901 protein-coding genes and 4 pseudogenes (2 of these 905 running past the window's edge) are annotated in these 922,746 nt (G+C 47.9%); 418 read left to right on the forward strand and 487 right to left on the reverse strand.

Features of this window, described 5'->3' with window-relative positions; all coding sequences use genetic code 11:
* The 3 genes in view from NIES2104_RS14910 to NIES2104_RS14920 are tightly spaced (at most 55 nt apart) and all read right to left on the reverse strand, a layout consistent with a single transcriptional unit that may run on beyond the window.
* On the reverse strand, positions 1-1,834 hold the 5' portion of the coding sequence (locus NIES2104_RS14910; protein ID WP_058998997.1) for a nitrate ABC transporter ATP-binding protein. The gene continues 140 nt to the left of window position 1, outside the view; only the first 1,834 of its 1,974 coding nucleotides appear in the window; it begins with the start codon at positions 1,832-1,834; the stop codon falls past the left edge of the window.
* 22 nt (positions 1,835-1,856) lie between these two features.
* Positions 1,857-2,681, reverse strand: a complete 825-nt coding sequence (ntrB, locus tag NIES2104_RS14915) for a nitrate ABC transporter permease (RefSeq protein WP_082690000.1) — start codon at positions 2,679-2,681, stop codon at positions 1,857-1,859.
* A 55-nt stretch (positions 2,682-2,736) separates the two neighbouring features.
* Positions 2,737-4,095 (reverse strand): CmpA/NrtA family ABC transporter substrate-binding protein, encoded by a 1,359-nt coding sequence (locus tag NIES2104_RS14920; RefSeq protein ID WP_058998999.1) that lies wholly within the window; start codon positions 4,093-4,095, stop codon positions 2,737-2,739.
* Positions 4,096-4,883: 788 nt separating this feature from the next.
* Between NIES2104_RS14920 and petJ the strand changes: the two genes are divergently transcribed.
* Both petJ and NIES2104_RS14930 read left to right on the forward strand, forming a co-directional pair.
* Positions 4,884-5,231 (forward strand): cytochrome c6 PetJ, encoded by a 348-nt coding sequence (gene petJ, locus NIES2104_RS14925; RefSeq protein WP_225895246.1) that lies wholly within the window; start codon positions 4,884-4,886, stop codon positions 5,229-5,231.
* A gap of 294 nt (positions 5,232-5,525) precedes the next feature.
* Positions 5,526-6,578: a SpoIID/LytB domain-containing protein gene (locus tag NIES2104_RS14930; protein ID WP_058999003.1), complete on the forward strand. Its 1,053-nt coding sequence runs from the start codon at positions 5,526-5,528 to the stop codon at positions 6,576-6,578.
* Here NIES2104_RS14930 and NIES2104_RS14935 read toward each other — a convergent pair.
* From NIES2104_RS14935 to NIES2104_RS14960, 6 genes are all read right to left on the reverse strand, one after another.
* The gene (locus NIES2104_RS14935) at positions 6,572-7,000 is read right to left on the reverse strand and encodes a hypothetical protein (RefSeq protein ID WP_058999005.1); all 429 of its coding nucleotides are present in this window, start codon (positions 6,998-7,000) and stop codon (positions 6,572-6,574) included. The two genes, NIES2104_RS14930 and NIES2104_RS14935, sit on opposite strands and share 7 nt — an antisense overlap.
* 206 nt (positions 7,001-7,206) lie before the next feature.
* On the reverse strand, positions 7,207-7,656 hold the full coding sequence (locus NIES2104_RS14940) for an Hsp20/alpha crystallin family protein (RefSeq protein ID WP_059001761.1): 450 nt from the start codon (positions 7,654-7,656) through the stop codon (positions 7,207-7,209).
* A gap of 113 nt (positions 7,657-7,769) precedes the next feature.
* Positions 7,770-8,033: a hypothetical protein gene (locus NIES2104_RS14945; protein ID WP_058999007.1), complete on the reverse strand. Its 264-nt coding sequence runs from the start codon at positions 8,031-8,033 to the stop codon at positions 7,770-7,772.
* A 166-nt stretch (positions 8,034-8,199) separates the two neighbouring features.
* Positions 8,200-8,469: a GlsB/YeaQ/YmgE family stress response membrane protein gene (locus NIES2104_RS14950; protein WP_058999010.1), complete on the reverse strand. Its 270-nt coding sequence runs from the start codon at positions 8,467-8,469 to the stop codon at positions 8,200-8,202.
* 306 nt (positions 8,470-8,775) lie between these two features.
* Positions 8,776-11,472, reverse strand: coding sequence for a cyanophycin synthetase (gene cphA, locus NIES2104_RS14955; RefSeq protein WP_058999012.1), 2,697 nt, complete (start codon positions 11,470-11,472; stop codon positions 8,776-8,778).
* A gap of 250 nt (positions 11,473-11,722) precedes the next feature.
* Positions 11,723-12,565 (reverse strand): cyanophycinase, encoded by an 843-nt coding sequence (locus NIES2104_RS14960; protein WP_192843591.1) that lies wholly within the window; start codon positions 12,563-12,565, stop codon positions 11,723-11,725.
* A gap of 207 nt (positions 12,566-12,772) precedes the next feature.
* Here NIES2104_RS14960 and trmD point away from each other — a divergent pair, with 207 nt between their 5' ends.
* The 3 genes from trmD to NIES2104_RS14975 are packed head-to-tail and all read left to right on the forward strand — an operon-like array spanning position 12,773 to position 14,669.
* Positions 12,773-13,495 carry a tRNA (guanosine(37)-N1)-methyltransferase TrmD gene (gene trmD / locus NIES2104_RS14965; RefSeq protein WP_058999016.1) on the forward strand — a complete coding sequence of 241 codons (723 nt, stop codon included), beginning with the start codon at positions 12,773-12,775 and terminating at the stop codon, positions 13,493-13,495.
* Positions 13,495-14,451 carry a DUF1517 domain-containing protein gene (locus tag NIES2104_RS14970; protein ID WP_058999018.1) on the forward strand — a complete coding sequence of 319 codons (957 nt, stop codon included), beginning with the start codon at positions 13,495-13,497 and terminating at the stop codon, positions 14,449-14,451. The genes trmD and NIES2104_RS14970 overlap by 1 nt, the downstream gene beginning before the upstream one ends.
* Positions 14,448-14,669, forward strand: a complete 222-nt coding sequence (locus tag NIES2104_RS14975) for a DUF6737 family protein (RefSeq protein ID WP_058999020.1) — start codon at positions 14,448-14,450, stop codon at positions 14,667-14,669. Before NIES2104_RS14970 ends, NIES2104_RS14975 begins: the two co-directional genes overlap by 4 nt.
* Here NIES2104_RS14975 and NIES2104_RS14980 read toward each other — a convergent pair.
* A complete protein-coding gene (locus tag NIES2104_RS14980) occupies positions 14,656-15,294 on the reverse strand; it encodes a Uma2 family endonuclease (RefSeq protein ID WP_058999022.1) in 639 nt (212 codons plus the stop codon). The genes NIES2104_RS14975 and NIES2104_RS14980 overlap by 14 nt on opposite strands.
* A gap of 66 nt (positions 15,295-15,360) precedes the next feature.
* Between NIES2104_RS14980 and NIES2104_RS14985 the strand changes: the two genes are divergently transcribed.
* Both NIES2104_RS14985 and NIES2104_RS14990 read left to right on the forward strand, forming a co-directional pair.
* Positions 15,361-16,320 carry a M48 family metallopeptidase gene (locus NIES2104_RS14985; RefSeq protein ID WP_058999024.1) on the forward strand — a complete coding sequence of 320 codons (960 nt, stop codon included), beginning with the start codon at positions 15,361-15,363 and terminating at the stop codon, positions 16,318-16,320.
* 112 nt (positions 16,321-16,432) lie between these two features.
* A complete protein-coding gene (locus tag NIES2104_RS14990) occupies positions 16,433-18,265 on the forward strand; it encodes an iron uptake porin (RefSeq protein ID WP_058999026.1) in 1,833 nt (610 codons plus the stop codon).
* A 100-nt stretch (positions 18,266-18,365) separates the two neighbouring features.
* Here NIES2104_RS14990 and NIES2104_RS14995 read toward each other — a convergent pair whose 3' ends face one another.
* The 3 genes from NIES2104_RS14995 to NIES2104_RS15005 form a co-directional block, all read right to left on the reverse strand.
* A complete protein-coding gene (locus tag NIES2104_RS14995) occupies positions 18,366-19,844 on the reverse strand; it encodes an alpha-amylase (RefSeq protein ID WP_058999028.1) in 1,479 nt (492 codons plus the stop codon).
* Positions 19,845-20,059: 215 nt separating this feature from the next.
* A complete protein-coding gene (locus NIES2104_RS15000) occupies positions 20,060-22,210 on the reverse strand; it encodes a tyrosine-protein kinase domain-containing protein (protein WP_058999030.1) in 2,151 nt (716 codons plus the stop codon).
* An 84-nt stretch (positions 22,211-22,294) separates the two neighbouring features.
* Positions 22,295-24,421: an SLBB domain-containing protein gene (locus NIES2104_RS15005; protein ID WP_058999032.1), complete on the reverse strand. Its 2,127-nt coding sequence runs from the start codon at positions 24,419-24,421 to the stop codon at positions 22,295-22,297.
* A gap of 517 nt (positions 24,422-24,938) precedes the next feature.
* Here NIES2104_RS15005 and NIES2104_RS15010 point away from each other — a divergent pair.
* The 5 genes from NIES2104_RS15010 (at position 24,939) to NIES2104_RS15030 (ending at position 29,220) form a co-directional block, all read left to right on the forward strand.
* The gene (locus NIES2104_RS15010) at positions 24,939-25,862 is read left to right on the forward strand and encodes a phosphodiester glycosidase family protein (protein WP_225895247.1); all 924 of its coding nucleotides are present in this window, start codon (positions 24,939-24,941) and stop codon (positions 25,860-25,862) included.
* Positions 25,855-26,481 carry a DNA-3-methyladenine glycosylase gene (locus tag NIES2104_RS15015; protein WP_058999034.1) on the forward strand — a complete coding sequence of 209 codons (627 nt, stop codon included), beginning with the start codon at positions 25,855-25,857 and terminating at the stop codon, positions 26,479-26,481. The genes NIES2104_RS15010 and NIES2104_RS15015 overlap by 8 nt, the downstream gene beginning before the upstream one ends.
* An 81-nt stretch (positions 26,482-26,562) precedes the next feature.
* Positions 26,563-28,332, forward strand: coding sequence for a bifunctional serine/threonine-protein kinase/formylglycine-generating enzyme family protein (locus tag NIES2104_RS15020; RefSeq protein ID WP_058999036.1), 1,770 nt, complete (start codon positions 26,563-26,565; stop codon positions 28,330-28,332).
* Between the two features lie 250 nt (positions 28,333-28,582).
* Complete coding sequence (locus NIES2104_RS15025) at positions 28,583-28,819, forward strand: hypothetical protein (RefSeq protein WP_058999037.1); 237 nt, start codon at positions 28,583-28,585, stop codon at positions 28,817-28,819.
* Complete coding sequence (locus NIES2104_RS15030; protein WP_082690001.1) at positions 28,816-29,220, forward strand: PIN domain-containing protein; 405 nt, start codon at positions 28,816-28,818, stop codon at positions 29,218-29,220. The genes NIES2104_RS15025 and NIES2104_RS15030 overlap by 4 nt, the downstream gene beginning before the upstream one ends.
* Positions 29,221-29,292: 72 nt before the next feature.
* Here the strand turns inward: NIES2104_RS15030 and NIES2104_RS15035 are convergent, their stop codons facing one another.
* Positions 29,293-29,517 carry a hypothetical protein gene (locus tag NIES2104_RS15035; RefSeq protein ID WP_058999039.1) on the reverse strand — a complete coding sequence of 75 codons (225 nt, stop codon included), beginning with the start codon at positions 29,515-29,517 and terminating at the stop codon, positions 29,293-29,295.
* Positions 29,518-29,694: 177 nt separating this feature from the next.
* Between NIES2104_RS15035 and NIES2104_RS15040 the strand changes: the two genes are divergently transcribed.
* Positions 29,695-30,075 (forward strand): hypothetical protein, encoded by a 381-nt coding sequence (locus NIES2104_RS15040; protein ID WP_058999041.1) that lies wholly within the window; start codon positions 29,695-29,697, stop codon positions 30,073-30,075.
* A complete protein-coding gene (locus NIES2104_RS15045; protein WP_058999043.1) occupies positions 30,068-30,517 on the forward strand; it encodes an HNH endonuclease in 450 nt (149 codons plus the stop codon). The genes NIES2104_RS15040 and NIES2104_RS15045 overlap by 8 nt, the downstream gene beginning before the upstream one ends.
* A 241-nt stretch (positions 30,518-30,758) precedes the next feature.
* Here NIES2104_RS15045 and NIES2104_RS15050 read toward each other — a convergent pair whose 3' ends face one another.
* From NIES2104_RS15050 to NIES2104_RS15090, 7 genes are all read right to left on the reverse strand, one after another.
* Complete coding sequence (locus NIES2104_RS15050; protein WP_058999045.1) at positions 30,759-32,120, reverse strand: glycosyltransferase family 1 protein; 1,362 nt, start codon at positions 32,118-32,120, stop codon at positions 30,759-30,761.
* A gap of 83 nt (positions 32,121-32,203) precedes the next feature.
* Entirely contained in the window at positions 32,204-33,274 is a 1,071-nt protein-coding gene (locus tag NIES2104_RS15055) for a glycosyltransferase family 4 protein (RefSeq protein ID WP_058999047.1), read from the reverse strand.
* A gap of 615 nt (positions 33,275-33,889) precedes the next feature.
* Positions 33,890-39,235, reverse strand: coding sequence for a hybrid sensor histidine kinase/response regulator (locus tag NIES2104_RS15065; RefSeq protein WP_058999051.1), 5,346 nt, complete (start codon positions 39,233-39,235; stop codon positions 33,890-33,892).
* 195 nt (positions 39,236-39,430) lie between these two features.
* Positions 39,431-42,043: a methyl-accepting chemotaxis protein gene (locus NIES2104_RS15070; RefSeq protein WP_058999053.1), complete on the reverse strand. Its 2,613-nt coding sequence runs from the start codon at positions 42,041-42,043 to the stop codon at positions 39,431-39,433.
* 252 nt (positions 42,044-42,295) lie between these two features.
* The gene (locus NIES2104_RS15080) at positions 42,296-42,826 is read right to left on the reverse strand and encodes a chemotaxis protein CheW (RefSeq protein ID WP_058999056.1); all 531 of its coding nucleotides are present in this window, start codon (positions 42,824-42,826) and stop codon (positions 42,296-42,298) included.
* Between the two features lie 11 nt (positions 42,827-42,837).
* Complete coding sequence (locus NIES2104_RS15085) at positions 42,838-43,203, reverse strand: response regulator transcription factor (RefSeq protein ID WP_058999058.1); 366 nt, start codon at positions 43,201-43,203, stop codon at positions 42,838-42,840.
* 129 nt (positions 43,204-43,332) lie between these two features.
* Positions 43,333-44,535 carry a DUF4388 domain-containing protein gene (locus NIES2104_RS15090; protein ID WP_058999060.1) on the reverse strand — a complete coding sequence of 401 codons (1,203 nt, stop codon included), beginning with the start codon at positions 44,533-44,535 and terminating at the stop codon, positions 43,333-43,335.
* Between the two features lie 184 nt (positions 44,536-44,719).
* Between NIES2104_RS15090 and hmpF the strand changes: the two genes are divergently transcribed.
* Complete coding sequence (gene hmpF, locus NIES2104_RS15095; RefSeq protein WP_058999062.1) at positions 44,720-46,426, forward strand: pilus motility taxis protein HmpF; 1,707 nt, start codon at positions 44,720-44,722, stop codon at positions 46,424-46,426.
* Here the strand turns inward: hmpF and NIES2104_RS15100 are convergent.
* The 9 genes from NIES2104_RS15100 to NIES2104_RS15140 all read right to left on the reverse strand — a co-directional run bounded on the left by NIES2104_RS15100 (position 46,423) and on the right by NIES2104_RS15140 (position 59,073).
* Positions 46,423-50,589 (reverse strand): DEAD/DEAH box helicase, encoded by a 4,167-nt coding sequence (locus tag NIES2104_RS15100; RefSeq protein ID WP_058999064.1) that lies wholly within the window; start codon positions 50,587-50,589, stop codon positions 46,423-46,425. The two genes, hmpF and NIES2104_RS15100, sit on opposite strands and share 4 nt — an antisense overlap.
* A 99-nt stretch (positions 50,590-50,688) precedes the next feature.
* Positions 50,689-50,976: an MSMEG_0570 family nitrogen starvation response protein gene (locus tag NIES2104_RS15105; RefSeq protein WP_058999067.1), complete on the reverse strand. Its 288-nt coding sequence runs from the start codon at positions 50,974-50,976 to the stop codon at positions 50,689-50,691.
* Complete coding sequence (locus NIES2104_RS15110; RefSeq protein WP_058999069.1) at positions 50,969-52,069, reverse strand: MSMEG_0565 family glycosyltransferase; 1,101 nt, start codon at positions 52,067-52,069, stop codon at positions 50,969-50,971. Before NIES2104_RS15110 ends, NIES2104_RS15105 begins: the two co-directional genes overlap by 8 nt.
* Positions 52,066-53,010: a sll0787 family AIR synthase-like protein gene (locus tag NIES2104_RS15115; protein ID WP_058999070.1), complete on the reverse strand. Its 945-nt coding sequence runs from the start codon at positions 53,008-53,010 to the stop codon at positions 52,066-52,068. The genes NIES2104_RS15110 and NIES2104_RS15115 overlap by 4 nt, the downstream gene beginning before the upstream one ends.
* Entirely contained in the window at positions 53,010-53,495 is a 486-nt protein-coding gene (locus NIES2104_RS15120; RefSeq protein ID WP_058999073.1) for an MSMEG_0567/Sll0786 family nitrogen starvation N-acetyltransferase, read from the reverse strand. The genes NIES2104_RS15115 and NIES2104_RS15120 overlap by 1 nt, the downstream gene beginning before the upstream one ends.
* Before the next feature lie 3 nt (positions 53,496-53,498).
* Positions 53,499-54,575 carry an MSMEG_0568 family radical SAM protein gene (locus NIES2104_RS15125; protein WP_058999075.1) on the reverse strand — a complete coding sequence of 359 codons (1,077 nt, stop codon included), beginning with the start codon at positions 54,573-54,575 and terminating at the stop codon, positions 53,499-53,501.
* Position 54,576: 1 nt separating this feature from the next.
* Entirely contained in the window at positions 54,577-55,557 is a 981-nt protein-coding gene (locus NIES2104_RS15130; protein WP_058999077.1) for a Nit6803 family nitrilase, read from the reverse strand.
* Positions 55,558-55,563: 6 nt separating this feature from the next.
* Entirely contained in the window at positions 55,564-56,046 is a 483-nt protein-coding gene (locus NIES2104_RS15135; protein WP_058999079.1) for an MSMEG_0572/Sll0783 family nitrogen starvation response protein, read from the reverse strand.
* Between the two features lie 384 nt (positions 56,047-56,430).
* Complete coding sequence (locus NIES2104_RS15140; protein WP_072218072.1) at positions 56,431-59,073, reverse strand: CHAT domain-containing protein; 2,643 nt, start codon at positions 59,071-59,073, stop codon at positions 56,431-56,433.
* Between the two features lie 157 nt (positions 59,074-59,230).
* On the opposite strand from NIES2104_RS15140, the gene NIES2104_RS15145 reads away from it, so the two are divergent.
* Together NIES2104_RS15145 and NIES2104_RS15150 are read left to right on the forward strand one after the other, a co-directional pair.
* Positions 59,231-60,949 (forward strand): ShlB/FhaC/HecB family hemolysin secretion/activation protein, encoded by a 1,719-nt coding sequence (locus NIES2104_RS15145; RefSeq protein ID WP_058999083.1) that lies wholly within the window; start codon positions 59,231-59,233, stop codon positions 60,947-60,949.
* Between the two features lie 268 nt (positions 60,950-61,217).
* Positions 61,218-63,452, forward strand: a complete 2,235-nt coding sequence (locus NIES2104_RS15150) for a DUF3488 and DUF4129 domain-containing transglutaminase family protein (RefSeq protein ID WP_058999085.1) — start codon at positions 61,218-61,220, stop codon at positions 63,450-63,452.
* Between the two features lie 111 nt (positions 63,453-63,563).
* Here NIES2104_RS15150 and NIES2104_RS15155 read toward each other — a convergent pair whose 3' ends face one another.
* From NIES2104_RS15155 to NIES2104_RS15175, 5 genes are all read right to left on the reverse strand, one after another.
* On the reverse strand, positions 63,564-64,601 hold the full coding sequence (locus tag NIES2104_RS15155) for a hypothetical protein (protein WP_058999087.1): 1,038 nt from the start codon (positions 64,599-64,601) through the stop codon (positions 63,564-63,566).
* Positions 64,602-64,676: 75 nt separating this feature from the next.
* On the reverse strand, positions 64,677-65,945 hold the full coding sequence (hisS, locus tag NIES2104_RS15160) for a histidine--tRNA ligase (RefSeq protein ID WP_058999088.1): 1,269 nt from the start codon (positions 65,943-65,945) through the stop codon (positions 64,677-64,679).
* Positions 65,946-66,010: 65 nt separating this feature from the next.
* On the reverse strand, positions 66,011-66,301 hold the full coding sequence (locus NIES2104_RS15165; RefSeq protein WP_058999091.1) for a type II toxin-antitoxin system RelE/ParE family toxin: 291 nt from the start codon (positions 66,299-66,301) through the stop codon (positions 66,011-66,013).
* Complete coding sequence (locus tag NIES2104_RS15170) at positions 66,280-66,606, reverse strand: hypothetical protein (protein WP_058999093.1); 327 nt, start codon at positions 66,604-66,606, stop codon at positions 66,280-66,282. Before NIES2104_RS15170 ends, NIES2104_RS15165 begins: the two co-directional genes overlap by 22 nt.
* A 51-nt stretch (positions 66,607-66,657) precedes the next feature.
* Positions 66,658-67,968, reverse strand: a complete 1,311-nt coding sequence (locus NIES2104_RS15175) for a cytosine deaminase (protein WP_058999095.1) — start codon at positions 67,966-67,968, stop codon at positions 66,658-66,660.
* A 128-nt stretch (positions 67,969-68,096) separates the two neighbouring features.
* Between NIES2104_RS15175 and NIES2104_RS15180 the strand changes: the two genes are divergently transcribed.
* On the forward strand, positions 68,097-68,720 hold the full coding sequence (locus NIES2104_RS15180; protein WP_058999097.1) for a precorrin-8X methylmutase: 624 nt from the start codon (positions 68,097-68,099) through the stop codon (positions 68,718-68,720).
* A gap of 36 nt (positions 68,721-68,756) precedes the next feature.
* Here NIES2104_RS15180 and NIES2104_RS15185 read toward each other — a convergent pair whose 3' ends face one another.
* The 5 genes from NIES2104_RS15185 to NIES2104_RS15200 form a co-directional block, all read right to left on the reverse strand.
* Positions 68,757-69,530 carry a hypothetical protein gene (locus NIES2104_RS15185; RefSeq protein ID WP_058999099.1) on the reverse strand — a complete coding sequence of 258 codons (774 nt, stop codon included), beginning with the start codon at positions 69,528-69,530 and terminating at the stop codon, positions 68,757-68,759.
* 403 nt (positions 69,531-69,933) lie between these two features.
* Complete coding sequence (locus tag NIES2104_RS15190; RefSeq protein WP_202815074.1) at positions 69,934-70,992, reverse strand: hypothetical protein; 1,059 nt, start codon at positions 70,990-70,992, stop codon at positions 69,934-69,936.
* 223 nt (positions 70,993-71,215) lie between these two features.
* Complete coding sequence (locus NIES2104_RS15195) at positions 71,216-72,112, reverse strand: AraC family transcriptional regulator (protein WP_058999101.1); 897 nt, start codon at positions 72,110-72,112, stop codon at positions 71,216-71,218.
* 198 nt (positions 72,113-72,310) lie between these two features.
* Positions 72,311-72,439, reverse strand: a complete 129-nt coding sequence (locus NIES2104_RS33460; protein WP_263970964.1) for a hypothetical protein — start codon at positions 72,437-72,439, stop codon at positions 72,311-72,313.
* 228 nt (positions 72,440-72,667) lie between these two features.
* Positions 72,668-73,585 (reverse strand): AraC family transcriptional regulator, encoded by a 918-nt coding sequence (locus tag NIES2104_RS15200; RefSeq protein WP_058999102.1) that lies wholly within the window; start codon positions 73,583-73,585, stop codon positions 72,668-72,670.
* A 212-nt stretch (positions 73,586-73,797) separates the two neighbouring features.
* Between NIES2104_RS15200 and NIES2104_RS15205 the strand changes: the two genes are divergently transcribed.
* The 4 genes from NIES2104_RS15205 (at position 73,798) to NIES2104_RS15220 (ending at position 75,943) form a co-directional block, all read left to right on the forward strand.
* Positions 73,798-73,983, forward strand: a complete 186-nt coding sequence (locus NIES2104_RS15205; RefSeq protein ID WP_058999104.1) for an SRPBCC family protein — start codon at positions 73,798-73,800, stop codon at positions 73,981-73,983.
* A 63-nt stretch (positions 73,984-74,046) separates the two neighbouring features.
* Positions 74,047-74,787 (forward strand): SDR family oxidoreductase, encoded by a 741-nt coding sequence (locus NIES2104_RS15210; RefSeq protein ID WP_058999107.1) that lies wholly within the window; start codon positions 74,047-74,049, stop codon positions 74,785-74,787.
* A 108-nt stretch (positions 74,788-74,895) separates the two neighbouring features.
* Positions 74,896-75,351 carry an Atu4866 domain-containing protein gene (locus tag NIES2104_RS31815; protein WP_202815075.1) on the forward strand — a complete coding sequence of 152 codons (456 nt, stop codon included), beginning with the start codon at positions 74,896-74,898 and terminating at the stop codon, positions 75,349-75,351.
* 34 nt (positions 75,352-75,385) lie between these two features.
* The gene (locus tag NIES2104_RS15220; RefSeq protein WP_156426962.1) at positions 75,386-75,943 is read left to right on the forward strand and encodes a carboxymuconolactone decarboxylase family protein; all 558 of its coding nucleotides are present in this window, start codon (positions 75,386-75,388) and stop codon (positions 75,941-75,943) included.
* 30 nt (positions 75,944-75,973) lie between these two features.
* Here the strand turns inward: NIES2104_RS15220 and NIES2104_RS15225 are convergent, their stop codons facing one another.
* Positions 75,974-76,906: an SDR family oxidoreductase gene (locus NIES2104_RS15225; RefSeq protein ID WP_202815076.1), complete on the reverse strand. Its 933-nt coding sequence runs from the start codon at positions 76,904-76,906 to the stop codon at positions 75,974-75,976.
* Positions 76,907-76,998: 92 nt separating this feature from the next.
* Here NIES2104_RS15225 and NIES2104_RS15230 point away from each other — a divergent pair, with 92 nt between their 5' ends.
* Entirely contained in the window at positions 76,999-77,934 is a 936-nt protein-coding gene (locus tag NIES2104_RS15230) for an AraC family transcriptional regulator (protein ID WP_058999109.1), read from the forward strand.
* A gap of 395 nt (positions 77,935-78,329) precedes the next feature.
* Here NIES2104_RS15230 and NIES2104_RS15235 read toward each other — a convergent pair whose 3' ends face one another.
* Positions 78,330-79,022, reverse strand: coding sequence for a TetR/AcrR family transcriptional regulator (locus NIES2104_RS15235; protein WP_082690002.1), 693 nt, complete (start codon positions 79,020-79,022; stop codon positions 78,330-78,332).
* A 114-nt stretch (positions 79,023-79,136) separates the two neighbouring features.
* On the opposite strand from NIES2104_RS15235, the gene NIES2104_RS15240 reads away from it, so the two are divergent.
* Both NIES2104_RS15240 and NIES2104_RS33465 read left to right on the forward strand, forming a co-directional pair.
* Positions 79,137-79,886: an SDR family oxidoreductase gene (locus NIES2104_RS15240; protein WP_058999111.1), complete on the forward strand. Its 750-nt coding sequence runs from the start codon at positions 79,137-79,139 to the stop codon at positions 79,884-79,886.
* Positions 79,887-80,345: 459 nt separating this feature from the next.
* Positions 80,346-80,471 carry a hypothetical protein gene (locus NIES2104_RS33465; RefSeq protein WP_263970966.1) on the forward strand — a complete coding sequence of 42 codons (126 nt, stop codon included), beginning with the start codon at positions 80,346-80,348 and terminating at the stop codon, positions 80,469-80,471.
* Between the two features lie 45 nt (positions 80,472-80,516).
* On the opposite strand, the gene NIES2104_RS15250 is transcribed toward NIES2104_RS33465, so the two are convergent.
* A complete protein-coding gene (locus NIES2104_RS15250; protein ID WP_058999115.1) occupies positions 80,517-81,434 on the reverse strand; it encodes an AraC family transcriptional regulator in 918 nt (305 codons plus the stop codon).
* Between the two features lie 305 nt (positions 81,435-81,739).
* Here NIES2104_RS15250 and NIES2104_RS15255 point away from each other — a divergent pair, with 305 nt between their 5' ends.
* The 3 genes from NIES2104_RS15255 to NIES2104_RS15265 are packed head-to-tail and all read left to right on the forward strand — an operon-like array spanning position 81,740 to position 84,405.
* Positions 81,740-82,552 carry an SDR family oxidoreductase gene (locus NIES2104_RS15255; protein ID WP_058999117.1) on the forward strand — a complete coding sequence of 271 codons (813 nt, stop codon included), beginning with the start codon at positions 81,740-81,742 and terminating at the stop codon, positions 82,550-82,552.
* Positions 82,553-82,612: 60 nt separating this feature from the next.
* Positions 82,613-83,500, forward strand: a complete 888-nt coding sequence (locus NIES2104_RS15260) for an aldo/keto reductase family oxidoreductase (RefSeq protein WP_058999119.1) — start codon at positions 82,613-82,615, stop codon at positions 83,498-83,500.
* A gap of 53 nt (positions 83,501-83,553) precedes the next feature.
* The gene (locus NIES2104_RS15265) at positions 83,554-84,405 is read left to right on the forward strand and encodes an oxidoreductase (RefSeq protein ID WP_058999121.1); all 852 of its coding nucleotides are present in this window, start codon (positions 83,554-83,556) and stop codon (positions 84,403-84,405) included.
* A gap of 56 nt (positions 84,406-84,461) precedes the next feature.
* Here NIES2104_RS15265 and NIES2104_RS31820 read toward each other — a convergent pair whose 3' ends face one another.
* Complete coding sequence (locus tag NIES2104_RS31820) at positions 84,462-84,608, reverse strand: hypothetical protein (RefSeq protein WP_156426963.1); 147 nt, start codon at positions 84,606-84,608, stop codon at positions 84,462-84,464.
* Between the two features lie 28 nt (positions 84,609-84,636).
* On the opposite strand from NIES2104_RS31820, the gene NIES2104_RS15270 reads away from it, so the two are divergent.
* The 7 genes from NIES2104_RS15270 (at position 84,637) to NIES2104_RS15300 (ending at position 91,363) form a co-directional block, all read left to right on the forward strand.
* Complete coding sequence (locus NIES2104_RS15270; RefSeq protein ID WP_058999123.1) at positions 84,637-85,302, forward strand: 2Fe-2S iron-sulfur cluster-binding protein; 666 nt, start codon at positions 84,637-84,639, stop codon at positions 85,300-85,302.
* Positions 85,303-85,305: 3 nt separating this feature from the next.
* Positions 85,306-86,304 carry a xanthine dehydrogenase family protein subunit M gene (locus NIES2104_RS15275; protein ID WP_058999125.1) on the forward strand — a complete coding sequence of 333 codons (999 nt, stop codon included), beginning with the start codon at positions 85,306-85,308 and terminating at the stop codon, positions 86,302-86,304.
* A gap of 186 nt (positions 86,305-86,490) precedes the next feature.
* Positions 86,491-87,156, forward strand: coding sequence for a VOC family protein (locus NIES2104_RS15280; RefSeq protein WP_058999127.1), 666 nt, complete (start codon positions 86,491-86,493; stop codon positions 87,154-87,156).
* A gap of 58 nt (positions 87,157-87,214) precedes the next feature.
* Positions 87,215-89,491: a xanthine dehydrogenase family protein molybdopterin-binding subunit gene (locus NIES2104_RS15285; RefSeq protein WP_058999129.1), complete on the forward strand. Its 2,277-nt coding sequence runs from the start codon at positions 87,215-87,217 to the stop codon at positions 89,489-89,491.
* Between the two features lie 9 nt (positions 89,492-89,500).
* Positions 89,501-90,112 carry an XdhC family protein gene (locus tag NIES2104_RS15290; RefSeq protein WP_058999131.1) on the forward strand — a complete coding sequence of 204 codons (612 nt, stop codon included), beginning with the start codon at positions 89,501-89,503 and terminating at the stop codon, positions 90,110-90,112.
* The gene (locus NIES2104_RS15295) at positions 90,096-90,704 is read left to right on the forward strand and encodes an NTP transferase domain-containing protein (RefSeq protein ID WP_058999133.1); all 609 of its coding nucleotides are present in this window, start codon (positions 90,096-90,098) and stop codon (positions 90,702-90,704) included. Before NIES2104_RS15290 ends, NIES2104_RS15295 begins: the two co-directional genes overlap by 17 nt.
* A 32-nt stretch (positions 90,705-90,736) precedes the next feature.
* The gene (locus tag NIES2104_RS15300; protein WP_202815077.1) at positions 90,737-91,363 is read left to right on the forward strand and encodes an SDR family oxidoreductase; all 627 of its coding nucleotides are present in this window, start codon (positions 90,737-90,739) and stop codon (positions 91,361-91,363) included.
* A gap of 484 nt (positions 91,364-91,847) precedes the next feature.
* On the opposite strand, the gene NIES2104_RS15305 is transcribed toward NIES2104_RS15300, so the two are convergent.
* The 4 genes from NIES2104_RS15305 to NIES2104_RS15320 all read right to left on the reverse strand — a co-directional run bounded on the left by NIES2104_RS15305 (position 91,848) and on the right by NIES2104_RS15320 (position 94,459).
* Positions 91,848-92,795, reverse strand: a complete 948-nt coding sequence (locus NIES2104_RS15305; RefSeq protein WP_063270210.1) for a formylglycine-generating enzyme family protein — start codon at positions 92,793-92,795, stop codon at positions 91,848-91,850.
* A gap of 286 nt (positions 92,796-93,081) precedes the next feature.
* A complete protein-coding gene (locus NIES2104_RS15310; protein WP_156426964.1) occupies positions 93,082-93,528 on the reverse strand; it encodes a hypothetical protein in 447 nt (148 codons plus the stop codon).
* Complete coding sequence (locus NIES2104_RS15315) at positions 93,525-93,728, reverse strand: hypothetical protein (RefSeq protein ID WP_058999137.1); 204 nt, start codon at positions 93,726-93,728, stop codon at positions 93,525-93,527. Before NIES2104_RS15315 ends, NIES2104_RS15310 begins: the two co-directional genes overlap by 4 nt.
* A 179-nt stretch (positions 93,729-93,907) precedes the next feature.
* Positions 93,908-94,459 (reverse strand): hypothetical protein, encoded by a 552-nt coding sequence (locus tag NIES2104_RS15320; protein WP_058999140.1) that lies wholly within the window; start codon positions 94,457-94,459, stop codon positions 93,908-93,910.
* Between the two features lie 161 nt (positions 94,460-94,620).
* On the opposite strand from NIES2104_RS15320, the pseudogene NIES2104_RS15325 reads away from it, so the two are divergent.
* From NIES2104_RS15325 to NIES2104_RS15340, 4 genes and pseudogenes are all read left to right on the forward strand, one after another.
* Positions 94,621-95,427, forward strand: a pseudogene (locus NIES2104_RS15325) (IS5 family transposase).
* Positions 95,428-95,532: 105 nt separating this feature from the next.
* Positions 95,533-95,898 (forward strand): superoxide dismutase, encoded by a 366-nt coding sequence (locus NIES2104_RS15330; RefSeq protein ID WP_339375134.1) that lies wholly within the window; start codon positions 95,533-95,535, stop codon positions 95,896-95,898.
* 61 nt (positions 95,899-95,959) lie between these two features.
* A complete protein-coding gene (locus NIES2104_RS15335) occupies positions 95,960-96,472 on the forward strand; it encodes a quercetin 2,3-dioxygenase (RefSeq protein WP_058999141.1) in 513 nt (170 codons plus the stop codon).
* Positions 96,473-96,485: 13 nt separating this feature from the next.
* The gene (locus NIES2104_RS15340; protein ID WP_058999143.1) at positions 96,486-97,268 is read left to right on the forward strand and encodes an NAD(P)/FAD-dependent oxidoreductase; all 783 of its coding nucleotides are present in this window, start codon (positions 96,486-96,488) and stop codon (positions 97,266-97,268) included.
* On the opposite strand, the gene NIES2104_RS15345 is transcribed toward NIES2104_RS15340, so the two are convergent.
* Complete coding sequence (locus NIES2104_RS15345; protein ID WP_058997871.1) at positions 97,197-97,988, reverse strand: IS5 family transposase; 792 nt, start codon at positions 97,986-97,988, stop codon at positions 97,197-97,199. The genes NIES2104_RS15340 and NIES2104_RS15345 overlap by 72 nt on opposite strands.
* A 66-nt stretch (positions 97,989-98,054) precedes the next feature.
* On the opposite strand from NIES2104_RS15345, the gene NIES2104_RS15350 reads away from it, so the two are divergent.
* From NIES2104_RS15350 to NIES2104_RS15380, 9 genes are all read left to right on the forward strand, one after another.
* Positions 98,055-99,050 (forward strand): FAD-dependent monooxygenase, encoded by a 996-nt coding sequence (locus NIES2104_RS15350; protein ID WP_263970967.1) that lies wholly within the window; start codon positions 98,055-98,057, stop codon positions 99,048-99,050.
* Positions 99,051-99,084: 34 nt separating this feature from the next.
* Positions 99,085-99,744: an isochorismatase family protein gene (locus NIES2104_RS15355; RefSeq protein ID WP_058999147.1), complete on the forward strand. Its 660-nt coding sequence runs from the start codon at positions 99,085-99,087 to the stop codon at positions 99,742-99,744.
* 21 nt (positions 99,745-99,765) lie between these two features.
* Entirely contained in the window at positions 99,766-100,071 is a 306-nt protein-coding gene (locus NIES2104_RS15360) for a putative quinol monooxygenase (RefSeq protein WP_058999149.1), read from the forward strand.
* 70 nt (positions 100,072-100,141) lie between these two features.
* Positions 100,142-100,273: a hypothetical protein gene (locus NIES2104_RS33470; RefSeq protein WP_263970968.1), complete on the forward strand. Its 132-nt coding sequence runs from the start codon at positions 100,142-100,144 to the stop codon at positions 100,271-100,273.
* Positions 100,270-101,985 carry a CocE/NonD family hydrolase gene (locus tag NIES2104_RS15365; RefSeq protein WP_058999151.1) on the forward strand — a complete coding sequence of 572 codons (1,716 nt, stop codon included), beginning with the start codon at positions 100,270-100,272 and terminating at the stop codon, positions 101,983-101,985. The genes NIES2104_RS33470 and NIES2104_RS15365 overlap by 4 nt, the downstream gene beginning before the upstream one ends.
* Positions 101,982-102,467: an SDR family NAD(P)-dependent oxidoreductase gene (locus NIES2104_RS15370; RefSeq protein WP_058999153.1), complete on the forward strand. Its 486-nt coding sequence runs from the start codon at positions 101,982-101,984 to the stop codon at positions 102,465-102,467. Before NIES2104_RS15365 ends, NIES2104_RS15370 begins: the two co-directional genes overlap by 4 nt.
* Entirely contained in the window at positions 102,425-102,529 is a 105-nt protein-coding gene (locus NIES2104_RS33820; RefSeq protein WP_202815078.1) for an SDR family oxidoreductase, read from the forward strand. Before NIES2104_RS15370 ends, NIES2104_RS33820 begins: the two co-directional genes overlap by 43 nt.
* Positions 102,530-102,646: 117 nt before the next feature.
* Complete coding sequence (locus tag NIES2104_RS15375) at positions 102,647-103,432, forward strand: GNAT family N-acetyltransferase (protein ID WP_058999156.1); 786 nt, start codon at positions 102,647-102,649, stop codon at positions 103,430-103,432.
* A 125-nt stretch (positions 103,433-103,557) separates the two neighbouring features.
* A complete protein-coding gene (locus NIES2104_RS15380) occupies positions 103,558-104,214 on the forward strand; it encodes an SDR family NAD(P)-dependent oxidoreductase (RefSeq protein WP_082690007.1) in 657 nt (218 codons plus the stop codon).
* Here the strand turns inward: NIES2104_RS15380 and NIES2104_RS15385 are convergent.
* Both NIES2104_RS15385 and NIES2104_RS15390 read right to left on the reverse strand, forming a co-directional pair.
* Positions 104,211-104,483 carry a hypothetical protein gene (locus tag NIES2104_RS15385; protein ID WP_058999158.1) on the reverse strand — a complete coding sequence of 91 codons (273 nt, stop codon included), beginning with the start codon at positions 104,481-104,483 and terminating at the stop codon, positions 104,211-104,213. The two genes, NIES2104_RS15380 and NIES2104_RS15385, sit on opposite strands and share 4 nt — an antisense overlap.
* Before the next feature lie 20 nt (positions 104,484-104,503).
* Positions 104,504-105,421, reverse strand: a complete 918-nt coding sequence (locus tag NIES2104_RS15390; RefSeq protein ID WP_058999159.1) for a LysR family transcriptional regulator — start codon at positions 105,419-105,421, stop codon at positions 104,504-104,506.
* Positions 105,422-105,553: 132 nt separating this feature from the next.
* Between NIES2104_RS15390 and NIES2104_RS15395 the strand changes: the two genes are divergently transcribed.
* The 4 genes from NIES2104_RS15395 to bla all read left to right on the forward strand — a co-directional run bounded on the left by NIES2104_RS15395 (position 105,554) and on the right by bla (position 109,554).
* Positions 105,554-106,435, forward strand: coding sequence for an NmrA/HSCARG family protein (locus NIES2104_RS15395; protein ID WP_058999162.1), 882 nt, complete (start codon positions 105,554-105,556; stop codon positions 106,433-106,435).
* 88 nt (positions 106,436-106,523) lie between these two features.
* Complete coding sequence (locus NIES2104_RS15400; protein ID WP_058999163.1) at positions 106,524-107,390, forward strand: SDR family oxidoreductase; 867 nt, start codon at positions 106,524-106,526, stop codon at positions 107,388-107,390.
* Positions 107,391-107,412: 22 nt separating this feature from the next.
* The gene (locus NIES2104_RS15405) at positions 107,413-108,552 is read left to right on the forward strand and encodes an FAD-dependent monooxygenase (RefSeq protein WP_058999165.1); all 1,140 of its coding nucleotides are present in this window, start codon (positions 107,413-107,415) and stop codon (positions 108,550-108,552) included.
* Positions 108,553-108,666: 114 nt separating this feature from the next.
* Positions 108,667-109,554, forward strand: coding sequence for a class A beta-lactamase (gene bla, locus NIES2104_RS15410; protein WP_059001782.1), 888 nt, complete (start codon positions 108,667-108,669; stop codon positions 109,552-109,554).
* A gap of 80 nt (positions 109,555-109,634) precedes the next feature.
* Here the strand turns inward: bla and NIES2104_RS15415 are convergent, their stop codons facing one another.
* From NIES2104_RS15415 to NIES2104_RS15515, 20 genes are all read right to left on the reverse strand, one after another.
* Entirely contained in the window at positions 109,635-112,817 is a 3,183-nt protein-coding gene (locus NIES2104_RS15415) for an efflux RND transporter permease subunit (protein ID WP_058999167.1), read from the reverse strand.
* Between the two features lie 6 nt (positions 112,818-112,823).
* A complete protein-coding gene (locus tag NIES2104_RS15420) occupies positions 112,824-114,218 on the reverse strand; it encodes an efflux RND transporter periplasmic adaptor subunit (protein WP_058999169.1) in 1,395 nt (464 codons plus the stop codon).
* Between the two features lie 139 nt (positions 114,219-114,357).
* Positions 114,358-115,023 (reverse strand): response regulator transcription factor, encoded by a 666-nt coding sequence (locus NIES2104_RS15425; protein ID WP_058999171.1) that lies wholly within the window; start codon positions 115,021-115,023, stop codon positions 114,358-114,360.
* The gene (locus NIES2104_RS15430; RefSeq protein ID WP_082690009.1) at positions 114,929-116,527 is read right to left on the reverse strand and encodes a cell wall metabolism sensor histidine kinase WalK; all 1,599 of its coding nucleotides are present in this window, start codon (positions 116,525-116,527) and stop codon (positions 114,929-114,931) included. The genes NIES2104_RS15425 and NIES2104_RS15430 overlap by 95 nt, the downstream gene beginning before the upstream one ends.
* Positions 116,528-116,903: 376 nt before the next feature.
* A complete protein-coding gene (locus tag NIES2104_RS15435; protein WP_058999173.1) occupies positions 116,904-117,593 on the reverse strand; it encodes a DUF2808 domain-containing protein in 690 nt (229 codons plus the stop codon).
* Between the two features lie 129 nt (positions 117,594-117,722).
* Entirely contained in the window at positions 117,723-118,031 is a 309-nt protein-coding gene (locus NIES2104_RS15440) for a hypothetical protein (RefSeq protein WP_156426966.1), read from the reverse strand.
* 383 nt (positions 118,032-118,414) lie between these two features.
* Positions 118,415-119,029: an NTP transferase domain-containing protein gene (locus tag NIES2104_RS15445; protein ID WP_059001784.1), complete on the reverse strand. Its 615-nt coding sequence runs from the start codon at positions 119,027-119,029 to the stop codon at positions 118,415-118,417.
* A 42-nt stretch (positions 119,030-119,071) separates the two neighbouring features.
* Positions 119,072-120,250: an XdhC family protein gene (locus tag NIES2104_RS15450; protein WP_072218075.1), complete on the reverse strand. Its 1,179-nt coding sequence runs from the start codon at positions 120,248-120,250 to the stop codon at positions 119,072-119,074.
* Positions 120,251-120,350: 100 nt separating this feature from the next.
* On the reverse strand, positions 120,351-121,049 hold the full coding sequence (locus tag NIES2104_RS15455; RefSeq protein WP_058999177.1) for a cyclopropane-fatty-acyl-phospholipid synthase family protein: 699 nt from the start codon (positions 121,047-121,049) through the stop codon (positions 120,351-120,353).
* A gap of 49 nt (positions 121,050-121,098) precedes the next feature.
* Positions 121,099-122,448: an APC family permease gene (locus tag NIES2104_RS15460; protein ID WP_058999179.1), complete on the reverse strand. Its 1,350-nt coding sequence runs from the start codon at positions 122,446-122,448 to the stop codon at positions 121,099-121,101.
* Between the two features lie 241 nt (positions 122,449-122,689).
* Positions 122,690-124,843 (reverse strand): xanthine dehydrogenase family protein molybdopterin-binding subunit, encoded by a 2,154-nt coding sequence (locus NIES2104_RS15465; protein WP_058999180.1) that lies wholly within the window; start codon positions 124,841-124,843, stop codon positions 122,690-122,692.
* 72 nt (positions 124,844-124,915) lie between these two features.
* Entirely contained in the window at positions 124,916-125,905 is a 990-nt protein-coding gene (locus NIES2104_RS15470; RefSeq protein WP_058999182.1) for a xanthine dehydrogenase family protein subunit M, read from the reverse strand.
* A gap of 3 nt (positions 125,906-125,908) precedes the next feature.
* On the reverse strand, positions 125,909-126,598 hold the full coding sequence (locus NIES2104_RS15475; RefSeq protein WP_263970969.1) for a 2Fe-2S iron-sulfur cluster-binding protein: 690 nt from the start codon (positions 126,596-126,598) through the stop codon (positions 125,909-125,911).
* Positions 126,599-126,700: 102 nt separating this feature from the next.
* On the reverse strand, positions 126,701-127,267 hold the full coding sequence (locus NIES2104_RS15480) for a Crp/Fnr family transcriptional regulator (RefSeq protein ID WP_058999186.1): 567 nt from the start codon (positions 127,265-127,267) through the stop codon (positions 126,701-126,703).
* Positions 127,268-127,789: 522 nt separating this feature from the next.
* Positions 127,790-128,077 (reverse strand): hypothetical protein, encoded by a 288-nt coding sequence (locus NIES2104_RS15485; RefSeq protein WP_058999188.1) that lies wholly within the window; start codon positions 128,075-128,077, stop codon positions 127,790-127,792.
* A gap of 948 nt (positions 128,078-129,025) precedes the next feature.
* A complete protein-coding gene (locus NIES2104_RS15495) occupies positions 129,026-130,069 on the reverse strand; it encodes a kelch repeat-containing protein (RefSeq protein WP_225895248.1) in 1,044 nt (347 codons plus the stop codon).
* A 62-nt stretch (positions 130,070-130,131) separates the two neighbouring features.
* Positions 130,132-131,082, reverse strand: a complete 951-nt coding sequence (locus NIES2104_RS15500) for an NADP-dependent oxidoreductase (RefSeq protein ID WP_058999193.1) — start codon at positions 131,080-131,082, stop codon at positions 130,132-130,134.
* Between the two features lie 51 nt (positions 131,083-131,133).
* Positions 131,134-132,372 carry a multidrug effflux MFS transporter gene (locus NIES2104_RS15505; protein WP_058999195.1) on the reverse strand — a complete coding sequence of 413 codons (1,239 nt, stop codon included), beginning with the start codon at positions 132,370-132,372 and terminating at the stop codon, positions 131,134-131,136.
* Positions 132,373-132,426: 54 nt separating this feature from the next.
* Complete coding sequence (locus NIES2104_RS15510) at positions 132,427-132,876, reverse strand: ester cyclase (protein WP_058999196.1); 450 nt, start codon at positions 132,874-132,876, stop codon at positions 132,427-132,429.
* A gap of 202 nt (positions 132,877-133,078) precedes the next feature.
* A complete protein-coding gene (locus NIES2104_RS15515) occupies positions 133,079-134,314 on the reverse strand; it encodes a DUF3500 domain-containing protein (RefSeq protein WP_202815079.1) in 1,236 nt (411 codons plus the stop codon).
* 166 nt (positions 134,315-134,480) lie between these two features.
* Between NIES2104_RS15515 and NIES2104_RS15520 the strand changes: the two genes are divergently transcribed.
* The 3 genes from NIES2104_RS15520 to NIES2104_RS15530 all read left to right on the forward strand — a co-directional run bounded on the left by NIES2104_RS15520 (position 134,481) and on the right by NIES2104_RS15530 (position 136,601).
* The gene (locus NIES2104_RS15520) at positions 134,481-135,395 is read left to right on the forward strand and encodes a LysR family transcriptional regulator (RefSeq protein WP_058999199.1); all 915 of its coding nucleotides are present in this window, start codon (positions 134,481-134,483) and stop codon (positions 135,393-135,395) included.
* 181 nt (positions 135,396-135,576) lie between these two features.
* Complete coding sequence (locus NIES2104_RS15525; RefSeq protein ID WP_058999201.1) at positions 135,577-136,089, forward strand: DUF1993 domain-containing protein; 513 nt, start codon at positions 135,577-135,579, stop codon at positions 136,087-136,089.
* Positions 136,090-136,253: 164 nt separating this feature from the next.
* Complete coding sequence (locus NIES2104_RS15530; RefSeq protein WP_058999202.1) at positions 136,254-136,601, forward strand: glycosyltransferase; 348 nt, start codon at positions 136,254-136,256, stop codon at positions 136,599-136,601.
* A gap of 49 nt (positions 136,602-136,650) precedes the next feature.
* On the opposite strand, the gene NIES2104_RS15535 is transcribed toward NIES2104_RS15530, so the two are convergent.
* The 17 genes and pseudogenes from NIES2104_RS15535 to NIES2104_RS15605 form a co-directional block, all read right to left on the reverse strand.
* Entirely contained in the window at positions 136,651-137,061 is a 411-nt protein-coding gene (locus NIES2104_RS15535; protein WP_202815080.1) for an EthD domain-containing protein, read from the reverse strand.
* 22 nt (positions 137,062-137,083) lie between these two features.
* On the reverse strand, positions 137,084-138,004 hold the full coding sequence (locus NIES2104_RS15540) for an NADP-dependent oxidoreductase (RefSeq protein ID WP_058999204.1): 921 nt from the start codon (positions 138,002-138,004) through the stop codon (positions 137,084-137,086).
* Between the two features lie 166 nt (positions 138,005-138,170).
* Entirely contained in the window at positions 138,171-139,163 is a 993-nt protein-coding gene (locus NIES2104_RS15545) for an aldo/keto reductase (RefSeq protein ID WP_058999206.1), read from the reverse strand.
* Between the two features lie 29 nt (positions 139,164-139,192).
* Positions 139,193-140,461 (reverse strand): MFS transporter, encoded by a 1,269-nt coding sequence (locus tag NIES2104_RS15550; protein ID WP_058999208.1) that lies wholly within the window; start codon positions 140,459-140,461, stop codon positions 139,193-139,195.
* 58 nt (positions 140,462-140,519) lie between these two features.
* Entirely contained in the window at positions 140,520-141,269 is a 750-nt protein-coding gene (locus NIES2104_RS15555; RefSeq protein WP_058999210.1) for an SDR family oxidoreductase, read from the reverse strand.
* Between the two features lie 139 nt (positions 141,270-141,408).
* Positions 141,409-142,341 (reverse strand): AraC family transcriptional regulator, encoded by a 933-nt coding sequence (locus tag NIES2104_RS15560; protein WP_072218076.1) that lies wholly within the window; start codon positions 142,339-142,341, stop codon positions 141,409-141,411.
* 312 nt (positions 142,342-142,653) lie between these two features.
* Positions 142,654-143,514: an SDR family oxidoreductase gene (locus tag NIES2104_RS15565; RefSeq protein WP_058999212.1), complete on the reverse strand. Its 861-nt coding sequence runs from the start codon at positions 143,512-143,514 to the stop codon at positions 142,654-142,656.
* Between the two features lie 269 nt (positions 143,515-143,783).
* Positions 143,784-143,912, reverse strand: a pseudogene (locus NIES2104_RS32995) (SDR family oxidoreductase); the annotation flags it as partial.
* Between the two features lie 85 nt (positions 143,913-143,997).
* A complete protein-coding gene (locus NIES2104_RS15570; protein ID WP_192843592.1) occupies positions 143,998-144,579 on the reverse strand; it encodes an ester cyclase in 582 nt (193 codons plus the stop codon).
* Positions 144,580-144,752: 173 nt separating this feature from the next.
* Positions 144,753-145,163, reverse strand: a complete 411-nt coding sequence (locus NIES2104_RS15575) for an SDR family oxidoreductase (protein WP_058999214.1) — start codon at positions 145,161-145,163, stop codon at positions 144,753-144,755.
* A gap of 1 nt (position 145,164) precedes the next feature.
* The gene (locus tag NIES2104_RS33475; protein ID WP_263970970.1) at positions 145,165-145,293 is read right to left on the reverse strand and encodes a hypothetical protein; all 129 of its coding nucleotides are present in this window, start codon (positions 145,291-145,293) and stop codon (positions 145,165-145,167) included.
* A gap of 56 nt (positions 145,294-145,349) precedes the next feature.
* Entirely contained in the window at positions 145,350-146,105 is a 756-nt protein-coding gene (locus NIES2104_RS15580) for an SDR family oxidoreductase (protein ID WP_058999216.1), read from the reverse strand.
* Positions 146,106-146,183: 78 nt separating this feature from the next.
* Complete coding sequence (locus NIES2104_RS15585; protein ID WP_202815081.1) at positions 146,184-147,137, reverse strand: NADP-dependent oxidoreductase; 954 nt, start codon at positions 147,135-147,137, stop codon at positions 146,184-146,186.
* 67 nt (positions 147,138-147,204) lie between these two features.
* Positions 147,205-148,095 carry an NAD(P)H-binding protein gene (locus NIES2104_RS15590; protein ID WP_058999217.1) on the reverse strand — a complete coding sequence of 297 codons (891 nt, stop codon included), beginning with the start codon at positions 148,093-148,095 and terminating at the stop codon, positions 147,205-147,207.
* Between the two features lie 104 nt (positions 148,096-148,199).
* Complete coding sequence (locus NIES2104_RS15595) at positions 148,200-149,261, reverse strand: NAD(P)-dependent alcohol dehydrogenase (RefSeq protein ID WP_058999219.1); 1,062 nt, start codon at positions 149,259-149,261, stop codon at positions 148,200-148,202.
* Positions 149,262-149,334: 73 nt separating this feature from the next.
* Positions 149,335-150,069, reverse strand: coding sequence for an SDR family oxidoreductase (locus NIES2104_RS15600; RefSeq protein ID WP_058999221.1), 735 nt, complete (start codon positions 150,067-150,069; stop codon positions 149,335-149,337).
* 32 nt (positions 150,070-150,101) lie between these two features.
* On the reverse strand, positions 150,102-150,998 hold the full coding sequence (locus NIES2104_RS15605) for an SDR family NAD(P)-dependent oxidoreductase (protein ID WP_263970971.1): 897 nt from the start codon (positions 150,996-150,998) through the stop codon (positions 150,102-150,104).
* A 22-nt stretch (positions 150,999-151,020) separates the two neighbouring features.
* Here NIES2104_RS15605 and NIES2104_RS15610 point away from each other — a divergent pair, with 22 nt between their 5' ends.
* Together NIES2104_RS15610 and NIES2104_RS15615 are read left to right on the forward strand one after the other, a co-directional pair.
* Positions 151,021-151,926 (forward strand): AraC family transcriptional regulator, encoded by a 906-nt coding sequence (locus NIES2104_RS15610; protein WP_058999224.1) that lies wholly within the window; start codon positions 151,021-151,023, stop codon positions 151,924-151,926.
* A gap of 125 nt (positions 151,927-152,051) precedes the next feature.
* Entirely contained in the window at positions 152,052-152,756 is a 705-nt protein-coding gene (locus tag NIES2104_RS15615; RefSeq protein WP_058999225.1) for a class I SAM-dependent methyltransferase, read from the forward strand.
* 60 nt (positions 152,757-152,816) lie between these two features.
* Here NIES2104_RS15615 and NIES2104_RS15620 read toward each other — a convergent pair whose 3' ends face one another.
* From NIES2104_RS15620 to NIES2104_RS15640, 5 genes are all read right to left on the reverse strand, one after another.
* The gene (locus NIES2104_RS15620; RefSeq protein ID WP_263971055.1) at positions 152,817-153,368 is read right to left on the reverse strand and encodes an NAD(P)-dependent oxidoreductase; all 552 of its coding nucleotides are present in this window, start codon (positions 153,366-153,368) and stop codon (positions 152,817-152,819) included.
* A gap of 123 nt (positions 153,369-153,491) precedes the next feature.
* On the reverse strand, positions 153,492-153,914 hold the full coding sequence (locus tag NIES2104_RS15625; RefSeq protein WP_058999226.1) for a DUF6010 family protein: 423 nt from the start codon (positions 153,912-153,914) through the stop codon (positions 153,492-153,494).
* Between the two features lie 67 nt (positions 153,915-153,981).
* Positions 153,982-154,437 (reverse strand): 2TM domain-containing protein, encoded by a 456-nt coding sequence (locus NIES2104_RS15630; RefSeq protein ID WP_058999227.1) that lies wholly within the window; start codon positions 154,435-154,437, stop codon positions 153,982-153,984.
* Positions 154,434-154,880, reverse strand: a complete 447-nt coding sequence (locus NIES2104_RS15635; RefSeq protein WP_058999228.1) for a DUF6220 domain-containing protein — start codon at positions 154,878-154,880, stop codon at positions 154,434-154,436. Before NIES2104_RS15635 ends, NIES2104_RS15630 begins: the two co-directional genes overlap by 4 nt.
* Positions 154,881-154,967: 87 nt before the next feature.
* On the reverse strand, positions 154,968-155,636 hold the full coding sequence (locus NIES2104_RS15640; protein ID WP_058999229.1) for a DJ-1/PfpI family protein: 669 nt from the start codon (positions 155,634-155,636) through the stop codon (positions 154,968-154,970).
* A 99-nt stretch (positions 155,637-155,735) separates the two neighbouring features.
* Here NIES2104_RS15640 and NIES2104_RS15645 point away from each other — a divergent pair, with 99 nt between their 5' ends.
* A complete protein-coding gene (locus NIES2104_RS15645; RefSeq protein WP_058999230.1) occupies positions 155,736-156,464 on the forward strand; it encodes a LuxR C-terminal-related transcriptional regulator in 729 nt (242 codons plus the stop codon).
* A 64-nt stretch (positions 156,465-156,528) separates the two neighbouring features.
* Here NIES2104_RS15645 and NIES2104_RS15650 read toward each other — a convergent pair whose 3' ends face one another.
* The 8 genes from NIES2104_RS15650 to NIES2104_RS15685 all read right to left on the reverse strand — a co-directional run bounded on the left by NIES2104_RS15650 (position 156,529) and on the right by NIES2104_RS15685 (position 164,818).
* Complete coding sequence (locus NIES2104_RS15650; protein WP_058999231.1) at positions 156,529-157,149, reverse strand: TetR/AcrR family transcriptional regulator; 621 nt, start codon at positions 157,147-157,149, stop codon at positions 156,529-156,531.
* A gap of 72 nt (positions 157,150-157,221) precedes the next feature.
* A complete protein-coding gene (locus tag NIES2104_RS15655; protein WP_058999232.1) occupies positions 157,222-159,891 on the reverse strand; it encodes a glucosidase in 2,670 nt (889 codons plus the stop codon).
* 145 nt (positions 159,892-160,036) lie between these two features.
* Positions 160,037-160,828: an IS5 family transposase gene (locus tag NIES2104_RS15660; RefSeq protein WP_058997871.1), complete on the reverse strand. Its 792-nt coding sequence runs from the start codon at positions 160,826-160,828 to the stop codon at positions 160,037-160,039.
* A gap of 157 nt (positions 160,829-160,985) precedes the next feature.
* The gene (locus tag NIES2104_RS15665; protein WP_058999233.1) at positions 160,986-161,867 is read right to left on the reverse strand and encodes an NAD(P)H-binding protein; all 882 of its coding nucleotides are present in this window, start codon (positions 161,865-161,867) and stop codon (positions 160,986-160,988) included.
* A gap of 9 nt (positions 161,868-161,876) precedes the next feature.
* Positions 161,877-162,314: a nuclear transport factor 2 family protein gene (locus NIES2104_RS15670; protein WP_058999234.1), complete on the reverse strand. Its 438-nt coding sequence runs from the start codon at positions 162,312-162,314 to the stop codon at positions 161,877-161,879.
* Positions 162,315-162,373: 59 nt separating this feature from the next.
* Complete coding sequence (locus tag NIES2104_RS15675; RefSeq protein ID WP_058999235.1) at positions 162,374-162,775, reverse strand: RidA family protein; 402 nt, start codon at positions 162,773-162,775, stop codon at positions 162,374-162,376.
* Between the two features lie 90 nt (positions 162,776-162,865).
* A complete protein-coding gene (locus NIES2104_RS15680) occupies positions 162,866-163,630 on the reverse strand; it encodes an AraC family transcriptional regulator (protein ID WP_225895249.1) in 765 nt (254 codons plus the stop codon).
* Positions 163,631-163,960: 330 nt separating this feature from the next.
* On the reverse strand, positions 163,961-164,818 hold the full coding sequence (locus NIES2104_RS15685; RefSeq protein ID WP_058999236.1) for an SDR family oxidoreductase: 858 nt from the start codon (positions 164,816-164,818) through the stop codon (positions 163,961-163,963).
* Positions 164,819-165,002: 184 nt separating this feature from the next.
* Here NIES2104_RS15685 and NIES2104_RS32680 point away from each other — a divergent pair, with 184 nt between their 5' ends.
* Together NIES2104_RS32680 and NIES2104_RS31825 are read left to right on the forward strand one after the other, a co-directional pair.
* Complete coding sequence (locus NIES2104_RS32680) at positions 165,003-165,695, forward strand: TetR/AcrR family transcriptional regulator (protein ID WP_225895314.1); 693 nt, start codon at positions 165,003-165,005, stop codon at positions 165,693-165,695.
* 66 nt (positions 165,696-165,761) lie between these two features.
* Positions 165,762-165,908 carry a hypothetical protein gene (locus NIES2104_RS31825; RefSeq protein ID WP_156426968.1) on the forward strand — a complete coding sequence of 49 codons (147 nt, stop codon included), beginning with the start codon at positions 165,762-165,764 and terminating at the stop codon, positions 165,906-165,908.
* Positions 165,909-166,059: 151 nt separating this feature from the next.
* Here the strand turns inward: NIES2104_RS31825 and NIES2104_RS15695 are convergent, their stop codons facing one another.
* Positions 166,060-166,611 carry a GNAT family N-acetyltransferase gene (locus NIES2104_RS15695; protein ID WP_058999238.1) on the reverse strand — a complete coding sequence of 184 codons (552 nt, stop codon included), beginning with the start codon at positions 166,609-166,611 and terminating at the stop codon, positions 166,060-166,062.
* Positions 166,612-166,741: 130 nt separating this feature from the next.
* Between NIES2104_RS15695 and blaOXA the strand changes: the two genes are divergently transcribed.
* Complete coding sequence (gene blaOXA / locus NIES2104_RS15700; protein ID WP_058999239.1) at positions 166,742-167,665, forward strand: class D beta-lactamase; 924 nt, start codon at positions 166,742-166,744, stop codon at positions 167,663-167,665.
* Here blaOXA and NIES2104_RS15705 read toward each other — a convergent pair.
* Both NIES2104_RS15705 and NIES2104_RS15710 read right to left on the reverse strand, forming a co-directional pair.
* Positions 167,618-168,268, reverse strand: a complete 651-nt coding sequence (locus NIES2104_RS15705; RefSeq protein ID WP_058999240.1) for a TipAS antibiotic-recognition domain-containing protein — start codon at positions 168,266-168,268, stop codon at positions 167,618-167,620. The two genes, blaOXA and NIES2104_RS15705, sit on opposite strands and share 48 nt — an antisense overlap.
* A complete protein-coding gene (locus NIES2104_RS15710; protein ID WP_058999241.1) occupies positions 168,256-169,572 on the reverse strand; it encodes an IS4 family transposase in 1,317 nt (438 codons plus the stop codon). Before NIES2104_RS15710 ends, NIES2104_RS15705 begins: the two co-directional genes overlap by 13 nt.
* Before the next feature lie 362 nt (positions 169,573-169,934).
* Between NIES2104_RS15710 and NIES2104_RS15715 the strand changes: the two genes are divergently transcribed.
* The 8 genes from NIES2104_RS15715 (at position 169,935) to NIES2104_RS15750 (ending at position 175,075) form a co-directional block, all read left to right on the forward strand.
* Positions 169,935-170,120, forward strand: coding sequence for a hypothetical protein (locus NIES2104_RS15715; RefSeq protein WP_192843593.1), 186 nt, complete (start codon positions 169,935-169,937; stop codon positions 170,118-170,120).
* 2 nt (positions 170,121-170,122) lie between these two features.
* The gene (locus NIES2104_RS15720) at positions 170,123-171,307 is read left to right on the forward strand and encodes an RNA-guided endonuclease TnpB family protein (protein ID WP_058999243.1); all 1,185 of its coding nucleotides are present in this window, start codon (positions 170,123-170,125) and stop codon (positions 171,305-171,307) included.
* Positions 171,308-171,364: 57 nt separating this feature from the next.
* Positions 171,365-171,736, forward strand: a complete 372-nt coding sequence (locus NIES2104_RS15725) for a VOC family protein (RefSeq protein WP_058999244.1) — start codon at positions 171,365-171,367, stop codon at positions 171,734-171,736.
* A 113-nt stretch (positions 171,737-171,849) separates the two neighbouring features.
* Entirely contained in the window at positions 171,850-173,115 is a 1,266-nt protein-coding gene (locus NIES2104_RS15730; RefSeq protein WP_058999245.1) for an RNA polymerase sigma factor, read from the forward strand.
* A 98-nt stretch (positions 173,116-173,213) separates the two neighbouring features.
* Complete coding sequence (locus NIES2104_RS15735; protein WP_058999246.1) at positions 173,214-173,693, forward strand: DUF1579 domain-containing protein; 480 nt, start codon at positions 173,214-173,216, stop codon at positions 173,691-173,693.
* 38 nt (positions 173,694-173,731) lie between these two features.
* Complete coding sequence (locus NIES2104_RS15740) at positions 173,732-174,088, forward strand: YciI family protein (protein ID WP_058999247.1); 357 nt, start codon at positions 173,732-173,734, stop codon at positions 174,086-174,088.
* Positions 174,085-174,516 (forward strand): VOC family protein, encoded by a 432-nt coding sequence (locus NIES2104_RS15745; RefSeq protein WP_058999248.1) that lies wholly within the window; start codon positions 174,085-174,087, stop codon positions 174,514-174,516. Before NIES2104_RS15740 ends, NIES2104_RS15745 begins: the two co-directional genes overlap by 4 nt.
* 61 nt (positions 174,517-174,577) lie before the next feature.
* Positions 174,578-175,075 (forward strand): VOC family protein, encoded by a 498-nt coding sequence (locus NIES2104_RS15750; protein ID WP_058999249.1) that lies wholly within the window; start codon positions 174,578-174,580, stop codon positions 175,073-175,075.
* 252 nt (positions 175,076-175,327) lie between these two features.
* Here NIES2104_RS15750 and NIES2104_RS31830 read toward each other — a convergent pair whose 3' ends face one another.
* The 6 genes from NIES2104_RS31830 to NIES2104_RS33485 all read right to left on the reverse strand — a co-directional run bounded on the left by NIES2104_RS31830 (position 175,328) and on the right by NIES2104_RS33485 (position 178,607).
* Positions 175,328-175,552, reverse strand: coding sequence for a hypothetical protein (locus NIES2104_RS31830; RefSeq protein ID WP_156426969.1), 225 nt, complete (start codon positions 175,550-175,552; stop codon positions 175,328-175,330).
* 309 nt (positions 175,553-175,861) lie between these two features.
* The gene (locus tag NIES2104_RS15765; RefSeq protein ID WP_225895250.1) at positions 175,862-176,395 is read right to left on the reverse strand and encodes an AAA family ATPase; all 534 of its coding nucleotides are present in this window, start codon (positions 176,393-176,395) and stop codon (positions 175,862-175,864) included.
* A 55-nt stretch (positions 176,396-176,450) separates the two neighbouring features.
* The gene (locus tag NIES2104_RS31835) at positions 176,451-176,588 is read right to left on the reverse strand and encodes a hypothetical protein (protein WP_156426970.1); all 138 of its coding nucleotides are present in this window, start codon (positions 176,586-176,588) and stop codon (positions 176,451-176,453) included.
* Between the two features lie 2 nt (positions 176,589-176,590).
* Complete coding sequence (locus tag NIES2104_RS15770) at positions 176,591-177,235, reverse strand: GNAT family N-acetyltransferase (protein WP_058999252.1); 645 nt, start codon at positions 177,233-177,235, stop codon at positions 176,591-176,593.
* Positions 177,236-177,352: 117 nt separating this feature from the next.
* Positions 177,353-178,060 (reverse strand): transposase, encoded by a 708-nt coding sequence (locus tag NIES2104_RS33480; protein ID WP_263970972.1) that lies wholly within the window; start codon positions 178,058-178,060, stop codon positions 177,353-177,355.
* 91 nt (positions 178,061-178,151) lie between these two features.
* Positions 178,152-178,607, reverse strand: coding sequence for a helix-turn-helix domain-containing protein (locus tag NIES2104_RS33485; protein WP_263970973.1), 456 nt, complete (start codon positions 178,605-178,607; stop codon positions 178,152-178,154).
* A 317-nt stretch (positions 178,608-178,924) separates the two neighbouring features.
* On the opposite strand from NIES2104_RS33485, the gene NIES2104_RS15780 reads away from it, so the two are divergent.
* Positions 178,925-179,176 carry a hypothetical protein gene (locus NIES2104_RS15780; protein WP_058999253.1) on the forward strand — a complete coding sequence of 84 codons (252 nt, stop codon included), beginning with the start codon at positions 178,925-178,927 and terminating at the stop codon, positions 179,174-179,176.
* 7 nt (positions 179,177-179,183) lie between these two features.
* Here the strand turns inward: NIES2104_RS15780 and NIES2104_RS15785 are convergent, their stop codons facing one another.
* Complete coding sequence (locus NIES2104_RS15785; RefSeq protein WP_058999254.1) at positions 179,184-179,723, reverse strand: pentapeptide repeat-containing protein; 540 nt, start codon at positions 179,721-179,723, stop codon at positions 179,184-179,186.
* 433 nt (positions 179,724-180,156) lie between these two features.
* Between NIES2104_RS15785 and NIES2104_RS15790 the strand changes: the two genes are divergently transcribed.
* From NIES2104_RS15790 to NIES2104_RS15820, 7 genes are all read left to right on the forward strand, one after another.
* Positions 180,157-180,603 carry a hypothetical protein gene (locus NIES2104_RS15790; protein WP_058999255.1) on the forward strand — a complete coding sequence of 149 codons (447 nt, stop codon included), beginning with the start codon at positions 180,157-180,159 and terminating at the stop codon, positions 180,601-180,603.
* Positions 180,604-180,668: 65 nt separating this feature from the next.
* Positions 180,669-181,541, forward strand: coding sequence for a mechanosensitive ion channel family protein (locus NIES2104_RS15795; protein WP_058999256.1), 873 nt, complete (start codon positions 180,669-180,671; stop codon positions 181,539-181,541).
* A gap of 252 nt (positions 181,542-181,793) precedes the next feature.
* Positions 181,794-182,528 (forward strand): ferritin-like domain-containing protein, encoded by a 735-nt coding sequence (locus NIES2104_RS15800; protein ID WP_058999257.1) that lies wholly within the window; start codon positions 181,794-181,796, stop codon positions 182,526-182,528.
* A gap of 19 nt (positions 182,529-182,547) precedes the next feature.
* A complete protein-coding gene (locus NIES2104_RS15805; RefSeq protein WP_058999258.1) occupies positions 182,548-183,402 on the forward strand; it encodes a ferritin-like domain-containing protein in 855 nt (284 codons plus the stop codon).
* Positions 183,403-183,502: 100 nt separating this feature from the next.
* Positions 183,503-184,066 carry a sigma-70 family RNA polymerase sigma factor gene (locus NIES2104_RS15810; RefSeq protein WP_058999259.1) on the forward strand — a complete coding sequence of 188 codons (564 nt, stop codon included), beginning with the start codon at positions 183,503-183,505 and terminating at the stop codon, positions 184,064-184,066.
* A gap of 27 nt (positions 184,067-184,093) precedes the next feature.
* The gene (locus tag NIES2104_RS15815) at positions 184,094-184,882 is read left to right on the forward strand and encodes an anti-sigma factor domain-containing protein (RefSeq protein WP_058999260.1); all 789 of its coding nucleotides are present in this window, start codon (positions 184,094-184,096) and stop codon (positions 184,880-184,882) included.
* 224 nt (positions 184,883-185,106) lie between these two features.
* Complete coding sequence (locus tag NIES2104_RS15820; protein ID WP_192843594.1) at positions 185,107-186,750, forward strand: DUF4394 domain-containing protein; 1,644 nt, start codon at positions 185,107-185,109, stop codon at positions 186,748-186,750.
* Positions 186,751-186,996: 246 nt separating this feature from the next.
* Here NIES2104_RS15820 and NIES2104_RS31840 read toward each other — a convergent pair whose 3' ends face one another.
* On the reverse strand, positions 186,997-187,296 hold the full coding sequence (locus NIES2104_RS31840) for a hypothetical protein (RefSeq protein ID WP_156426971.1): 300 nt from the start codon (positions 187,294-187,296) through the stop codon (positions 186,997-186,999).
* A 484-nt stretch (positions 187,297-187,780) separates the two neighbouring features.
* On the opposite strand from NIES2104_RS31840, the gene NIES2104_RS15830 reads away from it, so the two are divergent.
* Positions 187,781-188,611: a dienelactone hydrolase family protein gene (locus NIES2104_RS15830; protein ID WP_058999263.1), complete on the forward strand. Its 831-nt coding sequence runs from the start codon at positions 187,781-187,783 to the stop codon at positions 188,609-188,611.
* Positions 188,612-188,621: 10 nt separating this feature from the next.
* Here NIES2104_RS15830 and NIES2104_RS15835 read toward each other — a convergent pair whose 3' ends face one another.
* The 7 genes from NIES2104_RS15835 to NIES2104_RS15860 form a co-directional block, all read right to left on the reverse strand.
* On the reverse strand, positions 188,622-188,942 hold the full coding sequence (locus NIES2104_RS15835) for a hypothetical protein (protein ID WP_058999264.1): 321 nt from the start codon (positions 188,940-188,942) through the stop codon (positions 188,622-188,624).
* A 220-nt stretch (positions 188,943-189,162) separates the two neighbouring features.
* Positions 189,163-190,431 (reverse strand): HlyD family efflux transporter periplasmic adaptor subunit, encoded by a 1,269-nt coding sequence (locus tag NIES2104_RS15840; RefSeq protein ID WP_058999265.1) that lies wholly within the window; start codon positions 190,429-190,431, stop codon positions 189,163-189,165.
* 56 nt (positions 190,432-190,487) lie between these two features.
* A complete protein-coding gene (locus tag NIES2104_RS15845; RefSeq protein WP_082690011.1) occupies positions 190,488-192,719 on the reverse strand; it encodes a peptidase domain-containing ABC transporter in 2,232 nt (743 codons plus the stop codon).
* Positions 192,720-192,862: 143 nt separating this feature from the next.
* Complete coding sequence (locus NIES2104_RS15850; RefSeq protein ID WP_156426972.1) at positions 192,863-193,189, reverse strand: hypothetical protein; 327 nt, start codon at positions 193,187-193,189, stop codon at positions 192,863-192,865.
* 263 nt (positions 193,190-193,452) lie between these two features.
* Positions 193,453-193,800, reverse strand: coding sequence for a hypothetical protein (locus tag NIES2104_RS31845; RefSeq protein ID WP_156426973.1), 348 nt, complete (start codon positions 193,798-193,800; stop codon positions 193,453-193,455).
* A 129-nt stretch (positions 193,801-193,929) separates the two neighbouring features.
* Entirely contained in the window at positions 193,930-194,439 is a 510-nt protein-coding gene (locus NIES2104_RS15855) for a hypothetical protein (protein ID WP_156426974.1), read from the reverse strand.
* Positions 194,440-194,603: 164 nt separating this feature from the next.
* Positions 194,604-196,013 carry a serine/threonine-protein kinase gene (locus NIES2104_RS15860; RefSeq protein ID WP_072218213.1) on the reverse strand — a complete coding sequence of 470 codons (1,410 nt, stop codon included), beginning with the start codon at positions 196,011-196,013 and terminating at the stop codon, positions 194,604-194,606.
* 184 nt (positions 196,014-196,197) lie between these two features.
* Between NIES2104_RS15860 and NIES2104_RS15865 the strand changes: the two genes are divergently transcribed.
* Both NIES2104_RS15865 and NIES2104_RS15870 read left to right on the forward strand, forming a co-directional pair.
* On the forward strand, positions 196,198-197,895 hold the full coding sequence (locus NIES2104_RS15865) for an AAA-like domain-containing protein (RefSeq protein WP_058999269.1): 1,698 nt from the start codon (positions 196,198-196,200) through the stop codon (positions 197,893-197,895).
* A 21-nt stretch (positions 197,896-197,916) separates the two neighbouring features.
* A complete protein-coding gene (locus NIES2104_RS15870) occupies positions 197,917-201,366 on the forward strand; it encodes an AAA-like domain-containing protein (RefSeq protein WP_058999270.1) in 3,450 nt (1,149 codons plus the stop codon).
* A gap of 248 nt (positions 201,367-201,614) precedes the next feature.
* On the opposite strand, the gene NIES2104_RS15875 is transcribed toward NIES2104_RS15870, so the two are convergent.
* The 7 genes from NIES2104_RS15875 to NIES2104_RS15905 form a co-directional block, all read right to left on the reverse strand.
* Complete coding sequence (locus NIES2104_RS15875; RefSeq protein ID WP_202815082.1) at positions 201,615-203,531, reverse strand: ATP-binding protein; 1,917 nt, start codon at positions 203,529-203,531, stop codon at positions 201,615-201,617.
* Positions 203,528-204,562 carry a SpoIIE family protein phosphatase gene (locus NIES2104_RS15880; protein WP_058999271.1) on the reverse strand — a complete coding sequence of 345 codons (1,035 nt, stop codon included), beginning with the start codon at positions 204,560-204,562 and terminating at the stop codon, positions 203,528-203,530. The genes NIES2104_RS15875 and NIES2104_RS15880 overlap by 4 nt, the downstream gene beginning before the upstream one ends.
* Positions 204,563-204,889: 327 nt before the next feature.
* The gene (locus tag NIES2104_RS15885) at positions 204,890-205,291 is read right to left on the reverse strand and encodes an anti-sigma regulatory factor (RefSeq protein ID WP_058999272.1); all 402 of its coding nucleotides are present in this window, start codon (positions 205,289-205,291) and stop codon (positions 204,890-204,892) included.
* On the reverse strand, positions 205,278-205,670 hold the full coding sequence (locus NIES2104_RS15890; RefSeq protein WP_058999273.1) for an STAS domain-containing protein: 393 nt from the start codon (positions 205,668-205,670) through the stop codon (positions 205,278-205,280). Before NIES2104_RS15890 ends, NIES2104_RS15885 begins: the two co-directional genes overlap by 14 nt.
* Before the next feature lie 26 nt (positions 205,671-205,696).
* A complete protein-coding gene (locus NIES2104_RS15895) occupies positions 205,697-206,560 on the reverse strand; it encodes an STAS domain-containing protein (protein WP_058999274.1) in 864 nt (287 codons plus the stop codon).
* 106 nt (positions 206,561-206,666) lie between these two features.
* Positions 206,667-208,607: a response regulator gene (locus NIES2104_RS15900; protein WP_058999275.1), complete on the reverse strand. Its 1,941-nt coding sequence runs from the start codon at positions 208,605-208,607 to the stop codon at positions 206,667-206,669.
* 307 nt (positions 208,608-208,914) lie between these two features.
* Positions 208,915-212,736, reverse strand: a complete 3,822-nt coding sequence (locus tag NIES2104_RS15905; protein WP_058999276.1) for an NB-ARC domain-containing protein — start codon at positions 212,734-212,736, stop codon at positions 208,915-208,917.
* Positions 212,737-212,948: 212 nt separating this feature from the next.
* Between NIES2104_RS15905 and NIES2104_RS31310 the strand changes: the two genes are divergently transcribed.
* From NIES2104_RS31310 to NIES2104_RS15935, 5 genes are read left to right on the forward strand one after another with little or no spacing between them, the layout of a single operon-like run.
* On the forward strand, positions 212,949-213,521 hold the full coding sequence (locus NIES2104_RS31310) for a DUF1036 domain-containing protein (protein WP_082690013.1): 573 nt from the start codon (positions 212,949-212,951) through the stop codon (positions 213,519-213,521).
* Between the two features lie 54 nt (positions 213,522-213,575).
* Entirely contained in the window at positions 213,576-216,881 is a 3,306-nt protein-coding gene (locus NIES2104_RS15920) for a S8 family serine peptidase (protein WP_058999279.1), read from the forward strand.
* A 28-nt stretch (positions 216,882-216,909) separates the two neighbouring features.
* Positions 216,910-217,479 carry a COP23 domain-containing protein gene (locus NIES2104_RS15925; RefSeq protein WP_192843595.1) on the forward strand — a complete coding sequence of 190 codons (570 nt, stop codon included), beginning with the start codon at positions 216,910-216,912 and terminating at the stop codon, positions 217,477-217,479.
* A gap of 6 nt (positions 217,480-217,485) precedes the next feature.
* On the forward strand, positions 217,486-218,235 hold the full coding sequence (locus NIES2104_RS15930) for a serine protease (protein ID WP_058999281.1): 750 nt from the start codon (positions 217,486-217,488) through the stop codon (positions 218,233-218,235).
* Between the two features lie 25 nt (positions 218,236-218,260).
* Entirely contained in the window at positions 218,261-219,820 is a 1,560-nt protein-coding gene (locus NIES2104_RS15935; RefSeq protein ID WP_058999282.1) for a tetratricopeptide repeat-containing serine protease family protein, read from the forward strand.
* Positions 219,821-219,970: 150 nt separating this feature from the next.
* Here NIES2104_RS15935 and tadA read toward each other — a convergent pair whose 3' ends face one another.
* Complete coding sequence (tadA, locus tag NIES2104_RS15940; RefSeq protein ID WP_058999283.1) at positions 219,971-220,462, reverse strand: tRNA adenosine(34) deaminase TadA; 492 nt, start codon at positions 220,460-220,462, stop codon at positions 219,971-219,973.
* A gap of 93 nt (positions 220,463-220,555) precedes the next feature.
* Between tadA and NIES2104_RS15945 the strand changes: the two genes are divergently transcribed.
* The 4 genes from NIES2104_RS15945 (at position 220,556) to NIES2104_RS15960 (ending at position 223,528) form a co-directional block, all read left to right on the forward strand.
* Entirely contained in the window at positions 220,556-222,130 is a 1,575-nt protein-coding gene (locus tag NIES2104_RS15945) for a serine/threonine-protein kinase (protein WP_058999284.1), read from the forward strand.
* 38 nt (positions 222,131-222,168) lie between these two features.
* Positions 222,169-222,507 (forward strand): hypothetical protein, encoded by a 339-nt coding sequence (locus NIES2104_RS15950; RefSeq protein WP_058999285.1) that lies wholly within the window; start codon positions 222,169-222,171, stop codon positions 222,505-222,507.
* Between the two features lie 77 nt (positions 222,508-222,584).
* The gene (locus NIES2104_RS15955; RefSeq protein ID WP_202815083.1) at positions 222,585-222,932 is read left to right on the forward strand and encodes a YtxH domain-containing protein; all 348 of its coding nucleotides are present in this window, start codon (positions 222,585-222,587) and stop codon (positions 222,930-222,932) included.
* Between the two features lie 14 nt (positions 222,933-222,946).
* A complete protein-coding gene (locus tag NIES2104_RS15960; protein WP_058999287.1) occupies positions 222,947-223,528 on the forward strand; it encodes a hypothetical protein in 582 nt (193 codons plus the stop codon).
* Positions 223,529-223,532: 4 nt separating this feature from the next.
* Here NIES2104_RS15960 and NIES2104_RS15965 read toward each other — a convergent pair whose 3' ends face one another.
* Both NIES2104_RS15965 and NIES2104_RS15970 read right to left on the reverse strand, forming a co-directional pair.
* Positions 223,533-223,841 carry a type II toxin-antitoxin system RelE/ParE family toxin gene (locus tag NIES2104_RS15965; RefSeq protein ID WP_058999288.1) on the reverse strand — a complete coding sequence of 103 codons (309 nt, stop codon included), beginning with the start codon at positions 223,839-223,841 and terminating at the stop codon, positions 223,533-223,535.
* Positions 223,838-224,098: a hypothetical protein gene (locus tag NIES2104_RS15970; RefSeq protein WP_058999289.1), complete on the reverse strand. Its 261-nt coding sequence runs from the start codon at positions 224,096-224,098 to the stop codon at positions 223,838-223,840. Before NIES2104_RS15970 ends, NIES2104_RS15965 begins: the two co-directional genes overlap by 4 nt.
* A 103-nt stretch (positions 224,099-224,201) precedes the next feature.
* Here NIES2104_RS15970 and NIES2104_RS15975 point away from each other — a divergent pair, with 103 nt between their 5' ends.
* A complete protein-coding gene (locus NIES2104_RS15975; protein WP_339375136.1) occupies positions 224,202-225,068 on the forward strand; it encodes a TPM domain-containing protein in 867 nt (288 codons plus the stop codon).
* 352 nt (positions 225,069-225,420) lie between these two features.
* On the opposite strand, the gene NIES2104_RS15980 is transcribed toward NIES2104_RS15975, so the two are convergent.
* Positions 225,421-226,947, reverse strand: coding sequence for a TAXI family TRAP transporter solute-binding subunit (locus NIES2104_RS15980; RefSeq protein WP_082690014.1), 1,527 nt, complete (start codon positions 226,945-226,947; stop codon positions 225,421-225,423).
* A gap of 680 nt (positions 226,948-227,627) precedes the next feature.
* Between NIES2104_RS15980 and NIES2104_RS15985 the strand changes: the two genes are divergently transcribed.
* The 13 genes from NIES2104_RS15985 (at position 227,628) to NIES2104_RS16045 (ending at position 244,017) form a co-directional block, all read left to right on the forward strand.
* Entirely contained in the window at positions 227,628-228,746 is a 1,119-nt protein-coding gene (locus NIES2104_RS15985; protein ID WP_058999291.1) for a glycosyltransferase, read from the forward strand.
* A gap of 223 nt (positions 228,747-228,969) precedes the next feature.
* Complete coding sequence (locus NIES2104_RS15990) at positions 228,970-230,112, forward strand: glycoside hydrolase family 5 protein (RefSeq protein ID WP_058999292.1); 1,143 nt, start codon at positions 228,970-228,972, stop codon at positions 230,110-230,112.
* A gap of 444 nt (positions 230,113-230,556) precedes the next feature.
* A complete protein-coding gene (locus NIES2104_RS15995) occupies positions 230,557-231,675 on the forward strand; it encodes a glycosyltransferase family 2 protein (protein WP_225895251.1) in 1,119 nt (372 codons plus the stop codon).
* A 121-nt stretch (positions 231,676-231,796) separates the two neighbouring features.
* The gene (locus NIES2104_RS16000; protein ID WP_058999293.1) at positions 231,797-233,014 is read left to right on the forward strand and encodes a DegT/DnrJ/EryC1/StrS aminotransferase family protein; all 1,218 of its coding nucleotides are present in this window, start codon (positions 231,797-231,799) and stop codon (positions 233,012-233,014) included.
* A 281-nt stretch (positions 233,015-233,295) separates the two neighbouring features.
* Positions 233,296-234,351: a Gfo/Idh/MocA family protein gene (locus NIES2104_RS16005; RefSeq protein WP_263970974.1), complete on the forward strand. Its 1,056-nt coding sequence runs from the start codon at positions 233,296-233,298 to the stop codon at positions 234,349-234,351.
* Between the two features lie 3 nt (positions 234,352-234,354).
* Positions 234,355-234,993, forward strand: a complete 639-nt coding sequence (locus tag NIES2104_RS16010) for an acyltransferase (protein ID WP_058999295.1) — start codon at positions 234,355-234,357, stop codon at positions 234,991-234,993.
* A 247-nt stretch (positions 234,994-235,240) separates the two neighbouring features.
* Positions 235,241-236,599, forward strand: coding sequence for an NAD(P)/FAD-dependent oxidoreductase (locus NIES2104_RS16015; protein WP_072218079.1), 1,359 nt, complete (start codon positions 235,241-235,243; stop codon positions 236,597-236,599).
* Positions 236,596-237,654: a hypothetical protein gene (locus NIES2104_RS16020; RefSeq protein WP_058999296.1), complete on the forward strand. Its 1,059-nt coding sequence runs from the start codon at positions 236,596-236,598 to the stop codon at positions 237,652-237,654. Before NIES2104_RS16015 ends, NIES2104_RS16020 begins: the two co-directional genes overlap by 4 nt.
* Positions 237,651-239,534 carry a YfhO family protein gene (locus NIES2104_RS16025; RefSeq protein ID WP_058999297.1) on the forward strand — a complete coding sequence of 628 codons (1,884 nt, stop codon included), beginning with the start codon at positions 237,651-237,653 and terminating at the stop codon, positions 239,532-239,534. The genes NIES2104_RS16020 and NIES2104_RS16025 overlap by 4 nt, the downstream gene beginning before the upstream one ends.
* A 3-nt stretch (positions 239,535-239,537) precedes the next feature.
* On the forward strand, positions 239,538-240,530 hold the full coding sequence (locus NIES2104_RS16030; protein ID WP_058999298.1) for a bifunctional 2-polyprenyl-6-hydroxyphenol methylase/3-demethylubiquinol 3-O-methyltransferase UbiG: 993 nt from the start codon (positions 239,538-239,540) through the stop codon (positions 240,528-240,530).
* 21 nt (positions 240,531-240,551) lie between these two features.
* The gene (locus NIES2104_RS16035; protein ID WP_058999299.1) at positions 240,552-241,865 is read left to right on the forward strand and encodes an NAD(P)/FAD-dependent oxidoreductase; all 1,314 of its coding nucleotides are present in this window, start codon (positions 240,552-240,554) and stop codon (positions 241,863-241,865) included.
* An 8-nt stretch (positions 241,866-241,873) separates the two neighbouring features.
* Positions 241,874-242,854, forward strand: a complete 981-nt coding sequence (locus tag NIES2104_RS16040) for a polysaccharide deacetylase family protein (protein WP_058999300.1) — start codon at positions 241,874-241,876, stop codon at positions 242,852-242,854.
* 377 nt (positions 242,855-243,231) lie between these two features.
* Positions 243,232-244,017 (forward strand): WecB/TagA/CpsF family glycosyltransferase, encoded by a 786-nt coding sequence (locus NIES2104_RS16045; protein WP_058999301.1) that lies wholly within the window; start codon positions 243,232-243,234, stop codon positions 244,015-244,017.
* 267 nt (positions 244,018-244,284) lie between these two features.
* Here the strand turns inward: NIES2104_RS16045 and NIES2104_RS16050 are convergent, their stop codons facing one another.
* The gene (locus NIES2104_RS16050) at positions 244,285-244,467 is read right to left on the reverse strand and encodes a hypothetical protein (protein WP_058999302.1); all 183 of its coding nucleotides are present in this window, start codon (positions 244,465-244,467) and stop codon (positions 244,285-244,287) included.
* A 506-nt stretch (positions 244,468-244,973) separates the two neighbouring features.
* Between NIES2104_RS16050 and NIES2104_RS16060 the strand changes: the two genes are divergently transcribed.
* The 8 genes from NIES2104_RS16060 to cpdA all read left to right on the forward strand — a co-directional run bounded on the left by NIES2104_RS16060 (position 244,974) and on the right by cpdA (position 254,206).
* On the forward strand, positions 244,974-245,192 hold the full coding sequence (locus NIES2104_RS16060) for a hypothetical protein (RefSeq protein ID WP_058999304.1): 219 nt from the start codon (positions 244,974-244,976) through the stop codon (positions 245,190-245,192).
* Between the two features lie 86 nt (positions 245,193-245,278).
* Positions 245,279-245,944: a sugar transferase gene (locus NIES2104_RS16065; RefSeq protein WP_058999305.1), complete on the forward strand. Its 666-nt coding sequence runs from the start codon at positions 245,279-245,281 to the stop codon at positions 245,942-245,944.
* A 2-nt stretch (positions 245,945-245,946) separates the two neighbouring features.
* A complete protein-coding gene (locus tag NIES2104_RS16070; RefSeq protein ID WP_058999306.1) occupies positions 245,947-247,176 on the forward strand; it encodes a glycosyltransferase family 4 protein in 1,230 nt (409 codons plus the stop codon).
* 312 nt (positions 247,177-247,488) lie between these two features.
* Complete coding sequence (locus NIES2104_RS16075) at positions 247,489-249,654, forward strand: polysaccharide biosynthesis tyrosine autokinase (RefSeq protein WP_225895252.1); 2,166 nt, start codon at positions 247,489-247,491, stop codon at positions 249,652-249,654.
* A gap of 70 nt (positions 249,655-249,724) precedes the next feature.
* On the forward strand, positions 249,725-251,110 hold the full coding sequence (locus tag NIES2104_RS16080) for an oligosaccharide flippase family protein (protein ID WP_058999308.1): 1,386 nt from the start codon (positions 249,725-249,727) through the stop codon (positions 251,108-251,110).
* Between the two features lie 5 nt (positions 251,111-251,115).
* A complete protein-coding gene (locus tag NIES2104_RS16085; protein ID WP_058999309.1) occupies positions 251,116-252,030 on the forward strand; it encodes a glycosyltransferase family A protein in 915 nt (304 codons plus the stop codon).
* On the forward strand, positions 252,027-253,313 hold the full coding sequence (locus tag NIES2104_RS16090) for an O-antigen ligase (protein WP_058999310.1): 1,287 nt from the start codon (positions 252,027-252,029) through the stop codon (positions 253,311-253,313). The genes NIES2104_RS16085 and NIES2104_RS16090 overlap by 4 nt, the downstream gene beginning before the upstream one ends.
* Positions 253,314-253,417: 104 nt before the next feature.
* Positions 253,418-254,206 carry a 3',5'-cyclic-AMP phosphodiesterase gene (cpdA, locus tag NIES2104_RS16095; protein ID WP_058999311.1) on the forward strand — a complete coding sequence of 263 codons (789 nt, stop codon included), beginning with the start codon at positions 253,418-253,420 and terminating at the stop codon, positions 254,204-254,206.
* On the opposite strand, the gene NIES2104_RS16100 is transcribed toward cpdA, so the two are convergent.
* A complete protein-coding gene (locus NIES2104_RS16100) occupies positions 254,203-254,706 on the reverse strand; it encodes an META domain-containing protein (RefSeq protein WP_058999312.1) in 504 nt (167 codons plus the stop codon). The genes cpdA and NIES2104_RS16100 overlap by 4 nt on opposite strands.
* Before the next feature lie 89 nt (positions 254,707-254,795).
* The gene (locus NIES2104_RS16105; protein WP_058999313.1) at positions 254,796-256,250 is read right to left on the reverse strand and encodes an N-acetylmuramoyl-L-alanine amidase; all 1,455 of its coding nucleotides are present in this window, start codon (positions 256,248-256,250) and stop codon (positions 254,796-254,798) included.
* Positions 256,251-256,447: 197 nt separating this feature from the next.
* On the opposite strand from NIES2104_RS16105, the gene NIES2104_RS32410 reads away from it, so the two are divergent.
* Complete coding sequence (locus NIES2104_RS32410; RefSeq protein WP_192843596.1) at positions 256,448-256,645, forward strand: hypothetical protein; 198 nt, start codon at positions 256,448-256,450, stop codon at positions 256,643-256,645.
* On the opposite strand, the gene NIES2104_RS16110 is transcribed toward NIES2104_RS32410, so the two are convergent.
* From NIES2104_RS16110 to NIES2104_RS16145, 8 genes are all read right to left on the reverse strand, one after another.
* Positions 256,646-258,670, reverse strand: a complete 2,025-nt coding sequence (locus NIES2104_RS16110; RefSeq protein WP_058999314.1) for a hypothetical protein — start codon at positions 258,668-258,670, stop codon at positions 256,646-256,648. It lies immediately after the preceding gene.
* Positions 258,671-258,954: 284 nt separating this feature from the next.
* A complete protein-coding gene (locus NIES2104_RS16115; RefSeq protein WP_058999315.1) occupies positions 258,955-259,395 on the reverse strand; it encodes a Fur family transcriptional regulator in 441 nt (146 codons plus the stop codon).
* A 412-nt stretch (positions 259,396-259,807) separates the two neighbouring features.
* Positions 259,808-260,845 carry an aromatic ring-hydroxylating dioxygenase subunit alpha gene (locus NIES2104_RS16120; RefSeq protein WP_058999316.1) on the reverse strand — a complete coding sequence of 346 codons (1,038 nt, stop codon included), beginning with the start codon at positions 260,843-260,845 and terminating at the stop codon, positions 259,808-259,810.
* A gap of 2 nt (positions 260,846-260,847) precedes the next feature.
* A complete protein-coding gene (locus tag NIES2104_RS16125; protein ID WP_058999317.1) occupies positions 260,848-262,002 on the reverse strand; it encodes an LptF/LptG family permease in 1,155 nt (384 codons plus the stop codon).
* Between the two features lie 3 nt (positions 262,003-262,005).
* A complete protein-coding gene (gene lptB / locus NIES2104_RS16130) occupies positions 262,006-262,734 on the reverse strand; it encodes an LPS export ABC transporter ATP-binding protein (protein ID WP_058999318.1) in 729 nt (242 codons plus the stop codon).
* Between the two features lie 37 nt (positions 262,735-262,771).
* On the reverse strand, positions 262,772-263,239 hold the full coding sequence (locus NIES2104_RS16135) for an LptA/OstA family protein (protein ID WP_058999319.1): 468 nt from the start codon (positions 263,237-263,239) through the stop codon (positions 262,772-262,774).
* A gap of 180 nt (positions 263,240-263,419) precedes the next feature.
* Positions 263,420-263,833, reverse strand: coding sequence for a DUF309 domain-containing protein (locus NIES2104_RS16140; RefSeq protein ID WP_058999320.1), 414 nt, complete (start codon positions 263,831-263,833; stop codon positions 263,420-263,422).
* A gap of 220 nt (positions 263,834-264,053) precedes the next feature.
* Entirely contained in the window at positions 264,054-265,181 is a 1,128-nt protein-coding gene (locus NIES2104_RS16145) for a DUF58 domain-containing protein (RefSeq protein WP_058999321.1), read from the reverse strand.
* A 288-nt stretch (positions 265,182-265,469) separates the two neighbouring features.
* Between NIES2104_RS16145 and NIES2104_RS16150 the strand changes: the two genes are divergently transcribed.
* Positions 265,470-266,708: a type IV pilus twitching motility protein PilT gene (locus NIES2104_RS16150; RefSeq protein ID WP_058999322.1), complete on the forward strand. Its 1,239-nt coding sequence runs from the start codon at positions 265,470-265,472 to the stop codon at positions 266,706-266,708.
* 39 nt (positions 266,709-266,747) lie between these two features.
* On the opposite strand, the gene NIES2104_RS16155 is transcribed toward NIES2104_RS16150, so the two are convergent.
* Positions 266,748-267,893 (reverse strand): aminotransferase class V-fold PLP-dependent enzyme, encoded by a 1,146-nt coding sequence (locus tag NIES2104_RS16155; RefSeq protein ID WP_058999323.1) that lies wholly within the window; start codon positions 267,891-267,893, stop codon positions 266,748-266,750.
* Positions 267,894-267,977: 84 nt separating this feature from the next.
* Positions 267,978-269,423 (reverse strand): uracil-xanthine permease family protein, encoded by a 1,446-nt coding sequence (locus NIES2104_RS16160; RefSeq protein ID WP_058999324.1) that lies wholly within the window; start codon positions 269,421-269,423, stop codon positions 267,978-267,980.
* A gap of 334 nt (positions 269,424-269,757) precedes the next feature.
* On the opposite strand from NIES2104_RS16160, the gene NIES2104_RS16165 reads away from it, so the two are divergent.
* Together NIES2104_RS16165 and NIES2104_RS16170 are read left to right on the forward strand one after the other, a co-directional pair.
* Positions 269,758-271,248: a TM0106 family RecB-like putative nuclease gene (locus NIES2104_RS16165; RefSeq protein ID WP_058999325.1), complete on the forward strand. Its 1,491-nt coding sequence runs from the start codon at positions 269,758-269,760 to the stop codon at positions 271,246-271,248.
* The gene (locus NIES2104_RS16170) at positions 271,248-272,024 is read left to right on the forward strand and encodes an MOSC domain-containing protein (RefSeq protein ID WP_058999326.1); all 777 of its coding nucleotides are present in this window, start codon (positions 271,248-271,250) and stop codon (positions 272,022-272,024) included. Before NIES2104_RS16165 ends, NIES2104_RS16170 begins: the two co-directional genes overlap by 1 nt.
* Before the next feature lie 192 nt (positions 272,025-272,216).
* On the opposite strand, the gene NIES2104_RS16175 is transcribed toward NIES2104_RS16170, so the two are convergent.
* Positions 272,217-273,035 carry a nuclear transport factor 2 family protein gene (locus NIES2104_RS16175; protein ID WP_058999327.1) on the reverse strand — a complete coding sequence of 273 codons (819 nt, stop codon included), beginning with the start codon at positions 273,033-273,035 and terminating at the stop codon, positions 272,217-272,219.
* Between the two features lie 138 nt (positions 273,036-273,173).
* On the opposite strand from NIES2104_RS16175, the gene NIES2104_RS16180 reads away from it, so the two are divergent.
* The 3 genes from NIES2104_RS16180 (at position 273,174) to psbA (ending at position 275,534) form a co-directional block, all read left to right on the forward strand.
* Positions 273,174-273,464 carry a hypothetical protein gene (locus NIES2104_RS16180; protein ID WP_058999328.1) on the forward strand — a complete coding sequence of 97 codons (291 nt, stop codon included), beginning with the start codon at positions 273,174-273,176 and terminating at the stop codon, positions 273,462-273,464.
* 109 nt (positions 273,465-273,573) lie between these two features.
* Entirely contained in the window at positions 273,574-273,990 is a 417-nt protein-coding gene (locus NIES2104_RS16185) for an ester cyclase (protein WP_059001806.1), read from the forward strand.
* A 461-nt stretch (positions 273,991-274,451) separates the two neighbouring features.
* On the forward strand, positions 274,452-275,534 hold the full coding sequence (psbA, locus tag NIES2104_RS16190) for a photosystem II q(b) protein (protein WP_058999329.1): 1,083 nt from the start codon (positions 274,452-274,454) through the stop codon (positions 275,532-275,534).
* 126 nt (positions 275,535-275,660) lie between these two features.
* On the opposite strand, the gene NIES2104_RS16195 is transcribed toward psbA, so the two are convergent.
* Positions 275,661-276,236: a flavodoxin family protein gene (locus NIES2104_RS16195; RefSeq protein WP_058999330.1), complete on the reverse strand. Its 576-nt coding sequence runs from the start codon at positions 276,234-276,236 to the stop codon at positions 275,661-275,663.
* A gap of 83 nt (positions 276,237-276,319) precedes the next feature.
* Positions 276,320-277,132 carry a hypothetical protein gene (locus tag NIES2104_RS16200; protein WP_058999331.1) on the reverse strand — a complete coding sequence of 271 codons (813 nt, stop codon included), beginning with the start codon at positions 277,130-277,132 and terminating at the stop codon, positions 276,320-276,322.
* A gap of 197 nt (positions 277,133-277,329) precedes the next feature.
* On the opposite strand from NIES2104_RS16200, the gene NIES2104_RS16205 reads away from it, so the two are divergent.
* The 4 genes from NIES2104_RS16205 to NIES2104_RS16220 all read left to right on the forward strand — a co-directional run bounded on the left by NIES2104_RS16205 (position 277,330) and on the right by NIES2104_RS16220 (position 280,208).
* Positions 277,330-277,581, forward strand: coding sequence for a hypothetical protein (locus NIES2104_RS16205; protein ID WP_058999332.1), 252 nt, complete (start codon positions 277,330-277,332; stop codon positions 277,579-277,581).
* Positions 277,574-278,029, forward strand: a complete 456-nt coding sequence (locus NIES2104_RS16210; protein ID WP_058999333.1) for an HNH endonuclease — start codon at positions 277,574-277,576, stop codon at positions 278,027-278,029. The genes NIES2104_RS16205 and NIES2104_RS16210 overlap by 8 nt, the downstream gene beginning before the upstream one ends.
* A 201-nt stretch (positions 278,030-278,230) precedes the next feature.
* Positions 278,231-279,313 carry a class II fructose-bisphosphate aldolase gene (gene fba / locus NIES2104_RS16215; RefSeq protein WP_058999334.1) on the forward strand — a complete coding sequence of 361 codons (1,083 nt, stop codon included), beginning with the start codon at positions 278,231-278,233 and terminating at the stop codon, positions 279,311-279,313.
* A gap of 259 nt (positions 279,314-279,572) precedes the next feature.
* Positions 279,573-280,208: a lytic transglycosylase domain-containing protein gene (locus tag NIES2104_RS16220; RefSeq protein WP_058999335.1), complete on the forward strand. Its 636-nt coding sequence runs from the start codon at positions 279,573-279,575 to the stop codon at positions 280,206-280,208.
* A 116-nt stretch (positions 280,209-280,324) separates the two neighbouring features.
* Here NIES2104_RS16220 and NIES2104_RS16225 read toward each other — a convergent pair whose 3' ends face one another.
* From NIES2104_RS16225 to NIES2104_RS16240, 4 genes are all read right to left on the reverse strand, one after another.
* The gene (locus tag NIES2104_RS16225; protein WP_058999336.1) at positions 280,325-282,544 is read right to left on the reverse strand and encodes a CHASE2 domain-containing protein; all 2,220 of its coding nucleotides are present in this window, start codon (positions 282,542-282,544) and stop codon (positions 280,325-280,327) included.
* A 302-nt stretch (positions 282,545-282,846) separates the two neighbouring features.
* A complete protein-coding gene (gene gshB, locus NIES2104_RS16230) occupies positions 282,847-283,815 on the reverse strand; it encodes a glutathione synthase (RefSeq protein ID WP_058999337.1) in 969 nt (322 codons plus the stop codon).
* 128 nt (positions 283,816-283,943) lie between these two features.
* A complete protein-coding gene (gene grxC, locus NIES2104_RS16235) occupies positions 283,944-284,204 on the reverse strand; it encodes a glutaredoxin 3 (RefSeq protein WP_058999338.1) in 261 nt (86 codons plus the stop codon).
* 37 nt (positions 284,205-284,241) lie between these two features.
* The gene (locus NIES2104_RS16240; protein WP_058999339.1) at positions 284,242-284,844 is read right to left on the reverse strand and encodes a 2OG-Fe(II) oxygenase; all 603 of its coding nucleotides are present in this window, start codon (positions 284,842-284,844) and stop codon (positions 284,242-284,244) included.
* Between the two features lie 127 nt (positions 284,845-284,971).
* Between NIES2104_RS16240 and NIES2104_RS16245 the strand changes: the two genes are divergently transcribed.
* From NIES2104_RS16245 to NIES2104_RS16255, 3 genes are read left to right on the forward strand one after another with little or no spacing between them, the layout of a single operon-like run.
* Positions 284,972-286,057 (forward strand): glycosyl transferase, encoded by a 1,086-nt coding sequence (locus NIES2104_RS16245; RefSeq protein WP_058999340.1) that lies wholly within the window; start codon positions 284,972-284,974, stop codon positions 286,055-286,057.
* A 31-nt stretch (positions 286,058-286,088) separates the two neighbouring features.
* Positions 286,089-286,319, forward strand: a complete 231-nt coding sequence (locus NIES2104_RS16250; protein ID WP_059001808.1) for an addiction module protein — start codon at positions 286,089-286,091, stop codon at positions 286,317-286,319.
* Complete coding sequence (locus tag NIES2104_RS16255; RefSeq protein WP_058999341.1) at positions 286,319-286,612, forward strand: type II toxin-antitoxin system RelE/ParE family toxin; 294 nt, start codon at positions 286,319-286,321, stop codon at positions 286,610-286,612. Before NIES2104_RS16250 ends, NIES2104_RS16255 begins: the two co-directional genes overlap by 1 nt.
* Here NIES2104_RS16255 and NIES2104_RS16260 read toward each other — a convergent pair.
* From NIES2104_RS16260 to nagA, 4 genes are all read right to left on the reverse strand, one after another.
* Complete coding sequence (locus tag NIES2104_RS16260) at positions 286,609-288,426, reverse strand: ABC transporter ATP-binding protein (RefSeq protein ID WP_058999342.1); 1,818 nt, start codon at positions 288,424-288,426, stop codon at positions 286,609-286,611. The genes NIES2104_RS16255 and NIES2104_RS16260 overlap by 4 nt on opposite strands.
* Positions 288,427-288,543: 117 nt before the next feature.
* Positions 288,544-289,953 (reverse strand): GTP-binding protein, encoded by a 1,410-nt coding sequence (locus NIES2104_RS16265; protein ID WP_058999343.1) that lies wholly within the window; start codon positions 289,951-289,953, stop codon positions 288,544-288,546.
* A gap of 64 nt (positions 289,954-290,017) precedes the next feature.
* A complete protein-coding gene (gene bchM, locus NIES2104_RS16270) occupies positions 290,018-290,698 on the reverse strand; it encodes a magnesium protoporphyrin IX methyltransferase (RefSeq protein ID WP_058999344.1) in 681 nt (226 codons plus the stop codon).
* 471 nt (positions 290,699-291,169) lie between these two features.
* Positions 291,170-292,282 (reverse strand): N-acetylglucosamine-6-phosphate deacetylase, encoded by a 1,113-nt coding sequence (gene nagA, locus NIES2104_RS16275; protein WP_058999345.1) that lies wholly within the window; start codon positions 292,280-292,282, stop codon positions 291,170-291,172.
* A 39-nt stretch (positions 292,283-292,321) separates the two neighbouring features.
* Here nagA and purE point away from each other — a divergent pair, with 39 nt between their 5' ends.
* The 9 genes from purE (at position 292,322) to NIES2104_RS16315 (ending at position 301,087) form a co-directional block, all read left to right on the forward strand.
* The gene (purE, locus tag NIES2104_RS16280) at positions 292,322-292,843 is read left to right on the forward strand and encodes a 5-(carboxyamino)imidazole ribonucleotide mutase (protein ID WP_058999346.1); all 522 of its coding nucleotides are present in this window, start codon (positions 292,322-292,324) and stop codon (positions 292,841-292,843) included.
* A gap of 124 nt (positions 292,844-292,967) precedes the next feature.
* Complete coding sequence (purC, locus tag NIES2104_RS16285) at positions 292,968-293,711, forward strand: phosphoribosylaminoimidazolesuccinocarboxamide synthase (RefSeq protein WP_058999347.1); 744 nt, start codon at positions 292,968-292,970, stop codon at positions 293,709-293,711.
* Positions 293,712-293,864: 153 nt separating this feature from the next.
* Positions 293,865-296,279, forward strand: coding sequence for a BamA/TamA family outer membrane protein (locus NIES2104_RS16290; protein WP_058999348.1), 2,415 nt, complete (start codon positions 293,865-293,867; stop codon positions 296,277-296,279).
* Positions 296,280-297,131 (forward strand): UDP-3-O-acyl-N-acetylglucosamine deacetylase, encoded by an 852-nt coding sequence (lpxC, locus tag NIES2104_RS16295; RefSeq protein WP_058999349.1) that lies wholly within the window; start codon positions 296,280-296,282, stop codon positions 297,129-297,131.
* Positions 297,132-297,162: 31 nt separating this feature from the next.
* A complete protein-coding gene (gene fabZ / locus NIES2104_RS16300) occupies positions 297,163-297,654 on the forward strand; it encodes a 3-hydroxyacyl-ACP dehydratase FabZ (protein WP_058999350.1) in 492 nt (163 codons plus the stop codon).
* 86 nt (positions 297,655-297,740) lie between these two features.
* Positions 297,741-298,550, forward strand: a complete 810-nt coding sequence (lpxA, locus tag NIES2104_RS16305) for an acyl-ACP--UDP-N-acetylglucosamine O-acyltransferase (protein WP_058999351.1) — start codon at positions 297,741-297,743, stop codon at positions 298,548-298,550.
* On the forward strand, positions 298,547-299,716 hold the full coding sequence (gene lpxB, locus NIES2104_RS16310) for a lipid-A-disaccharide synthase (protein ID WP_058999352.1): 1,170 nt from the start codon (positions 298,547-298,549) through the stop codon (positions 299,714-299,716). Before lpxA ends, lpxB begins: the two co-directional genes overlap by 4 nt.
* Before the next feature lie 94 nt (positions 299,717-299,810).
* Positions 299,811-299,954 carry a hypothetical protein gene (locus tag NIES2104_RS31850; protein ID WP_156426977.1) on the forward strand — a complete coding sequence of 48 codons (144 nt, stop codon included), beginning with the start codon at positions 299,811-299,813 and terminating at the stop codon, positions 299,952-299,954.
* 80 nt (positions 299,955-300,034) lie between these two features.
* Entirely contained in the window at positions 300,035-301,087 is a 1,053-nt protein-coding gene (locus NIES2104_RS16315; RefSeq protein ID WP_058999353.1) for a RuBisCO accumulation factor 1, read from the forward strand.
* 52 nt (positions 301,088-301,139) lie between these two features.
* On the opposite strand, the gene acsF is transcribed toward NIES2104_RS16315, so the two are convergent.
* Both acsF and gyrA read right to left on the reverse strand, forming a co-directional pair.
* A complete protein-coding gene (gene acsF / locus NIES2104_RS16320) occupies positions 301,140-302,216 on the reverse strand; it encodes a magnesium-protoporphyrin IX monomethyl ester (oxidative) cyclase (RefSeq protein ID WP_059001810.1) in 1,077 nt (358 codons plus the stop codon).
* Between the two features lie 413 nt (positions 302,217-302,629).
* Positions 302,630-305,206 (reverse strand): DNA gyrase subunit A, encoded by a 2,577-nt coding sequence (gene gyrA, locus NIES2104_RS16325; protein WP_058999354.1) that lies wholly within the window; start codon positions 305,204-305,206, stop codon positions 302,630-302,632.
* 149 nt (positions 305,207-305,355) lie between these two features.
* Between gyrA and NIES2104_RS16330 the strand changes: the two genes are divergently transcribed.
* Positions 305,356-305,754, forward strand: a complete 399-nt coding sequence (locus NIES2104_RS16330; protein ID WP_058999355.1) for a response regulator — start codon at positions 305,356-305,358, stop codon at positions 305,752-305,754.
* A gap of 63 nt (positions 305,755-305,817) precedes the next feature.
* On the opposite strand, the gene NIES2104_RS16335 is transcribed toward NIES2104_RS16330, so the two are convergent.
* The gene (locus NIES2104_RS16335; protein ID WP_058999356.1) at positions 305,818-306,366 is read right to left on the reverse strand and encodes a Uma2 family endonuclease; all 549 of its coding nucleotides are present in this window, start codon (positions 306,364-306,366) and stop codon (positions 305,818-305,820) included.
* A gap of 207 nt (positions 306,367-306,573) precedes the next feature.
* Here NIES2104_RS16335 and NIES2104_RS16340 point away from each other — a divergent pair, with 207 nt between their 5' ends.
* Positions 306,574-306,807 carry a hypothetical protein gene (locus NIES2104_RS16340; RefSeq protein ID WP_058999357.1) on the forward strand — a complete coding sequence of 78 codons (234 nt, stop codon included), beginning with the start codon at positions 306,574-306,576 and terminating at the stop codon, positions 306,805-306,807.
* Positions 306,808-306,846: 39 nt separating this feature from the next.
* Here NIES2104_RS16340 and NIES2104_RS16345 read toward each other — a convergent pair whose 3' ends face one another.
* Positions 306,847-308,241, reverse strand: a complete 1,395-nt coding sequence (locus NIES2104_RS16345) for a malic enzyme-like NAD(P)-binding protein (protein WP_058999358.1) — start codon at positions 308,239-308,241, stop codon at positions 306,847-306,849.
* Positions 308,242-308,326: 85 nt separating this feature from the next.
* Between NIES2104_RS16345 and NIES2104_RS16350 the strand changes: the two genes are divergently transcribed.
* A complete protein-coding gene (locus tag NIES2104_RS16350; protein WP_058999359.1) occupies positions 308,327-308,767 on the forward strand; it encodes an SRPBCC domain-containing protein in 441 nt (146 codons plus the stop codon).
* Here the strand turns inward: NIES2104_RS16350 and NIES2104_RS16355 are convergent.
* Together NIES2104_RS16355 and NIES2104_RS16360 are read right to left on the reverse strand one after the other, a co-directional pair.
* Positions 308,757-309,533 (reverse strand): tetratricopeptide repeat protein, encoded by a 777-nt coding sequence (locus tag NIES2104_RS16355; RefSeq protein ID WP_058999360.1) that lies wholly within the window; start codon positions 309,531-309,533, stop codon positions 308,757-308,759. The two genes, NIES2104_RS16350 and NIES2104_RS16355, sit on opposite strands and share 11 nt — an antisense overlap.
* 296 nt (positions 309,534-309,829) lie before the next feature.
* Positions 309,830-311,170, reverse strand: coding sequence for an NAD(P)/FAD-dependent oxidoreductase (locus NIES2104_RS16360; RefSeq protein ID WP_058999361.1), 1,341 nt, complete (start codon positions 311,168-311,170; stop codon positions 309,830-309,832).
* 376 nt (positions 311,171-311,546) lie between these two features.
* Here NIES2104_RS16360 and NIES2104_RS16365 point away from each other — a divergent pair, with 376 nt between their 5' ends.
* The 3 genes from NIES2104_RS16365 to NIES2104_RS16375 all read left to right on the forward strand — a co-directional run bounded on the left by NIES2104_RS16365 (position 311,547) and on the right by NIES2104_RS16375 (position 314,844).
* Complete coding sequence (locus NIES2104_RS16365) at positions 311,547-311,795, forward strand: YiaA/YiaB family inner membrane protein (protein ID WP_263970975.1); 249 nt, start codon at positions 311,547-311,549, stop codon at positions 311,793-311,795.
* 121 nt (positions 311,796-311,916) lie between these two features.
* Positions 311,917-314,187, forward strand: a complete 2,271-nt coding sequence (locus tag NIES2104_RS16370) for a PBP1A family penicillin-binding protein (RefSeq protein ID WP_058999362.1) — start codon at positions 311,917-311,919, stop codon at positions 314,185-314,187.
* A 384-nt stretch (positions 314,188-314,571) separates the two neighbouring features.
* A complete protein-coding gene (locus tag NIES2104_RS16375; RefSeq protein WP_058999363.1) occupies positions 314,572-314,844 on the forward strand; it encodes a BON domain-containing protein in 273 nt (90 codons plus the stop codon).
* Here the strand turns inward: NIES2104_RS16375 and NIES2104_RS16380 are convergent.
* Positions 314,837-315,322 (reverse strand): ureidoglycolate lyase, encoded by a 486-nt coding sequence (locus tag NIES2104_RS16380; RefSeq protein ID WP_058999364.1) that lies wholly within the window; start codon positions 315,320-315,322, stop codon positions 314,837-314,839. The genes NIES2104_RS16375 and NIES2104_RS16380 overlap by 8 nt on opposite strands.
* Before the next feature lie 104 nt (positions 315,323-315,426).
* Here NIES2104_RS16380 and NIES2104_RS16385 point away from each other — a divergent pair, with 104 nt between their 5' ends.
* A complete protein-coding gene (locus NIES2104_RS16385; protein WP_058999365.1) occupies positions 315,427-315,855 on the forward strand; it encodes a hypothetical protein in 429 nt (142 codons plus the stop codon).
* Between the two features lie 193 nt (positions 315,856-316,048).
* Here the strand turns inward: NIES2104_RS16385 and tsaB are convergent, their stop codons facing one another.
* The gene (gene tsaB, locus NIES2104_RS16390) at positions 316,049-316,669 is read right to left on the reverse strand and encodes a tRNA (adenosine(37)-N6)-threonylcarbamoyltransferase complex dimerization subunit type 1 TsaB (RefSeq protein WP_058999366.1); all 621 of its coding nucleotides are present in this window, start codon (positions 316,667-316,669) and stop codon (positions 316,049-316,051) included.
* On the reverse strand, positions 316,639-317,319 hold the full coding sequence (locus NIES2104_RS16395) for a GntR family transcriptional regulator (protein ID WP_263970976.1): 681 nt from the start codon (positions 317,317-317,319) through the stop codon (positions 316,639-316,641). Before NIES2104_RS16395 ends, tsaB begins: the two co-directional genes overlap by 31 nt.
* A 106-nt stretch (positions 317,320-317,425) precedes the next feature.
* Here NIES2104_RS16395 and NIES2104_RS16400 point away from each other — a divergent pair, with 106 nt between their 5' ends.
* The 4 genes from NIES2104_RS16400 to NIES2104_RS16415 all read left to right on the forward strand — a co-directional run bounded on the left by NIES2104_RS16400 (position 317,426) and on the right by NIES2104_RS16415 (position 321,211).
* The gene (locus tag NIES2104_RS16400) at positions 317,426-318,364 is read left to right on the forward strand and encodes a fatty acid desaturase (protein ID WP_058999368.1); all 939 of its coding nucleotides are present in this window, start codon (positions 317,426-317,428) and stop codon (positions 318,362-318,364) included.
* Positions 318,361-319,353, forward strand: a complete 993-nt coding sequence (locus tag NIES2104_RS16405; protein WP_058999369.1) for an alpha/beta fold hydrolase — start codon at positions 318,361-318,363, stop codon at positions 319,351-319,353. The genes NIES2104_RS16400 and NIES2104_RS16405 overlap by 4 nt, the downstream gene beginning before the upstream one ends.
* Positions 319,350-320,654 carry a type III glutamate--ammonia ligase gene (gene glnT, locus NIES2104_RS16410; RefSeq protein WP_058999370.1) on the forward strand — a complete coding sequence of 435 codons (1,305 nt, stop codon included), beginning with the start codon at positions 319,350-319,352 and terminating at the stop codon, positions 320,652-320,654. The genes NIES2104_RS16405 and glnT overlap by 4 nt, the downstream gene beginning before the upstream one ends.
* A 155-nt stretch (positions 320,655-320,809) precedes the next feature.
* Complete coding sequence (locus NIES2104_RS16415; protein ID WP_058999371.1) at positions 320,810-321,211, forward strand: hypothetical protein; 402 nt, start codon at positions 320,810-320,812, stop codon at positions 321,209-321,211.
* 24 nt (positions 321,212-321,235) lie between these two features.
* On the opposite strand, the gene NIES2104_RS16420 is transcribed toward NIES2104_RS16415, so the two are convergent.
* Entirely contained in the window at positions 321,236-322,231 is a 996-nt protein-coding gene (locus tag NIES2104_RS16420; protein WP_058999372.1) for a nucleoside hydrolase, read from the reverse strand.
* A gap of 126 nt (positions 322,232-322,357) precedes the next feature.
* On the opposite strand from NIES2104_RS16420, the gene NIES2104_RS32415 reads away from it, so the two are divergent.
* The 4 genes from NIES2104_RS32415 to NIES2104_RS16435 all read left to right on the forward strand — a co-directional run bounded on the left by NIES2104_RS32415 (position 322,358) and on the right by NIES2104_RS16435 (position 323,559).
* Positions 322,358-322,513, forward strand: a complete 156-nt coding sequence (locus NIES2104_RS32415; RefSeq protein WP_192843597.1) for a hypothetical protein — start codon at positions 322,358-322,360, stop codon at positions 322,511-322,513.
* A 137-nt stretch (positions 322,514-322,650) separates the two neighbouring features.
* Complete coding sequence (locus NIES2104_RS16425; protein WP_058999373.1) at positions 322,651-322,917, forward strand: hypothetical protein; 267 nt, start codon at positions 322,651-322,653, stop codon at positions 322,915-322,917.
* Entirely contained in the window at positions 322,895-323,299 is a 405-nt protein-coding gene (locus tag NIES2104_RS16430) for a clan AA aspartic protease (protein WP_339375138.1), read from the forward strand. Before NIES2104_RS16425 ends, NIES2104_RS16430 begins: the two co-directional genes overlap by 23 nt.
* Positions 323,300-323,430: 131 nt before the next feature.
* The gene (locus tag NIES2104_RS16435; RefSeq protein ID WP_058999375.1) at positions 323,431-323,559 is read left to right on the forward strand and encodes a photosystem I reaction center subunit VIII; all 129 of its coding nucleotides are present in this window, start codon (positions 323,431-323,433) and stop codon (positions 323,557-323,559) included.
* Positions 323,560-323,640: 81 nt separating this feature from the next.
* Here the strand turns inward: NIES2104_RS16435 and NIES2104_RS30885 are convergent, their stop codons facing one another.
* The 6 genes from NIES2104_RS30885 to NIES2104_RS16460 all read right to left on the reverse strand — a co-directional run bounded on the left by NIES2104_RS30885 (position 323,641) and on the right by NIES2104_RS16460 (position 325,883).
* Positions 323,641-323,760, reverse strand: coding sequence for a photosystem II reaction center protein J (locus NIES2104_RS30885; RefSeq protein WP_072218080.1), 120 nt, complete (start codon positions 323,758-323,760; stop codon positions 323,641-323,643).
* A 41-nt stretch (positions 323,761-323,801) separates the two neighbouring features.
* The gene (locus NIES2104_RS16440) at positions 323,802-323,930 is read right to left on the reverse strand and encodes a photosystem II reaction center protein L (RefSeq protein WP_058999376.1); all 129 of its coding nucleotides are present in this window, start codon (positions 323,928-323,930) and stop codon (positions 323,802-323,804) included.
* 11 nt (positions 323,931-323,941) lie between these two features.
* The gene (gene psbF / locus NIES2104_RS16445) at positions 323,942-324,076 is read right to left on the reverse strand and encodes a cytochrome b559 subunit beta (RefSeq protein WP_058999377.1); all 135 of its coding nucleotides are present in this window, start codon (positions 324,074-324,076) and stop codon (positions 323,942-323,944) included.
* 20 nt (positions 324,077-324,096) lie between these two features.
* Complete coding sequence (gene psbE / locus NIES2104_RS16450; protein WP_058999378.1) at positions 324,097-324,357, reverse strand: cytochrome b559 subunit alpha; 261 nt, start codon at positions 324,355-324,357, stop codon at positions 324,097-324,099.
* 106 nt (positions 324,358-324,463) lie between these two features.
* Positions 324,464-325,465 carry a photosynthesis system II assembly factor Ycf48 gene (locus tag NIES2104_RS16455; protein WP_058999379.1) on the reverse strand — a complete coding sequence of 334 codons (1,002 nt, stop codon included), beginning with the start codon at positions 325,463-325,465 and terminating at the stop codon, positions 324,464-324,466.
* Positions 325,466-325,505: 40 nt separating this feature from the next.
* Positions 325,506-325,883 carry a rubredoxin gene (locus NIES2104_RS16460; RefSeq protein WP_058999380.1) on the reverse strand — a complete coding sequence of 126 codons (378 nt, stop codon included), beginning with the start codon at positions 325,881-325,883 and terminating at the stop codon, positions 325,506-325,508.
* Positions 325,884-326,173: 290 nt separating this feature from the next.
* Between NIES2104_RS16460 and ndhC the strand changes: the two genes are divergently transcribed.
* The 3 genes from ndhC to NIES2104_RS16475 are packed head-to-tail and all read left to right on the forward strand — an operon-like array spanning position 326,174 to position 327,763.
* Positions 326,174-326,536, forward strand: coding sequence for a photosynthetic/respiratory NAD(P)H-quinone oxidoreductase subunit C (gene ndhC, locus NIES2104_RS16465; RefSeq protein ID WP_058999381.1), 363 nt, complete (start codon positions 326,174-326,176; stop codon positions 326,534-326,536).
* A complete protein-coding gene (locus tag NIES2104_RS16470) occupies positions 326,527-327,255 on the forward strand; it encodes an NADH dehydrogenase subunit K (RefSeq protein ID WP_058999382.1) in 729 nt (242 codons plus the stop codon). The genes ndhC and NIES2104_RS16470 overlap by 10 nt, the downstream gene beginning before the upstream one ends.
* Entirely contained in the window at positions 327,248-327,763 is a 516-nt protein-coding gene (locus NIES2104_RS16475; protein ID WP_058999383.1) for an NAD(P)H-quinone oxidoreductase subunit J, read from the forward strand. The genes NIES2104_RS16470 and NIES2104_RS16475 overlap by 8 nt, the downstream gene beginning before the upstream one ends.
* A 68-nt stretch (positions 327,764-327,831) precedes the next feature.
* Here NIES2104_RS16475 and NIES2104_RS16480 read toward each other — a convergent pair whose 3' ends face one another.
* Both NIES2104_RS16480 and NIES2104_RS16485 read right to left on the reverse strand, forming a co-directional pair.
* Positions 327,832-328,869, reverse strand: coding sequence for a DUF4268 domain-containing protein (locus NIES2104_RS16480; RefSeq protein ID WP_058999384.1), 1,038 nt, complete (start codon positions 328,867-328,869; stop codon positions 327,832-327,834).
* A 65-nt stretch (positions 328,870-328,934) separates the two neighbouring features.
* Complete coding sequence (locus NIES2104_RS16485; protein ID WP_058999385.1) at positions 328,935-329,147, reverse strand: DUF4926 domain-containing protein; 213 nt, start codon at positions 329,145-329,147, stop codon at positions 328,935-328,937.
* A gap of 67 nt (positions 329,148-329,214) precedes the next feature.
* Here NIES2104_RS16485 and NIES2104_RS16490 point away from each other — a divergent pair, with 67 nt between their 5' ends.
* Positions 329,215-329,550: a DUF433 domain-containing protein gene (locus tag NIES2104_RS16490; RefSeq protein ID WP_058999386.1), complete on the forward strand. Its 336-nt coding sequence runs from the start codon at positions 329,215-329,217 to the stop codon at positions 329,548-329,550.
* A 64-nt stretch (positions 329,551-329,614) separates the two neighbouring features.
* Here the strand turns inward: NIES2104_RS16490 and NIES2104_RS16495 are convergent, their stop codons facing one another.
* The 5 genes from NIES2104_RS16495 to petG form a co-directional block, all read right to left on the reverse strand.
* The gene (locus NIES2104_RS16495; RefSeq protein WP_058999387.1) at positions 329,615-330,109 is read right to left on the reverse strand and encodes a DUF3368 domain-containing protein; all 495 of its coding nucleotides are present in this window, start codon (positions 330,107-330,109) and stop codon (positions 329,615-329,617) included.
* Complete coding sequence (locus tag NIES2104_RS16500; RefSeq protein ID WP_059001812.1) at positions 330,106-330,354, reverse strand: UPF0175 family protein; 249 nt, start codon at positions 330,352-330,354, stop codon at positions 330,106-330,108. Before NIES2104_RS16500 ends, NIES2104_RS16495 begins: the two co-directional genes overlap by 4 nt.
* Positions 330,355-330,401: 47 nt before the next feature.
* Positions 330,402-331,214 (reverse strand): hypothetical protein, encoded by an 813-nt coding sequence (locus NIES2104_RS16505; RefSeq protein ID WP_058999388.1) that lies wholly within the window; start codon positions 331,212-331,214, stop codon positions 330,402-330,404.
* 33 nt (positions 331,215-331,247) lie between these two features.
* Complete coding sequence (locus tag NIES2104_RS16510; protein ID WP_072218081.1) at positions 331,248-331,940, reverse strand: DUF1361 domain-containing protein; 693 nt, start codon at positions 331,938-331,940, stop codon at positions 331,248-331,250.
* Positions 331,941-332,074: 134 nt separating this feature from the next.
* On the reverse strand, positions 332,075-332,188 hold the full coding sequence (petG, locus tag NIES2104_RS16515) for a cytochrome b6-f complex subunit V (RefSeq protein WP_017286270.1): 114 nt from the start codon (positions 332,186-332,188) through the stop codon (positions 332,075-332,077).
* A 234-nt stretch (positions 332,189-332,422) separates the two neighbouring features.
* Between petG and NIES2104_RS16520 the strand changes: the two genes are divergently transcribed.
* Positions 332,423-332,797, forward strand: a complete 375-nt coding sequence (locus tag NIES2104_RS16520) for a cytochrome c (RefSeq protein WP_058999389.1) — start codon at positions 332,423-332,425, stop codon at positions 332,795-332,797.
* Here the strand turns inward: NIES2104_RS16520 and NIES2104_RS16525 are convergent, their stop codons facing one another.
* Entirely contained in the window at positions 332,798-333,682 is an 885-nt protein-coding gene (locus tag NIES2104_RS16525) for a peptidoglycan-binding protein (protein ID WP_192843598.1), read from the reverse strand.
* 103 nt (positions 333,683-333,785) lie between these two features.
* Between NIES2104_RS16525 and radC the strand changes: the two genes are divergently transcribed.
* Positions 333,786-334,511 carry a DNA repair protein RadC gene (gene radC, locus NIES2104_RS16530; RefSeq protein ID WP_058999391.1) on the forward strand — a complete coding sequence of 242 codons (726 nt, stop codon included), beginning with the start codon at positions 333,786-333,788 and terminating at the stop codon, positions 334,509-334,511.
* Between the two features lie 3 nt (positions 334,512-334,514).
* Positions 334,515-335,243, forward strand: coding sequence for a class I SAM-dependent methyltransferase (locus tag NIES2104_RS16535; RefSeq protein WP_058999392.1), 729 nt, complete (start codon positions 334,515-334,517; stop codon positions 335,241-335,243).
* 73 nt (positions 335,244-335,316) lie between these two features.
* Here the strand turns inward: NIES2104_RS16535 and psaK are convergent, their stop codons facing one another.
* From psaK to NIES2104_RS16575, 10 genes are all read right to left on the reverse strand, one after another.
* Positions 335,317-335,583 carry a photosystem I reaction center subunit PsaK gene (gene psaK / locus NIES2104_RS16540; RefSeq protein WP_059001816.1) on the reverse strand — a complete coding sequence of 89 codons (267 nt, stop codon included), beginning with the start codon at positions 335,581-335,583 and terminating at the stop codon, positions 335,317-335,319.
* A 215-nt stretch (positions 335,584-335,798) separates the two neighbouring features.
* Positions 335,799-337,184, reverse strand: coding sequence for an Asp-tRNA(Asn)/Glu-tRNA(Gln) amidotransferase GatCAB subunit A (locus NIES2104_RS16545; protein ID WP_058999393.1), 1,386 nt, complete (start codon positions 337,182-337,184; stop codon positions 335,799-335,801).
* Positions 337,181-337,348, reverse strand: a complete 168-nt coding sequence (locus tag NIES2104_RS30890) for a DUF4089 domain-containing protein (RefSeq protein ID WP_072218082.1) — start codon at positions 337,346-337,348, stop codon at positions 337,181-337,183. The genes NIES2104_RS16545 and NIES2104_RS30890 overlap by 4 nt, the downstream gene beginning before the upstream one ends.
* On the reverse strand, positions 337,341-337,733 hold the full coding sequence (locus NIES2104_RS16550) for a gamma-glutamylcyclotransferase (RefSeq protein WP_058999394.1): 393 nt from the start codon (positions 337,731-337,733) through the stop codon (positions 337,341-337,343). The genes NIES2104_RS30890 and NIES2104_RS16550 overlap by 8 nt, the downstream gene beginning before the upstream one ends.
* Positions 337,734-337,742: 9 nt before the next feature.
* Positions 337,743-338,183, reverse strand: coding sequence for a type II 3-dehydroquinate dehydratase (aroQ, locus tag NIES2104_RS16555; RefSeq protein WP_058999395.1), 441 nt, complete (start codon positions 338,181-338,183; stop codon positions 337,743-337,745).
* A gap of 24 nt (positions 338,184-338,207) precedes the next feature.
* Positions 338,208-338,345, reverse strand: coding sequence for a hypothetical protein (locus NIES2104_RS32420; protein WP_192843599.1), 138 nt, complete (start codon positions 338,343-338,345; stop codon positions 338,208-338,210).
* A 161-nt stretch (positions 338,346-338,506) separates the two neighbouring features.
* Positions 338,507-339,769, reverse strand: coding sequence for a competence/damage-inducible protein A (locus NIES2104_RS16560; protein WP_339375244.1), 1,263 nt, complete (start codon positions 339,767-339,769; stop codon positions 338,507-338,509).
* Positions 339,751-340,782 carry a glycosyltransferase family 4 protein gene (locus NIES2104_RS16565; protein WP_058999397.1) on the reverse strand — a complete coding sequence of 344 codons (1,032 nt, stop codon included), beginning with the start codon at positions 340,780-340,782 and terminating at the stop codon, positions 339,751-339,753. The genes NIES2104_RS16560 and NIES2104_RS16565 overlap by 19 nt, the downstream gene beginning before the upstream one ends.
* Positions 340,783-341,002: 220 nt before the next feature.
* Positions 341,003-342,280, reverse strand: coding sequence for a serine hydroxymethyltransferase (gene glyA / locus NIES2104_RS16570; protein ID WP_225895253.1), 1,278 nt, complete (start codon positions 342,278-342,280; stop codon positions 341,003-341,005).
* Between the two features lie 193 nt (positions 342,281-342,473).
* Positions 342,474-343,352 (reverse strand): Rpn family recombination-promoting nuclease/putative transposase, encoded by an 879-nt coding sequence (locus tag NIES2104_RS16575; protein WP_058999398.1) that lies wholly within the window; start codon positions 343,350-343,352, stop codon positions 342,474-342,476.
* A 139-nt stretch (positions 343,353-343,491) separates the two neighbouring features.
* On the opposite strand from NIES2104_RS16575, the gene glmU reads away from it, so the two are divergent.
* On the forward strand, positions 343,492-344,880 hold the full coding sequence (gene glmU, locus NIES2104_RS16580; protein WP_058999399.1) for a bifunctional UDP-N-acetylglucosamine diphosphorylase/glucosamine-1-phosphate N-acetyltransferase GlmU: 1,389 nt from the start codon (positions 343,492-343,494) through the stop codon (positions 344,878-344,880).
* A gap of 83 nt (positions 344,881-344,963) precedes the next feature.
* On the opposite strand, the gene NIES2104_RS16585 is transcribed toward glmU, so the two are convergent.
* Positions 344,964-345,506 (reverse strand): response regulator, encoded by a 543-nt coding sequence (locus NIES2104_RS16585; protein ID WP_058999400.1) that lies wholly within the window; start codon positions 345,504-345,506, stop codon positions 344,964-344,966.
* 295 nt (positions 345,507-345,801) lie between these two features.
* Here NIES2104_RS16585 and lipA point away from each other — a divergent pair, with 295 nt between their 5' ends.
* From lipA to NIES2104_RS16605, 4 genes are all read left to right on the forward strand, one after another.
* Complete coding sequence (gene lipA, locus NIES2104_RS16590) at positions 345,802-346,728, forward strand: lipoyl synthase (RefSeq protein ID WP_058999401.1); 927 nt, start codon at positions 345,802-345,804, stop codon at positions 346,726-346,728.
* A 566-nt stretch (positions 346,729-347,294) separates the two neighbouring features.
* Positions 347,295-348,290 carry a PEP-CTERM sorting domain-containing protein gene (locus NIES2104_RS32425; RefSeq protein WP_192843600.1) on the forward strand — a complete coding sequence of 332 codons (996 nt, stop codon included), beginning with the start codon at positions 347,295-347,297 and terminating at the stop codon, positions 348,288-348,290.
* Between the two features lie 149 nt (positions 348,291-348,439).
* Positions 348,440-349,570 (forward strand): glycosyltransferase, encoded by a 1,131-nt coding sequence (locus tag NIES2104_RS16600; RefSeq protein ID WP_058999403.1) that lies wholly within the window; start codon positions 348,440-348,442, stop codon positions 349,568-349,570.
* 99 nt (positions 349,571-349,669) lie between these two features.
* Positions 349,670-350,365 carry a hypothetical protein gene (locus tag NIES2104_RS16605; protein ID WP_058999404.1) on the forward strand — a complete coding sequence of 232 codons (696 nt, stop codon included), beginning with the start codon at positions 349,670-349,672 and terminating at the stop codon, positions 350,363-350,365.
* Here the strand turns inward: NIES2104_RS16605 and NIES2104_RS16610 are convergent.
* Positions 350,362-350,940: an Npun_F5749 family FMN-dependent PPOX-type flavoprotein gene (locus NIES2104_RS16610; protein ID WP_058999405.1), complete on the reverse strand. Its 579-nt coding sequence runs from the start codon at positions 350,938-350,940 to the stop codon at positions 350,362-350,364. The genes NIES2104_RS16605 and NIES2104_RS16610 overlap by 4 nt on opposite strands.
* 57 nt (positions 350,941-350,997) lie before the next feature.
* Here NIES2104_RS16610 and NIES2104_RS16615 point away from each other — a divergent pair, with 57 nt between their 5' ends.
* Positions 350,998-351,702 (forward strand): triacylglycerol lipase, encoded by a 705-nt coding sequence (locus tag NIES2104_RS16615; RefSeq protein WP_058999406.1) that lies wholly within the window; start codon positions 350,998-351,000, stop codon positions 351,700-351,702.
* A 50-nt stretch (positions 351,703-351,752) separates the two neighbouring features.
* Here the strand turns inward: NIES2104_RS16615 and NIES2104_RS31860 are convergent, their stop codons facing one another.
* The 4 genes from NIES2104_RS31860 to NIES2104_RS33825 form a co-directional block, all read right to left on the reverse strand.
* Positions 351,753-352,556 carry a hypothetical protein gene (locus tag NIES2104_RS31860; RefSeq protein ID WP_156426978.1) on the reverse strand — a complete coding sequence of 268 codons (804 nt, stop codon included), beginning with the start codon at positions 352,554-352,556 and terminating at the stop codon, positions 351,753-351,755.
* 177 nt (positions 352,557-352,733) lie between these two features.
* Positions 352,734-353,246, reverse strand: a complete 513-nt coding sequence (locus NIES2104_RS16630; RefSeq protein ID WP_058999409.1) for a L,D-transpeptidase — start codon at positions 353,244-353,246, stop codon at positions 352,734-352,736.
* A 165-nt stretch (positions 353,247-353,411) separates the two neighbouring features.
* Entirely contained in the window at positions 353,412-353,678 is a 267-nt protein-coding gene (locus NIES2104_RS30895) for a hypothetical protein (RefSeq protein WP_072218084.1), read from the reverse strand.
* Entirely contained in the window at positions 353,626-353,919 is a 294-nt protein-coding gene (locus NIES2104_RS33825) for a BrnT family toxin (RefSeq protein WP_058999410.1), read from the reverse strand. The genes NIES2104_RS30895 and NIES2104_RS33825 overlap by 53 nt, the downstream gene beginning before the upstream one ends.
* A 131-nt stretch (positions 353,920-354,050) precedes the next feature.
* Here NIES2104_RS33825 and NIES2104_RS16640 point away from each other — a divergent pair, with 131 nt between their 5' ends.
* The 6 genes from NIES2104_RS16640 (at position 354,051) to NIES2104_RS16665 (ending at position 359,147) form a co-directional block, all read left to right on the forward strand.
* Positions 354,051-354,344: a DUF2470 domain-containing protein gene (locus NIES2104_RS16640; RefSeq protein ID WP_058999411.1), complete on the forward strand. Its 294-nt coding sequence runs from the start codon at positions 354,051-354,053 to the stop codon at positions 354,342-354,344.
* A 91-nt stretch (positions 354,345-354,435) separates the two neighbouring features.
* Positions 354,436-355,539, forward strand: coding sequence for a glycosyltransferase family 4 protein (locus NIES2104_RS16645; protein ID WP_058999412.1), 1,104 nt, complete (start codon positions 354,436-354,438; stop codon positions 355,537-355,539).
* Between the two features lie 76 nt (positions 355,540-355,615).
* The gene (locus NIES2104_RS16650) at positions 355,616-356,632 is read left to right on the forward strand and encodes a formamidase (protein WP_058999413.1); all 1,017 of its coding nucleotides are present in this window, start codon (positions 355,616-355,618) and stop codon (positions 356,630-356,632) included.
* Between the two features lie 4 nt (positions 356,633-356,636).
* Entirely contained in the window at positions 356,637-357,320 is a 684-nt protein-coding gene (locus NIES2104_RS16655; RefSeq protein ID WP_058999414.1) for a cysteine hydrolase family protein, read from the forward strand.
* 74 nt (positions 357,321-357,394) lie between these two features.
* A complete protein-coding gene (locus tag NIES2104_RS16660) occupies positions 357,395-358,597 on the forward strand; it encodes a BMP family ABC transporter substrate-binding protein (RefSeq protein ID WP_059001820.1) in 1,203 nt (400 codons plus the stop codon).
* Between the two features lie 49 nt (positions 358,598-358,646).
* On the forward strand, positions 358,647-359,147 hold the full coding sequence (locus NIES2104_RS16665; protein ID WP_082690015.1) for a sensor histidine kinase KdpD: 501 nt from the start codon (positions 358,647-358,649) through the stop codon (positions 359,145-359,147).
* A 15-nt stretch (positions 359,148-359,162) separates the two neighbouring features.
* On the opposite strand, the gene NIES2104_RS31315 is transcribed toward NIES2104_RS16665, so the two are convergent.
* Positions 359,163-360,016 (reverse strand): IS5 family transposase gene (locus tag NIES2104_RS31315; protein ID WP_370561195.1). Its coding sequence is split into 2 segments (ribosomal slippage): positions 359,163-359,639 and positions 359,642-360,016, totalling 852 coding nucleotides; the frame shifts between segments, so codons are not numbered across the junction.
* Between the two features lie 108 nt (positions 360,017-360,124).
* Between NIES2104_RS31315 and NIES2104_RS16680 the strand changes: the two genes are divergently transcribed.
* A complete protein-coding gene (locus NIES2104_RS16680) occupies positions 360,125-360,439 on the forward strand; it encodes a hypothetical protein (RefSeq protein ID WP_156426979.1) in 315 nt (104 codons plus the stop codon).
* A 3-nt stretch (positions 360,440-360,442) separates the two neighbouring features.
* Positions 360,443-362,056, forward strand: coding sequence for a serine/threonine-protein kinase (locus tag NIES2104_RS16685; protein WP_058999419.1), 1,614 nt, complete (start codon positions 360,443-360,445; stop codon positions 362,054-362,056).
* Here the strand turns inward: NIES2104_RS16685 and NIES2104_RS16690 are convergent.
* Positions 362,053-363,735, reverse strand: coding sequence for a serine/threonine-protein kinase (locus tag NIES2104_RS16690; protein ID WP_058999420.1), 1,683 nt, complete (start codon positions 363,733-363,735; stop codon positions 362,053-362,055). The genes NIES2104_RS16685 and NIES2104_RS16690 overlap by 4 nt on opposite strands.
* A 141-nt stretch (positions 363,736-363,876) precedes the next feature.
* The gene (locus tag NIES2104_RS16695) at positions 363,877-364,173 is read right to left on the reverse strand and encodes a WGxxGxxG family protein (RefSeq protein WP_058999421.1); all 297 of its coding nucleotides are present in this window, start codon (positions 364,171-364,173) and stop codon (positions 363,877-363,879) included.
* Positions 364,174-364,433: 260 nt separating this feature from the next.
* On the opposite strand from NIES2104_RS16695, the gene hemE reads away from it, so the two are divergent.
* Together hemE and NIES2104_RS16705 are read left to right on the forward strand one after the other, a co-directional pair.
* Entirely contained in the window at positions 364,434-365,498 is a 1,065-nt protein-coding gene (hemE, locus tag NIES2104_RS16700; protein WP_058999422.1) for a uroporphyrinogen decarboxylase, read from the forward strand.
* Between the two features lie 116 nt (positions 365,499-365,614).
* Positions 365,615-366,556, forward strand: a complete 942-nt coding sequence (locus NIES2104_RS16705; RefSeq protein WP_058999423.1) for an NAD(P)-dependent oxidoreductase — start codon at positions 365,615-365,617, stop codon at positions 366,554-366,556.
* Here the strand turns inward: NIES2104_RS16705 and NIES2104_RS16710 are convergent, their stop codons facing one another.
* Together NIES2104_RS16710 and NIES2104_RS16715 are read right to left on the reverse strand one after the other, a co-directional pair.
* The gene (locus NIES2104_RS16710) at positions 366,557-367,246 is read right to left on the reverse strand and encodes a ParB N-terminal domain-containing protein (protein ID WP_058999424.1); all 690 of its coding nucleotides are present in this window, start codon (positions 367,244-367,246) and stop codon (positions 366,557-366,559) included.
* Positions 367,243-368,616 (reverse strand): AAA family ATPase, encoded by a 1,374-nt coding sequence (locus tag NIES2104_RS16715; RefSeq protein WP_058999425.1) that lies wholly within the window; start codon positions 368,614-368,616, stop codon positions 367,243-367,245. Before NIES2104_RS16715 ends, NIES2104_RS16710 begins: the two co-directional genes overlap by 4 nt.
* A 194-nt stretch (positions 368,617-368,810) precedes the next feature.
* Here NIES2104_RS16715 and NIES2104_RS16720 point away from each other — a divergent pair, with 194 nt between their 5' ends.
* The gene (locus NIES2104_RS16720) at positions 368,811-369,758 is read left to right on the forward strand and encodes a ParA family protein (RefSeq protein ID WP_058999426.1); all 948 of its coding nucleotides are present in this window, start codon (positions 368,811-368,813) and stop codon (positions 369,756-369,758) included.
* Here NIES2104_RS16720 and NIES2104_RS16725 read toward each other — a convergent pair.
* Both NIES2104_RS16725 and NIES2104_RS16730 read right to left on the reverse strand, forming a co-directional pair.
* Positions 369,723-370,244 (reverse strand): AAA family ATPase, encoded by a 522-nt coding sequence (locus tag NIES2104_RS16725; protein ID WP_058999427.1) that lies wholly within the window; start codon positions 370,242-370,244, stop codon positions 369,723-369,725. The genes NIES2104_RS16720 and NIES2104_RS16725 overlap by 36 nt on opposite strands.
* Entirely contained in the window at positions 370,213-371,508 is a 1,296-nt protein-coding gene (locus tag NIES2104_RS16730; RefSeq protein WP_059001821.1) for a glucose-1-phosphate adenylyltransferase, read from the reverse strand. The genes NIES2104_RS16725 and NIES2104_RS16730 overlap by 32 nt, the downstream gene beginning before the upstream one ends.
* A 205-nt stretch (positions 371,509-371,713) precedes the next feature.
* Between NIES2104_RS16730 and gcvT the strand changes: the two genes are divergently transcribed.
* Together gcvT and gcvH are read left to right on the forward strand one after the other, a co-directional pair.
* Positions 371,714-372,796, forward strand: coding sequence for a glycine cleavage system aminomethyltransferase GcvT (gene gcvT / locus NIES2104_RS16735; RefSeq protein WP_058999428.1), 1,083 nt, complete (start codon positions 371,714-371,716; stop codon positions 372,794-372,796).
* Positions 372,797-372,829: 33 nt separating this feature from the next.
* Positions 372,830-373,216, forward strand: coding sequence for a glycine cleavage system protein GcvH (gcvH, locus tag NIES2104_RS16740; protein ID WP_058999429.1), 387 nt, complete (start codon positions 372,830-372,832; stop codon positions 373,214-373,216).
* On the opposite strand, the gene NIES2104_RS16745 is transcribed toward gcvH, so the two are convergent.
* The 6 genes from NIES2104_RS16745 to NIES2104_RS16770 all read right to left on the reverse strand — a co-directional run bounded on the left by NIES2104_RS16745 (position 373,192) and on the right by NIES2104_RS16770 (position 378,399).
* Positions 373,192-374,118, reverse strand: coding sequence for a carbohydrate ABC transporter permease (locus NIES2104_RS16745; RefSeq protein ID WP_058999430.1), 927 nt, complete (start codon positions 374,116-374,118; stop codon positions 373,192-373,194). The genes gcvH and NIES2104_RS16745 overlap by 25 nt on opposite strands.
* 40 nt (positions 374,119-374,158) lie before the next feature.
* Positions 374,159-374,761 (reverse strand): hypothetical protein, encoded by a 603-nt coding sequence (locus NIES2104_RS16750; RefSeq protein ID WP_058999431.1) that lies wholly within the window; start codon positions 374,759-374,761, stop codon positions 374,159-374,161.
* Positions 374,762-375,031: 270 nt separating this feature from the next.
* Positions 375,032-376,030: an L-histidine N(alpha)-methyltransferase gene (gene egtD / locus NIES2104_RS16755; RefSeq protein ID WP_059001824.1), complete on the reverse strand. Its 999-nt coding sequence runs from the start codon at positions 376,028-376,030 to the stop codon at positions 375,032-375,034.
* Positions 376,031-376,043: 13 nt separating this feature from the next.
* Positions 376,044-377,204 carry an ergothioneine biosynthesis protein EgtB gene (locus tag NIES2104_RS16760; protein WP_225895254.1) on the reverse strand — a complete coding sequence of 387 codons (1,161 nt, stop codon included), beginning with the start codon at positions 377,202-377,204 and terminating at the stop codon, positions 376,044-376,046.
* Positions 377,188-377,970: an ergothioneine biosynthesis protein EgtC gene (egtC, locus tag NIES2104_RS16765; protein WP_058999433.1), complete on the reverse strand. Its 783-nt coding sequence runs from the start codon at positions 377,968-377,970 to the stop codon at positions 377,188-377,190. Before egtC ends, NIES2104_RS16760 begins: the two co-directional genes overlap by 17 nt.
* Positions 377,971-378,018: 48 nt before the next feature.
* On the reverse strand, positions 378,019-378,399 hold the full coding sequence (locus tag NIES2104_RS16770) for a DUF423 domain-containing protein (protein ID WP_058999434.1): 381 nt from the start codon (positions 378,397-378,399) through the stop codon (positions 378,019-378,021).
* Between the two features lie 737 nt (positions 378,400-379,136).
* On the opposite strand from NIES2104_RS16770, the gene NIES2104_RS16775 reads away from it, so the two are divergent.
* Positions 379,137-380,498 carry a CmpA/NrtA family ABC transporter substrate-binding protein gene (locus NIES2104_RS16775; protein ID WP_058999435.1) on the forward strand — a complete coding sequence of 454 codons (1,362 nt, stop codon included), beginning with the start codon at positions 379,137-379,139 and terminating at the stop codon, positions 380,496-380,498.
* A 169-nt stretch (positions 380,499-380,667) separates the two neighbouring features.
* Here the strand turns inward: NIES2104_RS16775 and NIES2104_RS16780 are convergent, their stop codons facing one another.
* Entirely contained in the window at positions 380,668-381,921 is a 1,254-nt protein-coding gene (locus tag NIES2104_RS16780) for a pentapeptide repeat-containing protein (RefSeq protein WP_058999436.1), read from the reverse strand.
* Positions 381,922-382,149: 228 nt separating this feature from the next.
* Here NIES2104_RS16780 and NIES2104_RS16785 point away from each other — a divergent pair, with 228 nt between their 5' ends.
* Positions 382,150-384,141, forward strand: a complete 1,992-nt coding sequence (locus tag NIES2104_RS16785; protein ID WP_058999437.1) for a CapA family protein — start codon at positions 382,150-382,152, stop codon at positions 384,139-384,141.
* Between the two features lie 20 nt (positions 384,142-384,161).
* On the forward strand, positions 384,162-385,031 hold the full coding sequence (locus NIES2104_RS16790) for an aldose epimerase (protein ID WP_058999438.1): 870 nt from the start codon (positions 384,162-384,164) through the stop codon (positions 385,029-385,031).
* Between the two features lie 61 nt (positions 385,032-385,092).
* On the opposite strand, the gene NIES2104_RS16795 is transcribed toward NIES2104_RS16790, so the two are convergent.
* The 3 genes from NIES2104_RS16795 to NIES2104_RS16805 form a co-directional block, all read right to left on the reverse strand.
* The gene (locus NIES2104_RS16795) at positions 385,093-385,935 is read right to left on the reverse strand and encodes a PEP-CTERM sorting domain-containing protein (RefSeq protein WP_058999439.1); all 843 of its coding nucleotides are present in this window, start codon (positions 385,933-385,935) and stop codon (positions 385,093-385,095) included.
* Positions 385,936-386,317: 382 nt separating this feature from the next.
* The gene (gene nblB, locus NIES2104_RS16800; RefSeq protein WP_058999440.1) at positions 386,318-386,974 is read right to left on the reverse strand and encodes a phycobilisome degradation protein NblB; all 657 of its coding nucleotides are present in this window, start codon (positions 386,972-386,974) and stop codon (positions 386,318-386,320) included.
* A 19-nt stretch (positions 386,975-386,993) separates the two neighbouring features.
* Positions 386,994-387,458 (reverse strand): CBS domain-containing protein, encoded by a 465-nt coding sequence (locus NIES2104_RS16805; protein WP_058999441.1) that lies wholly within the window; start codon positions 387,456-387,458, stop codon positions 386,994-386,996.
* A 158-nt stretch (positions 387,459-387,616) separates the two neighbouring features.
* Here NIES2104_RS16805 and NIES2104_RS16810 point away from each other — a divergent pair, with 158 nt between their 5' ends.
* Positions 387,617-388,681 carry a TrkA family potassium uptake protein gene (locus NIES2104_RS16810; protein WP_058999442.1) on the forward strand — a complete coding sequence of 355 codons (1,065 nt, stop codon included), beginning with the start codon at positions 387,617-387,619 and terminating at the stop codon, positions 388,679-388,681.
* A 204-nt stretch (positions 388,682-388,885) separates the two neighbouring features.
* Here NIES2104_RS16810 and rlmN read toward each other — a convergent pair whose 3' ends face one another.
* Positions 388,886-389,911, reverse strand: coding sequence for a 23S rRNA (adenine(2503)-C(2))-methyltransferase RlmN (gene rlmN / locus NIES2104_RS16815; protein ID WP_058999443.1), 1,026 nt, complete (start codon positions 389,909-389,911; stop codon positions 388,886-388,888).
* Positions 389,912-390,503: 592 nt separating this feature from the next.
* On the opposite strand from rlmN, the gene NIES2104_RS16820 reads away from it, so the two are divergent.
* A complete protein-coding gene (locus tag NIES2104_RS16820) occupies positions 390,504-392,060 on the forward strand; it encodes a PAS domain S-box protein (RefSeq protein WP_058999444.1) in 1,557 nt (518 codons plus the stop codon).
* Positions 392,061-392,108: 48 nt separating this feature from the next.
* Positions 392,109-392,960 (forward strand): prolipoprotein diacylglyceryl transferase, encoded by an 852-nt coding sequence (lgt, locus tag NIES2104_RS16825; protein WP_058999445.1) that lies wholly within the window; start codon positions 392,109-392,111, stop codon positions 392,958-392,960.
* A 114-nt stretch (positions 392,961-393,074) separates the two neighbouring features.
* On the opposite strand, the gene NIES2104_RS16830 is transcribed toward lgt, so the two are convergent.
* Positions 393,075-394,772, reverse strand: coding sequence for a DUF1565 domain-containing protein (locus NIES2104_RS16830; protein WP_072218087.1), 1,698 nt, complete (start codon positions 394,770-394,772; stop codon positions 393,075-393,077).
* Positions 394,773-395,043: 271 nt separating this feature from the next.
* Here NIES2104_RS16830 and NIES2104_RS16835 point away from each other — a divergent pair, with 271 nt between their 5' ends.
* From NIES2104_RS16835 to NIES2104_RS16850, 4 genes are all read left to right on the forward strand, one after another.
* Positions 395,044-396,099, forward strand: coding sequence for a thiamine phosphate synthase (locus NIES2104_RS16835; RefSeq protein ID WP_058999447.1), 1,056 nt, complete (start codon positions 395,044-395,046; stop codon positions 396,097-396,099).
* On the forward strand, positions 396,096-396,302 hold the full coding sequence (gene thiS / locus NIES2104_RS16840; protein ID WP_058999448.1) for a sulfur carrier protein ThiS: 207 nt from the start codon (positions 396,096-396,098) through the stop codon (positions 396,300-396,302). The genes NIES2104_RS16835 and thiS overlap by 4 nt, the downstream gene beginning before the upstream one ends.
* Positions 396,303-396,667: 365 nt before the next feature.
* A complete protein-coding gene (locus NIES2104_RS16845) occupies positions 396,668-397,615 on the forward strand; it encodes a DUF1517 domain-containing protein (RefSeq protein WP_058999449.1) in 948 nt (315 codons plus the stop codon).
* 238 nt (positions 397,616-397,853) lie between these two features.
* A complete protein-coding gene (locus NIES2104_RS16850; RefSeq protein ID WP_058999450.1) occupies positions 397,854-399,605 on the forward strand; it encodes a GAF domain-containing sensor histidine kinase in 1,752 nt (583 codons plus the stop codon).
* 23 nt (positions 399,606-399,628) lie between these two features.
* On the opposite strand, the gene NIES2104_RS16855 is transcribed toward NIES2104_RS16850, so the two are convergent.
* Positions 399,629-400,705 (reverse strand): hypothetical protein, encoded by a 1,077-nt coding sequence (locus NIES2104_RS16855; RefSeq protein ID WP_058999451.1) that lies wholly within the window; start codon positions 400,703-400,705, stop codon positions 399,629-399,631.
* A 370-nt stretch (positions 400,706-401,075) separates the two neighbouring features.
* On the opposite strand from NIES2104_RS16855, the gene NIES2104_RS16860 reads away from it, so the two are divergent.
* A complete protein-coding gene (locus NIES2104_RS16860; RefSeq protein ID WP_058999452.1) occupies positions 401,076-401,522 on the forward strand; it encodes a bacterioferritin in 447 nt (148 codons plus the stop codon).
* Between the two features lie 37 nt (positions 401,523-401,559).
* Here NIES2104_RS16860 and NIES2104_RS16865 read toward each other — a convergent pair whose 3' ends face one another.
* From NIES2104_RS16865 to NIES2104_RS16880, 4 genes are all read right to left on the reverse strand, one after another.
* On the reverse strand, positions 401,560-402,678 hold the full coding sequence (locus NIES2104_RS16865; protein WP_058999453.1) for a glycoside hydrolase family 68 protein: 1,119 nt from the start codon (positions 402,676-402,678) through the stop codon (positions 401,560-401,562).
* Positions 402,678-403,739: a methyltransferase gene (locus tag NIES2104_RS16870; RefSeq protein WP_058999454.1), complete on the reverse strand. Its 1,062-nt coding sequence runs from the start codon at positions 403,737-403,739 to the stop codon at positions 402,678-402,680. Before NIES2104_RS16870 ends, NIES2104_RS16865 begins: the two co-directional genes overlap by 1 nt.
* 225 nt (positions 403,740-403,964) lie before the next feature.
* Positions 403,965-404,438, reverse strand: coding sequence for a hypothetical protein (locus NIES2104_RS16875; RefSeq protein ID WP_058999455.1), 474 nt, complete (start codon positions 404,436-404,438; stop codon positions 403,965-403,967).
* Between the two features lie 30 nt (positions 404,439-404,468).
* Positions 404,469-405,698, reverse strand: a complete 1,230-nt coding sequence (locus NIES2104_RS16880) for a lipopolysaccharide assembly protein LapB (protein ID WP_058999456.1) — start codon at positions 405,696-405,698, stop codon at positions 404,469-404,471.
* 101 nt (positions 405,699-405,799) lie between these two features.
* Between NIES2104_RS16880 and purD the strand changes: the two genes are divergently transcribed.
* Both purD and nblS read left to right on the forward strand, forming a co-directional pair.
* Positions 405,800-407,212: a phosphoribosylamine--glycine ligase gene (gene purD / locus NIES2104_RS16885; protein WP_339375141.1), complete on the forward strand. Its 1,413-nt coding sequence runs from the start codon at positions 405,800-405,802 to the stop codon at positions 407,210-407,212.
* Between the two features lie 83 nt (positions 407,213-407,295).
* Complete coding sequence (gene nblS, locus NIES2104_RS16890; protein ID WP_058999457.1) at positions 407,296-409,248, forward strand: two-component system sensor histidine kinase NblS; 1,953 nt, start codon at positions 407,296-407,298, stop codon at positions 409,246-409,248.
* A 2-nt stretch (positions 409,249-409,250) separates the two neighbouring features.
* Here nblS and ribBA read toward each other — a convergent pair whose 3' ends face one another.
* Complete coding sequence (gene ribBA, locus NIES2104_RS16895; RefSeq protein ID WP_082690017.1) at positions 409,251-410,954, reverse strand: bifunctional 3,4-dihydroxy-2-butanone-4-phosphate synthase/GTP cyclohydrolase II; 1,704 nt, start codon at positions 410,952-410,954, stop codon at positions 409,251-409,253.
* A 348-nt stretch (positions 410,955-411,302) separates the two neighbouring features.
* On the opposite strand from ribBA, the gene argC reads away from it, so the two are divergent.
* Positions 411,303-412,361, forward strand: coding sequence for an N-acetyl-gamma-glutamyl-phosphate reductase (gene argC, locus NIES2104_RS16900; protein WP_058999458.1), 1,059 nt, complete (start codon positions 411,303-411,305; stop codon positions 412,359-412,361).
* Here the strand turns inward: argC and cobM are convergent.
* From cobM to NIES2104_RS16915, 3 genes are all read right to left on the reverse strand, one after another.
* Entirely contained in the window at positions 412,345-413,160 is an 816-nt protein-coding gene (cobM, locus tag NIES2104_RS16905; RefSeq protein WP_058999459.1) for a precorrin-4 C(11)-methyltransferase, read from the reverse strand. The genes argC and cobM overlap by 17 nt on opposite strands.
* Before the next feature lie 205 nt (positions 413,161-413,365).
* Positions 413,366-414,583, reverse strand: coding sequence for an NAD(P)/FAD-dependent oxidoreductase (locus tag NIES2104_RS16910; RefSeq protein ID WP_058999460.1), 1,218 nt, complete (start codon positions 414,581-414,583; stop codon positions 413,366-413,368).
* Positions 414,584-414,628: 45 nt separating this feature from the next.
* Positions 414,629-414,952, reverse strand: a complete 324-nt coding sequence (locus NIES2104_RS16915; RefSeq protein WP_058999461.1) for a hypothetical protein — start codon at positions 414,950-414,952, stop codon at positions 414,629-414,631.
* A 406-nt stretch (positions 414,953-415,358) separates the two neighbouring features.
* Here NIES2104_RS16915 and NIES2104_RS32430 point away from each other — a divergent pair, with 406 nt between their 5' ends.
* The 3 genes from NIES2104_RS32430 to NIES2104_RS16930 all read left to right on the forward strand — a co-directional run bounded on the left by NIES2104_RS32430 (position 415,359) and on the right by NIES2104_RS16930 (position 420,176).
* Positions 415,359-416,600, forward strand: coding sequence for a response regulator (locus NIES2104_RS32430; protein ID WP_192843601.1), 1,242 nt, complete (start codon positions 415,359-415,361; stop codon positions 416,598-416,600).
* Positions 416,601-416,679: 79 nt separating this feature from the next.
* The gene (locus NIES2104_RS16925) at positions 416,680-419,697 is read left to right on the forward strand and encodes a PAS domain-containing sensor histidine kinase (RefSeq protein ID WP_058999463.1); all 3,018 of its coding nucleotides are present in this window, start codon (positions 416,680-416,682) and stop codon (positions 419,695-419,697) included.
* A complete protein-coding gene (locus NIES2104_RS16930; protein WP_058999464.1) occupies positions 419,697-420,176 on the forward strand; it encodes a hypothetical protein in 480 nt (159 codons plus the stop codon). The genes NIES2104_RS16925 and NIES2104_RS16930 overlap by 1 nt, the downstream gene beginning before the upstream one ends.
* On the opposite strand, the gene NIES2104_RS16935 is transcribed toward NIES2104_RS16930, so the two are convergent.
* Positions 420,162-420,680, reverse strand: a complete 519-nt coding sequence (locus NIES2104_RS16935) for a pentapeptide repeat-containing protein (protein WP_058999465.1) — start codon at positions 420,678-420,680, stop codon at positions 420,162-420,164. The genes NIES2104_RS16930 and NIES2104_RS16935 overlap by 15 nt on opposite strands.
* A gap of 247 nt (positions 420,681-420,927) precedes the next feature.
* Entirely contained in the window at positions 420,928-422,307 is a 1,380-nt protein-coding gene (locus tag NIES2104_RS16940; protein WP_225895255.1) for an LCP family protein, read from the reverse strand.
* A gap of 388 nt (positions 422,308-422,695) precedes the next feature.
* On the opposite strand from NIES2104_RS16940, the gene NIES2104_RS16945 reads away from it, so the two are divergent.
* Complete coding sequence (locus NIES2104_RS16945; RefSeq protein WP_058999467.1) at positions 422,696-423,757, forward strand: mannose-1-phosphate guanylyltransferase; 1,062 nt, start codon at positions 422,696-422,698, stop codon at positions 423,755-423,757.
* A 59-nt stretch (positions 423,758-423,816) separates the two neighbouring features.
* On the opposite strand, the gene NIES2104_RS16950 is transcribed toward NIES2104_RS16945, so the two are convergent.
* Positions 423,817-424,293, reverse strand: a complete 477-nt coding sequence (locus tag NIES2104_RS16950) for a GNAT family N-acetyltransferase (protein WP_263970977.1) — start codon at positions 424,291-424,293, stop codon at positions 423,817-423,819.
* Positions 424,280-424,576, reverse strand: a complete 297-nt coding sequence (locus tag NIES2104_RS16955) for a DUF1778 domain-containing protein (RefSeq protein WP_058999469.1) — start codon at positions 424,574-424,576, stop codon at positions 424,280-424,282. Before NIES2104_RS16955 ends, NIES2104_RS16950 begins: the two co-directional genes overlap by 14 nt.
* 230 nt (positions 424,577-424,806) lie before the next feature.
* Here NIES2104_RS16955 and NIES2104_RS16960 point away from each other — a divergent pair, with 230 nt between their 5' ends.
* The gene (locus NIES2104_RS16960; RefSeq protein WP_058999470.1) at positions 424,807-425,712 is read left to right on the forward strand and encodes a hypothetical protein; all 906 of its coding nucleotides are present in this window, start codon (positions 424,807-424,809) and stop codon (positions 425,710-425,712) included.
* Here the strand turns inward: NIES2104_RS16960 and mtnA are convergent.
* Positions 425,682-426,737, reverse strand: a complete 1,056-nt coding sequence (gene mtnA, locus NIES2104_RS16965) for an S-methyl-5-thioribose-1-phosphate isomerase (RefSeq protein WP_058999471.1) — start codon at positions 426,735-426,737, stop codon at positions 425,682-425,684. The genes NIES2104_RS16960 and mtnA overlap by 31 nt on opposite strands.
* A 49-nt stretch (positions 426,738-426,786) precedes the next feature.
* On the opposite strand from mtnA, the gene glp reads away from it, so the two are divergent.
* A complete protein-coding gene (glp, locus tag NIES2104_RS16970; protein ID WP_058999472.1) occupies positions 426,787-427,995 on the forward strand; it encodes a gephyrin-like molybdotransferase Glp in 1,209 nt (402 codons plus the stop codon).
* Between the two features lie 59 nt (positions 427,996-428,054).
* Here the strand turns inward: glp and ftsZ are convergent, their stop codons facing one another.
* The 3 genes from ftsZ to NIES2104_RS16985 form a co-directional block, all read right to left on the reverse strand.
* Positions 428,055-429,365: a cell division protein FtsZ gene (ftsZ, locus tag NIES2104_RS16975; protein ID WP_263970978.1), complete on the reverse strand. Its 1,311-nt coding sequence runs from the start codon at positions 429,363-429,365 to the stop codon at positions 428,055-428,057.
* A 123-nt stretch (positions 429,366-429,488) separates the two neighbouring features.
* Complete coding sequence (locus tag NIES2104_RS16980; RefSeq protein ID WP_058999473.1) at positions 429,489-430,301, reverse strand: cell division protein FtsQ/DivIB; 813 nt, start codon at positions 430,299-430,301, stop codon at positions 429,489-429,491.
* Between the two features lie 174 nt (positions 430,302-430,475).
* A complete protein-coding gene (locus NIES2104_RS16985) occupies positions 430,476-430,868 on the reverse strand; it encodes a DUF4168 domain-containing protein (protein WP_072218088.1) in 393 nt (130 codons plus the stop codon).
* Here NIES2104_RS16985 and NIES2104_RS16990 point away from each other — a divergent pair.
* Positions 430,867-431,160, forward strand: a complete 294-nt coding sequence (locus tag NIES2104_RS16990) for a DUF2288 domain-containing protein (RefSeq protein ID WP_058999474.1) — start codon at positions 430,867-430,869, stop codon at positions 431,158-431,160. The two genes, NIES2104_RS16985 and NIES2104_RS16990, sit on opposite strands and share 2 nt — an antisense overlap.
* A 198-nt stretch (positions 431,161-431,358) precedes the next feature.
* Here the strand turns inward: NIES2104_RS16990 and NIES2104_RS16995 are convergent, their stop codons facing one another.
* Together NIES2104_RS16995 and NIES2104_RS17000 are read right to left on the reverse strand one after the other, a co-directional pair.
* Positions 431,359-431,955, reverse strand: coding sequence for a YdcF family protein (locus tag NIES2104_RS16995; RefSeq protein ID WP_225895256.1), 597 nt, complete (start codon positions 431,953-431,955; stop codon positions 431,359-431,361).
* A gap of 65 nt (positions 431,956-432,020) precedes the next feature.
* On the reverse strand, positions 432,021-432,905 hold the full coding sequence (locus NIES2104_RS17000; protein WP_059001830.1) for a tetratricopeptide repeat protein: 885 nt from the start codon (positions 432,903-432,905) through the stop codon (positions 432,021-432,023).
* 233 nt (positions 432,906-433,138) lie between these two features.
* Between NIES2104_RS17000 and thyX the strand changes: the two genes are divergently transcribed.
* The 3 genes from thyX to NIES2104_RS17015 all read left to right on the forward strand — a co-directional run bounded on the left by thyX (position 433,139) and on the right by NIES2104_RS17015 (position 435,423).
* The gene (thyX, locus tag NIES2104_RS17005) at positions 433,139-433,918 is read left to right on the forward strand and encodes an FAD-dependent thymidylate synthase (RefSeq protein ID WP_082690019.1); all 780 of its coding nucleotides are present in this window, start codon (positions 433,139-433,141) and stop codon (positions 433,916-433,918) included.
* Between the two features lie 166 nt (positions 433,919-434,084).
* Complete coding sequence (locus NIES2104_RS17010) at positions 434,085-434,741, forward strand: MotA/TolQ/ExbB proton channel family protein (RefSeq protein ID WP_059001834.1); 657 nt, start codon at positions 434,085-434,087, stop codon at positions 434,739-434,741.
* 22 nt (positions 434,742-434,763) lie between these two features.
* Entirely contained in the window at positions 434,764-435,423 is a 660-nt protein-coding gene (locus tag NIES2104_RS17015; protein ID WP_058999476.1) for a biopolymer transporter ExbD, read from the forward strand.
* A 4-nt stretch (positions 435,424-435,427) separates the two neighbouring features.
* Here NIES2104_RS17015 and NIES2104_RS17020 read toward each other — a convergent pair whose 3' ends face one another.
* Positions 435,428-436,180, reverse strand: coding sequence for a class I SAM-dependent methyltransferase (locus tag NIES2104_RS17020; protein WP_263970979.1), 753 nt, complete (start codon positions 436,178-436,180; stop codon positions 435,428-435,430).
* Positions 436,181-436,382: 202 nt separating this feature from the next.
* Here NIES2104_RS17020 and cobO point away from each other — a divergent pair, with 202 nt between their 5' ends.
* Both cobO and NIES2104_RS17030 read left to right on the forward strand, forming a co-directional pair.
* Positions 436,383-436,988 (forward strand): cob(I)yrinic acid a,c-diamide adenosyltransferase, encoded by a 606-nt coding sequence (cobO, locus tag NIES2104_RS17025; protein WP_058999478.1) that lies wholly within the window; start codon positions 436,383-436,385, stop codon positions 436,986-436,988.
* 208 nt (positions 436,989-437,196) lie between these two features.
* Positions 437,197-439,965: an FG-GAP-like repeat-containing protein gene (locus NIES2104_RS17030; protein WP_058999479.1), complete on the forward strand. Its 2,769-nt coding sequence runs from the start codon at positions 437,197-437,199 to the stop codon at positions 439,963-439,965.
* 54 nt (positions 439,966-440,019) lie between these two features.
* Here the strand turns inward: NIES2104_RS17030 and NIES2104_RS17035 are convergent, their stop codons facing one another.
* From NIES2104_RS17035 to NIES2104_RS17045, 3 genes are all read right to left on the reverse strand, one after another.
* A complete protein-coding gene (locus tag NIES2104_RS17035; protein WP_058999480.1) occupies positions 440,020-440,925 on the reverse strand; it encodes an N-acetylmuramoyl-L-alanine amidase in 906 nt (301 codons plus the stop codon).
* 137 nt (positions 440,926-441,062) lie between these two features.
* Positions 441,063-441,395, reverse strand: a complete 333-nt coding sequence (locus NIES2104_RS17040) for a hypothetical protein (RefSeq protein WP_058999481.1) — start codon at positions 441,393-441,395, stop codon at positions 441,063-441,065.
* Between the two features lie 35 nt (positions 441,396-441,430).
* Positions 441,431-442,810 (reverse strand): tetratricopeptide repeat protein, encoded by a 1,380-nt coding sequence (locus NIES2104_RS17045; protein ID WP_058999482.1) that lies wholly within the window; start codon positions 442,808-442,810, stop codon positions 441,431-441,433.
* Between the two features lie 382 nt (positions 442,811-443,192).
* Here NIES2104_RS17045 and NIES2104_RS17050 point away from each other — a divergent pair, with 382 nt between their 5' ends.
* The 15 genes from NIES2104_RS17050 (at position 443,193) to NIES2104_RS17120 (ending at position 452,565) form a co-directional block, all read left to right on the forward strand.
* Complete coding sequence (locus NIES2104_RS17050; RefSeq protein ID WP_058999483.1) at positions 443,193-443,987, forward strand: DUF2993 domain-containing protein; 795 nt, start codon at positions 443,193-443,195, stop codon at positions 443,985-443,987.
* Between the two features lie 32 nt (positions 443,988-444,019).
* The gene (locus tag NIES2104_RS17055) at positions 444,020-444,772 is read left to right on the forward strand and encodes a class I SAM-dependent methyltransferase (RefSeq protein ID WP_058999484.1); all 753 of its coding nucleotides are present in this window, start codon (positions 444,020-444,022) and stop codon (positions 444,770-444,772) included.
* A 159-nt stretch (positions 444,773-444,931) separates the two neighbouring features.
* Positions 444,932-445,927, forward strand: a complete 996-nt coding sequence (locus NIES2104_RS17060; RefSeq protein ID WP_156426981.1) for a hypothetical protein — start codon at positions 444,932-444,934, stop codon at positions 445,925-445,927.
* A 114-nt stretch (positions 445,928-446,041) separates the two neighbouring features.
* Positions 446,042-446,308, forward strand: a complete 267-nt coding sequence (locus tag NIES2104_RS17065) for a hypothetical protein (protein ID WP_058999486.1) — start codon at positions 446,042-446,044, stop codon at positions 446,306-446,308.
* A 93-nt stretch (positions 446,309-446,401) separates the two neighbouring features.
* Positions 446,402-447,019 (forward strand): MotA/TolQ/ExbB proton channel family protein, encoded by a 618-nt coding sequence (locus tag NIES2104_RS17070; RefSeq protein WP_058999487.1) that lies wholly within the window; start codon positions 446,402-446,404, stop codon positions 447,017-447,019.
* 9 nt (positions 447,020-447,028) lie between these two features.
* Positions 447,029-447,430, forward strand: coding sequence for a biopolymer transporter ExbD (locus NIES2104_RS17075; protein WP_058999488.1), 402 nt, complete (start codon positions 447,029-447,031; stop codon positions 447,428-447,430).
* A gap of 392 nt (positions 447,431-447,822) precedes the next feature.
* Complete coding sequence (locus NIES2104_RS17080; protein ID WP_058999489.1) at positions 447,823-449,253, forward strand: form I ribulose bisphosphate carboxylase large subunit; 1,431 nt, start codon at positions 447,823-447,825, stop codon at positions 449,251-449,253.
* Positions 449,254-449,328: 75 nt separating this feature from the next.
* Positions 449,329-449,706, forward strand: coding sequence for a chaperonin family protein RbcX (locus NIES2104_RS17085; RefSeq protein ID WP_058999490.1), 378 nt, complete (start codon positions 449,329-449,331; stop codon positions 449,704-449,706).
* Between the two features lie 16 nt (positions 449,707-449,722).
* The gene (locus NIES2104_RS17090; protein ID WP_058999491.1) at positions 449,723-450,073 is read left to right on the forward strand and encodes a ribulose bisphosphate carboxylase small subunit; all 351 of its coding nucleotides are present in this window, start codon (positions 449,723-449,725) and stop codon (positions 450,071-450,073) included.
* Positions 450,074-450,212: 139 nt separating this feature from the next.
* The gene (locus tag NIES2104_RS17095; RefSeq protein WP_058999492.1) at positions 450,213-451,049 is read left to right on the forward strand and encodes a hypothetical protein; all 837 of its coding nucleotides are present in this window, start codon (positions 450,213-450,215) and stop codon (positions 451,047-451,049) included.
* 91 nt (positions 451,050-451,140) lie between these two features.
* Positions 451,141-451,389, forward strand: a complete 249-nt coding sequence (locus tag NIES2104_RS17100; protein WP_058999493.1) for a hypothetical protein — start codon at positions 451,141-451,143, stop codon at positions 451,387-451,389.
* Complete coding sequence (locus NIES2104_RS17105) at positions 451,386-451,646, forward strand: type II toxin-antitoxin system RelE/ParE family toxin (RefSeq protein WP_058999494.1); 261 nt, start codon at positions 451,386-451,388, stop codon at positions 451,644-451,646. The genes NIES2104_RS17100 and NIES2104_RS17105 overlap by 4 nt, the downstream gene beginning before the upstream one ends.
* Positions 451,643-451,987, forward strand: a complete 345-nt coding sequence (locus NIES2104_RS17110) for a S1 RNA-binding domain-containing protein (RefSeq protein ID WP_263970980.1) — start codon at positions 451,643-451,645, stop codon at positions 451,985-451,987. The genes NIES2104_RS17105 and NIES2104_RS17110 overlap by 4 nt, the downstream gene beginning before the upstream one ends.
* Before the next feature lie 93 nt (positions 451,988-452,080).
* Positions 452,081-452,338: a type II toxin-antitoxin system HicA family toxin gene (locus tag NIES2104_RS17115; RefSeq protein WP_058999495.1), complete on the forward strand. Its 258-nt coding sequence runs from the start codon at positions 452,081-452,083 to the stop codon at positions 452,336-452,338.
* Positions 452,335-452,565 carry a type II toxin-antitoxin system HicB family antitoxin gene (locus tag NIES2104_RS17120; RefSeq protein WP_058999496.1) on the forward strand — a complete coding sequence of 77 codons (231 nt, stop codon included), beginning with the start codon at positions 452,335-452,337 and terminating at the stop codon, positions 452,563-452,565. Before NIES2104_RS17115 ends, NIES2104_RS17120 begins: the two co-directional genes overlap by 4 nt.
* Positions 452,566-452,747: 182 nt before the next feature.
* On the opposite strand, the pseudogene NIES2104_RS33490 reads toward NIES2104_RS17120, so the two are convergent.
* Both NIES2104_RS33490 and NIES2104_RS17130 read right to left on the reverse strand, forming a co-directional pair.
* A pseudogene (locus NIES2104_RS33490) lies at positions 452,748-453,020 on the reverse strand (type II toxin-antitoxin system VapC family toxin); the annotation flags it as partial.
* A gap of 50 nt (positions 453,021-453,070) precedes the next feature.
* Entirely contained in the window at positions 453,071-453,301 is a 231-nt protein-coding gene (locus tag NIES2104_RS17130; protein ID WP_058999497.1) for a type II toxin-antitoxin system Phd/YefM family antitoxin, read from the reverse strand.
* A gap of 120 nt (positions 453,302-453,421) precedes the next feature.
* Here NIES2104_RS17130 and NIES2104_RS17135 point away from each other — a divergent pair, with 120 nt between their 5' ends.
* The 6 genes from NIES2104_RS17135 (at position 453,422) to lpxD (ending at position 460,192) form a co-directional block, all read left to right on the forward strand.
* Positions 453,422-454,564 carry an esterase-like activity of phytase family protein gene (locus NIES2104_RS17135; protein ID WP_058999498.1) on the forward strand — a complete coding sequence of 381 codons (1,143 nt, stop codon included), beginning with the start codon at positions 453,422-453,424 and terminating at the stop codon, positions 454,562-454,564.
* Between the two features lie 54 nt (positions 454,565-454,618).
* Entirely contained in the window at positions 454,619-455,209 is a 591-nt protein-coding gene (locus NIES2104_RS17140) for a chromophore lyase CpcT/CpeT (RefSeq protein WP_058999499.1), read from the forward strand.
* Between the two features lie 171 nt (positions 455,210-455,380).
* On the forward strand, positions 455,381-456,532 hold the full coding sequence (locus tag NIES2104_RS17145; RefSeq protein ID WP_058999500.1) for an NAD-dependent epimerase/dehydratase family protein: 1,152 nt from the start codon (positions 455,381-455,383) through the stop codon (positions 456,530-456,532).
* A 67-nt stretch (positions 456,533-456,599) separates the two neighbouring features.
* Positions 456,600-457,733, forward strand: a complete 1,134-nt coding sequence (locus NIES2104_RS17150; RefSeq protein WP_059001837.1) for a glycosyltransferase family 1 protein — start codon at positions 456,600-456,602, stop codon at positions 457,731-457,733.
* Positions 457,734-457,768: 35 nt separating this feature from the next.
* Entirely contained in the window at positions 457,769-459,157 is a 1,389-nt protein-coding gene (rlmD, locus tag NIES2104_RS17155) for a 23S rRNA (uracil(1939)-C(5))-methyltransferase RlmD (RefSeq protein ID WP_263970981.1), read from the forward strand.
* On the forward strand, positions 459,158-460,192 hold the full coding sequence (lpxD, locus tag NIES2104_RS17160; protein ID WP_058999502.1) for a UDP-3-O-(3-hydroxymyristoyl)glucosamine N-acyltransferase: 1,035 nt from the start codon (positions 459,158-459,160) through the stop codon (positions 460,190-460,192).
* A gap of 31 nt (positions 460,193-460,223) precedes the next feature.
* Here lpxD and NIES2104_RS17165 read toward each other — a convergent pair whose 3' ends face one another.
* From NIES2104_RS17165 to psb29, 3 genes are all read right to left on the reverse strand, one after another.
* Entirely contained in the window at positions 460,224-460,904 is a 681-nt protein-coding gene (locus NIES2104_RS17165; RefSeq protein WP_202815085.1) for a cation diffusion facilitator family transporter, read from the reverse strand.
* A gap of 68 nt (positions 460,905-460,972) precedes the next feature.
* Positions 460,973-461,413, reverse strand: a complete 441-nt coding sequence (cynS, locus tag NIES2104_RS17170; protein ID WP_059001841.1) for a cyanase — start codon at positions 461,411-461,413, stop codon at positions 460,973-460,975.
* A 107-nt stretch (positions 461,414-461,520) separates the two neighbouring features.
* Positions 461,521-462,240, reverse strand: a complete 720-nt coding sequence (gene psb29 / locus NIES2104_RS17175; protein WP_263970982.1) for a photosystem II biogenesis protein Psp29 — start codon at positions 462,238-462,240, stop codon at positions 461,521-461,523.
* Positions 462,241-462,351: 111 nt separating this feature from the next.
* On the opposite strand from psb29, the gene NIES2104_RS17180 reads away from it, so the two are divergent.
* Positions 462,352-462,804: a hypothetical protein gene (locus NIES2104_RS17180; protein WP_058999503.1), complete on the forward strand. Its 453-nt coding sequence runs from the start codon at positions 462,352-462,354 to the stop codon at positions 462,802-462,804.
* Here NIES2104_RS17180 and NIES2104_RS17185 read toward each other — a convergent pair.
* Complete coding sequence (locus NIES2104_RS17185) at positions 462,776-464,029, reverse strand: VWA domain-containing protein (protein WP_058999504.1); 1,254 nt, start codon at positions 464,027-464,029, stop codon at positions 462,776-462,778. The genes NIES2104_RS17180 and NIES2104_RS17185 overlap by 29 nt on opposite strands.
* Before the next feature lie 395 nt (positions 464,030-464,424).
* The gene (locus NIES2104_RS17190; RefSeq protein WP_058999505.1) at positions 464,425-464,979 is read right to left on the reverse strand and encodes a hypothetical protein; all 555 of its coding nucleotides are present in this window, start codon (positions 464,977-464,979) and stop codon (positions 464,425-464,427) included.
* 157 nt (positions 464,980-465,136) lie between these two features.
* On the opposite strand from NIES2104_RS17190, the gene psbN reads away from it, so the two are divergent.
* Positions 465,137-465,268 (forward strand): photosystem II reaction center protein PsbN, encoded by a 132-nt coding sequence (gene psbN / locus NIES2104_RS17195; RefSeq protein ID WP_059001845.1) that lies wholly within the window; start codon positions 465,137-465,139, stop codon positions 465,266-465,268.
* Between the two features lie 31 nt (positions 465,269-465,299).
* Here psbN and NIES2104_RS17200 read toward each other — a convergent pair whose 3' ends face one another.
* The gene (locus tag NIES2104_RS17200) at positions 465,300-468,596 is read right to left on the reverse strand and encodes an alpha-mannosidase (RefSeq protein WP_058999506.1); all 3,297 of its coding nucleotides are present in this window, start codon (positions 468,594-468,596) and stop codon (positions 465,300-465,302) included.
* Positions 468,597-468,637: 41 nt separating this feature from the next.
* Between NIES2104_RS17200 and NIES2104_RS17205 the strand changes: the two genes are divergently transcribed.
* The 5 genes from NIES2104_RS17205 (at position 468,638) to NIES2104_RS17220 (ending at position 474,807) form a co-directional block, all read left to right on the forward strand.
* A complete protein-coding gene (locus NIES2104_RS17205) occupies positions 468,638-470,116 on the forward strand; it encodes a hypothetical protein (protein WP_058999507.1) in 1,479 nt (492 codons plus the stop codon).
* 72 nt (positions 470,117-470,188) lie between these two features.
* On the forward strand, positions 470,189-470,305 hold the full coding sequence (locus tag NIES2104_RS30900) for a photosystem II reaction center protein I (RefSeq protein ID WP_071837045.1): 117 nt from the start codon (positions 470,189-470,191) through the stop codon (positions 470,303-470,305).
* A gap of 148 nt (positions 470,306-470,453) precedes the next feature.
* Positions 470,454-472,604 carry a DUF3769 domain-containing protein gene (locus NIES2104_RS17210; RefSeq protein WP_058999508.1) on the forward strand — a complete coding sequence of 717 codons (2,151 nt, stop codon included), beginning with the start codon at positions 470,454-470,456 and terminating at the stop codon, positions 472,602-472,604.
* 93 nt (positions 472,605-472,697) lie between these two features.
* Entirely contained in the window at positions 472,698-473,522 is an 825-nt protein-coding gene (locus NIES2104_RS17215) for a hypothetical protein (RefSeq protein WP_058999509.1), read from the forward strand.
* 301 nt (positions 473,523-473,823) lie between these two features.
* A complete protein-coding gene (locus tag NIES2104_RS17220; protein WP_058999510.1) occupies positions 473,824-474,807 on the forward strand; it encodes a site-specific DNA-methyltransferase in 984 nt (327 codons plus the stop codon).
* Here NIES2104_RS17220 and NIES2104_RS17225 read toward each other — a convergent pair.
* Both NIES2104_RS17225 and rsmH read right to left on the reverse strand, forming a co-directional pair.
* Complete coding sequence (locus NIES2104_RS17225) at positions 474,804-475,421, reverse strand: hypothetical protein (protein WP_202815086.1); 618 nt, start codon at positions 475,419-475,421, stop codon at positions 474,804-474,806. The genes NIES2104_RS17220 and NIES2104_RS17225 overlap by 4 nt on opposite strands.
* 20 nt (positions 475,422-475,441) lie before the next feature.
* Positions 475,442-476,326 (reverse strand): 16S rRNA (cytosine(1402)-N(4))-methyltransferase RsmH, encoded by an 885-nt coding sequence (gene rsmH / locus NIES2104_RS17230; RefSeq protein WP_058999511.1) that lies wholly within the window; start codon positions 476,324-476,326, stop codon positions 475,442-475,444.
* A 197-nt stretch (positions 476,327-476,523) separates the two neighbouring features.
* On the opposite strand from rsmH, the gene NIES2104_RS17235 reads away from it, so the two are divergent.
* The 3 genes from NIES2104_RS17235 (at position 476,524) to NIES2104_RS17245 (ending at position 480,018) form a co-directional block, all read left to right on the forward strand.
* Positions 476,524-477,708 carry an NAD(P)H-quinone oxidoreductase subunit H gene (locus NIES2104_RS17235; protein ID WP_058999512.1) on the forward strand — a complete coding sequence of 395 codons (1,185 nt, stop codon included), beginning with the start codon at positions 476,524-476,526 and terminating at the stop codon, positions 477,706-477,708.
* A gap of 706 nt (positions 477,709-478,414) precedes the next feature.
* A complete protein-coding gene (locus NIES2104_RS17240; protein ID WP_058999513.1) occupies positions 478,415-478,624 on the forward strand; it encodes a hypothetical protein in 210 nt (69 codons plus the stop codon).
* Positions 478,625-478,830: 206 nt separating this feature from the next.
* On the forward strand, positions 478,831-480,018 hold the full coding sequence (locus NIES2104_RS17245; protein ID WP_058999514.1) for a class I SAM-dependent methyltransferase: 1,188 nt from the start codon (positions 478,831-478,833) through the stop codon (positions 480,016-480,018).
* 313 nt (positions 480,019-480,331) lie between these two features.
* Here NIES2104_RS17245 and NIES2104_RS17250 read toward each other — a convergent pair whose 3' ends face one another.
* Positions 480,332-481,384 (reverse strand): septal ring lytic transglycosylase RlpA family protein, encoded by a 1,053-nt coding sequence (locus tag NIES2104_RS17250; protein ID WP_058999515.1) that lies wholly within the window; start codon positions 481,382-481,384, stop codon positions 480,332-480,334.
* Between the two features lie 342 nt (positions 481,385-481,726).
* Between NIES2104_RS17250 and purM the strand changes: the two genes are divergently transcribed.
* Both purM and rsmA read left to right on the forward strand, forming a co-directional pair.
* Positions 481,727-482,755 carry a phosphoribosylformylglycinamidine cyclo-ligase gene (gene purM / locus NIES2104_RS17255; RefSeq protein ID WP_058999516.1) on the forward strand — a complete coding sequence of 343 codons (1,029 nt, stop codon included), beginning with the start codon at positions 481,727-481,729 and terminating at the stop codon, positions 482,753-482,755.
* Entirely contained in the window at positions 482,756-483,592 is an 837-nt protein-coding gene (gene rsmA, locus NIES2104_RS17260) for a 16S rRNA (adenine(1518)-N(6)/adenine(1519)-N(6))-dimethyltransferase RsmA (protein WP_058999517.1), read from the forward strand.
* On the opposite strand, the gene NIES2104_RS17265 is transcribed toward rsmA, so the two are convergent.
* The gene (locus NIES2104_RS17265) at positions 483,561-484,157 is read right to left on the reverse strand and encodes a hypothetical protein (RefSeq protein ID WP_058999518.1); all 597 of its coding nucleotides are present in this window, start codon (positions 484,155-484,157) and stop codon (positions 483,561-483,563) included. The two genes, rsmA and NIES2104_RS17265, sit on opposite strands and share 32 nt — an antisense overlap.
* 150 nt (positions 484,158-484,307) lie before the next feature.
* Between NIES2104_RS17265 and ispE the strand changes: the two genes are divergently transcribed.
* Positions 484,308-485,249, forward strand: coding sequence for a 4-(cytidine 5'-diphospho)-2-C-methyl-D-erythritol kinase (ispE, locus tag NIES2104_RS17270; RefSeq protein WP_058999519.1), 942 nt, complete (start codon positions 484,308-484,310; stop codon positions 485,247-485,249).
* Between the two features lie 11 nt (positions 485,250-485,260).
* Entirely contained in the window at positions 485,261-485,563 is a 303-nt protein-coding gene (locus NIES2104_RS17275) for a DUF3082 domain-containing protein (protein WP_058999520.1), read from the forward strand.
* Positions 485,564-485,700: 137 nt separating this feature from the next.
* Here NIES2104_RS17275 and ilvD read toward each other — a convergent pair whose 3' ends face one another.
* The 3 genes from ilvD to NIES2104_RS17290 form a co-directional block, all read right to left on the reverse strand.
* Positions 485,701-487,386 (reverse strand): dihydroxy-acid dehydratase, encoded by a 1,686-nt coding sequence (ilvD, locus tag NIES2104_RS17280; protein ID WP_058999521.1) that lies wholly within the window; start codon positions 487,384-487,386, stop codon positions 485,701-485,703.
* Between the two features lie 68 nt (positions 487,387-487,454).
* Positions 487,455-488,039: a rhomboid family intramembrane serine protease gene (locus NIES2104_RS17285; protein WP_058999522.1), complete on the reverse strand. Its 585-nt coding sequence runs from the start codon at positions 488,037-488,039 to the stop codon at positions 487,455-487,457.
* A gap of 51 nt (positions 488,040-488,090) precedes the next feature.
* A complete protein-coding gene (locus tag NIES2104_RS17290) occupies positions 488,091-488,972 on the reverse strand; it encodes a zinc metalloprotease HtpX (RefSeq protein WP_058999523.1) in 882 nt (293 codons plus the stop codon).
* A 107-nt stretch (positions 488,973-489,079) separates the two neighbouring features.
* Here NIES2104_RS17290 and NIES2104_RS17295 point away from each other — a divergent pair, with 107 nt between their 5' ends.
* Positions 489,080-489,922: a DUF72 domain-containing protein gene (locus NIES2104_RS17295; protein ID WP_058999524.1), complete on the forward strand. Its 843-nt coding sequence runs from the start codon at positions 489,080-489,082 to the stop codon at positions 489,920-489,922.
* Here the strand turns inward: NIES2104_RS17295 and trpE are convergent.
* A complete protein-coding gene (gene trpE, locus NIES2104_RS17300; RefSeq protein ID WP_058999525.1) occupies positions 489,919-491,445 on the reverse strand; it encodes an anthranilate synthase component I in 1,527 nt (508 codons plus the stop codon). The genes NIES2104_RS17295 and trpE overlap by 4 nt on opposite strands.
* A gap of 121 nt (positions 491,446-491,566) precedes the next feature.
* Positions 491,567-491,989, reverse strand: a complete 423-nt coding sequence (locus NIES2104_RS17305; RefSeq protein ID WP_058999526.1) for a photosystem I reaction center subunit II PsaD — start codon at positions 491,987-491,989, stop codon at positions 491,567-491,569.
* A 173-nt stretch (positions 491,990-492,162) separates the two neighbouring features.
* Between NIES2104_RS17305 and NIES2104_RS17310 the strand changes: the two genes are divergently transcribed.
* Positions 492,163-492,420: a hypothetical protein gene (locus NIES2104_RS17310; RefSeq protein WP_058999527.1), complete on the forward strand. Its 258-nt coding sequence runs from the start codon at positions 492,163-492,165 to the stop codon at positions 492,418-492,420.
* Here NIES2104_RS17310 and NIES2104_RS17315 read toward each other — a convergent pair.
* Both NIES2104_RS17315 and NIES2104_RS17320 read right to left on the reverse strand, forming a co-directional pair.
* Positions 492,400-492,681, reverse strand: a complete 282-nt coding sequence (locus NIES2104_RS17315) for a DUF433 domain-containing protein (RefSeq protein ID WP_058999528.1) — start codon at positions 492,679-492,681, stop codon at positions 492,400-492,402. The two genes, NIES2104_RS17310 and NIES2104_RS17315, sit on opposite strands and share 21 nt — an antisense overlap.
* Before the next feature lie 2 nt (positions 492,682-492,683).
* Complete coding sequence (locus NIES2104_RS17320) at positions 492,684-494,672, reverse strand: DICT sensory domain-containing protein (RefSeq protein WP_058999529.1); 1,989 nt, start codon at positions 494,670-494,672, stop codon at positions 492,684-492,686.
* Between the two features lie 341 nt (positions 494,673-495,013).
* Between NIES2104_RS17320 and NIES2104_RS17325 the strand changes: the two genes are divergently transcribed.
* A complete protein-coding gene (locus tag NIES2104_RS17325) occupies positions 495,014-496,063 on the forward strand; it encodes a tetraprenyl-beta-curcumene synthase family protein (protein WP_058999530.1) in 1,050 nt (349 codons plus the stop codon).
* 84 nt (positions 496,064-496,147) lie between these two features.
* Positions 496,148-497,251, forward strand: a complete 1,104-nt coding sequence (locus NIES2104_RS17330; RefSeq protein ID WP_058999531.1) for an alpha/beta fold hydrolase — start codon at positions 496,148-496,150, stop codon at positions 497,249-497,251.
* Here the strand turns inward: NIES2104_RS17330 and ispF are convergent.
* A complete protein-coding gene (gene ispF / locus NIES2104_RS17335) occupies positions 497,234-497,713 on the reverse strand; it encodes a 2-C-methyl-D-erythritol 2,4-cyclodiphosphate synthase (protein WP_058999532.1) in 480 nt (159 codons plus the stop codon). The two genes, NIES2104_RS17330 and ispF, sit on opposite strands and share 18 nt — an antisense overlap.
* A gap of 292 nt (positions 497,714-498,005) precedes the next feature.
* On the opposite strand from ispF, the gene NIES2104_RS17340 reads away from it, so the two are divergent.
* Both NIES2104_RS17340 and NIES2104_RS17345 read left to right on the forward strand, forming a co-directional pair.
* Positions 498,006-498,425 carry a BlaI/MecI/CopY family transcriptional regulator gene (locus NIES2104_RS17340; protein WP_058999533.1) on the forward strand — a complete coding sequence of 140 codons (420 nt, stop codon included), beginning with the start codon at positions 498,006-498,008 and terminating at the stop codon, positions 498,423-498,425.
* Complete coding sequence (locus tag NIES2104_RS17345) at positions 498,425-499,267, forward strand: M56 family metallopeptidase (RefSeq protein WP_058999534.1); 843 nt, start codon at positions 498,425-498,427, stop codon at positions 499,265-499,267. The genes NIES2104_RS17340 and NIES2104_RS17345 overlap by 1 nt, the downstream gene beginning before the upstream one ends.
* Before the next feature lie 86 nt (positions 499,268-499,353).
* Here the strand turns inward: NIES2104_RS17345 and NIES2104_RS17350 are convergent, their stop codons facing one another.
* Positions 499,354-501,078 carry an EAL domain-containing response regulator gene (locus NIES2104_RS17350; protein ID WP_058999535.1) on the reverse strand — a complete coding sequence of 575 codons (1,725 nt, stop codon included), beginning with the start codon at positions 501,076-501,078 and terminating at the stop codon, positions 499,354-499,356.
* A 1,051-nt stretch (positions 501,079-502,129) separates the two neighbouring features.
* Here NIES2104_RS17350 and NIES2104_RS17355 point away from each other — a divergent pair.
* The 5 genes from NIES2104_RS17355 (at position 502,130) to dacB (ending at position 511,318) form a co-directional block, all read left to right on the forward strand.
* The gene (locus NIES2104_RS17355) at positions 502,130-503,467 is read left to right on the forward strand and encodes an AAA-like domain-containing protein (RefSeq protein ID WP_058999536.1); all 1,338 of its coding nucleotides are present in this window, start codon (positions 502,130-502,132) and stop codon (positions 503,465-503,467) included.
* A complete protein-coding gene (locus NIES2104_RS17360) occupies positions 503,464-506,988 on the forward strand; it encodes an AAA-like domain-containing protein (protein ID WP_058999537.1) in 3,525 nt (1,174 codons plus the stop codon). The genes NIES2104_RS17355 and NIES2104_RS17360 overlap by 4 nt, the downstream gene beginning before the upstream one ends.
* Before the next feature lie 123 nt (positions 506,989-507,111).
* Complete coding sequence (locus NIES2104_RS17365; RefSeq protein WP_202815087.1) at positions 507,112-508,701, forward strand: hypothetical protein; 1,590 nt, start codon at positions 507,112-507,114, stop codon at positions 508,699-508,701.
* A 227-nt stretch (positions 508,702-508,928) separates the two neighbouring features.
* On the forward strand, positions 508,929-509,888 hold the full coding sequence (gene nadA, locus NIES2104_RS17370; protein ID WP_058999538.1) for a quinolinate synthase NadA: 960 nt from the start codon (positions 508,929-508,931) through the stop codon (positions 509,886-509,888).
* A 110-nt stretch (positions 509,889-509,998) separates the two neighbouring features.
* On the forward strand, positions 509,999-511,318 hold the full coding sequence (gene dacB, locus NIES2104_RS17375) for a D-alanyl-D-alanine carboxypeptidase/D-alanyl-D-alanine-endopeptidase (RefSeq protein ID WP_058999539.1): 1,320 nt from the start codon (positions 509,999-510,001) through the stop codon (positions 511,316-511,318).
* A gap of 5 nt (positions 511,319-511,323) precedes the next feature.
* Here the strand turns inward: dacB and NIES2104_RS17380 are convergent, their stop codons facing one another.
* Positions 511,324-512,052, reverse strand: coding sequence for an SH3 domain-containing protein (locus NIES2104_RS17380; RefSeq protein WP_058999540.1), 729 nt, complete (start codon positions 512,050-512,052; stop codon positions 511,324-511,326).
* Positions 512,053-512,154: 102 nt separating this feature from the next.
* On the opposite strand from NIES2104_RS17380, the gene NIES2104_RS17385 reads away from it, so the two are divergent.
* A complete protein-coding gene (locus tag NIES2104_RS17385; RefSeq protein WP_058999541.1) occupies positions 512,155-512,967 on the forward strand; it encodes a rhodanese-related sulfurtransferase in 813 nt (270 codons plus the stop codon).
* Between the two features lies 1 nt (position 512,968).
* On the opposite strand, the gene NIES2104_RS17390 is transcribed toward NIES2104_RS17385, so the two are convergent.
* Positions 512,969-513,247, reverse strand: a complete 279-nt coding sequence (locus NIES2104_RS17390) for a photosystem I reaction center subunit X (RefSeq protein ID WP_058999542.1) — start codon at positions 513,245-513,247, stop codon at positions 512,969-512,971.
* 197 nt (positions 513,248-513,444) lie between these two features.
* Here NIES2104_RS17390 and folP point away from each other — a divergent pair, with 197 nt between their 5' ends.
* The gene (gene folP, locus NIES2104_RS17395) at positions 513,445-514,290 is read left to right on the forward strand and encodes a dihydropteroate synthase (RefSeq protein ID WP_072218091.1); all 846 of its coding nucleotides are present in this window, start codon (positions 513,445-513,447) and stop codon (positions 514,288-514,290) included.
* Positions 514,291-514,399: 109 nt separating this feature from the next.
* Here the strand turns inward: folP and NIES2104_RS17400 are convergent, their stop codons facing one another.
* The 5 genes from NIES2104_RS17400 to NIES2104_RS17420 all read right to left on the reverse strand — a co-directional run bounded on the left by NIES2104_RS17400 (position 514,400) and on the right by NIES2104_RS17420 (position 522,237).
* Positions 514,400-515,215 carry an SPFH domain-containing protein gene (locus NIES2104_RS17400; protein ID WP_058999544.1) on the reverse strand — a complete coding sequence of 272 codons (816 nt, stop codon included), beginning with the start codon at positions 515,213-515,215 and terminating at the stop codon, positions 514,400-514,402.
* A gap of 167 nt (positions 515,216-515,382) precedes the next feature.
* Positions 515,383-517,038, reverse strand: coding sequence for a DUF3685 domain-containing protein (locus NIES2104_RS17405; RefSeq protein WP_058999545.1), 1,656 nt, complete (start codon positions 517,036-517,038; stop codon positions 515,383-515,385).
* Positions 517,039-517,094: 56 nt separating this feature from the next.
* Positions 517,095-518,987, reverse strand: a complete 1,893-nt coding sequence (locus tag NIES2104_RS17410) for a penicillin-binding protein 2 (protein ID WP_072218092.1) — start codon at positions 518,985-518,987, stop codon at positions 517,095-517,097.
* Positions 518,988-518,989: 2 nt separating this feature from the next.
* A complete protein-coding gene (locus NIES2104_RS17415) occupies positions 518,990-519,412 on the reverse strand; it encodes a hypothetical protein (RefSeq protein WP_058999546.1) in 423 nt (140 codons plus the stop codon).
* A gap of 95 nt (positions 519,413-519,507) precedes the next feature.
* Positions 519,508-522,237: a GAF domain-containing sensor histidine kinase gene (locus NIES2104_RS17420; RefSeq protein WP_058999547.1), complete on the reverse strand. Its 2,730-nt coding sequence runs from the start codon at positions 522,235-522,237 to the stop codon at positions 519,508-519,510.
* Between the two features lie 139 nt (positions 522,238-522,376).
* On the opposite strand from NIES2104_RS17420, the gene NIES2104_RS17425 reads away from it, so the two are divergent.
* The 3 genes from NIES2104_RS17425 to cysC are packed head-to-tail and all read left to right on the forward strand — an operon-like array spanning position 522,377 to position 524,940.
* Positions 522,377-523,537, forward strand: a complete 1,161-nt coding sequence (locus NIES2104_RS17425; protein ID WP_058999548.1) for a quinone-dependent dihydroorotate dehydrogenase — start codon at positions 522,377-522,379, stop codon at positions 523,535-523,537.
* 54 nt (positions 523,538-523,591) lie between these two features.
* Positions 523,592-524,368, forward strand: coding sequence for a sulfotransferase (locus tag NIES2104_RS17430; RefSeq protein ID WP_058999549.1), 777 nt, complete (start codon positions 523,592-523,594; stop codon positions 524,366-524,368).
* Entirely contained in the window at positions 524,368-524,940 is a 573-nt protein-coding gene (gene cysC, locus NIES2104_RS17435) for an adenylyl-sulfate kinase (RefSeq protein WP_225895257.1), read from the forward strand. The genes NIES2104_RS17430 and cysC overlap by 1 nt, the downstream gene beginning before the upstream one ends.
* Here cysC and NIES2104_RS17440 read toward each other — a convergent pair.
* Entirely contained in the window at positions 524,921-525,388 is a 468-nt protein-coding gene (locus tag NIES2104_RS17440; RefSeq protein WP_058999550.1) for a hypothetical protein, read from the reverse strand. The genes cysC and NIES2104_RS17440 overlap by 20 nt on opposite strands.
* A gap of 258 nt (positions 525,389-525,646) precedes the next feature.
* Between NIES2104_RS17440 and NIES2104_RS31870 the strand changes: the two genes are divergently transcribed.
* The 4 genes from NIES2104_RS31870 to NIES2104_RS17455 all read left to right on the forward strand — a co-directional run bounded on the left by NIES2104_RS31870 (position 525,647) and on the right by NIES2104_RS17455 (position 531,720).
* Positions 525,647-525,808, forward strand: coding sequence for a hypothetical protein (locus tag NIES2104_RS31870; protein ID WP_192843602.1), 162 nt, complete (start codon positions 525,647-525,649; stop codon positions 525,806-525,808).
* Between the two features lie 94 nt (positions 525,809-525,902).
* The gene (locus NIES2104_RS17445; RefSeq protein WP_072218093.1) at positions 525,903-529,463 is read left to right on the forward strand and encodes a GAF domain-containing protein; all 3,561 of its coding nucleotides are present in this window, start codon (positions 525,903-525,905) and stop codon (positions 529,461-529,463) included.
* 295 nt (positions 529,464-529,758) lie between these two features.
* Entirely contained in the window at positions 529,759-530,964 is a 1,206-nt protein-coding gene (locus NIES2104_RS17450) for an esterase-like activity of phytase family protein (RefSeq protein WP_058999552.1), read from the forward strand.
* Positions 530,965-530,967: 3 nt separating this feature from the next.
* Positions 530,968-531,720, forward strand: coding sequence for a DUF4333 domain-containing protein (locus NIES2104_RS17455; RefSeq protein WP_058999553.1), 753 nt, complete (start codon positions 530,968-530,970; stop codon positions 531,718-531,720).
* Between the two features lie 2 nt (positions 531,721-531,722).
* Here NIES2104_RS17455 and NIES2104_RS17460 read toward each other — a convergent pair whose 3' ends face one another.
* From NIES2104_RS17460 to NIES2104_RS17470, 3 genes are all read right to left on the reverse strand, one after another.
* Complete coding sequence (locus tag NIES2104_RS17460) at positions 531,723-532,151, reverse strand: DUF2358 domain-containing protein (protein WP_263970983.1); 429 nt, start codon at positions 532,149-532,151, stop codon at positions 531,723-531,725.
* Complete coding sequence (locus NIES2104_RS17465) at positions 532,106-532,672, reverse strand: hypothetical protein (RefSeq protein ID WP_058999555.1); 567 nt, start codon at positions 532,670-532,672, stop codon at positions 532,106-532,108. The genes NIES2104_RS17460 and NIES2104_RS17465 overlap by 46 nt, the downstream gene beginning before the upstream one ends.
* Before the next feature lie 182 nt (positions 532,673-532,854).
* Positions 532,855-534,114, reverse strand: coding sequence for a DUF4912 domain-containing protein (locus NIES2104_RS17470; protein WP_058999556.1), 1,260 nt, complete (start codon positions 534,112-534,114; stop codon positions 532,855-532,857).
* A gap of 355 nt (positions 534,115-534,469) precedes the next feature.
* Here NIES2104_RS17470 and NIES2104_RS17480 point away from each other — a divergent pair, with 355 nt between their 5' ends.
* A complete protein-coding gene (locus tag NIES2104_RS17480; protein WP_058999558.1) occupies positions 534,470-535,231 on the forward strand; it encodes a DUF2993 domain-containing protein in 762 nt (253 codons plus the stop codon).
* 250 nt (positions 535,232-535,481) lie between these two features.
* Here the strand turns inward: NIES2104_RS17480 and NIES2104_RS17485 are convergent, their stop codons facing one another.
* From NIES2104_RS17485 to NIES2104_RS17495, 3 genes are all read right to left on the reverse strand, one after another.
* Positions 535,482-536,357 carry a phosphatidate cytidylyltransferase gene (locus NIES2104_RS17485; protein ID WP_058999559.1) on the reverse strand — a complete coding sequence of 292 codons (876 nt, stop codon included), beginning with the start codon at positions 536,355-536,357 and terminating at the stop codon, positions 535,482-535,484.
* A 144-nt stretch (positions 536,358-536,501) separates the two neighbouring features.
* Entirely contained in the window at positions 536,502-537,104 is a 603-nt protein-coding gene (gene cbiT / locus NIES2104_RS17490; RefSeq protein ID WP_058999560.1) for a precorrin-6Y C5,15-methyltransferase subunit CbiT, read from the reverse strand.
* Positions 537,105-537,143: 39 nt separating this feature from the next.
* Positions 537,144-538,544, reverse strand: coding sequence for an aminotransferase class I/II-fold pyridoxal phosphate-dependent enzyme (locus NIES2104_RS17495; RefSeq protein ID WP_058999561.1), 1,401 nt, complete (start codon positions 538,542-538,544; stop codon positions 537,144-537,146).
* Positions 538,545-538,622: 78 nt separating this feature from the next.
* On the opposite strand from NIES2104_RS17495, the gene NIES2104_RS32435 reads away from it, so the two are divergent.
* The 4 genes from NIES2104_RS32435 to NIES2104_RS17515 all read left to right on the forward strand — a co-directional run bounded on the left by NIES2104_RS32435 (position 538,623) and on the right by NIES2104_RS17515 (position 541,505).
* On the forward strand, positions 538,623-538,784 hold the full coding sequence (locus NIES2104_RS32435; protein ID WP_192843603.1) for a hypothetical protein: 162 nt from the start codon (positions 538,623-538,625) through the stop codon (positions 538,782-538,784).
* Positions 538,785-538,795: 11 nt separating this feature from the next.
* A complete protein-coding gene (gene ychF / locus NIES2104_RS17505; protein WP_370561222.1) occupies positions 538,796-539,890 on the forward strand; it encodes a redox-regulated ATPase YchF in 1,095 nt (364 codons plus the stop codon).
* Positions 539,891-540,078: 188 nt separating this feature from the next.
* Positions 540,079-541,269 (forward strand): TRC40/GET3/ArsA family transport-energizing ATPase, encoded by a 1,191-nt coding sequence (locus NIES2104_RS17510; RefSeq protein ID WP_058999564.1) that lies wholly within the window; start codon positions 540,079-540,081, stop codon positions 541,267-541,269.
* A gap of 17 nt (positions 541,270-541,286) precedes the next feature.
* Positions 541,287-541,505: a type II toxin-antitoxin system HicB family antitoxin gene (locus NIES2104_RS17515; protein ID WP_058999565.1), complete on the forward strand. Its 219-nt coding sequence runs from the start codon at positions 541,287-541,289 to the stop codon at positions 541,503-541,505.
* On the opposite strand, the gene NIES2104_RS17520 is transcribed toward NIES2104_RS17515, so the two are convergent.
* The 3 genes from NIES2104_RS17520 to surE are packed head-to-tail and all read right to left on the reverse strand — an operon-like array spanning position 541,502 to position 544,379.
* The gene (locus NIES2104_RS17520; RefSeq protein ID WP_192843604.1) at positions 541,502-542,950 is read right to left on the reverse strand and encodes a DUF3137 domain-containing protein; all 1,449 of its coding nucleotides are present in this window, start codon (positions 542,948-542,950) and stop codon (positions 541,502-541,504) included. The two genes, NIES2104_RS17515 and NIES2104_RS17520, sit on opposite strands and share 4 nt — an antisense overlap.
* Positions 542,951-542,954: 4 nt before the next feature.
* Positions 542,955-543,536 (reverse strand): LemA family protein, encoded by a 582-nt coding sequence (locus NIES2104_RS17525; RefSeq protein WP_082690020.1) that lies wholly within the window; start codon positions 543,534-543,536, stop codon positions 542,955-542,957.
* Between the two features lie 57 nt (positions 543,537-543,593).
* On the reverse strand, positions 543,594-544,379 hold the full coding sequence (gene surE / locus NIES2104_RS17530; protein ID WP_058999567.1) for a 5'/3'-nucleotidase SurE: 786 nt from the start codon (positions 544,377-544,379) through the stop codon (positions 543,594-543,596).
* Between the two features lie 65 nt (positions 544,380-544,444).
* Here surE and pheS point away from each other — a divergent pair, with 65 nt between their 5' ends.
* Positions 544,445-545,446, forward strand: a complete 1,002-nt coding sequence (pheS, locus tag NIES2104_RS17535; protein WP_058999568.1) for a phenylalanine--tRNA ligase subunit alpha — start codon at positions 544,445-544,447, stop codon at positions 545,444-545,446.
* 206 nt (positions 545,447-545,652) lie between these two features.
* On the opposite strand, the gene NIES2104_RS17540 is transcribed toward pheS, so the two are convergent.
* Entirely contained in the window at positions 545,653-546,201 is a 549-nt protein-coding gene (locus NIES2104_RS17540; RefSeq protein ID WP_058999569.1) for a YIP1 family protein, read from the reverse strand.
* A gap of 74 nt (positions 546,202-546,275) precedes the next feature.
* Between NIES2104_RS17540 and NIES2104_RS17545 the strand changes: the two genes are divergently transcribed.
* Positions 546,276-547,298, forward strand: coding sequence for a hypothetical protein (locus NIES2104_RS17545; protein WP_058999570.1), 1,023 nt, complete (start codon positions 546,276-546,278; stop codon positions 547,296-547,298).
* 42 nt (positions 547,299-547,340) lie between these two features.
* Here the strand turns inward: NIES2104_RS17545 and NIES2104_RS17550 are convergent, their stop codons facing one another.
* Positions 547,341-548,981 carry a Ppx/GppA phosphatase family protein gene (locus NIES2104_RS17550; protein WP_058999571.1) on the reverse strand — a complete coding sequence of 547 codons (1,641 nt, stop codon included), beginning with the start codon at positions 548,979-548,981 and terminating at the stop codon, positions 547,341-547,343.
* Between the two features lie 189 nt (positions 548,982-549,170).
* On the opposite strand from NIES2104_RS17550, the gene NIES2104_RS17555 reads away from it, so the two are divergent.
* Positions 549,171-550,070: a 4-hydroxybenzoate solanesyltransferase gene (locus NIES2104_RS17555; protein ID WP_058999572.1), complete on the forward strand. Its 900-nt coding sequence runs from the start codon at positions 549,171-549,173 to the stop codon at positions 550,068-550,070.
* On the opposite strand, the gene NIES2104_RS17560 is transcribed toward NIES2104_RS17555, so the two are convergent.
* The 4 genes from NIES2104_RS17560 to NIES2104_RS17580 all read right to left on the reverse strand — a co-directional run bounded on the left by NIES2104_RS17560 (position 550,067) and on the right by NIES2104_RS17580 (position 553,888).
* Positions 550,067-550,693, reverse strand: coding sequence for a DUF6391 domain-containing protein (locus NIES2104_RS17560; RefSeq protein ID WP_058999573.1), 627 nt, complete (start codon positions 550,691-550,693; stop codon positions 550,067-550,069). The two genes, NIES2104_RS17555 and NIES2104_RS17560, sit on opposite strands and share 4 nt — an antisense overlap.
* A gap of 138 nt (positions 550,694-550,831) precedes the next feature.
* Positions 550,832-551,581, reverse strand: coding sequence for a hypothetical protein (locus NIES2104_RS17565; protein WP_058999574.1), 750 nt, complete (start codon positions 551,579-551,581; stop codon positions 550,832-550,834).
* A 164-nt stretch (positions 551,582-551,745) separates the two neighbouring features.
* Positions 551,746-552,516: an RNA polymerase sigma factor SigF gene (locus NIES2104_RS17570; RefSeq protein ID WP_082690021.1), complete on the reverse strand. Its 771-nt coding sequence runs from the start codon at positions 552,514-552,516 to the stop codon at positions 551,746-551,748.
* 547 nt (positions 552,517-553,063) lie between these two features.
* Complete coding sequence (locus tag NIES2104_RS17580; protein ID WP_058999577.1) at positions 553,064-553,888, reverse strand: photosystem II manganese-stabilizing polypeptide; 825 nt, start codon at positions 553,886-553,888, stop codon at positions 553,064-553,066.
* A 242-nt stretch (positions 553,889-554,130) separates the two neighbouring features.
* Here NIES2104_RS17580 and NIES2104_RS17585 point away from each other — a divergent pair, with 242 nt between their 5' ends.
* A complete protein-coding gene (locus NIES2104_RS17585; RefSeq protein WP_263970984.1) occupies positions 554,131-554,481 on the forward strand; it encodes a hypothetical protein in 351 nt (116 codons plus the stop codon).
* A gap of 60 nt (positions 554,482-554,541) precedes the next feature.
* Here NIES2104_RS17585 and psbM read toward each other — a convergent pair whose 3' ends face one another.
* Positions 554,542-554,655: a photosystem II reaction center protein PsbM gene (gene psbM, locus NIES2104_RS17590; RefSeq protein WP_058999578.1), complete on the reverse strand. Its 114-nt coding sequence runs from the start codon at positions 554,653-554,655 to the stop codon at positions 554,542-554,544.
* 48 nt (positions 554,656-554,703) lie between these two features.
* A complete protein-coding gene (locus NIES2104_RS17595; protein ID WP_082690022.1) occupies positions 554,704-555,081 on the reverse strand; it encodes a 2Fe-2S iron-sulfur cluster-binding protein in 378 nt (125 codons plus the stop codon).
* A gap of 353 nt (positions 555,082-555,434) precedes the next feature.
* Here NIES2104_RS17595 and psbB point away from each other — a divergent pair, with 353 nt between their 5' ends.
* From psbB to NIES2104_RS17630, 7 genes are all read left to right on the forward strand, one after another.
* Positions 555,435-556,967 carry a photosystem II chlorophyll-binding protein CP47 gene (gene psbB, locus NIES2104_RS17600; RefSeq protein ID WP_058999579.1) on the forward strand — a complete coding sequence of 511 codons (1,533 nt, stop codon included), beginning with the start codon at positions 555,435-555,437 and terminating at the stop codon, positions 556,965-556,967.
* A gap of 63 nt (positions 556,968-557,030) precedes the next feature.
* Positions 557,031-557,126: a photosystem II reaction center protein T gene (locus NIES2104_RS30905; RefSeq protein WP_072218094.1), complete on the forward strand. Its 96-nt coding sequence runs from the start codon at positions 557,031-557,033 to the stop codon at positions 557,124-557,126.
* A 433-nt stretch (positions 557,127-557,559) separates the two neighbouring features.
* Positions 557,560-557,802, forward strand: a complete 243-nt coding sequence (locus NIES2104_RS17610; RefSeq protein WP_058999581.1) for a hypothetical protein — start codon at positions 557,560-557,562, stop codon at positions 557,800-557,802.
* On the forward strand, positions 557,802-558,209 hold the full coding sequence (locus NIES2104_RS17615) for a type II toxin-antitoxin system VapC family toxin (RefSeq protein WP_058999582.1): 408 nt from the start codon (positions 557,802-557,804) through the stop codon (positions 558,207-558,209). The genes NIES2104_RS17610 and NIES2104_RS17615 overlap by 1 nt, the downstream gene beginning before the upstream one ends.
* 89 nt (positions 558,210-558,298) lie before the next feature.
* A complete protein-coding gene (locus NIES2104_RS17620) occupies positions 558,299-559,651 on the forward strand; it encodes a hypothetical protein (protein ID WP_082690023.1) in 1,353 nt (450 codons plus the stop codon).
* Positions 559,652-559,749: 98 nt separating this feature from the next.
* Complete coding sequence (locus tag NIES2104_RS17625) at positions 559,750-560,325, forward strand: N-acetyltransferase (RefSeq protein ID WP_192843605.1); 576 nt, start codon at positions 559,750-559,752, stop codon at positions 560,323-560,325.
* A 170-nt stretch (positions 560,326-560,495) separates the two neighbouring features.
* Positions 560,496-561,461 (forward strand): esterase family protein, encoded by a 966-nt coding sequence (locus tag NIES2104_RS17630; RefSeq protein WP_058999584.1) that lies wholly within the window; start codon positions 560,496-560,498, stop codon positions 561,459-561,461.
* Positions 561,462-561,522: 61 nt separating this feature from the next.
* Here the strand turns inward: NIES2104_RS17630 and NIES2104_RS17635 are convergent, their stop codons facing one another.
* Positions 561,523-561,927 carry a hypothetical protein gene (locus tag NIES2104_RS17635; protein ID WP_082690024.1) on the reverse strand — a complete coding sequence of 135 codons (405 nt, stop codon included), beginning with the start codon at positions 561,925-561,927 and terminating at the stop codon, positions 561,523-561,525.
* 42 nt (positions 561,928-561,969) lie between these two features.
* Positions 561,970-562,239 carry a GlsB/YeaQ/YmgE family stress response membrane protein gene (locus NIES2104_RS17640; protein ID WP_058999586.1) on the reverse strand — a complete coding sequence of 90 codons (270 nt, stop codon included), beginning with the start codon at positions 562,237-562,239 and terminating at the stop codon, positions 561,970-561,972.
* A gap of 281 nt (positions 562,240-562,520) precedes the next feature.
* Here NIES2104_RS17640 and NIES2104_RS17645 point away from each other — a divergent pair, with 281 nt between their 5' ends.
* Positions 562,521-563,435 carry a YihY/virulence factor BrkB family protein gene (locus NIES2104_RS17645; RefSeq protein ID WP_058999587.1) on the forward strand — a complete coding sequence of 305 codons (915 nt, stop codon included), beginning with the start codon at positions 562,521-562,523 and terminating at the stop codon, positions 563,433-563,435.
* Here NIES2104_RS17645 and NIES2104_RS17650 read toward each other — a convergent pair.
* Complete coding sequence (locus NIES2104_RS17650) at positions 563,416-563,775, reverse strand: hypothetical protein (RefSeq protein ID WP_058999588.1); 360 nt, start codon at positions 563,773-563,775, stop codon at positions 563,416-563,418. The two genes, NIES2104_RS17645 and NIES2104_RS17650, sit on opposite strands and share 20 nt — an antisense overlap.
* Positions 563,776-563,825: 50 nt before the next feature.
* Entirely contained in the window at positions 563,826-573,377 is a 9,552-nt protein-coding gene (locus NIES2104_RS17655) for a Calx-beta domain-containing protein (RefSeq protein ID WP_058999589.1), read from the reverse strand.
* A 185-nt stretch (positions 573,378-573,562) separates the two neighbouring features.
* Here NIES2104_RS17655 and NIES2104_RS17660 point away from each other — a divergent pair, with 185 nt between their 5' ends.
* Genes NIES2104_RS17660 through NIES2104_RS17670 form a run of 3 tightly spaced genes read left to right on the forward strand, consistent with a single transcriptional unit; the run spans position 573,563 to position 575,749 of the window.
* Positions 573,563-574,654, forward strand: a complete 1,092-nt coding sequence (locus NIES2104_RS17660; protein ID WP_058999590.1) for a phosphotransferase enzyme family protein — start codon at positions 573,563-573,565, stop codon at positions 574,652-574,654.
* Entirely contained in the window at positions 574,651-575,175 is a 525-nt protein-coding gene (locus tag NIES2104_RS17665) for a DOMON-like domain-containing protein (RefSeq protein WP_058999591.1), read from the forward strand. The genes NIES2104_RS17660 and NIES2104_RS17665 overlap by 4 nt, the downstream gene beginning before the upstream one ends.
* 25 nt (positions 575,176-575,200) lie before the next feature.
* Positions 575,201-575,749, forward strand: coding sequence for a peroxiredoxin (locus NIES2104_RS17670; protein WP_058999592.1), 549 nt, complete (start codon positions 575,201-575,203; stop codon positions 575,747-575,749).
* 20 nt (positions 575,750-575,769) lie between these two features.
* Here NIES2104_RS17670 and ffh read toward each other — a convergent pair whose 3' ends face one another.
* Together ffh and NIES2104_RS17680 are read right to left on the reverse strand one after the other, a co-directional pair.
* Complete coding sequence (gene ffh / locus NIES2104_RS17675) at positions 575,770-577,266, reverse strand: signal recognition particle protein (RefSeq protein ID WP_058999593.1); 1,497 nt, start codon at positions 577,264-577,266, stop codon at positions 575,770-575,772.
* Positions 577,267-577,356: 90 nt separating this feature from the next.
* Positions 577,357-578,139 carry a pantothenate kinase gene (locus tag NIES2104_RS17680; protein ID WP_072218095.1) on the reverse strand — a complete coding sequence of 261 codons (783 nt, stop codon included), beginning with the start codon at positions 578,137-578,139 and terminating at the stop codon, positions 577,357-577,359.
* A 108-nt stretch (positions 578,140-578,247) separates the two neighbouring features.
* On the opposite strand from NIES2104_RS17680, the gene NIES2104_RS17685 reads away from it, so the two are divergent.
* Together NIES2104_RS17685 and NIES2104_RS17690 are read left to right on the forward strand one after the other, a co-directional pair.
* The gene (locus NIES2104_RS17685; protein ID WP_058999594.1) at positions 578,248-579,984 is read left to right on the forward strand and encodes a diflavin flavoprotein; all 1,737 of its coding nucleotides are present in this window, start codon (positions 578,248-578,250) and stop codon (positions 579,982-579,984) included.
* Between the two features lie 126 nt (positions 579,985-580,110).
* Entirely contained in the window at positions 580,111-581,832 is a 1,722-nt protein-coding gene (locus tag NIES2104_RS17690; protein ID WP_058999595.1) for a diflavin flavoprotein, read from the forward strand.
* A gap of 79 nt (positions 581,833-581,911) precedes the next feature.
* On the opposite strand, the gene NIES2104_RS17695 is transcribed toward NIES2104_RS17690, so the two are convergent.
* The 3 genes from NIES2104_RS17695 to NIES2104_RS17705 are packed head-to-tail and all read right to left on the reverse strand — an operon-like array spanning position 581,912 to position 584,870.
* A complete protein-coding gene (locus NIES2104_RS17695) occupies positions 581,912-582,958 on the reverse strand; it encodes a DUF1611 domain-containing protein (protein WP_058999596.1) in 1,047 nt (348 codons plus the stop codon).
* Between the two features lie 2 nt (positions 582,959-582,960).
* Positions 582,961-584,028, reverse strand: a complete 1,068-nt coding sequence (locus NIES2104_RS17700; RefSeq protein ID WP_058999597.1) for a dipeptide epimerase — start codon at positions 584,026-584,028, stop codon at positions 582,961-582,963.
* A 5-nt stretch (positions 584,029-584,033) separates the two neighbouring features.
* The gene (locus NIES2104_RS17705; RefSeq protein ID WP_058999598.1) at positions 584,034-584,870 is read right to left on the reverse strand and encodes a metal-dependent hydrolase; all 837 of its coding nucleotides are present in this window, start codon (positions 584,868-584,870) and stop codon (positions 584,034-584,036) included.
* A gap of 218 nt (positions 584,871-585,088) precedes the next feature.
* Here NIES2104_RS17705 and NIES2104_RS17710 point away from each other — a divergent pair, with 218 nt between their 5' ends.
* The 7 genes from NIES2104_RS17710 to crtC all read left to right on the forward strand — a co-directional run bounded on the left by NIES2104_RS17710 (position 585,089) and on the right by crtC (position 592,464).
* On the forward strand, positions 585,089-585,391 hold the full coding sequence (locus NIES2104_RS17710) for a hypothetical protein (protein ID WP_058999599.1): 303 nt from the start codon (positions 585,089-585,091) through the stop codon (positions 585,389-585,391).
* 277 nt (positions 585,392-585,668) lie between these two features.
* Positions 585,669-586,115, forward strand: coding sequence for an RrF2 family transcriptional regulator (locus NIES2104_RS17715; RefSeq protein ID WP_339375145.1), 447 nt, complete (start codon positions 585,669-585,671; stop codon positions 586,113-586,115).
* Entirely contained in the window at positions 586,105-587,061 is a 957-nt protein-coding gene (gene cbiB / locus NIES2104_RS17720; protein WP_058999600.1) for an adenosylcobinamide-phosphate synthase CbiB, read from the forward strand. Before NIES2104_RS17715 ends, cbiB begins: the two co-directional genes overlap by 11 nt.
* Positions 587,051-587,593, forward strand: coding sequence for a DciA family protein (locus tag NIES2104_RS17725; protein WP_058999601.1), 543 nt, complete (start codon positions 587,051-587,053; stop codon positions 587,591-587,593). Before cbiB ends, NIES2104_RS17725 begins: the two co-directional genes overlap by 11 nt.
* A gap of 340 nt (positions 587,594-587,933) precedes the next feature.
* Positions 587,934-590,792, forward strand: a complete 2,859-nt coding sequence (locus NIES2104_RS17730) for a UPF0182 family protein (RefSeq protein ID WP_082690026.1) — start codon at positions 587,934-587,936, stop codon at positions 590,790-590,792.
* Positions 590,793-590,980: 188 nt separating this feature from the next.
* Positions 590,981-591,589 (forward strand): HpsJ family protein, encoded by a 609-nt coding sequence (locus NIES2104_RS17735; protein WP_058999602.1) that lies wholly within the window; start codon positions 590,981-590,983, stop codon positions 591,587-591,589.
* Entirely contained in the window at positions 591,589-592,464 is an 876-nt protein-coding gene (gene crtC / locus NIES2104_RS17740) for a cyanoexosortase C (RefSeq protein ID WP_058999603.1), read from the forward strand. The genes NIES2104_RS17735 and crtC overlap by 1 nt, the downstream gene beginning before the upstream one ends.
* On the opposite strand, the gene NIES2104_RS17745 is transcribed toward crtC, so the two are convergent.
* Positions 592,465-593,493, reverse strand: coding sequence for a serine/threonine-protein kinase (locus NIES2104_RS17745; RefSeq protein ID WP_058999604.1), 1,029 nt, complete (start codon positions 593,491-593,493; stop codon positions 592,465-592,467). It abuts the gene before it with no gap.
* 361 nt (positions 593,494-593,854) lie between these two features.
* Between NIES2104_RS17745 and NIES2104_RS17750 the strand changes: the two genes are divergently transcribed.
* The 3 genes from NIES2104_RS17750 (at position 593,855) to NIES2104_RS17760 (ending at position 599,455) form a co-directional block, all read left to right on the forward strand.
* A complete protein-coding gene (locus NIES2104_RS17750; RefSeq protein WP_058999605.1) occupies positions 593,855-596,332 on the forward strand; it encodes a phosphoketolase in 2,478 nt (825 codons plus the stop codon).
* 323 nt (positions 596,333-596,655) lie between these two features.
* Positions 596,656-598,194, forward strand: a complete 1,539-nt coding sequence (locus NIES2104_RS17755; protein WP_058999606.1) for a hybrid sensor histidine kinase/response regulator — start codon at positions 596,656-596,658, stop codon at positions 598,192-598,194.
* Between the two features lie 109 nt (positions 598,195-598,303).
* A complete protein-coding gene (locus NIES2104_RS17760; RefSeq protein ID WP_058999607.1) occupies positions 598,304-599,455 on the forward strand; it encodes an FAD-binding oxidoreductase in 1,152 nt (383 codons plus the stop codon).
* On the opposite strand, the gene NIES2104_RS17765 is transcribed toward NIES2104_RS17760, so the two are convergent.
* The gene (locus tag NIES2104_RS17765) at positions 599,452-601,050 is read right to left on the reverse strand and encodes a SpoIID/LytB domain-containing protein (protein ID WP_225895258.1); all 1,599 of its coding nucleotides are present in this window, start codon (positions 601,048-601,050) and stop codon (positions 599,452-599,454) included. The two genes, NIES2104_RS17760 and NIES2104_RS17765, sit on opposite strands and share 4 nt — an antisense overlap.
* Positions 601,051-601,300: 250 nt before the next feature.
* Here NIES2104_RS17765 and NIES2104_RS17770 point away from each other — a divergent pair, with 250 nt between their 5' ends.
* The 4 genes from NIES2104_RS17770 to NIES2104_RS17785 all read left to right on the forward strand — a co-directional run bounded on the left by NIES2104_RS17770 (position 601,301) and on the right by NIES2104_RS17785 (position 602,974).
* Entirely contained in the window at positions 601,301-601,561 is a 261-nt protein-coding gene (locus NIES2104_RS17770; protein ID WP_058999609.1) for a ParB N-terminal domain-containing protein, read from the forward strand.
* 74 nt (positions 601,562-601,635) lie between these two features.
* Positions 601,636-602,112: a Dps family protein gene (locus NIES2104_RS17775; RefSeq protein ID WP_058999610.1), complete on the forward strand. Its 477-nt coding sequence runs from the start codon at positions 601,636-601,638 to the stop codon at positions 602,110-602,112.
* A 26-nt stretch (positions 602,113-602,138) separates the two neighbouring features.
* Positions 602,139-602,651, forward strand: a complete 513-nt coding sequence (locus tag NIES2104_RS17780) for a XisH family protein (RefSeq protein WP_339375147.1) — start codon at positions 602,139-602,141, stop codon at positions 602,649-602,651.
* Entirely contained in the window at positions 602,639-602,974 is a 336-nt protein-coding gene (locus NIES2104_RS17785; RefSeq protein WP_058999611.1) for a XisI protein, read from the forward strand. Before NIES2104_RS17780 ends, NIES2104_RS17785 begins: the two co-directional genes overlap by 13 nt.
* Before the next feature lies 1 nt (position 602,975).
* On the opposite strand, the gene NIES2104_RS17790 is transcribed toward NIES2104_RS17785, so the two are convergent.
* Entirely contained in the window at positions 602,976-603,272 is a 297-nt protein-coding gene (locus NIES2104_RS17790) for a hypothetical protein (RefSeq protein WP_058999612.1), read from the reverse strand.
* A 4-nt stretch (positions 603,273-603,276) separates the two neighbouring features.
* Complete coding sequence (locus tag NIES2104_RS17795; RefSeq protein WP_058999613.1) at positions 603,277-604,248, reverse strand: sodium-dependent bicarbonate transport family permease; 972 nt, start codon at positions 604,246-604,248, stop codon at positions 603,277-603,279.
* A gap of 149 nt (positions 604,249-604,397) precedes the next feature.
* On the opposite strand from NIES2104_RS17795, the gene NIES2104_RS31875 reads away from it, so the two are divergent.
* The gene (locus tag NIES2104_RS31875) at positions 604,398-604,538 is read left to right on the forward strand and encodes a hypothetical protein (RefSeq protein ID WP_156426983.1); all 141 of its coding nucleotides are present in this window, start codon (positions 604,398-604,400) and stop codon (positions 604,536-604,538) included.
* A gap of 50 nt (positions 604,539-604,588) precedes the next feature.
* Here NIES2104_RS31875 and NIES2104_RS17800 read toward each other — a convergent pair whose 3' ends face one another.
* Both NIES2104_RS17800 and NIES2104_RS17805 read right to left on the reverse strand, forming a co-directional pair.
* Positions 604,589-605,848, reverse strand: coding sequence for a DNA repair exonuclease (locus NIES2104_RS17800; protein ID WP_059001867.1), 1,260 nt, complete (start codon positions 605,846-605,848; stop codon positions 604,589-604,591).
* 53 nt (positions 605,849-605,901) lie between these two features.
* Positions 605,902-606,612, reverse strand: coding sequence for a GAF domain-containing protein (locus NIES2104_RS17805; protein WP_058999614.1), 711 nt, complete (start codon positions 606,610-606,612; stop codon positions 605,902-605,904).
* 245 nt (positions 606,613-606,857) lie between these two features.
* Between NIES2104_RS17805 and aspS the strand changes: the two genes are divergently transcribed.
* Positions 606,858-608,654 (forward strand): aspartate--tRNA ligase, encoded by a 1,797-nt coding sequence (aspS, locus tag NIES2104_RS17810; protein ID WP_058999615.1) that lies wholly within the window; start codon positions 606,858-606,860, stop codon positions 608,652-608,654.
* 13 nt (positions 608,655-608,667) lie between these two features.
* On the opposite strand, the gene NIES2104_RS17815 is transcribed toward aspS, so the two are convergent.
* The 3 genes from NIES2104_RS17815 to NIES2104_RS17825 all read right to left on the reverse strand — a co-directional run bounded on the left by NIES2104_RS17815 (position 608,668) and on the right by NIES2104_RS17825 (position 609,722).
* A complete protein-coding gene (locus NIES2104_RS17815; protein ID WP_058999616.1) occupies positions 608,668-608,913 on the reverse strand; it encodes a hypothetical protein in 246 nt (81 codons plus the stop codon).
* A gap of 165 nt (positions 608,914-609,078) precedes the next feature.
* A complete protein-coding gene (locus tag NIES2104_RS17820) occupies positions 609,079-609,327 on the reverse strand; it encodes a hypothetical protein (protein ID WP_058999617.1) in 249 nt (82 codons plus the stop codon).
* A 5-nt stretch (positions 609,328-609,332) separates the two neighbouring features.
* Positions 609,333-609,722 carry a DUF6883 domain-containing protein gene (locus tag NIES2104_RS17825; RefSeq protein ID WP_058999618.1) on the reverse strand — a complete coding sequence of 130 codons (390 nt, stop codon included), beginning with the start codon at positions 609,720-609,722 and terminating at the stop codon, positions 609,333-609,335.
* A 202-nt stretch (positions 609,723-609,924) separates the two neighbouring features.
* Between NIES2104_RS17825 and NIES2104_RS17830 the strand changes: the two genes are divergently transcribed.
* Positions 609,925-610,149 carry a hypothetical protein gene (locus NIES2104_RS17830; RefSeq protein ID WP_058999619.1) on the forward strand — a complete coding sequence of 75 codons (225 nt, stop codon included), beginning with the start codon at positions 609,925-609,927 and terminating at the stop codon, positions 610,147-610,149.
* Positions 610,139-610,516: a type II toxin-antitoxin system VapC family toxin gene (locus NIES2104_RS17835; protein ID WP_058999620.1), complete on the forward strand. Its 378-nt coding sequence runs from the start codon at positions 610,139-610,141 to the stop codon at positions 610,514-610,516. Before NIES2104_RS17830 ends, NIES2104_RS17835 begins: the two co-directional genes overlap by 11 nt.
* 45 nt (positions 610,517-610,561) lie before the next feature.
* Here the strand turns inward: NIES2104_RS17835 and NIES2104_RS17840 are convergent, their stop codons facing one another.
* From NIES2104_RS17840 to NIES2104_RS17890, 11 genes are all read right to left on the reverse strand, one after another.
* Positions 610,562-610,810: a hypothetical protein gene (locus tag NIES2104_RS17840; protein ID WP_058999621.1), complete on the reverse strand. Its 249-nt coding sequence runs from the start codon at positions 610,808-610,810 to the stop codon at positions 610,562-610,564.
* Positions 610,779-611,105, reverse strand: a complete 327-nt coding sequence (locus NIES2104_RS17845; RefSeq protein ID WP_058999622.1) for a hypothetical protein — start codon at positions 611,103-611,105, stop codon at positions 610,779-610,781. Before NIES2104_RS17845 ends, NIES2104_RS17840 begins: the two co-directional genes overlap by 32 nt.
* A gap of 89 nt (positions 611,106-611,194) precedes the next feature.
* Positions 611,195-612,751 carry a tetratricopeptide repeat protein gene (locus tag NIES2104_RS17850; RefSeq protein ID WP_058999623.1) on the reverse strand — a complete coding sequence of 519 codons (1,557 nt, stop codon included), beginning with the start codon at positions 612,749-612,751 and terminating at the stop codon, positions 611,195-611,197.
* Complete coding sequence (locus NIES2104_RS17855; RefSeq protein WP_082690027.1) at positions 612,735-614,114, reverse strand: P-loop NTPase fold protein; 1,380 nt, start codon at positions 614,112-614,114, stop codon at positions 612,735-612,737. Before NIES2104_RS17855 ends, NIES2104_RS17850 begins: the two co-directional genes overlap by 17 nt.
* 422 nt (positions 614,115-614,536) lie before the next feature.
* Positions 614,537-615,523, reverse strand: a complete 987-nt coding sequence (locus NIES2104_RS17860; protein WP_058999625.1) for an S-layer homology domain-containing protein — start codon at positions 615,521-615,523, stop codon at positions 614,537-614,539.
* Between the two features lie 92 nt (positions 615,524-615,615).
* Positions 615,616-616,296, reverse strand: coding sequence for a Coq4 family protein (locus NIES2104_RS17865; protein WP_058999626.1), 681 nt, complete (start codon positions 616,294-616,296; stop codon positions 615,616-615,618).
* A 63-nt stretch (positions 616,297-616,359) separates the two neighbouring features.
* Complete coding sequence (locus NIES2104_RS17870) at positions 616,360-616,701, reverse strand: urease subunit beta (protein WP_058999627.1); 342 nt, start codon at positions 616,699-616,701, stop codon at positions 616,360-616,362.
* Positions 616,702-616,713: 12 nt separating this feature from the next.
* Positions 616,714-617,016 carry an urease subunit gamma gene (gene ureA, locus NIES2104_RS17875; protein ID WP_058999628.1) on the reverse strand — a complete coding sequence of 101 codons (303 nt, stop codon included), beginning with the start codon at positions 617,014-617,016 and terminating at the stop codon, positions 616,714-616,716.
* A 79-nt stretch (positions 617,017-617,095) separates the two neighbouring features.
* Positions 617,096-617,401 carry a HigA family addiction module antitoxin gene (locus tag NIES2104_RS17880; protein ID WP_058999629.1) on the reverse strand — a complete coding sequence of 102 codons (306 nt, stop codon included), beginning with the start codon at positions 617,399-617,401 and terminating at the stop codon, positions 617,096-617,098.
* Positions 617,402-617,410: 9 nt separating this feature from the next.
* Entirely contained in the window at positions 617,411-617,704 is a 294-nt protein-coding gene (locus tag NIES2104_RS17885; protein WP_058999630.1) for a type II toxin-antitoxin system RelE/ParE family toxin, read from the reverse strand.
* Positions 617,705-617,752: 48 nt separating this feature from the next.
* Positions 617,753-618,607 (reverse strand): urease accessory protein UreD, encoded by an 855-nt coding sequence (locus NIES2104_RS17890; RefSeq protein ID WP_058999631.1) that lies wholly within the window; start codon positions 618,605-618,607, stop codon positions 617,753-617,755.
* A 149-nt stretch (positions 618,608-618,756) separates the two neighbouring features.
* On the opposite strand from NIES2104_RS17890, the gene NIES2104_RS17895 reads away from it, so the two are divergent.
* Complete coding sequence (locus NIES2104_RS17895; RefSeq protein WP_225895259.1) at positions 618,757-619,200, forward strand: DUF2141 domain-containing protein; 444 nt, start codon at positions 618,757-618,759, stop codon at positions 619,198-619,200.
* Positions 619,201-619,228: 28 nt separating this feature from the next.
* Here NIES2104_RS17895 and NIES2104_RS17900 read toward each other — a convergent pair whose 3' ends face one another.
* A complete protein-coding gene (locus NIES2104_RS17900; RefSeq protein ID WP_058999633.1) occupies positions 619,229-619,891 on the reverse strand; it encodes an L-threonylcarbamoyladenylate synthase in 663 nt (220 codons plus the stop codon).
* A gap of 50 nt (positions 619,892-619,941) precedes the next feature.
* On the opposite strand from NIES2104_RS17900, the gene larC reads away from it, so the two are divergent.
* The gene (gene larC / locus NIES2104_RS17905) at positions 619,942-621,177 is read left to right on the forward strand and encodes a nickel pincer cofactor biosynthesis protein LarC (RefSeq protein ID WP_058999634.1); all 1,236 of its coding nucleotides are present in this window, start codon (positions 619,942-619,944) and stop codon (positions 621,175-621,177) included.
* Between the two features lie 106 nt (positions 621,178-621,283).
* A complete protein-coding gene (locus NIES2104_RS17910; protein WP_058999635.1) occupies positions 621,284-622,894 on the forward strand; it encodes a pentapeptide repeat-containing protein in 1,611 nt (536 codons plus the stop codon).
* Positions 622,895-622,902: 8 nt separating this feature from the next.
* Here NIES2104_RS17910 and NIES2104_RS17915 read toward each other — a convergent pair whose 3' ends face one another.
* The 4 genes from NIES2104_RS17915 to NIES2104_RS17930 form a co-directional block, all read right to left on the reverse strand.
* On the reverse strand, positions 622,903-624,393 hold the full coding sequence (locus NIES2104_RS17915; protein ID WP_058999636.1) for a S10 family peptidase: 1,491 nt from the start codon (positions 624,391-624,393) through the stop codon (positions 622,903-622,905).
* Positions 624,394-624,462: 69 nt separating this feature from the next.
* The gene (locus NIES2104_RS17920; protein WP_058999637.1) at positions 624,463-625,245 is read right to left on the reverse strand and encodes a GNAT family N-acetyltransferase; all 783 of its coding nucleotides are present in this window, start codon (positions 625,243-625,245) and stop codon (positions 624,463-624,465) included.
* 4 nt (positions 625,246-625,249) lie between these two features.
* Complete coding sequence (locus NIES2104_RS17925; protein WP_058999638.1) at positions 625,250-625,900, reverse strand: bifunctional 2-polyprenyl-6-hydroxyphenol methylase/3-demethylubiquinol 3-O-methyltransferase UbiG; 651 nt, start codon at positions 625,898-625,900, stop codon at positions 625,250-625,252.
* Positions 625,897-626,823, reverse strand: coding sequence for a metallophosphoesterase (locus NIES2104_RS17930; protein ID WP_058999639.1), 927 nt, complete (start codon positions 626,821-626,823; stop codon positions 625,897-625,899). Before NIES2104_RS17930 ends, NIES2104_RS17925 begins: the two co-directional genes overlap by 4 nt.
* Positions 626,824-626,934: 111 nt before the next feature.
* On the opposite strand from NIES2104_RS17930, the gene NIES2104_RS17935 reads away from it, so the two are divergent.
* Positions 626,935-627,909, forward strand: a complete 975-nt coding sequence (locus tag NIES2104_RS17935; RefSeq protein WP_156426985.1) for a hypothetical protein — start codon at positions 626,935-626,937, stop codon at positions 627,907-627,909.
* Here NIES2104_RS17935 and NIES2104_RS33495 read toward each other — a convergent pair.
* Positions 627,906-629,063, reverse strand: coding sequence for a putative N-acetylmannosamine-6-phosphate 2-epimerase (locus NIES2104_RS33495; RefSeq protein WP_072218096.1), 1,158 nt, complete (start codon positions 629,061-629,063; stop codon positions 627,906-627,908). The genes NIES2104_RS17935 and NIES2104_RS33495 overlap by 4 nt on opposite strands.
* A gap of 651 nt (positions 629,064-629,714) precedes the next feature.
* Positions 629,715-630,848: a DNA polymerase III subunit beta gene (gene dnaN, locus NIES2104_RS17945; RefSeq protein ID WP_058999641.1), complete on the reverse strand. Its 1,134-nt coding sequence runs from the start codon at positions 630,846-630,848 to the stop codon at positions 629,715-629,717.
* A gap of 514 nt (positions 630,849-631,362) precedes the next feature.
* Between dnaN and NIES2104_RS17950 the strand changes: the two genes are divergently transcribed.
* Entirely contained in the window at positions 631,363-632,670 is a 1,308-nt protein-coding gene (locus NIES2104_RS17950; protein WP_082690028.1) for an FtsX-like permease family protein, read from the forward strand.
* A 359-nt stretch (positions 632,671-633,029) separates the two neighbouring features.
* On the forward strand, positions 633,030-633,803 hold the full coding sequence (locus NIES2104_RS17955; protein ID WP_063270213.1) for an ABC transporter ATP-binding protein: 774 nt from the start codon (positions 633,030-633,032) through the stop codon (positions 633,801-633,803).
* 258 nt (positions 633,804-634,061) lie between these two features.
* Here the strand turns inward: NIES2104_RS17955 and NIES2104_RS17960 are convergent, their stop codons facing one another.
* Complete coding sequence (locus NIES2104_RS17960) at positions 634,062-634,685, reverse strand: class I SAM-dependent methyltransferase (RefSeq protein WP_058999644.1); 624 nt, start codon at positions 634,683-634,685, stop codon at positions 634,062-634,064.
* Between the two features lies 1 nt (position 634,686).
* Positions 634,687-635,868, reverse strand: coding sequence for a site-specific integrase (locus NIES2104_RS17965; RefSeq protein WP_304608006.1), 1,182 nt, complete (start codon positions 635,866-635,868; stop codon positions 634,687-634,689).
* A 280-nt stretch (positions 635,869-636,148) separates the two neighbouring features.
* Here NIES2104_RS17965 and NIES2104_RS17970 point away from each other — a divergent pair, with 280 nt between their 5' ends.
* The 3 genes from NIES2104_RS17970 to NIES2104_RS17980 are packed head-to-tail and all read left to right on the forward strand — an operon-like array spanning position 636,149 to position 637,637.
* Positions 636,149-636,388 carry a hypothetical protein gene (locus tag NIES2104_RS17970; RefSeq protein ID WP_058999646.1) on the forward strand — a complete coding sequence of 80 codons (240 nt, stop codon included), beginning with the start codon at positions 636,149-636,151 and terminating at the stop codon, positions 636,386-636,388.
* Positions 636,389-636,871 (forward strand): N-acetyltransferase, encoded by a 483-nt coding sequence (locus tag NIES2104_RS17975; RefSeq protein ID WP_058999647.1) that lies wholly within the window; start codon positions 636,389-636,391, stop codon positions 636,869-636,871.
* 10 nt (positions 636,872-636,881) lie between these two features.
* Positions 636,882-637,637, forward strand: coding sequence for a HEAT repeat domain-containing protein (locus NIES2104_RS17980; RefSeq protein ID WP_058999648.1), 756 nt, complete (start codon positions 636,882-636,884; stop codon positions 637,635-637,637).
* 1 nt (position 637,638) lies between these two features.
* On the opposite strand, the gene NIES2104_RS17985 is transcribed toward NIES2104_RS17980, so the two are convergent.
* The 4 genes from NIES2104_RS17985 to NIES2104_RS18000 form a co-directional block, all read right to left on the reverse strand.
* Positions 637,639-638,025 carry a VOC family protein gene (locus tag NIES2104_RS17985; protein ID WP_058999649.1) on the reverse strand — a complete coding sequence of 129 codons (387 nt, stop codon included), beginning with the start codon at positions 638,023-638,025 and terminating at the stop codon, positions 637,639-637,641.
* A 71-nt stretch (positions 638,026-638,096) separates the two neighbouring features.
* Positions 638,097-638,774: a hypothetical protein gene (locus tag NIES2104_RS17990; protein ID WP_058999650.1), complete on the reverse strand. Its 678-nt coding sequence runs from the start codon at positions 638,772-638,774 to the stop codon at positions 638,097-638,099.
* A complete protein-coding gene (locus tag NIES2104_RS17995; RefSeq protein WP_058999651.1) occupies positions 638,771-639,559 on the reverse strand; it encodes a D-alanyl-D-alanine carboxypeptidase family protein in 789 nt (262 codons plus the stop codon). The genes NIES2104_RS17990 and NIES2104_RS17995 overlap by 4 nt, the downstream gene beginning before the upstream one ends.
* 58 nt (positions 639,560-639,617) lie before the next feature.
* Positions 639,618-640,928, reverse strand: a complete 1,311-nt coding sequence (locus tag NIES2104_RS18000; protein WP_058999652.1) for a sorbosone dehydrogenase family protein — start codon at positions 640,926-640,928, stop codon at positions 639,618-639,620.
* A 218-nt stretch (positions 640,929-641,146) separates the two neighbouring features.
* Here NIES2104_RS18000 and NIES2104_RS18005 point away from each other — a divergent pair, with 218 nt between their 5' ends.
* The 3 genes from NIES2104_RS18005 (at position 641,147) to cysW (ending at position 644,102) form a co-directional block, all read left to right on the forward strand.
* Positions 641,147-642,289, forward strand: coding sequence for a sulfate ABC transporter substrate-binding protein (locus tag NIES2104_RS18005; protein ID WP_058999653.1), 1,143 nt, complete (start codon positions 641,147-641,149; stop codon positions 642,287-642,289).
* Positions 642,290-642,351: 62 nt separating this feature from the next.
* A complete protein-coding gene (cysT, locus tag NIES2104_RS18010; RefSeq protein ID WP_058999654.1) occupies positions 642,352-643,242 on the forward strand; it encodes a sulfate ABC transporter permease subunit CysT in 891 nt (296 codons plus the stop codon).
* A 2-nt stretch (positions 643,243-643,244) separates the two neighbouring features.
* Positions 643,245-644,102 (forward strand): sulfate ABC transporter permease subunit CysW, encoded by an 858-nt coding sequence (gene cysW / locus NIES2104_RS18015; RefSeq protein ID WP_058999655.1) that lies wholly within the window; start codon positions 643,245-643,247, stop codon positions 644,100-644,102.
* A 1-nt stretch (position 644,103) separates the two neighbouring features.
* On the opposite strand, the gene NIES2104_RS18020 is transcribed toward cysW, so the two are convergent.
* The 4 genes from NIES2104_RS18020 to NIES2104_RS18035 are packed head-to-tail and all read right to left on the reverse strand — an operon-like array spanning position 644,104 to position 645,757.
* Positions 644,104-644,574, reverse strand: coding sequence for an NUDIX domain-containing protein (locus NIES2104_RS18020; RefSeq protein WP_058999656.1), 471 nt, complete (start codon positions 644,572-644,574; stop codon positions 644,104-644,106).
* Positions 644,571-644,900 (reverse strand): type II toxin-antitoxin system RelE/ParE family toxin, encoded by a 330-nt coding sequence (locus tag NIES2104_RS18025; RefSeq protein ID WP_058999657.1) that lies wholly within the window; start codon positions 644,898-644,900, stop codon positions 644,571-644,573. Before NIES2104_RS18025 ends, NIES2104_RS18020 begins: the two co-directional genes overlap by 4 nt.
* On the reverse strand, positions 644,897-645,157 hold the full coding sequence (locus NIES2104_RS18030; protein ID WP_058999658.1) for a hypothetical protein: 261 nt from the start codon (positions 645,155-645,157) through the stop codon (positions 644,897-644,899). The genes NIES2104_RS18025 and NIES2104_RS18030 overlap by 4 nt, the downstream gene beginning before the upstream one ends.
* A gap of 30 nt (positions 645,158-645,187) precedes the next feature.
* Positions 645,188-645,757 carry a L,D-transpeptidase gene (locus NIES2104_RS18035; protein ID WP_058999659.1) on the reverse strand — a complete coding sequence of 190 codons (570 nt, stop codon included), beginning with the start codon at positions 645,755-645,757 and terminating at the stop codon, positions 645,188-645,190.
* Positions 645,758-645,956: 199 nt separating this feature from the next.
* Between NIES2104_RS18035 and NIES2104_RS18040 the strand changes: the two genes are divergently transcribed.
* From NIES2104_RS18040 to NIES2104_RS18055, 4 genes are all read left to right on the forward strand, one after another.
* Entirely contained in the window at positions 645,957-646,205 is a 249-nt protein-coding gene (locus NIES2104_RS18040; RefSeq protein ID WP_192843606.1) for a hypothetical protein, read from the forward strand.
* A gap of 105 nt (positions 646,206-646,310) precedes the next feature.
* The gene (locus tag NIES2104_RS18045; RefSeq protein ID WP_058999661.1) at positions 646,311-646,970 is read left to right on the forward strand and encodes a sigma-70 family RNA polymerase sigma factor; all 660 of its coding nucleotides are present in this window, start codon (positions 646,311-646,313) and stop codon (positions 646,968-646,970) included.
* Positions 646,971-647,165: 195 nt separating this feature from the next.
* On the forward strand, positions 647,166-647,651 hold the full coding sequence (locus NIES2104_RS18050; protein ID WP_225895260.1) for an anti-sigma factor: 486 nt from the start codon (positions 647,166-647,168) through the stop codon (positions 647,649-647,651).
* Positions 647,652-647,717: 66 nt separating this feature from the next.
* Positions 647,718-648,674: a DUF362 domain-containing protein gene (locus NIES2104_RS18055; RefSeq protein WP_058999663.1), complete on the forward strand. Its 957-nt coding sequence runs from the start codon at positions 647,718-647,720 to the stop codon at positions 648,672-648,674.
* Between the two features lie 9 nt (positions 648,675-648,683).
* On the opposite strand, the gene malQ is transcribed toward NIES2104_RS18055, so the two are convergent.
* Positions 648,684-650,171 carry a 4-alpha-glucanotransferase gene (malQ, locus tag NIES2104_RS18060; protein ID WP_263970985.1) on the reverse strand — a complete coding sequence of 496 codons (1,488 nt, stop codon included), beginning with the start codon at positions 650,169-650,171 and terminating at the stop codon, positions 648,684-648,686.
* Positions 650,172-650,345: 174 nt separating this feature from the next.
* Between malQ and treS the strand changes: the two genes are divergently transcribed.
* Together treS and NIES2104_RS18070 are read left to right on the forward strand one after the other, a co-directional pair.
* On the forward strand, positions 650,346-653,627 hold the full coding sequence (treS, locus tag NIES2104_RS18065; RefSeq protein WP_263970986.1) for a maltose alpha-D-glucosyltransferase: 3,282 nt from the start codon (positions 650,346-650,348) through the stop codon (positions 653,625-653,627).
* 119 nt (positions 653,628-653,746) lie between these two features.
* Positions 653,747-655,975 carry a SulP family inorganic anion transporter gene (locus NIES2104_RS18070; protein ID WP_156426987.1) on the forward strand — a complete coding sequence of 743 codons (2,229 nt, stop codon included), beginning with the start codon at positions 653,747-653,749 and terminating at the stop codon, positions 655,973-655,975.
* A 239-nt stretch (positions 655,976-656,214) separates the two neighbouring features.
* On the opposite strand, the gene uvrC is transcribed toward NIES2104_RS18070, so the two are convergent.
* The gene (uvrC, locus tag NIES2104_RS18075; protein WP_058999666.1) at positions 656,215-658,176 is read right to left on the reverse strand and encodes an excinuclease ABC subunit UvrC; all 1,962 of its coding nucleotides are present in this window, start codon (positions 658,174-658,176) and stop codon (positions 656,215-656,217) included.
* 119 nt (positions 658,177-658,295) lie between these two features.
* On the opposite strand from uvrC, the gene NIES2104_RS18080 reads away from it, so the two are divergent.
* Entirely contained in the window at positions 658,296-658,484 is a 189-nt protein-coding gene (locus NIES2104_RS18080; RefSeq protein WP_058999667.1) for a hypothetical protein, read from the forward strand.
* A gap of 55 nt (positions 658,485-658,539) precedes the next feature.
* On the opposite strand, the gene NIES2104_RS18085 is transcribed toward NIES2104_RS18080, so the two are convergent.
* The 7 genes and pseudogenes from NIES2104_RS18085 to NIES2104_RS18115 all read right to left on the reverse strand — a co-directional run bounded on the left by NIES2104_RS18085 (position 658,540) and on the right by NIES2104_RS18115 (position 665,176).
* Positions 658,540-658,947 carry a PleD family two-component system response regulator gene (locus tag NIES2104_RS18085; RefSeq protein ID WP_058999668.1) on the reverse strand — a complete coding sequence of 136 codons (408 nt, stop codon included), beginning with the start codon at positions 658,945-658,947 and terminating at the stop codon, positions 658,540-658,542.
* A 184-nt stretch (positions 658,948-659,131) separates the two neighbouring features.
* Positions 659,132-661,204: a cation:proton antiporter gene (locus NIES2104_RS18090; protein ID WP_058999669.1), complete on the reverse strand. Its 2,073-nt coding sequence runs from the start codon at positions 661,202-661,204 to the stop codon at positions 659,132-659,134.
* A 53-nt stretch (positions 661,205-661,257) separates the two neighbouring features.
* Complete coding sequence (locus NIES2104_RS18095) at positions 661,258-661,920, reverse strand: HAS-barrel domain-containing protein (RefSeq protein ID WP_058999670.1); 663 nt, start codon at positions 661,918-661,920, stop codon at positions 661,258-661,260.
* A gap of 45 nt (positions 661,921-661,965) precedes the next feature.
* Positions 661,966-662,154 (reverse strand): annotated as a pseudogene (locus tag NIES2104_RS18100) (NAD(P)H dehydrogenase subunit NdhS); the annotation flags it as partial.
* Between the two features lie 101 nt (positions 662,155-662,255).
* Positions 662,256-663,533, reverse strand: coding sequence for a rod shape-determining protein RodA (gene rodA, locus NIES2104_RS18105; protein ID WP_058999672.1), 1,278 nt, complete (start codon positions 663,531-663,533; stop codon positions 662,256-662,258).
* A 10-nt stretch (positions 663,534-663,543) separates the two neighbouring features.
* Positions 663,544-664,614 (reverse strand): Mrp/NBP35 family ATP-binding protein, encoded by a 1,071-nt coding sequence (locus NIES2104_RS18110; protein ID WP_058999673.1) that lies wholly within the window; start codon positions 664,612-664,614, stop codon positions 663,544-663,546.
* A 52-nt stretch (positions 664,615-664,666) separates the two neighbouring features.
* Positions 664,667-665,176, reverse strand: a complete 510-nt coding sequence (locus tag NIES2104_RS18115) for an SRPBCC family protein (protein WP_058999674.1) — start codon at positions 665,174-665,176, stop codon at positions 664,667-664,669.
* Positions 665,177-665,516: 340 nt separating this feature from the next.
* Here NIES2104_RS18115 and hemF point away from each other — a divergent pair, with 340 nt between their 5' ends.
* Both hemF and NIES2104_RS18125 read left to right on the forward strand, forming a co-directional pair.
* Positions 665,517-666,572, forward strand: coding sequence for an oxygen-dependent coproporphyrinogen oxidase (gene hemF, locus NIES2104_RS18120; RefSeq protein WP_058999675.1), 1,056 nt, complete (start codon positions 665,517-665,519; stop codon positions 666,570-666,572).
* Between the two features lie 172 nt (positions 666,573-666,744).
* Positions 666,745-667,143: an STAS domain-containing protein gene (locus NIES2104_RS18125; protein ID WP_058999676.1), complete on the forward strand. Its 399-nt coding sequence runs from the start codon at positions 666,745-666,747 to the stop codon at positions 667,141-667,143.
* Between the two features lie 77 nt (positions 667,144-667,220).
* Here the strand turns inward: NIES2104_RS18125 and NIES2104_RS18130 are convergent, their stop codons facing one another.
* Complete coding sequence (locus NIES2104_RS18130; RefSeq protein ID WP_058999677.1) at positions 667,221-667,973, reverse strand: hypothetical protein; 753 nt, start codon at positions 667,971-667,973, stop codon at positions 667,221-667,223.
* 140 nt (positions 667,974-668,113) lie between these two features.
* On the opposite strand from NIES2104_RS18130, the gene clpP reads away from it, so the two are divergent.
* On the forward strand, positions 668,114-668,719 hold the full coding sequence (gene clpP, locus NIES2104_RS18135; RefSeq protein WP_058999678.1) for an ATP-dependent Clp endopeptidase proteolytic subunit ClpP: 606 nt from the start codon (positions 668,114-668,116) through the stop codon (positions 668,717-668,719).
* A 209-nt stretch (positions 668,720-668,928) separates the two neighbouring features.
* Here the strand turns inward: clpP and NIES2104_RS18140 are convergent, their stop codons facing one another.
* Positions 668,929-669,516, reverse strand: a complete 588-nt coding sequence (locus tag NIES2104_RS18140) for a shikimate kinase (protein WP_058999679.1) — start codon at positions 669,514-669,516, stop codon at positions 668,929-668,931.
* On the reverse strand, positions 669,517-670,047 hold the full coding sequence (locus NIES2104_RS18145; protein WP_058999680.1) for a LapA family protein: 531 nt from the start codon (positions 670,045-670,047) through the stop codon (positions 669,517-669,519). It lies immediately after the preceding gene.
* A gap of 330 nt (positions 670,048-670,377) precedes the next feature.
* Between NIES2104_RS18145 and NIES2104_RS18150 the strand changes: the two genes are divergently transcribed.
* Both NIES2104_RS18150 and NIES2104_RS18155 read left to right on the forward strand, forming a co-directional pair.
* On the forward strand, positions 670,378-672,174 hold the full coding sequence (locus NIES2104_RS18150) for an iron uptake porin (protein WP_058999681.1): 1,797 nt from the start codon (positions 670,378-670,380) through the stop codon (positions 672,172-672,174).
* A gap of 51 nt (positions 672,175-672,225) precedes the next feature.
* Entirely contained in the window at positions 672,226-674,289 is a 2,064-nt protein-coding gene (locus tag NIES2104_RS18155) for a thioredoxin domain-containing protein (RefSeq protein ID WP_058999682.1), read from the forward strand.
* 1 nt (position 674,290) lies between these two features.
* On the opposite strand, the gene NIES2104_RS18160 is transcribed toward NIES2104_RS18155, so the two are convergent.
* The 3 genes from NIES2104_RS18160 to hisH are packed head-to-tail and all read right to left on the reverse strand — an operon-like array spanning position 674,291 to position 675,761.
* On the reverse strand, positions 674,291-674,590 hold the full coding sequence (locus NIES2104_RS18160; protein ID WP_058999683.1) for a hypothetical protein: 300 nt from the start codon (positions 674,588-674,590) through the stop codon (positions 674,291-674,293).
* Positions 674,587-675,123, reverse strand: coding sequence for a 16S rRNA (guanine(966)-N(2))-methyltransferase RsmD (gene rsmD / locus NIES2104_RS18165; protein ID WP_058999684.1), 537 nt, complete (start codon positions 675,121-675,123; stop codon positions 674,587-674,589). Before rsmD ends, NIES2104_RS18160 begins: the two co-directional genes overlap by 4 nt.
* Positions 675,120-675,761 (reverse strand): imidazole glycerol phosphate synthase subunit HisH, encoded by a 642-nt coding sequence (gene hisH / locus NIES2104_RS18170; RefSeq protein WP_058999685.1) that lies wholly within the window; start codon positions 675,759-675,761, stop codon positions 675,120-675,122. The genes rsmD and hisH overlap by 4 nt, the downstream gene beginning before the upstream one ends.
* A 34-nt stretch (positions 675,762-675,795) precedes the next feature.
* Here hisH and NIES2104_RS18175 point away from each other — a divergent pair, with 34 nt between their 5' ends.
* The 3 genes from NIES2104_RS18175 (at position 675,796) to NIES2104_RS18185 (ending at position 678,558) form a co-directional block, all read left to right on the forward strand.
* Positions 675,796-676,293 carry a peptidase C15 gene (locus NIES2104_RS18175; RefSeq protein ID WP_058999686.1) on the forward strand — a complete coding sequence of 166 codons (498 nt, stop codon included), beginning with the start codon at positions 675,796-675,798 and terminating at the stop codon, positions 676,291-676,293.
* A gap of 57 nt (positions 676,294-676,350) precedes the next feature.
* The gene (locus NIES2104_RS18180) at positions 676,351-678,120 is read left to right on the forward strand and encodes a family 10 glycosylhydrolase (RefSeq protein WP_058999687.1); all 1,770 of its coding nucleotides are present in this window, start codon (positions 676,351-676,353) and stop codon (positions 678,118-678,120) included.
* 120 nt (positions 678,121-678,240) lie between these two features.
* The gene (locus NIES2104_RS18185) at positions 678,241-678,558 is read left to right on the forward strand and encodes an SH3 domain-containing protein (protein ID WP_058999688.1); all 318 of its coding nucleotides are present in this window, start codon (positions 678,241-678,243) and stop codon (positions 678,556-678,558) included.
* 39 nt (positions 678,559-678,597) lie between these two features.
* Here NIES2104_RS18185 and NIES2104_RS31885 read toward each other — a convergent pair whose 3' ends face one another.
* Positions 678,598-678,747 carry a hypothetical protein gene (locus tag NIES2104_RS31885; RefSeq protein ID WP_156426988.1) on the reverse strand — a complete coding sequence of 50 codons (150 nt, stop codon included), beginning with the start codon at positions 678,745-678,747 and terminating at the stop codon, positions 678,598-678,600.
* Positions 678,748-678,948: 201 nt separating this feature from the next.
* Between NIES2104_RS31885 and NIES2104_RS18190 the strand changes: the two genes are divergently transcribed.
* On the forward strand, positions 678,949-679,194 hold the full coding sequence (locus NIES2104_RS18190; RefSeq protein WP_058999689.1) for a hypothetical protein: 246 nt from the start codon (positions 678,949-678,951) through the stop codon (positions 679,192-679,194).
* On the opposite strand, the gene NIES2104_RS18195 is transcribed toward NIES2104_RS18190, so the two are convergent.
* Positions 679,178-680,152, reverse strand: a complete 975-nt coding sequence (locus tag NIES2104_RS18195; protein WP_263970987.1) for a stage II sporulation protein M — start codon at positions 680,150-680,152, stop codon at positions 679,178-679,180. The two genes, NIES2104_RS18190 and NIES2104_RS18195, sit on opposite strands and share 17 nt — an antisense overlap.
* Positions 680,153-680,236: 84 nt before the next feature.
* On the opposite strand from NIES2104_RS18195, the gene NIES2104_RS18200 reads away from it, so the two are divergent.
* The 7 genes from NIES2104_RS18200 to NIES2104_RS18230 all read left to right on the forward strand — a co-directional run bounded on the left by NIES2104_RS18200 (position 680,237) and on the right by NIES2104_RS18230 (position 686,658).
* Entirely contained in the window at positions 680,237-681,091 is an 855-nt protein-coding gene (locus NIES2104_RS18200) for a hypothetical protein (RefSeq protein WP_058999690.1), read from the forward strand.
* A 30-nt stretch (positions 681,092-681,121) separates the two neighbouring features.
* Complete coding sequence (locus NIES2104_RS18205; RefSeq protein ID WP_058999691.1) at positions 681,122-681,892, forward strand: RDD family protein; 771 nt, start codon at positions 681,122-681,124, stop codon at positions 681,890-681,892.
* Positions 681,893-681,939: 47 nt separating this feature from the next.
* On the forward strand, positions 681,940-682,521 hold the full coding sequence (locus NIES2104_RS18210; protein WP_058999692.1) for a TIGR00730 family Rossman fold protein: 582 nt from the start codon (positions 681,940-681,942) through the stop codon (positions 682,519-682,521).
* Positions 682,522-682,883: 362 nt separating this feature from the next.
* Positions 682,884-685,409: a glycogen/starch/alpha-glucan phosphorylase gene (locus NIES2104_RS18215; protein WP_058999693.1), complete on the forward strand. Its 2,526-nt coding sequence runs from the start codon at positions 682,884-682,886 to the stop codon at positions 685,407-685,409.
* Positions 685,410-685,412: 3 nt separating this feature from the next.
* The gene (locus tag NIES2104_RS18220; protein WP_058999694.1) at positions 685,413-686,051 is read left to right on the forward strand and encodes a histidine phosphatase family protein; all 639 of its coding nucleotides are present in this window, start codon (positions 685,413-685,415) and stop codon (positions 686,049-686,051) included.
* Positions 686,052-686,098: 47 nt separating this feature from the next.
* The gene (locus NIES2104_RS18225; protein ID WP_058999695.1) at positions 686,099-686,329 is read left to right on the forward strand and encodes a DUF433 domain-containing protein; all 231 of its coding nucleotides are present in this window, start codon (positions 686,099-686,101) and stop codon (positions 686,327-686,329) included.
* Positions 686,326-686,658 carry a DUF5615 family PIN-like protein gene (locus tag NIES2104_RS18230; protein ID WP_058999696.1) on the forward strand — a complete coding sequence of 111 codons (333 nt, stop codon included), beginning with the start codon at positions 686,326-686,328 and terminating at the stop codon, positions 686,656-686,658. Before NIES2104_RS18225 ends, NIES2104_RS18230 begins: the two co-directional genes overlap by 4 nt.
* A gap of 76 nt (positions 686,659-686,734) precedes the next feature.
* On the opposite strand, the gene NIES2104_RS18235 is transcribed toward NIES2104_RS18230, so the two are convergent.
* Positions 686,735-686,962: a hypothetical protein gene (locus NIES2104_RS18235; RefSeq protein ID WP_058999697.1), complete on the reverse strand. Its 228-nt coding sequence runs from the start codon at positions 686,960-686,962 to the stop codon at positions 686,735-686,737.
* 316 nt (positions 686,963-687,278) lie between these two features.
* Positions 687,279-688,442: an HhoA/HhoB/HtrA family serine endopeptidase gene (locus NIES2104_RS18240; RefSeq protein ID WP_058999698.1), complete on the reverse strand. Its 1,164-nt coding sequence runs from the start codon at positions 688,440-688,442 to the stop codon at positions 687,279-687,281.
* 147 nt (positions 688,443-688,589) lie between these two features.
* Here NIES2104_RS18240 and NIES2104_RS18245 point away from each other — a divergent pair, with 147 nt between their 5' ends.
* Positions 688,590-688,925 carry a metal-sensitive transcriptional regulator gene (locus NIES2104_RS18245; protein WP_058999699.1) on the forward strand — a complete coding sequence of 112 codons (336 nt, stop codon included), beginning with the start codon at positions 688,590-688,592 and terminating at the stop codon, positions 688,923-688,925.
* On the opposite strand, the gene NIES2104_RS18250 is transcribed toward NIES2104_RS18245, so the two are convergent.
* On the reverse strand, positions 688,922-689,581 hold the full coding sequence (locus tag NIES2104_RS18250; protein ID WP_058999700.1) for an SDR family oxidoreductase: 660 nt from the start codon (positions 689,579-689,581) through the stop codon (positions 688,922-688,924). The genes NIES2104_RS18245 and NIES2104_RS18250 overlap by 4 nt on opposite strands.
* Before the next feature lie 307 nt (positions 689,582-689,888).
* Here NIES2104_RS18250 and NIES2104_RS18255 point away from each other — a divergent pair, with 307 nt between their 5' ends.
* The gene (locus tag NIES2104_RS18255) at positions 689,889-690,569 is read left to right on the forward strand and encodes a DUF1997 domain-containing protein (RefSeq protein ID WP_058999701.1); all 681 of its coding nucleotides are present in this window, start codon (positions 689,889-689,891) and stop codon (positions 690,567-690,569) included.
* Here NIES2104_RS18255 and NIES2104_RS18260 read toward each other — a convergent pair.
* Together NIES2104_RS18260 and gatB are read right to left on the reverse strand one after the other, a co-directional pair.
* Positions 690,564-691,043, reverse strand: a complete 480-nt coding sequence (locus NIES2104_RS18260; protein ID WP_072218217.1) for a hypothetical protein — start codon at positions 691,041-691,043, stop codon at positions 690,564-690,566. The two genes, NIES2104_RS18255 and NIES2104_RS18260, sit on opposite strands and share 6 nt — an antisense overlap.
* Before the next feature lie 44 nt (positions 691,044-691,087).
* Complete coding sequence (gene gatB, locus NIES2104_RS18265; RefSeq protein WP_058999703.1) at positions 691,088-692,596, reverse strand: Asp-tRNA(Asn)/Glu-tRNA(Gln) amidotransferase subunit GatB; 1,509 nt, start codon at positions 692,594-692,596, stop codon at positions 691,088-691,090.
* 142 nt (positions 692,597-692,738) lie between these two features.
* Here gatB and NIES2104_RS18270 point away from each other — a divergent pair, with 142 nt between their 5' ends.
* A complete protein-coding gene (locus tag NIES2104_RS18270; RefSeq protein WP_058999704.1) occupies positions 692,739-694,565 on the forward strand; it encodes a serine/threonine phosphatase in 1,827 nt (608 codons plus the stop codon).
* A 69-nt stretch (positions 694,566-694,634) separates the two neighbouring features.
* Here NIES2104_RS18270 and NIES2104_RS18275 read toward each other — a convergent pair whose 3' ends face one another.
* From NIES2104_RS18275 to cimA, 3 genes are all read right to left on the reverse strand, one after another.
* The gene (locus NIES2104_RS18275; RefSeq protein WP_059001872.1) at positions 694,635-694,853 is read right to left on the reverse strand and encodes a DUF4327 family protein; all 219 of its coding nucleotides are present in this window, start codon (positions 694,851-694,853) and stop codon (positions 694,635-694,637) included.
* Positions 694,854-695,094: 241 nt separating this feature from the next.
* Positions 695,095-695,322, reverse strand: a complete 228-nt coding sequence (locus tag NIES2104_RS31890) for a hypothetical protein (protein ID WP_156426989.1) — start codon at positions 695,320-695,322, stop codon at positions 695,095-695,097.
* On the reverse strand, positions 695,276-696,895 hold the full coding sequence (cimA, locus tag NIES2104_RS18280) for a citramalate synthase (RefSeq protein ID WP_058999705.1): 1,620 nt from the start codon (positions 696,893-696,895) through the stop codon (positions 695,276-695,278). The genes NIES2104_RS31890 and cimA overlap by 47 nt, the downstream gene beginning before the upstream one ends.
* Positions 696,896-697,006: 111 nt before the next feature.
* Between cimA and NIES2104_RS18285 the strand changes: the two genes are divergently transcribed.
* From NIES2104_RS18285 to NIES2104_RS18330, 11 genes are all read left to right on the forward strand, one after another.
* The gene (locus NIES2104_RS18285) at positions 697,007-697,345 is read left to right on the forward strand and encodes a 2Fe-2S iron-sulfur cluster-binding protein (RefSeq protein WP_058999706.1); all 339 of its coding nucleotides are present in this window, start codon (positions 697,007-697,009) and stop codon (positions 697,343-697,345) included.
* 70 nt (positions 697,346-697,415) lie between these two features.
* Positions 697,416-697,763 (forward strand): hypothetical protein, encoded by a 348-nt coding sequence (locus NIES2104_RS18290; protein WP_058999707.1) that lies wholly within the window; start codon positions 697,416-697,418, stop codon positions 697,761-697,763.
* A 3-nt stretch (positions 697,764-697,766) separates the two neighbouring features.
* A complete protein-coding gene (thiO, locus tag NIES2104_RS18295; protein WP_058999708.1) occupies positions 697,767-698,810 on the forward strand; it encodes a glycine oxidase ThiO in 1,044 nt (347 codons plus the stop codon).
* Between the two features lie 76 nt (positions 698,811-698,886).
* Positions 698,887-699,714: a thiazole synthase gene (locus NIES2104_RS18300; RefSeq protein ID WP_058999709.1), complete on the forward strand. Its 828-nt coding sequence runs from the start codon at positions 698,887-698,889 to the stop codon at positions 699,712-699,714.
* Between the two features lie 96 nt (positions 699,715-699,810).
* Entirely contained in the window at positions 699,811-699,981 is a 171-nt protein-coding gene (gene psb34 / locus NIES2104_RS31895; RefSeq protein ID WP_156426990.1) for a photosystem II assembly protein Psb34, read from the forward strand.
* 202 nt (positions 699,982-700,183) lie between these two features.
* Entirely contained in the window at positions 700,184-702,154 is a 1,971-nt protein-coding gene (locus NIES2104_RS18305; protein ID WP_058999710.1) for a tetratricopeptide repeat protein, read from the forward strand.
* 99 nt (positions 702,155-702,253) lie between these two features.
* Entirely contained in the window at positions 702,254-703,147 is an 894-nt protein-coding gene (gene argB / locus NIES2104_RS18310) for an acetylglutamate kinase (RefSeq protein ID WP_058999711.1), read from the forward strand.
* Between the two features lie 42 nt (positions 703,148-703,189).
* Positions 703,190-704,233 carry a carboxylesterase gene (locus tag NIES2104_RS18315; protein WP_058999712.1) on the forward strand — a complete coding sequence of 348 codons (1,044 nt, stop codon included), beginning with the start codon at positions 703,190-703,192 and terminating at the stop codon, positions 704,231-704,233.
* A 12-nt stretch (positions 704,234-704,245) separates the two neighbouring features.
* Positions 704,246-704,779 (forward strand): Uma2 family endonuclease, encoded by a 534-nt coding sequence (locus NIES2104_RS18320; RefSeq protein WP_058999713.1) that lies wholly within the window; start codon positions 704,246-704,248, stop codon positions 704,777-704,779.
* A gap of 36 nt (positions 704,780-704,815) precedes the next feature.
* Complete coding sequence (locus NIES2104_RS18325; protein WP_058999714.1) at positions 704,816-705,256, forward strand: hypothetical protein; 441 nt, start codon at positions 704,816-704,818, stop codon at positions 705,254-705,256.
* Positions 705,257-705,298: 42 nt separating this feature from the next.
* The gene (locus NIES2104_RS18330; RefSeq protein ID WP_058999715.1) at positions 705,299-705,835 is read left to right on the forward strand and encodes a hypothetical protein; all 537 of its coding nucleotides are present in this window, start codon (positions 705,299-705,301) and stop codon (positions 705,833-705,835) included.
* Here NIES2104_RS18330 and NIES2104_RS18335 read toward each other — a convergent pair.
* Both NIES2104_RS18335 and NIES2104_RS18340 read right to left on the reverse strand, forming a co-directional pair.
* Positions 705,828-707,228, reverse strand: a complete 1,401-nt coding sequence (locus NIES2104_RS18335) for an amidohydrolase (protein ID WP_058999716.1) — start codon at positions 707,226-707,228, stop codon at positions 705,828-705,830. The genes NIES2104_RS18330 and NIES2104_RS18335 overlap by 8 nt on opposite strands.
* A 28-nt stretch (positions 707,229-707,256) precedes the next feature.
* Positions 707,257-707,847 (reverse strand): cytochrome b/b6 domain-containing protein, encoded by a 591-nt coding sequence (locus NIES2104_RS18340; RefSeq protein WP_058999717.1) that lies wholly within the window; start codon positions 707,845-707,847, stop codon positions 707,257-707,259.
* Between the two features lie 226 nt (positions 707,848-708,073).
* Between NIES2104_RS18340 and gap the strand changes: the two genes are divergently transcribed.
* From gap to NIES2104_RS18355, 3 genes are all read left to right on the forward strand, one after another.
* Complete coding sequence (gene gap / locus NIES2104_RS18345; RefSeq protein ID WP_058999718.1) at positions 708,074-709,102, forward strand: type I glyceraldehyde-3-phosphate dehydrogenase; 1,029 nt, start codon at positions 708,074-708,076, stop codon at positions 709,100-709,102.
* Between the two features lie 76 nt (positions 709,103-709,178).
* The gene (locus NIES2104_RS18350; protein ID WP_058999719.1) at positions 709,179-709,397 is read left to right on the forward strand and encodes a type II toxin-antitoxin system HicB family antitoxin; all 219 of its coding nucleotides are present in this window, start codon (positions 709,179-709,181) and stop codon (positions 709,395-709,397) included.
* Entirely contained in the window at positions 709,394-709,615 is a 222-nt protein-coding gene (locus NIES2104_RS18355; RefSeq protein WP_058999720.1) for a type II toxin-antitoxin system HicA family toxin, read from the forward strand. The genes NIES2104_RS18350 and NIES2104_RS18355 overlap by 4 nt, the downstream gene beginning before the upstream one ends.
* Positions 709,616-709,669: 54 nt before the next feature.
* Here NIES2104_RS18355 and NIES2104_RS18360 read toward each other — a convergent pair whose 3' ends face one another.
* Positions 709,670-710,227, reverse strand: a complete 558-nt coding sequence (locus NIES2104_RS18360; protein ID WP_058999721.1) for a Uma2 family endonuclease — start codon at positions 710,225-710,227, stop codon at positions 709,670-709,672.
* A gap of 18 nt (positions 710,228-710,245) precedes the next feature.
* A complete protein-coding gene (locus tag NIES2104_RS18365; RefSeq protein WP_058999722.1) occupies positions 710,246-712,528 on the reverse strand; it encodes an ATP-dependent helicase in 2,283 nt (760 codons plus the stop codon).
* Positions 712,529-712,601: 73 nt separating this feature from the next.
* Here NIES2104_RS18365 and NIES2104_RS18370 point away from each other — a divergent pair, with 73 nt between their 5' ends.
* Positions 712,602-712,988, forward strand: a complete 387-nt coding sequence (locus tag NIES2104_RS18370; RefSeq protein ID WP_058999723.1) for a DUF1824 family protein — start codon at positions 712,602-712,604, stop codon at positions 712,986-712,988.
* A 183-nt stretch (positions 712,989-713,171) separates the two neighbouring features.
* On the opposite strand, the gene NIES2104_RS18375 is transcribed toward NIES2104_RS18370, so the two are convergent.
* The gene (locus tag NIES2104_RS18375; protein ID WP_058999724.1) at positions 713,172-714,446 is read right to left on the reverse strand and encodes an ABC transporter substrate-binding protein; all 1,275 of its coding nucleotides are present in this window, start codon (positions 714,444-714,446) and stop codon (positions 713,172-713,174) included.
* A 37-nt stretch (positions 714,447-714,483) separates the two neighbouring features.
* Between NIES2104_RS18375 and NIES2104_RS18380 the strand changes: the two genes are divergently transcribed.
* The 5 genes from NIES2104_RS18380 to NIES2104_RS18400 all read left to right on the forward strand — a co-directional run bounded on the left by NIES2104_RS18380 (position 714,484) and on the right by NIES2104_RS18400 (position 719,783).
* Positions 714,484-715,725: an ABC transporter substrate-binding protein gene (locus NIES2104_RS18380; protein WP_058999725.1), complete on the forward strand. Its 1,242-nt coding sequence runs from the start codon at positions 714,484-714,486 to the stop codon at positions 715,723-715,725.
* Between the two features lie 44 nt (positions 715,726-715,769).
* On the forward strand, positions 715,770-716,609 hold the full coding sequence (locus NIES2104_RS18385; RefSeq protein WP_082690133.1) for a carbohydrate ABC transporter permease: 840 nt from the start codon (positions 715,770-715,772) through the stop codon (positions 716,607-716,609).
* The gene (locus NIES2104_RS18390) at positions 716,609-717,445 is read left to right on the forward strand and encodes a carbohydrate ABC transporter permease (protein ID WP_058999727.1); all 837 of its coding nucleotides are present in this window, start codon (positions 716,609-716,611) and stop codon (positions 717,443-717,445) included. Before NIES2104_RS18385 ends, NIES2104_RS18390 begins: the two co-directional genes overlap by 1 nt.
* A gap of 44 nt (positions 717,446-717,489) precedes the next feature.
* Positions 717,490-718,290 carry a YebC/PmpR family DNA-binding transcriptional regulator gene (locus tag NIES2104_RS18395; RefSeq protein ID WP_058999728.1) on the forward strand — a complete coding sequence of 267 codons (801 nt, stop codon included), beginning with the start codon at positions 717,490-717,492 and terminating at the stop codon, positions 718,288-718,290.
* A gap of 272 nt (positions 718,291-718,562) precedes the next feature.
* The gene (locus NIES2104_RS18400) at positions 718,563-719,783 is read left to right on the forward strand and encodes an FAD-dependent hydroxylase (protein ID WP_059001874.1); all 1,221 of its coding nucleotides are present in this window, start codon (positions 718,563-718,565) and stop codon (positions 719,781-719,783) included.
* Here NIES2104_RS18400 and NIES2104_RS18405 read toward each other — a convergent pair whose 3' ends face one another.
* Complete coding sequence (locus NIES2104_RS18405; protein WP_058999729.1) at positions 719,784-720,530, reverse strand: hypothetical protein; 747 nt, start codon at positions 720,528-720,530, stop codon at positions 719,784-719,786.
* Between the two features lie 258 nt (positions 720,531-720,788).
* Between NIES2104_RS18405 and NIES2104_RS18410 the strand changes: the two genes are divergently transcribed.
* The 3 genes from NIES2104_RS18410 to NIES2104_RS30915 all read left to right on the forward strand — a co-directional run bounded on the left by NIES2104_RS18410 (position 720,789) and on the right by NIES2104_RS30915 (position 726,284).
* The gene (locus NIES2104_RS18410) at positions 720,789-723,542 is read left to right on the forward strand and encodes an AAA family ATPase (RefSeq protein ID WP_058999730.1); all 2,754 of its coding nucleotides are present in this window, start codon (positions 720,789-720,791) and stop codon (positions 723,540-723,542) included.
* 185 nt (positions 723,543-723,727) lie between these two features.
* Positions 723,728-725,464, forward strand: coding sequence for a serine/threonine protein kinase (locus NIES2104_RS18415; RefSeq protein ID WP_058999731.1), 1,737 nt, complete (start codon positions 723,728-723,730; stop codon positions 725,462-725,464).
* Positions 725,465-725,486: 22 nt separating this feature from the next.
* Positions 725,487-726,284, forward strand: a complete 798-nt coding sequence (locus tag NIES2104_RS30915) for a D-alanyl-D-alanine carboxypeptidase family protein (protein WP_072218098.1) — start codon at positions 725,487-725,489, stop codon at positions 726,282-726,284.
* Between the two features lie 14 nt (positions 726,285-726,298).
* Here the strand turns inward: NIES2104_RS30915 and NIES2104_RS18425 are convergent, their stop codons facing one another.
* Entirely contained in the window at positions 726,299-727,582 is a 1,284-nt protein-coding gene (locus NIES2104_RS18425) for a Glu/Leu/Phe/Val dehydrogenase (protein WP_058999732.1), read from the reverse strand.
* Positions 727,583-727,747: 165 nt separating this feature from the next.
* Between NIES2104_RS18425 and NIES2104_RS18430 the strand changes: the two genes are divergently transcribed.
* Positions 727,748-728,185 (forward strand): hypothetical protein, encoded by a 438-nt coding sequence (locus NIES2104_RS18430; protein ID WP_058999733.1) that lies wholly within the window; start codon positions 727,748-727,750, stop codon positions 728,183-728,185.
* Here the strand turns inward: NIES2104_RS18430 and NIES2104_RS18435 are convergent.
* The 4 genes from NIES2104_RS18435 to minC all read right to left on the reverse strand — a co-directional run bounded on the left by NIES2104_RS18435 (position 728,167) and on the right by minC (position 731,602).
* Positions 728,167-729,018 (reverse strand): shikimate dehydrogenase, encoded by an 852-nt coding sequence (locus tag NIES2104_RS18435; RefSeq protein ID WP_058999734.1) that lies wholly within the window; start codon positions 729,016-729,018, stop codon positions 728,167-728,169. The two genes, NIES2104_RS18430 and NIES2104_RS18435, sit on opposite strands and share 19 nt — an antisense overlap.
* The gene (gene minE / locus NIES2104_RS18440; protein WP_058999735.1) at positions 728,999-729,391 is read right to left on the reverse strand and encodes a cell division topological specificity factor MinE; all 393 of its coding nucleotides are present in this window, start codon (positions 729,389-729,391) and stop codon (positions 728,999-729,001) included. Before minE ends, NIES2104_RS18435 begins: the two co-directional genes overlap by 20 nt.
* Before the next feature lie 29 nt (positions 729,392-729,420).
* Positions 729,421-730,224 carry a septum site-determining protein MinD gene (gene minD, locus NIES2104_RS18445; RefSeq protein WP_058999736.1) on the reverse strand — a complete coding sequence of 268 codons (804 nt, stop codon included), beginning with the start codon at positions 730,222-730,224 and terminating at the stop codon, positions 729,421-729,423.
* A gap of 472 nt (positions 730,225-730,696) precedes the next feature.
* Positions 730,697-731,602 (reverse strand): septum site-determining protein MinC, encoded by a 906-nt coding sequence (gene minC / locus NIES2104_RS18450; protein ID WP_225895261.1) that lies wholly within the window; start codon positions 731,600-731,602, stop codon positions 730,697-730,699.
* A 101-nt stretch (positions 731,603-731,703) separates the two neighbouring features.
* Here minC and NIES2104_RS18455 point away from each other — a divergent pair, with 101 nt between their 5' ends.
* Positions 731,704-734,103 (forward strand): sucrose synthase, encoded by a 2,400-nt coding sequence (locus NIES2104_RS18455; protein WP_058999737.1) that lies wholly within the window; start codon positions 731,704-731,706, stop codon positions 734,101-734,103.
* Positions 734,104-734,122: 19 nt separating this feature from the next.
* Here the strand turns inward: NIES2104_RS18455 and NIES2104_RS18460 are convergent, their stop codons facing one another.
* The 3 genes from NIES2104_RS18460 to NIES2104_RS18470 form a co-directional block, all read right to left on the reverse strand.
* Positions 734,123-734,887, reverse strand: coding sequence for a Uma2 family endonuclease (locus tag NIES2104_RS18460; RefSeq protein ID WP_058999738.1), 765 nt, complete (start codon positions 734,885-734,887; stop codon positions 734,123-734,125).
* Positions 734,888-734,981: 94 nt separating this feature from the next.
* Positions 734,982-736,100: a cistern family PEP-CTERM protein gene (locus tag NIES2104_RS18465; RefSeq protein ID WP_156427103.1), complete on the reverse strand. Its 1,119-nt coding sequence runs from the start codon at positions 736,098-736,100 to the stop codon at positions 734,982-734,984.
* 488 nt (positions 736,101-736,588) lie between these two features.
* Positions 736,589-737,530, reverse strand: a complete 942-nt coding sequence (locus NIES2104_RS18470; protein WP_058999740.1) for a hypothetical protein — start codon at positions 737,528-737,530, stop codon at positions 736,589-736,591.
* A 33-nt stretch (positions 737,531-737,563) separates the two neighbouring features.
* Between NIES2104_RS18470 and NIES2104_RS18475 the strand changes: the two genes are divergently transcribed.
* From NIES2104_RS18475 to NIES2104_RS18490, 4 genes are all read left to right on the forward strand, one after another.
* Entirely contained in the window at positions 737,564-737,830 is a 267-nt protein-coding gene (locus NIES2104_RS18475) for a hypothetical protein (RefSeq protein WP_058999741.1), read from the forward strand.
* A gap of 101 nt (positions 737,831-737,931) precedes the next feature.
* Positions 737,932-738,483 (forward strand): heme NO-binding domain-containing protein, encoded by a 552-nt coding sequence (locus tag NIES2104_RS18480; RefSeq protein WP_058999742.1) that lies wholly within the window; start codon positions 737,932-737,934, stop codon positions 738,481-738,483.
* Positions 738,484-738,581: 98 nt separating this feature from the next.
* Positions 738,582-740,030 (forward strand): sensor histidine kinase, encoded by a 1,449-nt coding sequence (locus tag NIES2104_RS18485; RefSeq protein ID WP_058999743.1) that lies wholly within the window; start codon positions 738,582-738,584, stop codon positions 740,028-740,030.
* A gap of 135 nt (positions 740,031-740,165) precedes the next feature.
* On the forward strand, positions 740,166-741,320 hold the full coding sequence (locus NIES2104_RS18490) for a murein hydrolase activator EnvC (protein ID WP_058999744.1): 1,155 nt from the start codon (positions 740,166-740,168) through the stop codon (positions 741,318-741,320).
* Between the two features lie 379 nt (positions 741,321-741,699).
* Here NIES2104_RS18490 and NIES2104_RS18495 read toward each other — a convergent pair whose 3' ends face one another.
* Together NIES2104_RS18495 and mnmG are read right to left on the reverse strand one after the other, a co-directional pair.
* On the reverse strand, positions 741,700-742,299 hold the full coding sequence (locus NIES2104_RS18495) for a CHRD domain-containing protein (RefSeq protein WP_058999745.1): 600 nt from the start codon (positions 742,297-742,299) through the stop codon (positions 741,700-741,702).
* A 137-nt stretch (positions 742,300-742,436) separates the two neighbouring features.
* Positions 742,437-744,335 carry a tRNA uridine-5-carboxymethylaminomethyl(34) synthesis enzyme MnmG gene (gene mnmG, locus NIES2104_RS18500; RefSeq protein WP_058999746.1) on the reverse strand — a complete coding sequence of 633 codons (1,899 nt, stop codon included), beginning with the start codon at positions 744,333-744,335 and terminating at the stop codon, positions 742,437-742,439.
* 138 nt (positions 744,336-744,473) lie between these two features.
* Between mnmG and lexA the strand changes: the two genes are divergently transcribed.
* Positions 744,474-745,106 carry a transcriptional repressor LexA gene (gene lexA, locus NIES2104_RS18505; protein ID WP_058999747.1) on the forward strand — a complete coding sequence of 211 codons (633 nt, stop codon included), beginning with the start codon at positions 744,474-744,476 and terminating at the stop codon, positions 745,104-745,106.
* 69 nt (positions 745,107-745,175) lie between these two features.
* On the forward strand, positions 745,176-746,072 hold the full coding sequence (locus NIES2104_RS18510; RefSeq protein WP_058999748.1) for a hypothetical protein: 897 nt from the start codon (positions 745,176-745,178) through the stop codon (positions 746,070-746,072).
* A 120-nt stretch (positions 746,073-746,192) separates the two neighbouring features.
* Here NIES2104_RS18510 and NIES2104_RS18515 read toward each other — a convergent pair whose 3' ends face one another.
* On the reverse strand, positions 746,193-747,128 hold the full coding sequence (locus tag NIES2104_RS18515) for a phytoene synthase (RefSeq protein WP_058999749.1): 936 nt from the start codon (positions 747,126-747,128) through the stop codon (positions 746,193-746,195).
* Between the two features lie 32 nt (positions 747,129-747,160).
* On the reverse strand, positions 747,161-748,579 hold the full coding sequence (gene pds, locus NIES2104_RS18520) for a 15-cis-phytoene desaturase (RefSeq protein ID WP_058999750.1): 1,419 nt from the start codon (positions 748,577-748,579) through the stop codon (positions 747,161-747,163).
* Positions 748,580-748,822: 243 nt separating this feature from the next.
* On the opposite strand from pds, the gene NIES2104_RS18525 reads away from it, so the two are divergent.
* Together NIES2104_RS18525 and NIES2104_RS18530 are read left to right on the forward strand one after the other, a co-directional pair.
* Complete coding sequence (locus NIES2104_RS18525; RefSeq protein ID WP_058999751.1) at positions 748,823-749,578, forward strand: glycosyltransferase family 25 protein; 756 nt, start codon at positions 748,823-748,825, stop codon at positions 749,576-749,578.
* 488 nt (positions 749,579-750,066) lie between these two features.
* Entirely contained in the window at positions 750,067-752,151 is a 2,085-nt protein-coding gene (locus tag NIES2104_RS18530) for a PA14 domain-containing protein (RefSeq protein ID WP_058999752.1), read from the forward strand.
* A 145-nt stretch (positions 752,152-752,296) separates the two neighbouring features.
* On the opposite strand, the gene NIES2104_RS18535 is transcribed toward NIES2104_RS18530, so the two are convergent.
* Complete coding sequence (locus tag NIES2104_RS18535) at positions 752,297-753,802, reverse strand: NAD(P)/FAD-dependent oxidoreductase (protein ID WP_058999753.1); 1,506 nt, start codon at positions 753,800-753,802, stop codon at positions 752,297-752,299.
* Positions 753,803-754,298: 496 nt separating this feature from the next.
* Here NIES2104_RS18535 and pilM point away from each other — a divergent pair, with 496 nt between their 5' ends.
* The 4 genes from pilM to NIES2104_RS18555 all read left to right on the forward strand — a co-directional run bounded on the left by pilM (position 754,299) and on the right by NIES2104_RS18555 (position 759,770).
* Positions 754,299-755,387, forward strand: coding sequence for a type IV pilus assembly protein PilM (gene pilM, locus NIES2104_RS18540; protein WP_058999754.1), 1,089 nt, complete (start codon positions 754,299-754,301; stop codon positions 755,385-755,387).
* Positions 755,388-756,248 carry a PilN domain-containing protein gene (locus tag NIES2104_RS18545; RefSeq protein WP_058999755.1) on the forward strand — a complete coding sequence of 287 codons (861 nt, stop codon included), beginning with the start codon at positions 755,388-755,390 and terminating at the stop codon, positions 756,246-756,248.
* The gene (locus tag NIES2104_RS18550; protein WP_058999756.1) at positions 756,245-757,123 is read left to right on the forward strand and encodes a hypothetical protein; all 879 of its coding nucleotides are present in this window, start codon (positions 756,245-756,247) and stop codon (positions 757,121-757,123) included. Before NIES2104_RS18545 ends, NIES2104_RS18550 begins: the two co-directional genes overlap by 4 nt.
* Before the next feature lie 199 nt (positions 757,124-757,322).
* The gene (locus NIES2104_RS18555) at positions 757,323-759,770 is read left to right on the forward strand and encodes a type IV pilus secretin family protein (RefSeq protein ID WP_072218099.1); all 2,448 of its coding nucleotides are present in this window, start codon (positions 757,323-757,325) and stop codon (positions 759,768-759,770) included.
* A 55-nt stretch (positions 759,771-759,825) separates the two neighbouring features.
* On the opposite strand, the gene NIES2104_RS18560 is transcribed toward NIES2104_RS18555, so the two are convergent.
* The 5 genes from NIES2104_RS18560 to NIES2104_RS18580 form a co-directional block, all read right to left on the reverse strand.
* Positions 759,826-760,269 carry a type II toxin-antitoxin system VapC family toxin gene (locus NIES2104_RS18560; protein ID WP_058999758.1) on the reverse strand — a complete coding sequence of 148 codons (444 nt, stop codon included), beginning with the start codon at positions 760,267-760,269 and terminating at the stop codon, positions 759,826-759,828.
* The gene (locus NIES2104_RS18565; protein ID WP_058999759.1) at positions 760,266-760,532 is read right to left on the reverse strand and encodes a hypothetical protein; all 267 of its coding nucleotides are present in this window, start codon (positions 760,530-760,532) and stop codon (positions 760,266-760,268) included. The genes NIES2104_RS18560 and NIES2104_RS18565 overlap by 4 nt, the downstream gene beginning before the upstream one ends.
* Before the next feature lie 24 nt (positions 760,533-760,556).
* Entirely contained in the window at positions 760,557-760,763 is a 207-nt protein-coding gene (locus tag NIES2104_RS18570) for a hypothetical protein (RefSeq protein ID WP_058999760.1), read from the reverse strand.
* A 77-nt stretch (positions 760,764-760,840) separates the two neighbouring features.
* Positions 760,841-761,284: a type II toxin-antitoxin system VapC family toxin gene (locus NIES2104_RS18575; RefSeq protein WP_058999761.1), complete on the reverse strand. Its 444-nt coding sequence runs from the start codon at positions 761,282-761,284 to the stop codon at positions 760,841-760,843.
* A complete protein-coding gene (locus NIES2104_RS18580; protein WP_058999762.1) occupies positions 761,281-761,535 on the reverse strand; it encodes a hypothetical protein in 255 nt (84 codons plus the stop codon). Before NIES2104_RS18580 ends, NIES2104_RS18575 begins: the two co-directional genes overlap by 4 nt.
* 127 nt (positions 761,536-761,662) lie before the next feature.
* On the opposite strand from NIES2104_RS18580, the gene NIES2104_RS18585 reads away from it, so the two are divergent.
* The gene (locus NIES2104_RS18585) at positions 761,663-763,246 is read left to right on the forward strand and encodes a glucose-6-phosphate isomerase (protein WP_058999763.1); all 1,584 of its coding nucleotides are present in this window, start codon (positions 761,663-761,665) and stop codon (positions 763,244-763,246) included.
* Here the strand turns inward: NIES2104_RS18585 and csaB are convergent.
* Positions 763,226-764,275 (reverse strand): polysaccharide pyruvyl transferase CsaB, encoded by a 1,050-nt coding sequence (csaB, locus tag NIES2104_RS18590; protein WP_058999764.1) that lies wholly within the window; start codon positions 764,273-764,275, stop codon positions 763,226-763,228. The genes NIES2104_RS18585 and csaB overlap by 21 nt on opposite strands.
* Before the next feature lie 146 nt (positions 764,276-764,421).
* Here csaB and NIES2104_RS18595 point away from each other — a divergent pair, with 146 nt between their 5' ends.
* The 6 genes from NIES2104_RS18595 (at position 764,422) to NIES2104_RS18620 (ending at position 766,700) form a co-directional block, all read left to right on the forward strand.
* Positions 764,422-764,736, forward strand: coding sequence for a hypothetical protein (locus NIES2104_RS18595; protein WP_058999765.1), 315 nt, complete (start codon positions 764,422-764,424; stop codon positions 764,734-764,736).
* 3 nt (positions 764,737-764,739) lie between these two features.
* The gene (locus NIES2104_RS18600) at positions 764,740-765,207 is read left to right on the forward strand and encodes a type II toxin-antitoxin system VapC family toxin (RefSeq protein WP_058999766.1); all 468 of its coding nucleotides are present in this window, start codon (positions 764,740-764,742) and stop codon (positions 765,205-765,207) included.
* A gap of 179 nt (positions 765,208-765,386) precedes the next feature.
* Positions 765,387-765,590, forward strand: a complete 204-nt coding sequence (locus NIES2104_RS18605) for a hypothetical protein (RefSeq protein WP_225895262.1) — start codon at positions 765,387-765,389, stop codon at positions 765,588-765,590.
* Positions 765,590-766,021: a type II toxin-antitoxin system VapC family toxin gene (locus tag NIES2104_RS18610; protein WP_058999767.1), complete on the forward strand. Its 432-nt coding sequence runs from the start codon at positions 765,590-765,592 to the stop codon at positions 766,019-766,021. Before NIES2104_RS18605 ends, NIES2104_RS18610 begins: the two co-directional genes overlap by 1 nt.
* Positions 766,022-766,089: 68 nt before the next feature.
* Complete coding sequence (locus tag NIES2104_RS18615; RefSeq protein WP_058999768.1) at positions 766,090-766,395, forward strand: DUF2499 domain-containing protein; 306 nt, start codon at positions 766,090-766,092, stop codon at positions 766,393-766,395.
* Positions 766,392-766,700 (forward strand): DUF3593 domain-containing protein, encoded by a 309-nt coding sequence (locus NIES2104_RS18620; RefSeq protein ID WP_192843607.1) that lies wholly within the window; start codon positions 766,392-766,394, stop codon positions 766,698-766,700. The genes NIES2104_RS18615 and NIES2104_RS18620 overlap by 4 nt, the downstream gene beginning before the upstream one ends.
* On the opposite strand, the gene NIES2104_RS18625 is transcribed toward NIES2104_RS18620, so the two are convergent.
* Positions 766,697-768,181 (reverse strand): hypothetical protein, encoded by a 1,485-nt coding sequence (locus tag NIES2104_RS18625; RefSeq protein ID WP_156426992.1) that lies wholly within the window; start codon positions 768,179-768,181, stop codon positions 766,697-766,699. The genes NIES2104_RS18620 and NIES2104_RS18625 overlap by 4 nt on opposite strands.
* Positions 768,182-768,483: 302 nt before the next feature.
* Between NIES2104_RS18625 and NIES2104_RS33500 the strand changes: the two genes are divergently transcribed.
* The gene (locus tag NIES2104_RS33500; RefSeq protein ID WP_058999770.1) at positions 768,484-770,640 is read left to right on the forward strand and encodes a FecR family protein; all 2,157 of its coding nucleotides are present in this window, start codon (positions 768,484-768,486) and stop codon (positions 770,638-770,640) included.
* Positions 770,641-770,753: 113 nt separating this feature from the next.
* Here NIES2104_RS33500 and infB read toward each other — a convergent pair whose 3' ends face one another.
* From infB to NIES2104_RS18655, 5 genes are all read right to left on the reverse strand, one after another.
* Positions 770,754-773,777, reverse strand: coding sequence for a translation initiation factor IF-2 (gene infB, locus NIES2104_RS18635; RefSeq protein WP_058999771.1), 3,024 nt, complete (start codon positions 773,775-773,777; stop codon positions 770,754-770,756).
* A 423-nt stretch (positions 773,778-774,200) separates the two neighbouring features.
* Entirely contained in the window at positions 774,201-774,464 is a 264-nt protein-coding gene (locus NIES2104_RS18640) for a YlxR family protein (protein WP_058999772.1), read from the reverse strand.
* A gap of 231 nt (positions 774,465-774,695) precedes the next feature.
* A complete protein-coding gene (gene nusA / locus NIES2104_RS18645) occupies positions 774,696-775,973 on the reverse strand; it encodes a transcription termination factor NusA (RefSeq protein WP_058999773.1) in 1,278 nt (425 codons plus the stop codon).
* A gap of 37 nt (positions 775,974-776,010) precedes the next feature.
* Positions 776,011-776,469, reverse strand: a complete 459-nt coding sequence (rimP, locus tag NIES2104_RS18650) for a ribosome maturation factor RimP (RefSeq protein WP_058999774.1) — start codon at positions 776,467-776,469, stop codon at positions 776,011-776,013.
* Positions 776,470-776,629: 160 nt separating this feature from the next.
* On the reverse strand, positions 776,630-778,417 hold the full coding sequence (locus NIES2104_RS18655; protein ID WP_058999775.1) for an iron uptake porin: 1,788 nt from the start codon (positions 778,415-778,417) through the stop codon (positions 776,630-776,632).
* A gap of 274 nt (positions 778,418-778,691) precedes the next feature.
* On the opposite strand from NIES2104_RS18655, the gene rpmI reads away from it, so the two are divergent.
* Genes rpmI through NIES2104_RS18675 form a run of 4 tightly spaced genes read left to right on the forward strand, consistent with a single transcriptional unit; the run spans position 778,692 to position 780,638 of the window.
* On the forward strand, positions 778,692-778,889 hold the full coding sequence (gene rpmI, locus NIES2104_RS18660; RefSeq protein WP_058999776.1) for a 50S ribosomal protein L35: 198 nt from the start codon (positions 778,692-778,694) through the stop codon (positions 778,887-778,889).
* A gap of 45 nt (positions 778,890-778,934) precedes the next feature.
* Positions 778,935-779,285: a 50S ribosomal protein L20 gene (gene rplT / locus NIES2104_RS18665; protein ID WP_058999777.1), complete on the forward strand. Its 351-nt coding sequence runs from the start codon at positions 778,935-778,937 to the stop codon at positions 779,283-779,285.
* A gap of 51 nt (positions 779,286-779,336) precedes the next feature.
* On the forward strand, positions 779,337-780,056 hold the full coding sequence (locus NIES2104_RS18670; protein ID WP_263970988.1) for a transporter substrate-binding domain-containing protein: 720 nt from the start codon (positions 779,337-779,339) through the stop codon (positions 780,054-780,056).
* 45 nt (positions 780,057-780,101) lie between these two features.
* The gene (locus tag NIES2104_RS18675) at positions 780,102-780,638 is read left to right on the forward strand and encodes a tetratricopeptide repeat protein (protein WP_058999778.1); all 537 of its coding nucleotides are present in this window, start codon (positions 780,102-780,104) and stop codon (positions 780,636-780,638) included.
* Positions 780,639-780,661: 23 nt separating this feature from the next.
* Here the strand turns inward: NIES2104_RS18675 and NIES2104_RS18680 are convergent, their stop codons facing one another.
* Positions 780,662-781,462 (reverse strand): sulfurtransferase, encoded by an 801-nt coding sequence (locus NIES2104_RS18680; RefSeq protein ID WP_058999779.1) that lies wholly within the window; start codon positions 781,460-781,462, stop codon positions 780,662-780,664.
* A gap of 111 nt (positions 781,463-781,573) precedes the next feature.
* On the opposite strand from NIES2104_RS18680, the gene NIES2104_RS18685 reads away from it, so the two are divergent.
* Positions 781,574-781,753 (forward strand): YqaE/Pmp3 family membrane protein, encoded by a 180-nt coding sequence (locus NIES2104_RS18685; RefSeq protein WP_058999780.1) that lies wholly within the window; start codon positions 781,574-781,576, stop codon positions 781,751-781,753.
* A 76-nt stretch (positions 781,754-781,829) separates the two neighbouring features.
* Here the strand turns inward: NIES2104_RS18685 and NIES2104_RS18690 are convergent, their stop codons facing one another.
* From NIES2104_RS18690 to ppk2, 3 genes are all read right to left on the reverse strand, one after another.
* Positions 781,830-782,363, reverse strand: coding sequence for a hypothetical protein (locus tag NIES2104_RS18690; RefSeq protein WP_058999781.1), 534 nt, complete (start codon positions 782,361-782,363; stop codon positions 781,830-781,832).
* Between the two features lie 607 nt (positions 782,364-782,970).
* Positions 782,971-785,142 (reverse strand): glutamine synthetase III, encoded by a 2,172-nt coding sequence (locus NIES2104_RS18695; protein ID WP_058999782.1) that lies wholly within the window; start codon positions 785,140-785,142, stop codon positions 782,971-782,973.
* 18 nt (positions 785,143-785,160) lie between these two features.
* Positions 785,161-786,093, reverse strand: coding sequence for a polyphosphate kinase 2 (ppk2, locus tag NIES2104_RS18700; protein ID WP_058999783.1), 933 nt, complete (start codon positions 786,091-786,093; stop codon positions 785,161-785,163).
* Between the two features lie 597 nt (positions 786,094-786,690).
* Between ppk2 and NIES2104_RS18705 the strand changes: the two genes are divergently transcribed.
* The 6 genes from NIES2104_RS18705 to NIES2104_RS18730 all read left to right on the forward strand — a co-directional run bounded on the left by NIES2104_RS18705 (position 786,691) and on the right by NIES2104_RS18730 (position 791,544).
* Positions 786,691-788,259, forward strand: a complete 1,569-nt coding sequence (locus NIES2104_RS18705) for an APC family permease (RefSeq protein ID WP_058999784.1) — start codon at positions 786,691-786,693, stop codon at positions 788,257-788,259.
* Positions 788,260-788,283: 24 nt separating this feature from the next.
* Entirely contained in the window at positions 788,284-788,670 is a 387-nt protein-coding gene (locus tag NIES2104_RS18710; RefSeq protein WP_058999785.1) for a P-II family nitrogen regulator, read from the forward strand.
* Complete coding sequence (locus NIES2104_RS18715; protein ID WP_058999786.1) at positions 788,670-788,993, forward strand: YnfA family protein; 324 nt, start codon at positions 788,670-788,672, stop codon at positions 788,991-788,993. The genes NIES2104_RS18710 and NIES2104_RS18715 overlap by 1 nt, the downstream gene beginning before the upstream one ends.
* Positions 788,994-789,330: 337 nt before the next feature.
* The gene (locus NIES2104_RS18720) at positions 789,331-789,849 is read left to right on the forward strand and encodes a hypothetical protein (RefSeq protein WP_156426993.1); all 519 of its coding nucleotides are present in this window, start codon (positions 789,331-789,333) and stop codon (positions 789,847-789,849) included.
* A gap of 108 nt (positions 789,850-789,957) precedes the next feature.
* Positions 789,958-790,308, forward strand: coding sequence for a recombinase family protein (locus NIES2104_RS18725; RefSeq protein ID WP_058999788.1), 351 nt, complete (start codon positions 789,958-789,960; stop codon positions 790,306-790,308).
* Positions 790,309-790,404: 96 nt separating this feature from the next.
* Positions 790,405-791,544: a CBS domain-containing protein gene (locus tag NIES2104_RS18730; protein ID WP_058999789.1), complete on the forward strand. Its 1,140-nt coding sequence runs from the start codon at positions 790,405-790,407 to the stop codon at positions 791,542-791,544.
* 50 nt (positions 791,545-791,594) lie between these two features.
* Here the strand turns inward: NIES2104_RS18730 and NIES2104_RS18735 are convergent, their stop codons facing one another.
* From NIES2104_RS18735 to NIES2104_RS18750, 4 genes are all read right to left on the reverse strand, one after another.
* A complete protein-coding gene (locus tag NIES2104_RS18735; RefSeq protein ID WP_058999790.1) occupies positions 791,595-792,761 on the reverse strand; it encodes an ABC transporter permease in 1,167 nt (388 codons plus the stop codon).
* A gap of 23 nt (positions 792,762-792,784) precedes the next feature.
* On the reverse strand, positions 792,785-793,927 hold the full coding sequence (locus NIES2104_RS18740; RefSeq protein ID WP_058999791.1) for an AI-2E family transporter: 1,143 nt from the start codon (positions 793,925-793,927) through the stop codon (positions 792,785-792,787).
* Positions 793,928-794,014: 87 nt separating this feature from the next.
* On the reverse strand, positions 794,015-794,860 hold the full coding sequence (locus NIES2104_RS18745; RefSeq protein ID WP_058999792.1) for an Npun_R2479 family HD domain-containing metalloprotein: 846 nt from the start codon (positions 794,858-794,860) through the stop codon (positions 794,015-794,017).
* A gap of 83 nt (positions 794,861-794,943) precedes the next feature.
* Entirely contained in the window at positions 794,944-795,276 is a 333-nt protein-coding gene (locus tag NIES2104_RS18750) for a hypothetical protein (RefSeq protein ID WP_058999793.1), read from the reverse strand.
* 179 nt (positions 795,277-795,455) lie between these two features.
* Between NIES2104_RS18750 and NIES2104_RS18755 the strand changes: the two genes are divergently transcribed.
* Together NIES2104_RS18755 and NIES2104_RS18760 are read left to right on the forward strand one after the other, a co-directional pair.
* Positions 795,456-795,860: a hypothetical protein gene (locus NIES2104_RS18755; RefSeq protein WP_058999794.1), complete on the forward strand. Its 405-nt coding sequence runs from the start codon at positions 795,456-795,458 to the stop codon at positions 795,858-795,860.
* 344 nt (positions 795,861-796,204) lie between these two features.
* Positions 796,205-797,590: an ATP-dependent DNA helicase RecQ gene (locus NIES2104_RS18760; protein ID WP_156426994.1), complete on the forward strand. Its 1,386-nt coding sequence runs from the start codon at positions 796,205-796,207 to the stop codon at positions 797,588-797,590.
* Here the strand turns inward: NIES2104_RS18760 and NIES2104_RS18765 are convergent.
* From NIES2104_RS18765 to NIES2104_RS18945, 37 genes are all read right to left on the reverse strand, one after another.
* Positions 797,560-799,449 carry a PAS domain-containing protein gene (locus tag NIES2104_RS18765; protein WP_058999796.1) on the reverse strand — a complete coding sequence of 630 codons (1,890 nt, stop codon included), beginning with the start codon at positions 799,447-799,449 and terminating at the stop codon, positions 797,560-797,562. The genes NIES2104_RS18760 and NIES2104_RS18765 overlap by 31 nt on opposite strands.
* A gap of 141 nt (positions 799,450-799,590) precedes the next feature.
* Positions 799,591-800,634 carry a glycosyltransferase family 4 protein gene (locus NIES2104_RS18770; RefSeq protein WP_058999797.1) on the reverse strand — a complete coding sequence of 348 codons (1,044 nt, stop codon included), beginning with the start codon at positions 800,632-800,634 and terminating at the stop codon, positions 799,591-799,593.
* Positions 800,635-800,709: 75 nt separating this feature from the next.
* Entirely contained in the window at positions 800,710-801,654 is a 945-nt protein-coding gene (locus tag NIES2104_RS18775) for an SDR family oxidoreductase (RefSeq protein ID WP_058999798.1), read from the reverse strand.
* A complete protein-coding gene (locus NIES2104_RS18780; protein ID WP_058999799.1) occupies positions 801,651-802,406 on the reverse strand; it encodes a glycosyltransferase family 2 protein in 756 nt (251 codons plus the stop codon). The genes NIES2104_RS18775 and NIES2104_RS18780 overlap by 4 nt, the downstream gene beginning before the upstream one ends.
* On the reverse strand, positions 802,403-802,984 hold the full coding sequence (locus tag NIES2104_RS18785) for a WcaF family extracellular polysaccharide biosynthesis acetyltransferase (protein WP_263970989.1): 582 nt from the start codon (positions 802,982-802,984) through the stop codon (positions 802,403-802,405). Before NIES2104_RS18785 ends, NIES2104_RS18780 begins: the two co-directional genes overlap by 4 nt.
* Positions 802,985-802,993: 9 nt before the next feature.
* Positions 802,994-803,902, reverse strand: a complete 909-nt coding sequence (locus NIES2104_RS18790) for a hypothetical protein (RefSeq protein ID WP_058999800.1) — start codon at positions 803,900-803,902, stop codon at positions 802,994-802,996.
* 145 nt (positions 803,903-804,047) lie between these two features.
* Positions 804,048-804,605: a YdcF family protein gene (locus NIES2104_RS18795; protein WP_058999801.1), complete on the reverse strand. Its 558-nt coding sequence runs from the start codon at positions 804,603-804,605 to the stop codon at positions 804,048-804,050.
* 87 nt (positions 804,606-804,692) lie between these two features.
* Positions 804,693-805,598, reverse strand: coding sequence for a beta-1,6-N-acetylglucosaminyltransferase (locus NIES2104_RS18800; RefSeq protein WP_058999802.1), 906 nt, complete (start codon positions 805,596-805,598; stop codon positions 804,693-804,695).
* Complete coding sequence (locus NIES2104_RS18805; protein WP_059001887.1) at positions 805,595-806,746, reverse strand: glycosyltransferase; 1,152 nt, start codon at positions 806,744-806,746, stop codon at positions 805,595-805,597. The genes NIES2104_RS18800 and NIES2104_RS18805 overlap by 4 nt, the downstream gene beginning before the upstream one ends.
* Positions 806,747-806,758: 12 nt before the next feature.
* Positions 806,759-807,889 (reverse strand): glycosyltransferase family 4 protein, encoded by a 1,131-nt coding sequence (locus tag NIES2104_RS18810; protein WP_059001889.1) that lies wholly within the window; start codon positions 807,887-807,889, stop codon positions 806,759-806,761.
* Positions 807,890-807,904: 15 nt separating this feature from the next.
* Positions 807,905-808,615: a class I SAM-dependent methyltransferase gene (locus NIES2104_RS18815; RefSeq protein WP_058999803.1), complete on the reverse strand. Its 711-nt coding sequence runs from the start codon at positions 808,613-808,615 to the stop codon at positions 807,905-807,907.
* Between the two features lie 22 nt (positions 808,616-808,637).
* Complete coding sequence (locus NIES2104_RS18820) at positions 808,638-809,942, reverse strand: O-antigen ligase (RefSeq protein WP_058999804.1); 1,305 nt, start codon at positions 809,940-809,942, stop codon at positions 808,638-808,640.
* Positions 809,943-809,955: 13 nt separating this feature from the next.
* On the reverse strand, positions 809,956-811,200 hold the full coding sequence (locus tag NIES2104_RS18825; RefSeq protein WP_058999805.1) for a glycosyltransferase family 4 protein: 1,245 nt from the start codon (positions 811,198-811,200) through the stop codon (positions 809,956-809,958).
* A gap of 12 nt (positions 811,201-811,212) precedes the next feature.
* Positions 811,213-812,040 (reverse strand): bifunctional 2-polyprenyl-6-hydroxyphenol methylase/3-demethylubiquinol 3-O-methyltransferase UbiG, encoded by an 828-nt coding sequence (locus tag NIES2104_RS18830; RefSeq protein WP_058999806.1) that lies wholly within the window; start codon positions 812,038-812,040, stop codon positions 811,213-811,215.
* Positions 812,041-812,116: 76 nt separating this feature from the next.
* Complete coding sequence (locus NIES2104_RS18835) at positions 812,117-813,391, reverse strand: glycosyltransferase (RefSeq protein WP_058999807.1); 1,275 nt, start codon at positions 813,389-813,391, stop codon at positions 812,117-812,119.
* 17 nt (positions 813,392-813,408) lie between these two features.
* Positions 813,409-814,500: a hypothetical protein gene (locus NIES2104_RS18840; protein ID WP_058999808.1), complete on the reverse strand. Its 1,092-nt coding sequence runs from the start codon at positions 814,498-814,500 to the stop codon at positions 813,409-813,411.
* Positions 814,501-814,707: 207 nt separating this feature from the next.
* Positions 814,708-816,024 (reverse strand): glycosyltransferase family 4 protein, encoded by a 1,317-nt coding sequence (locus NIES2104_RS18845; protein WP_058999809.1) that lies wholly within the window; start codon positions 816,022-816,024, stop codon positions 814,708-814,710.
* Between the two features lies 1 nt (position 816,025).
* Positions 816,026-817,114, reverse strand: coding sequence for a glycosyltransferase family 1 protein (locus NIES2104_RS18850; RefSeq protein ID WP_058999810.1), 1,089 nt, complete (start codon positions 817,112-817,114; stop codon positions 816,026-816,028).
* Between the two features lie 100 nt (positions 817,115-817,214).
* On the reverse strand, positions 817,215-817,985 hold the full coding sequence (locus NIES2104_RS18855; RefSeq protein WP_058999811.1) for an FkbM family methyltransferase: 771 nt from the start codon (positions 817,983-817,985) through the stop codon (positions 817,215-817,217).
* 7 nt (positions 817,986-817,992) lie between these two features.
* Entirely contained in the window at positions 817,993-818,763 is a 771-nt protein-coding gene (locus NIES2104_RS18860) for a glycosyltransferase family 2 protein (protein WP_058999812.1), read from the reverse strand.
* A 2-nt stretch (positions 818,764-818,765) separates the two neighbouring features.
* On the reverse strand, positions 818,766-819,986 hold the full coding sequence (locus NIES2104_RS18865) for a glycosyltransferase family 4 protein (protein ID WP_058999813.1): 1,221 nt from the start codon (positions 819,984-819,986) through the stop codon (positions 818,766-818,768).
* Positions 819,983-821,491 (reverse strand): hypothetical protein, encoded by a 1,509-nt coding sequence (locus NIES2104_RS18870; protein WP_058999814.1) that lies wholly within the window; start codon positions 821,489-821,491, stop codon positions 819,983-819,985. Before NIES2104_RS18870 ends, NIES2104_RS18865 begins: the two co-directional genes overlap by 4 nt.
* Before the next feature lie 50 nt (positions 821,492-821,541).
* Positions 821,542-822,525: a glycosyltransferase gene (locus NIES2104_RS18875; RefSeq protein ID WP_082690032.1), complete on the reverse strand. Its 984-nt coding sequence runs from the start codon at positions 822,523-822,525 to the stop codon at positions 821,542-821,544.
* A gap of 17 nt (positions 822,526-822,542) precedes the next feature.
* Entirely contained in the window at positions 822,543-823,043 is a 501-nt protein-coding gene (locus tag NIES2104_RS18880) for an HAD family hydrolase (protein ID WP_058999816.1), read from the reverse strand.
* 3 nt (positions 823,044-823,046) lie between these two features.
* A complete protein-coding gene (gene kdsA / locus NIES2104_RS18885) occupies positions 823,047-823,877 on the reverse strand; it encodes a 3-deoxy-8-phosphooctulonate synthase (RefSeq protein ID WP_058999817.1) in 831 nt (276 codons plus the stop codon).
* Positions 823,874-824,611: a 3-deoxy-manno-octulosonate cytidylyltransferase gene (kdsB, locus tag NIES2104_RS18890; RefSeq protein WP_058999818.1), complete on the reverse strand. Its 738-nt coding sequence runs from the start codon at positions 824,609-824,611 to the stop codon at positions 823,874-823,876. Before kdsB ends, kdsA begins: the two co-directional genes overlap by 4 nt.
* Positions 824,611-825,603: an SIS domain-containing protein gene (locus NIES2104_RS18895; RefSeq protein WP_058999819.1), complete on the reverse strand. Its 993-nt coding sequence runs from the start codon at positions 825,601-825,603 to the stop codon at positions 824,611-824,613. The genes kdsB and NIES2104_RS18895 overlap by 1 nt, the downstream gene beginning before the upstream one ends.
* A 44-nt stretch (positions 825,604-825,647) precedes the next feature.
* Positions 825,648-826,472 carry a 2OG-Fe(II) oxygenase gene (locus tag NIES2104_RS18900; RefSeq protein WP_072218100.1) on the reverse strand — a complete coding sequence of 275 codons (825 nt, stop codon included), beginning with the start codon at positions 826,470-826,472 and terminating at the stop codon, positions 825,648-825,650.
* 134 nt (positions 826,473-826,606) lie between these two features.
* The gene (locus NIES2104_RS18905) at positions 826,607-827,614 is read right to left on the reverse strand and encodes a glycosyltransferase family 4 protein (RefSeq protein ID WP_058999820.1); all 1,008 of its coding nucleotides are present in this window, start codon (positions 827,612-827,614) and stop codon (positions 826,607-826,609) included.
* Positions 827,615-827,670: 56 nt separating this feature from the next.
* The gene (locus tag NIES2104_RS18910; RefSeq protein ID WP_058999821.1) at positions 827,671-828,945 is read right to left on the reverse strand and encodes an ABC transporter ATP-binding protein; all 1,275 of its coding nucleotides are present in this window, start codon (positions 828,943-828,945) and stop codon (positions 827,671-827,673) included.
* Between the two features lie 8 nt (positions 828,946-828,953).
* Positions 828,954-829,763, reverse strand: a complete 810-nt coding sequence (locus NIES2104_RS18915; protein ID WP_263970990.1) for an ABC transporter permease — start codon at positions 829,761-829,763, stop codon at positions 828,954-828,956.
* Between the two features lie 102 nt (positions 829,764-829,865).
* Positions 829,866-830,309: a hypothetical protein gene (locus NIES2104_RS18920; protein ID WP_058999822.1), complete on the reverse strand. Its 444-nt coding sequence runs from the start codon at positions 830,307-830,309 to the stop codon at positions 829,866-829,868.
* A complete protein-coding gene (locus tag NIES2104_RS18925) occupies positions 830,306-831,835 on the reverse strand; it encodes a hypothetical protein (RefSeq protein ID WP_058999823.1) in 1,530 nt (509 codons plus the stop codon). Before NIES2104_RS18925 ends, NIES2104_RS18920 begins: the two co-directional genes overlap by 4 nt.
* 27 nt (positions 831,836-831,862) lie before the next feature.
* Entirely contained in the window at positions 831,863-832,192 is a 330-nt protein-coding gene (locus NIES2104_RS18930) for an SMR family transporter (RefSeq protein WP_058999824.1), read from the reverse strand.
* Positions 832,189-832,710, reverse strand: a complete 522-nt coding sequence (locus NIES2104_RS18935) for a YqeG family HAD IIIA-type phosphatase (RefSeq protein ID WP_263970991.1) — start codon at positions 832,708-832,710, stop codon at positions 832,189-832,191. Before NIES2104_RS18935 ends, NIES2104_RS18930 begins: the two co-directional genes overlap by 4 nt.
* A gap of 45 nt (positions 832,711-832,755) precedes the next feature.
* Positions 832,756-833,715, reverse strand: a complete 960-nt coding sequence (locus NIES2104_RS18940; protein ID WP_058999826.1) for a decaprenyl-phosphate phosphoribosyltransferase — start codon at positions 833,713-833,715, stop codon at positions 832,756-832,758.
* Between the two features lie 39 nt (positions 833,716-833,754).
* Positions 833,755-834,105, reverse strand: coding sequence for a hypothetical protein (locus tag NIES2104_RS18945; protein ID WP_263970992.1), 351 nt, complete (start codon positions 834,103-834,105; stop codon positions 833,755-833,757).
* A 730-nt stretch (positions 834,106-834,835) separates the two neighbouring features.
* Here NIES2104_RS18945 and NIES2104_RS18950 point away from each other — a divergent pair.
* Positions 834,836-835,471, forward strand: a complete 636-nt coding sequence (locus tag NIES2104_RS18950; RefSeq protein ID WP_058999828.1) for a response regulator transcription factor — start codon at positions 834,836-834,838, stop codon at positions 835,469-835,471.
* Here NIES2104_RS18950 and NIES2104_RS18955 read toward each other — a convergent pair.
* From NIES2104_RS18955 to NIES2104_RS18995, 9 genes are read right to left on the reverse strand one after another with little or no spacing between them, the layout of a single operon-like run.
* A complete protein-coding gene (locus NIES2104_RS18955) occupies positions 835,449-836,261 on the reverse strand; it encodes a glycosyltransferase family 2 protein (RefSeq protein ID WP_058999829.1) in 813 nt (270 codons plus the stop codon). The two genes, NIES2104_RS18950 and NIES2104_RS18955, sit on opposite strands and share 23 nt — an antisense overlap.
* Before the next feature lie 51 nt (positions 836,262-836,312).
* The gene (locus NIES2104_RS18960; protein ID WP_058999830.1) at positions 836,313-837,479 is read right to left on the reverse strand and encodes a polysialyltransferase family glycosyltransferase; all 1,167 of its coding nucleotides are present in this window, start codon (positions 837,477-837,479) and stop codon (positions 836,313-836,315) included.
* Positions 837,476-838,978 carry a glycosyltransferase family 39 protein gene (locus NIES2104_RS18965; protein WP_058999831.1) on the reverse strand — a complete coding sequence of 501 codons (1,503 nt, stop codon included), beginning with the start codon at positions 838,976-838,978 and terminating at the stop codon, positions 837,476-837,478. The genes NIES2104_RS18960 and NIES2104_RS18965 overlap by 4 nt, the downstream gene beginning before the upstream one ends.
* A complete protein-coding gene (locus NIES2104_RS18970; RefSeq protein ID WP_058999832.1) occupies positions 838,975-840,486 on the reverse strand; it encodes a glycosyltransferase in 1,512 nt (503 codons plus the stop codon). Before NIES2104_RS18970 ends, NIES2104_RS18965 begins: the two co-directional genes overlap by 4 nt.
* Positions 840,483-841,385, reverse strand: a complete 903-nt coding sequence (locus NIES2104_RS18975; RefSeq protein ID WP_058999833.1) for a glycosyltransferase family 2 protein — start codon at positions 841,383-841,385, stop codon at positions 840,483-840,485. The genes NIES2104_RS18970 and NIES2104_RS18975 overlap by 4 nt, the downstream gene beginning before the upstream one ends.
* The gene (locus NIES2104_RS18980) at positions 841,382-842,170 is read right to left on the reverse strand and encodes a glycosyltransferase (RefSeq protein ID WP_058999834.1); all 789 of its coding nucleotides are present in this window, start codon (positions 842,168-842,170) and stop codon (positions 841,382-841,384) included. Before NIES2104_RS18980 ends, NIES2104_RS18975 begins: the two co-directional genes overlap by 4 nt.
* Entirely contained in the window at positions 842,167-842,919 is a 753-nt protein-coding gene (locus tag NIES2104_RS18985) for an FkbM family methyltransferase (RefSeq protein ID WP_058999835.1), read from the reverse strand. The genes NIES2104_RS18980 and NIES2104_RS18985 overlap by 4 nt, the downstream gene beginning before the upstream one ends.
* A gap of 3 nt (positions 842,920-842,922) precedes the next feature.
* Positions 842,923-844,164: an ABC transporter ATP-binding protein gene (locus NIES2104_RS18990; RefSeq protein WP_225895263.1), complete on the reverse strand. Its 1,242-nt coding sequence runs from the start codon at positions 844,162-844,164 to the stop codon at positions 842,923-842,925.
* Between the two features lie 15 nt (positions 844,165-844,179).
* Positions 844,180-845,016, reverse strand: coding sequence for an ABC transporter permease (locus NIES2104_RS18995; protein WP_058999837.1), 837 nt, complete (start codon positions 845,014-845,016; stop codon positions 844,180-844,182).
* A gap of 5 nt (positions 845,017-845,021) precedes the next feature.
* Between NIES2104_RS18995 and NIES2104_RS19000 the strand changes: the two genes are divergently transcribed.
* A complete protein-coding gene (locus tag NIES2104_RS19000; RefSeq protein ID WP_263970993.1) occupies positions 845,022-846,890 on the forward strand; it encodes an ABC transporter ATP-binding protein in 1,869 nt (622 codons plus the stop codon).
* On the opposite strand, the gene NIES2104_RS19005 is transcribed toward NIES2104_RS19000, so the two are convergent.
* Both NIES2104_RS19005 and msrB read right to left on the reverse strand, forming a co-directional pair.
* A complete protein-coding gene (locus NIES2104_RS19005) occupies positions 846,891-850,532 on the reverse strand; it encodes a response regulator (RefSeq protein WP_058999838.1) in 3,642 nt (1,213 codons plus the stop codon).
* 43 nt (positions 850,533-850,575) lie between these two features.
* Complete coding sequence (msrB, locus tag NIES2104_RS19010) at positions 850,576-850,983, reverse strand: peptide-methionine (R)-S-oxide reductase MsrB (RefSeq protein ID WP_192843608.1); 408 nt, start codon at positions 850,981-850,983, stop codon at positions 850,576-850,578.
* Between the two features lie 117 nt (positions 850,984-851,100).
* Between msrB and NIES2104_RS19015 the strand changes: the two genes are divergently transcribed.
* Positions 851,101-852,186, forward strand: a complete 1,086-nt coding sequence (locus tag NIES2104_RS19015; RefSeq protein ID WP_058999840.1) for a trypsin-like peptidase domain-containing protein — start codon at positions 851,101-851,103, stop codon at positions 852,184-852,186.
* A gap of 129 nt (positions 852,187-852,315) precedes the next feature.
* Here NIES2104_RS19015 and NIES2104_RS19020 read toward each other — a convergent pair whose 3' ends face one another.
* Together NIES2104_RS19020 and NIES2104_RS19025 are read right to left on the reverse strand one after the other, a co-directional pair.
* Positions 852,316-853,548: a site-2 protease family protein gene (locus NIES2104_RS19020; RefSeq protein ID WP_058999841.1), complete on the reverse strand. Its 1,233-nt coding sequence runs from the start codon at positions 853,546-853,548 to the stop codon at positions 852,316-852,318.
* A gap of 96 nt (positions 853,549-853,644) precedes the next feature.
* A complete protein-coding gene (locus tag NIES2104_RS19025) occupies positions 853,645-854,784 on the reverse strand; it encodes an AI-2E family transporter (protein ID WP_058999842.1) in 1,140 nt (379 codons plus the stop codon).
* A gap of 110 nt (positions 854,785-854,894) precedes the next feature.
* On the opposite strand from NIES2104_RS19025, the gene NIES2104_RS19030 reads away from it, so the two are divergent.
* Positions 854,895-855,251, forward strand: a complete 357-nt coding sequence (locus tag NIES2104_RS19030; protein ID WP_058999843.1) for a hypothetical protein — start codon at positions 854,895-854,897, stop codon at positions 855,249-855,251.
* Here NIES2104_RS19030 and NIES2104_RS19035 read toward each other — a convergent pair.
* From NIES2104_RS19035 to NIES2104_RS19050, 4 genes are read right to left on the reverse strand one after another with little or no spacing between them, the layout of a single operon-like run.
* On the reverse strand, positions 855,223-856,563 hold the full coding sequence (locus NIES2104_RS19035; RefSeq protein WP_058999844.1) for a hypothetical protein: 1,341 nt from the start codon (positions 856,561-856,563) through the stop codon (positions 855,223-855,225). The genes NIES2104_RS19030 and NIES2104_RS19035 overlap by 29 nt on opposite strands.
* 37 nt (positions 856,564-856,600) lie before the next feature.
* Positions 856,601-857,227: a BrnA antitoxin family protein gene (locus NIES2104_RS19040; RefSeq protein ID WP_082690033.1), complete on the reverse strand. Its 627-nt coding sequence runs from the start codon at positions 857,225-857,227 to the stop codon at positions 856,601-856,603.
* 23 nt (positions 857,228-857,250) lie between these two features.
* A complete protein-coding gene (locus NIES2104_RS19045; protein ID WP_058999845.1) occupies positions 857,251-857,517 on the reverse strand; it encodes a Ycf66 family protein in 267 nt (88 codons plus the stop codon).
* Between the two features lie 2 nt (positions 857,518-857,519).
* The gene (locus NIES2104_RS19050; protein ID WP_058999846.1) at positions 857,520-858,029 is read right to left on the reverse strand and encodes a TIGR02652 family protein; all 510 of its coding nucleotides are present in this window, start codon (positions 858,027-858,029) and stop codon (positions 857,520-857,522) included.
* Positions 858,030-858,123: 94 nt separating this feature from the next.
* Between NIES2104_RS19050 and NIES2104_RS19055 the strand changes: the two genes are divergently transcribed.
* The 5 genes from NIES2104_RS19055 to NIES2104_RS19075 all read left to right on the forward strand — a co-directional run bounded on the left by NIES2104_RS19055 (position 858,124) and on the right by NIES2104_RS19075 (position 860,435).
* Complete coding sequence (locus tag NIES2104_RS19055; protein WP_156426997.1) at positions 858,124-858,675, forward strand: gamma carbonic anhydrase family protein; 552 nt, start codon at positions 858,124-858,126, stop codon at positions 858,673-858,675.
* An 87-nt stretch (positions 858,676-858,762) separates the two neighbouring features.
* Positions 858,763-858,882, forward strand: coding sequence for a photosystem II protein Y (locus NIES2104_RS19060; RefSeq protein WP_058999848.1), 120 nt, complete (start codon positions 858,763-858,765; stop codon positions 858,880-858,882).
* 97 nt (positions 858,883-858,979) lie between these two features.
* Positions 858,980-859,192, forward strand: coding sequence for a hypothetical protein (locus NIES2104_RS19065; protein WP_058999849.1), 213 nt, complete (start codon positions 858,980-858,982; stop codon positions 859,190-859,192).
* 45 nt (positions 859,193-859,237) lie between these two features.
* Entirely contained in the window at positions 859,238-859,717 is a 480-nt protein-coding gene (locus NIES2104_RS19070) for a flavin reductase family protein (protein WP_058999850.1), read from the forward strand.
* A 58-nt stretch (positions 859,718-859,775) separates the two neighbouring features.
* On the forward strand, positions 859,776-860,435 hold the full coding sequence (locus tag NIES2104_RS19075; protein WP_058999851.1) for a hypothetical protein: 660 nt from the start codon (positions 859,776-859,778) through the stop codon (positions 860,433-860,435).
* Between the two features lie 198 nt (positions 860,436-860,633).
* On the opposite strand, the gene NIES2104_RS19080 is transcribed toward NIES2104_RS19075, so the two are convergent.
* Together NIES2104_RS19080 and NIES2104_RS19085 are read right to left on the reverse strand one after the other, a co-directional pair.
* Positions 860,634-862,784, reverse strand: coding sequence for a VWD domain-containing protein (locus NIES2104_RS19080; protein WP_058999852.1), 2,151 nt, complete (start codon positions 862,782-862,784; stop codon positions 860,634-860,636).
* A 106-nt stretch (positions 862,785-862,890) separates the two neighbouring features.
* Positions 862,891-863,706, reverse strand: a complete 816-nt coding sequence (locus NIES2104_RS19085) for a PRC-barrel domain-containing protein (RefSeq protein ID WP_058999853.1) — start codon at positions 863,704-863,706, stop codon at positions 862,891-862,893.
* 100 nt (positions 863,707-863,806) lie between these two features.
* Here NIES2104_RS19085 and rplU point away from each other — a divergent pair, with 100 nt between their 5' ends.
* The 4 genes from rplU (at position 863,807) to NIES2104_RS19105 (ending at position 865,360) form a co-directional block, all read left to right on the forward strand.
* A complete protein-coding gene (gene rplU / locus NIES2104_RS19090) occupies positions 863,807-864,226 on the forward strand; it encodes a 50S ribosomal protein L21 (RefSeq protein ID WP_339375157.1) in 420 nt (139 codons plus the stop codon).
* Between the two features lie 50 nt (positions 864,227-864,276).
* Positions 864,277-864,546, forward strand: a complete 270-nt coding sequence (rpmA, locus tag NIES2104_RS19095) for a 50S ribosomal protein L27 (RefSeq protein WP_058999854.1) — start codon at positions 864,277-864,279, stop codon at positions 864,544-864,546.
* Between the two features lie 234 nt (positions 864,547-864,780).
* Entirely contained in the window at positions 864,781-865,035 is a 255-nt protein-coding gene (locus NIES2104_RS19100) for a type II toxin-antitoxin system RelE/ParE family toxin (RefSeq protein ID WP_058999855.1), read from the forward strand.
* A gap of 22 nt (positions 865,036-865,057) precedes the next feature.
* A complete protein-coding gene (locus NIES2104_RS19105) occupies positions 865,058-865,360 on the forward strand; it encodes a HigA family addiction module antitoxin (RefSeq protein WP_059001897.1) in 303 nt (100 codons plus the stop codon).
* A 39-nt stretch (positions 865,361-865,399) separates the two neighbouring features.
* Here the strand turns inward: NIES2104_RS19105 and NIES2104_RS19110 are convergent, their stop codons facing one another.
* The gene (locus tag NIES2104_RS19110; protein ID WP_058999856.1) at positions 865,400-865,975 is read right to left on the reverse strand and encodes a DUF2854 domain-containing protein; all 576 of its coding nucleotides are present in this window, start codon (positions 865,973-865,975) and stop codon (positions 865,400-865,402) included.
* 136 nt (positions 865,976-866,111) lie between these two features.
* Between NIES2104_RS19110 and NIES2104_RS19115 the strand changes: the two genes are divergently transcribed.
* On the forward strand, positions 866,112-866,426 hold the full coding sequence (locus NIES2104_RS19115) for a hypothetical protein (protein WP_059001899.1): 315 nt from the start codon (positions 866,112-866,114) through the stop codon (positions 866,424-866,426).
* Positions 866,427-866,463: 37 nt separating this feature from the next.
* Here NIES2104_RS19115 and NIES2104_RS19120 read toward each other — a convergent pair whose 3' ends face one another.
* A complete protein-coding gene (locus tag NIES2104_RS19120) occupies positions 866,464-866,928 on the reverse strand; it encodes a thioesterase family protein (RefSeq protein ID WP_058999857.1) in 465 nt (154 codons plus the stop codon).
* A gap of 127 nt (positions 866,929-867,055) precedes the next feature.
* On the opposite strand from NIES2104_RS19120, the gene NIES2104_RS19125 reads away from it, so the two are divergent.
* Positions 867,056-867,901 (forward strand): universal stress protein, encoded by an 846-nt coding sequence (locus NIES2104_RS19125; protein WP_058999858.1) that lies wholly within the window; start codon positions 867,056-867,058, stop codon positions 867,899-867,901.
* Between the two features lie 178 nt (positions 867,902-868,079).
* Here NIES2104_RS19125 and NIES2104_RS19130 read toward each other — a convergent pair whose 3' ends face one another.
* The 3 genes from NIES2104_RS19130 to NIES2104_RS19145 all read right to left on the reverse strand — a co-directional run bounded on the left by NIES2104_RS19130 (position 868,080) and on the right by NIES2104_RS19145 (position 871,973).
* Positions 868,080-869,483, reverse strand: coding sequence for a TldD/PmbA family protein (locus NIES2104_RS19130; RefSeq protein WP_058999859.1), 1,404 nt, complete (start codon positions 869,481-869,483; stop codon positions 868,080-868,082).
* 105 nt (positions 869,484-869,588) lie between these two features.
* The gene (locus tag NIES2104_RS19135; protein ID WP_058999860.1) at positions 869,589-869,861 is read right to left on the reverse strand and encodes an Npun_R1517 family heterocyst differentiation transcriptional regulator; all 273 of its coding nucleotides are present in this window, start codon (positions 869,859-869,861) and stop codon (positions 869,589-869,591) included.
* 954 nt (positions 869,862-870,815) lie between these two features.
* Positions 870,816-871,973 carry a histidine kinase gene (locus tag NIES2104_RS19145; RefSeq protein WP_156426998.1) on the reverse strand — a complete coding sequence of 386 codons (1,158 nt, stop codon included), beginning with the start codon at positions 871,971-871,973 and terminating at the stop codon, positions 870,816-870,818.
* Between the two features lie 244 nt (positions 871,974-872,217).
* Here NIES2104_RS19145 and NIES2104_RS19150 point away from each other — a divergent pair, with 244 nt between their 5' ends.
* Complete coding sequence (locus tag NIES2104_RS19150; RefSeq protein WP_058999862.1) at positions 872,218-874,524, forward strand: cation:proton antiporter; 2,307 nt, start codon at positions 872,218-872,220, stop codon at positions 874,522-874,524.
* A gap of 81 nt (positions 874,525-874,605) precedes the next feature.
* Here NIES2104_RS19150 and NIES2104_RS19155 read toward each other — a convergent pair whose 3' ends face one another.
* The 12 genes from NIES2104_RS19155 to NIES2104_RS19210 all read right to left on the reverse strand — a co-directional run bounded on the left by NIES2104_RS19155 (position 874,606) and on the right by NIES2104_RS19210 (position 887,406).
* Positions 874,606-875,532, reverse strand: coding sequence for a zinc-binding dehydrogenase (locus tag NIES2104_RS19155; protein WP_058999863.1), 927 nt, complete (start codon positions 875,530-875,532; stop codon positions 874,606-874,608).
* Positions 875,533-875,733: 201 nt separating this feature from the next.
* Positions 875,734-877,515: an autotransporter domain-containing protein gene (locus NIES2104_RS19160; RefSeq protein WP_058999864.1), complete on the reverse strand. Its 1,782-nt coding sequence runs from the start codon at positions 877,513-877,515 to the stop codon at positions 875,734-875,736.
* Between the two features lie 95 nt (positions 877,516-877,610).
* The gene (gene ispD / locus NIES2104_RS19165) at positions 877,611-878,318 is read right to left on the reverse strand and encodes a 2-C-methyl-D-erythritol 4-phosphate cytidylyltransferase (protein ID WP_058999865.1); all 708 of its coding nucleotides are present in this window, start codon (positions 878,316-878,318) and stop codon (positions 877,611-877,613) included.
* 35 nt (positions 878,319-878,353) lie between these two features.
* Positions 878,354-879,106, reverse strand: coding sequence for a pentapeptide repeat-containing protein (locus NIES2104_RS19170; RefSeq protein WP_058999866.1), 753 nt, complete (start codon positions 879,104-879,106; stop codon positions 878,354-878,356).
* Positions 879,107-879,242: 136 nt separating this feature from the next.
* Positions 879,243-879,968: an SDR family oxidoreductase gene (locus NIES2104_RS19175; protein ID WP_058999867.1), complete on the reverse strand. Its 726-nt coding sequence runs from the start codon at positions 879,966-879,968 to the stop codon at positions 879,243-879,245.
* 10 nt (positions 879,969-879,978) lie between these two features.
* Positions 879,979-881,868 (reverse strand): glycosyltransferase, encoded by a 1,890-nt coding sequence (locus NIES2104_RS19180; RefSeq protein WP_058999868.1) that lies wholly within the window; start codon positions 881,866-881,868, stop codon positions 879,979-879,981.
* Positions 881,865-882,833: a glycosyltransferase gene (locus NIES2104_RS19185; RefSeq protein WP_058999869.1), complete on the reverse strand. Its 969-nt coding sequence runs from the start codon at positions 882,831-882,833 to the stop codon at positions 881,865-881,867. Before NIES2104_RS19185 ends, NIES2104_RS19180 begins: the two co-directional genes overlap by 4 nt.
* 83 nt (positions 882,834-882,916) lie before the next feature.
* Positions 882,917-884,179, reverse strand: a complete 1,263-nt coding sequence (locus NIES2104_RS31320) for a CdaR family transcriptional regulator (protein ID WP_225895264.1) — start codon at positions 884,177-884,179, stop codon at positions 882,917-882,919.
* The gene (locus NIES2104_RS19195; protein ID WP_058999870.1) at positions 884,176-884,610 is read right to left on the reverse strand and encodes a hypothetical protein; all 435 of its coding nucleotides are present in this window, start codon (positions 884,608-884,610) and stop codon (positions 884,176-884,178) included. Before NIES2104_RS19195 ends, NIES2104_RS31320 begins: the two co-directional genes overlap by 4 nt.
* The gene (locus tag NIES2104_RS19200) at positions 884,600-885,664 is read right to left on the reverse strand and encodes a glycosyltransferase family 9 protein (RefSeq protein WP_225895265.1); all 1,065 of its coding nucleotides are present in this window, start codon (positions 885,662-885,664) and stop codon (positions 884,600-884,602) included. Before NIES2104_RS19200 ends, NIES2104_RS19195 begins: the two co-directional genes overlap by 11 nt.
* Positions 885,665-885,809: 145 nt before the next feature.
* A complete protein-coding gene (locus NIES2104_RS19205; RefSeq protein WP_263970994.1) occupies positions 885,810-887,048 on the reverse strand; it encodes a dicarboxylate/amino acid:cation symporter in 1,239 nt (412 codons plus the stop codon).
* Positions 887,049-887,121: 73 nt separating this feature from the next.
* Positions 887,122-887,406, reverse strand: coding sequence for an NIL domain-containing protein (locus NIES2104_RS19210; RefSeq protein ID WP_058999871.1), 285 nt, complete (start codon positions 887,404-887,406; stop codon positions 887,122-887,124).
* 270 nt (positions 887,407-887,676) lie between these two features.
* On the opposite strand from NIES2104_RS19210, the gene NIES2104_RS19215 reads away from it, so the two are divergent.
* Positions 887,677-888,708 (forward strand): hypothetical protein, encoded by a 1,032-nt coding sequence (locus NIES2104_RS19215; RefSeq protein WP_058999872.1) that lies wholly within the window; start codon positions 887,677-887,679, stop codon positions 888,706-888,708.
* A gap of 50 nt (positions 888,709-888,758) precedes the next feature.
* On the opposite strand, the gene NIES2104_RS19220 is transcribed toward NIES2104_RS19215, so the two are convergent.
* Positions 888,759-889,229 (reverse strand): DUF4383 domain-containing protein, encoded by a 471-nt coding sequence (locus tag NIES2104_RS19220; RefSeq protein ID WP_058999873.1) that lies wholly within the window; start codon positions 889,227-889,229, stop codon positions 888,759-888,761.
* A gap of 252 nt (positions 889,230-889,481) precedes the next feature.
* Here NIES2104_RS19220 and gltB point away from each other — a divergent pair, with 252 nt between their 5' ends.
* Entirely contained in the window at positions 889,482-894,071 is a 4,590-nt protein-coding gene (gene gltB, locus NIES2104_RS19225) for a glutamate synthase large subunit (RefSeq protein WP_058999874.1), read from the forward strand.
* Between the two features lie 106 nt (positions 894,072-894,177).
* Entirely contained in the window at positions 894,178-895,656 is a 1,479-nt protein-coding gene (gene gltD, locus NIES2104_RS19230) for a glutamate synthase small subunit (RefSeq protein WP_058999875.1), read from the forward strand.
* Positions 895,657-895,726: 70 nt separating this feature from the next.
* Here gltD and NIES2104_RS19235 read toward each other — a convergent pair whose 3' ends face one another.
* The gene (locus NIES2104_RS19235; protein ID WP_058999876.1) at positions 895,727-896,143 is read right to left on the reverse strand and encodes a hypothetical protein; all 417 of its coding nucleotides are present in this window, start codon (positions 896,141-896,143) and stop codon (positions 895,727-895,729) included.
* A 141-nt stretch (positions 896,144-896,284) separates the two neighbouring features.
* On the opposite strand from NIES2104_RS19235, the gene NIES2104_RS19240 reads away from it, so the two are divergent.
* The gene (locus tag NIES2104_RS19240) at positions 896,285-896,638 is read left to right on the forward strand and encodes a phenylpyruvate tautomerase MIF-related protein (protein WP_059001906.1); all 354 of its coding nucleotides are present in this window, start codon (positions 896,285-896,287) and stop codon (positions 896,636-896,638) included.
* Here the strand turns inward: NIES2104_RS19240 and NIES2104_RS19245 are convergent.
* On the reverse strand, positions 896,635-897,198 hold the full coding sequence (locus tag NIES2104_RS19245; RefSeq protein WP_058999877.1) for a DUF2808 domain-containing protein: 564 nt from the start codon (positions 897,196-897,198) through the stop codon (positions 896,635-896,637). The two genes, NIES2104_RS19240 and NIES2104_RS19245, sit on opposite strands and share 4 nt — an antisense overlap.
* 603 nt (positions 897,199-897,801) lie before the next feature.
* On the opposite strand from NIES2104_RS19245, the gene NIES2104_RS19250 reads away from it, so the two are divergent.
* Positions 897,802-898,164: a hypothetical protein gene (locus NIES2104_RS19250; protein WP_263970995.1), complete on the forward strand. Its 363-nt coding sequence runs from the start codon at positions 897,802-897,804 to the stop codon at positions 898,162-898,164.
* A 58-nt stretch (positions 898,165-898,222) separates the two neighbouring features.
* Here NIES2104_RS19250 and NIES2104_RS19255 read toward each other — a convergent pair whose 3' ends face one another.
* Genes NIES2104_RS19255 through NIES2104_RS19265 form a run of 3 tightly spaced genes read right to left on the reverse strand, consistent with a single transcriptional unit; the run spans position 898,223 to position 899,289 of the window.
* Positions 898,223-898,516, reverse strand: coding sequence for a TMEM165/GDT1 family protein (locus NIES2104_RS19255; RefSeq protein WP_058999879.1), 294 nt, complete (start codon positions 898,514-898,516; stop codon positions 898,223-898,225).
* Positions 898,517-898,519: 3 nt separating this feature from the next.
* A complete protein-coding gene (locus NIES2104_RS19260; RefSeq protein WP_058999880.1) occupies positions 898,520-898,879 on the reverse strand; it encodes a TMEM165/GDT1 family protein in 360 nt (119 codons plus the stop codon).
* A gap of 59 nt (positions 898,880-898,938) precedes the next feature.
* Positions 898,939-899,289, reverse strand: coding sequence for a YkgJ family cysteine cluster protein (locus NIES2104_RS19265; protein WP_058999881.1), 351 nt, complete (start codon positions 899,287-899,289; stop codon positions 898,939-898,941).
* 502 nt (positions 899,290-899,791) lie between these two features.
* Between NIES2104_RS19265 and NIES2104_RS19270 the strand changes: the two genes are divergently transcribed.
* Positions 899,792-900,130 carry a hypothetical protein gene (locus NIES2104_RS19270; RefSeq protein ID WP_058999882.1) on the forward strand — a complete coding sequence of 113 codons (339 nt, stop codon included), beginning with the start codon at positions 899,792-899,794 and terminating at the stop codon, positions 900,128-900,130.
* A 61-nt stretch (positions 900,131-900,191) separates the two neighbouring features.
* On the opposite strand, the gene NIES2104_RS19275 is transcribed toward NIES2104_RS19270, so the two are convergent.
* The 4 genes from NIES2104_RS19275 to NIES2104_RS19285 all read right to left on the reverse strand — a co-directional run bounded on the left by NIES2104_RS19275 (position 900,192) and on the right by NIES2104_RS19285 (position 902,387).
* Entirely contained in the window at positions 900,192-900,776 is a 585-nt protein-coding gene (locus NIES2104_RS19275) for a CPBP family intramembrane glutamic endopeptidase (RefSeq protein ID WP_058999883.1), read from the reverse strand.
* A gap of 75 nt (positions 900,777-900,851) precedes the next feature.
* Positions 900,852-901,907: a DUF3326 domain-containing protein gene (locus NIES2104_RS19280; RefSeq protein WP_058999884.1), complete on the reverse strand. Its 1,056-nt coding sequence runs from the start codon at positions 901,905-901,907 to the stop codon at positions 900,852-900,854.
* Complete coding sequence (locus NIES2104_RS32440; protein WP_192843609.1) at positions 901,900-902,067, reverse strand: hypothetical protein; 168 nt, start codon at positions 902,065-902,067, stop codon at positions 901,900-901,902. The genes NIES2104_RS19280 and NIES2104_RS32440 overlap by 8 nt, the downstream gene beginning before the upstream one ends.
* Positions 902,064-902,387: a 2Fe-2S iron-sulfur cluster-binding protein gene (locus NIES2104_RS19285; RefSeq protein ID WP_058999885.1), complete on the reverse strand. Its 324-nt coding sequence runs from the start codon at positions 902,385-902,387 to the stop codon at positions 902,064-902,066. Before NIES2104_RS19285 ends, NIES2104_RS32440 begins: the two co-directional genes overlap by 4 nt.
* Positions 902,388-902,486: 99 nt before the next feature.
* On the opposite strand from NIES2104_RS19285, the gene NIES2104_RS19290 reads away from it, so the two are divergent.
* Both NIES2104_RS19290 and NIES2104_RS19295 read left to right on the forward strand, forming a co-directional pair.
* Positions 902,487-903,497, forward strand: a complete 1,011-nt coding sequence (locus NIES2104_RS19290; protein ID WP_058999886.1) for a hypothetical protein — start codon at positions 902,487-902,489, stop codon at positions 903,495-903,497.
* Between the two features lie 13 nt (positions 903,498-903,510).
* Positions 903,511-904,506, forward strand: a complete 996-nt coding sequence (locus NIES2104_RS19295) for a pentapeptide repeat-containing protein (RefSeq protein ID WP_058999887.1) — start codon at positions 903,511-903,513, stop codon at positions 904,504-904,506.
* On the opposite strand, the gene NIES2104_RS33505 is transcribed toward NIES2104_RS19295, so the two are convergent.
* The 6 genes from NIES2104_RS33505 to NIES2104_RS19325 form a co-directional block, all read right to left on the reverse strand.
* Positions 904,503-905,402, reverse strand: a complete 900-nt coding sequence (locus NIES2104_RS33505) for a M23 family metallopeptidase (RefSeq protein WP_082690035.1) — start codon at positions 905,400-905,402, stop codon at positions 904,503-904,505. The genes NIES2104_RS19295 and NIES2104_RS33505 overlap by 4 nt on opposite strands.
* 72 nt (positions 905,403-905,474) lie before the next feature.
* Positions 905,475-907,259, reverse strand: a complete 1,785-nt coding sequence (locus tag NIES2104_RS19305) for a TolC family protein (RefSeq protein ID WP_058999888.1) — start codon at positions 907,257-907,259, stop codon at positions 905,475-905,477.
* 149 nt (positions 907,260-907,408) lie between these two features.
* The gene (locus NIES2104_RS19310) at positions 907,409-908,128 is read right to left on the reverse strand and encodes a biotin--[acetyl-CoA-carboxylase] ligase (protein ID WP_202815091.1); all 720 of its coding nucleotides are present in this window, start codon (positions 908,126-908,128) and stop codon (positions 907,409-907,411) included.
* Positions 908,129-908,154: 26 nt separating this feature from the next.
* Positions 908,155-908,772: a cyanoexosortase A system-associated protein gene (locus tag NIES2104_RS19315; protein WP_058999890.1), complete on the reverse strand. Its 618-nt coding sequence runs from the start codon at positions 908,770-908,772 to the stop codon at positions 908,155-908,157.
* Complete coding sequence (gene crtA, locus NIES2104_RS19320; protein ID WP_058999891.1) at positions 908,753-909,550, reverse strand: cyanoexosortase A; 798 nt, start codon at positions 909,548-909,550, stop codon at positions 908,753-908,755. The genes NIES2104_RS19315 and crtA overlap by 20 nt, the downstream gene beginning before the upstream one ends.
* Before the next feature lie 93 nt (positions 909,551-909,643).
* Positions 909,644-912,607, reverse strand: coding sequence for a VIT domain-containing protein (locus NIES2104_RS19325; protein ID WP_058999892.1), 2,964 nt, complete (start codon positions 912,605-912,607; stop codon positions 909,644-909,646).
* 187 nt (positions 912,608-912,794) lie between these two features.
* Here NIES2104_RS19325 and NIES2104_RS19330 point away from each other — a divergent pair, with 187 nt between their 5' ends.
* Positions 912,795-914,045 (forward strand): AAA-like domain-containing protein, encoded by a 1,251-nt coding sequence (locus NIES2104_RS19330; RefSeq protein ID WP_082690036.1) that lies wholly within the window; start codon positions 912,795-912,797, stop codon positions 914,043-914,045.
* Here the strand turns inward: NIES2104_RS19330 and NIES2104_RS19335 are convergent.
* Positions 914,042-914,740: a TIGR02466 family protein gene (locus NIES2104_RS19335; protein WP_058999894.1), complete on the reverse strand. Its 699-nt coding sequence runs from the start codon at positions 914,738-914,740 to the stop codon at positions 914,042-914,044. The genes NIES2104_RS19330 and NIES2104_RS19335 overlap by 4 nt on opposite strands.
* 79 nt (positions 914,741-914,819) lie before the next feature.
* On the opposite strand from NIES2104_RS19335, the gene NIES2104_RS19340 reads away from it, so the two are divergent.
* Positions 914,820-918,302: an AAA-like domain-containing protein gene (locus NIES2104_RS19340; RefSeq protein ID WP_058999895.1), complete on the forward strand. Its 3,483-nt coding sequence runs from the start codon at positions 914,820-914,822 to the stop codon at positions 918,300-918,302.
* Here NIES2104_RS19340 and NIES2104_RS19345 read toward each other — a convergent pair.
* From NIES2104_RS19345 to NIES2104_RS19365, 5 genes are all read right to left on the reverse strand, one after another.
* Positions 918,285-919,223 (reverse strand): tetratricopeptide repeat protein, encoded by a 939-nt coding sequence (locus NIES2104_RS19345; protein WP_058999896.1) that lies wholly within the window; start codon positions 919,221-919,223, stop codon positions 918,285-918,287. The two genes, NIES2104_RS19340 and NIES2104_RS19345, sit on opposite strands and share 18 nt — an antisense overlap.
* A complete protein-coding gene (locus tag NIES2104_RS19350) occupies positions 919,220-920,518 on the reverse strand; it encodes an AAA family ATPase (RefSeq protein WP_058999897.1) in 1,299 nt (432 codons plus the stop codon). The genes NIES2104_RS19345 and NIES2104_RS19350 overlap by 4 nt, the downstream gene beginning before the upstream one ends.
* Positions 920,519-920,697: 179 nt before the next feature.
* Complete coding sequence (locus NIES2104_RS19355; RefSeq protein ID WP_202815092.1) at positions 920,698-921,372, reverse strand: 1-acyl-sn-glycerol-3-phosphate acyltransferase; 675 nt, start codon at positions 921,370-921,372, stop codon at positions 920,698-920,700.
* The gene (gene fabD, locus NIES2104_RS19360; protein ID WP_058999898.1) at positions 921,369-922,250 is read right to left on the reverse strand and encodes an ACP S-malonyltransferase; all 882 of its coding nucleotides are present in this window, start codon (positions 922,248-922,250) and stop codon (positions 921,369-921,371) included. The genes NIES2104_RS19355 and fabD overlap by 4 nt, the downstream gene beginning before the upstream one ends.
* Positions 922,251-922,271: 21 nt before the next feature.
* Positions 922,272-922,746 carry the 3' end of a beta-ketoacyl-ACP synthase III gene (locus tag NIES2104_RS19365; RefSeq protein ID WP_339375158.1) on the reverse strand. It continues 536 nt past the right edge of the window, so the window shows 475 of its 1,011 coding nt (coding positions 537-1,011); its start codon lies beyond the right edge, outside the window; it ends in the stop codon at positions 922,272-922,274.

The following is a 922,746-nucleotide window of genomic DNA, read 5'->3' on the forward strand; positions in this document are numbered from 1 at the left end:
AGCTCAGTTCTGCTAGACCTAACTCACGTGCAGCGGTACTAAAGACATCCACACGGCAAGTTTTTTCTAACACTTCTACCCAGTTGCGCGGCAGAGGAATGTCTCCCCAACGCGCCATTTGCGTCATAATCCAAAGCTGCTCAGTCCGGCTCGGACGGTTTGCGCCTTCCCCAAAGAATAAGTGATGTGCCGGATCAGAGACTCCCAACCCAAGTTGAATATATTCTACCTGAGTCCCGACATATTCCTTACGTGCCAGAATCTGACGAATTTCGGTCGTGTTCGCAGGATCTGCACAATAGCGGCAAGCTTCGAGCAGCGCTTTTACCAGTGCAATGTGAGTGTTCGGATATTTCGCTGCCCACTCTTCGCGCACACCGAGAATTTTACCGACGTGACCACGCCAGATGTCGATGTCTGATGCGATCGTGGTTCCGACTCCTTCACGCTCTGCGCGCAGATTCCAAGGATCACCGACGCAGAATCCATCGATCGTGCCTGCTTTCAAGTCCACCACCATCTGAGCGGGCGGAATGATTTGCAGATGCACATCATGATCGGGGTCAATTCCACCTGCTGCTAACCAGTACCGCAGCAGCATATTGTGCATCGAGGACGGGTGAACCACGCCGAAGCGGTGCGGATTTTCAGGAGAGCGATCCACCATTGCTTTAAAGTCTTCCAAGGTGTTGATGCCTTGTTCTTTGAAGCGTCGATCGAGCGTAATTCCGTTGCCGTTGCGGGTCATCGTGAGCGAAGTCACAACGGCAGGATTGTCATTCCGCTCGTTGCCACCCAGCGTAATCCAAAGCGGCATTCCAGCAGGCATTTGAGCCGCATCGAGATAACCAGCAGTCATGCCGTCTACAATCCCACGCCAGCTTGTTTCACGAGCGAGAGACACTTCATCCAAACCATGCTTGGTGAAGAAGCCTTTCTCTTTTGCTACTGCCAACGGAGCACAAGCGGTGAGCGGCACAAATCCGATTTCGAGATTGACTTTCTCTAAACCATGACGGGCAACCGTTGCGACTTTCTGCGCTCGAATCTTCTTCACGCGCTTTTGCTGGTTCAAGAAGTAGATCAGTTCACTGCGTAAGCTGTAGTAGCTAGGGTGCTTCACCACTTCCATCCGGCGACGCGGGCGAGGAATGTCCACATCGAGGATGTTGCCGATTTTGGACCCTGGACCATTTGTGAGCATCACGATCCGATCGCTAAGCAACACAGCCTCATCCACATCGTGAGTCACCATCACCGCTGTGACTTGATTTTCCTCACAAATTTTGATCAACTGCTCTTGCAGGTTCCCTCTAGTCAACGCATCCAACGCACCGAACGGCTCATCGAGCAGTAACAGTTTCGGTTGAATTGCCAAACCACGAGCGATCGAGACCCGTTGCTTCATCCCCCCAGAAATTTCGTGAGGATACTTGTCGATCGCGTGTCCGAGTCCGACTAACTTGATGTATTTCTCGGTGAGTTCATTGCGCTCTGCTTGGGGTTTCTCGGTCAAAACTTCATCGACTGCCAAACCCACGTTCTCACGCACCGTTAACCAGGGTAAGAGCGAATAGTTTTGAAACACCACCATGCGATCGGGACCGGGTTGTTTCACCACTAATCCTTCGAGCGTCACAATCCCACCTGTCGGATTGTCTAAGCCTGCAATCATATTGAGCAGCGTAGACTTGCCGCAACCAGAGTGACCAATCAGAGAAATGAATTCGCCTTTCTTGATTTGTAAATCGATGCCTTTGAGTGCCAGGTACTCGTCCCCGCCAGGAAGCGGGAAGGACTTTTCAACCTGTTCGACTGAAACGAAACTCGTCATGTGCTTGTCCTCCCTCTAGTAATTACTGTTTAACGATGAGGGACTGAATCCAGCCCACGAAGCGATCAAGCAACAAACCGACTGCACCGATGTAGAACAATGCCAGAATCACTTCACTGATGTAGTTGTTCTGATACGCTTCCCAGATGAAGAAACCGATTCCTACAATCCCCGACATCACGATTTCTGCTGCGATAATTGCCAACCATGCAAGACCGATCGAGATTCTCATTCCGGTAAAGATGTAAGGCAGTGCAGACGGCAGCAAAATTTTGAAGAAGTATTTTTTCGGTGAGATTTGCAGTACTTTTGCAACGTTGTTGTAGTCCTGAGGAATTTCTTTCACACCCACAGCGGTGTTAATCAAGATGGGCCAAATCGCAGTAATGAAAATCACGAACAGTGCCGCAGGTTCGTTCTTCTGCAACGCTGCCAGCGAGATCGGCACCCATGCCAACGGCGGAACAGTACGCAAGAACATGAACAGCGGATCGAGCGCTTTTGAGATGAGCGGCTTGGTTCCGACTAGAATTCCGAGCGCGATTCCAACAATGGCTGCTGCGGTATAGCTAATTGCCACCCGTTGCAGCGATGCCCAGGTTTGCCAGAAAATCCCTTTATCGGTGCCCCCGCGATCGAAGAACGGATAGAACAATAGTTCACGTGTCCGTTCGTCTGTCCACAAGCTCGACGGCGGTGGCAACAGAATCACTTTCGAGGCAGAGAGCAATTCCCAAACGATCAAGAAAATTGCGATCGCGATCAAGGGAGGCGCGAGTTCTTTACCTAGCTTTGATAAATTGATTCCACCGAATCCAGGTCTGCTTTTACCCAACGTAGCTGTCATGTCGATTCTCCTTACTGCAATGTGAGACTGTGATTCACGCTGTTCCTAGTCGCGACTAGGCTTTCAAACTCTTGAACTTCAAACTATCGAGGTAAGCTTGGGGCTTGGTCGGGTCGAACTCCGCACCATCAAAGAACTTCTCAACACCACGAGTGGTCTGCTGCGGAATGTCAGACTGTGCCAAACCTAATTCTTGAGCGGCTTCTCGCCAGAACTTCTCGCCATTCACTTCGTTGACAATGCGATCGGCTTCACCCAATGCACCTTGCGGCAAGAATCCCCAGCGCACGCTTTCGGTCAGGAACCATAAATCGTGGCTCTTGTACGGATAAGAAACGCTACCTCTGCCGTCTTTCCAGTACTTGACTGCGAGTTCTGGATTGTTCTCTGTCCGCTTGGTATCGCCGAGTTGGTATTCGCCCGCATAAGGACCGCGCAGGAAATTCGGCGGAACATTGAAGTACTTACGCTGAGCCAAAATGCGCGAGAGTTCTTCTTTGTTCTCTGCCTTGTCGCACCATTGCTGAGCTTCCATGACTGCCTTAAGCACTGCTTTGGTGGCTTTTGGATTCTTCTCAATCCACTCTCGACGAACCGCGAGGTATTCTTCAGGGTGATATTGCCAAACTTGAGCCGTTAATACAGCCAAGAATCCAACACCATCTCGCACAATCCGATAGGGCCAAGGATCGCCAGTACTAAAAGCGTCCATTGTTCCGGTCTTCATGTTGGCAACTGTTTGCGCCGATGGTACCGCCATCAAGTTAATTTCAGTGTTGGGGTCAACTCCATTTGCTGCCATCCAGTACCGAATCCAGAAATCTTGGTTCGCCTTCGGGAACGTGTAAGCGGCTCTGAATGGGATTCCTCGCTGCTTTAGTTCGCGAATGTAATCTGCTGCTCCAGATTTAGCAAGGTTTAACTCAAAGCCTTTCCCAGTGTGGGTGTTTGCGACCGCAACCCCGTTTCCATGAGTGCAGAGTTGTGCTAAGACAACCATCGGAATCTTACGGTTTCCTTTGGTAATGAGACCTTCACTCAACAAATGCGGCATCGGCATTTGCCATTGTCCACCGTCAATCCCACCGTTTGCGGAACCTAATTCTGCATTATCGCGAGCGGCTCCCCAAGAGGGCTGCTTGGAGATTTCTACATCGCTCATGCCATGGCGAGCAAAGAATCCTTTCTCTTTGGCAATAATCAAAGGTGCAGATTCAGCGATCGCAATGTAGCCGAGTTTGATCCGAGCGGTTTCGGGTAGTTCGGCAGGCGAAAGCGAAAGTGCTTGGGCTTTTGGGGATAGATCGGACGGGGAAGGCGGGTTAATTGCACAGCCTTTCAGTGTGACGGCTCCTGCTGCTGCACTAGCCGTCCACAAAAACTTTCGGCGCGTCAAGAAGTTGAATTCGGTCATGTCGAGTCTCCAAGGATAGCAAGGCTTCTCCCGCAGCAAATCGAATGATTTGGGGGAGTTTCACAGAAGCAGTTAGCTCGTCACAAATTGACTTGAAATCGTTGTTTCAGCTTCTCTCTTTGTTGATTAAACAAATTTGAAATGGCTGAATCTTTGAGTGATTAACGGTCAGTAAGAACGAACCACGCTTGCGTATTTTTATGAGAAAATATCTGTCTTTTTGAACGCTGTAGAAACGATTGAGTCGAATCAATGGTTTCTATTTGTCCGGGCAACCATACGGTTGAATGTATTAAATTCAACTGTTGGATTGAAATAAGATTATCGTCTTTAGGAACGCCCGTCTACTAAAAAAGCGACTCGAACTAAAGGAATTCTAAATTCAAACAATAAGAAATTTAACTGCATTCAAATCGTATCTTGGTTTGGTATCGAGTTGAATAAATAGTCGTCTTAAATTTCGCCGTTTTTTCGGGAGTTTTCTAATGATTAAATCGACCAAAGTATGACTATAGATTCTCTTAATAATTTGATGTGGATCAATTCAATTGTGTCGATCGTTGACCCTTTTCTCCGAAATCCTAACTTTTTGAATAATTGTTGTAGGTAACAAATATGCTACTGCATCAGAGCGTGTTTCTAGATTCGCGTTCAAAGTGTAACTAATTATTAAGATAAATTTCGTAAATTTAATGTTCTACAAACTGTCTTTTGACGAGCGGAAATCTGCAAAGACAGCATGAGCACTGGCGAGTATTCCTCGCTGATTGATGTTTCAGAGATAAACGATGAAGACAATTCAGAGAATGAGAACACTGGTGATGTCGATCGCACTTTCGGTTCTATTTCTATTAGGGATGAACCAACCTGCATGGGCAGCGGATGCGGCAGCAGGTGCGAAAGTGTTTAATGCAAATTGTGCGGCTTGTCATGCTGGTGGCGGAAACGCGATTAATCCAGCAAAAACGCTGAAAAAAGATGCGTTAGTGGCAAACGGGAAAGATACGGTTGAAGCGATCGTGATTCAAGTCACGAATGGTAAAGGTGCAATGCCTTCGTTTAAAGGTCGCTTGAATGAGGATCAAATCCAATCGGTTGCACTGTACGTTTTGGATAAAGCTGAAAAAGGCTGGTAGGCGGATTTTGGGATTTGGGATTGAATAGAGGGTAAGAAGGTGTTTGAGAAGTGTCGTTCGTTGCAGCGTCCCGCCCTGAAATAGAATTTCGGGCTAATCGGCGAAAGTCCATTAGAAATGGACTAAGAACTTGAAACTGGCTCCCAGTCTACTTCAGTAGACTTTCGTCGGTTAGCCCGAAATTCATTTCAGGGCGGGAACGGAACGAGAGCGAAAGAACTTTCAATCGTTCTCAAACATGCTTTAAGGTGAAGAGGCTATCCGATATTTAATCCTGAATTCCGATCGTTTTTTATGTGGCGTAAATTGATTCTAGAGTGGCTAAAACAGCGTCCCTGGTTGCTTGTCCCATTCCTTGCACTAATTCCAATTGCAGGACTGCATCTGAACCAGCACACCCAAACCGAAGCAAAACCTGCTCCACAGGCTTCCACTGGAGGAATCACACCCACTACGGTTCCAAGTTCATTTGCGTTGCCTACTCCATCTCCAACCGTTCAGAAATCCCCTATTGCGAAACCGACCTTAACCCCAGTCGATCCGAAGAAATATACAAAAGAGCAAGCGGCAATTAATGAGAGAGCGAAAGCTGCGTTTGCCGCATCGGTCGGGACAGTGGATTCACTGATTGAAATGCAGGTTGCGATCGCGATGGGGCAACCAACACTATCGATCGTGGCTTCTCAAGGAGCCACGATCGTCGATTCAAATGGTCGATCGCTAAGTCAACTTGCTGCCGGAAATCCTTACGCTGTTCAAGGGACTGGCGATGAAATTAATTTCGCGGGTAAACAACTTCCAGGAATGGTGATGGTTCAGCCGCCTGCAAATGGGGTGTTGTATCTGGGAGACAAGCCTTATCGAGGAAGATTCTTACTCGCGGCACAAGGTGGGCGAATTTGGGTGGTGAACTATATTAATCTGCGCCACTATCTCTACAGTGTAGTGGCAAGTGAAGTATCACCGAGTTGGAATAAAGAAGCGTTGAAGGCACAGGCGGTCGCGGCTCGATCGTATGCGTTGACGTACTATTTCCGACGGGCGCAACCCTTGTATCACATGGGGTCAGATGAATATTTCCAGGTCTACAGCGGTATCTCAAAGGAATCAGAGCGCACAAACCAAGCGGTCGATCAGACAGCAGGTGAATTCATTAGTTATAAAGGCGGAATTGTTGAATCGCTGTATGCGGCTTCGGATGCGATCGTTGCAGATGCGTTTCGCGGTAAAGGAATGAGTCAGCTTGGAGCGTTGGAACTTGCGGAAACCGGATTTACTTACAAGCAAATCTTGGCGAGATACTATCCGAAAACGAACCTTGCGCGGATTGAGCAAGATCATTACTGAAAATCAGCGATCGCATCGATTAGGGTTTGCGATCGCAGCGGACATTCTGCTAAATGCACATTGACCGGAATCACCGTATTCACATTCTGAAGCATCGAATTGCTTGTTGCATTGCAAGCTCCTAAACTGATGACGAACTTTGGAGCAGACATCTGTTCGTATAATCGAATCAAAGTTGGGGCAAATTTGGGTGTGATCGCACTTGCGGTAATTAAGAGATTTGCAGAATGCGATCGAACTTGTGGAACTGCTAGAAGTGCCGCAATCTTTATAAAGCAGCAATTCGCATCAGGGTATGACGTGTAAAAATCAGCAATTCTAATCTGATTGTATAAATCATCAACCGTAGTAAGAATCGCATTCTCAAATAAATATTGCTCATTCGGTTGAATTTGCGTTGTTTTCAGCGTTACTCTCGACATATAAAGTTCCTGCCTTGTGATCGATTTTACACAAACAAAGCGTAACCTTTCCGATTCTCCGTAGTGTTGTGAATTGAATGTAGTCTTAGTGTGGCACGATCTCAGGGGAACGTACTGTTAAGATTGCGGATTTTTATCGAATCAGAAATCACCGCAACAAAAAAGGAGCCGCAACTGCGACTCCCATCAATTTATAACAATGAAACTTATGCTTCTTCAGCACCCGCTTCTAAAGTTCCGGTTGACTGTGTAAGGTTCAGCTTCACCACTTTCGCCTGTTCAACCTTCGGCAAAGTTAAGCTCAGAATGCCATCTTTGAACTCAGCCTTGACTTGATCATTTTGTACTTCAACAGGCAGCGGAATCACACGCTGGAACTTACCGTAGCGAAACTCAGAGCGGAAGAAACCATTCTCTTCGGAGCGATTCTCTTGATGATGCTCACCAGAGAGAGAAATCGCATCTTTCGTCACCTGCACATCGAGATCCTTCGCATCGATGCCAGGGAGTTGAGCGCGAAGAACGAACTCGTTACCTGTGTCCTTCAACTCGATCGCAGGAGTCCAGGGTGCGGTATCAACAGAATCAAACAACTGATCAAATTGACGACGGAGTGTATCGATTTCGCGCCAGGGTTGCCAGTATCTTACTAACATATCGTCACCTCTTGGAAAACGACTAAGAACTTGAAACTTCATGTTCTTATCGTGCCGCATCCAGCGTCGAATCGCAGTCAGGGGAACTGTACTAAGTCAGTAGAGTTAACCGATTATGCTAAGACAAATTCAACTAAAGAGTTTACGCCCAACGCATATTCAACATCATCAATATGTTCGCGATCGCGCCATTCATCAATCACACTCAGCAAAGAACGGACGGCTAAATCGCGCTGAATCAGTTCGGTGACGGCTTGCCATGCGTCCGGTGCGTTCGAGAAAAAGCCAAGCTGAATCATGCCGCCTTCGTGCCACCAAATGCCAATCCAGCCTGCATCTTGTTCGGTAATTTCAACATGCTGTCCTAGGTATGTCATAGCTGCTTTCTCTCTGAACTCTGCATTCTAATGAGTTACAGAATACGAGGTGTGTATGCGGCTTGACCTCTACTAAAAAGAAGGGATCGCCTACTGTCTCTCTGTCTCATGACAGTAACCGTTAGACGATCCCGCACACACAATGAAGAAGTCGATCGATGATTCGTTATGCAGCGCTTCGGGTGACGAGTCCCCACAGGAAGATCGCGATCATGGCTCCGATGACTGCGACGATTAATCCAGGTAAGCTAAATCCTGCCGCAGTGAGACTAATCGTTCCCTGAGTCAGAAGCGTGAAGAGGCTACCTCCCAAGAATGCACCAACGATGCCTAAAATCATCGTGCTCAAAATGCCACCACCTTGCCGTCCGGGGTAGATCAATTTTGCGATCGCGCCTGCCACAATACCAAGAATTGCCCATGCCAAAATATTCATGCTCGTATCTCCTAGAGCTTGTAAGCCTTGATGGATGCGATCAACTGTGAAGAAAGAGTCGATCGGGTTTTTTATCTAGGAAGGTAGTATATCGCCGTCTTTGTTTGGATTGGATTGAATAAATTTTTATTTAACAATTTCGTTCCGGGCAGGGAAAACCAATTGAATGGGATTTGGGGTCGATCGGGTTTTGTGGTTGAAGGGTCGTTCATTGCCGGACGGGTAGAGACGCGATTAGGAGCTTCGCTGCACTTCGTGTTCGCGTCTCTACGGTCGTCGGGTAAACGCAGGATTTACCGCATGGATTTACGGGGTGGGAATCGCCTCGCGGGAGGTCACCAATTGCGATCGCGAATAATTCATCGAATTCGCTACAGGGGTCATCACCTGCACCGCGTTCCGATCTTCGATCAATTTGATCGCCCGCGTCACACTTTCCGGCAGAATCACAACTAAACTTCCTGGAGTCGCACCTTCTAATGCAGCTTGAATCGCTGCGGTTTCATCCAGAATCGTTTCGTATCGAGCATCCGGTTTCGTTTCCTTAATCCCTTGCTCGATAAAGGTCGCCGTATTTCCGCGATCGCGTCCCCGGTTATCGTCATCTTCTTTGATGATGATGCGATCGAACAATCCCGCTGAAAGTTTTCCGAGTTGAACAAAGTCTTCATCTCGTCGATCGCCCGGTGCGCCAATTACCCCAATCCGCTCACCTTCTTTCCAGTTCTGCACAAAGCCACCGAGTGCTTGATAACTATGCGGATTGTGAGCATAGTCGATCAACACGTGGAAATGTCCTAAGCTAAACAAATTCATGCGTCCCGGTGTTTGCTTGCTCGAAGCCTGGAAGGTCATCAAAGCTGCTCGAATATCCTCAATCCGAACTCCTTGAGCAAACGCCGCCAAACTTGCTGCTAGTGCATTCGCAATCATGAACGGTGCACGTCCACCTAATGTGAGGGGAACATGGATCGCTTGTTCGATTCTCAATGTCCAATCGCCTTTTAGGATCGAGAGATAGCCATTCTCATAAACGGCTGCAAGTCCGCCGCGTTGAGTATGCGATCGAATCAATTCATTCTCTGGATTCATCGAAAAATACGCAATCTGAGCCGTTACCCGACTTGCCATCGCAGACACTAACGGATCATCTGCATTCAGAACCACATAGCCTTTGGGTAATGCAGATTCGGCAACAACGCTCTTAACTCGCGCCATTTCTTCGATCGTATTGATATCTCCTAGCCCCAAGTGATCCGCTGCGACGTTCAGAACAACACCCACATCGCACGCATTGAAGGCTAAGCCCGATCGCAGAATCCCACCTCTAGCACTCTCAAGCACAGCCACTTCAACCGTCGGATCTTGCAGAATTAATTGTGCGCTTTGAGGTCCGGTATTATCTCCTGGTTCAACCAAATAGTCACCGATGTAAGTTCCATCGGTTGTTGTGTATCCAACGACTTGATTGGTTTGCTTAAACAGATGAGCAATTAAGCGCGTCGTTGTCGTTTTTCCGTTAGTTCCGGTAATTGCAATGATTGGAATTCGTCCATTGCTCCGCTGTGGGAACAACATATCGACCACAGGTTCTGCTACATTGCGGGGAATACCTTCACTTGGGGAAACGTGCATTCTGAAGCCTGGAGCCGCATTGACTTCAACAATGACACCATCCACTTCACGCAACGGCTTCGAGATATCATCCGTGACAACATCAATTCCAGCAATGTCTAGACCGATAATTTTGACGACACGCTGAGCTAACCAAATATTTTCAGGGTGAATATCATCAGTTCGATCGATAGCAATTCCCCCTGTACTTAAGTTCGCTGTAGCTCTGAGATAACAAATCTCGCCTTCGGGTAGAACAGTTTCTAAGTCATAGCCTTTTTGCTCTAACAGCTCCCAGGAAGTTCGATCGACTTCGATTTTCGTCAAAACATTATCGTGACCAGTTCCCCGCCGCGGATCGCGATTTGTTTCGTCGATTAATTCCTGAATCGTCGATCGACCATTTCCCACGACATGAGCCGGAACCCGTTCAGCCACGGCAACGACTCTGCCATCGACGACCAGAACCCGGTGATCGCGCCCTTGATAGTACCGTTCGATAATCACCGATCGAGAAACTTCTTTCGCCGCATCATAAGCGATTTCGGCTTGTTCCCAACTGGTGATATTGATTGTAATTCCGCGCCCGTGATTTCCGTTTAGGGGCTTAATCACGATCGGATAGCCGCCGACTTCCTCGATCGCGTCTTCTAACTCATCAAGATAGTTCACAACCGTTCCACGTGGCACAGGAACACCCGCCGATCGCAGCATTTGTTTTGTGCCTTCTTTATCGGAGGCAAGCTCGACTCCGAGAATTCCAGTATGATTGCTCAGCGTGGCTTGAATGCGTTTTTGATGCACTCCAAAGCCGAGTTGAATCATCGCTCGCGCTCCTAATTCCATCCAAGGAATATTTCGCGTTTCGGCTTCTTTTACCAGCGTTTCAGTACTCGGACCTAACGAACATTCGGCTGCAATATCGCGTAAATCCTTTAAGTCCTGCTCTAATTCATCTTTCGGATAGCGTCCGGTTTCAACGATCGTTTGGCAAATTCTCACAGCGGCTCTAGCAGCATAGCGTCCAGCGCGTTCGTGCACATATTCGATCGCGACTTGATAAACACCTGGCTCTGCGGTTTCACGAGTCCGTCCGAACCCGACAATCATGCCAGCGAGTTCCTGAAGCTCTAGCGCGACATGTTCGATGATATGCCCCATCATCGTGCCTTCGCGCATTCGTTCCAGAAAGCCACCTCGATAGCCTGGAGAGCAGAAATGCTCCACCAAAGACGGCAACAACTCGACCAAACCTTCGTAAAACCCAGGAATCAAATTAGAAGGAGTCTCAGCTAGATCTTCCAAATCCAGGCGCATCAAAACAACTTTGTGGCGACGAATGCTCCAGTAATTGGGACCACGTAACGTTTGAACTTTGAGTATCTTCATAAAACTTTAATTCAGGGCTACTGGCTGGGAATCGGTTCACAGAAAAATCGAAATTCGGAAATTTAGTCTCAAGACCAATTTCCTAGTTTCAGGGGCAATCTGAGTCGGGGTTTGTTCATCATAAACAGTTTGTGTAAAGAACTGTTGCCCCTGAAAGTCGTAATTTCAAAGCGTATTTGTAACAAAGCGAAATGGTTTCTCACTGGCACCATACCAGAATTCGCACTCGCTCAACGGTGAGGAATTCCGTCTATCCTCGCTCCCAGAAGGCAGACTTCCGAGATTTCCGAATCAGCATCGATCGCTGACGCAAGTCAAATCGACAACCCGCACTTAAAACATGCAGCCGTAAATTTCCCATCGACAGCGGATCAGTTTTTTCAACTTCTGCCTGATTCGTGTAGGTCATTTCTCCGGGGTCGATAATCGTCACCGCTCCTTTTCCCAGCACCTGAAGAATGCCATCGCCTTCAAACATGGCACAGGTATCTTCATCAATGCCGATTCCAAGCAGAGTCGGATGCGCCACGATCGCACTCATCAACCGCGCCATCCGGTTCCGATTGTGAAAATGCTGATCCACGAGAATGTCCGGAATGATCCCCAATCCCAATGTCATATCGACCAGAGAATGATTGGGAGATTCACCACTTCCGCCGCCTGCGATCATGTGATATCCCATCACGGCTGCCCCCGCACTGGTTCCGGCAAGCGCGATTTCTCCAGACTGTGAGCGCGATCGCACAATATCCATCACGGGCGTATCAGAAAGCAAGCCACACAGCCGCAACTGATCGCCCCCAGTGAGAAACACACCGCTACACTCACTCACATACTCTTGTAATTCTGGCAAGTCGCCCTGAGCGCGATCGTCAATATTCAGCACCTTCGCTTCTTGAGCGCCCATGTCCGTGAAAATGGTTTGGTAGCGATTGCCGATCACCACGGGTTCACGCGAAGCCGATGGAATAATGGCGATACGGGCATCACTCCCCCCAGAGCGCCAAAAGAATTCACGGAGAATTTCTCGACCGTGGAGTTTATCTTCTGCACCGCCGATCACCATAATGGCGGTATTGAGGGACTGAGGCATCTGCGGTTTCAACGATTGCAAGACTGACTCTAGCATGAAGGATGGAGAATAAAGAACGGAGGGTGGGAAAACGAAAATTCAGTTTAGGATCAAACGGGTGAGGTTGGCATCGGATGATCGAAATTGTGCGATCGTCTTTATCTATGACTTTCAATCATGCCAAATTATTAATTCTTTGTTAACGCGATTTTGTCTTTTGTTATCAACATGCGCTTCGATATTGTGACGTTATTTCCCGATTTCTTTGAGTCGCCCTTAAAATCTGGGCTACTGGGGAAGGCGTTTGCGAAACAAATTGCTGAGGTTCACTTAACTAATCCACGCGATTTTGCCCTGGATAAACATCGCCGCGTGGACGATGAGCCTTATGGCGGCGGGGTTGGAATGTTGATCAAACCGGAGCCGATTTTTGCTGCGGTGGAATCTTTACCCGTACTGCCTAGACGCGAAGTAATTTTCGTTACTCCGCAAGGCGAGCCAATGCAACAATCGATGCTGAAAGAATTTTCCACAAATTTCGATCAGATTGTCATCATTTGCGGACATTACGAAGGGATCGATGAGCGCGTTATGGGTTTAGTCACGCGAGAGGTGTCGCTGGGGGATTTTGTTCTGACCTGTGGAGAAATTCCAGCCTTAGCGATATTAAATGGCACGATTCGGCTGTTACCGGGTGCGATCGGGAAAGAAGATTCGCTCAAGTTCGAGAGTTTTGAAGCAGGATTGCTCGATTATCCGCAATATACTCGTCCGCCTGTGTTTAGAGGATTAGAGGTTCCGGCAGTTTTGCGATCGGGTAATCACGCCGCGATCGATCAATGGCGGACTCAACAACAAATCGAGCGCACTCGTATCCGTCGTCCGGATTTGTACCAATGCTGGCTAGAGCAAACCGGGCAAAATAAACAAGATGAGGTCAATTCCGAGTGATGAAAAAATTTCCCCTTCTGTGTGCCACCCTTGCGAGTACTGCCCTGTTGAACTCGCTCCAGATTCCGATGCCATTACGATCGTCAGAAATGCTGCTCGATTCGGCGGCGTACGCAAAACGAAGTGGAGGACGCAGCGGCGGCGGATCGTTTAGTCGTCCTTCGTCGGGTAGCTCAAATCGCAACAGTGGATCAGAGAGTGGCGGATCAGTCGCTCCTCGATCGTCCGGGGGTGGAGTTTACTATGGCGGTGGTTATGGTGGTGGCACTTACTACGGGGGTGGCAGCATTGTCTTGTTGATTGTTGCCCTAATGCTGATTGGCGGTGTCGGCTTCTTTGTCTGGTATTTGCTCAAGATGGGTAAAAGCAACAAAGGACAGAAGGAACTTGATAATGATGTTGTCACGGTAACGAAAGTACAGGTGGGATTGTTGGCAGAAGGTCGCGCCATTCAACCGCAGTTAGCTGAGATTGTTCAACAAGCAGAGACTGAAACAATCGAAGGACTTCATGCCCAACTGCAAGAGGCAGCATTAGCACTGTTGAGAATGCCGGAGAACTGGAGTCATGTGCAGGCAAGTTCTGAAACGGTGAAAACTCGTGATGAAGCGGAAAAGCGGTTTAATCAATTATCGATCGCCGAACGCACCAAATACACGACAGAAACGCTAACGAATGCAAACGGTAAGTTAGTACAGAAAGAGTTCGAGCTTGATCCAGACAAAGAGCCAGCATCTTACATTGTGGTGACTTTGATTGTTGGCACCGCAGACGATCAGCCATTGTTTTCTGAAATTCGTACCACTGAAGCTTTGAAAGATGTGTTACATCAACTCTCAAGTCTCAATTTTGAATATCTCATGCGGTTTGAACTGCAATGGACACCGCAAGTAGAAGGCGATAGTTTAACCTATGATGAAATGCTACTGGAATATCCTGAAATGCTTCAAATATGAAACACTCAACAAACATTTGGGACTATAAACCGTGGTGGTGTCAGCCTTGGTCAATTTTGCTAACAGGCGTGAGTCTAATCAGTGGCAGTTGGCTATTGTTGCACTCGCTTTGGATTACTGCGATCGTGGCGATTCCGGTGCTAACCTGGATGATTTTTTTCTTACTAATTTATCCAAAAGCAATGTCCAAAAGTTTAGAAGACCTTACAAGCGATTGAATTCGGACAATAACCAAGCTCCAACTTGACTTTGATTTTCTTGGCGAGTGCGCTGTAGGGCTTGTTGAAGCAGTGCAATGGATAGATTCGGTAACACGGATGATTCGGTAATGCGGTGGCTGCCTTGATTCTCGATCGCAAATGCTAAAACCCGAACATTCTTCACATCAAAAATCCAATATTCTTTTACTTGCAAGTCTTCGTAGAGCAATCGTTTCTCACCTTGATCATCAGACAGAGAAGTATTTGCAATTTCAATCACTAGATCCGGAGCGGGATAACGATCGAGATCAATCAAGCTCGTTCCCCAGGGCACAACTTCTGCATTTTCATTGAGATAGTACGCTAAATCTGGTTGCGCTTCCCGAACCCCTGCTTTGCGGAATGTACAATTATTCAGTCCTTTTGCAGGAATGGTTTTCAAAGTGCAAAATAGCGTCACTGCGAAATTTGCGATCGTATTATCCGCAGCATGGTCGTGTCCTAATGGTGGCATTTCAATCCTAAATCTGTGATCGTGGTAGTAGCTTTTTGCTTTCTCAAAGTCTGGATGATTGATCGCTTGTAGATAGTCCTGCCAACTCGCAGTCACCCAAGTATCCGTTGGAATTTGAACGAGGTTCATGATTAACCCAGGAAAACATAAGCTTATGTTAGCGTTGATGAACCTGATTCAATGAGAAGATTTGCGATGCCAAACTATCCCGGAATTTCGAGTGAAGCCTTTCGCCATCCGCTTGATCGACAAGCGGAACAAGCCTTGAGAAGCGTCCCCGGTTTTGATCTGGTTGCTCGAAAATTCGTCGAATTTGTCTACGAACGCCCCCGCTACATTCACCTAATGGGCAATTCGATTCAAGTTGGCGTTCGACAGTTCTCTAGTGTCTATCAAATCTTTCGCGAATGTTTGCAGAGCTTAGATATTTCACCTGAGCCTGCATTGTTTGTTTCACAAGCTCCCTCCGTGAATGCGTATGCACTCGGACAAGAAAAGCCTTGTGTTGTATTAAATAGTGCATTGCTCGATTTGCTTTCGGAAACAGAACTACGATCGGTAATCGCTCACGAGCTAGGTCATCTCAAATGTGGACATACCACGCTGACTCAAATGGCAATGTGGGCGAATTTTGCGATCGCAGGTTTAGCCGATTTTACCTTTGGTCTAAGCAACTTTATTAGTACAGGTTTGATGTTGGCGTTCTACGAATGGATGCGAAAAGCAGAACTATCCGCTGATCGCGCTTCATTGCTCGTGATGGATGAACTCAACCCAACCTTGCAGGGCATGATGCGACTAGCAGGCGGATCGCTCAAATATGCTCACGAAATGAGCTTAGACGAACTAATCAAACAAAGCGATCGCTATCAAGCTCTCGACAATGATCAACTGAATCAGCTTTACAAATTCTCGCTGTACAACGACGTTTCCAATGGAGTGTTTCTCTCACATCCGTTTACGATCGAGCGCGTTCGATTTCTTCAAGAATGGGCGGCTTCTTCAGAGTTCCAGCACATTCGTCAAGGAAATTATGTTCGAGTCGGAGCAGAAGGAGCGGTAAACGTGGAAACGCAGAATCCAGAAGCCGACGAACTGAAACGGCAGATTGAGGAATTGCAGCGAGAAATTGAACGGGTCAAGCGATCGCAATAATTCTGACAATTCCGCATATTCTCTGATTTCATATTGTCCGTCTCAAAAATTACATATCAATCGATGAATGTCTGATACGATACACCATTGATTCTCTATGGTGTGAGGAAAAATGTTAAATCCTTCTCGCTACTGGAAGCTGTGGTTAGCAGCTCCAGCGGTTCTGTTTTGGATGCAGTCTGCTCAGGCATCGGAAAAACTTCAAACTCCAGAAGTAAAATCGGCTTCGATCGAATCGAAAATTAAATCGGAAATCAAAGAGGTCACACCGAATTTCGAGCAGGTGAGCGGCGTTGCATCTTTGGAAACTGCGACTCCTGCCTCCGGAATGGAGCAAGTCACCTCAGTTTCACAATTCACGGATGTTCGTCCGACCGATTGGGCGTTTCAAGCGCTGCAATCGTTGGTAGAACGATATGGCTGTATTGCGGGTTATCCCGATCGTACCTATCGCGGCAATCGGGCACTGACTCGGTTTGAATTCGCAGCGGGATTGAACGCGTGTCTCGATCGTGTGAACGAACTGATTTCCGCCTCAACCGCTGATTTGGTCAAAAAAGAAGACCTCGCCACCCTGCAAAAACTGCAAGAACAATTCGCCGTAGAACTGGCAACGATTCGGGGTCGTGTCGATGCCCTCGAAGCTCGCACTACAACCTTAGAAAAACAGCAATTCTCGACAACAACAAAACTGTTTGGGAACGCTTACTTCAATATCACAGGCGCAGGTGCAAGTGATGATGTTGTGTTTGAAGGTCCCGCAGGCAGCGGCGGCAACACCGAAGGACGATTCTTCGCTACCCGAACCGGAGGACTTCCGACTCGCGTTGTGGCTGAAGATCCCAACATCACCGCCAGCTTTTTAACTTGGTTAACGCTGGTGACTTCTTTCAGCGGACGCGATCAACTGGTGACGCAATTGGCAGCGGGAAATGGTCGATCGCCTTACAATCAGTACGCTTCCGCAGGTTTCTATAATGCGTCTGGCGTTCCTTTCACCGATCAAACCGCTGGAACGGAGAACGGTCGTAGCGATGTCGTCATTCGTGACTTGTTCTACAGCTTCCCGGTGAGCGATGCAATCAAAGTCACAGTTGGACCTCGCATCAACTGGTATCGTCACTTCGATGGCAACCGCTTCCTGAATATCTTTGCTTCGGGTGCAAGCTTCGACACCTCGAACAGCACACAGTCGAACTCTGTCGATCGAGGTTCTGGCGCGGTTGTCGAATGGGACATTAGCCCGCAATTGCGCTTAGCGCTCGGCTACTTGGGCGAAAACACAGAATTTCTCTCGCCCGCATTCGGTTTTAATACGTCGAGCAGTCCCCGATTTGGTTTATTTGGCGGAACGAACACCGCTTCAGCCGAACTCACCTTCGCACCGAGTACAAACTTCAATCTGCGCTTGCAGTATAACTACAGCCGGATTCAAGCTTACGGTGGACAAGTCGGCGGCGCGATCGGTGAACCGATTCCGTATGGCTACCTTGATGCAGGAGCTGGATTCTCCGAAGGCGGCGTTGGGGGCGGACTGCGATTTGCAACTGCGAGTATGTTCGGTGTGAACTTTGACTGGCTGATCACGCCAGGGATTGGATTGTTCGGGCGCTATAGCTTTGCAACGATCAATCTCAACCCGATCGATGCCAAAGTCGATACGCAATCGTTCCAGGTGGGCGCGGCTTTCCCAGATTTGGGTAAAAAAGGCGCACAAGCGACGATCGCATTCGTGATGCCAATGGATATTACACGCGGTCGGCGGTTCTTCGCATCCGGTGGCGGCGACGGTGGAACCCAGTACGAGCTTGAGGCTTCCTACTTCTATCCGCTGACCCAAAATATCGCGATCGTGCCCACGTTCTATGCGATTTTCAATGCGAATAATTTCGATAGCAACCCCACGGTTTACGTCGGTAACATTCGCACCCAATTCAGTTTCTAAAATGAATCCGGCGATCGATACAATCGTTGGGTAAACGCAGGAACCCCGTAGAGACGCGATTAATCGCGTCTCTATCCGTCATTGGATCAACGCAAAAATCCTAGGATTGCGGCACCCAAACCGAAACCGATCCACCATTACAACGGAATTCACCCCAGCCGTGTTCATTCGTGGTAACGGGTTCTTGAACGTGTTCAGTGATATCGATGTAAGTACGATCGCATTGTCCGACTTCCATCCATTTACTGCCCCCGTCTCCGTTGCTCAGCACGACCGCCATTCCGCCCGGATGCTCTTCGTTTCCTAACCGCGTCCAGCCCACAACATTCGGATGATCAAAATAGTTGTATTGATCCCCGTAAGCATATTCACGCCGCGCATATAAGAATTGGTCAATCAGCCAGCGATGCGAATCGAGCCAGATTTCATGTTCATTCCCATCCCCACCGTAATCGCGATAGCACGCTCCATAGTAGTCGGGGTAGAACACACAAGGATAACCCTCACACCGCAAAAGAATCAGGGCATAAGCCAGCGGTTTGAACCAGGATTCAACCGGAGATTCTAACGATTGTAGCGGTTGGGAATCGTGATTTTCGACCATCGTCACTGCTAAAGTCGGTTGCTGCTGCACGATCGTATTGTCGAAAATCTGACGCATATCGTAGCTACCTCCAGCCCGACTTGCGGCATGGAAGTTATAGTGCAACGGCGCATCAAACACCGCGACTTTTCCTTGCGTTGCCTCGATGAAATAGTGCAGGGCTTCCACTTCATACGACCAGTATTCTGCAACCGAGAAAAGTTCCCGTTGACTATAGTTCCGCATGTGCTCTAACCAATCGTGGAAGAAGGGAGCCGTTACATGTTTCGCCGCGTCAAACCGGAAGCCATTCACTCCGGTTGTATCGTAGTACCATTCACCCCAGCGCTTCAGTTCTTCGCAGACCTCCGGATTGCTCATATCTAGGTCGCAACCCATGAGATAGTCAAAGTTACCTTTCTCTAGGTCAACATTGTCGTCAAATTCCTTCCCTTTGAGCAGGTAAACGGCAGACATCTGCTTTTCGTACTCGTTGTAATCGATCGCATCAAAGTGCCACCAATGCCATTCCATTTTGGAATACTTGCCGCCCCGACCCGGAAACGTGAAATGCGTCCAAGCTTTGACCGGTTTGTATTCCCCAATCACTTCAGCGCGGTTGTCTTGACTGAATGGTGTTGCTTCGACCACTTCTTTTTGGTCTCCACCCATGCGGTGATTGAACACTACATCTGCGTAAACCTCAATTCCTGCGGCTTGCGCAGCTTTTACTGCTTTAATGTATTCGTCTTTTGTGCCGTACTTGGTGCGAACTGATCCTTTTTGGTCAAATTCGCCCAAGTCGTACATATCATATACACCGTACCCGACTTCATAAGAGCCTCCCACCCCTTTATAAGACGGAGGCAACCAGAGCGACGTGATTCCAGCTTGTGCTAGTTCTTCGGATTTTTCTGCAAGCTCATTCCAGAATGTTCCATCGCTCGGCAAGTACCAGTGAAAGTACTGCATCATCACGCCATTCGGTTCAGACATATTTCGATTATCCTTATCAAACTTAGACTAGAGGTGTTAAATGCCAGTTGTGCGATCGAACATGAGCCTTATGAAATGGGCTTTCCTTTTCGATAGCCTAAATTCTAAGCAACACCAACCTCGATTTCTATCCATCGCAAGAGAAATCTTGTCAAAACTTTCTCTAAGCCTGAGTACAGATTTCGGTCGAACATCTAGCCTAAGTGGTCTAAGGATCAGCCTTCAGACATATCTGCACCATTGCGATTTGCGACAATTCCCAGTACGGGCACTCGTGCAGTTTGCAGCGTATCAAGCATCTGTCTGAGATCACCTTGATCGGTTTTGCCCATTCCCGCCACGACTAACATCCCATTCGTGTAGGTTGCAAGCAAACTACTATCGGCGTAGCTCAAAACTGGGGGCGCATCGAAGATCACCAGGTCATACATTGCCTTGAAGTAGTCATTGAGGCGCTGCATTTTCTGAGAGGATAGCAATCGCGTTGGATCAAGCGGCATTCTTCCGCCCGTCAAAATCGAGAAATTCGTCCGTCCCAGTGTCGGTTCGTCGTTTCCTCCAGCCGTCACCATCGCTTCGAGTCGCTGAATCACTTCTTGCGGATTCAAACTCTGCGCGACCAGTTCAGTCAGTCCTCGATCGTTGGGCACTTCCAATCGCTCTGCTAGTTGTGGATGCCGCAAATCAGCATCTACTAATAACACCCGCTGTCCCATTGCTGCGGCAGCCTGCGCTAAATTCAGGGCTACCGTTGTCTTGCCATCTCCAGCGGTCGGAGAACTGACCACGATCGAGCGCAGCGGATGATGCGTATTGAGCAGAGACAGATTCGTATAGAGCGATCGAAATGACTCGGTGAACGCCCCGTCTTGAGCAAAGTCGATCGCATCGTTGTTCTGCATCGCTCCAAACACAGGTGCGATCGCACTGGGGCGGGAGGCGCTCGTTTCGTGTGGAATCGTTCCCAGAATCGGCAATTTAGAGATCTTCTTGATATCTGAAACGCGGCGGACTCGTCGATCAGCACGATCGACGAGCAGAGCGATCCCTGCTCCTAAAAGCAATCCAGCCAAAGCTCCCAGAATAATATTGCGCTGCGGAGAATCAACAGGTTGACCGGGACGACCTGGCGGCGTAATCAGTTGCCACGGAATGTCTTTCTGAGCCGCTTGCACCTGGAGATTTTCACGAGTGCTGAGCAAACGAGTCAAGCTGTCTGTCGCGACCGTACGTTCTCGATCGAGATCCGTATAGATCCGCGATAAGACGGGCAAGCGCTGTACTTCTCCGTTCCAGTACGCATCCGCTCGATTTAAGACCGCCCGCCGCGTCTCCAACACCGAGAGATCACCGCCCAACTTCGCTAACTGATTCCCTAATACCCGCTGCGCTTCTTGCCGCAAGACCGGGATCAGACTATTTCGCTGCTGCTGTAAGACGCGCATTTCATCTGAATCGGACTGGAATCGCGTCGATTCGGTGGCGATTTTTGCCTCAAGCTCCCGTACTTTGTTTAAGACTCCCTGATAGGCAGCATCCCCAGCGAGAGCCGCTCTTGCCCCATCACTATCTTGGAGATTACCATACTGCCGCTGCGCCTCAGAGATTGCTTTATCCACTTCGAGTCGCTGCTGCGAAATCGATTGCACCTGATCGGTGACTTGCCCTGCCAGCGATTCTGGTGCAATAAAATTGTTTTGTTGTCGAAAGGCTTGAAGCTGACGTTGCAGTGCATCGACTCGTCTCCGGGTTTCCCCGATTTGACGATCGACAAACGTAATTCCGTAGCTCAAGTTACTTTCGCGCTCTTTCTGGCTGTAGCGCAAGTAGCCTTCCGCGAGTTTATCCAGCACGAACTTGACGCGATCGGGATCAGAGCTACGATATGTGACTTGCAGCAGTTTCGTATCCGATGGACGTTCGATCTTGAGATTCTGCGCGAGATTCTCGTTCACAATGTCCGGATAGCGCTGCCTAATCTGCTCGACGATCGGCTTCATCAGCTTTGCGCTTTGCAGCACCGCAATCTGCGTTTCGTAGCTAAATTCGTCTTTATTGTTTGAATTATTGCTCTGGGGCGAAAGCGGATCTCGGTCTTGCTGAGTTTGAACGCTAACCGGTTCAATCAAAAGCTGAAATCCGCTTTCGTAGGTCGGTGGCTGATTCCAAGTGACTGCCCAAGTTGCGGCTGTTGTTGCGGCGGTCACTCCAGCGATGAGCGCGGCTCTGCGTCGCAGTGACTCCACCAGCTTGCCAGAGTCTTCCTCAGTCTGCGTGGTATCGATCGCGAGCAAGTATTCCGGCGGATGAGGAACCTTGCCGTTTTTTTCAGGGATAGAAAGCGTGGGTTTGGTCTGGTTTTCCATGGAAGCACCTAAACAAGGGATTGCAGAAAGAGCCGAACAAATGCCAGCAAAGCGGCTTCACAGGTGACAGAACAATCTAAGCAGCTATCGTCCAAAAAGGAAGCGGAACGGCAAGACCTGGAGGACTGGACCTAACACGTTTTGGATCGTGTCGCCCGTTTTCGCGAGTCCACTGCGATCGACGACCAGGACATCGCCGTTTTGCAGCAGCGGATTGCCTTTTTCATCAATGCCGCGTGATAGGTCGATCGAGACATCCCGATGCGTGACGGAGCCATTCGGGTTGAGTCGCACCAGTTCCACCCGACGGCGATTCGCTTGGCGCGTAAATCCGCCCGCTTGAAGCAAGGCTTGATTCAGCGGCGTGTTCATCGGGACTTCGACCTGACCCGGCTTGGTGACTTCACCCACAACCGTGATTTTGACCGACGACGGCGCAAAGCTAGCATCTCCCAGTTGTCTTGCTTCTTCAGAATTGAGCGCTAAAGCGGTCGGAATCTCGATCGTGTCGCCTTGCTGTAACACTAAGTCCTGATTGAGATCTCCAGATCGAATCAACTGCCACAAATCGACATTGATCGTTTGCGCTGTCCCACCGCGAGTATTGCGGCGAACTTTGACTTCTTTGAGGTTAGCAAGCTGTTTGATGCCGCCTGCTTCTCGAATCGCAGCGGACAGGGTGGGAATTTGATCTTTAATCGTGTAAGGTCCGGGACGGGAGACTTCTCCAACGATCGCAACATTCACGGGCTGATTTGACGCGACGCTAAAGTTTGCATCCGCCATCTGTGCCGCTTCCGCCAAATTAATCGATCGAGCAGCCGGAATAAAGATCGAATCGCCATCCCGCAGCGTCAAGTCTTGGCGAATATTTCCGGTGGTGAATAACTCCCACATGTCGAGGCGAATCTGCTGCTCTCCGCCACCGCGCTGAGGACGACGGACAACGACTTGACGCGCATCGGCAGAACGGCTCATACCGCCAGCTTCTCGAATCAGTTTCGTAATCGTTGGGAATTTACCCCCCTCGCCAAAGGTCAGAGAATAGGTACCCGGTTTACCGACTTCGCCCGCGATCGCAACATTCAAGGGGCGTGCTGCAAGGAGACTGACATCGATCGAGGGATTCCGCAGCACTCGTCTATATCTTGTTGCGATCGCATCTTGCGCCTGTCGAATCGTCATGCCTCTGACAGAAACATTGCCGACCCGCTGTAAGTTGACTGTGCCGTTGACGAGAACCTGATATTCCTTGCTGTACTCAGGCACATTGAAGACATCGATTCTAATGCGATCGCCTGCACCCAAGGTGTAGGAGTCGTCATCTGCCACATCCGCTTCAGGATTAGAGAAAACAGCAGGTGTAGCAGTGGGTGATGGCGGGGTTGCAGGCGGTAACGGGCGACTGGGTGCAGGGCTGTTGATAATCTGAGCCGGGTTGCTGCTAGCGAGTTTGGGCAGCGGAGCGGATTCAGTTGGGTTAACAGCGACCAGCGTTGGATTCGTGCCATTCGCTCTTTGCAATTGCCGATGAATATACATTGCGGCATCTGCGCGAGTTACGATGTCTTTCGGACGTTGCAGCGTTGCCAGTGTGCTGGCTTGTTTTGCTGCTTGTTTCGTAAGGCTTCTAAATTGAGCATCTGTAATCGGTGCGTTCGGTCGGAACGTGCCATCACTGTAGCCGTTCATAATTCCCTGCTGTGCTAAGGCAAGAATACTCGCTTGAGCACGATGCCCTTGAATGTCTTTCAGGGGCGAGGATGAGGCTGCTGTGGGAGCTTTCGGTGTTGCTGGCTTTTCATCGGTGCTCGAAGCGACCGCGATCGAAGGCGGGGGCGGGGGAAGCTTCAGCGTTTGCTCGATAATCGTATCGAGCGGGAGTTGGGAGACATCCACCACTTGAGGACTCGAAGCGATCGCGATCTTAGGGGGTGGGGGAGGTGCGATCGCTTGCGTTTGAGGTTTCGCCATTCCTGACGGGTTAGGAACGGTGGCAGCCGAGAACAAGCTTTCTGGCTGAGACAGCGCGATCGAATTCGGAAGCGGCGCGGGACTGGGTGATGTGCGATTCGCTTTCTGAGTCCCCGGATTCGGTGGGGTGGCGCTGGGCGTTCTTGCATCAGAGCGGGCTAACTCTTGAGCCACGACTGCCGCAAAAGCACCCAAAGCGAGAAAGGATACGCGAGTTGGTGATAACTTCAACTTCATAAGCTCACAGGGGGGGTCGAACTCTGCTACATAAAAATGCGGGTCCAGGAGAAGCGCAGGTATTCTCTGTGCTAGTTTGGCTGCCTACGAATACTGATACGGGAATCCTCCGGAGGAATCAGGATGAAATCCTAAATGTTGCAAAAACAACATCAATTTTTTTGAATTTGCTCAGTAGGAATACAAGGCTAGGCAGGCGTTTCCGCAAGTTTGGAGCGCTTTATCGATGCAAAGAATCCGTTGCTAGTGTTCCAAGGCGTTGATCTACGGATGCGTAAAGCCTAATTTGTTGAAGAGAATCATTAGAAACACGGAGAAAAGCGCGGAATATCCGTACAGCGATCGAGCAGAATCTGGTATTCCCTCCGTACAATCACGGCAATAGTTTTCACTGATCAGGGAAATCCACATTTCTGATCCGTCTCCTGGAATTCACGCTCTAATAAAGAAACGATGAAGCATTCGACTAAAATCGCGGGTCGTATGGCTTGTAGGGTTATGAAGTTGTTGTAAAGCTGTGTCATCATCAGGGGGAGCGATCGTGAAAGGATTGTGGGTCGCAAGTCTGGCTCTATTTGCGTCTGGCAGTTTGGGATTGTGGTTTGTCTATTCTCTAATTCCGTCCGCACCGGTTGCTTCAACATCGACTCCATCGCCAACCCCGTCTCCTGTGTCGGACTTACCGAAATATCAGCAGTATGCTTTGCCAAATAGTGAGATTCATACGGTGACCGTTTCACCCAAGAGTCGGTTTAAAGTGTCGATCGCAGTTTCTCCGACGCTCGAAACGATTCATGAATTTGCCAAATCCCAGAAGGCGATCGCAGTTCTAAACGGTGGATTTTTTGATCCGAAGAATGAGAAAACCACCTCATATATCACTCAGAAAGGCAAAGTTGTGAGCGATCCGAAGAAGAACGATCGCTTGATGACAAACTCAGATCTCGCTCCTTATTTACCGCAGATCTTAGAGCGATCGGAATTTCGGTCTTATCAATGTGCGAATAAAGTTCAATATGCGATTGCGCCTCGATCCGCCTCTGTTCCATCGGGTTGTCAATTAATTGATGCGATCGGGGGTGGTCCTCAATTGCTGCCAGAATTTACCGCAACTCAAGAAGGCTTTGTTGATCCGAATGTGGGGCGAGATTCGATCGGGATAACTCAACGAAATGCGAGAAGTGCGATCGGCATTAAAGCAGATGGTTCAGTTGTGTTAGTCATGGCAGCTCAGAAACCGGAAGTGCCACAGAATTCTGGAATGTCAGTGCAAGCAATGGTGAGCTTTATGCAGCGACTTGGTGTAACTCAAGCTTTAAATTTAGATGGTGGTTCTTCTTCTGCGTTAATTTTCCAGGATCAAACGTTCTATGGCAAAGTGGGTAAAGCGGGTCAACCCGTTCCCAGAGCCATCAAATCCGCCATTGTTGTGCATGAGTAATCTAGATTATGCAGTCGCAATTCAAACTTTAAAAACTGCTGATCCCAAACTTGGTGCAATCATTGATCAAGTTGGGGTCTGTACGCTCGATCAATCTCAGCATCCAGGGAATGTGTTGGATTCATTAGCTCGATCGATTATTTATCAACAGCTATCTACCAAATCTGCAACTGCTATCTATCATCGCTTTCTCAAACTGTATGAGAATGGGATGAGTGCAGAATCAATTTTGAATACACCCGATGAAATGCTGCGTGAAGTTGGATTATCACGTCAAAAAATTGTTTATGTGAACGACTTAGCGCAAAACGTATTAATAGGTTTACCAACGTTAGAAGAATTAGAACTGTTAGACGATGAGACGATTATTCAAACGCTAACGAAAATCAAAGGAATCGGGCGTTGGACAGTTCAGATGCTGCTAATTTTTCGGCTGCATCGCTGGGATGTTTTACCTGTCGATGATTTGGGAATTCGATCGGGAATTCGTCGAGTGTATGGATTAGAAGAAATGCCCGATCGTAAAACAGTGTTAGAGATTGGCAAAGCTTGGGAACCGTATTCGACGATCGCCAGTTGGTACTTATGGCGAAGTTTAGAACTCCCTGAAGTAAAATAATCAATTTCATCGTTACCCCTCGATTCGCCACTGTTCTGTTTACAATGAAAAACAACAATTGTGTCGAGACGGTGCGGGCGCATGGCTTGGAATCCGGGACAGCAGATTAAGCAGGGTAAGTATCAGATCATCAAGAAACTGGGAGAAGGCGGCTTCGGGATCACGTATCTGGCGCGGGACACTTCAGGGCGATCGATTGTAATCAAAACGCCCACGGATCGTGTTCTTAACCACCCGAATGCCAAGAAACTGTTAAATGATTTCTTGAACGAAGCCTTAAAGTTAGCGCGGTTTCAGCATCCGAATGTGGTTAATGTCATTGAGGTCATCAGAGACGATCCGCAAGATGCGATCGTGATGGAATACGTCGAAGGGCAAAGTCTAAAAGACATCCTCAATTACTATGGAGTACTTCCTGAAGCGAAAGCATTGAAGTATATTCAGCAGATTGGACAAGCACTAACAATCGTTCATGCTCAGGGATTGTTACACCGAGATATTAAGCCAGACAATATTATTGTGCGATCGCACACGGATGAAGCGGTGCTGATCGATTTTGGCATCGCTCGCGGTTTTAAGCCGGGTTCAACACAAACGGACACTCCGAATCTGACACCGGGTTATGCACCGTTCGAGCAGTACAATGAACCCGCGCAACGGGGACCATACACCGATGTGTATGCTTTGGCAGCAACGTTGTATGAATTGGTGACAGGACAATTGCCGATCGAGGCACTAGGGCGAGCCGTGGAATTTGCTCGATATAAAAGTGATTCACTACGATCGCCCAAATCGATTAATCCGAAGATTAGCGATCGGACGAATCGAGCGATTTTGAAAGGGTTAGCGATCAAAGCGAACGATCGACCTCAAACAATGCAGGTATGGCTGAACTTGTTAGAGCCGCCTGTAGTGATTTCTCCTGCGAAGCCGCTCGTCAAGCCTTCGATAAATCGTCAACAGTTTCTAAAATTAATAGGTTTTGGGGGAGGAAGCTTATTACTGACGGTCGGAGGGAAATCGCTTTGGGACTCGATTTCTAAAACTTCTTCAATTGATTTGAAAGATTTTAGTTTTGAGGTTGTCACGATTAACGAGCAAAAGGGAGTCCAAAAGGAAACGAAACAAGCAAAATTCTTTACTGAGAATTTAGGAAATGGCGTTTTGCTGGAGATGGTAGCAATTCCAGGTGGAACTTTTCCAATGGGGTCACCTACGAGTGAGAAAGATAGAGAAAATGATGAATCACCACAACGTACCGTCACTGTATCTGCTTTCTTCTTGGGGCGCTATGAAGTAACTCAGGCGCAGTATGAGGCAATTATGGGAAACAATCCCTCGACATTTAAAGGCAGAAAACGTCCAGTTGAGCAGATTACTTGGAACGATGCTCAGGAGTTTTGTCAGAAGCTTAACCAGAGAACCGGACGTAAATATCGTTTACCAAGCGAGGCTGAATGGGAATATGCTTGTCGGGCTGGAACGACTACTATGTTCCATTTTGGAGCTTCTATTGATGTTATATCCTTAGCAAACTATGGTGCTGATCAGCCGAAGAAATTTCGTCGAGATCAGACAACGGATGTAGGTAGTTTTCCAGCAAATGCCTTTGGATTACATGATATGCACGGAAATGTGTGGGAATGGTGTGAAGATACATATCACGCTAGTTACCAGAATGCGCCTATTGATGGAAGCGCTTGGATTTCAGATAATAAGAATGTAAATCGATTGAGACGTGGTGGCTCATGGCTTAATCCTGCGCGTTACTGCCGTTCCGCATTTCGCGGTAATAGTGAACCTAATTATCGTGATGGTAGTTTTGGTTTTCGAGTTGCCTGCACCATTTGAGGATTCTTCGGCATTAGAGCTATTGGGTGGGAGATCCAGTGGAAGTGCCTTGGAAGTCCAGACCTTACTCCTGTAATGTTTAGAAAGATATCCGAAAATCAACTTGGGTCGGGTGAGCTTAGTAGAGCGATCGACCTGTTGCCCGATCCACTCATAAAATAAAGAGAAAGTGTTGCCCGATCCACTCATAAAATAAAGAGAAAGCGCGATCGAGCCTAAAATAAAAGCAAATTGCGATCGAGATTTCCTCATGACAACTGAAGAACGAATCATCGAAACAATTCATCAACTCGACCCAGACCAACAACAAAAAGTCTGGGAATTCATCAATACACTACCCAAACCAACAGAAAAAGCGGAAATCAGTCCACTTGGTAAAAAGCTTCGTGAGATTCGTGCCCAAATCGTTGCTTCTGGTGAACCTCTCCTGAGCCGAGAAGAACTCGATCGAGAACTTGCAGAACGGCGCGGGGGCACAAGTACTTGACGCAGATAAGAACATTCGTAGATGCTGGAGTACTCATCCTTGCATCGCGTGGGGAGCCGATTGATTCTGATCTCGCGCTAAATATTTTGGAAGATACAAACCGCGAATTTGTCTCTAGCTCTTTCATCGCGCTAGAAGTTATCCCAAAAGCGACCTATCACAGAAAACAACAAGAACTTGAATTTTACGAGACATTTTTTGCAACGGTTGTTGATTGGGCGATCGCTCAAGAGGAACTTCTTCAAGCGGCACATCAGATTGCTTCGCTCTATGGTTTAGCTGCTTTAGATGCCCTACACATTGCAGCCGCGCTTTCCTGCAATGCAGCCGATTTTGTCACAACCGAAAAAACCACAAAACCGATGTATCGGGTTCCTAATCTCAATTTTGTTTCGATTTAGCTCGAAGTGCAGGACGGTTCTTGCAACGTTTCTTCAGAGCGCGGCGAAAACTCTCATCGAAAAGTAGCGTCCTCATTCCTCATCCCCAAAAATGTCCGCCATAATCTCGGCAGCCGTGCCCCGTTTAGCTGTTCCGTTTCGGACTGCTTCCATTGTCTTTTCTGCGTTCTGAGCAATCTCCTGCCGTTGTTTACTAATCCGTCGTCTCTGAATCAAATCGAATAATACATCTTGCTCTTCTTCCGAAAGCGCTTCGACAAATTCGATCACAGTTTGGAAAGAAACAGCTTGGCTCATAAATCACTCAATTACGGATGCTCCCTCAAATTATAGAGGCGCAAAGCTATCAGAAGTGTTTGAAGTACGATCGACCTAAAAAAGGCTGTGCCATGCTATCTTCTGTTTGCTTCGCATTCCTAAAAGCGGAATCACTCCATCCCGCTATAATTTGAGTGCAACCGTTGGGAATAACTGATGCAAGCCTCCACTAAGCAACTTCTGAACGCGATCGCGCAAATGCCCCAACCTGAATTAGAGATATTCATCGATCAGGTCTTAAAACTGCGTGCCCAACGTCAAGCCCCAAGTCTCTCTCCGGCTGAATCTCAATTGCTGCTCAAACTTAATCAAGGCATTCCTGCGGATCTTCAGCATCGGTTCCACGAATTGGTTGCCAAGCGTCAAGCTCTCACGCTAAGTGAGGTAGAACACGCCGAACTGATTCAAATCGGTGATTGCATTGAGCAGCTCGACGCAGAGCGCATCGAACATTTAGCAGCGTTAGCAAAATTGCGGCAGCGATCGTTGAGAGAAATCATGCAAGATTTAGGAATTCAACCGCCCGCCTGTGTCTAACGATCGCGTTACGGCTGAACAGCGACGCTTGGTGATCGAGAGAGCCAAAGGCTGTTGTGAATATTGCGTGAGTCAAATGGACTTCGCCACGCAATCGTTTTCGGTTGAACATATTTTGCCTCGTGCTAAAGGTGGCTCATCGGATCTAGAGAATTTGGCTCTAGCGTGTCAAGGCTGTAATAATCACAAATTTATCAAGATGGAAGGGCTTGATCCCTTGACCGAACAAACCGTTTCGCTCTTTCATCCCAGAACGCAGCGATGGCGCAATCACTTTGCCTGGAATGACGACTATACGATCGTGATTGGTACGACTCCCACAGGCAGGGCAACAGTAAACGAGCTATACCTGAATCGCGCTGGTGTGATCAATCTGCGGCGCGTTCTCTTTGCATCGGGTGAACATCCACCGAGCGAGACCTTACCCAAACGCGATGAGTGACCGTCTGAATGGCGCTACTGAGTGTGTTGACTTAATCAGCACAAAAAACAGCTTACACGTATGGTCTATCAGAATTGAGTGCACTCAGCGTTGCTGCGGCGCTCTCACTCAATGTTGATGAGTTCCTAATCCCCATTTCGTTCCAATCCAAAAAATCAATAACCACTCTTGAACCCGATCGCACAAACAAAAACGAAGCCCCTCAAACGTGGACTCCGTTCACCTCAATTTTCACCAAGAACTACGAAACTTTCGTCAAACTCTTCGCAGGTATCGAATTCACTCTCGAATATGCGACCTTTCTCGGAGCCAAAATAACCCCATCGCCCATAATTGATTCCGCCAGCGATCGACGATACAAATCACTCAACTGCGCCGAAACCCCAGTCCAGCTAAAATTCTGCTGTACCCGTTCCGATGCCCGTTTGCGTAACTTTCTCGCCCACAGTTCGTCATCCAAAATCCGCCCGATCGCCATAGCAAACGCCGCAGTATCTTGAGGCGGAACCAGCAATCCAGTCTCACCTGGAACGACGGTAAACTTCAGCCCGCCAACATCCGAAGCAACGACCGGAGTACCACACGCCATCGCTTCGATCGCGACTAATCCAAACGGCTCATAATGGCTCGGAATCGCGCACACGTCCGCCGCTGTGTAATATAGCGGTAAGCGATCGTGTCCCACTCTTCCCGCAAAGATTACATTCTCTGCAATTCCCAATTCGTTTACTAATTGTTCAATCCGTTGGCGTTCCTGTCCGTCACATTTATCAGAAGCGCTACCACCCACAATCATCAAGCGTAAATTTGATGGGTCAGCCGAATTTCGCTTGATCAACTCAAACGATCGCACTAGTGTTTCAATTCCCTTACGCGGGTCGAATCGCCCAACATACAATACAACTTCATCAGTCGGCTTCAATCCTAATTCCTGTCGAGCTTCTAGCTTCGGAATCGTATGGAATTTTTTCAGATCAGTCCCGCAGGGAATCACTTCGATACGCCCTTTGTCTGAAACCAGCGATCGCAACATCATTTCTTCTTGCGGACTCGTTGCCACAATACAACGTGCCTGCTCTAGAATTTGCTTCTCAACCGCTAAACGAGTTTCTGCGATCGCTGGACGATCAACAGCTTGATACTTTACCGCACCCAGCGAATGATAAGTGTGAATTAGCTCAACATTGTGCGTTTTCTGCACTTCCAAGCCTACCCAAGCGGACATCCAATAGTTGGTGTGAATTAATGGATAGTGATGCTTAGATTGGTACTGGAGAAACGATTCGACAAATTCCGGCATCAACTCAAACAATTGATCACGCGGAATAAACTTCTCTTCACCTGCTTTCAATCGAATTGTTCGGCAGTGTGGATTGTGCTGTACGATTTCTGGATCATCAGGATTCGCTTTCCTTGTAAACATATCCACTTGCCAACCCAAGCGAGAAAGCGCCTCTCCCACTTGGCGAACATACACATTTTGACCGCCTGCCTCTTCACGACCAATCTCAGCCGCTGGATCACCATGTTCAGAAATTAGCGCGATCGCTTGTCTCGGACGACTACTTTGCACATTGGCTACTGTTTCGTTGATCAAAACCATATTTCCACCTCTAAAATCTTGGGCAAGAGAGAACGAAGGATAAAAACTTTTACCCTTCATTGCTCAAACTCGTTCTCCGTTGCTTAATTCAGTTGCGTGACTAATCGCCCGTTGGTCCGAAACACCTTTTCACCGATTAATTCTCGGTACACCGCTTCGTATCCATCCGCCATTCGCTGAACGCTGAAATGCTCGATCACATGCTGGCGACAAGCAGCACGATCGATATTCTTCACTCGCTCCAGAGCCGCGACACATTCCTCGACCGTATCGCACAAAAATCCGCTTTTCCCATCACAAATGACTTCTGGTGCAGATCCCAACCGCATCCCGATTACAGGGGTTCCGGCTGCCATCGATTCGACCATCACCAATCCAAACGGCTCTTTCCAAGTGATCGGGAACAAGGTTGCAACCGCTCCTCCCATGAGCGTATTCTTCTGCACATGGTTCGCCTCACCCAGATACTGAATCTGCTCTCCATCAATCTGTGGAGCCAGAATCTCGTCATAAAATTCACGATCGACGATATCGATCTTGCCCGCCATCTTCAGCGTCATTCCCGTCCGCTTCGCAATCTCGATCGCATGATGCGGACCTTTCTCCGGCGACAACCGACCGAGAAACGCCAGATACGGCGGCTCATTCGGCTCTGCATAAAACTTGTAGCTATCGACATCAATCCCGTTGTACACGGTCGCCGCATAATTTAAGCCCAATTCGGGCTTTCGTTGCGCGTTAGAAATACTCACATACGGCTGCGATCGTGCATAGGAGTAAAGCTTCTCATTGTCTGGGGTGAATACGCCATGTAGCGTATGAACTGTGGGTGTTTTCACAAATTGCGCGTAGGGTAATGTCGCAAATCCCATGTGAGAATGGATGACATCGAATTCATGCGCTCGTTGGTATACGTGCCCAAGCTGCATACTTTCATAAATTTGGTATTCCTTCACGGTTGGGTCAGTCCGAATCGCACGCGGATGTACCGACTCCAAATTCGCTAACGTGATCGAGTCACCCGTCGCAAATAGCGTGACTTCATGACCTCGACGCACTAATTCATCAGTCAACAGGCTCACAACTAATTCAATGCCACCGTACGCTGGGGGCGGGACACGCTCCCACAACGGGGTCACTTGAGCGATTCTCATAAAAACCTCCTACAAGGTCAAACAGCTTGGTCGCCTCACACGTGACAGAGACTCTCGATGATTTGCTTCCTAGGAGAGCTAAGTCAGATTTAATAGAATTTTCAAAATATGCCAAGACGGGCATTTCGACTTGACAGCGTGAAAAACACCACTCTAGGCAAGCGAGTGCTACGTAAATACTACGAAATGATTTCGGCAAAAGTACCTATCCCCGAATGGATTGTCGAAGCGCTCAAAATATCCTTCGGTAGTAACTCGGCTCTGTCTATGGATCTATCTCTAGATAACGCTATAGAAGGGTTTAGGCTGCCTTATATCTAATTCAGGATTTCCATGTTCGGATATTACGAAATCTTCCAAAAGGACGATCAATTCTTCACAAAAGAGAAAAGGCTTCACTTTGTTACTTTTTCTACCAAAATTTAAAATAAATAAATTTTAATTTCGACACCTTTCTTCAAAGAAGCGTTAATCAAATCTATAGATTTGCCTCGAATTCGTAGGTTATCGCAAAAAAGGCTCTGCCGATCGATAGATCTACAGATTTTTTCCGAACTTCATAAAAGGGGTGGAACTTAGATATTCCACCCCTAACTCAATAGAGAAATATTCGCCCTAACTGTTCCCGGAATTCGGGGAAATTAAAATTTCTCCTTTCAGCATCCGTTGAGCCGCATCTAACAGCGCCTCTTCTAGATAAGGCTTGGTGAAATACCCGCTCGCGCCTAAAGAAGCTGCCATTTGGCGATGTCGATCGGCTCCTCTCGAAGTCAACATTGCGATCGGCAAGTTTGACAGGTTCGGATCTTTCTGAATCCGCGACAGCAGTTCTAATCCGTCCATTCTCGGCATCTCGATATCGCAGAACACAATATCGCAGGGCAGACCCGATCGCAGTTTCTCCCAAGCCTCTTGACCGTCTCGCGCCTGCTCCACTCGATAACCCACCTTGTTGAAGGTCATCGACAACAATTCGCGCACCGTGATCGAATCGTCCACGATCAGTACCATCGGCTCGGTCTTCGCTGCCACCGCTTCTACCACAGGCTGCGCTGGGACTGGTTCCCACATCGAACCCGCATCGCGTCGAATCCGACCCATCGAGAGATCAATCAATTCCAGCACATCCGCGATCGGCATAATTCGCCCATCCCCTAGCACTGTCGCACCCGCAACCCCGATCGGCTTCGGCACCGGACCTTCAAGCTGCTTGATTACGATCTCTTGTTCGCCCAATACTTGATCGACTTGCAGCGCCAGATAATTACCTGCACTTCGCAGAATGACGATCGACACCATATCGTCTTCCTGATTGCCGCCGTAAACCGTTCCCCGACTCAAATGGCGGCTATGGCTGAGCAATTCTCTCAAGGGTCGCACCGGCAGCACCGCATCGCGCCAAGTAATACAAGGCTTTCCTTCTGCGTCGGTTTGAAGCCGCTCTTTCGGAATGTCGAGCATATCTTCCACCCCATCCATCGGGAAGGCAATTCGGGCACGATCGCTAATACAGCACAGCGCCTTAGAAATACTCAACGTCAACGGCAATCGAATCGTGAACGTTGTTCCTTTGTTCTGAGACGAATCAGTGCTAATCGTGCCTCGAATTTCGCTCAGACTGGTACGAACGACATCCATTCCAACGCCGCGACCCGAAAAATCATCCGCCTGATCTTTTGTACTAAATCCAGGATGGAATAGAAGGTCATAAATATCGAGCCGAGAAGCATTTCTCGCTTCGGCAGACGTGATTAAACCTTTCTCGATCGCTTTCGATCTCACCCGTTCTACATCCACGCCCGCTCCATCATCCGAAACAGAGATTACCGTCTGGTTTCCTTGATAGAATGCCCGAATCGTAATCCGACCCGTGGGCGATTTCCCTGCGGCACGACGAATTTCTGGATCTTCGATTCCATGTGTGATCGCATTATTTACCAAGTGCGTCATCGGATCATAGAGATGCTCCAGAATCATCTTGTCGATCAGCGTGTCACGCCCTTCGATCACGAGTTCTGCCTGTTTACCGCACTTCATCGCAATATCTCGAACTGCACGCGGTAAGCGATCGGCGGTCTGAGCAAACGGCACCATTCGCGATCGCGTTAATCCCTCTTGCAGTTGGGTTGTCACCTGCCGGAACATTCGCGTCACTTGATCCGTTTCATCGACGATAAATTCGATATCAGAGGATGACTCTCGCACTCGCACAATTAACTCGATCATTTCCTGAGACAGCGAGTGGAATCCGGTGAAGCGATCCATTTCTAACGGATCATACTCAGCCCCGATCGAGCTTCCATTCGACGCTCCCCGCTCTGCGCCTCCAAACGGGACGCGATGATTTTGCCGACTTGCTAACAACGAGCTTTCTAACAGCGATCGCTCATACAAGTCCTGCATTCGCTGACCCACATCGCTCAACTGTTGCACCTGGTACAGCAAGTTATCAAGCGACTGTCTCAAGCGTTCCTGATCTTGTTCCAGGCTGTTCCGGTTTACGACTAATTCCCCGACCAAGTTGCTCAAGTTATCAAGATGCTTGATCGGAACCCGCATCGTTTGCTCACTAAACCCTTTAGCTGCACGAGTTGAGCGCCGACCTTGTGGAGCATTCGTCCGACTTTTTGCAGCGGAACTACCGATCGTCATGTCGGACTCTTCCAACATCTTCTCTAGGTCGCCAAATTCCGCATCTGTTTCACTCGTCGCAGCAAGATTCGTCTGAGGCGTTGCTTCTGGAGCATCTGCAAGCAGAGACTCTAGATCATCGAAGTTTTCACTGATTGCAACTTCGTCACCGGATGTTTCATCGAGTAACGAATCTAGCTCATCTAAATCTGTTGTCTCACTCATCGAAGCTTCATCTGGAGCACTCGAATTCAACAGATCATCTAAGCTGTCGAGTTCATCATTAAAGTGTAGTGCTGCGAATCCTGCGCCTACTGTCGCGATCGTTGCTGCTCCAATTCCAAGATTCAGCAGCATATCATCATTGGAAGGCTCAGACATAGTTTCGTCGGCAAGCAGTGAATCTAGCTCGTCCAAATCTGAATCACCAGAAGCATCGACGGTAAAATCATCTAGATTAAATTCATCTAGATCACTGGTTTCTTGAATGGGTGTTTCTGCCCCAAATAAATCCAAGCTGAGGTCTGAAAAATCATCTTCGGACGCACTTGAAGCTTCTACGAAACCTAGATCAAACTCTTCTTTTACAGGTTCTGGCTCTGCAATATTCAGATCGAACTCGTTCAAGAGGTCATCTTCAAAGGCATTTAAGTTTTGATGTAGGGGTGAACAGTTTTCATTGATCAGACTATCTAAATCGAGTAGCTCTTCATCTGTTGAAGTGCTATCTGCCTCTATGTCGATCGATAGTTCAGGAGCCGAGAAATCGAGAAGATCAGCTAATGAATCTTCTGTGTTTAGCTCTTCCGTCGAAAGGCTTTCTGTATCGATCGACGATTCCAGAGAAGAGAAATCAATCAAATCATCCTCTAGATCAATCGAGGATTCAGGAGTCGAAAAATCGAGCAGGTCAGCTAACGAGTCTTCCGTAATTAGCCCTTCGTCTGTCGAAGTGCTTTCTGCGTTGATCGACGGTTCTAAGGATGAGAATTCAATCAAATCCGAGAATGAATCTTCTGTGCTAGATGATGAGCCGTTTACAGTATTTAACTCCTCTTCTAGCAATGATTCAGAGTTCGAGAAATCGAGCAAATCTGCAAAGGGATTGACTATTTCACTTGGCGATCCCTCATCAGCAACCACTTTAAAATCTAGTGTTTCTACTTCTTCCGCGTTGAGTGCGCCGAATCCGTTTAGATTAAACTCACTCTCTTGAGCTAAATTCAGGCTTTCTGGCTCAGATTCAATTTCTGGTAAAGGCTCATCAATTAACAGGTCGATCTCTAAGTCTTCTGACAGCAATTGATCAAGTTCTAAACTTTCTAGTAATGAAGGCTCATCTGTATCGAAAGATAACGCTTCATCAGCCAAGTCCCCCTCAAACAGAGCGTTCAGGGCATCATCTTTCTGATTATCCAGCCCTAATCCTAATAGCTCCAAATCTCCAGCCGCAATGTCAACCACTTCCAAGTCGTTTGAATCTTTCGCAGCGCCGTTCTGTACCTCAGACTGTTCAAACACAGAATCACCGATCGACTCTTCTCCCAAGTCTAAGCTGTCCCAAAGACCAGGAGCGATTTCAGATGAATCACGAAGCTGAGGAGCTGCAATCGGTTCCTCTATCTCATCTAAAACATTATTCAAATCGAGTGCATCTAAGCTGAGTGTTTCGGAACTATTTGCCTCGAACATTCCATCTAGCTCAGCTGAATCAAATCCGTTTAACTGCTCAAATCCATCAGACTGACTAGATGCTGAAGAAAATCCTAAATCTGTATCATCTAGTCCCGCAAACAGTTCACCAAGATCTTCCAGAGAACTTTCATCTTCTGCCTCAAAATTGCTCACGCTCTGAGACATTAGATCTAAATCATCAAATCCTAGATCCCCTGCTGAGCTATTCTCTTCGACTGAAGGTGAAACAGCCATCACAGGTCCCGCACTAATCTCGGTAACATCTTCAGAGAAATCAGGCAACTCAAACTCATCTACAGTACTGAGCAATGCTGCATCAGTAGTATCTAGATCTTCTAAAAGATCATTGCCAAATAAATCTGCTAAATCATCTGTCTGGCTTGCCTCGCTTTCAGATGTAGCAGACAAGAAACTCGTGAAATCATCTCCTGCATTTCCAAATGCACCGCTCAGCATTGAGGAATCAATCACTTCTTCTTGTTCCCAAGTTCCTCCCAGTTCGGGCACTTCACTTTCAAACAAATCAGCCAGGCTGTTTAGCTCTTCCATGCCCATACCAGGACCATTCCGATTCTCGATCGCGGCTGGCACTTCTTCCATTTCCAGCGAATCGAACATTCCATCCAGGCTCAACGCTTCTGAATCAACCGAAAGCGCCTCCGATTCTGGTAAATCAAATAAGCCATCCAAACTCGAATCTTCAGCAGAATCAGTTGCTGCGAAATTCAATCCTGCAAAATCAAGCTCATCTGAAGAATCATTGTTTGCGATCGCAAAGAAGTCTGCCAACTCCAGATCCATCTCATCAGATTCAGAAAGAATTGGAGCCATCGCTTTTAGCTGCTCACTCGGCGCAATCTCTTTCGCCCGTCCTGCTAGAACGAGTCCTTGTGCTTGCTTGATTTCAGTAATGACTAAGGGTGCAAGCTCACGATAAGCGTTTTCAGAATTTGCGATCGCTCGACTTGCCGTCTCAATCAATTGGCTCCACTGCACCAACCCAAACGCATCGCCCAGTCCCTGTAAACCGAGGCAAATTTCCTGCAACCGTTCACGAGCATCGAGCGTCGTTTCTGCTTGTCGGAAGGTTTGCAGCATTTCGCGCAACTGCGTCGGAACATCGTTCTGGAAGATCAGCAACAGTGCATTATCCTGAATGCCGGATTCAGCCTGCGCTACAGTTCGATTGCCCACTGGAACGCTGGTTGCCTGCCGTTCTAACTGAGTCAGGTGCTGTTCGACTTCTGAAAATACAGGCTCTAGCTCTTTCAAATCTGCCTGGGCAGTTTCTTCATCCAATCCACCCGGTATTTGTAACTGCTCTAAGTGATCCTTTAGTGTGTCGAACACTTTGAGCAGCAACGTTTCTAATTTGCGATCGGGCTTAATCGTCCGGGTTTCCTTAAGAACCTTGAAATAGTCCTCTAGCCGATGAGCCGTTTTCTGAATGCTGTTGAGGCTCAACATCGCCGCGCCACCTTTGACCGAGTGGGCGGCTCGGAAGACTTCGTTGACCAGTTCTGGATCTGCCATCATGCCTTGCAGATTCAGCAAACCTTGCTCGATCGTATTGAGGTGGTCTTTTGCCTCCTCAATGAAATAGCCCATGATTCGCTGCTGTTGTTCCGGCTGCATCGCAATGTCCCTTTCTGTGAATGAGTAATCTCCGTCGAGCCTGGTTCAATTTGAACGCGGTAGCCTCTGGGATGAAGATGACCAAACTCGGTCATCGCGGGTAGTTGGGTCAACCCCAAGTTAAAACGGTTTCAGTCAATTGGATTCACTGTAACCGAAGTCCTCAAAACGGCGCACAAAATTCAGTACGATCGCTTACTTACGCTCCACTGTTTCGACTCGGAATCGTTCTACCGAGGTCAATAGGTCACGCGCAACGCCCACCAGATTTTGCAGTGAACCTGATACGCGCTGTGCTTCTTGCGAAGTTTCTTGCGCAGTCAGTTCCACTGATTGCATCACCTGTGCGACGTTCCGCGAAGTTTCGGTCTGTTCCACAGTATCAGCGGTAATCGAACGTACCAGTGTATCGATGACACCCGAAACTTGAATAATATCTTCGAGCGATCGCTTCGCTTGTTCTGCGAGTCGAGTTCCCTCAATGACCTGTTGAGTTCCTTCTTCCATCGCGGTCATGACTGAACCCGTTTCACCCTGAATTTGTAAAACGATTTGTTCGATTTCTTTCGACGCTTTCGCAGCTCGGTCTGCCAACTGTCGGACTTCATCGGCAACGATCGCGAATCCACGTCCGGCTTCTCCTGCCCGCGCTGCCTCAATACTCGCGTTTAACGCCAGTAGGTTCGTCCGAGATGCAATCTGAGAAATCAATGCCACGATCTTAGAAATCTCTTGAGAAGATTCTGCTAATCGTTTTACTTTCCGAGTCGTTTCTGCCACCGTTTCCCGAATTTCGAGAATCCCGGCTACAGTTCTTTCCACCGCTTCACCGCCTTTTAGTGCGGTCGAGGATGCAGTTCTTGCGACTTCTTCGGCTTCACGAGCGCTTTCTGCCACCCGCTGAATCGAATTGGTCATCACCTGCACTGAATTCAGCGTTACTGCAAGCTCTTCCGCTTGTCGTAATGCGTCCGAAGACAAGCTCCGCGCAAACATTTCGTTCTCGGTCGAACCTTTACTTACTTGACGGGCGGCTTGTTTCACCTGTTGAACGATTTCGCGCAGGTTTTGAATCGTCAAGTTAAACGAATCGGCAACCGCTCCCAGTACGTCTGCGGTCACTTCTGCCTGTACCGTCAAGTCTCCACGGGCTGCACCTTCTACGTCGTCGAGGAGGCGAATCACCTGACGCTGCAAATCTTCTTTTGCTTGCTCTTGCTCTTCTGCTTTGCGTTGCGCTTCGCTCGTCGTGGTCGAGATAATCCGCGTCATCTGATTAAACTCGGTGGAGAGATGACCCAGTTCATCTTCGGCAAATACGGTTGCATGAGCGTTGAAGTTCCCTTGTGAGACGGTTTGGAATTGCTTTCTCAGGTCTTCGGTCGATCGCTTCATATGCCGTGCTGTCATTTGCCCGACTGCAAGAGCGGTTCCACCCCCGCAAATTCCGCCCGCCAGCGCCATCATGATCCCAGTTGTCCGAAGCTGAGAAACAACCGCTCCATTGTTCTGCTGTGCGGCTTGATTTGCCGAAACAAAGCTAACAACTGCAACCGCAACGGCTGAAACAATTCCTGCTGCCCCTGCTGTAATCATCTGCTTAGTGGCAAATGAAGCATTCTCTAGCGGTGCTAACCAGCCTTGCTCAACAGTTGGTGTGGGTTCGGTTGCAGGGGCATCTAACTGAGTGGTAAAGCTCGGAACGGAATCAGTGGTGCTGGACATGCTGAAGAGTTCATCTTCACGCAGCTTTGAGTCTGTGCCGTTAGAGGCAAAGTTGCGATTTTGAACGAAATCAATTTCGGCACTGTCCGAGGCGGCTGACATATTTGAGGTGAACCCGAAGGCGCTTCCGACCGATGGACTGGTAAAGCCTGCGGAATCTTCGGATAAATCGAAATCCGAGAGATTACCAAGGTCGTCGAAGTCCTCAAAGTCGTCTAGAAAGTCAACGTTGCTTTGATTGCCAGGAGTTGAAACTGGAGTCGCTTGAGGCTCATCGTAGATTGGCGCAAATTTGTTTTGCTCGGTTGGAAAGTCGAATTCTGCCGCAGCTTTTTCGTCGTAGAAACCAGGGGCTGCCATGAAGAGTGTGTCTTCGCTGGTGTCGCGACTTGCGATCGAGCTTCGACTCGGAACCACATCACCCTCAGAAATTCCGGGGTCAGTTGAAACCGTGGTCATACTCCCATGCGAGGGTTCATCATCGGCTGCAAACACCTGATCGAAGTCATCCAAAACATTTGCGAAGTCACTGGATGGAGCATCACTGCTGAATGCGTTACTGTTTGCTGAGGCTGCAAACGGATCACCCGCACCGAAGTGATTTTGCTCTTTCCTGCCGTTTCCGTTTTGGCTTGCTCCAAACGGATCACCAAACGGAGAATCGTCTTCGGTGTCTGCGTTGAAGTCGTCTTGCAGCACGAAATGATCGAGAGAATTTTCGTCCACTGCATTGGAGTGATGAACTTCTCCGAATGCGGAATAATCAGTTTCTAGATTCGTGTCGGCAAAACTGTCAGAGCCACCAGCCGCGAACTGACCTGCATACGCAAGTCCGCTGTTGGCATAATCGACAAATTCGGGGTCAGAGGTGAGGTTGAGAACGGTTTGGTACTGTTCTTGAGCCACATCGTATTTTTGCAGTCCGTAGCAATAGATGTGACCGCGCAGTAATCGAGCGCTCGGATCGTCAGGATGGCGATCGACTAAACGATCGACGATGCCTGCCGCTTCTTCATACTTGCCCTGCATATAGGCGCGTTCTGCCTGCTGATATTCTTGGGCAAATTCATTTCCTCGTGCCATATGCCTCCTCCTGCGTGGTGCTGCTCTGAAAACCGAATTTGAAAATGGGAGCAGTTAGGGTAAAGTGAGAATAATATATGCTGTGACTGATCTTGGAGAAGCTTGTCGAAAAGTTTCTTGAGTTATCAGAGTTGTAGTATTCAGCATTTAAGTGTATCTCGACTGGGAACCCCTTCTTCTCAAAATAGTTCCCCTGTTCCTTTACGGAATCAACACAATTGACTGAGTTCAGTACATTTTGCCTTGACATTTTCATGCCGCCCACCTTGCCGATCGCAATATTGAAACCTGATCGAGCAGGCGCAAGGATTGACCGCCTTCTTTGTCCAAAATCCATTCTCCGCGCAGAAAAGGAGCCACACTGTCAGGAACGGCGGTTGCGGCTTGCACATTCTCGATGTCGAGCCATTCCATGCCGAGAATGCGATCGACTGCCAAACCGAGCATAATGTCCTGATCTTCGATCGCAATCACCGAAATTTCGGGGCGATCTGTATTCAATGCCGCCGCATCTCCTAAGAATTGACCCAGATCTGCAACCCAAACGACTCGACCCCGGACGTTCAGCGTTCCAAGTAGGAGCGGCGAAACGTTAGGAACAGGCGTAATTCGATCCGGTGACGGCGATAAAACCTCGCGAATTCCAGTCGCAGGTAACGCAAATTCAGCCCCGGAAGGCGTGTAGAAGCGCAAATGCAACTCACCTTCGGGGCTTTCTAGCTCCTGAAATTCTGGGGCTTGATCTTGCCCTCTTCCTGTTAAGAAATCTGGACTTCCTACCATTACGACTGTTCCTAACCGCGCAACAATTGTTTGACCGTACCGACGAGTTCGGTGGGCTGGAAGGGTTTGGCAATATAGGCATCTGCCCCTTGCTTCATGCCCCAATAGCGATCGAACTCTTCCCCTTTCGAGGAACACATCACCACAGGCACTTTTTGGGTCTTGGGATCAGCTTTGAGCCGACGACAGACCTCGTACCCATTCATTCGCGGCATGACGATATCCAACACCACCAAATCAGGACATTGCCCCTGAATATGTTCCAAGGCTTCAACGCCATCGGTCGCGATCGTCACCTCGATTCCACTCCCCTTGAGCAGATCAGTAATCATTTCACGCTGAGTGACGCTATCTTCCACGACTAAAACTGTACTCATAACCCCCTACCTGTGAGCTTGGCTGAACCGATGACGGGAGAAACTCGCCCCTGTTTACCTTGAATCATTACTAACTAAAGTACCCGCAAATACTGAATTAAACTGATACCGTTGCAAAAACAAGTATTTTTACGAGGCATTTAAATTTAACTCGGCTTCTAAGGCATCTAAAACTTGCTGTGTGGTCGTGAGCTGTTCGGGCTGACCGACCCCAATATACTTTTCTAATAGCATCAGAATTTCATGTTCTCCAAACGGTTTTGTTAGATAGTCCGTTGATCCGACCATTCGCGCTCGGACGCGATCGATAAATCCATCTTTGCCCGTCAGCATGATAATCGGAGTTTGGCGAAATGTAGTCGATTGCCGTAACATCGCGCAGATTTCGTATCCGTCGAGTTCCGGCATCGCAATATCACAGAGAATTAAATCGGGCTTGAGTTGGAAGACCAGACTGAGTGCCGTCAGTGGATTCTCGATCGTACTGATGTCGTAACCGTTGCGATCCAGCATTAATTCTACTGCCTTGCAAACAGTTGGGCTGTCATCGATACAGACGACTTTGGGAGCCTTTGGTGTGCGAGGGATAGAGGATTGAACCGTGGGATGACTGAGTTGGAGCCAGCCGCGTTGGACATACGGATAGATTGCCCTTGCAACCGTAGAAATATCGCGATTGAGATATCGAGCGATTTGGCGAATCGAGGTTTTCCCATCGGCATAGCGATCGAGCGCTTGAAAAGTAGTTTCGGGAAGGGCACTTTTTAGAAGCGTGGAATTCGCGATCGTGGGACACTGATCGGGCGAGTGCAAATACGGATGAAGCTGTTTCCAGTCTTGAACTTGCTTCAATATTTTCGTTGTTAAGGGCGCAATTTCTAGGGTCAAGAGTTGCGGAGTCAGTGGATTTCCTAGCTCGAACACAAATGAGCCTTGATGCAGACTGAGGAGATCAAACAAAGTCTCACGCACCATGCTTTGGAGAATTTTGCGTCCTTGGTCGGGTGTAACGAGGTGATTTTCCAGGAGTGCCCAGAGGCAGCCGTATTCAGGAGTACTGAAGGTTGTGATCGACGAAGCGGGAATTTGGTCGATCGTGGTTTCTGCCCGATATCGATGTAAGTAATCTCGCAGACGAGAGAAATCTGATTCGGTTTCGCCTGCGTAGACGATTTGCCCATTGAGAAAAAAGACGAACCAGGAAGGATGCGATCGCGATAAACGGTGCGGACTGCCCGAATAGGCTTCGACAAACAATTCTCCTGTTCGCTGACCGAGTTCGATCAGTTGCAGAATGCTTCTAATGTCAATCTCACTTAAGTGTCCCTGCATGAAACTACGTCATTTGCCTGGGTGAATTGTCCAAACATTGTATCTATTAATGCTTCGATGCACCGGATTTTTCTTAAAGCAAGATTTTGCAAAGCCGAAATTTCTTCGGGTGTGATGGGTAGAACGCGACTGATCCGGGCACATTAATCAAAGCATTGGGCATCGAGAAGGAGAGGCTATTAGTGTGCTGTATCTAGCAGAAGTGGTTCAGAAGAAAGGCGGAATCATGGGCGGCGGCAAGTCTGAGCTGAAATTGCTGGCTTGTCAGCGCGGGGAACAGAACTGGAGCGCGATCGCGGCTGAGGAAATTGTGGCGGCGGATGAAGCGAGCAAGTTTGGTCCTGGCACGCTTTTGCTCGTCGATCTGACTGGCAATAAGCAGGTGCAGCGGGTTCAAGAAGCGGGTCGCCCGATCGCGAATATTTTGCAGACGTTCTCGCGACTTCAAGAGAAGATCAAGACGAAAGAAGCTGAGATCGAGCAGTGGAATGAGTCGCTGACGTATCAAAGCCAAGAATTGACCCGTCGAGAAATGGAAATGGAAGCTCGGCAGGAAGAGTTGAAAATTCTTGAGGATGAATGTCAGCAGATGGATCAGCAGCGCCAAGAGTTTGTGGCGATGCGCGATGAGGTGACGCGCCAGCAGGAAGAATTGGAGCGCAATCGCCAAGAGCTACAAGGAGCTTGGGAGCAGTTACACGGACAGAAGCAGCAATTAGAAGAGCGGCAGGCTGAATTGCTTGGTGCTTGTGTGTTGGACGAAGCGAAGGCACAGCAGCTCTATCAATTGCTTGATCGCTTAGTGGAATCAGGCACATCTCCCGAAACAATGCAGCAGTGCTATGAGTTGCTCAACTATCAGCAGAGTTTGCTAGGTCATCATTGGCAAACTTTAGAAGAGCAGCGTCAATCGGTTGAACAAATGCAGCATAAGATTGATCAGCAGACACATCAGATCGCAGAACAATGGCAAGCTTGGTATCAGGCACAAGAAGCACTTGAACAAGCTCGAATCGAGGTGAATTCTCAGCGATCGCTTTTAGAAGGCAAGCAGGAATTAGCACGATCGCTCAATGCTCAGATTCAGCATCACAGCGAATTGCACCAAAAGATTCAGAACACGATCGACGGTGCAAGCAGTGATATGCCGCAGGCTGATGTTCAAGCGTTAGAAAATATGCCGCTTGAAGGGCTTCAATCGATCGTTGAAACTGTACGGCGTGAGTTTGATCAGTCTTCTCAGTTTGTACATGGACAAGAGGAAGAACTGCGGCTGAAAGAAAAAGAGATTCAGGAACTCAAAGACAAGAGTGCTCAGGCGAATGAATTCGATCGCATGACGATCGAAACGGAATTAGCCGATGAGCAAGATGCGTACGAGTTTCTACATCAAACCTTGATCGGTCAGCGTCGGAGCCTGAGAGAGAAAGAGTTGATTCTGCGACAGCACAAAATGATTTTGGTGCGTCGGGGTGGGGCTGAATCTGAGGGTGATGGGATGGATTTCTCAATCGTTTTTGCTCAGATCGAAGCACAACGCCAAAAGCAATCTGAAGAATTGCAGCAAATTGAAGCGCAGATTCGGGAAATTGAAGCGGCAATGCAGCAAGCTCAAGATCGAGTGAATGGTCAAGCTGGTGAACAAGATGCGAAACGCAATGAGTTGAAACAGCTTGAAGAAGCATTGCAGGCTCAAAGAGTTGCGGCAGCGGAAATTTCGGGTCGAGTTGCGCTGTATCAGGAGATGTTGCAGCCGATTCAAGATTCGATCGCAGCAATGGGTCAGCATCTAGAAGCGATCGCACAATCGGGCGGACAACATTCGACGATCGAGGAAATGAAAGGCGTGATTGCTAGTTTGACTCAGAAGCCAGAATTTGTAATGGCTTAACCCACTTGAATCAGTTGCAAGAGATCGTCGGTCGAGATCTTGCCGCTGATTTCTGTGCCTTCGAGTAAGCTGTCAGCAAGTTCGCGTTTGTGTTGGTGTAGGTCTACGATTTGATCTTCGATCGTATTTTTTGCCACAAGTCGGTAAATGGTTACGGGTCGCTGTTGACCGATGCGGTGAGCGCGATCGCTGGCTTGATCTTCGACGGCTGGATTCCACCAAGGGTCCATGTGGATCACGTAATCGGCGGCGGTGAGATTCAGTCCGGTTCCACCTGCTTTTAGACTGATGAGAAACACATCGCCTGTGCCCGATTGGAAAGCTTCAATGCGTTTCTTGCGCTCTGGGATTGAGGTGCTGCCGTCGAGGTATTGGTAAGCGATCGCTTTTTCGTCGAGAAATTCCCGCAGGATGTGTAAGTGATCAACGAATTGGCTAAATACTAGGACTTTGTGGCGGTTGTCTAATAGTTCTCCTAGGACTTCACCGAATAGCTGAAGTTTTGCGCTGGGTAGTGGAGATTCGGAGGTGACAAGGCGAGTATTGCAGCAGGCACGACGTAGTTTCATGATTTCTGCAAGAACTTGTAAGTGTTTTTGACCTGCAACAGCATCGGATTCTGAGAGTCGCTCGATCGCGCTTTTTCTCAGAGCTTCGTAGAAAATCCGCTCTTCGGCACTGAGTTCGACGTGCAGCACAATTTCGGTGCGCGATGGGAGTTCTTGAAGAACTTGGCTCTTTGTTCGACGGAGTAAGAAAGGTTGAATTAATTTTCTGAGGCGGATTCGGGCTTGCTTGTCCTCGAATCGTTCGATCGGAACGGAGAATCGTTCGTTAAATTGTTCGAGTGATCCGAGTAAGCCAGGATTGATAAACCGGAATAAGTTCCATAATTCGCCTAAGTGATTCTCGATCGGGGTTCCAGTTGTAATCAGTTTGAAGCCGCCTTGTAGATTCATGGCAGCTTGCGATCGCTTCGTAGCAAAGTTCTTAATCGATTGTGCTTCATCGAGAATAATTGTTTGCCATTCCACACTAGCTAACAGTTGCGCGACATCATCTTGCTGAAGTAATCCGTAGCTACAAATCAGAACGTCAAAGGGTTGGAGTCGATCGATTACTTTTTGTCGATCGCCGCTTCCGAATTGCACAACATTCAATGTGGGTGCAAATCGATCGATTTCGCTAATCCAGTTGAGACAAACTGAAGTCGGAGCAATCACTAACGTTGCTCCATTCATTGCACGAGTGAGAATTAATGCGATCGACTGCAACGTTTTTCCGAGTCCCATTCCGTCCGCTAAACAAGCTCCTACACCCCAATGCGCTAACTTTGCCATCCAGCGGAAGCCTTCGATTTGGTAGTCTCGTAGTTCTGCTTGTAGCGTCGATGGAACAACTGGATCAAGGGCTTCGACTTCTTTTAGTTTTTTGATGTGAGCTTGCCAGTGTTTATCGGCTTCGAGTTCTCCAACTTCCTCGATCCAATCCTCGATCGCGACGGCTGCAAGTGGATGAAACCGCGTACCTTTTCCATGCTTTTCTGCGATCGCTCTAAACTCATCTAGACGTTTACGAAATTCTTGGGTGAGTGCGAGAAATTGACCGTCTTCGAGCCGAATAAAACGGCTTGGAGTTTGACCGAGTAATTCCAAAAGTTGCTGCATTTGGATGACGGAATCTTCGTCTAATTTGATTTCACCGTTGGCAGCAAACCAATCGCGTTGACGTTGAATCTTAAGCTGAAAATCTCCAAGACCGACTTGTTTACGAATGCGGAATCTTTCGCCTTCGGGATGCGAGATGACGGCTCGATCGCCTAAGTCTTGTAGATCAAGCAATAGTTCTAAACAGGCTTCTGGGTCTGAAATCCACCATTCGCCGTCTTCTTCTTCGTAGTCGTCGAGCGTGTGACAATCTGCGATCGCGTTTTCTGCCAAGGTTCGTTCCTGGTTCAAATCACGAGTGGTTTGCAGTCGTTTTCCGTTGATTTCAGCAATCACGGTTTCGCCACCAATTCCAGGACGATAGTAAGGTCCATCTCCGAACGGGCGAACTAAGACGGAAACTTTTAGACCTGTTCCAGCAGGCAGCAAATGAACGTTTGGAGTGGGATCAGCGGGAACTTCTTCGGCACTCACACCGCCACCGATATCAGACTGAACTGTGACTAGTCCTGAGATGGCGTGAATTGCGGCGAGGACTTGATCTTTTGCGATCGAGGGCACTTCCAATTGATTTTTCGATCCCAGAATTTCAGCAATCCGGCGATGCTCTGGAGTCAGTTCGATGACTTTTAACCGCGTTGGGCTTTCTTTGAAGACAAGGATGTTTTGACTCTCTTTCGGGGCGGGCGAGAGTTGCAGAGTTAAGCGATCGTTCTTGCCTTTTTTCACGATCAATTCCGGTTCGCCTCGGACAATTTCGATTCGAGCGTTCGTATCTTCCCAGAATACGTAGGGATGCCCGATGAGAGCTGCGATCGCACGTTCGCCAAACTTGTAATCCATCTGCCCGTAATAGCCCTGGGGAGTTGCTTTGAGTTCGGCGCAGACTCGACGGTCTTGATCGGTCAGATAGGAGAATTCGTCGATCGACTTATCTAATCGTTTCAGTGCAACATTCCGACCTTTGCCCCATTCGCCTCTTGCATTTAAGGATTGTTCTTTGGGTTGTAATAACCAATGATTTTGGAATAGAGTGACAAACCAAGCTAAACGCTGTTTTGTCTCGGCTTTGGTCGGTTTTGAGGGTTCTTTTTGTAAGTTCACTAATGCGTTCAGGCAAAGCTCCCAAGATTCCTGAGAGCGCAGTAGATTAATCATTGGAGTAATGCCTGTTGATGCTCTTAATTGTTCAGCATCGTTACTGAAATTACTTCGAGGCTTGATCTTTGCTAAAAGTTCTGCTGCTTCTAGTGCTATCCAGTTGTAACCTGAAGTTGTGGCACGATCGTAAAAAGAGTCCATTGAGGACAATAGCTTCTTAGCACGACTCGCATCTGTCCAATAGACTGCTAGAGCATTCAAAACGGTTTCTAAACTATGCTGATTGCGATAAGGTGCAAGGTCGAGAATCCAATCTTTTTGAGCAATGTCGCCTTGTTGAAGTTGAATGACTTTTTCTAAGGTTTCATAGGTTGAACTGAGCCAATTTTTGGCTTGTTTCGCGATCGCAGCGTATCCTTGTGCTTCACTCAATCGTTTCGGAGAGCCTTCTTTGATTAGTGCTAGAACAAAGAACAATCCAGGAATGGTTTGAAAGTAAGCTTTACGTTTTCCAGTGCCTTTTCTCAGAGTGTTGAGCGCGATCGTGAATTGTGCGATCGCAGATTCAGCATCATTTTTCAGTAGATTGGACCATCCCCATAAAGCCGCACCGCTATCTTGATACTCTTTAGGCATGTTTTCCAGAACTTTCTCAGCTTCATCGAGTCGTCCTCTAAGCAACAATTGTTCTGCTAGTAGTAAGGGCTGCCAAGCAAACTTTGCAGATTTAGTAGAACAGTCTTCTTGTAATAGCCCAAATGCCTCATCAGCAGGAGCTAAATGAAGATAAGAATGGCTTAGGATACCGAGTAACGCAGATTGATAGATCTCTGTAGATAATGTGCGGAACCAAACAGGATCGAAAGGATTGTTGCAAATATTCGTGAGGACATCATCGATCGATAACTTCTGCTTTTGATGTGCGTATCGGTAATAGTTCTCGAATTGCTCTATTACAAATTTAAGGTTGTTCTTATACACGCCGATCCGAACTTCACGCAGGAATTGTCGCTCACTGGTGAAATACCTCGGTCCCATTTTTCCGTAAGTATGAATTGGCAACTGTTCATTCACATTAGCCGTGATCGTGTTAAATTCCTCTAGCTCAACCGCTTCACGGGTTGCAATTTCGATGATCAGCGGATTGCATCGGGGACCTTCGCCCGCTCCTTGCAGCAGCAATTCATCTTGAATTAAGCGATCGATGTGCGGCTTAATTCCAGTCGTCGTGTAGGCTTTTCCGGTTTTATCTTTTGTTCCCAATGGATTAAAGCAGCTCAAAAACACCGTTCGGCTGATCGGCTCATAGGCAACCGAAAAGACGCGGACGATCTGACGTTTGAGCGGGTCTAGCTTGCGATAGCGCTCAATTAACTGAGCTTGTTCGGCATCCATTGGCGTTCAATCTGAAGAAAACGGATGAACATCAGGATAACAAGAAAGCTCGATCACGCGCAGACTTTAGCGTGAAATTCTTGCAGTGCAAAATTCCAATTATTCAAGAAAGCCGATCACCCGCACTTTGGGATCTGGGAGGTGAACATATTGTTTTGATTTCTCCTCGATGTCTTGAAGTTGACCCAGTGCGAGTCCGCAGGGTCTACCGTATTTTGCTTCAACGCGATCGCTAGCGATTTTCAATGCAGTTCGCGATCGCGTAACAAAGTCTTCTAGCTCATAATCAGTGTTCGGGCTGAAGTATTCTTTGACAATCAATGAGGGTGAATAGCACGAGTCTTGAGTGCCATCAGACCAACGAATTTGAAAACGGATTTCAGGCATAAAGCAAGGTTTGATAGTAGTGAATATGTTGTTTGGCGGAAGTTTCCCAACTGTATTGAGAAAGAATCGACTGACTTTGCAACCGGAGCGAATCGGCAGATTGAAACACGGAACACATCGATTGAGCGATCGCATCTACTGAGTACGGATCAACTAAAAGCGCTTGTCGATCGTTCAAAAACTCAGTAAACGGAGCTTGATTAGAAGTAATCACAGGCAATCCGCTTGCGATCGCTTCAAGAATCACTAAGCCCCAGCCTTCTTTGACTGATGGAAAGACAAACGCATCTGCACTTCGATACAGGGCGGAAAGTTCAGCATCTGAGAGAACACCTGTTAAGATTATTGCATTTTCTAGGTTTAAGGATTGAGCGATCGCGAAAAATTCATCCCGGTACGATTGATAATCGAACAAGGTTGCGCCACCTGCAATGATCAATCGAGCCTTTGGAAACTGAACACGAACTTGATTGAAGGCTTGTAACAATCGGATAGAGTTCTTACGGGGTTCGATGCCGCCGATGGTGAGATAGATAGGTGAGCCGTCAAATTTTAATGATGCGCCGTTTGGTGAAAATCGGTTTAGATTCACGCCATTGATCACACGGGGAGCATTAATTTGATAATGCTGTTGGAGTTCGGATTGAACGCGATCGCTGACACACAAACAAAGAGAAGCTTCACGAATCGATCGATCTTGGCACTGTTGAAGATAGATGCTGCTGTAGTCGTCAATGTGATGAACCGTTCGGACAAAGTGCGGAATTTTCCCTTGCTTGAACAACGTTAGAAGAGCATTTGCGGCGAGACAGTCCTGAGCATGGTAACAATCATAAGATTGCTGCGATTGTTCCAGATAGCTGACAAATTCCTGAATGCGCTGATAGATTAGTTTATCGATCTCACCTGAAGCAGGTTTTGCAGGAATGAATTGAGCTTCACAAGAGAGCGGGTAATCGAAGCCTGTTCCATCTTTATCAAGTGCAAATACAGTTACAGAATGATCTAAATGATGGAGTGCGTTTGCAAGTTCCAGGGTATGAATGACGCTGCCTCGCGGCTTGGTTGAGTAGGTGAGGAGCGCGATTTTCATTTTGAGAATCCTGTCAGTTTTCGCTCAGACAAGTCCCAAAAGTCGATCGATGTTTCTTGCGATCGCAAAACTAATTTCGATCCCATCTCAATTGTTCCGACAATCTCACACACTAAATCTTGCTGCCGAAAATGCGCCTGAACCATCTTTGCATTATCCGGAAAGACGCTGAGCAAGAAACCATAGCTCGGAAAGCTAACTAACCATCGATCGAGTGCTAAACCAGGCGGACAAGGAACACGATCGAGATCCAAAACTGCCCCACAGTTTGACGCTTCTAGTAACATCAACAATGTTCCAACAATGCCGCCGTTGCTAATATCCTTGCCTGCATTGCACAATCCTGCTGCTGCAAGAATCGGTAAGATAGATAAATTCGATCGTAATTGAATCGGATCAGCTTTCGTTGCGGCATTCCAGAAGGGATACTTCGGGTGAGCTTCTCCGCGAAAGTCAGTTGCAACTAACAATACATCTCCAGGCTGAGCATCAAAGCTCGTGATCAGATGCTTCGATCGTCCTAAAATTGCCACCGAAAGCGCAGTGTAGGAACTATGGCAATTCGTGTGTCCTCCCACGATCGGAACATTGTAGGTGCTAGATGCAGCTTTCATGCCTGCCCAAAGTGGGTCAACCTCTTCAACAGATTTGCTCCAAAGTGTATCGACAACCGCGATCGGGGTTCCTCCCATTGCATAGATATCACTTACATTCACCATGATCGCAGACCATCCTGCGAACCACGGATCTTCTTCTACGAACTGTGGCATCATTCCTTCAGCCGCGAACAATAGATAGCCATCTCGATCAGGAATTGCTGCACAATCATCACCGAGTTTTACGCCTGTCTTCCGTTTCAACGCCTCCGCAGCAGTTTGAATGTCTTGTTTTTGGAGTAGACTTAGCGATCGCTGAAGCTGCTCAGCCAGTTCCGGTAACATTACGATGCCTCTTTGATCTGTAACACTGGGCGTGGTTCGGTTCCTGGTGGGTAAAAGTTCAAATCAGCTTCCATCAAGTGATGCGGTCGATCGCAGATGATTAATTCTTCCTGAGATTCCCAATGCAGTCGCTGAAAGAATCGGACGTTTTGAAGTTGAACTGTTGCAAGAAAGCGATCGCATCCCCAAGTACTCGCAGTTGTGACCGCTTTGTAGATCAATCCTTTACCAATCTGCCAACCTTTACGATAGTCGGCATGAGTTCCTAATCGTCCGCCATACCAAACTCTCGGTTCAATCTCATAGATTCTCACCACGCCAACAATGTTCGATTCATGCAGAGCAATGATCGGATAAGCAATGTCATCGAGTTCATCGACATCATCTTGAAATAGCTGTTGTTCTTCGGTAAAAATCGATCGACGTAACTCAAAATAAGCCTCAATTTCCGCCTGAGACTTTGCTAATTTGAACTGATAGGACATAGATTACGATTCAAAATTTGACAACGCTGAACAGGCTCCACACTTTCCGCAACCTGCCTTAATTTCTGTCGAAGATAAGTTCGATCGCTTTAATAGTTCTCCTACTTGTTCATACAGTGAAAACATAAAATCTGCTTTGGGTGCGGGATGCCCTTCAAGCGGTGTTCCCATAATCGGCACAAACGGCACGACGAATGGATATACGCCTAAATTAATTAAGCGATCGCACATTTCCACTAGCGTTTCTAAACTGTCTCCTAGCCCTGCCAGCAAATAAGTACTCACCTGACCCCAACCAAATACTTTTACCGAAGCTTCAAATGCCCGGTAGTAGTAGTCCAACGGCACCGAAGCTTTTCCTGGCATAATCTTTGAGCGAACAATCGGATCTGCTGCTTCTAAGTGCATTCCTAAGCTATCAACTCCTGACGATTTCATGCGATCGAACCATGCAAAATCGTCTGGCGGTTCGCACTGCGCCTGAATCGGTAAATTAACTTTCGCTTTAATCGCGGCTGCACATTCTGTGAGATATGCTGCACCTCGATCGCTGATATTCGGTGTTCCGGTGGTCATCACCATATGTTTAACACTATCTAATCGCACTGCCGCTTCCGCCACTTCTGCGAGTTGAGCAGGCGTTTTTCGGGCGATCGTTTTTCCAGCCGAAAGCGATTGTCCGATCGCGCAAAATTGACAAGCTGTTTCCGAATCGCTGTAGCGCATACAGGTTTGTAAAACCGTAGTTGCTAACACGTCGCGGCTATGAAGCAGCGCAATTTTCCAGTAAGGCACACCCTCAGCGGTCTTTAGATTGTAGAAATTAGGTTGCTGTGGAAAGCTAATCGGCGTGATTGGCTCTCCGTACAGTTCCAGAACCTGTGCGGTCTGATCAATGCCATACGGTGAAGTAGCAGCGGGTGAGTTAAAGACGGGAACCATGACTGTTGTTCCATCGATCGTGATTGCTTTGTGATCTGACGGTCCTGCGCCTCCTTTTCGTCCCGTTGCGCCAATGTCCGGATCAATCAGTTTTAACCCTTGGGATTGTAGATCCGCGATTAGCTGTTGTTTATTCATGTTAAGGATCAGAAATGAGCATCGATATCTGTTCTGGCGATCGCACTTCTAGATCTTCTTTAAGCACCGTTTGCGGCTCGAAATTTGCCTGCAAATGTAACAGATCCGGGCGGGAATAGTGCCCTACCGAATCCATCATGCGCTTGCGTTTTGTGATTAAAGAAAAATCGAGATCCGCGATCGCAATTCCTTCCCCTTCGGTAATCGGTGTACAAAGATGATTGCCTTCAGGCGAGATGATAGCAGTGTTGCAACCTCCACTTAGTACTTTCTGAAGCTTCTCATCGGGCGTAATTTGTGTGACTTGTTCTGGAGAGAGCCAACCTGTCGCATTCACCACAAAACAACCTGCTTCTAAAGCATGATGGCGAATCGTGACTTCGATTTGATCAGTAAAAATCTGACCGACCATCGAACCTGGAAACTGTGAACAATGAATTTGTTCGTGTTGTGCCATCAGTGCAAATCGAGCAAGCGGATTGTAGTGCTCCCAACAGGCTAAAGCTCCGAGCGTTCCGGCAGCCGTCTCGATCGCTTTTAACCCCGCACCATCTCCTTGCCCCCAAACCATTCGCTCATGGTAGGTTGGCGTGATTTTACGGCGTTTTAGCAACAGAGTTCCATCGGCATCATACACAAGCTGAGTGTTATAGAGCGATCCATTGTCCCGCTCATTTACACCCACCACGACAACAACGCCATACGATCGAGCAGCCCGACTGATTGCATCTGTAACCGGACTCGGAACCGTCACGGCTTCTTCGTACAATCGCATATGCTCCTTACCCATCAGCACCGGAGGCTGAACAAAAGAAAAGTAAGGATAGTACGGAATCACCGTTTCGGGAAAGACGACTAACTGTGCGCCTTCCTTTGCGGCAGACGCGATCGCAGTTAGAACTTTCTCGGTGGTTCCATTGCGGCTAAACAGTACGGGACTGAGTTGAACCGCTGCTGCTCGAACGATTTTGGCATCTGTCATTGTGGTTTAGAGCGTCCAAGTATCGAGGATAAACGCGCCATCTTTGCGGTGCATCAACACTAAGTCCAGCACATCCAGCGGATTGATCGGGCGAATGCCGGGAGTAAGTGACGGTTCACCATGTCCGTACAGGGCTTGGAGTGCAAATCGGCAAGCATAGACTTTGCCACCTTCAGACATGAATTTGCTGAGTTGATCATTAAAGTTTTGATGCCCCGGAAAAGCGGAGTCGCCTAGCTTTGGAAAGCCTCGTTGTACACCGAGGGTTACACCAGGACCATAAAGCAGAATTGAAGTCTCAAAGCCTTTGCGTAAGAGGCGAGTTGCTTGCAATAGGTTCACAAACCCGATCGAGCCTTCAAACGCCACCGTGTGAAACGTGACCAGAGCTTTTTCGCCCGGTTCCGCTTTGACATCAGGAAAAACTTTCTCTTCGTAATCAACAAAAAAGTCGCCAGCTTGATGGGCGGGAGCAGTAATCTCAGGCATGACGCTCTCCTTTTATGAGTTTGGTGCCAGATTAGTTGGGATTGGAAACAATCTTTTGTAATGCTTGATACCAAATTTTTAACTCTAACGATAGTACTAGGTAGCGCGATCGATTTCGGTGATTTCACTGCTGAAAGTTAAATGTACCTATTGATTTCAACAGGCGCGATCGCGTTTAAAACTACGTCAGCTCGATGAATTCTTTCGCTCCGTTGTTTGCTCGCCCCGAAATAGAATTCGGGGCTGACAGTGCGAAGTCCCTTCAGGACTGCAAGCCCTGACTTCATGCGTCTTTAGCCCCCTTTAGTGGGCTTCGCACGATTAGCCCCGAATTTCATTCTGGGGCGAGCAAACAACGGAGCGGAAAAACTTGTCGAACTGAGGTTAAAACCAATTCCCCACCAGGACAAATGCAGACCACAGGCGCGGATGCTGGTTCTGTCGATTCTCTGTTTGTTCAATCAAACGAACTTGTGCAGCTTGGAGGGCTTCGGCTTTGCTCAATTTACGATCGCTCAGCCCCTCGTAAAACAAATCAACTAGATTAGCAGTGCCTTGATCAGAGATAAACCAGAGCGAAGCTAACGCGCTCTTTGCACCGGATTGAACCGCTGCACCCGCAAGCCCTAGAATCGATCGACCATCCCCCACGGCTGTTTGACAAGCCGTTAGTGCTAAAAGCTCAATTTTACTGTCTTCACCAGAGAGATCCCGCAGCATTTTTTCGAGTTCAATCAGCGTCAAGCGCTCTTGACCACCCGTTACCAAAAACGTGTCTTCTTGCGGATCAGCCCCAAACTGACCATGTGTGGCTAAATGCAGAATCGAATAGCTGCGCTCTTTTAATGCCTTTTTCAGATTGGCTTTTGTGAAGTTTGAATCTGCAAGCACTCGGCTTCCAGGCAATCGTTGTTGAATACTTTCTGTTTCTCGGTTTGTCGCAGGTAGCTCCGGGTAGAATTTGCCCTCGATTGTTGCGGATTGACTGGCGCGGAGTGCCAGCGCCGATCGAGGTTCATTTTTGGGTACAGACAAATCGACCAGCGATAAGCTCGGCACTGTTGCGATCGCATAGTCCTGAATCAAAAACTTTTTACCATCGTGCAAAGCTGCCATCGGCATACTTCTGAGCAATCCATCCTGAGCAAAGACCAGAGTTTTAACGCCGTCTGGAATGAGAGGGCGAATGGGTTCGATTAGGGATCGATAAAGCTTTTGGGCATTCGATCGTTTTGGATCAAACGGGGCGAGACTATTGTCTTGGAGTTGATTCCGAAATTGATTAATCGATTCTGCTAACTCGATCGATGTGATCGGAACGAATCGAGTCTGAGAAGGCTTACCTTTTAGGTTGAGAATAATCACCAGTTCATTGTTCAGCACAATATGGTTAATCACTGCGGTTTTACCGTCTTGGGTAGCGGTATTGAGGGCAACTTGAACCGCTTTTGCAGTTGCATCTGTACTTAGATTTTCAGTCGGTCGCGCCGCCGCGAGAATACAGTCATTTCCGAAGTAGTTTTGCAGTTCTGCCAGTCTGAGCGAATCCATTACCCGTAGCACAATTTCAATATTGTTCGGGTCAGATAATGTATTCGGTTGAGCTTGTTTCAGGCGGGCATCACTGACTGAATTTTTGCTCATGTTCTCTAAGCCGACTCGCAGCGTGATCAAACTTCGATAGATCGGTTCAATTTCATCGCGGAAGTTGAATTGCAGCTCTCGATTGGCTTCGAGAATGTCACTTCTAATGATTTCTAGCGTCCGAATCGATCGTTCATAAGCTGCGATCGCGTTTTGAGTTTGTCCCTGACTTTCTAAAATTCGTCCGAGTTCCCATTCCCAAAGATACAAACTATCTTTAGCTTCGAGGTCTTGATCGGCGGTTGTAATCGCCTGTTTGATCAAAGGAAGGGCAGCTTCAGGACTGCGATCGCGTTTGTACAATCGTCCGAGTTCTCCGACCGCAAAAGATTCGGCTCTAAGATCTTTAATAGCTTGAGCCGATCGAATGGCTTCCTTTAACAATGACTCGGTTTGTTGAGGATTTTCTGTGCTCAGTAGTTTAGCAATGTCGATCGCGGCATACGATCGCACTCGATCAGAACTGACCTGACTCAATAAAGGAATTGCTTTCTGTAGGTAAGGCATCATCATTGCCGTTTCTTTTCTACGGTGATAAATCGATGCCAAACTCAAGAGCGATCGCAGTTCAGCTTGCGGATTATTTTGGCTGATCTTCAAGCTGTCAGATAGAAACTTAATCGCCTGCTGCGTGTCGAGTTCTGCTTCGGTTGTCCGTCGTTTTGCTTCTCCTGGATCTCGTGTCCGGGCGGATTCTGCTTGCAGTTCTCGCAAGGCAGCGCGGCTAGTATGAGCATTACCGAGACTGTTGAGCAATGATAAAAGATGCGTCGCTTGGTTCGTACGGGTTGCCAACTGGTAAGCGGTGGTCAGCGCTCTGATCGCTTTTTCTGACTCTCCACTTAAGCGATACGCATCTCCTAAACTGCCAAGCGCCGCAATTTGCAGATTCGGATCTGAAGTTTTCTCTGCAAGTTTGACGCTTCCGCGATCGCTACAACTGTCTTGGTTCATTTCTGGAGCACAAAGAAGCACGATCGCTTGTCGCGCTTGTCCGATGCCGCTATACAACTGAGCTTGTTCGGTTAATGCTTGACTGAGTTTTGCTGGATCGTTAATTCGTCGGTAAAGCTTGATTGCGTCTTCCCAAGTTTGAATCGCTTTACTACTGTGTTCCTGTTTGGCGTAAGTTCGGGCAATGTTTTCGGACGCGATCGCAGCATTGATTCGATCGTTCTTCGCTTCATAGCGATCGCGGGCTTGCTGCCAAAACTCGATCGCAGCCGTATAGTTCTTGGTTTCGTAACTTTCTAAACCTTGCCGCATCAATTGAGCCGGATCAGTTGCCTGTCCTACCATCGGAGTCAGAGCAATGAGACAACTCAGACAAGCGATCGCGATCCATTTCCGCAAACTCCGATTCCGCCCGAACAGTTTCATCATTGTTTTTCATCAGCGTTTTGACTGTCACTTTACCGAATTGCTTTTCCTCTGTCTACTTGTAAAATTTTTTGCGAACTGGGTAATGGTAAATTATTTGTGGGTGAAAAACAGGCTAGACCCAGATGTGATGAGCATTTTATAGTTTCGGGGTGTAAAAATGCGATGGATTCTATCGAGTTTGCCGTTTGTGGGATTGAGCACGATCGCGCTTTTTCTCTCTCATTCGGTTCAAGCTCAACTCCCTTCTAATGTGGTGCCCGATGTCGATCGCACTCTACCGAATCCAACTCCGCCGATTCAACCCAGCCCAACACCCACAGCCCCAATCATTACGCCTTCTCCCGCTCCACCTCAAGAAGCGGCTCCAGCATCGGGGGTGAAATTTCCCGTCAGAGATATCGAGATTCTGGGTGGAACGGTTTTGCAATCAGAAGTGGAGGCACTCAAGCGAGAATTTCTGAAAAAATTTGGCTCAGCGGCTGGATTTGAGGACTTGATCGAACTGCGATCGCAAATCACACAACTCTACATTCGCGAAGGCTATGTCACTTCTGGAGCGTTCTTAGTTAATGGTCAAACCTTTGATCCGAAGGTTCCGAATGTTGTTCGAATTCGGATTGTAGAAGGGATATTAGAGCGAATAGAAATCGATGGGCTGCGACGGATTCCTGAAGGCTACATTGTCAGTCGGCTGAATCAGGCGACTCAAACCCCGATCAATCAAGAGCGATTGAGAAATGCTTTAATTTTGCTGCAACTTGATCCCTTGTTTGCTCAGGTGAATGCAGAACTCACGGCAGGAACCGCTCCGGATCGTTCCATTCTTCGTGTGCGATTGACAGAAGCTCCAGCATTCCGGGCGGGTGTCGGGTTTGATAACTATCAATCACCGAGCGTGGGAGAACTCCAAGGCACTGCATTTGTGCGACACGAGAACTTACTGGGATGGGGCGATCGCATTGTCGCAGAATTTGGACGCACCGGAGGGCTTTCGCTGTATGACATTAATTATGCAGTGCCGCTAAGTCCAACCAATACGACTCTAAATCTACGCTACAGCAACAATCGCAGCGTGATCACAGAAGCGCCGTTCGATGATCTGGGGATTCGGAGCAGAGCCGAAACGATCTCAGCAGGAATTCGTCAGCCGATCGTGCGATCGCCTCAAGTGGAAGTGGGCTTAGGGGTGAGTCTGGATTTGCGGCGGAGTCGAACCTTTTTGCTCGATGACATTCCGTTTTCGTTTTCTGAAGGACCCGAAGACGGTCGATCGAATGTGACCGCCATTCGATTTTTTCAAGATTGGATTGATCGGACTCTGCCGAATCGAGTCATTGCGGCTCGATCGCAGTTTAGTTTTGGGATCGATGCGATCAATGCAACCGTGAACGATTCTGGAACCGATGCCAAGTTCTTTAGCTGGCTGGGACAGGTTCAATGGGTGCAGCGACTTGCCAATCAGCCGAATAGCCCGGTGCTACTGGCTCGATTGAATGCTCAATTAACGCCCGATTCTCTGTTATCGCTAGAACGATTTAGCATCGGGGGTGTGGATTCGCTCAGAGGCTATCGGCAGAATGAGATTGTGACTGATAATGGTGTGACTGGATTAGTGGAAGTGCGAATTCCAGTGAGTCGAAATCCATCGATCGTGCAACTCCAGCCATTTTTAGAATTTGGAACCGGATGGAATAATCGAACTGATAATCCTGATCCGCAATGGTTAGCGAGTTTGGGATTGGGGGTTCAATGGCAAATTACACCGAGCGTATTGCTGCGGGTTGACTATGGTGTGCCGCTGATCCAAGTGCAAGATGAACGCAACGCGATTCAGGACAGAGGCTTTTATTTCTCGATTCGCTACAACCCTTTTTAGGAGGTGCTTTGAAAGTGGCTCACTTGGTTCATTCCCGCCCTGAAATGAATTTCGGGCTAATCGACGAAAGTCTACTTTAGTAGACTCCGAACTTATTGCAATATTCTTAGTCCATTGAAATGGACTTGCGCCGATTAGTCCGAAATTCATTTCAGGGCGAGGTGCAATCGGAGCGAAGAGGCTTTACACACACTCTAGTCCTCGATCGTCACCGTTTCCACGCGGGAGGGTACTCTGGAGGTGAACTTCACCCCTTCATCGTGTCTTCATGAAAAACTGGTGGCAGCAAGTCCAAACCCGGATTCAGGCAATTCCAGAAGCGAAACCTGAAGAGTCGATTCTCTTCCGCGTCCTTACTCAGTCGCTCGTCAGTGTTGGAATTTTAGCGACGGATTTGGCAGCGGAAACACAAATCGCACTTTGGGCAATTCCGCTCAGCGCGATCGGGGCGTGTTGGAGTTGGCACCGACGCCGCAAAAAAAATGTTGGGTTTAAATTCCTACTAGCGATCGCAATGACGATCGTGCTGTTCAGCTTCTTTGGCAAAATGTTCGGCAATGTCCAATCCGGAGACAATCGACTGCTACTGGCAGAATTTTTAATTCAAATCCAAGTTCTGCATAGCTTTGATTTACCGCGTCGTAAAGATTTGGGCTATTCGATGATCATTGGACTTGTATTGCTCTCGGTTGCAAGTACTCTCAGTCAAACGATGTTATTTGGCGTGATGCTGCTGGTGTTTTTGGCGATCGGGCTGCCTGTATTAATGCTCGACTATTGTTCGCGCTTAGGGGTGGATGTCGTGAAGCTAGAGCGCACCAGTTTTAGAAAAGTGAATTTTCGGGTACTGCCTGCGATTTTTGCGATCGTTCTAGGACTTGGATTAGTCATTTTTGCGTTTATGCCGCGTTTACCGGGCTATCAGTTACGGATGTTTCCGGTCAGTTCTCCGGTTTCAGTGCATGAACGATTTGATAATCGAGTGATTACCAATCCAGGATTCGCGCAGCGTGGAGAACCTCAAGCGGGCATTCGTCGTGGTGGAACTGGACAAGGCGAAGCACCAAGCGATGATCCGAGTGACGAGTTCTATGCGGGGTTCGGGGACAAAATTAATCAAAACCAGCAGCGCGGCAAACTCAAGCCGAGAGTCATTATGCGGGTGCGATCGCAAATTGAAGGATTCTGGCGAGTGATGGCATTCGATCGCTATACCGGGCAAGGTTGGGAAGTGTCGCGCAATGATAAAACTCAGACGATCAAACGATTGCCCTGGTCGTATCGATTTCTGTTGCCAAATCCGGTCACACTGAGCCGAACTCGCGAAGTCGTTCAGACCTATACGATCGTGTCTCGGATGCCGAACTTGATTCCCGCCCTCGATCGCGTCAAAGAAGTCTACTTTCCAACCGATGAGATCGCGATCGATCCAGAATCAGGCTTACGTGCTCCGATCGCGCTAGGGGATGGCATTACTTACAGTGTGGTGTCAGAAGTGCCGTATCGCGATCGTACATTGCTCCGCTTGAATTCCTGGAAGGCGGAGTATCCAAAAAACAGCCCACACTTGCAAATCCCGTCCAACATTGCGGAACCAGTGGCAAAAGAAACAAATCGAATTCTAGCGACCTCCCAAACGCCTTTGAAGGCAGACTATGAGAAAGCGCTGTATCTCGGTCAGTATTTGAAACAGCGCTATCGAGTGCGGCAAGATTTGGAGCAACTGAAACCCGGTGAAGATTTAGTCTTAGCCTTTCTACAAAATCAGGGCGGCGATCGCGATCATTTCTCAACTGCGCTCACGGTGATGCTGCGATCGATTGGTATTCCTGCCCGATTAGTTGCGGGCTACGCACCCGGACAATTCAATCCGTTTACAGGACTGTACATTGTCCGAAATACTGATGCTTATGCGATCGCAGAAATCCTGGTGCCGCGGATGGGATGGTTTACGATCGACCCGATTCCCGGTCATGAATTAGTTCCGCCCTCGATCGAAGATGCTCAACCGTTTAGTCTGTTGCAGCGGTTTTGGAACTGGGTAGCGGGATGGTTGCCTTTACCTGTGACCGCCTGGATTACTGAAGTGATTCGGTTGATTGGTGGCGCGATCGGTTGGTTTCTCGCGCTGTTTACTCAAGGCTTACGAGGCTTCTTTACAGCGTGTTTGATCATCATTGGTAGTTTGATGTCTGTGTGGCTAACGGGTCAAGGTTGGCAGAAATGGCGGCGATATCGACGGATGCGAACTTTGCCACCGATGGAGCGGCTTTATCAGCATATGTTGTTTCAACTTGCTGCACAGGGATATCCGAAGCCGTCGGCTGATACACCGCTAGAATATGCGCGATCGACTAGGAAAGTTCAGGGAGCCGATCGATCTTCTGCGATCGCGGATATTTCCGAAGCGTATGTTCGCTGGCGCTATGGACGAGAACAACCGAAACTCGAACCATTACGGCAGAAATTGAAGGCACTGAAGCCCCGTCGAGGAAGGCGCTAGATCGGTGAAGCTGTGTTTTAGAACCTTCTCACTGCGTTGTTCACCCGCCCCGGAATGGAATTCCGGGGCGTGACTGAAACGAAGCGGGGAACTCATTGAACTCACATGCAACTAACAACCATAGCTGGCACCTGTGAACACAGATTTAAGCCGATCGTTTTGCAGCTCATAAATGCTGAAGTTGGTCAATTCATAGCCATTGTTCTGAATCAACACTTCTTGTTTGCCGTCACCATTTGCATCGATCGTACCCAGCACGTCATACATCGTAAAACTGTCACTTTTGGGAACATAGTAAGGCACAACTTGACTGGCTAACAGTGTTGGTTGTGATTCACCGTACTTGATCCAAACATTTGCATCGATCGAAGTGGCTCGATCGACCGGAGGCTTCACAGGTGTAGTTGGAGCTTTCCGCAGTCTGCTAAACACTTCAGGCTGACCGTCTCGATCGAGATCAAACACTTTCACATCTATCAACTGCACCGAACCTTGAACCGATTTTGCTTCTGAATTTTTCGCGATTTCGCTGGTTCCAATTCGGAGCAAATCTTGACGAAATTGCTCTAGTGGATCAATTGTATTGGTTTGCATTTTAAATCCACTCGTAGGCGCGGATTGAGTGGCAATCGTCGATCGCCAAGTTTCATCGAATTTGCGACCATAGGAGAACCCTCGCGATCCGCTCTGGCTCGATGCAGGAAGCTGATCAAATGCAGTCTTTAACGTGGATTGTCCCGTTAACTTGCCTTGTCCAACCAGCATTGAGGAACAAGCAAATTGTCCGACGTTTAAGCGATCGACACTAAACTGACTAAGCGGTAGATTAAAAGTCGGCTTAGTGTTTAAAACACTTTTTGCAGCATTACGTTTGACAATCTCAGCTTGGTTCGAGTTTTGTCGCATCTCTAGCGTGACATCTGTGCTGGCATCGGTGTATCGACCATTGCTGTAGCGTGCGATCGGGAAAATTTCTCCGCGATATTGTTGATTGAAATTGTTCCGCTTAACAATGAATAGACCAATGAGATTATCTTTAGCAGGTTTTACGGTTGGAGTTTGTGCGACTGTATTTACTGTATTTAAAGTTGTACAACCACTGAGAATCAGTGCAGCACCGATTCCAGCAAAAAGTTTTAAGTTAGCCATGTGTTGCGAAATTGGGGTGATGAATTTCAGGAATCAGGATCAGAGATTCATCACCGAAATCAACGATTCCGCAAACTAGCTCTCAGAGAGTTGCTGTCTGAGTCGATCGATATCGTTCAACAGTTCTGATTGTGCGATCGCACTTTGTTCCCCACTCTTCAACCATTTAATCTGCACGGTTCCATTCTCTGCTTCTGCATCCCCCAAAATCAAACAAGCCTTTGCCCCAGAGCGATCCGCCCGTTTGAACTGCTTACCAAATGCACTTCCGGTCATATCTAACTCAGTTGCAAATCCATTTCGCCGCATCAATTGAGCGAGTTTCAAGGCTTGTGCTTCTGCCTTTTCTCCACGAGAGACAACATAGAAATCAACTGTACTCTGACGATTTTGCTCTAGTTGTTGTAGCAAAATTACCAATCGTTCTAATCCCATTGCCCACCCGATCGCAGGTGTCTCCGGTCCGCCTAACTGCGACACTAATCCGTCATACCGACCACCCGCGCACACGGTCGCCTGTGCGCCTAAGTTATCCGATTGAATTTCAAATACAGTGTGTGTGTAGTAGTCCAAACCTCGAACTAATCGGGGATTGATATTGCAAGAAATTCCCAAATCTTGTAGAAGGGACTGAACGCGATCGAATCTCTCTTTCGATTCTGAACTCAGGTAATCTAAAACGCTCGGTGCATTCTCCAAAATTGCCTGTGTTTGTGCATTCTTAGAGTCGAGGATTCTCAGCGGATTTTTCGTTAATCGCGTTTGAGAATCCGGATCAAGTTTGTCTTTGAACGGGGTGAGAAATTCAACTAGTGCGGTTCGGTATTTTTGGCGATCGTCTGCATTCCCGATCGAGTTCAATTGCAACGTCAGATCCTTTAATCCGATCGCTTGCAGAATATCAGTTGCAATCGCGATCGCTTCTGCGTCGGCTCTCACATCTCCGCTGCCTAACACTTCCACCCCTAACTGATGGAACTGTCGTTGTCGTCCTGCTTGTGGATTCTCGTAGCGAAACATGGCACCCGTGTACCACAATCGCTGAAGCCCTTGAGTGTGCAGTCCATTCTCGATGAGCGATCGCACAACTCCCGCCGTTCCTTCAGGTCGCAGCGTTAAAGAGCGATCGCCTTTATCCGTGAACGTATACATCTCTTTCCCCACCACATCGGTCGCTTCTCCGATGCCGCGTTGAAACAATTCTGTATACTCCAGAATCGGAGTCCGAATTTCTTGATAAGCTGCACGTGCCAATATTTCACGAGCGATCGCTTCAATTCGTTGCCAGTTTTCAATCTCTCCCGGCAGAACATCCCGTGTCCCGCGAACCGCTTGAATACCCATGTTACCTAAAATCCGATTAGCTTAACAAGTTTACCGATAGAGCGTTTTTGTCACAACCCTTCACCCTAGTAGGGACTAGATTCTCTCCCGTGCATCACTTGCAGAATCAAAACGTCATCGTCACTCACCACATAGTAGAGACAATAACCATATTTGCCAAATGGAACAGGCATTTTCCTAATCACCGAATTCTGACGCACAACAGGATAGCGCTTTGGAAAAGTTTCAAGGCTATTCCCAGCGTGGATGATGACCTCAGCGAATTCATCAACTGCATCAGGAGCGGATTTTTGTAAGGTTTCAATATGCCGCTGAATATCACTGAGTGCTGACTCTAGCCAACTGACTTGGGACATGGCAATGGGTGATCAGTACTGAGGCTACGCAGCCATTCTGCAACTTGCTCATGGGGAATTCCACGATGAATCTGTTGTTTCAGTCGAGTTTCGCATTCTTCTAGAATCTCGTCTTCAGTGAGATTTGGAAATCCGACTGTTGTATCGATGTCTCTTGTACGGTGTGCGGTTTCTGCAAGTTGTTTGAAATGGCTCAAGGTCGCATCAGGTTGTTGCATCCATTCACGCACGATCGCTTTCACCAGATCTCCTGGAAGCGACTCGATATATTCTAAAATCTGCTGCTGTTCTGTCATTTGCTGCATCTTTTCCAGAAGTCGATGAGCTTGAGATTTCCCTTCATTCTATAGCGTTCTCTACTTTTCCAGTAAATCATCTAATTCAGCGTAACTTGGCAAGGTTGTATCGATCGCTTTTCCATCTCTCAACACAATGCGATCGTGCTGCGATCGTGATAACAATTCCCGATAGTTTCGCCCCTTAAACAACACCAAATCCGCAGGCAATCCCACCCCAATTCGCCCCACATTCGGTAAACCCATCAAATCCGCAGGCGTGGACGTAATCGCACTTGCCCAATCCCCAAACGGATGATCTAACTGAGCAATTTTCACTGATTGGCTAAACACTTCTAGCGCATCGTGATCGCCATAAGCATGAAACGGATCGCGGCAGTTATCAGACGCGATCGCCACCGGAACCTTAGCTTGCTTTAACTCATGTAATAACGTCACACCGCGCCATCTCGGAGTTTTTCCCGGTCGTCTCCCTTGCAGATAAAGATTGCACATCGGTAAGCTAACGATGCCGATTCCCGCTTTTTTCACGAGTGCGATCGTGCTTTCTGCCTCGCTTTCTTCTTGAACTGCCAAACTACAACAATGCCCGCAAACCGTTTTACCTCGATATTTTTGGCGAATCGCAGTTTCCGCAACTCGACGCAATGTATCAGAGTCTGGATCGTCGTTTTCATCCGCATGAAAATCTAGATTTAATTTCCGTTCTTTTGCCATTGAAAAAACGCGATCGATTTGCTGATCAATTTCTGGATTAATAAACGTCACGCCGCCTAAAATTCCGTCTGATTCTGCAACTAAATCAGCAAGTTTCTCTCCTTCAGGTGTTAGAAAATAATCTAATGAAACTAAACAAACCGCTTGCAAAATCATTCGATCTGCCCATTTTTTTCTCAGTTCCCGAAACACTTCAAAACTAATCGAGCCTTGTTTCCCTGCCGAATCTAAATGTGTCCGAATCGCTTTCGTTCCGTGAGCATAACTACATTTCAAACCGAACTCCATCCGGCGATACACATCTTCCGCATTCCAATTCTTCTGAGAATCTTTCTTCACCGCCATCAATGCGCTGTCAAACGTTCCATCAGAATTCGAGGCGCGTCCCCAAATATGACCTTTATCTAAATGCGTGTGCAAGTCTACAAAACACGCCCAAACCATCCCACCCTGTAAATCGATCGATGGCGACGCATAATTCTCATACGTTCCTGCTGCCAAAATTGCACTAATCGCGCCATCGACAATTTCTAAATCAACGTGCAACAAATTGTCATTTCGACCATTGCGCGATGTCCACTTATTTCCATTCACCACGATCGAAGCAGGCACATGAGCATTTCTAATCCAGTAGTGTCGCGCATCGAAAATCATAGAGCTTCCAGCAATGGCAATCCTCTGATTTTGCCATGCAATTCCACGAAATCCGAGTACACTGAAAAAGCTTGAAGCCAGTGTAAGAAAAGTAACATAAAGTCATTCACCCTCACGGAATTACAATCATGGAATGGCACCCGACCGACGCACAAAGTTTGGCAATCATCGATCGAGAAGTGGGCGATCATGCGCTATCTCCCGCTGAATACGAAATCGTTCGTCGTGCAATCTATGCAACCGCAGACTTCGATTACAAATCCCTCATTCATTTCTCGGATTTAGCGCTGCAATCGGGCGCGGCAGCCCTCGCAGCCCGAACCACGATTATCGTCGATGTGCCCATGGTTCAAGTTGGCATCAATACGAACATTCAAAACACGTTCGCCAATCCAATTTATTGCAGCATGGAGACGATCACTCGTCCTCAGAAAGAAAAAACCCGTGCAGCTTGGGGAATCGAAACGCTGGCAAGACGCTATCCCGAAGGCATCTTTGTAGTCGGACAATCTCAAACCGCATTGATGACGCTGGCAACCCTGATTAAATCAGAGGAAATCAAACCGACTTTAGTCGTAGCGACTCCCTCTGGATTCCTCGATGTCGAAACAGCGAAATCGCGATTAAGTGATTCTTTAGTGCCGCATATTCGGACTGGAGGCAGAAAAGGAAGTGCAGTTGTAGCCGCCGCGATCGTCAATGCACTCGTTGATTTAGCATGGCAAGCTTACGGCGGAACGAATGCAGGCTAATCGCCCCGATTGATTCCGGGGCAATTCACTCCTCAATTAACGCGCTCGACGTTTCGATTTGGGAATCCGCTTCCGGGTAGGCGGCTCTTCAAACTGCGCTTTAGTGCGTTCAGTTCGGCGAGGACGCTCCTCATATTCATCGAGATCGAGGTCGATTGTCTGTAATTTCCGGCTCACCGCTTCAAATTCATCGCGCCGCAGATACGGATAATCGCTCACCCAAACCCCAACCCGACTAACAAAAAGATCGCTCACCTTAGCGATTCGGCTCAAATCGGGTCGATCAGACATCACCAACATTTCCGCCGTGTCCCCGATCCGAATCGCTTGATGTTCCCGTTGCAGCGGCACTTGAATCCGGGTTGCAAATCCCGTTTCATCCCCGACTTCGACATTGATGCATCGTTCACGATTCTCAGTTACGACTAAATCGCCTCGATCGTTCACGCTTTCCTGAGTACTAACGACTTCATCAGTGACGAACACATCGAACACCTCACCCCGAAAAAATCCAGCATATTTGTAGCGCCGACACGCTGCATTTCTCATGCCTGCTTGCACTGCGGGACCCCAGAGCCAATACACCAGCGCGAACAGAGAGATAAAAAAGGTCACTGCCTGGAGCACGTCTTGGAGTTCTCCAGTGCCAAAAAAGGCTCGAATCAAGAGAACCACTGCCAAGGCGGTAATCGAGATCAAAACTCGTCTGAGCACATCGGGGAACTTGCCCCAGCAGTACTTATACTGGGCACCTGTGCCAACAAACGGAATGAGATCTTCAAACTTTTTACGGCTAAGAGGAACGAGCATAAATCGATCGATAAACCAGAATTCCTTTAATTTTATCTGCTCTAGCTTAAGACCGCCTGAATTGAATCGAGTTTCACTGACTGTGCAGGGAGAAATCACGGATTCTGCTGGGAAGCTCGACTTTTGTCGGACGTAAAAATAAGTACTTTTTGCGAGGGGATCGGGGGGGTATGTAACTGAGAATGGATTCAAATCTGAGGAACGCACTCGGAAAAGCTAAGCAACTAGGGGGCAACTAAGCTTGTTTAGTGTATCCGGTCAAGCGCGTCCTTACAGGTAGACTGCCTGATCCTGGGGGCTTTTAAGGATCAGGCAATTTTTTATATTTTGTGTTCATGCAACGGTTTCTTTGACCTATGTTTTCTCCTCATTCACACGAGCGTTGGTCATCTAGTCGAACAGGCTACTTAGAGTATTCGTAGATAGTCGCTCCACCACTGCGGAGTTCATCCAAGAACCATTTGGGATCTGAGAGTAGTTCGGGTAGGTAAAGCCCAGGGCGGACAGGAGAGCGGTCGTTCAGTCCCAATACTGACGAAAGGGAAAGAACGACGCTCAGACCTGTGAGTGAGGCTGTGCCATGCTTGAACTCTATCACTGATCTCGATCGCTTTGTTTGACCCTCAGACTCGCCCTCGATCTCGACGACGATCTCGGTCGCCGCCTCATCGCCCCGGCGGCGGCTGGACGATTCACCATTCACCAGGTCGAAGCGGATATCCGGTGCCCCAGTGGCGGCATAGAGACTGACGGTATCGAACGTGGAAAATGCGGTGGCATCGAGCGATCGACCGTCAATTGCTTCGAGCTTGCCCTTTGCGGCATCGCCGGACAGCCACACGCGCCGCCCACCCTCGAATACCAGTGCGGGGGGAGCAGCCCCGTGTACCCGCTCCATGTCTTCGATCGCCGCTGGACCGACTGAATCCTGCTCATCGACGATTGCGCCGAGCCTGATAGAGCAGACGATCTCGAAGTCTTTGGCGCTGTTCAGCGCTAGAAACGTAGCCGCACCAGCCATCCAGTGACTGGCGAGTACAACGGGTGCTGCGGTCGCACGATGCGCGAACAGTGCCAACTCGGGACCGCTTTCGGTGACAGCAGCGTTGATGTTCAAGTAAGGGACACCCAAGTCCTGCGCGTAGCTCATGCCTTTAAGCCCAGCTTCGGGAGCCAACATGACCACAGCAGCGATGGCGATGTCGTTACCGAGTCCCAAGCGGGGCTGATCGAGATCAATGGCAACGGCTTCGGCAGCACCCACCTCCTGGGCGACTTCGTTTGCCGCTTGCAGGTTCCGTCCTCCGATGAGGACTGGAATATCGGGATACCTCTGGCGGAACCACTTGACAGCAGTGCGCCCCACGAAGCCCGATCCTCCGGCGAAAAGTACCTTTGCTGTCGTTATAGAGTGAGAAACGCGTTCTTGGTCAGACACAATGGTTGGTTCTTTGGTTTTCATAATGCAATGTTAATGAGTGGATGAGATATACAATCGAGCGTACCTTTGCTTGCTGTTGGCGGTTTACCTGTTTACTGCGATCGCTTGCCAGTCATGTTGTACATTTGGTGCAAGCTGCACTGGATTCTCGTCTGAATTTAATTTGAGTGTAATGAGTGCCAACGCTCAACTTCTTTCAGATTCTTACGATGATTTGTCAACGATTTGTCAGATTCTTATGGTGTTAGCGAAACTGCTTTGGTGTCATTCCAGTAATTCGCTTAAACTGTTGTGTCAAATGACTTTGGCTGGAGAAGCCGACTTGCAGGGCGATGTCTGCGATCGCCAAATCTGTTTTCGACAGCATCACTTTTGCCTGTTCCACTCGCTGTTGAATCACATACTGATGCGGCGAGATTCCGATTGCTTGTTTAAACAAATTGGCAAAGTAAGTGGGGCTGATATTAACGACGTTTGACAGTTCAGCCAATGACAAATCTTGATCGAGATGAGTGTGAATGTAGTCGATCGCTTGCTGCAACTGGATATGAGTTAAGCTTCTATTCTCAGGTGCAATGATGGGCGCATCCTCAGAATAATGCCGCAAGAGATGAATGATTAATGCTTGAGACAAGGATTCAACATATAATCGCCCCATCATGCCACCGGATTTTACCTCTGCTAAAAGTAGCATGGCAATCTGCTGAAGATTCAAGTCTTGCTGACCGAAATGGTTGACCAGATTGACCCGCGTTGTATTGATTTCAGACGCTTCAGCAACTTGTTCAACCAGCTTTGGCTGCAAATGAATGTTGAGTTCCGTTTGGATAGCCTCACTGCCTGGACAACACCAGTAGCTCAACTGCTCAGCCGGAACCAAGAGGCTATCTCCTTCTTGAAAGATTGATTCGTGCCAGCGATTGTCGGACTTCTGGCTTAGATAAGTGGGATGCCCCTTCGGTAAGATTAGCCAATGATCGGACAGAGCAGGCAGTTCTATTTTCTCTATTTTGCCAGGAGTTGAAGTATAGTCATGCTGCTCAACTAAAATGCCATTCCAGCCCATCTGCCGACTGGATAAGGTCAGCGTTCTTTGGAGTCGTTGGTTCAGCTCACTGGGTTTAAGAAGGGAGTTTGTCATAGTTGCCTGCACCTACTCATTCACAGCTTGAAACATAAACGCTTTTGACCTTCTTAGCTTCTAACACGAGTTCATCTCAGGTCAATCCTCTTTAGGTCAACATCTTCTCTTTCACAAAAAGAATAGTATGCCAACTCAATGACGATTTTGCCGAAGAGATCTGGTAATGCCTCAAATAGATAGGCATTTTTAGCATCCTCAAAGCGAAACGACGATCGATGAATCTTGTGTGTTGATCGTCTGCACCAGAATTTCATGCAGAGGAGGCAGGAGTTTCGCGATCGCTTCTGCGTGACCTGCTGCAAGCCACTGATCAAAGGTCAACAAACCAGGATGCAATGCGCGTAAGGATGGTATATCCGCCCTGCTTTACCGTCGATCATCGCCTGCAAGAGGCGCGCGATCATCGAGTTCTGTGCGGCAGCTTCGGCTGTAACCTGCATGTATGGCACCTGCCGTGCCGTCGCCTGGCTTATCTTCGCTGCGATGTCGTTGTCCGATAGGGCATCGCTGGCAATATCAATGGTGCCACCTGTGGTTCAAAAATAGGCAAGGTCAAGCGACCCGTAACCGTTCAATGTCCCGAATGGGCGGTGCACCAAACATGCGGGCATATTCGCGGCTGAACTGTGAGGTACTCTCATACCCCACTTGATAAGCAGCCTGAGTTGCATCAGCATTCTCAGCCAGCATGATCTGCCGCGCTGTTAATAGCCTCAGTTGTTTTTGATATTGCAGCGGACTCATCGAGGTGACTGCTTTGAAGTGACGGTGGAATGATGCAGCAGACATGTTCGCTTGCTCTGCCAACTCCTCAACCCGGAGCGGCTTTGCAAAATCGGTTTTGATTTGTTTGATGACTTCAGCGATCCGCTGCATATTGCTGCCAGCGGTGGCAATCTGACGCACCGCCTCTCCTTGTTCTCCTATCAGCAGACGGTAATAGATTTCGCGGATGATCAGCGGTGCAAGAAACGAGATATTCTGCGGTGTATCCAAAAGCTGTGTCAGTCGGAGGGCACAATCAATCAACGGTGGATCGGCATCACTGATGAACCAGCCTCTCACTGATTCTTTTTGAGTGGTTTCTAGGCTCGTTTGAGCAATAATCTCACTGAGTTTGGCTGGGTCTAACTTTAGCTTAAATCCCAGATAGGGCTGATTGGAGGTCGCCTCTAGCACACGTCCACTCAGGGGCAAATCCACTGACACGACTAGATACTGGGCAACACTGTACCGATAGGTTTTCTCATTCAGCAACACTTCTTTTTTGCCCTGCACCACAATGCTGAGAAGCGGTTCGCTAACCGTCTGGATTGCGGTGGCAGGATTGCATTCTCGCATGAAGATCAGGAAATCGATCGCAGTGGCATGGGCACCGTTTCCCTGGTTGTCAGTGTGCCGAGCGACCAATGCCGCTAGTTCTTCACATTTATCGATCGTGCTCTTGTGGCTGAGTGTGTCAATCGTCATGCTGGATTCCTAATTGATGTAGCCCTGCTCATGCGCTTAATTATAGGAAATTTTTCTTCTTTGTCTGCGTCTTTTGAGAGAATTAGGCAATCATCTGCGAGGTTTGTGCATTTAACCTCCTGATTCTTGCTCATAGGATGAAACTATCCGAATACAGAAGTAGAAGGTTATGACAAACGACAAGAAAATCTGGTTAATCACCGGAGTTTCCCATGGTCTTGCCCAAGCGGTACTGCTGTATCTCCGACAACAGCGGAGCGGACATCTTGAGCAAGGTACTCAACGTTCCCGCCGACAAGGTTTGGAGCATCGTGCGGGACTTCGGAGCACTGCCAAAGTGGTTCCCGTTCGTCATCTTCCAGACCTGCCTTGATGAACTGGAGCGGCTTTTAAGATAGTTCTGCCGCATGAACCGATGCCACAATCTAAACTCATTACTGCAAAAGAACAGAGGAATACTCATGACTACCCAGGAAAAGACCAAGAAGGTTGTGCTGATTACGGGTGCAAGCAGCGGCATTGGTGAAGCTACCGCTCGTCTGCTCGCTCGTCAAGGTTTACAGGTCGTGTTGGGGGCACGTCGTACCGATCGACTCGAAACGATCGTATCTGAAATTCGCGACAAAGGGGGCGCAGCAGAGTACCGCACCCTAGATGTGACCAGCCTTGAAGACATGCAAGCCTTTGTCGAATTTGCCAAGGATAAGTTTGGTCACCTTGATGTGTTGGTGAACAATGCAGGCTTGATGCCGCTCTCTAAGCTAGAAGTGTTGAAGGTTGATGAATGGAACCGGATGATCGATGTCAACATTCGCGGTGTACTCCACGGTATCGCTGCTGCCCTTCCCACCTTTAAGCAGCAGCAATCCGGGCAGTTTATGAATCTATCCTCGATCGGGGGGCACAACGTGTACCCGACAGCCGCCGTGTACTGCGCGACTAAGTTTGCGGTTTGGGCAATCTCCGAGGGACTGCGGCAGGAATCGCCGGATATTCGGGTGACGGTGATCTCCCCTGGAAACACCGAATCTGAACTAGTTAACACCATTAGCGATGCTGAAGCGGCACAGTGGGTGGAGGAATTTCGAGGGTCAGCTATTCCAGCAGACGCGATCGCCCGTGCCATTGCCTTTGCGATCGAGCAACCCGCAGACGTGGATGTGAATGAGATCATTGTTCGACCGATCGGACAGAGCGGCTAAGCGCTAGCTGACTGGCAGAATTTCCTCCCACATCTTGAAAGGGCTGCACTTCTCATACTCAAAGTCGTAACCATGCTTCAAACGATACCGACATGAAGGGTTTCTTGTATGAAAACACAATTGATGCTCAACACATTAGCAGTGACGATCGGTTTGGGAGCTTTTGCATTGATAAGCTGTACTCCTCAATCGACGGCAGAAGCACCCGCGCCAGAGTCCTCCGTAGAAGCTTCTGCCACTGAATCTCCGTCAGTTGCTCCATCTCCTCAAACCTCTAGTAATCGCCAAACTATGAATCAAAATCAAGCTAGCACGGAAGCCTCCCAACCCACTAACCCTTACGTTGGAATGTGGGTCACGAAAGATGGTTATATCCGCCACGAACTTCTACCGAATAACCGTTACGACGAAGCTCGCGGTGACAGAGAGAGCGCGTATCAGGGACGCTATGAACTAACAGGAAATCGCATTAATTACTGGGACGATACCGGATTTACTGCGGATGGCGAGTTTCGTGACGGCGTACTTTATCACGGCGGCTATGTTTTTTACCGAAAAAGATGAACCCAAAACAAAGTTTAGGAGTGCAATGAACGAGATGAGTAATCAAGTCAGCGATCGTAAACACAGACAGGTTGTGTACTGGAAAAAAGCTGGATACAGAATAATCATTACCTTATTCTGCACTTTTGTTGCGTTGCTCATTGCGTTCTTGCCGCATGTGGTCACTGCACAAACTCAATCAGAGACTAGAACGATGACACAAACTCAACCCGAAAACCAGAGCCGTCGTGAAAAAGGTAACCAAGTCATCAATAAGCTGACTGGTGGCGCAGGGCAACCTGTACTCAATGCCTTACGACAGGATTTCCCGTTTCTGGCAGATGCGATCGTGGACTATTCGCTTGGTGAGGTTTGGTCGCGTCAGGGGCTAAACGATCGCACTCGTCAGCTTGCCACCGTTGCCGCCTTTGCTGCCACCGGAAATTTGCCACAAATGAAGGTTCACGCAGGCTATGCCCTCACTCTCGGCGTAACGCCAGACGAACTCAAAGAAATCATTTACCTGACGACAGTAACGGCTGGTTTTCCACGCTCGATTGATGCGGCACAAGCATTACGAGAAGTCTTCACCGCGCAATCAAAACCGTCCTGACGGCGTAAAGATGTCGCAGGTGCGGTCTGTCTAGATTTCAAAATAGCTTGATTGATCGAGATCGGGAATGAGCGCGGGCTGTGTTGGATGCCATCCTAATCGTTTCTGCGTTTGCACACTCGAAGCTGGACAGTCGGCACTCAGAAAATGCGCGAGCCAGCCGAAATGGTCGGCTGCTTCATCGGAGGACTTCGCGATCGTGGGTACATTCAAACGCCGTCCGACAACCTCGGCAATCTGTTTGACGGGTACGCCTTCGTCAGCAACTCCGTGATAGATTGCGCCCGCAGAACCTTTCTCAAGTGCCAGCCTGAACAGATGGGCAGCATCGAGCCGATGCACTGCACACCAGCGGTTGAGACCATCATTCACATACGCTGAAACACCCTTTTCACGAGCAATACTAATGAGCGCTGGAATAAAGCCGTGGTCGCCATCGCCATGCACCGACGGCGGCAGACGCACTACCGATGCCCGCACTCCCCGCGAAGCCATCGCCAGCACTGCTTCTTCCGAAGCGACACGCGGAGCCGCGACGGAGCTAGGATCGCCCGCGTCGTCTTCGGTTGCAATGCCACCCGGCGGAACGACCACGGTTCCGGAGGTGATGACGAAGGGGCGACCCGATCCCGCGATCGCATTCCCCATTGCCTCAACCGCCCGCCTATCTGTCTCGCCCGCCCCCGCATAATCCGAAAAGTCATGCACGAAGGCTGTATGGATGATTCCATCACAGTCGCGAACCCCTGCGATGAGGCTCTGTGTGTCCGATAGATCGCCTCGATGCACCTCAACGCCCATCTGCGCTAAAGCCTTGGCAGCAGCATCGTTACGCGCCAGTCCAACGACCTGATACCCCACGTTCAGCAACTCCTGAACAATGGCAGAGCCGATAAAACCCGTAGCACCAGTGATAAAGACACGCATCACGACTTCTCCTTGATTGGATGACGATGACTGCATTTGCAGACTCATGACGATCAAGATAAGCGATTGAGAAAATACGGTCTATGCTATAAAGTCCGTATTATCTTCGCGATCGTCCAGGATAGTTCATGGATCCACTCTCAGATGTGTTGTCACTGCTGAAACCTCGCAGCTATGTATCCGCTAGTTTGGATGCGGGTGGAACATGGTCGATTCAGTTCCCTCAGCATGAAGGGGTCAAGTTTAATGCTGTGATTTCGGGTCAGTGCTGGTTGTCTGTAGAAGGTATTCCCGACGCGGTGCGCTTGCAGTCGGGGGATTGCTTCCTGCTACCCAGAGGGCGACCTTTCTGCTTAGCAAGCGACTTAGCTTTGACCCCGATCGATGCTCATAAAATTTTTGCGATCGCACGCGAGGGTGGCATCGTCTCATACAATGGCGGCGGAGATTGCTTTGTTGTGGGTAGCCTCTTTGCTCTGGCTGGCAATCATGCTGACATTCTGTTGGGGGAACTGCCGCCGATCGTGTATATCCGGCAAGAATCAGATCAGGCAGCGCTGCGTTGGTCTCTGGAGCGAATGATGCAGGAACTGCGCGATCGACAACCAGGCTGCTTTCTAGTCATAGAACACCTCGCCCACATGATGCTAGTTCAGGCGCTGCGGCTGCATCTAGCGGAAGGGTTGAGAGGTGGCGTTGGATGGCTGTGTGCTCTGGCGGATCAACAGATGGGCGCGGCGATCCACGCGATGCACGATGATCCGGCGTATGGCTGGACATTACAGGAACTGGCGGAGCGTGTTGGCATGTCGCGATCGAGCTTTGCCCTGAAATTTAAAGCGACGGTTGGGGCATCACCGATGGCATACTTAACGCGCTGGAGAATGCTGCTAGCGGGGGACAGGTTGGCAAATTCTAGCGATTCCGTTTCCGTCATTGCTTTGTCACTCGGCTACGAATCAGAAAGCGCCTTCAGTACTGCCTTCAAGCGGATCATGGGCTGTTCGCCACGGCAATATAGCTGTAGACAGACTCCGGTTTCTCTTTTGCCCATCAAGGGATGAAGAGTACTTGATCGAGAACTAGGCGCAATGGATTGTCATTTCTATTACTTGGTTCAATCTTCTATAGAAGCATTGCTCGGAATCTAAGTTGCGATCGCACATTCTGACTCTAGAGAGTAGCTTTATTTTTTGATAGCTGATTCACTAGCAAAATTCTTGGCTTTTGCCTCAAAAGAATTTGCGATACAGCTAGAGAAACGACTTATGAAAGCAAATTCACTACCCCCTAAAATTTGGCGATCGCACCCACTTCACCAAAAACTGGAAAGATTCCTGGGCAGTCGGCTTTGACACGCCTCAGCAAGATTTCGTTCAATTCGTGTCATTCGCTTGACCGACAACACATTCCTCGATCGTCGCATACATCCCCTTTCTTGCTTCCGTGATGTGGTGGTTTACAGCCGATCTGACTCGTCGATCGATGCTGTGTCCAGGTCCGAGCCAACTGACTCGCGCTCGGGAGGCGTATTCACCGATGGGTTCGCAGTGTATCGCAATCCGTCGACGAGCAGAGCAACCATGCGGCGCACGTAGTCGGTTCGATCCCCGTCAGCCGACATACACAAGCTCGCAACCGCTCTCAGTAAGTCGTCTGGCTCGATATCGGTACGCACCTCACCCGCGCTAGCCGCTGCGTTGAGCAATGCTTGTAGCGCAGGACGGAGTCGCTTATCAAAGTAGATAGGCAAAGTGTTGAATGCCGGGTTTCCAGAGTGCAAGGCGGTTGCAAGTCCGCGTTTGGTTGCGATGAAGTCTGCATAGCGCTGCATCCAAAGCGCCAGCGCTTCACCCGGCGGATGTTTTGCTGCCAAGACCGATGCGGCATCCGCACAGGCATCGACCTGATGACGGAAGACCGCCACGATCAGATCCGAGCGTTGCGGAAAATGGCGATACACGGTGCCGATGCCGACACCAGCCTTCTCTGCAATCTCTCGTACAGGAGCGTCCACTCCCGAAGTTGCGAACACCGCCAACGCTGCCTCCAGCAGTGCATCAATATTCCGTTGCGCGTCAGCCCGCACAGGTCGCGACTTCGAGGCTTCGCGTCCGTAGTCACTGCCTTTCGCGTCCGTCTTCTTGCTCATTTTCACTCTCCACTTGACAAGGCGGAACATTGTTCCGTATTATGTGGAATATAGTTCCGCTTAAGCTAATTTAGCACAGCGGCGTAGACCAACATTGAGGCAAAAGAGATTACTATGCAAAACAACCGCATCGCCCTAATCACCGGGGCTAACCAAGGAATCGGACTCCAAATCGCCAAAGAGATGGCGCAACACGGCTTCACCGTGCTCGTCGGGTCGCGCAACTTCGAGAATGGTGAGACCGCCGCGAAAAGCATCGGGGCGAATGCTCACGCCCTTCAACTTGACGTGACGGACAGAGCGTCCATCGCCGCCGCCGTAGAGCGCGTTCGCAGTGAGTTCGGGCGGCTCGACGTGCTGGTGAACAACGCGGCCATCGCGCACGCGGGAGAACGGGGAAGGTCGCTCGAAGAGATGCTCCAGTCGAACCGCGCCAGCGTTGCGTCTCTGGACGAAGTGCGTACCGTTTTTGAGACCAACGTGTTCGGTGTTCTCGCCGTTACGCAGGCGATGCTACCACTGCTGCGCGAAGCACCTGCGGCGCGCATTGTTAACATCGGGAGCGGTGTCGGTTCGCTGACGCTGAACTCGGATCCGACCTGGGAGTATCGCACGGGGTATGGCGTGACTTACGCCGCCTCGAAGACCGCTCTCAACGCTATTACGCTGTCCTTTGCCATTGAACTGGAAGGGACAAACATCAAGGTTAACGTCGTCAGCCCCGGCTTCACCAAGACGGCTCTCAACAACTTCGCGGGCACAGACTCGATCGAAGAGGGTGCTCGTGAACCGGTGCGCGTCGCCCTGGAAGAGGACGGACCGACAGGCACCTTCTCTGGACCGAGCGGACCGCTCCCGTGGTAATCTTGCCTTCCCAGAAACGCTATTCAACAAACCGCTAACATCCCACTTGGACACGAGTTTCCAAGGAGAGACCAGAAGAAGTGTGACTATGCAAAAGCGCAAACTTGGAAACAGCAATTTGGAAGTCTCGGCTCTTGGTCTTGGCTGCATAGAATAAGCTTTTCCCATGCTCCGTCAAAAGAGGAGATGATTTCCCTGTCTCTCAGATCACGGTGCAGGGGGCACGCTACCCCGAACAACTGGAGCGCATAGCTGGACGCTGCTCTGCTATCGTCCCCGAATTGCTCAATGCCGTCCATCAGGTACTGGGTCTCGCCCAAAAGGTGCGATCGGGAATGGGGGCAATTTGACGATCGAAGCTCCGTTAATTGTGGGTCTGGGGAACAGTGATATCGTGGCGAGTGCGATCGCGGGCAATGGAGGTCGGATTCAGATTGCGCTCAGCGATCGACTACGACTGTGACTGTTCCCACCTCGATCGTTGAAGCGACCGCTTGGCATCGCAATGCTCAGACGGGTAAGGTTGAACTGACGGCGGGTCAGACTGCACCGGGAAGCACGATCTCAACTTGTAACCCGGTGTAACGTGTTTCTACAGTCGATCGCGCTGGGGTTCAAAAACAAGTAAGGTCAAGCGACTCGTAACCGTTCAATGTCTCGGATAGGTGGCGCACCAAACATGCGGGCATATTCGCGGCTGAACTGCGAGATGCTCTCATAGCCCACCTGATGAGCCACCTGGGTCGCACCCACATTCTCGGACAGCATGATCTGACGCGCTGCTGACAGTCTCAATTGCTTTTGATATTGCAGCGGACTCATCGAGGTCACTTGCTTAAAGTGGCGATGGAACGATGAAGCAGACATATTCGCCTGCTCAGCTAGATCCTCAACTCGGAGCGGCTGGGCAAACTCTGCTTTGAGTCGTTTGATGACTTCAGCAATCCGCTGCATATTGCTACCAGCCGTGGCAATCTGACGAATCGCCTCCCCTTGTTCACCAGTGAGCAGGCGGTAATAAATTTCGCGGATGACCATCGGGGCGAGAAACGGGATATCTTGCGGTGTCTCTAACAGCTTGGTCAGGCGGATAGCACAATCAATCAACGTTGAATCGGCATTACTGATAAACCAGCCGCTAACAGAATCTTTGTGATCGATACTTGGATTCGTTTGAGCGATGATTTCACAGAGCTGGGCAGAGTCTAGCTTTAGCTTAAGACATAAATAGGGTTTGTCGGGTGTCGCCTCGACAGCACATCCACTCATCGGCAAATCCACCGAAACAACCAAATACTGAGCAACGCCGTATCGATAAGCTTCTTCATTCAGCAGCACTTCTTTTTTACCTTGCACCACAAGACCAAGTACCGGTTCGCTGACACCGCGCATTGCTGTAACAGAATCACATTCCCGCATGAATGCTAAAGAATCGATCGCAGTTGCATGGGAACCGTTGCCCTTGCTGTGCGTGTGCCGAGCAACTAATGTCGCCAGTTCTTCACATTTGTCGATCGCTTCCTCATGACTCGTTGTCTCAATTCCCATGCATCCTGCCTGCTGTGATTGTTCTCATGCGCTTATTATAAGAACATTTTTTTGCTGCTTGCACCTTGCTTGGGAGGATTAGGCAAACATCTGCCAGGTTTGTGTATTTAAGCTCTTGGTTCTGGCTTATAGGATGAATCTATGCAAGTACAGCAGTGAGAGGCACTGGCTCAAGCGACTGATCTAGTTATCTGGGCAGATCGACACCCCGATATTGGACAGATTTGTGGCTAACGGGCAAAAAGTCCTTCGTGCCTTCCTCTTCACTAACCACTTCTCATAAACTTTTTGAACAAGGAGCACCCATGAAGACATGGTTTATTACAGGGACATCTCGCGGCTTTGGTCGCGAATGGACTCAGGCGGCACTAGAGCGAGGAGACAGAGTGGCTGCAACAGCGCGTAATCCTGACAGCCTCAATGACTTGGTAGAGCAATTTGGCGATCAGATCTTGCCTCTGCATTTGGATGTCACTGATCAAGCAGCGAACTTTGCAGCGGTGCAGGCAGCACATAAGCATTTTGGACAGCTTGATGTGATTGTGAATAATGCAGGCTATGGCTTGTTTGGAGCGATCGAAGAAGTCAGCGAGGCTGAAGCACGAGCGCAGATCGAAACTAATTTATTTGGGGCACTGTGGGTGACGCAAGCGGCATTACCCTACCTGCGATCGCAAGGCAGTGGACATATTCTCCAAGTTTCCAGCATCGGAGGGATCGGTGCATTCCCAATGCTCGGACTGTACCACGCCTCCAAATGGGGACTGGAAGGATTCAGTGAGGCACTCAGTCAGGAGGTCGCGCCCTTCGGTATCAAAGTCACGATTATCGAGCCGGGTGGGTTCAGTACAGATTGGTCGGGTAGCTCGGCGGTACACGCTACGCCGATCGCGGACTATGACAGCGTGCGGAATGCACGAGCAACTCGAAATGCGGATGTGAAAATTAGCGATCCCACTGCATCCAGTGCGGCAATCCTCAAGCTCGTCGATGCCGAGAATCCGCCGTTGCGTCTGCTCCTCGGCACGTTTGCAACTCAGATTGTCCCGCACATCTATGAGCAGCGATTAAAGGTCTGGACAGAATGGCAAGATGTGGCACGTGCTATTGACCAATAACGAATAGCACATTCAAGTTCAAGCAAGAAAAGTCGTAAACATTGATAAGGAGCAGTAACAATGACTGTACAAACAAATCTTGGCGGCAGCTTCACGCTGCCAAACACGTCGATCGCTTTAAATCGTCTAGGATACGGCGCAATGCAACTCGCGGGTAAAGGGGTCTTTGGTCCGCCGCGTGATGTCGATGCTGCGGTTGCCGTTCTGCGCGAGGCGATCGCACTCGGCATCAATCACATCGATACCAGCGACTTCTACGGTCCCCATATTACCAATCAGATTATCCAGCAAGCACTGCATCCCTATCCAGAGGATCTCGTCATTGTGACTAAGATTGGTGCCCGTCGTCCTGAAGATGGCTCGTGGCAACTTGCGATGTCGCGGCAGGAGCTGATTGATGCCGTTCACGACAACTTGCGAAACCTCGAAATTGATGCGATCGATGTTGTCAATCTTCGGATGATGGGTGACATGGCAAAACCATCGGAGGGTTCTCTCGCGGAGCCACTGACCGTTTTGGCTGAACTCAAACAACAGGGGCTGATCCGCCATATCGGACTCAGCAACGTCACGCCCAAGCAGTTAGCAGAGGCACAAACAATTACCGAGATCGTTTGCGTTCAGAACGAGTACAACTTAGTGCATCGTGAAGATGACGCTTTCATCGACGATCTGGCACGTCAGGGTGTAGCGTATGTCCCGTTCTTTCCGCTCGGTGGGTTTTCGCCGCTGCAATCGTCCACACTGAATGACGTTGCCGCCTCTTTGAATGCAACCCCAATGCAGGTCGCGTTAGCTTGGCTGCTTCATCGTTCTCCCAACATTTTGCTCATTCCCGGAACGTCATCGGTTGAGCATTTGCGCGAGAATCTTAAAGCCGCCGCTCTGCAACTTTCGCCCCAAGTGCTTGAAACGTTAAACGCGATCGCAACTCAAAAAGACAAATAATTGACGTTTCCAACTCTTCATTCACCTCAATCCACATTCACAAGCAACAAATAATGTCAAATTCTGATACTAAAGTTTGGTTGATTACGGGTAGCTCTAGCGGGTTTGGTCGATCGCTAGTTGAAGCGGTACTTAAGAAGGGCGATCGTGTGGTTGCCACGGCTCGAAAACCGGAACAACTCGATGATCTCGTTCAACAATACCCAGAGACAATCCATCCGGTTCGCCTAGATGTGACGAACCCACAAGAGATTCAAGCGTCGATCAAGTCGGCATTGAATCAGTACGCTTGTATTGATGTGCTGGTGAACAATGCGGGCTATGCCACACTGGGCGCGATTGAAGAATTTAGTGATGAAGACATTAGACGACAATTTGAGACGAATTTCTTCGGCGTACTGAATATGACTCGTGCCGTGTTACCAACAATGCGTAAACAACGCAGTGGTCACATTCTCAACATTTCTTCTTTTGCTGGCGTGGTTGCCTTTGGTGGACTCGGAATTTATAGTGCAACCAAGTTTGCTATAGAAGGAATTTCTGAAGCGTTAGTACAAGAAGTTAAGCCTTTAGGGATCAACGTGACGCTGATCGAACCAGGGACATTTCAGACGAATGGCGCTGCATCAGTCATCACTCCAAAGCAGCCGATCGCGGAATATGCCGCGACGATCGATTCAATGCAAGCAGCGATTGTCAGCCAACCGGGTGATCCAGCCAAAGCCGCTGTCGCAATGATTCAAGTCGTCGAAAGTGACAATCCACCTTTGCGATTAGCACTCGGCGAAGATTCAGCAAACGGAATTGCTCAAAAACTCGATGCAATGAAAGCTGAACTCGAAGCTTGGAAATCCGTTTCGCTTAGCACTGCATTTGAAGGTGAAACGGTAGGAGCAAGGAACTAGGAAACAACCAAAGGGTTGCAAAAACAGTAGTCGATCGCCGAAGCCGCATTTAAGCCCTAGAGTTTGGCGATCGCAGATTCTAACTCGATCGCAATCCCGAAAGACAGATGAGCGGCATGAGAAAGACCAATAATGTCAGTTATCCCTTCGTCGATCGTGGTTTCAACGCGGATATCCGGGTGAGCATCGAGGACACCACGCAATACAGGCTTATTATCTGGAAGAACGTTTATGAGAATTCGGTTAAAACGCCGCCGCTTCGGTCAATTAATGATCGTAGGTACGATCATGACAACAGCGGGGAACTGGATGAGGCGATCGATCGCTCAACCCAGTCCTAAACCCTCACCTATCCCCCCGATCGCTCAGCCCAATGGAGTGGCTGTGGCACTAAAGATTAATGGCAAACCTCAGTCACTTACGCTTGAACCGCGTGTGACGTTACTCGATGCCCTGCGCGAACATATCGGGCTGACTGGCTCGAAAAAAGGCTGCGATCACGGGCAGTGCGGTGCCTGCACGGTGATTGTAGATGGGCGGCGCGTGTTGTCCTGCCTGACGCTGATGGCAACGTGCGAAGGCAGCGAGGTGACGACGATCGAGGGTTTGGCACAAGGCGACGATCTGCACCCGATGCAGGCGGCGTTCGTCAAGAACGATGGATTTCAGTGCGGCTACTGCACACCGGGTCAGATTTGCTCAGCGGTCGCCATGTTGAACGAAGCGCAGAACGGCGGAGCGAGCTATGTCACCGCTGATGTGCGGCAGCAACCACGCCCGGTACAGCTCTCCGACGACGAGATCAAAGAAAGAATGTCGGGCAACCTCTGTCGCTGTGGTGCGTATCCAAACATTGTTGCGGCAATCAGAGAAGTTCACACGGGTGAGGCGGCGTAAATTATGAGACCTTTTCAATACACAAAAGCGAAGGACGCGAACACAGCCGTGCAAACCGTTGCAGCAAATGCAAATTCCCAGTTTCTAGCGGGCGGCACCAACCTGATTGACCTGATGAAGGAAGATGTAGCCCGTCCGGTTGAACTGGTGGATATCACGCGCTTGAACCTGACGCAAATCGGCACCGTTGCGGGAAGTGGCAATCTCTCGATCGGAGCGCTGGCGAAAAACTCCGATACGGCGAATCACCCCCTCGTGCGGCAAAACTACCCGCTGTTGACGCAGGCGATTTTAGCAGGCGCGTCGGGGCAGATTCGCAATATGGCGACCAATGGCGGCAATCTCAATCAGCGAACGCGCTGCCCGTACTTTTACGATACGGCGATGCCCTGTAACAAACGCGAACCGGGCAGCGGCTGTGGTGCGATCGCAGGCATCAACCGCAATCATGCGATTTTCGGCTGGTCGGAACAGTGCGTTGCGGTTTATCCCAGTGATATGGCGATCGCGCTTGCTGCCCTCGATCCGATTGTGCAGGTGCAGCGCTCAGACGGCACAGTGCGATCGATTGCCTTTACCAACTATCACCGTCTGCCAGAGAACAACCCGGAAAAAGACAACAACTTAGACCGAGGCGAATTGGTTACAGCGATCGAACTGCCGAGAAACAATTTTGCTGCTAAAAGTCACTACTTGAAAGTGCGCGATCGCAGCAGTTACGCCTTTGCGCTCGTCTCGGTCGCCGTCGCACTGGAAACCAGCGGCAACACGGTCAATCAAGTGCGAATCGCAATGGGTGGTGTAGCACACAAACCCTGGCGCGCCACGGCAGCCGAAACGTTTCTAGCGGGTAAAGCGGCAACCGAAGCGAATTTTCTAGCGGCGGCTGAAGCGGAAATGCGGAATGCTAAACCGCTCGAACACAACGCCTTCAAAGTCGAACTCGGTAAGCGGATGATCGTCCGCGCTTTAATCCAAGCGATGGGTAGCGATAGAGCTTGATGCGTAAAATTTTGGATCAAGGAGACGAATAAGATGGCATTAATCGGCAAACGCCGCTAAATTCAACCCGCCGCGAATAGTGCATTCTGAACGAGAAAACTGCTTGTCGCACATCATCGGCGGCGTGATTTTTGGTATCGGCTCGGCGCTGCTGGAAAAATCATTCAAAGGAGAAGGAGAATGAAAATGTCGAGACGTGGAATGTTGACTGCGGCTTGCGGCTGCTGTCTTGCCGCGCTGGGTGCAGCGGCATGTTCCACCAACGCGCAGGATTCGCAAGTCGTGACCCAAGCCAGCGGCTCTGATCGGGAGAGAAAATCAAGTGCACGCGGCGAACGTCGTGACGGGTCGGGATTGCCCGACTTGCATCACGTCGCCCTGATTGTGGCTGATCGAGACCGCTCACTCGCAAAGCTCCAAGACGGCTTCGGCTTCGGTCGTTCGCACGTCTTCGATGCCCAGTTTCCGAAGGCTCGCGTGTCGAGCGGCGTGACCGGATTCAATCTTCGCATTGGGTTCACCTGGATGGGGAATACGTTGCTTGAACTGCTGCAACCTGTGGACGATCGCTCTCCCCACGCGACTTTTCTCAAGGAACGCGGAGAGGGAATGCACCACCTGGGGTTTCTTGTGCGCTCGATCGAGCGTGAACTCGACGCGATGGCGGCGACGCGTGGCGGGCAACGTCCGCCCTTGTTGGTTGATGCGATGACCGCTGATGGCGTGAGCTGGTGCTATGTCGAGGGCGAATATGCGAACGGCGCAGTCATCGAGCTGATCGAGCGCAGCCCCGAATCCGAGAAGTTCTTCAAGCAGATATACCAAGCGACCGGCGGTCGGATGCCGGACTGAGGCGGGCGATAAACGACGATACGAACACACAAAATGCGGAAGCAAGGAAACCAATCAGATGGCAGTGACAGGTAAACCGATTGACCGCGTTGACGGGCGATTGAAGGTAACAGGCGCGGCGAAATACGCCGCCGAATTTAACCAGCCGAATATGGCTTACGCTTTTCCGGTCTGTTCGACGATCGCTAAAGGAACGATCACGGCGATCGATACGAGCGCGGCTTTAAGCGCGGCGGGCGTTCTAACTGTTTTAACGCATGAAAACGCCGTCAAATTAAAAGCCATTAATCCAGCGGAGCAAATGAAAGCGGGCGTTCAGCTCGTCGGCGAGGATTTGCCGCCGCTCCAGACTAATAAAATTTATTATTTCAAGCAGTGCGTCGCTTGCGTTGTTGCCGAAACTTACGAGCAGGCGCGTTTCGCCGCTGCGCTGGTCAAAATCACTTACGCCCAGGAGAAGCCCGCGAGCGATTTGAAAAGCGGATTGGCGAACGGTTATGTCCCGGAAAAGAATATGGGACAGCCCGCGCAGATCAACTCCGGCAAAGCCGCCGCGCCCTTTGCCGCCGCGCCGGTTAAATTTGAGCGGACTTACACGACCCCGACCGAGACTCATCATCCGATGGAGCCACACGCCGCCGTGGCGGTGTGGGACAGCGCGGGTAAGCTAACGATTTACGATTCGTCCCAAGGCGTTCTAAATATAAAAGCAACGGCGGCTTATTTTCTCCAAATCAAGCCGGAAAACGTGCGCGTACTTTCGCCGTTTGTCGGCGGTGCTTTCGGCGGTAAAGGATTGTGGATGCAGCCCGTGCTGGCGGCGATGGCGGCTCAAGCGGTTAAGCGTCCAGTCAAAGTTGTTCTCACGCGCCAGATGCTGGTGGCGCAAGTCGGGCGACGACCCGAAACGAGTCAGAAAATCGCCCTCGGCGCAGGTAAGGACGGAAAACTTTCTGTGGTCCGACACCACACCGACACCTACAACAATAATGTCTGTGACTATCTTGAGCCGTGCGGTTCTGGAACCCAGTCTTTATATAACGCTACAGTGCGGGAAATTACTTACAAAGTCGCCAAATTAAATCTCGGCTCGCCGACGTATATGCGCGCTCCCGGAAAAACACCTGGCACTTTTGCGTTTGAATCGGCGATGGACGAGCTAGCGCATGAGTTGAAAATTGACCCGATCGAGTTTCGCATCATTAACCATGCGATAAACGACCCGCTGACCAAAACTCCGTTTTCGAGCGAGTATTTGCGCGAATGTTACCGGATAGGTGCAGAAAAATTCGGCTGGTCGAAGCGCAAATCGCAGCCGCGTCAAACGCGCAACGGAAAATATTGGGTCGGTTACGGAATGGCAGCGGCGACTTATCCGGGAGTCCGCCTTGCCGCGAGCGCCCGCGTGCAGATGATGTCAAACGGCGACGTTAAAGTAATGAGCGCAACGCACGACCTCGGCACGGGAACTTATACGGTCATGGCGCAGGCGGCATCGGACGCGCTCGGAGTTCCACTTGAAAGAATCAAAGTCGAAATCGGTGACACGAACTTGCCGAACGCCCCGCTCTCTGTTGGTTCGATGACGGTGGCGACCGTCCTTCCGGCGGTGCTAGCGGCGTGCGAAATGCTCCGCAAAAACTTAATGGGGATGGCGACGGCTGACGGGAAATCAGAGTTAAGCGGCAGACGTGCTGAAGAAGTCGCTTTCGCCGACGCGAAATTTTTCATTAAAGGCGACTCTGGAAAATCGGATTCATACGCTGACATTATGCAGCGTAATGGCAAAACAATGATGGAAGCCTGCGCGACGACAAAACCTGTGTCAGGTCCGCCCTCTAACGCGCCGTGTCTGGTTGCACAGGCGGCACCCGAAGAAAACAAGGACGACAAAAAATACTCGTTTCATTCGTTCGGGGCGCAGTTCACCGAAGTTTGGGTGGACGAAGACCTCGGCATCGCGCACGTCAAACGGTTTACGAGCGTTCACGATGTTGGAATCATTATGAACGAAAAGACGGCTCGTTCCCAGATTATTGGCGGTGTGATCATGGGCATCGGCGCGGCTCTGATGGAAATCACCGAACACGATAAACGCTGGGCATATCCAGTGACGCGATCGTTCGCCGATTATCACGTTCCGGCAAATCTGGACGTGCCTCCGATCGACGTTTATTTTATCAACAAGCCCGACCCGCACATTTCGCCGATGGGGGCGCGCGGAGTCGGCGAGATTGGGATTGTCGGTGTCGGCGCGGCGATCGCGAATGCGATTTTTAACGCGACCGGCAAGCGTATCCGTGATCTGCCAATCACACTCGATAAATTGCTGTAGGGACGATTGATGAACAATTTACAAGCAATTCTAGAAGCATTTCAAGCCACTCACCAGCGCCGTGAACCCGTGTTTTTAGCTACTGTCGTCAATACTCAAGGCTCTACCTATCGCCGCTCCGGTGCGCGGATGCTGATGACGCAATCCGGCGAAACGATCGGCATGGTGAGTGGGGGTTGCCTAGAGCAAGATATTCTGGAACACACGCGGCAGATGTCGCGGAGTGAGGCGATCGTCGTTACCTACGACAGCACCGCTGAACAAGAAGATATTCTCTGGGGATTCGGACTAGGCTGCAACGGCATGGTGCAAGTTCTAATCGAATCTTTGCTGCCTGATGCCTGCAATTCACTCACGGTTCTAGATGAGTGCTGGCGCGATCGCACACCTGCCGTATTAGCCAGCATCCTTCAATCGGAAGGCTCGATCGCGCAAACATCAATCCGTCTAGGAACCTGTCTCGCCTTGACACCAGACAAACTGATTGTTTTTGATCAGTCTCACTCTGATTTAGTCACCGCGATCGTGGCAGAGATTCAAGCCGTTTTAGTTCAGCGAACGGGTGGATTCTTGAAACATCGCTCTGTCCCCATCCATTCCTCAAATGCGTTCAACCTCTAATGCGATCGGACTGGTTTTATTAGCTGCGGGAGCCTCTTCTCGCATGGGAACTGCTAAACAACTGCTGCCTTATCAAGGACGCAGCTTACTGCGTTACATGGCAGAAGTGGCGCTGGCATCAAGGTGTAGCTCGGTTGTCGTTGTGCTAGGTGCTCATGTCGATCGTACTCGATTAGAAATTCGCGATCTCCCGGTACAGACCATTGAAAATCCCCACTGGTCATCCGGAGTGGGCAGTTCAATTCAGGCGGGTGTACAGCAGATCACCGCACAGCCGCTAGACGCAATTATCGTGATGTTGTGTGATCAACCTTTAGTAACTTCCGCGAACCTCAATCAACTGATCGAATCCTATCAAGCCACTCAGCCCTCAGTGATTGCTTCTGCCTATGCTGATACGCTAGGTGTACCAGCTTTATTTAGTCATCAGTTGTTTCCAGACTTATTGAGGTTAAGTCCGAACGAGGGAGCAAAGCATCTGATTAAGCAATACCGCGATCGCGTTGACTCGATTTCCTTTCCAAAAGGCGCGATCGACTTAGACACCCCAGAAGACTATCAGCGGTTGCACTCTAACCTGCATTCACTCTAAGTTTTCTATACTACTAAGGGAGCCATAGTCTCATGTCTTCGATTGAAACTCAGTTTCTTAATATCAAAGCTCATCACGCGCAGTACTCCGCGATCAATCCCAAGACAACTTTAAAAGGCAGCGCGTCAGACAAGATCGTTTTCATTACTGGTGCATCACAGGGTATCGGTCAGGCTACTGCTGTAGCCTTTGCTCAAGCGGGTGCTAAAGCTGTCTATATCACGGCAAGATCAGAAAAAGCGCTTGAGGAGACGAGAACACGAGTGAAAGAGGCGAATCCAGAAACGCAATGTGCATACACGGTCTGCGATGTAACGAACGAGGAGCAGGTTAAAGCGTCGATCGAGGATTGTGCGACCCAATTTGGCGGCATCGACGTAGCCGACTCAAATGCAGGTTATCTCGATCGATGGCAGAAGATTGGAGAATCGGATACCACGAGTTGGTGGAACACTTGGGAGGTCAATCTAAAGGGCACTTATTATCTCATTCGGTACACGCTACCTTACCTGATCGAATCGGCACAGAAGCACTCTGCCAGAGGCTCTACGGGTGGTCATCTCATTCTCGTTTCTTCGATCGGCGCTCAACTGTTGACACCGACCGCATCTGACTACCAGACCTCTAAGCACGCGATCAACCGCCTTTGCGTTCGTTGACGTTGATCATGGCAACGATGGGGTGAAATGCTTTGCCATCCATCCCGGAGGAGTACCCACCGCGACAGCAAAGAACATGCCCGAAGCACTCCACACCAACCTTGTAGACGAACCTGAATTGGCAGCCGGGTTTGCGGTTTGGCTTTGTTCGGGCGCGGCTGACTGGGCGAAGGGTCGATACTTGAGCTGCAACTGGGATGTTGGTGAGTTGACACATCTCAAAGACCAAATCGTCCTTGAGGATTTGCTGGTTAATCGTTTGCGCACTAAGGCTTGATGCAATCATCAACACTCGAATGAATTTTTCGAGGTTCCCCACAGTATGTTCAGCGCCCAAAATACACCGCTCAATAATAATCGGTATCCTGATATTCGGTGGAAGAGCGCGATCGAGGTGATTTCAAAAATTTAACTTCAACTGATCATCGAATTGCGATCGCGCCAGAACCGAGCTACTGAATCTTAGCTCAGTCCGCATTCCCGATTAGGGCATCTCACAAACAACTCGAAAACCGAGACCAACGAGGCTGCTGTCGGAGGAATAGAGGTGGCGACTCGCAGAACGACAACGATCCGGAAAATGGCTCGAAGAACCGCCCCGCGCAACGTATATCACATCACTATCAGTGTTCCACTCGCTTGCGTCAGCGACTGCGCTGGCAGCGTGACTCTCATGATCAAATCTCCAAGCACTGCCGTCAGCGGCTGCACCCTCATAGTTACCCGAATAGTTATCCAAACACCATTCCGACACATTCCCGTGCAGGTCGTACAAGCCAAAAGCATTCGGCGGAAAAGCATCGACTGGAGTTGTATAGTCACGGTAAACCCCTTTTGAACCTTGATCGTAGGAACCCGAAAAGAAAAATTGCTCATTTACACTCCCAGCATCCCTCCCGCGATAATTGGCTAAATCGGTTGTAATGGTTTTGCCAAAATAAAAAGGGGTTTCAGTTCCCGCCCGACAAGCATATTCCCATTCTGTCTCGGTTGGGAGTCGATAAGTTCGTCCGGTCTCTCGTGATAGACGTTGACAAAATTCAATCGCTTCCTCCCAACAGACGCATTCTACGGGTAGATTATCGCCTTCATAGCCAGATGGATCAGGGTCTAACTCTCGCTCTACGGGTAGAGTATTCCCGATCGCTCGCCACTGTGCTTGGGTAACTGGATATTTTCCTATATAAAAGGGTTGTAGGGTGACTGGGTGTTGAGGGCTTTCATCTTCACATCGATCGTGTTCTGACTCTGGCGAACCCATGACAAATTGACCGCCAGGGATTGCTACCATCTCTAACCCAACTTCATCTGCCAAGGGTTCGCGAAATGCAAAGGCTTGACCCTGCTTTCGTTCAACGATCTGACCCTGTTCATCAACCTGTACAGTTTCAAATTCAAAGGAATATGGGTCGTTAACTTTGATGAGAGACATAAGATTGCGACTCTATTAGCCTAGTGGTTTTAGGACTACTAATTTGCTGAAATGTTTCGTCAATGGTTGCCCTCGATCGTGCCACGAGTAACCGTCACCAATAAACTCAAAGGCGACGAAAATGATTTCTCTAATGCCCGCCACCGCCAGCAACAGGTTTGATTTTCTTGAAGAAGAGTACCAGCACTGCACTGATAAACAGAACGCAACCCATAAATAAAAAGCAGTCGTTGAACGCCATCATGTTCGCCTCACGTCCAATGGTACGATCGAGCAACGCATAAGCTTAATTCTGAGCTTGTATCGGGTCGCTCGTGTACCGCAAAAACATCTGTGTGAGTTGATCAATGTGATCGCGCGTGATCGGACTTGACAAGGATACCGAATCGACTAAACAATTCGAGTGAAATCGTTCCTGCACCGACTGTAAGGTTCCAAGTGCCGCAATTCTCATTGATCCACCCAAGTTCCGTGCCATGTTGTATATTGCTGAGGCTGAGCCAATCTGCTTTGGTTCAATTCCTACGGTGGCAAAGCTAGAGAGCGGTGTCATCACGAGCGGTTGCCCCAACGCTCGGATGACTTGCGCTGGGATGAGTTCTATCACTCCAGTATCGTGCGTCATCGTCGTGTTCATAAAGCAACTAAGTCCGAATAGCGTAAAGCCGACCCCGACCAACAAACGCAGATCAAATCGCTGCATTAATTTCGGCACAAACGGCGTAATGATCAATTGCGGTATTCCTGCCCACAGGCGACCGCTTGCAGGACGTGACGCGACTCCTCGAAGACCGAGAGGATCGCAGCCTCTGCACCGAGTTGTGCGATCGCTTCTTGAGCAACATAATGCAAGAAGGCTGCAAGATCCGGTCGGGCTGCCAGTCGTTCAGAAACACGGGCGAGGGCTTGATTCGCTTTTGCCAGGTCTGCCATGCGAGATTCTGCGATCGCGAGCTGGCGGGACTGTTGAGCGAACTGTTCCTGTGTTGCCAGTTGTATTCGTATTCCTCTAGCATGTGGAGTCCGTAGGCGATGATTGCAATCCACAAGATGTATTCACGGGAGCTGGTATCACGAGACATAGCGAACCTCCAAAAGATTGATGTCAACGGTTATAGCGTGTCAAAAATCATCCAATTCTGAACATTTTGCGTTTTCAAAACCGTTTCGGCTTGATGAATTTCTTCATTCGTTCCTTCAACCAGAATGAGATACTCTCCTTGCGCTAACCGCTCTCTGTAGCGCTGCACTTGCTCGTCTGGAATGTTCGTGCCGATCGCGGCTCCAAGTAGTATGCCTGCCACCCCTCCATAAAATGCTCCGGCTGCGAGTCCTACTGAGGCTGCTTCAGCTCCAGCAACAGCGGTCAAACCAACGCCTGGAACTGCTAAAGTCACGAGTCCAGCTTCTAAAATGCCGACGATACCGCCCCAGATTCCAGCATCTAAAGCACCATGCCCTAAGCGCTCAAGCAGGCGGCGACGAGCAAAGTGGGCTTCAGGCTCTATCAATGGATCTAGCGTCGTATTGTCTGAAGTGACGTGTTGAGCAACGACTGAAATTTTGTTAATCGGAAAATTAGTGGCTTTAAGTTGGTTAAGGGCTGTCTCGATGTGTTGGCGATCGAGAAACGTCCCAGCAGCATTCTGATGTTCTAGCGCCATGTTGAATCTCCTGTTCATAGAACTGTCCGAGATATAAATAAAAGTTTTAGAGTGACTAGAATCCTCAAGGGTTACAACGCCAAGAATGCACCCTCAATTGTTGCTAAAGCGATAAATAGCGCTACCTAGAGGGTGTTATGCACTTTTGTTAGACTAGGAGGATGAGTAGAAAGCCATATCCGAGCGATGTGAGTGATGAAGAATGGGCATTTGTCGCTCCCTATTTAACCTTAATGACCGAAGATGCTCCGCAACGCGCACACAGGCTACGTGAAGTGTTCAATGGTACGAGATACAATGCAAGAAGCGGGGGAGCATGGCGACTGATGCCGCACGATCTGCCACCGTGGTACACCGTGTATCAGCAAACTCAACGCTGGATTAAAGCAGGTGTGTTTGAAGCGATTGTGCATGACTTGCGTGAGATCCTTCGACTCCTGAGTGGACGCAACGCCCAGCTGAGCGCCATGATCCTCGATAGTCGTACCTTGCAATCGACGGTTGAAAGCGGAGAACGAGCAGGTTACGATGGCGGCAAGCGCAAAAAAGGGAGTAAGGTGCATTTGGCAGTTGACACCTTGGGCTATCTGCTCACTTTGGTCGTGACTCCAGCAAATGAGCAAGACTGAGCACAGGTTGAAGCACTGGCAAGACAGGTGCAGGAAGTCACTGGAGAATCTGTTGAAGTCGCGTTTGTAGACCAAGGTTACACCGGAGAGCAACCTGCTGAAGATGCTCAAGCTCAAGGCATTCGATTGGAAGTGGTCAAGCTTCCCGAAGCTCGCAAAGGGTTTGTGCTCCTGCCCCGTCGCTGGGTCGTGGAGCGCAGTTTTGGCTGGATGTCTCGCTTCCGTCGATTAGCGCGAGATTATGAGCGTTTACCTGAGACGTTGGTAGGCTTTCATCTGATTGCCTTTGCAGCGTTAATGGTCAAACGCTTTGTTGAGATCCGGTTTCAAAGTGCATAACACCCTCTAGAAACCATCATCAAGGCGACCTACGAAGATCACGGCAAAATCAGCATCTTCAATAACGCCGCGCAAGCCTGGAACCACACCTTTTACTGGCACTGCATGAGTCCCAATGGCGGTGGCACACCAACCTCAATTCTAGCGGAGCAGATCGATCGCGACTTTGGCAGCTTCGAGCAGTTTAAGGAAGCATTTAAGTCGGCGGGTAGCACTCAGTTTGGTAGCGGTTATGCTTGGCTCGTGCTTGACAATGACACACTCAAAGTTATTAAAACTGCCAATGCTGCTAACCCAATGACGCATGGAGCCGTGCCGTTGCTCACCGCTGATGTATGGGAACATGCCTACTATCTCGACTACCAAAACCGTCGTCCAGACTATCTGCAAACGTTTCTCGATCGCTTGGTAAATTGGGAGTTTGTTGCTCAGCAATTTGCTGCAACGAAAGTCGCAGCAGTCAGTCAGTAAACCGTTGCAGGTTGGGCAATTCGTAAATTGCGATCGCCTTCAATACATCAACCTTGCACTTATGAACCCACAAAACAAGTCACAAGCTTTTGAAGTCAATCATGCCGAAGGTCGGGCATATTGGGGGATGGGCATTCTCTGGATTATGCTGGCGACTGCCGAAGATACCAACGGAGCGTATTCCTGTATTGAAGAGTTGATTCCACAAGGTCCGGCAGCACCGGCTCACATTCATGAGGCGGCAAATGAAACCTTTTACATCCTGGAAGGCGAAGCCACTTTCTTTGTTGAAGACCAGCCGATTAAAGCAACTGCTGGATCGTTTGTGTCCATTCCACAAGGCACCAAACATGCTTTTCAAATCGACTCGGAAACGGTACGGCTAATCAATACCTATGTACCCGCAGGGTTTGAGCAAATGATTATGGCGACGACTGTGCCCGCCGAGGTGCGAACATTGCCACCTGCTTCGATCGCTTTTCCAAATCAAGAACAGTCTAACCGAGCGATGGAGCAAATCATTCAAAAGTATCCTGCGGCTAAAACGGACTTCCTGCAAGGTTATGAAAGCTAAGGAATCTAACCTTATGAACGAGCAAAACGAACACGCAACAAGTGACTCGCGTCCGGTACTGATTGTCGGTGCGGGACCAACTGGAATGACGGCAGCGATGGAACTCTCGCGCTTTGGAGTTCCCGTTCGCATCATAGATAAGCTGTTGGAACCTTCAACTACATCTCGCGCCCTTGCCGTACAAGCGCGCACCTTGGAACTCTTCGAGCAGCGTGGGCTAATCCAGGAGATGCTCCAGATTGGGAATCCGGGTAAGGCTGCCACCATCTATGGAAACGGCAAGTGCCTGGGTAAAGTACTCCTTGGAAAGATCAAGAGTCGTTACAACTACATCTTGCTCATCTCTCAGGGCGAAACCGAACGCATTCTGCGCGAGCAGATCGATCGACAGGGGGTGGCGATCGAGCGCGGCACAGAGATGATCGATTTTTCTCAATTAGAGTCGTTCTCTGAGTCTGGGCTGAACGACGGTGTAAAGGCTGTACTCCGCAACAGCAAAGGAGAGCTTGAGGAACTCGAAGCATCTTACCTAATTAGCGCCGAAGGCTCACACAGCAAGGCTCGCCGCAACCTGAATCTTCAATTTCAAGGCAAATCACACAAGCAGAGCTATGCCCTCGCTGACCTTCATCTCGATGGCGATATTCCCGATGATGAACTCTCAATCTTTACCGCCGCACATGGCTTCTTAGAGGGTGTTTTAAAAGTTGAATCGGGTCAAATTTTATGCCAAACGCCTCACCATGATGCGAATCATCGCCAGATAAATAAAAGTCTCCGAAGTTTCCGGCAGTAGCTCATAGTCTCGCACTAAGCGACGACAGTGCATGATCCAACCGTTTGTCCGCTCCACCACCCAGCGCTTTTTGAGCAAGACGAAACCTTTGGTTTGCTCAGGACGTAAGACGACCTGGACAAGCCAATAGCAGATACTGATGACCCACTGCATGAACGGTGCGCCATCAAATCCGCCATCGACCCAGATCGTGTGCAATCGAGATACGGCTTTGCCTTGTTTTCGGACTCGTTGCAGCGCCGTTTTGCCGCCCTCGCGTTCTGGGGTGCTAGCAGCAGTCACAAACACGCGCAAAACCAGTCCCAGCGTATCGACGGTGATAAATCGCTTGCGTCCTTTAATGATCTTTCCGGCATCGAAGCCCACGGCTTCATGGACACCCGCAGCGCTTTTCACCGACTGACTATCCAACACGGCTTCCGATGGACTGGGCATCCGTCCCTGTTCAATCCGACTGCAACGATACAGACAATCATGAACGTTGATCCAGGTTCCATCTTTGCGCCAGTTGCGAAAGTAGGTATAGACGGTTTGCCATGCCGGAAAGTCTCCAGGCAACGATCTCCAACGCACCCCTTCAACCAGAATGTAGAAGATCGCATTCAGGACTTCCCACAAATCCACTTCTCGCGGTCGTCCGCCCGGTTTTGCTTCGGGCAGCAAATCTCGCAACAGTTCATATTGAGCATGGCTCAAATTACTCGGATATGATTTACTCATGTTGCTCTCTCGGTGCTGTGTGTTTTATGTATCTACAGCGTATAACCGGAGAGCTTTTTTACCCCCTTGATTGTCTTTTCAAACACCCTCTTAGGGGTCTTCCCGATGGGGAATCGTCACTTCCGCTTCATTGCGACTAATCCAGAGGAGCATGAAAAGACAGATGACGAACTGACTTTGGAAGAGTTGCAAAAGCTCTACGACGCGGACTCGCACATCCCTGTCAAGCTGAGAGATATGACTTGGAGTTCTCGATTTCGGATCAACAGCCGGATGCTTCACACGCTGCGAGAGCGCCGCATCTTCTTTGGTGGCGATGCGGCACACATTCATAGTCCGGCGGGTGGGCAAGGAATGAATACTGGCATTCAGGACATGATCGATCTGAGCTGGAAACTGGCGATGGTTTGGCACGGCAAAGCAACTCCAGAGCTGCTGAACACCTACGAGGAGGAGAGGCTTCCGATCATTCGCGGTATCGTGTCCAAAACAGAAACCGCCACCGATGTGCTGAACTCCGACAGCCCGATCGTGCATCAGTTGGTCACGCACATCGCGCCCGTTCTACTCAACACCCGTTTCGTACAGCAGTTGAGTACTGGACTGATCAGCGAGGTCGCGGCGAATTACCGGGAAAGCTCGCTCTCTCAAACTGATCAGGCTCGCGGCACTCTACGAGCGGGCGATCGAGTGCACGACTTAGATGTATTGGTGTGGAGCCGCGATGCTGCGAGCGACACACAGTTCCGCAAATCACGTCTTTATGAAATTCTCGATCCGTCGCGCTTTACGCTGCTGGTAGCAGATGGCGATAGTACAGCGGACATTGCTCCAACCTGGGAGGAGCAGCTCAGTCCTTGGTCTGGGATTTTGAAAACGTACCGAATCGCGCCTGCCTTTACCCAACCGGAGGCAAAGGTTCAATTCGACAGTTCCTTCGGCAGCGGTCAGAGCCTTTTGCTGGTGAGACCCGACTCGTATCTTGGTTTTATGGGAGATTGGGATGCTTTACCAGCACTGACAGAATGGCTCAGTCGATGGTTCTCACCGACTGCAAATTGATCTCATTCGCATCAACAACTTTAGGAGAACAACCATGACCGAACAACGCTACCTCAACTTCCTTAACGCTGAAGACTGTGCCCTACTCATGATCGACCATCAGACCGGCACGATGCTGGGTGTGCAGGATATCCGTCTAGATCAGTTCCGCTCCAACGTTCTGGCGCTGGCTTCGATCGGGAAAGTTCACAACTTGCCGACCGTGATCACGGGAAGCTATGTCGATGGTCCCAATGGACCGATCATGCCTGAACTGCTCGAAATGTTTCCAGACGCACCTGTAATCTCGCGCCCCGGCTGGATCAACTCCTGGGAAGATCCGAGCTTTAAGGCGGCTGTAGAAGCCACAGGTCGTAAGAAGTTAATCATGGCGGGCGTGACGACTGACGTTTGCCTTTACTTTCCGGTGATATCGGCACTTGCCGAGGGGTACGAGGTGTACGCCGTCTACGATGCGTCGGGCTGTTGGGACATGATGAGCCAGCTCACCTCCTGTATGCGGCTGCAACAGGCAGGCGCGATCGTTTGTAACTGGACGGTGATTGCCGCCATGCTGCAACGGGACTGGCGACGACCCACCGCTGAGGGCACGCTCAAGTACATCTTCGGCGGTCATCTACCATTCTACGAGTGGTTATCCAACAATCAGAACTACACCCGCACCACCCTGCAAAGCAAGAGTAAAACATCCTGAGCCTTCAAAAAGGAGAATGAAATGGATAAGTTTGCAATCTGGTCATACATGAAAGTCAAGCCAGGCAAGGAACAGGAAGTAGAAGAGTTCCTAAAATATGCACACTCTCTGATTGAGCAGGAGCCAGGCACAACCACCTTTTACGCCTTGAAAATTGGGCCGGGCACATACGGCACATTCGACACCTTTATCGACGAAGCGGCTCGCGATGCCCATGCGAACGGACCCGTCGCGAAGGCACTGCTGGCAAAGGTAGAGGAGCTATTTACTCAGCCACCAGAGATTGTTCAAACAACCATCTTAGAGGCAAAGGCACTGAGCGCTTAGTTCGTTTTGTATGCTGCTTCCCTGAAACCGTAAAGTATCAATTTCACGAATCAATTAGGAGGAATGAGCAATGAGCAATCCACCTGCTGCATCTCCGATACCTGAATCAGTACTCACCGTTTCTCAAGACAAACAAGACATCGTGACCGCGATCGAACGCTTCGACGTTCCAATGGATCAGCAAAAGGAGACTGAACCATGAATAATCAGCTTATCAACGAGACGACCAATCATTTCTACCAACTGATTTGGCGAGAAGTACGGATACCGATGCGGGATGGCTCCTATCTCGCCGCCAATCTTTACCAGCCTGATGGACCGGGTCAGTTCCCAGTCATAGTGTCGATGTGTCCTTATGGCAAGGACCTGCACTTTACAGAATTTGCACCAGCTAATCCGACGATAAAAGCTGAGTACGCTCATTCCCAGGATAAAGGACCGCTCCTGAGCTGGGAGACACCCAATCCAGAGTGCTGGGTGCCTCAAGGTTATGCGGTGCTGCGGATCGACGAGCGCGGGATTGGACACTCACCGGGCAAGCTCGACATCCTTTCCGAGAGCCTAAAGGAGGACTACTACGATGCCGTGGAATGGGCGGGAACACAGGAATGGTCAACTGGTAAGGTGAGTCTGCTTGGCATTTCCTATCTGGCTATGAGCCAATGGGCTGTTGCCTCTCTACAGCCGCCGCATCTTACTTGCATCATTCCATGGGAGGGCACGGTCGATTACTACGCCGAGTTCACTTACCCTGGTGGCATGCTGGCGAACGGCTTTATTGATTTCTGGTGGAAGAACGCCGTTCTGTCCAACCAGTACAATCCTGATGGCAAGATGAGTGATGATGATTTGCGTAGCAACCGCGTCGAGTTTCCCGAATTTGCCCGCCATAACCCGCTTCGGACAAAGGCTTGGACCGATCGATCGGGAGACATATCGAAAATTGAAGTCCCATTCCTCTCGTCTAGCAACTGGTTCAGCGCTGGCATTCACACGCGCGGTAACTTTCTCGCATTCCAAAATGCGCCCTCGCCGCATAAGTGGCTTGAGGTGCATGTCGGCAGCCATGTTGGCGAGTTCTATACTGTGGAGGGCCGCGAACTTCAGAAGAAGTTTTTGGATTACTGGCTGAAAGGCATCGACACTGGGCTAATGAAAGAGCCGCGTGTCAAGCTGGCAATTCCCACTGGCGGAAGCAACTTTACTTGGCGATACGAAAACGAGTACCCGCTAGCTCGCACCAAATGGCGAAAACTTCATTTGAGCGCATCTAGTCGATCGCTCGTGTCAGAACAGCCAGAGAACATAGCAACTGTCGGCTTCTCAGGTGACAAGGAGTGCGAATCCCGCGATTGGGGCAAGCCCTACCTGACAAAGCAATTTTTGAAAGAGGAGAATAGCAGCAAACGTGTTCTATTCGAGACCACGCCATTTGAAAGCGAAACAGAGATCCTTGGTCCAATCAAGCTAAGACTTTGGGTCTCCTCCTCAACCGACGACCTGGATATCTTTGTTTCGCTCAGACATCTCGATGCAGATGGACGGGAGATCGTCAACGAAGGATCGAATGCGAAGAACTATCCGATTAGCCAAGGCTGGTTGAAAGCTTCGCTACGCAAGCTTGATCCTGTGAGAAGCACGGATTGGAAACCCTATTACAGTTTCGACGAGGTCGAGAAACTTAAGCCCAATACACCATACCCGCTCGAAATCGAGCTTTGGAATTCAGCGATCGTCATCCCGAAAGGTCATTCGCTTCTTCTTGAAATCGGCAGTCAGAATCAGAGTGGCTGTGGTCTTACCCTTCAAACATCTAACGATCGAGTCTGGGATGCTGACGCAACCATTTACACCGGCGGTTCATTCGATAGCCATCTTTTACTGCCCATCATTCCGGCAAACATCAGTTGGTGACATCTTCTATTGAGAAGTACGGTCAACTTGATATTCTGGTCAGTAATGCAGGGATTGAGCATTTCGGAAAGCTGGAGGAGATTACTCCGCAAGATTTTGAGCGGGTGTTCAGTGTGAATGTCGCGGGTCAACTGTTTGCTACACAGGCTGCGGCTCGCTACCTTCCGTCTGGTGGTCGTGTGGTGCTGACTTCCTCAGTCAGTGCCCAGATTTCGGTTTTTTATCACACACTCTATGCTGCCAGCAAAGCTGCTGTTTCGGCAATGGTACGCAATTTGGCTCCTGAGTTGGGAGAGCGTGGCATTACAATCAATGCCATTGCTCCTGGCGGTACACGGCGACAGATATGGCTAAAGAAAACGCCAAGCTATATACACATCCAGCTTTACGAGAATCGCCTCCAGAGACTTTGCTCAAGAGCAAGACATCACTGCAACGAGTGGTACAGTCAGAGGAAATCGCCGCGGCAGTCACATTTTTAGTCTCTGACGATGCTTCCTATATTACTGGCAGCACACTCGCTGTGGATGGTGGTAGGCTCTAAAGTGGAGCTAGAGCGTGTTGCCAACGGCGAATCTCTAATTCTACTGATGCTCGCACACTGCCGTTTTCAAGGCTTTGAATTTGTTTTCCATAAATCAGCAGTAAGGAGCTGTTAGTGATGTTAAAATCAGACACTTCTGAATCGAATCAACAATTCATCAACGCTTGGAGGTACTTTGCTAGTGCCTGTCCTAACGGAGAAGTTTTAGAAGCGAATAAATTAGCCGTCACCTGGAGCGGTACAGGCAATGTCTTTGTTAATGCTGTCTTTCTTGCTGAACCTGTCTTTGAGGAGGCTGAACTAGAAGCAAAAGCAAAAGCAGCTTGCAATTATGCTAAAGAGCGCAATCAACCCTGGTGGATGGTAGTTGCTGAAGACTGGGTACCAAAATTCCTTCTCCCGCAGATCGATGAAGTGCTTGCTCGACAAGGGCTTGTTCCCTTACTCAAGATCACTGGTATGGCGACTGAGCAACTGCTTCCTTCGACAGCACATCGCTCGAAATTAGACTGTGTTAGCGTAAATAGCCTAGAGATGAGACAGGCTCTCGCTGACATTAATTCGATTAGCTATGATCTTCCTCTTTTACCTTTTCGCGAACCTTTCGAGCTTGACAACTTTTGGCAAGAGATGGTATTCGGTACAGTCGGGTATGTGGACAGTCAACCCGTATCAGCGGCAATAACGCTTCTGATCAACAATGAATTCTATCTAGCATTTGTTGCCACCTTACCGAATTACAGAAATCAAGGTTTTGCTGAAGCTGTTATTCGGCACTCTCTAGAGCAGGCAACGCAGCGCTATGGCAAGAAACGGACTGTTTTACATGCAACGCCTGCTGGTCTTCTAGTGTATCAAAGAATCGGCTATCAACCCACTGCTTGTTTTAGAACTTATGCCTGATGCATCAGCAGCTAGGATAAGCAGATGTTTTGAGATTTACTGGTTCAGACAATTCAATGAAGTGAGGATTTCAGCCTCGCTTTCTCGTTCTTAATCTTTGAAATAATTGAAAATAGGAGGCAGCCATGAAGATACTTGAGAATAAAGTTGCCTTGGTGACTGGCGGAACGTCGGGAATTGGAAAAACAACTGCGATCGCATTCAGCAATGCAGGCTCAAAAGTTGTGCTTTCAGGCAGGCGTGAGCAAGAAGGTGAAGAAACCGCCGATTTGATTCGTCGATCGGGCGGTGAATCTTTGTTTGTGCGCTCAGATGTATCGAGTGAAGCAGAAGTCAAAGCACTCATTGAGAAGACCGTTGAACAGTATGGTCGGCTAGATTGTGCCTTCAACGCTGGAATTGAGCCACCTCTAAAGCCGCTCCATGAGCAATCGGTTGAAGACTTCGACAAACTGATGGCGATTAATGTTCGAGGAGTGTTTTTGTGCATGAAATACGAAATTCAACAAATGCTCACGCAGGGAGGGGGAGTGATTGTCAACAATTCTTCAATGGGTGGTCTGATCGCATTTCCTGGAAATAGTCCTTATCACGCAAGTAAACACGCCGTGATGGGATTGACTCGTTCTGCTGCGCTAGACTACGCCAAGCAAAACGTTCGGATTAATGCGGTCAATCCCGGAATGATTGATACAGATATGATGGATCGTCTTGCACATGGGAATCCAGAGCAGATCACTGCTAGCAACGAAGCTAGCAGCAGCACTATCAGGAGTAGCTAACTGGAGGTGTAACTGCCCGTGATATCCCGCAGCCACCCTAGCAGTAGTGGACTGCCGATTACTGCGACCTGATTGATTGCCATGGCTAAACCCAGCGTAAACCCCAACAAACAATCCCAGCACCGGAACAATCTGGGCAGCCGAAACAAGCAATCTAATCTCGAAAGCATTGAGTTCAAGCGAGGCTTGCAGGTGACTGGATAATGCTCCCAATCCTTGAACCAAAAAGCAGGCAGTTGCTTGAGCGATCGAGAAATGGCAGGATTCATGCCAAACGATTCATTGGTAGTCAGTCCACAATATCAACTTGCTTTAACGTAGCAGCCAATTTTGTCATAAATTCAACAAAGACGCGAACCTTGGCTGAAAGGTAGCGTTTTTGAGGATACAACACAGCGATCGGTAATCCAGCTTGAGTCGCGTAGGATTGAAGAATCGGTTGCAGGTCTCCCCGTGCGATCGCTTTTGCGGCAATAAACTTAGGCAACTGAACGACACCCGCTCCTCCGATCACCGCGTCCAAAATGACTTCTGAGTTATCGAATTTTAGATAACTGTCAACAGCAAGCTCGATCAATTTTCCGTCCTGTTCAAACTTCCAGGTCGGTTCTCGCCGTGTCTGTGGAAAGATAAAGTTGACGCAGCGATGCTGTGACAGCTCTGTAAGTGTTGTCGGCTCACCGTACTGAGCAAGATACTGTGGCGAGGCACAAGTAATGTATCGCGCTGTTCCCAAGTGGTGCATGGCTAAACGGCTATCTGTGTTCAAGCCAATCCGCACCGTCGCATCAACATCGTCCTCAATTAAATCAATCACGCGATCGCTAAATGAAACATTCAGGTTTAGCTCAGGATATTGTGCGGCAAATTGCAGCAGAGCAGGAGCAATATGCAGTTTGCCAAATGTAAAGCTGAGGTCGAGCCGTAATGTTCCGATCGGCAGTGCTTGCAATTGTTTGACTTCGAGTTCGGCTTCTTCCAAGTCGCTGAGAATTTGCTGAGCGCGTTGATAAAATCGACTGCCCGCTTCAGTCAGCGTTAAATTACGAGTCGTTCGTTGAACTAGGCGCACCCCCAATTCATCTTCTAAGCGCAAGACGGCTCGACTCACGGCGGACGGAGCCATGCCTAACTGCCTTGCTGCCTCCGAAAAGCTGCCAGATTGAGCAGAGCGCATAAAGATCATCAGGCTTTTCAGTTTGTCCATTGCTGCACCCGCATCTTTGAATTTTTTGCACAAGTGTTTTGTAGTTTAACTGCTTTTTCTCTTTTCTTGTACAAGCTATCGTTTAGACAAAATTAAATTTCTAGATCTACAAACAGGATTGAGGAAGTAGACATGACACAGCAAACAGATTCAAAACAAACGATCTTAGTCACCGGAGCTACAGGCAACCAGGGCGGTGCAGTAGCACGTCAACTGTTGCAGCGGGGAAATTTTGCGGTTCGCGCTTTTGTACGTGACTTAAACAAGCCTGCTGCCCAATCCCTTCAACAAGCAGGTGCAGAACTCGCAGTCGGAGATTTTAGCGATCGCGCCTCCCTCGATCGCGCTTTACAGGGTGTCTATGGTGTTTTTTCATTGCAGACTTTTCTCAAAGAAGGCGGATTAGAAGCCGAGATCCGAGATGGCAAAACGGTTGCAGACGCGGCAAAAGCGGCGGGCATCCAGCACTTTGTCTACAGTTCGGTAGGAAGTGCTGAACGCAACACGGGCGTTCCCCATTTTGACAGCAAGTTTCAAGTTGAAGAATACATTCGGTCTCTGGGCTTGCCCTACACCATCCTGCGTCCGGTTTTCTTTTTTTACAACTACGCCTCGATGCGCCCAATAATAGAGCAGGGAACGCTGCCCCAACCACTCAGCCCTGAGACAAAATTGCAGCAGCTATCGGAAGAAGATTACGGGGCAATGGTCGCTGAGGTATTCGATCGTTCCACCGAGTTCTTGAACCGCGAAATTGAAGTTGCCAGTGTAGAGATGACCATGACTGAGATCGCGGCAGCGTTTAGCCAAGTTTTGGGCAGGTCTGTCACCTACCAGCAGATTCCGTTTGAAGCATTTGAGCAGCAAGCCGGAGAGGAAGTGACTACCATGTATCGCTGGTTTGAGCGCGTCGGTTATGCAGCGGATTTGGCGCAGTTGAAACGCGAGTTTCCAGCACCAACCGACTTTGAATCCTATTTACGCGGTTCCTTCGGAGTTGCGCGAGAGCGCTAATCGCGGTTGGGCAAAACCAGCCGAAGCCTGACTGATGATATGAACTGCCGCACGACTTGACCAGTATGCAAACAATTAGGAGAGAGCGATGAAAGTATTAATGGTAGGAGCAACAGGTCAGTACGCTAGCCTTGTTCTGCCTGAGCTGAAGCAACGTGGCGCTACCGTGCGGGCGCTGGTGCGAGATGAACGTAAATCGAACGCGGCGCGGCAGCAGGGTGCAGAGGAAACGGCGATCGCCGACCTCAACGACTCAGATAGTCTTCGTGCTGCTGCGACTGGCGTGGACGGTGTGTTTCACATTAATCCTGCCTTTACATCTAATGAAGCAGAATTAGGTGTGGCGATGGTTGAGGCAGCGAAGGCAGCGGGTGTGCAAAAGTTCGTGTTTTCGGGTGCGATTCATCCATCGATCTCGAAGATGAGTAACCATGCAGCGAAACGTTCGGTCGAGGAAGCACTGTACGAGTCTGGGATGGAGTTCACTGTCTTGCAGCCGACGATGTTCATGCAAACGCTTGATAACGGGTGGAATGCCGTGATCGCACAAGGACGCTTCTCCTTGCCCTACTCTAAATCTGCAAAAGCATCCTACGTCGATTACCGCGATGTAGCAGAAGTGGCGGCATTAGCACTGACGGGGAATCGATTAGGCTACGGCACATTCGAGCTATGTGCCCCTGGCATGGTCAACCGCGTAGAATTGGCAGCAATGATGAGTGAAGCGATCGGGAGCACGATTGAAGCGGGCGAACCCTCCTTTGACGAGTGGGCACAGGCAGCACATATTCCAGAGGGTTCTCGGCGCGAGGGCATGAGAACAATGTATGCTGACTATGATCAGCATGGGTTTCCGGGGGGCAATGCGCTGGTGCTGCAAGCCATTCTCGAACGAGAACCCCGGACGCTGCGGCAGTACATCCAAGAACTTGCAAACCGCAAAGTGGCTTCATGACTCAGCATCAGGAGGATTACCAATGCCCAAGATTGAACGTGTCCTCATTGTTGGGGCTGGCATTGCTGGGCTAAGCCTTGCCATTGCCCTTAAGCGTCAGGGACTGAATCCTGAAATCGTGGAGCGTCAAGCAGCATTGCCAACTTACGGTGCAGGGATTTACCTGGTTGGAAACGCGATGCGGGCGCTCGGATCGCTAAATCTAGACGATCCAGTCCTTCGCCAAGGAGCATTAATCCAGACTCAAACCCTGTTAGACGATCGAGGTCGAACGCTTGCCACGATCAACACTGAGAGCGTGTGGGCAAGTTGCGGTCCCTGCGTGGGTATCCGCCGAGTTGATCTCCAGAGCATCCTAGTTGAGGCGTTGGGAGCGGCACAACTTCATTTCTCAACAACTGTGGCTGCACTTGAGCAGCGTGAGAACTTCGTTGCAGTTCAATTTAGCAATGGAACTGAAGGTCATTACGATCTCGTGGTGGGAGCCGATGGTGTGCGATCATCGATTCGCAAGCTGGTGTTTGGGGACTTGCAGCCCCGCTACTGTGGTCAGGTAGGCTGGCGGTTCCTGGTGTCGTGCCCGCCATCAATAACAGGCTGGACTGTCTTTGCTGGGCATCGTGGAGTCTTCCTGTTTGTTCCAGTGGGCAGCGGTCAGGCATACTGTTACGCTGACGCTGTAATTGCTCAGCCGCTGGATGATCCGCTAGAAGGACGATTGGAGCGGCTACGATCGCGCTTCGGGTCTTACGCGAGTCCGGTGCCGGAAGCACTGGCAGAACTCCAGTCTTCAGAACAGATTCACTTTGCGGCGATCGAGGACATTCTACAAGAGCCGTGGGCATCAGGTCGGGTGCTGCTGATCGGGGATGCCGCTCATGCAACGTCCCCCAATATGGCTTCGGGTGCGGCAATGGCGCTTGAGGATGCTCTTGTGCTGTCCAAGCTGATTGCGTCGGAGCGAGATGTTACGCAAGTCCTGGATGAGTACATGACCCAACGGATGCCTCGAATTCGTTGGGTACATGAACAGACCCACCGTCGCGATCAGATCCGAAATCTCCCGCCGCTCATCCGAAATATCATGACACGCTACCTAGCGAATTCCGTCTATCGTGCAAACTACACTCCGCTCATCGCTGAGCTATCAGAGAGCAATTGAGGGAGTTCAATAGAAACCGATGTCATCCTAATGGTTGATTTAGGTTTACAGGTTCTTAAGTTAGATCTGTCACTTAAGCTGTACCTATCTCGCATTGCTCAGGCAAGTATGAAAATGAATTATTCTCGAAGTCGTCGAATATTTTTGCTAGCTGCTGTATCTATCCCGATCGCGACGGTTTGCGCCTCTTGGTCTACCAAGGGAGAAAATGCTTCTTCGGCTCAAACACAGTTTGCAAAACTCGAACGGACATTAGCAGGTCGGCTTGGAGTCTTTGCGCTGAATACCGCCAATCGTGCACAACTTAGCTATCGCGCCAACGAGCCTTTCCCCCTATGCAGCACTTTCAAGATACTCCTAACATCTGCCATCTTGAAGCGCAGCACACAGGTCGAGGGGTTAATGCAGCAGCGCATCAGATATCAGCAGCGCGATCTTGTCACCTATTCCCCGATTACTGAACAGCATGTCAAAGAGGGCATGACGGTTGCCGCTCTTTGTGCTGCGGCAATGCAGTACAGCGATAACACTGCTTCAAATCTGCTGATGAAGATCCTGGGTGGACCTGGATCTGTAACTGCGTTCGCACGTTCTATTGGCGATCGTCAATTTCGCCTCGATCGCTGGGAGACTGCTCTTAATTCATCGATCCCAGGCGATCGGCGAGATACATCGACACCCGCTGCAATGGGGCTTAGCCTTCAACAACTCGCCCTTGGGAACGCACTAGAACCGCATCTCCAGGCGCAATTACAAGCTTGGTTACGGGGTAACACGACTGGGGCAGCGCGCATTCGAGCCGGTGTTCCAGCGAACTGGCAAGTTGGAGATAAGACCGGGACTGGCGACTACGGAACCGCAAACGATGTTGCCGTGCTGTGGTCGCCACAGCGTTCACCCGTCGTTGTCGCGATCTACACCACTCAGGGTGAGAAAGACGCAAAAGCACGGAATGACATTATTGCATCAGCCGCTCGAATTGTTGTCGATTCGCTGGGCTAGTCGCATCACAAACTGAGTCCTTTCGACAAAAAAGGTGATTCTGAGGCTGACTTATTTAATTTGGCATTGTACAAATCACATTAACGGGTCGTTATCGCTGCTTCAGTTGAGGCTTGGCGCTGGCTGGGTGGCTTTGACTTACGACCCGAAATGTCCTGCAACAACCCCATCAAGGCAGGAACGACAGTTGGGGTAAGAATCGTGGAGAACGCTAATCCTCCAGTTAAGACAATCCCCAATCCCTGATATAACTCGGTTCCCTGACCTGGCAAAACAGCGAGCGGTAACATTCCTAACACACTGGTTCCAGCCGCCATGAAAATAGCACGGAGTCGATCGCGTGTAGCTTCATAAAGCGATTCATCGTAGTCCATTCCCTCTTCTTGAAGCTGAAGGGCGCGATCGACGAGTAAAATCGCATTGTTGACGACTACGCCTGTTAAAATCACAAATCCCAGTGCTGTGATCATATCCAGCGGCACAATGACACCTGGAATGCTGTTAGCAAGAACTAAGCAGAGCAACGCGCCCGTCATTCCCATTGGAACGGTTGCCATGATCACCCAGGGGTAAAGAAACGAACGATAGAGCGCAACCAACAGCAAATAGGTAATCAACAGAGATAACGCAAAGGCAGAAGCTAACTGAGATACAGCGGTAGCTAAACGGTCTGCGGAACCTGCTAGCTGAATTCGATAACCCGGAGGAAGATTTGCCCGTAGGGGAGCAAGTACCTGCGTTTCTGCTTGCTCCACCAATCGACCCAAAGGTGCATCAGCAGCCAGTGTAGCAATCAATGTCACTGATCGATCTAAATCCACATGGTTGACGACATCAGGACCGGTCGTCTCCCGCACCTCAGCGACATCTGAGAGTTGAAGGCGCTGTCCTCTGTTGGAGTAAAGTGGCAATTGGCGCAACTGTTCAGGGGTTTCCACAAAGGTATCCTGAAGTTCAACCGAGACATCTAGCTCTTCATTGCCATCCACAAATTCAGACGCTATCCGTCCACCCAGCGAGGCTTCCACAACAGTTCCCACATCTGCTTCAGCCACTCCCACTTCGGCTAAGCGTTCGCGATTAGGAATTACTTGAAGTTCACCTGCCCCAAACGCATAGTTTGAACGCACGTTTTGAATCCCACTTAACGATCGCAGTTGCCCGATCACCTGCTGATCAAGCTGACTCAACCGCTCTAAATCGGTACCAATAATATCCACTTCAAACTCTTTCCCCGGATCGCGAAAGATTGAGGATCGCGATGGCACCAAAAAGCGGTAGCCTGCAAACTGACTGCTGACACTTCGCATCCGATCGATCATGCTCGATAAACCACTGGTGGTCGCAAACTCTGGTTTAAGCACCGCGTTAATCGATCGATTTCCGCCAGGACGATCGACATGCAGTACCCGCTCAACTTCGGGTTGCGATTTGAGCCAGTCTCGGACAGGTTGCGACTGGCGAATCGCTTCTGGCAAATTGGTTCCAGGCATTGGCTCATTGCGCCAAAGCAGGTTATTGCGATTGCCTTCGGGCAAATAATCAGCGGGTGGCAACAGTAAGACACTCGTCACCAAGAGTACGATTGGAATCGCCAGAACGAATAACCGTCGCTTGAGTCGTCCGCGTCCGAGTGACCAACTCACCGTCATACATACTATGGCTTCCAGTCTGCCCTGAAATCCTCGAAAGACGGCTGAAGTTTTTGCTACCGATCGCTCTAACCAATTGCCCCCGCGATAGGTTCCACCTGTGATCATTTGCAGTGCCTCCGATTGCTTGAGAAATAAGCCAGAGAGCATCGGAACCAGCGTAAAGGCGGCAAACAGTGAGAACATTGTAGAGAAAGACAGGGTGATTGCCATATCGACATACAACTGTCCTACTTCTCCCGTCACCATGACCAAGGGAGCGAAAACCACGACGTTTGTGAGCGTTGAGCCGAGCATGGCTGCCCACACCTCTTGAGTCCCGTCAACCGCAGCTTGCAGTGGCTGCTTACCCTGCTGCATGTGGGTAAAAATGTTCTCTACTACGACAATGGCATTATCGACCATCATCCCAATTGCAAAGGATAAACCTGCCAGACTGATGATATTCAATGTGCGACCAAATAAATGCATCACAGTGAACGTCATGATCAACGATGTGGGAATGGTTAAGGCAATTACAGCAACCGTTCGCATGGAACCCAAAAACAACAGCAAAACTGCCGTTGCCAGCAATGCTCCTGAAACTAGGTTGCCTTGCACGAACGCAATTGCTTGATTGATGTATTCGCTCTCATCGTAATTGTAGACAAACTGAATCCCTTCTCCCTCCTGGTCAAACTGGGCTTCCAGTTCTGTAATTGCCGATCGCACTCCTCTAGCGACGTTCGGCACATTCGCACCCACTTGTCGAACAATGCCGATTACAACCGTCTCCATGTCGTTAAAGACGAGCGCACTATCCCTGGTTCTGCGTCCCATCTGAACGGTTGCCACATCCCGCAAATAGACCGTGCCAGACGCATCACGCCGGAGAATAAATGCTTCAATTTGCTTTACTTCTTGCGATCGGCTTAATGTCCGTACCCGATATTCACGCCGACCTAGTTCCAGCGGACCCCCTCGGATATCGCGGTTGTTTTCCTGCAAAACCCGCACCACATCTCCAATCGTCAGGTTGCGATCCGTTAGCGCCTGCGGATTCACCAGCACTTCGACTTCACGCTGTCGTCCACCGGCTGTGACAAATTGCCCCACGCCATTCACTTGTCGCAATCGCGGCACAATCACTTCTTCTACTAAGTCGCGGTAATGGTCAGGGTTACTTTCAAATCCCGCTTTCGGCTGCATGGGTATCCACATCATCGGAGAGCTATTGCCCCCGACCAATTCCACATTCGATTCATCGGCTTCTTCTGGCAAACTGTCTGCTTGCTGTAAGCGATTGATGACATCAACGAGGCGATCGTTCAGGTTATTGCCCTCCTCGAATTCCAATGTAATCACGCTCAAGCCCGTCCGAGAGATGCTGCTGACTTCCTGAACACCCTGAACTTGCTCCATTTGTTCTTCGATCGAGCGCGTCACCAACTCTTCGACTTCGACCGGAGCCGCTCCCAAATAAGGAGTAGTGATGGTAATTTCAGGACGATCGCCACCGGGCTGCAACTCTAGCGGCAAATTCAGCAGTGCCAGAATTCCGAGTAGCGCCAGCAAAACAAACAGCACGAATGTTCCGTGCCGCCAACGCACAGATGCTTCAATCAAATTCATAATCGCTTAACCTCTTCCTGCTTCTCTCACTTGAACGGCGGCACCGTTCTGCAATCCATCGCCGCCGCGGACCACGATCGGCTGACCCGCTTGCAGTTGTTGATTCGCAATGGCAACTCGTTCACCCATATCGGACACGAGTTCTACTTCAACTTGAGTAGCAGTGCCATTGGTAACCGTAAAGACATACCACCGACCCTGCCGTTGCGTCAGGGCATCTCGCGAGATTACAAAACCAGGCGTGTTGGATGGCAATTCTAAGCGACCTGTAATCGCCATCCCAGATAGTAATCCTTGCGGTGGATTGTTGAGTTGCACCCGAACGCGCTGTCGTCTAGATGCCGAATCAGCCGATGGCACGATGCCTGTCAGCGTGGCGCGTCCTTGCCATTGCGGTAAAGCACGGGCACTCAGCCCGATCGGTAGTCCAGAGGCAATTCTGCCGCTCAACTCCTCCGGTAATTCCAGAAATACATCCAGTCGATCGCCCGCCACCAGCGTCGTCACTTCCCCTGAGCTTTCGACATAGTCTCCGGGACTCACCCGACGCTCTCGCACTACGCCTGCTGTTGGTGCGGTAATTTGAGTCCGTTGCAGAGCTAATCGAGCCTGATTAACCCCTGCTTCAGCCGCCGTAACCGTAGCTCGTTGTGCTGCGATTTCTTCGGCAGTGGGACCCGCTTCGGCTTCGGCTAACTCAGCTTGGGCGGATAGCCGTGCACCCTGTGCATCATTCAGAACGGCTTGTGTTTCCACTAATAAACGCTGAGCGGCTGCCCCTTGTTGCACCAGGCTGTTGATCCGATTGAAATTATCTGCGGCGGCTCGTTCTCGTGCTTGAGCCGATCGCACCACAGCCTGACGTTGAGCAATAATTTCCGGGCGAGTGCCAACTTCCAATCGTGCCAAATTACTGCGTGCCTCAGCAAGCTCCGCTTGAGCTTCAGCCAGCGCCAACTGCTGATCACTGTCATTTAGAATCGCGATCGGTGTTCCAACCGTAACTCGATCGCCTGGTTGTACCAGCACTTGTCGAATCACACCATTGGTCTGAGCACGCACCGTTGCCTGTGCCGTAGACTCAACCTGCCCTAGCAGTTCGATCGGTCTTACCCCAGTTCCTGGTGAAAGTTTCGTTACCTCTACGGTACGAGGCGGTGTTTGAGGAGACTGAGTAGGTTGGGCTGCTCCACTGGTAGAAGCAATCCAACGCCAAGCTGTAACTCCACCCGTCATCAGAGATAGCGCCACTATTGCCCATACCCAAGGCTTCTTAAAGCGGAATGGACTAGGGCTAGACTGAGGACTGCTTGATGAATCAGTTTGCGAACTCAATTGTAAATCAGACTGCGAATTCGGTTGTGAATCCGAAGACGGGAACTGCGATTCAGATGCGCTCATAATACCTCTCTAATTCACCAAAAGATCGACATTGAACCGCTGCGCTCACAGTGTGAGACATCTTGCAATCCCTCACACTGTGAGCGTAGCTATCTAGCTGCTGATTGCTGATACTTGACGTTTATGCAGAAAGTTTCTTTTAGGGACGGAAACGGAACCCCATCCCTTTCACCGTTTCAATTCGATCGCTGCCCAGCTTCTTGCGTAAATGTCCGATGTACACATTGACGATGTTGGAATCTGGATCATAGTCATACCCCCAGACGTGATTCAGCAATTGCTCTTTGCTCAACACATGCATTGGGTGCCGCAGAAAGACTTCGGTTAAAAAGCATTCGCGGGCTGACAAATCAACGAGTCGATCGCCCACCCAGACCTGTCGAGTTTTGAGATCGAGCGCCACAGTTCCGACTTGCAGTAGTGTTTCTTGCCCTTTAGAAGAGTGATGAGTTCGTAACCGGACTCGAATTCGCGCCAGCAGTTCCTCAAAGCGAAACGGCTTGGTAACATAGTCATCCGCACCCCCCTCCAGTCCAGCTACCGTGTCCTCAACGCCATCCCGCGCCGTCAGCACAATGATGGGCAACGATTCGCCTTGACCGCGCAACTCTTTGAGTACCACTAAGCCGTCTTTGCCAGGTAGTCCCAGATCGAGAATCATCAAATCAAAATCCTCGCTGCACGCCAGGCTTGCTGCCTCACGACCATCTTTAGCCACCAGGGTTGTGAACCCGTTCGCTTGCAGTCCGGTTTCCAGAAAGTCGGTGATGTGAGGATTGTCCTCGGCGATGAGAATCCGATTCATCAGTAGCAATCTCCTTGGCGATTAAAGGCATGACTAGGGTAAAAGTAGAACCGTAACCGAGCTGGCTGGATAGCTCAATCCAGCCTCCGTGTGCGTTAACAATCGCTTTCACGATCGCTAGTCCCAAACCTGCTCCCTCAAAGCGATCGTCTTGATCAATATCGGTCGCACGGGCAAAGCGCTGGAAAATCCGCTCTTGGTCGGCAGGCGCAATGCCTTCTCCCGTGTCTTTGACCCAGAAATGCAGATACCCGTTCTTGCTGGTCGAACCAATCGCGATCGTATCTCCTGGCTGGGTATGACGCACCGCATTTTGCACCAGATTCATCACGGCTTGTGTGAATCGCTGACGGTCTAGTGTTACGGGACTGAGTCCCTTAGATTCTAGCTGCCAGTCTCGATCTGCTAGCAGTCTGGCTTTGAGGTAAAGCTCTTCGGTCAGCCAGTCCAGTTCGTCTGGCTTAGGTCTAAGAAAATCAGGACGTTCTGCTTTTGCCAACAGCAGCAAATCGTTTACCAGTCGCCCCATGCGATCGAGTTCATCCATCACCAGCTTGAGGGTTTGCGGTTGTCGTTCTGGTCGGTAGCTCAACATCTCTAGCTGCCCCTGAATGACCGTAATCGGGGTTCGCAATTCGTGACCGGCATCTCGAATAAATTCTTGTTGGCTATTGAAGGCAAGCTGAAGTCGATCGAGCATTTCGTTGAAGGTAATTGTCAGTTCAGCAATTTCATCTGAGCCTTTGACGACAATGCGCTGAGTCATATCTGACTCGGTGATGGAACGCGCCGTTTGAGTGAGCATCCGCAGCGGAGCCAGCACCTGTCTAGCTGTTCTCCAGGCGATCACCGCTGCGATAATGAAGACGACCGTAGCGACCTCAAAGACGATTAGTACTGCATTATTGGTTTGCCTTGTGGTGACTGCGTTGTTATAGAGAATCACTAGTACACCTGCTTGCTTGTTTCCTAGCTGGATGGGTTCCACTCTATAGAGCCAGCAGGATTCATTGACGAACGCAATTTCGCCGTGACGCGGTTGAGTTAGCTGTGACCAATCTTTGATGAGATCGGGTCTTTGGTTTAGCAAATCCAGTCGCGTTTGAGGCGTGCTACGGGCGATCTTTCCGTCGATCACGGCAATTGCTGAATCAGCTACTTCCACCGTGGCAGGAACATAGTAGTAACGCGAGAAGTACATATCTAAAGCAGCAGCAAGATCGTCGCTGAAAGGTGGTTGAGCCGTTGAATTTTGTTTTCGGGTGATGCTGCGAAACACTTCTACTTTGCGAAGCATGGTCTGTTCTGCCTGCTGTTCCATACGGTGCCAGAAAATTTCACGAGTCACTAGAATCGCCACCAGACCAGAGCAGGCGGTTAGTATGAAGTACCAAGCGAGAATACGGGTTGTTGCTTTGCTAAAAAATCGCCGCCAGTGCCCTAGCTGGGAATGCTTTACCAGACTGTGAGAGTGACGATCGACTGAAGAACGATGGCGTTTCATCCTGATACTCCAATACTGCATTGATATTCTGCGACTGTGATACGCGCTATACACTTGATACGAGAAGTATTTTTATATGATTGGCTTGAGCAGCAGAGTAGCCGTACTTGAGTTAAACAGTTATGTTACAACAAAAGTAAATGATTTTAATTGCTGGGTTATCTACCCTTGGGCATGAACGACAAACTATTTGAGAGCTGCTTTACTCAGCTTGAGATGGATTAGTTAAGTGTTAAAAAACAACTGCTAAAACCGAGAACACCGAATTCTGTAGGTAGGATGTGTTAGGGGCTAGCCGTAACGCCATCAATTCTAGACTTTGATACGTTGCGGCTAACGGTATCCTACGCAGAATTACAGGTTATTTGACCCATGGTCATTGGTTTATGTTGCCATAGAAATTGATACGTCCATAGCCTAAGAACTGCCCTAGCCCGTTCTCTCCATCTGGATAAGCAGTAACACCAAACAAGTAAACGCCACTCCCAGATGGATTCTTCTGGGCTGAAAGGGCGATCGTCACAGTGTTACCAGGCAAAACGGGTTGGTCAAACACAATTGTTGCTTCGCCTGGGTTAGCAGGCTGACCACCAACGCTTGCCAAACGAATTTCAGAATTGGCTGTAAGCTGTGTGCCGGTATAGGCTTTACTGCTGCTAACATCAAATTCGATAGTTTCTGCATTTTCATCCTGGACAATTGTCACCGCTTTGAGCGGTCGCTGAGCATCTTGGGGCACCGTTAGGGTGAATTCGTAGGTAGAAGGTGTGTCTGTTTCAGGTCGAGAAGGTACCACTTGAATGAGCGTTGGAGGACGACTAAAGGACGTTTGTCCAGCCTCAGTGCTTTCAGTGTTTGCTTTGGGTTGAACTGCTTGAGGTGCAACGACCTGAGATGCATCTGGTCGAGGTAGATCTGGTCGAGGTACAACGACTTGCAGTAGATCTGGTTGTGAGTCAAGTTGATTGATGAGATCGGATTTAGTTGTGGCGACAGACAGCAGTTGCATACTTAAGACGGTTGTGACTGCTAAAGTGGCAGGAATTGTAAATGTGTGGAATTGCATAGCTAATCTCCTTGCAAAATAAATGGTTAATGACAGGGTGGACTTTAAGAAGAGCCATGGTTATTCGGATTGGAGGAAGATAGCAGAAAGCCGTTAGATCTCATGTAGGACTGCCCCAGCCCGTGAAATTTAGCAACCGCTCAGTTGGCTGCTGTCGCCCGTGGGGTTGTTGGGGTCTTGAGGATTACGGTCACCCGGTAGATATCCAACCGCGATGATATTGCTGGTCTCAACAGTGCGGTTGCCGCGATCGCTCAGGTTGTTGTCACCAGAGGGGAGTCTGGCTGCATTCACTAGTCTGTCATCAATCAAAGGGCTGTTAGGGACTTGAGGGTTGTTGTCGCGTACCGGAGGTGTGGCGACGATTGTGCCTTGCACACAGGGGGCAGCGATCGTTAGAGCGAAAACAGAGAAACCAGTAAGCATTAGACGGTTCATGATATTCTCCTGGTTGAATCCTTTGTTTGATTCGATTACCAAAGCGATTTCTTTGTTGTCTAAGAGGGTGTTTGAAAAGTATAAAAAGTCTCTTCGCTTCGATTGCGTCCCGCCCTGAAATAAATTTCGGGCTAACCGTGGAAAGTCTACTGAAGTAGACTAGGAGCCATTTTCAAGTTCTTAGTCCATTTCAATGGACTTGCGTCGATTAGCCCGAAATTTATTTCAGGGCGGGACGTTGCAACGAACGACAACTTTTCAAACATCCTCTAAGGTTTATTTGCCTTACACTATTCAGTCTCGGAGGTTGAGATAAATCACGGATAAATCCTATATGAAAAAACTTTTATGTTGGTGATAGCGGTATGATTTGCTGATTCAAGTCAGTGTTGCTCTGCGATCGTGTGTAGAAGTTGTTCATAATCACTGGACGTATCAATATCAACCGTACCTAATGGAAACAGTATACGAGCGACAGCTTGAACATGATTTTGAATCACAAACCTTGCCCCTCGATCGGCTTGCAGTGTCATCAGCACTGGAAACAAAGCATGGCTAAAGAGCGCAGGTACACCCAGCGTATCGGCGTATTCTGAGGCAACAATCAGCGTGCCTGTACGATCGTATGCCTCAATTAGTTGATGAACTAGCGAGACAGAAACAAACGGTTGATCACACAGCAAGATAATGACTGCCTCGATAGTTGGCTCGATCGATCGCAATGTCTTCAGTCCTGTTTGAATCGAAGAACTCATGCCTTCAGCCCAGCGACTATTCCTAATGGTAGTAACTGGCAACTGCTGCACTTCTGCCTCCAGTTGTTCGGACTGTGCGCCCAGCACTACAACAATCGGTTGGCAACCTGAGGCAAGCGCTATTTCTGCGGTATGACGCAGTAAGCTCCGACCTCGATATTGCAGAAGTTGTTTCGGAGTGCCTAACCGAGTCGATGCACCTGCGGCTAAAATGACAATCCCGATCGTGGAGAAATCACTCATTTGTCTATCAAGCATTGGTTGAGATGTACAGCATCTGTTTTGTTAGACATTCATCAGCATTTCGTCTATCTGTACAACATTGGATTGAGGCTTAGGTTTAACCCGATCGTGAATGGGTGCTTGGCGGTTTCTTAGAAAACCACTTGATCGACTGGCTAAAACTGCTTGAATCTCAGAGACGATCGCCAGGGCAATTTCCTCTGATGTCTCCGCTCCGATATCGATACCAACCGGACTATACAACCGCTCCAGTTGTACCTCACCGTAGATTCTGCCTTCAGCCCGCGATTCTTGCAGCAATCGATCGGTTCGGTGTTTTGGACCCAGCACTCCAACATACCGCACTGGAGACGGAAGCAATAGCTGAAGCAGCTTTGAGTCATAGAGATAGTTGTGAGTCATCACCAGCGCGATCGTTTGATCGCTCAGGGCGACTTTCTCATGCACGTTTTCTAAACGAACTAGCAGCACACAATCTGCGGTTTGAAATCGAGTTAGAGAAGCTTCTGAACAACGCGGATCGACAACCGTGACGTGCCAACCCAGTGCTTTAGCAAACTGCATAACAGGACTGACATCATGACCTGCTCCAAAAATAACGAGCGGCACAGGGGGTTGAATCACATTGAAGAAAACTTCGATAACACTTCCTGCCACTGAATAAGATTTGCTGGCGGGTTGTTGATTTATGTAAGCAAAATGAGCATCAGCTAGAACTGCTTGACGCAGATTACTGTCTTCAATGTCGCTATACACTGCACGTCTGGGAGAGAGCATCAAATGATTGCCGAGCAGGGTTGCTTGCTCTTCAACTGAAAACACCGTTGCCAGAACTCCGACTTGCTGTTGATGTAAGCACTGGTCCATAAATGCTAACGGATTAAGTTCATGTTTGAGTTCAATACATTCAATCAGAATGTAAACAACTCCATTACATCCTAGTCCCAGTCCCCAGATAATATCGTCATCAGAAGTACTGTCATACTCGACGATCGCAGCGTTACCCGTTGCGATGACTTGCTGCGATCGAATCATCACATCATGTTCTAGACAGCCGCCACTAATCGTTCCCACACTGTGACCATCCTGCGTGATCAACATCTGCGCCCCTGGTCGTCGATAAGTTGAGCCGCTCACTTTAACCACTGTAGCCAGCGCAGCTCTCTGATCCGAATGTGTGGTTTGCTTGTATGTTTCAACGATCGCCTGCAATTCTCGCATCTGTTTTTTTCCTCATGTTGAGTCATTGTTCGTGTATAAGAGCTGCTAGTACCAAACAGTCGTTGCTCAAAGCTGGTCCGGGGACTAGCAGCTCTTACACTTATCCTTGTGGCGCTCGCCGTAAGTTCTCTGGAACTTGTTCTGGAACCGTCCAGACATAAATGGTGCGTCCATCAACTTCTACAACCTGCTCAGGTTTCCAATCGCCCATATCAAATGCGTGGGAAACAATGCGTGTCCCTGGTCGCAGTTGCCTTAGCAGTTGAGGACGCAGACGGAGATTGACTTCAGGCAGCAGATAGAGCGTCACGACCGTTGCTTCGCTAAAATCAGCTTGAAGCAGGTCTTGCTGGCGGAACCTGACGCGATCGGTCACACCTGCTTTTTGGGCGTTGGCGTTGGCTTCCTGAATGCGCTCCGGGTCAATATCAATCCCAACACCACGAGCACCATATTGCTGAGCCGCCGTGATCACAATCCGTCCATCTCCGCTACCCAGATCGTAAAGCACATCATCTGATCCCACCTGTCCCAGTTCTAGCATTCGTCTCACAACTGCCTCAGGTGTGGGAACATAGGGTACATCCCGCCTGACCACCCCTTGTGCTGGTGCATTAGGAGAGATTTGAGGAGATGGAGCAGTGGAGGGATTAGCAGCAGGAGCTTCCACAGAAGATCCTGGCGCGGGTGCTTCTGCTGTCGATTGAGGGACACAACTTGTCAGGACAAAACTTCCTAACCCGATCGTGACTGCCAATGTTTTGAGCATTGATGTTTTGAGCATTCGTTGCGATTTCATACAAGGTCTCCTTTGTCTTAATGTTGTTTGAGGTCTAGAATCAAGCATTTCAAACCATAGAACGACGAGCGATCAGCAAAACTGGAATGCCTGCCAGTAAAGCAGCTACCCCCACTAAGGCACCAACTCCGGTAAAGCTGAGACTGGAATACAGCATGTAGCCGCAAACCAAGCAAAACAGAAACGGAATTACGGGATAGAACGGCACTTGGAAGGGTCGAAGGATGTGCGGCTCCCGCTTCCGTAATACAAACAGCGACAACCCGGTAAGCAGAAAGAAAAACCAGAAGACAGGCGCGGTATAGTCCACCATCGCCTCAAAGCCTTGCCGCTGCAAGGTGGCGAGCAGCACCAGAACCGATGCGATCGCTCCCTGTACGAGCAGGGCTGAGGTAGGAGTGTTGGACTCTGAATGCCAGCGTCCGAGGACTGAGAAAAGGGGAAAGTCGCGTCCTAGAGCATAGTTCGTCCGTGCTCCGGTCAAGATAGTGGCGTTAATGGAACTAAGCGCAGCAATCGCCACCAGTACGCTGATCAATCGCGCACCGGGTTCCCCCAGAGCCTGTCGCATCAAATCAGCAGCAATCGCATCAGACTGTGCCATTGCGCTCAGCCCCATTCCGTGCAGGTAGGCTAGATTGAGCAAGACGTAAACGGTGCTGATGATGCCAATGCTCCAAAGCAGCGATCGCACCATGTTGCGCTCAATCTGCCGTAGCTCAGCCGAAATGTAAGCCGCTTCATTCCAGCCGCCATAAGAGAGCAGCACAAAGATCAGGATAGAACCCCAGTTGGTAGAGGCTGCTGGTTCTACAGAGGTTGCAGCGGGATTGCTGGGTGTCCAAACCAGACCCACGGCAATAATCAAAAGTAAGCCGAGAAGTTCTACGATTGCTAAGGCATTTTGAGTCCCTTTGCCTTGGCGAATGCCGAGCAGGTTGAGTCCTGTAAATAACGCGACCGTAGCAATGGCATAGAGTGAAGAGGAGTAGGCACCTAACGGTAGGAGTTGAGTCGCATAGTCACCTAATACAAAGGCTAAGAGCACGATGGAACCGGGTTGAATCACCACCATCCTCGCCCAGGAAAATAGAAAGGCAATCTTGTAACCAAAGGCGCGTTTGAGATAGTAATAGTTACCCCCCGCATTTGGATAAGCGGTTGCGAGTTCTGCAAAGCAGAGTGCGCCAATCAAAGAGATACCTCCTCCAGCGACCCATGCCAGGATCAGCGACGTTGCATTCCCGGAACTGGCTGCGACCAGGGCAGGAGTTTCAAAGATGCCTGCACCAATGACGACTCCCACAATCAGCGCGACAGCATCTACAAAACCTAAGGTAGGCTTTGGGGCTGTTGTGCTTTGAATGACTGGTGATGTTGGAGAATGAAGTTTATCCACGTTTTCAACCTAGAGTACGGTAACAGCAATCGGCTTCAATCAAGACACGATTTAAACTTTCTAGTCAGTAAACGCCGCTCTTCAGTAAGGTTTATTTGCCTTACACTATCCAGTTTCAGAGGTGAAGATAAATTACGGCTAAATCCTAGATGAAAAAGTTTTTATGTGGGTGTCTGGAGCTATAGCTTGTCGTGTCTTCAAGCAATTGCTCGTCGTGTCAACACCGTATCCGCCCTGTTAGTCATAGCAACTTGTCAGGCGTAATCGGTAAATTTCTAATGCGCTTGCCCGTCGCGTTAAAGATCGCGTTCGCCACTGCGCCTGCCACACCACAGATTGCGATTTCACCGAGTCCTTTAACGCCCATTGGATTGACTATCTTATCTTCTTCTGTCACAAAAACAGTTTCGATCTCGCCGATGTCAAGATTGACTGGCACATGATAATCGGCAAACGAACGGGTGATGAAATTGCCGTAGCGCGGTTCGATAACGGATTCTTCCGTCAGCGCCATTCCAATGCCCCAGATGACACCGCCGATGATCTGCGATCGCGCCGCTTTTGGATTCAGGACGCGCCCTCCGCCCGTGACGGCAACGAACCGCGGAATTTTGACCATCCCAGTTGCTTCATTGACCCAGACTTCAGCGAAATTGGCGTTAAAACTATGCGAAGAATACTTCTCCGCCTCAGGTGATGGTTTTGCATCTGCCCGCGTTTGATATTCGCTCAATTTGGCGGCTTCCATCAGTTGTACCAGAGTTGGCGGAGTCGCCCACTGCTGGTTTGATTTCGCCTGAAGTTCTTGACGCAGTTGTCCACACGCGGCGTAAACGGCGTTGGTGAAGCTGGCGGCACCGAACGATCCGACTGAACCAGCGGCGGGCGGCAGACTCGAATCGCCGATTTTGACGGTGACTTTTTCTAACGGCAAATCGAGCAGTTCGCCCGCCGTTTGCGCGATGATCGTGTAGGTTCCTGTGCCTAAATCTGATGCCGCAAGTTCAACGCTGGCACGCACATCCGCGGCTTTGCGGGTGAGTTTGACCATAGCGGACGAGTCCCGCGTTCGAGCCGGGTAGGTGGCGCTGCTGACCCCGTAGCCGATCAGATAGTTGCCTTGCCGAACGGTGCGCGGCTCCAGTCTGCGCCGATTCCAGCCAAACACTTCTGCGCCTCTGGTGAGACATTGCACAACCGAACGCGACGACCAGGGTTTGCCGTTTGATGGGTCTCGCGCTGGCTCGTTGCGGAGACGAAATTCGATCGGGTCGAGGCGCAACTGATAGGCGAGTTCATCCATTGCCGATTCGAGCGCGAAGCTGCCCGTGGATTGACCCGGACCGCGGGTGAAAGTCGGCAGGATAATGTTCATGGGCACAACGCGGTAGGTCACTAGCGAATTCGGCGAGTCATACATAATTTTTGCGCCCTCGCCGCAATCTTCGAGAAATTCGGCAGTTGTGGCGGTGTGCGTCGTTGTGTCGTGTCCGATCGCGGTGAGTTTACCGTCTTGGGTCGCAGCTAGACGCAGGCGCTGGTGATTTCTCTGCCGCAGTCCCACTGAGTTGAACATCTGCTGGCGCGAAAGAGCAAGTTTAACCGGACGCTTTACGGCTTGAGCCGCGATCGCGGCTATCACCAGATTGCTCCACTGAGAGCCTTTCGCGCCGAAACCGCCACCGACATGGGGCGTAACAATACGGACGTTTTCCGGCGGCAAACCCAGCGTCCCTGCCGCCGCTCTTTGCACGCCGTTCACAACCTGCGCTTCGTTGTAAAGCGTCAGTTTGTTGGGGGCTTCCCACACGGCAATCGTCGCGTGTGGAGCCATCGGGTGATGATGCTCGATCGGCGTTTCGTAAACCGCTTCGACTTTAAATTTGGCGGATTGAAAAGCTGTATTGAGATCGCCGCGCCCGTCGTCCTGAAATTCTTTCCCTGTGGGAACTACCGCTTCATTGATATGTTTTTCAAACTCAATTTTCGCTGCCGACTTTTGGTAAGAAACTTTCACTAAACGCGCCGCAGCCCGCGCCTGCTCGAAGGTTTCAGCAACAACGACACCGATGTGCTGCCCATAGAACTCAATTTTATTATCTTGCAGCAACGCCCCGCCACGGATGCTGCTATCCGGTCTCGCATCGGGCGCGTTTGCTTTCAAATTCAGCTTAGGCGCGTTTTTGTGAGTGATGACCGCCAAAACTCCCGCTGATTGTTCTGCCGCGCTTTGGTCAATCTCCGAAATTGTCCCAGCGGCAATCTCGCTTTTGAAAATCACGGCATATGCCAAGTTTGGAATTTTGTGATCAGTCGCGTAATTTGCCGCTCCGGTCACTTTCGAGATTCCATCAACCCGGCTTGTCGCCTCACCGATCAACTTTCTGCGTTTCATCTCTTGCTTAACCTCAATTTGATCTTGCTCATATCTCCGATCGACGAGCCAGAACGCGGTTGGGCGCTCGTTTTAACTCTCCATTGCCCTCTGCAATGCGCTGATGATGGCACGTTTGCCGAGTTCAACTTTGAATTGGTTATGTTCGAGCGGTTTCGCTTGGCGCATTTCTGCTTCAGCCGCCGCCGCAAAATTCACCTCGGTCGCCGCTTTACCCGTCAGGAATCGCTCGGCTTCCGTGGCGCGCCACGGTTTGTGCGAGACACCGCCCATTGCCACTCGCACCTGTTTGATTTGATTGCCGTCCATCTCTAACGCGGCGGCGACCGAGACGAGCGCAAAGGCGTAACTGCTGCGATCACGCACTTTCAAGTAGTGACTTTTAGCAGCAAAATTGTTTCTCGGCAGTTCGATCGCTGTAACCAATTCGCCTCGGTCTAAGTTGTTGTCTTTTTCCGGGTTGTTCTCTGGCAGACGGTGGTAGTTGGTAAAGGCAATCGATCGCACTGTGCCGTCTGAGCGCTGCACCTGCACAATCGGATCGAGGGCAGCAAGCGCGATCGCCATATCGCTGGGATAAACCGCGACACACTGTTCCGACCAGCCGAAGATCGCATGATAGCGGTTGATGCCTTCTAATGCGCCGCAGCCCGTGCCGGGATTGCGTTTGTTACAGGGCATCGCCGTATCGTAAAAGTACGGGCAGCGCGTTCGCTGATTGAGATTGCCGCCGTTGGTTGCCATGTTGCGAATCTGTCCGCTAGCACCTGCTAAAATCGCCTGCGTCAATAGCGGGTAGTTTTGCCGCACGAGGGGGTGATTCGCCGTATCGGAGTTTTTCGCCAGCGCTCCGATCGAGAGATTGCCACTTCCCGCAACGGTGCCGATTTGCGTCAGGTTCAAGCGCGTGATATCCACCAGTTCAACCGGACGGGCTACGTCTTCCTTCATTAAATCGATCAGGTTGGTGCCGCCCGCTAGAAACTGGGAATTTGCATTTGCCGCAACGGTTTTCACGGCTGTGTTTGCATCCTTCGCTTTTGTGTACTGAAAAGGTCTCATAATTTATGCTGCCGCCTCGCTTGCTTCCGTTTTCATTTCTGGCGTGTCGAATATCGCCTCTTCATTCGCAAACTGCCCTGCCTGTGCCTTGCCCGTGTGAACTTCCCTGATTGCTGCGACAATGTTTGGATACGCGCCGCAGCGACAGATATTGCCCGACATTCTTTCTCTGATCTCGTCATCAGAGAGTTGCACTGAGCGCGGTTCCTGCCGCACGTCTGCTGTAACATAGCTGGCTTCGCCGTTTCGCGCTTCATCGAGAACAGCGATCGCGGAACAAATCTGACCGGGCGTGCAGTAGCCGCACTGAAACCCGTCGTTCTTGATGAACGCCGCCTGCATCGGATGCAAATTATCGCCTTGCGCTAACCCCTCGATCGTGGTCACCTCGCTGCCTTCACAGGTCGCCGCCAAGGTCAGGCAGGACAACACGCGCCGCCCATCAACAATCACCGTACAGGCACCGCACTGCCCGTGATCACAGCCTTTTTTCGAGCCAGTTAGCCCAATCTGTTCGCGCAGGGCATCGAGTAACGTCACGCGCGAATCAAGCGCGAGTGAACGAGATGAGTTATTGATCTTCAGTGCCACATTTACAGCATTAGATGGCGATGGAACGGCTGGGGGTTGCGGACTGATTTGAGCAATCGATCGCTTCATCCAGTTGCTGGCAGTTGCGACCACCGTGCTCACAATTATCAGTTGACCGAAGCGTCTTCTTCTTAGCTTAATTCTCATATGCGTTCTCTTCCTCTATAAATCGTCTCTACAGCTCAATTGAGAGTCTTGAGTTAGTTATGCAGATAATGTTTGATCGCGATTCGATAACAGCACAATACGCCGTCGAATTCGCCAGATTAACCCAGTTTGCTCCAGTTGCTCCAGTAACCGTGTCACGGTCACGCGGGTAGTGCTGATTGTTTCTGCAAGCTGTTGGTGCGTCAGGGGTAGATCAATCAATGTGCCTTGCTCAATCGGGCGACCAAACTTCTGGGCTAACCAGGTTAGCAATTCAAGTAAGCGAAGTTGAATGCGATCGCGATGCACAATACTCAGGAGTTGTTCTACCTGTTGTCCATGTAAGACAACAGGCTCTAAAAGGTGGTGCCAGAGTGAAGTTGGCACTGCTGTCACTTTTACACTTGTTAAACACTCAATCTTGTAGGGAGCAATTCGAGACAGGGGTTGACCTACCACATCTTGCACTCCCCAGTAGCCCAATGTACTCTTTGTTCCTATTTCATTCCACGTTACTGTGCGAACGATCCCATGCTCAATTTTCCACAACAGATCGAGTTGGGGTGGAATTAAGCTTTGTTGGTTAAACACTCGCTGTTCTAGATTGAGCAATGCAATGGTCATTGATCAGAATCTCCATAGACAGACATTTCAAATCGTTTCGTTCATCGCTAGATTAATCAACAGAAGTGACACAAAAATGTCAGCCATTGATTCACTCCCACGTCGCCTGACTCTCCTATGGGCTTAACGCCCAATCACTGATATGCGGATTGTGTTCTTTCAGGAACTCAATGGTGATATTTGTGGGAGTATTGGTGCTAACTGGAACGAATACTCGACAGAATTCGTATTGGTATAGCGTCCAAAGTAGAGCGACGATCGGGGAGTAGTAAATTGGATAAATAATGGCAGCGAAGCCCTTGCGACAATTGCAAATATGCTTGCAATATAATCTTTCCTCCTACAATAATTCCACCTTCCTTTAGATAGATAAAGGTACATAGAGCTACCTACGCTAGCAATCATTGTTAATGAGTCAAGTCTCACGAAGCCAATAAAAACACTCACGGTGATGGTTTTTTGAAGTTTCATCCATTTTTTAGTTAAAAATGTGTTGCTGAAGACAGTAGTGGAGACGGTATTTCATCTAGAACATAGCCGCTCTTTCAATTCATCAGGAATCTGCTCCCACAACTCCCAAATCAAATCCATCTCTGCCAGTCTCCGCATGTAGATGAATTCTGGAACCTGTCGCGGGCTACCAAACCAACGACCCACCGTGGCAATGCTGCAACCACAAATGATAGCGATTTGTTTCTGAGTCACATTCCACTTGCGGTAGAACTCAAAGACATCCATGGAAAACTGACAGTTACTATATAGCGTCAGCAAAGTCAATTCTCTAGTCTCCAAACGGCGGTTACTTGTCATATCTAATTACCTTCGCTACCTCGACACCTGTATAGAATTAGAAGTGGGCAACGGTTCCAGATCGTCTTGCCAGCCCCAGTCGAATTGAGTCCACTGGGAAGAAGGGCTGTCACTGTCAAGCGCAATGTAGTACTGCCATTGCCAGCAGTTTAGGTATTCTGCCCACAGATATCGCATCCCCATAACCAAGCCCCTATCAGAACTTGACGTAGGCTTCCAACCTACTCTTGATATACCGATTTGAAAGATGGGTGTTGAAATGTCTTGAGTCTGAATTTGCACTGGTTGAGTTTTATCAGTAGACATATATTTGCCTTGCGTTAGTACTAGAGCCTGCGCTTCATTTGTCCAAGGTTTGACTGTTTACTGCTTGAGAAAAATTGAGATTCGATCGATAAAACGGGATAGGTTTATCCAAAACCAGTCTACTAAAGGAATAGCTTTTGATTCAGGCTATTTCGGATAGTAGAGATAAAGGCTATTGTCAACTTGAACAAGGTCTAAGCTACTAATTTACTGATGCTAGTGGACTGTGATTAAGGACTCCGAGCTAGGAATGCCTTGAGAACGTAAACCTGCTTGATAAGCAGATGTCACTAGACCGAAAGGTGAATGCTTTAGCTTGCCAAGAATGACAGTTTTTACTGCTCTATGTCCGTGAGAATTTCTCAAACGATGTAGTTTAAGTTTGCCAGCCTTGTTTGCCTGACACTATTCAGTTTCGGATGCTGAGATAAATTACGACTAAATCCTATATGAAAAAGTTTTTATGTGATTAACTGCGCTATGGTCGCCCATTCAAGTGAGTAGACCTCCTGCATGAATGCCCGCCGAATGGAATTCGCCAAGGCACAATGATTCGTGCAGGAGGTCTAGTATTGTTCTGCGATCGCGTGCAGAAAATGGCTGTACAGTGCCAAATAAAAAGGCACTGTACAGCATAGCAATCTAGATAGGCGATACTAGCACTTCGTTGACCGATGAAGTTGCATTTCCACCTGTTTTTGTTGAGCCACCAAACACAAAGATTCGGTTGCCAATGGTCGATGCTCCTAGTCCATGTCGGGGGGTTGGCAGAGACGGCAGTGCTTGCCATTGATTGGTTTGTGGATCGTAAACCCAACTTTCGGCGAAAACCTTCTGCTCTGGAACCCACTGTTCGCCGCCAAATACGTAAAGCTTGCCGTTGAGGGCGGTTGCCGCCAGACCTCCTTGGGCTTGAGGCATCGGCGATCGCGTTTCCCAACGATCGAGCTTCGGATCGTAAACCTCAAGATTTGGCACATTCACCTGCCGCGCTGTGCCATCGGCATTCTTGGCAAACTTGCGCCCCCCAACCACATAGATCTTGCCATCAATCACAGCCGACGCTGCGCTGTTTCGCGGGGTTGGTGCATTGGCACGGGTTGACCAACGCCTAGTTGTGGGATCAAAGACTTCGTTTCGCACACTATCAATGTGGTCATTGAACAACCGAGCATCGTCAGTGGCTCGAACGCGCCCACCGATCAGGTATATCTTGTCATCGACCACTGCGGATACGCCCTCGCCACGAGCCGCTGGCAGGTCAATCCCTCTAGTCCAAGTATTAGAAGCAGGATTGTAGATGAACATTGTTGGCAGCGCCCGCCAGTTGGGGAACCCACCTGTGAAACCGCCAACACCATAAAGCAATCCATTGACTGCCGATAGTGTAATGTGATGGCGAGCTTCAGGGAGTGGTCTTAATGCTGTCCATGCATTCTTGACTGGGTCGTAAGACTCGAAATGCGCAGTGAACTTAGTGAATGGATTGAGTATCCCGCCGACCACATAAATTTTGTTGTTCAAAACCTCTGGATAGAGTTCCTGCCGAGCGATCGTTGCGGGTGCAGCTTTAGTCCAATATGCCGTCTGGTTTTGTGCTTGACTGAATACGGACGAAGCTAGCACTATGAGCGAAAACACCAAAAATGACAGAGAAATCAAATATCTATGTCGATGTAGCATCATACACACTCCATTACTCGACTATTCTCAAGCTGAAATATTGCACCCACAGGCAGTGGCTGAAGCTATTCAGCCGATCGTAAAAGTATCTTACCGTGAGCGCGCCCTGAAGCACTGTGAGCAAGACCCTGCTGTACTTCGCTGAGATGGAAAGTGCGATCGACAATTACGCGAAGCTGACCTGCGTCACAGAGTCCGGAGATGAGGTCTAGACGTGCTGAGTGCGATCGATGACCGATGAAGGTTGCGATAACACCATGCGCCTCGGCTTGTTTTTGATCTGGCGGCATTACGATCGATACGAGGAATCCACCTGGCTTGATTACCTGATATGACTTAGATAGAGTTTCGCCGCCGATCGTGTCTAACACAACATCCACATCGTGCAACGCAACGGAGAAGTCTTCTGTACGATAGTCAATCACCTGATCTGCTCCCAAACTGTGAACAAGATCTGCATTCGCAGCGGACGCGGTGGAAATCACATGAGCGTCAATGTATTTTGCAAGCTGTACCGCAAAGCTGCCAACACCACCCGCTCCAGCATGGATAAGGACTGTTTGCCCAGACTTAAGATGGGCAGTCTCGAAAAGCGCCTGCCATGCCGTCCCTGCGGCAGTCGGCAGCCCCGCACTTGTTGCTAAATCCAGCTTTGTAGGAGCTGTCGTCAGAAGCTGTGCTGGAACGACTACGAATTCGGCGAATGCACCGCCGCGATGTTTATTCAAACTCGAACCGGGTTCTAGGCGAGCAATAACGCGGTCTCCCTGCTTCCACCGAGCAGCCAATAGACCCGCTTCAACGACGGTTCCAGACAAATCCGTACCGACTGTGTACGGCATCGTTAGCGGAAAGTAGTCCTTCATAGCGCCGCTGATCAATTTCACATCAAGCGGATTGATGCTTGCTGCTTCCACCTGAACCAATACTTCATCCAGTCCGATCGTTGGAACTGGAATCTCTTCAAGGACTGCGTTATCGATACTTCCATATTGATGAATTCGGACTGCTTTCATGATGCGTTTCCTTTGTAATGGGTTGAAAGTGAGTAGAAAAGTTTTCAAGTCTTATGACTGTTTTGGTAGCGGTTGGAGGCGAGAGCGATCCGCTTGCTCAGCCGGACGGACGATCGTAGCGTAGGCGGCAAAGGCGGCTGACGCGAACAATGACATCACGCTAGTCATCGCGATCGCAGTCCGTCCATCGTAGAAGAAGGCAACCAGCGCACTGGCAAGTGTGCCACCGATCGCCATCTGCGTGAATCCCAATACAGCAGCAGCGACTCCAGCAACTTCTGGCACTGGCTGAAGCGCTCCATGCTTCGCGTTGGGAGCAATTAGCCCGAAGCAGAACGTATTGAGAACTAGAAGCGGCAGCAGCGTTATGACGCGGACAGAATTACTGATAGACACCAGCACCAGCGCGATCGCGGAAACAACTGCAAGCGTGAGTCCGACTTTGAGCAAGCGCGACGGCGGCACACCGCGAACACTCAAGCGCCCATTCAAGAACGAGCCTGCCATAATCGCGAAAGCAGTTGCAGCGAAGAACCAACCGTAGAGCGTCGTTGAAATGCCTAAAACCTGAATCAAGATGAGCGGTGAGCCAGCAACGTAAGCAAACATACACCCAAAGCTCAACGCGTTCACGAGCGCGTAGCCCACACAGATTCGATCACTCAGAACTCGAAGGTAGTTGCTGATCAGGCGGCGAGGGGAGATCGCACTTTGATCGCGATGAGCAATGGATTCTTCAAACCCAATCGCGATCGTACCGACAAGAACTAGACCGCCAACTGCCAGCACTCCATAAATCGATCGCCAGTCTGCGATCGTCAGAACTAACCCACCAATCGTGGGTGCAATCATCGGCGCAATGCTCATCACCAGATTGATATAAGAGAACTGTGTTCGGGCGGCAGCACCTTCAAACAAGTCGCGCACGATCGCCATCTCTAGGACAGCAGCAGCACCCGCCCCGGCACCCCCAACCAACCGCCAGAGAATCAATGCGTGAATTGAGGGCGCGATCGTACACATGACATTCGCGAGGGCGAAGACTCCACAACCGATGAATAGAACCGGGCGACGACCATATCGATCTGAAACGGGTCCAAAAATAAGCTGCGCGATCGCAAAGCCAGCCATGAACAGACTGAGGGTTAAACCTGTAGCAGCAGGGGGAGCATTGAAGGATGTGCCAAGTGCTTTGAGGGCGGGCAATCCCATGTCGATCGCTAAGGGCGGTAACGCAGCCAACGCACCTAGCAGCAGAGTAAATCCCAAAGAGTTAGGTCGAATTCGCATAGTTTCTCTTCCGATTCCGATAGCTGCTGACTGATGATAAAAATGGGTCAGTTTCTAGCTCGGCAGTGCAGCGGGCGACCACGCACCAATTTGGTGCAGCATTCCGAACCAATCTTCCAAGTGCCAGGTGTGCGAAATGCGATCGCGATCGAAGTGATGAAACTCATGCAGCGCGATCGAGACTGGCTTTCCTGTCGGCTGCAAGCCAAAGATTTCCCCCTGGTGAGTCGCAACGATTCGCGCCCGCACACCTGCGCGATTCGGTTGTGCAATTACCTCGTCAATGATGATCTGCAAGTCGGGAAACGCAGTAAAAAACATTGGCATCAGCGGTTTCATACCCTCAGGACCAGGAGCTTGACCGGGCGCAAGCGGAATGTCCTGCCAATCTGAGGTCACCGCTTCGTCGAGAAGGTTAGGATTTTTATCGCTGAAGGCTCGGTAAAACGTTTCGAGTGACTGTTTTTGCGCCACTGTTAAGGCTGAAGTCTGAATCGTCGCCATAGAATCCTCTACTAATAACAAACGCGAATGAGACTACGACGATCATTACATGCAAAACATAATGTGTCCAATGCATATCTAGGATAGCCACTATACCAATGCTGATATAGCGTGAAGCTATAGCTTCCAACCGTAGAACAAACCCCTTGTTGCCGATAGTGTGATGTGATGCTGTGCTTCAGGAAGCATGGTACAAAGTCATTCAGTGGCTATGTGGGTGCGGATGCTGTTGGTAGTGCTGCCGGAGTAAATCTTTACCGTAGTCGTTGCCATTCGGCGTTCGCACCACGCTGTGAATATGTTCACGTGTAGGCTGACCCCGTTCTAAATAGCTCAGAGCGATCGGAGTCTGATGATCGAACTCAATCAAGATCACCGGGCTATGGATACGGTAGTAAAAGACGCTGTTCGGCTTCGTCTCGCCGATCCAAGCGAACCGGGTTTCCTCCAGATGCTGCCGCACCTCGGACATCTTGACCTCTGCATGCCCGTCGCGCATGTTCCCCACATACTCGCCGATCAAATCGAGTAATTGCTTCTTCTGCTCGGCTGTGAACTCCGCCGCGCGAATGCCAGCATAGTCGAGAACGATGTTGTCACTGAACGCTTCACCCAGGTTGTTGTTGCGGGTCTTAGAAACCCGGATGATAGCTTTCTGACGCTGTGCATCATTGAGCGCGTTGATCAGCGATAGACCCTTATTTTGTTCGTTTTGCATCACGATCGTACCTTTGTACCGACCGGAGTTAGCTATCACTGGCTCGGAACCCATGAAAGTAGGTGTCATCACCACTTGATCACCCAGCACGAAGTAGTTAACAATCAAATGGTGCCCGTCGAGCTGCCAGCCCCACGGCTCCGTATCTGAAGGCGTGCCCATCACCGTGAGCCAGTAGCGACCCTCGCCGTATTCCTCGAAGTTATTGTTCAGCTCGCCCAGCGTGTGGTTGAGCCGCATAATGTCGCGCGACTGTTTCAATCCCTTGGCGCTGAGCGAAGCTCGCAACAGATTGAAAGCTATCTCACGCTGGGATTCAGTCATCTCATAGAAGCCTGTGCCCTGACGGATGTAAAAGTGCTGGTTCATCCACTTACGCCATTCCGGGTCGTCAACCGAAAATACTGTCTTGGTGCGCTGCGTCGGAGTCAAAGCGGCGAGAAAAGCATCAGCAGACCTGCGGACGGGCGCAGTAGAAACTCCGGTCGAGCGGATGGGGAACAAACCTGAGACAACATTGCCGTTTGTGGTAACCCCCTTAAACGGCTCGGCTAGACCACGGGCTTCGGCTTCTTGCGACCTGCGCCGAAAGCTCTCAGCGAGAGCACCTGATAACTGCTGTGCATGAGATTTGACACCTCGTGTCAAGACACTAGCGAGACTGACGACAGCGCTAGTGCCTGCCATGATACTCAAGAATTTACGACGTTTCATGTTCATAATGACCTCATAGATTCGGCTTTAACGATCGCAATCGGGAAGTGCTGAAACCGATTCAGCCGGGCGTAGAGTGAACCTACTACAACCATTACAAGACATCTACAATGAATGTGTCCAATGCATATTATGGATAAGCACTATATCAAGGGTGGTATATATTCAGATCATGGCTCAACAGTTCCCCAACCTCTCGCACATCGACCTCAATCAACTTCTGGCTTTGCAAGCCATCCTAGAGGAGAGGCATGTCACTCGCGCCGCCGTTCGCGCCTCGCTCAGTCAGCCAGCGATGAGCCGAGTGCTCAGTCGATTGCGGGTAGCACTCGGCGACGACCTGCTCGTTCGGAGTGGCACGGGGTACGAGCGGACACCGCGTGGCGATCGCTTGCTGCAAGAGTTAGAAGTCCTCCTGCCTCGCCTCAATGCGGCGATCAGAGGCGATAACTTTGATCCTTCCACCACACAACAACAGTTTCGGGTGACAGGCACCGATTATGCCGCCGCTGCGATCATCAGCGGTACCCTGCAACTGTGCCGCAAATCTGCTCCCGGTGTTCGCGTCGAAGTTATTGGCTGGACAGAAGATAGCTACCGTTATGTAGAGATGGGTCGCTGCGATGTGGCGCTTGGGGTTGGCAGCGTACCAAGTTCGCCTAGAGGATTGAAGGTGGAAGTGCTGTATCAGGAACACTTCGTGTGCCTTGTGAGTGCGGACAACCCATTCAAGCACGAGCGTTTTTCTTTAGACGAGTACCTACGTCACCCACATGCAGTAATTGCAACCGCAGAAGGGCAGCAAACGATGATCGATCGTCCGCTTGCTGAGCTTGGGAAGGCAAGAAATGTCGTGCTTCAGTCACCCTACTTCATGGCAACGGCGCTCAATATTGTAGATACCGACTTAATCTTCACCGTCCCAATGCGTGTCGCACTCGAACTTTCAAAGTTAGCGAACTTTCGGCAGGTACTCCCTCCTCAAGAGATTGCTGGCTTTCCCTACACCATGATCTGGCATCCTCGGTTCGGTGGTGATTCTGGACAGGCATGGTTCCGTGACCAGATTCGGGCGGCTGTAAAATGATGGTGAGAACTAGCGATAGGGGCTATATTGTCACCTTACTATTTCAATAAATGTTGGGATGATTGTGAAAATCAAGAGCATCGAGATTAATCAAAAATCATGGCAGTCCATACTTTTGTTAGGCTGAAATTTGTTCTAGATGCTGCTAGGATTCATAGAGTAAATCTTGAGGGAGCGCAAAATGCAAAGTCAAAGCGTAGATTTAATCCGAACCCTCTTCCAAAGTCGCTTGGCGACTCTTGAATATCTTTTGAAGTCAGCTCAAACTCATTTTGGCGATAATGAGTCATTTCTTCAAAAGCGCATTGCGGCTGATATGTTTCCCTTCGGTACACAAATTGCTTTCACCTGCAATCAACCCCGCAACTTTGCTCTCTGGTGTGATGGTAAACCTGCGAACAATCTAGATCCAGATGTCACATCTCTCGCACAGGCATACGGGCACATCGCAAACACCAAGGAACTTCTTTTGGGTATTGATGTTGAAGATGCAAAGCTAGCTGAGGTGACGCGCATTTACGAGGGACAAAGCCTCTACATCGAGTTTTCTGGTAACGCCTATGTAAATGAATTTTTAATTCCAAACTTTTACTTCCATCTGGTCACAGCTTATGACATTCTTCGCATGGCTGGTTTGCCAATTGGAAAACGAGATTACATGATGCACTTGGTGCCATTAATTAGAAAGGAATGAAGCCTAACAATAAGCCCTAAGGCGGACTGTTGAGAGATTTTGGTGGTATTGCAAAGGTTACTCACAGCCGCTCAGCCGGGACGATAGACAGAGATGAGGCTGTAGAGGTGTAAGTTTAAAATCTCAATCATCAAAAGCGTTGCTTGAGATTGCAGAGGAAATGAATGTATGAATCAGTCAATGCTGCACACAGTCGATACGCAAATCTTGTGATTACGCACGCTGGAATGAATACGGTAATGGAATCTCTGAGTCAAGCGGTGCCGATGGTGGCAATCCCGATTGCCATCGATCAGCCTGGTATTGCTGCGCGGATTGCGTGGACGGGTGTGGGCAAGGTCGTGCCGCTGTCTCGTTTGGGGACTCCGATGCTACGCGAAGCCATTATTGAAGTGCTAACGCAGGAATCTTATCAAGCGAATGCAGCGCGATCGCAACAGGCACTTCAGGAAGCAGGAGGCGTGTCTCGTGCGGTGGATATCATTGAACAGGCAATCTCAATCGGAGATTGAACGCACCTATCACAACGATGTGCAATTAGGGATCTCCTGGATGTCAAATTTAACATTCACCATCAATCACAACGCTTTCTGTTGAAAGCACAAACTCGCAGCCATGCAAGTCAAGGAACTTTTCCTCGTCGGGGCGAATGGTTTGAAGATAACTCTCTGAGCCGAAAACCGCTTCAAGCCCCGCGACATCATCAAACCAAAGCTCGGTGACTCCATCGAAGGTAATGGATGGTAGTCCTGAAAGAGACGCTTGGATGGTATGGCATTGCACATAACGGCGGACGTGCTGCTGCACCTCAGGAAGCGAACAAAAAAGAGGTGCGTGCTTTTCACGGTGATACTCCACAAACTCCTGGTGCGTTAGTGACAGCTTTTGCCGCTGCGTGATCGAGGCATATAGAGCCTGCATCATGCTCTTCAGGCTGCTGTAAATCCGCATCTGTCGAATTTCATATTTCAAACACAAAAATCCTGTTCAAGCACTATATCCCGATTTGCAAAACAATTTTGCCGCGTGTGCGTCCGCTTTGGGAAAGTTGATGTGCCTTTTTCACCTCCGCGAGCGGCAAAACGGTTGAAACGTGCGCTTTTAATCTGCCTTCGTCAACCAATTTGCTGATCGCGGCTAATTGTTCCGCGTTGGGTTTGCAGTAGACCCGTGCGGCTTTGATGCCAAATTCCTGCGCTTTTTCTTCGGACGGAAACTGCACTGCTGTCACCAGAAAGCCGCCTTTTTTCAAAGTTTGGAACGCTCTTTCAAACGTGTCGCCGCCGACCGTATCGAAAACGACATCCACATCTTTGACGACTGCTTCAAAGGGTTGCTTGGTGTAATCCACGAACTCGTCTGCACCCAAATCTCTGACGAACGCTTCATTGCGACCCGAAGCCATACCGATCACGAATGCGTCTTTTGCTTTAGCAAGTTGAACCGCCAGCGAACCGACCCCGCCTGACGCGGCAGTGATCAAAACTCTCTGCCCGCTACTCAGATTCGCTAAATCGAACATCGCTTGCCACGCCGTCAACGCGCCGAGCGGAATCGCCGCCGCGTTCTCGAAATCGAGACTTTGGGGTTTGGGTGCCATGTCTCCAATTTTGGCGATCGCATACTCGGCATAACCTCCAGAGGTCACAATTCCGTAAACTGCATCACCTTCCTTGAAATCTTTGACATCATCGCCCACCTTTTCGATTGTTCCGGCGATCTCGCCACCGAGAAAGATGGGAAGTTTCAGCCCTAACCTTTCGCCCATTCCACCCCGGATTTTCCAGTCAACTGGATTGACCCCGGCGACGTGAACTTTCACCAAGACTTCGTCCGCTTTCGGCTCTGGACGATCGACATCGACATAGTTCAAAACGTCTTCGTTGCCGTATGTGTTAATTACAATTGCTTTCATTTTTTCTCCAGATTCTATTAATCGGTATGACAAAATCATTTCAGCACTGATCAAAACTTGCCGCACGTAGAAGCTACACACCGTAGCCCAAAGGCTAATGCAAATTAGCTTTGTCTTGTAATCGTCGCTTGAACTCACTCCAGCACGGCAAAGTCAATCGATAAAACTAACGGTTCAGGGCGTGCATGAGTGCTTCAGGATAACTGGTTCCGGCAGCACCGATCGGGACAACTGCTTCAATCTGTTGAAGTTCAGCGGCAGTTAACACCATGTCTACTGCCCGCACATTTTCATGTAACCGTGCTTGACGTTTCATGCCAGGAATCGGGATGATGTCCTCGCCTTTTGCCAGCAACCAAGCAAGGGCAAGTTGGGCAGGCGTACACTGCTTTTGGGTGGCGATTTGCTTGATTTTTTTGACCAGTTCTAGGTTGCGATAAAAATTTTCGCCTTGAAAGCGGGGACTGTGCCGTCGCCAATCGCCCGGTGGGAAGTTATCAGGCGATTGAAAAGCTCCCGTCAAAAATCCTCTCCCTAGTGGTGAGTAGGCGACTAAACTCGTTCCTAAGTCTCGGCAGACGGGCAATAGATCAGTTTCAGGTTCTCGCGTCCATAGACTGTATTCTGTTTGCAGCATGGCAATCGGATGCACCTGAGCCGCTCGACGCAGGGTTTTAGCGCCCGCTTCTGAGAGTCCAGCATAGCGCACTTTGCCGTCTTGAATCAGGTTTGCGATCGCGCCCACTGTGTCCTCGATCGGCACAGTCGGATCGACTCTGGCAGGATAGTACAGATCAATGTAGTCCACTCCTAACCGCTGCAAGCTATAAGCTAGGAAGTTTTGCACAGCAACTGGACGACTATCTTCACCATTAGAGTTGCCTTTGTGATCGCGCAGTGCCCCGAACTTCACTGCAATAAATACTTTGTCGCGCGGAACTCTTTTGATAGCTTCTCGAATCAACAATTCATTGTGTCCCATGCCGTAAAAGTCGCCTGTGTCGAGAAAGTTAATCCCAAGGTCGATCGCGGCTCGAATGGTCGCGATACTTTCAGCATCATCGTTTTGTCGATCGCCGTAGTAGTCGGACATTCCCATGCAGCCTAATCCCAATGCAGAGACTTGCGCGTCTGTTGTTCCAAGTTTGCGGTATTTCATGGTTTTGTTTGTTTGATTAACGAGGGCATCTAGTGAGATTGATTCAGTTCATCCTCTGCACGATTTTTCTGATTCAGACGCTTGAGTTTTGGAATTGCAATCAGCATGATCGCGACCGCGATCAGCACTTGAACAGTAGCCGACCAATAAGGCGCGGATTGACTCACCGCTTGACAGAGCCAGCCCGCCCACAGCGGTCCAATCACTTGCGCCAGCGCCATCACTGCAGCAATACTGCCTTGAACCCGCCCTTGGAGATCCGCACTCATGCTTTTTGACATCGCTCCCGTGAGACAGGTCTGTACGAGCGGTTGTCCGAGGGCATAGACGACCATTCCTCCATAAACCAGTTGCAAAATGCCTGTAGCTGGAAATAGACCGATTAGAAAGAATCCAACCCCTGCGATCGCTCCACCCACAATTGCTAGATGAATTTCTTGGAACCGTCGAAGCAGCAGCGGTAAGACGACAAGCTGAACTAAGACCACAATGATCCCGAAAGTGATTAATAAAGGAGAAATTTGCTCTGGAGTCCAATTGAGGCGATCAGAAAGCAGGCTCGGCAAGCTAGACGAAGGCAAAATCACAATCATCCAAAACAGCAGATAACTTAGCAGTAGCAGTCGGAGTTGCGGAAATTGCAAAATGTCACGCGCTTGAGTCAGTGGATTCAGATGACTGAGCGGAAGTTCTGTTGCTCGTTGTGCAGGCAGTAAGCTTTCCGGCATCGAGAAATAGCCCCAGACAGCAGCAAAAATAAGCACCGCGATCAACACATAGAGCGGTGTAGCTGGGCTACTCTGTGAGAAAAAACCACTTGTGGCGGGTCCAACAATAAACCCTGAAGCAATTGCAGCCGTCAAAAAAGCGAAGTAGCGAGTGCGAACATTAGATTTTGTTGTATCTGCCACATAGGAAAAAGCAGTGCCAATCCAGCAGTCAGATACACCTGCGATCATCCAGCCCACGAATAATATCCACAGTGCCCCGCCGATCGCAAACATCGAAAAGCCAAGGATTGCGCTACACAAGCTCACCAGCATCACCACTCGTCGCCCATAGCGATCGCTGATTGCTCCCAGGCTAGGCGCGCTGAGGAATTGTGCGAAAGAGTAGCTCGAAAACAACAGCCCGATGGTGAAGGCATTTCCACCATACTGCTCGACTAAGGTGGGCAGGATTGGACCAATGAGTCCGATATAAAACGTACTCAGAAATGCAGCAAAGAGAATAAATGGAGGCAACCGACGAGGCGGTTTTGGCGGAGCTGTGCTTCGCGTTAATCGCTCAATATTCATGTCTTACTCCCTAGTATTGATTGCTGAATGAGATTGGCTTTGCAGAGAGTCGCTCCACCTACGGGTTACGAGTCTGAAACATCATGTCAGCAGTCCCGTTTTCGGCGGCGAAGCGTAGAGGTTTGCATCGCTCTACCACGACCTCTTCTACGGTTGGATGGTTGACGAGTATGCCCATCACCTCGGTAATGAACTCATCGAGTGGCATAGCACGAGGATCAGTCATTTGGTGTTCGCCGCTGAGTGGAGTTTGGACATAAGGCGGAATAATCTCGATCACCTCGGTTGTGGTGCCTTTGAGCTGGTGGCGTAGCGATACCGAGTACGAATGGATTGCTGCCTTAGTCGCGCTGTAGGTTGGGGTCGCGGCGTTCGGGACAAAACCCAGCCCAGATGAAACCGTGAGAATGGCTGAGTATGGCTGTTTTTGCAGCAGTGGCAGGAGTGCTGCTGTCAGGCGAATGGGTCCAAGAAGATTAGTGGTCACGATCGCCTCGGCATCCTCTAAGTAATCCGGCGGCGATTTGAGAGCTTCTGCTTTCGAGATCCCGGCATTGTTGATTAAAACATTCAGTTTTGGATAGTCTTGAGCGACTTGCTGACTAAACGAACGGATACTGTCTCGATCGTTGATATCCAGTAGCAGGGATTTGATGCCAGGATTAGCAGATGTCACCTCATCTAGCATCTGTTGTCGCCGACCAGAGATGATCACCTGATTGCCCTTTTTGTGAAAGGACTCAGCGAGTCCGCGACCAATCCCCGAACCTCCGCCCGTGATCAGAATTGTGTTTCCGGTAAGTTGCATGATAGTCCCTAAGTTTTTCTGATGATAGAAATTAGGTCGCTTGCACTGCGTTTCCTTAATTTCCATTAAGCCAAACTCAGCCGGGAAAGGGCATGGATATTTTCTCGACAGGCTTGTTCATTTCTAAGTTTGCGAAACATCAAGGCTCAAGATTGAAACCGCTCGATAAGCTCTGCCGAAAGCTCACAGGGGACAGTTTCGTGTGTTTTTTGAAGAAACGGGAGAAGTGTCCTGCATCCTTAAATCCCAAGCGAAATGCAATTTCCTGGACTGATTCTGACGATCGCGCCAACAGTGCCTTCGACTCCGCGATCGTCTTCTCCGCAATCCAATGACTGACTGATTTACCTGTTTTGTATTTGATGACAGTGCTGAAATAGTTAGGATGTAAATACTGTGCTTGGGCATAGTCCTGCACTTGGAATAAGCGATCGCACTTGCCAGCGAGTAGATCGCGAAAGTGCGCTTCGAGATGACGTTGAAACGTCAGTGTAATATTAGAGCTGGTTGAAGCTTCAGTCAGTGGATCGTACGCCTTCCAAAACCACTCTTTAATTTTGAGTAGCAATACCACCGTTAAACATCCAATCACTTTGTATTTATAAGCAGAATCTGACTGATATTCCTGCAACAACTGACCGCCCAAGTCATCAAAGATTTGGAAAATTTCGCGATCGGGATAGTTCGGTGGCGCAACTTCAGCAATCAGAAATGGAAATTCATCCAGAATGTTCTCATGAACATATTGCTTCAAGAATGATTCTGTGAAGGTGATGAGGTATCCCCGTAGCGTTTCCTCAACCTCGAATCCCTTCAGATGCCCCGGATTTGTAAAATAAATGATGTTACCGCGCGTCACATAGGATTGGTCATCAACGAGGTAGCGACCTCGCCCTTCGCGCAGGATTAAAACTGAGTAGAAGCTTGTCCGAAACAAGGGAGACTTGACTGGAAAGTTGGGATAAAGCTCCTCATTCCGATGAATCGTAAAATCAACATCTTGATCTAGCTTGCCGCCAAAGGAAGCATAAAGTTCAGACATCGAATCGTAGGTTTCAATCGCGTCACTCATTCGGATCGATGTGGATTACAACCAAAGTTCAGTCATATTAAGTCAATACAATAGCGCAAAACCGCACTGTCTTGATGCTTGGTCGATTTGTCTGATCGGTCGAACGATGACTTCATTACATCCCCATCTTTTGGCTGCTCGATCGTAAAGGCAATTGGGAGCAAGCACAAGGCAGTGCCAGTAGTCCGTGCGGTAGTAGTCTGTCTATTTTCAGTAGTACCGTAGGAGCAACTATTGCAACTGCACCAAGGCACAAGATTTCCAGCACGATGATCGCACCCTCCTCAAGACGCATAGTCGGAAACAATCTCCCTATAAATTGAAAAGAATTTTCAACCCCTCTCTGAGCGATGCAGGCTTTCGCCCCAGAAGATTCTCCAGATCGGGGCTGACTTCTTCTTCCTGCCCGTTTTTAATATCGGTTAGAAACCCTGTGACCCGCTCAATCATCATTTCGGGGACACTGCGTTCTTTCATTTTCGCCTCAAAGGCTGACTTCTCAATCGGTGTATAAGCTACCGCTTTGCCTGATAAGTCAGAAAGGGTTGCTGCAACATCGTCAAAGGAATAGGATTCACTTCCTGTGAGGTTGTAAATGCGGTTATCGCAACCGCTTTCTAACAGGGCATTTGCAATGGCTTCTCCCATTTCGCTTCTCAGGGCAAAAGGGACTCTTCCTTGTCCAGTCGGGAAGTAAATACCTGTATCCAAAACTTTTTCCCCGACGAACTGCGGAATAGTGTCCATGTATAAGGCATTGCGAAATAGGGCATAGTTCAACCCGCACCCCTTGATATAGTCTTCCGTCTGAAAATGACCCTCCATCAGCTTGTTTGCCAAAGTGTTTCGGTCTTTCAGCGATCGACTGGTGTAGGCGACACATTGAACCCCTGCCTTTTTTGCAGCATTCACAACATTTTGGTGCTGCCGAAGACGATTCTCTTCATCCGTTCCGGCTATCAGTAAAACCGTTTCAATTCCCTGCATCGCATTATTGAGTGAAGCGGTATCATCGTAGTTGCCGACGCGAATGTCTACCCCTTGTTCTCTCAAGGCAGAGGCTTTACTTTCATCCCGCACTAGTGCAGCAATTTGGTTAGCAGATGTTTTTTTCAGTAGATTTTGGACGACTGCTGTACCTAACTGTCCGTTAGCACCTGTTATTAGAATCATGGTGGCTCTCCTTTCTTTGGTTTTGCTTGTATCTCGATAGGATCGTTGGCATCGTTCTCTTCTTAAAGCGCATCATCTTTTTATGCCAGCAACACTGGAAGCGCGATCGAGGCACGAAGAGCATGACGTAGGCTCTCTGGCACGATCGCATTGTCCCGATCTGTACCCAGTAATCTGTAGGAACTTGCTCAAAAGATGTCAAATGGGTTCTATAAAGCTTCTAAGATTTCTGACTTCGGGAATTCTTTTGTGAGTGCAATATCTGCTCTTTAGGCTGCTGTGTATCCGCCATCAACAACTATGGGTTGACCTGTGATGTAGCTGGCAGCAACAGAACACAGAAAAACAACGGTTGCAGCGATTTCTTCGGGCTGACCCAGCCGTCCCCATTGGGACGATCGATGCCATCTGCCCTAGATTCCCACTAGTAAGACGATTCAGCTTTAGCAACATCCGCATCAAGTGGCACGATCTCTGCAAACGCTACTCAGATTCCACGCCGAGCTGCCGACGGAGCGCCGGAATGTCGTACTCGACCCACTCCTCGGCGAGCCGACCGCTGTCGTTGTACCGGAAGATATTGTTTAACGCCCAGCTAATGGGCTTGCCCGTCGGCGGAACGAGTTCGTTTGGCGACCTCCTCCAGTCGTTCTTAAACGTGCCGGAGAACCGAGTTCGCGCACCAACGTAGTTGCTGTCGACGATGACATACTCGCGGACAATGGAGAGATCTGGGAAGGCGGCGCGCATCGAGGCGAAGCCATCGCGCACCTCCTCGTAAGTGCGATCGCCTCCGGGACCGTGGAGGACGAAGTCTGGCGCGAAGTAGTTTCGGAGCGCCTCGTTGTTCTCCCGTGCGATCCCCACCTCACCGATTTCGATGAGACCCCGCGCGCGCGGATCGTCGGAGACGAAGCCGGGCGAGCCAGTGGTAGCGATGCTGGCGGAGATCTTGTCGGGGGAGGTCGAGATGCCGACTGCGGGCTGGTAAGCGGTGAGGGTGAGGGTGAGCAGCACGAGCGTGGCGCACACGAATGCCTTTGTAGAGAACGATAGGCGGTTCATAGATTTACACAGAAGGTAAAGCTTTCTGTTCATAATGTTTTTAGAGATTTATGGAACTGTGAGTGCTTAAGGCAACGAGAGTGATACGGTTGGTGTGTCGCTAAAAAGTATTTGCGACACAACCATCAAAGTTTGTCATCCGTTTGCTACTTTCTACGGCGATTTCCTGAAAATCATGTCATGTAACGTCCGGCATTGATGTGGATCGTCTGCCCAGTCAGATATTCTGTTTCCAAGATCATCCGCACCGTTGACCAGATCTCTTCCGGTCTTCCAACACGACCCAGTGGCAGCTCGTCCGGAGGGGGTAGCTTCATCTCATTGACGATATCACTGGCGATCAGAGCCGGAGCAATAGCATTGGCTGTGATCCGGTAGGGCAGCAGGAAGGTCGCATAGTAGTGCATCAGTCCTTCAATCCCAGCTTTCGAGGCAGCATAGGCAGCAGAGACCATGCCGCCTGTTCGAGCAGCAATCGAAGACATATAGATTAAGCGTCCATCGATCGACTTCACCAGAGATACTGACATCGGCTTTGATCGCCACAGCTCGACCGCCCAGTTCAGTAATCTCGTGTACGACATCTTACGCCAAGCTGTCATTCGAGACGTAGTTGATGACAACGGTAAAACCGTGACGTGCACAATCGATCGCGAGTTGTCTACCAATGCCGCGCGATGCACCAGCAATCAATGTCACTTTGGAGTCTTCCATTCTTTCTTTTACTGCGCTCCTTTAGCCTTTCTAATGAACTACGATCCAACCTTGAATCAGGCTGCTGTGTATCCGCCATCAATCACGATCGGCTGACCTGTAATATAGCTGGCAGCATCAGAACACAGAAACACAACCGTTGCAGCAATTTCTTCAGGTTTACCCATTCGACCCATCGGGACGATCGATGCAAACTGCTCTGGGCTAGTCCCTGTGGCAGAAAGGCGATCCATCATTTCTGTAGCAATGATTCCAGGATTAATCGCGTTAATCCGAATGCCTTGCTTAGCATAGTCGAGTGCAGCAGAACGTGTTAGTCCCATCACGGCATGTTTGCTGGCATGATAAGGACTTATTCCAGGAAATGCAATTAATCCACCCATTGAAGAATTGTTGACAATGACTCCGCCTCCTTGAGTAAGCATCTGCTGGATTTCAGATTTCATACACAAGAACAGACCTCGCACGTTAATCGCCATCAGTTTGTCGAAATCCTCGATCGACTGTTCGTGTAGGGGCTTTGAGGGCGATTCAATCCCAGCGTTGTTGAACGCACAATCTAATCTACCGTAGCTTTCAACCGTCTTCTGAACCAGTGCCTTAACCTCTGACTCACTCGATACATCCGACCGCACGAATAAGCATTCAGCCCCAGACTGACGGATTGAGTTAGCAGTGTTTTCGCCTTCCTCCTCGCGTCTGCCCGAAAAAACCACCTTTGCGCCTGCAATTCCCAGTGCTATGGCAGTTGCTTTCCCAATTCCCGATGTTCCGCCAGTCACCAAGGCAACTTTATTCTCAAGTATCTTCATCGCTCTCCATTGCTTAGTTGTTTAGGTGTTGCAAAGAATTATCACTCAAGCATCAGACACACATCCGTTGTTCAACAACTATGCTTCAACCTGCAAAACAATTTTGCCGCGTGTGCGCCCGCTTTGCGAAAGTTGATGCGCCTTCTTTACTTCTGTGAGTGGCAAAACCGTTTCGATATGTATTTTCAACTTGCCCTCGTCAATCAGACAGTTGATTTCAGCCAATTGCTGCGCGTTCGGCTGACAGTAGACCATAGCGACTTCTACGCCAAATTCGCGTGCTTTTTCTTCGGATGGATGTTCCGGTGCCGCGACTAGAAAGCCACCCTTTTTCAGCGTTTGGAAGGCTTGCGTTGATGTGTCGCCGCCGACCGTATCGAAAACGACATCCACATCTTTGACGACTTCTTCAAACGGTTGCTGCGTGTAATCCACGAATTCATCTACGCCCAAATCGCGAACGTACTGTTCGTTTTTGCCCGAAGCTATGCCAACCACGATCGCGCCTTTGGCTTTAGCAAGCTGAACCGCCATCGAACCAACTCCGCCTGATGCCCCGGTGATCAAGATTCTCTGCCCGCTGCTCAGATTCGCTAAATCGAACATCGCTTGCCATGCTGTCAACGCGGCAATTGGAATTGCTGCCGCCGCTTCAAACGTAATGCTTTCGGGTTTGGGCGCGATCGCGTCCGCCTTTGCAACCGCATACTCAGCGTAACCACCGGAGAGGCTGGACACGGTTATTCCATAAACCGCGTCGCCCTGCTTGAAACTTTCAACGTCATCGCCTACCGCTTCGACAGTTCCGGCAATGTCGCCACCCAGAATGAACGGAAGTTTGAACCCAAACTGTTCGCCCATGCCCTCGCGGATCTTCCAGTCAGCCGGATTGACTGCTGCGGCGTGAACTTTCACCAGCACTTCGTCTGCTTTCGGCTCTGGGCGATCGACATCGGTGTAATTCAAAACGTCTTCATTGCCGTATTCATTAATCACTACTGCTCTCATCTTTCCTCCATGTTCAATTGCCATAATGAAATGGCTTTATTATTGCCAACTTCGACCAAAGCAATTAAGCCGCGCATCGCGGCACAACGGACTAAGGGCTGTTGGTACTCGCCCAGGATCGAACAGCTTCGTCAATTGTGGTTTTTCCTTGAAGCCTTTTTGTGCCGTGTTCCTCGCAAACCAATGTCCCATTGTTAAAAGCACTCAGCATCTCACTATATGATTGAGTGGCTGAGGGACTGTTACCCATTTGCGCCAACGTCGAAGTCCATTCGCTCTCAGGAATAACAACGGCTTGAACATCGCGCTGCAAGATTCTGCTAAAACTGGCGGCAACCTGATTAGGGCTTAAAGGCTGTGGTCCATGAAGTTCCCAGACCTGTGTGCCTTGCCACTCTTGCACCAAGCCGTCAGCACATGCCTGCCCAATGTCGATCGTAGAAACCATCGGCATGGCACGCTCCAGCGGAGTGTAAAAAGACGGCAATATGCCCTTTTGTTGCGCCACTGGCAAAAGCGACTGCCAGTTCTCCATGAACGATGCGGCGCGCACAAATCCGATTGCGACCTCGGCTGGCAAACGTTTGAGTGCCTCTTCCAAAATATGGGTTGTTAGAATGTTGCCAGTTCCTCGCGAGAGATGCGATCCGATCGAGGACAATGCGACAATTTTGGGCAAATGCGCCCGCTGTGCAGCTTCAACGATCGCCGAAGCGACTTGCTTGGCACGCGCAAACATATCATCTGAGGTGTAGTCAGGTGGATTCAAAACAAACGCTCCTGCCATGCCCTCGAACGCACAAGCCAGGGCATCAATATCGGTCACATCTTCGACAATCGCAACCTCGGCTCCTCGCTCTTTCCAAGCAGCACCTTTACTTTCACTTCGTACAGCTACACGTACAGTCGAATGTCCGATCAGGGCGTTTGTCGTCGCTGCACCTGTCTGTCCCGACGCTCCCAACACAAGGTATTTAGCCATTTTCGCTTTCTCCTTTTTTATCTAGAAACAGATGTTAAGCATCGCCGTCGCAGGCTCTACTGCTGTAAATTGCCATTTCGGATAACAATCGCCATCGGTATCATTCAAGATTCAGCCTTGTCTCCATCTGGTGCCTTAAGTGTCGCCATATCAATCACCAGACGATAGTGAACATCTCCTCGCTCCAGCCGATCGAAACCCTGATTGATATCCGCAGCCGAAATCACTTCGACATCCGCTGCAATCTTGTGCTTACTACAAAAGTCCAACATTTCTTGGGTTTCTAACGTCCCCGCTGACCCCGAACTGGTTAGCCGCCGCCGACCCATTGTTAAGAGGACAGGCGTGAAATCCATGCGATCGGGGATTCCCAGACAGCAGAGTGTGCCATCAAGGTTCAGCGCCAGCAGATACGGATCAAGTAGATGTCGCGCTGATACCGTGTCCAGGATGAAATCAAAGCGGTATTTCTGAGCCGCCATTTTCTCGGCATCCGTCGATAAAATCGCCTCGTCCGCACCCAGTTCCAGCGCAGTAGCAAGCTTCTGCTCGGAAGTCGTAAAGACAATCACCTGAGCGCCCAGGGCATGGGCAAATTTAATTGCCAGATGACCGAGACCGCCGATTCCAACAATCCCAACCGTCTTTCCAGGTCCAATGTTCCACTGATGTAGCGGCGACCAGGTTGTTACTCCCGCGCAAACTAGCGGTGCCACACTTGCTGGATCGAGACCGGAAGGCAGATGATAAGCAAAATCAGTTTTGACGACATACTCATTCGAGTAGCTGCCGCGCGTGATGCTGCCATCGTGCCGATCGATGCCATCATAAGTTGTCGTCGGAAATTCGCGACAATAGGATTCCTCGTGGCTTTTGCAGGGTGGGCAGTGTCCGCAGGAATCGACAATGTTGCCGACTACCACGGCATCGCCAACTTGGAATTTCGTCACTTCTACGCCGATTTCTGTGACTTCACCCACCATCTCATGCCCTGGAACTAATGGAAAGCGGCTATTGCCTCGAATCGCGTGCAAGTCGCTGTGGCAAACACCACAGAACTGAACTTTCACTGCAATATCGTTGGGTCGCAATTGCCGTCGCTCAAACGCCCAAGGAACGAGGCGATCGCCCTGAGTTAAAGCTGCAAGCCCGTAACAGAGACGCATGTTTTTCCTGGATTCAAGAGCGGGGCTACTTTGCATTTGCATTTCTTCCTTTTTGTGTTTTTTCAGACGTTCCTTAAAATGCGCTGGCAGTCGGACGAACAATAATTTCATTGACATCGACATCCTCTGGTTGAGCCACCGCATATAAGACGGCTCTGGCGATCGCATCCGACGTTAGCGCAGTTTTGCGGAGTTCTTGCAACAAGCCTTTTGATGTTTCATCTGAGATATCAGAACCCAGTTCAGTTTCCACTACGCCAGGAGAGATGATCGTCACGCGGATGTTTTTTGACTCCTGCCGCAGACCGTCCGATATCGCCCAAACCGCAAACTTTGTTGCAGAATAAACAGCGCTTGTAGGTCCGACCTGATGGGCAGCGATCGAGGCGGTATTGATAAACTGACCGCCGCCTTGTGCTTCCATGATCGGCAGTCCCGCAGCAATGCCATTCAGAACACCCTTGATGTTGACGTTAATCATCTTGTCCCACTCGTCAACTTTGAGTGCGCTCATCAGGGACAGAGGCATCACGCCTGCATTGTTGAAAATCACATCAATGCGATCAAACTTCTCTTTAGCAAAGTGAATGAACGCATTCATATCCTGGCGATCGGTGACATCGACCGCTTTGAATTCGGCGATTCCACCGGATGAGCGGATATCTTTCACAATCTTTTCTAGCTTTTCCGTGCGGCGTGCGCCCAAAACTACTTTTGCTCCATTTTGAGCCAGCAACTTGGCGGAGGCTTCACCGATGCCGCTACTGGCTCCCGTAATGGCAATAACTTTATTTTCCACATTTAACATGGTTGTTTTCCGACTGTTGAATTGAGTCTGAATTAAATCGACTGACCGCCGGAGACTTCGATACGCTGGGCATTCACCCATTGATTGTCTTGGGATAGGAGTGATGCGATCGCGCCCCCGATATCATCTGGCAGACCCACGCGACCGAGCGCCGTTAGGGAAGCAACGGATTTATTCATTTCTGGATTATCGCGGACTGCACCACCCGCAAAATCAGTTTCGATCGCACCTGGAGCGACTGTATTGACTGCGATTTGTCTCGATCCTAGTTCTTTGGCTAGGTAGCGAGTTAACACCTCGATCGCGCCTTTCATACTGGCGTAAGCTGCATAACCTGGTAGGCTAAATCGCGCCAACCCAGATGAAAGATTGACGATTCGTCCGCCGTCATTCATCAGTGGCAATAGTTTCTGAGTGAGGAAGAAAACGCCCTTGAGGTGAATGTTCATCAAATGGTCAAAATCTTCCTCGGTGGTTTCGGCAAAAGAGGCGTAAACACCCGTTCCAGCATTATTCACCAAAAAATCAAACTGCTCGGCTTGCCAGTTATCTTTAAGTGACTGCTGGACTTGTGCGGCGAAACGATCAAACGTTTTAGTGTCGCCAGTATCTAATTGCAGTGCTACCGCTTTAGCGCCAAGCTGTTCAATTTCTGCGACCACGTTCTTCGCTTCTTCAGCATTGCGATGATAAGTGACGATGACATCAACTCCTTTTTTAGCCAGGTTCAAAGCAGTACTTTTGCCCAGTCCTCGGCTCGATCCCGTTACTAATGCAATTTTGGTCATTGCCTTATCCTTCTGTGTTGTCCGAATACGTTTATCGTAGGGTTGCAGATTGGGTTCTTCAATACACAAACCTCGCCATTTATTGCCTAATCCTCCAGATTGTGGTTTTAGGACTGGATAAAAATGTTCTACAATCTGCAAAAGAAGATCAGCTCCAAAACCTATGACAGATGAACTCATCGCCGATCGATGTCGAGAATTAGCCGCCCTGATCAATCGCCATACCAATGGTGACGGTTATCATCAAACGAGGATCGCGCCGCTAGGATTTAGCCGTGAGTCTTTGACGAGTACGAGGCTGCATGGAGTCAGCACCCCAATGCTGGCGATCGTGGTTCAGGGCAAAAAAGGTGCCGCGCTGGGTGAGGAAATCTATCGATATGGTGAAGCGCAATATCTGGTGGTTTCAGTTGATCAGCCGATTAGCGGATTTATTCTCGAAGCGACTCCCGATCGCCCTTATTTAGGATTCAAGCTGGATCTTGACCCGCACGAACTTTGTGAACTTATTGCAGTTCAGACGACTGCGATCGCGGATAAAAAAGAAACTTCAGTCCGAGGCTTTTTCGTCAGCACCGCTAATCTATCATTGCTTGATTGCGCCCTGCGATTGATCCAGTTATTGGATACTCCTGAAGATATTCCAATTCTAGCTCCGATGATGATTCGCGAAATTTACTACCGCTTGTTGATCGGCGAACAAAGTGAAGCCGTTCGTCAGATTGCGACATCGGGGAGCAACATGCAGCGGATCGCAGCAGTCATTCAAAGCATCAAGGTAGATTTTGCTAAACCCCTGCGCGTTGCTGATCTCGCTGAACAAGCCAGCATGTCGCCTTCCTCTTTCCACCATCATTTTAAGCAAGTGACCTCAATGAGTCCGCTGCAATATCAAAAGCAGATCCGGCTCCTAGAAGCTCGTCGGCTCATGCTGGTGGAAGATTACAATGCGATTACGGCTGCCGATCGAGTCGGCTATGAAAGTCCATCTCAGTTCAGCCGGGAATATGCTCGCCTGTTTGGTGCGCCGCCCATTCAGGATATCGGGCGTTTACTCTCAGTTAGCTAAGTTGATAGTTGTCAAAGAGGCAATTAGGGCGCGGGTGATTTGCTCGTTCGGCGACTGCGCGGCTTTGATACTGTGGCAATATTCAATCGTGTAAAGTATAAATCGCGGCTTCATTCGCTTTCATTATGCAAAACCAACAGGCACCCATTTTATTCAACCAAAAGACTGCGTCTTCCTACGACAAGCAAAATGCTCTTTGGGAGGCGGGGCGCGAGGCGCTCTTTTCATTGATGCGCCTGATTCTCTCAGAGCTTCCGGCTGATGCACGGATTCTGTGCGTGGGTGCCGGAACCGGAACGGAAATGATCGCTCTGGCGCAAGCCTTTCCGCAATGGCAATTCACAGCGGTCGAGCCAGCATCTGCAATGCTGGACGTTTGTCGTCGAAAAGCCGACGAAAGCGACATCACCTCGCGTTGCACGTTCCACGAAGGTTATCTCGATTCGCTGCCCGCTTCGGAGGCATTCGATGCGGCGACTTGCCTGTTGGTCTCTCAGTTCCTAAAGCAAGCGGAAGAGCGGAGTCGCTTTTTCGGTCAAATCGCACAACGCCTTCGCCCCGGTGGAGTTTTGATCAGTTCCGACTTAGTTCTGGGTATGTCACCGCCAGTTTATCAGAGCTTGATTGAAGTTTGGTTGCGAATGCAAGGCTCAGGCTGGAGTGAGGAAGACATCGAAAAGATGCGCGCTGTTTGGAGTCTTCACATCACGGCTTTAACTCTGCCTGAAATCGAAGCAATCATCGCAGCGGGCGGCTTTGATACTCCAGTGTTGTTTTTTCAAACCCTTTTCATTCACGCCTGGTTTTCAAAGCGAACAGCACCGGATTAATAATAGATGCTGGCTCACGTCGATCGATGCGATTAGATTGACTATATTTTTGAGCTTCTATTAGTAAAAAATCAGTGGTGCTTGGTGCAGATAGAGATCGTCGCTAAGTTGATGAAGGACAAAATCCGCCACGTCCGATCGCGAGATTTTTCCGGCTGTCACCCCAGTTAAATCAGTCATCACTCGGTAATGCCCTTTGGCAGGATCATCGGTCAATCCTCCCGGACGCACGATCGTCCAATCGAGATTACTCTGGCGAATTTCGGCTTCCTGACGGTCTTTGTCGTCATAGATCCGCTGCAATATCAATGGCAGAATCAGCTTGTCATAGAAGAAACCGCCATGACCTTTACTATCCCCTGCACCCACTCCAGTAATGCAAATCAATCGCTTGACACCGTGCCGCTCCATCGCCTGAACTAAGTTTTTTGTGCCTTCCGAGAGTAGCGTCACTGGTTCAAAACTGATTTTTCTCGTGCCCAAGGAGCTGATGACTGCATCTTGCTGCTGCATCGCATCTAATGAGACGCGATCGAGGATGTCCCCTTGCACAACCTGGAGAGAGTTGTGCTGCATTTCAAACTTGTCGGGATTGCGAACAAGCGCAGTGATGTCGTGTCCTTAGGTTAAGCCTCGATCGACAATCTGCCGTCCTGTCGCTCCTGTTGCCCCAATTACGAAAATTCTCATTGATGTTTCTCACTTACAAGACTATGGGCTAGTTTTCGATTGTCCTTAATACTTTAACTTTGGGAACCAGGTAAAGACGGAAGGTGCGCCTTGAAAATACCACAACGCCAGAGCCGGGTCGCAAATGGCGCACCCAAACGATGACAATGGCACGAATGGAACGATCGGTGTCCCGTATAAATGATGGACTGTATCCCATGCGGTGTGCAACAGCCATCCAATTCCAATGAATCGGTAGTCCTTTAATCCCCAGTAGGCGACACCAGTCATCACAGTGCAGAAGGCGAATTCCCATCCCAATAAGCCACCATTGAGATACGCAGCCCCAGCTCCGGCAATCATTAGGGCACTGAAATTGCGACGGTTTGGCTCCTTAAATAAAGAACACAGGGTAATATAAATTAGAGCCACCACTAGCGGTGCAATTAGCTGGATAATCGTTATGTCGGGTCTGGATTGAACTTGCATAGTATTACTCCTACGTTACTTTGTTCAGTCTGTATGGAAACGTGAATATCTACGCATCCAACACTTTCTACATCTTTTGTTGTTGGTATTCCCATTTCTGAAAAGCGCGATCGTAGGTATATCCCTGACGTTGGAAAAAGACCCGCCATGCGTCCACACCGCGCACCAGACCCCAGGAAATGAGGACGTATAACGACCAGGGAACACCAAACCCAGTGAGTAAGTTTAATGCGATCAAGCAGGAATTGACGATCGCGTATTTAGTCAATCGCTCTTGAAGTTTGGAGCGTCGATAGGCTTGAAAGGCTCGATTTTTCTGAATGACTTTTTGTCGATCGAGCCACTGACTTTGAGCAAACTCGATTAGGTCGGGAGTAATGCTGAGTTCTTGGGCGATTTCTAGCAACTGATCATAGGATAGCTCAGTACTAACATGTGAGTGTTCTGCTAGCGCAATATTCAGAATCTCACGGACATCTTCTTGGCGATACGAGCGAGTTGATGATTGTTTTACAATGTTCATGTCAAGTGATTTGCTGATGAATTGACAACGGGATCTGACTGTTTAAACATCTCACGCCAAACGAGATGAACTAACGTCGTTGAGGCTGTGAATAAAGAGAATCCGACCAGTGGGTGAAGTACACCTAAAGGTAAGGGATGATTGAAGTGACCTGTGATAAATTGCAGCGCGAGTAGTACAACTAGAACTCCTGTCAGCCCTTTGATTTTGCGAGGAAAAGGCTCGATCAATAAATCGATGAATAGCAGTACTGCTAATCCAGCATAGCTACGAACTAACCAAACGTGAATGCTCCACCAAGTCGGATCATAGAAAACTGCTAACCCAACGGTTAAGAGTTGGGCAACCAGGCAGAGGTTAAATAAAATAGCGATCGCCAGAAAGCCAATTTGAGTCCAGGGTTTAGAGGATTGCTGGTGTTTAGAGGGAAGATTGATTGTCATAGTGAGCTACTCGTGTGGATTAATCCTGTAGATTGAAGGATGCTGTTTGAGAACAATCTAGAGAAACAGCATCCCCAATCAATTTGCTTATTTTGCTAGCTCTAAATTCGAGGCTCCCTGCATAAAGAGGAGCGCTTTATTCACTAGCTCAGGACCAGCTTTTTCGGGCGAACCGACATCAAACGGTGGAGCAGGATCGTACTCCAGCAATAATTGAACAATCTTGGCGGTTTCCTCACCGTAAAGGATACTCGCGATCGTCAAACCAAAATCGATCCCGGCGGTCACCCCTCCACCCGTGATGCGATTGCGATCGACAACGACACGCTCGGTTCCCACCTCAACGCCCAGATTTGCCATCATGTGTTCGCGCATTCCCCAGTGCGTCGCTGCTCGATACCCCTGTAGCAATCCGGCTTTCGCCAAAAACTCCGACCCGCCACACACAGAGGTGATAAACTTTGCAGTCCTGCCTTGTTTTCGGAAAAACTCAATCACCTCCGAATCGTCTACAATTGCCCGCTGTTCTAAGCCGCCGCCGACACAAATGACATCTAAGGACGGGCAATTTTCAAAGGTAGTGTCCGGCAAAACCATCATGCCATCATCGGTCTGAATGGGATCTAACGTTTTCCAGATCCGATAAATTTGGATACCCGGCAGCGCACTAAACACTTGCTGCGGTCCCACAATGTCTAACGATGTCATGCCGGGGTAAAATATCAAACCAATGATGTGTTTCTGTGAGTCAGTCATAAATTTATTTCCTTTAGGCGCTTGAGATTCAATCTGTTCTTATACTAGAAGTAACAACCGACCTCGCCTAGTCCTCGATCGAGTACTCTTTTCACCGCCATGAGCATTCCCTTGAAGCTTTTATTTGAAGAAATTCATCAGGCAGAAAATGAAAACAGCTTGCGATCGCACCTTGCTCCTAAGATCGGCGAGTACTTTGCAGCGAAGCGATCGGGAATCTTCTTTTTTGACCAGATTTTAGCGGATAAGAATCTTCAGAAAGTTCTGAAAGTTGCGCTCTCTGTCGAACATAATCCAGTTGCCCGTTACTTAACAGAGCGACATACGCCCGTCCATGAAGGATTGGTGACCTCCCCCAAAGCATGGGCGATCGTTTGTCCCCGTCCTGATCATTGGCACGTCATGGCAGGACCGATTGTGAGTCACGGTCAATTAGTCGGGGTGGTCGGCTGCACCCGTGATAAGTCGATGCCTGCTTTTGACACACAGAATCTAGCCGATTTGAGCGGAATTTGTCTGCATTTGTCCGCTTGGACTGCCACAACTCGTTCTCATGCTGATGTTAGCGTTCGTGAAGCGTATTCAGGCAGATCAGGCAACACAGGAAAGATACAGCACCCGTTATTTAGAAGCAATCTTTTAACGGCTCGTGAATTACAAATTGCTGAGTTGGTGAGTTTAGGGCGAACCAATGCGGAAATTGGTAACGAACTTTGGATCGCTGAGAATTCTGTCAAGCAGGCTCTGAAGCGAATGTTCCGTAAGCTTGGGGTTTCATCTCGTGCAGAAATGGTTGCACAACTTTATGCCGAGCGGATTGCTGTGTAGATCGGCATAAAGTTGCGGCAGTCGTTTGAAAGCGACTTGTCAGAATCAGAAGGTAACGATCGCATCAAGCACCAATTAGGTAGAGCAGGATCAGATTCGCCACCTCCTGCTCAAATTGATGCTTGCTTATAAAACCGGGTTGCTCAATCACGGCTGAATGACACAACGACTCGATCGTGCGACTCAAGATGAAAACCGTCATCTCAAGATTTTGGGGACGAATGCGATCGCTCCACCGTGCAAGATACGCCCGGAGTAATTCTGTAATGCGTTCATCTGCCTTCTGCACTTGCTGCGATCGTTCTGAACGCGGAATTTCTTCACTCAGAACTTGATGCAGAGCCGGATTGATCGCATGAGCCGCAATCACCGCTTTTATCAATGCTGGAATCGCGATTTCTAATGGCGCATCGGCTAGATCTTTCAGCTTTGATTCCACTAATTCAGCGATTTCATTAGAGTGTTGCTCGATTAAGGCAGCCATCAATGATTCCTTGTTCGGGAAGTATTGATATAACGAACCAATACTAATTCCAGCTCGTTCTGCAATGTGATTGGTGTTGGCTTTGTCGTAGCCTTCCTGAGTCAAAATGTGAGTTGTTGCCTCTAAAATCGCTTCAACCGTCAGGCGAGAACGGTCTTGCTGCGGTAGCTTCCGGGGATTAATAGAACGTTTGCGCGGCATCAAACTCTCTCCCTTAAATGCGAGTTGGCAAACACAAGTAATTACTCATATCATACAAGCAATTACTCATATTTAGCGGCTACTAGAGAGGCGGATGCCTACTCGATTTCCAAACGCGAGTCGCGCAATCAAAGCAGTCCACCCGGTTTGATGACTCGCTCCGAGTCCGCGTCCAGTATCGCCATCAAAATGTTCGTGAAACAGCGTCAAATCGCGCCAACCTAATGTGACATACTGTTGGCTTTCACCTTGCCAAGGACAATGCCCTGATTCGTCTGAGCGAAAAATTCGGTATAGGCGATCGCCCAATTCTCGCGCCACTTCTGCTAACGTTAGCCATTGTCCTGAGCCAACGGGACACTCAACTTTGAACGCATCACCATAAAAGTAGTGATAGCGTTCAAGCGCTTCGATGATTAAGTAGTTAATCGGAAACCAGATCGGACCGCGCCAATTTGAATTTCCGCCAAACAAAGCACTGTCTGATTCACCCGGAAGATACCCAACTCGGTATTCTTGATCGCCCGCCCAAAGCGAATACGGCTGATCTTTGTGAATGCGAGACACGGATCGAATCCCATAGGGCGAGAGAAATTCGGCTTCATCTAATAGATACTTCAAGACACAGACGAGGCGATCGCGAGATGGAATCGCGAGTAATAATCGATCGTGCCCCTGATCGCCGTGCATACAGGAGATGCGCTGTGCTAAGTCTTGACGATTCTCTAAAAACCACTGCATTCGTTTGGAAAAACCGGGTAAGCGATCGATCACCGATTTTTCCAGCACTTCAACCGCCAGCATCGGCAGCAATCCAACCAGCGATCGCACTTTCAATGGAATGGGATCTTGGTCATCGAGACGAATTTGATCGTAGTAGAATCCATCTTGCTCGTTCCACAACCCAGTGCCCCCGAACGTATTGATTGCATCCGCGATCGCAATAAAATGCTCAAAGAATTTAGAGGCAACATCTTCATAAGCTGGATCTTCGGCTGCAAGTTCGATCGCTATTGAGAGCATCGTGCCGCAGTAGAATGCCATCCATGCGGTCGCGTCTGCTTGGGCGAGTTCTCCACCTGTCGGAAGCGGCTGTGATCGATCAAACAATCCAATATTATCAAGTCCGAGAAAGCCGCCGGAGAAGAGATTTTTACCGTCGCTATCTTTGCGATTGACCCACCAAGTAAAGTTCAGGAGTAGTTTGTGGAAGGTACGGGCGAGAAAGACGCGATCGCGCTCACCTCTCGGAGCCGATAGCTTGTACACGCGCCAACATGCCCAAGCATGAACCGGAGGATTGGTATCAGAAAAGCCATATTCATAAGCTGGAATTGCACCGTTCGGGTGCATGTACCATTCGCGCAAGAATAAAATCAACTGCTGCTTAGCAAAATCAGGATCAATTTTTGCCATCGGAATCATGTGAAAGGCGAGATCCCAAGTGGCATACCACGGATATTCCCACTTATCCGGCATCGAGATCACATCGCGATTGTACAAGTGATTTGCCCAGTCTCGATTCGGATGAGCATCACGCTGCACAGACGGTTGAGTTGGATCGCCAGATAGCCAATCAGCGACCCCGTAGTGATAAAACTGCTTTGACCACAGCAATCCAGCACAAGCTTGACGTGCTACTCGTGCTTCATCAGCAGCGAGATTTTGACTTAAAACTGCATAGTATTCATCCGCTTCTTGAATACGTTGCTCGAACAGTTGATCAAACGATTCGCCAAAATCTGGATCAACTGATTCAGCAGATAAACGTAGTTTTAAGAGCACCGTTTCACCGGGTGGGACCTCTAATAGATAATGTGCGGCTGCTTTCGTGCCACTTGTCAAATTGATTGCATTCTGTTGATTCTGAATTAAGTAGGAATGAAAGGCATCTTTAACATACGGACTTGCATTTGCTGTACCAAACAAGCGATCGACATTCGTTTCATTCTCAGTAAATAGAAATTTCACGCTGTCTTGACCAGAGCGCGGCTGAGCGATGAAGTGAAACTGTCCTAGCGTTGAATGAGTTGCGACAATGCCACGATTGTTTAATTCAATGTGTGGCTTTGATTCATAGCCTTCGCCAGTTCTGCCCCATGACCAGGTATTCTTGAACCACAAGGTTGGTAGCACATGCAGTCGAGCTAGCTCAGAACTGCGATTCGCGATCGCAATCCGAATCAAAATATCGTCGGGTGCAGCTTTGGCATATTCGATCGAGACATCAAAATAGCGATGATCATCAAAGATGCCTGTATCAAGAAGCTCATACTCTCGCTCAGTTCTGCCACGACGTTGATTTTCTTCGAGCAATTGAGCATAAGGAAACTCAGCTTGAGGATACTTGTACAACGCCTTGAAATAAGAATGCGTGGGTGTGGAATCGAGGTAGAAATAGCATTCTTTGACATCTTCGCCGTGGTTGCCCTCAGTGTTCGTTAATCCGAATAATCGCTCTTTCAGAATCGGGTCGCGTTCGTTCCAAAGCGCAAGTGCAAAACATAAGCGACCTTCGCGATCGCAGATTCCCAGTAACCCATCTTCGCCCCAGCGGTAGGCGCGAGAGCGAGCATGGTCGTGAGGAAACGCGTCCCAACTTGATCCATCTACCGAATAATCCTCGCGGACTGTGCCCCACTGCCGTTCAGCCAGATACGGTCCCCAGCGTTTCCAATTCTGTTGACGTAACCTCTCTTCAATCAGTCGCTGTGACTCTGCATCGTTACTTTGTTGGCTCATGATTCTGAATTGGAATTTTTTGCTTTAGCGTTGATTAAGGTTGGCTATCCCCACGAGGTACGCAACCTGTGCAGAGATAAATGCTGAAACTTTCATCCCGTTAAAGCTCTAAGAGGGTGTTTTAAAAGTTGAATCGGGTCAAATTTTATGCCAAACGCCTCACCATGATGCGAATCATCGCCAGATAAATAAAAGTCTCCGAAGTTTCCGGCAGTAGCTCATAGTCTCGCACTAAGCGACGACAGTGCATGATCCAACCGTTTGTCCGCTCCACCACCCAGCGCTTTTTGAGCAAGACGAAACCTTTGGTTTGCTCAGGACGTAAGACGACCTGGACAAGCCAATAGCAGATACTGATGACCCACTGCATGAACGGTGCGCCATCAAATCCGCCATCGACCCAGATCGTGTGCAATCGAGATACGGCTTTGCCTTGTTTTCGGACTCGTTGCAGCGCCGTTTTGCCGCCCTCGCGTTCTGGGGTGCTAGCAGCAGTCACAAACACGCGCAAAACCAGTCCCAGCGTATCGACGGTGATAAATCGCTTGCGTCCTTTAATGATCTTTCCGGCATCGAAGCCCACGGCTTCATGGACACCCGCAGCGCTTTTCACCGACTGACTATCCAACACGGCTTCCGATGGACTGGGCATCCGTCCCTGTTCAATCCGACTGCAACGATACAGACAATCATGAACGTTGATCCAGGTTCCATCTTTGCGCCAGTTGCGAAAGTAGGTATAGACGGTTTGCCATGCCGGAAAGTCTCCAGGCAACGATCTCCAACGCACCCCTTCAACCAGAATGTAGAAGATCGCATTCAGGACTTCCCACAAATCCACTTCTCGCGGTCGTCCGCCCGGTTTTGCTTCGGGCAGCAAATCTCGCAACAGTTCATATTGAGCATGGCTCAAATTACTCGGATATGATTTACTCATGTTGCTCTCTCGGTGCTGTGTGTTTTATGTATCTACAGCGTATAACCGGAGAGCTTTTTTACCCCCTTGATTGTCTTTTCAAACACCCTCTAAGTTTACTGATTGACGATACCAGCATCAACCACAGTTTAGTTAGTCTGAGCGGAACACCGTTTTTCTAGTGAAGATTCGGAAGGATTTTGTTTTTGACAAACTGCTCAAAGGTTGTGGGTGTTACTGCTTCCGGAGTTCGTACTGTGGCATAAACTCCATCCGGATCGCCAAGCGCACGGAACAGATCGTCCATTTCGTGCCGAACCTCAGCAGTTGCGCCCATTGTGACAAATTGCTGCTGGAGCGATTCGATACTGACTTGAGTGTATTCGATCGAATAGCCCAGCACTCGCGACAAGATAGCAGATGCTTCAAGCAATGTTAGATTTTCGGGTCCCATCAGATTACGAATCCACTGTCCTGCCCATCGCTGATCCAGAAGATATTGTGCTGCTACATCCCCGATATCATCCGTGCTAATCCAGGGAATATCATGGTCACTCGGATAAGGAAATCGAACGGTGCGATCGCGTTGGATCGTCTCGATTTGCGCCAGGAAATTCTCCATAAAATAACCAGGACGTAAGTGAACGACATTGGCAGCCGTTTGATTGAAGATTGATTCAACCGTTCCACCAAATGAGACTGTACCCAGGTTTGGTTTTGCGCCCGCACCAATGCTGGAAATGTTCACGACTCGCGGAATGTTATTTTCGGATACTGCGATCGCGCCCGCCTCTGCGGTTTGAAGATACCAATCTCTCATGTTAGGCGCATCAAGCTTTGGTGGTGTTAGCCAAAACAAAGCATCTGCCTGCTGGGTGATCTCTATCAATCCTTGAGCATCGTCGCTGCTGATCGGTTGAACGGTCGCACCTTGAGCGACGAGATCCGCCAACTTTTCTGGATGGCGGGCTAAGAGAATCGTTTCGGCTCCTGCCTGGATGACTTTTTCTGCGATGCGTCGTCCAATGTTGCCAGATGCGGCTGCGATTACAATTTTCATCTTTGTTCTCTATGAGTTTGGATTTAATGGAAAAGCAGTTCCGCTGCTGCCCACTATTTCAAGTATCGGAACCGGATTCCAGTATTCGCGGTAGTGAATAATCTTTCCATTCTTTGTTTCTAGTCGCACCACATAGTCTTGCTGATAGGGCTGACCCGTCGCCACAAACATAGCTTCCCCATGAAATTCAGCAAATAGAACATTTGGAATCAGTGTTTGATATTGACGAACATCCGTAAAGACCCAATTTTGCAATTGCGCGACTGCGTTCTTCATGTGGCTGTAGATCGCAGGTTTGCCTTCTAATCGGCTCGGTGAACCTAGAGCGGGAGCATAGGGAAATTCTACAACTGCATCTTCAGCCAAGAGGTCAGACCATGCCTCAATATCTGTTCCGATTAATGCGAGATGAGCGGCAAAAACTTGAGCGATCGAATTCTGTTCCATATCTCGTGTCGGTTGGTTAAGCGAAAATGTGTAGGGCAGCGCTGTTGCTTATGCGGAACTTACGGAACAATTGCAGTCACGCGGATTTCAATCCGCATCGTTGGAAGTCCAAGAGCCGTGACTCCTACCTGTGTCCAAATTGGAGCGTGGTTGGGCATGTAATGGCGATATAGCTTGACCATCACATCGTTAACTTCTGGGGGAAACCCTCCAACATGGTAGGAATTGATATGGACAACATTCTCCCAAGCAGCACCGGCAGTCGCCAAGGTTCGCTCTATGTTCCGAAACGCCTGAGCAATCTCGTCCGCAAGCGATTCGGGAATTTGCAGATCGTCATTCCAGCCGCCTTGACCTGATGTTTCCACTCGATCGCCAATTTTTACCGCTTGCGAGTAATGCAATTCATTCAACAAGTATTCCCCATAACCAGGGGTAACAAAAAACTCTGGCTTGTTCATTGTGTTTCTCTACCTCTGATTCTCTCTTTATATACCTGAAGTGTAGAGAGTTCTAGCCTGCAACTTCTATCAGAATCTAACCCTGATTTATCAGATTCTTGTAATCTTAGAAACCTGTTTTGGTGTAACACCCGTGAGACGCTTAAAGTGCTGTGTCAGATGGCTCTGACTCGAAAAGCCAACTTGTAAAGCAATATTCGCGATCGCTAAATCTGTCGTCTTCAGCAGTTCTTCTGCCCGTTCAATCCGCTGTTGAATCACATACTGATGCGGAGAACGCCCGGTAGCGCGTTTGAATAATCTAGAAAAGTAGGTCGGACTAATGTTAACTGCTGCTGCAATTTCAGCCAGTGATAAGTTTCGATCGAGATGAGCCTGAACATAATCGATCGCTTGTCTTACCTGACGGGTCGTTAAACCGCTGGGCTGAGGTGCAATATTCTGCGTAGCGGTGGAGTAGTGTCGCAGCAGATGAATGACGAGCACTTGGGTTAGTGATTCCACATAAAGCTGACCCATGATGCCATCCGACTTGAGTTCAGCCAAAAGCAGCATCGCAATCTGATGGAGGCGCGAATCATGCTGCGAGAAACAAGTGACCAGATCAATTTGATCAAGCTCAAAGGTTTGGGCAACTTGCCTCACCAGTTCTGGATTCAAGTGAATATGTAGCATTGTCTCATCCGTCTCACTTGCCTCACCCCGCCAGTAGCTGGGTTGACCTGCCGGAACAAAGATACTGTGACCCTTTTGAACGATGGACTCATGCAAGCGATCGTCGCGCTTCTGAGTCAATTGAGTCGGATTTCCCAGAGGTAAGTTGAGCCAATGCTCCGATAAAGCCGGAACCTCCATCTCACAGACGGTAGAAGAACTTGGATATTGATATTGTTAAACTAAAACTCCACTCCAACCGAGTGAGTGACTGGAGGAGACGAGGGATTTGTTCAAGCGTTGTTGAAGTTCGATCGCGCTTATCAAGTTGCTTGTCATCGGCTTCCTGATTCATTGGAGATATCTTATGGTGCTTATCATCAGCTTCGGCTTGCCTGACTCATTGGAGATATTTTATGACGACCTGATCGCCGCTCAAGAACATCACTGCTTTTAACTCACGGCTTAGGACTTGGTAACGGCGACTGGTTTTACGATGGTTTCTGGTAATCGTGAATCTCCAAGGGATTATCAGCTAAATGCAGTTGCATAGTCACGAGCAAAGTCCTCAAATCGGCGAGGTGCTTTACCCGTTGCATCTTGTACGCCGGGCGCGATCGCCGATGCCTCATCCCGCCGATAGTGGGCGTAATCTTCTAGCAATCCGTCCGCTTGCCACTCTGGCATTCCGAAGCCAATGACCGCTTCTCGCATCGCTACGGGGGGAATGTCCGTAAACGTAATCTGACGACCCAGCGCGGTGGACAAGTGTTCTGCCATTTCAGCATGGGTCAACGCTTCCGGTCCGGTGAGATTGTAAATCTTGCCTTCATGACCCGATTCAGTTAACGCAGCGACCGCTACATCTGCAATATCGCGCACATCGACAATGCTCACCTTTGCATCCCCGATCGCAGCGTAAAAAGCGTTTTGGGTTGCGATCGTCGATCGAAAATTCAACAAGCCCTGCATAAACAAGTTCGGACGGAGAAAAGTATAAGGCACGCCAGAGGCTTGAATTGCCGCTTCAACGGCTGCATGGTAGCGCAGATAGCGTATCGAAGAATCAGCATTAGCGGCGTACTGTGAGAGCTTAACAATGTGTTTAACTCCACTTTGCTGAGCTGCCTTGACAAACGCCAACTGTTGAGCCTCGGCGTATTCGGTCGAGTTGGTCAGCAGAAACGCTCGCTCTACGCCTGCTAACGCCTTCAACAGAGTTTCTGGATGGTCGAAATCTCCCTCTATGATCTCAATGTTGGGGAGTGCGTTGATTGCAGTAGCACGATTACGATCGCGAACCATTGCACGAACGGGCAGGTCTTTTGTCACTAGACGCTTGAGAATCTCTAGTCCATTGTTTCCGGTAGCACCTGTGATCAGAATCATCGGAATCGTCCTCCTAGAATTTTCTGAGAGATAAGCTTGATCGAATAGAATGTGAGCGATAACTCATATTTTAAGTGCGTTATTCCAACTCAACAACTCGCATTTCATTCCTACACTCCAATGTCTCGCAAACCTCCCAATACTCCCCAAAGATTGCCGCGCTGAAGAAACCGTCGAAGCGATTCTGACTGCCACCACTCACATTTTGACCGAAACTGGATACGATACCGCCAACACCGATCAGATTGCAGAATGGGCAGGGATCAATATTGGTTCGCTATATCAGTATTTTTCAAGCAAAGAAGCGATCGCGACACAGCAGCAGGCATTAGCGATCGCGCGACAATTAGAAAATCGATCGGCACAAGCTAATATCTATAGAAACATTGGAGAACTACTTGGGCAGTTCAAACAGTACGCTGAGGGACAGCAAGCTTATCAGGTTTCTTCAAGCGAAAGCGAAAGCAGTTCTAGCATCTCTTTGGCAGGAAATGATGCCAGTACTAGCTTGCTGATGCAGCAGTTTTATCGGCATCTTGCAACCTCGAATCAGCCGATAACAAAATCCGAAGCGATCCGACAGGCACAACTCAGTTTATTGCAAGGTAAACTGACTGCGAAAGATGCGCCCCAACGAGCAGGATTAGAACGAGATACACCACCGTTGATCGTGCGATCGCGTTCAGACTTTTCGCATCCTTTCTACTGGGCACCCTTTATTTCATCGGAAACGGCTTGTAATTGCATAAGCGCTACTCCGACAGACAGAACTCGTTTTAACCGACGAATTCTAGAAGAAACAATTATGCCGCGCAATTTGGAGCATCAAGCTTACCAACAAATCGACCAACTGCGACAACAGCGAAAAAGTCAGTGATCGAAAAAAGTAGTATTCGTTCTGTTTTTCACGCTCTTCGCGGGTTTCCTTTACTGGACTCGTGATATGTCCCCGGTTCCCGATTCGCCTCAATCGATTACTGCAAGCCCTGAACCTAGCCCGATCGCATTTCCCTCAACTAGCATGATTATCAAAAAATTTGAACCGCTAGAGGAGTCTGAGAACCCAGTTAAGATCAAATTAGAGTGGTAGAGGTAGATTGCAATTGTGCCATGAGGTAGGCGGCAGAATTGCACCGTTATCTGCATTTTCACTGATCGCACTCCTTCCAATCGCGATCGCACTCTTCAAGCTAGAAACAATCAACCCATTCCAACTCTGCTTGATCGAACCGACTGCAACCCTAACGCTGGCGACGCTCCCATTGCGCTCTCGTAATTCGCCAATCCACCTCGTTCCATCCTCGCTCCATCATCCAAGCAGAACCCGGACGAACCGCAACGACTTCTGCACCGCTCCACTCCGCCAACCGAGCAATCCGCACATTCGCACTCACCGTAGAGCCAGTGATCGCCTTTAACTGGAGTTCCCTAAAACCAAAATCGAGCAGAGCGCGTCCCACCTCGATCGCGTAGGCATAGCGCCCCCAATAGTCGGGCGCAAGCTCAATTCCCAGTTCCATCTCCCCTACATCACATTCGCTTCTCCGCAGTCCGCAGCAGCCAAGTAGCACATCAGGTTCACGCCGTTGTACGATCGCAAGCTGATAGTTAAATCGAGGATGCTCAGAAGCCCAGGTGCAAAAGGTTTCAAACAAACGGGTTGAATGTTCAGAACTCGCTTCACTGAGTTCGTAAAAGCTCTGACTACGAGGATCAGCTTGATAGTTCAGGAACTGCGATCGATCAGACTCAACGAAATCCCGCAGCAGAAATCTTGGGGTGATGATTTCCATATCTGCTCTAATGTTCAGCCCATCCAATGTAGCGTGTTAGGCAACTGGTAGCGTGGGCAAATTGAAACTCTCCGGAATCGCTCTACGTTGAGATGTATTCCATAGCCTGCAATTTCAGGATCAAGAAACAATGCGTAGAATCAAAGCTGCTTTAGGCAAACGGCTCAAACTGGGGTTCCTGACTGTTTCTAGCCTTGCGCTGCTATTGCTTTGTAGTTTAGCAATTTGCACGCTCGCCACTCAACCTAATGCAATCGCAGTTACACGATCGCATCAAACTGAGCAAATTCAGATGACACAGGCTCCCAGTCTCAGCAAAGCCTTCCAAGATTTAGGCATCGACGGGGCGATCGTCATCTACGATAAAAACCGCGATCGCTTCTATGAACACAACCCCTCACGCAATACCACCGCTTTCTTCCCTGGCAGCACCTTCAAAATCCTGAATGCTTTAATCTCACTTGAAATAGGGACGATTCGAGATGATGTCACTGTGCTCACTTGGGATGGCATCGCGCGATCGATTCCAGCTTGGAATCGCGATACGAATCTGCGTCAAGCCTTCAAGGATTCTACGGTCTGGTTTTATCAAGTGCTAGCACGAAAAAATGGGCATGAACGAATGCAAAAGTTTGTGCAGCAAGTCAACTATGGCAACCGTCAAATTGGAGCCGAGAACCGGGTTGATCATTTCTGGTTAGATGGACCGCTCCAAACCACGCCCAAGCAGCAGATCGAATTTCTGCAACGCTTGGAGCGCAACGATTTACCCTTTTCACAACGCACGACCGATCTCGTCAAAGACATCATGATTATCGAGCGCACTCCAAACTATACTTTGAGAGGTAAGACAGGCTGGATCGATTCGGTGAAGCCCAACGTTGGTTGGATTGTTGGGTATTTAGAACAAAATAACAATGTGTACTTCTTTGCGACGAATATCATCATGCCCAGTGCAAAAGAAGCTCCTCAGCGATTAGAACTGACTCGCCGGAGCTTCAAAGCATTAGGACTGCTTGATTCTTTGCATCGCACGGCTCATGTACGCAGCTAAAGCAGTATCGACTGCACCTCGGCTGGCAGTTTCGGCTCTTTCTTGCTGATACATAGTGTTTAGCGATCGCGCAATTTCAGGATCGCCGCCTGTGAGTTCTTCGATTAGCGATCTGCATCGTCGCGCCAGAACTTGCACCGATTCATCGGATGGATCAATTCCGTTCGCCATTGCAGTACGGGCTTGCTCGTTCAGATCTTGCCATTCTGCCTCGACTTGCCGAATTCGCTCTTGTCCGATCTGTTCCGCTCTCGTTTTGAGATAGTCCTGTTGTTCTGACGTGTAGTATTTTCCAATCATGGTTGTCACCTTGATAATTTGGATAAATGCTTGAATTGAGATTGGTTCAGCCGCTTGTAAATGAGCCGAAATGGCTTCTAGCTGGGTGTAAAGCCGCTGTTGGAGTGCGATCTGTTCTTTCAATTGAGACAGATGCAATTGCACTACATGCTGCGGTGAAAACTGCTCTTGTTCTAGACAATCCCGGATCTGGTCTAAAGAAAAGCCAATCTGTCGCAAGGAAACAATTTGCTGTAAGCGAATGATGTCAGCTTGTCCATAGACGCGGTAGCCAGCCCCTGTGCGATCAGCTACCCTGTACACACATCTTGTGCTAACCTCCATCCTTGAAAAATCGATTCAAACTGTTGGAGTCCGCGTAGCATCGTGGCAATTCCAGGCGGGGACTGGCTTTGATAGCCTGACCATCCTCCCAAACGGGCAATGCACCACGCTGCCCAAGCCAGCGTCATCGGTGGATGCGGATTTTGCTGCTTGGCTGTGTGTCCAGAAAGCTTGGGTGCAATCTGAGCTAAACACTGCTGCTGTGGCTCCGACAGTACGCGATGAGCAGGCTGAGTTTGGTCTTGGCGACCTTCGACTAACTGAAGCACTCGCAGCGCCACAGAGAGCGCCATCACGCACAAACACTGGATCGCTTTGCCCGATTCGAGTTGAGTCTCTTCGATCTGGAGTCCGGGTTGTTTGAGTACCGTAAAGAGTTGTTCAATCCACCAGCGCCACCGATACCACTCAATGATTTGTAAGGCTTGCTCAAAGCAAACCACCGGATGCGTGGTGAGTAAGCGCCAGTGGATAGCAGATTGTCCAGCAGGCGGTTGGATTTCTTGAGCTTCCACCGCATACAAGCGAGTGGAAGGTGGGTACTCGCTACCGTGTAATCGGGCAGGTCGTTGCAGATGTACCGAAGCACACCGCACGGCGATCCAGGCTTCTCGCGCTTTGCGCCCTTGTCGCGGATCAGCAGCAATCTTTAGATTGTACGTGCCTTCACACGGTTGCTGACTCAAGTAGTCAAACAACATCAACTCCTGATTCGCAAGGGTGCGATCTTGGCAAGCCCGAATTAACAAATGCGTCTTTTCGGTTGTAACCGTACTCCACACCTCATAGATATCGGATTCACTGTCGCCGATATCCGTCACCTCGGTGGCAGTTTGCAGCGCTGACTTGCTTGCTGTCGCGGCTTTGACCCACTTGTACGATTCCTTGTCCTCAATCGCTAACTGTTTGTACTTGCGACTGCGCTTATCGAGTCGTTCAGTCGGACGATGCCAGACTTGCACCGCACTGAGTCCGAGTGGAAATCCACTTCCCGCATTTAACACTAAGGTCGGATGGATATAGAATCCGAGTTCTTCGTGATTGCCCACCCACCCGATGTCATCGGGTTTCAGTCGTCCCGCGTTCGCGCTTAAGTTAATCTCACTCGTGTCACTGATGGCGAGGACATGCTGCCCTTCAACTTGCTGCTCACACTGTTCAGCAAGGCTTTTGACTAACTCTCCAACACTCACCGCTTCATTCTCCAAAAATCGGTAGTATCCCACCTGTTCCGCTCGACTTGCACTAATCTGCCGGATGTTCACCGATTCGTGGGCGCACATCGATTCGTACAATGCCGCCCCCTTTTTTCCAACCGCACATCGCCAAATGCGGCTCCTCGTGTCTGTCGAGCATGAATCAGAATTGGGTTCTCCATTAGTCTTCTCGCTGAAATTTGATCATTTGTAGTTTAAGCCGAGTTGTGTGTACAGGGTAGGCGTTTACGCCGGGGATATAAGGCAGGGCGCATGACGAATTAATGTGTGCTTTTGCCCAAACAAAACATCAGCGACTCACACTGATGAGGAATCGCCAAAGCAAGAGCAAAATCGTAAGCAATTGCTTGATTTCAGCTTTTGTTTACGCTACAGTTCAAGCATAATCAAGGTCAAATTTAATGTTCCTAGACGAGAAACAACAACAAATGGCGATTGATGTCGGAAAGGAGTATCAAGCAAATTTATCTGTCATCACGCTGGGAGAGGCAAGGCGGTCTTTGAGTGACATCCTCGGAGTGGATCGCTGGGTCGATTTATCAACACTCGGCAGAGAGGAGCTATCGAACTTTTTTGAACAGGGACGAGAAATCGAAAGGCAGTATCAACTTTAATCATGCTAGTACTCGAATACAAGCTACGCGGAAAACAGGAGCAATACGAACGCATTGATAATGCGATTCGGACGGCTTTGTTTGTCCGCAATTCTTGTATTCGGTACTGGACGGATAATCAAGGCATCGATAAATACAAGCTATCCGCCTACTGTAAGGTCTTAGCAAAAGACTTTGAATGGGCTGGAAAGCTCAATTCGATGGCGCGTCAAGCGAGTGCAGATCGAGCGTGGGCTGCAATTTCGCGCTTCTATTCCAACTGCAAAAAGCAGATTCCCGGCAAGAAGGGCTTTCCCCGATTCAAGCGTAGAGGTCATTCCGTGGAGTACAAGACCACGGGCTACAAACTGTCTGAAGACAGGAAGTATATCAACCTGACGGACGGCTTTGAGATTGGAAAATTGGAGCTTGTCGGAACTCACGATTTGCACTTCTACCAGCCGAATCAAATCAAGCGGTTGCGACTGGTCAGACGTGCAGACGGATACTACGCTCAGTTCATCGTGGATGTGGAGCGCAGTATCGAACTAGAGCCAACCAAACAGACTCTAGGCTTAGATGTTGGATTGCTGCACTTCTACACGGATTCTAATGGCAATAAAGCCGAAAATCCGCGTTTCTTGAGAAAGGCTGAGAAGTCCTTAAAACGACTGCAAAAGCGAGTTTCTAAGAAGTTCAAGAAAGGACAGAAGCAGTCCAACAACTACAAAAAAGCGAGACAGAAACTCGCTCGTAAACACTTGAAGATCAGTCGGCAACGTAAAGATCATGCGGTAAAACTCGCACGATGCGTCATTCAGTCTAGCGACTTGGTAGCCTACGAAGATCTTCAAGTGCGGAACATGGTGAAAAATCATAAACTAGCGAAGTCCATCAACGATGCAAGTTGGTATCAGTTCCGAGAATGGCTGGAATATTTTGGCAAAGTGTACGGACGTGCGACCGTTGCGGTTGCACCGCACTACACCAGTCAAGAATGTTCTAGCTGTCATCGGATTGTGAAAAAGGCGCTCAGCACCCGCACACATCAATGCGTGTGCGGTGCGGAACTGTGCCGAGATCAGAATGCGGCATTGAACATTCTGAGAAAGGGATTAAATACGGTGGGGCACACCGGAATCAACGCTTGGGGAGAAACCGACCGCTATCTAGCCGAGGAAACAACGCTAGACAAGTCGATTCGATGAACCAAGAATCCCCGTCCTTTAGCGAAGCGGAGGGCGGGGAGTGTCAACGCTTCAGCAATTTCTCTTAGTGTTGATGATGTCACCGCATCAGCTAACTCCGTCAAAAAACACTTTGGTTTCAATCAAGAGATGTCAGCCGAGGGCTTCGTGCCGCTCTTCCGATCGGATGCAGGGTTCAACTTAATTTTTCTGCAAGTTGGACTGAAAAGTTTCAAGCCGATTCATCTAAGCGGACATCGGGCAGATGGGTTAGTGATTGTCTTTGTTGTAGATCACATCAACTCTGAATATGTTCGCTTGCAAGCTGATGGAGTAGAGATTACGACTGCGATCGAGACTGAACCTTGGGGCGAACGGTTCTTTCAAGTGACTGACCCAAACGGCGTTGTGTTCCAACTAGTTCAATGGATGACTGATCAAGCTGCATAAAGATCAACATTTGAATTGACCTCCATAAGTTCTTCAGTACTACTCTGAATGGTACGCTAGAATATTGAGCCGCTCAGGATCGGTTCTGTGAACTGAGGAGTCAGCAATCTGTGATGAACGAAAACGTCGCCTATCCGATTCACAAGCAGGTGGATGACCTCTACCGCACCGAGTCCCGTCGTGTCTTCGCCACGCTGATCCGCTTACTAGGCGACTTTGATCGAGCTGAAGAGGCACTGCATGAGGCTTTCACGGTGGCGCTAGAGCAATGGTCTCGTGACGGTCTACCTGCAAACCCGCGATCGTGGCTGGTTTCGGTCGGTCGGTTTAGAGCGATCGATCACATTCGTCGTCGCGCCCGCTTCGATGCGTCTTTGGCAGAACTCGCTCAACAGTTCGATCCCATTGAAACCGCTCAGGATGACGAGGACGTAGAGGACGATCGCTTACGCCTCATCTTCACCTGCTGTCATCCTGCCCTGTCACCAGAAGCGCAAGTGGCGTTGACCCTACGGGAAGTCTGTGGACTCACGACAGAGGAGATTGCGAATGCTTTCCTGATTGCGCCCTCGACGCTAGCCCAGCGAATTGTACGGGCGAAAGCAAAGATCCGCGATGCGCGGATTCCATATCAGGTGCCCTCGATCGCCGATCTACCAGAGCGGTTAGACACGGTGCTGCAAGTGATTTATCTCGTATTTAACGAGGGCTATGCTGCCTCGTCTGGCGAGGTGTTGACACGAGCCGATCTCTCCACCGAAGCAATTCGATTGGGGCGATTGGTGCTAGAGCTTCTACCGGATGCTGAAGGAATGGGACTTCTAGCACTCATGCTGCTGCAAGAATCGCGGCGGACTGCCCGCACCTCCTCGACGGGCGACCTCATCCTGCTGGAAGACCAAGATCGCTCCTGTTGGAATCAGGACTATATTGCTGAAGGTAAAGCGCTGGTGCAGCGAGCCTTGCGGCAACGGCAAAGCCGGGCGCTCTCGTCGCAGAAATTTGGCTCCTATACCCTTCAGGCTGCGATCGCGGCGGTGCATGCTGAAGCCACGAGTGCGACTGCTACCGACTGGGCACAGATTGTTGCTTTGTATGATGTGCTGTTTCAGATTGAGCGATCGTCGATCGTGGGCTTAAATCGAGCGATCGCGGTGGCGATGCGGGATGGTGCTTTGGCGGGGCTACAACAGATTGATGCAATCCTGGCACAGGGTGATTTATCGAGCTACCATCTCGCGCACGCAGCGCGGGCTGACTTGTGTCGCCGATTGGGAAGAACAGCAGAGGCTAGAGCATCCTATCAGCGGGCACTGGCGCTGGTGAAACAAGAACCAGAGCGAAGATTTCTGGAAAAACGCCTGCAAGAATTGGGCTGAAAAAGTTTTTTGCTGAGCTGTCGATTTCCAGTCTCGCCGAACGACTACTAGATAGAGGCAACGATGTCCGATTAAATCAACACTGTAGGAGAAAAACAATGCACATAGAACCTCAAAAACAACACCAATGGTTAGATCAATTGATTGGTGAATGGGTGAGCGAAGCCGAATACAGTATGAGTTCTGATCAACCGCCATCAAAGACTCAGGGGACTGAGGTCGTCAGATCACTCGGCGGGCTGTGGATCATCGCCGAAGGGGTGAGTGAAATGCCTGATGGGGGTGCTGGAAAGACAATGATGACGTTGGGGTTCGATCCGCAGAGCGATCGCTTTGTGGGAACGTTTATTGGCACTATGATGACGCATCTGTGGATCTACAACGGATCGCTGGATGCGACAGAAAAAGTACTGACGCTCGACACCGAAGGACCGAACTTCAGTCAGAGTGCGATGACGAAGTACAAGGACATCATTGAGTTCGTCAGTGACGATCATCGGATCATGACTTCGCAGATTCTAGGTGATGATGGCAACTGGCTTCAGTTCATGACCGCGCATTATCGCCGACAGCGGTAAGTTCTGATCAACATTCAGCAAAATTCAGGAAATGAACGATGAAATATATGTTGCTCATTTACGGTGACGAAAATGCGTGGACTCAGCGTGAGCGTGAGGACTGTTATGAAGAGTCTTCGCAGCTCGTTCAACAACTCAGGGCGAGTGGTCAATATGTAAGCGCTTCGCCGCTTCATTCTGTGGAAACAGCAACCAGCGTCAGGGTGCGCGATGGGAAAAAACTGGTAACCGACGGACCCTTTGCAGAAACTCGCGAACAACTCGGCGGTTACTACTTGATTGACGCAGAAAATTTGGATGAAGCGATCGCTATTGCCGAACGCATTCCCGCTGCTCGTAAAGGCACAGTCGAAATTCGCCCGATCGTAGAATTAACAAAGGAGAAACTATCATGACCCAGATGATTTTTGTGAATTTGCCTGTTGCCGAGATTGCCGCATCGAAGCACTTTTATGAAGCGATCGGCTTCACCAACAATTCGCAATTCAGCGACGACACAGCCGCCTGCATGGTGTTGAGCGACACTATCCATGTGATGCTGCTGACCCACGACAAATATCGGCAGTTCACGACCAAGACCATTGCTGATGCCCGGACAACCAGCGAGGTATTAATCTGTATCTCTGCCGACAGCCGCGCGGCTGTCGATGACATGGTCGGCAAGGCAAAGTCCGTTGGTACGGTCATCGATCCAACCCCAACGCAGGATTTTGGCTTCATGTACGGTCGCAGTTTTGAAGACCTGGACGGTCATATCTGGGAAGTGATGTGGATGGATGTCGCAGCCGCCAGTCAGCAGGTGGACGAACCCGGAGCATCCTGAGCAATACTCTTAAACCCATCGAGAACATCACAATCAACAGCCATTCAATCGGAGAAGCATCATGGCAACCCTTCAAAAGATCACTCCCTCCTTATGGTTTGACGATCGCGCCAAAGAGGCAGCAGAGTTCTACATCGGAATCTTTCCAAATTCAAAAATCGTCAATATCTCGCACTACGGAGAAGCGGGAGAAGAGATTCACGGCAAGCCAGCAGGCTCAGTTCTGATGGTATCTTTCGAGCTAGATGGGCAAACGTTTACTACCCTCAACGGCGGTCCAGATTTCAAATTTAATGAGGCAATCTCGTTTCAAGTGGACTGCGAAGATCAAGCCGAAGTGGATTATTTCTGGGATAAGCTATCGATGGGCGGCGATCCGGCGGCGCAGCAGTGTGGCTGGCTCAAAGACCAATACGGCGTTTCTTGGCAAATTGTCCCCAGAGTGATGATCGAGATGCTCAATGATCCCGATGCGGAAAAATCTCAAAGAGCGATGACCGCCATGATGAAAATGAAGAAGATCGACATTGATCAAATCAAGCGGGCTTACGAGGGATAGTCTTTCATCGACAAAAAGAGTCTGCTCAATTTGTCGATCTTGTGAACCTTCATTCGACGATTGAGTCGAGCAAGCGTTTGGTCGCAAGTCGATACCATCACTACAAAATCAAACAGGAGTTACCTGATAGAACCCTACCCGCAGGTCCGAGACTATTACTCGCGGGCACAATCTCGACCAGCTTGGCAGCAAACTCTCAATCTCTATGCACAACGGGTTGGCGCAAGCATCGAAGATATTCGCTAGCCCCCATTATCCGGCTGGAGCGGACTGCCGAAAGATTGCAAAAGCAACACCTGACCATTCGATGAAAGCGAGGTGCCATCCAACAATCCCGTTGCACACTAATCCTATCAAGTGGGTTGGTGGAGTCCGAAAGTTACTAGCGGCGGGTGAAGCGGGTCGTTGAGATGCTTGAATGTAACACTGCACTTCTAATACGCTTCTTTTGTACCCATCGTTCTTGATTTTTCTCATGCACATCATTCTTGAGTAATTAGGACTTCTCTCTACAAACAGCTAAACAGGCTGGTGTAATCAATACCTTCTTTCCAGCCGATTTTATATTGCCAATGGTCGCCCCACGCGATATCGGTCAACTGGCAGCGCGTCTGATGACAGAGCCGATAGAGAATGTAGGGTTACACAACATCGAAGGACCAGAAAGATATTCTTCGAGAGATGTCGCAGCAGCATTTGCCAAAGCTTTACGAAAACCAATCAATGTTACCCTTGCAGAGCGAACCGTCTGGGAAATACTGACTGACCCCACATAATCAGACTACCTCACCTGACCCTTGCTAAAATTTGTTGCAACGTATTGATACTTTGCTCCACGGTTTGACCAGATGTATCGATGACAATGCGCTCTGTATCCCACCGTTCATACTTCCGGTTCACGACAGCGTTCCATGTTGGAAGCTCAAACCCAGCAATGTCTGTGGAGCGGTTTTCGACTCGATGCTGGTGTTCTACATTATCCGAGCAGACAATCTCAATTTCAACAAACGGCACATGGGTTTGCAGGGCAACTTCGCGCCAAGCAGTCCGGGTAATTGGCAAAGGGTTGACAGAATCGGCAACAACACTCAACCCTAGGCGAAGATTGTCTTCAGCTAGACGGTAAGCAATTCCGTAGCCTTCTGAGCCTGCAATCAGACTTCCGGTTTGGCGAAGTAGATGCTCAATCGTATCAATCCGTAGATAAACACACCGTCGATCGCGAGCGAGGAACTGTGAGAGTGTTGTTTTACCCGTTCCTGGTAATCCACCAAAGATATAAAGCATATTCCCTAACACTGCATTGCTCGACTCATACATTCCATTAAAGCAGCATCGATTTCCTGTTGATACATCTAGTTCAACGATCGCTCAATTAATTCCAGCGTCGCCACCCGTGAATTCCTTGATTGAAGAAGTAAGGAATTGGCTTTGCACGCCCGCACCAACCGAGTTGTGAGGACAGATAGCCTTTGACGATCGCTTGGGTAATTTCCCTTGCTCGAATCTTCAATATCAGAATTGATTTGTATCGTATTGATTCACTGTATCCTCAAACGCTTGGGGAGCAGTCGTAATTCTAAGCTTCTGAAAGTATTCTTTCGGCATAAATTTCTCTAGAATCGGCAGGCATTCATCCAAATCGTTTTTTCTGATGCCGAAGTTACCGCCTGAAAGTAACGAAAACCCAAAATCTGAGTAAAGCTTGATTGCCCGAAAACTAGAGGGCTGTGTATGGAGATAAACAGGATAATCACGCAGTTCCAATTTCTGCATAATCATTGAAAGCAAAGCTCTGCCAATCCCTTGCCCTTCGTAAGCTTTCAAGACTTTAAACCATTGAATCGTATTGAATTCGTTGTACGCCTTCCAACTTAAGCAAGTGGCGATGGGGTTATCTTGCTGGTCACAGACAAACAGAGTTTTGGCAAAGAAAAGTTCTTCCTTTCCGCCATAAGTCGTGGTGAAATAATCAGACATAAACCCCTCATATTCTTTTGCCAAATCAGCATCATCAAAGGGCATCGTTTTCCATAGGTCTAGCTCATCAGGTCTGCAACTTCTGATAGAGTAGCTAGCTGGCAATTCAATCAGAGCATTGCGATTCAATGTCTCGCACATCATAAAGATATTTTTGTCGGGTATTTCTTCTTCTTTCATTGCCCAGCGATTCAGCTAGAAATTAGGATTAACAGGTGGTTGGCATAGAATTAGGTAAAATTAAGCTGCCTAACCCTTCGTTGCACCCGAAGGGTTAGGCTTCGGGTTCGTGGCAAACTACTTCAATGTTGTGTCCGTCTGGACCATTGACATCCTCACCGGGCTAAAGCCACGGTGATTCCAAGAATCACTTCTTAGATCTTTCTGCTTCTTTCCATTACTGGAATGCTCGCAACTGCCATCAGACTTATGCCTTTCCGGTCTTACGTTCGCTCCACAGACTTTCACCGCAAGCCCTGCGGCAAGAATGTTTTGTGCCGCGTTGATATCTCGGTCATGGTGCATCCCACAGTTTGGGCAGTCCCACTCACGAATATTCAACGACAACTTTTCAACGATGTGCCCACAGTTGCCACATCGCTTAGAACTCGGAAACCAGCGGTCAATCTTGACCAACGTGCGACCATACCAATCGCACTTGTATTCGAGTTGTTTGACCAACTCTCCCCAACTTGCGTCACTGATAGAGAGGGCAAGTTTTCGGTTCTTCACCATGTTCTTCACAGCCAAATTCTCGACGGCGATGGTTTGGTTTTCACGCACCAATCGAGTCGTCAACTTGTGAAGAGAATCTTTTCTCGCATCAGTGATTTCCTGATGCACCTTTGCGACTTTGAGCCGCGCTTTGTGTCGATTGTTCGACCCTTTTTGTTTGCGGCTCAACGCCTTTTGAGCTTTTTTCAGCTTGCGGTGTTTCGCTCTAAAGCCTTTAGGGTTTGCAATCTTTTCACCCGTACTCAGAGCAACCAAGCTCGTTACACCCAAATCAACACAATCTCATTGGAGCATAGGGGCAATGGTTCAATCTCGACATCCACCAACAAGGAAACAGTCCATCTTCCAGCAGGCGAGAGCTTCACCGTAATCGTGGAAGGAATTGCGCCTTTTGGCAGTTCTCGACTCCAACGGATTGCAAGTGGTTCAGCGCATTTAGCAAGGAAAACTTGCCCATCTTTCCACTTGAATGCAGACTTGGTGAACTCTGCACTTCCGCCATTGCATTTTTTCTTGAAGGTGGGATATTTCGTCCATCAAAGAAGTTGGAGAACGCCTTCTGAAGATGTCTCAATCCCTGCTGCAAGGGAACACAGCTCACTTCATTGAGAAAATCCAAGTCTTCTTGCTTTTTCCATTGAGTCAGCATTGCAGAGCTTTCAATGTACCCGATTCGCTTGCTCTCACCGTACCAAGCTTCAGTTCTTGCAGCCAAAGCACGGTTATAGACCAAACGAGTACAGCCCATCGTGCGTCTCAGCAAAGATTCTTGCTCAGGCGTGGGATAGAAACGGTACTTGAAGGCTTTCTGCGTCATGTCTCACACTATAGCGTTTATTCTGTGAGAAGCGTAAGAGATTGTAAAGCCGTGCTAGAAGCACGGGGTTTCTACCCATCTTTCTGATGACCAAAGGTTCCAAACGCTGCTCCACGTACTTTGCGGCAAATCGAACAATGACAGTGATTAGAAACGAGAATGCGATCCTTCGGAGCTTGGCGAAGCCAATCGTGCAATTCATAAGTCAATGAATATTACGAATACTCAATCTACTTTACGATAGAAGCTAGCCCTCTAGATTCGAGCTAGGATGCTCATAAAATTTATGTGATGAAGATTATTGACGAGGTGCAGTGATGAGAGACATTAGAGACAATACAGGTTTACCAAACAACACAGAAAGCGCGGACTATCTTAGAGGCTACCGAGATGGATTGAAAGACCGAATGGCGTTATCTCGACGGCGCTCGGGGACTGGCATTTTAGGAGCAGTGATTGCGATTCTAGTGCTTGCAGGGTTGGGCTATCTACTGTACAACTATTCCACGACTGGAAGACTACTTCCCAACAATATCGAGATCACGCCATCGAGACCTGTAGCTCCGTAGAGATGGTCTAAGGATGATTCGGATCAGTCTCCAAAAGCGTCCCTTCTAAGTTTGCACCTTCTAAATTCGCGCCAGTTAGGTTGGCTTCTTCGAGGGCAGCTTCAGCGAGATTGGCTTTGTTGAGATTGGCGATCGCGAGATCTGCCCCACTTAAGTCAGAGCCTTCTAGATTCGCGCCACTTAAGTCAGCTTGTTGTAGTCCAGCATTCACCAAGTCAGCTTGAGTCAGGTTTGCAATCTTTAGATCTGCTTGACTCAAGTTTGCACTGTCCAGAATCGTTGCTTCCAAAATTGCGCCATCTAGGATTGCATCGCTCAAATCGGCTCCGGTTAAATCCGCTTGGCTTAAATCGGCTCCATTCAGATTTGCACTGCTCAAATTCACATTGTTCAGCCTTGCTCGTTTTAAGTTCGCTCCATCGAGCGATGCCTCACTTAAATCTGCTCCACTGAGGTTGATGCCTTCCAGCATCGCCTCTTGTAGGTCAATTCTGCTAAAGTCTCTTTCACCTGCTTCATACCGCTCGATGAGTTCTTTCACGTTCATATGATTTCCTCCTGATTAACTCAGATTCTGCGATCGCTTCACCGATCTCACGCTCTGATTCAGATGAGCTAGTGTAACGCACCCGCTTGAGGTAGCTAGTACTTCTTAGGGCGTAAACGCTGATCTCCAAGGTTCGGCAACTGGAGAATTTTTGGGCAATCTCTCAAGCACAGCGACAATTTGAACAATCTCTAAAACGACTATCACGCAATTATATCGAAACAGTTCGAGTCTATAGTTTAGTCAATAGTGATCGCAATTCATCTTCAGTTGAACGATCGCGAAGCTGTTTTGTAACATCGGCGACATTGAATCCTACTATCTCTGCCCAAAGGTAGATCGAGATTGTTTTTAACTACCACCTTTGCCACAGGAGTATGGCAGAAAGCATCGTCTAACCTGTTACCCACACAGTACGCAAGGAGAAGACAGCATGATTCCACCTGCACCTGTTCAATCCATTTGGACAACACTTGCAACGGCAACATTACTTCCGCTCACCCTGCTTGGTCTGGGAATCCGAGAGCAAGCGGTTGAAGCCCGTCAGAGCCAATCTCAGGGTTCATCTTTACCCAATGGCATCTACCTCTACAGTGACGTGCCTCAACCGAATCAGCTTCAACATGAATATGTGTTATTTCAGCATCAGAACGGAAAAGTGGTTGGGGCTTTTTATATGCCGCGCTCTGAGTTCTCGTGTTTTGCGGGTGAGATGCGCGGGAATACGTTAGATGTGCAAGCAACAGTGATTGGGGAACCGCAATCGATTGAAGCAGACACAGCACTGACGGGATTCGATTCGATTCGGACAATTAGCGCTAATGACCAGCGGATTCTTGCTGCTTGTCAACAGTCAGAGATTGCTCGATCTGTTGAGTAATCGCGATCGATGCCTTTCTCAGTGGTCTACCGTAAATTGTTCCCGTTATTCCTATCGATGAATCGATGAGCGCATTGCTTGAGCAAATTCGGTCTAGCCTGCTGAACTTAGTCGGCGATGGTATTCGCTTGATGCCAGGGTATCTTTTTGCGATCGCCATTCTTCTCATTACCCGGTATATTGCTCGATTTATACAGCGGCTGGTGGCGATTGCAGCCCGTCGTACAGTACGAAGCTTGTCGCTTCAGTCGCTGTTCATTCAAACCAGCTATGTTGCCGCTTGGATTGTTGGGGTGCTGATTGCTTGTGTGATCGCGATTCCGAGTATGCGTCTAGGAGATATCATTGGCTTGCTCGGTTTGGGTTCAGTAGCGATCGGGTTTGCCTTCCAAGATATTTTCAAGAACTTTCTCGCGGGTGTCTTACTGCTGCTGAACGAGCCGTTTCGTTTAGGTGATCAGATTATTGTGAATGGTTTTGAGGGAACGGTGGAAGAAATTACCATTCGCTCCACTCAGATTCGTACCTATGATGGCGAACGAGTTGTGATTCCCAATGCGATCGTCTTCACCAGCCCGGTTCATGTATTGACTGCATTTCCGCATCGACGCACGGATCTAGCGTTGGGAATTGACTATCAAACAGCACTACCCGAAGCACTAGATCTCTTGCTTACAACAGTGCTCGAAGTGAAAGGAGTCCTATCTCAGCCTGCACCTGAAATCGATTTGGTTGAATTTGGTGAAAGTTCGATCAATTTGATGGTGCGCTACTGGACAAAGCCGCAAATTGCAGAAATTCGACAGACCAAGAGCCGTGTGATCCTTGCGCTTAAAACTGCTTGCGATCATGCTCAGATTGGGATTCCCTACCCGACTCGGAGATTGTATGTTGAACCGCAGCAAAACGGCTCTTCTACACAGCGATCGCCATCGTGAATAGCCTTTCAACTCCAGTGGAAAGACAGCTTAATTAAGTTTTATAACGAGTTTAAATCTGATTCACGGCTTTTACACGGATAGAACGAGATTTACGAATCTATCTAAAGGTGTATTCATCCTCACTCTTTAGATGGAAATGCTCGATCGTAATTCCTTCTATCTTGAGGACAAGCAAATCAATCACGGGTTTTCCTAGATACACTCAAATCCGTCCTGATATTTGTGTCAGTTCTTCAACCTTGAGTCCTTATGAATCTTTTGACATCACTCGACCTCGATCGAGCTATTTTTTCGCGCCGTCGTGCCCTGAAATGGGGAATGGTAGGCGTTGGTACTATGCTCCTCGCAACCGCTCCCAAAATGGTGATGGCACAAACTCGTGCGAAAACACTCACCTTCAATGCAGACGATATTGGTATCCTGAACTTCGCTTTGCTACTCGAAGAACTAGAAGCAGCGTTCTATCCAGCCGCACTCAAAAGTGGCAAGATTACCAACCCGAAAGAGCGTGATTACTTCAGCATGATCGGTAGCCATGAAGCTTCACATGTGACATTTCTGCGTCAAGTTTTGGGAAGTAATGCCCTGTTTCAGACTCGCGATCTTAGCTTAAATACTGGCGCACTCAATGCGCTGCTTACAAGCCGAGACAAAATTCTGAACACCGCAGTGACGCTCGAAGATTTAGGGGTTCATGCCTACAACGGTGCAGGACCAAGCTTAACGAATCCCACCTACATCTTGGCGGCAGGTTCGATCGTCTCGGTCGAGGGTCGTCATTCTGCGGCAGTGCGACAACTCGCTGGACGACCCAGCACCGAACCGGATCGCGATCGACTTGTGCAAGATGCAAACCTAACTGCAAACCTGAATCCCTTTAAAGGACGCGCCTACGACGAGCTATACACGCCGAAGCAAGTTGTGGCTGCGGTTAGCTCTTTCAAACTCTTGAACAATCCGATCACTGGAACGTTAGTTGCCTAGCTCAAGGAATTTCTGAACGATGAAACCTTTTTTGACTCAAATCATGCCCCAAACGCTTTCCGTACAACGACTGATCCTGCTCCTGAGAAGAAGTTTTATCAGCATTAGTCGAATTGCTCTAGTGCTGATGTTTCTCTTACTATTCTCAACGACTTGGATGACTGCTCCGGCTCATGCTCAAACTGCAACAATGACACCGCGTCAAGTTGTAGAATACGCGCTGACTTTGGAAAAACTAGAAGCTGACTTTTACCGTCGTGCGATCGCGGAAGCTCAGACCGGACGCTTATCTGGTGCTTCCCAAATTGCCAAGGCTGCACTGGTTTCCTACGGACAAGATGAAGCACAGCACGTCGTCGATCTTTCCACTGTATTGAAATCGATCGGGGGCGATCCGAATTCCATTCAACTGCCTGCAAACCCAAACTATAGTGCAATTTTGGGACGCGATCCGTTTGCTAATCCGACGGATCTGCTGCTAGCGGGGCAGTATGTTGAAGATTTGGGGGTCGCTGCTTACAAAGGGCAAGTGCAAAACTTACTGGCGGCAGGCGAAGCGGGTAAAGTCGTCCTGGCAGGCGCTTTAGAAATTCATTCGGTTGAAGCACGACATGCGGCTGGAATCCGATATCTGCGCCAAACGCTACTGGGTGCGGATGTGCGCCCGTGGATTAGCGATGCTAAAAGCGTGATCTACAATGAAAATCGCAGTGGGTCGCCGATTCCTTTTGGAACTGAAGCATTTGATGGCTATGCGACTGAAACGGAAGTGTTAGCGCTGGTGAAGCCGATTCTGACTCCCAACCAGCAATCCTCAGCCCCTAATCCATCTGACAATTCTCAAACCGATACCCAGGTTCGGGGATTATGGTAAACCGCCGATCGCGTTAATTCTGAATCGCGATCGTGGTTGAATGTCGGTATCCTTCTAAAGATACCGACGTTTTAAGCTGCCGGAGTGTAGCAGTAATGGCATGACGATCGAGCCTGCTTCCGATGACTTCTCTTTGATCAAGCGAATTGCCCAACAAGATCAAGCGGCGATGGCAACCCTGTACGATCGCTATGCACCGACTCTTTATGCCGTCGCCTTTCAAACTCTTGGCTCCGTGCAAGAAAGTGAAGAAGTCGTGTTAGATGTGTTCGCGCAAGTTTGGCGCACCGCCATTCGATTCGAGGCTGCCAAAACTCAGGTAGACACTTGGTTATTTATTATCACTCGGAGTCATACGCTGGCTCGATTGCGAACGATGCAGCAGACCGAAAAAACTTCGATCGTCGTCGAGGCTTCTATGAGTTCAGTCACTAGTGATCCGCTCCAAGACGTGTTAATTTCAGAACGGCGCGACCAAATTCAAGCGGCACTTGCCCAACTTTCTGCCGAACAGCGTCAAGTGATTGAACTGGCTCACTATCAAGGGCTGTCTCATTCAGAAATCGCGACTCAGCTAGAACTACCGCTTGGAACAGTCAAGACTCGGATTCGGCTCGGCTTGCATCGACTGAGAATCGCACTCAATACATGGAAGCCAAGTTAGTATGGGACTCTCAACGACTTAGATCGCATGAACCACGAAGAACGCTGCTTTTGTGAACTTGCTCCCCTTTATGTTCTCGCCTTACTGGACGAAGCAGAGCGGGCTTGGGTGGAGCAACAAGCGGCAGCATCCCCAGAGTTAGCGGCTGAGTTGGCAGAACTTCAAGCTACCGTTGGGGCAATTTCCTACAGCGCTCCGTTAGTCCCTGTACCCACGAACTTGAAAGATCGGCTGTTTGAACGGCTGAATCAATCTTCTTCAATTCCTGATGAGTCATTGTCTGAGGTCAGGCAAAATTCTGCTGAACGGGAACGAACCGCGCAACGAAGGAATCGTTGGCGATCGCGGTGGACACAGAAAACTGCAAGGCAGGCTGTTTTAGGCGCGGCTGCGATCGGGGTTGTGATTCTTGGAATTGACCATTATCGGCTACGGCAAACAGCACAAGTCAATCAGAATATTGTCAAAACCTTGCAGCAACCAAACACTCGTTTTTATACCTTGCGAGGAACTGACAAAGCAGCAAATGCTTCGGGTAGCGTCGTGATTAATTCGAGCCAAAATGCTTTAGTGGTATCGATTCAGAATTTGCCCGACTTACCAGCAGGTCAAGCTTATCGGCTATGGGCAATCCCCCAAGGCAGCACCCAACCCGCTCTGTGTGGGCAGTTTAGAAGTGACGAAGCAGCAACCGGGCAATGGTCGCGCCTGCAAGCAGACTGTGGAACACCTGCGACTCAGCTTTTGATGACAGCAGAATCAGTCGTAGCTCCGCCCATTCCGGCAGGTCCGCTCGTGATGAAAAGTTTGCTTTAACCCTTCCTAATAGCTTGCACTGAATTCTTCATAGGTCAGTCTTTAGATAGATTCGCGCATTCGCTTGTGAAGTCAGTCTCCTCTTTCCCTTCCTGCCGTAAAGAATTTTGTTCAACTTTAGGAATCCAATTCACGATCGACACCGTACCGCTATTGTCCAAGCTCAATCCTAGGTAAAAATGAATTCATACAATAGCAACAAATTTTCTAACCAGTTGGATCAAGTGCTGAGTCGCTTTGGAATCCAAGACACTGGAGCGATTCGCGATCCCATCAACCAGTTTTTATCTTCCTCAAAATTAGATTTGTCGGATAACACCATCGGGCAGTATCTTCGATCGTTAAAGAAGCCTTCTTCTAAGCCTGATCCAACCACGGCTGATTTTGTTGGACTGACTGCTAAAGATAACTTAGCCTTCTTCAACGCTGATAATTTAAGCAATGTCACGACTGTGAAAGTCAAAGGACTACAACAGGGTGAAACTCTATTGGGTGTTGATTTCCGCCCGAATACAGGACAACTCTTTGGAGTCGGGAGCAGCAATCGCCTCTATACGATCGATGCAAGTTCTGGCAAAGCGACTCAAGTCGGGAGTGGCACTTTTGCAGTAGACCTGAATGGAAAAGCTTTCGGCGTTGACTTTAACCCGGTGGTCGATCGCATTCGAGTCGTCAGCGATGCGGGTCAAAATTTGCGGATTAATCCTGACACTGGAGCGATCGTAGATGCCAATCCGATGCTGGATGGAGTTCAGTCAGACGGTAACTTGAATGGTGCAACGGATTCAATTGTTGCAACCGCCTATACGAACAGTTTTACAGGCACTCCTAACACAGTTCAATACGGCATTAATGCCGACACTGATCAACTCTTCATCCAAAATCCGCCAAATAATGGCACTCAAAGCTTAGTCGGTTCACTAGGCGTTGATTTTGCAGCAGGTTCTGGCTTTGATATTGTCTTCAAAAATGGTGTAAACTCAGCCTTTGCCGCGTCTAATTCATCGCTCTACTCGATCGACCTGCAATCCGGAGCAGCAACCTCGCTCGGTCATGTCAAAGACGGGAAAAAGACAATTGACCTCGTTAGTCTTGCCGCAAGAAGTCCAATTGTGAAACCTGATCCTGCTAAAGCCGAGTTTGTTGGACTGACCGATTCTAGTGACTTAGCCTTCTTCAACGCCAACGCGCTTAACAACGTCACTCAAGTCGATGTCAAAGGGCTACAACAAGGTGAAACGCTAGTCGGCATCGATTTTCGACCCAGTACGGGACAACTCTTTGGCATTGGAAGCAGCGATCGCCTTTACACGATCGATAAAGTCAGCGGTCTGGCGACTCAAGTTGGCACTGACCCGTTTGCAGTCGATCTGAACGGTAAAGCTTTCGGCGTTGACTTTAACCCGGTCGTCGATCGCATTCGGGTGGTGAGTGATGCAGGTCAGAATTTGCGGATTAATCCTGATACCGGAGCGATCGTAGATGCGAACTTGATGCTGGATGGAGTTCAGCCAGATGGCAACTTGAATGGTGCGACTCACTCAATTGTTGCCGCAGCTTATACCAATAACTTTGCAGGAACAAGTTCAACGACACTGTACGGCATTAATGCAGACACCGATCAACTCTTCATTCAAGATCCGCCCAACAATGGGACTCAGAACTTAGTCGGTTCGTTAGGGATTGATTTTGCAGCGGGTGCTGGTTTTGATATCGTCTCCAAAAACGGCTCGAACAACGCGTTTGCGACATCTAATTCATCGTTCTACTCTATCAATCTGCAATCTGGAGCAGCAACCTTGCTGGGTGGCATCAAAGATGGAGTAACGCCCGTTAAGTTGGTGGGTTTTGCGGCGACCGGACTGTAAGCGATAGTGCGTCAGGATAATGTGGGATAGACCACGATATCGTGCCATGTCCAAGCACGAGTTGTTCATCCTGCTCGTTGTGCAGCAGTGGATTTGAAGCGACTGTGCCACTTCAAATCCACTGCTGTTCGCTAACCTCGGTCCAATCCAACAAGCCCCGGCTTCTCGCTCTATTGAAAGTACTGCTAGACGATCCAGCTAATCTAGAACTGAGTCGGTTTATTCTCTCAGATTACGGCGTTCAGGTTACGACGCAATCATCTCAATTCCTACTGTACTTAACGCTTCAGCATTCCAAGCGCTGTAATAGTCACTGTTGTGAATCAACCTCTGTCGAGCGTCCAATAATTTCTGAATCGGCTGGACTGTGAAGTTGATAAACGGATCATGCCGAGTTCGGACTCCATTCACTTCAAACGGATCATCAGGATGTCCTCCAAATGCAATTAACCCCAAGGCGCTAAGTTGCTGATTTAGGGTTGCGATGAACAGATTGAATGTTTCAAAGCTGATTGCAGAGGGGTCTGGATGAAGCACGATCAGCACGTCTTTCTGAGGATTGGAGGTGAAGATCTCCCTTATTTTCTGATAAACTTCTGCATCTATGTCGTCGCCTATCTGAAAGGAATAAACCCAAAACTCCAATCTTTGTTGTAGTCGTGCAGATCGCACGAAGGGGCAAACGGGCAGCCCTGAAAAAAGTGGATGAGAAGCTTCTAATGAGTTTTGAATGTACGCAAGCATTGCATTACAGACCTGCTCGACCTCTGGCATAAATAAATTCTGATAGTCTTAATCGGCACCAATCTACTGGCTAGGCTTAATATTTGAAATACCTAATTCGGTAGATTTTGCGAAAATCGCCCTAACTGTGTGTGCTGTCACCCTAACCCCATCTACCTGTTCTAGTTCCCCAAATGTAAGACAACGATACCGGTAAAAGTTATTCTGAAATAGCCAGGCAGTATGCGGATGTTTAACCAGTTCCAAAATCGTTGACTAAACTACCAACAGCCGATAGCATCTTGTTATGAAACCCATTACTCGCCGCCAGTTCATTACCACTGCTTCACTTGCTACAGGATTTGCCTTGGCAGTGCAGCCTATTTCTAAAGCGACGATTACTACAGACGCAGCAGGATTAATTGCCGGAGCCGTCAAGATTCCAGTTCAAGATGGCGCAATCCCAGCATACCGGGCTGCACCTGCAATTGGAAACAATTTCCCGATCGTACTGGTGATTCAAGAAATTTTTGGGGTGCATGAACACATTCAAGATGTCACTCGACGATTTGCAAAATTAGGATATCTTGCGATTGCACCAGAGATGTTTGTCCGTCAGGGTGACGTTTCAAAGCTGAGCAGCATTGAACAGATTCGCTCGATCGTGGCAAAAGTACCAGATGCTCAAGTGCTTTCTGATTTAGATGCAACCGTCGATTGGGCAGTCAAATCCGCTAAAGGAAATGCAGACAAACTGGCGATTACAGGCTTCTGCTGGGGAGGACGAATCACTTGGCTTTATGCCGCACACAATTCCAAGGTTAAAACTGGAGCCGCTTGGTACGGGCGATTAGTTGGTGAATCAACGGCGCTCACTCCAAAGCACCCGATCGATATTGCTCCAACGCTCAAAGTTCCAATTCTCGGATTGTATGGCGGTCAAGATACAGGTATCCCGCTCAGTACCGTTGAGAAGATGCGCGACAACTTAAAGTCGAGTTCAAGCCAGTCTGAGATCATTGTTTATCCCAATGCGCCTCATGCGTTCTTCGCGGACTATCGTCCCTCTTATCGAGAAGCAGACGCGAAAGATGCTTGGAAACGTCTTCAGGCTTGGTTTAAGCAGCATGATGTTTAGTCAAAGAATGCTATTTTAATGCGTTTCCTGCCTCACTAAGCAACATTGCGATATCTTGAATCTTTGCCGCAGTTACTTCGTCATCTCCGACTTCACTACTTGCCGCAGCAGTGTTCGCACTTAAACTTAGCAAAATATCGGACAATGCGCGGTCTGTTTTACCGTCGTTGTGAATCGCTTCCTCAAGTTGACGCAGATCTTCGCCTAGCGAAGTCTGATTGAATTGCAAAGCCCAAGCTTCAACGAGCGCGATCGCTTCATCCGTAGGAATCGACTGAAAATCGCGTCCTAGCGTGGCAAGTGTCGTATCGAGATCAATGTTTTGGTTCATCCTTTGCTGAAAATAACGACTGAAGCAAGGTATCATTAGCTGCATCGTCCAAGAGAGCGCCTACTTTTTCTTCCGATTCTTGCGACGAGATCCGCATTGCTGTTTTTGCTTGGCTTTGCGATTCGACTGGGAGGGCTGTTTAGTTTGTCTGCCAAAGCCACTGATTACTGTGGAATGAGCATTCGTCTTGGGTAAGAAGTTGAGCAACAGGCTCCGAATATTATAGCTTCAATCCATCGCGTTGCAGTTTCTTCAGAGGATCGAGTGCAAAATCAATTACCCGACGCTCTCGTACAATGATTTCTGCGATCGCGCTTTGCCCAGGAGTCAGCTTAATTCGCTGGTTCTGACCTGAAATGTAATCTTGATCCAGACTCACCTCCACCTCAAAGACGTGGGCTTGTCCTTGCGGCGTTTCAACCGATTTAGAATCCGGTGCAATCCAGTGTAACCGCCCTTGAACCACTCCATAATCCTGAAACGGGTAAGCATCAAACTTAAGTTTAATCGGCATTCCCACTTTCACGAAGCCGCTTTCTTGGCTCGGTAATTGAGCACGAAGAATCAGCGGAGACGATTGGGGAGCAACTTGAGCGAGCAATTGACTCGGTTGAACCACAGCCCCCGTCCGTTGAATCGGCAACTCAAACACAGTGCCGTCAGCAGGCGCACGAATGGCACGCTGTTTTAACTGAGGTTCCAGCGCTCTGATTTGGTTCTGGGTTTGAGCAATTTCTGTATCGATTGAAATGAGTCTCGCTTTGAGTTCTTTGATGATTCTGCCCCGTTCCTCTTGCATCTGATGAAGTTCAGCTTTTGCCTGCTCTACTGCTTGTCGGCTGTCGAGTACGGTTCGTTCCATTTCCACCACTTTGACTTGAGGCACAGCCCCAAGCCTCTGTAGTTCTTTGTAGCGTTCCACTTCGTTGAGATCTTGAGCGAGTTTTGCTCGAAGTAGCGTATCGTTTCTGAGACTCGCACTCAGTTGCGATCGTGCAGCAGTTTCTTGTTGACGTTTGACTAGCTCAAACTGAACCGCTTGCCCTCGTAGCCCTCTAAGCTGCTCTTTCGTGCGCTGCAACTCATTCTGCACCATGTCCGAATCTAGCTCTAGCAGAACTTGCCCTGCTTTTACGGTTTGTCCGACTTTGACATGAATTCGGGTTACGGTTCCGGCAACCGGAGCATCTAATCGAAAGCTCTTGCCCTGGGGTTCAAGTTGTCCTTTTGCACTTCCGGTTTCCTCGACTTTTGAGAATGCTGCCCAGGGAAGTCCAATCGTTGCAAATCCTATTAGGGCATAGAGCAATCCTTTTGTCCAAGCTCGCGGAAGTGTATCGAGTAATTCTTGAGCAGAGTTTGACCAGCTTTGATCTGGAGCAATCCTTTTAGGAGCTTGAAGAACTTGTCCTTCGGAATCCACAGGTTTATCAAGGGAATGGGACTGTTTAGAGGTCAACGGAGATCGAGTATCAAAACGCTCAGGCATAGCGACACTGTGTTGATATCTAGAGTTTAACTGCTCTGTTCTGATGTCATAGTCAATTAACTTGCAAGGGTTAGCTGCTGCTGATTCAGGTAAAAATAGTGTCCTCGCTCTGCCATCAACTCGTCATGTGTGCCTTGTTCGATCAACCGACCCTGATCGAGTACGAGAATCAGATCGGCGTGACGCACTGTGGATAGTCGGTGAGCAATGAGGATTGTTGTACGATCGCGCAGAATCGTATTTAGATTCGTTTGAATCATGCGTTCAGATTCGGCATCGAGATTACTAGTTGCTTCGTCCAGAATTAGTAGTTTTGGATCACCCAGGAGCGCCCGCGCGATCGCCAGTCGTTGTCGCTGTCCGCCAGAAAGCATTCCGCCTCCTTCTCCAATGGCAGTTTCATAGCCCATCGGCAATTCCTGAATAAATTGATGTGCTCCTGCGAGTTGTGCTACCGGAATAATCTCTTCTAAAGTCGCTTCTGGATAGGCAACACTAATGTTTTCTCGAATCGTGCCGCCGAATAAGAAGGTATCTTGATCGACTACTCCAATCTGCTGCCGTAGTGACGACATTGAGAGCGTCGTCAGATCATAACCATCGATCGAAATCTTGCCTCCAGTCGGTAAATAGAGTCCAAGAAGTAGCTTAGAAATCGTTGTTTTACCAGAACCACTGCGCCCCACTAGTGCCACCATTTCCCCAGGTCGCACCTCAAAACTGACTTCTGAGAGCGTATTTTCACTACCAGCATGGTACTGAAACGTGACGTTTTCAAAACGAACCTGTCCGCGCATTGCAGGCAACACTTGACGATCTTGCTTCCAGAGATTTTCTTCGGGTTTTGCTTCTAGCACATCATTGATTCGCTCGATCGCAATCACGACTTCTTGCAAGTCATCCCATACGGTAATCAATCGCTGAAAGGGACTGATGACATTTCCCACCAGCAGATTGAACGCGACTAATTGCCCGATCGTGAGTTGATTTTGAATCACTTGCCATGCACCAAACCACAACAAAGCTGTTGTGAACAATGTTTCGATCGTGGCACTCAAAATTTCTAATCGATTGCCGAGAACTTGACCCGCAAAACTCGTCCTTACAGCTTTACTCAGTAGGTCTTCCCAACGCCAACGCACCGTTTGTTCGATCGCCATCGATTTCACCGTTCGGACACCACTGACTGCCTGAATGAGATAGCTACTTTCTGCGGTTTCTGCCTTGAAAATCTCACGCGAAATTCGTTGTAAAAATGGGGTTGCGATCAAGGTCAGTAAGAGCATCGGTGGCAGAATCGTTAAGGTTAGTAATGCCATTCGCCAGTTGTACCAAAACATCAAGCTCAGGTACACAAAAACAGTCATGACATCTAAGACGATCGATAAAGCATTCCCGGTGAGAAACCGTTGAATCTTATTGTTTTCTTGAACACGAGAGAGAATATCTCCCACATAACGAGATTCAAAGAAAGAAAGTGGTAGCTGGAACGTATGTCGAATAAAGCCGATAACTAAGGCGAGACCAATCTTTTGAGCGGTGTGATCGAGCAAGTACTGTCGGAGTCCGGTCATTGCGACTCGAAATAATCCGAAAATTAGCAATCCGATACCAACGGCGGTCAACGTCACCGAACTGCGTTGAACAATGACGCGATCGAGCAATAGCTGAGTGAGTAAGGGTGTGACTAATCCAATCATCTGAATTAGAACAGAAACCACAAACACTTCAAATAAAACAAATCGATGCGGTTTGACTAACTCAAAGAATTGCCAGATCGTCTGTGTGTCTTCATCGACTTCTTTCAGAAAGACCGTCGGTTGTAGTAGTAGGGTGTAGCCTGTCCAACCCGATTTAAATTCCTGATGAGTGAGACTCCGTTGACCGATCGCAGGGTCACAGAGAATCACGCGATCGTGCGTCACTTTGTAAACCACAACATAGTGATTGCCTTCCCAATGCACGATCGCGGGTAAGTCTTGTTCTGCTAGTTTTTTCAGACTTGCTTTCACAGGTCGAGCTGCAAACCCAATACTTTCTGCCGCGCTCACCAATCCTCTGAGCGAAGCACCCTCCCGATTCACGTTCGCAATGTCGCGTAATCGATTGATGCTGAATCGTTTGCCCCAATAGCGTGCCACCATTACTAAACAAGCTGCCCCACAATCGGCTGCACTCTGCTGCTGGAAGAAGGGATATCGCTTTGCCATGCCTCGCCAAAACTGATGAGCCTTGACTCTGGGACTTGGAAAGAAGGCTTGCTGAATCATCGGTGGTTTTGTGGTCATTGCAAGTTACTCCCGGCAAGCAGTGCAAGCAATTCGTAACGCTACTCGCTTGAAAACGCAGAGATGCATGAAATGCTTACACTACATACCATATCAATCAGACTTATGATCTAAAGAACCTCACTTTGGGACAAACTTAATCTTCACCCCCCCTGACCTTGTTGCTGACCTTGTTGCTGATCGTGACGGCTGCCGAGATAGTAGCCAGCAGCCGCTCCAGCACCCGTTGATACTACCGTTGTTGGTAGTGGATGATTCTTCACCGCCTCGTTTGATCTACGGTAACCGTTAGCGATTCTGCTGCCAGCAGCGACTGCTCCTCTGACAACATAGGGAGCAGCGAATCTAGCAGCAATATAGATCCCCGCTAGAACAGGAAATACGCCGCCTTGAATAGAATTTTGCTCATCCTCAGAAAGAGGAATCAAAACATCTTCTGAATTAACCATTTGCTGTGCTTGATTTTGCATGATTTTTCTCCAATTCAACTGATTCATGTTCAAAACTGAACCGGGCTATGCCTGAGAAGCTTCTGTGATGGATAGTGGAACGATCGCTCATTCGACACAATCTCGGCAAAAATAAATTGAGTTACGTAGTGCAGCATGGCTACCTGCCAACCCAGAGAAGTGGTTGAACGATCGCAACATTAATCTCGATCGCTTCCTAAGTTGAGAAGCTCATCACTTGCTTAAGAAAAAGGTTTCTCTGAAGGGTTTGTGTTCAGTGAAACTCACCTAAATGGTGGTCTGAATCTGACTGGTGTTCTGATTTTGACTCGTGATCTGGGACGTGAACACGCTTCGTAATAGGCTCTTCTTTCTCCAGGCGCAATAAGGGCATCTAGTGGATTCGGACGACATTGTCGCTGTTGTCGTCGGATGATTGCATCTATCTCCCTCTGAGAAAGAGGACGAGGCGGAGGTGGCTTAGGATCAAACCGTCCTCCTGCGATATGGTAAAGCTCTGTAGCAGCCCTAGCTGGCTCGATCTGTGTATTGGCAATCAGGGCGAATCCAACGATCGTAGTTGGGACAAGTCCAACGATCGCAGCAGAAATCCGAAAGTGACTTAAACGCATTCTTGTTTCTCCCGAAGTATTAGATAAAGGCTTCGTTGCTTGATTGCGAAGGGGTTGCTCTTCTTTGATTCACGGTACTGTTTAAGATGCGATGAACATTGACCGAGCAGTGAGAACGTCACTTGATTTTTAATTGTTTTCGGGTGAACAATAATTTAGGCAGATGATTCCTACCAATCCTATGACGATGCTCCAAACGAAATGATCTTGTGCAAGGCTCTCAGGTGTATCTCCTCGATCGATCCGCGCCTTGCTGACACCCGTCGGGTCATACAGAACTGGAACCGCTTGATTTTCATTCGCAGACTTGTAGCAAGAATCCCAAAATTCAGAGATTTTTCCGTTGCTTGTAAAAAACTTCACCTTCAGGTCGCAACTGGATGTGCAACCAGTTCCAAAGCCGCCCGTTGCATAACAATTCGTGACTTCTTTCCTTTGAGTGACAGTTCCAGATGTTAGAAGCGCTTTTTCGCGAAAAGCTACTTCAACTTGATAGAAATCGGGGAGCTTCACGAGCATCCATCCCGCCCCCATTAAGGGCAACCCACCGAACGGGACAGAACACAGGATTGCAAGCGTTAACTGTCTGATACGAGTCCCTGTGCCCCTCGTATTTTTTGTAATTAGTGGCTGATTCATCAGGTTGAAACTCCTTCAGAGTCTACTAGGGAATGAAAGAGCAAAGCTGTTGTCAGAAGTACCTATCACCGTCTCTATTTCACCAGAATATCTAGTCGTTGAGGCTTTGAATAGGGGCAGTACAGTGCAGTTAAGGGCAGATACCTTAAGTTCATCGATTTGCACTATTTTTTCGCATTCAGCCAGGTCTGAATCTCATTCACCAGCCAGATAGACTCTTCTTCAGTGAGTTTCCAATTCAATCTATAATTCTGGTCGGCTCGAATGATAACTGTCCAGTCCCGGTGCGATGTATGGGTGGTAGACACTTGAGATGAAGTAATCGAAAGATATCGAATGGCTGAGAGCCTGCCTGATTCTCGTCTTATAGAAAACCACGATCGAGTGATCACCATAAAGTGATCGCATCTCCTATCAAATTGAATCGAATTTCCACTTGCAGGAGAATCTTTTCTGTCTCTGGCTTCCCACAGAATTTTACCGATCGAGATCAGGTAAGCCAGGATGAACCCAAGGGTGAATGCGTAAGCTCCGTCAGCGAATGGCAACAACGTAAAGCTGATAAAAGCCCAAGCGAGGTAGAAGAGGTAGAACGCAAGCGGAAGAATACTATCACTAAGATTGGGTGAACGTTCACGAACCTTGATTTTGAGAATTTGTGGAGTTTGCTCGATGACAAGATGAGGACTGATGCGTTGAATTTTCTTCGATTGCTTAGAGGAAACAGTCTGAATTCTGTCCCGAATTGGAATCATTGAATCTATCCCTTGTTCCAGTGCTTCGCGGGCTTCACGGGCACTGGTAAACCGATTCTCCAAGGCAGGTTCGGTTAGCTTCTCTAGCCACCGGACAAAACTAGAATCTGTCATGCGATCGCGAAACTCAATCCGCAGATTGCGTTGGGGTAGATTAATCGGAGCAATTCCAGTCAGCAAATGAATTAACGTTGCTCCCAATCCGTACAAATCTGATGCGGCAACCGCTCGCCCGCCAAATTGTTCCAGTGGAGTATAACCGTAAGTGCCGACGATCGTAAACGTTGCGCCTTCGGTCGTGGCGCGATCCTGCACTGACCCAAAATCAACTAAGTAAACCTGATTGTTTGCACCCAAAATCAGATTACTCGGTTTAATATCGCGATGCAGCACCGGTGGCTTTAATTCGTGCAAATCGTGCAAAATTTGCAGAATGTCGATCGCGATTCGCCGCACTTCTTCTTCGCTAAACCGCTTACGGTCTTCGATTAATTGCTTTAGCGAGGTTCCGGGAATATAATCTTGCACTAAGCCCCACCAACAGAATGGAGAATCAGCCTGCGGATCAACCAAGAAATAGTTGCGATAGCGTGGAATTCGAGGATGGTCAAGAGACTTTAAGATTTCCGCCTCTCGTTCAAACAGCTTTAAGTCTTGCCATTGCTGAATCTCAGTAAATACTAAGAGCTTGATAACAACCAACTCGTAGACATCGGTAGCTAAGTCTGTGGCAAGCCATGTTTGCCTCGCTTGGAACGATCGCCCTAACGGGTGTTGAAGTTGGTAACGCTCTTGCAGAACCTGATTTGCTTGAAACATAACTTTACTCATGTTTTTACAATCAGCATAGGCAAGCTTTGACTGTTTAGGCAGGAGCAGATCGATGCAGTTGAAGGCAGATACATTAACTTCAGTGATGTGCATTACAACGGCTGTCTAAAACTCGATAAAGTGTGGGTAGCGATTAGTGCAACACAGACGGAACCGCTCAGTGAGGCTGATAATGACCCAAAGTCGTAAAAGTCGCGGCGTTCGAGCCACAAGGGAAGGCATCGAGATTCTGGAACAGAGGCGGATCAGCAAAGGCTGGTCTCCCAAGGCACTTGCGAACCGAGCAGGCGTTTCTCTAGATACAGTGGAGCGACTGCGCGATCGTGTAGAGAAGGTGGAACGAGAGTCAGTGCGAAAGATCGTCTGTCCCTTAAATCTGCAACCCACAGACATTATCGATCCGGATGAGTGGGATGGCAAACTTTCGATAGAAGCCGAATTAGCGCAACAGTTACGCATCGCATTGGTGGGACGAAATGTATTCATCTCTGAAGAAAAACTGCGACAGCGTGCAGACTGGTTTAAGCACTTTACTAAAGCATTAGAACAATGTGATTGTTATGTACTTCTGTTATCTCAAGCGGCGATCAGTGAGGTGGTCACAAAAGAAATTTACTTCGCTCTGGAGTTATACGATTCTCAAAATAGTCCCGCAATTCTTTGGGTTCAGGTTGGGTTAGATGTTGTGCTGAATCCCGATGTATACGACTCCTTAGCCGACTTCCCGTGGTGGAGATGGACATCAACAGAGGATACTTCTGCGATCGTTGAAGCCATTCAAAATCTATTGCCCCACTCGGCGGAGAAGAATTTGCTAACCCAAAAAAATATTTCTCCTACTGCCCCAATCGCATTACGAGAATACCCGACAGGTCAGGTGCCGCTTAGCTCTGATTTTTATATCGAACGTCCCCCGATCGAATCGAATTGTTATCAGGAAATTCTTCATCTAGGAGCGCTCATCAGAATTAAAGCGCCGAGGCAGATGGGTAAGACCTCATTGATGGCAAGGGTTCTCCATCAGGCGAGAGAGCATGACTGTCATACGGTTTGTTTAAGCTTTCAGTTAACCTCTAGTAGCGTTTTAAGTAATTTAGAGAAACTCATGCAATGGGTTTGCGGTTCTGTCGGTCAAAAGCTGGGTTTACCCAATCAGTTAGCCGAGTACTGGGACGACATTTTTGATGGCAACTATAACAGCACTACTTATTTCGAGAACTACATATTGGCAGAAACAACACGTCCCTTAGTCATTGGCTTAGATGAAGTCGATCGTGTATTTGCTTACCCAGACGTTGCGAATGATTTTCTTGGACTGTTGAGAGCTTGGTATGAAAAAGCAAGGTATGGCGATCAAGGCAGTTGGGAAAAGCTTCGGTTCGTTATCGTTCACTCTACAGATGTTTACATCCCGATGAATTCAAACCAATCGCCATTTAACGTAGGTCTTTCGATCGAGTTACCAGAGTTTACGCAAACGCAAGTTCAGAATTTAGCTCAGCGATACCAATTAAACTGGACAGATTCCCAGGTTGAGCAACTCATGAATTTAGTTGGGGGACATCCTTTCTTGGTGCGAATGGCGCTGTATCAGGTTGCTCACGAGAACATCACGCTGGACCAGATATTGAGCCAAGCGACAACTGAATCAGGATGTTATGGTGATCATCTCCGCCATCAGCTATGGAACTTAGAAAAGTATCCAGAGTTAGCAACAGCGTTTCATCAAGTTGTAAACACAAACGCTCCTGTTTCGTTGAAATCAGTCCTAGCATTTAAGCTTTACAGCATGGGGCTTGTGAGATTAGAAGGCAATCATGTTGTTACGCCTCGCTGTGAGCTGTATCTTCGGTATTTTCGCGATCGCTAACAAACGTGTAGGTATTTTTTGATGAGTTCAGCACAAACCCCAACCTATCAATACCAAGTTGGGGGCAGTTTACCCCCCAATGCTCCCACTTATGTTAAGCGGCAGGCGGATCAAGATCTCTATGAGGAGTTAAAGTCAGGCGAGTTCTGTTACGTGCTCAATTCGCGGCAGATGGGCAAGTCAAGTTTGCGCGTCCGAACCATGCGCCGTCTGCAAGCGGATCAAATCATCTGTGTTGTGATTGATGTGACCGCGATCGGAACGCAACAAGTCACACCCGATCGCTGGTATGCAGGGCTAGTTAGCACGATCGTAAATAGCCTAAAGCTCGAATTAGACTTCCGAACTTGGTGGCGTGAACATGACTATCTTTCTGCGGTAAGTCGTCTAGATCTTTTCATTGAGTCTGTGCTGCTCGTTCAACTCTGCCAACCGATCGTGATTTTCATTGATGAAATTGACAGCACTCTCAGCCTGGACTTTAAAGACGATTTTTTTGCGATGATTCGATCGTGCTACAACAAACGTGATCATGTGGCAGCATATCAACGCTTGACGTTTGCGCTACTAGGCGTAGCAACGGCTTCGGACTTAGTGCAGGACAAGAACCGTACACCCTTTAATATTGGTCGAACCATCGATCTAACAGGGTTCCAACTGCATGAAGCCCAGCCGCTCGCTGAAGGATTGACCGAGAACGTGAGCCATTCTGAAGCCGTGCTAAAAGAGATATTAGCCTGGACAGGCGGACAGCCCTTTTTAACTCAGAAACTATGTAGTTTGGTTCAAAAGAGTCCTCCTGAACTGAGCGACAACATTTCAGAGTGGATTGAGAACTTTGTCCACCAAAATGTGATTCAAAATTGGGAGACTCAGGATCAGCCAGAACATCTAAAGACGATTCGCGATCGCATCTTGAGAAACGAGAAACGGGCAGCCCAACTGCTCGGACTTTATCAGCAAATTTTGCAACAGGGTCAAGTCGCTGCCAACGGTAGTCCGGAACAGGTGGAGTTGCGGTTATCGGGCTTGGTGGTCAAGCAGCAGGAAACACTAAGCGTTTATAATCGCATCTATGCCACTGTTTTCGACCAAAAATGGGTTGATCAAGCCTTATCGGAGCTACGTCCCTATGCTAAGAAACTTACAGCTTGGGTCGCTTCTAAGCAACAGGATGCCTCCCATTTGTTACAAGGGCAAGCATTCTACCAGGCTCAAATTTGGGCAGCCGACAAAAGCTTGAGTGTTCAGGATTATCAGTTTTTGAGTGCGAGTCAAGAGCAAGAACAACGAAAAGCGAAACGGCAGATTCGGATGGGGTCTGCCATTTTAGCCCTCTCGTTTATTGGCACACTGGCAACGCTTATGGTGGCAGATGAAGCGCTTAGGGTTGAGAAGGAGGCGAGTAGAGCGTCTAAGGTTTCACGGATTCAAACATTGAACGCGACGGCTGAACGATTACTTGGCACAAATCAGCAATTAGAAACTAAACAACTCGAAGCACTCGTCGAAAGCGTCAAGGCAAGGCGAGAGTTACAAGAGTTACAAGCGTTACAAGGCACGATTGGAGTTCCAGGCGATCTGAAAACCAAAACAGCAAGCATTCTGCAACAGGTGGTCAGCGCGATTCAGGAGTCCAATCGATTGGAAGGTCATGATGGCTCGGTCACGAGCGTGAGCTTCAGCTCTGATAAACAGCCTGATAGACAACTAATCGCGTCTGCAAGTGAAGATGGAACAATCCAACTGTGGCACCGCGATGGTCGTGAGTTCAAAACGCTCAAAGGTCATAATGGTTCGGTCACGAGCGTAAGCTTCAGCCCTGATAGACAGACGATCGCTTCTGCAAGCGAAGATAAGACGATCAAACTGTGGAATCGATCGAGCAACAAAGTTAAGACACTTCACGGACATACGGGTGCAGTGACAAGCGTGAACTTTAGTCCAGACGGACAGATGATTGTTTCTGCCAGTAAGGATAAAACGATCAAACTATGGAGTCGCTCTGGCAATGAGATTAAAACATTTAAGGGGCATGAAAGCCCAGTCACAAGCGTGAGCTTCAGCCCCGATGGACAGACGATCGCATCCGCGAGCGAAGACAAAACAATCAAACTGTGGAATCGATCGGGCAATCAACTCAGAACGCTCAAAGGGCACGAGGACAAGATTTATCAGGTCAGTTTCAGCCCTGATGGGCGAACGATCGCTTCTACCAGTTGGGACTACACCGTTAAACTCTGGAACAGATCTGGAAAACTCAAGAGTACGTTGAAAGGACATAGCGATCGCGTGATGGGTGTCAGTTTTAGCCCCAATGGACAGACGATTGCGACAGCAAGCAGTGACAAAACGATTAAACTGTGGAATCGACAGGGCACACTGCTCAAAACATTGAAGGGGCATGAAGATCGAGTCACAAGCCTTCAATTTAGCCCAGACAGCCAAATGATCGCTTCCGCCAGTTTCGATCAAACGGTTCGAGTTTGGAAGATTGGGGACAGCCTGCCTTTAATTCTGCAAGGACATACAGGGGAAGTGTACGGGGTTAATTTCAGCCGCGATGGTCAAATTCTTGCAACTGCTAGTCAAGACAACACAGCTAGACTTTGGAGCCGGGCAGGAAGCGCGATCGCAACTCTCAAAGGGCATAACAATCGAGTCTGGAGCGTCAGCTTTAGCCCCGATGATCGAATTCTTGCAACTGCTAGTTGGGACAAAACGATCAAACTTTGGAGCCGAGAAGGGATATTGCTTGCAACCTTACAAGGACATCAAGGCTGGGTGATGAAAGTTAGCTTTAGTCCAGACGGTCAAACTCTTGCTTCAACTGGAAGTGATAGAAGTGTTATTCTTTGGAACTTAGGCGATAGAACAATCAAAAAGCAATGGAATAGCAACCATCAAGAGAATGTTGTGGATATCAGTTTTAGTCCAGATGGACGAACGATTGCTACTGTAAGTGATGACAAAACAGCTAAGCTTTGGGATCGAGACGGCAAACTTCTACGATCGCTCACAGGACATAAAGATGAGGTTAACGGCATCAGTTTTAGCCAGAATGGAAAAATGATCGCAACCGCGAGTGACGACAAAACGGTTAAACTTTGGAAAACGTCAGATGGCAGCCTTCTACGATCGCTTGAAGGACATAATGAGCGTGTGATGACTGCGCGTTTTAGCCCGGATGGAAGTTTGATTGCAACGGCTAGCTTTGATAAAACAATTAAGCTCTGGAAAACGTCGGATGGCAGCCTACTTCAAACTTTTTCAGGTCACACAGATTGGGTTTGGGATGCCAGCTTTAGCCCAGATGGGAAGATGCTTGCTTCAGCGGGTCGAGACAAAATGATTCGACTTTGGCGTTTAGCGAGTGCTAAACAACTGTCTGATGGGTGTGAGTGGCTCCATGATTATTTGAAGACAAATTCGCACTTAGAGGAAAGCGATCGTCACATTTGTGACAGATAACGACTCTTTCACAATTTTGGTGAAGCTGTCAAATGACAGTGACATTGGCGGCATGACAGCTATCAACCCTGCTTCAGAAAAAGCGATCGTAAAATGACACCTAGAAATGACAGCGATAAACCTACGACTGTTTGACATACTTCTCCGCTTGAAAGACCTAGTTTCGAGCAAATAAATGGTGAATTGCAATGGTGTTATTTCACGACTTGAGATGCTGAGATGCCCCGATTCCTGTTTGATTCTTCTCGCTATTGGGCAATGCCCAAACTCAAACCTGCATCAAGTAGAGCGGTTTTCAGTTGCGCGATCGCTGTTTTTCGTGCGGGGTCTGTTTCCTGCTGTAAAGTGGGCTGCTTTGAAAGCACTGCGATCGCTCGTGAACTTGGTGTACCAGCGGTTAATTGCTCAAGCTCTCTGGCGCTGAGTTGCTTTGAAGTCAGAATAATCACAGGAATTGTATCTGTCGTTGAATCGGCTTTTAGCTGAGAAAGCACTTCAAAGCCATCAATTCCGGGCATCAACAAATCAAGTACGATCGCATTGGGTTGCTCGACTTTGGCACGATAAAGCCCCTCATATCCGTCTTTTGCTTCTACCACAGTGCAGGACAATTGAGCCAGCATTCCCGCGATCGTATAACGTGTAACCGCATCGTCATCAATCACGAGAACTTTTGGCGCAAGTTGAAAGAGCGGATCTGAAGGGATGGGTAAAGGATTGAATCCCTGATCCTGATTGTTAGAGGATGAAGCGATCGACATTGTTGAAGCAAGGTGTGATTGATGTTGAATTGGGAGTATCAGACAAAATTGAGCGCCAGCACCTAAGCGACTACTAACACTGATACTTCCTCCGAGTAACTCTGCTAATCTTTTACACAGCGGTAAGCCTAATCCAGTTCCCTTAAATCGTCGCTGCATCGGATTGTCAATTTGCACGAATTCTTCAAAAATGCGTTTCTGGTCTTCGAGTGCAATGCCGATTCCGGTATCTGAAACGATAAAGACGATCGTGTGATCGGCTCCGGGTGCTGCACTAACTCGGACTTCTCCATGCTCGGTAAACTTGAGCGCATTAGAAACGAAGTTTCGCAGAATCTGAGAGACTTTACCTTCATCAGTCTGCAAAATCGGTAAATCGATGCCATCTTCAAATACAAGCTTGACTGTACTATGTTGGCTCAATAGTGGACGCAACAGTCCGCGTAGCGCACCAAACAAATCTGCAACCTGAAAAGCAGACAGATTGACCTCAACCTTGCCTGCTTCGACTTTTGCCAAATCAAGCAAATCATTCACTAACTCAGTCAGCGATTCTGCCGATCGATGAATAAAGGTCACTTGTTTTTCTTGTTCTTCGCTTAAATCTCCATCTAAGCGGCTTAGCAACATGTTTGAGAGATTGAGAATGCCATTTAACGGCGTGCGAAATTCATGACTGAGATCCGAGAGAAATCGTGTTTTGAGTTCACTGACTTTTTGCAGCGACTCTGCTCGATCGTTTAATTCTGCATACAGAGCGACAACTCCCCGATTTGTATCTTCTAGCTCTTGATTCAATTGAGTCAATTGCTCTTGTCGCTGACGCAGTTCTTCTAGAGTGCTAATCAATTCTTGATTTTGTTGTTGTATCTCGGTATAAGGATCTTGAGAATTTTGACGAAGTAGTTGATCGACTAATTGCCCGATCTGGTCTGGAGTGAAAACGGTCGTCTGATTTGGGAGATGCTTGATTAAGTCAACGATCGTACCTCGTCCTAGTTCAGACTCAATCTGCACAGCATCCATTAATCGCTTTGCACCGAGTAATCCTAACCCCATGCCCGTTGAGGATTGATAGTGACCGCTCAAAATCGTAGATAAATTGCGAATCCCCGCTCCGGAGTCTGAAACGCGAATTAACAGCGATTGAACTGGCTCTTTGACGATCGCGAATTCAGCTTTCCCGCCTCCAGCATAGATAAAAGCATTTCGAGCAATTTCAGAAATCGCAGTAGCAATGCGCGTTTGCGCTTGGGGATCAAAATCAAGCTGAGCGGCAATCTGGCGGGCACGTTGACGCGCTAAAACGACATCTTGTTCGTAGCGAATTTCGACCGTGAGAATCGGCAGTCGTCCTGGCATCTGATAAAGTCGATTCGACTGACCTTCAGCAGCGTTGCTCATAGATCTTCATTCCTCGGTTTTGCAACTAAGACAGCGACATCATCGGGCAATCCAATGCTGTTTCGGACAATCGGTCTGCGAAAATCCCGATAGAGAATTGCGGCAATTAAAGCAGGATGACGATTGAGCAACCCTGGATAGCGATCGAACGTCCATTGTGTTCCTAATCCGTCTGAGTGCATCACTAGAATCGACTGATTTGACCAAGGATAGGAAAGCTCAGCCACCTTGCGGACGGTTAGCCCTAGAGTCCCGTTGTAGGAAATCAGAGTGCGGCTGGTACTGCCTGTGAGCAGGGTTGCCGAAATGTTTCCGATTCCAGCATATCGAACTTGTTGTTCACTAGGGATAATTTCAGCGATCGCGGCAACTGCTCCTCGTGTACTGCGTAATGCTGCGTGAATCTTTTCTAAAATCTGCTGAGGAGACAAATGAGCATTGATTTGAAAGACTCGGATTGCTGCTTGTGATGCTTCGGCAGCTAAAGTGCCTGACCCTAATCCATCTGCCACTAATATCAGACATCGATCGTGCTGTTGTTCGATCGCCCAAGCATCTCCGGAGGGGTTGTCTTTGTGTTTTGGCAGATTCACCGCTCCAATTTCAAACGCTTTCATGGTTGGAGGGTCGCGCTTCGATTCTAATCGTGCGATCAAAACCGTTCCAACTTGGGGCTGCGAATAAATATCGAATTGGGTGGACAGTCTTTGAATCGCTCCTAATCCGGTTCCAGATGTTCCCGTTGTCGAGAAGCCATCTTGTAAAGATTGTGCAATGTTTTGAATTCCTGGTGCTGAATCGATCGCAATCATTTCGATGCTTGTTGCGCCTGAGATGTCGATCGATTGAATTAAAATTTCTCCATGCTTTGCGTGTTTTACTAAGTTCTTCGCGGCTTCGGTGACGACGATCGCGACTTTTCCTTGCTCGGTTGTATCAAATCCCAACTCGATCGACATCGCGACTGCAAGCCGTCTTGCTTCGCCTACTTGACTGTCTTCGCTGATGGGTAGTGCAATGGATTCTTTCATGAGCAATGTCCGGGAAGTGAATAATCAACGACTTGACCTCCGCCCTGAGCGTCGAACCATTGCTGATGTAAGAGAATGTTTGAGAAGTTCTTGTTCGTTTCCACACCTCGCCTTGAAATGAATTTTGGGCTAATCGGCGCAAGTCCATTAGAAATGGACTAAGAACTGAAACTCGCTGCTAGTCTACTTCAGTAGACTTTCCACGGTTAGCCCGAAATTCATTTCGAGGCGGGAGTACAACGAGAGCGAAAAGACTTTCCACACTTTTCAAACATTTTCTAAACAGTACTGTATCTCTTGCACAATTCAGCCCGCCTTCAGAAAGATTCACCGTTGCCAGCGAATCACCGTCACTTGTGTTCCTTTTCCCACTTCGGACACGATTACAAATTCACTCATCAATCGTTTTGCGCCGCCGAGTCCAAGTCCGAGTCCTTTACCCGTGGTATAACCATCCTGCAAGGCTAGTTCAATATCAACGATGCCAGGACCTTGATCTTCAAAGGTCAGCTTAAGTCCAACTTCACCGAAACGATCGACAATTTCGAGTGTCACCGTTCCGCCTTTGCCATAATCGAGTGTGTTTCGAGCCAGTTCACTCGCGGCGGTGACAATCTTGGTTTGCTCGATCAGGCTAAATCTTAGATCGATCGCCAAGGCGCGAACTCTTTGACGCACCACCACAATATCCGACTGCGATCGAATCTCAACAATCTCAGAATTGAACATGGTTGCCAATCTCCTCCGGTGGCAAACCAAAAGAACGTTGTAAAAGCGCCATACCCGTCTCGACATCCAGAGCCGTCCGAACTCCGGTCAGTGACAATCCCAACTCAACTAGGGTGATCGCCACCGCAGGCTGCATTCCCACAACCACCGTTTGGGCATCTAACAGTTGAGAAACCGTTGCAATGTTACTTAAAACCCGCCCAATAAACGAGTCAACAATTTCTAGTGAAGAAATGTCGATCAGAACGCCTTTCGCTCCGGTCTTAACAATGCGATTCGTGAGGTCGTTTTGCAGCTTCAATGCTAGACGATCGTGCATATCCACCTGAATCGTCACTAAGAGAAACTGACCCATTTTGAGAATCGGAATGCCTTCCATGGCGCTACCTCACTTGGAATTCTGCTTTACGATCGTTCGGGTGAGACTTTCAATCCTCGCTGTTTCAGTGCGATCGCAAACGCATCTGCCAAGGTTGCTTTAGTCGTGACCGCTGAAAGATCAACTCCTAAATGTACGATCGTTTGAGCAATCTGAGGACGAATGCCGCTGATAATACAGTCAGTGCCCATTAATCGAGCCGCTGCCACCGTTTTGAGCAGATACTGTGCGACGAGTGTATCGACGGTTGGGACTCCTGTAATGTCCAAAATCACCACTTGAGAGCCTGTTTCAACAATTTGCTGAAGTAGGGATTCCATCACAATTTGAGTCCGAGCGCTATCGAGTGTCCCAATCATTGGCAGTGCGAGAATTCCGTCCCATAGTTTCACAACTGGGGTCGAAAGTTCGAGCAATTCTTCTTGCTGGCGTTGAATCGTTTCTTCACGGGCTTTTTGATAAACTTCCATCGTCCAAAGCCCTAGCTGATCGAGCAGATGAGTCATTTCCGCGATCGCATCGACTAACAAGTCGCCTTGATGTGCAAGATTGTGGCGCAAGCGATCGAACATCGGCTTTTTGAATGAAAACACGAACAGCGCGACTTCAGACGGCATAAATCCTTGTTGAACCCGCGATCGAGAGACGTTCGCTAAAAATTGGCGCGTACTTCCCCATTCTGGCGCTTGGACATCGCTTAAATTTTGATGTTGAACTGCACTCCGGAGCAGTTGCAAGAATTCTCGACACTGCTGATCGAGTTCTCCTTGGCGAATTAATTCTGGGCGCAGTTGATTCGATGATTTTAATTCTGTCTGCCACTCTTGTAGGAGTTCGGCTTCATTCTGTTCAAGAATCTCTGCAATTTTGCTCGTACTGCTTACTGGCATTGTTCCCTTCCTTCCAAGTCCCGGTTCCTAGCTAACCGCAAATGCTCCATCCTACAGAATACGTCTAAGGGCAGATCTAATTGCATTGCTGAAAAACAATATACCCTCACGATCGCTTCACAAGGGCGGTAATGGCTTCAAACAACTGTTCAATATCTAACGGTTTCGATAAATGAATGCGATATCCGGCAGCAAAAGCTTGCTGTTTTGCATCGTCATTCACATGAGCCGTTAGCGCGATCGCAGGAACGGTTTGATCAACCGATAGAGCGCGAATCTCTTGCAGCAATTGATACCCGTCTTTATGTGGCATCGAGATATCACTGATCACGATCGCGGGGCAGAACGTTTGAAAAGTCTCGATCGCTTCATCCGCAGAAGTCGCAGTTGCCACGATCGCGCCCTCATGCTCTAGATAAAATTGAACAAATTCCAAACTATCTGGCTCATCGTCAATTAGCAGCACCTTTAGCCCATTCAAACCTTGAAGGTGCTGCGAATCTAGAGACGAAGCTTGAATCAGCGGCAAACGAACGATGAAAGTCGCGCCTTGTCCTTCTCCGCCACTCGTTACAGCGATGGTACCTTCGTGCAAGTCCACCAATTCGCGAGTGATTGCCAGCCCTAATCCTAAACCGTCTTGGGATCTGGGCGCGTTCGTTTGTGCCTGCCGAAAGCGATCGAAGACATACGGTAAAAAATCTACATTGATCCCTTTTCCCGTATCACTTACGCTAATCGCTGCTTGTGATTCTTCGTAGGTGAGTGCGATCGCGATTTTTCCCTGTTCAGGGGTGAATTTCACCGCATTGATCAACAAATTCCACACGACTTGCTGTAACCGATTCGAGTCGCCCAAAACTTCATTCGCAGTGTGGTCAATGTCTGAGATCACTAGAATCTGTTTCGCTTCTGCCAGCGGGCGAATCATATCGATCGCGGCTTCCACGACTAACCCTAACTGCGTCGAAACGCGATCGATTCTCAATTCACCCCGCACCATGCGGGAGATATCCAGCAAGTCTTCGATCAATTGCAATTGATTTTTTGCGCTGCGCTCGATCGACTGCAATGCCCGAATCAAAGTATCAGCATTCGGAGGTTTCGCTTGTAACAGCTTTGCCCAACCAAACATCGAATTGAGCGGGGCACGAAGTTCATGAGCGACAATTGCGAGAAACTCATCTTTACTGTGGTTAGCGGCTTCAGCTTCTGCACGAGCGATCTGAGCTTGAGATAAGAGTTGCTCTCGTTCTGTTTCTGCACGAACTCGATCAGTGACATCGCGCCATGCCAAGACCAGTCCATCATTCAACTTTGACGATCGCACATCATAAAATTGCATCAGCGAACCGTTATCGAGTAAGTCTAAAGGGAATGCCTCTTTAATGTTCGGTTCTCCGGTTTCGACAATCTGACAATGTTCTTTAAATACACTGCTGTCTCGGTAGCGTGGAAACACTTCAGACAAGGTTTGATCGATCGCAGTGTCGCTGAGCCAGTGGTTTTGAAGGGCAACCCGATTCAAATAGTCGATCCGAAAATCGATAATCTGTCCGGCATCATCACGAATTGCCGAAAAAATTCCAAAGCAGTCGAGTAAATTCTCGATCGAAGTCCGAAACCGTTCCTCACTTTGCTGCAATCGGCGGCGCAGTTCAGCGTTTTCGATCGCGCTTCGCATTGCCGATCGCATTTTATCCGGGTTCGTTTGCCCCTTCACAAAATAATCTTCAACGCCGTTCTTAAATGCGATCGCGGCAGTAGTCGCATCGTTATAACAACTCACGACGACCACAGGCGGACAGGTTCCCTGAATTTGTGCTTTCAGTCGCGATAAAAACTCAAATCCGTCGCAGTCGGGCAGTTTGATATCGAGCAGAATGCCATCTGGCAGCCGATTTCGACAGAGCGCTAATCCGTCGGCAGCGGAAGGACTTTCAAGAATCGTGTAGGAGACTCCAGGATCAGCCATCAGGTACCGTCTGAAGATGTAGCGATCAGTTTCAGAATCTTCGACGATTAAAACGGTACGATGCGGTATCATATGATCTCCAGCGTACATAGCGGCAGTGTTGCACTGTGCTAAATGGATTGGAACAGAGTAGAACAATCTTAAAGAAAAATGTCCTCTTTTGATGGGAGAGACACAAATCTCAGCTTTTTAGCAAAGTGCGATCGCCGCCCAGCGCTTGTGTGGAAAATTCAGCGGCAAAGTTCTTACCAAAACTGTCAATCAGTCTCTATCCTACAGTAGATTTCACATCGCGCGTATCAGCCCAGAGGCAGACCGGGCAACCGGAGTAAATTCAGCGAAATCTTGCACCCATGGCAGCAAGGCGATAGTGTTTCGTTCATTGCACTGCCTCGCCCCGGAATGGAATTCGGGGCGAGGCAGTGCAATGAAGGGGACTGAAGAGCGTAGATTCAGCTTCTTTAGTCAGTTTCAACTGACTTCGCACCGTTAGCCCCGAATTCCATTCCGGGGCGGGTGAATGCGATGAATGAGATGCCTGAAATAACCCTCGTTGATCATCGTGCAAGATTTCACTTAAACCAGGTTTAGAACTTTTGCTGTCCTCCACACTTGTGCTTTTAATCGCTCCGAGCAAGCCAAGCGTCTTTTCTTGAGCATCTGTAAGTCCAACGACACCTGTAATCTTCATACCCTCGTAGGGGCGCGACGATCGCCACGTTTCTGAACACGTCGCCCGCCCAAGATTCCAGAGCTTGATGGTTTCATCTTGACTACCACTAATCAGCGTTTGGCGCTTGGCTTGCGACACATCGGCGATCGAATGAGTCAAACAAATCCCCCAGACCCAGTTTTGATGACCGACGAGCATTCTGATATCGTCCGTGGACAAGTTCCACAGTCGAATCGTTTGATCCCGACCGCAACTTATAATCTGATCTCCCGTTTCTGTGTAAAAAAGATCTGAAACTGCTTTCGTGTGTCCGTTTAACGATCGTACAATTTTTCCCGTTGTGACATCCCAGATCCGAATCACTTGATCAAATCCACCACTGGCAAGCGTACAATCATCGGGACTAAAAGCTAATGCCCAAACCCATCCTTGATGACTCTGAAGCGTTTTCACACACTGCCAAGTGTTCACATCCCACAGCTTAATTTCTCCATCGCTGCCACTCGCTAAATATCGACCACTCCGGCTAAATGTTGCAGAAAAAATCCATCCCGTGTGATTCGTGAGCGTCTGAAGGCAACGGGAACTAGCAACATCCCAGACACGAATGGTGCTATCAGAACCGGCGCTGATGAAGTACGGTTGAGTTGGATGAAAGGCGACTTTAAAGATTCGACCGATGTGCGCCTGAAATGTTTGTAAACAGCGCTGCGTTTTGATGTTCCAGAGTTGCAAGGTTCCATCGTTACACCCACTTGCTAACAGAGTTCCATCCGAGCTAAAAGCAACCGAGTAAATTTCACCAGAAGCGCGATCGAGATGAGTTAGACACGTTCCAGAAGCAGTATCCCAGAGTGAAATCGTTTGATTCACAGCACTGGCAAGCAGTGGAGCCGTGGGACTCAGCGCGATCGCTCGAATTCGACCGTTATAGCCGTGAATTGTTCTTAAGCATTGTCCCGTTTTGACGCGCCACCATCGAATCGTTTGATCTTCAGCGCTACTGGCTAAATGCTGACTATCGGGACTAAATGCGATCGACCAAAGATGCCCGGTGTGCCCCTGCAACATTTGACAGATTTGTTTGGTCTGAACCTCCCAAAGGGTGATTAAACCCGAATCGCTGCCGAGTGCTACACTCTGACCATCTGGCGAGAAAGCGACTGTCCAGACACAACCCAGCCCAGGCATTTGAAAAAGGTGCTGACATCTTCCGCCTTCAATCTGCCAAAGTCTTGCAGTTTGATCTTCGCTCCCGCTGACTAAGCGCGTTCCATCAGGGCTAAATGCGATCGACCAGATCGGTTGACTGTGCCCACTTAGCGTCTGCAAGATTTGTTGATTGTGAACATTCAAGAGAACGATCGTGGTTTGGTCAGAGGCGACGATCGCGAGTTTTGTTCCATCAGGACTAAATGAAATGGATCGTCCGCCGGTTTGTTCGATCGTCGTTGCACAGCGTCCACTGCTGATGTCCCAAAGTTTTACGGTCTGATCTAAGCTTGAACTCGCAAGCAATGTTCCATCTGAACTAAAGCACACTGCCCAAACGCTACTAGTGTGACCGATTAACGTTTGTAAGCATAATCCAGTTGCTGTATCCCACAATCGAATCGTGTAATCTCCACTGCAACTGGCAAGCGATCGACCATCAGGACTAAATCGAACTGCCCATGTCCAACTCGAATGACCTTCAAGCGTGAGGATCTCTTGACCATCGGACAGGTTCCACAACCGAATGGAGCCGTTTGCATCACTGGTGACAAGCCGTGTTCCATCGGGGCTAACCTCGACCCAAACCGTATTAGTTAGAGCATTGCTAAATCTAGACTGTGACAAATCAGCATGGCTAAAGTTCACTTGATGCAGTTGGATGCCTTGAAGATCCGCTTGCCACACCGAAAGATGAGAGAAATCATATCCAGTTAGATCAAAGTTGAACTGTCGCAGTAGGTTTAGTAAATTTCCGCCTGCGTATCCAGATTGACCCTGATAGTTTGTGTGAATTGTTTTGAGGATTGCTTGGCAGTGTTGTTCTACGCTGGATGAACAATTGAAATGCTGTTGTAGCTGATTTGCGATCGGGTGCAGAATGAATCGAATTTGGCTTTCTCGGATGTAGTCTTTTGCGCGGGCTTTGATCAAAGCATACTGATTGAATCGGTGGATCTGTTGCGTGAGGAGTTCCTGACTGATTTGCTCGATCAATTGAGCGGTGATGTACTCCATTACAACAGGCTGCTGAGTAAAGTAAGCCTCATTGCTATCTGAAGGCTTTGCTTTCTCAATCAGCGATCGCCATTTCAATGATTCTAGCGCTTCGAGAATATCAGCTTTTGATCGCTTTGGAATGAGATCCGCTTGTAGATTAGTTGCAGAAACCGGTTCTCGATTGATTGCCAGCCAGTACATAATCTGGATCTCGATCGCTGACAGTCGCCGAATTTGTCGATCGAGCAAATTCCGAATGCCATTAAAGACGATCGCTCCTTGCTGTAAAAATTCAGCAATGTTGCCTGCAAATAAATCGAGAATTGAGGTTGCAGCAATTTTTAAGGCAAGTGGATTACCTTGGTAGCACTGAATCAAGGTTTCAGCTTCGATGCGGGTTCCTGAAAGTCCTTTTGCCTTAAGAATGTTTTGTCCAGCAATTAGATCTAGTCCAGTGAGAAACAGCGATCGTACCGGCAGGCTTTCCCCTTCAAGTGCTGCAACTTCAGCGGGTTTTTCTCGACTGGTCAACAGCAAACAGCTTCGATGCGAAATTTCTCCAATTCGCTGTAATAGTTCACCATACGCTTCATATTCTGATCGATAGCTTCCCGATCGCTGTCCATCTTCTAGCGCTGCTTCAAAATTATCAAGAATGATCAGACAGCGTTTGTTCCGTAACTGTTGAATTAGCTTTGAGATAAGACTGCCAGGTTTAGTAGGTAAAGACACCTCTTGATGCTGCGATAGAACTTTAATCAGGTCTTGTAAGAGTTCTTCGAGCAACGGTGCATCTTTAAGCGATCGCCAAATTACAAATTCAAACTGCTGCTGTACCTGTTGTGCAAGTTTGACTGAAAGCGATGTTTTCCCAATACCGCCCATTCCCAGAACTGCAATTAACCGACAGTGTGCTGATTCAACTAGCCAACTCTCAATCCGTTCTAATTCGAGTGATCGTCCATGAAAATTAGAGACATCGATCGCGTCGTTCCAATCTGTATGGCGAGTGATCGGTGATTCTAGCGTATTGGTTATATCTTGAATATTCAGAGGTTGAATCTTACGATCGCGTGTCTTTTCGATCACTCGATGAATGTTATTCTTGGTCACTTTCTCGTTGAGAGCGTGTGACAGCGATCGCCATAATTCAGCGCCAACATCTTTGAGGTGTCCCGCATCATATTTGCAGGCTTGCGCCATCTCTGAATAGGTTTTGCCTTCCCAGGTGTTACGAAAGACGATTTCTTGAACTTTGGTTAACCGTTTGTGATCTAAAAGAGTTTCAATGAGAGCGATCGCAGATTCAGAATTCATTTTTCATCAAAGCCGTATCAAAATTGTTTTTATTTTCAAACCAAATTCAGGGTTATCTGCAAAAAACTACGTAAATTTTCACACTTAAGTTCTGACTTTTTCCGACTTTTTCCGACCGCCAAGCCGCAGACAAATCCTCTAATCTGAGCACACAGAATGCAAAATTCTCACGGCAGTTAGGCGCAATTAGCTTTGCAATTCGGAGAATTGTTATGAATCGACTTGCTTCACAATCATTCGCGGTATTCCTTGTTCTGAGTGGCTCGGTGGGTGCAGTTTTACTAGAACACACTCCTGCGGTCGCCGGATGCAATGTGTTCGGCTGTTCTGAATCGACTGTTGCCGAATGTAATCCCTTTGGCTGTCCCAATTCACCTAGGGGACAAGCTTGCACTGCCTTTGGCTGTCCCCCTTCTCCCCAAGCTGCTCCGCCCCCCAATTCAGGAAGCTGGACTTCTAGTTCTTCGCTGCGGCAGGTGTGCAATGGAACTGGAGAGCGTGTCAATGTTGCGCTCGGCTATGAGAGCGGCATTTCTAGAGGATGGTGGACGTTATCCAATGGGGGATGCGTCACGCTTGAATCCCATCCGGTTCACGGTGCGGTCACTCACTACTATGCCAACTCCGTCCGCAAAGAAAATCGCAGTCGTTGGTATGGCGATCGCAGTCGTCAGTATTGCGTTGCCAATTCACAGTTTGAAATGGGTTCAAACGGTGGATGTCTTAATGGTGCAGAGTTTAGACCGTTTGGACTGATTAACGATGGTGTGACACTCACCCCGTGATCGTATGTGTTTCGGTGCCGTACCTGCCTTCATTCCCTGTCTGGTTAGAATCGTATGTGGTTTTTTAGAAGATCTGCCAGGATTGTCCTGAGCATTAGTTTAGCGATTTTGTTTGCAGCACTTTCGATTCTCAGGGTGCCACAAATCGCCCTGAGCCAAATGAGTCATGCTTTGATTGCGGCGAACACTGCTCAAGAAGTTGCAGCGGAGTTTCAGCAGCGATTTATCTGTGTCAAAACTTCGGAAGAGCTTTCACTCAAGTATGTGGGAGTCATGAGTGAAGAGCAGATTCGGACCTCGATCGTGCGTCCTTTAGCAGAGCAGCTAAAACCCTGCATCGAGCAAAACCGAAACCGTATTGGCACGGTAGATGTCAGCAAATTGATTAATGTCGTTTACACCACACGGAAGCTCAATGGTACAACCGCAGTAGTCGTTGTAGGCGTTGGTGTAAGTAATAGTTCTGGTCAACCCAATCCAGGTAGAACAAATCAAAATCCTCCGGGTGGTTCTCCTCCTCAAACTCCTTCAATTAATCCTCCAGGTGGTTCTCCTTCTCAAACTCCTTCAACTAATCCTCCGGGTGGTTCTCCTCCTCAAACTTCTCCTCCAACTAATCCTGTTGAAGCACCAGGTAAGCCTCGTCCTGGAGTGGTAAAACCTGTTTCGCAAGTTGAGGGAGTTCTGCAAATTTTTTCAAGCACATTGCCGACTTGCAAAGTTGGTAATTATGATCTTTCTGGTACGTTTGATCAAAGTTTCTCTCAGCTTACGCTCACGGCTGTAAAAGGAGCGGAAAACTGTTTTACTTCACTTCCGACTCAATTCTTTTCTGCTCCCGGATTATCAGATGGAGGAGCCGCGATCGCATTTGAAAGTCCAGTTGCACCTGGAAACCGTCGAATTGCAGGCAGCGTTTCTCGAATCTATGGTTCCTTTACGGTTCCGATCGCTTATGTGGAGAGTCCAGACACCTTTGGCTTGCTCACCCTCAACTCAAAGAATACAAAGGTGATCGACCCTAGTGGAGCAACGCTGAGCAATCAGACTAAAATTCTGTCTCAGATCCCCGCTCCACCGGGTCTAAAAATGTCAGAAGTGTTGCCAGATTTATTGCCGGATGAAACGAATCCGCCAATCTGGGTAGATGACGTGCGATCAGGGAGCGAAACTCAAGGACTCACAGTTGCTAGAAATCAAATTCAAGTCGTTTACGCGGATGATGCAACTGTTGATGAATTGAATGGTGGATTAACGGCAGTAGGTGGCGGGATCATTAGTTCTTATGAAGGTGGAACCGTTGTTACGCTCAAAATTCCAGATACAGGTGATCTAGACGGGCTGGATAATGCTCGGCGCATCTTACGACTTCAGCCTAAAGTGATTACCGCTGTTCCTATCATTCGCAAGGAAATACCGAAGCCACCATCGCTATCACTGGTTGATCCATCTCCAGCCCAAGCTGCTGCTCCAACCCAACAGTTTATTCCCCTGCCGCTACAACTTGTCGGTGCGATCGGCGCGGATGGACAGCGACCTGATGCGCCTCTGGGGCGAGGTAATGTCAATTTGTTCATCATGGATTGGTTTTCTGATCCAGTGCATCCAGATGTCAATGTGATTAATCCGCTTTTTCAAAAGACTGACCAGCTACCTTTTCAACCTTATTTGGGATTCTTGGAGCGGCTTGCATCCTCTAAAGAAAATACAAAAGCGACTGGGCTAATGGGTAAAACCTCAGACAGTGATAGAGGTTTCCTGATGGCAGGTTGGTGGTGTGACAATACTGGTTTTTTCTGTCGGCAGACAATTCAAGGAACCGGTGCTGCTCCAGTGTTCAAGTCACTTGATTCCACTGGGCATCGCAATGTTGCGCTTTTAGACAATTCCAGGGAACACCAAAATCAGAGGGATCAAAACCGCAATATTACGAACCAGAAAAATGAGCACGGTTATCTAGTTGCTGGGTTGATGGCAGCACGCAATAACAATCAAGGCGTAGTGGGAATGTATCCTGATGCGAATGCTCGTATCTTTGCCTTTAATGCAGTCGTCAGCTCCAGTCATCTTGACGATCGCTTACTTCACACCCTTCAGCACACGAATGGTCTTCACGTTATCAACTTTTCAGGTGGAGAAAAACTGACGGCAGAAGTTTCTCGTGATGAAGGAGCAGTATGGGCAACTAAGATTCGTCAGCGTAAGTTGGAAAATCGCGTTGTCTTTGTCCAATCGGCAGGTAACGATAGCAATCGTTTTAAGAACACTATCATTCCTGCTGAAAACAATGGAACTTGGACAGCAGCCGGGCTACGAGACGATTTATCTCAAGTCACTGAGTCAAAAGTTCGAGAGTGCGAAATCATAAGCATTTGGGACAAGATTTCTGGCAAAAATGCTTGTCGTACTATTACTAGCCAAGTTAGAGCAAATATTCCTCGGCTATCAGACATTCTGGTTGTAGAGGCACTCGATCTGACAGGAGAGTATGCGTACTACTCAAATGGCGTGAGCAATCCTAGATTAGCGGTGCGAGCAATTGGACAGCATGGACAGCGTCCACAGATAAATCCACAGACGGGGCGGGTAAGCGAAGACATTAACGGAAACCCAATCACTAATGGAATAGTAGATCCATCTGTAGTGGGTACTCAAACTTGTATCGATCCCCAAAATCAACGAAATCATCTGCCAGGATTTCCATCTCTCACCAGCGATCAACGAATTGTCTGCACGGTGGGTGGCGGTACTTCCTCCGCTGCTCCTCAAGTTGCAGGATTAGCCGCATGGCTATGGAGCCGAGAGCCACAACTCACTGCAAGCCAGGTAGCGCAACGTATTATTCAAAGCCAGACACCCTTTCAGGTTCTGAATAATGAAGGTCAGAGGGCTTTCAATCAGAACCAGGAACCCATTATGTCGCAACTGTCTGCAATTAACGTTCCTCGCACGCTCGGAATTGCTCAACTGTCTCTAACTGGACAACCCACAGCACGACCAACACCCAGACCAACGCCAAGCCCAGCTAGTTCTCTAGTAGTCAAGGACATTAATCTAACGGTTAATCTCAGGGATCGCACTTGCTCACCAGGCTGTAGTGTGCGTTCACCTGAAGCGGCTGAAATTCTCGTCGATCTGCCGATCGCGACCGTTCAACAGTTCTACACCATTCCACCAGGAGATGAGCTTGCAGAGTCTTTGACGTGGGAATTTTCTCAGAACTTTGCGACGACTCCGGAGCGTCAGACTTTTGTCGTGCCGAGGACGCGAAATACCTTCAAAGTTGCTCGGTTCACGGTGAAAACAAAGCGGGGCAGAAGCGGAACGGGAACCGTTTCTATCACCGTTCGATCGCGTTAGTTCAAACAATTTACACATGGAGAATGCTATGAAATTACGATCGCTATTTTCACTTTCCGGTTTAATCCTGGCTCAAACGCTAGTGATGACCACTGTTGCTCAAGCAAGAGATTTCTCGCTGGTTGCGCCGTTTGAATGTATCAAGCTGAAAAACGATCAGGGCGGGGCACGATTTGCCACGATCGCACTCAAAGCAAACAACGAACCCACCTCACCGCTCTTGCTGTGGAAAACTCAGGAATTCAGTGAGTCAGGCTACACCCCTGAGCGACGTTGTTATGAAGTCACCGATCGATTAAATCGCGCCGTGGCTCAAAACGGCGGAAATGTCGGCAATCTGTGGCTAACGATCGGCATGCTCAACAATCTTCCGGTGCTTTGCTATGTGAACAATACGAATGCAGGCTGCGATCGCAGTAATGTTCTGTTCACCCTCAACAAGAAGAATGGCACTGATCCGAGTAAAGTCATCGCAAGCTTAGTCAACTTCTCTTTGAGTGGGCGCAACAGTGCCATTGAGGAAACTTCGGGCTTACCTTATGTCAATCTGGGTCAATTAATCGAAGCGGCTTCTAAACCTAATCAATCTTCTCGCTAATGTCTCATGATCAACCGTAGAACGCTGATTGCGATCGCGATCGGTATCGCTCTATCTGCTCCTGTGCAGGCAAGAGAATCTTCAATCGAGCAACTTGCTAAGCAAGTCACTGTGAGAGTTTTAAGCGAATCTGGGAGCGGCTCTGGGGTGATTGTCGATCGCTATAATTCAACCTATGTTGTTTTGACCAATCAGCACGTTGCACCTGAAGCAATTGCTTATACGGTGTTGACTAGCGATGGCGATCGACATCCAGCCACTTTGCGGAAAATTGCTTTGTCAAATTCTTTAGATCTCGCTCTGATCGAGTTTGAAAGTCAGCAGGACTATCAAACCGTTAAAATCGGTCGATCGGAAACTCTAAAGACTGGAGATTTGCTCTACTCCGCAGGGTTTCCGAACTATCATTTTCCTCGCGATCGCAGCTATCTCGAATCCACTTACAACTGGGACATGAAAGCCTTTTTACTCACGAGCGGAACCTTACAAATGCAGGCTCCGAAACCGTTGTTACAAGGCTACAGCTTGGGTTATACCAACACCGTACGGGATGGAATGAGTGGTGGACCGATTCTCGATCGTCAAGGTCGCTTAGTCGGGATCAATGGCAGACTGAGCTATCCGGTGCAGGGCGATCGAGCCTTTCTGTTTGAAGATGGCACACAGCCTTCTAAATCTTTGATTCAACAAATGAAGCCGTTAAGCTGGGGAATTCCAGCTTCTCAGTTTCAATCTCTATTCGCAAACGCTCACTAAATCTCTCTGCTGTGGAGTAACTTCTATGCGCTTTGATCTTTCTCCGATTTTGGTCACCACAACCAGTATTGCCGCTCTGATCATTACCATTCCCAGCACATCCTGGGCAAAGTCTGCTCAAGAAGTTGCTAAACTCGCAGTTCCAGTGACCGTACAGATTAACACTCCGCTGCTTCCTGGCGGTACAGGTGTGATCGTTGGACGACAAGGCAATCTTTACACAGTACTCACAGCGAATCATGTGGTGAAGCGTCAAGACTTACCTTACACCATACGAACAAGTACTGGAAAAGATTACACGGTGGGTCGCGTTCAATCGCTTCAGTCTAGCGCGACTGATCCCGATCTCGCAGTCGTTACCTTTGAAACCGCAGGAAGCTATCCAGTTGCCACATTAGGCGATTCTGATCAAGCAGGAATGGGAGCCGATATCTATGTAGCAGGATTTCCGATTTCGGGCGATCGTACTGGCAGCGATCGCGATTTTGAATTTACTCGCGGATCGGTCACTAGCCGTCCATCTGCTCGACCCCAAGGCTATACGCTGCGCTACAATGCGACCACTCGTGTAGGAATGAGCGGCGGACCAGTTTTGGATGTCGAAGGGCGAGTTGTGGGAATTCATGGGCAAGGTGATATTGAAGGCTCACTGCAAACTGAAACGGGAGTCAATGTTGGCTTAAAGACTGGGTTTAACTCTGCGATTCCAACCAATACCTTTTTAGCTTTGAAGTCGCGTCTTAATGTAAGTGATACACAAATCGCGATCGACAAAACTCCGACCGAAAGTAAACCCGCTCAAATCAATTCGCCGCAAACAGCAAAAGATTACTATGTTCGTGGGTTAACTCAAAGTGATGGCAGAGATAGTCAGGCTGCGATCGAGTCTTATTCTCAGGCAGTCAAGCTTGATCCGACCAATGCTGACGTTTACTATCAGCGTGGATTGAGCCACTACAAACAAGTGCACTATCAGGACGCTTTGAATGATTTTTCCGAGGCAATTCGGCTGAACGGGCAATTTGCTGATGCCTACTATCAACGGGCAACCGTGCGCTTTTATCTCAAAGATGCTCAAGGCGCGATCGAAGATTTCACAGCTTCTCTGCGCCTCAATCCTGATGATGTGTATGCTCATATGAATCGGGGCATCATTCGTCGCAGTTTGAAAGATGCCAAAGGAACGCTGGAAGATTTTGATCAAGTGATGAGATTAGCACCGAGTTCTAGAGCGTTCTTCAATCGCGCTTTAGCAAGAGCAATGAACAGCGATCGTACAGGCACCGTTGAAGACTTCACTGAAGCCATCAAGCTAGAGCCGACTTTTACGGAAGCCTATATCAATCGGGCGTTAGCTCGTCGTCGGTTGGGAGATCGTGAAGGTGCGATCGCAGATTTGACCAAAGTGATTGAAATGAAGCCAGAAAGCGGTGTGGCTTATTACAATCGAGGACTATTTCGCCGGGATTCAGGCGACCGAAGCGGCGCGGCTGAGGATTTGAAAACCGCGATCGACTTGTTCAAACAACAATCAGATACACTGAACTATCAAAAAGCAACCGAAGTTTTGCAGCGATTGCAGTAGTCGTTTACCGATAGGAAGGTGGGGAGTAGGGAGTAGGGAGATAGGGAGCAATCCGAACGAGGACTCTCCCCACTCCCCACTCCCTACCCCGCAAACTCAATGCGGTTGACTAGTAGTTCACTTCCTCAGCCACGACCAAGGATTCTTTTATCAACGGTTGCGTCGTTGTCGAAACCATTCCTGTAGCTGTGCTCGACACGGTGCTTCTAAAATTCCACCCAATACTCCTAGGCGATGATTCGATGCTGGACTATCCGGCAAATTCAGCACCGTCCGAACCGCGCCCGCTTTCGGATCATCGGCTCCATACACCAGTAATCCTAATCGTGCTAAGACGATCGCGCCCGCACACATCGGACAGGGTTCGAGCGTCACATACAGCGTACAGTCGTTTAAATGCCAGCTTTGTAACACTTGCCCCGCTTGCCTCAGTGCGAGGACTTCCGCGTGAGCCGTCGGATCGAGATCGCGTTCCCGTCGATTTTCCGCCTCTGCGATGATCGTGTCGTCTTGAACCACGATCGCACCAACCGGAACTTCTCCCGCTTCTCCTGCTTGTTGAGCCAATTCCAGCGATCGCCGCATTCGATCGCAGTGTTTCAAATATTCTGCGTGATTCATTCCAACCGTCGTGAACTTCATGAGAGCTTTAAGGGAATACTGAGGGTCAGTTGCCTTGAATCATCATTTTGAGGCAATTCAGGGTCAACTGTTCTGTATCGCGTCGCTGCCCTCATGAGCTATTGCCTAAATCCCGTCTGCCCCAATCCCGAAAATCTCGCCAATACGGAGCGCTGTCAGGCTTGTGGCACTTCTCTATTGTTGCGCGATCGCTATCGTGTCCTTCATGCACTCGGACAGGGTGGATTCGGAGCAACGTTTCTGGCGAAAGATGAATCGCTTCCAGGACAGCCCTATTGTGTGATTAAGCAACTCCGCCCCACCGCTACGGCTCCTCATGTGATGCAAATGGCGCGGGATCTATTTGAAAGAGAGGCACAAACGCTCGGTAGAATCGGCAATCATCCTCAAGTGCCGCGATTGCTCGATTATTTTGAGGCGAATCAAGAATTTTATCTCGTTCAGGAATACGTCAGCGGTTCGACGCTTCAGCAAGAAGTGAAACGCTCTGGGGCATTTAGTGAAGCAGGCGTGAAACAATTCCTCAGCGAGATTCTACCGATCATGCAGTATGTCCACAGCCATCAAGTGATTCACCGGGATCTTAAACCTGCGAATTTGATTCGGCGATCGCAAGACTGCAAGCTGGTTCTAATCGACTTCGGGGCGGTGAAAAATCAGGTGAATGCCAGCGCCGCCAGTTTATCGGATCAAACTGCATTGACCGCTTATGCGATCGGGACTCCTGGTTTTGCGCCTCCCGAACAGATGGCGATGCGTCCGGTGTATGCCAGCGATTTGTATGCGCTGGGAGTCACTTGTATCTATTTATTAACTGGAAAATCCCCGAAAGATCTCGATTACGATCCCGCTACAGGCGAATTGCTCTGGCAGAAACAACTTCACATCAGCGATCATTTTGCGGGTGTGTTGAAGAAAATGTTAGAAGTTTCAGTCCGGCATCGATTTCAATCCGCGAATGAAATCTTAAGAGCGCTGGATTTAGAGCCGTATCTCGATAGTTTGGCGAACAGCATGAATAGTGTCAATTCGCGATCGACTCCTCCGAAGCGCGATCCCGATTCTCAGCCGAGTTCTCCTGCTGCTCGTGCTGCGATGGCGATTCGGGCACGCAATACGCGATCGGACTCGACGAATCTACAAACGGGTGCGGCACGCAGTCGAGTCATGGCAGCACGACCCCGTGACTCTGGAGGACGAACCAGCGGAACCACCGACAGTAAACCGCCGAATGAAGCGAAATTAGATGTCGTCACGCTGGCTAATCTTTATACCAAAGGGAAACGTGATTTTGCCTCTCACGACTTTTCGGCTTTGGTTGCACCAAAAATTAATTTATCTGGAGCAGTTTTTCATCAGTCGAATCTCAAGCAGATTAACTTACAGGGCGCGAATTTGTTCAATGCCGATTTTGGACGTGCCAGCTTAAATCGAGCAAATTTACGCGATACGAATTTGGCACAGGCGTATTTAAGTAATGCAGATTTAGAAGGGGCTGACTTACGCGGAGCCGACTTAACGCAGGCGTATTTATTAAATGCAAATCTACGAGGTGCGAATCTCTGTGGGGCAAATTTAACCGGAGCAAAACTGACCGAAGAGCAATTAGCGACGGCGAAAACAAATTGGCTGACTGTAAAACCGAATGGAAAACGCGGAATTTTGTAGCCAGGTCGCTATTATTAGAAAAATCATCGATCGACTTTATGTTAATTGGCGTTATTGTTCTCAATCTTGCGATTGCCCTTTACGGGTTTTATCTCACCTGGCAAATGTGGAATTTGAGACGGTCATTTTCTCAAGCCGCAGATACTTTGAACCTGGCTGAACAAAATACGCATAACGTCTTAAATGGCGCACCAGAAGGAATCGGGCGTACAGGCGGCAGTATTCGTCAATTTCACCAGAACTATCGCGCCTTAGAGCCAAGATTGCAGCAGGCTCAGAAAGCCTTGGCGGTGATTGGGATGGGACGATCGCTGATGTTTAACATGCGATTTAGCCAACGCTTAAGAAAATCTGCTACAAAACGAATGAACCGCTAGAGTGCAAGATCGTCTGGCAAAATGGGGATACGGTTTGCACCGTTGAGCCACTATTTTCGAGGGAACAACCGAACATTATGTCTAATCGATCCGGATCATTTTTAGGCGGCATGATTGCCGGGGCGGCGATGGGCACGATCGCAGGATTGCTGATTGCACCACGAGCCGGGAAAGAAACGCGGCAGTTGATCAAAAAATCAGCGGATGCGCTTCCTGAACTTGCGGAAGATTTATCCACCAGTGTCCAACTTCAGGCAGATCGCTTCTCCGAGTCTGCTCTGCGAAACTGGGAAGGAACACTCGGACGGCTCAAAGAAGCGATCGCGGCAGGTCTTGAAGCAACCCAACGCGAACATCAATTGCTCAATCGTGATGCCGAATCCGGGACTGACCCTAAGCCTCAAGTGCGCGATCGTTTGCGATGAGAGTGAGTTAAAGTGTGGCTGATCCGATTTTCTGGCTAGGTTTATCGATTTTACTGGTGGCGATCAGTTTGACCGCACTGTTGACGGTGGCGATTCCTGCGTTTAATGAGATGGGTCGCGCTGCTCGCAGTGCGGAAAAGCTGTTTGATACGCTGAATCGGGAACTGCCCCCGACGTTGGAAGCGCTGCGGTTGACTGGGTTGGAAGTTACGGATTTGACCGATGATATGACTCAGGGCGTTCAGAGTGCGACGCAAGTGGTGAAGCAGGTCGATCAAAGTATTACAGGCGTGAAGGAACAAGTTCAGAAAGCGCAATCGACAAGCCGGAGTGTTGCCGCAGGATTCAAGGCAGCGTGGCGGACTTTTACCCAGCCGAATCGATCGCGTCGATCGTCTCGATTGGCAGCGAGTCAGGAGCGACAGACCTTTTTTCGTGATGATGTTTATGCTGTCGATCGCAACGGCGATCGTCATGATCAAGCTGAACCTGTTTTAGAAGTGCATTATGAGCAGGACGAGATCGGGCGCGACGAACAATCCGAGTCGAAACTGCCTGAAACTCCCCGTCAAAATGTTCGCCGCGATTTGGATTAAAAGGTTAATTATCCGGTTCTTCAAAGAGTGCGGGCAAGTCTTGGTAGCCGCTTACGATTCTGAGAATTTCAATATTCTCATCTACTAGACGATAAAAGATCAAATACTGCTCATAAGCCAAACTGCGGGAGCCAGGATAAAGTTCGTCACGCTTCCGTCCAATTTGAGGAAACTGGGCAGTTCTCATGAGGATTGAATCAATCCCGTTTAAGAATTTTTCTGCATTATCGAGACTGCTGTTTGCCGCCCGATAATCTGCGATCGCTTCAATATCCTGAAGGGCACGCGAAGTAATACGGCAAACTCGACTCATGAGGATTGATACCGTTGACGAATTCGCTGGCGAATCACCTCGATTTCAGTCACCGCATCTTTTAGATCTCCACGGTTTGCTTCTGCAACTCCTAGCAGAACATCTTGCCGCAATTCATCAAATCGCCCTTGATAAATTCGATCGCGTTCGGCTAATGCTTGCAACCCAGCGACAAGAAGTTCTTCGAGCGAGGTGTAGTTTCCGATCGCAATCTGTTGATCCGCGAATTGCTGTAAGTCGGGGGGAAGGGGCAACATCTGCAATTCACCCTAGAGAGTATGACAACTCTACCTTAATTGCTGGATGCTCCCTTTGGATCGCAGAAGTATATTAGAATTAGTTAAACAAATGTAAACAAAAATGAACGTTAATCAGTTAGCGTTTCATTTACGATCGCTTTATCTGTTCTTTAGGAAACCGCCCATGCACACTCTTCGAGTACGCCGTCTACTGAGAGGGTTGATGGCTCTGATTGTTGTCGTTTCTGTTTGGACGATCGCGCCTGCGGCTCAGGCTTATAACAATCCCGACCTGCTGCCCGATCACCCAACGAACGTGATTGATCTCGCGAACGAATTGACCACCGTTCAGGAAGATAAGCTTTCAGAGGATTTATCGAAGTTTGAGGAAGAAACGGGCTGGAAATTACGAGTATTGACGCAGAACGATCGCACTCCCGGAACAGCGGTAAAAGGATTTTGGGGACTCGATGATAAGAGCGTCTTGCTGGTAGCTGATCCCCGTGGCGGAAATTTGCTGAATTTTAGTGTGGGAGATGAGTTTTACCCGCTGCTGTCTCGGACGTTCTGGATTGAGCTTCAGACTCGATTTGGTAATCAATTTTTCGTCAGAGAGAACGGCGGAGATCAGGCAATTATTCAAGCATTGGAATCGGTGAAAGGATGTCTGCGGCAAGGTGGCTGTAGTGTCGTTCCGGGATTGCCGCGTGAGCAGTGGTTATTGACGCTGATTACTTCGACGGTTGGCGGATTGGTGTTTGGATTTGCGGCGCAGCCTCGGAAAGAAGGACAGGTCTTCGCTTGGCAGTGGGCACTGATTTTCTCGCCGCTGTGGGGGATTTTGTTCCTAGCGTTTGGTGTGGGTCCGGTGGTGACGCGGACTTCGGAATGGTTGCCGCTGTTTCGGAATGTGGCGGGATTCGCGATCGGTGCTTTAGTGGCGTTTTTGGCTCCGACGATTACGCGATCGTCTACCTCAGAGACTTAAAATTAAGCTTGAAATGAATTCTACGAAGCGTCCAGGTTGGGCGCTTTTATTTTGAGTGTAACTGTTTGAATTGCAGCTTATCTGTACACTGTATTCAGATAAGGCGTAAAAAAAACAGCCTATTTACAAGGCTGCCGAAAACGCTCCGAAGCAAGTCTTATTCTATTCAAACAGATTTTTCTAAAAATGGCTATCACACAATTTAGTGAGTTTTATTTTCGTGGTTATTACGGACATTGCAAGTTAAAAGAAAAACATTTTGCGAGAATTGTAAATTAGGACACAGTTTAGAACGAGGTTCATCATTTTTGCAAGACCGATCAAATCGTGAATTTCGTAGAGATAGAAGGGTTTAGGGCGCGATCGAAGATCTTTCCTCTGAACTTCGCACCTCCGGAGCCGTTCCTGCTAATGTCATCACAGACAATAGCGTCAATTCCATTAGCTCGATGTACGCCTGAATTTCGACCTGATCGGCGATCAGCATTTCACGATATTGCTGCTTTAGATAGGTTAATTTCTGAAGTGCGGCTTGCGGATCGACTTGGAGCGAAGCTTGCCAATCATCCAAAATCAGCAGTGTATTGAGCACAAATTGTTTACGCTGTTGTTCTAGAATGTTGCGACATTGTTCCGCAAAAGTCTGAGTTTTGTGCTGTACCTGCTCGTACACATCAGATGTAATCGAGCCTTCGATAAACATGAGGCGATGTTCTTGACTCAGATCTTCGATCCCCAATAAAGCTTGTTGAGCATTTTGGGGGAGGAGTAATTTGAGTTCGTTGATTCGAGTAATTGTTGCTGCGATGAGTTTTTTACAGCGATCGCGTTTCCAGCGTTGGATAATTAAACCGATGCCACTTGTGCCAAGAAGAATTACTAAGCCAGCTTGTAAATCATTATTCGATTCAAAGTATCTCAGCCACGCATTTCGCGGATCAGCGTTTTGAGCATAGACATCTTGAGCGCCGGGATGAATATAGAGTAAGTTTTTTTGTAACAGCGATCGTGCTTCTCCGGTTTGGAGTTCAGGATAGAAGCGCGAGAACCGCCGAGAATTGTACAAAATTGACCAAGTAACTAAGCCAACAGTTTCAGCATTGACATCAGGACGAGTCACTAAAACGGTTGCGGTGGCGAGAGTAGCGATATCGCGATCGGGAATTGTAGGACGCGGACTGTAAATTCCCTGCGGAATGGTCACAGATTGATACGCCCCTGGATCACGATTGATTAAATAGTTAACTAGTTCAGGCTCGATCGACACCAGTTGGAGTGCAGGATTTGCGGTTAATTGTTGGCGCAGAAGATCACTCGCGCCGGTACTACCGACATAGATTGTGGCATCGAGTTGCCGAGCATTGAGCTTACGAAATGCTTCCCCAAACTGAGAACTATCTTCGCGAAGTTCAAGAGTAAAGGCTTGGCTGAGATATTCTGAAGTGAACCGAATGCCGCTACCTTGAGCACCTACCCCAACTCGTTTGCGGTTGAGATCGGTAAGCGATCGAATCTTCGCCTCTCTCGACGCAATAATGTGAATCGGTTCATCCGCAAGAATGGCGACCGCTTGAATTTTTCCCTCACGCATCGCATTGTTGGCAACATCGAGTTGCACCAAAGCAAAATCAGCTTGGCGATCGAGCAATCGTTTTAAATTCTCGATCGACCCTTGAGACGGACGATTTTCAACGGCTAAATCGCCAGTGCGAGAAGCCGCATCACCAATCTGACTGGCTAATCGACTGTAGTATCCTTGCGGTGTTCCGCTGGAGAGTGTGACAGATTTTGTCGATCGCTGACAGCCTGTGGTCAGTAGAACAAGTCCAACAGCACAACCAAACACTCGTTTGAATAGAGGCAGACGCGATTTCGGCATTGTTTCATTCCAGCGAACGCTCCTTTAATGATCTCTGGAATCTCTTGCTTTGGGAAATACTTGACAACTTTTTTACCGAAAAAGTCAGGCTGTGAATGTTTAGATGTTTGGAGAGCGAAAATTAAGGTTACAAAATCTGACTTAATTTTAGCGATCGATTAATTTAATTAATATGCTGAGAAAAGAAATCTTCGGTCAATTCATCAAATCAATGTGAGCAAGTACGGAGTGACTGTTACTTGAAGTGGCATATACGGTTATGAGTAATTGTGATTTTCGATTTGCGTATTTTTAGTTTGAATTCAAGGTTGAAGATCGTGTGTTAGTTTGAGCGAATTAGAAAGCTTGCTCTACCGTTGCCGAAATAAGAGAATTTAGGATTTAGGCAGCGATCGAGTTTTCTCGCTTAGAGGTGGAATAGCAGATTTTTTGATACTCGATAGATTTTGCGATCGGACTACAACGCGATCGTAGTTTCTGTCAGAAATTGAACAGGGGTTTTCTGAATACAGAGCCTGATAGGTCCATCCGGAGAATTTGTTAAAAATTGAATCGAACTGAAAAATTGCTTGACTTGACTTTAGAAAATGAATTCGTTTACTTAATAGATATTCTGGTGGTCGTGTGCGGTTCGATTCGGTTTTGTCGTGTGTTTTTTGCTGTGATTTGAGTGTTCCAGTATGTCAACTTTGGCGATTTTTGCACCGAATCTGCACGGTGGTGGTGCAGAGCGGGCGATGGTGAATTTAGCGCGTGGGTTCTCGGAACAAGGCGTGTCCGTGGATTTGGTGTTGGTGAGAGCAGAAGGGGCTTATCTCGGTCAGGTGCCGTCAAATGTACGCGTGGTGAATCTGAATCATCAGCGCGTGCTTGCAAGTCTGTTCGATCTGGCTCGGTACTTGCAGCGTGAACGTCCTCAAGTTTTGCTGTCAACGCTTCCAGAGCCGGGAATTGCTGCGGTTTGGACAAGGTTTTTTGCAAGAGTCTCGACCCGTATTGTGGTGAATGTGCAGAACAATACGTCGCAGGAGACGCAGAACGGGGTTGGACTATCGGCGCGATTGATGCCGCGATTGGTTCGGTGGTTTTTTCCTTGGGCGGATGCGATCGTGACCGTTTCCAAAGGGGTCGCAGATGATTTAAAGCAGATTGGATTGCCAGAATCGAACATTCGTGTGATTCATAATCCGGTTGTGACTCCGGAACTGATTGTGCGATCGCAAGAATCGATCGATCATCCTTGGTTTGCAGAGGGTGAACCTCCGGTGATCATTGCAGTCGGAAGGTTGACGAAACAGAAAGACTTTCCCACGCTGTTAAAAGCATTTGCACAACTGCGAAAAGTGCGAAATGCGAGATTGATGATTTTGGGTGAGGGAGAAGATCGATCGACGTTAGAAGCTTTGGTGCAAAAGTTGGACATTTCTGATTCTGTTGCACTTCCGGGCTTTGTGGCGAATCCGTTTGCTTATCTTGCTAAGTCCGCAGTGTTTGTGCTGTCTTCATTGTTTGAAGGGTTGCCGACGGTATTGATCGAAGCGATGGCGGTCGGAACTCCGGTTGTAGCAACGGACTGTAAAAGTGGTCCAATGGAGATTTTAGAGAATGGAAAGTATGGGAAATTGACGCAAGTTGGGAATGTCGATGAGTTGGTGAGTGCGATCGTGGAAATGCTCGATCGACCTACTGACACGAAGATGTTGCAGCAACGAGCTAAGGAGTATTCGTTGGAGAAGTCTTTGCGGGATTATGCAGAATTGTTTGCCCTCGCTTCCTCTCCTAGCGAATCGCTCAGTTAACGTGAATTCGATAGTTTTTTGCGCTTCGTTGTTCGCCCGCCCCGGAATGGAATTCGGGGCTAATAAATCGAAGTCCACTGAAGGGGACTAAAGAGCAATCATTAAGAGGTTTTTAGTCCTGAAGGGACTTCGCACTGTTAGCCCCGAATTCCATTCCGGGGCGAGTCAGAATCGAAGTGAGGAGACTCATGGAACTGACGTTCAGTTAAGTAGGTTGTTTACCATGATTCTTAGCAAGAGAGTTCAATTTTGGATTCTGATTGTTCTTGCGTTCGTGATTTCTCTGCTTTGGAGCTTCTATCAGTCTCAGTTGATTTATCCAGCAAATGCGGCTGTACAATCGATTCCAGCATTGGCACGAGGAATTGGATTATCCTGCTGGTTGTCGATGCCACCGGATCAAGATTTCTCGAAAGAACATTTAGATAGCTGGGTGACGGAAAAAGATTTTAAGCGGTTTGCAGATTGGGGATTGACTCATGTGCGATTACCGATCGAGCCTGAATTTTTACAGTTCAAAAGTGCACGATCCGAGCTAATTGAGAACCATATTGCTTATGTCGATCGAGCAATTCAATGGTCAAAAAAATACAATCTCGCGATCATTCTCGATATTCATCCGCTAGTACCGCTGAAGTTACAAGCAGGAACTCAATCGGATGACTACGATCGCTTAAAACAGCTTTGGATTGCTTTAGCAAAACGCTATCGGACTCAATCGAATGCTGTGTTTTACGAACTGTTGAATGAGCCGCAGCTTGAAAGTGTTTCAACTTGGAGAAGCATTGCTCAAGGGCTAGTGAATCAAATTCGATCGATAGATACTGAACATTCGATTATTGTTTCTGGTCACTATGCTGGAGCGCATGACTATGAGACAATGACACCGATTCAAGGCGACAAACTCATTTACACATTCCACTTTTACGAACCCATTTCGTTTACACATCAAAGTTCAGGCTGGATTGGTGGATTTGCAAAACTGCGAGATTTACCCTATCCATTCGAGCAACAGAAATTCGCGGCGGCGAAAGCGAGATCGGGATTTGATTCTGAAACTATTCGATTGCTCAATGCTTATCAATCAGAGCGATTCGATAAGCAAAAAGTCGAATCAAAGCTGCGTCCGGTGTTGAAATTTCGATCGCGCTACAACGTTCCGATTTACTGTGGTGAGTTTGGTGTGAACCGAGATGCGCCCATGCCCGATCGAGCAAATTGGAATCGTGATGTGATTGAAATGCTGCAACGCTATCAGTTTGAGTATGCGTTTTGGGAATATCGCGGGAGCTTTGGACTGATGTCCTTTGACTCGACTGCGATTGATCCGGCGATGTTAGATGCGATCGGGTTTCGACGAAGTTAGGAGACTGCTTGAAACGTATAGTCACTTCGCTGCGTTGTACTCTCGCCCTGAAATGAATTTCGGGCTAATCGACGAAAGTCTACTTCAGTAGACTAAGAGCAAGCTTCAAGTTCTTAGTCCATTTTTAATGGACTTGCGCCGATTAGCCCGAAATTCTATTTCAGGGCGGGCTGTAGCTACCAACAAAGATTGCTCAAACATTTTCTTGAAATGTCGTAATATTAAGAAATCGTGAATCTATGTAAATCTGTACGGCTTTAGATAGAGAATGCAGAAGAAAGAAGCAGAGACGAGAAAAGCTAGGCACTGAGTATTGGGTTTCGGTTGGTTGGGTTTCTAAATTGCTTTTCCAGAGTAGGTCTCGTTAGAGTTTCAGAAATTTTTGACTGATAGTTTTAGGCTCAATAGAGTCTGTATCAGTTCTTTGCTCAAAGGTGTGTTCCTATGCAAGAACGAATCTCACCTGTGCGATCGACACGGCACATTTCCTCGATCCTCGCTGGGTCAAATCTCGATCGGAAACCGTTTGTGTCTTTGATTGCACCCGCCTACAATGAAGCCCTGATTTTGCAGGATAATCTTTCATTGTTGTGCGACTATATGCGATCGCTAGAGTCGGACTATGACTGGGAGATTGTCATCGTGAATGATGGCAGTCGCGACGAAACGGGCTGGTTAGCACAGGAATTTGCTCAATCTCGATCGAATGTTCGAGTGTTGCACCATCGCGTCAATCGGGGACTCGGACAAGCCCTGAGAACGGGATTTAGTGGTGCTCAAGGCGATTACATTGTCGTAGTAGATCTTGATCTAAGCTATGCACCCGAACATATCGGAGTGCTGCTGAAAAAGATTCAGGACACGCAAGCAGGAGTCGTCGTTGCTTCCCCTTATATGACGGGCGGAGCAGTCTCGAATGTTCCCTGGCTGCGACGAGTGTTAAGCGTTTGGGCAAATCGATTTTTGTCGATCGCGGCGAAACGTAACTTAGCCACCTTAACCGGAATGGTGCGGGTGTACGATGCGGAATTTCTGCGATCGCTCAATCTGCGATCGGACGGTATGGAAATCAATCCAGAAGTCATTCACAAAGCGTTTTTGCTCAGAACCCGCGTCGAGGAAGTGCCCGCTCATCTTAACTGGAGAACACAGAAGAGCCAGCCGAAACAGAAACAACGTCGATCGAGCCTCAGTTCGAGCGCAAAACTAATGCGGCATACTTGGGACATTTTCTTCTCAGGTTTCCTGCTGCGTCCAGTGATGTTCTTCATTCTTCCGAGTTTGTTGTTTTTTGCAATGTCGCTTTATGCCAATGCGTGGGTGTTAATCCATTGCTGGACAAACTATCAACGCCTTGCCCAACAGGTACGATTTCCAGATGCAACCGAAGCAGTCGCGATCGCATTTCAGCAAGCCCCACATACTTTCTTTATTGGCGGAACAACCTTAGTGTTAGCAATTCAGCTTTTTAGTTTAGGTGTGTTGTCTGCACAAAACAAAAGCTATTTTGAAGAGCTTTTCTATTTAGGAACCGCAATTTACAAGCGCAACCAAGACCGTTGATTGTGATTTACGTGCAAACAGCCCCTCGTTTGCATTGAAGAAGTTCTACAGTTCCAAGGTTGAGCAAACCTTCTCAGTGGGTCTGAGTCCACGGAATTGCTTGCAGTGTTAGGAGAAAATCATGGTACAAGCACCCAGACAAACAGTTCGGTTAGAGTTACCTTCGGATCAAAATGCAAGCGGTCGGACGCTCGGCGAAGAAGAAATCGCATTGGTTGCAGAAGCGATTCGGAGCGGAACATTAACCAGCACCAAAGGAACGTTTGTGAAAACTTTGGAGCAGCGCTTTGCAGAAATGCTCGGTGTGAAGTATGCGTATGCGTGCTCTTCGGGATCAGGAGCCGTTCATACTGCGATCGCGGCAATCGATCCTGAACCCGGTGATGAAATTATCACGACTTCAATCACGGACATGGGCGCACTGACTCCAATCCTGTACCAAGGTGCAATTCCGGTGTTTGCTGATGTCGATCCGAAAACTTGGAACGTCACCGCAGAAACGATCGAGAAATGTATTAGCGATCGTACAAAAGCCATCATTGTGACGCACTTGTTCGGTAATCCTTGTGACATGACCGCAATCATGGAACTAGCAAATGCTCGTGGTATTCCGGTGATTGAGGATTGTGCTCAGGCGTTTTTAGCCACTCACGCAGATCAGCCTGTGGGCACGATCGGATCAGTCGGATGCTTTAGTTTGCAGCAGGGAAAGCACATCACGACGGGTGAAGGTGGCATTGTTACGACGAACGATGAAGCTTTGGCGCGTCGGATGTTCTTGTTTATCAATAAAGCATTTGGCTATGGCGATCCGAACCCAGATCACTATTTTATTGCATTGAATGGGCGGATGTGTGAGCTTCAAGGAGCGGTTGCAGTCGCGCAATTGTCGAAGCTGTGGGGCTGTGTGGAACATCGTCGGCTCGCAGCGAAAAAGATGACTCAGAAGCTGCAAGGAATTGCAGGAATTGAGACTCCGTATCATGACGATCGCAATACGCACGTGTACTGGAAGTATTGTTTGCGGGTGGATAGCTCGATCGTGCTCGATGGTGCGGTGGGACTGGCGAAGAAGCTGAAGGAGAGAGGCATTTTTTCGGCTCCGCGCTACATTCAGAAGCCTGCATTTCAGTGCATGATTTTTGAGCAGCAGCGGACGTTTGGCAATTCTCGTTTTCCGTTTACGCTGGCGCGTCCTGAAGCGGTAGATTACACGCCCTCGAAATTTCCGGGAACGTTTGCGGGATTGGAGGCGGTGTTGGTGCTGCCTTGGAATGAAGCGTACACGGATGAGCACATCGATTACATTGCAAATGCGATTCGGGAAGCGTTGGTGTAAGAGGATGTTTGACAAGTTGTCGTTCGTTGCAACGTCCCGCCCTGAAATGAATTTCGGGCTAATCGGCGCAAGTCCATTGAAATGGACTAAGAACTTGAAAATAGCTCCTAGTCTACTTCAGTAGACTTTCCACGGTTAGCCCGAAATTTATTTCAGGGCGGGAGGCAATCGAAGCGAAGAAACTTTTTATACTTTTCAAACACCCTCTAAGACCCTCACCCCCGACCCCTCTCCCCAGGGGGAGCAAGAAGATTTTTTTAGCTGTGAAATAGGTGGCAATGATGAACAAGCTTAAGTTTGGATTGATTGGAGCAGGTGGAATTGCTCAGTCATACGCGCAGGCATTTGAACAATGCCAGACGGCGGAATTGGTTGCAGTGGTTGATGTTCGGATCGAGGCGGCGCAAGCGTTGGCGGAGAGATTGAACTGTCAGAGCTTCAACAGCTATCAGACAATGGCTGAAAGCATTGAGTTGGATGCGGTGATTGTTTGTACGCCTCCGGTGACACATCGAGACATCGCGGTTTATTTCTTAGAGCGGCGCGTGAATGTGCTGTGTGAAAAACCGTTGAGCGTCGATGTGAAAAGCGCGATCGAGATGGTAGAAACCGCTGCCAAACACGGTGTGATCCTGACAATGGCTTCTAAATTCCGCTATGTCGAAGATGTGATTCGGGCGAAAAGCTTAGTCATGTCTGGCATTCTCGGTGAGATTGTTTTGTTTGAGAATGCGTTTACTTCACGGGTAGACATGGCTTCTCGGTGGAACTCGAACCCTGCGATTAGTGGTGGTGGTGTGTTAATTGATAACGGAACACACTCGATCGACATTATGCGCTACTTCCTCGGTTCACTCGCTGAAGTTCAAGTGATCGAAGGCAAACGGATTCAAAGCTTGGCGGTCGAAGATACTGTCCGAATCTTTGCCAAGAGTGCTAGTGGTGTGGTTGGTAACGTGGATCTGTCCTGGAGCATCAATAAAGAGCTAGATAGCTACATTCGGATCTATGGCTCACAGGGGACGATCTCGATCGGCTGGAAAGAGTCGAAGTATCGCCAGTCTTCTAGTCCCGAATGGATCAAGTTCGGAAACGGCTACAATAAAGTTCAAGCTTTTACGAGTCAGATCGAGAACTTTTCAAAAGCAATCTTAGGACAAGAAATTCTCTTGATCACGCCTCAAGACAGCATTGCATCAGTGGAAGTGATCGAAGCAGCTTACAAGTCGATGAATCGAACGCAGTGGACAGATGTATCTTACGAATCGCTGACACTGCTTGGATTTGCAACTTCACCGACAAATGGCGATCGCGCTTTTGCCACCACTAGAAAGTAAGTCATGAATTTACCTGTGAATCAGATCAAGGTTCATCCGACTGCAATCATTGAATCGGATGTGTTGATCGGTGATCGCACTTCGATTTGGGACAATGTGCACATTCGATTTGGGACTCGTATCGGTGAAGAGTGCATCATCGGCGAAAAGACGTATGTTGCTTATGGGGTTCAGATTGGCGATCGCGTCAAGATCAATGCGTTTGTGTACATCTGCAATGCGGTCACGATCGAAGATGGGGTCATGATCAGTGCGGGAACGGTGTTTACTAACGATCGTTTTCCGAGAGCCACGACTGTTGATCTTAAACAGTTGCGCCCTTCTGATCCCGATGAACATACCTTACCGACTCTCGTTCGAGAAGGAGCAACGATCGGAGCAAATTGCACGATCGGAAATGATTTAGCGATCGGGCGGTTTGCGATGATCGGAATGGGATCGCTGGTAACGAAATCGATTCCGGACTTTCATTTAGCGATCGGGCATCCTGCAAAATCTGTGGGCTGTGTGTGTCGTTGTGGTCAGTTGCTGACTCGATTTCCGGCTGACGTGAAAAGCTTTAGTGCTGATCTCGATTGTCCTGCTTGCGGCTTACAGTACACCGTTCGCGAAGGGGTTGTTACAGAATTAACTCCGCCGTAATGCTCTTTTATCTGGGGTGTGTTCTAAAGGCTTTTCACTGTGTTGTTCACCCGCCCCCGGAATGGAATTCGGGCTAACAGAACGAAGTCCACTGAAGGGGACTAAAAGCCAATTGCAATCTCCTCAGTCCGTTAAAACGGACTTCGCACCATTAGCCCCGAATTCTATTCCGGGGCGGGACTGCAACGAAGCGCGAAGCTCTAACACCCTAGTCTCATTCACTCACCTATCTTCCCGTTAGTTCTTTATGTCAGTAAAACGCTTCGCAGCAGGATCAACTCAACGATATGCCATTGTTGGCGGCGGAATTCTTGGAATGACGTTAGCACTCCGACTGGCTCAGCAAGGTCATTCTGTCACCTTGTTTGAAAGTGCACATCAATTTGGTGGGCTTGCGAGTGCTTGGAGACTGGGAAACATTCTCTGGGATCGGCACTATCATGTGACTTTGCTGTCTGATACTCATATGCGATCGCTGCTGACCGAACTCGGTTTAGAGCAGGAGATGAAGTGGGTTGAGACGAAAACGGGTTTCTTCACCGATGGCAAACTGTATTCCATGTCAAACACATTGGAGTTTCTCAGTTTTCCAGCTTTGGGATTGATTGATAAGCTGAGATTGGGGTTTACGATTTGGTACGCCTCGAAAGTTAAGAACTGGAAGAAGCTTGAACAGATTCCGGTGTCTACTTGGTTGAGAAGGCTATCGGGCGATCGCACATTTGAAAAAATTTGGCTGCCATTACTGCGATCGAAGCTTGGTGAGAACTATCAAATTGCTTCGGCTTCATTCATTTGGGCAATCATTGCGCGAATGTATGCGGCGCGGCGAACGGGTTTGAAAAAAGAAATGTTCGGTTATCTACCTGGGGGCTATGCTCGATTGTTAGCTCGGTTTGTTGAGGTACTGTCTGAACACCAGGTCGAGATGAAGGTCGGACACAGAGTAAGCCAAGTGATTCAAAGAAACGGCAAGGTAAAGCTTGAGTTTACGAACGGACACACCGAATACTTTGATCAAGCGGTGCTGACAATGGCATCCTCGATCGCGGCTCAAGTCTGTCAAGGGTTGACTCAATCGGAATACGATCGACATCGTGACATCGAGTATCAAGGCATCATTTGTGCTTCATTGCTGCTGAAAAAACCTTTAGCAAACTACTATGTGACGAACATTACTGATTCCTGGATTCCGTTTACGGGTGTGATTGAAATGTCCGCTTTAGTGGATAAATCGGAGTTTGATCAGCGATCGCTCGTTTATCTTCCGAAGTATGTTTCCACAACTGATCCTGCTTTTGAAATGTCTGATGAGCAGATCAAAGAAGAGTTCATCCAAACACTCGTCTTAATGTATCCGAACTTCGATCGCAATAATGTTCTAGCGTTCCGAGTGTCGCGAGTTCGGCAAGTGTTTGCAATCTCAACCTTGAACTATTCGGAAAAGTTGCCACCGATGCACACTTCGCTTTCAGGAGTGCATATCATCAATTCGGCTCACATTCTGAATGGAACCTTGAACGTGAATGAAACGGTGCTACTGGCAGAACGAGCAGCAGCAGAACTATCGACGCGATCGCGACACTCGAATCTGGTCAATGCGTGACCGAGAAAAAGCCCATGAAAGTCTTAGCCTATTTTCTGTACGGCAACGATCGAGAATATCTACAAGAGCTTGAATTTAGTGTTCTATCCGCGATGCGGTTTCTTCAAAATCAGGATGATATTGTAATTCGATTGATTTGTGATTCTGATGATGTAGCAGTCCAGATCGAGAGACTGGTTTTTTCTCCTGAAGAGTTTGCAAGCTGGACACATGATCGTACTTACTTTTTTCGTGGCAAAATTGGCGCGTTGCTCAAAGCGATCGATCATTATCAATGTCCAGTGATTTTGCTCGATACAGATACTTTTTTCACGGATCATCCAGCGAAACTATTCGATCGCATTTCTCCTGTTCGATCGCTGATGCACCAGTACGAATCAACCTTGAGCGAATCGCCAGAACCCGGATGGAAAAACATTCTTGAGCATAATACTCATGGCGTTACGCCCGGATCTCCGATGTATAACTCTGGTGTAATCGGGCTTGATCCAGCCAATTGGACTTTGCTTAAAGATGCGTTTGAAATTCTCGATCGCTTGTACAACATCTCTCCGGTGTTCAATGTTGAACAGTTCGCAGTCGGAGCAGCACTCGCGCAGGAAACAACGATTTCGACTTGTCCAGACGTAATCGAACATTACTGGGGAGCGCAAAAAGACTTTATTCGGGTACAGATTGCAAAAGCATTAGAGCACAATCAAGCAGAACGACTTTTAGCCCAGATTCCACCGTTTCAAAGTATTTATCCAAAAGTTAGAACATGCGATCGTATCTTCACAACGTTGTCTTATTTCAAACATTGGAACAATAACTATCGTCGCGCTCTCCTTTCCTACCGAAGTGCCTTGTTTTATGCCGCAAAAGATATTGGATACGCGAATGCTTGGGCAAGCAACGCCCTGCAAGCCTTAAAAATCTCGAATCATCGTTCTTATCAGGCTGATTTTCAGTGCTTCCGACAAGACTCGATCGAGACGCTCACCTGGCTCAGTCCAAGCGTGAAACGAGGCTGGCTCAGATTTTGGCAGCAGATGAACTCAGGAAAATTGCTATGATCACACGCTCATCAAAATCGATTACTCACGTTCATCTGTTCGCGATCGCGATTGTTGCCTTGCTGGTGATGATCCCGATTTTTGCGTATGGCATTTATGATGCTCACGATTTACCGAATTACCATTTGCGCTGGGCAAAACAGTTTTCAGATCAGTTCTGGGCAGGTGAGCTTTATCCGCGCTGGCTGTTGAATTTGAATGCGGGTATGGGAAGCCCGACCTTCTTTTTCTATAGTTCTATGCCTTACTATTTCACAAGTTTGATGCGTCCGTTGGTGTGGATGGCTGATCCATACGACTGGCATCAACTAAGTTTTGGGGCAGCGCTGGCATTAATGGCTTCAGGGATCACCGCTTATCTGTGGTTACGATCGCTGGTTTCGCCAACTGCGGCATTGATCGGCTCACTGTTTTACCTAGTTGCACCGTATCACTTAGCGATCGATCTTTATGCTCGATTTGCTTATGCGGAGTTCTGGAGCTTTGTTTGGTTTCCGCTGATTCTGTACTTTGCTCAGCGATTGGTGGAAGGTCGGAAAAAAGCCGTTGTGGGAATTGCGATCGCGCAAACTTTCCTGATCATGACGCATCTTCCGAGCTTCCTGATTTTCACGCCTGTTCCATTTCTCTATGTTCTGTGGTTCTCAGATACAAAACAGCGATGGAGAAATGCGATCGCTTACAGTTTGGCGTTTATGCTTGCAGTTGGACTTGCTGCGGTCTATTGGTTTCCGGCGATGACCACGAAAGAATTTATTGTGCTCAAAGCTGATCCAACCCAGTACGAATTCTTTCACTACGAAGATAACTTTCTATTTTCCGGTGTGTTTCGTAAGAACCTCGGAACTTATCTTGCTTTTCTTGAAATTTCTACAGTGCTCACGATCGTTCTCGCAGTTCTGAGCTATGTGATTGGACGGCGAACGGCAAAATCGAGTTTATTTTGGATTGTGATTGCGCTTTCTGCGGGGGCAATGATGTTCTCGATTAGCAATCCGATTTGGCAGATTCTTCGCCCACTCCAAACGATCGAGCTTCCTTCACGATTTAACTTGGTTTTGACGATCGCCCTCACAGCGTTGATTGCTTTCGCCGTAAAACCGATTCGATTTCCTCAAAAAACTATCCTGAAGCTTAGTGTTTTGCTTGTAGTGGGAACTGGGTTAGCTGTGTTACTCACACTGCCAATTCGAGGAGCTTGGCTCACTTGGACAGTATCTGAGAAAGCTTGGCTAACTTTCATAGTCGTCGGACTCGCGATCGCGTTCTCATTTGTTTTATACTCAGTTCGGCTCACTGATCATCGAGTGATTACGATTAGTCTTTTACTCGCGATCGCGCTCATGCTATCGAGCGGGTTAGTGATGAAGCGAAGCTTGTATCCCATTCCCGACCTCAATGCTGAACTTGAAATTAAACGAGATGCTGTTTTACATCGCCCGAAATGGATTCCTCCTGCGCTCTATACGACTGAAGCCCTGAAAACATTGAGCAATCAAAAATTTGGGAATAACTACACGATCGAAGCTCAGGATCAAGTCAAAATCACACAGTGGCAACCCCGAAATCTCGGTTTACAAACCAATCTCAGCACAGAACAATGGCTAACCCTAAAACAGTTCTACTATCCGGGTTGGACAGCAACTGTAGAACAGACGACGCTTCCCGTTCAAGCTTCTCCTGAAGGATTGCTACAGGTCAAAGTACCAGCGGGGAATTTGTCGATCGCCGTTGAATTAAAACCTTTACCTCAAGAACAAATCGGCATTTGGCTCAGTGCGATCTCCAGTGTTCTACTGTCTGTGCTGCTATTCTGGCGGCGTTCTCAATCTTCACTATTGAAACCTGTTCCAATTCGTTCATTCACATCCGTTCGATAGCTTATGAACAATCTTTCTGATTCCTTGCCTTATGGTGCGCCCTGTCGCCCAGATGGAACTGCCCCGCTGAAAATGACGCGAGTTAGATGCTGCGTTTGTGAGGTGGATGACGCAAGCGCGATCGCAGTCGGTGAAGATTTTGAGTATCGCACTAGTCCAGACACGTTCTTAGCGGTGCAATGTCGGGGTTGTGGATTGGTTTATCTCAATCCGCGTCCGGAGATTTTAGACCTCGATCGCATTTATCCGCGTGACTATCATGCTTACGAATTTTCTGCGGAGCGTTTCGGATTTGTTTACCGGGTGCGCCAACGATTAGAAGCCAAACGCTTGTTGTCTGCCTGTAAAGGTCTAGGAGCAGATGCACGAATTATTGATGTTGGGTGTGGTGATGGTTTTCACCTGCGATTGTTGCGCGACTTTGGAAAACCGACCTGGCAGCTTGAAGGCGTAGAGCCAAGCGATCTCGCTGTGAAAGCCGCAATGAATGACGGTTTAGAAATTCATCAAGGCATTGTTCAGGAATTAAATTTGCCGAAAGCCAGCTACGATCTGGCGTTTATGATTGCCACGATCGAGCACGTCGATCATCCTGCCGAAGTACTCAACGCAGTACGATCGCTGCTAAAACCAGGCGGTCGAATTGTGATTGTGACCGATAACACCGATACGCTGGATTTCAAACTATCTAAAGCGCGTCACTGGGGCGGCTACCACTTTCCGCGACATTGGAATTTATTCAATCCGAACAATCTCAGACTGTTAGCTCAAAAGACTGATTTGGAAGTTGAGCAACTGAGCACGATCGTTTCTCCAGTGAACTGGGTGTATTCGATTCGGAATGCGCTCGTCGATTGGAAAGCACCGAAATGGTTCATTGAGCAATTTAGTCTGCGATCGACACTCTCGCTCGGTGTGTTCACTCTGTTCGACATGGTACATCAAGCCTTGGGACACGGTGCCCTAATGAGAGCCGTTCTAAAACGCCCTTTATAAAGCCTTACACGCCTCGAACTTATGAATAACGAATCAAAACCCGTCGCGATCGTGGGAGCAGGCTTAGCGGGTCTTACCGCAGCTTGGTCACTCAGACAGCAAGGAGTCCCCGTCAAACTGTACGAAGCTGGAAAGCAAATTGCTGGTTTAGCAGGAAGCTTTCACGACCCAGATGGCTTTACGTATGACTTTGGTGCACACTTTGTCACCAACCGACTCGCAGCCGCGATCGGCGTTGGTGCCCTCTGTCGAGATGTCCGCTACTATGGCGAATCCGTGTTACTTCGCGGTAAGAACTACACTTATCCTTTTGGTCTGTTGCAAGTTCCGCGCTATGTCACCAGCGGCATTTCGAGCCGTCTTCGCAAACACAAGCCCAAATCCGCCGCAGAATGGTATCGTGCTCAGTACGGGAATGCGTTAGCCAATGAAGTCGCGATCCCCATCACCGAAGCTTGGTCAGGGGCGAAAGCTGAAGATTTAGCTCCCTCAGTCGGAGACAAGCTGCAAGCAGGAATTGCTCAAACGGTTGTGCACAAATTAGTCAGCCGTTTCACTCATCGAGCCGTCACGAATGGATATAGCCATGATATGCCCGAAAATCCCCACGTTTGGCATGTCTATCCGAAAGGTGGTTTAGGATTGCTCTGTCGCAAATTGGCAGAAGATCTCGAAGGTTGTATCGAGCTTAATTCACCTGTAGAAGCGATTCTCACCGAAAACGATCGAGCCGTAGCCGTTCGAGTCAACGGTCAAGAACAACCTGCATCCGCAGTCATTAGCACCGCTCCCTGTCACATTCTTGCCAAGCTCGTTCAAGGGTCGGATGCAGTCAAACCTCTATCACAGTTCCGTTATCGTCCGATGGTGTTTGTCAATTTACGCTTTGAAGGACGTGGCTTACTCTCTGACACTGTAGTTTGGACACCAGAACAGCACTTTCTCTTTTTCCGGCTGACAGAAACGCCGTTATCGATGCCCTGGTTAGCTCCAGAAGGCAAAACATTGATCACAGCGGACATTGGTTGTGAAGTCGGTGACAAGATTTGGCAAATGTCTGATGAAGAACTCGGAGAGCGATGTCTAGAACACATTGTCGAACTCATTCCCGATGCACGTCGTCGCTATTTCGGCTGTCGGGTTTTGAAAACGCCGATCGCTTATCCGGTGTTCTTAAACGATTACGAAGATCACCGTCAGCGATTAGCACATTCTACCGGAATTGCAGGGCTACACAGCATCGGGCGAAACGGTGAATTCGCTCACTTGCTGATGGAAGACATCTACTGGCGTACTACGGCAAAAATGCGTCACCTTGCTGCTACTCTCAACTAACAATCATCATGAAACAACGCAGAAAACCGATCGCAAGTTTGTCGCTCGATCTCGACAATCAATGGTCATACATGAAAACTCACGGAGACGAAGGCTGGGAAGAGTTCCCGTCTTATCTCAATGTTCTGATTCCGCGTGTGTTGAACTTTCTAAAAGAACGCGATCTTAAAATCACCTTTTTCATTGTTGGACAAGATGCCGCATTAGAAAAAAACCAAGCTGCTCTCAAACCGATCGCTGACGCAGGACATGAAGTGGGGAATCATTCTTTCCTGCATGAACCTTGGCTACATTTGTACAGCGAGGAAGAGATTGATACTGAGTTAGCGATCGCAGAAAAATACATCGAAAAAGCAACCGGAGCAAGACCCGTTTGTTTCCGAGGTCCTGGATTTAGCTTGTCCCGGACGGTTCTTAAAGTGCTTGCCCGTCGCGGTTATCTCTGCGATGCGTCCACTTTTCCAACCTTTTTAGGTCCGCTGGCTCGTGCTTACTACTTCATGACTAGTAAGCTCAGCAAAGAAGAACTCGAACAGCGTAAACAGCTTTTCGGACGCTTTCAAGATGGGTTTCGTCCCCTAAAACCGTATCGATTGCGCTTAGATTCCGGTAACTTGGTTGAACTGCCAGTCACAACGATGCCCCTATTCAAAGTGCCCATTCACGCGAGCTACATTCTCTATCTGGGTGTGTTCTCGCCAATGTTGGCAATGCTCTATTTCCGAAGTGCGATCGCGCTTTGTCGCTTGTTCCGAGTTCAACCCTCGATCTTGCTGCATCCCTTAGATTTTATGGGCTGCGACGACTTGCCAGAACTTGCTTTCTTCCCTGCGATGAACCAACCGAGCTACAAGAAAGTAGCGATGATGAGCAAGATCATTTCTGTGCTGACCGATAACTATACAGTGCTCACGATTTCTCAACACGCTCATCAAGTGGCACGAGTCGATAAGATGCCGCTGATGCACCCTAGCTCGATCGCACTTTAATTGTTTTTTCGGACATAAATGTTTCCGATAATAACGATTGTGTTACCTTCATTAATGAGTAGGGAAAATGCAGCATTCAAGGCTTAATTATGCTGCATTGGTAATGAGTAGAAGTTTCACTCTGATTTCTGTTTCTGATTTGGCTGCACCGTTCACACCAGAACGCTTCTAGGCTTTTATATTTTCTCTGAATCAACGGAGCCAGAACAATCATCCAGGGTCTGCGCGATTGTTCGCGTGGTTCATCACCCATGTCATAGCGCTGCTTGCAGCGGTGTTGTTCACTTGCATTGACTGCGCTGAACAATCCGCCTCAGAGTAAAGCGCGATCGTGCTGATACCAAGCAAATTCAGACACTGAAAGATACTCAGAAATCATGCAGAATGAATCTCCTCCGATCCGGCGAGTGATCGGCTGTCCCGTCACGGCAATGCCGTTTGATGATCAAATTTCGCTGATGTTGACTTGGGCAAAGCAGCATCTTAGTCGATCGGTCTGTGTTGCCAATGTTCATATGCTCGTTGAGGCTTACCGGAATTCGGGGTTTGCTACAGTTCTCCGGCAGTCCGATCTAGTGACTCCTGATGGCATGCCTTTAGTCTGGATGCTCCGTTGTTTGGGAGTGTCGAACCAAGACCGCATTGCTGGGATGGATATTTTAGTTGAGCTTTGTACTAGAGCACCTGAGCAAGATGTCAGCATCTTCTTTTTAGGGTGTCACGATGACATCTTAAATCGCATGAAGCAAAGACTATCTCGCGAGTTCCCGAATCTAAAAATTGCTGGAATTGAGCCGCTTCCCTTTCGTCCGCTCACCCCTGACGAGGATGAAGCGTTAGTTCAAAGAGTGAATGCGAGTAGAGCTGGACTTGTTCTTGTCGCATTGGGCTGTCCGAAGCAGGAAACTTGGATTGCTCAACATCGCGATCGCATTCAAGCTGTGATGGTTGGATTAGGTGGCGCGTTTCCGGTTTTTGCTGGAGTTCATAAACGTGCGCCTCGAATGATGCGATCGATTGGCTTGGAATGGCTGTATCGATTGCTGCAAGAACCGCGCCGCTTGTGGGGTCGCTACTTAGATACGATTCCTATTTTTGTGTGGTTAGCAATCAAACAGTTGCTGAGTCCTTCACAGGATATTCCAATGAAGGGTGAAGGTTAGGAGGCGTGCCTTGGAGCTTTTTCGCTGCGTTGCTTGCCCGCCCCGGAACGGAATTCGGGGCTAATCAAACGAAGTCCACTGAAGGGGACTTAAAAGCAATGTCGATCGCCTTCAGTCAGTTTCAACTGACTTCGCACTGTTAGCCCCGAATTCTATTCCGGGGCGGGAGTGACCGAAGCGGAAAGGCGTAAAATAAGCTGGGATGAGGGCAATCCTGAGCCATTCAACAGCAAGCAACTCTACCCCAAAAAGCTAATTCCCAAAAAGCTAATTGTTGTAAGCAATCACTCCATCATGCAGCCGAACTTGCCACGAAGGGACATTATTATCGTTCACTCTCACGTTCTCCGCTCGATCGACTAAAATGGCATCCCGATTCGCGATCGCAGTTGCGAGGTAGCCTGGACACTCATCGTGCCGATCGAAAACTTGCTCGATCGCACTTTCCAACAATACTGACCTGATCCCACTCCGGTGCATCTCTGGATGAAGATCAATAAATCAAAACAAAAGGAAGCATTTTGCAGCAGAAGATTACTTGAACATGACTCAATCGTGTTGTTAGCGAAGCCTTGTAGCAATTGCGGCTTGGGGTAATCTCGTGACTCGTTCAACTTCATAAAATTTTGGTTGATTTAAAGAGATGTCCAGTGAATCGCGATTTCACAGACCAAAGTATTGCTCTGACAAGATAGTTATGATAAACATGAAGGGTAAACGCAAATTTTCCGCGTTATTCCACTGGACAAATTTGCAAAAAGTTGCTTTCGACCAATCCCACCGTAAGAACACTGACTGGGGAAGGGTCAACAGCCTGTGAACCTTGCTCAAGCCCTGAGTGATTTCACAGTTTTTATCTCTTCTCACATCAGCAGCGCTCAGTGATCTCTTCGAGGGTGCAAGCTCGAAATGCTGCTTCATTTACGCAACTCTCTCAATGACTTGTCACTCATCTTATGCAACTGCAAATCGAACACGTGTGTTCCCGTCCCGCGCCGCAATCTTGCGTGATCTGCGCTCATCCCTTTCAACCGAATCTTGTCAGAGTGGTGGTCTATCTCGATGACCAAGCACAAGGCGATCTTTGTCCGACTTGTTTAGCTCAAGGTGCGAGTTTCGTCCGGACTCGTCTACAAACGCAATTGTCCGATCGCATCTCCAGCCACGCCGCATAGCTCAAAGTCGCACCCCCACCAAATTGCAATCTACATGCACTCTACAGCTTGCAATTTGCTGACCCGTTGAAATAGGAGAGGCAGTAATGAATTACCCCAAAGCGCCCGAAATGCAGTCTTTTAGGCTCTCGATCGAGCCGTCTATCCATCCCTCAACTCAATCTTGGCTCAAACGCAGCATTGATATTGTGGGCAGTTTAGTAGGTCTATTGTTTTTAGCACTGGTGTTTATCCCGATCGTCATCGCAATCAAGCTCGATAGTTCAGGACCCGTGTTTTACAGCCAAACCCGGTGCGGATTGAGCGGGCGAACTTTCCAACTGCGAAAGTTTCGATCGATGGTGAGTGATGCTGAACGATTAAAATCGATGGTGAAAAACGAAGGAAGTAAGCTTCTGTTTAAGAACACCAATGATCCAAGAATTACGAAAGTTGGACAATTTCTACGACGCACCAGTTTAGATGAATTGCCGCAGTTCTGGAATATTCTGATTGGCGAGATGAGCTTAGTTGGAACTCGTCCCCCCACGCTCGATGAAGTCGAACACTACAACGATCGACATTGGAAGCGATTAGAAGTGAAGCCTGGACTGACGGGCGAATGGCAGGTGAATGGACGCTCTGAGATCAAGGATTTTGAACAAGTGGTTAACCTTGATTTGCGCTATCAAGAGCGCTGGAGTGTGCGCTACGACTTGTTTCTCGTACTGAAAACGTTTCAAGTGGTGTTCGCTCGACGGGGAGCTTACTAATCATGCAAAAACCCGTTCTGACGATCTTCTATCAGTTCAATCCCTGGCGTAGTAGCATTGGTGGAATTCAGACGATTATCCGATCGTTTGTAAAATATGCTCCTGATGAGTTTGAGATTTGCTTTGTAGGTACGGGTGCTGATCCCGCAGAAAAACCGCTCCAGTGGCAAGAACGCGAATATGCAGGCAAACAGATTCAGTTCATGCCATTGTTCACGCTACAAGGCGACAATCATCGAAAGCGGGTGCCGATTTCAGTCGGTTACACTGCCGCATTGTTCCGCACCTGTCTCGAATCGGACTTTATGCACTTTCATCGCATTGAGCCAACGTTAGCAACTCGATCGTGGCGCGGTGAAAAAACATTATTTGTTCACAATGACATTCGCCAGCAAACTGCTAAAACAGACAAACGAGCCAGCCTTTGGCGTAACTTTCCTGCTGTTTATTCGCTGTTAGAGCGCTCACTGGTGAAACAGTTTGACCAAATTCTGTCTTGTCACACGGGATCACTCGAACTCTACCGCGATCGCTATCCAGAACTGAGCGATCGCATTTCCTACATCAACAATTCATTCGATGACGCAGTGTTTCAGCCGTCAAGCGATCGCATCATTCAGCGTCGATTGTTTGCCCAAAAGCTCGGACTATCCGAAGATACGCAATTCATTCTGTTTGCTGGAAGACTTCAGCCGCAGAAAGATCCGGTGCTACTGATCCAAGCGATCGCGGCTCTCGCTCATCCGAATGCTCATTTATTGATTGCAGGAGATGGAGAGCTTGCAACAGAGATCAAAGCCGAAGCAACTCGACTGGAGGTTCGCGATCGTATAACGCTACTCGGCGCACAAACACAGCCCGAAATGGCGCATCTCTACCAAATTGCAAACGTGTTTGTTTTGAGTAGCCGATTTGAAGGCTTGCCCGTTTCTGTTCTCGAAGCTCTCGGATCAGGAACCCCGATCGTCACCACTGATTGTGGAGATACGCCCAGATTGCTCACATTAAATAGCGGAATTGTCTGTCTCGATCGCTTACCTACCACGATCGCTGATGCTCTCGATCGTGTGCTGTTCAATCCTGATGATTTTCCATCAGATGCCTGTGTGCGAACGGTTCAGCCGTATAGTGCGCGGGTGATTGTGAGCCAAGTCTATCGAGAGATGATGGCGCGATGGGAAGTCCGATCGCACAAACGAGTCATGCTCTCAGAAGCGCGATCGTATACTTAACTTTTGCAAAATTGTCACAGACACGATTGCAACAAGTCACATCAGATAGCCCCATTTTGAACAAATTTTAGGTAGCAAAAGCAACACTAAGCAAATTTCATTGTGACACTCTAAGTACACGACTGTTGTAAATTGTGAATTCAGATGATGTAAGCTAAAGTTGCACAAAGTAGATCGTGTCTCTGTATTGAGCGATCATTAAGTAGCAGGGTTGTAGATACCATCAGGAACTGTCCTGGAATGGTTTAGAGAATTGTTCAACTTCACCCGATCCAAGCAATGAGATCCAAGAACAGTAGCGACTCTGGTGCGATGTCTCTCAACGCCCTAGAGCAGATTGACTTTCAAAATTACTGGTTAATTGTAAAACGCCGCTGGAAACCAACTGCTGCGATCTTTGCGGTAGCGTTAATAGGTTCAAGCATCATTGCTTCCCTACAAAAGCCGAGCTATGTAGCAGATGGCAAACTACTGCTGCGAGCGAATCGTCTTCCTTCACTAACCGGTCTAGGCGGCGAATCGGCTGGACGCATCTCGAATCTGACGATGCAAAGCAATCCGGTGCGAACAGAAGCCCAAACTGTTCTATCACGTCCGATTATTCAGCGCACCATTGATGCGCTGAAGCTAACCGATGCTTCCGGTAAACCGTTACATCCTGATTCACTCGCTCGATCGATTAAGGTCAAAGATGTTTCCGGCACAGATGTTCTCGAAATCACTTACGAAGATCAAAATGCTGCAAAAGCGGCGGCTGTGATCAATCAAGTGATGAAAGAGTACCTTGCCAGCAATCTGCAAGACAATCGCTCTGAAGCGATCGCAGCACGAGAATTTATCGCCGAACAGCTTCCAAAAACAGAAGCGAATGTTCGACAAGCAGAATCCGCCCTGCGTCGATTCAAAGAAGACAGCGGTGTGGCTGACATCAAAGGCGAAGAAGATCGCTTAACCGAAACAGTCGGTGAAATCGAAAAGCAAATTGCAGCAACAAACACAGAACTAGCAGAGACGGATACTCGATACGGTACGCTGTCTGGCACGTTAAACATGAGTCCAGAACGTGCGATCGACATCAATGCACTGAGCCAAGATTCTAAAGTTCAGCAATTGTCTAAACAGCTTCAAGAGACTGAAACTCAATTAGAGCTAGAACGAACTCGATTTACCGGAAAGCATCCGGCGATCGCAAATTTAGAACAACGAGTTTCTACCCTACAAGGATTGCTCCAAGAGCGAATTACTCAAACAGTAGGAGATGGTTCAGTCTCAGAAAGTGAGCTTGCACCCGGAGACATTCGGCAAGGCTTGATGAAAGATTTTGTAAACGCTGAAGTACAGCGTCTTTCTTTGAGTAGTCGCCTAGCTTCTTTGACGAACACTCGTGATGCTTACCGCAATCGAGTCCGACAAGTGCCCCGACTCGAACAATCGCAGCGAGAGCTTCAACGCCGTTTAGAAGCTGCACAATCGACCTATGAATCGCTGTTGAAAAAGCTTCAGGAAGTAGAACTCACCGAGAAGCAAAATGTCGGTACGGCGCGAATTATTGAACAAGCTGCTGTGCCTGACGCTCCCGCTCGATCGACCGCAAATCTGATTATCATGATGGGCGCGGTGATTGCGACTTTGATTTCGTTAGCAGCAATTACCTTCTTAGAACTGCGCGACAAATCGATCAAAACGCTCAAAGAAGCTCGCGACCTGTTTGGATACACCTGGCTGGGAACGATTCCTTACTTTGGTAAGCCTGTCCCGAATCGATCGAACAAACTCGAATGGTCGATTCCAGAACTTCCTGTTCGTGATGCACCGCGATCAACGGTGAGCGCTTCCTATCGAATGCTGCAAGCAAATCTCAAATTTTTGAGCCTTGATGAAAAGCTGAAGAGCATCGTGATCACAAGTTCTGTTCCGCGTGAAGGAAAGTCTACCGTTGCAGCAAATCTGGCGGCAACCATGGCGACTTTGGGACGCAGAACATTGTTAATCGATGCTGACCTGCATCATCCGTCACAACATCACATCTGGCATCTGACGAATGTTTCAGGCTTAAGTCACCTGATTGTCGAGCAAAATCGAGGACGCGACTCGATCGTGCCTGTGATGGATAATCTCGATGTGTTGACCTGCGGCGTGATTCCACCGAATCCATTAGCACTGCTCGATTCTAAACGGATGGCATCTTTGATCGAATCGTTCGAGCAGCAGTATGATTTCGTGATCGTCGATGCTCCGCCATTGATTGTTGCAGCCGAAGCGCTAACACTTGGAAAGATCGCTGATGGAGTGTTGCTGGTTGCGCGTCCGGGTGTGGTCGATCATGCAAGTGCAGTCACTGCGAAAGAACTCTTAGAGCAATCGTCTCAGAATGTTCTGGGGATGGTGATCAATGGTGCTATCTCTGAAAATGAGGTGCAAAAATCCTACTACGATCACGATGATTACATTGAAACCTCTGCGGCAGGAGTGCTCTAAATTCCATTCATGTTTAAGTGCGAATGGATCGTCCGTTGACATGTTTTGGAAGTGATGACAGGGAAATAACATGAGTTTGCGATCGAAAGTGATGCGCGGGAGTGCCTATCTCGTGTTTCGAGAAGGGCTAGGAATGTTAATCAGCATCGGGAATGTTCTTCTGGTGACTCGTAGCATTGGTCCAACTCAGTATGGATTGTTTGCGACCGCGTTTGGATTAAGCCAATTTATTCAAACTTTTGGGCATTTGGGTGTCGGAGTTTACCTGATTCGCCAAGAAGGAGAACAATCACACAGAGACTATCACCAAGCGTTCACATTGTTACTAGGCTTGGGGGTAGCGTTTGGCTCGATCGCATTTCTCTCTGTTCCCCTGCTGCAATCCTGGTTAAACATTGACGGATTTGCGCCGCTGTTTGAATTGCTCGTTCTTTTCTCGTTTCTCACCGTCATCGATCAAGCTCCACTGGCAAAGTTAGAGCGCGATCTAGAGTTCAAGCGAATTGCTTGGGTGGAACTATTGGGACAGTTACTGATGTTCATCGTTTCGCTCAGTCTAGCGGTGAAAGGGTTTGGTGCTTGGGCACCGACGATCGGCTGGTGTGCTCAACAATTTCAGACCTGTATTTTGCTGTGGGCAGTATCGCGATTGCGTCCTAAGCTGTGTTGGGATCGCGATCGCGTTAAAGAAATGTTGTCTTACGGGTTTGGTGTCTCTGCTTCGGGCTGGGTTTGGTATCTCAAAACGTTGATCAATCCGTTGATTGTGGGACGGTTTGCAGGTGAAACCGCAGTCGGGCAGATTGCTCTGGCGCTTCGGATGTTAGATGTTTTAAGCTTTGCAAAATCAGCGACTTATCGAATCTCGATCGCGGCTCTTGCTCAAATTCAAACCGATGGACAGCGATTGAAACAAGCCATTTCCGAAGGGATGGAACTTCAGCTTTTAGCATTAGGACCGATTCTCGTGATTGCAAGCTGGATTGGTCCGATCGTGTTCCCGATTTTGTTTGGAGCAGAATGGATACCTGCAATGGCAATATTTCCGCTGCTGGGTGTTACCTATCTCACAAATGCAGCTTTTAATTTACATTGTTCTACGCTGTATGTTCTCAAGCGAAACTGGGAAGTCACCGCGTTTCATGCCGCTTACGTGTTCTTATTTGGAATTCTGGCATTTTTCTTAGTGCCTCGGCTTGGAATCTTTGGGTATGCTTGGGCGGAAGTTTTCTCGATCGTGGCTTACTCGATTGCTCACTTGTACATTCATCGATTGATTGGAAGTCCGAACTATCAGATTGCTGTGATCTGGTGGGCTGCGTTTATTCTGGCAATGTTTAGCTATCAGTTAGGCTGGTGGGTGGTGGGCGTGTTGGGGTTTGTTCTATTGCTTCCAGAAACCCGTAGTCGTCTCACACTGTATTTCAAGCATTTCCGCGCTATCAAAACGGGGTGAAATCGATGAATCCACTCGTTAGCATTATTATCAATAACTATAACTATGCGGACTATCTCGGAGCCGCGATCGAGAGCGCTCTTTCTCAGTCTTATTCCAATATTGAAGTGATCGTCGTCGATGATGGTTCTACAGATTCTTCACGGGCGATCATTGCTCATTACGGCGATCGCATTCTTCCGATTCTCAAATCAAATGGGGGTCAAGCTTCCGCGTTCAATGCGGGATTTGCAGCGAGTCGAGGAGAGTTTATCTGTTTTCTCGATTCCGATGATGTGTTGATTCGCGATCGCGTTTCGATCGAGCTTCAAGCGCTAATTAATTCCCCTGATGCTGGATGGTCTTATCACCAATTGAGCTTTATCGATAAAGCGGGATTACCTTTAGCACAATCTCCAGAACCGTTGCCTGAAGCAATCTACAGGTTCGATTTTCGTCAAGAAATGCAGCAAGGAACACTCAATCACATTCCGCTGCCGCTTCCTGGAACTGATGGTTATTTATATCGTCGATCGCATTTACAGCAAATTCTTCCAATGCCTGAAGGTGAAGGCGTTTCGCTGAATGATTCGTACCTCCAATATGCCAGTTTTGCCCTTTCAAAAGGAATCGCGCTAACCGCTCAACTGCATCAACAGCGGATTCATGGAAACAATTCGTTTACCCTAAGACGCGATCGCGCCAAAGTAAAGCTTAGAGCTAAAATCCATCTCCTCAGCGCCTACTGGCTCAGAGCAAACTTTCCAGAAATTCATCGTTACACCGATAAACTATTTTCAGTCGGTCTTGGACTGTCCTGGAAAACAGGCGGCATTGCTCCGAACTATCAAGAGCTACCCGAAAAATACTGCACAAGTTTGCCCCTGCTCGATCGCATCAAAATTTACACCAGAGCTATTTACTACTTCTTAAAACCATGAGCCGACTCGATCGATTTGAATGGGGCTACGCGATTCTCGTTTTAATTTATTTCTCAGGCTGTCTCACCAACATCATGAACGGCTCGATTCTCTTGCCGCAAGAATCGACACCAGAGATTAACGTGATCGCGAGTCCAGTCGTCTCAGCCTTTCAGAATCTTCTGTTCCTGATTTTATTTGGCTTAATTGCGCTGCGGTTCAAACAATTTCTACCCGTTCTGATGACCCGAAAAATGGTTTGGGTGATTGTTGGAATTGCAGTGAGTTCCGTGATGTGGTCAGAAGTTCCAGACCAAACGTTTCGGCGCGGTAATCTTTTACTGTTTAGTACGCTACTCGCATTGTATTTCGCGATGCGATTTTCTTTACGGCAACAGCTTCACATGCTCGCACAAAGCTCTGGAATTCTAGCAGTATCAAACTTTCTATTTACTGTCGCGTTCCCCAGTCAAGGAATCAATCGCGTGAATCATGCGGGCGCATGGATGGGAATTACGCTGCACAAAAATGGTTTAGCGGGGTTGATGGTGCTCAGTGCGATCGTCTTTTTCTCGATCGTCACCGACAAACGCGAACGCACTCCAGCCGCGATCGGCGGTCTTGCTCTTTCTGTGTTGTTAGTCATTCTTTCTACCTCCCGCACCGGACTTTCAGTCATGATTTTGCTGATGGCGCTGATTTATGTGTTCAAACTGCTGCAATGGCGATCGACGTTTGCGCTCCCCGCATTCCTTTCTGCCTTTTTGACGATCGGAGCTACGATCGTGCTGCTCGTCGATAACTATGAGAAAATCCTGACTTCGATGGGCAGAGATGCCACGCTGACAGGACGCACAACGATTTGGGAAGTGGCGCTTGAACGCTGGGCGGAGCGTCCGTGGTTTGGCTATGGCTATCAGTCGTTTTGGATACCCGATCAAGGGAACTCTCTGGAAGTGCTTTACCGAATGAGTTGGCAACCTGCTCACGGACACAATGGGTTTCTCGACCTCTTAGTTGAGCTTGGAGCCGTTGGATTTTTAGCGTTTGCGATTAGTTTATTCGTAGCATTCAAACGTGCGATCGCTTGGTACAAACTGAATCCGAATGCCGTTGGAGCAATTCCCTTAGCTTCCTTTTGCTACATCATCATGTACAACCTAACGGAAAGTTCATTGCTGTTTACCCCGAATGGGATTAACTGGTTTCTCTATGTGTTAATGAGTACAGCAGTCTTAGTTCAACCCTTTCCAGTTTCCAAGTCCACAGAGTCGCATATTGCTTCATCCTTACCCAGCGTGTGATCAAGATCACAGCATCAGCGGGAAGAGATCGCAAAAGGCAACTGACACAACGAGTAAGCTAAAGAAAACGGACTCGCTTTATCTGTGTTAATCGCTCTGTGTGTATGAATTCGTCACCCCTCCGAATTGCTCAAATGACTGATTTGCACTTGTTCGCCAAATCAGGTCAGTGTTTGTTAGGAATGCCGACCTTACGATCGCTCAATGCACTCATCGAGCAATTTCAACAACTCCGCCCAAAACCTGATCTATTACTGCTCACAGGCGATTTGTCACAAGATGGCACGATCGAGTCTTATGATCGCTTACAGAGATTACTTAGTCCTCTCCAGATTCCGATCTATTGGCTCCCTGGAAATCACGATTGCATCGAAGTAATGGAGCGATCGTTAACGCAGTTCTTACCCGACAAAACCTTCGAGCAAAATGGCTGGCGGTTTTTGTTGCTCAATTCTCAAGATCCAGGCTGTGTGCATGGGCGACTCTCTGCGGAGAGTTTGAACTGGCTCGATCGACAACTCTCGAAGCATCCAAATTTCCCAACCCTGATTTCTCTACATCATCCACCGTTTGCCGTGAATTCAACCTGGCTCGATACCAGTATCTTGCAGAACACAGCGGAATTTTTGGAGATTGTCGATCGCTATCCTCAAGTCAAGCTGATTGTTTTCGGACACATTCACCAAGAGTTTCAGCGTCAACGCAACACGGTCACTTTCCTAGGAACGCCTTCGACTTGTATTCAATTTGCACGAGAAAGTGACGACTTTGCTTTAGGGCAAGAGCCGCCCGGATTCCGACTGATTGAGCTTTATCCGGACGGAACCTGGACTTCACAAGTAAAGCGAGTGCAATTCAGCCATGTCCTCGATTTAGCGGCAACGGGCTACTAAGATTTCTCAGTGATTCGCGAAAACCTCAGCGGTTGATCCGATCCTTCCACATCAATCAGCAAGAACGATCCGTCTAATCGAACTCGTTGCGCCTGCTGTAATGCCTCAAAAAATCTTGTTTCTTGGTTCATTAACGCGGGCGAACAGGCTTTTTTCGTTGCCCCGATCGCGCCAACTTTAAAGGCATTTCCCTGCTGTTGAAATTCTGCAAAATACTGATTACAGCCGCCTCGCCCAGTAAGCCGATTCGTACTATCAAATCGCAGCGTCGTTTGAGCACGATCGAGCACTCCAGTGCCGCTAAGATCTTCTAATAACCATTCTGTATTCGTTAGATTCATTCGATACCGATTACACCAAGCTTGTTTTGCAGGACTCCAGACTTCACGGGTGAGACAGTTATATCGCGGAACGCTTCGACTCGGTGCTGCCACACTGGGAGAAATAAGACTCATCACACCGAGGCTAGAGAGCGCTAATAAAATCAGTGCCTTCTTCATTTAAAACAATAGTAACAGTGAACAATTCTATGCTGTCAGCTTGTTAGAAATAGAACAGTACCGTTTCAAAAATTGATCCAATTGACTGATCAACTCAATCGATCGAACTGATACTGATAAAGCTGCTTCAATGCTCCAATAATTTTCTTCGCATAGCGCGGATCAGCAGAGTAATACGCTGCTAACTGCTCGATCTGAGGCGCAACCCCCCGCGCAATAAAACGAAACCGTGGAGTAACCGCTTCTTGTGCCAAAGGTTCGATACTGGCATAAGTTTTCAGCATCTGAATATGGGCGCGTACTCCCGTTCTCGCATTCGGAAAAGTCGCAGTTTCTGAAACTCCGACCTCTTTCAAAGCAGCAAAATTATTTTGATCGGGCTGTGCAGTTGTGCCAAAGCGGAAAAAATTAGTTTCTAACAATGCTTGAGTAAAGGCAATATCCGCATTGACTCCTTCGATCGAAGCTTCTTCCAAATACAAATCGATGATCTCAGGAAATGCTCTGAGTGCTTGTGGATTATTTTGCTGTAAAAAAGCTTGCAGCGTTGCTTTTGAAAGATAACCCCGCCCCATCACCCGCCCGATGCGGTTCGAGTTTGGAAGAACCGTTTCGACGACCAAAGTTCGCTCCGGCGAATTCCAACCGACAACCGCACCCGCACCCCGTAAATCGATCGCTCGAATATACGTCATGTTGCGATAGGTAATCAGTTGCGCCGCTCTGGGACGCTTAAAATCGATCGTTAGTCCATTGAGTAACGCGATCGGTAAATACGCATTTCTTCCTAAAAGCAGTCCTTGATTCTCAGAAAGCTGTCCATTCACTCGAATCCGAATTTGGGTCGTCCGCTGTTCGATGGGTTTCGGCACAATGCCTTTTGCAATGCCTTGAGCGATCGCTTGAGTTCGATTCAAAAGAATGGTTCGATCCTGCGGACTGGTCGAAAATCCGATCGAAAGCGCGATCGCTGGAATTTTCAACTGTCTTACAAATGGCAAATTTCCAAACGCCGTTTCTGTATCCGGTCGCGCTCCTCGATTCACCAACGTAGGCACATCCCCTAAAATTTGTTTGATCAAACTTTCGGCTTGCTGTTGAAGTTTCGGATTACCTGCACGAAAAAATGCTGCGGTTCCTCTCGCATCGGGATTGAGAAACGCATCCGTTTGAATCGACAATGCTAGACTGCCAGAACTTGCGCGACGATTAATCCACGCGATCGCGCTTGTTGAATCCAACCCGTTTGGAACTGTCTGAACCATGAGTCCTTTCGATCGCAGTTCTGCCGCTACTTGATTTTGAAGTTTGACTAACGCAGCTTGAATCTCTGGGTTACTCGCTCTAGAGGGCGTAAATAGAAAAACTTGTCTGAGTGCTTGAGTCGTTTGTGCAGGTAGTTTCGGGCGAGTTGAATCGGGCGATGCGGGGGTCACACGCTCTGGAGTGATGACTCGATCGACATTCGCCTGAGCCACCGTGTTCTGACAGAATTTGTTTTGGACATAACTATCATCCGGGCAGTGACTCGACTCGAAAATCATGTGGCATTTGTGGAATGCTGACCGTGTTTTTTGTCTTGGTAGAGAGACGAAAAAACCTGTCAACCGAAACGACGTGAACGATTACACCCTGTTCGATCGAAATCAAGGGATAAACCCTTAAAGATTTCATAGATTCTGACTCGAATTGCTTTTGATGCAATTCGATCGCGGTTTATTTTCGCGACTCTCGATCGCTGATGGGAAGAAGTCACGATTTAGACACAAAAAGCCTTTTATTCTACGACCTTCAACTGTCTAAATTGTTCCACCTCTCCTGTAGACGCACTGAGCGCTTCATCGATCGCGCTATTTCTAATTACGCCATTCTGAAGTCAAATCCGCGACGGTTTGACCCAGAATTTACGATCGCATCCCCCAAATTTGCCCAACGCTGACTAAGGCGGTGTCGCTTCCGGTGATAGAGGCGGTGTTGGCTCAGGCTCTGGTGCAAATTGTGCTGGAGAGTCCTCACTCGGTGCAGGCTGAGGAGCCGCATCTCGCTGTCGCAAAATCTCGGCTCGTTCTGCCGCCCATTGTCCGATCGCGCCTCGCGCCTCGCCATATAGCGGTCTTCCCGGAGCAATTCCCGCTGCCACGTCGATCGCTCGACTGAGATACCCCTGACTTGCCAGACTTGCCGCCTGATTGAGAACGGATCGATCCTCTGCAAGCTGAATCTGATAGACCCATCCCCCGATCAAGCCTTGTGCTTCACCATAAAGCGCTCGTCCCGGTCGAATACTGCCCGCAACCTCGATCGCCCGTCCGAGTTGTCCCGTCGATGCGATCGCTCGTGCGTTGTTAATAATCGGACGATCCTCGATAATCTCAATCTGATTCGTCCAGTTGGCAATATTCGTCTGTGCTTCGATTCTGAGCGATCGTTGAGGTTTTACAAGTGATGCCAGGGCGACCGCCGATCGCAAATTGCCGATCTTGCCGGATTTTGCCACTTGTTGAGCACGAGCCAACACGGGACGATCCTGCATGGACTGTAATTCCTTCCGCCACTGTGCCAAAAGCGTCTGAGCATGAACCCGACCCGGACGTTTCGGTGAAATGACTGCGGCTTGAGCGATCGCAATTTGCAGCATCGGAATCTGTTGTAAATTCGCGATCGTGCTTGCCACATTCAACTGCATCAAATCTTGGGTCTGCTGTTCTAATCGAGGAATCAGCGTTTTTGCCCGTGATGCAAATGGACTTTGCGGATCAATCTGTCTCACCAGATGAGTCGCCATCATTAATGGGGCAATTCGCTCTAATCCGGGTGCATTGTATCGATCGGCGGTTTCGATCTCTCTCGCTCTTACTAACCGAACGAGATCCTGATTTGCGCTTGTAAGCTGCACACTTTGAGGAATCGAATCAAGCAAGCGACCCGCAGCGGCGACATTTTGCTGATCGTATTGAGCGATCGCTAATTGAAAGATCGTGTTCCGCCATTTGAGCACTTCCTGATTCGCCTGCAAAGTCCAAACGAACGTTTTACGATCGATCGGATCAGTAATCGCGATCGCTTGTCCGAACTGTGCAGGTGGATTTGACTTAGCAAAATTCCGCGCATCTGTGAGCAGTTTCCAAGCTTTTCGCTCATTGTTCGATTGTTCGCGCACTTCACCTAATCGAGCTTGCCAGCCGGGATCTTCCACTAATGCCAGTTGTGCCATCTGCTCGGATGCTCGATCCCACTGTTGTTTTTTCAGAGCGTCGGTAATTTTGGCGTAAATCGCTTCTCCGCGACGGTATTCGGCTTGCCATCGGTCGATCGCTGCTTGCGCATCTTTATAAACCGGACTCGATTTCGGCACCTGGTTCGCAAGTGACACTGCGCCTTTAATATCTCGCTGCGTCACCCGATCCCGCGCCAAAATTAACAGCGCATTCGACCAATCTTGTAATAGCGATCGAGATTGTCCATACAGCGGGTGATCCGTTGTCCAATCCTTCACTAAATTAATCGATGAAATAATTTGCTCTGCATTGCCAGATTGAGCCGCTTGCTGAGCACAGAAAAGCTGTTCTGACTCGATCGATTGCGGCGTAATTTTCTGACAATCGACCGCTGGCGGAACTTTTGAGAGCCATAAAAACGCGATCGCTCCGGTTCCACCAAAAACCCCTAGAATACCTAACCAGATCAGTTGCCATCTCCACGCACGCGCAAACGATCCCAAATGTTGGGCAGTCGATCGCGTGGCGGAAGAGGCTGTGTTTGCAACCCGTTTTCCCAGTTTGGCAGCCGTTCGTTTTGGTGGACGGGGATCAGGGGGAGGTTCCGAGCTGGGATCGTCTTCGAGGAGCACCGTCGAATGATCGGGGGGGCTATCGATCGGGGTCGGCGGATGCTCTTGTTCAGATTTGGGCTTCTGGAAGGATGAAAAGCCTTGAAGCCATTGAGGAGTTTGTTTTCTAGCCATTTCGCAGGGAACCGTGAATCAGGCGGCGGGGTGAGTCTCGGCTATTTTACAGGCGATTTTGCCGATGGAACCCTCGACACAGAATGCTTTTACAAGTTCCGCTCAAGCGTTCCACATTTCCGGGAGCCATTACAAAACTTCGCCTACAAACCATCGAGGAATGTAAGCGATGCAACAACTGTAAGACCAAGAAAATTAGGTTGCTTCATTCAACCATGAATTTCTCAATCTGAACTCCGAAATATCGGGGAATTGCGTATAAAAAATTTCTGCCTCGCTGATTTCTACTTTGCTTTGTAGCCATAAAAATCAATGTGATATTCTGTGATTCTTACGCCTGTTTGCGCTTCTACCTGCTGAATGATTTCCTCTGGCAGTTCGATGTGAATGTCCAAAATCTGCTGAGTATCGAGGCAGTTGACATGGCTGTGAGCATCACTGATATTGCCATAAAGCCGCCCATCCGATCGCTCAATACATTCGATGATCCCCTGCTCAGAAAGCGCTTCCAAATTCTGATACACCGAGGTATGTCCGATATCTTTTCCTTGACGATTCAGGCGATCGTAGATTTCTCGTGCTGACATGTGTTCTTGATCTTGCCACAAGAGTTCTAAGATAAATTTCCGCTGACGGCTCAGGCGCATTCCGAGAGTTTGGCAGCGTTCGATCGCGTCGTCTAAAGAACGAATCGGCTTTAGGTCTGGGGTGGTTTCGGTGTTCATCGTATTGGGCACTTGCTATGGGATTTGTTGTTATCGAACCATTCGCGAATTTGTTAGAAGATGTTTGAGCAGTATGGAAAGTCTCTTCGCTCTCGTTCCGCTCCCGCCCTGAAATGAATTTCGGGCTAATGGTGGAAAGTCTACTGAAGTAGACTCCGAGCAAGTTTAAGATTCTTAGTCCATTTCAATGGACTTTCGTCGATTAGCCCGAAATTCCATTTCAGGGCGGGCTGTAGCAACGAACGAAGACGGCTCAAACATTTCTTTAGAAAATACAACTTTAATCGATAGTTTTATTCGTTCTCAGAGAGCTTTCATCCCTTACAGTTGACAGAAGTTAGCTCATCTGATCTATTTCTATCATACGCTAAAGCAAACTCGCTACAACTTTGCTTTAAGTTACCCAGCTTGCTCAACTTCGCCACCGCAGCGTTTGTTCTTTCACCGGATTGATGAACGATCGCTGTTCGGTTTGCGATCGTACAAATTCCGCCTTCAGTTGGTAATACCATCGCGCCTGAGTATCCGCATCTTTAATCAACATCAACCCCGGATTATATTTCAGCCCAATTTGCTGTTTAATCACCATTTCTCGATCCTGATTCAAAAAGGTTTTGGTTGCAGGAATTAAGAAGGGTTTCAATAGATTAAACCAAGGAATCGTCGAGTAAAACACTGTTGTCACTTCAGTTTCAGTGTCAGAAAGCGGGGTCATTGTGGTTAAGTTACACACCCGATGCTGTTTTGTGATCACTTGCTCAAAGCGCACACCGGGAAGCTGAAAGGAAATTTCAACCTCTGGATCGCCGCCGACTAAATCATATAAAAAGGTCGATCGCTCTAATTTGTGTCGCCGCATCGTAAACCCGAATGGCGACGGATCAAACGTTTTGATTTCTTCTGCCAGCGTGGGATCAGCCCGCCACCACCATGATCGGTGCACAAAGGGCACGTGCGCCGGGTCCATCAGTCCTGTCACCGCGTGATCGAGGTAAGCCGGAAAATTCATCACCACCACGGCTTGATAAGTTCGACGATCGAACCCCGGAACGCTTGGAGGCTCCTCTTCGGGTAGAAATCGTTCATCCTTGCCCATAAAGATCCAAACGTTTCCTTGAAGTTCGCGCACCGGATACGATCGCACTCGAAACCGAGAAAAATCGAGCGTCTGATCTTCCGTCAGTGCGGGGATCGCTGTACATTGCCCCGCTTGATCGAATCGCCAACCGTGATAAGCACATTCCACTTCAGCCCCGTCAAATCGTCCACAGCTTAGCGGCACTGCACGATGCGGGCAAATATCTCGAAGCGCGAAAACTTCACCCGATCGCGTTCGTCCAAATAAAATCGGCTCATTTAAGAGAATTTTAGCGATCGTTTGTCCGGGTTTGAGTTGCCCCCCCGGAAGCGCGTAATACCAAAGATTGCGAAGAAAAAGCGGTTTTTCCATGCCTACCGTGCAGCGCGTACTAATAGCCAACTTACCGCACAGAGTCCGACAACGGTGGGCAGCCAAGCGGCAAGAATCGGCGTGAAAATCTCCAATCGTCCAAAAGCATCACACACGAAGGAGAGTAAATAATACGTAAAAATGATCAAAATACTAATCGCGAAACTAGCTCCTTTGCCGCCCCGTCGGGGACGAGTTCCCAAAGTCGCACCCGCTAACCCAAACACAAGACAAACAAACGGAAAGGCAATCTTTTGCTGAATTCGCATCCGTAACTGATTGGCACGTTTCTCATCGCCGCTCTGTTTGACCAGTTGAAGATACTGCTGCACCTCACCGATATTCATCTCAGCCGAATCCGTTTTATTACTCGCCAAATCTAGCGGTGTGCGCGGAAGTTGAATCTGTTGCCGCTCGAATTTCAAAATGTTCCGATAAGAACCATTTGGATTGACAAGATAAATCGTGCCGTCGAAAAAGTCCCAGGTTTGCTGGTCGTAATTCCACTGAGCCGAATTCGCCGTAACGATTTGATTCACCCCTTCTTGAGAAAAATCCAGCACCGTTAATTCTTTCATCCGCGTTCCGTCGAATCGCTGCGCGTAAAAAATACGATCGAGCGCCTGCTGCGAAGTTCCATCCGGCTGCTTCACGTCGCGATACTGCTGAAACACGATATTTTTCTCATCGAATTTCGGTTTTTCTTGTTTCAATGCCTGTTCTAGGGTCAAAGTCGCCTGATATTTCGCGGCAGGCACGATCGCTTCATTAAACGCAAACGTCAACACAGACACCAGAAGACTCAGCACGATCGCAGGAGCAATCAATCGATAAACACTGATCCCCGCACTCCGCAGCGCAATCAATTCACTATCCGTTGATAAACGGCTGTATACCATCAGCGCGGACAGCAAAGTCGCCATCGGAAACGACAGCGCCACAAATTCCGGCATCCGCAGCAACAGAACCCGCCCCGCAATTCCTAGCGGCAATCCCAGTTCCGTCATTTGCCGAATCAAATCAAATACCGCTCCAACCGACACCAGAATCGACGAAAACGCCGCCACTCCGAAGATAAACGGACCTGCCAGTTGCCGAGCAATATAACGATCGAGCACCGTAATCGGCGATCGTAGAGGCGAGGAAGCTAAAGACATAATCTAAGGATGAAAATTATCTCCGAGATAATACTGGCGAACCAAAGGATTATTATAAAGTTCCTCGGCGCTGCCCGATGCGAGAATCTGCCCATCGCGCATAATGTAGGCTCGATCGATAATCGCTAAAGTCTCACGAACATTGTGATCCGTAATCAAAACGCCCATATGTCGATCGCGCAACTGAGCGATGATCTCCTGAATCTCGGCAACCGCGATCGGATCAACGCCCGCAAACGGTTCATCAAGGAAGAGAAATTTCGGTCCATCGACTCCGGTTGCCAGTGCCCGCGCTAGTTCTGTCCGGCGACGTTCTCCCCCAGACACTTGAATGCCAAGCGAGGAAGCGACTTTTTCTAATCGGAATTCTTTTAGCAGGCTATTTAATCGATCGTTCCATTGCCATTTCGGAACTTTCGTCTGCTCTAACACCAGCAAAATATTATCTCGAACCGTCAAATATCGAAAAATACTCGCTTCTTGTGCCAAATAACCGATTCCTAGGTGAGCGCGTTTATTAATCGGCAAATGAGTTACATCTTTATCGTTCAGCAGCACTTTACCGCTATCGGGCTTTTCCAGCCCGGTCGCAATATAGAAAGTCGTCGTTTTTCCGGCTCCATTGGGACCCAATAGCCCAACGACTTCTCCTTGACCAACCGACAAACTCACGCGATTGACGATTTGACGATCGCCAAACGACTTATGCACATTTTCTAGAACGATTCTCAAAACCCGCTCCTGGAACCTGTATGAGATGGAGACGTAACTAGCGCGTAGTCGATTGCTGAAACTGAGGTTTCGGACTGAAAGGAGCCGGAGTTGCAGGGGTTGGTGCGGTCGGTGCAGGCGGCGCTTCGATCAGATAAATTGCTTCGACTTGTCGATTCGGTCGTGGTTCTGCAACAAATCGCCCTTCATTGACTAAGTACGTAACTGTTTCGCCCCGTAAGCTGTTTCCTTGTTGCAATACGTAGACATCGCCAGACAGAACGATCCGCTGTTCGTTTCGATAAAAAATCGCCTGGGTAGAAGTCGCTTGAATTTGACGAGCGGGAAAATTGATTCGGACATTGCCTTTTGCAACGACGACCCCGGTTCTAGCATTCGCTTCAGCGGTATCAGCAGTAAGCGTCAGCGAAGAAGTCGCAGGAGCTTGAGCGATTGACGTGCCTCCGGTCGCGAAGATCGTGGCAGCAACAGCGGGAAGAAAGAAAAGCGATCGAAGACGAGACATGGGCGAAGACTGCATGAATGAGGATAACGAGACAGAAACCGCAATGACACCGAATATATCATTTCAGAAAGTTAATCCACCTCTACCGATAGATTCTTTGAATATTCAGAGCATTCTTGATTCAGTGTGCTGAATTTAAAGACGAACGACCAGTACCACAAGTTTCAGATATTGCTTTATTCAAGCTGAGGATTGGACTTTCTGGATGATTGGTGGACGGAGAAAAATTTGCCCTTCAGATGAAGTGGGAATAAGGACAATTTGAGAAACGCGATCAGTTCCAATCTGTTGAACTTGCCCCAGAAATTCTGAAGTTTCATCAATCAACTGTTCTACATCAATGCCGTGATAATCCGGCTGATAGTTGCTCAATCGATTCAGTCCTTCACCCATCAAAATCACCGCTCCACGCCAGTTGTGATTCCCTAAGTGATACAATCCCACAGCAATCTGCAAAATTCCCTGATAAAAATTTTTGTCGAGCACTGGCGCTTCGATCCAAATCGCTTCTAACGTATCATGGCAAGCGTAAAAATCGCTTTGATTAAATTGATCAATGCCCTGCCAAAATTCTTCTGGGATCTCTGTATCCATTCGTTTTTTTAAGAAAATGTTTGAAGATTTCTCGTTCGTCGCTGCATTCCGCCCTGAAATGAATTTCGGGCTAATCGACGCAAGTCCATTGAAATGGACTAAGAACTTGAATCTAGCTCTGAGTCTACTTCAGTAGACTTTCTCTCATTAGCCCGAAATTCATTTCAGGGCGGGAATCAAACGAGAGCGAAGAGACTTTCTATACTTTGTAAAGCATTCTCTAAAGATTCTCTTGCAACTGAGCCTGCAACGATCGCGCTTTTTCCACAACGATCCCCGCATTCATTGAACCTGTAGGCTTGCCTCCCCACAATACCCATCGGCTACCTGTTGGCAGTGTACCTAAGCTTTGTGAATTTTGAGTGAGCCAAACGATCGTTGCATCTGGCAAAGGTTGTGATTTCGATTCTTCATTCGCTTGAATTTCTGCCAGCGTTTCTAAAACCGTCTGCTGTCCCTGAATTAGTCCCGTTCCCGCTGTCCAAAGTTTCATCGTTAGCCTTTGACGATCGCCATAAAAATACAAAGATGCTGCCGTATTGACCGCTTCTTCAAACGCTTCTGGTTCCCACCTAGCAGCACTGTCGATCGCGATCACAATCTCTTGCCCGCTGGTGAATGTTTCTAGTTCCCGTACCCGTAATTCTCCGTACCGGGCACTACTGCGCCAATGAATCATTCGCATGGGATCACCCCAACGGTACGGTCTAAGCGATCGAGTCATTCCTTCATTTGCGGCTTTTGCTCGTTGCGCTTGAAATTGCAGACTGTTTTGCTGTCCGAGTTGATCGATGAGCGGACAGCGCTGAAGCGGGAGAACTTTCGGATAAATAAGCGCGATCGCATTCACTGGAAACGTTTTACGACACCAAAACAATCCGAGCGGAGCCGCCGATCGCAGTTGAACCTCGTACCAGCGATAAATTCCCCGTCGCGTATCCGAATGCTGATAAACCCAGTAGTAGGCATTCTTCGGATTGATCATCTCAACGATTCGCTGGGCAGGCGATCCGAGGACTGAAGGAATGCGATCGTCCGCTTGAATCAGCGTTTTACGTTGACGGGTTGAATTTTGGATCAAAAGCTCGATCGTTAACGGATCTCCCGCGCTAATCGGTTGAATCGGGCGACGAGTTACGGTTAATCCTTTCAGAGATTGGTGTGAGAGAAAAGCAGCGATCGTCATCAGTGCAAAAACGACTCCACTCATCACGTACAGCCAGCCCGACATCGAATTCGTCGCAGCTAGAAAGAAGAAGATACCCATCGCACCGAGTAGCCAACCGCTATAAGCCGGATTTATCCAGTGAGATTCAAGCCAATCCGTAATTCGGGTAACAGTACGCATAAACTGTAAAAGCTTTACAAAGAAGTGTCATTTCAGAATGCACCAGACTGTACCGAGACGGAACCACTGAGATCAAGCACTTCAGTAGATTTTAGCAAGTGCGATCACACCGTCCGTGATTTACGCATCCGCAAATTTTTTGCAAATCTTGAATGTCAGCATTTATACGATCCAGATTTTCCGCTACAGTCGTGAAAATCTGGAGTACTGTTCACCTGTACTTCTCCCAGTGCCCCCGCGTCGATTTGCCCATTCTTCACGATTCTGGTGCTAATGGAAGCCTGAGCTATGACCCAAGTAAATCTTTCTGACGAGTCGGTTCAATCCCGTCCTGTGGTTGCGCCTCCTCCTCCCCCTGTTGCGATCGGATCAAAGCGTCCACCGATGCGATCGACTTCACCTTCGATCACGATCCGACAGTTGGTAAAGGATGCGTACGCGAAACAGGCATCGGATATTCATCTGCGAGTGGGGGAACCTGCCCGTTACCGAATTCGCGGACAGATGATTCGTCAGTCTCAGCCTGCAATTACCCCGGAAATGTTCGAGCATTTTCTAGTAGAAGTGCTGACACCTGAACAACGCGATCGCTTTCAAGCCGAAAAAGAACTCGACACGGCAATCTACTATCCGGGGTTCCTTCGCTGCCGAGTAAACTGTTTCGAGAGTTTGACTGGAGGCGCGATCGTATTACGCCTAATTTCTCTAGAAGTTCCAACCATCGATCGATTGGGATTGCCATCGGTGCTGAAACATCTCGTGAGTCATCAGCAAGGATTGATTCTCGTAACGGGTCCGACGGGATCAGGAAAATCGACCTCGATCGCTGCGATGATTCGTCATCTGAATGAAACCGATCAGCGGCATATTGTCACGATCGAAGATCCGATCGAGTATGTTCATACCTCGCAGAATTGTTTGATCAGTCAACGGGAAGTTGGGTTACATACGCATGAATTCCAGCAAGCTTTGAGGGCAGTATTGCGGGAAGATCCGGACGTGATTCTGATCGGGGAAATGCGCGATCGAACGACGATCGATACTGCTTTGAAAGCTGCACAAACCGGACATTTGGTATTAGGAACCCTGCACACAAAAGGTGCAATTTCAACGATCAATCGCTTGTTAAACATCTACAGTCCAGATGAACAGCCAGCGATGAGAATTCAGATTTTAGAATCTTTGATTTCAGTTGTTTCTCAACAGCTACTGCCGACTACAGATGGACGTAGAACCGCAGTACATGAGATTTTAATCAACACACCTGCAATGCAAGATTACCTATTAAAAGGAAGTGAAACCGATGCGTTCCAGTTGATGGAAACGGATGCAAATGAAGGAATGCAGGTGATGAATCAAGCACTGTGTGAATTGATTCTGTTGGGTCGAATCACGCCAGAAGACGCGGTGAAGGCTTCTCCTGATATGGGTGATCTTCGTCGTCGTGTGCGAAATGAAGGATACGATCCAGGACGCTCTTCAAATCGTGAATTCGATCCTTCTGCAAGAGACTACCGCCCAAGTTAACTCTCTAGATAAGCTGCATTCGCTCAGAGTAGATGCAGCTTATCTGTTAAATTTCTCGATCGCATTCACCAACAAATCAATCTCATCCTCCGTCGTAAAGTAATGCACACAAGCCCGAACACAATTCGGATTCAGAATCACTCGCAAAAAGATACTTTGTTCTTCCAAAGATTGCACCAACGGAACGTGTTTCCCATTCTCTAACTGAAACGCAACTAATCCTGCTTCTGGAGCCGATCGCTTTAAGCATTTCAAATTCGACAATTGAGTCAATCGCTCCCACAAATAAGCACTCCGATCGCAAATCATTCGATACCGTTTCTCAGGATCGGGTGCGTGAAATGCGATCGCGCTTCTCAAAGCCGAATACAGCGGAATCGCAGAAGTCGCAATCTCATAGCGGCGACCATCCGACTGAAAGCGCTCAGGGTTTCCAGTTGCATCTGTAATCACACTGCGCCAACCGATGAACGTTGGATTTAGACTTTCTCGCGCTTCAGGACGAACATACAGCCCGCCCACACCCGCAGCACCGCACCACCATTTATGACCTGTAAACGCATAGAAATCAGCTTCCAATTCTGTCAAATTTAGCGGTAACACTCCGATCGATTGAGCCGCATCCACAAGAACTTGCACCGATCGAGCATGGCAAACCTCAACCATTTCCCTGAGCGGTAACACTTGTCCCGTATTCCAAAGAATGTGACTTACTACAAATAAACGAGTATTTGGTTTGAGAGACTGTTCGACGATCGCGATCGGATCACCCGAATTCAAAGTGTCCAATAACGGACAAATCGAAACTTCTAAATCAAATCGGCGCCGAAGTTCTCGAACTGCCGCCACAATTCCTTGATGTTCACAATCGCTGATCAAAATGTGATCACCATCTTTCCAATCAATTCCCCAGAGCGCGATATTACATCCGACCGAGACATCTTCGGTGAGCGTGATTGTATCTGAAGTAGTTCTTAGTTCTTTCGCGATCGCACTTCGCGTTAGATTCCCTTCTTCGACAATCCAAGCATTTGCCGCACTCGAAAAGGGTCCAAGTTCCTGAAAGCGATCGTGCGCCTCATGTAAAGCAGCGATCGCCGATCGCGGCATCGGTCCCTGTCCGCCATAGTTAAAATAAGTCTTACCTTTCAGAAATGGAAATTCATTGCGGTGCTGTTCGAGCATAAAGAAACGCGATCGAGTGCCTCCTCAAAATAACAAAAGGGGGCAACGATTCGCGCCCCCTGCCGATTCGGTTTTGTTCACACTCTATGCGGGATCTACAATTTCCTCTTCCACAGGCAATTCTTTCGGAGAAGTAGGCGGTGATTGAGGCAGCAACCAACTCAATAAAATCGCAGTCAATCCACCGGTTGAAGTTGCAGAGGCAAAAACATTTTTGATCACATCTGGCTTACCCACAAATAGTTCAGGCACAAACGCCGCTCCTAAACCCATTGCCAGCGAGACGGCGATAATGATCGTTGCCCGTCGATCGAGCGGTTCTTCTGAAACAATTTTAATTCCAGCAACGGCGATCGAGCCAAACATCACCGTCGTCGCGCCACCCAAAACAGGCTGAGGAATTGCCTGAAAAATTCCCCCAATCAGCGGCAAAAGTCCCAACAGCGCGAGAATGCCTGAGATATAAAATCCGACATAGCGACTTCCCACCCCCGTCATCTGAATCACACCTGTGTTTTGACTAAAAGTGGTAATCGGGAATGTATTTAGCATTGCTGCCAAAGACGAATTTAAACCATCCGCTAACACACCCGCTTTAATTCGACGGAAGTAAGTGCCGCCTCGAATCGGCTCTCCAGACACCATCGAAGTCGCCGTTAAATCTCCCACCGATTCGATCGCAGTTAACGGAAACAGAATCAAGAACGGAATCAACGCCGTAAAATCGAAGCTCATTCCATACTTGAAGGGTTGCGGCAAGGTCACGAGCGGTAACTGGCTCAGGGTGCTGAAGTTCACCATGCCCATAAACGCGCCTGCAATGTATCCCACAGCAAGACCCACCGCGATCGCGCTCATCCGAATCATTTGATTCTTCGATAGTGTCAGCAAAATCACAATCAAGAACACACCAAAACCAAGCGCCAAGTTTTGCGGATTAGCGAACGTTTTATTTGCGATCGCCGCTCGTCCCCCCGCCATACTAATAATTCCGGTCTGAATCAAGCTCAACCCGATTAGCATCACCAGCGTTCCAGATACGATCGGAGTCACAATCTTACTGAGCAAGTGCAGAAAACGACTCAGAATCACGTTCATAAACGCCCCGAAAAAGCACACCCCAAAAATGAGTGCTAGTGCTTGCTGAGGAGTTCGACCGCCCTGAATCGCCGTTAGTCCAACGCCTAGAATCGAGCCTAAAAACGCAAAGCTTGTTCCTTGTAAACTCAACAATCCAGACCCGACCGGACCAAACGTTTTACATTGAATAAAAGTACAAACTCCCGATGCAAACAGCGACATACTAATCAGGTAGCTTGTATCCGCAGGTGGTAGTCCCAAGTTTGTACAAATAATCAAGGGCGGTGTCACGATCCCCACAAACGAAGCCAAAACGTGCTGAATCGCCACAAAGATCGATTCCATTACAGGAGGACGATCGTACAATCCATAAATCAGTTCTGAAGGTCGTTGGACTTGCTCGGCGGCTTCTAACTCCGCCAAATCGGACGCTTGTTTCTGCTGAACCATCTTCGTTACAACCTTGTATCTTTACAATTCGTTCCACCAGGTAAAACAGGGAGCGGCTCATCGTCTGATTTGAGCGACGCTGTGAGTTCAGACGCAATATTACTCAAATCCGCAAAATCGAAGAAAGTGAAAGTATTCTGTATACAGTAGTGGTTCGGCAGATCTTAAAACTGTGACTTAATTTACACTTAAGCTTCTATTTATTTCGGATTGCTACGATGAGTAGGATCGAATTCAACATTGTTAATCGATCGTAATTTTCGATTTAGAATGAGACAGATTCGATACGTCTGATTGATGCCGCAGTCCGCCTAATTTTTGTTAAGTTGAAGGCATGATACTTACTGCTGATCTGCTGCTGAACTATCAACGCTGTAGTCGTCGGGCTTTTCTCGATCGATACGGGGATGCGGAACAAAAAGATCCCCCAAACGATTACCTGTTAAAGCTGATACAAGATAGTGCAGAAAATCGGCGGCAAGTGTTAGCAGACCAAGACCATCGCGCCCCTTCGTATAAGTCAGGCGATTGGCAGCGAGGCGCAGAAGAAACGTTAAGACTCATGCAGGCGGGAGTCGATCGAATTTATCAGCCTGTTTTAATCACCGAGGAAGAGAGCGTTACTCTCATCGCCAATCCTGACTTACTGATTAGACAGCCTGGTCAATCGATTTTTGGCGATTGGATTTATATTCCTTATGACATCAAATTGAGTAAGCGTCCAAAGCAGGAATATCAGATTGTCGTAGCTTACTTTGCCAAGGTGTTAGCGGCGGTACAGGGAGCTTGGGTCGAAGAAGCCTGGTTAGTTTTGAAAGAGCGCGGTGAGTTTGAGGTGGATTTGTGGGAAACAGTCCCACGCATGGAAGCGATTCTTTCAAGTTGTATTGATAGTTTGAAACACCGACAGGAACCGGAAGTGTTTATCTCTCGCAGTCGGTGTAGTTTGTGTCACTGGTTTAGTCACTGTTATGCGATCGCGAAATCCGAAAATCACCTTTCTCTACTTCCCGGTGTGACTCAATCCCGATATGTTCAACTGCAAGCCCTGAATTTAACGACTCTAGAAGCTCTCGCCGAAACGCCTCCTGCTCGACTCGAACCGATTCCCGGATTTGGCAGCGAAACGGCACATAAAATTGTAAGACAAGCTCGATCGACGTTGCAGAATGCCGCTCTTCTGGGTGAAAGTTTAGCAGCGCATACGATGGGAAAACGACCCTTCCGAATGCCTGAGATTCCCACAGCAGCGATCGAGATCTATTTCGATATCGAAGCAGAACCGAGTTTGAACCTGGTTTATTTACATGGAATATTGGTTGTCGATCGAATAAATCAAACCGAAACCTTCCACCCCTTGCTGGCAGAAACCCCCGAAGAAGAAGCGATAGTGTGGCAAAAATTGATTGACTTACTGTGGGCGTATCCGACTGCGCCCATTTTTCATTTTTGCCCCTATGAACTGCAAACTGTAGAACGCCTTGGAAAATTATTTGAGACTCCCGATGAATTAGTAAAACCTTTGCTGTCGCGATTTGTTGATTTGCATGATTGTGTGACTCAAACAGTTACTTTGCCTGTCGAAAGTTATGCTCTGAAACATATCGCTCGCTGGGTCGGTTTTGATTGGCGCGATTCGAGTGCGAATGGAGCGCAATCGATTTACTGGTACGCTCAGTGGTTAGCAACAGGCGATCGCAGTTACTTAGACTCGATCGTGATCTACAACGAGGATGATTGTCGGGCAACCTATCAAGTGAAAGAATGGTTGGTGAATTTCCTGGATCAGGCAATCGCCCACAATGAGTTGGGTTATGCAGTCTAATGACAAAGCTCGATCGCATTCTGATTTATCCAATCAAGTCTCTCGATGCTGTCTCGGTCAATCAAGCGAAGATTCTTCCGGGTGGATCTCTAGAGCACGATCGAGAATTCTGCATTGTCGATGAAAACGGGACTTGGGTAAACGGCAAACGAACGGCAAGAATTCATCAGATTCGATCGCAGTTCGATCTAAAAACGCGAATCGTCACGCTGTCGGTTCAGAATGATCAACCCGTCAGTTTCCATCTTGATCACGGTCGGAGCGGGATTGAAGGCTGGCTGAGTAATTATTTTGGGTTTCGAGTCTTTCTCAAACAAGATCTGAACACAGGATTTCCAGATGATCCGGTTTCTCCAGGACCAACATTAGTGAGTGTGGCAACGTTAGAGAAAGCGGCTTCTTGGTTTGAGGGAGTCACAGTTGAGAGTTTGCGATCGCGTCTCCGCTCGAATTTAGAACTTTCCGAAGTTCCCGCATTTTGGGAAGAGCAACTTTATTCAGCCGATGGAAGCCCGATCGCGTTTCAAATCGGGGAAGTTCAGATTCAAGGAATCAATCCTTGTGCAAGATGTGTCGTTCCGACTCGTGATGCAATTTCGGGCGATCGCTATCCACAGTTTCAGAAAGTATTCCTTGCTCAACGCAAAAAAGAATTACCCGATTGGGCAGCAAAAGAGCGATTCGATCATTACTACCGCATGGCAGTCAATACTCGAATCGCTCCTTCTGAATCTGGAAAGGTTCTCAAAGTTGGCGATACCTTGGAAGGTATTTGAAGATTCGTCGCTTTCCGCATGACCCGCCCCGGAATGGAATTCGGGGCTAACGGTGCGAAGTCCCTTCAGGACTCAAAACCATATCGCGCCTTCTCTTCAGTCCCCTTCAGTGGACTTCGTTCGATTAGCCCCGAATTCTATTCCGGGGCGAGACTGAATCGAAGCGAAAAGACTCGTAAAACTGACGTTTCTTTAACGTGCAGCGGGACGAGTTGAACCCCCCGCAACGACATTCAATCGCTGCGTCACCATCGTCATACCACCATGCCGAACCAGCACCGCAGACACCCATTGCGATCCAGCCGTACTCGGTGCTTTTCCAACCTTAAACAATCCACCAGAGTTCAACACATCTAAATCAGCGGTCGCAGGCTTGAGATATCCATTAGAATTCACAGACTCTTGAACGACCGCACCCAGTAACAAATCGCTTTCTAGCGGTTCTTGAACGATCGCATCAAAACTAAATTCCTGTCCGGTTCTCACTTGTTCGGGCAAATTCACTTTCACCGAAGGCGGTTTCTCTCCGGTTGTAACCTGATTTCTCTCAGAGAGAATGTCTTGCCGCACGATCGCTTGATTTTGGAACTGTTGGCGCGATCGCAGAGTAGCATCTAGTTTCACCTGCTGTCCATCTCGCGTCTGAGTTCCCGTAATCCGCGTCACGGTCACCGCCTGAAATCCATTCTGACTCGGCTCCCAGGATTGCAATTCTGTCTTATAAGTCAGCGTCGGATATTGTTTCCAAAGTTGCGTTAACGATTGTTCTAAACTCTGGCGATTCAGCCCATCAGAATGAGTGAAATTGGGACTGTAGAATTTGAGAACGTCTTGAATATTTCTGCGATTGGCAGCGGCATCAATTTGGGTGATTGCGCTTTTCAATTCTGCCGGAGCGGTTTCTGGAGTGGCAGCCGTCGCTCGATCGCTCTGAATCGAACCGGATGCGATCGCCAAACTCAATCCAAGCAGAAACAGAATTTGCAGCGGGGTAGACAATTTCAAGCGCATAGATACTCACCGAACAACAAGCTTCTAATCACTATACACGCGAATTCTCAGCCAGCCGAACGATCATCTACATTGAGGCTCTATTTTTATGCGATCGCACCGTTCTATACTTGGCCGACATTATTCAAGGTCTTAACTATGCTCACGTCGGCTCAATCCTCGCAGCTTCAACAATGTTTAGAACTCGCACGCGACATTCATCAGCATCAAGCAGCGATCGCGCAATTCACACAGTTAAGAGATTCGATCGTTGCCGATGAAGCCGCGAAAGCATTGATTGACGGCATTTGGGCAGAAGTGTTAGCGGCTCGTCGATCGTCTGCATTCTGGCAGCAAATGAGTGATGTCGAAAAAGATGTTTCAGAACGTCTCGCCCAAAATCATGTCCAACTTCAACAAAACTACCTTCGATTAATGCAGGAGATGTAAGCATCGACCGACCTCGATCCATTATGGGAACTTCAACCCCATCAATTGATAGATGAATTTCTGCGATCGAATTTCGATCATTGATCAATTGATGATTTGGGGACGCAAAATGGCTGTTGAAGAACAAAATAAAGCGGTTGTCCGGCGCTACTACGAAGAGGTGTTTAACCAAGGGCAGGAATCCGTCTTGGATGAAATCATTTCACCGGACTACTTGGATTATGGTCATAACCCACCAGGACGCGGCATTGAAGGCGCAAAACAAGATTTCCATAGTGGAGCAGCTTTTTTCAGTGATGCCCATTTTACGATCGACGATATGCTGGCGATGAATGATCAGGTCGTCGTTCGCTGGACTGGAACTCTAAAACACATCGGCGAATTCATGGGCGTTCCTGCCACAGGCAAAACTGTCACGCTCACGGGGATTAGTATGTACCGAGTCGCGGATGGCAAGGTGTTAGAAACTCGAAATGCCGTGAACTGGCTGGATCTGCTGCAACAATTAAATGCCGTTCCTGCTTAGTCAGGTGCAGGTACTCATCTTTGTGGGTCAGGCAAATTGCCTGACCTTTTTTGTGAATTAATTATTCCTACGAACTTTTCTAACCGTTTATCTCCCTTAGGAAATCTATCTGAATAAAATTAATAATTCGTTCAACTTTCTGTAACTACTATTTCATGAAGTAGTGTAAGTCCAAATGATTAAGAAGTTTATCAAAACAGGTAGTTAATCGCTGAAATTCCTAATTCTTCGTTGATTGAATCTTTATCTTAATACTTCTTAAGTTTTGGTAAATGCGATCGCTTCTTAACTACAAAATTCTGCGAAGAAATATTGCTAATTTTTGACATGTGCAGACACAAAATTTCATAAGCAGATACTAGAAAAATAAAGATAGATGTCCATAAAATGAGCGCAGGTAGATAACGAATTCCGAAGTCTACCGAATTTTATTTCTGTACATTCCAGTAATCATCAAAACCATGACCACAACCTTACAACGTCGCGAAAGCGGCAATGTGTGGGAGCGTTTCTGCAACTGGGTCACTTCAACCGACAACCGGGTCTATGTAGGCTGGTTCGGCGTGTTGATGATTCCCACCTTGCTCTCCGCGACCATCTGCTACATCATCGCCTTCATCGCTGCTCCTCCTGTGGACATCGACGGCATCCGTGAACCCGTTGCAGGTTCCTTGATGTTCGGTAACAACATCATCTCTGGTGCGGTTGTTCCTTCTTCTAATGCGATCGGTCTGCACTTCTACCCGATCTGGGAAGCAGCATCACTCGACGAGTGGCTGTACAACGGTGGACCTTACCAACTCGTGGTATTCCACTTCTTGATCGGCGTATTTGCTTACCTCGGTCGTCAGTGGGAACTCTCCTACCGCTTGGGAATGCGTCCTTGGATCTGTGTTGCTTACAGCGCTCCGGTGTCTGCTGCAACCGCAGTGTTCTTGATCTACCCGATCGGACAAGGATCGTTCTCCGACGGTATGCCCCTCGGCATCTCTGGAACCTTCAACTTCATGATCGTGTTCCAAGCAGAGCACAACATCTTGATGCACCCGTTCCACATGCTCGGCGTAGCTGGCGTGTTCGGTGGATCGCTCTTCTCGGCAATGCACGGTTCGTTGGTGACTTCTTCCTTGGTGCGTGAAACCACCGAATCTGAGTCGCAAAACTACGGCTACAAGTTCGGACAAGAAGAAGAAACCTACAACATCGTTGCGGCACACGGCTACTTCGGTCGGTTGATCTTCCAATACGCATCGTTCAACAACTCTCGCGCATTGCACTTCTTCTTGGGTGCATGGCCCGTTGTTTGCATCTGGTTCACCGCATTGGGTGTGAGCACGATGGCATTCAACCTGAACGGATTCAACTTCAACCAGTCGATCTTGGATTCTCAAGGTCGCGTGGTGAATACTTGGTCAGACATGATCAACCGTGCGAACCTGGGTATGGAAGTGATGCACGAGCGCAACGCTCACAACTTCCCGCTTGACTTGGCTGTGGGTGATCAAACACCTGTTGCAGTTCAAGCACCTGCCATCAACGGCTAATTAAAAAAGTGCGGGGGTTACTCCTGAAGCAACGCCCCACACCATAACCCTTGATTGAAAGAGATCCCTCGGCTTTGGTCGGGGGATTTCTGCTTTGATCTAGCTTACACTTAACAAAACTTAAAGTTAAGCCTTTTTCCAACGTTGAGCCGCGATCGCAATTCTTTCTCCATACAGTTCCGCAGTTTTCTGATCGCCTGGATCAAGCGTTGCAGGTGCGCCACTCATATCAGGAGTCGTCTGCCCCATCACGCCTAAATATGATCCCAACCGATTCACTGATCCATTATTCGGTTCTGCGTTTCCAATCCAGACCATACTGTGCTGAGCGGCATTGATTGCCAAATACAGTAATGTCCCTTGCTTATCACCGCTGTAACTTCCAGAGTGCGTGAATCCGCCAGCGACCTTATCTTTCCAGCCTTGAACGAACCAGACCGAGCTTGCCGCATCGATAAATGCTTTGAACTGAGCCGCGACACCCCCCATATAAGTCGGAGAACCAAAGACGATCGCATCTGACCCACTGAGTTTGTCTAACACCTCTTGATTCTGATACCGCCCTTCTACGATTTGATCTCCGGTAATTCGGATCAGTTCTGCGGTAGCTCCTTCGACTCGGTTAGTTCCTGCGGCAACTGCCTCTGCCATCAAGTGAGTGTGACCTTGCCCGGAAAAATAGACGATCGATACTTTTGTCATAATGTCACTACATCGATTATTTGAGTTCAAACAATACTATAAATGATTTTTCCGGGTTTGCAGATGGTGCGACCGCAAAAAACCTATTTTTCTGGTGCGAGTTTAACTAAGTTCTCAGCCTCTAAAGCTTGCCGTTGTTGACTTGTCAGAAATAGATAGCCTTCAACGCTTGAGCCGTCGTAAAGCTCGTAGAATTTTCCATCTGAAACAGTTTCAGCAACCGCACGATCAATCAGTGTCATGAACTCTGGGTCTAGCCAATCGCCATCAAATTTCAATTTGGTACTGTACCGAACTCCGTTCACGAAGAAAGATAGTCCTGCAACTCCTTTATCTAGATCGAATCCATCAGAAATTTGAGTTGGGTTAAATGCACCACGGGAAGCACTAGCAAATCGTTCTGTAAGAGCTTGATAAGGGTTCTCAAGATTTCCGGTTTCCCAATCGAAAGAAATCATAAGATCATCGAAAGCGGCGAGCAATTCGTAAGATGAATTGATGTACTGTCGTGCAATTTTCTGCTTTCCTTTTGCTTTTTGCTGTGGTGTGAGATGAGGGAGCAGACTGATTGCTTCAAATCGCTCAAGAATCGCTTGAATACGATCGCTAATTGCACCCGCTTCTTTCAACTGTTTCGCGATCGACTTTAATCGATTAACTTCTGCTTCACCCAGTTCACCAACAAAGACATACTCAGTAAAAGCTTGTTGAGGTAAATCAGGATTCAATCGACGTTCAGCCTGCCGACTCATAACATCTAATAGACTCGCACGATCCGATACGTTGCCTTGATTGATTTGATCCATCAAAATTTGATAATCCTGCTCTGTCAGAATTTTGTAGACCAGAAGCTTTTTCGCAATTTCGATTAGCTCTGTTCTCTGATGGCTCTTCATAGAATTGGATTGCGGAGGCGTAGACGCTTGGACAATCGTTGCACAAGTCGAAAGCAAGAAAAGACTGAGTACAAGAGTTCTAAACGTAAGTTTAACATTCAGCATCAGAGTCTAGAAACGCGATTGCATTATTCCTTCAATCTGTAGAGTTCACCGTTACGATATAGATATCAAACAGTAGCGTCAAATTATAAATTATGACGACATCACGAGCCTATGAAGAAGTGATTGACTTTATTGCTGCTGGGACAACTCCGAGCAATATTGTGAACTTCCAGCCTTCCAAAGAGACAAAGCAGCGCGTTGCAGAGTTGATTCAGCGTGAGAAGACGATCGGATTAACGCAAGACGAAACATCCGAGTTAGACCACTACATGCAGCTAGAACATTTGATGCGTTTAGCAAAAGCTCGCGCCCGGAAGCATCTTTCTGCACAGTCCTTTGAGTAATACTTACATCAGTGCAGAACTTCGTCGATTGGTGATTACAAGAGCAGAGAGACTATGTGAATACTGTCTGCTCCACGAGGACGATGTGTATTTCGGCTGCCAAGTCTATCACGTTATCAGCGAAAAGCATGGCGGTTTAACAGATGCAGATAACTTGGCTTTAGCTTGTACGACTTGTAACCGTAATAAGGGAAGCGATGTAGGCTCGATCGTACTGCCGCTAAACAGTGGAGTTTTCAGCCGCTTTTTCAACCCTCGAATCGATTTATGGCGAGAGCATTTTAGGTTAGACGATGCCGACGGAATTCGTATTGTCGCTTTGAGCAGTATTGGTGAAGTTACAGCAAGAATTCTTAAATTTAATGATACTGAGCGGTTATTAGAGCGGCAAACTTTGCGAGAGATTAACCGATATCCAACAAGAGAAGCGCTAAGCCGCCTTCGTTAAACAGGGAGAGATCGAGCTTTACACTGAGCTTAAAATTCTTATCTTATGAATTTCCCCAGCTCCAATCAGAATAACTAATAGCTATTTTTACCTAACAAAATTACAAATTCGACGATGAGAGAGACAGAAATTGCCTTAAGATTATCGTAACAATTAAGTTTGTAAAACTAGAACTTGCTGAGATAACCAGGAGAACTTGATATGGCGCTTGTCCCGATGCGGCTATTGCTGGATCACGCGGCTGAAAACGGTTACGGCATCCCTGCATTCAACGTCAACAACATGGAACAGATCCAATCGATCATGTTCGCAGCGAATGAAACCAACAGCCCAGTTATTCTGCAAGCTTCCCGTGGCGCTCGCAACTACGCGGGTGAAAACTTCCTTCGCCACTTGATCTTGGCGGCAGCGGAAACCTACCCGCATATTCCGATTTCCATGCACCAAGACCACGGTAACGAGCCTGCAACCTGCTACACAGCATTGAAGAACGGCTTCACCAGCGTCATGATGGACGGTTCACTCGAAGCGGATGCCAAAACTCCCGCCAGCTACGAATACAACGTCGCTGTCACCGCTGAAGTGGTGAAAGTGGCTCATGCGATCGGGGCTTCAGTTGAAGGTGAGTTGGGCTGTCTTGGATCGCTCGAAACCGGAAAAGGCGAAGCGGAAGACGGACACGGCTTTGAAGGTGAATTGGATCACTCGATGCTGTTGACCGATCCGGACGAAGCAGTTGATTTCGTTGAGCGGACTCAAGTCGATGCGCTGGCAGTTGCGATCGGTACCAGCCACGGTGCGTACAAGTTCACCCGCAAACCGACCGGAGAAATTCTCGCGATCAGCCGCATCGAAGAGATTCACCGTCGTCTGCCGAACACGCACTTGGTGATGCACGGATCGTCTTCGGTGCCTGAAGATTTGATCGCGATCATCAACCAATACGGCGGTGCGATTCCTGAAACCTACGGTGTTCCGGTTGAAGAAATCCAAAAAGGAATCAAATCGGGCGTTCGTAAGATCAATATCGACACTGATAACCGTTTGGCAATCACCGCAGCGGTTCGGGAAGCACTGCAAGCGAATCCGAAAGAATTCGATCCGCGCCACTTCCTGAAGCCGTCGATCAAGTACATGCAAAAAGTGTGTGCCGATCGCTATAACCAATTCGGTGCAGCCGGACAAGCAAGCTCGATCAAGCAAGATTCGATGGAACTCTTCGCGGTCAAGTACAAGAAAGGCGAATTGAATGCTGTGACCAACAAAACGGCAGCAGCAGTGTAAGCCTCGATACTAAATCTTAGAACTGGGTAGTTTCATCACTGCCCAGTTTTTTTGTGAGCAGTTTTAAGCGAAATTGCTGAAGCGATTTATTCCATTGTTCTGGATTGATAAATTATTATAATTTCGCTTCTGGAAATCTACTGAATTAGATTAGTAAATATCAAATTCACTGTACTGAACCTATCAGAAATTTGTATTGCATCAAGATGATGTGATGAATGAAGGTACACTCTTCAAAGTTTGTCTCACACGGAATTGAATGAGTTTGAATTTACACGCGAAACGGGCTTTCGCTCGATTTTATTTGCCTGAAATAACGAGCACGATCGTATTAACAATTGGACTCTCTAGTTGTGCAGTAACGGCGAATCCAGGAAGACTGTCGGCAAATCCGGTGCCAATTTCGTTTGATCAGCCGTTCAACGAAATTGAACCTGAGGTGATCTTAATTCGGCAGGCAATTATTGGTCAGGAAAGCGGCGCAAATTTTAGAGCAATTAATCCCCACTCTGGCGCTTTAGGTTACGCACAGATCATGCCGGAAAATTTACCGAGATGGTCGAAAGAAGCGCTGGGTTATGTGGTTTCAAAGCGGGATTTCTTAGCGCGTCCAGATTTGCAAATTGCGATCGTTGATTTCAAATTGAATCAATACTGGCAGCGCTCGATCGTTGCAAGTAATGGCAATGTGGCGATCGCGATTCAGCGAGTTGCATCCTGGTGGTACAGCGGCAAACCGGAGAAATATACGAATACTGCAACACAGTATTACAACGGGCATCGCTACCCGAGTATTGCATCTTACAGCAAATCGGTGTTGCGCCGATATCAGGCAATTTGGGATTCGCAGAACGCGATTCAACCAGGGGAAATGCAGCGCGATCGTGGTGTGTGATTTTGAACAATCAATCCATCCTGCGTTGACCCGACGACGTGTAGAGACGCGATTAGGAGCTTCGCTGCACCTTCGGTGTTCGCGTCTCTACGGGGGGTTTGCATCGGGGCGACGATTTATCGATCGGGCAGGATTTCCAAATGTTCAACCGGAATTTGATCGGCAAATGCAAACCGATTTTTTCCGGTTTTTTTGGCGTGATACATCGCCTCATCTGCGCGTTCCATTAATGACTCTAATTGATTGCCATGTTCTGGAAATAAAGCAATTCCGATACTTGTTGTCACCGATAATGTTTCTCCTGAGATGGCAAACGCTTGAGACAACGTACTCAGAATTTTTCGGGCAACTTGGGTCACATTATTCGTATCAGGAATGATGGGCAGTAATACGACAAACTCATCGCCGCCCAATCGCGCAACGATATCGCTAGTTCTCAAACATCCGGTCAAGCGTTTCGCAACGGCTTGTAAAAGTAAATCTCCGATCGCATGTCCCAACGTATCGTTAATCTGCTTGAATCCATCCAAATCAAGAAACATCAATGCAAAAATTTGATGGCTTGCTTTTGCCGTAATTAAGACTTCACTAATCCGCTCGTAAAGCAGAATTCGATTAGGTAATCCGGTCAAAGCATCATGATTCGCAATATAGTTCAAACGATCCTGAGATAAGCGTAATTCTGCATTTGATTGGGATAGTTCTTCAGCGGTTTGTCTGAGTTTTTCTTCGATCGTTTTACGCTGCGTAATATCCCGAATCACACCGACTAAAAATAAATTTCCTGCGGCATCTTTATGCAGCGATCGCTTTGTCGCAATCTTATAAGTTGTGCCATTGGTATCCGTAAATTCTTCTTCGTGTTCTCGTTCACTTTCATATCTCAACACCAGATCATCCTGTTGCCAGAACACATCCGCTTCATGTTCGGGAAAAACTTCGTGATCCGATTTTTCGATAATCTCCTCGATCGGCTTTCCCAGCAGTTTCGAGTATGCCTCATTCAGCACGATCCAGCGATGCTGTGAATCTTTGACGAACACCGGATCAGGAATCGAATTAATCACACGGTAGAGAAATTCTTTCGATCGCTTTAATTCTTCTTCAGAATGCGCGATCGCGGCAATCACCGCTGTCGATGAAGCCAATAGCGCAATTGCCGCTGGAATCAACGGCACAATCCAACCTGCTAAAAATAATCCATAGCAGATTCCAACCAATCCACTTCCCAACGCAAACACCGCAACTAGATTTCGTTGAGGCAGTCGAAGTCGCCAACTCACACCCGTTCCAATGAGTGCCCATGCCAAAATCCAAAGACAGTCGATCGACTCATTCCAAGATTTAAGCTGCGTCCGATTGTCCAGTACAGCACTCAAAATATCGCTGATAAAATTCGCCTGAATTTCAACCCCCGCAACGTGTTCAGGCGGATGATTAATACTGCCAGTGAACGGAGTCGCAGAATAATCTTTCAAGCTTGGAGCCAGTGAACCGATCAGAACAATGCGATCGCGCAGTTGAGCGGTCGAAACCTTTCCACTCATTACATCCTGCATCGAAACGGTGCGGAAATGCCCCGCTCCGCCCCGAAAATTCGACAAAATCTGATAGCCGCCTGCGTCCGCATTCACATAAACGCCATCACTGCCGCGAAATCGTTGAAATACAGCGCTCCCCAGTTGTAGCTGTTTGCGATCGTGCTTTGCCCCTTCTTCTTGAATGCCTTTTTCTTTGAGATACAGCAGCGCTAATTTCATTGAAAAACTGCGGTGTTTTTGTCTGTGTTCATCAAACCAGTACAGCAACGCTCGTCGAATTTTACGATCGCTGTCATACACCACATTGTTAAATCCCACCTGTCCCAGGCGATCTAGCTCTGGAGGTGGCGCGACTCCTTGCCAATCTGGATCATCAGGCATTTGCTGAATTCCGATCAGGTTCGGCATCGTTCTAAACGCCTGCACCAGTTCATCGTGTCCATTCAGCACGGGGACATCGCGATAGATATCTAAACCGATCGCCCGTGGTTGTGTGGTCTGAATCTTCTGGAGCAACTGCGCCAAAGTACGATCGCGAAAGGGCCATCCGTATTTTTGCAAATCTTCTTCTCGAACACCTACAATCACAATGCGATCGTCTACCGCTTCGGTTGGGCGCGTCCGGAAAAAGCTATCAAGCGTACTCAGTTCCCACGTTTGCAGCAGTCCCATCGATCGCAATCCGACGACACAGCCTGCGACTACAGTTGCAGGTAGCCAGATTTTGGCAGTGCGTCGGAGCTTGGTTGAAACGGTTTTCCACAATCCCTGATGTTGTTTCAATGGTTGCATCATTGCAGTTCACAGGTCAGACTTAACGGAACGCTTTGATCAGAAGCACGAAACGAACAGTTATCGAAACAACTCGGATCGGGGGGCGCGATCTGCCGTGTGTCGATTCTGTCATAACTTCATCGTCTAGCCGCAATTTCTTTATTTCACCTTTGCCAAACGCTTTGAGTGAGTGAGTTAGTTTGGGCAAGCAAGGGTCGGGTAAGTCGCCCTTGTAGGGGGTAGTCAGCGCAAGGGGGCTTGTCGTTGGCTACCCTTCTTTTCGGGAACCAACGCTGCCCAGAGAAATTGCTGAGAGGATTGTATCACTCAGATTTCAAGTTCTTAATCGATTCGATAACTTGCACCGCTAACTGAGTATTGTTGAGTCGATCGATTTCCCGAATACCCGTAGGACTGGTGACATTGACCTCAGTTAAGTACCCACCAATCACATCAATTCCTACAAAGTAAAGTCCATCTTTTTGCAAAGTGGGGGCAAGTTGGGCACAAATTTCGCGTTCGCGATCGGTAATGTCACACTGAGCGCTTCGACCGCCAACTGCCATATTGCCGCGAAATTCGTTGCCGGTCGGAATTCGGTTGACGGCTCCGAGGGGTTCGCCGTTGAGCAAGATAATTCGCTTATCGCCGTCTTTGGCTTGCGGCAGATAAGTTTGTACCATGATCGGTAACGTGCCTTGATGTGTACTGATTTCGATCATCGAATTGAGATTGCGATCGCCGCTCTGCAAGAATAGAATTCCTTCCCCGGCTTTTCCGCCTAGGGGTTTGAGGACTGCGGTTCCTTGCTGCTCTAAAAATTGCAGAATAACGCGCTTTTCTTGAGTGACGATCGTTTCTGGAATCGCTTCGGTAAATTGCAGCGCATACATTTTCTCATTGGCTGCCCGAATTCCCGCAGGCGAGTTGATCACCTTAGTTTTGGTTGAATCAATGTAGTCGAGAATATAAGTCGCGTAGAGATAAGCAGTATTGACCGGGGGATCAGTCCGCATGAAAACGGCATCCATCGTTTCGAGCGCTTGAAAAGTGGGTAGCTCGGTTTGGAACCATCGATCGACTGCGATCCAGCGATTTTCGCCCAGTGTGACCGGAACAAGTGTCACTTTTTCGAGGGTGGCGTAAGCTTTTCCCTGGACAACGCTGAGCCGATTGGCTTGGGTAATCCAAACCTCGTGACCCAACTGTTGAGCGGCTTCCATAAATGCCACGCTCGTATCGTGAGTGGGATCGAGACGCTCGATCGGATCGATGATAAATGCAATTTTCACGGTAGATCTGGGGGTAGAAGGGCGGGGTAGGGAGTGGGGAGTAGGGGGTAAGTCTGACGGTTGAGGGTGGCGAGGAAAGCAGCGATTTCACATCGTTCCCCACTCCCCACTCCCTACTCCCCACTCTATTAGGCAGTAAGTAACGGATCGAGCTTGCCCGATCGCTCTAACGCATGAATGTCATCACAGCCGCCGATGTGCTGATCATTAATAAAGATTTGCGGCACAGAGCGGCGACCGTTGGCGCGTTCTGCCATTTTTGCGCGTCCGGGTTCGTCTCCGTCTAGACAATACTCGGTGTATTGGATGCCTTTACGATCGAGGAGTGCTTTGGCGCGGATACAGAACGGGCAAGTCGTCCAGGTGTAAATTTCAACGTTTGGGGTCATAAGTCTCTCAAGCATTAGCAACGTTTCTTAATTTTAGTCACACTGTGACGCGACGAATCCAACCATTGAGGGTAAATCGGCTGTCGGCAAAGTGGCGCGATGGACAAATGACGGGCAGGACTTCGTGTAGAAAATGGCTTGGGAAGAAGACAATACTATTATTGAGCGGTTGAATTTCTTGATAGGATTCGGCTTGTAAATACAGTCCATTTTCGATGTTTAAGTCGTAAATTCTTAAGGCTCCACCCGAATAGTTCTTGGGTTCTCGATTGAAGTAATACACATAGGAAATCGTTCGATCGGCAGCATCTTCACTGCCGTTGTCGTTATGAATTCTGTAGTAGTTGCCGTCATTATGTGCGGTGAGTTGAGCCTCAATTTGAGAGATTGAAAACGGCACAATTTGCCATTCTTCTAGTAGTTTTGGCAGAAAAGATCTTACCTTATCGATGATCCAATGTTCGTATTCTTCAGAGTAGTAGAGAATTGTGGATTGTCGGTAATCAATTTCGCCTGTGGATGTGGAGGTTGAGACGAAATGATTTTCGCGATCGAGAACATAATTTAATAGATTCAATTGATCACGAGAGGATAGAACATTTTGGATTTGAACAAATTGTGCGGGTTGGTAAATAGACATAAGCAAAGCTCGATCGACATTTAGACATTATTCGATCGAGCCTTACTCAATGCAATGATGTTTATCAGATGCGCCGTTGTTCCTCAGATCGCTTAAGCTTGTCTTCTGATCGTGTCTTTTCTGAGTTATGCCTCATCCGATTCTCTATCTTGCGATTACCAATCACGGTTTCGGTCATGCGACTCGTGCGGCTTCGATCGCGGCTGAAATTCAACGGCTCGATCCTGAGATTGTTCTAATTTTGGTGACAACGGCTCCCCGATCGCTGCTTGAGGCTTACATTCCGGGCGATTTTATTCACCGTCCTCGTGCGCTTGATGTGGGGATCATTCAAAGCGATAGTTTGACCATGGATAAGCCTGCGACTTTAGAAAAGCTGCGGCAGATCAAACAACAACAGCGATCGATGATTGCTTCTGAAGTTAATTTCATTCGCCAAAATCGGGTTGGTTTAGTTCTCGGAGACATTCCTCCGTTAGCGGCTCCGATCGCCGATTCGGCAGGCATTCCAGGCTGGATGATGAGTAATTTTGGTTGGGACTTTATCTATCGCGATTGGGGAGGTGACTTTGTTGAAATTGCAGATTGGATCGGGGAATGTTTTGCACAATGCGATCGATTGTTCCGAATGCCATTCCACGAACCAATGAGCGCATTTTCAAACATTACTGATGTGGGTTTAACAGGGGTTGATCCGAGATTCGATACAGCCGAAATTCTAGAGAAGTTCAATCTAGCCGACACGCCAAAAGAGAAGATTATATTAGTAACTTTTGGAGGATTGGGACTCGATCGCGTTCCTTACGAGAATGTGACGCGCTGCCCGGACTACAAATTTCTCTGTTTCGATCTGAATGCTCCAGATTTGCCGAACTTGATTAAGATTGACGATCGCTTTTATCGCCCGATCGATTTTATGCCTGTCTGCGGTCGTTTGCTGACTAAACCCGGTTACAGTACTTTTTCTGAAGCTTGCCGCTATGACATTCCAGTTACCACGGTGACTCGTGAAGGCTTTGCTGAATCTCCGATTTTGCTCGAAGGAATTCGCGATTATGCTCATCATCAGATTTGGTCGATCGATGAATTTTTTAAAGGCGATTGGAATGGAATTACTCAGCCGCTGAATCCACCGCGTAAGACTGAGAAATTAGCCAGAGATGGAAATTTGTCGATCGCTCAAGCCGTCGTGGATTATCTGCGATCGTCTTAGAATGAAACCTACCGCACAACTTACCTTTCCTATGCTCAACACCTTTGAAGATATTATTCGTGCCGCGCTCACACTCCCAGCAAATTCTCGCGCCATGCTTGCTGAGCATCTTTTAAGAAGTCTAGATGCTCAGGAGCAATCGGAAACCGATGCAGCCTGGTCAGAAGTGGTAGAACAACGAATTGAAGCAGTAAAAAGCGGTGAAGTGACTCCGATTCCTGCAACTCAAGTTTTACAAGAGCTACGGAATCGGAATATCTAATGGCTTGCGAGTTTCATCCAGCGGCGAACGGTGAGTTATTTGATGCTGTCACTTATTACGACAGCATCAATCTTGATTTGGGGAATCAATTCATTCAAGAAGTTGAGCAAGCCCTTGATCGAATTGAACAGTACCCGCAAGCTTGGGCAGCGCTTTCGGAAAACACTCGGCGTTGTCGCCTCCAGAGCTTTCCCTATGGTGTCGTTTACCAGGTGGCTGCTCAAGGCATTTTGATTGTCGCCATCATGCACCTCCAGCGCAAACCCGGCTATTGGAGCGATCGTTTTACCTAAGCTAACAGTTCGCCCGTTTCCTGAAGCGAGTGTAAGCGTTGATACAGTCCGCCTTGTTGTAGTAGTTCTTCGTGATTACCAACCTCAACGATGTTGCCTTGGTCTAACACCACGATTTGGTCTGCTTCACGAACCGTACTCAATCGGTGAGCAATGATGATCAACGTTCGAGTTCCGAGAATCGATCGCATCGCTAACTGGATTGATCGTTCCGATTCATAGTCTAAGCTCGATGTTGCTTCGTCAAAGATCAGCACATCCGGATCAACAATTAAAGCTCTCGCAATTCCGATTCTTTGTCGTTGTCCTCCGGATAATCTGACTCCGCGTTCTCCCACGATCGTGGAATATCCAGCAGGCATTTGGCGGATAAAGTCGTCTGCCTGAGCGATTCGACAGGCTTCGTGAACTTGCTCGATCGGAGCATTCGGATTGCCATACAGCAAGTTCTCCATCAATGTGCCGTTAAAGATATCAACTTCTTGGTGAACGATCGCAAGCCTTTTCCGATAGCCACTGACATCCAAACGGCGAATGTCTTGACCATCAATCAAAATCTTGCCTTCGTTCGGTTCAAAGTAGCGAAACAACAGTTTGACTAAGGTCGATTTTCCTGACCCCGATCGACCGACTAACGCGACTGTTTGATAAGGCTCAATCAGTAAGTTGATGTCTTTCAGAACAGGTCGATCGACGTTGTACCCAAACCGCAGATGTGAGAATTCCACTTTTCCAGTAAATCGATACTGTGGAACCGCTTCAGGATGCGTTGCAAGACTGCTGGCATCTAAACCCACCGGAAGCTTCATAAATTCGTGAAAGCGAATCATCGGACCGTATCGACGGGCAAAGAATTCTGCTACCTGGGTAATCGGTTCGACTTCAGCAAACGCCATACTCGACACGGTAAATGTCGTGATGAAATGACCGAGTGAAATTCGACCCTGTGCAGTCGCAAACACCGTAAGCGCAAAAACTAAGAACACACAAGACTGTACGATCGTACGTTCGTAGGTTCCGAGAATAATGTAGCCTTTGTGGATGCGATAATCTAAGACTTTGAATTCTCGATCGAATCTCTGTTGTTGTCGCTTTAGCTCTGAAGTCTCAGTCGCAAAAGCTTTCACGGTTTTAATGTTCGTGACAATTTCAGAAGTCCGACTTTCTGTATTCTCTGCATACTTATCTAATCGTTCTTCCTGTTCGGATAATTTCTTTAATCCCCTCAGATCAAACGCTAGAACGCCAAGCAGTGAAACAAGCACTAAGATTGCGATTCGCCACTCGATAAACCAAATCACCAAAAAGATTCCAATCAGTCGGAAAATCTTCGGAAACAGTTGAGAAGTCAGCGTGGGATAAGTCCAAGTGTGATTTGACAATCCTTTCGCAACACGAGCCGCAACGCGACCTGCATTGTTTTCATCATAGAATTCTAACGGTAGCGTTAACACTTTCTTCAACGCTGCCTCAGCATTCTCTCGACGTGCTCGAAAGGCGACATCCCAAGCAAACCAAGGACCAATCCAAGGTTGAATCGGCGCACGACCCACCGAAACGACTCCAACTAAAACCAGTAAAACAGTCAGCGTAAACGATTGATTGATCTCGACTTGACCGATTTGAGCAACCGAGTTCACCATGCTTTGTAAAATGCGATCGAGCGGTTGCCCCGATAGCACGTTCAAAATTTGCCCGATCGCATAAGGCACGAACAGGTCAATTAGCTCGAACAAACTCATCATCGCAATACTGAAGACGGAAATTTTCCAGTAGTTGCCAAAGTATTTGAGAATGTCTACAAATTTAGCCATACATCCTCCCGTGTGGCTAGGTCGATCGCCCCGACAAAATTTCAAGCACAAACAATCCAATGAATTGAAATCTGACAACTTCACCGGACATTTATAATACTACAAATATTACAGATATTACAAAAGTTCCTGTCTCAATCGATAGATAATTGTTTTGGCATCGACTTGATCCAGAATCTCGCGAATCACTGTGTTTGCCCCTTGTGCGCCCCAAGTACAGCCATTTTCTAAGTAGACCTGTGCAGCGCGTCCCACCGAATACGAGCCATAACCCGCAATTCCCGCTTGCACGATCGCAGTTCCCGCCAGTGCCGAAAATCCCGCACTACCATCGACTCCAGTTGCTAGAGCCGCCGCACTCTTACCCATTCCTAAAACAATCCCGCTCCCCAATTCACCCAGTAGCAAACTACCTGAACTGAGCAAAATCGTATTTAATAACTTTCCAGCTTCGTACCGTGTCATCGGCAATCCGTAGAGATTTGCCAAAGCTTGAATCATTGCCAGATCCGAAACCGCACCACCAATGAGATCGAGAAATGCGATCGGGTTTAGGGCAATCGCGATCGCTTTATACCGCGTAAACTTCCAAATCAACGCTTCCGCTTCGGCATCTCGCAGTTCCATCACTTTCGTCGCCATTTCTAGTTCTGCGCTTCGAGCTTGCGTTAACGCATTTAGCGCTAACAGCGATCGACCTTCCCGATTCAAAATCGTCAAAATTTTCGCTTTCAATTCTTCAATCTGCGGGGGCGGCGTTTCCCATTCGTAACTCACGCGCCCATTCGAATACTCAACGCGAACTTGATACGGTGCAGGTTCCGCCGCAACCATGACAATTTCATCCGCCGTTAAAAGCTGCTCTAAATCTGCGCCGTTCCCTGTTCTCGCTCCCAAACTTTGAAGACTGTTAAAGATCTCTTGCCGAGATTGATCTGGATAAAGATCCACCTTGTTAAACACTAGAATCAATGGCTTCTGTGCTTGTCGAAGGTCACACAGCGCCTTGTATTCAGTGCGAGTAATGTCCCCAGAAATCACAAACAAAATCAAATCCGCTTGTCGTGCCACATCTTTAGCCATGTCTGCACGCGCTTGCCCATCAATCTCATCGAGTCCAGGCGTGTCGATCAATTCAATCCGAATCTTGCTCGAAGACTCCGGAATCATCGATCGACTTTCCGCAACTAGTCCACCACCCGGAGTCCACGTCACCAAACTTGGAGCCTGTGTCACTCCATTTAATGGACCCGTTTCAAACACCTTCTCACCAATCAGCGCATTTAAAATCGCCGACTTACCGCGACTGACCAAGCCAAACACCGCAATTCTCAGAACGTATTGATCGAGCTTTTTCAAATTGCTGGAAATCGTTTCGAGTTCTGATTTTAGAGCAGACTCGATGTTGGGATTTTTAGTCGATCGTAAAAACTGAGAATAGTTAGTGAAGGCTTGCCGCAAACTCGCCCGCGCTCGATTGAGGTGGGTGTCTTGCGAATTGGAACGGTTAGAAGGAGCTTGACTCAAGGCAATTTGACCAACGCTATCACAGTTCTATTTTCGATCAAATCCAGGCAATTGAGTTAACTGCTCAACGTACGGCTTCCAACATCCGCGAGAAATAGAATTTGGTACTAGTCATTGCGGTTCGTTGAATCTTGAAGCCGCAGCTTTCTAGGACTTTCACGATATCGGCTTCCCGATGTTGATAAGCACGAGTCGTCTTACTCGGACCTGGGAAGAATTCGCCAATTCGCTTCAGAATCGTGAGAAAAAATGTCTTCGGTGCAAAGCTGAGAATTAAGCGATCGCTTGCCAAACTCGCCAAATGTTTGATCATGTCGATCGCTTGATCAGCCGGATAGTGAATCAAGACATCGAGACAAACCACAGTGTGATATTTGCCGCTGAGCGTTTCTAAGTCCTGAACTGAAAAACTAGGATTATCCGTTAGACCCAGCCCGATCGCTCTTTCTTTTGCTTCTCCGACCATCATTTCAGAAATATCACTGGAGAACAGTTTCGCGCCTTCTTGTGCCAGCGGAATACTCAGACTGCCAACTCCACAACCCGCATCGCAAATCGTCAAATCGGCTAAATTTCCGTCACTCTTTAGCCAATCGATTAGCGTGTCTACCGTTTGTTGATGTCCGGTTCGGATATCGAGTTGGACTTTGTTGACTTCACCATCGCCGTAGATCCTGCGCCAGCGATCGAAGCCGGTTGCATTAAAGTACTCGCGCACTTCGGTTTTATCATCGACACCGTTCATAGTATTGCTTTGTGTTAAATCGCTTTTACTTATCGTATTACTCGATCGCACCCGTCCCACCAAAAAATAAAAAAGCCCCGTATCGGTACGGAGCGATTCTTCTCAGTAGAAGGTCAGAATTATTATCGGATTGCTAATAATTTGCGTAGATTCATGAGGTTCTTATGAAATTTTCATGTAGCCATGACTACGGTACTGAATTCTCAGCTATTCTACGCATAGGCAAAACCCCGACTACCTCAACAGTTACCCGTATTTTTACAGGTTCGTTCGAGGCTGTGAGGGAACTTTTGCTTTGACAAGTCAATCTGAGTATCTTGGGGGCACCTGAACCGTGCCCCGTTTTTTTTTGGGTATTGCTTTAATAAGGTTGGGCGGTGGTGCAATTCGCCCTAGGTTTGCTGTCCTATATCGGCAGTGTAAAAGGATTTTGTGAAATTTTCGGAACGTCGGCAGACAGAATCATATCTGTCACATAAAATTCGCTCGCGAATCAATTTTGAGCCGCTGTGGGGTGCTGTCCTGCCATCGAAGCAGATTTGCGGGCTGTTTGAGATAGAGCGGTAAATCGATCGCGGTTCGGGGGGCAGTCGTGGCAAGCGCGATCGCAGTTCCCAGATCGCAACTGTGCCATTTCACCAGATTTTCCACTCCAGAAAACAATGACCGCGTGGTGCCTGCTAAAGTTCCATTCGGTAATTTTGCTGTGCCATTTGTCACTTCTATCTCACGAGCATCCCAAGGATAACGACCGTCCAGTAATCCGAGTGGAGACAGGGCATCGCTGACAAGAAAGATACCGCGATCGTACTGACTCGCTCGTAAAAGAATGTCGATCATGATCGGTGTGACGTGCTGACCATCCGCAATTAAGCCGCAGTAAACAGTCGGGTTCGCGATCGCGGCTCCGAGCAATCCCGGTTCCCGATGGTGCAAACTTGGCATCGCATTAAAGGCATGAGTCACCATCGAAGCGCCTTGCTCAAATGCGCGTTGTGCTTGGGCAGCAGTGGCTTGAGAATGTCCGAGACTTACGGTAATGCCAAGGGATTTGAGATAAGCGATCGCGTTTCCACTCGGATCAAGTTCAGGAGCCAGCGTCATCACTTTCACAATTCCCGCATAATCTCCTAACACTCGTTTTACGGATTCAACCGTCAGCGGTAGTAGGAACTCTTCAGGATGTGCGCCGCGTTTTTCAACATTTAGAAAAGGTCCTTCGAGATGGACACCTAAGGTTTGAGGGAGTTTAGAATCAGCGAGAATAGAGAGCGATCGCTGAATTTTGTCGATCGAGGTTGTGACGATTGTTGGCAAAAATCCATCGATTCCCTGATTCCACAAGAACTGACAAATCTTTTCTAATTGATGGCTATTCTCTTGATCCAAATCGGGAAAGGCTAACCCCAACGCACCATTTATCTGTAAATCAACGCCACCCAGAGAAATCCAATCGCCTGCCACATCCAAGATCTGAGCATCCGTGTCAATTTGGGGCGCAATTTCTAGAATTACATCATCGATCAAAATTTGCTGCACACCGTCAAAACCGGGCACACGAGCATTGATAATCAGAAAGCGCATTTTACAGACTTGATTTTGTTCGTTTTGGATCTTCGCACAATGAATCAGCCGTTGATTGGAATCATTATGGGCAGCGACTCGGATCTGCCGACGATGCAAGCCGCGATCGCAGTTTGTGAAGAGTTCAACGTCCCGTGTGAGGTCGAAATTGTTTCTGCCCATCGCACTCCAGAACGCATGGTCGAGTATGCAAAACAGGCGCACACCAGAGGAATTAAGGTCATTATTGCTGGAGCAGGAGGAGCCGCACATTTACCCGGAATGGTGGCAGCGATGACCGCTTTACCTGTGATCGGGGTTCCGGTACAAACGAAAACATTGCAAGGAATCGATTCGCTTTATTCGATCGTCCAAATGCCCGCCGGAATTCCTGTTGCAACCGTTGCGATCGGTAATGCTAAAAATGCGGGTCTTCTTGCCGTCCAGATTCTAGCGAGTCATGATCCTGAGTTATTGATCAAAGTTCAAGCTTATCGGCAAAGTTTGGCAGAAATGGTACGCACCAAACAAGCAAGACTCAGCGAAATAGGCTATCAGCAATACTTGAGTGAAGGGTTATGACCGCTGATTGCATCAATGTTTCAGTAGTCACAATGAGCATTCATATCACGCTCTCCCTCATCTTCTGAAGCGCAAGGCAGAGCGCTACAATAATCAAATTCTCAATTTCAAGAGCGATCGCATTATGTCTGTTGATCAAACGCCTGTCGGTCAAAAACTCTACGAAGGCAAAGCTAAAATTCTCTACGCTACAGAAGAGCCAGAAGTTTTGCTGACTTATTTCAAAGATGATGCGACCGCTTTTAATGCTCAGAAACGCGGCAGCATTCAGGGCAAAGGTGAAATGAACTGTGTGATCGCCTCTCACTTATTCAAATTGATGGAGAAAAACGGAATTCCGACGCATTTTCTCGATCGCACTTCCGGGAACGAAATGCGAGTGAAGTCCGTCACCATTATCCCGTTAGAAGTTGTGGTCAGGAACATTGCCGCTGGCAGTCTCTGTCAACAAACTGGCATCCCGTTAGGAACGATTCTCAATCCGCCGCTCGTCGAGTTTTATCTCAAAGACGATGCGCTAGGCGATCCACTTTTGACCGTCGATCGGATTCGCGCCCTTGACCCCAACATGGCGGATCAAGTCGAACCGCTTAAAAGCATGGCAACGCAGATCAATACGGTCCTGCAAACCTTCTTTGAACAATGTGGCATTACCCTCGTTGACTTCAAACTAGAGTTTGGCACCGATGCTCAGGGTCAGCTTTTACTCGCAGACGAGATCAGCCCCGATACTTGTCGATTGTGGAATCAGGCAGAAACCGACCCCGATCGACGAGTCATGGACAAAGATCGATTCCGGCGCGATCTGGGCAACGTCGAAGATGCGTATCGGCAAGTCATGGAGCGGGTACTCGAACAAGCGGTATGATGCGGACGACCTGCCAGTTCAAAATCAGTCCTACCTGACGTGAGTATCCATACTCAGGGTGCGGTACAATTTTGCCGTTTAATCGGAATGAATTTCATGTTGTGTCTGCCTTGAGCAGTGAAGTGTGAGGACGTGCGAAAACCTGTGAATACTATGCGCTTATCTCCTGTTGTGATGGCGGCGTTTGCATTGACCGCGACGCTAGGCTTATCTCGGTCTGCTTTGGCAAAAACCCCCAATCAGCCAGTCCAACCGCAAGCAAAATCGACGGCTCGGTCAGGTTTCCCTGTGCCAAAGGCATCGACGGTTGCAACTGTCCAAAAATCGCAGCCGGGAAATGTGGTTGTTGAAACAATTCCTGTAATGCAAACTCGTGACACTGCGGGAATGCCTTCGCTGTCTCAGTTGAAAAAAGTGGCTCAAGGAACGATCGAGCAGGGAACTCCCGATCGTATTCAAATTAATACCTCGCCTGCGGCTCCAGTTCCGACCGCTCCGAACATTCCCACCCTTCCAAATCCGGGAACGACTCCGACCGAGGCACCGGGAAGCCCGAACGCCCCCACTCCCCAGGGAACGCCAACCACTCCAGCCCCAGAAGCCACCCCGACTCCATCCCCAGAGCAGCAAACTCCGACTGAAACGCCGCAAACCCCGACACAGCCGCTTCAGCCTGCCCAACCTCCTCAACCGCAGCAACCTCCCCAACCTGCTCCAGACGAACCGCGTGTCTTGGTGTCTGAAGTGTTGGTGACGGGAGCTGAAGGTGAATTGCAAAATGAAGTTTACCGGGTGATTCAAACGCAGGCGGGACGAACCACGACGCGAACCCAGCTTCAAAACGATATCAACGCGATTTTTGCGACAGGATTTTTCTCGAATGTGAGGGCGACTCCGACAGACACACCGCTTGGGGTGCGGGTAACGTTTGAAGTAACCGCGAATCCGGTGTTGAGATCGGTACAGCTTCAAGGCGGGACGATCGTGCCGCAAACAGAAGTCGATCGTATTTTCGGAGCGCAGTACGGTAGAACGACAAATTTCCGGGATTTACAGACCGGAGTTCAAGAACTGACCAAGCTTTATCAAGACCGTGGTTTTGTGTTAGCGCAGGTGATTAACGCCCAACAGCCGCAGGTGAATCCAGACGGAACCGTGATTTTGCAGGTTGCAGAAGGGCAGATCGAGCGGGTTCAGGTGCGATTTATCAACAAAGAAGGCAACGATCGAGATGCACAAGGCAACCCGATTCGAGGCAGAACTCGCGAATTTATTATCACTCGTGAACTTGAACTGAAGCCTGGATCAATCTTTAACCGAAACACGTTAGAACGCGACTTTCAGCGATTATTCGGGTTGGGACTGTTTGAAGATTTGCGTCCGTCGCTTGATGTCGGTGAAGACCGAAGCAAAGTCGTTCTCGTCGTGAATGCCGTTGAGCGAAACACTGGAAATATCGGGCTTGCGGGTGGTTTTAGTTCTGCCAGTGGTTTGTTTGGAAGTGTTAGCTATGGACAGCAAAACGTCGGTGGCAATAACCAAAAACTGAACGCTGAAGTGCAAATCGGTCAGCGTGACCAACAGTACGAATTGAGCTTTACTGATCCGTGGATTGCAGGCGACCCGTTCCGAACTTCCTACACATTGAGCGTGTTCCGTCGTCGAACGATTTCGCTCATCTTTGACGGGGGCGATCCAGAAGTGCGGTTGGGAAATGCCGATCGCGATCGACCGAGAATTAACCGAACCGGGGGCGGAATCAGCTTCTCGCGTCCGTTGTCGAGAAATGTCTTTGAACGGGCAGAGTGGGTTGCTTCACTCGGTTTGCAGTATCAGCGAGTCACAGCAACCGATGCTGAGGGGATTCGCCGCAGAGTTGATGAGTTAGGCAATCCGCTCACGTTTGATCCGTCGGGTAAAGATGATCTATTCAGTGGACAACTCTCGGTGAGGCGCGATCGCCGCGATGATTTTCTGCGTCCGACTCGTGGATCAGTGCTGCAACTGAGTACAGAACAAACGGTGCCGCTCGGTTCGGGTAGCATTCTGTTTAACCGACTCCGAGGCAGTTACAGCTTCTACATTCCCACTCGGTTGACGAAATTTACTCCGGAATGTCGCGATCGCGATCCGCGCCGGGTCGATTTACAACAGACACCACAAGGACGATGCGCTCAAGCGTTTGCCTTCAACGTTCAGGCGGGAACTGTTTTTGGAGATTTGCCGCCGTATGAAGCGTTTCCGTTAGGGGGAACGAACTCGGTACGCGGTTACGATGAAGGCGAAGTCGGAAGCGGTCGGAGTTTCATTCAGGCGACGGCTGAATATCGATTCCCGATTTTCTCGATTATTTCTGGAGCGCTCTTCTTGGATGCGGCGACGGATTTAGGATCGGGCGATCGTGTTCCTGGAAATCCGGGAGGGGTACGCGGTAAGCCTGGAAGCGGATTTGGCTACGGGATTGGTATTCGGGTGCAGGCGGGTCCGTTGGGTCCGATTCGGATCGATTACGGTATCAATGACCAAGGCGGAAGCAATATTCGCTTTGGATTTGGAGAACGATTCTAAATGGTCAAAACACAAGGGTGCATCACTTCGACAGTCCAGCGATCGCTTTCGTCGCCTTTCTCCTGTTACGGCATTGGGCTGCATACGGGAGAAACCACGACTGCAAGAGTTCTACCCGCAGAACCAGGACGGGGGCGATATTTCGTGCGAACTGATTTACCGGGACAGCCTGAGATTCCCGCTCAGATTGAAGCGGTGCGAGAAACGATGCTTTCAACCGAACTCGTGAACGGGGAAGCGGAAATTCGCACCGTAGAGCACTTGCTGGCATCGCTGGCGGGAATGGGCATCGATAACGCTCGGATTGAGGTAGACGGGTCAGAAGTGCCCTTGATGGATGGATCAGCGCGATCGTGGACAAGCGCGATCGCTCAAGCGGGAATCGTTGAGCAAACCGAAGCGAAATCCTCGATTCTCATTACCGAACCTGTGTTCGTTCGTAAAGGCGATGCGTTTGTTGCGGCGCTACCGTCAGATGAACTGAGGTTTTCTTATGGAATTGATTTTGAATTAAGCGCGATCGGGAATCAGTGGCACAGTTGGCGATTTGATCCGGAGACGTTCGCGACGGAAATTGCACCTGCGAGAACGTTTGGATTTGCCCATCAGATCGAACAGTTACGGGCTAATGGTTTAATTAAAGGCGGTTCGCTCGAAAATGCGCTCGTTTGTAGCACCGATGGATGGATAAATCCACCGTTGCGCTTTTCAAATGAACCAGCACGCCATAAACTTCTAGACTTAATAGGAGATCTCAGTTTACTGGGGACGTTTCCGACCGCTCACTTTTTGGCATACAAAGCGAGTCATGGGTTACACACTCAACTGGTCCGGCAATTGTCCAATCTCTAAGTCAGTCCTCTAGCCCTTTACCCCAACGCCAATGTCAACCTTGATTGAAACTCACACTGTCCCCGCCGAGACTCCCGAAACTCCGATCAAAACCACGTTTACCGTCGAAGAAATTCACCAACTCCTGCCGCATCGGTATCCGTTTGCATTAGTCGATCGCATTATTGATTATGTGCCCGGAAAAATGGCGATCGGAATCAAAAACGTCTCATTTAATGAACCGCAGTTTCAAGGGCATTTTCCGGGTCGTCCAATTATGCCGGGTGTGCTGATTGTGGAAGCGATGGCGCAAGTTGGCGGAGTCGTTCTGACACAAATGGCAGATGTGTCAGGGGGTCTTTTCATGTTTGCTGGGATTGACGGGGTGCGGTTTCGTCGTCCGGTTGTGCCAGGTGATCAACTGGTGATGACCGTGGAACTGCTCTCGGTGAAGGCACGTCGATTTGGGAAGATGCGCGGTCGTGCCGAAGTTGACGGACAGTTAGCTTGTGAAGGTGATTTAATGTTTGCGCTAGTCGATTAAAGACAGCGGGATTATTCATAACGAACACGCCGTGCAGCGAAGCCACCGCTTCTCTTTCTTCCTCTTCCCCTCCCTACCCCCTATCTATGACGACCACTTTGATTCACCCGACCGCTGTGATCCACCCGAATGCCCAACTTCATCCAACCGTCCAAGTTGGGGCTTATGCAGTGATTGGTGAACACGTCAAAATAGGGGCGGGATCAAGTGTTGGACATCATGCAGTGATCGAAGGCTGGACGGAAATCGGTGAACGAAATCAGATTTTTCCTGGAGCCGCGATCGGACTTGAACCGCAAGATTTGAAATACGATGGTTCGCTTGGGTTAGTGCGAATCGGGAACGCCAATCAGATTCGCGAATTTGTCACGATTCACCGTCCAACCTTTGCCGATCGCATTACGCTCATCGGCAATGGAAACTTACTCATGGCTTATGTCCACGTCGGTCATGAGTGCGTGATCGAAGATCAGGTGATTATCGCGAATTCGGTACAGATGGCGGGTCACGTTCATATCGAATCGAAAGCTAGATTAAGCGGTGTGTTGGGAATTCATCAATTTGTTTGGATTGGGCGACACGCGATGATTGGGGGAATGAGTCGCATTGATCGAGATGTTCCACCGTTTACGATCGTGGAGGGCAATCCTTCGCGGATTCGGGCATTTCATCAGGTCGGACTTCAGCGATCGGGCTTTACCGCAGAAGAGATTAGTTTATTGAAAAAGGCTTATCGAACCGTGTTTCGATCGGGCTTAACGATGAATGAGGCGTTAGAACGATTAGATCTGCTGCCGGAAAATGAGCACATTCAGCATTTTCAGCAATTTATTCAACTCTCTCTATCACCGGGACGTAGAGGACTGACACCGAGCGCAACTCTGAAATCCGAATGAAGAAGCGAATTTTTATCAGTACAGGCGAAGTGTCCGGCGATTTGCAAGGGGCGTTGCTGGTGAAAGCACTGTACCAACAAGCGGAAAAAGCGGGAGCCGAGATCGAGATATTGGCGCTGGGTGGCGATCGGATGGAAGCCGCAGGCGCGAAATTACTCGGAAATACGACGAAGATTGGCTCGATCGGAATCGTCGAAGGCTTGCCGTATCTTTTCCCGACTCTGAGCGTTCAACGTCGAGCAAAACGATATTTACAAGAAAATCCGCCCGATATTGTAGTGATGATCGATTACAGCGATCCAAACATCAGTATCGGGCTGCACGTTCGTAAACATTTGGCGAATGTGCCGACCGCTTACTTTATCGCGCCGCAAGAATGGGTCGTGCGGATTAATGAGAAAAAAACACAGTGGATTGTTCAGATTAGCGACTACATTTATTCGGTCTTTCCCGGTGAAGCAGAATACTACAAGTCGAAAGGCGGGAATGCAGTATTAGTCGGGCATCCGTTAGTTGATCGCATGAAGAACGCACCCGATCGCGCTACTGCTCGTGAAAAATTAGGCATTGCACCGGATCAAACTACGATCGTGCTTCTCCCCGCATCGCGCCAACAAGAAATTAAATACATGATGCCTGTGATCTTCGAGGCAGCACAGCAAATTCAATCGAAGGTTCCAGATGTGCGATTTCTGGTGCCGTTGTCGCTGGAGAAATATCGAACTGAGATTGCTCAGGGAATTCAGGATTATCAATTGCAAGCCGAGATTATTGAAGGATCGCCGCTCGATGCGATCGCAGCTTCAGATTTAGCCATCACCAAAAGCGGAACGGTCAATCTAGAGATTGCCTTACTCAATGTGCCTCAAGTGATCATGTATCGCTTAGCGCCGATTACGTTTTGGATTGCGAAGAACATTCTCAAGCTCAAAGTTCCGTTTGTTTCGCCACCGAATTTGGTTGAGATGAAAGAGATTGTGCCTGAGTTTATTCAAAACGAGGCGACTCCGGAGAATTTAGCGCTGTCTGCTTTGGGATTGTTGCAGCCTGAGAAGCGGGAGAAAACGATCGCGGATTATCAAGCCATGCGATCGGCTTTAGGCGGCGAAGGAGCTTGCGATCGAGTAGCGCGATCGATTTTGGAACAGTTAGCGATCGTAGTCTAACTCTCAGACGATGATGAAATCCTTCGGTAGTTTGAGGCGGAATACTTAGGGCTTAAACATATTGAAAGTAATTCAAATTTGTTTCAGTCCCGTTATGAACGTTCAGTCTCAATACCGTTTCAGTCTTGTTCTGGCTTTGCTCATTGGAATTGGTGCGGTGGTTGGCATCTTCCATTACCAAAACGTTTCGAGCCGATATATTTTCCCCATCGACAAAGGCACGCTCAGTATTACGTAGTGCGATCGTTCTGAAATCTAAATGATTTTGCTAATCTCCCTTTGCTAATCTGATTGAGGATTCACTGGGAAAAACGCGCTATGACTGAGGAATTATCAAACGCAGACGATTTACTATTGTCGCTGCGTCGTAAACAGGGTTCGTGGGTAGAGTGGGCACAAGCCTGTCAAACTCTGCAAAAATCAGGCTACACGCCAAACGCGATTTTTGAAGCGACTGGATTCGAGCCGATTCACCAAAATCAAATTATCGTGGCGGCGCAAGTTTACGATTCGATGCTGAAAGTCGGCGTTTCGGATGCGGTACGATCGCATTTTGGAAACAGAGCCAGCGATATTCTCTACGAATTGCGAGTGCTTTCTCAGACGGAACGGGCAGCCGCAGCCGAATTAGTCTTTGAAAAGGATCTAGACACCGATGAAGTGCATGAAGTAGCTCGTGCGCTAAAAGACTTCTCCCGGCTGAGTAAAGTGCCGGAAGCCTTCACCACTCATCCAGGGGATGCCGTGGCGTATCAGGCTTGGAAAACGGCGAAAGAGAAGACTGATTTACAAGAGCGATCGCGCTACATTGCCAGGGGTCTAAAATTCGCTCACAGTGACACGGCTCGAAAAGCGATCGAAGCGCTTCTCACGGATTTCAGTGTCACACCCAAACGTCCTGCTCCACGCCTTCCGGTCTACCGGTTGGAATCTGATGATCAACTCCCGCGCATTCTCCCGGTTGCTGGAAAACTTCCGCTGACCGTCTCAGATTTGAATGCGGTCCCGATCACCGAAGAAACTGGAGTATTCGCAATCATTCAATTTTCGGGAACGGGCGCATGGATGACAATTCCGGGTTGGCAAGTGATTCGGAGTGCGGAAGACCCGATCGCAATGTTGTGTGATAGCGATCGACTTCCGAATCCGTTACCGGGCGGGACAGAAGAAGTGATTGTCGTAGTCGATCGCGCTCAGCGAGACTGGCAAATGGATAGTTATTTTGCGGTTGCCAACGAGGATCAGCTTGAATTGCAGTGGTTTGAGGAAGCGCCCTCGATCGCGCTACTAGGACGAGTCATTTTAGTGATGCGCCCGAAAAAGGTTCTCGATGAGGATTACTCGACTGAACTTTGGCAAATCGACGAATAAAAAAAGCGGTTCCGATGCTGGAACCGCTACAAACCAAGGGGTACTTCAGGACTTATCGAACTTGTCCATGTTGAGCCGTCATGTCGATCGGCTTAATGAAATACAGTTTCGCCAGTTGAACCCCGTTCGAGAGGTAGTAAGGCACTTTCTTCAGTGTCTTGATGAATTTCGGTGCATTTGTGTTGTCGATCGCTCTTAAGTTCTCGTTGTTCTGGATGCAAGTTTCCAAGCGCTCATAGAACTTCGGATGCTTCACATCGAGGATCACCGGGAACACGCGACCTGCGGTTTCGTTGGTTTTCTCAATCACGGTGTACTCGAATTCGCGAGTATTTAGCCCGATCGCTTCATAGAAATCGGTGCGCTGAATGTCATTGAGATACATCGTCGCGAACACTGACAGCAAGAAGAACCGACACCACAGTTTCGCTTTCCAATCGTTCAAGAACTGGGGCTGAGTCCGCATCAACGCATCAAAAAAGTCACCGTGACGGTTCTCATCTTGGCACCAGTTATCAAAGAATTTGAAAATCGGATAGAGCCGATCTTCAGGATGAGCATTGAGGTGATGAAAAATCGTGATGTAGCGCCAGTAGCCGATCTTCTCAGACAGATAGGTTGCGTAGAAGATAAACTTCGGCTTGAAGAAAGTATATTTGCGGCTCTTGGTCAGAAAGCCCAAGTCGAGAGAAAGATTGAAATCCGATAATGCTTTGTTCAAGAATCCAGCGTGACGCGCTTCATCGCGGGACATCAGCGCGAATCCTTCAGCAAGTAACGGATTGCGGTCTTTCAGCTTGCGGGACAGTTCCTTATACAGCAAGAAGCCTGAGAATTCAGCCGTACAAGAGCGCTCTAGGAATTCGATAAAGACTTTGCGGGTTTCGCCATCAATGTGATCCCAGGATTGTTCAAACTCTTCATCGCGCACGAAATGGTGGCGATTGTAGTCGTTTCGCAATTCTGCGACCAATGCTTCAAACTCTTCCTCATTGACGGAGAGATCCATCTGCGCCATCTCGTCAAAGTCGGTGGTGTAGAAGCGCGGCGTGAGAATTGTTTCTTTTGCTGGAACCTTGATTCCGGGGCGCAGTTCTTCAAAGCCTGGTTTTTTAAGGGAATCTACCATGAGTTTTACGCGATGCGCAGTGTGGTCTAAGTGGGTTTGCATGAATGCGGCAAATGATTTTGCCATCAGCATTCTACGTTTTCATTCGCCTATCCAGTTTACCAAGCTTCCTGCAACGCTTTTTCGCAGTTTTATTAAGAGTTGCAACAGGTCTTTACAATTTGGAACAAGGTACGAGGGGAGGATTTCGTATCTGGTACTTGGAGGATATTTGAAACGTCTTCGATCGTTGCACTATCCCGCCCTGAAATGGAATTTCGGGCTAATCGGCGCAAGTCCATTAGAAATGGACTAAGAACCTGGAACTCCCTCTGAGTCTACTTCAGTAGACTTTCATCGGTTAGTCCGAAATTCATTTCAGGGCGAGAGTACAACGAGAGCGAAGAGACTTTCCATACTTTTCAAACATCCGATTACTCGATCGAGTCTTCATCCCCATACAACACAGGCAAGCTCACATGAGTCACCCGCTCAGTTTTGCTCAGTTTGACCACACGAGAACCGCGATCGTCTTTCAAACTCAAATCAATGTCATCGACATCAATCCGCGCTAGATGATTCTCATTCGTTAACAAGAACACGAGCGATTGAGGTAACACCGCAACAATTCCAGCAACAATATCGGTTTTATTGTTGAAGTGGAAAGATTGAGTTCCCAATTCTCCAGCACTCGCCCGCCTTAAGGCTTTGACTTCCATATGTTTCGCGTAGCCTTGTTCGGAAATCATCAAGAACGTATCATCTTCGTTTGCGATCGCCCATCCGACGAGCCGTTCTTTCTTGCTCACGCGCATTCCAGTTTGACCTTGAGAAGTTCGAGTTGCGATCGGAATCTGCAAATCATTCACCTCGAATCTCAACACGCGACCGCTCGAAGTTGCTAACAGGACTTGCTCTCCAACCTGTACCGGACTGACACACAGCAATTGATCGCCTTCTTTGAGCTTCAGTGCGGTCAATCCTCGTCCTGTTAAATCAGTAAATTCAGACAGCGGTAATCGTTTGATGCGTCCTTGTTCGGTGAGTAACAGCACAAATTGATCTTCGATTTCGTCGGGCAGGATGAATGTTCCTGCGATCGAGTCTGGTTCTGCTTGTGCAGCAGGTGGTAAGAGTGCAATCAGCGGTGTTCCTTTCGATTTGCCGTTGTTGGCTTGAGGAATGTCGCGAACTTTTACCGCAAACGCTTTTCCGCTTCGGGTAAACACAACGAGTGTTTTACCTGTGGTCGTGAAATCGGTTTGCGTCGCGAAATCGTCACCGTCTTCGAGTTCTTTCGTCGCTGTGTCATCGTTGCGATTTTTGCTGAGTCGATCGTATGTTTTTGGAACCATGCGCCGCACATATCCACGCTGAGTCACTTCGACGACTGCTTTCTGTTCTTCTTCCTCAAACTCAAAGGATAAGTTCACGGTCGATCGTGCAGGAGCATCTTCTTTCTCACTCACTTCCGCCGCAACATCTACAGCAGCAATAATCTTCGTGCGTCGATCGTCTCCGTATTTTTTCTTCAGCGCTCTGAGATCTCTCTTCAGTGATTTGAGCAATTCTCGTCGATCGCTGAGTAACTTATGCAAGTCCTCCATTTTCCCAAGCAGTTCATCATGCTCGGTTTGCAGGCTTTGACGTTCCATTCCGGTTAGTCTTCGGAGCGGCATCGACAAGATCGCATCCGCTTGTCGATCGCTTAAATCTAAGCTTTCTTGCAGCTGAACTTTTGCGGTGCCGCCATCGGGAGCATTCCGCAAAATCTCGATCACATCATCTAAGTTTGCCAGCGCTTTTAACCGACCTTCTAAGACATGAAGCTGATTTTCGGCTTGGTTGTATTCGTTGCGATACTGCCGAGTCAGTGTCTCTTCACGGAATACTAAGAATGAGTTCAATAGCTCTCTCAAGGTCATCTGTTTCGGTTGACCGTTATCGAGTGCTAAGAGAATCGAGCCGAAATTCGTCTGTAGTGGAGTTTGACGATAGATAGCATTCAGAATTTTGTGAGGATTCGCATCGCGTCGCAGTTCGATGACCACTCGGATGCCTTCTCGATCGCTTTCATCACGCAGATCACCGATGCCTTCAATCTTGCCTGCGTTCACCAGTTCGGCAATCTTTTCGATCAGTCCGGCTTTATTAACTTGGTAGGGTAACTCTGTGATGACGATCGCGGTTTTTCGATGTTTACCGCGACCTGTATTAATCTCTTCAACATTTGCAATTCCCCGCATCGGGACGCTACCTCGCCCTGTGAGATAAGCTTCCCGAATGCCGCTCGTATCAATGATTTCGCCACCTGTGGGAAAGTCAGGACCCGGAATCAATGCGAGCAGTTCATCATCCGATAGAGTGGGTCGATCGATCAGTGCGATCAGCCCATCAATCACTTCTCCTAAGTTATGCGGTGGAATATTCGTTGCCATCCCGACCGCAATCCCTGAACTACCATTCAGTAGCAGAATCGGTAATTGGGCAGGGAGTACAACGGGTTCTTGTTGTGAGTTATCAAAGTTACCGACAAAATCGACAGTCGCTTCACTAATTTCATTCAGCAGAGATTCGTTACCGATCGCGGATAATCGCGTTTCGGTGTATCGCATTGCAGCAGGCGGATCATTATCTACTGATCCGAAGTTTCCATGACCACCGAGTAACGGATAGCGACTAGAGAAATCCTGCACCATTCGCACGAGGGCATCATAGACCGCCTGATCGCCGTGAGGATGATACTTACCAAGGACATCCCCGACGACGCGGGCGCATTTTCGATAAGGGCGATCGGGAGTTAACCCCAATTCGTGCATTGCGTATAAAATACGACGATGGACAGGCTTCAAGCCATCGCGACTATCGGGGAGTGCCCGCCCCACGATCACGCTCATGGCATATTCCAAATAGGACTGCTGCATCTCCGTATGTAAGGCAGTCGTGATAACCTGTCCGGTTGGAAGAATGTTTAACTGTTCTGATTGAGATTGAGGTCGCGTCCGAGCCATGAGCCTGTTATCCTGCTGAACTTTACAATAGTGAGAAACCAAGCGGTTGCTGAATGTCGATCGCCCGTCCTGAAAATACTAATACAGTTGAGCTACATTACAATCGTTCTATTTTGCCGTATCCAGTGCGTTTCGTCTGAGGAATTTATATGCAAACCGTTTTAATTGTGGAGGACGATCTGATTAATGCCAGAGTGTTCTCGAAAATCCTGACCAAACGTGGTGGTTTGGCAGTGAAGCATACTGAAAATGTAGATGAAGTTATCCAGATTGCCCAGTCCGGTGAGGCAGACATTATTTTGATGGATGTGTCTCTCTCACGCAGTATGTACCAGGGTAAGGCAATGAATGGCATTCAGCTTACTCAACTCTTGAAAGCTGATGACAAAACTGCAAATTTGCCGATTATTTTGGTGACGGCGCACGCGATGGAAGGCGATCGAGAAAATTTCCTCAAGCAAAGTGGAGCCGATGGTTATATCTCGAAGCCAGTCGTCGATCATCAAGCGTTTGTCGAGCAGATCCTGGCATTGCTGCCGAAAGCATAGGGGCATGAGCTTAATCTGGATACATCTGTACTATTATTTTAGCGCAGATTTGCTCAAGGCTTTTCAAACATCTGCTAAAAGCCGATCAATTGAAATCGAAAGATCTGGAAATTCTAACGGTGCGATCGCGCCTGAGCTTAAAACCTGCTCTGTTTGGTATTTCCCATTCTGTGGATCTCGAAATACGATGATTCGCCGGGCGGCTAGGTTCAAAACCCAATATTCCTGGATACCCGCAGTTGCGTAAATTCCAGCTTTCAGATCGGTATCTTTCTTTAAACTGGTTTTTGCGACTTCAATCAGTAAGTAGATATCTTCAGCATTGGGATGCCGATCGCGATATTGTTCTTCTGGCAAACAGACGATCGCGATATCGGGTTCCGGTTCGGAATCTGTCAGCGTAATTGGACCATTGAACCGAACTTCTGCACGACGATCAAGGAGTCGTTCTAGATATCTCGCTCCTCGTTTTGCAGTGCTGTAGTGAAGTGGCGTTTCTGGACTCATTTCAACAATCTCACCTGCCAACAGTTCTACACAGCGATCGCGCAAAATTCCCGCTTCAATCATGCGGTGATATTCATCGATCGACCATTTCGCCAACGTTTTCATCGTTAACTTAAATGCAGGTTCGCCTTGATTGTAACTTTGTTTGATTATGCTACACCGTCTTCGTTCTGCATTACTGACTGTCCCAACTACAAAAGATTGGTCTGGGACGATCGCGTTACTCGTAAAGTTCTAATACAAAGATGAAAAAAGCCGAAAAAGTATCATAAGATACAAAATATCCCGATTTTCGCTTCAGAGGGTGGTGTTATGGCTCTTGATATTCCGAATTCTGCAACATGGGAAACGCTACGATCGATTCCCTGTGCCCCTCGTTTTACTCCGTCGATGTGGGTGCAATTGCTCAATCCACCCACTGCATATAGTTTTGATCAAGCTTGGTTACTGTGCCAATGTGCTGAAAATCAATGGCTGGCATGGGTTCCAGAGTACGGCGAACTATTGCTGACGACGGATGAGTTTAGCAGTTTGACCGATGATTGATTGCTATCGGGAGGATAGAGTTTACCATCCTCCATTTTTTTATCGCTGTGCGACTCCATCTTCTCTTGCGGCGCGTTGCACAGCGGCTGAAACCACAGACGCGACTCGTTCATCAAACACAGAGGGAATGATATGTTCGCGATCGAGATCTTCCGTCTTAATCAAAGATGCGATCGCGAATGCCGCCTGTAAATACATACTGGTCGTAAATGTCGAAGCCCGACAATCGAGCGCACCCCGGAACACTCCCGGAAACGCCAACACATTATTAATCTGATTCGGATAATCGCTGCGTCCAGTCGCCATCACTGCAACATCATCTCGAACTAACTCAGGCTGAATCTCAGGAATTGGATTTGCCATTGCAAACACGATCGGATCAGTCGCCATCGATTTCACCATTTCAGGAGTGACCACTCCCGGCGCACTCACCCCTAAGAAAACATCCGCACCGTTCATCGCATCGGCAAGCTTTCCAGATTGCTCCACTGCAAAGGCACGTTTTTGATCATTCAAATCGGGACGATCGAGCGACAAGATGCCTTTTGAGTCACACATAATAATCTGATTTGCGCCACTTTTTTGTAAAAGAGTTGCGATCGCGACTCCGGCAGCACCCGCACCATTGATTACAATCCGAATCTCTGACATGGTTTTCTTCACGAGCTTGAGCGCATTCGTTAGAGCAGCAAGCGTGACGATCGCGGTTCCATGCTGATCATCGTGAAACACCGGAATATTCAATTCTCGCTGAAGTCGCGCTTCAATTTCAAAACAGCGAGGAGCCGCAATATCTTCTAAATTCACGCCGCCGAACACCGGAGCAATTCGTTTGACTGTTTCTACAATTTCATCAGTGTCTTGAGTCGCTAGACAAATCGGAAACGCATCCAGTCCGCCGAATTCTTTGAACAGCATCGCTTTGCCTTCCATCACAGGCATCGAGGCTTCCGCACCTAAATTTCCTAACCCTAAAACCGCACTGCCATCCGTGACGATCGCCACCATGTTTTGTTTCACGGTCAGTTCATAGACTCGTTTGGGGTCTTGTGCGATCGCAGTACAAATCCTTCCGACTCCAGGAGTATACGCCATCGCGAGATCTGCCTGCCCTCTGAGGGGAATCTTACTGACAACGCTAATTTTGCCACCGCGATGCAGCGTGAAAGTTCGATCGTACACATCCAGCACTTTGATATGAGGTAAATCTTTCACCGCTTGCACGATCGTTTCTGCATGTTCGGTACTGGCAGCATCAACCGTGATGTCTCGCATCGAAATATCGCGGGTTTGCTCGATGAGATCAATCTGTCCCATACTGCCACCGAGCGTCGAAATCGCTTTCGTGACACTTGCAAGCATTCCTGGACGATTGGGAACCTGAAAGCGGATCGTCAAGCTAAAACTGGAATTGGGAGTTAGAAGGTCTGACATGTGAGGAGTGATTTGCGACTCGGCAAATCTTACCGCAATAAAGGGTCATGAACTGTAAATCACGAACGACTAGGGATAATCTCAGATGCCAACTTTATATACAGAAATTGAAATTCGAGCCGCACGATCGCAAATTTGGCAAATCCTGATCGCCAAAGACCGCTGGAAATATTGGAATACTTTTTTATATGACTGCGATCCGTCCCTACCGTTTGTAGAAGGGCGCGATGTGGCATTGTCTCTATTACGAAATCCGGGCGAAGAAGAAGTGCAGTTTCGCCCGATCGTCACTTTGGTTCAGCCAAATTACTGTCTAAAATGGCTTTCGACGATTCCCGGTTTACGAAACGAACACGTTTTAGAGCTTCAAGATATCGGCGTGAATCAAACTCGATTCTCGTATCAGCAGAATTTCTCTGGGACGCTGGCACGATTCCTATTACCGTTCATTCGTCGAGATGAGCGTAGAGGCATTCAGCGCATGGCGTGGGAACTAAAGCAATATGCAGAAAAGATTAACCGTTAAGCTGATCGCGGCGAGTTTTGGTACCGGAGCAGTTTGGATTGAGCGCGATCGCGTGATCGTAAGCTGCGATCGCGTCTGCATGTTGTCCCAGTTTCTGAAAGACTCCGCCCAAGTTGTACCAAGCTTCGTATAAAGTAGGACGAATTTCGAGAACCTGCTGGTAGCTTCTGATTGCTTCTTCGTACTGTCCTAAGCGGCAGAACAGATTGCCGAGATTGTAGTGAGCAGCGGAAAAATGCGGACGAGTCGAAAGGGCTTGATTGTAACTGTCGATCGCGTCTTCAAATCGTTTGAGTTGCGTTAAGACAATACCTCGGTTGTACCAAGCTTTCGTGTAGTTCGGTTTGAGGTTGAGCGTTTCTTCGTAGCTGTAGAGGGCTTCATAGCTTGATCCGAGCTTTAATAGAGAATTTGCTCGGTTATACCAAACTTTGTAGTTAGCAGGGCAGAGTTGAATGGCTTGGTCGTAGCTGGTGATTGCTTCTGCGTACCGTTGCAGTCGAGACAGCGTCATTCCTTGTAAATTCCAGGCAGGCTCGTAATCGGCTTTGAGCAGGATCGATTCTTTGAAGCTCTCGACTGCCTCGTTATAGCGTTTGAGTCCGTAGAAGGCTTTTCCGTGTTCAAACCAAGCGATCGATGAACTGGGTTGTCGCTGTAAGAGTTTATCGAGTGCTGCGATCGCATCGTCGTAGCGTCCGGCTCGACTCAGTTGGCGAGCTTGTCTAAGATAAAATTCGACCTGAGAATCGACAGTATCGCGCATAACTGAACAAGGGTGAATGCAATCCCTGTCTAGTATGGACAGAGAAAAACAAAAGCAGACGGGGTTGATGCCATCTGCTTTGAGAAATTCATCAGCGCTGGAGTGTGTTCTGAGACTTCTCGCTTCGTTTCTGTCCCGCCCCGGAATAGAATTCAGGGCTAATCGTGCGAAGTCCTTTGAAAAGGACTGAAGAGATTTCGTTTGGCTTTTAGTCCCCAGAGCGCGGACTTCGTTCTGTTAGCCCCGAATTCCATTCCGGGGCGAGTGAGCAACGAAGCAAGATAACTCAGCACACTCTAAACGTTGACGGGTTCTTCTTTGCGTGATCGTACAGACGGAGACTCGCCTGGAACGAGCGTCGTATCGGTAATAATCCGCGCTCCACGGGAACGAGTAACATAGTTCCAAACCCACTGAATCATTACAACCAGTTTGTTGTCGAACTCGATCAAGAAGTAGATATGCGCCACGATCCAGATGAACCAAGCAATAAAGCCAGACAGATGAACGCCACCGAGATTTGCAACGGCTGCATTTTGTCCAATCACGGCGAGGCTTCCGAATTCCTTGTACAGGAATCGAGGCAGCGATTGACCGCTTAATCTTGCTTTGATCAGTCGGGCAACATACTTACCTTCCTGCATTGCTACAGGTGCAACACCGGGATAAGGTTTACCTTCGGGATCAGCACAGTGAGCCAAATCACCGATTACGAAGATGCTGGGATGATTCGGAACGCTGAGATCGGATTCGACCATAACGCGACCCACACGATCGAGCGATGCTCCAGTGCGATCGCTAATCACTCGACCGACACCGGAAGCTTTTACACCTGCCGCCCAGAGAATCGTTTTTGCCGAAATCGTTTCGCGGGTTTCGTCGTATTCGAGCGTGAGATTATCGCCGTCGATCTGTGTCACTTTGGTTTTTGTCCGCACTGTCACACCGAGCTTGGTCAAAGATTCAGCCGCCTTCACAGACAAATCAGCCGGATAAGGAGGCAAAACGCGATCCAAACCTTCGATCAAGAGAATCTGAGCTTCAGTAGTGTCAATACTGCGGAAATCTTGCTTTAACGTGTGATTGGCGAGTTCTGCGATCGCGCCCGCTAATTCCACCCCGGTTGGACCGCCGCCGACCACGACAAAGGTGAGTAACGCTTTGCGCTTTTCGGGATCAGTTTCTTTTTCTGCTGCCTCGAATGCTGAGAAGATTCGGCGGCGCATCTCGATCGCATCTTCGATCGTTTTCAAGCCAGGAGCATCATCTTTCCACTGATCGTTGCCGAAGTAGTGATGACTTACGCCCGTTGCCACAATCAACGAGTCGTAAGGAATGGCTCCTCGGCTGGTCATGACTTGTTGCGTTTCGGGATCGATATCCGTTGCTTCTTCCATCAGAACGCGGACGTTTTTCTGACGGCTGAGAATCGATCGCAACGGCGAGGAAATATCCGCAGGTGAAAGGTTTCCGGTCGCGACTTGGTAGAGCAGCGGTTGGAACAAATGAAAATTGCGTTTATCAATCAAGGTCACATCAACATCGGCGTTTTTGAGACTTTGAGCGGCATATAAGCCCCCAAAACCACCACCGATAATAACCACACGATGCTTGGGCGGTTGTGTCACAGGTTCCATAGGTTGTCAACAATGCTTATGTGGGCGGGTGAAAGCTAGAAAAGCGCACTCTGAACAAGGAAAACAGTCCGAAGAGCCAAATGAATGATTCGGTGAAAGTCAACTCATCAAGTTTGGTTCCTCGCTCCTGGTTCAAAAATGCCCGGTCTCTACTCAAGTGTAATTAGCCCGTTCGTAAATTTGTGACAAATTGTAACTGAAATTGAAAGATTTTACTATCGCGTCACAAATCGATGATATTCGAGTCGTTTCTTTCATCTTCTACAGACTGTAAGAACGCAAAACAGGACAAATCTGAGAGTGTCTATTCTAGATACTTTGTGTCCGAAGTAATGGCTATCTTCTGAAGTGTTCAATTTCCGTCAGGAGAATCCTTATGCAGAAGTTCGATAGTACCACTCAAGCGCACAGTAGCGCGTGGATTTTTCAGGCTTGGGCATCGTTTGTAATTTCGGTAACGGCGACGACGATCGGGATTTGCTATCTACCTGTAGACGGTTGGGTGAAAGGGTATGTCGGAATGGGGACACTGTTTACGGTGGCATCTACGTTTAGTGTGGCGAAAACTCGCGGGATATGCACGAGGCGAAACGGATTATCTCACGGGTGGACGAAGCAAAATTAGAGCGAATGTTAGCGGAACACGACCCATTCAACAAGTAGTTATCTGCGTGGGGGTAGGGAGTTCGATACTTCCTATCCCGCATTTGACTAGAATATATCGCAGTCCCTCGATCGCTTGTTCCATGACTCAACCGCCTCTGCCCCCGCGTCGATCGCAAACCGTTCTCGGCAATCTCAGCCAAGCTGTTAAAACGACCCTCACGCGGATCAATTTTTCAAAGCTGAAACTCAAACCCAATGCGCGAGTTCCAGAATTATTTGTGCAGGATGCCGATGCACCCAAGGCACAGGTGTTTCCGCTGTTGGGCGATCGCTATTCGATCGGGCGCAGCTCCAAATCGTGCGACATCGTTGTGCGGAATCCAGTGGTGAGTCAGGTTCATGCTGTGGTGAAGCGCGATCGCAAGCGGAAATTTTTAGGCTTACCGACGCGATCGAGATTCATGATTCGCGATGAAGGTTCGACGAATGGACTGTATCGCGGCAAGCGAAAGCTGAAATCGAAAATTCTCTACAACGGTGATGTCATTTCTCTAGGTCCGCCTGAACTTGCCGCATCGGTTCGCGTTCAATATAAAGACCCGCTGCCCTGGTATCTCAAAGCGGTTCGATATGGATTGTTCGGAATTAGTGGAGTGACTGCGTTAACGGCGGCAGTGATTGGCATCGAATGGCAGCGATTTTCGGTTTATCCGTTACCGGAATCAGTTCAAGGTCCGGTTGTGATTAATTCGCGAGATGGTCAACCGTTGCGAACACCGAGAACCGATCGACATGTAGAGTTGCAAAGTCTTTCAGATTTTTCGTCTTTCTTGCCGGATGCGGTGATGGCTTCTGAAGATTCGCGCTTCTTTTGGCACTTAGGCGTTGATCCGATCGGGACTGCTCGCGCTTTATTTACCAACGTCCGAGGCGGCGAAATTCGTGAAGGCGGAAGTACCCTCACTCAACAGCTTGCGAGAAGCGTATTGCCGGATTATGTGGGGCGACAAGATTCGGCGGGGCGGAAGATTCGAGAAGCATTTGTAGCACTCAAACTCGAAACGGTCTACAGCAAAGATTTTCTCTTGAGACTGTATCTCAATCGCGTTTATCTCGGTAGCGGCATCTATGGGTTCGAGGATGCGTCTCAGTTTTACTTTGGAAAGTCATCCAAAGATTTGAACTTATCGGAGGCGGCGACGCTAGTGGGAATTTTGCCTGCGCCGAATAGTTTTAATCCGGTGACGAACTATAAAGCGGCAGTGGAATATCGCGATCGCGTTCTCGAACGAATGGCGCAACAAGGCATGGTGTCACAAGAAGAAGCCGATCGTGCTCGTCGATCGCGGATCGAAATTAGTCCGAGAGCGCGGCAAGAATTACAAAGTGCGATCGCGCCATACTTTTATAGTGCGGTGTTTGATGAACTCGAATCGCTGCTCGGTGGCAGTCTTGCAAGTGAGGGAAATTTTATTGTCGAAACGGGACTCGATCGACGAATGCAATCGAGAGCCGAAGCAAGTTTGAGAAATAGTGTCGAGACCAATGGCGCGAGTGCAGGATACTCTCAAGGTGCAATGGTGACGATCAATGCCAAAACCGGTGAAGTTCTCGCAATGGTGGGTGGAACGGATTATCGAGAAAGCCAATTTAATCGTGCCACTCAAGCCCTTCGGCAACCTGGATCGACCTTTAAAATCTTTGCGTACACCGCCGCGATCGAACAAAACATTTCTCCAGGAACCGCTTATTCTTGTGCACCGCTCAACTGGGGTGGACAAACTTACGCAGGGTGTGGAGGCGGATCGGCGGATTTTTACACTGGAGTCGCGCAGTCTTTGAACGTGATTGCGCTGCGAGTTGCTCAGGATGTCGGACTCGATAAAGTCGTGCAGATGGCACAGCGATTAGGAGTCAAATCGAAGCTCAATCCTGTTCCGGGTCTGGTTTTAGGACAAAGTGAAGTCACACCGCTGGAAATGACGAGCGCGTTTGGGGTGCTGGCAAACGATGGAGTCCGAAACCGCCCCCATACGATTAAGCGGATTCTCGATAGTGGAGACTGTAAAGATCGCAAAGACATCAATACTTGTCGGGTGATTTATCAAGCCGACCAAGATGGCGAAAATAATCAGAGAGTGCTTCAGCCAGAGGTGGCGGCAACAATGACGACATTGTTCCAAGGAGTGGTGCGATCGGGAACGGGACGCGCTGCCGCGATCGGACTCGGTGAAGCGGGAAAAACTGGAACAACGAACGATAATAAAGACTTATGGTTTGTTGGATATGTCCCAAGTCAGGCGATCGTTACAGGCGTATGGCTAGGGAACGACAATAACGCGCCAACGGATGGAAATAGCGGACTTGCAGCGAAACTTTGGGGCGATTATATGCGTCAGGTTGTTCGATAAGGTTCTGAGTTTATCTACGTGATTTCACGGTGTATTACTCTAAACTTTAACGGTCATCAAGCCCACCCAATTTACGCTATCAAAGAATTACGGAATACCTATTTCTGCTTTGATACGAATTTGTTAAATTGAGAGGCAAGGCGTTAATCTAACAGAAGCTACCTGATTTTGGTCTTTTTTCCGTAGTTGTACGGCGCATTTTAACCTCTGCCTGAAGGTGGATTGCTTAATATCTTTGCAAAATCTTTAATAGCTGCATGGATTGTTAAGCTACCTTTACCTATTTGGCAGACTCAGATGATTACGACCAGGGTACAACTCCGAAAGTCCTCTTCTACCGCGCCGAAGTCTGCGAAGTGTGATTCCCTTCTTGACGCTCACACCATGACATACTCCCTTTTAAATACGATTCCACCAGAGCGGATCGGTCTGAATGGCGAATATGACCATAGCGGTTTGGCAAAGCGAGTTTCTCAGGCTTTCCAGGCTCATTTCTCGATTCAGGATTTAGAAGGATTGCGGGTGAAGCAACGCGGCAAAGTTGTGATTCTGATGGGAAATGTTCGATCGAGCGAATTACTCAATCAGTTAAAGACGATCGCGCTAGGCATCGAAGGCGCGATCAATGTCGAAACGTACGGCATTCGATTCAGATAATTTCAAACTCAACGCCAAAGGTCGATCGCAAATCGCAAGTATCGTGATCGACGATATTGGTGTCACTCAGTTCGAGATTATAGAAATCAACGACATCGCCATCGAAATAGGGTCCAGCGTGCCAGGTTCCGATGTCGAGCTTGATGAAGCAATTACCGGGAATGCAGAATGCGGTGAGATCTGCGATCGTAGGATTTTCCTCAGTTCCCGGCGGCGCAACGACGATCAGCCATTCTTTGCCTTCAAGCGAACCGAGACATTGGGTACAGTGCTGATGTCGCGTGATTTTGTGGAATTTTCGCCCCCGATGTTTCAGGCGCATAATGTAGAAGCGGGGGATACCATTCTGTAGATGAAGTTGAGCATCTTCTTGATCAAAACTTTTCCCATCGTTTGAAGCTTGAATCAATTGTCCGAACGGGCGAAAATTCTCAGTCGTGATTAACTTGGCTTGAAGCTGTTGCAGGGTTGACGGCATGAAAATCTCTCCCACGGTTTATAGTGAACCTTTCTTGAGATTGACGAGCAATTTCTAAATTCTTTCTAGGATGCCATGAGTAACTCGTAATGAGGATATAACTCATGAATACATTAAAACGAATTCGTCAAGCCGTATTGTTGGTTTTATTGATGGCATTTGTCTTAATTGCTCCAATGCAAGCAGCTTTTGCAGCAGATCCTTCCTACTCGCCAGGTGCACCGGATAGCCCAGAGAAGAAAGCAAAGACGCTGTTTGAAGGTCGTCGTAACGTCAGCGCCGGAGAACAACCGCAAGCGAAAGATTTACCGGAGAAGATTCAGCAAGATTTGCAAAACATTGACAGCGATCGACCCAAAACCACGGGTCAATGGAATCGTGAAGCTCGTGAAACCGCAGGCGAACCGGGTGAACGTCTGGGACGGATTGCCAAGGAAACGGGTGAAGCTGTGAAAGACTTCGGCAAAATGTACCCCGATACCGCAGAGCGTAGCGGTGATGCACTGCAAGAGAGCCTCGATCGTTCTAATTAAACGCAGATTTGACGAGGCTTCTCGCTTCGTTGTTCGCCCGCCCCGGAATAGAATTCGGGGAAGAGCGGTGCGAAGTCCCTTCAGGACTGCAAGCCTCCAATTCATGCGCCTTTAGCCCCCTTTAGTGGGCTTCGCACGATTAGCCCCGAATTCCATTCCGGGGCGAAGCGCAATCGAAGCGGAGCGACTCACATTAACCAATCTCCACCGGGTGTTGACCGTAGTAGGGGAGTGCTTCCGACCAATGGGAGCGCTCCCCTTTTTGCAAGCGTTGATATGCGATCGCTAAAATCTCCTCGACAAATTGCCCCTGATTCGATCCCGCTTCAATTTGCTGATCGATCGGGTGCTGTTCTAAACGTTTCGCCCATTGTTCCGCTGACTGGACTGAATCAGAATGAAGCGCAATTCCATTTTGATAAATCGCTGTATAAAGTTCGCCTCGTTGAGCAGGCATTTGAACGGCAATCGTTCCAGAATGTTGATGTGCAATCGCGCCTAAGCTCGAAATTCCGAACAATGGAATCTCTAACTGTTGCGCTAAAGTTCGCGCAGCAACCACACCGATCCGAGTTCCAGTAAAGCCACCGGGACCGATCGCAACAGCAATAAAATCCAGATCTTTCCAGGTTTGCGGCTTGATAAATTCTAATAAATGCGTGTGTAATGAGCTAGATAAGTCACGACCGAGATCTAGAACAATCAATCGACGATCGCTTTCAAAATCAGAAATCGCCAATCCTAAATCCGGGCTGCTCGTGTGAATTGCTAAACCATACATCGTTACTTTCTCTTGATCTGCACTGAATAACATAAACGATCACCGCGTGAAATCGATTTTCCATGTACGATCGCACAATTTCCATCGGTGTAAGCCGTATGCTGATAAACAATCAACGGATGTCCGAGCGGCACTTCTAGCAGTTCACCTGTTTCGTCATCAGCCTGTGTACATTCAATCACCGCATCAATCTTTTCTGTAAAAATTCCATGTTTCTCTAACGCCGTTAAGCTTAATTGTTGTTTGAGATCTTTAGCATAAGCTTTTCCTAGCTCTGGAGCAATGTAAGTAATATCCACACAACCCGGAACACCATTAAATAACAATACTTTCTTTTGGAAATAAGCGATTTTTACCGATAGTATTTCCTCGACTTCTGGCGGAACTGTAACTAATTCAAACACTATCGATCGAACTGTAATGGTCACATCTTGCTGCGCCATCGCTGCCTCTAGCAACAATGGACTAGAGAGCGAATGAGTGACTTTCTGCTGACTTGCAACGAACGCGCCTTTTCCTTGTTGCACTACGACTAAACCTTGCTGCATTAGATTGGCGATCGCACGTCTTGCAGTAATCCGACTCACCTCAAACTCTGACATTAATTGATGTTCACTCGGTAGCTGATCTCCCGGTTTATATTGTCCATTGCTCATGCGATCGCGGAGTTTTTTTGAAATCATACTGTGCAGAGGAATTCCCATAATTTGTAGCTTGAAATACAGCGTTTTGGTGATATATTGCTATCTTGCTTGTTATAACAAGTCCAGCTTCTTGAGGAAAAAGACGATGAGTTCATCTGTTTTTGAGTCTAACTTGACTGAACCCGATTCAAAGCGTTGCTCACCCCTGAGTAATGAGGCTTTGAAAAATCTGAATACTCGATCGACTGCAAAAGGTGTGTTCCAACTTTCGGGACACTTCGCAATTCTCGGTATCAGTGGCTATCTTTGGGGTACGAATATCGGACACAATTGGTTGATCGCGATTCCTGCACTCGTTGTTTATGGATTCGGTTTTGCTGCAATGTTCGCTCCCATGCACGAAGCTTCTCACCGCACCGCTTTCGAGAACAATCTACTAAATGATGCGGTTTGCTGGCTTGCTGGAGTGCTGTCTTTCTACAATGGCGCATTTTATCGCCGCTATCACAAGTGGCATCACCGCTACGCGCAAGACTGGGACAATGATCCAGAGCTAAGTGATCCGATTCCTCAAAATTTAGTTGAGTATCTGATCATGTTGAGTGGTGTGACTTGGTGGTGGGGCAAGCTGAGAACGCATTTTCGTGTTGCAACTGGACAGCTAGAAGACTATCCCTACATTTCAGAAGAAGCGCGGAATGGTGTGATTTTTTCAGTCCGATCGCAGTTAGCAGTTTATGGAATCGCGATCGCCATTTCGATCATTGCTCATCAACCGTGGTTTATTACCTACTGGGTTTTCCCGTTGATGGTGGGGCAACCAATTCTACGGATGATTCTGCTGTCAGAACATACCGGATGTACGCACGATAACAATCCGTTGACGAATACTCGATCGACAAAAACCCTCTTTCCGCTGCAATTTCTGATGTGGAACATGCCCTTTCATGCTGAACATCATCTTTATCCATCGATTCCCTTTCATCAATTGCCTGCTGCACACCAACAGTTAAGAGAACATTTCACCTACAAAGACCAAGGCTATGTCGAAGTAAACTACAGCTTTGCTAAAAACCTGGTATGAAGTTCACTCTGAAAGACTTTCCGCTGTATTGTGGTGCAACATTGCCCGAAGCCCAGATCGTGTATCAAACCTACGGAACATTGAACCGCGATCGAACGAACGCCATTCTCTACCCAACCTCATACGGGGCGCAGCATCCAGACATCGATTGGCTGATTCGTCCCGATGGAATTCTAGATCCAACTCAATGGTTTATCATCATTCCAAATATGTTCGGAAATGGTTTATCCACTTCACCGAGCAATTGTGAGTTAGAAGGGGTTTGGTTTAGTCACTACGACAATGTTCGCGCCCAAAAACAGCTACTTGAGGAAGTCTTTCAGATTGAACAACTCGCACTAATCTATGGTTGGTCAATGGGCGCACAACAGGCTTATCACTGGGGTGCGCTTTTTCCCGATCGCGTTCTCAGAATTGCTGCCCTCTGCGGAACGGCTCGAACGACTGATCACAATCGTATCTTTCTCCAAAGCTTACGAACTGCATTAACGGCTGACCCCGCTTGGACAGGAACCCGATTTGAAAGATTACCCGATCGAGGATTTCGAGCCTTTGCCCATATCTATGCAAGTTGGGCAGCTTCCCAAGCCTTTTATCGCGAAGGACTTTACTATCAACTCGGCTACAGTTCGTTAGAGGACTACATCGCCCGATTCTGGGAAATGAGCTATCGCAAACGTGATCCGCACAATCTACTCGCCATGATTGAGACTTGGTTGCACTGTGATGTCAGCGATAATCCAACCTATCAAGGCAACTATATTGCAGCGATGAGTGCCATACAAGCCAAAACTTTTGTAATCCCTGCAACAACCGATTTGTACTTTACACCCGAAGATTGTGCAGCAGAAGCCGCGTTAATTCCAAACTCGGAATATCATCAGATCGAATCGATTTGGGGACATCGCGCAGGCAATCCGTATCAGTATCCGCCTGATGCCGCATTTATTCGATCGACGATCCAAACCCTACTCCAACACCCACTATGACGCTTTCTCAAACCGCGCAAACTCAAGGAATCCGCTACTTTCTGATTTCGTTTACTGACTTGTTTGGAGTAGCTCGATCAAAGTTAGTCCCGACAGAAAGCATTGATCAAATGGCAACCAGTGGAGCAGGATTTGCCGGGTTTGCAGCTTGGTTAGATATGACTCCCGCTGATCCAGATATCTTAGCGATTCCTGATCCAGATAGCTTGATCCAACTCCCTTGGCAGCCTGATGTCGCGTGGTTAGCAGCAGACTTACACACAATCACCGGAGAGCCGTTAGAACAAGCGCCGAGAGTCGTTTTAAAGAAGGTTTTACAACAAGCTCAAGAACTTGGCTATCGAGCAAAAACGGGCGTTGAATGTGAGTATTTTTTGCTGAGCGCGGACGGTGAGCAGATTTCGGATTTACGCGATCGACAATCTAAACCTTGCTACGATCAACAGTCCCTGATGCGTCGATACGATGTCATTCGTGAAATCTGCGATGCCATGTTAAACCTTGGATGGGGAGCCTATCAAAACGATCACGAAGACGGAAACGGACAGTTCGAGATGAACTGGATGTATGCCGATACGTTGATGACAGCAGATCGACAAGCGTTCTTTAAGTACATGGTGAAATCGATCGCTGAAAAACATGGACTCAGAGCGACTTTCATGCCGAAACCGTTCACTCACCTGACTGGAAACGGTTGTCACACCCATCTTTCACTTTGGGACAACGCAGGACAAGAAAACCTCTTCTATGATCCACAAGGCGAACTCGGACTATCCCAACTCGGTTATCAATTCATTGCAGGGGTACTACATTCGGCTGAGGCGCTCTGTGCAATTACCAATCCAACTATCAATTCTTACAAACGCATCAATGCACCTGTCACCTTATCCGGTGCAACTTGGTCTCCGAACACTGCTAGTTACAGCGGCAACAATCGAACGCATACTATCCGAATTCCCGATGCTGGACGCTTCGAGTTTCGTTTAGCCGATGGAGCCGCAAATCCTTATTTGTTGCCTGCTGCATTGATTGCAACCGGATTAGATGGCATTGTTCAAAAGCGTGATCCAGGCGTTCGACGTGATAACAATATGTACACTGAACCACTCCCTGAAGGTGAAGTGAAAGCATTGCCGAAAAACTTGCTGGATGCGTTGCGGTGTTTGGAGGAAAATGCAGTGATTTGTCGATCGCTGGGTGAATCTTTCACAAAAGCATATCTCAAACTGAAACACCAAGAATGGAATCAATTTACAAGCTGTGTGACACCCTGGGAACTGGAAAATACACTGGACTGTTAATACACCCGTAGATGCCAGAAGAACTATACGTACACAAACTATTTACCACCATCGGTATACCAATCTCACATTCTGTTAGTTAAACTAAGAATAGTTAAGCGAATAAGAACGATTTACTGATCCGCTTGATTTAACGATGTGTGGAGGTTTATTCCATGAATCAGACATTAAAACGTGCCCTCGCTCCTGGACTGATGGCAACGAGCTTAGTCGGCGCTACTTTTCTCCCAATGAAGCCCGCTTCAGCCGACCAAAACATCTGGCGTGACATCGGAATTGGAGCCGCTACGGGTGTTGTCTCCAGTGTAGTTACCCGTCACAAAGTTGTACCCAACATTATCAATGGTGCAGCCGCAGGTGCAGCGGTAAACCAATCTCGCGATCTGCTCACTCGAAAAGGTCAGCGTCCTGATCTGCTCAAAGATGCGGCAGTGGGTGCAGGTACAAGTGCCGCAGTTGGAAGAGTCACAAATCGCCGTCACGCAGTCCGAAACACGGCAAATGGTGCGGCAGTCGGTGCTGTGATTAACGTTCTCACACCGAACCCGCGTCGATAGTTCTCGATAGTAAATTTTGAGGGATCAGATCAACTCTGATCCCTTATTTAATGTCTTTAAATCCTCAATCAAACTTGTAAAGAATCTCGTAGCATCGACTTCGGTTGAAATCCAAGCATTTGAGAGTGGTTTTGCAGAATTACGATCGTCGATCAATGTCTGCCCTCGTGTCCATCCCTCTTTTGTTTCAATCTGCACTCTCGCCCGTCTCCACACCATTGTTTCTGGATAAAACAAATATCCCAACGTCGCCGCATCATGGACGAGAAACCCTTCGGTTCCACTCGTTTCTCGGTACTTTAGAGCAGTGCTAATCATGAACTCACAGAGATTCGTGAGAAATTTTGATAGTTCAGTGGTTGGGTTCGATCGAGCGATCGACAAACTCATCTCCCGTGTAAAAATCAACTTCCGCGTCACATCCAGCGAAGTAATTACCAAATCATTCCGACTGTTCAATACAATCTCTGCCGCTTCTGGATCAAACCACACATTGAATTCTGCATGAGGCGTAACGTTTCCGGGACAGCGAAACGCACCGCCCATGATGATAATTTCCTTAGCTTTTCTGAGAATGCCGGGATGCTTCTTTTCTGCCGCTGCAAGATTGGTAAGAGGCGCGATCGCAATTACGGTAATTTCTCCTGGCATTGTGTTTAATCGATCGATCAAAATCTCATTCGACGATCGAGCCGTTTCATAGTTGTGAACTGGCTCAGGAAGTTGTGATGACAGATTTCCCATACCATCAGAGCCGTGAATGTGTGAGGCATCTTCTGAAGGGTGTGAAGTTGCAACTCCTCTCCCCACTTCAACCTCTCCCAATCCCCCCAAGCTCAGAATCCGACTCGCACTAGAAAACGTCTTCTCAGTCGAAACATTCCCGCCCGCTGTCGTCACCGCAATCAGTTCTGCTAGTCCCTGTTTCACCAAGCTCTGAAGCCAGAGCAGCGCAAAGACATCATCACCACCCGGATCGGTATCGAGAATAACTTTAGGAATGCTGGAGAATGCAACCATAGTGGTTAAGTTAAGCGAATAATCACCTGAATTCTACGCAATTATTTTTTATTGCGCGATTTCACCTAAAACTCAGGTTTTCTACAGTGCTAGAACAGAGGAATCCAAGTCTTACGGAGATAGCCGATGGCAAAAACAAAAGGTGGTAAAAAGAAGGTTTATGTGCATGAGCACAAAAGAGGAGATAGTACCGTAAAAAAACACTATCGATCAACTTCAAACAAACCTACAAAAAGCTCTTCTTCTCTAGGTGCTGCAATTTTTAAGTTGTTTGGACTGTAACTAACCTGTTCCATACAATTGAATTATAAATCGCTAGGTGGGCACTTCTCGCTCACCTTTTTTAGTAAAAAGTTAATAATTCAAGTGCTGTAACAGCATCTCAGCTACGATGGGTAGAAGAAGAGAAACTCGAATACATGAACGCTCAACCACTTCGCTACAGCAAGGAAGAATTTGCTCAACGCGGCAACGAGATCTACGAGTCTCAAGTACGCCCCCAGATTGAGCAAGGAAACTTTGGCAAAATTGTTGCGATCGACATCGAAACCGGAGCCTTTGAACTTGCAAACGATACAATAACAGCTTCAGATCGATTGCTTGAACAGCATCCGGAAGCCCAGATCTGGTGCGTTCGAGTTGGGCACAAAGGGGTTCATCGCTTTGGCTTCGGTCGTCCGGTTTAACTTTATGATTCATGGAATCGTTGGTCAAAACTGCGAGGCAACAATCCGGTTGATTGTACGGAATGCAGGTTTAACGCAGTTAGTTGAGGCAATTATTGATACAGGATTTACAGGTTTTTTGACTCTGCCTTTGTCGGTTTTGTCTAACCTCAATTTGCAGCCTTACAGACGAGAAGCAGGCACATTAGGTGATGGAAGTACTTGCATTTTTGATGTGTATCGTGGCTCTGTCATTTGGGATGGAGAGTTTCGACAAGTTGATATTAATGCGTCTGAAGCGTCGCCTTTGGTTGGAATGAGTTTACTTTATGGGTATCGAGTGCAATTTGATACGATCGAGGGCGGTGCAGTCACGATTCAGTCTCTGATTAGTCTGAATTAATTCGCAAAAAACCATCTCACAATTTTGTCCACTCTCCCGAATGTTAAGAATCTTGAGAAACCTCAGATCCGTGTCACCCTTCACAGGTACATTCACAAATGGAATCATCTAACGAATAGGAAACTTTTCTTATGACAGGTTCATATGCAGCTTCATATCTGCCTTGGATTCTCATCCCCGTTGTCACCTGGTTAGTGCCAACGGTCGTCTTTGCATTGTTGTTCTTGTACATCGAACGCGAAGATCCGACAGGCATCTAAGCCACAAATTCCAAACGCATTAGCAAACTAAAAGCCGCCCAATCTTGCATCAGGCGGCTTTCTTCATTTGTAACGTTCGACCTACATCGACGAACCCACACTCGTATAGGAACCGTAAAAGAACAGCGCCAATACACCAATTGCGCCCAAGCCAGCGACCGTTGCCACTAACCACAAGGGAATTCTTCCACCAGTTTGCACAGTTTAATCCTCCTAAAAACGCAAGCTAAACGATCGAGAAATTAGTTGAAGAAATAGCTAGAGAACAAAATTCCCAGCGTAAAAATCATCAGCAAACCCAGATACAGCGAAGTCCGGTTCAATTCAACGGGCTGCTTATTTGGGTTTGGAGAACCTTTAATCCCTGCCATGATTCAAGCTCCTATCGTTGAATAAATTGCATTGAAGCGATCGCGCCAATGAAAAAGATCGCCGGAACTGCCAACGTGTGCACAGCCAACCAGCGGACGGTAAAAATCGGATATGAAATCGGTTCGTTCGGAGTGTTGCTTGTCATTGTTTTTTAACCTCGTTAAACTACTTGCCAACCTGCGATGCAAATTTGTCTACCTGTTGTTTCGCTTCAGATCGGTTGCTTACGATCGGCAACTGTTCTTGGCGGGCAGTCGGATAGTATTCATTCGGACGAGGCGTTCCGAATACGTCGTATGCCAAGCCAGTGCTGACAAACAACCAACCTGCAATAAACAATGCAGGAATCGTGATGCTGTGAATCACCCAATAGCGAATGCTTGTAACAATGTCCCCAAACGGACGCTCACCAGTAGTACCTGCCATTTAACTCTCTCCAGAAGTCAACGAACAAAAGCCTTATTTGTATCATACGGGACGGAAGAAACCCTCACAAGTGAATCCTTGAAAATTGATCCCCCATCCCTTTCAATCAAGCGGTTTGTGCGGGTTCGTACTTCAATAAAGTCCCGCGCTGACCCATGATGAACCCGGTCTTTGAATCCAAGAAAACAATCCGGTAAAGGTTCGCTGGAATGTTCTCGACATCGCGATCCTTTTGCCAAGTCTTACCGCCATCAAAGCTGGCTAACAGATTGCCGCTACCCCCGACAACCCATAGCTCTTCAGGGGTGCGATACGCCAAATCTAACAATCCCCAACTGGTGGAAAACTCAGGATTTTGAGGGTCTAACCAGTCCTCTGGATTGTTTGAAGCACTAAACTGAATCTGTCCACCTCTTGCCAACATCCAGAGATGTCCGTCAGGCGCAAATCCCATGTTTTGCAGCTTGCGTGAACTGTTGCGGTTGAACGGTTGCCAAACGTTTTGACCCGGTTCCCAAGTTGAGAAGAAGTTACCGGTCGAAGAAACGGCAATGTACTTTCCATCAGAAGTACGATCGATACTCCGCATTACCCCAAACGCCTCAGACACTAGCGCTTTCCAATTCTTGCCACCGTCAGTCGTGCGATAAATTGCACCCACATCAGTCGTCATCTCCGCTTGATTTTCACCAAGCGCCACAATCTTTTCCGGTGCTCCAGGTAGCTTAGTGCTCAAGGGCAATCGCGCCCAAGACTTCCCGCCATCGCCCGTGTGCAAAAGAATCGAAGGCTGTCCAGCAATCCAACCATCATTACCTGAGAAATTCACGGAAGTGAGACGATACTTCTGTTCACCCAAGTCTAAAACTTTTTGATTCCAGGACTTCCCGCCGTTCGTGGTTTCGAGCAGTGCGGAATTCGTGCCGACCATCCAGCCGTGTTGCTTATCCACAAAGCTGACATCGAGCATATTTTCTTCAACGGGTAGCTCAACCGTCTGCCACGGGTTATTCACAACAGCGGGCAAAAACCCTTTACAGCCAGTCGCCAGGAAGACAACCGCTAACAAAATCACAAACTGTTTCCAGGCTCTCAAAATCCGATACATCGCTCTTGATCTCAGTAAATAAAGGGTTCAATCCGTTGCACTACTGCAACCCGTAAAGACTTAGGAAGAAAATAAACGCTAAAATCAATCCGCCGAAAATTAGCAGGTTTTTCTGCCCTGGAGTCATCGTATTCACACCCAGCCCATATCCCAGATTCGACTTAAATCCAGACGGCGAATTGAGCGGACCGACATTTTGAAACCGCTTTTTTGGAACGCCGCAGACCGGACATTTCCAGATAATTGGCAAATCCTCAAACGCGACTCCAGCGGCAATCCCACTGCGATCGTCGCCCTTGGTCGGCTCGTAGGTGTATCCACAAGCGGCGCACTCATAGCGATCGAGATCTTTTGGATCTAACGGCTTAACCTCAGTCTCTACAGCGTTTTCTTGGGAGTTATCAGCTTCGGTACTCATGGCAAAATGTCAGGGAGTGACCCAAACCTTAAAGTGTTCGTTAATTATTATGACATTATGAGATCCTTCTCAAACGCCCAATAATTTAGCCAATTCACATATACTTTCTTCAGAACTGCCCCAAATCTGAATAGATTCTGCTCAATGGTTTCGATTCAGAACCAATTGTAAGTAATCCTTGATTTGGCGGGTATTTCAGCGCACCATGATAAATTGCGACACACTATAATAATGAAGTGTAAAGCAACGTAACCAGTCCATTTTTGTAGAACGAGAGGCGGCGAATACCTGTGTATGTCCTAAGCGGCTATGAATATCTTTTAGGCTTCCTGCTGATTTGCAGTTTGGTTCCGGTTCTGGCACTTCTGGCTTCTAAGCTAGTTCGCCCTAGCCGTCGAGGACCTGAACGCCGTACCACGTATGAATCGGGGATGGAACCGATCGGGGGTGCATGGATTCAGTTCAACATCCGTTACTACATGTTCGCGCTCGTATTCGTGATCTTCGACGTAGAAACGGTGTTTCTGTACCCTTGGGCAGTCGCTTTCAATCGTTTGGGATTGTTAGCGTTCATCGAAGCGCTGATTTTCATTGGAATTTTAATTGTCGGTCTGGTCTACGCCTGGCGAAAAGGAGCATTGGAATGGTCATGAATCCAGAAGCGACTTCGCTTAACGGCGGGTCTCTCATTAATCCGATCGAGCGTCCGGGTGTGACGCAAGAATTGTCCGAGAACGTCATTTTGACGACGGTAGACGATCTTTACAACTGGGCAAGATTATCGAGTCTTTGGCCCCTTCTCTTTGGAACGGCTTGCTGCTTTATCGAATTTGCGGCGCTGATCGGTTCGCGGTTTGACTTCGATCGCTTTGGACTCGTTCCGCGATCGGCACCCAGACAAGCGGATCTTTTGATCACCGCAGGTACGATCACGATGAAAATGGCTCCCGCTTTGGTGCGTCTCTACGAGCAAATGCCCGAACCGAAATATGTGATCGCGATGGGCGCTTGCACGATTACGGGCGGAATGTTCAGCGTGGATTCTCCGACTGCGGTTCGCGGCGTGGATAAACTGATTCCAGTTGATATCTATTTGCCGGGATGTCCTCCCCGTCCTGAAGCGATCATCGATGCGATCATCAAGCTTCGTAAGAAGATCTCGAACGAATCGATCCAGGAACGCGGTCAACTGCTGCAAACCCACCGCTACTACAGCACGACCCACAATATGCAGCCGTACAAAATCATTCACGATGGCACGTATCTGCAATCAGATAGCCGAAACGCGCCACCACGTGAATTAGCGGAAGCATTGGGTCTTGAAGTCCCTGCGGTTTTGGAAGCGCAAAAGGAGAACGTCGATCGTGGCTGAAGAAAAACAAGCGACTGAAACAACGATCGTTGAAGCGGGTAAAACTTCCAAGTGGCTGACTCAAAACGGTTTTGATCACGAATTCATGGGACCTGATGCCAGTGGAGTCGAAGTGATCAAAGTCGAACCGGAGTTGCTAATCCCGTTTTCGACTGCGCTGTATGCGAATGGGTTTAACTGCCTTCAGTGTCAGGGCGGCTATGATTTGGGTCCGGGCGATCAGTTAGTGAGTTTCTACCACCTGATCAAAGTATCTGATAGCGCCGATCGCCCGGATGAAGTTCGGTTGAAAGTGTACTTACCGCGTGAGAATCCGAAAGTGCCTTCGGTTTTTTGGATTTGGAAAGGCGCAGACTGGCAAGAGCGAGAAACGTTTGATATGTACGGGATTGTCTACGAAGGACACCCGAACTTGAGACGCTTGCTGATGCCGGAAGACTGGGTAGGTTATCCACTCCGCAAGGATTACATCTCCCACGACTTCTTTGAACTACAAGACGCTTACTAAGTTCAGAAGTACCATAATCTTGAAAAGCTCTCTTGGAATTCAAGAGAGCTTTTATATTTCTGAACCTGTTATGGCTCCTCAGTATCAGAAGATGAAGAAATTAAGCTTAAACCACTGAGGTCGAGTTGTTGCACTCGCTTAGCAAAGACAGAATGGAGCTTATCAAGTTTTTCAACTAGCCATTGATGTTGATTTTTCCAGTCGTCACGATCGCCCAACTTAACAGAAGTTCTGATGTAAATTCGGCAGCTTTTCCGATCAGGTTGACTATCCCAAATCAAAGCTTCACCAAATTCACGTTCGATTTCGGATTGTTGTTGTTTAAGCAAGGAAAAGCAGGCTTTCGAGGCTTTATTTTGAATATTTAATTCGGCGCGGGTTTCATTACTGTTGTAGTTTTGAGTTTCAGAATTCCAGGTTGACGCGATCGCAACTAAGATAAAGCCACTACGCCCCAAAGCAATATTCATCCAGTGCTGGTAGAGCGGTTTAGTAGGTTTGATAAATTGAGCGTTTTCTAGAGCATATTCGCGGAAGACAGTCCAGTATTCGTATTGAAGTTTTTTGGCTTCGGTTTGCTCAACTGTCTGTAAACTCTTTGCGGCTCCGGTAATCGTTTTGCTCCAATTATTCGGTTTACTAACCATGTTGAATTTTGGCGCGATCGCAGATGTCCCAATCCGCCAGAGTTCAATCTCAAGTCCAAAAAAGTTAAAATCTTCGTTTGTAATTTCGTTGAGCCAGTCCAGTGTGGCGCGATGTTCATCAGTGAAACGAGCGGCGATCCAAACGATCGTTACTGCGTTCAGTCCGGCTGCATAAGTGAGAAGCTGTCCAAGATGAATATGATCAGTCCGTTCTAATTGGTTTTCGATGAGAACCCATTGATCATTTGCAGTGTCCTTGCAAAGGATGTCAGCCCGAAAAGGACCTACTTCTTTTTCCTGAGCCTCAATTTCTAAATCTAAACCAATAGTGTCGCCTAGAAGTTGAATGTTCTCAGCTTCCGCAAGCCAAGGGGTGAAGTCAATAGCTTCTTTCTCCCAATAGGAGCGGAGATCAACTTTCTCTAAGCGTCCAAGGGGCAATTTAACTGCAATGTTCATAGAGATATACGGAAGGCTCTGATATCTTTTAACACATCTATTCAGAGTTTTACCCGTAGAAATTATTAGAATGCTGTTTGAGAAAGCGATCGGTAATGAAGCTGCATCACTTGATCTGCATTCAAAGTCTCTACCGCATAGGTTTTTCCTTGCAAATCAACGAATTCAACTTCAAAGGTATCAGAATCATATGCTTCTACGATCATTCCAACTTGCCCTTTGTAGATACTCTGTTTTGGTAAATCTTTGGTGAGTGCAACAACGTCTAAAAGCTTCATGGTTTTAATTATGCTTGCGAAACAAGATTAAGATAAGAGCAAATAGCGACGGCAGGGAGTTTTAACGATGCGACTCAAAGACTATTTCAACTTTCTAGCCCCGAATGACATCCGCATCCAAGGCACACGCATCGGCATCGAAACGATTCTCTACGAGTACATTTACAAATCCCGAACGGCTGAAGAAATTCAGCAAACCTACTTTGCTCTGACACTAGAGCAAGTCTACGCCACGATTCTCTACTACCATCACGCCAAAGAAACCGTAAGTCAATATATGGCGGACTGGCTCGAATTCAGTCACCAGCAACGCACAGCACAACAACTCAACCCTCCCGCAGCCGCAGCAAGACTAGAGAAACTTCGGCAAGAACGAGAAGTTAATGCGCGCTATTTCGCATAACCCATTTCTTTCAGAAATCTCCGCAGGCTGTCGAGGAACTCTTCTCGATCGCTTTTCCACTTGATCACGCTTCACCAACAATCTCTAAAATCTGGCTGTACAAAGCCGAAGATACTCTAAACTCCGATGTATCAATCAAAGCATCCATCAAGGGTTTAACAGCAGAAATCAGATTTTTCTGCTTTGCCTCAACCAAAATACCAAGCAGACCAGTAATTCTCACCCCTAAACGGTTTGCCTCTGCTCTGCCGCGACGCTCATCAATTAGAAGTAAATCTGCATTGAGTTCCAAGGCAAGGGCAATTGCTTCCGACTCTCCAGGATCTAACCGCACCTCGCTTTGAAGACGCTTGACAACTTCGACTGTCGTCACTTGACGAACATCAATCCAGGAAACAGATTGAACTTCTAGAGTTCCTGGGACAGGTGGATCAACTTCTGTAAGTTCACGATAAACGGCTTCGGGGATAATCACTCGATCGTAAAGTTGAGGCAAAAGATGCAGATGCTGAATTGCTGCTAGATTTGTGATGGCTGACGTATCACTGATAACGATCACAGCCGTCCCAACTCCCGCAAGTTTTTCAAATCTAATTCAAAATCCTCAACATCATAGGAGTAAAGAGGAACATTGTGTTTTTTAAGCAAATTGCGGAACTCTACGGTTGTCATCTCAGCTAACCGACTCGCATACCCCAACGATAACCGCCCAGTTTGAAACAGATGAATTGCTATTTCTTGACGAAACTCATTCGGGCTAAGCTGAGCGGCTTGCAAGATTTCCTCAGAAATAACGACGCTCATCGCGGCTACCTCAATGACAATAATCTCAGCGTAGCCGATTCCCAGCACTACTGCGCGTAGCCCGTTTCCTTCAGGAATTTCCGCAGGCTGCCAAAGAACTCTTCTCGATCGCTTTCTTGATAAGCCTCTCGTAACCGATTCCATCCATCTTCTTGCTGACCCAGCAGATATTTATCCGCCAAATAAGCCGCCAAAACACCCTTCACTTCAGCATCTTCTTCAGTTCGGATCTTCTGATAATGCTGCCACAGTTGATACGCATTGCTGTAGATCTCTTTTGAATATTGCCGTGTGACATCGATCAGTTTGCCATTCTCAAGCCGCCAAATTTGAGTTGGAAATGCTGAAGCAGCATAGCTTGTAAATGCGTAGGCAAAACGATCGTCAGCACTGTAAAACTCAGATTTGCCATCACGATCGAGATCCCGCAGTTGATAGCCCAAATTTCCCCAGAATGCACGCGACTCCACGTATTGTTTTTGGTCGCGATCGTATTCGTAAATCAGCGAATATCGACAGCAATGCGCTCCGCCTGTGTACATATCCGCGATCACTTCCGGGTTTTTGTCACCATCCAAATCGCGAACGACGAAACCGAGATTATCGTCAAACTCGATCAAAGGTCGATCGTATTCATTGATCGTTGGTGCTTGATCAAACGCCGATTGACTGTCTCTTAGAATTCTGAGCCGCACATTCTTCGTTTGTGGAATGCCATCGGTCAAAAGTTTCTCGTATGACAGTTCAGCCTTCACATTTTCTTGCTGTACAGTCTTCGTGATTTGTTCAGCTTGAACGGGTAAAGCCGCAAATCCTAACACTCCCAAACTCACTAAAGCGATCGCTCGAATGCTCATCATCGCAGTAAATCCATCACTGGATTTAACTACAGATTAGGAATTGGGAATTACGAAATCTTGTCGGTTTTTCGGGCGAAATTTCCAGTAGTCGGAAAGCGCAAAATGAACGGGTTTTAAGAGTGCGTGAAGGACGGTGAGAATGAGAAATGTAATTGCGATCGTCATCAGTGAATCTCTCGCAAACACTCCCTCAAATACACTACTTACGACATCGTTCCAATGCGTCAGGAGGTTCCAACTGTTGAAGCGGAGAAAGCGACCGAGATAAATGCCGATCGCACTTAATCCATGCAAAGTTAATTCAGTTGCAAAAACGTATCGTCTCAATCCTTGCTGTTTCAAGTAATGTCCCACATTCAGCAGTGACATCACATACGCCTCAAATCCAGCAGCAAGGAATAGAAAAAATAGCGGCACATAAACGAGTGCAACCGTCCAGACAGAGGCACCATCCCGCACCCACCGCACAAAATGAATAATGTCTGTAAGAATGTAAGGCGCATTCGGCAAGAACGCGACGAAGATTGCAACACCAAGCCACCAGAGCGGAGAACGATGGCGATTCAACGTTACAGTCGAATTTCCGAATTGCAGACGGCGGAAGAGGAACACGCTCAGAACGAAAGGCACGATCGCTAAAAATAAATTCCAGCCCATCCAGTCAGCATTGTGATACACGGTACGAAGCGCGTCGGCGATCAGAGATTTGAGCGAAAAATCCACCATCTGAAATGACTCCTCTCGATTATGAGTACTTTCTATTGCAAATCTAATCGCCCCGTTTGTCTTCTGTATGACATTGGCACAAAAAATAACCCCAGAAAGAAAACTCTCTGGGGTAGTTCGTAAGCTGGAAAAACTTAGAGGTTCAGTTGATTTCCGCGACGGTATTGGGTGTAAGCGGCAACAAACAGACCCGCTAAGGTAACGGGCACCAGTCCCAAAACAATGCCTAGCAAAATTGGCTCGACCATGTTTAATTCTCCTCGGTTTGTAAGATTTTGAAACTTAAATCATGAAGGTATCGTTATCTAATATCTTAGCTGTTCTTGTCCATTCCTCATCGAGCAACGCTGATGACACGGTGAATTACAGCAATTTTCTTGGCAAGATCACGAAATTTTCTTCGGCAGGAGTTGTCGAAATTTGTTAAAGTCTGTTTAGTATATGAGTGAACAAATTTTACAGTCCTTTCATAGAAGCCTCTTTTGAACCAGCAGCTTGTTAAATCTGAAGGGTCGCTCCAAAAATTGCTCACGATCGCGCTTGTTGTCTGTTTTGCGATCGTGTTGTCTGTTCTTGGCGTGAATCAATTTCATCGCACTGATCCCTATGTGCAAGAGGTTCTCTCACTCACCGGGGATTCAGTCCAAGGTCATGCTATTTTTCAGATTAACTGTGCAGGGTGTCATGGAATCATGGCAGACGGCAAAGTCGGACCGAGTTTGAAAAATGTTTCTAGCCGCAAATCGCACGTTCGACTGATCGAGCAAGTCATCAGCGGACAAACGCCGCCGATGCCGAAATTTCAGCCGAGTCCGCAGGAGATGGCTGATTTGCTGGAATACCTGGAAAGTTTGTAGTTAGCCTCTTGGTCTTCGAGCTTCGGTATCGATGCGACTCCGAACGGCGAGATCTGCAATTCCATTGACTCGTAATCCGTAGCGAGATTGGAACTGTCTCACGGCAGTTCTGGTGGCTTCATCGTAGTACTGTGCGATCGCAAAGTTACTTCTCAGAATCACCCTCAAATTGTTTCGCAGATTTCGCATCACGCTAGAGAACTTCTCTTCGGTGGCACGATCGATCGCTCCCGTTTCTGAGAGTCCATAGATTCGCTGAAGATCCCGAATCGCGCGAACCGTTGGCGGATCGCTTAATGAAGCTTGTGGATTGATGTCATAACCAAATCCGGTCAGAATTGCTTTGATTTGAGCCTCAGAGTAGATCGTTAACTGCGATCGAGGCGGATTCGTTACAGGCGAATTTGCAGGATTCGTTGGCTGACGAGGTTCCGCATCACTGAGAATATCGTTTAACCGCTGCCGAGTTTCGAGCGTCGCAATTCCCGTCGCAGGTAAACGATTCTGTTGCTGAAAGAGTTTCACCGCTGCTTCAGTCTGCCTGCCGTAAAACTGCGTCGCGGGAAGTTGAGGAGACGGTTTCAGCGTGCGATTGAGTGCAGATTGAAGCGTTTTAACAATGTCCGCTGCTCGATCTTGAGTCGGATTGTTCAACGTGCCATCCACAGGTAAGCGAAACTGAATTTGAAAATCTCGAATTGCTTGTTGAACACGCGGATCATCAATTCGAGCATCTAGCGGAACGGCGTAACCTAAACCATTGAGAACAGAAACAAACTGTTCGGGTGTATAGTCTTGCGATCGCGCTGCATTCACAGATTGACACAGCACAATACTTACCACACTTCCCCACACCACACTAGACACTAACCTTGCATTCCACATAACCTTTGCCTTTTTATCTGAGAAAATTATCGCTTGTTCTGCACTGTCACGTTGCATTTGCTAGAAGGGATTAATTGAGAAACATCTTTTGATCCGCTGCTTTATGTCATATTCGTTTCGTATCGCTGACTTGCCTGAAAGTGAACGTCCTCGCGAACGCCTCATCGCTCAAGGAGCAAGAACCCTTTCCACCGCCGAACTTTTAGCAATTCTCCTCAGCACTGGGTCAGGAAAGCTTTCAGCCGTGGGATTAGGGCAGTACATCTTACAAGAATTGAGCCAGCATCAGCGTGATCCTTTAAGCGCATTGCGAGAAGTCAACATTGCAGAACTTACCAAAGTTCCGGGAGTGGGAACGGCGAAAGCGACGACGATTATGGCAGCGATCGAGCTTGGTAAACGAGTCTACCAATCGCGCCCACCCGAAAAGACGATCATTGATGATCCGAATGTTGCCGCTGCTGCGTTGAGTCACGAATTGATGTGGCAAACGACCGAGCGATTTGCTGTTTTGATTCTCGATGTGAAAAATCGATTGATTGCCACGCAGGTGATTACGATCGGGACTGCAACCGAAACATTGGCACACCCACGAGAAATTTTTCGGGAGATTATTCGTCAAGGAGGAACGAGAGCGATCGTGGCTCATAATCATCCTTCTGGCAATACAGAACCGAGTGCCGAGGATATTACTTTGACTCATCAACTGCTTGAAGGCGCTCGATTTCTCGGAATTCCGATTTTGGATCACTTAATCCTCGGCAATGGAACACATACCAGTTTGAGACAAACGACTTCGATTTGGAATGAAGTACCGCAAGGCGTTTAAATTATGCAATTCGATACTGAATCGGTTTTTGATCAAGACTACTTGTACTTCTATGCTCATCTCACCCCGGAACGGAACCAGCGAGAAGCAGAATTAGTGAAACAGTTGCTCAAACTTGAACCTGGATCTACGGTGCTTGATCTCGCTTGTGGGCACGGGCGGATTGCGAATCTGTTAGCACAGCACGGTTGCAACGTGACGGGATTAGACATTACGCCATTGTTTCTTGATCTGGCTCGTGAGTCCGCTTCTGAATTGAGTGTTCACGTCAATTATGTGCAGGGAGATATGCGATCGCTGCCTTGGTCAAACCAATTCGATGCCATTTTCAATCTGTTCACCGCTTACGGTTACTTTGATGATGCGGGTAATCATCGAGTGCTAGAGGAAACTTATCGATCGCTGAAACCCGGTGGAAGTCTACTCCTCGATCTGATCAATCGAGATTTTATGTTGAGACAGTTTCAACCCAGTAGCGTCGTGAAACGCGATGACAATTATTTGATTGACCAAACACGATTTGATATCTTAACTGGACAAACTCATACAGAGCGAACCATTATTCGTGATGGACAAATTCGACGAATGCAGTACAGTGTTCGTCATTTTACCTACACTGAAATTCAAAGCTGGCTGATGCAAGCGGGATTTCAACAAGTAGAAGGATACGGAAGCAACGGCGATAATTTGACTTTGGAAAGCCGTCGCATGATTGTTGTAGCACAAAAGTAATCGGTGAAAGATCGCCGCGCACAAGCGACGATAGAAAATTTTGTTCTAGTTTTCTATCGTCGCTCAATTAAGTTTATAGAACGCCCGCGTTGCTGAGTCCAAGAATCACACCTGCACCGAGAACGTGACCAAAGCTCATGGTTCCAAGCAGTTCGGGGACTCCAAACCCTTCAAACAATGCGGGAGATTCGAGCGGCAGTTTCGGTCCGACTCCACGGTTTTTAATGGCAAAACGTCCGATCGCAACTGAAAACAAACAGCACAGCGTCATGGTCAATCCAACCGCAGGCGACCATTCCACGGTTCGGGGCATCGTTGCAAGTAGTGTTGAGTAAAGCAAAGTTTTTCTCCTAGATCTTGCTAAATCGAAACAATTCACAAGATCCATAGATACCTGTTTCCTCAATTCTCTGATCAACATTGTTGAAAGAGTTAACGATCGATGAACGATTCGCTGCATTCTTCAGTCCCCTTTAGTGGACTTCGCACCGTTAGCCCCGAATTCCATTCCGGGGCGGACTCGCAACGAAGCGCAAAACCTTCAGAGCAAAACCTTCACGCCCGATCGACAACCGGAGCCGCGACAATTCCCTTTGCTTCCAATTCCGCCGCCACTCGCAACACCAGCGCTTCTTGATACGGAGCCGCGATAATTTGTATGCCGATCGGTAATCCCGATCGCTTCACCGGAACCGAAATAATCGGCAATCCAATAAACGAGAGCGGCTGTGTGAAAATCCCCAAATTCGGACGCACTAACATTTCTTGCCCGTCTAAAGTCATCATCTGCTGTCCGATTCGAGGTGCAACACAGGGCGTAGAGGGAGCCAGAATAATATCGACTTCCTGAAACACTTCTCGAACCCGATCGCGAAACCATTGTCGAAATCGCTGCGCCTGTAAGTACCAATGTCCGGGTACTAATGCGCCCGCTAGAAGTCGATCGCGCACTGCAAAATCAAAATCCTGCGGGCGCGTCCGTAACTCTTCAAAATGCAGATTTGCGCCTTCGGTTGCAGTGATGATAAATGCTGCTGCTCGTGCCCGTCCTGCTGCGGGTAAGGTGACTCGCTGAGTTGCCCCCAATGCTTGCGCGACTTGTTCGAGTGCGGTGAAAACTTCTGGCTCAGCGCTTTTTGCAAAGTATTCATCGGCGATCGCAATTCTCAATCCCTCACTGCCTTTGGAAAGCTCCGGTAAACAAAATTCGGGCGATCGCTTCGTACAAACTGGATCACTCGGATCGTGTCCCTGCATTACATCAAATAAAAGTGCAATATCACGAACCGATCGAGCAAACGGACCGACATGATCCAAACTGCCAACAAATGGATAAGCCCCCGATCGCGATAATCTTCCGTAAGTCGGCTTCAATCCGAATACACCACAAAAGGAGGACGGTACACGAATCGAGCCATTCGTATCAGAACCGAGGCTAAAAGGAATGAATCCGGCTGCGATCGCGGTTGCCGACCCGCCCGACGATCCACCAGCAACGCGATCGAGATCATGAGGGTTGCGAGTCGCTCCATAATGCGCGTTCTCCGTTGTGAATCCATAGGCAAATTCATCCATATTGAGCGCTCCGACCAAAATCGCGCCCGCTTCCTTTAATCGTTTTACCAGCGTCGCATCTTGAGTGGCTGGAGGCTTTTCAGCGTTAATTTTGGAGCCTGCTAGAGTCGGAATTCCAGCTACGTCAAACAGATCTTTTACAGCAAATGGAACGCCTGCTAAGGCACCCGGATCTTCACCTGCCGCAATTTTTTGATCAATGCGATCGGCATCCTCTAGTGCTGACTCCGATAAAACCGTGGTGAAACAGTTGTAAGTTTGATTTTGCTCAGCAATTTTCGCAAGGGTTGCCGCTGTGGTCGATCGAGCGGAAACTTCTTGATTGCGAACCGCGATCGCAAGTTGAGTCGCATCAGGAATCGTCATGGTTCAAACACCGGAGCAGCTTCAATCTCATTGGGAAGGGGAAATTCTAAAACCACTTGCGCGACCGTGTGAATTCGCTCCAGGTTTGCGACAACTCCTTCGCGGTACTCTGCCGGGATGGGTAATGCGATCGCTTCAGACATGATTTCTACAAAGTCATCCATTTGCCTTTTCCTCGATATAAGCTCTCCAGCCGCCGTACTTCGTAATCTCGATTTGTCCTTCACACAGAAACGGTTCACCGAGTACGCCTAAAACTTCCTCGCCGTCCGCAAGTCGAACTTTTCCGATCGATAATCCGGGTGGCTCTTGCATCAATAATGTCGCTAATCCACTTGCGGGAACTGCCCAGACTTCGACCGCGATCGCAGTTCCGCCTTCTTTGACTTTCAGCATTGCCGGATGTCGATCGCCAATCGACCAGATTCGATAGGCTGGCTCAGTCTTAGTTTCCCGTAAAAACTGGGCATCGATCGCCAATAAATTCGGATTCAATTCTAAGCCGCGCATTAATGTTCCATTAACCGCTAACTTTACCGCACCTTCCATAGAGCCACATCAAGCTTGTCTCAAATAGTTTACAAGTGCATGGAGTCCTAAACGGTAGCTCTCGGCTCCAAATCCGCAAATTTGCCCAATCGCGACGGGGGCAATGTAAGAATGATGTCGAAATTCTTCTCGCTTGTGAATATTGCTGAGGTGTACCTCAACTGTAGGGAGATTCACAGCCGCGATCGCATCTCGAATCGCTACGCTCGTGTGCGTGTATGCGCCCGGATTGATTAAAATCCCTTGGTGTTCACCCATTGCGACCTGGATCGCATCGACCAGAACACCCTCATGATTCGATTGCAGCGTCGAAAGTTCAACCTTTAACGATCGAGCTTCTTGTACTAAACGCTGATTAATTTCTTCCAGCGTAACCACTCCGTAAACTCCTGGTTCTCTTTTACCCAGAAGATTAAGGTTTGGTCCGTGGAGAACCAAAATACTGTCCAATGAATTCGCCCCGCAGCATGTAGATTAGCGGTGACGATCACGCACCGGAATGGGAATCGGGATCATTTCACCCTCTGGCTCTTCTTCAGGACCTAACAGGGTTTCGATCACGCGTCGCGCCCATTCTTTGAGCTTTTCCAATACCTTTTCAATGTAATCCATCGGTCAGACGGCTCCTTTGATAGGGTCTAAACTGTACTAGAGTAACCAATCTAATAAATTGATTCTAGCAGGGAGCTTTTTGAAAACCAATGATCCCCAAGGTGGGGAAATCAGTATTCATTCATCATACCGAAAGACAGATTAAAATCAAGCCACAAAACTTAGAGGTTCCTTAACAATCTTCGTCTAAGTTGATCTAGAGCGCTACAAGCACTGACCTGCCGAATCCAATCGCGCCCACGATCGCCAAATCGATATCGCTGACTGACTGCCCCTTCTGGATTCGCCAATCCAATATAAACGAGTCCAACAGGTTTTTCATCTGAACCGCCTCCGGGACCTGCGACACCTGTAATGCTAATTCCCCAAGTAGTGTTGAGGCGCGATCTTACTCCTGCCGCCATTTGTTCAGCCACGATCGCGCTCACCGCTCCTTGAGTTGCGATCGCGTTCGGATCAACGCCCAAAAGATCCTCTTTCACCGAATTGTCATAAGAGATCACGCCACCCCAGAAGTAAGCCGAACTTCCAGCCACACGAGTCAGCATTTGACCCAATCCGCCACCCGTACAAGATTCCGCTACACTCAGCGTTGATTCTTGATCCATCAAAAGCTGTCCGACTACTGAAGCCAGCGAATCTTCATCGGCTCCATAACAATCAATCCCTGCAATTTCTCTTAAATGCTGTTCGATCGGGGCGATTAATTCCTGAGCCGCTTGATCTGAAGGCGATTTTGCTGAGATTCGGAGTTTCACTTCTCCGTAGTTGGCATAAGGCGCAACAGTTGGATTTTGCAGATCGAAGAACGTTCCGACCTTTTCCGCTAAGGCTGATTCTGAGATTCCCCAAAACCGGAGCGTCCGACTGACGATGATTTCTTTGCCCCATCCTTGCTGTCTGAGATAGGGCACAGCGACTTCATGCCACATATGCTTCATCTCAGTCGGAACACCCGGAAAGGTGAGAATCGTCAAATTTGGGCGAGGTTGCCAAATGATACCGGGAGCGCTTCCCAGTGTGTTGTAGAGAATATCTGCACCTTCGGGAAAGAGGGCTTGCTTGCGGTTATTGTCGGTCATTTGGCGACCGCGTTGAGCAAATTTTGCGGCAATATCCTCAACGATTTCGGGCTTTTCGACTAAAGGAGTTGAGAAAAAATCAGCGATCGTTTCAGTCGTTAAATCATCTGGAGTCGGACCCAAGCCACCCGTAAACACGATTAAATTTGCGCGATCGCTGGCAACTCCAATCGCTTGCTTCAACCGCTCCGGATTGTCCCCCACAACCGTTTGGAAATAATGAGGAATCCCCAATTCCGCAAACTGTTGAGCGAGAAACTGAGCATTCGAGTTCAGAATATTTCCTAATAAAAGCTCAGTTCCGACGCTGATAATTTCCGCATTCATCTTGCTGTCCGCCACACTTGCCAACTGGTCACGCTCAAGACGATCGTAGCAGCGATCGCATATCCGACTCCACTCGGCATTCCCGAAACCGCCATCGCTAAACTTCCCGCCCACAACGTCAGCGAGTAGATAAATAGCACCGCCAAACGCTGAGAAAGTCCCGCTTTCAGCAATCGATGATGTAAATGGCGTTTATCAGCCACGAACGGCGATTTCCCGCGACGTAAGCGATCGACAATCACCGCCGACATATCCAAAATCGGCACCGCCAAAATGACATAAGGCAACAATACCGCAACAGTTGTGACGCTTTTTACTAAACCAATCACGCCCACACCCGCTAGCGTAAACCCAATAAAATACGCGCCCCCATCACCCATAAAAATTTGAGCCGGATTGAAGTTGTAGCGCAAAAATCCGAAAGTTGCACCCGCCAGCGCAGCCGCAAACAAAGCCGCTTGAGGCTGTCCCATAAACAGGCAAGTCCAGAACATCACAAATGCTGCAATTCCTGAAACGCCCGCTGCTAATCCATCGAGTCCATCAATCCAGTTAATCGCGTTCGCCATTCCCACGAGCCAGATCACCGTAATTGGCAAACTTGCCCATTCGGGAAGCGAAACGAGTCCCGCGATCGGATTTGTCAAGAAATCAATCTGAACACCAGACTGCCACGCCAATCCAGCCACAACGAACTGCAAAAGTAATCGAGTTTTGGGTGAAAGGCTAAACAAATCATCTGCAAGTCCGATCAAAAAGAAAGCGATTCCACCGATCGCGACTCCCCACACTTCCGATTCTTTGCCCGGTTTGAGTACTCCAAATCCACCCGTTGACCAAACAATCAATAGAGCCACCACCACACCGATAAACATTGCCACGCCGCCCAGTCTGACCATTGGGCGCTTATGGACTTTGCGATGATTTGGTTTATCGACTAATCCCACTCGCTTACCGAGGCGATTAACGATCGGGGTTGCTACGAGAACAACCAGGAATGAAATCAGAAATGCAGCAAAGAACGGCATCAGAACTCGCAAGTAGGAAGGACAAAAGCTTCAGGCAGAGTGTACTACAGATTCAGCAATCCTCAGCAAAGAATTATGAACGAAATTCCTGGTTTCATTCATATTTTTTTTAGCTCGATCGTCATCTACCCAAAGGCAACAAAAAGAAAGGCACCCGTTCAGGATGCCCTCGTTACGATTATTCAGTGACGCTGCTCTCCATCGGGAGAATCAGCAAAATTTATACCAATGCTGGAACTTGAGCACTGAGATGAGGATAAAGCGGGAAGCGATCGCACAATGCCGCTACCCGACGACGACAATCTTGAGCGACGCTTTCATCTTCAGGATTGAGTAAGCGATCGGCAATGATATTCGCGATTTCGGTGAATTCAACCGTTCCCATACCGCGAGTGGTCATCGCAGGCGATCCAAGTCTCAGCCCACTCGTGACAAACGGCGAAGCTGGATCAAACGGAACGGTGTTTTTATTCGCGGTAATGTTCACGCCGCTAACAAGCTGATCCGCTACTTTTCCGGTCATGTTAATCGATCGCAGATCGACCAGCATCAAGTGATTATCGGTTCCATCAGAAACCAGTTTGAAGCCGCGATTTTGAAGCTGAGTTGCCATCGCTTTCGCGTTTTCGATCACTTGACCCGAATAGGTTTTGAATTCTGGTTTTAGAGCTTCTCCGAATGCGGCAGCTTTTCCAGCGATAACGTGTTCCAAAGGTCCGCCTTGGCTCCCGGGGAACACTGATTTATCTAACTGCTTACCGAGTTCTGCATCGCGAGTCAGAATCAATCCGCCTCTTGGACCCCGCAGCGTTTTGTGAGTCGTCGTAGTCACCACATCGCAATAAGGGATTGGGTTCGGATGATGTCCAGACGCGACCAATCCAGCAATGTGAGCAATATCAGCTAAGAGATAAGCTCCGACTTCATCCGCGATCGCTCTAAATTTCTCAAACTCGATCACACGCGGATAAGCTGAGTACCCACAGATCAAAAGCTTCGGACGATGTTGCAGCGCCAGATCGCGAATTTGGTCAAAATCCAAACGCTCAGTGGTTTGATTGACTCCGTAGTGCTGCACCTTGAACCATTTACCGGAGACGTTTACAGGCGATCCGTGGGTTAGGTGTCCACCGTGAGACAAGTCCATCCCCATGATCGTGTCGCCGGGTTGGAGCAGGGTGAGAAACACTGCAAAATTCGCTTGTGCGCCGGAGTGGGGTTGCACGTTTGCGTGTGCGGCTCCGAACAGTTCTTTAGCGCGATCGATGGCGAGTTGCTCAACGCGATCGACAAATTCACACCCGCCGTAATAGCGTTTTGTCGGCAGACCTTCAGCGTATTTGTTCGTCAGAACCGAGCCTTGAGCTTCCATCACCGCAGGAGACGTAAAGTTCTCGCTGGCAATCAGTTCTAGATGATCTCGCTGGCGTTGCAGTTCTTGTTGCATCATTTCAGCGAGCAGGGGATCGGACTTAGCGAGAAAATCAGAATGCGTCACAGTGCTTCTTCCTTTAAGTTCGTCGATCGGAGTTTCGTAATCAGATTGGCGCAATTGAGTAGAAACGCAATCAAGGGTACAGCACTCTGAGACGACTCAATCACAAATTACGAATGGGGTATCCGGGAGTTTTGATCATAACGCTGTTCGATCGAGACTTTGAGCGCGATCGCTAAACTTTTTGATTAAATCATTAAGGATTAGAATCTAGCCATCTTCTCAAATCATCCAGCCCCAAAAAATTCAACAACGCGATCGCCAATGCCTCTAATTGCTCAGCATTGAGGGCAGAAATTTCCGCGATCGTCCCTTCTGAAAGCGCTCCAAGCTTCTGATTGAGTAGAAGGAGAATCAGCGATCGACGTTCTTCTTCACGTCCTGCCTGAAGTCCTTCTTCACGTCCTGCCTGAAGTCCTTCTTCTCTTGCTTCCTGATAAAACCGCGTTTGTTGAAGTTCAATTCCAAGCATTTGTTCGATTTCCCGTCTTCCTAAATTGGTGAACTTGTAAGCCAGAATCGTTGTGATCATCTCCATGATGCCACGTCTATTTTGAGCGGAAAGCTCAGACTGTTGCACTCGATCGAGCAAATTCCGCGCCGCTTCTACCGCTCGACTTTCAGCGATCGTGGTTAACACCATCAGTGCAATCCCCAACGGGAGAGTTTGAATGTCTCCTAATCGATCGAGATAGATTCGGTAAACGCGGTTCCCATTCAGCAAATCCTCAAACGGGAGAATGTCTCGCTGTTCGGTATTAGCAGAAGGATAAATAATCACAGCTCGCCAATCCGAGAAGCGTACCCGATTGCGATAAAAATACAGAAACGATTCGCCAAATAGCCGTTCGTACAGTTGCTCATCTTTCTGAAATTGCACCTCGCAGAAGTAGACAATTCCAGGCAATTGATTCTCAGGCGGCAGAAACACACCATCAATTTCAAATTTTGGCTTTTTGACTGCAACAGAATCAAATCGATATTCCGCAGCATTGGACGGTGCAGACTCCAAAAACTCAAACAGCAAAGTTGGGGATTGCTGGAACAGGGCATAGAAGATCGAATCGCGGCGCATGGTTTCGGTTCAGAGAGTGAGTCAATTGTACTATTAGATCTCGATAAAAATAAAAAAGCTCCGGTGGAAGTCGGCTAAGAGATGAAGGAAGAAACCGACTCACGGTATACTCCCTCTCGTATTGAGAAATGAAAAAGCTATGGTAGCGGTGGCAATTCTGGCGGCAGGTCGTGGAACGCGGATGAAATCGGATTTACCCAAGGTGTTGCATCCGTTGGGCAGTCGATCGCTCATTGAACGAGTTCTAAACAGTACAAGCGCGATGCCTCTGGCGCACGGGGACGTGTTCGCTCCGTCTCGACGATTGGTGATTGTCGGCTACCAATCTCATTTAGTTCGAGAAGCGTTAGCGAACTATCCCGCAGAAATCGAATTTGTCGAACAAACCGAGCAATTAGGCACCGGACACGCGATCCAGCAGTTGATTCCGTCGCTTGAGAATTTCGATGACGACCTGATTGTATTGAATGGCGATTTACCGCTGATCCGTTCTGAAACGTTGGCGCTTTTGTTGGAAACGCATCGATCGAAAAAGAATGCAGCGACATTATTAGCGGCTCACATTCCCGATCCAACCGGATACGGGCGGGTTTTTTGCGATGAAAATCAGATTCTGACGGAAATTGTTGAAGATCGCGATTGCACGATCAACCAAAAACAAAATCGCCGCATTAACGCTGGAGCCTACTGTTTTCGCTGGAAAGATCTGGTTCAAGTCCTGCCCAAACTGACCTCGAATAACGATCAGAAAGAGTATTACATCACCGATGCGATTAACTTCTTTGATGCGGTGACAGTCGTAGATGTGCCGGATTATCAGGAAGTTTTAGGAATTAACGATCGCGCTCAACTCGCACAAGCCTATTCAGTTTTGCAAAACCGGATTCGCGATCGCTGGATGAAAGCAGGAGTCACGATTATCGATCCGGCGAGTGTCACGATCGACGATACGGTCGAACTCGAAGCAAATGTGACGATCGAACCTCAAACGCATTTACGCGGCAATACGATCATCAAAGCTGGAAGCCGAATTGGTCCCGGTAGCCTGATTGAAGATAGCCAGATTGGAGAAAATGTAACCGTCCTGTTTTCAGTCGTGACAGGTAGCGTGATTCACAACGATGCTCAGATCGGACCCTACTCGCATCTCAGAGCACCCGTTGAGATTGGTGCGGGTTGCCGAGTCGGGAACTTTGTGGAACTGAAAAATACGACGTTAGGAGAGCGGACAAATGCGGCTCACTTGTCGTACTTGGGGAATGCCACGATCGGGAAGCGCGTCAATATCGGAGCCGGAACAATTACGGTGAATTACGACGGCGTCAAGAAGCATCCGACAACGATCGGCGATCGTACTAAAATTGGCTCGAATAATTGCTTGGTGGCACCGATTACAATCGGCGAAGATGTCACCACTGCCGCAGGCTCGACGATTACCGAAAACTTACCAAATGATTGTTTAGCGATCGCTCGTGCCCGTCAGGTGGTCAAACCCGGATGGCGCAGAAAGGAAACCCCAGAGTCCTAGCGTGATGAATTGCTGAAATTTTTCAAGCAAAAGCGCTACAAGAAACGTTCTTCCTGTAGCGCTCTTTCGCTTCAAACTGATACTTACTTCAGCTTCTGCTTCACAAACGTCAACAACTGCCCCATTTGTTTCTTCAGACCATCAATCTCCGCCTGCATCTTCACAATCTTCTGATTCAGCGCTTGAATTTCCGCCGCATCCGCTGAAACCGTCGCCGCTGGAGTCGGAGGTACGATCGCTGCTGGACGACGTTTCGCCTTGGTCATCGCCAACTTGATTGCATCAATCAAGCCCTTCTGGTCAAACGGCTTTTGCACAAACTCGAAATATTCAAACGGCTCTTGCAGCTTCTCCGCAACTTCCTCTTTGCGCCCGGACATCAGCACCAAAGGAATCGTTTGCAGTTCAGTACTGCTCTGAATCTGCTGATACACTTCCCAACCGCTCATTCGGGGTAACAAGAAATCCAGCATAATCAGCGTCGGACGTTCCTGCCGAATCAAATTGATTCCCTGTAGACCATCCTTCGCTTCCAACACTTCAAAATTGCCTTTCGGCAACATATCGCGCACCATGTTCCGAATCACGGCGCTATCATCGATAACTATGACTTTGTGACTTGCCACAATTGAACTCCTCTAGGGTGATCTGCAAAATCGCAATGAATCGGGTAGGACTCGCCGGAAAACGATGCGACAGAAACAACTGCGCTCCTGACCGAATCTTTTCAATAGGAAAACGGATTGTCGCGTCGCAATCTCGTGATAAATGTTACTCGATATGAGCAAAACACGGACAGCTTTCGCACTCCACTCCAGTCAGTCTCTCTGCCTATAATGAGTTTGGATAAAGAAACTTCATACTTTCTGCTCCCGACTTGCGACAATCTTCATCGAACTGACCCTTAGCATTCCCCCGTTTATGTCCTCTCAAACTGATCGATCGGCACTTTCTGACCGTCGCGCCCTGATTCAATCGATGCCTGACTGGTTGCGGCGCTCGATGGGGAATGCCAGTGAAATTTCCACAGTGCAACAAATCATCAAACAGCGGCAGATTCACACAATTTGTGAAGAAGGACGCTGCCCAAATCGGGGAGAATGTTACGCCCAAAAGACAGCAACCTTTTTGCTAATGGGTCCAACCTGTACGCGATCGTGCGCTTTCTGCCAAGTCGATAAAGGTCATGCCCCGATGCCACTCGATGCCGACGAACCGCAAAAAGTCGCTGAATCGGTACAACTTCTCGGATTAAAATACGTCGTTTTAACTTCGGTAGCGCGGGATGATTTAGCCGATCAAGGAGCCGGATGGTTTGCCGAAACGATGCGACAAATTCGGGTCATGAATCCGGGAACGCAAATTGAAGTCTTAACTCCGGATTTCTGGGGCGGACGGCAAGACGGATTTTCGCCCCAAGAATTACAACAGCAGCGGATTGCCACGATCGTGAATGAAAAACCTGCTTGCTATAACCACAATATTGAGACGGTGAAACGGTTACAGGCTCCGGTACGACGCGGGGCAAAATACGATCGAACCCTCCAAGTCTTGCAAACCGTCAAAGCACTCAATCCAACCATTCCCACTAAATCCGGTTTGATGTTGGGGCATGGTGAAACCGAAGACGAAGTGATCGAAACGCTGAAAGATTTGAGAACCGTCGAATGCGATCGCGTCACGCTTGGTCAGTATATGCGCCCTTCTCTCGAACATTTGCCCGTTCAGAAGTATTGGCATCCTGACGAATTCGAGCGGTTGGGAACGATCGCGAAAGAATTGGGATTTTCTCATGTGCGATCGGCTCCTTTGGTTCGTAGCTCCTATCACGCAGGTGAGGAAACCTGAACAACGCAACCAATCCCTACCATTGGACAGATGTGATAGATCCTCATCAAAATTAATTTAGGGGTAACTAGAACTTCACGAAGGCAGGATCAGTAGGGTGCAGGGTGTAGCCAAGTGAGTTCTTAGTAATTAAAAGTAGGTATTGCCGTCAGTATTTGCAGCCTCACGCAGTTTTTTGCACCATGTAGGAACTCGATCGCATCTTGCAAGAAATCGCACCATTTGTAGAATGAGGAAGCTGTGAAAGCGCAATCGCTCTTCTTGCAGTGACAGCACGCATGGGTCAAAAGACCCATAGGTTCAGCGTGCTGGTTCTAATTAGCTACTCAGATTTGACTCAGATAGTTCGAGCGACATAATTCCCGCGAAGCCATCTGATCCCTCGTAGGATCGATGCTTATTTTGCATAAAAAATTTACGCTGAGCGGAAAGTAAAGTCGCGCTCCTCATAGCTGCCCTTGGCGAAGTCAGCTTACAGCAGTGAGCGCCAGGGCGTTGTTTATATAGTCCTTTCGCAGAGTCAGCTTTAGATGGTGCCAGAAGAAAGTCCTACTTCAAGGAAGTGTGTGAGGAGACAGCCTCAGTTCCGCTGTGCTCCTGTGGAGAACCTGAAAGAATCATCGCGTCGGCATCGTGGTAGCACGATCGCTCTCACGCTCTCACTTGGTTGGTTGACGAGCAGTTTGGCACTTCCAGTGCGGGCGGCGGATTTGTCGATCGGCAATGAAGGGGTGCGAGTGAATCGGGATGCCACCCTCGAATCTGAGTTCGTGGAGTCACACGGCGCTTACCAATCAACATTTGGAGTGATCAACCTAACGACCAAGGAGAAGACACCACTCCTGATCGAAACGAGACCCTCGGATAGTCCCGATACGATTTTCCGTCCATCTACCAAAATCGACGACGCTGGCACACAGCTAGACTTCCCCGGAACGCCCGGAAACGCGGTTCCTCAAACCGCAAACCGATACACGTTCCGCCCGAATAACGATTATGTGTTCTATTTAGAGTCCTCATTTAACGGTAGACCGACGGGTATTTTATATTCAACCGATCGCTTGAATCCCAACGCAGAACAGCACGTCCGCTTTACAGGCAACATTAATGCCTTGTGCCAAACCGGAGGAATGCAGATCGGCTGGGACGACACCGGATCGAGAATCGTCCGCAATCGTCCAGCCCAAGACCGCGATTTCGATGACTTTACTGTGCGCTTGCGCGATACCGCTTGTCCAATCGGACAGGGTGAACCGCCGCCAGTCGTCTCACCGATTTCACCCGGAACGCCGATCGGTCAAGTTCCCGTTGCGCCCATTGCTGGAGGAACGACGGGTGGCGGATTCTTGCTGCCTCTGGTGGCGGTTGCTGGCTTAACTGGATTAGGGTTTGCGATCGCGGGCGGTGATGATGGCGGTGGCGGCAGTGGTGGCGGCGGTGGCGGTGGTACGCCTCCTGAAGTCATTCCTGAACCGATGACCATTCTTGGATCAAGTGCAGCCGTTGGATTCGCGACCTTGATGCAGCGCCGCAGGGCAAAGAAGAAAAAGAAAAAAGACTAATTTTCTGTTCAATTGCAGATGCCTCTTCTCGATAGAAGAGGCATTTTTTTTCTCGGAACTCCGATCGCGCAATATCATGTCCAAGATAGAAGTCAGTCCCAGTGATGGTTTGAAAAGCTGGGGGAATGTTCGCGGTAGGTTAAAGCAGAATGTTTTGGGTTGAAATAGTGTTGGTGATCCTGATTCTGGGATCAATTGCGTTTTATTTGGCGTGTGCTTGGTTTACTTATCAGTTTTTTTCAGAACCTCAATTCAGTCACCCATCTCATCAAGAGCCTGTCTCGATCTTGGTTCCGATCTGTGGATTGGACGAGGGCGCGATCGAAAATTGGTCTTCTCTATGTACGCAAACCTATTCCGAATACGAAGTGTTATTTGGTGTTGTTGATCCGGAAGATCCAGCAGTTCCAGTTCTGCATCAATTACAGGCGCAGTTTCCCGATCGCGTTCAGGTTTTCGTCGGGCTTCCTCCGCGTGGGATTAATCACAAAGACAGTACCCTCAGCTATCTATTAGAGAAAAATAAGTACGAGACTTTGATTTTCGTAGATAGTGATATTCGAGTTCAGCCCGATTACATTCAAACCGTCACCGCGCCACTCGATCGTGTCGATGTGGTCACCTGTGCTTACATCGCGCACAATCCTCAGTTTTTCACTTCAGCGGTAGCATCGTTGGGACGGTGCTGTGATTTTATTCCGAGTGCTTTGATCGCACGGACAATCGATCGAGGATTACAGTTTGCGATCGGAGTCACGATCGCGGTTCGTAAAACAACTTTGATGAACTTCGGCGGGCTACAGCTCAATCGAATTGGCTCCGACCACAATTTAGGAAAACGAGCCGCAAAAGCAGGTTATAAAGTCGAACTTTCACACTTAGTTCTAGAATCGGATACCGGGAGAGAAACTCTTAACGAACTATTTCAGCGAGAATTGCGATGGTCGCGAACGATTCGGTTTAACAAAGGTAGCATTTATTACACAATGATCTTTTGTTACGGAACTGTATTCTGTCTTCCGTTGCTGTTAATTTCTAATTTTTCAGCTTGGGCGATCGCGCTTTCATCCGTAACGTATGTGATTCGTTATACTCAATCTTTCATTGCAGTATTTAGTATGAATAGTCCTGCACTATTGCGCTGGGTATGGGCGTTACCGTTTCGAGATTTCTTGAGTTTCATCATTTGGACGATCGGGAGTGTGGGACGAAGCGCTTATTGGAGAGGGCGAAAACTCCGAATTGAAGGCGATGGAATTATTCAACAAGTAGACGCTTAAAAGCACTCTTGAAGCTTTCATCAAGAAACGGGAAAACCTAACAATTGCGCGATCGCTCTGTGCTAAAAATTAAGCCATGTCCCAGGTAGGAAAAGTGCAATGTTTGGCTTAACGAAGTCGCGTACGATCGTTCTTGGCGTGTCTGGAGTCGTGTTAGCAGGTGTTCTGAGTCCGCTAGCGAATCGAGTGATCGCGCAGGTTGCCCCGCCCCCTATCGATCCTATTTCAGCTCCGTCTGCGCTCCCCGTGACCCCAGACGTGGTTCCGGCTGGTCGGATCATTCCGAGTCCGATCCCGATTCCGGTCAGACCTTCTGTGATCACTCCTACTCCAAGACCCGCATTACCTACGATTCGTCGTTCAATTCGACGAATTCCGATCGATCCGGTTCCGATGCCCGGAGAGCGGGGTCAACCCTTGCCAGCACTACCTGCTACTCCAGATCTCCGTACCATGCCTGGATCAGGAGCGGCATTGAATAGCGGCATTTCTGGCAGAATTACCCTAACTCCGATTTGTTCGATATCCGCTCCGGCTGCGTCTTGTGCGCCACGTCCTTACACTGGGTTCATCAAGATTTCAACTGCTGGACGAGATCGAGTGATTCGTCTCTATGCGGGTGAAGGCGGCGCGTTCCAACTCCGATTAGCGCCAGGGCAATATGTGATCGAGCCAGAAGGGTCAAATTTCCCGATCGGAACTCGGCAACCGTTTACCGTCGTGAGTAGCGTGATGCGGCAGATGGAATTCAACTTCCAAGGAACGCCCTCGACCGCAGCAGCACCTTTCCCTTAAGGATTCACTTCTTCAACCGTCCAGCCGTTTTCGTTGAGATGGTATTGATGGCGATTCTGCGGGTCGCCTCGGAGTTCTAAATGATCCACGTCGGTTGGATCGAGAAGGAGTAGACAGAACTGCGGGAGTGGATCAGTCTGACCTGGTGCAGGTGGCGAAAAGGTTTCACTCGCTGCACGAGGTTGTCCGGGATGCTCCCAAGCAAACTGAAGTTGGGCACTATCTGAAAGTTCTTGCCAAATGAGTTGGCGTGCTTTTTGCAGCTTCTCATCGGGATTCGTGTGATCGATTAGGCTTAATTTTCCTGCAAACCGAAACTGTTCGCGTGTATTTGGAAAATACCAACAAAGTTCAGCCCAGGGACAATGCTCGATTTGTTTGGGTTTTTCGCTGCGATCGTCGGTCACGAATTTAAGCTGATTGGTGTCTTCGAGAAAGCCGCGAAACACGATCGTACGATTAGCAGGTTTTCCATCGGGTCGGACGGTGGCGAGTTGAGCATATCGAGCATAAGGCAGCGATCGATTGCGATGAAGGGCACCTGAGAGAATCGATCGCCAGGGAGCAAGAGACATAAGCGAAACTGTGAAATACTTTAAGATCCTATATGAACTGTTTCGTTTCTTCGAGTTATGGCACTGCCGACTGTAATTTTGCCGGGGTATCTTGCAGGCGCGATCGACTATCGCGACATGCAGCAAACCTTGATTGATCTTGGAATTCCAGCGGTGACAGTGCCGTTAGTGAGACGGGACTGGTTGCCAACGTTGGGCGGTCGATCGGTATTGCCGATTTTAGAAGCACTCGATCGAACAGTGCAGCAAGTTCGGCAGACTTACAACACAGAAAAAGTTAATTTAGTTGGACATTCGGCAGGAGGGTGGATCTCACGGATTTATCTTGGTGAAAAAGCTTACGACGTGCATGGGATTGTAGATAACCGGACTTACGCTTGGCAAGCTCACCAGTATGTTTCAACTTTGTGCACGCTCGGAACGCCGCAAACAAGCTACGAGCGGTGGACGCTGAAGAATTTGAACTTTGTGAATTTCACTTATCCCGGTGCGTTTTATCCCAGCGTTCGATATGTTTGTGTCGCTGGAAAATCTGTGTTCGGAGCGCGTCGGTTAGGAAGCTGGTTAGCGTATAGCAGCTATCAATTGACAGGCGGACGAGGAGATGTTTGGGGCGATGGAATTACGCCGATCGAAGCGGCTCACTTAGAAGGAGCAGAAAATTTAGTGTATGAAGGAGTTTGGCATTCACCGCGATCGCCTGGAGGGAAATGGTACGGCACGGCTGAAATTGCCAAACAATGGGCAACACATTTGAATTGACGCAAAAAAGAGGGATGTTCAACGCATCCCTCTTCGCTGTTTAGGTCAGGTTACCAGAGCGCACGAACGCCACCGGGAGTGCCACTACCGCCGTCAGTGTTAGATGGCGTGGTGGTTGAGTCAGGAGTTGTTGAGTCAGGAGTTGTTGTGGATGGGGTTGTGTTTTGCTCTGGTGTTGTAGTTGAAGGAATTGTTGAATCGGGTGTAGTCGTCCCTGGTGTGGTCGTTGAACCGGGAGTCGATGTACCCGGTGTTGTGGTTGAATCAGGGGTCGTCGTACCCGGTGTGGTCGAAGGGATGGTTGAATCGGGTGTGATCGTACCCGGTGTGGTTTGAGTCGATGAACCTGGTGTGCTAGTGGGCGAACTTTGCGTCGATCCCGATGAAGGTTCAGTCGGAACGGCAACATCACCGGAAGAAGGTGTGCTGGTGGGCGATGTTGGACTCGTGGTTTCAGGAGTAACCGTTGGGCTGCTCGGAGTTGGGGAAGTTTGTGCGGTTGCTCCAGAAGTTGAATCCGTTGAGCTACTAGGAGTTGCACTGCTTGGAGAAATCAGCGAGGAATCTGACGAAACCGAGGCAGCCCGATTGTAGGGAGCTTCGTTGAAAATGCTTGGATTTGGATTAACTTTTGCCAGTGAAGGTGTAGAGTTGCGGGGAGTGCTGCTCGATGGAGTACTCATTGGCATCGAGCTATCTGGAGTTGCTTGCGCCAGGGTTCGATTGTAGGGTGCTTCGCTAAAAATACTGGGATTGGGGTTTAGCGGCGATTGTGCCATTGCAGGTAGAGTGAGCAACGATCCAAAGCCTGTGACCACGATCGTACCTGCAAATTTCTTAATCTTTCCGTTCATCGGTCTCTCCCTTGTTTGAATATTGACAAGTCCGGTTTGCGATTGAAACCCACCGAATGGGCGGAAGCGAGAATCCGATTTGGACTCACCACCACAGGTTGCAGTGTAGGAATTGTTGATCCCGAAAATGCTCCCTCTGTGGTTCGATTTGTTTGTAGGCGAAATTTCCTAAACCGTTTAATTTTTGACGATAACTTCTGTCCCTAGGCTGACTTTGCCAAACAGTTCTTCGACATCGCGGTTGTACATCCGAATACAGCCATGTGATGCCGCAGTGCCGACGGATTCTGGGTTTGGTGTGCCGTGAAAGCCGATCCAGTTCTTGCCGTCTGTCCAAAAGCCAATCCAGTAGCGTCCCAGTGGATTTTCGGGATCACCGCCGGGAACTTTGGAGCCGTTGAGTGGGTGAATCCATTCGGGGTCGCGAATTTTCTGCTTGATGGTGAAGTTACCAGTCGGAGTTTCCCATCCAGGTTTACCAACTGCGATCGCGTAACTTTTGACTTTGCGATCGCCTTGATAGATATTCACTCGTCGCTGTTTGAGCCGGATTTCCAATCTTAAAGGTTGTGCGGTCGGCTGAGATTCTCGTACAGGTTCAGCGACAGGATTAGAAAAACTGGGTTGAGGACTGAAGAACGTTGCACAGGTTAGTAAGATTCCTACACACCAGACTGTTTTTCGCTGCATCGGTTGTCAGGACAAAACTACACCCAAGACGAAACCAGATTGTGAAAGGTCGGTTCATCTGTCGAAAGTGAGAAGTTCGATCGCGCTAGTTGTTAGTCAGGTAGTCGCCTCCTCCAGTAGTAAGAAATAGCACCGTTTAATTTTGCGATCGCTTCACTATGAAGATTAAGCCTTGTGAGCACTTGCATAAATTCGCAATGCCGCCGCCATCCTTCTTTCGCAGTCTTCACCCTGGCTCCGGAACCATGCCAAAGTATCAGCATCAATCTCAACTAATACATTTAGCGAGTTAGCGGGCTTCCACCATCGAGATTTTTTGAAAAGCTCTTCAGTAATTGGAGGAATGTCAGAGGTATCAATTTCTTGTTCTGTGAGTGAATCAACTTTCTCCCAATTCGTTTCTGAGATATTGCTCGTAGAGTTTTCGCTCATAGGGTAAAGCTTTGCGAAGGGAAATAATTCTAATGGTGTCTTCATCGGGTTCGGTAAAGACTATCACTATGATACGTCCATCCAACATTCCTAGACCAATCCATCGCTCCTCTTCGTAATCTTGACGTTCATCTAAAGTGATCCGAAGTGGGGAATTGAAGATCCGAGGAGCGTCGGCAAAATCGAGTTGATGCTTTGCTAAGTTTGATTTGTTCTTCTCGTGATTCCACTCGAACTTCATACGATTTAGAGAGATTTATCTGTTCGTAGTATCTCATCAACCCGTAAAGCTTAGAAAGATTAGCGACGATCGCAGTCGTTTTCTCCGAATCAGATTGCGATATCATCGGAATCAGTGCAAAGGAGAAAGTTATGTCTGAATCCGTCAGTGAAGCCTTTTCGCCTGCGGTCAGCGATCGTATTTGTAATCACATGAACAAAGATCATAGTGATTCGGTGCTGGTGTACGCACAGTATTTTGGCAAAGTGAAGGATGCAACGGCTGCTGAAATGAAGTCGATCGATGAAAAAGGCATGGAATTGTTAGCACAGGTGAACGAAGAAACCGTTCCCCTGCGTGTGGAGTTCGATCGCACTTTGAAAGATGCTAAAGAAGCGCATATTATTCTCGTGGAAATGCTGAAGCGCGTTCGACCGAGTGACTAATTGTGCGATCAGGCTTTTATTTTGGGCATTTAAAAAGAGGGTAATCTGATGCTCTTCTGGGCGGACTGCGGTTCGCCCTTTTTCCTGATTTATGCCCCATACCAATCACGTTTTCGTTTTTCTTCAAGTCTTTTCCTGTGAAGGCGGGATTCAGTCTTACGTCAAAGACATTTTGCAAGCTTATTCGCAATTGGATTTGAGTGCGGATGTGTTTTTGCTGCGGGATGATGCGACGGTCGAGAATTCGCTTGTTTCTGAGCGATTTCGGTTCCACTACTACAAAGCGAAATCGCCGATCGTGGGACGCATGAAGTTCGCGATCGCGCTTTTCGCCCATCTCCTGACGCATCGCCCAGAGCGGGTCTTCTGCGGTCATATTCTGCTGGCTCCGTTGATTGAAGCTCTGTGTAAACCGTTGGGAATTCCTTATACCGTGCTGACTTACGGTAAAGAAGTTTGGGAGCCGTTACCAAATCGGAAGCAGAAAGCGTTGCAGAATGCCGATCGCATTTGGGCGATTAGTCGGTATTCTTGCGATCGGGCTTGTGCAGCGAATGGAATTGCACACGACAAAGCTGATTTTCTCTTTTGTGCAGTTGATGGAGCAGTTTTTCGACCTCAAACAAAAGATCTAGAACTCTTGCAGAACTATCAGCTTGAGAATTGCAAAGTGCTGATGACTGTGGCTCGTTTATGGTCGGGTGATCCTTACAAAGGAGTCGATGTGACGATTCGAGCCTTGCCGCAAATTCTGAAAGTCTTCCCGGATGTGAAATATTTAGTGATTGGGCGGGGAGATGATCAGCCGAGACTTGCAAAACTGGCGGAAGAATTGGGAGTGAGCGATCGAGTCGTCTTTGCTGGATTTGTCGCGACTGATGCACTGCCGAAACATTACTGTCTGGCGGATGCGTATGTGATGCCGTCACAAGAAGGCTTTGGAATTGTTTATCTTGAGGCGATGGCTTGCGGGGTTCCGGTGCTGTCAGGGGATGCGGATGGATCGGCTGATCCGCTGCAAGATGGGCGATTGGGGTGGCAAGTTCCGCATCGTGATCCGGATAAAGTTGCGATCGCTTGCATCGAAATGCTCAAAGGTGAAGATCAACGCTGTGACGGGAAATGGTTACGTCAAAAGAGCCTTGCAATTTTTGATAAACCTGCGTTTGTAGAGCGCTTGAAGCAACTTTTGTAGACTCGTATCACAAAGCACGAATTGCCCTCGAAAAAGTGTGATAAAGCTGACACACAATCATTCTAGAGGGCGGATCATGAGTGGGTTGGGTGGATTAAACAAGACTCCGAATGGCGTTGTTTTGGGGATGATGCAGTTACAGCTTCCGAATGTTGTAACGTCCGATGATTTAGCAGCGCAAACCGATCGCATTTGTCAGATGGTCGGCAAGGCGCGGCGAAATATGCCCACGATGGATTTAGTCGTATTCCCAGAGTATTCACTGCATGGATTGTCGATGGATACCAATCCAGACATCATGTGCCGCTTGGATGGCAAAGAAGTGCAAGCCTTTCAGAAAGCGTGTCGTGACCATCACATCTGGGGATGTTTTTCGATTATGGAATACAACCCCCACGGCAATCCCTACAATAGCGGCATCATCATTGATGACACAGGCAAACTCAAACTGTATTACCGCAAACTGCACCCTTGGGTTCCGGTGGAACCTTGGGAGCCTGGAAACTTAGGGATTCCGGTGTGTGAAGGTCCGAATGGAAGCACGATCGCTCTTGTCATTTGTCACGATGGTATGTTCCCCGAAATGGCGCGTGAATGTGCTTACAAAGGGGCAGAGATTATGATTCGCACAGCGGGCTATACGGCTCCAATTCGTCATTCCTGGCAAATTACGAATCAAGCGAATGCGTTCTGTAATCTGATGTACACGGCTTCAGTTTGTATGTGTGGTTCAGATGGCACGTTTGATTCAATGGGCGAAGGAATGTTTGTGAATTTTGATGGAATGCCGCTGGTGATGGGAAGTCACCGACCCGATGAAATCATCACCGCCGAACTGCGACCGGATTTAGTGCGGGAGGCTCGGAAGCATTGGAGTGTTGAAAACAATATTTATCAATTTGGACATCGAGGATATGTTGCAGTCAAAGGTGGGGCGCAAGATTGTCCTTACACTTACATGCAAGATTTGGTGAATGAGAGTTATCGATTGCCTTGGGAAGACGAAGTAATTTACACCGATGGAACTTCTTGCGGATTTGATGCGCCCACTCGATCGTATCGTGGTGAAGTGCCAACTGTAACTGGAGCGTAATCGAATGTTCGTCAAGGCTGACCCGTATCCGTATCCGTTCAACGGCGATCTGCGTCCTGAAAATACAGCGCTGATCATCATTGATATGCAAACGGACTTTTGCGGTAAAGGTGGATATGTAGACAAAATGGGCTATGACTTATCGCTCACTCGTGCGCCGATCGAGCCGATTCGTCAAGTGATGAATGTCATGCGATCGCTGAACTTCCACATCATCCATACCCGCGAAGGACATCGCCCGGATTTGTCAGATTTGCCAGAAAACAAACGTTGGCGATCGCAGCAAATCGGAGCCGGAATCGGTGATCTAGGACCTTGTGGGCGAATTCTTGTGCGCGGTGAACCCGGATGGGAAATTATTCCTGAACTTGCGCCTTTACCTGGAGAAGTGATCATCGATAAACCTGGAAAAGGATCGTTTTACGCAACAGATTTAGATTTGATTTTGAACCGCAAAGGAATTCAGAATTTGATCCTCACGGGAATTACGACCGATGTTTGTGTCCATACAACAATGAGAGATGCAAACGATCGCGGTTATGAATGTTTGTTGCTGTCTGATTGTACAGGTGCAACCGATTATGGTAACTATCTTGCCGCCTTGAACATGATCAAAATGCAAGGAGGCGTATTTGGGTCAGTGAGTGACTCGATCGAACTAATTACTGCGCTCAAATCGGGATTGTGATAGACAATACAAATCGATCGAAGAAAACAGACTTCAATCGATCGCATTTAATTCAATTTCTGAAGGAACCAGCGATGAGTAAGAATGACCCGCACCGTTCACGAGTTTCCCGCCGTCAAGTGATTCGGGGGCTACTCGCAACCGGAGCATTTGGCGCAACCTCGAAACTATGGACAGGATGCACTCCTGCGACGAACACCACAACCGCTTCAGGAGGCAGTCCAGCGGCAAGTCCGGCATCTGCGAAAGAGCTTGTCATGGGCTTTATCTATGTCGGACCCAAAGATGACTTTGGCTATAACCAGGCGCATTTTCAAGGCAAAGAAGGCTTGAAAGGTCTGAACGTTAAAACGGTTGACCAAGCAAGCGTTCCTGAAACGACTGAAGTTCAGGAAGCGATGCGGAACATGATCGAGCAGGACAAAGCCACCGTTCTGTTTCCCACCTCATTCGGCTACTTTGATCCGCACATTCTGAAGCTGGCAGCCGATTTTCCGGATGTGCAATTCTTCCACTGTGGCGCTATGTACGACGCAGCAAAACACCCAAAAAATGTCGGAAGCTACTTCGGCTACATTGACGAAGCCCAGTACGTGGCGGGTGTCGTTGCAGGTCATATGAGCAAGTCCGGCAAGCTGGGATTTGTGGCAGCAAAACCGATTCCACAAGTGCTTCGGAACATCAATAGTTTCACTTTGGGCGCAAGAAGCATTAAGCCGAACATTACGACTCAGGTGATTTTCACCGGAGATTGGTCGCTTCCGGTGAAAGAAGCTGAGGCAACCAATAGCTTAGTTGACCAAGGCGCAGACGTGATTACCTGCCATGTGGACAGTCCGAAAGTTGTGATGGAAACCGCAGAAAAACGGGGTGTGTTCTCGTCGGGCTATCACGCGAATCAAGCATCACTGGCACCAAAAGGATATCTGACCGGAGCCGAGTGGGATTGGACGAAGGTGTATACCGAATATGCCAAGATGATCCAAGAAGGTAAAACGCTGATGAATGGTGGAATTCCACATTTGCTCAGAGGTGGATACAAAGATGGATTCGTGAAGATTTCACCGTTTGGTCCGGCAGTCACGGCTGAGGCGAAGAAGTCGGCGGATAACATTGTCGCGCAGATGCAGACTGGATCGCTTGTCGTCTACAAAGGTGGACTGAAGGACAATACTGGAAAGACGGTTGTTCCAGACGGAAAAGATTTCGGGGCAACCGCGATCGAGCTTGAATCGATGAACTGGCTGGTCGAAGGTGTGGTCGGTAAAACCGCCTAGAAGTTCACTGCCACCGCTACACTCGTAAACGTGGTTAGCGGTGGCAACGATGAACGTAGTGGATTTAATCGCTGGATTAAGTATTGGTTTTGTGGGTGGCTGGTTTCTCAATCGGAAAAAACCAGACCCGTCGCTTGAGTTAGCGTATCGATCGCTACTCGAACAGGCGCAATTCAAAGCGGGATTTTTAGCGCGAACTTCTCATGAACTGCGATCGCCTTTAAACGGGATGATCGGCGCACATCAATTGATTCTTGCAGACTTGTGTGAATCACCCGAAGAAGAGCGCGAATTTATCGAGCAAGCAAATCAGTCAGCTTTGAAAATGGTGAAGCTGCTCGATGAAGTAATCAATGTTTCCAAAGCCCAATACGGTACGGGTAAATTAGACGTAAAAGCGGTTTCCGTTTCTGATGTGTTTGACAATGTGTTTTCTATGACACATCTATTAGCAGAAAACCGCAATTTACCGTTTCAGATTGTGTTGCCGGAACCGGATTTAGAAGTGATATGCGATCGCACATCGCTAGGGCGTATCTGCAAAGTCTAAATGTAAGGTAGTGCTTCATTTGAGCCAAATCAGAATTGCTGCGATTGTCAACATTGCTAGATAGTTCTCTGCGCGTTTTTCATACCGTGTTGCTACCCGTCGAGCTTGCTTGAGTCGATTGATCAAGCGCTCAATCCGGTTGCGCTCACGGTAGAGTCCCCGATTGAAACGCGGTCGGCGCTTGGCGTTCTTGCGCTTGGGAATCACTGGAGTCGTGTGCTGACGACGCAGCGATCGCCGAATCGAATCCGCATCATAGCCTTTGTCGCCAACGAGATAACGCGGACGTTGCTTCGGTCTGCCGCGTCCTTTGCGCTTGATGCGGGGTGCTGCTTCGTTGAGTTTGTCAAAGCCCTTGACATCGTGGCTTTGTCCCGGCAAGATGACAAACTGCATCGGTTTACCCAGTCCTTCCGCCTGAATCTGAATCTTGGTGCTGAAGCCGCCTTTGGATCGCCCCAGTGCTTCTTGTTCTTGCAGTTGTTCGGTCGTTAAACGCGGTTGTTCTGGGTTTTGATCCCCCTTTTTGCGCCCGCTGCATGTTGGTGGGCGCGAACTATCGTGCTATCGACGAAATGCACTTCCCAATCAATTTGGTGCGCTGCGTCTGCTGTGTGTTGCAATTGATTCAAGATCTGCTGCCACACCCCTTGGGCACGCCACCGATAGAAGCGGCTCGACACCGTACCGCGTGAACCATACCGCTCTGGTAAGTCTGACCACGGTGCGCCCGTCCGGTGTATCCACAAGATGCCATTGAGAACTTGGCGATGGTCATTGGCAGGTCTGCCTGTGGGCGCGGGTTGCGGCAGTAACGGTTGCAGTTTCTGCCATTGTGCGTCGCTTAAATCCCCTCGGTGCTGTGCCATTGTTCCCAACTCATCTGTTTCCAGACGTTAGAGTGCCCAGCACTGCTCGAAGATGCACGCTAGATTTAGGGTCGCTCTACAGTTTGCAGATACGCCCTAGAACAAGTTTTGATTAGTTTGATTAGCGGTGCGATCGGCACCATGCAGGATGGAACGCTGAAACTTTCTGCACAAGCGGATTCTAACTCTGTCTATATTGATTTAGAAGACGAACGCCCGATCGAGGTTTGGCGAGACGCGATCGACTTATTGAAAAAAGATGCTCCACCTGATTTGGAGCCACCGTCATTGGGATTTAGCTTATTACTGAATCAGAGCTTAATGGAGTTGATGAACGGTCGGTTAGAATTCGTGAAGATGCCCATCGGATCAGAGGAAACAATCACTCAAATTCGGTGTACGCTCCCTCGAAGTGCAAGTTGATTTATGGATTCTCTCATTGGTACAACGCTCTCAAACGGCAAGTACACCCTAGAAGAAGAAATCGGTCAGGGTGGATTTGGTGTGACTTACAAAGCAATTCACCATTTTCTTGATCAAACAGTGGTGATCAAAACGCTGAATGAATCGCTGAAATCAGAGCGAAATTTCTCCGATCTTCAGCGCAAATTTCAGGATGAAGCCCGCCGTCTTGCTTCCTGTGTGCATCCAAATATTGTGCGCGTCAGTGACTTCTTTATCGAGCACGATCGCGCTTATATGGTGATGGATTACATTCCAGGTAAGACGTTGGACGATCTGGTGTTTCCCGATCGACCTATGCCCGAAGCGGTTGCCATTCACTACATTCGACAAATCGGCTCCGCGCTTCAAGTGGTTCACCGCAATGGATTACTGCATCGAGACATCAAACCGCAAAATATTATTCTGCATGAGAAAACACAAGAAGCAATCCTAATCGATTTTGGAATTGCACGAGAATTTACACCGAATTCAACCCAAACGCACACACAAATGATGTCCGTCGGATATGCCCCGATCGAGCAGTATTTCGCTCAAGAAAAACGCAGTCCCGCAAGTGATGTTTACGGACTAGCCGCAACACTTTACGCATTAGTTACAGCAACCGTTCCCACCGCATCGATTCTACGCGATCACGAACGGATGCCAGAACCGCGAGAATTAGCACCGTCGATCAGTCCGGGAGTGAATCAGGCAATTCTTCGAGGAATGGCAATGCAGGCGATTCATCGTCCTTCGTCGATCGGGGAATGGCTTGCCCTTTTACCCGAAGGTTCGCCATCCTTCCAAATGACACAACCCCCGAAAGCATCGACTAAGACTGCTGAAACGGTTGTGTTCGCTCCCAAACCCGAACCGACTAAGCCCGGATTGCGGGCGATTTGGTTACTCGCGGCATTATCTGGATTAACTTTAACCGGAGTTGCGATCGCGATTCTCTGGCTCCAATCTCGTCAATCTCCTCAACCCGCCATCACGCTGAATTCTCCTAGCCCGCTCCCCTCTCTGCCACCTGAACCTTCTCCGTCGCCCAGTCCATCCCCGATTCAGAGCGCGTCCCCCCGTCCGAAGCCGAGTCCGTCTGTGACTCCATCTCCAACACCGCAACCGATTCCCGTTGATCCGTCGCTGCCCTCTCCGGATCTGCCAAAAGTCGTGACTCGATCGACCAGTCGTATTCCCGGATTCGCAGTTGGCACACCAGAACAAGAAGTCAGAGCCGCACTCGGTGATCCTGTTCGATCGGGTGCAGGCTATTGGCAGAATACGCGCAGTGTCTTATATGAGCCTGTACCCGATCGTATTAGTCTGGGCTATCTCTACGATCAATCCACAAACCAAATTCGTCAGACTGAGGCTTCGTTTGCTCAATCGATCGATGATTTAACGCTGCAAGTCACAGTGAATGGAATGTTAGGCAGTCGGGCGACTCCAGACGTGATCGAAGGATTAAAGCAAGTTTATCGACGAGAACGCGATCGCTATTCTTTTCAACAAGGCAACCTCAAAGGCGTGATCGAACGCAACAATCAAGACCGCATCTATGTTGGGGTTTGGGAAGCAGACTTACATGATTAGAACTTGAGTTGACCCCGATGAATCACACCAGATGTACCGCAAACATCAGTCGTGTACCAATCGCCTTTCAAGTCGTAGACATTGATATTTCTCTTTTCTCGGACTGAACAGAGAATCGCTCCATTCGGGGATACTCTCACATTCGAGGGCGGATTAAATACCGTTGCAACTCCGGCTTTTGAGATGGAATCGTTTGAAGCTGCGCCTTGAGGAGATTTTGCACCACAGATTCGCTCTAGCATCTTCTCAGTTGCGGGAGATTGAGGACGATTCACCTGGTTTTCTGGAAAGCTTGTCCACGTTCCACTGGCGCAATCGGTTTGAGCCTGAACGCGATCGGCATTGAGATAGTAAATAAAGCGAATCAAAGACGGGTTACTCGCATCGATCGAACAAGTATCCAGCGTTAGTGTTTGCGCTCTCAAAGTTGTTCCGGTCTGCAATCTGCAAGCTTGATCGATCGGCGGCTCGACAGGTTTCGCTGGCTGTTCGGGTGGTTTTGCAGGTTGCTGAGGAACGGGTGCAGGCGCGGAAGTTGTCGGCTCTTTGGGTGCAGGAGAGGGATCAACCGGAGACGATTTAGGAGATGCGATCGTATTCTTGATAGGGGAAGTTGATGCGATCGGGGTTGGAGTCGGTCGCATCGTGAAATAAGCCAAAAGTCCCGCAATCCCCGCAAGAGAAGCCGCTCCCATTCCAATGATTGCCCATTGCCACGTCCACGGCGATCGCGTCACCACAGAAGCTTGAGTGGAGGGAGTCGGAGCGCTCGGAACGGTCTGAGATGAATCGATTCGGAACTCAGACGCAATCACGGTTGAAGGAGGAACCGCACCCGACGATAACGCCATTGCCATATCTTGTGCGGCTGCAAATCGCTGATTTGCGTAGGGTTGAATGGCTCGATCGAGCACTGCGGCAAAATCAGGACTAAGATTCGGCACATATTGCTGCCAGAGAACCTTTCCAGTCATTGGATCATTGTCTAATTGCTGCGGCTGTCTTCCCGTGAGTAGATAGATTGCGGTTAGTCCCAAACTATACAAGTCACTCGAAAAGACTGGACGACCTGCCATCTGTTCTGAGGACATATAGCCCGGTGTGCCGATGACGATCGATTGACTTTGCCCCCCTTGAGAATTGAGCAAGGTACTCATCGTTTCTTTGACTGCACCGAAATCGATGAGAACAGGTTTGCGATCGAGTCGCCGCAAAATGATGTTATCGGGCTTGATATCGCGATGAACAATGCCTTGACGATGAATATCTGAAAGAAGCGGTAAAAGATCGAGTAACAGCGATCGAACTTCCGTTTCGCTCATCACCCCTTGTATCTCGACTCTCTGCGCTAAAGTTTCTCCCTCGACCCATTCTTCGACTAGGTAAAACTCGTCTCCCTCCTCGAAATAAGCATAGAGCCGAGGAATCTGCCGATGATGATCTCCCAAGCGTTCTAGAATCGCTGCCTCACGCTGAAACCGCTCTTTTACGAGTTGATGAATTTGTGGATTGTCGTGAATCGGCTTGAGTTGTTTGAGTACACATCTTCGAGCAGAAGGCATCTGAGTGTCTTCGACCAGAAACGTTTTACCAAAGCCGCCTTCTCCCAGAACGCCTAAAATTCGATAGCGATTGCTGACCAACTGAGACGGAGATCCACCGAAATTAGGAGTACCCATAGCTTCAACGTACTGAGAAATCAAAACAGGTGATGTTTCATTCTACAGCCCGACTCTCTTTCACTTCAGAAACTACCGCAAAAATAAACGGCATGAAAGGCTTCATCGCTCTCATGCCGTTGAATTTCTGAGTTAACCGAATTAATAGCGATCGCGGGTTCCCGATACATCTGCCGGATCACGATATGCAGTCGTTCCGGTTGTAGAGTACTCATCGCGCTTGCTCTTGCGTCCCAGCAAACCAAACAAGCCAAGCAAACCAAGCAATCCCCAGTAACCGTTGCGTCCTTCGTTGTTGTAGTCGTTATCGACTGCGGTCGTTCCCGTTCCAGTTGTGCCTGTTCCGGTTCCCGTTCCGGTTTGGCTCATTGCAGGTAGCGACATCGGAGCCAAAATCAAAGCAGACACCAGTGCGATCTTTGCAGCAAATTTAGTCATCGTTTTATCCTCTTTTGAAATGTTTGTGAACTCAACCTTGAACAGTTACACAATAGAAGTTCCAGAGGATTGCTTAATCCCACTAAAGCTTGAGACTTGTCTCTGTTAATAGAGCCATTCCGCAACGGCGAACACACTCCACTTGATAGAGGGAATATTTCAAAACCGTTACATTGATTGGGTTTGCGACGAGGAGCGATCCGCTCAGTGATAGGCTAGGAAACGGAGAAAACAAAAGGATTTATTAAGAGGCTTCTTGCATGACGGGTTCTTCGCAACTTCCACTTTTGTTACGGGCTGCACGGGGTGAAGTGTTGGAACGTCCCCCAGTTTGGATGATGCGACAGGCTGGTCGCTACATGAAAGCCTATCGAGATTTGCGCGATCGCTATCCATCATTCCGCGAACGCTCTGAAATTCCAGAAGTCGCGATCGAGGTGTCGCTGCAACCTTGGAGAGCATTTAGACCGGACGGTGTGATTTTGTTCTCGGATATCGTCACTCCCTTGCCAGGATTGGGCATCGAGATGGATATCGCAGAAGGAAAAGGTCCGATTATCGCTGATCCGATTCGCTCTCAGGCGCAAATCGATCGCCTTCATCCGCTGGTTCCTGAAGAGACGATGCCGTTTATCAAAACGATTTTGAAGTCTCTGCGCGAAGAAGTGAAGAACGAGGCAACCGTTCTCGGATTCGTGGGAGCACCTTGGACACTCGCGGCGTATGCGGTGGAAGGAAAAGGATCGAAAACCTATTCGATTATCAAGAATATGGCGTTTTCTGATCCAGCAATTTTGCATCAATTGTTGTCGAAGCTGGCAGATGCGATCGCGACTTATGCCTGTTATCAAATCGATTGCGGTGCTCAAGTGATCCAAATGTTCGATTCTTGGGCAGGACAACTCAGCCCCCAAGATTACGATACCTTTGCGCTGCCGTATCAACAGCAAGTGTTCCGCAAGATCAAACAGGTGCACCCTGAAACGCCGTTGATTCTGTTGGTCACTGGAAGCGCAGGACTGCTCGAACGCATGGCGAAAGCGGGCGCGGATATTTTAACGATCGATTGGACGGTCGATATGGCGGATGCACGGGCGCGACTTGGAAAAGAGGTAAAGGTGCAAGGGAATCTTGATCCGGGTGTGTTGTTTGGATCGAAGGACTTTATTCGCGATCGTATTCTTGACACGATTCGGAAAGCGGGCAACCGAGGACACATTTTAAACCTCGGACACGGCATTCTCCCGAATACCCCGGAGGAAAACGCGGCTCACTTCTTTGAGACGGCGAAACAGGTGGATCAACTGCTGACCGCCACTCGTTGATGAAAATTGCGGGATGAAGGGCAGTTAGGAGATCAGAAGTTGCAGAATCCGTTTATTCTGTTAATTCAAAGGGATTCCTCACACACGAATCATGTCCTTCATCCTTCATTCCCTCAATGACCAAGCGAATCTTTGTGACAGGTGCTAGTGGTTGCATTGGTCACTATCTTGTCGAAGCGCTCATTCAACAGACTCCGCATGAATTGTTTTTGCTCGTCCGAGATGCGAATAAGCTGAAAATCGATGTCACGGCTCGATCGGGCATTACGGTGATTCAGTCGGATATGAGTGAGATCGAGCAGCATCGAGAGTTGTTGAAGACGATCGATTGTGCAATCTTGGCGGCAACCGCTTGGGGTGGGGACAGCGTTCAATCGGTGAATGTGGATAAGAATTTGGAATTGCTCTCGATGCTGGATGCAGACCGGATCGAGCAGGTGATCTATTTTTCAACGGCTAGTATTCTCGATCGCCAAAATCAACTCCTTCCCGAAGCGATGGAGATCGGGAATGACTATCTGAAATCGAAGTATCTTTGCTGTGAAAAATTAGCGAATTTGGCGATCGCGCCCAAAATTACGAAACTATTCCCAACACTGGTAATCGGTGGTGGAGAACAATATCCTTACTCAGCGATCACGGCTGGAATTCCTGATGTGACGAAGTGGGCGAAACTGATTCGGCTGTTTCAAGCAGACGGCAGCTTTCACTTTATTCATGGACATGACATTGCTCAAGTGGTGCGGCATTTCGTCGATCGTCCGCCTGCTGAGAAAAATATTGTATTGGGGAATCCGAAGATCACGGTTAATCAAGCGATCGAAGAAGTGTGTGAGTATCTCGGAACGAAGCCGCTGATTGGAATTCCGCTCGTGTGGCTGGCAGATGTGATTATCTTTCTATTCCGGATTCAGGTCGGTGAATGGGATCGATTTGCTTTACGCTATCGGCATTTCACTCATTTGAATCCGGTCAGTCCAGCAACGTTTGGGATGGAGAATTATTGTTCAACGATGGAAGATGTGTTGAAACTCAGCGGCGTTCGGAAAAAGCCGTAATCAACTATCCTCAATCAAACTCAGTAGGCGTGTCTCGCTTAATCCTTTGACGCGCTTTCTCACATCAATGAGTGAAGTGAAGTCTCCGTTTTTGCGTTCGGATTCGATCGCAGAAATCACCTTTTCCGCAGTCTTGCCCGTTAATCCAATGCGCTTAAATCGAGAGGATAGCTCTCGAATCGGGGCTGTATTGAAAAAAATCAACGGTTCTAAAGGCTTTGGGAGATGTTCTTGAACTTCTCGAATGAGCGATTCTAGCTTTTTCTTTTCCTCAATATGCTTCTGATGAAGGTCACTGAATTGCTGTTCGATAAATTTCTCCAAATTCGCCGTTCGATCAGATGAATCGACAGGCGGAGTTACTGCGGAAGCCGTTTTAGGTTGGTTTCTGAGCAGTTTGATTTGGTCTAGAATCGCCTCTTCGTTTTCGGGCTGAACGACGATCGCATCAATCATTTCACCACGTCCTAGATCAATCTCACGGGCGCGAACTGCCGCGTAATATTCTAGATGTCCTTCAATGACTTCAAATTCACGTAGGCTCACTTGACGCACTACGATCGGATTAATCGTTCCTTCTGCTTCAAGAATTGCTTTTGCGGCTTGTTCGAGTACGTCTTGAGAAAAGTTTGATCGGGATTGATTGGATGTAATTTTTTTAACGGGAATCAGAGACGGATTTAAGCTCATACCATCATTCCTATTTTTTGCAAAACTTCAGTTGCAAGCGCATCGAACTCTTGAGCCGAGGGAGAATCAGGTTTAAAGTCAAAAACAGACTTTGGATCGGGAATTTCCTGGTCATCGATCGTATAACTCAGTTCAGCGCATTTCGCTAAATCTTCTCGCTCAGAAATCACGCTATCTAAAACATTGAAACCGTAGCGATTAATCGCTGCTTTTCGTTTAGGAAACGTGGATTGAAAGAATTTTGCGTTTGTTGAAATTTTACTCGGCAGTACTCCCAAAATCTCGATCGCAGGTTTGCCGACATATCGACGAAATGAATTTTGCTCTTTGATAAATGTACCTACATTTTGTAGTCCCTGATTAGCAAAAGGTTTGAGGTCAGAAGGAATGATTAGATAGTCACACGCAATTAGCGCGATCTTTGAGTAGAGATTCAGTGAGGGAGGAGTATCGATGATTACAACATCGTAGTCTGATTCAGCGGCTTTCAGCTTTTCTACCAATGTGCCTCTAGTAAAGTCCAGCCGCCCTAGTTCCACTTCTTTTTCCATCAGTTGAATGTGGGCTGGAATAACATGAATTGGCGGATCACAAAAATCTGCTTTTCTTGCAACCTCTGAAACTGAAAAAAGCTCTTCAGACTTTAAAAGATGATAAACGTAGCATGACTTTAGATTGTCAGATTCTTCGTCCTCAAACTTAATCAATCCAGCTGCAAACGTTGTGTTAGCTTGGCTATCTAAATCGATGATTAAAACTCGTTTTCCTCGTTTCCGAATCGCCGCTGCTAGATTGGTGACAGTCGTTGTTTTACCAACGCCGCCTTTGTTGTGATAAATCGCGATGACTTTCATTTCGTGTTTCCTACTTGCTTCTGAGTTCGCTCGATCGCTTGTGGTTTCTTCAGCCTGATTTTTCAGATTTTCCCGCCCGATTAGACTTCTTATTGTGTTTAATTCATTCTGAATCCCTCGACCTCTACATTGAAAAACCAGTTGAATTTTCTCCTGATTTCTCGCGTAAATTCTAATCTCCTTGCCATTGGTTAACAAGCCATATCTGATATTCAAACTGCTCAGATACCGACCCAATTTCCGGACGTGCAGATCCAAATTTTGCTTTGGACTTTTTGCCTCCATTGCCACGCTCAACGGTGAATTCGCATCTAATACAAATGGAATCACCTGTGCTGCAAACGCCAGAAAATCGAGCCGAATGCTTCCGACTGCCACTTCCTGATGCCAATCATTCGGACGATAGCCCAATGCAGGTAAAAGGTATTGCACAATCAATTTGCTTTCGACTTCGCTTTCGTTGCGGCACTGCTCCGGATCAAATTCTAACGGGGGATTTTCTTCAAACTCCTGCATTGCACTGCTCGACAACGGATTCGTAGTAATCGTGATAAATTCATTTTTAGATTAGTTCCGTACGATTACGTAAAATTCGCGATCGTGAAGTTTTCGCAGGGCATTTCAATTTGATTTTGTCACTGGTAAATCAGAACGCTGTATGATGTCCCAAATGTCCGGGTAGCGATTTTGACGAATCATCGGAGGCGAGCATGACGTATACGATCGCAATGACGAACATGAAAGGCGGAGTTGGTAAAACAACGCTGTCCGTCAATTTGGCGACTTGTCTAGCAAAATTCCACCAAAAGCGTGTTCTCTTGGTTGATCTCGATACGCAGATCAGCGCGACGTTGAGCTTGATGCCGCCTGCGGATTTCGCCAAACTGCGGAATGATAAGCGGACGTTGAGGAATTTGATTAATCGTGCGATCGCGTCTGACCCAAAATTGCCGCAAATCGTCCCAGATGCGATTCATAAATATGTTTGTCAGTTGAAAGGCTTCGATCTGTTGCCCGGTGATATTGATTTGTATGACGAATTTTTGGTGTCTCAACTGTTGCACAAAACGGCACTACAGAAAGGTGAAACCGATTTTGAGCAGGTTTGGAATATCTTCGAGAAGCAATTGATTCGGAAAGTGTTAGAACCGATCGAGAAAGATTACGATTTCATTATTCTCGATTGTGCTCCGGGCTATAACTTGATTACTCGAAGTGCATTGTTAGCGAGTAATTTCTATCTGATTCCCGCGAAACCTGAGCCACTTTCGTTAATTGGAATTCAGCTTTTAGAGCGTCGAATTAATAAGTTGAAAGAGACGCATAAAACAGATACGACTGAAGTTGAATTAGAAATGTTGGGCATTGTGTTTTCACTGTCCGGTAATAACATTTTGACGGGTCGTTATTACGGGCAAGTGATGAAGCGATTGAATGAGGATTTCAGTGAAGCGAAATTATTTAAGACGCGGATTCCGTCAGATGTGAATGTGTCGAAAGCGATCGATAGTTTCAGTCCGGTTGTATTAGCAAATCCGGGAACTGCGGGATCGCGATCGTTCGCGATGCTGGCTCAAGAAACACTCCAGAAACTCTCAATTTTAACGAAGACAAATCAAACCTTACAGAAGAAGATGTCGCTGGCAGCTTTGGATTGAGTCACACCAAATACATTCATCTAATCCCTCATCTAATGCGGGTGGTGCGCCATATAATCGACGTGCCATCCGATGAATGACTGCTTCTGGAACGACTCGCGATCGCGCTTTATTTCTCTCCAAACAAACCTCGATCGAGGGATTGATCCAAACTCCGGTAATCTTCGTAAATCCGCATTTTCTCGCTAATGCGATCGCGGCTCTTCGCTGTTTTCTCACCGCATTGGTCGCATCGTAAATCGCGAATTCGATTTCGCCTTGTTGAATCGAATGAACGGCTTGATCAAACTGCGATCGAACTTCTAGCCAAATTTTTAACCAACTGCCTTGAATCGCTTCTTCACCGAACAATTGAGCGCGAATGGCATCGGTTGAAATAATGTGCGAATGAAGAGAGCGGGCAAAAGTCGATTTCCCGCTCCCTGGTAAGCCGATTAACAGAATGAGATGAACCTTAGATGATGGTTCCGTCGGGAATAATTGCACCTTTCAACGTGACGACAATTCCACTGCGAATATAGAAACCCATATTTTCTCGATCGGCTTCCTCAACTCGATCTTTGTTCACGATTTGAACATTGCAGCCAATGTGAGCATTTTTATCAATAATTGCCCGACGAATGATCGTGTCAGACCCGATGCCTAAAGGAACTTTTGGAGTACCGCAATCAATTCCTGATTTCCGTTCGGCGTGACCTTCGTAGAAGTCAGCACCCATAATCAGCGCGTCCTCGATCACTGAATTCGCTTCGATTCTCGATCGAACTCCCAACACCGAATGATGTATCCGGCAATTCTTCAGAATGCAGCCTTCACCGATGATCGATTCGGTCACATGAGAATCGAGGAACTTGCTCGGAGGCAGGAAACGCTGGCGAGTGTAAATCGGAGATTGCTCGTCGTAGAAACTAAACGGCGGATAAGGTTGCTGAGTCAGAGCAAGATTGGAATCGTAAAAAGCCGCGATCGTTCCAATATCTTCCCAATAATCGTTAAACAAATACGCTTGAACGTTATAGCGATCGGATGAACTGGGAATGATTTCTTTGCCGAAATCGGTTTGATTGGGTGCTTCTTTTAACAGCCTTTCTAACACTTCTTTCTTGAAAACATAGATCCCCATCGAAGCAATATAGGGATTCTGAAGTGCTTCTTCTGCGGTTAAACCGAGCACCGTTGTATCGACCTGCATTGCTTTTAGCGCATCGCCTTTCGGCTTTTCACTAAAATCGATCACTCGTCCTTCCTGGTCGATCTTCATCAATCCGAAATCTGAGGCACGCTCATCATCCATCGGCACCACAGAAAGCGTAATATCTGCACCTGTATCGCGATGCCGCTGCACAAATTCGCGATAATCCATCCGGTACAAATGATCACCCGAAAGAATCAGATATTCGTCAATATCCCACTCTTGAAACAGCCAAACATACTGACGAACTGCGTCAGCAGTACCTTGAAACCAATTGGGATTTTCAGCGGTTTGTTGAGCCGCTAAAACTTCGACAAAGCCTTCATTAAAGCCAGAGAAATTGTAAGCGCGGCTCAAATGGCGATTAAGCGAGGCAGAATTAAATTGCGTTAGAACGTAGATCTTAAAAATTTCTGAGTTGATGCAGTTACTCACTGGAATATCAATCAGTCGATACTTTCCAGCAAGGGGAACGGCGGGTTTGGCTCGTTGCTTGGTCAACGGATACAAACGGGTTCCAGCGCCCCCTCCCAAGATGATTGCTAATACCTTTTTCACAAAATAACCTCGCACTTCCACTTCGACTCCCACCCTTAGTTTCTGTCTGGATGGCAAAGTTGACAAGGGGTTTCGGGCAGAGAATTCAAATTGGGGATCGATCGAGGAAAATTTCGAGGCGTTTGCAATCTAGAATACATTCACAAATCAAAATTGCGAGAAATGATAACTTTGGAATGATGTCTTTTTGTTGTGAGTTGCTCCCTTGAATTCTTTGCGCCGTACCCCGTTGTATGATTTAGCCGTTTCGCTCAATGCCCGAATGGTTGGGTTTTCTGGCTGGGAAATGCCTGTTCAATTTGGTGGCATTACTCAAGAACATCACGCTGTTCGATCGGATGCTGGAATGTTCGATATTTCCCACATGGGCAAATTCACGCTCAGTGGCAAAAACGTGCTGACTCAAATTCAGCGGCTGGTTCCGTCCGATCTGAGCCGTTTACAGCCCGGACAAGCTCAATACACGGTGCTGCTGAATGAACAAGGCGGCATTATCGATGATTTGATTTTTTACTATCAAGGAGACGATCACTGGACGGTGATCGTGAACGCGGCAACGACTCAGAAAGACCGCGATTGGATGTTAGCGAATTTAAACGGTGTTGACTTTCGAGATCTGTCTGATTCCAAAGCTTTGATTGCTGTGCAAGGTAAAAAAGCGGTTGAACATTTAAATGCGATCGTTGATCAAGATCTCTCTCATATCAAACCTTTTGGACATTTAGAAACCAAGATTCTCGGTCATCCTGCCTTCATCGCCAGAACGGGCTACACCGGAGAAGACGGATTTGAAGTCATGATTGATGCAGAGTGCGCGATCGGACTTTGGCGATCGCTACTCGATACGGGAATTGTTCCTTGTGGGTTAGGAGCGCGGGACACGCTGCGATTAGAAGCAGCAATGGCACTTTACGGACAAGATATCAACGATTCGACGACACCGCTCGAAGCGGGATTAGGCTGGCTCGTGCATCTGGATACGAAAGGGCATTTTATTGGTCGATCAATTCTCGAAGATCAAAAACAAAATGGAGTCAAAAAACGGCTCGTAGGTTTACAAATGCAGGGGCGGAATATTGCGCGGCACGATTACCCGATTTTTGTTGACGGTGAAGAAGTCGGAATCGTTACGAGCGGCACTCTGTCACCAACAGTTGGACAAGCGATCGCACTCGGATACGTGCCAACTGAATTATCAAAGCCTGGTCAACTTGTAGAAATCGGCATTCGGGGGAAAAATTATGGCGCGATCGTGGTTAAGCGTCCGTTCTATCGCGCAACCAAATAGAATAGAGATTGAAATTTGACCCCCGATCCGCTCATGGCATTCGATTATCCTGACACGCTGAAATACACCGACTCTCACGAATACGCCAAACTCGATGGTGATACTGCCACAATCGGCATTACTGCATTCGCGATCGACCAACTAGGCGATATTGTGTTTCTGGAACTCCCGGAGCCAGGAACTGAGGTGCAAAAAGGCGAGAATTTCGGCACGGTGGAGTCGGTGAAAGCCGTGGAAGATCTGAAATCTCCTGTCACTGGAACGGTTTTAGAAGCGAATACGGAAATGGTCGATACCCCAGAAAAATTAGTCGATGATCCTTACACTTCTGGCTGGCTGATCAAAGTTCAGGTGAGTGATCCGTCTGAGCTTGAAAGTGCCTTGTCTGCTGATGCTTATCGCGGTATGGTCGAAGGCTGATCGAGTTCAGTGTCTCCTAAACTGTCTGTCGATCGCTGCACCGCCAACCGCACGATCGACAACATCAAGATAATCAAAAACATCACAAGCCCGATCGTACAGGCATAGCTAATCTCCAATTTCGTGTACTGCTCATACACGTAAAACACGATCGTTTTCGAGCTATTCAACGGACCGCCCTGCGTCATGATGAAAATCTCTTCAAACACCTTCGTTGCAGAAATCGCTGAAATCACCGCTACGAGAAACAAATAAGGCTGCATTAGCGGAATCGTAATATCCCAGTGCTTGCGAAATCCATCAGAACCATCGATCGCAGCCGCTTCATAAAGTTCCACCGGAATCGATTGCAATCCCGCAAGATAAATCACCATGTAGTAGCCCAACCCTTTCCAAATGGTCACAACCATCACGCTGAATAGGGCAAGATTCGGATCAGTCAGCCACGGCACACCCTCAAAGCCGATCGCTCTGAGAAACTGATTTAGCAAACCGTTATCTGAGTAAAGCCACTTCCAAGCAATTCCCGCCACCACCATCGAGATAATTACAGGTGTGTAGTATGCGACTCGAAACCAGCGAATCCCCCGGATTTTCTGATTGACGAGAATGGCGAGAGCGAGAGGCGCGATCGCTAAAACTGGAACGACACACACCAAATACAGCAACGTATTTCGTAACGTTTGCCAAAATACCGGATCGCGGCTCAATCGCTGAAAATTTTTCCATCCGATCCACTGAGGCTCTCCGATCAAGTCATAGCTTGTAAAACTCAGATAAAACGCTTGCAGTGCCGGATAAAAAACCGTGAACCCCAACACGATCAAAGCTGGCAACAGAAACAGATAAGGCGTAGATCGCCGCTGCATCGGATACCAGCTTTTGAGAATTGCTTTATACATTGGGCAGTGAAGTTGCAAAAAGCCACTTCACACTGTACTACTAATCGATTTCCTCTGCTTCAACGCGACGAATCGATCGACGAGCAGGCAACATCTGAGTCCGGCGACGATTCGACAAATAGCCCGGATATTCATCGTGCACCACCTCGATCGTGCGGGAAGGTCGCTGCTGTTTGGCAAACAGGACGAACATTCCCACCAGCGCAATCCCACCTCCAAAGGTGAGAATCACACCGCCCAACATCCAAAGCAGATTCGAGAATACAGGATTGTTCTCAATTCCTTGATTGACGGGCTTCGGTGGATTCGCTAAAGCGGCTTTATTCTGAGCGTTTAGCGTTTCAATTAAAGCTTGCTGGCTCTGAAGTTGGGTTTTGAGTTGCTCGGTTTGAACTCGTTGCTGCTCAACTAATGCTTTGAGTTGTTCGGTTTCTGCCCGCTGTTTGTCTACATCGGTTCCAGTTGTGGTGGGGGGAACCGTGGGAGCAGGCATACCCGGCTGAACAGAATAGCCGTAGTTTGGGAGAGGCTGAGACGGAGCGAGAACGGGTGCAGTCGTGCTGCCCACTCCTCCTCGCAGTAAAATCACAGCCGCAAGTCCTGCGAGTGCTGCGCCTCCTAAAAATGATGTCGTCTCACTCATCTCCCCTTCACCTTTATGCTGGATTGCAACGCGAATCTTCTCCTAAACCGTATTCTGATAATCGTGACTCAATCCAGGATGTTTTGATCTTTTCAGTGATTCTACTAATATTCAAGATCAGATTTCCGGGTTTGTCCATATCAGTTTATATAGATTTTTCAAAAAAAGGGCAGTTTCTAATAAATTTAACCAGTGGAACTGCCCGATTTTGTCGAGTACTGGATGCACTTTAGAATGCCCAAGTCACGATCGAACACGACTTTTTCAACTTTAGGCACGTTGACACAGTAAAACGGCGAATGCAGCCGATGAATCTGTCCAAACTTGAATGCAGGGAAGTTGTTTTTCTGTCAACAGCTTTTTCATTTGATCGAGATCAAATTTTCGCGAGATTTCACTGAGAATCGTTTCACCCTGGGCAAATTCGACGGTCAAATTTAATGCTTGGAGATGGATGATTTGCGATCGCAAACTCCGCAGGTGCATTTCAATTTGTCGATTCGTTTCGTTGTAAATTGCAATGTGCTGAAACTGCGTTAAATCGAAATCTCCCTGAAATCGCTGGTTCAAATGTCGCAACATATTCAAGTTGAATTCAGCCGTAATGCCTTGTCGATCGTTGTACGCTGCTTCGAGTTGTTCGGTCGATTTGTGTAAATCAATTCCGAGTAGAAAATATTCTTTCGATTTCAATGCGTGGGTAATGCGATCAAGAAAAAGGTCACATTCTTCGGGGTTCAAATTGCCTAACGTACTGCCGATAAAGCCGATCATGCGACTCGGAAGATGCGTTTTCGGTAATTTCTCTAGGGCGAGTTCATAAGTTCCCACCAGTCCATAAACTTCAAGCTCCGGATAATCCTGGAGAAGACTGTGAGCGCTACTTTCGAGAATTCCGGCGCTAATGTCGATCGGGCAATAAACGAGCGGAAATCCCGCCGATCGATACGCATCTAATAAAAGTCGCGTTTTTGTCGAATTGCCGCTACCGAGTTCAATCAGTTCACAATCTCCCGTGATTTGGGCGATTTCGGGCGCACAAGATTTGAGAATTGCTGTCTCAGTGCGGGTGAGATAGTACTCTGGAAGTTCGGTGATTTGCTCAAAGAGTTGGGAACCTCGATCGTCATAAAAATATCGAGGCGGTAATGTTTTCGGGGTTTGGCTCAATCCGAGAACGACATCGCTACCGGGATGCAATTCGTCATCAGATGGCGTTGAACGATCGATTAAATAGGTTAAATGAACGCGGTCAGAAATGCCTTGCATCACAGCGAACTCCTCATACACCAGAAACACAGCGAAAGCCAGAGAAGATTTCTCGGACGTGCGGATAATACCAGTTTCGGAAGGAGTTTCGCATTGCCCACGGGAAAGTAACCCAGCTTCCACCTTTTAGAACCCGGTGCGCCTGATCAAAATAAGTTTGAGAATAGCCAGGGTACGGATAGCTTTCAAAGTTGGGATAGCTCTCAAACCAAGTCGCCGTCCATTGCCAAACTTCACCCAGCATAGTTTGAAATTGAGCGGCTTTTTCCCATTCGGCTTCGGTGGGAAGTCGCTTTCCGACAAATCGAGCATAGGCATCGGCTTCGTACCAACTTACACCGCAGACTGGAGAATTGTCGCTGCGATTTAGGCGGCTAATGCCCCCTAAATCCCCCAGAATGGGGGACTTTGAAGAGGATGACCAATAGAGGGGATGGGTGATTTGATCGTCCTGAAGCCATTTCCAGCCTTGCTTAGTCCACCATTGCGGATTCTGATAGCCGCCTGCTTCGATGAACGATCGATATTCTGCATTCGTGACCGGATGTCGATCAATCCAATAGTCTTCTAAATAAATTTCATGTGCAGGACGCTCATTATCTTGAGCCTCGATCGCATCACTCCCCTGCACAAACGAACCTGCCGGAATCAAAACCATTCCCCCTCGACTCTGAGCATCTTTCAATTCAAAGTCCCCCACTCGTGGGAGATTTAGGGGGCTTCCACCCGCCCCAATCGCAGTCCGTAATCCCACCAACGCAAGCACGATCGCGATCGTCTCGGCGTGTTGTGATTCATGCTGGATCAACCATTTCCACAATCGTTCCTGCTCCTCCAGAGGCGCGATCGCTAAGTAATCCAATACTTTCGATCGCACCGCTGCCAAATAGTCCAAAACGGTTTCAATCGCAGGCAACCCAACGCGATCGCACTTCGGCAAACCATCCTGAGCAAACAATCGATGATACTCAGGAAACACAGGCGGATACCCGGCACATCGCTGCAAAATCCAGAGCGCTTCAGTATAAGCAAGATGTCCCACATGCCACCCGATCGGACTGAAATCAGGATGTGCTTGAGTGCAAAAGGTTTCGTAATCGAGCGATTGAATGAGAGTTAGCGTGTTCGATCGACACTGCTGCATCGAATCGCGCAACTCAGATCGGAGTGACATCTGGCTCAAAATCATGATCAACGGTCAACAAACAGCGATCGGGCAATGCTTTCCACTTTCCCTCAAACATCGGCTCTGATGCAATCAGTACTGAGTCTGAAAACTTTGGATCATTCTGCAAATAATAGAGCGTCGGAGTCGGAATGCCTTGAGCATAGCGAGAAGCGACAAGCTGGTTGCCATCACTCAAAATCAGGTTGGCAGAAAACGGAACCTGATGTTTTTCACCTAATTCCGTCAGCACTTTCAGGGTCTGATGTAACGCATCGGTGAGACTAGCACTTGATTCCAATTCATCGATCACAGTGGCGAAGATATGTTCTGAATCGGTTAATCCTTGCACCATTTGATAAGCAAGGTCACTTAAGCGATCGCGCATCGGACGATACAAGGTGTGGCGAAAGTCTTTGATAAATCCGTTGTGCAATCCCAGAATCGACGCATATTGAAACGGTTGAGTATTACTTAAATCCGTCGCGAGTCCCGCTGTTGCACTGCGAACATTTGCCAGCACACAACCCGATTCGACATATCGCCCTAAACTTTGTAAATTCACCTCGTTCCAAATTGGTAAAGTACTGCGGTAGGTAAACGGTTCGGTTTCACGAGTGGGATGATACCAACCGATGCCGAAACCGTCAGCGTTCATCGTCCCTGCTGTCATTTCTTTGGGCTGATAGCTTTGGACGAGAAGAGAATGATCGGATTGAGAAACTAAACGATCGAGCAACACAGGCTGCCCTAAATAACCAAGCAAACGACACATAAAGATGGGGAGGAATCGAACTTCCTCAATCTGACACAAATTCTCAGCTTATGGTTTCAACCGCCAAGCCGCGATCGCTAAACAAACCCATCCCGTCATAAATGCCGCTCCACCGATCGGAGCTACTGCGCCTAAAATTTTCACGCCTGACAGTGACAAAGCGTAGAGACTGCCAGAAAACAACACAATTCCGGCGATAAATGAAATTCCTGAAGCGGTTAAAAGTGGATCTGAGAATTCGGATTGTCGGATAAAAAGAGCGACTAGAATTAATGCGATCGCGTGATACATCTGATATCGCGCTCCGGTTTCAAAGATTTCTAAAGCGCGATCGTCTAATTTGGCTCTCAGCGCATGAGTTGCAAAAGCACCTCCCGCAACTGAAATTCCTGCAAGAATCGCTCCAGCTAATAAAAAGAAACGCATCATTTTCAATCCTTGCAATTTGTTCTACTCAATGATTCTAGATCTGCGTTTCTCGATTGAATTCATAGAGATCGTAAAAATTAAGTTATGTAAATGAATTTGAATTGATTCTGATCTATTTAGAGAATCAATAAGCACGTAAATTCGAGTAGTTTAGACCTTTTCAAAAACGAAAGTTTAGAAACGAAACCTAAGCGATTAATAGACTCAAAGTAATCTCAATAAAAGTACTGTCTCAATTAATTTGGCTTCCTCAAAGCTTCTTTCAATCGAGCTTTCAGGCGTTTCCAGGATTTGTATCATTCAAAATCAATCCTGATAATTGCTCAACACAAGTGAGAAGAATTACCTAGAAAATCAACTTAAAATAAAAACTTATTGAATCGATTGGATATTACTCTTATTGTTTTATTCCTAACCTGTTCAAGATCACCATAAAAGGCTATAAACTGATTTTCATCAGAGAAGAAACAGCAAATTTCTTCAAGGTTTATTCCTTAATTGAATACTTGAACGCAGATACAAATGTCGTTCGGTTGCAGCTTCTACCTGTTCGTCCAAACATTAGAAAGCGTGAGATACTGTACGGCTTCGCGCCCACTGGGTCGCTGAATTTGTGTTGAGAATTCAATTCAATTTGTACTCAGTTTCACTTACTCAAAAAGCTGTCACTTTGGGATTCCTCCTGACGGCTTCTCATGTCAAAAAATAGCGATTTTGTTGGTTAGGAGATTTGTGTTATGAGTCAGTATTCTCGCCGTCGATTCTTGTTCACCGCGACCGCCACTGGAATCGGTGCGATCGCGCTCAAAGGTTGTGTTGGAAACCCTCCAAGCTCTGGAGGAGGAACTGCAACGGCTCCCACTTCCCCTGGTGCTGTTCCTGCGGTGAATCCAGGTGGCGCTGATGCTCCAGAAGTCACCACCGCTCGTCTCGGCTATTTGCCCATCTTTGAAGCGGCACCGTTCATTGTGGCGGTGGAAAAAGGCTTCTTCAAAAAGTACGGCATGACCGATGTGCAAGTTCTGAAGCAATCGTCTTGGGGTGCACTGCGCGATAACATCGTCATCGGCGCAGGCGGCGGCGGAATCGATGGCGCACAATTCCAAATGCCGATGCCCTACGCGATCGCAGACGGCAGAATCACCGATAACCGGAAAGTGCCGATGTACGTGATGATGCAAACTTCCACACAGGGAAATGGAATTGCGATCGCCAATAAGCACCTCGGCAAAAATCTCCACCTTGACTTATCTAAAGGCGGTGCCAATTATCTTAAAGAGCTTTCCTCGAAAGGCACACCGTTCACCGCAGCGTACACTTTCCCTGGTGCAAACCAAGAATTGTGGATTCGCTACTGGCTGGCAGCAGGTGGAATTAACCCCGATACCGATGTCAAACTCATCGTCGTTCCTCCAGCGCAAACGGTCGCGAACATGAAGACCGGAACCATGGACGGATTTAGCACAGGCGACCCTTGGCCCTTCCGCATTTTGTCAGACAACATCGGCTTTATGGGTGCTCTGACCGCTCAAATGTGGAAAGACCACCCCGAAGAATACTTTGGCATGAGAGCCGATTGGGTAGACAAGCACCCGAAAGCCGCTAAAGCTTTGTTGAAAGGCATGATGGAGGCACAGCAATGGTGCGACAATCAGGCAAACCGCAAAGAACTCGCTCAAATTCTCAGCGGACGAGAATTCTTTAATCTGCCCGTCAACATTCTCGAAGCACCGCTAGCGGGTCGGTACAACATGGGCGACGGTCAGCCCGAAATCAACGATGCGGCGATGGGTCCGCTCTACTGGAAAGACAGCAAAGGCAGCGTGTCTTACCCATACAAGAGCCACGATATCTGGTTCCTGACCGAGAACATTCGCTGGGGCATCATTCCAGCAGAAACCGATGTGAAAGCATTGGTGGATAAAACCAATCGGGAAGATCTTTGGAAAGAAGCTGCGAAAGAAGCAGGAATTGCAGATGCAGATGTCCCCAAAGAAACGACCCGTGGCGTTGAAACCTTCTTCGATGGCACGAAGTTCGATGCGGCGAATCCGACCGAATATCTCAAGAGCCTGAAAGTGAAGAAAGTCAACGTTTAGTGAAAGGATGCGATCGTGCAGGGCAATGGTGCGATCGCGCCTCAATCTAGCACTTAAAAAATTCAGCAGTTTGGAGCGTCGATACAATTTCTCCAAAGTGCGATCGAGTGTCCCAAAGGATAGCAGCAAGAGTGCGGAACATCGAAAGATGTCCTGTGCTCTTGTTTTCTTATCTTCCAAGTTTGTTCGGAATTCCTTCACATCCACCGGGAATGGTTCCGCGTGTGTTTGTCCCACCCCACGCACAACAGTAGTAGCGCTGCTCTTCAGTCATATCTTCCGCCCCGGTAAAATCGGCATTTTCAACGACTGCACCCGTATACGCTCCGGTTTTAAAGTTCGGGGGTTCAGTCCGGCTTCGAGGCGAAGCGGTTTCGACCTTGCCGTAGAAGAATCGAGTCCCGCTTAAGTCGGCTCCTCGCAGACTCGCACCACAGAGGACAGTGCGAGCAAAATTCGTTTTGACCAAATCGCAGTTGGTTAAATTAGCGCGGATTAGGTTCGCTTCACTCAAATCTGTCCAGCGTAAATCCGTTCCTGAAAGATCCGCTGCCGCCAACATAATGCCGAGATCGATCACGCGAATTCCATTCAATCGATCTTCTGCATATCCGCCTGTTCCGTTGAGAATTGCCCGTCCTAGCCGTAAATCGCGTTTGAGCGGAGAAAGTAACTTGGCACGAGACAGGAATCGAATGATTTTCGCCTTTCCAGAACCGTCAACGCTGCCGAGAATTGCTGCCGTTCGTCCTTCTGCGATCGCTCTTTCTTGGGGCCAATCTTCGAGCAATCCTTCTTCATCCAAGACCAAATCCGAAATTCCCTGAAAATATGTATCGATCGTTTGCTGCTGCGTAATCGTATTTTGCTGCACAGTGAGTTCGATCGAGATCACGTACTGTCGCCATGCAATATACACTGCCAAAACCGCAATCAAAATCTGTCCTAGCGCACCAAACACTTCACCGAGTGCACCGATCGCATCCCATTGAAGCGTGTTGTACAACTCTCCAAGTGCTCGATCGACTCCCAATAATTTGAGTACCCCAGTCAAGCCCACTAATGCCCCAATCGACCCTAAAACGATTCCTTGATCCTGCTCGGTGAGAATTTCCATCACCACGGGTTTCACCGTTGGATAAAGAATCTGAGCCGACAGCAACAGCGCCACGATCGAGCCTGCCAAAATCATCCAAAACTGATTCAGAAATAGCCCGATCGAAACCACCAACAGCGCCACGATCAAAATTAGCGATCGATTCAAATTCGGAGGCGGTGCGCCAAATCGAGGCGGGGATTGATGAGCCGCTGTGCGTTCTCTAGAGATTTCTGCGCGAGTGGGAATCGAAGAAATGTCAGAACCTGCGCCGTTATTCGTTCCGTTGGTCGTATGAGAGGAAGCCAAATTAGGATCAACAGACATGGGCATTTGTGAATACAGTCATCATGCTTATCCTACCCGCTTCGCGAAGTGGCGATCGGGGTCTGGTGGGTCTATAAATTTGAGCATTGATGGAAATATTGCAGCATCATGCAAAAAATATTTCTTGTAATGTGACAAAAATCGGCTTTTATGCCATAAAATTCGTTCAACTTGTCTGAATTGCAGTATTACTAATCTGTGACATGATGCGTGTGGAGTCGAAACAGTATGGGTTACGCAACTGAATCAAGTCAGCTCTCGATCGAGGAGAGGGCGCGATCGGGTGACTTTCAAGCGATCGCATACTGGCTGAATGTGTTTCTGCTTCCCCATAATCTGTTTGCTCAAGCCGAAGCCGCTCCCCAACCCGGCTGTATTCGCGTCTTAGTCGAATTCCATCCTTCTCCTGAAATCGATGCCTCCTCACCCGAATTTCAGCAGAGTCTAGTCCGTTTTATCTGTCATCACATCTGGAAACTGAATTCGGATGCGATCGACGGGGTTCAGGTGTTTGCTCGATTCATCGGTAAACCCCAACTCCTCTGGCGTAAAACGGTTCGGGTTGTTTCTCCAGCTCGTCGCGCAAAACTGGCAGAATCTTCAGAGCCGCAACCTTCACCCGCAGAATTGCAAACCAAGATTCGACAGGTGACCCGGCAAAAAGTTCAGTTCCGCGCTTTACGATCGCTTCTCCTCACCGGAACAACCGCCGCCGCGTTTATTTTCGGATGCTGGCTCGGTTACGCGGATTCCCCGACCGAACAAAAAACAGCCACCGCTGCGAATTCAGAAACGGTCGCTCGATCGAATACGGTTACGACCGCTTTAGAACCTGTGCAAGTAGAAACAACTGGCACAGCTCAGGATGGAACGGCGACGCTGCTCTTTGGGGGCGATGTGTCTCTGACGCAGCACTACACCGACCTGGTGAAAGACGACACAAAATGGGCGTTTGCGGCACTCCAGGAAACAAAATTGGCAGATGTGTCGATCGTCAATCTCGAAGCTCCATTCACCACCGCAACCGATTCTACGAAGAGCGATCCGCTCAAAGCGAATCCAGCCGAAGTGGAAGTGCTTAAAAATGGCGGAATTAGCCTCGTGAATTTGGCAAATAACCGCATCATGGATTACCAAAGCGCGGGATTAGAAGAAACGATTAAAACTCTAGATCAAGCGGGCATTCGGCACTTTGGAGCGGGACGAGATGCCAAAGAAGCTCGTCGCCCGGAAATTCTCGATGTTGATGGGCAACGAGTCGCGTATCTCGGTTATTTCGGAGCCGAAGATCAAGCCGCCAGAGACGCGCAACCTGGAACGAACTTGAAACAAAACGATCGCATTGCCGCTGATATTCAAGCGATTCGGGGTCAGGTCGATTGGGTGATCGTGAATTTCCACTGGGGCGATGACATTGCCAAGTATCCGAACGATGCTCAAATGGCACTCGCACGATTCTCGATCGATCAAGGAGCCGATTTAGTCGTGGGGCATCACTCCAATATTCTGCAAGGTGCAGAAGTTTATAAAGGTCGTCCGATCGTCTACTCATTGGGCAATTTCATTTTTGGTGGCAAGGCAGAAAGCGATTATGACAGTACCATGCTGAGAGTTGCCCTCAAAGATCGGCAAATGAAAGTTGAGTTGTTACCTGTTGAAGTGCAAGGATTTCAGCCACGAATTGCCACAGGCGATCGCGCTCACGAAATTCTGCATCAAATCGAATCTGTGTCCGATGTGTTCCAGCAACCGTTAAAGTCACCCACCATCATTGATGCTCGATCGAATACGGTGATGCCTCCAGAAGACTCGATTGTGAAACCTGATTCAGAGCAAACGACCCCCGATTCGCAGTCCACACCAGAACCTTCCACCGATTCGCAGACTGCTCCAGAGCCTTCCACTGATTCACAATCTACTCCTGCACCCTCGCCTGAGACGAGTCCGGAAGCTTCGAGTACGCCATCTAGCCCTGATCCCACTGCTCAACCCACTCCCGCTGATCAACCGTGGAATAACAATTCATTTATCAATCGATCGAACAGTCAATCTCCGACTCCGATGGTTCCTCAGTCTGCACCCAGTCCGCAGGCAATGGATCACAAGCGCGATCGTCAAACTCATGCGGGCGATGCGGATCGTCTCGTGCCCACGAATAGCATTGAACCGGGTCGCCGTCGGTATGCGGATCTGCCTGCTCATGCTGACCCCAATTCTTAACACCATTTATTCACCTGCCTGTGTTTTCTATTGAACGTCGTCGTCAACAATTCGACACCTATGTCCTGCTCGATCGAGCTTCTAACTCTAAGCTCGAAATCGTTCCCGATCGCGGCGGCATGATTACCAGTTGGCAAGTCCAGGGTCGAGAACTGCTCTACATGGATACCGCTCGCTTTGCTGATCCCACCCTTTCGGTTCGTGGCGGTATTCCAATTCTGTTTCCGATTTGCGGCAATCTCCCGAACAATACTTACACCTACAAAGGACAAACTTACACGCTCAAACAGCATGGATTTGCCAGAGACTTACCGTGGGAAGTCGTAGAGCAAAAAACCGATGGAGAACTGAGCTTTACGATCGGACTTTCCAGCGATGATCAAACGCTTGAGAAGTACCCGTTTCAGTTTCGATTGGAATTTACTTATTCATTACAAGGTCAAACATTAGTGATCGATCAAACGATCGAGAATCTGTCAGACGAAGCGATGCCATTCTCGATCGGCTTTCACCCGTATTTTCTAGCACTCGAAAAACATCAACTCCGATTTGAAATTCCCGCTACCGAAGCGCTTGACCAACGGACTCAAGAACGTTATCCCTTTTTCAACATGTTCGATTTTGCTCAAGATGAAATCGACTGGGCATTTCTCGAAACCAGTTGCCAAGTCTCCCATGTCACCGATTTGAGCCGCCATACTCGAATTACGCTGACAGCAGCCGATGAATTTCCGCTGCTCGTTTTCTGGACGGTGAAAGGGAAAGATTTCTACTGTCTGGAGCCTTGGAGCGCACCCCGGAATGCGCTGAATACGGGCGATCGCATTTTGTCGATCGAGCCTGGAGCGTCGCTGAATACGACCGTGAGTTTCTCGATCGAATTCTCATAAAAAAAGCGATCGTTCCAAAGAGAGCGATCGCGTACCTATAGAGTTAGCTGCATCAAATCATTTAATCTGCTTTTGCGACCTGACGGCGACGAGTCAATGCCGCCAGACCGACCACACCGAGACCGAGTAACGTCGCAGGTTCAGGAACTTTCGTCACTTCCACACGCGACAGCGCAAAATCAGAATTCTTAGAACCTGCCGGGTAATAGGGCTTGCCATTTTTGTCTTTCAGCAAGTTTCCGTCTTTGTCTTTCGCCAACGACTTGAACCCGGTCAAGCTGAATCCTTTAATTTTGAGGTCTCCAAACGGATTGACAATGCGGTAAGACCCACCGAAGCCGTTCCGGGAAAGAGAGAGATTGATCACGTCATCGCTGCCCCCAAGGCTCCAAATGGCAGTCGTTTCATTTTTTACCGTCAACGTTCCGCTTTGCGTTTTGTCATCTAAAGTGACCAGTGCCGCTTCAAATACATCGTCTCCATACTGTCGCGAACCTGGTTTGTACAGAAAGCTAAGATCCAGTGCGCTGAGCACTCCGACTTTTTTGAATCCAACATTCAAGATTTCATCGATATCGATCTCGCCCTGAGATTCAGTGCGACCCGATTCGCCAGCGGGGTTGCTGTTTTTGTTTTTGCTGCTATCAATCCCGATACCCAGGACGGCGTTTGCACCCAATCCGACTGTTTTTTGCGTCAGGACAGGAGCGAATGTGTTCCGAGCGGTGGTTGCTTCTAGAGAAAAGAAGTCATTTACTGTACAGGTCGTTTGTCCAACACAGCCCTCGGAAACGGCATCTTGAGCATTAAAGGTGAAAGAAGCAGCTTGGGCAGCGGGTTGATAAGCCGCGATCGCGCCACTTGCGATCATTCCTGTGAGCACAGAAAGAGAGAGGTTTTTCATGGTGAATATTCCAATCTGAGAAAAAACTTTATAAGTAGAAATGCACTGTTAGTCAGACGTAAAACTGAAAAGTAAAGCTGAGGAACTCAGTATTTCTGAGGGCGGCTTACGGTTCCTGTCTTCGATATATACAGGTTATTACGGATACTGCGTAGATGCCCTATCCGTACCTACTTATTTACTCAAGCTTCAAGTTCGCTACAAAGATCACGAGTTTTCTATAAGGATCTTGTCAGTCCCAAACTTGACATGTTACTGAGGTTAACCTGTCTTATTTAATACCATGTACGCAAAGATGCCCATACCTTCGCGAAGAAGATACGGGCACCGATCGAGGAATTTAACTTATTCTTCCGCAGGTTCTGATCGTGAATCCGGAGAACTACGCAGCGAGAACTTGTCTTGCTTGTTCTGCAACTTGTTCGGTTTCGTCGTGCGTTAGCGTTTCGAGCGTCGATCGAGCTTCCGGAGTATTCAACCGCGCTAACGCTTGCACCACCCGGAAGCGGATTTGCCAATCTGCATCAGTAGCATACGGAGTCAGTAATTCCACCGCACGCACATCGCCTAGTTCTCCGAGTGATCCGATCGCTGCGGTTTGCACCAGACCGCTATCCGAATTCAACGCTTCTTTGAGCAACTCGAACGATCGCGGATCGCCCAATTCTCCCAACGCCGCAATCACACTAAAACTCACCAGCCACTCCGGAGTTCTACGATAGAGCGATTCTAGTTCTTCATACGCTTCGGTGAGCTTCAATGCTCCAACTGAATCCGCTGCTGCTGCTTGAACATCCGGTTCGATATCAGCCAGCGCAACTTTTAATAAACTCAGTGCGGTCGAGCGATTTTGGCTCCCTAGTGAAGCAAGTTGACTCACTGCGGCGTATCGGACTCGGACATTGCTATCTGCGACGGGAATTTGAATCAGGTCAAATGCGATCGCGGGATCAATGTCTCGGAGTTGATTAATCCCACGTAAGCGATCGCCAAAATCTTGGGATTGTAATAAGTCTCGAATCGAATCGGGTGTAGTCATTTGCAATTCTCTTACTAAATCAAGCTTGTTCTGCCGCCATTGCGCGGACGATATCGCCACGAGTCAGAATTCCAACGACGTGACCAGCGGAATCCACCACAGGCAAACGGTGAACTTTGCGATCGTGCATCACTTTGGCAGCTTTGGAAAGAGGCGTATCTGACGTGGTGGTCACCGGAGCCGAACTCATCACCTCTCCGACGGTTTGTCCCAAGGCTTTGTGGAGTTCCTTTTCATAGCGCCCTGGGTTTTCTAGATAAATCACACTGTCGAGCAGCATGATGTAAGCCGGAGGAGTGACATCGGTTTCGCGCCACATCAGATCCGTTTCGGAAATAATGCCAATTAGGCGATCGTTCGCATCGAGTACAGGTAAGCCGCTAATATGCCGCTCGGCGAGGATTTTAATCACCTCATTGATCGGGGTTTCAGGATGAACCGTAATCGGATCGTGGCTCATCGCGTCTGCAACAGTTTTTGCCATGGAGATTGTCGATCGCGTTTATCAAAGGTATATGCGATCAATTATTCAAGAATTCCTGACCCAGACTCATCTTGATTCACTGGATTTAACAAACGGCTAAGCCTACCGGATTTCTAGAGATCTGCGATGATGAAGGCATTTAGAATTGCGATCGCAGTATGCAAAGTCCACTCAGGCGAATTCTTACCGGAGTCGTCTTCTTCCTGATTACTGTTTTCCTTGCGACGTTGGGTTATATTGTCGCGGGGTGGTCGCCGCTTGAAGCGTTCTATATGGTGGTGATTACGGTGTTCGGGGTGGGCTTTGGGGAAGTTCGACCGATAACTACGCCCGAACTGAGAATTTTTACGATGTTAGTGATTGTCGGGGGCACATCGTCTGCGGTATATGCCGTGGGCGGTTTTGTGCAGATGGTGACGGAAGGCGAAATTAAGCAGATTTTACAAAGAAAACGTATGTCGGAGACGATTAAAGCGCTCGAAGATCATGTGATTATCTGTGGCTTTGGACGAATGGGGCAGATTCTGGCAAAAAAGCTCACAGATGCCAAAGTGACGTTTGTGGTGATTGATAATAATCTCGATCGCATCGAGCAAGCCGAATCTCAGGGTTACCTAGTCCGAACAGGCAACGCCACAGATGACACGGTGCTATACAAAGCGGGAATTGATAATGCGAGAGCACTTGCTACGGTTCTACCGGACGATGCCGCGAATGTATTTATCACGCTGACGGCTCGTGAGCTAAATCCGAAGTTAACGATTCTCGCCCGTGGTGAACTGCCTTCAACTGAAAGAAAACTCCGATTGGCAGGAGCCGATCAAGTGGTGTTACCTGCTTCGATTAGTGCTTTGCGAATGGCGCATATGATTACGCATCCGGCGACGTTGGATTTCTTTAGCCAAGGGGACGATCGCAATACGCTAAACGAACTGCTCAATCAGATGGATATTCAAGTCGATGAGCTTGCGATTACTCAAAAGTCGGGCATGATCGGAGCCACGATCGGAGATATCGAGGTACGGGGAAAAGGTACGATCATCATCGTGGCACTCCGTCGGGCAGATGGAACGGTGATTACGCATCCCGGACAAATGACGGTGTTAGGGGAAGGGGATGCGGTGATTGTAATGGGGCATCAGCAGGATATTCCCCAGATGATGAGAAGTTTAGTCGTGCGGCGGAAAATGAAATATCGCGGATCACCCCGGATTTGGAATTGATCTAGAAGGGTGTTTGAAAAGTCTTTTCGCTCCGATTGCTTCCCGCCCTGAAATGAATTTCGGGCTAACCGTGGAAAGTCTACTGAAGTAGACTGGGAGCTAGTTTCAGTCTCTTAGTCCATTTCTAATGGACTTTCGCCGATTAGCCCGAAATTCTATTTCAGGGCGGGATGTAGCAACAAACGACAACTTTTCAAACATCATTTAATGCTGAGCACTGCTTGCAAATGAAGCTCTTAACTGCCCACAAGCCGCATCCGCTTCTAATCCGCGAGTCTTTCGCACACTCACCGCAATTTTACGATCGCTCAATGCCTTCACAAATTGCTGAATCCGTCGCTGATCCGGTCGCTGGTAATCGGCTTCACTGATTGGATTGTACGGAATCAAATTCACATGACTCTGAAATCCCCGCAGATGATCGGCAAGCTCGATCGCGTGTTCCACACAATCATTTACGCCCGCCAGCAAAATGTATTCAAACGTGACTCGCCGCCCGGTTAGGCTCACATATTCGCGACATTCATCGAGCAGTGTTTCTAACGGATACTGTCGCGCACTTGGAATTAATTGCTCTCTAACTTTCTGATTTGAGGCGTGTAAACTCACGGCAAGTGTCGCCTGTAAATGATGCTCTGCAAGCTTGTGAATGCGACCGGGAATGCCAACGGTAGAAATTGTGATGTAGCGGCGACCAATCCCGATGTCTTCATTCATCGATCGAACTGCACCCAAAACATTCTCGACATTTAACAGCGGTTCACCCATGCCCATGAAGACAATGTTACTCACCCGCTGCTGAAAAACTTCTTGAACAGTGAGCACTTGATCGACGATTTCATGGCGTTCGAGATTGCGCTTGAATCCGCCTTTTCCAGTCGCACAGAAATCACACGCCATCGGGCAGCCGACCTGAGAGGAGACACAAACCGTGAGGCGTTTATCTGTAGGAATGCCGACCGTTTCGACAATTTGACCATCATTTAAACGCAGGAGAAATTTCACCGTGCCATCGATCGATTTTGCCTCGTGATGAATCTCCGATCGACCGATCGCGCACTCTGACATCTCGGAGCGCCATTGTTTCGGAAATACGGAAATTTCGGAAAGCGATCGAGCGCCCCGCTGGTAAATCCACTGGTGTAGCTGTTGTCCTCGGTAAGCGGGCTGTTGCTGTTCTTTCACCCACTCGGTTAATTCGGGAAGGGATGCTCCAACTAAGGCTTTCATAGAAGGCTCGAAACGTATAGAAAAAGAGTATCAGGAGATTTCGCGGAAACTTCACCCAATCTTTACGGAAGCCAGAAAAATGGTGTGAATAGAGAAATACCTGAACAGTGACAGCGAAATCTGTTTGATTCAGTCAGAGTTCTATCTTAGACGGTCAACTCTTCTTTCTGGGATTCGAGATCGCTAACTTGCGTAGTTTTATTTAGTCTTTGTAAAAATACTTACTTGTTTTTATCAGATTAAAAGATCTACCCTGAGAATGATCCGTATAAATCCTGCTTTATGTTTTGCACTCATGGTACAAACTTCTATGAGGATTTCAGAAATTGAACTGTTCTCCTACCCTTTATAAAATCTCTGGTCTAGGAAGCCGAGACTTCTCTGTCGGTGTAGAACGTTGGTCTGTGGTTTGTATTAGCAAGCCGACGAGTCAATGTCTTCTCTCTAGCACTTTTTCTTCTCATGTTATGAGTTGTTGTCAAATTGATTCTTGTCATCAACAAAAGCCGTTATTTAATTCGCAGGAGACAACGCTTCTCCATCTATTGCTCGCCCCTATCGCTCTGTACTTCAGCCTGGTAATTCTGTGGAAATGTCGAATCATACACTTCCTGACAAACTCGTCCGAATTGGCTCCGTGGAAATTACTTTGAGTCAATCAGAAGAGTTATTCCGAGCCTATATTGAAACGGCTAATGACATGGTGTACACCGTCGATTTAGATGGCACCTTGACCTATATGAATTCGTACGGTCAAAAATTGCTGGAATCTTCTAGAGGCGAAGTCATTGGACGATCGTATCTGGAATTTGTCTCGCCTGCTCATCGCGATCGAACCAAGCAGGCGTTCGAGAATCTAATGCGAACAGGTGAATTGAGAGACTTTGAATTTGTCCTCATGACTTCACGCGGTACCGAGATTTATCTTGAAGTGAATGGCAAGCTTTTATTCCGGGATGATGAGCTGATTGGGGGCATGGGAATCGGTCGCGATGTCACCGAACGTAAGCGGATTGAAAAACAGCTTCAAATTTTTTCTCGTGCGGTTGAATCGGCTTATGACAGTACCGTCATTACCGATTTAGACGGCAAAATTACTTATGCAAATTCCGCTGCTAGTCGGATTTTCAATTGGCAAGTTGACATGCTAGTTGGAACTCATACAGCGGTTTTATATCCTGAGCGCAAACAAACAGAATTATTAATTTCTCAAGCGATCGCGGGGGGTTGGAGTGGTGAAGTCACTTGTCATCGTCGCAATGGCGATTCGTTCCTGGCTCTTGTTTCTGCTATTCCAATTTTGAACGAGCAGGGTCAACCAACCGCAATTTCGATCATCACTCGTGATATTACGCAGCAGAAACAAACCGAAGCGGAACTCGCGGCGAAAAACGATGAACTCGAACGAGCCTCACAGATGAAGTCGGACTTCTTAGCGAATATGTCTCATGAGTTGCGGACTCCACTGACTTCAATTTTGGGCTTTTCGTCGATTTTACAGAAGCAGATTTTCGGTATTCTCAATTCAAAACAGCAGATCTACGTTCATCAGATCTATCAGAGTGGACAGCATTTATTAGGTCTGATTAACGATGTGCTTGACTTGTCGAAAGTGGAAGCGGGACAGCTACGACTCGAACTTGCCCCGCTCGTCGTGGATGAAATTTGTGAGAAAACGCTTTCTCTAGTCAGCGAACAGGCTCGGACGCGGAAACTCACGGTGCATTCGTCGATCGAGTCTGGTTTAGAACCTCTGATGGCAGACGAATTGCGCGTCCGTCAGATGTTGCTGAATCTGCTCTCAAACGCGATCAAATTCTCGAACGAAGGCGGCGAAATCGGACTCGTGGTACAACGCTGCGACGATATGCTGCACATGACCGTTTGGGATCAGGGAATCGGCATTCCCGAAGACAAGCAGCACTTGTTGTTTAGACCGTTCCAGCAGGTGGATGGGTCGCTGTCTCGCAAACACGAAGGAACAGGACTCGGACTCGCACTGACGAAGAAACTGGCGGAACTTCATGCCGGTACCGTAACGATGTACTCCAGAGAAGGTGAAGGCAGTCGGTTCACGATTTGTTTACCGATCAATTTGCAGCATCCCGCGACGGTCGGAACGATCGCGATCGAGCCAAATCGAAGATAATTCGCCAGAAATGCTATCTTGATCAGTGCCCTGTCTCTCTCTGGTCTTATGCTGGCTGATGCTGTGTTAGCGTTTCAATTTACCTCGCCCGGACGCGGGATTGAACTCGGTCCGTTGTCGATTCGATGGTATGGCGTTCTGATCGCTTCGGCGGTTCTGATCGGGGTGAATTTGTCTCAGTATTTGGCATCCCGGCGGCAGGTGAATCCGGAGTTGCTTAGCGATTTGGCGATTTGGCTCGTATTAGCAGCGATTCCGAGTGCGCGACTGTACTACGTGATCTTTCAGTGGCGTGATTATGCATCGAATCCAGGATCAATTATTGCGATCTGGCAAGGTGGAATTGCGATTCATGGCGCAATTCTTGGAGGTGCGATCGCGGCTCTGATTTTTGCCCGATTAAAGCGAATTTCATTTTGGCAATTAGCGGATCTGGTGGCTCCGTCGCTGATTTTGGGACAAGCGATCGGGCGTTGGGGAAATTTCTTTAATTCCGAAGCGTTCGGCAGTCCGACTGATTTACCGTGGAAGCTGTTTATTCCACCGGATCGCCGCCCGATCGGTTTAGAAAATGTCGCTTATTATCACCCAACGTTTTTGTATGAATCGCTGTGGAATTTGGGTGTATTTGCAGTCTTGATGTTTCTTTTCTTCAAACGTCCTCGATTGAAAGTTGGAACGCTGTTTTTAACTTACATGGTGGCATACAGTGCAGGACGATTCTGGATCGAGGGATTGAGAACAGATAGCTTGATGCTGGGCTTTTTGAGAATGGCTCAGGTCGTGAGTTTGACCGGAATTGTATTGGGTGCGATCGGTTTAATTTGGCTATATGGATTTCGACGATCGCTGCCCGATGTGGTGCCTGATCCAAATCCCGATTCGCAGCCGTCTCGATAAAGAAATCCCCCAGAGGAAGTCCTCCAGGGAATTAGTCAGGGTGCATCTACCATTGTGTTTTCCGCTGGTAGTAGAAGTAGATCCGGGAAATTTGTTCGATCGTGTTTCTCCGAATCAAATTTGTTCTATCGATGCCTGCAATCCCTGATTGACCAAAACCTGTAACAGTTCATCCGCTTCCGTACGATCGCGAAATGCTCCCGCCTGCATCACACCGCGTCCTCGCAGCGAAAATGCATCCGGAGTGATCGATCGCACTTGTGACTGTTCCAAATCCGAATCGGCTCTCACAATCACCCGAAATCGAAATCCTAAACTCGCAGCCTGACTGACCCCAGCCGATCCTCCACGCCAAACCCGAACCGATGTTCCTTGCGTATTCCCGATCGGCGGTGTGACACGAGGAACTGGCAAAATTCCAGAAGGTGTCATCCGACGAGGAGCCGCTTGAGGAACCTGTACCGGAATCGGAGCCGTCGAAATCGCGTTGATCTGTAACGTTGGCATCGGGCGCGATTGGGCAATGGGTATTGGACGAGATTGAGCCACCGGAAACGGCGTACGCTCACCCAGTGGAATAATTGGTGAGGGGGCATTTGGACGAGGGAATGCAGGTCGCGCCATTCGACGAACCGGAACTGAAGCGGTCATCGGAACCGGAACTGAATCAGTCATCGGAGCCGGAACAGGAATTTCAACGCCACCCGCTGTGGGAGCATTCGGACGAGGCAGAGGGCGACTGATTCGAGAACTGGGATTAATTGCAATTGGGCTAAGTCGTGCCGTTACCGTTGAGGAAGCGACATTCGCGGGCATTACTGGAGTCGAGGCAATTCCAGAAAGATCCAATCGTCCGATCGTTCGGGCTGAAAGTTGATTCCCAAAAGCTGGAAGAATCTGCGAACTTCTTCGAGCGTTGATGTCAAATTGCCGATTGCCCAAAAACGTATTGTTTCCTGGGTCAGCGGAAGTTCCCAAATCCGGGCGAGATTGAGCGATCGACACAATGCCATCGCGATCGTTTCCATCGATTACGTTGTTGCGTAAAACAGGCTGAGCATTTCCCTGAATCACAATCCCGTCTTTGTTCTGCGTGATGCGATTGCCTACGAGTCTCGGAGTGGCATTCTGAGCAATATTCACGCCGAATCCGGTTCGCTCGAAAATGTTTTCCTGAATCTCAGGGCGAGATGAACCGAAAATCGTGATGCCGTTTGCGCCGTTTTGATAGAAATAATTATTTCTGAAAACGGGAGCGCTGTTTCCCACGATCGAAGCGCCATCGTGACTGCTTCCGGTAAACGTATTCGCCACGACCAGCGGGCTGCTTGATTCTGTCCACAGTCCGTACCCTTGAGGATTCGGATTTGTGACTGTGACTCCGGTCAGTGTTGCATTATTTGCACCCAGAATCGTTACATTCTGCCGGGCGAAGGTTCGACTTAAGAACACATCGCCCCCCCGGATAATCACACTTTGCCCGCGATCACGTGGATCACCTTGCACCGTGATCGTCGGCTTTAGTTGGATTGGAAACACTTCTCCGGTTTCAACACTGTAGGTTCCGGGAGAAAGGACGATCGTGGAATTGGGCATGGCGCGATCAAGCGCGATCGTTAGCGTTCTGAGCGGAGATTGCGCTTGACCAGAGGCGTTATCGTTTCCGATCGCGGGATTGACGTAAATCACCGAACCAGCCGACGACACGACCTGCTCCGGAATCTGATTTGCCACGACCGGAAATGCAGCGATCACGAGTCCCGATACACTGAATACAGCGAATACGGAGGAAAAGAAAGGGCAGTTGTTCACGAGTTGCGCTCCTACACACGGCTTGTATGGATCACAGGACGGGATGTAACGGGGTTCAGTCTACACCCTGAGTCACAATTGACCTCTGTAAAATCACTGGAACCCTGAATCCGAGCGGGTTTCCACGTAAATTACTAGAGTGAAACTATTTTCTCTGTAACTCCACGGAGATCAAGCAACTTCACAAAACTTTACACAAGCGAGACGATCCGCACCCCTGATACGATAAACAATCAACAGGACTGATCCCATGGGCAATTTCCAATCCTCTATGCAGCCAGCACTGTACCGGATTTTAGATGCCAACCTCGATCGCGCTCGTGAGGGCTTACGAGTGATTGAGGAATGGTGTCGTTTCGGCTTGGAAGAGGTCGCTTTAACCGAACAGTGCAAACACTGGCGACAAGAACTAGCTCAGTGGCATCATCCAGACCTGCGATCGGCTCGAAATACACCCGATGACCCCGGAACAGCGTTAACTCATCCGCAAGAAGCCATTCGGAGCAGCATCGAACAGGTTCTACAAGCGAATTTTGCCCGTGTGGAAGAAGCGCTTCGAGTCCTAGAAGAATACGGAAAAGTTTATCGATCGGAGATGGCAAGCGCGGTTAAACAAATGCGCTACGAGGTTTACACGTTAGAAAGTCGATTGCTCTCGATCCATCGCCGTCAACGGCTCGAATCGGCAAGGCTTTATCTCGTGACATCGCCGTCTGATGATTTATTCACCACAGTTGAAGCCGCTCTTAAAGGCGGACTCACTTTAGTGCAATATCGCGATAAAGAAGCGGATGACCTGGTGAGATTGCGGAATGCGGAGAAACTGCGCCAGTTGTGTCGATCGTATGATGCGCTGTTTATTATCAACGATCGAGTTGATTTAGCGTTGGCGGTCGATGCGGATGGAGTTCATCTCGGACAAGATGATTTGCCGCTAGAGTGGGCGCGTCGGATGTTGGGTCAGCACAAGATTATCGGTCGATCGACGCACAACCCAGAGCAATTAGAAAGCGCGATCGCGCAGGGAGCCGATTACGTTGGAGTGGGTCCGGTTTACGAAACGCCGACGAAAGAAGGCAGACCTGCGGCAGGATTGGACTACGTGCGTCATGCTGCCCAGCATTGTTCGATTCCCTGGTATGCGATCGGCGGAATTGATATTCAGAACGTTCATGAAGTGCTGAATGCAGGAGCGGAACGGGTTTCAGTCGTTCGGGCGATTATGCGATCGGATCAACCGACGTACGCGACTCAGTTTTTTGTCGCTCAATTGGATCAGAAGCGGCGATTTCAAACCCACTCTCTGAGCGATCCGTGGGAGGGATGATGATTACATTAGAAGTGAACGGTGAAACTCGAACTTGTGAATCGACGTTAACCTTACCGAAATTTCTCGAATCGTTAGGGATGAATCCGCGATTAGTTGCAGTCGAGTACAACGGCGAGATTTTGCATCGGCAATTTTGGGACGAAACCGAAGTGAAAAATGGCGATCGATTAGAAATTGTGACGATCGTCGGTGGAGGATAGAGCACTGCTTTTTAGAGACTTCTCGCTTCGTTCACTCTCGCCCCGGAATAGAATTCGGGGCTAATGGTGCGAAGTCCTTTGAAAAGGACTGAAGAGATTCCGTTTGGCTTTTAGTCCCCTTCAGCGGACTTCGTTCTGTTAGCCCCGAATTCCATTCCGGGGCGGACGAACAACGCAGTGAGAAAACTTTCAAACCTATTCTAAATCCAGTACGGGAATCTCTCCTAAAACCTATCGCTTAGGACGTTTGCAACCCCTGATGAACGCGATACAGTAGATCTGTTAGCTTAAAACTCTGTAACAAAGAGTTTACACAAACCGGACGAGTCACAAGCTCCGTCTGGATAAGCGCTAGGGATAGACTTATGAAGATTTCAAAACTGTTTAAAACTTTAATCCGTCCGGTCATCGCGATCGCACTTGTGCTGACTCTGGCATTTGGTCACGCAGATGGCGCATTGGCTGCTAGTGGTGGACGCATCGGAGGCGGATCATTCCGGGCACCCGCTCGTACCTATTCACCTCCTAGCCGTACTTATGCTCCCCCTAGAGGCGGCGGCTACTATCCCGGTGGTGGCGGTGGGTTCTTCCCCTTCGTCTACTTTCCGTTCTTTGGAGTCGGTGGCGGATTTGGCGGACTCTTTTCACTGCTGATTTTGATCTCGCTTGCTAGCTTTGTCGTGAATACCTTCCGACGCTCGAATAGCGATGGCGACGAACTCGACTACAGCACTCCCGCGGTGTCGGTCGCTAAAGTTCAAGTTGGATTGTTGGCACAAGCGCGGGAACTGAAAGCTGATCTCGATCGTATCGGTGAACGGGCGAATACAGAGACTGCTGAAGGATTAGCTCAAGTGCTTCAGGAAGTGTCGTTAGCGCTGTTACGCAACCCGCAGTATTGGGTGTACGGAAACGCAGAATCGCATCAAGCGCGATTAGAAGCTGCAGGTGCAGAATTCAATCGATTGGCATTGTCTGAGCGTAGCAAATTCAATGCTGAAACCTTCTCGAACGTGAATAACCAATTGAAGCAAGCCTCGTCGAGTGCATTGACGGTGGCAGAGAAAGGAGGCGCACTGGCAGAAAGTTCCGGTGAATATATTATCGTCACTGTGCTAGTGGGAACTCAAGGCAAATTGCAGTTACCGACGATTAATAGTGTTGAAGATTTACGTCGATCGCTGAGTCAATTGGGTAGCGTTTCGAGTGAGCAGCTTCTCGCACTCGAAGTGTTATGGACTCCGCAGGCTGAAGGCGATGTTCTGACGCGTGATGATGTCGTTGCTGAATATCCAAACCTGAAAATGGTTTAGTGAAAGAGAGGCGGGAGATTTTCCCGCTTTTTTCTTATCTGGCTTTTTTGGGAATTAAGCGACCCTAAAGTATTAAAGAATATATAGAATTACAGACATAATAATCACCAAGTTACGGAGACCTTCATAAAATTCGGGTTCTCTAGAATTAGCCTGATAATAGAAGAACTTTCTGACGAGCGATGCCCTGCACTTTGCCGTGCGCTAAATTGAATCGCTTGAATTCTTTCTTCTGGATATGACTCGCTTCCCGAACCTGCGTCAAACTTCTTCATGGGCTGTGTTTAACCAAGTCGGAAGCTTGCTTCAAGAAGTGGTTGGCGTAGACGCGATCGTGCAGACCGAAGCCGATTTCCCGCGGCTTCACGGGCGGTTTGTCCTGGTTGTTTCTTCTGACTTTAGTGCACTGCTGCTAGGAAGTTTGATCAATACCGAGCAGTGCAGTCTAGAACTCACTTTTTCTCCAGATGCGATCGCTGATTTTTGCCGAGTGATTGATCGCGCTCCTGATTTTGAATTGAAGGAAAATCAAAGCGATCGACAAAGTGAATTCACGCTGAAATTGATCGAACTTCTGTCACAGTCTCCGATCGAATCAGCGCATCAGATTGAACAAGAACGGCTTTTAAGTCAACTCACAACCTTGATTCGACACAGTTTAAATCTGCCTGTGATTCTCGAAACCGCAGTTCATCAGGTGCGAGATTTTTTGCAAGCCGATCGACTGATTATTTATCAATTTAATTTTCCGGCTCCGTCTTGTGCGATCGATCATGATCTTTCATCTTTCAGAGAAGTCACTCACAATCTCGATGGCATTACTTATGAATCTCGCAGCAGCGATCAGATTCCGTCGATTCTCAATGTCGTGAGCGAATACATCAGCCCAAAACAGTTGCAGACAAGACCCCAAGAATCGCAGACTTGGACGAACGGGCGAAAATCTTCTGAAGCATCCACCATGACTTCGCTGTTAAAACAATCTCCAAACGATGTGCAAGCAGAATTAGTCACACCGATCGTGGTGCAAGAGGAACTTTGGGGCTTGCTGATTGTGCATCAGTGCCAGTCACCGCGCCAATGGAACGATCGAGAAAAAATCTTGCTCCAGCGCATTGCAGAACATTTAGCGATCGCAATTTATCAAGCAAAACTCTACAGCGAACTTCAGCAGCAAAAAAGCACACTAGAGCAGCAAATTATCGATCGCACACAAGATCTTCGAGATACGCTGATCGCTGCCCAGTCCGCAAACCGCACCAAGTCCGAATTTTTAGCAACCATGAGCCACGAATTACGATCGCCGTTAACGACGATTATCGGTATGGCTTCGACTTTATTGCGATCGCTAGAAACCAACTATAAGATCGCTCCTCAGAAGCAGCAGGAATATCTCCAAACGATTCAGGAGCGAGGAGAACATCTACTAGCGCTCATTAATGACATTCTAGATTTGTCAGAAGTCGAAGCTGGGAGAATGTTTTTACGAATTCAGAAATTCTCGCTGGCGGAACTGGTTGAGCAAACAATCCAAATGCTTCAGGAAAAAGCAGATAGCAAACAAGTTGCGCTCATTCTGGAACTGTTACCCGATCGCTCTCAAAATTTCACCTTTCAAGCTGATCCGCAACGAGTCCAGCAAATTTGCCTCAATCTATTGAGCAATGCGATTAAGTTCACGCCAGCCCAAGGGCGAGTTATTATGCGGGTTCGAGTCAGCGGAGAGACGGCGATTCTACAAGTCGAAGATACAGGAATTGGCATTCCCAATCATCAGCGATCGTTTCTATTCCAAAAGTTTCAACAATTAGATGCGTCGTACCATCGCAAATACGAAGGAACCGGGTTAGGACTCGCATTAACGAAGCAACTCGTAGAACTACACGGCGGTTCGATCGAGGTTGATTCGACGGTCGGCGTAGGCTCAAAATTCACGGTGTTTTTACCCACACAAACGATTTCCGCGATCGAACACGCTCGGCAGGATTAGAGTTTCTTTGCAATAGAGCGATTCTAGGCGCGGACGGATGACAATTGATTCAGCTTTTCTGCGATCTGTTTTCCGACGACAGATTCAGTAAGCTGTGTATCCCACCACTCTAGAGTCTGCTGGTGCAATTCACGCATCTGCTCTTTATCTCTTAGAAGCTGCGCTAACACAGGTTCAACATTGTTCCAATCCTTGATCCGAACGACTGGAGCATTCCGATAAAAGTCTCGATCGGGTAAATCTTCCACAATCACAACGCAGCCATACCGCAGCGCTTCACAGATGCGGAAAGATTCCAGCGTCGTGCCTCTGGGAACAAGACACACTTTTGTATTCATCAAGTGTTTGCTGTAGCTGCCCGCATCATCCTCGCTCACCATGCCAAATGCCGGACGAATCGCTAACTGAATGTGAAATTCAGGATATTTTTGCTTGAAGCGATCGAGCTGCTGCAACATTAGCGATCGAGCCACAATTTTTGGAGTCTTTAAAACGTTCTTAATCGACCACTTAGAGTAAATATTGTTCTGCACACTGCCATCGAAAAAGACATCGTAAGCGCGATCGTCGATCGGCTTAATCGGTAAATCTTCCGAGTTATGATAGCCGCCGGGAATGTCATAGATTGGTGCAATTCTCACGTCTTTCGCGATCGCGGCTCTAAGCTTTTGAAATTTATAGTTTACTAGCAGCGGTAGCCGGAGCGATAAGTTACTGAAATATTGCACTAGTGTAATAAAGCCACGATAGGAAGGCTTCGTCACCAAAGTTTTCCATTGCATCTCCTGAGAGGTTCCATATGCTTTGAAGACGGCTCCGACTTGGTGAATGTAGCGCGGAACTCGATAATGCTCGTCCCCGATAATCAGTACCACAACATTGTCACCGTAGGACGGAAGCTTCTGCATATCACTCAAGGTGACGTAGAAGATTAATCCCTGTTTGCCTAAGTTTTCTTCAACCGCTTGCAGGACTTGTCCAAAATAAGTGACAAATCCGCGATTCTGGGGTCTGGGGTTATAAATATCCCACGGTTCCGGCGGGCGATTAGAATCGACATAGATGTAGTACTGATTCGCAAGCTGCTGGGTTAGAAGCATATCGTTGGATTCCCGGTGCAATTGGCTATTTCTATTTTCAAATAAACTGACAATTTCTACGTATAATTTCTGACCAGTCTTGGTGAAGCTTTGGTAAACATTTCGCACCCTCAGCAAAAACACAGATTTAAATCTCAGTAGAACAGTGCAAAAAATCTAAGCTATATAGCGAATACAATGATACTTAGAGTTTTAACTTATACTGAGCCGCGAATTCTTCAGCGGGTTCGGTTAATGAGAATCTTTATTAGGGCTGAAAGGAAACGTCATTGCCGCAAGAATTTGTTTTATGCTGAGTCAACAGGCGAAGTGGGCATTTAATCGATCGCAGTTTGTGAGAATCTAGTCTTTTGCGCTCAGTGAGTAACCCATGCGAACCCTCGATTTAGAAAAAACCACTCATCTGCTGAATTCGATTATGGAAGCAGAGTTAGCGGGTGTGGTGCGATACACACACTATTCGTTGATGGTGACAGGTCCAAATCGAATTCCGATCGTGGAATTTCTCAAAGCCCAAGCCAGCGAATCGCTGCTTCATGCTCAACAAGTCGGGGAAATTCTCACCGGACTCGAAGGACATCCAAGCTTGAAGATTGCCCCGATCGAAGAAACCGATAAGCATTCGATCTACGACATTCTGCTAGAGAGCTTAAACCATGAAACCGCAGCATTGAATCTCTACAAACAATTGTTAGACGTGGTTGAGGATGCCAGCATCTATTTAGAAGAATTCACACGCGGCATGATTGGACAGGAAGAATTGCACGGCATGGAGTTGAAGAAGATGCTGCGTGATTTCCATCCGAATTTAAATTAGGGTGAATTCGGTTTGAGATTTGATCCCTCAGCGATGTTTAGTAGATCGTCAGGGAGTCGATCGTATTGCCCGGACTATCCCACTTCACGCGGAATGTCTTTGAAACTTCTAGCGCGTGCAGACGATGATACCAACCATAAGCGATGAACTCTTCTGGATCAGTTGAAATCTGCAAAAAATTCGTGCCGTAAATTCCAGTTTTTTCGCTACCTTTAACGATGAAGTTATCGGGATCAATCGGTTTGTAAGGTCCGGTCACGCGATCGGAAATGTACCAGTACAGCGAAGAATTGGTGACACGCTGCTGTGTTTTCAGCCATTTCCGATTAAAAAACTGTTTGAAGCACGAAAAAAATAAATGATATTTTCCGTCTCGATAAATGACTTGTGGACGTTCTAAGTGATAGTAGAACCAGTTTTCTAATACAGATTCGGAAAGGTCGATCGCAGGCGGCAGTATTTTATAAGGACCCTCAATTCGCTCGGCTACTGCAATTCCAACACTGCCCTGAAAATCACCCGGAACTCGCACCGAGGCACAAATAAACAAATAATATTTGTCGCGCTCTTTAAACACATACGGATCGCGCCAGTGAAAATGTCCGCCCGAATTGCAGCGAGCATACCAAGGATCAGTTTCATCGGGGATTAGGAGAGGTCGATCGCTAACTCGCTCAAATTTCACGCCATCTTGAGAAACGGCGAGTCCAATTCCTTCATTTTTCAAGTGCGGCATTTCTGTTCCACCTGCTGAGTAAAACAGATAGTAGATTCCGTCTTCTTTGTAAGCGCAGCCTGCACAGACTCGCCCCGCTTCCCAAGGCTGATTCGGGTTTGGCTCTAGCAGTGTGCCTAAGTCTTTCCAGTGTTCTAGATCCGTTGAAATCGCGCCCCCGATGTTACTCACAAACCACCACGGAGTTTGTCCAGCGATGCCTTGCAAATAAAACATCCGGTACAGATCGCCGTCTTTGAGAATCCACGGGTCCCACACCATCGGAAGCTTGCCCCGCGATCGACGCAGCAAGCTTGTGATCAGGTGGCTGACTCTCAATTGACTGCGCTCAAGCATCGTTGCCTGAGCACCTTCTTTCAAATCAGCGGGTAAGGGTTCTAAATATCTCAGCACCCGTCCATAAAAAGGATGAATCTTCATTAGCCTGCGATGCTGAATTCCATTGCCGAAAGATTCGTGGTCGTATCTACAACTTGTTCAAGCCGAAAGCCGCACTGCTCAAACAACGATTGAAACTGTTTCTTCGTGCGCCAGCCACCACCAGGTACGGCAACGTTGATCTGCACAGCAAAAATTCCTGGCATAATGCCATCGGGTGCGGTTTTGGGTTCATCGAGATCTGGCACAAACGCCTGGAGCAGCACAATTCGACCGTGAGGCGGTAGGGCTTTTTTGCAGTTGTGTAGAATTTTGGCGGCATCTTCGTCGTTCCAGGCAGAAATGAAATACTTCATGACGATCGCATCTGCTCCGGTGGGAATTTCGACAAAGACATCTCCGGTGATAATGTCGATCGCGCCCGCTTCAACGCCCTGCTGCTCTAAATAAGCGGGAGCCGTTGCAGCTACATAAGGCACGTCAAACAAAATGCCTTTACAGCCAAAGCGTTTTACAATTCCAGCAATCAGTCCGCCCTGTCCGCCGCCAACATCCATCACTGTTTTAAAGCGGCTGAAGTCGTAGGCATCAAGTAAAGCCTCGATCGAATGTGCCGTAAAAAAGCTCATTGCTTTAATGAAGACATCGCCGCTCCAATCATCGCCTTGACAAAATTCGTAAACGCCCTGACCATTTGCCCGCTCGAACGGCACTTCTCCGGTGTGCAGCGATTCTTCGAGCATGTTCCAAGCATTCCACTGGGCGGGTTCGAGTAAGTGCATGGCTAAATGCCCGATCGAGGCTCCGCGATTTGTCACCATTAAGTTAGACATGACCGTTGGAGCAAAGACGCGATCGGGCTTTTCCTCTAGCACACCCACATGCGCCAATGCTCTTAGGACAAAGTAAAGTCGCTCTGGATCGGTCTGAGTCGTTTTAGCGATCGTGCTTAAGCTTTGCTCTCCTTGGTCGGATAGCAGGTTATAGATTCCTAAACGAGCCGCAACATAGAGACACTGGCTTTTAACAAACGCCAACATCATGTCAAATAGTTGCTTTTTTGCTTCTAGTTCTGAGGCTTGGTGGGTGGGGGTAGCTGTCATTGAATGCTGTTGATAAGGTTCTACGGGAGTTTTATCAAGTTACAGCTTATCTACAATCGACAAACTCTGCCACTGACCGCCCGATCCGGATCTTGTCTTACTTTTTGCGATTCGTCGTGGCGTTAAACTAATTTGCGAGCAAGGAAGCTGCCGAGTTCTAATCCCAAATATCCGATCGCGATCGCACCTGTGAGTTCAGAATTTAGCGTTGCGAATAGATTCACGTTAGTTTTGCTGATTACGTTGTTTAGGCGGATTCAATTCTATACACTTCGCATTCGCATCTTCATAAGCTTTTAGATATTCTTTGCCCCCTAACATGACATCACCATAGTATTCGTAGGGGGTTGAGCCATAAATCGGTAAAGGATCGTCTTCGGGATAGTCTTCTTTCGCTTCGTCGATCGCTTTTTTCAATTGCTTCGCGGTCAGCTTCTGCGCGGGATAGTAATAGACTTGTTCCGGTTTGCGATTTAAGTGAGGGAACGTGGGATCAAGAATGCGATCGTCTAACTCCAACCAGCTATGTTCAACGGGCTTGTAGGGTGAACCCGTGAACGCGATGAAGCCCTGAACATAAAGCGCACCATCTACGATAGCAAGGGCTTTCGCAGCATTATCAAAATTGGTTTTGGCTTTACTTTTGATGCGTGTGGCAACCTCGATCGATTGTTCCGCATCGAGTGGCTTATCCGTCATGAGTTAACCCCCTTCAAACATCTCCTCATTCTATCGAGATGCCTGGATTTTCTGAATCTGTTCGGTGAAGTAATCTACTCTGTCTTTGAATTTCAACCGCTGGGCAATTTCTAACCCCTGACGAAACGCATTTGTCGCTTCTGTCGCCGCTTTTCGCTGGAGTTGAATTTGTCCAATCTGGTCGTACGCTTCCATTACCCCAAACGAATCGTAAGCTTGCTGTTGCACACTGGCGAGATATTCATACACTTGCAGGGCGGCATCTAGTCGATTGTTTGATCGATATAATCTCCCCAATTTTCCCAGGGCATCACTTGCATAGGCAAGTTGACCCTGCGACTGTGCCCGTTCAAAGGCGGATTGATATGCGCTTTCTGCGGCATCGAATTGTTTTGCAGTGGTGAAATTATTTCCTTGTCGAATCTGGAGCGGTGCAATGAGTAACGCTTGCTGCGGATTTTTTTGATAAAGGTCGATTAACTGCTGTTGGAAGGTAACGGCTTGTGCAGGTTGATTGGCTTGTTCGTGAGTGTAAGCAAGCTGGACTAAGTTCGATTCGACGTTGGCAGCATCGTTGCGGGATTTTGACAGGTTGAGCAGTTCGGTGTAAGTCGCGATCGCATTTGGATAATCAAACCAACTCAAGTGAAGTTGCCCGATCGTATTGAGTAGATTAACTTCCGCAACGGCATCTTGACGCGCTCTCGCTTCGGTTAACATCTGCTGATAAACATTTAGCGCCAGTCCCGGAGATCTGACTTGTTGAAATGCGATTCCTAACGCTGGAAGAACCTGTGCCCGTTCGGGTAGAGCCACTTGATTTTTCAGAGGTTGCTGAAGCTGGGTTTGAATCGCTGACAGTCGATTCGTGATAAAGCGCACCTGAACCGATTGATTTTGTACCCAGGCAATGTCTCCGACTCGTCCGAGGGCTTGCACTTCTTCGAGCAATCCGAGCGCTCGTCTCAATCGAAGTTCTCGATTCCAGATAGTGAATGCACCGATCGTATCTCCGGCGCGTAATTTCGCACTCGCTTCATTATTTAACTGATCGAGTGCAGTTCGTAACGTTTGCTTCTCAGATTCAGAGAGGGGACGATTCAAACCACCGGGGAGCAGCGGATCAGGGGTTGTCAGTTCGAGCGGGTTAGAAAAGCGATCGGGTTGTGGCGGTTTTGGGGGTTCTGCGGCAGTTACGCTAAGTGGGAGCGAGCAAAATCCAATCAGTGCGATCGCGTTCCATTGAGATACCTTGGTCATCGTTGCGTCCTAAGTCTTATTCTCCAGAATTCCAGGCTACCGAAAAGTTTCCGTGTCTTTGAGCAAATTCGTCTCAAATTTAACGGATTCAATATCGAGAAATGGAAATTCATCATTTTTTGTTTATTGAAAATTTTGCAGTTGGGCTTAAGATTTGTACTGGACTCGCGGTGACAGCCATCATCGATTCTGTAATCCGGGTTAGTCTGTTAGATTCATTCACAAGCGAGGGCACTGTGAGAGTTTTGGTTGTTGGCAATGGAGGGCGTGAACATGCCCTAGCTTGGAAGTTCTTGCAGTCCCCGCAAGTGCAGCAAGTCGTTTGCGTTCCCGGAAACGGCGGAACGGCTTCACTGAAGAATTGTCGGAATTTGGGATTGTCGATCGATGATTTTGAAGGCATGGCGCGATATGCCTTGGTCAATAACATCGGCATGATCGTCGTCGGTCCTGAATTGCCGCTGTCGATCGGGATTACCGACTATCTCAGAAAGCACGATTTAAACGTATTTGGTCCGACTCAAGCAGGCGCACAGATTGAATCGAGTAAAGCTTGGGCAAAAGACTTAATGCGTGAGGCAGGCATTCCGACCGCACGATCGCAAGTGTTCACCGATGCGAATTCTGCTAAAGAATACGTTCGCGCTCAAGGTGCACCGATCGTGATTAAAGCCGATGGTTTAGCGGCTGGAAAAGGGGTGACGGTTGCAGAATTCGTTGAGCAAGCGGAAGCTGCGATCGAGGCTTGCTTTTCGGGTCAATTCGGAGCCGCTGGAAGCCAAGTTGTAATTGAAGAATGCCTTACAGGTCAGGAAGTTTCAATTCTAGCTGTGACCGATGGATTAACGATTCGCCCGTTGTTGCCAGCTCAAGATCATAAGCGAATCGGAGACGGTGATACCGGAGAAAATACCGGGGGAATGGGCGCGTATGCTCCCGCCCCGATCGCGACTCCAGAACTCATGAGCCGAATTCAGCAGGAAGTTTTAGAGCCAGCGATTCGAGTATTGCGCGATCGACAAATCGATTATCGTGGCGTTCTCTATGCTGGATTGATGATCACACCTGAAGGCGATCCGAAAGTAATCGAATTCAATTGCCGCTTTGGCGATCCAGAAACTCAAGTCGTTTTACCGCTGCTCGAAACGCCATTAGAGAAGTTACTCTACGCTTGCACTCAGCAGAAATTAGCAGATTTTCCTGAAATCGAATGGAAGTCAGGGGCGGCAACTTGTGTGGTGATCGCCGCAGGGGGGTATCCGGGCAGCTATCCGAAGGGTTTACCCGTGAGTGGAGTCGGAGCCGCAGAAGAAACGGGAGCATCTGTGTTTCATGCTGGAACCCAATTGAAGAATGATCAATTAATCACCGAGGGCGGACGAGTTTTTGGCGTAACCGCGATCGCAGATACGTTTAATCAATCGATCGAGGCGGCTTATCGAGCCGTCGATCGGATTCAATTCGAGGGTATGTACTATCGTCGTGATATAGGACATCGCGTAAAGAGTAGGTAAACACAGTAAGATGAAGAAAAAAGCAACAACACCAACAAACGTTTAAGTTTTGTTCTTTGTTCTTTAACCTTATTAACTTAACTGTGTCATCCTACGTCGCCCAAATTCCGGATGTTCTACGCCGCTGGTGGTCTGGTTTTAGCCTCCAGACTAAACTCATGGCGGCAGCTACTTTGGTTGTCTCGATCGTGATGAGTGGCTTAACGTTTTGGGCGGTGAATACGATCCAAATGGATGCCCGGTTAAACGATACACGCTTCGGGAGCGATCTAGGTTTACTACTGGCAGCGAATGTAGCTCCATTGGTGAATGAGTCGAATCGAACCGAACTCGCTCGATTTTCGCATCGGTTCTATGGCAGCACGTCTAGTATTCGCTACATGCTGTACGCTGATGCGGATGGCAGTATCTTTTTCGGCATTCCCTTTTCTGATGCTGAAGTGCAGAACTCGCTCACGATTCAGCGCAAGATTCAACTGCCCGAAGATTTTACCGATCGTACTGATCGCCCAATGGTTCGCCAGCACTTAACCCCCGATGGCGAAGTCACTGATGTATTCGTGCCGCTGGTTTACGAAGGAAAATACCTCGGCGTTTTAGCGATCGGGACAAATCCCAATCCAACGGTTGTGACTTCTTCGCATTTAACGCGGGATGTGACGATCGCGGTTTTCGTCTCGATCTGGGTGATGGTGATTCTCGGTGCCGTCTTTAACGCGCTGCAAATCACGAAACCGATTCGTGAACTGGTGATCGGGGTGCGGAACATTGCGAAGGGGAATTTTAAACAGCGAGTCGATCTACCCGTTGGCGCAGGTGTGGAACTGAGTGAACTGATTGCCAGCTTCAACGACATGGCGGAACGATTAGAGCGCTACGAAGAGCAAAATATTGAAGAACTGACCGCAGAAAAGGCGAAGTTAGAAACGTTGATTTCGACGATCGCAGATGGCGCGGTGCTGCTCGATGCCAATATGCAAATCGTGTTAGCGAATCCCACCGCTCGAAGAATTTTTGGTTGGGATACGAAAGCGATCGAAGGCGAAAATGCGCTTTATGCGTTCCCGGTGGCGGTTCAAGTTGAACTGACTCGACCGCTTTATCAAATGGCGCGGGGCGAACTGCGAGAAGAAGCAGAATTCCGAATTACTGCGATCGAGCCGAATAATCGAACGATCAGAGTCTTGCTTAATGCCGTGGTTGATCCCGTTCGCGACAACGTGAAAGGAATTGCTGTCACCGTTCAGGACATCACCCGCGAAGTTGAACTCAATGAAGCGAAGAGCCAATTTATCAGCAACGTTTCACACGAACTTAGAACGCCGCTATTTAACATCAAATCGTTTATTGAAACGCTGTACGAATACGGTGAAGAACTGACAGAAACGCAGAAACACGAATTTTTAGAAACCGCGAATCGAGAAACCGATCGCTTAACGCGCTTGGTCAATGATGTGCTCGATCTGTCTCGATTAGAATCCTGCAAAATCTATCAGTTTGAAGCGATCGAGCTAAATCAACCGATCGAACAAATTCTAAGAACTTACCAACTCAATGCCAAAGACAAAGGCATCGAACTGCTTCAAGAAGTCGAGCCAAACCTGCCCCCAGTTTTTGGACATTACGATCTATTGCTCCAAGTCTTTGCCAATCTCGTTGGAAATGCGCTGAAATTCACTGAAGCGGGCGGAAAAGTTGCGATTCGAGCCTATTCGCTGCCGTCCGATGATGTCCAATCCCAGCGATTTGTACGAGTTGAAGTGTGTGACACCGGGATTGGAATCGATAGCGTCGATCAAGAAGCCATTTTCGATCGCTTCTTCCGCGTCGAAAATCGGGTGCATACGCTGGAAGGAACAGGCTTAGGATTATCGATCGTTAAAAATATCATTGAGCGTCATCGCAGCCGAGTTCGTCTCGTGAGTGAAGTAGGCTGTGGTACGACGTTCTGGTTTGACCTCGTGGTCTTCCAGGAAAATGCAGTCGAAACGATCGTTGAACCGTCTGTACTCGTTGAAGCGGTAAATGCACCCTGAGTTTAGAGTTTCACGAAGCTGTAGATCGTTTGCGTCGAAAGTGACCCACAGATTTTAGAAGGTAGATGATGTAACGGGAATGTCTGGCGTTCAAGCTGAATTTGCAGCCCGGTCAGCGGATCAGTTCCGGGTGAAACAAGAAACTCTAATTTCTCCAGCGACAAACCGAGCGCGATATCGTCCAGGATTTTCCCGATCGAGGTCGTAAACGGATGCTCTGATGATTTGTACCACTCTACGTCGCTGACGATTTCTTGCTCGAATCCCAAATTGATGATCAATGAAGCTTGATCGAACAGCGCTAACGCCATCGGTCGAGTTTCTTCTTGCAGCATGAAATCGTGAGATTTTGCGACGTGGCGCAGTTTTTCGAGCAGGGCGTATCGCTCAGTCACCGAGTTCAGATCATCGCGGAGGTGTAGCGCGATCGTGGTCAGATACGTACGAAGAAACAAGTGCCCTAGTTTCTCTGCTTTGGTCGTGAGGTAGTTCGAGTTGTAAGTCGTGGCTTCGGTCAAGAGAGGAACGCGATCGACCATTTCCAATCCGTAGCCTTTCAACCCGGCAATCTTTCGCGGATTATTCGTCACTAATCGAATCTGCTTCACACCCAGATCATTCAAAATCTGAGCGCCTACCCCATAATCGCGTAAGTCTGCTGGAAACCCTAATCGCTCATTCGCTTCGACCGTATCGAGTCCCAGATCTTGCAGCGAATACGCCTTGAGCTTATTCACTAGCCCAATTCCGCGACCTTCTTGGCGCAGATAGACCACGACTCCAGAGCCGTTATGCTCGATCATCTTCAGAGCGGCTTCAAGCTGAACACGACAATCACAGCGGAGTGAACCGAGCGAATCTCCGGTCAAACACTCAGAGTGAACGCGCACCATCACCGCCTGATCTGGAAACTCTGCCGGATCGCCTTTGACGATCGCGACATGCTCCGTATTATCCAGGAGGTTCCGATAGCCGTAAATCTTGAAGTGCCCAAATTGAGACGGCAAATCAGCCACCGTTTCCCGATGCACGAACCGTTCGTGTCGCAGTCGGTAGCTAATCAGATCGGCAATGCTAATGATCTTCAGGTCGTGCTCTTTGGCGTATTCGATCAACTCTGGCAATCGCGCCATCGAACCGTCAGAATTCTGAATCTCGCAGATCACACCTGCTGGATACAATCCTGCCAACTGCGCCAAATCGACCGCAGCTTCGGTATGTCCAGCGCGTTTCAGTACGCCACCGTCTCGCGCCCGGAGTGGGAAAATGTGACCCGGACGACGCAGATCGGTCGGACGAGTGGCTGGATCGAGTACGACTTGGATCGTTTTTGCGCGATCGTCTGCCGAGATCCCCGTGGTTACACCGATCCGAGGTGAGGCATCGATACTAACAGTAAACGCAGTCTGATTGGTATCGGTATTGTCCCGAACCATCAGCGGAATATCTAACTCATCTAAGCGTTCTCCGGTCATCGCGAGACAGATCAGACCTCTCGCGTAAACTGCCATGAAGTTGATCATGTCAGCGGTGGCATGCTGCGCGGCGCAGATGACATCCCCTTCGTTCTCCCGGTTTTCATCATCGACGACCACGATCGCTTTTCCTGTTTTCAGGTCAGCAAGCGCATCCTCGATCGAGTCAAAGGTGAACGGTTGGGTGTATGTGGGTTGAGACGATTTAACAGAGAAGTTCAAGGCGACCACACCGTAAAGTTTCTTGAAGCGGACTTATCTATGATTGTAATTCTTTTGACTGCGGAACTTATCTTCGATTGTAATTCTTTTTACGCGGAATGCTAGGCAGGGCACAAGCATCGCGGGATACCGTTCAACAGGTTCGCATCGGAAGTAATGAAGAAAGTATTAAGTTTTGTTAAGTGTAGAGTGAGTCATCACATTTTGCCTAGGACGAAACTGGTATCGAGGCAAGCAGTTCTGTTCAGCCAGAACGCTTAGATTGAGAGGGACGAATTCTCTCAGGATCTGCTTTGAGAATTGCGCGATCGGCATTACAATGCAGCAAACATTTAGGTGATTCACGGAAGGTCGGGTATGGGTGATTCAGAACGGGTCTCCGTTGGAATAGTCGGGGCATCAGGCTATGGGGGCGTTCAATTGGTTCGCCTGTTGCTCGATCATCCGCGCCTGGAGTTGGCGTATTTGGGAGGCGAGAGCACCGCTGGTCAAGAGTTTGCTACTCAGTATCCGCACCTATTTCACGCGGTGCAACAGCAAATCGAACCAATTGATCTCGATAAAATTGCTGAACGTTGTCAGGTGGTGTTTCTGTCGCTACCGAATGGGTTAGCGATGAAAATGGCTCCAGTCCTGATCGAGAAGGGCTGTAAGGTGCTGGATCTGTCGGCGGATTATCGCTTCTCCGATTTGAACGTGTATAAACAGTGGTACGGCGGAGAGCGATCGGATAGCGCGATCGCAGAAACGGCAGTGTATGGTTTGCCGGAGCTGTATCGCGATCGAATCGCGCAAGCGCAATTAGTGGGTTGTCCGGGATGCTACCCGACGGCAAGTTTATTAGCATTGTCTCCATTGTTAAAACAAGGGCTGATAGTTCCAGAAACCGCGATTATCGATGCGAAATCCGGAACATCTGGAGGCGGTCGTGTACCAAAAACAAACTTTCTTTTAGCGGAGGCTGATAATTCTCTGGGGGCGTATGGGGTAGCACGCCACCGCCACACGCCAGAAATAGAGCAGGTTTGCAGCGATTTAGCAGGGCATGAAGTGTTGATTCAATTCACGCCCCATTTGATACCGATGGTTCGCGGAATTTTAGCGACAGTTTACGCAACTTTACGTGATCCGGGATTGGTCAGAGATGATCTGTTGACCATTTACGGAGCGTTTTATCGATCGTCTCCCTGGGTGAAGTTGCTGCCCAGTGGAACGTATCCGCAAACGAAATGGGCTTGCGGTACGAACCTCTGTTATGTCGGAATTGAAGTCGATGCGCGAACCGGGCGCGTGATCGTCATGTCTGCGATCGACAATCTCTTAAAAGGTCAAGCCGGACAAGCGATTCAATGCCTCAATATCATGATGGGCTGGGATGAAACCCTTGGATTGCCGAAGTTTAGCTTCTATCCCTAAAGAGTCGATCGTGGTTTGGATGATAAAGCTGCGATCGTGCTCCAGTGACTCGATCGATGCCTGCAAATTCATACGGCACTGTCGCAGCACTTAACACCGGACTAATCACATACATCGTTGTGCGAACTAGGTTCTCTTGCTGCGTCACGTCCGCCATTTGGCTGAGTGGGACGAGTCGAATTTTTTCATCCGACCAACCGAGACGGAAACAGATTGCGACGGGTGTTTCTGCGGCATAGTGCAGAAGTAATTTTTTCTGAGCAGATTCGATATGTTTAGCACTTAAATAAAGGCAAAGCGTCGATCGATGTGCCGCTAACGAAGATAATTCTTCAGATTCGGGTACTTGGGTTCGTCCACTAATCCGGGTGAGAATAATCGACTGTACTAAGCCAGGAACAGTAAATTCGACTCGCAATCGAGCAGAAGCTAACTGAAAGACACTAATTCCCGGAATCACCTCAAACGGGATATCAGCTTCTAACAATGCCTGCATTTGTTCTTGGATGGCACTGTAGAGACACGGATCGCCAGAGTGAAGACGAACGACGGATTTTTGCGATCGAACTCGCTCAATCAAAATCGGCAGAATTTCCTCTAGTGTTTTATCTGCGGTCGGAATGACCTCGGCATCTGAGCGAATGCCTTCTAGAATTTCTAGTGGGACAAGAGAATCCGCAAATACGATCGTGTCTGCCTGTGATAAAAGTTTCTGTGCTTTGACGGTCAGTAAATCTGGATCTCCAGGACCTGCGCCGACAATGTAGACGGCTGGCGGTAGCGAAAAATGAACGGTCATATTGATACAAATTTGGTCGATGAATGAGACAGATTCTGCGTTTACCCGATGACGTAGAGACGCGATTAAGAAAGTTGCTGAAATAATTGGGTGATCGTGGGGTGGGCATCCTGCCCGCCACCAAAAGCAGGCAAGATGCCTGCCCCACAGTTATTGCCCGATTTATTTTCAACTTCCATAATCGCTCTACCAACCGTTACCGCGATCACCCGTTAAACGCCGGAAAAAAATTCCCCCCAACCGATCGCTTTAATCGCCGCATCGCCCGACCTGCCATATCCGTAAACAACAAATCGCCACACAATAGCTGTGTTGCATACCGCGTACTCTTTTCATATTTCACGCCGTACTTATAACAAACGCCCGTCCATTGATAAAAAATCCGCGCCAGATTCAACGCCGCATCGAAATTCGCCGCAAATTCCGCATGAATGCGATCGCTATATTCCTCCGCCGCATCATCGATAATCGATCGAGCCGCAATCCCGCCACTTTTAACTGCGTGTAGAATTCCATCGCCAAAAATCGGATTGATCAATCCTGCCGCATCTCCGACTAAGAGAATTCTTTCTTCGTGCAACGGTTCTTTTCCGCCCCAAGTCGGTAACGGATGCGCGTGAAATTTCAACGCATCCGGATCATATTTCACCCCGATCGCATCCATGTAATCGAGAATCGTTTTCTGCAATCCTGCGCGTAATGTTCGATCGCTTCTTGCATCCTGATTGTCCGGTCGAAACACACCCGCCCCAATATTCAAATGATCCGCTTTCGGAAAAATCCAGGCATATCCACGCTTCACTGCCCCATATTCCAAGTGAGCAATCTCTGGACGTAAATCTGGATGTCCATCGCCCCAATGATGCGGGTGTTCAATTTCCATCGCTAATGCGATCGCTCTTTTTTTCCTCAACTGCGTCGCTTTCACCGTCACCCCATTCGCGCCATCCGCCCCGATCACATATCGCGCCTTTGCGGTGAACTCGCTGCCCGTCTTAATTCCTTGCGCTCGGACGATTACCCCATCCGTTTCAGGCTCGATCGCTCTTACAGCAATTCCATCTCTTAAATCGGTGCCAAACTTCGCGGCTCTCTCTGCTAGTGCATGATCGAAAATCGGACGCTGCACCATCCAGAGTGAAAGGCGTTCATCCGTCGATCGAGGATTCATCGAAACCAGATACGGATCTTCAAACTTCCAGGTGTGCCGCATCATCGTCACATCCGATTCGACAAACGCTTCTGGAGCCAGATCGCGCAATTGATTCTGCATCACCATCGGCATCCCGCCGCCGCAAGTCTTATGACGAGGAAGAAACTGTTTTTCCAGCAGCGCCACTTTCAGACCTGCTTGCGCCAATTCAGCAGCGGCAACGGTTCCCGACGGACCCGCACCGCACACAATCACATCGTAGGTTTGCATAGCGCGATCGATAAAATCTCGCTCTCTAGCCTAATCGAAAACGGCTCACTGCAAAAGTTGACTCAGCACCGATTCCAATCCTTGCACTTCAATCAAAAATTGCTGCTTCTCATGTTCGTCAATTGCATTCCAATGATTTCGCAGATTAATTCCTAACAAATAACGCTGTTTCGAGCAGCAAATAATCACCGAAATCCCGCGCTCAATCAGCTTTGAACCGAGGTCATAAGCCTGATCACGACGTTGCGAACTAAAACAATGAAACTGATAAAACAATTCGCCTTGATAGCTAATTCCGTCACAAACTCGATCGTGAAACCAAAACTTGAACAGGCGACAGTCCGATTCATTTGCAAGTAGCAGATTCATATTAGCGAGAGTAGGCGCGGTATTGATCTCTTCAAGATAAAAACTTGAATTCCTGATATATTGTGCCAGTTTTGTTTGCCGCTAAAGTAGCGATTCGATCGCGTCGATTTCTCAAATTCTCCGTGTTATTACTGAAGGTATGAATTACTATTGATTTAACTCAATGGCTAAATCGATTTACTTCTTTAAAATTTAAAGCATCTCTGTCTTAAGAGAGAAGAAAATTAAGAATATTGCCTGAGACGGACGATTTAAAATTTCTCTGACTATAGAGTTTATGTAAATTCCGCAGAATTTCTGTGAATAAATGATGGAGTGTCACAGCACGCTAGATTTTTCTCAGGGAGATTCGCTAGTATTTACGAATCATGCCGTATTTTTACGAGGGTGCTTTGCGTTCCGCTCCATGCTTTCACGGAAAACCGTCACAGTTTCACAGGCATGGCAGGTCGCTACCGAAAACACGCTGTTCCCTAATCCATTTTCGCCAACCGTAATGACTCGACAGATTAGCTCTCAACCGCTCCAGCCGCCAACGGGGGGAGATTTGATGAAGATCCTCGTGATCGAAGACGAAAAAGATGTTCGGCTCAACATCCTTGAAATCCTAACCTCTGGCGGGTTCGATTCGATTAATGCGGACAACGGATTGACAGGCGTTCAACTGGCAAAAGAGCGATCGCCGGATTTGATTATTTGCGATATCAAAATGCCCGATTTTGACGGCTACAACGTGCTTCAAGCACTCCGCCAAGATCCTAAAACAGCAATGATTCCGTTTATTTTTCTCACCGCAAAAGCTGATAAGGCAGATCAGCGACACGGTATGAATTTAGGCGCAGATGACTATCTCACGAAACCGTTTCGCCGTGTGGAATTGCTTGATACGATCGCGGCGCGTCTCAAACGCCATCATGCCCAAGTCGAGATTCAAAAAAAAGTTGACGAACTTCAACAAATTAATAATCAGAAAAACGATTTACTCAATACGATTACGCATGATCTACGTGCACCTTTAACCACGATTAAGGTTGCACTTCAACTCATGAATGCCATGCCAGAGAATCGGCGGCAATACGTCGAAATTGCGCTAAATGCCTGCGATCAAGGTGATGAACTGATTCAAAATCTACTCGATCTGTATCAGCTTGAATCCGGTGAAGCATTAGCACCTCCTGAACCGCTGAATTTAAGAGAACTTTTAAGAAAAACAACCGATGCGTTTCAGGTGAGAACTCGCGATTGTCAGCAACTTTTAAAAGTAAATCTTCCGGAAACCTTGCCCGTGATCGTGGCAGATGGAGTAAGTCTGCGCCGAATTCTAGTGGAATTGCTCAATAACGCTTGTAAGTACACAAAAAGTGGAGGAGAAATTTGTCTTAAAGTGCGGGAAGCAACGGATTTAGATCAACAACCCGTCCTTAAATTTACGATCGCCAACGAATCCGAAATTCCCGCTAGAAATCTCCCGCATATTTTTGACAAGTTCTACCGCGTTCCCGGCAGCGATCGCTGGCAGAAAGGCGGAACAGGCTTAGGTCTTGCCCTCGTGAAAAAGCTCGTCGAGCAACTCCGAGGCGATATCATTGTCAACAGTGAAACGGGCTGGACAACCTTCACGATCGAGCTTCCTTATGAAACTCTTTAAGTGAACTTCAGCAAGTCTGCATGAAGCATATGCAAAATTCGCGCAAAGATTTAAACCTGATGTCGATCGAGCAGGAGTCATGCAAGAAACCGACCAACTCCGGTTAGCTCAGCGCAACGCTGAACTAGAAGTCCTCGTGGGTGAACTGCGATCGCAGCTCGAAGCGCGATCAGTTCAGGAACGCACGACGGCTCCAAAAGCAATCGCTCCAGAGCGATCAACCGACGACGAAGCTGTGCTTGATGCTTGCACCGCGTCTAGCGCTCGCAAAGTTGCCCAACTCGAACACAAAATCGAGCAACTCCAAGCTGAAGTCAGCCGCCGCCGTCGAGAACAAGAAAGCTTAAAGCACAGTGAGCAGCGATATCGATCGGTGGTCGAAGCGATGCACGAAGCCGTGATCATGCTCAATTCTGAAGGCACGATCGAAACCTGTAATGCCAGTGCCGCTCAGATTTTGGAAAGTACGATCGAGGAACTCATCGATCGCAATCTGCTTGATCTTGGTTGGGAAGCCGTTCACGAAGATGGCTCACCGTTTGACCCGCAGGATTTTCCGGGTCTGATCACCGCAAAAACGGGAATTCCTTGTTCTGAAGTGGTTCTCGGCTTGTGTAAGCCTGAAAAGCAAATTACCTGGATTTCGATCAACTCTCAACCGCTGTTTCAATCCGGTCAGATTTTGCCGTATGCCGTGGTGGTTTCTTTTTCTGATATCAGTTTGCGGCGCTGGATCGAAGAAGAACGGCACCAGCTTTTAGAGCGAGAACAAGCTGCCCGCGCCGAATCGGAATTAGCCCGTGAGCAAATCGCTCAAGTGTTGCAGAGCATCACGGATGGATTTGTCGCCTTCGATCGCTCGGCTCGGTTCACCTATGTCAATCACGAAGCTGCCAACACACTTGGCAAACCCGCGAGAGATTTGCTCGGTAAAGTGCTCTGGCAAGAATTTCCAGACTTTGCAGAAACGAGCTTTGGGCGGCTTTATCGTCGGGCACTGGCTGAAGGTGTCCCCTTAGAACTGGTGGATTACTACGAGCCGTGTCAGCGATGGTATTCTGTCCGGGCTTATCCGTCAAAATCGGGCGTGTCGCTGTTTTTCCGCAACATGACCGATTCAGTGACGACTGCCCGCGAACGCGATCAGGCACAGGAAGCCTTGAAAGGAGCCTTACAGCGATTAGCGTTCCATGTCGATAATTCGCCGTTTGCGGTGATTGAATGGGATCGGAATCTGAGAATTACGCGCTGGTCGAGTGAAGCGGAATCGCTTCTTGGCTGGACGGCTTCAGAAGTGATCGGGAAACAGTTCGGCAGTTGGAATTTAGTGCTACCCGAAGATTTAGAACAGGTCGATCGAGCGATCGCCCAACTGCTCAACGGTCAAACGACTCGCAACCTATGTTACAGCCGCAACACTGCCAGAGATGGCTCGATCGTGCACTGTGAATGGTACAACTCGGTGCTATTTGACAGCAATGGTGAATTAATCTCGGTTCTATCGCTGATTCTGAATGTCGGTGAGCGGCTCAAAGTCGAAGATGAGCGCAAACTTGCCGCCGCAGAACTGCAAGAAAGTGAAGAACGATTCCGGCAGTTAGCAGAAAACATTCAGCAGATTTTCTGGATGTATGATGTCGAGCACAAAAAGCTCATTTATATCAGTCCAGCCTGTCACCAAGTTCTAGGCTATGACAGTCAAGCGTGTTATGAGAAATCGCTGAACTTTTGGATGAATCGATCGCGTCCTGAAGATGTGCCGGATTTGATGAAAGTGAGTCGGCAAGCGGTCAGAGGCAAACCCACCGAAGCGACTTTTCAATTCAATCGAGAAGATGGGACAGAACGCTGGTTGCGGGCGCGTGCCTTCCCCGTTCGCAATGCTCAAGGCAAGATTTATCGAATTGCAGGAATCGCGGAAGATATCACCGAAGCAAAACATCACGAGGCAGAACGCCGAGAACAAGAGCAGCGATTACGGTTACTTGAATCGGTGATTGTGAATGCGAGTGATGCGGTCGTGATTACGGAAGCAGAACCTGTTGAGCCACCCGGACCCAGAATCATTTACGTTAACGATGCCTTCACGAAAATGATGGGCTACGAGCGCGAAGAAGTAATCGGAAAAACGCCGCGAATTTTGCAAGGACCTAAAACAAATTGGACGGTCTTAAAAGACATTCGATCAGCGTTGAAAAATTGGGAGCCTGCGATCGCAGAATTAGTCAACTATCACAAAGACGGCTCCGAAGTGTGGATCGAATTGAGCATTTTCCCAGTCACCGATCAAACCGGACATTACACCTATTGGGTTGGCTTACAGCGCGATATTACTCATCGCAAACAAGCCGAAAACGAAATGCGAAGAGCACTCGAAAAAGAACGTGAACTAAGTGAACTCAAATCGAATTTTGTCACAACCGTTTCACACGAATTTCGGACACCTTTGAGTACGATTCTTTCTTCGGCGGACATGTTGGAATTTTATGCAGGAGAATGTTCGATCGAGAAACAACTCGAACATATTCAACGCATTCAAGCCGCTTCGCTGAATATGAAAGATCTTCTCAGCGATGTGCTTGTCCTGGAACGAGCAGAAGCGAAAAAGGTGAAGTTTGAACCTGCACCGATGAACGTTTTGAACTTCTGTGAAAATCTGGTCGAGGAGATGCGAATCAATGACCAAAATCAGCATCAACTCATTTTTGATCCGCAAACAACGCTGCCCGAAATTCGTGGCTATATGGATGCGAAATTGATGCGGCAAATTCTAACCAATCTATTATCAAATGCCTTGAAATATTCGCCCGATGGTTCAACTGTGACCTTCCGACTTGGACACGATGAAACGAATGCGTATTTTGAAGTTCAAGATCAAGGAATTGGCATTCCTGCATCGGATCAAGTGCGATTATTTGAAGCATTCCATCGGGCAACAAATGTCGGTATGATTTCTGGGAACGGATTAGGACTTGCGATCGTTAAACAATCCGTCGAGTTTCATCAAGGCAAAATCCACCTGATGAGCCGAGAAAACGAAGGGACAGTCGTGCAAGTCACTCTACCCCTTCAACCGAATGCGGAATTCGTGATTTGATGGGTAAATTTCTGACTAGTGCGATCGCCGGATTATTATTCATCGGTCTAATTATTGCGAGTAAAAAAGCGATCGATTCAATGGGTGGGTTGGTGCATTTCAACTGTCGTCCTCGATCGAATCAAGTCATCTGTGAACTGACTCGCGAACCGTTGATCGGCGCATTAGAAACTCAGCAGTTTGATAAAGCAATTTTTCAAACGACCAAAATTCAGCAACGAGGCGCGAATCAAACTCGATTAGCATTCGTGACGCGATCGGGTGAAGAAATTCCGCTAACTCATAATTGGTCGATGAGTAACAATCAGCAGCTATTTCGCCAGCGAGAAATGCTCGATCGCTTTCTTGCTGATCCGAGTGCAACGACGATCGAAGTTCGCACTCATCGCCCGTGGCAACTTTGGGCAATTCTTGGCGGATTGATCGGGCTGATGATTTTGGTAGGAGCGATCGCACTTCAGAAGTTACCGACACCCTAAACTTTCGCGGGTATCGGCTCCGGTCGTTGAATTGGTTCCAGAAGCTCGTTTGCAGAGTTGGGTCGTCGTGTAGCGATCGACGATCGCATCCGTAAAATCGGCTCCGGTAATATCCGCTTCATCGAGAATGCTATTCGATAAGGTAGCACCGATAAAAATCGCGTTTGTCAGATTCGCTTTGTAGAGCGTCACGCGATCGACTAGTGATCCCTCTAAGTTCGCCCCGCTCAAATTTGCTCCGAGAAGATTTCCTTTCGTCAGCATCGTATTTTTAAGATTTGCGCCTTGAAAGTTCGCCTCACGCATTTCTGCCGACACAAATACGCCGCCCTCAAAATTTTGATTTGAGAGATCTTTGCCCGTCAAGGTCGCATTGGAATAGTTGAGGAAAGTCGTTTCAGCAAAAGCGGGACTTGCTCCTAGAAAAATCCAAAACCAAGCGAGAGCGAGAATTAACAGCGCATAAATGACACGCTTTACGTTGCGGGGAACTGGGACAAACATAAAGTGCGATCGACAGTAGAGTTTTCTTAGAGAATACTTGGAAAATAGAGAGTCTTTTCGCTTCGTTGCGCTCCCGCCCTGAAATGAATTTCGGGCTAACGAAGGAAAGTCTACTGAAGTAGACTGGGAGCAAGTTTCAAGTTCTTAGTCCATTTCAATGGACTTGCGCCGATTAGCCCGAAATTCATTTCAGGGCGGGACATCGCAACGAACAAAGCACCTCCAAACCTCTCCTTAAGCCTAACGCTTATGGTTGATACTGCGGAAATCTCGTTTTCTGAGCCTTCCAGTCATTCCCGATCCGAATCGTCAAATCCGAATCCAACTCACCCGTCGAAGTCGCTTCCACTCTGCCAAACCCGATCGCACTTTGCAGCACTTTTGCACCTTGTAAATCGCCCCGCTGCACAATAATCTGCGTCTTCTGCTGCGGGTCTTTCCAGTTCTCCGCCTGATAAACATTCGTATATCCAAGCGAGACAAGGTAATCCGCAAACTGTTTTCCGGCTTGAGAATCGCCCGACGCATTCTGAATCGCGATTTTGAGATCAGCTAAGGCAGGTTCAGTTGCAGCAACGGTCGAGGAATCTTTGAAATACTCTTGCAAAACGCGATCGCGTCCTTGCGGGTCCATAATCCAGTAGCTTGCTCGAAACTCATTCGGAGCGCTAAATCGTCCCGGCAACAGCACCATCTTAAAATCGTCTCGATCGAGCTTCTGTCCAAAGCCTACCAGTGCCAGCATTTCCTCGACGCTGAGATTTGTATCAATGTATTTCTGCATCGCCCCGATCAAGCTCGGAATTCGAGGAATCACCATTGGACTCGTCAGCTTTGCTCGTAATGCTTTGATTAACGCCTGTTGCCGCTGCACTCGTCCAATATCCCCGAACGAATCATGTCGGAATCGCGCGAACTGTTCCGCCTTGTCGCCGTCCAAAGTCTGCCAGCCGGGTTGTAAATCGATCTTGAGCTTCTGAGTGTTATCGGTGTACTGCATTCGTTCTGGCACGTACACATCAATCCCACCCAACAAATCGACCAGTTCCCGAAACGCATCAGTACTGACTCGGACATATCGATCGATCGTAATTCCATTCAGCGTCCGACTGATCGTTTCCCGCGCTAACAGTGGACCTCCACTTGCATTCGCTTGATTAATCTTAGTTACGCCAACTCCCGGAATTTCCACCTGAGTATCACGCGGAATTGAAAGCATGTTGACCGAATTATCCGTTGGATCAATTCGCAGCAACAGCATCGTATCGCTACGACCAGAGAAGATTTGCTCTGATCCCGCAGGCGCATCTAAAACACGATCGATCCCCATCACCAGTACGTTCACCGGGCGAGACACTTTGTACTGAAACCCGCTCGTCCAGAGATCGCCTAATATTTTTCGCCCTTGCTCTGGGTTCGTTCCCGGTAAGGGTGCGAGTAGTGCCAGCGTCGTCCCAAGAGTTGCCGAAATCGTTGCGGCTCCTAACAATCCAGCGACCCACATGAGGGTTCGACCGAACGAAGGCTTTTGAGAGGGTGGAATCGGAACAGACGATCGAGATTGAGGAACAATTCTTTCAGTCGCGCTAGATGGCTCTAGCGTGGATTGGCGCTTAGACTCTTTCACTCCGCTCACACCTCAAAAACAGTTCGGTCAGTGTCTTCCGGTTGCTTGTCGCTAGTTTAGCTAGAAAGTTTCTGTTTTTCTTCAGCTTTGAGAGATATTTTCGTCTCACAACATCGATCAATTTCTCTAGTAGCCTGCAATACAAAACAACCGAAACAACGCTTAGACAGTCCCTGGGAATTCTACACTTGAACTTCGACATTCGGCTAGTCTTATCGATCGGAATCATTCAACAAGCGTCGAAGTCCGGAGGAAACCGTAAAATCCGCGACAAACTAAATGGCTTCTGGGAAAAATGAAAAGAGTCCGCGAAGATGCCGTAAGAATGTCCGGTGATTGATTAAAATCTGGGCACTGCGCGATTTAACTAGCCCCCACGGTGAAACGTATGACCCATTCTTTAGTTCCGATTATCCTAGCTGGCGGAAAAGGCGAACGATTTTGGCCCCTCAGCCGCAGACAGCGCCCAAAACAGTTTCTCTGTCTGGATGGCAGTGGAAAAAGTCTTTTACAAACAACTGCCGATCGCTTACTTGATATCGCTGGCGGCTGGAGCAATCTCTGGGTTGTGACGGCTTCTCATCTCGCCGAGGGTGTCCGCGAACAACTCCCCGAATTGCCAACAGAAAACATTCTCGTCGAGCCAGAAGGACGCGATACGGCTCCTGCTGTGGCATGGAGTACGATCGAGGTCGCAAAACGCTACGGTGAAGAAGTGGTCACCGGATTCTTCCCCGCCGATCATTGGATCGCAGAACAAGACATTTTTGAATCGACCTTGAAAGCTGCCGTAGATGCAGCCGTTCAAAATAGCGCGATCGTCACACTCGGAATTTCCCCGACTCACGCCGCGACCGGATACGGCTACATCGAGCAGGGCGAGAAGATTGGAGTATATGACGAATACCCGGCGTATAAAGTCGATCGCTTTACGGAAAAGCCCGATCGCGATACCGCAGAAGAATTCGTCAACAGTGGTCGCTTTAGCTGGAACGGCGGAATGTTCGTGTTTCAAGCAAAAGTGATGCTTAAAGAATTGCATCAACACGCACCTGAAATCATTGAGCTATTAGAAGCAAAAGGCATCGAAGCTTATTCAACGGTTCCGAAACTCAGTATCGATTACGCCGTGATGGAAAAGACCGATCGCGCTTGTGTGCTTCCGGTGCGATTTAGCTGGGATGATTTGGGCGACTGGGGCGCGATCGAGCGCTTAATGAAATCTGATAGTCCGAATGTGGAACTCGGTCAGCACGTTGGAATGGATACGACTGGCGCGATCGTTTATACTTCAGATGACGATGAACTGATTGTGACGATCGGTTTAGAAGACACCGTGATTGTTCGCGATGGCAAAGTGACGCTGATTGTGAAAAAGGATCGGACTCAGGACATTAAAGCGGTGCTGAAAACGATTCAAGCGCGATCGGAGTTTCAAGATCTGCTGTAGTAAAGTTTCAAGCTGTGGGGTGATTACACCATCTCACGGCTAAAGTTCCTCGATCGTCTTCATGGCAAATAAAGCTTCATCGGGTCTTGCTGAAACGTCTGAAAGCCATACTTTAGATAAAAATTGACAGCATTCTCATCTAGCGCTTCTGCAATAACCGCTAAAGATGCAATCTGAGTCGAAGCCTCTAACGATTTTCTAAGTGCATCTACCAACATTAATTCGCCATATCCTTTACCTTTCTGGGTCTGATCCACTGCAAGCCGACCTAGGAGCGTAGCGGGTAGCCGTGGATACCGTGGAAGCCGTTTTGCAAAAGACTCATCTAGGGCGGAAATGTCGATCGTGTACGAAGACAATGTGTAGTACGCTAACACACTGATTTCAGGCTCATTAACCAAAACAAACACAGTTGCTACCCGTCGCTTCAGGTCTTGAGATGCTTGTTTCCGCAGGTAATTGTCTAGGCTGTCTTTGCCGCAAGAAAAATTTGCTCGATCGTGCTTCTGGCTCTCCAACGGCTCAATTTTCAGCACGATTCATCACTCGTTGGTATCGTTGAGCAGCAGTTTTCAGGGCATCATTTGGCTTTGGCGGATTAAGTAACGCATCAACAAAAGCTTCACTTTCTTCCACACTTAGCTTCAGTGTTTGGTGACTTTCAATCACTCGAATCGCTTCCGCCTGAACACTAGTCACTACAAAATCGGTGAGAGTACGCCCTTGTAAATCGGCGGCTTTCTGAAGCAGTGCTTTGGTTTCTGGACTAATTCGGGCTTCGAGTCGCGCCATTAGGTTTGGCTGGTTGTCGATCGACATATCAAACAGAGAGCTATAAAAACATCCTTATTATATACGGCAAATTGCCGTACAGACTTTATCTAAACAATCGATTCATTGCTCAGAATTAGATTCGCTGATGGCGATCGAAGTCCATTACATCCTTGATGGTGAACTGCTTAAAGCAACGGTAAATTTTCTATCGTTTATGAATAGTCCGCTTCTGAACTTGCCAACTCTGTACCTTAAGCGTTTCAGGAGCGGATCGCATGAATCGGTTAGAAAAAAAATGCCTGATGGGATTGCTGGCTTTGCCCGTTGGAATTAGCACGATCGCGTTTATCGCTCTGAGAAATCCCTACTCGATCGAGTGTGCTCAAGTCGAAGACTCTTCCCCAGTTTCCACTCGGCTCCATTGCGCTCAACAACGCGCCAATCGAGACACTCCGGAAAGTTTAGCCGCCGCGATCGAGATGCTGCAAAATGTCGCGATCGATGATCCCTATCATCAGCAGAGTACGCAACTGATTCAACGCTGGTCAAATGCGCTGTTAATGAAAGCTGAAACCGAAGTGCAAGCTGGAAATTTAGACAAAGGGATTGAGATCGTGCGTTCTCTCCCTCAAGACGCGAAAGTACGATCGTGGAAATTGCTCTGGGAAAAAGGCGAAACGTTGATGAAAACGGCTCTCACTCAGGTTGAAAAACGCGAGTGGCATCAAGCGTTTGAAACGGCGAAACAGCTACAGAAGTTAGAAAATCAATATTGGGCAACGGAACAATACAACTCGCTGATTGATCAAATTCAAAACGATCGAGAATTTCGCGATTGGAAACTCAAAAATTCAGTCGAACCTCGTAAGACCCCGAAACAAATTGAGCTGAATTTACCGAAACCGGAGAAAGTAGCGCGTCAACCTCGATCGCTCTGGAAACCTCAAGAAGATCGCGCTCGTCCTGTGACCGCTGTTGAATCACCGAAACCTGAAATCCAGCCGACTCCAGAAATTCAGCCCCCTCAGATTCAACCTTCTTCTGATCCCGAACCTCCTGTAGAAGTCTTGCCTCAAGAGCAGCCAAGCGCTGAAGCTCCGATTCCTGCCCCTGAACAGGTCGATGACTCCGCTCCACTTCGCGATCGCACTCAACCGACTCGCCTTTGCAATTGCGCCTGAATTTGATCAGGAGCAATCGCCCCGAATTCAGTCACGATCGCGCTAATCAATTCTGCCGGAGTCACATCAAATGCAGGATTGTAATACTCAATTCCGGGCGGACAAATGATCGTTTCCCCGATTTGATAAATCTCAGCGGGATCGCGTTCTTCGATCGGGATCTGAGTGCCATCGGAGATAGTGAAGTCGATCGTTGAAACCGGAGCCGCCACAAAAAACGGAATGTTATGCGCCTTTGCAATTAACGCCACGCTGTAAGTTCCGATTTTATTCGCAGCATCTCCATTCGCAGCAATGCGATCGGCTCCCACAACGACCGCATCGATCATTCCACGCTGCATACAATGAGCCGCCATGTTATCGGTAATGACCGTGACTGGAATTCCTTCTTGAGCACATTCCCAAGCCGTGAGTTTTGCACCTTGCAATCGGGGTCGCGTTTCATCCGCGTACACTCGCTCTAAGCGATTTGCCGCCCAAGTCGATCGCACAACTCCTAAAGCCGTTCCATATCCTGCTGTTGCTAATGCTCCCGCGTTACAGTGCGTTAAAAGCCGCAGTTTCTCAGGAGTTGAAGGCAGAGCGGCAAGACCGTGATCGCCAATCGATCGACAAGTGTCTAAATCGTCTTCCTGAATCTGCTTTGCTGCGAGTAGTAACGCTTCTCTGAGATATTCCACCGATCCGAGCGTTTGACGAGCGGTTTTTAGCATTTGCTCGATCGCCCAAAACAAATTCACCGCTGTGGGACGAGTTGCCCGCAATTGTTCCGCGACTTTTTCTAGTTGGGCTAGAAACTGTTCGCGATTCGTTGCCTCGATTTCTCGCGCTCCCAAGTACATTCCATAGGCGGCTGCAACTCCGATCGCGGGCGCACCCCGCACAATCATCGTTTTGATTGCTCGTGCCATATCATCACAGCGATGAATATCAACCAAAGCGTATTCACTCGGTAAACGGGTTTGATCGATTAAGAGAACGCGATCGCGCTCCCAAACCACGGGATAAACCTGACTCGGAGACATATTTAGCATTAGTGTTGAGGTATTGATTATCTTACTTTGGGTTGGAATCATGCTGTCAGTGGCAGAAGCAGAAAAGCTGATTTTAGAGACAGTTCAAGCGATCGGGGAAACGGAAATCGTCGGATTAAAGGAATGTCACGCCCGAATTCTCGCGGCTCCCATCACGAGCAAACTCGATTTTCCACATTGGGATAATTCTGCAATGGATGGCTACGCAGTGCGATTCGAGGATGTGAAACAGCCAACGACTCTAGAAATTATTGAAGAAATTCCAGCAGGCTATCAACCTCAGAAAACGATACAACCTGGACAAGCCGCAAGAATTCTCACGGGATCAGTGATGCCTCTGGGTGCGGATACCGTGATTATGCAGGAAGAAACGAAACGAGACGGCGATCGCGTTTCCATTCTCACACCTACCGATCGTTCAGGTTCATTCGTTCGACATCGCGGCTCTTATTCTCAAGCTGGAGATGCTTTACTATCTCCCGGTACTGTTCTTAGAGCACCTGAAATCGCCATTCTCGCCGCTGCTCAATGTCTAGAAATTCCTGTTTTTCGTCGTTTACGAGTGGCAATTCTTTCAACCGGAAGTGAGTTAGTCACTCCAGATCAGCCGCTTCAACCGGGTCAGATTGTAGACTCGAACCAATATGCGCTAGAAGCTTTAGTCGCAGAAATGGGAGCCGAAGTCATTTCGCTGGGGATCATTCGGGATGATCCAACGGAATTGAAAAATGCGATCGCTAAATCTATCGAATCCGCTGATGTCGTTCTCTCGTCTGGTGGCGTTTCGGTCGGTGATTACGATTATGTCGATCGCATTCTCGAAGAATTAAACGCAGAGATTCGGATTCGCTCGATCGCCGTCAAACCCGGTAAACCTCTCACATTCGCCACATTCCCAAACTCGACGCTTTTCTTCGGACTGCCTGGAAATCCGGGATCAGTTCTAGTGACATTTCTAAGATTCGCTCAGCCTGCGATTCGGAAATTATCTGGACTCGCTCACGGTTGGAAACCGGAGTTTTTCAACGCGATCGCAACTCAGGATTTGAAATCAGACGGAAAGCGCGAACTTTACCTCGTCGGATCAGTGTCGATCGCAAATGGCACTTTCCAATTCACCCCCACAGGCGGCACTCGATTGTCAGGAAATCTAATCAATCTAGCAGGCATGAATGCGCTGGGAAAAATGTCGATCGGACAAACTCACATTTCCCCAGGCGAACCCATTCCAGTTCTAAAAATCGTCTAAAAACTCAAAGTCCCCCAGAATGGGGGATTGAGGGGGCACATTTCCGCTAAAAACGCAGCCTACTTCTGAGGTTTGCGTCTCGTTCTCAAGAATTCAGGAATATCCAAGCTCCCCGGTTTTTGCTGCGGTGCTTCTTGAACTGGATTCGGTGTCACTGCCGGAGCCGAAATCGATCGAGAAGCTTTCGGTTGTGGAACCGTCGCCCCCTTCGCCGTCACTTGCGGCTGCACCTCTTGAGAAAATCCGGTCGCAATCACCGTAATCCGAATTTCACCCTGCAATCGCTCATCGATCACCGCACCAAAAATAATATTGGCATTGGGATCAACCGCTTCGTAAATAATATCTGCCGCCTGACTGACTTCGTGCAGAGTAAGATCTGTGCCACCTGTGATGTTAAAGACCACTCCACGCGCACCATCGATCGACGCTTCCAACAACGGCGATGAAATGGCTGCGATCGCGGCTTCTCTCGCTCTCGACTTGCCAGATCCGATCCCGATTCCCATCAGTGCCGATCCTGCATCCGCCATCACTGCCCGTACATCCGCGAAGTCCACATTCACCAATCCAGGGATCGTGATGATATCTGAAATCCCCTGCACCCCTTGACGCAAAATATCATCCGCAGTTTTGAATGCTTCCTGAACCGGAGTCTGTTCTGAGACAACCGAAAGAATCTTATCGTTTGGAATAATAATCAGCGTATCAACCCGGCTTTGAAGTGCCGCAACGCCTTCTTCCGCCTGACCTGTCCGTCGCCGACCTTCAAACGTAAACGGACGAGTGACAATCCCAACGGTGAGCGCTCCTAACTCTTTTGCCACTTCAGCCACGATCGGAGCCGCACCCGTTCCCGTACCGCCGCCCATGCCAGCCGTGATAAACACTAAATCCGCATTTTCCAGTGCCGCCGCGATCTCGTCGCGGGATTCTTCAGCCGCTTTTTGACCGATCGCAGGATTACCACCCGCACCCAGTCCGCGAGTTAGCTTCTGACCTACTTGTAGCCGTTTGAGGGAAGTCGATTGCGCCAACGCTTGAGCATCGGTATTAATCGACCAGAATTCAACTCCAGCCACATCGCTTGCAATCATTCGGTTGACTGCATTACTGCCGCCACCACCGACCCCGATCACCTTAATCTTGGCAATACTCCCAGGCACGATATCACCACTCCTTGCATCTTCAGGAACCGTCTTAAGCCCCAGACCTTGGTTATGATACAGCCCAGAATTAAACGGATTGGAATTGTCCGAGGTTGAGAAGTTATTCATTTGCCCTTCCGTGTTCGAGGTGGCATAGCCAGATTCGGGCTGGTGATTCAGCGTCATTGGGTTGGCATTCGTCTCATTATGATTAAGCGTCATTGGGATTTCAAGCGATGGAGATGAACAAATAGAGAAGTCTATAAAAGACGACTGAACTCGATTAGGACATTAGCTTATCAGGACTCGCGACCGTTGGCTGGAAATTTTCCCACAACTTTTGCTCTATGGAGTACCTAATTTTACCGGAGTTTTCGTCTCATTCATTTGCAGAAGCGGTGAATTCGGATTTCTTAAGTCGATCGACAAAATTTGTGCCGCATTCACCCGACTGGGTAACCTTCGCATCTCGTCTAACACTTTGAGCTGCGTCGGAAAGTTCGGACTATAGACACCAAACTGTACCGCACCTAGTTCAGTTTTGAGAATTAAATTTGTCGGATCTTCCCAGTTCGCTTCCAAAATCTTGACTGGACTCTGGCGAATGGCGCGGTAGAAATTCGCCCAATACGGACGATAGCGCTCTGGAGTGCCGATAATTCTCAGCGACGGTAGTTTGAAATTTGGATTCAGTTTTGTGTAGCTGTCTTGCGGCATCCACACGCCTGTTTCATCGAGTAGTCCAGGTTGAGAAGCTTTGGAAACCGTTTGGGCGATCGGGATTCTCTCTCGAACTCGCACCGTCAAACTCGGCGGAAACAATTGTCGATCGACCGTTGCATCTGCGATCGGAGCTTTCGCTTTGAGCGCATCTGAGATCGACTGCGGCTGCACTTTTAAGAGCGATTGCGGATAAGCGATCGGTAAAAGTGTGCGAATTGTCTGCTCAGAGATAAATCGGTTGCCTTTGATTGTAACCTGTTCTGGTTTGCGAATCACCCAAGCGGGCAAAGTTGCGACCCAGACGGCTCCCAGTGCGAATGATGCGATCGCGACATTGCGCCAACTCGTTTGTAGAAAGCGGGTACGACGTTGGCGACGAAGGTTTTGACGGCGCTGGGAAAGTTCGGTGCGGGACACGGGGGCGATGCTGGTCATTGTGTGAGGATGCAAATCGCAAAGCAGCGGGACTGAGAATTGAAGCCATTCTGACAGGAGTTCTAATGGATCTCAAGCAACTGATAAATCTTGAAATCTAAAAAATTCTTGTCCGGGTTTAGAGGTCTACTCTAATCGATTTGACCAAAGTTGCAAGCTTTTTTCCGAAGTCTTTTAACTGGGTGTTTCTTGCAGCAAAGTTGCCACTCGTTCGCCAAATTCAGGATCGACGTTTGCCAAACTCAAAAGTTGCAAATATTCCTGCCGCGTCAGTCCATTTTTCTCGATAATCGCGATCGCGTCCGCTTCAATATCTTGCTGAATCCGCGCCGATTCCGAATCCGTTTCCGCCGCCTGCAATTCCCCTTCTCGCCGTTCAATCAGGGCGACGACTTGCAAACAAGCCTGCACAAATTGATTCAGTTTTTCGGATGGGATCGTGTTGACATCAAGGTTTGAGCTAATCGGGGGATCGCTGACAGGTTCCGCCAGAATTGCGCTAGGGTGAGCGAGACTGCAAAATAATGAAAGCGCGATCGCTAGAATTAATTTAAAAAGTCGAGTCATGTCAGATTTAAAAGCAGAACTAAGAGAATCCCTAGACGAAGCCGAATGGGAATGGTTAATGCCTCACGCCGATCGCGATGCCGTAATCCTGGTGTCCGATTCGCTGGATTTAGTCGATGTTGGGTATGCGATCGCAAACGATCAAACTACTTCGGTTCAGCGATGGATTCAAGACTGTTTGATTTATAAACCGTCGATCGAACAGAAGTCTGTCTGGAATGAAAATCAAACCAAACGCTTTCAAGCATTGATTCTTCAGCCTTACGTTCTGATTCAAGAATTAGCTGCTTAGAGAGTGGTTTAAAGGTTGATTGACTTCGTTCATTCCCGCCCTGAAATAGAATTTCGGGCTAATCGGCGCAAGTCCATTAAAATGGACTAAGAGTATTGCAATGGGTTCGGAGTCTACTTTTAGTAGACTTTCGTCGGTTAGCCCGAAATTCATTTCAGGGCGAGATGGAATCGGAGTGAAGGGGCTTTAAAGTACATCCTAGCGTTCTTTCGTCAGGGCAAAATTCGCGCCCGTCTCACCCGTCGCAACCCACAGCACAGCCCGCCCGCCATCTCGAATCGCTTTAGAAATCGGCTCCTCAATCTGATTTGACGGGATCGAAACGGGCTGAATATTGATCCCACGACTGCCGAGAACGATTTCACCGATCACCTGAGCGCGTCTCATGTGGTAGTCCGACGTGATCAAATAAACGCTGCGAACATTTTTCTTCCGTAATCGATCGACTAACGACGTGAAGTTCGTCACCGTATCGACCGCTTGATAATCCAGATTCAACCGCTGCAAATCGACCCCCGTTTTGGAAAAGACTCGCTCTGCATACTCAGGCGGCGCACCTGAAGAAATCCAAACGGGTAAATTTGGGTGCTGTCTGGCAAATTTGGCGCTAAAAATCTCTCGCTCTTCAGCGCCACCTAATACCAAAATGGCATCCGGTTGCTCAAAGTGCATTCTTGCCGATCGCACTCCCATCCACAGCACAAACGGCGTGAGCAGAAGCAACCAGGGAAATGAGCGTTTACGACTTTTGCGATGCTGATGAAATTGATTTGGCGAAACGGCTCTCAAACGCACGATGCCACCCCTGAACATTAGAAATCCATGCCTAACTTACCAGAAGCTCTGAGAATTGCTCAATGTTATTGACCACGACCTTCTTGGGCAGCTTGAGCCGATTGCGCTTGAGCGATCGCGGCTTGAATCCGAGGCACGGCAAAGAATTTCTGAGTGTCCGCCATTAATCTTGCACCCCAAAGATTTTCAGCCAAGAATTTCGGCTCACCGTATCGTGCATCGGCTTTTAGTGCGGCTTCTGCCAGTGTGAAGGCTTCCGTTTGATTGCCTTTGCGGAAAAGCGCAACTGCAATCGCTAATTGCGGTTCTGAGGTGGTTTTGGGATCGAGCGCGACCGATTGCCGCCAGAGTTTGATCGCTTCGTCGATCTTGCCTTCTTCGTAGCGGATTAAGCCAATGTTGTTAATTGCGGGCCAAAACTGTTTGTCGATCGAAACTGCTTTTTCGTAGTTCGCGATCGCGTCTCGATTGCGCTTCAACATCATATTGGCATTGCCCATATCGAAGTAAGCGCCAGCAACATCAGGCTTAATTTTCAGCCCTGCTTGAATTTGCTGAATCGATTCTTCGTATTGTGCTTTCTGAAAATGTGCGGTTCCCAATGCAAACAGAATTGCAGAATTCTTGGGATCAAGTGAATTTGCTTTTTTCAGTGCGGGGATCGCTTCATCCGCCCGCTTTGTCTCTAAATACAATCCACCCAACACTGCCCAAGTTTCGGGGCGTTTCGGAGCGAGTTGTACTGCCAATCTCGCCCGCGCTAGAGCTAATTGATTTTGATTAAACTGTGCAAGTTGAGACGCTTCTTGAATCAACCCAATTCCCTGCTGTTCAAGCTTATCAAAATCAACTTGTGGGGCATGAGGAATGAGTGCTTGAGCGAATGCGGGTTGGCTCGTCCACAGTCCGAGGATCAAGCAAATTGAGAGGAGAGAGAGACGTTTGGGCACAACAAAGCCTTTGAAAAAGAACAACAGCAATATATGGAGTAAGCTTAATCGATCTTGTTAACTTTGGGGCATGAGCTTCGATCTTAAATCGCCCTTTCTGATCTTTCACGCAAATTGGCTCGATCCCGGATAAACTAAATTCTTACTCCACATCTTGCACTTTTCTCAAACTGGAGCTAAATTAAACGCTACCTATAGCGTCACACTTTAATCCATCGTTTGAGGAATCTTTCATGGTTCAATCTATTGCTGTTCCGAATTTTACCGATATGTCTGATTCAGTGTTGCCGAGCCGCACAGCAGAATTTCCCTGGATCGATCCGCTCAACGATGGCAAAAGTCGGATCGCACTCTTGTCCCACATGGGTAGCGATTTAGACATTGTGAACGATGCCAGAGCCAGCTTCGATAAAATGTCGATCGACCTCGACGAAAAAGATATCAAACTGATTCGATACTTGATTCAACATCATCACACATCCCCGTTTCGGGGTGTCGTGTTCAAGTTCAAAGTCAAAGCGCCGTTGTTCGTGGCGCGTCAGTGGTGGAAGCACGTCATCGCTTCTTCGCACAACGATGAGCAAGTCGGCTGGAACGAAAAGAGTTTTCGATATGTGTCGATCGAGGATTCTGAAGATTTCTACGTTCCCGCAACTTTCCGTCAGCAGTCGAAATCGAATCGACAAGCCACGTTTGGCGAAATTCCCGAAGAGCAGAACCAGCAAGCGCTTGATATCTATCGTGCTCAATGTGAAGCCAGCTACAAGGCTTACAAAGACCTGCTCGAATTAGGAGTTGGACGGGAACAAGCTCGCGGCGTTTTGGTTCCAAGCGTTTATACATCCTGGGTTTGGACGGTTTCGCTGCAAGCCGTTCTGCACTTTATTGGACTGCGAAAAGGCGAAGGTGCACAGCAGGAAATTCACTTCTATGCCGATGCGATCGCTCAATTAATCCAGCCGATCGTGCCGCAAACGATCGGAGCTTGGGAAGATCTGAATCGATCGTTCTAACTGTTCTAAAATCATGTCGAGAACTCTGTGCCCAATTTCGGTTACAGAGTTTTTTCTTTTAGAAATGAACGGAAATACTGTCGATCGCACAGTAAGATTTTATGGAATCTTTAAAAACCCGATTCAACTAGATGCTACAAGGGACGCAAAGAAAGGAAGAGCAATCATGAACATTATCGAACTGTTTGAAAAAGGCGGCGTGACAATGTTGCCGCTGTTTGTTCTCTCAATCTTGTCGCTTGGAGCCATTATTGAGCGATCGTGGTTTTGGTTCAACGTTCTGAATAAAGAAAAAGAAGTTGCCGGACGCATTCTCGAAACCTCTAGACGCGATTGGGACAGCGCAGTTGAAATCGCTCGTCAATCTTATGATCAACCGATCGGACGCTTTCTCTACGCTCCGATGCGTCTACAAAATCCTGATCCCGAACTGTTCCGCCTCGCGCTGGAATCATCTGCGGATGAAGAAATCGCCTCAATGCGTCGGGGAGACAAAATTCTTGAAGCGGTGATCGCTCTCGCTCCATTGCTTGGACTGTTGGGAACTGTAATCGGTCTGATTCTGTCACTACGATCGATCCGAATCGGTGACATTGGAACCGCTTCTACCGCAGGGGTTACTACCGGGATCGGTGAAGCACTCATTAGTACCGCAACTGGGCTAGTCGTAGCGATTTTTAGCCTTGCCTTTTACCGAGTCTTTCAAGGACTCATCTTCAACCAAGCAAAGATCTTTCGTCGGACAGGCAACGATCTAGAATTGCTGTACCGCCAAAAATGGCAATTCAATCACGATAAATTGCATCGTAAAGACGAACTCTAATTCTTCACTCGACAAGAGCGCTATGAAAGTAAATCTCGACTCTCCCGCAGATGAAGCTCAGATCCAGATCGTTCCGCTGATCGATGTGATCTTTTGTATTCTGACGTTTTTTATCCTTGCTGCACTTCAATTGACTCGCCAACAAGGGATTGGACTAGAACTACCACAATCTCAAACGAGCAGCGTTCTGATGAGTGAAATGCTTGTGATTGGCATCGATTCCAACGGACAGACTTACTTATCGAATCAGGGACAGCGACAACTTATCGATCGCTCTCAGCTTTACCAATTGGTAGATTCTTACCACAGACAGCAACCCGAAGGATTATTAGTTCTCGAAGCGGCTCAAACTGCTTTCTACAATGATGTGGTGCAAGTGTTAGATGTCATGCGTGCTGTGGCTCCTGATAGAGTTGCGCTTTCCACTGCACCGGGCAACCAACCTGGACAACCCCAACAAGGACAACCCCAAGCACCCGGAACGATTCCACAGATTACTCCGGCTCCGAACCTTATTCCGAGTCCAACCGCTCCGACCAACACGCTGCCGACTAATCCAAATCTCACGCCGACCACTCCCGTTCAGCCGACTACTCCACTCCAGCCAACGGCTCCCCAAGTTCCCGCTCCTTCAAATACCGTTCCGACGGCTCCAGGTGGTGCTGTTCCACAATCTCCGTAAGAGCTTACTTTATCCAAACGGTTGAATACCGCCAAAAGAGATGTCTTCTGATCTGTACGTTTTCTAGGAATCGGGAGTACATTTCTTTCGCTTGAGAAATTGTTAGATACTCATCGGTGCGAAGATGTTCGCGCATGGCTTCGATCTCTTCTGGTGATTGCTCAATCTTCTGATTTCTCAACCTCTGATAGATCCAATTCAGCGGAACGGCAGCTAAATCTAGTAAGCGATCGAACCCTTCAGCCTCTACTAAATCTAAAACCACAAGCTTGCCACCTGGTTTTAATGCAGCTTTGAACTTTGGCAGCAGCAATTCTATCGGCACATGATGCAGGGTTGCGATCGACACAATCGCATCAAATTTTTCCGAAAAGTCCCATTGCAACACATCTGCAATTTGGAAATCGATGTTTGGTGAGGAGTACGATCGCGCAACTTCGATCATGTTGGGCGAGAGATCGATCGCGCAAACTTGCCATCCTCGATCCGCTAACATTCTCGAAAATTCTCCTGTTCCGCATCCAATTTCAAGCACTGTTCCACCAGAAGACGGCAACTGATTTAGCAGAAATGAAAAGTAATGGTTATTGTGATTCCAGCCGGGTTGTTCAAAAAAAGCAAGGCGATCGAAATCATTCCGAATCTTCTCAACTCTAGACCGCATGAATGTCTCGTAGTACTTTCCTCTTATTCCATTTGAAAAGTCGTACTCCGATCGCAATTCATCTTCCTCGTGCCGATTATTCCTCTGAGTCATGGCTTCTTTCAATAAAGGGAATGGGTGCTCAAGTCGCCCCTCATAGAGAACTTGCCGCTTGATAATCTGCTTTCAGCTTTGTCAGCATTTGATCGCGTCGATCGTACTCTCAACCTAACATTCTTGCCAAAAGCCCTGCATTTTGATTTCCTGACATCGCTCCACAAATACGTTAAAATCAGTCCCCCTACTGATTTGACTTATGCTCGAAAACGCCGACCAACACCGCGCCAAAATGCAGCGCCGCAAAGAAGTTCAAGACCAACGAATTGCAGAACGCACTCGCGAAAAAGGCTTGATCATCGTCAACACCGGAAACGGCAAAGGAAAGACCACGGCAGCTTTGGGAATGGTTCTACGATCGCTTGGTCACGGTTACAAAGTCGCGATCGTGCAGTTCATCAAAGGAGCCTGGGAACCTGCCGAAAAAGCAGCCTTCGAGCGCTGGGGCGATCAGCTCGAATTCCAAGCGATGGGAGAAGGCTTTACCTGGGAAACGCAAGATCGCGATCGCGACATTCTCAAAGCTAAAGAAGCCTGGGAAAAAGCACTCACCTACATTCAAAATCCAAAATTTCGGCTCGTTCTACTCGATGAGGTGAATATCGCTCTAAAACTCGGCTATCTAGAAGTTGAAACCGTTTTAGCGGGACTTGCTCAAAAGCCAGAAGACTCGCACGTGATTCTTACGGGACGAGGTGCGCCCGCTGCTTTGATCGAACAAGCTGATCTCGTGACAGAAATGACGCTTGTGAAACATCCATTCCGCGAACAAGGCATCAAAGCCCAGCCAGGAATTGAATTCTAATTCCGAAGTCTCACTCACAGGGCTTCAACTCCTGAGAAACCTTCAGTAATCGCTCGGAAGTAATATCAAATTTATATGTATAAATTTATCTAAGTATCCATCCCTCTGTTGACTTCGGCTGAATTGAGATTTGAACCCGCTTTTTGAGTTTCCTAACCGGGAACACTACATCAAAAGTCGATCGCAGTTTAGCCAAAGTCACTACAGTATGTCCTCACTCATCCAAAATCCGCTGATTCCTTCTACGCTCAGTGGTACCTTAGATGCCACCACACCCCGAAATACATTTCAACTCGATCTCAGAAGCTTTCAAGGTGCCGCCGCTGCGAACATTTCGCTCACTGGGCTTTCAGGTGATGCCAATCTTCAAGTCTTTCGAGAACCCACCGTTGCTGGAGGACAGAAAACTTCAATCGGCACATCCTCTAATCAAGGCAAGCTTTCCGAATCGCTTCTAATTGGTGAGCTTGATGATAAAGGCAATCTGATTAACGGACTTGCACCCGGACTTTACACGATCGAAGTTTCTCTCGCGAATCAGGTTTCCAGCGCTGTTTATCAACTCAATGTCGCGGTCAATGCAGACGCAAACTTAAACAACATTTTCTGGCGAAATGCGCCGAGTTCAGAAGCGATGAACTGGAAAATGAACGGGGTGACGATCGCAGGCGAACCAAAATACGGCGATCTCCCTGCACAGTGGCAAGTTCAAGGCGCTGCCGACCTCAACGACGATGGAGAAGACGACCTCATCTGGCGCGATACCATCAACGGGAGCGTCGTCTTCTGGATGTTCAAAGGTGGAGAAGTCATCGATGGGGGAGCTGTCGGTAGTTCAGTTCCACTCGATTGGCAAATCGCTGCTGTGAAAGACTTAGATGGAGATCTCCAAGCAGATATCGTCTGGCACAATGCCAACGGCGGTCAAGTCGCGATCTGGATGCTCAAAGATGCGAAAGTCGTTGGCGGGAACATCTTCACGGTCGGTACGGGTTGGAAACCTGTTGCAGCAGTCGATCTTAGTGGTGACAAGAAAGCGGACATCGTGTTTCACAATCCGCTCAACGGCGCAGTTGCGATTTGGCAAATGAATGGGGCAGCAGTTGTCACCGCGGCATCTTATGGACCTGGAACTTCATGGCAACCGCAATTCTTCGGCGATTTTAACGGCGATGGTCGAACCGATATTCAGTTTCGCAATACGTCTTCGGGGACATCAGCATTTTGGTTGATGGACGGTGTAAATGTCACGTATGGCTGGACAACGCCATCGGTTTCAGCAGATTGGCAAGTCGCGGGATTGGGTAATTTTGATGGCAGTGCGAACAAAGGAAACAAAGACCTGTTATGGCGCAACCGTCGCTCCGGAGAATTAGTCGTTTGGTTGATGAATGAAAGTGGACGCGACTTCGCGGCAGGGGGCGGATTCGTCAGTCGATCGGGACAAACCTACAACAGAGGTACAGACTGGACGGTTGCAGGCGTGGGTGACTTTAATAGCGATGGCAAAGAAGACATTCTTTATCGCAATGAAGCCCAAGGCAAGCAAGAGATTCTCCTGATGAACGGTTCCGCGATCGTCAATACTCAGTCCTTAAAAGACCTCGGTGGCAACTGGAAAGTCCAAGGACTGATGCAGCGGGAAGTGGAAGCCGTCCCGTTTGAAATTAGTGGTCGATCGCTTGCGGGTGGTTTTGTTTCTGCGACCGCATTTGACCTCGGTTTGATGGATGGAACCGCTACCTACAGAGATAGCGTCTCTCCTGGAAATCCTGATTACTTCAAATTCAGTGTAGGGTCTGAGTCGAATGTCACGCTGAGCGTGGCAGAAACAGGAGTCGCTTTGGAACTCTTCCGGGTCGCGGCGAATGGCTCACTTGAAGGAACCCCGATCGCGATCGCTCCTGAAATGCTTCTTAGCGGAGGAACTTATGCGGTCAAAGTGTCAGCTTCGATGCAAGCCGTTCGACCTTATGCGCTGAATGTCACAGGTCTGCCTAGAGTGACCGAGGTTTTAGGGGATGGATTTACACTGGTAAGCCCTTCGCTGGCACTTAATCCATCTTTGAACAACCCAGAGAACACAAAAGGTGTCTTCGAGAAGAACGTTGTGAATGCAACCTTCAAAGTTAAGAACGGTAGCTCCAAGGCAATTACCAATCTCGAAGTGGGTTTCCGCATCTCTCGTGATGGACAAATCAATCCAGTGAGTGGCTTAGATGCAACAGTGGATGTCGTATCGAATGATTCAACCTCTAGCGTCTTTACGATCGGTTCGTTAGGCGCAGGTGCAACAGGTGAATTTACAGTTCAGTTGCAGCTACCCGATACCGATGCTGCCTTCTGGTTTGTGGATGGTGAATACACGCTCGGTATGGTGGTTGATCCAAACAACAAACTGGCGGAAAGCAACGAAAACAACAACTTCAACGTTGATTTTGGAATTGACAAAGCGAGACTGCCAATCACCAAAACAGAGACGACCGAATTGATGGGAACGAGTCTGAGAGTAACGGGTGGAAGCTTCACGAAGCCTGCCGAGGAAGAGACGAAGACGATTACAGTGTCCTTCACGGTGAAGAATGCTGGAAACATTCCTGTCACCTCAGGAACCAGTCTGCCGATTCGCTTCTACCTCTCGACTGATCCCACGATCGACACGAGTGATGTGGGTCTGAGAACCAGAAATGCAGGAACAACGGACGGGTTCTTCCTCGACTACTTGTTACAGCCGACTGGCAATCAATCTGTTCTCGGTGCCAAACAAAGTAAGGAGTTGTCGATCGAATTGAGATTACCAGCTTTCGATTCAACTATCTGGGAGGAGAAAGCAGCAGGTAAACCGCTCTATCTCTCAGCTTGGATCGATCCGGCTGGTAACTCTGCAAAAGAAGCTGATACCACGAACAACAAACTTGATCCGGCTCTAGTCGGGGTGCCCGGTGATCTCATTGATCAGATTTATGTGATTCTCTAATCACTTCGCTCAACTGGGTCATATTCAGGGATGCTGTCACAGTGTCCCTGTTTTTTATTCTTCTTGAGCGATCGCGGGTAATGTACACTGCATCGAAATATCGTTTGTTTTTGGAAAAGTCGCTAGAAGTTGAGCAAGATACTGAGAATTAAAACTGCGGGGATCACTCCGCTGGCGCGATCGATCCACGAGTCGATGAGTCGTAATGCGATCGTTTGGAATACCTGTTTTCGCCACTAACCAAGCGAGCGATTGATACTGAGCGCGGGTATATCCACTATGTCTCGCTCCGTTCCCGCGTCCATCAGACGGCGTGACCAGCGAGATATGGTAAGCAAAATTATTAACTGAGGGTGGAAAGGCGGGATTTGTTTTCACCGCTTCGTTTCCTTTGTTGCCGTTGAAAGTGGAATTACCAGCACCGAAGGCACGTCGATTGGGCGGAACTAGATAAACAACGTTGCCGTTTTCACGAATCAACGTGTGATAGCTCACTTGATCATCGTCTCGTGGATGGGGTGTGCGGAAATAGTTAATCGCGGAACTTCCTGAGCCAACCGTTTCGTGCAGGACGATAATCGGTTCATTATTCACAGGGCGACCAGAGAGATCCTGCGTGAAGCGCCGTCCGAAGTTAGAGGGATGCGCGAGAGCAACCTCTTCTCTGGGTTGATAGATAGAATTTGGTGATGAGGCTTGCCGAAATCGGCTGAGGGGTGTTGTTCCTCGAATGGCAGGGAGATTTCTCAGCCTGCCTCCTCTAGGAATCGGTTTAATTGCACAGGCGCTGGAGAGGAGATTATTTGCCTCTTCAATGTCTTGCTGAAAACTCAGGAGTTGAGGCTCAGAGGGCTTGATCCGGAGACCATCGAGCCATTCAGCTTGCCCTGATTGAATGGCAATTAAAAATGTGGCGAATCCGGCAAGAACGATCGCAGAAACCTGAAAAAGCCTCTTCATGCGCTTGTGTGAGTTTGATCAGAGAGTGTTTGTAGTTGTGGAACAAGATAGAGTTTTTTTGGGTTTAGTTCCAGAGAGGAGTTAATCAGATTAAGCGTGATTTAGTATACGTTGTTAAGAGAAAAGTACGCAGAAAATCATCGTCTCTCCAGCTTTGCGACTCTATCTTCGAGTGCTTTAGTGCGATCGCGAGATTCGATCACTAAGGTCGCAAGTCGATCGAATTGGGCATCCGAAAATCTCGAAGGGCGAGATGGAATCGGAAGATTTGAGGGAGCAGGCACAGAAACACCTGGAGCGGAACGATTCCCAGAGAGTTGATTTAACTGAGATCGAATCCCAATCAGTTCAGATTCAACTCGCGTTAGTCGTGATTCGACCAGTCCAATTTGTGCCTGAGCGGGCGAAAATAGCTGAATGACGGTGAGGATCAGAGCGCTGATGCCTGCAATGATGAGAAGTCGTTTCATGAACTAAGGATTAGGCTTTCTTTGATCCAATGAAATTAACCTATCTCTGTCATCACGCTTGCGACAGAACACGAATGAATCAGGGCTTGAAACCGAAAATCCTGATGCAGTTTCTCAAACACAGAATCATTTGCAGCAATTTCTCGGTATCCAGGAGCAAGCGCGATCGCACGTCTTAAATGTTCTAACGCCCAATCTGGATTATTCTGCATCGCGTAACAGCAAGCCTCGTAATAGAAGACTCCTGCATCATCTGGCTCGATCCCTAACGCTTTGTCATAAGAGACGATCGCTTCATCGAATCGTCCGGCATTTTGAAGGGCAGAACCGAGAGAAACCCAGCCTTCCGAATCATACGGCTCGATCATTAAGGCGCGAATGTAGCTACCGATCGCTTCATCATGCCGCTGGATGCTGTCTAAGATCGTGCCGCGATACTGCCAAACTTTCGGGTGATTGAGATGAAGGAGAAGTGCACGATCGAGGCTTTTCAGCGCTTCTTCCACTCGTTTGAGTTCCCACAAGATCAGCGCACGAACCACCCAGAGTTTAAAGTTTTGGGGATCGATCGTTAATGCGTGATCGATGTAGCTCAGAGCCGCTTCGAGTCGTCCGAGTTTGCGAAGTACGATCGCTTGATTTAACAGCGCAGACATTTCATTCGGCTGCATTTCCAAAGCTTGCGTAAAACTTGCACTTGCTCGTTCAAACTCGCCCATCGAACCGAGAATCATTCCCCGCATACACCAAGGCTGGTAGCTTTTTGGTGTGAGTGCGTTTCCTTTGGGAAGCAAAGCTAGTGCTGTATTAATACTTTCCAACGCTTCAGAATGCTGATCAAGCTTCCATAATCCGTAAGCTTTGAAGTTCCAGAGATGAACATCGTCAGGCTCAAATCTCAGCGCTTGATTCACGCTCTTGATGGCTTCGTGGTATGAGCCAAGTTTGCCGAGAATTTGCGCTCGATAGCCCCAAGCTTTGTAATACTTTGGCTGCAATTCGACTGTTTTTTCTAAACTTCGGAGTGCTTCTTGATAGCGTCCCAAGTAGGCAAGGGCTTTTCCTCGCTGATACCAGGGTTTAGGATTCTGGGGATCGAGTTTGATCGCTTGATCGTATTGTGCGATCGCTGTGTCGTAGCGTTTCAGTTTGATCAAGGCTTGCCCACAGTTGTACCAGGCTTTTGCGTCGGTGCATCCGAGTTCAAAGGTTTTTTCATAGCAAGCGATCGCGGCTTCAAATCGTCCGAGTTTGCCCAGAACATAGCCGCGATACTGCCAAGCATCGGGGTCGGTGGTTTCGGCGTGATCGAGACAAGCGATCGCGGCTTCGTACCAACCGTTCTGGCAAAGTGCGATCGCACGTCCCAGCCAACCTTGAGAAGCGTTTTTGTTATCGCAGCTTATGTTTGTCATAGCACCTCCAAATCACACTAAACCTACGTTTAGTGGTTTCATTAAGTTATGTTTGATTACGTTGAAGGTGATGCAACCCGATTTTGGGAATTCAACCAGACCCCTGAGTGATGAGCTAAGATCAGCGTTCTTGCTGACCCCTGACTCGAAATCTCCGTAAGGTGATACGTAATGCTATACCTTACTTCCGTAATTCTGCTTAGATATCCGGGGAACGTCAACGGAGTTTACACATCTTTCATTAAGCGGCTGTGATTACGAACTCCAGACAAACGACTGATTCAGATCACTGAAGCCTTGCATTGCCTCTATCTATTTATCGTTTGTTGCTAGTCTTAATAATCTGTTACATAATAGGTGGAGCTAGATAAACAAAATGCTTATGTTCGGCGGATTTACTGGCTTTAAGCCCCCTTCCAATAAAACGGATTTTGGCGAACAAATGCTGAACTCTGTCCTGAGCCAATCGATTCGCCACTTATTTACGCAAAGTGAATCTGTGGATGTCGCCTTGAAATGTTTTCCATCGAGCAAGCTACTGCAAGGAAGTATTGATAGTTTCAAGATGAGCGGGCGTGGGTTGCTGATTCGCCGCGAGTTCTGGGTTGAGGAGATGTGGTTTGAAACCGATGCGGTGTCGATCGATTTCGGTTCTGTTCTCTCTGGAAAGATCCGCCTCAAACAAGCCGCGCAAGCAGTCGCGAAAGTGATTTTGACCGAGGCAGGAATTAACAAGGCGTTTCGATCGGAACTCGTCAAGCCTCGAATGGAAAATGTAACTGATCCTGCTTTGATGAATCTTTCTGGAGGCGAACCCGTCTCGTTTTCGGATGTCGAATTGAAGTTGCTTCCCGAAAATCAGATTCAGATTTTTGCAAAAGCAAGCTTACCGAATGGGTTAATTCCGATTAATTTGACTGCCACGATCGAGATCGAACGTCGTCGCCGCATTCTGTTCCAAAATCCTCAATTTGTCGGCGGTGAGATTCCTGAAGACCAACGGGGCGTTTCAGAGCTTTTAAGCAATACATTTGCTGAGATTCTGAATAACATGGTGGATCTCGATCGCTTTAATCTTGATGGCGTAACAATGCGCCTGAATCGATTGGAAACCGAAGGCGATAAGCTAATTTTCAGCGGTTATGCAGAAGTAACACATTTTCCAAAACAGGGTTAATATTGAGCCTCGTGGTTTATCATTCCGAATCGATGGAACAGGAAATCTACGAGTCTTGGAACCAGAAAGCTCAGGATTGGGACATTCAGGTTGGGGATTTGGGCGATCGTAATCGCATTCTCAATTCTGATCCGGTGTTGTGGCAATTTGTTGGCGATGTCAACGAGCGGCTTGTTTTGGATGCAGGTTGTGGAACTGGGTATCTATCGCGCCAACTTGCTCAGAAAGGTGCGATTGTCACCGGGATTGATTTGTCTTCTGAAATGATCGCGCTCGCTCAACAAAAATCGGCAGGATCATCGATCGACTTTCACCAAGATTCTTGCTCAGAACTCAGAACACTTCCAGATGAAGACTTCGATTTGCTTGTTTCTAACTATGTTCTGATGGATCTACCCGATTTAGAAGAGGCAATTCAAGCTTTCTACCGAGTCTTGAAACCGGGCGGAGTCGCAGTTTTAGTGTTTTCACATCCTTGTTTTGATCAAGGAGCGGCGGTTTTGCATGACGATCGATCCATCATTTATCACTGGAAAGAATCGTACTTCGGGCGGCAGAAACGTCAAGACCTACCGTGGAAGCACTTTACCAGCGATTTCATTTGGTTTCACCGACCTCTATCGGATTATTGGAAAGCATTTAAGGCAGCGGGCTTCGATGTGATTGATTTTGAGGAGCCGAGACTAAAGGGTGATCGAGCACATCTCGCCAAAAACGAACAAGAATTATTCAAGTGTCAGAATCTTCCTTATTCTGTCGTTTTCAAGTTGTCGAAGCCGTCCTGACCTTGGATAGAGTGCTCAAAAATTGCAAAACTACGAGAATCTGTCAGTTTTGAATTCTGACAATTCGCCTAGAATGACCCTGCTAAATATAGTTTGCAGAAAGACATGAGCAAAATTTTGCAGGGTTTGATTCGTCTGACACTTCTTTTTTCTTGCTGTTTGCTAGTTTCTAGCGCGTTTCCGCAGGCTATCGCCGCAGAACAGTATGACGACATCGCACAACAGGAAATTCCTTCACCAATCTACGCTTGCTGGCGGCTTTCTTATTCATTCAATGGCACGATCGCTGAAAGAGAATTGAAGCTAGAAGGCGATCGAGGAATGCTCTCGACTCTTACGGCAAAACCATCTGTCATTCCGGTAAAAGTCAGTGATGTAGACACGGATGGATGGTTACGGCGACAAATGTTTCTATGGTCGAATCGGTTAAAGCAGCGATCGACAACTGAGTATGAACTTGCACAAGTGAAGCAGCGAATTGAAAGTGGAAGTCTGAACGGTGAAGCGTTAGAGCGTGCAAAGAAAATTCAGCAAAATCTTCAGATGATTCTAAGCGATCCGAATGCTCAAGCTACTGTGCTCAAAGATGCCAAAGCGGATGTAGTTTTGGGATTTCGGCAGACACAGCAAAAGATTGAATCAGAATCAAAATTGGCAGAACAACAACTTGAAGAACAAATCAAACAGCGGACTGCACAAATTCGATCATTGCTAAGTGACGAAAAACAGCGATCGCAACTCGATGACCAAATCAAACAACTTAATGCAGCGATTAGTTCAGGTCAGTTGAAAGACGAACAATTGCAACAAGCCAAACGTACGCTGAGTGAGCTGCAAACGCTCCGATCGAATCCAAGCTCGATCGATCAACGCGCTAAAGAATTTCGGACTCTACAGCTTCAGAACGTTCAGCGCCGCAAGCGCGACCTACTTGATCAAGCGCAAACCGAGTTAAGCAAGCAAATGTTGATTTTGGACAATTCTGATAATGTCTTGATGCTTGTGACTGCTCAACCAGAGAAGGAGCAAAAAGCTGGAGGTTTCAGCCCTCAAGCTTTCTCACTGCAACTCAAAGACGGGAACTACAGCGCTAAGACTTGTAATGTTCAAGGCGAGTGCTTTCCGGTTGAAGTCAAAGCTTGTCCGAAGCGTTAATTTCTTAGACTTTGTACCAGTATTAATCTGGTACAAAGCTTTAGTGAATAGTGAACGATTGCACTAAATTGATACGACGAAGTTCATGCAGAGCATGGCAAGGAGACTTGAAGAATGACGACTGGTATCAAAACTCCTAGTGATTTTTACTTACGGTTGGTAATAGAGTTTCCGCCGCGCCCAATTCAAGATGAAGCATTGCTACGAGCAACGCAAGATCGGATTAATCAAGTCTTGAACCATCCTTTGAATGATGATACTCGCGATTATCTGCGGGTTCTAGGGATGTTGATTTATGAGTATGAAGAACAGACAGAAGCGTTTCCCAAACTAACGGATGAAGAGCGTATCCAGGCATTAGAGGAAGATTCAGCTAGTTAAGAATACGATCGCCAAAAAACACCCGCTTCAAACTGTCACGATCGAACTTCCTTCCTTCATAATGGGTGATTGTTCAAACGATCGTGATTGCTCATGCCCAATTGGTTGATTGCTGGTGGATTTGTGATGATTCCGCTGCTGCTGTTTTCGATCCTGGCAGTGGTACTGATTCTGGAACGATCGCTGTTCTGGGTTAAGATTTCTCAGCGTCAACAGCGAGTCGCGAGAGAAGTCCTGAGCGTGTATAAACGCAATCCGATCGCGGCATTTCAAATGCTGGAAAAAAATGCAGATTTGCCGATCGCTAGAATTTTCATTGCGGCTCTGGAACTCGAACAAGCGACCCCTGAAGAATTTCGATTAGCACTCGAAAGCGCGGGACTGGCAGAGATTCCATTGCTGAAACGATTTAATACAATCTTCGATACGATCGTCGGTCTTGCTCCCTTACTCGGATTGCTTGGAACGATCACAGGGTTGATCACTTCATTTTCTTCATTGGGAATCGGTGACATCGCTGGAACGAATACTAGAGGTGTGACAGGCGGGATTAGTGAAGCGCTTGTTTCAACGGCATCCGGCTTAGTAGTCGCGATCTTCACTTTATTTTTTGCCAATATGTTCCGGGGACTCTATACCCGCCAACTAGCGTTAATTCAAGAATATGGCGGGCAATTAGAATTGCTGTACCGCCGCCGTCATGCAATGTGAGGTTAAACAATGCGCCTACCTGAAGAACCGGATCTGCCACCCCAAATTTATATTGCACCGCTGATCGATGTGGTGTTTGCGCTGCTGACCTTCTTTATTATTTCGACTTTGTTTTTAACGCGATCGCAAGGTCTGCCCGTTGCACTTCCCAGAGCCGTTACCGCTGAATCTCAGAAAGCGCCTCAAATCGTGGTGACGATCGATCAAAAAGGAGAAATTGCCGTCGATAAAAAGTCGATCGTCATTGATACGCTTCCGGCTGCCGTTCGGGAAATTCTCACCCGCAATCCTAAATCGGTTGTTATTATCCAAGCCGATGAACGAGTTCCACATGGGCAAGTGATTACCGTGATGGATCGATTGCGATCAATTCCTGGGATTCGCCTCGGTATCGCAACTCGCCAACCATAACGAAAGCTGAACAATTCTGAGAAAAATCCTAATGTGATCTGGTTGACATCAAGCGCATCTTCTGGTGCAAATGAGCTGCTTAAAGATTTCTTAAGCTTTCATCCGCCAAACGTAACATTTCCACAGTTCTCATAACATTTTTTTATTAATGAACACAGATTCTCTTAAGTGAAGCTTATTGAAATCCTGATATGATTCAGATCGTCCGAGCCTATGCACCGGAGAACAGTCGGAATAAACAAACTGTCTCCAAACATGGGATCATGTATGGCAAGCTGATCCCCAGTGATTAGGTATGAATGCCGACCACATTCGGTCAGGGAATTTTCCTGGTCACTGTTGGTGATGTCTGCTCAAGGTTTTCCATCGTTTTTCATTACAGGAAGGGAGATATGTCCTACGCTCAAACCCAAACCCAAGCGAAAGCTGGGTATAAGGCTGGGGTACAAGATTACCGCTTAACGTACTACACCCCAGACTACACGCCTAAAGATACCGATATTTTGGCAGCGTTCCGGGTGACTCCTCAACCTGGCGTTCCTCCCGAAGAAGCTGCTGCTGCTGTTGCTGCTGAATCCTCGACGGGCACATGGACGACCGTTTGGACGGACTTGTTAACCGACCTCGATCGCTACAAAGGACGCTGCTACGATATCGAGCCTGTCCGTGGCGAAGATAGCCAATTCATCGCTTACATTGCATATCCGCTCGACCTGTTTGAAGAAGGATCGGTCACGAACCTGCTGACTTCGTTAGTGGGTAATGTCTTCGGCTTCAAAGCGTTGAAAGCGCTGCGTCTTGAAGATTTGCGGATTCCCGTTGCTTACTTGAAAACCTTCCAAGGTCCTCCTCACGGAATTCAAGTCGAGCGCGACAAAATCAACAAATATGGTCGCCCGCTGCTCGGCTGTACCATCAAGCCAAAACTCGGTCTGTCCGCGAAGAACTACGGACGTGCAGTGTACGAATGTCTGCGCGGCGGTTTGGACTTCACCAAAGACGACGAAAACATCAACTCGCAGCCGTTCCAACGGTGGCGCGATCGCTTCTTGTTCGTGGCTGATGCCATCCACAAGTCGCAAGCAGAAACAGGTGAAATCAAAGGTCACTACCTCAACGTGACCGCTGCGACCTGCGAAGATATGCTCGAACGTGCAGCATTTGCGAAAGAACTCGAAATGCCGATCATCATGCACGACTTCTTGACCGCAGGTTTCACCGCAAACACCACCTTGGCGAAATGGTGCCGTGCGAACGGTGTGCTGTTGCACATTCACCGTGCAATGCACGCTGTGATTGACCGTCAGAAGAACCACGGTATCCACTTCCGCGTGTTGTCCAAGTGCTTGCGGATGTCGGGCGGAGACCATATCCACACCGGAACCGTTGTGGGTAAACTCGAAGGCGACAAAGCGATCACCCTTGGTTTCATCGACTTGCTGCGTGAAAACTATGTTGAGCGTGATCCGTCCCGTGGTGTCTACTTCACTCAAGACTGGGCATCGATGCCGGGTGTGATGGCGGTTGCTTCGGGTGGTATTCACGTCTGGCACATGCCTGCACTGGTTGAAATCTTCGGAGATGACTCCGTGCTTCAGTTCGGTGGTGGAACCCTCGGACACCCCTGGGGTAACGCGCCGGGTGCAACCGCGAACCGTGTTGCGCTTGAAGCTTGCGTCCAAGCTCGGAACGAAGGTCGTGACCTCATGCGTGAAGGCGGCGACATTATTCGTGAAGCTTGCCGCTGGTCACCTGAATTGGCAACAGCTTGTGAACTGTGGAAAGAAATCAAGTTCGAGTTTGAAGCTGTTGATACCGTCTGATGACCAATTGATCGCGGATTTTAGAGTTTGGGCAGTCTGTCCAGGCTCTAAAATCTAAAACTCATCATCCACATCATGGATCTGAAGCGAATTGCGAAAGATACGTCGAAGACGCTGATTAGCTACTTGACGTATCAGGCTGTCCGAGTTGTTTATGCTCAGCTAGACGAAACTGATCCAAAAAAGGCTTACTGGCTGCACAAGTTTTCCTCACGGGAAAGTATCACAGACGGGGAAGCGTTTATGGAAGCAATGTTTCGAGAACGGCAAGATTTAGCGTTTCGGATTTTGACGGTGAGAGAACATCTTGCTGAAGAGATCGCGGATGTACTGCCGGAAATGTTGCGATCGTCAATGCAGCAATCGAACATGGAACAACGCCGCAAACAGCTCGAACGCATGACGCAAGTCGATTTAACGATCGAATCACAAGATTCCGACCCTGATCACTAACATTCTTGAGGATTTCATGAAAACTCTACCCAAAGAGCAGCGTTTTGAGACGTTTTCTTATCTGCCTGCTTTGACCGACGCTCAAATCGCGCGTCAGATTCAATATACGATCGACCAAGGTTATTTCCCTTGCGTCGAGTTCAACGAATCTTCTGCACCAGAAATCTACTACTGGACAATGTGGAAGTTGCCGCTGTTCAGTGCCAAAAATCCCCAAGAAGTCTTGAACGAAGTGCAACAGTGCCGCTCTGAATACTCAAACTGCTACATCCGTGTAGTTGCGTTTGACAATATTAAACAGTGCCAAGTGATGAGCTTTATCGTTCACAAACCGGGTTCTTCTAGTGGCAGCGGTTATCGCTATTAATTTTTGATTCGCAGAGTTAGTTCTGCAAATTCGAGGAGGTGGATTGTTCCATCTCCTTTTTTATTGTGAAAATGGGGATGAATCAAGAAATTCTAGAAGCAATAGCTTAAAGTAGTCTAGAAGTTCTTGATCCAGTGCCGTGAGAGATGATTTTGATTCAAAGACAAAGCATACACTTGCTCTTCGTGTAGGTCATCGCTGTTCTAATCCAAACTGCCGAAAGTCAACAAGTGGACCGCAAGAAGATGCCACAGGAGCAGTAAATATTGGAGTTGCAGCGCATATCTCAGCAGCTTCACCAGGTGGAAAGCGATATGATTTGCGTATGACATCCCAAGAAAGAAAATCTATAGATAATGGAATATGGCTTTGTCAAAACTGCGCCAAGCTAATTGATAGTGACGAAAGAAGATTTTCAGGTGATTTGCTCATTGCTTGGAAACAAACTTCTGAACGTGCTGCACTTCTAGCAGTTGAGAACTCAGCACCCTTGCCCGGATCAACGCAAGATGAAGATATTGAACTTGTAAGATTTTATTCGCAATGTTTTGATCGACCTGCTTTTCAAGATCCTTTTCACGAGGAGGGTTCGATGGAGGCGTTTGATAAAGCAATTGAAGATACTATTACTGCGATCAGTACAGGTTCTTTACGTGCAAGAGATGGTGTGGTACTGACCCAATCTAAGGGCAAGTCCTACATATCTAACCTGCAATGGCGAGAGAGAATGGATGTAATTGTTGATCTTCTACGCGCTACTCGTTCTAGATATTCCTTAGCAGTACAAAAGGGGCAAATTCATATCGGTCCCGAACACGAAGGGCGCAGATTCTATCATATTCGCGATTCTCAAGTAGGAGAGTGGATGAATAGTACCAGATCCGAAATTATTCAGCTTTTTTCTGGATTATGCGAAGAGGTAGGAATACCGCCTCTACAGTTTCCCAGACATTACAGAAAATCCAAATATTGGTAACACAGCTTAGTTAAAAATCTTCTTTGATAGCTCTGAGATCTCATTCTGGTTTCTCAGCAATAATTGAAGGAATGATTTAAGGGAGAATGCCATGCCAGCGATCGTCAAATTACAATTGAGCCTTGAAGAACTTTTAGAAGTGATTGCTTCACTTGACCTAGAAGAAAAGCGGCAACTTCAAGAAATGCTTGAGCAGAAAATCTTTGAAGATGAAGAAGCGGATTATGAAGATGATCCGGAGACTTTAGCAGAAATTCAAGCTGTTGAAGACGAGTATGCAGCAGGTGACTATTTGACTTACGATGAATATCTAGCGCAAAGAAAAAGTAAAGCATCATGAGTTACGTCATCATCGTTTCAAAAGCTACTCAGAAACAGATTGATGATTTACCTCAGGACATTCAAGAGCGCGTTGATGAGAAGATTCAATCCCTCGCAGATGAACCACGCCCTAGCGGGACTGTGAAATTGAAAGGCTCTAAAAATGAGTATCGGCTTCGTGTGGGTGATTATCGGATTCGATACAGAATCGATGATGCAGAGCAAACGATTCGGATTTCGCAGTGCAGACACCGAAGAGATGTCTATCGAAAATGAGTGATTTGATTCAGGAAATGAGTGATCCGTTTTGGAATCAAGTGAAGTCAACTTATCGACTCGGTGAACTGATTCATGGCAAAGTTGAGCATCATGCACCGTTTGGCATCTTTGTAGACATTAGTGATGAAAGGGTGCGAGGACTGGTTCAGATTACGGATTTTGTCGATCGTGGTGATATGACTCCAGAGATGTATCCGGATATTGGTTCGCCGATCGGTGCAGTTGTAATTGGGTATATCGAAGACGATCGCAATCAAATTTGGTTAAGCGTGAAGCCAAGCGTGTTGCAAAAAGCATTAGTTCGGCTCAAAATTTCAGCGACAAGTGAACAATCCTGATCTTTTCTCATGCGATCGCACAAAGCCAATTTCTCGATCGATGTGAGAAATTAGAGAAATCATTCGAGCAAAATCCGATGAGCGCGATCAACGATGAGCAAGCGAGAAAAGCTGCGTGAACGGTTAAAGAATAATCCCAACAACGCCACATTCTCAGATATTCGGAAACTTTTGGAACAGGAGGGATTCACACTCGATCGTATTACTGGTAGCCATCATATTTTTGTGAAAGATGAAATCACATTTGTTGTTCCCGTTCATAACAACAAGGTTAAAACGATTTATGTTAAACGAGTGATTGAACTCATTGAGCAGATAGATACTACAACAGATGAAGAGGAGCAACCGTGAATTATCCGATCGTGATCTATCCCGCTAACGAAGGTGGCTATATTGCAGAAATTCCCGCACTCAAAGGATGTTTAGCTCAAGGTGAGACTCTGCATGAAACCTTAGAAGAACTGGAAGTCGTTAAAGGATTGTGGATTGAAACCGCAGAAAAGCACGGTCAATCTCTACCGGATATTGAAGGTGCAATTCAAAAGGTGAAAGCTTTGAGCTATAGCAATTCTCGCTAATACAAGATCTGATCACAGGCGATCGCACCAAGCCAATTTCTCGATCGGTATGAGAGATTAGAGAAATCATTTGAGGAAAATCTGATGAGCGCAATCGCTTTCTAAGACTTTCCTGCTTTGAGAATCGAAACGTCGTATTGCTTAAATACAGAATCTGAGCTTACGAGTACCATTGACTCGATTTAAGCTTGAGCAATCAGCATTCGATCGAATGGGTCGTTATGATGTCGAGGAAGCGCAGCCGCACGTAGAGCATGAGCAGCACTAATTTCCAGTGATCGCGCACCCAATTGTTGCATTCGACTTGAAAAATAGGTTTCGGGCGGTTCAGGAAGAGGAAGCTTTGAGATCGCGAACTTGATACCAACCTCCCAAACGCTTGCAACCGAAAGCCAGACTTCATTGCTTTCATTAGCAATCTGATCAATCGCTGACGCACTTAATCGCTCAGGTTGAGCAAACCACCATAACTAGCACTGTGTATCGAGGAGAAGTTTCAAGCTTATTATTCCTCGAAAGCTGACAAGATATCGTCTGGTAAAGGGTCGTTGAAATCTTCTGGCACAACAAATTTGCCTTGATCGACTCCTAAGCTCGATCGACGACGTGAAGCTGTGCCAACTGGAACTAACTTCGTAACTGGAACTCCTTGATCTGAAATTACGATTTCTTCTCCCTGCTCTACACGCGACAACAGTTGAGATAAATTTGCGTTCGCTTGATCGATACTGTCCATTTTTCTTAGAGGGTTTGCATCATTTTTAATCTTAGATCCGTAAACTGCGATCGCCAAAAATAACCTCGATCGCTTCCCATCCCGCGCTACAGTAAAACGGTGATTTGCAAGGAAAGATCAATGCGCCGTTGGATTTCTTGGTTTGCTATGCTGCTCTGTGTTTTGGGCTTAACAGGGTGCAGTTTGCCGCGTGTGACCGCAGAGGATCGATTGTTTTTGCCGCTGTCGATCGAGTTTCTCGGTAGCTATACTCTCACCGATAAGCAGTTCAAAGATACAACAGTTGGGGGACTCTCAGGGATTACGTACGATCGCAAAAAAGACCTTTATTACGTCGTTTCGGACGATCGTAGCGATCGACAACCTGCCCGGTTTTATACAGTGAAATTGCAGATTGATCAGAACGCGCTTCAATCGGTTGATGTGCAGAATGTCACGACTTTGACCGATGAGAATGGTCAACCTTACGGGAAAAACAAAATTGACCCGGAAGGAATTGCACTTTCGCCGCTTGGTTCTGTGTTCATTTCGAGTGAAGGAGCGGTGAAAGAAGAGGTTCCAGCGTTCATCGGAGAGTTTGATCTGCAAACTGGGAAACTGAAGCGGAAACTGACCCTACCGGAATCGTACTCGCCGGATGCAAAGATTATTGGGCAGACTCGTGGTATTCAGGATAATCGAGCGTTTGAATCACTGACTTTGAATGCTGGGGCTTCGACGGCTCCACCTGCTGAACCGTTTCGATTGTTTAGTGTGGTTGAGGCTCCTTTAGTTCAAGATCTGGAATTGCCGAATACCAAGGAAAGCTTGATGAATCGGATGCTGCATTATCAGCTTTGGGAAGGACGATCAACACTTATTTCTGAACACGCTTACCCGTTAGATCCGAAACCGACTGGGATGATCGACCATGGATTGAGTGAATTTTTATCGATCGACCAAGGCGGACATTTTTTAAGTCTAGAGCGATCGTTTGGATTAGCTGGATTTCGGATCAAACTTTTTCAAGTGACCACCGGAACCGCAAGTGATATCTCGACATTTGGGACACTCCGCAACGCACAGATGAAACCTGCGGCAAAGGAACTGTTACTGGATCTCAATCAGTTGGGGACGCGGTTGGATAACTTGGAAGGAATGACGATCGGCGCACGATTTCCAGATGGGTCACATAGTTTGGTGATGGTTAGCGACGATAACTTTAACAATTTGGGACAGATTACTCAGTTTTTGCTGTTCAAAATTAAAGGTCTGAAAGGTTGATTTCTTGTTACCCGCAACACCGTACAATAAATTCCAGATTTCGATAGGACGACCATGACACACTCTACCGATATTGCAACATTGGCACGTTGGATGGCAGCTGATTTTAGCAATCAGCAACAAGCATTTGAAAATCCGCCGATGTATGCTCACATTCGCGTCTGTATGCGACCATTGCCGAAAGAAGTGCTGGGTGGAATGGGTTTCTTTATCGAGCAGGCGTATGACTATATGTTGAATGATCCGTATCGGTTGCGGGTGCTGAAACTAATCGAGAAGAACGATCGCATTGAGATTGAGAACTATCAAGTGCGCGATGAGAAGAAGTTTTACGGGGCATCACGCGATTTGAATCGATTAAAGGAATTGAACGCGGATCAATTAGAGAAACTTCCAGGATGCAACATGATTGTGGAATGGACGGGGCAGGGTTTTAAAGGACAAGTCGAACCAGGAAAGGCTTGTATGGTGACGCGCAAAGGGAAAGAGACTTACTTGGATAGTGAATTTGAGATTGATGCAGAGCGGTTTACGAGTCTCGATCGAGGACGCGACCCTGAAACCGATGAACATGTTTGGGGATCGGTGGCGGGACCGTTTGACTTTGTGCGGTGGGCGAGTTTTGCGGATGAAGTGCAAGTTTAGGTGATCTGTAATACACAGATTGAACAATCAAACTTAGTCCGTTAGATAGATATTTGCGCGAATTGGAAAATTACAGTCAGGAATTCGCGCAATGTCGTTATGAATTGCGATCTTCTCGGTGCCGAAACCTGGTAGATTTGGCAAAGTATCCGCAGAAAAGATTGAGCAAGCATGAAAGTCCTAGTTATTGGTGGTGATGGCTATTGTGGTTGGGCAACCGCGCTCTACTTGTCCAATCGGGGTCATGAGGTTGGTATTTTAGATAGCTTGGTGCGGCGGCATTGGGACAATGAATTGTGTATTGATACACTGACCCCGATCGCGCCGATTAAACAACGGCTGCAACGCTGGAAAGACCTTACAGGCAAACAGATCGATCTTTTTATTGGCGATATTACGAACTACGAATTTCTCAACAAATCAATGGAGCAGTTTCAACCGGATGCGATCGTGCATTTCGGTGAACAGCGATCGGCTCCATTTTCAATGATCGATCGTGAACATGCGGTGCTCACTCAGGTCAATAACGTCGTCGGAACGCTCAATCTGCTCTACATCATGAAAGAGAAGTTCCCCGATTGTCATTTGGTCAAGCTCGGTACGATGGGCGAATATGGGACACCGAACATCGATATCGAAGAAGGTTACATTACGATCGAACATAACGGACGCAAAGATACACTCCCATATCCGAAACAACCGGGTAGTATGTATCACCTGAGCAAAGTGCATGACTCGCACAATATTCACTTTGCCTGTCGCATCTGGGGCTTACGGGCAACCGATTTGAACCAAGGCATCGTTTACGGGGTTCTGACCGAAGAAACCGGAATGGACGAAATGCTGATTAATCGTCTCGATTACGATGGTGTGTTCGGAACAGCGCTGAATCGATTCTGCATTCAAGCTGCGATCGGACATCCGCTAACAGTTTATGGAAAAGGTGGACAAACTCGCGGATTTTTGGACATTCGGGATACGGTTCGCTGTGTGGAATTGGCGCTTGAAACTCCGGCTAATCCGGGTGAATTCCGCGTGTTCAACCAGTTTACTGAACTATTCGGAGTGGGCGAAATCGCGAACTTGGTGCAGAAGGCTGGAAGCGCCATGGGCTTAAAAGTTGAAGTGCAGAGCTTTGACAATCCGCGCATCGAGAAAGAAGAACATTACTTCAATGCGAAGAACACCAATCTATTAGATTTGGGACTGCAACCGCACTATCTATCAGATTCGTTGTTGGATTCGTTGTTGAACTTTGCAATTAAGTACAAAGGTCGCGTAGACAATGATGAGATTCTGCCGAAAGTGACCTGGAAACGGTAACTCAATTTGGAAAGCGATGGTTTTCGGATCATCGCTTTTTTTGCGATCGACCCCTGCACAGACATTTATGCGAATTGCTTTATTTACAGAAACGTTTCTGCCAAAAGTTGATGGTATTGTGACTCGGTTAAAACATACGGTTGATCATCTCCAGAGACAGGGCAATGATGTTCTGATCTTTTCACCGGATGGCGGTTTGACTGAGTACAAAGGTGCAAAAATTTACGGCGTTTCAGGGTTTCCGCTGCCGTTGTATCCAGAATTGAAGTTAGCATTACCGCGACCTGCGATCGGGGATGAAATTTCTCGTTTCAAACCGGATCTGATTCATATTGTGAATCCTGCTGTTTTAGGATTAGCAGGACTGTTTTACAGCAAGCTCTACAGCATTCCGTTAGTCGCTTCTTATCACACACATTTACCCGAATATCTTCAACACTATGGGTTAGGGGCTTTGGAAGGGTTGCTCTGGGAATTGCTCAAAGCGGGACACAATCAAGCTGTGATTAATCTTTGCACGTCAACCGCAATGATGCAGGCGTTGAGCGAACATGGAATCGAACGGGTGAATCTTTGGCAGCGGGGCGTGGATACGGAAACGTTTCAGCCGCATTTAGCCAGTTTGGAAATGCGATCGCGCCTTTCTCAAGGTCATCCCGAAGATCCGCTCTTGCTCTATGTCGGTCGATTGTCGGCGGAAAAAGAAGTCGATCAAATTAAACCTGTGCTCGAATCGATTCCGAATGCTCGATTGGCATTGGTGGGAGATGGTCCCAATCGCCAAACGTTAGAAAAGCATTTTGCGGGAACGAATACGAACTTTGTCGGTTACTTGGGGGGTCAAGAATTAGCTTCTGCGTTTGCGTCTGCCGATGCGTTTGTGTTTCCGTCTCGGACTGAGACATTAGGGCTAGTTTTGCTTGAAGCAATGGCGGCAGGATGTCCGGTAGTGGCGGCGCGATCAGGTGGCATTCCCGATATTGTCGAAGATGGGGTGAATGGGTATTTATTTGATCCAACTGATGAAAAGGGCGCGATCGCGGCAACGCAATTATTGTTATCTCGCCCTGAAGAACGTGAACAACTCCGACAAAATGCCCGAACCGAAGCGGAGCGCTGGAGTTGGTCAGCCGCTACTAAACAATTGGAGAACTATTACGAAAACGTTTTAGAAAAATCGAAGATGACTTGTGCTCGATGATTAGAATAGAACAGGTCAAAAATCGGTAAATTACTGTGCCTCCAGAGTTAGAGACAATTGAAGCGACGTGGAAACAAGGCGAACTGCTTGAAGTGACGATCGTGGATTTAAGCGATCGCGGCGATGGTGTGGGACGTGCCGGATCGCGTGTGGTGTTTGTGCCGGATACCGTGACAGGCGATCGTGCGATCGTCCGTTTGATGCACGTGAAGCCGAATTTCGCTCATGCAAAGATCCATGAACTCCTTGAAGCTTCTCCGTATGGGGTTCGTCCTAGTTGTATCGTGGCGGATAAGTGTGGCGGGTGTCAGTGGCAGCACGTCGATTATGAATATCAGCTTGAGGCGAAACGCAATCAGGTTGTGCAAGCGTTGGCGCGAATCGGAGGATTTGATCAAGCAGTGGTTGATCCGGTTTTCAATGTTAGTGAACCGCTACACTACCGCAATAAAGCGACTTATCCGCTGGGAGTCTCGCAACATCGACAAGTACAGGCAGGATACTATCAGAAAGGCACTCATCAGATTGTGAACCTTAATCAGTGTCCGATTCAGGATGAGCGCTTAAATCCATTTTTAGCTGAGATTAAACAAGACATTCAGCGGCAAGGATGGCGGGTTTACGATGAGAAATATCATCGGGGACAATTGCGACATTTGTCTTTGAGAATTGGACAGCGAACCGGTGAAGTTTTACTCACCTTGATCACGACTGATCCAGAGTTGCCGAACTTAGAATCTCAAGCGCAGGAATGGTTAGAGCGTTATCCGAATTTAGTGGGCGTGTCGATCAATCTGCAACGCGATCGCACAAACACAATCTTTGGTACAGAAACATACTGCATTGCAGGTCAGCCCTTCTTGAGCGAACAGTTTGCAGGGTTAACTTTTCACATTCGAGCCGATACCTTCTTCCAAGTGCATACCGAACAAGCAGAAGCGCTGTTATTCGCGATTGTGGAACAATTGAAATTACAAGGGAATGAAACCTTTGTTGATGCTTATTGTGGGATTGGCACGATGACATTACCGATCGCGCAACGAGTCAAAACTGCGATCGGAATCGAAATTCAACCCGAAGCGATCGAGCAGGCACAACAAAATGCAACTCTAAACGGCATCGAAAATGTCAGTTTTGAAGTGGGATCTGTGGAAAAAGTACTGCAATCTCTTTCTGTTGAACCGGATTTAGTCATGCTTGATCCGCCCCGTAAAGGATGTGATGGCATTGTTTTAGAAACGCTCCGACAACAGAAACCTAAACAGATTGTTTACGTCAGTTGTAACCCTGCAACACTTGCGAGAGACTTAAAACTGTTGTGCGCGGATAATGCGTATCAACTCACACGAGTACAACCTGCGGACTTTTTCCCGCAAACGGCTCATGTCGAATGTGCAGCATTTCTGAAACGGGTGGAGGAGTAAATGCGGTTTCAGGATTTGGTTGAAAAACTGGGCATATCAGTCACCAGTAGCAGTGACACACCGGAATTAGAAATTACTGGCGTGAGCGCGATCGCAGATGCCACTCCAAATACGCTAACGTATGCAGAAAGCACGAAATACATTGAGCAATTGAAAGCAACACAGGCGAGCGCAGTGATTCTGCCTGCGAATGAAACATTGCAAGGAATTGCAATCGATCGCGGTTTAGCGTGGATTGTGGTTTCTCAGCCGCGATTGGTGTTTGCAAGTGCGATCGCGCTTTTTTACCAACCCTACAAGCCTGCGCCTCGAATTCATCCCACTGCTGTTATCGATCCATCTGCTCAGATTGGCGAATCAGTTTCGATTGGTGCTCATGTTGTCATTGAATCGGGTGTTAAAGTTGGCAATCACGTTTGTATTCATCCGAATGTTGTTGTTTATCCGGATGTAGTGATTGGCGATCGTACAGTCCTTCATGCAAACTGCACCATTCAAGAACGGAGTCAAATCGGTGCGGATTGTGTGATCCATTCCGGTGCAGTGATTGGATCAGAGGGATTCGGGTTTGTGCCGACTCGTGAAGGCTGGCTGAAAATGGAACAAGCGGGCTACACCGTGTTAGAAGATGGGGTCGAAATTGGCTGCAATTCAGCAGTCGATCGTCCTGCCGTTGGAGAAACTCGCATCGGACGCAATACTAAGCTCGACAACTTCGTGCAGATTGGACACGGCGTGAAAGTTGGGGAAGCTTGCGCGTTTGCGGCTCAGGTTGGAATTGCAGGCGGATCGACGATCGGGAATCGGGTGATTTTAGCGGGGCAGGTTGGAGTCGGAAACGAGGCGAAAATGGGAGATGGCTCGATCGCTTCTGCTAGAACGGGCGTTCATAGCGATGTGAAATCTGGTGTCACGGTGTCCGGCTATCCTGCGGTTGAACATCGAACATTTCTGAGAGCTTGGGCGCTCTACACTCGATTACCTGAGATGTATCAAGCGATTAAGCAGATTCAGAAGCGATTAGATGAATCTTGACCGGACAGATGGGTTTTAACTGAATTGCCTGTCAGGAGCGGCGCAGTTCTTGAAGACTCTGGCGAATCAGGGGAATCGTTGAAACTAAAATCAGAACCGCGATCGCTAAACTAATCGCACCATCCGCCCACATCCAATGAAAGACTGCAACCGCGATCGCGGCAAAAATCACGCCAATTGCTCCCAACGCATCAGCAACGACATGCAGAAATGCCGCTCGTAAGTTCAAATCGTGGTCGCTGCCTTGGTGCAGAATCGTGATGTTGATGCCGTTGACAATCAGACCAACGATCGCGGTAATCAACATCGGTAAGCTGGAAATTTCAGGGCTTGCAGTTTGGAACCGCTCGATCGCTTCCCAAATAATCCACAGCGAGACGAGAACGAGTCCAAATCCATTCAATAGTGCTGCCCAGGTTTCCGGCGATCGACTGGGTTTAACGGAAACCGTATTTTCGCCAATCCAACCCCACTGCATCGGAGATTGGGCGATTCGGGTCGCGAGTAGTGCTAACACCAATGCAAAACAATCGGAAACGAGATGTCCTGCCTCTGCAACCAGTGCCAGACTGTGACTCGATACGCCGATCGCACCTTCTACACCTGCAAAAATCCCTACCACAATTAGCGCCGATAAAAGCTGACGCTGTTTAGTTCGGGGATCGTGGACGGGACAGGAACAGTTCACAGAATGAGGAGCGATCATCGGCATTTCACGTACACAGTGGGATCAATGACTCTGACCAGTGTAGATGAGTTTCCGATGAACGCCCTAAAAATCTACCACTTCTTATAAGGCAGGAATTTACCATTCATCGTGACTTTGACGCGATCGCCTTTCGGGTCTTCGATCTTTTCGATGTCGAGGGTGAAATCGATCGCGCTCATGATGCCATCGCCGAATTTTTCTTGGATGACATCTTTCATCGGCATTCCATAGACCTGCATGATTTCGTAGAATCGATAAATCAGCGGGTCAGTTGGGACAATGGGACCTAATCCTTTGACCGGGCACTGAGTCAATTCAGCAGCCAGATCTTCACTCAATCCCAGCGCATTTAATAATTTTGAGGCTTCGTCTTCAGTGGCAGTGGATTGACGATAAAACAATGAAGCGATCCAAACTTCATCGCGCCCTAGTACCGCTTCGAGGTCGGTGAAAGTCAGCCCTTTCGCTTTCTTTGCGGCTAGGAGTTTCTGTGTAATTTCTGGAATGGTCATTGTGTCTATCAAATTCGGGTCGGTTTTAGTTTTATGCGAATTCGATGACTTGAGATTGTTTCGATCGATACAAATTAGAGGAACGATTTCTCGCTCCTCTGAATCAATCAAGATTCGGATGTTGCTTCGTCTTTTGGAACTTCTGCTTTGGCTTGGGCGCGTTCTTCGCGTTTCTTGCGATCGGCTGCCAGCGCATCCGCCATCACAGCCTGGACTTGCGTCATTTTCTCTAGATTGCTGCGGTACAGTTCTAGGTCTTTCTGCGCTTTATCTTCAGAGATGTTCAACGCCTGGCAAGCTTGCTTCAGGGCTTCGGTCAGTTTAGCGGCATCTTTGACCGTCTCTGGGCTAGAGGTTTCGATCACGGTGTAAAGACCGACAGCAAAGAGGCGACTGTATTTGAATTTGGGATTGGATGCGATCGCGCTGAGCGTGTCGCGAAATTCTCCAGATTTTTCAGGAATCAAGACAGAATCCCAAGCGTTCTGAGATGCCGCAGAAACCAGACGCTGAGCATCTCCGCGATATTGCTGCGGGTCAGATTCGATCGATCGACACAGCGCATTGAAAATCGAGTCTTTATCCGCTTCAGGGCGATATCCCTGCATGAAGCGATCGAACGTCGTCACCACACCCAGTGCATAGAAGGGGTCGTAGCGGAAGTCCGTGTTGACGGCAAGCAAGTGCATTTCGACCATTAATTCCTCGACCACACGACGGTAAATCGAGTTCACCGGACGGGTGTGGAGGCTGTAAAACGATCGCTTGGTATCAGAAACGGTACGGACACTATTCACGGGATTTTTCGGTGATCTACGTTGAACCATTGTAAAGGGTAATGGGGGATCGATATTCTTTTTGCCAGGATTCGTCTGCGATCGGGAACTCGAATCTGTCAAAATCGTTCATGCCCCTCGTTCTTTCGCCTCAGAGATTCTATGAAAACGGTTGCGATGATCGCTTTTTCGGTTGTGGTTCTGGGTCAAGGAGTGGCTGTTGCTGCTCTTCCCGATGTGGAAACCTATAATTTTGTAATTAGAAAATACGATCTACTGATGCGTCAGAGTCGAGATGGTTGTGCGTTCTACGCTGATCCAGAATTCATCGTGGGACGCAGCGAGAAGCCGAATGGGACTGATAAGAACGTTCGGCAGTTGATTGTGCTACAAACAGCGGATAAAAATAGTGGATCGGGCTGTAGTGGCGTGTTTCAGTTCCTCTATGCGGATGTGAATTGCAGAACAAATCAGATTATCTATACGGATGGAATTGGTTCTCCGGCAGCTTGGAAAACGACTCGCTATTCTGATCCAGCCATGTCGAAAAAGATTTGTGCGCTGCCGACAGTTGAGTTTGCCACCCCTACTCAGAATCTGCCGCCTGCAAAGTAGTTTTCGAGACGAGTCGGGTGATTTTACGATCTGCTTCTGAGAGTTCCTCACCCGAATTCAGTTGAGTGGCATTGTTTTGTAAAACGGTTGCCGCTGTTCGATCGCCCATTTGTAGTGCCGTTTTTGCTGCTGTTTGTAGCATTGTGACGGCTCCGTGTCGATCGCCTTGTTTTAATCTCGTTTCAGCGATTTGAGTTTGACGATATTTCGCGAGTGCCAGAATGCTTTGCTGAACGTTGGCATCGATCGCGGGTTGATATTGCGCCTGAGAAGCAATTTCGATCGGGAATGTTTCAGACACTAACTCGGATTGTCCGATCGCTGGGTCGTCGTATTTGATTTGAATTTCAGCGATCGTATTTTTTCCTTCTGGCAATTGATTCATATAAAGATTCGCCAAAATTACACGCGGAGAATCGATCATCAAATCGCCTAATCGAACGATCGCTAAATCGCCTTCTTGCTGTACGAGAAGTTCGATCGTTTCCGGAGCCACTTGCGCGATCGGTTTCAATTCCGCTAGTCGAGTTCCGGGAGCGAGAGCCAATCTTAAAAAAGCATTCGTCAGACCGATCGACTGAACGCGATCGAATAATCGCCCAAATTCCTTGATCGCTTGTTCCGGTTCTTGAATGTACGAGAGCGCACCACAGCCTGCGTCAGCAATTTTTTCTAAAATATCTTGATTCCAATGATCGCCAAATCCGAGCGAATTAATGGATAAACCGTAGCCAGTCGCGACTTGAGCAAGTTTGACAGCGCGATCGTTATCTCCATGTTCGTTCTCACCATCAGTTAGCACAAACATTTGAGAAACGGTTTCTTTCTTGCCTTTAGCAGTTTCTTCGATTCCGAGTCGGATACCTTCATCGATCGCGGTTCCGCCTGCTGCTTCGAGTCGCTCTAAGGCAGATTTCAAACGATTTGGATCATCGACGATTTGATTTGGTAGAAGAACTTTCGCTTTGTGATTGAACGTCACGATCGACAATCGATCTCCGGGAGAGAGTCGATCGATTAATCTTGCTGCGGCTTGTTTGACGGTAGAGAGCGATCGACCTTCCATCGAGCCGCTTTGGTCGAGAACCAGGCAAAGATTGAGGGGAATATCGCGGCGAGTGGAATCGGGGAGGGCTTCGATCGCGATCGAAATCTGACGCTGACTGCTTAACTGCATTGCGTCTAGATGAACATCACTCAGCGCACATTTCAAACCGACTTGCATAAGAAAGCTCCGTCTGTCGAGAACTCAAACATGCCAACAACTACAGCTTATCTCGATCGCCCTCCGCATTCGGATAACCGAATCTTTAGAGGGTGTTTGAAAAGTACATAAAGTTTATTCGCTTCGATTGCATCTCGCCCTGAAATGAATTTCGGGCTAACCGACGAAAGTCTACTGAAGTAGACTGGGAGCCAGTTTCAGTCTCTTAGTCCTTTTCAAAGGACTTGCGCCGATTAGCCCGAAATTCCATTTCAGGGCGGGATGTGGCAACGAACGACAACTTTTCAAACATCCTCTTAGATCAATGCGATCGAGCGTATCTCAAGACTTCCTAGCAGTCTTGAAAATTTGCATTTTAGGCAAAATTGGCTTTTCTTCTTGATCCAAACTTCAGCCTAGCTAACGTTCTCAGGCAATTTTATGGTCACGTTGAACTGACCGGATAGAAATCGCACAGTTTCGATAAAGACCTCTGCCTGATCTGTCTGCTGGATTACAGGAAGGGCAGTTCCCACGAGCGCGAGAAAATATGCTCTAATCCGTTGCGGTTTGCGGCGATAAGCAACTTTGACTTCGTTCTGTAAATCTTCAAGATAAACCGAGGCAACTTCAGCCCGATCGCTGGGTAACTGTTCGACGATCGGCGCAATGCGATCGAGCGCTTCAATAATTAGCCCCATCTCATCAACGGGAGCGACAACCACTGGGGAAGGTATTTTTACGATCGTTGCTTTTCCCTTGTCTGTCAAATACGCCCGAACCACTTGAAATTCGCGGGTGGCATTGTCGTAGACTTTGGCAACTTTGAGATAGCCATCTTCGGACAGCGTATCGAGATAGTAGCGAATCATCTGCATCGAAGAGCCGATCGCGCTGGCAATACCCTCTCCTGTTGTATTTCCGGCATCAATGATTTCTAAAATGCGCTGTTGTTTTTCGTTCAATAGCATGGAGAGTCGCTCTATCCCTGGCAGGATGTTTACTCTAGCAAATTCGTCTGATCTTTAGCTAGTGCCAGAAAGCATTCTGAGCGATGTCTGTACAGTCTGTTAAAATTTGTAATAATTTCGTAATACTACTAAGAGATTTCTCATGGATTTATCCCAAATGGAACCTGCATTCGCGCTAAATATTTCGATTTGCGCGGCGATCGTTGGACTCACCGGATTCGCGATTTACACCGCGTTTGGTCCTCCTTCTGCCAATTTGGAAGACCCGTTTGAAGACCATGAAGACTAAAAATCAGAGGGTGTCAGGTGATGCCCTCTTTCTAATTTTGCCTCTTCTTAATTCTATAAGTCCGAATTTCCCAAGGTCGGATTTCGGCGCGAGCTTGGATAGGACGTTCGAGTAAATCAACCGATTCAATGATCTCGAAGTCGCCTTTTAGGTTGAGTTCTGCGGGTTCGCCGTGGCATTCGTAACAGCGCAAAATGTATTCGTTGGGGTTGTCTTCGGACTGCTTCAAGCTTGTGAGGATGAGATTGTCGGCTTGGAGGTCGAGGGAGGAATGAACGGGCGGGAGAGTGCCGTTTTCGGGGAGTTGGTCGAGTGTGAAGACTTCCAAGGGCTGTAGAAGTTCAAACGCTCTCCGGGTGGTTTGAGCAGTTTTCCAGGTTCCAGCATGAGGATACAGCGCGTACGTAAATTCATGAGAACCTAAATCGGCTTCAGAATCCGGAAATTCTGAGCCGCGCAGTAAGGTAAGCCGAATTTGGTCTGATTGGCAATCGAAACCATGTTTGCAATCACTTAAAAGACTAACGCCATATTTGCCATCATTTAGATCCGTCCATCCAAGTGCGGAAACTTCCCATTTAGCTTTTTCGGCTTCGGTTTCGGGGCGAGTCGTTCGCTTGATCGCGCCACCTGCCATTTCATAAGTCGCGAAATTGGCTTTTAGGTTAAGCGGAAATGCAGCTTTTACTAAAACGTGTCGCTCTTTCCAATTGACTGATGTATAAATCTTCAAGACGGGTGAATCAGGCTCCAAGTAATACCAATGCCGAAAGATAGATTCTCCGATCGCTCGTTTAACTTCAATTCCAGGAATCAGAGATATCCATTTTCGATATTTAATCTCTAGCAATCTAGGACGATCGAGAGGGTGAGCCGCGTAGTTCGGATCAATATTCCATGCGTCCCAGTATTGCCCACTATCTTGAAAAGCCTGAAGATCATTTCCAAGCCCGTTTAGGATTTCGCGATCGTTCACTTTATCAACGACACTAGACAAGCTACCTGTTTCAGGATCAACGATCGCTTTGATGAACTCATTCTCTAAGACGAAATCATCGGAAAATACATTCGCATCAAGTAACAGAGGCTCGCCGGGATAAAGCCAAAAGCATCGGTAGCCAATCGAGGGAATTGTCTCTGCCCAGAATGAGTAACAATAAATGCGAAACTCACCTGTGTTAATCCAAGATTTCTCGATTTGAACTTGAATATCTTCACCGTCCAAACTGCAAATCTTCCAGCTTCGTTCATCTGAAATAGACCTTACTAAATCTGCCGTAACAATTCCAGATCTTTCCCAGCTTGATGGATTAAAAACTACAACAAGCACCGCTTCTAGATGGGGCGGAATAGGGAGCTTTATTTGCATTCCAATATTCGACTTGCCGTAAACTTTATCGAGAATATCTCCAAACTCAAACTGCTTAACAAGTGCAGTATTGTAAACTTCACGAATCGATGAGCCTGGCAAAATATCATGGAACTGATTAAATAGAACAATTTTCCAAGCTTCTTCTAGATCTGTCTTCAAGTAGGTTGAGTTTGTCAAGCTCGAAGACAAAGAAGCATCCATTTCGACAAGGTGCAGCCGAGCTTCTGCTTCCCGATTAAACCTTTTTTGGTCGCCATGTGTCGTATAGCAACCGCGATGAAACTCTAAATAAAGCTCATCATTCCAAGTTTCTTTTGGAGCTTCTAAGCTTTCTAAATAGTCCAATGCAGTGGTAAATTCTAATCTTGGAAAAAAGGGCGATCGCTTCCATCGTTCCGCAATTTCCAACATATCCCGCGTCGGACCTCCCCCATGATCGCCCACGCCAAATAGCCACAGTGCATGAGGTTTCCCGGTTTTATTCACCCAGTCCCAAGCGAATTTCGCCATTTTGATCGGCTCGATCGCTTCCCCGATCGGCGATGACATCAAACTTTTAACCTGACTACCATCGGGTGCTTGCCAGTTAAACCATTCATACGGAAACTGTGTCGTATCGTTCCAGCGAAGTTTCTGAGTGACGAAGTAATCAATGCCTGCAAGTTTGAGAAATTGCGGAGTTTGCCAATTGAAACCGAAAGTATCGGGAAGCCATGCAACGCGGCAGATTTCACCAAACTTTTCTTGACAGTAGCGTTGCCCGTATAAGAGATGACGTGCGATCGATTCTGCATTGATCAAATTCATCTCTGGTTCTACCCACATTCCGCCCACAACTTCCCATTTCCCAGCTTTCACTTGTGACTGAATTTGAGCAAAAATCTCCGGTCGATTTTGTTCAATCCATTCGTATAAAGCGGGTGTGGTATGACAAAACGTAAGCTCAGGATAATCTTTCTGTAGGTTTAGAACTGAAATGAATGTGCGTTCTGCGGCTCTCCAAGTTTCTTCAACATCCCAGAGCCAAGCCATATCTAAGTGGGCATGACCGAGTAAGAAAATTGTGTGTTGTTTGATTCTTGAACTAATCGGTAGAAGGGCAGTTCTTAGGGATTCTAGGGATTGATGGAATTGATTGCGATCGTGAATTTTCCAGTCAAATTTGATCTCTGATATTGAAGATTTCTCGCTTCGTTTCGGTAACGCCCCGGAATGGAATTCGGGGCTGTCGGTGCGAAGTCCGTTAGAAACGGACTGAAGATCTGGTTCTGCGTCTTCAGTCCCCTTCAGTGGACTTCGTTCTGTTAGCCCCGAATTCCATTCCGGGGCGGGTGAACGCAATGAACGCGAATCTTCAAACACTTCCGCATCATTTTCTAATTCGGATGAGCACGAATTTCTAAATACTCCCTGAATATTCTCTAATCCAAACGCATCAATATAACTCTGAATAACTTCTAATTCATCCGCAACAAATCCCGGATCACTCTCATCGTAATTCGATTCATAAATAAGGCGCGATCGCATTAATCCCCCAATGTCATGTCCCGGACTGATCAATCGAATCGCAACCGCAACTTTTTCACCCGGAACCACACTAGAACTTAAAACTACTCGACAAGAATGATCAAATAAATCGCCTTCTTGAACTTTCTCACCATTCACGTAAACTTCTGCAAATTCCGCCCACCAAGTTAACGCCAATCTCAGCGTCAATCCTGCTAACGGATACTCATTTAATGCTTCAGGCAAAACGAACTCTTGATAAAACCAGCGGACTTTTTGCCCTTTTTCCCACACCAGATAGCGCTTCTCGTTCAGTTCAATTTTTGTAAACGACTGTGACGGAACATCGGAAATCGCGCAATCTTCGCAGACTTGCCAATGCTCGATCGCGTCTTGTTGGACTAAGTTGCGTAAACGCTCGATAAATGATGCAGTAAGAACGTCTGTCATACCGATATGATGAGGGTGAGAAATGCGATGTCCCCCAGTCTATGACTTCTCGACGCTACCAGAGCCAATTTTTTAAGTTTGTCACACAGCAGACTCAGAAGCTTGCTGACAAAAGCGCGACTCTCCTCAGACACGCCAAAGTGACCGCCATTTGGACAACTCAGATTTTGCTGTACCCAGTCTATGCCGCGTTTCAGGGCACAAGAGCGATCGGGCAACAGATTGGACGCACTGTGGAAAAAGCCGTGTTGCGCCTGCGAATGAGTCGAGAAGAAATCGCCATTGACTCCAAAAACCTAAGCGATGCACCGATTCAGAATGTTTTGACAGCGGTGAAACGGGCACTGGTTAGCGGTGGCAAGTTGCCTATTCTGCGCGATCGTCATCCACTGGTGTTGATTGGACGATTCATTCTGCGGCGAGAAGAAAGCTCGATCACGTCAAATCCTTATCAAATTCAAGCGATCGCTTGTGCGATCGATACTCGAAAATTCGTTCTCATTCTCGAAGGCAATGTCATTTTCGACATTCTCACCCCCGAACAACAACAGCAAATCGAACATCGGATTCGGTTAGAACTAGCGCGATATTGGCAGTGGAAACGGAAGCTTTATCTCAAATCTGCACCGCTCGGATTGCCAGAAGATCGAGAAACGTTACTGCCGCCGATTCGTGTGTTTCGACAATTAATGGCTTGGGTGCAATCGAGTCCAGTCGCGATCGCGATCAATCTGTTCCAGGAAGCTGAAATCATCGCGCAACCCGGAGAACTTAACTGGTTCGTTCCTTCTGTTCCTCTCTCTGCTTGGAATCCAGGAACTTTAATTCCAAAAGCTCCAAATCCAAGAAATGTCACCTCTTGGTTTGCTCAATTACCGAACTTGGCAGATCTAGAAGCCTTAATCTGGGCAGCAATTCACTACTTTTTTGGGGAACGCACTCGATTCGCTCCGGCACATGGCGCACTATCAGGAACCGCAGAAGCTTCGACGAATTTGGGATTCCGGGATTTGTTTCGCGTTTCAGGGCGAGATTCAAGAGCAATCGCAACTCCAGAAACGATGATCTTAGAAGGAACGGCGAACGGATTTGGCGAAACGCGATCGTTCTCATTCGCTCCCTCGTTAACCCAGAAAATTCGCGAGTATTTGCGAAAACTGTCGGGTGTGATCGTGCATCAAAAGAAAGTTGTAGTGTGGGAAGAGACTTCGATCGTCATTTCTCAAACTGAGGAAATCGTGACTGAAACGCGATCGAACTTGATTAGCATTGAATCTGATCTCATCAGCACCGAATCGAATCCTACCGAAATTACCTCAACTCAAACACACACGCTCACCGTAGAAGCTCCAGAACGTTTTGATGTCGAAACGGCATTCGACTGGATCGAAACTCCAGCAACTCATGTCGAATACGTTCTCACCCCGTGGCAAAAATTCCTGCAATGGATCGATTCTGGCTTCGTCTGGGTCGAACACCGAATCATCTTTCTCTGGCGGTGGCTCACTCGCAGCCATTAAAAACGATCCCGCACTCCTGTAAGATAAAAGGACGATTCCCAAACCTCTTCCATCGCCATTGGAGTTATTGACATGATCACGCTCAAAATTGTTGTTTATATTACCGTCGCCTTCTTTGTGGGTTTATTCGTCTTCGGGTTCCTCTCAAACGACCCTGCACGGAACCCCAACCGCCGCGACTTAGAATAATCTTTCTCGCATTTGAGAACGAGAGGGCAGACGACCTGCCCTTTTTTTATAGGAAAAACCAACGGAATCAATTTTGCGATCGCGCTCGTCATCCGTTAAAGTGCCTATGCGGTTCACTATTTTTAGCCTGAAGACGAATTTATAAAATATGCCTTATCCGGTTCCCCCTCCTGAACCCCCTGCGATCGTCCAACCTGCTCCCATGACTTCAACGAAGGTCGAGCTTGCAAAACCAACTCCACCTGAAAAAATGCCAATGGAGCAGACTTCTAACCGAGCAGAAGACTTAACGGGAACCGAATCGATCGCGGCTTCAGAACCCAATTGGAGTTTTGCAGAAACTCCGATCGCTCAAACACCCCCTCCGCCCACAAATACCCCTTCTAGCCCGCTTCCAATTCCAACACCTGCCCCAACACCCCCTCCGAGCAATATTCCAACTCAGCAATTGAATGCTGAAGGGATTCTAGAACTCAAAGCCGATCGACAGGAATTCGATCAGTTTCGTCGAGTGTTTACGGCTGAGGGTCGGGTGACGCTGCGGTTTCGAGGGGCGTTACTAACAAGCGATCGCTTACAAGTGAATTTGATCAATCGGCTTGCCGTAGCAGATGGAAATGTCGCACTCACTAGAGGCGAACAAGTCTTGCGGGGAGCGCGATTTCGCTACAACTTAGTTCAAGAAGAAGGAACGATCGATCAAGCCAGCGGTGAAATCTTTATTCCGACCGCAGGAACGGATCTTAATCCAAATTTACCTACGAATATTACGGCGGGCGTGGTTCCGGTTGGATCAGTGGGCGATCGCGCTTTGGCAACTCAGAATAATATTTCTCAAGCAGGCTCCGTCCGAATTACCGTCGGTTCGCAGCGAAATCCTAGCGGCATTCCAGGATTACCTCAAGAAGGGGGAAGTGTCCGACGATTGCGATTTGAGGCGGCTCAGATTGCATTCTATCCAGAGGGGTTTCAGGCAAATAATATTCGGATTACAAATGATCCATTTTCGCCACCGGAATTAGAACTGAGAGCTGAACGCGCTGAACTCAGAAGAGTTGCACCTTTGCGCGATGAAATTCGCACAACTCGAAATCGCTTGGTGTTTGATCAGGGCTTTTCTTTGCCCTTACCAAGTCGAACGCTCGTGCTTGATCGAAATCAGCGATCGCCTGCTTTATTCAATTTCGGATTCGATGGCAACGATCGCGGCGGTGTCTTCATCGAGCGCGAGTTCAATGTCTTACCGCAATCGCCCATTCAATTTACGATTACACCTCAGTTCTTTGTTCAAAGAGCAATTCAAGACCGCAGTAATATCGCCGATCTGTTTGGTGTCCGAAGTCAGCTATCCGCACGATTAACTCCTCGAACATTGATTCGAGGGGATGGCGTTTTGACGAGCTTAGATTTTAGTCGAGTTGAAGAATCACTGCGGGGAAGCTTGCGGGCGCAGCAGTTGATCGGAACGCATACCCTGAGTTTAGAGGCGAGTTATCGCGATCGCTTATTCAATAATTCGCTCGGTTTCCAAGATGTCCAAAGTAGTATCGGTGCTGTGTTCTTCTCGCCTGTTGTGCCGATCGCAAACACCGGAATTAATCTAAGCTATCAAGTCGGCTATCAATACGTCACCGCAGACACCGATCGATTAGATTTGCTAGAACCTGTTCGATCGAACAATCGCATTAGTCTAGGACGCTTTCAAGCAAGTGCGGCTCTGAGTCGTGCTTTTCCCCTCTGGCAAGGTGAACCTCTACCCGCAACCCCAGAACAAGGCTTGAAATATTCTCCAACTCCGATTCGTCCCTTTCTAGCGCTGGCGGTCGGTGTCACAGGTGTAGGAACGTCTTACAGCAATGGCGACAATCAAAATAGTATTAGTGGTGCGGTTAGTTTGATCGGTCAGTTTGGGCGATTTTCTCGTCCGTTCTTGGATTACACCGCGTTCAACATCACGTATTCTCAAGCATTTCGATCGGGATTATCGCCGTTCTTGTTTGATCGATTAGCTGACGATCGCATTCTCTATGCTGGCATCACCCAACAGATTTACGGTCCATTTCGCGTCGGCTTTCAAACTGCTTTCAACGTGGGCAACGGTCGAGAGATCAGCACCGACTACTTTTTAGAATACAAACGTCGCACCTATGGAATTACTTTGAGATACAATCCGGTGCAAGAATTAGGATCAGTCGGATTTGAAATTAGTGATTTCAACTGGAATCGTGGCAGTCGAGAGCCATTTGCCGGAAGTGGTGTCATTCCAGTAGAAAGCGGCGTGATCCGATCGCCACAATAATTTGAATCGATTACACTCAAATCATGTCGATTCTAAAAAGAATGGTTCTAGATAGAGGAAATCAATTCCGATTTTGCCCTAAAATAGCGGGTTATGACGACAGATCAGAACGGTTCTTCTGGCGATTCTAATGCGTCTCTGTGGCGTGAGACTGCAACCCAAGTGGTGGATTTATTAATTCACTACAGCTTTGATTTGGGCGGAAATAATGCGCGGCAGTTAATCGATCGATGGCAATCGACCTACGCTCAGAATTGGATCAGATGGGCAGTAATCGAAGCCCTCTATCAAGGTCGATATAAAGCCGTATCTGTTGAACAAATTCTGCAACTTTGGCATCGCCGTCAACAACCCCGCTATCACTTCAATTACGAGTTTGAACGGTTAGTTTGCAACAAATTTCCACGCGATCTATCGCAACCTCTATGCTCAAAATCACCCCCTGATACAACCCTCCTTCCGGATCTTCCAGCACCGAGTCGAGCAAGTTTCCCCACCCCGAAGCCATCAGCAAATCCTTCTATTTCAGAACCTCCTCCTTGGGCAGAGTTGGCAGAACAAATTCAACAAGAAGAACCTCCTGAACTTGTGCCATCAAATAGTGCGATCGTGCCTTTGAAGGTTGATCACATCGAAGCTCCAGAAATTCTTTTAAACCGAGTCGCCAAACTTCAAGCAGGAGTCGAAGCTTTAATCGAGCAAGCTACTTCAAGCTTGAATGCGTCGAATGAAGCAATGAAAATCAAGTTGCAGCCGGAAGAAACGAAAGAGAAATCGATCGCTCCTGAAGAAGTGCCTCTAGAAATCACCGAAGAAGTTCATCCACCAATCCATCAATTCATGCCAACCGCAGCCGAAACGGAGTTTCACAGCAAATTGAAATCGGTTGTCGAGCAGGAAACCGCGATCGATTCTTAATTGTTTCGGAGTGATGAAATTCGCTTGACTCGCTCAAATAAATCCTCTAAGCTTGCGAATTAAGTTATCCTGCTGCGTTGAAAACTAAAGGATAACGCTGCCCAACAACTGAGCCAGCGTCGCCCAAAGAAGATCTCACCCAACTTTGAGCGACTAACCCCCAACGCTGTGAACACCAGCGCGGAGGCTTGAGGGATGATAACATCTCTTTGCCGCCCTGCTTCACGCTGCGAACCGGGGCGGCTTAGTTTTTGGGCTTTTTTCCATTAGAATTGGTACTCACGTATTAAAGGCTAAGCGAATGTTCCCGTTTCCAGCGATCGCTCCAGATGTTCTACTTCAGCAAGAATTAAAACAAGTTTATGCAAGTAAGCATGGAATTTTGTATCAAGGAGATTGCCTTAAGTTGCTATCAATCCTGCCAGATGACTCGATTGATCTAATATTTGCTGATCCTCCTTTCAACTTAGGCAAAGAATACGGAAAAGGTGTAAACGATCAGATGCAGGTCGATCAATATTTAGCTTGGTCATATCAGTGGCTTGATCAGAGCATTCGAGTTCTTAAACCAGGCGGCAGCTTATTTGTTTTCAATCTGCCTAGGTGGTGCATCGATCACGGTGCATATCTCAATCAAAAAGGAATGCTATTCCGACATTGGATCGCTTGTCGGATGCCAAAAGCCTTTCCAAGAGGCAAAAAAATGTCTCCGGCTCACTATGGACTGATTTATTACACTAAAGGAGAACCCGCCGTTTTTAACAAAGTCTACACACCCATTCAAGTCTGTCGCCATTGTGGAGGCGAGATTCGAGACTATGGCGGACATCGCAAGAGCCTCAACGAAAAAGGAATTAACTTGATGGATGTTTGGGATCTGCCAGAGGATGTTTGGGAAGACGCTTCTGAAGCTGCTCCAAATGAAGTGTTATGGACGATCGCTGAAGAGATGTGGACAGATATTCCTCCAGTTCGACATCGACGACATAAAAAACGCATCCCAAACGAATTGGCTCCAATCATGCTGGAGAGAATTATCGCAATGGCATCCATTCCAGGTCAGGTCGTACTTGATCCCTTTGGAGGGTCAGGAACAACCTTTTATGCCGCTGAGAAACTACACCGCTATTGGATCGGTTCAGAGATCGGCGATGTTGAACCTGCGATCGAGCGACTGACCGACCTCGCAAATGGCATCGTCGAACAGTGGGAATCAGCAAGAGGCAGCAAGAAACAGAAGCCCCGAAAACCAACTCCTTCACAGCTTCCAATTCCCTATTCCTAAATCAGAGCACGTCCGTCTGTTCCTTTCACGATCGTCGGTACATTGCTATCGATGTGGTCGTGCTCGATGACAAAAATGGCTAAAAAACCTTCTTCGATTCGCATCGATCGCCAAACATCGAAGTATGGCTCTAATTCTTCATAGTTACCAATGCGATCGGTAAGGTAGGGATAAAGCTTTCGACTTGGCAGAACCAAGACAGTTCCTAGAAAAACACCTCGTAGCAATCCAAGCACCATTTTATTCATCGATCGATGACTTGAAGAAATATTCCCTGTTTCCCATTCGAGCGCAAAAAGATGACTATCAAGTGCTTTCGTCGCGTCTACTTTGCCTGGGGAGCGAGTTGCATATTGGACTGAAGTTTCCAACTGCCAGCCAAATCGATCCTTTAAGGCAATCATGCAGGCTTCTTTAATCGGCTTAACTCCATTGCCGTGTTTTGCTGGGTTAATAGTAAAACCTTCAGACCCAGGAGGATGCACGATTAAGGCAATTGCTTGGCGAATTTCAGTCCGAATGATAGCCCAATCATTTGACTCTTCAAAATTTCCAACGCTAACTAAGGCGACTTCCTGAACAATCTTCATGGCGATTATTTGATAAATTGCCATGCAAGAATAGAGCAATTTTGCTAATTTGCTTGATTGATGTTCTCACAATCGATAGATTTTCGTTCTGCAATTCGTAATTTTGCCGATCGAGATCTCACGTTTTCCTGAATCTCATCTTCTTGAGCCACGATCGGCTTTTTCGTAATCACGGTTAGAAGCTCCGATTCTTTCATTCGATGTTTCACGATTCGGTCTTCCAAACTGTGAAAACTAATAATCGCTAATCGCCCCCCTGGTTTTAACCAAGTCGGCGCTTTTTGCATCAACGTTTCTAAAACCTCAAGCTCTCGATTCACCGCAATTCGCAAGCCTTGAAAGACACGAGTTGCCGGATGAATTCGACCGTAGCGATATTGTTTTGGAACAGAGTGCGCGATCGCGTCTGCGAGTTCTATCGTCGTCTTAAACGGTCGCCGTTCTACAATTCGTCTCGCAATTCGTCGCGATAATCTTTCCTCGCCGTAGGTGTAAAAGATATCGGCTAACTTCGACTCTTCCCAATGATTAATGATCTCGGCTGCGGTTAATTCCTGCCGCTGATTCATCCGCATATCGAGCGCCGCTTCGTGTCGGAAACTGAAACCTCGATCGGCAATATCAAACTGAGCCGAACTCACCCCCAAATCCGCCAAAATTCCATCAAACTTCGCTTCACCCGGATCAAACTCCGCGAAATTCGTATGGAAAAAGGTGACACGATCGCCTAACTTCTCCCGCGCTGCCGAGAGCGCAAATTCATCTTGATCGATCGCGGTTAATTTCACATCTGAAGCCGCTGCCAAAATCAGCGAACTATGCCCCCCTCCGCCGACCGTCGCATCGAGATACTCCCCGCCGCTGTGAATCGCCAGCTCTTCAATCACTTCGCGACTCAGCACAGGAACATGGAAAAACTCAGAACTCATGATAATTTCGCGATCGAGCCACGCACGACTATTGATTTCATTCTATTCGCGTCTAAGTGTAAATTGAATCCTGCACAAATTGATTCCAAACCCTTTGATCCGGCAAGATTCTCTATAATTAAGAAAGTGCAACAAGTGCCCACCAAGCCTTATTCCACAAGCTTGCCCTGAACCGTGAATCGAGAGGCAGAACACCGATGGCAATGATCGAAACCAAGACAGAACCCATGATCCTCAACATGGGTCCGCACCATCCCTCGATGCACGGGGTGATGCGCCTGATCGTCACGCTCGACGGCGAGAACGTGGTCGATTGTGAACCTGTAATTGGCTATCTCCACCGAGGCATGGAGAAAATCGCCGAAAACCGCACGACAATTATGTTCGTGCCTTATGTCAGTCGCTGGGATTATGCAGCGGGTATGTTCAACGAAGCGATCGTTGTCAATGCCGTTGAAAAACTTGCTGGGGTTGATGTTCCCAAACGTGCTAGTTATTTGCGGGTGATCATGCTGGAACTCAACCGCATCGCCAATCACCTACTGTGGCTTGGTCCGTTTATGGCGGATGTCGGCGCACAGACCCCATTTTTCTACATCTTCCGTGAACGCGAACTGATTTACGATCTGTGGGAAGCCGTTGCTGGCTACCGCATGATCAACCACAACTATTTCCGCATTGGCGGTTTGGCTGCTGATGTACCGTATGGCTGGGTCGATAAGTGTGCAGATTTCTGTGACTACTTTATGCCCAAAGTCGATGAGTACGAGCGCTTAATCACCGAAAACCCGATCTTTCGTCGTCGAGTGGATGGTGTGGGTGTGATCACTCGCGAAGATGCGATTAACTGGAGCTTATCCGGTCCGATGCTGCGGGCTTCGGGCGTGAAGTGGGACTTGCGAAAAGTTGACCACTACGAAAGCTACGATGACTTTGATTGGGATGTGCACTGGGAAACGGCAGGAGACTGCTACGCCCGTTACATCGTCCGAATCCGGGAAATGCGCGAATCGGTCAAGATTATCCGACAAGCACTGAAGGCACTTCCGGGCGGTCCGTTCGAGAACCTAGAAGCGAAACGGATGGCAGAAGGACCGAAATCTGAGTGGAATGGTCCTGAGTATCAATTCCTCGGTAAGAAGCTGGCACCGACTTTCAAAATTCCGAAAGGCGAACACTATGTTCGTTTGGAAAGCGGTAAAGGGGAATTGGGCGTGTATATCATCGGCGATGATAACGTCTTCCCGTGGCGGTTCAAAGTGCGGGCAGCCGACTTTAACAATGTTCAGATTCTCCCTTACTTAGTCAAGGGAATGAAGGTGGCGGATATTGTGACGATTCTCGGTAGTATCGACATCATTATGGGATCAGTCGATCGCTAAATTTTTCCTCAACTCATCGCGCTCAGGCAGGTGTAACAAACCTGCCTGTTTTATTGCTGGGTGTAACGGGTTCGATAAATCACCACATAAAGGGACGCGATCGACTCATTTTGCGCTAGGATGAGTCTCAGTCAATCTTAAGCATTCAATAAACTCTTTTTAATCGCTCTGCATCGTCGCAGAGTCGATATTCAGTTCTGATCCAAAGCGAAGAACTGAGCGATAAAACATCAATGTGATCTTTGTTATCGTCTGCTCACGGATATTCCTGCTGTTGCGTTAATTCGCTTGTATTAAGCCATGAGAGCGCTTCAGGTGTGAATCTATCGGACGATCAAGATTAGCGATGATCCCAATTATCGGAATTTGGTCGAGGCGGTTCTATTCGATTGAGCGTGTTTGATTTAACACTCTAAACTTCTGCGGCGGTGGCTGACAATCCTACTTTAGTCGGATTTCTTTTTGACTGGGGATCAGTAAGCGTAAGCCAGTTTTCGACTGCTTGCGGTTCGCACTGTAATTTCAGCAAAAACACTGAGTGAATGCACGAACATGCACTCTTGCAGAAAAAGATTGACTTTTTCTAAGTTAGACGCTATCAATAGTATGTGAACTGAAACGAAACCCTAGATGTAGCGTTTCACCTCAAGAGACCGTTTGAGTGCTTATCTATTTCTCGTAATCCCACTATCCTCACTGTTGAACCATGAAGTACCAAGAGCAGCTAACTCCCTGGGTTGTCTATCAAATCACTCCTGATATGCAACGCCAAGTTGTGATCCGGTTCCGTCGTCGTAACGATGCAGATTCTTATCTGAAAGTTTTGACTCAGACCCGTCCGAGCGCCAAGTTTATCGTGGCTTTCGATGCACCTCCGGTTGCGGCTCAATCTGCCAGCGAAGCAGCATTAGTGTAGTTTAGAAACACTAGGCGGACTGTGGTGTGACTCTAGTTTACGCACGATCGATTTCCTGGACACTAGACATAAGGCTAGATCTCGCTTCGATGAAATGACTTCGATTCGATTATTCTTTCCAGCTTGTTCAGTTTAGTACAGATACTCTACTCTGACTGACTGAAAAATGCAATAGATTAGAAGCGATCGTTTCTAGTGTTCAGGTCATGTTTGCTCAAGAAAATCAGTTTGTGGATGATTCGAGTCCACTTTACAATTTCATATCGCAACATCTTCGTGATGTCGGGCGAATTACGTTTGCAGAATTTATGGATCTGGCGTTGTATTGTCCACAGTTGGGCTACTACACCAGACCAAGAGAGAAAATTGGGGCGCAGGGTGATTTTTTCACCTCGCCCCATTTGTCTTCTGATTTTGGCGAATTAGTTGCGGAACAGTTGGCGGAGATGTGGCAGATTCTCGGTCAGCCTGATCCCTTTACTGTGGTTGAATTGGGCGCAGGACAGGGATTACTCGCGGCGGATGTGTTGCGATATCTTGATTTTAAGTATTCGGATTGTTTTCATTGCCTCACGTACGTCATCGGGGAAAAAGCAGCCGCGCACGTGGTGGAGCAGCGGTATCGATTGCGGCGTTGGACGGAGGCGGGAGTGCGGATCGAATGGACACCGATCGAGGAAATTCCCACCAATTCGATCACGGGTTGCGTTTTCTCGAATGAATTAATCGATGCGTTTCCGGTGCATTTAGTCGAAATTCGCGATCGTACGCTCAAAGAAATTTACGTTCAGCTTGAAGAGAATCGATTTGCCGAAACGATCGGTGATCTTTCTACTGAGCAATTAGCCGATTATTTTAAGTTCATTGGCGTTGATGTTTTGAATTTTGCCGATGGTTACCGGACTGAGGTGAATTTAGCAGCATTGGATTGGATTGAGACGATCGCGCAAAAGATCGATCGCGGATTTATTTTAACGATCGATTATGGCTACCCTGCGAATCGGTATTACAATCCGATGCGATCGCAAGGAACATTACAGTGCTATTACCAGCATAGTCATCACAACGATCCCTATATATATGTGGGAGAGCAGGATATTACGGCTCATGTGGACTTTACCGGGCTGCAATTAGCGGGAGAGCGATCGGGATTACGAACAGAAGGATTTACGCAGCAGGGATTATTTTTGATGTCGTTGGGATTGGGCGATCGATTGATGGAAATTACGCAAACGGAAGCCACCAGCACCCAGGATTTACAAAACCGATTACAACGCCGCGACGCATTACATCAGTTAATGAATCCAATGGGATTAGGTGGCTTTGGTGTTCTGATTCAAAGCAAGAATTTGAGTCAAGACATTCAATTGAAAGGGTTGATGCAGCGAATTTGAGCGATCGTGGGTTGATAAATTTTTCGCTTCGCTTTGGGTGGGTTGCGCCCCCTAAATCCCCCATTCTGGGGGACTTTGAAGGATGAGCAAGTTCAGGTTTCGGTGGCATTCTTTTGGAGAAGACCATTCTGCTGTCTAAGCCCGAAAGCATCTGTTATGTGAGCCTTCCCTCGACTACAGATTTTTTCTGTTGTCAAAGTCCCCCACTCGTGGGGGATTTAGGGGGCTTCCCGGATTTTGAACGAAGCGAAACTCTACCGATCGCATCAAAAAGGAGTGAACGAATTAAACGATCGCTGCATCAAGTCTGCTGCTAGTTTCCTGCAACCCGTCTCGAATCTCTGATTTCCAAGCGAACGGGAGCAACGCCGCTATCCATCAGACCCAGAACACGAGCCGCACCTGCCGACAAATCAATCACGCGACCCCCGGAGAAAGGACCTCGATCGTTGATTCGTACTGATACTGTGCGCCCGTTATCGAGATTTGTCACTTGTACGATCGTGCCAAACGGTAACGTTCTGTGAGCCGCAGTTAAAGCATTTTGATTAAAACGCTCACCACTCGCGCTCATATTGCCGTGGAAACCGGGACCGTACCAGGATGCCATCCCTGTCACGCGAAACCGGATGGGACCCAGTGCAACCTCTTGAGGGGCGCGTCTGGGACGGTTCGCCACTTGGCGTAGGGGTTCAGCATTGCCGAGTAAGCGGCGGAGACGATTCGCGACTTGGAGCGCGTCTTGTTCTGGATTGCGGGTCGTATCCGGGAGCATCGTCTGAGGATCGACCGCAACGATCGTTTGTTTGTTTGCCTCGATCACGAATTGATCGCCGGACTTGGTTTCGTTCCATCGAACGGTGATTTTGCGGGCATCGACACCCTCCCGTTCGAGTTGATTTAAGCGGGCTGCGATCGCGGTTGCACGAGCGATCGGGTCTTGAGATGGATTGGAAGAATTCTGGCGCGGCTGGGTGCTGGATTCGACCGGGGTAGTGGCACCGTATTTGAGCTTCGCGGCTTGGGTAGGAGTCGCCTGCACTTCACCGACTTTCACTTCGGTAGAGGAGTTGCGGGACTGACCGACAAAGGTAAGAACTGGAATGTTTCGGACATAGAGGGTGGCGGCTTTACGCCCGTTGACCTCGTGCGAGTGGATGGTCGCGATCGAGTCATCGGCTTGAGTATTCTGTTGTTCGCCGAGCTTCACCGTATCGGACGATCGCGGGGAAGACGGTCGGGGAGTTTCAGGCTCCGTAGATCCTTGGCTGGCTGCTGGAGTAGATTCTGCGAGGACAGAAGCGACTCCGATCGTACTGGTTGCCAGTAACGCGGCAGTCAAACCGCTAATCAATTTCTGATTCATATATCCTTTGTGAGATTCACTTCAAACTTTGAGTCCGAGATGTGGCGGTTTGCCAACTGACACAACTTAAGCTGTGCTAACTCGTACTCGCTCCGTGTTCACTCCTGAGTTCAGAACTGCAACAGACTAGCATGAAGTTTTTACCCAGGGGATCAGGGTAATGTCTGTCTGAAATAAAACTTCACACTTTCTTTAAATTTTGATAAGGGCTGAAATCGTTGCTCTGAGGCACTTTTACCGCATAGTAGCGGAAATGAACCTTTTCTAGCTTCATCAGAACTTTACGATAACTTCATACAACTTGTGAGGTATGCTGATGTTTTGCAGATTTAATCGGCAAGCATGGATTATCGGGAAGCGGGCGTAGATGTTGAAGCGGGACGGGCGTTTGTCGATCGCATTCGCGATTCTGTCAAGCGTACATACCGTTCTGAGGTTTTAGGCGGGTTAGGTGGATTTAGCGGTTTGTTTCAGTTGCCTTCCGGGTATCAAGAGCCTGTCTTAGTTTCAGGAACCGATGGCGTTGGGACGAAGTTAAAACTGGCACATCAGTTAGATATTCACAACACGGTTGGAATCGATTTAGTGGCGATGTGTGTGAATGATGTTCTGACGTGTGGAGCGGAGCCGCTGTTTTTCCTTGATTACGTTGCAACGGGAAAATTGCTACCGGAACAGCTTGCAGCGGTCGTTGAAGGAATTGCTCAGGGCTGTGAGGCGGCTGGCTGTGCGCTTTTAGGCGGCGAAACTGCGGAAATGCCCGGATTTTATCAGCAGAATGAGTATGACTTGGCGGGCTTTTGTGTGGGAATTGCTGAGAAGAGTCGGATTTTGAATGGATCGCAGGTGCAGATTGGCGATGTCGCGATCGCATTTCCCAGTTCCGGCGTTCACAGCAACGGCTTTAGTTTGGTGCGGAAGATTGTGATCGATCGAGGTTTTGATTGGAGCGATCGACCCTCCGGACTGGGTGGCGCAACATTAGGAGAAGTGCTACTTACACCGACGCAAATTTACGTAAAACCAATTTTGGCGGCGTTAAAGGCTGGAATTGAAATTCACGGGATGGCTCATATCACTGGGGGCGGATTGCCTGAGAATTTACCTCGGTGTTTGGGTCCGAATCAGACGATCGACGTTGATCCGCACTCGTGGGAGACTCTACCGATTTTTCATTGGTTAGCCAGTGAAGGGAAAGTCTCACCCAATGCGATGTTCAATACCTTTAATATGGGGGTGGGATTCGTGGTGGTTGTTCCGAGTGAGAGCGTTGATCGGACTTTGGAATTTTTCCAGTCTGAAGGGTTGAAGCCTACTCAAATTGGAACGGTTGTTCCCGGATCTGGTGAATTATTAGGATTGCCTGAATAAGTGCCAAAAGCAAGAAAACAATTCGGTCAACATTGGCTAAAAAGCGAAAAAGCTTTGAATAAGATTGTCAGTTCTGCCGAATTGACAGACAGCGATCGCATTCTCGAAATCGGTCCCGGAACGGGCATTCTCACCCGTCAGTTATTGACACAAGCTGGTGCAGTGATTTCAGTTGAAATCGATCGAGATTTGTGCCCGATCTTAGTGCAGAAGTTTGGAAAGTTTGAGAATTTCCTATTACTTCAAGGCGACTTTCTAACACTTGATATTGATCAATTATTAGAGCCATTTCCCGCGTTTCAAAATCCTCGAAAAGTTGTTGCGAATATTCCTTACAACATTACAGGACCGATTTTAGAGAAATTATTGGGCACGATCGCTGATCCAAATCTGCATCCGTTTGACTCGATCGTCTTGCTGCTTCAAAGAGAAGTTGCACTCCGAATCTGTGCCAATTCAAATTCATCTCACTATGGCGCGTTGTCGATTCGAGTTCAATATTTAGCGGATGCTGAATTTATTTGTGATGTGCCAGCGAAGGCATTTTCGCCACCTCCGAAGGTCGATTCTGCGGTGATTCGATTGAAACCAAGAGCGATCGACAATCCCGCCGCAGATCCTCAAAAATTAGAAACCTTGATCAAACTCGGCTTTTCCAGTCGGCGAAAAATGCTGCGAAATAATCTGAAAAGCGTGATTGAAGTTGAAGAATTGAACGCTTTACTAGAGCAATTAAATATCAATCCACAATCACGGGCAGAAGATTTAAGCGTTCGAGAATGGATTGAATTAAGTGATGCGTTCGTTAGGAACACGTCCGCTCGTAATATCCGCTAACTCGTTCTTTCACACAGCGCTTTTTCTCATACCTAACACAATATTTTGTTTCTCGCCAAACTAATCTTGCATCTCGCTCCTGCTCAAACGTTCTGCTGTCAAACGTTGCGGAAAACTTGCCAGTTTCGATCGATTGTTTTCCGCGTCTAATTTCATATTCAAACTGATTCTCGCCTGGTCGAACTGCGAGAAATTTTCCTTCATGTCGATCGCCAAATCGAATCACAAACCCTTCAGAAACATCGCCGTTAAAATATTCTCGATCGGTAAACGGCTTTTGTTCCCCCGCAAATCCAAACGTGACATTCCGAACCACTGCCCGTAATTCTGGTGCAGGTTGAGTCGATTTCGAGAAAAATCGTGCACTGGTTGAAGGTGACAGTTCTCCCGGACATTCACCCGTGAACCGAATTCCAACTAAGGAAACCGCAGCCTGACGGGAATCTCCAGCGCTTCGACCATCAAATAAAAATCCTACCAGCGGTAAATCTTGTGCGTGTCCTGTTGTTACCGCAACCATCACCGCAACGATCGCTAAACTGATTAAGCCTAGAATTTTTTTCATTACTCTTACCGTTGTGAATGAAGCAGGATTTCTATCTATTTCTTTCTTCACGTAACCTTAGAAAGATCGGTGAAAAATGTCGTAAAAATTAACGGGTGAAATGATTCCAACCGTCCCTGATAATGAAATAGGTCTTGAAGCGGCGAAGTTATGCGATCGTATTCTCTAATTGCACCTGCCAAAATTAATCTCTATCTGCAAATCGTCGGCGATCGTCCCGATGGCTTCCACGAGTTGGTTATGGTGCTGCAAAGTATTGAACTGGCGGATCGAGTCACCGTACGATCGCGCTCGGTGGAAGGCGTTCTAGTGCATTGTGATCATCCTGCGGTTCCGGTGGATCAGACGAATTTAGCGTATCGAGCCGCAGAATTGATGATGCGAGAATTTCCAGATGTCTATGCGAAATTTGGCGGAGTTGAAATCGATTTAGAAAAGAGAATTCCAATGGGCGCGGGATTAGCAGGCGGTTCGAGTAATGCCGCTGCGGTTCTCGTTGGAATTGATCTGATGTGGAACTTGGGATTAACGCAGTCTGAACTGCAAGATTTAGGAGCAAAACTTGGATCAGACATTCCATTTTGCGTCTCCGGTGGAACAGCGCTCGCAACCGGAAGAGGCGAAAAGCTTGCACCTTTAACGGGGTTAGACAACTTCTATGTTGTGTTAGCAAAATATCGAGAGTTGTCTGTTTCAACGCCTTGGGCTTATCAAACTTATCGCAAGAATTTTGGAGAAACTTATCCAAAAACACCGCAGGAAATTGACGCGAAAAAAGCTCGATCGAGAGAAATCCTAAATGCGATCGCGCACCGTGATCTTAAACAAATCGGTCAGCATCTACACAACGATTTAGAGCAGGTTGTATTGCCGGAATTCGGCAAAGTTCAACAGTTACGGGAGCAGTTTGCACAATTAAGCTCAGTTGGCACGATGATGTCAGGATCAGGATCGACCGTGTTTGCACTGGCGGAATCGCGATCGCAAGCTGAGGAAATGAAGAACGCAATGCGATCGAACATTCCTGATTCAGATCTCGATCTTTGGGTGACAAAATTGAGTCAGTGCGGCGTACATTTAGCAAATCATTAAAAGGAAAACCGATGACAAATTCACCAGAAAAATCTCAAATGCCAACGCCGTTACGGTGTTTTATTGGCGCGATCGTGGCGGGCGCTTTGGCGTATGCGATGTATAACATGACAAGTGCGATCGGGCTTTCATTTGCAACAAAACCGATTCATGCTGATAGTTTAGTGGTTCAACGCCTTTCTTCAGCGGTTAGAACTTTGGTTGTTGGAATGAGTGCGATGGCAACTGGAATTTTCGGACTTGCTACGCTCGGACTATCTGGTTTAGGAATTCAGTTAATTTTTCAGAAACCTGAGAGTCAATCTGATAAGTAATCGCAATTCTGAAAATGATTCGGGATTGCGACAGTTCGAGATTAGGTGTTTTAGAAATCTTGCGCTTCGTTTATCTTCCGCCCCGAATTCCATTCCGGGACGGAAGATAAACGAAGCGAGTCACTCTAAAACGTGCTTTAATCCAAACCCCGATCGGTAACCGCACCCAAACTACTCGACGACACCAATTTGGCGTATTTCGCTAACACACCTCTGGTATATCTCGGTGCAGGAGGTTGCCACGCTGCACGACGCTTCTCTAGTTCCTCTTCCGGCACATTCAATTGCAGCAATCGAGCGTGAGCATCGATCGTAATCTCATCGCCTTCTTGCACAAGCGCGATCGTTCCTCCAACAAAAGCTTCTGGCGCAACGTGACCGACCACCATTCCATAAGTCCCACCAGAGAACCGCCCGTCGGTGATCAATCCAACCGAATCACCCAAGCCTGCACCAATAATCGCAGAAGTTGGAGCCAGCATTTCCCGCATTCCCGGACCGCCTTTTGGACCTTCATAGCGAATAACGAGGACATCACCTGCATTGATCTTGTTTGCCAAGATTGCGGTTAAACAATCTTCCTCGGATTCAAACACCCGTGCAGGTCCCGTAATCTTCGGATTTTTTACACCCGTGATTTTTGCGACTGATCCTTCAAGCGCTAAATTGCCCTTGAGAATGGCTAAGTGTCCGGTTGCGTACATAGGCTTATCCCAAGGACGAATCACATCTTGATCGGCTCTCGGTTCAGTGGGAATGTCTTTTAGCCGTTCCTCGATCGTTTCTCCCGTAATCGTCAAACAATCGCCGTGAAGCAATCCATGCGCTAACAGCATTTTCATCACCTGCGGAATTCCGCCCGCTCGATGTAAATCTGTTGCCACATAGCGTCCGGACGGTTTGAGATCGCACAGTACCGGAACCCGTTCGCGAATCACTTCAAAATCGTCGATCGTTAAAGGAACACCCGCAGAATGTGCGATCGCTAAAAAGTGCAACACTGCATTGGTCGATCCACCGACTGCCATGATGACCGAAATCGCATTCTCGATCGATTTCCGAGTAATGATGTCACGCGGCAAAATCTGATTCCGAATTGCCTCAACTAAAACCTTTCCAGCGAGTGCAGTATTTTCCGCTTTCTCAGGATCAACAGCGGACATCGTAGAGGAATACATCAAACTCATGCCCATCGCTTCAAACGCCGATGACATCGTATTCGCCGTATACATTCCGCCACAGGAACCCGCACCCGGACACGCACTTCGCTCCACCGCATACAGCATCGATTCTTCGATCTTGCCTGCGCTGTACTGTCCAACTGCTTCAAACGAACTCACAACGGTTAAATCTTGTCCGTCTAAATGTCCAGGTTTGATCGTGCCACCGTAGACAAAAACTGCTGGAATATTCATTCGCGCCATCGCGATCATGGCTCCCGGCATATTCTTATCGCAACCACCGATCGCTAAAACTCCATCCATACTCTGAGCATTACAGGCAGTCTCGATCGAGTCTGCGATCACATCCCGCGACACGAGCGAGTATTTCATGCCCTCGGTTCCCATCGAAATGCCATCGCTCACCGTAATCGTGCCAAACATCTGAGGCATTCCGCCTGCCGCTCGAATTCCAGTTTCAGCTTCGACCGCTAGAGGAGCAATTCCCATATTGCAGGGGGTAATCGTACTATGGGCACTCGCAACACCGACGATCGGCTTGGTGAAATCGGTATCACTAAATCCGACAGCACGAAGCATGGCGCGATTAGGAGAGCGCTGAACGCCTTGAGTAATGGCTTGACTTCTTAAGTTTTCGGGCATGGTAGTTCTCTCGATCGGAGGATCACAGATCGATCATTCTAGAGCGATTCTGTTCCAAACCGCAGAACTTACCAACGTCGTTTAGAAATCTGGCGGGCTGCAAAAATTCCACCAAGGAAACCAAATAAATGTCCTTCCCAAGAAATGCCAAATTGTCCCGGCAACACGCCCCAGATAATCCCGCCGTAGAGTAAACCGACTGCGAGAGAAAGCGCGATCGATAACGCACTCCGCTCAAAATAAGCCCGCGACAGTAAAAATCCGAAATACCCAAAAATCACGCCGCTTGCCCCAATATGCAAGCCCGATGCGCCCAATACCCAAACGCCAAGCCCACTCAAAACGGTTACGAGCGCTGTCACTTTGAAGAACTCAGGAATGCCGCGCAGCATGACAAACCAGCCCATCACAACGAATGGGATTGTATTGCTGATTAAATGCCGAAAATCGCGATGTAAAAATGGTGCTAATAAAACACCTCGTAACCCAACAAAGTTACGAGGATAAATTCCCAGATAATTCAGTCTGCCACCGAGGGCAATATCGACCACTTCGACGAGCCACATGATTCCAACGAGCGTTCCGAGGATTGCAATGTGGGCTTTAATTTCGTCTCCGATGCTGCTCGGATTGTTGGGATCTCGTCGCGTCATAAAGGGTTCTGTGTTAGAGGTAATCCTGTTGTAGCACAGACTTCTTAGCGGTTAGGACGCAATTGCTGGAGTTTGTATTTGTTGTGCATATTGCATCAATCGACGAATCCGTTCTTCGGTCGGGGGATGGGTGCGAAACAGCGATTGCAATCCTTGAGTTGAAAGCGGATTCACGATCAAGAGCGGTGACATTGCTGGATTACCGTGCATCGGAATTTCATGCCCGATCGTTTCTAATTTCTCTAGCGCACTCGCCAACGCTAACGGGTTTCCGGTGATTTCTGCTGATCCTTGATCCGCTGCAAATTCACGAGTCCGAGAAATTGCAAATTGAATCAATGCCGCCGATAACGGAGCCAGAATAATCAGAAATAACAGCCCGATCGGGTTTGAGCCGCGTCGGCTATCTCGATAGACCGGACCATACAGCGCTCCGAAGGTTAGTATCCGACCGAGAAACGTAATCGCACCTGCGATCGTGCCCACAACCGCTTGCGTTAACGTATCGCGATTCTTGACGTGAGTTAATTCGTGAGCCAGAACGCTTTCTAATTCTTCAGGCGATAACAGTTCGATAATGCCTTGTGTGACTGCTACAGCAGCATGATTTGGATCGCGTCCGGTCGCGAACGCATTCGGGGATTTGGTCGGAACCAAGAAAACTCGCGGCATCGGGAGTTCAGCTCGATCGCAGAGTCGTTGTACCATGTCGAACAATTCTGGAGCTTCGGAACGCTCGATCGGTTGTGCCGCATACGAAGCGAGAGCCACTCGATCCGAGTAGTACCAAGAGCCTAAACTGCTAAATGCCGCGAAAATAAGTCCTAGAATAAGACCTTGTTCATCACCCACGAGATAGTATCCGGCAAGTACAAAAATCCCGCTCAAGAGTCCGAGCAGTGCCGCTGTTTTAATCTGATTTCCACCAAACATATCTAAAGCATTACGTTTAATGTGCGCTCTGATTATCGGATTCTCAAACGTGGATGAACTCTATCAGGTGAATGAATCGCTGTTGTTCTAGAGGATGAATTTTAACCATGACATTTCGGATCGGCTGTGCAATTTGGGCGTATAAACCGTGGGTGGGCGATCTATTTCCACCTAAAAGTAAGCCGAGCGATTTTCTCAATCTCTACAGTCGGCGGTTTACCTGTGTCGAGGGCAATACGACCTTTTATTCAATTCCCGATCGCACAATCGTCGATCGCTGGAAGTCCGAAACGCCATCCGGTTTCAAATTCTGTCCGAAACTTCCAAAAACATTGACGCATTCTGGGAAGCTTGCTTCTTCAATTTCTGGAGCCTTGCAATTTTTAGAATTGATGCAGCGATTAGACGATCGCTTAGGCGTTCTATTTGCACAATTGCCTCCAAGCTACAGTCCCGCAAATTTCAACGATTTAGAAACTTTCTTACGCGGTTGGAAAGGTGCAAAGTTAGCGTTAGAAGTTCGACACCAGCAATGGTTCAAAGAGCCATACCGCGCCCAATTAAATGAACTATTAAAAGAACTCAATATTGGGCGGGTTCTGCTCGATACTCGTCCGATTTACGAATGCGAAGACGATCCGCAGTTAGAGAGTGAACGTAAAAAGCCGAGAGTGCCATTACAGCCAGATATCACTGCACCATTTAGCTTAGTTCGCTACATTAGCCATCCAGAGATCAATCAAACGTATTTAGAAGAATGGGTGAAATGGGTCGATCGAACTTTAAAGCAGGAAACTGAAGTCTATTTTTTCGTGCATTGCCCAGTAGAAGAGCGCTCTCCCCAGAATGCCCGTGAGTTCCAGCAACTCCTCGAACAAGCTTCAGTTTCGGTGCCTTCCTTACCTTGGAATCAGCTTGAACCCCCAACTTCACAGATGAGCTTGTTTTAACCCTGCAAACAGCGGATCGCCTCTAACAATCCCCGTGCCTTGTTCAGGGTTTCCTGATACTCGCTCTCTGGGACAGAATCTGCAACCAATCCTGCACCTGCTTGGACTTGGACTCGATGTTTTCCATTGCCCTGATCGCGTACGACCATTGTCCGAATCGCGATCGCGCTATTCAATTGCCCCTCAAAATCGTAGTACCCGTAAGCTCCAGAATAAACGCCACGCCGACAAGGTTCAAGAGTGTGAATAATCTCCATGGCTCGAATCTTCGGCGCACCGCTCACGGTTCCCGCCGGGAATCCCGCCTTCAACAAGTCCCAAGCCGTTTTATCCGGTGATAGCTGTCCGATCACATTACTCACAATGTGCATCACATGAGAGTAACGCTCAATCACCATCAATTCATCGACTTTCACCGTTCCATTAATGCAGACGCGCCCTAAATCATTGCGCCCTAAATCCACTAACATGACGTGCTCTGCCACTTCTTTAGGATCAGCCAGTAAGTCTTGTTCTAGAGCGAGATCTTCCGCGTGAGTTTTCCCCCGTTTGCGCGTTCCAGCGATCGGGCGAACGGTTGCGATCTTCGGTTCAGTCGGATCGATCGATTGTTCTGCTTTGACCAGAACTTCTGGACTTGATCCAATGATTTGCCAATTGTTGAAGTGAAAATATCCCATGTACGGCGAGGGATTGATCAATCTGAGCGATCGATATAATGCAAACGGTTCTCCGATAAATTCCGAGTTCAACTGTTGAGAAATCACGACTTGGAAGATGTCGCCCGCTTTGATGTGTGCTTTTGCGGTTTCAACACTGGCGCAGTATTGTTCTTTGGTCGTGTTGCTTGTCCAGGAAATCGCAGAATCATTGTTCGGCTGCCAAGAAAGCAATCGCGTTTTCTCAGGCAGCGGAGATTGCAGTTTACTCACCAATTGAGAAACGCGATCGCAGGCTTGCTGATAAGCAGTTTCTAAATCGGTATTCGGATCGCGCAAATCTGCATAAGCGATCGCCCAAATTTTCCGCTTCACCTGATCAAAGATCAACACCTGATCGATCTGCATCCACAATCCATCCGGCAAATCGTCTTCAGTGGCTTCATAAATCGGCACACGCGGCTCGATCCATTTGATTAGCTCATATCCCCAAAATCCGAACAATCCCCCAATTCCTGGCGGCAATTCTGGCAGTTTCACCGGATGATACGGCGCTAAACATTGGGACAATGCCGCAAACGGATCACCCTCGAAAACTTGCTGAGTTCCGTCTCGATGCGTTTGCGTTGTGCGATCGCCTTTTGCTTCCAAAACCCACAGCGGATCGCATCCCAAAAAACTATATCGCCCGATCGTTTCTCCGCCTTCAACTGATTCGAGCAAAAAACTATACGGTTGCCCATCACAGACGCGATACCACGCGGAAACAGGCGTATCCAAATCGGCAACCCATTCCTGATAAACCGGGACAAAATTTCCTTGCTGTGCGAGTTGTTTGAACTGAGAAAAATCAGGAGAAATCATAGAACTATTTTGAGCTTGGCTTTAAAGCATACAAGCTGACTTCGCTCAGAAACACAAGAGGAGCCAAACCTTAACCGGGTGGGCTAAAATCTGGCTCCTAAAAGCACGATCGAATTAGAAATTAAGGATCGTAGGGTTTACGACCGCTGAATTTCATCTTGGCGGGTTCGCCGTTTGCTCCGATGTTACGAGGAACGCTGTTCACCGCGACACGACCCGGATTGACCTTCTCAGGGAAGACACCATCATTGGGGTGCAGGTACTGGATTTCACCATCAGGGAAAATGCGATAGACCTTGTAGTTGGTGATCTTGAACTTCGTGCGAAGTTGTCCACCCAAGGCAAGGCAATGTTCCTTTCTGGCTAAATACAGCAAGTTGTCGCCTTGGCGCATCTTGGCTGCACCACCCATGGGCATTTCAAAGACTTGCTCTTTGGGGCTGCTCCATGTGATGGCATATTTCTCTTCAATTAAGGCTTTGGTCAGCAGTCCGCCTGTACTGCCTCCGAACAAAGGTGCTTGTCCAGTAAGAGTCTCTGACATAAGGTCTCGCTCTAAACGTTTTTAGGCATCCTATCACCGAGCGTTTACAGGTCGAACCAAACCGTTACAGTTGTTAATAGGGCGAATCTCATTGTTCGTGGAGATTGCGAAGGGTGAAGCGTAGTCCTGTAGATTGGGGCATAGTGACATAGTAAGTTGCTCATTTATTTGAGATGGGAAGACCTCGGAAATACGGTGGATTATACGATCGACAAAAAGCCTATAAAGCGCGATCAGGTTATGACAAGAAAGATGAACGCTGCGGGTATCGTGCGGGTTACAATCAAGCGAAAGCTGGCAGAGAAAAGCCTGATATTCGTGATCGTTCATCGGAGTATCAAGCAGGTTATGAAAAAGGGTACGCAGCAGGACAAATCGCTTTCAATAAAACAGCCGAACAAAAACGCGGCTCATTGATTTCGCACCAATGAATCAATTAACTGATCAGGAATTCGGTTTCGCTCAATGTAAGCATTGATTTCTTCTTGGTGATCGCTGTAATAGCTCAAGGCATCGAATACCTGTGCCAAGGTGAGATGCGGTAATCCCTTCGGAATTTCTTCGGGAGCAACACCCATGCGCCAGGTTTCTACGATCGCTCTAACAGGTGTGCGCGTTCCTGTGATAATCGGCTCACTGTTTAAGATTTGCTCGTCTCTGACAATGTATCGGTGTTCTGTGTTTTGAACCATGTTTATTCTCTCGATCGAGAAGTTTTCTTCCGCTGCACCGTTCGCTTACTCTCCCCACTCGGCACGATCGGAATTGTAAAGTGAAATTCACTGCCTTGATCTTTGCCGCTTGATTCTGCCCAGATGCGACCGCCCCAGTTGGTGATAATTTGGCGACAGATGGCGAGTCCGAGTCCGGTTCCGCCTGTTGTGCGGCGGAGTGCGCCTTCTTCTTGATAAAAGCGATCGAACACTGTTTCGAGTCGATTTTCTTCAATACCGCGCCCAGTATCGGCAACAATTACTTCGAGCATTGCACCTTCAATTTGTTTGGCTCGAATCGTCACTCTGCCTTGAGCATCGGTGAATTTACAAGCATTGTCGAGGAGTTTGGTTAGGACTTCCACGAGCCATTCGCCATCGACTTGAACGAGCGGTAATTCGGTTGAAAGCTGCGTCACAATTTGCGGTAGAGACGTTGTACTTCTTCGGGCTTGCAGGCTACTGAGTGAAAGATCGACACATTCCCACAACGGCACAGGCTCGATGCGCCATTCGACTCGTCCACTTTCGAGCCGCGACAAGGTGAGAAAGTCTTGAATTAGTTTCCGCATTCGTTCCGCGTCAGCTAGCGCAGAATTTAACATCACTTGCCGCAAGTCTTGAGACATATCCGGTTCGCTGGCAAGGCTTTCTAAACAGACCTGAATGGTTGAAAGTGGGGTGCGAAGTTCGTGTCCGGTGATGGCGATCAAATTGCTGCGAGTGCGATCGAGCGCTTCTAATTGCTGATTGAGGTCTTCTAAGTTTGCAAACGATTCGGCTTGAATTAATGCCACACCGACTTGAGTTGCGATCGCTTCGACCATTTCAACTTCATCGCGCTCCAAAACGTGTGGAGCCGTACCACAGTAATGCAATTCAACCATGCCCAAAGGTTGGTTTTGATGCAGCACCGGAACCATTAACCACGATCGAATATCCCATTCTTGAGTCAGGGATTTTAATGTGCGATCGCCGTCTTTGATCATAGAAAAGCGGGCATCGGTTTGTGTGTCTTCGATAAACACCGCTTCTTGTCGCTGCACTACTTCTTCAAACAGTGGGTTGCCTTGTAAAGTCCAAGTTCGACCCGCGAGAGAAGGAACCGAATCGAGCAAATATTCGTGATGCAAAGTGGCAGAAGAATCGGTCGATTTACAGCGATAAATCAAACAGCGTCCTGCACCGAGAACTTTTCCCAATTCTTCAGCCGCGACATTGAGAATGTCATCGGGATTGAGCGATCGACGAACTGCCGCCGTGATCGAATTCACTAAGCGTTCTTTGCGTTCTTTAGCGGCAATTGATCGATATGCTTTCGCGAGTTTGTACTGTCCGGCTTGCAAATAGGTGACTAAGCGATCGGCAAATGGAGCCGGATCGACTTGGTTCATTCCGGTGATCGATCCGGTTGAAATTTGTGCCAGCATCGGAAAAATCTTGCTTTGAAGCTCTGGGCGATATTGCACAATTCGATTCAGCAGGATTTCAGCCGATTTGAGAACGATCGTGCGATCGAATGTCCAAATTCCTTCAAATCTCCGGGACTGATCAACGTGAAGCAGCGGAACTGTCGGATTTTCTGCACTTAAATCGCGTTCGCGGCAAATTAGGCAAGAGGCGTACTGTTCGCCCATGACGATCAAATGCCATTCCTGGCTCAAACCATCTGTGGGTTCAAACGCGATCGTTTCATAATGCTCAGAGCGGTTCGTAAAATCGGTTTCGGGAGCCGCCAGCACATAGACTTGATCGGTACGATCGGAGATTCTCAGATACCGATGTGCTTCTTGACGGTAAAACCGTTCGCGCTGAAAACTGGCAATTACAAGCGGGCGATCATTGCCTGCTAAAACCTGGTCTTCCATCGCATGGGACAATGCCGTGAGGGAAGACTTAAAGTAAATTTGAGGTCGCACCTGGGGAAGTGCTTTGAGCAGTGCCTCCAGGACTGAATCAGGAATGATCATTGATAGTTTATTTACCCGCCAACTGTGAAAGATCCAGTAGGTCGAGAGATAGGGTCAATTGACTTAAGCCAATAACCAAGACCATAGTAGAGCTTTGTTTATGGAAGTAGAAATCACTTCCTCAGCTATTGTAAAGGGTTGGCGGGATCGATGACCGATTCGCGTTTCGTTTCTTAACCCAGAAGTATTTTCTAGAGTCAGCGGAAACCGAAGATACAAAAATTAATAGTTCTACCTAAAACAGTAGGGGTTTGTCCATTCAAGTCTTTCGGAATGATGACGGTGAACGGAATCAGAGTTTCTAGGGTTAAGACGATCGCAATTGTCCCTCACCTACTGTTATGAACATTCCGCTTTCGCCTTGGTCGTTGATGTCGGAAACTTACTTCAAAGTGCTTCCCGCTGTTCGGAGCAATTTAAATCACTGGAAAATTCAAGCACAGCAAATTCCTAATCCTGAATTGCGTCAACAAGCATTAGCAAGTCTGACAGATAAACAGTTTCATTGTGAAGGCGGCGCGATTTATGGATTGTTGGCAAAACGTCAGTGGCGGGAAGCGATTCGATTTATTGTGGCGTATCAAACGATTAGTGATTATTTAGATAATTTGTGCGATCGTAGTACTTCGCTTGATCCAGAAGATTTTCGTGCCTTGCATGAAGCCATGATCGCGGCTCTTACACCAGATGCGGAGATCAAAAACTACTACCGACTACGAGACGATCAAGAAGATGGCGGGTACTTACAAAATTTGGTGAGAACTTGCCAAGATGTTTTACGCCAATTGCCGAATCATTCCAATCTTGTGCCTGTCCTACATGAGCTTGCGAACTATTACTGCGATTTGCAAGTTCATAAGCACGTCACTGTAGAAGAGCGAGTTCCTCGATTAAAGCTCTGGTTTGATTTGTACCAGAAACAACTCCCAGAACTTTACTGGTATGAGTTCTCTGCCTGTGCAGGATCGACGCTCGGAATTTTTTGTTTAGTCGCTTATGCGTTTCATCAAGATTTATCAGAAACCTTTACCAATCAAGTGAAGAATAGCTATTTTCCTTGGGTTCAAGGGTTACACATTCTGCTGGATTATTTGATTGACCAGGAAGAAGATCGAATTCACGGCGATCTGAACTTCTGTTTTTACTACAACAGTTCTGATGAAATGCTCGATCGATTTAAGCACTTCATTCAGAACGCTAAGCAGAGTGTTGCCCACCTGCCCAATCCCCAATTTCATCAGTTAATTAATCAGGCGTTACTGGGAGTTTATTTATCGAATAAAAAGGTGAGAGGACAGCGAGAAGTTCAGCGCATGGCGAAACAATTGATTGAGATCGGTGGCAAACCTGCATCGTTTTTCTTCCGTAGTCGTCTCCTGCTTTCTCATTGAGAAGTCTAACTCTAGAGGGTGACACGGATTTCGGACTTTCTCTTAATCTCAGGACACTCTTAAAAAGGTGAACGATCGATGTTCATGCCCCTTGATTTTTTATTGCGATCGCTGACTGGTTTGCTTTCAGTGGCTCTTATTGGCGGAAGCGCTTACGTTTTGCGTCAGTGGTATGAAGGGGAATTGATTAGCGATCGCTGGTTGTATCTGGGCATTGGACTCTCATTGTGGTCGTTCTTAGGCTTTCTACCACTATTACTGTTTCGTCGGGCTGGACGCGATGAACCGAAACCGTTTCGCAGCAATCAAGTTCAACGCTTAGTCCGACCGGATGGCAGCGAAATTCAAGTTGAATTTTATGGCGCTGAATCCGCTCCGCCGATCATTCTCACCCATGGATGGGGACCGGATAGCACCGTATGGTACTACGCCAAAAAGCAGCTTGCCCAACAGTTTCGTGTGATTGTGTGGGATCTTCCAGGATTGGGCAAATCGAAAAAGCCGAAAAATCGGGACTACTCTTTAGAGAAATATGCGCGTGATCTCGATGCGGTTCTAGGTTTGGCAGGCGATCGACCTGCGGTTTTACTCGGTCACAGTATGGGCGCGATGATTTTACTCACCTTCTGCCGATTGTTTCCAGAACGGTTAGAAAATCGAGTTGCAGGTTTGATCTTAGTGGATGGAACTTATACAAATCCAGCGCACACAGCGATTTTGAGTCGGTTACTCCTGGCATTACAAAAACCATTACTTGAACCGTTATTGCATTTAGCGATCGTGCTTTCTCCGTTACTTCATCTCACCAGTTGGCTCAGCTATCTCAACGGTTCCACTTTACTAACCACTGAAATTTCCGGCTTCACAGGCAGAGAAACCCGTGGACAGCTTAATTTCTCTAGTTTGATCGGCATCAAAGCGCCTCCTGGAATTTTGGCGCGTGGTGTGCTGGCGATGTTCAGATTTGACGAAACGGCAACGCTACCGAAAATCTCAGTTCCAACCCTTGTGATTGTGGGTCAGTCGGATATTGCGACGCGACCGATCGCGAGTGAGCGAATCAGCCGGGACATTCCTCGTGCCGAACTCAAGATCTTAGCTCCCGGTGGACACATGGCATTAATGGAGCGCAATCCGCAATTTGCCGAAATGGTTCGAGCCTTCAGCGATTCACGCTTGCTCCAATAGCACGACCGCATGAGCGACGATCGCATCTTCACTTCCAACAGCATCCATTTTTTCATTCGTCGTTGCTTTGACTCCGACACAATCAGGCGGGAGATTAAGAGCGGTTGCGAGGCGCGATCGCATTTTTTCAATGTGCGGCTTCAATTTCGGACGCTCTGCCACGATGACTGAATCAATGTTGCCAATCTTCCAGCCTTTTTCTTGAATCAGTTGGTGAACTTGTTCGAGTAAAACGATACTATCGGCTCCTGCCCATTTCGGATCAGTGGGTGGAAAATAATGTCCGATGTCGCCTAAACTGAGCGCTCCGAGCATCGCATCCATGATCGCGTGAGTGAGGACATCCGCGTCACTGTGACCGAGCAACCCCGTTTCATGCTCAATTTTGATACCGCCTAGAATCAGATCGCGTCCACTGACAAGGCGATGAATGTCGTAACCGTTCCCGATGCGAATAGTCATAAGTTGAAGAGATCGCTGCGATTTCAGAGGATGTTTGAAAAGTTGTCGTTCGTTGCACCGTCCCGCCCTGAAATGAATTTCGGGCTAATCGGCGCAAGTCCTTTGAAAAGGACTAAGAACTTGAGACTGGCTCCCAGTCTACTTCAGTAGACTTTCCACGATTAGCCCGAAATTCATTTCAGGGCGGGCGGCAATCGAAGCGAATAAACTTTTTATGCTTTTCAAACACCCTCTTAGAATATCAATTTGAGCGATTGTTATATGATCGGATCGCTAATACTCTGTTTACTGTATGCCTCCGCTTCCAGAATATCGCCCGAAACAACTCTCGCTTGGTCCGCTAGAGGCTGAGATTCTTCGGATCGTTTGGGAACTCGAAACGGTCACGGTGAAAGATGTTCACGATCGCATTCTTTCAGATCCCGATCGCGAACTCGCTTACACCTCTGTCACCACCGTTCTAAATCGATTAGTGAAAAAAGGCTGGCTTGCCTGCGATAAACAGAATCGATCGTTTACTTGGTCGGCGATTGTCTCAGAGTCCGAAGCGAGAGCGCTTCACGCGGTAGAACAGCTCAATCAATTTCTCGCGGTGACGAATCCCGATGTCGTTGCTGCATTTGCCGATAGTTTAGATCAAGCGAGTTGTGATCAGCTTGACGCGATCGCACAACGCCTCAAAGCCGCTCGTCAAGCACGGGAGAATCAATAATGCACTTCACTTTATTAATGGTTTCGGTCAGTGCTGCGATCGCGTTTCGATTTGCTTGGACATCTAGATCCGCAGATTGGAATACTCGCTGGCAATGGGCTTTAGGTGCGTTTCTATTTTCGCCGCTATTGTTAATTACAAGCGCGATCGCGATTCTCTGGATGGGTCCTCGTGGTCGCATGGTTCACGCTTGGGACGGGTGGGGAAGTTATGGAATTGCGATCGCGTTTCTCACGATTGGAATTCTGCTTTTCTGGCAATTAGCGATCCAGGCTCGTCGATCGCTTCAGAGGATTTATCAACTGCCCCAAAAAACAATTCTGTCAACGCCTGCTCGATTCCTTCAGCATCCAACTCCATACATTGCTCAAATTGGATTATGGAATCCTGAATTAGTCATTAGCGAAGGACTTTTAGAAACGCTAGACGAATCACATTTACAAGTCGCACTCACACACGAAAAAGCCCATCGCCATTATCGCGATACGTTCTGGTTTTTCTGGTTGGGTGGATTGCGTCGATTAACGGCTTGGCTACCGAACACCGAAGCACTCTGGCAAGAATTGATTTTCCTAAGAGAACTCCGCGCCGATCGATGGGCAGCACAGCAGACCGATGGATTGTTGCTGGCTGAGGCGTTATTGTCGATCGTGTCTGCTTCACAAGTAGAATCCGAACCCTGGATCGCAGCATTAAGCGATTCTATGCCTCACTCTCGACTCAGTGAGCGGATCGATGCGCTGTTAGATGAATCTGAGCCTGTAAAAGAGAAAAATCCTGGAATTTGGATTGGCTTATCGATCGCGCTTTTGCCGCTTTTTATGATTCCGTTTCATTTCTAGGGCTAAAATCCCTCTTCGCGCACGTTCGCCCCGGAATAGAATTCGGGGCACGTGAGCACCGTGATCGAACTCACCTTCACTTAAAATCAAGCAGCAGCAAGCTGGAGTCGTCGATCGTTAATCAATAAAATCTGCATTTCGTCCGGCGGAACGGGTGGACTGTAGAGAAATCCTTGGATGGCATCACAACCTCGATCGCGGAAAAACTCAAGCTGATTCGCATCTTCAACCCCTTCAGCGACAATGTGCAACTTAAGGCTTTTTGCCATCGCAATGATCGCATTAGAAATTTTAGTGGCACGATCGTTGATGTTGATTTGTTTTGAAAACGTTTGATCGATTTTCAGCGCATCGATCGGTAGGCGATCTAAACAATACAGCGAAGAATATCCAGTGCCGAAATCATCGATCGAAATTTCGATTCCAATCTTCTTCAAGGCTTCTAAAGTCAAGATTGTTGCTTGAACATCCTGCATCAAACAGCTTTCTGTTAACTCTAGAATTAGTAGGTGCGGCTCAAGTCCAGTCTCCTGCAAAATCGCTTCCACCCGTTCCGGTAAATTCGGCTGCTGGAACTGTCGCATCGATAAATTCACCGATACTCTTAACGGCTCTAAATAGAGACTCTGCCAGCGTTTTGCCTGCTGACACGCTGTTTTTAGCACCCATTCACCCAGCGGCACAATCAACCCCAACTCTTCCGCGATCGGAATAAATGTCCCTGGCGAAACCATGCCCCGAATCGGATGGTGCCAGCGCATCAGTGATTCCATCCCGACAATCTGACCCGTTTGCAGATCAACCTGCGGCTGATAGTACACCTGAAACTCCGCCCGCTCGATCGCTTTGGTTAAATCCATCTCGATCAGTCGCCGCTCCATTTCCAGCGCATCTAATTCCGCATCATAGCGACGATAACCCGTCACTCCCGGCTGTTGACACCAATGTTGAGCCGTTTCCGCCTGCGTTAACAAATCCTGCGGCGTTCCTTGAAATTCATTGCTCCAAGTGATACCAGCACTCGCTTGGAATCGGATTTCGTTGCTATCAATCAGATAAGGTAGGGTAATGCGATCGAGTACCATCTGCGTATAAGCTTCGACCTCAGTTTCAGACACATCAGACAACACAACCCCGAACTGATCGCCACTTAGCCGCGCCAAAAATCCATTGGACTGCACCACCTTACTTAGCCGATTTGCCACCATTTGCAGCACAATGTCGCCCGTTGTATGCCCAAAACTCGAATTGATTGCATGAAATCGCTTCAGATTTAAGCACAAGACCGCAATGCTCGACGCAGATTGAGCGCTCAGTAAATTGTGGAGATGTTGATACAACAAACCCCGCGTCGGTAGATTCGTCAGAGGATCGAGCATTGCTCCACGTCGGAAGGCTGCGGTTGCTTGCTGTTGCTGTTGAGCAAATCGCTGAACGTACGCTGCCTGTTTCTTCAGCCGACAAGAAATGGCGCTGATCAATTCATTCACAGAGCAGGGTTTTACCAGATAATCATCGGCACCTAAATTCATGCCGCGTCGCATATCGCTCGATTCAGTTTTTGCCGTCAAAAATACAACGGGAATGGTCGAAGTCTGGGAAGTCGATCGCAAAGATTCGAGTACCGCGTAGCCGTCCATTTCTGGCATACAAATATCACACAGAATCAGATCCGGGAGAAAGGCGCGTGCTTTCTGAAGCCCGACTCGACCATTTTCTGCTTCGATCGCTCGAAAGCCTTCGAGTTCTAATATTTCCAGTAGATTCTGCCGAATCAACTCATCGTCTTCAATCACAAGGATGGTCTTCATTGGGTCTAGAGCAGCCTAAGCGAATCATCAACTGAACAGGTAAAGAATATTACTGTAGGAAAGAATGTAGTAAGTCAACACCCAAAAGATTAATTGACAAAGAATCAAAAATCTGGCTGATCGGGAACTTGCAGATGGGATTTAGGACTAAAGACTACAGTGCGGGTAATCGTTTTGCATTGAGCAACCGAAATACACGATGCAAAAATCAGGACACCGCGATCGTTTTCCTGCCAGGAGCGTCAGCGATTCCTCTACACGATCGTGCTCTTCCAAAAGCTGTTTGCGTTACAAATCGAGCTGGTTTCATAAACTCACCCCTCATGCCCTCTTGAGTATCTAAATTGGAAAGTGACCCTAGTCAGAACCCTCTTACTTGTATACCGGATTGAATTAAATCGAAACGGCATTTGGTTTCTTTCAGAGATATTTCTGAGAATGTCAGTATCGCTGGATTCTACAGAATTCGTAAAATTGCTGATGCGACTTGCCGACTATCTCTGATTAGTGTGCCCCGCAACTGAAGAATTGACTACGAAAGATCACAAATTAAGCGCACCACTTAAGTAGGCAGTATGCACGATCGCTTTAACACAAATCAAGCACGAATTATATACAGTCGTGAAAAACTACGATAAATCTTAGGTGAACTGTGTTTTCACTTGGCTCTTAATCGATCGCTCTGTGAAATCCAGTCTTTTAAGTTCTCCTTCTATCTTGTTATTTGTTGAGCTTAATTAAGCGAGTTCGTAACTTTAATCAGAATACAGTGCGAAATTTCACGGATAATTCGGATTACTGCTTTAGAAGTTGAGCGCGATCGTTTTAAATGGTGAAGCTATCTCTTCATCAGCAATTCAGCGGATTAGGCGTTGCGCCTGCATACTATTCTCGAAGAGAAAGAATCAATTTCTACGAAGTTTTACCTATAGAATCTGTAGATACCTTCCTATAGGTAAAGCACTTTTCCCTAGAGGTAGAATAGAAACCGCGACTTTCCTCTGCCTGAGTTTCTTATCTTTGTCACGCTTTTGTCACGCCTATGTTATCCATGACTTACTCTCAGCCTCCCCGCCAGCCTGCAAAACGAAAACGAGGAATCATTCTCAGCACTCGTGGATGGCAGCGCCTTCAAGCCGCCGAACAGCGATCGACGAATCAGCATAATTTTGGTAAACCGTATACACTCCAAGAACTCAGCGATCGCACTGCACTCAGTCCCAACACCTTAGCCCGTGTCCGTAGCCGCAAAGTCGCAGTTGACCAACAAACGTTAGAGAATTATTTTCGCGCCTTTGAGCTAACGCTGACCCCTGAAGACTATACCGACTCAGACAGCGCCACCTTCACCAGCCGACAAAACATTCTCCTAAGCGGACAGCTTCCGGTCGATTCACCGTTTTACGTCTATCGTCCCCCGATCGAGAATACTTGCTACGAAGCGCTGCTTCAATCTGGTGCCCTCGTTCGCATCAAAGCCCCCCGACAGATGGGAAAAACTTCGCTAGTCGCCAGAACCCTGACTCAGCTTAGAAATCAGCAGTACCAAACGACGATTACCAGTTTGCAGCTTGCGGATGCGTCTGTGTTTACGGATTTGCGGCGATTTTTGCAGTGGTTTTGTGCGATCGTGTCTCAAAATCTGGGACTGCCAAATCAAGTCGATCGCTTTTGGGATGACTTGTTCGGTAATAGCTACAACTGCACGAACTATTTTGAAAACTACATTCTGACTGAAATCGAGCACCCGATCGTACTCGCGCTCGATGAAGTGGATGCGGTGTTCGAGCATCCCGAAATTGCGACCGATTTCTTTGGCATGTTGCGGGCATGGTATGAAAAATCGCGGTACGGCGATGCGAAAAGCGAACTCTGGCAAAAACTGCGATTGATTTTGGTACACTCGACTGAAGTTTATGTGCCGCTCAATCTCAATCAGTCGCCGTTTAATGCAGGGTTCTCGATCGAGCTACCGACCCTGAGTGCAGAACAAGTGCTAGATTTAGCGCAACGATACGGAGTAGACGACCTAGAAGCCTCTGCGGACGCGATCTTGGAACTCACAGGCGGAAATCCCTATCTCGTTCAAGTGGGACTGCACCATCTAAGTACGCAGATGATTAGCGTCGATGAACTGTTACAAACGGCTGCAACAAGCGACAGTGTATACGGAAATCATCTTCGCAATCTGCTCTGGGATCTGCAAAAATATCCGGAGTTGGTCGCAGCTTTGAAGCGGGTTGTTTTATCGACAGCTCCGGTTGAACTGGAACCAATTCAAGCCTTTAAGCTCCAGAGCAAAGGATTGGTGCGCGTCAAAGATCCGATGATTTCGCCAAGCTGTCAACTGTATCGTAAGTACTTTCAGCAAGCTCTTTCCTCAACGTGACATCCCAACTCCTTAATTCGCGCTATCAGGTCGGGGGCAGCTTGCCACCGAATGCAGCCTGTTACGTGGAACGCCAAGCGGATGAGGAACTTTATCGTGCTCTATTAGCGGCTGAATTTTGTTATGTATTCAACTCGCGGCAGATGGGTAAATCTAGCTTGCGAGTGCGATCGATGGCACGGCTCCGAGCCTCAGGAGTGCAGTGCTGTACGATCGATATGACCGGAATCGGGGTGCAGCAAGTGAGCGCGGAACAATGGTACGCCTCGATCGCGGCTTCGATCGTCAGTAGTTTTGGACTAAAGATTCAATTCGGGCAGTGGTGGCGTGATCGTGCTCATTTAACGTTTGTGAATCGGCTTGAACTGTTTTTGGAAACGGTATTACTGGCGCAGATTCAGCAAGACATTGTGATTTTTGTCGATGAAATCGATAGTGTTTTGGCGCTGAAGTTTCCGGCAGATGATTTTTTTGCGTTGATTCGATCGTGTTATGACCAGCGATCAGAAAAGGCGGAGTTTCGCCGCTTGAGTTTTGCGCTACTAGGAGTGACGACCCCTGCCGAATTGATCAGCGACAAGCAGCGAACTCCGTTTAATATCGGACGAGCGATCGAGCTAACGGGCTTTCGATTTTCCGAATCGGCTCCGTTGCTCACTGAGTTAAAGCGCGTTGTCAAAAATTCAGACACTGTTTTAAGAACGATTCTGAACTGGACGGGTGGACAGCCGTTTTTAACTCAGAAATTCTGCGATATTGTGGTGCGCGAAGTTTATGAGCAGACGACACCTCACGAATTCGAGCCTGTGTCAATTTCAGCCCTGACGCTGGAGTATCTCTTTCAACTGCGCGTGATTGAAAATTGGGAAGCACAAGATCGCCCTGAACATTTGAGAACGATTCGCGATCGTCTTCTCGGTGATGAGTCGCAAACCGGACGCTTGCTTGAACTATATCAGCAAATTTTGCGATCGCCCAAACTCGAACCGGACAAAACCTATCCGCTCTTTCAACAGCGACATCAAGGCATTGAAATCGATAGCAGCGTTGAACAAATTGCACTACAGCTTTCTGGATTAGTCGAGAAGTCTGATGGATATTTGCGGGTGAAAAATCCCGTGTATCAAGCAATTTTCGACTTGAACTGGATCGATCGACAATTTGCGAAACTGCGCCCGTATTCCGAATCGCTGATGCAATGGAAGCGATCGGGGTATCAAGACGAATCGCGATTGCTGCGGGGACAAGCTTTGATCGATGCTCAAAATTGGTCGATGGGCAAGCGATTGAGCGATGAAGACTACCGTTTTCTCACCGCCAGCCAAACCGCTCAAGAACAAAGCAAGCTGAGAGATTTAGAAGCCGATCGCGCTCAAGTGATTGCTGCTCGACTTGCTTCCGAGCGCAGAAGTACCAAACTACAGCGGCGATTACTAGCACTGCTGACATTAGCGCTCGTTGCTGCGATTATGTCGGGACTCCTCGCATTTTCACAGTATCGAGGCGCGACCCGAAGTAGTGTGAGCGCGATCGCTAGCAATTCCGAACTGCTCTACTCGCTGGGGTATGGTATGGATGCGATGATCGAAGCGATGCGTGCTCGTGCCAAAGTTGAATTGTTTCAAATTCAAGATCCAACAACGCTGGCAACTGTCGATCGTGTCTTAGGACAAACCGTTTACACTGCTGCTGAGTCGAATCGGTTTTCGGATCACACCGGGGGTATACGCTGTGTCGGTTTTAGCCCGGATGGGGATTTTGTCGCGACCTGCTCCGAGGATCAAACCGTCAAACTTTGGCGCACCGATGGTTCACTCGTCGCGACACTGAAAGGTCATACGGGCAGTGTGTTCACCACCGCTTTTAGTGCAGATGGCAACCTGATCGCAACCGGAGGCGCAGACAACACCGTCCGGCTTTGGAGTCATGATGGTTGGTCAATGGCACGACTCGAAGGACATCAAGGCACGATTTACAGCATTGCATTTAGTCCAGATGGAAGCACGATCGCGACTGCCAGCGGCGATCGTACGATCAAACTCTGGTCGCGGGAGGGCAAGCTGATTCGCACCTTGAGCGGACATCAACAAGTCGTGAACAGCGTCGCCTTTAGTCCAGATGGAAAAACGATCGCGACTGCCAGCGGCGATCGTACGATCAAACTCTGGTCACTTGATGGCACATTGAGCCGAACCTTGAGCGGGCATTTAGACGCAGTTCAATCCATCGCTTTTAGCCCGGATGGAACTGAGCTTGCATCTTCTAGCTTAGATGACACGATCAGTCTGTGGAATCGAGACGGTTCGCTGATTCGCAAAATTGAGGCTCAAAGTGATGGAGTCACCAGTTTAGCGTGGAGTCCAACGGGAACGATGATTGCCACTGTAGGATATGACAAAGCGCTGAAACTTTGGCGACGAGATGGAACCTTACTACGATCGCTCCAAGGACATCAAAACACACCTTGGGCAGTCGCACTTAACCAAAATGGGCAACTGATTGCCACCGGAAGCGCCGATAAGACCGCCAGACTTTGGCGATTAAACAACGATTGGATGATTCGGCTAGAGGGACATACGAGCGATGTGAATCAAGTCGCTTTTAGTCCAGATGGTCAATGGCTTGTGTCTGCGAGTAAAGATCGATCGATCAAACTCTGGGCAGAGGGCGGAAATTTTGTGCGGGACTTCAAGAGCGATCGTGATTGGAAATTTGATGCGAAATTTAGCCCGGATGGAAAGGAGATTGCGACGACGGGAGCCAGCGGCATTGTTCAACGCTGGAAGCTGGATGGCACTCCGATGCAACCGCTAAGAGATGAATCAGGGAGTGCAATTGCGAGCCTTGCCTATCATCCAGATGGATCGACGATCGTCACTGGCGGACAAGATAAACAATTGCGGATTTGGAATAAACAAGGCGAACTTGTACGATCGTGGTCTGCTCATGAAGCTCCGATTCAGAAAGTGGTTTTTAGTCGCAATGGTCAATGGATTGTCTCATCGAGTTTGGATGGAGGCGTGAAACTTTGGCGGGCGAGTGATGGAAAATACATCGCTTCTCTAGTGGGACATCGGGGAGAAGTTCGGGCGATCGCGGTTTCTGATTCAATGATTGTGACGGGAAGCCTCGATCGCACAATTAAACTCTGGAGATTCGACGGTACGCTGATCAACACTCTCAGCGGACATCTAGAACAAATTTACGCGATTGCCTTTAGTCCGGACGGATCGCAATTTGCCTCAGCGAGTTTAGATAAAACGATCAAGCTTTGGACAGCGGATGGCAGATTAATCACGACCTTGAGCGGTCATACAGACGGCGTTCGCAGTGTGGCATTTAGTCCGGATGGTGAACTATTGGCATCTGCGAGTCGCGATCATACGGTGATTCTCTGGAATCTGGAGCAAGTTCTGCAAACGAATCCCACGATCGCGGCTTGTCGTTGGCTATCCGATTATTTATCGACGAATTCTGCACTCGATGAAGCGGATCGATCGATGTGTAAAGGTGTCCAATGAAAATCCGTAACGCTTAATTTACCTCTGTAGATCGATCTGACCGAGCGGTGCGAAATTCACAAGATAAGGGATAACTATCAAAAGTTTCTGCCCGTATTTCAAAGAGATTCACAGGTGCGTTTTATGTCTGATTTGATGTGGTCTGCCCCAACGCGTCAAGCCTTACCGATTATCTTGATTCGTGGATTTGCGTCGGGGGACAGTGCTGATGAGCGGCGATTAACTTATCAAGGATTTAATGATGGCAGTGTATACCCGCAAAAGCGCGGTGAAAACTATATTTATGAAGGGATGATTCTGCGCTTCATGAAGTCGGATTGGCGATACAACGATGCGACGAATGTCGTGGGGTATTATCCAAACCAGATGGCAAATCCGCCTGTGATTCCTGATGAACTAAAAGAGTTTGACCAAAGCTTTTTCAGCGGTCGAGTGATCATCGATCCTGCAATGGCGCTGCATTTCCTCAAATCAGACAATCCCTGGAAAAGTTTATGGGTCTTTCGCTATTACGATTTATGCGATCGTACTTTCCCAATCTACGGTGAAGCCTTAGTCCGTTTAATCGATTTTATTCGGACGCTCTGCGCTTTCAAGTCTCAAGGTGATAAACCCAAAGTCAACATCATCGCGCATTCGATGGGGGGTCTAGTCGTGCGTGAGGCAATTCAGAAAACTTACCCAAAACGCAGCGCGACTGCTGCCGATGAAGCAATCAATAAAATCGTCACTTTAGGAACACCGCACAAAGGGGTATCTTTCCAACTTTTACGAGAGTTGCGTTGGTTACCGATCGAGTCTACGAATGAACTGGAGCATTTCAATCCACAAAACCAAGCCGACCCGAACAATCCAGCTTCAGCGGTGAATTTCTCGCAGCATTTTCCAGTTGATCGCTTACTGTGTGTGGTGGGCACGAACTACCGGGCATATCGCAATCAAACCGCATCTTTTCTAAATCGAATTTCCCCGATCGAGGGCGAACTCGGTCTAAACTTCAACCGCAGTGATGGTTTAGTGAAACAGGCTTGTGCTCAAATCGATGGCGCACCCCGGACTTTCATTAACAAATCACATGGCGGATTTGACTCGATCGTCTCATCCCGTGAATCGTATGAGATTACGACTCGCTTCTTTTACGGCGATGTCAGAACGCGATTGAGACAAGTCCGGGCGCAAATCAAACGCGGCTTCGACTTCTTCGGCAAAAGTGAATTTTTCTTTGGTGTTTCGGTGAAACCTCGCGGAGTAGATTTTGAACTATTCCACCAAAGTAAAGAAGCTGAAAACTGTTACGGTCCGTTCCGCACCGGAGACTTTAGCGATGAGAATTTAGCGTTTCCTTGGGCAGACGATCAGAAGCTAATTTGGGAAGGCTATCTCAACACGGGCGCGAGTTTATCAAAGTCTGATTTTGTCATGCGCCTCGAATTCTACATCGGTGAGCGAGATGCTTTTGGTGTAGGCTTCTCAGATAACATCGTGTTCGCAAAACAATACTATATTCGTGCGGTGTTGCAACCTTCGCTGCAATTGTATTTGTATAACAGCGAAGAGTTTATGAGCGATGATCCGCTGCACAATGCGATGCCGATGAACTCAGTTGAGGGCGGATGGGAATTTGATGTGATCGGAACGGGTTTCTATGGCACGTATCGGATTGAACTCGATCGTATTCCTGAAATGGGATTACCAGAACCGTTTTCGCTCTAAGAGGGTGTTTGAAAAGTATAAATAGTTCCTTCGCTTCGATTGCCGCCCGCCCTGAAATGAACGACACTTTTCAAACATCCTCTAACACCCATTCAATCCAAATCAATCAGGAAGCGCAACGTTGCGCTTCCTTTTTTGCAATCTTGGTAAATCCATCTAAAACAGCGCTTTTGTTTTTGGTAGTTTAGACTATAATTATTGAAACTCTCTACTGAATCGATCGCGCTATGTTTACCACTGCTGCTCCGACAAAACCTGCACTGCCACGCGACTTATTTAGTGCGATCGCGGATCTCAAACGCGAACTCAATGCGGTAGTTCTAGCACACTACTACCAAGATCCGGATATTCAGGATGTCGCAGATTATCTAGGAGATTCGCTAGGTTTGTCGCAACAAGCCGCCGAAACGAACGCGGATGTGATTGTTTTCGCTGGAGTGCATTTCATGGCAGAAACCGCGAAAATTCTTAACCCAGATAAACTCGTTTTGCTGCCCGATCTCAATGCTGGATGTTCACTTGCGGATAGCTGCCCGCCCGATGAATTTGCCCGATTTAAGGCGAAATACCCAGACCATTTGGTAATTTCTTACATAAATTGCACCGCAGATATCAAGGCGATGAGTGACATTATTTGCACCAGCGCTAATGCGGTCAAAATCGTGAATCAAATTCCGGCAGATCAGCCGATTATCTTCGCGCCCGATCGCAATCTCGGTAGATACGTGATGGAACAAACCGGACGCGAAATGGTGCTGTGGCAGGGAAGTTGTATCGTACACGAAACCTTTTCCGAAAAGAAGATGGTGCAGCTCAAAATTCAGCACCCTGAAGCCGAAGTGATTGCTCACCCAGAATGTGAGGAAGCTGTTCTACGTCATGCCGATTACATTGGTTCAACGACCGCATTGTTGAAATACTGTCAGAAGAGCGATCGACGTTCTTTTATCGTGGTGACGGAACCCGGCATCATTCACCAAATGCAGAAAGCCGCTCCAGAAAAGCAATTCATTCCAGCCCCCTCGCTCAACAACTGTGCCTGCAATGAATGTCCTCACATGCGACTGAACACGCTCGAAAAGCTGTATCTCGCCATGAAGCACAAAACTCCTGAGATTACATTGCCAGAATCGACTCGCGTTGCAGCGTTACGTCCGATTCAGAAAATGCTATCGATGAGCGTATAATAATCAGCGATTTCTTGCACGATCGATCAGGGTGTTTTGCGGCTCGATCGTGCAACAAATTCCACGGTGTTGCAGTCAATGCCGTTGGAAATGTTACCCGGATTGTCTCTATGAAGTTCGCTCCGCTGCTGATTTCGGTTCCGCTGGCTTGGTCGATGGCATTTCAATCACTGTCCGTTTACGCTCAAACCCCGCTCCCCCTACCCCCTCGCACCCAGCCGTCACCGCTCCCGCCCCGCACTCCCGCGCCTGCTCGCCCAACCAATGGTGGAGTTTGTCCAGCGCAACTGGGAAATAGTCTCGATCGGATTGTGAATGGTTTACCTGCAAATTGGAGTGTGCTAGTTCAGACTCAAGCTGCCCCTGGTACTAGACGCAATCTTTATTCCCGCAATCCGTTTACGCAACTCGCGCCCGCCTCGAACAACAAGATTTTTACCACCGCTGCTGCTCTGGTTCGATTGGGAGCACAGTATCAAATTCGGACTCCTGTACTTGGTAATAGCAATACGCCTGATTTGGCGACGCTGCGAGTGATTGGTCAGGGTGATCCGAGCTTTGGAAATGCTCAGTTGAATTCATTGACACAACAACTTCGTCAGCGGGGAATTCGGCAAGTCAATCAACTGATCGGAGATGATACGGCGTTTCGAGGTGCGGAATTTAATCCGAATTGGAATCCGACGCATCGCGGTGAGCCTTATGCGCCGCTGATTAATAGTTTGATGTTGAATCAGAACAGCACTTATTCTTATGCGATTTCTAATCCTGGCAACAATTTTGTTGGAGAGTTTCGCAGTCGATTAGCGAGTGCAGGAATTCAAGTGAAAAGTTCAACGCTGGTGAAGCGGACTCCTGCACCTGTGGGAGAAGTGGAGCTTGCTTCTGTGATTTCGCCGCCGTTATCGAGTCTGATTTTTTCCACAAATCAGGATAGCGATAATGCGTATGCAGAAGCGTTGTTAAAAACATTAGGTCGCCTGCAAGACCCAAATAGTTTAGACACGACGACGAGCGGAATTGCCGCAGTGCGATCGATTCTCACTGAGTTGGGGGTCAACGCCAATCGATACAGAATGGTCGATGGTTCGGGACTGGCTTCGAGCAATCGTGCGAGTGCAGAAGCGTTTGTGCAAACTTTGCAAGCGATGGCACTGCGACCGGATGCGGCAACCTTTCGGAGATCGCTGCCGGTCGGCGGAGTGAGTGGCACCTTAAGTAGCCGATTTCGTGGCACTCCGGCTCAAGGAATTGTGTCAGCAAAGACTGGAACGATTTCCGGCGTGGTGGCGCTGTCGGGATATGTGACTCCTCGGAACTATTCACCGATCGTATTTAGTATCCTGGTGAATTCTGGGAATTCTGCTTCGACGGTTCGCGCTTCTGTCGATAGTTTGGTGGTGGCTCTAACGCGATTGCAGGATTGTTAGAAGATTCAGCGTGCATCGATCGAAAACGTATACGCATACCCTTTAAAGTTCGATTCAAACTGAAACGTGTATTCTCCAGTTTCAGGTAGTTCACCTGTCCAGGGACTCGGCTGATCCGGTGAGCCAACGATCGCTTTTCCATCTGGCGCGATAATCACCGGAAAGATCGAACCGCGTTGCCTTTGGCTCAGCGGAAGCTGCCCGCTAGAACTCGTCACGGTGATCCGCTGTCCTTTGTCGAATTTGAAGCGATAACTGTGAATTCCACCACCAATAAAGCGATCGCGAATTTCGATCGAACCCTGCCCTAATTCAATCCGCTCAACTCGTTCATTGCAGCTATGTTCGGTTCTCGATCGAGCAATCCATCCCGGAGTCTCGCCGCTGATTTTGAACCAGCCATTTTCTTCAGCTTGCACGTCTACGAATGTGCCATTTTTTAGCTGTCCTACGATGTTTTCTTTCGAGTCAGCGTTCGGAGTCGATCGCACGTTTAGCGGCGATTCTGGGTCATTCACTTTCACCATCCGAATCACACATTTCTCAACAGTGCGCGAATCTTTTTTAACTGTGGCTTGTGGTACTTCAGGACTCGATTGTAGGGACTGAGTACTGGGAGAGGTGGAGACGATCGGAGTAGGAGAAGTTGAAATAGTTGGAGATTGAGAAGAACAGCCTACAATGAGCGCGATCAAAGCAGCAGATCCGAGAAGGTGAAATGATTTGAGCAGCATAGATGAGAAGCGAGAGTCTCTTAAATTCAGCTTCAATCATTGTCGATCGAATCACGGAAAACTCTAGGCGCTAAACTAAATATTCAGGATTTCTTGGGGCTTATGTTGGTTGCGACGTTTTACAAATTTGTTTCACTGCCCGATCATGTCGAATTGCGATCGCCGATTCTCGAACTCTGTCAGGCGCAGAATTTGAGAGGAACGATTCTATTAGCGCAAGAAGGCATTAATGGAACGCTTGCCGGATCAAGAGACGCGATCGACACAGTTCTAGATCATTTACGCCAAGATTCGCGATTTGCAGATTTGAGCGTGAAGGAATCGGAAACAGACTTGCGCACATTCGATCGCATCAAAGTCAAGCTGAAAAAGGAAATCGTCACGCTGGGCTGTCCAGAAGTTGATCCGACTCGGCAAGTTGGAACTTATGTGAAACCGCAGGATTGGAATGAGATTCTTTCTGATCCAGACGTAACGGTGATTGATGTGCGGAATCAGTTTGAAGTCTCGATCGGGAGTTTTAAAGGTGCGATCGATCCGAAAACTGCTTCATTTCGACAGTTCCCCGACTATGTACAATCCGAGCTTGATCCGACTCAGCACAAGAAAGTAGCGATGTTTTGTACGGGTGGAATTCGCTGTGAAAAAGCTTCGTCCTACATGCTTTCTCAGGGATTTGAGGAAGTCTATCACTTAGAAGGTGGCATTCTCAAATATTTAGAAGAAGTACCACCCGAAGCAAGTTTATGGCAGGGTGAATGTTTTGTGTTTGATCAGCGAGTCGCGGTTACTCACGGTTTGAATGATGGCTCTTATGAAATGTGTCAAGCCTGTGGATATCCGCTTTCTCAAACTGATCAAGCTTCATCGCACTATCACCCTGGCGAATCTTGTCCCTACTGTGCAGAGACTTGAACTATCGGAGTGCAGTGTTTGCAAATCCCAGAGTCAGCAAGAAGCCGAGAATGTGACCGAAGCTCATGCAAGCTAGGAATCCTGCAACACTAATGTTGTTAAACAGCGATTTCGAGAACGGCAGCGGCATTCTTGCACCGGTATGAGGATATTTGATAGTGCGCGAACCGATTAACAATACGAGCAAGCAAGCACCGACGATAAAGGGTGTGCCTTGCCAGTTCCACAATTCACCCGATGGCGGTAGTTGAAACGCAGCAGCAAGTACATTCGACAGCATAGCGATTACTCCATAACAATACTGGAACTATCATTGGTCGATCGACTTCTGTTTTTCGTCTGTCTTAGTACCGGAATCAATCTCTACCTAAAGGTAGGGAACGAGATTGATGCTAATTTCACGAGCACGAATCTAAAATCTTCAACGCGCACGAGCATTGATGAGATGATCAAAGTCTCACACTCTGAAATGATGCTATGCAAGCTTGGGAACTACCGCGATCGACCTTCCACTGGGGACAAAGAACCTACATTATGGGCGTTCTAAACGTCACACCGGATAGCTTTAGCGACGGGGGACAGTTCAACACCTTGGAAAATGCGATCGCTCAAGCGGCTCAAATGATCGAAGATGGTGCGGACATTCTCGACATCGGTGGACAATCCACGCGCCCGAATGCTGATGAGGTGACATTGCAGGAAGAACTCGATCGCGTCGTTCCAGTCATCGAAGCGATTCGGCAGAAGTTTGAGATTCCGATCTCTGTAGATACGACTCGATCGCAAGTTGCTAAAGAAGCGATCGCTGCTGGAGCGGATATGATCAATGACATTTCTGGAGCGGTCTTCGATTCAGAGATGCTTTCAACCGTTGGTAAATTAGGTGTTCCGATCATTCTGATGCACATGAAAGGAACACCGAAAACAATGCAATCCCTCACGCAGTATGAGAATTTGATTCAGGAAATTAACGAATTCTTGCAAGAACGAATTGAAAGCGCGATCGCACATGGAATTTCTCAAATCATGATTGATCCAGGAATCGGATTTGCGAAAAAGTACGATCAAAATTTGGAGATTCTCAGACGATTAGAAGCCTTTCAAGCGTTAAATTGTCCGATTCTAGTCGGAGCGTCTCGCAAGAGCTTTATCGGGCACATTCTCGACCAGCCTGATCCAAAGAAGCGAGTGTGGGGAACGGCTGCCGCTTGTGTGAGCGCGATCGTCAATGGAGCCGATGTAGTTCGGGTGCATGATGTGGCAGAAATGCGTGATGCTTGCCGGGTTACCGATGCCATTTGGCGAGAAAAAAAGGAGGGCTAGGGCGTGTTTTGAAACCCCTCGCTTCGTTCACTTCCGCCCCGGAATGGAATTCGGGGCGGGTGAGCAACGGAGTGAAAAGGCTTTAAAACACGCCCTAGCCTCCTAATCTCTAAGCGTCACCGTTTCCGTCGATATTGCCGCGATCGCGAGGCTGGATCACTTCGGCATGTCCCATCAAATCGGTTACAGCTTCATTCAAAGCACGTGGGTCCATAAAGACGATTTTAGAATTATCGCTTCGACCCAGTTCCATACTTGCGGTGACGTAATCTTTCGCCACCAAATAGCGCAACACATCATCCGCGTTCATTTGTCCCTGGAGTGCTTGCGCTAACTGTTGAATCGATTGAACGGTTCCTTGAGTGCGGGTGAGTTCGGCTTGCTTTTCGCTTCGGGCTGCCCGCTCTTTTTCCAACGATTCGCGTAGAGATGGAGAAATTTGAAATTCTTGCACCTCGACTCGAATCACTTTTACGCCCCAGTTTGCCGTAGATTTATCAAGCTGACGCAGTAACGCTTGATTAATTGCACCTGCTGAGGAAAAAGTTTCTTCTAGCGTCAGTTGTCCGATTTCGTTTCGCATCGTCGAAATCACAATTTGCTTGAGCGATTCTTCGAGGTCTTCAACTGCGTAGTACGCCTTTCTCAGATCGAGAATCTGCCAGGAAACGACTGCATCGACTTCGATCGGCACATTATCTTTCGTGAATGCGCGTTGGGGTTCGATGTCTAGGAGCTGTTCCCGAATCGTTTCGATCAGCACCGTGTCCATCAGCGGAATCACAAAATTTAATCCTGGATTAAGGATGCGTTTGAATTGTCCGAGTCGTTGCACGATCGCTTGATCGCCCTGCTCAACAATGCGGACTGATCCAATGATGTAGCCTAAAACAATCAGAAATAATGCACCAGTAATCTCAAGCATAGATTGCGCTCCCGTCGGGACCAGACGTTATTAATGTGGAATTCAAAATAGAGGTGGCAAGTTTAGTCTAATCGCTCTATTTGAAAATGTTGCAGATTTGTGCCCGAAATTCAAGGTGTCGGTGCATTTTTGCTGATAATATTGTGCCGTTCTAGCGCGAATTTGTGCTATCCTTTCACCGATTTTCCAATGCCCTTGAGAATTCCGCGCCCGACTAGTCCAATTCCCCGTCCGATGATTTCGGTCAAAATATAGACAATTCCACTGCCGAAAAACGCGATCGTTCCTCTCAATCTTGGAGAGATCGCATCACGAGTTTCGAGTGCGAGAGTGACCGCGAACTGTACCCCTGAAAGCGATTCGAGTTCCTCGGTTCTAGGAAAATAAACCACAATTCGATCGATGCCATATTCCGTTAGAACGAATAATCGATAGCGACTTTCAAAGACTAATTTTGGGTCGGTAAAGTACCGCTCGACTCGAAATCGCCAGGATAAATCATTGCGAAATCGTTCAATTTCACGAGTGGATAACAAGCGTCGATCGTAGAATCCTTGTTTGATCGCTTCGAGATTGGCGAACCGATTCAGAAGCGGTTGAATCACCGCATTCGCCATCTGAATCATGAGATTTTCTAAGAGATCAATCGCACGATCGCGGGCTTCGATCGTGCCCACTTCGTACCGCATTTGATCGACAATCAAGGGCGTTTCAAACAGTAAGTGCTCAAAAATTGCCTGAGTTAGCGGAATTTGATCAAGGATTTGAGTTTGAACGATCGTGGATTCGTTGAGCAGTGAGGCGACAATTTCGATGTCTTGTCTTTTGACTCGAACCATCGAATATCTCCCGAAAAATTGCATCACGCTCGCTTGCCACAAATCGCGCAAAATATCGGATTGTTTTGCTGCGAATTGATCCGGTTGAATCTGAGAAAATCTCAACTCATCGAGCAATTCTTCAAACTGCCGCAGAATCGTAAAAAATAATTCCCGCTTCTTTTCGATTCTTAGAATGTCGATTTCCAGTGGAATATTCGTTAAGTTATCGAGATTCGATTGAAGTTTTGCGGCAATACGATCGAGAATTTCTCCCTGCCATGCCTTCGGGCGCGGCGCTTCTGGCACGACTTCTAAAGGTTCTGAAACCGTGAGCGCAGATTCTACAGGTACGATCGCTCGTGGATTCGGTCGAATTTCTTCAGACGGTAACGCTCTTTGAACCAGCCATCGAGCCGCTTTGAGTTCGCGTTTTCGTCCCGTTAGAAAAAGCCGATCGAGCGCGGAAAGATTACCCGATCGTAATTGTGCTTCGATGTCATTTAATGCCGCTTCAATCTGAGACAATCCCGACGATCGCCAATTTTGCCGAATCACTTTTGCAACACTAATCGACTGCGATCGCGTTCCTGATACGGTCAACTGCTGCAATACATCCGGTCGCCAGTAAGGTTGGCTGGAAGTGATTTCGCGAATCGCACTGACAAATTCAGCGATCGAACTTCCTTTCGGACAATAGCCTTCAATTCCTGCTTGAAATGCGGTTCTTAATTCCAGTTCAGTGAATGGCTCGATTAAGAGAATCGGAATCGTTGGATACTGCAATTTGACTTGTAGCGCGAATTCGATTCCGACTCCGATCAGAATGGCATCAATGCGATCGCGAGAGAATTCGGCTAAAGTTCGCCATGCGATCGGAATCGATTCCGCTTCTGCGACGACTCGAAATTCTGGAAATCGACTAAAACAGCCAAGCAAGCCCGATCGGAACACCGGATCTCGCTCCACAATAATCACTTTCCGAACTTCCGCTAAACTATCCATCCACTTGTCAAACTCTGATTAAACAGCTTAGCAATCTGTTGTACAACCGAACTGTATCAAGGTGACGGAGTTGGACTCGGAACAGGAGCCGCGTCTGCACTAGGCGGAATCTTATCAGCCACGATCAGCGCTTCCATCACCGCTTTGACGATCGGAGCCGCAACGGTTGAACCAAACGCATCTTCGCCTTTCGGTTCATCAATCACCGCCGCAACCACATAGCGCGGAGCCTCGATCGGGAAAATACTCACAAAACTGGTAATTTTCGCGCCTTCAATATAGCCCCCGTTTGGACCTGCTTTCTGTGCCGTTCCGGTTTTTCCACCGATTCGATAGTTGGGAATTTGCGCCGCTTTTCCAGTTCCATTCTTCACCACCGATTCCATCATCTGAAGAACGGTTTGAGCCGTTTGCGGTGAAAAGATTTGCTTCGGTTCCGCAGAATTCGCTTGCCAGTAGGGTTGTCCACGCTCATCGAATAAGCCTTGAGCGACATGAGGCGTGAGTAACTTGCCGCCACTTGCAAGAATACCCTCAAGCTGAACCAGTTGTAGAGCAGTGAGGGAGAACCCTTGACCAAAAGAACTCGTCGCCGCATCGATCGGAGATTCTAGAAACGTCTTTTGATCCTTTAACTGTCCAGCCGTTTCAAACGGTAAATCGATTCCAGTCGGCTTACCGAGTCCGATTTTTTGAAGCCAAGCGTAATAGGTCGGACGCGACATCTGTTGAATGATTCGCACCATGCCGACATTACTCGAATGCTCCATGATTTGGGTAATCGTGCTGGGTCCGCGTGCGCCTGCGGTCGAATAGTCAAAGTTTTGAATGGGCCACCCGTCGATCTGGATTGCGCCTTCGTCGTTGATCACTTGATCAGGTTTAATCGCTCCTGCTTCGAGCGCGATCGCAATATTAATCGGCTTAAACGTCGATCCCGGTTCATACAGGTCGGTTAACGCCCAGTTCTTAAACTGCTCAACGTTCGCTTTATAAAATTGGTTTGGGTCATAAGACGGATCAGATGCCATTGCCCGAATTTCCCCGGTTTTCGCATCCATTGCGATCACAACCCCACGTTTTGCGTTGAATTTCTTAAGCTGCGGTTGAAGGGCATCTAAGGCGGCTCGTTGAACCCGATTATCGATCGACAATTGCAGATGTAAGTTATCCACCTGCAAAAATCCGCCCGGAAGTCGATCGGGCATCATTACCCCCGATCCTGTCCGACTCAAGCGCACCGATTTCACCGATCGTTCCAGTAGATTTTTGTGAGCATATTCCACACCCGCTTGCCCGATGCGATCGATATCCAAATATCCGACAACATCCGCGACTAAATTCTGCTGTGGATACAGTCGCTGTTGTTGTTGAGCGAGTTCTAGCCCGTCAAGCTGTAGCGATTGAATGCGATCGGCTGCCGATTCAGATACCGCATATTCAACTCGAATTCCACTTTCGGCAGAATTCAAGCGCTGAAGTAACTCACCCGCAGATGTGCCGAGAATCTCTGAAAGTTTCGTTGCAATCTCGGTTTTCGGTTCTTTAAAGGCAATTGGATGAGCGTAGAGCGTATACACCGGACGATCAATCGCGAGCACATTGCCACTGCGATCGGTAATTGGACGACGCGGCACAAACGGACGCAAAAAAGTTGTTTGTTGAGCGCGTGCCTGTTTGAGTAAATCTGTAGATTGAAAGACTTGCAGCCGAACTAGATTCAGGGTCAAGAGCACCGTTGCGCTAACGAGAATTGCCCAAACGAGAAACAGCCGACGAGCACTAGGTTTCGCTTGTGCGGTACGAAAGCGCTCGATCAATTGTGCAGTTAGCGGAGTATCGAGAATACGAACACGAAACTGTTCTACGATCGATAAATAATTCGATCGACTGACAGAACTCGATACCGGACGACGCACTGAGGAGGTAGGCTTTCCTCGTTTTGACATAGTTAGTAACCTAGGGGTGCGACAGGCGAGGATTGCGAGGATGCACTCACGGGCTTTTCAGGACGAGCCGGAGCCGTTCTGAGAAAAATCAAATTATCAGGATTTTGCGGCACCAGCGTAGAACCGGGACGATTCGACTGATTCGCAATTTGATTCTTCAGAACCTCTCCGCTGGTTGTGATTTGACGCTCGTTGCGGCGCAACTGTTCGAGGCGACTATATTCTTTGCCCCAAAGCTGTTGAGCATAAACCGTCCAGCCATAAACGGCAAGTACCGCCCCAGCTAGTACAAATGTGGCAAATACGGAAACTTGCTGAGTGAGAAGCAGCGATCGTAACCATTGAGGCGGCTGTTCTCGGTTCGGTAATTGCCGCACAGAAGCCGCTGGTTTTTTCGATCGCTTTGAATTGAGTGCCGCAGACATATCACCCTCACAATGAACGCAGGAATCGCCCTTCAAGCGAACATTGTATCGGTAGTTTTCGGTTGTGAAGCTCAAAGGTTTGAATTTCCGTAATCTCACCCGATCGGGAGTACTAATCGGCTCATGATGCGTCCATCGTCGAGTTTGTAAAGGTTGAATTCCGATCCCATTTGTTGCATCAAAGCTTGACAGATGGCGAGATGAAGTCCGGGCGGTTTGTCTAATGTTGTCGGAGCAAGGAGATCCACGGCACGTCCGGCTTCAAGTTCTTCGATCAGTCGCGGCTCGATCGTGCCATCGTCAGTGATTGCAATTTCCATCCATTCAACATCGATCTGCCGACACCAAATATCAATCCGTCCGCCTGGGTTGGCTCTTTGACAAGCGATCAGTAGCAATTCATACAGCACCAATTCGATCTTGGTAATGTCCCCGAAAATCATCGGATTGATTTCATGGTGAACTTGTGACCAGAGTTGCCGCTGTTTCAGTAAATGTTCAACTCGATCGAGTGCTCTTCTCACGAGTCCAATCATCTGCACCGTCTCGTTTCTGACCGTGAGTTGCCATTGTTCATCACGAATCACTTGGCGCACAGGTTCGATCGCGTCATCAATTTGGCGGACAAATTGAGCTTGTCTGGCATCGTTTTGTGCCAGTTCACTCAAGCGAGACGCACTGAATTTTACCGATCGATACATATCTTCTAATCGACGGTGTTTGTACCAGCTCAAACGTTCTAATCGATCGCGATCGCGTTTCAGAACTTCCGCGACGATGAGATGCCGCCGTGACCAGGCAAGCTGTGCGACCAGTGTGTTTAAAACGGTCAATTGTCGATCGAGCCACTGTCTCCCTAAACTATCTGCTACGAGTAGAATCGCAGTCGGTTCATGTTCGGGAGCCGTTCTGAGTGTGATGGCTAACAGTTGACCGATTCCGGGCGCGTTCAACCATTGACGAGTTTCGATCGGGATTTCGTCGATCGACACCGATAAAATTCCGTCATGTGCCAGAACGCGATGGAGAAAGATATCCGTCTCGATCGAGACTTTCAGAACCGGATCTATGTTGAATTTGCGCTCTTGATTCGATTGCACGATTCGTCCAACTCGTCGCCCTGCTGACCAAGCCACCAAAACCGCCATCGGTGCTTCTAAAAGTTGAGCAATGTACTGCAATGCAGATTTTTCCAACAGATCCAAATGCTGCGTTTGCTGGATCGTATTCAATCCCCATTGAATGGTTTGGTAAATCTTTTGCTGTTGGTCGTTTTGCTGCTGGAGTCGCCACTGTCTGAGGACGATCCCGATCTGTTGAGCCGCAATTTTCGTAAATTCGCCTTCAGACTGGTTCCACGATCGGGGCGCTTCGTTTGCCAAAATTAACAAGCTTTCCACGGATTTTTCTGGAGCCGTATTGCACACTAACAGCGATCGCACTCCCATTTCGAGGAGCGGAGTCCGCCAAGCCGCAAATCGCAAATCGTCTTCCAAATTCTCAATCGCGATCGCCGTGGATTGTTTTTCCAACATTTGCCAATCGATCGGGCTGAGTGATGCAAACCAAGACGGTAACGGGCGCTTGTATTTTGGCTGAGTTTGGTATCGGACTTCAAACGCATCTTGATCTGGGTCATATGCCAAAGCTAGAACCCGATCGACTTTTAACCGCTGATTCAACAAGTTCGCGGCATTCTGAAGTGCGGTCACTCCATCGCCCGTACTATAAATCGCTTGAGCAATTTTTGCGGTTAATGCTTGATCGAGTTTGACTTGTTCGATCGTGGTTTCCATGCCTTCGAGCGGCGATACGAGTGCAAGCATCTGAGCCGCCGCTTTCATGAATTGTTTATCTTCATCCTGCCAAATCTTCGATTCGTCACTTTCCGCTGTGAGAAATCCGAGTAATTCGTTTTGATACAAAATCGGGGCAGCAATTAGCGATCGCGCTCGAATAAATTCCATGACTCGGAGCGTGATATCTGCTTTAATCAGGCTCATCGATTCTCCGATCGCGACTACTTGATCGGCTTGTAGAGCTTGATAAAAACTGCTCATTTCCTGAATGGTTAAGCCTGATGAATCGTCAATCAGTCGCGTTCCTTTCTGCGAAGTTGCTCTACGCCAGAAGTAACGACGGGTTCGCTCAAACCAATACACACTGGTACGAGCAGGTTGAACAAAATTCTGAGTTTGGTCGATCACGCGATCGAGGCGCTGCTCAAAATTTAGTAGCGATCGTAGTTCCGATAGCATTGACAACATCGGACGATCCAATTGCTTAATCTGTTGTCGCTTCCATTCTTTTTCTGCGCTTTCTAGTGTTGCTGCAAATTCACCGAGTGCGATTGAAATTAACGATTGTTCTTCGGGTCTTGGAAAGTTTCCCCACAGGCTTGAACCGACGATCGCGACTCCATAACACCGATCTTTAAACGAAATTGGAAAGACGACTGTGCCTTGAATATTCGCTTTTTCAGCAAATTTTCGCCATTCATTCGCACGTTGTTCCGCTCGTAAATCAGGCAGAGTGAGCGGATTTTGCTGAATCACGACCTGTTCGAGAATATCTCCGGGAGTCAGGGTAAATCGTTGTTTTAAGAACGGCGCATCTTTGATCGTGCTCTTACCCCCTTTGCCAAACAAGCGATGTTCTATACGATCGTATAAGCCAATCCAAACGAGATCGAACGCAAAGCAAGTCGTGAGATAGGCGTAAATGGTCTCGATCGCAACAGTGTCACCCTCTCGCAGACGTTGCAGGACGCGACTGAGGGCATTGAGTTGTTGTTCAGATTGCGTTGTCTCTTTCGAGTGACCCATGTAAATCAGCCGGGGGAATAGCTCTTCTGTGTCAGGCAGACGCGCCTACTCGTTTTTTAGAGTGCCCGGAGGAGATAGGTTTTGCACGAAATCACACAGCGCGAACACGCTTGGTGCAGCGAAGCTATCGTGGCTCAAAATGCGCTACTGTAGCGATGCTCTCTTGTTTTTACTGAATTTTTCTCCAGTGTCAGATTTTTATCGATCGATTCTTCGTCCAGTGCTGTTTTCGGGTTTGAATGCTGATCCAGAGTGGCTGCATGTTCAGACTTTACGATCGCTGTCTTGGCTAAATTCTGCCCAATGGATGCAATCGCAGGTTGATCATCTCTATGGCTATGAGTCCCCGAAATTAGCTCAATCGCTCTGGGGCTTGACGTTTCCGAATCCGATCGGGTTGGCGGCAGGTTTTGATAAAGATGGTGTTGCGGCGAATGTTTGGTCGAGTTTTGGTTTCGGATTTGCGGAACTGGGAACCGTCACGTTTCACGCACAACCCGGCAATTCTCAACCTCGACTGTTTCGCTTAACCGAAGATCTCGCTGCTCTAAATCGGATGGGATTCAACAATCAGGGAGCGGCTTCACTACGATCGCGTCTCGAACACCGAAAATCAGGAATTCCGATTGGGATCAATCTCGGCAAGTCGAAGATCACACCGCTTGAATCAGCCGCAGAAGATTATCTAGGCAGCTTCCGATTGTTGAAATCGCTCGGTGACTACTTTGTTGTGAATGTTAGTTCTCCAAATACGCCCGGACTGCGATCGCTTCAAGCAACGGATCAATTGGAGCCAATTCTGTCCGCGCTCCAAACCGAGAATCAGTCTGAAAAACCGCTGCTCGTCAAGATTGCACCCGACTTGGAATGGGAAGATATTTCTGCGATCGTTGATCTAGCTCAGCGTTATCAACTCTCTGGCATCATTGCGACCAACACCACGATCCGAAGAGATGGACTGAAAACGCAAACCGTTCGCGGCAATCCGATCACTGAGGAAGCAGGCGGAATTAGTGGTGCTCCAGTGCGGGTGCGATCGACTGAGGTGATTCGTTCAATTTGGAAACAAACGGGTGGAACTTTACCGATCATCGGAGTCGGAGGAGTCTTCTCAGCCGATGATGCTTGGGAAAAGATTACGGCTGGAGCAAGTCTAGTCCAGGTTTATACAGGTTGGGTTTATGAAGGTCCAACGATGGTGAAGCGGATTCTGCAAGGACTGGAAGAGCGATTAGAGCGATCGGAATTTTCTAGTTTTAAAGATGCGATCGGGTCAGATCATTTTAATCCCGCAGAGTGAGGTAGGGATTCTAGAACTTTTCTTTTAATATTGAAAAGTTCTGCGATTTTGCTCATGAAAACGGCGTTTCTCATTCTCGGCGCACAACGCAGCGGAACATCGGTTACAAGTCACGTTTTATCGGAATTTGGGATCGATTTCGGCTCAGATCAACACTTCATCCAAGGCGGACACAATCCGGTTTTCTTTGAACTCAAATGGATCAATGAAGCGAATAACCAATTGGTTCAAGCTTTGGGACATTGCTACACCGATTTCTTTTTCCCGACTGAACAAGACTGGGAGAGCGATCGCTTTCTCGAACACGAGCAAAATCTAAAAACTCAAATTCTTCAAGAGTGGGGCGAATCTACCTCGATCGGTCTAAAAGATCCGCGCTTTTCCCTCACGTTTCCGGTGTGGCAGCGAGTCCTGACCGAACTCGGTTACAGCTTGAATGTGATTTTGACATTTCGATCGCCGTCTAGCTTTCTCAAATCGAATCAATCGCTGTTTCTCAATTGGGAAGGTTGGGATGTCGATCGACATTTGCGATTCTGGCTGCAATTCAACTTAGCAGCAACGTATTTCACTCGCGATTTACCTGTCTATTTCTTGAGCTATGAGGATCTCATGACCAATCCTCATAGAGAAACCGAGAAACTCGCAGAATATTTTCAACTCGATCGCGCTTTGATCGATCGTGCTGCGGCTGTGATTGATCCCGCTCACTATCATCATCAAGCTGCCACTGAAACAGGTGTCACTTTGATCGATGAATACTATCAACGACTACGATCGCACACCGTTTCTGCGATCGACTATGAGAACTATGTGAGGAATTCCGTCTAATGATGCTGCAACCGATCGAATCGTTAGAGTTACTCGAACCCCGTATCGCTCAAAAAGGTTTAACCGTCTGGTTCACAGGATTAAGTGGAGCAGGTAAAACAACAATCTCCCAAGCGGTTTACAAAAAGCTCATCGATCAAGGCTTGAAAGTTGAGCATCTAGACGGGGACTTAGTGCGGCAAACCTTGACGAAAGGCTTAGGATTTAGTCAAAGCGATCGCATCGAAAACATTCGCCGGATCGGATTTGTCGCACATTTGCTCACCCGAAATGATGTGATTGTTCTCGTTTCTGCGATTTCACCGTATCGCGCCGCTCGCGAGGAAGTTCGCCAGCAAATCGGCTCATTCGTCGAAATCTTTGTCGATGCGCCTTTATCAGTTTGTGAACAGCGAGACGTAAAAGGACTGTACCAAAAAGCGCGAAACGGGGAAATTCAACGCTTTACCGGAATCGATGATCCGTATGAAGCGCCATTCGATCCGGAAGTCATTTGCTCGACCGCTACTGAATCGATCGAGCAAAGTATCGCTAAAGTGATGAACGCGATCGCTATTTTCCCCGCACGATAAGACGATAATCCCGATTCACATTCGGGGTTACAGTCCCTACCCAGATCTGGTAAGTTCCGGCTTCCCAGCCATCTTGCTGCACTCGCACATCGCCTCCTGATTCACCCGAATCCGCACAGCGCACACCCCCCGGACCCGAAATCAACAGCGTCGTATCTCCGCCACCGCTATCCACTCGCAGCGACACCGAAGAAAACGGACGCTTCAGCACCAATGTATGATCCGGAGACGGATCACCAAAGCCGAGACATCTTTGATTTTGTCGATCGTTATTACTCACCACCGCAGGTAGCGATGTTCTACCCCCGGTCGATCCCATCATCATGCCCGAACTCGTCTGATTATCGAGCGTTAAGCTTCTAAGATTATCAGACTGTGCGATCGCTGGAATCGCCACCAACATCGATAATCCGATTCCCCAAATTGCTATCTGTTTTGAATATCCCATGATTTAGAAGCTCCCCATAAATCAAAGTCGAATGTAATGAGAATCTTTGTGTCTTATTGAATTTAGGGCGTGTTTTAAGGTCTGTTCACTGCGTTGTTCACCCGCTCCGAATTCCATTCCGGGGCGGGCGCGAACGAAGCGAAAATTTCTAAAACACATCCAGACTCGTATTGTACGATCGAAGACATATCTGCACTTCCTATGAGTGTTCGCTTCATATAACTGACTCTCAGGATTTTTAGAATAAACGAGGGCGAAATGTTAATCGGGATCTTGACTGTGCTACTATTTCTGGGATTACTCACCGTGCGACTTGTTCTACTTCCTTCAGAAGTGCTCACCTACCTACAAGTTCCCACTTGGGCGTTTTGGCTCTTCGTGTTAGGAATGGTGACTTGGTTAATTCGAGACGAAACCTGAGCGCTTAACCCCCAGCGGTGCAACGATTAATACAATCGAGCAGCGTCCGACCTGCTATGAAAAGAGGAATGCCTGTTGCCCCCAGTAGAACTCTATGATGGCATCACCTGAACAAGAAGCAGCAAGGCTGACTACCCTTTACGGGTACGGCATTCTTGACACCCCACCCGAAGCAGCGTTTGATAGTTTGGCTCAGTTAGCTGCTCAGATTTGCGGGGTACCGATCGCGCTTTTGAGTTTTATGGATGTCGATCGTCAAGTTTTCAAAGCAAGATTTGGGATCGATGTCACTGAAATGCCGCGCCGCAAATCAATGTGCAATCACACCCTGACACAATCGGATGTGGTCGTTGTGGTGGATGCGTCTGGAGATGAACGCTTTATCACTCATCCGTTAGGGTCAGATTTGCCACCGATTCGATTTTATGCAGGCATGGCGTTGATTGATTCGGATGGGTATGCGCTGGGAACGCTCTGCGTGATGGACTATCTGCCGCAGAGTTTAGAATCATCTCAAAAAGAAGCATTACGATCGCTCTGTCAGCAGGCGATGACTCTCCTCGAACAACGTCGCCAAATTCGGGAGCTAGAACAATCCGCTAATCAACTGCGATCGACTGGAATGCAGCTTCAACTCCAGCTTCAACACGTCGTCACACGGGTTTTGGCGGAATCTGCCACGCTCGATGAAGCCACTCCTCGACTGCTTCAAACCATTTGTGAACACGCAAATTGGGATTTTGGTGAATTATGGCTTGCCGATCGCACCGCAGATCACATTCGCTGTATCGCTCATTGGAGCCGAATGGTCGGACAATTCACCGAGTTTGAAAGCTCGTCTCAGTCGTGGGTGTTTGCGCCAGGGTATGGTTTACCGGGACGAGTTTGGAGCAGTGGAGAACCGCTCTGGATGAGTGATGTCGTTTATGACAAATTATTTTTACGATCGCATATTGCCGCCAAAGTTGGACTTCATGCGGCGATGGGATGCCCGATTCTGAGTCGAGATGGATCAGTCGGTGTGATTGCGCTGTTTAGTCATCGAGTGCAGCCCCCGGACGAAGAAATGATGACAACGATGATGGTGGCGATCGCGTCGCAAGTCGGGCAATTTATCGAGCGCAAACAAGCAGAAGAAGAATCGCAAAGACAGAATGCTCGTGCTCAATTGTTGGCGGCGATTACGCTGCGAATTCGTCGATCGCTGCACATTAACGAAGTTCTTGAAACGACGGTGGCAGAAGTACGACAGTTTTTGCAAGCCGATCGCGTCATCATGTACCGCTTTGACGAAGCTTGGGATGGAGTCGTTGAAGTCGAATCGGTGAAAGAAGGCTGGATCTCAGCTTTGGGTGAACACATTGAAGATACCTGTTTCAAAGAAGGCTCTTGGCGACGCTATCAGCAAGGTGCAACCACGGCGATCGATGATGTTGAAATCACACCGCTGACTCCTTGCCATCAAAGATTGTTACGACAATTTCAGGTCAAGGCGAATCTCGTAGTGCCGATTTTGCAGAATCAAGATAACGAGGCAGAACCGAGCCTGTGGGGATTGTTGATCGCGCATCAGTGTGAAAGTCCGCGCCAGTGGCAAAGGTTTGAGGTCGAGTTTCTGACTCAGTTGGCGGATCAAGTCGCGATCGCATTAATGCAAGCTCGGTTACTCGATCAAGAACGCCAACAGAGATCGACGTTAGCCGAACAGAATTTAGCGTTAGAACAAGCTAGAGCCGAGGCAGAAAGGGCTTCCCAGATGAAGAGTACGTTTCTCGCCACGATGAGCCATGAGATTCGGACTCCGATGAACGCGGTCTTAGGCATGACTGGCTTGTTGCTGGATACTGAATTGAATGCGACGCAGCGCGATTTTGTCGAAACCGTTCGCACCAGCGGCGATAATTTGCTGACTTTGATCAATCAAATTCTCGATTTTTCAAAGTTAGAAGCGCGAGAAATGGAGTTAGAAACACTCGATTTTAATCTTGCTGCCTGCATTGAAGAAGTTGCAGATTTGTTTGCGCCTGCCGCCTTTGCGAAAGGGTTAGAGATGGGTACTTTGATTCATCACGGATTACCGATCGACTTGCGGGGCGATGTGAGTCGATTAAGGCAAATCCTGACGAATCTCGTGGGCAATGCGATTAAATTCACCAAGCAAGGCGAAGTGATCATCGAGGCTGTTTTGGAATCAGAAACGCCCACTTCAGCGACGATCGCATTTTCCGTCACAGATACCGGAATCGGCATTCCTGAAAATGCTCAAACCCGATTGTTTCATCCATTCGCTCAAGTCGATGCGTCGATGACTCGGCGATATGGGGGAACCGGATTAGGATTAGCAATTTCGCGTCAGTTAGTGGAATTAATGGGCGGAGAAATTGGAGTCGAAAGCCGTCCGAAAGCTGGATCAAAATTCTGGTTCACGCTCACTTTTGAAAAGCAAATTGACTGCGGTTTAACTCGATCGAAACCTGCAACCGACCTCGATTTAAGTCGTTTAAGATTACTGGTTGTCGATGACAATGAAACGAATCGAACGATAGTACGCTATCAAGTTTCCGCTTGGGGAATTGAAGTCGATGAAGCGGAAAATGCTGCGATCGCACTGGAGAAATTACGCGATCATGCTCGTTCAGAAAGACCGTACGATCTGGCAATTCTCGATATGCAAATGCCCGAAATTGATGGTGAAATGCTCGGCTCTCGAATCAAATCTGATCCGAATTTAGCCTCGACAAAATTAATTATGATGACTTCGGTTCACCGTTGGGGCGGCGCGAAACGGATGGCAGAACTCGGATTTTCTGCCTATCTGATCAAGCCTGTGAAACAGTCGCGATTGCTTGATTGCATCATGAGTCTGATGTCACCGACTGAACCTGTGAAAACGAATATTTCTCCGGTTCAAACAATCCCGAATCCTACAAATTCAAAGCTCAAAATTTTGCTAGTTGAGGATAATATTGTGAATCAGAAAGTTACTCTAAACCAATTAAAACATTTAGGCTACACTGCGGATGTCGCGGCGAACGGGAAAGAAGCGATCGAGATGCTTGATCAAATTCCCTATAATCTCGTCTTAATGGATTGCCAAATGCCGATTCTAGACGGATATGCCGCCACCAGAGCGATTCGAGCGCAACAGTCTCAACGCGAGAGCGTGATTATTGCACTAACAGCCAATGCAATGTTAGAAGATCGAGAGCGATGTTTGGCATCGGGAATGGATGATTATCTGAGTAAGCCGATTTCAAAAGAAAGACTGAGCGAAAAGCTAACCTATTGGGGTGAATTGTTAGAGCAACAAGCGGTGAAACAGCAGATGAATTTAGCGATCGATTGGGAACATCTTCATCAAATCTCCGATGGTAATGAAACATTTGAGCGTGAGCTACTCCAGATTTTCTGGGAAGACACTCAAGACCATCTCAATGCTGCCAAGACCGCTTTAGAATCAGAAAATGCAATCTCAGTTTCGCGATCGGCGCATCATGTAAAAGGCTCCAGCGCGAATGTGGGATTGTATGAAATGCAAGCGATCGCATCAACGCTAGAACAACAAGCACTCAACAATGATTTATCACAAGCAGCAACACTGATTTCGCAGCTTGTGGAAATGCTAGACGGATTGAAACAGTTCCTGAATGTCTGAAGTCAACGCTTAGAAAATGTTTGAAAAGTATGGAAAGTCTCTTCGCTTCGTTGCTGTCCCGCCCCGGAATGGAATTCGGGGCTAGTCAAACGAAGTCCACTGAAGGGGACTAAAAGCCAAGTTGAAGTCTTCAGTCCGTTTTCAACGGACTTCGCACTGTTAGCTCCGAATTCCATTCCGGGGCGGTTGAATGCGTCTCAACGATTACTCTTCAAACACCTTCTAAAGTCAACGCTTAACCGTGTGTTTTCTGTTTGATAGCCATTTCTTAATGTTGTTATGAAATGCTACTGACATGAGTAAACCGTTTTACCAAAGCTGGTTTGGGCGTTTAGCAATTGCATTGCTAAGCTTCTTTTTCGCCTTCAAACTTTCTGCTGCACCAAGTCAAACAACGCTGATCGGATTTGCTTCACTGGCTGCGGATAGTTATGCTCCCGGCAGTGATGCAGGCGCGAAAATTTCCGCAAACGGTCGAACCGGACCTTTCAAAGGGCAACCCGTCCAAGGATTTAGCGCGGTGCAATTTGCCGATCGCTCTTCTTTCTGGTTCTTAACCGATAACGGCTTCGGCTCGAAAGACAACAGCGCCGATTTCTTTCCTAGGCTATATCGTGCCGCTCCGAACTTTCGTGGTCAAGGTGGAGACGGAACGGTGACAATTATCAGCCTGGTTCAATTTGCTGATCCCGATCGTAAAGTTCCTTTCAAATTAACGAGAAGCGATCGCTCGCTAACAGGTGCCGATTTTGATCCAGAATCGTTTGTGATTGCCAAAGATCGATCGTTCTGGATCGGTGACGAATTTGGACCGTATCTCTTACATTTCGATCGCGATGGAAAATTACTGCAATCCCCGATCGAGACTCCAAATCAAGGCAGTTTTGTGCGATCGCCTCAAAATCCTAGTGGTGCGGCGAATTTAGCGAGTTCAAAAGGGTTTGAATCGATGGCGATGAATCCCGATCGCACAATTCTCTATCCCATGCTCGAAGGAACCGTCAAAGGTGACCCAGAAGGATTTCTCAGAATTTATAAAGCAGATGCGACTACTGGCAAATTTCAAGGCATGGTTGGATATTACAAATTAGAAGACCCAAACAATGCTACAGGCGATATAGCTGTGATTAACGAGAATGAATATTTAGTGATTGAACGAGATAATAAGCAAGGTGATGAAGCACAATTCAAAAAAATATACAAAATTAACCTAACAAAGCAAGCTCAAGATAGAACGATCGAGAAACAAGAAATTGTAGACCTCCTGAACATTCAAGATCCAAATGATTTGAACAAAGATGAAAACACTCGATTTCGATTTCCGTTTCAGACGATCGAAGATGTTCTCGTGATCGATGCGAATACGATTTTGGTTGCAAATGATAATAACTATCCATTCTCGATCGCACGACCCCCAGGCATCGACAATACAGAAATTTTATTGCTAAAAATTTCTCAATCCCTTAATCTAGATTCCCGAATCGGTTTACCCAATCGTTAGCTTATGTGTCATCTCAATCTGTTCAAACTCATTCCTCTGCTCGTTCTCTTTTCTCTAATCGGTTGCGGTAAAACACTTGATACCGCCAGCATTGAATCAACCATCAAAGATGGTATTGCTAAACAAGGCGGAACTTCGCTCAAATCTATCATCTGTCCAAACAACATCACACCCGAAGCAGGCAGAAATTTTGAATGCGTGGGTGTGCTCGATTCCGGTGCAGGTTTCCCGATCTCAGTCAAACAACAGGACAATCAAGGAAATATTTTCTGGGAAGCTGCCAGCGTCAAAGGGTTGATTAATATGGCACAGCTTCAAACCGAATTTGAGCAGGGATTAAAGAAAGAGATTGGGCAAGCCTCGATCGATTGTGGCAAAGCAACCGTTTATCGATCGGTCAAACCCGGTGAAACGTTCGAGTGCCAACTAATCAAGCGCGATGCCAAATCTACCGACAAATCCGCTCCTGAATCGGCAGAAAAACCCGCCGATTCATCCAAACCTGCCACCAAACCCAGCGATACAATCCAAGTCACGATTCAACCTTCCGGTGATATCAACTGGCAACGCATCATCCAAGTGGCAGACACAAAACTCCCAACGCCAACGACGACAGCCGCAGAAACACCAAAACCAACAGAATCAGAAACAGCAAAACCAGAAGCGACAGATCCGAGTAAATCTCCCGCTCCACCTGCCGCAAAATCACCTGAAGATTTTCTCAACCAACCCGGAGCCGCGAACGATTTTGAATAATCTCACCCCTGACTCGAATTAAAAATCTGTTTCACGACATTCAATCGTGAACAGTCCCAATAATCCACATGCGAAGCAATTAATCCCGCTGAATTCACTTTCAACTCAGTCCGCCCTGAAATCGCCATTCTCGGCTTCCAGGGTAACGGAGCGTTCCAACTTAGCGTCCACCGCATCTGAATATCATCGCCAATTTGCTCGATCGTATGTAAATCCATTCGCACATTGAGAAACGCTGTATCAATAAACTTGATCATGGCGCGATAGCGATCGACTCCCCGAAACCGATTCATCGGATCTTGGAAAAACACATCAGACGCATACAGGTCATAGCTCTGATCCTTCGGAAATCGCGCATAATCCTCGCGCAGTGCCTCAATTAAATTCACGATTCCACCTCGTCCCACAGTCGTCTTAATTGTCGCTGCCAAGCCTCCATCGTGTCAGAGCGCGACTGTGATCCCATCGCCAAATCGCCCATAATTCCCTCTTGATAAAAGCGATCGAGCGTTTGCATTGTGGCTTCGAGCGATTGCCCCTGGCGTTTTGCTGCCTGAACAATCTGTCGAATTCGCTTTTCAACAAACACATTAAAGGCTTCATCTAATCCTTGCTGCTGGAGGGAAATCAAGCGCTGAATCGCAGATTGCAAATCGTCGATCGCGAGTCCCACCATCGAATGCTGAAACACTCCCCAAAGTACCCCTTGATGCAGGGCATAACGAGCTTCCTGCGTCAAATCAAAGTTCGACTCTAAAAGCTGTTCCCAATACGGTTCAGCATCTTGAGCAGGTGCGATCGGCAATAACACTCTTAACCAAGACTGATCATCCGACAGCAAAACCAATAATCGAAACTGCGGTGTTTCTATCTGAAACGAACCCGCCCCTAACGTTTGAACTTGTTGATCAAACAATTCGCTCAACGTCGAGGTCAATTCATCTAAAGTCATAATTAATACATAGAGCACAAATCATTAGAGAGCAAACCGATTGTGACATCGATCGCTCCCTCTTAAATGTACGCCCAACGTTCCGATAAAAAAACCTGACCAATTGCTTGATCAGGATGGAAGGGAGAACTCAACCCACGAGATGAGCCACTCGGTTTGACACTCATCTCGCGACGATTAACTTAAGCTAGCCATTCTTCTACGGCTTCTTCTTTGGTATTTGTCCGACGTGCAGGCGTTTCCCGCTCGAACTTCATATGAATCTCACGATTCTGTTCACCGTCCGCTGCCACCGCCATGATCGGGAAGTCAATCAAGCCATCCTGGAACGACATCTGGAAGCGGAAGGTTCCATCCGAATTGAGCTTGATCGGACGACCGCCGATCGTCACCGTTGCATCGGGTTCAGTCGCACCATAAACAATCAGTTCCGCATCCGCAATCAACCAGAACTTACGCGGACGAATCGGAGGCGCAGAAGCCGAGAATCCAGCCCCTGACATCGTAAGACCCGAAACCGTTGGTAGCGCCCACATGCCCACACCCGACGGGAACACGTAAGAGCTAATCGTTTCGAGATGGGGCGCAGCAGCAGACTGTTGCATCGAACCATAAAGCGATCCTGCAATTCGCATCGCCTCAGTGGTTTGTGCCATGCCAAAGATTTCATCGTAAATCGCGTTTCCACCTTGGAAGCCCGCACCGACAGCCATTTCAGCTTTGCGGCTTGGGGGAACCAGTTCAGCAAAGGTCTTACCTTGCAGGTCTTCATCCCAAGACAGAGTGATGAAATGATCCTCAATCCAGTCAGACGGATAAACCGGAGGAACGCGCACCGGAGCCGATCGCGCTAACACTAGCCAGCGACCATCAACTGCCCGATACCCGACTTCGATCGCATAATCGCGATCGCTAACTGGAACAGGCAAATACCATTCCCGCGCCATTTCATCGCAAGGATATTCTTGGACGCTGTGTGGAGCCTGTGACCCGAAATTAATATCCGTCACGTCATACACACGCAGCGCTAACTGCTGTCCGCCTTGAGCACGTAACTCTTGTTTGTGACCGTTCGGGATATCCCAATACGTATATGCCCATTGAGGGTCACGCGGCATTAGGACAATGCGGCTTTCTCCGTAGCCTTCCGGGAGATCGATTAGATCTGCATCCACAGTCGCTAACACGTTTGTGCTGACAACGGGTTCTAATTGAGGGTCATCTTGTCCAACGTCGAATTTGGTTGCTTCCACGGCTTCTTGTGCCTCTAAGGTACGGGTCGGGGTCGGGGTTGAAGAAAATCGAGTCCGTTCAATCTCCTGAATCGATGCGAGCAGTTGATCTTTCCGCATCCGGCTGTAACGGGATACGCCATATTCGCTGGCAACTCGACGTAGTTGTCGCAGCGTCATTTCAGTGAGAGGGGGACGTTCTGTAGCCATATCACTTCTCCGTGATTTGTGTGTCCGTTCTCAAGCGGTCGGCATCTTTTTTTGATCGCAGTTTCGCGGTCAGGGGATCGCCGAGTTCAGGAATTCCTGAATTTGGGGATCGCAAGATGCTTCATATCGTGCAGGAAACTTTCATTTCGAGCAAGGGGGCAAAAGGCTTTATTGATCATAGTTTTACGAGTTTTCAGGCAATTCAGGGATCATAATGTCATCGTTTCATAACACTTTTAGCTATTTGGGATCGCTGTTCGGGATCAAGCTGGAACTATTTGTCAAATTTTTCTGACATTAGGAGAAGCCATGGGTTTCCTGTACACTGCTGTAATTTGACTTTCACAAACTGCGTATGACTTTGGGCGATCGCGAAATCCCTGAATTTGAAGAATCGACGGGCAAAAGAAGCCGAGTGATTAGTAAAGTACTCGCGCCAGCCGTCCGTTTGTGGTTGCGATCCCAGGTCGAGCAGGTGGAAGAATTACAGATTGAAATTACGGCAGGCGATCGACAAATTTTGTCTGGCTACATTCAACAAATCGCGCTCTCGGCTAAGAACGCAATCTATCAAGGATTAGCGCTGAATCAAATTCAACTGACCGGGCAAAATATTCGAGTGAATGCAGGTCAAATTGTCCGGGGTAAACCGTTACGTTTACTTGAACCGATTCGGATTGAGGGATCAGTTTTGTTAGAGGAAGCTGACTTAAATACCTCGCTCAAAGCGCCTTTACTCAAAGCAGGTGTGACGGAATTTCTTCAGACGCTTCTACGGTCTGGGACAGCGGGAATTGGCGGGGATCGTGATCTCAATTTGCAAAATCTCACGATTCAATTGCGATCGCAGCAAGTCGTTTTAGGGGCGACTCTAGTTTCAGATAGCGGGAATGAAACACCGATCGCGATTCGGACTGGATTTGATCTCGCGGCTCCGAACTTACTCAAATTAGTCAATCCTCAATGGTTGCCTCACGCCACAGCAAAACGAGGATTACCGCTTTCTGATCTCGATGGCTACACTTTTAATTTGGGAGATGAGACAGAAATTCACGCATTAGCGATCGATCCCGAAAAGGTAACGTGTCAGGGAAAGCTTATTGTCCTTCCTGCGTGAAGGTTAGAGGACGTTTGAAAAGTATTTAAGGACCCTTCGCTACGGTTCGATCCCGCCCTGAGCTAAACCTCTGGACTAATGGGCGCAACCCTGCTAAAGCAGGCTAAATTGCAATTTCTGCGGCGCTTAGTCCCGTTGAGGGGGCTTTCCTCTGTTAGCCCGGAGGTTCAGCTTCGGGCGGGTGAATGCAATGAACAGCTACTTTTAAAACACCCTCTTACGTCACAACTTTTCGATGCAGGGTCGCAATTCAACTGGAATGAGGCAGTAATGGCAGAACTAAAGTCACAAAGTAGTACACCAGTGGCGCGGTAAACACATAGCTATCAGCACGATCGAGAATGCCGCCGTGTCCTGGAATTAACTGACCCGAATCTTTCACACCTGCGTCTCGCTTCATCATCGATTCGGTCAAGTCTCCAAGCAGACTGGCAATTCCAACCAACAGACCGAGCGAAACTCCGGTGATGGGCCATCCCGACCAGCCCAGATACCAAGAGCCAATCACCGCCACTGTGACACTAGCGGACACTCCAAACACTGCACCTTCGACAGTCTTTTTGGGGCTGATGTCAGAAAGGCGAGTTCGACCAATCCAACGTCCAACTGTGTAAGCTCCGATATCGGCTGCCCACATACACACGAATGCGAGTAGAGTGTGAGTCAAGCCTTGAGGAAGAGCTTCTAAGCCTTGCCATGAAGTGATCCAGAAGCCATCGAGAGGGAGATTGCTTAAGTCGGCTTGTTCGAGCGATCGCAGTCTGATCCAGAAACTCGGCAAATATCCTACGTAGAACAATCCCATGATTGAGGCGGAAATATCTGCGATCGTGGCGAATTTTGGCTGAAACAGTAGATAGAAGCAAATCAGCGTTCCAGCGACCGGGAAAATAGCATCTGCGAGATTTGGATTGAGATTTGAGATGAAGAGCAGAATTTGAGTCACGACGAGCGTCGTTTTAACAGCGGGGGCGATTCCTTTAGCGCGAACTAGCTCGAAATACTCTAGCTGTCCGAGATAAATAATCACTGCGAAAAAAGCAGTAAAGTACCAGCCACCCAGTAAGAACATTACAAGAGCGACAACGATCGCGACAAAGCCACTGAGAATCCGAGACCAAGGCATAGAGTTTTCAGCGTTCATAACAAGAAACTTGGTCTAACTGTCTTTTTCTCAACCCGCGACGGACTCAGTATTGCTCAAAGTTAGATTCAGGTTAAGAAGGTTAAGCGTCATTTGGATCACTTTATCAGAGTGGTGCCTGAATTTTCACTCCAGCTTTTCACCACTCAGTACAAAGATCGGATCGACCGAGACAAAGGATTGACTGGTACCACGGGTTTCGAGCCGATTAATCGCTGACTGTACAACCTCAATATTTCGGGCATGAAGCTCAGCAAAACTTTCAGAAATTTTGTACAGATTCTCTAAGTTTGCCGCAGTGACAACGATTCGACCTTGAGGTTTGAGATGTTGCCAAACTTCCGCGAGAATTTCTTTAATCGATCGACCTCCTTCGATACAAACGCGATCGGGCATTTGTTTAAGCGTTTTCAAACACTCCGGAGCGCTTCCTTCAATGATTTCAACGTTTTTGACTCCGAAGCGATCGCAGTTTCGCTGAATCAGGGCGGCAACTTCTTCGTCTCGTTCGATCGCCACAATTTTCCCTTGAGGACAAAGCAATCCGGCTTCTACGGGAATCGTTCCGGTTCCGGCTCCAATGTCCCACAGCACCGAGTTCGCTGTTAGCCGAAGTTGACAAAGCAACAACAGCCGAATTTCACGCTGGCTCATCGGAATTCCAGGGAGATTCTCGAATAATTCATCGGGAATTCCAGGGGTGACATACGACCAGAGAGGAGAAGGCATAGCAATTTCAGCGGGACAGGGGCTTACCTCTATTGTGGTTCAGGATACGATTTTTAATCGATTTAACGTTGGATCGCTACATCCGCTGATAAATCCGCCTGCTTGAAGCACTGTTTGAAGTTGTGCGATCGCATTTTTCGTAATTCTTTCACCGGGTAGCAAAACCGGAATTCCCGGCGGATACGGACAAATTAACTCAGCGCTAATTTGATCGATCGCTTGCTCTAAAGGAACTAAATGAGAGGCAGCAAAGAAGGCTTCACGCGGAGAAAGTGACGGAACTGAGAAAGATTGCTCGATTTTTCCTGAAAGTGGCGTGATTGGCTCACTGACGGGAAGACGATCGCACGCTTCGATTAATCGATCAATGTCCGCTTCGGTATTTCCCAAACTCACGATGAACGTCAGATGTTGAAGTGATGGAAATTCTGCCGTTACCCCGAACGTTTGCAGCAATTCATCAGCGGCAAAGCCATCTAAACCGAGATGAGAAACGGTGATCGTGACACGAGTGCGATCGACGGCGAAACAGTTTGAAAATTCTAAAACTGATTGAATTTGAGATCGAGCACGATCGGCAAGTTCTAAAGTTCGAGTCATCAATGCTTTGCCCTCGATTGCCATTTGTGCGCGGGCAGCATCGAGAGACGCGAGCAGGAGATAATTCGGGCTAGTCGATTGCACGAGTTGAAGAGCACGAGAAATGCGATCGCGCTCAATTCGTGACCCCTGAACGTGCAGCATTGATGCCTGAGTGAGCGCGGATAATGTTTTATGAGTCGATTGAACGGTCAGATCTGCGCCTGCGGACAGTGCGGAAATCGGAAAATCGGGATGAAAGGCGAAATGTGCGCCGTGAGCTTCATCGACTAGGAGCGGGATTCCAAAGCTGTGAGTAAGATTGGCGATCGCGCTCAAATCGCCACAAACGCCAAAGTACGTCGGATGAATTACCAAAACCGCTTTGGCATCAGGATGCTGTTTTAGAGCAGTTTCAACTGTTTTAGGTGTGACAGAGTGAGCAATATCGAGCACCGGATCATATTCAGGCGGCAAAAAAATCGGAACTGCGCCCGACAAGATTAATCCAGAAATCGCGGATTGGTGAACGTTTCGAGGCAGCAGAATTTTATCGCCTGGATTACAAGTGGCGAGAATTGTCGCAATGATTCCACACGTCGAGCCATTCGCTAGAAACCAAGTTTGCTCGGCTCCGAAAGTTTCTGCCGCTAATTTTTGCGCTTCGTCGATCGCGCCTTGGGGTGCAAATAAATTATCGAGTTCGGGCAATTCTGGTAAATCGGCTCGTAAAGCTCGATCGCCAATTAATTCCTGAAATGCCGCAAAACTTCCCTGACCGCGTTTGTGTCCAGGTGTGTGAAATGCGGCATTCTGGCTTTGAGCGCAGTTTGCCAGCATTTCGAGGAGTGGGACTCGCATTAACCTTTCCTTGTGACAGATGTATTGTGATTCACTATTTTCTAAGTTGAGGGAGCCAAATTATCGTTAGGATGTTCTATGGTTTATTCGCCACCGAATCCGCTCCCGTCCCCGTTGCCGAATCCGACTCCAGAACCGAGTCCGATCCCAACTCCTGCTCCTGATTTGCCCCAAGAACCCATTCCTCCCGTTCCTGAGGCAAATCAGGAGCCAATCGAACCTGTTCCTTCTCCATCCTAATTATTTCAAACATCATGCTAAGAGCCGGGATTGTTGGCTTACCCAACGTTGGAAAATCAACTTTATTTAATGCGGTCGTCGCGAATGCGAAAGCCCAAGCCGCCAACTATCCCTTTTGTACGATCGAACCGAATGTCGGAACGGTTGCAGTCCCAGACGATCGCTTAAACGCCCTGACCACAATTTCAAAATCCGCTGAAACGATTCCAGCGCGAGTTGAATTCGTAGACATCGCGGGCTTAGTGAAGGGAGCTTCAAAAGGGGAAGGCTTGGGCAACCAATTCTTGGCAAATATTCGCGAAGTCGATGCGATCGTGCACGTTGTTCGCTGTTTTGAGAATGACGATATTATTCACGTTGCGGGATCGGTTGATCCGGTGCGGGACATTGAAATTATCAATCTAGAACTGGGACTGGCGGATCTCGATCAAATCGATCGACGATTAGATCGGACTCGGAAACAAGCTCGATCGAACAAAGAAGCTCAGCAAGAAGTGGAAGTGTTAGAGCGTCTAAGTGCTGCACTCAATGAAGGCAAATCTGCGCGTCAAGTGCCTTTGAATGAGGAGGAGGAAGCTTTGGTCAAGCCGCTCGGATTACTGTCGCGTAAGCCTGTGATTTATGGTTGCAACGTCTCCGAGGAAGATCTAGCAACGGGCAATGAATGGGTTGAGCAAGTTCGAGCCGTCGCAGCACAGGAAAATGCTCAAGTGGTCGTGATTTCCGCGCAAGTAGAATCCGAATTAGTAGAATTACCGGAAGAAGATCGGGCTGATTTTCTCGCATCTTTGGGGGTCGAAGAAGGCGGACTAAAATCGCTCATTCGCGCTACTTACGAGCTTCTCGGACTGCAAACTTATTTCACTACGGGACCAAAAGAAACTCGCGCTTGGACGATCAAAATCGGCAGTCTTGCACCTCAAGCCGCTGGAGTGATTCACAGTGATTTTGAGCGAGGATTTATTCGGGCAGAAACCGTTGCGTACAAAGATTTAGTGGCACACGGATCAATGAATGCTGCGAAGGAAAAAGGACTCGTCCGGAGTGAGGGAAAAGACTACCTGGTGCAGGATGGCGATGTGATGCTGTTCCGATTTAATGTGTAGTTTCCGTAAATCCACAGGAACTACTGTATAATTACGGACATAGGAATTTGCGGGAACTTTAACGCCCATCCCCAAAGAACTGCCTTGGTGTGACCCTCGATCGATATCGATCGAGGGTTTTTAATGGCTAAAAACGCTAGAATCAAGTTAACGAATGTAAAGCAATTCTCAGACAGGACTCGATCACCATGCGCGTAATTCTAATGACGGGAAAAGGCGGTGTCGGTAAAACCTCGGTCGCGGCTGCAACCGGACTCCGCTGTGCCGAATTAGGATATCGGACACTGGTGTTAAGTACTGATCCGGCTCACTCACTTGCTGATAGTTTTGACCTCGAACTTGGACACGAGCCGAAACAAGTTCGCCCGAATCTTTGGGGGGCTGAACTCGATGCGCTGATGGAACTTGAAGGCAACTGGGGAGCGGTAAAGCGCTACATTACCCAAGTCTTGCAGGCGCGAGGACTCGAAGGCGTTCAAGCAGAAGAATTGGCGATTTTGCCGGGAATGGATGAGATCTTCGGATTGGTGCGGATGAAGCGGCACTATGACGAAGGCGAATTTGATGTATTGATTATCGATTCGGCTCCGACGGGAACGGCGCTACGATTGCTGAGTTTGCCAGAAGTCGGCGGTTGGTACATGCGGAAATTTTACAAGCCGTTTCAGGGAATTTCTGTTGCGCTGCGTCCGTTGGTTGAACCGATTTTTCGCCCGATCGCTGGTTTTTCGCTTCCAGACAAAGAAGTGATGGATGCGCCTTACGAATTTTACGAACAAATCGAAGCGCTCGAAAAAGTTCTCACCGATCCAACTCAAACGACGGTGCGGCTCGTGATGAATCCTGAAAAGATGGTGATCAAAGAATCCCTCCGCGCCCATGCGTATTTGAGTTTGTACAATGTGGCGACTGATTTAGTGGTCGCAAATCGGATCATTCCAGACTCGGTTTCTGATCCATTTTTCCAACAGTGGAAAGAGAATCAGCGGCAATATCGCGAAGAAATTCAGAATAACTTTTCGCCGTTGCCGATCAAGGAAGTGCCTTTGTATTCGCAGGAAATGTGTGGATTGGAAGCGCTCGATCGCTTAAAAGAAACGCTCTATTCAAACGACGAAGATCCGTCACAGGTTTACTACAAGGAAACGACTTTGCGCGTGGTTCAAGAACAGAATCAGTACAGCTTAGAGCTATATTTGCCGGGAATTGAAAAATCTCAAATTGAACTAAGCAAAACGGGCGATGAGTTAAATGTCCGAATTGGCAATCATCGCCGTAATTTGGTTTTGCCTCAAGCACTGGCAGCATTACAGCCGAGTGGCGCGAAGATGGAAGAGGATTATCTGAAGATTAAATTCAGCGATCCGGCGAGAGTGTAGCAGGTGTTGAAAGACTCATGAATCAGTACAGTATGGTGGTTCAATGGTCAGAAGAGGATCGACTTTTCTTAGTGACTATTCCAGAGTTTGTCGATCGCGTAATGATGCCTTGCACCTACGGAAAGACGCGCTCCGAGGCAATCGATCGAGGTGAAGAAGTGATTGAAATGTACTTGGAAGCTTGGCAAGCGGAAGGACAACCCATTCCTGAACCGAGTGTGCTTCAGCTTGCTTAAAGTTTCCAAATGCGTTGATTGAGGTTGAGATCTTCAACGATCGACATCATCAATTGCAGCGTTTCAAAATACTCCCGCATTGGGTTAAAACTCAGCATCGTCTTGAACAATCGCGGCTCAAACAAATCCTCTTCAGACGGGACAGCGATATAAAGTTGACTATCTACTAAAGCAATGAATAGATCGCGATTTGCCTTTTTGCGAAAGTCAACAATTCGCTGCATCATAGAAGTAGAAAGAACGTATCTTGCACCGATTTGGTCATTACTATAAACCGAGAAGAACTTGCTAAATTCAGGATCTTCCAGCTTTACACGTTGCCCCCGATGCTGATTCAAAAAATTTACTTTTGAAGTCAGATTGTTTGGAACAATGACGGTCTTTCCTCGGAAAGTTTTATTGAAATCGGAAGTGAAGAAAATTCCCTTAAAAATGGGTTGTCGAGAAACAGCATTGAACACAATTTCGCTGCGGAAATGCTCGAAATCAATGCGCTGACCTTTTGCAATTCGACCGATACAATATGGCGCACCACGCACGATCGATAAAAGCAGAAAGATCAATGTTGCAATCAACAAAAAAGAGCGATTCTGCCAGCCAAGAAACAGAAATATCAGCGTTGCGATCGACAAAACTGGTTTACTCTTCCAGCTAAATTGACAAATATATTTGAATATATTGTGAATCCAGGAGTGAATCCAAGAGTGGGTAATCTCCTTCTGCAAGACAATTTCTGAGAAGACAACTTCTGAATGACTGATCTTCCCAGCAACACAATGATTTTGCTTAAGGTATACACCCTCGTCAATTTTACTGAAAAAGCAACTTTTCTGAAGAGCAAATAAAACAAAACTATTGTTGCCTCTAGTAAATGCAAGATTCTGCTCTGGATCAAGAAACTGAACGATTTCTCTGATTATCCTTCTCTGAAAGCCCTGTCCGTAAAACTCGGTGGAAGAAGAATAAAAAGCTATCCATAGAAAAGAAATAATTCCAATTATCAATAAGGAAGTCGTTACAACTATAGCTCCATCTCGTCTCCAATTCCTGTTATGAATAACAGTGCATTCTTGAACTACATAAGTATTAGGAACTAATCTGCCATCACGGTATTTTCCTACTGATCGATGAGGAGATTCGTGCGTTAAGTCACAATACTTATAGGTTGGCAATATTACCTTATCTATCATTGCTGGTGTAGATACCAGCACTAGCACAATCATGATTACGAAGATTGCTATGGAGATTTCAATTGCTGATAAAACTTTTTTCCTTAATTTTTCGATTTCTTTCAAATCTGCTATCAATCGTTGATGACAGAAATCCTTAAATTCTTTTAGAGATCTCTGCGGTAAACCTGAGCTTTTCTCTTGAGGTTCTAAGTCTTCCGATTGCTCTACACTCGACGCAGGTTGCTCAGTCTGCGAAGGATCTTTCTCTGCCATAGTGCTATCGGTTGAATAGAGCATTTACATCCACGTTCTGCCGATCTTGTTCAGTTGCTTCAAAAAATCGACGCGGTTGATAATTTACTAATCGTGCAATCAGATTGCTAGGAAACGCCTCAATTGCATTGTTATATTCAGTCACAGCGGAATTGTAAAAGCGTCTCGCTGCCGAGATTTGCTCCTCGATTTCGTAGATTGCTGCTTGAAGGTGCATACAATGAGTATCTGATTTTAGTTCGGGATAGTTTTCAGACAGTACCAGAATGTTACCGAGCGATCGAGAAATCTGATTTTCTAAATCAATTCGCTCATTGCGCGTTGTTCCGCCTGTCATGACTTGCGATCGCAATCTCGTCACTTCGGTTAACGTTTGCTGCTCAAACTTCATGTAGGTCTGAACTGAAGCGACTAAATTCGGAATCAGATCAATTCGTTTTTTGAGAATCACATCAATGCTGGAAAACGATCGCTCAACATCGTTCTTTTTCGCAATCAGTCCGTTGTAGAGAACCCAAATCGTAATTGCAAGCGCGATCGCACCGATGACGATCGTAGCCAGCAGAAAAAGCGCAACTTGTACCATCTGTTTTGGTGAATGAAAGTTGCGTGTAGTATGCCCCTGAACGATTTAAGAATCGATTTAGACTTCTAATTTTCGGTGCTGCATCAGTTTTAAGCCAAGCGGTGAAGTCAGATTGTAGTGGAGTGGAGTCACGGTGATGTATCGATCGCGATTCGCTTCCACATCGGTTGGAACATCATTCGGCACATCTGGATCTTCCACATCTTCGAGCAGTTCACCGGATAGCCAATAGTAAATTTTGCCTCGTGGATCAACACGCTTTTCAAACACATCGGTGTAACGACGAACGCCTTGACGAGTCACGATCGCACCTCGAATTTCTGAACGCTCGATCGCGGGCACATTCACATTCAGCAGCATCAATTCTGGCAACGGATCTTTCTCTAACTGTCCAATCAGCGTACAAGCATAATCCGCCGCAGGCTGAAACTCTTTTGATTCAAAGCTAGTCAGACTAAACGCAATACTCGGAATTCCTTCGATCACCCCTTCCATTGCAGCCGAAACCGTCCCAGAGTAAAGCACATCGGTTCCAAGATTTGACCCGTGATTAATGCCAGACAGCACAAAATCGGGTTTTTCCTTCAACAACGCCCAAAGCGCTAATTTGACACAATCCGATGGAGTACCCGAACACGCCCAAGCTTTAATTCCAGGACGAAAAACGTGATCCATCTGCACCACCCGAATCGGATCATGCAGCGTTAACCCGTGTCCTGTGGCGGAACGTTCTCGATCGGGACATACCACCGTTACTTCGTGTCCCGCTTCAGCCAAGGTATTCGCAAGCGTCCGAATCCCTAGCGCATAAACACCATCATCGTTACTGACCAGGAGTCGCATATCCACTACAATAAACAAGTTCGCAGTTCATTGTGACGCGAATTAGGACTTACAAAACACTGATTATGGCGGCTCAACCGAACGAACTTGAATCACAATTAGATGCCATTCGGCAAGAAGCGAAAACCGCGATCGTCGAAACGACCACACTCGATCAGCTTGAACAATTGCGAGTCAAGTATCTCGGTAAAAAAGGTCCCATCCCGCAAGTGCTGGGCGGTATGGGCAAACTCGATCCGGCAGAACGTCCGCGCATCGGGGCACGCGCCAATGAGGTGAAAGAAGCAATTCAAATCGACCTCGATCGCAAAAAAGACGAACTTCAAACCGCAGCGATCGCGGCTCAACTCGAAGCCGAAACGATCGATGTGACAATGCCAGGAGTGATGAAGCCGCAAGGACGATTACACCCGCTCAATAGCACGATCGATCAAGTCCTCGATATTTTTGTCGGACTCGGTTACACGGTGGCAGAAGGTCCCGAAATGGAAACCGACTACTATAATTTCGAGGCGTTGAACTTCCTGCCAGATCACCCTGCACGAGATATGCAGGACACGCTTTATCTTCCCGATGGCAATCTGCTAAGAACGCATACTTCTCCGGTTCAAATCCGCTATATGGAAGCGAACGATCCACCGATTCGGGTTGCAGTTCCGGGAAAAACTTACAGACGGGATACGGTAGATGCCACTCACTCGGCTGTGTTTCATCAAATTGAAATTCTCGCGATCGATGAAGGTCTGACCTTTACGGATCTCAAAGGCACAATCAAAGTGTTCTTACAAGAACTTTTTGGTGAAGTCGAAATTCGATTCCGTCCGAGTTTCTTTCCGTTCACCGAGCCATCTGCGGAAGTAGATGTGAAGTGGAAAGGACGCTGGCTAGAAATTCTCGGTTGTGGAATGGTCGATCCGAATGTTCTCAAAGCGGTTGGGTATGACCCAGAGGTCTACACCGGATTTGCTGCGGGCTTTGGAGTCGAACGATTAGCAATGGTACTGCACCAAATCGATGATATTCGTCGGTTGTATAACAGTGATTTGAGATTCTTGAAACAGTTCTAAAAGAGTGGTTGAAAAGTATAAAAAGTTTTTTCGCTTCGATTGCCTCCCACCCTGAAATGAATTTCGGGCTAACCGTGGAAAGTCTACTGAAGTAGACTGGGAGCTAGTTTGAAGTTCTTAGTCCATTTCAATGGACTTGCGCCGATTAGCCCGAAATTCATTTCAGGGCGGGACGCTGCAACGAACGACAACTTTTCAAACATTCTCTAATCGAATAGCTGTTGTACGGATTGAATCACTCCACTCACGATTTGGATCACAGGGAACCACAGCAAGCAAATCATGGCAGCCCGTCGAGTGCGAATATCTAAGCCTTGACGGACTGCCACAATGACCGCTAACAATGTCCAGCCTGACAGTAAAAGCTCGATCGCTCTTCCCAGTAACGGAATGACTGTCAAAAAATTGAAAATCTGCGGTGCGTAGGCAAACCCGATCGGACTCAGTAATGATCGATAACCCGGTGCATCCGTTTTCATCCACTGTCCAATTTTCCAAATCGTGAATGTCCAAACATAGTAGCCAATCACCACACTCAGCAAATCCAGCACGATAGCTAGTACAGCGGCGATCAAAGTGGTGCGCGTTAGGATCAAAATGACAACACTTCCGATCGCACGAGACAGCGCCGCCAAGATCACGATCGACAATGCCAATCCTTGTGTTTTTGGTGTGTTCTGAGCATCTTCGTAAAGTTGACCATTTAGTGTGATTGCATCCTTAACGGTGCGCCAAATTCCAGAATTCGCAGCCATTGTTCTATCTTTTGAGAGTGATGTCGATCGAGCTTGTCTGAGAAATTGATCAAAGACTATAGCGCGATTCGATCATGAGAGAATGGTTCAGAAGTGCGATTCAAGAATTGGGCGGCACAACCTCAAAGCTGATTTTTACGATCGCAGGATTCTTACTGCTCTGGGGAGTTCTTGCACCTGTTACCACGATCGTTTGGTGGCTCAATCACAGTGTTGAAGAGATAGGACTAACCGAGGAAAAAGAGCAGAATCCTGTCGCAAATTTGCCTCAAAACGGTGCGGCTAAGGAAGTCGATTGCTATATTGTCTTTCTACCAGGAGTGGGAAACTTTTCGCCTGATGAGATTGCACCGGGCGAAAAGTACTTTATCGAGCAATTAGCTAAAAAACATCCAACTTGTGCAGTCGTGCGTGATGTCTTTCCGTATTCGATCGCCAATCGAGGTCTAGGGAGTCAGCGATTGTTAGCTCCTTTGTGGGAAAACGCAAAGAACAGTGATGAATGGATCGGGGCGGTCTTAATTCAACTTCGGAATCTATGGCGATTTGCGATCGCGGCGGACTATCGCTACAGTCCGGTTTATAGCATGGGAATTGCAAATACGATCGTCGAACGCATGAATGTCGCTCATCCGATTTCGCGTTCTAAACAACCCATTAACTTAATTTTGATTAGCACAAGTGGCGGAACTCAAGTTGCATTAGGATCAACGGCGTATTTAGACAAGTGGCTAGATGCACGAATCACTTTAGTTTCGATCGGTGGGGCGTTCGATGGTAACACTGGGTTTAACCACTTTGAGCATATGTATCATTTCCAGGGTGAAAAAGACAAAGTTCCGACTTTAAGCTATTTGGTTTTTCCCTCGCGCTGGAATTGGAGTGTTAGCTCTCCGATTAATCAAGCCGATCGACAAGAACGATTTACCGTTTGTAATAGCGGCTCACATGAACATAGCGGCGATCAAGGCTACTTTGGAACAGATAAAGCGAGTGACGGAACTCCCTATGTTGAACACACGATCGATCAAGTTGCACAATTACCAATTTGGTCGATGGATCAGCCTCTGACTTCTCAGTGTCCCTCAGTCAAGTAGTGCTTTCAAGTAGCGACTAGTTCGCCCAGTATGCGATCGAATTCACACTAAAACAGGAGTCAGCTTGACACCATACCCCGCTTCAACGCTTTCCTTCTTAAATTCCAAGCTCCAAAGCTCCAACTCACAAGGATCATTCGGATGCGTCGGCTTAATCAGCAATCGCAGCTCTCTTGGTTCAGGTGTGAACTGACACTCGATTGATTGAATCGCTCCAATCTGACGACGATCGAGCGCCACAGCTAACCGAAGTAATGGATAGAGTTCTTCCACAACTCGACGATGCCGCTTGCTGGTCAAATTCCGGTAAGTCTCATGCCGCTTCTTCGGTGGATTTTTCCGGTGATAGCGAGCGAGATTCGCGATCGTTTCAATCTCCATCTCGGTAAAGCCTAACAGTTCAGCGTGTCGAATCAGATAGTAAGAATGCTTGTGATGCGAAGAATGTCCTACATGATGCCCGCAGTTGTGCAGAATCGCCGCCGCCCAAAGCAGTATCCGCTCTTCAGCCTCCCAACCGTGTAATTTACCTTGAGTCTGATCAAACAAACTCAGCGCAAATTCTGCGACTCGTTGACTATGCTCTAGATTGACCTGATATTTCTGAGCGGTTTTGATCACGCTGCGTTCTCGAACTGATCCTTGATACCGCAATCGATCTTCGATCAGTCCATGTGCGACCATCCAATCGACGATCACACCTTCTCTCAGCGATCGCTCACAAATGACGATCGATTCTGTTTTCAATTGCGTCATCACTTCCTGCAAAATCAACGCGCCCGCCAGAATAATTTCCGCCCGTCGCTCTGATAATCCAGGAACCGCTAATCGTTCTGCCAAACTCATTTTTCGCAGGCGATTGATCCACTCTTTCAAATCTTTGAGCGACAATTCACAGCCGTTCAGCGGAACAGGAACCGTTCCAAACTTTTCACGAGCATTCAGCGCGACTAAGGTTTCGATCGTGCCCGATGTCCCGACCAAACGCGGACGTTCTCCCGGCTTCAAATGCGCCTGAAGTTCGTCAATCGATCGCTCTAACATTCCGCGAATATGCGCCTGAAGCCCACCAAATTCAGTCAAACTAATCGGATCAGTCGTAACCTGTTCAGCGCTCAACCGAACGGCTCCCACCTTCGTACTACTCAGCGATCGCGGTTCATGCCCGTCTCCCAAAATCAACTCAGTCGAACCGCCCCCAATATCGACAATCACATGCGGCTGATTGTTAAAATTCATTCCCGACAGCACACCGAGATAAATCCGTCGTGCTTCTTCGGCTCCAGAGATCAAATTCACCCAAAGCCCTAATTCATCTTCAATCCGCTGCAAAAATGCCTGTCCATTCGGCGCTTCTCGAACCGCACTGGTCGCCACTGCGATCGTTTGTTCCGCATTGACACTTTTTGCAACTTCTTGACATCGCCTTAGCGCGACCATCGCCCGATCCATCGCTTCAGCGGACAATTCGCCCGTCTTTTTACAAAAATCGCCTAATCGAACCGTCGCTTTTTCGCGTCCCACGATCGTAAAAGCGGGAATCTGCGGCTGAATGCGGGCAATCACCATGTGAATCGAATTCGTTCCCACATCGATCGCGGCGAGAATGCGATCGCGATTCGGAGAAACGGTAGGAAGCGTCATCGAGCTGTCTTGAGGGGGTTTCGAGAGGGAATTCACCATGAGGATTTAGACGTACTGCTATCGGGGAGAGGAATGTACGAACAGGGAAACACCGGATGTGGAAGATGCAATTAACCGTAACAAGATAGTTTCTAGATCAAGGTTCTACCGCAATTCTTGAGCAATTCGGCGGATTTTTGCGTAAGAAAAACGCTAAGTTCTTCTTATAGACTTGCGATCGAGATCGATATGTGGACTCAGCCGAACCCCTCTTCAGAACCGACATGGCTCATCATTGCGCGATTGTTGCGCTGGCATAAACCCGAAGGGCGACTCATATTAATGATTCCAGCACTGTGGGCTGTGTTCCTGGCATCAGGAGGAACTCCACCCTGGTTACTGGTAGTCATTATTATTTTAGGCACGTTAGCGACGAGTGCGGCGGGCTGTGTAGCAAATGATTTGTGGGATCGCAATATTGATCCGCACGTCGAACGAACTCGCGATCGTCCTTTAGCTTCCAGAGCGCTCTCTGTCAAAGTCGGAATTGTAGTCGGCATAGTCTCGCTTCTCTGTGCGGCAGGATTAGCGCTGTTTCTCAATCCGCTCACTTTCTGGCTCTGTGTCGCAGCCGTTCCCGTAATTTTGCTGTACCCGGCTGCGAAACGAGTCTTCCCAGTGCCGCAGTTAGTTTTATCGATCGCCTGGGGTTTCGCCGTTTTAATTAGCTGGAGTGCGGTCAGTTGCAGCACTACTTCAGACGCCTCTTGCTTGCCACAACCGATGTGGTTACTCTGGGGTGCGACGGTGCTTTGGACGTTGGGATTTGACACGGTATATGCCATGTCCGATCGCGAAGATGATAAACGCATCGGAGTAAAATCGAGTGCGCTATTTTTTGGACGATATGCTCCTTATGCGATCGCTGCCTTTTACGTTGGAACTGTGTTGATTCTGGCAAAACTTGGAATCGTGATGCAGTTAAATGTCTGGTACTGGGTCGCATTGGCAATTAGCGCGATCGTTTGGGCATGGCAATCCTACAAACTCGCTCAGCCCTCAATTCCCAATCCCTTTTACGCTTTCAGCTTTAAGCAAAATGTCTGGATCGGGTTCCTCTTACTCGCTGGAATGATCGCGGGAAGCTAATCGATCCATTCAGTTTGAATAAAATGTGCGGGACGACCCCAGGAATCTTGCACGATCGACACCTCGCGAACCCGCAGATTAAACGGAATCGAAGTCGTCACATATTGCTGCACGAATCGCCCAAGTTCAGGGGCAAGCTGTGAAGCGGTTGTCGCTGCGACTCCTAATCCGACCAGTTGTTCGATCGGGTTTCGCGGCAAAATCAAATGAATTCCAAGTGCGATCGATGCCGTCAGCAACATCCCCACAGAAAGGTTTGTCCCACACCGAGGATGTACCGCTAAATTCCATTCGCCGCTGGTGATGCGCTCTAGAGCCTGATTCACGGCGCGTTTAATCTCAGCCGTATTCGTCTGCCCATACAGATAAAAGCCGTTCTCAGTCGAGAGTCCACCCAGTCCGCTGTTATCTGTCCAGTTCGGCGGGGCAATTCTACGATCGGGCAATCCACTCAGAATCCAAACGGTTGCATGTTCAAGGGCATGAACCTGCCGCACCATAAGAATTTCTCGTAAACCAGGAATAAATCCAATCTGCTGAAGCAACTCCGTATCTTGGGACGCTTGAGGAGTCGGCAGCAAGGAATTCAAAAACGTATCGAACTCAGAAACACTTGCAGTCATAACGGGACAACTTCGGGAAACCGCTTAGAGAATCAGTGTTTCAACTCTAGCGCCTGTCTCCCGAAGTTGTCTGGAAGCTGTTGCAAATCGTAGCGAGTTCTAACCAAAGAAATTAAAGCTCGGCATCGTTGCGGTCGGTCAAGCAGATTTACCTGGAGCAGCGGGCGAAGCTGGACTACCCACCGCACGAGCCACCTCGACTCCATTCTGTTCGAGAATCACGATCGGGTCAGAGCCGCCATTCATTTCGATTCGCTTAACTAAAACCTGTCCGTTTGAAATTCGCTGTCCAACTTGCACGTATCGGCTGGTTGACTCATTCGGAGCTTGTACGATCGCTTGAGGTACACCCCCAACCACAATTACACCTGTGACTTGTACAGCTTTCGCTAAGGTCGGATCGGGCAACGGAGGCAGCGATTTGATCGGTGATTTTGGCTCTGGTTTCGGAGTCGTTCTAGGCTCTGGACGATTCTGGCTTTGTGGCTGCGTTGCTTCGGGAGGTTGTGCGCCTCCAGGTGCCCCTTCACGGTTTACAACTGGAACTTTGAACGAAACCAGCGGGGGAACACTCGAAAATGGATCTTTTCCAGAAGTAATTCCGCGCTGAACCTGTCTAGCTCTTTCCTCCGGATTGGTGGATTGCAGCAAACCCGCAATCTTATTGCTCGTTTTTCCCTTCGGTGCATCTTTAGCGGGAACGGTCGGTTTTGCGAAAGATTGGGCAGGTGTTGACGAATTTGCTTTTGGAGATGGGGTGGCTTCGGTCACGACCGTTTCTTCACCGACCGTACAGCCACTCATCCAAAACGTTAATGCACCCGCACACACGACCAGCGTTCCGCGTGAAATTCGTCCTGTGATTCGCTTCGTGAACCGCTTGCTCATGATCACTCCCAAAAATTCGACTCTTGACTTCGCCTCGATCGCTGTTCACAGTCCAAGCTTGAAATGACCCACAACAGAGAACGATTTAGGCTAAGTGTGCCCCGATTGAATCAATCTGGTGCTCTGACCAAAAGATTTGAGTGAATTTTCGGAGCCGTTTCGGATTAAGCTTCGCTACAGGTCATGATCGCCTGAAGCTTTTGCAGTCCTTTTTTCACCTGACGTGAAACCGTAACTGCACTAATCCCCAAGCGTTCTGCGGTTTCCTTCTGAGTCAAATCGTATAGAAAGACAAATTCCAAAACCTCACGGGTGCGATGTTCTAACTGCACCAAAGCTTGCTGAAGTCGAATCTGATCTTCTTGAGCCAGTTGAAAGCTGCGATATCGAGAATCAGGAACCAAATCGCCCAAAAACGCAGAACCGTCTTCATCGCCGACTGGAGCATCCAAGCTGAGTAATGCTCGATTCTGAGCAGAAAGGCGGATTTCTTGCCATTCTCCGATCGAGATTTCCAACGCCGCCGCAATTTCTGCATCGCTCGGTGCTCTCCGTTGTTGCGTCTGAAAATCTCGAATGATCCAGACGGCTTGCCGTTGAAGGGCTTGCCAGCGTCGAGGAATTCTCACTGAGGGGCTTTTATCTCTCAAATAGTGCTGAATCTCGCCTCGAATATACGGAATCGCGAACGAGCTAAAAGCATGACCCTTTGACATATTGAACCGCTCGATCGCTCGAATTAACCCGATCGATCCAACCTGAAGCAAATCATCGTAATTTTCCGTACACTGATTCACCCAATGATGTGCTTCTTTCCTGACCAAGCCGATGTTTAACTCGACCAATTGATTCCGAACAGAAGCCGATCCCGACTGTTGATATTCACGGAGAAGTTGCAACGTTTCGCTTCTCAACTCGCTCGAAAGATTAGGCATGACGAAGTTCAGTAATTGCTTAAGAAGGTGTCAAACCCGATTTTTAGACTGCTTCTGAATCAAACTGTGATGGTAGAAATCACACCCAGAAAGCGATCGAACTTCGGAGAACAAAATGCTAGAACAGCTAAATCTCTGTTCAAATTTTTGTGACAAATCAAACTTATTTCCTGACCTAATTCCGTTCAACTGCATTTCCACTGAAGCTTTACCTACGGTGATTTGGGTCACTTTTCGGATTGATTTGAAACAGATCTCACTCAAGAATTTGCTCAATAAAAAAGGGGCGTTCTGCCCCTAAAAGTGAATATTTTGAGAACCGTCCAAACTGCGTCAAATTAAGAAGGTGTTTGAAAAGTTGTCGTTCGTTGCAACGCCCCGCCCTGAAATGAATTTCGGGCTAATTGGCGCAAGTCCTTTGAAAAGGACTAAGAACTTGAAACCGCTTCTTAGTCTACTTCAGTAGACTTTCCACGGTTAGCCCGAAATTCATTTCAGGGCGAGAGACAAACGAAGCGAAAAGACTTTCTATACTTCTCAAACACCCCTAAGCGTCCGGTGCAACTCTTGCGTAGAACAAACCGCGAATTTTCACATCGCTTGCTTCACGAGAACCCATGTCAGTCTCGGAAGGCTGTTCGCTTTCAAACGTGCCTGCGATTTCGCCCGATGCACTGTCAATCTTCGCGACTTGCAGCGAGATTGTCCCTTTATCAAGCTGGAATTGCTTGACGTTTTCCTTTCTCAGTTCTTCCGAATCTGCCGAAGCAGGAAGCGCGACCGCGTTATCGTAACCCGTGGTCAGACCGCGACCTTTCGGATCGAGGAAGTTAGAAGTCCGATACGACGGAACGCGGAAGTCTCCGATGAAGTCGGTCGAAGTGTTGATGCTGGATGAACCGGGTGAAGTGGTTGCGACCAGTCCTTTGATCGTGAACAAGAAGGGAACTCGTTCGCCACCCGGTAACTGAACGGTGATGGCTTGGAAGTCAAGACCGTCTTCTTCCTTGAAGGTCAAGCTACCGTCTGGTTTCGCTGTCAACGTTCCCGACACAGCATCGATCGAGGACGTGTAACGGGTCATCACTTTTGCCGGGACAAATTCAGCTTCACGGCGCTTGTTGGCTGATTCTTCTTTGACGAAGTAGGTGGTCGGTTGCAGGCACAATCCGGTGATCGAATAGGTTTTACCGTTTTCGATCGCGATCGAGCCGCGAGATGTTTCCTCGATTTGCGGGCAGCTATTGGCTAAGCCTGTTCCGCGAATCTGCTCGTACGTTAAGCCTTCCGCGCTTTGTGCGGGTTCACTACAAGCAGTTAGAACACTCAGGCAGAACGCCAGCAGTGTCACAAAGAATGCGCGATACCTCATGGTCAACCTCAAAGTAATGTAAAAATTCTGTCAGGGTGGTTTCTCACTGCTGTACAGATCTCATCCGAGTTTCTATAAATTCTGGGTGGTTCTGATCGAACCTCTCATAGCATTTTACAGATATTCGTAAACTTTTTAAGAATCGGGGTTAGAGGAACTGATTCCAGTACTGCTAATGACGGTCGGATTTACGAAAACGCGATACCGTATTAAAGCTTTGAGGTGTATGAGGAGCGAGGGGAATGGATGACGATGCGATGCTAAGAGATCACACCAAGAGTGCCTCCGATGAGATCACGTTAAGATCGCCGGAACTTGAAGAGTTGGCGCGATCGATTCGTGCGATCGCTGGTCGATCGGCAGGGGACGACAAGGCGCTTTTGGCACTGCTAAGAGTGCTCGAAATTTTGCATCGTGAGATTCGGGAAGGTCTATTTCAAGAGTCCCTTCCAACCAATCGCCAAGCGCTCTATGCGTTGTTAAAAGACATTGAGGCGACAGGGGGATGGCCCTATATTCATCGAATGCGGCTTCAGGATTTTCTGAAGAAGCTGATTGAGGAAGAGGAATCTCATTCAGAACTTGAACAATAGAGAAAAACGCCAAAGATTAAAAAATCTCCGGCGTTTTCTGAATGAAATTGTAAAGTTTTGTTACTCGTCTTTCGTTTGGCGGCTGGCAGTTTGGATATAGAGAATCAGCAGAAACACGCTCGGTACAAGCACAAACAAAATCGACGCAATAAATCCTAATTCGTTAACTTGCATAGAGCAAGACCCCTTCTAAACGTGGCATCAACATTCTTAAGGATACCACTAAGGTTTGGTCTTAACACTGACCGGACCGTTGACTAATGCCTGACAAGCGAACCGATAAGAAGCGGGTTTTTTCTTCAGTTTGCGCTCTTCAAATGCGGTACGAGGAGAAAGATTTTCCATGCCTTCAACGATTTCTACAACGCAGGTGCCACATTGTCCATTCCCGCCGCAGTTCATCAGCTTGCCGCCGAACGTGTAGAGATCCACTTGGTTCTCGATCGCTTTGATCCGCAAATTTGCCCCTTGTGCCGCAACCACTTCTTTACCTTCTTTCACAAAATTGATCGAGGCAGACTGAAACGTGGGTTTCGGCGCTTCTACGACGACTTCTTCAACGGGTTCAGTCGCTTGGATATCAGTGTCTGTCGGTTGCATAGTCAATGCCTCACGCAAGAGAATTTAGTGATTAAGATGCCTTCCTTAGTTGTACCGCATTTTGTTAAGAATTAAGAAATATTAAGAAGTGAAACGTAATTGAGACGCGGAATTTCAGACGATCGCGATTCGCTTGCAATCGCTTCTAACACTGGTTACACTTCTTTATACACTTTCATTTTTTATGAATCCCTTGTCACGGTCGCGATTCAACGCTCGTCTGAGCAGCGGGATCGCATTCACGGCGGGGTTACAGGATGCCTTGTCTGGTAAAGTTACCAATATGAGGCACTTTAACAAAAGGCTGAAAGAAGCGTTGCAGTAGACGTAATTTAGAGGAGGAGAGTAGTCAAATGGGACTACCCTGGTACCGCGTACACACAGTCCTAGTGAATGATCCAGGACGGTTGATCGCCACCCACCTGATGCACACCGCACTCGTCGCAGGTTGGGCGGGGTCAATGGCGCTTTATGAGCTTGCGATTTTTGATCCAAGCGATCCAGTTCTAAACCCCATGTGGAGACAAGGGATGTTCGTGCTGCCGTTTATGGCGCGGCTCGGAGTCACTTCTTCCTGGGGCGGTTGGAGTATTACGGGTGAAACCGTGACTGATCCAGGATTCTGGTCGTTTGAGGGCGTTGCGGCGGCTCACATCGTTTTATCGGGCTTGCTGTTCTTAGCAGCTTGCTGGCACTGGGTTTATTGGGATTTGGAACTTTTCCGCGATCCGCGTACAGGTGAGCCTGCACTCGATTTGCCGAAAATGTTCGGAATTCACTTGTTTTTGTCGGGTTTACTTTGCTTTGGTTTCGGTGCATTCCACTTGACCGGATTGTTTGGTCCGGGGATGTGGGTGTCCGATGCGTATGGGGTCACAGGACACGTTCAGCCTGTGGCACCGGAATGGGGTCCATCGGGATTCAATCCGTTTAATCCGGGTGGAGTCGTGGCTCACCATATTGCAGCAGGAATTGTCGGCATTATCGCTGGATTGTTCCATCTCAGTGTTCGTCCGCCTGAGCGGTTGTATCGCGCTCTGAGAATGGGGAACATCGAAACCGTATTGTCGAGCAGTATTGCAGCCGTGTTCTTTGCAGCGTTTATTGTTGCTGGAACCATGTGGTACGGAAACGCAACCACGCCGATCGAGCTTTTCGGACCGACCCGCTATCAGTGGGACGGCAGCTACTTCCGTCAAGAAATCGATCGACGGGTGCAGAATGCGGTTGCTGACGGTGCAAGCCTGTCAGAAGCGTACAACCAAATTCCTGAAAAGCTGGCGTTCTATGATTACGTCGGTAACAGCCCCGCAAAAGGTGGCTTGTTCCGTACCGGTCAGATGAACAAAGGTGATGGAATTGCTCAAACCTGGCTCGGTCATCCGGTCTTTAAGGATGGCGAAGGTCGCGAATTGTTCGTGCGTCGCTTGCCGAACTTCTTCGAGAACTTCCCAGTCGTTCTGCAAGATAGCGATGGCGTGATTCGGGCTGACATTCCGTTCCGTAAAGCTGAATCGAAATACAGTTTTGAACAAGCTGGTGTAACGGCAAGCTTCTACGGCGGTAAGTTAGATGGTCAAACCATCAGCGATCCGGCTCTAGTCAAACGCTATGCGCGTGCGGCTCAGTTGGGCGAACCGTTTGAATTCGATCGTGAAACCTTGAACTCGGATGGTGTCTTCCGCACCAGCCCGCGTGGATGGTTCACCTTCGGTCATGCTGTGTTTGCACTGCTGTTCTTCTTTGGTCATATCTGGCACGGTTCGAGAACGATCTTCCGGGATGTGTTCGCTGGGGTTGACCCCGAATTGTCAGAAGAACAAGTCGAATGGGGACGTTTTGCGAAAGTGGGTGACAAATCCACTCTTCAAAGAACGGAAGCGTAGATTGGTTCGCGGGTCTAGGCAGTGGTCTAGACCCGATACAACTCTTTATCTGAGGACACCATCATGGAAGCTGCTGCATACATTTTGATTTTGGCTTTGGCGATCGGCGTTCTGTTTTTTGCGATCGCGTTTCGCGAACCACCGAGGATTGGTAAGTAGTTCGATGATTCGATGAAACCCGCTTCAGATGAGGCGGGTTCTTTTTTGGAATGATGCACGTAGAATTCTTATATTTCTTGAGAGATTTTTTAATACATTCAAACTCTCCACCATTTGATGTAGAATCTTGCTGCAACGCTTTGAGATATCCCTCTACAGCCTGTTTTGAGTTGCTGGAGCCTCCACATGAACCAAGAGTACAGAGAGTAATCAATCCCATTCCAAAAAGAAGTCTTTGGCAATAAATAGTACTTTGATCGGCTCGGTTGGTAGTCTTGAGCTTTTGGCACAGGCTTTACTTTAGCAATTCAAAATATTACCTGCTCTTCTTAATGTGTCGAAAACATCAACTTCACTGAAAATCTATAAGTACTATTACCAGTGTCAATCTAGAAGCAATGTTAAGTCACTTTAAATATGAGAGGCAGAGTAAATGCAAATCACGATCGATTTACCCCCCGATCTTGAACAAGATCTGATCCGTCAAGCAACCGAGACAAATATTCCTATTCAAACGCTGATTATTCAGACCTTACGCCAGGCATCACAAGGGAATGTCACAGAAACGTCCCAATGGTCAGAGATCGTTTTATCTTATATTGGAACCTCTGACTTTCCCGATTTCGAGTCTTATCGTAGCGAACTGCTTCCGCCCCACGAACCGAAATTGTTCTAATGCGATATCTTCTTGACACTTGCGTAATCAGCGATTTCATCAAAGGCGAAACCAATACTCAATCTAGGCTTAGACAAACTTCACCTGCTGATATTGCAGTTTCTAGTATTACAGTCATGGAACTGCGCTACGGTTTAGCACTTAATCCACAGCGCGCCCAAAAAATCGAACCCACGATCGTTAGTCTTCTCACCTCAATTACGATTCTTCCTTTCACCGCTGCTGAAGCTGAGCAGGCGGCTCAAATCCGCGCCACTCTCAAAACTCAAGGACAACAGATTGGCGCTTACGATGTGTTAATTGCTGCAACTGCCCTTGAACACAATCTGATAATGGTCACATCAAATCAGCGAGAATTCGTGCGAGTGCCTAACCTACAGCTTGAGAATTGGAGACAGTCACCGTAGCCGCTGATCTTGAAGCGATTCAAACTGTATCAGGTGACTAATTTTTAACATTTGAATCACACTCGCGTTCCCACTCTAAATTGCATAGTATGTGGAAAAAATTGCAAGGAACCGCATTTGGTATGACAATCGACCTCAACCGCTTGGACTCGATTCGAGATTATGACGAAGCGATCGACGAAGAATTTGGAGATTTTCGCAAACAATTTCAGGTAGATATGTGGCGAAATGCGGCAGACAGAATGTCGATCGTGGAAAATGTGGACACCATGCTGGCTCAGCAGACGATTACTGAAACAGAGCCTGGAACGATTTTGAAAGATTTTCAGGCTTTACTGAATTTAATCGGTGCAGGGATTCCGGTTAGCGGAACGAATTATCTAATTCCTGCAAAACTACTCTCAGAATTCAATCAACAATTGAGCGATCCGGTTCAAATTGATCTCAAGCGTCCGGTACAGAAATCGTATCCGCCGATTAATGGACTCTATTTACTTCTAAGAGCAAGTGGACTTGGACAGATTACGACTAAAGGTAAAAAGCCATACCTGGTGATCAATCCCGAAGTTATACAACTCTGGAATCAACTGAATTCAACCGAAAAATATTTCACACTGCTTGAAGCATGGTTGATTCGGGCAGATGGGGAAATTTTGGGAGAACGTCGATCGGCATTAAATGAAGGGAGCAAATGTGTTGATTTCTGGTCGCGATTGTTGAACAAAGGGAAAAAGTATCGAAACTATGCAGAACAGCAAGAGATGAACTACTATCCAGAGTTTCACAATCTTGCATTGATGCGGATGTTTGGATTGGTGGCGATCGAGTCTGGCAAACCTGAAGCTGGAAAAGGTTGGCGAATCAAAGCAGTGCAGAAAACCAAATTTGGGGAAGCTTTGATGTCGGTTGTGATTCAAGCATTTTACGAGCAAGGAATGGAATGGGAATCTGAAACTAATTCAAGCCTTACCTTTGCTGATCTTCAACCTGTTCTACAACCTTATTTTCCAGAGTGGCAAACTGCTTTCAAACTCCCAGGCTTTGATTTTCGTCCGGGTGTGTATGTCTTTAAAGTCTTACTGGGGAATATCTGGCGACGACTGGCAATCTCCGGCAATGCGTTTCTAGATGAGCTTAGCGATTTAATTTTAGAATCGGTTGGGTTTGATTCCGATCATTTAGATTGCTATACCTATAAAAATCAAATCGGTCGAACAGTCGAAATTTCTCATCCTTATGCTGATGGTTCTCCCTCTACCGAGGAAGTTCGGATTGAAGAGTTGCCTTTACCGGAAGGGGCATTGATGAAGTATGTATTTGATTTTGGAGATTGGTGGGAATTTACGGTACAGCTTGAGAAAATTGAATTGGAAGATCCGCGATCGGACTGCGCTGAAATTCTCGAAAGTTATGGTGCAAGCCCTCAACAATATCCCGATTGAAACGAAGAGGAAGACGAAGAAGAAGGAGACTGACTTTGAAAATGCGACAGATTCAGACAAGCTGATTTAGGATGTGAGAGTTGGGTTAGTCGGTGCTTGTGAGCGTTTCTTCGCGTGAGACAGATTTTTCGAGTCCTACTCGGTATCGGATTCGGGAGGTGCAGCCTTCGGATTTGTATGAGATTGCGGGAATTTTAGTTGATAGTTTTCCGCTGTATCCGGCGTTTTTGCCGTGGTTGGCTCCGATTATTCGGGTTGGAATTCATGAGGATTTGCGGAGTCGGACCCGGTTTCCTGCGCCGAATTATGTTTGTTTGGTTGCGATCGATTCGAGCGATCGAGCAGAACGAATTGTCGGAACGGTTGAGACCGGTTTGCGAACCTCGAATCCTTGGCAACCGAGAAATAATCAGTATGTGTATTTGTCGAATTTGGCGGTACGGGAAGACGTGAGACGGCAGGGAGTCGCGCAGCAGTTGTTACTCGCGTGTGAACCGTATGTGCGGGAATGGAATTATCGCAATATTTATCTGCACGTGCTGGAGACGAATGAGCCAGCGAAGCGGTTGTATTTTAAGTTGGGCTATCGGCTGGAGGAGATTCAGCCAAGTTGGGATTGGTTTCTGGGTAAGCCAAGGCGAATGTTTTTACGGAAGGAAGTTGTGCGTGAATGAATTTCGGGAATGCTGATATTCTTTCTAATTTCTTCAAGCTTTGACCAATACAGCCAAAGAGCCATAGGGTAGGATAATTGTGCCATTGGCTCGATCGATAAACCATAATCACTGTGACACTTGCGATCGCGCTTTTCCGTCTCTCCCGATGTCGCCTTTCAATCGCTCTCATGTATTTCACAAGATTTTTTAGCGCCGCTTATCTCGGTCTGCTAGTTGGGTGTTCACGCTCAGCACCGACAGCCATTGCGCCAACACCACAAAATACAACACCAATTCCCGCACCGTCGCCCGTCATTTCACAGCCGAAGATTCTTAAGCCACCTGTAAGCGCACCGACACAATCAGGATTGAACTATCAGCTTGTGACTTATCAGAGTCGGGTGATGGGAAGTGATCGACAATATGGAATCGTGCTACCTCCGGGATATGAGAAACAGTTGCAAACTCGATATCCGGTTGTGTTCTTGTTGCATGGGGGACATGGTGATCCGACGGCTTGGTTTGTAAAAGGTCAAGCTTTGAAGGTGATTGAAAATTTGTATGCAAGTGAGAAGTTACCGCCTTCGATTATTGTGACACCAGACGGAAATGATAGTCGCGGGACGAGTCCGTATTGGGACCCGGAATATGTCAACGGGCGGTATGGGAATGTTGTTGACGCGATCGGGGATGAGCTAGTTCAGGAAATTAAGGCGCGGTATCGGACACAGAATGATTCAAGATATTGGGCGATCGGGGGATTGTCTTCGGGCGGTTGGGGCGCGTTGAATGTGGGGCTACACAATCCGCAGAATTTCAAAACAATGTTCAGTCATAGTGGCTTTTTCATCGATAAAAGCGGTGCGGAAAATAGCCCGATCGAGTATGTTCAAACGCTTGATCCGCAGACTCGAAAATCGATCGCGGTTTATCTTGATGCAGGGGAAGGAGATGGTCGATATCTAGCGGAATCGCGAGAATTTCACCAAGTACTGAAGCAGCTTCAAATCGAGAATCAATTTAATGAGTTTCCTGGTGGACATGGGGTGAAAGGGCAAGATGTCGGTTGGGGATTTTGGCGTAAACATTTGGCGGATTCGTTGAGCTATGTGGGAGAGCGGTTTCGGAATGTCGATCGTATTTCTAAACAATAAAAAAGGTGATTCAGATTGCTCTAAACCACCTCACTAATCGATATGACCACACTCTCGAAACTTAAATCATGCCGCTACCGTGTCCGCGCTGGTCGTCGTTCATGGTGAGCTTGCCTTCTTCATCTTGGTTCATGTCGCTGTATTCTTCGACGCGCTCTTGGTGAAGCTCCTCTTCGGCTTGACGAGCATCGCCAGGAACTTCGTAATACATTTCAGGCTCGATCGCGTAATTGTTCAGTAAGCCTTCCTTGTCTACCGTGTAGCCGCCTGTGGTGTGAATGCTGTCTGGGTCGGTTTGATCATCGGTCGGTTCAGATGCCTCACGTTCTTCGGTCGGAACCGTTTTGTATTCCCGACCTTCGCGCTCCATCCGAGCAGCAGTTTCAGCCGGAACAATGTGCGGATCGTAGACATCGCTTTGAACGCGATCGGAACCGTCGGTCGCAACCTGTCTTTCTTGACTCATCAGATTGTCCTCATGATAGGGTTTGCAGCGCGTAACCGAAACTTAGTAAGCGCGACTTGCGAACTTGTTGTAGATGAAGACTGCCAAGATTGCACCCAGTACTGCAACAAACACACCTGGAATGCTCAGAGAAGTGGCAGTGATGGCAAAGGTTCCAGTTTCTAATACGGTCGTGATTGTTCCGCCGATGAATGCGCCAACGATGCCTAGAATCATAGTGCTGAGCAGTCCGCCGCCTTGACGACCGGGATAGATTGCTTTTGCGATCGCGCCCGCTAATAATCCTAAAATTACCCAAGCTAGAATGTTCATAGTGATGTCCTTAACGTTTAATAATCTGTAAATAATTCATTCGTTTCAAGATTGAATCAAGCGTGTTTTTCCTTGAAACAATGTTTGATGTGATTAAACTAACAGGACGGGGATCGCATTCGTACCTTTCTGAAGTTAGATTCGCAGTTCGCAACAGTGAGAGGAATCGCGGGATTGCCCTCAATCGTTAGGTAGAAAATCATTCCAACTCCTGAGCGATGACGGGCGATCGCATTTTCCGGTAGCGTCATGCTGTCAGAATTATTTTTAAAACTAAGGCGATGAGATTTAAAACGATTGTGCGCTTGGTGCGCGAGACGGTGAATGAATGGAACGAAGATAATGTGCCATTATGGGCGGCGGCATTGGCGTATTACACGATGTTCTCGTTAGCACCGCTGTTGATTATTGTGATTGCGATCGCAGGTGCAATCTATGGTGAAGAAGCTGCACGCGGTGAAATTGTTCGGCAGATTCAAGGATTGGTTGGGCGAGATGGAGCCGAATTTATTCAGTCGATGATTCAGAATGCAAGCAAACCCGATTCAGGCGGCGGGATTGCGACGCTGATCGGGATTGGATTTCTGATCTTTGGTGCCTCTGGTGTGTTTGGGCAGTTGCAAGCAGCACTGAATACGATTTGGGAAGTGAAGCCGAAACCAGGACGAGCGGTGAAGAGTTTCGTCCAAGCTCGGTTTTTATCGTTTGCGATGGTGTTGGTGATTGGATTTCTGCTGCTCGTTTCATTAGTGTTGTCGGCAGCATTGTCAGGAGTTAGTGGTTACTTTAATGGGTTTCTGCCAGAAGCGTTTCAGATTGGCAGAATTCTCAATTTTGTTTTGTCATTTGGATTAATCACGTTACTGTTCGCAGCGATTTACAAGTTTCTACCCGATGTCGAAGTGCCGTGGAAAAATCTTTGGGTTGGATCGGCGGTGACTGCACTGTTATTTAACATTGGTAAATTCTTAATCGGACTTTATCTGGGTAATAGTGGTGTTGGTTCTACTTATGGTGCTGCTGGATCGTTAGTGGTTGTATTGCTTTGGGTGTTCTATTCAGCGCAAATTTTGCTATTTGGTGCAGAGTTCACCCAGGTTTATTCTAAATATCGCGGTAGACCGATCGAGCCTGCGAAACACGCGGTAGCGGTAAAAGAACAAACCATCGATCCGGCTACGAAACGCGATCGCTAGATTTCAACAATGCGTGAATGCTCTGGAGTTCTGCCAAGATTGCCTCTAGAACTTCCTGAGTTTTATTCGGTTGCGGTTCTTGAATCTCGATCGTCACTTGCTTAATTTTCAAGACATCTTTGGCAAATCGCGCTACTTCGTTCGAGTGAAACATCAGCGGATCATTCACTGATTGGCGTAGCTCTGGATTGAGTTTCTTTGGATCAAATGGCGGATTGAGCAATTCGGGGTCAGTGTTGGCATAGCGGTACACGGATGCTCTCGATCGATTGAGCGTTTTTTGTACCGCTTCGACCTCCATCAACCCCGTGGTTGCTCCAAATTCGCCTTCGGTTCCCATCGTTTGATTCTCGCAATTAGACGCGAAAATCTTAGCATAAGAAGCGCCGTTTAGAAGTCGTTAATGTCTTTGGCTTGCCAATCGATATCACGCACTGCCTCGATGAAATTCGACAGCAAGAATCGACCTTCGCTGAGATACCAAACTGTATTGGTGCCATTAGTGCGATCGCGCCAGAGAATATCGAGTTGATTATCCAGGTTATAGTCGCCGACTCCCATAATGTCCCAAGTCGGAATTGCGCTCGGCAGAATTAACCCGCCTGCGATTTGTGCTCCATTCATGAACCAAATTGTAGTTTCATTCGATACGTCACTGCGCCAGAGTAGATCTGTCTTACCATCGCGATTAAAGTCAGCAAACTCTTTGATTTGCCAGTTTGTCGGCACTGTTCCGACAATTGCACCATAGCGAACTTGAGTTCGATCGAACTGCCAGTAGGCAATCTCTCCCGAAATGGCGTGTCGCCAGATTAAATCAGGATTGCGATCGCCGTTGAGATCCGCAATGCCTTCAATTCGCCAGCCTGTATCGACGGACGCTAGCTCGAATCCATCGACCACCTGTGTCCCCTTGAACAGCCAGAGTGCATTGCCTCCATTTGCCTGATTGCGCCAGAGAATGTCTGGACTGCCATCCGCGCTAAAGTCCGCAATGCCGATAATTTTCCAATCACTCGGAACAACTACCCCAGCCGGAACCGAAACTTTGTTGAGGACGCGATCGTTTTCGATGAGCCAAATCGAGAGTTCGCGAGTGCGGAGATTGCGCCAGAGAATGTCTGCACTGCCGTTTTGATCAAAGTCTGCGGTGCCTTGGATCTCCCAATCGAGCGACTGAGAATCGAGCGATTGAGTGCGATTAAACAAGTCGCGATGAATTCGCCACAGGCGTTGTTCTCCGGTTTGTGCGTTCCGCAAGAAGATTTCGCCCTTGCTTTGATTGCCAAACTTGCCGACTCCTTCGATTTGCCAATTGCGATCGGGCAAGTTCGGTAAAAATGCAGCCGTTCCAGCTTGTTCTCGATTGAGGAACCAAATGACGGTTTCCTGGCTCACGCTTTGTCGCCATAAAACATCGAGATTTTGATCTGCATTGAAATCATACAGTTGCTCGATTTGCCAATTTGAATCAGGAACAGACGGTAGATTAACGGAACGAGTTACCCAGCCATTTTCCATCAGCCAGACCACATTCTCACCGCTGCGTCCATGTCGCCAGATCAAATCTGCAAATCCATCTCGATTCAAGTCGCCTGCTGAAACAACTTGCCACAGTACATCGGGCACCACGCCGAGAGAACGTCCGACCCGCTGAGTTGTGCCATCCATCAGCCATAGAGCCGTCGCACCGTTGCTTTGATTCGACCAGAACAAGTCTGCTTTACCGTCATTATCAAAATCAGCGATCGTCTTAATTTGCCAACCCGGTTGAACCACTGGAGCCGTTTCTGCCCCAAAGAAGGGAGTCATTCCGCGTAGTAACCAGACGACATTGCCGCCGTTTTTCACATTGCGCCAGAACAAGTCAGGACTCCGATCACCATTAAAGTCACCCACTCCTGCAATTTCCCAGTCTCCGTCAACTGAAGCCAAGGTCGTTTCTGTAAAGGTAAGATTCTCATTCGTGCGCCAGATTGCATTCTCTCCGGTCTGACTATTGCGCCAGAGTAAATCTGTTACGCCATCGTTATCGAAATCAGTTGTAGTGACGATCTTCCAGAGCGGATCTGGAACGGTTGTTAACGGAATTTCTCGATCGAGGAATGTGCCGGAAGGCATCCACAACATGTTTTCACCCGTCCGACGATTGCGCCAGAGAATGTCATATAGACTATCGCTATTGTCTGTGTTATCGGGTGTGTCGTCTTCGGTAATAGTTGCGATCGCTGAATTCGTCCGAATCGATGCGTTGCTTGGATTATTGAGCGTGACTTGGAACGTTTCATTTCCTTCAAACTGAGTGTCACCTAAAACGTTAACCGTGATGGTTTTCCTCGTTTCACCCGGTGCAAATGTCAATATGTCGGATGCTCTGACGTAATCATTATTTGCGAGTGTTGCAGTTCCATCTGTGGTGGAATAGTTCACCGTAATCGGCAGATAGCTTGCCTCACTAAGCGTGATTTCAAAGGTGAATGGAGTCAGACCACTATTGCCTTCAGCTTGGGTTGTCGGAACCGCAGCGATCGACAATTGCGGTACGGGGTCATCGTTCCGAATTGTTGCAGTGGTGCGGTTTCTCATCAGTTGACCGTTTGTAGGGTCGCTCAGTTCGATCGTGAATGTTTCATCGGGTTCAAGACGAGTGTCACCGATGATTTGCAGATTGATGGTTTGTTCTGTTTGTCCTGGATTAAATGTAAGTATAGTTGGTGTGGTTACTGCGGTGTAATCGGTTTCAGTCGCAGTTCCGTTTCGAGTGATGTAATTAACTGTGACCGTTTCAGTGCTGGGATTAGAGAGCCGCACGACGAAACGAGCAGACGTATTACCTGAGTTTCCTTCTTGAACGGGAAGAAGTGAGGTGTCATCGATCGAGATCGTCGGTCGGAAGTCATCGCTCAAAATCGTTCCGATACCTTGGTTTGGAGCATCGAAGAGGATAGCATTTGTAGGGGCAAAGAGACGAATCGAGAAGGCTTCATCGAGTTCAAATTTGCGATCGCCTTGAACTTTCACTGTGATTTGCTGCGTGGTTGTTCCGGGTGCAAAGGTGAGCTTACCGGATGCGGTTTCGTAATCGTTGTCATTAACTCGTGCTGTACCATCGACCGTTGTGTAATCGACGGTGATCGCTTGGTCGCTAGAATTCGATAACGAGATCGCAAACGTTGCATTCGTAAAACCATCAGTTCCTTCAGAAACGGCAACGTTACCAATACTGATCGTCGGTTGAGCATCATCGTTATTGATTACGCCACGGGCACGACTTACAGGCAAAACAGCTTCAGTAGGATTGAGCAGTTCGACAAAGAAGGTTTCATTCTGCTCGAATTTTGTATCGCCACGAACGACGATCGAGATCTCTTTCTCGATGTCACCGGGTGCAAAGGTGAGCGTTTGTGGAGCTACTACGCCAATGTAATCGTTGTCCTCGATCGTGGCGTTTCCAGCTTGGTTGGTTCCGTTAAGCGTTCGATACTGAACCGTTACAGTGTTGGTCGTCGCTTGGGAGAGTTTGACTTTGAAGGTATAGGTCTTGTCTGTGCTGCCTTCGGTGGCGATCACATCGTCGATTTGAATCGTCGGACGAATTGCGCCATCGTCATTGGGAATGGTTCCTTGTGCTTCGTTGCTGCCTGAGAGTTTGGCTCCTGATGGATCGCTCAATCGCACTAGGAAGCTTTCTAAAGATTCAAAATCAGTGTCACCGTTCACCTCGATCGTAATGATTTGCTCTTCTACACCGGGCGCAAACACTAAAGTTCCAGTTTTGGCATCGTAGTCTTGACCGGAAATTGCCGTGTCATTGACAGTCGTATAGTTAACGCGAATCTCCTCGCTGCTAGGATTGTTCAGCGTCACCACAAATTCAAACGGCGTTTTGCCAGAATTGCCTTCAGTGCGCGATCCGGGACGAGGCGCGATCGACAATTCTGGTTTTGCGTCGTCATTGTTCAGAACACCATATCCGTCGGTTGCAGTGTCAGAAAGACCAGCATTTACTGCGTTTTCAAGGTGAACGATAAAACGTTCGGTCGGTTCAAATTTGCGATCGGCATTCGCTTGAATTCTAATCGTTTTTTCAACTTCACCCGGATTAAACGTTACGGTTCCCGATGCTGCAACGTAATCGTTGTCGCTGCTCTTTGCTGTGTCATCGATCGTTCGATAATTGACTGTGACCGTTTGCGTTGTCGGATTAGATAACCGAATTGTAAACGGATAAGTTGCAGCCAGGGGATCGTCTTCACTTAAGGGATCACTCGAAATCGCGATCGTGGGTCGCTGATCGTCGTTAAGAATCGTACCGATGACCGTTCCGGTTCCCGCGATCGTGGCGTTGACTGCATTCAAGAGCGTGAGATTGATCGTTTCGTCGGGTTCGAGTTTATTATCGGCTGTCGTTTGGATCTCGATCGTTTTAGTGCGCTGGTTTGGAGCAAATGTGAGTGTCTGAAGTGAGATCGGAGTGTAGTCAGAATCATCTTTCAAAGCAGTTCCATCATCGATCGCAACATCGACTGTGATCGGCTCGTCGCTAACTTCAGAGAGTGAAATCTCAAACTTGAGAACGCCGCCTTCTGAAACACTCACAGGCGAAACGCTGAGTGTGGGTAATGTCGAATCATCAGTCTCGATCGTGCCAACTCCGATCGCGGTTGTTGGAATCGTAACTAAGGTTGGGGTAGTTGTCGTGAGTTCAACCGAAAATGTTTCTGATTGTTCACGTTTTGTATCACCTTTTGCATTCACAGTGATTATCTGACTTGTTGTTCCCGGTGCAAATCGGATTGTTCCTGTTGCTTGTTCGTAATCATTGTCTAAGAGGGTCGCAGTTCCATCTTTCGTCGCGTAATTTAGAACAATTTCTCGATCGCTTGCATTCGATAACGTGACCTCAAACTGCAGCGGAGTGTTACCGCTGTTGCCTTCTGGTTTGGAGACGTTCGCGATCGACACGGTTGGAATCGGATCATCATCCACGATCGTGGCTGTTACCGTTTCAGTTGTAATCGTTGCGTCTGTTGGATTGCTCAAGCGTACCGAGAACGATTCATTTTGTTCGCGGATTGTATCGTTGAGAATCGCGATCGGAATTGTTCCCGTCGTTTGACCCGGTGCAATCGTGAGAGTGCCAGAATTTGCGGTGAAATCTTCTCCAGCGATCGCCGTTCCAGCAATGGTTTCATAGTTCACCGTCACAGGACGACCTGATGCTTCTGATAGTTTCACAGTGAAGGGATAGGAAGTAGTTCCTTCGGATTGGTCTGGAACGGCTTCGATCGTAATGGTTGGCGCAGTATCGTTATCGATAATCGTTCCGGTGATCGAAGATTGCTCACTTAGAATCGCACCGACTGGATTTAATAGCTCAAGTTGGAATTGCTCATTAAACTCATAGGAGCGATCGCCTCGAACCTGGAGAGTAATCGTCTGAGTCGTCTGCCCTGCTGCAAATGTCAGTGTTCCGTTGGGTAATGCAACATAATCGACATCGCCCGTTGTCGTTAAATCTCGAATTGCATAATCGACTTTTACTTCTGTGCTGCTTGTTTCACTTAAAGTCACAGTGAAAGTATAGTCTTGTGTGTTGCTGTCTCCTTCTACGATCGATTCCGCACCTGCGATCGTGACAATCGGTGCAGTGTCATCGTTCTCGATCTTCGCACTGGCGGTTCCTTCTGCAATTCTGGCATTCGTACTCGGATTGCTCAAGACAACGTTAAACGTTTCATCTTGTTCAAACTGCGTGTCACCTTTCACGAGTACGGTGATAGTTTGTGTATCGACTCCGATATCAAAGGTTAGTTCACCAGAGGTTTCAACAAAATCGCTGCCGTCAGCAGTTACAGTTTGAGTTGCATATCGAACCGTAACCGGAGCCGTGATTGGGGTCGGATCGAGTTTGACTTGGAACGTAAATTCACGCTCACCAGAATCACCTTCTTTCGTGTCTGGACGGATATCGGTTGTAATATTCTCGATCGAGATTAGCACCGGAACATCATTATCGATCATTCGTAGCGAGGTAGTACCAAAGGTTTCAGAAACCGCATAGTCCGGAGTTGCAACGAGACTTAGATTAAGCGTTTCTTCTGCTTCGACCTCAACATCATTCACCGCTGCCAGGGTGATCACTCCTTCTGAGACTCCGTTTGCCAGTTGAATCGTCAGTTCAGAACCATTGAAACTCAGATTCAGACTTGGATCAGCCGAAAATGTGTAATCCGAAGTCATCATCGCCGTACTCGCGGGATCGATCGCTAATCTTACCGTTACATCTCCAACCGATCGATTGCGACGAATGCGGTATTGTACGGTCTCGTTCGGGCTATTTTCTTCGATCGTTTCTTTGCTCAGTGAAATGCTTACGGTTGATGCTAAGTTCAACCCGAAGACATCCGATGCACCATTAAGATCCCGAATCGTTAAATCTGGTGCAAGACTGTTAAAGGCAATATAGCTACCATTGCCGCTGATTACAGGATTAAACGACGCTCCACGACCGCTATTCGTTTCATCTGGATTCTGACTCACTAGCGTCGTGACTCCAGCGAGCATATCGCGAACGAAAACATCGAGTGCATCATTCGTGTCACCCGCAGCGAGATCATTCGAGAAACTGTTAAAGACAACAAATCGACCATCACGAGTGATGCTTGGAGCCGATGATCCTTTACCGGAACCCCCACCAGTTCCACCATCTGATCCGGGTGTACCTGAACCGCTTGCCGTTCCCGATCGATTGACGCTCACCAGTTGGGTTGTCCCTGCTGCTAAGTTTCGCCGGAAAATATCGTTTGCACCATTAGCATCTCCGGTCACGAGATCATCGAAATCACTGGTAAAGACTACAAACTCTCCATTGCCACTAATGACCGGACTAAATGCCCTCGCGTTAAAGCCTGCATTCGGTCCCGTTTGCGGCACAGTGCTATATCCGCCTGATTGATTCACACTCACATGAATCGTTGTATTCGTATCTAAATCCCGAACGAAGACATCTTCGTCGCCATCTGCGTCCGCTGCATTATCAATCAGATTCGATGCGGTGCTAGTAAAGGCAATCTTCCGACCGTTTGAGCTAATGCTAAGTTCAGAAGAATCGCCATCTGAAAGTGTGCCATTCGTCGATCGACTTACCAACGTCAAAGCGCTCGTGTTTCGATCCCACACAAACACATCCCGCCGCCCATTCGTATCGCCCGCCACTAGATTCGATGCCGCACTGATAAAGGCAACATAGCGACCATCTTGGCTAATGACGGGCTGTTCAGAAACACCATCACCTCGACTGATTTGCACGATCGAGTTATTGGCACTGTTCCAAACGAATACATCCTGTAGCCCGTTCGTATCGCCTGCCACCAGATTCGATGCGGTACTCGTGAAAGCGACCACCAATCCATCTGCGCTAATCACCGGATTCAACGAGGGAGCATTCGCGCCCTGACTCACCAATCGAATTTCTCCAGTTTGGCGATTGACCCAGAAAAGATCGACCTGATTATTGGTATCGCCTGCCACCAGATTCGATGCGGCACTGGTGAAGACAATGTAGTTACCGTTCGCGCTAATGATCGCATTACCCGAAGCTCCATTCGCGATCGCACTTCCCCGACTAATCAGCGTATTTTTTCCCGTTTGTCGATCGCGCAAAAACACATCCGAAACGCCGTTCGTATCGCCATCGACAACTTCAGGAGCCGCACTGGTGAAGACAATAAATCGCCCGTCTTCGCTGACCGAATTTGCGCCGACTGTGGAACTCCCGCTACCTGTACGCGAAACTAGATCCGGATTATTATCGCGGCGACTAATCAGCGTTGCGTTTCCAGTCGCGATCGGAATGATAAATCCATCAAATAGTGCATTGCTATCTTCTGCTGTCAAATTCGTTGCAAGACTGACAAAGGTTACAGTACTACCATCGTTACTGATAATGGGAACAGAAGTCGGAGCACCAATGCTACTCGCGATCGTACCTGAAGCGTTATTTCCCACTCCACCTGTTGAAGTTCGGCTAATCAAAAAGGTCGTATTTGTAGAAGTATCCCGCACAAACACGTCTTGCTGATTATTCGTATCGCCATTCACTAAATTCATTGCAAGACTGGTGAAGGCGATTCGGGTTCCATCTGCGTTTAAGCTGGCATTTCCAGAGGCATCATTCCCGATCGCGCCACTACTACTCCGGCTGACTAATGCGGTTTGATTGGTTGTGAGATTGCGAACGAAAACATCGATCGCGTTATTCGCATCATCAGTGACAAGGTTGCTAGAAGAACTGGTGAATGCGATCGCGTTTCCATTGCGGCTGATAATCGGATTTTGTGATCCGGCATTGCTCCCAAATCCACCGACGATATTTCCCGAATCATTTCCCGCACTATTGACGCTAACGAGTTGAATCGTGCCCTGGGGTGAACCAAATTCATCGACTCCTGTCCGCGTCCAGGCAAACACATCAGAAACAGTATTCGTATCCGTGGCAAATCTGCTGGCGGTACTGACGAACGCAACGCGACTTCCATCCTGGCTAATCACCGGATTGATCGAGTTTGCATCTCCTGAGGGTGTCAAGTTCACAACCGTATCGTTGGACGCTTGCCAGAGAAAGATGTCTTCAGAGCGATTCGTATCCCCGAAGCTTAGATTTGTGTAAAGACTGGAAAAAGCAACGTAATTTCCATCGCCGCTGATGACTGGAGAGTTTGCGCCTTGCGTTCGGCTTCTTTCGCCTGTCCGATTGCGGCTGACGTGAATCAGAGGTGCACTCGGTTGACTACGATTCCACACGTACACATCCGGGACTAATCCTGCGTCTGAGAAGAGCAGTTGAGATTGAGTCTGAAAAGCAATCCGGCTGCCATCATCGCTGATACTCGGTGCAGAAGAGTCTTCGATTCCACTGGTTCCGTCTGCGTTGCGGCTGACCAGGGTAATATTGCCAGACGATCGCTCCCAGACGAAGATGTTATCCGCCTGAGTGGTGTTGCCTGTCATCGAAGCGACGAGATCGTTTGCATCGCTGATAAATGCGACGTAGTTTCCGTCAAAGCTAATCACCGGATTGAATGAGGCTCCCGCAGCGCTTCCAGTATTGGTGGCGTTTCGGCTAATCAGCGTGACTCTTTCGGTTGTACGATCGTACAAAAACACATCCGAAGTTCCGTTCGCGTCATTCGGTGAAATCAAAGCGCTACTGGTGAATACGACAAATTGCCCATCACCGCTGGCTGCATTCCGTCCAATGTCATTCAGTCCAACGCTGCCTTTCACCAGAGTCGGATTGCCCATAGAAATCAAATCGACTGGAAGAATTGCGCTGTATTGAGTCTGAGTTTCGGGATTAAATGCGATCGTACTTGCAATCTCTCCAGTATTCACTTCAAGCATCCAATCACCATTAAGACTCGCATTTCCGGTTAGATCATCCGACGCTGCGATATCGGCTCCCGTTAATCGGCTGAAATGTTGAATAAATGCTTGTCCTACTTCTCCCTGAGCCACATCGCAGCCATAAATGAGAATGTCGGCATCCTCGGTGAGAGACTTCGCCCAGCGTTGAAATTCCGACTGATAGCGATCGAGATTTGCACGATCGAGCCAGGTTCCACCGAGTTGAATTCCGCCGGATGTGCCGTGTGAAATGAGGTGCAAACTAGAGATCCCACTCTGTCCCAGTAAGGTTTGGGTGATTTGGTCGATCGCGTCTTGAACAGGATCAAGAACTAGGACTTGCGAATCGGGTTGAAGTCCTGCGATCAACTGCTGATAATTCGGCATCGTTGGATCGATCACAATCAGGGACGAGGCTCGATTGTGAAGCTGTGGAGAGAGGGTTAAGTAATTCTGCGGCAGTGCGATCGTAGAAGCACGATCGAGGTCGGTTGAAAGGGGACGATTCCAGTTTGGTAATCCCGCGAATTCCATAAAGTTCTCCGGTAGGGGCGAGGGTTCTAGTTTGCTCAATCGGTAGATTGCCCAAGTCGGCTGCTAGAACATTCACACCCCTAAACAAAGCGGTGAATTCACGGATTTTTTCCACTAGGAAATTTACGGAATCTTTAGAAGCGACAAAATATCAGATAATATTCTCCAACGTGTGAGGGCATACAATGATTCAAACTCAGAACAATTTGAATATCATTGCGAATCGGTTTGCAAACTGCTCGATCGACAACATTCAATCATTCGGTAGCGGTAACATTAATGACACATTTTTAGTCACATCAAAAGAATCAAAATTTGTATTGCAAAGAATTAATACTCAAGTATTCCGTCAGCCTCAAGCTGTCATGCAAAATATTCGACTTTGCACACAGCATATTTGCGATCGCTTATCAAAATTGCCGCTCGATCGAAGATGGGAAACACCCCAAGTTATTTTTACTTCTGAGAATCACGATCATTCTGTGGATGAAAATGGATCGTTTTGGAGAGCGTTGAGTTTGATTGAAAATTCTCGATCGCATGACACGATTCAAAATCTCGATCATGCTGAGGAAATTGGCTGTGCGTTGGGAATGTTTCACAGCTTGATTAGCGACTTACCACCGGAACAATTAACCGATACGCTAGAAGGCTTTCATATTACGCCGATTTATTTACAGCAGTACGATCGCGTTTTATCCGAAACGACCGTAGCGCGATCGCCGGAGGTGAATTACTGCTTAGAATTTATTCGCGATCGACAATCCTGGGCGCATGTTCTAGAGAATGCAAAAGATTCAGGAAAGTTAACGCTTCGATTAATGCACGGTGATCCAAAGATTAATAATATTTTGATGGACACAACAACCGGAAAAGCTGTAAGTGTGATTGACCTCGATACAGTGAAACCGGGATTAATTCATTATGATATTGGCGATTGTTTGCGATCGGGATGTAATATCGCTGGCGAAGAAACTCAGGATTGGGAATCCGTTCGATTTGAGCCTGATTTGTGTGAAGGCATTCTACGCGGCTATCTCACTGTTGCAAAAACATTCCTCACTGAACAAGACTATCTTCATGTGTTCGATGCAATTCGCCTGATTGCATTTGAATTGGGCTTGCGATTTTTTACTGATTACCTTGCTGGAAATGTCTACTTCAAAACGACTTATCCAGAGCATAATTTGATGCGTGCCTTAGTTCAATTTGCGCTTACTAAAAGCATCGAATCACAAGAATCATCAATTCGTAGCATTATCAAAAATCTTCAATGATTAAGTTCTTTCTATCTCCATTCAATACTGTATGTGATTCAGCGATTCTCAACCTTTCAGGAAGTGTCGATCGCATTGATAATCGATTGATGCTCAAATTCGATCTATTCGATCGACTCTCACAGGTTCTCATTCCGGTTGCAAAATCTCCCAGCCGTCAAGATAATTTATGGCAAACGACCTGTTTTGAATTCTTCATCGGAGTCCAAAACTCCTCGGAATACTGGGAATTTAATCTCTCTCCAAGTAGTGATTGGAACGTTTATCACTTCGAGAATTATCGAGCTGGAATGCAGGAAGAGAAAGTATTTTTGTCATTGCCGTTTGAGATAGAAACGCGATCGCATCACACTTTTCTCTCGATCGATCTTGATCTAAATCTACTCAATCTTAATCAACCGATCGATCTCGGCATTACTGCGGTGATTGAAACAAATCAGCAAATCTCTTACTGGGCGCTCAAACACTGCGGCAAAGAAGCTGATTTTCACATCCGAGAAAGTTTCGCGATCGAACTCTAAAATAAGAAAAAATATTGTGTGAGCGATGTTGACATCTACAGACTTCAGCGGCTTAATCAATCAGCGGTTCTTCAAAAATTTCATGCCGATTCCAGCAACGAATTCTTTAGCGCTAGGACAAGCGACCCCAGAATTTGACCTGCCAGACATCAAGAACGATCGCCGCGTCAAACTCTCGGATTATCGCAACGATCGTCCTGTGATTCTCGCGTTTACTCGCATCTTCACCGAGAAACAGTACTGCCCGTTTTGCTTTCCGCACATCAAAGCCCTCAATGATCAGTATCAAGAATTTGTCGATCGACAAGTCGAACTTTTGATGATCACCAGCACCGACGAGCAACAGAGTAAAAAAGTCGTCGAAGATCTAGGTCTGAAATTTCCGCTTCTGAGTGATCCAAGCTGCAAGGTGTTTTGGAAATACCAAACAGGTCAAGCTTTGGGCGCACCGTTACCTGCTCAATTTTTGCTCGATCGACAAGGCGTTCTAAAATATAAACACCTCTTTTCATTCCTCGATCACAATGCCAGCGTTGAGATGCTGTGTGGTGAAATCGATCGGCTGATCAGGTAAGACAGGACGTAGTTCAAGCTTTACAAATTACCAAAGCCTTTCTTTTTCTTATCTTTACCGCCTTTCTTTTTCTTCCCGCCGCCGCCTTGATAGCCTCTAAATCCAGGTTGCGGAGGACGCATTCCGCCCCCCATCCCCCCAAACGGATTGCCGCCGCCAAACGGATTGGGAAGTCCGCCCATCGGCATCCCGCCCCCCATACCCGGCAAGCCCATTTGACCGGAACCCATTTGCTGCATCAGAGATCGCATTCTCTGGAAGTTACTCACCAACTCGCCAACTTCTTTGTCCGAATGTCCCGATCCTCTAGCAATCCGCTTGCGGCGACTCGGAGAATTTGCCAGCAAATCGGGATTCTTGCGCTCTTCAATAGTCATCGAGCCGATCATCGCTTCGGCTTTTTTCAGTTGCTCTTCGCCTTTGGCAAGCTGTTCTTCGTTCACCATCTTGCCCATACCCGGAATCAGCTTCATCACGCCGCCGAGCGATCCCATGTTCTTGAGCAGACGAGTTTGTTTGAGAAAATCGGTGAAGTCGAATTGTGCAGTGAGAATCTTCTCCTGCATTTTTTCGGCTTCTGCCATGTCTACTTCTTCACGGGCTTTCTCAACCAGCGTGAGGACATCGCCCATTCCCAGAATTCGGGATGCCATCCGCTCTGGATAAAACGGCTGTAACGCATCCACCTTTTCCCCGATCCCGATGAATTTGATCGGCTGTCCAGAAATGCGACGAACGGAAAGCGCTGCACCCCCACGAGTGTCACCGTCCATCTTGGTCAAAATTGCGCCTGTGACCCCGATTTGCTCATGGAACGTGCGCGTTAGATTCGCGGCTTCTTGACCCGTCATCGCATCCACAACGAGCAGCGTTTCGTGCGGTTGGATCGTGTCTTTGATGCGCTTGAGTTCGCCCATCATCGATTCATCGATCTGCAAGCGTCCGGCAGTATCCACGATGACGACATCCACGCCTTCAGCTCTGGCTCTTTCGACCCCTTGACGAGCGATTTCAACCGGATCGGCATCTTTCCCCATGTCGAACACGGGAATGTTGATTTGCTTACCGAGCGCGATTAACTGGTCGATCGCAGCAGGACGATAGACATCGGTTGCGACTAATAAAGCTTTCTTATTTTCTTTTCTCAGATGAAGGGCGAGTTTTGCTGTGGCGGTCGTTTTCCCGGTTCCTTGAAGACCTGCCATGAGTACGATCGTGGGAGCCGTTTCTGCTTCTGCCAAGGGAACATTCGCTTCCCCCATGACTTTGACCAGCTCGTTGTAAACGACCTCGATGAATTGCTGATCGGGACGGACTCCTGCGATCACTTCCGCTCCAAGAGCGTTCTGTTCGACTTCTGCGACAAAATCTTTGACGACTTGGAGGTTTACATCGGCTTCTAAGAGCGCACGACGGACTTCTCTCAAGGCATCTTTGACATTGGATTCAGAAATTTTGTCTTGACCGCGAACTTTTTTCCAGGCTTGTTCTAAGCGATCGGCAAGAGCATCAAACATAAGAGGAAATGATCAGGAAATATCTACTCCAGAGTAGCGTGTTTCTGCCCATCGGAGGCGCAATCTCACGGGCGGAAATCCCACCCAAATTCACGATTCCTTCGTCGCTGCCCGAATCGATCGCATTCCCCAAAACACCAAATCCAAATCCAGCCGAATGTGATCCGATTTCAACAATAAATAAATCAAATTCGCATCGCCTCCGGTGAGCACGATCGCACTTTCTCCAATCTGTTGATTCCAATCCTCGATAAAGCTGCGAATCCCCGCTAAAAGCGTGTTTAAGATGCCGCTCTCGATCGCGCTTTTTGTCGTTCTTGCCCAGCGATCGGGAAGCGTTTCAACCTGTTCGATCAAGGGTAGTGCAGCGGTCTGTTGTCCGAGTGCTTGAAACTGTAAACGGACTCCGGGCACGATCGCGCCGCCAACCAATTCATTTTTCTCGTTCGCGCCTGTAAACGTCATCGCCGTACCGCAATCGATTACGAGGGCTGGACTGCCATAAAGTTCGATCGCACCCCAGAGGGCTAAAGCGCGATCGATCCCCAAAGTAGGATACAGTTGCCGAAGGGGAACTTGATCTAAATCAATGCAGCGCAAGTTGGCAAAGTCGCGCCAATAATCGAGTTGATTCGGGACAACGGACGCAATCCATAGCTCTGAATCAATCTTCAACCCTGGAATTGATTGATAACTTCGGCTAATTCGATCGTTTGAAGAAGTCAAATTATTCTCACCCGGTGAAACTGCTGATCTTTCAGGCGAATGAGGGATATCGTATTTTTCTTGAATTTGATTGTGATTGAATGCAGCCCAGTGTAGACGGGAGTTTCCGATATTTAGCGCGATCCAGGCATCATTGATTAGGCTCATTTATAGGTAAGCTTACTTATTGAAACTTTACAAATCGAGATACAACAGGCGAAAATCAAACTATAAGAGAAATGTTTAACCGTACACACCACTTTTGGGAGATCGTTTATGGTCGCTTCTGCTTCTCGCCCCGCTCGATCGAGAGTTCGTCTCACCACCGAAACGAGCGACATCGCACCGGAAACCACCACGATTCGATCGCTCGACTGGGATCGCGATCGCTTTGATATCGAATTCTCACTAGAAAACGGCACGACCTACAATTCCTTCCTAATTCGCGGTGAGAAGATCGCACTCGTTGACACCTCTCACGCCAAATTTCGCGAACTCTACATTGATGCGCTCAACGAACTGATCGATCCACAGGACATCGATTATCTCATCATCAGCCACACCGAACCGGATCACAGCGGTCTCGTGCGTGATGTCCTCGAATTGAATCCTGACATCACCGTCGTTGCTGCCAAAGTCGCGATTCAGTTCCTCGAAAACTTGGTGCATCAACCGTTCAAGAGCAAAATTGTGAAGAGTGGCGATCGTTTAGATTTGGGCAACGGTCACGAACTCGAATTCGTCTCGGCTCCAAACTTACATTGGCCCGATACCATTTTCACCTACGACCACAAGACTCAAACGCTGTTTACCTGTGATGCGTTCGGAATGCACTTCTGCGACGATCACACCTATGACGAAGATCTGGACATTCTCGAAGCCGAATTTCGTCAATACTACGACTGTCTGATGGCTCCGAATGCTCGATCGGTTCTCGGTGCGATTAAACGTATCAAGGAACTGCCGGAGATTACCACGATCGCAACAGGTCACGGTCCGTTACTGCGCTACAACCTCGAAGAACTGGTTGGACGCTACCAAGACTGGAGCCAAACCCAAGCCAAAGCGACGACAACCGTTGGATTGTTCTACGTTTCAGGGCATGGATACGGCGATCGACTCGTCCAAGCGATCGCCACCGGAATTACCAAAACCGGGGTTGCCGTGGAAATGATGGATCTCCGAGTGGCTGAGCCGCAAGATGTCCGCGAATTGGTCGAACTCTCAAGCGCGATCGTGCTAGGAATGTTTCCTCAAACTGGCGAAATCGCAGAAAACGCTAGAGCCGCACTCGGAACGATTCTTGCTGCTGCAAACTCCAAACAGAACTTTGGACTGTTTGAAGTCGGAGGCGGTAACGATGAAGCCGTGTACCCGATTCGGAATCAGTTCCGCGAGATTGGACTCACGGAAAAATTTGAGCCAATCAAAATCGAAGTTGAACCGACCGAAGCCATTTACCAGCTCTGTGAAGAGTCTGGAACCGATTTAGGACAGTGGCTGACTCGCGATCGCACTGTGAAACAAATGAAAGCGATAGATAACGAACTCGATAAGGCACTCGGTCGCATCAGTGGCGGTCTGTACATCATCACTGCCAAAAAAGGCGACATTTCGAGCGCGATGCTTGCTTCTTGGGTATCACAGGCAAGTTCTGAACCATTGGGAGTCTCGATCGCGGTGGCAAAAGATCGAGCGATCGAATCGTTTCTGCACGTTGGCGATCGCTTTGTGTTGAATGCGCTCGAAGAAGGTAAGTATCAGACTTTGATGAAGCATTTCTTAAAGCGATTTGCGCCGGGAGCCGATCGATTTGCGGATGTCATGACGTATCCGGCGATGAATGGATCGCCCATTTTGGCAGAAGCGCTTGCATATATGGAATGCGAAGTCGTGAGCCGGATGGAATGTAGCGATCACTGGATTGTTTACAGTACTGTGACGGCTGGACGAGTCGCGAAGGCGGATGCGCTAACTGCGGTTCACCATCGGAAGGTGGGGAATCACTATTAGTGTGAAGTTGGGGTGAGAGTGGGGAGTACAGTTTTAGTTCTCCCGCTTGCAAACTGCCGCTTATCTCCACTCGAAACCCATCAACCCCCCACTCCCCTACCCCCCACTCCCTACCCCTCCTCCCCCATGCTTCAGACCAAACCCAGAGACGTACAAGTCGCCGAAATCGCGCAAAATACTTGGATTCTACGATCGCGCACTTGGGATCGCCTGAAATTTGAAGTCGAATACGCACGACAAAAAGGCACCACTGCAAACAGCTATCTGATTCAGGCAGACAAAAACGCCCTGATCGATCCGCCGGGTGGCTCATTCACCGATATTTTTCTCAAAGAACTTCACAATCACCAGTATTTTCAAAAGCTGGATTATCTGATTCTGGGTCACGTCAATTCCAACCGAATTGAAACGATCGAGCGACTGCTAGAGATTGCGCCACAAATTACGATCGTGTGTTCTCGTCCTGCCGCCAATACGCTCAAAGCAGCATTTCCGAATCGATCGCTAAACATTACGGCGGTGCGCGGTGAAGAAGTCCTCGATTTAGGCAAAGGTCATGAGCTACAGTTCGCCTTTGTGCCGACACCGCGATGGGTCGATGGCATTTGCACGTTTGACCCCGCAACCCGAATTCTTTACACCGATAAACTGTTCGGTGCTCACATTTGCGATGACGCGATTTTTGATGAGAACTGGAAACAGCTTGACGACGATCGACATTATTATTTCGATTGTCTGCATGCGGCGCAATCGAAACAAGTGGAAGATGCGATCGACAAACTCGCTCGATTTCGCCCGAAATGGTATGCGGTTGGTCACGGTCCGATCGTCCGTTACAGTCAAAGCCGCCTAAAGCTCGAATACCTCGAATGGTGCGAACAGCAGAAAACCCAGGAACTTTCAGTCGCATTGCTATATACTTCTGCGTACGGAAATACGGCATCGGTAGCACACGCGATCGCGAAAGGTCTGACTGATTCCGAAATCAAAGTCGAATCGATTAACTGTGAGTTAGTTGATCCAAATGAGATTACAACCGCGATCGAACAATGCGATGGTTTTGTGATTGGTTCTCCCACGCTCGGCGGACATGCTCCAACCCAGATGCAAACAGCGCTTGGATTGGTGCTTTCGACCGCATCGAAAACGAAAATTGCGGGTGTGTTCGGGTCGTATGGCTGGAGTGGAGAAGCGATCGACTTACTCGAAAGCCGACTGCAAGATGCTGGATTTGCGTTCGGATTCGATACGATTCGGGTCAAATTCAAGCCAACTGATGAAGTGATTCAACAGTGTGAAGCAGCGGGAACCGAATTTGCTCAAGCGTTGAAGAAAACGAAAAAAGTCAGAGCACCGAGACAAGGAGCCGTGGAAGCACAAAGCGATCGCACCGAACAAGCGATCGGACGGGTGATCGGTTCGCTTTGCGTGATTACTGCGAATCAAGGCGGCGCACCGTTTGGGATTTTGACTTCTTGGGTGTCTCAAGCGACCTTTACGCCGCCAGGAATTACGATTTCGATTCCGAAAGATCGAGCAGAAGGCGTTTTAGATCAAGCAGAAATCCCGTTTGTGCTGAACATTCTCAAGGAAGGGCGCAACGTGCGGCGGAATTTCTTAAGAGCGACTGCACCGGGAGAAGATCGCTTTGCTGAACTCAGTACCGAAACAGCATCGAATGGGTGTCCAATTTTGTTGGATGCGCTGGCTTATCTCGAATGCAAAGTCGAAAGCCGGATGAATTGCGGTGATCATTGGTTGCTGTATGCGACGGTTGAGAATGGCAAGGTGTTAGAGGCAACGGGTGTGACAGCGGTTCAGCATCGGAAGACAGCAACCGCCTATTGATAGATTGTGGAGCGGGCAGGATGCCCGCTGCTGGGGATCAGGCAAGATGCCTGCCCCACAGTTATTGCTCATTTTGGTTCTATCGTGCGGGTTCACAATTCAAAATCGCATCCAACAGAATATCCGCCCCAAATCGAACCGGATCGGTACAAGGCAGATTCGTTTCTTCCTGAATTAATGCGATCGCTCTCCATGCCGCATCTTGATCTAAATGTGCGGTATTGAGCGCGATCGCTGCAACTTTACAGGGCGTAAATGATCCACCTGCTGCCGCTAATGTTTCATACACTTGCACCACAGTTTTCAATGGCGGAATCGAAACATGCGGAAATGTCCGAATCTGTAGTTGTCCGGCTCGATGCACCAAAATTAAATGCGTCGGTTGCGATCCTCTCAGTAAGGGTAAGGTTGCAGTCGAAGCTGGATTAAAAATCGAGCCTTGTCCCTCAACGTGGAGCAAATCAAAATCGCCGTAACGCATCACCAACTGTTCAACGGCTCCCGCAGCAAAATCGACCCGAATCGCATCGAGCGGAATGCCATCACCAGAAATCATCATTCCAGCTTGTCCAGTGCCGAGAAACTTCGATCGTATTCCTCGCTTTTGAGCCGCTCGATCGAGTTCCAGACTGGTAGACATTTTGCCGATACTCATGTCCGTTCCGACCGTGAGAATTCTCAAATTCGAGAGCGATCGTGCCGCACCGCTGCCAACTTTTAATCCTGGTGGTTCTTGGCGAATATCCCAGATCCATTGTTCCGGTTTTAATTGGTCTTTGAATCGAGGAGATAAAGCGGTGTGTAGACCATTCACGATCGACATTCCTGACTCGATCGCCTGTTCAATCTCACCCAACCAAGCTTCCGGTAAAATTCCGCCCGATGGCGCAATGCCAATCAATAACACGGTTGGCTGATAGCTCAAAGCATCGTGCATCGAACTGACGATTGGAGCTTCACACGAAATCGAAGTTAAGGCTGAAAAAGACTGTCCAGCGGTCTGCTGATCAATGATGGCGACAACTGATTCAGACCGATATCGAGTAAAAGTCAGCCCGGTTTTACCTTGTGTCCCTTGAATGCCATCGTGTAATAAAACCGCAACGCGATCGCTTGATTGCAACATGATTATCTCCTCAGCGTTACGCCGATTCCCGGACGATCGCTAGGAATCACCCGACCGTTTTGGAAACTTGCACCGACGAATGGATCATCGATCAAATTCAAATGACTATCGAGATCTAAGTAATCTGCAAACGGGGATAATTGCGCGATCGCGCTATTCATCAAAGCACTATCGGAATAACACCCAAACATAACTTTCAAGTCATTCGCTTTAGCAACATGAATCATTCGGAGCGCTTCACTCAGACCACCGGATTTCATCAGTTTGATATTAATTCCGTGAACGCGATCGCACAACGCCGGAATCGATCGACTCGTAAAGCAACTTTCATCGACAAAAATGGGCAATGGTGAAAGGTAAAACAGTTTTGTGAGTTCTGTTTCTTGTCCTTTCGGTAGCGGTTGTTCAATGTAAGTCACTTGTCGATCGCTCAACCAATGCGCCATTTTCAGCGCGGTTTCAACCGTCCAGCCACCGTTCGCATCCACACTGATTTGCTGAATATTCGGAGCCGCTTCTTGCACCGCTTCAAACATCGCTTGATCTGCTTCAATTCCTTCAGGGCTGCCCAGTTTGACCTTCAGCGCTTGAATATCTTGGAGCGGTGATTCGACGGTTCCTTTACCAAGCCAGTCTTTGACTCGTTGTTTTGCACCTTCGGGGGTGTTGATTCCGATCGTGACTGAAGTCGGGACAATCCGATCGCGCTCCAATCCCCACAGTTTCCACAGCGGTAAATCTACCGACTTTCCGAGCCAATCATGGAGAGCAATATCGATCGCGGCTCGTGCGGCTGAGGGAAGTTTCGCTTGAGCAAACAAGTGATCGAGGCGTTGCCGTTCAAGCGGATGGATTGCTTTGAGCAGAGGCGCGATCGCTTGAAGAGAACGAGCAATCGTTTCTGTGGTTTGGGGATTTTCTCCGATCGAGAACGGAGAAGCTTCGCCCCATCCTTCGATGCCATCTTGCTCGATTTTGATCCAAATATTAGTTGTTTGAGCCGTTGTGCCTCGACTGATTTTGAGCGCAAACCGCTTGTGAACGGTGAAAGTCTGAATCTGAATTTGCATTGGGACTACAGTTGAACAGTTTGACCGACTTTCATCACTTGAAGTTTGGTTTTCACTTTTTGGCGATCGAGTTCGGTTTGAAACGCTTGTGGGGTTCCGGTCAGGGCTGGAAATGTGCCAAAGTGCATCGGAATTACCACATCTGGCTTGACGTAATTTACCGCAGTTGCCGCTCGTTGGGGTCCCATGGTGAAGCGATCGCCGATACACGCCAACATGACATTGACCTTCCGAAACTGCGGAATTAAAGACATATCCGCGAAAACGTCCGTATCGCCTGTGTGATAAATCGTCGGACCATTTTGCACTGTGATGAGAAATCCGCCTGGATTGCCCGCGAACTGGGCGGGACTTCCATCTGATGCCACCGCTGAACTATGAATCGCTGGAATAAATGCGATTCTGACCTCATTGTTTAACAGACTAATTTCCCCACCAAAATTACCCTGAGTGTTCATTGGCACGAGGTTTTGAGGATAGCCAACCGTTGTTAATGCACGTCCTAGATCGGCAGTACTCACTAAAGGCGCATTCGTTTTTTTAGCGATCGCGATCGCATCCCCAACATGATCAAAATGTCCGTGTGTGATCAAGATCAAATCCACCCGATTGAGATTTGCCAAATCTGTTTTACCGTTCGGATTCACTGGATTTGTCAACCACGGATCAACCAGAAGAATTTTCCCGGTCGGTGTAGTGATTCTGAATGCAGATTGACCGTACCAATAGAGTTGAGTTTTGCCAGTGGGGGCGGCTGTTCCGGGGATCGTCGTGCTGAAAAGGAATACGACGATCGCGATCGCTGCGGGGATCAGAACTTGAAAAAATCGTTTGAGCTTCATAACCGAATCTGTTGCTAATTCGAGACATCGGATTCTAGTCGAAATTCCGAGCGATCACGGAGAAATTTGCCAAACTTTACGGTTGACAATGGAACGAAACTTTTGATCTTTTCGTCGATCGAGCTATAATCTGGGGAAGTTAAGCGCCTCTGATGTCCGTTGCAAGTGGGTTTGCTACGTAAGTTCTTTCCTAATTGAGTGGTTTGCGGAGTCGAGGGATGAATCAGACCGTTGAAAAGTGGTTAATTGTTGCTGCGCTTGCGGGCTGGCTTGCCTCGCTGGGTAGTTTGGTCGGGTTGGCAATTCGGGCTGCTTCGCCAGCGGTTGCTTCTCGTCCGAGTCCTGCCATGAGCCTGTATTCTCAAAACCGTAATCTTCCTCTGAAGACTCAGACGTTGCCACCTATACAGGAGGTCGCGATGACGCGCATTCCGGCTGACACATCGAAAGGCTACTGGGCGGAATCACTGCAAGAGCGATCGAGCAGTTCGACTCGCTGGACGGGACAGCGATCGCCGTAGAGTGTGCTGAAATTAGCGTGTGCTGAAATTAGCGTGTGCTGAAATTCTTCGCTTCGTTGTCAGTCCGCCCCGGAATAGAATTCGGGGCTAATCGTACGAAGTCCTTTGAAAAGGACTGAAGAGATTCCGTTTGGTTTTTAGTCCCCTTCGGTGGACTTCGCACTGTCAGCCCCGAAATGGAATTCCGGGGCGGGTGAACAACGCAGCGGAAAAAACTCTAAAACACACCCTAATATTCCTGATAGGCTAAGGGAATTGAGCATTCTCGATTTCCCATATGATGAAGCTGACCACACGCGGACACTACAGCGTGAAGGCATTACTCGATTTGTGTTTTCAGCCTGACTATGGACCTGCTTCCGTAAAATCGATCGCCGATCGACAAGATCTGCCTGCACCGTATTTAGAAAAGCTCTTAATCGAAATGCGTCGATCGGGGCTTGTTCTCTCGATTCGCGGTGCACAAGGCGGCTATCAACTTGCCCGACATCCAGCAGAAATTTCGCTTGGGCAAATTCTGGCAGCGGTTGGTGAAAGTGTAGAACCTCTGTCGCGTCATACGCCCGATGATGCTCAAGCGGAAGATTGGGTCGCTTTTAGTGTGTGGAATCGCTTGTACAAGAAGCTACAAGATGCGCTGTACAGCATTTCGCTAGAGGACTTATACTACGATGCACGCAGTTGGCAGGCAGCGCAGGGAGAAGAGGCGAGCTTTGTGGTTTGATGCAGGCGGAATTTTAATCGGGGCAGCGGTACTCGATTTTTGCATCGGTGATCCGTGGGGATGGATTCATCCGGTACAGGTGATGGGATGGACGATCGAACAGTTCAAAACGATCGCGTTTCGCTTGACCAAGAATTCTGTCGCGCTTCGGATTTTGGGGGCTGGTTTAACGATCGCGTTAATTTTCGGCAGTGCTGCGATCGCGTTCGGAATGATCGAACTGGCGAAGTTGATTCATCCGGGATTGGGAATGGCGATCGCGATGGTGCTTTTAGCCAGTTGTTTTGCCGGACGCAGTTTGAGAAAAGCGGCGGAAGAAGTATTAGGCGTGTTGAATGATTTAGATGAAGCGCGATCGCGATTGCGTTTGTATGTGGGACGCGATACGGAAAATTTATCGCGATCGGAAATTCTCAGAGCCATTCTCGAAACGGTGACTGAAAATGCTGTCGATGGTGTGATGGCTCCATTGTTTTATGCGTTGGTTGGATCATTTACGCCTGTGGGAAGTGTGGGATTGGCGATCGCATTTAAAGCCGCGAGTACGCTCGATTCGATGATCGGCTATCGAGAAGCGCCTTACACAGATTTCGGATGGTTTAGCGCTAAGACTGATGATATTCTCACTTGGCTACCCTGTCGTTTAACGGTGTTTACGTTAGGCTTGATTTCGGGTCAGCCGTTCCGTGTGTGGAACGTGTGCCAGCGAGATGCTCCACAAGATTCGAGTCCCAATTCGGGATGGAGTGAATGTGTTTATGCTGCCAGTCTCGGTGTGCAGGTGGGCGGAGTGAACTATTATCGGGGCGTGGAGAAGCGAAAACCATTGTTAGGTGATCCGCTGCAACCGATTACGATCGACACCATTCACCAAGCGATGAACTTAACGCGATCGTGCTTTCTGGTTTGGTTATTTTTTGGATTGTTCCTGCACTATGTCATTTGAACGACTACACGCGATTTTAGGCGCGATCGAGCCGCATTATCAATCCTCAGAACGCCAGCAGCTCCAGCGGATTCTGGAGATTTGGCATGAGATCGTCAATGACGCGATCGCGGATCATGCTCAACCGACTGCGATTCAGCGCAACATTTTAGAAGTCGCTACAGAAAGCCCGGTTTGGACTCAGACGCTGGTGTTTGAACGTCCGAGGCTGTTGAAAAAAATTCGGGAACGATTAGCGATCGATCTAAGCGATGTCCGATTTTCGACGGTGCAATGGCGACCTCAAACAGCGGAAACTCCGGTAGAATCTGACCCCTGGCAAAGTCATCCAAGCCGCATTCCAGAGCAATCTTCGGAAGTTCAGACTCAGTTGGCATTGTTTAGTAATGCGAAAAGTTCGTTCGATCGCTGGTCGTCGATCGTGCAAAGTCGCGCTCAACATTTACCGCTTTGTCCTGAGTGTGGCAGTCCGACCCCGCCTGGAGAACTCGATCGCTGGTCGGTCTGTGCGATTTGTGCAGCGAAATGTTAGGCGATTAGAATCCGCGATACACTAACAGCCAAATGTTCCGGGCTTAGCGAATGTTTGAAAAGTATAAAAAGTCTCTTCGCTTCGATTGCCTCCCGCCCTGAAATGAATTTCGGGCTAATCGTGGAAAGTCTACTGAAGTAGACTGGGAGCCAGTCTCAAGTTCTTAGTCCTTTGAAAAGAACTTGCGCCGATTAGCCCGAAATTCATTTCAGGGCGGGACGGTGCGACGAACGACAACGTTTCAAACATCCTCTTAGCGAATGTTTGAAACGCGTCGTTCATTCCATGCCGGGGCGAGTCATGCGTCAAACGATCACGTATCAAACACTCTCTTAAAGCTGTGTTTCAAAACATTCTATTAAAGGTTTTCACGATCGCATTAGGTGGATGGATTTTATCCAATCTTCTCGCCCAATTTGGCGCAGAAATTTTCTGGTTTCAGGAAGTCGGATATCTCCCTGTTTTCCTAGTGCGAACTGCAACCCAAGGATTGATCTGGCTCATCGTAACCGGAGTGACGATCGCTTATTTTCTCCTCAATCTCCGAACCGTCGAACAGCTAAAAGACGACGCTGAAGCACCAAACACGATCGCCGCTCTCAAACTCAGAGCATTACTTCCGCTCACTGTTGTTCTGAGCGCTTTGATCGGATTGATGCTGATTCACTACGGTCAACTCGCTTGGCAATATTGGCAGAGCGATCTTGCAACCAATGTGTCACTGTTCAATCTCAGTGCAATTTGGCAAATCGCTCTGCAAGTGAGTGTAAATCTTTGGTACGTTGGAATCGCGATCGTACTCATTCTCGCGATTTTGATCTATCCGCAATTTTTTCTGACTGCGATCGCAATTGTATTCAGCATTCTCTTAGGTTTTTTAATCTCACAGCGTTGGATCGCGGTATTGCAAGCTCTTAATCCGACTGCATTTAATGCAACAGAACCTTTGTTCGATCGAGAAATTAGCTTTTATATTTTCACGTTTCCAGTTGCAGAACTACTATCACTGTGGTTGGTAGCATTGTCCCTGTATGGTTTAGTTTCCGTTGCTCTAAGCTATCTACTTGCAGAAAAAAGCTTGAGTGAAGGACGATTTCCAGGATTTTCACCGGAACAACAGCGACATCTTTTCGGAGTCGGTAGCTTATTTATGTTTGCGGTGGCATTCGGCTATTGGCTGAGCCGTTATGAATTGTTGTACTCGTCGCGTGGGGTCACTTATGGAGCAGGATACACCGATGTTCATGTCCAATTGCCCGCTTATATTGCATTAGGAATCACCGCGTTTGCGATCGCACTCTATCTTCTATGGCGTTGGATTTTTTGGCGATCGTACTCCAAACGTCGTCGCTGGGTCAGCATTGGATTAGTGATTTATAGCAGTGTGGCAATTCTCAGCCTTGTCGTGCCCGAAATTGTCCAGTATCTGATCGTTCAACCGAATGAACTTGTGCGTGAACAGCCTTACATCGAAAGAACGATCGCCCTGACTCGACAAGCGTTTGGACTCGATGCGATCGATGTTCAAACCTTTAATCCGCAAGGACGACTCAGAGAAGCAGACATCGAAGCAAACGAACTGACGATCCGAAATATCCGCCTGTGGGATCAAAGACCGCTGCTCGATACTAACCGCCAACTGCAACAAATCCGGCTGTATTATCGATTTCCTGATGCCGATCTCGATCGCTATACCCTCCAAACCGAAGCGCCTACTCAAAGACCCAACGCCCCGACCGAACGCCGCCAAGTTCTAATTGCTGCAAGAGAATTAGATTCCAGTGCCATTCCAGAACAAGCGCAAACCTGGGTGAATCGCCACTTAGTTTATACCCATGGTTACGGTTTTACGATTAGCCCAGTTAATACCGTAGGAGCGGGCGGACTTCCAGAATATTTCGTCAAAGACATCGGTGATGCGAACGGTGGCGCGTTAGTCACTTCTAGTGAAGCAATTCGCAACAGTATTCCGATCGGGCGACCTCGAATCTACTACGGCGAAATCACAGACACCCATGTGATGACCGGAACGCGACAGCGAGAATTAGACTACCCAAGCGGCAGCGACAATACGTATAACAGCTATGACGGGATCGGCGGAATTGGGATCGGTTCCTGGTGGCGACGGGCTTTATTTTCGACCTACCTGAAAGATTGGCGATTGCTGGTTACGCGAGAATTTTTACCTGAAACGAAAGTCTTGATCCGACGAAATATCAATCAGCGAATTCGAGCGATCGCACCCTTTCTGAAATACGACAGCAATCCTTATCTCGTTGCAGCGGATAGTACTCCGAATCAAACAAGTTCAACTGAAAACTATCTCTATTGGATTGTTGATGCTTATGCAACGAGCGATCGCTATCCCTACTCAGAACCGACTCAAGACCGCATCAACTACATCCGCAATTCCGTCAAAGTGGCGATCGATGCTTACAATGGCTCGGTGAATTTCTATATCGCTGACCCCAACGATCCGATCATCAAAACTTGGTCAAAAATCTTTCCAACCTTGTTCAAGCCGCTCAGTGCCATGCCCTCAAGCCTCAGGCAGCATACTCGCTTTCCGGTAGACTTCTTTAAAATCCAGTCCGATCGACTCATGACTTATCACATGACCGATCCCCAAGTCTTTTACAACCGCGAAGACCAATGGAAAATCGCTAGTGAAGTCTACGGCAACGAATCGCGGCTCGTCGAACCTTACTATCTGATTACAAGCTTACCGACTGTTCCATTTGAAGAATTCATTCTCTTACTGCCTTACACACCGCAAGCCCGCACAAATTTAATCGCTTGGTTAGCAGCGAGATCGGATGGCGAAAATTACGGGCGATTGCTGCTGTACACGTTCCCAAAAGAACGATTAGTGTACGGACCCGAACAGATCGAAGCTCGAATCAATCAAGATCCGGTGATTTCACAACAAATCTCGCTGTGGAATCGTCAGGGTTCAAGAGCCATTCAGGGGAATCTCTTAGTCGTGCCGATCGAGCAATCACTCCTGTATGTCGAACCGATCTATCTCGAAGCCGAGCAAAATAGTTTACCGACGCTCGTTCGTGTCGTCGTCGCTTACGAAAATCGCATTGTCATGACTCCAAGCTTAGAAGAATCGCTTCGAGCCATTTTTCGTCCGGATGTGACTCCTACCCCGGCGATTATTCGTCCTGTAGAACCTCCTACGAGTGCTCAGTAGACCGCCCGTAAATCTACGACTTTATCTGGATGAAGTTTACGTGATCTTTACCGATCGCCAAAATGACGTTGGTAAAATTACGTGGATGTGGTTTAAATCGTTCGCATCATCTGAAAATTTCACGATCAGGGAATTCGGCGCAGACTACCAAATTGAGTGAGTAGAAATTTGTTTTGCGTCTCTGTTGTATGACTTTTACTTCTAAAAAAATCGCGCTTGGTTCAGATGTCGAATCGTCTCGCGCCAAACGGCTGTGTCGAATTGTTGGGTCGGCTTGTTTAATTGCCTTTCTCGTTGATTTTCTAGTCGTCGTTTTCCCGGTGAATCTGGGTGAAGCGAGTTGGCGACTGGGAACGCTGCAACAAATTGGCGATCGCAGTATCGTTGTTTTATTCGGTCTGGCGCTGCTAATTTACGGAGTCGAACGGCGGAAAGTTTTGCGATCAATCGCTTTGATGTGTTTCGCGATCGGGATTGCCTTCTTACTGTTCTGTCCAGTTGTGGCACAAGACAGCCTGAGTTTACAGCGACAAGCCTTCGATCGCATTGGGTCACAAGCTTCACAAATTAGTTCCCGCCTGCAAGCGATTCAGGAAAATCCGAATGCGGCTGCAAAAGTGACTCCAGAACAACTAGAGCAAGCCTCGCAACAGTTAAATACTCGAACGACAACAGCAAAACAAGCCGCCAATAACAGCATTTTCAAAAGTGGCTTCTTGAGCGTGGGCAACTTTGCGGTGATCGGCGTGACGCTTCTGATGCTAGGACGCTACGGGCTGTACTTGTTTAGACACTAATGCGTAGAGACTTTTTGGAACTGCGATCGAGTTTGCGATCGATTCACAACTGGATTCTGCTACTGGGCGCGACCTTTGGAATCGGAGTCTATCTTCCCACCTTGTTCACTCGTGGCGCGGGAGTTCAGATCGGGGGCATTCCTCAGCCAATTTTGAGCCTTTTGGCGATCGGGTTAGCGGTTCGACAGTTGAAACATCAGCGCAACAGAAACGAACCGGAGATCGAAGATCAATGGCTTGGAAGTGGTTTAGTGCTGGGAGGTTTGGCGCTTTTCTACTCGTATTATCCTGCGATCGCACCTCAGTTTTTTAGCTGCGTTGTCATTCTGGTCGGTGGGGTGTTAAGCGATCAAGGATGGAAATTTCTGCGGCGATACTGGGTTGCGATCGCGTTACTTTCTGCGAGTCTGCATCCGAACTGGGAGCGAATCGCTCGTCATCTTTGGGCGGTTTTTGTGCCGTCGGATGCTCTAGCCGAATGGATGGCTTGGGGCGGCAGTTGGGTGTTAAAAGCGATCGGACAACCGATCACACGACAAGAGGAATTCTTGATTTTGCCTGCGGGAAGTGTTGAAGTGGCTTCGGGCTGTGATGGGTTTTCGATGTCGCTTGTAGTGGCAATTTCGGCGGTGATGATTGGGTTAGCGTTTCGAGTCCGGGGATGGGCGATCGCTCAATTAATTGCGATCGGGATCGGAATGGCGGTGATTTTGAACGTGTTCCGCATTGCAGTGATGGTGTTAGCAGCGGTGTATTGGGGAAAAGAATCGTTTGAATTTTGGCATGGCACGATCGGCGGACAAATCTTTTCGGGGATCTTGTTCACGCTTTATCACTATGCGATTCAGCCGATTTTAGACCCCAAGAAGTCTTAATCAAGAATTTTCCTGATCTCTTGCTTGTCTTGCTGCCAGTCGGGCTTGCCAGGCTCGAATCGCCATCGCAGTCCTGACCAGTGGCGAAATAAATTCATCACTGCCCGAAACCGATTCAACTTGAGACAACGGATGATGGCTTAGACAGGGACGTAAGGTATCGAGATGGGCTTCGAGTTCCAAGGCTCGGAACACATCATCAGCGGATTGAAAGCGATCGCGCATTGCCGCTTTTAGCATCTTGTCGAGAATTCGCCCAAAATAATCGCTCACGTGAACGAGATGCTGCCACAAAATCTCACCCGTATAAGGATCGTAGTCTTGTTCAGATGGAACTCGCCCTGATAACAGATATAGGCAAGTGACTCCAAGCGCGTAAATATCGCTGGCATACACCGGACGCATGGCAATCTGTTCGGGAGACGCAAACCCGATCGTGCCGACAAAATGCGTCGCAAGCGATCGAGAATGCGGGTCAGAGAATGCAACGCGCTCTTTCACGGCTCCAAAATCAATCAGAACCCAGCGTCCGTCTTCTCGACAGCGCACAATGTTCGAGGGTTTGATATCGCGATGAATCACTCGCTGGCTGTGAACGTATTGCAACAGCGGCAAAAATTCCTTGAGAAATTCCTTCACGGCGGCTTCTGTCCAGACACCGATCTTACTCACGTCTTGCGCGAGTGTCCGACCGCGAATAAATTCTTGAGCAAGATAGAATTCTCCATCGATCTCAAAATAGTCGAGCAGTTGAGGAATTTGAGAATGGCTACCGAGTTTTGCCAAGGCTTTAGCTTCTTGCTCGAATCGTTGACGAGCTTTTTTCAGGGCTGACGGACTTTGGACTTTGGGACAAAGCTGTTTAATCACACAGCGGGGCGTTCCGGGAAGGCGAACATCACGGGCAAGATAGGTAATTCCAAAGCCACCCCGACCGAGTTGGCGACTGATGCTGTATCGATCGTGCAACAATTCACCGGATTGCGTCAGATCGGCTTGCAGTGGGGAAGGGGTTGTAGAAAAACTCATGTTGCACCATGCAAATCAGCGATCGGAGTGTTTAATACCAAAGTGATTCTTGAGCGTCACAAATCTTGGAAGCCCCCTAAATCCCCCACGAGTGGGGGATTTTGAGTGTGAAATCTCTCTAGAAGTCAAAACTGTTTTAGGTTTCAAAGTCCCCCAGAATGGGGGATTTAGGGGGCGAGAGATCTGTAGCATTAACAGAGTGATTTGGTCTAACCATTCGATATTTCTCCAGTTTAGGAGCGTTCTTCGGCATGAAGGCAAATCTTTAAACTTCGTGCTCCGCTCGATTTCTCTCCCTTGACAGAGACGGAAATTCACAGAGTTTTTCACACTAAGGCGCACCTATTATCCAATCAGGTTTATGACCGTTGCAAATTCCGCTCCCGTCAAGACTCCACTGAGTCCGGATGAACTGCGTCAGATGAATGCCTACTGGTGTGCTGCGAACTATCTGTCGGTTGGACAAATCTATTTACGAAACAATCCTTTACTCAAAGAACCTTTAAAGATTGAACATGTGAAACCCCGATTACTCGGACATTGGGGCACAACACCGGGATTGAATTTTATCTACGTGCATTTCAATCGCTTGATCCGCCGTTATGACTTGAATGCGATTTACATTGCTGGACCGGGACACGGTGGACCCGGAATGGTGGCAAATACTTATCTAGAAGGAACTTACAGCGAGTTTTATCCACACATTACCCAAGACGAAGAAGGACTCGATAAGCTATTTACTCAGTTTTCCTATCCGGGTGGAATTCCGAGCCATGCAGCCCCAGAAACACCGGGATCAATTCATGAAGGCGGAGAGTTGGGATATTCGATCGCTCATGCCTACGGCGCGGCGTTTGATAATCCGGACTTGTTCGTGTGTTGTGTGATCGGAGATGGAGAGGCGGAAACGGGACCGTTAGCGGGAAGCTGGCACTCGAATAAGTTTATTAATCCAGAACGAGATGGGGCAGTGTTGCCGATTCTGCATTTGAACGGCTACAAGATTGCGAATCCGACTGTTTTGGCGCGACTAAGCGATCGAGAATTAGAGCATCTTTTCATGGGTTACGGCTACAAGCCTTATTTTGTTAAAGGTGATGATCCCGCAACGATGCACCAATTGATGGCGGCAACGCTCGATGAAATTGTGCAGGAAATCCAAGGGATTCAACGAGAAGCGAGAACACACGGATTTAAGCAGCGTCCACAGTTTCCAATGATAGTTTTGAGAACGCCGAAAGGGTGGACGGGTCCGAAAATCGTCGATGGGGTTCAGATCGAGAATACTTATCGAGCGCACCAAGTTCCGCTGTCTGAGATGGCAAGCAAACCGGAGCATCTGAGAATGCTCGAAGAATGGATGCGGAGCTATAAGCCAGAGGAACTCTTTGATGAGAAGGGCAAGCTGGTGCCTGAACTCGCAGAACTTGCACCAAAAGGCGATCGCAGAATGGGAGCAAATCCTCACGCCAACGGTGGCGTATTACTCAAAGCGCTGAAATTGCCCAAATTCGAGGATTTTGCAGTTCCGGTTGATTCTCCTGGACAAGTGGAAACCGAATCGACGCGAGTTTTGGGAAAATTCTTACGCGATGTAATGCGTCTAAATGCGGAGCATCGGAATTTCCGGGTGATGTCGCCGGATGAGAATAATTCCAATCGATTGAATGCCGTGTTAGAAGCAACCGATCGCGTTTTCACAGGCGAAATTCTGCCGAACGATGACCACATCGCGCTCGATGGTCGCGTGATGGAAGTCTTGAGCGAACATCTGTGTCAAGGTTGGCTAGAAGGCTATTTGCTCACAGGACGGCATGGATTTTTCTCGTGCTATGAAGCGTTTATTCACATTGTCGATTCGATGTTTAACCAACATGCGAAATGGCTAGAAGCGTGTCGGCACATTCCCTGGAGAAGATCGATCGCGTCGTTGAACTATCTGTTAACTTCACACGTTTGGCGACAAGATCACAATGGATTCACGCACCAAGACCCCGGATTCATTGATGTAGTGCTGAATAAAAAGCCAACGGTGACACGAATTTATCTGCCACCAGATGCAAATACATTGTTATCGGTTGCAGATCATTGTTTGCGGAGTCGTCACTATGTGAATGTGATCATTGCTGGAAAACAGCCGCAATTGCAGTGGTTGGATATGGAAAACGCGATCGCACATTGCACGGCAGGTGTCGGAATTTGGGAATGGGCGAGTAACGATCGGGGCATTGAACCCGATGTCGTGATGGCTTGTGCGGGAGATGTTCCGACTCTGGAAACGTTAGCAGCAGTTGATTTTCTGCGCTATCACTTTCCAGAATTAAAGATTCGAGTAGTGAACGTTGTGGATTTGATGACATTGCAGCCGCCGAAAGAGCATCCACATGGATTATCCGATCGCGATTTTGATTCGATCTTCACGACGGATAAGCCGATCATTTTTGCGTTTCATGGCTATCCGTATTTGGTTCACCGTCTCACGTATCGCCGCACGAATCACGGTAATCTGCATGTTCGCGGCTACAAAGAAGAAGGAACGACGACGACCCCGTTTGATATGGTGGTGCTGAATGATTTGGATCGGTTCCATTTGGTGATGGATGTGATCGATCGTGTGCCTAACTTATTAACGAAAGGGGCGTATGTCAAACAAATCGCCAGAGATAAACTGACGGAACACAAACGTTATATTGTCGAACACGGGGAAGATATGCCAGAGGTTGAAGAATGGAAATGGGGATATTACAGTCGTGGTAATACTGGAAAAACGGTGATTCCGCAAACTAAAAGCGGTTCATCCACCCAAGGTGATGACGACACGACCAAATCTGGACGTTAGGAAATCTTGGTTCAAGATGGTTTAATGAATCCCCTAGGGTCTTCGATGATCGGAAAATTCGGAGACCTTTTGTGTGAAATAACACTTGTATTTCTAACCCTCTGCGTATGATCAACAAACACGATCGCGCTATTCTTGCGACACATTCACGATCGTGGAACGTCATTACAAAATCTTATACTGGTTGACATAACTTCTCAAAATGACGCAGAGTGTTAGGTCTTAGGGTGCCATGGCTTCTAAATCTCAAATTTCGCGTACTTAGCAATTCTGGAAACGATTTCTGCGTCTTCCTCGTAGGTTTTACCCCCCGACAGAGTGATATGAAGCAGCAACGCACAATCCTGATCGTCGATCGCTCTCTGGTTGACCGACAGACCTATCAGCAGTATTTATCTCAGACGGGTGAAGTCGATCACCAATTTTTGCACGCGGATTCTGGTTTTTCTGCCCTGCAAATTTGCCATGATTCCAGTCTCCATGCGGTTTTGCTCAGTTCAGATCTCGTCGATTTTCCTGCTCTAGAACTCCTAACCAAGATTGAACCGTTTTTGCCGATCGTCGTGATTGTGCCTGAGATCGCGATCGCGCATCAGTTTCTACAGTCTGGTGCGAAAGATTACATCCTAAAACACCAAATCACGCCCGAATTATTACAACACACCTTACAAAGTGCAATCCTACGACAGCAATTTAGTCATCCGGATCTGACTCAACAATTACGCCGAAACCAAATTGCGCTGAAACAAAGCGAAGAGCGATTGAGACTCGCGCTCGAAGTCGCTCACATGGGAGCCTGGGAATGGGATTTAGTCACCGGAGTACTATCTTGGTCGCCGAACTACGCAGAACTCGTTGGACTTGATCCGAACCACTGCCCGACCACACTCGAAGGATGGGAAGCAACTATTCATCCCCACGATCGCGCTCAAGCCCAAACTCGATTAGACGATGCACTAAAATCGGGTGCTGAGTTACACAACGAATATCGCATCGTTAAGCCAACCGGAGAAATTCGCTGGTTAAATTGCAAAGGACAAATCGAGCGCAATGACCAGGGCACACCGATACGAATGCTAGGAGTCACACAAGATGTGACAGAAATGAAACGTCAAGAGCTACACCGTTCTCGATTACTAAAACAAGAAAAAGCAGCACGAGTTGAAGCAGAAACCGCAAATCAAAATAAAGATGAATTTCTCGCAGTTGTAACTCATGAATTGAGAACGCCGTTAAATGCGATTTTAGGTTGGGCGAAACTGCTGCGAACTCGAAATTTAGATTCGGATTCTATCGATCGAGCTTTAGAAACGATCGAGCGAAACGCCGAATCTCAATCGCAACTGATCGAAGACTTGCTCGATGTCTCGCGGATTATTCGCGGACGATTGGCGCTGAAATTGATGTCGGTGAGTTTGTATGCGGTGCTTTCTGCTGCGATCGAGGGGGTGAAGTTATCCGCCGAATCGAAACAGCTTCAACTCGATTTCAACGCCATGGATCTCGATGCAACCATTTCTGGTGATCCAAAACGATTGCAGCAAATCTTTCTGAATCTACTAACCAATGCCATCAAATTCACACCGCAAGGTGGAAAAATCATTGTGCAATTAACCAGTACCGATACAACCGCACAAATTCGAGTGATGGATACTGGAATTGGAATTCAAGCAGATTTTCTGCCGCATGTGTTCGATCGATTCCGTCAAGATCAATCGAATGCTGCTTCTGAGCAAGGTTTAGGACTGGGACTCGCGATCGTGCGTCAATTAGTCGAACTTCACAAAGGTTCGATCTCGGTCGCAAGCGCAGGCGAAAATCAAGGAACGACTTTTACCGTATGCTTTCCATTGCGAGATTGAACTTTGTCCACCCCGATCTCAGCAAAGTGCTGTAAATTTTCTATACAAGTAAAGTGTATCGATCGCGAATGGGTCGATCGACAAAAAGCCGTATTTTTTATTTCTGTCTATGCAAACTTACGATTGGATTGTGATCGGTGCAGGTATCACAGGCGCATCGCTCAGCTACGAACTCACACAGCAAGGATTTTCTGTACTGCTACTCGATGCTGATCCTGATCCTCCTTCTGCAACTCGATTCAGCTATGGCGGAATTGCTTACTGGTCAGGAACGACAGATCTCACTCGTCAACTGTGTGCAGAAAGTAAAGCAATTTATCAAACTCTATCGGCTGAACTCGGTGCGGATACTGAGTTTCGCGAAATTGACCTACTATTATCAATTTCTCCCGAATCCAATCCTGAAGCTCTGATTCAGAACTATTCCCACTTCGCAGATCCACCGAAATTTCTCACTGTTGAAGCCGCTTGTGAACGAGAACCTTTGCTTGATCCGAATGGAATCGCTGGAGCATTGACAGTTAAACACGGACACATCGATGCTGGAAAAACAGCGCGGGCATACATCGAAGCAATGCAGCGTTCCACGGGAGTTTACAAGATTGCAACGGTAAAAACTTTAATTTCAGGCGGAGTGAGTACAAGCGACGGAGACTTCTTTGCAGCGAATACAGTGGTATGTATTGGAGCATTGACGCGGCAGTTTTTGAAAGATGCGGGATTGTTGATCGCTCAATATTTCACCCACGCTGAAATCATCGAAATTCCCCGAAGCGAGTTACGGCTCAATACCTTAGTTATGCCTGCGGAAGCGGAACGATTCAAGCTCGAAGCAGAAGCAACCCGTGACGATCGCGTTTGGGATCAACCTGGACAAGAACCCGCCCCCGCGATTCTTGATGCTGGAGCGGTTCAGTTTCTGGATAGTCGAATCCTCATCGGGCAAGTCAGCCGCACCTTGACTGATCCAAATGCTGCGATCGATGCGGTTCAAAGTGAAGCCGATTTGCGAACTAAAATCAGCCAGGTCATGCCGAAAGTTGGGGAACTTAAAGGAACCTGGCAGCACTGTTTGATCGCATTTAGTCGCGATCGCTTGCCGTTAGTCGGAGCCGTTCCCGGTGCTGAAGGGCTGTATGTCTTTTCTGGGTTTAGTAATCCATTGGCGCTCGTACCGCCTCTCGCTCGACGATTTGCGATTCAAGCGACATGCGATCGCGATCCACTTTTGCAGCAGGTGTTACCAGAGCGATTTATCTAGTTTGAGGCTCGCTCATTTGAGCGGTCTCGCCACAAGGTAATCGAGTTGTTAATCGGTTGCAGTTGTGTACCAGGGAAATAGAAGCTAAGAATGCGATCGCTTGTCCAGCCCAATCGACCTAGATTGTATGATCCAAACTGGCTCATTCCGACCCCATGCCCGAATCCGCCGCCTACAAAGACAAAGCCTCTGAGCGTTTTGTTTTTCTCTCTCACCGGATCGACGTAGAACAAGGTACTAGCAGGCGCTTCAAACACCGTTTGAATGTCGTCTTTCTCAAGCTTGATTGTGCCTGCATCGGTTGTAATTTGCGATTTCAGAATTCGTCCACCGCTCGATCGCTGTGTCACTTGAATGTTCTGAATCGTTTTGAAATTCGCTATTGGGTGACGAACCGCTTTGAGATAGTCTCGTAGCTCTCGATTCAAGTTAGCTAAAGACACCTCATACCGCCAGCGGAACATATCGGTGCCGTCTTCGTTAAAGCCCTTCTTCTGATTGATAAACGCTCGGAAATTGCGTTCATCGGCTAAGTTCCGCGCCTGAAGATCCCAGATCGGATTCACCGAGTCAACGACCGCTTTTAGATAAGGGCGATCCCAGCCGTGCCAAATGTCGTTAAAGCCAGCAGTCACACCGCCACTTGTCGAGGAATAGACCGCATCCACGAGTTCATTTTGGTAAGTCAGCACCAGTCCGCGAGTTGCCGCGATCGCTCGATCGGTCGAAGCTGCCGCTCCCTCTAATCCGCGATAAACCTGGCATTGTGTGGTTGCACAAAGTTGATAGTTATCAATCACAAACCGCCGCACATTCCGCAGTGCATAAGTTCGAGCGAGAACTGCCTGAGCTTCTAAAACGGGTTGCGGTGCCCAAGTGCCAATCTCATGCGGTACAACGCCTCTGAGATACGTTTCCACCCCAACAAAATTAACGAGCGTGAAGTTACCGTACGCATTCGGTTGAATTCGTAGTACTCCACCGTATGGGCGATTGGGCAGATCGTCTTTTTCTCGATCGACTTGAATCACGCCTGATCCCGAAGAGACATCGACCACATCGCGGGTATACCGAAACCCGTTGAGTACCCAAGTCGGACGTGGCACTTCTTGAATCACGCGGCTTTCAATTCGGGCAGTTTGAATGCCTTTTGCCTGCAAGCTTTTTAATAACAATCGCCGCACGAGTGGAGTGTTATACACATCGCGTTTTGCCCAAACTTGCCAGCGATCGGGTTGAGCAATTTCGACCTCAATGCCTTGTGCTCTCCATTCTTGCGCCTGATCTTCTGCCGACTCAAAACTTCGATGTGTACTGAAGATCACCCGCTCTTCTACCACAGGCTGAGGGAGTTTTTGCAGCGTGGTTTCAAGCTTTACTTCCGGTGCGGTGAGCGTTTGCGGCTTACCGTTGGTATCAAACCGAATCGTTAAGCGATCGCCCGAATTTGCTTTTAGCGTCATCGTATCTTTTGTGCGATCGCCAAACCGCTGCATAATTCCGATTTGAATCCCTACATCTTGCTGCGCCTGTGCAGATGTCGCGAATCCGATTATGCAAGCAATACCGAGAATGAATGGATTGAGTTTAGCCAATGTGAGAACCAAGGGAGTCGAGCCTCTTTCTATTCAAGGAAGGCGGGTGAAAACCTGTGTCTGATTGTAATGGCAATTTTACGAATCAGAGTGTGTCGATCGCGCATTTTTACGGAATCAATTTTTGCCCCAGCTTGCGCGATTCCGGAATCAATTCAATGTGCGATCGAGTCCAAAATCAATTTTCAGAAATGGTTGCAAGTCGAAGTCATTATGAGTATGATATAGAAGTCGGGTGAAGAGAAGGTTCATGAAAGTTGAAGAAATCCCTATCAGTCAGATCCGCCGCCCCTTATTTCGGCAGAACGACCAAGAGAAAGTAAAAAATCTCATGGAATCGATCTCCGAAATCGGGCTGCAAGAGCCGATCGATGTCTTGGAAGTAGACGGACAGTATTACGGATTTTCAGGCTGTCACCGCTACGAAGCCTGTAGTCGTCTCGGACACGAAACGATTTTGTGCAATGTCCGCCGCGCCCCAAGAGCAGTTCTTAAACAACATTTAGCTTAAATTTCGTTCTGGCTACGAGATAATAGCCAGTACTGGAGCGCTCACTCTTTCTCAGTATTTAGTAGGAGAACACAATGGTTAGTCAAGTTGCAATTGGCATCGAAGATACAAAACGGCAACAGATTGCAGATGGTCTGTCTCGCTTGTTGGCAGATACTTACACGCTGTATTTGAAAACGCATAACTTCCACTGGAATGTCACAGGTCCGATGTTTCAAACACTGCACACGATGTTTGAAACGCAGTACACCGAGCTTGCTTTGGCGGTGGACTTGATCGCAGAACGGATTCGGGCATTGGGATATCCCGCACCGGGAACCTATAGCGAATATGCGAAGCTCAGTTCGATCGATGAAACTCCTGGCGTTCCAAAAGCCGAAGAAATGATCAAGCTTTTGGTGCAAGGACAAGAAGCGGTGGTGAGAACGGCTCGATCGTTGTTCCCGCTGGTGGACGAAGCGAATGATGAACCGACGGCTGATCTGCTGACCCAACGGATGCAGGTACACGAAAAGACCGCATGGATGTTGCGGAGTTTGCTAGAAGCGTAATCTTTTACGCTTGAACGATCGCTCGAATGCTGGTTGCATTCGGGCTTTTTTGTTTAACAAATGGCGATCCGCCGAAACGAATTACGATCGTTCTCTACCCTCTTGTAGTTTGGTTCAATCCGATGGGAGCGAAAGATTTATTTCACCATGCTGTAAAAAATGCGCTTCTAAAAGAGCAGTGGTTAATTACAGCAGATCCACTGAAGATCAAAATTGATGGAGTTAGACTTGAGATTGATTTAGCGGCTGAAAAGGTTCTTGCGGCTGAAAAAGCAGGACGCAAAATTGCAGTTGAAATCAAGAGCTTTTTGAATGCCTCCGTGATTACTGATTTTCATGCGGCACTAGGACAATTTCTCAACTACCGATTAGCGCTTCAAATGACGGAATCAGAGCGAGTTCTGTATCTTGCGGTTCCGGTTGAAACATTTACCTCATTCTTTCAAGAGCGTTTTGTACAAGAATCTGTCACACTTTATCAAATTCGGTTGCTTGTTTATGATTCAGAAAGCGAGAGGATTATTGAATGGAAAGACTAGAACAGTATCGCCAATCAATTCGCCAAATGCTTACGACTCAAGCAGATGTAGAGCAAGAACAAGGATCTGTCGAATGTCAGTTAGTATTTGATACAGAGCGTGATCATTATCAATTGCTAGATGTGGGTTGGGACGGTCTGAAACGGGTGTATCACTGCTACATTCACATTGATATCAAGGACGGAAAAATCTGGATTCAGCGGAATATGACTGAGCGCGATATTGCCGCGGAACTGGTAGAGATGGGAATTCCGAAGGAAGACATCGTTCTTGGATTACATCCTCCTTACAAGCGTGCCCTGTCAGGTTACGGAGTTGTATGACTTAGAGCAGTGCTGTGCAGTTTAGAGATCGCACTTCCATCGCGTCCGAAACGTAGCACGACCCACCAAAGCGATTTAGGATCGGGCGAATTTTCTCGATCGCGTCCTTCACCTGTTCGGGTGCACAGAACGCGATGATATACGCCATCTCGATCGCATCATCGGTTCCAGAAACGCCGCTACTTTCCACATTGCGAAAGATGGTATAGCGATCGATATTCGCTTCCTTTAAACTGCGAATAATTTTGGGAAGCTCGATCGAGTCTGTGATCATTTCAATTCGTTTAACGCTGTGCATACCACTACCAAAGCAAAGTAATTCCGTATTCGTACAATGGAATTCCGATCAGAATGTTGAATGGAAATGTGACCGCTAGTGCAGCAGAAATATAGAAACTTGGATTCGCTTCAGGAACGGTTAAACGCATCGCTGCGGGAACTGCGATATAAGATGCACTGGCACAAAGAACTGAGAATAGAAGTGCATCACCGGAAGAAAGCGCGATCGCTTTTGCTAAAAAGATTCCAATCGTTGCATTCAATAACGGAATCAAAATACCAAACGAAACGAGGAATACTCCAGATTTCTGCAATTCTTTAATTCTCTTCGCTGCGACTAATCCCATATCAAGTAAAAAGAAAGTCAGCACCCCGTAAAACATATCCTGCGTGAACGGTTTCAGAGTTTGCCATCCATGCTCACCGGTGAGAAACCCGATCGCAACACTCCCGACTAAGAGAAACACAGAACCGTTAAAGAATGCTTCTCGTAACACTTCACCCCATTGAATCGATTCGGAATCACTAGCGCGATCGGTAAACACATTCACTAAGATCAATCCGATGATGATTGCAGGCGATTCCATTAACGCCAATGCTGCAACCATGTAACCGTCATACGGAATTTGCAACTGATCGAGAAATGATCCAGCCGTAATAAAAGTAACCGCACTGATTGATCCATAAGTGGCAGCGATCGCAGCAGAATTATAGGGATCTAAGCGCGATCGCAGAATGAAAAACGTATAGATCGGAACCAGAATCGACATCGCGATCGCTGCCAGCAAAGTGACGATCACTGCTTGATTAATTCCGCTGCGAGAAAGTTCGACTCCCCCTTTAAACCCGATCGACAACAATAAATACAGCGAAAATAGTTTTGGAATCGGTGCAGGAATGTCTAAATCCGATTTCACCCCTACCGCCAGCATTCCTAGAAAAAAGAACAAAACAGGCGGATTTAGAAAGTTAGAAACGATCAGGCTAAAGTCCATTCAATCGGAGAAATAACGGTACTCTCCATTCAATCGAGGAACGGCGATCGACGCAAGCGATGTCAAATTTTAAACACTCTTCAACTCAGCTTAACCTCAAGTTCAAAGCGAATGATTAGGATCGCGGGTGTTCTTTATTGCTTCTCACCATGTCCCAAACCCTGAATGAATGGAACGATCGTATTTCTCGATCGCACATCAACGCGCCAAATAGTCCGACCTTCAATTTCGAGCTTTGGGCGAAACAGTTACGCCCTCAACTCTTAGCATCTTTGAATAAACGCAAATAGTTCTTTTGCCTTGGTGAATAGGATTTACCAAGGCAAAAAACCGATGTTCTTTAACCTACAGTGCTGCCTAACAGTTCCTCGACGAACTGATAAAGCTCATTCTCCGGTCGCGCTTCTAACTGCATTTCTTTCAGTCCAATCAATCCTTTAGCTAACTCATTCGCTCGACTCTTATAGTGATTGTGTCCTGCGAGTAGATCAGTAAAAACTTCCTGCTCGATTTGAAGTCTGCTAGCATCTTCCGCGATCGGGGAGGCATACTCAACCGAATCCGCCTCGTATTTCAGCAAGAAAATCAAGGCTTGACTGAGTTGTTTTAGATTCTGCTGGAGGGTGCGGACATCGAGATCTAAGCGATCGAATCCGACTTGTCCTTCGATTCGCAGTTCGACCATCGGCTGAATCTCTGGATTGAGTTGACCGGATTGGATTGCTGATTGTACAAGTGCGATCGCGCTTTGTTCAATTTCTTCAGTGCTTTCTTGTCCGCGTGCTTTAAGTTTCAATCTGACCCAAGGACGCTGGTAGTAATCGGTTTTCAGTTGAGCATCAATGCCTTGATCACTCAATTCAACGAGATAAACACCTCGATCGTAGTTTGCTTCCTCGACACTGTTCGCTTCAGTTGATCCAGGATTAAAAATCCATCCTTGCTCGGTGTAGCTCTTGTGAATGTGTCCGAGTGCGAGGTAATCAACTCCAGCTTCTTTGAGCGGCAGTAAATCGATGTAGCGCATGGCTCCTTGATAACGAGCGATCTGACCTTCTAGCCCTTGGTGGAACAACATTACAGTGTGTCCGGGACTGGGGGGAAGTTGCTGCATTGCTTCTGCGAGTCGCTCGATCGCTCTTGGTGCTGAAGCGCCATACCACCGCGACCCTAACACTCTCACGCCACAATCGAGATCAATATATCCGCCTGCTTCTCCGTTCCACATCTCATACACCATTCCGCCTGCTTCGTCGCGATCGGGTTCCAGCAAGATTACTAATTCATCATTCGCTAAATACTTGAGCCAATTTGTGACAGTTCCATAGGGACGGTTATCGTGATTCCCTTCGATCGCAATCACCGGAATCTGAGCTTCTTTCAATAGCTGAAAACAGAGCTTGGCTTGGTTAAGAATGTTCGGCTGAATGATGCGATGTTCAAACAGATCGCCTGCAATGATGACAAAATCGACTTGAGCTTCAAGCGCATATTTCCGCAACGCATCTTCAAACGCGAGATAAAAATCTTTCGTGCGTTCTTTGCTGTCGTAGCGATCGAATCCTAAGTGAACATCGGCAAGATGAAGAAATCGCGGCATACCAGTCACCACCATCAGCAAGAACAAGTTTACTGCTTAATTCTCGTTTAAATTCAATCGGTTTTCGAGCAACATCGTTCTGCCACATTGGGAAAATGCTTTTGCAGACAGACATCGCAAATTCCGTGAGTAAATTCGACATCTGAATGCTGCTTGATGAACTTCTCAACCGTTGACCAATAGCCTTGATCATCTCGAATGCCTTTGCAGTAAGAGCAGATAGGAATTAATCCTTCCATCAGTTTGATTTGGTCGAGCGCTTCCGCTAAATGGGCGGAAACTCGTCGCCACTCTAATTGGATGACCACCTGACGCGCTAGGGCAATGAGTGCGGTTTTCTGAACTTCGGATAACTCACGCGGTTTACGATCGATCACACAGAGCGACCCTAAAATGTGTCCCTCAGGTGTAACGAGCGGTGCACCTGCATAAAATCGAATTCTCGGTTCATCTGTGACCAGCGGATTAGTTGCAAATCGTTGATCTAAAAGGGCATCGCTGACGATCAGTATTTCGGGACTTAAAATCGTGGTATTGCAGAACGCAACATCTCGCGGCGTTTCGTTTACTTCTAAGCCCACTTTGGATTTAAACCACTGTCGCTCTGAATCAACCAGACTGATCAGCGCGATCGGAACTTCGCAGATGTACGAGGCGAGTAAAGTAAAGTCATCGTATGTCTGCTCTGGTGGCGTATCTAAAATTTGGTATTGCTTCAGAGCTTCGAGCCGATCAGCTTCGTGCGCTAGTCTTTGTGCTTCCATCGCATAAACCTCGATTTATTAAGCAGTTTAATGTTGCCGATAGGGTTTTTATAGTGTTTAGCGATCGCTTAAATACAGCGAATCTTCTCTTTTATGACCTTAGCGGTTGAGCTAAGCCAAAGTGGTGAAATGTGACAGTGCTTAACATCGCTCAGTTAAGTTCGATCGAAATATCGTTCGCGATCGTGCCTCAGATACGGCATAATTAGGAGGTTTTCTAATTTTCAGCCCCTTTTTTTAGCGATATGCGTACCCTGTACTGTGGTCAAGTTCGATCGAGCAATATTGGTGAAACGGTCACTCTTTACGGATGGGTGGATCGACGACGTGACCACGGGTATGTGATTTTTATCGATTTACGCGATCGTGAAGGAATTGTTCAAGTTGTCAGCGATCCCGATCGCACTCCGAATTCTTACAAAGCAGCGGGCGAACTGCGAAATGAATATGTGATCAAAATCGTCGGACGAGTGACAAAACGCCCAGACGAATCACTCAATTCTAAGATTCCGACTGGAGAAATTGAAATCTACGCAGATGAAATCGAAATTCTCAACGCCGTTCGTAAACAGTTACCCTTTCAAGTGTCGGCGGCTGAAACTGAATCGGTGCGTGAAGAGTTGCGCCTGAAATATCGTTATTTGGATCTCAGACGCGATCGTATGAGTCGCAATCTTCAGATCCGTCATCAATTGATCAAATCGATGCGCCGATTCTTAGAAGATACAGAAGGCTTTGTCGAAGTGGAAACGCCGATTTTGACGCGATCGACTCCTGAAGGTGCCCGCGATTACCTCGTTCCGTCACGAGTCAATGCGGGTGAATGGTATGCGTTGCCGCAATCTCCGCAGTTATTTAAGCAATTGTTGATGGTATCGGGACTCGATCGCTATTATCAAATCGCTCGTTGTTTCCGCGATGAAGATTTACGCGCCGAACGTCAGCCCGAATTTACCCAGCTTGACATGGAAATGAGCTTCATGTCTCAAGAGGAAATTCTGGAGCTAAATGAACGATTAGTGTGTCATCTAATCAAGACAATTAAAGGAGTCGAAATTCCTCGTCCGTTCCCGCGTTTGACCTATGCCGAAGCAATGGATCGGTATGGAAGCGATAAGCCTGATACTCGATTCGGTTTAGAGCTTGTAAACGTTTCGGATGTAGTCGAAAATTCCGGGTTCAAAGTCTTTTCTGATGCCGTGAAAAAAGGCGGACTTGTCAAGATTCTGCCGATTCCCAATGGAAACGATGCGATCTCGAATGTGCGAATTAAGCCCGGTGGCGATGTGTTCAAAGAAGCATCAGAAGCGGGAGCGCGAGGACTCGCTTACATTCGGGTTCGAGAAGATGGCGAGATTGATACGATCGGAGCAATCAAAGACAATCTCACCGATGCTCAGAAACAAGACATTCTCACCCGTACTGAAGCGAAACCGGGACATCTATTATTGTTCGCGGCGGGTGATACGGCGACGGTGAATAAAACGCTCGATCGCTTACGTCAATATCTCGGCAATGAACTTGGCATGATTGACCCTGACAAGATGAATTTGCTCTGGGTTGTCGATTTTCCCATGTTCGAGTGGAATGCCGACGAGAAGCGCTTAGAAGCCTTGCACCATCCGTTTACGGCTCCGCATCCTGAAGATGTCAATGATCTCAAAACGGCTCGTGCTCAAGCATACGACTTAGCCTTTAATGGCTTTGAAGTGGGTGGTGGCAGTGTGCGGATTCATCAACCCGAACTGCAAGCAAAAGTGTTTGAAACGATCGGCATTTCCCAAGAAGAAGCACAGAACAAATTCGGCTTCTTGTTAGAGGCGTTTGAGTATGGTGCACCACCGCATGGGGGACTGGCTTACGGAATCGATCGCTGGGTGATGCTGTTATCTGGTGAAGAGTCGATTCGCGATGTGATTGCGTTTCCGAAGACGCAGCAGGCGCGGTGTTTGCTCACGAGTGCACCGTCTGGTGTAGATGAGAAACAATTGAAGGAATTGCACGTTGCTTCTACGGTGAAACATAAACCGGGCACGCCTTAGACCCTCTCCCATGTTAAGAGTCTAGATATTTCTCCACCAAGCGTTCTTCACGCATTGTTGCAATATCTGCATCAGTTGGTGCTGGTTCACCTGATCGCTTTAAGCAGCCCCGAAGCTGTTCGACTAAGGCTCGCTTGTCGGGTTGCATCGGGCGTTGGGTTAGGTCTTGTTGTAGCGATCGAGTAATTGTATTGAGTAGAGATAGTCGCTCTGAAACCGATAGCTGATAAACTTTTTGCTCGATTTCTTGCAAGGTCATGGCAATGTCTAGTGTAATTTGCTGATTTTAGCGTAGCACTGCGATCGCACTTCAGAATTTAGCGAGTTTGGTCACGGGCAATCGAGAATTTGCCACGATCGTAAATTGGTAGCGATCGCAGTTATCTCCGCAACCATGCGATGAGAAGCACGATCGCTTGGTTGCTCATGAAGCGATGATTTTGGCGGGTTGCGGAATGACGATAAACTGTTCGGGCTGAAGAATGACATTTTCATAAGTTGCTTCACCAATTAAGGCAGGGTTAGCGATTCTGAGGTCAACCGCGTAGCCTTCTTCGGGATGGGTGTAACATTCGACAATTGTACCGATCGTGCCGCTTGGAATGGGTCGATCGTTGAAGTCAGATGACACATCAACAAGGGTTTGAATTTGATCGTAGAGTTTTACTTTCATGTGAGTTAAGCAGGGTCTTGATAAACTTCCAGCCAAGTTGTGATTAATCTCGGTACATCTCTATTGTGATCGATTTGCCACACACAGACCAACTGCCCTTGTCGCTGATTAAGTCCTTGCAGATTGATCGAGACTGTGAAGCGCTGCCCATGAGAATTGAGCTTGCCAGAGGTTGCAGGTGCGGTGAGAATGGCTTGTTTTAGCTGTTCGATAATCATTTGGGCGGCGATCGTACGATCTTCTTTGGGATGTAGCGGGTAGCCAAGTGCTTCAAATGCAATCCATTTTCCCTGGTTGTTTGGGTTGTCTGGACTCATCGAGTACTCGACAAATTTGCGAGGATCAATTTCTGCATTTTCAGCATTGGGCAACGGGTCGCCAGATGTCCAGTTCACGAGTTAGAGACGCTTCTATTGGTGATTGTGCTGTTGATTGTTGCATTAAGCGATCGATTAAAGAGGATGAACTGCGATCGCGCTCTTCCATCGTTGCCTATTTCCGAAGCCATGCGATGAGAAGCACGATCGTATACAAAATCGATGTGCTTTGAGCGGCTTTAGATTCTAAAATGAAACCACCTTCACTCATAGCCCTGCGATGGAAGTTCTCAAACTCACCACGACGATCGATGAATCTGGACACTTGCACTTGGATATTCCGACAGCACTATCGTCTGGGCAAGTAGACATTGTGGTGATTCTCAATCCAAGTGCATCTGATTCCACTGAAAAAACTGCTTACGATTTTTCGGATTTGGCGGGACAGTTAGAGTGGCAAGGAGATGCGGTGTCCATGCAAAGGGCGCTGCGGGATGAGTGGTAAGCGATATTTGCTCGATACGAATGCAATCTCAGCATTACTGAAAGGCGAAGCCCAACTGGTTCAACTTTTGCAAGGTGCGGATTGGGTTGGAATTTCTATCATCAGTCAGATCGAATTTCTAGCGTTTGTTGGGCTGAGTCGGAGTGACCGCAAGCTGTTTCAGCAGTTCCTGCAACGAGTGGAAGTGGTGGGTTTGATTGCAAGCGATACTTTGTTGATTCAGAAGATTATTGAGATTCGCCAACAGTATCGATTGAAGTTACCGGATGCGATGATTGCCGCGATCGCACTTCAGAATTCAGCGAGCTTGGTCACGGGCGATCGAGAATTTGCCAAAGTAAAGGAGTTAACGATCATAAATTGGTAGCGATCGCAGTTATCTCCGTAACCATGCGATGAGAAGCACGATCACTTAAGCAATTTTTTCTGCTCTGAGTTGTCCTTCGACGCGCTCGTACTCATCTTCTAAGAGCCAGAGTTTCGCGTCTTGATAAGACGAACTGGTATGGACGACTTGATAGTTTTGAGCCGGATCGTAGATGCTACAGTTTTCCTTCTCGTCGCAGAGCAAGATCAAAACGTATGGGGGCGAGGCGGTTGGATCAACCCACAGTTCTGTAAAATCCCAATTATCGACTAGGGCGAGTGCGGGGGATGACATGATATTTGTCTCCTTTGATCTTCATTTCTCCATAATAGAGCGGAGTTTGATTGCCGTCTGCATCGAGGCGATAGCCGATCGATTCTGGGAAGTAAAGCCCGTAACGATCGTGTCCCCGAATTGTGCCTGTGAATTCGCCGTTTTGCAAGATTGTTTCGGCAACCTGTTCGAGCGTGGCGCGATCGTTGAAAAGATGAACACTGCCTTCTCGTTCCAGAAGTTTCTGCATTTGTGGAGTGTTGGGAAGGTGTTTTGCAATGTGTCTTGCATCAAGAGTGAGTTCGCGATCGATCATGTTGTGATTAAATCATTAATCGCAGTTATCTCCGTAACCATGCGATGAGAAGCACGATCTCAAGTCCAACGCAGAACCAGACAACCCAGTTAATTTTGCGGCGAGGTAGGTCGAAGTTCGCTATCACATCGCTCAACCATGTGATCAAGTCCCATTTCTTGATACAGACCACGGGCGCTTTGGAGGGCTTCGATCGATTTCTTCTTCCGCTTGAGCTTTGCAAGAGTAAGTCCTAAGTTAAATCGAGAATTAGCTTCACCCCGTCGATCTCCAATCTCGTGTGCGATCTCCAAGGACTGTTGATAGAAGTCGACCGCGCGTTGATGCTGTCCTAACGAATCGTAACCATTACCCAAACCACCGAGAGAAGCAGCTTCACCCCCTCGGTCTCCAATCTCGCGTGCAATCTCATAGTGCTGTTGATGAAACTCAACCGCGCGTTGATGCTGTCCTAGTGAATCGTAAGCAATACCCAAATTACCGAGGGAAGCGGCTTCACCCCCTCGGTCTCCAATCTCGCGTGCAATCTCATAGTGCTGTTGATGAAACTCAACCGCGCGTTGATGCTGTCCTAGCGAATCGTAAGCAATACCCAAATTACCGAGGGAAGCGGCTTCACCCCCTCGGTCTCCAATCTCGCGCTTAATCTCTAAGGACTGTTGATGAAAGTCGATCGCGCGTTGATACTGTCCTAACGATTGGTAAGCAACACCCAAATTACCGAGAGAAGCAGCTTCACCCCCTCGGTCTCCAATCTCGCGTGCAATCTCTAAGGACTGTTGGTAGGCTGAGATTGCTGCTTCATACTGCGATTGACCGGATAGAAAGTTACCCAATCTGAGCAATACGCCGATCAGATCAACTTGATTGTTGAGTTTCTGATGTTGATTGACTGAACTCTGAAAAGCAGCGATCGCTTGTTGTCTTTCTTGCGCTAAATCTCTTGCTGCTCCGTTAGCAATTCGCGCTGCATAAACCTGTCCTAGCTGATCATACAGCATTGCTAAATTCGCTGATTCCGCTGAGACAGCCTCTAACTGTTGAATCTCTGAAAGCAACTCTTCTAATGGCGGCAAAAACTTGTCATCCGATCTCTCTTGAATCGATGGTGATCGAGGCTCCCCTTGCCAAAGCGCGATCGTCGGCTCTTCTTCTTCAGAAGCAAACCGCAATACCGCTTTCCGCCAACTCCAAAAATCCGGCGCTCGTTTGCTCATCTCCCGCAAAATCCGATGCGTCACCCACAGCACAATCGGATAGCAAAACTCTCGCAACCCTTCCCGCGTCCACTGCAAATACCCGAAAAACTTATCCAGATCGCTCTGTTCCTCAGCCTCCCGCATCGTCACCCGCAACAACCACTCCGTCCCCGTCACCGTCACCACCGCTGGATAACCTTCTCCAAGCTCCAAACTCGCCAACCCCGATCGCAAACTCGGCTCTGTTTCTAGCACAATCCGAAACGGTCGAATCTTTGCCTGTTTCGCCTCGGACTCATAGCGATCGATGACCTGCTGCCTTAAGCGCAAATCATCACACGCCACCACAATCAACGCTAAGCGATCCTGACTGTTCTCAATCAGCGAGATCAAACGCTCATACGTTTCCTCATTCTTTAACGTGAAAGCCTTAAGCGGTTGTCCCATCCAAAACCCCCTCCCGCACTAACAAATCGCGCACGATCGGATTCAAGTCATACCAGAGCAACGCATTACGATACTCCAACACATACAGCCCATGCAATAAATCTAACAGCCGCTGACTCTCCATATCTTGCAGTTTAAGCTGCTCATAAATCAACTTCAACGCCTCAAAATCAGCCTGCCCCAACACTTCCGCTGCTTCAATCTGCAACTCCGTCACGACTTCATCTAAAATCTGCTGATTCACAATCACATCAGGCTGCTCGAACTGTTGCCGCCGGATCTGTCCGCGAAGCTTTAGCATTGCCTTATCACAACAGCGATCGCTAATCCGAATAAACTCCCGCAACACGCCCCCACTGAGCAGAATAATTTGCTGCCTCACATCCTCGTCAATTAAATCTAGAGGTACTCGTCGCGCCAAAATTTCTTCAAACACTTCCACACAAGCGACATCTGGCACTCGATCCAATCTTCTCACCGTCGCTTTACTAAAAAACTTTGCCACGCGCATCGTATGAATCTTGTTGACATAAGTAGTAATGCTCGTCTTGATTGCGACCTCACGCAGTATCGCGATCGGAACCGTGTAGAGAATCCGACAGTTTGGGTCAAGCAACGACTGAATATTCTTGCGAAACATCGTTTCTGTCACGCTCAAATCCAACTTATCCAGATCATCGATAATGACTAAAACTTGCTGCTTCGTGGCATTCTCAATATAAGCTTGCAATTGATTGATCTGAGCAACTAAATCTGAAGTGCGACGAGCAAACTTAATCGAAATCTCCTGACGAATGACCGAATTGATTTTTAACTTGGATCGAACCTTCGCTAAAAACTCCAAAATCACCGGAATTCCTCCTTTGACCGTCGCTTCTGTATTCGCCTCAATCTCGGCTTCGACTGCTTTTGATTCCGTCTCAGTGTGTTCGCCAAGCCAGCGATAAAACCCTTTTTTAATTCCGGGTTGCAGCCGAATCGAGCGACGTTCAGCGTCTTCAAGTAACTGCAACGCCATCGAAAACAAAACATTGACATGATCGACCGCCGATCGCTCGATCGTGTCTGCGATCGAAAACATGACAACGAAATATCGATTCGTTTCCCCCAAACGAAAGCCCAACTCGGCTAACAGCGTCGATTTACCACAGCCTCGATGTCCCGTGAAAATCAGCTTATTGTCTTGAGAGACACTATCCTCGATCGCCTGTTCTAGTTCATCGACTAACTCCATCTGATACTCCACTCCTAGTCGAGCCAAAGCTTGACGAGTGACGAGTGGATCAAGTTGGAGATTGCGCCCTGCCTCGCGAGACTCTTCCAAACGGCGTTGCAGCGCTTCTAAACTGGGCATACGAGGCATCTCTACTCAACGGCTTTCCTATTGTATTCGGTTGCAAAGCAGCAGAAACCTGATCGACAAGAAAAGCGCCATATCGGGCGAACAGGGGCGCGATCGTCGTATCTCCTCACGCTGTCACCCCATCCGCCCTTCTCGCCACCGCAACCGTCCTACTGTTATTCGTGAAAACCGCAACCGATACCACGAACCTTCAAATCTTCACCGCAAACGTTCAACCATTTGCCACAAATGACGAGGTTTTCACCGTGAACCTACTCACCTTCTCTGTATCGCTGCGGAAACCCCTGAAACGCGATCGGGCAAAAGTGCCGAAACTCGGACGAAAAACAGCACGAAAAAGCTCGCCCTAGCTGCTATCAACTAACAAAATAACCGGGAGCAGTCGCACACTGCTCCCGGTTGAACAATTCCTGAGTTAGATGCTATTTCACGGACTGTGCAACGTTCTCCGCTCTCACCACATATTGAGAAGCTGGAACATTCTGGTCCAGTGCAGGTAACTTGCCTTGATTTACTAATGCTTGATGCACGATCGCGGCAATTTCTCCACGAGTTGCAGGGCGTTGTGGATTCAGTTCGCGCACATTCGGATGATTCACGACAACGTTCGATCGCGTTGCGCTTTCGACCGCCCAATTTGCATATTGAGGAATGCGATCGGCATCGGTATAGAACTCATTTAACTGAAGCGATTTGCTGCTTTGAGGTGTGGTTGCTTTTGCAATAGCAGTTTGAGGAGCGGCAGGCGGTTGCTGAATGGGGAGAGCGGCAGCAGCTTGACGAATCGGTGCAACAAAAGGCTGAAGTAATGCAGCACTCGCCAGCGGTAACATCATTCTGCGACGGGGTTGGCGAGTGGTTTGGGCTGTAGCTTGATTGTTCTGAGGTTGGGCGGTGGTTTGATTGGTTGAAGCGGCTTGAATATTCGCGGGCACTTTGGAATTGAGATTCAGTGTCTGAGCTAAGGAAGCTAATGCTTCGGCTTTCGTGACTGGTTGCTGAGGACGGAAATTTCCACCCGGATAGCCGCTCATAAATCCAGCTTCGTAAGCTTCTTTAATGGCAGGAGATGCCCAGTAGCCTTCGGGAACATCGCGATAGTCACTGCCACTACTGATTCGACGTTTCGCAGGTTCGTTGAAAGCGGCTCTTAACATGGCGGCGAATTCATCTCGATCGACGGTTTGATCCGGGCGGAATGTGCCATCGGGATAGCCTCTTACAATGTTGCGGTTTGCTAAGGCAGCGATAAACGGCTGTGCCCAATAATTCTGAGTATCTGGAAAGTTTGCGTTTTGTGCTCGACCGGGATTAGAAAGTGTAGAGAAAAGGGCGACAGAACTGGTAGTGATGCCGACGACAGCTAAGGTAACATTTCGCACCAAAGCATTGTTTTTCACATTAAACATACGATTTCTCCTAGTAAGTCTCTTTCTTTGCAATATCGTGTTCATAGTAGTGATCGTTGCAATCAATTTTCTCTGTCGCCTGATAGAGAACTCTAAGGTACATAGACGGGCATCGGTTCGATTCCAAGCTGCGATCGCCATTCTGCAAGCGGTCGATCCCAGTGTTCTTCCCAACGTTGTGCAAGGAGCGGTTTTGCTTTGGCTCCCATGCGGTACCCAGAGGCAACACGATCGAGCAATCGATCTAATTGTTCAGGGTGATTTAACATCGTGCTCACAAATGCGCCTGCAATCAGAATTCCAGCTAACGGGCGACGAGTTTGGGCAAGTTCAAACGCTTTAAGTCCAATTTCGCCGGGAACATCGACGCTCATTCCGGTGACGACGTGCCAAATATCGTGCGTTTGGCGCAATCGAAATAAAAGACACGTTTCATCATCGACCACTTCGATTTTGCGATAGAAGCCAGGATCAAAGCCTGATGAGGAAATGTATTGAGCAAAGGCGTATCCGAGAGAATTCGCGGGATGAGTCATCAGTTTGGCTAAATCGGGGACGGGCGCAGAATAGCGATCGCTCACCAATTTTGCCACGTCTGGATCTTTCAGCATGTATTTCACCGATGCTGCCATCGTTTGCGGATGCGATCGCACTAAAGCATCCTCGACATCGTAAATTGATTCCGTTTGTGTGGGATCTCTTAATAAACCAAGAACGGATTTCAGCGTGTTTAAATAATCTAAATTGAGCCGACGCAAATCTTTAAAGTTCATAACTTTTAGTATTCATTTAAACGTCATGCTCACCATAATCGATCTCAATTTCGATCGCGTTAATTATTTAGATTTCTTTTTGCCCTTCTTAGGCTTCTCATCTAATGCGCCTTCGATTTTGGCGTTGAATCCGTAGACTTGGCGAGATCCGGCTAATGCAACTAAAGTGACTTCTCGATCGTCTCCCGGTTCAAAGCGAACGGCGGTTCCGGCAGGGATGTCTAATCGCATTCCACGGGCGCGATCGCGATCAAATTCCAAAGCCGCATTGACTTCAAAAAAATGGAAATGCGAACCGACTTGAATTGGTCGATCGCCTCGATTTGCGACCTTCAGCGTTACTGTGTCTCGTCCTGCATTCAGTTCGATTTCACCGTCTCCGATAAACATTTCACCTGGAATCATGACTGCTTTCTCCTATCGAATCGGGTGGTGAACGGTGACTAATTTTGTGCCATCTGGGAAAGTTGCTTCGACTTGAACTTCGTGAATCATTTCCGAGATTCCATCCATCACGTCGTCTTGTGTGAGCAGCGTCGTTCCATAGTTCATCAATTCTGCAACGGTTTGCCCATCTCTTGCCCCTTCGAGAATTGCCGCAGAAAGATATGCGATCGCTTCTGGATAATTTAGCTTTAAGCCTCTTGCTTTGCGACGTTCTGCGACTAAAGCAGCCGTAAAAATGAGTAATTTATCTTTCTCTTGCGGCGTAAGTTGCATCGAAATCCCTCTGGTCGAATCGGGACTATTCTCGCAGCTTTCTCGATGATTCCGGTGCGGTTTTACAATTTATTCCAGTTCAATGAGTTGAAATGGGTTGAATTTGATCGAGCACTGCGGCTTCGGTTTGATGAGCATAGTACAATTCCCAACAAAGCTGACTGTTTAGCCAAAAGTCAGGAGACATCTGGAAGTATTTTGCGAGTCTTAGAGCAGTACTGGGTGTAATGCCTCGGCGACCGTTGACAATTTCATTAATGCGTTGGTAGGGAACGTGGATTGCCTCAGCAAGTTGACGCTGAGTAATGCCCATTGGCTGTAAAAACTCGTGAACGAGTAATTCTCCAGGATGAGTCGGTGGACGATGAGTAGGAATGCGAATCATTTGAGTTCCTCAGTGATAGTCTACAATTTCGACATCTTCAGCACCATCCTGTGTCCAGATAAAACAGATACGGTATTGCTGATTGACTCTGATGCTGTGTTGTCCTTCACGATCGCCCTGTAAAGCTTCTAGCTGATTGCCAGGAGGAATTCGCAAATCATCGAGATTGACGGCAAAGTTAAGTTGATCTAGTTTTCGTCGAGCAATGTCCCAACGATTTTGAGGACAAGCTTTAAGGGCTTTTTTTGAGGCGATACCGTTAAAAATATCTGCGGTTGCTTCCGTTTTGAATGAGATGATCATGATAAGTCGGTATCCCGGATACCATGATATCAAATCAGCGAAATTTGATTACAACTGCCACACACGCGGAATGCAGATCGATCGACCTGAGATCACTCTCACCATTCCCCACACATCAATTAACCAGCGTCGTGCTTCTGTGCTCGAATGCCCACGATATCGACAAAGTAAGCCCAAAGGCAAACGTGTGACTCCAATCTCTCCAGAAGTCCCGCTCCAAAGTAATCTCGCTTTTTCCACACAATCAGAATCAACCGCTTTTCCAATCCAGACAAAGCTTGCCACAATCGGACAACCTGCTAAACCGTGAGGGCTATTAAATGTGGTTTCACTGCCCGAAAGCCATTGTCGATCGATCCAAATCGGTTTTCCTGATTGCCAAACTTCGGTACGCGATCGCCAATTCCCTTCAATGAATCGTTCTCCTCGCGCACTGCGTCCAAATCGCGTCAGATCCCAGCCAATATACTCACCACCCGGTGCGAGATTTACGGTCATTTCCTGACGAAATGAAGCTTGATTGAACACGATCGCATCGAGCGGCAACCATTCTAAACAAGCTCTTTCTGCAATGTCGATCGCGATCGTTTGACGAGCTTCGCGCCCATTGGTGCGATAGATCTTACTGGCTGCCGGAGTCGTAATCAGTGCTTGACTATCGGGAGCAAGGCGGAACTCGAAGGATAAGCGATCGCCTCCCACGATTCCGCCCGCCGTGTGCATGATCACACTATGACAAACCTCGCCGCCCTCCGGATAGAAAGGGCGCTGCACCTTGAGGGGAGCCTGTCCTTGATTTTCAATTAGCTGTGTCACACCGCGTCGATTTTCAAAACCCAGGCGCAATCTGCCATGCCAATCGCTGGGGGACAAATCAGAAGAGACAGAACGAGGTAAGTTCACGGAATAGAGCGGCTAAAGGACAATTTCCTTAGCTTCCCTGAACAATAGCACAACCCTCAAAATTCTTCACAAGCTTTTCAGATTTAGTTCTAGATGGCACAATACGTTGACTACGAATTGTTAAAAACCACTCTCAGAGGAACTCGATCGTGCAAAAGACGATGTTTGCTGCTTTATCTGTCTTGGTTGGTGTGATGATTCCGACGATCGCACAAGCAAATACCGCCGGAAGTCTGAGAATTGTGGTAGACGGAATTCGCCAGCAACAGGGACAAGTCTGTGTCAGCTTGTTTGCTGGAAGCCAAGGATTTCCAGATCGAGGCGATCGAGCCGTCCGCGCTCAATGTGTTCCCGCCGGAAAGCGCACTGCATTAACGTTTCGGAATGTGGCATTTGGTAATTACGCGATCGCGGTTTATCACGATCGCAATGGCAACGGAAAGCTTGATCGTAATTTTTTAGGAATTCCGACCGAGGGATTTGGCTTCTCGCGCAATCCGGTGATTCGGACGGGTGCACCGAGATTTGGGGAGGCAGCGGTGTTTGTCGCGGGAACGGAAACGATCGCTCAAATTCAATTGCAGTATTTCTAGAAGCGGTGGGTCGGGCATCTTGTCTGACCTACTCTAGTGACCATTCTGCCGCAGCTTCCCAGCCTAATCCTTTTCGGACGATCGCAGGTTCATCGCTGGTAAAGTCCAAAATCGTCGAAACTGCTTGAGCTGGCTCTTGTCCGGTATCCACGATTAGATCAACAATTCGATCCATACTGTCAAACAGCTCTGGTAACGAGAGATTCTCTGGGTCGCGAACTTTCAGCGGAATGGTTTCATCTTCGACCGGAACATGAGCAGAAGTTGAAATGATCGGATTGCCTAACGCTTTTAACAGCGCTTGGCACACCGGATGATCTGGAACACGAATCCCAGTTGTTTTTCGCTTGGGACTCATCACAAGTTTGGGTACGAGTTTTGTCGCAGGAAGTAAAAATGTGTAAGGTCCCGGAACCAGACTTCGCATCATCCGGTAAGCCTGATCAGTGACGATCGCATATTGAGCAATATCCGAAAGCGACGGACACAGGAATGTTAACGGTTTGTCATTTGCTAATTGCTTAAGCTGGCGAACCCGTTGAACTCCCGATTTAGAGTTGAGATCGCAACCGATCGCGTAAACAGTATCGGTTGGATATAGCATCACAGCCCCGTTTCGTAGTTCTGCGACAACTTGATCAATGGTGCGAGCTTGCGGATTTTCAGGATGAATTTTGTAGAGTGTTGCCATGTTTGAGTGCGGGTGTATTGTGGAGAAGTATTTACCCTTCTAGAAGTGTGATGAGCAAGATCGCTTACCTGGATTGCCCCACGGGGATTGCTGGAGATATGTGCCTTGGGGCGTTGGTGGATTTGGGTGTTCCTCTAGCGTATCTAACGGAGTGCCTCGATCGATTAGGAATTTCTGAAGAATACGAACTTTCGACAGAGACGGTTCACCGGAATGGGCAAGGTGCAACGAAAGTTCATGTGAAATTAAAGTCTGAAACACAGCATTCTCATCACCACGATCATTCTCATGAGCACCATCACGATCATTCTCACGACAAGTTGCGCCGCTTACCTGAAATAGAAAAGATGATTCAGGGTGCAAAACTTCCACCACGGGCAGAAACTTGGAGTTTAGAAGTCTTTCGACAATTAGCGATCGCAGAAGGTGCCGTTCACGGAATCTCACCCGCAGAAGTCCATTTTCACGAAGTCGGCGCGATCGATGCAATCGTGGATATTGTCGGAACCTGTCTCGGTTTAGATTGGCTGAAGGTCGATCGCATTGTGTGTTCTCCTCTTCCCACCGGAGGCGGAACTGTCTGGGCAGCACACGGACGCTTACCTGTTCCTGTTCCAGCCGTTCTAAAGTTGTTTGAACTGCGGCAGGTTCCAATCTATAGCAATGGTATCGAGAAAGAGTTAGTCACTCCCACTGGAGCCGCGATCGCGACTACACTTGCAGCAACGTTCAGCGCTCCCCCCAAAATGACGATACAGAAAATCGGTTTGGGAGCCGGAACGATCGATCTACCGATTCCAAACATGATCCGCATCTGGCTTGGAACGACTGAAGAATCAACTCCTGAAACAGTGACAGTGCTCGAAACTCAGATTGATGATCTCAATCCACAAGCGATCGGCTATCTCTTCGAGACGTTACTAGAAGCGGGTGCGCTCGATGTGTTCACTCAAGCGATCGGCATGAAAAAGTCGCGTCCTGGAATTTTGCTCACTGTGATTTGCTCTTCAGACCGAGTTGCAGACTGCGAAACCATCTTATTTCGAGAAACAACGACATTAGGCATTCGTAGAACAATCCAACAAAGAACAATTCTCGATCGACGATTCGAGCAAGTTGAAACAGAATACGGCTTAGTTCAGGTAAAAATTGCATCGCGCAAGGGTACGATCGTCAATGTTCAACCAGAGTACGAAGACTGTGTTCGCATCGCTCGAAAGGTAAATTTGCCTTGGAAAGAAGTGCATCGAATTGTGTTGCAAACCTGGTATCAAGCTCAGATTTGACATTTTCTCGTAGAATAAAAGCGGATTTGATTGCGTAATTTCACATAAGTCTCAGAGAGCCAGATCTATTGAATCAACAGGAGTTTCACAACGCTGGAGATCGATCATGTGCTGGCAAGCAGGGGGAAACTACGCGGGACAGAGTCTTCGAGGGCAAGACTTTAGCGGACTCGATTTAAGTCGATCGAACTTTCAAGGCTGCGATTTAACCAGAGCTACTTTTGTAGGCACTGATCTCACCGGAGCAGATCTCACAGGTGCAATGCTCAAGAATGCTTACCTTGAATCCGCCATTTTGATTGATGCGGATTTACAAGATGCTCGACTGTATGAAGCAAACTTGCGAGAAGCAAATTTATATCGAGCAAATTTAGCGTTTTCAATGTTAGCAGGAGCCGATTTCAAACAAGCGCGTCTCTGTCGTGCAAACCTCACTGGAGCAGCGTTACAGGGTGCTTTTTTGAAATGTGCAGACTTGAGTGATGCCATTCTCGATCGAGCAAATCTCCGCCGCGCTAAACTCTGTGGAGCCATTCTCAATCGATCGCGCTTTGTCGAAGCGATTCTACAAAATGCTGATCTTTGCTTCGTCGATCTAAGACGAGCAAATCTGCAAAATGCAAAGCTAGATGGTGCGGGACTCGATAACGCGAACCTTTTCAAAGCGAACTTATCTGGAGCGAATTTAAGTCGAGCAAGTTTAGTCACAGCAATGCTCTGTAAGGCAGATTTGAGCGATACGGTTCTACGCGGTGCCGATCTGAGTCATGCAAATCTGACAGGCGCAAATTTAAGTCGATCGAGAATCGGAGGTGCAACTTTAATTGGAGCAACGTTAAACCATGCGAACTTAACCGATGCAATGTTTACGCGATCGAACCTCAGTGATAGCTCATTTCGAGAAGCTGATCTAACTAACTCAAAGCTCAATCGAACTTATCTTAGTGGTGTCTCGTTTGAAGATGCCATCATGACCAATGTTCGCTTGAGTGGTTCGGTAATGTTGAGAGCTTACTTTCACAATGCCCGCTTACAGGGAGCATTGTTGAATCGAACTTATCTGAGCTATTCGGATCTCAGTTTGGCAAGGTTAAATAGTGCGAACCTAATGGCATCTACTTTAGTGCGAGTGAATTGGGAAAGTACGATCGTAGATCAAGCTCGGTTTGGAGGTAATCTGGGCTTATTGCGTCCTCAGCGCGAGTGGTTACAGTCCCATGGAGCCGATTTTAGTTTGTCACCGTTACCGGATGAAATGCCTGCTTCGATGCCGTTGCTCGAATCCTTTCAAAGTGACTTACACGATCGCTTAACGGATCTCGATGATGCAACGGAGCGACTCAGAGAAGCGATCGAGCTATTGAGCGAAAGCTGTGAAACCTTAACGAAACAAGCTCGATTTAAATCTATTACAAAGGTGCAAACTCAGATTGAACTGATCGAAGCAGAATGCGATCGTGCGGAAGAAAGAAGCGATCGCTATCTTGCTCAAATCCAGTCGCTGAGAATGACTGATCCAGGCTCAAGAGTCATTGAACTATTAGACGGCATTCATGCTCAAATCTTTCGATTGAGCCAGCTTCAGCGATCGGCATTTGAGCGAGTGCGAATGAACAATCCCGGAGAACCAGAGCGCTCGATCGATTTAGAAGAACGAATGAATGAGATTGATCTTACGATCGATGACGTTATCGATTTGCCGGATGAGGAAGATTAGAGCGTATTTTAGATCGCTCTTTCATAAAACGCTTTCATCTCTCCAAACCATTCTTGCCGCGACTTTTCCCAAGTGTAGAACATGTGCCCACCCAGGTAATGTTTCAGCGTTAAATTCGATCGCACATCCGAATGCAGTTTCATCAAATCCGCCAAATGATTCGACGCAAAATAAGGAGTCACTAAATCAAAAATGCCGTGACAAATATAAACCTGCATAGACGGATTCAAGGTCATTCCAACCCGCAATTCATCGACTGATCCAACAAAGCCCTGCTTAAAATCCCCTTGCAGGTCATACTTCCAAGCTTTGAAAACCTCAAGACTCAGCAAATGGTAGGTTAAGTCTGTTTCGACCCCAAGCGTATCGCGCAAATGACTATTAATGCCGCCCGTGAACAATCGATCGAGTCCATCTAATGTTGGATCACTGCCTTCGTACGAAGTGCGATCGGGAAACGGATCGATCGCCGTAATCGAAGCATCATACAATCCCACGATCTTTTGCTGATCTCTGAGCAATTCCCGCGAAAAAACTTCTAATCCAACTCGTCCACCTTGCCGCTCAACGATCGATTCCGACAATCCAATCAATCCCGCTAACTGTCGATACACCGCCTGCCGCTCTTCCACATCCAACGCATCGCCCAGTGCTAACGCTGGTATCAATTTCTGACGGGCGAACTGTTCTGCTGCGGCTTGATGGGCTTGGACATCTCCGGGTGCGCCTGCCCATTTTGCTCGATCGTGGTGTGCGGCTGAAACTGCTAACGAGGGCACTAAAGTTGCCCAAGAAGTCAGTGTGTAATCGCTTTCATCCAGCAAACTAAACTCCAAAGCTGGCGAAATTAGAATTGCTCCGGATAGTCCAATTCCAAACTCTTGCTGAAGTTTCTGAGCTAACTTTGCGACTCGAAATCCCCCGTAGCTTTCACCTGCAATAAACACCGGAGAAAGCCAACGTTTTTGACGAGACAGAAAGCGCTGAATGAATTCGCCGATCGCTCTTAAATCTCGATCGACTTGCCAAAATTCGGTTTCTTTAGGTTTCTCTTCTTCTTTTGGTGTGTCTGTCGATTTCTCGGACTCTTTCGGAATGCTGCGACTAAAACCCGTTCCGATCGGGTCAATAAACACTAAATCCGTAAAGCTTAACCAGCTTTCTGCATTGTCTACTAATCGCACAGGTGGCTTCGGTAGATTCCCGTTTGCTTCAAAATAAACCCGTTTCGGTCCTAATGCTCCGAGATGTAAATAAGCAGAAGCCGCTCCCGGTCCACCATTGAAAACAAAAGTAATCGGTCTTGGCGAGTTACTTTCTGCTAGATAAGCCACATAAAACATTTCTGCGATCGGCTTTTCTCGATCGAATAACGTCTGCCATTGTGCCGATGCCGTGTAGTGAATCGTGCGATCGTGAAGCGCGGTGGAACCATCGTCAATTTGCAGCGAATGTTCAGTCGTATTGCCTTGGCGCGTCGTTGGAGTCGTTTCAGACATGATCAATCTCTATCCAGGTCTGTGTCTTTCTCAGCATACCTGCCACAACAGCAAGGTCAATCTTTCGGATTAATGATCAGGAGTCCATAAAAAGAGACTCAGCTTGCAATATTCTTGAAACCCCAATCGAGCATACAAGGGTGTACCCATCGGAGACGCTTGCAGGATTGCTAACTGGTAGCCCAAGTTCTGTGCTTCCTTTAAAGCAGCTTGAGTCACGGCTAGAGCGATTCCTTGTCGTCTTGCTTCTGGAATCGTTGCAACAAAATAGATTCCGGCAATTCCATCTTTGGGATACAGCGCTGAAATTCCGGCTGGCTGCCCGTTCCAAAGTGCGAGATACCGACTGTAAGGCATTTCTAACTCTGATTCTAGGACAAACAACGAGTCGAAGAGGTTCATCGGTGTCTCGAATCCAATCATGGCAACTTTGACCCACTGTTCGAGCGTTGCTGCATCTTCTACCTTCAAAATTTCTATCGTTTCACGCTCTGAAACAGGACTAAATGTAGAAAGATCGATCGCCATCCCAGGAAGCTCCATGATCCGAGTTAATCCATGAGCTTCTAGCGATGTTTCGAGGATTGAAGGTTCTGCCAGTGAAGTTGTCCACCAAACAAACGGTAATTGTTTTTGAGCAAAATGGTCGATCGTTTGATCGATTCGTTCATCGATCGTGCCCAACCCAAACTGAGTCCGGATTACGCCGTTATAAAGCGGAGTCGGAACAATTGTGCTAAATCCAGAACAATCGAAATGCTCAAATAATTCTCCGTGTGAAGTGCGACCATAGTTGAGCCAGTAGCTTTCTAGATTGGAAACGATCGCAGCTACGATGTCTTTCGATTCCATGTTCTTATCCTCGCTCGTATAACACCCGAAATCGCCGTACCGTTCCCGGTTCAGCAAAATCCTCAAATTCCACCTGAGACAGTCCAGCTTGCTCGAATCCCGCTAATTCTGCCTTAGTTAACGGAAATGGAACATCTGTTAAAGCTTGCTCTGGCTCTCGACCACGACAAATTACTAATAACTGTCCCGATCGCGTAACCAATTGGGCAATCTTTGGAATCGCTTTCGCTCGTAATTCAGGTGGCATCGCTTGAATCGTGTAAGACTCCAACACAAAGTCAAACGCCCCTTTCCAGGCATCAGGGATTGCGAACAAATCAGCAACTTCATAAGTGACCGACGAATTTGGAAAGCGCTGATGACACCAAGCGATCGCACTCTCCGAAATATCAAACCCAGTCACGTCTAATCCCCGTTTTGCGAGTTCTTCTGCATCATCGCCCAAACCGCAACCGATCACGACCGCGCTCTTACCCCGAATTAATCCCCGCTCCAACCAGTCCAACACCATCGCATTCGGAGTTAACCGCGCCCAAGGAACCGCAGCCGGATCACCGTTTGCAGTCGCATAAAGTGTTTCAAACCATCCCAACGGATCGCCGTTTTGAATGGCTTCCGTTGAGAGTTGAACCGTTCGGCTGTAGGCATCCGTCATACTGCGATTTTTGCTTGTCTTGCGATGACTCCACGATCGAAGACTAATCCATCCGCCCCGATGCCCTCGATCTTCAGATGATCCGGATACACCTCGATCGCGCTAAATCCATAGCGAGACACTGAATATTCCGTCATCTTCGATCGACCGACCGGACGCAAACTTGCGCCTCCGATGCCCGTCACTAAATACGTCGTGCCCTCGATCGAAGCCGATCGCTCATAGTGATGTTCGTGCCCGTTGATATAAAGCTGAACCTGATGCTTCTTGAACAACGGCGAAAACTTCTGAACCATCACAGCATCGGTTCCGTAATGTCCAGATGAATAAATTGGATGATGCCCGTACACAATTTTCCAAGGTGCAGTGCTACGTCCTAATTCAGCATCGAGCCAAGCCATTTGATCCTTCCAGTCTGCATTGACATTCGTATCCAACACAAAGAACTGGACATCTTTCTCGCGGTAAGTATAGTAGCGACCGTTCATGTTGAAATTCGCGTACTGCACCTGTGGATCACCGTTTTCTGTACGGATGTCATGATTACCGAGACAAGCCCGAAAACGCACATTCTGACTCAATAGCGGCGCATACGGTTCTTCAAATGCAACGCCAATCCGCTCCATTTCACCGCTGTTATAAATGTTATCGCCTGCTAGCGTGACTAACGAATACGGATTCTTGCGGTGATACTGTACCATTGCATTCGCGGATGCCAACTGATTGCGATCGCCCGCTCCCGAATCCGCGACCGCTGCAAATCGCAGCATCAATTCTTTCCTTGCTGGTTTGGGCAGTTCAGAAACCGTTTGCGGCATCCCAGAAATTTGCTCAGACGGGCGACTCAGGGTTTTTCCAGCAACGGCAAGCCCCAGAGAACCTAATCCTCCTAACACCAGAAGTTGACGACGCTTTAAGCTCATACAGATTTGTTCTTAAACAACAGTACGATCGACAAATGATAGATTGATGATGCGATCGCTTTTCACTTTACTAGACTCAACGGGCTTTCTTTTGTCGAGGAGATAACATCAATGTCACAACCAGACGCTAATTCACCCACAGAATCCCAGTCCAGTGTGACACGATCGCAAGCGACTGCAACAAAATTTCTCGAAACCCTGAGAACGGGGACGATCGGGACGCTTCGGTCAACCAGTCGCTTTCTCGAACAAGCCGCCACTCGTCTCGAATCCGCTCAAGAACCAAATCCGCTCTTATTGAAAATCACAACCGGAGCCACGATGCTTGCAGCGCGCTTCGCGTTCGCGCTCGAACGAGTCGCCCCGCTTTGGAAAAAGCTACTGACGCTGATTCGAGATCGACTTCCTGCCGATCTAAACGGCAAATTCGGCGATCGTACGCTCAGCGGCATTTTGATCGGCTCGATCGTCGTTCTCTTCTGGTTCACATCTTCGCTCTTTTCTTCAAAACCTGCTCAACCTGTTCAAGTTGCGACTCGTCCCCCCGTCACGATTCCCGCTGAACCGACCCAATTTCCGACTGATCTTTCTGCTCCCGAAACCGCGCTTGAAGTCGTCTCGGCTCCCGTAATTGAAGAACCTGTTGCAGAAATTCCCGTCGAAGAACCAATCATAGAAGCACCTGTAGAAGAACCGATCGCAGAAGTTCCTCCTGTGGTCGAACCGAGTCCTGAACCGATTGTAGAGCTATCTCCTGAACCGTCTCCGGAGCCAGAACTCACTCCAGAACAAAAACAGATCGCCGCGATTCAGACGCAAGTGATGGAAATTAGCGATCGCTTTATTGGCGGGTTAGTCACCTCAGTTGAACCGCAGATCGATCGCGATCGACTCAAAGTTCGTGTGTCCGAAGATTGGTATCGATTTAGTTCAGATCAGCAAGACCGATTTGCGAATGAACTCTGGGAGAAATCACAATCGATCGAGCTACCCAAACTTGAAATCACCGATGCTCAAGGAGCTTTGATCGCCCGTCCGCCGATCGTGGGTGACTCGATGATCATTCTCCAGCGCAAAGCCGTTTAGAACTCTTTTTTTAACTGAAAGAAACTATAGCCTGACGGATAATCATCGACCTGGGCAAACATTTCATAGCCCAACTTCTCGTAAAATCCCTTCGCCTGAAAACTAAACGTATCCAAAATCGCCTCGGTGCATCCCCGCTGTTTGGCTTCCTGTTCTGCTAAATGCATCAATCGTTTACCAAATCCTTGATGGCGCAGCGATTCTTCAACCCAAAGTGTTTCAATCAACAGCCAATTCCAGCGAGTCAACCCCACCAATCCCGCTCTGATCTTTTGTCGATCGTCCAACAGAAAAATCTCTAACGGTATGCCCCGTAGCGCTCCCTGTTCAAACAATCCATCCCTAAAAGCGCTTTCGGTGTTGTACTGCCGTAATTTCGATCGTACATACCCTCGATAAGACGGATGCTCCTGAGAGAACATCGCAAAGTGATAAGTCTCATTGTGATCGACGAGTAGTGCGGGCAGCTTATGACGCAGAGCGCGATCGAACGCTTGCACCTGAGCTTCAATTCCCGTAATCGCCGTTCCAACGACAACCGCAAATGCTCCTAAATCGAGCGCCTGTCTTGCCATCTCAGGAGTTGCAATTCCACCTTCACAAAGGACTGGAACACTCAGCTTTTCAGCAACTTGGCTCAAAAGATCAAATCCGGGCGGCGAGTGTTCCTCGGTTTCTTTGGTATAGCCGTAGAGTGTTGTTGCAATCAAATCAGCTCCCGCTTCAGCCGCAGCGATCGCAGCTTCTAAACTATCAACATCTGCCACCACGGGCTTCTGAAGTTCCGTATGAATGCGATCGATTAAACTTGCTACGGATTCAGGGCGATCGCGTAAAGTCGCATCGATCGCGATCAAGTCGGCTCCCGCTTCGGCGATCGCGATCGCGTGTTCAAATTTTGGAGTGATGTACACTTCAGAGTGCAGAATCGCTTGTTTCCACAGTCCAAGGATTGGGGCGGTTGTGCATTGGCGAACGGCGGCGATGTGTTCTGGTGTATCAATTCGGACGGCGGCTGCGTTTTGCATCAGCGCAGCTTCCGCGATCGCGGCAATGATTTGAGGATGACGAAGCGGAGATTCGGATGGGGCTTGACAAGAGACAATCAACCCATATTCAAGTATCTTTAGAAGCTGGGCGAAATCTTTTGTCATAAATTAAATTGCTACCTTTGATATCACAGTATTTAATCAGATTAACCAGAAGAAGTTTTGTGCAGTTCTTTACCAGCGTATTGATATTAAACTGACCTCGGTGTTTAATCAAATTTCTGATTCCTTGTTTTTGGTAAAAGCTGTTTAATAACACATTCTTATTTCAGGCTTAAAAACTTAAAGCATCAAGATAGGAATTGATTTAAACAAAATTTAATCCAATCAATTCTTCTCAAGAACTCAAGTTTTATACTCTATTTTTTGCCAGTAATTAATCACAAGCAAAGGATGTAAATCCTCTTTTATCACTAAATTATCTGTGAATCCGGAGAGTTTAGAAGGCTTCTTGCTATACAAACTTCACCAAAAAAATCCTGGTGTGTAAAAGCGGGTAGCTTCTGGTACATCCAGGATTTGCTTTAGCGGATTTGCAACTGATAGCTAAGAGGATGTTTGAAAAGTTGTCGTTCGTTGCAGCGTCCCGCCCTGAAATGAATTTCGGGCTAATCGGCGCAAGTCCATTGAAATGGACTAAGAACTTGAAAATAGCTCCTAGTCTATTTCAGTAGACTTTCCACCATTAGCCCGAAATTTATTTCAGGGCGGGAGGCAATCGAAGCGAAGAAACTTTTTATACTTTTCAAACACCCTCTAAGACCGAACCTGAACAGGCATTACGAGATAAGTCATCTTCAAGTTACCCAACGGCGACAAGACAACTGGACTCGTTGCCGTATTCAACTGCATCTGAACTTCTGTGCTGTTGATTGCTTTCAGTCCATCGAGCAAGTACCGAACGTTAAACGCAATATCCATCCCTTCTCCAGAAATCTGAGCTGGAATTGCTTCTCGTCCACTGCCGACATCTTGAGCATCCACCGACAAAGTAAGCTGCTCAGTGATGGGATCAAGCTGCACTTTTACAATGTTATTTTTCTGGTCAGCTAACACTGAAATCCGCTCCAACGCACTAAGAAACGCTCGTCGATCGATAGTCATCTGATGCGTAAATTGACGCGGAACAAGCTGACGATAGTTCGGATATTGTCCTTCTAACAGGCGGCTCGTCAGACGCTGATCCGTCCACTCGAACACCACTTGACCTTGATCAAATTGCACATTGATCGCATTTCCATTTTGGCGATCGAGCATTTTCATCAACTCCTGAAGCGCTTTCGCTGGAACCGTCACATCCAGATGCGTCTCTGCTTCTGGAGCATCTTCTTCAACGGTTGTGACGACTGCCAATCGATGTCCATCAGTGGCTGCAAACTCCAAACCATCCTGCTGCATACTGACATGTACACCCGTCAAGACCTGCTTCGTTTCGTCCGCACTTGCCGCGAACAATGATCCGCGTAGACCATCGACTAAGCGATCGGCTGCCAACTGAGTCTGCTCCCCTTCGTCGATCTTCGGTAGTTCAGGAAACTCTTCAGCTCCCATTCCGCGAACCTGATAGCGTCCTGATGCTGAAGTAATGGTCGTGATGTGATTGGCATCGATATCGCTTTCGATCGTAATATCACCATCAGCTAATCGCGATACAATGTCGTTCAGCAGTTTTGCGGGAAGCGTGAGAACGCCACCAGTTTCGACTTGGGCTGGAAAGCTTGTTTGAATGCCCAAGCTGAGATCGAAAGCGCTGAGAATCACGCGCTGGCTTGCACTGTCCGCTTTTAGTAGAACGTTGGCAAGAATCGGATGGCTGGGGCGCGAAGCAACCGCACGACTAACCAGCGATAAGTGGGAGTTGAGGTGAGTTTGGGCGCAGACCAGTTTCATAGAAGTTGCCGGAGTATGGGACAAGAAAGCTGTGGAAAAGCGAGACGTACTCTATATAAGGCGAATCTTTGAAGTTTTAACCCTACATCTAGCGTTTTTGATGGCGTTTGAGCATATTAACACTCTTTGCAGAATAGATCGATTCTGATGAAAAAATCATTGTCTTCAGTACTATTGTACGACTTGTGGAAAATGTGGAAAACTTAGCAAAAGGCGATTTTTGCGGACGAAGCGCGATCGTGCCCTGTGGAAAACTTTGACTCAGGCTGTGGAAAGATTCGGAATTTCCGCAGATCGATCGAGGTTTTCGACAGGTTTTTCACAGTTTTTCCACAGGAACGATGCGGTTTTCCACAGTCCGAACTGAATCGATAAGCAGAAATAATCAGTTTCTCGGAATCATATTAGCCCAGCCTTTATTGCATCCTTTTTAGGAGAAAGTGAGGTTGCACTCGCAAAAAGGGAACGTCAAACCCACCGATTGGTCATAACATTTACTGTAATTGCTTGTGATATGACCGCCAGTCTCAATCGCTCCGCCTCGCGCACTTCCTCCACCCTCCGTCCTATGGCATCGATCGCCCGTAAAAACCTCTTTGAAGATATCCCCCGGTTTATCGTCGCCCAAGCTGGAATCGTTTTCGCCGTTAGCCTCGTCACCATCCAAATCGGCATTCTTCGAGGCTTCAGCCGATCAACCGCTCGCCTGGTCGATCAGTCCAGTGCCGATCTCTGGGTCGCCTCACAAGATATCGTGCATCTCGAATTGTCTTCACCGATGCCCGCTCAACGCGTAGAAGAAGCTCAAAAAGTGGCGGGAGTCGATCGAGCCGAAGCTCTAATGATTCGATCGAGCATTTGGCGCGATAGTAACGGCAAAATTAGCCCGATTCGGATCTACGGCTTTGATCCAAATAGTCGCATGTTCGCAGGTTGGCAAGTCACACAAGGCAAGCTTTCAGATTTGAATCAGCCGTATTCAGTGATTGTTGATGCAAATAGTTTGAAAGGGTTGGGATTAAAGCAATTAAACGATCGCGCAACGATCGGAGCTTTTAACGCGCTCCCCGCCCGATTTGTTGGAAAGACACAAGACACTCAATCGATCGCATCGAGCGCATTTATCTACACTTCTCTAGAAAATGCCAACGCTTACGGTCTTGGCGGCTCAGACACTGGCATCACCTGCAAAACCGACTCTAGCGGCAGAATCGACTGCCTGAATCAAACACCCAAATTTGGCGACCCCGAACCGAATCCCCCTCCACCGCGTCGCGTCAACGTGCAAGATCCCATTTCATTCGTCCTGATCCGCGCCAAACCGGGCGAAGATCTTGACCAACTCAGACAGCGGCTCAAATCTGCCTTACCCAATACCCGCGTGTTTACCCAAGCCGAAATTGCCGACCTCACCCGCTCCTACTGGACCACTCGAACCGGAGTCGGCTTTGTGCTTGGACTCGGTGCCACCGTCGGCTTTATCGTCGGAATGGTCATCGTCGGTCAAATCCTTTACTCATCGGTTTCTGACCATATTCGCGAGTTTGGAACTCTCAAAGCGATGGGTGCGTCAAACTGGGTAATCTACAGCGTGATTCTAGAACAAGCGCTTTGGATGGCGGTCTTGGGATATCTTCCCAGCATTGCTCTGTGTCTTGGTTTGGGTGCGTGGACGCAAGCCTCGAATGGCATCATGATTCTAATCACACCTGCGACTGGAGTCGGAATCTTCGTCTTAACCGTCGTGATGTGCGTTGGATCTGCCCTATTTGCGGTGCAAAAAGTGACCAGAGTTGATCCCGCGATCGTGTTTAAAGCATGAGCTTGCTGGAAACTGCGAAGATCAGCGTAAAATTTTGAATTATCTTTACGCATCTGCACATGGATAGAAATCTTTCTCAATCCAAATGCACGACAATCGTTCACACATCTGTCACATGAATTCATCCCATAGCAGAATTTGAACTTCTAAAATAAACGTAAGGTCTAATCCCACAGGGGATGAAACGCCTGTCTTGACTCACTAAAGTTAGGGTCTGGTGCAATTCGTCTGGAGTTTAGTCACCTACGCTTGAAGTCATGAATGATTGGAACGTTTTGATACTGCTCCCCACACACCCTTTCTCATAAACTGTTTTCCTACCGTCTGTTAAACGAATGACTGCAACCTCGATAGATTTGATGTTTCGCGCTGAGAGTCGGGAGATCGAACCCGGCTCAAACAGCTTGGATTGGACAGATAAAGCGATCGCTGCTGGTGGGGTGGAGATGGTGTACCAGACCGGGGGCGAGCGCTATCAAGCATTGCGCCAGGTGGAGTTGACGGTGCGCTATGGCGACATTCAGCTTCTCATGGGTCCGTCTGGGTCGGGTAAAACGACGCTCCTGTCAATCCTGGCGGGAATTCTGACTCCGACAGGGGGTTCAGTTCGCCTGATGGGTCAAGACATTGCCAAGCTCTCTAGTGCAAAACTAGCTCAGTTCCGACTCAATAACATTGGCTTCATTTTTCAAGGCTTTAATTTATTTCCCGCCCTGAGCGCGATCGAGAACATTGAAGTTGCGCTCAATCTCAAAGGCATTCGAGGAACCGCAGCCCGCAAGGAAGCGTTAGAGCTATTGAATCAAGTGGGACTTGCCGATCGAGCGAAGCAACTTCCGAGAGATCTTTCCGGTGGACAAAAGCAGCGAGTCGCGATTGCTCGTGCGCTGGCAGGCAATCCGTCGCTCATTATGGCGGATGAACCGACAGCGGCGCTCGATTCTCATAACGGTCATGCAGTGATCGAACTTCTACGATCGCTAGCGAAAGAGAAAGGGCGGACGGTGCTGATTGTGACACACGATCCACGAATTGCCGATGTTGCAGATCATATTGCTTATTTGGAAGATGGAATTTTACAGAGGGATGGACGATCGGAAATCGATCGATTTCGAGAAACCCTAACTCGATGATTCAGGAAGCGGGAAATTAAGCCCGCTTTTTTGATGAAAAACCAACAACCTATCTTCAGGTAGATCGACTTTGCTGGTAGAACTTGATAGTTTATTCATGTGAGCGAAACGCAGCAAAGACTTCTTGAAAAGCGAACCGCTCACCCGCTGTTTCTATGATTGCCTCCTATAACGAAACCGAATTATCGGGAAAAGCCACTGCTTTTTCATAACCCTATCTAAACCAGTAAGAGCGCTACCAAGTCGGCAGCGCTCTTATTATTTTCGTGCCTGAATTACTTGTAAACTTCCGCCTGCATAAAGCCGCGATCGCTGCACTTGAAATCCAATTTCTTGCAACAATTCTTCAAGGTTTATTTTGATTAATTGCCATGCCGTTTCTGTCTCAAACAACCAGAAAAAGATCGCCAATCCAGGAATAAAAATTGGATTTGTTGGCTGATGAAAATCAACCATTGCAAACACGCCACCCGGTTTCAAAACCCGATACACTTCTTGCAAAATTTGCCGCAGTTGATCCACTCCCATTTCGTGCATCGCTGCACTGGTGTGAACTAAATCAAATGAGCAATCCTCGATCGGCATTTTTTCCGCAAACGCTTCAACGTATTCAGCTTCTGGAACATTCTGTTTTGCTCGACGAATCGAGAGCGGCGACGCATCTAATCCGGTGACATGGTGCGATCGCTTGACTAAAAATTGCGCTGTCTGTCCGCTTCCACAACAAAGATCGAGCACGTTAGTCTCAGGCTCGATCGATAATTCCTCCAGTGCCAACTGTCGAAATCGAGCTTCTCCGCCCACACTCAACGCCGCCACCCTCGAAATCCCGTCATACAACCACTGATACTGATAACTCCAATCTCTTAAAATCGTTGCCATTTCAATCCCCTTTCAGCCTTCTCAGTGCATTATCGACTGCAAGCTGTTGATCTCGCTGCGTAATCCACTGATGATACGTTCGCGTGTGCACCAGTACCGAATGCCCCATCATCTTCGCAGCAACCGTGTCAGATAGCCCGATGTGAATCGTTCTGACTGCCCAAGCATGACGCAAGTCATAAGGAGAAAAGGGCAACTCATAGCGGTGAAATTGCGTCGTGACTCGTTTTCCAACTTGCTGCAATGTGGTTTTACTTAAATCGGTTTCAACAGACGGCAATTGAACATCACGCAAGTTAAACGCCTCGATCCATTCAGGGTGAAATGCCCACACTTGGTGACTTCCGGTTTTCGTCGTGGGCAAAACTTCGATCGAGGTTTCCCCCTTGTTCAAGCCGCTTAAATTACAGTAAAACACCTCATGATTTCTCAGCCCAAAGGTTGCCATCATGCCATAAACAAACTGCCAAGCCGAATTCGGAATCGTTGCCCAAATCGCTAAAATCTCATCATCCGAAGGCAATTGACGCATCTGAGTCTGACTTGCCCCGTAGCGACCCGAAAGCGTTTTCAAATCTTTCGGCAGCGCTAAGTTGAGAAATTCGGCAAACGCGCTCAGAGTTGTACAACAGAGTTGGCGGCTGCGGGAATGATTTTTCGTCGCATCGATCGTTTTATAAATCACTTCAGTCAGCGTTAAAGATGGAGAATCGGCAGCGATCGCGCTTAACTTTCTCAAGTAGGGCGCATACGCACTCGTCCAAGTGGTTTTCGTGGATGCGGGATTGATCGATCGTTCTGGTTGCTCGAAAAAATATTGCTCGAATGCAGCAATTTGCTGATTCAAGGTTTGCTGACTTAATCGTTTTCCATCGGTAAATGTGAGATATTCTCGCCAATCAAACTTGTTCTGAATTAACTGCGCCGCGACGATTTTTGCTTCTTGTTCAATCTGTTTCAGCCCTGCGGGAGTTGCCGGAATTCCTAGACTTAGTCTCTGCTGATAAGGACGCAATCGAGAACTGTCTGGACGCGGTGGCAATGTTCCTCTAAGTGCCAATTTCACGCCTCGACGTTCCACTTGTAGACCCAATTGAGCCATCTTGAGACGCTGATTGAGTTGAACAATTCGGGCATCTAATGCCGCTAAATCTGCCATCGGTAAGCGGTACAAAAAAGTCAACTTGATACATTGATTAAACTCAGCGAGATTGTCACCAACCCCGCTGGTCTTCAAAACCGTGCTTGAAGGTCTTTCAGTTCACACGGCTCCTCAATATCTTGATACTTGTCACATATACCTTAACCTGAGTTCGGGATAAGGTTAGGTGCTTGGCAAATAGAACTCGCCCAGGCGTATGCGCCTCATTTCTTAACCCGAACTCAGGTTAGGATAAGAATAGGGAGCTTTACAACGTTTGGTGAAGTTCTGAGTCTATCCGCGATCGCCCCTGCACAAAATTATGGCTTTTTTCCGTCAATACATCGCCCCGCTGATCGTCGTTTTAGTGTTTGTGTTCTCGCTTGTGGTCGTGAGTGCACGAATTTTTCTACCGAATGATATGGCAGCGCCCGCCCCGATCGAAGAGGCGAATCCGACAAGCGATAAGGCTCAAACTCCGGATGATGCTGCGGTTGCAGGATTGCCTCCGAGCCTTGCTCCGTTTATTCAAGGTTTGCCCAACGACCCAGCACAGCTATAAATGACAGAGTGGGTGGAAGGATATCGGCTCGATCGTGGTTCTGGTGGAACCAAGGAACGCGATCGACTTTTGAATTTTATGCACCGGACTTACGCTGAACTGTTTCCGGGGGGCGAGTTTCCCTATCTTGAGCATGCCGTTCATCGATTTTTGTCTCCAGAAACGCCGCTGTGGTGGGTGCAGAAATCCAACGAAGCGCAATGGAATCCGGTAGCTGGATTGTGGCTAGGAAGCGCGATCGATCAAGGAACGGGGGATAGACAGGCGCATATTTTATTACTGTATGTGATGCCAGATCATCGACGAAAGGGCGTTGGAGCGGCGCTAGTGCGCTACGCTGAAACATGGGCAAAATCACGCGGCGATCGACAAATCGGGCTGCAAGTGTTTGAAACGAATTTGCCTGCCTTGGGACTTTATCGCGCTTTGGGTTATGAAACTCAGTCGCGGTGGATGACCAAATCGATCGAGAATGCTGAATAAGATAAGACCTATGTATAGCGACGACGAATTAAAAGTTTTAGATATTGAAGCTGATTTAGCCGATCCGTTAGACGAAATTCCTGCGATCGAAGATGAGGTTGCGCCGAAACCTGATCCCGATGAGATGCTTCCGCTACTGATGGCATCGGATATTCAACAGCGAATGTTGGCGGCGCGGGTGTTTTGTGATATTCAAGACGATCGAGCGATTCCGCAGTTGATCAATTTGTTGAGCGATCCTTGTCCGTTGGTGCGGGTGAGTGCGGCGTATGCGTTGGGACGAAATCCAAGTCCGGATGCGGTAGAACCGCTGATCGATCGCTATAACCAGGATTGGAATGGGTACGTGCGGAAGGGGATTGTTTGGGCATTGGGGAATTGTCGCGATCGTCGATCGCTCAATACGCTCACGGATGCGGTGAAGAACGATATTTCTGCGGTGCGTCTGTGGGCAGCGAGTTCTCTAGCGCAGATGGCGAGTTTGGGATATGACACGATCGTGGCTGCGGTTCCGCCTTTAATTGAAGGGCTGCGGCGTGATCCGGTGGCGGCGATTCGGAGTAATTGCGCTTGGTCGCTGGGTGAATTGTGTCGGGAAATGCCCTCGAATGTGGTGTATGCAACTGCGATCGATGCTTTGATCGAAGCGTTTGCGGAGGATGAGGATACCGGAGTGCGCGAGGATGCGAAATCTTCGATGTTGAAGGTTGGCGATGCACGCGGGTTGCAAGTGATTGAGACGCTGGAGCAGGAAGATTGGTTTTGATTTAAATCGGGCTACATATTTCAACCAGAATGCCGTCTAGGTCTCGTACATAAGCTACAATTTGTCCCCAAGGTTTTATTTTGGGTTCGACAACTGCGATCGCTCCCGCTTGTATGGCTTGGTCAAAAGCGGCGGGCACATCCTCTGAAACTAATCCGATTTCGATTCCTGCTGGAGGAGTCGATCGACTGTTGGGTAAGAATCCTTTGGGTAAGTTCGATTGGGCAAGGTCGATCGCAGCAAACGCGAGTGCTGTTCCACCCGTTTCCATTTCAGCATATTGATTGCTCTCATGAATGAAGCGCGGTTTTAAGCTGAATGCTTTCTCGTAGAAGGTGACGGATTCAGGAACATTCTGCACATAGAGAATCGTATAGGCGAATTTCATCTTGTTCCTCCTGGATGAAAATCAATTGAAGCAAGATTAGTACATGCGCTCGAATTAAGCAAGGGTTAGCTTTATTTCGCGCTCTGGATTGCGCTGTAGCATTGTTCGATCGATTGTTTCTCCCGTAACGCCTCAACTAATGCTTCATACGCTGATTGATGATTTTGCAACAGTTCTTTGGCTCTCAGAATCGAGAGTCTTTCTCGCTGCGGGAGTTCGGAAGCGGGAATGCCTAATTTAGTCAGAGTCTCGCGGAATTTTTGGCGATCGTCGTTTCCGCCTTGAGAAGTGCCGTACGCAATCTGTTCTGCTGCAATTCCCGACATCCAAACCGTACAATAGCGCTCGACTAATTGAGCCGATAGCTTGCCTTGCTTTAATTCGGCTTCGAGTTCTTGGGTGTCGAATTGTACGCCGCCTTGCCCGGATTGTCCTTGTCGAAAGGTTTCCCACGCGCTGAGGGTGTAGCCGACGACGGGAATTTCGAGCTGTTGGGCGGTAAGAAAATGTCCGGCTTCGTGGCGTAGAACGCGATCGCGATATTCAGGAGAGAATCGAGCAAACCAATCGAGCGCGATCGAGCCGAATTTGCCTTGCCATTGAAATGAATCGAGGGTGGCGAGTCCGAGAATGCTGAAGGTTGCGAGTGCGGGAATCGCAGGGGAAATGTGTAGTAGGGGACTGAGGAGCGTTGAGAGGGTCATCGTGAAGATGGCGATCGCAACGAGATTCAAAGCGGTTTCGTTCATGGTGAGGCGGGTTTGAATTCTTTGGCGCGGTAGAAGGTTTCTAGACTGTTTTTATCTCCGACAAATCGCCAGTGCCACGGTTCATACGTTACGCCTTGCTTGTTACCTTTGGGAAATGACATCTCAAAGTTATAGCGGGCGGCGTTGTTTTGGAGCCATTTGAAAGCAGCGGTTTGGTCGAAATCGGGACTGAGATTAGTGGCGGGGACGTTGCCGTCTCCGATGTCGATCGCGTATCCGGTGTGGTGTTCGCTGTGTCCTGGAGGAGCACTCACGAGTGCCCGTTCTTGCGGGGTTTGTTCACGTTCTGCTTTGACATCGAAGTAAACTTGCTCTTGTTCTTTTACCGAACGGAATCCAGACAAGGGATTGAGTGCGATACCTGCTGCGCTTGCCGCTTCTGACATTTCCTTAAATGCTCTTGCGGCGGGAATTCGCATTCTGATACCGCCATCGGCTGTGATCGCTTCTAGCTCGGATTGGGGGGCTTCTTCGTAGGGGAAGTGATTGAGCAATCGCCCATCGCTAGACGGTGAAGGAGAGGTAGACGCGATCGGGCTTGGAGAGGAGCTGACTTCGGGCGGGCGAGTTTGAGCGGCTTGATACGCAAACCAACCGCCAATAGAAAGAAGTGCGATCGCGCTGAGTCCACCGAGCCACCAAAGCCAGGTCAGTGAGCGCGGTTTTTGCACCGTTTCGACGACGGTTTCACGTTCTGCGATCGGGATGTCTTCAAAGGTGGGGGGATCTTGCGGAGGTTTTCCGGGTGGGCTTGTGTTACTCAAACGGTCATCTCCTCAACTTCACTTTATTTAGTATCTCAGGCGAATGAGCGATCGAATGTTATTTGCCAGTATATTGAACGCGGTAAATTCGATTATTGGCTTCATCGGTGAAGATGAGACTGCCATCGTTGAGAACCAATAAACCAACGGGTCTACCCCAAGTGGTGGGAGCTTTCGGATCGAGCAAAAATCCGGTGAGAAAATCTTCATATTGTCCGGTGGGGCGACCGTCGCTGAAGGGGACGAATACAAGTTTATACCCGGTTCCTGAAGAGCGATTCCACGATCCCCGGAACGCAACGAAGGCTCCATTTCGATATTTTTCTGGGAAGGTGTTTCCGGTGTAAAAACGTAGTCCTAATGCGGCAGAATGCGCCTCAAATAAAACATCTGGGGTGCGCGTTTTGGCGGCGAGATCGGGACGGGTGCTTTTTCCATTTTCTTTTACATGTCGGGGATCGAGTCGATCGGGGGTGAGATAGGCATAGGGCCAACCGTAGAAGGCGTTTTCATCGACTTGAGTGAGATAATCAGGAACGAGTCCATCTCCAAGCTGATCCCGTTCGTTGACTGTGGCGAAAAGTGCTCCGGTAGCTGGATTAAAGTCGAGTCCAACGGGATTACGTAAACCAGAAGCGAAGGTGCGTCGATCGCTGCCGTCTAAGTTCATCACCTGAACTGAAGCTCTGGGTAATGGTTCTTCATCGGCATTCGATCGAGATCCGATTGAAACGAATAATCTTTGTCCATCGGGAGAAGTGACCACGTTTCTCGTCCAGTGCTGGTTGTAGCCTTGTCCGGGAAGTTCCGCGATTTTTTCACCGCGTCCTGAAATGCGATCGTTCGCATAGGGGAATCGCAACACGGCATCGGTATTCGCGACATAAAACGAGTCGCCCGCAAAGGTCATTCCAAAGGGTAAATTTAAGCCGTTTTCAGCGGTGGCGAAGGGTCTACGGCTAAAAACCGCGCCGTCTCGATGCTGCAAGCGGGTGATCTGATTTCTGCGAGTTTCGGTCACGAGAACATCACCATTGGGAGCCAGCGTCAGCCAACGGGGTCGATCGAGTCCTTCTGCAAACACATTGACAGTAAAGCCAACTGGAACTCTAAGAATGGGATTATCAGGAACCGGAACGACTGTAGGCGGTTTGGAGGCGGTATTCGACTCATTCGGTTGAGGGAGTTGGGCGAGGTCAATGCGAATCGGTTCGGGGTTGAGAACTTCTGTGCGGATGTTGCGGTTTGGTGTGGAGGCTTGTGCCGAATGCGGTTCGGACGTGCTTTGAGAAGCCGGAGCCGTACAGGAACTCAACGTCGCGATCGCGAACAGTGCAGCGATCGCACCTTTAGAAAAACGAGTCAGCATGGGGCAAGAGAGGCAGGTAACTTGCTACTAGAGTACAGACTGAAATCAAATCTGACATCCTTGGGAGAGTAGATCTTTCTAACTATTTCATTACAAAACCGCGTAAATCGCTCAAGAAATCGGAGATACTTATTGCGATCTTTGACATTCCTCGATAGGATGAAGGTCGTGAAAAATACGGCAACACCAGTGAGAAACCGTAGAACGAAGGAGAGCATATGAGAGGTTGGCGGTTTGAGATCGATTGGGCGAGATTTGCTCAGGCATTTCAGAGGATATGGGCGAAGCAGTCGTTGAGAAAGTCGGTTTCGCTGTTTGTGGTCGGAGCGACGCTGAGTTTTGCGATCGCAGCGTGCAGCAGTGGTAATAATGCTTCAAATCCAACGGCTGGAGGAAACGCGAGTCCGGTTGCAAATCAGAGCCGAGATGTCGAATTAACGCTCGTGGGATACGCGATTCCGAAGGCGGCTCATGATGCAATTATTCCAAAGTTTGTCGAGCAGTGGAAACGCGATAAAGGTCAGAACGTGACCTTCAAGCAGAGCTACGGCGGTTCCGGTTCTCAAACTCGTGCGATCATTGACGGTTTGGAAGCAGACATTACTCACTTGGCATTAGCAGCGGATACTGGAAAGCTGGTGAAAGCAGGACTAGTAAATGCTGATTGGGAAACTAAAGCACCGAACAATGGAACGGTTGCGAAGACAGTTGCCGCGATCGTGACTCGTCCTGGCAATCCCAAAGGAATTAAGACCTTCCAAGATCTAACTCGCAGCGACGTGAAGTGGGTGACTCCTGATCCGAAAACTTCGGGCGGTGCACGTTGGAACTTCTTGGTGCTGTGGAACGATGCACTGAAGCGGAACAACAACGATGAAGCTAAAGCAAAAGAATTTGTGGCGCAGGCTTACAAAAACGTAGCAGTGTTGGCGAAAGATGCGCGTGAAGCGACCGATGCGTTCTCGAAGCAAGGTCAAGGTGATGCGCTGATTCAATATGAGAATGAAGTGATTCTCGCCAAGCAGAAAGGTGAACAGCTTGATTATGTGGCTCCGGACACGAATATTTCGATCGATACTCCGATCGCGATCGTGGATAAGAACGTGGATAAACACGGCACTCGCGAAGTCGCAGAAGCATTTGTGAAATACTTGTTTACTCCAGAAGCTCAGGCTGAATTTCTCAAGCTCGGCTTCCGTCCGCTCGATGCCGCTTCCGCAGCGAAAGCGGATACAGCTAAGTTACCTGAAGTGGAGACCTTGGCATCGATCAAGGACTTTGGCGGTTGGGATGCCGCGCAGAAGAAATTCTTTGAAGATGGTGGCGTGTTTGATCAAACGTTAGCCTCCGCGAAACAGTAAACTAGTTCAACCGCGATCGTGATTTAACGATCGCGGTATTTTCATATCGGAGTAAGGTCGCGATGGTTGCTTCCAGTCCTACGGGGTCTGAGAAAATCCCAGCTTGGAAAGTATTTTTGAGGTCGATCGTGCAAACGCCTTGGACGTGGCGGATTATGATCGGCTATCTCACGATTATGCTGTTTGTTCCAGTGATCGCGATGTTGTTGAAAGCATCGACCACGGGATTTGAGCGATTTTGGAGTATTGCCACAAGTCCGATCGCGTTGGCGACGTATGACATTACGTTTACGACTTCACTGATTGCAGCTTTGATCAATGGCGTGTTTGGCACGCTGATTGCTTGGGTGCTGGTGCGGTACGACTTTCCGCTGAAGCGATTTGTCGATGCGTCGGTGGATTTGCCGTTTGCACTTCCGACAGCAGTTGCGGGTTTAACGCTGGCAACGGTGTATAGCGAAAATGGATGGATTGGTTCGCTGTTTGCGCCGTTTGGCATTAAGATTGCCTTCACTCGGTTGGGGGTTGGGATCGCGATGGTCTTTATCTCTTTGCCGTTTGTGATTCGGACGGTGCAACCTGTCTTAGCGGAAATGGAGAAAGAAACTGAAGAAGCGGCTTGGAGCTTGGGCGCGTCGGAGTGGGAGACGTTTCGCCATGTGATTTTGCCGCCGTTGCTGCCTGCGATTTTGACCGGAGTTGCATTAGGGTTCTCTCGTGCGGTCGGTGAGTATGGCTCGACTGTGATTATTTCTTCTAATACACCGTTTCGAGATCTGATCGCGCCTGTGTTGATTTTTCAGCGGTTAGAACAATACGATTATGCGGGTGCAACTGTGATCGGCGTTGTTCTATTATTCATTTCGCTGTTGATGCTGTTGGGCTTGAACTTTTTGCAAGCTTGGGGCAGACGATATGACAATAATTCTTCGAGTAGACGGGTAGGACATTAGGCATGAGTACGATCGTAGAATCACCCCGGACAAGAGAGAAAGCAGCGGGGAAGAAAATCGAATGGGTTCCGGTCGTGCTGATTACGATCGCGATCGCGTTTCTCGCACTGATTATTTATATTCCGGCGATCAATGTCTTTTATCAAGCGTTTAGAAAGGGCGTTGGTCCGTTTCTGGCAAATATTCGGCAGCCGAACTTTCTTGTCGCCGTGAGATTGACGGTCTTGCTGGCTTTGATCTCAGTGCCGATCAATACGATTTTTGGACTGTGTGCAGCTTGGGCACTGGCACGAAAACAGTTTCGAGGTCGAACTTTACTGCTCAGTATCATCGATCTACCGTTTGCGATTTCTCCGGTAGTTGCGGGTTTGATGCTGGTTTTGCTGTATGGGCGCAATGGGTGGTTTGGCCCACTGTTGGATGCTGCGGATATCAGGATTATTTTTGCGTTTCCAGGGATGGCACTCGCAACGATGTTTGTGAGCTTGCCGTTTGTGGCGCGTGAAGTGATTCCGGTGCTTGAAGAGATTGGACCGGAACAGGAAGAAGCAGCGAGTACTTTGGGGGCGAATAACTGGCAGACATTCTGGAGGGTGACGCTTCCGAGTATTCGTTGGGGATTGCTGTATGGTTTGATTTTGACGAATGCGAGAGCGATGGGCGAATTTGGTGCGGTGTCGGTTGTTTCCGGTAACATCGCGGGTAAAACTCAGAGTTTGCCACTGTTTGTGGAAGAAGAATACAAGCAGTATGCAACTGAATCAGCTTATTCGGCTGCGGTTTTGCTGGCGTTGTTGGCTGTGGTGACGCTGGTTGTGAAAGAGATCATGCAGCGTAAGACTAAAGGACAAGAAGAATGATTTATTGGCGCGATTGTAGTCCGAGATAGTGAACGGTGGGAAAGTCTGCTTTCAAATCTTGCCAAAAGCGATCGCGCAATTCTTCGGGATAGACAATGATTTGATTGAGTTCGTGCTGCTTGAACCATCGAAGCTCGGTGATCCAATCGGAATCGGGTGAAGTGGGAGGAAGATGTTCGATCGTAGGCGTTCCTGAAAAGCGATCGACGACACAAAAGAATTCACAGCTTCGGGTGTCTGATGGAGCGTGGTAAAACTCTCGGACATAAGCAATTCTCGATAAGCTTGCGGTGAGTCCCGTTTCTTCAAAGATTTCACGAGCGGCACAGGCAAAAATGGATTCGTCTTCCCGCTCGATGCCGCCACCGGGAGGAACCCAGGTTGTTTCTCCGGTGATGGGAGATTTGTGCGCGACTAATAGGATTTCATCGGCTCGGACGACTAAACCTGCCGATCGAATTCGGTGTTTCATTGTTCTTCTGAAAATTCAGCAAATAGTGTAGGCAGATCGCGTGACCCTTGCACGATTTTCAAAATTTCGATTCCGCCTTGAATAGGTCGATAGAAAATCAGGTAATCATCGAAGCCTTTTGGTTTCCATGATCGCATTTCAGCAAGAGCAGTGACACCAAAATCTCGACGGACTCCAAGCTTTGGTTGCGATGCTAATAGGGAGAAAGCTTGATCACAGGCATCATAAAATCGCAGTCCCGCATCGACTCCTGCATAGGTCGCGATATTCACTGCTTCTCGATCGAGGTCTGCACTCGCAGTTGGTCGAATTCTAATTCGTCTCACGATGCACCATTGCTAAATCGCTGTAACAAGTTTTGGCGTTTATTTTCCCAGTATTCGGGTGTAACCTCGATCGAATCTCCAGATGCCAAACTCTCTTGCACCATTGCTTCTAGCTTTTGAGTTTCACGCCGTTTTTGGTCTTCTTGGATCAGCGTGCGAACATACTCGCTAGGTGTGCTGTAATTATCTTCCTGCACTCGTGCTTCGATAAATTCTCTGAGTGATTCGGGTAGAGAAATATTTAGTGGGATCTCCATACGTACCTCAAGCTTAAAAGAGATAAAACCTTATTTTTTCACGATAACCGGAGTTCCGACCTGGATCTCTTTATATAGTGCCATCACATCAGCATTTTTCATTCTGAGACAGCCATGTGAAACGGCTTGCCCGATCAGTGAATAATCTGTTGTGCCGTGAAATCCGATGAGTAGCTTGTCTTGTGAAGTGAAGCCGATCCAGCGTTTACCCAATGGATTATCTTTACTGCCGGGTGGAATTTTTTCGCCTGTAATCGGATGGAGCCAAGCGGGATTCTCGTACATTTGCTGCACTTTAAATGTGCCTATGGGTGTTTCCCAGCCTTCTTGCCCGATCGCAATTGGATAAGTCGCTTTCAGTTTTCTGTTCTCGTACAGCCGGACTCTACGATCGCTCAAATCGACAATCAACTTCGTGTCAATGACCGGAGTGGGTTTGGGACTAGGGGCGATGATCGTTTGGAAATTTGGCAATTCGATTTTCGGAAGCGCGATTGCAGGTAATCGGCGCAATTGTAAAACTGCGATCGTACATCCCGCTAATACACAGAAGGTCATTAGCGCTCTCGGAAGCGATGGATTTTGAATCCTTGCTGGCATATCCGACTCGAAAATTTCTGCAACTTTTTTATTTTGCCTGGAACTCCTTGAGTCGTCTGTGAATCTTAGGACGCAAGTCGGTTCACTCTATAGGTATACCATTGTCAAAATCGTAACTACTACGGAGATTGCTTCTAATAACCGGAAGATCTAGGAATTTTAAGATTCTTACCAAGGTTAGATGAAGTGTCAATTGAAAATGGTTCAAGCCGAAGAACGGAATCTACAATGCTGGCAAACGTGGTGTTTCGGTGTGAGTAGAGCAATGCAAGAAAAATTATTTTTAGCGATCGTCATCACGATCGCTCTAAGTTGGCTCCATAACTGGTCAAACCCGACTCCAAACAGCTTGAGAACTTCAAGCGAGACGGAGCCGCATCATTTGGCAAGCTTTTTTGATGAAAATCTATCGGAAAGCGTATTTCTGTTGCAGGATTCTGTCAGGTAGAACGGGCGCGAGATATCCTGGATCAGATCAGTCAACAAGATGGAACTTATTCTTGGCGGTTAGAGTCATTCACAACGGAACGTCAAACAACACCGTCATCCGCCCATGAGTCAGTCCCTTCCTGTATCCTGGTCATCGATCGAGCCAAAGGTTCTTCAGAGTCCAGTGCAAGCAGAAAAACTCTCCAATTACGATCTAGTGTTGCAGTGTCAGACCGGACATCGCCCGGAGAAAGCCGTCTTTTCGGAACTCATGCGGCGGTACCAGTCTCATGTCGATAAAGTTTTGTATCATCTTGCTCCGGATTGGCAAGACCGCGCTGATTTGGCTCAAGAAGTCTGGATTCGCGTGTACCGCAACATTACCCGCCTGAATGAACCGGTCAAATTCCGTGGGTGGCTCAGCCGGATCGCCACGAATTTGTTTTACGATGAACTTCGCAAGCGCAAGCGGACAGCTACGCCGCTTTCACTCGATGCCCCGTTGTCGCTGGACGATGGTGAAATGGATTGGGAAATTGCCGCCGCAACCCCTGGACCCGATGAAGATTTGACAACGCGGGAATTCTACGATCAGTTGAATGAAGCGATCGCGGATTTGCCTGAAGTTTTCCGCACGACGATCGTGCTCCGGGAAATCGAAGGCATGGCGTATGAAGAAATTGCAGAACTGACTGGCGTGTCGCTTGGAACCGTGAAATCGCGGATTGCTCGTGCACGTCATCGGTTACAGTCTCAACTGCAACAGTATCTTGACGGAGCGTAGAATTTAAACTCTCCGTAAGATTACAAAAACTTCAGATTGGCTTTGTTAATATACTTCCAGACGTAGCTCCAAATGAGAATTGTGCTTTGAGGAGTAGTTGATTACACTGAAAATCGTTCGACACCTTGCAGGCATTCTCAACTACAAGATAGTGAACTCTCGATGAACTCCAATTTTGACTCGCTCAATAACGCTATGCCTCCTTCGCCCGATTCCCAGTTAAACGCCCGCGATCGCTTTGAGTTGCTTAGTGCCTATTTGGATGGGGAAGTGACTGCAAGTGAGCGCAAACAAGTTGAAGAATGGTTATCTACCGATCCGTCTGTCCAACAGCTTCATGCTCGCTTGTTGAAGCTTCGTTCTGCGTTTCGATCCCTTCCTGCTCCGGCTCCGGTTCAATCGGTTGAGAAGACTGTGGATCAGGTGTTGGCAAAGGTCGATCGTCGTCCAAGATTTCGATTGGTTTGGGGTGGAGCTGCGATCGCGGCTGCTTTTATGGGTGCGGTGTCGCTGTTTAGTGTTCGCCAGCCTCAGATTGCTGAAGTGAATCCGCCTCAACAGCCTGCGGTGCAAGCGCAAAAACAGCCGACGAATCCAGATGATTTGATGGTAGCGCTCGATCGTCCAGTAGTGTCGATCAAGGTTGCCAATACTCAACCGGGTTCGCGTAGTCGGAATTAAAAAGGTATGGATTGGAATTCTTAGGAATCGAGGTTACAGTATCAAAAACTCTTACCTCGCTGACCTATGAATTCTGCTGTTAGTCTACTTCGCGCAACCTCCTACGATTTAAGTGAACTCCGGGCGGCGCTCGAAACCTTGCTTGAACCGCTAGGAGGGATGAGCGCAGTTGTGAAACTGGGCGATCACGTTTTACTCAAGCCGAATTTGCTCACGGGTGCACGTCCGGGAAAAGAATGCGTCACTCGCCCTGAAATCGTCTACTGTGTGGCGAAAATGGTGCAGGAAGCAGGCGGAAAGCCATTTCTCGGAGATAGTCCTGCATTTGGAAGCGCTCAGGGAGTGGCGAAAGCTAGCGGGTATCTGCCGTTAATTGAATCGATCGAGCTACCGATCGTGGAATTTAAAGGAAACCGCTACGAAACGGTTGGCGAAGAATTTAATCATTTATTGCTTTGTAAAGAAGCGATCGAAGCGGATGTCGTGATCAATTTGCCGAAGGTGAAATCTCACATGCAATTGACGGTCACGATGGGCGTGAAGAATCTATTTGGTTGTGTTCCAGGCAAGATGAAAGCTTGGTGGCATATGGAAGCTGGAAAAGATCAATCGCGCTTTGGCACGATGTTAGTCGAAACGGCGCGAACGATCGACCCGGATTTGACGATCGTCGATGGCATCATTGGGCATGAGGGGAATGGTCCGAGTGGGGGTGAACCGAGAGAATTAGGAGTGTTGGGAGCATCGCGGGATGTATTTGCGCTCGATCGCTCGATTGTGGACATTCTCAAGGTTGCTCCGGCGACTGTTCCCACGATCGTGGCAAGTCAGCGATTGGGATTGTGTTCAACGATCGACGAAATTGAGTTCCCGCATCTTCATCCGAATGATTTGCAAATCGCGGATTGGCGGTTGCCCGATAAGATGATGCCGATCGATTTTGGTGCGCCTCGTGTGCTGAAATCGACCTTCAAACATCTTTACATTCGATTTATCAAAGAACCAATGACCGCTTATCGCTAACTTAAGAAGCTAACGGATGAGCCGACCGTAGCAAGCGGTCATTGATCGTAGTTTCTCTGCCAGTTCATCTGCTAGCAACTCAGAGCTAGAATACCGCCATCGCCAATTCCCAGCATATTGACTCGGATCATTCATGCGCGATCGACCATCGAGTCCAAGAATGTCTTGCAATGCTGGAATCGCCCACACCGCTACAGAAGCAAATGACATTCTGACCAGCAGCCAATGAATTGTGGATTCATCAGGATGAGAGCCGATGTATTGAGCAAAAAACTCTTTTTCCTGGGTGGGTGCAGTGTTCCACCAGCCGATCGCAGTATCGTTATCGTGTGTTCCAGGATAAACGACGCAGTTTTGCACATAGTGATGCGGCAGATGAGTGTTGGTAGCATCATCACTGAAAGCAAACTGTAGAATTTTCATGCCGGGGAAATCGAAGCGATCGCGCAATTCTTCCACTTCAGGGGTAATGATTCCAAGGTCTTCAGCCAGAATCGGCAATCGACCTAAACGCTCTCCCAACGTTTCAAAGAATTCGGCTCCCGGTGCTTCGATCCATTCTCCATTGATAGCGGTTTCTTCGCCTGCGGGAACTTGCCAATAAGCTTGGAAGCCGCGAAAGTGATCGACTCGAACAATGTCTACATACTGCAAGGTGGTTTGAAAGCGTTGAATCCACCATTCATAGTTGCTTTTTTGCAGTTGATTCCAGTCGTACACTGGATTGCCCCAAAGCTGTCCGGTCGCACTGAAATAGTCCGGAGGAACGCCCGCGATGAAGGTCGGCTCAAACGTTTCCGGGTCGAGCTTGAAAATCTCTGGATGCGCCCAAACATCGGAACTGTTATGACAAACATAGATTGAGATATCACCAATAATTTGAATGTTCTTCGCATTCGCATATCGACGGAGTTTCATCCATTGTTCAAAAAACTTGAACTGTAGAAACTGATGAAATTGGATGGGGGTTTTTAAGGTTTGGGAAATCGTCTCGATCGCAGTTGGATCACGTCTTGCAATTTCTGAATCCCATTGATTCCAATTCTTACCCGGATTCGCTTCGAGCAATGCCATGAACAACGTAAAATCATCGAGCCATGCCGCTTGTTCTTCGCAGAACTGATCAAAATCTGCGTCAGGTTGAAAGCGATCGAATGCAAGCTTTAACAGCTTTGTTTTGTAGGGAATAACGCGATCGAATTCTACTTTTTCTAAGCTACCTTCAAGCGGAATCAGTTCCTCTGGTTTGAGTAATCCGTTTTCAGCAAGCTGTTCTAAGCTAATCATCAAAGGATTGCCAGCGAACACACTAAAGTTCATGGTGTAGGGCGAATGTTCGTAGCCTGTCGGTGCTAGAGGTAAAATTTGCCAAAGAGACTGACCACTTTTGGCTAAAAAATCAACAAATTCATACGCCGATCGTCCCAAGTCTCCGATGCCAAATTGACTCGGTAAACTGGTCGGATGTAGAAGGATTCCGCTCGATCGCTGAAACATCACCCAAACTTCTCCACGCTAATCACGGTCGCAGTTTAAGAAAGTTCGATCGTAAAGTCATGATTCTAAAGATGGAACTTTGATTACAGAAATTTATCGTAAAGAATCAGTCTTAGGATCATGATGAAAATAGCTGGGATCAACTAGCGTAATACCGTAATTCCAGGGAAATCAATGCTGACGATGATGCAGTCCTCAATGCTGAACTACGATCCCCAATGGTACAAAGATGCCATTATCTACGAAGTTCCAGTTCGCGCATTTGCCGATAGTAATGGAGATGGAATCGGGGATTTCCGGGGCTTAACTGAAAAGCTAGACTATCTGCAAAATCTCGGTGTGACTGCACTTTGGTTGCTGCCATTTTTCCCGTCCCCGTTGCGCGATGATGGATATGACATTGCAGATTACAACAATGTAAATCCAATCTACGGCACATTAGAAGACTTTCAAGCGTTTCTCGATGCTGCCCATGCTCGTGGAATTCGGGTCATTATTGAACTGATTATTAATCACACCTCTGATCAGCATCCTTGGTTTCAACGTGCTCGACGTGCTCCGGAAGGGTCAATCGATCGAGATTTTTATGTCTGGACCAACACTCCTGAGAAGTACCAGGAAGCCCGAATTATCTTTCAGGATTTCGAGATTTCCAACTGGACATGGGATGCAGTTGCTAAATCTTATTTCTGGCATCGCTTCTACTCGCATCAACCCGATCTGAACTATGACAATCCAGCCGTTCAAGAAGCGGTGTTTGAAGTGCTCGATTTTTGGTTGAAGATGGGTGTCGATGGCTTAAGAATGGATGCTGTGCCTTATCTTTATGAGCGGGAAGGAACGAACTGTGAGAACTTACCGGAAACTCATGCGTTCTTAAAAAAGCTGCGTCAGCGAGTCGAAGAGAATTATCCTGAATGTATGTTGCTGGCAGAAGCGAACCAATGGCCCGAAGATGCCGCAGCTTATTACGGGGATGGTGATGAGTGTCATATGAACTTTCACTTTCCATTGATGCCGCGATTGTTTATGTCGGTGCGAATGGAAGATAGCTTTCCGATTAGCGATATTTTGCAGCAAACACCCGCGATTCCAGAAAACTGTCAGTGGGGAATTTTTCTACGAAATCACGATGAATTGACTCTAGAAATGGTCACGGATGAAGACCGGGACTATATGTATCGGGTGTATGCTCAAGATCGAGAAATGCGGGTCAATCTGGGCATTCGGCGGCGATTAGCTCCCTTGCTCGGAAACGATCGACGACAAATCGAATTGCTCAACAGTCTCTTACTCTCACTGCCGGGAACTCCTGTGCTGTACTACGGTGATGAGATTGGCATGGGGGACAATGTGTATGTGGGCGATCGTAATGGCGTTCGGACACCGATGCAGTGGAGTGACGATCGCAATGCTGGATTTAGTCGAGCAAATCCACACAAGCTTTATCTACCACTGATTGTGGATTCTGAGTACAACTATACGACGGTGAATGTAGAAGCTCAACGATCGAATCCTAATTCTCTTTTGAACGCAATGCGGCGGTTGCTTGCAACTCGTAAACGATTTCAAGCCTTCGGGCGTGGAGAGTTTCAGCTATTACACCCCGAAAATCGTAAAGTTCTAGCTTTTACTCGTACGTTTAAAGATGAATGTATTTTAGTCATCGCGAACCTTTCTCGATTTGTCCAAACTGTGGAACTGAATTTGTCTGAGTTTTCAGGCTCGATTCCAGTTGAAATCTTTGGTCGAACTGAGTTTCCACCCGTTCAGGATTCGCCTTACTTTCTGAGCTTGGGAGCTTATGCGTTCTATTGGTTTAGCCTAAAGCCGCAGGAAGTTGAGCCAACCGTCGAGGGACAGTTACCGACGATTAAACTAACAGGGGATTGGCAGACGGCATTTACTCGATCGACGAGCAAAGCCACTTTAGAAAATGTGCTCACCCGTCACTTAATGCAGCAGCAGTGGTTTCGTGCCAGAACGCGATCGATTCAATCGACACAAATCACTGAATCGATCACGATTCCTTACCAATCGAATGAAGCTCAGATGATTTGGCTGCAAGTCAACTATCTGCAAGGACAACCAGAAACCTACATTGTGATGGTTGGTCATGCTGATAGCAATCACACGCTTCCCAGTGAATCGATTATTGCTCAAATCGAAGGTGACGGCGCGTTATTTGCTGCGATCGCGGATTCGTCTTTTCTCCTTGGACTTTTGGAACTATTCTCTAAAGGCGATCGCTATTCTGGACAGCTCGGACAATTGAGCGCGACAGCGATTGAGCCATTTTCAGCTTTAGAAGCCAGTATTTTTAAGGGTGAACATGACAATACTTCGATCCTCTATGGTGAATCGGTTAAAACCAACGCAGAAGCAAACTTAATTCTGAAACTGTTCCGCATTGTTGAAGAAGGGATTAATCCAGAGCTTGAAATGCGGCAGTTTCTACAATCGCGATTCACTCAGGTTCCAAGAATTGTAGGGACGCTAAACTATCGAATTCCTGGAAAGCCCGCTTCAACGATCGCGATTCTACAAGAATTTATCTCAGATGCTCGTAACACTTGGGACTATACGCTGGATAGTCTCCGTACCTATTTTGATTCTGTAATTACTTCTGAAGCTGAAGTTCCCACCACACTCGATGAGATTCCTGAAAGTGCTCAAACTGCGATCGCGACTTATCTGGTGAATATTGAACTACTCGCACAGCGAACCGCAGAATTACACATTGCATTAGCATCCGATCACGAAACTCCTGAGTTCAAACCAGAACCCTTTACCTCGCTGTATCAGCGATCGATTTATCAATATGCTCGAAATCTTACGGGTCAGGTCTTCCTCGCTTTACGAAATGCGCTGCATCGGATTGATGATCCACTGCTTGCTCGCGAAGTTTTAGAACGCTATCAGCCTTGCCTCGATCAATTTCGCACTATCTTAGATGTGAAAATTACGGCACTGCGGACTCGGTACCACGGAGACTATCATCTGGGACAAGCACTTTACACCGGAAAAGACTTTTTATTGATTGACTTTGAGGGTAATACTTTGCGGAGTTTAAGCGATCGACGAATGAAACGATCACCGCTGCGAGATGTTGCTGGAATGCTTCAATCGATTTCTGATGCAAGTGTGATCGCGCTAAACAATGAAGTTAGCACTGCGGAATTTGCACCTGAACAACTGGAAAAAATGAAGCAATGGGCTGAGCTTTGGAAACATTGGGTTAGTACAACGTTTTTGAATGCTTATTTAGAAGTGGCGCGTCAGGATAGCTTTTTACCACAGAATGATCAAGAGCTACAACCCTTGTTAGATCATTACTTGTTAGAGAAAGCAATTTTTGATTTAGGAAAAGCGTTGAATGACCGATCGCCGCATCTCGAAATCGCCATGCAGCGGATTCTTGAGCTTTGTTCTGAACCATCAGCACAAACAATTTAGATCGAACTACAATATCTGTCTCAAGAAGGAAACTTTGCATTGACCTGAATTAAGTCGATCGAAGTTCTATACGATAAGCACAGCTAGAATATCTCTTCTATTGTTGCTTTTTAATTGCAGTGGTTTCTATTCCAGACTCTAAATCTAATACTAGCCCAGTGTTCTCGAACAGCATTGCGGGCGCAATCATGGGCTTGCTGACTGTCACGAGTGCCGTGTCTTTCGGTACTCTAATTTTTTCAGGAGAACTTGCGCCCTTTATGCCATTTGGAATCGGGCTACTATTATTTAGCTCGGTGATTATTAGCGGTGTGATCACGGCTTTAAGTTCCTATCCTCCGATCGTTGCCACGATCGCAGAAGTGACAGTTCCAATCTTTAGCCTAATTTCGCGACAGGTTGTGGCAGCAATGCCTGATGCTCCTGTCGAACAGAAACTCATGACCGTGATTGCAACGTTGATTTTCAATAGTTTCATGACGGGTGTGATCTTTCTGGGGTTGGGTCGGTTCAAGCTTGGAAGCTTTGTTCGATTTATTCCTTATCCGGTTGTGGGTGGCTTCCTTGCAGGAATTGGAGCATTGCTCTTTGTGGCAGCGTTTCAGGCGGTTTCAGGACTGAATTTGCAACCCTTTTCGCTGGCTGCATTCTTTGAGTCGAATGTTTTCTGGCAATGGTTTCCGGCTGTCTTGTTTGCGGCGGCAATGTTTGTTGTGCCTCAACGAATTAAGAGTGTGCTAGTTTATCCCAGCATTCTGTTTGGGTCGATCGCACTTTTCTACGTTGCACTCATGCTGTTTGGCATCCCGATCGAGCAAGCCAACGATCGAGGCTGGTTATTAAACAGCGTTCCCGCAGGCGGACTTTATCGCTTTGTCACGCTTCAAGCGCTGCAACAAGCAGACTGGAGCGTGATTATTCAGCAGATTCCGACTCTGGCGGCACTATGGTTAATTAGCGCGATCGCACTTTTACTTCACGGAAACGGGGTTGAACTGGTTGCCTCTCGCGATCTCGATTTGAATCGAGAACTCAAAGCGGCGGGAGTTGCGTCTTTAATCGCTGGAGTCGGGGGCGGAGTTGGCGGATTTCTGAGTGCTGGAGAAAACTCCCTGGCTTATCAATTAGGGGCGCGAGGGCGATTAGTCGGATGGATGATTTCAGCGATCTGTCTTGCAATGTTGTTGGGTGGTGCATCGTTACTGTCGCTGTTTCCAAAGTTCATTTTGATTGGAATGCCATTGTTAATTACGGCTGAGTTTTTTAACGAATGGCTCTATGAAGCTTGGTTTCGCTTCGATCGTGCAGAGTATGCAATCATCGTATTGATTGTGCTGACGACGATTACGGTGGGATTTTTACAAGCGACTGGCGTGGGTTTAGTGAGCGCGATCGTGCTTTTCGTGATTAACTACAGTCGTCTCACTGTGACTCGTCGAACTAGCGCAGGCGCATATCATCACAGTAATGTGTTACGCACCTCTGAAGAACTTGAGATTTTAGAAGCTCAAGGAGAACAGCTTTATATTGTTGAGTTGCAAGGACTAATCTTTTTTGGAACAGCAAATAAACTGTTGAATCAAATTCGCGATCGCATTAACGATGATCAATTACCGCCTGTTCGCTATGTGCTTCTCGATTTTCGCCTAGTCAGTGGACTCGATGCTTCAGCGGTTCTCAGCTTTGCCAAGCTCAAACAAGTCGCACATCAAAAACAGGTACATTTCATTTACACCCATATTTCTGCTCAAGCGAAAGAACGTTTGAAACAGGGAGAATGTCTCGATGAAGCTGATCCACTCTGTCACCTTTTCCCCGACTTAGATCGAGGGTTGGAATGGTACGAGCAGCAAATTTTGCAACAGTATCGATCGCATGATGAAAACCCGTCTCAATCTCCCGAATCGGCTCTAACAGCGTATCTCAAAGCAGATTTTGCAGATCCGAATCAAGTCGATCGCTTAATGCACTGTCTAGAAATGTGTCAGGTAGCTGAAGGTGAATTTCTATTTCATCAAGGCGATCTGTACAATGGCTTGTACTTTGTGGCATCGGGTCAAGTGAGTGTGGTGCTCAAACTCAAGAATGGAGACAATAAGCGAATTCGGACGTACACGACGGGAAACACGATCGGAGAAATGGGACTTTACCGCCGCACAGTGCGAATGGCTTCTGTCGTCGCAGATCAGCCAAGTACGCTGTATTTTCTATCGTCTGCTACTTTTGAACAACTTGAAACCACTGATCCAATGCTGGCAGCAAGCATTCATCGCTTTATTGTGACGCTCCTAGCAGAACGGCTGCAACATCGGGAAAAGGAATTGAGCTATTTATTAGAGTCGGTCTGAGTTTATGGAAAATCGATCGCACTCCCTGGCTAAGAGGATGTTTGAGAAGTACAAAAAGTCTTTTCGCTTCGATTGCGTCCCGCCCTGAAATGAATTTCGGGCTAACCGTGGGAAGTCTACTGAAGTAGACTGGGAACCAGTTTGAAGTTCTTAGTCCATTGAAATGGACTTGCGCCGATTAGCCCGAAATTCATTTCAGGGCGGGACGTTGCAACGAACGACAACTCTTCAAACATCCTCTAAGAAACCACCCCAGAATCGATCGATTCAGGAATGTCATCGATCGCTTCATCGCCCGGATGAAAGTATCGATAAATCTGCTTTGCGATCGCGATTCCAATCCCCGGAACTTTCGCTAATTGTTCTGGACTCGCTTCACGGATGTAATCGATCGACCGAAATTCCGCCAGTAACAACTTCTGCCGATGATGTCCCAAACCGGGAATCTCATCTAAGCTCGATCGCCGCATTCGAGTCGTGCGCTGCTGACGATGGAAACTCACTGCAAATCGGTGTGCCTCATCTCGTAATCGCCGCAGGAGTTGAACTCCAGGCTGTTCCGCATCCGTTTCGAGCGGGAGCGATTCACCCGGTAAGAAAATCTCTTCTCGCTGTTTTGCCAAACTCACGACTTTGATATCTTCAAGCAAGTTCATCTCCCGCAGCACATTCACCACGGCTGAAAGCTGACCTTTTCCACCGTCGATCATCACCACATCAGGAAAATCTGAGAGCGCATTCGATTTCAGACTCGAACTTTGAGAAGCAGGAACTAACGTTTCGCCTTTCGCTTTCGCCGCTGCGTACTTACGGAATCGACGAGAAATCACCTCTGCCATACTGGCAAAGTCATCCGATCGACCCGATCGCACTTCTGGATTTTTGATCTTATAGTGGCGATAATGCTGTTTCGCAGGCAGTCCATCGACAAATACGACTTGAGACGCGACCGCATCCGAGCCTTGAATATGCGAAATGTCGTAGCCTTCGACGCGACGCGGCAACTCTGGTAAGTCGAGAATTTCTGCCAGATCTTGCATCGCTTGAGTATTACGATCGGCAAATTTCTGAGTCCGAGCAAGCTCGATCGACGCATTGCGCTCAACCATTTCGACCAATTCCGCCTTAGTCTGACGCTGCGGAGCCACGATCGAGACTTTCCGCCCTTTCGATTGGCTGAGAAATTCCGACAGCATTTCGCTTTCCGGTAACTCATGCTGCACGAGAATTTCCGCTGGAATCTCGACCGGATCAACGGTTTGATAATGCTCTTCTAAAACGCGCTGAAGAATCGCTCCCGGTTCCGCGTGGGCATCCGCGAAGAATCCTAACCGCCCGACTAAGCGACCTGCCCGAATTTGGAAAAGCTGAATGCAGGCATGTTCTTCATCGGCGGCAAGCGCGATCGCGTCTTGCGAAACAGTATCATCCGGCAAAGCAACTTTTTGCTCTGCGCTCAGACTCTTCAATCCCGCAATCTGATCTCTCAATCGCGCCGCATACTCAAAATTCAGATCTTCCGCCGCTTTCTCCATCTGAGCCGCCAACGATTCTTCCAATTCGCGGGTTCGCCCTTGGAAAATCATCGCCACTTTCTGAACCGTCTTGCGGTAGTCCTCCGAAGAAATCATCGACTGACACACACCCGGACAGCGACCAATATCGTAATTCAGACAAGGACGATCTTTGAATAACGGCTGTGGACGTTGGCGCAGCGGAAAAATTCGCTTGACTAAATGAAGCGTCGTGCGGAGTGTACGGCTATCCACATACGGACCATAATAGCGATCGCGCTCTTTCGCCATTCGCCGCTTGCGAGTGATAAAAATCCGAGGATACGGCTCAGACCAAGTAATACAAAGATAGGGATACTTCTTATCGTCTTTGAGCAGCACATTAAAGTGCGGCTGATGCTGACGAATTAAGTTCGCTTCGAGCGCTAACGCTTCCGCTTCGGTATCCGTCACGATCACTTCGATCTCGACCACCTGACGCATCATCAGCGCGATTCGAGGACGAGTATCGTGACCATTGAAATACGATCGCAGTCGAGAGCGTAACCGTTTTGACTTACCAATGTAGAGAATTTGATCGGTACGATCGCGCATATAGTAAACCCCTGGCTCTTGAGGAATTTCTTTGAGCCGAGCTTCTAATCGTTCCGAATCGTCGATCAGCAGAGTCTGGGGGGAAACAGTCACTTAAAACTTTATGTAAAAGGTTGATATTTAAATTTTAAATCAATCCTCGCGCTCGAGGGTGACGATCACCGAACTCGCGTGATTATAGTCAGATTACCAGTACAGACTTGTCAAACCGTATGAATCTACAAGAGTTTGAGAGCCAAACTCGAAACAATATCGAAAGAGCGCTCACCCAATTACAAACAGCAACTCTATTACTTTCTGCGCTCGAAATTCAGATTCTCGAATCGGGCGACACCGTGAAAAATTTAAGTTTAACGATCGAACAATTTATCAATACCAATCAAGACAACACCTCGGTCTAACTTTTGGCGAAACTCAAGCGACTGATTCGGGAGCGCAACCGCTCTCGAATTTTTTTTATTCGATCGATCCCCTCACTTCCTCCTGAATCACCTGGAGCAATTCTTGAAGCCGAATCGGTTTGACCAAATACCGTCTGGCACCGAGATTTAGCGCCCGTCGCTGGTCTGCGATAAAAGCACGAGCCGAAACAACAATGACAGGAATCTGCCTCCACTCTGGATTCTGCTGCATCTGTTCTAAAATGTCACAACCATCAATATCGGGTAATTTTAAATCGAGTAGCACTACTTGAGGCTGAAAATCGATGAGTGCTTGGTCGAAGCCAATTCCAGTTGCCAACGCTAACACGGTGTAACCCTGGTAAATTAAATAGTCTTCGAGCAGTCTTCGATTCGGCTCATTGTCCTCAATTAGCAAAATTCGGATCGATAAATTCGATCTTGTTTCTCCTTCAGTTGTCATCGCGTATGCACCCTTGTTGACTATCATTTTCGGTCAACGTGGAGAAACAGCGGGAGCAATTCACGAATTCATCCTACTTAAAAAGCGGGTGAATTGTGCAGGACGCTCTATGTATCAAATTTCACACGGTTCTTTCAGCAAATCAAGTCTTTGCTAGAAATTTTGCAATTCTGATGCCACAGATTTAACTCGGTAGAAAGATTGTACGATCGACGACTTCCGGTTCACCCAGTAGCACGATCGATGCCTGAATCTGAGGCGCAATTTGAGCGGTTAAACTATTCAGGGGCAAGCCTCCAGCACTCATCAACCGTTGACTAGAGGGCAAAACCACTAAGTCCACAGATTGAGCCGCGACTGCGATCGCTCGAACTCGATCGTCGTCGGGCACGATTTGAACTTCAGCCGTGAGCGGAAGTTTTGCCACCAATAGCGCAATTTGAGATTTAATCCAGGCAATTTTACTAGAAGATGTTGCGCGATCGCACACATGCAGGACGGTAATACGTCCACCCGTTGCGATCGAAATATTGTGAGCGAATTCCAGCGGAAACAGCGAGCGCGGTGTGAGATTCTCGATCGGGATGAGAATGCTCTGAAATTTGCTTGGTGATTGAACCAATCGCGCCACCGCAACCGGACAAGGAGCAGTACTCAGAACGCTGCTGACGATCGTTCTAAACAGGCGCTCTCCTAATCGACTTTTGCGCCCCCATCCCATCACAATCAAATTCGCGTGGGCTTCTCGACTTGCACGAGTGATTCCCTGAGCCACGTTGTCATCGATTCGGAGCAAGGGCGAAACCGTCACGCCGTAATCCTGAGTTAGTTCAGCCGCAAGCTTTAGAAGCGATTCACTGCGATCGAGGCGATTCTGCATTTCCGGTGAATTGAGCGATGCTTGAGAAAGCGCGATCGCCAATGGAATTAATTGTCCAGAATGCGATCGAGTAATCAATGCGGCAAGTTCCAGTAAGTAGGCTTCTGTATTTGGGTTATAGACCGGAACTAAAACCGTTGTTTGACGTGTCCAAGTTGGAGCAGAAAGGGTAGGTTCGATTTCGCTTAAAGTTTCTAGCCGCAATTCATTCGCAAATCGCGCCGTTAGAATCGGTCCCAATATCGAAGTCACCAGCATTAAAACGATGACACTATTCAAAACACCTTCAGTCAGCAAGCCTGCCCGGTATCCAACGAGTGTAGCTGCCAACGTTGCCGCAACTTGAGGCAAAGAAAGCGACCCCATCACCATCATTTCTCGCCAACTGTAGCGATACGTAAGTTTTGCTAAGACAGCCGCTCCGAATTTACTAGCAATCAGACCAAACACGATCGCGATCGTCAATCCCAACAGTTTCGGATCAGTCAAACTCTGAATAAATGCCGGAACGCGAATTAGCAATCCCATATCGATGAAAAAGATCGGGATAAACAAAACGCTGCCCACGAACAAAACTTTTTCTTTAACTGGGCTATCTCCGACCACTCGATTTACTGCCAGCCCAGACAAGAACGCCCCGACAATTTTTTCAACTCCGATTAGCTGCGCTCCCACTGAAGCGAGAAACACAGCCAACAGCACAAATAGAAATTGATTGCCTTCATCGGTACCAGAGCGTCGAAAGAATTCGCGCCCCGCTTTGTCGAATCCGAAGAGAATCACGATCGTATAAATCACCAGCGATCCTAAAAGCGTGATCAGTTTCGCGATCGTAAAATCTCCCGCATGAATTCCCACACAAATCGCCAACACCAATAGCGCACCGATATCTGTAAAAATCGTTGCCCCGATCGTGACTGTGACCGCTTCATTTGTCACGATTCCTAATCGACTAACGATCGGATAAGCCAACAGCGTGTGAGACGCAAACAGTGAACCGATTAAAATCGCTGGATTCCAATCAAATCCAAAGACTCGCCCAACGATCGTTCCAGTAATCAGCGGAACTAAAAAGGTGTAAGTTCCGAATCCAATCGATCGATTCCGAGTGCGCGTAAATTGCTCAATATCAATTTCTAAACCTGCCACAAACATCAGATACACCAATCCGATGTCTGAAAGCAGATTCATCGTTTCCGAGTCACCGTTAATGATTCCTAATCCATTCGAGCCGAGCGCGACTCCAGAAGCTAACAATCCGACCAATCCTGGCACTCGAAACCGCTCAAACACGATCGGCACAATCAAGATCACCGCCAGCAGAATCACAAACGCAACGATCGGTTCTTGCAACACGCCAGCAGTTAATAGAAACATTGGAAACGCCACCAAAGCCAGATCTTAACAACTATACTGAGCGCAAAATTCACCTAGAGGTGAATCTGGCTCAGGATCACTCGTAAGCGATCGTAATCATCTTTGAGCAATAAACTCAACATTCGCCCCGCTTGCACAAGCCAAGTGCGATCAGCTTTTCTCAGTTGATAAATTTCTCGAATAGCGGCGGCAGTCAACGCATCCACCGGAGCGCTCCCAACCTGAAGCAACGTTCTCAAGAAATCAAGCCCTTCGCTAAAATCAATAATTTCTTTAGTATCGCAGGCATAAACCGCTTGGTGAATTTGAGGCGGGCGAGGCGGCAAATGCTGATAAATCGTTCCACCTGTCGCACCGTTCTTTTTATTTCCACCTGCTCGATATCCCACGATCGCGGATCGAAATTCTGTTCTCAGCATCGCGAAAATTTGCGGCTGTTGTTCACGCAGTTCAGAGAGCGACATTCCAAGTGCTCTTGCTCGATGAACCGTATCGATCGGGCTTGTAGTCGCATGATACACGACCGCATAAATTAGATTGTCGGATTCTTCATCGATCGCTTTGACCCAACTTCCAAACGGCGGCATCACTGGAAACGACAGATCATCTGGTTCCAGACATTGAGAGAGAAATTCAGTCGTTGCCGTTTCGATCACTTCAGCGATGTGATTCGCTGGGCGATTTTGGGCGGAAAATTGGGGAAGTGGAAGGCGCATAAAAATAGTACAAATCCACCTCCACAATCTACCGCATTCAAAGGTTTATTTTGCAGCTTTCTTCTTAGTTTCGACGATTTCCAGTTCTGACATTCTAAAAGTCACGAGCTTATCCCAGTTGCCGCCCTCGAACAGCACCGCAACTTTTCCATCGGTAATTCGCTGTACGAGTCCTTGAAATCCGTAATACGTATCGTTAACGTTCGTCACGCGAACGGCTGAACCTGGTAAAAACATAACTCTTCGTGAAGTAGCTTCACTTATCAGTGTACAGGTGGGATCGAACGCTTTGACATTGATTGTGATCGATAAAGCGATCGCGCTTCACCAATGGTTCAGAATTTCGGCTTCTGTCGGAAGTTCGCTACCGATTCGACTAAGCCGATCGCCATAAAATTCATCAATAGCGCCGCGTTTCCGTGACTCAACCAAGGTAAAGGAATTCCCGTCACAGGTGACAGATTAATCGTCATGCCGATATTGATCGACACCTGAAAAATAATCATCGAGAACACACCCACTGTGATCAATGCGCCGAATTCATCTTTCGCGTTTTGAGCAATAATCAGCAATCGATAGCAAATCAGTAAATAAGCACCGAGCACAAAGATCGAACCGAGAAAGCCGAGTTCTTCACCGATCGCGGTAAAGATAAAGTCGGTATGCTGTTCAGGAATAAAATCAAGCTGCGTCTGAGTGCCCCGAAATAGTCCGCGTCCGGTTAACTCTCCAGCCCCGATCGCAATTCTCGACTGAATCAAGTGATAGCCTGCTCCTAACGGATCTTGGTCAGGATCAATAAACATCAGAATCCGCGCCTTCTGATAGTCATGCAGCACAAATTGCCATAGAACTTGTCCCAAACCACCCGCAATCAGATTAACCACCACCGGAACTAACGTTCCGTAAGTCTTCCACGGCAGCGTTTTCCAGGCAACCAATCCAACAACGACAACCCAAAGCCCGATCGCACCAATTCCAAACGCCCCTTTTGTGATCAGCGTTGTAAACAAAACCGCTGAAATCACCGGAGACAACAGCAATAAAAGCCATCCCGGATTCGCATTTCCCCAGTACAACATCCCGATCGTAATCGCCCCAAACACAAGCGATGTTCCTAAATTCGGCTGCAAAAAGATCAGTACCCAAGGTAAAGCCGCAATACCCAACACCTTAACCATCATCGGAATCGTCGAAGCCGATCGCTGATGTAACACTGCCGCCAGCGTAATAATCGCGCCCAACTTGGCAAATTCCGAAGGCTGAATCCCAAACCCGAACAATCCGAGCCATCGCTGCGCCCCTTTCGCCTCTAATCCCATGATCATCACCAGGAGAAGCGAAACATTCGTGATGCCATAAATCCACCACTTCCAGGGAAGCAGGGCATCATAACGCAACCGCGCCAGCACGAAGACGAGAACCATTCCGACACTGCCAATCAAGAGATGAAAAATCCAATCTTGACGCTCGGTATGTGCCAGTTGAACGCTGTGAACCATCACTCCGCCTAAAGCAGTCAGCGCCAGGACTGCCCCAAGGAGGTACCAATCCATTCCTTGCCAGGGTTGGAGCCAGGGACGAAGCGGAGAAGATTTCTTTTTCCGAAACATAGAAAATGACTTATGCGAGGGCTGCAACCGATACTTTAGCAGCAATTTGCTGAGCGATTTGGGTTAACGCCTTCGCCGAAGCAGAATCCGGATCACCGACCACGATCGGCACTCCTTGATCGCCGCCCTCACGCAAGGGAATCTCTAACGGCACACAGCCCAACAGCGGGATATTTAACTCATTTGCAGTCTTTTCGCCGCCTGCGGAACCGAAAATATCATATTGTCGATCGGGCATATCCGGCGGAATAAAGTAGCTCATATTCTCAACAATTCCCAGCACCGGAACATTGAGCTGCTGGAACATCTTTAAGCCGCGTCGAGAATCAAGTAAAGCGACCGTCTGCGGAGTCGTCACGATCACCGCGCCCGCCATCGGAACCGCTTGCGCTAACGTCAATTGAGCATCTCCTGTTCCTGGTGGCATATCCACGATCAGATAGTCCAAATCACCCCAGGTCACTTGATAGAGAAATTGACGAATCACACCATTCAACATCGGACCGCGCCAGATCACAGGCTGATCTTTGTCGATCAAAAATCCCATCGAAACGAGCTTCACCCCGTGATTAAAGGCAGGCTCTAACACTTCACCTTGAGCCGTTTGCCGGACTGCAACACCCGAACCTTCTAGACCCAACATCATGGGCGCATTGGGTCCGTAAATGTCCGCATCAATTAATCCAACTTTCGCGCCTGCTTGAGCGAGTGCAACCGCGACATTAACCGCGATCGAGCTTTTTCCAACTCCCCCTTTCCCACTCGAAATCGCGATGATATTCTTCACGCCATCGATTCCAGTCCGATCGGGCAATCCTTTCTGATGCGGCGTTTCTGCGGTCACTTCCACTTCGATTGATTCCACACCGGGAAGCGTTTTCACGGCTCTTTCGCAGTCTTCCACAATGAATTGGCGCAATGGGCAAGCGGGAGTGGTGAGAACCAACGTGAAGCGGACTTTACCTTGGTCGATCGACACATTCCGAATCATGTTCAACGCCACCAAACTCTTCTGAAGTTCGGGGTCTTGAACAGGTTTAAGGACTTCTAAAACGGATTCTGCGCTAAGGGTATCTAACATGAGCGTGTAAAAGTCGATCAGGGTTGTATGTCGATCTTACCGCTCTTGATCGTTAGAAATCGAAACAGCTTTGTTGAGTCGATTTTGAATTGTCGATCGGTTGCTCTGCCGCGTGTGCCAAATCTTCCGCCACTCGTGACGCATACGGCTTAATAATCGACCAGATCAGCGGTGAAAGCCACCCTTGCAGCGTCACCGAATAAGCAATACTTGTCCCCGAAACCGTCGATTTCACCTCGTAGCGAATCCGCTCTTCAATCCCTGGAATCGCAATAATCCGCACACTTAATAATTCTCTCGGATCAACTCGCTCCACAAAGATCCGAATCGGAAGCGGACCCAATCGCGTCACCGCTTCATAAATCAATCCCGGTTTCGCCACCTGACCGCGTGGGACATTCGTTCTCGAAATCAGCGGATGCCAAGAGACATCGGCTAAATCGATCACCTTTCTCCACAAGTCATCCACTGATGCCGAACTCACCGCTTGATACGATCGCGCTAAGGTAGACCGAACGCGCCGCTGTTTGCGGTAGAAAAATTTCCAAGGGAAGTTCAGCATAATCCATCTCCTATAAGGGAATCGGGTTCATCCGTACCCTGTAGCCGGGGTGTCTGATCTTAGCGAGATTTGAGTCGCGATCGCCATCCTTCTTGAGGCGGTTTGACCCGTGATCCCCAATGAAAGTTACACAATGTTATAAACATTTACGATCGCGCTTTGCCGCATCAGATGAGACGTTTTGAGCTTCGAGAATCGAGAGAAGCGTATGTGAGTAACCGTTTCGCGATAGTCTAAATGAACCGTCTCGTTTCGCGCAATCCGAACTGCCAGAGACTGACGGAAACTTTAAACTCCTTTCACTGCATAGTAAGACGACTCGTTCCAGGAACCGACGTTTATGACTGCCTTCTTTACCTCCAACGCGACCGAGACGACCCAAGCACACCCGCCCAGCGATTCCCGCGAACGGGTGCGCCAGTGGCTACAATCTTTTCAGGATAAAGTCTGTGAAGGCTTAGAAGCCGCAGACGGAGAAGCTCAATTTAAACAAGATAGTTGGACACGAGAAGAAGGCGGCGGCGGTCGATCGCGAGTCATGCGCGAAGGTCGAGTCTTCGAGCAAGGTGGAGTCAATTTCTCGGAAGTTTGGGGCAAGGATTTACCGCCTTCGATTTTGGTTCAGCGCCCGGAAGCACAGGGTCACAGCTTCTACGCGACGGGGACTTCGATGGTGCTGCATCCGCGCAATCCTTACATTCCAACGGTGCATCTAAACTATCGCTATTTTGAAGCGGGTCCGGTTTGGTGGTTCGGTGGCGGAATCGATTTAACGCCGTACTATCCGTTTGAAGAAGATGTGATCCACTTCCATCAAACGCTGAAAGACGCTTGCGATCGTCATCATTCTGAGTACTATCCGACCTTTAAACTCTGGTGCGACGAGTACTTCTATCTGAAGCACCGTAAGGAAACTCGTGGAGTAGGCGGAATCTTCTTCGATTATCAAGATACGAGAGGCGATCTTTACCCAATTTCGTATCCAGGTTCGCAAAGTGATACTCCTGCGGCACTCAGAAGCAAGGAAGTCGGAACGGTTCAAAATCGCACCTGGGAAGACCTATTCGCGTTTGTGCAGTCTTGTGGCGATGCGTTCTTACCTGCTTACACCCCGATCGTAGAACGTCGTCACAATACAGAATATAGCGATCAACAAAGACAGTTCCAACTCTACCGCCGTGGGCGATATGTGGAATTTAACCTGGTGTACGATCGCGGAACGATTTTCGGACTGCAAACAAACGGGCGCACCGAATCGATTCTGATGTCGTTGCCGCCGATGGTGCGCTGGGAATATGGCTACGAACCCGAACCCGGCAGCCCAGAAGCGCGGTTGTATGAAATTTTCTTGAAGCCGCAAGACTGGATCAATTGGTCAAAAAACGGGGCACACTAAGCGCGATGGTGAAGAGCCATTGATATCCATTTGTTAAGCCTTGCAATTTGAGGGAAGCGTTTATTGAGCGCGACCCTCTTTTTATTTAGAGCATCGTTATCCAATCTATCTCTTTGGGCATAACTGATCGAGTAGTCTCCGAAAAGATTGCACGAGGCAGGTCATGGTTCACATGGAGCGAAAGACGATTCTCATGGAGCAAAAAATTGTTAATACCCCGGATGGAAGCCCGATCGTGGTATTTAGTCCAACTGGGCGGTTAGATATTACGACTGCATGGCAGTTCCGCACTCGGTTACAGGACTGCATCGCGAAACAAAGTCATCATGTCGTGGTGAATCTGAGTCAGGTGAATTTTATCGATAGTTCGGGTCTGACCTCACTGGTGGCAGGAATGCGGGATGCGGACAAGGCGCGTGGAAGCTTTAAGCTCTGCAATGTCCACCCGGAGGCGAAATTGGTCTTTGAAGTGACGATGATGGATTCGGTGTTTGAAATTTTTGAGAGTGAAGAAGAAGCGTTAGCAGGCGGACAGTCGAAAGCACCGATACCTCACAGTTTAGCGAGTTAGGATCTAACAAGAAAATTGAAACAGCGATCGAAGTCTAACCCTCGATCGCTATTTGTTTGGAATCATCGATCAGGCGATCATTTCGGATCACCCTTCAAAATCGCGTTTCCGTCTTTGAAATCAATGTCTCTCACGGTTAAACCGCGCAATTTCAGTTCAAGATTGAGTTGGTCTTGCACTTTTTCGGGCGGTACCCCTAAACGGCTGGCAACTTCAGCGATTGTAAAACTCATATTGCCAACCTGAATTCGGGCATTTTCATCAAAGCGCAATTTGCCATTTTGAATTTGTGGTTTGCCCTCGACTCCGATGTAAACTTTGCGATCGCTCATCGGAATTTTCTGAGTGATTTCTGATAGAAATTGCTGGTGTTGTTCGCCTAATCCGCTGTTTTGCAATTCCTTGATATCGACAACTGCACCCGTTTTTAGCTTGTCATTTTTCACCGCTGCATTGAATCCTTTGACCGAACTTGGAAGCGGTTGACCGTCTCTTTTTTCAGTGATTTTTGTCACTAGTAAATCATTCAATTCTTGAGAACTTAGTGCCACTTGGACATCATCTGAAGCGCTAGAAACTTCGTCAGATGGGCGATTCACAGCAGCATTTACTTTCGCAGCTTGAGGACTTGCCTGAATTTGCGCTTCAATCTTTTCCTCTACGGTTGCACCCGATTTCTGAATTTGAGCATACGTTTTCGGATTATTCTGTCCAGTGCTATACCACTCTGGTAATTGAGTCAACTGTCTCCAGAAGTAATAAACACCGGATGCCGTTCCAATGACGATTCCTGTTGACAACAACAGAAATAAAACACTCGATTTTTTCACAGCTACCTCAAGTCAATCTTTAGGATCTCTCAGCCAATCTATTACGATCAATTTGTATAAGCAACCTGTTATGAACCGCAAACATCCCAACGAGCTGTTCGATCGTTCGCTAAAATGAAAAAAATTACTGGGCTGGATTCATGATTCCTACCGTTATTGAAACTTCCGGACGGGGCGAACGCGCCTTTGATATCTACTCCCGACTGTTGCGGGAACGAATCGTGTTCCTCGGTAGCGCGATCGATTCCGATGTCGCAAACCTCGTCGTGGCGCAATTGCTTTTCCTTGAAGCGGAAGACCCCGACAAAGATATCTATCTCTACATCAATTCGCCAGGTGGCTCGGTGTCGGCTGGCATGGGCATCTTTGACACAATCAAGCAGATTCGCCCAGAGGTGTCTACGATTTGTGTCGGATTCGCTGCGAGTATGGGCGCTTTCTTACTGAGTGCTGGAACAAAAGGCAAACGGATGAGCTTGCCCCATTCGCGGATTATGATTCACCAGCCGCTAGGTGGCGCACAAGGACAGGCAACCGATATCGAAATTCAAGCAAGAGAAATTCTCTACTTGAAACAGCGATTAAATTCGTTCTTGGCAGACCACACCGGACAGCCGTTAGAGCGGATCGAACGAGATACCGAGCGGGATTTCTTCATGTCGGCAGAAGAAGCGAAGGAGTATGGATTGGTTGATCAAGTGATCGATCGTCGTCCCTCTGCGGTGCGTCCTGCGGTGGTGAAATAAAGTAGCCGTAGTTTGTACGGATCTTTTCGCTGCGTTGTTTGTTCGCCCCGAATTCTATTCCGGGGCTAACGATGAGAAGTCCGTTAAAACGGACTAAAGATACTGATTTTGGCTTTTAGTCCCCTTTAGTGGACTTCGTTCGATTAGCCCCGAATTTCATTCCGGGGCGGGACTGAATCGAAGCGAAGAACTCATCAAATTCGTGTTAATCAAGAATTCGCCTGAAATGGCATTTCTTCATTCAAGCGCCGAATCGAATTGTCGATCTGGCGCTTTTTCTCGCACTCAAGCGCGATCGCATTCATAATTCTTGCGGTGATCTGCTCCGGGGTTTCGTCCGGCAGCACTTGAATATGGATATCTGCTTGGGCATAACGCGATCGACGTTCTTCTGAAAGTTGCGTCAATCGAGCCGTCAAATCCTGACTCTGCAACAAGGGTCGGGTCGTATCTTGGCTTAATCGCGCTTTTAACTGCTCTACGGGTACATCTAGCCATATGATCACACCGTGCCTGAGATAGCTCCAATTCTCTTGAGCCAGCACAATACCGCCACCTGTCGCCACAACGCGCCGTAATCGAGCAGACACCTGAGAAAGGGTTGCGGTCTCTAATTGCCGGAAGATCGCTTCTCCTGACTCTGCAAAAATTGTCGAAACCGTTTGTCCAGTTGCTTGCTCGATAAATTGATCGACATCGAGAAACTCATAATCGAGTTGTTTTGCTAACAATTGCCCGATCGTGGTTTTTCCGACACCCATCATGCCGATCAAGAACACACTCACTCCGTTTAGCATCTATTCATCCTCATCCAATTTCCGTACCGGAGGGCGAATCACGCGGTAGTCTGCATCGACGACATCGGGCTGTTTTGGCTCTGGTGCTTCGCGATACGTATAGGAATAAGTAGAACCCGATCGCGTTTCTGATGTCGGTGCTTGTCTCGCTTCAAAATCGCGTTTGGGCTTATCTTTTGGCTCACTTGTCCAATCGTCATCATCACCGCCAAACCAGTCATCCTCATTGGCACTAGAGCGGGTTTCACGAGGCGTTTCTGCGTAAGCATAACTATTTGTCGGGGTCGCTTGGCGAACCGTTTTACGCTCCGATCGACGGGCAGTAAATCGTGCTAATCCAAACATAGCGGTAATCACGAAAGTTGTGGCAGCACCAAGGGCGATCGCGCCCAAAATCCACACCGGCAGCGGAAGTGCAGGCGACGGAACACCGAGGAACACGAGCGGCATCGATACGCCCCAGTTTGAGAGCGCAAAAATGACGAGAAAACCAGCGATCGCACTCAGCAAAACAAAACGCACAAGAGACATGAGCAAACCCCACGTTGAAATCACCCAACAGGGTACACCGATCCAGCTTAGCGTATTGCTCGATCGCTCAGGCAATTTCCAAAGATTACGACACTTGAACGGAATAAGTGCGGCTTGTCAATGATCCCGTCTCTCATCCTTTAGATAGTCGAACCTACGGACGATCATGACTACCTTGCTAGTAGTAAGCGATTAGCAATAACCAGCGCCCCGATCGCTAATATCGCTGCTTTTGACTTGAGCTTCATCTTTTTTAACAACTTTGGGATACCTGACCTCGATCACTGTGCGGGGTCTGTTTTGATTGATATTTATGGTGAGGACTGATTCATGAAACCTGGTTCATTGACCTGTTTTGCTGCATTGGTAGCAAGTTCGATCGTGCTTGCACCCGCAAGCCTCCGCGCTGCTGAATTATCTGCTTCCAAGCCCACTTCAGAAGTGACTCCTAAACTGGCTCAAGCCGTTTCCGATACATTCACGCTCCCTTCAGTAGAAGTAACCACAACACAAAAATCGACTGACACTGCAAAAGATTCGACACCGAAGCTTGCTCAAACTGCTCCAGTTACGATCGCGCAACAAGTCCCCGATGTTACTCCAGTCGTACCTGCAAATCCACAACTTACGGATAGCTCAGGACAAGTCACTTCGGTTTCGCAGCTTTCAGATGTTCGTCCCACGGATTGGGCATTTCAGGCGCTGCAATCGTTGGTAGAGCGGTATGGCTGTATTGCGGGATATCCCGATCGCACCTATCGCGGGAATCGGGCACTGACGCGGTTTGAGTTTGCTGCGGGATTAAATGCGTGTCTCGATCGAGTGAGTGAACTGATCGCTGCTTCCACGGCTGATTTAGTGAAAAAAGAAGACTTAGCAACCTTGCAGCGACTTCAGCAAGAATTTGCAACGGAACTGGCAACGATTCGCGGTCGGGTGGATGCGTTGGAATCCAGAACAACCACGTTAGAGCGACAACAGTTCTCGACTACAACGAAATTGCAAGGTGAAGTCATTGTTGGGGCAATCAGTGTTCTTGGGGGCGATAACGCAGTCACGAGTACTGAGGCTGAACGCAATCCAACGCTCTCTTATCGGGTGCGATTGAACCTGAACACGAGCTTCACGGGTCGAGACTTATTAACCACACGACTTCAGGCAAACAATGTTGTACCGCTCGGAGAAACGACGCAAGATGCGACGAGTCCGACGGGGATTCGCGGCTTGGGCGTGTTGGGCACGAACATGGGACGGGTCGAGTTTGACGGAGATAGCGGCAGCGCAGTTGGATTGGCACTGTTACGCTATCGATTCCCGCTCACGGATAGTACTGATGTGTACTTGGCAGGAACCGGAAACGGTTTTGTAGACTTGGATGCGTCGTCTCAGTTGAACCCTTACTTTGATGGGGGTGCGGTTTCACTGTTTGCTTTGCGGAACCCGATTTATAACTATTCGTTCGGGGCGGGGGTTGGCATTCGGCAACGAATCGGAACGGCAGCAGAAATCAACTTGGGTTACTTAACACCGACTGCAAACAATCCCGCAAATCGAAATGGATTGTTTAATGGTCAGTATGGCGCGTTGGCGCAGTTGATTTTGAATCTGAGTCCGACTTCTCGGATTGGCTTTACTTACATCAATGCTTACGCGCCGTTTGGTGCAGACCTGCAACCCGATGATCCGTTTAACTTGAGTGCAACGGGAAGTAACCTGGCAAATAGTAACTTCGGTAGTCCAGTTAGCATTAATGCGTATGGTATTTCTGGGACGTTCCAGATTTCTCCGAAGTTTGCGATCGGCGGTTGGGTAGGTTATGCGAATCATAACTATATCGGTCAAGGTCGCGGGGACGTGTGGAACTGGGCAGTGACGCTGGCATTCCCCGATTTGTTCAAGCGGGGTAACTTGGGTGGACTGTTTGTGGGACAAGAGCCGAAGCTGAGTCGGAGTGATTTGGGCTTTCGCGATCGCGATACTTCTTTACATCTGGAAGCATTTTATCGCTATCGCATCAATGACAACATCGCTATCACACCGGGCGTGATTTGGATTACGAATCCTGATTACAATACAGCTAACCGTGATGCAGTCATCGGAGTGATTAGAACCGTATTTGCGTTCTAAAACAACGGATCTCCGGTCGTGCGCGGTCGGAGATCTTTATTTACTTTAGCTATGCCAAATCGCTTAATTGAAGCTCAAAGTCTTTACTTACGAAAGCACGCTGAGAATCCGATCGATTGGTGGGCGTGGAGTGATGCGGCGATCGAACAAGCCAGACGTGACAATAAGATTATTTTTCTATCGGTTGGCTATTCGTCTTGTCACTGGTGCACAGTGATGGAAGGAGAGGCATTTTCAGATCCTGAGATTGCTCGATATCTGAATGAGAATTATTTGCCGATAAAAGTCGATCGAGAAGAACGTCCGGATCTCGATAGCATCTATATGCAGGCGCTTCAGATGATGACCGGACAAGGGGGATGGCCCTTAAACATTTTTTTAACGCCGGCTGATTTAGCACCGTTTTATGGAGGAACTTACTTTCCGATCGAGCCAAAGTACGGAAAGCCTGGATTTCTGCATGTCCTACAGACGTTGAGAGGATTGTACGATAGCGATCGCTATCGATTAGATGCGGTGAAAGCTGAAATTCTCACAAACTTACAAAACTCAGTGTTACTCCCCAATCAAACATTGAGTCAGGAACGATTAAAAGACGGTTTGGAATATAGTACGGGAATCATTTCGGCAGAGATGCCGGGAACCCGATTTCCAATGATTCCTTATGCGGATGCGGCGCTTCATGCGATACGGTTTGAATTCGATCGATACAATGCTCGTGAAGTAACCAGAAATCGAGGATTGAGTTTAGCACTAGGTGGCATCTTTGACCATGTTGCGGGTGGATTTCATCGCTACACGGTAGATTCAACTTGGACAGTGCCACACTTTGAAAAGATGCTGTATGACAATGGGCTGATTGTTGAGTATCTTGCAAATCTTTGGGCAGCGGGAGTGCAGGAACCCGCGTTTGAAAGAGCGATCGCGAAAACGGTTCAATGGCTCAAACGCGAAATGACTGCACCAGAGAGCTACTTCTATGCGGCGCAAGATGCAGATAGTTTTGCAACACCGGAAGAAGCAGAACCCGAAGAGGGCACATTCTATGTGTGGAGCTATGAAGAACTACAGAATGCGCTAACTTCTGAAGAATTGACTGAACTATCAGAACAGTTCGCGATCGAGCCAGTCGGTAACTTTGAAGGTAAGACCGTACTTCAGCGCAAACAATCTGGTCAGCTTTCTGATACGGTTGAATCTGCCTTGAATAAACTATTTGAAATCCGATACGGTTCATCGATCGATGAAACTTTCCCACCTGCTCGGAATGCTGATGAGGCGCGATCAATCGCGTGGACAGGTCGAATTCCAGCCGTGACTGATACAAAGATGATTGTCGCTTGGAATAGTTTGATGATTTCGGGACTCGCTCGATCGTATGCCGTTTTCCGAGATTTAGAAGCTTTGGAACTTGCAAGTCAAGCCGCAACATTCATTCTACAAAATCAGTGGATTAATCAACGTTTTCATCGAATTAACTACAACGGTTCGGTTGAAGTACTTGCCCAATCCGAAGATTTTGCTTTCTTTGTCAAAGCCTTGTTAGATTTGCACCAAGTGACTCGAAGCATTCAATCAGATGCGCCAGAGAATCAGATTGATTGGTTAGCAGAAGCAATTCGGATTCAAGCTGAGTTTGATCAGTATCTCTGGAGTGATACCTTAAGTGGGTACTACAATACTGCGAGTGATGCGAGTCGCGATCTACTAATTCGAGAGCGGAGCTATGTAGACAATGCAACCCCTTCTGCAAACGGAATCGCGATCGCGAACTTAGTCCGTCTCTCATTACTCACTGAGAACTTAGATTACTTCGATCGAGCAGAACAAACCTTACAAGCCTTTGCATCAGTGATGGAACAATCCCCGTCTGCTTGTCCCTCATTGTTTGCTGCTTTAGATTGGTTCCGCAATCAAACTTTAATTCGCAGTACGGTTGAGCAGATTGCAGCTTTAGAAACACAGTATTTACCAACGACTGCGTTTATGGTGATGGAGACTTTGCCGGAGAATGCGATCGCGCTTGTGTGTCAAGGTTTAAGCTGTAAAGAGCCAGCGAAGACGCAAGAACAATTCACCCAGCAGATTCAACAAAGTCAAATTAGAAGCCGATAAGCTATCGAAGCGGGATAAATGGAAACACAGTTTTGATGAATCTTCGCAGACGTAAAAGTCCGATCGTTCTTCTGAGTTGAGGTGAAACTTGGTCGCGTGGATTCTCTGGCTGACCTTGCTGAAGTTGTTTCTGAAGTGCTACATATTCGGCGGCATTCAAAGGCTTATTGTCAATCGGCGATCGCGCTTCGGTAATAATCTCGGTTCGCGCCACTTCTTCGGGCTGATCCTCTGGAGGTGGAAGCGCCATTGCAGGAGTCGCGATCGTCAAAACTAAGCAAGCTAAAAGCGTCGATTTCATAGTGCTTGGTAGAACGTCAGTGCAGTGTTACCGTAGCGTTTTTCGCGAACAATCGTTAAAGACAATTCAGGCAAGGTAAGACCGGGACGATGTTCGACTGCGAGTTCGCCACGGGGAGCGAGCAGGTTCAGAGATGCGATCGCACTCAACACCAAAACATACAAATCACTGTCATATGGCGGATCAAAATAAATGCGATCGAACTGTTGCCCAGCAAGTTTTTCCAACCGTTTCACGACATCGCCCCGCAAGACTTGATAAGACTGTTCAGGCTTTGCAACTTGTTTCCAGTTTTGTTCAATGATGCGACAGGCAGCGGTCGATTGTTCGATTCCGATTACGATCGAAGCGCCTCGACAAAGTGCTTCGGCTCCCATCGAACCGCTTCCAGTACAAAGATCCAGCCAGCGACACTGTTCGATCGAGCCTTGCCAAATGTTGAATACGGCTTCGCGAACTCGCGCTAGAGTTGGGCGGGTTTCTTGTCCTGGAAGCGTTTTGATCGATCGATTGCCGTAGATTCGGAGGCTCATACGTTTGTTAACTGGCGCTGATTCACCAACTGAACAAAGTTCGATAAAAGCTGCAATCCAGCAGTTGAAGATTTTTCTGGGTGGAACTGAACCGCCATGAGATTTCGACGAGCGATCGCGGCTGTCACGGTCTGAGTTCCATGTGTAATCGTTGCGGCTCGAATGTTCGGATCAGTTGGCTCGACGTAGTAGGAGTGCACAAAATACACCCAAGGATCAGTTCCTAAGTTTTGCCAGAGAGAACAATCGGGCTGAGTGAATTCAAGTTGATTCCAACCCATATGAGGAATCGTTAATCCAGACTCAGGCTGAAAGCGTTTGACGGTTCCGGGAACAATGCCTAAACCGGGTTCTTGACCTTCTTCGCTCGATTCAAACAGGATTTGTAAGCCTAAACAGATTCCTAAAAATGGTTTCCCACTGTCGATCGCATCTTTGATCGGTTGAACGAGGTCACGCGATCGCAGATGTTGAACGGCTGGATCGAACGCTCCCACACCCGGAAGCACCACAGCATCCGCTTGTTCAATTTCTTTTGCCGAATCCGTTACAAGAGTAATCGCGCCTGCATTGTCGAGTCCCTTACAAGCAGAGTGCAAATTCCCCATGTCATAATCGACAACAGCGATCGTTGGCATTTTTCAATCCTCTAGTCTAGCTCTTAAATTCTAGATGAAAATCTTACTAACTTCATTTACAACTTGGCTGGAACATCATCGATCGAATGCGTCGGATGATTTGCTTGAAGCAATTGTCGATCATGTTTCCCCGGAGTGTCACTTTCTCAGATTGCTTCCAGTCGATTTTGAACTGGCTCCAAAAATTGCGATCAGGAAAATTAACGAACTTCAGCCAGAGATGACGATCTGTTGTGGTATGGCAGAATCGCGGCAAAAACTGTCGATCGAATCGAATGGGAAATTTCAGAGTGATATTCTGCGATCGCGTCTTGATTTAACCCAGCTAATCGAATCAACCAACATCACAGAAATTAGTCACGATGCTGGAAATTTCGTGTGTAATTATGTTTACTACTGCGTTCTCAAACATTTGGAGAATTTGAATCAGCAATGTTTGTTCGTTCATGTTCCAGTGTTGACTTCAGCGAATCAAGAAATGATTGTTCAGGACTTTTTGACCATTCTCGATCAAGTAACAAAATACAAATAAACTGCACGATCGTGCTCTCCAAATGCGATGGTATTTCACGAGCATTAGAGGTGAGATATGCGACGCGCTTGGATTTTCGGACTGCTAACTGTTCTGATTTTGACGATCGTTCCTCCAGCATTTTCTCAGTCAAAATTCACAGATATCCAAAATCATTGGGCGCGATCGTGCATTGAATCTTTGACGCAGAAATCGATTATTCGCGGATTTCCAAACAATCAGTTTCGACCGGATGATCCAGTGACGCGATCGCAGTTCGCCGCAATGGTGGTCAATGCGTTTCCAGATCAAATCAATTCACCGACTCGTAATTTAGTTCAATTCAAAGATATTGCAGCGAATTATTGGGCAAAAGACGCGATCGAGAAAGCTTACCGATCGAACTTCTTTTCTGGTTTTGATGATGGAACATTCCGCCCAGAGTTACAGATTCCAAGAGTACAAGCTTTAACTGCACTCGCAAACGGACTCAAGCTAAAACCGACAATTGAACTATCCAACAAGGTATTTGCTGATCTTCAGGATGTGCCGAACTATGCGAAAAGCGCGATCGCTGCCACAACCGAACGTCAAATTTCAGTCAGTTTTCCCAATGCTCAACGGCTGAATCCAAATCGGGTCGCCAGTCGTGGAGAGATCGCGGCATTTCTTTGTCAGGCGTTACCGGACACGAAAGGATTGATTAGCGATCGCTATCTTCCCAAACCCGAACTACAAGCAAGAGAAATTCGCGGCGTTTGGTTAACGAACATTGATAGTGATGTCCTATTCGATAAAGCTAGATTGAGCAATGCTGTGAGTGAACTTGCACGATTGAACTTTAATACGCTTTATCCAACTGTTCTAAATTGGGGCTACACCCTCTATCCCAGCCAAGTGATGAAGCAGGAAATTGGGTTTGCGGTTGATCCGCGACCTGTTGCCGCAGGACTTCAAAATCGAGACATGCTCAAAGAAATGATTGCAGAAGCGCATCAGAAAGACATGGCTGTGATTCCCTGGTTTGAGTTTGGGTTTATGGCTCCGAAAGAGTCAGAGATTGCACAGAAACATCGAGATTGGTGGACACAGAAACGAGATGGATCAGTCGATTATGAACCTTCTGCGTTAGATGGTAAGCAAATCCCTATTTGGTTTAACCCACTTAAGCCTGAAGTGCAGCAATACATTCTCAACCTCGTGTCTGAAGTGGTCGAAAACTATGATGTTGATGGCATTCAGTTCGATGATCACTTTGGTTTACCGGTGTCGTTTGGCTATGACGATTACACAGTAAATCTTTACAAGCAAGAACATAGCGGAAAAGCTCCACCTGATAATGCTCAGGATGCAGAATGGATGCGATGGCGATCGAATAAATTACAAGCCTTTCTCACACAGCTTTTTCAAACCGTGAAAGCGAAGAAAAACAATGTTCTCATCTCACTTTCGCCGCTCGATTTGCCTTATGCGTATGAAACGTTTTTAGTCGATTGGCACAAGTGGGAACAAGCAGGACTAGTCGAAGAAGTGATTCCGCAGATCTACTTTCAGGGGCAGAAATTTGTCGATCGTATTAACCCCAACACCTGGGAAACATTACGGGCAGCAAGAGATCATATTCCAACTGCGATCGGTGTTCTCAGCGGACTTTCTAGCACACCCCGCCCGATCGATGAACTGCAACGACAAGTCAAAGCCGTTCGCGATCAAGGCTATGATGGCATGTCATTCTTCTTTTATGAAACCTTGTGGAACAAGTCACCTGAACCCACTGAGATTCGGAAAGCAGGATGGCAAAGCTTGTTCAAACAGAAAGTTCAAAGAACTAGCGTGATCAATCGATAACTGGCTACTTTTAGCGATCGACTTTGCAGCTTTCAGCAATCTAAGGGATATCTTTTCCTGACAGTATAGAGATGTCTTCAATCAAACCCCTTAAACCGCTGCACAGAAAGGAGATCGACCATGAAAGCACTCACTCAAAAAGCAACCATCTTAATGCTCGGTGTATTTCTAAATGTGGCTGGAATTGGTGCATTGATGCCGCATTCCGCTTCGGCTCAACGAGTCTGCCAAACCTACCGAGTGACACGCAATTTCGGATTGTATGTTTATGTCAATGGCGGTAAGCGCATCATTGCAACGCTTCCCTACAACCAAATTGTTGGGGTCATTGGACTGAGCGATGGCGGGGACTGGGCGAAGATTCGCTATTTGCGGGTCGATGGACGTTATGGAGAAGGATGGGTTTCTTCGCAATTCCTGACCTGTTTCCAAAATTAGTCGATGAGGGAGAGAGTAAGTTACTTTCTCCCAATCCTTTTATTTCTGCAAGGTGGGTGAGGGTGATGAAACTGGAGCGCTCTTCACATTCACCACGCCCAAATATCCGAGAAAAACAACGACTCCGATCAAAGCCGCAATTTGTATCGATCGTTCGATCGTAATAAACCCTTGCAGTAGTCGATTCATGTCAATTCTCACGCAACTTGATTAGCTTCAATCCTAGCAAGAAGAATTTCGCAAATCTGCATATTCCCTCTTTAGAAAGAAGGAAACCGCCTAAAATTGGTTAAATTAGTAATATAGGACACAGAAAAAGATTCGGACATACCCTTGTTGAAGGGATGGTGACAGGTTTGATGTGTCTCCTGATCATTCAAGGAGGCTCATATGCAGCACATCGATCGCGAAACCCAAAATTGGTCACTTTACCAAGAACTTGAACTTTTACCCAAGACAGCACCCAGCCCAGAAGTGATTCCTACTTTCGGCTTAAATCACTTGTGGCGTGGGTTAGTCAGACTTCTAACAGACGAACTCGTTGACGAACAGCGATCGCAGTTTTTAGAACGCTGCTTGCAAAAAACGCCCTCTGAATCAAGCGGCGTTAAGGAATTTCTCAAGCTGATTGAGTAGTCCGTTTTCGACTGCAATATCGCACCAGTGCAACGAACAACCCGATCCCAGCAAAATACTTCAAGGGAGCGGGAACGATCGGACTCGGCGAGAAAAATCCTTCAATCACGCCTGCAATTACAAGCATCGGAATCACACCAAACATTAATTGTGCAGCTTTCAAGCTATACACTTTAATCGCATCAATACGGCGATACTGTCCTGGAAACAGAATTCCGCGTGCAATTAACAATCCTGCACCACCCGAAAAGAAAATCGCTGGCAGCTCTAACGATCCATGCGGAAATACAAACGCCCAAAAGGGAAACGCGAGATTGTTCTGAGCAACTAAAGTTCCAACGCTTCCAATTAGCAAACCATTGAGAAACAGAATGACGATCGTATAAATTCCCAGCGTCATTCCTCCGGCTGCTGCTCGAAACGTCACACTCAAATTATTGGTCATAATCTGACTCGCCGCAGTCGGTTCACTGCCCAAAATCGACCCCATCCAGAGTTTCCCTTCATCGCGCACCGTTCGGATCAGATGCTCCGGTACAACCATTTCAAGAAATTGCGGGTCACGCCACGAAAACCACCACGCAATCAAGCCACCGAGCAGAAATAATCCAGTTGCGATCGCGCTATAAGCAATGGTTTCCTGAACGACTTCCGGTAAGCCCCATTTGTAAAACTCGATCGCGTTTTTCCATTCTTGTTTGCGCGATCCTTGGTAAACCTGACTGTATCCGCGAGAAGTCAACCGCTGAAGATCTTGCACGATCGTATTTCCGACTAATTTCTGATTCGTTCGTGCTCTAGCAAGATCCGCAGACACGGAGCGGTACAGGCTGGCAAGATTTTTAATCTCTTCGGTGGAGAGCGATCGTAAGCCGCGCTTTTCGATTCGGGTGAGTAAATCGTCTAACTGTTTCCAATTTGGCTCTCGTCGAGCAATCCAGCGGTTTACGTTCATCATTTTGTGAAAAAGAGCGTCGTGATTGAGTGAACCTCGCCTAAGATAGCCTCAGCCCTTATGGTTCAGAATCATTCACGTTGAGCTATGACTAATATTAGTCCGGAACATTCATTTCAGCCCCTCAGTGTCGGAAATGTGGTCAGTGCAGGAGTCCGCCTGTATCGATCGAACATGAAACGCTATCTGATTCTCGTTTTGCGATCGTATCTCTGGTCATTTGTCCCGATCTACGGCTGGGGAAAAAGTATCGAGATCACAGGTCGAATGTCGCGACTGGCATATCAAGAATTGATCAATCAGCCTGAAACGATGACCGAAGCGTATCAAAAGACCGATCGCCAAATCTGGAATTTTCTGGTTTCTGGCTTGCTGATGGGCTTGATTAATTTCGGACTGTTCATGGCTTTTTTCATCGGCTATTTTATATTTACGTTACTAACTGTCTTGGTGCTATCGGCACTGGGATCTGCAAGCCCGTCTGATACCGTTGGGATCGTGGTTAGTGTCTTAATCGGACTAGGATTTCTCGCCTACATATTGGTGGCGTTCTTCATTTGGTTGCGGGTGTTCTCTCGATTGTTTATTCATGAAGTGCCGCTTGCGATCGAAGAAGGCATCGATGGGGTAACCACGATCGGGCGCAGTTGGACACTGACAAAAGGATCAGTCGGACGGATTCAATTGATCATTCTGGTCGCTGGACTGATTACTCTAGTCATCATGCTGCCTGCAATGTTCTTTGTTCTGGGAATTATTGGAGCGGGAGCCGACCCAGAAAATAACCCAGTATCAGGACTCTTTGTGATTCTGTTCTATGCTGCGATTTTGCTTGGAAATGCGTTGATTATTCCTTTCTGGCAGGCGATCAAAGCGGTCGTTTACTATGATTTGCGATCGCGCCGAGAAGGTTTGGGTTTGGAATTGCGCGATCGCGGTTAAAGTGAAATATCTTTCATTGATTCCCCGGTTATGAGTTTGTTTAATCGCATCAAAATCCGCACCCCTGAAAGCGTTGAGCTTGAATTTACGCTGGCGGGCATTGGCAATCGAACGATTGCGCTCGTCGTGGATTATTTAATCTGGGGTGCGGTGCTGATTGGCTTGCTCATTTTCTGGGGACTACTATCTGTTCAGCTTGAACGCTACTTACCGAACAATCGAAGTATCGAGCTTTGGATTTCTGCAATCTCGCTCTTGATTTCATTCACGGTGTACACCGGGTACTTCGTGATTTTTGAAACGCTATGGAGAGGACAAACGCCCGGAAAGCGATACAGCAAAATTCGAGTGATCCGCGATGATGGACAGCCTGCGGGAGTCACTCAAGCCATTCTCCGCGCTCTCATTCGTCCGATCGATGATACGTTCTTTATCGGACTGTTATTGATTGTTCTCACCAAACGAGAGAAACGCTTAGGAGATTTGATTGCTGGAACGTTGGTCATTCAGGAAGAACGATCGATCATTTCCTCGAACTTTGCAATTTCTCCCGAAGCTGAATCCTTAGCAGATGAGCTACTAGCAACTCAAAGATTGAATACACTATTACCCGATGACTTTGCAGTAATTCGAGAATACTTGCAGCGTCGATCGATGTTAGATACGAAAGCTAAAACAGATCTGAGTCTGAAACTTGCACGTCAAACCAAAGACCTGCTTGGAATGCAGGAACTTCCGTATCAAATGACTCCTGATTTATTTCTGGAAGCAATTTATCTGGCATATCAAAAGCGCGATTGATTGGCTGATGTGATAAAGTTTGCAATCAAGCTGTGAAGGGGTTCCTGATGAAATCGATCTGTGTGTTTTGTGGCTCAAGTATGGGGCGAAATCCTGACTATGAAAAGGGTGCAATCCAGTTAGGGACTGCGATCGCAAACCGAGGAATTTCGCTCGTATACGGAGGTGGCAATGTCGGATTAATGGGTGTGATTGCGGATGCAGTCCTTTCTGCGGGCGGTGAAGTGTTCGGTGTGATTCCAGAGTTTCTCGTATCAAAAGAATTGGCACATCAAGGACTGACGCGACTGGAAACGGTGGAATCGATGCACGATCGTAAAGCAAGAATGGCAGAACTCTCTGATGCTTTTATTGCATTACCCGGTGGCTATGGAACGCTTGAAGAATTTTGCGAAGTTCTCACCTGGGCACAACTCGGTTTACATCAGAAGCCTCACGGATTGTTGAACATTGCAGGTTACTACGATCCACTCCTGCAATTTTTTGATCAAGCGGTGAGCGAAAAGTTAGTGCGTCCGGTGCATCGTGCTTTAGTGATTGAGGCGACAGAACCGGAAGTTTTGCTCGATCGATTGTCTGCATACGAGCCGCAAAACGTCGATAAATGGATTAAAAAAGAGGGAATCTAAGAGAATATTTGAGAGATCTTCGTTCGTTGCCATAGCCCGCCCTGAAATGAATTTCGGGCTAATCGACGAAAGTCCATTTCAATGGACTAAGAACTTCAAACTATCTCCCAGTCTACTTCAGTAGACTTTCCACGGTTAGCCCGAAATTCATTTCAGGGCGGGAGTGTAACGAGAGCGAAGAGACTTCCCATACTTCTTAGTTATCTTCTAAACAACGTCATTTCCTGGTTTTAACAAGCTAAATGTATCCTGATTTACCAAGTCCTTGAGCTATCTAGTTTTTAAGGATGATTTACGATTTTAATTCCGGGTTTTCTGTTAGCGTATCGGCAGTCAGACTTTGCTGTTCATCCTCCTCCGTTATGCAAGCCGAAGATATTCAAGTTCAACCCCAAGACGATCGCACTGATTTAGATGTCGAATCGCTCAAACAATCGATCCTGAACAATCTATTTTATATTCAAGGCAAATTTCCAGAGATTGCGACGCTGAATGATTACTACATGGCGTTGGCGTACACGGTTCGCGATCGCTTACTCCGAAACTGGCTGATCACCACGCAAACTTATACGAAAGTTCAGCCGCGTGAGATTTGCTATCTTTCGGCAGAGTTCCTCATGGGACCGCATCTCGGCAATAACTTGATCAATTTGGATATCTATGAGGAGATGCGCCAAGCCGTTCAGGAATTGGGCTTGAACTTTGATGAACTATTAGCACAAGAAGAAGAACCCGGACTGGGTAACGGTGGCTTAGGACGATTGGCAGCTTGCTATCTCGATTCGATGGCGACTTTGGAAATTCCCTCGATCGGTTATGGAATCCGTTACGAATTCGGCATCTTTGACCAAGATATCCGCGACGGTTGGCAAGTCGAAATCACAGATAAATGGCTGAAAAACGGTAATCCCTGGGAATTGGCGCGACCAGAATGGGCAGTTGAAATTAAGCTGGGTGGACGGACTGAAAGCTATGTCGATGAACAAGGACGGAGCCGAGTTCGATGGATTCCCGATCGCATTCTCAACGGCATTCCTTATGACACTCCAATCTTAGGCTACAAGACCGACACCGCAAACACGCTGCGCCTTTGGTCTGCTCAAGCGGTTGATTCTTTCGATTTTGCCGCGTTCAATTCTGGAGATTACTATGGGGCAGTCGGAAGCAAAGTTATTTCTGAGAATCTCTCGAAAGTCCTGTACCCGAACGATGAGCAAATTCAAGGAAAACAACTCCGATTAGAGCAACAATACTTTTTCGTCTCTTGTTCGCTGCAAGATGTGATTCGGATTCATCATGAGCGGCGCGGATTGCCTTTAGAAATATTGCACGAGAAGTTTACGTTGCAGTTAAATGACACTCATCCCGCGATCGCAGTTGCCGAATTGATGCGATTGTTGCTCGATGATCACGGTTTGGATTGGAATACCGCTTGGAACATTACCCGGAATACTTTTGCTTATACGAATCACACCCTGTTACCGGAAGCTCTAGAACGCTGGACAATCAAGCTTTTCGGCTCATTGTTGCCACGACATTTAGAGATTATTTATGAAATCAATGCGCGATTCTTAGATGAAGTGCGATCGAAGTTTCCGAAAGATGTCGATCGAGTTCGTCGAATGTCATTGATCGATGAAGCAGGTGAACGATATGTAAGAATGGCGCATCTTGCAACTGTGGGTAGCTATTCGATCAATGGTGTCGCTGAACTCCACACCGAACTATTAAAGCAGGATGTATTGCACGATTTTGCCCAGATGTATCCGGAACGATTTAACAATAAAACGAATGGCGTGACACCCAGACGCTTTATGGTCTTGAGCAATCCAAGACTGTCGAATTTGATCACCAGCAAGATCGGCGAAAACTGGATTAAAAACCTTAATGAACTTCGCGAGCTAGAACAATTCATTGATGATCCACAGTTCCGAGAAGACTGGCGACAGATCAAGCAAGCAATTAAGCAAGACCTAGCAAACTACATTCAGAAAGAGAACGGCATTGAAGTGAATGTCGATTCTATCTTTGATATTCAATCCAAACGCTTCCATGAGTACAAACGTCAGCACTTGAATGTTCTGCACATTGTGACTTTGTACAATCGCTTAAAAGCTGATCCTAGTTTAGAGATTACGCCTCGTACTTTCATCTTCGGCGGTAAAGCTGCACCAGGGTACTACATGGCGAAGTTAATTATTAAACTGATTAACTCGATCGCGGATGTGATCAACACCGATCCAGCGGTTCATGGACAGATCAAAGTCATCTTTCTCAAAGACTACAACGTGAAATTCGCTCAGCGAGTCTATCCTGCTGCTGACTTGTCTGAGCAGATTTCGACCGCTGGCAAAGAAGCATCGGGAACCGGAAACATGAAATTCTCGATGAACGGCGCATTAACGATCGGAACCCTCGACGGTGCAAATATCGAAATCCGCGAAGAAGTCGGGGAAGAAAACTTTTTCTTATTCGGGTTAACGGCTCCCCAAGTCGCTGATCTCAAAGCAAAAGGCTACAAACCCATCGAGTACTACAACGAAAACCCAGAACTCAAACAAGCGATCGATCTCATTTCCTCCGGCTACTTCTCCAAAGGTGATGCGGTTCTATTCAAACCTTTGGTGAATTCCCTCCTGTATCAAGATCCTTATCTACTTTTGGCAGATTACCGATCGTACATTGAGGCACAAGATCGAGTCAGTCAAGCCTACCGCGATCAAGATCAATGGGTGCGGATGTCGATTTTGAACTCGGTACGGATGGGTAAATTCTCTTCCGATCGCGCCATTCGCGAATATGCCAAATTAATCTGGGATGTTCCGCCGCTCAAAGTCTGTCCGCCGGGTGAAGCTTGCTCGATCCACTGTCCTGAATCTTTGATGTAAGTTATGGCTCTCACTGTTTATTTCATGCGTCACGGCGAAACCACATACAGTCAGTCTGGAGGCTTTTGTGGTTCGCTCAATCCCGATTTGACCGATGCAGGGTTACAAATGGCGATCGCATTCGGCAAGGCGCACTCTCATCTCGATTGGACAGCCGCTTATGTCAGTCCCATGAAACGCACGATCGCGACTGCAAAACCGCTCTGTGATGCCGTTGGATTAGAAATGCAATTGCGAGACGGATTGCGAGAAATTAACTTCGGTGAATGGGAAGGAAAGACTCAAGATGATGTGAGAGAAAACGATTCAGAGAATTATATTCATTGGATGACAGAACCTGCTTGGAATGCTCCACCGGGCGGAGAAACGGCGATTCAGATTGCGAGTCGAGCTGAATTAGTGATGACTGAGATTACACAAAAGCACGAAGACGGAAATGTATTTGTGGTTTCACACAAATCAACAATTCGGATCATACTGTGTGGACTGCTTGGGATTGATCTAGGGCGATATCGCGATCGCATTGATGCGCCTGCTGCTTCAGTGAGTATCGTTGAATTTGGCAAGTATGGACCGAAACTGAAGATTTTGGGCGATCGATCATTTATGAGTGACGAACTGCGATCGCGCCCCGGAACGTAGCGCTAAGCTGCTTTAGAATAAAAGGTGTACTATTTAGAGCTTCCAAGATGAGCTATCGCGACATCATCACGATCGAACCTGATAAGCGAGGTGGCAAGCCTTGTATCCGACGAATGAGAATTACGGTTTATGATGTCTTGGGTTGGCTGGCAGCAGGGATGTCACATGCAGAGATTTTAGAAGATTTTCCTGAGTTGACGGAGATGGATATTAAAGCATGTTTAGAGTTTGCGGCTGATCGAGAGCATCGTCTCGTTACATCGGTAGGTGCTGTTTGAAGCTACTGTTTGATCAAAATTTGAGTCGTAAGCTTGTATTTCGGTTAGCAGACATCTTTCCTGATTCTAGCCATGTTCAGTCTCACAGTTTACAAGAGAGGACAGACACCGAAATTTGGGAGTTTGCAAAAGTAAACGGTTTTTGTATTGTCACTCAAGATGCCGATTTTGGGGAGCGGAGCCGTTTATATGGTTCACCCCCTAAAGTTGTGTGGTTACGTTGTGGAAATGCTCCAACTAATCAAGTAGAAGCTCTAATTCGTGCCGGAAGTCAAGCAATTCAGGAATTGTTAGACAATCCTAATCTTCACTGTTTAGAGCTTTACTAAGTACATCAGCTTTTTCATGCAGAACATTTTAGTGTGAGCTTTACGATCGATCTTTTATGCGTTAAAATCAGAGACCTCATGTTTCTGCGTCATCCAGAGATTGACGCAGTTCTGCAATTACACTCTGGGATGATTGAGGTCGAAATTTACCTGCACGGAAATCAACCAAACTTTGCTGAGCATCCGCAGCAATTTCTGCTCGACGGCTTTGATGATGTCGATTTTGTAGAATTTTAATCAGCATCTCTTGTTGCTCGTAGGAGAGTTGCAAAGCGGTTTCCAGCACTTGGTCAAGTGTACTCATAGTCAAAGCTGCTTGTGAGACTGAGTAAATTGTAACGCTTACTCTTAAGGTGCTGAGAAAACCTAACTGAGACTCGGAAGCCTGCCGCGATCGAACTGTGTTACACACTACGCTAATCGTCTCAGAAGATCTTCCACGTTCAGCTTGCAACTGTTGTTGCCTGAATCTTCCCAAAATCCTAGATTGAGTAGTTATGCAGAATGTTCTCAGTTTAATCTTCAAAATCAGGAATTAGACAGAAAATCATCGGTCTAATCTTCTTAATTGGAGTGTTAGACGGACTATTTCTGCCTAACTCCTGATTTAGCAAAATACCTCAACTAGCATCCTGCAATTCCGCAGGTTTCACTGCTAATTGCTGCACCTGACCATTCCGGCGAACTTGAACTTTCAGCGTCTGACCCAGTTTAGTCGTTTCAACCAATTCTTGAAGCTGTTCGGCTTTCGTCATCGGTTTACCATCAATTTCTGTGATCACATCGCCGCGACGAATTCCCGCGATCGCAGCAGGCGAATTTGGCAAGACTCGGACTACAATCACGCCATTCACTTCTGGCACTTCAAACGCAGAGTTCGGATCAGTGTTGTTCTGACGTGCAATCTCAGGGGTAAGCGTCGTCATCTGAACGCCCAGATACGGATGCGGAATCTTTTCACCTCGCGCTAACGCATCTTTAATCGTTTTCGCTTTATTGATTGGAATTGCAAATCCGATTCCCATCGCATCAGCGCGAATTGCGGTGTTAATTCCGATCACTTCACCACGATCGTTTAACAATGGACCTCCAGAATTACCCGGATTAATCGCGGCATCGGTTTGCAGAAAATCTAATCGCTTATCGGTTAAACCAACTTGAGCACTCGATCGATGTAAGGTGCTGATAATTCCCAAAGTCACTGTGTTATCGAGTCCGAGCGGATTGCCAACCGCGATCGCCCAATCTCCCACATTCACTTGATCCGAATCTGCTAATGGCGCAACGGGTAAATCTTTGCCGTCGATTTTTACTACAGCTAAATCGGTGACTTCATCGAATCCGCGCACTTTCCCTTCAAAGACGCGCCCATCTTTTAGCGTCACCGTCACCTTATCCGTTCCGTTGACGACATGAGAATTGGTTAAAATCACGCCGCTTTTATCGATTACAAACCCTGACCCCTGACCGCGCAACGTTTCCGATCGCGGCGCAGTGGAGAAATCTTCACCAAAAAACTGCCGGAACATCGGATCATCGAGCATCGGATTTGCTCGACGAGTCACCGTTTTCTCAGTGTCGATTCTCACGACTGCCGATCCCACTTTCTGAACCGCTTCGGCAACAAAACTACCGCGCTCGATCGCTTTTTGCGCTTGAGCCACTTCAGTCGTCGGTTCGGCTAAAGCTGGAACTGGGAAAGACATCAAACCGAACAGCATCGCAATCGTAACGATCGCGAATTGCAGTCGGCGGAAACGATTCAAAATCTTAGAGCGTTGCATAAATCATCATCCGTGGAAATGCCGCATAGCCATTATTCCTATCCTACGAGTGGAAACAAAAACTTGCTGTGTAGAGATTTCCCGACATTTCCCCACCGAGCGTAAGAAAGCACTAAGATCAGTACACACTTCAGCACGATCGAGACGATGGCAACTTCAGATTTACCTCGCGACCTTGAGCCGATTCACGAACACGATCCAGCGCATCCCCACGTTCACAGCGAAGAATCGGTGCGCCGAGTGATTAATCGGTTGTCACGGATTGAAGGGCACATTCGCGGTATTAAAACGATGGTACAAAGCGATCGACCTTGCCCCGATGTGCTGATTCAGGTTGCCGCTGTTCGAGGAGCACTCGATCGAGTGGCACGAATGATTCTAGATGAGCATTTATCGCAATGTGTGTCGCGTGCCGCTAAAGAAGGCAACATCGATGCGGAGATCGAAGAATTGAAGGCGGCACTTGATCGATTTTTACCCTAAGCAACTTGTGCAAATAATTCAGAGAACGGTTTGGGAGCCGCTTCTGGATTTGCTACGATTTCAACGATTTTATTTCGCGCCGCAGGTTGAAAAATCGACTCGATACACACTTGAGCCACTTTCGTCCGGGGAATGCTGCCCTCAGAAAGCGTATCGGCGGACGACATGACGACCGCATTCTCATTTTCTTCGTTTTTCAATCCGCCCGGACGTATGATCGTATAAGTCAGCCCGCTTTTCTGTAGGTATTCTTCCGCCTGCTTTTTCCACACCAGAATCAACCAAAACAAATTCAAGGGGTGGAATAGCTTTGACGTACAAAGCGAACTTACAAAAACGAAATGCTCAATCCCTTTTGCTTTTGCGGCATCGACTAAATTTTTTGTGCCTTCGTAATCGACCTTGTAAGGCTGAGTGGGATCAAAACTCGGTTTCGCTCCGGTCGCACAAAACACCACTGTAGAATCTCCCATTGCAGCGATTAACTGCGATCCCTGCAACACATCCCCTTGAACTAGCTCGACCTCGATCGGCAAAATTGATCGAGCCGCGTCAGGATTCCGTACCAATGCCCGAACGGGAATTCCGCGATCGACGAGTTGTTTCACGATCCGCCGTCCTGTTTCGCCCGTTGCGCCTGCGACAAATGCTTTCATACACGATCCCCAAAAATTCAGTGTCTACAGTTATGATCGCTTTCTTTTCACTTTACATCTCGCGGCGGAAAGACTTGATCCCGCCCGATCGCTGAAATTTTTTGCTATAACTTTCCAGAACCCTTGTCCACAAAGTAAGATACAAAACAGTATTGTTTTAACTTTTGTAACGTAAAACACAACCTCCCACCTTCCGCAGAAAGATATTAATTCAATAAACTTTCAGTAGCCGCTCTGCTGAAATTGAATCCTATCTGTATCCTTTAGGGAACCTTGACCTAGACCCACGGCAAACGGTGTAGAGTGAATGCAATCGCAACCGACCGATCCTTCAGATTTCGCTAATCCTAATTTTGTCCGCACGGATGCCGCTCATCCGAGTGAAACGTCCGCTCATCCGAGTGAAATGTTACTAAACGAGCCGACGATCTTTTCTAGTCAGTTTATCGACTGCATGGAGATGAATGCGGATGCTCAAACAGTGGCGCAGTATCTCGATGTGCATCAGGACTGGTTTCATCGTTGCGCTCACCCGATGCACGTTGAATCGATCGGGCAAAATAGCTATGCGCTGACCATTGGACATTTCGGGGCGTTTGGGTACGATGTCGAGCCGAAAGTTGGTTTAGACCTCCTGCCGCAGCAAGAAGGCATTTATCGGATTGAGACGGTTCCAGTTCCGGGTGAGGTGCCGCTGGGGTATGAAGTCGATTTCCAAGCGGCTTTAGAGCTAGTTGAACATCCGAGCCAGTTTGATCCGGCTGCAAAAATGACTCAGGTGCAGTGGCAGCTTGATTTGAAAGTGGCGATTCAGTTTCCCAGATTTATTCATGCACTGCCAGATTCATTGATTCAGAAAACGGGCGATCGCATTCTTCGTCAAGTGGTTCGCCAAGTCTCGCGCCGTCTAACTCACAAGGTTCAAGAAGATTTCCATTCTTCTCGCCATCTCTCGCTACCCAAACGAAGCCGTAGAAAGCTTTTATAAAGTGATTTCACGCCAAGATTCAACATCGTCGCGGGTTTGGGGATGAGTTGGAACTTCAATTGCAGAAAGTCGATCGAAGCGAATCACGCGATCGCGTAATCGAATTTTTTCAGACAGCGATCGTTTTTCCGCTTCATTTAAGTGCGCGTAAATCAGACTGAGATGCGGATCAAGCGAATACGGTGAGCCAAAATATTTCTGAGTTGATTCGCTTAATTGCTCTAGTTGCGGATTCGAGACAAGCTGAATGAACAGCGTTTTAGTGAATTGATCAGAATGAGTGATGCGATCGACTGCTAAAACAAGATCGATCGGGGTTCGGAGAAATTCCAAGATTTTAGTCCGCTCAAAGTTGCCGCTGTAAAGAGTTACATGCGGTTGGAAAATTGGAGCATCGTATCGCTGAGCAAGATCGTTAATCAGAGATTGATAGAAAGCTTGCTCGGTTGGAATGAGCCAAAATGCAACTTTCATGAGAATCAAAAAAGGGCTGAGCAAAATGCCCAACCCAAAATTTTCTAACTGTTCAACTTCTTCGCCAGCAATTGATTTGTGAGCTTCGGATCTGCTCGTCCTCCGGTTTCCTTCATCACCTTACCGACAAAGAAACCGAGCAGTTTCGTCTTACCCGCGCGGTACTGTTCTAGCTCGTTCGGGTTAGCGGCAAGAACGGCATCGATCGCAGATTCGATCGCGCCCGCATCCGAAATCTGAATCAAGCCTTTCTTCTCGATTAGCTCTTTTGCCGATCCGCCTGTTTTCAACAATTCCGGCAAGACATCTTTCCCGATCTTGTTGCTGATGGTACCGTCTTCGATCAGTCCGATCAGTTCCGCCAACGTTTCGGGCTTGAGTGCTAGTTGAGTGATACTTAATCGCTCATTGTTCAGATAAGCGCTGATATCGCTCATGATCCAGTTTGCTGCCAGTTTCGGATTGGCTTTCGCAGCGATCGTCGCTTCAAAATATTCGGCGATCGCTCGATCGTCGGTCAAAATCCGCGCATCATACGCCGACAGTCCCAACTCTTCCTCATAACGGTGACGCTTTTGGTACGGCAATTCGGGAAGCTGCGATCGCCATTCTTCTAACTGCTCCGAAGCAACCTCGATCGGTCCCAAATCTGGCTCAGGAAAATATCGATAATCGCTCGATCCTTCCTTCACCCGCATACTGATCGTACGTTGTGACCCTTCTTCCCAAAGGCGCGTTTCTTGAACAATCTTTTCACCGTTCTCGATCGCTGCGGTTTGCCGTTCGATCTCGTAGTCGATCGCTTTTTGGATCGCACTAAACGAGTTCATATTCTTAATTTCGACCTTTACGCCGAATTCCTCTTGTCCCACCGGACGCACCGAAACGTTCACATCACACCGCAGCGAACCTTCCTGCATATTGCCGTCACTCACACCCAAATAAAGCATGATTCGGCGCAATTCTTGAGCATATTCGGCGGCTTCTTGTCCGGTTCGCATATCAGGCTCAGACACGATTTCGCATAGAGGAATGCCCGCCCGGTTGTAATCCACCAGTGAATAGGTTGATCCCGACAGTCGATCGCTGCCTCCATGCACCAATTTACCCGCATCTTCTTCCATGTGCAGGCGAGTAATCCCGATTCGCTTCGTTTTCGCTTTCCCGTTTTCATCGAGAAGTGGCTTACCTTTGTCATCGGTAATTTCAATTTCTAACCAACCGTGTTCAGCGATCGGTAAATCATATTGCGAAATTTGATAATTCTTCGGCAGATCCGGATAAAAATACTGTTTGCGATCGAACTTACTGTAAGGTGCAATTTGGCAATTGAGCGCGAGTCCTGCCTTGACTGCATATTCCAGCACTTTCTGATTTAGAACAGGCAGGACTCCCGGCATTCCCATGCACACCGGATCAATATTGACATTAGGATCAGTCGTAAACTTGGTTGAGCTATCCGAAAAAATCTTCGTCTCGGTATTCAACTGACAGTGAGTTTCGAGTCCGATAATCGCTTCGTACTGAGTTTTAACGGGAGCAGCAGTAGTCATGAAATCAATCGCCTGTGAAAAAGCTGGATTCCATTTTAAAGGATCAAGGCAGAATGGGACTGCAAGGACTCAGATCGGATTTCTAGAATTCGGTTGAACCTGAGCTAAGATTGCTACACCCGCCTGAAAAATCACGACCGTCTTGCTGAATCTACGTACCATTGAAGAAAAAACTCGATCGGGAACCGAGGAACTTGGAATGCTGGTCTGCCCTCAATGCCAATTTGAGAATCCAGAAGATCATAACTTTTGTCAGGCGTGCGGAACTTCGTTAGTTGAGAAACCCTGTCCAAATTGTGGTGAGCGAGTCGATTGGAGTGCTTACGACTGCCCGAAATGCGGCACTGTCACAGGCACGATTCGATCGCTCTGGATGTCCAAACCTTCCCGGACTTTCCAACTCGATGCCCGGTATGAGCTTTTAGAATCGTCGCAAGTGCTCGATCGAGAACCCTTAAAGCCCGCCATCCTCGACACGCCACCGGATAGCGCAGTGCCTTATCTCGAATTAGAGCCGTACCTACATCAGATTTTGCCCTTATTGTTCAATGCGTGGCAGGACGACGATCGCGATGTGCTCATTCTCGAAGATCGATCGCACTTCACCATTCTGAGCGACTTTCTCAAAACCAGTCAGAACGTGCCGCTGCTGCAAATTCTCCACTGGTTCTACGAAATGATTGATATTTGGGAAGCGCTGGAACCCTATCGCTTGTGTCAAAGTCTAGTAGAGTCTGCCAATCTCCGATTAGACGAGGATCAGCTACTCTGTTTAGAACGATTGATTCCTAACCTTGCAACTGCGCCCACGCTAAAAAACTTGGGTACAATCTGGCAAAACCTTCTCGCTCAACTGTCTCAAACGCAATCCGCATCTTTACATATCCTGATTGCTGATTTGCTATCCGACTCTGTTTCGACCCTCGACGACCTACGATCGCGACTTAAAGCGATCGCGCACGATACCCAAGCCGATTTTACTGACTCTGAGATCATGTCTGACCCGCAATTGCCCGATCTGCCCAGTGCCTCTACTTCCGAAGAACCCGAACAGGTGATCACGGTCATCGCTGAACCGGATCACGACAATGATGATATGCCGACCGTGGTTTTACCGATGCAGTTGTTTAATCTCGAAGATGCGGGACGAACTGACATCGGACGACAGCGAGATCATAACGAAGACTGTTTCGGGATTGATACGCAGATTGATAAAGTGCACTCTCCAGCGAATAAAGTTATTCAAGCACGAGGGCTGTATGTGCTGTGTGATGGCATGGGTGGACATGCAGGCGGAGAAGTCGCGAGTCAAATGGCACTCGACACGTTAAGAACGTACTTTCGACAGTATTGGCACGAGATTGATAATGGAGTCCATCCGGCAAAGTTGCCTTCTGCGGATGTGATTCGGACTGCGATCCAGCAAGCGAACAAAGCGATTTATAACGTGAACCAAGAAGGACTGCGATCGGGCAGTGGCAGAATGGGCACGACCTTAGTGATGGTGATAGTTCACGATACCGAAGCCGCTGTCGCTCATGTGGGTGATAGTCGCCTGTATCGCTACACTCGCAAACATGGACTCGAACAGGTCACGCTCGATCATGAAGTCGGACAGCGTGAAATTCTGCGCGGAGTCGAGCCAGATATTGCTTACGGTCGCCCGGATGCTTATCAGTTAACTCAGGCATTGGGTCCGCGTGATGAATACTTTGTGAATCCCGATGTGCAGTTCTTTGAAATTAACGAAGACATGGTGCTGCTGTTGGCATCGGATGGCTTGACCGATAACGATTTGCTTGAAACCTATTGGCAGAGTCACGTTGATCCGATGCTGAGTTCGCAGAACAATCTAGACCATAGTGTGAGTAATTTGATTGATTTAGCGAATCAGTATAACGGGCATGACAACATTACCGCGATCGCAATCCGCGCTAAGGTTCGCCCAAATCTCGATCAATTAAAGTAACTCTGAGTCATCCAAATACGATCGCAAATCGCAAAAAGCGGGAGAGGTTAAATTCTCCCGCTTTTTGAATTAATCTTCTTCCCAGCTATCGACTGCTAACAGTTCACTGACGGGATCTTTCATCGTAAACTCGAATGCTTCTAATTCTTGTTTCCAATAGCTCCAATCATCGCCGTAAAGCAACGCAATTTTCCAAAGACTATCAGTCGGTTTAAGCAGCTTCGAGTCCACCAATTTTTGAACTTGACGCTGCAATTTTTCCATCGGATGGGCGACCTGTAGGTTCATACCAATCATCTACCAATAATTTAGATTGTGAATTAATTGTGCGAATGTCTCGTGCAAGCAACCGCTCTGAACACATTTCACTGTGGAGGTGTCTGTTTCTCGCGGTGCATCACCGTTTCAGTTACCAATGTTAGCGTACTTCCATTGATTTTTGACAAGTCGTTTCAACATTTAATTGATTCGGATTGCCGAACCTGTGATCAGGATGATTTATCAGTTTAGACACCTCTAGTTCTACACATTAAATCAATCGAATTACGTCAATCTTGAGTAACATTTTATCTAAGGCATAAAGCAGAACTTGAATACAGTCGATCGCAGTCTGCATTAACCAAGTTGCGATTCTTTGTCGTCGATATGTCGGTTCTGCATACAGTCCCCGAATGTCCCTGTAAGGCAACCATTGAGAGTCGATCGACGATTTAACAGGGTTGCATTGTTTTAGCACGATGCTGCAACAATAGCCCATACTCCAAACTTTCCACGACCGCTTGGTAAGACGCTTCCAGGATATTTCCTGAGACTCCCACAGTTGCCCAGCGTTGACCACCGTTACTTGACTCAACCAGCACACGAGTTTTAGCGGATGTCCCAGCCGCACCGTCAAGAATCCGCACCTTGTAATCGGTGAGGTAGAAGGTCGCAATCTCAGGATAAACATTGATCAAAGCTTTTCTTAGAGCAGCATCTAACGCAGAAACGGGACCATTCCCTTCAGCCACTTCGAGGATTTCTTTGCCTTGAATTGCCACTTTCACAGTTGCCAGCGATCGAGCCGTTCCACAATAGCTCCGAGCAGGTGCTGATTCTGCCATCATGTCGTAATGCACTTGGAATCCTCGGACTTCAAACGGGTAAGATCGCTCTCCCAAAGCTTCTCGAATCAACAGTTCAAAACTCGCTTCCGCCGCTTCAAACTGATAGCCATCCTGCTCTAGATGCTTAAGGGATTCGAGAATCTGGCGACAGGTCGGATCGTGCTTATCGAGATTGAAACCGAGCGATCGAGCTTTTGCCAAAATATTACTCATCCCCGATTGCTCGGATATCACAATCCTTCGAGTATTGCCTACTAACTCAGGCTGTAAATGCTCGTAAGTGATTGGATTGCGCTGAACGGCTGAAACGTGTAGTCCGCCTTTATGAGCAAACGCAGACAATCCGACAAACGGTGCATGATCATCGGGTGCAAGGTTCGCAACTTCACTGACAATTCGACTGACTTGGGTAAGCGTGGATAGCTTTTCAGCGGGTAAACACTGATAGCCAAGCTTTAATTGCAGATTGGGAATCAGAGAGCAAAGATTTGCATTGCCGCAGCGCTCCCCGTAACCGTTAATTGTGCCTTGAACCATGGTTGCACCAGCATTCACAGCGGAGAGGGCATTCGCGATCGCTAACTCACAATCGTTGTGGGTGTGAATGCCGATCTGAGTCGGTGGAATCGCATCGATCACTTCGCGCACAATGCGATCGACTTCGTGTGGCAGGGTTCCCCCATTTGTATCACAGAGCGTGATCCATTCTGCACCCGCCAAAATCGCCGCCTCTAAAGTTTTCAGCGCATAGTCTGGATTGTGCTTGTAGCCATCGAACCAATGTTCGGCATCGTAAATGATTCGTCGATCGCAGTGTTTGAGATACGCGATCGTATCTTGAATCATCAATAGATTTTCATCGAGCGTTGTTTGCAGTCCTTCGGTGACGTGCAAATCCCAGGACTTGCCAACGATCGTGATCCATTTCGTTCCCGCTGCCAAAATCGGCTGCAACATCGGATCAGTTGCGGCAGTTTTTCCTGGACGACGAGTGAAGCAGAACGCCACGATTTCCGCTTGACTCAAAGGTTGCTCCTTGAGATGCCAGAAAAATTGCACGTCTTTAGGATTGGCTCCGGGCCATCCCCCTTCGATGAATGGAATGCCTAACTGATCTAATTGACGTGCGATTCGGATCTTGTCTTCAACCGAGAATGAAATGCCTTCTCGTTGAGCGCCATCGCGCAGAGTGGTATCGTAAATCGACAAAAGAATCTGAGCCATGAGGAGATTGACTCGAAAGAATAACTCTAGAATTAAGACAGTCTTCTATTGTGAAAGACCGTGGGAACAAGCACGATCGCAATTCGCAAATCGTAACGATGAGGGATAAGAATGCCGAAGATTACAGCTCAGGGAAAAACGATCGAATGTGAATCCGGTGCAAATTTACGTCAAGTTTTGCTCAAAAATGGAATCGATGTGTACAACGGCAATTCAACCGTGATTAACTGTCATGGAATTGGTACTTGTGGCACTTGTGCAGTCGAAATTGAGGGCGATGTCTCCGAAATGGAATGGCGTGAAAAGACGCGATTATCTCTACCGCCTCACAGTGCTGAAAAGTCCCGCCGCTTATCCTGTCAAGTTCGTGTCCTGGGTGACATTCGCGTGACAAAATATGGGGGATTTTGGGGACAAGATGACACCGTACAGTGGAAACCTGAAGCCTAATCGGTATACTTGACGAAAAAGGCGCTTTTGTCGGGCTTTCTAACATGAGAACGTTATTAGGCAAATTGTTATGAATCGAAACGGAAGACTTGTTGGCGGCGTACTCGTGGGGATTGCCCTGCTGTGGTTATTGAGAATTTTAGGAGCATTGCCGTTTAGCGATCGCACGACTAACCAAATTGGTCAAAATCAAGCCTCCGCCCAAACTCCTCCGGATCGTCCCCCGATCGCTGATTTTGATGCGACCCGAACCAGCATCGCAAATTTTAATCCTGGTACCGGAACCGAAGATTTCAATACTCCCGGCTCTGGAACAGTGGCACAAGATCCTGGCACCGGAACCACAACCGGAAATGGAACCGGAACAGGCTCCGGAGCTTCGACCCGTCCCGCCCCTGCGGTTCCGGGAGCTTGGTAGAGCATGACCGAGAGACGCGAGATTTTGATCATTGGAGGCGGAATTATCGGTCTCTCGATCGCGATCGAGCTAAAGTCTCAAGGCATTCCGGTGACGATTCTCTGTCGCGATTTTTCCGAAGCTGCCACTCATGCCGCCGCTGGAATGATCGCCCCGCAAGCTGAAGAAATTCCACCGAGTCCGATGCTCGATCTTTGTCTTGCCAGTCGCGCTCTTTATCCGGATTGGATTCACAAGTTAGAATCGCTCACCGGAATGAGTGCAAGCTATTGGGCTTGTGGCATTCTCGCGCCTCGGTATCAGGCTTCAGAAGGAATGCTCGATCGAGCTTCGATTCTCTCCCACCAGCCCGATTTGAGCGATGAAGTCGTTGGCGGATTCTGGTTTCCTCAAGATGCTCAAGTCGATAATCGAGCATTGGCGAAAATGCTCTGGATGGCGGCACAAGAGTTAGGAATCGAAATTCAGACAGGCGTTCACGTTGAGCGATTTATCTCTGATTCAAACATTACCCATCTGGAAACGACTCAAGGAATTTGGAAAGCCGATCGCTACATTTTAGCAACCGGAGCTTGGTCACAGGATTTACTACCGATTCCGGTATTTCCGAGAAAAGGACAGATGCTATCAGTGCGGGTGCACGAAACTCTCCCGCTCAAGCAAGTTCTCTACGGGGAAGAATCGTACATTGTGCCGCGGCAGAATGGGCGAATTATTGTTGGTGCAACAAGCGAGAATGTTGGATTTCAGAAAGGGAATACAGCGATCGGGGTTCATCAATTACTTTCTGCTGCAATCCGCCTTTATCCGCCGATTCAAGAATTTACCCTCGAAGAAACTTGGTACGGCTTTCGTCCTGCAACTCCAGATGAATTACCGATTCTCGGTTCTAGCCCATTCGCAAATTTGACGCTGGCAACTGGACACTATCGAAATGGGATTTTGCTGGCTCCGATTACAGCGAAATCGATCGCTGATTTTGTTCTCACTGAGAAATCTGATTCTCAACTTGCAGCGTTTCACTGGTCGCGGTTTTGTTCTAACTAATTTGCTATTTCTCAAGATTGGGAGCGCGTGATTTTCGTCATAATGAAAATCCGCAATTGAATCGAGGCGACAAGCAATGCAAACTTTAGACAAGCCCCTAGAAAAATCTTTAGATGATAGTTTAATCATTGCAGGGCGCAAATTCCAGTCTCGCCTCATGACGGGAACCGGAAAGTATCGGAATTTTGATGAAATGCGTCAAAGTATCGCGGCAAGTGGCTGTGAAATTGTCACTGTTGCCGTTCGTCGAGTGCAGACCAATGCCCCTGGACACGAAGGACTCGCAGAAGCGATCGACTGGAGCAAAATTTGGATGCTGCCCAACACCGCTGGCTGTCAGACCGCAGAAGACGCGATTCGGGTGGCAAGATTGGGTCGGGAAATGGCGAAACTCTTGGGACAAGAAGACAATAATTTCGTCAAACTCGAAGTGATTCCCGATGCAAAGTATTTGCTGCCTGACCCGATCGGGACACTCGAAGCTGCTGAGCAATTAGTCAAAGAAGGTTTTGCCGTGTTGCCTTACGTGAACGCTGATCCGCTGTTAGCGAAACGCTTGGAAGAAGTGGGATGTGCTACGGTGATGCCATTGGGTTCTCCGATCGGATCAGGTCAAGGAATTCGCAATGCTGCCAATATTGGAATCATTATCGAGAATGCGAAGATTCCGATCGTGGTCGATGCCGGAATCGGAACACCGAGCGAAGCCGCTCAAGCGATGGAAATGGGAGCCGATGCGCTACTGATTAATACTGCGATCGCACAAGCTGCAAATCCGATGCTGATGGCGCGGGCGATGAATCTCGCAGCGGAAGCCGGACGATTAGCGTATCAGGCGGGACGAATTCCTGTGAAGGAATATGCCAGTGCAAGTTCTCCGATGACAGGCAGAATTAATTCGTAGGAAAACCATTCCAAAATATTAAGTTTTCATACTTAAGAGTGAGAGCAATTGCCCTAAGATTGTTAAAGTTAACAAAACACTAAGGGAAATTTGCTCATGCGATATGTCAAGGAAGAAGGTGGTTTGCTAAACAATTTCGCGGTCGAACCGAAAATGTATGAGGCAGAACCACCCACTGCAAGCCAAAAGCGTAACTTCATCATTCTCGGCACGGTTGGTGCGATATTGGTCGGAGGCTTGATGTTTGTTGCGGTTTCCGTATCCTAACGCTGGCACAAAGTTTTCACTCACAATAAAATTCAAGCAAAACCAGGTTACTTCGAGATTGAGTAGCCTGGTTTTTCTAATTGGAAGCAAAACAATAGTATTTACACGGAAAAATTAGTTTCATCCTGAACACCAGTAGAAACGGACGAAGAAATCAGTATCTCGTTTATACTGCGCTTATTGCCCGGTTCCTGTAATGCTGATGTCTGTTGTCGATCGTCACTTTGCTCCTGATATTCCCGTGACTGAGATCATCGCTCAGGGTTCTCCAAGCCTGAATCAACAGATTTACCTCCGCTTACGGTTGGCGTTGAGTTTGAATCTTCGTCGGCAGATTTTGATCGCCGTTAGTGATGACCCAGCGCTGCGGAGTCAGTTGGCAACTCAGCTCGAAACCGATTTAGCGATCGAGTTAAATCCGCACGGTTCACGGTTTACCAGTTTTGCGCTGAATTTAGACAATCCAGATGTACTGGATCAACTTCAGCCGTATTTGAATCCTGAAAGTGGAGTTCCGAATTTTCAGATTACAGGAATCGATCGATTAACGCGCCAACCCGTTCACATTCAGCGAATTTTTCTAGAATCATTAACCACGATCGCGCAACAACTCGGAAATTTAGAATTCAATCTGGTTCTCTGGGTTACTCGTCCCTGGTGTCGAGCGATTCAGCAATCGGTTCCTGAATTTTGGCAGTGGCGGACAGGTTTATTTGAGTTTGAAGGTGATCCATTCGGGCAGGATCAAATTCAATCTCAACCTGCACCGAATGGATCATCAAACGGGTATCGAAAATTCAAGCTGGATTCTGAACTGGCTGATTTTGTCGTGGCATCCGTGATGCAAACCGTCAATCTCGATGATCAAACGGCACTGGTGAACGTTTTAGAAACAAATAATCCCGATTCTGAACCGCTGCGAATTTTGCAACAAATCGAGGACTTACACCAAGCGCGATCGTCGGCTGCCTCTCTCGCTGTTCCTTATCGTCAACTCGGAGATTGGTATCGCGATCGACTTGATCCGGTTCGCCCTGCGGCTGAGCATTTAACGATCGTGATTCGCGCCTATGAGCAAGCTCTAAAGCTTGTAGACATGAAATCCGATGAAGTGCCTGATCTGCTCAATGACATTGCGAATTTGTACTGGATCAAAGCGCGGAGCGGTAGCGGCTCTGTTGTCACCAATTTAGAAAAAGCGCTCAAAGCGTATCAGTTTGCAGTCGATCGTACGAATCCAGAACATCAGCCGCAAACCTACGCGATGATTCAGAACAATTTAGGATCGGTTTATAGCGATCTTGCACTGCATCAATCGCCTGAAGAGAATTTACAATCAGCGATCGATGCCTATCGTGCCTCGATTCAAGCTCGTCCGTTTGAAACTGATCCAGCCCGATATGCTGCTACTCAGAACAATTTAGGCACCGCATACTGGAACATGGCGCAGCATCGCGCCCCAGTGCAGCATCTTCAAGCAGCGGTCGAAGCTTACAATGAAGCACTCAGATATTACACGCCAGAGCACGAACCGCTTTACTACGCAATGCTTCAGAATAATTTGGGCACCGCATACTGGAATTTATCGCGCTGTGATCAAGCCGTTCAAGAGTTGGCAATGGCAGAGGACTTTCTGCATTTAGCAATCGGCGCTTATCGAGTTGCATTAATCTATCGCACCCTAGAAGCCGCCCCACTCGCTTACGCTGCCACTCAGAACAATTTAGGAACGGCTTACTGGCACTTAGCAAACCAACAAACGACGCATTACGACGATCGATCAATTCATCTGCTTTGTGCGATCGATGCTTATCAAGAAGCCCTCAGTGCAGTGCAATATCTCGAAGCTGCAAGCACCCCTCACGCACCACCTTTAAGCTTTGATCTGTCTGCGACGCATCATCATATTGGATTGGCTTACTATCAAACTGCGATCGATGCCCGAACTGAATTGAGCCTTAGCGATCGGACGAAATTTCTTCATCATGCACTGAGGCATCAAGTTCGAGCGGCGCAAGGATGGGAAAATCAGCCGGAATTTCAAAAAAGTGCGGTCGGGCAGTTCAGTCAAATTATCCGAGGTATCTATGAGCGCGATGGCATTCAGGGGCAAACTCAAGCACTGTCGCAGATTCCGCCCGCATTTTTAGGGCAAGTGATGCGCGAGCTTTGAGCAAAAAAGATTAAGTTGTGCCAAACGGTAACTTAGATCACGATCCGAGGGTGGTAAAGTACGCGATCGTAGGTCAGATCACTTTTACCGATTGGTTCCATGCTCAAAGACACCGAATACCTTGAAAGTGCCGCAGAAACTCGCGTTCGGATTCTCAGCGAAGCCCTTCCCTATATTCAGCAGTTCACCGGACGCACGATCGTTGTGAAATACGGCGGCGCGGCGATGAAAGACAGCACCCTCAAAGAAAAAGTCATTCGCGATGTGGTGTTTATGGCGTGTGTCGGGTTGCGTCCGATTCTGGTACATGGTGGCGGACCTGAGATTAATTCTTGGCTGAATAAGTTGGGCATCGAAGCTCAGTTTAAGAATGGATTGCGGGTGACGGATGCCGCGACGATGGATGTGGTGGAAATGGTACTCGTCGGGCGCGTCAATAAAGAAATTGTCTCGCTGATTAATCAAGCGGGTGGCTCAGCGGTTGGACTGTGCGGAAAAGATGGGGGATTGTTTGAAGCGCGTCCCGCAGACGAGGAAGGGATCGGATTTGTGGGAGAAGTGACGCGGGTGAATCCTCAGATTTTGGAAACCTTGGTAAAGAATGGTCATATTCCAGTGGTTTCGAGTGTCGCTGCCGATGAAACCGGACAGGCTTATAACATTAATGCAGACACAGTTGCAGGTGAGATTGCAGCGGCGTTAGGAGCCGAGAAATTGATTTTGCTCACTGATACAGCGGGAATTCTGCGCGACTACAAAGATTCATCGACCTTGATTCCCCGATTGGACATTCAGAAAGCGCGGAAGCTGATCGATGATGGCATTGTCTCAGGGGGGATGATTCCAAAGGTGAACTGTTGTGTACGATCGCTAGCACAGGGTGTGAAGGCGGCACACATTGTCGATGGACGAATGCCGCATTCGCTTTTACTCGAAATTTTCACCGATGAAGGCACAGGTTCAATGATCGTCGGATCAGAGTTCATGCTGTAAAGTCGGGCATTCTGACTGTACTGTTTGCATCTCCTTGTTATCATGTCCACCAATTCTTCAAGCGGCTATTCGATCGCGGCACGATCGATCCCTCAGCAAATCAAACAGCAGGAAGATCGATTGCCGATTCGGAATGAGTCGTGTCGATCGCAGTTTCTTTTGCATTCTGCGCCCACCTCAAAAGTCTGCCTGTTCTTTCACGGGTTCACCGCTGCTCCTTATCAGTTTGCTCCGATGGGACAGGCATTTTATCGAGCAGGCTATAACGTGATCATTCCTCGATTGCCGGGTCATGGTCAGGCAGGCGATTGGAACGGGCAAAATCCGCCCCCGCTGCCGATCGATCCGCAGGTGTATAAGGATTTCGCGCTGGACTGGTTGCAGAAGGCTCAAGGATTTGGCGATCGAGTTATCGTGGGCGGGCTGTCTGGGGGCGGCACGATGGCAGCGTGGTTAGCACTGGAGAAACCCACGCAGGTCGATCGCGCTTTATTGTTTGCTTCCTATCTCAGCAGCAGTAATAAAGTCGTTGATCTGTTTGTCAAACTTTTCAATGGTTATTTCAAGTGGCAAAGTGATCAGCCTGGAGAACCGCTCGGTTATGAAGGATTCATTTTTCCACAACTCCGAGTCTTTCTCGATATCGGTCGTGAGGTTTTGAATGAATCGAGAACGGCTACGACTCCCCCGATGTTTATTGTTTCGACTGATGCCGATCGAGCAGTGAGCAATCCGGATCACGAAGCCTTGTTTGAAAATCTCTTACCGCGTCAGCCAGAAACCTGGTACTACAGCTTCGATCGTGCGCTCAACATTCCCCATTCGATGATGACGAAAGCTGAGGGCAACAATTGGGTTGATTTGCTCAATGTAATGACCAAAGCGTTTGTCGAGAGTGATCTAACTTGGGCAAACATCGAAGACATTGCCTACCGAATGACCGAAGGTAAAACGTGCAATCAAGCCGTTGCAGAATTGGGATTAACGAGTAAAGCTTCACCGGATCTACCTGCATTTATGACAATGGTGGATAAGCGCGAAATCGTGCTCAAGCGGAATCCGAGTTGGGATACCGATATTAGCTAAAGGAGAACAGAAATGTCGATCGCCATCGCGCCCCCAATTTCACTGGAGGCTTTTTTAGAAGACCCGATCGATCACACCGAATGGATCGACGGGCAGTTAATTGAAAAACAGGATATGAATGCAAGAACGGGACGAATTCAAGCTAGACTCGCTCGGTATTGGGGCAACTATCAGGAGTCTAGTCAGCAAGGTGGAGAGATTTATACAGAAACGCCTTGTCGGACTATTGAGAGAGTCCGCTGTCCTGATGTTGCTTACCTTTCGCCTGATTTGGTTGCTCAACATGGTAATTTCAAGGTTCTGCCTCATAGCTTTCTGCTAATTGCTGAAATTATTTCTCCAACCGACAAAGCAGAGGAAGTTTTTACGAAAGTTCGCGAGTACTTAGCTTCTCAGTGTCAAGAAGTTTGGCTGGTGTTTCCAGAAAGCCAGTATGTTTTGGTGATTACGGCTGAGAATCAAGTCCTCAAAACGTTAGGTGAAACAGTCAGTACTCAAAAGGTATTGCAAGGATTTAGTGTTTCTGTTGATAACTTACTAGCGTGAGCTATTCTATTAATTTGGAAAAATCAGGATTGGACTATGAGCGATCGCTTACAAACGATTCGAGACAGTTGGGCAAATCAACACGCCCAAGCTTATCAAGCACAAGAGACTGAGGTTCAATCGTTTCAGGCGAATCCGGCGATGAGTTTGGATCTGAGTGATGAAAAAGTGCGATCGACTGTTCCCCAGTCTGTTTTAGAAGCTTACGATTATTACTTGAATCAAATTTCAGATTGGGGTTCGGTTGCGGTTGCTCAAGAAAAAATTCAAAATCAAGACATCTACGCGGTGACGGTTAGTACGGATGGCGACGATGGCTGGGCGGAACTCTTTGATACTGAAGGACAGGAGCTAGGAGCCGCAAGGACGCTGTGTGAAAAAGTGGCTTGGGGTGAGATGAATACGGTGCGATCGTATACCAAAAATTCAGAGTTACCTTCAGAACTCCAAGCCAAGGCAGATGAACAGAATGTCTAGGATTTCGATACTCTAAAAAATAGGCGTATTGATCCTTTCAGCATGACGACAGAACAGCGTGATCTCGCAGTCCGAGAATATCAAGCCGGAAAAGCTGCCTTCGAGCGGGGCGATTATCGGCAGGCAGTGACGTATTTAGAGCGATCGAATGCTCTGGTCGCTCCAGGTTCCAGATTGAGCGGCGAGATGCAAATTTGGCTAGTGACGGCTTACGAAGCGGCAGGACAGCGATCGGAAGCGTTAACCCTGTGCCGAAAAGCTTGCCAGCATCCCGATTTAACCACTCGTAAGCAAGGCAGACGACTGTTATATATTCTGGAAGCTCCGCGATTGAAAACGCGCCCGGAATGGCTGACGGAGATTCCAGATCTAGGTGCGATCGACGAAAACGAATCCGATCGCGATTTTGGTCGATCGAAATTCGCGCCAACGACTCCTCGAAAGCGACCGGAGAAAAAAGTGTCGATCGTGCCTGAAGAAGTTGATTTAAGCCAGGTGAATACCAAAGACAATGGCTTTATCTGGGTTGCGTTGATTGCGGGAATTGCGATCGTCGCTGGATTAGTTTGGTTTAGCTAAGACCCATCACAGAGCGATATCGGGCTTCGGTTTCGGCAACGGCGATCGATTTGCGTTTCGGAGTCCATTCGCTTTGATCGAATAGTTTTTCCTTCAGCTCCTCAACATTCACATTGCAGATTTGATGATCACTGATCGCAGATTTACCATTGACCCACGCATGACTGACCACATTCACAGGACGACCGAGCACTAAAAGCCCGATCGGATCAGTTCGAGGCAGTAAAGATAGTGATTTCAAGTCATACATCACGAGATCCGCTTTCTTGCCCACTTCCAAAGAACCAAACTGATCCGATCGATTCAATCCAGTTGCACCTCCAAGCGATGCCATCTCTACAGATTGCCGTGGTGTGATCCAGTGTTGATAATCAAAGTCTGTCACCGAATGCAAAATCGAACCAATTTTGATCGCCTCTAGCAAATCTTGAGAGTCATTGCTTGCAGAACCATCACACCCAAAAGCAACATTCACGCCAGCTTGACGGTACTTCAGAATCGGAGCAATTCCACTGCCTAAACGTAAGTTGCTCAGTGGATTGTGAACAACCGTCGATCGCGTTTCTGCCATGAGTTTAATGTCATGCTCATCCAACCAGACACAGTGAGCGAGAGAAGTTTTTTCACTCAAAAAACCAATGTCTTTGAGATGCTGTACTGCACTACAGCCATACTTTTCACTCGCTAATAACTTTTGTGCTTTGGTTTCGAGTAAATGAGCATGACGACTGAGATCATAGCGATCGCTTAATTCAATGCACCCCTCAAACAACGCATCTGAACAAAGCTGAATGCCCGTCGGAGCCACCATAATTTCAACACCTTCCTCCGGGCGATGGAATTGTTTCACCGCTTCCTCAACTAGTTCCAATGTGGCTTGTGTCGGTCGCACATAGTCCCCGCGACTGACTTCATCGCCACCTGTGGGAATGCCTGCACTTAAATCCTCATCTTGAATCAAAGGAGCAATAAAAGCACGAATTCCAACATCTCGATAGCCTCGATTTGCAGCCGCGATCGTTTCAATCTCTAGTCCTGGAATCAGCACTAAATGATCAACAACTGTAGTTCCCCCGGTCATCAATGTTTCGATCGCAGTTCCAACCGCACTCAGATAAGCTTGCTCTGGATTGAGCGGTGTGAATTCATAGAGTTCTGCGAGCCAAAGTTCGAGCGGCAATGGCGGAATGATGCCGCGCTGCCACATCTCAGAAGAATGGGTGTGAGCATTGACAAATCCGGGTAGTAGTAGCTTGTTTGTGCCATCGATCGCGGTTCCGATGACTTCTAGCTTCGGCGCGATCGCGACAATCCGATCGTTTTGAATCTGCACATCAACCGCTTCATATCCCTCACCTTTCGCAATCAAAACGTTCTGGATTGTAAAACTCATGAATCAGCCCCGATTAAAGCAGACATTGTTATTTAACTCGATCGCGCAGTTGGTTGAACCAAAATTTCGGATGGTCATCGGGACGTACTTTTAAGCTACTCATAGATAATAAAAGCGTTACGCCTCCGACCTTTGCGCTCATTAATAGATGTAGTGCTAAACACACCAACATTGTCGCCCACGAAAGTAAATGTAGAGAATACGCCAAATGATGCAATTCTCCAGTTGGCAACCAGGTTTCATCCATCAATTTCCCGCTAATGGCTGCAAATGCGATCGCACCTAACATTCCTGTATTAACCAATCGCTGTAGACTAATCCACCAAATCGGTTTTCTCACTTGCGATAATTGTCCGATCGAGTCTTTCTGAATCAATTTCTTCCGACCGAGCCAAAGACTATAAATCACAAAGAGTGGCGCAAACAGAAAAAACATCAATCCGATCGTGCCGTGGTAATCAATGATCGGATTAATTCTTGGTAGCGGAATCTTGCCAAAACGCCCATCGAACGTGTTGTACGCCCAGTAGCCCGTAATCAAAGCACCAATCACAAACAGAGCATTCACACCATGTAGAAACCGGAGTAGTGAAGATTGATAAGGTTTGGTGCGCGACATTTTTTCTGCTCCAAAAAAGTTCTTTTATTGATATAGCGCACAATGCTTAAAGAAGTTGGAGCATAAGCAATGAAAAATCCGCGATCGAAAGTGAGCATTCGTTAACAAAATGGCTCAACCGTGAGGAAAAGATTACATCTATCGAACTGATTAGATAAATGCGATAGCGTGAGGAAACACCAAAAATTTGACGTGTCTCTTCTCTTAAAATTTGGAGTTTTTTCCAATGGCTACTGTGAAAATAGGGATTAATGGTTTCGGGCGGATTGGTCGCCTGGTGTTTCGTGCAGCGCTTGAAAATCCAAGTATTGAAGTTGTCGGAATTAATGATCTCGTTCCGCCGGATAATTTGGCGTATTTGTTGAAGTACGATTCTACGCATGGTGTCCATTCCGCCAAGATCGAAGCAAAACCGGATGGCATCATGGTCAACGATCGCTTTATTCCCTGTTTTGCGATGCGGAATCCGGCAGAGCTACCTTGGGGCAATCTGGGAGCCGATTACATTGTCGAATCGACCGGACTCTTTACCGATTTTGACAGCGCCTCAAATCATGTCAAAGCGGGCGCAAAGCGAGTCATTATCTCTGCTCCGACAAAAGATCCAGAGCGGGTCAAAACCTTGCTGATGGGGGTAAATCACGATTCGTATGATCCCGAAAAAGATACGGTTGTCTCGAATGCAAGCTGCACCACGAACTGTCTTGCTCCAGTGGCGAAAGTGTTGAACGATCGATTTGGTTTAGTCGAAGGTTTGATGACCACGGTTCACGCGATGACCGCAACACAGCCGACGGTCGATGGTCCGAGTAAAAAAGACTGGCGTGGTGGACGCGGAGCCGCTCAGAACATCATTCCTGCCGCAACTGGAGCCGCTAAAGCGGTCACATTGGTTCTTCCTGAATTGAAAGGAAAACTGACTGGAATGGCGTTTCGTGTGCCGACTCCGGACGTTTCGGTGGTTGACTTAACCTTCAAAACTGAGAAAGCGACGAGCTACAAAGAAATTTGTGAAGCGATGAAAGAAGCTTCAGAAACATCGCTCAAGGGTGTTTTGGGCTATACCGATGAGGAAGTGGTTTCGACTGACTTTCAGGGCGATCGTCGATCGAGCATTTTCGATGCAGGTGCAGGAATCGAACTGAATTCCAACTTCTTCAAGATTGTCTCTTGGTACGACAACGAATGGGGCTACTCAAACCGCGTGATCGATCTGATGACCACGATGGCGAAGAAAGACGGCATCCTGAACTAAGTTGAATCAAAATGGGGATCATGCGATCCCCACCGCAATATCGCTAAAATAGTCAGCAGCGACATGGTTTGCACGAATGAACCAACAGACGAGACAGGTTATTTTATCTAGGGATGAAGACGGCGTTTGGATTGCAGAATGTCCAAGCTTGAAAGGTTGCAATAGTCAAGGACAAACGAAAGAAGAAGCATTATCGAATATCAAAGAAGCGATCGCTGGATATGTCGCTGCTCTGGAAGAAGATGGCTTGCCTGTCCCAGAAGATCATTTTGAAGCGTTTTTGGTGGTTGTGTGAGCAAGCTGCCGAGTGTTTCCGGGAAAGAATGTGTCAAAGCGCTAGAGAAAATCGGCTTCTATCAAAAACGACGAGAAAGCAGCCACATTATTATGCGGCGAGATGAACCTTTTGCTCAAATCGTTGTTCCAGACCATCCAGCGATCGCAAAAGGAACATTAAGAGCAATTATTCGAGATGTTGAGTTGAGCATCGAAGAGTTCGTCGCATTGTTGTAGCGAAGAAGTTGGGAAAGTATCTTTGTACTTACTAACAGGCTCCTAAAAAGTTTTTTATGCTTCGAGGCAGCTAAAGATTTGTCCAACCGTTGGAGTAAGACCTTTGGCAAACTTTGGAACATCAATCTGTTCGTTGGGTGTTTCCAGGTCGTAAAGTTTAACGAGTCGAGAGGGAAAGTAAACAAGGATTGCGTTCTCTTCAGGATCAATAATCCATGTCATTTGTGTTCCATGCTCTAGAGTGTGTAGCGTTTTCTTGATGAGTTTCGTGCTTGGAGTCTGAATTTCGATCGTCCAATCTGGAGCAAGACAAAACTCTTTTGCTACTTTGCCATCTGGATCACGAGGAATACGATCCCAAGTGAATATGGCAATATCAGGAACAATTGCTCGATCGTCGAAGACACAGCGCAATTCGAGAAAAACACGAGCAATCTTCTTATTCCTCAATTCAGAACCAATCATAGAACTCAATTCGCCCTGAATTGCACTTCGCTTTCCCGTGGGCGTTGGTTTCTGAATGATTTGACCATGAATAAGCTCACTTGCAGGCTTAGTGTCTTGCAGCTTTAGAAACTCTTCTAGCGTAGTTGGGGTAGGAGTTTGAGCCATGATTGACATCTTGCACTTCTAGAACTCTACATCATCTTCCTCTTCGTCGGTTTCGCCAATTACTGAGAGCGGGAACTGCTGCTTTAAAGCGGGGATCACAGGGCAGGGTTTACGATCGTCTAAATTTTCCGGTTTGTTCCAACTAAACGGCGCTTGCTTTGCCGCAGACATCCACAACAATCGTTTTGCTCGTGTCATGGCGACATAGAGCAATCGAAACTCTTCAGCGGTTTTTAAGTATCCCGCTCGTTCCCACGCTTCTTCGGTGTTGGGAATGGGTTCTTGATGTACGATCGCTCTAATTTGCGCTCGTGCGACTTCAGAAAGTGTGAAATCGCCTAAAAACTGCATTGCAGGCGGAATGTAGAGTGAACCCGGAATCATGTTCTCGTGCAGGAATGGAATAAATACATAGTCCCAGTCCAGACCTTTCGCTTTGTGCATTGTGATCACTGTGATCTGACTGGGGCGAACATAGCGATCGTCATCTTCAGCTTCGACAGGTTCAAATCGCTCTGAACTCACAATGTCGTTGAGTACTTCTAACAATGCTGTGAGCGAATTTTCTCTAGTTTGCTGCATGATGCGCTCTGCGAGTTTATCCGCCGTTGCTAGTTCGGTTTGCTCATAGTTCAAGGTGTAAGCTAGAAATGAGATTAACTGATAGAGGGGAAGTTCTAATCTGGCTCTCAGTAAACTGGTACAAAAACGGCTGGCTTGCTGAACTTGCGGATCTTGAGGGGGATCAAGGGGAGCAGGATAAAGAAACTGTTCTGGGAAAGTGATCAGTGCGTTGAGATCTTGATTGGGAATGATGCGACGACCGACGAACACAGATAAAGCAGCTTTGAGATTGTCTGGGGAATGAGGTCGATCGAGAAATTGCAGCAATGAAAGCATCTCTGCTGGAATGTGTGATTGTCGATCGCGCATTCCCACTTCAAAGACAGACAGTTTCTCATCAAACCAGCGGGATAGTTCTCGAGCTACAAATCGCCCTTGATCATTGGTACGAACTAACACAGCAGCGGTTCGTTCTGGATAAGCGTTGAACAATGCGATCGCTCTTTTTCCAATCCATTCCACGCTTTGATGCACATCTTCTGGCGTGTGAATCTCAAAGCCTAATCCTTCAGGGTTGGGATTTGCATCGGCTTGTGGATCGTTTGCTGAAACGGGATGGATCATCTGCGATCGAAAAGGTGCTGTTTCTTCTTTGCCGTAAGTTCGATTGACCCAATTTAGAACATAGTTTGCGGCTTCGAGAATGATGCGGCTACTGCGACCTGCTTGGTTCATTTCGGCTAGACGATTCTCGATCGAACAAGTCTGACAAAATTCTCGAAAGAACACCGGATCAGCGGGTGTAAAGGTCGAATTAATGGCTTGATTCGGATCGCCAACCCGAACTAAGTTTTGATTGTTCGATTCTGGCTCAGCGGCTAATAGTTCTAGTAGCTTTGTCTGGAGTGGGCTAGAATCCTGTGCTTCATCTTCAAACACAGCAAATACTTGAGATTGCCAACGAGCACGAACGGTTGGGTGCTCTAACACTCGTAGCGCACCTAAAACCATCTCATCGTAATCAATAAAGTTCCGGTTCTGTAATTGCAGTTGATATTGTTCGTAAAGTCCTGCTGCAATTGACAGAATTGAATACTCATCTGATGAAATTTGATTGCGTAGCTCGTCCGGTAGCAATCCCGAACTTTTCGCTTCTCGAATGACTGTCTCTGCTAATGCAGGTAAGACTTCAGTTCTCAAAACGGCTTGTCTTCGGAGTCTTTCGGTTTCTTCTCCGTCGAATTGTTGCCCTTCTAATAAGCGTTGATAGAGATTTGGATTGAGTCCTAACCACTGTTCTACGCTGGTGCGAATCAATCGACTTCCTTGAGTTGGAGTAATCAGGATTGAATCGGGACTGAAGCCCGATCGCTCTGGGGCACTTCTCGCGATCGACCAAGCTAATCCATGCAACGTATGAACGACAAAGCCACCTTGAGGTAAGCTGAGTTTTTTCAAATACTCGCGAATTTTCGATTTAATATTGGCGGCTGCCGATCGCGTAAATGTAACCACCACTAATTGGTGACGGCTGTGGAGTTGATGACGTGCGATCGCAACGGCTGCCGCGACTGCCATCCCGGTCGATTTTCCGGCTCCGGGAACCGCTGAGACTGCTAATCGCCCTTCTTGCCAATCTGCAATTTCTCGCTGTCCGGGGCGTAACGTACTTCGCAGCGATTGGAGCAGCTTTTCGCGCAGTTCTAACACATTGGAAACAACAGGATCGGCAGTCATAAGATAAATAGAAAACTTGTACTACTACTTTAGACGGTAAACTAATTCGATCGTAGACCTCAAACCGAAATTCATGACGCGATCGCAAGCTGAAACTATTTTGCGGCAATTTATCTGTACCGAACGATCTTCTGAACCGCTCGATTATGCCGCAATTCGAGAAGCAGTCTTCATCGTGGCAGATTTGTCTGATTATCAAATTCTCGGAATCTGTGCAGAAACGGCTGAAGAGGGATTGAAAGCGCTTTCGAGCTATACGAGTGCGTTGAAATATGATGTACCCGAAACGCGATCAATTCCCGGAACGATCTATATCAAATTCAATCCGTTGACGGGTCGATCGCACATGGAACCGTATGCTGGAGAGCATCGCGGTGCATTAGTATCCTGTCAGTCCGCATTTGACGATGGCGTGAATGAAACGTTTGGACATTTGCCGCTGGATTTGTTCGACCAATAATAAACCCAGACCGGAAACCGATCTGGGCTTGGGTTTTTATGAACCTGCCTTAATGAAGTTTGGCGGGCGTTTTTGGTAACTTGGAATACCTTTCTTTAGTAATTTCATCTTACAAAACACATCTCAGATCTGGTGGAAAATCACATTCTTCTTTAACAATTGATACGTTGCTTAATAACTCCGCTAGTTCATGAAAATCAGATCTAATCGTTGCTGTGATGCTTTTAGCGCGTCTTCAGGGGTGGCTTGATCGAGTAATGTGGCTTCGATCGCTCGCCCTAAATTATCCGAAATCCGGTTGTAGCCTGGAAAAATCGGACGCGATCGCCCAAATTGCGCTTGACTCAAAAACACATCGACTGCTGGCTGTTTGGAGCGAAATTCCTTGTAAGCCTGACTTTCTCGCGATTTCAAGTTCGTGGGTAGGTAACCAGTCCCGATCGCCCATTCGGTCTGAAACTCCTCGCTCATGACGAATTCCGCAAACTTAAACGCAGCTTGTTCTCGCTCTGGAGTCGATTTGAAAAAGAAGAGATTTTCGCCCCCGATCGCGGTTCCGGCTTGCGTCCCTTTCGGAATCGGCAACACTCCAAAATCAACTTTGGTCGCTTGCAGTTGTCCGAGCGTCCAAGGTCCTGAAAGCTGCATCGCGACTTTACCTGCTAGAAATCCATCGAGTTCATAGCCGCGTTCGGGTTGAGATAGAATTGCAGAGCCGTCTTGCATCAAATCGCGCCAGAACTGTAAAGCTGCGATCGCGCCTGAATTTGCAATATTGACTCCGGTTTGTGATTCCAATACGCCACCCCCACTAAACATAAAGGGCAGCCAAGTAAAAACCGTCCATTCTCCTTTTCCTAGCGGTAGCAGCATTCCATATTGATCCGCTTTTCCATCATTGTTTGTATCGCGGGTCAATTGTTTTGCTACTTGCCGAAATTCCGCCCAGGTTTGCGGTAGTTCTTTCACGCCTGCCGATGCGAACAAACTCGGACGGTAATAGATACCGACATTGTTTGTGCTAAAAGGAATTGACCAGGCTTTACCCTCAAATTGCATCGTATTAAGTAGAGCCGGATCGAGTTCGGATTTGAGCGGGGAAGCGGCGAACAAATCGTCGATCGACCTTAGCGCATCGAGTTCTATTAATTGCCCGGTGATCATCGGCGCAAACCACAACATATCCGGTGCAGCATTTCCAACCACTGCCGCGAGAATTTTCGGCATTTGCTGGTCGCCCTGTCCGACATAGAGCGATTCGACTTGGATGTTGGGATTTTGTTGATTAAAGCGATCGACCAATTTCTGCAACACGTCCCGATTCGGCGGCGGGTTCACCCCTTGCCAGAGAGTCAGCCGAATCACGTTCGAGGATTGGGCAGGCTGACAAGCGACGAGGGTAAGACAAAGCGCGATCGTAAAAACAAATTTCAGCAAATGGGCAAACCGTAGCGACATGATTAGGATGAAGAAATCACAATTCACTGAATAGTGTATGAGAAAGTTGATTCCAAGTTCGATCGCGATCGCGTTACTTTGCTTCACGGTGGGTTGTCGATCGAACAATACAAATCAAGTTGAAATCACTTTAAGCGGGTGGCAAGCGAATCCAAACGAAGGTAAATTACTCGATCAAACAATTCGAGAATTTGAAGCAAAAAATCCAACGATTAAAGTAAAACGAGAAGTAATCAATAGTCAATATATGGATGTGATTAGAACTCGTTTGATCGGAGAAGTGGCACCCGATGTTTTTTATCTAGAAGCGTTTGAAGCACCAACTTTAATGAAATTCGGTGTATTAGAGCCGCTGAATTCTTATATCAAACCAGACTTTAAGCTGAATGATTTTGAACCCAATTTATTAAACGCATTCAAGCGCGATGGAAAGGTTTATGGCATTCCAAAAGACTTTTCAACGCTGGCATTATTCTACAATTCAACTGCTTTGAAAAACGCAGGCATCACTCAACCACCGAGAACGTGGGACGAATTGAGAACAGCCGCGAAGAAATTAACCAGTGACAAAAACGGCAAAATCGATCGCTACGGAATGGGTGTTGTTCCAGAATTGCCTCGTCAGACTTTCATGATCAAAGCCTTCGGTGGGCAGCTTGTAGACCCGAATAATTATGCTGCATTTGCCAGTCCAGAAGGGCTGAAAGGCTTGGAGCTTGTGATTGATCAATATCGGCGCGATCGTACTGCGGCTCAGGCATCCGATGTCGGAGCGAACTCGAATAGTGAAGCCTTTGGACAGGGACGAGTGGCGATGACGCTCGACGGCGCTTGGGCGATTCCCTATCTCAAAGAGACGTTCCCCAAGCTGAAGTTTCAAACCGCAGAAGTTCCGAAAATTAACGATCGACAAGGCACAATGCTTTACACGGTTGCTTATGTGATGAATCGCCAATCAAAACAGAAAGATGCAGCTTGGAAGTTGATCCAATACCTAACCGATGAAGCAGGAATGAAACGATGGGCAAATCAAGGAGTCGCATTACCGTCTCGGCGATCAGTCCTTGCGGGATTGAACTACGATCGTAATCCGATTTATTCGCCGTTTGTGTCCGGTGCAAAATACGGAACCATTTGGCAGGCGGGCGAAACATTGCCAACCATTGTGACCAGTTTTGATAATCAATTTGTGAGCGCATTGCTCGGACAGCAACCGTTACCTGAAGCGATGAAACGTGCTCAAGATACTGCAAATCGAGAAATTTATTTATCAAGATGATCTCAAAACAGAAAAATAGAGAAGCTTTATCCGGTTACGCTTTTATGACACCTGCGATCGTGATTCTAGGTGCGTTTCTTGTATTGCCTATTATTTGTGCGATCGTCCTTGCCTTTTATCGCGTTCAACTCCTCGGAGAAGTTGATTTTCGCTTTGCTGGATTACGCAACTTTATCCGAATTCAAGACGATGAACGAGTTTGGATCGCGCTACAGAATACGATTCAATATGTCCTGATTGTTGTGCCCTGTCAAACGATTCTTGCGCTACTTCTTGCCTTATTACTGAATGCTAAAATTCGCGGCAGAAGTTGGTTTCGAGTTGCATTCTTTTTGCCTACTGTGACCTCTTCAGCGGTGCTTACTCTGATTTTTATGTGGATTTATAACTCGAACGGGTTATTGAATAATTTTCTGAGCTTTTTAGGATTACCAACTTACAATTGGCTCGGTGATCCAGAAGTTGCACTGAAAGGAATCATGCTGATGAATATTTGGGCAACCGCACCTTTATTCATGGTGATTTATTTAGCTGCACTGCAAGATATTCCAGAAAGCTTGTACGAAGCGGCTTCAATTGATGGGGCAACGACTTGGGAAAAGTTCTGGTGTATTACATTGCCGTTTCTAAAACCTGTTACTTTCTTCGTAATTACGATCGGGATTATCGGCACGTTCCAATTGTTTGATCAATCCTACATTTTCTCGAATGGATCAGGTGGACCGGATAACTCAACATTAACGATCGTACTTTTGATTTATCAATATGCGTTCAATCGCTTGGATATGGGATATGCACTCGCGCTTACCCTAATTCTTGCCCTCACGATTATGATCGCAACGTTGATTCAACGGTATTTCTTTAAAGAAGAGAGCTTAGATTAATGCTAAAAACACAGAATTTTCGCTGGTGGATTTGGTTGATGTATGGAGGATTGACCCTTTATGCGATCGTCACTTTTATCCCGTTTCTCTGGGCGCTTTCTGCCTCATTCAAACCACTTTCTGAAATCTCAGCCAGCGGTACAAACTTTATTCCTCAAGAATTCACGCTTGAGAATTATCGGCAGATTTTCTTACAAGAACCGCTGTTTGGCAGATGGTTGCTGAATAGTGCGATCGTGGCAGTTTTCGTCACCCTTTTCAATCTCTTATTCAACTCAATGGCAGGATACGCGCTGGCTCGAATTCGATTTCCTGGAAGTAGTTTACTATTCTTCTTAATTCTGGCAGTTCTCGTTGTCCCTGCTCAAATCACATTACTACCTAGATTTCTGATTCTTAGATCATTAGGCTGGCTGAATTCTTATCAAGGATTAATTGTTCCAACAATGGTAAATGCCACCTTCATTTTCATGATGCGGCAGTTTTTCATCAACTTTCCAAAAGAATTAGAAGAAGCCGCACAACTTGATGGGCTAAATCGATTTGAAACTTTTTTTCAAATTGTTCTACCGTTAGCAAAACCTGCTCTAGCAGCTCAAACAATTTTTATTTTTATGAGTTCGTGGAATGAGTTTCTATTGCCGCTTGTTGTGATGTCGAATCCTGAAATGTTCACGTTACCGATCGGCTTAAATGCCTTCAAAGGTCAATACGTAACGTTCTGGAACTACATCATGGCGGCTTCGATGGTGTTCACGCTTCCCGCACTTGTGATTTACGCCTTTTTCAATCGCTATTTCATTCAGGGAGTCACCTTTACCGGAGGCAAATCTTAACTTTTTCGATATCCTATTAATCGCACTCGTTACGACTTGTAGGTATGGCAGGACATAGTAAATGGGCGAACATTAAACGCCAAAAAGCGAGAGTAGACGCAAAACGAGCGAACGTTTTCACCAAAGTTTCCCGTGAAATCATTGTTGCGGCTCGAAATGGCGTTCCTGACCCGGCAGGAAACTTTCAGCTTAGAACCGCGATCGAGAAAGCCAAAGCCGCAGGCATCCCCAACGAAAACATCGATCGTGCGATCGCCAAAGGTGCGGGCAAACTCGGCACTGATGCCCCACTTGAATCGATTCAATATGAAGGCTACGGAGCGGGCGGCGTTGCTGTTTTAATCGAAGCCCTCACCGACAACCGAAATCGGACGGCTGCCGACCTCAGAGAAGCCTTTAGTAAGAACGGCGGGAATTTAGGAGAAACAGGCTGCGTCGGCTGGATGTTCGAGCAGCGGGGCATTGTAGAGTTGTCCTTCGCACCCCAGAAACGGGGACGCAAAATCGAAGAAATCTCGATCGACGAAGAGAGCCTCCTCGAAGCCTGCCTCGAAGGGGGAGCCGATTCGTACGAATTGATCGAAACCGAAGACGGACAAGCCGCAGAAATTTTTACCACCGTTGAGAACTTAGAAAATCTGAGTCAAAGCCTCAAAGATCAGGGCTATACCGTTTCTCAGGTTGAACTGCGCTGGATTCCGCAAAATACGATCGAAGTCATTGATCCTGATCACGCCCGATCGCTTCTGAAACTCATGGACGCACTCGATTCGCTCGATGATGTTCAAAATGCGACCGCGAATTTTGATATTGCAGAAGAACTGATGATGGCAGCGATCGCATAAAAAAAGCCCCGTAGGATCTCTGGATGCCCCCATCCATTGTCCTTCGGGGTGTCTGTGCTCTATTCGATTCTTAGAATAGAGTGAGACTGATCTCACCCGCTTCATCCAAACCGCTCACCCAACTGGGTGAACTTAAGATCGCTAAACCCCTCGCAAATCAGCACATTGGCGGAATTTCCCTCATAAACTCAGCGGGCGAAACATATACTCTGATTGCTCGGATCAGAAATTTACGCGAGAATAGACGTAAAGTTTCGTATCGCTTGACAGCTATGCAATTCCCGGAGCCGAGAATTTCTGAATACGATATCGCGATCGTGGGCGGCGGTGTGGTCGGAACGACGTTCGCCTGTGCTCTAAAAGACTCTGGATTTCGAGTCGCACTCATTGAAGCTGAACTCAAATCACAGGCGGTTTCTCGTTCTCAGGCTTATTCGATCTCGCTGTTATCAAGTCGGATTTTTGCAGGAATGGATGTCTGGCAGCAAATCCGCTCTCAAGTCGAAACTTATAAGAAAGTTCGCCTTTCCGATGCGAATCACTCCACCGCTGTTCAGTTTGCACCACCGGATATCGGAACGGAAACATTGGGCTATGTGGCAGAACATCGGGTATTGATTTCTGCGCTTCAGGAACAGTTGCAAACTTGCGCGAATGTGGATCTGCTCTGTCCTGCAAAAGTCATTAAAACGGAGTATCACACCGATGATGTAGTGCTCGATGTGCTGCTGGATGGAGAAGTCAAACAAATTCGATCGCGGTTAGTTGTCGCTGCGGATGGATCGCGCTCTCCGCTGCGTCAACAAGCGGGAATCAAAACCTTCGGCTGGCAATATTGGCAAGCTTGTGTGGTGGCGACGATGAAGCTCGAAGTCCCCCACAACAACACCGCTTATGAGTGGTTCTGGCATACCGGACCCTCTGGAATTTTGCCCCTGCCGGATAATCGTTGTCGGATTGTTTGGACGGCTTCACACTCAGAAGCGAAAGAATTGTTAGCAATGGACGATCGCGAATTTGTTGCAGCCTTCAAACAGCGATACGGTGCTCATTTTGGGACACCGGAAATCGAAGGCGATCGCTATCTTTTTCCCATCCAATTGATGCACAGTCGTGAATATGTTCGATCGCAGTTAGCGTTGATCGGAGATGCGGCACATAGTTGTCATCCGTTGGGCGGTCAAGGCATCAATATGGGAATTCGAGATGCTGCCGCATTGGCGCAAGTCCTTCAAACCGCAAAGGAGCGCGGCGAGGATATTGCGAGTGTGCGGGTGCTAAAACGATATGAACGCTGGCGACAGTGGGAAAATCTGATCATCTTGAGCATTACCGATTTACTAAATCGAACTTTTTCAAATCAGATTTTCCCGATCGTGCAGCTTCGCCGCTTCAGCTTGTGGTTTTTGCAGAACATTCAGCCAATCCGATCGATCGTCTTTCGCGTCATGTCAGGTTTAACAGGACGTGCCCCGCAACTCGCTCAACGATGATCATCTGAGCATCGGAGCGAGGGCGGGAGGAAAAACATTGCGATCGGATGATTCCACGGCGATCCGCACATAAGCCGAAATCCATCGGAAATGTCCTGCGGTGGCAAGCGAAATTGGCACCTTGCTAAACAAAATCACCGCAAATAAATTGCCAGAAGGCAACATACCGCCAAATCCTAAAACCGATTGGATCTTATAAGGCACGACAAATTGAGCTTGAGCGGGAATGTGAGGGCTTCCGACCGCCTCCGGGACATAAAACACATTGAAGGCTTTATGCGAGACTTTCGTAATTAGCGTAGGGGCGGTGTCAACGACCGCGCTGATTTCTAAGCCGAACTGTTGAATCAGTTGCAAAATCATTGGAGCGCGATAAACGAAATCCTCATCGATCAGAGGAATCGCTTGATGCCCGGTGGAATCTCGTCGATCGTTCCAGTATTTTTCATCGCCTGCGGTGGCGAGTAGCGTTAAACATTTGGTCGCTCTGATAATCGATCGACCTTTCAAAATCGCCTGTGCTGATTCTTGTAGCTCTAGACTGAGATCGCCATATGGATGAGTTTTGAAGAATCGCACTAATGCACAAGCACTTTGCCCAGTGCGGGGATCGATCAAATTCTCATACAGGTAGCGCACCATTCGATTCGCTGTTTCTTCCATACTGTGCGATCGCTCATCCATATTGCGGAGTTTGATCGCACAGTGCCGCATATCGTCTTTTGTGAAATTTGCGAGGTCGTACATCGGAATTCACTCACTCAGGTCGCCTAGCTTTTATTCTTTCATGTTCCTAGAATTCTCGGTTGTCTCCGGATGCTTTTTCTGTATGATTTTCAGCGATTCACTACAATCGTGTTTGAACCGTGAATTTTCAGGGGTGAAAGTGTTTAGGATGAACTTTTATGCGATCGAAATTAATTCTCGAATGCCCGGATCGACGTTAAAATCGATTCCATTCCCGATTGTGGATCAGAACATCTGATCTGCCGTAAAATCAACAGTATGGAAATTCTCTCGGTTAGCCTGACCAACTTCAAGTTTCATCGCGATCGCGCTTTTTCGTTTCAACCGGGGACGAATGCGATTTGTGGTGAGAATGGAGCCGGAAAAACGAGCATTCTTGAAGCGATCGCGTGGGTGTTGTTTGACTATTCGGGCGCGTACACCAAAGAAGATTTGATTCGCAACGGTGCCAATAGTGCTCAAGTGCGGGTGAGCTTTATTTCGAGTCGAGATCAGCGGACGTATGATATTAATCGCTGTACTCGATCGAGCTATACGATCTACGATCCAGAACTCGGCGAAAAGCTAAGCTACACCAAAAAAGAAGATGTGCTTCCTTGGTTGCGCGAACATTTGGGAGTACCAGCGGGAACGAACTTATCTCAATTGTTTCGCAATACGATCGGAGTTCCACAAGGAACATTCACTGTAGATTTTCTCGGAACTGCCGAAGAGCGAAAGAAAGTTTTTGACCCGATTCTGAAAGTCGAAGAGTACAAGAAGGTTTACAAAGAGTTAGGCGACTTAGAAAAATTTGCCAAAGCTCAATCTGAGAAGCTAGAACGTGACATTCAACAGTATGATGAACTGCTCCTGGAATGGGACGACCTGAGCCAACAGAAGCAAACCCTGAGCAGGACAATCCAGCAGATTCAAACCGATCTGAAGCAATGGGAAGAACAATACGATCGACTAAAATCTGATCAAGAAAAGTACACGGCAATTGCTTCTCAAGTTCTTCAACTAACAACCAATCTCGAATCGATTTCGAGTCGAATTCGTTCTGAAGAACTGAACGTCGAACGTCTCAAAACTGAACTAGAAGCGGCTGAGAAATCTGTCAAAATTTGCACAGAGCGGCGTGATAGTTATCAAGCTTACTTACAAGCAGAACAAGCCCTTCGAGAATTCGATCAAAGTCGATCGCAACAAGAACAACTGATGCGCGATCGTGCAAAACGTGCGAATGCTCTCGGTGCGTGTGAATCGAAAATTGCAGTACTCGCGCAAAAAGAAGAACGTCGATCGCAGCTTGAAGCCGACCTAAAACAGTTAGAACCGCTGATCGAACAACAATCTGAACTTGAGCAAAAACAAAAACAGCTAAGCGAACAACTTCAAACTTGTCAAAGCTGGAAACAAACCCTTCAACGCGACGAAAAACGACTTGCACAACTTCAAGCTAGTCAAAGACAACTGAGCGATGAGATCGAGCGCTTAGAAGGATTAGGCGCGATCGTCAAACAAATTCCCCAACTCGAAGAACAACAGCAACGCTACCAGCAACAACTCAGCCGCATTGAAGCTGCTACCCAATTTGAGGCGGACTTGCGGCAGATCATGTTGCAGGCTCAAAAGCGTGGAGACATCCAGACTCAACAAGTACAAGCGGCAACCGCCACCCTAAAAGAGTTGCAAGCCACACCGATTTGGCAACCCCGAATTGAAGCAGTCCTAACCGCACTCGAAAATAGTTCAAAGTTTAACCGTCATCTGATGCAAGACCTTCAAGGTATTCTGGATGATTTATCTCAGCAAACAGTTGTCGATCGCTTAAAACAATCGCTCAAAGAAACTCAGAACCAGCTTAAACTCTATCGAGACCACGAAGCTCAGTATCGCGGACTAGAGGCTAAATTTGATCAAGAAGAAAAGCTTGATGCTGAAGTTGTAGAACTACGATCGCTGATCGCTGAACATCAATCCCAACTGATTGCAGAACCGGAACTACAAGCACAGTTAAACAAAATCACAGAACAGTTAACAGGTTTAGAAAATCCCCGCGATCGCAGTCGTTATCTCGCCCGCGACCTAAAGAATCTCTCTAGTCTTGAGACTGAACGCGCCCTATTGCAAACTGAATTTGATACTGCTCAAGCGGCAATTACCAAGATTGACTCCGATTTGCAAGCATTCGAGAATTTAGCAGAGCAGATTCAAGAACAACAGAATTTACGCGATCGCGATCGATCGGACTATCAAATCTATCTCGAACATCAGAAATCTGCCAACAGCTACAAAGAGCGCAAAGCTCAACTCGAAGAAGCGATCGCACAATTAGAACACTATCAAGACCAACTCAAATCATTCACTAATCAAAAAGCGCAACTCGAAGAAACCTATGATCCAGAAGAAGTAAAACGAATTAACACAGACTATCAAGAAGCCAATCGCCAAAAGATTTCGCTCAGTACAACACTCCCGATCGAGAAGCAGCGTCTAGATGAATGCGAAACTAGACTGGCTAAGCTACAAGTGACTCAACAGAATCGATCCGAAGCTCAAACGCAACTGAAACAAAAACAGAAAACCGATCGATTTATCAAATTTGCGCGGAAGTCCTACAAAGAAGCGGCACCAAGAATCACTGAACGCTATGTTCAAACCATTTCTTATGAAGCCGATCGCTTATTCCGTGAACTAATCAATCGTCCGAATGTTGCCCTACAGTGGACACGAGACTATGAAATCGTGGTGCAAGAAGAAGCACATTCTCGCAGGTTTATTAATCTCTCTGGTGGTGAACAGATGTGTGCTGCGTTAGCAGTTCGGTTAGCATTATTGAAAGTTCTAGCAGACATTAACATTGCATTTTTTGATGAGCCGACGACGAACATGGATCGACCGAGACGAGAAAGTTTAGCAGAAGCGATCGGTAATATTAAATCGTTCCGTCAATTGTTCGTGATTAGCCATGACGATACTTTCGAGAAAGTCACTGAAAACGTGATTCTAGTCGAGCGAGAAACGTAAGCAACAAATTTTTACAGTACGATCGTTGAGAAAATCTGAAGAGTAGCAGGGACTTCATCAGACATCGCGACAATAGAAACAGCGATCGTGTCCCCAAAATTCACTGATCGATCGGAAATGAGTGCATCGAATCGTGTAGCTTCCCCTACGCTATCTATTCTCCTGCTCTTAACCATTGCATTGAAATGATTAACCAAACACCCTCTAGCCTGCTCAGCCATCGTTACAAAGTCCTCGGTCTTCTAGGCGACGGTGGTTTTGGTAAAACGTTTTTAGTCGAAGATACGCAAATTCCCTCAAATCGCCGTTGCGTCGTCAAACAACTCAAACCGATTCACGATAATCCTCAAATTCATCAAATCGTTAAAGATCGGTTTCAGCGCGAAGCAGCAATCCTAGAGCGTTTGGGTGATGGTCATGATCAAATTCCCCAACTCTACGCTTACTTTTCCGAAGATGAGCAGTTCTACCTCGTTGAAGAATGGGTCGAAGGAGATACCTTAGCTCAGAAAGTTCAAAACGAAGGCATCCAGTCAGAAGCGACAGTGCGATCGATTCTGATGAAGCTCTTACCGACGATCGCGTATGTACATCGTCAGCAAATCGTTCACCGCGATATCAAGCCTGATAACGTCATTTTACGGCGGCGAGACAGTCAGCCTGTCTTGATCGACTTCGGAGCCGTGAAAGAATCGATGAGCACGATCGTCAATAGTCAGGGCAATAGTACAAACTCGATCGTCGTGGGCACACCCGGTTATATGCCTGCGGAACAGTTAGCAGGTCGCCCCGTGTTTGCCAGTGACATCTATAGTTTAGGAATGACTGCAATCTATCTTCTCACTGGCAGAATTCCCCAACAGCTTGATACCAACCCGATGAACGGAGAACTAAGCTGGCAACAATACGCCCCCTCGATCACGTCAGAATTTGCAGCCATCATTAATAAATCGGTGCAGATGAGTGCTCATCTGAGATTTGCCACCGCAGTAGAAATGCTCTCTGCACTTCAAGCTTCATCGGTTGCCGCAACGATTCCCCCCACGGTTGCTCCTCCGATTACTCCGCCTCCGATTCCTGCTCCCTCAGACATTCACACTCAAGCGATCGCATCTATACCGACTCAAAATTCTCAACCTGTTTCAGTCGCCGCCGCTCCATCTGGAGAGTGGAAACGCTCTGTCATGATCGGGTGCATCATCGGCTTGAGCATTTTAGGAGGAGCTTTCATGCTGCGATCGCAACTTCCAGGAACGACGATCGCATCGAATCCTACCCCGTCCACCAGTCCCACTCCATCTGTCAGTCCTCCCACCACGCAACTCAAAGAGACACCGGCTCAACCTCTAAACAACAATCCACAACCAACCGCCCCTGATCCGGCTCCCGCTAAACCCCAACAACCCCAGGTTCCCTCTGCTTCAGAAGGCAACCAGAACGGAGATAGCAACGCCTCAATCATCGACAAAGATAGTTCAACCAATGTTCGCTCTGGTGCAGGAACGAACAATCCCGTCACCTACACAGCCCGATCCGGCGATCGCGTTTTCATCTCCGATAGTGCGCTTGATTCAGGTGGCTACCGCTGGTACTCTGTGCGATTTGCGAAGTCGGGTGTGACGGGATGGGTTGCAAGTCAGTTATTGAAGCTCGATCCGATCGCTCAGCCTGATCCGCCACAGAACCCAAATCCTCCTAAAACTGATGACACAAACGCCATCTTAGTGGGTGAGGCAGGCAGCAAGAACATTCGCAGTGGACCCGGAACGAAATTTTCCACCCTCCACATGGCATATCCCGGCGATCGCGTCCGAATTCTGGAAACGGCTCAAGATGCGGGCGGCTACACCTGGTACAAGGTTTACTTCCCCAAGTCCGGTGCAGACGGATGGATTGCAGCCCAATTAGTTAAGGTAGACTGAGGACGTTGATCACCGAGCAATCATGAAAGTTCAGATCAGTCTTGCTCAACTCCGCAATCTTGGAATCGCGATCGCGACCGCTGCGATCGTGATTGCGATCGGCTGGGTGATGCAACCCGAAGAAAACGCAGTCACTCAAGTCCCGTCTCCGGTCGCTGCCTCTCCCGCTCCGACCCTAACGACTCCAAAACCCACGATTCCTGCTGCAACCGTGTCTCCTTCTGTTGCTCCAACAGACCCGATCGTCAAACCTACACCCGTCGAGAAGCCTGCTCCTGTGGTGAAAACGCTCTACGGTCATTTGCCTTATCAAGAAGATGATCCGGCTCGATTGATCACGTTTGGAAAATATGTTCGTGGCTCTTATGAGCGACCAGAATCACTGGATCTTGAAGCAGCGGAAGCGTTCAAACAAATGGTAGCACTGGCACAATCTCAGGGTGTGAGCTTGATGCCGATTTCGGGATTTCGGACGATCGCGGATCAAAAAATTCTATTTGCGCGACAAATTGAACGGCGCGGAAGTGCGGAAGCGGCGGCGCGATTGAGTGCACCACCGGGACACAGTGAACATCACACCGGATACGCGATCGATATTGCCGACCAACAACAGCCCGACACAGATTTAAAGTACAGCTTTGAGCAAACGAAAGCTTATCAATGGTTGAATGCGAACGCTTATCAGTTCGGTTTTGAGCAATCGTTTCCGAAAAATAACTGGCAAGGCGTGAGTAATGAACCGTGGCACTGGCGATATGTAGTATCACCGAGAGCGGCTCAAATTTTTGCGATCGCGAAAGGGGGCGATCGAGCCAATTAGATGAAAAGTTGTCTTCAACGACTGGTGTAGTAATTGCGGGTGCCTTTGGCATCAATCGCTTCTCCTAATCGTTGCAGTGCGTGAACATAAGCCGCCGTTCGAATTGAGATTGAAAGTTCTTGCGCGATCGACCAAATTCGCTCAGCTTCCTCGACCATTTTCCGCTGTAGTGATTGATTGACTTCTCCTAATGTCCAGTACAATCCATTCCGGTTCTGTACCCATTCAAAGTAGCTCACCGTAACACCGCCCGCATTCACGAGAATATCTGGGAACACATAGATGCCTTTGTCCTCTAAAATTGCATCTGCACTAGATGTAATCGGACCATTTGCAAGTTCAAAGATGAGCTTCGCTCGAATGTTGTTTGCATTGGTCTCAGTGATCTGATTTTCTAAGGCAGCAGGGAGCAGAATATCAACATCGAGTTCTAATAGTTCTTCGTTGGTCATGCGATCGTGGTCTGCAAGATTACAAACACTCCCTTCACAGTACACCGCTTGAATTTCACGAGTCGAATTCTTATGCTGTCGGATACTCGGAATGTCTAATCCAGCTTCAGAATAGATTGCCCCTTTAGAGTCGCTCACCGCAACCACTTTATAGCCCGCCCGGTAGAGCAATTCTGCGATCGTAGCTCCCGCATTTCCAAACCCTTGAACAGCAACTGTAGTATCTTGCGGCTTCCGGTCAAACTTCGGTAACATTGCCTCAATCACAAACAGTGCACCCATTGCAGTCGCGGTATCTCGTCCCAAACTCCCGCCCATTGCGATCGGCTTTCCAGTTACGACTCCCGGTGTGTTCTGCCGTCGAATGATGCTGTACTGATCCATCATCCAGCCCATCACCATCGCATTCGTGTAAACATCTGGCGCGAGAATGTCGGTATCTGGTCCGATGAAATCTGCGATCGCGTCAATATACCCCCGACTCAATCGCTCCAATTCCAACTTTGATAAAGCTTTCGGATTGACTGCAATACCGCCCTTAGCTCCTCCAAACGGTAAGTTTAACGCAGCACACTTAAACGTCATCCAAAATGCTAACGATTGCACTTCATCTAGAGTGACATTAGGATGATACCTGACACCTCCTTTGCCTGCTCCACGCGAATCGTCGTAGCGCACTCGATAGCCTTGAAACACTTTCAGCGAACCATCATCCATCCGGACTGGAATTGCAACAGATAAGGAAGCTTTCGCGTATTTTAGAGACTCGATCGCATCTTCGGAAAGGGTCGTATATTTCAAAGCTTGCTGCAATCGTTGTGAGGCATCCGCTAATAGAGAAGACATCGCGACCTCCAGAAAAGGTACTATCAGCCTAGCAAGTTCGGTATCACGGCATACGGTTTTGATGCAGAAATTAACTCCGAAAAAATGAAGCGCAATCAAAAGCGGAGTTTGTCTCGGTGAACTTGTAGAGCATCTAAACTATTATCGATCGCACTCTAAATCGTCATGAAAACTGCTGTTGTCTTTGTCAGTTTATTTCTGTATGCGATTTCTCTTGCTAACCCTGTCTTTTACTTTATCCGCTCGGAATCTTCGGGCTATACTTCGCCTGAAGTTCAGCACGGAATCAGTGTGTTGCTTACAGCTTGGTTAGGAATCTTTTTCAGTCAATTTGGTTGGTTTGCTAATCCGCCCTACTTTCTGAGTCTTTTGTTTGTTTGGATGCAACATCAGCGAATCGCGATCGCGTTTAGTGCCCTCGCTCTTGTCGTCGGCATCACGAATACGATTTGGCTCTTTCACCAGACCCTACCCGCTGATGAGGCATTGATTAATAAAATGAAGCTACAGCACCTAGGGAGCGGTTATTACTTCTGGATAACCGCACTGATCATTCCGTTTGTTTGGAGCACAGTTCGATCGTTCTACTCGAAGCCAAGATGAACTCGTAACGATCTCCGCATCACCACATCAGGAACAGTCTGCTCTGTCCAAATTTCCAAAGCTGCCGCGCCTTGTTGGACGAGCATTTCTAAACCGTCGATCGCTTCAATTTCCCGCTGTTGTGCCTGTTGTAAAAATTTCGTCGGATTTGGCACATAAATCAAGTCGTAAGCGATCGCATTAGGTTTGATCAGATTCGCTTGCTCTTCAGTTAAAGGGGATTGATCGGAGTTGGGTGACATTCCGATTGGCGTAGTATTGACCACCAAATCCGCACGAGGCAGAAACTCAGAGAGTTGCTCCCAAGTGTGAACTGACAGCGAATCGAGTGACCAAGATCGAGCAAATTCCTGGATCTTCTCAGCATTGCGTCCGACTACATGAATTTCTGCAAATCCTAACTGATTGCAACCTGCTACAACGGCTCTCGCGGCTCCACCATTTCCAAGAATAAGCGCGATCGAGGATTTCCAATCTCGCTCTCTAATCGGTGCCATAAATCCAACAATATCCGTATTCGTGCCACACCAACCGCGATCGCTGTTCCAAACGGTATTCACGGCTCCGATCGCTCTTGCCACATCGGTAATCTCAGATAAGAGCGGCATGATCGTTTGTTTGTGCGGAATCGTAACGCTGAAGCCTCGGAGATCGATCGCACGAAAACCCGCGATCGCAGTGTTTAAATCTTCAGGTCGAATGTGAAACGGAACATACGCGAAATCGATTTGCATTTGAGCGATCGCCGCATTGTGCATGATCGGAGACAAGGAATGTTCGATCGGATCACCAATCACACCCAGCAGCTTTGTTTTACCCGTAATTCGATTCATTCTTCGGTGGTGCAGGCTTAGCGGGTTCAGTCTTGGGCGGATCTTCGGTTAAAACGGCTTCGGTCAGGGTTAAATCAAGCTGAATCCCATCTTCCGCAGGCTTATCATCCGTCATTGTCCGAATTCGTCGAATCGGAAGATTGGCGATCAAAGAAGTCGATCGCTGATGATTTTCCAGCGAAAACTCCATCCCTTCATCGAGTTCCACATAGCGCGACACCACATCGAGAATTTCCTTTCGCAACTCCTCAACCATATGGGGCGGTAAATCTGCTCGATCGTGTGCCAAGACCAACTTGAGCCGACGTTTAACATCCGTGCGGCTATTGTCCACAGTTCGAGAAAATAAGCGATCGAGAAATTCGGTGATCATGAGCAACAGATGCAAACAGTGAAATGAATTTAATTCTTACCTGAAAATCGACCAAACAATCGAGCAAAGAACCCTTCTTTTGGCGGTTCTAAGTTCATTAAGGGTACCCGTTCTCCTTCCAAACGGCGCACAATGTTATCGAAAGCCGTTGCCGCCAGCGAGGGTGTTTCTGATAATACCAGCGGTTCGCCTTTATTCGTCGAAACAATCACTTTCTCATCGTCCGGAACTACTCCGAGCAGTTGAACCGCCAGGATTTCTTGCACATCTTCGACCGACATCATATCGTTCGCTTGCACCATATTCGGTCGAATCCGATTCACAATCAGATTAATCCGTTTAATGTTGTTCGCTTCGAGCAGTCCGATGACCCGATCGCCATCTCGAACCGCTGCAATTTCGGGGGTCGTGACGATGATTGCTTCTCGTGCGGCAGCGATCGCATTTTGAAAGCCCATCTCAATCCCTGCCGGACAATCGATCAAGATGTACTCATACACTCGTGACAAGGCATTTACCAATTGTCGCATTTGATCCGGAGTGACGGCTTCTTTAGTGCGATTTTGCGCCGCAGGAAGTAAGACCAAATTTTGGAATCGCTTATCTTTGACTAAAGCTTGTTCTAACCTGCATTGTCCGGCTAAAACTTCAACCGCGGTGTAGACCACGCGATTTTCTAGCCCTAATAATAAGTCTAAATTTCTCAATCCAAAGTCAGCATCAATCACAGCAACTTTACGCCGCCGTTTTGCCAGTGCCATACCGAGGTTTGCGGTCGTGGTGGTTTTGCCGACTCCACCTTTTCCCGAAGTGATAACGATGATACGCGCCATTAATAAAAATCCGCCTTGGAGATGAACGGAATATCCTAATTACAGGTTTTATAGGATATCAGAATTCGGAATTTGAAGCGTTCAGAATCTAGCACGATTTGGAAACGAGATAAAGAAAATTCTCTAAATTCCGGGGTCGATCGCCCACTAGCATAGCGCAGGCAACAATTCGCATTCGTTCTGAGCTACAAAGCTTTACGGCAGATATGAACGATCGTGACGAATTTCAAATTGAGGATAAGAGAGTCTTTTCGCTTCGATTGCCTGCCGCCCTGAAATGAATTTCGGGCTAATCGTGGAAAGTCTACTGAAGTAGACTCGGAGCCAACTTGAGATTCTTAGTCCTTTTCAAAGGACTTTCGTCGATTAGCCCGAAATTCCATTTCAGGGCGGGATATGGCAACGATCGACAACTTTTCAAACATCCTCTAAGACTCATTCCAGAGGGGTTCTTAATTCTGAAAAATACGATCTAATCCTCTCTCCGGATGACAAAATCTGCTGCTCTCGCGATCCGAATACTGCCTTGCGGTGACACATACGCCACTTCTGGAAAATATTGTGCAGGCGGCGTTTCTGGGGCACGCGCTACATAATCCGCAATCCGAATCTGGGTCGGCTCCAATTGCAGCGCCATAATCAAACATTTCGCATTGCCCTTACACCCCGCGTGTGCCACTCCCCGCAGCCGACCCCAAACGAGAATGTCGCCTTCTGCGATGATCGTACTTCCCGGATTCAGATCGCCCATTACAAGCACGGTTCCGTTGTGGCGAATTTCAGTGCCCGATCGTAAAGTCATCTGAATGTAGAGCGGCTCCTCCATTGCGGTTGCAGCTTCCTGCTTCACCACTAACGGATCAGCCGCTGTGATTTGCTCGACTGAATAGCCCGCTGTTGCCGCGACGACCGCAGTTTGGCGGCGACGAGTGTGGACGGATTTGAGTTGCAGTTGGACATCGGTAAGGGCTTCAGCGATCGCGCTAAGTTGCCGCGTGTCGAGTAAGCGATCGTCTGAGTTTAGATGCACGATCGTATTCGGTTGCCATTGCCGTTCGCGTCCGGCTAAAAGCTGTTTCAGTTGCTGCCAAAGTTCTCCCCATGCTAGTGCCACTTTAGAAGTTGCCTCCGATTCGGGCGGTAAGATCAGATGTAGGACTCCCTCTTTGGATTTGAGGCGGACTTGGAGATCCTCGATCGCAGTCTTCGGTACATCGGGTGTTTCGAGCGGGGGGAGATCGAGTAAGTTCGCTTCGATATCGGGGCTGGAGACGGGTTCCGGGGTGGTTGGAGTCGAATCGTTCGAAACGGACGAGACAGAAGTATCAGAAGTCATGCCTTCACTGGGGGCTGCAACGGATAGATCATATTCACTCATTGGGCGGTTTGCAACATTGTTTCGATCGACAGACGCGATCCCCAAGTTTTTTTCATTAGGGTGTGATGGCGATTTTCTGACCAATATTACGAGGAGCGGAGATGTCAGACCTAATTCAAGCAGTTCTAGATAGCGATGAAAAGTCCGATTTACGCAATTTTGCAAGTGTGTTGCGATCGGATGGTAAACAGTATTTTCTCAGAAATGAGATTTTGCAACTGTTTGAAGAGTTCGCGCAGCAATACAACAAACAAGATTCATTTCGATTGGAAAAACTAATTAGATATGTGCAAGAAATTATCGTCGAAGATCAAAGTTTATATTTAGTAATTCGTCCGACCATTGCGCGACAAGAGGCGTATCGTCTGTTGGAAGATTTGACGATCGAGCCGATTACGATTCAAGAATTGCTAGATATTCGCGATCGCTTTGTAAATCACTATCATCCTCAAGATGGTGATGTATTTGAAATTGATTTTGCGTCGTTTTATGATTACTCGCCTGTTCTGCGCGACCCGAAAAATATTGGAAAAGGCGTAGATTATTTGAATCGCTATTTGTCGAGCCGATTTTTTCAAGATTCAGGAAAAGGACAGGAAACACTGTTTCAATTTCTGCAATTGCATCAATATAATGGGGTGCAGCTATTAATTAATGGACGAATTCGATCACCGAAAGAATTGAGCGATCGCGTAAAACAAGCGCTGGGATTTTTAAGCGATCGAGATCCGAATGAATCTTTTGAATCATTTCGATTTGATCTGCAAAATCTTGGATTTGAACCGGGTTGGGGAAATACAACCGCACGAGTCAGAGAAACGCTAGAAATTTTAGATCAATTAATCGATTTGCCCGATCACCAAATTTTAGAAGCGTTTGTTTCTCGAATTCCGATGATTTTCCGAGTGGCAATTATTTCGCCGCATGGATGGTTTGGACAAGAGGGAGTGTTAGGCAGACCTGATACAGGCGGACAAATTGTTTACATTCTGGATCAGGTCAAAAGTTTAGAGAAACAATTGCAGGAAGACATTCGGCTGTCTGGATTAAATATAAGTCCGAAAGTCATTGTTTTAACGAGACTGATTCCAAATAGTGATGGAACGCTTTGCAATCAGAGACTTGAGAAAATTTATGGAACAACAGATGCCTGGATTTTACGAGTTCCATTCCGTGAATTTAATCTAAATTTGACTCAGAATTGGATTTCACGATTTGAAATTTGGTCCTATTTGGAGACATTCTCGATCGATGCCGAACACGAACTTCGAGCCGAGTTTCAAGGCAGACCTGATTTAATCATCGGAAATTACACAGACGGAAATCTCGTAGCATTTCTACTTTCAAGACGTTTGAAAGTTACATATTGCATTATTGCTCACGCTCTTGAAAAATCGAAATACCTATTTAGTAATCTTTACTGGCAAGAATCCGAAGAAAAATACCACTTCTCACTGCAATTTACAGCAGATTTGATCGCGATGAACGCTGCAAATTTCATTATCAGCAGCACCTATCAGGAAATTGTAGGAACGCCAGAAAGCGTTGGACAATATGAATCTTATAAGTCCTTCACGATGCCCAATTTATATCATGTTGTTAATGGAATCGAGTTGTTTAGCCCTAAATTTAATGTCGTTCCTCCGGGTGTAAATGAAGCGGTTTATTTCCCCTTTAATCAAACCGAAGAACGATTATTGAACGATCGACAACGCCTAGAAAATCTCTTATTCACCGATGAAGATCCAGATTCCATCTTCGGCACACTCGACGATCCAACGAAGCGCCCTTTGTTCTCGATGGCGAGGCTCGATCGTATTAAAAATCTCACCGGACTTGCAGAAGCGTACGGAAAAAGCGAAGCGCTTCAATCTCGCTGTAATTTAATCTTGGTGGCTGGAAAGATTCGAGTTGACGATTCCGATGACTATGAGGAGATTAGTGAGATTGAGAAACTCTACGAAATTATCGATCGATACAATCTCAAAGGCAAAATTCGCTGGCTTGGTGTGCGACTGCCAAAAGGCGACACCGGAGAAGTCTATCGAGTGATCGCCGATCGACAAGGCATTTTCGTGCAGCCTGCCTTGTTTGAAGCGTTTGGATTGACCATTCTCGAGTCGATGCTCACCGGACTGCCAACCTTTGCGACTCGATTCGGAGGTCCACTCGAAATCATCCAAGATAAAGTCAACGGTTTCTACATCAATCCAACCGATCACGAAGAAGTTGCAGACGTGATTCTGAAATTTTTGGAGCAATGCGATCGCGATCCGAACTATTGGAATGAAATTTCTCGCAAAGGTATCGATCGTGTCTACAGCACTTACACCTGGAAGATTCACACAACTCGACTGTTGTCGCTGGCAAAAATCTACGGTTTCTGGAACTACACTTCTCAGGAGAATCGCGAGGATTTATTGAGATACGTCGAATCGTTGTTCTATCTCCTATACAAACCGAGAGCGCAACAACTATTACAGGAACAAATGCAGCGATAAGCGAAAGCGCGATCGCATCTCAAGATCCGGGCAACTGATTCGGATCGAAACCTTGCGATCGCAAAAATGCTTCTAGCTGTTCTCGACGTTCCCGTTCTTGCTCTGCCCGTTCCCGTTCTTGCTCTGCCCGTTCATCTGGGGACAGCAGCAAATTGCCCTCACTATCCCACCAGCGCAACCAGGGGGAAGTCATATTGCCATATCGCCCTTCCCAGATGCCCAACTCCACGCCCAGTGGAGCGATCAAGTAATGTCCCCGCTCATTCGGTTGGCATCTCTGGTAGCGATTCGCAATCAGTTCGTACACTTCTACAGAAGCCCGCTGCACTTCATAAATGGCATAAAACGGAATGTGGATCGCTTGCTCATACACCCAAAACTTTCCAGCCTTAGCGGACTCGCTGCTAAACGGAGACGTATAATCTCGTTCCTCTGTCCCATCACCAGAGACAAATTCGATCGCAATCAACGGCGCAATAATTTCTTTCCACATCACATAAGACCGTCGCCACTGCCCATTGATTAGGGGCGGCACATTTGGCACATAAAACCAGTCAGGGGCTTCGGCTCCTCGCTCTGGTGGGTCAGTCAGTTGCCAGTAAATCCCGCAATCTTGCCCGATCGCAAACTGTCCATCGGGGTGCAGCGCTTCTAGAATCGGTTGAATCGATGTAGTGAGCAAAATGCTCTGAGGATGTTCCTGGAAGTTTTTCACGAACGTACCATCGGACTCTGGCAATTGGGTGTGATCCGGTAAGCTAAGGGCGGGTTTGGCGATCGTCATAGCGAATATTTCCCAGAGCGAAAAGCGATCGATCCTATTCTATCTGCATCGATCAAACATTAAAAAAGAGGGATTGCTCCCTCTTAGCTTTGATTTAGATTTCCGATTCGAGTTCTTGTTTTTTGCGGTACTTCAGTGCGACCGCGCCGACTAAGGTTAATGCAGCGATCGTGCTGGGTTCCGGTACTTTTTTGGGCTTCGGTGGTGTGATGACTTTGGGGGGCGGAGTGGGTTCACTCGGCGGTGTGGGCGGTGTTGGATCGGTAGGTTTCGTTCCATCGATCGGGGTCTCGAACAGAGGCGGATTCGTGACCGGAGGATTGGGGTTAACTGGCGGATTGGTGACGGGGGGATTGGGGTTAACCGGAGGTTCGACGATCGGAGGATTGGGGTTAACCGGAGGATTCGTGACTGGAGGATTGGTGCTAGGCGGATTCACGACAACAGAGGTACTGCGACCTGTACCGCTTGCACCATTGAGACCAAGAGAAGCGCTGTCGATACTTTGATAGCGAACACCAAAATTGCTGAGGCTCAGAGTGTTGATGTTGCCTGCGAGTGCCAGCGTGAAGCTGAAAGTTCCAGCGTCAAAGGTTCCAGGCAGTGAGGCGTTATTGTTCACTCCTCCATTGGTTCCACCTTGGCAGGTGTTTCCAATATTGAAGCAGACACCGATATCCCCGAACTGATTCGGGAAGGAGCCGCCTAAATGCGCTTTGTTGTAGACTCCGCTTGTTGTAGGTGTGGTTGCGCTGAGAAGTGTTCCGCTGGTGTTGAAGCCAAATCCCGAAACCCGCGAGAGAATGTCCCCGCTAGAAGTGTTGTCGATCAGGGCATCGAAAGCCGCGATCGTATTTCCGTTCTGTGTGGTGAAGCCTTTGAAGGTCAGATCAACGAATGAGGTCAATCCGCTGACTGTTTTCGTGTCAACATTTCCGTCAAAGTTGATTCGGAAGATTTTTCCTAAGTCTGCAAGTCCAACCGTGAAAGAACTGGTTTCAGGGGAGGCTGTCTGAGTTGGGGTGACAACGGTCTGAGTTTGGGTCTGAGTTTGGGTCTGAGTTTGGGTCTGAGTCTGCTCTTTGTTTTGGGAAGCCGAGTTGCCATTCCCATTGTTTGCTTTCGCGAATGCTGGATTTGAGGCAAACAGTAAGCTTAAACTTGCGATCCCAGAACAAAGCATTAAAAGCGTAGGCGACAAGTTTTTGGACATCTGAGTAAATTGAGACTACATGTATAAGTTATTACATTAGTCTATTGAAGATTCATGATGATTTCGCTGACTTATAGCATTCTTCATATGAATCTGGCATTTCAGTAATAATACGGTAAACTTTGCCTCAATCTAAGCCTGTTTCTGCTGAAAGAAAAGCTGAATTGCGTATCTTACTCAAGCTTTACCTCAAAATTTAATGAGCCGTTGAAGTAATCTCAGTAAAATCGCGGTCTCAAAAAATGCTTCTACGGACAAAATAAGTCAACGAACCTACGCTTGAGTGTTCTGCATTTTTACCGAGATCAATTGGAAGGAGAATAGTGGCTCCTGTTCTCAAGAATGTGAGATCGTTGTCTTTGCTCAAAAAGCTGCTGATTGAGTTGTGCTGTAATCTGCTGACAGCAAAATCCGTGTTCAGAAACTCAATAAGCGTACTTCGAGCTTCTGAACACGGATGTCATGGTTTTGATTGCTCTGTTACCTGATTAAAAAAGGTCAACCAAACGACAGCCCTTCGTATAGAGTGGAACGGGAGCAGAACCCTGACGTTTCGCCGTTGCTTCCGCCATCGTTTCATCAAACACAATCATGAGATCGCGACCCACCTTGAGCCATTCTTCATAAGGAATGCAGTTGTCTTCCTCAATGCCAGACTCCATCGCTCCAGATGGAATCATCGATCGGTACGCTTCATTGAACTTTCTGCGGAACCGAAAATCGATCGAGATTCGTACACCCTCAGAAACTCGTCGCACCATTTGATGCAGTCCGCGTGCATCATTGAAGTACATTTTGCCGTGCTGAAGCTGAGCATCCGAATAAGCAATCACTTTGGGAATATCACGCCCTTCATCGAAATCAGACATTACCCGCATTGCTCCGAGTTCCATCTCACGCGGCATTTCACCCGCTTCGATCGTAATGTTGTCGATATCTCCAAACACAGGCAAAACCACTACAATCGCATCAGAATGAACCCCCGCCCAACCATCACTATGCAACTTCGTGCTGGTAAAGGGTAGCTTCAGATTTGCAGGATTCATCTGTCCGTAAACCATGCGAACATTCACAGGTAAATCGACCGCATCAATCAAATCATTCCCGCCTAATTGAGAAAACGCATCTGCAACACTTTTCTGCCCCAAATTAAACGCCAATGCCTGTCCGCGCTTTGGCATCAAAAGTCCTGTTCCTGTGTGATTGACTAACTTGCCCCTGACTGCCATCAAGCGCTCAATCAGTTCAACTTCAGAAACAATCAACGGACAATCAAGACACGCAGATACATAACCAGCAACAGCCCGCTGGACTTGCTCGAACAACTCTGGCTTCAGCTTGTGTTCAAACAGCAAGCGATATGGATGTGCAGTTACCATTTGCTCAGCGAGTTCATTGAACAATCGGTCTCCCATTTCAGAGAATGTCATCGCTTGTTCAACTGCGAACTAGAAATCGTGAACATGCTATACAGCCAGCTCTACACAGGAATTGCGGGTGCAGGAAAATTCTTGTCTGACGATCTGCTGTTCTTTGATGTTCATATCAGCGTCGATGACAGTCACGCAGCGAACCTGGCAGCTTTATTAAAACCTCGAATCATCAATGATGAGATTGCTGGTGAGGTCAATCGTGCAGTGCTTGAGGCAATGGATGCTCGTCGCAATTTCTTTGATGGAGTTCAGCGGCAAATTGCAGAGGCTCCTCAGTCGCGAGTTCTGGTCGCTTAGTTCCTCGATCGTACGTTGCCAAGTTGCGTTTTCTCAGAGGTGTTGCTGCTGCATCTCTGAGGGCATCCTATTATCAACGCTTTAAGAGATGGAGGTGGAGAATGTACGGTCTTGTCAATAAAGCAATTCAGGATATGGTTTGTTCGCAGTGCGGGGAAGAGATTTGGACGCAGATTAAAACGAAGGCTGAAGTGCAGGACGAGGTTTTCGTGAGTATGGAAGCTTATCCTGATGATCTCACGCATCGATTGGTGAAGGCTGCAAGTCATGTTTTAGGTTTATCAAGTGCTGAGATCATGCAGGCATTTGGAGAGTTTTGGGTCAAGTATACGGCTGAAGAAGGGTATGGTGAATTGCTAGAAATGAGCGGTGATACGCTGCCCGAATTCTTGGAAAACTTGGACAATCTTCATGCACGGGTTGGCGTAACCTTTCCCAAGTTACAACCTCCCTCGTTTGAGTGTACGGATACAGAGGAGAGGTCGTTGCAGTTGCACTATCGTTCTGAGCGGGAGGGACTTGCACCGATGGTTGCAGGCTTGGTGAAGGGACTAGGCGATCGGTTTAACACTGAAGTGGATGTGGTACAGACGGAAAGTCGGGAGATCGGTGCAGACCACGATGTGTTTGTTGTGAAATACAAAGAGAACTGAGAGGAGACAGTCGCTCGGTATAGCATTTGACGCTCAATGAAGTTACCGAGCGACTGTTTCGAGGCATTTAAACTTTTTCTTCAACGCGCTCCGAAGCTATGAACGCTCTAAATTTGACGTTTACGCCCGAATTATTCTCGAAATTTTTTCCGTTCCATCTCGTTTTCAATGATCAGCAAGAAATCATTCAAGCTGGAGAAGTGATTCAGAGGGTTAATCCAGTAGAATTGCTGAACAGTGACTTTGACCAGCACTTTTGTATTAATCGCCCAAAGATTTCTTTTGAAATTGGTGCGATTAGGAAGCACGAAAAATCTCTATTTCTACTGGAATCGCTTCATACTGGAATGCAGCTTAAAGGGCAGATGATCTGCTTGAATGATCCAGCAGTCGTCTTGTTCATTGGTTCACCTTGGGTCACAGAAACGAAAAGCCTAGAACCGTTCGGGCTGAAGCTCAAAGATTTTGCAATTCATGATCCGGTTGTTGATTTTCTATTTTTGCTACAGTCACAGAACGCAGCTCTAGCAGATACCAAGAAGTTAGCAGATGAGCTTCGCAATCAGCGGGTTCAGCTACAATCGGCGCTGCAAATTAAAGAAAATTTGGCGACGCTCGCTGAAGCGCAAGCTCGAAAATTAGAGCAGACTTTGATTGATCTTCAGAAAGCTCAAGCGCAGTTAGTTCAAACCGAAAAGATGTCTAGCTTGGGGCAGCTTGTTGCAGGAGTTGCTCACGAGATTAATAACCCAGTTAGCTTCATTTTTGGAAATTTACAATACGCGGAAGACTACATTGAAGATCTCGTTCACCTGATTCAGCTTTATCAGAGGTATTATTCAGAGCCTTACCCGCTAGAGTTGCAGCAGCATTTGGAAAGAAGCGATTTAGACTTTGCTTTGCAAGACTTACCAAAGCTTCTGCATTCGATGCGGGTTGGTTGTGATCGCATTCGGAACATCGTGCTTTCTCTCCGCACGTTCTCCCGTTTGGATGAGGCAGAAGTGAAACCGTTCAATATTCATGATGGCATTGACAGTACGTTGATGATTTTACAAAGTCGCCTGAAAGCAGATTCGCATCGTCCAGCGATCGAGGTAATCAAGCATTATGGAGATTTACCTCTGGTTGAGTGCAACGGTGGACAACTGAATCAGGTGTTTATGAATCTGATCAGTAATGCGATCGATGCTTTGGAGGAGCAAGATCCAGAGCGCTGGCAAACTTGCCCAGGTCGCATTTCGATTACAACAACGGCGGCAGGTGAGCATGTGTTGATTTGCATTGCTGATAATGGGACTGGAATGACCGAAGAGGTGAAATCACGGCTTTTCGACCCATTTTTCACCACGAAGCCGATCGGCAGGGGAACAGGATTGGGGCTATCGATTAGTTATCAAATCGTTACGGACAAACATGCAGGTGAATTTTGGTGTGAGTCGGAGTGCGGAAAAGGTGCAGCATTTTGGATCAAGTTGCCACTCACGTTTGAGCCAGTGAACACCCAAGCGACTGCTGTACAGGAGATTTTATTAGCGAGTGTGTAGCGTTTTGAGTATTGATGCGGTTTTGGTACAGGGATATTTCTGCACGATTTAGAGATTGCCCGTAATTTCAGCATGGTCGATCGATGAGTTCTCGACATAATGGTTCCTGTTTTGACAGTGCTGTGAGTCAAGAATATGAGTGCGATCGTTCAATCGTTGTCTTCGCTCAAAAAGCTGCTAATTGGATTATGCTGCGTTGTTTTGCTGTGTTTGCCTGTTGCGGCGCAGGAGATTGATCAACTCAAACAGCAACAGCAACAATTAGACCAACAGCGATCGCAGATCCAAAAAGAACGCGAGAAAGTTCAACGCCAAGAGCGATCAGCACAAAAAGACCTCAACGGCATTCGTCGGAACATTCAAGCGACCACAACACAGATTCAAACGACTGAAGCAAAACTAAGTAATGCGAATCGAGTGCTGAAAAAGCTAGAAGCTCAACTCGGAGAAGCAGAGAAAAGCTATCAGCAACGACAATCTGCAACTGTTTCCCGCCTGCGATTTTTGCAACGTCAGCAAAGTAGTAGTGGTTGGGCGGTTCTATTGCAGAGTGAGAACTTGAATGATTTTCTTGATCGTAGATTTCGCCTAAAGCAGATCTACAAGAACGATCGGCGCAATCTAGCAGAACTAAAAACTGAAGCGGAAACGGTCGATCGCCAACGTCAACAAGTCGAGCAGCAAAAAATTAATACGACTTTGTTGGCTCAACAATTGATGGGACAGAAAGCCCAATTCGAGCAGCAGGCAGAATCGCAGAAAGAAATTGTCGATCGACTCAGAACGAATCGTCGTGCGCTCGAAGCCGCAGAAGCACAACTTGAAAAGGATTCAAAGAGCATCGGTGAACTGATTCAAAGACGCATCGCTGAAGAACGCGCCAAAAACGGCATTGTGATTCTAGGAACTGGACAGTTTAACTTACCGAGTGATGGACCCATTACCAGCGGTTTTGGCTATCGAACTCATCCGATTCTGGGCTATCAGCGCTTTCATGCTGGAGTCGATTTTGGAGCGGATTATGGTGCGCCGATCTTGGCTGCCGATCGCGGAACGGTGATTTTTGCTGGATGGTACGGCGGCTATGGAAATACGGTCATTCTCGATCATGGAAATGGCATTACGACGATGTACGCTCACGCTCAGGAATTGTCTGTTTCCGAAGGGGAAACCGTCGAACGTGGGAAAGCGATCGCGGCTACAGGTTCAACCGGATTATCGACCGGACCACACTTACACTTTGAAGTTCGAGAAAACGGCGAACCTGTCGATCCGATGAACTATCTCTAAATTGACATCAGTTCGATGAATTCCTTCGATCCGTTGTTCACTCGCACGGAATGAAATTCGGGGCGAGATCGAATCGAAGCGGGAAGATTCATCGAACTGACTTAGAAACGGGATATCGCGATCGCTCAACCTCAGAGGGTGTTTGAAAAGTATAAAAAGTCTCTTCGCTTCGATTGCCGCCCGCCCTGAAATGGAATTTCGGGCTAATGGTGGAAAGTCTACTGAAGTAGACTCAGAGCCAGCTTCAGGTTCTTAGTCCATTTCAATGGACTTGCGTCGATTAGCCCGAAATTCATTTCAGGGCGGGCTGTGGCAACGAACGACAACTTTTCAAATATTCTCTCAGACGAATCCGCGTACCCTCGTTTATTGCAGCAGTTTAGAACGGTTTGAAGATGCCGCGTAATTCACCTGTACGATTCTGCCGGGTGTGAATATCAACGTACAAATTACCGCTTGTTAATGCTGCTACCTGCTCACTTGTCAGCGTATATTCTCCCGCCAATCGACCGCGAAGCCCGTTTTCGCTTGGGCTAACCTGCAACGCATACTGAAATGGACCATTGGCAGTCGGTTCACCCCGGTGAATGTGTACGCCTGATGTAATGTTGGGATTTGGTGGGCTGGCGGGGTCAGTGGTATAGTCCCGCAACGGACTGGACAGATTACTAAAATCGCCGCGTACCACTAAGCGATCGCCAATTAAAACTGCACCTGCCGCCCCAAATGCACTACTTGTCGTAGCGGTCGGCACAACTTCATCTTTAGTCAGCACTGCTACATAGCGCGTGATCGGGCTGCTCTCTGCTCCTTGAGCCATCAAGACCGTTTCAGCTTCCTGTAACATCGCTTGCGAAGTTCTTAATGTCACCGTCTCTTGACTATGAACTGGCTGAGAGAAAACAGAAATGCTGACGAGCGTTAGACAAGCGATCGCGCCCAGTAACCCGTACTGGAGCCATTTTTTGAGTGTGTTCATGATAACTGTTGTAGACAATAAACCAGCCCGACGAATTAATATTGCTGTATCAATTGATCTGGCTTATCCGATAGTACGGACTCAGTTTAGAGTTAGATTCACTTGATTGCAAGAATTTTCTGCAACAGTAGTGCTTGCTACACAGTTTCTGCCACTCGCCGCGCCTGAATCTCTAGATAAATTAACAGCGCATTGATATCTGCCGGGTTAACTCCACCAATTCGACTGGCTTGCCCGATCGTTAAAGGACGAACTTTTGATAGTTTTTCTCGCGCCTCTTTCGAGAGCGTTTCGATCTGGTCATAGTTCAAGGTTTCGGGCAGCTTGCGATTCTCTTGCTTGCTGATTTGATCAATCTGATGCTGTTGGCGCTGAATGTAACCTGAGTATTTGATATCGATCTCAGCCCCTTCTTTTTCAGCTTGATTCAGGCTCGGATTGCCTAAGTTATACTGCTCTAGATCAACATAGTGAAATCCGGAACGGCGCAGCAATTCAGCAAGCGTGATTGAACCTTTGATCGCTTGTTGAGTAGATTCGGTAATCGCTTTTCCGACTGGATCGTGTTCCTTTACCCGCGTTTCATGCAGTCGTTCTTTTTCTGCTGCGATGTTCTCTTGTTTCTGAGTGAACAGTGTCCAGCGTCGATCGTCAATTAATCCAATCTCACGTCCTAGCGGGGTTAAACGCTGATCGGCGTTGTCCGATCGCAGAATTAAGCGATATTCCGATCGAGAAGTCAACATCCGATAGGGTTCGCGCAAATCCTTAGTACAGAGATCATCAATCAAGGTACCAATGTAGCTTTGTTCACGTGAGAAAATGACCATTTCCTTGCCCTGACACAATCTTGCTGCATTGATCCCTGCAACTAATCCTTGGGCGGCAGCTTCTTCGTATCCGGTTGTTCCGTTGACTTGACCTGCACAGAACAATCCACTGATTTTTTTAGTCATCAAAGTTGGATAGCACTGTGTTGCCGGGAGATAGTCATATTCGACCGCATAAGCAGGACGGAGCATCGCGCAATTTTCTAGACCGGGAAGCGATCGCAACATTTGCAGTTGAACTTTTTCCGGTAATCCCGTTGAAAATCCTTGGATGTAGAGTTCTGGAATGTCGCGCCCTTCCGGTTCGATAAAGATCTGATGGCTTTCTTTATCCGCAAATCGCACAATCTTATCTTCGATGCTCGGACAGTATCGCGGTCCTTTCGCATCAACCCAACCGCCGTATACAGGCGATAGATGCAAATTTTCGCGAATGATCCGATGTGTCTCTGCTGTCGTGCGAGTCAGATGACAATCCATTGTTTCCCGATCGACCCAAACTTCTGGATCAAAGCTAAACCAGCGGGTTTCTGAATCGCTGGGCTGACGTTCCAAAACGTCGAAGTTTACAGAACGTCGATCGACTCGTGCGGGAGTCCCAGTCTTTAATCGTCCGGTTTCAAATCCGAATCGATTCAGCGTATCCGTTAAGCCGATCGCAGCAAATTCTCCCGCACGACCCGCATCCATCGACTTATTCCCGACCCAAATCTTCCCACCGAGAAACGTTCCGGTGGTCAGCACCACCGCTTTGCACTCAAACGCAACACCGAAGTAAGTTTCAACCCCGATCACTTCATCATTCGAGTTCAAAACCAGATCCGTTGCCATGCCTTCCCGGATCGTCAAATTTTCTTGATTCTCAACGATGTTTTTCATGATCGCTGCATATTCGCGCTTATCGGTTTGTGCTCGGAGCGCCCACACCGCAGGACCTCGCGACGAATTGAGAATTCGCTTTTGCAGATAAGTCCGATCTGCCATTTTGCCAATCTCGCCGCCCAATGCGTCTGCTTCATGCACCAATTGAGATTTTGCCGGACCGCCAACTGCCGGATTGCAAGGTTGCCAAGCGATTTTGTCGAGATTTAACGTCAGGAGTAACGTCCGACAGCCTAAACGTGCAGTCGCAAGCGCCGCCTCACATCCTGCGTGTCCGGCTCCGACCACAATCACATCATACGAATCAAGAAACTCTGCGCTCATATCTATCTCGGCGGTTCGGTGCAATCTCCATTCTAAGGGTGAAGTTGGAACTCAGGCAGGATACCGGGAATGTTAGAGAAATCTAGAATTATCCATAAAGATCAGATATTCTAATAAGTACACTTGTTCTAAATCGTCATGGCTGACCTCTCTCCTCCCAAACAAAAACTATTAGACTGGCTGGAAGATTACATCGATCGACATCATTCTGTGCCGTCTTACGGTGAGATGGCAGCGGCACTAGGCTACAAGTCGAAAGATACAATCCGCTTTCATTTAACCGATCTCAGAAATGCGGGGTATGTTGCCTGGAAAGAGGGTTCGGTAAAGTCGCTCGTGATTTGTAAACCTCGATCGAAAAACATCCCGATTCTTGGCGTAATCGCAGCGGGTGGACTCGTTGAAACCTTTTCTGATTCTGATGTTGATGAGTATGTTGATATCTCAACGTTGCCGCATTTTGCTGGGAAACGACGGCAGCAAATCAGTCAGTATTTTGCGCTGCGGGTTCGGGGAGATAGCATGATCGGAGCCGCGATCGCAGATGGTGATGTCGTGATTTTGAGAAAAGAATCGGAACCGAAAACGATTAGAAACGGCGAAATTGTTGCAGCCCGATTTGAGACGCAAACGACTTTGAAGCATTTATTTTGGAGCGGCGATCAGATTATCTTGCAGCCTGCAAATCCGAGCTATCCAGTAATCGAAAAACAGGCGGAAGAAGTCGCGATCGAAGGTGTGTTTGTCGGCTTGGTGCGTGGATTAGTTTAGTTCTCAAGGTAGAGATTTCCCAGAATCGAAACTGAAACAATGGAGCAGTATTCCGCTTTAGGTTGTTCTATGACTTTCAGTTTCTTTGACTTAATTTGGGTATTTTTCATTTTTTCGTCCCTACAACCTTTATGGCAACGTCGCCAAACCGAGACTCGACGGTATAACACACTCAAAACTATCGAACGCAAGCGAAATAGTCGCGTAATTTTGCTCGTTCACCGTCAAGAATCGATTAGCTTGTTAGGGATTCCATTGTCTCGCTACATTACGATCGAAGATTCTGAACAAATCCTTCGCGCCATTCGATTAACTCCGCCTGATGTACCGATCGATTTAATTCTGCACACTCCAGGTGGATTGGTACTTGCAACCGAACAAATCGCCCGCGCTCTGATTCGTCACCCTGCAAAAGTCACCGTTTACGTGCCGCACTACGCGATGAGCGGTGGAACGATGTTAGCGTTGGCAGCCGATGAAATCGTCATGGATGCAAATGCGGTGTTGGGTCCGGTTGATCCGCAATTGGGTAACTTTCCGGCAGCAAGTGTGCTGAAAGTTGTGGAAGATAAGCCGATCGGGGATATCGACGATCAAACGTTGATTATGGCGGATTTGTCGCGTAAAGCGATCGCGCAAGTGCAGCGATTTGTCCGAACCTTGTTAAAAGATGCTGTTCCACAACCGAAGATTGATCCAGACAAGATCGAAAACGTGATCGATGCGTTGACGACTGGAAAGGTGACGCACGATTATCCGATCACGGTTGAGGAAGCCTCGGAGCTAGGATTGCCGATTACGGTGGGACTCGATCGAGAGATTTACGATCTGATGGAATTGTATCCACAGCCCCAAGGCGGTCGTCCATCGGTGCAATACATTCCATTACCGTATGAACGCCGTCCGACGTTGCCAGAACCGAAAGGTAGACCGTTGCCAGAAGGGGCGCGGGCACGAATGGATTGATTGGTCATTCGGGCGGTTATATAGATTGATCGTTTATCCCCGATCGATCCGTAGAGACGCGATTAATCGCGTCTCTACCCGGATTTTTGCGATCGCCCAATTCCTCCAAACAACCCGAATTTACAACACCTTCGCCCGCAACCAGGAAATCGGCAACAACGACATTTTCCGCATTCCCGGCACATATGCCCGCCGACTGAAATTGTCGTAGTTGTTATTCTCGATCGCGTTTAAAATTCGGCTATACAGCATTAATGCCGACCAAACGGGCCAACGTGCATCCTCATTAAGCGATCGAATTCCCCGTTCTGCCTGGTTATAAAACTGCCGCGCTCGATCGATTTGAAATTTCATCAATGCTTTCCATCGATCGTCATTTACGCCTTTGAACAAATCGTCTTCGGTATATCCAAATCGCTCCAGATCTTCCAAGGGCAAATAAATCCGACCTCGACGCGCATCTTCACCGATATCGCGCAGAATGTTCGTTAACTGCTTCGCCACACCGAGCGCGATCGCATCATCGAGTGGTGAATAGCCCGACTCAGGACGATACCACGGCACACTCGTATCAGGTTCCGCCAATCCCATCACATTCGTAGACATCAGCCCCACCGTACTCGCCACCCGATAGCAGTACAAATAAAGCTCATCAAAAGTCTCATAACGGCTGCGATAGAGATCCATGCGTTGACCTGCGATCATGTCGCGGAACGGCTGAATCTCGATCGGGAATCGTTCCACCGCATCCACCAGTGCCACATCGAAATCATCTTCGGGATAGCCCGCGAAGATTTTTTCTAAGCGGGTTTCCCACTGATCTAGCGTGTCATCGGTTGCGTTTTTGCCATTTAAGCCATCGACTAATTCATCAGTACGACGACACCAGACATAAATTGCCCAAATCGCCCGTCGTTTTTCGGTCGGAAATAACAGCGTCGCCAAGTAGAAAGACTTCGTAAAGTGTTCCATCAATTGGCGGCACTGTTCGTAAGCCTCATCGACAGAAGCCAGCGATCGTACAAAGGAAGAGGGTTGTTCGGGCAATTGCAGCATTCGGATATGCAGATGGAAAGGTTGACAAAGCGCTAATTGCTACTGGTGACTAAGGGTTTTGCCTTGGTCGCGGTAGAGACAGGCGCGTTCGTAATTGCCTGCGCTGTCAGCTTACCAGAAAGGACGGCACCTTCCATACTCCCCAGATACTGTTGCATCGTGTAACTGCCCGAAAGATAGAAGTTGTCGATCGGGGTCGCTTGATCGGGTCGATATGCCTGTCGTCCGGGTGACGAGGTGTAAACCGATCGAGGCGTTTTCACGACTTTGTATTTCCGCAGTTTGGCAGGATTTTCGCCCGTCAAATGCTGCGGGAATAACCGCTCTAAGTCCTTCATCGTGGCTGCGATAATTTCCTCTTCGGATTTGTCGATCCAATCTTTTGCCGGAGCTAGAACGAGTTCTAACATCGACTGATTTGGATCTTCATACGCTTTGCAGGTGACGCTCATATCGGCATACACGCTGAGCAAGTCCGATCGGGAAAACAGAAGCTGATCGATGTCCGTCAGTTTGCGATCGAACCACAGATGCAGGTTAATCACCGGAACGCCTTCTAAGCCTTCGAGCTTTTGGAAGAAGGGCATTTCTTTCCACGGTTGCGGCATCAGGACTTTCATCACATCGACCGACATGGCGGAAACATAGCGATCTGCCGTGATCAATTCATCCGGTGCGCCATCTAATCCGCGAATGAGAAACCCTTTGACGGTATTGTCATCGTTTAGCAATATTTGCTTGAGCGGTTTTTTCAGTTGGACTTCGCCACCGTTTGCCACGATGTGATCCACGATCGGCTGGCAGAGTCTTTCTGTCGGTGAACCGTCGAGAAAAGCGATCTTCGAGCCGTAGCGTTCTTGTAAAAATTTATTGAGCGCGGTCAGAATGATCGTTGCGGAAACTTCGTCAGGATTGATAAAAGTCAGGGCTTTCGAGGCTGCGATAAAAATATCAGAGCTAACCCGTTCGCCAATTCCTTGACGACGCAGCCATTCGAGCAGGCTGTACTTGTCCATGTCCTCGACGTATTTCTGACCCCTGAGCACACCGGGCCAAAGTCCGATCGCAAATCGGATCTTTTGCTCCCAGGTCAACATATCGTTATTATTCAGAATCGACATGATGACATTGAACGGAGCCGGGATGTCAGGCACTTTGAAGTAAGAATAAGTCTCCGGCTTCTCCGGCTGGTTAAAAATCAGCGCGTGTTCTTTCCACTGAAGTCGATCGAGGATATCTAACTCGCCCATTAGTTGCAGCATATTCGGATAGGCTCCGAAAAACGCATGAAGTCCGGTTTCATACCAATCGCCGTCTTCATCTTTCCACGCTGCCACCAGTCCACCCAAAACATCGCGACTTTCCAGCACGATCGGCGTGTGTCCAGCATCGACTAAATATTTCGCACAGGATAACCCTGCTAAGCCGCCTCCGGCGATCGCTACTCGCATTCGTTCGTTCACCTAGTGATCGACAATTCGCTTCAATTATACGTTGCGAACTGTTACATCTTGAGATTTTTTCGGAAAGTTGGGCAACGAAACCGCGTATCCGTAAGGCTTTGTATCACTTCTAACTCATTTATTAAATTTCTAAAGATTGCATAAAGATATGACAGCGATGCGGTCGAGTGTAAATTCTCGCTGTACTGGGATAAGTAAACCTACTGAGAACAGGTTAGACGGTGCGGCGCTATGAAATTCTTGGAGTTCTTCGATCGAATCTATGTGATCAACCTGCCCGAACGCCACGATCGTCGTCAACAAATTACACAAGAACTGGCGAAAGCTGGAATGCCATTTCAACGGGGAAAAGTGGAATTATTCGAGGCGGTGAAACCAGATCATGCCGGGATTTTTCCCTTGATCGGGCTGCGGGGGTGCTATATGAGCCATCTCGCCATTTATCGCCAAGCGAAACAACTCGGACTTCAAAACGTTTTAGTGATCGAAGACGATTTAGCGATATCAGAGCATTTCAAGCGTTACGAAACACACCTGATCGAGCAGCTACAACAATCCGATTGGGATGTGGTTTTATTTGGGCATCTTCCTGGAGTGGGCGACCCGCCTGAAACTCGGATACAACTCGACGATCCAAGTTTTGCCACGCTGCGATCGATTGAAAAGCCCTTCATTGGTACTCATTTCTACGCGGTGAATGCGAAAGCGTTTGACCCCCTCATTGCGACCTTCGAGCATACGCTATCACTCCCGGATAACTACTCAGCGCCTGTCACGGTTTACTCGGATGGTGCACTCTTCGATGTATCCCGCGAAGAAAATCTTTGCTTGCTTAAGGCGGTTCCCAGTTTTGGAGGGCAGCGCAGTTCTCGAAGCGACTGTGCAAATCTGAAATGGTTTGACCAATTACCCGCGACCCGACGACTTGTGGAAATTGTGAGAAATTCTGGCGCGATCGACAAAGCAAAGGCAATTCTTCAACGATAGTGAATCTGCGATTTAGCATTTATTCTTCAGTACTGGGGTGATCGATCAGCCAGCGATCACCCCGGTACTGTAAGCAACATAGAAGTCTAAATTTGTGTCAAATAAACTGTTCGTCATGGAAGACATTGAGAATACGAGTGCCTAAATAACAAAAGAATTCACTAAATAAAATAAAGCTGCGATAAGATACGGAGCGAATTCCATCAGAAACATTACAGCCTTACTACTTAAGCGATTCGCTGATTGTGTGATGCTGAGTGATTAAAAGATCTTGGATGCTTAACTAGGAAGAACGTAAAGAATCTGATGAATTTGGTGTGCGTTGCTACCTTGATCGATTGAGTTTGTTTGATATGTATGTCTCGACGAACAGCAAGTGTGTGTTCTGGCTGTAACTGATTAATGACTCGTTCCTGACTTTTACAAAATCGTCGCCGTTGTTGAAATTACGGCTGATTTTTGTTTGTCAAATGACAGAGGAATCTTGAATGGTGTTAGACCCGACTTCCACGCAGGGAGAGATCGGTAGCTTTAGTTTGCCAAAAAATCTTACGGCTGCTCTATCCACTGACCCGAACCCCGATACCCTTTTTCCATTACTCAATGTGGTTGCTGCTTCGAGTTCAACGACTTATGGGGCAATCGGACTGAAAGCGGAATACTTTAATGATGCGGATTTAAATCAGCGATCGCTCATTCGCACTGATCCGACGATCGACTTCAACTGGGGCGGAAACTCCCCAACTCAAGCCGTAAATCGTGATAATTTCTCGGTTCGCTGGACGGGACAAATTTCGCCTTTGTATTCCGAATCTTATACATTTTCCGCAGAGGCAGACGATCGCATCCGTGTGTGGATTAATGATCAATTACTGATCGATCGTTGGGATGTACCGAGCGATCGCAATTCCACGATCAATCTTGATGCTGGACAAAACTACGATCTTCGAGTGGAATATGCAGAATTCGGAGGAGATGCCAGCGCGAAACTATATTGGGCAAGTCCAAGCCAGACGCGAGAAATCATTCCACAAAGTCAGCTAAAATCACCGTTTATCAGCACGAATACGAATTCGGGCGCGGCTTTGATGGGAGATGCGCGAGACATTGATATCAACAGTCTCACGTCGATTAACGATAGTTTAAGCTCTGAGAATCTTTCGGATTTCTACCGATTTACTCTGACACAATCGACGGCAATCAACGTCACCATTGGAAATCTAGCTGCTAACGTAGATCTCAAACTGCTCAATGAGCGGGGCGATATTATTAGCACATCTGCCAATGATGGAACCATGATGGAATCAATCTCCGCAGTTTTGAGCGCTGGAACGTATATGCTCCAGGTCTTTTCCGGTCAGCCCGTGAATACTCAGTATGTGATGACTTCCGCGATCGCAGACACAATTCGAGAGCGTGCGCGACCTGCTGATACTTTTATCGACTCGATGGGAATTAATACCCATTTACGCTACACCGGACTCAGTTATGGACGCTTTGATGATGTGGTCGAGCCGCGTCTAAAAGAATTGGGACTCCGACACATTCGCGATGGTGGTAACGATCCGAATCTGTACCCCAAGATTCGACGATTGGCACAGAGTGGAATCAAGACGACGTTGATCATGGACCCGCGTGATGGAGTGACACCAGATAATGCAGTCTCGCTGATTAAGGCAGGAATGCCCGGAATCGAGGCGGTCGAAGGTCCGAATGAATGGGATGTCGGGAATATGACCTATAAAGGTGCAAACTACCCGGACGGACTGCGCTTGTATCAATCGGAGCTGTATCGTGCAGTCAAAAATGATCCCGTGACTGCAAAATTGCCTGTGTTGATTCCGTCGATGGCACAGCCAGAACATGCTGAAAAAATCGGATCACTGGGCGAATACAGTGATTACGGCAATATGCACAGTTATTCGGGGGGTCGAGTTCCAGCGTTTGACTTCGATCGACGTTGGTTGCCGTTGACGCGAAAATATTCGGACAACAAAACGATCATCGTGACCGAAACGGGCTATCACAATGGGATTAACGATCGAGAAACGACACACAAAGCTGTGACCGAGCAAGTTTCAGCAAAGTACATTCCACGCACGTTTCTAGAATTCTTTAATCGAGGTATCAAGCGCACGTTTCTCTATGAATTTCTGGATCAGCGCCCCCTGCCTGATTCGGAAAATAACTACGGGATTATTCGGCATGATGGCACTCCGAAGCCTGCGTTTTATGCGCTGCGGAACATGATTCGTGTGTTGAATGATAAGCCTGGAAGTACGGCAAGTGGATCGCTCTCCTACTATTTCAGCGGCGATGTCAAAGATCTGCGTCATATGTTGCTGCAAAAGAGCAATGGTGAGTTTTATCTAGTGATGTGGCTGAATTCTGAAAGTACAGAAGCGACGAAAACGCAACGGGTCACGGTGAATTTGTTAACGCCAACAAAGGAAGCGGCGACGTTTTTACCGAATCGATCGGATTCTGCGACGGCGACGTTTTCGACTCCGAGCCGGGTGACGATGGATGTTCCGGATGCACCGATTATTTTGAAGGTGGTGCCGAGAGCGTGATAGGTATTGTGTAATGGGGCAATTGTGGGGCAGGCATCCTGCCCGCCACCGGGAAGCAGGCAAGATGCCTGCCTCACAGTAATTACACAATTTATGATTCAACTTTCATAATCGCTCTACCCGGATCTTCCGTTGCAACGATAGATTATCGGATCGATCGCAATAATTCCAAATGTTTACCCACAGGCGCGATCGTATTTGCCGCGATCATTCCACTCGCAGCCACCGCAGGTAATCCAATGCCTGGAAATGTCGAATCTCCACAGCACAACAATCCTGAAATCGGTGTCATCGCACTGGGGAACAATCCATCGGTTGCGCGAATTGCTGCTCCATAAGTTCCTCGATATCGACGTAAAAATCTTTCGTGAGTGATGGGTGTTCCGACTAACGATAGTTCAGTTCTCGATCGAATATCCGGTATCACTCGCTCCAAAGCTTTCCACATGACCTCCGCCCGTTGTTGTTTTAGTTCCTCATAGTTCTCACATTGCTCCCAAACTTCATAAGGTTCATTGCCCGGTGTGTAGACATGAATGGCATGTTTTCCATCAGGTGCAAGGGATGGATCAAGAATGGATGGAATCGAGATCAGCACAACATTTTGAGGCGCACCAATGCCTAAGTTCCAATCATTGACCACAATGTGATGACACGCGATCGAGTCTAATCCCTGTGCATCAATGCCTAAGTGCAAGTGCATGAAACTCTCACAGGTCGGTGTTGCTTGTCGTGCTTGCTGAAATCGTTTCGGGAAACTATCGACTAACTTAAGCGTGTCCCAAATCGAAGCATTGGAAACCACATAGCGCGATCGCAGTTCTTCACCGTTTTGCAATCGCACCCCGATCGCTTTCTGATTTTCAACTAAAACCTTTTCTACGGGTGCTCTTAAGCGAACTTTACCACTATGCTTTTCAATGCCACGAACTAACGCATCGACGATCGCACCACTCCCACCCGCTGGATAGTCCAATTTCACATTCGGGCGATACCAATCGGCAAACATAAACGCCACTTCAGCGGCATTAGTGCTATCTGCTGGAAGTCCCGATAGTAAAAAGCACAATAGATCTAACCAATTGCGAATGAATGGATCAGTAATCACCTGATTCATTACAGGCGCGAATGCTCCAGTAAGCTTGGAAAACCCGATCGCATTTTGCACCATTGCAGGTAAGTACTGTCCAACGCTTAAAAGTGCTCCTAAGTCATAGCGCACCGCAGCGGGGGGAAGCGCGATCGCGGCTCTTGCTAACGGACTCATTACTTCTTGCAATCGTTGCCATTCTGCAACCGCAGATTCTCCTCGAAGTTGCTGTAAGACTTCGCAGAACTGAGAAGCTCCGACTTGCGTATCGAACGTTCCTTCTGGCAGACAACAGCCCCACGTTTCGTAATTTAGCCACGAGATATCTTCGTCGATCGCGTCTAAAACTTGCCGTAAGGGATTCGGAGAAGGACTGTAAGACATTCCCGAATACAAGGAAGGACCCGAATCGAACGTATATCCGTTGCGCTTAAAACTATGGGCGGCTCCTCCAGCGATCGAATGACTCTCACACACGAGCACATTAAATCCATATTTCGCCAGAATTGCTGCACAACTCAAGCCACCGATTCCGCTACCAATCACAATGACATCAATCATAGTGAAATTCCTATCTATCATCCCCGTATTATCACGAATCTACCTCTCGAAAATTAATCGTGCTGTTTTTAAAATCGCGTGTAGTATGCAAAATTAGGTGTGCTATTTCTTACATTGAGGAGGCTTCCGTAGCGATACTTAGTTGAACGAATTACACCCGAAAAGATTGTAATTTCTGAGCAAAACAATTGGCTCAAACTGAGCAATTTAGAGTGATTTCTAGTCGAGATTCGCTCTGTTTTCAGTTGCTCGAAACGTTTAGGGGCAACCGTTTTAGAAATTTCTCTAACTTTCTTGAATTGAGTTGTTTATTCTTGTAAAAACCTGGGCAGTCTAAGTTCGTTACACGAGAAATAAATCACGATCGATGCTCAATAGAGTAACAGATTTTTAGATAAATTTCCGTGTGATCACCCAAACTTTTTCAACATCCCAAGACTGCACTTCTCGAATGCAGACACCTGTTACTCATTCACTTACAGCGGGCTAACAAACAGTGGTTAACGTCAAGAGTTTATTCTCAAAAAAATCAAGGGGGGTTGGCATTGAGTTAGCCGCCGATCGCCTAAACATTGTGCTCCTGCGGAAACAGGGGCAAGGCTTTCGACTCGGTTCTTATGCGACGGTTCCCGTTCCTGAAGGTGTGTTTCACGAAGGGCAAATCACCGATCCGCCCGCGATGGCAGAGATTATTCAATCTGCGTTAGCCGAACACAAAATCAAAGTGAAACAGGTGGCAACGGCGGTTCCTGGTGGGCGCGATACGGTGACGCGGATTATTCCCGTTCCGGCAGAACTCGACGATCGAGAACTGCGCGAAATGGTGCTCAATCAAGAAGCGGGCTTGTATCTGCCTTTTCCTCGTGAAGAAGCCGATGTTGATTACCAGAAGCTCGGTCTGTTTGTGGATGAAGACGGGATCGAAAAGGTGCAAGTTCTCCTAGTTGCGACCCGCAAAGAAGTGACAGATACCTATCTCAATACATTCCAGCAAGCGGGGTTACAGGTTGATGTCCTGGAAGTCAGTAGTTTTTCGCTGATTCGGACGATTCGAGAACAGTTGAGACAGTTTGCCCCTCAAGAAGCGGTCGCACTGGTCGATATCGAGTTTGACAATACCGAAATTTCGATCACGGTGGATGGTGTGCCTCAGTTTTCGCGAACTGTCCCGATCGGAACTTATCAAATTCAATCGGCGCTATCGAGAGCGATGAATTTACCGCCCTCGCGCAATATTGATTTACTGCAAGGAATGACGATTCCGACCGGGGATTCTAACCGACCGGGTGGAAATCCAGGAGCGGCGGCGATGCTGCGAGTGTTAGGAGAACTGAGCGATGAACTGCGGCGATCGATTGATTTCTACCTGAACCAAGGCGAAAACCTCGAAGTCGCGCAGGTGATGTTAGCTGGACCCGGAGCCGCGATCGGGCAATTAGACGAATTTTTTACAACTCGATTGAGTTTGCCCTGTAGCTTGGTTGATCCGGTCACGGCTTTATCGCTCAACGGTGATGAAATTCCAGCGAACTTGCGCCCTGGTCTGGGTGTGGTACTCGGTTTAGGACTGCGGGAGGCGTGGTAAATGTACAGTTTAGATGTCAATTTTCTCAACGATCGACCAGAGATCAAGCCCGATAAACGGCGCAGCAGTGGAGGACGCAAACCCTCGATTTCATCCGACGATCGTCGCCCGCTGTATCTTGGAGTTGCAGCGCTGGTCTTTTTTCCGACACTTGCGGCGGCGCTCTTGGGAATTCTCACCTTGCGAAACGGTGATTTAGAAAAGCAGAAAGCCGATTTAGAGATACAGCTTGGCAATTTAGAAACTGAGAAGAAAAATCTCTCGAAGATTCAGGAAGACGCGAAACAAGCGACCGCAGAAGCAGAGTCGCTGGCTTCCGTGTTTAACCAGATCAAACCTTGGTCAGCAATGACTCAGGACATTCGCGATCGCTTGCCTTCGACGGTCCAGCTTGCCTCGATTGAGCAGAAAGCTGATCCGGCTGCTGCTGGAATCACTCCCGCAGCCTCGACGACTCCCGTGTCAGGACGCATCGAGATTAAAGGAACAGCGAATTCGTTTAATGATGTCAATGATTTTCTATTGACGCTTCAGCAATCGAATTTTCTCAGAGCCGATCAAACCAAAGTCATCAGCGCGGAGTTGGGTGAGGAAAGAACGCTTCAGCTACCAGAATTTCCAGGCGTGAAGCGGGAAATGGGTGAGTTCAAACCTCCTCGCCTACCGCGACGAGTCTCGTTTGCGATCGCAACTGCGATTAATGATGTTCCGGCTTCGGAATTGATTCGGGAACTCGATCGTAAAGGGGCAGTGGGTCTTGTGACTCGGATCGAAGCCTTGAAAGAACGCGGTGTGATCTCGGAGTCGGCTCCGAAATCTCCGACCCCCGCAGCGAAACCAGACGGAGCGAAAAAACCATGACGGCTGACTTTATTCCTGATTCGGAGTTTGAGAGTACTCCAAACTATCCCACAGCGTTTGGGGTCACATTTACGCCAACCATTAGCGGAATTCTGCTGGGTCTGCTGGGTTTGCTCGGTGGCGGTGCGCTGATCTACTATCTGGTGATGCCTGCATTTGAAACGAATCAAACCTTGAGCAAGTCTGTCGAAGAGAAAACGCAACAGCTTCAACAACAAGGCGCGATTCGTAAACAGATTCAGGATGCGAAGGATCAGTTAGAGAAAGCAAAACAGAAACGAGATCAGGTTTACAGCTTGTTTGCCAATGAGAAAACCTTGAATACGCTGATGTTTGATCTCAACCAATTGATCGAGCGGAACAATGCAGGGTTACTCGCTGCAAGAAATACAAAGCTAAATGCTTGTCCAGCGTATGTGCGGCAAATATTCGCGACTCCGGGCGGTGCTCAAGAGTTTCAAGATCAGTTTGGTCCGCTAGTGTCTGAGGCAAAGTTAAAACGCTTCAAGCCGGACGATAAAGGAGCCGCAGTGATCAACGATAGTTCGCTGGGTGCGCCAATTAACAACAAGCTAAAGCGCCAAACGATCGATATCGAGATTCGCGGCAACTTTAACCAAACGCAGTCGATTTTTAGAACGATCGAGCGGCTTCAACCGCTGTTACTGGTTCGCAATCTAGATGTCAAAGTCGTGGATCAAAAAGTAGCAGAAGGCTTGTACGAAATCCAGCCCGACGGCACGATCCGCTATTTAACCAACTGCCAACCGGATAACCAAATCGCGGCGACCTTCCAGATGGATGCACTGTTGCCGTTGACCGATGTCGATCGACAAGCGGTACAAGCGGCTCAGCAATCCCCTGAGAAAAAATAGCGATCGCTGATGAACTTCTGCGCTGCGATTGCAAATCCGGGAAGCCCCCTAAATCCCCCACGAGTGGGGGACTTCAAACCAAAAGAGCTTTAACGCTCAAAGTCCCCCAGAATGGGGGATTTAGGGGGCGAAACCCACTTCCAACGCAGCGAAAAACCATCCATATAATCCCCAATTCCCCCTAAGAGGAGTGTCCCCCGTGAAAGAGCTTCGATCGATCACTATTGCAACTGCCGCGACGCTTGCCCTAGTCAGTCCTGCGTCTGCTAACCCAACCCAAGTCACCAATGTGCGCGTCAACCCGAATGGTGCTGGTTTTGATGTTGTGCTCGAAACCCAAGGCGGCAAAGCGCCTCAAGTGTTCAACGTCAATCGCGGCAATACGTGGAATGCGTATGTGTTCAATGCCCAAATCAGTCAACCGTTCAATCAGAAAAATCCGGCTCCTGGAATTGCTCAGATTTCAGTGATTCCGTCGGGTGCGAATGGTGTGCAAGTGACGGTCGTGGGAACGAATGCAGCCCCGATCGGTCAAATTGCTTCCCGGAATGCTCAAGGTGTGATCTTCAATGTTGCGGGTGCAGGTGGCGGAAGTGCTCCGAACACTGCCCCTCCGATCGTTACGGCTCAAGCACAGTCGGCTCCTTTGCCAACGGCTCCCGTCGCTCAATCGATGCCAAATTCGACCACTCCGATCGCTCCGTTTGTTCCGAGTGCTCAGGTGCCGAATCAAGGACAGCCAGTCGTTCCAGTTGCCCCAGCTCCACCGTTGCTCAGAAGAGCCGTTGCGCCTCCAGTCGGTGATCAAGCGATTTCGCAGATTGATACCTCAGCAACAACGATCGATCTCGGCACAAATGAGCGGATTCCTCGGTTGGTGTTGCGTGATGCTCCAGTACGAGAAGTGTTGTCACTTTTGGCACGTGCAGCAAAATTGAACCTAGCTTATGTCGAGCCGCCTAGTAACGGACAGCAGGGACAGCAAGGTGCTAAACCGAATGGTCCTACAATCTCTTTAGACATTGAGAATGAATCTGTCCAGGAGGTATTTAACCACGTCTTGCGAGTCACTTGCGTAACGCCAACGTTTGCAGTGGTAAATGGTGGCAGTACGGGTCAATGTGCGTCTTTGGAAGCAAATCGAGTTGGGCGAACTCTGTTTGTTGGACCTCGCCTCCCTGACGATGCGAGAAATTTCATCACTCGAACCATCCGTCTCAATCAGGTTTCTGCGTCTGATGCTGCTGGTTTTCTAACAACTCAAGGTGCTGAAACCCAGCAAGCTGGTACAAGGAGAACAGTTGTCAGCTTGAGACGATCCGATAACCAAGTGCGAGAGGAATTAGTTGAAGAACCTGCAATCATTTCTCTACGGGCAACAGAGGGGACGGCTCCGCTATTGCTCAGAGGAGTAGCGATAACCGCTGATCCTCGTCTCAACACAGTTACTCTTGTTGGATCACCCCGTAGGATTGAGATTGCAACTCGCCTGCTCACTCAACTTGATGCTCGTCGTCGTCAAGTTGCAATCAATGTAAAAATTGTTGATGTGAATTTGCTGAGAACGGATGACTTTAACACCAGTTTCTCTTTTGGCATTGGCAACAACTTCTTTAACGTCGATCGAGGTGCAGCAGTTTTCAACTTCGGTCAGTACAGACCACCGACTAGTGCTGAATCGACCGATAGTTTAGCTGGTCGTCCTATCATCAATAACCCCTACACGGATTCTAACAGCTTCATTAATGTCAATGGCGCTGGGTTCCCAGTTCCTAATACGTCTCCAGGAGAGCGAGTCATTGTTGATGGACGAGTGTTAACGAACATTCCAAATGGATCTGCAACATTCTTTGGTCGATCGGTTCAGACGAACAATCCTCTGCAACCGGGTATTACCGACATCACTCCAGCGACTCCTAATGTGACAACGTTCACCACTGATCCAACCACTGGAAGGGTAACAGGAGCCTTCTCACCTGGAACGGTTGGAGCACTTACTGCTGCCTTGCCGACTTTGTTCCAATTCCCAACGCGCTTTTTGGCACGATTGCAGTCGCAAGTTACGAGCGGAAATGCAAAAATTCTGACTGATCCAACTGTTATTGTCCAGGAGGGTCAAAAAGCAAATGTCAACCTGACTCAAGATGTAGTCACGAACACTAAAATCACCCGTACAGATACGGCGGGTGTGAGTCGTGAAACTGTTGAGCTAGAAAGACAGCAAGCAGGATTGAAGCTCGATATTGTACTGGATCGAATTGATGATAATGGCTTTGTCTCTCTTAGTATCAATCCCTCTGTGACGGCTCCGGTTAGCACCGTAGACACAGGTGCAGGTCGAGTCGTGCTGTTATCAAGACGGGAGATTCAATCTGGTTTAATTCGGTTACGCGATGGACAAACATTGATTTTGTCTGGAATCATTCAGGAAAGCGATCGTTCTTCTGTAAGAAAAGTTCCAATTTTGGGCGACCTTCCTCTGTTAGGTTCGCTTTTCAGAAGCACGAGTCGCGATAATCAGCGTCAAGAAGTCATCGTGATGCTGACCCCTCAAATCCTGGATGATAGTGATCAATCCAACTTTGGTTACGGTTATGTTCCCGGTCGCGAAGTGCGTCAGTTCTTGCAGCAGCAAGAAAACCGCTAACGCAAACCCACTCTAGATCCACAGCGCCAGAGTTCCCCTGCGAATTCTGGCTTTTTTATTGCACAGTTTGAGGATGCACAACCATAATCGGAGCGGTCACTGTAAAATCATTTGGATTCAAGGTGAGTAGATGATCGATCCCATGCGCCAGCATCACAGCGACCAGGCGAATATCATGTGCTCTCTTGCCTTGAATGTTGTTTTCTGTGATTAACCGAAACCAGAGCGGAAAAATTTCTGGTCGCTCTTCAAGTAAGGCAAATCCAGTCATCAACTCATTAATTCTATTTTGTGTTTGATCAACACTCCAACCTAATCCGTTCACACTGGTTGGACGAGTTGCAACCACCCAAAACTCAATAAGAACTTGTGGAGTCAGAACACATTGATTTCCCTGCAATCCCAAGCGGGATATTGCATTAATGGTGAGGGAGTGCTGAGCATCAATCGGATTGGAAAATCGTAAAACGATGTTTGTATCTAATAGGTATCGGGTCATTGATCGCTGATACTTCCCCGATCGCCGTAAATACTTTCTCGATCGAAAGCCTCATCCGGTAGACTCACGCCAGTTTTAGGAAGGTGTGCAGTCCATTCTTGGAAGCTTTTCACCCATTCTTCTGGAGTCACAGCATTCCAAGATTGCAGCAACGCTTGCGGTTTCTCAGCCTGATGCTTAATCGAAGCAATGAAACCTTCAACTTGCTTGAGTTGGTCTTCATTCAATCGATCAATTTCTTGCTTTACTTTATCTCGCAGCATAATTGCAATGAGTTCTTTCTTCTATCATATAGGCTCTTCTTCGTCTAATTGAATCACTCCGATTAGGCTTTGAGTCCAGGGATCAAGACTGGTAAAAGAATTCGTACTTGGAGTTGAATCGCTAGACACCAGCGTTTCTTGTTGAATTGAGCTTAATAATGACTGCACCAACCGCCAGCGATCGCGAATCGGCAATTGCAATGCCTGATTCTGAAGTTCCTGCCAAGTCACTCGCCTGCCTCCAATAACACTACTCGTCTATCGTAAGCGATCGCCATCCCTGCTTTGGTTACGGTTATATTCCCTTCTTACTGCACCATTTGGGGATGAACAACCGTAATGAAAGACGTGACAGCGAAATCACTCGGATTCAACGTGAGCAAATGATTAACGCCATACGCCAGCATCACAGCAACCAAGCGAATATCGTGTATTCTCTTTCCCTTGAGGCTACTGATTGAAACTAGCTCTAGCCAAATCGGAAAAATTTCTGGACAGTCTTCAAGTAGTGGAAAGCGATCGAGCAATCTATCGACAGAAGCTTTCACTTGCTCTACGCTCCACCCGAAACCATTCACATTTGTAGGACGAGTTGCAACCACCCAAAATTCAATGATGACTTGAGAAGTAATGACACACTCATTGTTTTGGTCTAACAGCTTGCGAATCGCACTTGTGACTAGAGAATGATTCACATCTAAAGTATTTGCAAATCGCAGAATAACGTTCGTATCCAATAGATATCGCGTCATTCGTCGCCGTCGTCGCCGTAGTAAATGTTTTCTCGATCGCAGGCTTCATCGGGTAGACCTCCACCTGTTTTTGGAAATTGCGAAGCCCACTCTTCTAGATCTCTCGCTCGTTCTGCGGGTGTTGTTCTCTTCCAGAGTGGAACCGATGATTTTTCAGTCTCAAGCTTAATCGAAGCAATGAAGATCTCAACTCGTCTCAACTGGTCTTCGTTCAGCTTGTCGATTTCTTGTTTGACTTTTTCTTTCAGCATGGCTTTATGAGATCGCTATTCTTTTATCGTAATCGAATTCACTTTCTTAAATCTTCCCGTCTCTCTATTCCTGACTCCCCCACGGCTTATAAACTAGCAACAGAGCTACACTTAGAGGGACGACGGTATGACTGCTTCAGCACTTTGGCAACGCTATCAAGACTGGCTGTATTATCACGACGGCTTATCGCTGTATCTTGATGTCAGTCGAATGCGGTTTGACGATCGCTTTGTCGAATCGATGTTGCCTAAATTCGAGCAAGCCTTTGTCCAGATGAAAGACCTCGAAGCAGGCGCGATCGCGAATCCCGATGAAGATCGGATGGTCGGTCACTATTGGCTAAGAGATCCCGGTCTTGCGCCAAATGAGGATTTGAAAAAAGATATTATCGACACGATCGAGGCGATTGAATCGTTTGCGGGTAATGTGCATTCCGGTCAGATTCATCCGCCGAACGCCGAAAAATTTACCGACATTTTATCGATCGGCATTGGGGGATCGGCTTTAGGTCCTCAATTTGTGGCTGAAGCGCTGGGTGCAGAGTCGCCTTTAGCGATTCACTTCATCGATAACACTGATCCAGCGGGAATCGATCGCAGAATCGAGGAATTGGGCGATCGATTACGCACAACGCTCGTGATTGTGATTTCCAAATCGGGGAGTACGCCAGAGCCGCGAAATGGAATGCTCGAAGTTCAGGCTGCATTCAAGCAGCGAGGGTTGGATTTTAGTAAAAATGCGATCGCGATTACCGGAAGAGAAAGCAATCTCGACCAACTTGCAAAGTCAGAAGGCTGGTTGGCAACCTTCCCGATGCACGATTGGGTGGGGGGTCGGACTTCGGAACTTTCAGCCGTGGGTCTCGTTCCTGCGGCACTTCAAGGAATTGCGATTCAAGAAATGCTAGAGGGGGCGCGAGAAATGGACATTGCCACTCGTGTACCGAACCTGAGAACGAATCCAGCGGCGTTACTTGCGCTGAGTTGGTACTTTGCTGGAGACGGCAAAGGCAAAAAAGATATGGTAGTACTGCCGTACAAAGATAGTTTGCTGCTGTTCAGTCGGTATCTGCAACAGTTGGTCATGGAATCGCTCGGCAAAGAAAAAGATCTCGATGGCAACATCGTGCATCAGGGGATTGCAGTGTACGGAAACAAAGGCAGTACTGATCAACACGCTTACGTGCAGCAGTTGCGTGAAGGAGTGCCAAATTTCTTTATGACCTTTATCGAGGTGTTAAAAGATCGATCGCAGTCCTCGATCGAAGTTGAATCGGGTGTCACTTCCGGTGATTATCTCTCTGGATTACTTCAGGGAACTCGAAAAGCATTGTACGAGAACGATCGCGATTCGATCACGGTCACGATTCCCGAAGTCACTCCGCGTCATGTCGGTGCTTTGATTGCGTTATACGATCGAGCCGTCGGCTTCTACGGCTTCTTAGTTAATGTCAACGCTTACCACCAGCCGGGTGTCGAAGCAGGGAAAAAAGCGGCGGCAGTTGTTCTAGAGATTCAGCGTAAAGTGATGGAAGCGTTGCAGCAGGAAAAAACGCCGATTCCACTGCAAACATTGGCGATCAATGTTGGAAAACCCGATGAAGTGGAATCGATTTACAAAATTGTGCGGCACTTAGCGGCAAACGATCGAGGTGTGAAACTTCACGGTGATTTATCAAAACCGGGAAGCCTAACCGTGAGTGCGTTCTAACACCTGTTCTAGAACCATTTGATGAAACAGGGCGCGATCGATTAATGAATGAATCTGATCATCAGAAAGCGCATCTCCGTTCGCATACAACTCGATCCACATTCGACTCAACTCGTTTGCATGAGTAGGCAAATCAGCGATCGCGCATCCCGCCATGTCTAATTCGCTCATGAGTTGAGTCACTTTCGGGTCATAGCTCAATCCAAAACAGCGACATCCTTCTGAGGCTGCCATGATCAATCCGTGGAGTCTCATCGCGATCGTCATTTCCACACCCCGAAACACCCCTTTCAATTCCTGCGGTTGTTTGATTTGCAAAATATGACTGGTTTCGGGTAACTGTTCATGGAGCGATTGAGCGATCGCAAAATCCTGACTCGCTTGAAACGGCAGTAATAAGATGCAGGTCTGAGTCGCTCTCTGGAAATCGACTAACGCACGAGTAAAAATATCTAAGCGTTCTGGAGTTAAATGACGATGCGATCGCAGATTTACCGCAACTCTCGGAGCCGGTAAATTCCATAATCCTTCAACCGGACTCGATTCCATTGCCCAAACCGGATCAGGCGCGAGGGTGAATGGAATTTGCCAATCGTGCAGCAAGGCAGCCGAAGCACGATCGCGAACACTGACTTGAGTACAGTGCTTAAAGGTCGATCGCGTCAAGCTCGTCACCCACGATCGTTTTAGCGGTCCAATGCCTTGTGCCCAAGCGATCGTTTTCAACCCCATAATCTGAGCTAATCGCATTAACCCACCGTAATAGACCGGATTCATCGCGCTCGTGGAATCCTGCATCAAACTTCCGCCACCCCAGATAAAGGCATCTGAAGTCCGGATCGCATTCAGCACCGCAGGCAGAGATTTACGATCGCACACTTCAACTTGATAGCGATCGCGGGTTTGGGCTGGATCGCCAGATAATACGATCGGTTCAACATCATCCGGCAACATTTGCAGCAGTGAAGCCAATAACGCCTCATCGCCTCCATTTCCCATACCATAGTATCCACACAGAACTGCCCGCATAAGCGCTACTGCGAACCTCTAGAATTAAACAGGTGTCATTAACTGTACTATGGCGGCTCTCTCGATTCCCACTTGAATCAGCCTTATTTTCGATCGCTATCATAGTGAGATACCCCAAATCTACTACCTAGATGGAGTCCCAACCGATGCAAACCCAGGAACCTGGCACACAGCCCCTCTCAACCGAGCAATCAGTTCGAGAGCAGTTGATTCAGGAAACTGAAGAAATTTCAGATGAGCTTCTGAGGGAAGTTTTAGATTTTTTACTTTTTATCAAAACTCGTCAGGTCACTCGGACAGAAAAACTGATCGCATCTAAAGCCCCCTTCTCATCAGCCAAATATGTTTTAGACAACCTGAGCGACATTGGCACTTGGGAAGGTGATGACTTTGAAGAGTGTTTGCAAATGGTAAAAGATACTCGCAGTCAGGTAGATTTTTTCAAGCACGAACCGTTTTAGAACATGTATCTATTAGATACTAACCACTGTAGCTTTATCCTTAGAAGAGAGCCTAGCGTTATTCAACGATTAGATGAGTTGGGGTTTGTGCAGATTATGACTTCTGTGATTACACAGGGAGAATTAATTTACATGGCTGAAAACTCAGAGCGTAGAGAATATAACTTGGGTTGCGTTGATGCGTTTCTAGAAACGATCAGGGTATTTAACATAGACGGGGCAACCTCTAAGATCTACGGGCGATTGAAGGCTGATCTCATAAACCAGTTTGCTTCTAAAGAAAAGAGGCAAAGGCGAAGAACCAAAATCACAGATATTGGTTTTGATGATAACGATGTATGGATTGCTGCGGTCGCGCTTCAACACAACCTGACGATAGTTTCTTCAGATAGCGACTTCCAACGTCTTCAATCTATGTGCGGTCTTTCCCTAGAAGTTTGGTATCAACCCTCTATAAAAACTGATTCATAACTAAAATTTATATTGCACTATCAAAAAGTCGTCGTGCTCAAAGAAGCGATGCAGCGAATAGAAGAAATTGCTCAACTCGTTCCTGGGTTCCCGATCGAGTAAAAGCAATCTCGGTCTTAGTCATCTTCAGAACCTCGATAGTACACTAAAGTAAGAAATCACCGTTTGGATCTTTCATCATGAGCACAGAACGAGTTGCCGATATGACAATCGGTGAGCTTAGAAGATTCGTCACGCAAATTGTGGATGAGAAGCTACATGACTCACCAGAAGACGATCGTACCCTTGAAGAAGTTTTAGCCTCAATGGATCGAATTCGTTGGACACCCCCACCCGGAGCACGAACAACATTAGAGATGATTCAAGAGGATCGAAACGCTTAATGGCTGATTATGTAGTTGATGCAAGTGTTGTGATTCAGTATGCAATTACTCAACAGTACACACCAGAATCGAGAAATCTAATTTCGCAGATGTATCAGGGAAGCCAATTACACATACCTGAATTCTGCTTATTGGAATGTACGAATGTTCTTTGGAAAGCGGTTCGCTTTGACAATTTAGCAGTCACGATCGCGACGCAAATTGTTAGAGAATTACAGCGATTGCCATTCCAGATAGAGTCTGTTGCTTCACTTCTGCCGGACGCATTACAAATTGGTTTGACCCACCAGTTAGCGATTTACGATTCACTTTATATCACACTTGCCCAGCAGCTAGACATACCGCTGATTTCAGTAGATGAACGACAGGTTAGAGCCGCGATCGCGCAAAACGTAACCATCAAGTTAATTTCAGATTTTTCTCCTAGCTAAAACTCTCAAATTCCTCAATAAGTGATGCTCAGACCTTCTAGAATTGAACGAGTGTCTCTCACACAACTATGACGGCTCTCTCAATTCCGACTTGGATTATCCATATTTCCAGCGTGATCGAATGGATTGCGGCAATTTGGCTAATCTGGCGATATGCAGAAATTAGCGGCGATCGAGTTTGGCGATCGCTCTCCTTTGGAATGCTGCCCGCGCTCGTCAGTGCAATGTGCGCTTGCACGTGGCACTTCTTTGATAATCCGCCTGCACTCGAATGGCTCGTGACGCTTCAAGCCGCGATGACTGTGGTAAATAACTGTACCTGCTGTGCGGCGGGCTGGTGGATTTGGCGTTCTACACAAAAAGCGGAATCATGATCTCTAAAGAAACTCTGTTTGCGATGTCGCTGTTTCCGTACTTGGGATTTTTGTGGTTTTTAACGCGATCGCAAAAAACGCCTCGTCTCGCGCTCATCGGCTTTTATATGACGCTCGTTTTTGTTGCGGTCACGATTCCAGCGGGAATCTATGCCCAAGTTCACTATGGCAAACAATTGGCAGATGTCGATTGGCTGCATGGCAGTGCAGAATCGTTTCTCACCCTGTCAAATATTTTGATTGTTCTGGGATTTCGGCAAGCTGCTTCTGAAGCGTCTCCCGATGCTAAGAAATTAAAAACTTAGAACAGCGGCACGCTAAACACCAAGCCTGCCCCAAAGATAAAGCTATTAAAATCAATGCGACTGTCACTCGAATGTCCGAAGCTATATCCAGCAAAAAGATTCGCTTGGGTGCGTGGTGTGAAATTGTAAGTCACACGACCGATCAATTGATGATAAAGGTCATCCCGCGCCTGTTGAGTGAAATGTGACCATGAGAATTGGTAATCGATCGCGGTTTGCAGCTTTTGAGAAAAGTTGTAGCCGAGGGTTGCAATAAATGTGTTGAGGATTCGACTGCGATCGTTAGGATTTGCCAAACTCCAACGAAACTGATAGTACGTGTTCAAGGAAAGTTTGGGCGATAGCGCATCTTGTCGGCTCAATTCAAATCGGATCGAATTATCACCAAAGAATTCTCGACCGCCAAAAACCTGTTGTAATCCACGAGCGGACGTAAACAGTTTTTGATTACTCCAGCCTAGTTCCGCAGATAAACGGCGCGTGATGCGATGAAATACGCCTGCTCGGAATCGCAATTCGTCATAGTTGAGCGATCGATTCGTGCCATTGACATCTTGGTATTGTCCAAGTCGGGTATAGCGAATCAAATTGGCATCGATCGACGTAATCAGAAAGGTTCGAGAACCAATCGGCGGTGCGTAGAAAAACGTCAATCCCGTTCTAAATAAGCCATCATCCACCGGATCAATATCAGAGAAGACATTTGACGACCTGAAATAATCCGCTCGTGCTAGTAAATACGCAGTCGGTTGACGCGGGCTAGTGGGAAGCGCGATCGGCGGTTGTGGAGTCGTACGCTCCTGAATTCGTAACGTTCCCAATTCAGGATCAGCGCTCCCGACGGGCGGATCGGTTTCTAGCGGTTGAAGCTGCAAAATTCCCAGTTCTGAATCGGGAACTGGGCTTAAGCGCAAATCACCTAACTCAGCATCGGATCTCGATTCCGGCGGCAATTCGGTTTCCTCAGTCACCTGGACGTTACCCGTACTGTACGTGCAATCTGTCGGAAGCGATCGCCAGCACTGGCTTGAAGGTAAAACTGGTGACTCTACTGATCTCGGTAGCTGCTTTTGAGTGGTTGTGAGTGATTCAAGGTTTTCTGGCAACGACGATCGCACTGAAACTGACTCAACGACAAGCTGACTCTCTTCTGAAACTAAATCTTTTGCTTGACGAGAAAAATTTGAAGGATTTGCCTGCGGGATCAGGAACTTTTCTGAAGATTCTTTAGTCTGCGATCGCGGTTCTATCGATCGAACTTCAGACGGCTGATTTCCTGAAGCAGAATTTCCAGCCTGTATAAAGGTACACAAGCCTTTATTCGTAAAACTAAGGATTACCCAGAACCCAACTTGACTGAACAAGTGGCACTGTAATTTCCACGGTAGTTTCGTCTGATGAAAACGTGCTGGAGTCGTAATCAGGGAGGTCACAACACTAAATCGTCTCAAAGTCAATCGTTTCACAATCGTCCCGCTCACCACTCAGCATCCATACTTTCAACTAATTTCAGCACCTTGACAGATAGATTCCGGACATCTTTAACAACTGTTGCATATACGATCGATGCTAGTATCTTCACGGAGATTTATGTGAAGTCTCTTTAAAGCTTGAAGGGAAATTCCTTGTGTTTTTCCATGGGAGTGTAAAGTATTTGTGAAGACTAAATTCTGTAATTTCACCTAATCATCTCATACGAGTAGAACTGGGTTTAACTTGTTCTAGGCTGACCCGCCTCTGATCGCGCCGCTGCGCTATCTGTCCTTTTGTTCTTGGAGCGTCTATGTCCCGCAATTGGTTCCTCGCAATCCCGTCACTGGCGCTAGGAATGAGTGCCGCCCTGACCGCTGGTGCTGCTCATGCCCTAACTCCCATCACTTCCGCCGAAATCCGGGAGATTGTGAGAAAAGTTGAATTCGTCCCGAACGGGCAAATCGCTCGACCCGCTATTCTCTCTGAGATGATGCGTCCAGAGGATGCAATTCACACCGCAAGAGCTTCACGGGTCGGCTTACGGTTCAACGACGGCTCTTGGGCACGAGTCGGCGAAATGGCAGTGTTTCGCCTCATCCCAGGAACGCGAAATTTTCGCTTGAACAATGGGACGGTGCTGCTGCTGATCAAACCGGGACAAGGCAGAACCACGATCGATACACCGAATGCGTCCGCCGGAGTCCGGGGATCAGCGCTATTCGTCCGCTACGACGAGCAAACCGAAACGACCGTCGTCGGTGCCCTGACGAATAACCCAAACGGACCGATGGAAATCATCGACAATACCACCGGACGAAAATTGCCCTTAGAAGCCGGACAAATGGCGATCGTCGATCCGTTGGGCATCCGATTGTTCAATTTTGACATGCACCGCTTTTATGAAACCAGCGATATCGTGCGCGGGTTAGATTTGCAGCGTCGAGAAGCACAACCCAGCCCAGAGCCTGGAATCGCTGCTGTACAAGCCGAAACTTCTCAGGCATTACAGGAGCAAAAACCACTCAGCGGACCGGTGATCGAAAATCCTAGAATGGTGCAACTTTCCCAGCCTGCGGAAACTCCTGTTGCTACGCCTGCACAGACCCCAGCAACTCCTCCAACCACAGGCACAACAACATCGACCGAGGCGACCAAAACGACACCTACCGAAACGACCACAACCGAAACCAAGCCAGACACCGGAACAGGAACGACTACAGGCGGTACCACTGGAGGAAGCACAACCCCTTCTACGTCCACAAATGGTGGCTCAACAACAGGCGGATCTTCAACCGGATCTTCGACAACCGGGACTAGACAAGTCGTTCCGCGCACTGATGTACAGGGTGCAACGAAAACTGACACCACTAGCGGTACTCAAACGCCCACTACTTCCAATACTTCTACAGGCAGTACTGGAACGACGACAACTGGAACCACCCCGCCCAGCAATACCACTACGCCCAACACTTCCGCACCGCCCACAGGCAGCACTGGAACCACCCCGCCTACGACCTCTACTGGAAGCACAACCACCCCTGGAAACTCCACAACGGGTACACCCCCTTCCACCACTCCCAATGGCTCCAGTGGAACCACGAATTCAACCCCTTCATCCGGCTCGACCACGCCCGGTACAACCCCAACGAGTTCCGGAACCACACCTGCTACTGGAAGTTCAACAACCCCAGGAACTTCAACCCCTATCAATTCCGGTTCTACCCCTTCCCCTAGCAATACAACTCCCAATGGTTCCACACCTGTCACGCCTACAACTCCCACGGGCAGTGTCGTAGCTCCAACTTCTGGCAGCTCTACTCCGACTCCAAACCCGATCGTCACGCCCTCGCTCAACCCAAATCCCACAACTAACACCCCTGTTAATCCCGCTGTTACCCCAACCCCCAGCCCCAATGCTTCTCCCGTAACATCTCCTACGCCCACTCCGACTTCTCCCACTCCGACGACTTCGCCCGCACCCTCCCCTGTGCTGACAACTCCGCCGAGCAATGCCACTCCAGCTCCAGAGCCAGTCCAGAACTCCGGGCAGCCTACCCCCACTCCTCCAGTAAGGCAGATTCTAGAACTCAACCCGACACGTGGCGCAGTGCAAGAGCAACCCACTCCGGTCACTCCCCCTCGTGTTGAACCCAGTCAACCTGTTCCTGCACCTCCTGTGCAGCCTGCTCCACCAGAACCCGCTCCACCTACACCCGTCACTCCACCGATCGATAACTCGACTCCACCTGTGCAACTCCCATCACCACAACCGCCGATCACTCCCGTTCCACCAACACCAACTGCCCCCATCGAGCCAACACCAGCACCTCCCGTACAGCCTGCACCCGTTCAACCGATAGACCCACCCATTCAACCCCCAATTTCTTTACCGACACCTCCGGTTGAGCAGCCCCCAGCTCCTCAGCCTGCGGAACCCCCACGCAATTCCGCTCCGAGCACACCATAATTGAACCAATGGAAAGAGAGGGGAGCGATCGACAATTGTCGATCGCTCCCCTCTCTTTTGCACTGCAATAAAAAACTCCCGAACCACTGTTCGGGAGCGAATCAAACATGAATTTATCGGGCAAGCGTTCTGCGCTTCGTGACCATCTTGTAAGCCTCGACGATATCGCCTTCAGCCCAATCCTTGAAGTCATCCAAGCCGATACCGCACTCGTAACCGAAATTCACTTCACGCGCATCTTCTCTCATCCGCTTCAGCGAATCTAAGTTGCCAGAGTGCATCAGCTTACCGCCGCGATGAACCCGCACTTTGCAGTTCCGTACAAGCTTACCGGACTGCACATAACAGCCTGCGACCGCTCCACGTCCCACAGGGAACACCGCACGAACTTCTGCCTGTCCGAGTCCTTCCTCGACCAGTTCCGGTTCCAAGAGACCTTCCATCGCGCCTTGGACATCATCCAAGAGATTGTAGATGATGTTGTAATCGCGCACATCTACACCTGCTCGATCGGCAGCTTGACGCGCACCCGGAGCCAACGTAGTGTTGAATCCGATAATTACGGCATCACTCGCCGCCGCAAGGTCGACATCTGTTTCGGAAATTTCACCCGGAGCCGAGAACAAGACACGTACTTGGACTTCGTTCTGCGGTAACTGGCTTAATGCGCCTAAAATTGCCTCGATCGAACCCTGTACATCCGCTTTCAGCACCAAATTCAATTCCTTGAGTTCGCCTTCTTGCGCCTTGGCAGAGAGCGTATTCAAACTCACTCGACGCGATGACATTGCTGCCAACAGTCGAGAAGTCCGCTGCTCATCTGCCCGATCTGAAGCCACAGCACGCGCTTCTTTCTCTTCGGTGTAGACCTGGAACTCGTCTCCCGCTGCCGGAACATCCGCCAAACCGAGAACCTCCACCGCAAACGATGGACCTGCAACCTGGACACGCTGTCCTCGATCGTTGACCATTGCCCGCACTTTACCAAGCGCTGATCCGGCAACTAGAACATCTCCCACCCGGAGCGTTCCATTTTGAATCAGCAAGGTCGCAACCGGACCCTTCGCTTTATCCAAATGTGCCTCGATAACGGTTCCTCTTGCGGGTCGATCGGGGTTCGCAGAAAGGTCTTCCACTTCCGATACCAGCAGAATCATTTCCAGCAGCGTATCGAGATTTTCACCCGTCAACGCACTCACTGGAACCATGATTGTGTCGCCACCCCATTCTTCCGGCACAAGATTGTACTCGGTCAACTCTTGTTTAACGCGATCGGGCTGTGCAGATTCTTTGTCAACCTTGTTGATTGCCACAATAATCGGCACCTCTGCCGCTTTTGCGTGGCTAATCGCTTCAGCCGTCTGAGGTCGGACTCCATCATCCGCAGCGACCACTAGAATCGCAACATCTGTTACCCGTGCCCCACGCGCTCTCATTGCTGTGAACGCTTCGTGACCCGGCGTATCGAGGAACACGACTTGCTGCATTTCGCCATTGTGTTCCACATCGACGTGGTAAGCCCCGATGTGCTGAGTGATTCCACCCGCTTCTCCGGCTGCCACTTTCGTCTTCCGAATTGAGTCGAGCAGCGTTGTTTTACCGTGGTCAACGTGACCCATGATTGTCACAACTGGAGGACGACGGTGCAGATAATCTAAGTCACCCGCATCGATCATTTCTGTGACTTTTCTCGCAGCGGCTGCTTTCTCACCGACTTCGACGAGAATACCGTACTCTTCAGCCACCATCGTCGCCGTTCCCGCATCTAACATTTGCGTGATCGTGGCGGCAATGCCCTTCATAAAGAGCTTGGTGATGATTTCAGTCGGAGAAACGGCGAGTAGATTCGATAGCTCTTGAACGGTGAGTCCACCGGTGAGCGTGATGATTTCTGGACGCTCAGGTTTGTCGGATTCGTTGCGGCGATCGCGGCGATCGCGGAAGTTATTCCGTCTACGCTGCGTCGGTGCCGCAGTTGCTACAGGTCGCAGTTGCTGCTGTCCTGGTAATCCCTTCGGTTTTGCAGGACGAGCCAATGACAAACTGACCTGAGCAGAACTGACCGCTCCCTCTTCGTCTTCGTTGAGCAGATCGAGATCCTCGTCTTCGTCATCCTGAATCTTGGGCTGTCCTCGGCGTTTTCCTTTGCCGAGTTTTGCTGCTTTTTCAGGAATCTCTTGAGTGTCTTCTTCCTCGTCTTCCCAGACCTTTGTGCGGCGCTTGGGTGGAGTGGGCTTGTTCAGCGTCAAATCTGGAGACGCGATCGCATCGGGAGCAGTCGGCTTGACTGGGCGCGATCGCAATACTGGAGTCGTGCCATCCTCTGTCGCGCCGTCTTCTGACTGGACGGGCTTTGGTCGCCGAAGTTCTACGATTTGCTGCGACCTGGGGGCGGCTTCTCCAGGTTTCGACGGCGCACCCGGACGCTTATTGATTGAAGGACGCTGCGGTTTGTCGCCTCTGGCATCACGCGAGGGTTGCTGATTGTCGGACTGCTCTGGAGTCGCAGGTTTGTCCCGCTTCAGGACGGGCTTGCTCACGGTTGAAACAGGGCGAGCAGGCGACGCTGGACGAGCGGCAGGCGTTTGCAGTGTTGTCTCAGGTTTCGACGGCGCACCCGTTTTCGCAGCTTTTGGAAGTGCTTCCGGTTCGACGGGCTGCGCGACTGGAGCGGGTTCGGGAGCTGAAATCGATTCAGGGACAGCCGGAGTTGACCGCTCTGGAGTCGGGCGCGTTGGACGCGGCGGCTCCAGAGATTTCGCCGCTGGAGTTGCAGTCTGAGGAGACTGAGGCGGCTGAGGAGGAGTGCGAAGTTCGGAAGATTCCTTTTCGGCAGTCGATCGTGTAATCGGACGGCGAATTTCTAAGATTTGCTGTTTCTTCTGGATATTCAAGGGCGTTTTCTTTCTTGATTCAACAGATTGGGGGGCATTGGGACGGGCAGAGGCACTGCGACTAGATTGGCTGGCAGCGTATTTTTCAGCGGCGGCGCGGATTTGTTCCGCTTCGGTTTCCGTGATGGTGCTGCTGTGGCTCTTGACCGCGATATTTAGTTGTTCACAGATGGCGAGAATGTCTCGATTGTCTAGGTTCAATTCTTTGGATAGCTCGTAAATTCTGACTTTGCCGTTATTCATCCACTCTTTCCTCGTGCGACTTCGATGTGTTACATAGTGACCTTCTGTTTTGTACTAAAACGACAGGTTAGATCGGGTTATAGCAGAGTTTCTGCCTTGGTAATCTTGAAGAAGATGTTACCCCCTTGGTTGAATGGTAGCTTAGAAACGGAATCGTCGATGCGTGGATCGACGAATTTGCTCGTAATGCAGTACCGCGAAGGGTTCGCGGTTTCAGTGTGAAATAGTGACTGATGCGTTACTCTCCCTCGATGTCATGCCTGAGGTGCTCTGGAGCAATAGAACTGAAGAGAGGATACAGATAACATCTCAGAGCAATGGAATAGGATTCTCCTACGACAGTACGGGGGGAGTAGACTGGATCGTGAGCGTTGCATTTAACTGAGAGACGCTCGACTAGATTGACACTAGATCTAGTATAGCTTAGGTGAGTGAAGAAGTTTCTGCCTGTTTTTGTTTCAAAGTTTGATAAATCTGTGGCGGAACGGGCGCTTTGAGAACACGACTGAGGCGGTCTTTTTTCTGAGCGGCTTGGATGCAATTAGAATTTGGGCAGAGGTAAGCAGAACGACCCATGCCGTGATCGATCGAGATTTCATGAGAGGGGTAAAGGCGCACGACTCGGAGAAATTCGGTCTTGGGTGCGATTTTGCGACAGGTGAGACAGCGACGAAGGTTTGAGGGCATGGTGCTTGGTGGAGGAAATTTAGGGATTGCCTTTTATCGCTTCGCTTGGATGTGTTTTGAAATCTTTCGCTTCGTTTACTCCCGCCCCGGAATGGAATTCGGGTCAACAACGCAGTAAAAAGACTCTAAACACATCCCAGGAAGGAAGACGGAGCAAAAATTCAATTCCTCTTCTTCCCAGGAAGAAGAGGAGATGAGGGCAACCTAAAGAAATTGCAGGTCGATCGAGTTTTACACTTCCTGTTCTTCGAGTTCCGGCTCCGGAGCGGTTATAGGTTCTTCGTCCTCGTAATCTTCGTCTTCGTATTCATCGATCGCAGGTTGAGACTGGCGGCGGGCTTCGATCACTTCTGCAATCTTCTGATTTTCCGCGTCCGCATCGTATTTACGGCTGTCTTTGATGTCGATTTTCCATCCGGTAAGACGAGCCGCGAGGCGGACGTTTTGACCTTCTTTACCGATCGCTAAACTGAGTTGATCTTCACCTACGAGAACGTGAGCCTGACGACCTTCGGGATCAACGAGGCGCACTTCGTCCACCCGCGCAGGACTGAGCGCATTCGCGATATAGGTTGACGGATCAGGCGACCAGCGAATCACATCGATTTTTTCTCCGCGCAGTTCGTTCACGACGGCTTGAATTCGAGACCCTCGCGCACCGATACACGCTCCAACGGGATCAACATCACGCTCTAGCGTGTCTACTGCAATTTTGGTTCGAGGTCCAACGTGGCGAGAAGGCGGATTCGCTTCACGCGCAACCGCGACAATTCGCACTACATCGTCTTGAATTTCAGGGACTTCGTTCTCAAAGAGATAAACGACTAGACCTGCATCGGCTCTCGATACGAGCAATTGGGGTCCACGATGCGATCCTTCGCTAACTTTCTTGAGATAAACGCGGAAGGTGGCGTTTGCACGGTAGTTGTCGTTCGGGAGTTGATCGCGTTTGAGCAATTCGGCTTCGACTTCAGGCTGTCCAAATCCGCTCACGACCGCCATAATCACGGATTGACGCTCGAATCTTAGGACTCTTGCCTGTAGGATTGTGCCCTCAAGGTCTTGGAATTCTTCTTGAATCAGTTTGCGCTGTTGATCCCGGAGTTTTTGCGCTAAGACTTGTTTGGTTTGGATCGCTGCCATCCGACCGAAATCGCCTTGCTCTGGAGTCACATCTAGAACGACCGTATCGCCTGTTTGTGCTTCAGCGGCGACTTCTTGAACCTCGGTTAGAGAAATCTGGTGATCGGCGTTGCTGACTTCTTCGACGATCGTTTTAGTTGCCAATACTCGGAAGCCTTCTTCCTCGGCATCGAGTTCAACTTCAAAATTGTCAAAATATTCTTCGTCGAAGCCGTCACCGTCAATTTTTTGCGTCCGGCGGAACCGCTCGTAGCCTTTCATCAAGGCTTCTTTGAGTGCGGCTTGGACGGCGTGCTTGGGTAAATTGCGTTCGCGGCTGATGCCGTCGATCATGTCTTTGAGTCCGGGCAGGGCGACCATTGACATAGGGAAAATCTCCGTAAGTATTGAGTTGTTGAGAAAATCAGTCTTCGCTTTCGGTCAGTTGAACGCTGGTGATCAGCGATCGTGGAATTGCGATCGTGCGTCCTTTTTTGCTGATGTAGACGTTTTCTTCGTCTCGTCGAATCAGCTTTCCTTCCCAGTAAATGTGACCTTGGAACGGCTCAGAAGTCGTGACCATTGCCGGAAATCCCCGGAACGAGATGAATTCTCGATCGCTAGTCAAGTGTTTGGAAATACCAGGACTAGAAACTTCTAGGACGTACTGATCCGGGAGCAGTTCATCTAAGAGTGGCTCTAGGGCGCGGCTCATTCGTTCACAATCATCGAGTCCGGTATCCTCTTGCTTATTTCGCACATCGATCCGCAGCACGGGCGGACTCTGGTTCGTTTGCAACACGGCATGAACGACTTCTAGATCGATCGACTCCGCCACCGGAGCCGCCACTTCTAAAATTTGAGGAATCAAAGGATGCGCCATCGAACACTTCTCCAAATAAAAAAAGTGGGACAATCTGCCCACTTCTCATGAAACGACTGATTTCATGGAGTTCGGTCAAACAGAGATTGCTGTTCTTCCTTCCCCAAGTTTAGCGAAAAATTTCAGAGTGGCTCGTTTTTTCCACGAGCTACCCTGAAATCTAGAAGGTGAAGGTCGAACGAATCACGGGCACGATCGCGGTATCATTCGCGCTCAGTCCTTCTGGATTGAAGATTGCGAACACACCGGGTGTGATGCTCAGATTGTCGTTCACGCGGAAGTTGAAGAACCCTTCAATTTGGTACGGCGTTCTGTCTTCAGGGTTGAAGGCGATTCCGCCTGTGCTCACCCGTTTGAGCGGCTGACCGAAGATGACCCCTGCTGCGTTGCCTTTCTTGAATAAATCGGTGACATAAAGCCCAACTAACCAGGAATCGAAGTTGGTGCGGGCATCGACATCAACTAAATTCGAGAAGATGTACGAATAAGAGCCAGCCAGCGTGATGTTCGGTGACAGTCGGAAGGAAGCCGATGCACCGAGCGTGTTCAGCCGAATTCCTTCATCTAGAGCGGTCGCGAACGGAACACCCGTCAAGGCGATCGCGCCAATATCTGAACTGCTCAAGCCCGCTCCTAAAATATTGATTTGGTGATAGCTGTTGGCGTAGTTCAGACCGATATTAAACGCGGGAGAAGGCTTGATCGTGACTTGTGCCGCTGCGACATAGCTACCGCCACCGATCCCGGCACCGAGAGGCGTTCCACCTGCAAGACCTCGGTTTCCAGGAAGGTTTGCGTTGACGGAACCGTAGAGGGCGCGAATGTCGATCGCATCTGAAAGATTGAAGATCACACCCGCTGCGGCTGCGAGTCCAGTCTGCGAGGTTCCACCCGAAACCCGTTGAGCCGCAGGTAGCGAGGCAAATCGAGACAGCGCTCCTTGCCCTTCACTTGCCCAAGGCAAAATCGAGGGAAACGCATCAGAGACTTCTGCGTTGGTTCCCGCGAAAGTAGTGAAGCGATCGGCAACGGGGAAAATGTACAACAATTTGTAGATTGTCGCGCTGTTTCCTGCACCTTTCGCAGTCAGGGTCGAAGGATCAACGGTTGGAAACTGCGGCTCGTAAGCGAGTCGAAGATTGCTGGAAGAACCGAATACGGGATCAGCCAGTCCTAAAGTTTGAGCAAGGCTGGAACCACTTCCAACTAAACCGCTTGCTCCAAAATTTTGAGATTGAATTCCGGTGATCAGCAAATCTCTGCCGCTGAAACTGGTATTGAAGTTTAATCGAACGCGGTTGTTAAAAACAGTATTTGCATCTGATCCAGCAGGAGAGCCACCGTATGCACCTGCAACACTGAAGATCGCTTCTCCTTGAAGTTTCGTCGTGGTTGAAAATTGTTGTTTTTCTAAGGTGGTAGTTCTCGCTTCGAGTGCATCCACACGTCCGCGAATTGTTGCCAATTCTGCTGCGAACTGTTCTTGCAGTTTTTGCAGCGTCGCCAGGTCTTCTTTCTTCACCAGGTCAGCAGTCGATGCGGCGATCAGTTCGTTGACGCGATCGAGACACGCATTCAGACCTGCTGCAAATTCAAAGCGAGTGAGCGCACGATTTCCCCGGTAAGTGCGATCGGGATAACCCGCGATACAGCCGTAGCGTTCAACGAGAGATTGAAGCGCCTGGAAAGCCCAATCGGTGGGACGAACATCAGAAAGCTGGGACACTGAAGTGACTTGTCCCATTGAATTCGTCGTACCGCTGCTGAATTGAGCCACAGACGGAATTTGGCTCATTGTGGGACTGGGTTGAGCCGTTGTGCCAGCTACTGGGGGGTTCGTTTGGGCGGGTTCTGAAGCGATCGCACTTGTTGCAATCAAGCTCAAAGAACCTGCAAGCAGGCTAATCAATCCGAACTGTCCATTGAATTTAAATCGATTCACAGTCATTACCTCACCACGCAAAAGAATTCCGAACAATTAACCGTGCCCAAAACGAATGATTTGGCAAGCGCAGTTCATTCTCTTCAACGCTAAGCTTTTAGGGCATCGAAACGGAATAGCAATGACTTCGGAATTTCTCGCGTGTGTGGATAGAGATGAACTTATGGCTGTTGAATTTCTGATTAGGTTAATTAATGTTTCGGATTGAATAGCGAGAGAACTTGCCCGAAATCTACAAGTCATAGTAAGATTGAAAACTGTGTCGAATTAGAGCAAACCCATGCCGAAGCTGAAAACCCGTAAATCTGCACAAAAGCGTTTTAAAGCAACTGGTGGTGGCAAGATCCAACGCCGTCGCACTCACGGAAATCACTTGCTGTTTCACAAGAGTATGAGCCGCCGCCGTCGAATTGCGGGCGGAGATCTCGTGAACGAACGGGACGAAGCGAATGTTCGGTTGATGATGCCTTATCTCTAAGATCAGACACGCTTTACATACAATTTAGTCAAGGATAATTGAAACATGGCACGGGTGAAGCGCGGCAATGTGGCTCGGAAACGCCGCAAGAAGATTTTGAAACTCGCAAAGGGCTTTCGTGGCTCTCATTCCCGGTTGTTCCGGACAGCGAATCAGCAGGTGATGAAAGCGCTGCGGAATGCGTATCGCGATCGTCGTAAAAAGAAACGGGATTTCCGCCGTCTGTGGATTACCCGGATTAATGCGGCTGCCCGTCAACAAGGAATCAGCTACAGCCAACTGATCGGGAAGCTGAAGAAGGCGGATATTTTGATCAACCGGAAGATGCTGGCTCAATTGGCAGTGCTTGATCCGGCTGGATTTGCGAAAGTTGTTGAAAAAGCAGTTCAGGCTTAGATGAAACGGCGATTCGTCGCACTTTTGATACTGATGGGGATGCAATTGATTGTGTCCCCTTCTTTGTTTGCGGCAGATTTAAGAACGATCGCACAACGAAATAAGCTAATCGTCGCGGTGAAAGACAATGTTCGACCGCTAGGATTTCGAGATGCTCAAGGCAAACTACAAGGCTTTGAAATTGAAATCGCTCAACGATTGGCACAAGAATTATTTGGGCGATCGATTCCGATCGAGTTTCGACCTGTGACGAATCGCGATCGTCTTTCGGTTGTCACGGATGAAGAAGTCGATTTCGCGATCGCTCGTGTGACGGTGAATTCTTCTCGCGCTCGAATCGTGGCATTTAGTGAACCGTATTATTTCGATGGAACGGGGATCGTGACTAAGAGTTCAGCGATTCAGACTCAGCGAGATTTGAACAATCAGACGATCGCGGTTTTGAATAATTCCAGTACGATCGCGGCTCTGCGATTTCAATTTCCTCAAATTAAGCTGGTCGGTGTAGATTCGTATCAAGCTGGAAAGCAATTAATCGAGTCCGGTCAAGCCGTTGGATTTGCGGCTGACGTGAGCGTTTTAGCGGGTTGGGTGCAAGAATTTCCGGAGTATCGAATTTTGCCGTTTCGGATTGCAGCGGAACCGTTAGCGATCGTTTTTCCGAAAGGACTTGAATCGGATGAACTGCGACGGGCAGTCGATCGACTCTTGCTGCGGTGGGAATCAGAAGGATGGCTCGAACAACGGGCTACCTATTGGGGACTTCCTTGAGATACGCTGGGGAATGGACTTAAAATTCGCGATCGACAAACTCTTATGGACAGCGTAGCCTCTCCCGTTCTCTACATTTCTCTTTTGCTTGTCTTGCTTAGTAGTGCTGCTTTCTTCGTCGCTCGACAAGTTTTGAAAACGCGCAAGGTCGAAAGCGCTCTGTCGCGTCTGCAAAGCAAACTCAACAAAGAGAAGGGCACCGCAGAAGAATATTACGAACTCGGTAGTATTCTGCTCGATAAACGATTATTTTCTCAGGCAATCAATCAGTTTCAAAAAGCGATCAAGCTCGAAACGCTCGAAGGTCAGGATCTCGCGGCTGTTTATAACGCGATGGGATTTGCTTACTTTGCTCAGGAACAGTACGATTTGGCGATTCGGCAGTATAAAGAAGCGCTCAAGTTGCTGCCTGAGTATGTAACTGCGTTGAATAATTTGGGTCATGCTTACGAACGCAAACAGTTAGCGGCTCAAGCCTTGGAAATGTACGATGAAGCGCTGAAGCTTGAACCTACGAATCAGACTGCAAAACGACGAGCGGAAGCGTTGAGAAAGCGATTGGTTCCGACTGCACAAAATTAGAGAGCGATCGTAGCCGAATTCTATCAGACCTGATAGGAACACCAATCACTCCAGCTTCCAGGGTAGAGTTTGGCTCGATCGATTCCCGCATCTGCCAGTGACAACAAATTCACGCAAGCCGTAACCCCAGAGCCACAATAAACTAAAATTTCTTCTTTTGATTCAAGATCTGACCAGTCTTGGGATTCGAGAAAACCGCGATCGTCCGTCACAGCTTGCCAAGGATAATTCACGGCTCCCGGAATGTGACCTGCGATCGGATCAATTGGCTCCCGCTCTCCGCGATACCGTTCGGCTTCACGCGAATCAATTAAGGCAACATTCGGCAAATCTTTTTTAGCTTTTACAGCTTCAATATCGACAATCCAATCTGTACGAACTTGAGGCGTGAAATTTCCAGATTTGGCTGGAGGCTCGATCGTCGTAACCGGATAGCCTAAGTTTTTCCAATTCGTGAAGCCACCATTGAGAACAAAAACGCGATCGTGTCCCAAATACCGTAACAGCCACCAAAATCGCGCCGCAAATCCAAACTGCGAATCATCGTAGGCGATTACTAAAGTTGAAGACGTGATCCCCATCCTGGAAAGTTTGGCAGAAAGTCGATCGGGATCAGGAAGCGGATGCCGTCCGCCGTGTTTTTGAACAGGGCTGGAAAGATCTTGATTCAAATCAAAATAGTAGGCACCTGGAATATGTCCGGCTTCGTATTGTTGCCGTCCCAGTTCCGGTTGCATCAGCGCGAAACAACAATCCGCGATCGCGATTTCTGGAGCGTCTAAATGTTCGGCTAACCAAGCGGGATCGATCGTCACTTCAGGCATGAGAATTCGACTTTTGAGGGGTGTTCAGATCCTACCTTTGGAAAGACGGCGATCGCGTTGAATTTCAAGAGAATAATGATGAACCGTTAAAACAATTGATAGAGAAATCCTATGAACTTTTTACGTTTAGTATTTGCGATCGTGCTGCCGCCTGTTGCAGTCTTTATGACTTCGGGAGTTAGTTCTGCATTATTTGTAAGTATTTTGCTGACTTTGATCGGTTGGGTTCCGGGTGTGATTCATGCGCTTTGGTATCTGCAAAAAACTGACGAGCGTCGGGGCGCTTACTAATTAAATTTAGACAAAAAGAAAACCGCTCGATCGACAATCGATCGAGCGGTTTTTTGCTAATGCTGTTCAGTGAAACTTAGTTGTTCGGAGTCTTGACGGTTTTTGCCATGTCAAGGAATGAACCCATATTCGCACCGGGGCGACGACGGGTATTGGTTGGTTTCGGCGCTAGGTATTCAGACGCGAAGCTGACCGTCGGTTCGGGAAGGTTCAGCGTTTCGGCTGGAACGGGTGGTTTTGCTCCATTCGATGAACCATTGGTTTCGGCTTTCTCAGCCGTTACAGGTTCAGCTTTCTTTGCTTTTGCTTTGACCGATTTTGCCGCAGGTTTCGCGGCTTCTTGTGTGGTCGCAGTCGCTTCTTTCACGGTTTCAGCAACAGAGTCAGCCGTTGATTTTGCCGCCGCTTCGACAGTCGCAACCGCAGATTTAGCATTTTCGACCACGGCTTCTTTCGCTTCACTTGCTTTCGCTTTCACGGAGTCAAGTTTTGCGACTTGCGCTTCATCGAGTTCCATAAAGTAACCCGATTTTTTGCCGCCGAAGATTCCTCCGATGAAGGAGAGAATGCCGCTAAAGAGGTTTTTAATTAAGTTAAAGACACCGCCCATTGAACCATACTCCTGGGTTTTTGCTGAATCGTTATGCTCGATCGCTCATCAATACGGACAAGCTCGTGAAAAGTAGTCGTTAACACGATTATCCGCCCGCGATGGAACTAGATGCAAGCTGATCCCAGATTTTTTTATCCATTTTGCGGAATACCCCATCCACAATGCGGTGGAGATGGTTAGCAACGGCGCGATAGCGCCAATCTCTTAGAAATCTTCACAAAATCACTCCTCGTTTTGTCGTACGTTTGAGTCAATAGCATCGGTGTATAGACGTGCATGTGACGCACCACCACCGGGCATAGGATTCAGGCAGTTTAGCTTTTAGCCATATTGCTCAGGCGTTGCGGGACTGTACCACACACGTTTTCTGTCACATCCCACTTCACAAACAGGCTCTTGTCCCCCTTCTCTTTCGAGTTAAGGTTAATTATTCGCCTTGGAGTCAATTGCCTTGAACTCCAGCCAACTGAGTTGGCGATTCAATCACTGCGTACCACGGCGCACAGTCCCCCAGAATGGGGGATTTAGAGGCATTAGCCGACTGAAACGAAGCAAAACACGACTTGTGTGTGTGCGGTAGGGGCGTTCATACGATGGCTTGGAATTATTTCACAAACAGCATTTCTTGATAAGTTGGCAGGGGCCACAAATCGTCTGCAATCTCACCTTCGAGAGCATCAGCATACTCGCGCACTTTATCCATCAAAGGACGAAGCGTTTGAGCACAGTACTGCATATGATCTTCAGGAGTCTCAAAGTCATGCTTGCTTAAAGCTGCACTGAGTTTACTCACGTTATCGGTCATCGATTGCGTCAGAGTTGCGACTTTTTCAGCGGTTTCTTTGTCGAGCGATAGTCCGATGTTGCTCAAATTCGCGATCGCACTTCCCAAATCGGACAGATACCGCACCGCTGCTGGATAGATGATCGTCTTCGCCATGCTGATCACCAGTTTCGCCTCAACCGCGATCGAGTTAATGTACTGTTCTGCATAGACATCGAAGCGGCTTTCGAGTTCAACTGGAGTCAGAACACCGAGTCGATAGAACAGTTCTTCGATCTCTGGCTTTTTCAACACAGGAAGTGCATCCGCAGTTGTCCGCAGATTCGGTAAACCGCGCTCTTCGACTGCCATCTTATGCCATTCTTCAGAGTATCCATCCCCTCCAAAGATCACGGCACTGTGATTGTCCATCACTTCCTTGAGGACAGTAAACACAGCCGCGCTCAATTCAGTTCCTTTCGATAGTTCAGCTTCGAGCTTGTCGCTCACCCAGGTCAGCGAATCAGCCAAAATGGTGTTCATTGCAACGAGTGGACCTGAAACCGATTGTCCAGAACCGACAGCGCGGAACTCGAAGCGGTTTCCGGTAAAAGCAAACGGAGAAGTCCGATTGCGATCGCCCGGATCTTTCACAAACACAGGCAGTGTATCGACACCAAGATCCATGAATCCGCTATGGGTAGAATCCTTCACTTCACCTTTTGCAATTTGATCGAACACTTCTTCTAGCTGAGTTCCGAGGTAAACCGAAATGATTGCAGGCGGCGCTTCATTTGCACCTAAACGGTGATCATTGCTTGCGGTTGCAACCACTGCGCGTAACAGTGATCCGTAGCTGTGCACACCCCGAATCACAGCACCACAGAACAGTAGAAACTGTAGGTTCTTGTGCGGGGTATCACCGGGATCAAGTAAATTCCCTTGGGTCGGATTACCAACCGACCAGTTGACGTGCTTTCCAGAACCATTCACCCCGGCAAACGGTTTCTCATGCAGCAAGCACATAAAACCATGTTTTTTCGCAGTTGTTTTCAGAATGGTCATGATCAACTGTTGGTGATCACTTGCAACGTTCGCGGCTTCAAAGAATGGAGCAATTTCAAACTGTCCGGGTGCGACTTCGTTATGTCTCGTTTTTGCTGGAATACCAAGCCGATAAAGCTTTTCTTCTACGTCCTGCATAAAGACTTGGACGCGCTCTGGAATCGCTCCAAAATAGTGATCATCGAATTGCTGACCTTTTGCGGGAGACTTACCAAACAAGGTGCGACCTGTTAACAGTAAATCTGGGCGATTGTGGGCAAAGTGAGCATCCACTAAGAAATACTCTTGTTCGGCTCCACAGCTTGAGTTAACGGGCGCAATGTCGGTATAGCCCAGCAGTTTAAGAGCGCGAGTTGCGGCTTTGTTCATTGCCGAAATCGATCGCAATAATGGCGTTTTCTTATCAAGTGCTTCGCCCGTCCATGACACAAACACAGTCGGAATGCACAGCGTCACACCGTTATCGGTTTCCATCACGTACGCTGGACTCGTCACATCCCACGCGGTGTAACCACGAGCCGCATTCGTCGCTCTAAGTCCACCATTCGGAAATGATGATCCATCGGGTTCACCTTGGACTAGAACTTTTCCGGTGAACTCAGAAATCACAGAACCATCACTTTGAACCGAGATGAAACCATCGTGCTTTTCAGCGGTTGCATTCGTCAAAGGATAGAATACGTGAGCATAGTACAGTGCGCCTTTCGAGATTGCCCAATCCTTCATTGCAGCGGCGACAATTCCAGCAACGGACACATCGAGCTTTCCACCTGTTTTGATCGTGTTTTGCACCGATTTGAACACATCTTTCGGCAAACAAGCCTGCATCTTGCTCAAACTAAACACATCGGTTGCCCAGATTGCTTCTAAGCGCGGCGGAACCTTCGACGGTAACGGAGTCCGATCGGTCACTTGTGAAATGGCTTGGACTCTCAATTCATGACTCATAAAAAACTATCCTCAAGATTAGTAGGTCTGGGGTACAAAAAACTGCTCATTCCGAGGCGGACGAACATAATCTTCTGGAGCAATCCGGCGCGGGGGTAACTCCATTGCTTCGGGAGTCATATCGGTGTAAGGCACTTTGCTCAAAATGTGGCTGATACAGTTCAATCGAGCACGTTTTTTATCATTCGCTTCAACGGTGAACCACGGTGCTTCAGGAATGTTAGTGCAAGCAAACATAGCATCTTTTGCTCTAGAAAATTCCACCCAGCGATCGCGAGATTCTAAATCCATTGGGCTGAGCTTCCATCGCCGGGATGGATCAGTCGTGCGAGATTGAAATCGCCGCTCTTGTTCGTCATCACTCACCGAGAACCAGTACTTTAGCAGCATAATCCCCGATCGCACTAACATCCGCTCGAATTCTGGACAAGAGTGCATGAACTCCTGGTACTGAGCATCGCTACAGAAGCCCATTACATGTTCGACTCCAGCGCGGTTGTACCAACTGCGATCGAACAAAACAATCTCACCCGCACCCGGTAAATGCTCCACATAGCGCTGGAAGTACCACTGTGTTTTCTCACGATCCGAGGGCGTTCCGAGAGCAACCACTCGACAACCACGGGGATTGAGCGGTTCAGCAATGCGCTTGATCGTGCCTCCTTTTCCAGCAGCATCACGACCTTCAAACAGAATCACCACACGATATCCAGTGTGCTTGATCCAGTACTGCATCTTCACCAGTTCAGCTTGTAATCGCCCTAGCTCGATTTCGTAAGCTTTAGAGTTCAGCTTCTTCGGCTCAGGCGGTTCAAGCTCAACCTTTAAAGTCTGGTTGGGTAAGTGAATTTGATGTTTTTTGTGTTTCTTATGTTTTTTATGGGGTTTCTCCTCGAATAACTGCTCTCTCTCTTGAACGGCAGTTGAGCCATTCGTAAGTGGGCGTTCCATGACACAAGATCTCCTGGTGAAAGTTAAAGTGTAGGAAGAGAAAGCATCGTTGCGGTTTCCCTTCCTACCGCCTTCCGCTTAGGAAAGGTCTGAAAAGGTAATGCAAACAAGCAAGCTAAATTTTGTCAGCACAGTAATGGAAACTCTAGCGACCCCGTGAGGGAAAGCTTCCACGATCGAGCAACTTCCTTCAACCTGTTAGAGAGCGCTTCCCAGACACAACTCAATGCTTTAACCTGACCGTGAACTACACAGATGTAACAAGTAATAATCCTCAAAATCTCAACCTTCAATGTTTCAGTACTATCGAAGGTTCTTCTACTCGACTCATAGTAGAAATAGAATAATGAGTTGTTTGTATCGCAAATTACCGTTCTTCAGGAAAAACGAAAAAGTTTTCATAAGTTCATTGTTTCAGCACAGTTTGAAACACTTGTCACTAAAGACAAATTTAATAATTCTGCAAAAGCTTTGCTAGGCGGTAGTTTTAGTTAGCAACAAAAGAAAATATTTTTGATCTTGTAGCAAGTAATACCAAGTAATCTTGCAGTCTGTCTAAAGTGTTCTGTGCAACCTCAGAGGGATGTAACAGAAAAAATGTCTAATTCGAACGGCAGCGAACTAAAGCCAACACTCGGTTTAGTCGGGATTACGATTAATGCAATGGCGCTGATCGCTCCTGGAGCTTTTTTATGGACGACGTATCAGCTTCAAGCTCCTCCGGATTCTGCCAAAAATATGTGGGCAGCGATCGCGCTTGCAACTTGTATCGCTTTATTGACCGCGAGTTGTTATGCAACGCTGTCAAAAGCTTACCCTGAAGCGGGCGCAGGCAGTTCTTACTATTATGCTGAAGCTGCAATTCTCGCTAAAGAAGCACACAAACACTTCCGATTAGCGCGGCTGGCAAAGTTCGTCACAGGATGGGCAGCACACCTCTACTACTGGGTGTATCCGGGCATCATGGTGAGCTTTATGGGAACTTTAGTTGTTTACATTGGACAATTGTTTAATCCAGATTTTGGCTCAGACTGGCTCACAAAAGCGCTGATTTGTTTTGTGTTTGCTGGCATTATTGGTGGGATTGCGCTGATGGGTGTGAGTGGCTCAACGTTGGTCAACATCGTTATCAACATTGTGCAGATTGCATCTCTGACTTTTCTAGGGTTGCTGATGATTGTTTATCGGTTGGGACATCCCAATGTGAACTATGAACATGCAAATGCACTGAGTGTGGTTTTGCCACATGACTTGAGTGGTTTGATTTATCAAGCTACGATCGCGATTCTACTATTAGTCGGGTTTGAATCCGCGACTGCAATGGCAGGTGAAGCGGTGAATCCGCAGCGTGATATTCCGAGAGGAGTGATTTTATCGTTATTTATTCAGGCTTGTATCTGCTACTTTTTTGAGTATTTTGCAGCAAACTTCTTTATCGGGGATCAATACACTGCAACCGTCGATGGTAAAACGGTGACTGGATTTGCAGCCGCGCTGTCGTCTGGAGCACCGATCGGTGATATCGCGAAAATATTAGGAGATACATTGCTGTTTGGAAATGGCTTTTTGCTGCAACTGATCATGGCAAGTACTGTGGTGATGGCATTGCTTGGAACAGGACTTTCTTCACTGTCTACGGGGGTGCGAATTAGTTTTGCAATGGGAGCCGATCGAGAATTGCCCGCAGTGTTTGGATTCCTTCACGGTCGCTACAATACGCCTTATCTTGGAATTTTCTTTCTGTCTGGACTGTCTGCGCTGATTGGTGCTTATGCTGTCCAAAGTGTGGATAATGTCACGATCGTGACTCTCGTTTCTAACATTGGCACATTCATGCTGTACGGCATTACTTGTGGAGTCACATTGATTGCAACACTAGAGCATTTACTCGATGGTGAACGCAATCCGATTAAGACGATTGTGATTCCGTTACTAGGTTTGGTGCTGAATTTAGCAATGGTCTGTGGGATTTTCTATTACGGTTTAACCGGAAGCGGAAATGCACAGGTTAATTCAATCACGGCAATTGGAATCGCGATCGCGTTTTTCGTGGCTGGATTTGCTTACCTAGTTGGCGATAGTTTGTTCAAAGGTAAACCGCTCTTCTTGCCGCCCGACATGCAGCAACGATTGCGCGATCGTGTCAGTGCTGCAAAATCTCGCTAATCTCACTTGTAAACGAGGCGACTTATGAATTTAATTCTTGCTGTGATTCAACCTGGAAAGCTCGATGCCGTGAAAGAGGCACTGGTAAAGTTGGGAGTTCAGGGTATGACGGTGACAGGTGCGAAAGGTTTTGGACGGCAGAAAGGGCGACCTTTGGCATTTCTTGGATTGCTGGATATGGAAGGTAAGCCGTTCACCATTGATTTTATTCCTAAAGTCAGGCTCGAAATTGTCGTGAATGATGACATCACCGATCTGGTGGTAGATGCGATCGTCAATACTGCCAGAACTGGCACGATCGGCGATGGTAAATTGTTTGTGATTCCGGTGAGTCGCGCTGTTCGGATTCGTACAGGCGAAGAGAACGAAGTTGCTCTGACCGTGGAAGAACCCACAGTCGTGAAAAAATAATGCTTCAATCTCTTCTGCTCTTTGTGTTAGCGGGTCTGTGTGAAATTGGTGGCGGCTATCTCTTCTGGCTGTGGTTGCGTGAAGGGAAAAGTGTCTGGCTTGCCGTTGTAGGGGTGATGATTCTGGCGGTTTATGGTGTGGTGCCGACATTGCAGCCTGCGAATTTTGGACGCGCTTATGCGGCGTACGGCGGCGTTTTTATTGTGCTGTCGATTTTATGGGGTTGGGGAGTCGATCGCGTTCAACCAGATAAATTCGACTGGCTCGGTGGCTGGATTGCGCTGCTCGGTGTGTTGGTGATCATGTACGCGCCTCGGCATTAAATTTGTTCTTTATACCGAATCCATCTGTTAATGCTACAGATTCTCGCCCCCTAAATCCCCCATTCTGGGGGACTTTGAAACCTGAAACCGTTCTAACTTCCAAGGAGATTTCATGCTCAAAGTCTCTCACTCGTGGGGGATTTAGGGAGCTACGAAGATCTGTGGCACCTAAAGATCAATTTGGTATTACTTGGGTGTCGATCGTAGATTTGAAATCTGCGATCGATTTTCGTGTCAAAGTTTAATCACATCAGCACAACCGCCCCTAGATTTTTTCCAACAAATCGATAAACTGTAGTTAATGCTACAGAAAAATTCGGTTTTATAGGAAAAAGACATGGTTAGGGAAGTATTGACTCAGCGCCGTCAAGTAATTGGAATGTTCTTAACCCGTGAAGAGGCAGGACAATCACTCGATCGACTAGTTTTAGCTGGATTTCCGATCGCGCAAACTTTCCTGATTGGTCGCGACTCTAACCAATCTACTGTGCTGACCGAATTCTCTGCTTCTGACTTTGGAGCGATCACAGGGACAGCGACCGGATTGAAGAAAGGCTTTGTGCTGGGAAATCTGATTGGCGGAACCTCTGGATTGCTGCTCGGTGCTAGTTTGTTAGCGCTGCCAGGAGTTGGAGCAGTGTTGATGTCTTCTGCGATCGCGTTTACCTTACTAAGCGGTGGTATCGGTACGGCGGCAGGCGGTATTATTGGCGCAATGATTGGTTTAGGACTAACCACTGAGCAAGCCAAACAATACAGTCAGTATGTTGCAAAAGGCTATATTCTGCTAATGATTGAAGGGACGACACACGAGATCGATCGTGCTCAACAACTCTTGAAGAAATCAATTGTTTGAAACACTGAACTTGAGAGAGAATGACAGCATCTCTCAAAACTGTTATTTCAATAAAGCAAGTAATTTTAATCTCTTACCTCTGATCTCTCTAGGTTGATCACATAGACGATGGTTGCCGAATACGATCGAGAACGCGAAATTTGGGAACGGCTAGAGCAAGGACGCAGAACAAAAGCGGCACAGGGTGGCTATGTCGGTTACGGATCGCCCGCGTTTGGACAGCGATCGCTCAATGGTGAATTGGTTGAAAATCCCGATGAGCAACAGATTATTGAACTCATCCGCCGACATCATAAATCGGGCAAATCTCTGCAACAAGTCGCGGATTGGCTGAATCAAAACGGCTACCTGACAAAGCGCGGTCAACAATGGCAGCGAATTTCAGTCAAGCGCGTTTTGGATCGCCTGTACGGACGGACACCGAGAATTTCTGGAATTGAACACTCAGACGAATCTTAAAAATTTCCAGAGATTGGAAAATCCGTGACGCATGGCGCAGAAACTAGAGCAATAAATTGCATACCTTAAAAGACTGCTCCACTGCGTCAGAGTTTTATGGTTACCTCCTTCGATCGTTCCATTGGCACACCGCCGATCGCTGAGGCTGTCGATCGCTATCCGCTGATCGTTTCACCCGATGCCCGACTGAGCGAAGTTGCTGCATTGATGTACAAAACGGCTCATCCATTCCAGCCTGATCCGCTGTGTGGAGCGCGATCGAGTTGTGTTTTAGTCATGCAAGACGAGCAGCTATCCGGCATTTTTACCGAGCGGGATTTAGTGCAACTGACCGCACTAGGGATTTCAATGGAATCGACTCGGATTGCGGATGTGATGCACTATCCCGTGTTGAGTATGACCGAAGCTTCGTTGCACAATGTTTTTGCAGCATTGTTTCTCTTTCGGCGGCATCGGATTCGGCATTTAGCGATCGTGAATGATCAGAGTCGCTTAGTCGGTGTGATCTCGCTTGATAGTATTCGTCACATTCTTCGACCCACGAACTTACTGAAAATTCGTCGAGTTGCAGAAGTGATGTCGCGCAATGTGATCACGGCAATGCCTAATACTTCAGTCTTGCAACTCACGGAACTGATGGCAACGCATCAAATTAGCTGCATTGTGATTGTGGAGTCGTTTAGCGATGAAGATGAAATGCAGCATCCGATCGGAATTGTGACTGAGCGCGATATTGTTCAGTTCCAGGCATCGGGATTAGACATTGAACACACGCAAGCAAGTAAAGTGATGAGTACGCCGCTGTTTGTTCTGAGTCCTGAAGATTCGCTTTGGACTGCTCACCAACAGATGGAACAGCGACAAGTTCGACGGCTGGTAGTGTCTTGGAACTGGGGCAAAGATTTGGGAATTATTACTCAAACGAGTTTGTTACGAGTGTTTGATCCGATCGAGATGCACGATGTGATCGAAACTTTGCAGCGGACGATTCAACAACTCGGACTTGATCCAAACAAAATTTTGGAAAGCGCGATCGATCATGATGCTCATTTGCCTGCTCCGAGTTGTTCGCTCCATCAGACCGAAATTCCGAATCTCAATGAGTTTTTGAAGGGAATTGAATCCCAGGTTGAGCATTTGATCAAAACTCCTGAACTCACTGCGGAATCTCGATTTTCTGTATTGTTGAACATGCTTTCAGAGATTCGACAAACTCAGGGCGCATTGCAGCATTAAAAAGCACGATCGAGCATACGATCGTGCTCTCCAAAAAATTCAAAAAACCGTTATCGCTGCAAACTCCGAGGATCGAGCGCGTCGCGCAACCCATCCCCAAGCAAGTTAAACGCCAATACAGTCAGCACAATCAAAATCGCTGGGGGCCAAACTAACCAAGGTTGCAGCACCAAAATCGACGCATTCGTCGCCAGTGACAGCATATTCCCCCAAGACGGATCAGGCTGTTGAATTCCCAACCCAATCAAACTCAACACCGATTCCGCGATGATGAAACTCGGAACCTGAAGCGTTGCCGAAATAATCACATAAGTCGCAGTTTGCGGTAGAACGTGCCGAACAATAATGTAGAGCGGCTTTCCACCCATCGCCCGTGAAGCCTGCACAAATTCGCGCTCTTTAATCGAAAGCACCTGCCCCCGAATCACTCGCGCCAATCCTGCCCAACTAATAAACGAGGTAATGAAAATAATCAGTAAAAATCGTTGAGCGCTCGTCAATCCAGGCGGCAACACCGCAGCCAACGCGACCAACAGATAAATACTTGGAATCGTCATTAATACTTCGACAATCCGCATCAAAACCGCGTCAACCCATCCGCCGATATAGCCTGAAATTCCGCCGATCAACATCCCGATCGGGAACGATAGCGCAATTCCCACCAGTCCAATGCTGAGACTAATTCGACCACCGTAAACTAAACGGCTAAATAAATCCCGCGCTTGCTCATCGGTTCCAAGCAGATTAAATTTTGCTTCGCCTGTTGTCCCGAATAAATGTAGATTGCCAGGAAACCCCGGAAAGAGTTCAATCTCTTCAAAGCGGGGATCGCTGAGAGAAAACCTTGTCGGCAGCGGGAATCGGAGTTGAAGAAAGCGATAGGGTTCGCCTTGAACAAATAAACGCAACCCAGAAGGTTTAGATCGATCGACGCGCAATTCTCGATTGCCTGTATTCACATCCACCGGACCCTGAGTGGTGGGATACACATGCGGACCAATAAAGCGACCACTCTGATCCGCCCAATAAATCTGCGTTGGGGGCAAAAGTGCGCCGTCCGTTTGCGGTTTACATGCCCCACTTGTAATTGAAACCGTATCACACGGGCTATAAGGTGCGACAAATTCGGCTGCAATCACCGCTAGGTAAAACAACACCAGCAAGAACGCTCCAAACTTGGCTAACGGATTTCGTTTGAGTTTCAGCCACCAGTCCATAGGTCAACAGAAGATAAAAAGGTTTAATGCGAGTCAGTCACAATCACGGTTACTTTCGGTTCTTCGGGATCAACCGATAGCATGGGTTCTAAGATACTATTCTCCACAGTTTCCGAGAAGATTGATCCCGTTTGTGGAGGCAGATCAGGATTGAGCATAATTTCTACGATCGTTTTCACCACACTAGTGAGCGGAATCGCCAAAATTACACCTAATAATCCCGCTACTCTAGCACCCACCAGCAGCGATGTGAGAATAATCACGGGGCTAAATCCGGTCAGTTCTCCCAAAATCCGGGGCGCGATCGCATTATCTTTCACTTGCTGAATCGCGACTGAGATGCCTAAGACCTCGATCGCTAACCACCAATCAATAAACGCCACCAACACACAAACCGTTACAATTCCCAGCGTTGCTCCGATAAATGGAATCACTTCCATCACGCCAATAAACACGGCAAACACGAGGAAGAATGGAACTTTGAGCCACCAAAACGCGATCGACAACAGAATCGCCATGAAGAGTCCGAGCAACAATTGACCCGATGCAAACCGCTGAAGACTATCACGAGTCGAATTGGTCAGCGCGTCTCGAATCGGTTTGGAAAAAATCCCGGTCAATCCGTTCCAGATCTTTTCCCCGTCCAGCACGAGATAAAACGAAATCACCAGAATCAGGATGAAATCGAGCACCCAGTTAAACGTGCCCAGCACAAGACCGATTCCGGTAGACGCGATCGATTTCGTTTGGTCTTGCAACTGAACAGATAACTGCTGCTGAAGAAATGACAAATCAACGCCTAAATGCCGATCCTGGCTCCAAGCTTGAAACTCAGAAATCTGTTCTTGTCCTGACGTGATCAGATTCGGGAGATTAGTGGCGAGTTGTTGCGCTTGTTGAAAAATCGGCGGCGCGATCGTGACTCCAACAACTCCTAAAATCAGACCCGCAAAGAGATAAACGATCGCAGCCGAAACCGCTCTCGGTAGAATTTGACTGAGCCGCGCCACTGGATAATTCAGCAGGAACGCGATCAGACTTGCCGTAACGATTACGCTGATCAGTTCACCGAAATAAGTCAGTGCATTGAGTGTCAGCCACCCAGAAACTAGGATCAGCAACCAGGTGATCAGAAATTGTTGAATCGGGGAGAAAAAACGATCCATGACAGCAAAAAGCACGATCGAGTACTTTTCAATTCTGCCGTTTGATTCGACAATTGCGCTCTTTGCGATCGTGCTTTTCGTCCAGAATCAGGCTAAATACTCGTCTGAAGGCTCGTGTTCAACGACGAAAACATTCGAGTAAAGATTAGCAACGATTTGTTTTCCCTGCTGAGTCAGCGACAAGTAATAAAGCGCGTGCTTGATATACGGATAGACTCCCTGCCAATAAAATTTCGGGTAATTCTTCCGCAGATCCCCAGGATGGCGATACCCTAACGCCTTATTCACGCCCGTTTCCTCGAATTCGTAATACAGAGCGCTGATCTTTTTCAAATAGCGGGGATCGCTCAACTGCCCGATCAAATCTGAAGCCCGAATCAAACCTGGATAATTCTGCGTGTCCTGGTGATCTTCAGCCGCTGGAACCGGAAAGCGCGTCAGTTCGATATTTTGTTTGACCTTCTCGGCATCGATCAGTTTGTGTCCGCCGAAGCGCTCATCGATAAATAGTTTTGCTCGATCGACATGATACGGAGTCATCGCGGCATCAGATGATCCGGGTTGAACCGACACCATCGCACCATCGCGCCCTGTTGCGTACAAATGATGGGTATCAGCGCGGCACACTCCCCGCACATAGCCGATATCGTGACAGACCAGAGAAATAATGAAGTGCAACCAGTCCTCACACGAGACTCCGCCATCGCGAATATGCCGTCCGCGTAAAATTTCCTGACCCACCAGCGTGACTAAAATCGAATGCTCAACGTTGTGATAGAGCGCGTCACTGTTGGCGATGTTCTCCATTGCCATCGACCCCACCCAGCCGATGATATCTTCATAATCCGACTTCCAGCCGCCGTACGTCCGACGATAGCCTTCCTTTAGTTTGTGAACAAAATCATCGATCAAGAGTTCTGTGGCGTTAAACATTTTTGGGGCGGTTTCACTAGAGAGAACATCCCTAGTTTTCCCGCCCCAACTTCATAAATTGAATGCCGCGCTTGATTCAAGCTTTACTTTTTCAAGACTTCGACGACACAGCCTTCGACTATTTCTTTGAATCCTGCGGGTGGCTCTTTTCCTTCACCCAAGGTGGTTCCAATTCGCACGAATTCCTCAAACGTGTAGGTTTTTTGAATCTCGCGGATGTTGCAGGAACAGATTTCGCGCATGATTGCGGTCGGGACTCTGCTGGGATCACCTTGCGAAACGCAGGTATCAGTAAAGATTTGTACTGCTTCAGCGGGGTAGGGAGTCGTGTTTTGTGCGATCGCTTTCGGAGCGGCGACGAATGCGAAACTACTAGCTAGCGTGAGAAAGCCGATCGACACGGAAAGAACGCGCATAAGCAATGAACCGGGTAAGGTACTTACGCCATCGTAGCTTTTGGCACTTTGAAAGTCATCTGATCCTATCAAACCTTCATCGAACGTTGGGTCATCCGGATCGAAATTGGTTCGGTTAGAAATTATCTGCCTGCGTGGGATGTGACAAGATGGGGATGGTGTTTACCAGATCTTGTCGGATGTCTTTGACTGAGTTTGATTCTACGCTGCAACGGTTGGGGCAAGTCCGTTTTGCCTTGTTGCGACTGCATAAAGCGCTGCTCGATGGGGAGCGGATACGGTACGAGCAGCAACATGGACGGATTCGATCGAATACTGAGTTTTTCCAGTTGGTGCTGGAGAATGAATGGTTTGCATGGTTGCGTCCGATTTCGCAGTTTATTGTGCAAATCGATGAGGCGTTGAGTGCGAAAGAGCCGATTACGATGGATCAAGCGATCGATTTACTAAAGCAAACCCGCCAGCTCATGCACCCGTCTCAGACTGGATCGACGCTAGAGCAAAACTATTATCAAGCGATTCAGCGCGACGCAGATATTGCCTTTATTCATGCAGAACTGACAAGTATGCTATCTGCAAGTTGATTCTACTTTCGTCTAGGCGATTTCTGGCACTGATGCGGCTAAAATCACGATCGCAGAGCTGCGATTGTTCTATGAGAATGCAGTTTCGATTTAAGAGGGTGTTTGAGAAGTATAAAAAGTTTCTTCGCTTCGATTGCATCCCGCCCTGAAATGAATTTCGGGCTAATAGTAGAAAGTCTACTGAAGTAGACTAAGAGACTGTTTCAAGTTCTTAGTCCATTTCTAATGGACTTGCGCCGATTAGCCCGAAATTCATTTCAGGGCGGGAGTTTGCAACGAACGATAACTTCTCAAACATTCTCTAAGTGCCGTGGATCATCAAGTTATAACTGGACAGTAAATCAATGTCGCTGTTGCACGATCGCTTAAAGCAAATTTGGGGTTATTCTGAATTTCGTTTTCCCCAAGCTGAGATTGTTCAAACGATTCTCGACAGGCGGGATGCGCTGATTGTTCTGCCCACGGGTGGCGGTAAATCTTTGTGTTTCCAACTTCCAGCCGTCATGCAGTCAGGATTAACGATCGTGGTTTCTCCGTTAGTTGCACTCATGGAAAATCAAGTTCAAGAACTGCGCGAAAAACGAATTCCAGCAGCGATGATTCATAGTGAACTTCCAGTATCAGAGCGACGACAGATCTTAGGCGCGATCGCGAACTATCGGTTACTGTATCTCTCGCCTGAAACATTGCTCAGTTCAGCAGTTTGGCAGCGATTGTTAAATCCTCAGCTTAAGATTAACGCGCTGATCGTGGATGAAGCACATTGTCTAACGCAGTGGGGTGAAACGTTTCGCCCGGTTTACTACCGCTTGGGTGCCGTTCGATCGGCATTATCAAACAATCGAAATCGAGTTGCGATCGCGGCTTTTACTGCAACTGCAAACCCATTGACACAAGAAACGATCCAGCGCATTCTCCAGCTAGAGTCACCCAAATGCTTTCAAATTAGTCCGTATCGCTCTAATCTGACATTGAACGTTCAATCGGTTATGACACCGAGACAGCGTAAACAGAAACTATTGGAGGTCATTCGATCTCAATCTGGTTCAGGTTTGATCTATGTGCGATCGCGTCGAGACGGGGAAGAGCTTGCTGTGTGGCTCAATCAACAAGGCTACCGAACAGCGGCGTATCATGCCGGATTGAAATCGATTGATCGTCGAGCGATCGAGCAAGCTTGGATTAGAGATCAACTCCAGTTCGTCGTGGCGACTTGTGCATTTGGAATGGGCGTAAACAAATCTGAAACTCGCTGGGTTGTTCACTATCATGCGCCGTTCTTGATGAGCGAATATGTGCAGGAAATTGGACGAGCGGGAAGAGATGGAAAAGCTGCGATCGCAGTTCTCTTAAAAAGCAGTTGGCTTGATCCAGAAGACCAACAGCGCTGGAATTTCTTTGAAACTCAGGAACGCAATCAAACGACCAAAGCACGGAAACTCATTCAGAAGTTACCAGAGCGCGGCAACATTGATGCCGTTTCACGAGAGTTCAAAGGAGCCGCGATCGCGCTTTCTCTCCTGCATAGTTCTAAGCAATTAATCTGGACTGATCCGTTCCACTATGAAATTCAATCGAGACAGAAGCTATCTGCATCACTCAACTCGACCCAATCGATGAGAACTTACCTCAAGACTAAAGACTGTCGGTGGAAGTTTGTTCTCGAATCGTTTGGGTTTGAGGAAATTTCTCACTGCGGTCACTGTGATGTCTGCTTCAGAGGAATTTGAATCATAAACTCTGCACCTTCATTGACGATCGAGCGACAGGTCAATGAGCCTTGATGCCGTTGGGTGATGATTTTGTAGCTGATGGCTAATCCCATTCCAGTGCCTGTACCAATTGGCTTCGTGGTGAAAAAGGGATCAAAGATTTTTTGTAGCGTTTTCTGATTGATGCCCATGCCGTTATCGCTAATCGTAATTCTGACAGCGCTTTGATCGAGCATTTCAGTGGTAATCAAAATCAACGGAGTGGATCGTCCCAGCTTTTCAACGGCTTCATCGATCGAGTCGATCGCATTACTCAAGAGATTCATAAGCACCTGATTGAGTTGCCCAACATAGCATTCAACTAGCGGTAAACGGCTGTAGTTTTTTACAAGCTCGATCGCGCCGCGTCGATTGTTTGCTTTCGTGCGATGTGTCAAAATCATCAGTGTGCTATCAATCCCATCATGAATATCAGCGGGTTTGACTTCAGCTTCGTCTAACCGCGAGAAGTTTCGCAGCGATAGTACAATTTCTCGAATGCGATCGGCTCCGGTTTGCAGCGATTGAAGCAGTTTTGGTAGATCGGTTTCCAGAAAATCGAACTCAATGTCTTCTAGCGTTTCAAGGATGGCATCAGGCGGATCAGGATAGTGTGACTGATAACATTGAATCAGCCTCAGCAAATCATTTACATAGATTTGAGCGGGATGAAGATTACCAGAGATAAAACTAACCGGATTGTTAATTTCATGAGCGACTCCTGCGACTAACTGACCCAAAGCAGACATCTTCTCGCTCTGAATCAGTTGTACTTGAGCTTGCTGTAATTGCTCTAAAGTAGCTTCTAGCTCAGCGGTTCGATGCACTCGATCGGTCACATCTTGCTGCACTCCAACAAAGTTCGTAATCTTGCCGCCTGCATCAAAAATTGGCGCAACAGTTAATTCAACCCAGACCTGAGTTGCATCTTTGCGATAGTTTCTCAGAATAATCGTGCAGCGCTCACCCGATTGCAGCGCCGATCGCAGTTGATCTAGACTCGGTTGATCGCGATCGCTGCCTTGCAAAAAGCGGAAATTTCGCCCGATGACTTCTGAAGCCGAATACCCTGTTTGCTGCTCGAATGCAGGATTGACATAGACGGCTGGACAATCCGACTGTTGAGCATCAGCAATCACGATGCCAACTGGACACGCCGCGATCGCTTGGCGAGTTTGTTCGAGTTGGGCGATGGTGTGCTCTAGTGCTGCGGTACGATCGGCGACGCGCTGTTCGAGTTGGGCATTGGCGCGTGCAAGCTCAGATTCTAGCTGTTTGCGACTCGTAATATCGCGAACGCTCCACCGTAACCCCGTCCATTGCTTGTGTTCATCATAAATAGCTGAAACCGCGATCGACACAGGAAAACTGTCTCGACTGTGCGGCTGGAATTCAAGTTCCCAATCGTAGATTTCAGCATTCGCCTGAAATTGATTTAACTGAGTGCGAAACGTCGATCGAGAAGAAAGCGCGATGTAGACGCTGAGCGGTTTATCGACGAGCTGTTCAGCCTGAACGTTGAGAAATCGGCAAGCAGTCTGATTTGTGCGTTCAATTTTACCCAGTCGATCAGTGATGAAATAGGCATCAGGAGCAAAGTTGAACCAGTCTTGATACTGGCGACGTTCGGTGAGAATTTCTTGCTCAGCATTGATCAGTGCGAGATCACACATCTGGACTTGTTCGATCGCAACCTGAAGTTCTTCGTAAGAGTCGCTGAGTTGTTCGAGCGTTTGAGCCAAAAGCTCTGGTGTTAGCTCAGGGTTAGATTTGAGCAGAGTCTCTAAGCGGCGCTGTGCAGATTGAACGTGTTGTTCTAGCTGGAAAGCAAAATTCATGGCAAAACATCAGTCAACTTTTGCCTAGTTTGCCCTTTCGTTTATTCTTTCTAGAGAATAGTGCTATTTTTTTAGGAAATGTGGTCATGAATCCAGTGAATCCCGCCAGGATGGAGCTAGACGGGATCAAATCTCTAAAATTCATCCTGCTCGAAGTCCGGTGATTAAATTCCGCACTGAGGAATAGATTTTAGTCCGCATTTTCACGCCTTGCTGATGGCTCAGATAGCGTTCTCCAAGCGCGATCGCGCACATCACTTCAATCACGCTCAAAATCGCTCCCGTTGCCTCGAAAAAGTGCAGATTCAAAGCAATTCCAACTGTAACCAGAATGTAAGCGGTTGCAACCTGGGCATGACTCCAGCCCGATTGTTGAAGTCGCTGATAAAGGTGCGTCCGATGCGGCTTAAAGATGTTCTCTTTGCGAAGTAAGCGACGGATCAGAGTGTAGATTGCATCTGCAATCAGCGGGAGTGTAATCGCTAACGATGACCAAGCTTGCACAGTGTTGTTAGCTTGATGCAACAGTGCGATCGCAATCACTGCTCCCAACACTGTACTTCCAACATCGCCCATAAAAATTTTTGCAGGCGACCAGTTCCACCACAAAAATCCGAGCAAGGCAACGACTAACAATAAAAGAATCGGCTGATTGATCTCAATTGCTAAATAAGTGAGTTGTACTGCTGAAACACCAGCAACTAAGCCATCTAGCCCGTCCATGAAATTATAGAAATTGATCAGCGCGGTCATCCCGATCATCGTTAGCCCGATCGCGATCGCAATTCCAACAGTGCCAAACTGAGTCAGCCAAGGTTGAGGAAACGCGCCGTAGAGCACGATCGCAATTCCAGCGGCTCCAAGTTGAACCAAATAGCGAATCCGAGCGGGAACATCACCGCGATCGTCGAAGATACCCACAATCACCAGCGGAATCAACGCAGCCCAAATCGAGAGAACATCACGAGAGCCGACAGATTGCCAATCAAGCACCGCAACAGTGATACTGGTCAGTGCAAACGCAATCACAAAACCGAGACCGCCGCCACGGGGAGTAGGTTGAGTATGAGAACTGCGATCGTTGGGAATATCCAACAGAAAGCGGCTAAGGTACTGTCTGATCGAGGCAACCAGCAGAAAACTCAGAAACCCACTCGCCAGTAAAAAACTGAGAGAGATATTCATAGGTGAAAGGAACCGAAATCGATTCTCAGAAGCCGTTCAAGGCAGAACCTCTAGAGCGACCGTTACTTCAACAAGTCATTGAGTGTCTTGGAACCATCTCGCAGTCTGATCCAGACCTTGAGCGAGGGTAAACGGAGGTTGCCAATCGAGTGTTTGGCGAATCTTAGAACTCTCAATCGTCAATGAACCAAATAGTCGATCGAGCGTTGCCGTTTTACCAAAGATCCGGGCGAGTATAGTTAGTAATACGGGCGAAATCTTAACTAACCGGATAGGTTTATTCAGAGAATTTGCTAAATTCTTCACGAGTTCGGCAGTCGAAAGATCCGTGCTGTCACTGATGAGAAACGTCTGACCAGCGGCATTTGGATGAGTGGCGCATTGTGCGATCGCATCGACGAGATTTCCGACGTAAACGAGACTACGCTGATTGTTCACTGATCCCAGCGGCAGCGGAACACCTTTCTGAACGAGTTTCATTAAGCTAAGAAAGTTCGCTCGGACTCCAGCCCCATACACTAATGGCGGACGTAAAATCACAACTTCTAAGCCTGTTTCAGCCGCAATGTCTTTTAGTGCACGTTCCGCTTCCCATTTGCTGATTCCATAGGGGTCATTCGGCTGGGGTTCGCTTAGTTCTGTGTACGGTTCGGATTGTCCATCGCCGTTCACTTTAATCGAACTGAGATAGACAAAGCGCTTTACTCCTGCGGCTTGTGCTGCGATCGCGATCTGCTTAGTCGCTTCGGTGTTGATGGCGCGAAATTCACTCAAAGGATCAGCACTTGTATCTTTCATTTGATGGACTCGTGCAGCTAAGTGAATCACTACATCGATTTCGGATAGGATCGGATGAGTGGAGAGAGCTGCAATTGATGAAACGAAAATCGGTTTCACCGAAGCAGGTAACACAGCATTAGACCGACGAACGACACCATAAACCGTGTGTTCTGATTGTTCTAAAAGCTGACAGAGTGCCAATCCGACAAAGCCAGTTGCACCAGTAATGAGATAGTTCATGCGGGACGTGCGACGAGTTGAAAGACTTTGACAAAATACTTAGAGAGCACCTTTGTCATGTTCGTTTGAATGCCATTTTCAAGACATCCTCGAACAATTTCACGATTCAAGATCCAATTACTGGATAGATTCGCGGTACTTGCTCCTCCAGTTCGCATCTTTACAAGCACTTGGGGAATGTAGTGATAGCTCAATTTGTGAATAGCTAGAAAGCGAATCAATAGTTCGTAATCTGCTGCAATTTTGTAATCGGTTTTGAAATCGCCATAGCGATCGAACGCCCACCGTCTTACAACAAACGTGGGATGAGCAGGCATCCAGCCATAAGCGAACTTTCCTGGATGAAAGCTGGCTGAACTGTAATAGCGCACAATCTTATCTGGATTGTCATTTTTCACATAAACCAAGTCTCCAAACACCGAATCGACCTGATGCTGTTCAAAGTGTTGAACGATCGTTGAAATTACAGTCGAATCAATGTAGATATCATCAGCATTCAGAATCGCAACCACATCTCCTGTAGCGAGTTTAATGCCTTTATTCATGCCGTCATACATACCGCGATCGGGTTCTGAGACATATTGAGCAATTCGCTCACCATACGATCGCACAATTTCCGCCGTATTATCCTTCGAGGCACCATCGATGATGATATGTTCAATGTCTGGATAGTCTTGTGATAGCACTGACTCGATCGTGTCTCGAATCGTTGCGCCTGCATTGTAGGCGACAGTAATAATAGAAACTTTCATGCGTTTAGAACTGTAGAAAAGCTTTCGTCTTTGATTACGCGAGGTTTAATCGCAATAGCAGGATTGCCAGCATAAATCGTCCAGGAATCAAGATTCCGAACGGCGACACTGCCTAAGCTCAAAACGGCTCCTTCTCCGATTTCGACACCAGGCGCGATCGTGGATCTTGCCGCTAACCAACTCTGCGATCGCACCGTAATCGGAGCCACTCGCAAATCGAATGTGGGCGCAGTCCAGTCATGATTTCCAGTGCAAAAATAGACCGATTGAGACACACAAATCTGGTCTTCAAGCACGATCGGGGCGAGGTTATCAATCCAAACATCTTCACCAATCCAGCAATGATCCCCGATCGTTAATCGCCAGGGAAACTTTACCTTTAGACCCGGTTTGATGTTGACCCCTTGCCCGATCGATGCCCCAAACACTCTCAAGATCCAAACTTTGAGACTGGACAGGGGAAGTAGACGACTTTTGACGATCGCATCACCGATGAAAAACCAGAGCAATTGTTTCCAAATCGGTGCACCAGGAGAATAGTCTTTGATGGTGTATTGATTCAGGTGAATGAAGGTCACAGTTCTTTCTCAGAGTGATTGTTTGAATTTGACAGTAGCTTGCCACCAGTCCGATCGCGGATCGATCGCGTTAGGTTTAGAGCGATCGAAGCCAAACCAATCCCACAGCACAACGCCCTCAGCACCGCTATCCCGAACGGTTTCTAGCTGTGTTTTCCAATAGTCTCCTTCGATGTATTGAAGTTTCCGTAAGCGATTGCTGACGTGATATCGAGTCCAGAGAAACGGGTATACAGGCTTTCCGAAGCGTTGTGCTTCCTCTATGTTTGCACTGGCATACTTCACCCATCCGGGAACATCATCATAAAAGGCGTAGAGCGATGGACAAAGAAAATCGATCGCATCCGCGATCGGCTTCAAGGCATCATTTGCCCGTTGCCAATCCCGAAGCACTCCTGCATTTCCCCGAATCGGTCCCCAGTAGTCCCGATGCGGCGGCGATCCATAAAACCCAAGCTGTAATTGGGGGCGTTCACTTCTCATCCAGCGAATCACTTGCAGAATTTTATTCATGCTTTCTTGCACTTTTTCCGTTGAAGCGCGTCGAACATCAAGCTGCCAATGTTCGATATTGACCACAACTTTTGAGTACTTTTCAGCCGCTTCACGAGCGAGCTGCCGACAAGCTGCTTCATCGGGTTTCGAGTAGTCTTGTCCTTTCCAGTAGCCTCTACCCGTAACCAAGATGGGTGTAAGACCGATCTTGGGCTTCTCGCCGTACATGAGTGAATCGTAGACCGCGAATTTTGACGATCGAGTAACCCGCCGTTTCGGATCTGACGCATTCTCTGGCTTCGCCAGCGATGATCCTTGCAGTTTGGGTAGCGATGTCCCTTCGGATGAACAAGAAAGCGCACTAACCACTGAAGCAGAAGTCAGGAGTCGCAGTAAAAAGCGACGTGAGTATCGAGTATTCATAGGCTTCTTAAAGAAACAGCAGTGAAACATCAGATTGAATCGTTGTTCTCTATGTAGATGGCAAATCACTCAGCAAAAAATCCGTGTCATTCTGATCAAAATCGATCGAACAACACGGATTTTCAAGATTGATTCGCTTAGCTGCCTAGCAAGCCGTTCTCCGATTAAAGCTCGCGCCCGTTCGTCCAGTCAGCGTCCAGACCACGGAACGCCCCACATCCCGCGCAATTCGGAGCGGCGATTCCTCCGGATACGTCGAGGGCACATTCACCGGAGTGTAAGCGATGTTTTGAGAGCCAAAAACAACATTCGCGATCGCGGTTGCTCGTGTCATATGACCCGCTGAAGTAAGCACATAAACATGCTCGATTCCTTTGTGCTTAAAATCGGTTGCAACAGTTGTAAAATTTGTCACAGTATCGGTCGCCCGACAATCTAAGTACACACGCGATGAATCAATTCCAGCCGATCGAAAAATATCCGCTGCTTGATTCGTTCCCGTCGAAACCCAAATCTTCAGATTGGGATACTGTTGAGCGAATTGAGCCGCAAACTGTTCTCGCTCAACACCGCCCCCCAAGACCAGAATAATCTCTGAAGGAGAAGCTTCTTGGCGGGCGGAACTCGTCCAACCCGTACCGTAAATTAGTCCGATCGCGCACAGCAAACTGAGGCAAGCCCAGCGTATTCCTGACCGTTTCATCACGTAAATGGGTAGATTGCAAGATGATCTCTACCAATTTACTCTGCCCTGAAGTGGTCTGGGAAAACACAAAAGCAGACAATCCTGCTAAACCGAATCCACACAAGACGCTGAACGTAATTCTCGATCAATGAGATCGAGCAGACGACTCGATTTTTCTGTTGTCACTTTTCTGACAAAGAGTTTATCTGAACCAGCAATTTCATCAAAATCGCGATCGTCGTAAATCTTACTCAACGTTGGATGAATCAAATGTAGATTCGCCATTTTTGCAGATCCACGTCCCAAAAAGGGCTGTAATCCATTGCTGCGATGCAAAAACGGAGAGTTTGCCACGATCGTGTGAAAGAAATGTTCATCGGGTGCAAACGTGTATTTGTAAGCCTGCTGCACTTCTGGATGCTGCTGAAGAAAATCGAGAATGAATGTGGCACAGTTTGGCGTGAGTGCCCACCATTGACTTCCAAAGCACGGCAGAAAAGATTGCTCGATCTTCCGCCGTGTCAATGGCTTGAGCAGCATTTCTAAACCGTATCGTATCGCCTTATCTAGCTTCGAGTAAGAAAATAAAGCATCGCGAAACCAGTAATAGCGAATATGGTGCAGATAACAATCTGGTGATTGCCGCATATCAAAAAACTGAATCAATTCGCGATCGCGATTCGCAACCAAAAATTGATAGATCACTTTAGCAGAACGAATCGGATAATCTACTCCTGACAGCAAAACAAAGTGGCTGTAATCGCTGTTGCGATCAAGTGCCGCCTGCATCAAATTCAGCGTTGCCGAAATCATTGAAAAACCCGCCCAGCTAATTGCAACCCGCTCTGAAATTAAAGTTGCTGATTCCGGCAAATCTAATGCGCGAAACGGTTCAATCGCTGACTTAGCATCAATGTGAATGAAGATATCCGCCTGATAATCGATCGCTCTAGCTAATCGTTGTAACTGGAGCGGGTCGGTATGAGCCAAAATTAAATAAGCAACTTTCATAAAGCAGTCGTGCGATACGCTTTAAGTAATTTGGCGGCGGAGCGTTCCCAGGTATAGTTCTGAAACACAAACTGTTGTGCCTGATATCCCGTGTGTCGAGCGTCGGAATGAACCACGATCGCTTGACTCAAGGCATCTGCGATCGCGGAACTGGTCGCCTGAACAATATAAGCAACTTGAGCGGCTTCGGCAAAATTGCAGGCTTCGGTGACGACGCAAGGAAGCCCCGCAGCCATCCCTTCGAGCACCGACATACTAAAGCCTTCTGAGTAGGAAGGACAGACATAAACACTCGCAGCAGCAAGCGCTGATAGCTTCAGTTTGCCAGACAGCATTCCTGTAAAGGTGACTTGCTCAGTAAGATTCAAATCCGCAAAAAATGTTTGAGCCGTTGGTAGATAGCCGATCAGGTCAGGACCTGCAACCACTAAATGGGTTTGTGGAAACTGCTGATGAATTGCTGCAAATGCAGGCGCAAGCAGATCGAGACCTTTTTTCGGATCTAAGCGTCCGAGAAACAGAATTAGCACTTTGTCGCGGGTTTGTGGAAACTGCTGATAAAACAACTCCACGTCCGGCAGAGATTCAAATTCTCGTCGATGAATCCCATTAGGCACAACGACGGTTTGATTTAGTCCCAAAGATTTAACCTGTCCTGCTTCGATCGGAGTTAGAACATGAATCGCTTTTGCTTGCTTCAAAGTCGGTTGCTCGATCGCAGTGTAGTAGAGTCTTTTTTTCCAAGCTTTCTGCGAGAGCGCCCAAGGCTCTAACATGCCGTGTGGAGTCATGACGAATGGAACACGATGCCAGCGACAGATCCAATTCGTAGCAGACGCGATCGGCATAAACAAACAATGGGTATGCACGATATCATACTCACGTACATGCTGAAACAACCACGTTAACAGCGAAGTACTCCAGATTAAATCCTGTTGATTCCAGCTTGGAAAGTACTGAACTCGATACCCTTCGCGATCGTGCCAAACTTGAAGCGGCACATCTAGTGGCGTGTCAACGTTAGCATTGGTCGTCACCAGATCGACTTCGATGTCGAATTGAGCGAGTGCCTGAGTCAGTTCGACCACTACTTTACCCGGTCCGCCGTAAGTTGTAGCAACATAAGGAGCAACCACAAGAACACGCATCTTTTTCATCTTCTAAACTAGTTGTAGTGCTCGATTCACGGCATTGCTGAGTCCTTGAGCAAAGCGATCGGGTGCGAATTGTTGAATCTGTGCGATCGCAGCTTGCCCCATTTTGTCTAAATCAATGGCTCGATCGCTGACTGTGACCATCAACGCTGCAAGTTCACCTGTATTGTTCGGATCAAATCCAAATCCATTCACTCCTTCAATCACAAGATCTTCAAAGCAACCACAACGATTTGACACAATCACTGGAAGTCCTGCCGCCATCGCTTCATTCACAACTAAGCCCCACTGTTCCTGTAAGCTGGTATGCACAAAGCATTCCGCATATGCGAGATAAGGTAAGAGTTCTGCTTGCTGCAAAAAACCAGGAAGTCGAATCGATTCGGTCAAATTCAAGGTTGCTATCTGCTGTTCTAATTCGCTGCGGAGTTCGCCATCTCCACACAGAACTAACTCCCAAGCAGCTTCTCCAACTTGATTACGATAGGCAGCATAAGCATCAATCAAAACAGGAAGATTCTTTTTGCTAACAAAGCGATTAATCGCGAGAAAGTAGGGTTTTTCGTTTGGACGGGGCAGTTGACGGATACGATCGGGATGAAAATCAGCGTTCCCGACAGTATTGTATCCGGTAAAAATCTGCTCGGATGCTAAACCAAGCTTTTCTAGATAGCGTTGTTGAGGTTTACCTCCGACTAAAGCAGATTGATACTGCCGAATAATTTGACGTTTGATTCCTTCACCAAAGCGCGATCGAGGTGCATCATCTTCTTTTGTAGCAGACATTAAGATCGTAGCTTTTCGATGCCATCGGCTCCAAGCTAAAGCAGCTAACATCGTCGGTTCAGCATATCCCATGATCGCGATAACATCAGGTTGGAGTTGATTGAGCAGTGCAATCAATCTCTGGCTTGCTGTCCAAGCAGGAATTTCTGCTAAGGTACGATCGCTAAATACCGTGTGTAATTCACCAGGAAAAGCATCTAGCTCAGTTCTCCAAGCATAAACATGATCAGTCCGTGTAAGTTCAATTCCAACAAAGTGCCAGTTTTGACGATCGCACTCTTCCTGGAATGCGGCAAGACGTGCCAAGTGATACGGTCCAAAATTCACAAATAAAACAGCTACTTTTAGCATGACAAACATCAAACGTTAGCTTTGTTTTACGCCGACCACACAGACCGCTCCGGACAGCAAAGGCGGATAGAATTGATGCATCACACCGAGCTTGCCAAATCCAAACGTTTGAATCGGATTGATGTTGTATTTTCGATAGATCTTTTTCAGCGATGAAAAGGTGAAATAGTGCAAATGACCGCCATCGAACAGTTCACCAGGTCTAACTTGTAAGCCTTCGTTCGTTCCGGAGGTCGAAGGAAACTGCCCGCTTAGCAGTGTTAATCGATGTCGCCAAGCTGCGATATTCGGAGTGACGGTTACTAACCGACCTTGAGGAGCGAGTAAACGTTCAATTTCCGCCATCGCTGCCCACACATCAACGACATGTTCAATCACGTCTGCCCAAAGAATCACATCAAAGTAGCCATCTGGAAACTCTAAGCCCGCCTCGATATTTCCGGTAATCGCTTGTAGGTTTAAGTTCTGCGATCGCGCCACTTCGGAAAGCTTGTTCGCACGAATCGGAGAAATCTCGACTCCATGAAGTTCAGAAAAGCGATCGCGTAAGTTGTAGAGTACATTCCCATCTCCACATCCAATTTCTAGCAAACGCTGTCCGGTTCCTGCTAATCTCACCAGCGCTTCATTTCGGTGCTGGGGAAATCGATCGGGAAAGTCTGCAAACTGGATCGTGTCGTCAGCGTATACGCGATCGTAAGCGACTGCAAGCACATCTTTGCTCATGCGATGGTTCTCCTGAAGTAAATTAATGAATCGATGATTGACTAACTCGGAACGGTACCCTAGAAGTAGTAGAGGCTTGCTTTTGATACTGGTAAACAGTGACAAGCATCGCGAGTGATAGAAACAAATTCTTGTGTTGCCAGAGCGTAAAGCTAAATTGCGACACTACCAAACAAAGAATGTTCCAGGATGAAAATAGATAAATTACTGGATAGGTGCGTGCAAGTGGATTAGCTTTGACCATCAAATGAAAGGCAAGACCCACTAAAGCTAGAAAAATCAGCAAGCCTATCATTCCCTGTTCTGAAAGCAGTTCTAAAGTGAGGTTGTGAGCATATCCGATAAAACCACCGCTGGCAGTACTAAAGTTTCCAGTTCCGACACCGAAAACTGGAGACTTTTGAAACAGGAGCAACGCAGCATCATAAGCATTAAATCGATCGTTTACAGATGCTCCCTTGTTGTCCTGCCCGATGAGAGAGAGCCGTTCTGACCAATCACCAAAGAGTTCTGGTTGCCACTGAGCAATGCCAAATAAAAGAATGCTGATGCCGATGACAGCAACGAGGACGGTTGAGATCGATTTAACCAGAGTTTGCTGCCGGACAATTTGAAACACCATCACAGGCAGAGCAACAATTAGAGCAATCACCATACTTCGAGTGTTGCTTGCCATTAGGACAACCATGAGCAAACCCAATGACCCATAAAGCACCACTTTTAGCATCGGTGGAATTTTTCGGCTACCCAGCAACCAATACGCATTAATAATAATGCCGCTGGCAATAATCAGCGAAAATGGAATCGGGTTAATCGTTCCAACGCTTAACCGTGTAAAGGTATAGCCATATGCGAGTAAATTAATCAGCGCGATCGCTCCAAGCACGATCGCCATGATCCAGTAAGTCGCGACGGTTGCTGTAACATTTTCTTTAATCCGCTTCGGATCAACAAGCGGAATTAATCGAGCTACAAAATAAAAGCTACTGCCTAACACAAAATACCGAATGGTGATATCGATTCCCTGTGCCATTGCTGGAGTGTTCAGACTGCTGAAAAACATCCAAATCCCCAAGACAAGAACAATTGCATCAAGCGGATGAAACTGATAATACCTTAATCGTGGAAAAGCCCGAATGATAATCAAGGCAAAAACCGCGATCGGTAAAAGCACATTTAACAGATTATTGTTCTCGATGCCTGCGGTTTGAGTGAATAGTGCGCCTGTAATCAAGTAAGCATTGGCAGCCAGTGCAAGTCCGACTCCCGGTCGCCACCATGCCAATGGAACGGTCAGTAATGTAATCAGAATCGAGAACCAGGTCATGATCGCTTCACCCCTAATTGAGAGATTGACACACCACAGAACGCAGCGTTTCTTGAGCCTCGGTAAAGACATCGAGAAAGTACTGTTGTCGTGCTTGTGATTGTTGAGAAGCGATGCCCGTTTCATACAGTTGAGTCAGGCGTTCTGCGATCGCTTCAGCATTCCGAACTTTGACGATATATCCATCGAGTTCGTGCCGAACGAGTGAGCCTGCATTGTAGGTCGTAATAATCGGCAGACCACACATCAAGGCTTCATACGTCACCATGGCTGATCCTTCCACGATCGAGGGCAGCACAAACACGTCTGCCCAGTCATACAGTTCACTCATCTGAGAGCGGGGAACTCGTCCGAGAAACTCACAAACATCGCTGTACTCTGCCACTCGCTCTGGCTTGATCTCAATTCCTCCTGCTGCTCTACAGGTAAAGGGAATTTTCAGCGATCGTAGTGCCGTTAACAGATACGGAATACCTTTTCGTAGATTGACGGCTCCCGCGAATAAGATTCGGAGTTCGTCGCCTCGTGCTTTTGGAGCAAGCCTTTCACGACGCTGAGCGGGCACAATCTCACCTTTGAGGCGACCGAGCGGAACAACTGAAATGCGATCGTGATTCATTCCCTTCGCAATCAGCGATTCTTTCACGAATTCAGAACCGCAAACGATATGATCAGCCAGTTTTTGCTCTTGTTGCTCTCTGGCGATTAGTTCTCGTTCAGCCGCTTGAATCTGAAACGGTGTGATCGACCAATTTGACCATAAAGTTTCTTCTTGTTCGAGTAGATCGTAGGTAAACGCCCGTTCTGCAATGATCTGATCTAAGATACAGTGCAATCCTTCTGACTTGGCGTATTCAAATAGCTCTAGTGAGGACACTGGGAACCCATAGAGTGTGTTTGCATCTCCCAAGCCATGTCGAATAATCCGGCGACAAAATTCTTTGCCTGCCCAGTTGTAAATCGAACAGGCTTGCTGCGGTGAGCTATTTTTGAGCTTCTGAATATATTGATAGCCAAACGCGGGAAAGTGCGTCACTGGGGCTTTTTCCAGAATCGGATCATATCGATCGAGTCCTTTTTTGAGCGCACCGGGAAGCTTGGGGAAAACAGTAGACGATCGCAGAAGTTTTGTCATGCGACCGTGACCTGCATAAAAATCGGTATAAAACCGCTCTAGGACTCCCCACTCATGAAACAGAATCGGTTCTTGATAGTGTTTTCGGGCACCGAGATGTGCGATCGCAACTTTAGCAGTCATGTGATAAAACGCTCACGAGTAGCTCATTACTTTCTCGACCGAAGTGGATCGGTTTCCGGACATCTCTGCATATCTCGGCTTGTACGCCTCGATCGCGATCGAGAAATAAGGATAGCTCATCCAATTCGTTAAACTCTGGTCGAACAATGGAATAAACCAGCGAAACGGAAACAGCATCAGCCAAGCGAGGATCGGGTGAAGTTGGGAGAATAAACGATGCAAGTAAGTCATTTTCTGACTCAAGAAGCCACTACAAAATGTTTGTTCTTCTAGCATCAATCCTGCCTGTTCACACAGTTCGATCAGCATCGTTTTGGTGTATCCACGTCGAACGTGGCAGCCATTTTCTACGGTTGCAAATGGACCGTTATCTCGTGCCGTAATTGCTTCGTAGTGATAATAAGGAGTGGTCAACAGCAAGCGCCCTCCAGGCTTGAGGCAGGCTGCCATATCAATAAATAGCTTGCGATCGTTTAAAATGTGTTCAACATTCTCGCAGCACACTACTACATCAAACTGATCGGCTAAATCTTCTCTGGTATGAAGCTCACGCACATCCAACACGTCAAACTCAGCAGATTCTGCATTGCATAACTGAGCACGTTCCTGAGCAACACTCTGATTTCGCTGATCCCAACTTAATCCAAGTGCGTCATAGCCCAATTTTGCCGCTCCGATCGTGAAAGCACCCGTTCCACAACCAATATCAATCAGCTTTTCGCCGTTGAGCGTTTTGGGCAGTCGTTTCTTTAACCAGTTCCAGCGATCGAGGACTAAAGTATCTCCGTGCGTTAACGTTGCTGAAAAGCCAAAAAGTCTGACGAGAAAAGATTTGTTCATCGTGAAAGTCCTGAATGAAATACAAGCGGGAGTCAGAATCAATCTTTAAAATCGGATCAAGCAAACAGAATGAAATCTATCGGGTAGGTTCTCTGACTCCTATTTCGCTAAAAATTTTTGCTGCAAACTTCTCAGTCTGATGCTGCTGGACGAGCGCTTGTGATTTGGTGAGGTGAATGACTGGAGCCGGATACGAGGATAAGAAGCGCATCATTGATTGAGCAATCGCGTTCGAGCAAGAAGCGTCTACGGTAATTCCAAGCTCATACTGTCGCGTCAATTCGCCCATTAGTCCATAATTTGTGCACAGCGCAGGCTTTTTTAGTGCTGCTGCAATCAGCAAAATGCCACTCATGCCCACATGCTTTTGATAAGTTGCAAGCACCACATCAGAAAGCTCAAAATATTGTCTAACTTTCAGTTCAGAAACATACTGATCATCAATAACAACCTGAACCTGCTGAGCTTGAATTTTGCAAATCTCTGTTTCTACGAAGGTTCGTTCTGCGGGAGCAACTTTTCCAACAACTAAAAGACAGAGCTTTCTTGCTGCCTCTGGCGGAAGTTGTTGAATTGCTTCTAGAATTTGATGGATTCCTTTTCGTCGATCGATCGCTCCAAACAGAAGAAATACACACCTTTCTTGCTCAATCTTGAGTGTTTCTCTTCGCAGATCATCGATTTGCTCAGAGTGATCTTGCACGAACTTTGGGATTGGATCAGGCAAGACCTGCATCTTCGAGCTGTTCGCATTCGACTGAGAAGCCTCTACTGCATAAGGATCGAGACAAAAAATATGACTAACTTTTGAATGTTGAAGAACCCGTGAGAGAATTTGCTTCTGACGGATGCTTTTGATTCGCTCTTTCCAGGATGAAACGTAACCCTCAAAGTTCTGATAGTGAAAGGATGGTCTGAGATAAATTCCTGACATCGAACAGCTTGGATTCAGCCCGATTGCTAAAAGCGCCTGAAAAGGATCAATAGCAGTCAAAAAGCAATGATCGGCGTTTAGCTGTTTGATATATCGATTAATGATTTTCCATTCCATCCACGCTTTGAGCAACAGACTTTTTTGTTGAACGATCGCAGTATGTTCACCCGCATCGATCGCATAGTACCGAATATTGTGATCGCTTGCTTCTGGCGGGCAAATCATGTCTCGATGTTGCTCTAACATCAAAGGCGAAACGACAAAATTTAATTCTCCAACTAGCTTCTCTTTGCACCAGTAGTCGATCAGATGACGCAAATAAACGGGATGATGTCCGCCGACACCATTGCTGAACACCATCAGCCGACGAATTGAGTTTTCAGGATTGAGGGAGCTTTTTAGCGGGTGAGTCAGCATTCGGTGATTCAGGCAGATTATGACAATTTTGAGAGTTGCTGGACAGATTGAATGAAGCGGTTTTCTTCAGCTAGAGGGCGTTTTAATTCGGGGGGAGGGGGAAGCGATCGCGTGATCAAGTCCCGGAGTTCGATCGCGTCTTCATAGCAATACACACCGCTATATCCAAACGCACTTCGACCAGCATTGAGATTTGCTACCACTGGGATTCCAGCGATCAGCATTTCTGGAATTCGCGTCAGTGCGCCAGAGCTTGCCGTTTGGTGAACGAGAGCCGCTTTGGTATGCGTTAGAAATTTCGTCAAGGCTGCGTCTGAAACGGCTCCGTGAACTGTAAAATCTGCGTCGCTGTACTCCATTAAAGTTTCCGTTGCATATCCCACAATATCAACTTGAAATTCGCTCTGTTGACGCAGTGTTTTTAACCAGGTAATTTGCTCGATCATGCCTTCACGGGTGGGTGGATTTCCAGCACTGCCAAGAATGAGGTAACGATCTTTTGTCATTGTTTCTCGCTGCTGTCGAATCCTTGCAAGCTGTTCGACGATCGCGCTCGGTGGATAATACGGCAAATAAAACGCATTCACGCCTTTTAGCCGCAAAAACCACATCTCTTCATAGGCAATGCAAAAAACGGTATCCGCCTTTGCTAAAGCTGCAACCTCAGTCGATAAACTCTCATGAAACGCCCGCTGATCTGGAACCAGTGATTCTAGGTTGTGCGGCATTGCAATCACGTTGAATCCCTGATCTTTCGCAACATACGGAGCGACATAGTTCTTAGTGGCTTCCCAAATTAGCAATGAATGTTCAGCATGTTGCGCTAATACTTGGTGATAAAGCTGACGCTGGAAGCCACAGAATGCCAGATTGTTTAGCGATCGATGAGTTCGGATTTGATGATTTGCAATGAAAAAGAACGTTTTCGGATTCGCGATCGCACTTAGTCCCGCAAGATACCGCTTGCTCGGCGTATCTAAAATCTGTCGTTCAAACTGAACGATTTCGAGATTTGCCCGCGCAATTAGTTCGGCAATTTGTGCGGTTCGACGGTTGCCGCCATGACCGCTTGCGATGTTAGAAAAGAAAGTATCAACTAAAACCTGCATACTTCTGATTACGCGGTAGAGCAGCGAGAAACCGGACAAAAAACTTAATCCCAGCGAACTTCTGTTCTTAAATGACTATTGCGTTTGACAAAGCAAATATCACAGTGTCCTAACGCTCGATCGCAAGGGTGCCGCGAGAACCCTGGAAAATCGTAGACAACGTAACTGCGATCGCGATTTGAGGCAGCAATTTTTGAGGCAGCAATTTTAGGAATCTTGGGTCGTGCTTAAAGTCTTAGATGAAGGGTTAAGAAGCCCGGAGCAAAGGACTTCTGCAAATTTCTCTGCTAGGTTGAGTTGTACAAGTGCTTCCATTTTCTGGTGATTGCAGAGCGTCTCCGGAGATAGACTGAGGATTCTTGCAATGCCGTTGGCAATTTCAGAGGGCTTTTCGGAGTCGATGGTTAACCCTAACTCATGTTCCTCAATCAACTTGCCCATCACACCATAGTTTGAGCCGAGTACAGGCTTTTGCACAGCCGCAGCTTGGACAAGAATATTACTCATACCTACATGACGTTGGTAAGGCGTGAGAACTACGTCTGCGAGTTGAAAATAGGGTTTTACCTCAGATTCCGCCACATATTGAGCCTGCAAGATGACTTGAACAGCAGAAGACTGTTTAATCGCTTGCATTGACTCCTGAAGTTTGGATTGCTCTTGAGCAGGAACTTCACCCACAATCAGCACACATATTTTTTCAGCGACCTGAGCAGAAAGGTACTGAATGGAGTCAAGCAATTGAGCAGTTCCCTTGCGGTATCTGACCCGCCCAAACAGCAGCAATACTTTGCGGTTTGGTTCAATCCCCAATTTTGATCGAAGCCCTATGACTCGTTGTGAAGCGATTTCTGAAGAGATTGTATCGAGTTCAATTGGGTCGGGAATATGACAAACTCTGACCGAAGGAGACAGAGCAACGATTGCAGGAATTGCATAGGGATCTAAACTGAACAGTAAATTGACCTGGCGAGATTGAAGAACCCGCTGCAATAAGTTTTTTTTGCGCCATTGCCGAAGTGCTTCCTTCCAAGTGAACCGGAAATTGGGAAATTGAGCATAATGAAAAGTCGGTCTAAAGTAAATGCCTGCAACTGGACAAGGCGCTTTCTGTCCGAAAGCAATCGGCAATTGTAGATGATCAAAATACAGCAACAATATTTGAGTTGCTTGAAGCTTTCGAGCCACTTGGCAAAGCAAATTCCACTCCGCAAAGAGTTTCGTATAAAGCGATCGCTTTTGTTGTACAGTACGAAACTCTGCCTCGGTGATCGGGATGAAGCGCACCCGTTCTTTACAATCCTCTGAGACTAGTTGAACGATGTCGGGATGTGCTTCTAGAAAGGCAGGCGCAACTACAAAATCGAGATAATCCGGAAATTTATGCTCACAGAAATATTCAATGAGGTGCCGAATATGAGTTGGATGGTGCCCACTTACTTTTAGACCAAAAATCATTAAGCGGGTTAGCTGACCATGACTGGGAACGTTGTATTCCTTTGGCACGGACTTAGAGAACAACATATCAATGGTTAGCTAATTTTTGTAAGCAGTCAATGAAATGCTTTTCCGCTGCTATCGGAGGTGGTGGAATCTCAAAGACTTCTAGGGGTTGCTGCATTAGATTCAATAATTCGATGATGCTTTCATAGCAGTGAATTCCAGCATAGTCGAATGCACTACGGCAGGCATTACGATTGGCGATAACCGGAATTCCTGCAACCAACATCTCTGGAATGCGGGTTAATGCCCCTGAACTGGGCGTTTGATGCACGAGGGCTGCTTTGGCATGAGTCATGAATTTTGACAATTGTTCAGTTGAAACTGCACCATGCACTGTAATGTTGACATCGCAGTAGCTCGTGAGTGACTCGGTCTTAAAGCCGACAATGTCTACCTGAAACTCAATCTGCTGGCGAAGCTGTTTCAGCCAAGTGATCTGCTCGATCATACCTTGTCGAGTTGGCGGATTTCCAGCACCTCCGACGATTAAGAAGCGATCGTTTGACGTTGTTTTTCGAGCTTGCCGAATTTCGATTAGCTGGTCTACGATCGCTTTCGGTGGATAGTACGGCAGATAGTGAGCATTCGCGCCGCTTAACCGCAAGAACCAGGTTTCTTCGCGAGAAATGCAAAAGACAATATCTGCTTTCGCCAGTGCATTTGCTTCAGTACTGAGACTCTCGAAAAATGCAGCTTGATTGGGAACGAGTGACTCCAAATTGTGCGGTAAAGCACACACTTTGAAGCCTTTTTCCTTAGCAACATAAGGCGCAATATAGTTCTTTGTGGCTTCCCAAAGCAGCACAGGACTTCCCGTGTGTTTTTCTAAAACCTGCTCATAGAGTTTTCTTTGAAATCCGCAAAAAGAGAGTCCTGTGAGTGATCGCGCTACGTTCAGGCGATGTTTGGCAATAAAAAAATACGTTTTGGGATTTGCGATCGCGCTGAGTCCTGCTAGATAGCGCTCACGCGGAGTTTTGAGAAAGGTGCGTTCAAATTGCACAACCTCAAGATTCGCTCGCTCAACTAATTTGGCAATCTGCGCGGTTCGACGGTTTCCACCATGTCCGTTCGGCTGATTGTCAAAAAAAGTATCAACTAGAACCTGCATATTGATTACTGCACCTTAGAGGGTTGAGGAACTGGACAGATTTGAGCTTTCGACAAATGAATCCACTTTGTGGATGCTTCAAGCGTTGACGGCGAATTCTCTAATCCCAACGAGATTCAGAGCGAAAATGACCCTCGCGTTTGATAAAGCAAACGTCACATTGTCCTAACGCTTGATCGTAGGGACGGCGCGAAAATCCTGGAAAGTCATAGACTACATACTCGCGATCGCTCATAAACCGAATCACGTCTTCAAATACAGGTTGTCCCGGTAAAAACGCAAAGAGGGAGACTTCTAAGATCAATACTTCAGTTCGACCAAAAATCTGAGTCGCTCCTTTCAAGGCTTCGAGTTCAAAGCCTTGAATATCGAGTTTGACAATCTCTGGGATCGAGAGCTTGCCAGCATTGAGCAAATCATCGATCGTGACAATTTCGACCGTTCGCTGCTTACCGGATTGTTGCAACTCAGCTTCAGAAGCAGGCAAAAACGATGATCCCGCTAAATCATCCCAAACCGTGAGATCAAGTTTTCCCGGTTCCGCTCCTGCTCCCGATAAAATCCATTGACTTCCCGGAAACTCTTGGCAAAACTGCTCTAGTGCAGATTGCATTTCAGACTGCGGCTCAATCATAAAGCAGTGTGCCTCCCGAAATACGCTCTTTGCAATGCGGCTCCACTGACTATTGTTGGCACCGATATCTAAAATCCAGGATGGCTTCAGTCCAGATTGCTGTAATCGAGTTAGTAGAAAGCGCATATCTCCGGCTGGACGCAGGAGAGAATTTCGGCTCCGAATATCGTAACCTAGCCAATCCGTAACGGTTTTACCTGCTCGTTTTGCCTGCAAGAGAAGTTTGGAGTGTCCCATGATGGTTTTAGATTGAGGTTTGGAGAGTAACTCTTAAGTTACGGAGCGATCGCAGTCCTTGAACAATCCATCGCTGCGTCAGGGGTAGCTTGTCGGTGTAAGTTTGCAAATAAGTCTGATAGCGTTGTTTACTCAAGCCAACTTGAGCATCGATCGCTGTTTTTGTATTGGCATAGATACGATAGCGACCCAAGTTCACATCAATGTATTTCAAATGTGCGATCATTGACGCTTTTAGGACAAAATCGACATCCATTGCATAGTGTTCCTCGACTTTGTAGTCGCCGATCTGTTGATGGAGTGACGCATGGTAAAAATAGGCGGCAGGGTTAGCAAGATGCGTGCGACCAATCAGCAAATTCGTTAGAGAAAGGGCATTGGGGCGATTGAGAAAGGTTCGATCGCTTTGTTCATCCCAAACCCAACAGTTTCCCACGAGCAGACTCGGAACGGGTAGAGTTGTAAACTGCTCTAGAACGGTGTTGAGCGCGTTCGGCTCATAGAGATCATCGATATTGAGAACGCCGATAATTTCTCCCTCAGCAATTTTCAGCGCTTTGTTCATCGCGTCGGATTGACCGCGATCGGGTTCTGAGAACCAGCGAATATGGGGGTATCGCTCAGCATATTGGCGAATGATGGCAACGGTATGATCTTTCGAGCCACCATCGGCAATGATATGCTCAACATTTGGGCAGTTCTGAGCAATCACATTCTCGATGCACTCAGCAATAAATTGCTCTCCGTTATAAACCGGAGTTAAAACACTAATTTTCATCTTTAACGATTCAAAAGGGCGCAGTACAGTTCCAGATATCGATCGGCTTGTTGGTCTAAGCGATATTCTTCGATCGCGATCGCTCTTGCGTTTTGCTGCATTTGATGGCGCAAATCCGGATCTTCGAGCAGTTCTACAATGCCTTGACCTAAATCTTCCGCATCATTGGGACTTGCTAGATAGCCCGTCACCCGATGCCGCACAACATCAGGAACGCCCCCAACTTTGAACGACACCATCGGAGTGCCACAGGCAAGACTTTCTTGCAGGACGAGCGGTAAGTTATCAGCACGTGTGGGAAGCAAAAATAAATCAGCAGCAGAATACGCGATCGCTTTTAATCGATCGTTGCTCACATGTCCTAAATTGACCGTGGGCATTCCGACGACTTCAGACAAGGTTTCGCTACCCGTTCCAATCGTGAGCAACAAAGTTTCTGATTTGAGGCTAGACGGTAAAGCTTGAAGTGCTTTGACTAAGACATCACTCCCTTTACGACTGTCGCTCAGCGAGAACGCAGCAAACATCAGCACCTTTTTATCTTGAGGAATGCCGAGCAGAGATCGACAATGTTCTTGATCGAGCGGTTGATAAGCTTCTGTATCAATCCCATACGGAATGTGATGCACATCAAAGCGACCGAGGAGTCCCGCTTTTGCTTGTTCGACCAGCCAGCGACTCGGAGCCACGATCGTTAAATCACTGCGATCGTAAATCCAGTTTTTTAGCTTCCATTCGGTGCGGGTATTGTCGAGCTTGATGCTTGGATAAGTTTCAGGATAAGGACAATTTCCACAGCCTGTTTTCCAGCGATCGCAGTCATAACTATAGCTACAGTGCCCGGTAAAACTCCACATATCATGCAGGGTAAAGATTGCAGGTTTTTTTCGAGTGAGCTTGGGTAATGTTAGATAGTTAAAATAGCCAGAATGTAAATTGTGAAAGTTCAGAACATCAGCGGCTTGATAAGATGGATGCTGCTCGATTTTGAAGCTACTGAGGATCGAGACATAGCTGAGTCCTAAATCTTGGCTCAAGGTTGCTATTTTCGTCTCGATGTAGGATCTACGGGGCACCTTGGTGACGGCATCACTCCCTGAGTCTTTTCGCCCGACGAGTAGTTTAGAATCGATTCCCTGAGCGAGTAAGCCTTGATGCAGTCGATATCCTGCGATCGCGGCTCCTCCATAGACATCAGAGAAATTGAGATGTAAGACTTTCATGCCTTGTGAATTGTCTCCAAAATCAGCGACATCACTCGTTGTGCAGCTTGTCCATCACAGTCACCTGCATGAGATTGTAAAAAGTCACGCTGTGCCTCGAATAAATCAGACTGCTGCATCGCGGTTAACTGTTGAACTTGATTCAGCGAGTCACACAGCATCTCCGGAGAATAACCGGGAAATGCTGCGCTCGATCGCACAAACGATAACACCGGAGCCGAAGCCGCAAAGTGAGCATGAATCACAGGCTTACCAAAAAACATCGCTTCTAAGCCTGCGGTCGAATCTTCCGAAATCACGACACTCGCTTTAGCAATCAAGGTCTGAACATTTGTGGTACTGACTTCGACTCGATCGCTCAATGAATGCTGCTCAATATAAGTTTGATACCGCTCTACATAGTCGGCTGGATGCGGTTTGATCACCAAACGAGCATCGGGAAACTTCGATAGGGCAATCATCAGCGCTTCTAAAATCTCAATCCCTTCGTCAGCGTATCGAGACGGAGCGTAACATTTCTCTGGACTGTGAGGACGAGTTACCCAGAGCCAGTAGTTTCCTTCTGGAGCTAACTTTTCTGGGTATCGAAGGCGATCGTATTCGGGATTTCCGGTGATCACGATGCGCGGTTGATAGCTCGAATCTTGCTGATAGCGATCGCGGCGATGCGTTCCCCAAACTGCTAAATCTGACGCATACGCCTCATCGAGATAATAGCGCTCACAATCTAATCCATGCTGAAGCATCACCGATGGAATTCCGTCGCGCTGAGCAATCAAGGCATATTCCTGAACCGGATGATGATTATCGGCATACAGCAAAATCGCATCGGGGCGAGTCATTCGCATTTCGATTTCTGCGACACGAACATATGCCAACTGCTGAATGATCTGAGTTTGGAGTCTTGGCGCATCTTCAGAAATTAGTTCGATGTTAAACGCTTTGAGTCCTTCGGTAATGCCTTCATATAACTGAAATGCGAATGCTGCTTCGTCAGAAGTTAGCGGAGGTTGTTGTCCTAACTTGTTGATTTCGAGAAAATAGCTAGATTGCAGATAAGAACCGCGAAGTAGAATTTGTTTCGATCGCATTAAGGTTTCCAAGCCCTGTTTTAGTCGGGGACAGGGACGAGGAACAAACAAAATCGGGAGATTTTGGCGGTTGGAAACTGATGTTTGACGAATGGCGCGAATACGATCGTAAGTTGGGCGAAACGGTTGTTTGAGCAGTTCCGCGATCGGGTTGCGGTTTTGGCGAAACTTTCCTTGCAGGGGTTGAATCAGCGATCGTTCAAAGGCGAATTTCTCAGGGTTGCGATGTTGGCGGATAGCTCTAGAAGCTTTGTCCCAGAGAAACGATCGGGTGAGTTCCGCATAGTTTAATCCGTTGCGAATCGGATCGATTGAACTGTGATCCTGCCAGTGACAGATTGCAGTCCAAGCAAGCTGATCAACGACTTCGACGCTGAGAGACTGCCAATCGACAGAGCTTTGTAACAATACCATGATCGTTCCTATACCAAATTGATCTCCGATCGCTACAGATTGACTTGATATTAAATCTCAGCATTTCCAACCGAGGTCGATCGTGCTGTGAACCGAGACCACACAAACCTCACTCGCTTGATTTGATGCGTGACAAATCGAGCGATCGCTAATCTAATTCGACTCCAACGCCGCCAAATCTGATTAATCGACTCTGGATAGGATTGATTCTGGATCGCGATCGCTTTCATTCGAGCCGTGATCCAACCATTCGCATAAGCGGTTTTAACCGTGTCCTGCGAAAGTGCATTTTGGGCGATCGCTTCGAGAAAAAGGTCTTCCCAAAATTTCGCGATCGGGTGATGATGAAACCGCCAAGGTTGACTATCCAAATTCGTAAAGTGAACCAGCTTCGAGGTTTCATCCACATAGTCCAAATGATTCCATTCACTCGGCAACGTCTTCACTTCAATGTTTAGATACTGTCGAAACTTTTCGCCCAAATACATCAAATCCGACATCGAAAATACTTTGCGATCCATCTCATCGATCAGCGAAGACAAGCTAAATTTAGCGGCTTTCTCACAATCGATCAGCATCACACTCGCAAGATAGTAATCATCATTCACATTGAGATAAGTTTGCAAGTAAGAATCAATGTACGCACTCGCGCTTTTCGCTTGTTTGACGGGAACCGCAGCCAGCGCACAACCCGATAAATCAAAGTTCCAAAGTTCAGCTAAATCAGCAAGTAACACCTGATCGGAATCACAATAGATCGCTTTGCCACGATAGCCACACCATTCAGGAATCGCCCAGCGCCCCAGCGAAAAAGCGGTCGCTCCTGGAATCCGATTGATCAGATTGAGCGGCAGCTTTTTGACTTCACCTGTGGTTAAATTCGTTGCCGTCCCAGCTTGACCATTGATCACATGAACTTCGATCGCGCTTTTCGTATATTTTTGCAGCGTGTATCGAAAGACCGCTTCTTCGATCGTATTTTTAGGACTCGAACCGATGAAAATCCGAATCGGATCAGGGGTCGAATTCATCATAAATCTCTCCGAACAAGTTAGGGCATCTGACTTTCTAGCAGCAGGTCGCAAATTTCTCTCACTGCGCCCTGTCCACCTGCTTTCTCAGTGATATAGATTGCAGCCTGTTTTGCGGCTTTGACCGCATCCGCGACTGTTAACGGACAGCCGACTGCTTCGAGAATCGGCAAATCATTCACATCATCTCCAACATAGGCAACTTGAGAAAAATCAATTCCAAGCTGATCACAGAGCGATCGTAAAATCGTCAACTTATCTTCCACACCCACATACACATGCGAAATTCCGAGCTTTTTCGCTCGGTGAATCGTTGCGGTAGAAGAACTCGCCGACAGAATCGCAATCTGAATGCCTGCTTCCATCACAAGCTTCATGCCCTGCCCGTCTTTGACATTGAATTTCTTGAACTCATCGCCGCTATTGGTGAAGTAAAGTCCACCATCGGTTAACGTCCCATCGACATCGAGCGCAAGGAGTTTGATTTGAGCAAGGCGCGATCGCAATTCATCTATCTGCATACACTAAGACCGAAAGACTTCTAAACTTTGACGCACTGCGAGAATCTGTTTCAGGACAGTTTCAAGCTGCGCTAACGGAATCATATTCGGTCCGTCGCTCAGGGCTTCATCTGGATTCTCATGCACTTCCATAAACAGCGCATCGATGCCAATGGCTGCGGCGGCTTTAGCAAGATATGGCACAAATTCACGCTGTCCTCCTGATTTTTCTCCCTGTCCTCCCGGCATTTGGACGCTGTGTGTGGCATCAAAAACGACCGGATAGCCCAATGCTCTCATCTGAGGTAATCCCCGAAAATCCACAACTAAAGTGTTGTATCCGAAGCTTGTTCCGCGTTCTGTGAGCAAAATGCGATTGGTTCCAGAAGCTTCCAATTTCCGCACCACCTGTTTCATGTCCCACGGCGCGAGAAATTGTCCTTTCTTGACATTCACCGTTCGACCCGTTGCCGCTGCTGCGACCAGTAAATCAGTTTGACGACAGAGAAACGCCGGAATTTGTAGCACATCAGCGACTTCTGCCACGATCGCGGCTTGATAGCTTTCGTGAATATCGGTCACAACCGGGACACCGACTTTATCCTTGACCTTCTGCAAAATCTCTAAGCCAGTGTCGATCGATTGTCCCCGAAACGAACTCACCGAAGTCCGATTCGCTTTATCAAACGAAGATTTGAAAATTAACGGAATACCGAGGCGATCGCAAACTTGCCGAATCTCATCCGCCATTTTCAGCGTAAAGTCCTCCGATTCGATCACACAAGGTCCAGCAATCAGCGTCAGCGGTGAACTGTCTCCGATCGTATGTGTTTCTGTAACTTGAGTTTGAATCATATAGCAGGACTCGCAGCAAGAAAGGACTGAGCAAGCAGAAGATCTTCAGGGGTATTAATTTCGGGGACTGCGATCGCGGTCTGACAAACCGTGATGCGATAGCCGTGTTCTAAAACTCGAAGCTGCTCTAACCCCTCACATTGTTCGAGCGGCGTTGGAGTCAGCTTCGCATAATGCGCGAGAAAATCTCGGCTAAATGCATACAATCCCAAATGATGATAAACCGGAACGGCTCCCGGATTGCGAAGATACGGAATCGCAGCGCGAGAAAAGTACAGTGCTTGATCGTGGCGATCGCAAATCACTTTCACCACGTTTGGATCAGCGTAGCCCGTCTCCGAATTCAACGGACAAGCCAACGTCGTCATTTCCGGCAATTCTCCGCGCAGATACGGACTGACAAGCTGAGTTAGCATCTCTGGAGTCGCGAACGGTTGATCTCCCTGAACATTCGCGATCGCGATCATTTCGGGATAGCGTTCGGCAACTTCTGCGACGCGATCGGTTCCGGTAGCGTGGTCGCTGCGGGTCATTTCGACTACACCACCAAATGATCGCACACAGTCTGCAATCTTTTCGCTGTCAGTCGCGACCACCACTTTTGTAAAAGCGGAACAGCGTTGTGCTGCTTCATACACGCATTGCACCATCGGTCGATCGCCAATTTTCACCAGCGGTTTACCGGGAAATCGCACCGAATCGTACCGCGCTGGAATTACTGCCAAAATTTGCATCAAAGTCCACTCCGAATAATGTCATGCAAGCGAATCAGTCCGAGATACTGCTGGTCTTGATCCACGATCGGTAACACTGAAATCTGTGACGGGCGATTTTCCATCAGTTGCAGCGCATCATACGCAAGCAGATCTGGCGAAACAACGGTCGGATTTTTTGTCATCATGATCCCAGCGTTCAGCGTGTGTAGCTGACGCGGATCAATCTTTTGAATCCAGCGGCGTAAATCCCCATCGGTAATGATGCCGATCAATCGATCGGCTTCGTCTACCACACTTAACGCGCCAGCACCCCCGATCGTGATTTGCTGTAGCACCTCTAACCAAGTCGCTGTCGGTCGCACTGTGGTGGTTTTAGGTTCGTTGAGCATTAGATCTTGAACCCGCAGCGTGAGCCGTTTTCCAAGCCGTCCCGCTGGATGATTGATGGCAAAATCTTCAGGGGTTAAAGCTTTCACCTGCATCAAGGTCATCGCGATCGCATCTCCGATCGCCAGCGCCACCGTGGTGCTCGTCGTGGGAGCGAGGTTAAACGGACAGGCTTCTTGATCCACCGAAGCATCTAAGGTTGCATCTGCCGCCCGTGATAGTGTCGAATGCGGATTACCCACGATCGCGATAATCGGAACTCGACGCTGTTTCAGGTACGGAAGAATCGCTAGCAGTTCATCGGTTTCGCCACTGTTGCTCAGCGCGATCGCGACATCCTGACTTGTGACAATTCCCAGATCACCGTGGAGCGCATCGGCTGGGTGTAGATAAATCGCGTGGGTACCAGTACTCGTCAACGTTGCCGCAATTTTACGACCGACGATTCCCGACTTGCCAACCCCGATGAGAATGACCTTACCAGAACAGACTGTCAGCGCGTCGATCGCTCGTTGCACTTGATCGGGTCGGAGTCGATCAGCCGTTTGCAAAATGGCGTTCGCCTCCAGTTTCAGCAGATCTAGCACCTGGGAAACACAAGCGGGTTGAAGTTGTTGCTGCATAGAGTTAGAGCAAATAAAGGACAGCGCAACCGTCGATCGTTATTTCACCGCAATACCCATTCTCTTGCAAGCGATCGGATCGATTGAAACGGAACAAGTTTACGCGCCAGCTTACCGACTGAAGAATTCAAAATCGTTCTAGCTTGGGGATACTCGAAGATGATATTAAACAAGCGTCGATAGCTACCCTCTGGACAACTCAGCGGCTGAACTCCATGCCACGCATGAGGTTTATTTCTGAAAAAGAAGCTGCTATTGCCTGTAATTTTCACGGGAGTGATTGAGCCAAAATCGCTGTACTCCGGATTGATCACTTCAGTTTGTCGATCGCCTAACACCAAAATCTCACCGCCCCAGGACTGATTCCAATCTTGTTCGGTGTTGAAGTACAGAATATGGGTTCCTACTTTGTCGGATGAATCGACGTGCGGGGACACCTCGCACCCAGAAAAGCCAACATGCCAAGCATATCGAATCTTAAACTGGGACACACCGAGCGCAGAGCGAACGAACGCATGATAATCCGAATTGGTTTGTAACTCCTCGATAAATGCCTGCCAAATCGGAGGTAACTCGGCATGAGTAATGATGCCTTGCCCTTTCTGTCCGCTGCGGTAGATTGATTCCCCATACGCGAGATAGTACCGATTATGCGGACGCTGACCGTTGCCGCGATCGATGCCTGAATGCTGCTCAAATAGCTCAAGACTTGGAAAATCCTGATAAAGCTGCTCAAAGGCTTCGGGTCGCAGAAACTGATGAAAGTGATGCCAAGGAAACGGAGTGGTGGATAAGAACGTATCCGGTGAGAATGCAGACAGGAGGTCAGAATTGATGAACTGACGCGCTACAAGTGAATGAGCCTTCATAGACTGATTAAATGATATGAATTGAGTAACTAAAATCAGTCAACTGAGTATCGGATAATCAGAACAAGTCAACCTAATACCAAATTGATCTGTAGCATTAACAGATCAATTCGGTATAAGAAAAAGAGCGATCGCTAAATCAAGCCTGCATAGTCCTGGATGGCTAGGGAAAAGTTTTCCCAGGTAAACGGTTGAGCTGTTGCCCGAATATTCGTCTCAAGCTGATAGGCTTGCTCGATCAAATCACAGATCACATCGATTGAACTATCGACATCAAACAAAAAACCATTCTCACCATGCCGAATCACATCCGGCGCAAACCCGGTTCGACTGGCGACTGGAACAATATTACACATCATCGTTTCCAGTAAAGGAATGGGACCACCCTCTAGCTTTGCAGGCGACACAAAGACATCCATCTGAGCATAGTAGCTAGGATACTCTGCATAAGAAGCTTGAACATAAGAGAAGTGCTCCATCGCCATCATCTCCGGGAACTTCTCGTACTTCTCCCAGTACCGCCCAATCAAGATAAATCGACGATGCGGCATCGATTTGATCAAGTCGTACACCCGGTCTGGGTCTTTTCGAGGTTGATAAGCACTTGATAAACCGATCGCACCCGCACCTCGATCATGAGGTTGAAAAATTTGCGGATCTGCACCGCCGACCACGTAGGTAACTTTATCTGGATTCACTCCTTCTGCAATCAACAGATTGGCAAACTCTGAACACATGCAAACCACTTGAGTTGAAGCATTGAGCGCCTCGTAAAGTTCTCGATCGCTCACGCCCATTTCAGCCGGATTTTTCGGATGAGTGTGAAAGACAATCAGTTTACGATCGCGAATTTCTGGATTTGCTCTCAAACTCAGCGGCAACAAACAATAGTGTGAAAAGAAATAAGCTTTTGCAGACGGAAGATTCTCAGTCGCATAGTGAAAACAAAAGCGTCCCGAACTATACGCTGCAATCTCTTTGCAAATTGCTTCCAGAATCCAGCCTCGATTGCCTGGATGAATTACAAAGACTAAATCATATTCACCAAGTAATCCAGTGCTTCTGACTTTTTCGACTGTTCGCTGCTTTTTCCACCACAGCTTTTGTAGCGTCTGATTCCCGAAGGGTAAAGTGACAAACATACACCTCTCACATACACGGCTTCTTTGCTTCTTTGTTGAGCGATTGCCCTACTGAACTAAAAGACATGCCATTCTCGCGGTTGGTAAAACATACAGCTTGTCATGTTTTCCGATCCCGCCACTGCAAACCTGAACGATTCAACCCCATCTAGACAGTGCAGTCGGTCTTGACGAATGATAACCTTCATCAAATAAACTCCTGGCTTCAAACCGCAGTACGGCAATCGCACTCGAACTTCGTGATCTCCTGGCGGTAATGTGAGATTCGGTTGGTCCTTCTCACTCGTCAACCGCAGCATCCATTCGCCTTCTCCGATCTGATCTTTAATCATCAAATCTATGCTGGCATCTTGAAGTGGCTCCTCGGCTCGATAAGCGATACAAAAATCAGTCGGCTTGCCGCTAATCGGAGCATCGGTCATTTCGCCAGATTCATCTTTAAAGCAGAGTGAGAGAATATCTAATCCGGTACTCTCTCCCGGTTTTTTCGACGACAAGAACAGCCGTCCTGCACTTTCCTGAACTTCGATCGAGAACAAATCTCGCTCATATCGAGTGACCACATCATCAGCTCTGCCAGTCGTGACGACCTGTCCTTGTTTAAGATAAACGGCAGTATCACAAACAGAGAGAATCGCATTCGAGTTATGAGCGACTAAAACAAACGCAGTTCCGTCTTGGCGAAGCTGATTCAGCATTCGATAGCATTTTTGGCGAAACTTCAAATCGCCCACAGCTAACACTTCATCGAGCAGCAAAATGTCTGGCTTTGTATGAATCGCGCAAGCAAATCCTAATCGGGCTGCCATTCCAGAACTATACGTTTGCACAGGTGCATCGATCGCGTTTCCAATCTCAGCAAAATCAATCACTTCATCGATCAGATTGCGAATCTCCCGCTTCGATACGCCCAGAATCGACATATTCGCATAAATGTTTTCCCGTCCTGACAGAATCGGACTAAATCCGGCTCCGAGGGCAATCAACGGCGCGACTCGTCCAACGACTTCGATTGATCCGGCATCGGGCTTGATCAAACCGGAAATGATTCGCAGCAGGGTCGATTTACCGCTGCCATTTTTACCGATCAATCCAACCGCTTCGCCGCGCTTGAGTTGAAAGCTGACCTTGTTCAGTGCCCAGAATTCCTTGTGTCGGAGTGTATCAGTTCCCTGACGGGTTCCACTGAGTTCAGAGACAATATCCTTAACACCATAAATCAGCGATCGCTTGAGATCCCGACAAAATTTCTTCGAGACATCATCAACTGACAGAATCACCTCAGACTCTGAGAGCGGAGCTTGTGCGGTTTTCGGTTCTAATGTTCTCATGCGCTCAATTAGGAACTAATTTTTTCAACAACGAAAGGCATTGCTAACCGATAGCTAATCCAGGCAAGCAACAATCCCACAGCACCAATCAGACTAGCAATCCAAAAGCTCGTCGGGTCTGAAATCACTCCCGTGGTCGCTAACTCACGAATCGCCACCAGCAACGGAGTCACCGGATTGAGTTTAACGATCGTGCCAAACAGTCCTTGAGTCGGCACAGGATACACAACTGGCGTGATAAACAACCAAAGACTCGTTGCTAGCGTCAATCCCATTGTGAAATCCTGATACAGCATTCCAGCGGGAGCCAGTAAAACCCCAAAGAATGTTCCAAGCAAGACCAGATGAATCAGCGCAACTGGAGCTAGAATCACGCTTGCTGTTACCGGAATTTTGAACCAGAGGAACAATCCGATGATCAATATCAGCTTGATGCCAAAGTTAAAGAATACTTCACCCAATTTCGCCAGCACCAATGCTTCTCTGGGAAAATTCACCCGTGCCAGCATCACCTTAGCAGAAGTGACCGCCTGCACCGGACCATTGAGTGCTTCTACAAAGGTCTGCCAGAGCGTCATGCTGAACATGACATAAGCGGGGTAAGGAATGCTCGTCTTGCCGATGTTCACGACTCCAGCACTCTGAGCTAAGGTAAATCCGGTTGCCATGACGATCGCGGGTAAGAATGCCCAGAAAAACCCCAGAATCGACTGGCGATACTTAGTATTGATGTCCCTGACCATGAGTTGCCAAGCGAGTTCTCGTGATGCTAGAAGATCAAGCCACATCATCTGAAAAAGCCGCAGAGGATGACGCATTAAGCTCTCAGGACGATGGACGACACGCTGTGTACTTCGTTGAGAGGATTGTAAAGACGATTTTCGGATCATGCAGATTCACTCACTAAACACCAAAATCGATTAGGGTTGCTCTAAACGATACACGATCGATTCACGTCGGGGATCTTGACCCGCAACGCGACGCAGTTTGCCTGATTTCTCCGCCTGTAAAAGACGCTGATAGATTTCCGCTCGATCCATGCCTGATTCATTGATCAATCGACCCACTGCAAGGGCTTGAATTTGACGATCGCGAATCGAGTTCAACCACGCAGACACAGACTGATTCCGCTGAAACGGAATGTGCACCCCTTGACGATCAAAGTTCTTTCCATAAAAAAGATATGTTTCGTGACTCGATAGATAGCCAATTGTTTCCCCCGGCTTTGTTGCGGTGTCAATATAAGAAATCGCATCACTATACAATCGAGTCCGGGCAATTGCCCGCTGTTGTCTTGCCCAAAATAGCCCGCCTGCAAAGATGCTACTGACAGCTAGGGTAAGTCCGATCGCTTTCTTGTTCATACCCAGATATTGACGAGAACAGTAACACTCGACAGCACACAGCCCGCTGTGATCAACGGTTTGCGGAAGTTCGCGATCGTTGATCCCACCGCACTGAGCACCCCCAACAAAGCAACGCCCGCAAATCCATATCTCAATCCTTGCCCCATCCAGTTTGTGACTCTGGGCGGGAACTCATTCGAGCCGCTGTAAGGGGTATAGACGTAGAGAATGACGATCGCAACAATCAGCATTCCCGGCAGCATCGTTGCCTTCTTAAAATCCTGTGGACGCAACGCCATTATCACCGCACAAATCACCAATTGCAGCCCGATCAGTCCAAACGGTACTCCGAACTGAAGAATCACTTGCTTGATCACAACCAGCCAATCCGAAGGATTTAACCAGCGAAAAGCCGCGGCTAATGTAGTGATCTTCACTTTACTGGGATCGACAGTTCCAGGAAAAAGCTGAATTCCTGCAATTTGCACCCGCAGAAGTCCTACAGGATTCCCGATCGACAAAAAGTTCTTCAGATACCAAAAGCTCCCCAGCAAAAGCGCGATCGCACTTCCAAGCCACGCAAACCCTTTTGAGAATCGATTGAGATGAACAAACCAAGCAGCAGCAGGTCGGGGAAGCAAGATTGGGAAAAGCGCGATCGAGAGCACTAACAACACACCATAAGGAATCGCTGAAGTTTTAATTCCTAGCATCATCCCGGTTGAAATGATGGCTAAAACAAAATCCGAGACAAAGCGACTGTTCCACCAAACCAGTAGAAAGTAAAAGGCACTCAAAAAGAATGCAGCAAACTGAATATCTACATGAATCGAGTTCACAAGTTGGGTCAACAAAGGCAACGTCAACACAAACAATGCGGCTGCAAGACTATAAATTCGCTGTGCTGAGAACTGCTGCGCGATTAAGTAAGTTGCTCCTCCTAGAATCAACCAGGCGACAAAATTTGGAAATGTCACCAAAACATCCTCGCGAAACGGAAACATAAAGAGTAAACATAGTGCTTCCCAACTGTAAGGATAGTAACCGATCAGCTCCAGCTTGAACTCATCCAACACCGCAAAATGACCGACTTGATACCATTTTGCCATTGCAGGTAAGTGATAAGCGAGCGAGTCATAGCTAGTAATCGGAGTCAGAATTGCGTAAACAATCAGATTCAGAAAGACAACAACAAACGCGCCTAAAATGATTCGCTCTTGCAACGTGAAAGATTGAATCGTTTTCGAGAGTGAGAATCGAGGAAACTTGTTTTGCGTCGTTCTCAGTAAGAAGCATCCTAACGAGAACAAAAGAATTTCACACAGAATCACAGCGCTCAAATTCAGTTGATGCAATCCTCCAAGTACAAGCGCGATCGCAGTTTGTAAACTACACCAAACCGTGAGAATTACCAGTCCAGCATGAGCAAGTCTGAATGTAGATTGATGCGTTGTGATGGCAACGATCCACAGGCAAACAGGGATCGCACCCACCACAACGACCAGGAACAACAGCAGATCCCATAGATGCTGTACAAAAGTCATACCACTAACCACAACTGTGAGTGAATCCTACTTACTTGATGCGATCGCAAAAATCGCACTCATCATCAATCCAATTCCCAACCACTGAGACACCGAAACACTCTCTTTCAAAATCATGCCGCTCGAAATCGTCGTCGCGATGATGGTTAGCCCAATCACAACCGGATAAGCGATCGACAAGTTCATCTTCCCCAGCACAAACAAATAGAGCAGCGTACTCACTCCATAAGCAACAATGCCAGAAATTGCATAACTATTGAGCAAACTTTGATTTGCGCCCAGTTTTAATAGCGTTTGAGCTGTCGTATTGAGCAATACAGTTAATCCAATCAGACTGACCAATAAGATAGCGTTCACGTCGATCGTTTTGGGGGTAAAGATTCAAGATTCCATAGTGCTCGGTGTTGTGGATAAGGTCGGTGCAACCATCGCCCAGCCAGTTTTTCCCATGATCGCGGCGGATGTGGCAAGCTTGCGACCTGAACACAGTGACACCCGACAAGCCAAGCTCCTAATACATCGGTGTGATAGCTATCGCCAACGACAACCACCTGCCAAGCCGCTAACCGCATCGATGCGATCGCACGTCGAAAGTTTTTCGGAAACGGTTTCTTCGCTCGACTGATTCCAGGAACATTTAAGCGGTGTGACCAATACTCAAATCGCTGGAGTCGGCGACCATTCGAGAGCAGAAACAGTTGAAATCCGAGAGCGTGAGATTGAGCGATCCAGGCTTCCGCGTCGGGTGATAGATAGCGATCGTCTTCGGACACGATCGAATTATCAAGATCCAAAATAATGCCTTTGATTCCTCGTTGTACTAGGTCACGATGCTCAATTTCTGCAAGCAGATCCGTCTGCTGAAAAGAAGGCAAACAAAATTTCAAACCTAAGCTCCGAGGTCATTGCAAAACAAACGCTCATTCGATCCATTGTTGCTGTTTGAACCACAGCACCGTAAAGCAAGTCAGTGCCCAACCAAACACCGTCACGAGAATAGCGCGATCTCTGAGCAAGACTTCTTCAGGGCGTTCACTGCGGTCGCTTTGTTGCTCTTCGGTTGCCTGCGGATCACTAATTAACTGATACCGAAACACACCATGCAGCACAAATGGTAATGTCAGCAGCATCCAGGCAGTCGGTGCACCTCGAAAGTAAGGACCTGAACTCCATAGAGCGTAGGTCATCACAGTCCCAGTTGTCACCACATTTTCCATCCGATCCAACACGGCTAAAGAGTATCGTCTAAGCACTGCACGCGGCTTTGTTCCTTGGAGTTGCGACAGTCTCAATTCTGCTTTGCGCTTTTCCACAGCCAGAAACAACGCCAGCATTGCCGTACAAAGCAAAAACCATGGAGAAACAACAATCTGAGTCGCCGCACCGCCCGCACAAGCCCGCAGAACAAACCCCGCTGCGATCGCACCAATATCTAAGATCACCATACGTTTCAGGCGAGCATTGTACGCGACTTGCAACGCGGCATAACTTAAGAGCACTACACCTAATTGAGGAGATCGCAGCCAAGCGATCAACAAGGCTCCCAGTAACAGCACGATCGACATTGAAAGCGCGATCGGGATTTTGACGAGTCCTGCTGCGATCGGGCGATATTGTTTGACGGGATGTTGTCGATCGGCTTCGACATCTAGAATGTCATTGAATAGATAAAAGCTACTAGAAGTAGCGCAGAAGACAGCAAATGCAATAAGGCTGCCGGTTAGGGATGAAACACTGAGATTAAACGCAAACAGAGGTGCTGCAAAAACAATCAGGTTTTTTGTCCACTGCTGCGGTCTTAATGCGACAAGATAAGCCCGAAATTGAGAAACTTGAGAGAGCTTACTTTCTCTAATAGGCGAGGGCAAGTTTGTGGGCATAACTGATCCTAATTGAGAAGCTCATAAGAATAAGTTCGATTAGCCGATCGCTCTGAAGTCTTTCACTGCTGGATGATGTCCCATTCGAGAATGATCGCGAGTGAATTCGCTCACCGAGGGGTTTCCGTTTGGATGAACGACTCCGACGGCTTGCTGCCACAGATCTTGAGGTGCGATCGCGACTTCATACCTAGATTCACGACGATGCACGTGATACCACTCAGTAGATTGACATTCATCGCACCAGAACGCTTCGAGCCATTCTCCAGGTAGCGGGACAGTCGATCGAGCGGAAATGGAAAGGCGGGCTTGACGCTGCCCCATGCCTCGTTGTCGGAGTTGTTCTACTTGATCGGCATACAGCGGAAATTTTTGGCTGACGCTGTGCAAGTAACACCCATGTTTCGGGCAATAAATACTCCGCCGTTTAGAGCGTTTCCGATTTCGGTCACACCTTCTCTGCAATTCGACCTCCTTGAAGACCAGTCCAAATGAAGGTTACGGCGGAGAGACTGAGATCTAATTCGACCATCGAAGCCTACTCCATTAAGCTGACATTAAGTTTTTTGACTGAACTATATAGAACTACGAGGGTGAGTACTGATATCAGGAAGAAACCGACATTGTGGGTATAACTTAATCTTTTAATTTTTTGTGTGAAATTACGACACTAAAGCGCTACACAACCCCAGTTTTAGAGTAGGGATGCTCGAAGCAATCCGTATTTTTTCATCTCACTAGGAAATGCACGTAAGTCTTTTCCTTACAAAATTTCCGCTGTTGTGGTTTCCACTAGTAGTACGGAGATTTTTCTCAGTATTTGACCGTACTTCTACATAGAAAATTCAGCACTGATTTTATTGACTTAGAAGGTATCTTCTAGAGAAAGCGAAGCAGACCAAGCAATAAGATAAACGTCGATCGGAAGAATCTTAGTTTGTGTTTTAGTGAAATTACGGAAACAGCTTCGAGTAATATCCGTAATTTCCAGGTCACGTAGAAAATTTAGGACAGACATTTGTGCTGATGACAACCCAACAAGTCCCCGCCAGTATGAAGTATAAGTAAGATACTCCGGAGATTTGCGGAAGCGCGATTTAAATTAGGAACATCGACAACTATGCTGGGTACAGAACCAAAAGGCGCAATTCTGTTAGTAGACGATGACGTGAACTTCGTGACATTGATGAGCGGGTACCTGTCTTATCAGGGTTATGACGTAACCACTGCTGAGACGGGCACAGAAGCGATCGAGCTTTTGGGCGATGTGAAACCGGATCTGATCATCTCGGATATTGTCATGCCTGAGATGAATGGGTATAAGTTCGCGGAAACGGTTCGGAAGTCGCCAGAGATTAACTGGATTCCGATTATTTTTCTATCGGCGCGGGATCAAAGTCAGGATCGGGTGCGGGGGTTGAGTTCGGGTGCAACGGTTTATATGATCAAGCCGTTTGAATTGGCGGAACTCAGTGCTCAGATTGAATCGGCTTTGCGATCGTCTCAATTAATGCAGCAAAATCGATCGAAGCGGGCAGAATCGAAAATTTCTGTCCCAGAAGGAGTCAAGCTGACTAATACAGAATTGACCGTGGCGCGATTAGTCGCACAGGGCTTGTCAAATTTGGAAATCGCGACTCGGTTGAATGCGAGTAAGCGGACGATCGAGAGTCATATCAGCCACATGTTGAAGAAGACGCTGCTGAATAATCGAACGGAACTATCACGCTGGATTATTGAGAATAATATGGAATGAGTTTGAGGAGTTTGCGAACGGCTCTGAGGCTAAACGATTTTGATTGCGTCCAGGTTCGCCAATAGCACCACTCCACCCATTCGATCGGGGTTAGATGCTTGCGATATTTTCGGAGCAGGTGGCGGACTCGTCGATCCGAACTTCCATCTGCCATTGCGATATAGGTTTTTGTGCCTTCGATTCTGCGATAGTTGCCCCAAATTTGATCGACATATTTAATGTGAGCGACTTGAACGGCTCGGAGAATGAAATCGAGATCCATCGCGTGATGATCGTCGATCGCATAGTTGCCAATTTGATCATGCAGCGATCGGTGATAAAAGTAAGCGCAAGGATTACAAGGATAGGGATTGATATTGAGTCCAACTACTAGAGCGGGCAATCTAAGCTTTGCGGGTTTGTTGATATCGATCACTTGATTGCGATCGTTCCAGATGCGACAGTTCCCGACCACGAAGCTCGGTTCGGGTAGCGTTTTAAATAGTTCAATCACTTGGTTTAGAACATTCGGTTCATAGTAGTCATCAACATTCAGGAACGTGATGATTTCTCCGGTTGCCATTTGAATGCCTTTGTTCATTGCATCGGATTGACCGCAATCGCGCTCCGAAATCCAGCGAATATGAGGATAGTGCTGTGCATATTTTTTGACAATCGTCACCGTATTGTCTATTGAGCCACCATCAATAACGAGATGCTCAACTTCATTGCAGTGTTGAGCAATTACGGTTTGGAGGCAGAATTCGATGAATTTTTCTCCATTGAAAACAGGTGTAACAATAGTGATCATACTGGATGCACGGAACCTGACAGAAAATTCATACCACGTTGGGCTGAAAAATCAAAGTTGCGCGATCGCATGATTCAAAGTCTCTTCATGTTCGAGTCGAGCTTCGATGAAGTCTGGATCGAAATAGCGATGGGTCAGATCCGCTCCGAAGCCGATAAAACTAGGAACATTGAACAAGAGCTTTAATGACAGACAGGCAGAACTCACCGCAAACACTCGTACATTACTATTTTGAAAGGCTTTGAGAAAGAAGACCTCGAAGGGTAGGAAGAATAGATTCGGATCGCTCAGCAGAACAATGTCTTGATAGAGATCAGATAGATTTTCTTTGAGTCGAGCAATCTTATTGAGATCATCTCTCGGATGAGGTTTGATCACAAGAACGCTGTTTGATGGAATCTGATAGGAAGTGAGAAATTCTCGATAGGCTTGAATTTCAGCATCTTGGGATAAGCGTTCTCCTTCTGAAAAGTTGGAAGTGAGCAAAATCGATATGGGAGAATTTGCGATCGTCGCTTGCACCTTTCTGACTTGAGTATCATCAACAAAATGAGTGAACTGTTTGAACACCGCGAGGAGATGATCGGGATCGAGTTTGACGATCGACATCGGCGGCGTTTCTCCAAAGATTTCTGGTAGCACAAAGTAACCGATTGCAAACGGCATCGAATACAGCTTAGTTTTTAGCTTTAATCGTTCGCGGCTTCGATGCCAAAACGATCGCGCTTTCCACCAAGTCCAATCGAAGAATTGATCCGGAGTGGGGGGTGGGGTGAACGGGCGACGAACGACCGCAGAATTTTCAGAGAAGTACAATCCGATTCCGTCACCGTAGCAGATGCGGCTTGCGGTCGCATAAGCATTGCTCAAGAGTTGATTGGTAAACTGCCAATTGCGACAGAGATAAAGCTCATCGGTTTGCTCTAAGCCAATCCACTCGTGAACTTGATGATAAATGCGATCAGGCGGTGTGGAGTCTAATCGATGCCCGATCGCGTCGAGTTGTTCGGGGGTGAGATATATGATCGCTTCCCATTCAAAGATCGATTCTGCCATACGCTGAATGAATTTTGCGAACTCGTGGTGTTGTCGATCGGGTGCGTACAGTTCGTAAATCACCAGATAGTTTTGGTAAGAATTAGACTGCAATCGATAAAGCATCGCTGATAGAGCCGCGATGAGTTGAATGCTTCCCTGACAAGTGATGATTCGCTTCATTTTGGTAGCAGGCGGAATAGTTGTTGTTTGTAGATGGGTTGCAATTGATAAGACTGTTGGAGGGTTTGCTGAAGGTAGCTTAAAGGCTTATAGACATAAATATCTGACTGGTTTGGAATAATTGGAATTTGTGGTTGAATCACAAGCTGAAATCGGGTTTCAGGGCGAACGAGGTGGCTGAGCGCTAAAACATCCCCGATCGTACCTGCTCCTTGATAAGAAACTTCGTTACTAATGACGATCGCGGTTTTTGACTGATTAATTATTGCAGCCATGGTTTTATCGTCATTGATTTGATTTTGAAAGATTTGTGCTGAGCAAGATAGCACTCCTGCTGTCAAAATTGTTAGTAGCATCAACTTCCAATAAGTTTGATGAGAGCCGCTTTGAATTCGAGTGGCTAACCAATGCGCGACTGCAATTTGAATTCCTAAATAAGTTGGCACAAAGTAGCGGCTGTTTGTCGATCGTAGCCCACCCAAAACGAGATCTGGCACTGCAATACAAAAAACAAGCGGCACCATCAGAAGTAAAACAAAGCTCCAAACGGTTTTGGGTGTGTGTTGAATCAGAGATTTGATTGATAAGAAAACTAAGAGTACGATCACGCTTGCAAACACGAAATTGAATCTTCCAGTTAAGTTCCCGGTTAGAAAAAGAAACTGAAGATTCACTATCCAATCGCTTACAAGATCTTGAATCGGAATCGATCTTGCCATCCAAGCATTCATCTTTTGGGCTTGTGATAGATTGAGTCCGACGACAAGCAACCAAGGAATCGATAAGCTAAATCCCCAGAGGAGTGCTTTACGATTTTTAGTTGAATAAAGCGCGTGGCTCACGACTAAAGGAATAGATAGAAGCATCGTGTACAGTGAAACCACGATCGACATTCCATAGAGACTCCAAGCCACTTTTGTTTGAACTCGAATTGCTCTAAGTAGTGCCGCAGACATCACTAAAATCGTAACTGTCCAGAAAGCATATTCTCTAACTTCCTGAGCATAGTAAACATGAAACGGAGAAACCGCCATCAGCATCATTGCAATCCAAGCAATTAGGGGCTGGGCGAATAGTTCGATACAAAGCCAATAGAGCGCTGGAAAGACCAACAGACTGAAAAGTGCAGACAGCGATCGCAGTACAGCGACATCATTTCCGAATAGCTGCATCCAGAGTCGTACGATCGCACAATACAGCGGAACACGATGCGGCTCTTCTGCAATTAATGAGCGAATCATATCGATCCAGGTTTTTTCGGGTGTAATCTGTTGAAACTGAAGCAGATTGGAACGCTCAATTAATTGCCCGTTAAAAACCTGTGTCGTGATTTCAGCGATCGTATGTCCTGATGCTCTTAGCAAGGTGTAGACTTCATCATGCCAATAAGGGCGTTCTGCCAGTGCAACAAACCGAAAAAAGACTCCGAGCAGCAATAGAACTAGAACTAAGAATCTGAATGCAGGACTGTACCAATATTGGAATGATTTTGTGATCATGGGTGACGCAGCAGGAAGCGAATAGAACGCAACACCTTGATCGCAAGACGCACGATCGATAGGTGCTTGATCTGTTGGTTTATCACTTTTTCCGAAGAAATTCGATTCACTGCTAAACTTGCCACACCTTCATTTATCTGTGTATCCCCTTCAGGAATTATTTTTTGATAAATAATGCCATGTTTCTCAAGTGTTAAAGGATACAATTGCTCAAAGAGTTTTACAGATAGCTCGATCGGGAAACAACGATGCTGTTCTAGTTGCTGGTTCAATTGCTGAATCGTCATGAATCGAGGTTCAATCACAATCAGAAATCCCAGCGGTGTTAGATAAGAAACACACTGCTCGATCGCTTGATCAGCTAAAACAATTTGAAATGTAGCATTCTTGTCTAAATTGGCTTGTGTGTTGGGTTGCACGTAGGTTAAGCGCGATCGCGATAAATCACTCAAATCTGAAACAATCTCAGGCGCGATTTGATAACACAGAATGTTGAGAACAGGATAGAGTCGCTGAAGCTCTTGGATAAATTCATATAGCTGGATGCGAGTTTGAAGTTTGAAGGCAGTTTGCGATCGTCGATCATGTTCTCCTCGAAATGGAGCTTCGATCTCATTCTTGAAAATATAGTGATATAGCTTTTGCTGGATCGATTCGGGTGAATAGCAGTCAACAAACTTTCGATGACCCGCAGCAGCGATTTGAGCGGCTTTTTCAGGATGAGCTAGATAGAACTGAATCTTTTCTGATAGCTCGGTTTCATCGCCGTAGCATTCTAAGTGAACGCCTTCTTCAAAGAGTTCAAACAATCCCGTTTCGGGACGAATGCGATCGCTCAATAAAAACCCGCCTGCCATTAAGACTTCAAATACTCGTCGATTTAAGTCACCATTCAAGCTTGTATTAATCACAATCCGCGCTTCGGCATAGTCTTGTAGTGAGGTAATGTAGTCTTTTGTTTGAACGTCAATGTTAGAAAGCTTTTCTAAGACATAGTTCCGGTAACAGTGAAGCTCTGATTTTGAGCCTCGGAAGATCACATCATCGGTCTTCTCAGAAGCAGGTGGAATGTAAGAATCAAGCACGATCGAGGCAGGCAACCAAAAGACATTCTTCAAGCCTGATTCAGCAAAAAAATGGAGATGTTGTGGGCTTTGGTAAGTCCAGTGATAGTCACAGTTAAGCTGTTGACAGTATCGAATTATTCGACTCAAGCCACCATCGCCCGGATGAAAAGTATCTCCTAGCTTCATCACGGTTGGACAGTTCAGCGCATCGAGTCCACGCGGCTCAAAGGTCATCACTCGCGCTGATAAGCTCACTAAATCCGGCTCGAATGGCAGTTGTTTGAGGATCGGACGCACGTCAAAAGAACTGCTTGGAATTGCGATCGCCCATCCACGTTTAATCGCTTCACTCGGCGGATTCGGACAGGCAATAATGCGATCGCCAGTTTGATCAAATTCAGCAAGCGGAACGGGTTTAGGTCGTAATATTAGTTCCTTCATTGACGATGACGGAGGAAGTAAAGAGAGATAGAAACTAACATAATCGCTTTTCGTAACTTAGAGAGATGAGCACAGCGAATGATTGAGAAAAATGTGTCAAATTCTTGCTGAGTTGGCTGAGGAATTGATCGAAATTCTCGATCGGCAAATTGATCAAGGTTCTCTGCATCGCTGAATTTAATCATCCAGAAGTTGAATAAGCGATCGAGGGCTTGATCGTATTGCTCTAAATCGCTTTGCGATCGCGTTTTCAATTTGCCGTAATGCCCATTGTTTCCGTGTACCCGATACTTCACTAACGGCTGATTGAGATAGTACTTATGAGCATTTGCGATCGAGGCTCCATAACATAAACAATCATCTGCCCGAATTCGCCAATCTTCTAAATAAGGAATTGGAAAAATCTTCTCTAAAACATGTCGCTTGATTGAAACGGTAGAAGTTCGATGCCCGATCCAAGTTCTGCGGTAAAGAGTACTAATTTTTGAAAAGCCGAGATCGCGAGTACGATCGTAACAAGCAGCGAGCCGTTCTTCGTTGCCAAAAAGCTCTGCACTCGTAAATAAAAAATCGCAGTCAGGATGATTTTTGTAGAATGTCAATGCAGTTTCAATATAAGTTTTTGTATACAAGTCATCCGCATCTAGAAAAAGGAGAATTTCACCTGTTGAGGCATCGAATCCAGCTTGAAATGCAGAAAGTTGCCCCTCGTTTTTATCTTTCAGAATTAGGTGAACTTGATCAGATTTAGCTTTTAGAATTTCAGCAGATTGATCAGAAGAACAATCATCGACAACGATAATTTCATCAGCAGGAATCGTTTGATTGAGTGCGCTATCGATCGCTTCGATCACATAATTTTGATAGTTATAATTATTAATCAAAATCGAGGTTCTCATCGCAGCAACTCCTTGACCCAAGATCGGAGTGACTTCTTAGAAAAATTGCCTTGACGAATATCAGACCGAATATACGATCGTAGAATACTCAATTCAATGTCTCTCTCAGTTAAAACTCCAGCTTCTAGCGCTTCTCTAAAGTATTGAAACCAGAGTTCACCGAATGGATGATTGTGAGCTTTCCAGGGTTGGGTGTAGAGATTTGTATAATGAATCAGTTTTGTTTCAGAATTGCAGAAATCAAACTGATTCCAATTCGGATCAAGTTCAGCGATCGAGAATGAATGATACTGTAGAAATCGAGCATTCATTTGATTGAAATCAGAATAACTGTAGAGGTTTTGATCGATTTCTGCACAGTAATTCTCTAGATCAAATCGACAGCGATCGCAGTCAATCAACATAACACTCAATCCCCAAGCATCGTTCGCTTCTCGCTTTGCAAGAAAATCACTTTCATGCAATTCAGTTTCAAATAATTCCGCAATGTCGGTTAAACAAATCGTATCAGAATCTAGATAAATTGCGCGTCCTTGATGTTTGCAAAGTTGCGGAATTAAATAACGATATAAACTAAACTCGGTTACGTTTTGATATTTAATTTTAAGCGACATTGGAGCTAGAAATGGCTCATCGTCGTTTCGCTCGATCGCATTATGAGTTCCATTCAATACGTAAATATCTAATTCGCGCTGAGTATGTTTTTGCAGCGAGTAAATCAAGACTTTCCGCTCAACTAAGCTGGCTTCTCCTGAACCAATAAAAACGCGAATCGGATGAGTCATACCGAACCTCCGACGATACTCCACGCTTTACGAATTCGATTCGTGTCTAAAACGGCTAATGTGTCTCGTGGTGTTGAAATAAACTGATAGCCAAATTCTTCAAGATATTGGCGGCAAGCTGCTTGGTCTGACTGACTAAGATGTTTATGTTCGTAAAGCACGATCGACGGACTAAACCTTCTAAAATCAATGAGCTTGATAATCTCAAAATCATATCCTTCCGTATCGATATGAATCACATCAATTTCACGAACATCATATTTATAACAAAGCTGTTCAAAGGTTTGGCAAACGACATTGCAAGAGATTAATCTCTCTTGTAAATCAGGAATCCATTGTTCATGTTTTAAGATTGTCGGAAGTGAAAATGACCCAAGCTGGCTATACCATTCAGGCGCATTTTCATCTTGTCTCAAATAGTAGAATTTCTGCGCGTTGCTTTCTTTGGCAATCGCGCTATTCTCCAAAGCAATATTAGGAAAATCTCGAAAATTCTTCTCTAACTTTTCAAACACATATCGAACAGGTTCAACCTTAATTCCTGACCAATTCCATTTCAAAATGAATCCGTAAATTGGATCGCCATTGATCCCATCATTCGAGCCGATTTGAATAAAAGAGGGTTGATGATTGAGCGAATAAGTATAAAAAATGCAATCGATCGGATCTTGAAATGCAAAATATCTTAGAAACGGCGATCGCACAATTTTCCAAGGACACCTTTTTCTCAGAATTTGACGAATTCCCATACGCTACAAACTCCGCCATTCTGCTTTAGTCAGAATCTTACATTTCTTCGGTAGCCCAATCTGCCCCGTTCCGAAAAAATCTCCGCCTTCAACTACGATCGACACTGCATCTTGAATATAATCCAGCACCTCAGATTCTCGATAAGCAAAATAGATGGGCAACCGGTAAGTTCCATTCGCCAAAGGCAAATTGTTCAGCCTACATCGAACAAACCCTGACTCTGAATTCAACACAACATTACTATCAGTGAAATTTGTTCTGAGTAATAAGATTGTTTGCCCTTGATCATCTAAAACCGCAAAACTTACAATCACATTGTCTAACGGTTTTCCTGAATCATTCACATAGCCAAATTCAAAATCATAATTAAATCCAGATTTCAGCGTTTCAACTTCTTTTCCAGCAGTATCTAAGACTCGAAAATTTGAGACTTTCACTCTACCCGATCCCGTCCGATCGCGTCGTTCTAATAACGGAATTTTGCTCATCAACTGATCAGAATGCTTCGAGTAAACCTCGATCGCTTGTTGCACGTTCCCGTTAAACACAACGCTGCCGGACTCTAATACAATTCCTCGATCGCACAATGCGCTAATCGTCTGCATATTGTGACTCACAAACAAAACCGTCCGCCCTTCTTTGCCAACATCCTCCATTTTGTTCAAGCATTTCTTCTGAAACTGCACATCACCGACCGCTAAAACCTCATCCACAATCAAAACCTCCGGCTCTAGATGTGCCGCAACCGCAAACGCCAATCGCACATACATCCCCGACGAATAGCGCTTCACAGGCGTATCAAGAAACCGTTCCACCTCAGCAAACTCAACAATCTCATCAAACTTCCGCGCAATCTCCGATCGACTCATCCCCAAAATCGCACCATTGAGATAGATATTCTCGCGCCCCGACAGTTCCGGATGAAATCCCGTTCCCACTTCCAGCAGACTCGCCACTCGTCCCCAAATTTCGACCCTGCCGCGTGTTGGTTCAGTAATGCGGCTGAGAATTTTTAACAGCGTCGATTTTCCGGCTCCGTTGCGCCCAATAATACCAACTCGTTCGCCTTGATCGATCGTAAAAGACACCCCGTTCAATGCCCAAAACGCCTCCGATCGCATTCTTGGTTTACGCTGAACGATCGATTTCGCGGTATCAACGATCGCATCTCGCAGCGTCACCGTGTTCTGATGCGGCAGACGCGAGACTTGGTAACATTTCCCCAGATTTTCAACGCGCAGCATGGGCATCGATCGCACCTAGATAATATCGGCAAACGTTCTTTCAACGCCACGAAAATAATAAATTCCTGTCCACACAAATAGCAATATGACAATCAACGCTAAAACGAATCCTGGTAAATATAGCGCTTGATCATCATTGAGAATCGCCCAGCGAAACCCGTCGATCACACCCACCATCGGATTTAGCGAATACAATAATCGCCAGCGCTCAGGAATAATATCAATACTATAGCCAACTGGAGAAACGTATTGTCCAAGCTGAATCACAAACGGAATCACTTGAGCAACATCACGAAATTTGACATAAATCGAAGCAAACCACAATCCGAATCCAAACGCGGTTAATGCTGCCATCAACGTGAAAAACGGTAAACTAATGATTCGCCAAGATGGAACATACCGATACCAAATCATCAACGCCAGCAGCAATAGTCCAGATACAAGAAAGTCCACGAAATTTACCACGATCGCGCTGGCAGGAACAATCAGCCGCGGGAAATAGATTTTAGAAATTAAATTGGCATTGTTCACCAGACTGTTACTGGTTTGAGACAGTGAACTCGCGAAGAACTGCCAAGGTAAAAGAGCCGCCAATACCAAAATTGGATAAGGTGCCGTTCCTTGAGTTGGCAAGTTCGCAAGATTGCTAAAAATCACCGTGAACACAATCATTGTTAGAAACGGTCGAATGATTGCCCAAGCGATCCCGATCGCAGTTTGCTTGTACCGCACCAAAATATCGCGCCAGGATAAAAAATAGAACAATTCGCGATATTGCCACAAGTCCCGCCAGTATTGTTGTTCTGTCCGTCCCGCTTCAATCACAAATTTGGGTTTTGGCGATCGCTGCATTCTCGATGCTCCTCAATTTCCTGATCAAACGCTATCGTAAAAGAATGCAGATTCGACGATTTCAACGCTCAATTGGCAGCGTTACTCAATTTTTATCGATTTTTCGCTACTGTGGACGGGCGATCGAGCTTGTTTGGTCAACGAACCGCAGATTAACGATCGTGCTTGCATTGTTCACCTTGATCGGGGGTCTAGTTCCCGCGGCGATCGCGTATGTGGGGAAACTGATTGTCGATGCGGTTGTACTAGCGTCGAGAACAGGACTAGAAAGCGATCGCTGGATGGCACTTACTTATCTAGGGTTTGAAGCGCTCATGGTCGCGATTCAGTCCGGGAGTAAGCAAGGACTTGCACTCGTTCAATCGCTACTCAGAGTGTTGCTCGGTCAGAAAGTCAATGAACTGATTCTTGAAAAAGCACTGACGCTGAATCTGACGCATTTCGAGGATTCAGAGTTCTATGACAAAATGACTCGTGCTAGACGAGAAGCTTCGAGCCGTCCGCTGAGTTTAGTCGGTCGAACCTTCGGCATTGTGCAAGATTCGCTCACGCTGATTACTTACGGCGGATTGTTGGTTCGATTCTCGGTTTGGGCAGTTGTGATGCTGATGATTGCTGCTGTCCCTGCCTTTATTGCAGAAACTCGCTTTGCAGGTGAGGCGTTTCGATTGTTCCGCTGGCGCACCCCTGAAACTCGCGAACAGAACTATCTCGAATGGTTGATCGCAAACGAGTCACCCGCAATGGAAATTCGACTCTATCAGTTGGGCGGATTGTTGCTCGATCGATATCGCACGATCTTCCGCCGCCTGTACTCTGAAGACCGAGATCTCACCGTTCAGCGCGGCATCTGGAGCTATGTGCTTGGACTCGTTAGCTCTGTGGCATTCTATGGTGCGTATGTTTGGATTGTGTGGGAAACGATCGCAGGTCGAATCTCGCTCGGTGAATTGACGATGTATCTAGTCGTTTTTCGTCAAGGACAAGGCGCATTTGCTTCGATTCTCAGTTCGATCGGCGGCATGTACGAAGATTCGCTCTACCTTTCAAATCTCTACGAATTCTTAGGGCAAGAAATTCCGCGATCGCAAGGCAGCGCAACTCGTGGAATAGTTCCCGGTGATGGTTTGCGCTTTGAAGAAGTTACTTTTTACTATCCCGAATCCGACAAACCCGCACTCAATCAAGTCACATTCCATCTGAAGCCTGGGGAAAAATTAGCGATCGTGGGTGAAAACGGTTCCGGTAAAACGACATTGATCAAGCTCCTCACACGACTCTACACCCCCACTTCTGGACGAATTCTACTCGATGGTTTAGACCTTCAAGCCTGGGATATCGGAGCCTTACAGCGGCGAATTGGTGTGATTTTCCAAAACTTCATGCGCTACCAATTTAGCGTGGGGGAAAATGTCGGCGTGGGGGATGTTTTGAACTTAGACGATCGCGATCAATGGGTCATTGCTTCTGATAAAGGTAACGCGCTTTCCTTTATCAAAGACCTTCCAGAAACCTTTGATACGCGCTTAGGGCGATGGTTCAAAACCGGGCGAGAACTCTCTGGAGGACAATGGCAGCGGATTGCCTTATCCCGCGCCTTTATGCGAATTAGTGCAGATATTTTGGTGTTAGATGAACCGACTTCTGCGATGGATGCAGAATCCGAAGTGCAAATCTTCGATCGATTCCGCGAAATGACCCCGGATCAGATGGCGATCTTGATTTCCCACCGCTTTTCAACGGTTCGCATGGCAGATCGAATTCTCGTGATGTCTGCTGGTGGGGTCGTTGAGCAAGGCAGCCATGAACAATTAGTCAAATTGGGAGGACGGTACGCGCATCTATTCTCGATTCAAGCTGCTGGATATCAATAGCTATCGGTACAACCAAACCCGCAGCAATGACAATAACTGCTCTGTATCTACAGGTTTAGTAATATAGTCAGATGCGCCTGCTTCAATACATTTTTCTCGATCGCCCTGCATCGCCTTTGCCGTTAGCGCAATGATCGGCAGCGATCGAAATTGTTGCTGCTGACGAACCGATCGCGTCGTCTCATATCCGTCCATTTCCGGCATCATAATATCCATTAACACCGCATTGATATCTGGGTTCGCTTTCAGTGCTTCAATGCCTTCACGCCCATTCTCAGCGTAAAGAACTTCCATCTGGTGACGCTCCAGTAAGCTGGTTAATGCAAAAATGTTTCGGACATCATCATCGACAATCAGCACTTTCTTATTTGCCAACACCGAATCGACTTGATGTAAGTCTTCGAGAATTTGACGTTTTGGTTTGGGTAAATTGGCTTGAATCCGGTGCAGGAACAATGCAGTTTCATCCAATAAGCGCTCTGGCGATCGTACATCTTTGATAATGATCGTTTCTGCCAAACGCTTTAGTTGAGTTTCTTCGGGTCTTGTGAGTTCTTTTCCGGTGTAAATGATGATCGGAATTTTCGATAAAGCTTCGTCTTGTTTAATCTGCTCGATGAGGTCAAAGCCGCTCATATCCGGCAATCCCAGATCCATCACAACACAATCAATCTGTTGTGACTGTAGAGTCTTTAGAGCATCTTTCGCGGTGTAAGCTGCAATGCTCTTCACATCTCCATTGCCAATCAAATCGATGATGCTTTGAGCTTGCACCTGATCGTCTTCGATCACTAATAAGTTCTTCACTCGTCGATCGATAAACGTCTGAATCTCATCAAACAACTGATTGAGATCATCCGACGACACAGGTTTCTGAAGATATGCGATCGCGCCAAGCTGCAATCCGCGCTGCTTCTGATCATCGCTCGATAAAATATGAACCGGGATATGTCGCAGTTCTGGATCGTGTTTTAAGCGATCGAGGACTGTCCAGCCATCCATATCCGGTAGATGCAAATCGAGCAGAATGGCACGCGGTTTAAACTGTTGAGCTAGTGCAAGCCCGGTTTGACTTCTCAGCGCTGACAACACTTTGAAGCCTTGTTGACGTGCAATATCTGTGAGAATTCTGACGAAGTTCACATCGTCTTCGATGATCAAGAGAACGCGATCGCTCTGATGAATTGAGGCGCGATCGTCTGGAACTTCTGAAGGGAGATTTGGCGGCACCAACGGACGAGGAGCAACGGGAACAGAACTTGTGGTTACAGGTGCAACCGATCCCGGATCTGAAACTGCTATCTGAGGTAGGTAGAGCGTGAATGTACTTCCTTGATCGACTTCGCTACTCACTTGAATCGAGCCACCTAAGCGATGCGCTAATTCTCGACTAATCGACAATCCTAAGCCTGTTCCGCCATATTTTCGGCTAGTGGTACCATCGACTTGCTGAAACGCTTCAAAAATTAACTGCTGCTTTTCTCGCGGAATACCAATTCCCGTATCTTTCACCGCAAAGAAGATTTTTTGATCTGGCGTTGACCCGATTTGAACAGTTACACTGCCTTGCTCAGTGAACTTAAACGCATTCGCTAATAAGTTCTTGAGAATTTGCTGAAGTCGTTTGCTATCGGTCGAAATCACTTCTGGAGTCTGCGGATCACGCTCGATCGAGAAATCCAATCCTTTACCACTTGCAATCTGCCGGAATGAGCGATCGAGATTCATCTGCAAATCCGTCAGATTCAGCGGTTCAACATCAAGCGTAATCGTTCCCGATTCAATCTTGGCAAGATCGAGAATGTCATTGATCAAATTCAGCAAGTCATTACCCGAAGAATAGATCGTTCTACTATATTCGACTTGTTTTTCAGTTAGATTATGCTCGGCATTGTCGCTGAGAATCTTTGCCAGAATCAGCAAACTATTGAGCGGTGTTCTTAATTCGTGCGACATGTTCGCGAGAAACTCAGACTTGTAGCGAGATGAGATTTCTAGCTGTTCGGCTTTCTCTCGCAGTGCCAGCATTGCTTGATCGATTTCATCGTTCTTTTGTTCAACTTCGCGCTTCTGTGCTGCTAATAGTTCAGCTTTTTCTTCAAGCTCTTCATTCAGTTGCTGTAGCTCTTCGTTAGAAACTTTGAGTTCTTCTTGTTGTTCTTGCAAACGCAGTTCTGATTCTTCTAAGGCGCGGGCTTGTTCCTGAAGCTGACGATTACTCTGATGCAGTTCTTCCTGCTGGCTTTGCAGTTCTTCTGCCAGTGATTGGGATTCTTGAAGAAGCTGTTGAGTTTTCGCATCTGCCGCGATCGCTCTTAACACCACCCCGATCGTTTGCGCCAATCGATCGAGCAACGTTATCTGAAGTTCAGTGAATGCCTGAAACGATGCCAGTTCAATCACTGAAACGACATCGTTCTCAAACAATACAGGTAAAACAATCACGTTCAAGGGAGCCGCTTCTCCCAAGCCCGATCGAATCCGAATATAATCGCTTGGAACATGCGTTAAAAGAATGCGTTGTTTTTCTAAAGCACACTGTCCGACCAAGCCTTCACCTAAATGAAACTGATTCGAGAGTTGTTTGCGCTCTTGAAACGCATAGCTACTTAAGAGCTTTAACACCGGAGCCGATTGCTCTGCATCCATCACATAGAATGCACCATACTGTGCACCTACGAGCGGTGCTAAATGCGACAACATCAACCGCGAAACCGTTTCTAAACTGCGCTCTCCCTGAATCAGATGCCCGAATTCGGCTAGATTGGTTTGCAGCCAACTTTGTCGATCGCTCTTTTCCAAGCTCACTCGCAAGTTCTCAACCATCTGATTGAACGATCGCGTTAGAATCCCCACTTCATCTTGGCGATCGAGCGCTGGCAGTTGTGCCGATAAATCTCCATCTGCGATCCGTTCTGCCGTTTGTGACACTCGATCGAGGGGTTTGGAGATGTGACGATTCAGCAGAAATGCCAGCACTGCAAGCACTGCAAATCCTAATGGAATTCCATACAGCAAGCTATTGAGCGTATTTTGTCCAGCGAGACTGGCGGCGTTCGATCGCTGGTCGAGCAAAATTTGTTCCCGCCCTTTCATTTGAGTGATGATGCTTTCAATCTGTTTCATCACTGGAATGGCATTCGGAATCGAGTCGGTACGAATTGATGCTTGAAATCCTTGAGTATCTCTTACTTTTAGCCGCTGTTCCATAATGGACATTCGTTGATCAATCAACGGCTTTAACTGTTCAAGGCTTCGCTGTTGGGCGGGATTATCTGAGGTAAGCTGCCGAACTGAAGCAACTCTCTGATCAAGCACGGATCGAGCCGTATTGTAGGGAGCCAAAGACTGAAGATCGGGTCTTAGAAGATACCCTCGCTGAGCGCTTTCCGCGTCTTTAATTACAGAATAAATTCCGTCTAGCTCATCTAGAACCCGGTAGGTATGTGCGACCGACTCAGAAGTATCAATCAGTTGCCGCGTTCCTCGATATGAAATAAACCCGATCGCTGCGAAAACCGCCAACCCAATCCCAAAGGTCGCACCGATCTTTGTGCCAATTCGTAAGCGTTTCAACATTTCTGATTCATATCGATCGTGCGTCCGATGATGATTGTCTAATGCACAGCAAAATCGATACATCTAGCCACAGACAGAGGGATGAGATTGTCTCATCCCTGAGCCTTTATTCGGGCTTGAATTCAAGCGCGACACCATTCATGCAGTATCTCAATCCAGTCGGGCGAGGACCATCTTCAAAGACATGTCCCAGATGTCCACCACATTTTGCACAATGAACTTCGACCCGCGTCATAAAGAGCGATCGATCGACGTTCGTTTCGATCGCTTCTTCTAATGGCGCATAAAAGCTGGGCCAACCTGTGCCACTGTTGAATTTCGTTTCAGATGAAAACAGAGGCGTTCCACAACCTGCACAGGCGAAGGTTCCTTTACTATATTCCTTGTCGAGTGGACTCGTTCCCGCCCGTTCTGTCCCGTGTTGGCGTAACACTCGAAACTGGTCTGGGTTGAGTGTTTCTTTCCACTCATCTTCGGTTTTATTAATCTCAAACTGATTGTTTTGAGTGTTCATCGTGGCAATATTTTTTCTATTGTTTCTTTCTTAATTTTAACAAATTTCCCCCGAAAGCCAGAAGTAAACCGAAGTCCGATCGCGCTCTTTATGAAGTGATTTATTTCGAGTATCGTTATGTTCAAAAGACTTCTAGGATTGCTCGGTGTGTTGCTGCTCGGTTTTGGGTTGCCTGCAAATGCGGCTCCGTTTGGGGCGGATGAAAATTTTGTCACGGCTGCGATCGATAAAGTGGAAGCAGCGATCGTTCAGGTGAATGTGTCTCGTAATTTGGGCGGAGAAGTACCGGGAGCCTTAAGACCGTTTTTAGGAAATCCTCAAAACGGCGCATCTTCACGAGTGTTACGGGGATTAGGTTCGGGCTTTGTCATTGATCAGAACGGCAAGGTTTTGACCAATTCGCATGTCGTCGATAATGCGGACACCGTGACGGTTTCATTTCAAGATGGACGAGTGTTAGAAGGAAAAGTGTTAGGCAAAGATCCGGTGACAGATGTCGCGGTGATTCAAGTGCAAGCGGATAACTTACCGACTGTGAGGCTGGGAAATTCAGATAATGTGCGTCAGGGACAATGGGCGATCGCGATCGGGAATCCGCTAGGTCTGCAAGAAACGGTGACCGTGGGCGTAATTAGTGGAACTGAGCGATCGAGCGTTGATATTGGGGTGCCTGATAAGCGGGTCGGATTTATTCAAACCGATGCGGCAATCAATCCCGGAAATTCAGGAGGTCCTTTACTGAACGCGAATGGTGACGTGATTGGAATCAATACCGCCATCATTCAAGGAACGCAAGGATTAGGATTTGCAATTCCGATTAATACGGCTCAAAAGGTGGCACAGCAATTAATTGCAACCGGAACCGCAACCCACCCCTATATCGGTGTGCAATTGGTAGCACTCGATCCGAATGTGAAGGATTTTATTAATCGTGCGCCGAATAGCAAGATGAAAGTAGAAGACGATCGCGGAATTTTAGTTGTGGGAGTGGGTCGCGGAACTCCAGCCGCCAAAGCAGGATTGAAAGCCGGAGATGTCATTCAATCGATCGACGATCAGCCGATTCAGAATGTGAAAACGATTCAGCAATTGGTTGATGACGCGGGAGTTGATGGCAGATTGACGATCGAGGTGAAACGCAGCGATCGAACGGTGGCATTAACGATTTCACCGGAACAATTACCTGCGGTTGAAACGCAATAAATCGAATTGCCCGACGATTTCCATCCAACGATTTCGCGTTTACCCAACGCCGTAGAGACGCGAACACGCAGTGCAGCGAAGCTCCTAATCGCGTCTCTACCAGGGTTTTTGTGATCGCCAAATTTCTAATTACCGTAATTCCGCCGCCGCCTGTGCGATCGCGCCTAATTGCAATCCGGGCGGGTAGGCTCCTTCTTCCTTAATTTGTTTGATCGCCGCATCCGAAATTCTCAAATTCATCTTCAGCGCGATCGCTTTTACAATATCGCCCCGATCAATCACACCCGAAACGGCTCCCGCTGGCGATAACACCGTCACCCGCGCCAAACTCTGGTTCTCCAACATCTGGATAATTTCAACGATCGAGGTCGATTCCTGCACCGTTGCAACTTCCGTCAACGGATGCACAATGTCCAGAAGCGTTCTCGTTTCCCATTCGCTCCGCTCGATCCGCTGAAGATCCTCAGCATTCACGACTCCCCGATATCGCCCATTCGATGCCGCATAATAAATCGGGGCGCGAACATCACTAATCAAATAATCATCCGCAAATTTCCGCAGCGGCATTCCCGCATCCAGCACCCGAAAATCACGAGTCATCGCATCTTCAGCCTTCACCTTCAGCATCGCTTCTTGCAGTTCTGTAATGCGATCGTAGGCACTCGCATTCTGCACTACAAACCAACCGATCAACGCTGCCCATAATCCAGTTCCAGCCCCTAAACCGGGCATTCTCACAAGACCAAACACAACCGCTGTACCCCAGACGATCGCGATCGTTCCCAAGAATCGACCGATTTTCGCGGCAGTCCGAATGCCTTTAATCTGGCTACCGGTCAGTTTCCAAACGATCGTTTTCAAGACCTGTCCCCCATCCAGCGGCAAGGCAGGGATCATATTAAACAGCGTCAACAGCAAATTAAGCGCCGCTAAATCTCGCACCATGACACTCAGCGGCATTTCTGTATTCGGAGCGAATACCGTGACCAGAGTCAGCAAAAGAAAGATTGCAAAGCTGACGGCTGGACCTGCGATCGCCACTTGGAACGCTTTGCCGGGAGTTTTCGGCTCTTGAGCGATCGAGGCAATTCCGCCAAAGAAGAACAGTGTAATCGACTGTACTTGAATGCCTTGAAATTTCGCCACCAAACTGTGACCTAATTCATGCAGCAGCACCGAGGCGAATAAAGCCAACGCCATTGCGAATCCTGTGCCCCAAGCTACCGGAGTGCCCCAGTCGGGATAGCGCACTTGCCACCGGAGGGCATTGCCCAAAGTGACAATCACAAGGATAAAAAACCAGGACGGGTCAATCAGCAATGGAATGCCAAAGAGTGACCCAACTCGCCAACCGGATTGCATGAATGGTTATTCCAAAAGCATCTATATCCAGCATAAGAGAAGAAAAGAATGTAGCGCGGGTGAGATAACCCAACCTCGCAAAAGTTTAAATTCAATTCAGCTTTCAGAGACTTTGGACAGTTCATCAGAGCGCGAAGCACTCATCGTCAGCGCATCGCCAGAAACAACGATCGTAGAATGAGGTGCTCTTAAAGACACCAATATACTCTTGACGACAACCGCGATCGGCACCGCAACGACAACCCCCAGCAATCCACCGACCCGCGCCCCCATCAAAATCGAGATGAATACCCAAACTGGATTCAGTCCGGTAAAGCTTCCCAAAACTCTTGGCATAATCAGATTTTCAATAATCTGCTGCACGATCAGCGCCGCAATTAAAACCTCTACACCCAATCCAATATCGCGCAGTGCCACCAGCAACGAAACAACCGCAATTCCAACCGAGCCACCGAATGGAATCAGCGCCATTGTCCCGATCGTCAATCCAAACAGTAATCCAAACGGAACGCGCAACGTGAGAAATATCACAGTCAGCACAAATCCCATCGAAGTCGATGAAATCAACTGACTAAAGAAGAAATTCTGAAAACTCAGGCGCAATGTTTCTGTGAATGAATCTCTGATGCGATCGGGCAACCATTCGACCAAACTTTCCCACAGTCGATCGCAATGCTGGAGTAAATAAAACGTGAGGACTAACGTTAATAGAAAATCAAGCAAACTCGTAACGGTAATGACCGCTAACCCAAGAATATCTCCGGCTAATCGCTGTAATTGAGTCTTGACCGGGGATGTGATTTGATCTGCCAACACATCGAGACTCACTGGAAATCCAGCTTTTTCAATTTGATCATTGAGTAGAATCAATTGTCGCTGTCCCGAATCGATCCAATCTGGCAATCGAATCACGAGTTGCTGAGCTTGCTGGAGGGCTAATGGAACGAGTGTCACCCCGATCGCTAATAGGACTGAAATGGTGAACAGAAAGACGATAATAGCGGCTCGTCCTCGTGTTGTGCCATGTTGCTGCATGTAGCTGACGGGATAATTCAGCAGAAAAGTCAGCAACGATGCGCCAACGACGATCGCTAAAAGCGAATGAAAGTAGCTAAAAATCGACGAAAACGCCCACGCATTCAGCACCACTAGCGGTACGAATGTGGCAACGAGAATCGCTTTTGACACGGGAGATAAGGACTCCCACCAAATCCATAGCTTATTGCGATGAGGCATGATGCAACAACGAACGACAGGAATTCACGAGAGCGTTTTGGGCAGTCTCTAGATATTATTATCGCGCTTTGGTTTCGGTTCATCTTCCTTTCGCCGTGATTCCTTGTGTTATGAATGACTTCGATCGCTTAGAACCAGATGCAATTCGGCATCTGCGGCTATTTTTCTATCTCTTGCCCGTGTTTGGATTTTTCCCAGCGGTGTGGACGTTGTATCGTCGATCGGGAAGTCGGCAAGAACGGGTTTTGAGTCGATTTGTGGTGAAATTTGCGCTGGGCTGGTTGATTCTCTACGGATTGATGGGCGCGAGTGCGTTCACGTCCGAATCTGCTCAGTTGCCGCTCCTTTTAACCGCGAGTTTTATGACTTCGGGTTATTTTGTGCTGAATCTCTTTCTGATGGTGCGACTGTGGCAACGAAAAACGATCGCACTTCCACTTATCGGGAAAGTCGGGCGATTGCTTTAAGAATGTGATTGAGTTCGATCGTGGGTGAATTTTGAGATAAGGCTTCGATCGCTGAAATCTGAGCAATTTCTCGAATTTCTCCACCTGTGAGCGCGTATTTCTTGGCTAATGGTTTCCAATCGATTTGAGCGATCGAAGTTTCTTTCGGAAAAGCTTGCTGCCAAAGTTGAATTCGGGCGGTTGTATCGGGCTTGGGAAATTCGATCGTAAAATCAATCCGTGACCTTAAAGCGCTTGGAATCGCCAATCGATGCCGCACACTAAAGCAAGTTAAACCATTTCGAGATTCAATCAGTTCAAGCACTTTTGCGATCGGAGCCGATCGAGTTAACCATCGTTCTGCTGATTTGATCAATAACAGCGGTTGATCGATTAAATCTTCCGTCGGTTCATCAACGATCGCTAAATCAATCTCAGTTAACGGCAATCCTAATTTTTGAGCGATCGATTGAATGGCGATCGTTTTCCCGGTTCCACTGGCTCCAATTAATAATGCTGTGATTCCTTTTGATTGTCTAAATCCCCATTCTCGCAGTTGAGACGTAAACCGAATTTGATCATAAATCTCTTCTAACTGAGCTTGAACCGTTTCAGGCAGCACGAGATTGATCGATTGTTTCTGCGATCGATTAATTGCTACAGGTACTTCCAGCGAAACTAACTCCTCTAGTGCCGCTAAATCTACAGGTTCGCTCAAAAGATAATTCACGCACTCATTAGAAAGCTTTAACGATCGGGATAAAAACATTGATCGATCATTCTCTTCCACTTCAATCAATCCCGATTTCATCAATCGACTCGAATCAATCAAGTTCGATCGTACTGTCCGCCATTCCGCATCATTTCGACAAAGCAACCGGAGAACTAAATCGATCGTCGGTCGTTCCAAGACATCCTGACCGCTCTGCAAATATCCAAACAATTGAGCGTAACGGCGATGCACTTCAGGCGCGAGCGCAATCAGGATAATATTTTTCTCAGATGTCGTGAGATTTAGGCGATCGCATAACAGCGGTAACGCGAGTCCAATCCCTCGTTGCCGACTCGCTTGGATTCGGGCTTCTAACTGCTGCTGATAACTTGGAGACGGCTTCGACGGTTTCACTGGAGAATCAAACGCGATCGAGTCCTCCAAACTAATCACGCCCTTCCACCAATGACTGGTTGCGTGATCGGCTTTCGTTTGTGCCACTCGCTCGATCGTTTTCGCTTCTTTTTTCTGTTTCGCTACAGCGGTCAACAACAACCGCTCTAACCAGTTAAATTCAACTTTGAGATACGTCCAATTATCAAGAAAGGGTTCCGCAGGCATGTCTCACCGAATCGATCGCAAGTTAGAGCATGGTACTCTACTTCAGCCGATTCAGAAATTCAATTGGTAATCCATCCATATCCGCAATAAACGCCACTTCATAAACGCGATCGCCAATCATCTGTTGCGTCGGTTCCAATAACACCATTAACGCCTGATCTTGCGCTTCTAATTTCGTCTTCAGCGACTCAATCCACTGCGGCAATTCCTCGGTCAATTCCGTTACATCGAACGACAGATGATAATACCCGGTGTAATGCTCATCATTAAAGGCATCTGGAGCGGGTTTCGGTTCAGGAATTTGCAAGAGTTCAATCCGCCCGCCCAAACCTTCCATCCAGCACGCTAATGTGTAGCCCGTCTGGAACCGTTCGCACACGGTGAATCCAAGCTGTTCGTAGAATGCGATCGCCCTAAAAATATCAGCCGTTCTAATCGAAACGTGATGCAAATCTGGCTTGCTCAATCGTTTGGTAAATTGTCGCAGCACTGAGTTGATTGCAGCTTTGTATTCGTCACTGTGAGCTTGAAACCATTCTAAAACATCCGCATCAAGCTTCACCCATTGCTGAGCTTGTTTTGCCGGAATAGTTAGCGTTGCATTCTCGAAGAATTCATCCGTTAGAGGGGGAATGTCAGAGTAATCGATCGATTCATCACTCATTAGCTTGAGTCCTCCTGATTCGCTCAATCACGATTCAAATCTTTAAGCGTCAAATATCCAATCACTCCGACCAAAATCACTTGGGAAAGCTGCATGATCGGATCAAATCGCCAGCCGTATAGCAGCAAGCTCCCGCCTGCGAGGAAATAGAGCACCGCTAACACAAGGCTTTGAATGACTCTGCTTCCCTCGATCGGTCTTCCGGTAAAAGTTGAGATCAGCAGCGTGATTGCAAGCACTATCAACCCCAAGCCCATCAAAGTCGCCAAGTTAATCGCGATATTAATCATTGTTACTCGAACAATCGGAAATACGGGTATCTCACAGGCGCACCGGGTTCTTTTTCCAGATCGAAATTGATCACATCCCAGCAGGGATCGTCTTTTGGATCAGGACTGAACTCAACTGGAAGCCCATAGAGTCTAGGTTTGGGAGAATCCGCCTGCCCGCGCCAAGGCGTACTGCGCTCTAAATAGGTACTAATCAGTTCCTTATAGCGCTGAGCGATAATCACACGAGTCGCACGATACCCCTGGGTGTAGAGCCGATCGAGCGCTTCATGAATCTCAAATCGAATTCCGTCGGGGTGCGTGTGTTGGCGATACCATTCATCGTTCCAGAGTCGCCAGTGACGCGCTGATTGGAGATGAATTAATTCGCCCGTCTTCGGATTCGCCTCGAATGCACCGTGGCGCGGACACAAATAAGTATCAGTCAGTGTCAACGCCGGAATTGTCTGACGACAGTGGGGACACTGGATTTCGGGACCAAAAATCGGATACTGAAAGCTGGGATTAATCATGAAGTACGGGCACTCAAATCATTCATTAATGTGAAGCGCGATCGTGAAATTATTATAACGGTCAACCTTTGCGCATTCTAGAATCATTATCACCGTGAATCCTTCTGATTTTCCAACTTTTACACCATCTTATTGGAATCTCCCTGATTTCTCGCGCTCCGCGTTCGTTGCTCCGAATGCCACTGTGATCGGCAATGTCGAAATTTCGTCTGGTGTCAGCATTTGGTATAACGCAGTCGTTCGGGCGGATGTGGAAAAAATTCTCCTTGGAGCCAGTACGAATATTCAAGATGGCGCGATTCTCCACGGCGATTCAGGTCAGCCAACGATCCTTGAGGAATTTGTCACCGTTGGACATCGAGCCGTGATTCATAGCGCTCATATTGAAAGAGGTTGTCTGATTGGGATTGGCGCGATCGTGCTCGATGGCGTTCGAGTCGGTGCAGGGAGCATTATCGGGGCGGGATCAGTCGTAACGAAAAATGTTCCACCTCGATCGCTTGTCGTCGGTGTTCCGGGCAAGCCGATTCGCGAACTTTCAGATTCAGAAGTTGAACATCTCATCGAACACGCTCAACATTACGAAAAGTTAGCACTTGTTCACGCAAATAAAGGAACCGACCTGGGGTTTCATGTACAAATGTGAAGTGCCTGAGAGAAGTACTTTGAAACCCATCCAAAATACGGTACAAATTTAAATAATTGAAACGTCTGATTAAACGAGAGAACTGGTATGGATTTTGACTTTCGCATCTTAATCGTGTTATTTCCGATCATTCTTGCAGGTGGTTGGGCTGTTTCCCGTATTCTTCCTTACGCATTGCAGCAAGTGAAAGGCTTCCTGGCGAAATAATTGCGCGATCGAGCCTTCTTGTGAAAGCCGACTTTTCTAGCGATAGAGAAGTCGGTTTTGTTTTCAGTAATTGAAACCATAAGCGAGGACAAAATCAATGAACCAATTAACCGACCGACAAGCATTTGAAGCGATGGTTTTATTTCTGGAACAGTTTTACGATCGTACTCAATCCGATGACATCGCTGGGCTACTCTCGGATTTGATGATTGCGGCTGATAATCAGACCGCTGATCCTGCCGCATGGCAAGACTGGCTCTGTTGTATTGAAAAAGTCAGTCCTGCAAACATCCCCGCATCTCGACAGTAAATCTTGATAAGCTTATCGATCGACAAACGATTTTAGGGAGTAGCCATGCTCGACGAACAGGCAAAAAAAGCAATGTTGCTGAAAATTCCTCACGGTTTGTATATTTGTGGGGTCAAAGATGGCGAAGACGTGAACGGCTTTACTGCAAGTTGGGTGATGCAAGGATCGTTTAAACCGCCGATCGTGGTGAATTGCGTTAAAGCCGATTCTGGCTCGAATCAAATGATCCGCAAGAGTGGCGTATTTGCGATCAGTTTCCTTGAAGCAGGACAGAAAGACCTCGCGCAAAAGTTCTTTAAACCTCAGCGTCGTGTAGGAAATAAATTCGAGGATGTAGAATTCTATCTCGGTGAGACGGGCTGCCCGATTATTTCTGATGCGTTGGGCTATGTTGAATGTCAAGTCGTTGGAACAGTCGATCATGGTGATCACACCGTTTTTGTGGGAGAAGTGATCGCGGCTGGAGTCCATCGAGAAGGCGACCCCTTACGGCTTGAAAGTACAGGCTGGCAGTACGGCGGTTAAATCCCGAAATTTAGATCGTGGGGCTTGAAGCTGATTTCTGAAGCAATCCCGGAAATTTATGAAGCGTACAATTTTAAGTTTGGCTGTGGCGATGTTCTCAATCTCGCCTGTGATTCCTGCGATCGCTCAAGCCCCTCGACCCGCCGAACTTCCCGCCCAAGGTGGAACCCTACAATCGCTCGTTCCGAAAGGCTGGAAAGTTGAATCAACGACTCAAGGCGATTTGAATGGCGATCGCAAACCTGATGCAGTTCTCAGATTGATCAAAACTTCCGGAGAAGATCGCGATCGTGCGCTCCTCGTTTTGCAGCAACAATCTAACGGTCAATGGCAACGAATCGGATTCGCTCCGAATATTTTACTCTGTTCAACTTGTGGCGGCATGTTGGGATCGATTCAAATCAAAATCGAAAACGGTGTGATTTTGGTCGATCAATTGCGCGGTTCTCGTGAGGCTGTTAATACGCTGCACCGTTTTTGGATCGACAAGGCTTCTAATCGAATCGTGTTGATCGGGCTGGATGTGAATGTTCGCGATCGCGCTACCGGAGACGAAACCCGCGAAAGCAGCAATTTCCTAACAGGTCAGAAGATCACGGAGAAATATCGCCCAAATCAACAGCGAACTGGGATTGAATTAGTTTCGAGACAGCGATCGACGATTCCGAAAACCACAAGAGCGATCGAAACCGTCAATATCGCTGAAACCCAACTTTGATATAGATTTTTCGCTTCGATTACGTCCCGCCCTGAAATGAATTTCGGGCTAACCGTGGAAAGTCTACTGAAGTAGACTAGGAGCCAGTTTCAAGCTCTTAGTCCTTTTCAAAGGACTTTCGTCGATTAGCCCGAAATTCATTTCAGGGCGGGCATTGCAACAAACGAAGACTTTTCAAACATCCTTTTGGATTCACACCTACCAAGGCAAGCGAATCCGAACCGGGATCTTGACCGGGATCTTGTCTTGGACTTGATCCACAGCTCGATCGATAACCCGATCGACGACTCCCCGCACCAATGCGGTCGCCGCTGCTTGAGCAAATCCAGGCTGATTCGTGAGTCCCACATCAAAAATGCAGCCTTCGAGCAAATTCGCTTCAACGCCTGCATTGCGGCAAACGGTTTCAGCCGATCGCAGTTGAGACGGCATCAACGATCCGAGGGTCAGATAACGACGGGGGAAACGTCGATCGCTAAATGTTTCGGTCGATTGTCCTGCGTCGTAATCAAACAAAGATTCGCTTTGCTGAATGCGCCAACTGTCCCCAAATTCCCGGTGAAGCTGATCGAGAAAAGCAGTTTCGATGCTGGATAACGGAATCGGTGTTGGCAGTAAATTGCTCAGTGCGCTGGTTAGTTGTCCGTAGCTCGATTTTGTCGGAATCACTTTACCTAAGCGAGTTTGCAAGTCATTTGCTGCATTGCCGTCTAAGTTACCTAATAAGCCAGCGTATCGACGCGATTGATCGGGAACATTGACCGTGACATTGAGAAACTTGAGTTTTGCAACTTCGATGAGTCGAAGGGTTGCTTGCTCTTGAGTATTCCATTGCACTACATATTCTTGATCGCTCTGTTTTTGCACAGAGCCACCCGTTAGAGAAATGCGATCGCCCGAATTCACCTGACCATTCACTTTTACGACAGGCGTTGATCCTTGAATATAGAACCCGATGCGATCAGTACCGACTTTCATCGCGATCGCGGTATTTAGCGTTAATTCTTGTCCTGGAACTTGAGCTTGGCGAGTTTCGATCGCGAACTTGCCATCTTGAGACTGAGCGAGGAGAAATTCCCCGATCGTCTGGAAGCTATAGCGGAATCCATCAAACGTGATTAAATGTGGATCACCGTAGCTGGCTCCTGATTTCGTGCCGCTTCCTCCAGAATTCGATGAGCCAGAATTGCTGCCAGAATTACTGCCAGAATTGCCGCTATTGGGCTTGTCTTTCTTACAAGGATTGTCTTCCGCTGTGATATCGATGAAGGCTGATTGAGTCGTTCCTGTGACTGCAAGCAATACTTGATTCGAGGGAGCTGTTTCGACACCCGAAGGCGAAGAACCATTCTCACAGCGACACGTTTCACCAACACAGTAACGCCTGTTGAACGTTTGGCTAAATTTCAGAATGTCGCTCTTTCCGCCTGTCCAGCGTAGAGCGCCATAGCCTTTCAAATTGAAATTGATGATTTTTCCATCTGGAACTTGGACATCGTAAAGGACTTGAAGACCGCGAGTGATTTCGCGAGAAATCGGATTGCCTGAAGAAACCGCGATCGAGCTTGGCGATCGTTTATCGGTTGTGATTCCAGGTCCCGTTGTATTCCAATCCGGTCCCGCCTCAGATTTTCGAGCCAGCCCAGATGCCCAATTCGTTAGAACAGAATCGCCAGTTCCTTTCACAAGCTGGTTAAAGATCGCATCAGAATCTTTTGCCCCTGATTTCATCACTGAATCGAGCAGTTTCCAGACATTGGCTCCGCTGTTTTTCAGATGGGCATAAAAGCCGATCGCATCATAAAACCGATTAAACAGCGATTTCTCATCGGTTAAGTAGTCCTTCCACATCGGATTACTCAGTTTGGTTCCGCCTGTGTATTCCTCACCTGCCCACATCGCCGATCCTTCAATGAACCAGTTCGGCAAGTTGTGAACCCCAACGATTTCGTTTTGAAGACAGTGATAAATCTCGTGGGCAAGCAGCGATCGATCCTGAGCATCATTCGTATAAGACGAAAGCCAGACAATCCAGCAGGTGTCCATCTTTTCGCCTAAACCTTGTTCTTCCCATTTGCCGCCGACCCTTTTCGCTGGAATCGTCACCGCACCATGATTAGCCTTTACCGCTTTGATACTTTCAGCAAAAGCAGCCGGAGCCTTCTTTTCGTCAGTCACGATAATCGGACGAGTCGCTTTCCGTCCGATTAGGGTTCCGAGTTCTGCCGTTATCTTCGTCACCGTTCCGGGAGGAGGCGCGATCGAGAATGCAGGTTCCGCTTGACTGATGACGATTAGCAGCACGCTACTAATTACCAGCCCCAAAAACGTAATCCATTTTCGTTGCATATTTTTTCTCTGTCGTTTGATCTTGAGCCGCTCATGTCAGCACTCTCAAAATTCACTACGACAGAGAAAAGCTTGAAATCCGGAGAATTACCCGAAACTTCATCAATTAAGTCCAGTCGTCATCGTCCCAAACATCAGCAGGCGCTTTCGAGGTTTGGGGCGGTTTTACCTCTTGCTTCTTGGGAGGTTCATCTTCCCAATCGTCCCACGGGGCAGGTTCCGACACCGGAGAAACATAAGGTTCAGTTTCATCGAGTGCAATATCCTCGACAAATTCGTAAGCTTGTTCGGTGAACGATCGCGCTTTTTCCTTTAATTTCCGCGCTCTTTCACGGGCAATTTCAGCCAGCGATCGAACTTCTTGCGTGACCTGAACTTTCTCATCGCTCAGCAAATCTTTGACTTTCGAGAATCGTTCCTGTACTCCGCCCCGGTACACCGCAAACGATTCAACCGATTCTTTCGGAACCATCGCCCGACGACTTCCATATCTCAAAATGTAGTTCGGTGGCAGCAAGTAAACACTTCCGACAATGCCACCCCAACCGTCTGAGATATACAAGTAATGTTGAATTTCGCCTGTTCGTAAATCGAATAAGTAATCAACAATCTTTCCAACCTGATCGCCCGAATCCGTCCAAACTTCGCAGCCCACAAGCGTTTCAAGTTGTTTCACTTTCTCCGCATCGGTTTCGACAGGCTCCGAATTGACTAGAACGCCATCGCTCCCGATCGCTTCAAGTTGCTCTAGATTAAATGCTGTTTTCCGCTTGCCAAGCCAGCCCGACTTACAGATAAAGCCCAACACCCGATGCACTTTCGGGTACATCCACAAGACTTCGACCTGTCCCACTTCTTGCATCGAACCTTGATCGAGGACAGTCTGATTTAAAAGCTCACTCTGCTTAACGATTTCTGCCATAGCATCACAAACGCTTTCCTTACTTCAAGTGTATCTTGCACTCGCAGAAAATGTGACTTGACAGTATTTCGATCCATTCTGCATACTAGTTAACTGACTCATGCTCGGATCAGGTATGAACTGCGACTCGATCGCGACCTGTACGGCAACTACTTGGGAAAAATTCATGGCTTACGCAATTATCGAGATCGCAGGGCAGCAGATTCGGGTCGAACCGAGTCGCTTTTATGATGTCAATCGCCTTGTGGGAGAAGAAAACTCACAGATGGAAATCGATCGGGTTCTCTTCGTCAACAACGAAGGCGAGATCACGATCGGTGCGCCCGTTGTAGAAGGGGCAACCGTTCAAGCGACCGTGATGCGCCATCTGCGTGGACGGAAGGTGATCGTCTACAAGATGCAGCCGAAAAAGAAAACCCGCAAAAAACGCGGTCATCGTCAAGAACTCACTCGGATTATGATCGATTCGATCAGGGTGGGTGGCAGCACAATTGCAACCAAAGACGACGCGCAAGGTTAATCTAGAGACCAGTTAATCTAGAACTAGAGAACGCAATTTCAGAGGGAATTATGGCTCATAAGAAAGGGACAGGTAGTACCCGTAACGGACGCGATTCTAATGCTCAACGATTGGGCGTGAAGCGTTTCGGCGGTCAAGTCGTCAAAGCAGGAAACATCTTAGTCCGTCAACGCGGCACAAAGTTCCATCCTGGAAACAATGTCGGACGCGGCAGCGATGATACGCTGTTTGCTTTGATTGCAGGCGAAGTGAAATTTGAGCGGGTGGGCAAAGACCGTCAGCGCGTCAGCGTTTATGCGGCTGAAAGTGTTTCAGCTTAGGCTGAATTTGAGTGATTGAAAGCCGCCCGATGCTGGACGGCTTTTTTGATGAGTGGTCATGATCGAATCTTTTGGCAGTTCTGGCACTGATACCAATTCAAAACAACAATGCGACAAATCATGCAATTACCCGACGACCGTAGAGACGCGATTAATCGCGTCTCTACCCGGATTTCGCGGTGGGACGACGATCGTTTGATCTGTTGCATTAATTGATCGAATTGGTATGACGACATTTTTAATGGGCGGGATACGAAAGCCGCTCGGCGTACCTGTCCGCAAACACTCTGGAAAATCGCAGCGCGAAAGTTGGATCAATTAGATTCAGCGACGACCCTAGACGATCTACGAATGCCACCTGGGAATCGATTAGAAGCACTAGAAGGCGATCGAGCAGGACAACACAGCATCCGAATCAACAATCAATATCGAATCTGTTTTGTTTGGAATGATGCTCCTAGCGATGTCGTGATTGTTGATTATCATTAACTTAGTTTCGATCGCTAATCCAATGATTCGAGTTCCTACTCATCGGGTTCCAACTCATCCAGGTGAGATGCTGCAAGAAGAATTTCTCTTGCCTGCAAATCTAACCATTCACGAATTGAGCGCGGCAATTTACGTCTCTGAAGAAGAGATTCAAACTCTCGTGCAGGAACAGAGGGCGCTAACGCCCGGACTCGCTCTGCGACTCGCTAAATACTTCGGGACTTCTGCTGATTTCTGGATGAATCTCCAGTTGAGATGGGATTTCTATCACGCCCAGAACGCAGAAGCAGCAATTCTATCGAACATTCAACCGCGTTCTGCATAGCACAAAAGGCTGCCCCACAAAGAGCAGCCTTTTTGAAGCCTAAACTGTTGCAGTGACGGCGGGAGTTGCGATGATGAATAGATCGATCGTTTCTTCCGCAGGCTGTTTCACATCCACTCGTACACCCGGACCGAAAAAGCTCGTCATCTTTTCAATCTTCTTTTTCCAGGTTTCCAGAGTGATAAACGGTGAATCGAATTCGAGAATCATTGCGTAGGCTCCATCGATATTCTCTTCGCGAATGCCCACGATCGTCGGTCGATCGTCATCGGTCGGAGCGAGTCCTAAGAATTTCAACGCGCTATCTAAATGCGCTTCTTGCCCGTAGCGATACCGAGTCAGATCATCAAAAATCTGTTTTTGCGTGTCGGTCGCTTGGGTTGTTTTGAGCGTTTCTACTTCGGGAGTGGTCGGAATCGTCAGCGGTACCGGACGCAATTCGGTAATCTTTAACGCAATTCCACCTAAGACGAGCGGAATACCATAAAAGAACCCGATCATATTCAGAGCCGCATAATTGAGCACGTAGGCGGTGAATCCGATGATGGTAATTACGATTCCACCCCAGAAACACAAGGCACCGAGGGGCGGCAATCGACGAAGTAGCGATGACATAGGCTGACTCTTTTCAACGTTTGTTAAATTTTATTATCGCTGATCAGGGGTGGAATCGCGCTCGTTCACAGAGTTTTACGCAAATTGGAGCCTGAATCTTTTACGCTGGAAACAGCATTCAAATCAAAGTTTCAGTATGACTCGTGCAGTAATCAAGTTTTCGTCTGAAGATTGCGGAATCTGTCACAAGATGGCGTTTTACGACCAAAAAGTGGCTGAGGAATTAGGCTTGCAGTTCGTGGATGTGAAAATGCAGGACACCGCAACCTACCGGAAGTACCGGAAGATTTTGCTCACTCAATATCCCGATAAAGCCGAAATGGGATGGCCCACCTACATCATTTGCGATTCACCCGAAGATGACTTCAAAATCTTGGGTGAAGTGAAAGGGGGACATCCGAAAGGTGAGTTTCGGAGTCGATTACAGGCGGTCTTGGCAGAATCTAATTAATTTGAGAGGGCGCGGCTTGAATCAAGCCGCGCCATTTCTAACGCACGATCGCTAAAGCACTTTCAACCGTCGAAGGCAATCGTCTCAAAATTTTGCCTTTCACCATATCCACCGGAACGAGAACCACTCGACCGCTGACATAGACGATCGCATTATCGAGCGATCGGATTTCGTATTCGACAGGAAGCTTTACGCCCTCGATCGACATTAGTCGCGTTTTGACGATCGCTTTCATACCCATGCGTAATGATTGATGATAATGAATCGACAAATCAATCACAGGCAAATTACAGCCCATTTCGACTAACTGCGCGAAATCGATTCCACGCGACTGGAGAAATTCGATTCGAGCTTCTTCGAGCCAAGCAATATAGGCTCCATGCCATACCACACCTGCATAATCCGTATGGTGAGCATAAACCGTAATCGGATAGTCAAACCAATCGAGCGCGATCGTTGACGGAACAAGGTTTGAGGTTGGTAATTGAGGAGATTGAGACACGATCGTACTTCACAAACCATAATGAACACAGGGTCGCCCCGAAGCCTAGACTTAATACAGACCGAGAAAATACGCTCGATCGAGAAACAACCCTGCTTTAAAGTCTACGCAGAAACGAGGCGATGCGATGATAGAAAAAATTTTATTAGCCGATTCTGGAACGGGGCGTTCAGAAGATATGCTGAACGCGCTGATGGCGATTCCGTCGGTTCAGCGATCGATGGTGACAGTGCTTCACGTCGTTCCCCCACAAACGAGTTCCGATGCGATGACGGAAAAGTGGGAAGAAGGCGGAAAAGTTCTAGCGAAAGCGGTTCAATCGTTGAAATTAGAGCCGAATCATGTTTCGGCAATGCTGCGTCAAGGTGATCCAAAAACGGAAGTGTTAAAGGCTGCCGATGAAATTAACGCCGATTTGATCATCATGGGATCGCGTGGGTTAAAGCGGTTGGTTTCGATTTTAGAAAATTCGGTGAGTCAGTATGTGTTTCAGCTTTCATCACGTCCGATGCTGTTGGTAAAAGATGATATTTTCGTGCGGGCGATCAATCGGGTGACGGTCGCGATCGACAAATCCGATGCCTCGAAACAAGCATTGAAGTTAGCGCTCTTTTTGCTGCGAGATATCAAAGGGGGACAGGTCACGCTTGTGAATGTCGATAGTGATCCAAAAGCGACTGAAAAAATGGGTGCGGAAGCTGAGAAAGTGCCCGCGTTCGCTGATGCGATCGCTCAAGCGAAACAGTACGGGGTCGGTTATAAAGCAATCGTGACGACCGGAAAAGCGGGCGAGGCAATTTGTCGCGTTGCGGATGAGGTCAAAACGGATTTGTTGGTATTGGGATCACCCGATCGAAGACCGTCGATCGCGAAAGGATTACCGGATCTCGATCGATTGTTGGGTACGTCGTTATCGGATTATGTGCGGGTGTACGCGAATTGTCCGGTGTTGTTGACGCGGACGGTGGGGTAATTTCGTCGATCCGATAACAACGAAATTTCCCGACAACGCGTATTTTCCAAAACGACGGGTAGAGACGCGATTAATCGCGTCTCTACGATCAACCCCACAACCAAAAACCAACCCCACACCCCAACGGATTTTGGAATTATTTTGGATCAACGTGGGCAATCGAACGAAACCCGATCGATTAATCCTCGATCGCTTCTCCCCCAACCACCACATCGCGGATTCTCAAACTCGGACCACCACAACCGACCGCTAACCCGCTTTGTCCACCTTTGCCACATCCCCCCGATTCATCCCAGAAGAAGTCATCGCCGATTCCTTCAATATCCGCCAAAGTCTTAAACGCATTTCCTGATAAGGTCACATCCCGTACAGGTTCCGCTACTTCACCATTTCGGATCATCCAAGCTTCACCAGCAGTAAACGTAAACATCTCGCCATTGGTCATTCCGCCGATCCAATTTCGGGCATACACCCCTTCTTTGATGTCCTGAAATAGATCCTTCACGGGTGTTTTACCGCGCTCGATCCAGGTGTTGGTCATTCGCACGATCGGTGGATAGTGATAGTTCAAACACCGAGCATTCCCGGTCGGCGCTTCTTCTAATTTGCCTGCGGTTTCACGCGAATGGAGTCGCCCAACTAAAACACCATCTTGAATCAGTTGCGTCGTGGTGGCTGGAACGCCTTCATCATCGTAGAAATAACTCCCTCGATGACCCTCGATCGCGGCACCATCATAAATCTGCAATTCCGGCGATCCAAACCGTCGTCCGATACTCATCACTTCCAGAATATCGGGATTCTCATACGCCATATCCGCCTCAGATAAATGCCCAAACGCCTCATGTACGAATAATCCTGACAAAATCGGGTCAATCACAACCGTGTAGGTATTTCCCTTCACAGGCGGAAGTGCTAGAGAATTCACCGCTCGTTGTGCTGCCTCTTGCACTTGTCGATCGAGTCCCAGTAAATCCTCGTAAGCTTTCCGTGATCCTACGGTTTCACGCCCTGTCTGAACAGTTTCGCCATCTCGCGCAGTCGCCGCAAACCGCATCTCCAGATCGACCCAAGACTGCTCAATCAGCGTACCGTCTGAAGTCGCCAAAATGATTCGTTGATTACTGTCTCCATATCGAACCGAAATCGTCGCAACTCGGGGATCAACGCTGCGAAGAATTTCTCCGTAATGCTGGCAAAGCGCTTTCTTTTGCGCTAGAGGAATCTGACGGGGATCGCTTCCAGTTAATAACAGCGATCGTTCATCCTGAACTGGAGCCACCGGAGCTAAAACGGTTTCATCGGTTCCGACTAATCGCGCCGCCGCGATCGCATCTTCGACCCGCGCTTTCAAACTCGATAACTGATTGAAGCTAGAAAAACCCCAGCCACCCTTATAACAGGCTCGGACTTGTCCCCCGATCGAAATCCCTTCGCTGAGTGTCTCGATCTTATGACCCCGCAGCAAAATATCAGTGCCTTCTGCCGCTTCCAGACGAATTGCCAAATAATCGACACGATGACGATACTGGCTGATCAAATCGGAAATTAAGTTTTTTGCGTTGGATAATGCTGAATTCATGGAGGCTTTTAAGATCACTGTTTTTATTGTGCGCTCGATCGACACGCACCGCAAAAAAGGAGCCGCAAACACGACTCCCCCTTGAAATATTCATTTTTCTATTAATTATTCTTTTGAATTGCGGAGACGAATCAACTGACGGCGCATCTGCGGAGATGCCGTAAATTCAGAGATTTCTTCTGCTTTCACCGTAGATTCGATGGGTTCTAAAAACTCATCTACACCACAAGAATAAGCATCGAGCAGCAATTCCAGCAGTTGTTCTGGATTGCTTAATGCACCTTTCTCCTCGATCAGCCTGAATTTCAGGCGAACCTCACACTCGTAAACTCCAACTTCGGGAGTTGTGACTTTGAACTCTAAAGGATCGTAATTCATCTACGCAAGCAGTCCCATGACGACGCGGATAGTGGATTGGGTTCAGACTGGACTTGACGACGGCACAACGCCAAGACACGTATCGCACATTCGATGCACCTAAAACATGTTCCAGCGCGGGTCACTCCGAAGAGCGATCGAGCCAGAGTCAGAGAAGCTCTCCTTTTCTGCTCGAACCTAACACTTTTAGGAAACAAGTCAGATCAGCTAAATCGCTGAATCAAATACACAAATATCGCAGCATTGTTATGAATTCAGGCAAGAGTTTCTTGCAGTTCACAACTCGCGCTTAAGCCCATTTATAAGGGAGTGAATTCGGAATTAGTACCGTAATAACACCAGTATTTCAAATACTTTGACAAGAAAAGCCAAGCGCTACGAAAGCGAAATTTTTGATCAGTTTAGTATTATCTTCAAAGTAAGTTTATATGTGATGAATTGATGAAGTATTCCTTGAATTGAACACCGAACGATGAGCTTTACGCAGCAGTTCACCAGCTTTGTAATCTGAAATACCCTTTGTAGACGACATACGGAAGCGCACTACAAGAGCTTAAGCATTGAGGTTTTGCCAGGTTCTAATCGCGAAATTTCTAATACAAGAGACTTTTATCAAAAACGATGAACTTTGATGACTCAGTTTAATTGCTGGCATGAGAAAAATTGCTTCAGTGATTTCTGTATTCCGTGTAATATTTTTAACAAATGCAATTACTGAGATGCCGCAATCGATCAAATCAATCAATGTTTGAATCATCTCCGTATTTAGATTTCACAGAGAGAAGACTTTAAAGATTCAGTATAGTGAAGATGCGGGCATAACGAATGATTGAAACCAATGCAAAGTCACGATCGCACTATCAAAACCCACGTCGATCGCACTCTTGTAATTCGGCGGAATTCATCTACCGTACAATCACTGAAATCTCGGTAATTACCTCAATTTTGTAGAGACTAAGAGCGAAAAACTGGCAGTGTGAAATGAAAACAACTACCCTGATCCAAGCCTGAATCGACCCAAATTTGCCCATAGTGCGCTCTAACAATCCGCTGACAGAGCGATAACCCGATACCGTATCCTTCTTGAGCCGCGTCGCGCTGCAATCGGTAGTGATCTTCAAAAATGCGATCGCGATTTTCCAGCGGCACACCCGGACCGTTATCACAAATACTCACTTGAACTTTTTGTGTGGTGCGATGCAGAATCGAAACCTGAATGGTGCCGTGATCGGGCGTGTACTTGATCGCGTTATCCAAAATATTGACAATCACCTGCCGGACTCGTTCAGCATCCGCGTAGACGATCGGTAAATCTGAAGGAATGTCGGTTTTGAGTCGCTGCTGTTTTGCCTGAACGCGATCGCTTAGATCGGACATAACATCCTGACAAAGCACACCTAAATCTAATTTTTCAGGATGAATGTGCAGTTCAGCGCTGGTTCCTCTTGCGGCTTGGAGAATATCGGTGATCATGCGATCGATGGTGCGAATCTGGGTTCGACCATGTTTGAGCAGATTTGCTGTCATCTGTGGAGTCAAGCGAGAGGGTTGTCCATCCGCTTGCTTGTGGGCGATTTCTAGCGTTTCGATCGCGATCGAGGCAGCGGTGAGAGGATTGCGAAGATCATGTGCCAGCATCGAAATGATTTGATCTTTGAAATGCAATTGCGCTTTGAGATCTTCGTTTTCGCGATTGAGGCGAAAGATCTCATCGCTGAGCTTGATCACTTCAGTTGAATGTCCGATCTGAGAAACGGGATTTTCGGAGGGTTGCGGCGTGTTGGCGATGAATTCTTCGACCGATCGCTGCCAGCGGGGCCACCAGCTCTTGAGTTGAACAATGAGATCACTTCCGGTCAGCGTTTGGCGCGGCTCTGGATGCAGTTTGATCAGGGTCGGAGTCGCTACTAATCGATAATGTTCGGCAAGATACGGTTGTTCACCGACATCGATCACTTCGAGTTCAAAGGGGCATTCGGCACTGCGATCTTTCAGATAGTCGCGAATTTGGCGAATTTGTTCTCGCGATGCTGGACGCTGATCAACGAACAGCAAAATCTGGAGTGGCACTTTGGTATCTGGGGTGGAATTGGAATGTGCCTGCATCGTCATGAGTTAGCACTCTCAGAACTGGCGCGAAACAAAGCGATCGCAGATTTAGGAAACCTTGCGTTGCATCAGTGAGATGCAAAACATCGATCGAAATGCAAGTTGCTTCTTATATAGATTACCGTATCGCCTGCATTGTGCGATGCGATCGTGCGGATTTGCATCACGGGTTCTCCACGAAGTTCCCGATTCCCTGTAAAGTGATGTTAATAGACTGTGATAATTTTCTAATAATTCATAAGAACCCGTGCAAGAAGACTTTCGGTTAATCGTTGATCTGGTTTCAGTGTTAGCGGCGGCGGCGGCGGGTGGATTGTTAGCTGCCCTGTTGAAACAGCCGGTGCTGTTGGGGTATTTGGTCGCCGGGGTAATTGTTGGACCAACGGGGCTGGGGTTGATTAAAGAATTAGTCCAGGTGGAAACGCTGGCGCAGTTTGGAGTCGCGTTTCTCCTGTTTGCGCTCGGTGTGGAATTCTCATTTTCAGAACTGAAGAAAGTTAAGGTCATCAGTCTCGGCGGCGGCGGGCTGCAAATTGCGCTGACGATTTTGGGAACGACCTTAGTGGCGTTGACGATGGGTTGGGTGGATTCTCCGACTCAAGGCGTGTTTTTGGGCGCAATTCTGTCGCTTTCTTCGACTGCGGTTGTGCTCAAGTGCTTGATGGAGCGCAACGAGACGGGGACTCCTCATGGACAAGTGATGCTAGGAATTCTGGTCGTTCAGGATTTGGCATTGGGTCTAATGCTGGCGGTGTTGCCTGCACTGGATAAGCCGATCGAAGAAGTGGGATTGGCGATCGGGTGGGCGTTGATTCAAACGGGACTCTTTGCACTGGGAGCCGTTGCTGCTGGAATTTGGATTATTCCGCGACTCTTGAGATTATTGGCAAAAACGGAGAGCCGCGAATTGTTTCTGCTGGGTGTGGTGGCGTTGTGTCTGGGAATTGCGCTACTGACCGAGCATTTAGGATTGTCGATCGAGATGGGTGCGTTTGTTGCAGGTCTGATGATTTCAGAAGCGGAATATGCGGATCAGACCTTAACTTATGTCGAACCGCTGCGCGACATTTTTGCGTCGTTGTTCTTTGCGTCGATCGGGATGTTGATCGATCCGGTGTTTCTCTGGAACAATCTCGAACTGATTCTAGGTTTAGTGGCGCTGGTCTTTATTGGTAAGTTTTTGATTGTGACTCCGCTGGTTCGGATCTTTCGCTATCCGTTGAAAACCGCGCTGATTGCAGGGTTAGGACTTGCTCAAATCGGAGAATTCTCGTTTGTCTTAGCAAGTGAAGGACAAACATTAGGCATTGTTTCGCGTCGAGTTTATCTACTCATTCTTGGAACTACCGCCGTTACTTTAGTGCTGACTCCGTTTGTGTTGCGACTGGTTCCAAAGCTATTTGCCTGGGGTGAATCGATTCCGTGGTTAGCAAAATATTTAGATCAGTCAGATGAGCCGTTAGCCGTTTCGGAAGATTTGCCGATTCGGGATCATGTGATTGTGTGTGGCTATGGTCGGATTGGGCGGAATATTGTGCGGTTGTTGCGCGATCGCAATTATCCGGTGCTCGTCATTGACCAATCAGAAACGCAGATTCAAAAAGTTCGAGAAGCCGGAATCCCTTACATTTACGGCAATGCAGCGAGTTCGTATGTGTTGGAAAAAGCGGGAGTTGCACAGGCGCAAGGAATGGCGATCGCGCTTCCGGATGCAATGAGTACAAGATTGTGTGTGAAGCGATCTTTGGAAATTGCGCCTGAGCTTGATTTGGTCGTGAGAGCGAACAAAGATAAAGACATTGAAGTCCTTTATCAGTTAGGGGCGCGAGAAGTTGTACAACCAGAGTTTGAAACCAGTTTAGAACTCTCTGCCCACTTGATGGCAGGCATGGGTTTACCAACTCCAGCGGTTCAGCGCGAAGTTCAACTGATTCGCAATTCGCACTATTTAGAGATGCGACCGGATCAACCGTCTGAGCAGATTTCACGCGATTTGAAAGCCGCAGCAAATGAGATGAATAGTCGGTGGTATGGACTACCAGAAGAATCACCGCTGTTGGGAATGTCGATCGAAGAAACTGATGTTCGTCGCTTAACTGGGGTGACGGTAATGGCAATTCGACGAGCAGGCGGAGCCGAGATCGATTATCCGGACGGTCAAACTACATTAGAACAAGGCGATCGCTTACTGATTGTGGGTGAACCGGATGAAGTTGCTGCATTCGATCAGTTAGCAAAAGGAGAAGCTGCGGTTCCTTCGACGAAGTCTTGTTGTCAGTGGCTTCAAGTTCCGTTAGACAGTTCTTTGATCGGTAAAACTCTAGCAGAGTTAGATTTACAGCAGCGGTATAACATTTCGGTGCAGACGATTCGACGTGATAGTAAGCTGATTCGATTCCCGCAGGAAGATTTAGAGATCCAGGCAGGCGATCGCTTATTGTTGTGTGGTGGGTTTCATGCGTTGATTTTGGCGCAGGCTTCGATCGTGCTTAAATCAGAATTGATCAGTGCAAATGGATCAGTGTCGGAAGAAGCACCGCATTCTAATCTGTAGTTGATAGAAGTACTCTGCTTCGTTTCGATCGGCTTATGCCCCCTAAATTCCCCATTCTGGGGGACTTTGAGCAAATTGAATCTAGTTCAGATGGAGAACCGCTTTACCGATGAATTGTCGATCGCTTAACTGTTGCGCTACAGATGCAATTTCTGTCCAAGATGCGGTTCGATCGATATGCGGTTTGAGGCGTTGATCTGCTAACAATCGCACTAATTTTGCAAGTCCGATCGCAGCAGGTTCGCGCTTGAGTTCGTGGAACAAAATGAAGCCATACAAACTCGCGCCACCTGCACCATAGAAAGATTTCGCATCAAAGGTTACGGTTCCATCTGCGGTCGTTCCGTAAGTGACACAAATTCCATCTTTGGCGATCGCGCTAATTGCATTCGATAACAGGGTTCCGCCTGTGGAATCTAAGATCACATCATACGGACTGAATTCTCCCAGCGATTCACCGACGATCGTTTGATGTGCGCCTGCTTCTTTGATGAAATTGATCCAATCAGAGCGGCGGAGTTGTGCGGTGACGATCGCGCCTGCTTGTCGAGCCAGTTGTACCGCGAAATATCCGACTCCTCCGGATGCTCCAGTGATTAACACAGATTTGCCAAGTAACAGTCCGCCTTTTGCGAGTCCGTGCAATGCAGTGAGTCCAGCAACTGGAAGCGTTGCGGCATCTGCGAAAGAGACAGAATCGGGTAAAGATGCGATCGCATCTGTTGGAACCGCGACATATTCCGCCCAAGCTCCCGACGGGACGAATCCGACGACGCGAGTTCCAACAGGGAAGCCTGAACCATCGGCGGCAGGAGTTTCAATGGTTCCTGCTAAATCCCAACCAGGTCGCCATCCCGCCGCAGCCGTTTGAGCGCGTCGGACTTCGCCTCGATTAAGAGAAATGGCGGCAACTTTGATCAATGCTTCTGAGGGAAGAAGCGAAGGTCGATCGACTTCCTGAAGGATCAATCGTCCTGAAACGGATGGATCAACGGCAACTGCACGCATATCAATCTTTTTACTCTGCCCTCAGAATCATACTTAGAATCGTAGATTAAATAAACCCGGCGAATGGAATTCGCGACTACACAGACAAAACCTGCCGTTGCAGGTTAAGAAAATAGCTGTCAGTCCGCGTCAGGCGGACTTCGTTTGTATAGCCGCGAATTCTATTCGCCAGGAATTTCGGTATTGATAGACCCGTATTTCTCAGAACTGATAGCGCAGTCGAGCTTGAATCGCATGATCGCTCACATCGCGTTTGCCAAGAATCGTTTCGTATCCGATTCCGATCGACAAATTATTCACAAATTGCGTTTGAACCCCAGCACTGAGTCTGACGAAATCTCGATCGGGTTCATCGGTGCGAGTACGATTCGGGATTCCAGGCTGACTCACCAACTCTGTAACGATTTCACGGCTTCCATTTGCAAATTCATGCTCATAGTTGGCGGATAGATAAGGTGTGACCGTCGCAGAAGGGAGACGAAAATCATAAGACACTTGTGCACCAACATTTAGAACTACAGAATCTGCTTCTTGATCAGCAACATTCAGATTTAACAAACTTCCATCGCGTTCTGTGTAGCCATCAATCTTCACTTTGGTATAGCGCACACCCACCATCGGACCAAATGCCAGTTGATTTTCTCCTAAGTTGTATCCAGTGTTGAGCCGAACTGAGAACTGATTGCCATCAGTGCTTGCGTTTGTCGATCGAAATCCGGTGACCCGAATGTTTCTTTCAATGTCGAAGCTATTCCAACCGTAGTTAATCACGGCATCCGCGTATAAGCGATCGCGGTTATAGCTGCCATAAGCAGAGAGCGAATAGCTATCGATCGAGACATTGCCGCGATCGTTGTTCAAATCCGTATTGTTATTAAAATAATTGAATGCTAATCCCAAAGCTAGATCATCGGTTACACGATAATCTGCGCCAACCGTGACTCCTTTGGTATCAAAATCGAAGCCAGAAGTGCGATCGCTCTCATCTCGATTTCCGAAGTTAAAATCTCCATTCACAAACACACCCAATCTTTGATTCGGATTCGGGTTTCGCAATGTGACTAATCGACCATTCAAATCAGTCGTTGGACGACGCGCCACGCCCAATGCAATTTCGGCTTGAGGCACGATCGTTAGAGGAGCCGTTAAGATATCAAAGGCAAAGTCCGAAATGATTTGATGTGCTCTAGCAGTCGGGTGAAGTGCATCCCAATATAAGAATTGATCACAGTTCGCACCCGTTCCGATACAAGGGGTCGTCACATTCGTAAAGCCAAATCGCGCTGGGTCAGTCGTAGCTTCATTCACGAGGGCAGCGACATCGATCGGAATGATTGTGACATTCGGTTGACTTTGCGCCAATGCTTGTAATGAAGCTCTCAAACCTTGATTGTGTGCGGCTGAGAGCTGGGTCAATCCTGCACTTTGAGCTGGATTACTGATTGTCCCCGGAATTTTGCCTAAATCGGGTAAGTTCACAACAATCAGCTTTTCTGCACCTGCGGCAGTTAACCGCTGCAAAATACTAGAGATATTGCCGACCGGAATGGCAGGATTGGTAATACCGCCACCGAGATAGTCGTTTGCACCCGCCCAGACGACAAAAGCGCGATCGGGACTCAAACGTGGCGAATTTTGTAAAAAGAGATTAGCTTGCGTCGTGACTCCAGGAAATAACGGCGAGGGAATGGGTAAGGTGTTTGCAGTTCCGCTAGTTGCGCCACCGAAAGCAAAATTAACGGTCGTTGTTGTTAAGTTGAGCCGAGCGGTAAGGTTTTCGACCCAGACGGGTCCATTGGTGAAGCGACCATCAACGTAGGGGGGACTGGGCGGAATCAGACCGCCTGTGGTTCTGAAGGCATTGCCGTTATCAGAAAGGCTATCTCCGAAAATTGTGAACCCTTCGATCGATTGAGCCGACACAGAAACAGGCAGTAAACTTGCCGCGATCGCAAACAAACCTGTAAAAAATTTGCGTTTCATCGTATTTACTTACATTCCATCACACTTAGCTTTACAGTTTAGAGCAGATAAGGTGTGATGATTCAGTCAGCAATTATTATTTGCAGAGTTAGAATTCAGAACAATCGCGCTCTAAGAATGGATTCTGCGATCGCTAAATCCATCGGAGTTGTCACTTTCAAATTCGTTTCTTCACCTTCGACAATCTGCACTGCTAACCCGCATTGTTCAAATAACGCGGCATCATCGGTCACTTCCCATCCGTTGTCGCGTCCTTCAGCATGACATTTCTTCAGCAGCGGAACCGAGAAGCCTTGGGGAGTTTGGGCTGCCCAGAGTTGCGATCGGTTCGGTGTACTGTCAATCACACCAGTTGCATTCACGACTTTGATCGTATCTTTGACGGGAATTGCAGCAACGAAACCGTCACAGGATTGAAGCGCCTGAGAACAGCGATCGAACAGTTCCGGAGTGGCTAAACATCGCGCTCCATCGTGAATCAAAACATGTTCCGCTGCGTCTGGCAGTGCTCGAAGTCCGTTGTAGACCGATTCTTGACGGGTTGCACCGCCCTGGATGAAGTGAACAGGTTTCGTGAGATTGAGCGAGTGAACGATCGCTTTGAAGTCATCCCAATCGATCGGTTGCCCCATAATGCCGATCCACGCGATCGTTTGTGAAGCTTCTGCGGCGAGAAGTGTCCAGGCAAGCAAAGGTTTTCCGAGTAAATCAAGCAGAAGTTTGTTCCGGGGAGCTTTGCTCTGGCTTTGCCACGCGCTGCCCATTCGTCGTCCAGAACCCGCCGCAGGAATTAGTAAATACACAAGCTATCTCGATATCACTTCGGATTTAAAGTGTATCAGCGACAGCCTAAACTTTGACGAGTTTGCACATTGGTGAGCGTGTTCGTGCCGCTAGCAATTTGACAGAGTTGAGGCACGATCGCGGCATCTAGCTGTGCGCCCGTAAAATCAGCATTCGTAATTGTGGTTCTCGTGAAGGTTGCACCTCGTAGATCTGCACTGTTCAATACCGCGTTGGTTAAATCGGTCGTGTCGAACTGTGTGCCTGCAAGTTGTGCTCGATCGAGGCGGGCATTTCTCAGATAAACACTAATCAATCGCTGATTCGCCATGTTCGCACCCGTCAAATCTGCTCCACCAAAGAACGCGGTTCCGAGTGTTGCTCCCTGGAAGTTTGCTCCAAGAAGCCGAGACGAACCAAAATCAGTGTTTAACAGATAAGCATTGGTGAAATTTGCGCGATCGAGAATGGCACGACTCAACGAAGCTCGACTGACATCAGCGTTGGTGAAATTGGCTCCAGTAAAGTTGCTGTTTCGTCGATCGCTCGTTCGTGCATCTAGAACCAGTTCGCCCGCCTGAATTCCGCTGAGATTCGCCCCTGTCAGATTCGCATTGCTAAAATCACTACCAAACAGCGAAGAATTAATCAGCCTTGCATTGCTCAAATCCGAATTTGCCAAGCTCACATTGGTTAAACCACAGCCACGACATTCTTTTGTCGATCGGACTTGTTGCAGGGGGTCGGTTTGGGCTTGGACTGAGAGCGCAGAAAGTAGAATTCCAGTGAGAGTCAGCAATATTTTCATAGCGATCTTAGGGTAGAGGTGATTTCTCGATCGTACTCCAGTGTTTGCCTTAAAAATTTTCCGCTTCGTTCGATCCCGCCCCGGAATGGAATTCGGAGCGGACTAGCAACGAGCGCGAAAAGCCTTTAAACACGCCCTAGGGCCACGAAGACTCTTGCATCGGAATCACCATTACTTCTGGAATCACGGTTTCAGGTGGCTGAGTCAGAATGTACCGAATCGTATCCGCGACATTCTTCGGATCTTGTAGCTTATCCAATGGCGTGTCAGGAAAGCGCTCAAGAATAAACGGCGTTTGCATTCCACCTGCGATCACAGCCGTGACTTTCACCCGTTCAGGACGAGCTTCAACGTGCAAAGCATGACTAAATCCGACCAATCCCCATTTACTCGCATGATACGCGGTGGCATTTGCCCAAGTGCGTTTGGATGCGGTTGAAGCAATGTTGACAATGTGACCCGATCGACGTTGCTTCATGTGAGGTAAAACAGCTTGCGAGAGAATGAATGGAGCGCGGAGATTCACCGCCATGATTCGATCCCAGTCTTTGATGTCGAGTTCTTCGATCGACACGGTGACATCAATTCCCGCGTTGTTAATCAGAATGTCTAAGTGTTCATAGTCTTCGATCACTTTGGTAATGCTGGACTGAATTTGAGCTTCATCGGTGACATCTAATCTAAGTGCGCCCGCTTTTCCACCTTCTGAGCTAATTTCTGAGGCAACTTTTTCAGCCAGTTCTTCGCGAATGTCTGCCACAATCACGGTCACGCCTGCGCTGGCAAGAACACGACAGATTGCTTCGCCTAATCCTTGTGCGCCACCTGTAACGAGTGCAACTTTTCCAGTTAAATCGCTCATGGTATTTCTCCTAATAATTTACAGTGAGTGGAAGTTCCGAAGCTGTATTTCGATTCTGTAATCTCAATCGTTGCCGCTTCGGTTTCTGTTCGTGATTCACGACCCATGCTTCAACTAATTCACACAGCAAATGAATCACGATGATTTGCACTTCCTGAATATGTTGTGGATCATTCGCAGGAACAACGATCGATAAATCACACAGCGATCGAGCATGTCCCCCATCGCCGCCCAGAATCCCAATACTCGGAATTCCCAAGCGTTGCGCCGTTTCAAATGCTTCTAGGATGTTTCTCGATCGACCACTGGTGCTAATCCCAATCACAAGATCATTCGGTTGTGCAAATGCCTCAATCTGACGAGAAAAGACGTGATCGTATCCCACATCATTCGCCCAAGCGGTCAGCAAAGCACTATCCGCCGAAAGCGCGATCGCTGGAAGTGCTCGGCGATTCGGAATTTTGAACCGTCCCACAAATTCCGCTGCACAATGTTGAGCATCCGCTGCACTGCCCCCATTTCCACAAATCAGCACTTTGCCGTTTTGCAAAAAGCAATTCGTAATCAAGGTTGCAGCTTGGGTGAGTTCAGTTTGTAGACAACGATGTGCAGATTGAATAGCTGTAATGACGGATGTGAAACCGCGATCGATAACCGCCATCGAATCTAATGCACCGGATTGATCAATCAGAATCGATTGATATAACGTTGCCATCGAATCAGCAACACTTTGCCAAGTAAAGTGATCGTTTGCGCGTCGAATGGCTTGCTTGCTCAGTTTTTCCATCAATGTAGGATGAGCGTACAAATGGGAAAGACGATCCGCGATCGCGTCTGGTTGATTCGGTGGCACTAAGTAGCCCGTTTCACCATCTGCAACTGAGAATTTAACGCCGCCCACATTCGAGCCGATCACCGGAGTTCCACACGCCATTGATTCGAGCGGTGTGATTCCGAATGGTTCGTACCAAGGCGCAGTGATAAATACATCGGCTGCACTGTAGTAGTATCGCAATACCTCGCGACCTTTACGACCGACAAAATGAACCCGATCAGCCACTCCTAATTCAGTCGCGATCGCATTGAGTCGATCGACTTCTTTCGCAATTCGCGGATCACTATCATTCAACTCACCTCCAACAATGATCAGCTTTGCGGGAGTAGATTGGCAGAATTTAGCAAAACCTGCGATCGCAGTATCGACTCCTTTACGCGGAACCATTCGACCAAGTTGGAGCACAATCCGATCGTCTGGATGTAACCCGATCGCAACTCTCGCGAGTGCTTTATCTAAACACCAAAACTCAGACGGATCAAAGCCACAAGGAATGATTGTAATCTTATGCGGATCAGCGTTGTAGAGTTGCACTAAGTCAGTCTCATCTTGGGGACATTCGGCAACAATGCGATCGGCTTCTCGAACTAAGCGATCTTCGATTTCAAAGCGTTCATCTGGAAATTCATCATTGCCGCCTTGATGAAATCGTCGCACCCGTCCCAACGCATGAAACGTAATCACGAAAGGAATTTGCAGCATTCGCTTTAATTCAGCAGCCACCAGTCCAGACATCCAAAAATTTGCATGAACCAGATCATAGTGTGTGTGCTGACAAAACCGCAGCATATAGGCAGTAAATTCCTGCATATGAGGAAGTAAATCCTCTTTGCGAATTTCCACCGGATCGCCCGCAGGCACATGAATCAATCGAACCCCTTCGCTCCACTCAGCAACTTCTGGAAGCAAAGCGCGATCGCGTCGGGTAAAAATATCAACCCGATAGCCCCGTTTTGCTAAATGCTTTGCTAACTGACCTACATAGACATTCTGACCACCACTATCGACACCACCGAGGATGCCAAACGGCGAAGCGTGCTCACTAATCAAAGCAATTCGTTTCATACGACAGAAAGAGTAGGTTTACGATCGACAACTCGTGCAAATGCCTGATTCCAATCGCGCACAAATCGATGGATATTGAATCGTTCTTCAGCGACTTTTTTTGCACCCTGACTCAACCGCTGTGCTTCCTCCGGGTATTGCTGTAAATGCTGCATCACTTCAATTAAGCGATCAATATTCGTATCGACATAGCCTGAAACGCCATTCTCGATCACCGTCGCCATTTCAGTCGTCGCAAGTCCCACGATCGGCATTCCGATCATCATCGCTTCACACACAGATAAACCTAAGCTGGTGTAGCGAATCGGATTAAAGAAAAATCGATAATGCGAGGTAAATTCAGCTAATTGATCATGCGGAACTTCACCTTTACCACCGAGTTTTTCCGCCTGCATTCCAACTAGCTCTAATGGCACTTGAGCACGAACGCGATCGAACACATCCGCCCCCAATCGCCGCCCTCTCGACTGCAAACCATTCACTACAACAATGCCTTTCTCTAGCTCACCCTGATATCGAACCTGCTCCGGAACCATTACACCGTGCTCGATCACACAGGTTGGAGTCTTGCCACTGTTCCACATCAAATCATTGAAATGCGTCACATGAACCAAAAGAACATTCGGATCATTCACCACATGACAGGTATCAGTCGGTTGTTCACGGGGCGGATCATGCTCAAGATAAAGACGCGGTAATTGGCGCTGTTTATCTGAAAGAATTTCGTATTGATCTTCGAGATAGTTCTTGCGGGACTGGAACAGAATGCAATCGAATTCTAAATTTCGCACTTCGTCCGCTGAGACATTATGTACATTGTCACCCCAAGGAAAGCCGCCTAACTTGCCGCCGTATCCTTCTGGAAATCCAGGCTTAACAGGCAGAAAAAATTGATGCGGGGACTGGACTAGATAATATAAATAGCTCCCGTGGACATGCCAAGTGAGAATCCGAAGAGGTTTCATAGACAAGATTCCGAATAGTGCGATCGCGAAATGCTCACAGCAAAACAAACATACTTAAGTGATTGAGTACTATCATGCAAAACTTAACGAGAGAATACATTGGGCATTTGCACAAGATGTACAGGAATTGAACGCTCAGAGATTGTGCAATCGCCCAATTTAGAATCATTCCCTGGATGCGAATTGACAAGGGAGCGCAACAGTAACGCTAATCGAATCTGAATCGCATCGTCAAATAGACGGGGATTTAGTCCAGTCAACGATGTAATTTTATCAAGGCGATAACTTAAAGTATTCCTGTGGATAGATAGACGGCTTGCTGTAGAAGAGGGATAGCAATTTTCAGCAAAGAAAACTTGCAGAGTGTCGATCAATTCCGGCTCTTGATCTAATGGACTTAATAAATGCTTTGCCAGATCAATTTTTGTGCTTTCGTCTGAAATGCCTACGAACGCAGCGACTCCTAAATCGTCTAAGCAATACACTTGATTGTCACCCGAAAAGTGATGACCGAGCGACAATGCCGCTCTCGCATCTTGATACGATCGCGCTAATCCCTGAATCCCCGGATGATACCGACCGATTCCAACACTTAGATCCGTTTGAGTTTGCGATCGCAGTTGATTCAACAATGCGGTACTCGCTCGTTTCAATGCGGCTAAGTTCGCCCAAGATGGATTTCCTGCTGGATCTTTGCGATCTGCCCAAGCTTCTAAATCTTGAGTGCTACTTGCTTTGAGTACTGCAATTTCACTACCGCCAATGTAAGCGCAGATTGTATCATTCGGTAAATGAAAGAATTTCACAATGCTTCCAATGATCACCTGAATGCTTCTCTGAGTTTGAGCATCGAGCATTTCAAAAGGTTTAGTCGGGCAAGACAACAAATAATGAGCCGCATCAATCAAAATCACCGCACGCGGACGAGTGAAATCTAAGCCGAGAATTTGAGCTTCTCTGAGCACTTCAGACTCATCACGATTTGGAGAACGCAACAGATCATGAATGAACTTATTTTTGAGTTCAGGCTGTACAGGTTGCTGTGCGATCGACAATGCCTGATTCACGATCAGTTCCACTAAAACCTGAGCCAACCGCAACGAGATTTCATCCGATTCCAACTGACTCAGAATCACTTCTCCCCGCTGCTGTCCCACTTGAAACGGAAGCCTCAGATTCGAGGGCGCATCAAAACATCGATCGATCGCTTGAACCTCAGTACTCGCAACAATCATTTCGCGATCGTCCACGACAAACACTTGTGCATTAAGCACTTCTTGAATGCGTTGAACTATCCCTCTAGCCACTCGCTTAAATCGAGTCAGCGCTGTTCCTTCTCGTATCACGCCGCCTCCTGAACTCGATTGAGCACTTCCTCAACACTCGCTCCACACTCCGACAACACTCCGCCCCCGAACTCGCAAGACACCCCAAGCCGCACCGGAATTTCTGCAAGATAGCAAGCATACGCAAACGGATACGGCGATCGATTCTCATCCGGTAACACGATCGCACTAGCAAACTGTTCCGCTTTGAGAAGCTCGATCAAATTCAACAATCGCTCTGGAACATCAGACAACCCTGTTTGCGCGATCGCGCAATGCACCAAAACTTGATTGATATCCTTGAGCGATAAAGCAACCTGACTCAACGACGCTGTACACAACAAATCAATCTGAGCCATTGGAAAACGCGATCGCACTTGTTTAATTCCCGATCGCAAATTCTCAGCATTGTTCCCCGGTTGAATCACTAAAATCTTTTGGTCATGCCACATAAAGCGACTCCTGCTGCAACACGAATTCAACTTGTTCTACAACATCACTCACCGATGCAGGCGGAACAATCGATCGGTGTCGCTGTTTGTCCAAAGGCGACCATCGCTGCGGGTCAGAACCACTAAAAATCACAACGCTCGGAACTTTCAGCGCGGCTGCTAAATGCGAAATTCCCGTATCATTGCAAACGAGCAATTTACAGCCTTCCAACAATGCCGCTAAGGTTCCTAAGCTCGTTCGCCCTGCTAAATTGATGGTCGGAGCTTTGATCAGTCTAGCGATCGATTCAGTCAATCCCCGCTCTGCACAAGTTCCAGTCAAAACAATCTGCCATCCTCGCTGACTTAGATACTCTGCAATCTGAGCAAATCGATCGCTTGACCAACATCGAGACGGAACACTCGCGCCTGCATGGATACACGCATATCGCTGTAAGCCGTGGATTTGAGACAGCGTTTGAAATTCTTGTCGATCGGCATCCGCGATCGGAAATTCCATCTCCGAATCTGAAGCAGGAATCCCGACAAACTCCAACAGTCTGAGATACCGCAATATCTCATGTTCTGTCTCGACGAATGGCAAGAATGAAGCTGGATCAGGACAAGGCTGACTCGGTTGAAAAAAGCCGATCGTTCGAGCCGCTCCCAATTCCAATGTGAGCGGATTTGTTACGATACCGCTTCCGTGCATCTGAACCGCGAGATCAAATTGGCGCGATCGCAGGTGTTCAAAAAATTCTGGCAGTGCTTCCAAGTTCGCGGGCTGCTCTGGTAAACCTGGATAACCCGGCAACGCTACAAATTCATCAATATATTGTTCAAATCGCGCCCCTAAGCTCTGTGAATTGGGCAGACCGATCAACGTAATCTTCGTTTGAGGAAAAGCCGTTCTCAAGGCGCGTAAAGCTGGAACAGCGCATAAGAAATCTCCCAAACCCGGTAACGCCCGGACGATCGCAATTTTTTCTAAGTTTGAAATCGCCCCACTCACGCTTTTTCTACTGTTGACATCAAGAAGCAGCGTAGAGCTTTCAATCAATGTCGTCGTCCACACAAAGACAGACGTAAAGAAAAGCACGATCGCACTTTCGGTAGATGTTCATAAAGAAGCGGGTCAGATTCCCGCTCATTCTAAAAGCGGTAAATTCTTTGGATCTCGCTAATGCGGCATCAATCAACGCTGCGATCGACTATCAAATTTAAGTCAGCTCGATCGCGTCTTGTTCTGATGCACTTTCCCAAACGCTTAAAATCACAGCATTGGCAACATTACTAATAATGTTCATCACCGTTTTGAAGCCATCAGTTAAACGATCGACTCCTGCCACGATCGCAACGCCTTCCACAGGCAATCCTGAAGCAGTTAGCACCGTTGTCATCATGATAATTCCGGCACCTGGAACACCTGGAGTACTAAAGGAAACCAGAAAAGTACTGAGTACGATCGCCAGTAACAGTGAAGGAGTTAACGGAATGCCATACATCTGAGCCACGAACACCGCATTAAAGCCTTGCAAAATAGCTGATCCATCTCGTTTCAGCGCTGTTCCTAATGGAATTGCAAAGCTGGCAATATCTTCTCTGAGTCCATACACCTCCTGAACATCCTTGAGCACGATCGGAAGTGCCGCATTAGAACTCGCCGTTCCAAAGGCTAAGGATAAAGCTGGAATCAGGCTTTGAAGTAGTTTAATTGGTTTAGCTCTCAGTAGTGCAAGAACGAACACATAGAACAGAACCATGATCAATGATGAAACGAATAGCGAAAATACATAAGCAAATAGCTTGACAATTAACTGAAGTCCTTCAGTTGCAATCACTGAACTGACTAAAGCAAACACTCCGATCGGCGCAACATAAAGCACGATCGATAAAACTTTTTCACTAATCACATAGCAACTTTCAACAAAGCTGACAAAGCTGGCTGCCTTTTCACCGACTAACTGAATTGCTACTCCAATCAATGCAGACGAGAAAATTACCTGTAATAGATTGCCTGTGCTGAGTGCTTCGATCGGGTTCGTCGGAATCAAACTCACAAGCCAATCAATTAGCGATTGTTGTTCCGCGATCGTACTCACCTGAACACCGCTAGCACTTGACACCCCAACTCCAGGCTGAACGACGACCGCCATGACCAAACCCAACGCAACCGCGATTCCACTCGTGACGCAGTAGCTCAAAATCAACTTCACGGCATACCGTCCGACCTGTGCCGCATTTTGAATTCGAGTTAACCCCAAAATCAGCGAAGAAAAGACGATCGGCACCACCACAAACTGAATCAGCCGCAAAAACGCCGTTCCAGCGGGAGTCAATAAATAGCGATCGAGCGGAACAATGACGGTCGGAAAGAAATCATGCAGCACTGATCCAAATCCAATTCCCACCGCCATTGCGACCAAAACCAGCGTTGATAAGTTCATACCTTGCATCATTGAGCGTCACGCTTCAATGTAGCATCCTCGATCGCTGGAATCTGTTCAGTGTTTTACGGCAACACTCCGTTATTTACCAGCCATCCGATTCTTCGCCGCGCCACACTTCTAAATCGAGTTCATCTAAATAGCTCAACGCTGCTTCAATATTGGCGCTACTGCCCTGGAGATTCAAATCAAACCATCCATCTCCATTCGCATTCGCGCCTAAAATCGCCGCCACAATATTCACCGTTAGATCATAGTGCGAAACCAGATGAGAAATGACGGGTTCTTGGTGGTAATGCTTGGGAATGCGGAGTCGAATGCGCTGTTCAGTGGTACGCTCATCGGTCGGTGTCTCGGTTGGCGATCGCATTTCTTTTTCTCCCAATATTCAATCTACAAAAAACCGATTGGATAACCGTAAATTGATTCTACCCGATCTGACCTCGATCGAGAAGAGTGGTGAAAATACGGATTTTATTTGTTTTTTCTGCGAATAGATTAATCTGTGCTCGTAATGTCAAGCGCAGTTATTCTACTTTGATCTAAAGAAGGTAATAGAGATGAGAATGCGGTTTTAAAGGCTTGACAATTTCCTATCGCTGATATTTATACTGATCGATACTGAAATCGCACTGGCACAATGATGGTTACTCGCTCTACTGTTGAATTTTCTGCACGATCGCTATCTCGTAGTTGGGCGAGTCGTTATCTCCCGGATCTTTCTGCTTTGATGTCGGAACAAGCGGATTTGTCGATCGCACATTTATTAGAGTGTTCATCAGATTTTGGGCGACGGAGAACCGTAGAGCAAGTTCAGCGACACTTACGAATCTGCTGCGAATTAGCTGGATTAGAAGTGAATCAGCTTTTTTCAGGCTCCTCGAACTTAGTCAATCTTGCCAAGGTGAGACAATTAGCAAAATCGGTCGAAGCAGTCTATGAAAAGGTTTTACAGTTCTATGAGCAACAATCGAATATTAAACAGAACCTTGCAGATAGCTTAAATCCCGTCAGCGGTTGGGTGCCCGAAATCGAAGCGTTATCGATCGAGCTTCAACCCGTTCTCTATCAAATGCAGCAACAGCATTTAGCCGATGAAGATCCACGAGCGATCGGTTTTGTCACAACTCAGTTTCATTTCAGCACACAGATGATTTTGAAACGGTTGAATCCGATCGAAAAAGCACTCCTCGGCTCTTATTTTCAGCTTGCAGAAGAACAGGTTTGCACACCGTGGCAAGAAATCTGTGAACTCGCGAACCGCTCCGATCGAGCTTCACGAGAAGTTTTACTTATTGAGCAACTGTTATCTGAAGGAAATGCGATCGCACAAGCAGTCTGTGAAAAAGCGCGTCAACAATTCCCACAGTTCAAAAGTCGGCGCGGGAGTTGGGACAATGTACAAATCACAACATCAATGAAGCGCGATTTGAATATGTTTCAGTGCTATCTCTGGCTCTGTGTGTTGCATCAAGATCTATCACCCATCACGGTTCGATTGTTACCACTTTGCTTAATGGTCTTTCCGAGCGTGAATATCTCTTGGGAGTTTATTGATCAAACGGTTCGATTATTAGTAGAAGAAGTGCGATCGCGTCTCACTCAAAATCAATGGTCAATTGTTCAACCTTATGCGGTGGGACTCATTGATACTTTTTCAGTTCAACAATAAAAATCGGGGCTATCACAGGTAGCCCCGATAAATAAAATTTCAATTAGTTGTTACTCAGTGATCGAGTTATCGAGTCCGATCGCATTTTCTGGCGGTTGAACGGCGATTTCCAACAGTCCAGGCGGATCAATAAAGCCAAAATAGAACGATACGATCGACATCAATCCATATAAGACTGCATTGCTACCAAACAGCGGCATGAATCCGAAAAAGGTGTTGGTTGGTTCTAAAGATCCTAGGAATGCCAATACTGCGAAGAACTGGAACAATCCGCGACCGTAGAAGCGACTACCGCCAAGACCGATCGAGCTAACTAAGCCTAAAATTCCAACAATCGCATAAACGGTGTTCAATACCGGAGTCGTCGGAAATAAACCGAAGACGTAGCCGAGCTTAATCGAAAGACCGTTGTGAACCTCGATCGCATTAATTGGATTTTGCAGTTGAGGAATAAAGCCTAGAATTGACAGTGTTAAAAAGAAAATACCTGTAACAAAGGCGTAAAGTTGTCCGCGTTTCATGACGTTTCTACCTACTAAACAATCACAAGATTTGTGAACTAAATATTGAATTTGATTAACAGTAAACACAGAAGATCGAACTTCCCTCACGATTAAGAAAGAGTCTTGAAAATTTTTTCAATCAGATCTGACGATTTCCTTAAGACCTTAGGGGTATTTCGCAAGTCTGTAAGAGAATTTCAAGAGAACTAGAGATATCTTCACCGAAGCTCTAGCTGATACTCTCTTTTGCCACTGAATAGGGTAATGATAATGACTAGATACGGACTGCCCGCGAAGCAAGGTTTGTATGATCCGCAGTTCGAGCATGATGCCTGTGGGGTCGGGTTTATCGTGCAGATGAAAGGAAAAGTGTCTCACGCGATCGTGCAACAAGCGCTTACCATTCTGGCGAACTTGGAGCACAGAGGCGCTTGTGGTGCAGAAACGAATACGGGAGACGGAGCGGGCATCTTAATGCAGGTTCCGCATCGATTTTTTCAAAAAGTTGCAGCAGATTTAAACATTGCGCTTCCCGATGCAGGACAGTACGGGGTGGCAATGATTTATTCGTCTCCCGATCGCACGTCTCGTGAGGCTGGACGGCGCGAATTCGAGAGAATTGTGGCAGAAGAGGGACAAAAGATTCTCGGTTGGCGCGATGTTCCGACGAACAATTCGACTTTGGGCGAAACGGCAAAATTGAGCGAACCGTTTATGCAGCAAGCGATCGTCGGTCGTTCTGCGGATTTGATCGATGATTTGGCTTTTGAGCGAAAGCTGTACATTATTCGCAAGCGATCGCATAGTGCCATCCGTTCGACTGGGATTGATGCGTATTGGTATCCTGCCAGCATTTCTTGCCGCACGATCGTCTACAAAGGGATGTTAATGCCGCTGCAAGTTGGGGAATATTATCCCGACTTGAGCGATCCCGATTTAGAAAGTGCTTTGGGTTTGGTGCATTCTCGCTTTAGTACGAACACATTCCCAAGCTGGGAGCGATCGCATCCGTATCGCTACATTGCTCACAACGGCGAAATCAATACGTTGCGCGGCAACATTAACTGGATGAATGCGCGACAAGCTTTGTTTGAATCTGATTTATTTGGTGACGATTTAAGAAAAGCTCAACCTGTCATTAACATTGACGGCAGTGATTCCACGATTTTTGATAATGCTTTAGAACTGTTGACGTTATCCGGTCGATCGCTGCCTCATGCGGTGATGATGATGATCCCGGAACCGTGGACAGCGCATGAATCGATGACCGCAGAGCGCAAAGCATTTTACAAGTATCATTCTTGTTTGATGGAGCCTTGGGATGGTCCAGCCTCGATCGCATTTACCAACGGTCGAATGATGGGAGCAGTGCTCGATCGCAATGGTTTACGCCCGTCGCGCTACTATGTCACGAAAGATGATTTTGTGATCATGGCATCGGAAGCAGGAGTCTTACCTGTGGCTCCTGAGAATGTCGCTCTGAAGGGACGCTTAGAACCAGGGCGAATGTTCTTGGTCGATATGGAGCAAGGTCGAATTGTCTCGGATGAAGAGATTAAGGAAGAAATTTCTACGGCTCATCCGTATCAGGAATGGCTTGATCAAAATATGGTCGGATTGGCAGATTTCCAAGACGCACCAGAGACACCGCAAACTGATCTCAAAACCGTCCTTCAAAGACAACTTGCATTTGGCTATACCTTTGAAGAGTTGCGATTGCTCATGGCTCCGATGGCAAAAGATGGAGTAGAAGCGACCGGAGCAATGGGAGCCGATACACCGTTAGCGGTGTTATCCGATCGACCAAAACTGCTTTATGACTATTTCAAGCAGTTGTTCGCTCAGGTGACAAACCCGCCGATCGATTCCATCCGTGAAGAGATTATTACTTCAGCAGAAACGACGATCGGATCAGAGCGGAATTTATTAAAGCCTGAACCCGAAAGCTGCCATTTGATCGAGCTAAAAACGCCGATTTTGGGCAATGAAGACCTCGCCAAACTGAAGCACATTAATGAGCAAGGCTTTAAATCGATCGTATTATCGATCGTGTTTGATCCGAAGTCTGGTGTAACTGGACTGGAACAATCGATCGATACTCTTTGTAAGCAAGCGGACGAAGCGATCGAATCGGGTGTGAACATTCTGATTTTGAGCGATCGTAGTGTGAATGCTCAAAATGCTCCAATTCCCGCGTTGCTGGCTGTTTCTGGCTTGCATCATCATTTGATCAGAGCAGGTACAAGAACGAAAGTCGGCTTAGTGCTTGAATCCGGTGAACCGCGTGAAGTGCATCACTTTGCCATGTTGATCGGCTATGGATGCGGTGCAATCAATCCGTATCTCGCTTTTGAAACAATGGATTCGATGATTGCTCAAGGTTCGGTCGTCGGTGTGGATTACAAAACGGCTTGTAAGAACTACATCAAAGCTGTCACCAAAGGCGTGATTAAAGTGGCTTCTAAGATTGGAATTTCTACAATCCAGAGCTATCGAGGAGCGCAGATCTTTGAAGCGATCGGGCTAAATCATTCGGTTGTCGATCGCTATTTCACTTGGACGGCTTCGCGCGTTGAAGGAGCCGATCTAGAAGTGATCACTAAAGAAGCCTTGCTCCGTCATCATCATGCGTTTCCCGATCGCGCCACCAACGGACATACGCTCGATGTCGGTGGTGAGTATCAATGGCGCAAAGAAGGGGAAGCACATCTATTCAGCCCGCAGACGATTCACACTCTTCAAAGAGCCGTTCGCGAAGGAAACTATGATCTGTTCAAGCAATATGCTGCTTTAGTAAATGAGCAAAATCAACAGCATTTCACGCTGCGCGGACTGTTACAGTTCAAACAACGCGAACCTGTTCCAGTTGAGGAAGTAGAGCCGATTGAAGCGATTATGCGTCGATTCAAAACGGGTGCAATGAGCTATGGATCGATTTCTCAAGAAGCCCATGAAGCTTTAGCGATCGCAATGAACCGCATCGGTGGCAAGTCCAACACCGGAGAAGGCGGCGAAGACCCAGATCGCTACACCTGGACAAACGAGCAAGGCGATTCTAAAAACAGTGCCATCAAACAGGTTGCTTCTGGTCGATTTGGTGTCACGAGCTTGTATCTATCGCAGGCGAGAGAACTTCAAATCAAAATGGCTCAAGGTGCAAAACCGGGAGAAGGCGGACAGTTGCCCGGTCGTAAGGTTTATCCTTGGATTGCGAAAGTTCGACATTCAACACCGGGTGTCGGCTTGATTTCGCCACCTCCACACCATGACATTTATTCGATCGAAGATCTCGCCGAACTAATCCACGATTTGAAAAACGCCAACCGAGCCGCCCGAATCAGCGTCAAATTGGTGTCAGAAGTTGGAGTCGGCACGATCGCAGCGGGAGTTGCAAAAGCTCATGCGGATGTGGTGTTAATTTCTGGCTATGACGGTGGAACGGGAGCATCTCCGCAAACCTCGATCAAACACGCGGGCTTGCCTTGGGAATTGGGATTAGCTGAGACGCATCAGACCTTGGTGTTGAACAATCTGCGATCGCGAATTGTCGTCGAAACCGATGGACAAATGAAAACTGGACGCGATGTAGTGATGGCTGCATTGCTCGGTGCAGAAGAGTTTGGATTTGCAACCGCACCTTTAGTTACTCTAGGCTGCATTATGATGCGCGTTTGCCATCTCAATACCTGTCCGGTTGGAATTGCAACCCAAGATCCGAATCTGCGCGAAAGCTTTACGGGTGCTCCACAGAATACGGTGAACTTTATGCGGTTCATCGCTCAAGAAGTTCGGGAACTGATGGCACAGCTTGGATTCCGAAGCTTAAATGAGATGGTCGGACGCACAGACGTTTTAGAACCAAAACAAGCGATCGACCATTGGAAAGCGAAAGGCTTAGATTTCTCTAAGATTCTCTATCAGCCGAATGTTGATCCGTCTGTTGGTTTGTACTGTCAAATTCCACAGGATCACGGCTTAGAAAAATCGCTTGATTTGTCTGTGCTCTTGGAGCTTTGTCGAGACGCGATCGAACACGGCAAGCCCGTGAAAGCGACTTTACCGATTCAAAACACCAATCGCGTCGTCGGAACCATTCTCGGCAACGAAATCACCAAACGCCACTGGAACGGATTGCCTGAAGAGACTGTTCATCTACATTTCAAAGGAAGTGCTGGACAAAGCTTTGGGGCATTCGTACCGAAAGGAGTCACTCTCGAACTCGAAGGCGATGCCAATGACTATGTAGGTAAAGGATTGAGCGGTGGAAAAATCATTGTTTATCCATCGAAAAAATCAACCTTCAAAGCCTCAGAAAACATCATTATCGGTAATGTTGCCTTTTATGGCGCAACGAAGGGAGAGGCTTACATTAGTGGTATCGCGGGTGAGCGCTTCTGTGTTCGCAACTCTGGAGTCAATACCGTTGTTGAAGGAGTTGGCGATCATGGCTGTGAATACATGACAGGTGGATCAGTCGTAGTACTGGGAAGAACTGGGCGCAACTTTGCAGCGGGAATGAGTGGCGGAACGGCTTATATCTATGATGAAGCAGGAGATTTTGCAACTCGGTGTAACACGCAAATGGTCGCGATCGAAGCCTTCGATGATCCAGAAGACATCGCGATCGTGCGTCAGATGATCCAAAACCACGCCAACTTAACCCAGAGCGACAAAGCGAAAGAACTCCTAGAACACTGGGACGAAGTGCGATCGCGTTTCGTGAAAGTCATGCCGAAAGACTACAAACGAGTGCTACAAGCGCTAAAACGAGCGGAACAATCCGGTTTAAGTGGCGATGACGCACTGTCGGCTGCCTTTGAAGAAAATGTGCGAGATGTAGCACGAGTAGGCGGCAGCTAATTCCCCCTCTCAAATCCTGCTCTTGCTCCCCTCTCCTAGCTTGGGAGAGGGGTTGGAGGTGAGGGCATCTCAATCCAAAGCAATTCACTCAATCACTATTAATCTCATGGGAAAACCAACCGGATTCATCGAATTTCTCCGCGAACTACCATCTGAACTAACCCCGCTCGATCGCATTCACAACTGGGACGAATTCCACCTCCCGATGCCCGAAGAAAATCTCCGCACTCAGGGCGCTCGCTGTATGGATTGCGGCATCCCGTTCTGTCATACTGGAACTCTCATCAGCGGTATGGCAAGCGGTTGCCCGATTAACAATCTGATTCCTGAATGGAACGATTTGATCTATCGCGGACTGTGGAAAGAAGCCCTCGATCGCTTACACAAAACCAACAATTTCCCCGAATTTACCGGGCGAGTCTGTCCCGCTCCCTGTGAAGGCTCTTGTGTTCTCGGAATGCACAATCCGCCTGTGACGATCAAAAACATTGAATACTCGATCGTGGATAAAGGCTGGCAAGAAGGCTGGATCACCCCAGAACCACCAGAGAAACGAACTGGGAAAAGAGTCGCGATCGTGGGTTCAGGTCCTGCTGGACTCTGTGCAGCGGCTCAATTGAACAAAGCGGGACATTGGGTAACAGTCTACGAACGTGCCGATCGTCCCGGTGGATTGCTGATGTATGGCATTCCAAACATGAAGCTCGACAAAGAAAAAGTTGTGATGCGGCGCTTGAATGTTCTCGAAACTGAGGGTGTAAAGTTTGTTTGCAACACTGAGATTGGCAAAGATATCTCCGCTGAGGACTTATTGAAAAACCATGATGCGGTCGTGCTTTGTACCGGAGCAACCAAGCCGCGTGATTTGTCGATCGAAGGTCGTCAACTCAAAGGCATCCACTTTGCAATGGATTTTCTCACTGCAAATACTCAATCAGTATTAGACCAAACAAATCCCGAACTTTCCGCTGAAGGAAAAGACATCGTGATTATTGGCGGTGGTGATACTGGAACTGACTGTGTTGGAACTTCAATTCGACATGGCTGTAATAGTGTTGTGCAATTGGAAATTCTGCCTCAACCGCCCGCAGAACGCGCTCCGAACAATCCTTGGCCCGAGTATCCCAAAGTCTACAAAATGGACTACGGACAAGAAGAAGCTGCCGCCAAATTTGGTGCTGACCCACGAGCTTATCTACAAACAGCAACGAAATTTGAAGGGGACGAAAACGGGAATGTGAAAGCGATTCACACCGTCGAGGTTCATTGGGAACGCAACGAGCAGGGACAATTCATTCCGAAGCACGTTCCAGGCACAGAGAAAATCATTCCCGCACAATTGGTTCTGTTGGCAATGGGCTTTTTAGGTCCTGAGCAACCGTTACTCGACGCAATGGGACTCGATCGAGATGCCCGCAGCAACATCAAATCCGAATACGGCAAGTACACAACCAGCATTCCAGGTGTGTTTGCAGCGGGGGATTGCCGACGCGGACAAAGCTTAGTTGTCTGGGCATTCAATGAAGGTCGAGGCGCTGCGCGAGAATGCGATCGCTATCTCATGGGCGAAACCGATTTGCCTTAAACAAAAAAGCCAGGAGCATATTCTGCTTCTGGCTTCACTGTGGGGTAGTCATCTTGACTGCCCCAGATTTCTATTGAGGTGCGATCGACAAGGTGTAAGGCGCTCTTGTTCTTCCTCGATCTCCCACAAACACCGAATAAGTCCCTTTTGTCCAGCGTCCCGGAATTTCGACTTGCCCATTTGATAATCGATCGGCTTGAACACAAAAAGTTTGTCCACTGCCAGTAATCAACAGCGTCGGTTCTCCGCTGCCTTGTAGCGCAAACTTTAAGTTACTATCAGCGGTCACTTGCACCGTATGATTCGGGCGATCGGCAATAAAGCCTGCACAACTCGTATCTTTTTTCTCGCCGCCCGATGTACCGTTTAGCGTAATCGGTTGGGTATTCGGTGCGATCGATACCACTTGACTTAATGCCATACTCGACATCGCGACCACTGCTGCGATCGCAGTCGGTAAAACTGACCAATGTAGAGAAGCCTGCATAATGTTCACTCCTGGGGACTCGTAGCTATCTTCAGTATGAACAGTAGCGATTGAACAATCCGTGAGATTGTTCCTGTTCTGTAAGTGGCACGGACGCGATCAGAGATTACAATCTTTCTCGTTGAGTTTGAGATCAAATCGATGCCCCTGATCAAAGTACAAACCTCGATCGAGAATCCCGATTCCACCCAAGTGAACAACCTCCTTCAGCAACTTTCTGCTACTCTCGCAAAACATACTAGCAAACCCGAATCCTATGTAATGACTGCCTTGGAATCTGGAGTCCCGATGACCTTTGGTGGCACAACTGACCCGACTTGTTACATCGAGGTCAAAAGCGTTGGCTCAATGACTCCAGACCAAACGAAATCAATGAGCCAGGATTTTTGTCAACAGATCGAGCAGTCTTTGAAAATTCCAGTCGATCGTATCTATATCGAGTTTACAGACGCAAAGGGGTATCTGTGGGGTTGGAATGGTACAACCTTCGGTTAGCGGAGAAACGGTCCGAAAAAGACCGAACCTCGATCGTAGATGGAAATCCGTCCGAACCCAAGAAACTGCCCATAAGCTGGCTCACCTTGCGGAAACGCGGTCACGCCAAAAAGATAAACACCACCAATACTTGGATTTTGATAGGGTGACAATGCGATCGTGACTCGTTTTCCCGGTGGAACGGGTGGATTGAAGTTCACCTTAATTGCTTTCGTTTTGTCATCTTGAGTGACATCGCCCAGACCGATCCGGGTATTAGAGCGACTACCGCCATCAAACGCTTCAGTTTCTTTGAGATTGAAGCGAACCCGATCGGCTCCTTCATTTTGAGCGATCGTCACTCGCTGTAAGGGCACTCCCGCATTCTCTAGAACATCTAACGTAAAGTAATACGTTGCACTCCAAGCATAAACATAGTTCTGAGTGCTGGAAGCCTCAACCAGTCGAGGTGGAGACACAAAGTAAGTCGTCCCGCGAACTTGAACGGCTTCGGCTGGAAGAACAAACGAACCTGAAGTTAAAGCGATCGACACCACCGAATTACGAAGAAAGCGTTTCATAAAAGGGTTTTAGAGCAATATCTTCAGTGTAGTCGATTCTTCTTAGAGCCAAATTCTTCATCAGATTAAGAGAAGATTAACTTGTATTAACTTCGGTCTTTAACTATTAAAAGGGCTTCCACGCTCAGTGAGGAATGCTAAGTTAATAACAGACGCAGCAGAGACATCTCCTCAGTCTCCACACCACCGCTTTGAGATCTGTGTCTTCTATCTCAGAGCACCTGCAACTCAAATTAGTTCCACGATTTCGATACGTTGCTGATTAATTTCGTACTGTTTGATTTCAGGGAGGAATTTCTATCTCTTCAATTCCAGAGTTGCAGAATTTCAGTCCACCTCGATTCACATTACTTTCGTTTCAATAAAGGGTCTAGTTTACTTTGCTAGACCCTTTGTTTTGATTGAACCATTTGCTAAGTTTTTTATCTCAACTCAACTGCTCTAAGAGAGATTTGTTAGTCTGAATTTAGAACACTTCAAGCATGGGTCTAGAGAATGGCTATCGCTTCAAGAGCCAACTTCAAATCAGTTAATTGGCACAAGACTTTAATCCTCGTTTTGGCATTCTGGATCAGCAGTAGTGTATTGCTTGATTTCGTAGTAATGCCCAGTCTTTTTGCGGCTGGAATGATGACACAACCGGGGTTTGCATCGGCAGGCTATGGAATTTTCTGGATTTTTAATCGCCTGGAATTGCTGTGTGCGGCTTCTGTTTTAACGGCGATTTTAGTGCGTCAATCGATCGAGAAAACGCCAATTTCGCTGAGTCTTGCAGGAATCCTTTTCGCAATTACGATCGCACTTACTTATTTCCTTTCTCCCCAAATGAGCGCGATCGGCTTAAATCTCAATTTATTTGAACCTGCACAAATTCCTACTGGCATGGATCAACTCCACATTACCTACTGGGTTCTCGAAGCGGCGAAACTCCTTGCAGGTGGATGGCTGATCAAACGCGAATTTTAACAAAGTTTGGATGCGGTGAACTCCATTAAAAAAGCCTCCATTATCTGGAGGCTTTTTTCTATTCCGTGATTTCTTCTTTCTCGCCAAACAAAAGTAATCGAACGGCAAGAATCGCAAAGCCGATCGCGGCAACAATCTTTGTCCATTTCGTCGGTAACAATTGCGCCGTTCCTTCTCCCAACACAACCCCGATCAAACTTGCGAGAATTAGAGCCGCAACGGTTCCCAGAAAAATTGCTTTCGTCGGCTTCCGACAATCACTGCTAAGTGCGATCGCGGCAAGCTGACTTTTATCTCCCAACTCCGCCAAAAACACCGTCACAAAGCTGATTCCTAAAAGTCGCCAGTCCATCGTCTACATCCCCACCACGTCTAGAACTAACAAGACCGACACCAGAAGCAAAATTCCGCCCGTCGCTTTCTCTAAAGTCTTCGGTGAAACGTTCTGACACAACCAGCGTCCAACCAGCACACCGACCAAGCTCGTCGCCACCAGCGCAGAAGCCGCACCCGCAAACACAGTCCAGGGTGCATGAGACTGAGCACTCATTAATAAAGTCGCGATCTGGGTTTTGTCTCCGAGTTCTGCGAGAAAAATGGTGATAAACGTCGAGCCGAACACACTCAGGAAACTTGATTTCGCTTTTGCGGGTTGGGTCTGTTCGAGAATCAGCAATTCCTGGGTTTCAGTAACGGGTAGGTTGGTGGAAGACATGAACTTGTTTTCATTTTCTTTTCATTATCTAGCACTATAACCGGAATTTGGGATTTTTGCTAGACACCGATTTCCCGCTCGAATTTCAACAGTTCTAAACTGCGATCGCCATATACGGCTTCAATTTGTTCCCGGCAACAGTCGATCGCGAAATCATTCAATTCTTCCGGCCCCACGCCAAACATGTCCTCAAACGTCTCAGGAGTCACGCGACAGAACCGAGGTCGATTGTCATAAACCGTGCATTCCCGCGTCATTTGATTGAAATTGACGCACCAGCCATCTTCGCCCACCATGCTCAGGTAAAGGTGAAGCTCTTCGGGGTTGAGATACTCTTCCAGGTCAGGTCGATCGCTTGGATCGAGATTGCAGCAAGCCCCACAATATTTCACACAGCGCCAAGTCGCCATAATTGCCGCTCAAAAAGAACCTCTCTATCTTCTCGCTTTAAATTAGGTATTGCAACTTTTGGGAACTTATGGTTATACTAGATGAGTTGGGAAAAGCAACGCGGGGTAGAGCAGTCTGGTAGCTCGTCGGGCTCGGATCGAAAGTCAGTTATACGCTTTTAAGCTGATTTTCTAGATGGGCGGCATATTGAGAAACCAATATGTGTTTACTTGTCTAAGTCGGGGAAGCCAATAGCGCGGTAATCCCGAACCAAGCTCCGAAAGGAGAAGGTGTAGAGACTGGTTAGGCAAGCACCTTAACAGGAAAGCTGAAGGTGAAGGGACAGTCCAGACCACAAACTGATTGATTCAGGCAGTGAAAGCTGTAGTGGTAAGCATAACCCGAAGGTCCATGGTTCAAATCCATGCCCCGCCACCAAACGGAAAGCTCTAGAGTAAAATCTAGAGCTTTTTTGCATTTCGGGCATTCTAGAGCCAGTCAATTATTTCGTGGGGCGTTGACATGGCGGGTTCTAGGAATGAAGCAAAACGAAATTTACTGAATGCTCTAAAATCCCTGGCACTTGAAGGCAATTTCCAAGATTGGATTATCGTGTTGCTTGTTCTGACAGTTCCACTCGTAGCAGCGTTCAGCATTGCCAACTTAATAAGCTCGGTCATCGCGAACTTTGTCGCACCTGTCATCTTTACACCGATTCTAAGAAGTATCGGTATTGATAGTATGCAAAGTCTCGTTATCGGAGGTTTGCGGATCGGTGCATTTGTCTACGATCTTGTTGATTTTATCTTTGTAGTACTCATTCTATTTGTGATGACTCGATTTTTACGAAGAATGATTTAGAGAAGATTCGTCACAGCGAGAAGCCCCAGTTCTTAACTCAGGAATTGGGGCTTACCAGCTTTTAAGGTCGATCGCTAAATTTCCAAATCGCCCCAGACACAAGATTCGTCAGAACATGAGCCACGATCGGCACAAGTAAATTCCCTGTCCATACCGCACTCATTCCAAGCGCAATTCCGACGATCGATGCCCAGACCACATAAGACCATTGTTTTAGATTGCTCATGTGCAGCACCCCGAAACAGAGACTAGAAATCAAGACCCCGATAAAATCTAGTCCAACTTCCGGCAGCATCACCCCTCGAAACAGCAATTCCTCGCTCATTCCGGGTAACAATCCAAGCCAGAGAATATCAGGGAGCAACAACGGTTTAAGCACCATTGCGAGATACTGATCAGCACTTCTGCGGTACTCGCCCCAAACGCGGTAAACGATCGCACTTGCAACCGAAATTCCAATACCCAGACCGACCCCTTGAAGCAGCGCAGGAACCGAGAACCGCACCGCCAGCAGCGGAACAGAACTGAAATGTAACCAGACTTTGGAAATCACTAACAAGACAATCGCAGTCACACCCATCGCGATCAGAACTTGGACACGGGTGAGTGGCTGCATCTCCGGAGTATCAGGAATTTGTTCTGCCACAGGAATCTATCCGACCTAGCTCTCGTGAACAAGAGGCTACAGTATAACTCAAGACTCAGAAAGGAAACTAGGGCATCAAGTTCCTAAAAATTGGGACTGAATCGAGGTAATTTCCGGACTTAAAGCCGCAGCATTGATCCCCGCACGATCGCAAATCAAAACGCCGATCGCTTCGAGATAAGACTTTACGATCGTCGATCGCATTCCCAATGCTTCCGGTGGAACTTGTATCTTCGTATGATTCTCTTCAACAGCAATAATTCGTGTCTTCGTTTGGCTCAAACTTAAGGTCGCACTTCCCCCACAAGCCGAAGCGGGAATGATTAAAGCATCAACCTCATCTGCCCAAATCGCATGAGGATTTGGAAACTCAGTAAATCGAGGAGCGCGACTTAAACCGACTAAGACACAAGGTAGAAAGGTATACCCTAGTTCCTCGGCAGCCGATCGAGGAGATAGATTTGGATCAAGCGGTAACGGTGACAAAGCGGGAGCATGAGCGCAAGGAACCCGAAACGTTCGGACAATTAAATGACTAATCACAGCTTCGGCACCCGCTAAATGATCCACACCTTGTCCATGTCTATAGTTTTGTAGCGCTTCGCTGTCTGGATCGTCAGGAAATCGGGCAACGACTGCGATCACATCGGCTCCCCCGATTTGGATTAATTTCTCAGCCGCTCTGAGTAAACTATCTGGATGTTCGATCGTGCCCCAAGTCGCTCCGGATTTTGCCGTTTTTAACGTCACATTCAACGGCTGATCTGTCACGATGTAATCGGTTAGATTCAGTCCTAAAGTGGCTCTAGCAGCATCCGCGACTTGTAAATGTCTCAGTTGCAAATCTGGCTCAATGCCACGATCGAGAATCAATCCAATTCGATTCGATCGTTCCGGCAACAATCCCCAATGTCCTGCCGCGAATTGATCTAATCCGTAGCCTTCAACATAGAGCGCATTCGGAATATTCCAATAAAGTTGTGCGCCATTGAGCACATTTGGATGCGTGATTAATCGATCGGCAACTTGAGCGATCGCGCGAGCAACCGGAAGCGCATCGCCCGCATAACCTCCGATCGCCGCTCCGATTCCCGTTGGAATAATTAATCCAACTGTGTAGGGTCTAGTCACGAGTCACCACCGCTTCAATCTCAACGGTTTCTGAAGTCACCCGCGTAATTGCCCAGCGTAACGGCTCTCCAAATGCGCGTAATTCTTGCTCGATCGCTTGATGCAATTCTCGAACTGAAGTTTGGAGTGGAAGCGCGATCGTAATAAAATCCGTCGTCATCCCTGCTTTCCGAATTGTTGCTTGTACACTTCTTCTTCTTTTTCAGTCACAAGTTTAATGTTTGATCGCGGATAAGCCACACAGAGAAGTGCATATCCTTGAGCCTGAAGCTCTGTGCTGACACCCATTCCGTCAGCTTGATCGACTGTACCTTCTGTAATTAATGCAGCGCAGGTTGTACAAACACCCGCAGTACAAGAAACGGGTAAATCTAAACCTTGCTCCTCGTTTGCAACTTCGAGAATTGTTTGGTTTTCAGGAACCTCGATCGTGTGAGTTTGTCCTTGATGCAGGATTTCAACCGTGTATGTATTCGCCATATCAATGTGCGGGGTCTAGTCAAAGATCCCCATTATACGGTCTTCGGTTAACGCTTCGATCAATCCGGGCATCCTATCGAAGTGTGAAATGGACGGAAGATGATGCGTGATTCGATAGCTCTAACTCGGTTGACTGTACCGCTCAATGTGATTCACCAGTTTGAACAAGATCCTAATGCAGTTCGCATTCAAAAGTTACTGCTTTATGTGTGTAGAAATCGTTGGGAAAGTGATATTCCACGATTTGATGCTGCTAGTTGGCGATCGCTAATCGAAGAAATCCAGGCGCACTATCCCACGATCGAACAATTGCGATCGCGGTTAACTCATCAAATTGGGACGTTGAATAAATCGGCGGAATATGCCCTTATCGGGCAAGTCATTCTGTCAGTTCTAGAGCGGGTTTATGCTCAGGGTGCAACCACGATCGTCACCGCTCCAAAACTCGATCAAGATGTTAATTTAAGCCGAATTAAAAAGCTTCTTATTTACACCTGTCGGAAATATTGGGAAGCAAACTCTTATGTCATCGAGCAGATCTCAACTTCAGAATTGCTCGACGAATTGATGGAGAAATACACAACGCTAGAAGAACTGCGATCGGGCTTAACTAGAATTGTTAAAACGCTCAATAAACCTGCTGAGTACTCGTTAGTTGCTGAAATTATTTTGCGGGAAGTCGAATCGCTTTACGGCAAAGAAAGTTCCAATTCAGTTGTTGAATCCATCCAGCACATTGATCTCTTTGATATTCGTCAAGAAATCTGCAAGTACACGAATCCATTGAAAGCAAAAATCTTACTATTTTCATCGGTTTATTACCAATTCGATTTTTGCTCACAAGACTGGTCAAACTTGAAACTTTATAGCTTAGATGGGTTGCTCCGAACTGTTTTGACTCAAGTAGAAACAATCGAACAATTCGAGCAGCTTCTTAATGAGAAAGCAAGCTGTTTAAAAGAGCCAGAATTGTACTTAGAGATTGTGCCAATTTTAGTACGATCGCTTAAATCAAATTACAACACTCTTCGCCAGAATCTTTTAACTTCTCTAAGAACCAGTAGCGCCGCCGATCGCACTTTAGCAAGCTCCACGAAACCCGCTTTATAAATTAGAAAATTCCATGAACGCTCAAGAATTGCTACAACGATACAACTCAGGTCACCTAGATTTTGTCGGCAAAAACTTGGGAGGAATTGATCTAACCCATGCAGATTTGATCGGCTTAAATTTGTCTCAAGCTGATTTGAATCATGCAACTCTAATCTTTGCTTATCTCAATCGGGCAAATCTAACTCAAGTGAATTTTGCCTATGCAAATTTGAGTGGTGCAAACCTGAGCCAATCGAATTTATTCAACGCAAATTTACGCGATGCCGATCTGCATGGAGCAATTCTTTGTGGTGCGGATTTACGAGGAGCCGATCTTTCCCTGGCACTGATTCTAGATGCGAATTTAAGCGGGGCAGACCTGCGAAACGCGAATTTTAGTGGTGCGGATTTGCGGGGAGCCAATCTGAGAGGGGCGAATTTCCGCGAAGAGAAACGCAGCTATGAAGGCGCAAATTTACGCGGAGCAGATTTACGTGGAGCCGATTTACGCGGTGCAAATTTAACAGGGGCGGATTTAACACGATCGAATCTCGCCGGAGCCAATTTGAGTGAGGCAAATCTTCGAGAAACCACACTCACCCAGGCAAATCTCAGTGAAGCCATTCTGACCGGAACGTTTTTCACCGATGCCAATCTCACAGAAGCAAACTTGAGTCACGCGAATTTGAAAGATGCGAAATTAAATCGAACCACTCTCGCTCATGCCAATCTCCAATCCGCAAATCTGACCGAAGCCACTCTAAATCACGCAAAATTGCACAAAGCAGATCTCTCATCTGCTACCTTGATTCGCGCCAAATTAAACCACGCTGATTTGAGCCGCACGAATCTTCAAGCCGCGCTCTTGATCGATGCAGTCTTAGTCGAAGCTTATCTTGGACGTGCCGATCTCCGAGAGGCAAATCTCACTCACGCCAATTTTACGCGGGCAGAGATGAGTAGTGCGCTCGTGAGAAATGCGATCGTCCAAGGCATGATTCGACCCGATGGCACCGTTGAAAATTAACGAGTCTTGGGAACTTGCGCCACCTGCATCGATTTGACCAATTCCGCCATTGCCGTTTCGAGGACAACCCCTGCATCCATCGCGACCCAACCATCTGTGGTCTGCTGCCGGACTTCAAAGTGCAGATGCGGACCCGTCGAATTTCCAGTACTTCCGACCCGTCCAATCACAGAACCCTGCTTCACAATGTCCCCAGGCTTGACAAAAATCTCAGACAAGTGAGCGTATAAAGTTTGCTGTGCGCCTGCGTTATGTTCTAGCCCGATCGCTAATCCATACCCACCAAAGAAATCTGCCATGATCACCCGACCTGTCAAAGCGGCTAATACGGGCGTTCCGAGTGGTGCACCGATATCCGTTCCAGTATGCAGTCGAGCATCGCCTGTAATCGGATGCAGTCGCCAACCGAAAATCGACGTGATCGGAGCCGGAATCGATAACGGAAAGATCAGTTTCAGATCGCCGTTGCCAATTCGACCGATCGGGCGAACGGTGCGATTGTAATAATTCTGAACGGTGCCATAAGCAGACCCGACTGGATTCGGAGGGGTCACAGTGCTCCAATCAATGCCTTTGACCGACAGCTTAAAGCCACCGACTTCGACCGGAGCCACACTCACAGAATCTGTCGCTGCATATTGTTTGGGTGCAATTGGTTTCGCGATCGTCGTTTCCGGTGCAATTCGTTCGGTCGCGCCCAAACCGTAATCGGTACGATCAATAAACGCATCGCTGCCCGCTGGAGTCGTTGGAGTTTGGGCAGTGGAAGGGTTAGGAGCAGGCATCGCATCGATCGCACTCTGAGTTTGAGCCTGACTGATTCCGCTAAACCCAATTAAACTGCCACATCCTGACAGCATAAGGATAAAGGTGGCTCTGAAGAAAGGTTGAGTCATAAGACGATTTTAGAGAACAACAGCGAATCGAGAGGCTCAAGTTTCATTTTGCCGGGAATTGCCAAAAATGGATCAGGGACTGAGATTACTCACAGCGCGTCGGAGTTGTGCGAGTGCCAGATTGTAATTGATAATCGCACTGACTCGGTTACCTTGTGCCTGAGTGAGAGCGGCTTCAGCGCTAATGCGATCGGTCTGGGTTCCGACACCCGCCTGGAATCGGAGAATTGCCAGTCGTAGGGCTTCTTCTGCCTGTGCCACCGATTGCTGAGTGGTATTGATATTCGCCAGGTTCGCTTGCAAGTTGGAAAACGCTTGCTCGACTTGGAAGCGGATCAAATTGCGGTTTTGGGCAAATCGGGCTTCGGCGATTTCGCGATCGCGCTCTCGCTGGCTGATCACGGCATTCGTCGCGCCGCCATCGAACAAATTCCAGCGGGCTTGCAGTGCCAAGTTGTAGCTGTCTGCGTTGTTTGTGCTGGTGTTGGTGGTTCCCGATCTCTGAAAATTGTAATTGCCTACCAGATTCAGCGTCACTCCGTTTTCTGCTCGTGCGGCTTGGATTTGCGCTTGGCTCACTTCTCGCTGCACCAGTTGTTGCTCTAGCTCTGAACGGTTTTTATAAGCCAGCACAATGCTGTCTTCGAGTGGAATCGTCCAACTGCCCGCAGGTTGTACTGGGTCGGCAGTGGTGAGGGTGGCGGTTTCTGAGATACTCAGAACCTGCGCGAGTTGCCGACGACTGACTTCCTGAGTGGCTTGAGCGTTGCGTAAGAGTTGTTGAGCGTTTGCCAGGTTCACTTCTGCCCGCAGCGTATCGAATCGGGTTCCTAAGCCAGCAGTTTCTTGCGCTCTAGAGTCTCTCAAGTTGGCTTCTGCGTTTCGGACTGCGGCTTCGTTGATCGCGACTTGAGCATCTGCGTTCTGTAAGTTGTAGTAATTCGTCGAAACCGTAAGGCGGACTTGTTCGCGGGTTTCTTCAAGCTGTAATTCGAGCGATCGCGATTGTCGTTCAGTGGCACGAATCTGCGCCTGAATCAAGCCAGACGTGAACAGACTGTAGTTGAGTTGAACACCCGTATTAAAAGCGGTACTGGTCGAATTGGGATCGATCCCAGCAAGTTGCTGTGAGAAAGATGGCGTTTGTGAAATGAAGACGTTGCCCGATCGAGACAGGTTGGCGGTGAGTGCCAAGGTCGGAAAATTTGCGGCGCGGGCTTGACGAATGGCAGCGCGACTTTGCTCGACCTGTAGGCGTGAGACTTCTAAATCGCGGTTGTTGCGTTCTGCGAGTTCTAGCGCTTGCTGGAGGGTAATCGGTTGGACGTTGCGAACCTGGACTTCTCCGGGTCGGGTGGGAAATTGGAGGCGATTCGCAGCGGGATCGAGTCCAGGGGGAGTCGGAACGATTTGGTTCGCGCCGCCAGTTCCGGGGGTTTGGGGGGCGGGGGTGCTACCGGATGGAGGCTGTGGAGTGGGATTGCTGGGGGCGGGGGTGCTGGGGGATGGCGGTGATCCGGTTGTGGGAAGCGGGGCAGAAGGACGGGGTGACGGGGTGCCCTGAGCCGTTTTTGAAGTGGGTTTAGCGGGGGTAGGCTTAGCCACAGGGGGCGTTTGGGCGACGGTTCTTGGGGTGAGCGCAATGGCAAACGGTGGCGTTGGGTCGCCGTCGCGATCGTGGTTGGCTCCAAGCGTCAAGGGAGGCGCCACGGGAGCAGGGGGTTTGGAGGAAATGGATGAGGTGGAGGATTCCGGTTCGTCTTGAGTCGGGACAGGATTGGCAGATGCCGCTCCGATCGTTCCGACAGTCATGCAAACTCCCACACCTAAAGCTAGTAATTCAAGAGACGGTTTCATACGATTTCGGTTCGCCCACGGTATCACGATCGATTAGAACTGTGTTGTAGCACACTCGTTCTGAATTCTTTAGTTTTAAGCAGGATACCGCTTCTGGATGTCGATCGGCAAAGTTCCGGAGTTTCTTCAGACGAAATCCGCCAAAAAATCTAGAGATTTGGCAGATCGTCGATCGATAAAACTCGTCCGGATCGATACCGTTTTACTTCGTCTCCGAATCGAATTAGTAGCTGTCCTTCGTCGTCGATTCCGGCTCCTTTTCCGGTGCACTGCTTTCCCCCAGACTCGAAGACAATTGAGCGATCGAGGAGCAAATCTCGCGATCGAATTTCTGGCAGCAATGTTGAGAAAGCGCGATCGCAAAAGTTCATTAAATTAGTCCGAAGTTGCGCTAATAATTTTTCGCGATCGGGAACGTCGGCGGAAATGTCCTGTAGGCTAATCGCGTTCTGAACGAATTCAGGTACCGTTTCGCAGTTCAGACCGATTCCAACCACAACTTGGGCTTGATCGGCTCGAATTCGAGATTCACACAAAATTCCCGAAAGTTTTCGACCCGCTGCAAAAACGTCGTTTGTCCACTTGAGGCGAAGTGCGCCCTGCTGATCGGGGAGTAAAGTTTCGATCGCATGAATCACGGCAAGACCAGCAATTAGACTAAAACCGGGCAACTGAGAGATTGATAGTTCTAGGACAAAACTGGCAGTCAGAACACCGGAAGAAGAGATCCAACTGCGATCGAACTGTCCGCGTCCTGCGGTTTGATTGTGAGTAAAAATCGTGTCTCCGTGATGTAACTCAGAAAGGTGCTCTAATGCCCAAGTATTTGTGCTTTCGCAGCTTTCTAAATTGATCAGCCAGGGTTGCATTGTTTGTTCAAGTAAACGCGAATTGATCATACTCTGAAGCGATCGCGTAATTTTGGGTAGAGCGTGAACCAGGTTTTTTCTAACAATTCTCGATCGCGATTGGTTGTTGACAACTGCACCCACAAGCAGCGTTCATCTCTCAAATTGGTAGAGCTAAATAACCATAAAGCAATGCGATCGGGTCGAATATCGTACAGATTCCGATTGCGAGCAAACTGAACTCCAGTAAACGTACTTTCGCCTTTTGGATTGATACAGGTACTAAGATAAGTGCGATTCTGATGGGTAAACAATCCGTAGAAGCCGTTTTTTTGCTGAATAATCGGCTGTGTTGGCACGATCGACTGATAAACCTGGAAATAATCCCGCACATCGCCATCGGTATTGATGATATGACGAATTTCGATATCGATCGTCGTTTGCTTCTGTTGATATTGATAAGTTCTACCACTTTGAAACGTCCTTTGATTGTCGTTGATCGGGCTGCTAGATTTTAATGACCAGTCCGGTAGATCCAGAGTTTGCGGGACTTCAAAGGTGGCTTGAATCGGCTTGTTTGGGTAGAAATGCGCTTTGATTAACACTGCGATCGTTCCCGCAGTCAGCACACAGATGTAGATGAACTTAAAGCGATCGTGCTTCATGAGGAAGTAAAACCTGTGAGGATAAACAGAAGATCACAACTGCGATCGTTGAAAACACAAGAGAACCATTGCCCACATGCCAATACTCGAAAGCAGCTTGATCGCCGAGTGCAACGAGCACTGCCATCAGAGCAACTCGAAAGGCATTCACTAAAAATGCGATTAATAACGCAAATCCGGGAATGAGAAATTTCTGATAGTGCTTTGTAGGCTGAAGGAAGAGATACATCAGCGCAACCCCGAAAAGCTGTAGCATTGTGGCAACTCCAGCACAAGCGGAATAAACCTCGATCGAGCCTTTTGGTAAGCTGACTAACACACCCTGAATTGAAACCTGAAACCCCAAAGCAGATAAGATACAACCTGAAACTTTTGCAGTGATTGATGAAGGATCTAAGAACAACAAAATTAAACCTGGCGGAATCGCGAAAATGCACAGAATGAATAGTTCTTGCCAATGTTGTTTTAAGCCGCTAAAGCCTGACCCGATGAGGACTAGAGCCGCGATCGACAAAATCGGAAACACTCTGAGAAAAATATCATTTCCAGAAATCGAAGCGCTTTTACTTAACACAGAAATGAGCATTAAACTACCAATACTCATCGAAGCTAAGTTGTTTGAGCATTTAAGCTGAATCTGTTTTTGACGCAATACGAGAATTGCCGCCGACCAGTATAGAAGACTAGAACCGATTAAGTCTGTGTTTTCGCTTCTCAGGACAAGGCTGAAATGTAACGTAATCAAAGCAGAAAGCAAGCTGAGCAGTCCGTATTGCATTGATTTTGATCACGGATGGAATAAGAAAAGGGCACTTTGAATAGGCAGCTATCAAACACACTCAACCCTACTGCAACAGTACCCTAGCAAAATTTAAGGTTTTACCACCTTTGCCCGTCGCCGTCCAAATCGCCACCACAGAAGCGCGATCGCAACCAGACTTCCCGCAATTTCCGCAGGCTCAGGAACTTCCTCGGTTTGAGTTCCATTGTTCGGCTGCATATTTGGGGGAAGCTCAACCGGAACATTAACTTTCTGACCTGAATTTGGTTCGACCCGCTGATTTTGGCTGATGGCAACAAAGGAGGTATACTTCGACATCAAGCGATAATCAAGTGCAGTTTCAGTAATCGCTTTCACACCTGCATCCGTTTCTTTCGCAAACATTTGATTGGATAGTTCTTTGATGCGCGATCGACCCCATAATTGAGCAATCCCACCCGATAATGAGTTCGTAGAGTTCTGAGCAAAATCGACGGGAACCCGTTTCTCGAATCGTGCGCCGCCTGCCGCTGTTCCGGTAATTTTGAGAGTGCCATCTATACGATCGCGCTTTTTACCAAACAATACGATCGGCTGATTTGCGAACAAGTCAGGAATCTTTTGCGGATACATTTCTGGAGCTTCCCCGGTTCCTTCCCAGGTCACTTCAATGTTTGTTAATACCGGATTGTTGATTTGCTGGAAGAATTGTTCGACCACTTTATCAGAGGGTTTTCCTGGAATCACAATCTGAGAATTTCCGCGACCGAGTTCAGCCACTCGATCGATTAAAAATCGATTCACCGAGAAACCCACTCCGAAACTATACAAGCGATTTCCAGGCTTGAGATTTTTCTGCACTTCAGCAATGACGCGCTCATCATCCCCGACTAATCCATCGGTTAGCAAAACAACACTGCGTAATCGCCCTTCTGGAGTCGGGGGAAACTTCAGGACTTCTTGAATGCCGTTAAATAGTTCAGAGCCGCCGTTTGCATCGATGTTGTTGATATAGTCGATCGCTCGTTTTCGATTCTCTGGAGTGTTCGCCAGAGGCTTAGCTGAAAGCTTCTGAGTGGTGCTTGCAAAATCGATAATTGTGAAGGTGTCATCTGGGTTTAGCCCCTTGATAAACCGTCGCATTAACTCTTTAGAAGCTTGGATCGGTTCACCGGATTGTGAGCCAGAAGTATCAATCAGGAAAACAATATCTTTCGGAACAATCTCGCTCTGCTGATAGTTCACCGCAGGAATTAGATACGTTGCAAAATGCCCGCCCCGCTGATCAACATCGGTTAGAGTTGTAGACTGTGCTTTGGTATCTGAAACCTGATACTGCAACACGAAATCTTTGTTCGGAATAGTATCCTCGTTCTTCAGTTGAATTCTTGTCGATCGACCTTCTTGCTGTGATTGAATTTGATGCGTTGTGGATTGGAGTCCTTTGATTGGCACACCTGCATCGATCTCGATCGTCATTCCGATATTTTGTCCGGGTCGCGCTGCTGGAGCGGATTTTGCCGGATTTTTCACCCCATTCATTGGATTGTATCGAGGCGCGACTACCATCGGAAACGCAAACTCATAGCTACCTTTTTCAAACTTCAGATTTTCGGTATAGCGAATTTTAACATCAATTTTTTCGCCAGGTTTGATGTTAGCAAGTGATTGAGTAAACACATTGTCGCGCTCTTGTTCTAACAGTCCTGCGGTTTTCCCTTCCTGCTTTGCGGCTTCAAATAGCTGCTTTGCTTCTTGACGCTTCTTGATCAAGCCGCGAATAATGCGATCGCCCACTCGAATTTCCATATCATCGACTGCGGCTTCATCGGGCAGTGGGAACATATACACCGCTTCTAACGGGGTCTTAAAGGGATTCGTAAATGTTTGCGTAACTTCCACACGCGACACGTTACCCGTAACTCGCGCCATGACTTCCGTATGTTGCAATGGAAAGGATTGCTTCTCTCCGCTTTTGGTGCTGTATAACCCTGCGATCGTTGATTCTGATGCTGTTGGTGTGATGATATCCGGCGAAACTCTCTGAACGACCGGGGCGACGAATGTTCTTAAACCTCCGAAAGCTGCGATCGCAATCACTCCGGTAATACCAGCAACCACATAGCGTTTTTTGAATCGTCGGGGCTTCGATTTCAGGTCTTTTAGAACACTCTCAGCATTGGTGTATCGTTTGGTTGTTCCACTTTCTAGCAACTTATCGAGAATTGTTGCAAGCCAGGAACTAACAACGGTTTTGCGCTTCGGTTTGATGAATCCATCGCGAGTGGTTTCTTTGTTTAGATAGTGTCGCCACACCCACTTATTCTCACCGCTATCGAACAATTCAAAGGGCGGCATCTGAGTGAGTAAATGAATGCAAGTTACACCTAAGCTATAGAGATCACTTGCATAAATCGCTTTTCCTCGAACTTGTTCGGGTGCAGTGTACGCCGCAGAACCGATCATTGTTCCAGTTTTGCCTAAAGTTGTCTCAGTCGTGTACTTTGCTGCACCAAAATCAACGAGAACGAATCTGCGATCGCTCATTCTCCGCACAATGTTCTCAGGCTTGATATCCCGATGAATCACTTGATGATCATGGACAAACTTGAGAATCGGTAAAATGTCCTGCAACAACTGTCGAATCTGAGTTTCGTTGAATGCTCCGACTTCTGCGAGTTCTTGCGCTAAGTTGCGACCATCTACAAATTCTTGAACTAAATACTGATTGCCTTCAACCTCGAAATAGTCCAGTAACTTTGGAATTTGTGAATGCTGTCCCAATGTTTCCAATCGCTGCGCTTCGAGTCGAAAGAGTTCAGCCGCTTTTTCAGAATTTCCCTGGGACTGTGGAAAGAACTGCTTAATCACACAGCGAGAATTTTCCGCTTCATCGGTTACAAGCAGTGTTCGCCCAAATCCGCCTTGACCGATTAAGCGAATGGCGCGATATCGATCGAGTAACAATAACGGTGTTCCACAATTCTTGCATTGAGTTGCATTGAGTGGATTTTCAGGCTGCTGACAGGTGGGATTAAAACAATGTGCGGTGTAGGTTGAACGGGTGGCTTGCATAGTCGAGGAGAGAAACGACAATTGCGGACTACACACACCTTATTCAATGTCCAATGGTCGCGCAATACAGCGATTTCAAGAATAGTTCAGCCTGATTTTTGTCAGAGTTCAGGAAAGTTCAGCGTTGATCGATTGCCGCTCTGGAAAAAGTGAGTTTTAATGGGAGCGATCGTCTTGCGGGTGTTCGATGATGGATGTGGAGAGTGCGATCGCGCTTGCGGATGAGTTGATTCTCAAATCGAGTGGAAAATCGATGAATGACCTTCAGCGTATCGTGTTTCGGGGGGCGTGGCAGGGAAAAAGTTTTACTGAGATTCATCAAGATTGCCGCGATCGCTGTGGACTCGATCATTTGATGCGAAATGTGGGTCCTGAATTGTGGAAATTGCTCTCAGAAGCGACAGGAAAGAAAGTAACGAAGAATCACCTTCAAGGGGCATTCTCGAAGCTCAGAAGCGAATCTGTAAGCGATCAAGTTTATATCGATCGATTTCCGGTTGAACAAGATTGTTACGCTGAAATTCTCAGACCTGGAGCATTGATCCGAATCCGAGCCGCCCAAGACATGGGAAAAACTTGGCTGATGGAACAAGTTTTAAGCCATGCTCGGCAGAATAGCTATCGCACTCAAGTCTTTAACTTTGAACTTTGCGATAGTACAGTTCTGACCGATTTGAATAAATTTTCTCAATGGTTTTGTGCAAGTATTGCTCACGCTGTTGGTTTACCGAACCGTTTAGCTGATTATTGGGTAGACATCTTCGGATGTAACTATAACAGCACCTTGTATTTTGAGAATTATCTACTTCAGCAAATCGAAACTCCGTTTGTTCTGGCACTGGATAAAGTTGATATTGTGTTTGAACATAGTGCGATCGCGACTGATTTCTGTGCTCTACTCAGAGGCTGGAATCAACGCGCAATGCAGGGAGACGAGACTGGCGCAATTTGGAAAAAACTGCGATTAATCATTGTTCATTCCACCGAAGTTTATGGCAATTTAGATATCAATCATTCACCGATCGGGGGGGTTGGCTTGATTGTGAAATTACCAGAATTTAACCGCGACCAAGTTCAGGAATTGTTGAACCGCTATCAACTCGATTGGAATGTCGATCGCTTAATGAATCTGGTCGGTGGTCATCCTTACTTAATCCAACAGGCAATCAAACAAAAGCTACCCTTTGATGAATTGCTACAGTCTGCTCCTACCGAATCGGGAATTTATAGTGATCATCTGCGGAGACATTGGACACAATTACAGCAGAGGATGGATATTGCGATCGCGTTCAAGCAAGTGATTTGCTCTAGTAAGCCTGTTGCGCTCGATCCGTTCCAAGCCTTTAAGCTCGAAAGTATGGGATTAGTTCATTTACAGGGAAATGCAGCGATTCCGCGATGTGAATTGTATCGGTTGTATTTTGTCGATCGACTTTAACCAAATCGTTTCCACTGGCTCGGAGGAGGTGTCAAAAACTCATATGTTCCCGCTGATGTTTCGATCGCTGTGATCACAATGTCAAACGATAACGACACTCGCAGTTCCTCAGTTTCATTCATCGTAACGGCATGACGCTGCTTTGCTGGAAAAATTACTAATCGACCCTCAATCGGTGGATAAGCGGCATAAAGCTGATTGAGATAGTTATCAGCATCAACAATATCTGTATTCTCGCTTCCCAACCCCGGACAGACCTCATTCACCCGCGCATCATTAAAAAACACTAAAGTTCCTGGATCGCCCATCTCATCGGTTGGAACTTGAATGTAATAAACTGCGCTGATATGAGCCGTATTGTGAGAATGAGCGCCAACCTCTTCTTCGGTGCGAGAAAGAATTGACCAAGCCCGTTGAATGTACAAATCAACTTTGCTCAAATCAACGCCAATGTCTTGTAAATAAATTAAAACATGCCGCTCCACTTGTTCTACAATCCAAGCGAAATCTGGATGAGTATGAATCTGATTCACCCCGTGAATATCGCCCGTCCAAGCCATTCCAGGATGGTTTCGAGATTCAGTCACTTCGCTCTCTAGCTTCAGAACTGCTTCTGTCAAACTTTGTCGATGTTTCTCGGCATCTGGCAAGTCTTCATAGTAAATCGCTAAGGGAAACCAAGTCTCGATCGGCATTTCTCTATCTCTTAATCTGTGCGATCGAGTTTATCAGTTCGCCAAGCGAGTAAGATAAGAAATCATCTTTTGCGGCAGCATGAGCCACCTTTATCAAGTCGGCGGCAATTTACCGATCGATGCTCCCACTTATGTCAAAAGAAACGCCGATCGTACGCTTTACGAGCATCTCAGAAACGGCGATTTCTGCTATGTACTCAATTCCCGCCAAATGGGAAAATCGAGCTTGCGAGTTCAAACGATGCACAGGTTACAGAGCGAAAATATTGCTTGTGCAGTGATTGATTTGACAACGATCGGCATCGAGCAAATTAGCTCAGAACAATGGTATGCCAGTTTGATCGGCAGTTTAGCGAATCGATTCAAACTAGAATTTAATTTAGTGAACTGGTGGAAAGATCGACAAATTCTAACTCCTGTTCAACGCTGGAGCAGCTTTCTAGAAGAGATTTTGCTAAAGCAAATCAATCAGCAAATTGTTATTTTCATTGATGAAATTGATAGTGTTCTCAGTCTTCCTTTTCCGGTTGAAGATTTTTTTGCCTCGATTCGCGCTTGTTACAACCAACGAGTTGAGAATGCAGATTACGATCGATTAACCTTCGCGCTGTTAGGAGTCGCCTCGCCTTCTCATTTAATGCAGGATAAACAGCGAACTCCGTTTAACATTGGTTATGCGATCGAGCTTTCCGGCTTTCAATTACACGAAGTTGATGTTCTCGCTCAAGGTTTACCCGTTGCTAATCCAGCGATAGTGATCAAAGAAATCTTGTATTGGACGGGCGGACAGCCTTTTTTGACTCAGAAGCTTTGTCGATTGGTTGAGCAAACAGGTGATGATATTGAAAGAATTGTGCGATCGCGCATCCTAGAGCAATGGGAATTTCAAGATGAACCAACGCATTTAAAAACGATTCGCGATCGCCTACTCAATAAACGCACTGGAAGACTACTCGGACTTTACCAAAAGGCACTCACACATACACTCAAAATAGACGGTAGCCTTGATCAAATTGAACTGAGACTATCTGGATTAGTCGTGGAACGTCAGGGCTATCTCGCCGTTTATAATTCGATTTATGCGGCAGTATTCAACCTTGAATGGACTGAGCAAATTTTAGCGAGTATTTGCCCCTATTCTGATGCGCTGAATGCTTGGATGGCATCAGGGCAAGACGAATCTTGGTTGTTGAGAAAACAGGCATTACAAGAGGCTCTGGCTTGGGCAACTGGGAAAAGTTTAAGCGATCGAGATTATTGGTTCCTTGATGCCAGCCGCGAACTTGAAACCCGCGAAGTTCAAAGCGCTCTGGAAGCTGAACAAAAAGCCAATCAAATTCTGACTGAGGCACGACAAGAAGCGGAAGCCGAAGAGCGAAAAGCCAATCAGCGACTGGCAAAAACTCAATGGAAAGCGCGTTGGGTATCGCGAATCGGGTTTGGCATGTTAGCGCTGATATCGATCGCTGCGATTACCGTTAGCCTCGAAGCTCGAAATATTCTCCGCAATGCTGAAATTGCTCGAAGGTCGGTTGAAATTGAGAGTTTTAATGCTGCGGCACAACTGCGATCGCTCAAAAACGATCAGCTAAATGGACTTCTCGAAAGTGTTAAAGCTGTTCAAAGCTTTTCAAACCTACCACCCGATGCACAGTCTAAATTACTTTTGGAAACTAGCAATACATTACAGCAATCGATCTATAGCATTCACGAATGGAATCGCTTACAAGAACATCAAGATAAAGTGAATGGCGTTGCTTTTAGTCGAGATGGAAAACGAATTGCAACTGCAAGCGATGATACCACTGTGAAGCTTTGGACGGTTGAAGGGGAATTGCTCAAAACACTGTCATGTGAGCAGGATAAGCGCTGTAGTGCATTTACTAGCGTTGCGTTCACGGAAGACGATCGCTTATTAGCCACAAGCCAAAACGGTAAGATTTACGTCTGGAATCAAGCAGGCGAACTGATTAAAACACTATCAGGACATACTCAGGGAATTGAAAACGTCACAGTTGGGAAGAGTGCAATTGCATCCGCAAGCTGGGATAATACGATTCGACTTTGGAACTTGAACGGCGATCCAATTAAAACTCCTTCTCTCAGGCATAAAGGAGCCGTTTACACGGTTAGCTTTAGCCCGAATGGACAATCATTTGCTTCGGCAGGTGAACATGGAGATATCAAGCTTTGGACAGTCCAAGGTAAATTACTGAAACAATGGAAAGCCCATGATACTCAAATTAATAGCTTAAGCTTCTCCGGTGAACTATTAGCTTCAGCAAGTGGTGATGGTTCTGTAAAGCTTTGGAAAGATGGAACTTTAATTAGAACCTTGAGTAGTCGAAATGGACAGGTTTACAGTGTGAGTTTCAGCCCGGATGGACAAACGATCGCATCTGCACACCAAGACGGAACGATTAAACAATGGCGTGTATCTGATGGGCGCGAAATCAATGTTTTTACAGGTCATAAAGGTGCGGTTTACAGTGTGAGTTTTAGCCCGGATGGTAAAGTTTTAGCATCATCGAGCTATGACAATACTGTAAAGCTTTGGAAATTGGAGAATCCACTGCGCCGAGTCTTGCGGGGACATACTGCTGAGGTGAACAGTATTCGGTTTAGTCCGAATGGTCAACGGCTTGTAAGTGCAAGTCAGGATGGAAGTATTAAACTTTGGGATGTGAACGGACGATTTTTAAGCACGATCGCTTCTCATCCCAACTGGTTTCAAAGCGCAGTCTTTAGCCCAAATGGTTCGATGATTGCAACAGCCAGCCGCGATCGCACAATCAAACTTTGGAAACCTGACGGAACTTTGCTAAAAACGCTGTCAGGTCACACCGGGCGCGTCTACAATATTGCCTTTAGCCCCGATGGTCAAACTGTATTATCCGCAAGCTATGATTCTTCAATTCGACTTTGGAACCTTCAAGGAACAGTGTTAACAACACTTCGGGGACATAGCGGCAGGATCTACAGTGCAGAATTTAGCCCGGATGGAAATACGATCGTGTCCGCAGGCGGCGATGAAACGGTGCGATTGTGGGATCGACAAGGTAAGCACCTCCAGCAAATGAATGCTCATAGTGGCAGAGTGTATAATGCGGAAATTAGTCCAGATAGTCAGGTCATTGTTTCCGGTGGAAATGATGGAGTGCTGAGGTTTTGGAATTTTCAGGGAAAAGAAGCGATCGCAGCAAAAAGCGATGGTGGATCAATCTACAGCATTGCGATTAGCTCGGATAGTCAAACGATCGCATCCGGGCATCAAGATGGAACGATTCGACTCTGGGATCGAAAAGGTAATTTACTTAGAACTTTAAGAGGACATACCGGAATTGTTGAAGGACTAAGCTTTAGTCCGAATTCTGATCAATTCTTAGCTTCTGCAAGTCGAGATAAGACGATTATTTTATGGCAATGGCGATCGAGTCTTGATCAACTTCTCACCCAAAGCTGTGATTGGCTTCAGAACTATTTGAAAAACAATTCGACTGTGAAAGAGCGCGATCGAACAGTCTGCCAAAACTCCGGAGAACCATTACCTCGATCGTACTAAAATCGGCAGTAAAAACATGAGCACGATCGCCAACACGATACCCACAACCACACGACTTCTGTTGATCTCTTTGGAAGTTAGAACCATCTTCCCATAAGCATCGAATGATAATAGCACCGTGAAAAAAGGTCGAACGACAACAACAATCAATAACAATAACCAATACAACGCCCGAAACTGTGGAATCAGCAACAACGCCATCCAAGGACCTCTTACCATTCCAACCCGAAATCGATCGACACTCAGCACAAATCGATAGATACCATTCTGAGCTTTTAGAGCTTCGACCAGTCCTTGTCTTGCCCATTCTAAGTCTGGCTTCAGTCTCAATGCCGTTTGAAAACTCTCCAAAGCAATAGACATCCGATGCTGACGAAACGCAATCCATCCCCGAACTGCATGAGCAAAATGATTTTCTGGAGCAATTCCCAGAGATGCGGTAACCTCTTCTTCTGCTTGAGATAGCTGTCCCAATTCCGTCAAAGACAATACTCTCAAATTCATGCAGCCGATGTTTTCTGGATCAATCTGTAAGCCTTTCTCAGCCGTGATCAATGCTTCTTTTGGCTTCTTCTGATCGAATTGAATTGCAGCAAGCCGAGCATAACTATCGGTATCTTCTGGATCTAATCGCAAAGCTTCTAAAACTGAACTTTTCGCCGCTTTCAAATTCCCCTGATCCCGCAGAATACCCGCCTTGATATAGTGAGCACCGCCATGATTCGGCTCAAGCGCGATCGCTCGATCAATTTGTGCGATCGCGTCCTTCTCTTGATTCAATTGAGCAAAACAGAGCGCTAACAGTCTATGACACGAAGCATCATCTGGATCGATCGCTAATCCTTGATGCAATTCCTTTACAGCTAAATCAAACCGTCGCTGTTCAAACAACAATCGCGCTCTTTCAAACTGATTGCTCATTTCAGATAGTCCAAAATGTCATTATATGTACCGTCCTGATTCGCATGAACCGCATAGTTTCGAGCCGAGCTAAACCATTCTCGCGTCGAAGGCTTAACCGCTTGAACTGCATTGATCAAATCCTTTGTGGTCAAAGGTTGCGGTCTTCCGGTCTTCATCGCTTCTTGCAGCTTTCTTTCAACGGCAACATCGACGATCGCTTTCAAATCTGCTCCAGAAAAATCCTTTGCTTTTTTAGCGATCGGGTCAAAATCAATGTCCGAAACGGGCTTCCCTTTGCATAACAATCTTAGAATTGCCGATCGCGCAATTTGATCAGGCGGCGGAACAAACAAAATGCGATCGAACCTTCCCGGACGACGAAACGCACTATCCAAATGCCACGGTGTATTCGTCGCTGCTAGAATTAACACCCCTTCATTCGAGTACTCAACGCCATCTAGCTCCATCAAAAACTGATTGATGATCATTCTAGAATTAGACTGCCGAAAGTCCGATCGACTTGCAGCCAACGCATCCGCCTCATCAAAAAACAACACACAGGGCGAATTTCGTCTTGCTCGATCGAACAATTCATGTAAGTTCCGCTCACTATTGCCAAGCCACATATCCAAAACATCATTCAGCCCCACTGAAATAAAGTTGGCTTGAATTTCCCCCGCTGTCGCTCGTGCAATGTGAGTTTTACCGCAACCCGGAGGACCATACATGAGAATTCCGCCCCCGATCGCTTTTCCATAAGCTTTGAACAATTCAGCATTCGCTAACGGATAGATAATCTTGAGCCGAATCTGTTCTTTCAACTCTTCCATCCCGCCCACATCTGCAAAGGTGAGTTTCGGACGTTCGATCGATTGATCCTCTGCTTGCTGTCCAACTGAACCAAACACAGGAACCGCCGCTAATTGATCCGCTAAATCTGAGGAGTTCAAACTTTCATCTTGCTCTGCTGCCCGTCGAAACTGTTGGGCTGCCCGTGTCATGTCTTCAGTCTGTAACAACACTCGTGCGTGCAATGAGAGCCATGCCGCTTCGGGATTCGGTTGTGCTGTCAGCCTGTCCAGGAGTTCTAATGTGGTGGAAAACTCTCCAAGCTGAAACAGCGATCGAGCAAGTCCAAACTGTGCTGCTGTATTTCTTGGATCAAGCTTCAGTGCTCCTTCGTACTCAGTTTCAGCCGCTTCAGCCTCACCGCGATTCAATAACGTCTCTGCCAAATGTAATCGAAGTGGCACATTATCGGGTGAAAATTTCAGTGCATCCCGGAGCGCAGGAACCGGATCAGAAAAAGTCATGGCTTAATTTCTCCACTGTGAGACGGCACATGGTTACTTCTCTTTTATACGGTTTCCCGCTGGTTAATTCCGAAGAATTTTGGCGATCGTCTTTAGCCCCCTTCAGTTGGCTTCGCACGGTTAGCCCCGGAATGGAATTCCGGAGCGGGTCAACATCGAAGCGAAGAAACTCACCACACTCAACGCCCTAAGTCATGTAGCGCATGAATCGCGATCGCACACCGCTGCGTAATCGCTTCGAGTTCTGCTCGATCGCTACTTTTCGGTGCTTCAATCACTTCCCCGATCCGAATCGTAATCGGCACAGGTCGCGGAATCGAACTTCCCGGCTTAAAAATCTCATGCGTTCCCCACAAGCTGACGGGAATCAAGGGCGAATTCGTTTTCGCAGCAATCCAAGCCGCTCCTAATTTCGGATCAGCGATTCGTCCATCAGCGGTACGAGTGCCATCGAGAAAGACACCCGTTGCCCAGCCCGATTCGACCGATGCCATCGCTGCTTTCATCGCGGCTCGATCGCCTGTTCCCCGCTTTACCGGATACGCCCCGTAAGCTGTAATCGCTTGCTTGAGTACTGGAACTTTGAACAATTCTTCTTTTGCCATGTATGCCACGGGTCGCCCGATCGCACAAGACAGCAACGGCGGATCAAAATCGCTTGCGTGATTGCTCACTACTAAAAGCCGTCCTTGTTTCGGAACATTCTCAGCCCCGTAGATGCGACCCCGGAAATAGGTATGTAGCACCGGAGACACGATCGACCATTTGAACAGGTGATAAAGCACCAAACTGATCAACGGTTCTCGATCGCGCACAATTTCAGCATCTACAGGACGGGACGGCGTTTCTCTCATGTCGAAATGTCCGCAAGACTGCTCACATTTTCTAACACGAGATCGGGACACGTGCGCTTAATAATTCCGGTCAGCACTTTTCCAGGTCCGACTTCGATCACTCGATCAATGTATTCATCTGCAAACTTGAGCGAAATTTCCCGCCAGCGAACTGCTCCAGTCATCTGCCGACTGAGCCGAGTTTTCAACTCTCCCGCATTGCGACTCGGAATCGGATCAACGTTCGATAGTACAGGTACGTCCGCCGCTTTGAAGTCCACTGCATCCAGAACGGTTTGAAATTGCGCTGCCGCATCCGCCATCAATGGAGAGTGAAACGCACCGCTTACATTGAGTTTTACGGCTCTCTTCGATTTCACTTGAGCCATCACCGCTTCCACCGCTTCCGGAGCTCCAGAAATGACAACTTGACCTGCATTGTTATCATTTGCCAGCACAGCACCCGATGTTTCAGCTAGCACCGATTCAAGCTGATCGCGATCGAATCCCAATAACGCCGCCATCATGCCATCCGATGCACTATCCATCAACTGAGCGCGTTTCTGCATTAGTCGCAATCCCGCCTCAAAGTCGAACACACCCGCCGTATACAGCGCTGAATATTCTCCTAAACTATGTCCTGCTACATAGTCGGGATATTGCCCTTTCTCTTTGAGCAAATCCGCCAAAATCGTCTCAATCACATACAGACAAGGCTGAGTGTAAAGTGTTTGAGAAACTTTATCCTCTGGGTTTTGACAAATCTCAACGACTGACCACCCTAGAATCTTTTCTGCCTGGTCAAATCTCGTTTTCGCCGTTAGAGTCTCTAGCAAATCCGAACCCATCCCGATCGCCTGAGAACCTTGCCCAGGAAACACCCATGCCGTTGTTACCATTGTCTTAGTGATGTAATGAAACTACCGTCCCCATTGGAAAATCGCCGCACCCCAAGTTAAGCCCGCTCCAAACCCAGAAGCCGCGATCGTATCTCCAACTTTTACCGATCCACCCCGCACCGCTTCATCGAGTGCAAGCGGAATCGATGCGGCTGAAGTATTGCCGTATTTTGCCAGATTACTGATTACTTTCTCGGAAGGAATCTTTAATCGATCGGCAACTGCATCTAAAATTCTCTGATTCGCCTGATGTAGCAACAGCCAATCGACTTGATCGACACTGACATTCGCCCGAAACAATGCTTTTTCAACAATCTCCGGCACTCGTTTCACGGCAAATCGGTAGACTTCCTGACCGTTCATGGTTAACGGTGCAAATTGTCCTTCACTGATATCACAGTCATTGAGTAACGCTTTTGGAGAACCGGAATACGCCAAGTTCAAACAATGATTCTGAGTGCCATCGCTTCTAAGTTCAAAACCGAGTAAGCGATCG

This window comes from Leptolyngbya sp. NIES-2104 (assembly GCF_001485215.1).
Taxonomy (GTDB): domain Bacteria; phylum Cyanobacteriota; class Cyanobacteriia; order Leptolyngbyales; family Leptolyngbyaceae; genus Leptolyngbya.

Excerpts from the sequence above, each read along its gene's own strand:
- rsmH (WP_058999511.1), bottom strand. The coding sequence starts at position 476,326 with ATGAGTTCTGAGTTTTTCCATGTTCCTGTGCTGAGTCGCGAAGTGATT.
- psbB (WP_058999579.1), top strand. The coding sequence starts at position 555,435 with ATGGGACTACCCTGGTACCGCGTACACACAGTCCTAGTGAATGATCCA.
- NIES2104_RS15145 (WP_058999083.1), top strand. The coding sequence starts at position 59,231 with ATGCGATGGATTCTATCGAGTTTGCCGTTTGTGGGATTGAGCACGATC.
- NIES2104_RS18725 (WP_058999788.1), top strand. The coding sequence starts at position 789,958 with ATGGTTGCCGAATACGATCGAGAACGCGAAATTTGGGAACGGCTAGAG.
- NIES2104_RS17090 (WP_058999491.1), top strand. The coding sequence starts at position 449,723 with ATGAAAACTCTACCCAAAGAGCAGCGTTTTGAGACGTTTTCTTATCTG.
- NIES2104_RS19260 (WP_058999880.1), bottom strand. The coding sequence starts at position 898,879 with ATGTCTTCCACCAACCTACCCGTTACTGAAACCCAGGAATTGCTGATT.
- NIES2104_RS17190 (WP_058999505.1), bottom strand. The coding sequence starts at position 464,979 with ATGCTATTGAACGAAAAACAACAGCGCATTTTAGAAATCATTGATGCC.
- NIES2104_RS15515 (WP_202815079.1), bottom strand. The coding sequence starts at position 134,314 with ATGAACATGAAACGTCGTAAATTCTTGAGTATCATGGCAGGCACTAGC.
- NIES2104_RS18535 (WP_058999753.1), bottom strand. The coding sequence starts at position 753,802 with ATGATTGATGTCATTGTGATTGGTAGCGGAATCGGTGGCTTGAGTTGT.
- NIES2104_RS15445 (WP_059001784.1), bottom strand. The coding sequence starts at position 119,029 with ATGAGTGATTTCTCCACGATCGGGATTGTCATTTTAGCCGCAGGTGCA.
- NIES2104_RS17790 (WP_058999612.1), bottom strand. The coding sequence starts at position 603,272 with ATGCACAGCGTTAAACGAATTGAAATGATCACAGACTCGATCGAGCTT.
- NIES2104_RS18390 (WP_058999727.1), top strand. The coding sequence starts at position 716,609 with ATGCTAAAAACACAGAATTTTCGCTGGTGGATTTGGTTGATGTATGGA.
- thiS (WP_058999448.1), top strand. The coding sequence starts at position 396,096 with ATGATGATTACATTAGAAGTGAACGGTGAAACTCGAACTTGTGAATCG.
- NIES2104_RS15930 (WP_058999281.1), top strand. The coding sequence starts at position 217,486 with ATGATCAACCGTAGAACGCTGATTGCGATCGCGATCGGTATCGCTCTA.
- NIES2104_RS15400 (WP_058999163.1), top strand. The coding sequence starts at position 106,524 with ATGAAAGTATTAATGGTAGGAGCAACAGGTCAGTACGCTAGCCTTGTT.
- kdsB (WP_058999818.1), bottom strand. The coding sequence starts at position 824,611 with ATGCAAATTTTGGCAGTAATTCCAGCGCGGTACGATTCGGTGCGATTT.
- NIES2104_RS16955 (WP_058999469.1), bottom strand. The coding sequence starts at position 424,576 with ATGTCGATCGACAACCAGCCAAACCTAATGGCGCGACTCGAAGCCCGA.
- NIES2104_RS18435 (WP_058999734.1), bottom strand. The coding sequence starts at position 729,018 with ATGAATCGAATTACGGGTAAAACAAAGCTGCTGGGTGTGATTGGTGAT.
- NIES2104_RS17295 (WP_058999524.1), top strand. The coding sequence starts at position 489,080 with ATGACATTTCGGATCGGCTGTGCAATTTGGGCGTATAAACCGTGGGTG.
- NIES2104_RS17975 (WP_058999647.1), top strand. The coding sequence starts at position 636,389 with ATGACAGAGTGGGTGGAAGGATATCGGCTCGATCGTGGTTCTGGTGGA.
- NIES2104_RS17045 (WP_058999482.1), bottom strand. The coding sequence starts at position 442,810 with ATGACAAACATAAGCTGCGATAACAAAAACGCTTCTCAAGGTTGGCTG.
- surE (WP_058999567.1), bottom strand. The coding sequence starts at position 544,379 with ATGCGACTCCTGGTCAGTAACGATGATGGTGTTTATGCGCTAGGGATT.
- NIES2104_RS18960 (WP_058999830.1), bottom strand. The coding sequence starts at position 837,479 with ATGAAGCGAATCATCACTTGTCAGGGAAGCATTCAACTCATCGCGGCT.
- NIES2104_RS16370 (WP_058999362.1), top strand. The coding sequence starts at position 311,917 with ATGACTCAACCGCCTCTGCCCCCGCGTCGATCGCAAACCGTTCTCGGC.
- NIES2104_RS15505 (WP_058999195.1), bottom strand. The coding sequence starts at position 132,372 with ATGCGAATTCGACCTAACTCTTTGGGATTTACTCTGCTGCTAGGTGCG.
- NIES2104_RS15590 (WP_058999217.1), bottom strand. The coding sequence starts at position 148,095 with ATGGCTAAATACCTTGTGTTGGGAGCGTCGGGACAGACAGGTGCAGCG.
- NIES2104_RS17165 (WP_202815085.1), bottom strand. The coding sequence starts at position 460,904 with ATGCCGATGATCGCTCCTCATTCTGTGAACTGTTCCTGTCCCGTCCAC.
- NIES2104_RS18835 (WP_058999807.1), bottom strand. The coding sequence starts at position 813,391 with ATGCTGACTCACCCGCTAAAAAGCTCCCTCAATCCTGAAAACTCAATT.
- NIES2104_RS16395 (WP_263970976.1), bottom strand. The coding sequence starts at position 317,319 with ATGATTTCAAAAAAACTCCGCGATCGCATGAGCAATGGACAATATAAA.
- NIES2104_RS17630 (WP_058999584.1), top strand. The coding sequence starts at position 560,496 with ATGTATTTCACAAGATTTTTTAGCGCCGCTTATCTCGGTCTGCTAGTT.
- NIES2104_RS18375 (WP_058999724.1), bottom strand. The coding sequence starts at position 714,446 with ATGTCGCTACGGTTTGCCCATTTGCTGAAATTTGTTTTTACGATCGCG.
- NIES2104_RS17495 (WP_058999561.1), bottom strand. The coding sequence starts at position 538,544 with ATGCGAGTCCCACTCCTCGAAATGCTGGCAAACTGCGCTCAAAGCCAG.
- NIES2104_RS17425 (WP_058999548.1), top strand. The coding sequence starts at position 522,377 with ATGCGCTACTGTAGCGATGCTCTCTTGTTTTTACTGAATTTTTCTCCA.
- NIES2104_RS15555 (WP_058999210.1), bottom strand. The coding sequence starts at position 141,269 with ATGCAACTTACCGGAAACACAATTCTGATCACGGGCGGAGGTTCGGGG.
- NIES2104_RS19155 (WP_058999863.1), bottom strand. The coding sequence starts at position 875,532 with ATGCGTGCAGTTGCCGTTGATCCATCCGTTTCAGGACGATTGATCCTT.
- NIES2104_RS15935 (WP_058999282.1), top strand. The coding sequence starts at position 218,261 with ATGCGCTTTGATCTTTCTCCGATTTTGGTCACCACAACCAGTATTGCC.
- NIES2104_RS16025 (WP_058999297.1), top strand. The coding sequence starts at position 237,651 with ATGATCACACGCTCATCAAAATCGATTACTCACGTTCATCTGTTCGCG.
- NIES2104_RS31885 (WP_156426988.1), bottom strand. The coding sequence starts at position 678,747 with ATGAATCGACTACTGCAAGGGTTTATTACGATCGAACGATCGATACAA.
- NIES2104_RS18695 (WP_058999782.1), bottom strand. The coding sequence starts at position 785,142 with ATGAGTCATGAATTGAGAGTCCAAGCCATTTCACAAGTGACCGATCGG.
- NIES2104_RS15745 (WP_058999248.1), top strand. The coding sequence starts at position 174,085 with ATGACCCAGATGATTTTTGTGAATTTGCCTGTTGCCGAGATTGCCGCA.
- NIES2104_RS17210 (WP_058999508.1), top strand. The coding sequence starts at position 470,454 with ATGCCTTATCCGGTTCCCCCTCCTGAACCCCCTGCGATCGTCCAACCT.
- psb34 (WP_156426990.1), top strand. The coding sequence starts at position 699,811 with ATGCGATATGTCAAGGAAGAAGGTGGTTTGCTAAACAATTTCGCGGTC.
- msrB (WP_192843608.1), bottom strand. The coding sequence starts at position 850,983 with ATGAACACTCAAAACAATCAGTTTGAGATTAATAAAACCGAAGATGAG.
- kdsA (WP_058999817.1), bottom strand. The coding sequence starts at position 823,877 with ATGATTCAAACTCAAGTTACAGAAACACATACGATCGGAGACAGTTCA.
- NIES2104_RS18205 (WP_058999691.1), top strand. The coding sequence starts at position 681,122 with ATGAGTTTGTTTAATCGCATCAAAATCCGCACCCCTGAAAGCGTTGAG.
- NIES2104_RS17050 (WP_058999483.1), top strand. The coding sequence starts at position 443,193 with ATGTTCGGCGGATTTACTGGCTTTAAGCCCCCTTCCAATAAAACGGAT.
- pheS (WP_058999568.1), top strand. The coding sequence starts at position 544,445 with ATGGCGGCTCAACCGAACGAACTTGAATCACAATTAGATGCCATTCGG.
- NIES2104_RS18285 (WP_058999706.1), top strand. The coding sequence starts at position 697,007 with ATGCCGAAGATTACAGCTCAGGGAAAAACGATCGAATGTGAATCCGGT.
- NIES2104_RS33485 (WP_263970973.1), bottom strand. The coding sequence starts at position 178,607 with ATGACGCAGAAAGCCTTCAAGTACCGTTTCTATCCCACGCCTGAGCAA.
- lexA (WP_058999747.1), top strand. The coding sequence starts at position 744,474 with ATGGCTGACCTCTCTCCTCCCAAACAAAAACTATTAGACTGGCTGGAA.
- NIES2104_RS17705 (WP_058999598.1), bottom strand. The coding sequence starts at position 584,870 with ATGAAGCTCAAACGATTTTTTCAAGTTCTGATCCCCGCAGCGATCGCG.
- cysW (WP_058999655.1), top strand. The coding sequence starts at position 643,245 with ATGAGTACGATCGTAGAATCACCCCGGACAAGAGAGAAAGCAGCGGGG.
- NIES2104_RS18085 (WP_058999668.1), bottom strand. The coding sequence starts at position 658,947 with ATGACAACTGAAGGAGAAACAAGATCGAATTTATCGATCCGAATTTTG.
- NIES2104_RS16665 (WP_082690015.1), top strand. The coding sequence starts at position 358,647 with ATGAACGTAGTGGATTTAATCGCTGGATTAAGTATTGGTTTTGTGGGT.
- NIES2104_RS15905 (WP_058999276.1), bottom strand. The coding sequence starts at position 212,736 with ATGAATTCTGAATCTGCGATCGCTCTCATTGAAACTCTTTTAGATCAC.
- NIES2104_RS19355 (WP_202815092.1), bottom strand. The coding sequence starts at position 921,372 with ATGAGAGAAACGCCGTCCCGTCCTGTAGATGCTGAAATTGTGCGCGAT.
- NIES2104_RS17405 (WP_058999545.1), bottom strand. The coding sequence starts at position 517,038 with ATGGATAGTTTAGCGGAAGTTCGGAAAGTGATTATTGTGGAGCGAGAT.
- NIES2104_RS19335 (WP_058999894.1), bottom strand. The coding sequence starts at position 914,740 with ATGCCGATCGAGACTTGGTTTCCCTTAGCGATTTACTATGAAGACTTG.
- NIES2104_RS15525 (WP_058999201.1), top strand. The coding sequence starts at position 135,577 with ATGCAAAGTCAAAGCGTAGATTTAATCCGAACCCTCTTCCAAAGTCGC.
- acsF (WP_059001810.1), bottom strand. The coding sequence starts at position 302,216 with ATGGTAGATTCCCTTAAAAAACCAGGCTTTGAAGAACTGCGCCCCGGA.
- NIES2104_RS17470 (WP_058999556.1), bottom strand. The coding sequence starts at position 534,114 with ATGGCTACAGAACGTCCCCCTCTCACTGAAATGACGCTGCGACAACTA.
- NIES2104_RS15780 (WP_058999253.1), top strand. The coding sequence starts at position 178,925 with ATGAGAGACATTAGAGACAATACAGGTTTACCAAACAACACAGAAAGC.
- NIES2104_RS15955 (WP_202815083.1), top strand. The coding sequence starts at position 222,585 with ATGTCTAATCGATCCGGATCATTTTTAGGCGGCATGATTGCCGGGGCG.
- NIES2104_RS17835 (WP_058999620.1), top strand. The coding sequence starts at position 610,139 with ATGAGTGGTAAGCGATATTTGCTCGATACGAATGCAATCTCAGCATTA.
- NIES2104_RS17685 (WP_058999594.1), top strand. The coding sequence starts at position 578,248 with ATGGTCGCTTCTGCTTCTCGCCCCGCTCGATCGAGAGTTCGTCTCACC.
- NIES2104_RS18260 (WP_072218217.1), bottom strand. The coding sequence starts at position 691,043 with ATGAAAGTTGCATTTTGGCTCATTCCAACCGAGCAAGCTTTCTATCAA.
- NIES2104_RS15040 (WP_058999041.1), top strand. The coding sequence starts at position 29,695 with ATGCAAGCCTCCACTAAGCAACTTCTGAACGCGATCGCGCAAATGCCC.
- NIES2104_RS15625 (WP_058999226.1), bottom strand. The coding sequence starts at position 153,914 with ATGCAAGTTCAATCCAGACCCGACATAACGATTATCCAGCTAATTGCA.
- NIES2104_RS16915 (WP_058999461.1), bottom strand. The coding sequence starts at position 414,952 with ATGAATCTGCTACTTGCAAATGAATCGGACTGTCGCCTGTTCAAGTTT.
- NIES2104_RS16435 (WP_058999375.1), top strand. The coding sequence starts at position 323,431 with ATGACAGGTTCATATGCAGCTTCATATCTGCCTTGGATTCTCATCCCC.
- NIES2104_RS17540 (WP_058999569.1), bottom strand. The coding sequence starts at position 546,201 with ATGGCTGCGAATTCTGGAATTTGGCGCACCGTTAAGGATGCAATCACA.
- NIES2104_RS15665 (WP_058999233.1), bottom strand. The coding sequence starts at position 161,867 with ATGAAAATTGTAATCGCAGCCGCATCTGGCAACATTGGACGACGCATC.
- NIES2104_RS15710 (WP_058999241.1), bottom strand. The coding sequence starts at position 169,572 with ATGTGCGCCCACGAATCGGTGAACATCCGGCAGATTAGTGCAAGTCGA.
- trpE (WP_058999525.1), bottom strand. The coding sequence starts at position 491,445 with ATGATTTCTCCTGATTTTTCTCAGTTCAAACAACTCGCACAGCAAGGA.
- NIES2104_RS17865 (WP_058999626.1), bottom strand. The coding sequence starts at position 616,296 with ATGAACTTTAAAGATTTGCGTCGGCTCAATTTAGATTATTTAAACACG.
- NIES2104_RS30905 (WP_072218094.1), top strand. The coding sequence starts at position 557,031 with ATGGAAGCTGCTGCATACATTTTGATTTTGGCTTTGGCGATCGGCGTT.
- NIES2104_RS17550 (WP_058999571.1), bottom strand. The coding sequence starts at position 548,981 with ATGGTGAATTCCCTCTCGAAACCCCCTCAAGACAGCTCGATGACGCTT.
- NIES2104_RS19105 (WP_059001897.1), top strand. The coding sequence starts at position 865,058 with ATGATTCGAGTTCCTACTCATCGGGTTCCAACTCATCCAGGTGAGATG.
- NIES2104_RS19255 (WP_058999879.1), bottom strand. The coding sequence starts at position 898,516 with ATGGACTGGCGACTTTTAGGAATCAGCTTTGTGACGGTGTTTTTGGCG.
- NIES2104_RS18985 (WP_058999835.1), bottom strand. The coding sequence starts at position 842,919 with ATGGGAATTCGTCAAATTCTGAGAAAAAGGTGTCCTTGGAAAATTGTG.
- NIES2104_RS16690 (WP_058999420.1), bottom strand. The coding sequence starts at position 363,735 with ATGGGTACTCCTAATTTCGGTGGATCTCCGTCTCAGTTGGTCAGCAAT.
- NIES2104_RS18385 (WP_082690133.1), top strand. The coding sequence starts at position 715,770 with ATGACACCTGCGATCGTGATTCTAGGTGCGTTTCTTGTATTGCCTATT.
- NIES2104_RS18550 (WP_058999756.1), top strand. The coding sequence starts at position 756,245 with ATGACGGCTGACTTTATTCCTGATTCGGAGTTTGAGAGTACTCCAAAC.
- NIES2104_RS19110 (WP_058999856.1), bottom strand. The coding sequence starts at position 865,975 with ATGTCATCGCTACTTCGTCGATTGCCGCCCCTCGGTGCCTTGTGTTTC.
- NIES2104_RS18415 (WP_058999731.1), top strand. The coding sequence starts at position 723,728 with ATGATTAACCAAACACCCTCTAGCCTGCTCAGCCATCGTTACAAAGTC.
- NIES2104_RS17690 (WP_058999595.1), top strand. The coding sequence starts at position 580,111 with ATGCTTCAGACCAAACCCAGAGACGTACAAGTCGCCGAAATCGCGCAA.
- NIES2104_RS19020 (WP_058999841.1), bottom strand. The coding sequence starts at position 853,548 with ATGCAATCCGGTTGGCGAGTTGGGTCACTCTTTGGCATTCCATTGCTG.
- NIES2104_RS18495 (WP_058999745.1), bottom strand. The coding sequence starts at position 742,299 with ATGAACACACTCAAAAAATGGCTCCAGTACGGGTTACTGGGCGCGATC.
- NIES2104_RS15170 (WP_058999093.1), bottom strand. The coding sequence starts at position 66,606 with ATGCAGCAAATGACAGAACAGCAGCAGATTTTAGAATATATCGAGTCG.
- NIES2104_RS16425 (WP_058999373.1), top strand. The coding sequence starts at position 322,651 with ATGAACGCTCAACCACTTCGCTACAGCAAGGAAGAATTTGCTCAACGC.
- NIES2104_RS16810 (WP_058999442.1), top strand. The coding sequence starts at position 387,617 with ATGCAAAGTCCACTCAGGCGAATTCTTACCGGAGTCGTCTTCTTCCTG.
- NIES2104_RS16340 (WP_058999357.1), top strand. The coding sequence starts at position 306,574 with ATGGCTCTTGATATTCCGAATTCTGCAACATGGGAAACGCTACGATCG.
- trmD (WP_058999016.1), top strand. The coding sequence starts at position 12,773 with ATGCGCTTCGATATTGTGACGTTATTTCCCGATTTCTTTGAGTCGCCC.
- NIES2104_RS18035 (WP_058999659.1), bottom strand. The coding sequence starts at position 645,757 with ATGCCAGCAAGGATTCAAAATCCATCGCTTCCGAGAGCGCTAATGACC.
- NIES2104_RS17040 (WP_058999481.1), bottom strand. The coding sequence starts at position 441,395 with ATGAAACGACTTCTCATCATTGCAGGCATCAGCGCTCTGATCCTCACC.
- NIES2104_RS16140 (WP_058999320.1), bottom strand. The coding sequence starts at position 263,833 with ATGGATACAGAGATCCCAGAAGAATTTTGGCAGGGCATTGATCAATTT.
- NIES2104_RS33825 (WP_058999410.1), bottom strand. The coding sequence starts at position 353,919 with ATGAAGTTCGAGTGGAATCACGAGAAGAACAAATCAAACTTAGCAAAG.
- NIES2104_RS15845 (WP_082690011.1), bottom strand. The coding sequence starts at position 192,719 with ATGACCACAAAACCACCGATGATTCAGCAAGCCTTCTTTCCAAGTCCC.
- NIES2104_RS18290 (WP_058999707.1), top strand. The coding sequence starts at position 697,416 with ATGAATCGAAACGGAAGACTTGTTGGCGGCGTACTCGTGGGGATTGCC.
- NIES2104_RS18455 (WP_058999737.1), top strand. The coding sequence starts at position 731,704 with ATGTCAGACCTAATTCAAGCAGTTCTAGATAGCGATGAAAAGTCCGAT.
- nagA (WP_058999345.1), bottom strand. The coding sequence starts at position 292,282 with ATGCGCTTTCTGATTATCAATGCTCGTGTGCCCGGTTTTGACGGTGTG.
- NIES2104_RS15320 (WP_058999140.1), bottom strand. The coding sequence starts at position 94,459 with ATGGCGCTAGAACATCAGAATGCTGCTGGGACGTTTCTCGATCGCCAA.
- NIES2104_RS15635 (WP_058999228.1), bottom strand. The coding sequence starts at position 154,880 with ATGACAATCAATCTTCCCTCTAAACACCAGCAATCCTCTAAACCCTGG.
- NIES2104_RS15055 (WP_058999047.1), bottom strand. The coding sequence starts at position 33,274 with ATGAGAATCGCTCAAGTGACCCCGTTGTGGGAGCGTGTCCCGCCCCCA.
- NIES2104_RS16065 (WP_058999305.1), top strand. The coding sequence starts at position 245,279 with ATGAATTACCCCAAAGCGCCCGAAATGCAGTCTTTTAGGCTCTCGATC.
- NIES2104_RS18160 (WP_058999683.1), bottom strand. The coding sequence starts at position 674,590 with ATGAAATCGACGCTTTTAGCTTGCTTAGTTTTGACGATCGCGACTCCT.
- NIES2104_RS15595 (WP_058999219.1), bottom strand. The coding sequence starts at position 149,261 with ATGCGTCTCTGTTACGGGCTTGCAGCTTTAACTCAGGGCGATCGCCTC.
- NIES2104_RS18910 (WP_058999821.1), bottom strand. The coding sequence starts at position 828,945 with ATGAGAACATTAGAACCGAAAACCGCACAAGCTCCGCTCTCAGAGTCT.
- NIES2104_RS17525 (WP_082690020.1), bottom strand. The coding sequence starts at position 543,536 with ATGGTACAAGTTGCGCTTTTTCTGCTGGCTACGATCGTCATCGGTGCG.
- NIES2104_RS17645 (WP_058999587.1), top strand. The coding sequence starts at position 562,521 with ATGAGATTTAAAACGATTGTGCGCTTGGTGCGCGAGACGGTGAATGAA.
- NIES2104_RS16565 (WP_058999397.1), bottom strand. The coding sequence starts at position 340,782 with ATGCCGTTCTTTGCTGCATTTCTGATTTCATTCCTGGTTGTTCTCGTA.
- aspS (WP_058999615.1), top strand. The coding sequence starts at position 606,858 with ATGCGTACCCTGTACTGTGGTCAAGTTCGATCGAGCAATATTGGTGAA.
- NIES2104_RS15750 (WP_058999249.1), top strand. The coding sequence starts at position 174,578 with ATGGCAACCCTTCAAAAGATCACTCCCTCCTTATGGTTTGACGATCGC.
- NIES2104_RS17400 (WP_058999544.1), bottom strand. The coding sequence starts at position 515,215 with ATGCTTGAGATTACTGGTGCATTATTTCTGATTGTTTTAGGCTACATC.
- NIES2104_RS15720 (WP_058999243.1), top strand. The coding sequence starts at position 170,123 with ATGCTAGTACTCGAATACAAGCTACGCGGAAAACAGGAGCAATACGAA.
- NIES2104_RS18050 (WP_225895260.1), top strand. The coding sequence starts at position 647,166 with ATGCCTCCTTCGCCCGATTCCCAGTTAAACGCCCGCGATCGCTTTGAG.
- NIES2104_RS17545 (WP_058999570.1), top strand. The coding sequence starts at position 546,276 with ATGAGAGAATGGTTCAGAAGTGCGATTCAAGAATTGGGCGGCACAACC.
- NIES2104_RS17350 (WP_058999535.1), bottom strand. The coding sequence starts at position 501,078 with ATGAAGACCATCCTTGTGATTGAAGACGATGAGTTGATTCGGCAGAAT.
- NIES2104_RS18255 (WP_058999701.1), top strand. The coding sequence starts at position 689,889 with ATGCAATCGCAACCGACCGATCCTTCAGATTTCGCTAATCCTAATTTT.
- NIES2104_RS15695 (WP_058999238.1), bottom strand. The coding sequence starts at position 166,611 with ATGGAAATCATCACCCCAAGATTTCTGCTGCGGGATTTCGTTGAGTCT.
- NIES2104_RS17910 (WP_058999635.1), top strand. The coding sequence starts at position 621,284 with ATGTGCTGGCAAGCAGGGGGAAACTACGCGGGACAGAGTCTTCGAGGG.
- NIES2104_RS33495 (WP_072218096.1), bottom strand. The coding sequence starts at position 629,063 with ATGACAAAAGATTTCGCCCAGCTTCTAAAGATACTTGAATATGGGTTG.
- NIES2104_RS15240 (WP_058999111.1), top strand. The coding sequence starts at position 79,137 with ATGCAAAACAACCGCATCGCCCTAATCACCGGGGCTAACCAAGGAATC.
- NIES2104_RS14950 (WP_058999010.1), bottom strand. The coding sequence starts at position 8,469 with ATGAATATTTTGGCATGGGCAATTCTTGGTATTGTGGCAGGCGCGATC.
- lgt (WP_058999445.1), top strand. The coding sequence starts at position 392,109 with ATGCTGGCTGATGCTGTGTTAGCGTTTCAATTTACCTCGCCCGGACGC.
- rlmN (WP_058999443.1), bottom strand. The coding sequence starts at position 389,911 with ATGAAAGCCTTAGTTGGAGCATCCCTTCCCGAATTAACCGAGTGGGTG.
- NIES2104_RS31870 (WP_192843602.1), top strand. The coding sequence starts at position 525,647 with ATGTTAATCGGGATCTTGACTGTGCTACTATTTCTGGGATTACTCACC.
- NIES2104_RS18395 (WP_058999728.1), top strand. The coding sequence starts at position 717,490 with ATGGCAGGACATAGTAAATGGGCGAACATTAAACGCCAAAAAGCGAGA.
- NIES2104_RS18715 (WP_058999786.1), top strand. The coding sequence starts at position 788,670 with ATGCTTCAATCTCTTCTGCTCTTTGTGTTAGCGGGTCTGTGTGAAATT.
- gltD (WP_058999875.1), top strand. The coding sequence starts at position 894,178 with ATGGGAAAACCAACCGGATTCATCGAATTTCTCCGCGAACTACCATCT.
- NIES2104_RS19035 (WP_058999844.1), bottom strand. The coding sequence starts at position 856,563 with ATGCCTGCGGAACCCTTTCTTGATAATTGGACGTATCTCAAAGTTGAA.
- dnaN (WP_058999641.1), bottom strand. The coding sequence starts at position 630,848 with ATGAAACTGGTCTGCGCCCAAACTCACCTCAACTCCCACTTATCGCTG.
- NIES2104_RS17185 (WP_058999504.1), bottom strand. The coding sequence starts at position 464,029 with ATGCAAGTCGGTTTGAAATGTGCGCTGAGTGATGTTCATCTAGACGCA.
- NIES2104_RS17960 (WP_058999644.1), bottom strand. The coding sequence starts at position 634,685 with ATGGCAACGATTTTAAGAGATTGGAGTTATCAGTATCAGTGGTTGTAT.
- NIES2104_RS18320 (WP_058999713.1), top strand. The coding sequence starts at position 704,246 with ATGTCGATCGCCATCGCGCCCCCAATTTCACTGGAGGCTTTTTTAGAA.
- NIES2104_RS17100 (WP_058999493.1), top strand. The coding sequence starts at position 451,141 with ATGCCAGCGATCGTCAAATTACAATTGAGCCTTGAAGAACTTTTAGAA.
- NIES2104_RS15830 (WP_058999263.1), top strand. The coding sequence starts at position 187,781 with ATGAAACCCATTACTCGCCGCCAGTTCATTACCACTGCTTCACTTGCT.
- NIES2104_RS15110 (WP_058999069.1), bottom strand. The coding sequence starts at position 52,069 with ATGAAAATCGCGCTCCTCACCTACTCAACCAAGCCGCGAGGCAGCGTC.
- NIES2104_RS15855 (WP_156426974.1), bottom strand. The coding sequence starts at position 194,439 with ATGAATCAGCCACTAATTACAAAAAATACGAGGGGCACAGGGACTCGT.
- NIES2104_RS18215 (WP_058999693.1), top strand. The coding sequence starts at position 682,884 with ATGCAAGCCGAAGATATTCAAGTTCAACCCCAAGACGATCGCACTGAT.
- folP (WP_072218091.1), top strand. The coding sequence starts at position 513,445 with ATGCAAGCTTGGGAACTACCGCGATCGACCTTCCACTGGGGACAAAGA.
- NIES2104_RS18055 (WP_058999663.1), top strand. The coding sequence starts at position 647,718 with ATGAATTCTGCTGTTAGTCTACTTCGCGCAACCTCCTACGATTTAAGT.
- NIES2104_RS18490 (WP_058999744.1), top strand. The coding sequence starts at position 740,166 with ATGAGTGCGATCGTTCAATCGTTGTCTTCGCTCAAAAAGCTGCTAATT.
- NIES2104_RS19025 (WP_058999842.1), bottom strand. The coding sequence starts at position 854,784 with ATGCCTCATCGCAATAAGCTATGGATTTGGTGGGAGTCCTTATCTCCC.
- NIES2104_RS14995 (WP_058999028.1), bottom strand. The coding sequence starts at position 19,844 with ATGTCTGAACCGAATGGCGTGATGATGCAGTACTTTCACTGGTACTTG.
- NIES2104_RS15265 (WP_058999121.1), top strand. The coding sequence starts at position 83,554 with ATGTCAAATTCTGATACTAAAGTTTGGTTGATTACGGGTAGCTCTAGC.
- NIES2104_RS18585 (WP_058999763.1), top strand. The coding sequence starts at position 761,663 with ATGACTGCTTCAGCACTTTGGCAACGCTATCAAGACTGGCTGTATTAT.
- NIES2104_RS18335 (WP_058999716.1), bottom strand. The coding sequence starts at position 707,228 with ATGAGTTTTACAATCCAGAACGTTTTGATTGCGAAAGGTGAGGGATAT.
- NIES2104_RS16780 (WP_058999436.1), bottom strand. The coding sequence starts at position 381,921 with ATGTCTGTTGATCCTAATTTGGCTTCCTCTCATACGACCAACGGAACG.
- NIES2104_RS18155 (WP_058999682.1), top strand. The coding sequence starts at position 672,226 with ATGCCAAATCGCTTAATTGAAGCTCAAAGTCTTTACTTACGAAAGCAC.
- NIES2104_RS15290 (WP_058999131.1), top strand. The coding sequence starts at position 89,501 with ATGAACAATTTACAAGCAATTCTAGAAGCATTTCAAGCCACTCACCAG.
- cimA (WP_058999705.1), bottom strand. The coding sequence starts at position 696,895 with ATGGCTCAGATTCTTTTGTCGATTTACGATACCACTCTGCGCGATGGC.
- NIES2104_RS16855 (WP_058999451.1), bottom strand. The coding sequence starts at position 400,705 with ATGCTTCTAACCCAGCAGCTTGCGAATCAGTACTACATCTATGTCGAT.
- NIES2104_RS17080 (WP_058999489.1), top strand. The coding sequence starts at position 447,823 with ATGTCCTACGCTCAAACCCAAACCCAAGCGAAAGCTGGGTATAAGGCT.
- ftsZ (WP_263970978.1), bottom strand. The coding sequence starts at position 429,365 with ATGACGCTTAATCATAATGAGACGAATGCCAACCCAATGACGCTGAAT.
- NIES2104_RS15205 (WP_058999104.1), top strand. The coding sequence starts at position 73,798 with ATGGTCTTGCCCAAGCGGTACTGCTGTATCTCCGACAACAGCGGAGCG.
- NIES2104_RS17680 (WP_072218095.1), bottom strand. The coding sequence starts at position 578,139 with ATGAGCCTAATCAATGATGCCTGGATCGCGCTAAATATCGGAAACTCC.
- NIES2104_RS14985 (WP_058999024.1), top strand. The coding sequence starts at position 15,361 with ATGCCAAACTATCCCGGAATTTCGAGTGAAGCCTTTCGCCATCCGCTT.
- NIES2104_RS17480 (WP_058999558.1), top strand. The coding sequence starts at position 534,470 with ATGACTTTGGGCGATCGCGAAATCCCTGAATTTGAAGAATCGACGGGC.
- NIES2104_RS15900 (WP_058999275.1), bottom strand. The coding sequence starts at position 208,607 with ATGATACCGCATCGTACCGTTTTAATCGTCGAAGATTCTGAAACTGAT.
- NIES2104_RS15420 (WP_058999169.1), bottom strand. The coding sequence starts at position 114,218 with ATGAGCGCATCTGAATCGCAGTTCCCGTCTTCGGATTCACAACCGAAT.
- NIES2104_RS15650 (WP_058999231.1), bottom strand. The coding sequence starts at position 157,149 with ATGCCGCGCAAACGTTCTATTAATCCCCGGAAGCTACCGCAGCAAGAC.
- NIES2104_RS18150 (WP_058999681.1), top strand. The coding sequence starts at position 670,378 with ATGAAACCTGGTTCATTGACCTGTTTTGCTGCATTGGTAGCAAGTTCG.
- NIES2104_RS16225 (WP_058999336.1), bottom strand. The coding sequence starts at position 282,544 with ATGATGCAACCATTGAAACAACATCAGGGATTGTGGAAAACCGTTTCA.
- NIES2104_RS18460 (WP_058999738.1), bottom strand. The coding sequence starts at position 734,887 with ATGACGATCGCCAAACCCGCCCTTAGCTTACCGGATCACACCCAATTG.
- NIES2104_RS32410 (WP_192843596.1), top strand. The coding sequence starts at position 256,448 with ATGGGAAGAAGTCACGATTTAGACACAAAAAGCCTTTTATTCTACGAC.
- NIES2104_RS16335 (WP_058999356.1), bottom strand. The coding sequence starts at position 306,366 with ATGAAAACGTTGGCGAAATGGTCGATCGATGAATATCACCGCATGATT.
- NIES2104_RS18840 (WP_058999808.1), bottom strand. The coding sequence starts at position 814,500 with ATGCAGGTTTTAGTTGATACTTTCTTTTCTAACATCGCAAGCGGTCAT.
- gyrA (WP_058999354.1), bottom strand. The coding sequence starts at position 305,206 with ATGGCTCGGACGCGACCTCAATCTCAATCAGAACAGTTAAACATTCTT.
- NIES2104_RS17925 (WP_058999638.1), bottom strand. The coding sequence starts at position 625,900 with ATGACGGATGCCTACAGCCGAACGGTTCAACTCTCAACGGAAGCCATT.
- NIES2104_RS15430 (WP_082690009.1), bottom strand. The coding sequence starts at position 116,527 with ATGAAACGCCATCGTTCTTCAGTCGATCGTCACTCTCACAGTCTGGTA.
- NIES2104_RS15220 (WP_156426962.1), top strand. The coding sequence starts at position 75,386 with ATGAGTAATCAAGTCAGCGATCGTAAACACAGACAGGTTGTGTACTGG.
- NIES2104_RS18465 (WP_156427103.1), bottom strand. The coding sequence starts at position 736,100 with ATGTCCAAAAACTTGTCGCCTACGCTTTTAATGCTTTGTTCTGGGATC.
- NIES2104_RS15510 (WP_058999196.1), bottom strand. The coding sequence starts at position 132,876 with ATGGCGACGATTCAGACTTCAGCCTTAACAGTGGCGCAAAAACAGTCA.
- NIES2104_RS31850 (WP_156426977.1), top strand. The coding sequence starts at position 299,811 with ATGAACGTTCAGTCTCAATACCGTTTCAGTCTTGTTCTGGCTTTGCTC.
- NIES2104_RS31830 (WP_156426969.1), bottom strand. The coding sequence starts at position 175,552 with ATGAGAAAAATCAAGAACGATGGGTACAAAAGAAGCGTATTAGAAGTG.
- NIES2104_RS15580 (WP_058999216.1), bottom strand. The coding sequence starts at position 146,105 with ATGAAGATACTTGAGAATAAAGTTGCCTTGGTGACTGGCGGAACATCG.
- NIES2104_RS15840 (WP_058999265.1), bottom strand. The coding sequence starts at position 190,431 with ATGCCTGAGCGTTTTGATACTCGATCTCCGTTGACCTCTAAACAGTCC.
- ntrB (WP_082690000.1), bottom strand. The coding sequence starts at position 2,681 with ATGACAGCTACGTTGGGTAAAAGCAGACCTGGATTCGGTGGAATCAAT.
- NIES2104_RS16545 (WP_058999393.1), bottom strand. The coding sequence starts at position 337,184 with ATGACGATTCCTGATGCGACTCAACTTGCGATCGCGGTTCGCAATCAA.
- NIES2104_RS16255 (WP_058999341.1), top strand. The coding sequence starts at position 286,319 with ATGGCTTGCGAGTTTCATCCAGCGGCGAACGGTGAGTTATTTGATGCT.
- NIES2104_RS17700 (WP_058999597.1), bottom strand. The coding sequence starts at position 584,028 with ATGCAAATTCAGATTCAGACTTTCACCGTTCACAAGCGGTTTGCGCTC.
- NIES2104_RS17870 (WP_058999627.1), bottom strand. The coding sequence starts at position 616,701 with ATGATTCCAGGTGAAATGTTTATCGGAGACGGTGAAATCGAACTGAAT.
- NIES2104_RS17595 (WP_082690022.1), bottom strand. The coding sequence starts at position 555,081 with ATGCAACCGACAGACACTGATATCCAAGCGACTGAACCCGTTGAAGAA.
- NIES2104_RS16710 (WP_058999424.1), bottom strand. The coding sequence starts at position 367,246 with ATGAGCTTAAATCCGTCTCTGATTCCCGTTAAAAAAATTACATCCAAT.
- NIES2104_RS17075 (WP_058999488.1), top strand. The coding sequence starts at position 447,029 with ATGCGCCTACCTGAAGAACCGGATCTGCCACCCCAAATTTATATTGCA.
- NIES2104_RS17775 (WP_058999610.1), top strand. The coding sequence starts at position 601,636 with ATGGTTAGTCAAGTTGCAATTGGCATCGAAGATACAAAACGGCAACAG.
- NIES2104_RS18410 (WP_058999730.1), top strand. The coding sequence starts at position 720,789 with ATGGAAATTCTCTCGGTTAGCCTGACCAACTTCAAGTTTCATCGCGAT.
- NIES2104_RS19195 (WP_058999870.1), bottom strand. The coding sequence starts at position 884,610 with ATGTGGCATGACCAAAAGATTTTAGTGATTCAACCGGGGAACAATGCT.
- NIES2104_RS19290 (WP_058999886.1), top strand. The coding sequence starts at position 902,487 with ATGATGCGTGATTCGATAGCTCTAACTCGGTTGACTGTACCGCTCAAT.
- NIES2104_RS15315 (WP_058999137.1), bottom strand. The coding sequence starts at position 93,728 with ATGGCAGACCTGGCAAAAGCGAATCAAGCCCTCGCCCGTGTTTCTGAA.
- NIES2104_RS16875 (WP_058999455.1), bottom strand. The coding sequence starts at position 404,438 with ATGACGGATAAGCCACTCGATGCGGAACAATCGATCGAGGTTGCCACA.
- nusA (WP_058999773.1), bottom strand. The coding sequence starts at position 775,973 with ATGTCAATGGTCGCCCTGCCCGGACTCAAAGACATGATCGACGGCATC.
- NIES2104_RS19330 (WP_082690036.1), top strand. The coding sequence starts at position 912,795 with ATGATGGATGTGGAGAGTGCGATCGCGCTTGCGGATGAGTTGATTCTC.
- NIES2104_RS19060 (WP_058999848.1), top strand. The coding sequence starts at position 858,763 with ATGGATTTTGACTTTCGCATCTTAATCGTGTTATTTCCGATCATTCTT.
- NIES2104_RS17920 (WP_058999637.1), bottom strand. The coding sequence starts at position 625,245 with ATGGAATCGAAAGACATCGTAGCTGCGATCGTTTCCAATCTAGAAAGC.
- NIES2104_RS18330 (WP_058999715.1), top strand. The coding sequence starts at position 705,299 with ATGACGACAGAACAGCGTGATCTCGCAGTCCGAGAATATCAAGCCGGA.
- NIES2104_RS15100 (WP_058999064.1), bottom strand. The coding sequence starts at position 50,589 with ATGGATGCCGAACAAGCTCAGTTAATTGAGCGCTATCGCAAGCTAGAC.
- NIES2104_RS14920 (WP_058998999.1), bottom strand. The coding sequence starts at position 4,095 with ATGACCGAATTCAACTTCTTGACGCGCCGAAAGTTTTTGTGGACGGCT.
- NIES2104_RS17570 (WP_082690021.1), bottom strand. The coding sequence starts at position 552,516 with ATGCCTAATCTTTCGAGCGAGTTGAGAAGCGAAACGTTGCAACTTCTC.
- NIES2104_RS18915 (WP_263970990.1), bottom strand. The coding sequence starts at position 829,763 with ATGCGTCATCCTCTGCGGCTTTTTCAGATGATGTGGCTTGATCTTCTA.
- NIES2104_RS15345 (WP_058997871.1), bottom strand. The coding sequence starts at position 97,988 with ATGAGTAAATCATATCCGAGTAATTTGAGCCATGCTCAATATGAACTG.
- NIES2104_RS16175 (WP_058999327.1), bottom strand. The coding sequence starts at position 273,035 with ATGCGCTTGAAATTGTCTACCCCGCTGCAAATTCTGTTTCTGCTTGGA.
- NIES2104_RS17180 (WP_058999503.1), top strand. The coding sequence starts at position 462,352 with ATGAAAACGGTTGCGATGATCGCTTTTTCGGTTGTGGTTCTGGGTCAA.
- NIES2104_RS19310 (WP_202815091.1), bottom strand. The coding sequence starts at position 908,128 with ATGCAACCCTGGCTGATCAATTTAGAAAGCTGCGAAAGCACAAATACT.
- NIES2104_RS19250 (WP_263970995.1), top strand. The coding sequence starts at position 897,802 with ATGCCCAGTCTTTTTGCGGCTGGAATGATGACACAACCGGGGTTTGCA.
- NIES2104_RS18620 (WP_192843607.1), top strand. The coding sequence starts at position 766,392 with ATGATCTCTAAAGAAACTCTGTTTGCGATGTCGCTGTTTCCGTACTTG.
- NIES2104_RS18675 (WP_058999778.1), top strand. The coding sequence starts at position 780,102 with ATGGACAGCGTAGCCTCTCCCGTTCTCTACATTTCTCTTTTGCTTGTC.
- bchM (WP_058999344.1), bottom strand. The coding sequence starts at position 290,698 with ATGAACGGTGTCGATGATAAAACCGAAGTGCGCGAGTACTTTAATGCA.
- NIES2104_RS16145 (WP_058999321.1), bottom strand. The coding sequence starts at position 265,181 with ATGCGTACTGTTACCCGAATTACGGATTGGCTTGAATCTCACTGGATA.
- NIES2104_RS31875 (WP_156426983.1), top strand. The coding sequence starts at position 604,398 with ATGTCCCAAACCCTGAATGAATGGAACGATCGTATTTCTCGATCGCAC.
- NIES2104_RS16220 (WP_058999335.1), top strand. The coding sequence starts at position 279,573 with ATGAGTTTGAATTTACACGCGAAACGGGCTTTCGCTCGATTTTATTTG.
- NIES2104_RS16135 (WP_058999319.1), bottom strand. The coding sequence starts at position 263,239 with ATGTCTCGTCTTCGATCGCTTTTCTTTCTTCCCGCTGTTGCTGCCACG.
- NIES2104_RS18775 (WP_058999798.1), bottom strand. The coding sequence starts at position 801,654 with ATGAACTATCTCATTACTGGTGCAACTGGCTTTGTCGGATTGGCACTC.
- NIES2104_RS18850 (WP_058999810.1), bottom strand. The coding sequence starts at position 817,114 with ATGCAGGTTCTAGTTGATACTTTTTTTGACAATCAGCCGAACGGACAT.
- NIES2104_RS16485 (WP_058999385.1), bottom strand. The coding sequence starts at position 329,147 with ATGAAGCTTTTAGACGTTGTTGCACTCACCAAAGATTTACCAAAACAG.
- NIES2104_RS16105 (WP_058999313.1), bottom strand. The coding sequence starts at position 256,250 with ATGATTTTCGAGTCGAGTCACTGCCCGGATGATAGTTATGTCCAAAAC.
- NIES2104_RS33470 (WP_263970968.1), top strand. The coding sequence starts at position 100,142 with ATGAGCAATCCACCTGCTGCATCTCCGATACCTGAATCAGTACTCACC.
- NIES2104_RS16205 (WP_058999332.1), top strand. The coding sequence starts at position 277,330 with ATGACGACATCACGAGCCTATGAAGAAGTGATTGACTTTATTGCTGCT.
- NIES2104_RS15785 (WP_058999254.1), bottom strand. The coding sequence starts at position 179,723 with ATGAACGTGAAAGAACTCATCGAGCGGTATGAAGCAGGTGAAAGAGAC.
- NIES2104_RS17930 (WP_058999639.1), bottom strand. The coding sequence starts at position 626,823 with ATGAGCTTAAAGCGTCGTCAACTTCTGGTGTTAGGAGGATTAGGTTCT.
- NIES2104_RS15800 (WP_058999257.1), top strand. The coding sequence starts at position 181,794 with ATGAATCTTTTGACATCACTCGACCTCGATCGAGCTATTTTTTCGCGC.
- NIES2104_RS15380 (WP_082690007.1), top strand. The coding sequence starts at position 103,558 with ATGAAGATACTTGAGAATAAAGTTGCCTTGGTGACTGGCGGAACGTCG.
- NIES2104_RS17780 (WP_339375147.1), top strand. The coding sequence starts at position 602,139 with ATGCTGGTTGCATTCGGGCTTTTTTGTTTAACAAATGGCGATCCGCCG.
- NIES2104_RS16535 (WP_058999392.1), top strand. The coding sequence starts at position 334,515 with ATGCAATTCGATACTGAATCGGTTTTTGATCAAGACTACTTGTACTTC.
- mnmG (WP_058999746.1), bottom strand. The coding sequence starts at position 744,335 with ATGAGCGCAGAGTTTCTTGATTCGTATGATGTGATTGTGGTCGGAGCC.
- ppk2 (WP_058999783.1), bottom strand. The coding sequence starts at position 786,093 with ATGGAACGCCCACTTACGAATGGCTCAACTGCCGTTCAAGAGAGAGAG.
- NIES2104_RS15640 (WP_058999229.1), bottom strand. The coding sequence starts at position 155,636 with ATGACTGACTCACAGAAACACATCATTGGTTTGATATTTTACCCCGGC.
- lpxD (WP_058999502.1), top strand. The coding sequence starts at position 459,158 with ATGCGGTTTCAGGATTTGGTTGAAAAACTGGGCATATCAGTCACCAGT.
- NIES2104_RS16290 (WP_058999348.1), top strand. The coding sequence starts at position 293,865 with ATGCGCTTATCTCCTGTTGTGATGGCGGCGTTTGCATTGACCGCGACG.
- gap (WP_058999718.1), top strand. The coding sequence starts at position 708,074 with ATGGCTACTGTGAAAATAGGGATTAATGGTTTCGGGCGGATTGGTCGC.
- NIES2104_RS16420 (WP_058999372.1), bottom strand. The coding sequence starts at position 322,231 with ATGGTTGCATTCTCCAGCATTCCTAAAGTTATTCTCGATACCGATCCG.
- NIES2104_RS16345 (WP_058999358.1), bottom strand. The coding sequence starts at position 308,241 with ATGTCAGACCTTCTAACTCCCAATTCCAGTTTTAGCTTGACGATCCGC.
- NIES2104_RS15500 (WP_058999193.1), bottom strand. The coding sequence starts at position 131,082 with ATGAAAGCAGTCCGAATTCATCAATATGGAAGTATCGATAACGCAGTC.
- NIES2104_RS15975 (WP_339375136.1), top strand. The coding sequence starts at position 224,202 with ATGAACGTTAATCAGTTAGCGTTTCATTTACGATCGCTTTATCTGTTC.
- NIES2104_RS17250 (WP_058999515.1), bottom strand. The coding sequence starts at position 481,384 with ATGAATCAGAAATTGATTAGCGGTTTGACTGCCGCGTTACTGGCAACC.
- NIES2104_RS16960 (WP_058999470.1), top strand. The coding sequence starts at position 424,807 with ATGAATCGGTTAGAAAAAAAATGCCTGATGGGATTGCTGGCTTTGCCC.
- NIES2104_RS17845 (WP_058999622.1), bottom strand. The coding sequence starts at position 611,105 with ATGATCGATCGCGAACTCACTCTTGATGCAAGACACATTGCAAAACAC.
- mtnA (WP_058999471.1), bottom strand. The coding sequence starts at position 426,737 with ATGTCTCCGAGTCAGGTTTATCCCGTGGTTTGGGAGCGCGATCGCGTT.
- lpxC (WP_058999349.1), top strand. The coding sequence starts at position 296,280 with ATGGTCAAAACACAAGGGTGCATCACTTCGACAGTCCAGCGATCGCTT.
- NIES2104_RS17385 (WP_058999541.1), top strand. The coding sequence starts at position 512,155 with ATGTTGGTTGCGACGTTTTACAAATTTGTTTCACTGCCCGATCATGTC.
- egtD (WP_059001824.1), bottom strand. The coding sequence starts at position 376,030 with ATGCAAGGCATTTCTGACCGCGTTCATTTAACCTATTTAATCGATCGT.
- NIES2104_RS15875 (WP_202815082.1), bottom strand. The coding sequence starts at position 203,531 with ATGAGCAACGCTGCTGAAGGTCAGTCGAATCGACTTTATCAGATGCCA.
- NIES2104_RS15340 (WP_058999143.1), top strand. The coding sequence starts at position 96,486 with ATGAACGAGCAAAACGAACACGCAACAAGTGACTCGCGTCCGGTACTG.
- NIES2104_RS16770 (WP_058999434.1), bottom strand. The coding sequence starts at position 378,399 with ATGATGCGTTTCTTTTTATTAGCTGGAGCGATTCTTGCAGGAATTTCA.
- NIES2104_RS17285 (WP_058999522.1), bottom strand. The coding sequence starts at position 488,039 with ATGACGCGACGAGATCCCAACAATCCGAGCAGCATCGGAGACGAAATT.
- NIES2104_RS18800 (WP_058999802.1), bottom strand. The coding sequence starts at position 805,598 with ATGAAAGTTGCTTATTTAATTTTGGCTCATACCGACCCGCTCCAGTTA.
- NIES2104_RS16745 (WP_058999430.1), bottom strand. The coding sequence starts at position 374,118 with ATGTATAAAGCAATTCTCAAAAGCTGGTATCCGATGCAGCGGCGATCT.
- NIES2104_RS16470 (WP_058999382.1), top strand. The coding sequence starts at position 326,527 with ATGGTCATGAATCCAGAAGCGACTTCGCTTAACGGCGGGTCTCTCATT.
- lpxB (WP_058999352.1), top strand. The coding sequence starts at position 298,547 with ATGAAGAAGCGAATTTTTATCAGTACAGGCGAAGTGTCCGGCGATTTG.
- NIES2104_RS16405 (WP_058999369.1), top strand. The coding sequence starts at position 318,361 with ATGAAGTTCACTCTGAAAGACTTTCCGCTGTATTGTGGTGCAACATTG.
- infB (WP_058999771.1), bottom strand. The coding sequence starts at position 773,777 with ATGAATAACGGCAAAGTCAGAATTTACGAGCTATCCAAAGAATTGAAC.
- NIES2104_RS18975 (WP_058999833.1), bottom strand. The coding sequence starts at position 841,385 with ATGAGAACCTCGATTTTGATTAATAATTATAACTATCAAAATTATGTG.
- NIES2104_RS17850 (WP_058999623.1), bottom strand. The coding sequence starts at position 612,751 with ATGGGACAACCGCTTAAGGCTTTCACGTTAAAGAATGAGGAAACGTAT.
- NIES2104_RS15615 (WP_058999225.1), top strand. The coding sequence starts at position 152,052 with ATGCAAAACCAACAGGCACCCATTTTATTCAACCAAAAGACTGCGTCT.
- NIES2104_RS17785 (WP_058999611.1), top strand. The coding sequence starts at position 602,639 with ATGGAAAGACTAGAACAGTATCGCCAATCAATTCGCCAAATGCTTACG.
- NIES2104_RS15335 (WP_058999141.1), top strand. The coding sequence starts at position 95,960 with ATGAACCCACAAAACAAGTCACAAGCTTTTGAAGTCAATCATGCCGAA.
- NIES2104_RS17345 (WP_058999534.1), top strand. The coding sequence starts at position 498,425 with ATGCACTTCACTTTATTAATGGTTTCGGTCAGTGCTGCGATCGCGTTT.
- NIES2104_RS16260 (WP_058999342.1), bottom strand. The coding sequence starts at position 288,426 with ATGGCTAAATTTGTAGACATTCTCAAATACTTTGGCAACTACTGGAAA.
- NIES2104_RS17115 (WP_058999495.1), top strand. The coding sequence starts at position 452,081 with ATGAGCAAGCGAGAAAAGCTGCGTGAACGGTTAAAGAATAATCCCAAC.
- NIES2104_RS17450 (WP_058999552.1), top strand. The coding sequence starts at position 529,759 with ATGAGTAAACCGTTTTACCAAAGCTGGTTTGGGCGTTTAGCAATTGCA.
- NIES2104_RS18845 (WP_058999809.1), bottom strand. The coding sequence starts at position 816,024 with ATGTTGTTCTCTAAGTCCGTGCCAAAGGAATACAACGTTCCCAGTCAT.
- NIES2104_RS16155 (WP_058999323.1), bottom strand. The coding sequence starts at position 267,893 with ATGCTCGAACAGCACCGCAATGAATTTCCATTTCTGAAAGGTAAGACT.
- NIES2104_RS15115 (WP_058999070.1), bottom strand. The coding sequence starts at position 53,010 with ATGTTACCGGAACTGGCTGAGCAGCTTCAGCGATCGCTAAGTCTACTC.
- psbF (WP_058999377.1), bottom strand. The coding sequence starts at position 324,076 with ATGACAAGCAACACTCCGAACGAACCGATTTCATATCCGATTTTTACC.
- NIES2104_RS19270 (WP_058999882.1), top strand. The coding sequence starts at position 899,792 with ATGGCGGGTTCTAGGAATGAAGCAAAACGAAATTTACTGAATGCTCTA.
- NIES2104_RS19075 (WP_058999851.1), top strand. The coding sequence starts at position 859,776 with ATGAAGCGTACAATTTTAAGTTTGGCTGTGGCGATGTTCTCAATCTCG.
- NIES2104_RS19235 (WP_058999876.1), bottom strand. The coding sequence starts at position 896,143 with ATGCAGGCTTCTCTACATTGGTCAGTTTTACCGACTGCGATCGCAGCA.
- NIES2104_RS31815 (WP_202815075.1), top strand. The coding sequence starts at position 74,896 with ATGAAAACACAATTGATGCTCAACACATTAGCAGTGACGATCGGTTTG.
- NIES2104_RS17855 (WP_082690027.1), bottom strand. The coding sequence starts at position 614,114 with ATGCCTCGTATGCCCAGTTTAGAAGCGCTGCAACGCCGTTTGGAAGAG.
- NIES2104_RS17010 (WP_059001834.1), top strand. The coding sequence starts at position 434,085 with ATGAACATTATCGAACTGTTTGAAAAAGGCGGCGTGACAATGTTGCCG.
- NIES2104_RS33475 (WP_263970970.1), bottom strand. The coding sequence starts at position 145,293 with ATGGAAGACTCCAAAGTGACATTGATTGCTGGTGCATCGCGCGGCATT.
- rplT (WP_058999777.1), top strand. The coding sequence starts at position 778,935 with ATGGCACGGGTGAAGCGCGGCAATGTGGCTCGGAAACGCCGCAAGAAG.
- NIES2104_RS17725 (WP_058999601.1), top strand. The coding sequence starts at position 587,051 with ATGTCATTTGAACGACTACACGCGATTTTAGGCGCGATCGAGCCGCAT.
- NIES2104_RS15765 (WP_225895250.1), bottom strand. The coding sequence starts at position 176,395 with ATGTATGAGTCGAGCAATGCAGTGTTAGGGAATATGCTTTATATCTTT.
- NIES2104_RS17310 (WP_058999527.1), top strand. The coding sequence starts at position 492,163 with ATGGGAAGACCTCGGAAATACGGTGGATTATACGATCGACAAAAAGCC.
- NIES2104_RS15870 (WP_058999270.1), top strand. The coding sequence starts at position 197,917 with ATGAGTTCAGCACAAACCCCAACCTATCAATACCAAGTTGGGGGCAGT.
- nblB (WP_058999440.1), bottom strand. The coding sequence starts at position 386,974 with ATGACTACACCCGATTCGATTCGAGACTTATTACAATCCCAAGATTTT.
- minC (WP_225895261.1), bottom strand. The coding sequence starts at position 731,602 with ATGAGTGAATATGATCTATCCGTTGCAGCCCCCAGTGAAGGCATGACT.
- NIES2104_RS17750 (WP_058999605.1), top strand. The coding sequence starts at position 593,855 with ATGACCGTTGCAAATTCCGCTCCCGTCAAGACTCCACTGAGTCCGGAT.
- NIES2104_RS18900 (WP_072218100.1), bottom strand. The coding sequence starts at position 826,472 with ATGAAGGCTCATTCACTTGTAGCGCGTCAGTTCATCAATTCTGACCTC.
- NIES2104_RS18210 (WP_058999692.1), top strand. The coding sequence starts at position 681,940 with ATGAAATCGATCTGTGTGTTTTGTGGCTCAAGTATGGGGCGAAATCCT.
- NIES2104_RS15920 (WP_058999279.1), top strand. The coding sequence starts at position 213,576 with ATGTGGTTTTTTAGAAGATCTGCCAGGATTGTCCTGAGCATTAGTTTA.
- NIES2104_RS15020 (WP_058999036.1), top strand. The coding sequence starts at position 26,563 with ATGGCTTGGAATCCGGGACAGCAGATTAAGCAGGGTAAGTATCAGATC.
- NIES2104_RS17660 (WP_058999590.1), top strand. The coding sequence starts at position 573,563 with ATGATTCAAACTCAGAACAATTTGAATATCATTGCGAATCGGTTTGCA.
- NIES2104_RS16600 (WP_058999403.1), top strand. The coding sequence starts at position 348,440 with ATGTTTTGGGTTGAAATAGTGTTGGTGATCCTGATTCTGGGATCAATT.
- NIES2104_RS19040 (WP_082690033.1), bottom strand. The coding sequence starts at position 857,227 with ATGAGTGATGAATCGATCGATTACTCTGACATTCCCCCTCTAACGGAT.
- NIES2104_RS30915 (WP_072218098.1), top strand. The coding sequence starts at position 725,487 with ATGAAAGTTCAGATCAGTCTTGCTCAACTCCGCAATCTTGGAATCGCG.
- NIES2104_RS15415 (WP_058999167.1), bottom strand. The coding sequence starts at position 112,817 with ATGAATTTGATTGAAGCATCTGTGCGTTGGCGGCACGGAACATTCGTG.
- NIES2104_RS19180 (WP_058999868.1), bottom strand. The coding sequence starts at position 881,868 with ATGAAACGAATTGCTTTGATTAGTGAGCACGCTTCGCCGTTTGGCATC.
- NIES2104_RS17275 (WP_058999520.1), top strand. The coding sequence starts at position 485,261 with ATGACAAATTCACCAGAAAAATCTCAAATGCCAACGCCGTTACGGTGT.
- NIES2104_RS15950 (WP_058999285.1), top strand. The coding sequence starts at position 222,169 with ATGTTAATTGGCGTTATTGTTCTCAATCTTGCGATTGCCCTTTACGGG.
- rimP (WP_058999774.1), bottom strand. The coding sequence starts at position 776,469 with ATGGCGCATCCTTTGATTCCTCAAATTTTAGAAGTGGCGGCTCCGGTG.
- NIES2104_RS14935 (WP_058999005.1), bottom strand. The coding sequence starts at position 7,000 with ATGTCGAGAGTAACGCTGAAAACAACGCAAATTCAACCGAATGAGCAA.
- NIES2104_RS16935 (WP_058999465.1), bottom strand. The coding sequence starts at position 420,680 with ATGTTTGTCCCAGTTCCCCGCAACGTAAAGCGTGTCATTTATGCGCTG.
- NIES2104_RS16640 (WP_058999411.1), top strand. The coding sequence starts at position 354,051 with ATGTCTGAATCCGTCAGTGAAGCCTTTTCGCCTGCGGTCAGCGATCGT.
- NIES2104_RS14980 (WP_058999022.1), bottom strand. The coding sequence starts at position 15,294 with ATGAACCTCGTTCAAATTCCAACGGATACTTGGGTGACTGCGAGTTGG.
- NIES2104_RS17580 (WP_058999577.1), bottom strand. The coding sequence starts at position 553,888 with ATGAGGTATCGCGCATTCTTTGTGACACTGCTGGCGTTCTGCCTGAGT.
- NIES2104_RS19220 (WP_058999873.1), bottom strand. The coding sequence starts at position 889,229 with ATGAAACGCGGACAACTTTACGCCTTTGTTACAGGTATTTTCTTTTTA.
- NIES2104_RS17330 (WP_058999531.1), top strand. The coding sequence starts at position 496,148 with ATGCCCCTTGATTTTTTATTGCGATCGCTGACTGGTTTGCTTTCAGTG.
- clpP (WP_058999678.1), top strand. The coding sequence starts at position 668,114 with ATGATTCCTACCGTTATTGAAACTTCCGGACGGGGCGAACGCGCCTTT.
- NIES2104_RS16795 (WP_058999439.1), bottom strand. The coding sequence starts at position 385,935 with ATGAAAAACCTCTCTCTTTCTGTGCTCACAGGAATGATCGCAAGTGGC.
- NIES2104_RS16650 (WP_058999413.1), top strand. The coding sequence starts at position 355,616 with ATGAGTGGGTTGGGTGGATTAAACAAGACTCCGAATGGCGTTGTTTTG.
- hisH (WP_058999685.1), bottom strand. The coding sequence starts at position 675,761 with ATGCCAACGATCGCTGTTGTCGATTATGACATGGGGAATTTGCACTCT.
- NIES2104_RS32435 (WP_192843603.1), top strand. The coding sequence starts at position 538,623 with ATGGTTTATTCGCCACCGAATCCGCTCCCGTCCCCGTTGCCGAATCCG.
- NIES2104_RS16195 (WP_058999330.1), bottom strand. The coding sequence starts at position 276,236 with ATGACAAAAGTATCGATCGTCTATTTTTCCGGGCAAGGTCACACTCAC.
- NIES2104_RS16115 (WP_058999315.1), bottom strand. The coding sequence starts at position 259,395 with ATGAACACCGAAACCACCCCAGACCTAAAGCCGATTCGTTCTTTAGAC.
- NIES2104_RS17515 (WP_058999565.1), top strand. The coding sequence starts at position 541,287 with ATGAATCAGTACAGTATGGTGGTTCAATGGTCAGAAGAGGATCGACTT.
- NIES2104_RS15685 (WP_058999236.1), bottom strand. The coding sequence starts at position 164,818 with ATGATTCTGATCACAGGTGCTACCGGAAACAATGGACTAGAGATTCTC.
- NIES2104_RS18920 (WP_058999822.1), bottom strand. The coding sequence starts at position 830,309 with ATGAACAAGAAAGCGATCGGACTTACCCTAGCTGTCAGTAGCATCTTT.
- NIES2104_RS16000 (WP_058999293.1), top strand. The coding sequence starts at position 231,797 with ATGGTACAAGCACCCAGACAAACAGTTCGGTTAGAGTTACCTTCGGAT.
- NIES2104_RS16080 (WP_058999308.1), top strand. The coding sequence starts at position 249,725 with ATGAGTTTGCGATCGAAAGTGATGCGCGGGAGTGCCTATCTCGTGTTT.
- NIES2104_RS17020 (WP_263970979.1), bottom strand. The coding sequence starts at position 436,180 with ATGACTCAGAGGAATAATCGGCACGAGGAAGATGAATTGCGATCGGAG.
- hemE (WP_058999422.1), top strand. The coding sequence starts at position 364,434 with ATGACGGGTTCTTCGCAACTTCCACTTTTGTTACGGGCTGCACGGGGT.
- rplU (WP_339375157.1), top strand. The coding sequence starts at position 863,807 with ATGCTCGGATCAGGTATGAACTGCGACTCGATCGCGACCTGTACGGCA.
- NIES2104_RS16440 (WP_058999376.1), bottom strand. The coding sequence starts at position 323,930 with ATGGCAGGGATTAAAGGTTCTCCAAACCCAAATAAGCAGCCCGTTGAA.
- NIES2104_RS18145 (WP_058999680.1), bottom strand. The coding sequence starts at position 670,047 with ATGTCTCTTGTGCGTTTTGTTTTGCTGAGTGCGATCGCTGGTTTTCTC.
- NIES2104_RS19295 (WP_058999887.1), top strand. The coding sequence starts at position 903,511 with ATGAACGCTCAAGAATTGCTACAACGATACAACTCAGGTCACCTAGAT.
- grxC (WP_058999338.1), bottom strand. The coding sequence starts at position 284,204 with ATGACCCCAAACGTTGAAATTTACACCTGGACGACTTGCCCGTTCTGT.
- NIES2104_RS17520 (WP_192843604.1), bottom strand. The coding sequence starts at position 542,950 with ATGGCAGAGAAAGATCCTTCGCAGACTGAGCAACCTGCGTCGAGTGTA.
- NIES2104_RS17140 (WP_058999499.1), top strand. The coding sequence starts at position 454,619 with ATGACACACTCTACCGATATTGCAACATTGGCACGTTGGATGGCAGCT.
- NIES2104_RS18080 (WP_058999667.1), top strand. The coding sequence starts at position 658,296 with ATGAATCTACAAGAGTTTGAGAGCCAAACTCGAAACAATATCGAAAGA.
- hemF (WP_058999675.1), top strand. The coding sequence starts at position 665,517 with ATGACTGCCTTCTTTACCTCCAACGCGACCGAGACGACCCAAGCACAC.
- NIES2104_RS15120 (WP_058999073.1), bottom strand. The coding sequence starts at position 53,495 with ATGTCCTATCAGTTCAAATTAGCAAAGTCTCAGGCGGAAATTGAGGCT.
- NIES2104_RS17795 (WP_058999613.1), bottom strand. The coding sequence starts at position 604,248 with ATGGACTTTAGCCTGATCGTTTCTAACTTTCTAAATCCGCCTGTTTTG.
- NIES2104_RS16375 (WP_058999363.1), top strand. The coding sequence starts at position 314,572 with ATGACATACTCCCTTTTAAATACGATTCCACCAGAGCGGATCGGTCTG.
- cysT (WP_058999654.1), top strand. The coding sequence starts at position 642,352 with ATGGTTGCTTCCAGTCCTACGGGGTCTGAGAAAATCCCAGCTTGGAAA.
- NIES2104_RS16510 (WP_072218081.1), bottom strand. The coding sequence starts at position 331,940 with ATGGTGGATTTTTCGCTCAAATCTCTGATCGCCGACGCGCTTCGTACC.
- NIES2104_RS15150 (WP_058999085.1), top strand. The coding sequence starts at position 61,218 with ATGAAAAACTGGTGGCAGCAAGTCCAAACCCGGATTCAGGCAATTCCA.
- NIES2104_RS15805 (WP_058999258.1), top strand. The coding sequence starts at position 182,548 with ATGAAACCTTTTTTGACTCAAATCATGCCCCAAACGCTTTCCGTACAA.
- NIES2104_RS17670 (WP_058999592.1), top strand. The coding sequence starts at position 575,201 with ATGTTGACATCTACAGACTTCAGCGGCTTAATCAATCAGCGGTTCTTC.
- NIES2104_RS18305 (WP_058999710.1), top strand. The coding sequence starts at position 700,184 with ATGTCTGTTGTCGATCGTCACTTTGCTCCTGATATTCCCGTGACTGAG.
- NIES2104_RS18110 (WP_058999673.1), bottom strand. The coding sequence starts at position 664,614 with ATGTTAGATACCCTTAGCGCAGAATCCGTTTTAGAAGTCCTTAAACCT.
- NIES2104_RS16760 (WP_225895254.1), bottom strand. The coding sequence starts at position 377,204 with ATGTCACTCCGATCTGAGTTGCGCGATTCGATGCAGCAGTGTCGATCG.
- NIES2104_RS16200 (WP_058999331.1), bottom strand. The coding sequence starts at position 277,132 with ATGAAGAGCCATCAGAGAACAGAGCTAATCGAAATTGCGAAAAAGCTT.
- NIES2104_RS15560 (WP_072218076.1), bottom strand. The coding sequence starts at position 142,341 with ATGAGTGACGCGATTGAAACCTACGATTCGATGTCTGAACTTTATGCT.
- NIES2104_RS18825 (WP_058999805.1), bottom strand. The coding sequence starts at position 811,200 with ATGACTGCTAAAGTTGCGATCGCACATCTCGGTGCCCGAAAACACTAT.
- NIES2104_RS15630 (WP_058999227.1), bottom strand. The coding sequence starts at position 154,437 with ATGAACATTGTAAAACAATCATCAACTCGCTCGTATCGCCAAGAAGAT.
- psbE (WP_058999378.1), bottom strand. The coding sequence starts at position 324,357 with ATGGCAGGTACTACTGGTGAGCGTCCGTTTGGGGACATTGTTACAAGC.
- csaB (WP_058999764.1), bottom strand. The coding sequence starts at position 764,275 with ATGCGGGCAGTTCTGTGTGGATACTATGGTATGGGAAATGGAGGCGAT.
- NIES2104_RS31890 (WP_156426989.1), bottom strand. The coding sequence starts at position 695,322 with ATGGGCTATTGTTGCAGCATCGTGCTAAAACAATGCAACCCTGTTAAA.
- NIES2104_RS17220 (WP_058999510.1), top strand. The coding sequence starts at position 473,824 with ATGTTCCCGTTTCCAGCGATCGCTCCAGATGTTCTACTTCAGCAAGAA.
- NIES2104_RS18000 (WP_058999652.1), bottom strand. The coding sequence starts at position 640,928 with ATGCTGACTCGTTTTTCTAAAGGTGCGATCGCTGCACTGTTCGCGATC.
- NIES2104_RS15570 (WP_192843592.1), bottom strand. The coding sequence starts at position 144,579 with ATGAACCGCCTATCGTTCTCTACAAAGGCATTCGTGTGCGCCACGCTC.
- NIES2104_RS15455 (WP_058999177.1), bottom strand. The coding sequence starts at position 121,049 with ATGAAATCGCAACGAATGCTCAAAACATCAATGCTCAAAACATTGGCA.
- NIES2104_RS17840 (WP_058999621.1), bottom strand. The coding sequence starts at position 610,810 with ATGTCATCCCCCGCACTCGCCCTAGTCGATAATTGGGATTTTACAGAA.
- NIES2104_RS18325 (WP_058999714.1), top strand. The coding sequence starts at position 704,816 with ATGAGCGATCGCTTACAAACGATTCGAGACAGTTGGGCAAATCAACAC.
- NIES2104_RS18575 (WP_058999761.1), bottom strand. The coding sequence starts at position 761,284 with ATGACGCGATATCTATTGGATACGAACGTTATTCTGCGATTTGCAAAT.
- malQ (WP_263970985.1), bottom strand. The coding sequence starts at position 650,171 with ATGTTTCAGCGATCGAGCGGAATCCTTCTACATCCGACCAGTTTACCG.
- NIES2104_RS16480 (WP_058999384.1), bottom strand. The coding sequence starts at position 328,869 with ATGAACATTGCAGTTAAATTGCCCCTTGGACGCTTAGAGAAAGTTGAT.
- NIES2104_RS15575 (WP_058999214.1), bottom strand. The coding sequence starts at position 145,163 with ATGTCGTACACGAGATTACTGAACTGGGCGGTCGAGCTGTGGCGATCA.
- NIES2104_RS15435 (WP_058999173.1), bottom strand. The coding sequence starts at position 117,593 with ATGCAATTCCACACATTTACAATTCCTGCCACTTTAGCAGTCACAACC.
- NIES2104_RS17390 (WP_058999542.1), bottom strand. The coding sequence starts at position 513,247 with ATGCTGTCGAATGTACTTGCTGCTGCGTTTCAACTACCGCCATCGGGT.
- NIES2104_RS17830 (WP_058999619.1), top strand. The coding sequence starts at position 609,925 with ATGGAAGTTCTCAAACTCACCACGACGATCGATGAATCTGGACACTTG.
- NIES2104_RS15795 (WP_058999256.1), top strand. The coding sequence starts at position 180,669 with ATGAGCGCATTGCTTGAGCAAATTCGGTCTAGCCTGCTGAACTTAGTC.
- NIES2104_RS17030 (WP_058999479.1), top strand. The coding sequence starts at position 437,197 with ATGTCCTCACTCATCCAAAATCCGCTGATTCCTTCTACGCTCAGTGGT.
- NIES2104_RS17800 (WP_059001867.1), bottom strand. The coding sequence starts at position 605,848 with ATGCCGCGATTTCTTCATCTTGCCGATGTTCACTTAGGATTCGATCGC.
- NIES2104_RS19115 (WP_059001899.1), top strand. The coding sequence starts at position 866,112 with ATGACTCGTGCAGTAATCAAGTTTTCGTCTGAAGATTGCGGAATCTGT.
- NIES2104_RS15610 (WP_058999224.1), top strand. The coding sequence starts at position 151,021 with ATGACAGATGAACTCATCGCCGATCGATGTCGAGAATTAGCCGCCCTG.
- NIES2104_RS17205 (WP_058999507.1), top strand. The coding sequence starts at position 468,638 with ATGACTTCTCGACGCTACCAGAGCCAATTTTTTAAGTTTGTCACACAG.
- gatB (WP_058999703.1), bottom strand. The coding sequence starts at position 692,596 with ATGACTACTGCTGCTCCCGTTAAAACTCAGTACGAAGCGATTATCGGA.
- NIES2104_RS16415 (WP_058999371.1), top strand. The coding sequence starts at position 320,810 with ATGAATCAGACATTAAAACGTGCCCTCGCTCCTGGACTGATGGCAACG.
- NIES2104_RS16120 (WP_058999316.1), bottom strand. The coding sequence starts at position 260,845 with ATGGAAAAACCGCTTTTTCTTCGCAATCTTTGGTATTACGCGCTTCCG.
- NIES2104_RS19050 (WP_058999846.1), bottom strand. The coding sequence starts at position 858,029 with ATGATTAATCCCAGCTTTCAGTATCCGATTTTTGGTCCCGAAATCCAG.
- NIES2104_RS16110 (WP_058999314.1), bottom strand. The coding sequence starts at position 258,670 with ATGGCTAGAAAACAAACTCCTCAATGGCTTCAAGGCTTTTCATCCTTC.
- NIES2104_RS18810 (WP_059001889.1), bottom strand. The coding sequence starts at position 807,889 with ATGCTAAAAGTAGCTGTTTTATTTGTGAATTTTGGACCGTATCACTTG.
- NIES2104_RS18095 (WP_058999670.1), bottom strand. The coding sequence starts at position 661,920 with ATGCGCCTTCCACTTCCCCAATTTTCCGCCCAAAATCGCCCAGCGAAT.
- NIES2104_RS18470 (WP_058999740.1), bottom strand. The coding sequence starts at position 737,530 with ATGACATTCTCTGAAATGGGAGACCGATTGTTCAATGAACTCGCTGAG.
- NIES2104_RS15865 (WP_058999269.1), top strand. The coding sequence starts at position 196,198 with ATGACCCAAAGTCGTAAAAGTCGCGGCGTTCGAGCCACAAGGGAAGGC.
- NIES2104_RS18115 (WP_058999674.1), bottom strand. The coding sequence starts at position 665,176 with ATGCTGAACTTCCCTTGGAAATTTTTCTACCGCAAACAGCGGCGCGTT.
- NIES2104_RS18515 (WP_058999749.1), bottom strand. The coding sequence starts at position 747,128 with ATGCTGCAATTGCCCGAACAACCCTCTTCCTTTGTACGATCGCTGGCT.
- NIES2104_RS18480 (WP_058999742.1), top strand. The coding sequence starts at position 737,932 with ATGTACGGTCTTGTCAATAAAGCAATTCAGGATATGGTTTGTTCGCAG.
- ffh (WP_058999593.1), bottom strand. The coding sequence starts at position 577,266 with ATGTTTGATGCTCTTGCCGATCGCTTAGAACAAGCCTGGAAAAAAGTT.
- minE (WP_058999735.1), bottom strand. The coding sequence starts at position 729,391 with ATGATCACCGAATTTCTCGATCGCTTATTTTCTCGAACTGTGGACAAT.
- NIES2104_RS18380 (WP_058999725.1), top strand. The coding sequence starts at position 714,484 with ATGAGAAAGTTGATTCCAAGTTCGATCGCGATCGCGTTACTTTGCTTC.
- NIES2104_RS15080 (WP_058999056.1), bottom strand. The coding sequence starts at position 42,826 with ATGGTAGGAAGTCCAGATTTCTTAACAGGAAGAGGGCAAGATCAAGCC.
- NIES2104_RS18565 (WP_058999759.1), bottom strand. The coding sequence starts at position 760,532 with ATGCTGCGAGATAAAGTAAAGCAAGAAATTGATCGATTGAATGAAGAC.
- NIES2104_RS16610 (WP_058999405.1), bottom strand. The coding sequence starts at position 350,940 with ATGTCTCTTGCTCCCTGGCGATCGATTCTCTCAGGTGCCCTTCATCGC.
- NIES2104_RS32430 (WP_192843601.1), top strand. The coding sequence starts at position 415,359 with ATGCTTTCACGGAAAACCGTCACAGTTTCACAGGCATGGCAGGTCGCT.
- NIES2104_RS16125 (WP_058999317.1), bottom strand. The coding sequence starts at position 262,002 with ATGTCTTTAGCTTCCTCGCCTCTACGATCGCCGATTACGGTGCTCGAT.
- NIES2104_RS14975 (WP_058999020.1), top strand. The coding sequence starts at position 14,448 with ATGAAACACTCAACAAACATTTGGGACTATAAACCGTGGTGGTGTCAG.
- NIES2104_RS18870 (WP_058999814.1), bottom strand. The coding sequence starts at position 821,491 with ATGGTATTGTTACAAAGCTCTGTCGATTGGCAGTCTCTCAGCGTCGAA.
- NIES2104_RS17760 (WP_058999607.1), top strand. The coding sequence starts at position 598,304 with ATGCAAACTTACGATTGGATTGTGATCGGTGCAGGTATCACAGGCGCA.
- NIES2104_RS15140 (WP_072218072.1), bottom strand. The coding sequence starts at position 59,073 with ATGATGAAACTGTTCGGGCGGAATCGGAGTTTGCGGAAATGGATCGCG.
- NIES2104_RS15675 (WP_058999235.1), bottom strand. The coding sequence starts at position 162,775 with ATGAACAAGCCAGAGTTTTTTGTTACCCCTGGTTATGGGGAATACTTG.
- NIES2104_RS32420 (WP_192843599.1), bottom strand. The coding sequence starts at position 338,345 with ATGGATTACATTGAAAAGGTATTGGAAAAGCTCAAAGAATGGGCGCGA.
- NIES2104_RS19205 (WP_263970994.1), bottom strand. The coding sequence starts at position 887,048 with ATGATGCAAGGTATGAACTTATCAACGCTGGTTTTGGTCGCAATGGCG.
- NIES2104_RS18275 (WP_059001872.1), bottom strand. The coding sequence starts at position 694,853 with ATGAACCTACAGGTCGCCCATCCGATGGAAAAATTGCAGCGTCAAGTT.
- NIES2104_RS19015 (WP_058999840.1), top strand. The coding sequence starts at position 851,101 with ATGTTCAAAAGACTTCTAGGATTGCTCGGTGTGTTGCTGCTCGGTTTT.
- NIES2104_RS17565 (WP_058999574.1), bottom strand. The coding sequence starts at position 551,581 with ATGAGCAAGCGGTTCACGAAGCGAATCACAGGACGAATTTCACGCGGA.
- NIES2104_RS18830 (WP_058999806.1), bottom strand. The coding sequence starts at position 812,040 with ATGAACAAATCTTTTCTCGTCAGACTTTTTGGCTTTTCAGCAACGTTA.
- NIES2104_RS15860 (WP_072218213.1), bottom strand. The coding sequence starts at position 196,013 with ATGTTTCAAGCAAATCAGGTTCTGCAAGAGCGTTACCAACTTCAACAC.
- NIES2104_RS17265 (WP_058999518.1), bottom strand. The coding sequence starts at position 484,157 with ATGAAAAAAATTCTAGGCTTAATCAGTTTAGCGATCGTTGCGGTGATG.
- NIES2104_RS15295 (WP_058999133.1), top strand. The coding sequence starts at position 90,096 with ATGCGTTCAACCTCTAATGCGATCGGACTGGTTTTATTAGCTGCGGGA.
- NIES2104_RS16860 (WP_058999452.1), top strand. The coding sequence starts at position 401,076 with ATGCGAACCCTCGATTTAGAAAAAACCACTCATCTGCTGAATTCGATT.
- NIES2104_RS19315 (WP_058999890.1), bottom strand. The coding sequence starts at position 908,772 with ATGAAGCACGATCGCTTTAAGTTCATCTACATCTGTGTGCTGACTGCG.
- NIES2104_RS15965 (WP_058999288.1), bottom strand. The coding sequence starts at position 223,841 with ATGAGTCGAGTTTGCCGTATTACTTCGCGTGCCCTTCAGGATATTGAA.
- psbA (WP_058999329.1), top strand. The coding sequence starts at position 274,452 with ATGACCACAACCTTACAACGTCGCGAAAGCGGCAATGTGTGGGAGCGT.
- NIES2104_RS17620 (WP_082690023.1), top strand. The coding sequence starts at position 558,299 with ATGTGGAAAAAATTGCAAGGAACCGCATTTGGTATGACAATCGACCTC.
- NIES2104_RS18765 (WP_058999796.1), bottom strand. The coding sequence starts at position 799,449 with ATGAATTTTGCTTTCCAGCTAGAACAACACGTTCAATCTGCACAGCGC.
- NIES2104_RS32440 (WP_192843609.1), bottom strand. The coding sequence starts at position 902,067 with ATGACGACGGATTTTATTACGATCGCGCTTCCACTCCAAACTTCAGTT.
- NIES2104_RS17885 (WP_058999630.1), bottom strand. The coding sequence starts at position 617,704 with ATGATCATCTCATTCAAAACGGAAGCAACCGCAGATATTTTTAACGGT.
- NIES2104_RS17555 (WP_058999572.1), top strand. The coding sequence starts at position 549,171 with ATGTGGACTCAGCCGAACCCCTCTTCAGAACCGACATGGCTCATCATT.
- NIES2104_RS19085 (WP_058999853.1), bottom strand. The coding sequence starts at position 863,706 with ATGGCAGAAATCGTTAAGCAGAGTGAGCTTTTAAATCAGACTGTCCTC.
- NIES2104_RS18730 (WP_058999789.1), top strand. The coding sequence starts at position 790,405 with ATGGTTACCTCCTTCGATCGTTCCATTGGCACACCGCCGATCGCTGAG.
- NIES2104_RS15165 (WP_058999091.1), bottom strand. The coding sequence starts at position 66,301 with ATGTCCCAAGTCAGTTGGCTAGAGTCAGCACTCAGTGATATTCAGCGG.
- NIES2104_RS16015 (WP_072218079.1), top strand. The coding sequence starts at position 235,241 with ATGTCAGTAAAACGCTTCGCAGCAGGATCAACTCAACGATATGCCATT.
- NIES2104_RS18040 (WP_192843606.1), top strand. The coding sequence starts at position 645,957 with ATGGTTCAAGCCGAAGAACGGAATCTACAATGCTGGCAAACGTGGTGT.
- NIES2104_RS18760 (WP_156426994.1), top strand. The coding sequence starts at position 796,205 with ATGTCGCTGTTGCACGATCGCTTAAAGCAAATTTGGGGTTATTCTGAA.
- NIES2104_RS19000 (WP_263970993.1), top strand. The coding sequence starts at position 845,022 with ATGCTCCTCAATTTCCTGATCAAACGCTATCGTAAAAGAATGCAGATT.
- NIES2104_RS17200 (WP_058999506.1), bottom strand. The coding sequence starts at position 468,596 with ATGACAGACGTTCTTACTGCATCATTTATCGAGCGTTTACGCAACTTA.
- petG (WP_017286270.1), bottom strand. The coding sequence starts at position 332,188 with ATGGTCGAGCCAATTTTGCTAGGCATTGTTTTGGGACTGGTGCCCGTT.
- NIES2104_RS18875 (WP_082690032.1), bottom strand. The coding sequence starts at position 822,525 with ATGATGAATTCGACCCCTGATCCGATTCGGATTTTCATCGGTTCGAGT.
- NIES2104_RS19130 (WP_058999859.1), bottom strand. The coding sequence starts at position 869,483 with ATGAATTCAGCATTATCCAACGCAAAAAACTTAATTTCCGATTTGATC.
- NIES2104_RS17900 (WP_058999633.1), bottom strand. The coding sequence starts at position 619,891 with ATGGCAACACTCTACAAAATTCATCCTGAAAATCCGCAAGCTCGCACC.
- NIES2104_RS18995 (WP_058999837.1), bottom strand. The coding sequence starts at position 845,016 with ATGCAGCGATCGCCAAAACCCAAATTTGTGATTGAAGCGGGACGGACA.
- NIES2104_RS17440 (WP_058999550.1), bottom strand. The coding sequence starts at position 525,388 with ATGGGATATTCAAAACAGATAGCAATTTGGGGAATCGGATTATCGATG.
- NIES2104_RS18950 (WP_058999828.1), top strand. The coding sequence starts at position 834,836 with ATGCTGGGTACAGAACCAAAAGGCGCAATTCTGTTAGTAGACGATGAC.
- NIES2104_RS16380 (WP_058999364.1), bottom strand. The coding sequence starts at position 315,322 with ATGCCGTCAACCCTGCAACAGCTTCAAGCCAAGTTAATCACGACTGAG.
- NIES2104_RS17445 (WP_072218093.1), top strand. The coding sequence starts at position 525,903 with ATGATGGCATCACCTGAACAAGAAGCAGCAAGGCTGACTACCCTTTAC.
- NIES2104_RS16330 (WP_058999355.1), top strand. The coding sequence starts at position 305,356 with ATGCAAACCGTTTTAATTGTGGAGGACGATCTGATTAATGCCAGAGTG.
- NIES2104_RS15090 (WP_058999060.1), bottom strand. The coding sequence starts at position 44,535 with ATGCAGGGACACTTAAGTGAGATTGACATTAGAAGCATTCTGCAACTG.
- NIES2104_RS16040 (WP_058999300.1), top strand. The coding sequence starts at position 241,874 with ATGAAACAACGCAGAAAACCGATCGCAAGTTTGTCGCTCGATCTCGAC.
- NIES2104_RS31825 (WP_156426968.1), top strand. The coding sequence starts at position 165,762 with ATGTCCCCGGTTCCCGATTCGCCTCAATCGATTACTGCAAGCCCTGAA.
- larC (WP_058999634.1), top strand. The coding sequence starts at position 619,942 with ATGAGCAAGATCGCTTACCTGGATTGCCCCACGGGGATTGCTGGAGAT.
- NIES2104_RS19065 (WP_058999849.1), top strand. The coding sequence starts at position 858,980 with ATGAACCAATTAACCGACCGACAAGCATTTGAAGCGATGGTTTTATTT.
- NIES2104_RS19350 (WP_058999897.1), bottom strand. The coding sequence starts at position 920,518 with ATGACTTTTTCTGATCCGGTTCCTGCGCTCCGGGATGCACTGAAATTT.
- NIES2104_RS16170 (WP_058999326.1), top strand. The coding sequence starts at position 271,248 with ATGACAAAGCTCGATCGCATTCTGATTTATCCAATCAAGTCTCTCGAT.
- NIES2104_RS16615 (WP_058999406.1), top strand. The coding sequence starts at position 350,998 with ATGGCACTGCCGACTGTAATTTTGCCGGGGTATCTTGCAGGCGCGATC.
- NIES2104_RS16715 (WP_058999425.1), bottom strand. The coding sequence starts at position 368,616 with ATGCAGGAGTTTGAAGAAAATCCCCCGTTAGAATTTGATCCGGAGCAG.
- NIES2104_RS17320 (WP_058999529.1), bottom strand. The coding sequence starts at position 494,672 with ATGATCATTCCTGATTCAGTCCTGGAGGCACTGCTCAAAGCACTTCCC.
- NIES2104_RS18980 (WP_058999834.1), bottom strand. The coding sequence starts at position 842,170 with ATGACTCATCCGATTCGCGTTTTTATTGGTTCAGGAGAAGCCAGCTTA.
- NIES2104_RS17990 (WP_058999650.1), bottom strand. The coding sequence starts at position 638,774 with ATGAACGAAACCGCTTTGAATCTCGTTGCGATCGCCATCTTCACGATG.
- treS (WP_263970986.1), top strand. The coding sequence starts at position 650,346 with ATGCTGACGATGATGCAGTCCTCAATGCTGAACTACGATCCCCAATGG.
- NIES2104_RS15980 (WP_082690014.1), bottom strand. The coding sequence starts at position 226,947 with ATGCCGAAATCGCGTCTGCCTCTATTCAAACGAGTGTTTGGTTGTGCT.
- NIES2104_RS16070 (WP_058999306.1), top strand. The coding sequence starts at position 245,947 with ATGCAAAAACCCGTTCTGACGATCTTCTATCAGTTCAATCCCTGGCGT.
- glnT (WP_058999370.1), top strand. The coding sequence starts at position 319,350 with ATGACGCTTTCTCAAACCGCGCAAACTCAAGGAATCCGCTACTTTCTG.
- NIES2104_RS19145 (WP_156426998.1), bottom strand. The coding sequence starts at position 871,973 with ATGACGATGCAGGCACATTCCAATTCCACCCCAGATACCAAAGTGCCA.
- NIES2104_RS16870 (WP_058999454.1), bottom strand. The coding sequence starts at position 403,739 with ATGACAGCTACCCCCACCCACCAAGCCTCAGAACTAGAAGCAAAAAAG.
- NIES2104_RS15130 (WP_058999077.1), bottom strand. The coding sequence starts at position 55,557 with ATGACAGATGCCAAAATCGTTCGAGCAGCAGCGGTTCAACTCAGTCCC.
- NIES2104_RS16980 (WP_058999473.1), bottom strand. The coding sequence starts at position 430,301 with ATGACCAGCATCGCCCCCGTGTCCCGCACCGAACTTTCCCAGCGCCGT.
- NIES2104_RS16720 (WP_058999426.1), top strand. The coding sequence starts at position 368,811 with ATGACGTATACGATCGCAATGACGAACATGAAAGGCGGAGTTGGTAAA.
- NIES2104_RS18805 (WP_059001887.1), bottom strand. The coding sequence starts at position 806,746 with ATGCGTGTTCTTGTGGTTGCTCCTTATGTTGCTACAACTTACGGCGGA.
- NIES2104_RS14970 (WP_058999018.1), top strand. The coding sequence starts at position 13,495 with ATGAAAAAATTTCCCCTTCTGTGTGCCACCCTTGCGAGTACTGCCCTG.
- NIES2104_RS15025 (WP_058999037.1), top strand. The coding sequence starts at position 28,583 with ATGACAACTGAAGAACGAATCATCGAAACAATTCATCAACTCGACCCA.
- ureA (WP_058999628.1), bottom strand. The coding sequence starts at position 617,016 with ATGCAACTTACGCCGCAAGAGAAAGATAAATTACTCATTTTTACGGCT.
- tsaB (WP_058999366.1), bottom strand. The coding sequence starts at position 316,669 with ATGTTATTCAGTGCAGATCAAGAGAAAGTAACGATGTATGGTTTAGCA.
- NIES2104_RS15730 (WP_058999245.1), top strand. The coding sequence starts at position 171,850 with ATGAACGAAAACGTCGCCTATCCGATTCACAAGCAGGTGGATGACCTC.
- NIES2104_RS17820 (WP_058999617.1), bottom strand. The coding sequence starts at position 609,327 with ATGAAAGTAAAACTCTACGATCAAATTCAAACCCTTGTTGATGTGTCA.
- NIES2104_RS15230 (WP_058999109.1), top strand. The coding sequence starts at position 76,999 with ATGGATCCACTCTCAGATGTGTTGTCACTGCTGAAACCTCGCAGCTAT.
- NIES2104_RS18125 (WP_058999676.1), top strand. The coding sequence starts at position 666,745 with ATGGAGCGAAAGACGATTCTCATGGAGCAAAAAATTGTTAATACCCCG.
- NIES2104_RS16945 (WP_058999467.1), top strand. The coding sequence starts at position 422,696 with ATGACCCATTCTTTAGTTCCGATTATCCTAGCTGGCGGAAAAGGCGAA.
- NIES2104_RS16925 (WP_058999463.1), top strand. The coding sequence starts at position 416,680 with ATGCAAGAAACCGACCAACTCCGGTTAGCTCAGCGCAACGCTGAACTA.
- NIES2104_RS18940 (WP_058999826.1), bottom strand. The coding sequence starts at position 833,715 with ATGCCCACAAACTTGCCCTCGCCTATTAGAGAAAGTAAGCTCTCTCAA.
- NIES2104_RS17880 (WP_058999629.1), bottom strand. The coding sequence starts at position 617,401 with ATGATTCGCATTCCTACTCATCGTCCACCGACTCATCCTGGAGAATTA.
- NIES2104_RS17130 (WP_058999497.1), bottom strand. The coding sequence starts at position 453,301 with ATGGACAGTATCGATCAAGCGAACGCAAATTTATCTCAACTGTTGTCG.
- NIES2104_RS15540 (WP_058999204.1), bottom strand. The coding sequence starts at position 138,004 with ATGAAAGCAATTGTAATTAACACATACGGCAACGAAGACGTTTTGAAC.
- cobO (WP_058999478.1), top strand. The coding sequence starts at position 436,383 with ATGCTCGAAAACGCCGACCAACACCGCGCCAAAATGCAGCGCCGCAAA.
- NIES2104_RS15225 (WP_202815076.1), bottom strand. The coding sequence starts at position 76,906 with ATGCAGTCATCGTCATCCAATCAAGGAGAAGTCGTGATGCGTGTCTTT.
- ispF (WP_058999532.1), bottom strand. The coding sequence starts at position 497,713 with ATGACTATTCGCATCGGGAACGGTTACGACATTCATCGCCTTGTCAGT.
- tadA (WP_058999283.1), bottom strand. The coding sequence starts at position 220,462 with ATGAAGTTCACGACGGTTGGAATGAATCACGCAGAATATTTGAAACAC.
- NIES2104_RS17110 (WP_263970980.1), top strand. The coding sequence starts at position 451,643 with ATGAGTGATTTGATTCAGGAAATGAGTGATCCGTTTTGGAATCAAGTG.
- NIES2104_RS18360 (WP_058999721.1), bottom strand. The coding sequence starts at position 710,227 with ATGGCTCAAACTCCTACCCCAACTACGCTAGAAGAGTTTCTAAAGCTG.
- NIES2104_RS19215 (WP_058999872.1), top strand. The coding sequence starts at position 887,677 with ATGATGGTTACTCGCTCTACTGTTGAATTTTCTGCACGATCGCTATCT.
- NIES2104_RS18580 (WP_058999762.1), bottom strand. The coding sequence starts at position 761,535 with ATGCTGAAAGAAAAAGTCAAACAAGAAATCGACAAGCTGAACGAAGAC.
- NIES2104_RS17655 (WP_058999589.1), bottom strand. The coding sequence starts at position 573,377 with ATGGAATTCGCGGGATTACCAAACTGGAATCGTCCCCTTTCAACCGAC.
- NIES2104_RS16045 (WP_058999301.1), top strand. The coding sequence starts at position 243,232 with ATGCAGAATGAATCTCCTCCGATCCGGCGAGTGATCGGCTGTCCCGTC.
- NIES2104_RS18140 (WP_058999679.1), bottom strand. The coding sequence starts at position 669,516 with ATGCTAAACGGAGTGAGTGTGTTCTTGATCGGCATGATGGGTGTCGGA.
- NIES2104_RS17410 (WP_072218092.1), bottom strand. The coding sequence starts at position 518,987 with ATGTCAAAACGAGGAAAGCCTACCTCCTCAGTGCGTCGTCCGGTATCG.
- NIES2104_RS17235 (WP_058999512.1), top strand. The coding sequence starts at position 476,524 with ATGGCAATGATCGAAACCAAGACAGAACCCATGATCCTCAACATGGGT.
- NIES2104_RS15175 (WP_058999095.1), bottom strand. The coding sequence starts at position 67,968 with ATGATTTTCGATGCGCGACACTACTGGATTAGAAATGCTCATGTGCCT.
- glmU (WP_058999399.1), top strand. The coding sequence starts at position 343,492 with ATGGTAGCGGTGGCAATTCTGGCGGCAGGTCGTGGAACGCGGATGAAA.
- NIES2104_RS15270 (WP_058999123.1), top strand. The coding sequence starts at position 84,637 with ATGAGAATTCGGTTAAAACGCCGCCGCTTCGGTCAATTAATGATCGTA.
- NIES2104_RS16010 (WP_058999295.1), top strand. The coding sequence starts at position 234,355 with ATGAATTTACCTGTGAATCAGATCAAGGTTCATCCGACTGCAATCATT.
- bla (WP_059001782.1), top strand. The coding sequence starts at position 108,667 with ATGAATTATTCTCGAAGTCGTCGAATATTTTTGCTAGCTGCTGTATCT.
- NIES2104_RS16165 (WP_058999325.1), top strand. The coding sequence starts at position 269,758 with ATGATACTTACTGCTGATCTGCTGCTGAACTATCAACGCTGTAGTCGT.
- cpdA (WP_058999311.1), top strand. The coding sequence starts at position 253,418 with ATGAATTCGTCACCCCTCCGAATTGCTCAAATGACTGATTTGCACTTG.
- cobM (WP_058999459.1), bottom strand. The coding sequence starts at position 413,160 with ATGACCGTTCATTTTTCGCTACCGCCAGCCGTCTACATTGTCGGCGCA.
- pds (WP_058999750.1), bottom strand. The coding sequence starts at position 748,579 with ATGCGAGTAGCGATCGCCGGAGGCGGCTTAGCAGGGTTATCCTGTGCG.
- NIES2104_RS18815 (WP_058999803.1), bottom strand. The coding sequence starts at position 808,615 with ATGAGCAAAGATGTGCTTGCAGTCGCTTACGATCGCGTATACGCTGAC.
- NIES2104_RS18955 (WP_058999829.1), bottom strand. The coding sequence starts at position 836,261 with ATGATCACTATTGTTACACCTGTTTTCAATGGAGAAAAATTCATCGAA.
- NIES2104_RS18965 (WP_058999831.1), bottom strand. The coding sequence starts at position 838,978 with ATGATCACAAAATCATTCCAATATTGGTACAGTCCTGCATTCAGATTC.
- NIES2104_RS15365 (WP_058999151.1), top strand. The coding sequence starts at position 100,270 with ATGAATAATCAGCTTATCAACGAGACGACCAATCATTTCTACCAACTG.
- NIES2104_RS19045 (WP_058999845.1), bottom strand. The coding sequence starts at position 857,517 with ATGATTAATATCGCGATTAACTTGGCGACTTTGATGGGCTTGGGGTTG.
- NIES2104_RS17225 (WP_202815086.1), bottom strand. The coding sequence starts at position 475,421 with ATGGCAATTTATCAAATAATCGCCATGAAGATTGTTCAGGAAGTCGCC.
- NIES2104_RS15195 (WP_058999101.1), bottom strand. The coding sequence starts at position 72,112 with ATGACAAACTCCCTTCTTAAACCCAGTGAGCTGAACCAACGACTCCAA.
- NIES2104_RS15545 (WP_058999206.1), bottom strand. The coding sequence starts at position 139,163 with ATGAAATACCGCAAACTTGGAACAACAGACGCGCAAGTCTCTGCATTG.
- egtC (WP_058999433.1), bottom strand. The coding sequence starts at position 377,970 with ATGTGTCGTTTGCTTGGTTATTTAGGGCAGCCTGTGTTGCTCGATCGT.
- purM (WP_058999516.1), top strand. The coding sequence starts at position 481,727 with ATGGATTATCGGGAAGCGGGCGTAGATGTTGAAGCGGGACGGGCGTTT.
- lpxA (WP_058999351.1), top strand. The coding sequence starts at position 297,741 with ATGACGACCACTTTGATTCACCCGACCGCTGTGATCCACCCGAATGCC.
- NIES2104_RS18220 (WP_058999694.1), top strand. The coding sequence starts at position 685,413 with ATGGCTCTCACTGTTTATTTCATGCGTCACGGCGAAACCACATACAGT.
- NIES2104_RS19080 (WP_058999852.1), bottom strand. The coding sequence starts at position 862,784 with ATGCAACGAAAATGGATTACGTTTTTGGGGCTGGTAATTAGTAGCGTG.
- NIES2104_RS18245 (WP_058999699.1), top strand. The coding sequence starts at position 688,590 with ATGGCAACTTCAGATTTACCTCGCGACCTTGAGCCGATTCACGAACAC.
- rsmD (WP_058999684.1), bottom strand. The coding sequence starts at position 675,123 with ATGAGCCTCCGAATCTACGGCAATCGATCGATCAAAACGCTTCCAGGA.
- NIES2104_RS15355 (WP_058999147.1), top strand. The coding sequence starts at position 99,085 with ATGACCGAACAACGCTACCTCAACTTCCTTAACGCTGAAGACTGTGCC.
- NIES2104_RS15880 (WP_058999271.1), bottom strand. The coding sequence starts at position 204,562 with ATGAAAGAATCCATTGCACTACCCATCAGCGAAGACAGTCAAGTAGGC.
- NIES2104_RS18020 (WP_058999656.1), bottom strand. The coding sequence starts at position 644,574 with ATGAAACACCGAATTCGATCGGCAGGTTTAGTCGTCCGAGCCGATGAA.
- NIES2104_RS16075 (WP_225895252.1), top strand. The coding sequence starts at position 247,489 with ATGTCTCTCAACGCCCTAGAGCAGATTGACTTTCAAAATTACTGGTTA.
- NIES2104_RS16060 (WP_058999304.1), top strand. The coding sequence starts at position 244,974 with ATGCAACTGCAAATCGAACACGTGTGTTCCCGTCCCGCGCCGCAATCT.
- NIES2104_RS16695 (WP_058999421.1), bottom strand. The coding sequence starts at position 364,173 with ATGACTAAATTTGCTGCAAAGATCGCACTGGTGTCTGCTTTGATTTTG.
- NIES2104_RS17615 (WP_058999582.1), top strand. The coding sequence starts at position 557,802 with ATGCGATATCTTCTTGACACTTGCGTAATCAGCGATTTCATCAAAGGC.
- NIES2104_RS18795 (WP_058999801.1), bottom strand. The coding sequence starts at position 804,605 with ATGAAACGGTCAGGAATACGCTGGGCTTGCCTCAGTTTGCTGTGCGCG.
- NIES2104_RS15985 (WP_058999291.1), top strand. The coding sequence starts at position 227,628 with ATGTCAACTTTGGCGATTTTTGCACCGAATCTGCACGGTGGTGGTGCA.
- NIES2104_RS16385 (WP_058999365.1), top strand. The coding sequence starts at position 315,427 with ATGAATACATTAAAACGAATTCGTCAAGCCGTATTGTTGGTTTTATTG.
- NIES2104_RS18190 (WP_058999689.1), top strand. The coding sequence starts at position 678,949 with ATGCAGCACATCGATCGCGAAACCCAAAATTGGTCACTTTACCAAGAA.
- purE (WP_058999346.1), top strand. The coding sequence starts at position 292,322 with ATGAATCAGCCGTTGATTGGAATCATTATGGGCAGCGACTCGGATCTG.
- NIES2104_RS18790 (WP_058999800.1), bottom strand. The coding sequence starts at position 803,902 with ATGAATACTCGATACTCACGTCGCTTTTTACTGCGACTCCTGACTTCT.
- NIES2104_RS18880 (WP_058999816.1), bottom strand. The coding sequence starts at position 823,043 with ATGCAGATAGATGAATTGCGATCGCGCCTTGCTCAAATCAAACTCCTT.
- NIES2104_RS18525 (WP_058999751.1), top strand. The coding sequence starts at position 748,823 with ATGAAATTCTTGGAGTTCTTCGATCGAATCTATGTGATCAACCTGCCC.
- NIES2104_RS19170 (WP_058999866.1), bottom strand. The coding sequence starts at position 879,106 with ATGAAAATATTGCTGACTCTCACTGGAATTCTACTTTCTGCGCTCTCA.
- NIES2104_RS18750 (WP_058999793.1), bottom strand. The coding sequence starts at position 795,276 with ATGCGCGTTCTTTCCGTGTCGATCGGCTTTCTCACGCTAGCTAGTAGT.
- NIES2104_RS18925 (WP_058999823.1), bottom strand. The coding sequence starts at position 831,835 with ATGACTTTTGTACAGCATCTATGGGATCTGCTGTTGTTCCTGGTCGTT.
- NIES2104_RS18970 (WP_058999832.1), bottom strand. The coding sequence starts at position 840,486 with ATGAAGGAACTAATATTACGACCTAAACCCGTTCCGCTTGCTGAATTT.
- NIES2104_RS18240 (WP_058999698.1), bottom strand. The coding sequence starts at position 688,442 with ATGCAACGCTCTAAGATTTTGAATCGTTTCCGCCGACTGCAATTCGCG.
- NIES2104_RS17560 (WP_058999573.1), bottom strand. The coding sequence starts at position 550,693 with ATGACTGCAAGTGTTTCTGAGTTCGATACGTTTTTGAATTCCTTGCTG.
- NIES2104_RS15740 (WP_058999247.1), top strand. The coding sequence starts at position 173,732 with ATGAAATATATGTTGCTCATTTACGGTGACGAAAATGCGTGGACTCAG.
- NIES2104_RS16030 (WP_058999298.1), top strand. The coding sequence starts at position 239,538 with ATGAACAATCTTTCTGATTCCTTGCCTTATGGTGCGCCCTGTCGCCCA.
- NIES2104_RS31860 (WP_156426978.1), bottom strand. The coding sequence starts at position 352,556 with ATGAACGGAAAGATTAAGAAATTTGCAGGTACGATCGTGGTCACAGGC.
- NIES2104_RS16605 (WP_058999404.1), top strand. The coding sequence starts at position 349,670 with ATGTTTGGCTTAACGAAGTCGCGTACGATCGTTCTTGGCGTGTCTGGA.
- NIES2104_RS15895 (WP_058999274.1), bottom strand. The coding sequence starts at position 206,560 with ATGCCAGTAAGCAGTACGAGCAAAATTGCAGAGATTCTTGAACAGAAT.
- NIES2104_RS17485 (WP_058999559.1), bottom strand. The coding sequence starts at position 536,357 with ATGCCTTGGTCTCGGATTCTCAGTGGCTTTGTCGCGATCGTTGTCGCT.
- NIES2104_RS15360 (WP_058999149.1), top strand. The coding sequence starts at position 99,766 with ATGGATAAGTTTGCAATCTGGTCATACATGAAAGTCAAGCCAGGCAAG.
- rodA (WP_058999672.1), bottom strand. The coding sequence starts at position 663,533 with ATGTTTCGGAAAAAGAAATCTTCTCCGCTTCGTCCCTGGCTCCAACCC.
- NIES2104_RS17105 (WP_058999494.1), top strand. The coding sequence starts at position 451,386 with ATGAGTTACGTCATCATCGTTTCAAAAGCTACTCAGAAACAGATTGAT.
- NIES2104_RS17650 (WP_058999588.1), bottom strand. The coding sequence starts at position 563,775 with ATGGGAACCGAAGGCGAATTTGGAGCAACCACGGGGTTGATGGAGGTC.
- NIES2104_RS15815 (WP_058999260.1), top strand. The coding sequence starts at position 184,094 with ATGAACCACGAAGAACGCTGCTTTTGTGAACTTGCTCCCCTTTATGTT.
- cysC (WP_225895257.1), top strand. The coding sequence starts at position 524,368 with ATGATGCTGCAACCGATCGAATCGTTAGAGTTACTCGAACCCCGTATC.
- NIES2104_RS17735 (WP_058999602.1), top strand. The coding sequence starts at position 590,981 with ATGACTTTTACTTCTAAAAAAATCGCGCTTGGTTCAGATGTCGAATCG.
- cynS (WP_059001841.1), bottom strand. The coding sequence starts at position 461,413 with ATGACCATTCCAGAAATTACACAGAAACTCCTAGCCGCAAAGAAAGCG.
- NIES2104_RS19240 (WP_059001906.1), top strand. The coding sequence starts at position 896,285 with ATGCCCCTGATCAAAGTACAAACCTCGATCGAGAATCCCGATTCCACC.
- NIES2104_RS19070 (WP_058999850.1), top strand. The coding sequence starts at position 859,238 with ATGCTCGACGAACAGGCAAAAAAAGCAATGTTGCTGAAAATTCCTCAC.
- petJ (WP_225895246.1), top strand. The coding sequence starts at position 4,884 with ATGAAGACAATTCAGAGAATGAGAACACTGGTGATGTCGATCGCACTT.
- NIES2104_RS30900 (WP_071837045.1), top strand. The coding sequence starts at position 470,189 with ATGATCACGCTCAAAATTGTTGTTTATATTACCGTCGCCTTCTTTGTG.
- NIES2104_RS16245 (WP_058999340.1), top strand. The coding sequence starts at position 284,972 with ATGCCTCATCCGATTCTCTATCTTGCGATTACCAATCACGGTTTCGGT.
- NIES2104_RS15200 (WP_058999102.1), bottom strand. The coding sequence starts at position 73,585 with ATGACGATTGACACACTCAGCCACAAGAGCACGATCGATAAATGTGAA.
- NIES2104_RS18030 (WP_058999658.1), bottom strand. The coding sequence starts at position 645,157 with ATGGAGATCCCACTAAATATTTCTCTACCCGAATCACTCAGAGAATTT.
- NIES2104_RS16400 (WP_058999368.1), top strand. The coding sequence starts at position 317,426 with ATGAGTTCATCTGTTTTTGAGTCTAACTTGACTGAACCCGATTCAAAG.
- NIES2104_RS16455 (WP_058999379.1), bottom strand. The coding sequence starts at position 325,465 with ATGTATCGGATTTTGAGAGCCTGGAAACAGTTTGTGATTTTGTTAGCG.
- NIES2104_RS17240 (WP_058999513.1), top strand. The coding sequence starts at position 478,415 with ATGAAGTACCAAGAGCAGCTAACTCCCTGGGTTGTCTATCAAATCACT.
- NIES2104_RS18905 (WP_058999820.1), bottom strand. The coding sequence starts at position 827,614 with ATGTTTGTCACTTTACCCTTCGGGAATCAGACGCTACAAAAGCTGTGG.
- NIES2104_RS19175 (WP_058999867.1), bottom strand. The coding sequence starts at position 879,968 with ATGAGCGATTTAACTGGAAAAGTTGCACTCGTTACAGGTGGCGCACAA.
- NIES2104_RS14945 (WP_058999007.1), bottom strand. The coding sequence starts at position 8,033 with ATGACATACCTAGGACAGCATGTTGAAATTACCGAACAAGATGCAGGC.
- NIES2104_RS15235 (WP_082690002.1), bottom strand. The coding sequence starts at position 79,022 with ATGAGCAAGAAGACGGACGCGAAAGGCAGTGACTACGGACGCGAAGCC.
- NIES2104_RS17915 (WP_058999636.1), bottom strand. The coding sequence starts at position 624,393 with ATGTCTGAAACGACTCCAACGACGCGCCAAGGCAATACGACTGAACAT.
- NIES2104_RS15070 (WP_058999053.1), bottom strand. The coding sequence starts at position 42,043 with ATGGCACGAGGAAATGAATTTGCCCAAGAATATCAGCAGGCAGAACGC.
- NIES2104_RS16160 (WP_058999324.1), bottom strand. The coding sequence starts at position 269,423 with ATGGTTCAGCAGAAACAAGCGTCCGATTTGGCGGAGTTAGAAGCCGCC.
- NIES2104_RS18340 (WP_058999717.1), bottom strand. The coding sequence starts at position 707,847 with ATGTCGCGCACCAAACCTTATCAATCTTCACTACTCCGGTTTCTACAT.
- NIES2104_RS16845 (WP_058999449.1), top strand. The coding sequence starts at position 396,668 with ATGAAGATTTCAAAACTGTTTAAAACTTTAATCCGTCCGGTCATCGCG.
- NIES2104_RS19345 (WP_058999896.1), bottom strand. The coding sequence starts at position 919,223 with ATGAGCAATCAGTTTGAAAGAGCGCGATTGTTGTTTGAACAGCGACGG.
- NIES2104_RS15790 (WP_058999255.1), top strand. The coding sequence starts at position 180,157 with ATGATTCCACCTGCACCTGTTCAATCCATTTGGACAACACTTGCAACG.
- NIES2104_RS17635 (WP_082690024.1), bottom strand. The coding sequence starts at position 561,927 with ATGAGTCAAGAAAGACAGGTTGCGACCGACGGTTCCGATCGCGTTCAA.
- NIES2104_RS17420 (WP_058999547.1), bottom strand. The coding sequence starts at position 522,237 with ATGGGTCACTCGAAAGAGACAACGCAATCTGAACAACAACTCAATGCC.
- NIES2104_RS18250 (WP_058999700.1), bottom strand. The coding sequence starts at position 689,581 with ATGAAAGCATTTGTCGCAGGCGCAACGGGCGAAACAGGACGGCGGATC.
- NIES2104_RS17955 (WP_063270213.1), top strand. The coding sequence starts at position 633,030 with ATGTTTCGCGCTGAGAGTCGGGAGATCGAACCCGGCTCAAACAGCTTG.
- NIES2104_RS18600 (WP_058999766.1), top strand. The coding sequence starts at position 764,740 with ATGTATCTATTAGATACTAACCACTGTAGCTTTATCCTTAGAAGAGAG.
- NIES2104_RS15425 (WP_058999171.1), bottom strand. The coding sequence starts at position 115,023 with ATGAATCGGATTCTCATCGCCGAGGACAATCCTCACATCACCGACTTT.
- NIES2104_RS19005 (WP_058999838.1), bottom strand. The coding sequence starts at position 850,532 with ATGTATCGATTTTGCTGTGCATTAGACAATCATCATCGGACGCACGAT.
- NIES2104_RS17770 (WP_058999609.1), top strand. The coding sequence starts at position 601,301 with ATGAAAGTTGAAGAAATCCCTATCAGTCAGATCCGCCGCCCCTTATTT.
- NIES2104_RS18235 (WP_058999697.1), bottom strand. The coding sequence starts at position 686,962 with ATGAGTACACTTGACCAAGTGCTGGAAACCGCTTTGCAACTCTCCTAC.
- NIES2104_RS18005 (WP_058999653.1), top strand. The coding sequence starts at position 641,147 with ATGAGAGGTTGGCGGTTTGAGATCGATTGGGCGAGATTTGCTCAGGCA.
- NIES2104_RS18225 (WP_058999695.1), top strand. The coding sequence starts at position 686,099 with ATGAGCTATCGCGACATCATCACGATCGAACCTGATAAGCGAGGTGGC.
- NIES2104_RS19210 (WP_058999871.1), bottom strand. The coding sequence starts at position 887,406 with ATGCGATCGCCAACCGAGACACCGACCGATGAGCGTACCACTGAACAG.
- NIES2104_RS15655 (WP_058999232.1), bottom strand. The coding sequence starts at position 159,891 with ATGAGCCAACAAAGTAACGATGCAGAGTCACAGCGACTGATTGAAGAG.
- NIES2104_RS16005 (WP_263970974.1), top strand. The coding sequence starts at position 233,296 with ATGAACAAGCTTAAGTTTGGATTGATTGGAGCAGGTGGAATTGCTCAG.
- NIES2104_RS17085 (WP_058999490.1), top strand. The coding sequence starts at position 449,329 with ATGGATCTGAAGCGAATTGCGAAAGATACGTCGAAGACGCTGATTAGC.
- purD (WP_339375141.1), top strand. The coding sequence starts at position 405,800 with ATGGAAATTCATCATTTTTTGTTTATTGAAAATTTTGCAGTTGGGCTT.
- NIES2104_RS18690 (WP_058999781.1), bottom strand. The coding sequence starts at position 782,363 with ATGGGCGGTGTCTTTAACTTAATTAAAAACCTCTTTAGCGGCATTCTC.
- NIES2104_RS33500 (WP_058999770.1), top strand. The coding sequence starts at position 768,484 with ATGTCCCGCAATTGGTTCCTCGCAATCCCGTCACTGGCGCTAGGAATG.
- lipA (WP_058999401.1), top strand. The coding sequence starts at position 345,802 with ATGTCCTCTCAAACTGATCGATCGGCACTTTCTGACCGTCGCGCCCTG.
- NIES2104_RS15680 (WP_225895249.1), bottom strand. The coding sequence starts at position 163,630 with ATGGAGGTTCCGGCTTTATCGGAGCATTGGCTCAACTTACCTCTGGGA.
- radC (WP_058999391.1), top strand. The coding sequence starts at position 333,786 with ATGTCATATTCGTTTCGTATCGCTGACTTGCCTGAAAGTGAACGTCCT.
- NIES2104_RS16930 (WP_058999464.1), top strand. The coding sequence starts at position 419,697 with ATGGGTAAATTTCTGACTAGTGCGATCGCCGGATTATTATTCATCGGT.
- rpmI (WP_058999776.1), top strand. The coding sequence starts at position 778,692 with ATGCCGAAGCTGAAAACCCGTAAATCTGCACAAAAGCGTTTTAAAGCA.
- NIES2104_RS15495 (WP_225895248.1), bottom strand. The coding sequence starts at position 130,069 with ATGATGCTACATCGACATAGATATTTGATTTCTCTGTCATTTTTGGTG.
- NIES2104_RS18740 (WP_058999791.1), bottom strand. The coding sequence starts at position 793,927 with ATGGATCGTTTTTTCTCCCCGATTCAACAATTTCTGATCACCTGGTTG.
- NIES2104_RS18425 (WP_058999732.1), bottom strand. The coding sequence starts at position 727,582 with ATGTCTTCTCTATTAGCGGATGCCTCACAACGATTGCAGCAAGCTTTG.
- NIES2104_RS19305 (WP_058999888.1), bottom strand. The coding sequence starts at position 907,259 with ATGAAACCGTCTCTTGAATTACTAGCTTTAGGTGTGGGAGTTTGCATG.
- NIES2104_RS17315 (WP_058999528.1), bottom strand. The coding sequence starts at position 492,681 with ATGGTTCAAAACACAGAACACCGATACATTGTCAGAGACGAGCAAATC.
- NIES2104_RS16705 (WP_058999423.1), top strand. The coding sequence starts at position 365,615 with ATGACCAAGCGAATCTTTGTGACAGGTGCTAGTGGTTGCATTGGTCAC.
- NIES2104_RS17055 (WP_058999484.1), top strand. The coding sequence starts at position 444,020 with ATGGAACAGGAAATCTACGAGTCTTGGAACCAGAAAGCTCAGGATTGG.
- rpmA (WP_058999854.1), top strand. The coding sequence starts at position 864,277 with ATGGCTCATAAGAAAGGGACAGGTAGTACCCGTAACGGACGCGATTCT.
- NIES2104_RS15275 (WP_058999125.1), top strand. The coding sequence starts at position 85,306 with ATGAGACCTTTTCAATACACAAAAGCGAAGGACGCGAACACAGCCGTG.
- psbN (WP_059001845.1), top strand. The coding sequence starts at position 465,137 with ATGGAACCTGCATTCGCGCTAAATATTTCGATTTGCGCGGCGATCGTT.
- NIES2104_RS18300 (WP_058999709.1), top strand. The coding sequence starts at position 698,887 with ATGCAAACTTTAGACAAGCCCCTAGAAAAATCTTTAGATGATAGTTTA.
- NIES2104_RS16180 (WP_058999328.1), top strand. The coding sequence starts at position 273,174 with ATGCTCACGTCGGCTCAATCCTCGCAGCTTCAACAATGTTTAGAACTC.
- NIES2104_RS18860 (WP_058999812.1), bottom strand. The coding sequence starts at position 818,763 with ATGAAAATTAGTGTTTTAACTCCGGTTTATAACGGAGAGCAATTTATT.
- NIES2104_RS17585 (WP_263970984.1), top strand. The coding sequence starts at position 554,131 with ATGGATGACGATGCGATGCTAAGAGATCACACCAAGAGTGCCTCCGAT.
- fabZ (WP_058999350.1), top strand. The coding sequence starts at position 297,163 with ATGTCAACCTTGATTGAAACTCACACTGTCCCCGCCGAGACTCCCGAA.
- NIES2104_RS16630 (WP_058999409.1), bottom strand. The coding sequence starts at position 353,246 with ATGCAGCGAAAAACAGTCTGGTGTGTAGGAATCTTACTAACCTGTGCA.
- NIES2104_RS17150 (WP_059001837.1), top strand. The coding sequence starts at position 456,600 with ATGCGAATTGCTTTATTTACAGAAACGTTTCTGCCAAAAGTTGATGGT.
- NIES2104_RS17135 (WP_058999498.1), top strand. The coding sequence starts at position 453,422 with ATGCGCCGTTGGATTTCTTGGTTTGCTATGCTGCTCTGTGTTTTGGGC.
- NIES2104_RS30890 (WP_072218082.1), bottom strand. The coding sequence starts at position 337,348 with ATGGATGACTTTGTAGAAATCATGTCTGAAGCGATCGCATTACCCATC.
- NIES2104_RS15385 (WP_058999158.1), bottom strand. The coding sequence starts at position 104,483 with ATGAATCCTGCCATTTCTCGATCGCTCAAGCAACTGCCTGCTTTTTGG.
- NIES2104_RS17640 (WP_058999586.1), bottom strand. The coding sequence starts at position 562,239 with ATGAACATTCTAGCTTGGGTAATTTTAGGATTATTAGCGGGCGCGATC.
- NIES2104_RS16820 (WP_058999444.1), top strand. The coding sequence starts at position 390,504 with ATGTCGAATCATACACTTCCTGACAAACTCGTCCGAATTGGCTCCGTG.
- NIES2104_RS17380 (WP_058999540.1), bottom strand. The coding sequence starts at position 512,052 with ATGCTGCTCAAATCATTTCACCTTCTCGGATCTGCTGCTTTGATCGCG.
- NIES2104_RS16865 (WP_058999453.1), bottom strand. The coding sequence starts at position 402,678 with ATGAAGATTCATCCTTTTTATGGACGGGTGCTGAGATATTTAGAACCC.
- NIES2104_RS16240 (WP_058999339.1), bottom strand. The coding sequence starts at position 284,844 with ATGTCTATTTACCAACCCGCACAATTTGTTCAAATCCAAAATGTTCTA.
- NIES2104_RS30895 (WP_072218084.1), bottom strand. The coding sequence starts at position 353,678 with ATGAGCGAAAACTCTACGAGCAATATCTCAGAAACGAATTGGGAGAAA.
- NIES2104_RS18655 (WP_058999775.1), bottom strand. The coding sequence starts at position 778,417 with ATGACTGTGAATCGATTTAAATTCAATGGACAGTTCGGATTGATTAGC.
- NIES2104_RS18755 (WP_058999794.1), top strand. The coding sequence starts at position 795,456 with ATGTCTTTGACTGAGTTTGATTCTACGCTGCAACGGTTGGGGCAAGTC.
- NIES2104_RS15520 (WP_058999199.1), top strand. The coding sequence starts at position 134,481 with ATGGCTCAACAGTTCCCCAACCTCTCGCACATCGACCTCAATCAACTT.
- NIES2104_RS19125 (WP_058999858.1), top strand. The coding sequence starts at position 867,056 with ATGATAGAAAAAATTTTATTAGCCGATTCTGGAACGGGGCGTTCAGAA.
- NIES2104_RS18510 (WP_058999748.1), top strand. The coding sequence starts at position 745,176 with ATGACTTTCAGTTTCTTTGACTTAATTTGGGTATTTTTCATTTTTTCG.
- NIES2104_RS16910 (WP_058999460.1), bottom strand. The coding sequence starts at position 414,583 with ATGCAAACCTACGATGTGATTGTGTGCGGTGCGGGTCCGTCGGGAACC.
- fabD (WP_058999898.1), bottom strand. The coding sequence starts at position 922,250 with ATGGTAACAACGGCATGGGTGTTTCCTGGGCAAGGTTCTCAGGCGATC.
- NIES2104_RS18735 (WP_058999790.1), bottom strand. The coding sequence starts at position 792,761 with ATGGACTGGTGGCTGAAACTCAAACGAAATCCGTTAGCCAAGTTTGGA.
- psb29 (WP_263970982.1), bottom strand. The coding sequence starts at position 462,240 with ATGGTTCAACGTAGATCACCGAAAAATCCCGTGAATAGTGTCCGTACC.
- NIES2104_RS19265 (WP_058999881.1), bottom strand. The coding sequence starts at position 899,289 with ATGGCGACTTGGCGCTGTGTGAAATATTGTGGGGCTTGCTGCAATCTC.
- NIES2104_RS19340 (WP_058999895.1), top strand. The coding sequence starts at position 914,820 with ATGAGCCACCTTTATCAAGTCGGCGGCAATTTACCGATCGATGCTCCC.
- NIES2104_RS18610 (WP_058999767.1), top strand. The coding sequence starts at position 765,590 with ATGGCTGATTATGTAGTTGATGCAAGTGTTGTGATTCAGTATGCAATT.
- NIES2104_RS18200 (WP_058999690.1), top strand. The coding sequence starts at position 680,237 with ATGACTAATATTAGTCCGGAACATTCATTTCAGCCCCTCAGTGTCGGA.
- NIES2104_RS15550 (WP_058999208.1), bottom strand. The coding sequence starts at position 140,461 with ATGAATATTGAGCGATTAACGCGAAGCACAGCTCCGCCAAAACCGCCT.
- NIES2104_RS15210 (WP_058999107.1), top strand. The coding sequence starts at position 74,047 with ATGACTACCCAGGAAAAGACCAAGAAGGTTGTGCTGATTACGGGTGCA.
- glp (WP_058999472.1), top strand. The coding sequence starts at position 426,787 with ATGCTGTCAGTGGCAGAAGCAGAAAAGCTGATTTTAGAGACAGTTCAA.
- NIES2104_RS15440 (WP_156426966.1), bottom strand. The coding sequence starts at position 118,031 with ATGAACCGTCTAATGCTTACTGGTTTCTCTGTTTTCGCTCTAACGATC.
- NIES2104_RS19135 (WP_058999860.1), bottom strand. The coding sequence starts at position 869,861 with ATGAATTACGATCCTTTAGAGTTCAAAGTCACAACTCCCGAAGTTGGA.
- NIES2104_RS14940 (WP_059001761.1), bottom strand. The coding sequence starts at position 7,656 with ATGTTAGTAAGATACTGGCAACCCTGGCGCGAAATCGATACACTCCGT.
- NIES2104_RS15395 (WP_058999162.1), top strand. The coding sequence starts at position 105,554 with ATGACACAGCAAACAGATTCAAAACAAACGATCTTAGTCACCGGAGCT.
- NIES2104_RS18685 (WP_058999780.1), top strand. The coding sequence starts at position 781,574 with ATGAACTTTTTACGTTTAGTATTTGCGATCGTGCTGCCGCCTGTTGCA.
- NIES2104_RS32415 (WP_192843597.1), top strand. The coding sequence starts at position 322,358 with ATGGCAAAAACAAAAGGTGGTAAAAAGAAGGTTTATGTGCATGAGCAC.
- NIES2104_RS15185 (WP_058999099.1), bottom strand. The coding sequence starts at position 69,530 with ATGCTCGTTCCTCTTAGCCGTAAAAAGTTTGAAGATCTCATTCCGTTT.
- NIES2104_RS18185 (WP_058999688.1), top strand. The coding sequence starts at position 678,241 with ATGAAAGCACTCACTCAAAAAGCAACCATCTTAATGCTCGGTGTATTT.
- NIES2104_RS18605 (WP_225895262.1), top strand. The coding sequence starts at position 765,387 with ATGAGCACAGAACGAGTTGCCGATATGACAATCGGTGAGCTTAGAAGA.
- NIES2104_RS18045 (WP_058999661.1), top strand. The coding sequence starts at position 646,311 with ATGAGTCAGTCCCTTCCTGTATCCTGGTCATCGATCGAGCCAAAGGTT.
- NIES2104_RS15970 (WP_058999289.1), bottom strand. The coding sequence starts at position 224,098 with ATGTTGCCCCTTCCCCCCGACTTACAGCAATTCGCGGATCAACAGATT.
- nadA (WP_058999538.1), top strand. The coding sequence starts at position 508,929 with ATGTTTACCACTGCTGCTCCGACAAAACCTGCACTGCCACGCGACTTA.
- NIES2104_RS18350 (WP_058999719.1), top strand. The coding sequence starts at position 709,179 with ATGAACCAACAGACGAGACAGGTTATTTTATCTAGGGATGAAGACGGC.
- NIES2104_RS15135 (WP_058999079.1), bottom strand. The coding sequence starts at position 56,046 with ATGCCTGAGATTACTGCTCCCGCCCATCAAGCTGGCGACTTTTTTGTT.
- NIES2104_RS18990 (WP_225895263.1), bottom strand. The coding sequence starts at position 844,164 with ATGCTGCGCGTTGAAAATCTGGGGAAATGTTACCAAGTCTCGCGTCTG.
- NIES2104_RS18895 (WP_058999819.1), bottom strand. The coding sequence starts at position 825,603 with ATGCAGCAACAACTTCAACCCGCTTGTGTTTCCCAGGTGCTAGATCTG.
- NIES2104_RS15660 (WP_058997871.1), bottom strand. The coding sequence starts at position 160,828 with ATGAGTAAATCATATCCGAGTAATTTGAGCCATGCTCAATATGAACTG.
- NIES2104_RS17970 (WP_058999646.1), top strand. The coding sequence starts at position 636,149 with ATGGCTTTTTTCCGTCAATACATCGCCCCGCTGATCGTCGTTTTAGTG.
- NIES2104_RS14990 (WP_058999026.1), top strand. The coding sequence starts at position 16,433 with ATGTTAAATCCTTCTCGCTACTGGAAGCTGTGGTTAGCAGCTCCAGCG.
- NIES2104_RS17710 (WP_058999599.1), top strand. The coding sequence starts at position 585,089 with ATGAATCAGACCGTTGAAAAGTGGTTAATTGTTGCTGCGCTTGCGGGC.
- NIES2104_RS17215 (WP_058999509.1), top strand. The coding sequence starts at position 472,698 with ATGACGACAGATCAGAACGGTTCTTCTGGCGATTCTAATGCGTCTCTG.
- NIES2104_RS19030 (WP_058999843.1), top strand. The coding sequence starts at position 854,895 with ATGAATGACTTCGATCGCTTAGAACCAGATGCAATTCGGCATCTGCGG.
- NIES2104_RS16035 (WP_058999299.1), top strand. The coding sequence starts at position 240,552 with ATGAATAACGAATCAAAACCCGTCGCGATCGTGGGAGCAGGCTTAGCG.
- NIES2104_RS16490 (WP_058999386.1), top strand. The coding sequence starts at position 329,215 with ATGCGACTCAAAGACTATTTCAACTTTCTAGCCCCGAATGACATCCGC.
- NIES2104_RS15085 (WP_058999058.1), bottom strand. The coding sequence starts at position 43,203 with ATGAGTACAGTTTTAGTCGTGGAAGATAGCGTCACTCAGCGTGAAATG.
- NIES2104_RS17065 (WP_058999486.1), top strand. The coding sequence starts at position 446,042 with ATGACGACTGGTATCAAAACTCCTAGTGATTTTTACTTACGGTTGGTA.
- NIES2104_RS17245 (WP_058999514.1), top strand. The coding sequence starts at position 478,831 with ATGTTTGCTCAAGAAAATCAGTTTGTGGATGATTCGAGTCCACTTTAC.
- NIES2104_RS18365 (WP_058999722.1), bottom strand. The coding sequence starts at position 712,528 with ATGACTGCCGATCCTGTTGTTTCCAATGTGTTAGAACTGCGCGAAAAG.
- NIES2104_RS17415 (WP_058999546.1), bottom strand. The coding sequence starts at position 519,412 with ATGTCTGCGGCACTCAATTCAAAGCGATCGAAAAAACCAGCGGCTTCT.
- NIES2104_RS17985 (WP_058999649.1), bottom strand. The coding sequence starts at position 638,025 with ATGAAATTCGCCTATACGATTCTCTATGTGCAGAATGTTCCTGAATCC.
- NIES2104_RS15945 (WP_058999284.1), top strand. The coding sequence starts at position 220,556 with ATGAGCTATTGCCTAAATCCCGTCTGCCCCAATCCCGAAAATCTCGCC.
- NIES2104_RS16250 (WP_059001808.1), top strand. The coding sequence starts at position 286,089 with ATGCTCAACACCTTTGAAGATATTATTCGTGCCGCGCTCACACTCCCA.
- NIES2104_RS15035 (WP_058999039.1), bottom strand. The coding sequence starts at position 29,517 with ATGAGCCAAGCTGTTTCTTTCCAAACTGTGATCGAATTTGTCGAAGCG.
- ilvD (WP_058999521.1), bottom strand. The coding sequence starts at position 487,386 with ATGCCCGAAAACTTAAGAAGTCAAGCCATTACTCAAGGCGTTCAGCGC.
- NIES2104_RS19245 (WP_058999877.1), bottom strand. The coding sequence starts at position 897,198 with ATGAAACGCTTTCTTCGTAATTCGGTGGTGTCGATCGCTTTAACTTCA.
- NIES2104_RS15530 (WP_058999202.1), top strand. The coding sequence starts at position 136,254 with ATGTATGAATCAGTCAATGCTGCACACAGTCGATACGCAAATCTTGTG.
- NIES2104_RS16355 (WP_058999360.1), bottom strand. The coding sequence starts at position 309,533 with ATGCGCGATACTGTCGATTCTCAGGTCGAATTTTATCTTAGACAAGCT.
- NIES2104_RS18195 (WP_263970987.1), bottom strand. The coding sequence starts at position 680,152 with ATGATGAACGTAAACCGCTGGATTGCTCGACGAGAGCCAAATTGGAAA.
- dacB (WP_058999539.1), top strand. The coding sequence starts at position 509,999 with ATGAAGTTCGCTCCGCTGCTGATTTCGGTTCCGCTGGCTTGGTCGATG.
- NIES2104_RS16100 (WP_058999312.1), bottom strand. The coding sequence starts at position 254,706 with ATGAAGAAGGCACTGATTTTATTAGCGCTCTCTAGCCTCGGTGTGATG.
- NIES2104_RS15715 (WP_192843593.1), top strand. The coding sequence starts at position 169,935 with ATGGCGATTGATGTCGGAAAGGAGTATCAAGCAAATTTATCTGTCATC.
- NIES2104_RS18615 (WP_058999768.1), top strand. The coding sequence starts at position 766,090 with ATGACGGCTCTCTCAATTCCGACTTGGATTATCCATATTTCCAGCGTG.
- NIES2104_RS18865 (WP_058999813.1), bottom strand. The coding sequence starts at position 819,986 with ATGAAAGTCTTACATCTCAATTTCTCTGATGTCTATGGAGGAGCCGCG.
- NIES2104_RS16880 (WP_058999456.1), bottom strand. The coding sequence starts at position 405,698 with ATGACCAAGGTATCTCAATGGAACGCGATCGCACTGATTGGATTTTGC.
- NIES2104_RS17465 (WP_058999555.1), bottom strand. The coding sequence starts at position 532,672 with ATGACTTTAGATGAATTGACCTCGACGTTGAGCGAATTGTTTGATCAA.
- NIES2104_RS15280 (WP_058999127.1), top strand. The coding sequence starts at position 86,491 with ATGTCGAGACGTGGAATGTTGACTGCGGCTTGCGGCTGCTGTCTTGCC.
- NIES2104_RS17695 (WP_058999596.1), bottom strand. The coding sequence starts at position 582,958 with ATGTTGCAATCAAGCGATCGCGTTGCGGTTTTATTACACGATGGCATT.
- NIES2104_RS16085 (WP_058999309.1), top strand. The coding sequence starts at position 251,116 with ATGAATCCACTCGTTAGCATTATTATCAATAACTATAACTATGCGGAC.
- NIES2104_RS15485 (WP_058999188.1), bottom strand. The coding sequence starts at position 128,077 with ATGACAAGTAACCGCCGTTTGGAGACTAGAGAATTGACTTTGCTGACG.
- NIES2104_RS16775 (WP_058999435.1), top strand. The coding sequence starts at position 379,137 with ATGAGTCAGTATTCTCGCCGTCGATTCTTGTTCACCGCGACCGCCACT.
- NIES2104_RS17755 (WP_058999606.1), top strand. The coding sequence starts at position 596,656 with ATGAAGCAGCAACGCACAATCCTGATCGTCGATCGCTCTCTGGTTGAC.
- cphA (WP_058999012.1), bottom strand. The coding sequence starts at position 11,472 with ATGAAGATACTCAAAGTTCAAACGTTACGTGGTCCCAATTACTGGAGC.
- NIES2104_RS16550 (WP_058999394.1), bottom strand. The coding sequence starts at position 337,733 with ATGGAAGGTGCGGTAAAGTTAGCGGTTAATGGAACATTAATGCGCGGC.
- NIES2104_RS15105 (WP_058999067.1), bottom strand. The coding sequence starts at position 50,976 with ATGCCTGAAATCCGTTTTCAAATTCGTTGGTCTGATGGCACTCAAGAC.
- NIES2104_RS16365 (WP_263970975.1), top strand. The coding sequence starts at position 311,547 with ATGCAGAAGTTCGATAGTACCACTCAAGCGCACAGTAGCGCGTGGATT.
- NIES2104_RS16785 (WP_058999437.1), top strand. The coding sequence starts at position 382,150 with ATGGGTTACGCAACTGAATCAAGTCAGCTCTCGATCGAGGAGAGGGCG.
- NIES2104_RS17290 (WP_058999523.1), bottom strand. The coding sequence starts at position 488,972 with ATGTTTGGTGGAAATCAGATTAAAACAGCGGCACTGCTCGGACTCTTG.
- NIES2104_RS15000 (WP_058999030.1), bottom strand. The coding sequence starts at position 22,210 with ATGGAAAACCAGACCAAACCCACGCTTTCTATCCCTGAAAAAAACGGC.
- NIES2104_RS16985 (WP_072218088.1), bottom strand. The coding sequence starts at position 430,868 with ATGACTCGACTTTTTAAATTAATTCTAGCGATCGCGCTTTCATTATTT.
- thyX (WP_082690019.1), top strand. The coding sequence starts at position 433,139 with ATGGTTCAATCTATTGCTGTTCCGAATTTTACCGATATGTCTGATTCA.
- NIES2104_RS15305 (WP_063270210.1), bottom strand. The coding sequence starts at position 92,795 with ATGTCTCTCATCAAAGTTAACGACCCATATTCCTTTGAATTTGAAACT.
- blaOXA (WP_058999239.1), top strand. The coding sequence starts at position 166,742 with ATGCGTAGAATCAAAGCTGCTTTAGGCAAACGGCTCAAACTGGGGTTC.
- NIES2104_RS15155 (WP_058999087.1), bottom strand. The coding sequence starts at position 64,601 with ATGGCTAACTTAAAACTTTTTGCTGGAATCGGTGCTGCACTGATTCTC.
- NIES2104_RS15480 (WP_058999186.1), bottom strand. The coding sequence starts at position 127,267 with ATGACCATTGCATTGCTCAATCTAGAACAGCGAGTGTTTAACCAACAA.
- NIES2104_RS15450 (WP_072218075.1), bottom strand. The coding sequence starts at position 120,250 with ATGCGAGAATTGCAGGCGATCGTTGAAACATACAAGCAAACCACACAT.
- NIES2104_RS16350 (WP_058999359.1), top strand. The coding sequence starts at position 308,327 with ATGCCAACTTTATATACAGAAATTGAAATTCGAGCCGCACGATCGCAA.
- NIES2104_RS15885 (WP_058999272.1), bottom strand. The coding sequence starts at position 205,291 with ATGTTCAATTCTGAGATTGTTGAGATTCGATCGCAGTCGGATATTGTG.
- NIES2104_RS15180 (WP_058999097.1), top strand. The coding sequence starts at position 68,097 with ATGGAATGGCACCCGACCGACGCACAAAGTTTGGCAATCATCGATCGA.
- NIES2104_RS18315 (WP_058999712.1), top strand. The coding sequence starts at position 703,190 with ATGTCCACCAATTCTTCAAGCGGCTATTCGATCGCGGCACGATCGATC.
- NIES2104_RS15050 (WP_058999045.1), bottom strand. The coding sequence starts at position 32,120 with ATGGTTTTGATCAACGAAACAGTAGCCAATGTGCAAAGTAGTCGTCCG.
- NIES2104_RS18475 (WP_058999741.1), top strand. The coding sequence starts at position 737,564 with ATGCTATACAGCCAGCTCTACACAGGAATTGCGGGTGCAGGAAAATTC.
- NIES2104_RS16575 (WP_058999398.1), bottom strand. The coding sequence starts at position 343,352 with ATGCGCCGCGATTCGATCTTCTATGCCCTGTTCCAGCAATCCCCAACT.
- NIES2104_RS17665 (WP_058999591.1), top strand. The coding sequence starts at position 574,651 with ATGATTAAGTTCTTTCTATCTCCATTCAATACTGTATGTGATTCAGCG.
- gltB (WP_058999874.1), top strand. The coding sequence starts at position 889,482 with ATGACTAGATACGGACTGCCCGCGAAGCAAGGTTTGTATGATCCGCAG.
- NIES2104_RS19160 (WP_058999864.1), bottom strand. The coding sequence starts at position 877,515 with ATGAAACGCAAATTTTTTACAGGTTTGTTTGCGATCGCGGCAAGTTTA.
- NIES2104_RS15300 (WP_202815077.1), top strand. The coding sequence starts at position 90,737 with ATGTCTTCGATTGAAACTCAGTTTCTTAATATCAAAGCTCATCACGCG.
- NIES2104_RS15585 (WP_202815081.1), bottom strand. The coding sequence starts at position 147,137 with ATGGCAATTGAACATGGAGGAAAGATGAGAGCAGTAGTGATTAATGAA.
- minD (WP_058999736.1), bottom strand. The coding sequence starts at position 730,224 with ATGGCGCGTATCATCGTTATCACTTCGGGAAAAGGTGGAGTCGGCAAA.
- psbM (WP_058999578.1), bottom strand. The coding sequence starts at position 554,655 with ATGCAAGTTAACGAATTAGGATTTATTGCGTCGATTTTGTTTGTGCTT.
- NIES2104_RS16750 (WP_058999431.1), bottom strand. The coding sequence starts at position 374,761 with ATGAGTGAGACGACATCATTTTTAGGAGGCGCAGCACTCGCAGGACTT.
- NIES2104_RS17815 (WP_058999616.1), bottom strand. The coding sequence starts at position 608,913 with ATGACCTTGCAAGAAATCGAGCAAAAAGTTTATCAGCTATCGGTTTCA.
- NIES2104_RS33505 (WP_082690035.1), bottom strand. The coding sequence starts at position 905,402 with ATGACTCAACCTTTCTTCAGAGCCACCTTTATCCTTATGCTGTCAGGA.
- NIES2104_RS15890 (WP_058999273.1), bottom strand. The coding sequence starts at position 205,670 with ATGGAAGGCATTCCGATTCTCAAAATGGGTCAGTTTCTCTTAGTGACG.
- NIES2104_RS16525 (WP_192843598.1), bottom strand. The coding sequence starts at position 333,682 with ATGTGGAATGCAAGGTTAGTGTCTAGTGTGGTGTGGGGAAGTGTGGTA.
- NIES2104_RS15850 (WP_156426972.1), bottom strand. The coding sequence starts at position 193,189 with ATGCAAAATCAAGCACAGCAAATGGTTAATTCAGAAGATGTTTTGATT.
- NIES2104_RS17805 (WP_058999614.1), bottom strand. The coding sequence starts at position 606,612 with ATGGAAGCACAAAGACTAGCGCACGAAGCTGATCGGCTCGAAGCTCTG.
- NIES2104_RS15600 (WP_058999221.1), bottom strand. The coding sequence starts at position 150,069 with ATGTTAAATGTGGAAAATAAAGTTATTGCCATTACGGGAGCCAGTAGC.
- NIES2104_RS17145 (WP_058999500.1), top strand. The coding sequence starts at position 455,381 with ATGAAAGTCCTAGTTATTGGTGGTGATGGCTATTGTGGTTGGGCAACC.
- NIES2104_RS18780 (WP_058999799.1), bottom strand. The coding sequence starts at position 802,406 with ATGAAAGTTTCTATTATTACTGTCGCCTACAATGCAGGCGCAACGATT.
- NIES2104_RS31310 (WP_082690013.1), top strand. The coding sequence starts at position 212,949 with ATGAATCGACTTGCTTCACAATCATTCGCGGTATTCCTTGTTCTGAGT.
- NIES2104_RS15470 (WP_058999182.1), bottom strand. The coding sequence starts at position 125,905 with ATGAGACCTTTTCAGTACACAAAAGCGAAGGATGCAAACACAGCCGTG.
- NIES2104_RS15995 (WP_225895251.1), top strand. The coding sequence starts at position 230,557 with ATGCAAGAACGAATCTCACCTGTGCGATCGACACGGCACATTTCCTCG.
- NIES2104_RS15125 (WP_058999075.1), bottom strand. The coding sequence starts at position 54,575 with ATGAATAAACAACAGCTAATCGCGGATCTACAATCCCAAGGGTTAAAA.
- NIES2104_RS18545 (WP_058999755.1), top strand. The coding sequence starts at position 755,388 with ATGTACAGTTTAGATGTCAATTTTCTCAACGATCGACCAGAGATCAAG.
- NIES2104_RS16505 (WP_058999388.1), bottom strand. The coding sequence starts at position 331,214 with ATGATGAGCATTCGAGCGATCGCTTTAGTGAGTTTGGGAGTGTTAGGA.
- NIES2104_RS18400 (WP_059001874.1), top strand. The coding sequence starts at position 718,563 with ATGCAATTCCCGGAGCCGAGAATTTCTGAATACGATATCGCGATCGTG.
- NIES2104_RS14960 (WP_192843591.1), bottom strand. The coding sequence starts at position 12,565 with ATGCCTCAGTCCCTCAATACCGCCATTATGGTGATCGGCGGTGCAGAA.
- NIES2104_RS31845 (WP_156426973.1), bottom strand. The coding sequence starts at position 193,800 with ATGCGTTTAAGTCACTTTCGGATTTCTGCTGCGATCGTTGGACTTGTC.
- NIES2104_RS17305 (WP_058999526.1), bottom strand. The coding sequence starts at position 491,989 with ATGTCAGAGACTCTTACTGGACAAGCACCTTTGTTCGGAGGCAGTACA.
- gcvH (WP_058999429.1), top strand. The coding sequence starts at position 372,830 with ATGGCATTCGATTATCCTGACACGCTGAAATACACCGACTCTCACGAA.
- NIES2104_RS15670 (WP_058999234.1), bottom strand. The coding sequence starts at position 162,314 with ATGGAACAGAATTCGATCGCTCAAGTTTTTGCCGCTCATCTCGCATTA.
- NIES2104_RS15190 (WP_202815074.1), bottom strand. The coding sequence starts at position 70,992 with ATGAAAACCAAAGAACCAACCATTGTGTCTGACCAAGAACGCGTTTCT.
- NIES2104_RS15645 (WP_058999230.1), top strand. The coding sequence starts at position 155,736 with ATGAGCATTCCCTTGAAGCTTTTATTTGAAGAAATTCATCAGGCAGAA.
- NIES2104_RS18560 (WP_058999758.1), bottom strand. The coding sequence starts at position 760,269 with ATGACCCGATACCTATTAGATACAAACATCGTTTTACGATTTTCCAAT.
- NIES2104_RS18745 (WP_058999792.1), bottom strand. The coding sequence starts at position 794,860 with ATGTTTAACGCCACAGAACTCTTGATCGATGATTTTGTTCACAAACTA.
- NIES2104_RS16090 (WP_058999310.1), top strand. The coding sequence starts at position 252,027 with ATGAGCCGACTCGATCGATTTGAATGGGGCTACGCGATTCTCGTTTTA.
- NIES2104_RS17715 (WP_339375145.1), top strand. The coding sequence starts at position 585,669 with ATGATGAAGCTGACCACACGCGGACACTACAGCGTGAAGGCATTACTC.
- NIES2104_RS17745 (WP_058999604.1), bottom strand. The coding sequence starts at position 593,493 with ATGAGTTTTTCTACAACCCCTTCCCCACTGCAAGCCGATCTGACGCAA.
- NIES2104_RS15770 (WP_058999252.1), bottom strand. The coding sequence starts at position 177,235 with ATGAAAGAAGAAGAAATACCCGACAAAAATATCTTTATGATGTGCGAG.
- NIES2104_RS17070 (WP_058999487.1), top strand. The coding sequence starts at position 446,402 with ATGCCCAATTGGTTGATTGCTGGTGGATTTGTGATGATTCCGCTGCTG.
- NIES2104_RS17455 (WP_058999553.1), top strand. The coding sequence starts at position 530,968 with ATGTGTCATCTCAATCTGTTCAAACTCATTCCTCTGCTCGTTCTCTTT.
- NIES2104_RS16150 (WP_058999322.1), top strand. The coding sequence starts at position 265,470 with ATGACCCAAGTAAATCTTTCTGACGAGTCGGTTCAATCCCGTCCTGTG.
- cbiT (WP_058999560.1), bottom strand. The coding sequence starts at position 537,104 with ATGCCTTCTCCTCTCTGGTCGTATGTCACCCCTGGAATTCCCGATGAA.
- NIES2104_RS15735 (WP_058999246.1), top strand. The coding sequence starts at position 173,214 with ATGCACATAGAACCTCAAAAACAACACCAATGGTTAGATCAATTGATT.
- crtA (WP_058999891.1), bottom strand. The coding sequence starts at position 909,550 with ATGCAATACGGACTGCTCAGCTTGCTTTCTGCTTTGATTACGTTACAT.
- NIES2104_RS18680 (WP_058999779.1), bottom strand. The coding sequence starts at position 781,462 with ATGCCTGAAGTGACGATCGATCCCGCTTGGTTAGCCGAACATTTAGAC.
- NIES2104_RS14930 (WP_058999003.1), top strand. The coding sequence starts at position 5,526 with ATGTGGCGTAAATTGATTCTAGAGTGGCTAAAACAGCGTCCCTGGTTG.
- NIES2104_RS18405 (WP_058999729.1), bottom strand. The coding sequence starts at position 720,530 with ATGTACGACCTCGCAAATTTCACAAAAGACGATATGCGGCACTGTGCG.
- NIES2104_RS16460 (WP_058999380.1), bottom strand. The coding sequence starts at position 325,883 with ATGAGTACCGAAGCTGATAACTCCCAAGAAAACGCTGTAGAGACTGAG.
- ispE (WP_058999519.1), top strand. The coding sequence starts at position 484,308 with ATGCGATCGTATTCTCTAATTGCACCTGCCAAAATTAATCTCTATCTG.
- NIES2104_RS15250 (WP_058999115.1), bottom strand. The coding sequence starts at position 81,434 with ATGGGAATTGAGACAACGAGTCATGAGGAAGCGATCGACAAATGTGAA.
- NIES2104_RS17035 (WP_058999480.1), bottom strand. The coding sequence starts at position 440,925 with ATGAAGAGGCTTTTTCAGGTTTCTGCGATCGTTCTTGCCGGATTCGCC.
- NIES2104_RS19325 (WP_058999892.1), bottom strand. The coding sequence starts at position 912,607 with ATGCAAGCCACCCGTTCAACCTACACCGCACATTGTTTTAATCCCACC.
- NIES2104_RS17015 (WP_058999476.1), top strand. The coding sequence starts at position 434,764 with ATGAAAGTAAATCTCGACTCTCCCGCAGATGAAGCTCAGATCCAGATC.
- NIES2104_RS18485 (WP_058999743.1), top strand. The coding sequence starts at position 738,582 with ATGAACGCTCTAAATTTGACGTTTACGCCCGAATTATTCTCGAAATTT.
- NIES2104_RS18430 (WP_058999733.1), top strand. The coding sequence starts at position 727,748 with ATGAAAACTGCTGTTGTCTTTGTCAGTTTATTTCTGTATGCGATTTCT.
- NIES2104_RS15065 (WP_058999051.1), bottom strand. The coding sequence starts at position 39,235 with ATGCAGCCGGAACAACAGCAGCGAATCATGGGCTATTTCATTGAGGAG.
- NIES2104_RS15330 (WP_339375134.1), top strand. The coding sequence starts at position 95,533 with ATGAGTCCCAATGGCGGTGGCACACCAACCTCAATTCTAGCGGAGCAG.
- NIES2104_RS15810 (WP_058999259.1), top strand. The coding sequence starts at position 183,503 with ATGACGATCGAGCCTGCTTCCGATGACTTCTCTTTGATCAAGCGAATT.
- NIES2104_RS17610 (WP_058999581.1), top strand. The coding sequence starts at position 557,560 with ATGCAAATCACGATCGATTTACCCCCCGATCTTGAACAAGATCTGATC.
- NIES2104_RS15405 (WP_058999165.1), top strand. The coding sequence starts at position 107,413 with ATGCCCAAGATTGAACGTGTCCTCATTGTTGGGGCTGGCATTGCTGGG.
- thiO (WP_058999708.1), top strand. The coding sequence starts at position 697,767 with ATGACCGAGAGACGCGAGATTTTGATCATTGGAGGCGGAATTATCGGT.
- NIES2104_RS17365 (WP_202815087.1), top strand. The coding sequence starts at position 507,112 with ATGTCTGATTTGATGTGGTCTGCCCCAACGCGTCAAGCCTTACCGATT.
- NIES2104_RS18180 (WP_058999687.1), top strand. The coding sequence starts at position 676,351 with ATGCGACGCGCTTGGATTTTCGGACTGCTAACTGTTCTGATTTTGACG.
- NIES2104_RS18640 (WP_058999772.1), bottom strand. The coding sequence starts at position 774,464 with ATGCCCTCAAACCTTCGTCGCTGTCTCACCTGTCGCAAAATCGCACCC.
- NIES2104_RS15015 (WP_058999034.1), top strand. The coding sequence starts at position 25,855 with ATGAGTAATCTAGATTATGCAGTCGCAATTCAAACTTTAAAAACTGCT.
- NIES2104_RS15390 (WP_058999159.1), bottom strand. The coding sequence starts at position 105,421 with ATGGACAAACTGAAAAGCCTGATGATCTTTATGCGCTCTGCTCAATCT.
- NIES2104_RS15925 (WP_192843595.1), top strand. The coding sequence starts at position 216,910 with ATGAAATTACGATCGCTATTTTCACTTTCCGGTTTAATCCTGGCTCAA.
- NIES2104_RS18720 (WP_156426993.1), top strand. The coding sequence starts at position 789,331 with ATGGTTAGGGAAGTATTGACTCAGCGCCGTCAAGTAATTGGAATGTTC.
- NIES2104_RS18370 (WP_058999723.1), top strand. The coding sequence starts at position 712,602 with ATGACGCGATCGCAAGCTGAAACTATTTTGCGGCAATTTATCTGTACC.
- NIES2104_RS15835 (WP_058999264.1), bottom strand. The coding sequence starts at position 188,942 with ATGAACCAAAACATTGATCTCGATACGACACTTGCCACGCTAGGACGC.
- NIES2104_RS16315 (WP_058999353.1), top strand. The coding sequence starts at position 300,035 with ATGACTGAGGAATTATCAAACGCAGACGATTTACTATTGTCGCTGCGT.
- NIES2104_RS15255 (WP_058999117.1), top strand. The coding sequence starts at position 81,740 with ATGAAGACATGGTTTATTACAGGGACATCTCGCGGCTTTGGTCGCGAA.
- NIES2104_RS16990 (WP_058999474.1), top strand. The coding sequence starts at position 430,867 with ATGTCAGATTTAAAAGCAGAACTAAGAGAATCCCTAGACGAAGCCGAA.
- NIES2104_RS17355 (WP_058999536.1), top strand. The coding sequence starts at position 502,130 with ATGACTTACTCTCAGCCTCCCCGCCAGCCTGCAAAACGAAAACGAGGA.
- NIES2104_RS17860 (WP_058999625.1), bottom strand. The coding sequence starts at position 615,523 with ATGTTTAATGTGAAAAACAATGCTTTGGTGCGAAATGTTACCTTAGCT.
- NIES2104_RS17430 (WP_058999549.1), top strand. The coding sequence starts at position 523,592 with ATGAAAACGGCGTTTCTCATTCTCGGCGCACAACGCAGCGGAACATCG.
- NIES2104_RS15990 (WP_058999292.1), top strand. The coding sequence starts at position 228,970 with ATGATTCTTAGCAAGAGAGTTCAATTTTGGATTCTGATTGTTCTTGCG.
- NIES2104_RS19285 (WP_058999885.1), bottom strand. The coding sequence starts at position 902,387 with ATGGCGAATACATACACGGTTGAAATCCTGCATCAAGGACAAACTCAC.
- NIES2104_RS17935 (WP_156426985.1), top strand. The coding sequence starts at position 626,935 with ATGTCACAACCAGACGCTAATTCACCCACAGAATCCCAGTCCAGTGTG.
- NIES2104_RS17325 (WP_058999530.1), top strand. The coding sequence starts at position 495,014 with ATGAACATTCCGCTTTCGCCTTGGTCGTTGATGTCGGAAACTTACTTC.
- NIES2104_RS16645 (WP_058999412.1), top strand. The coding sequence starts at position 354,436 with ATGCCCCATACCAATCACGTTTTCGTTTTTCTTCAAGTCTTTTCCTGT.
- purC (WP_058999347.1), top strand. The coding sequence starts at position 292,968 with ATGTCTGTTGATCAAACGCCTGTCGGTCAAAAACTCTACGAAGGCAAA.
- NIES2104_RS16660 (WP_059001820.1), top strand. The coding sequence starts at position 357,395 with ATGAGTAAGAATGACCCGCACCGTTCACGAGTTTCCCGCCGTCAAGTG.
- NIES2104_RS18175 (WP_058999686.1), top strand. The coding sequence starts at position 675,796 with ATGAAAATCTTACTAACTTCATTTACAACTTGGCTGGAACATCATCGA.
- NIES2104_RS19185 (WP_058999869.1), bottom strand. The coding sequence starts at position 882,833 with ATGAAACCTCTTCGGATTCTCACTTGGCATGTCCACGGGAGCTATTTA.
- fba (WP_058999334.1), top strand. The coding sequence starts at position 278,231 with ATGGCGCTTGTCCCGATGCGGCTATTGCTGGATCACGCGGCTGAAAAC.
- NIES2104_RS18770 (WP_058999797.1), bottom strand. The coding sequence starts at position 800,634 with ATGAATATCTCTCTCAGTTTTTTACTGGCGAGTGGGTTTCTGAGTTTT.
- NIES2104_RS15565 (WP_058999212.1), bottom strand. The coding sequence starts at position 143,514 with ATGATTCTAATAACAGGTGCTAACGGACAGTTAGGTACAGCAGTCGTC.
- hisS (WP_058999088.1), bottom strand. The coding sequence starts at position 65,945 with ATGGGTATTCAAGCGGTTCGCGGGACACGGGATGTTCTGCCGGGAGAG.
- NIES2104_RS17980 (WP_058999648.1), top strand. The coding sequence starts at position 636,882 with ATGTATAGCGACGACGAATTAAAAGTTTTAGATATTGAAGCTGATTTA.
- NIES2104_RS15260 (WP_058999119.1), top strand. The coding sequence starts at position 82,613 with ATGACTGTACAAACAAATCTTGGCGGCAGCTTCACGCTGCCAAACACG.
- argB (WP_058999711.1), top strand. The coding sequence starts at position 702,254 with ATGCTCAAAGACACCGAATACCTTGAAAGTGCCGCAGAAACTCGCGTT.
- NIES2104_RS18855 (WP_058999811.1), bottom strand. The coding sequence starts at position 817,985 with ATGGGACACTCCAAACTTCTCTTGCAGGCAAAACGAGCAGGTAAAACC.
- NIES2104_RS16850 (WP_058999450.1), top strand. The coding sequence starts at position 397,854 with ATGACTCGCTTCCCGAACCTGCGTCAAACTTCTTCATGGGCTGTGTTT.
- NIES2104_RS16360 (WP_058999361.1), bottom strand. The coding sequence starts at position 311,170 with ATGGAACCTGTGACACAACCGCCCAAGCATCGTGTGGTTATTATCGGT.
- NIES2104_RS18090 (WP_058999669.1), bottom strand. The coding sequence starts at position 661,204 with ATGTTTCTATTAACTGCTGGCGTGTTGCAAGAACCGATCGTTGCGTTT.
- NIES2104_RS18595 (WP_058999765.1), top strand. The coding sequence starts at position 764,422 with ATGCAAACCCAGGAACCTGGCACACAGCCCCTCTCAACCGAGCAATCA.
- NIES2104_RS16835 (WP_058999447.1), top strand. The coding sequence starts at position 395,044 with ATGCAGCCAGCACTGTACCGGATTTTAGATGCCAACCTCGATCGCGCT.
- NIES2104_RS15285 (WP_058999129.1), top strand. The coding sequence starts at position 87,215 with ATGGCAGTGACAGGTAAACCGATTGACCGCGTTGACGGGCGATTGAAG.
- argC (WP_058999458.1), top strand. The coding sequence starts at position 411,303 with ATGGGTGATTCAGAACGGGTCTCCGTTGGAATAGTCGGGGCATCAGGC.
- NIES2104_RS18710 (WP_058999785.1), top strand. The coding sequence starts at position 788,284 with ATGAATTTAATTCTTGCTGTGATTCAACCTGGAAAGCTCGATGCCGTG.
- NIES2104_RS15375 (WP_058999156.1), top strand. The coding sequence starts at position 102,647 with ATGTTAAAATCAGACACTTCTGAATCGAATCAACAATTCATCAACGCT.
- NIES2104_RS16685 (WP_058999419.1), top strand. The coding sequence starts at position 360,443 with ATGGATTCTCTCATTGGTACAACGCTCTCAAACGGCAAGTACACCCTA.
- NIES2104_RS18530 (WP_058999752.1), top strand. The coding sequence starts at position 750,067 with ATGGTGTTAGACCCGACTTCCACGCAGGGAGAGATCGGTAGCTTTAGT.
- NIES2104_RS15465 (WP_058999180.1), bottom strand. The coding sequence starts at position 124,843 with ATGAAACGCAGAAAGTTGATCGGTGAGGCGACAAGCCGGGTTGATGGA.
- NIES2104_RS17340 (WP_058999533.1), top strand. The coding sequence starts at position 498,006 with ATGCCTCCGCTTCCAGAATATCGCCCGAAACAACTCTCGCTTGGTCCG.
- NIES2104_RS15005 (WP_058999032.1), bottom strand. The coding sequence starts at position 24,421 with ATGAAGTTGAAGTTATCACCAACTCGCGTATCCTTTCTCGCTTTGGGT.
- NIES2104_RS17510 (WP_058999564.1), top strand. The coding sequence starts at position 540,079 with ATGCGCGTAATTCTAATGACGGGAAAAGGCGGTGTCGGTAAAACCTCG.
- crtC (WP_058999603.1), top strand. The coding sequence starts at position 591,589 with ATGCGTAGAGACTTTTTGGAACTGCGATCGAGTTTGCGATCGATTCAC.
- NIES2104_RS17950 (WP_082690028.1), top strand. The coding sequence starts at position 631,363 with ATGACCGCCAGTCTCAATCGCTCCGCCTCGCGCACTTCCTCCACCCTC.
- NIES2104_RS18820 (WP_058999804.1), bottom strand. The coding sequence starts at position 809,942 with ATGACCTGGTTCTCGATTCTGATTACATTACTGACCGTTCCATTGGCA.
- NIES2104_RS16500 (WP_059001812.1), bottom strand. The coding sequence starts at position 330,354 with ATGAGCGTCGTTATTTCTGAGGAAATCTTGCAAGCCGCTCAGCTTAGC.
- NIES2104_RS16655 (WP_058999414.1), top strand. The coding sequence starts at position 356,637 with ATGTTCGTCAAGGCTGACCCGTATCCGTATCCGTTCAACGGCGATCTG.
- NIES2104_RS18705 (WP_058999784.1), top strand. The coding sequence starts at position 786,691 with ATGTCTAATTCGAACGGCAGCGAACTAAAGCCAACACTCGGTTTAGTC.
- NIES2104_RS16185 (WP_059001806.1), top strand. The coding sequence starts at position 273,574 with ATGGCTGTTGAAGAACAAAATAAAGCGGTTGTCCGGCGCTACTACGAA.
- NIES2104_RS16805 (WP_058999441.1), bottom strand. The coding sequence starts at position 387,458 with ATGGCAAAAACTGTTGCAGACGCGATGAGCCACGATCCGATTACGGTT.